This window comes from Arthrobacter sp. EM1 (genome assembly GCF_029964055.1).
GTDB lineage: Bacteria > Actinomycetota > Actinomycetes > Actinomycetales > Micrococcaceae > Arthrobacter.
In genome coordinates this window covers 2,005,171-2,927,916 of the sequence record NZ_CP124836.1, presented here as the reverse complement: position 1 = coordinate 2,927,916, position 922,746 = coordinate 2,005,171, and the positions used below count along the sequence as shown (strand labels likewise).

Annotated in this window: 827 protein-coding genes, 19 tRNA genes, 2 other RNA genes, 15 pseudogenes and 3 riboswitches (2 of these 866 cut by a window edge); of the genes and pseudogenes, 559 read left to right on the top strand and 304 right to left on the bottom strand. The window is 65.8% G+C overall.

From position 1 onward, the window contains the following. The 4 genes from QI450_RS13500 to QI450_RS13485 form a co-directional block, all read right to left on the bottom strand. Positions 1–466: the 5' portion of a DUF427 domain-containing protein gene (locus QI450_RS13500; protein ID WP_226773137.1), read on the bottom strand. Its footprint begins 392 nt before the window's first position; 466 of the gene's 858 nt are visible here — the first part of the coding sequence; its start codon is at positions 464–466; the stop codon falls past the left edge of the window. Positions 467–531: 65 nt separating this feature from the next. Next, complete coding sequence (locus tag QI450_RS13495; protein ID WP_226773138.1) at positions 532–1,137, bottom strand: TetR/AcrR family transcriptional regulator; 606 nt, start codon at positions 1,135–1,137, stop codon at positions 532–534. A gap of 85 nt (positions 1,138–1,222) precedes the next feature. Continuing rightward, the gene (gene paaK, locus QI450_RS13490; protein ID WP_226773139.1) at positions 1,223–2,551 is read right to left on the bottom strand and encodes a phenylacetate--CoA ligase PaaK; all 1,329 of its coding nucleotides are present in this window, start codon (positions 2,549–2,551) and stop codon (positions 1,223–1,225) included. Positions 2,552–2,568: 17 nt separating this feature from the next. Next, positions 2,569–3,108, bottom strand: coding sequence for a hotdog fold thioesterase (locus tag QI450_RS13485; RefSeq protein WP_226773140.1), 540 nt, complete (start codon positions 3,106–3,108; stop codon positions 2,569–2,571). A 234-nt stretch (positions 3,109–3,342) separates the two neighbouring features. Here QI450_RS13485 and pta point away from each other — a divergent pair, with 234 nt between their 5' ends. After that, on the top strand, positions 3,343–5,454 hold the full coding sequence (gene pta / locus QI450_RS13480; protein ID WP_226773141.1) for a phosphate acetyltransferase: 2,112 nt from the start codon (positions 3,343–3,345) through the stop codon (positions 5,452–5,454). On the opposite strand, the gene QI450_RS13475 is transcribed toward pta, so the two are convergent. After that, entirely contained in the window at positions 5,455–5,703 is a 249-nt protein-coding gene (locus QI450_RS13475) for a hypothetical protein (RefSeq protein WP_226773142.1), read from the bottom strand. Between the two features lie 185 nt (positions 5,704–5,888). Between QI450_RS13475 and QI450_RS13470 the strand changes: the two genes are divergently transcribed. Both QI450_RS13470 and QI450_RS13465 read left to right on the top strand, forming a co-directional pair. Next, complete coding sequence (locus tag QI450_RS13470) at positions 5,889–7,058, top strand: acetate kinase (RefSeq protein ID WP_226773143.1); 1,170 nt, start codon at positions 5,889–5,891, stop codon at positions 7,056–7,058. An 86-nt stretch (positions 7,059–7,144) separates the two neighbouring features. Further along, positions 7,145–7,705 carry a GNAT family protein gene (locus tag QI450_RS13465; protein WP_226773144.1) on the top strand — a complete coding sequence of 187 codons (561 nt, stop codon included), beginning with the start codon at positions 7,145–7,147 and terminating at the stop codon, positions 7,703–7,705. Positions 7,706–7,842: 137 nt separating this feature from the next. On the opposite strand, the gene QI450_RS13460 is transcribed toward QI450_RS13465, so the two are convergent. From QI450_RS13460 to QI450_RS13435, 6 genes are all read right to left on the bottom strand, one after another. Beyond that, positions 7,843–10,233, bottom strand: a complete 2,391-nt coding sequence (locus QI450_RS13460; RefSeq protein WP_282468029.1) for a hypothetical protein — start codon at positions 10,231–10,233, stop codon at positions 7,843–7,845. Between the two features lie 7 nt (positions 10,234–10,240). Then, entirely contained in the window at positions 10,241–11,023 is a 783-nt protein-coding gene (locus tag QI450_RS13455; RefSeq protein ID WP_309485669.1) for a peptidoglycan-binding protein, read from the bottom strand. Between the two features lie 125 nt (positions 11,024–11,148). Further along, complete coding sequence (locus QI450_RS13450) at positions 11,149–13,350, bottom strand: S9 family peptidase (RefSeq protein ID WP_226773537.1); 2,202 nt, start codon at positions 13,348–13,350, stop codon at positions 11,149–11,151. Between the two features lie 45 nt (positions 13,351–13,395). Continuing rightward, positions 13,396–14,448, bottom strand: coding sequence for an LCP family protein (locus tag QI450_RS13445; protein ID WP_226773536.1), 1,053 nt, complete (start codon positions 14,446–14,448; stop codon positions 13,396–13,398). Between the two features lie 74 nt (positions 14,449–14,522). Beyond that, positions 14,523–15,152 carry a low molecular weight phosphatase family protein gene (locus QI450_RS13440; protein WP_226773535.1) on the bottom strand — a complete coding sequence of 210 codons (630 nt, stop codon included), beginning with the start codon at positions 15,150–15,152 and terminating at the stop codon, positions 14,523–14,525. Further along, positions 15,118–16,236 (bottom strand): LCP family protein, encoded by a 1,119-nt coding sequence (locus QI450_RS13435; RefSeq protein WP_226773534.1) that lies wholly within the window; start codon positions 16,234–16,236, stop codon positions 15,118–15,120. The genes QI450_RS13440 and QI450_RS13435 overlap by 35 nt, the downstream gene beginning before the upstream one ends. Before the next feature lie 201 nt (positions 16,237–16,437). On the opposite strand from QI450_RS13435, the gene paaA reads away from it, so the two are divergent. The 7 genes from paaA to galU (QI450_RS13400) all read left to right on the top strand — a co-directional run bounded on the left by paaA (position 16,438) and on the right by galU (QI450_RS13400) (position 22,313). Next, positions 16,438–17,469: a 1,2-phenylacetyl-CoA epoxidase subunit PaaA gene (paaA, locus tag QI450_RS13430; RefSeq protein WP_226773533.1), complete on the top strand. Its 1,032-nt coding sequence runs from the start codon at positions 16,438–16,440 to the stop codon at positions 17,467–17,469. Continuing rightward, complete coding sequence (gene paaB / locus QI450_RS13425; RefSeq protein WP_024367847.1) at positions 17,466–17,771, top strand: 1,2-phenylacetyl-CoA epoxidase subunit PaaB; 306 nt, start codon at positions 17,466–17,468, stop codon at positions 17,769–17,771. Before paaA ends, paaB begins: the two co-directional genes overlap by 4 nt. Further along, positions 17,768–18,709 (top strand): 1,2-phenylacetyl-CoA epoxidase subunit PaaC, encoded by a 942-nt coding sequence (gene paaC / locus QI450_RS13420; protein WP_226773532.1) that lies wholly within the window; start codon positions 17,768–17,770, stop codon positions 18,707–18,709. Before paaB ends, paaC begins: the two co-directional genes overlap by 4 nt. Positions 18,710–18,720: 11 nt before the next feature. Beyond that, positions 18,721–19,275: a 1,2-phenylacetyl-CoA epoxidase subunit PaaD gene (gene paaD, locus QI450_RS13415; protein WP_226773539.1), complete on the top strand. Its 555-nt coding sequence runs from the start codon at positions 18,721–18,723 to the stop codon at positions 19,273–19,275. A 9-nt stretch (positions 19,276–19,284) separates the two neighbouring features. Next, positions 19,285–20,517, top strand: a complete 1,233-nt coding sequence (paaE, locus tag QI450_RS13410; RefSeq protein WP_226773531.1) for a 1,2-phenylacetyl-CoA epoxidase subunit PaaE — start codon at positions 19,285–19,287, stop codon at positions 20,515–20,517. Between the two features lie 39 nt (positions 20,518–20,556). Beyond that, positions 20,557–21,336, top strand: coding sequence for an enoyl-CoA hydratase/isomerase family protein (locus QI450_RS13405; RefSeq protein WP_226775731.1), 780 nt, complete (start codon positions 20,557–20,559; stop codon positions 21,334–21,336). Between the two features lie 86 nt (positions 21,337–21,422). After that, the gene (galU, locus tag QI450_RS13400) at positions 21,423–22,313 is read left to right on the top strand and encodes a UTP--glucose-1-phosphate uridylyltransferase GalU (protein ID WP_226775730.1); all 891 of its coding nucleotides are present in this window, start codon (positions 21,423–21,425) and stop codon (positions 22,311–22,313) included. A gap of 30 nt (positions 22,314–22,343) precedes the next feature. Here galU (QI450_RS13400) and QI450_RS13395 read toward each other — a convergent pair whose 3' ends face one another. Next, complete coding sequence (locus QI450_RS13395) at positions 22,344–22,808, bottom strand: Lrp/AsnC family transcriptional regulator (RefSeq protein WP_226775729.1); 465 nt, start codon at positions 22,806–22,808, stop codon at positions 22,344–22,346. Between the two features lie 159 nt (positions 22,809–22,967). Here QI450_RS13395 and pdhA point away from each other — a divergent pair, with 159 nt between their 5' ends. From pdhA to QI450_RS13380, 3 genes are read left to right on the top strand one after another with little or no spacing between them, the layout of a single operon-like run. Continuing rightward, positions 22,968–24,185 (top strand): pyruvate dehydrogenase (acetyl-transferring) E1 component subunit alpha, encoded by a 1,218-nt coding sequence (gene pdhA, locus QI450_RS13390; RefSeq protein WP_226775728.1) that lies wholly within the window; start codon positions 22,968–22,970, stop codon positions 24,183–24,185. Beyond that, complete coding sequence (locus QI450_RS13385; RefSeq protein WP_226775727.1) at positions 24,182–25,294, top strand: transketolase C-terminal domain-containing protein; 1,113 nt, start codon at positions 24,182–24,184, stop codon at positions 25,292–25,294. The genes pdhA and QI450_RS13385 overlap by 4 nt, the downstream gene beginning before the upstream one ends. A gap of 2 nt (positions 25,295–25,296) precedes the next feature. Next, positions 25,297–26,739: a dihydrolipoamide acetyltransferase family protein gene (locus QI450_RS13380; RefSeq protein ID WP_226775726.1), complete on the top strand. Its 1,443-nt coding sequence runs from the start codon at positions 25,297–25,299 to the stop codon at positions 26,737–26,739. Between the two features lie 70 nt (positions 26,740–26,809). Here QI450_RS13380 and QI450_RS13375 read toward each other — a convergent pair whose 3' ends face one another. Beyond that, entirely contained in the window at positions 26,810–27,742 is a 933-nt protein-coding gene (locus tag QI450_RS13375; protein WP_226775725.1) for a LysR family transcriptional regulator, read from the bottom strand. Positions 27,743–27,912: 170 nt separating this feature from the next. Here QI450_RS13375 and hisD point away from each other — a divergent pair, with 170 nt between their 5' ends. The 8 genes from hisD to QI450_RS13335 all read left to right on the top strand — a co-directional run bounded on the left by hisD (position 27,913) and on the right by QI450_RS13335 (position 36,194). Then, complete coding sequence (gene hisD / locus QI450_RS13370; RefSeq protein ID WP_226775724.1) at positions 27,913–29,232, top strand: histidinol dehydrogenase; 1,320 nt, start codon at positions 27,913–27,915, stop codon at positions 29,230–29,232. Positions 29,233–29,258: 26 nt separating this feature from the next. After that, on the top strand, positions 29,259–30,071 hold the full coding sequence (locus tag QI450_RS13365) for an ABC transporter substrate-binding protein (protein WP_226775723.1): 813 nt from the start codon (positions 29,259–29,261) through the stop codon (positions 30,069–30,071). Positions 30,072–30,149: 78 nt separating this feature from the next. Continuing rightward, entirely contained in the window at positions 30,150–30,803 is a 654-nt protein-coding gene (locus QI450_RS13360; RefSeq protein WP_226775722.1) for an amino acid ABC transporter permease, read from the top strand. After that, positions 30,796–31,632, top strand: a complete 837-nt coding sequence (locus tag QI450_RS13355) for an amino acid ABC transporter ATP-binding protein (protein ID WP_226775721.1) — start codon at positions 30,796–30,798, stop codon at positions 31,630–31,632. The genes QI450_RS13360 and QI450_RS13355 overlap by 8 nt, the downstream gene beginning before the upstream one ends. 176 nt (positions 31,633–31,808) lie before the next feature. Beyond that, positions 31,809–32,624 (top strand): MBL fold metallo-hydrolase, encoded by an 816-nt coding sequence (locus tag QI450_RS13350; protein WP_226775720.1) that lies wholly within the window; start codon positions 31,809–31,811, stop codon positions 32,622–32,624. A gap of 118 nt (positions 32,625–32,742) precedes the next feature. Then, positions 32,743–34,155 (top strand): MinD/ParA family protein, encoded by a 1,413-nt coding sequence (locus tag QI450_RS13345; RefSeq protein ID WP_226775719.1) that lies wholly within the window; start codon positions 32,743–32,745, stop codon positions 34,153–34,155. Positions 34,156–34,214: 59 nt separating this feature from the next. Further along, positions 34,215–34,949 (top strand): GAF and ANTAR domain-containing protein, encoded by a 735-nt coding sequence (locus tag QI450_RS13340; RefSeq protein WP_226775718.1) that lies wholly within the window; start codon positions 34,215–34,217, stop codon positions 34,947–34,949. A 36-nt stretch (positions 34,950–34,985) separates the two neighbouring features. Then, on the top strand, positions 34,986–36,194 hold the full coding sequence (locus tag QI450_RS13335; protein WP_226775717.1) for an MFS transporter: 1,209 nt from the start codon (positions 34,986–34,988) through the stop codon (positions 36,192–36,194). 111 nt (positions 36,195–36,305) lie between these two features. Here the strand turns inward: QI450_RS13335 and QI450_RS13330 are convergent, their stop codons facing one another. Continuing rightward, positions 36,306–37,265 carry a phosphatase PAP2 family protein gene (locus QI450_RS13330; protein ID WP_226775716.1) on the bottom strand — a complete coding sequence of 320 codons (960 nt, stop codon included), beginning with the start codon at positions 37,263–37,265 and terminating at the stop codon, positions 36,306–36,308. A gap of 83 nt (positions 37,266–37,348) precedes the next feature. Here QI450_RS13330 and QI450_RS13325 point away from each other — a divergent pair, with 83 nt between their 5' ends. From QI450_RS13325 to menD, 4 genes are all read left to right on the top strand, one after another. After that, the gene (locus QI450_RS13325) at positions 37,349–38,428 is read left to right on the top strand and encodes an o-succinylbenzoate synthase (protein WP_226775715.1); all 1,080 of its coding nucleotides are present in this window, start codon (positions 37,349–37,351) and stop codon (positions 38,426–38,428) included. Positions 38,429–38,500: 72 nt separating this feature from the next. Beyond that, positions 38,501–40,585, top strand: a complete 2,085-nt coding sequence (locus QI450_RS13320) for a PhoX family phosphatase (RefSeq protein ID WP_226775714.1) — start codon at positions 38,501–38,503, stop codon at positions 40,583–40,585. A 244-nt stretch (positions 40,586–40,829) separates the two neighbouring features. Further along, positions 40,830–42,596: an arginine--tRNA ligase gene (gene argS / locus QI450_RS13315; protein WP_226775713.1), complete on the top strand. Its 1,767-nt coding sequence runs from the start codon at positions 40,830–40,832 to the stop codon at positions 42,594–42,596. Beyond that, positions 42,593–44,299 carry a 2-succinyl-5-enolpyruvyl-6-hydroxy-3-cyclohexene-1-carboxylic-acid synthase gene (gene menD / locus QI450_RS13310; RefSeq protein WP_226775712.1) on the top strand — a complete coding sequence of 569 codons (1,707 nt, stop codon included), beginning with the start codon at positions 42,593–42,595 and terminating at the stop codon, positions 44,297–44,299. Before argS (QI450_RS13315) ends, menD begins: the two co-directional genes overlap by 4 nt. 160 nt (positions 44,300–44,459) lie before the next feature. Here menD and QI450_RS13305 read toward each other — a convergent pair whose 3' ends face one another. From QI450_RS13305 to QI450_RS13290, 4 genes are all read right to left on the bottom strand, one after another. After that, on the bottom strand, positions 44,460–45,236 hold the full coding sequence (locus QI450_RS13305) for an amino acid ABC transporter ATP-binding protein (protein WP_226775711.1): 777 nt from the start codon (positions 45,234–45,236) through the stop codon (positions 44,460–44,462). Continuing rightward, entirely contained in the window at positions 45,233–46,171 is a 939-nt protein-coding gene (locus QI450_RS13300; protein ID WP_226775734.1) for an amino acid ABC transporter permease, read from the bottom strand. The genes QI450_RS13305 and QI450_RS13300 overlap by 4 nt, the downstream gene beginning before the upstream one ends. Before the next feature lie 71 nt (positions 46,172–46,242). After that, on the bottom strand, positions 46,243–47,196 hold the full coding sequence (locus tag QI450_RS13295) for an ABC transporter substrate-binding protein (RefSeq protein ID WP_226775710.1): 954 nt from the start codon (positions 47,194–47,196) through the stop codon (positions 46,243–46,245). Positions 47,197–47,430: 234 nt separating this feature from the next. After that, positions 47,431–48,753, bottom strand: coding sequence for an isochorismate synthase (locus tag QI450_RS13290; protein WP_226775709.1), 1,323 nt, complete (start codon positions 48,751–48,753; stop codon positions 47,431–47,433). Between the two features lie 87 nt (positions 48,754–48,840). Between QI450_RS13290 and QI450_RS13285 the strand changes: the two genes are divergently transcribed. From QI450_RS13285 to QI450_RS13275, 3 genes are read left to right on the top strand one after another with little or no spacing between them, the layout of a single operon-like run. Next, positions 48,841–49,626, top strand: a complete 786-nt coding sequence (locus tag QI450_RS13285; RefSeq protein ID WP_226775708.1) for a demethylmenaquinone methyltransferase — start codon at positions 48,841–48,843, stop codon at positions 49,624–49,626. Positions 49,627–49,638: 12 nt separating this feature from the next. Continuing rightward, positions 49,639–50,994, top strand: coding sequence for a geranylgeranyl reductase family protein (locus tag QI450_RS13280; protein ID WP_282468028.1), 1,356 nt, complete (start codon positions 49,639–49,641; stop codon positions 50,992–50,994). Further along, positions 50,991–52,091, top strand: coding sequence for a polyprenyl synthetase family protein (locus QI450_RS13275; protein ID WP_226775705.1), 1,101 nt, complete (start codon positions 50,991–50,993; stop codon positions 52,089–52,091). The genes QI450_RS13280 and QI450_RS13275 overlap by 4 nt, the downstream gene beginning before the upstream one ends. Positions 52,092–52,450: 359 nt before the next feature. Here QI450_RS13275 and QI450_RS13270 read toward each other — a convergent pair whose 3' ends face one another. Both QI450_RS13270 and QI450_RS13265 read right to left on the bottom strand, forming a co-directional pair. Then, the gene (locus QI450_RS13270; protein ID WP_226775704.1) at positions 52,451–52,879 is read right to left on the bottom strand and encodes a hypothetical protein; all 429 of its coding nucleotides are present in this window, start codon (positions 52,877–52,879) and stop codon (positions 52,451–52,453) included. A gap of 14 nt (positions 52,880–52,893) precedes the next feature. Continuing rightward, the gene (locus QI450_RS13265; protein ID WP_226775703.1) at positions 52,894–53,565 is read right to left on the bottom strand and encodes a trimeric intracellular cation channel family protein; all 672 of its coding nucleotides are present in this window, start codon (positions 53,563–53,565) and stop codon (positions 52,894–52,896) included. Positions 53,566–53,627: 62 nt separating this feature from the next. Between QI450_RS13265 and QI450_RS13260 the strand changes: the two genes are divergently transcribed. The 14 genes from QI450_RS13260 to QI450_RS13195 all read left to right on the top strand — a co-directional run bounded on the left by QI450_RS13260 (position 53,628) and on the right by QI450_RS13195 (position 68,361). Then, entirely contained in the window at positions 53,628–54,362 is a 735-nt protein-coding gene (locus tag QI450_RS13260) for a CbiX/SirB N-terminal domain-containing protein (protein ID WP_226775702.1), read from the top strand. 178 nt (positions 54,363–54,540) lie between these two features. Further along, the gene (locus tag QI450_RS13255; protein WP_226775701.1) at positions 54,541–56,289 is read left to right on the top strand and encodes a nitrite/sulfite reductase; all 1,749 of its coding nucleotides are present in this window, start codon (positions 54,541–54,543) and stop codon (positions 56,287–56,289) included. 35 nt (positions 56,290–56,324) lie between these two features. Next, positions 56,325–56,999, top strand: coding sequence for a phosphoadenylyl-sulfate reductase (locus tag QI450_RS13250; RefSeq protein ID WP_282468172.1), 675 nt, complete (start codon positions 56,325–56,327; stop codon positions 56,997–56,999). Continuing rightward, on the top strand, positions 56,996–58,078 hold the full coding sequence (cysD, locus tag QI450_RS13245) for a sulfate adenylyltransferase subunit CysD (protein ID WP_282468027.1): 1,083 nt from the start codon (positions 56,996–56,998) through the stop codon (positions 58,076–58,078). The genes QI450_RS13250 and cysD overlap by 4 nt, the downstream gene beginning before the upstream one ends. Further along, positions 58,078–59,514 (top strand): GTP-binding protein, encoded by a 1,437-nt coding sequence (locus QI450_RS13240; RefSeq protein ID WP_226775700.1) that lies wholly within the window; start codon positions 58,078–58,080, stop codon positions 59,512–59,514. The genes cysD and QI450_RS13240 overlap by 1 nt, the downstream gene beginning before the upstream one ends. Before the next feature lie 106 nt (positions 59,515–59,620). Then, positions 59,621–60,382: a PIG-L family deacetylase gene (locus QI450_RS13235; RefSeq protein WP_226775699.1), complete on the top strand. Its 762-nt coding sequence runs from the start codon at positions 59,621–59,623 to the stop codon at positions 60,380–60,382. Positions 60,383–60,514: 132 nt separating this feature from the next. Beyond that, positions 60,515–61,747: an ABC transporter substrate-binding protein gene (locus QI450_RS13230; RefSeq protein ID WP_282468026.1), complete on the top strand. Its 1,233-nt coding sequence runs from the start codon at positions 60,515–60,517 to the stop codon at positions 61,745–61,747. Positions 61,748–61,756: 9 nt separating this feature from the next. After that, positions 61,757–62,482: an ABC transporter ATP-binding protein gene (locus QI450_RS13225; RefSeq protein ID WP_226775697.1), complete on the top strand. Its 726-nt coding sequence runs from the start codon at positions 61,757–61,759 to the stop codon at positions 62,480–62,482. Then, complete coding sequence (locus QI450_RS13220; protein WP_226775696.1) at positions 62,472–63,407, top strand: ABC transporter permease; 936 nt, start codon at positions 62,472–62,474, stop codon at positions 63,405–63,407. Before QI450_RS13225 ends, QI450_RS13220 begins: the two co-directional genes overlap by 11 nt. A gap of 82 nt (positions 63,408–63,489) precedes the next feature. Beyond that, positions 63,490–63,969: an SRPBCC family protein gene (locus QI450_RS13215; protein WP_226775695.1), complete on the top strand. Its 480-nt coding sequence runs from the start codon at positions 63,490–63,492 to the stop codon at positions 63,967–63,969. A gap of 42 nt (positions 63,970–64,011) precedes the next feature. Then, positions 64,012–64,308 (top strand): antibiotic biosynthesis monooxygenase, encoded by a 297-nt coding sequence (locus tag QI450_RS13210; RefSeq protein WP_226775694.1) that lies wholly within the window; start codon positions 64,012–64,014, stop codon positions 64,306–64,308. A 132-nt stretch (positions 64,309–64,440) separates the two neighbouring features. Continuing rightward, positions 64,441–65,697 carry a uroporphyrinogen-III C-methyltransferase gene (cobA, locus tag QI450_RS13205; protein ID WP_226775693.1) on the top strand — a complete coding sequence of 419 codons (1,257 nt, stop codon included), beginning with the start codon at positions 64,441–64,443 and terminating at the stop codon, positions 65,695–65,697. 110 nt (positions 65,698–65,807) lie between these two features. Then, on the top strand, positions 65,808–67,274 hold the full coding sequence (locus tag QI450_RS13200) for an FAD-dependent oxidoreductase (protein ID WP_226775692.1): 1,467 nt from the start codon (positions 65,808–65,810) through the stop codon (positions 67,272–67,274). Between the two features lie 97 nt (positions 67,275–67,371). Then, on the top strand, positions 67,372–68,361 hold the full coding sequence (locus QI450_RS13195) for a DNA topoisomerase IB (protein WP_226775691.1): 990 nt from the start codon (positions 67,372–67,374) through the stop codon (positions 68,359–68,361). Positions 68,362–68,438: 77 nt separating this feature from the next. On the opposite strand, the pseudogene QI450_RS13190 reads toward QI450_RS13195, so the two are convergent. Next, a pseudogene (locus QI450_RS13190) lies at positions 68,439–69,149 on the bottom strand (DUF1206 domain-containing protein); the annotation flags it as partial. A 288-nt stretch (positions 69,150–69,437) separates the two neighbouring features. On the opposite strand from QI450_RS13190, the gene QI450_RS13185 reads away from it, so the two are divergent. Continuing rightward, positions 69,438–69,974 (top strand): hypothetical protein, encoded by a 537-nt coding sequence (locus QI450_RS13185; RefSeq protein WP_226775690.1) that lies wholly within the window; start codon positions 69,438–69,440, stop codon positions 69,972–69,974. Positions 69,975–70,050: 76 nt separating this feature from the next. On the opposite strand, the gene QI450_RS13180 is transcribed toward QI450_RS13185, so the two are convergent. The 9 genes from QI450_RS13180 to QI450_RS13140 all read right to left on the bottom strand — a co-directional run bounded on the left by QI450_RS13180 (position 70,051) and on the right by QI450_RS13140 (position 87,413). Continuing rightward, the gene (locus QI450_RS13180; protein WP_226775689.1) at positions 70,051–70,731 is read right to left on the bottom strand and encodes an FCD domain-containing protein; all 681 of its coding nucleotides are present in this window, start codon (positions 70,729–70,731) and stop codon (positions 70,051–70,053) included. Next, on the bottom strand, positions 70,728–72,032 hold the full coding sequence (locus tag QI450_RS13175; RefSeq protein ID WP_226775688.1) for an MFS transporter: 1,305 nt from the start codon (positions 72,030–72,032) through the stop codon (positions 70,728–70,730). The genes QI450_RS13180 and QI450_RS13175 overlap by 4 nt, the downstream gene beginning before the upstream one ends. Further along, positions 72,025–72,834 carry a hypothetical protein gene (locus QI450_RS13170; RefSeq protein ID WP_226775687.1) on the bottom strand — a complete coding sequence of 270 codons (810 nt, stop codon included), beginning with the start codon at positions 72,832–72,834 and terminating at the stop codon, positions 72,025–72,027. Before QI450_RS13170 ends, QI450_RS13175 begins: the two co-directional genes overlap by 8 nt. Next, the gene (locus QI450_RS13165) at positions 72,831–73,631 is read right to left on the bottom strand and encodes an ABC transporter permease (protein ID WP_226775686.1); all 801 of its coding nucleotides are present in this window, start codon (positions 73,629–73,631) and stop codon (positions 72,831–72,833) included. The genes QI450_RS13170 and QI450_RS13165 overlap by 4 nt, the downstream gene beginning before the upstream one ends. Beyond that, on the bottom strand, positions 73,628–74,626 hold the full coding sequence (locus QI450_RS13160; RefSeq protein ID WP_226775685.1) for an ATP-binding cassette domain-containing protein: 999 nt from the start codon (positions 74,624–74,626) through the stop codon (positions 73,628–73,630). The genes QI450_RS13165 and QI450_RS13160 overlap by 4 nt, the downstream gene beginning before the upstream one ends. After that, complete coding sequence (locus QI450_RS13155) at positions 74,623–74,835, bottom strand: MbtH family protein (RefSeq protein WP_226759692.1); 213 nt, start codon at positions 74,833–74,835, stop codon at positions 74,623–74,625. Before QI450_RS13155 ends, QI450_RS13160 begins: the two co-directional genes overlap by 4 nt. A gap of 63 nt (positions 74,836–74,898) precedes the next feature. Next, positions 74,899–85,476 carry a non-ribosomal peptide synthetase gene (locus QI450_RS13150; protein WP_226775684.1) on the bottom strand — a complete coding sequence of 3,526 codons (10,578 nt, stop codon included), beginning with the start codon at positions 85,474–85,476 and terminating at the stop codon, positions 74,899–74,901. A gap of 126 nt (positions 85,477–85,602) precedes the next feature. Beyond that, on the bottom strand, positions 85,603–85,860 hold the full coding sequence (locus tag QI450_RS13145) for a hypothetical protein (RefSeq protein ID WP_226775683.1): 258 nt from the start codon (positions 85,858–85,860) through the stop codon (positions 85,603–85,605). A gap of 110 nt (positions 85,861–85,970) precedes the next feature. Continuing rightward, the gene (locus QI450_RS13140; protein WP_226775682.1) at positions 85,971–87,413 is read right to left on the bottom strand and encodes a PucR family transcriptional regulator; all 1,443 of its coding nucleotides are present in this window, start codon (positions 87,411–87,413) and stop codon (positions 85,971–85,973) included. A 143-nt stretch (positions 87,414–87,556) separates the two neighbouring features. On the opposite strand from QI450_RS13140, the gene QI450_RS13135 reads away from it, so the two are divergent. The 3 genes from QI450_RS13135 (at position 87,557) to QI450_RS13125 (ending at position 91,539) form a co-directional block, all read left to right on the top strand. Next, positions 87,557–88,987 carry a gamma-aminobutyraldehyde dehydrogenase gene (locus QI450_RS13135; protein ID WP_226775681.1) on the top strand — a complete coding sequence of 477 codons (1,431 nt, stop codon included), beginning with the start codon at positions 87,557–87,559 and terminating at the stop codon, positions 88,985–88,987. A 52-nt stretch (positions 88,988–89,039) separates the two neighbouring features. Continuing rightward, complete coding sequence (gene gabT, locus QI450_RS13130; protein WP_226776172.1) at positions 89,040–90,395, top strand: 4-aminobutyrate--2-oxoglutarate transaminase; 1,356 nt, start codon at positions 89,040–89,042, stop codon at positions 90,393–90,395. Between the two features lie 271 nt (positions 90,396–90,666). After that, positions 90,667–91,539 carry a universal stress protein gene (locus QI450_RS13125; protein WP_226776173.1) on the top strand — a complete coding sequence of 291 codons (873 nt, stop codon included), beginning with the start codon at positions 90,667–90,669 and terminating at the stop codon, positions 91,537–91,539. A 50-nt stretch (positions 91,540–91,589) separates the two neighbouring features. Here the strand turns inward: QI450_RS13125 and QI450_RS13120 are convergent, their stop codons facing one another. From QI450_RS13120 to rarD, 4 genes are all read right to left on the bottom strand, one after another. After that, positions 91,590–92,405 (bottom strand): class I SAM-dependent methyltransferase, encoded by an 816-nt coding sequence (locus QI450_RS13120; RefSeq protein WP_226776174.1) that lies wholly within the window; start codon positions 92,403–92,405, stop codon positions 91,590–91,592. Next, a complete protein-coding gene (locus QI450_RS13115) occupies positions 92,405–93,997 on the bottom strand; it encodes a bifunctional diguanylate cyclase/phosphodiesterase (RefSeq protein WP_226776175.1) in 1,593 nt (530 codons plus the stop codon). Before QI450_RS13115 ends, QI450_RS13120 begins: the two co-directional genes overlap by 1 nt. Further along, the gene (locus QI450_RS13110; RefSeq protein WP_226776176.1) at positions 93,984–94,388 is read right to left on the bottom strand and encodes an STAS/SEC14 domain-containing protein; all 405 of its coding nucleotides are present in this window, start codon (positions 94,386–94,388) and stop codon (positions 93,984–93,986) included. The genes QI450_RS13115 and QI450_RS13110 overlap by 14 nt, the downstream gene beginning before the upstream one ends. 113 nt (positions 94,389–94,501) lie before the next feature. Further along, the gene (gene rarD, locus QI450_RS13105; RefSeq protein WP_282358532.1) at positions 94,502–95,527 is read right to left on the bottom strand and encodes an EamA family transporter RarD; all 1,026 of its coding nucleotides are present in this window, start codon (positions 95,525–95,527) and stop codon (positions 94,502–94,504) included. Positions 95,528–95,710: 183 nt separating this feature from the next. Here rarD and QI450_RS13100 point away from each other — a divergent pair, with 183 nt between their 5' ends. The 6 genes from QI450_RS13100 (at position 95,711) to QI450_RS13075 (ending at position 103,727) form a co-directional block, all read left to right on the top strand. After that, positions 95,711–97,147 (top strand): FAD-dependent oxidoreductase, encoded by a 1,437-nt coding sequence (locus QI450_RS13100; protein ID WP_226774174.1) that lies wholly within the window; start codon positions 95,711–95,713, stop codon positions 97,145–97,147. Positions 97,148–97,387: 240 nt separating this feature from the next. Then, on the top strand, positions 97,388–98,776 hold the full coding sequence (locus tag QI450_RS13095) for a helix-turn-helix domain-containing protein (protein ID WP_226774175.1): 1,389 nt from the start codon (positions 97,388–97,390) through the stop codon (positions 98,774–98,776). A gap of 134 nt (positions 98,777–98,910) precedes the next feature. After that, on the top strand, positions 98,911–100,434 hold the full coding sequence (locus QI450_RS13090) for an aldehyde dehydrogenase family protein (protein WP_226774176.1): 1,524 nt from the start codon (positions 98,911–98,913) through the stop codon (positions 100,432–100,434). A gap of 163 nt (positions 100,435–100,597) precedes the next feature. After that, positions 100,598–101,608: an alcohol dehydrogenase AdhP gene (adhP, locus tag QI450_RS13085; RefSeq protein WP_226774182.1), complete on the top strand. Its 1,011-nt coding sequence runs from the start codon at positions 100,598–100,600 to the stop codon at positions 101,606–101,608. 16 nt (positions 101,609–101,624) lie between these two features. Then, entirely contained in the window at positions 101,625–102,032 is a 408-nt protein-coding gene (locus QI450_RS13080; protein WP_226774177.1) for a DUF779 domain-containing protein, read from the top strand. 162 nt (positions 102,033–102,194) lie between these two features. Further along, a complete protein-coding gene (locus tag QI450_RS13075; RefSeq protein ID WP_226774178.1) occupies positions 102,195–103,727 on the top strand; it encodes an amino acid permease in 1,533 nt (510 codons plus the stop codon). Between the two features lie 123 nt (positions 103,728–103,850). Here QI450_RS13075 and QI450_RS13070 read toward each other — a convergent pair whose 3' ends face one another. Next, positions 103,851–105,359: a catalase gene (locus tag QI450_RS13070; protein WP_226774179.1), complete on the bottom strand. Its 1,509-nt coding sequence runs from the start codon at positions 105,357–105,359 to the stop codon at positions 103,851–103,853. Positions 105,360–105,375: 16 nt separating this feature from the next. Further along, positions 105,376–105,849, bottom strand: a complete 474-nt coding sequence (locus QI450_RS13065) for a transcriptional repressor (RefSeq protein ID WP_226774180.1) — start codon at positions 105,847–105,849, stop codon at positions 105,376–105,378. Between the two features lie 150 nt (positions 105,850–105,999). Here QI450_RS13065 and QI450_RS13060 point away from each other — a divergent pair, with 150 nt between their 5' ends. Both QI450_RS13060 and htpX read left to right on the top strand, forming a co-directional pair. Beyond that, positions 106,000–107,271: an MFS transporter gene (locus tag QI450_RS13060; RefSeq protein WP_282468025.1), complete on the top strand. Its 1,272-nt coding sequence runs from the start codon at positions 106,000–106,002 to the stop codon at positions 107,269–107,271. Between the two features lie 52 nt (positions 107,272–107,323). Then, a complete protein-coding gene (htpX, locus tag QI450_RS13055) occupies positions 107,324–108,193 on the top strand; it encodes a zinc metalloprotease HtpX (RefSeq protein WP_226773972.1) in 870 nt (289 codons plus the stop codon). Positions 108,194–108,334: 141 nt separating this feature from the next. Here the strand turns inward: htpX and QI450_RS13050 are convergent, their stop codons facing one another. Further along, the gene (locus QI450_RS13050; protein WP_226773971.1) at positions 108,335–108,826 is read right to left on the bottom strand and encodes a YajQ family cyclic di-GMP-binding protein; all 492 of its coding nucleotides are present in this window, start codon (positions 108,824–108,826) and stop codon (positions 108,335–108,337) included. A 194-nt stretch (positions 108,827–109,020) separates the two neighbouring features. On the opposite strand from QI450_RS13050, the gene QI450_RS13045 reads away from it, so the two are divergent. Together QI450_RS13045 and QI450_RS13040 are read left to right on the top strand one after the other, a co-directional pair. Further along, positions 109,021–109,275 carry a hypothetical protein gene (locus QI450_RS13045; protein WP_226773970.1) on the top strand — a complete coding sequence of 85 codons (255 nt, stop codon included), beginning with the start codon at positions 109,021–109,023 and terminating at the stop codon, positions 109,273–109,275. Between the two features lie 150 nt (positions 109,276–109,425). Then, positions 109,426–109,507: transfer RNA gene (locus QI450_RS13040), tRNA-Tyr, on the top strand. A gap of 96 nt (positions 109,508–109,603) precedes the next feature. On the opposite strand, the gene QI450_RS13035 is transcribed toward QI450_RS13040, so the two are convergent. Further along, entirely contained in the window at positions 109,604–110,101 is a 498-nt protein-coding gene (locus tag QI450_RS13035; protein WP_226773969.1) for an SRPBCC domain-containing protein, read from the bottom strand. Between the two features lie 13 nt (positions 110,102–110,114). Continuing rightward, complete coding sequence (locus QI450_RS13030) at positions 110,115–110,447, bottom strand: metalloregulator ArsR/SmtB family transcription factor (RefSeq protein ID WP_226773968.1); 333 nt, start codon at positions 110,445–110,447, stop codon at positions 110,115–110,117. A gap of 605 nt (positions 110,448–111,052) precedes the next feature. Between QI450_RS13030 and QI450_RS13025 the strand changes: the two genes are divergently transcribed. Together QI450_RS13025 and QI450_RS13020 are read left to right on the top strand one after the other, a co-directional pair. Continuing rightward, positions 111,053–111,229, top strand: a complete 177-nt coding sequence (locus tag QI450_RS13025) for a DUF1059 domain-containing protein (RefSeq protein WP_226773967.1) — start codon at positions 111,053–111,055, stop codon at positions 111,227–111,229. After that, positions 111,226–112,380 carry an EAL domain-containing protein gene (locus QI450_RS13020; protein WP_226773966.1) on the top strand — a complete coding sequence of 385 codons (1,155 nt, stop codon included), beginning with the start codon at positions 111,226–111,228 and terminating at the stop codon, positions 112,378–112,380. Before QI450_RS13025 ends, QI450_RS13020 begins: the two co-directional genes overlap by 4 nt. Here QI450_RS13020 and QI450_RS13015 read toward each other — a convergent pair. Continuing rightward, positions 112,377–112,835 carry a DUF1810 domain-containing protein gene (locus QI450_RS13015; protein ID WP_226773965.1) on the bottom strand — a complete coding sequence of 153 codons (459 nt, stop codon included), beginning with the start codon at positions 112,833–112,835 and terminating at the stop codon, positions 112,377–112,379. The two genes, QI450_RS13020 and QI450_RS13015, sit on opposite strands and share 4 nt — an antisense overlap. A 206-nt stretch (positions 112,836–113,041) precedes the next feature. Here QI450_RS13015 and QI450_RS18130 point away from each other — a divergent pair, with 206 nt between their 5' ends. Genes QI450_RS18130 through QI450_RS13000 form a run of 4 tightly spaced genes read left to right on the top strand, consistent with a single transcriptional unit; the run spans position 113,042 to position 114,554 of the window. Then, a complete protein-coding gene (locus QI450_RS18130; RefSeq protein ID WP_309485679.1) occupies positions 113,042–113,290 on the top strand; it encodes an MgtC/SapB family protein in 249 nt (82 codons plus the stop codon). Next, the gene (locus QI450_RS18125) at positions 113,272–113,547 is read left to right on the top strand and encodes a hypothetical protein (protein WP_309485678.1); all 276 of its coding nucleotides are present in this window, start codon (positions 113,272–113,274) and stop codon (positions 113,545–113,547) included. Before QI450_RS18130 ends, QI450_RS18125 begins: the two co-directional genes overlap by 19 nt. Beyond that, positions 113,537–114,094: a GNAT family N-acetyltransferase gene (locus QI450_RS13005; protein WP_226773964.1), complete on the top strand. Its 558-nt coding sequence runs from the start codon at positions 113,537–113,539 to the stop codon at positions 114,092–114,094. The genes QI450_RS18125 and QI450_RS13005 overlap by 11 nt, the downstream gene beginning before the upstream one ends. 55 nt (positions 114,095–114,149) lie before the next feature. Then, positions 114,150–114,554, top strand: a complete 405-nt coding sequence (locus QI450_RS13000; RefSeq protein ID WP_226773963.1) for a VOC family protein — start codon at positions 114,150–114,152, stop codon at positions 114,552–114,554. A gap of 26 nt (positions 114,555–114,580) precedes the next feature. Here QI450_RS13000 and QI450_RS12995 read toward each other — a convergent pair whose 3' ends face one another. Continuing rightward, complete coding sequence (locus tag QI450_RS12995) at positions 114,581–115,069, bottom strand: GNAT family N-acetyltransferase (RefSeq protein WP_226773962.1); 489 nt, start codon at positions 115,067–115,069, stop codon at positions 114,581–114,583. A gap of 122 nt (positions 115,070–115,191) precedes the next feature. Here QI450_RS12995 and QI450_RS12990 point away from each other — a divergent pair, with 122 nt between their 5' ends. Further along, positions 115,192–115,737, top strand: coding sequence for an acyl-CoA thioesterase (locus QI450_RS12990; RefSeq protein WP_226773961.1), 546 nt, complete (start codon positions 115,192–115,194; stop codon positions 115,735–115,737). 159 nt (positions 115,738–115,896) lie between these two features. Continuing rightward, entirely contained in the window at positions 115,897–116,310 is a 414-nt protein-coding gene (gene trxA, locus QI450_RS12985; protein ID WP_226773960.1) for a thioredoxin, read from the top strand. Between the two features lie 104 nt (positions 116,311–116,414). On the opposite strand, the gene QI450_RS12980 is transcribed toward trxA, so the two are convergent. After that, positions 116,415–116,693: an antibiotic biosynthesis monooxygenase gene (locus tag QI450_RS12980; protein WP_226773959.1), complete on the bottom strand. Its 279-nt coding sequence runs from the start codon at positions 116,691–116,693 to the stop codon at positions 116,415–116,417. Between the two features lie 100 nt (positions 116,694–116,793). Here QI450_RS12980 and QI450_RS12975 point away from each other — a divergent pair, with 100 nt between their 5' ends. Beyond that, a complete protein-coding gene (locus QI450_RS12975) occupies positions 116,794–118,470 on the top strand; it encodes an AMP-binding protein (RefSeq protein WP_226773958.1) in 1,677 nt (558 codons plus the stop codon). 23 nt (positions 118,471–118,493) lie between these two features. Here QI450_RS12975 and QI450_RS12970 read toward each other — a convergent pair whose 3' ends face one another. Together QI450_RS12970 and QI450_RS12965 are read right to left on the bottom strand one after the other, a co-directional pair. Further along, entirely contained in the window at positions 118,494–119,474 is a 981-nt protein-coding gene (locus QI450_RS12970; RefSeq protein ID WP_226773957.1) for a 3-methyladenine DNA glycosylase, read from the bottom strand. 367 nt (positions 119,475–119,841) lie between these two features. Beyond that, positions 119,842–121,020, bottom strand: coding sequence for an SLC13 family permease (locus QI450_RS12965; RefSeq protein ID WP_226773974.1), 1,179 nt, complete (start codon positions 121,018–121,020; stop codon positions 119,842–119,844). Between the two features lie 87 nt (positions 121,021–121,107). Between QI450_RS12965 and QI450_RS12960 the strand changes: the two genes are divergently transcribed. From QI450_RS12960 to QI450_RS12940, 5 genes are all read left to right on the top strand, one after another. Next, positions 121,108–122,493, top strand: a complete 1,386-nt coding sequence (locus QI450_RS12960; protein ID WP_226773956.1) for a cystathionine beta-synthase — start codon at positions 121,108–121,110, stop codon at positions 122,491–122,493. A 58-nt stretch (positions 122,494–122,551) separates the two neighbouring features. Continuing rightward, a complete protein-coding gene (locus tag QI450_RS12955; RefSeq protein ID WP_226773955.1) occupies positions 122,552–123,754 on the top strand; it encodes a cystathionine gamma-synthase in 1,203 nt (400 codons plus the stop codon). 6 nt (positions 123,755–123,760) lie between these two features. Then, the gene (locus QI450_RS12950) at positions 123,761–125,047 is read left to right on the top strand and encodes a glycosyltransferase 87 family protein (protein WP_226773954.1); all 1,287 of its coding nucleotides are present in this window, start codon (positions 123,761–123,763) and stop codon (positions 125,045–125,047) included. A 524-nt stretch (positions 125,048–125,571) separates the two neighbouring features. Further along, positions 125,572–126,225, top strand: a complete 654-nt coding sequence (locus QI450_RS12945) for an MOSC domain-containing protein (RefSeq protein WP_226773973.1) — start codon at positions 125,572–125,574, stop codon at positions 126,223–126,225. Between the two features lie 390 nt (positions 126,226–126,615). Beyond that, positions 126,616–128,751: a DEAD/DEAH box helicase gene (locus QI450_RS12940; protein ID WP_226773953.1), complete on the top strand. Its 2,136-nt coding sequence runs from the start codon at positions 126,616–126,618 to the stop codon at positions 128,749–128,751. A 90-nt stretch (positions 128,752–128,841) separates the two neighbouring features. Here the strand turns inward: QI450_RS12940 and QI450_RS12935 are convergent. Beyond that, positions 128,842–129,135: pseudogene (locus QI450_RS12935) on the bottom strand (aldehyde dehydrogenase family protein); the annotation flags it as partial. Between the two features lie 23 nt (positions 129,136–129,158). Here QI450_RS12935 and QI450_RS18120 point away from each other — a divergent pair. Continuing rightward, positions 129,159–129,515, top strand: coding sequence for a hypothetical protein (locus QI450_RS18120; RefSeq protein WP_309485677.1), 357 nt, complete (start codon positions 129,159–129,161; stop codon positions 129,513–129,515). Here QI450_RS18120 and QI450_RS12925 read toward each other — a convergent pair. From QI450_RS12925 to glyA, 9 genes are all read right to left on the bottom strand, one after another. Beyond that, the gene (locus QI450_RS12925; protein WP_226773952.1) at positions 129,479–129,685 is read right to left on the bottom strand and encodes a hypothetical protein; all 207 of its coding nucleotides are present in this window, start codon (positions 129,683–129,685) and stop codon (positions 129,479–129,481) included. The two genes, QI450_RS18120 and QI450_RS12925, sit on opposite strands and share 37 nt — an antisense overlap. 29 nt (positions 129,686–129,714) lie before the next feature. Continuing rightward, entirely contained in the window at positions 129,715–130,614 is a 900-nt protein-coding gene (gene pdxS, locus QI450_RS12920; RefSeq protein WP_226773951.1) for a pyridoxal 5'-phosphate synthase lyase subunit PdxS, read from the bottom strand. 84 nt (positions 130,615–130,698) lie between these two features. After that, the gene (purU, locus tag QI450_RS12915; protein ID WP_226773950.1) at positions 130,699–131,595 is read right to left on the bottom strand and encodes a formyltetrahydrofolate deformylase; all 897 of its coding nucleotides are present in this window, start codon (positions 131,593–131,595) and stop codon (positions 130,699–130,701) included. 3 nt (positions 131,596–131,598) lie between these two features. Then, positions 131,599–133,014 carry an L-serine ammonia-lyase gene (locus QI450_RS12910; RefSeq protein ID WP_226773949.1) on the bottom strand — a complete coding sequence of 472 codons (1,416 nt, stop codon included), beginning with the start codon at positions 133,012–133,014 and terminating at the stop codon, positions 131,599–131,601. Further along, complete coding sequence (locus QI450_RS12905) at positions 133,014–133,649, bottom strand: sarcosine oxidase subunit gamma family protein (protein ID WP_226773948.1); 636 nt, start codon at positions 133,647–133,649, stop codon at positions 133,014–133,016. Before QI450_RS12905 ends, QI450_RS12910 begins: the two co-directional genes overlap by 1 nt. After that, positions 133,642–136,602 carry a 2Fe-2S iron-sulfur cluster-binding protein gene (locus tag QI450_RS12900; protein ID WP_226773947.1) on the bottom strand — a complete coding sequence of 987 codons (2,961 nt, stop codon included), beginning with the start codon at positions 136,600–136,602 and terminating at the stop codon, positions 133,642–133,644. Before QI450_RS12900 ends, QI450_RS12905 begins: the two co-directional genes overlap by 8 nt. Then, positions 136,599–137,021, bottom strand: a complete 423-nt coding sequence (locus tag QI450_RS12895) for a sarcosine oxidase subunit delta (RefSeq protein ID WP_226773946.1) — start codon at positions 137,019–137,021, stop codon at positions 136,599–136,601. The genes QI450_RS12900 and QI450_RS12895 overlap by 4 nt, the downstream gene beginning before the upstream one ends. Positions 137,022–137,048: 27 nt before the next feature. Next, positions 137,049–138,269: a sarcosine oxidase subunit beta family protein gene (locus QI450_RS12890; RefSeq protein ID WP_226773945.1), complete on the bottom strand. Its 1,221-nt coding sequence runs from the start codon at positions 138,267–138,269 to the stop codon at positions 137,049–137,051. Continuing rightward, positions 138,266–139,576, bottom strand: coding sequence for a serine hydroxymethyltransferase (gene glyA, locus QI450_RS12885; RefSeq protein ID WP_226773944.1), 1,311 nt, complete (start codon positions 139,574–139,576; stop codon positions 138,266–138,268). The genes QI450_RS12890 and glyA overlap by 4 nt, the downstream gene beginning before the upstream one ends. Before the next feature lie 227 nt (positions 139,577–139,803). Here glyA and QI450_RS12880 point away from each other — a divergent pair, with 227 nt between their 5' ends. The 3 genes from QI450_RS12880 (at position 139,804) to QI450_RS12870 (ending at position 143,410) form a co-directional block, all read left to right on the top strand. Then, a complete protein-coding gene (locus tag QI450_RS12880; RefSeq protein ID WP_226773943.1) occupies positions 139,804–141,186 on the top strand; it encodes an MFS transporter in 1,383 nt (460 codons plus the stop codon). 61 nt (positions 141,187–141,247) lie between these two features. Then, positions 141,248–142,504: an aminopeptidase P family protein gene (locus QI450_RS12875; RefSeq protein WP_226773942.1), complete on the top strand. Its 1,257-nt coding sequence runs from the start codon at positions 141,248–141,250 to the stop codon at positions 142,502–142,504. Positions 142,505–142,585: 81 nt separating this feature from the next. Then, the gene (locus QI450_RS12870; protein WP_226773941.1) at positions 142,586–143,410 is read left to right on the top strand and encodes an IclR family transcriptional regulator; all 825 of its coding nucleotides are present in this window, start codon (positions 142,586–142,588) and stop codon (positions 143,408–143,410) included. Between the two features lie 24 nt (positions 143,411–143,434). On the opposite strand, the gene QI450_RS12865 is transcribed toward QI450_RS12870, so the two are convergent. Continuing rightward, positions 143,435–144,982 (bottom strand): PucR family transcriptional regulator ligand-binding domain-containing protein, encoded by a 1,548-nt coding sequence (locus QI450_RS12865; protein ID WP_226773940.1) that lies wholly within the window; start codon positions 144,980–144,982, stop codon positions 143,435–143,437. A gap of 108 nt (positions 144,983–145,090) precedes the next feature. Between QI450_RS12865 and QI450_RS12860 the strand changes: the two genes are divergently transcribed. The 3 genes from QI450_RS12860 (at position 145,091) to QI450_RS12850 (ending at position 148,796) form a co-directional block, all read left to right on the top strand. Then, positions 145,091–146,629, top strand: a complete 1,539-nt coding sequence (locus QI450_RS12860; protein WP_226773939.1) for a cytosine permease — start codon at positions 145,091–145,093, stop codon at positions 146,627–146,629. Between the two features lie 140 nt (positions 146,630–146,769). Continuing rightward, positions 146,770–147,573, top strand: a complete 804-nt coding sequence (locus tag QI450_RS12855; RefSeq protein ID WP_226773938.1) for a creatininase — start codon at positions 146,770–146,772, stop codon at positions 147,571–147,573. A gap of 767 nt (positions 147,574–148,340) precedes the next feature. Next, positions 148,341–148,796, top strand: a complete 456-nt coding sequence (locus tag QI450_RS12850) for a nucleoside deaminase (RefSeq protein WP_226773937.1) — start codon at positions 148,341–148,343, stop codon at positions 148,794–148,796. Positions 148,797–149,149: 353 nt separating this feature from the next. Here QI450_RS12850 and QI450_RS12845 read toward each other — a convergent pair whose 3' ends face one another. Next, a complete protein-coding gene (locus tag QI450_RS12845; protein ID WP_226773936.1) occupies positions 149,150–149,446 on the bottom strand; it encodes a hypothetical protein in 297 nt (98 codons plus the stop codon). A gap of 5 nt (positions 149,447–149,451) precedes the next feature. On the opposite strand from QI450_RS12845, the pseudogene QI450_RS12840 reads away from it, so the two are divergent. From QI450_RS12840 to QI450_RS12825, 4 genes and pseudogenes are all read left to right on the top strand, one after another. Beyond that, positions 149,452–149,988 (top strand): annotated as a pseudogene (locus QI450_RS12840) (transposase); the annotation flags it as partial. A gap of 233 nt (positions 149,989–150,221) precedes the next feature. Next, positions 150,222–150,293 (top strand) — tRNA-Thr (locus tag QI450_RS12835). A 62-nt stretch (positions 150,294–150,355) separates the two neighbouring features. Then, positions 150,356–150,429: transfer RNA gene (locus QI450_RS12830), tRNA-Met, on the top strand. Positions 150,430–150,609: 180 nt separating this feature from the next. Next, the gene (locus tag QI450_RS12825; protein WP_282468024.1) at positions 150,610–151,572 is read left to right on the top strand and encodes an IS481 family transposase; all 963 of its coding nucleotides are present in this window, start codon (positions 150,610–150,612) and stop codon (positions 151,570–151,572) included. Positions 151,573–151,875: 303 nt separating this feature from the next. Here the strand turns inward: QI450_RS12825 and QI450_RS12820 are convergent, their stop codons facing one another. Then, positions 151,876–152,982 carry an IS110 family transposase gene (locus QI450_RS12820; protein ID WP_282468023.1) on the bottom strand — a complete coding sequence of 369 codons (1,107 nt, stop codon included), beginning with the start codon at positions 152,980–152,982 and terminating at the stop codon, positions 151,876–151,878. A 239-nt stretch (positions 152,983–153,221) separates the two neighbouring features. Here QI450_RS12820 and QI450_RS12815 point away from each other — a divergent pair, with 239 nt between their 5' ends. Then, the gene (locus QI450_RS12815) at positions 153,222–153,881 is read left to right on the top strand and encodes an NAD(P)H-binding protein (protein ID WP_226774808.1); all 660 of its coding nucleotides are present in this window, start codon (positions 153,222–153,224) and stop codon (positions 153,879–153,881) included. Between the two features lie 286 nt (positions 153,882–154,167). On the opposite strand, the gene QI450_RS12810 is transcribed toward QI450_RS12815, so the two are convergent. Beyond that, on the bottom strand, positions 154,168–157,143 hold the full coding sequence (locus tag QI450_RS12810; RefSeq protein ID WP_226774807.1) for an FG-GAP-like repeat-containing protein: 2,976 nt from the start codon (positions 157,141–157,143) through the stop codon (positions 154,168–154,170). A gap of 198 nt (positions 157,144–157,341) precedes the next feature. Continuing rightward, complete coding sequence (locus QI450_RS12805; protein ID WP_226774806.1) at positions 157,342–158,532, bottom strand: ROK family protein; 1,191 nt, start codon at positions 158,530–158,532, stop codon at positions 157,342–157,344. Positions 158,533–158,634: 102 nt separating this feature from the next. On the opposite strand from QI450_RS12805, the gene QI450_RS12800 reads away from it, so the two are divergent. From QI450_RS12800 to QI450_RS12785, 4 genes are all read left to right on the top strand, one after another. Further along, positions 158,635–160,341 carry a glycoside hydrolase family 13 protein gene (locus tag QI450_RS12800; protein ID WP_226774805.1) on the top strand — a complete coding sequence of 569 codons (1,707 nt, stop codon included), beginning with the start codon at positions 158,635–158,637 and terminating at the stop codon, positions 160,339–160,341. Next, on the top strand, positions 160,338–161,318 hold the full coding sequence (locus QI450_RS12795; RefSeq protein ID WP_226774804.1) for an aldo/keto reductase: 981 nt from the start codon (positions 160,338–160,340) through the stop codon (positions 161,316–161,318). Before QI450_RS12800 ends, QI450_RS12795 begins: the two co-directional genes overlap by 4 nt. 103 nt (positions 161,319–161,421) lie before the next feature. After that, positions 161,422–162,285: a CoA ester lyase gene (locus tag QI450_RS12790; protein ID WP_226774803.1), complete on the top strand. Its 864-nt coding sequence runs from the start codon at positions 161,422–161,424 to the stop codon at positions 162,283–162,285. A gap of 135 nt (positions 162,286–162,420) precedes the next feature. After that, positions 162,421–162,645 (top strand): DUF3188 domain-containing protein, encoded by a 225-nt coding sequence (locus QI450_RS12785; RefSeq protein ID WP_226774802.1) that lies wholly within the window; start codon positions 162,421–162,423, stop codon positions 162,643–162,645. Here QI450_RS12785 and QI450_RS12780 read toward each other — a convergent pair. Continuing rightward, positions 162,635–164,296 (bottom strand): SulP family inorganic anion transporter, encoded by a 1,662-nt coding sequence (locus tag QI450_RS12780; protein WP_226774801.1) that lies wholly within the window; start codon positions 164,294–164,296, stop codon positions 162,635–162,637. The genes QI450_RS12785 and QI450_RS12780 overlap by 11 nt on opposite strands. Beyond that, on the bottom strand, positions 164,293–164,670 hold the full coding sequence (locus tag QI450_RS12775) for a metalloregulator ArsR/SmtB family transcription factor (RefSeq protein WP_226774813.1): 378 nt from the start codon (positions 164,668–164,670) through the stop codon (positions 164,293–164,295). Before QI450_RS12775 ends, QI450_RS12780 begins: the two co-directional genes overlap by 4 nt. A gap of 159 nt (positions 164,671–164,829) precedes the next feature. On the opposite strand from QI450_RS12775, the gene QI450_RS12770 reads away from it, so the two are divergent. Genes QI450_RS12770 through QI450_RS12755 form a run of 4 tightly spaced genes read left to right on the top strand, consistent with a single transcriptional unit; the run spans position 164,830 to position 168,146 of the window. After that, on the top strand, positions 164,830–165,303 hold the full coding sequence (locus tag QI450_RS12770) for a MaoC family dehydratase N-terminal domain-containing protein (protein WP_226774800.1): 474 nt from the start codon (positions 164,830–164,832) through the stop codon (positions 165,301–165,303). Positions 165,304–165,305: 2 nt separating this feature from the next. After that, on the top strand, positions 165,306–165,743 hold the full coding sequence (locus QI450_RS12765) for a MaoC family dehydratase (RefSeq protein ID WP_226774799.1): 438 nt from the start codon (positions 165,306–165,308) through the stop codon (positions 165,741–165,743). A gap of 15 nt (positions 165,744–165,758) precedes the next feature. Then, the gene (locus QI450_RS12760) at positions 165,759–167,048 is read left to right on the top strand and encodes an MFS transporter (protein ID WP_226774798.1); all 1,290 of its coding nucleotides are present in this window, start codon (positions 165,759–165,761) and stop codon (positions 167,046–167,048) included. 33 nt (positions 167,049–167,081) lie between these two features. Then, a complete protein-coding gene (locus tag QI450_RS12755) occupies positions 167,082–168,146 on the top strand; it encodes a UDP-N-acetylmuramate dehydrogenase (RefSeq protein WP_226774797.1) in 1,065 nt (354 codons plus the stop codon). A 48-nt stretch (positions 168,147–168,194) separates the two neighbouring features. Here QI450_RS12755 and QI450_RS12750 read toward each other — a convergent pair whose 3' ends face one another. Next, positions 168,195–168,674: a hypothetical protein gene (locus QI450_RS12750; protein WP_226774796.1), complete on the bottom strand. Its 480-nt coding sequence runs from the start codon at positions 168,672–168,674 to the stop codon at positions 168,195–168,197. A 70-nt stretch (positions 168,675–168,744) separates the two neighbouring features. On the opposite strand from QI450_RS12750, the gene QI450_RS12745 reads away from it, so the two are divergent. Continuing rightward, positions 168,745–169,851 carry a winged helix DNA-binding domain-containing protein gene (locus tag QI450_RS12745; RefSeq protein WP_226774795.1) on the top strand — a complete coding sequence of 369 codons (1,107 nt, stop codon included), beginning with the start codon at positions 168,745–168,747 and terminating at the stop codon, positions 169,849–169,851. Between the two features lie 12 nt (positions 169,852–169,863). Here QI450_RS12745 and asd read toward each other — a convergent pair whose 3' ends face one another. From asd to QI450_RS12690, 11 genes are all read right to left on the bottom strand, one after another. Then, positions 169,864–171,006: an aspartate-semialdehyde dehydrogenase gene (asd, locus tag QI450_RS12740; RefSeq protein ID WP_226774794.1), complete on the bottom strand. Its 1,143-nt coding sequence runs from the start codon at positions 171,004–171,006 to the stop codon at positions 169,864–169,866. Between the two features lie 66 nt (positions 171,007–171,072). Then, on the bottom strand, positions 171,073–171,474 hold the full coding sequence (locus tag QI450_RS12735; protein WP_226774793.1) for a hypothetical protein: 402 nt from the start codon (positions 171,472–171,474) through the stop codon (positions 171,073–171,075). After that, a complete protein-coding gene (locus QI450_RS12730; RefSeq protein WP_226774792.1) occupies positions 171,461–172,114 on the bottom strand; it encodes a hypothetical protein in 654 nt (217 codons plus the stop codon). Before QI450_RS12730 ends, QI450_RS12735 begins: the two co-directional genes overlap by 14 nt. A gap of 9 nt (positions 172,115–172,123) precedes the next feature. After that, entirely contained in the window at positions 172,124–173,218 is a 1,095-nt protein-coding gene (locus QI450_RS12725) for a WXG100 family type VII secretion target (RefSeq protein ID WP_226774791.1), read from the bottom strand. A gap of 160 nt (positions 173,219–173,378) precedes the next feature. Next, positions 173,379–173,597: an NF038396 family protein gene (locus tag QI450_RS12720; RefSeq protein WP_226774790.1), complete on the bottom strand. Its 219-nt coding sequence runs from the start codon at positions 173,595–173,597 to the stop codon at positions 173,379–173,381. A 3-nt stretch (positions 173,598–173,600) separates the two neighbouring features. Next, complete coding sequence (locus QI450_RS12715) at positions 173,601–174,188, bottom strand: dihydrofolate reductase (RefSeq protein WP_226774789.1); 588 nt, start codon at positions 174,186–174,188, stop codon at positions 173,601–173,603. After that, positions 174,185–174,988 (bottom strand): thymidylate synthase, encoded by an 804-nt coding sequence (locus QI450_RS12710; RefSeq protein WP_226774788.1) that lies wholly within the window; start codon positions 174,986–174,988, stop codon positions 174,185–174,187. Before QI450_RS12710 ends, QI450_RS12715 begins: the two co-directional genes overlap by 4 nt. A 74-nt stretch (positions 174,989–175,062) precedes the next feature. Continuing rightward, a complete protein-coding gene (locus QI450_RS12705) occupies positions 175,063–176,040 on the bottom strand; it encodes an NUDIX hydrolase (protein WP_226774787.1) in 978 nt (325 codons plus the stop codon). An 11-nt stretch (positions 176,041–176,051) separates the two neighbouring features. Further along, positions 176,052–178,316 carry an RNA degradosome polyphosphate kinase gene (locus tag QI450_RS12700; protein ID WP_226774786.1) on the bottom strand — a complete coding sequence of 755 codons (2,265 nt, stop codon included), beginning with the start codon at positions 178,314–178,316 and terminating at the stop codon, positions 176,052–176,054. Between the two features lie 114 nt (positions 178,317–178,430). Beyond that, positions 178,431–179,414: a mycothiol synthase gene (mshD, locus tag QI450_RS12695; RefSeq protein WP_226774785.1), complete on the bottom strand. Its 984-nt coding sequence runs from the start codon at positions 179,412–179,414 to the stop codon at positions 178,431–178,433. 277 nt (positions 179,415–179,691) lie between these two features. Next, positions 179,692–180,390 (bottom strand): response regulator transcription factor, encoded by a 699-nt coding sequence (locus QI450_RS12690; RefSeq protein WP_282359766.1) that lies wholly within the window; start codon positions 180,388–180,390, stop codon positions 179,692–179,694. A gap of 268 nt (positions 180,391–180,658) precedes the next feature. On the opposite strand from QI450_RS12690, the gene QI450_RS12685 reads away from it, so the two are divergent. The 7 genes from QI450_RS12685 to QI450_RS12655 all read left to right on the top strand — a co-directional run bounded on the left by QI450_RS12685 (position 180,659) and on the right by QI450_RS12655 (position 186,761). Beyond that, positions 180,659–181,393 (top strand): permease, encoded by a 735-nt coding sequence (locus QI450_RS12685; RefSeq protein WP_226774783.1) that lies wholly within the window; start codon positions 180,659–180,661, stop codon positions 181,391–181,393. 174 nt (positions 181,394–181,567) lie between these two features. Beyond that, complete coding sequence (locus QI450_RS12680) at positions 181,568–182,182, top strand: FABP family protein (protein ID WP_226774782.1); 615 nt, start codon at positions 181,568–181,570, stop codon at positions 182,180–182,182. A gap of 91 nt (positions 182,183–182,273) precedes the next feature. Further along, complete coding sequence (locus QI450_RS12675) at positions 182,274–182,999, top strand: flavodoxin family protein (protein WP_226774781.1); 726 nt, start codon at positions 182,274–182,276, stop codon at positions 182,997–182,999. Between the two features lie 22 nt (positions 183,000–183,021). Continuing rightward, positions 183,022–184,104 (top strand): folate-binding protein, encoded by a 1,083-nt coding sequence (locus QI450_RS12670; protein ID WP_226774780.1) that lies wholly within the window; start codon positions 183,022–183,024, stop codon positions 184,102–184,104. After that, positions 184,101–184,496, top strand: a complete 396-nt coding sequence (locus QI450_RS12665; RefSeq protein ID WP_226774779.1) for an ankyrin repeat domain-containing protein — start codon at positions 184,101–184,103, stop codon at positions 184,494–184,496. Before QI450_RS12670 ends, QI450_RS12665 begins: the two co-directional genes overlap by 4 nt. A gap of 111 nt (positions 184,497–184,607) precedes the next feature. Next, positions 184,608–185,171 carry a PadR family transcriptional regulator gene (locus QI450_RS12660; RefSeq protein WP_226774778.1) on the top strand — a complete coding sequence of 188 codons (564 nt, stop codon included), beginning with the start codon at positions 184,608–184,610 and terminating at the stop codon, positions 185,169–185,171. A gap of 72 nt (positions 185,172–185,243) precedes the next feature. Beyond that, on the top strand, positions 185,244–186,761 hold the full coding sequence (locus tag QI450_RS12655) for a DHA2 family efflux MFS transporter permease subunit (RefSeq protein ID WP_226774777.1): 1,518 nt from the start codon (positions 185,244–185,246) through the stop codon (positions 186,759–186,761). A 25-nt stretch (positions 186,762–186,786) separates the two neighbouring features. On the opposite strand, the gene QI450_RS12650 is transcribed toward QI450_RS12655, so the two are convergent. From QI450_RS12650 to QI450_RS12630, 5 genes are all read right to left on the bottom strand, one after another. Next, on the bottom strand, positions 186,787–187,497 hold the full coding sequence (locus QI450_RS12650) for a GNAT family N-acetyltransferase (protein WP_226774776.1): 711 nt from the start codon (positions 187,495–187,497) through the stop codon (positions 186,787–186,789). A 38-nt stretch (positions 187,498–187,535) separates the two neighbouring features. Next, complete coding sequence (locus QI450_RS12645; RefSeq protein ID WP_226774775.1) at positions 187,536–188,561, bottom strand: 6-phosphofructokinase; 1,026 nt, start codon at positions 188,559–188,561, stop codon at positions 187,536–187,538. Positions 188,562–188,719: 158 nt separating this feature from the next. Further along, a complete protein-coding gene (locus QI450_RS12640; protein WP_226774774.1) occupies positions 188,720–188,974 on the bottom strand; it encodes a PspC domain-containing protein in 255 nt (84 codons plus the stop codon). Between the two features lie 3 nt (positions 188,975–188,977). Continuing rightward, positions 188,978–189,259: a hypothetical protein gene (locus QI450_RS12635; RefSeq protein WP_226774773.1), complete on the bottom strand. Its 282-nt coding sequence runs from the start codon at positions 189,257–189,259 to the stop codon at positions 188,978–188,980. Between the two features lies 1 nt (position 189,260). Beyond that, the gene (locus QI450_RS12630; protein ID WP_226774772.1) at positions 189,261–190,856 is read right to left on the bottom strand and encodes a PspC domain-containing protein; all 1,596 of its coding nucleotides are present in this window, start codon (positions 190,854–190,856) and stop codon (positions 189,261–189,263) included. A gap of 124 nt (positions 190,857–190,980) precedes the next feature. Here QI450_RS12630 and QI450_RS12625 point away from each other — a divergent pair, with 124 nt between their 5' ends. Beyond that, positions 190,981–192,288 carry an ATP-binding protein gene (locus tag QI450_RS12625; RefSeq protein WP_226774771.1) on the top strand — a complete coding sequence of 436 codons (1,308 nt, stop codon included), beginning with the start codon at positions 190,981–190,983 and terminating at the stop codon, positions 192,286–192,288. Next, positions 192,285–192,959, top strand: coding sequence for a response regulator transcription factor (locus tag QI450_RS12620; protein WP_226774770.1), 675 nt, complete (start codon positions 192,285–192,287; stop codon positions 192,957–192,959). The genes QI450_RS12625 and QI450_RS12620 overlap by 4 nt, the downstream gene beginning before the upstream one ends. Before the next feature lie 181 nt (positions 192,960–193,140). On the opposite strand, the gene QI450_RS12615 is transcribed toward QI450_RS12620, so the two are convergent. After that, positions 193,141–194,358: a pyridoxal phosphate-dependent aminotransferase gene (locus QI450_RS12615; RefSeq protein WP_226774769.1), complete on the bottom strand. Its 1,218-nt coding sequence runs from the start codon at positions 194,356–194,358 to the stop codon at positions 193,141–193,143. A gap of 297 nt (positions 194,359–194,655) precedes the next feature. On the opposite strand from QI450_RS12615, the gene QI450_RS12610 reads away from it, so the two are divergent. The 9 genes from QI450_RS12610 to QI450_RS12570 all read left to right on the top strand — a co-directional run bounded on the left by QI450_RS12610 (position 194,656) and on the right by QI450_RS12570 (position 202,228). Then, positions 194,656–194,728 (top strand) — tRNA-Trp (locus QI450_RS12610). A gap of 78 nt (positions 194,729–194,806) precedes the next feature. Next, entirely contained in the window at positions 194,807–195,091 is a 285-nt protein-coding gene (secE, locus tag QI450_RS12605) for a preprotein translocase subunit SecE (RefSeq protein ID WP_226774768.1), read from the top strand. Positions 195,092–195,205: 114 nt separating this feature from the next. Continuing rightward, complete coding sequence (gene nusG / locus QI450_RS12600; RefSeq protein WP_226774767.1) at positions 195,206–196,075, top strand: transcription termination/antitermination protein NusG; 870 nt, start codon at positions 195,206–195,208, stop codon at positions 196,073–196,075. 130 nt (positions 196,076–196,205) lie between these two features. After that, the gene (gene rplK, locus QI450_RS12595; RefSeq protein WP_226774766.1) at positions 196,206–196,637 is read left to right on the top strand and encodes a 50S ribosomal protein L11; all 432 of its coding nucleotides are present in this window, start codon (positions 196,206–196,208) and stop codon (positions 196,635–196,637) included. A 141-nt stretch (positions 196,638–196,778) separates the two neighbouring features. Continuing rightward, positions 196,779–197,486, top strand: coding sequence for a 50S ribosomal protein L1 (rplA, locus tag QI450_RS12590; protein ID WP_024365991.1), 708 nt, complete (start codon positions 196,779–196,781; stop codon positions 197,484–197,486). 221 nt (positions 197,487–197,707) lie between these two features. Next, positions 197,708–198,817: a GNAT family N-acetyltransferase gene (locus tag QI450_RS12585; RefSeq protein WP_226774765.1), complete on the top strand. Its 1,110-nt coding sequence runs from the start codon at positions 197,708–197,710 to the stop codon at positions 198,815–198,817. 308 nt (positions 198,818–199,125) lie between these two features. Then, complete coding sequence (gene rplJ, locus QI450_RS12580; protein WP_226774764.1) at positions 199,126–199,728, top strand: 50S ribosomal protein L10; 603 nt, start codon at positions 199,126–199,128, stop codon at positions 199,726–199,728. Positions 199,729–199,805: 77 nt separating this feature from the next. Next, positions 199,806–200,180 (top strand): 50S ribosomal protein L7/L12, encoded by a 375-nt coding sequence (rplL, locus tag QI450_RS12575; RefSeq protein WP_024365995.1) that lies wholly within the window; start codon positions 199,806–199,808, stop codon positions 200,178–200,180. A gap of 215 nt (positions 200,181–200,395) precedes the next feature. Next, positions 200,396–202,228, top strand: coding sequence for a 5'-nucleotidase C-terminal domain-containing protein (locus QI450_RS12570; RefSeq protein ID WP_226774763.1), 1,833 nt, complete (start codon positions 200,396–200,398; stop codon positions 202,226–202,228). A gap of 123 nt (positions 202,229–202,351) precedes the next feature. On the opposite strand, the gene QI450_RS12565 is transcribed toward QI450_RS12570, so the two are convergent. Continuing rightward, the gene (locus QI450_RS12565) at positions 202,352–202,885 is read right to left on the bottom strand and encodes a YbaK/EbsC family protein (RefSeq protein WP_226774762.1); all 534 of its coding nucleotides are present in this window, start codon (positions 202,883–202,885) and stop codon (positions 202,352–202,354) included. 20 nt (positions 202,886–202,905) lie between these two features. After that, positions 202,906–204,105, bottom strand: coding sequence for an acetyl-CoA C-acetyltransferase (locus QI450_RS12560; protein ID WP_226774761.1), 1,200 nt, complete (start codon positions 204,103–204,105; stop codon positions 202,906–202,908). Positions 204,106–204,496: 391 nt separating this feature from the next. Here QI450_RS12560 and rpoB point away from each other — a divergent pair, with 391 nt between their 5' ends. The 7 genes from rpoB (at position 204,497) to QI450_RS12525 (ending at position 217,141) form a co-directional block, all read left to right on the top strand. Then, positions 204,497–208,015: a DNA-directed RNA polymerase subunit beta gene (gene rpoB, locus QI450_RS12555; protein ID WP_226774760.1), complete on the top strand. Its 3,519-nt coding sequence runs from the start codon at positions 204,497–204,499 to the stop codon at positions 208,013–208,015. Positions 208,016–208,116: 101 nt separating this feature from the next. Further along, complete coding sequence (locus QI450_RS12550) at positions 208,117–212,016, top strand: DNA-directed RNA polymerase subunit beta' (protein ID WP_226774759.1); 3,900 nt, start codon at positions 208,117–208,119, stop codon at positions 212,014–212,016. Positions 212,017–212,411: 395 nt separating this feature from the next. Next, positions 212,412–212,786 (top strand): 30S ribosomal protein S12, encoded by a 375-nt coding sequence (gene rpsL, locus QI450_RS12545; RefSeq protein ID WP_011692814.1) that lies wholly within the window; start codon positions 212,412–212,414, stop codon positions 212,784–212,786. Position 212,787: 1 nt separating this feature from the next. After that, entirely contained in the window at positions 212,788–213,258 is a 471-nt protein-coding gene (rpsG, locus tag QI450_RS12540) for a 30S ribosomal protein S7 (RefSeq protein WP_011692813.1), read from the top strand. 69 nt (positions 213,259–213,327) lie between these two features. Further along, the gene (fusA, locus tag QI450_RS12535) at positions 213,328–215,442 is read left to right on the top strand and encodes an elongation factor G (protein ID WP_226774758.1); all 2,115 of its coding nucleotides are present in this window, start codon (positions 213,328–213,330) and stop codon (positions 215,440–215,442) included. Positions 215,443–215,684: 242 nt separating this feature from the next. Further along, positions 215,685–216,875, top strand: coding sequence for an elongation factor Tu (gene tuf / locus QI450_RS12530; protein WP_226774757.1), 1,191 nt, complete (start codon positions 215,685–215,687; stop codon positions 216,873–216,875). Between the two features lie 140 nt (positions 216,876–217,015). Next, entirely contained in the window at positions 217,016–217,141 is a 126-nt protein-coding gene (locus QI450_RS12525; RefSeq protein WP_256446815.1) for a hypothetical protein, read from the top strand. Between the two features lie 13 nt (positions 217,142–217,154). Here QI450_RS12525 and QI450_RS12520 read toward each other — a convergent pair whose 3' ends face one another. Then, complete coding sequence (locus QI450_RS12520) at positions 217,155–218,594, bottom strand: GH1 family beta-glucosidase (RefSeq protein ID WP_226774756.1); 1,440 nt, start codon at positions 218,592–218,594, stop codon at positions 217,155–217,157. 451 nt (positions 218,595–219,045) lie between these two features. Between QI450_RS12520 and rpsJ the strand changes: the two genes are divergently transcribed. The 23 genes from rpsJ to map (QI450_RS12405) all read left to right on the top strand — a co-directional run bounded on the left by rpsJ (position 219,046) and on the right by map (QI450_RS12405) (position 231,949). After that, on the top strand, positions 219,046–219,354 hold the full coding sequence (gene rpsJ / locus QI450_RS12515; protein WP_038464699.1) for a 30S ribosomal protein S10: 309 nt from the start codon (positions 219,046–219,048) through the stop codon (positions 219,352–219,354). Between the two features lie 17 nt (positions 219,355–219,371). Further along, a complete protein-coding gene (gene rplC, locus QI450_RS12510; RefSeq protein WP_024366134.1) occupies positions 219,372–220,022 on the top strand; it encodes a 50S ribosomal protein L3 in 651 nt (216 codons plus the stop codon). Between the two features lie 4 nt (positions 220,023–220,026). Beyond that, positions 220,027–220,650, top strand: a complete 624-nt coding sequence (gene rplD / locus QI450_RS12505; protein ID WP_056425230.1) for a 50S ribosomal protein L4 — start codon at positions 220,027–220,029, stop codon at positions 220,648–220,650. Then, positions 220,647–220,952 (top strand): 50S ribosomal protein L23, encoded by a 306-nt coding sequence (rplW, locus tag QI450_RS12500; RefSeq protein ID WP_056425233.1) that lies wholly within the window; start codon positions 220,647–220,649, stop codon positions 220,950–220,952. The genes rplD and rplW overlap by 4 nt, the downstream gene beginning before the upstream one ends. A gap of 29 nt (positions 220,953–220,981) precedes the next feature. Continuing rightward, the gene (rplB, locus tag QI450_RS12495) at positions 220,982–221,821 is read left to right on the top strand and encodes a 50S ribosomal protein L2 (RefSeq protein ID WP_226774755.1); all 840 of its coding nucleotides are present in this window, start codon (positions 220,982–220,984) and stop codon (positions 221,819–221,821) included. A gap of 12 nt (positions 221,822–221,833) precedes the next feature. Beyond that, a complete protein-coding gene (rpsS, locus tag QI450_RS12490) occupies positions 221,834–222,115 on the top strand; it encodes a 30S ribosomal protein S19 (protein ID WP_018773666.1) in 282 nt (93 codons plus the stop codon). 38 nt (positions 222,116–222,153) lie between these two features. Then, positions 222,154–222,519, top strand: a complete 366-nt coding sequence (rplV, locus tag QI450_RS12485; protein WP_069949298.1) for a 50S ribosomal protein L22 — start codon at positions 222,154–222,156, stop codon at positions 222,517–222,519. Then, positions 222,520–223,365, top strand: a complete 846-nt coding sequence (gene rpsC, locus QI450_RS12480; RefSeq protein WP_226774754.1) for a 30S ribosomal protein S3 — start codon at positions 222,520–222,522, stop codon at positions 223,363–223,365. Beyond that, entirely contained in the window at positions 223,366–223,782 is a 417-nt protein-coding gene (gene rplP, locus QI450_RS12475) for a 50S ribosomal protein L16 (protein WP_024366129.1), read from the top strand. 2 nt (positions 223,783–223,784) lie between these two features. Beyond that, positions 223,785–224,114: a 50S ribosomal protein L29 gene (rpmC, locus tag QI450_RS12470; RefSeq protein WP_269461899.1), complete on the top strand. Its 330-nt coding sequence runs from the start codon at positions 223,785–223,787 to the stop codon at positions 224,112–224,114. Beyond that, complete coding sequence (gene rpsQ / locus QI450_RS12465; RefSeq protein ID WP_136321879.1) at positions 224,111–224,419, top strand: 30S ribosomal protein S17; 309 nt, start codon at positions 224,111–224,113, stop codon at positions 224,417–224,419. Before rpmC ends, rpsQ begins: the two co-directional genes overlap by 4 nt. A 366-nt stretch (positions 224,420–224,785) precedes the next feature. Further along, positions 224,786–225,154, top strand: coding sequence for a 50S ribosomal protein L14 (gene rplN, locus QI450_RS12460; RefSeq protein ID WP_024366126.1), 369 nt, complete (start codon positions 224,786–224,788; stop codon positions 225,152–225,154). A 3-nt stretch (positions 225,155–225,157) separates the two neighbouring features. Then, on the top strand, positions 225,158–225,517 hold the full coding sequence (gene rplX / locus QI450_RS12455) for a 50S ribosomal protein L24 (RefSeq protein ID WP_226774753.1): 360 nt from the start codon (positions 225,158–225,160) through the stop codon (positions 225,515–225,517). Further along, positions 225,517–226,098: a 50S ribosomal protein L5 gene (gene rplE / locus QI450_RS12450; protein WP_226774752.1), complete on the top strand. Its 582-nt coding sequence runs from the start codon at positions 225,517–225,519 to the stop codon at positions 226,096–226,098. The genes rplX and rplE overlap by 1 nt, the downstream gene beginning before the upstream one ends. A gap of 94 nt (positions 226,099–226,192) precedes the next feature. Beyond that, on the top strand, positions 226,193–226,591 hold the full coding sequence (rpsH, locus tag QI450_RS12445) for a 30S ribosomal protein S8 (protein WP_024366123.1): 399 nt from the start codon (positions 226,193–226,195) through the stop codon (positions 226,589–226,591). 18 nt (positions 226,592–226,609) lie between these two features. Continuing rightward, positions 226,610–227,146, top strand: a complete 537-nt coding sequence (gene rplF / locus QI450_RS12440) for a 50S ribosomal protein L6 (RefSeq protein ID WP_226774751.1) — start codon at positions 226,610–226,612, stop codon at positions 227,144–227,146. 2 nt (positions 227,147–227,148) lie between these two features. Next, positions 227,149–227,532 (top strand): 50S ribosomal protein L18, encoded by a 384-nt coding sequence (gene rplR, locus QI450_RS12435; protein WP_024366121.1) that lies wholly within the window; start codon positions 227,149–227,151, stop codon positions 227,530–227,532. A 26-nt stretch (positions 227,533–227,558) separates the two neighbouring features. Further along, positions 227,559–228,242 carry a 30S ribosomal protein S5 gene (rpsE, locus tag QI450_RS12430; protein ID WP_226774750.1) on the top strand — a complete coding sequence of 228 codons (684 nt, stop codon included), beginning with the start codon at positions 227,559–227,561 and terminating at the stop codon, positions 228,240–228,242. 3 nt (positions 228,243–228,245) lie between these two features. Beyond that, a complete protein-coding gene (gene rpmD / locus QI450_RS12425; protein ID WP_160664304.1) occupies positions 228,246–228,452 on the top strand; it encodes a 50S ribosomal protein L30 in 207 nt (68 codons plus the stop codon). Further along, a complete protein-coding gene (gene rplO, locus QI450_RS12420; RefSeq protein ID WP_226774749.1) occupies positions 228,453–228,947 on the top strand; it encodes a 50S ribosomal protein L15 in 495 nt (164 codons plus the stop codon). It abuts the gene before it with no gap. A 185-nt stretch (positions 228,948–229,132) separates the two neighbouring features. Next, positions 229,133–230,443 carry a preprotein translocase subunit SecY gene (gene secY, locus QI450_RS12415; RefSeq protein WP_226774748.1) on the top strand — a complete coding sequence of 437 codons (1,311 nt, stop codon included), beginning with the start codon at positions 229,133–229,135 and terminating at the stop codon, positions 230,441–230,443. A gap of 5 nt (positions 230,444–230,448) precedes the next feature. After that, complete coding sequence (locus tag QI450_RS12410) at positions 230,449–231,018, top strand: adenylate kinase (RefSeq protein WP_226774812.1); 570 nt, start codon at positions 230,449–230,451, stop codon at positions 231,016–231,018. Between the two features lie 103 nt (positions 231,019–231,121). After that, positions 231,122–231,949, top strand: coding sequence for a type I methionyl aminopeptidase (gene map / locus QI450_RS12405; protein WP_226774747.1), 828 nt, complete (start codon positions 231,122–231,124; stop codon positions 231,947–231,949). Positions 231,950–232,035: 86 nt separating this feature from the next. Here map (QI450_RS12405) and QI450_RS12400 read toward each other — a convergent pair whose 3' ends face one another. The 3 genes from QI450_RS12400 to QI450_RS12390 all read right to left on the bottom strand — a co-directional run bounded on the left by QI450_RS12400 (position 232,036) and on the right by QI450_RS12390 (position 235,324). Further along, positions 232,036–233,382, bottom strand: coding sequence for an ABC transporter substrate-binding protein (locus QI450_RS12400; RefSeq protein WP_226774746.1), 1,347 nt, complete (start codon positions 233,380–233,382; stop codon positions 232,036–232,038). Positions 233,383–233,456: 74 nt separating this feature from the next. Next, on the bottom strand, positions 233,457–234,311 hold the full coding sequence (locus tag QI450_RS12395) for a carbohydrate ABC transporter permease (protein ID WP_226774811.1): 855 nt from the start codon (positions 234,309–234,311) through the stop codon (positions 233,457–233,459). A gap of 62 nt (positions 234,312–234,373) precedes the next feature. Further along, positions 234,374–235,324 carry a sugar ABC transporter permease gene (locus QI450_RS12390; RefSeq protein WP_226774745.1) on the bottom strand — a complete coding sequence of 317 codons (951 nt, stop codon included), beginning with the start codon at positions 235,322–235,324 and terminating at the stop codon, positions 234,374–234,376. Positions 235,325–235,557: 233 nt separating this feature from the next. Between QI450_RS12390 and QI450_RS12385 the strand changes: the two genes are divergently transcribed. The 8 genes from QI450_RS12385 (at position 235,558) to QI450_RS12350 (ending at position 240,801) form a co-directional block, all read left to right on the top strand. Continuing rightward, the gene (locus tag QI450_RS12385) at positions 235,558–236,508 is read left to right on the top strand and encodes a P1 family peptidase (protein WP_226774744.1); all 951 of its coding nucleotides are present in this window, start codon (positions 235,558–235,560) and stop codon (positions 236,506–236,508) included. A gap of 177 nt (positions 236,509–236,685) precedes the next feature. Next, positions 236,686–236,907 (top strand): translation initiation factor IF-1, encoded by a 222-nt coding sequence (infA, locus tag QI450_RS12380; RefSeq protein ID WP_011775571.1) that lies wholly within the window; start codon positions 236,686–236,688, stop codon positions 236,905–236,907. A gap of 68 nt (positions 236,908–236,975) precedes the next feature. Then, positions 236,976–237,089 (top strand): 50S ribosomal protein L36, encoded by a 114-nt coding sequence (gene rpmJ / locus QI450_RS12375; RefSeq protein WP_009358722.1) that lies wholly within the window; start codon positions 236,976–236,978, stop codon positions 237,087–237,089. A gap of 174 nt (positions 237,090–237,263) precedes the next feature. Further along, positions 237,264–237,638 carry a 30S ribosomal protein S13 gene (gene rpsM / locus QI450_RS12370; protein ID WP_024366110.1) on the top strand — a complete coding sequence of 125 codons (375 nt, stop codon included), beginning with the start codon at positions 237,264–237,266 and terminating at the stop codon, positions 237,636–237,638. Between the two features lie 41 nt (positions 237,639–237,679). After that, entirely contained in the window at positions 237,680–238,081 is a 402-nt protein-coding gene (gene rpsK / locus QI450_RS12365; RefSeq protein WP_018773682.1) for a 30S ribosomal protein S11, read from the top strand. Between the two features lie 133 nt (positions 238,082–238,214). After that, positions 238,215–239,225 carry a DNA-directed RNA polymerase subunit alpha gene (locus QI450_RS12360; RefSeq protein WP_024366109.1) on the top strand — a complete coding sequence of 337 codons (1,011 nt, stop codon included), beginning with the start codon at positions 238,215–238,217 and terminating at the stop codon, positions 239,223–239,225. Between the two features lie 75 nt (positions 239,226–239,300). Beyond that, entirely contained in the window at positions 239,301–239,858 is a 558-nt protein-coding gene (gene rplQ, locus QI450_RS12355; RefSeq protein ID WP_226774743.1) for a 50S ribosomal protein L17, read from the top strand. Positions 239,859–239,892: 34 nt separating this feature from the next. Continuing rightward, positions 239,893–240,801 (top strand): tRNA pseudouridine synthase A, encoded by a 909-nt coding sequence (locus QI450_RS12350; RefSeq protein WP_226774742.1) that lies wholly within the window; start codon positions 239,893–239,895, stop codon positions 240,799–240,801. On the opposite strand, the gene QI450_RS12345 is transcribed toward QI450_RS12350, so the two are convergent. Continuing rightward, positions 240,798–242,459 (bottom strand): PAS domain-containing sensor histidine kinase, encoded by a 1,662-nt coding sequence (locus tag QI450_RS12345; protein ID WP_226774741.1) that lies wholly within the window; start codon positions 242,457–242,459, stop codon positions 240,798–240,800. The two genes, QI450_RS12350 and QI450_RS12345, sit on opposite strands and share 4 nt — an antisense overlap. A 213-nt stretch (positions 242,460–242,672) precedes the next feature. Between QI450_RS12345 and QI450_RS12340 the strand changes: the two genes are divergently transcribed. After that, positions 242,673–243,443 (top strand): response regulator transcription factor, encoded by a 771-nt coding sequence (locus tag QI450_RS12340; protein WP_226774740.1) that lies wholly within the window; start codon positions 242,673–242,675, stop codon positions 243,441–243,443. Here QI450_RS12340 and QI450_RS12335 read toward each other — a convergent pair. From QI450_RS12335 to QI450_RS12290, 10 genes are all read right to left on the bottom strand, one after another. Continuing rightward, entirely contained in the window at positions 243,440–243,904 is a 465-nt protein-coding gene (locus QI450_RS12335; protein ID WP_226774739.1) for an Hpt domain-containing protein, read from the bottom strand. The two genes, QI450_RS12340 and QI450_RS12335, sit on opposite strands and share 4 nt — an antisense overlap. An 88-nt stretch (positions 243,905–243,992) precedes the next feature. Continuing rightward, a complete protein-coding gene (locus QI450_RS12330; protein WP_282468022.1) occupies positions 243,993–244,877 on the bottom strand; it encodes a type II secretion system F family protein in 885 nt (294 codons plus the stop codon). 26 nt (positions 244,878–244,903) lie between these two features. Further along, positions 244,904–245,836 carry a type II secretion system F family protein gene (locus QI450_RS12325; RefSeq protein WP_226774737.1) on the bottom strand — a complete coding sequence of 311 codons (933 nt, stop codon included), beginning with the start codon at positions 245,834–245,836 and terminating at the stop codon, positions 244,904–244,906. Positions 245,837–245,849: 13 nt separating this feature from the next. Next, positions 245,850–247,430 carry a CpaF family protein gene (locus tag QI450_RS12320; protein ID WP_282468021.1) on the bottom strand — a complete coding sequence of 527 codons (1,581 nt, stop codon included), beginning with the start codon at positions 247,428–247,430 and terminating at the stop codon, positions 245,850–245,852. Then, on the bottom strand, positions 247,427–248,632 hold the full coding sequence (locus QI450_RS12315; RefSeq protein ID WP_282468020.1) for an AAA family ATPase: 1,206 nt from the start codon (positions 248,630–248,632) through the stop codon (positions 247,427–247,429). The genes QI450_RS12320 and QI450_RS12315 overlap by 4 nt, the downstream gene beginning before the upstream one ends. Continuing rightward, positions 248,629–249,366, bottom strand: a complete 738-nt coding sequence (locus tag QI450_RS12310; protein WP_226774602.1) for a Flp pilus assembly protein CpaB — start codon at positions 249,364–249,366, stop codon at positions 248,629–248,631. Before QI450_RS12310 ends, QI450_RS12315 begins: the two co-directional genes overlap by 4 nt. An 11-nt stretch (positions 249,367–249,377) precedes the next feature. Next, positions 249,378–250,298, bottom strand: coding sequence for a pilus assembly protein TadG-related protein (locus QI450_RS12305; protein ID WP_226774603.1), 921 nt, complete (start codon positions 250,296–250,298; stop codon positions 249,378–249,380). Beyond that, positions 250,286–250,666, bottom strand: a complete 381-nt coding sequence (locus tag QI450_RS12300; protein WP_226774604.1) for a TadE family protein — start codon at positions 250,664–250,666, stop codon at positions 250,286–250,288. The genes QI450_RS12305 and QI450_RS12300 overlap by 13 nt, the downstream gene beginning before the upstream one ends. Positions 250,667–250,752: 86 nt before the next feature. Beyond that, positions 250,753–250,959, bottom strand: a complete 207-nt coding sequence (locus tag QI450_RS12295; RefSeq protein WP_226774605.1) for a Flp family type IVb pilin — start codon at positions 250,957–250,959, stop codon at positions 250,753–250,755. Positions 250,960–251,132: 173 nt separating this feature from the next. Further along, on the bottom strand, positions 251,133–251,798 hold the full coding sequence (locus tag QI450_RS12290; protein WP_226774606.1) for an A24 family peptidase: 666 nt from the start codon (positions 251,796–251,798) through the stop codon (positions 251,133–251,135). A 308-nt stretch (positions 251,799–252,106) separates the two neighbouring features. On the opposite strand from QI450_RS12290, the gene rplM reads away from it, so the two are divergent. From rplM to glmM, 3 genes are all read left to right on the top strand, one after another. After that, on the top strand, positions 252,107–252,550 hold the full coding sequence (gene rplM, locus QI450_RS12285; RefSeq protein ID WP_024367145.1) for a 50S ribosomal protein L13: 444 nt from the start codon (positions 252,107–252,109) through the stop codon (positions 252,548–252,550). 36 nt (positions 252,551–252,586) lie between these two features. Beyond that, positions 252,587–253,096, top strand: coding sequence for a 30S ribosomal protein S9 (rpsI, locus tag QI450_RS12280; RefSeq protein WP_069949264.1), 510 nt, complete (start codon positions 252,587–252,589; stop codon positions 253,094–253,096). A 150-nt stretch (positions 253,097–253,246) separates the two neighbouring features. Then, positions 253,247–254,608 carry a phosphoglucosamine mutase gene (glmM, locus tag QI450_RS12275; RefSeq protein WP_226774607.1) on the top strand — a complete coding sequence of 454 codons (1,362 nt, stop codon included), beginning with the start codon at positions 253,247–253,249 and terminating at the stop codon, positions 254,606–254,608. A gap of 65 nt (positions 254,609–254,673) precedes the next feature. Here the strand turns inward: glmM and mscL are convergent, their stop codons facing one another. The 3 genes from mscL to coaA all read right to left on the bottom strand — a co-directional run bounded on the left by mscL (position 254,674) and on the right by coaA (position 257,053). Further along, a complete protein-coding gene (mscL, locus tag QI450_RS12270; RefSeq protein WP_253032200.1) occupies positions 254,674–255,081 on the bottom strand; it encodes a large conductance mechanosensitive channel protein MscL in 408 nt (135 codons plus the stop codon). A 101-nt stretch (positions 255,082–255,182) separates the two neighbouring features. After that, positions 255,183–256,082 (bottom strand): M15 family metallopeptidase, encoded by a 900-nt coding sequence (locus QI450_RS12265; protein WP_226774609.1) that lies wholly within the window; start codon positions 256,080–256,082, stop codon positions 255,183–255,185. Positions 256,083–256,087: 5 nt separating this feature from the next. After that, entirely contained in the window at positions 256,088–257,053 is a 966-nt protein-coding gene (gene coaA, locus QI450_RS12260; RefSeq protein WP_226774610.1) for a type I pantothenate kinase, read from the bottom strand. A gap of 130 nt (positions 257,054–257,183) precedes the next feature. On the opposite strand from coaA, the gene glmS reads away from it, so the two are divergent. From glmS to QI450_RS12220, 8 genes are all read left to right on the top strand, one after another. Continuing rightward, positions 257,184–259,076 (top strand): glutamine--fructose-6-phosphate transaminase (isomerizing), encoded by a 1,893-nt coding sequence (gene glmS, locus QI450_RS12255; RefSeq protein ID WP_226774611.1) that lies wholly within the window; start codon positions 257,184–257,186, stop codon positions 259,074–259,076. 4 nt (positions 259,077–259,080) lie between these two features. Next, positions 259,081–259,428: a holo-ACP synthase gene (locus QI450_RS12250; protein ID WP_226774612.1), complete on the top strand. Its 348-nt coding sequence runs from the start codon at positions 259,081–259,083 to the stop codon at positions 259,426–259,428. A gap of 63 nt (positions 259,429–259,491) precedes the next feature. Further along, positions 259,492–261,018 (top strand): NAD(P)H-hydrate epimerase, encoded by a 1,527-nt coding sequence (locus tag QI450_RS12245; protein ID WP_226774613.1) that lies wholly within the window; start codon positions 259,492–259,494, stop codon positions 261,016–261,018. Positions 261,019–261,109: 91 nt separating this feature from the next. Further along, positions 261,110–263,350 (top strand): glycogen debranching protein GlgX, encoded by a 2,241-nt coding sequence (gene glgX / locus QI450_RS12240; protein ID WP_226774614.1) that lies wholly within the window; start codon positions 261,110–261,112, stop codon positions 263,348–263,350. Next, on the top strand, positions 263,347–265,689 hold the full coding sequence (gene treY / locus QI450_RS12235) for a malto-oligosyltrehalose synthase (protein ID WP_226774615.1): 2,343 nt from the start codon (positions 263,347–263,349) through the stop codon (positions 265,687–265,689). Before glgX ends, treY begins: the two co-directional genes overlap by 4 nt. Positions 265,690–265,721: 32 nt before the next feature. Beyond that, a complete protein-coding gene (gene treZ / locus QI450_RS12230) occupies positions 265,722–267,491 on the top strand; it encodes a malto-oligosyltrehalose trehalohydrolase (RefSeq protein WP_226774619.1) in 1,770 nt (589 codons plus the stop codon). 15 nt (positions 267,492–267,506) lie between these two features. Continuing rightward, the gene (gene mgrA, locus QI450_RS12225; RefSeq protein ID WP_226774616.1) at positions 267,507–268,544 is read left to right on the top strand and encodes an L-glyceraldehyde 3-phosphate reductase; all 1,038 of its coding nucleotides are present in this window, start codon (positions 267,507–267,509) and stop codon (positions 268,542–268,544) included. A 169-nt stretch (positions 268,545–268,713) separates the two neighbouring features. Next, a complete protein-coding gene (locus QI450_RS12220; RefSeq protein WP_226774617.1) occupies positions 268,714–269,799 on the top strand; it encodes an inositol-3-phosphate synthase in 1,086 nt (361 codons plus the stop codon). A gap of 191 nt (positions 269,800–269,990) precedes the next feature. Here the strand turns inward: QI450_RS12220 and QI450_RS12215 are convergent, their stop codons facing one another. The 3 genes from QI450_RS12215 to mshA all read right to left on the bottom strand — a co-directional run bounded on the left by QI450_RS12215 (position 269,991) and on the right by mshA (position 274,228). Continuing rightward, positions 269,991–270,707 carry a hypothetical protein gene (locus QI450_RS12215; RefSeq protein ID WP_309485689.1) on the bottom strand — a complete coding sequence of 239 codons (717 nt, stop codon included), beginning with the start codon at positions 270,705–270,707 and terminating at the stop codon, positions 269,991–269,993. A gap of 434 nt (positions 270,708–271,141) precedes the next feature. Then, entirely contained in the window at positions 271,142–272,884 is a 1,743-nt protein-coding gene (locus QI450_RS12210; protein ID WP_226774022.1) for a formate--tetrahydrofolate ligase, read from the bottom strand. Positions 272,885–272,941: 57 nt separating this feature from the next. Continuing rightward, positions 272,942–274,228, bottom strand: a complete 1,287-nt coding sequence (gene mshA / locus QI450_RS12205) for a D-inositol-3-phosphate glycosyltransferase (RefSeq protein ID WP_226774021.1) — start codon at positions 274,226–274,228, stop codon at positions 272,942–272,944. On the opposite strand from mshA, the pseudogene QI450_RS12200 reads away from it, so the two are divergent. Together QI450_RS12200 and QI450_RS12195 are read left to right on the top strand one after the other, a co-directional pair. Further along, a pseudogene (locus QI450_RS12200) lies at positions 274,204–274,680 on the top strand (hypothetical protein); the annotation flags it as partial. The gene mshA and the pseudogene QI450_RS12200 overlap by 25 nt on opposite strands. A gap of 59 nt (positions 274,681–274,739) precedes the next feature. Beyond that, positions 274,740–274,937 carry a hypothetical protein gene (locus tag QI450_RS12195; protein ID WP_226774027.1) on the top strand — a complete coding sequence of 66 codons (198 nt, stop codon included), beginning with the start codon at positions 274,740–274,742 and terminating at the stop codon, positions 274,935–274,937. A gap of 17 nt (positions 274,938–274,954) precedes the next feature. Here QI450_RS12195 and QI450_RS12190 read toward each other — a convergent pair whose 3' ends face one another. After that, a complete protein-coding gene (locus tag QI450_RS12190) occupies positions 274,955–276,394 on the bottom strand; it encodes a 6-phospho-beta-glucosidase (protein WP_226774020.1) in 1,440 nt (479 codons plus the stop codon). An 82-nt stretch (positions 276,395–276,476) separates the two neighbouring features. Here QI450_RS12190 and QI450_RS12185 point away from each other — a divergent pair, with 82 nt between their 5' ends. From QI450_RS12185 to tsaD, 6 genes are all read left to right on the top strand, one after another. After that, entirely contained in the window at positions 276,477–277,568 is a 1,092-nt protein-coding gene (locus tag QI450_RS12185; protein ID WP_226774019.1) for a carbohydrate kinase family protein, read from the top strand. 203 nt (positions 277,569–277,771) lie between these two features. Next, entirely contained in the window at positions 277,772–278,992 is a 1,221-nt protein-coding gene (gene alr, locus QI450_RS12180) for an alanine racemase (RefSeq protein ID WP_226774018.1), read from the top strand. Beyond that, complete coding sequence (tsaE, locus tag QI450_RS12175; protein WP_226774017.1) at positions 278,989–279,627, top strand: tRNA (adenosine(37)-N6)-threonylcarbamoyltransferase complex ATPase subunit type 1 TsaE; 639 nt, start codon at positions 278,989–278,991, stop codon at positions 279,625–279,627. The genes alr and tsaE overlap by 4 nt, the downstream gene beginning before the upstream one ends. Continuing rightward, positions 279,627–280,298, top strand: coding sequence for a tRNA (adenosine(37)-N6)-threonylcarbamoyltransferase complex dimerization subunit type 1 TsaB (tsaB, locus tag QI450_RS12170; protein ID WP_226774016.1), 672 nt, complete (start codon positions 279,627–279,629; stop codon positions 280,296–280,298). The genes tsaE and tsaB overlap by 1 nt, the downstream gene beginning before the upstream one ends. A gap of 65 nt (positions 280,299–280,363) precedes the next feature. After that, the gene (rimI, locus tag QI450_RS12165) at positions 280,364–280,831 is read left to right on the top strand and encodes a ribosomal protein S18-alanine N-acetyltransferase (RefSeq protein ID WP_226774015.1); all 468 of its coding nucleotides are present in this window, start codon (positions 280,364–280,366) and stop codon (positions 280,829–280,831) included. Further along, positions 280,828–281,976 carry a tRNA (adenosine(37)-N6)-threonylcarbamoyltransferase complex transferase subunit TsaD gene (tsaD, locus tag QI450_RS12160; RefSeq protein WP_226774014.1) on the top strand — a complete coding sequence of 383 codons (1,149 nt, stop codon included), beginning with the start codon at positions 280,828–280,830 and terminating at the stop codon, positions 281,974–281,976. The genes rimI and tsaD overlap by 4 nt, the downstream gene beginning before the upstream one ends. 24 nt (positions 281,977–282,000) lie before the next feature. Here the strand turns inward: tsaD and QI450_RS12155 are convergent, their stop codons facing one another. Then, positions 282,001–283,152: a glutamate--cysteine ligase gene (locus QI450_RS12155; protein ID WP_226774013.1), complete on the bottom strand. Its 1,152-nt coding sequence runs from the start codon at positions 283,150–283,152 to the stop codon at positions 282,001–282,003. Positions 283,153–283,569: 417 nt separating this feature from the next. Between QI450_RS12155 and QI450_RS12150 the strand changes: the two genes are divergently transcribed. Both QI450_RS12150 and QI450_RS12145 read left to right on the top strand, forming a co-directional pair. Beyond that, positions 283,570–285,015, top strand: coding sequence for a glycoside hydrolase family 3 N-terminal domain-containing protein (locus tag QI450_RS12150; RefSeq protein ID WP_226774012.1), 1,446 nt, complete (start codon positions 283,570–283,572; stop codon positions 285,013–285,015). Positions 285,016–285,056: 41 nt separating this feature from the next. Then, entirely contained in the window at positions 285,057–285,884 is an 828-nt protein-coding gene (locus tag QI450_RS12145) for a shikimate 5-dehydrogenase (protein WP_282468019.1), read from the top strand. A gap of 22 nt (positions 285,885–285,906) precedes the next feature. Here the strand turns inward: QI450_RS12145 and QI450_RS12140 are convergent, their stop codons facing one another. Further along, positions 285,907–287,142: a class I SAM-dependent methyltransferase gene (locus QI450_RS12140; protein WP_226774011.1), complete on the bottom strand. Its 1,236-nt coding sequence runs from the start codon at positions 287,140–287,142 to the stop codon at positions 285,907–285,909. 56 nt (positions 287,143–287,198) lie between these two features. On the opposite strand from QI450_RS12140, the gene QI450_RS12135 reads away from it, so the two are divergent. From QI450_RS12135 to groL, 3 genes are all read left to right on the top strand, one after another. Then, complete coding sequence (locus tag QI450_RS12135) at positions 287,199–287,624, top strand: hypothetical protein (protein ID WP_226774010.1); 426 nt, start codon at positions 287,199–287,201, stop codon at positions 287,622–287,624. A 224-nt stretch (positions 287,625–287,848) separates the two neighbouring features. Further along, on the top strand, positions 287,849–288,145 hold the full coding sequence (gene groES, locus QI450_RS12130; protein ID WP_024367421.1) for a co-chaperone GroES: 297 nt from the start codon (positions 287,849–287,851) through the stop codon (positions 288,143–288,145). Between the two features lie 86 nt (positions 288,146–288,231). Continuing rightward, a complete protein-coding gene (groL, locus tag QI450_RS12125) occupies positions 288,232–289,842 on the top strand; it encodes a chaperonin GroEL (RefSeq protein WP_226774009.1) in 1,611 nt (536 codons plus the stop codon). Between the two features lie 138 nt (positions 289,843–289,980). On the opposite strand, the gene QI450_RS12120 is transcribed toward groL, so the two are convergent. Further along, the gene (locus tag QI450_RS12120) at positions 289,981–290,949 is read right to left on the bottom strand and encodes a DUF389 domain-containing protein (protein ID WP_226774008.1); all 969 of its coding nucleotides are present in this window, start codon (positions 290,947–290,949) and stop codon (positions 289,981–289,983) included. Positions 290,950–291,101: 152 nt separating this feature from the next. On the opposite strand from QI450_RS12120, the gene QI450_RS12115 reads away from it, so the two are divergent. From QI450_RS12115 to QI450_RS12105, 3 genes are all read left to right on the top strand, one after another. Beyond that, positions 291,102–293,177: an acyltransferase family protein gene (locus QI450_RS12115; protein WP_226774025.1), complete on the top strand. Its 2,076-nt coding sequence runs from the start codon at positions 291,102–291,104 to the stop codon at positions 293,175–293,177. Positions 293,178–293,349: 172 nt separating this feature from the next. Next, positions 293,350–294,861 (top strand): IMP dehydrogenase, encoded by a 1,512-nt coding sequence (gene guaB, locus QI450_RS12110; RefSeq protein WP_226774007.1) that lies wholly within the window; start codon positions 293,350–293,352, stop codon positions 294,859–294,861. A 97-nt stretch (positions 294,862–294,958) separates the two neighbouring features. Next, on the top strand, positions 294,959–296,800 hold the full coding sequence (locus tag QI450_RS12105; RefSeq protein ID WP_226774006.1) for an ABC transporter ATP-binding protein: 1,842 nt from the start codon (positions 294,959–294,961) through the stop codon (positions 296,798–296,800). A gap of 111 nt (positions 296,801–296,911) precedes the next feature. On the opposite strand, the gene QI450_RS12100 is transcribed toward QI450_RS12105, so the two are convergent. After that, positions 296,912–298,252, bottom strand: a complete 1,341-nt coding sequence (locus QI450_RS12100; protein ID WP_226774005.1) for an APC family permease — start codon at positions 298,250–298,252, stop codon at positions 296,912–296,914. A 175-nt stretch (positions 298,253–298,427) separates the two neighbouring features. On the opposite strand from QI450_RS12100, the gene QI450_RS12095 reads away from it, so the two are divergent. From QI450_RS12095 to QI450_RS12065, 7 genes are all read left to right on the top strand, one after another. Next, complete coding sequence (locus QI450_RS12095) at positions 298,428–299,564, top strand: GuaB3 family IMP dehydrogenase-related protein (RefSeq protein ID WP_226774004.1); 1,137 nt, start codon at positions 298,428–298,430, stop codon at positions 299,562–299,564. 74 nt (positions 299,565–299,638) lie between these two features. Continuing rightward, positions 299,639–301,390 (top strand): glycerol-3-phosphate dehydrogenase/oxidase, encoded by a 1,752-nt coding sequence (locus tag QI450_RS12090; protein ID WP_226774003.1) that lies wholly within the window; start codon positions 299,639–299,641, stop codon positions 301,388–301,390. A 69-nt stretch (positions 301,391–301,459) separates the two neighbouring features. Further along, positions 301,460–301,948 (top strand): PTS sugar transporter subunit IIA, encoded by a 489-nt coding sequence (locus QI450_RS12085; RefSeq protein WP_226774002.1) that lies wholly within the window; start codon positions 301,460–301,462, stop codon positions 301,946–301,948. Between the two features lie 125 nt (positions 301,949–302,073). Further along, complete coding sequence (locus tag QI450_RS12080; RefSeq protein WP_226774001.1) at positions 302,074–302,937, top strand: SURF1 family protein; 864 nt, start codon at positions 302,074–302,076, stop codon at positions 302,935–302,937. Beyond that, positions 302,934–303,446 (top strand): DUF3817 domain-containing protein, encoded by a 513-nt coding sequence (locus QI450_RS12075; protein ID WP_226774000.1) that lies wholly within the window; start codon positions 302,934–302,936, stop codon positions 303,444–303,446. Before QI450_RS12080 ends, QI450_RS12075 begins: the two co-directional genes overlap by 4 nt. Positions 303,447–303,542: 96 nt before the next feature. After that, complete coding sequence (gene guaA, locus QI450_RS12070) at positions 303,543–305,132, top strand: glutamine-hydrolyzing GMP synthase (RefSeq protein ID WP_226773999.1); 1,590 nt, start codon at positions 303,543–303,545, stop codon at positions 305,130–305,132. Between the two features lie 281 nt (positions 305,133–305,413). Beyond that, positions 305,414–309,487 carry an AAA family ATPase gene (locus QI450_RS12065; protein ID WP_226773998.1) on the top strand — a complete coding sequence of 1,358 codons (4,074 nt, stop codon included), beginning with the start codon at positions 305,414–305,416 and terminating at the stop codon, positions 309,485–309,487. Between the two features lie 46 nt (positions 309,488–309,533). Here the strand turns inward: QI450_RS12065 and cpaB are convergent, their stop codons facing one another. From cpaB to QI450_RS12050, 3 genes are all read right to left on the bottom strand, one after another. After that, positions 309,534–310,133 (bottom strand): Flp pilus assembly protein CpaB, encoded by a 600-nt coding sequence (gene cpaB / locus QI450_RS12060; protein WP_309485680.1) that lies wholly within the window; start codon positions 310,131–310,133, stop codon positions 309,534–309,536. 388 nt (positions 310,134–310,521) lie between these two features. Next, positions 310,522–310,785 (bottom strand): FmdB family zinc ribbon protein, encoded by a 264-nt coding sequence (locus QI450_RS12055; protein WP_226773997.1) that lies wholly within the window; start codon positions 310,783–310,785, stop codon positions 310,522–310,524. A gap of 119 nt (positions 310,786–310,904) precedes the next feature. Then, the gene (locus QI450_RS12050; RefSeq protein WP_226773996.1) at positions 310,905–311,567 is read right to left on the bottom strand and encodes a 5-formyltetrahydrofolate cyclo-ligase; all 663 of its coding nucleotides are present in this window, start codon (positions 311,565–311,567) and stop codon (positions 310,905–310,907) included. A 96-nt stretch (positions 311,568–311,663) separates the two neighbouring features. Here QI450_RS12050 and galU (QI450_RS12045) point away from each other — a divergent pair, with 96 nt between their 5' ends. From galU (QI450_RS12045) to QI450_RS11975, 15 genes are all read left to right on the top strand, one after another. Continuing rightward, on the top strand, positions 311,664–312,581 hold the full coding sequence (gene galU, locus QI450_RS12045) for a UTP--glucose-1-phosphate uridylyltransferase GalU (protein ID WP_226773995.1): 918 nt from the start codon (positions 311,664–311,666) through the stop codon (positions 312,579–312,581). Positions 312,582–312,586: 5 nt separating this feature from the next. Continuing rightward, positions 312,587–313,207: a GNAT family protein gene (locus QI450_RS12040; RefSeq protein WP_226773994.1), complete on the top strand. Its 621-nt coding sequence runs from the start codon at positions 312,587–312,589 to the stop codon at positions 313,205–313,207. Positions 313,208–313,324: 117 nt separating this feature from the next. Further along, positions 313,325–314,311: a hypothetical protein gene (locus QI450_RS12035; RefSeq protein ID WP_226773993.1), complete on the top strand. Its 987-nt coding sequence runs from the start codon at positions 313,325–313,327 to the stop codon at positions 314,309–314,311. Between the two features lie 163 nt (positions 314,312–314,474). Further along, entirely contained in the window at positions 314,475–315,275 is an 801-nt protein-coding gene (locus QI450_RS12030) for an NAD(P)H-binding protein (RefSeq protein ID WP_226773992.1), read from the top strand. 46 nt (positions 315,276–315,321) lie between these two features. After that, positions 315,322–315,394: transfer RNA gene (locus tag QI450_RS12025), tRNA-Ala, on the top strand. A 172-nt stretch (positions 315,395–315,566) separates the two neighbouring features. Beyond that, the gene (locus QI450_RS12020) at positions 315,567–316,121 is read left to right on the top strand and encodes a PadR family transcriptional regulator (protein ID WP_226773991.1); all 555 of its coding nucleotides are present in this window, start codon (positions 315,567–315,569) and stop codon (positions 316,119–316,121) included. Positions 316,122–316,126: 5 nt separating this feature from the next. Further along, a complete protein-coding gene (locus tag QI450_RS12015) occupies positions 316,127–317,839 on the top strand; it encodes an AarF/UbiB family protein (protein WP_226773990.1) in 1,713 nt (570 codons plus the stop codon). Between the two features lie 480 nt (positions 317,840–318,319). Continuing rightward, complete coding sequence (locus QI450_RS12010; protein ID WP_226773989.1) at positions 318,320–319,624, top strand: glycine betaine/L-proline ABC transporter ATP-binding protein; 1,305 nt, start codon at positions 318,320–318,322, stop codon at positions 319,622–319,624. 2 nt (positions 319,625–319,626) lie between these two features. Then, positions 319,627–320,475 carry an ABC transporter permease subunit gene (locus QI450_RS12005; protein ID WP_226773988.1) on the top strand — a complete coding sequence of 283 codons (849 nt, stop codon included), beginning with the start codon at positions 319,627–319,629 and terminating at the stop codon, positions 320,473–320,475. 101 nt (positions 320,476–320,576) lie between these two features. Further along, a complete protein-coding gene (locus QI450_RS12000) occupies positions 320,577–321,482 on the top strand; it encodes a glycine betaine ABC transporter substrate-binding protein (protein WP_226773987.1) in 906 nt (301 codons plus the stop codon). A gap of 265 nt (positions 321,483–321,747) precedes the next feature. Beyond that, entirely contained in the window at positions 321,748–323,454 is a 1,707-nt protein-coding gene (locus QI450_RS11995; protein ID WP_226773986.1) for a cellulase family glycosylhydrolase, read from the top strand. Between the two features lie 148 nt (positions 323,455–323,602). Then, entirely contained in the window at positions 323,603–324,070 is a 468-nt protein-coding gene (locus QI450_RS11990) for a GatB/YqeY domain-containing protein (protein ID WP_226773985.1), read from the top strand. Positions 324,071–324,318: 248 nt separating this feature from the next. Next, entirely contained in the window at positions 324,319–325,422 is a 1,104-nt protein-coding gene (locus tag QI450_RS11985) for a class I SAM-dependent methyltransferase (protein WP_282468018.1), read from the top strand. Between the two features lie 63 nt (positions 325,423–325,485). Beyond that, positions 325,486–327,078, top strand: coding sequence for an ABC-F family ATP-binding cassette domain-containing protein (locus QI450_RS11980; protein WP_226773983.1), 1,593 nt, complete (start codon positions 325,486–325,488; stop codon positions 327,076–327,078). 86 nt (positions 327,079–327,164) lie between these two features. Then, a complete protein-coding gene (locus QI450_RS11975; protein WP_226773982.1) occupies positions 327,165–327,479 on the top strand; it encodes a hypothetical protein in 315 nt (104 codons plus the stop codon). Between the two features lie 44 nt (positions 327,480–327,523). Here the strand turns inward: QI450_RS11975 and QI450_RS11970 are convergent, their stop codons facing one another. Genes QI450_RS11970 through QI450_RS11960 form a run of 3 tightly spaced genes read right to left on the bottom strand, consistent with a single transcriptional unit; the run spans position 327,524 to position 330,802 of the window. Continuing rightward, complete coding sequence (locus tag QI450_RS11970) at positions 327,524–329,230, bottom strand: AarF/ABC1/UbiB kinase family protein (protein WP_226773981.1); 1,707 nt, start codon at positions 329,228–329,230, stop codon at positions 327,524–327,526. Positions 329,231–329,268: 38 nt separating this feature from the next. Next, the gene (gene corA / locus QI450_RS11965) at positions 329,269–330,264 is read right to left on the bottom strand and encodes a magnesium/cobalt transporter CorA (RefSeq protein ID WP_226773980.1); all 996 of its coding nucleotides are present in this window, start codon (positions 330,262–330,264) and stop codon (positions 329,269–329,271) included. Between the two features lie 7 nt (positions 330,265–330,271). Continuing rightward, positions 330,272–330,802, bottom strand: coding sequence for an Lrp/AsnC family transcriptional regulator (locus QI450_RS11960; protein WP_226773979.1), 531 nt, complete (start codon positions 330,800–330,802; stop codon positions 330,272–330,274). A gap of 156 nt (positions 330,803–330,958) precedes the next feature. On the opposite strand from QI450_RS11960, the gene QI450_RS11955 reads away from it, so the two are divergent. Then, positions 330,959–332,197, top strand: a complete 1,239-nt coding sequence (locus QI450_RS11955; protein ID WP_226773978.1) for an MFS transporter — start codon at positions 330,959–330,961, stop codon at positions 332,195–332,197. Between the two features lie 54 nt (positions 332,198–332,251). Here QI450_RS11955 and QI450_RS11950 read toward each other — a convergent pair whose 3' ends face one another. Continuing rightward, positions 332,252–332,758, bottom strand: coding sequence for an Lrp/AsnC family transcriptional regulator (locus tag QI450_RS11950; RefSeq protein WP_226773977.1), 507 nt, complete (start codon positions 332,756–332,758; stop codon positions 332,252–332,254). A gap of 133 nt (positions 332,759–332,891) precedes the next feature. On the opposite strand from QI450_RS11950, the gene QI450_RS11945 reads away from it, so the two are divergent. Beyond that, positions 332,892–334,055 (top strand): PLP-dependent aspartate aminotransferase family protein, encoded by a 1,164-nt coding sequence (locus QI450_RS11945; RefSeq protein ID WP_226773976.1) that lies wholly within the window; start codon positions 332,892–332,894, stop codon positions 334,053–334,055. Here QI450_RS11945 and QI450_RS11940 read toward each other — a convergent pair. Next, positions 334,045–335,346, bottom strand: a complete 1,302-nt coding sequence (locus tag QI450_RS11940) for an MFS transporter (protein WP_226773975.1) — start codon at positions 335,344–335,346, stop codon at positions 334,045–334,047. The two genes, QI450_RS11945 and QI450_RS11940, sit on opposite strands and share 11 nt — an antisense overlap. Positions 335,347–335,412: 66 nt before the next feature. Between QI450_RS11940 and QI450_RS11935 the strand changes: the two genes are divergently transcribed. Next, complete coding sequence (locus QI450_RS11935; RefSeq protein WP_282468017.1) at positions 335,413–336,441, top strand: LysR family transcriptional regulator; 1,029 nt, start codon at positions 335,413–335,415, stop codon at positions 336,439–336,441. Between the two features lie 97 nt (positions 336,442–336,538). Here QI450_RS11935 and QI450_RS11930 read toward each other — a convergent pair whose 3' ends face one another. Further along, the gene (locus QI450_RS11930) at positions 336,539–337,600 is read right to left on the bottom strand and encodes a nitronate monooxygenase (RefSeq protein ID WP_226776061.1); all 1,062 of its coding nucleotides are present in this window, start codon (positions 337,598–337,600) and stop codon (positions 336,539–336,541) included. 51 nt (positions 337,601–337,651) lie between these two features. On the opposite strand from QI450_RS11930, the gene QI450_RS11925 reads away from it, so the two are divergent. From QI450_RS11925 to QI450_RS11885, 9 genes are all read left to right on the top strand, one after another. Next, entirely contained in the window at positions 337,652–338,581 is a 930-nt protein-coding gene (locus QI450_RS11925; protein ID WP_282468171.1) for a BadF/BadG/BcrA/BcrD ATPase family protein, read from the top strand. Positions 338,582–338,606: 25 nt separating this feature from the next. Beyond that, a complete protein-coding gene (locus QI450_RS11920; RefSeq protein ID WP_226776063.1) occupies positions 338,607–339,059 on the top strand; it encodes an NUDIX hydrolase in 453 nt (150 codons plus the stop codon). Between the two features lie 276 nt (positions 339,060–339,335). Continuing rightward, on the top strand, positions 339,336–340,508 hold the full coding sequence (gene rsgA, locus QI450_RS11915) for a ribosome small subunit-dependent GTPase A (protein ID WP_226776064.1): 1,173 nt from the start codon (positions 339,336–339,338) through the stop codon (positions 340,506–340,508). Between the two features lie 267 nt (positions 340,509–340,775). After that, positions 340,776–341,870 carry an ABC transporter ATP-binding protein gene (locus QI450_RS11910; protein ID WP_282359678.1) on the top strand — a complete coding sequence of 365 codons (1,095 nt, stop codon included), beginning with the start codon at positions 340,776–340,778 and terminating at the stop codon, positions 341,868–341,870. After that, on the top strand, positions 341,870–342,604 hold the full coding sequence (locus tag QI450_RS11905; RefSeq protein WP_226776065.1) for an ABC transporter permease: 735 nt from the start codon (positions 341,870–341,872) through the stop codon (positions 342,602–342,604). The genes QI450_RS11910 and QI450_RS11905 overlap by 1 nt, the downstream gene beginning before the upstream one ends. Then, on the top strand, positions 342,601–343,347 hold the full coding sequence (locus QI450_RS11900; protein WP_226776066.1) for an ABC transporter permease: 747 nt from the start codon (positions 342,601–342,603) through the stop codon (positions 343,345–343,347). The genes QI450_RS11905 and QI450_RS11900 overlap by 4 nt, the downstream gene beginning before the upstream one ends. Next, a complete protein-coding gene (locus QI450_RS11895) occupies positions 343,344–344,306 on the top strand; it encodes an ABC transporter substrate-binding protein (protein ID WP_226776067.1) in 963 nt (320 codons plus the stop codon). Before QI450_RS11900 ends, QI450_RS11895 begins: the two co-directional genes overlap by 4 nt. Before the next feature lie 166 nt (positions 344,307–344,472). After that, entirely contained in the window at positions 344,473–345,693 is a 1,221-nt protein-coding gene (locus tag QI450_RS11890; RefSeq protein ID WP_226776068.1) for a pyridoxal phosphate-dependent aminotransferase, read from the top strand. 75 nt (positions 345,694–345,768) lie between these two features. Further along, positions 345,769–346,623, top strand: coding sequence for a PPK2 family polyphosphate kinase (locus QI450_RS11885; RefSeq protein ID WP_226776069.1), 855 nt, complete (start codon positions 345,769–345,771; stop codon positions 346,621–346,623). Positions 346,624–346,638: 15 nt separating this feature from the next. On the opposite strand, the gene QI450_RS11880 is transcribed toward QI450_RS11885, so the two are convergent. Continuing rightward, positions 346,639–346,875: an exodeoxyribonuclease VII small subunit gene (locus tag QI450_RS11880; protein ID WP_226776070.1), complete on the bottom strand. Its 237-nt coding sequence runs from the start codon at positions 346,873–346,875 to the stop codon at positions 346,639–346,641. Between the two features lie 96 nt (positions 346,876–346,971). Then, the gene (xseA, locus tag QI450_RS11875) at positions 346,972–348,258 is read right to left on the bottom strand and encodes an exodeoxyribonuclease VII large subunit (RefSeq protein ID WP_226776071.1); all 1,287 of its coding nucleotides are present in this window, start codon (positions 348,256–348,258) and stop codon (positions 346,972–346,974) included. Between the two features lie 236 nt (positions 348,259–348,494). Between xseA and QI450_RS11870 the strand changes: the two genes are divergently transcribed. Together QI450_RS11870 and QI450_RS11865 are read left to right on the top strand one after the other, a co-directional pair. Continuing rightward, entirely contained in the window at positions 348,495–349,373 is an 879-nt protein-coding gene (locus QI450_RS11870; RefSeq protein WP_226776072.1) for a hypothetical protein, read from the top strand. Between the two features lie 9 nt (positions 349,374–349,382). Beyond that, positions 349,383–350,474: a 4-hydroxy-3-methylbut-2-enyl diphosphate reductase gene (locus QI450_RS11865; RefSeq protein WP_226776073.1), complete on the top strand. Its 1,092-nt coding sequence runs from the start codon at positions 349,383–349,385 to the stop codon at positions 350,472–350,474. A gap of 21 nt (positions 350,475–350,495) precedes the next feature. Here QI450_RS11865 and QI450_RS11860 read toward each other — a convergent pair whose 3' ends face one another. Further along, entirely contained in the window at positions 350,496–351,776 is a 1,281-nt protein-coding gene (locus QI450_RS11860) for a DNA recombination protein RmuC (RefSeq protein ID WP_226776074.1), read from the bottom strand. A gap of 91 nt (positions 351,777–351,867) precedes the next feature. On the opposite strand from QI450_RS11860, the gene ychF reads away from it, so the two are divergent. After that, a complete protein-coding gene (gene ychF, locus QI450_RS11855) occupies positions 351,868–352,953 on the top strand; it encodes a redox-regulated ATPase YchF (RefSeq protein ID WP_226776075.1) in 1,086 nt (361 codons plus the stop codon). A 299-nt stretch (positions 352,954–353,252) separates the two neighbouring features. Here the strand turns inward: ychF and QI450_RS11850 are convergent, their stop codons facing one another. Beyond that, positions 353,253–353,615: a DUF488 family protein gene (locus QI450_RS11850; RefSeq protein ID WP_226776076.1), complete on the bottom strand. Its 363-nt coding sequence runs from the start codon at positions 353,613–353,615 to the stop codon at positions 353,253–353,255. Between the two features lie 449 nt (positions 353,616–354,064). Between QI450_RS11850 and QI450_RS11845 the strand changes: the two genes are divergently transcribed. The 6 genes from QI450_RS11845 (at position 354,065) to QI450_RS11820 (ending at position 360,707) form a co-directional block, all read left to right on the top strand. Beyond that, positions 354,065–354,226 carry a hypothetical protein gene (locus QI450_RS11845; protein ID WP_226776077.1) on the top strand — a complete coding sequence of 54 codons (162 nt, stop codon included), beginning with the start codon at positions 354,065–354,067 and terminating at the stop codon, positions 354,224–354,226. Positions 354,227–354,257: 31 nt separating this feature from the next. Further along, positions 354,258–354,413, top strand: coding sequence for a hypothetical protein (locus QI450_RS11840; protein WP_226776078.1), 156 nt, complete (start codon positions 354,258–354,260; stop codon positions 354,411–354,413). A gap of 509 nt (positions 354,414–354,922) precedes the next feature. Further along, the gene (locus QI450_RS11835) at positions 354,923–355,591 is read left to right on the top strand and encodes an SDR family NAD(P)-dependent oxidoreductase (protein ID WP_226776079.1); all 669 of its coding nucleotides are present in this window, start codon (positions 354,923–354,925) and stop codon (positions 355,589–355,591) included. Between the two features lie 523 nt (positions 355,592–356,114). After that, positions 356,115–357,899, top strand: coding sequence for an ABC transporter family substrate-binding protein (locus QI450_RS11830; protein WP_226776080.1), 1,785 nt, complete (start codon positions 356,115–356,117; stop codon positions 357,897–357,899). A gap of 181 nt (positions 357,900–358,080) precedes the next feature. Next, the gene (locus QI450_RS11825) at positions 358,081–359,622 is read left to right on the top strand and encodes an ABC transporter permease (protein WP_226776081.1); all 1,542 of its coding nucleotides are present in this window, start codon (positions 358,081–358,083) and stop codon (positions 359,620–359,622) included. Continuing rightward, entirely contained in the window at positions 359,619–360,707 is a 1,089-nt protein-coding gene (locus QI450_RS11820) for an ABC transporter permease (RefSeq protein ID WP_226776082.1), read from the top strand. The genes QI450_RS11825 and QI450_RS11820 overlap by 4 nt, the downstream gene beginning before the upstream one ends. A 39-nt stretch (positions 360,708–360,746) precedes the next feature. On the opposite strand, the gene QI450_RS11815 is transcribed toward QI450_RS11820, so the two are convergent. After that, positions 360,747–361,376: a PH domain-containing protein gene (locus tag QI450_RS11815; protein ID WP_226776083.1), complete on the bottom strand. Its 630-nt coding sequence runs from the start codon at positions 361,374–361,376 to the stop codon at positions 360,747–360,749. Between the two features lie 79 nt (positions 361,377–361,455). Between QI450_RS11815 and QI450_RS11810 the strand changes: the two genes are divergently transcribed. The 5 genes from QI450_RS11810 to QI450_RS11790 all read left to right on the top strand — a co-directional run bounded on the left by QI450_RS11810 (position 361,456) and on the right by QI450_RS11790 (position 369,024). Further along, positions 361,456–363,285 carry an ABC transporter ATP-binding protein gene (locus QI450_RS11810; RefSeq protein WP_226776084.1) on the top strand — a complete coding sequence of 610 codons (1,830 nt, stop codon included), beginning with the start codon at positions 361,456–361,458 and terminating at the stop codon, positions 363,283–363,285. 249 nt (positions 363,286–363,534) lie between these two features. Further along, positions 363,535–365,172, top strand: coding sequence for an ABC transporter substrate-binding protein (locus QI450_RS11805; protein ID WP_226776085.1), 1,638 nt, complete (start codon positions 363,535–363,537; stop codon positions 365,170–365,172). 219 nt (positions 365,173–365,391) lie between these two features. Next, positions 365,392–366,321, top strand: a complete 930-nt coding sequence (locus tag QI450_RS11800) for an ABC transporter permease (RefSeq protein WP_226776086.1) — start codon at positions 365,392–365,394, stop codon at positions 366,319–366,321. Next, a complete protein-coding gene (locus tag QI450_RS11795; protein ID WP_226776087.1) occupies positions 366,311–367,300 on the top strand; it encodes an ABC transporter permease in 990 nt (329 codons plus the stop codon). Before QI450_RS11800 ends, QI450_RS11795 begins: the two co-directional genes overlap by 11 nt. Before the next feature lie 11 nt (positions 367,301–367,311). After that, complete coding sequence (locus QI450_RS11790; RefSeq protein ID WP_226776088.1) at positions 367,312–369,024, top strand: ABC transporter ATP-binding protein; 1,713 nt, start codon at positions 367,312–367,314, stop codon at positions 369,022–369,024. A gap of 81 nt (positions 369,025–369,105) precedes the next feature. Here QI450_RS11790 and QI450_RS11785 read toward each other — a convergent pair whose 3' ends face one another. Next, positions 369,106–369,996 carry an SGNH/GDSL hydrolase family protein gene (locus QI450_RS11785; protein ID WP_226776089.1) on the bottom strand — a complete coding sequence of 297 codons (891 nt, stop codon included), beginning with the start codon at positions 369,994–369,996 and terminating at the stop codon, positions 369,106–369,108. Positions 369,997–370,265: 269 nt separating this feature from the next. Here QI450_RS11785 and typA point away from each other — a divergent pair, with 269 nt between their 5' ends. The 3 genes from typA (at position 370,266) to QI450_RS11770 (ending at position 373,715) form a co-directional block, all read left to right on the top strand. Next, positions 370,266–372,194, top strand: coding sequence for a translational GTPase TypA (gene typA, locus QI450_RS11780; RefSeq protein ID WP_226776090.1), 1,929 nt, complete (start codon positions 370,266–370,268; stop codon positions 372,192–372,194). 34 nt (positions 372,195–372,228) lie between these two features. Further along, a complete protein-coding gene (locus QI450_RS11775) occupies positions 372,229–372,606 on the top strand; it encodes a hypothetical protein (RefSeq protein ID WP_226776091.1) in 378 nt (125 codons plus the stop codon). Positions 372,607–372,905: 299 nt separating this feature from the next. Then, complete coding sequence (locus QI450_RS11770; RefSeq protein ID WP_226776092.1) at positions 372,906–373,715, top strand: type IV toxin-antitoxin system AbiEi family antitoxin domain-containing protein; 810 nt, start codon at positions 372,906–372,908, stop codon at positions 373,713–373,715. Between the two features lie 150 nt (positions 373,716–373,865). Here QI450_RS11770 and QI450_RS11765 read toward each other — a convergent pair whose 3' ends face one another. Then, positions 373,866–374,117: a hypothetical protein gene (locus QI450_RS11765; RefSeq protein WP_226776093.1), complete on the bottom strand. Its 252-nt coding sequence runs from the start codon at positions 374,115–374,117 to the stop codon at positions 373,866–373,868. Between the two features lie 167 nt (positions 374,118–374,284). On the opposite strand from QI450_RS11765, the gene fdxA reads away from it, so the two are divergent. From fdxA to QI450_RS11740, 5 genes are all read left to right on the top strand, one after another. Beyond that, on the top strand, positions 374,285–374,611 hold the full coding sequence (gene fdxA, locus QI450_RS11760; protein WP_226776094.1) for a ferredoxin: 327 nt from the start codon (positions 374,285–374,287) through the stop codon (positions 374,609–374,611). Between the two features lie 11 nt (positions 374,612–374,622). Beyond that, the gene (dapC, locus tag QI450_RS11755) at positions 374,623–375,771 is read left to right on the top strand and encodes a succinyldiaminopimelate transaminase (protein WP_226776095.1); all 1,149 of its coding nucleotides are present in this window, start codon (positions 374,623–374,625) and stop codon (positions 375,769–375,771) included. A 228-nt stretch (positions 375,772–375,999) separates the two neighbouring features. Continuing rightward, positions 376,000–377,283: a citrate synthase gene (locus tag QI450_RS11750; protein WP_226776096.1), complete on the top strand. Its 1,284-nt coding sequence runs from the start codon at positions 376,000–376,002 to the stop codon at positions 377,281–377,283. A gap of 175 nt (positions 377,284–377,458) precedes the next feature. Further along, complete coding sequence (locus tag QI450_RS11745; protein ID WP_226776097.1) at positions 377,459–378,097, top strand: TetR family transcriptional regulator C-terminal domain-containing protein; 639 nt, start codon at positions 377,459–377,461, stop codon at positions 378,095–378,097. A 57-nt stretch (positions 378,098–378,154) separates the two neighbouring features. Next, positions 378,155–378,766 carry a hypothetical protein gene (locus QI450_RS11740; RefSeq protein ID WP_226776098.1) on the top strand — a complete coding sequence of 204 codons (612 nt, stop codon included), beginning with the start codon at positions 378,155–378,157 and terminating at the stop codon, positions 378,764–378,766. 42 nt (positions 378,767–378,808) lie between these two features. Here the strand turns inward: QI450_RS11740 and QI450_RS11735 are convergent, their stop codons facing one another. Next, a complete protein-coding gene (locus tag QI450_RS11735; RefSeq protein ID WP_226776099.1) occupies positions 378,809–379,660 on the bottom strand; it encodes a hypothetical protein in 852 nt (283 codons plus the stop codon). 69 nt (positions 379,661–379,729) lie between these two features. Continuing rightward, entirely contained in the window at positions 379,730–380,740 is a 1,011-nt protein-coding gene (gene dapD / locus QI450_RS11730; RefSeq protein ID WP_226776100.1) for a 2,3,4,5-tetrahydropyridine-2,6-dicarboxylate N-succinyltransferase, read from the bottom strand. A 136-nt stretch (positions 380,741–380,876) separates the two neighbouring features. Between dapD and dapE the strand changes: the two genes are divergently transcribed. After that, positions 380,877–382,031: a succinyl-diaminopimelate desuccinylase gene (gene dapE / locus QI450_RS11725; RefSeq protein WP_226776101.1), complete on the top strand. Its 1,155-nt coding sequence runs from the start codon at positions 380,877–380,879 to the stop codon at positions 382,029–382,031. Between the two features lie 81 nt (positions 382,032–382,112). Here the strand turns inward: dapE and QI450_RS11720 are convergent, their stop codons facing one another. From QI450_RS11720 to QI450_RS11705, 4 genes are all read right to left on the bottom strand, one after another. Then, positions 382,113–382,925, bottom strand: a complete 813-nt coding sequence (locus tag QI450_RS11720) for an amino acid ABC transporter permease (protein ID WP_226776102.1) — start codon at positions 382,923–382,925, stop codon at positions 382,113–382,115. Then, complete coding sequence (locus QI450_RS11715) at positions 382,922–383,572, bottom strand: amino acid ABC transporter permease (protein ID WP_226776103.1); 651 nt, start codon at positions 383,570–383,572, stop codon at positions 382,922–382,924. The genes QI450_RS11720 and QI450_RS11715 overlap by 4 nt, the downstream gene beginning before the upstream one ends. 90 nt (positions 383,573–383,662) lie before the next feature. Continuing rightward, positions 383,663–384,550, bottom strand: a complete 888-nt coding sequence (locus tag QI450_RS11710) for a glutamate ABC transporter substrate-binding protein (RefSeq protein ID WP_226776104.1) — start codon at positions 384,548–384,550, stop codon at positions 383,663–383,665. A gap of 59 nt (positions 384,551–384,609) precedes the next feature. Then, entirely contained in the window at positions 384,610–385,365 is a 756-nt protein-coding gene (locus tag QI450_RS11705) for an amino acid ABC transporter ATP-binding protein (protein ID WP_226776105.1), read from the bottom strand. A 210-nt stretch (positions 385,366–385,575) separates the two neighbouring features. Here QI450_RS11705 and QI450_RS11700 point away from each other — a divergent pair, with 210 nt between their 5' ends. From QI450_RS11700 to QI450_RS11685, 4 genes are all read left to right on the top strand, one after another. Continuing rightward, entirely contained in the window at positions 385,576–386,496 is a 921-nt protein-coding gene (locus QI450_RS11700; RefSeq protein ID WP_226776106.1) for a TIGR00730 family Rossman fold protein, read from the top strand. 47 nt (positions 386,497–386,543) lie between these two features. Then, a complete protein-coding gene (locus QI450_RS11695; protein ID WP_226776107.1) occupies positions 386,544–386,894 on the top strand; it encodes a DivIVA domain-containing protein in 351 nt (116 codons plus the stop codon). 92 nt (positions 386,895–386,986) lie between these two features. Further along, positions 386,987–388,210: a hypothetical protein gene (locus tag QI450_RS11690; RefSeq protein WP_226776139.1), complete on the top strand. Its 1,224-nt coding sequence runs from the start codon at positions 386,987–386,989 to the stop codon at positions 388,208–388,210. A gap of 232 nt (positions 388,211–388,442) precedes the next feature. After that, positions 388,443–388,610: a DUF3117 domain-containing protein gene (locus QI450_RS11685; RefSeq protein ID WP_160664543.1), complete on the top strand. Its 168-nt coding sequence runs from the start codon at positions 388,443–388,445 to the stop codon at positions 388,608–388,610. Positions 388,611–388,719: 109 nt separating this feature from the next. On the opposite strand, the gene QI450_RS11680 is transcribed toward QI450_RS11685, so the two are convergent. Continuing rightward, positions 388,720–389,352 carry an O-methyltransferase gene (locus tag QI450_RS11680; RefSeq protein ID WP_282468016.1) on the bottom strand — a complete coding sequence of 211 codons (633 nt, stop codon included), beginning with the start codon at positions 389,350–389,352 and terminating at the stop codon, positions 388,720–388,722. A 305-nt stretch (positions 389,353–389,657) separates the two neighbouring features. Between QI450_RS11680 and sigE the strand changes: the two genes are divergently transcribed. From sigE to QI450_RS11665, 3 genes are all read left to right on the top strand, one after another. Beyond that, positions 389,658–390,293, top strand: coding sequence for an RNA polymerase sigma factor SigE (sigE, locus tag QI450_RS11675; protein WP_226776109.1), 636 nt, complete (start codon positions 389,658–389,660; stop codon positions 390,291–390,293). Positions 390,294–390,301: 8 nt separating this feature from the next. Further along, the gene (locus tag QI450_RS11670) at positions 390,302–391,417 is read left to right on the top strand and encodes a hypothetical protein (protein ID WP_226776110.1); all 1,116 of its coding nucleotides are present in this window, start codon (positions 390,302–390,304) and stop codon (positions 391,415–391,417) included. An 80-nt stretch (positions 391,418–391,497) separates the two neighbouring features. Beyond that, positions 391,498–391,890, top strand: a complete 393-nt coding sequence (locus tag QI450_RS11665) for a Sec-independent protein translocase TatB (RefSeq protein WP_226776111.1) — start codon at positions 391,498–391,500, stop codon at positions 391,888–391,890. Here the strand turns inward: QI450_RS11665 and QI450_RS11660 are convergent. Genes QI450_RS11660 through QI450_RS11650 form a run of 3 tightly spaced genes read right to left on the bottom strand, consistent with a single transcriptional unit; the run spans position 391,883 to position 395,110 of the window. Continuing rightward, the gene (locus QI450_RS11660) at positions 391,883–393,052 is read right to left on the bottom strand and encodes an Mrp/NBP35 family ATP-binding protein (RefSeq protein ID WP_226776112.1); all 1,170 of its coding nucleotides are present in this window, start codon (positions 393,050–393,052) and stop codon (positions 391,883–391,885) included. The two genes, QI450_RS11665 and QI450_RS11660, sit on opposite strands and share 8 nt — an antisense overlap. Positions 393,053–393,063: 11 nt before the next feature. After that, complete coding sequence (locus QI450_RS11655) at positions 393,064–393,846, bottom strand: DUF1003 domain-containing protein (RefSeq protein WP_226776113.1); 783 nt, start codon at positions 393,844–393,846, stop codon at positions 393,064–393,066. Then, positions 393,827–395,110, bottom strand: coding sequence for a CBS domain-containing protein (locus tag QI450_RS11650; protein WP_226776114.1), 1,284 nt, complete (start codon positions 395,108–395,110; stop codon positions 393,827–393,829). Before QI450_RS11650 ends, QI450_RS11655 begins: the two co-directional genes overlap by 20 nt. A gap of 77 nt (positions 395,111–395,187) precedes the next feature. On the opposite strand from QI450_RS11650, the gene QI450_RS11645 reads away from it, so the two are divergent. Continuing rightward, positions 395,188–396,072: a general stress protein gene (locus tag QI450_RS11645; RefSeq protein WP_226776115.1), complete on the top strand. Its 885-nt coding sequence runs from the start codon at positions 395,188–395,190 to the stop codon at positions 396,070–396,072. A gap of 84 nt (positions 396,073–396,156) precedes the next feature. On the opposite strand, the gene QI450_RS11640 is transcribed toward QI450_RS11645, so the two are convergent. Continuing rightward, positions 396,157–397,737: an aminopeptidase P family protein gene (locus tag QI450_RS11640; protein ID WP_226776116.1), complete on the bottom strand. Its 1,581-nt coding sequence runs from the start codon at positions 397,735–397,737 to the stop codon at positions 396,157–396,159. A 92-nt stretch (positions 397,738–397,829) separates the two neighbouring features. Here QI450_RS11640 and QI450_RS11635 point away from each other — a divergent pair, with 92 nt between their 5' ends. Further along, complete coding sequence (locus QI450_RS11635; RefSeq protein ID WP_226776117.1) at positions 397,830–398,675, top strand: PHP domain-containing protein; 846 nt, start codon at positions 397,830–397,832, stop codon at positions 398,673–398,675. A gap of 19 nt (positions 398,676–398,694) precedes the next feature. Here the strand turns inward: QI450_RS11635 and QI450_RS11630 are convergent, their stop codons facing one another. The 3 genes from QI450_RS11630 to QI450_RS11620 all read right to left on the bottom strand — a co-directional run bounded on the left by QI450_RS11630 (position 398,695) and on the right by QI450_RS11620 (position 403,101). Further along, entirely contained in the window at positions 398,695–399,567 is an 873-nt protein-coding gene (locus tag QI450_RS11630; RefSeq protein ID WP_226776118.1) for a site-specific DNA-methyltransferase, read from the bottom strand. Between the two features lie 8 nt (positions 399,568–399,575). Further along, entirely contained in the window at positions 399,576–401,309 is a 1,734-nt protein-coding gene (locus QI450_RS11625) for a DEAD/DEAH box helicase (RefSeq protein ID WP_226776119.1), read from the bottom strand. A gap of 298 nt (positions 401,310–401,607) precedes the next feature. After that, positions 401,608–403,101, bottom strand: coding sequence for an RNB domain-containing ribonuclease (locus QI450_RS11620; protein WP_282468015.1), 1,494 nt, complete (start codon positions 403,099–403,101; stop codon positions 401,608–401,610). Positions 403,102–403,142: 41 nt separating this feature from the next. On the opposite strand from QI450_RS11620, the gene QI450_RS11615 reads away from it, so the two are divergent. Further along, the gene (locus QI450_RS11615) at positions 403,143–403,814 is read left to right on the top strand and encodes a ferritin-like fold-containing protein (protein WP_226776121.1); all 672 of its coding nucleotides are present in this window, start codon (positions 403,143–403,145) and stop codon (positions 403,812–403,814) included. An 11-nt stretch (positions 403,815–403,825) separates the two neighbouring features. Here QI450_RS11615 and thiE read toward each other — a convergent pair whose 3' ends face one another. Beyond that, entirely contained in the window at positions 403,826–404,545 is a 720-nt protein-coding gene (gene thiE, locus QI450_RS11610; RefSeq protein ID WP_226776122.1) for a thiamine phosphate synthase, read from the bottom strand. A 26-nt stretch (positions 404,546–404,571) separates the two neighbouring features. Continuing rightward, positions 404,572–404,703: riboswitch (TPP riboswitch) on the top strand. Between thiE and thiO the strand changes: the two genes are divergently transcribed. The 3 genes from thiO (at position 404,697) to QI450_RS11595 (ending at position 407,145) form a co-directional block, all read left to right on the top strand. Further along, entirely contained in the window at positions 404,697–406,088 is a 1,392-nt protein-coding gene (thiO, locus tag QI450_RS11605; RefSeq protein WP_226776123.1) for a glycine oxidase ThiO, read from the top strand. It overlaps the preceding riboswitch by 7 nt. Beyond that, positions 406,085–406,321: a sulfur carrier protein ThiS gene (thiS, locus tag QI450_RS11600; protein ID WP_226776124.1), complete on the top strand. Its 237-nt coding sequence runs from the start codon at positions 406,085–406,087 to the stop codon at positions 406,319–406,321. The genes thiO and thiS overlap by 4 nt, the downstream gene beginning before the upstream one ends. Continuing rightward, positions 406,318–407,145 carry a thiazole synthase gene (locus tag QI450_RS11595; protein WP_226776125.1) on the top strand — a complete coding sequence of 276 codons (828 nt, stop codon included), beginning with the start codon at positions 406,318–406,320 and terminating at the stop codon, positions 407,143–407,145. Before thiS ends, QI450_RS11595 begins: the two co-directional genes overlap by 4 nt. Positions 407,146–407,201: 56 nt before the next feature. Here QI450_RS11595 and QI450_RS11590 read toward each other — a convergent pair whose 3' ends face one another. The 3 genes from QI450_RS11590 to QI450_RS11580 form a co-directional block, all read right to left on the bottom strand. After that, the gene (locus tag QI450_RS11590; RefSeq protein WP_226776126.1) at positions 407,202–407,504 is read right to left on the bottom strand and encodes a hypothetical protein; all 303 of its coding nucleotides are present in this window, start codon (positions 407,502–407,504) and stop codon (positions 407,202–407,204) included. Positions 407,505–407,572: 68 nt separating this feature from the next. Beyond that, the gene (locus QI450_RS11585; protein WP_226776127.1) at positions 407,573–407,797 is read right to left on the bottom strand and encodes a DUF3107 domain-containing protein; all 225 of its coding nucleotides are present in this window, start codon (positions 407,795–407,797) and stop codon (positions 407,573–407,575) included. A gap of 53 nt (positions 407,798–407,850) precedes the next feature. Continuing rightward, positions 407,851–408,516 (bottom strand): TetR/AcrR family transcriptional regulator, encoded by a 666-nt coding sequence (locus QI450_RS11580; RefSeq protein ID WP_226776128.1) that lies wholly within the window; start codon positions 408,514–408,516, stop codon positions 407,851–407,853. 84 nt (positions 408,517–408,600) lie between these two features. Here QI450_RS11580 and moeB point away from each other — a divergent pair, with 84 nt between their 5' ends. Together moeB and QI450_RS11570 are read left to right on the top strand one after the other, a co-directional pair. After that, on the top strand, positions 408,601–409,821 hold the full coding sequence (gene moeB, locus QI450_RS11575) for a molybdopterin-synthase adenylyltransferase MoeB (RefSeq protein ID WP_226776129.1): 1,221 nt from the start codon (positions 408,601–408,603) through the stop codon (positions 409,819–409,821). Between the two features lie 43 nt (positions 409,822–409,864). Then, a complete protein-coding gene (locus QI450_RS11570) occupies positions 409,865–410,896 on the top strand; it encodes an SDR family NAD(P)-dependent oxidoreductase (RefSeq protein WP_226776130.1) in 1,032 nt (343 codons plus the stop codon). Positions 410,897–411,300: 404 nt separating this feature from the next. On the opposite strand, the gene QI450_RS11565 is transcribed toward QI450_RS11570, so the two are convergent. Next, positions 411,301–412,638: a glutamyl-tRNA reductase gene (locus QI450_RS11565; protein WP_282359635.1), complete on the bottom strand. Its 1,338-nt coding sequence runs from the start codon at positions 412,636–412,638 to the stop codon at positions 411,301–411,303. Between the two features lie 158 nt (positions 412,639–412,796). Between QI450_RS11565 and hemE the strand changes: the two genes are divergently transcribed. The 9 genes from hemE (at position 412,797) to hemL (ending at position 422,854) form a co-directional block, all read left to right on the top strand. Continuing rightward, positions 412,797–413,894 carry a uroporphyrinogen decarboxylase gene (gene hemE, locus QI450_RS11560; protein WP_226776132.1) on the top strand — a complete coding sequence of 366 codons (1,098 nt, stop codon included), beginning with the start codon at positions 412,797–412,799 and terminating at the stop codon, positions 413,892–413,894. A gap of 4 nt (positions 413,895–413,898) precedes the next feature. Next, positions 413,899–415,413: an FAD-dependent oxidoreductase gene (locus QI450_RS11555; protein ID WP_226776133.1), complete on the top strand. Its 1,515-nt coding sequence runs from the start codon at positions 413,899–413,901 to the stop codon at positions 415,411–415,413. A gap of 98 nt (positions 415,414–415,511) precedes the next feature. Next, positions 415,512–416,225: a hydrogen peroxide-dependent heme synthase gene (gene hemQ / locus QI450_RS11550; protein ID WP_226776134.1), complete on the top strand. Its 714-nt coding sequence runs from the start codon at positions 415,512–415,514 to the stop codon at positions 416,223–416,225. Continuing rightward, on the top strand, positions 416,222–417,490 hold the full coding sequence (locus QI450_RS11545) for a ferrochelatase (RefSeq protein WP_226776135.1): 1,269 nt from the start codon (positions 416,222–416,224) through the stop codon (positions 417,488–417,490). Before hemQ ends, QI450_RS11545 begins: the two co-directional genes overlap by 4 nt. Further along, entirely contained in the window at positions 417,487–418,485 is a 999-nt protein-coding gene (hemC, locus tag QI450_RS11540) for a hydroxymethylbilane synthase (RefSeq protein WP_226776136.1), read from the top strand. Before QI450_RS11545 ends, hemC begins: the two co-directional genes overlap by 4 nt. 20 nt (positions 418,486–418,505) lie before the next feature. Beyond that, positions 418,506–419,423, top strand: a complete 918-nt coding sequence (locus tag QI450_RS11535; RefSeq protein ID WP_226776137.1) for a uroporphyrinogen-III synthase — start codon at positions 418,506–418,508, stop codon at positions 419,421–419,423. Next, positions 419,420–420,403, top strand: a complete 984-nt coding sequence (hemB, locus tag QI450_RS11530; RefSeq protein ID WP_282359634.1) for a porphobilinogen synthase — start codon at positions 419,420–419,422, stop codon at positions 420,401–420,403. The genes QI450_RS11535 and hemB overlap by 4 nt, the downstream gene beginning before the upstream one ends. After that, positions 420,400–421,509 carry an LLM class flavin-dependent oxidoreductase gene (locus tag QI450_RS11525; protein WP_226774985.1) on the top strand — a complete coding sequence of 370 codons (1,110 nt, stop codon included), beginning with the start codon at positions 420,400–420,402 and terminating at the stop codon, positions 421,507–421,509. The genes hemB and QI450_RS11525 overlap by 4 nt, the downstream gene beginning before the upstream one ends. 13 nt (positions 421,510–421,522) lie before the next feature. Next, positions 421,523–422,854 carry a glutamate-1-semialdehyde 2,1-aminomutase gene (hemL, locus tag QI450_RS11520; protein ID WP_226774984.1) on the top strand — a complete coding sequence of 444 codons (1,332 nt, stop codon included), beginning with the start codon at positions 421,523–421,525 and terminating at the stop codon, positions 422,852–422,854. Positions 422,855–422,962: 108 nt separating this feature from the next. Here the strand turns inward: hemL and QI450_RS11515 are convergent, their stop codons facing one another. The 4 genes from QI450_RS11515 to QI450_RS11500 form a co-directional block, all read right to left on the bottom strand. Beyond that, the gene (locus tag QI450_RS11515; protein WP_226774983.1) at positions 422,963–423,700 is read right to left on the bottom strand and encodes an amino acid ABC transporter ATP-binding protein; all 738 of its coding nucleotides are present in this window, start codon (positions 423,698–423,700) and stop codon (positions 422,963–422,965) included. After that, positions 423,697–424,461, bottom strand: a complete 765-nt coding sequence (locus QI450_RS11510; RefSeq protein ID WP_226774987.1) for an amino acid ABC transporter permease — start codon at positions 424,459–424,461, stop codon at positions 423,697–423,699. The genes QI450_RS11515 and QI450_RS11510 overlap by 4 nt, the downstream gene beginning before the upstream one ends. A 21-nt stretch (positions 424,462–424,482) precedes the next feature. Next, complete coding sequence (locus QI450_RS11505) at positions 424,483–425,433, bottom strand: ABC transporter substrate-binding protein (RefSeq protein ID WP_226774986.1); 951 nt, start codon at positions 425,431–425,433, stop codon at positions 424,483–424,485. Positions 425,434–425,801: 368 nt separating this feature from the next. After that, positions 425,802–426,512 (bottom strand): 3'-5' exonuclease, encoded by a 711-nt coding sequence (locus tag QI450_RS11500; protein ID WP_226774982.1) that lies wholly within the window; start codon positions 426,510–426,512, stop codon positions 425,802–425,804. A 163-nt stretch (positions 426,513–426,675) separates the two neighbouring features. Here QI450_RS11500 and QI450_RS11495 point away from each other — a divergent pair, with 163 nt between their 5' ends. The 3 genes from QI450_RS11495 to QI450_RS11485 all read left to right on the top strand — a co-directional run bounded on the left by QI450_RS11495 (position 426,676) and on the right by QI450_RS11485 (position 434,014). Further along, positions 426,676–427,092, top strand: coding sequence for an MGMT family protein (locus QI450_RS11495; protein WP_226773808.1), 417 nt, complete (start codon positions 426,676–426,678; stop codon positions 427,090–427,092). A 182-nt stretch (positions 427,093–427,274) separates the two neighbouring features. Next, positions 427,275–430,493, top strand: a complete 3,219-nt coding sequence (locus QI450_RS11490) for an ATP-dependent DNA helicase (protein ID WP_309485674.1) — start codon at positions 427,275–427,277, stop codon at positions 430,491–430,493. Further along, the gene (locus QI450_RS11485) at positions 430,490–434,014 is read left to right on the top strand and encodes an ATP-dependent DNA helicase (RefSeq protein ID WP_226773809.1); all 3,525 of its coding nucleotides are present in this window, start codon (positions 430,490–430,492) and stop codon (positions 434,012–434,014) included. Before QI450_RS11490 ends, QI450_RS11485 begins: the two co-directional genes overlap by 4 nt. On the opposite strand, the gene QI450_RS11480 is transcribed toward QI450_RS11485, so the two are convergent. Beyond that, the gene (locus tag QI450_RS11480; RefSeq protein WP_226773810.1) at positions 434,011–435,321 is read right to left on the bottom strand and encodes a macrolide 2'-phosphotransferase; all 1,311 of its coding nucleotides are present in this window, start codon (positions 435,319–435,321) and stop codon (positions 434,011–434,013) included. The two genes, QI450_RS11485 and QI450_RS11480, sit on opposite strands and share 4 nt — an antisense overlap. A gap of 195 nt (positions 435,322–435,516) precedes the next feature. Here QI450_RS11480 and nudC point away from each other — a divergent pair, with 195 nt between their 5' ends. The 3 genes from nudC (at position 435,517) to QI450_RS11465 (ending at position 439,509) form a co-directional block, all read left to right on the top strand. Then, the gene (nudC, locus tag QI450_RS11475; protein WP_226773811.1) at positions 435,517–436,584 is read left to right on the top strand and encodes an NAD(+) diphosphatase; all 1,068 of its coding nucleotides are present in this window, start codon (positions 435,517–435,519) and stop codon (positions 436,582–436,584) included. Between the two features lie 196 nt (positions 436,585–436,780). Beyond that, positions 436,781–438,871 carry an ATP-dependent DNA helicase UvrD2 gene (locus tag QI450_RS11470; RefSeq protein ID WP_226773818.1) on the top strand — a complete coding sequence of 697 codons (2,091 nt, stop codon included), beginning with the start codon at positions 436,781–436,783 and terminating at the stop codon, positions 438,869–438,871. Beyond that, positions 438,871–439,509, top strand: coding sequence for a M48 family metallopeptidase (locus QI450_RS11465; protein ID WP_226773812.1), 639 nt, complete (start codon positions 438,871–438,873; stop codon positions 439,507–439,509). Before QI450_RS11470 ends, QI450_RS11465 begins: the two co-directional genes overlap by 1 nt. A gap of 52 nt (positions 439,510–439,561) precedes the next feature. Here the strand turns inward: QI450_RS11465 and QI450_RS11460 are convergent, their stop codons facing one another. Continuing rightward, positions 439,562–440,995, bottom strand: a complete 1,434-nt coding sequence (locus QI450_RS11460) for a zinc-dependent metalloprotease (protein ID WP_226773813.1) — start codon at positions 440,993–440,995, stop codon at positions 439,562–439,564. 340 nt (positions 440,996–441,335) lie between these two features. On the opposite strand from QI450_RS11460, the gene QI450_RS11455 reads away from it, so the two are divergent. From QI450_RS11455 to QI450_RS11440, 4 genes are all read left to right on the top strand, one after another. Beyond that, on the top strand, positions 441,336–442,364 hold the full coding sequence (locus QI450_RS11455; RefSeq protein ID WP_226773819.1) for a S16 family serine protease: 1,029 nt from the start codon (positions 441,336–441,338) through the stop codon (positions 442,362–442,364). 173 nt (positions 442,365–442,537) lie between these two features. Continuing rightward, positions 442,538–445,507, top strand: a complete 2,970-nt coding sequence (locus tag QI450_RS11450) for a UPF0182 family protein (RefSeq protein ID WP_226773814.1) — start codon at positions 442,538–442,540, stop codon at positions 445,505–445,507. A gap of 188 nt (positions 445,508–445,695) precedes the next feature. Beyond that, positions 445,696–445,769 (top strand) — tRNA-Met (locus QI450_RS11445). Positions 445,770–445,902: 133 nt separating this feature from the next. Then, positions 445,903–445,976: transfer RNA gene (locus QI450_RS11440), tRNA-Met, on the top strand. A 68-nt stretch (positions 445,977–446,044) separates the two neighbouring features. Here QI450_RS11440 and QI450_RS11435 read toward each other — a convergent pair. From QI450_RS11435 to QI450_RS11425, 3 genes are all read right to left on the bottom strand, one after another. Beyond that, complete coding sequence (locus tag QI450_RS11435) at positions 446,045–447,484, bottom strand: deoxyribodipyrimidine photo-lyase (protein WP_226773815.1); 1,440 nt, start codon at positions 447,482–447,484, stop codon at positions 446,045–446,047. Positions 447,485–447,619: 135 nt separating this feature from the next. Further along, positions 447,620–448,405: a PspA/IM30 family protein gene (locus QI450_RS11430; protein WP_226773816.1), complete on the bottom strand. Its 786-nt coding sequence runs from the start codon at positions 448,403–448,405 to the stop codon at positions 447,620–447,622. Positions 448,406–448,529: 124 nt separating this feature from the next. Then, the gene (locus QI450_RS11425) at positions 448,530–450,563 is read right to left on the bottom strand and encodes a TPM domain-containing protein (RefSeq protein WP_282468014.1); all 2,034 of its coding nucleotides are present in this window, start codon (positions 450,561–450,563) and stop codon (positions 448,530–448,532) included. Between the two features lie 295 nt (positions 450,564–450,858). On the opposite strand from QI450_RS11425, the gene QI450_RS11420 reads away from it, so the two are divergent. The 4 genes from QI450_RS11420 (at position 450,859) to QI450_RS11405 (ending at position 455,320) form a co-directional block, all read left to right on the top strand. Beyond that, on the top strand, positions 450,859–452,520 hold the full coding sequence (locus tag QI450_RS11420) for a trypsin-like peptidase domain-containing protein (RefSeq protein WP_226773706.1): 1,662 nt from the start codon (positions 450,859–450,861) through the stop codon (positions 452,518–452,520). Positions 452,521–452,755: 235 nt separating this feature from the next. Further along, positions 452,756–453,568: an electron transfer flavoprotein subunit beta/FixA family protein gene (locus QI450_RS11415; RefSeq protein ID WP_226773707.1), complete on the top strand. Its 813-nt coding sequence runs from the start codon at positions 452,756–452,758 to the stop codon at positions 453,566–453,568. A gap of 14 nt (positions 453,569–453,582) precedes the next feature. Next, a complete protein-coding gene (locus QI450_RS11410) occupies positions 453,583–454,536 on the top strand; it encodes an electron transfer flavoprotein subunit alpha/FixB family protein (RefSeq protein ID WP_226773708.1) in 954 nt (317 codons plus the stop codon). A gap of 4 nt (positions 454,537–454,540) precedes the next feature. Further along, positions 454,541–455,320, top strand: a complete 780-nt coding sequence (locus QI450_RS11405) for a PIG-L deacetylase family protein (RefSeq protein WP_226773709.1) — start codon at positions 454,541–454,543, stop codon at positions 455,318–455,320. A gap of 95 nt (positions 455,321–455,415) precedes the next feature. On the opposite strand, the gene QI450_RS11400 is transcribed toward QI450_RS11405, so the two are convergent. From QI450_RS11400 to QI450_RS11385, 4 genes are all read right to left on the bottom strand, one after another. Further along, positions 455,416–456,306 carry an anti-sigma factor gene (locus QI450_RS11400; RefSeq protein ID WP_226773710.1) on the bottom strand — a complete coding sequence of 297 codons (891 nt, stop codon included), beginning with the start codon at positions 456,304–456,306 and terminating at the stop codon, positions 455,416–455,418. A 1-nt stretch (position 456,307) separates the two neighbouring features. Beyond that, a complete protein-coding gene (locus QI450_RS11395) occupies positions 456,308–456,913 on the bottom strand; it encodes a sigma-70 family RNA polymerase sigma factor (RefSeq protein WP_226773711.1) in 606 nt (201 codons plus the stop codon). A gap of 232 nt (positions 456,914–457,145) precedes the next feature. Further along, complete coding sequence (locus QI450_RS11390) at positions 457,146–457,613, bottom strand: tRNA (cytidine(34)-2'-O)-methyltransferase (protein ID WP_226773712.1); 468 nt, start codon at positions 457,611–457,613, stop codon at positions 457,146–457,148. 21 nt (positions 457,614–457,634) lie between these two features. Continuing rightward, on the bottom strand, positions 457,635–458,585 hold the full coding sequence (locus QI450_RS11385; protein ID WP_226773713.1) for a DnaJ domain-containing protein: 951 nt from the start codon (positions 458,583–458,585) through the stop codon (positions 457,635–457,637). A gap of 125 nt (positions 458,586–458,710) precedes the next feature. On the opposite strand from QI450_RS11385, the gene QI450_RS11380 reads away from it, so the two are divergent. From QI450_RS11380 to QI450_RS11370, 3 genes are all read left to right on the top strand, one after another. Continuing rightward, positions 458,711–459,613 carry a YegS/Rv2252/BmrU family lipid kinase gene (locus QI450_RS11380; protein ID WP_226773714.1) on the top strand — a complete coding sequence of 301 codons (903 nt, stop codon included), beginning with the start codon at positions 458,711–458,713 and terminating at the stop codon, positions 459,611–459,613. A 192-nt stretch (positions 459,614–459,805) separates the two neighbouring features. Continuing rightward, the gene (locus QI450_RS11375) at positions 459,806–460,540 is read left to right on the top strand and encodes a hypothetical protein (RefSeq protein WP_282468013.1); all 735 of its coding nucleotides are present in this window, start codon (positions 459,806–459,808) and stop codon (positions 460,538–460,540) included. Between the two features lie 195 nt (positions 460,541–460,735). After that, on the top strand, positions 460,736–461,449 hold the full coding sequence (locus tag QI450_RS11370; protein ID WP_226775751.1) for a helix-turn-helix domain-containing protein: 714 nt from the start codon (positions 460,736–460,738) through the stop codon (positions 461,447–461,449). A 95-nt stretch (positions 461,450–461,544) separates the two neighbouring features. Here the strand turns inward: QI450_RS11370 and QI450_RS11365 are convergent, their stop codons facing one another. Next, on the bottom strand, positions 461,545–462,420 hold the full coding sequence (locus QI450_RS11365) for a DMT family transporter (protein WP_226775752.1): 876 nt from the start codon (positions 462,418–462,420) through the stop codon (positions 461,545–461,547). Between the two features lie 50 nt (positions 462,421–462,470). Here QI450_RS11365 and QI450_RS11360 point away from each other — a divergent pair, with 50 nt between their 5' ends. Then, positions 462,471–463,724, top strand: a complete 1,254-nt coding sequence (locus QI450_RS11360; RefSeq protein ID WP_226775753.1) for a cysteine desulfurase family protein — start codon at positions 462,471–462,473, stop codon at positions 463,722–463,724. On the opposite strand, the gene QI450_RS11355 is transcribed toward QI450_RS11360, so the two are convergent. Next, positions 463,703–464,947 carry an FAD-dependent oxidoreductase gene (locus QI450_RS11355; protein WP_226775754.1) on the bottom strand — a complete coding sequence of 415 codons (1,245 nt, stop codon included), beginning with the start codon at positions 464,945–464,947 and terminating at the stop codon, positions 463,703–463,705. The two genes, QI450_RS11360 and QI450_RS11355, sit on opposite strands and share 22 nt — an antisense overlap. Positions 464,948–465,115: 168 nt before the next feature. Between QI450_RS11355 and mnmA the strand changes: the two genes are divergently transcribed. The 7 genes from mnmA (at position 465,116) to QI450_RS11320 (ending at position 473,935) form a co-directional block, all read left to right on the top strand. Then, positions 465,116–466,261: a tRNA 2-thiouridine(34) synthase MnmA gene (gene mnmA / locus QI450_RS11350; protein WP_226775755.1), complete on the top strand. Its 1,146-nt coding sequence runs from the start codon at positions 465,116–465,118 to the stop codon at positions 466,259–466,261. A gap of 371 nt (positions 466,262–466,632) precedes the next feature. After that, a complete protein-coding gene (locus QI450_RS11345; protein WP_226775756.1) occupies positions 466,633–468,270 on the top strand; it encodes an ABC transporter substrate-binding protein in 1,638 nt (545 codons plus the stop codon). A gap of 129 nt (positions 468,271–468,399) precedes the next feature. Continuing rightward, complete coding sequence (locus tag QI450_RS11340; protein WP_226775757.1) at positions 468,400–469,491, top strand: ABC transporter permease; 1,092 nt, start codon at positions 468,400–468,402, stop codon at positions 469,489–469,491. A 1-nt stretch (position 469,492) separates the two neighbouring features. Beyond that, positions 469,493–470,518, top strand: a complete 1,026-nt coding sequence (locus tag QI450_RS11335; RefSeq protein WP_282359613.1) for an ABC transporter permease — start codon at positions 469,493–469,495, stop codon at positions 470,516–470,518. Further along, the gene (locus QI450_RS11330) at positions 470,515–472,212 is read left to right on the top strand and encodes an ABC transporter ATP-binding protein (RefSeq protein WP_226775759.1); all 1,698 of its coding nucleotides are present in this window, start codon (positions 470,515–470,517) and stop codon (positions 472,210–472,212) included. The genes QI450_RS11335 and QI450_RS11330 overlap by 4 nt, the downstream gene beginning before the upstream one ends. A gap of 218 nt (positions 472,213–472,430) precedes the next feature. Further along, entirely contained in the window at positions 472,431–472,889 is a 459-nt protein-coding gene (locus QI450_RS11325) for a chorismate mutase (protein WP_226775760.1), read from the top strand. A gap of 2 nt (positions 472,890–472,891) precedes the next feature. After that, positions 472,892–473,935 (top strand): hypothetical protein, encoded by a 1,044-nt coding sequence (locus QI450_RS11320; protein ID WP_226775761.1) that lies wholly within the window; start codon positions 472,892–472,894, stop codon positions 473,933–473,935. A 14-nt stretch (positions 473,936–473,949) separates the two neighbouring features. Here QI450_RS11320 and QI450_RS11315 read toward each other — a convergent pair whose 3' ends face one another. Further along, positions 473,950–474,663, bottom strand: a complete 714-nt coding sequence (locus QI450_RS11315) for a DUF4166 domain-containing protein (protein ID WP_226775762.1) — start codon at positions 474,661–474,663, stop codon at positions 473,950–473,952. A 178-nt stretch (positions 474,664–474,841) separates the two neighbouring features. Between QI450_RS11315 and mtrA the strand changes: the two genes are divergently transcribed. From mtrA to secA, 7 genes are all read left to right on the top strand, one after another. Further along, positions 474,842–475,516: an MtrAB system response regulator MtrA gene (gene mtrA, locus QI450_RS11310; protein WP_226775763.1), complete on the top strand. Its 675-nt coding sequence runs from the start codon at positions 474,842–474,844 to the stop codon at positions 475,514–475,516. A gap of 160 nt (positions 475,517–475,676) precedes the next feature. Further along, the gene (gene mtrB, locus QI450_RS11305; RefSeq protein WP_226775785.1) at positions 475,677–477,494 is read left to right on the top strand and encodes an MtrAB system histidine kinase MtrB; all 1,818 of its coding nucleotides are present in this window, start codon (positions 475,677–475,679) and stop codon (positions 477,492–477,494) included. Continuing rightward, positions 477,491–479,212 carry an LpqB family beta-propeller domain-containing protein gene (locus QI450_RS11300; protein ID WP_226775764.1) on the top strand — a complete coding sequence of 574 codons (1,722 nt, stop codon included), beginning with the start codon at positions 477,491–477,493 and terminating at the stop codon, positions 479,210–479,212. The genes mtrB and QI450_RS11300 overlap by 4 nt, the downstream gene beginning before the upstream one ends. Before the next feature lie 88 nt (positions 479,213–479,300). Next, the gene (locus tag QI450_RS11295; RefSeq protein WP_226775765.1) at positions 479,301–480,350 is read left to right on the top strand and encodes a phosphoribosyltransferase family protein; all 1,050 of its coding nucleotides are present in this window, start codon (positions 479,301–479,303) and stop codon (positions 480,348–480,350) included. A gap of 143 nt (positions 480,351–480,493) precedes the next feature. After that, entirely contained in the window at positions 480,494–481,219 is a 726-nt protein-coding gene (gene raiA, locus QI450_RS11290; protein ID WP_226775766.1) for a ribosome-associated translation inhibitor RaiA, read from the top strand. Positions 481,220–481,251: 32 nt separating this feature from the next. Beyond that, complete coding sequence (locus QI450_RS11285) at positions 481,252–482,511, top strand: crosslink repair DNA glycosylase YcaQ family protein (protein ID WP_226775767.1); 1,260 nt, start codon at positions 481,252–481,254, stop codon at positions 482,509–482,511. A 70-nt stretch (positions 482,512–482,581) separates the two neighbouring features. Next, positions 482,582–485,317 carry a preprotein translocase subunit SecA gene (gene secA / locus QI450_RS11280; RefSeq protein ID WP_226775768.1) on the top strand — a complete coding sequence of 912 codons (2,736 nt, stop codon included), beginning with the start codon at positions 482,582–482,584 and terminating at the stop codon, positions 485,315–485,317. A 100-nt stretch (positions 485,318–485,417) separates the two neighbouring features. On the opposite strand, the gene QI450_RS11275 is transcribed toward secA, so the two are convergent. Both QI450_RS11275 and QI450_RS11270 read right to left on the bottom strand, forming a co-directional pair. Beyond that, positions 485,418–485,912 (bottom strand): Rv3235 family protein, encoded by a 495-nt coding sequence (locus QI450_RS11275; RefSeq protein WP_226775769.1) that lies wholly within the window; start codon positions 485,910–485,912, stop codon positions 485,418–485,420. Between the two features lie 113 nt (positions 485,913–486,025). Continuing rightward, the gene (locus QI450_RS11270; RefSeq protein WP_226775770.1) at positions 486,026–486,862 is read right to left on the bottom strand and encodes a LysM peptidoglycan-binding domain-containing protein; all 837 of its coding nucleotides are present in this window, start codon (positions 486,860–486,862) and stop codon (positions 486,026–486,028) included. Positions 486,863–487,008: 146 nt separating this feature from the next. Here QI450_RS11270 and QI450_RS11265 point away from each other — a divergent pair, with 146 nt between their 5' ends. After that, on the top strand, positions 487,009–487,608 hold the full coding sequence (locus QI450_RS11265) for a hypothetical protein (protein WP_226775771.1): 600 nt from the start codon (positions 487,009–487,011) through the stop codon (positions 487,606–487,608). A 34-nt stretch (positions 487,609–487,642) separates the two neighbouring features. Here QI450_RS11265 and QI450_RS11260 read toward each other — a convergent pair whose 3' ends face one another. Next, positions 487,643–487,858, bottom strand: a complete 216-nt coding sequence (locus tag QI450_RS11260; RefSeq protein ID WP_226775772.1) for a helix-turn-helix domain-containing protein — start codon at positions 487,856–487,858, stop codon at positions 487,643–487,645. Positions 487,859–488,006: 148 nt separating this feature from the next. Between QI450_RS11260 and QI450_RS11255 the strand changes: the two genes are divergently transcribed. The 4 genes from QI450_RS11255 to QI450_RS11240 are packed head-to-tail and all read left to right on the top strand — an operon-like array spanning position 488,007 to position 496,390. Then, positions 488,007–488,651, top strand: coding sequence for a hypothetical protein (locus QI450_RS11255; RefSeq protein ID WP_226775773.1), 645 nt, complete (start codon positions 488,007–488,009; stop codon positions 488,649–488,651). After that, positions 488,648–489,961 (top strand): P-loop NTPase, encoded by a 1,314-nt coding sequence (locus QI450_RS11250; protein WP_226775774.1) that lies wholly within the window; start codon positions 488,648–488,650, stop codon positions 489,959–489,961. The genes QI450_RS11255 and QI450_RS11250 overlap by 4 nt, the downstream gene beginning before the upstream one ends. Before the next feature lie 59 nt (positions 489,962–490,020). Further along, positions 490,021–494,889 (top strand): NAD-glutamate dehydrogenase, encoded by a 4,869-nt coding sequence (locus tag QI450_RS11245; RefSeq protein ID WP_226775775.1) that lies wholly within the window; start codon positions 490,021–490,023, stop codon positions 494,887–494,889. 31 nt (positions 494,890–494,920) lie between these two features. Beyond that, positions 494,921–496,390, top strand: a complete 1,470-nt coding sequence (locus QI450_RS11240) for a PAS domain-containing sensor histidine kinase (protein WP_226775776.1) — start codon at positions 494,921–494,923, stop codon at positions 496,388–496,390. 137 nt (positions 496,391–496,527) lie between these two features. Here QI450_RS11240 and QI450_RS11235 read toward each other — a convergent pair whose 3' ends face one another. Beyond that, positions 496,528–496,776: a WhiB family transcriptional regulator gene (locus QI450_RS11235; RefSeq protein ID WP_003804966.1), complete on the bottom strand. Its 249-nt coding sequence runs from the start codon at positions 496,774–496,776 to the stop codon at positions 496,528–496,530. 350 nt (positions 496,777–497,126) lie between these two features. Between QI450_RS11235 and QI450_RS11230 the strand changes: the two genes are divergently transcribed. Then, positions 497,127–497,507: a hypothetical protein gene (locus QI450_RS11230; protein ID WP_226775786.1), complete on the top strand. Its 381-nt coding sequence runs from the start codon at positions 497,127–497,129 to the stop codon at positions 497,505–497,507. Here QI450_RS11230 and QI450_RS11225 read toward each other — a convergent pair. After that, positions 497,504–501,475 carry an FtsK/SpoIIIE domain-containing protein gene (locus QI450_RS11225; RefSeq protein WP_226775777.1) on the bottom strand — a complete coding sequence of 1,324 codons (3,972 nt, stop codon included), beginning with the start codon at positions 501,473–501,475 and terminating at the stop codon, positions 497,504–497,506. The two genes, QI450_RS11230 and QI450_RS11225, sit on opposite strands and share 4 nt — an antisense overlap. A gap of 243 nt (positions 501,476–501,718) precedes the next feature. Here QI450_RS11225 and glf point away from each other — a divergent pair, with 243 nt between their 5' ends. The 9 genes from glf (at position 501,719) to QI450_RS18115 (ending at position 512,537) form a co-directional block, all read left to right on the top strand. Further along, positions 501,719–502,906, top strand: a complete 1,188-nt coding sequence (gene glf, locus QI450_RS11220; protein ID WP_226775778.1) for a UDP-galactopyranose mutase — start codon at positions 501,719–501,721, stop codon at positions 502,904–502,906. Positions 502,907–502,953: 47 nt separating this feature from the next. Next, positions 502,954–504,930 (top strand): glycosyltransferase, encoded by a 1,977-nt coding sequence (locus QI450_RS11215; RefSeq protein ID WP_282468012.1) that lies wholly within the window; start codon positions 502,954–502,956, stop codon positions 504,928–504,930. Beyond that, positions 504,927–505,778 carry an ABC transporter permease gene (locus QI450_RS11210; protein ID WP_226775780.1) on the top strand — a complete coding sequence of 284 codons (852 nt, stop codon included), beginning with the start codon at positions 504,927–504,929 and terminating at the stop codon, positions 505,776–505,778. The genes QI450_RS11215 and QI450_RS11210 overlap by 4 nt, the downstream gene beginning before the upstream one ends. 2 nt (positions 505,779–505,780) lie before the next feature. After that, positions 505,781–506,530 (top strand): ABC transporter ATP-binding protein, encoded by a 750-nt coding sequence (locus tag QI450_RS11205; RefSeq protein WP_226775781.1) that lies wholly within the window; start codon positions 505,781–505,783, stop codon positions 506,528–506,530. A gap of 178 nt (positions 506,531–506,708) precedes the next feature. Beyond that, positions 506,709–508,724, top strand: coding sequence for a DUF6541 family protein (locus tag QI450_RS11200; protein WP_348994515.1), 2,016 nt, complete (start codon positions 506,709–506,711; stop codon positions 508,722–508,724). Positions 508,725–508,750: 26 nt separating this feature from the next. Beyond that, positions 508,751–509,842 (top strand): capsular biosynthesis protein, encoded by a 1,092-nt coding sequence (locus QI450_RS11195; protein WP_226775782.1) that lies wholly within the window; start codon positions 508,751–508,753, stop codon positions 509,840–509,842. Beyond that, positions 509,839–510,993, top strand: a complete 1,155-nt coding sequence (gene wecB, locus QI450_RS11190) for a UDP-N-acetylglucosamine 2-epimerase (non-hydrolyzing) (protein ID WP_226775783.1) — start codon at positions 509,839–509,841, stop codon at positions 510,991–510,993. The genes QI450_RS11195 and wecB overlap by 4 nt, the downstream gene beginning before the upstream one ends. 91 nt (positions 510,994–511,084) lie before the next feature. Next, the gene (locus tag QI450_RS11185) at positions 511,085–512,080 is read left to right on the top strand and encodes a helix-turn-helix domain-containing protein (RefSeq protein ID WP_226775784.1); all 996 of its coding nucleotides are present in this window, start codon (positions 511,085–511,087) and stop codon (positions 512,078–512,080) included. Between the two features lie 70 nt (positions 512,081–512,150). Continuing rightward, positions 512,151–512,537, top strand: a complete 387-nt coding sequence (locus tag QI450_RS18115) for a helix-turn-helix domain-containing protein (RefSeq protein WP_348994537.1) — start codon at positions 512,151–512,153, stop codon at positions 512,535–512,537. 24 nt (positions 512,538–512,561) lie between these two features. On the opposite strand, the pseudogene QI450_RS11180 reads toward QI450_RS18115, so the two are convergent. From QI450_RS11180 to istA (QI450_RS11155), 6 genes and pseudogenes are all read right to left on the bottom strand, one after another. After that, positions 512,562–512,819, bottom strand: a pseudogene (locus tag QI450_RS11180) (ATP-binding protein); the annotation flags it as partial. A 109-nt stretch (positions 512,820–512,928) separates the two neighbouring features. After that, the gene (locus tag QI450_RS11175) at positions 512,929–513,918 is read right to left on the bottom strand and encodes a tyrosine-type recombinase/integrase (protein WP_282361121.1); all 990 of its coding nucleotides are present in this window, start codon (positions 513,916–513,918) and stop codon (positions 512,929–512,931) included. Continuing rightward, positions 513,915–514,847 (bottom strand): tyrosine-type recombinase/integrase, encoded by a 933-nt coding sequence (locus QI450_RS11170; protein ID WP_282468011.1) that lies wholly within the window; start codon positions 514,845–514,847, stop codon positions 513,915–513,917. Before QI450_RS11170 ends, QI450_RS11175 begins: the two co-directional genes overlap by 4 nt. Further along, the gene (locus tag QI450_RS11165) at positions 514,844–515,698 is read right to left on the bottom strand and encodes a tyrosine-type recombinase/integrase (RefSeq protein WP_226774388.1); all 855 of its coding nucleotides are present in this window, start codon (positions 515,696–515,698) and stop codon (positions 514,844–514,846) included. The genes QI450_RS11170 and QI450_RS11165 overlap by 4 nt, the downstream gene beginning before the upstream one ends. A 461-nt stretch (positions 515,699–516,159) precedes the next feature. After that, the gene (locus QI450_RS11160; RefSeq protein WP_226773371.1) at positions 516,160–516,714 is read right to left on the bottom strand and encodes an ATP-binding protein; all 555 of its coding nucleotides are present in this window, start codon (positions 516,712–516,714) and stop codon (positions 516,160–516,162) included. Further along, the gene (istA, locus tag QI450_RS11155; protein ID WP_226773372.1) at positions 516,711–517,955 is read right to left on the bottom strand and encodes an IS21 family transposase; all 1,245 of its coding nucleotides are present in this window, start codon (positions 517,953–517,955) and stop codon (positions 516,711–516,713) included. The genes QI450_RS11160 and istA (QI450_RS11155) overlap by 4 nt, the downstream gene beginning before the upstream one ends. Before the next feature lie 69 nt (positions 517,956–518,024). Between istA (QI450_RS11155) and QI450_RS11150 the strand changes: the two genes are divergently transcribed. The 3 genes and pseudogenes from QI450_RS11150 to QI450_RS11140 all read left to right on the top strand — a co-directional run. Further along, positions 518,025–519,284 carry an IS30 family transposase gene (locus QI450_RS11150; RefSeq protein ID WP_348994536.1) on the top strand — a complete coding sequence of 420 codons (1,260 nt, stop codon included), beginning with the start codon at positions 518,025–518,027 and terminating at the stop codon, positions 519,282–519,284. 44 nt (positions 519,285–519,328) lie between these two features. Next, the gene (locus QI450_RS11145; RefSeq protein WP_256446482.1) at positions 519,329–520,138 is read left to right on the top strand and encodes an IS3 family transposase; all 810 of its coding nucleotides are present in this window, start codon (positions 519,329–519,331) and stop codon (positions 520,136–520,138) included. 37 nt (positions 520,139–520,175) lie between these two features. Continuing rightward, a pseudogene (locus QI450_RS11140) lies at positions 520,176–520,340 on the top strand (IS30 family transposase); the annotation flags it as partial. A 105-nt stretch (positions 520,341–520,445) separates the two neighbouring features. Here the strand turns inward: QI450_RS11140 and QI450_RS11135 are convergent. Further along, positions 520,446–521,309 (bottom strand): IS110 family transposase, encoded by an 864-nt coding sequence (locus tag QI450_RS11135; RefSeq protein WP_256446484.1) that lies wholly within the window; start codon positions 521,307–521,309, stop codon positions 520,446–520,448. After that, a pseudogene (locus QI450_RS11130) lies at positions 521,297–521,428 on the bottom strand (ATP-binding protein); the annotation flags it as partial. The gene QI450_RS11135 and the pseudogene QI450_RS11130, both read right to left, overlap by 13 nt. 535 nt (positions 521,429–521,963) lie before the next feature. Here QI450_RS11130 and QI450_RS11125 point away from each other — a divergent pair. Genes QI450_RS11125 through QI450_RS11115 form a run of 3 tightly spaced genes read left to right on the top strand, consistent with a single transcriptional unit; the run spans position 521,964 to position 524,733 of the window. Then, entirely contained in the window at positions 521,964–522,818 is an 855-nt protein-coding gene (locus QI450_RS11125; RefSeq protein WP_226774388.1) for a tyrosine-type recombinase/integrase, read from the top strand. Continuing rightward, the gene (locus QI450_RS11120; RefSeq protein ID WP_226774389.1) at positions 522,815–523,747 is read left to right on the top strand and encodes a tyrosine-type recombinase/integrase; all 933 of its coding nucleotides are present in this window, start codon (positions 522,815–522,817) and stop codon (positions 523,745–523,747) included. The genes QI450_RS11125 and QI450_RS11120 overlap by 4 nt, the downstream gene beginning before the upstream one ends. Next, the gene (locus tag QI450_RS11115; RefSeq protein WP_226774390.1) at positions 523,744–524,733 is read left to right on the top strand and encodes a tyrosine-type recombinase/integrase; all 990 of its coding nucleotides are present in this window, start codon (positions 523,744–523,746) and stop codon (positions 524,731–524,733) included. Before QI450_RS11120 ends, QI450_RS11115 begins: the two co-directional genes overlap by 4 nt. A gap of 92 nt (positions 524,734–524,825) precedes the next feature. Here the strand turns inward: QI450_RS11115 and QI450_RS11110 are convergent. Both QI450_RS11110 and istA (QI450_RS11105) read right to left on the bottom strand, forming a co-directional pair. Next, a pseudogene (locus tag QI450_RS11110) lies at positions 524,826–525,386 on the bottom strand (ATP-binding protein); the annotation flags it as partial. Next, positions 525,383–527,059 (bottom strand): IS21 family transposase, encoded by a 1,677-nt coding sequence (gene istA, locus QI450_RS11105; RefSeq protein ID WP_226774291.1) that lies wholly within the window; start codon positions 527,057–527,059, stop codon positions 525,383–525,385. The pseudogene QI450_RS11110 and the gene istA (QI450_RS11105), both read right to left, overlap by 4 nt. A 418-nt stretch (positions 527,060–527,477) precedes the next feature. On the opposite strand from istA (QI450_RS11105), the pseudogene QI450_RS11100 reads away from it, so the two are divergent. Both QI450_RS11100 and QI450_RS11095 read left to right on the top strand, forming a co-directional pair. Then, positions 527,478–528,008, top strand: a pseudogene (locus QI450_RS11100) (IS30 family transposase); the annotation flags it as partial. Between the two features lie 31 nt (positions 528,009–528,039). Then, positions 528,040–528,315: pseudogene (locus tag QI450_RS11095) on the top strand (integrase core domain-containing protein); the annotation flags it as partial. A 49-nt stretch (positions 528,316–528,364) separates the two neighbouring features. On the opposite strand, the pseudogene QI450_RS11090 reads toward QI450_RS11095, so the two are convergent. The 3 genes and pseudogenes from QI450_RS11090 to QI450_RS11080 form a co-directional block, all read right to left on the bottom strand. Then, positions 528,365–528,586 (bottom strand): annotated as a pseudogene (locus QI450_RS11090) (transposase); the annotation flags it as partial. Between the two features lie 211 nt (positions 528,587–528,797). Then, positions 528,798–530,042 carry a glycosyltransferase family 4 protein gene (locus QI450_RS11085; RefSeq protein ID WP_226774292.1) on the bottom strand — a complete coding sequence of 415 codons (1,245 nt, stop codon included), beginning with the start codon at positions 530,040–530,042 and terminating at the stop codon, positions 528,798–528,800. 2 nt (positions 530,043–530,044) lie between these two features. After that, on the bottom strand, positions 530,045–531,070 hold the full coding sequence (locus QI450_RS11080) for a polysaccharide biosynthesis protein (protein ID WP_226774293.1): 1,026 nt from the start codon (positions 531,068–531,070) through the stop codon (positions 530,045–530,047). 160 nt (positions 531,071–531,230) lie between these two features. Between QI450_RS11080 and QI450_RS11075 the strand changes: the two genes are divergently transcribed. Beyond that, the gene (locus tag QI450_RS11075; RefSeq protein ID WP_226774294.1) at positions 531,231–531,971 is read left to right on the top strand and encodes a glycosyltransferase family 2 protein; all 741 of its coding nucleotides are present in this window, start codon (positions 531,231–531,233) and stop codon (positions 531,969–531,971) included. Next, positions 531,971–532,399, top strand: coding sequence for a DUF2304 domain-containing protein (locus QI450_RS11070; protein ID WP_226774295.1), 429 nt, complete (start codon positions 531,971–531,973; stop codon positions 532,397–532,399). The genes QI450_RS11075 and QI450_RS11070 overlap by 1 nt, the downstream gene beginning before the upstream one ends. Positions 532,400–532,459: 60 nt before the next feature. Here the strand turns inward: QI450_RS11070 and QI450_RS11065 are convergent, their stop codons facing one another. The 4 genes and pseudogenes from QI450_RS11065 to QI450_RS11050 all read right to left on the bottom strand — a co-directional run. Further along, positions 532,460–532,657 carry a hypothetical protein gene (locus QI450_RS11065; protein ID WP_282468010.1) on the bottom strand — a complete coding sequence of 66 codons (198 nt, stop codon included), beginning with the start codon at positions 532,655–532,657 and terminating at the stop codon, positions 532,460–532,462. Further along, positions 532,658–532,945, bottom strand: a pseudogene (locus tag QI450_RS11060) (ISL3 family transposase); the annotation flags it as partial. A gap of 15 nt (positions 532,946–532,960) precedes the next feature. Continuing rightward, positions 532,961–533,443 (bottom strand): hypothetical protein, encoded by a 483-nt coding sequence (locus tag QI450_RS11055; RefSeq protein ID WP_226774301.1) that lies wholly within the window; start codon positions 533,441–533,443, stop codon positions 532,961–532,963. A 198-nt stretch (positions 533,444–533,641) separates the two neighbouring features. Continuing rightward, positions 533,642–533,874, bottom strand: a pseudogene (locus QI450_RS11050) (IS21 family transposase); the annotation flags it as partial. A 123-nt stretch (positions 533,875–533,997) separates the two neighbouring features. Between QI450_RS11050 and QI450_RS11045 the strand changes: the two are divergent. Continuing rightward, the gene (locus tag QI450_RS11045; RefSeq protein ID WP_226774296.1) at positions 533,998–534,717 is read left to right on the top strand and encodes a DDE-type integrase/transposase/recombinase; all 720 of its coding nucleotides are present in this window, start codon (positions 533,998–534,000) and stop codon (positions 534,715–534,717) included. A 565-nt stretch (positions 534,718–535,282) separates the two neighbouring features. Here QI450_RS11045 and QI450_RS11040 read toward each other — a convergent pair. The 5 genes from QI450_RS11040 to QI450_RS11010 all read right to left on the bottom strand — a co-directional run bounded on the left by QI450_RS11040 (position 535,283) and on the right by QI450_RS11010 (position 545,809). Beyond that, positions 535,283–536,557, bottom strand: a complete 1,275-nt coding sequence (locus tag QI450_RS11040) for a hypothetical protein (protein WP_226774297.1) — start codon at positions 536,555–536,557, stop codon at positions 535,283–535,285. Between the two features lie 110 nt (positions 536,558–536,667). Then, positions 536,668–536,871, bottom strand: coding sequence for a hypothetical protein (locus QI450_RS11035; RefSeq protein WP_226774298.1), 204 nt, complete (start codon positions 536,869–536,871; stop codon positions 536,668–536,670). Positions 536,872–537,286: 415 nt separating this feature from the next. Next, on the bottom strand, positions 537,287–539,002 hold the full coding sequence (locus tag QI450_RS11030) for a L,D-transpeptidase family protein (protein ID WP_282468009.1): 1,716 nt from the start codon (positions 539,000–539,002) through the stop codon (positions 537,287–537,289). A gap of 542 nt (positions 539,003–539,544) precedes the next feature. Continuing rightward, positions 539,545–542,292 (bottom strand): M43 family zinc metalloprotease, encoded by a 2,748-nt coding sequence (locus QI450_RS11025; protein ID WP_282468008.1) that lies wholly within the window; start codon positions 542,290–542,292, stop codon positions 539,545–539,547. A gap of 640 nt (positions 542,293–542,932) precedes the next feature. Further along, complete coding sequence (locus QI450_RS11010) at positions 542,933–545,809, bottom strand: GH25 family lysozyme (protein ID WP_348994514.1); 2,877 nt, start codon at positions 545,807–545,809, stop codon at positions 542,933–542,935. A gap of 634 nt (positions 545,810–546,443) precedes the next feature. On the opposite strand from QI450_RS11010, the gene QI450_RS11005 reads away from it, so the two are divergent. The 13 genes from QI450_RS11005 to ssrA all read left to right on the top strand — a co-directional run bounded on the left by QI450_RS11005 (position 546,444) and on the right by ssrA (position 556,759). Next, on the top strand, positions 546,444–547,667 hold the full coding sequence (locus QI450_RS11005; RefSeq protein WP_226774391.1) for an ATPase, T2SS/T4P/T4SS family: 1,224 nt from the start codon (positions 546,444–546,446) through the stop codon (positions 547,665–547,667). Next, complete coding sequence (locus tag QI450_RS11000) at positions 547,667–548,521, top strand: type II secretion system F family protein (protein ID WP_226774392.1); 855 nt, start codon at positions 547,667–547,669, stop codon at positions 548,519–548,521. Before QI450_RS11005 ends, QI450_RS11000 begins: the two co-directional genes overlap by 1 nt. Beyond that, positions 548,518–549,459 carry a type II secretion system F family protein gene (locus QI450_RS10995; protein WP_226774393.1) on the top strand — a complete coding sequence of 314 codons (942 nt, stop codon included), beginning with the start codon at positions 548,518–548,520 and terminating at the stop codon, positions 549,457–549,459. Before QI450_RS11000 ends, QI450_RS10995 begins: the two co-directional genes overlap by 4 nt. 54 nt (positions 549,460–549,513) lie before the next feature. Beyond that, complete coding sequence (locus QI450_RS10990) at positions 549,514–549,768, top strand: hypothetical protein (RefSeq protein WP_226774394.1); 255 nt, start codon at positions 549,514–549,516, stop codon at positions 549,766–549,768. A 3-nt stretch (positions 549,769–549,771) separates the two neighbouring features. Next, entirely contained in the window at positions 549,772–550,170 is a 399-nt protein-coding gene (locus QI450_RS10985; protein WP_226774395.1) for a TadE/TadG family type IV pilus assembly protein, read from the top strand. Then, positions 550,151–550,705 carry a hypothetical protein gene (locus QI450_RS10980; protein ID WP_226774396.1) on the top strand — a complete coding sequence of 185 codons (555 nt, stop codon included), beginning with the start codon at positions 550,151–550,153 and terminating at the stop codon, positions 550,703–550,705. Before QI450_RS10985 ends, QI450_RS10980 begins: the two co-directional genes overlap by 20 nt. Continuing rightward, positions 550,702–551,172 (top strand): pilus assembly protein TadG-related protein, encoded by a 471-nt coding sequence (locus QI450_RS10975; RefSeq protein ID WP_226774397.1) that lies wholly within the window; start codon positions 550,702–550,704, stop codon positions 551,170–551,172. Before QI450_RS10980 ends, QI450_RS10975 begins: the two co-directional genes overlap by 4 nt. Before the next feature lie 65 nt (positions 551,173–551,237). Then, positions 551,238–552,353, top strand: a complete 1,116-nt coding sequence (prfB, locus tag QI450_RS10970) for a peptide chain release factor 2 (RefSeq protein WP_226774398.1) — start codon at positions 551,238–551,240, stop codon at positions 552,351–552,353. 197 nt (positions 552,354–552,550) lie between these two features. Further along, positions 552,551–553,309: a cell division ATP-binding protein FtsE gene (gene ftsE, locus QI450_RS10965; RefSeq protein ID WP_226774399.1), complete on the top strand. Its 759-nt coding sequence runs from the start codon at positions 552,551–552,553 to the stop codon at positions 553,307–553,309. Then, positions 553,306–554,220, top strand: coding sequence for a permease-like cell division protein FtsX (gene ftsX, locus QI450_RS10960; RefSeq protein WP_226774400.1), 915 nt, complete (start codon positions 553,306–553,308; stop codon positions 554,218–554,220). The genes ftsE and ftsX overlap by 4 nt, the downstream gene beginning before the upstream one ends. 25 nt (positions 554,221–554,245) lie before the next feature. Then, entirely contained in the window at positions 554,246–555,670 is a 1,425-nt protein-coding gene (locus QI450_RS10955) for a M23 family metallopeptidase (protein ID WP_226774401.1), read from the top strand. Positions 555,671–555,778: 108 nt separating this feature from the next. Continuing rightward, positions 555,779–556,249, top strand: a complete 471-nt coding sequence (gene smpB, locus QI450_RS10950) for an SsrA-binding protein SmpB (protein WP_226774402.1) — start codon at positions 555,779–555,781, stop codon at positions 556,247–556,249. A 141-nt stretch (positions 556,250–556,390) separates the two neighbouring features. Then, positions 556,391–556,759, top strand: a transfer-messenger RNA (tmRNA) gene (ssrA, locus tag QI450_RS10945). A 109-nt stretch (positions 556,760–556,868) separates the two neighbouring features. Here the strand turns inward: ssrA and QI450_RS10940 are convergent. The 12 genes from QI450_RS10940 to QI450_RS10885 all read right to left on the bottom strand — a co-directional run bounded on the left by QI450_RS10940 (position 556,869) and on the right by QI450_RS10885 (position 567,067). Further along, on the bottom strand, positions 556,869–557,003 hold the full coding sequence (locus QI450_RS10940) for a hypothetical protein (RefSeq protein WP_256446742.1): 135 nt from the start codon (positions 557,001–557,003) through the stop codon (positions 556,869–556,871). 47 nt (positions 557,004–557,050) lie between these two features. Then, the gene (locus QI450_RS10935; RefSeq protein ID WP_226774403.1) at positions 557,051–557,422 is read right to left on the bottom strand and encodes a hypothetical protein; all 372 of its coding nucleotides are present in this window, start codon (positions 557,420–557,422) and stop codon (positions 557,051–557,053) included. 61 nt (positions 557,423–557,483) lie between these two features. Further along, a complete protein-coding gene (locus QI450_RS10930; protein ID WP_226774404.1) occupies positions 557,484–557,861 on the bottom strand; it encodes a CrcB family protein in 378 nt (125 codons plus the stop codon). After that, the gene (locus QI450_RS10925; RefSeq protein WP_226774405.1) at positions 557,858–558,316 is read right to left on the bottom strand and encodes a CrcB family protein; all 459 of its coding nucleotides are present in this window, start codon (positions 558,314–558,316) and stop codon (positions 557,858–557,860) included. The genes QI450_RS10930 and QI450_RS10925 overlap by 4 nt, the downstream gene beginning before the upstream one ends. Before the next feature lie 29 nt (positions 558,317–558,345). After that, the gene (locus tag QI450_RS10920) at positions 558,346–559,059 is read right to left on the bottom strand and encodes a metal-dependent transcriptional regulator (protein WP_226774406.1); all 714 of its coding nucleotides are present in this window, start codon (positions 559,057–559,059) and stop codon (positions 558,346–558,348) included. A gap of 16 nt (positions 559,060–559,075) precedes the next feature. Continuing rightward, positions 559,076–560,362 carry an Nramp family divalent metal transporter gene (locus QI450_RS10915; protein WP_282360455.1) on the bottom strand — a complete coding sequence of 429 codons (1,287 nt, stop codon included), beginning with the start codon at positions 560,360–560,362 and terminating at the stop codon, positions 559,076–559,078. 171 nt (positions 560,363–560,533) lie between these two features. Then, on the bottom strand, positions 560,534–561,292 hold the full coding sequence (locus tag QI450_RS10910) for a class I SAM-dependent methyltransferase (RefSeq protein WP_226774407.1): 759 nt from the start codon (positions 561,290–561,292) through the stop codon (positions 560,534–560,536). A gap of 124 nt (positions 561,293–561,416) precedes the next feature. Next, positions 561,417–562,895 carry an aminotransferase class V-fold PLP-dependent enzyme gene (locus QI450_RS10905; protein WP_226774408.1) on the bottom strand — a complete coding sequence of 493 codons (1,479 nt, stop codon included), beginning with the start codon at positions 562,893–562,895 and terminating at the stop codon, positions 561,417–561,419. A gap of 34 nt (positions 562,896–562,929) precedes the next feature. Beyond that, positions 562,930–563,043: riboswitch (SAM riboswitch) on the bottom strand. Between the two features lie 106 nt (positions 563,044–563,149). Next, positions 563,150–563,962: a histidinol-phosphatase gene (hisN, locus tag QI450_RS10900; protein ID WP_226774409.1), complete on the bottom strand. Its 813-nt coding sequence runs from the start codon at positions 563,960–563,962 to the stop codon at positions 563,150–563,152. A 52-nt stretch (positions 563,963–564,014) separates the two neighbouring features. Continuing rightward, positions 564,015–565,130: a ribosome small subunit-dependent GTPase A gene (locus tag QI450_RS10895; protein ID WP_282360453.1), complete on the bottom strand. Its 1,116-nt coding sequence runs from the start codon at positions 565,128–565,130 to the stop codon at positions 564,015–564,017. Further along, the gene (gene aroA / locus QI450_RS10890; protein ID WP_226774412.1) at positions 565,114–566,544 is read right to left on the bottom strand and encodes a 3-phosphoshikimate 1-carboxyvinyltransferase; all 1,431 of its coding nucleotides are present in this window, start codon (positions 566,542–566,544) and stop codon (positions 565,114–565,116) included. The genes QI450_RS10895 and aroA overlap by 17 nt, the downstream gene beginning before the upstream one ends. A 7-nt stretch (positions 566,545–566,551) precedes the next feature. Then, the gene (locus tag QI450_RS10885; protein WP_226774413.1) at positions 566,552–567,067 is read right to left on the bottom strand and encodes a DoxX family protein; all 516 of its coding nucleotides are present in this window, start codon (positions 567,065–567,067) and stop codon (positions 566,552–566,554) included. Between the two features lie 335 nt (positions 567,068–567,402). Here QI450_RS10885 and QI450_RS10880 point away from each other — a divergent pair, with 335 nt between their 5' ends. Next, positions 567,403–568,251, top strand: coding sequence for a sigma-70 family RNA polymerase sigma factor (locus QI450_RS10880; protein WP_309485686.1), 849 nt, complete (start codon positions 567,403–567,405; stop codon positions 568,249–568,251). Then, the gene (gene rsrA / locus QI450_RS10875; protein ID WP_226774415.1) at positions 568,248–568,508 is read left to right on the top strand and encodes a mycothiol system anti-sigma-R factor; all 261 of its coding nucleotides are present in this window, start codon (positions 568,248–568,250) and stop codon (positions 568,506–568,508) included. The genes QI450_RS10880 and rsrA overlap by 4 nt, the downstream gene beginning before the upstream one ends. 262 nt (positions 568,509–568,770) lie before the next feature. On the opposite strand, the gene QI450_RS10870 is transcribed toward rsrA, so the two are convergent. From QI450_RS10870 to QI450_RS10855, 4 genes are all read right to left on the bottom strand, one after another. After that, entirely contained in the window at positions 568,771–569,391 is a 621-nt protein-coding gene (locus tag QI450_RS10870; RefSeq protein WP_253032402.1) for a PadR family transcriptional regulator, read from the bottom strand. Beyond that, positions 569,391–570,218 carry a DUF4097 family beta strand repeat-containing protein gene (locus QI450_RS10865; protein WP_226774417.1) on the bottom strand — a complete coding sequence of 276 codons (828 nt, stop codon included), beginning with the start codon at positions 570,216–570,218 and terminating at the stop codon, positions 569,391–569,393. Before QI450_RS10865 ends, QI450_RS10870 begins: the two co-directional genes overlap by 1 nt. A gap of 129 nt (positions 570,219–570,347) precedes the next feature. Further along, positions 570,348–570,947, bottom strand: a complete 600-nt coding sequence (locus tag QI450_RS10860; protein WP_226774418.1) for a GDSL-type esterase/lipase family protein — start codon at positions 570,945–570,947, stop codon at positions 570,348–570,350. 134 nt (positions 570,948–571,081) lie between these two features. After that, positions 571,082–574,930 carry a multifunctional oxoglutarate decarboxylase/oxoglutarate dehydrogenase thiamine pyrophosphate-binding subunit/dihydrolipoyllysine-residue succinyltransferase subunit gene (locus QI450_RS10855; RefSeq protein ID WP_226774419.1) on the bottom strand — a complete coding sequence of 1,283 codons (3,849 nt, stop codon included), beginning with the start codon at positions 574,928–574,930 and terminating at the stop codon, positions 571,082–571,084. Positions 574,931–575,256: 326 nt separating this feature from the next. On the opposite strand from QI450_RS10855, the gene QI450_RS10850 reads away from it, so the two are divergent. The 6 genes from QI450_RS10850 (at position 575,257) to QI450_RS10825 (ending at position 582,385) form a co-directional block, all read left to right on the top strand. Beyond that, positions 575,257–576,726 (top strand): GuaB1 family IMP dehydrogenase-related protein, encoded by a 1,470-nt coding sequence (locus QI450_RS10850; RefSeq protein ID WP_226774420.1) that lies wholly within the window; start codon positions 575,257–575,259, stop codon positions 576,724–576,726. A 324-nt stretch (positions 576,727–577,050) separates the two neighbouring features. Continuing rightward, positions 577,051–578,388, top strand: a complete 1,338-nt coding sequence (locus tag QI450_RS10845) for a hemolysin family protein (RefSeq protein ID WP_282468007.1) — start codon at positions 577,051–577,053, stop codon at positions 578,386–578,388. After that, positions 578,385–579,452: a hemolysin family protein gene (locus QI450_RS10840; RefSeq protein ID WP_226774421.1), complete on the top strand. Its 1,068-nt coding sequence runs from the start codon at positions 578,385–578,387 to the stop codon at positions 579,450–579,452. The genes QI450_RS10845 and QI450_RS10840 overlap by 4 nt, the downstream gene beginning before the upstream one ends. A gap of 97 nt (positions 579,453–579,549) precedes the next feature. Next, positions 579,550–580,515, top strand: coding sequence for a zinc ABC transporter substrate-binding protein (locus QI450_RS10835; protein WP_226774422.1), 966 nt, complete (start codon positions 579,550–579,552; stop codon positions 580,513–580,515). A gap of 163 nt (positions 580,516–580,678) precedes the next feature. Continuing rightward, positions 580,679–581,494 (top strand): metal ABC transporter ATP-binding protein, encoded by an 816-nt coding sequence (locus QI450_RS10830; protein WP_226774423.1) that lies wholly within the window; start codon positions 580,679–580,681, stop codon positions 581,492–581,494. Then, positions 581,495–582,385, top strand: a complete 891-nt coding sequence (locus tag QI450_RS10825) for a metal ABC transporter permease (protein ID WP_226774424.1) — start codon at positions 581,495–581,497, stop codon at positions 582,383–582,385. It begins immediately after the preceding gene. Between the two features lie 13 nt (positions 582,386–582,398). Here QI450_RS10825 and QI450_RS10820 read toward each other — a convergent pair whose 3' ends face one another. Continuing rightward, positions 582,399–582,872 carry a Fur family transcriptional regulator gene (locus tag QI450_RS10820; RefSeq protein ID WP_226774488.1) on the bottom strand — a complete coding sequence of 158 codons (474 nt, stop codon included), beginning with the start codon at positions 582,870–582,872 and terminating at the stop codon, positions 582,399–582,401. 105 nt (positions 582,873–582,977) lie between these two features. Here QI450_RS10820 and QI450_RS10815 point away from each other — a divergent pair, with 105 nt between their 5' ends. Beyond that, on the top strand, positions 582,978–583,634 hold the full coding sequence (locus QI450_RS10815; protein ID WP_226774425.1) for an MBL fold metallo-hydrolase: 657 nt from the start codon (positions 582,978–582,980) through the stop codon (positions 583,632–583,634). A 13-nt stretch (positions 583,635–583,647) separates the two neighbouring features. Here QI450_RS10815 and QI450_RS10810 read toward each other — a convergent pair whose 3' ends face one another. Continuing rightward, on the bottom strand, positions 583,648–584,775 hold the full coding sequence (locus QI450_RS10810) for a PLP-dependent cysteine synthase family protein (RefSeq protein WP_226774426.1): 1,128 nt from the start codon (positions 584,773–584,775) through the stop codon (positions 583,648–583,650). A gap of 48 nt (positions 584,776–584,823) precedes the next feature. Between QI450_RS10810 and QI450_RS10805 the strand changes: the two genes are divergently transcribed. From QI450_RS10805 to QI450_RS10785, 5 genes are all read left to right on the top strand, one after another. Continuing rightward, positions 584,824–585,702: a sulfurtransferase gene (locus tag QI450_RS10805; protein WP_226774427.1), complete on the top strand. Its 879-nt coding sequence runs from the start codon at positions 584,824–584,826 to the stop codon at positions 585,700–585,702. Between the two features lie 98 nt (positions 585,703–585,800). Beyond that, positions 585,801–586,307 (top strand): MarR family winged helix-turn-helix transcriptional regulator, encoded by a 507-nt coding sequence (locus tag QI450_RS10800; protein WP_226774428.1) that lies wholly within the window; start codon positions 585,801–585,803, stop codon positions 586,305–586,307. Beyond that, positions 586,304–586,690 (top strand): hypothetical protein, encoded by a 387-nt coding sequence (locus QI450_RS10795; RefSeq protein WP_282468006.1) that lies wholly within the window; start codon positions 586,304–586,306, stop codon positions 586,688–586,690. The genes QI450_RS10800 and QI450_RS10795 overlap by 4 nt, the downstream gene beginning before the upstream one ends. 99 nt (positions 586,691–586,789) lie before the next feature. Continuing rightward, on the top strand, positions 586,790–587,962 hold the full coding sequence (locus QI450_RS10790; protein ID WP_226774430.1) for an NAD(P)-dependent alcohol dehydrogenase: 1,173 nt from the start codon (positions 586,790–586,792) through the stop codon (positions 587,960–587,962). Continuing rightward, positions 587,959–588,387: an HIT family protein gene (locus tag QI450_RS10785; protein ID WP_226774431.1), complete on the top strand. Its 429-nt coding sequence runs from the start codon at positions 587,959–587,961 to the stop codon at positions 588,385–588,387. Before QI450_RS10790 ends, QI450_RS10785 begins: the two co-directional genes overlap by 4 nt. Before the next feature lie 51 nt (positions 588,388–588,438). Here QI450_RS10785 and hrpA read toward each other — a convergent pair whose 3' ends face one another. Further along, positions 588,439–592,467: an ATP-dependent RNA helicase HrpA gene (hrpA, locus tag QI450_RS10780; RefSeq protein WP_226774432.1), complete on the bottom strand. Its 4,029-nt coding sequence runs from the start codon at positions 592,465–592,467 to the stop codon at positions 588,439–588,441. A 111-nt stretch (positions 592,468–592,578) separates the two neighbouring features. Here hrpA and QI450_RS10775 point away from each other — a divergent pair, with 111 nt between their 5' ends. Together QI450_RS10775 and QI450_RS10770 are read left to right on the top strand one after the other, a co-directional pair. Next, positions 592,579–592,989 carry an SDR family NAD(P)-dependent oxidoreductase gene (locus tag QI450_RS10775; RefSeq protein ID WP_226774433.1) on the top strand — a complete coding sequence of 137 codons (411 nt, stop codon included), beginning with the start codon at positions 592,579–592,581 and terminating at the stop codon, positions 592,987–592,989. Continuing rightward, a complete protein-coding gene (locus QI450_RS10770) occupies positions 592,979–593,569 on the top strand; it encodes an SDR family NAD(P)-dependent oxidoreductase (protein WP_226774434.1) in 591 nt (196 codons plus the stop codon). The genes QI450_RS10775 and QI450_RS10770 overlap by 11 nt, the downstream gene beginning before the upstream one ends. 58 nt (positions 593,570–593,627) lie before the next feature. On the opposite strand, the gene QI450_RS10765 is transcribed toward QI450_RS10770, so the two are convergent. Beyond that, positions 593,628–593,795: a hypothetical protein gene (locus QI450_RS10765; RefSeq protein WP_226774435.1), complete on the bottom strand. Its 168-nt coding sequence runs from the start codon at positions 593,793–593,795 to the stop codon at positions 593,628–593,630. Positions 593,796–593,876: 81 nt separating this feature from the next. On the opposite strand from QI450_RS10765, the gene QI450_RS10760 reads away from it, so the two are divergent. Then, complete coding sequence (locus QI450_RS10760; RefSeq protein ID WP_226774436.1) at positions 593,877–594,845, top strand: helix-turn-helix domain-containing protein; 969 nt, start codon at positions 593,877–593,879, stop codon at positions 594,843–594,845. 13 nt (positions 594,846–594,858) lie between these two features. Here QI450_RS10760 and QI450_RS10755 read toward each other — a convergent pair whose 3' ends face one another. The 6 genes from QI450_RS10755 to QI450_RS10730 form a co-directional block, all read right to left on the bottom strand. Next, positions 594,859–595,170 (bottom strand): protealysin inhibitor emfourin, encoded by a 312-nt coding sequence (locus QI450_RS10755; RefSeq protein WP_226774437.1) that lies wholly within the window; start codon positions 595,168–595,170, stop codon positions 594,859–594,861. Positions 595,171–595,277: 107 nt separating this feature from the next. Beyond that, positions 595,278–596,336 (bottom strand): M4 family metallopeptidase, encoded by a 1,059-nt coding sequence (locus QI450_RS10750; RefSeq protein WP_226774438.1) that lies wholly within the window; start codon positions 596,334–596,336, stop codon positions 595,278–595,280. Positions 596,337–596,565: 229 nt separating this feature from the next. After that, positions 596,566–596,638: transfer RNA gene (locus tag QI450_RS10745), tRNA-Arg, on the bottom strand. A gap of 78 nt (positions 596,639–596,716) precedes the next feature. Then, the gene (locus QI450_RS10740; RefSeq protein ID WP_226774439.1) at positions 596,717–598,252 is read right to left on the bottom strand and encodes an oxidoreductase; all 1,536 of its coding nucleotides are present in this window, start codon (positions 598,250–598,252) and stop codon (positions 596,717–596,719) included. After that, positions 598,249–599,121, bottom strand: coding sequence for an FAD:protein FMN transferase (locus QI450_RS10735; RefSeq protein WP_226774440.1), 873 nt, complete (start codon positions 599,119–599,121; stop codon positions 598,249–598,251). The genes QI450_RS10740 and QI450_RS10735 overlap by 4 nt, the downstream gene beginning before the upstream one ends. A 36-nt stretch (positions 599,122–599,157) precedes the next feature. Next, the gene (locus tag QI450_RS10730) at positions 599,158–599,595 is read right to left on the bottom strand and encodes a hypothetical protein (RefSeq protein ID WP_226774441.1); all 438 of its coding nucleotides are present in this window, start codon (positions 599,593–599,595) and stop codon (positions 599,158–599,160) included. Between the two features lie 185 nt (positions 599,596–599,780). Between QI450_RS10730 and argS (QI450_RS10725) the strand changes: the two genes are divergently transcribed. The 27 genes from argS (QI450_RS10725) (at position 599,781) to QI450_RS10595 (ending at position 629,135) form a co-directional block, all read left to right on the top strand. Further along, on the top strand, positions 599,781–601,430 hold the full coding sequence (gene argS, locus QI450_RS10725; RefSeq protein WP_226774442.1) for an arginine--tRNA ligase: 1,650 nt from the start codon (positions 599,781–599,783) through the stop codon (positions 601,428–601,430). A gap of 5 nt (positions 601,431–601,435) precedes the next feature. Further along, on the top strand, positions 601,436–602,938 hold the full coding sequence (gene lysA, locus QI450_RS10720; protein WP_226774443.1) for a diaminopimelate decarboxylase: 1,503 nt from the start codon (positions 601,436–601,438) through the stop codon (positions 602,936–602,938). Beyond that, on the top strand, positions 602,939–604,285 hold the full coding sequence (locus QI450_RS10715; protein WP_226774444.1) for a homoserine dehydrogenase: 1,347 nt from the start codon (positions 602,939–602,941) through the stop codon (positions 604,283–604,285). Next, positions 604,286–605,392 (top strand): threonine synthase, encoded by a 1,107-nt coding sequence (thrC, locus tag QI450_RS10710; protein WP_226774445.1) that lies wholly within the window; start codon positions 604,286–604,288, stop codon positions 605,390–605,392. 2 nt (positions 605,393–605,394) lie between these two features. Beyond that, complete coding sequence (gene thrB / locus QI450_RS10705; protein WP_226774446.1) at positions 605,395–606,381, top strand: homoserine kinase; 987 nt, start codon at positions 605,395–605,397, stop codon at positions 606,379–606,381. Between the two features lie 40 nt (positions 606,382–606,421). Next, positions 606,422–606,637 carry a hypothetical protein gene (locus QI450_RS10700; RefSeq protein ID WP_226774447.1) on the top strand — a complete coding sequence of 72 codons (216 nt, stop codon included), beginning with the start codon at positions 606,422–606,424 and terminating at the stop codon, positions 606,635–606,637. 69 nt (positions 606,638–606,706) lie between these two features. Next, positions 606,707–608,902 (top strand): transcription termination factor Rho, encoded by a 2,196-nt coding sequence (gene rho, locus QI450_RS10695; protein ID WP_226774448.1) that lies wholly within the window; start codon positions 606,707–606,709, stop codon positions 608,900–608,902. 105 nt (positions 608,903–609,007) lie between these two features. Continuing rightward, the gene (gene prfA, locus QI450_RS10690; RefSeq protein ID WP_226774449.1) at positions 609,008–610,081 is read left to right on the top strand and encodes a peptide chain release factor 1; all 1,074 of its coding nucleotides are present in this window, start codon (positions 609,008–609,010) and stop codon (positions 610,079–610,081) included. Between the two features lie 17 nt (positions 610,082–610,098). Beyond that, entirely contained in the window at positions 610,099–611,010 is a 912-nt protein-coding gene (gene prmC, locus QI450_RS10685) for a peptide chain release factor N(5)-glutamine methyltransferase (protein WP_226774489.1), read from the top strand. Further along, positions 611,007–611,774 (top strand): L-threonylcarbamoyladenylate synthase, encoded by a 768-nt coding sequence (locus QI450_RS10680; RefSeq protein ID WP_226774450.1) that lies wholly within the window; start codon positions 611,007–611,009, stop codon positions 611,772–611,774. The genes prmC and QI450_RS10680 overlap by 4 nt, the downstream gene beginning before the upstream one ends. Position 611,775: 1 nt before the next feature. Continuing rightward, the gene (locus QI450_RS10675; protein WP_226774451.1) at positions 611,776–612,684 is read left to right on the top strand and encodes a glycosyltransferase; all 909 of its coding nucleotides are present in this window, start codon (positions 611,776–611,778) and stop codon (positions 612,682–612,684) included. 6 nt (positions 612,685–612,690) lie between these two features. After that, a complete protein-coding gene (locus tag QI450_RS10670; protein WP_226774452.1) occupies positions 612,691–613,647 on the top strand; it encodes a glycosyltransferase in 957 nt (318 codons plus the stop codon). 174 nt (positions 613,648–613,821) lie between these two features. Then, positions 613,822–615,696 carry a nucleoside-diphosphate sugar epimerase/dehydratase gene (locus QI450_RS10665; RefSeq protein ID WP_226774453.1) on the top strand — a complete coding sequence of 625 codons (1,875 nt, stop codon included), beginning with the start codon at positions 613,822–613,824 and terminating at the stop codon, positions 615,694–615,696. Then, positions 615,696–616,718 (top strand): UDP-phosphate glycosyltransferase, encoded by a 1,023-nt coding sequence (locus tag QI450_RS10660; RefSeq protein ID WP_226774454.1) that lies wholly within the window; start codon positions 615,696–615,698, stop codon positions 616,716–616,718. Before QI450_RS10665 ends, QI450_RS10660 begins: the two co-directional genes overlap by 1 nt. Before the next feature lie 118 nt (positions 616,719–616,836). Next, a complete protein-coding gene (locus tag QI450_RS10655; RefSeq protein ID WP_226774455.1) occupies positions 616,837–617,322 on the top strand; it encodes a hypothetical protein in 486 nt (161 codons plus the stop codon). After that, a complete protein-coding gene (locus tag QI450_RS10650) occupies positions 617,315–617,644 on the top strand; it encodes a hypothetical protein (RefSeq protein WP_226774456.1) in 330 nt (109 codons plus the stop codon). Before QI450_RS10655 ends, QI450_RS10650 begins: the two co-directional genes overlap by 8 nt. Positions 617,645–617,735: 91 nt before the next feature. Next, the gene (atpB, locus tag QI450_RS10645) at positions 617,736–618,536 is read left to right on the top strand and encodes a F0F1 ATP synthase subunit A (protein ID WP_226774457.1); all 801 of its coding nucleotides are present in this window, start codon (positions 617,736–617,738) and stop codon (positions 618,534–618,536) included. 77 nt (positions 618,537–618,613) lie between these two features. After that, positions 618,614–618,817 (top strand): ATP synthase F0 subunit C, encoded by a 204-nt coding sequence (gene atpE / locus QI450_RS10640; protein WP_226774458.1) that lies wholly within the window; start codon positions 618,614–618,616, stop codon positions 618,815–618,817. A gap of 57 nt (positions 618,818–618,874) precedes the next feature. Continuing rightward, positions 618,875–619,423, top strand: coding sequence for a F0F1 ATP synthase subunit B (locus QI450_RS10635; RefSeq protein WP_226774459.1), 549 nt, complete (start codon positions 618,875–618,877; stop codon positions 619,421–619,423). Further along, positions 619,423–620,247 (top strand): F0F1 ATP synthase subunit delta, encoded by an 825-nt coding sequence (locus QI450_RS10630; protein ID WP_226774460.1) that lies wholly within the window; start codon positions 619,423–619,425, stop codon positions 620,245–620,247. Before QI450_RS10635 ends, QI450_RS10630 begins: the two co-directional genes overlap by 1 nt. Before the next feature lie 82 nt (positions 620,248–620,329). Continuing rightward, on the top strand, positions 620,330–621,967 hold the full coding sequence (gene atpA, locus QI450_RS10625; RefSeq protein ID WP_226774490.1) for a F0F1 ATP synthase subunit alpha: 1,638 nt from the start codon (positions 620,330–620,332) through the stop codon (positions 621,965–621,967). Between the two features lie 76 nt (positions 621,968–622,043). Further along, a complete protein-coding gene (locus QI450_RS10620; RefSeq protein ID WP_226774461.1) occupies positions 622,044–622,937 on the top strand; it encodes a F0F1 ATP synthase subunit gamma in 894 nt (297 codons plus the stop codon). 78 nt (positions 622,938–623,015) lie between these two features. Then, a complete protein-coding gene (atpD, locus tag QI450_RS10615) occupies positions 623,016–624,470 on the top strand; it encodes a F0F1 ATP synthase subunit beta (RefSeq protein WP_226774462.1) in 1,455 nt (484 codons plus the stop codon). 1 nt (position 624,471) lies between these two features. Further along, the gene (locus QI450_RS10610) at positions 624,472–624,756 is read left to right on the top strand and encodes a F0F1 ATP synthase subunit epsilon (RefSeq protein ID WP_226774463.1); all 285 of its coding nucleotides are present in this window, start codon (positions 624,472–624,474) and stop codon (positions 624,754–624,756) included. Positions 624,757–624,766: 10 nt separating this feature from the next. Beyond that, on the top strand, positions 624,767–625,198 hold the full coding sequence (locus QI450_RS10605) for a DUF2550 domain-containing protein (RefSeq protein WP_226774464.1): 432 nt from the start codon (positions 624,767–624,769) through the stop codon (positions 625,196–625,198). A gap of 5 nt (positions 625,199–625,203) precedes the next feature. After that, positions 625,204–626,586 (top strand): alpha/beta hydrolase-fold protein, encoded by a 1,383-nt coding sequence (locus tag QI450_RS10600; protein WP_226774465.1) that lies wholly within the window; start codon positions 625,204–625,206, stop codon positions 626,584–626,586. Positions 626,587–626,627: 41 nt separating this feature from the next. Beyond that, entirely contained in the window at positions 626,628–629,135 is a 2,508-nt protein-coding gene (locus QI450_RS10595) for a DUF2156 domain-containing protein (RefSeq protein WP_226774491.1), read from the top strand. Between the two features lie 123 nt (positions 629,136–629,258). On the opposite strand, the gene QI450_RS10590 is transcribed toward QI450_RS10595, so the two are convergent. Together QI450_RS10590 and nucS are read right to left on the bottom strand one after the other, a co-directional pair. Next, positions 629,259–629,462 (bottom strand): cold-shock protein, encoded by a 204-nt coding sequence (locus tag QI450_RS10590; RefSeq protein ID WP_069952225.1) that lies wholly within the window; start codon positions 629,460–629,462, stop codon positions 629,259–629,261. A 279-nt stretch (positions 629,463–629,741) separates the two neighbouring features. Next, entirely contained in the window at positions 629,742–630,437 is a 696-nt protein-coding gene (nucS, locus tag QI450_RS10585; RefSeq protein ID WP_226774466.1) for an endonuclease NucS, read from the bottom strand. A 59-nt stretch (positions 630,438–630,496) separates the two neighbouring features. On the opposite strand from nucS, the gene QI450_RS10580 reads away from it, so the two are divergent. Continuing rightward, positions 630,497–630,865, top strand: coding sequence for an ATP/GTP-binding protein (locus QI450_RS10580; protein WP_226774467.1), 369 nt, complete (start codon positions 630,497–630,499; stop codon positions 630,863–630,865). 34 nt (positions 630,866–630,899) lie between these two features. After that, positions 630,900–631,697 (top strand): alpha/beta fold hydrolase, encoded by a 798-nt coding sequence (locus tag QI450_RS10575; RefSeq protein ID WP_226774468.1) that lies wholly within the window; start codon positions 630,900–630,902, stop codon positions 631,695–631,697. Between the two features lie 48 nt (positions 631,698–631,745). On the opposite strand, the gene QI450_RS10570 is transcribed toward QI450_RS10575, so the two are convergent. Beyond that, positions 631,746–632,957 carry an AI-2E family transporter gene (locus tag QI450_RS10570; protein WP_226774492.1) on the bottom strand — a complete coding sequence of 404 codons (1,212 nt, stop codon included), beginning with the start codon at positions 632,955–632,957 and terminating at the stop codon, positions 631,746–631,748. Positions 632,958–633,238: 281 nt separating this feature from the next. Here QI450_RS10570 and QI450_RS10565 point away from each other — a divergent pair, with 281 nt between their 5' ends. The 7 genes from QI450_RS10565 to QI450_RS10535 all read left to right on the top strand — a co-directional run bounded on the left by QI450_RS10565 (position 633,239) and on the right by QI450_RS10535 (position 642,092). Beyond that, the gene (locus tag QI450_RS10565) at positions 633,239–635,086 is read left to right on the top strand and encodes a hypothetical protein (protein WP_226774469.1); all 1,848 of its coding nucleotides are present in this window, start codon (positions 633,239–633,241) and stop codon (positions 635,084–635,086) included. 87 nt (positions 635,087–635,173) lie between these two features. Further along, on the top strand, positions 635,174–636,163 hold the full coding sequence (locus QI450_RS10560; protein ID WP_226774470.1) for a tetratricopeptide repeat protein: 990 nt from the start codon (positions 635,174–635,176) through the stop codon (positions 636,161–636,163). Continuing rightward, the gene (locus QI450_RS10555) at positions 636,163–637,263 is read left to right on the top strand and encodes an NADH:flavin oxidoreductase/NADH oxidase (protein ID WP_226774471.1); all 1,101 of its coding nucleotides are present in this window, start codon (positions 636,163–636,165) and stop codon (positions 637,261–637,263) included. Before QI450_RS10560 ends, QI450_RS10555 begins: the two co-directional genes overlap by 1 nt. A gap of 72 nt (positions 637,264–637,335) precedes the next feature. After that, positions 637,336–638,142, top strand: a complete 807-nt coding sequence (locus QI450_RS10550; protein ID WP_226774472.1) for an ABC transporter ATP-binding protein — start codon at positions 637,336–637,338, stop codon at positions 638,140–638,142. Next, positions 638,124–639,695 carry a transporter gene (locus QI450_RS10545; protein WP_226774473.1) on the top strand — a complete coding sequence of 524 codons (1,572 nt, stop codon included), beginning with the start codon at positions 638,124–638,126 and terminating at the stop codon, positions 639,693–639,695. The genes QI450_RS10550 and QI450_RS10545 overlap by 19 nt, the downstream gene beginning before the upstream one ends. 77 nt (positions 639,696–639,772) lie before the next feature. After that, positions 639,773–640,102, top strand: coding sequence for a DUF3039 domain-containing protein (locus QI450_RS10540; protein ID WP_226774474.1), 330 nt, complete (start codon positions 639,773–639,775; stop codon positions 640,100–640,102). Positions 640,103–640,304: 202 nt separating this feature from the next. Then, the gene (locus tag QI450_RS10535) at positions 640,305–642,092 is read left to right on the top strand and encodes a DEAD/DEAH box helicase (RefSeq protein ID WP_226774475.1); all 1,788 of its coding nucleotides are present in this window, start codon (positions 640,305–640,307) and stop codon (positions 642,090–642,092) included. 73 nt (positions 642,093–642,165) lie between these two features. On the opposite strand, the gene QI450_RS10530 is transcribed toward QI450_RS10535, so the two are convergent. From QI450_RS10530 to QI450_RS10520, 3 genes are all read right to left on the bottom strand, one after another. Continuing rightward, positions 642,166–642,513, bottom strand: coding sequence for a hypothetical protein (locus QI450_RS10530; RefSeq protein WP_226774476.1), 348 nt, complete (start codon positions 642,511–642,513; stop codon positions 642,166–642,168). 108 nt (positions 642,514–642,621) lie between these two features. Continuing rightward, positions 642,622–643,296 carry an isochorismatase family protein gene (locus tag QI450_RS10525; RefSeq protein WP_226774477.1) on the bottom strand — a complete coding sequence of 225 codons (675 nt, stop codon included), beginning with the start codon at positions 643,294–643,296 and terminating at the stop codon, positions 642,622–642,624. After that, complete coding sequence (locus tag QI450_RS10520) at positions 643,296–644,624, bottom strand: nicotinate phosphoribosyltransferase (RefSeq protein ID WP_226774478.1); 1,329 nt, start codon at positions 644,622–644,624, stop codon at positions 643,296–643,298. The genes QI450_RS10525 and QI450_RS10520 overlap by 1 nt, the downstream gene beginning before the upstream one ends. 272 nt (positions 644,625–644,896) lie before the next feature. On the opposite strand from QI450_RS10520, the gene clpS reads away from it, so the two are divergent. The 6 genes from clpS (at position 644,897) to rdgB (ending at position 649,240) form a co-directional block, all read left to right on the top strand. Further along, positions 644,897–645,268 carry an ATP-dependent Clp protease adapter ClpS gene (gene clpS / locus QI450_RS10515; protein WP_226774479.1) on the top strand — a complete coding sequence of 124 codons (372 nt, stop codon included), beginning with the start codon at positions 644,897–644,899 and terminating at the stop codon, positions 645,266–645,268. Beyond that, the gene (locus QI450_RS10510) at positions 645,261–645,827 is read left to right on the top strand and encodes a DUF2017 domain-containing protein (RefSeq protein ID WP_226774480.1); all 567 of its coding nucleotides are present in this window, start codon (positions 645,261–645,263) and stop codon (positions 645,825–645,827) included. The genes clpS and QI450_RS10510 overlap by 8 nt, the downstream gene beginning before the upstream one ends. Before the next feature lie 81 nt (positions 645,828–645,908). Beyond that, complete coding sequence (gene murI, locus QI450_RS10505; RefSeq protein WP_226774481.1) at positions 645,909–646,961, top strand: glutamate racemase; 1,053 nt, start codon at positions 645,909–645,911, stop codon at positions 646,959–646,961. Beyond that, the gene (locus tag QI450_RS10500; RefSeq protein ID WP_226774482.1) at positions 646,958–647,755 is read left to right on the top strand and encodes an MBL fold metallo-hydrolase; all 798 of its coding nucleotides are present in this window, start codon (positions 646,958–646,960) and stop codon (positions 647,753–647,755) included. Before murI ends, QI450_RS10500 begins: the two co-directional genes overlap by 4 nt. A 67-nt stretch (positions 647,756–647,822) precedes the next feature. Then, positions 647,823–648,581, top strand: a complete 759-nt coding sequence (gene rph, locus QI450_RS10495) for a ribonuclease PH (protein ID WP_256446768.1) — start codon at positions 647,823–647,825, stop codon at positions 648,579–648,581. Then, positions 648,578–649,240, top strand: a complete 663-nt coding sequence (gene rdgB, locus QI450_RS10490; protein ID WP_226774483.1) for an RdgB/HAM1 family non-canonical purine NTP pyrophosphatase — start codon at positions 648,578–648,580, stop codon at positions 649,238–649,240. Before rph ends, rdgB begins: the two co-directional genes overlap by 4 nt. 117 nt (positions 649,241–649,357) lie before the next feature. On the opposite strand, the gene QI450_RS10485 is transcribed toward rdgB, so the two are convergent. Further along, on the bottom strand, positions 649,358–650,125 hold the full coding sequence (locus QI450_RS10485) for a VTT domain-containing protein (protein WP_226774494.1): 768 nt from the start codon (positions 650,123–650,125) through the stop codon (positions 649,358–649,360). Between the two features lie 147 nt (positions 650,126–650,272). Between QI450_RS10485 and QI450_RS10480 the strand changes: the two genes are divergently transcribed. Continuing rightward, positions 650,273–651,292 carry an exonuclease domain-containing protein gene (locus tag QI450_RS10480; RefSeq protein WP_226774484.1) on the top strand — a complete coding sequence of 340 codons (1,020 nt, stop codon included), beginning with the start codon at positions 650,273–650,275 and terminating at the stop codon, positions 651,290–651,292. Positions 651,293–651,373: 81 nt separating this feature from the next. After that, positions 651,374–651,922: a DUF4395 domain-containing protein gene (locus QI450_RS10475; RefSeq protein ID WP_226774485.1), complete on the top strand. Its 549-nt coding sequence runs from the start codon at positions 651,374–651,376 to the stop codon at positions 651,920–651,922. A 36-nt stretch (positions 651,923–651,958) separates the two neighbouring features. Here the strand turns inward: QI450_RS10475 and QI450_RS10470 are convergent, their stop codons facing one another. Beyond that, positions 651,959–653,074, bottom strand: a complete 1,116-nt coding sequence (locus QI450_RS10470) for an ADP-ribosylglycohydrolase family protein (RefSeq protein WP_226774486.1) — start codon at positions 653,072–653,074, stop codon at positions 651,959–651,961. A 176-nt stretch (positions 653,075–653,250) separates the two neighbouring features. On the opposite strand from QI450_RS10470, the gene ctaD reads away from it, so the two are divergent. From ctaD to QI450_RS10445, 5 genes are all read left to right on the top strand, one after another. After that, positions 653,251–654,993, top strand: a complete 1,743-nt coding sequence (gene ctaD / locus QI450_RS10465) for a cytochrome c oxidase subunit I (RefSeq protein ID WP_282468005.1) — start codon at positions 653,251–653,253, stop codon at positions 654,991–654,993. A gap of 126 nt (positions 654,994–655,119) precedes the next feature. After that, positions 655,120–656,109: an aquaporin gene (locus QI450_RS10460; protein ID WP_226774598.1), complete on the top strand. Its 990-nt coding sequence runs from the start codon at positions 655,120–655,122 to the stop codon at positions 656,107–656,109. A gap of 55 nt (positions 656,110–656,164) precedes the next feature. Beyond that, entirely contained in the window at positions 656,165–657,352 is a 1,188-nt protein-coding gene (locus tag QI450_RS10455) for an exonuclease SbcCD subunit D (RefSeq protein WP_226774597.1), read from the top strand. After that, on the top strand, positions 657,349–660,432 hold the full coding sequence (locus tag QI450_RS10450) for an SMC family ATPase (RefSeq protein WP_226774596.1): 3,084 nt from the start codon (positions 657,349–657,351) through the stop codon (positions 660,430–660,432). The genes QI450_RS10455 and QI450_RS10450 overlap by 4 nt, the downstream gene beginning before the upstream one ends. 137 nt (positions 660,433–660,569) lie before the next feature. Next, positions 660,570–661,994 carry an MFS transporter gene (locus tag QI450_RS10445; RefSeq protein ID WP_282360401.1) on the top strand — a complete coding sequence of 475 codons (1,425 nt, stop codon included), beginning with the start codon at positions 660,570–660,572 and terminating at the stop codon, positions 661,992–661,994. An 87-nt stretch (positions 661,995–662,081) separates the two neighbouring features. On the opposite strand, the gene QI450_RS10440 is transcribed toward QI450_RS10445, so the two are convergent. Continuing rightward, positions 662,082–662,801, bottom strand: a complete 720-nt coding sequence (locus tag QI450_RS10440; protein ID WP_226773335.1) for a helix-turn-helix domain-containing protein — start codon at positions 662,799–662,801, stop codon at positions 662,082–662,084. Positions 662,802–663,144: 343 nt separating this feature from the next. Between QI450_RS10440 and QI450_RS10435 the strand changes: the two genes are divergently transcribed. After that, on the top strand, positions 663,145–664,500 hold the full coding sequence (locus QI450_RS10435; RefSeq protein ID WP_226773336.1) for an MFS transporter: 1,356 nt from the start codon (positions 663,145–663,147) through the stop codon (positions 664,498–664,500). 678 nt (positions 664,501–665,178) lie between these two features. Here the strand turns inward: QI450_RS10435 and QI450_RS10430 are convergent. From QI450_RS10430 to QI450_RS10410, 5 genes are all read right to left on the bottom strand, one after another. Then, positions 665,179–666,006, bottom strand: coding sequence for an alpha/beta fold hydrolase (locus QI450_RS10430; RefSeq protein WP_226774824.1), 828 nt, complete (start codon positions 666,004–666,006; stop codon positions 665,179–665,181). 4 nt (positions 666,007–666,010) lie between these two features. Beyond that, on the bottom strand, positions 666,011–666,340 hold the full coding sequence (locus QI450_RS10425; RefSeq protein ID WP_226774823.1) for a biotin/lipoyl-containing protein: 330 nt from the start codon (positions 666,338–666,340) through the stop codon (positions 666,011–666,013). Next, positions 666,333–667,376, bottom strand: coding sequence for an alpha-ketoacid dehydrogenase subunit beta (locus QI450_RS10420; RefSeq protein ID WP_226774822.1), 1,044 nt, complete (start codon positions 667,374–667,376; stop codon positions 666,333–666,335). Before QI450_RS10420 ends, QI450_RS10425 begins: the two co-directional genes overlap by 8 nt. Then, positions 667,369–668,415 (bottom strand): thiamine pyrophosphate-dependent enzyme, encoded by a 1,047-nt coding sequence (locus tag QI450_RS10415; protein ID WP_226774821.1) that lies wholly within the window; start codon positions 668,413–668,415, stop codon positions 667,369–667,371. Before QI450_RS10415 ends, QI450_RS10420 begins: the two co-directional genes overlap by 8 nt. 188 nt (positions 668,416–668,603) lie before the next feature. Further along, positions 668,604–669,986 (bottom strand): amino acid permease, encoded by a 1,383-nt coding sequence (locus QI450_RS10410; protein ID WP_226774820.1) that lies wholly within the window; start codon positions 669,984–669,986, stop codon positions 668,604–668,606. A gap of 177 nt (positions 669,987–670,163) precedes the next feature. Between QI450_RS10410 and QI450_RS10405 the strand changes: the two genes are divergently transcribed. The 6 genes from QI450_RS10405 (at position 670,164) to QI450_RS10380 (ending at position 676,713) form a co-directional block, all read left to right on the top strand. Next, on the top strand, positions 670,164–670,637 hold the full coding sequence (locus QI450_RS10405) for an Lrp/AsnC family transcriptional regulator (RefSeq protein WP_226774819.1): 474 nt from the start codon (positions 670,164–670,166) through the stop codon (positions 670,635–670,637). Between the two features lie 179 nt (positions 670,638–670,816). Next, positions 670,817–671,527, top strand: a complete 711-nt coding sequence (locus QI450_RS10400) for an NUDIX domain-containing protein (RefSeq protein ID WP_226774825.1) — start codon at positions 670,817–670,819, stop codon at positions 671,525–671,527. Beyond that, positions 671,524–672,834 carry a quinolinate synthase NadA gene (gene nadA / locus QI450_RS10395; protein WP_226774818.1) on the top strand — a complete coding sequence of 437 codons (1,311 nt, stop codon included), beginning with the start codon at positions 671,524–671,526 and terminating at the stop codon, positions 672,832–672,834. Before QI450_RS10400 ends, nadA begins: the two co-directional genes overlap by 4 nt. Further along, positions 672,831–674,582, top strand: coding sequence for an L-aspartate oxidase (gene nadB, locus QI450_RS10390; protein ID WP_282468004.1), 1,752 nt, complete (start codon positions 672,831–672,833; stop codon positions 674,580–674,582). Before nadA ends, nadB begins: the two co-directional genes overlap by 4 nt. Continuing rightward, positions 674,579–675,556, top strand: a complete 978-nt coding sequence (gene nadC / locus QI450_RS10385; protein ID WP_282468003.1) for a carboxylating nicotinate-nucleotide diphosphorylase — start codon at positions 674,579–674,581, stop codon at positions 675,554–675,556. Before nadB ends, nadC begins: the two co-directional genes overlap by 4 nt. Next, positions 675,553–676,713 carry a cysteine desulfurase family protein gene (locus QI450_RS10380; protein WP_226774600.1) on the top strand — a complete coding sequence of 387 codons (1,161 nt, stop codon included), beginning with the start codon at positions 675,553–675,555 and terminating at the stop codon, positions 676,711–676,713. Before nadC ends, QI450_RS10380 begins: the two co-directional genes overlap by 4 nt. Before the next feature lie 126 nt (positions 676,714–676,839). Here the strand turns inward: QI450_RS10380 and QI450_RS10375 are convergent, their stop codons facing one another. Together QI450_RS10375 and QI450_RS10370 are read right to left on the bottom strand one after the other, a co-directional pair. Further along, the gene (locus QI450_RS10375) at positions 676,840–677,331 is read right to left on the bottom strand and encodes a GtrA family protein (protein ID WP_226776237.1); all 492 of its coding nucleotides are present in this window, start codon (positions 677,329–677,331) and stop codon (positions 676,840–676,842) included. A gap of 4 nt (positions 677,332–677,335) precedes the next feature. Next, on the bottom strand, positions 677,336–678,010 hold the full coding sequence (locus QI450_RS10370) for a DUF1684 domain-containing protein (protein ID WP_226776236.1): 675 nt from the start codon (positions 678,008–678,010) through the stop codon (positions 677,336–677,338). 85 nt (positions 678,011–678,095) lie between these two features. Between QI450_RS10370 and QI450_RS10365 the strand changes: the two genes are divergently transcribed. The 3 genes from QI450_RS10365 to QI450_RS10355 all read left to right on the top strand — a co-directional run bounded on the left by QI450_RS10365 (position 678,096) and on the right by QI450_RS10355 (position 681,178). Beyond that, on the top strand, positions 678,096–679,445 hold the full coding sequence (locus QI450_RS10365; RefSeq protein WP_226776235.1) for a M20/M25/M40 family metallo-hydrolase: 1,350 nt from the start codon (positions 678,096–678,098) through the stop codon (positions 679,443–679,445). Positions 679,446–679,474: 29 nt separating this feature from the next. Further along, positions 679,475–680,299: a hypothetical protein gene (locus tag QI450_RS10360; RefSeq protein WP_226776234.1), complete on the top strand. Its 825-nt coding sequence runs from the start codon at positions 679,475–679,477 to the stop codon at positions 680,297–680,299. Positions 680,300–680,371: 72 nt separating this feature from the next. Continuing rightward, on the top strand, positions 680,372–681,178 hold the full coding sequence (locus QI450_RS10355) for a transglutaminase family protein (RefSeq protein WP_226776233.1): 807 nt from the start codon (positions 680,372–680,374) through the stop codon (positions 681,176–681,178). Positions 681,179–681,201: 23 nt separating this feature from the next. Here the strand turns inward: QI450_RS10355 and QI450_RS10350 are convergent, their stop codons facing one another. Both QI450_RS10350 and QI450_RS10345 read right to left on the bottom strand, forming a co-directional pair. After that, positions 681,202–681,645, bottom strand: coding sequence for a MarR family winged helix-turn-helix transcriptional regulator (locus QI450_RS10350; RefSeq protein ID WP_226776246.1), 444 nt, complete (start codon positions 681,643–681,645; stop codon positions 681,202–681,204). A gap of 17 nt (positions 681,646–681,662) precedes the next feature. Then, the gene (locus QI450_RS10345; RefSeq protein ID WP_226776232.1) at positions 681,663–682,805 is read right to left on the bottom strand and encodes an LLM class flavin-dependent oxidoreductase; all 1,143 of its coding nucleotides are present in this window, start codon (positions 682,803–682,805) and stop codon (positions 681,663–681,665) included. Between the two features lie 210 nt (positions 682,806–683,015). Between QI450_RS10345 and QI450_RS10340 the strand changes: the two genes are divergently transcribed. Next, positions 683,016–684,434: an MFS transporter gene (locus QI450_RS10340; RefSeq protein ID WP_226776231.1), complete on the top strand. Its 1,419-nt coding sequence runs from the start codon at positions 683,016–683,018 to the stop codon at positions 684,432–684,434. Between the two features lie 21 nt (positions 684,435–684,455). Here QI450_RS10340 and QI450_RS10335 read toward each other — a convergent pair whose 3' ends face one another. From QI450_RS10335 to bcp, 6 genes are all read right to left on the bottom strand, one after another. Then, positions 684,456–687,692: an efflux RND transporter permease subunit gene (locus tag QI450_RS10335; protein ID WP_226776230.1), complete on the bottom strand. Its 3,237-nt coding sequence runs from the start codon at positions 687,690–687,692 to the stop codon at positions 684,456–684,458. Between the two features lie 70 nt (positions 687,693–687,762). Next, complete coding sequence (locus QI450_RS10330) at positions 687,763–689,265, bottom strand: malate:quinone oxidoreductase (RefSeq protein WP_226776229.1); 1,503 nt, start codon at positions 689,263–689,265, stop codon at positions 687,763–687,765. A 79-nt stretch (positions 689,266–689,344) separates the two neighbouring features. Further along, on the bottom strand, positions 689,345–690,958 hold the full coding sequence (locus tag QI450_RS10325) for an ABC transporter substrate-binding protein (protein ID WP_226776245.1): 1,614 nt from the start codon (positions 690,956–690,958) through the stop codon (positions 689,345–689,347). A gap of 339 nt (positions 690,959–691,297) precedes the next feature. Continuing rightward, on the bottom strand, positions 691,298–691,972 hold the full coding sequence (locus QI450_RS10320) for a fasciclin domain-containing protein (RefSeq protein ID WP_226776228.1): 675 nt from the start codon (positions 691,970–691,972) through the stop codon (positions 691,298–691,300). Positions 691,973–692,256: 284 nt separating this feature from the next. Next, a tRNA-Leu gene (locus QI450_RS10315) sits at positions 692,257–692,338 on the bottom strand. A gap of 127 nt (positions 692,339–692,465) precedes the next feature. After that, positions 692,466–692,939: a thioredoxin-dependent thiol peroxidase gene (gene bcp, locus QI450_RS10310; RefSeq protein ID WP_226776227.1), complete on the bottom strand. Its 474-nt coding sequence runs from the start codon at positions 692,937–692,939 to the stop codon at positions 692,466–692,468. A 106-nt stretch (positions 692,940–693,045) separates the two neighbouring features. On the opposite strand from bcp, the gene QI450_RS10305 reads away from it, so the two are divergent. From QI450_RS10305 to QI450_RS10295, 3 genes are all read left to right on the top strand, one after another. Continuing rightward, positions 693,046–693,519, top strand: a complete 474-nt coding sequence (locus tag QI450_RS10305; RefSeq protein WP_226776244.1) for a MarR family transcriptional regulator — start codon at positions 693,046–693,048, stop codon at positions 693,517–693,519. Positions 693,520–693,928: 409 nt separating this feature from the next. After that, on the top strand, positions 693,929–694,081 hold the full coding sequence (locus QI450_RS10300) for a hypothetical protein (protein WP_226776226.1): 153 nt from the start codon (positions 693,929–693,931) through the stop codon (positions 694,079–694,081). Positions 694,082–694,134: 53 nt separating this feature from the next. Further along, the gene (locus QI450_RS10295) at positions 694,135–694,566 is read left to right on the top strand and encodes an SRPBCC domain-containing protein (protein ID WP_226776225.1); all 432 of its coding nucleotides are present in this window, start codon (positions 694,135–694,137) and stop codon (positions 694,564–694,566) included. A 92-nt stretch (positions 694,567–694,658) separates the two neighbouring features. Here QI450_RS10295 and QI450_RS10290 read toward each other — a convergent pair whose 3' ends face one another. From QI450_RS10290 to QI450_RS10275, 4 genes are all read right to left on the bottom strand, one after another. Further along, positions 694,659–695,363: a hypothetical protein gene (locus tag QI450_RS10290; RefSeq protein ID WP_226776224.1), complete on the bottom strand. Its 705-nt coding sequence runs from the start codon at positions 695,361–695,363 to the stop codon at positions 694,659–694,661. Between the two features lie 165 nt (positions 695,364–695,528). Continuing rightward, positions 695,529–695,604, bottom strand: a tRNA-Lys gene (locus QI450_RS10285). 117 nt (positions 695,605–695,721) lie between these two features. Beyond that, a complete protein-coding gene (locus QI450_RS10280) occupies positions 695,722–696,924 on the bottom strand; it encodes a PQQ-dependent sugar dehydrogenase (RefSeq protein WP_282360384.1) in 1,203 nt (400 codons plus the stop codon). Positions 696,925–696,970: 46 nt separating this feature from the next. Next, entirely contained in the window at positions 696,971–697,912 is a 942-nt protein-coding gene (locus QI450_RS10275) for a hypothetical protein (protein ID WP_282468002.1), read from the bottom strand. A 104-nt stretch (positions 697,913–698,016) separates the two neighbouring features. Here QI450_RS10275 and QI450_RS10270 point away from each other — a divergent pair, with 104 nt between their 5' ends. From QI450_RS10270 to QI450_RS10210, 13 genes are all read left to right on the top strand, one after another. After that, on the top strand, positions 698,017–698,955 hold the full coding sequence (locus QI450_RS10270) for a LysR family transcriptional regulator (protein WP_226776223.1): 939 nt from the start codon (positions 698,017–698,019) through the stop codon (positions 698,953–698,955). Between the two features lie 128 nt (positions 698,956–699,083). After that, positions 699,084–700,805 (top strand): dihydroxy-acid dehydratase, encoded by a 1,722-nt coding sequence (ilvD, locus tag QI450_RS10265; RefSeq protein WP_226776222.1) that lies wholly within the window; start codon positions 699,084–699,086, stop codon positions 700,803–700,805. A gap of 373 nt (positions 700,806–701,178) precedes the next feature. Then, a complete protein-coding gene (locus tag QI450_RS10260; RefSeq protein WP_226776221.1) occupies positions 701,179–703,077 on the top strand; it encodes an acetolactate synthase large subunit in 1,899 nt (632 codons plus the stop codon). Between the two features lie 2 nt (positions 703,078–703,079). Beyond that, the gene (ilvN, locus tag QI450_RS10255) at positions 703,080–703,592 is read left to right on the top strand and encodes an acetolactate synthase small subunit (protein ID WP_226776220.1); all 513 of its coding nucleotides are present in this window, start codon (positions 703,080–703,082) and stop codon (positions 703,590–703,592) included. A 128-nt stretch (positions 703,593–703,720) separates the two neighbouring features. Continuing rightward, entirely contained in the window at positions 703,721–704,746 is a 1,026-nt protein-coding gene (gene ilvC, locus QI450_RS10250) for a ketol-acid reductoisomerase (protein ID WP_226776219.1), read from the top strand. Between the two features lie 116 nt (positions 704,747–704,862). Continuing rightward, positions 704,863–706,458: a phosphoglycerate dehydrogenase gene (gene serA / locus QI450_RS10245; RefSeq protein WP_226776218.1), complete on the top strand. Its 1,596-nt coding sequence runs from the start codon at positions 704,863–704,865 to the stop codon at positions 706,456–706,458. A gap of 205 nt (positions 706,459–706,663) precedes the next feature. After that, positions 706,664–709,453, top strand: coding sequence for an FtsX-like permease family protein (locus QI450_RS10240; protein ID WP_226776217.1), 2,790 nt, complete (start codon positions 706,664–706,666; stop codon positions 709,451–709,453). Positions 709,454–709,491: 38 nt separating this feature from the next. After that, positions 709,492–710,217: an ATP-binding cassette domain-containing protein gene (locus QI450_RS10235; RefSeq protein ID WP_226776242.1), complete on the top strand. Its 726-nt coding sequence runs from the start codon at positions 709,492–709,494 to the stop codon at positions 710,215–710,217. Positions 710,218–710,227: 10 nt separating this feature from the next. Then, positions 710,228–711,793 carry a methionine--tRNA ligase gene (gene metG / locus QI450_RS10230; RefSeq protein ID WP_226776216.1) on the top strand — a complete coding sequence of 522 codons (1,566 nt, stop codon included), beginning with the start codon at positions 710,228–710,230 and terminating at the stop codon, positions 711,791–711,793. A gap of 282 nt (positions 711,794–712,075) precedes the next feature. After that, positions 712,076–713,128: a 3-isopropylmalate dehydrogenase gene (locus QI450_RS10225; RefSeq protein ID WP_226776215.1), complete on the top strand. Its 1,053-nt coding sequence runs from the start codon at positions 712,076–712,078 to the stop codon at positions 713,126–713,128. A gap of 123 nt (positions 713,129–713,251) precedes the next feature. Beyond that, the gene (locus QI450_RS10220; protein WP_282360376.1) at positions 713,252–714,364 is read left to right on the top strand and encodes a branched-chain amino acid aminotransferase; all 1,113 of its coding nucleotides are present in this window, start codon (positions 713,252–713,254) and stop codon (positions 714,362–714,364) included. Positions 714,365–714,504: 140 nt separating this feature from the next. Then, a complete protein-coding gene (locus tag QI450_RS10215) occupies positions 714,505–715,296 on the top strand; it encodes an MBL fold metallo-hydrolase (RefSeq protein ID WP_226776213.1) in 792 nt (263 codons plus the stop codon). A 126-nt stretch (positions 715,297–715,422) separates the two neighbouring features. Then, complete coding sequence (locus QI450_RS10210) at positions 715,423–716,199, top strand: fumarylacetoacetate hydrolase family protein (protein WP_226776212.1); 777 nt, start codon at positions 715,423–715,425, stop codon at positions 716,197–716,199. Between the two features lie 22 nt (positions 716,200–716,221). Here the strand turns inward: QI450_RS10210 and QI450_RS10205 are convergent, their stop codons facing one another. Further along, complete coding sequence (locus tag QI450_RS10205; protein WP_226776241.1) at positions 716,222–717,001, bottom strand: SDR family NAD(P)-dependent oxidoreductase; 780 nt, start codon at positions 716,999–717,001, stop codon at positions 716,222–716,224. A gap of 84 nt (positions 717,002–717,085) precedes the next feature. Between QI450_RS10205 and QI450_RS10200 the strand changes: the two genes are divergently transcribed. From QI450_RS10200 to QI450_RS10170, 7 genes are all read left to right on the top strand, one after another. After that, complete coding sequence (locus tag QI450_RS10200; RefSeq protein ID WP_226776211.1) at positions 717,086–717,688, top strand: TetR/AcrR family transcriptional regulator; 603 nt, start codon at positions 717,086–717,088, stop codon at positions 717,686–717,688. A gap of 79 nt (positions 717,689–717,767) precedes the next feature. Beyond that, the gene (gene gltX, locus QI450_RS10195) at positions 717,768–719,300 is read left to right on the top strand and encodes a glutamate--tRNA ligase (protein ID WP_226776210.1); all 1,533 of its coding nucleotides are present in this window, start codon (positions 717,768–717,770) and stop codon (positions 719,298–719,300) included. A 2-nt stretch (positions 719,301–719,302) separates the two neighbouring features. After that, positions 719,303–720,049 (top strand): HAD family hydrolase, encoded by a 747-nt coding sequence (locus QI450_RS10190; protein ID WP_226776209.1) that lies wholly within the window; start codon positions 719,303–719,305, stop codon positions 720,047–720,049. Positions 720,050–720,180: 131 nt separating this feature from the next. Continuing rightward, positions 720,181–720,252 (top strand) — tRNA-Gln (locus tag QI450_RS10185). Between the two features lie 131 nt (positions 720,253–720,383). Then, a tRNA-Glu gene (locus QI450_RS10180) sits at positions 720,384–720,456 on the top strand. A gap of 96 nt (positions 720,457–720,552) precedes the next feature. Next, complete coding sequence (locus QI450_RS10175) at positions 720,553–722,298, top strand: dynamin family protein (protein ID WP_282468001.1); 1,746 nt, start codon at positions 720,553–720,555, stop codon at positions 722,296–722,298. Then, positions 722,295–723,911 (top strand): GTPase, encoded by a 1,617-nt coding sequence (locus QI450_RS10170; RefSeq protein ID WP_226776207.1) that lies wholly within the window; start codon positions 722,295–722,297, stop codon positions 723,909–723,911. The genes QI450_RS10175 and QI450_RS10170 overlap by 4 nt, the downstream gene beginning before the upstream one ends. A gap of 69 nt (positions 723,912–723,980) precedes the next feature. On the opposite strand, the gene QI450_RS10165 is transcribed toward QI450_RS10170, so the two are convergent. Next, the gene (locus tag QI450_RS10165) at positions 723,981–724,517 is read right to left on the bottom strand and encodes a DUF1697 domain-containing protein (RefSeq protein ID WP_226776206.1); all 537 of its coding nucleotides are present in this window, start codon (positions 724,515–724,517) and stop codon (positions 723,981–723,983) included. A gap of 17 nt (positions 724,518–724,534) precedes the next feature. Continuing rightward, positions 724,535–725,254, bottom strand: a complete 720-nt coding sequence (locus QI450_RS10160) for an IclR family transcriptional regulator (RefSeq protein ID WP_226776205.1) — start codon at positions 725,252–725,254, stop codon at positions 724,535–724,537. Between the two features lie 126 nt (positions 725,255–725,380). Here QI450_RS10160 and leuC point away from each other — a divergent pair, with 126 nt between their 5' ends. The 6 genes from leuC to QI450_RS10130 all read left to right on the top strand — a co-directional run bounded on the left by leuC (position 725,381) and on the right by QI450_RS10130 (position 731,971). Then, entirely contained in the window at positions 725,381–726,835 is a 1,455-nt protein-coding gene (leuC, locus tag QI450_RS10155) for a 3-isopropylmalate dehydratase large subunit (RefSeq protein ID WP_226776204.1), read from the top strand. 42 nt (positions 726,836–726,877) lie between these two features. Then, on the top strand, positions 726,878–727,480 hold the full coding sequence (leuD, locus tag QI450_RS10150) for a 3-isopropylmalate dehydratase small subunit (protein WP_226776203.1): 603 nt from the start codon (positions 726,878–726,880) through the stop codon (positions 727,478–727,480). 153 nt (positions 727,481–727,633) lie between these two features. Beyond that, positions 727,634–728,959: a UDP-N-acetylglucosamine 1-carboxyvinyltransferase gene (gene murA, locus QI450_RS10145; protein ID WP_226776202.1), complete on the top strand. Its 1,326-nt coding sequence runs from the start codon at positions 727,634–727,636 to the stop codon at positions 728,957–728,959. A gap of 11 nt (positions 728,960–728,970) precedes the next feature. Next, positions 728,971–729,780: a lysophospholipid acyltransferase family protein gene (locus QI450_RS10140; protein ID WP_226776201.1), complete on the top strand. Its 810-nt coding sequence runs from the start codon at positions 728,971–728,973 to the stop codon at positions 729,778–729,780. After that, positions 729,777–730,829 carry an NAD(P)H-dependent glycerol-3-phosphate dehydrogenase gene (locus QI450_RS10135; RefSeq protein ID WP_226776200.1) on the top strand — a complete coding sequence of 351 codons (1,053 nt, stop codon included), beginning with the start codon at positions 729,777–729,779 and terminating at the stop codon, positions 730,827–730,829. The genes QI450_RS10140 and QI450_RS10135 overlap by 4 nt, the downstream gene beginning before the upstream one ends. A gap of 2 nt (positions 730,830–730,831) precedes the next feature. Beyond that, entirely contained in the window at positions 730,832–731,971 is a 1,140-nt protein-coding gene (locus QI450_RS10130) for a D-alanine--D-alanine ligase family protein (protein WP_226776199.1), read from the top strand. A 1-nt stretch (position 731,972) separates the two neighbouring features. Here QI450_RS10130 and QI450_RS10125 read toward each other — a convergent pair whose 3' ends face one another. Both QI450_RS10125 and rfbA read right to left on the bottom strand, forming a co-directional pair. Continuing rightward, positions 731,973–732,485, bottom strand: a complete 513-nt coding sequence (locus tag QI450_RS10125) for a DUF3515 family protein (protein ID WP_226776198.1) — start codon at positions 732,483–732,485, stop codon at positions 731,973–731,975. A 73-nt stretch (positions 732,486–732,558) separates the two neighbouring features. Next, positions 732,559–733,416: a glucose-1-phosphate thymidylyltransferase RfbA gene (rfbA, locus tag QI450_RS10120; RefSeq protein ID WP_226776197.1), complete on the bottom strand. Its 858-nt coding sequence runs from the start codon at positions 733,414–733,416 to the stop codon at positions 732,559–732,561. Between the two features lie 53 nt (positions 733,417–733,469). Here rfbA and rfbB point away from each other — a divergent pair, with 53 nt between their 5' ends. The 6 genes from rfbB to rsmD are packed head-to-tail and all read left to right on the top strand — an operon-like array spanning position 733,470 to position 741,034. Continuing rightward, a complete protein-coding gene (rfbB, locus tag QI450_RS10115; protein ID WP_226776196.1) occupies positions 733,470–734,468 on the top strand; it encodes a dTDP-glucose 4,6-dehydratase in 999 nt (332 codons plus the stop codon). A gap of 3 nt (positions 734,469–734,471) precedes the next feature. Next, a complete protein-coding gene (locus QI450_RS10110) occupies positions 734,472–735,884 on the top strand; it encodes a bifunctional dTDP-4-dehydrorhamnose 3,5-epimerase family protein/NAD(P)-dependent oxidoreductase (protein WP_226776195.1) in 1,413 nt (470 codons plus the stop codon). 48 nt (positions 735,885–735,932) lie between these two features. Next, a complete protein-coding gene (locus QI450_RS10105; protein WP_226776194.1) occupies positions 735,933–736,979 on the top strand; it encodes a thiamine-phosphate kinase in 1,047 nt (348 codons plus the stop codon). Positions 736,980–737,001: 22 nt separating this feature from the next. Next, the gene (locus tag QI450_RS10100; protein ID WP_226776240.1) at positions 737,002–738,075 is read left to right on the top strand and encodes a DAK2 domain-containing protein; all 1,074 of its coding nucleotides are present in this window, start codon (positions 737,002–737,004) and stop codon (positions 738,073–738,075) included. Beyond that, the gene (locus QI450_RS10095; RefSeq protein WP_226776193.1) at positions 738,065–740,374 is read left to right on the top strand and encodes an ATP-dependent DNA helicase RecG; all 2,310 of its coding nucleotides are present in this window, start codon (positions 738,065–738,067) and stop codon (positions 740,372–740,374) included. The genes QI450_RS10100 and QI450_RS10095 overlap by 11 nt, the downstream gene beginning before the upstream one ends. A 30-nt stretch (positions 740,375–740,404) precedes the next feature. Beyond that, a complete protein-coding gene (gene rsmD, locus QI450_RS10090) occupies positions 740,405–741,034 on the top strand; it encodes a 16S rRNA (guanine(966)-N(2))-methyltransferase RsmD (RefSeq protein WP_226776192.1) in 630 nt (209 codons plus the stop codon). Here rsmD and QI450_RS10085 read toward each other — a convergent pair. Genes QI450_RS10085 through QI450_RS10075 form a run of 3 tightly spaced genes read right to left on the bottom strand, consistent with a single transcriptional unit; the run spans position 741,031 to position 743,875 of the window. Then, complete coding sequence (locus QI450_RS10085) at positions 741,031–741,813, bottom strand: fused MFS/spermidine synthase (RefSeq protein WP_226776191.1); 783 nt, start codon at positions 741,811–741,813, stop codon at positions 741,031–741,033. The two genes, rsmD and QI450_RS10085, sit on opposite strands and share 4 nt — an antisense overlap. Further along, positions 741,813–743,021 (bottom strand): aminotransferase class I/II-fold pyridoxal phosphate-dependent enzyme, encoded by a 1,209-nt coding sequence (locus QI450_RS10080; protein WP_226776190.1) that lies wholly within the window; start codon positions 743,019–743,021, stop codon positions 741,813–741,815. The genes QI450_RS10085 and QI450_RS10080 overlap by 1 nt, the downstream gene beginning before the upstream one ends. After that, positions 743,021–743,875 (bottom strand): SDR family NAD(P)-dependent oxidoreductase, encoded by an 855-nt coding sequence (locus QI450_RS10075; RefSeq protein ID WP_226776189.1) that lies wholly within the window; start codon positions 743,873–743,875, stop codon positions 743,021–743,023. Before QI450_RS10075 ends, QI450_RS10080 begins: the two co-directional genes overlap by 1 nt. Before the next feature lie 48 nt (positions 743,876–743,923). Here QI450_RS10075 and coaD point away from each other — a divergent pair, with 48 nt between their 5' ends. From coaD to mutM, 5 genes are all read left to right on the top strand, one after another. Beyond that, positions 743,924–744,424, top strand: coding sequence for a pantetheine-phosphate adenylyltransferase (gene coaD / locus QI450_RS10070; protein ID WP_226776188.1), 501 nt, complete (start codon positions 743,924–743,926; stop codon positions 744,422–744,424). 173 nt (positions 744,425–744,597) lie between these two features. Continuing rightward, positions 744,598–745,122 carry a YceD family protein gene (locus tag QI450_RS10065; protein ID WP_226776187.1) on the top strand — a complete coding sequence of 175 codons (525 nt, stop codon included), beginning with the start codon at positions 744,598–744,600 and terminating at the stop codon, positions 745,120–745,122. 36 nt (positions 745,123–745,158) lie between these two features. Continuing rightward, on the top strand, positions 745,159–745,362 hold the full coding sequence (gene rpmF, locus QI450_RS10060) for a 50S ribosomal protein L32 (RefSeq protein ID WP_009356569.1): 204 nt from the start codon (positions 745,159–745,161) through the stop codon (positions 745,360–745,362). A gap of 21 nt (positions 745,363–745,383) precedes the next feature. Then, positions 745,384–746,139 carry a ribonuclease III gene (gene rnc, locus QI450_RS10055; protein WP_226776186.1) on the top strand — a complete coding sequence of 252 codons (756 nt, stop codon included), beginning with the start codon at positions 745,384–745,386 and terminating at the stop codon, positions 746,137–746,139. Between the two features lie 9 nt (positions 746,140–746,148). After that, positions 746,149–747,120, top strand: a complete 972-nt coding sequence (mutM, locus tag QI450_RS10050; protein WP_226776185.1) for a bifunctional DNA-formamidopyrimidine glycosylase/DNA-(apurinic or apyrimidinic site) lyase — start codon at positions 746,149–746,151, stop codon at positions 747,118–747,120. A 56-nt stretch (positions 747,121–747,176) separates the two neighbouring features. On the opposite strand, the gene QI450_RS10045 is transcribed toward mutM, so the two are convergent. Genes QI450_RS10045 through QI450_RS10035 form a run of 3 tightly spaced genes read right to left on the bottom strand, consistent with a single transcriptional unit; the run spans position 747,177 to position 751,887 of the window. Then, a complete protein-coding gene (locus tag QI450_RS10045) occupies positions 747,177–748,148 on the bottom strand; it encodes an NAD-dependent epimerase/dehydratase family protein (RefSeq protein WP_226776239.1) in 972 nt (323 codons plus the stop codon). After that, the gene (locus tag QI450_RS10040; protein ID WP_282468000.1) at positions 748,145–750,871 is read right to left on the bottom strand and encodes an alpha/beta fold hydrolase; all 2,727 of its coding nucleotides are present in this window, start codon (positions 750,869–750,871) and stop codon (positions 748,145–748,147) included. Before QI450_RS10040 ends, QI450_RS10045 begins: the two co-directional genes overlap by 4 nt. Beyond that, a complete protein-coding gene (locus QI450_RS10035) occupies positions 750,865–751,887 on the bottom strand; it encodes a 3-oxoacyl-ACP synthase III (RefSeq protein WP_226776181.1) in 1,023 nt (340 codons plus the stop codon). The genes QI450_RS10040 and QI450_RS10035 overlap by 7 nt, the downstream gene beginning before the upstream one ends. Before the next feature lie 234 nt (positions 751,888–752,121). On the opposite strand from QI450_RS10035, the gene smc reads away from it, so the two are divergent. Beyond that, a complete protein-coding gene (gene smc / locus QI450_RS10030) occupies positions 752,122–755,715 on the top strand; it encodes a chromosome segregation protein SMC (RefSeq protein WP_226776180.1) in 3,594 nt (1,197 codons plus the stop codon). 77 nt (positions 755,716–755,792) lie between these two features. Further along, complete coding sequence (gene ftsY / locus QI450_RS10025; protein ID WP_226776179.1) at positions 755,793–757,004, top strand: signal recognition particle-docking protein FtsY; 1,212 nt, start codon at positions 755,793–755,795, stop codon at positions 757,002–757,004. 98 nt (positions 757,005–757,102) lie between these two features. On the opposite strand, the gene QI450_RS10020 is transcribed toward ftsY, so the two are convergent. Both QI450_RS10020 and QI450_RS10015 read right to left on the bottom strand, forming a co-directional pair. Further along, positions 757,103–758,794, bottom strand: a complete 1,692-nt coding sequence (locus QI450_RS10020; protein WP_226776178.1) for a hypothetical protein — start codon at positions 758,792–758,794, stop codon at positions 757,103–757,105. Positions 758,795–758,898: 104 nt separating this feature from the next. Further along, positions 758,899–760,146, bottom strand: coding sequence for an MFS transporter (locus QI450_RS10015; protein ID WP_226776238.1), 1,248 nt, complete (start codon positions 760,144–760,146; stop codon positions 758,899–758,901). A gap of 247 nt (positions 760,147–760,393) precedes the next feature. Between QI450_RS10015 and QI450_RS10010 the strand changes: the two genes are divergently transcribed. Both QI450_RS10010 and QI450_RS10005 read left to right on the top strand, forming a co-directional pair. Then, positions 760,394–761,761 (top strand): ammonium transporter, encoded by a 1,368-nt coding sequence (locus tag QI450_RS10010; RefSeq protein ID WP_226773368.1) that lies wholly within the window; start codon positions 760,394–760,396, stop codon positions 761,759–761,761. Beyond that, positions 761,758–762,096, top strand: coding sequence for a P-II family nitrogen regulator (locus QI450_RS10005; RefSeq protein ID WP_175320845.1), 339 nt, complete (start codon positions 761,758–761,760; stop codon positions 762,094–762,096). Before QI450_RS10010 ends, QI450_RS10005 begins: the two co-directional genes overlap by 4 nt. Before the next feature lie 98 nt (positions 762,097–762,194). On the opposite strand, the gene QI450_RS10000 is transcribed toward QI450_RS10005, so the two are convergent. Next, positions 762,195–763,583: a glucose-6-phosphate dehydrogenase gene (locus tag QI450_RS10000; protein ID WP_226773367.1), complete on the bottom strand. Its 1,389-nt coding sequence runs from the start codon at positions 763,581–763,583 to the stop codon at positions 762,195–762,197. A gap of 152 nt (positions 763,584–763,735) precedes the next feature. Here QI450_RS10000 and ffh point away from each other — a divergent pair, with 152 nt between their 5' ends. The 19 genes from ffh to QI450_RS09905 all read left to right on the top strand — a co-directional run bounded on the left by ffh (position 763,736) and on the right by QI450_RS09905 (position 779,798). After that, a complete protein-coding gene (gene ffh / locus QI450_RS09995) occupies positions 763,736–765,322 on the top strand; it encodes a signal recognition particle protein (protein ID WP_226773366.1) in 1,587 nt (528 codons plus the stop codon). A 58-nt stretch (positions 765,323–765,380) separates the two neighbouring features. After that, on the top strand, positions 765,381–766,130 hold the full coding sequence (locus QI450_RS09990) for an alpha/beta hydrolase (protein WP_226773365.1): 750 nt from the start codon (positions 765,381–765,383) through the stop codon (positions 766,128–766,130). Positions 766,131–766,168: 38 nt separating this feature from the next. Next, positions 766,169–767,251, top strand: a complete 1,083-nt coding sequence (locus tag QI450_RS09985) for an amidohydrolase family protein (protein WP_226773364.1) — start codon at positions 766,169–766,171, stop codon at positions 767,249–767,251. Between the two features lie 102 nt (positions 767,252–767,353). Next, the gene (locus QI450_RS09980; protein WP_226773363.1) at positions 767,354–768,229 is read left to right on the top strand and encodes a VOC family protein; all 876 of its coding nucleotides are present in this window, start codon (positions 767,354–767,356) and stop codon (positions 768,227–768,229) included. Between the two features lie 226 nt (positions 768,230–768,455). Further along, positions 768,456–768,893, top strand: a complete 438-nt coding sequence (locus QI450_RS09975) for a hypothetical protein (protein WP_226773362.1) — start codon at positions 768,456–768,458, stop codon at positions 768,891–768,893. 206 nt (positions 768,894–769,099) lie between these two features. Next, complete coding sequence (gene rpsP, locus QI450_RS09970; protein ID WP_104175432.1) at positions 769,100–769,522, top strand: 30S ribosomal protein S16; 423 nt, start codon at positions 769,100–769,102, stop codon at positions 769,520–769,522. A gap of 1 nt (position 769,523) precedes the next feature. Next, positions 769,524–769,766, top strand: coding sequence for an RNA-binding protein (locus QI450_RS09965; RefSeq protein WP_226773361.1), 243 nt, complete (start codon positions 769,524–769,526; stop codon positions 769,764–769,766). Between the two features lie 111 nt (positions 769,767–769,877). Further along, on the top strand, positions 769,878–770,513 hold the full coding sequence (rimM, locus tag QI450_RS09960) for a ribosome maturation factor RimM (RefSeq protein WP_226773360.1): 636 nt from the start codon (positions 769,878–769,880) through the stop codon (positions 770,511–770,513). Next, positions 770,514–771,323: a tRNA (guanosine(37)-N1)-methyltransferase TrmD gene (trmD, locus tag QI450_RS09955; RefSeq protein ID WP_226773359.1), complete on the top strand. Its 810-nt coding sequence runs from the start codon at positions 770,514–770,516 to the stop codon at positions 771,321–771,323. Positions 771,324–771,553: 230 nt separating this feature from the next. Next, on the top strand, positions 771,554–771,913 hold the full coding sequence (rplS, locus tag QI450_RS09950; RefSeq protein ID WP_226773358.1) for a 50S ribosomal protein L19: 360 nt from the start codon (positions 771,554–771,556) through the stop codon (positions 771,911–771,913). 101 nt (positions 771,914–772,014) lie between these two features. Continuing rightward, a complete protein-coding gene (lepB, locus tag QI450_RS09945) occupies positions 772,015–772,695 on the top strand; it encodes a signal peptidase I (RefSeq protein ID WP_226773357.1) in 681 nt (226 codons plus the stop codon). After that, positions 772,696–773,541, top strand: coding sequence for a signal peptidase I (gene lepB / locus QI450_RS09940; protein ID WP_226773356.1), 846 nt, complete (start codon positions 772,696–772,698; stop codon positions 773,539–773,541). It begins immediately after the preceding gene. An 11-nt stretch (positions 773,542–773,552) separates the two neighbouring features. Continuing rightward, positions 773,553–774,218 carry a ribonuclease HII gene (locus QI450_RS09935; protein ID WP_226773355.1) on the top strand — a complete coding sequence of 222 codons (666 nt, stop codon included), beginning with the start codon at positions 773,553–773,555 and terminating at the stop codon, positions 774,216–774,218. Positions 774,219–774,345: 127 nt separating this feature from the next. Further along, positions 774,346–774,672 (top strand): DUF2469 domain-containing protein, encoded by a 327-nt coding sequence (locus QI450_RS09930; RefSeq protein WP_226773354.1) that lies wholly within the window; start codon positions 774,346–774,348, stop codon positions 774,670–774,672. 136 nt (positions 774,673–774,808) lie between these two features. Then, positions 774,809–775,165: a YraN family protein gene (locus QI450_RS09925; RefSeq protein ID WP_226773353.1), complete on the top strand. Its 357-nt coding sequence runs from the start codon at positions 774,809–774,811 to the stop codon at positions 775,163–775,165. Then, positions 775,166–776,713 (top strand): YifB family Mg chelatase-like AAA ATPase, encoded by a 1,548-nt coding sequence (locus QI450_RS09920; RefSeq protein ID WP_226773352.1) that lies wholly within the window; start codon positions 775,166–775,168, stop codon positions 776,711–776,713. 68 nt (positions 776,714–776,781) lie between these two features. Next, positions 776,782–777,972, top strand: a complete 1,191-nt coding sequence (dprA, locus tag QI450_RS09915; RefSeq protein ID WP_226773351.1) for a DNA-processing protein DprA — start codon at positions 776,782–776,784, stop codon at positions 777,970–777,972. Between the two features lie 99 nt (positions 777,973–778,071). Beyond that, entirely contained in the window at positions 778,072–778,998 is a 927-nt protein-coding gene (locus tag QI450_RS09910; RefSeq protein WP_282467999.1) for a tyrosine recombinase XerC, read from the top strand. Positions 778,999–779,294: 296 nt separating this feature from the next. Continuing rightward, positions 779,295–779,798: a DUF3145 domain-containing protein gene (locus QI450_RS09905; RefSeq protein WP_056426723.1), complete on the top strand. Its 504-nt coding sequence runs from the start codon at positions 779,295–779,297 to the stop codon at positions 779,796–779,798. A 122-nt stretch (positions 779,799–779,920) separates the two neighbouring features. Here the strand turns inward: QI450_RS09905 and fabF are convergent, their stop codons facing one another. The 6 genes from fabF to aceE form a co-directional block, all read right to left on the bottom strand. Beyond that, positions 779,921–781,156: a beta-ketoacyl-ACP synthase II gene (gene fabF / locus QI450_RS09900; RefSeq protein WP_226774967.1), complete on the bottom strand. Its 1,236-nt coding sequence runs from the start codon at positions 781,154–781,156 to the stop codon at positions 779,921–779,923. Between the two features lie 157 nt (positions 781,157–781,313). Beyond that, positions 781,314–781,559 (bottom strand): acyl carrier protein, encoded by a 246-nt coding sequence (locus tag QI450_RS09895; RefSeq protein ID WP_018773434.1) that lies wholly within the window; start codon positions 781,557–781,559, stop codon positions 781,314–781,316. A 129-nt stretch (positions 781,560–781,688) separates the two neighbouring features. After that, positions 781,689–782,750: a beta-ketoacyl-ACP synthase III gene (locus QI450_RS09890; RefSeq protein ID WP_226774966.1), complete on the bottom strand. Its 1,062-nt coding sequence runs from the start codon at positions 782,748–782,750 to the stop codon at positions 781,689–781,691. Beyond that, on the bottom strand, positions 782,747–783,676 hold the full coding sequence (locus QI450_RS09885; RefSeq protein ID WP_226774965.1) for an ACP S-malonyltransferase: 930 nt from the start codon (positions 783,674–783,676) through the stop codon (positions 782,747–782,749). Before QI450_RS09885 ends, QI450_RS09890 begins: the two co-directional genes overlap by 4 nt. Positions 783,677–783,763: 87 nt before the next feature. Next, positions 783,764–785,008 carry a helix-turn-helix domain-containing protein gene (locus QI450_RS09880; protein WP_226774964.1) on the bottom strand — a complete coding sequence of 415 codons (1,245 nt, stop codon included), beginning with the start codon at positions 785,006–785,008 and terminating at the stop codon, positions 783,764–783,766. Positions 785,009–785,189: 181 nt separating this feature from the next. Next, a complete protein-coding gene (gene aceE / locus QI450_RS09875; protein WP_226774963.1) occupies positions 785,190–787,970 on the bottom strand; it encodes a pyruvate dehydrogenase (acetyl-transferring), homodimeric type in 2,781 nt (926 codons plus the stop codon). 397 nt (positions 787,971–788,367) lie between these two features. Here aceE and QI450_RS09870 point away from each other — a divergent pair, with 397 nt between their 5' ends. The 4 genes from QI450_RS09870 (at position 788,368) to QI450_RS09855 (ending at position 790,394) form a co-directional block, all read left to right on the top strand. Next, the gene (locus QI450_RS09870; protein WP_226774962.1) at positions 788,368–788,787 is read left to right on the top strand and encodes a DUF3052 domain-containing protein; all 420 of its coding nucleotides are present in this window, start codon (positions 788,368–788,370) and stop codon (positions 788,785–788,787) included. Then, a complete protein-coding gene (locus tag QI450_RS09865) occupies positions 788,784–789,302 on the top strand; it encodes a peroxiredoxin (RefSeq protein WP_226774961.1) in 519 nt (172 codons plus the stop codon). Before QI450_RS09870 ends, QI450_RS09865 begins: the two co-directional genes overlap by 4 nt. 4 nt (positions 789,303–789,306) lie before the next feature. Continuing rightward, positions 789,307–790,227, top strand: a complete 921-nt coding sequence (locus tag QI450_RS09860) for an NAD-dependent protein deacetylase (protein ID WP_226774960.1) — start codon at positions 789,307–789,309, stop codon at positions 790,225–790,227. Between the two features lie 91 nt (positions 790,228–790,318). After that, a tRNA-Val gene (locus QI450_RS09855) sits at positions 790,319–790,394 on the top strand. A gap of 112 nt (positions 790,395–790,506) precedes the next feature. Here the strand turns inward: QI450_RS09855 and QI450_RS09850 are convergent. After that, the gene (locus QI450_RS09850) at positions 790,507–791,325 is read right to left on the bottom strand and encodes a bacteriorhodopsin-like (RefSeq protein WP_226774959.1); all 819 of its coding nucleotides are present in this window, start codon (positions 791,323–791,325) and stop codon (positions 790,507–790,509) included. 168 nt (positions 791,326–791,493) lie between these two features. Here QI450_RS09850 and QI450_RS09845 point away from each other — a divergent pair, with 168 nt between their 5' ends. The 4 genes and pseudogenes from QI450_RS09845 to QI450_RS09835 all read left to right on the top strand — a co-directional run bounded on the left by QI450_RS09845 (position 791,494) and on the right by QI450_RS09835 (position 793,972). Continuing rightward, on the top strand, positions 791,494–791,952 hold the full coding sequence (locus QI450_RS09845; protein ID WP_226774958.1) for a MarR family transcriptional regulator: 459 nt from the start codon (positions 791,494–791,496) through the stop codon (positions 791,950–791,952). A 157-nt stretch (positions 791,953–792,109) separates the two neighbouring features. After that, positions 792,110–793,321 (top strand): annotated as a pseudogene (locus QI450_RS09840) (DUF222 domain-containing protein); the annotation flags it as partial. Further along, entirely contained in the window at positions 793,319–793,600 is a 282-nt protein-coding gene (locus QI450_RS18110; protein WP_348994535.1) for an HNH endonuclease signature motif containing protein, read from the top strand. The pseudogene QI450_RS09840 and the gene QI450_RS18110, both read left to right, overlap by 3 nt. Before the next feature lie 81 nt (positions 793,601–793,681). Then, positions 793,682–793,972: a hypothetical protein gene (locus tag QI450_RS09835; protein WP_226774957.1), complete on the top strand. Its 291-nt coding sequence runs from the start codon at positions 793,682–793,684 to the stop codon at positions 793,970–793,972. 298 nt (positions 793,973–794,270) lie between these two features. Here the strand turns inward: QI450_RS09835 and QI450_RS09830 are convergent, their stop codons facing one another. Further along, positions 794,271–795,029: a D-2-hydroxyacid dehydrogenase gene (locus QI450_RS09830; RefSeq protein WP_226774956.1), complete on the bottom strand. Its 759-nt coding sequence runs from the start codon at positions 795,027–795,029 to the stop codon at positions 794,271–794,273. Positions 795,030–795,254: 225 nt separating this feature from the next. Then, positions 795,255–795,983: an FCD domain-containing protein gene (locus QI450_RS09825; RefSeq protein ID WP_226774955.1), complete on the bottom strand. Its 729-nt coding sequence runs from the start codon at positions 795,981–795,983 to the stop codon at positions 795,255–795,257. 239 nt (positions 795,984–796,222) lie between these two features. On the opposite strand from QI450_RS09825, the gene gndA reads away from it, so the two are divergent. Together gndA and QI450_RS09815 are read left to right on the top strand one after the other, a co-directional pair. After that, positions 796,223–797,659 (top strand): NADP-dependent phosphogluconate dehydrogenase, encoded by a 1,437-nt coding sequence (gene gndA, locus QI450_RS09820; protein WP_226774954.1) that lies wholly within the window; start codon positions 796,223–796,225, stop codon positions 797,657–797,659. Between the two features lie 120 nt (positions 797,660–797,779). Beyond that, entirely contained in the window at positions 797,780–798,613 is an 834-nt protein-coding gene (locus QI450_RS09815; protein ID WP_226774953.1) for an oxidoreductase, read from the top strand. Between the two features lie 40 nt (positions 798,614–798,653). Here the strand turns inward: QI450_RS09815 and epsC are convergent, their stop codons facing one another. The 3 genes from epsC to msrA all read right to left on the bottom strand — a co-directional run bounded on the left by epsC (position 798,654) and on the right by msrA (position 800,804). Next, positions 798,654–799,238, bottom strand: coding sequence for a serine O-acetyltransferase EpsC (epsC, locus tag QI450_RS09810; protein WP_226774952.1), 585 nt, complete (start codon positions 799,236–799,238; stop codon positions 798,654–798,656). 38 nt (positions 799,239–799,276) lie between these two features. After that, positions 799,277–800,212, bottom strand: coding sequence for a cysteine synthase A (gene cysK / locus QI450_RS09805; protein ID WP_226774951.1), 936 nt, complete (start codon positions 800,210–800,212; stop codon positions 799,277–799,279). Between the two features lie 67 nt (positions 800,213–800,279). Then, complete coding sequence (gene msrA / locus QI450_RS09800) at positions 800,280–800,804, bottom strand: peptide-methionine (S)-S-oxide reductase MsrA (RefSeq protein ID WP_226774950.1); 525 nt, start codon at positions 800,802–800,804, stop codon at positions 800,280–800,282. Positions 800,805–800,982: 178 nt separating this feature from the next. On the opposite strand from msrA, the gene QI450_RS09795 reads away from it, so the two are divergent. Further along, the gene (locus QI450_RS09795; RefSeq protein ID WP_226774968.1) at positions 800,983–801,801 is read left to right on the top strand and encodes a Nif3-like dinuclear metal center hexameric protein; all 819 of its coding nucleotides are present in this window, start codon (positions 800,983–800,985) and stop codon (positions 801,799–801,801) included. Between the two features lie 122 nt (positions 801,802–801,923). Next, positions 801,924–802,661: a C4-type zinc ribbon domain-containing protein gene (locus tag QI450_RS09790; protein WP_226774949.1), complete on the top strand. Its 738-nt coding sequence runs from the start codon at positions 801,924–801,926 to the stop codon at positions 802,659–802,661. Positions 802,662–802,720: 59 nt separating this feature from the next. Here QI450_RS09790 and QI450_RS09785 read toward each other — a convergent pair whose 3' ends face one another. After that, positions 802,721–803,485, bottom strand: a complete 765-nt coding sequence (locus QI450_RS09785) for a peroxide stress protein YaaA (protein WP_226774948.1) — start codon at positions 803,483–803,485, stop codon at positions 802,721–802,723. Between the two features lie 59 nt (positions 803,486–803,544). After that, a complete protein-coding gene (locus tag QI450_RS09780) occupies positions 803,545–804,462 on the bottom strand; it encodes an alpha/beta hydrolase-fold protein (RefSeq protein ID WP_282467998.1) in 918 nt (305 codons plus the stop codon). Between the two features lie 71 nt (positions 804,463–804,533). On the opposite strand from QI450_RS09780, the gene rnpB reads away from it, so the two are divergent. Beyond that, positions 804,534–804,927: RNase P RNA component class A (gene rnpB, locus QI450_RS09775), an RNA gene on the top strand. Positions 804,928–805,068: 141 nt separating this feature from the next. Here rnpB and QI450_RS09770 read toward each other — a convergent pair. Beyond that, on the bottom strand, positions 805,069–805,221 hold the full coding sequence (locus QI450_RS09770) for a hypothetical protein (RefSeq protein ID WP_226774946.1): 153 nt from the start codon (positions 805,219–805,221) through the stop codon (positions 805,069–805,071). 349 nt (positions 805,222–805,570) lie between these two features. On the opposite strand from QI450_RS09770, the gene QI450_RS09765 reads away from it, so the two are divergent. The 3 genes from QI450_RS09765 (at position 805,571) to QI450_RS09755 (ending at position 808,288) form a co-directional block, all read left to right on the top strand. Then, the gene (locus QI450_RS09765; protein WP_226774945.1) at positions 805,571–807,067 is read left to right on the top strand and encodes a glyceraldehyde-3-phosphate dehydrogenase; all 1,497 of its coding nucleotides are present in this window, start codon (positions 805,571–805,573) and stop codon (positions 807,065–807,067) included. Positions 807,068–807,145: 78 nt separating this feature from the next. Next, positions 807,146–807,355: a TolC family protein gene (locus tag QI450_RS09760; RefSeq protein WP_226774944.1), complete on the top strand. Its 210-nt coding sequence runs from the start codon at positions 807,146–807,148 to the stop codon at positions 807,353–807,355. Between the two features lie 129 nt (positions 807,356–807,484). Next, complete coding sequence (locus tag QI450_RS09755) at positions 807,485–808,288, top strand: HNH endonuclease family protein (protein WP_226774943.1); 804 nt, start codon at positions 807,485–807,487, stop codon at positions 808,286–808,288. A gap of 179 nt (positions 808,289–808,467) precedes the next feature. Here the strand turns inward: QI450_RS09755 and QI450_RS09750 are convergent, their stop codons facing one another. After that, complete coding sequence (locus tag QI450_RS09750; protein ID WP_226774942.1) at positions 808,468–808,776, bottom strand: hypothetical protein; 309 nt, start codon at positions 808,774–808,776, stop codon at positions 808,468–808,470. Beyond that, positions 808,773–809,753 (bottom strand): 1-phosphofructokinase family hexose kinase, encoded by a 981-nt coding sequence (locus tag QI450_RS09745; RefSeq protein WP_226774941.1) that lies wholly within the window; start codon positions 809,751–809,753, stop codon positions 808,773–808,775. Before QI450_RS09745 ends, QI450_RS09750 begins: the two co-directional genes overlap by 4 nt. 134 nt (positions 809,754–809,887) lie before the next feature. Here QI450_RS09745 and ppk2 point away from each other — a divergent pair, with 134 nt between their 5' ends. Both ppk2 and QI450_RS09735 read left to right on the top strand, forming a co-directional pair. After that, positions 809,888–810,784 (top strand): polyphosphate kinase 2, encoded by an 897-nt coding sequence (gene ppk2 / locus QI450_RS09740; protein ID WP_226774940.1) that lies wholly within the window; start codon positions 809,888–809,890, stop codon positions 810,782–810,784. Positions 810,785–810,848: 64 nt separating this feature from the next. Then, positions 810,849–811,343: a hypothetical protein gene (locus QI450_RS09735; RefSeq protein WP_226774939.1), complete on the top strand. Its 495-nt coding sequence runs from the start codon at positions 810,849–810,851 to the stop codon at positions 811,341–811,343. A gap of 150 nt (positions 811,344–811,493) precedes the next feature. Here QI450_RS09735 and def read toward each other — a convergent pair whose 3' ends face one another. From def to orn, 4 genes are all read right to left on the bottom strand, one after another. Next, on the bottom strand, positions 811,494–812,066 hold the full coding sequence (gene def, locus QI450_RS09730; RefSeq protein WP_226774938.1) for a peptide deformylase: 573 nt from the start codon (positions 812,064–812,066) through the stop codon (positions 811,494–811,496). Between the two features lie 35 nt (positions 812,067–812,101). After that, complete coding sequence (locus QI450_RS09725) at positions 812,102–813,256, bottom strand: acyl-CoA dehydrogenase family protein (protein WP_226774937.1); 1,155 nt, start codon at positions 813,254–813,256, stop codon at positions 812,102–812,104. 106 nt (positions 813,257–813,362) lie between these two features. Next, positions 813,363–813,435 (bottom strand) — tRNA-His (locus QI450_RS09720). Between the two features lie 145 nt (positions 813,436–813,580). Beyond that, entirely contained in the window at positions 813,581–814,231 is a 651-nt protein-coding gene (orn, locus tag QI450_RS09715; RefSeq protein ID WP_226774936.1) for an oligoribonuclease, read from the bottom strand. A 158-nt stretch (positions 814,232–814,389) separates the two neighbouring features. Here orn and mptB point away from each other — a divergent pair, with 158 nt between their 5' ends. Next, the gene (gene mptB / locus QI450_RS09710; RefSeq protein ID WP_226774935.1) at positions 814,390–815,946 is read left to right on the top strand and encodes a polyprenol phosphomannose-dependent alpha 1,6 mannosyltransferase MptB; all 1,557 of its coding nucleotides are present in this window, start codon (positions 814,390–814,392) and stop codon (positions 815,944–815,946) included. On the opposite strand, the gene QI450_RS09705 is transcribed toward mptB, so the two are convergent. Continuing rightward, on the bottom strand, positions 815,939–816,619 hold the full coding sequence (locus QI450_RS09705; RefSeq protein ID WP_226774934.1) for a DNA alkylation repair protein: 681 nt from the start codon (positions 816,617–816,619) through the stop codon (positions 815,939–815,941). The genes mptB and QI450_RS09705 overlap by 8 nt on opposite strands. A 44-nt stretch (positions 816,620–816,663) precedes the next feature. On the opposite strand from QI450_RS09705, the gene map (QI450_RS09700) reads away from it, so the two are divergent. Further along, complete coding sequence (map, locus tag QI450_RS09700) at positions 816,664–817,431, top strand: type I methionyl aminopeptidase (protein WP_226774933.1); 768 nt, start codon at positions 816,664–816,666, stop codon at positions 817,429–817,431. Between the two features lie 78 nt (positions 817,432–817,509). Here the strand turns inward: map (QI450_RS09700) and QI450_RS09695 are convergent, their stop codons facing one another. Both QI450_RS09695 and QI450_RS09690 read right to left on the bottom strand, forming a co-directional pair. Beyond that, positions 817,510–818,037 (bottom strand): lipopolysaccharide assembly protein LapA domain-containing protein, encoded by a 528-nt coding sequence (locus QI450_RS09695; RefSeq protein WP_226774932.1) that lies wholly within the window; start codon positions 818,035–818,037, stop codon positions 817,510–817,512. A gap of 183 nt (positions 818,038–818,220) precedes the next feature. After that, a tRNA-Arg gene (locus QI450_RS09690) sits at positions 818,221–818,296 on the bottom strand. A gap of 228 nt (positions 818,297–818,524) precedes the next feature. Here QI450_RS09690 and QI450_RS09685 point away from each other — a divergent pair. From QI450_RS09685 to ettA, 3 genes are all read left to right on the top strand, one after another. Beyond that, entirely contained in the window at positions 818,525–819,091 is a 567-nt protein-coding gene (locus QI450_RS09685; RefSeq protein WP_226774931.1) for a single-stranded DNA-binding protein, read from the top strand. 103 nt (positions 819,092–819,194) lie between these two features. Next, a complete protein-coding gene (locus QI450_RS09680; protein ID WP_226774930.1) occupies positions 819,195–819,692 on the top strand; it encodes a hypothetical protein in 498 nt (165 codons plus the stop codon). Positions 819,693–819,768: 76 nt separating this feature from the next. Continuing rightward, the gene (gene ettA, locus QI450_RS09675; RefSeq protein ID WP_226774929.1) at positions 819,769–821,451 is read left to right on the top strand and encodes an energy-dependent translational throttle protein EttA; all 1,683 of its coding nucleotides are present in this window, start codon (positions 819,769–819,771) and stop codon (positions 821,449–821,451) included. Positions 821,452–821,520: 69 nt separating this feature from the next. Here ettA and QI450_RS09670 read toward each other — a convergent pair whose 3' ends face one another. Then, the gene (locus tag QI450_RS09670) at positions 821,521–822,501 is read right to left on the bottom strand and encodes an acyl-CoA thioesterase II (RefSeq protein ID WP_226774928.1); all 981 of its coding nucleotides are present in this window, start codon (positions 822,499–822,501) and stop codon (positions 821,521–821,523) included. Between the two features lie 63 nt (positions 822,502–822,564). Here QI450_RS09670 and QI450_RS09665 point away from each other — a divergent pair, with 63 nt between their 5' ends. After that, positions 822,565–823,224, top strand: a complete 660-nt coding sequence (locus tag QI450_RS09665) for a hypothetical protein (protein WP_226774927.1) — start codon at positions 822,565–822,567, stop codon at positions 823,222–823,224. 61 nt (positions 823,225–823,285) lie between these two features. Here the strand turns inward: QI450_RS09665 and QI450_RS09660 are convergent, their stop codons facing one another. From QI450_RS09660 to pepN, 4 genes are all read right to left on the bottom strand, one after another. After that, entirely contained in the window at positions 823,286–823,744 is a 459-nt protein-coding gene (locus QI450_RS09660) for a globin (RefSeq protein ID WP_226774926.1), read from the bottom strand. Positions 823,745–823,748: 4 nt separating this feature from the next. Continuing rightward, entirely contained in the window at positions 823,749–824,408 is a 660-nt protein-coding gene (locus QI450_RS09655) for a mechanosensitive ion channel domain-containing protein (protein ID WP_226774925.1), read from the bottom strand. 157 nt (positions 824,409–824,565) lie between these two features. Beyond that, positions 824,566–825,063, bottom strand: a complete 498-nt coding sequence (locus QI450_RS09650; protein ID WP_226774924.1) for an OsmC family protein — start codon at positions 825,061–825,063, stop codon at positions 824,566–824,568. 125 nt (positions 825,064–825,188) lie between these two features. Continuing rightward, complete coding sequence (gene pepN / locus QI450_RS09645; RefSeq protein WP_282467997.1) at positions 825,189–827,744, bottom strand: aminopeptidase N; 2,556 nt, start codon at positions 827,742–827,744, stop codon at positions 825,189–825,191. A 148-nt stretch (positions 827,745–827,892) separates the two neighbouring features. Here pepN and QI450_RS09640 point away from each other — a divergent pair, with 148 nt between their 5' ends. The 3 genes from QI450_RS09640 to QI450_RS09630 all read left to right on the top strand — a co-directional run bounded on the left by QI450_RS09640 (position 827,893) and on the right by QI450_RS09630 (position 830,421). After that, the gene (locus QI450_RS09640) at positions 827,893–828,894 is read left to right on the top strand and encodes a hypothetical protein (RefSeq protein ID WP_226774589.1); all 1,002 of its coding nucleotides are present in this window, start codon (positions 827,893–827,895) and stop codon (positions 828,892–828,894) included. A gap of 121 nt (positions 828,895–829,015) precedes the next feature. After that, positions 829,016–829,507, top strand: a complete 492-nt coding sequence (locus tag QI450_RS09635; protein WP_226774588.1) for a ribose-5-phosphate isomerase — start codon at positions 829,016–829,018, stop codon at positions 829,505–829,507. Continuing rightward, positions 829,507–830,421: a DNA-formamidopyrimidine glycosylase family protein gene (locus tag QI450_RS09630; protein WP_226774587.1), complete on the top strand. Its 915-nt coding sequence runs from the start codon at positions 829,507–829,509 to the stop codon at positions 830,419–830,421. Before QI450_RS09635 ends, QI450_RS09630 begins: the two co-directional genes overlap by 1 nt. Positions 830,422–830,537: 116 nt before the next feature. Here QI450_RS09630 and QI450_RS09625 read toward each other — a convergent pair. Beyond that, a tRNA-Gly gene (locus QI450_RS09625) sits at positions 830,538–830,608 on the bottom strand. A 133-nt stretch (positions 830,609–830,741) separates the two neighbouring features. On the opposite strand from QI450_RS09625, the gene QI450_RS09620 reads away from it, so the two are divergent. The 7 genes from QI450_RS09620 (at position 830,742) to QI450_RS09590 (ending at position 836,872) form a co-directional block, all read left to right on the top strand. Beyond that, positions 830,742–830,816 (top strand) — tRNA-Pro (locus QI450_RS09620). A 68-nt stretch (positions 830,817–830,884) separates the two neighbouring features. Beyond that, positions 830,885–832,282 carry a trigger factor gene (tig, locus tag QI450_RS09615; protein WP_226774586.1) on the top strand — a complete coding sequence of 466 codons (1,398 nt, stop codon included), beginning with the start codon at positions 830,885–830,887 and terminating at the stop codon, positions 832,280–832,282. A 244-nt stretch (positions 832,283–832,526) separates the two neighbouring features. Beyond that, positions 832,527–833,159 (top strand): ATP-dependent Clp protease proteolytic subunit, encoded by a 633-nt coding sequence (locus QI450_RS09610; RefSeq protein ID WP_226774595.1) that lies wholly within the window; start codon positions 832,527–832,529, stop codon positions 833,157–833,159. 38 nt (positions 833,160–833,197) lie between these two features. Further along, positions 833,198–833,857, top strand: coding sequence for an ATP-dependent Clp protease proteolytic subunit (locus QI450_RS09605; RefSeq protein ID WP_226761217.1), 660 nt, complete (start codon positions 833,198–833,200; stop codon positions 833,855–833,857). A 200-nt stretch (positions 833,858–834,057) separates the two neighbouring features. Further along, entirely contained in the window at positions 834,058–835,338 is a 1,281-nt protein-coding gene (clpX, locus tag QI450_RS09600) for an ATP-dependent Clp protease ATP-binding subunit ClpX (protein WP_226774585.1), read from the top strand. A gap of 105 nt (positions 835,339–835,443) precedes the next feature. Then, positions 835,444–836,076, top strand: coding sequence for a DsbA family protein (locus tag QI450_RS09595; protein ID WP_226774584.1), 633 nt, complete (start codon positions 835,444–835,446; stop codon positions 836,074–836,076). 502 nt (positions 836,077–836,578) lie between these two features. Beyond that, positions 836,579–836,872: an antibiotic biosynthesis monooxygenase family protein gene (locus tag QI450_RS09590; RefSeq protein ID WP_226774583.1), complete on the top strand. Its 294-nt coding sequence runs from the start codon at positions 836,579–836,581 to the stop codon at positions 836,870–836,872. A gap of 97 nt (positions 836,873–836,969) precedes the next feature. Here QI450_RS09590 and valS read toward each other — a convergent pair whose 3' ends face one another. Next, positions 836,970–839,588 carry a valine--tRNA ligase gene (gene valS / locus QI450_RS09585; protein WP_282467996.1) on the bottom strand — a complete coding sequence of 873 codons (2,619 nt, stop codon included), beginning with the start codon at positions 839,586–839,588 and terminating at the stop codon, positions 836,970–836,972. Between the two features lie 211 nt (positions 839,589–839,799). On the opposite strand from valS, the gene QI450_RS09580 reads away from it, so the two are divergent. From QI450_RS09580 to ndk, 7 genes are all read left to right on the top strand, one after another. Next, positions 839,800–841,371, top strand: a complete 1,572-nt coding sequence (locus tag QI450_RS09580; RefSeq protein WP_226774581.1) for an alanine/glycine:cation symporter family protein — start codon at positions 839,800–839,802, stop codon at positions 841,369–841,371. A gap of 17 nt (positions 841,372–841,388) precedes the next feature. After that, the gene (locus QI450_RS09575; RefSeq protein WP_226774580.1) at positions 841,389–842,147 is read left to right on the top strand and encodes an SDR family oxidoreductase; all 759 of its coding nucleotides are present in this window, start codon (positions 841,389–841,391) and stop codon (positions 842,145–842,147) included. A gap of 167 nt (positions 842,148–842,314) precedes the next feature. Continuing rightward, on the top strand, positions 842,315–843,397 hold the full coding sequence (locus QI450_RS09570; RefSeq protein WP_226774579.1) for a glycerophosphodiester phosphodiesterase: 1,083 nt from the start codon (positions 842,315–842,317) through the stop codon (positions 843,395–843,397). 397 nt (positions 843,398–843,794) lie between these two features. Further along, complete coding sequence (ileS, locus tag QI450_RS09565; protein ID WP_226774578.1) at positions 843,795–847,163, top strand: isoleucine--tRNA ligase; 3,369 nt, start codon at positions 843,795–843,797, stop codon at positions 847,161–847,163. A gap of 3 nt (positions 847,164–847,166) precedes the next feature. Further along, positions 847,167–848,525 carry a folylpolyglutamate synthase/dihydrofolate synthase family protein gene (locus QI450_RS09560; RefSeq protein WP_226774577.1) on the top strand — a complete coding sequence of 453 codons (1,359 nt, stop codon included), beginning with the start codon at positions 847,167–847,169 and terminating at the stop codon, positions 848,523–848,525. A gap of 3 nt (positions 848,526–848,528) precedes the next feature. Then, positions 848,529–848,957, top strand: coding sequence for a DUF4233 domain-containing protein (locus QI450_RS09555; protein WP_226774576.1), 429 nt, complete (start codon positions 848,529–848,531; stop codon positions 848,955–848,957). A gap of 54 nt (positions 848,958–849,011) precedes the next feature. Then, on the top strand, positions 849,012–849,425 hold the full coding sequence (gene ndk / locus QI450_RS09550) for a nucleoside-diphosphate kinase (RefSeq protein WP_226774575.1): 414 nt from the start codon (positions 849,012–849,014) through the stop codon (positions 849,423–849,425). A gap of 101 nt (positions 849,426–849,526) precedes the next feature. On the opposite strand, the gene QI450_RS09545 is transcribed toward ndk, so the two are convergent. Further along, on the bottom strand, positions 849,527–850,198 hold the full coding sequence (locus QI450_RS09545; RefSeq protein ID WP_226774574.1) for a vitamin K epoxide reductase family protein: 672 nt from the start codon (positions 850,196–850,198) through the stop codon (positions 849,527–849,529). A gap of 471 nt (positions 850,199–850,669) precedes the next feature. Here QI450_RS09545 and QI450_RS09540 point away from each other — a divergent pair, with 471 nt between their 5' ends. The 13 genes from QI450_RS09540 to QI450_RS09480 all read left to right on the top strand — a co-directional run bounded on the left by QI450_RS09540 (position 850,670) and on the right by QI450_RS09480 (position 864,252). Continuing rightward, a complete protein-coding gene (locus QI450_RS09540; protein WP_226774573.1) occupies positions 850,670–853,909 on the top strand; it encodes an Rne/Rng family ribonuclease in 3,240 nt (1,079 codons plus the stop codon). A gap of 104 nt (positions 853,910–854,013) precedes the next feature. After that, a riboswitch (TPP riboswitch) is annotated at positions 854,014–854,111 on the top strand. After that, positions 854,103–855,704 carry a bifunctional hydroxymethylpyrimidine kinase/phosphomethylpyrimidine kinase gene (locus tag QI450_RS09535; protein WP_226774572.1) on the top strand — a complete coding sequence of 534 codons (1,602 nt, stop codon included), beginning with the start codon at positions 854,103–854,105 and terminating at the stop codon, positions 855,702–855,704. Its footprint overlaps the riboswitch before it by 9 nt. 354 nt (positions 855,705–856,058) lie before the next feature. Beyond that, a complete protein-coding gene (rplU, locus tag QI450_RS09530) occupies positions 856,059–856,367 on the top strand; it encodes a 50S ribosomal protein L21 (RefSeq protein ID WP_226774594.1) in 309 nt (102 codons plus the stop codon). A gap of 61 nt (positions 856,368–856,428) precedes the next feature. Then, the gene (rpmA, locus tag QI450_RS09525; RefSeq protein ID WP_069952019.1) at positions 856,429–856,692 is read left to right on the top strand and encodes a 50S ribosomal protein L27; all 264 of its coding nucleotides are present in this window, start codon (positions 856,429–856,431) and stop codon (positions 856,690–856,692) included. A gap of 119 nt (positions 856,693–856,811) precedes the next feature. Further along, the gene (obgE, locus tag QI450_RS09520) at positions 856,812–858,398 is read left to right on the top strand and encodes a GTPase ObgE (RefSeq protein WP_226774571.1); all 1,587 of its coding nucleotides are present in this window, start codon (positions 856,812–856,814) and stop codon (positions 858,396–858,398) included. Positions 858,399–858,408: 10 nt separating this feature from the next. Beyond that, positions 858,409–859,560 (top strand): glutamate 5-kinase, encoded by a 1,152-nt coding sequence (gene proB, locus QI450_RS09515; protein ID WP_226774570.1) that lies wholly within the window; start codon positions 858,409–858,411, stop codon positions 859,558–859,560. Positions 859,561–859,586: 26 nt separating this feature from the next. Then, complete coding sequence (locus tag QI450_RS09510) at positions 859,587–860,936, top strand: glutamate-5-semialdehyde dehydrogenase (protein WP_226774569.1); 1,350 nt, start codon at positions 859,587–859,589, stop codon at positions 860,934–860,936. Between the two features lie 80 nt (positions 860,937–861,016). Further along, the gene (locus QI450_RS09505) at positions 861,017–861,256 is read left to right on the top strand and encodes a hypothetical protein (protein ID WP_226774568.1); all 240 of its coding nucleotides are present in this window, start codon (positions 861,017–861,019) and stop codon (positions 861,254–861,256) included. Positions 861,257–861,269: 13 nt separating this feature from the next. Further along, entirely contained in the window at positions 861,270–861,956 is a 687-nt protein-coding gene (gene nadD / locus QI450_RS09500; protein WP_226774567.1) for a nicotinate-nucleotide adenylyltransferase, read from the top strand. Positions 861,957–861,963: 7 nt separating this feature from the next. After that, complete coding sequence (locus QI450_RS09495) at positions 861,964–863,247, top strand: hypothetical protein (protein ID WP_226774566.1); 1,284 nt, start codon at positions 861,964–861,966, stop codon at positions 863,245–863,247. A 117-nt stretch (positions 863,248–863,364) separates the two neighbouring features. Continuing rightward, positions 863,365–863,766: a ribosome silencing factor gene (rsfS, locus tag QI450_RS09490; RefSeq protein WP_226774565.1), complete on the top strand. Its 402-nt coding sequence runs from the start codon at positions 863,365–863,367 to the stop codon at positions 863,764–863,766. Between the two features lie 140 nt (positions 863,767–863,906). Then, positions 863,907–863,979, top strand: a tRNA-Ala gene (locus QI450_RS09485). A gap of 200 nt (positions 863,980–864,179) precedes the next feature. After that, a tRNA-Ala gene (locus QI450_RS09480) sits at positions 864,180–864,252 on the top strand. Between the two features lie 125 nt (positions 864,253–864,377). Here the strand turns inward: QI450_RS09480 and QI450_RS09475 are convergent. Further along, positions 864,378–864,764, bottom strand: coding sequence for a hypothetical protein (locus QI450_RS09475; protein WP_226774593.1), 387 nt, complete (start codon positions 864,762–864,764; stop codon positions 864,378–864,380). Positions 864,765–864,956: 192 nt separating this feature from the next. On the opposite strand from QI450_RS09475, the gene QI450_RS09470 reads away from it, so the two are divergent. From QI450_RS09470 to QI450_RS09455, 4 genes are all read left to right on the top strand, one after another. Then, a complete protein-coding gene (locus QI450_RS09470) occupies positions 864,957–865,310 on the top strand; it encodes a zinc ribbon domain-containing protein YjdM (RefSeq protein WP_226774564.1) in 354 nt (117 codons plus the stop codon). Positions 865,311–865,316: 6 nt separating this feature from the next. Next, positions 865,317–866,492, top strand: coding sequence for an FAD-dependent oxidoreductase (locus QI450_RS09465; protein ID WP_282467995.1), 1,176 nt, complete (start codon positions 865,317–865,319; stop codon positions 866,490–866,492). 40 nt (positions 866,493–866,532) lie between these two features. Next, positions 866,533–867,717 (top strand): class I SAM-dependent methyltransferase, encoded by a 1,185-nt coding sequence (locus QI450_RS09460; protein ID WP_226774562.1) that lies wholly within the window; start codon positions 866,533–866,535, stop codon positions 867,715–867,717. Positions 867,718–867,851: 134 nt separating this feature from the next. Next, complete coding sequence (locus QI450_RS09455) at positions 867,852–869,054, top strand: ROK family transcriptional regulator (protein ID WP_226774561.1); 1,203 nt, start codon at positions 867,852–867,854, stop codon at positions 869,052–869,054. 16 nt (positions 869,055–869,070) lie between these two features. Here QI450_RS09455 and QI450_RS09450 read toward each other — a convergent pair whose 3' ends face one another. Continuing rightward, positions 869,071–869,268: a hypothetical protein gene (locus tag QI450_RS09450; protein WP_226774560.1), complete on the bottom strand. Its 198-nt coding sequence runs from the start codon at positions 869,266–869,268 to the stop codon at positions 869,071–869,073. Positions 869,269–869,683: 415 nt separating this feature from the next. On the opposite strand from QI450_RS09450, the gene QI450_RS09445 reads away from it, so the two are divergent. Together QI450_RS09445 and metE are read left to right on the top strand one after the other, a co-directional pair. Further along, positions 869,684–870,658 (top strand): methylenetetrahydrofolate reductase, encoded by a 975-nt coding sequence (locus tag QI450_RS09445; RefSeq protein WP_226774559.1) that lies wholly within the window; start codon positions 869,684–869,686, stop codon positions 870,656–870,658. 53 nt (positions 870,659–870,711) lie between these two features. Continuing rightward, positions 870,712–873,042, top strand: coding sequence for a 5-methyltetrahydropteroyltriglutamate--homocysteine S-methyltransferase (gene metE, locus QI450_RS09440; protein WP_226774558.1), 2,331 nt, complete (start codon positions 870,712–870,714; stop codon positions 873,040–873,042). A gap of 82 nt (positions 873,043–873,124) precedes the next feature. On the opposite strand, the gene QI450_RS09435 is transcribed toward metE, so the two are convergent. Beyond that, positions 873,125–873,631 (bottom strand): DUF2004 domain-containing protein, encoded by a 507-nt coding sequence (locus QI450_RS09435; RefSeq protein ID WP_226774557.1) that lies wholly within the window; start codon positions 873,629–873,631, stop codon positions 873,125–873,127. Between the two features lie 63 nt (positions 873,632–873,694). Beyond that, the gene (locus tag QI450_RS09430; RefSeq protein WP_226774556.1) at positions 873,695–875,590 is read right to left on the bottom strand and encodes a BCCT family transporter; all 1,896 of its coding nucleotides are present in this window, start codon (positions 875,588–875,590) and stop codon (positions 873,695–873,697) included. Positions 875,591–875,691: 101 nt separating this feature from the next. Here QI450_RS09430 and QI450_RS09425 point away from each other — a divergent pair, with 101 nt between their 5' ends. Next, positions 875,692–877,089, top strand: coding sequence for an aldehyde dehydrogenase family protein (locus QI450_RS09425; RefSeq protein WP_226774555.1), 1,398 nt, complete (start codon positions 875,692–875,694; stop codon positions 877,087–877,089). Between the two features lies 1 nt (position 877,090). Here QI450_RS09425 and QI450_RS09420 read toward each other — a convergent pair whose 3' ends face one another. After that, positions 877,091–878,023, bottom strand: a complete 933-nt coding sequence (locus QI450_RS09420; protein WP_226774554.1) for a LysR family transcriptional regulator — start codon at positions 878,021–878,023, stop codon at positions 877,091–877,093. A gap of 183 nt (positions 878,024–878,206) precedes the next feature. Here QI450_RS09420 and QI450_RS09415 point away from each other — a divergent pair, with 183 nt between their 5' ends. The 11 genes from QI450_RS09415 to QI450_RS09365 all read left to right on the top strand — a co-directional run bounded on the left by QI450_RS09415 (position 878,207) and on the right by QI450_RS09365 (position 888,820). Continuing rightward, entirely contained in the window at positions 878,207–879,601 is a 1,395-nt protein-coding gene (locus tag QI450_RS09415; RefSeq protein WP_226774553.1) for an FAD-dependent oxidoreductase, read from the top strand. Continuing rightward, positions 879,598–880,329 carry a DUF1365 domain-containing protein gene (locus QI450_RS09410; RefSeq protein WP_226774552.1) on the top strand — a complete coding sequence of 244 codons (732 nt, stop codon included), beginning with the start codon at positions 879,598–879,600 and terminating at the stop codon, positions 880,327–880,329. Before QI450_RS09415 ends, QI450_RS09410 begins: the two co-directional genes overlap by 4 nt. Continuing rightward, complete coding sequence (locus QI450_RS09405) at positions 880,326–881,699, top strand: cyclopropane-fatty-acyl-phospholipid synthase family protein (protein WP_226774551.1); 1,374 nt, start codon at positions 880,326–880,328, stop codon at positions 881,697–881,699. The genes QI450_RS09410 and QI450_RS09405 overlap by 4 nt, the downstream gene beginning before the upstream one ends. Continuing rightward, the gene (locus QI450_RS09400) at positions 881,696–882,952 is read left to right on the top strand and encodes a cyclopropane-fatty-acyl-phospholipid synthase family protein (protein ID WP_226774550.1); all 1,257 of its coding nucleotides are present in this window, start codon (positions 881,696–881,698) and stop codon (positions 882,950–882,952) included. The genes QI450_RS09405 and QI450_RS09400 overlap by 4 nt, the downstream gene beginning before the upstream one ends. Before the next feature lie 512 nt (positions 882,953–883,464). Then, complete coding sequence (gene nrdH / locus QI450_RS09395) at positions 883,465–883,710, top strand: glutaredoxin-like protein NrdH (RefSeq protein WP_226774549.1); 246 nt, start codon at positions 883,465–883,467, stop codon at positions 883,708–883,710. 39 nt (positions 883,711–883,749) lie between these two features. Continuing rightward, positions 883,750–884,244 carry a class Ib ribonucleoside-diphosphate reductase assembly flavoprotein NrdI gene (gene nrdI, locus QI450_RS09390; RefSeq protein ID WP_226774548.1) on the top strand — a complete coding sequence of 165 codons (495 nt, stop codon included), beginning with the start codon at positions 883,750–883,752 and terminating at the stop codon, positions 884,242–884,244. 80 nt (positions 884,245–884,324) lie between these two features. After that, positions 884,325–886,445, top strand: coding sequence for a class 1b ribonucleoside-diphosphate reductase subunit alpha (gene nrdE / locus QI450_RS09385; protein WP_226774592.1), 2,121 nt, complete (start codon positions 884,325–884,327; stop codon positions 886,443–886,445). Positions 886,446–886,480: 35 nt separating this feature from the next. Then, complete coding sequence (locus tag QI450_RS09380) at positions 886,481–887,275, top strand: NUMOD3 domain-containing DNA-binding protein (RefSeq protein WP_226774547.1); 795 nt, start codon at positions 886,481–886,483, stop codon at positions 887,273–887,275. After that, the gene (gene nrdF / locus QI450_RS09375) at positions 887,272–888,246 is read left to right on the top strand and encodes a class 1b ribonucleoside-diphosphate reductase subunit beta (protein ID WP_226774546.1); all 975 of its coding nucleotides are present in this window, start codon (positions 887,272–887,274) and stop codon (positions 888,244–888,246) included. The genes QI450_RS09380 and nrdF overlap by 4 nt, the downstream gene beginning before the upstream one ends. Positions 888,247–888,314: 68 nt before the next feature. Continuing rightward, positions 888,315–888,563 (top strand): type II toxin-antitoxin system Phd/YefM family antitoxin, encoded by a 249-nt coding sequence (locus tag QI450_RS09370; RefSeq protein ID WP_142037365.1) that lies wholly within the window; start codon positions 888,315–888,317, stop codon positions 888,561–888,563. Further along, positions 888,560–888,820, top strand: coding sequence for a type II toxin-antitoxin system RelE/ParE family toxin (locus QI450_RS09365; protein ID WP_226774545.1), 261 nt, complete (start codon positions 888,560–888,562; stop codon positions 888,818–888,820). Before QI450_RS09370 ends, QI450_RS09365 begins: the two co-directional genes overlap by 4 nt. Positions 888,821–888,847: 27 nt before the next feature. On the opposite strand, the gene QI450_RS09360 is transcribed toward QI450_RS09365, so the two are convergent. Continuing rightward, on the bottom strand, positions 888,848–889,321 hold the full coding sequence (locus QI450_RS09360; RefSeq protein ID WP_226774544.1) for a hypothetical protein: 474 nt from the start codon (positions 889,319–889,321) through the stop codon (positions 888,848–888,850). A 58-nt stretch (positions 889,322–889,379) separates the two neighbouring features. Then, a complete protein-coding gene (locus QI450_RS09355; protein ID WP_226774543.1) occupies positions 889,380–892,586 on the bottom strand; it encodes a type I restriction endonuclease subunit R in 3,207 nt (1,068 codons plus the stop codon). 148 nt (positions 892,587–892,734) lie between these two features. Between QI450_RS09355 and QI450_RS09350 the strand changes: the two genes are divergently transcribed. After that, positions 892,735–894,672, top strand: a complete 1,938-nt coding sequence (locus tag QI450_RS09350) for a plasmid pRiA4b ORF-3 family protein (RefSeq protein WP_226774542.1) — start codon at positions 892,735–892,737, stop codon at positions 894,670–894,672. A gap of 33 nt (positions 894,673–894,705) precedes the next feature. Here QI450_RS09350 and QI450_RS09345 read toward each other — a convergent pair whose 3' ends face one another. From QI450_RS09345 to QI450_RS09335, 3 genes and pseudogenes are all read right to left on the bottom strand, one after another. After that, entirely contained in the window at positions 894,706–895,071 is a 366-nt protein-coding gene (locus tag QI450_RS09345; RefSeq protein WP_256446775.1) for a PDDEXK nuclease domain-containing protein, read from the bottom strand. Positions 895,072–895,138: 67 nt separating this feature from the next. Continuing rightward, a pseudogene (locus QI450_RS09340) lies at positions 895,139–895,324 on the bottom strand (DUF1016 domain-containing protein); the annotation flags it as partial. Next, positions 895,276–895,635, bottom strand: a complete 360-nt coding sequence (locus QI450_RS09335; RefSeq protein ID WP_282468169.1) for a DUF1016 N-terminal domain-containing protein — start codon at positions 895,633–895,635, stop codon at positions 895,276–895,278. The pseudogene QI450_RS09340 and the gene QI450_RS09335, both read right to left, overlap by 49 nt. 7 nt (positions 895,636–895,642) lie before the next feature. On the opposite strand from QI450_RS09335, the gene QI450_RS09330 reads away from it, so the two are divergent. Beyond that, positions 895,643–895,789: a hypothetical protein gene (locus tag QI450_RS09330; RefSeq protein ID WP_282468176.1), complete on the top strand. Its 147-nt coding sequence runs from the start codon at positions 895,643–895,645 to the stop codon at positions 895,787–895,789. Positions 895,790–895,840: 51 nt separating this feature from the next. Here the strand turns inward: QI450_RS09330 and QI450_RS09325 are convergent, their stop codons facing one another. Genes QI450_RS09325 through QI450_RS09315 form a run of 3 tightly spaced genes read right to left on the bottom strand, consistent with a single transcriptional unit; the run spans position 895,841 to position 900,736 of the window. After that, positions 895,841–897,049, bottom strand: a complete 1,209-nt coding sequence (locus QI450_RS09325) for a restriction endonuclease subunit S (RefSeq protein ID WP_226774541.1) — start codon at positions 897,047–897,049, stop codon at positions 895,841–895,843. Continuing rightward, entirely contained in the window at positions 897,042–898,673 is a 1,632-nt protein-coding gene (locus QI450_RS09320; RefSeq protein WP_226774540.1) for a class I SAM-dependent DNA methyltransferase, read from the bottom strand. Before QI450_RS09320 ends, QI450_RS09325 begins: the two co-directional genes overlap by 8 nt. Beyond that, on the bottom strand, positions 898,673–900,736 hold the full coding sequence (locus QI450_RS09315; RefSeq protein WP_226774539.1) for a hypothetical protein: 2,064 nt from the start codon (positions 900,734–900,736) through the stop codon (positions 898,673–898,675). Before QI450_RS09315 ends, QI450_RS09320 begins: the two co-directional genes overlap by 1 nt. Before the next feature lie 235 nt (positions 900,737–900,971). On the opposite strand from QI450_RS09315, the gene QI450_RS09310 reads away from it, so the two are divergent. The 4 genes from QI450_RS09310 (at position 900,972) to QI450_RS09295 (ending at position 903,583) form a co-directional block, all read left to right on the top strand. Beyond that, positions 900,972–901,604 carry a hypothetical protein gene (locus QI450_RS09310; protein WP_226774538.1) on the top strand — a complete coding sequence of 211 codons (633 nt, stop codon included), beginning with the start codon at positions 900,972–900,974 and terminating at the stop codon, positions 901,602–901,604. 45 nt (positions 901,605–901,649) lie between these two features. Further along, positions 901,650–902,321: a DUF4352 domain-containing protein gene (locus tag QI450_RS09305; protein WP_226774537.1), complete on the top strand. Its 672-nt coding sequence runs from the start codon at positions 901,650–901,652 to the stop codon at positions 902,319–902,321. 131 nt (positions 902,322–902,452) lie between these two features. Then, positions 902,453–902,812, top strand: coding sequence for a DUF898 domain-containing protein (locus QI450_RS09300; RefSeq protein ID WP_226774536.1), 360 nt, complete (start codon positions 902,453–902,455; stop codon positions 902,810–902,812). Positions 902,813–903,022: 210 nt separating this feature from the next. Next, on the top strand, positions 903,023–903,583 hold the full coding sequence (locus tag QI450_RS09295; RefSeq protein ID WP_226774535.1) for a hypothetical protein: 561 nt from the start codon (positions 903,023–903,025) through the stop codon (positions 903,581–903,583). Positions 903,584–903,600: 17 nt separating this feature from the next. Here QI450_RS09295 and QI450_RS09290 read toward each other — a convergent pair whose 3' ends face one another. Both QI450_RS09290 and QI450_RS09285 read right to left on the bottom strand, forming a co-directional pair. Continuing rightward, complete coding sequence (locus QI450_RS09290) at positions 903,601–904,035, bottom strand: PDDEXK nuclease domain-containing protein (protein ID WP_226774534.1); 435 nt, start codon at positions 904,033–904,035, stop codon at positions 903,601–903,603. Next, complete coding sequence (locus QI450_RS09285) at positions 904,011–904,346, bottom strand: DUF1016 N-terminal domain-containing protein (RefSeq protein ID WP_226774533.1); 336 nt, start codon at positions 904,344–904,346, stop codon at positions 904,011–904,013. The genes QI450_RS09290 and QI450_RS09285 overlap by 25 nt, the downstream gene beginning before the upstream one ends. A gap of 32 nt (positions 904,347–904,378) precedes the next feature. On the opposite strand from QI450_RS09285, the gene QI450_RS09280 reads away from it, so the two are divergent. Both QI450_RS09280 and arr read left to right on the top strand, forming a co-directional pair. Further along, positions 904,379–904,597, top strand: a complete 219-nt coding sequence (locus QI450_RS09280) for a hypothetical protein (RefSeq protein WP_282467994.1) — start codon at positions 904,379–904,381, stop codon at positions 904,595–904,597. 341 nt (positions 904,598–904,938) lie between these two features. Further along, the gene (arr, locus tag QI450_RS09275; RefSeq protein WP_226774532.1) at positions 904,939–905,361 is read left to right on the top strand and encodes an NAD(+)--rifampin ADP-ribosyltransferase; all 423 of its coding nucleotides are present in this window, start codon (positions 904,939–904,941) and stop codon (positions 905,359–905,361) included. Between the two features lie 510 nt (positions 905,362–905,871). Here arr and QI450_RS09270 read toward each other — a convergent pair. Together QI450_RS09270 and QI450_RS09265 are read right to left on the bottom strand one after the other, a co-directional pair. Further along, complete coding sequence (locus QI450_RS09270) at positions 905,872–906,699, bottom strand: putative hydro-lyase (RefSeq protein WP_226774531.1); 828 nt, start codon at positions 906,697–906,699, stop codon at positions 905,872–905,874. A gap of 5 nt (positions 906,700–906,704) precedes the next feature. Then, positions 906,705–907,922: an NRAMP family divalent metal transporter gene (locus tag QI450_RS09265; RefSeq protein ID WP_226774530.1), complete on the bottom strand. Its 1,218-nt coding sequence runs from the start codon at positions 907,920–907,922 to the stop codon at positions 906,705–906,707. A 373-nt stretch (positions 907,923–908,295) separates the two neighbouring features. Between QI450_RS09265 and QI450_RS09260 the strand changes: the two genes are divergently transcribed. The 11 genes from QI450_RS09260 (at position 908,296) to QI450_RS09210 (ending at position 917,748) form a co-directional block, all read left to right on the top strand. Further along, positions 908,296–909,513 (top strand): low temperature requirement protein A, encoded by a 1,218-nt coding sequence (locus QI450_RS09260; RefSeq protein ID WP_226774529.1) that lies wholly within the window; start codon positions 908,296–908,298, stop codon positions 909,511–909,513. Between the two features lie 102 nt (positions 909,514–909,615). After that, positions 909,616–910,050, top strand: a complete 435-nt coding sequence (locus QI450_RS09255; protein WP_282467993.1) for a hypothetical protein — start codon at positions 909,616–909,618, stop codon at positions 910,048–910,050. Positions 910,051–910,088: 38 nt separating this feature from the next. Next, positions 910,089–910,973, top strand: a complete 885-nt coding sequence (locus tag QI450_RS09250; RefSeq protein ID WP_226774528.1) for a hypothetical protein — start codon at positions 910,089–910,091, stop codon at positions 910,971–910,973. Beyond that, positions 910,960–912,285, top strand: a complete 1,326-nt coding sequence (locus QI450_RS09245; RefSeq protein ID WP_226774527.1) for a V-type ATPase 116kDa subunit family protein — start codon at positions 910,960–910,962, stop codon at positions 912,283–912,285. The genes QI450_RS09250 and QI450_RS09245 overlap by 14 nt, the downstream gene beginning before the upstream one ends. Then, a complete protein-coding gene (locus QI450_RS09240; RefSeq protein ID WP_226774526.1) occupies positions 912,282–912,725 on the top strand; it encodes an ATP synthase subunit C in 444 nt (147 codons plus the stop codon). The genes QI450_RS09245 and QI450_RS09240 overlap by 4 nt, the downstream gene beginning before the upstream one ends. A 15-nt stretch (positions 912,726–912,740) precedes the next feature. Then, a complete protein-coding gene (locus QI450_RS09235) occupies positions 912,741–912,965 on the top strand; it encodes a V-type ATP synthase subunit F (protein ID WP_226774525.1) in 225 nt (74 codons plus the stop codon). Further along, on the top strand, positions 912,962–913,483 hold the full coding sequence (locus QI450_RS09230; protein ID WP_226774524.1) for a hypothetical protein: 522 nt from the start codon (positions 912,962–912,964) through the stop codon (positions 913,481–913,483). Before QI450_RS09235 ends, QI450_RS09230 begins: the two co-directional genes overlap by 4 nt. Further along, complete coding sequence (locus QI450_RS09225; RefSeq protein ID WP_226774523.1) at positions 913,471–915,219, top strand: V-type ATP synthase subunit A; 1,749 nt, start codon at positions 913,471–913,473, stop codon at positions 915,217–915,219. The genes QI450_RS09230 and QI450_RS09225 overlap by 13 nt, the downstream gene beginning before the upstream one ends. Further along, on the top strand, positions 915,216–916,676 hold the full coding sequence (locus tag QI450_RS09220; protein WP_282360226.1) for a V-type ATP synthase subunit B: 1,461 nt from the start codon (positions 915,216–915,218) through the stop codon (positions 916,674–916,676). Before QI450_RS09225 ends, QI450_RS09220 begins: the two co-directional genes overlap by 4 nt. Before the next feature lie 5 nt (positions 916,677–916,681). Then, entirely contained in the window at positions 916,682–917,311 is a 630-nt protein-coding gene (locus tag QI450_RS09215) for a V-type ATP synthase subunit D (RefSeq protein ID WP_226774590.1), read from the top strand. Continuing rightward, positions 917,308–917,748, top strand: coding sequence for a universal stress protein (locus QI450_RS09210; RefSeq protein ID WP_226774521.1), 441 nt, complete (start codon positions 917,308–917,310; stop codon positions 917,746–917,748). Before QI450_RS09215 ends, QI450_RS09210 begins: the two co-directional genes overlap by 4 nt. A gap of 12 nt (positions 917,749–917,760) precedes the next feature. Here the strand turns inward: QI450_RS09210 and QI450_RS09205 are convergent, their stop codons facing one another. Beyond that, positions 917,761–918,993, bottom strand: a complete 1,233-nt coding sequence (locus QI450_RS09205) for a cation:proton antiporter (protein ID WP_226774520.1) — start codon at positions 918,991–918,993, stop codon at positions 917,761–917,763. 57 nt (positions 918,994–919,050) lie between these two features. On the opposite strand from QI450_RS09205, the gene QI450_RS09200 reads away from it, so the two are divergent. Then, entirely contained in the window at positions 919,051–920,472 is a 1,422-nt protein-coding gene (locus QI450_RS09200; protein WP_226774519.1) for a DUF2254 domain-containing protein, read from the top strand. A 38-nt stretch (positions 920,473–920,510) separates the two neighbouring features. Here QI450_RS09200 and QI450_RS09195 read toward each other — a convergent pair whose 3' ends face one another. After that, positions 920,511–922,746: the 3' portion of an HAD-IC family P-type ATPase gene (locus QI450_RS09195; protein ID WP_282467992.1), read on the bottom strand. The gene runs 434 nt beyond the window's last position; 2,236 of the gene's 2,670 nt are visible here — the last part of the coding sequence; its start codon lies off the right edge, out of view — the gene reads right to left on this strand; the stop codon is at positions 920,511–920,513.

Here is a 922,746-nt window from a genome sequence, read left to right as displayed (position 1 = left end):
GGAACGGATCGCGCGGGTGGCCAATGATCTCCTCGTCGTCCTCGAGCCAGTCGAAGGCCGCGAAATCGAGTAGCACGTAACCGGCCAGGTCCGGGTCCGCGGGCCGGAAAGCGGCCCTGGGCAAGGTAGCAGCGGCCGTCATAACGTCGAGTTCCTCGCCGGCGCAGCTGTGATTGCCAAACGCTGTACCGGGGTCAAGGGAAGTCGGGGCTTCGCCCTGCCGCACGGCGAAAGGGTGCTCCTCTGCAACGGCCGCGGGCAGCGCCGGCGCGGCGAGTCCGCACAGCAGGTCCTGCTCCGGCACGGCATAGATCGGGGTGATCCGCCGCGGTTCCCAGATCAGCCAGGCCTGCCGCGTGTCGACGACGGCAGCCTGGTCGATGATCGCGCGGATCCTCTTGGCAGTGGGTTCGTAGCGCAGTTGGGGGAAAGTTCCCATCAGCACGCGGGATAGTTTGGTGGCCATCCTCCCAGCGTGGCCCCGGCGCCGGGCCCGGTCAATAGCTTCCGCCGGCGTCCGTGGAACCCGGGCTAGCGGGGAGCCTGGAGGCCGTTGAAGGCCATCGTGATGACGTCGTCAGCCAGTTTTTCCGGTGAGAGGGAACCGCCGGGTTTGTACCACTCGACAATGGAGTTGATCGTGCCGAAGAGCAGCCGGGTGACGGTGCGGGGGTCGATGTCCTGGCGCAGCGATCCCTCGTCTCGGGCCGCGGAGATCAGGGCCGCCACCTTGTGGTCGAACGTGCGCCGGCGTTCCATCGCGTTGCGCTCAATCTCGGTGTTGCCGCGCAGGCGCAGCAGCAGGGTGACGAACGGAAGCCGCTCCACTAGCACCGAAATGGTTTCGCGCAGGACGAATTCCAGCCGGGCTTCGGCGGTGCCGGACTGCGCTTTCGGCTGGTCCAGGATGGCTTCCAGGCCGCCCAGGGCGTGATCCAGCGCCAGCTTCAAAAGCTCGCCTTTGGACGGCACGTGGTGGTAAATCGCGGACTTGGAGATGCCCAGGTTTTCAGCAAGGATGCCCATTGAGGTGGCATCGTAGCCATGGCGGTTAAAGACATCGACGGCGATCATCAGCACTGACTGCTGGTCATAGCCGGGACGGCCGCGTTTGGTGCTGGTTGCTGTTGTGGGCATAGTCGCTAGTTTCTCACGATCGGAAGATCAGCCTGCCCGCCGGTCAGCCTTTAACGGGCGGGCCGGCGGGCTGGGCGTGCTGTGGTCAGGCCTTGGGCCGCAGGTCGTAGATCCGGCGGAGCTTGCCGTTGGACCGTTCCAGGGAGCCGGGCTCGACGACGTCGACGGCGCAGGAAGACCCGACGTGGATCTTGATCTGTTGCTGCAGGGCCTTGGACGCCGAGGCAACACCCTCGATCGTGACGGACTCGCGCCGTTCGATCCGGACGGTCAGCTGGTCCATCCGCTGGCCCTCGGGCCGGGTGAGTTCGAGCTGGAAATGCGGGCTCAACTCCGGGATCCGCAGCGCGATCTCCTCGATTTGGGAGGGGAACAGATTCACGCCGCGCAGGATGATCATGTCATCGCTGCGGCCGGTGATGCGGCCCATCCGGCGGTGCGCAGGTCGGGCGGTGCCCGGCAGCAGGCGGGTGAGGTCCTTGGTGCGGTACCGGATGATCGGCAACGCTTCCTTGGTGAGCGAGGTGAAGACCAGCTCGCCGTGTTCCCCGTCGCCCAGGACCACAGTGGGATCGAAGGCGTCGACGATTTCGGGGCGGAAGTGGTCCTCCCAGATGTGGCTGCCGTCCTGGGTTTCCACGGCCTCGCCGGCAACACCGGGCCCCATGACCTCGGAGAGCCCGTAGATGTCGCAGGCCTTGATGTTCATGGTGACTTCGAGCTCGTGGCGCATTTCCTCGGTCCACGGCTCGGCCCCCAGCACGGCGAATTTGAGCGAGGTGGAGGCCGGGTCGATGCCCTGTTTCATCATGGCGTCGGCGATGGTCAACAGGTACGTCGGAGTGGCGAGGATGGCGTCGGGCTTGAAGTCCTGGATGAGGGTGATCTGGCGTTCGGTCTGGCCCCCCGAGATCGGGATCACCGTGCAGCCGAGGGCCTCGGCGCCGGCGTGGGCCCCCATGCCGCCGGTAAAAAGGCCGTAGCCGTAGGCGTTGTGGACCTTCATGCCGGGGCGGACGCCGGAGGCTCGGAGCGAGCGGGCCACGAGCTTTGCCCAGTCGGCGAGGTCCTTCTTGGTGTAGCCGACGACTGTGGCGCGGCCGGTGGTGCCGGAACTGGCGTGGATCCGGGCCACCTCGTGCTGGGGCACGGCGAACATGCCGAAGGGGTACTCCAGGCGGAGGTCCTCCTTTGTGGTGAACGGGAACTTGCCCAGGTCGGAGAGCTCGCGGAGATCCGAGGGGTGGACGCCGGCCTCGTCGAACTTGCGCTTGTACAGGGGGACGCGGTCGTAGGCGTAGGCCACCGTGTGCTGCAGGCGGCTGAGCTGCAATGCCTCAAGCTCGTCCCGGGAAATGGTTTCTTCGCGGTCCAGGACGGCATCACTGGTGGGGGCGACGGTTTCTTGGGTCATCTTGGGGTTCCCTGTTTCTATTTCTTGGAGATGGTGCGGCTGCGGCCGCGGAACTCAGCGACGAGTTCGCCCGGGGGGATGTCGGCGGGGAGCCTGCCCGGGACCGTGGCGGCGGGTGCCGGGCCGGCGGGTGCCGGCTGCGGGGCCGAAGGCGCGCCCGCGCCCGGATCGACGGCGTAGATCTGGATGTCATAGAGGCCGCTGCGTCCGGTGCTGGCGCGGCGGTTGGCGACGGCGGTCAGCACCTGGCCGCGGAAGGCTGGCTTGAGGAAGTTGATATCGACGCCGGAGGCCACGGTGATGGTGCCGGTGTCGATTCCGGCTTCACCTGGTTCCGGGCTGGCCGGGTTGCAGGCCAGCGCGAAGGCCGTGTCACCGAAGGCGAAGATCATTCCGCCGTGGGCCATGCCGAATCCATTCAGCATTTCCTGCCGGAGCGTCATGCGGATCGTGGCGTGTCCGTCGTCCAGTGCCACAACTTCTATGCCCATCCACTCTGAGGCGTAGTCGTCTTTAAGGATGGGGTGGGTGTCGCCGGAAATCGTCAGTTCAGCCATGCGTCATTGCCTCCAGCTTTATTTACCGAATGTTCATTAGGTAATCCCATCCGGGTGCCTCCTGTCAAGAGCGGGCGGGCGTGTGAAGCGGTTGGCAGCGGCCGCAGAACAGTCAAACTCCGGCAAAATCCGCCGGGAGCCCGCGCCTGGAACCCGCGGCCCGAAAACGGGTACCGCGCCGGAAGAAAGTAGGCTGGGAGGGATGCAGCACCACTTCACAGCAAAGGGCGGATCATGGCCAAGGGGATATACGTCAGCGCGACCACGCCGGGTTCCGGGAAGTCGCTCGTAGCGCTGGGACTGGCGGACACGCTGCACCGCCATGCTGACCGCATCGGCTTCTTCAAGCCGGTGGTTCACGGCAACGACGCCGCGTCGGACCCGATGGTGGCGCTGATGAAGGCCCGGTTCGATCTGGACGACCAGCGCTGCCGCGGCGGCCTGACGTACGCCGAAGTCCGCGCGCTGCTGGCCGAGGGCAACCGTGCGGAGATCGACGCCCGCTGCGTTGAGATTTTCGCCGACATCTCGCGGAACTGCGACGTTGTGATCGTGGAGGGGACGGATCTCACCGGCCAGGACGCCGCCGTCGAATTCGACCTCAACGCCCGCCTCGCCAACAACCTCGCCGCCGCCGTCGTCGCCGTGGTGGGGGCTAAAGGCAGGACCATTGCGGAGGCGGCCGACGCCGTCGAGGTTGCCCGGAAGGAACTCCTTGCCGAACGCTGCTCGCTCCTGGCGATCATGGTGAACCGGGCCGACCCGGAGGACCTGGACGGCATTGCGGCCGCCGTCCGCCCCGGCGCCTCGGGCCGGCCCGTGTACGTCCTGCCCGAGCTGGAATCAATCGCCAGGCCCACAACCGGCGAGGTTGCCGCAGCCCTTGGCCTGGGCCAGGTAGCCGGACGGCCGGACCTGGAACGCGACGTGCACTCGGTCAAGGTGGCGGCCATGAACGTCGCCAACTTCCTGCACGTGCTCGACGACGGCGCCCTGGTGATCGTTCCCGGTGACCGCGCCGACGTGCTGGTCGCGTGCCTCGCTTCGTCGTTCTCCCCGGAGTTCCCGGTTCCGTCCGCGCTGATCCTGACCGGCGGGCTGTCTCCCGAGCCCACCATCTACTCGTTGCTGGCGCAGGCACCGTTCCCGATCTTTGCGGCCCCGGACGACACCTACGTCACCGCAAAGCGGGTGTCCGAGGTGCGCAGCGAGATCTGGTCGGGCCACCGCCGCAAGGTAGCCTCCGCCCTGGGCCTGTGGTCCAAACGGGTGGATGAGGCTGAATTGCTGGAACGGCTGCACCTGCCCCGGCCGGAGCGAATGACGCCGCTGCGGTTCCTGCACGACCTCATCGAACGGGCCCGGCTGCAGCGCCGGCACATTGTCCTGCCGGAGGGGAACGATGTGCGGATCCTGCGTGCGGCCGAGATCCTGCACCGGCGCGATGTCTGCGACCTCACGATTTTGGGCAACGAGTCGGACGTGCGGGAGTTGGCGTCCACCCAGGGGATCGACCTCTCCGGCATAAGCATCGTGGACCCCGCGACCTCGGCGTTGCGCCAGCAGTTTGCCCAGGAGTACGCGCAGTTGCGTGCCCACAAGGGTGTGGACCTCGCCCGTGCCCTGGAGGCGATGCTGGACGGCAGCTACTTCGGGACCATGATGGTGCAGCTGGGTGTGGTCGACGGCATGGTGTCCGGTGCCGCGCACACCACAGCCCACACCATCCGTCCCGCCCTGGAGTTCGTCAAGACCCGCGAGGGCGTCAAAATCGTTTCCTCGGTGTTCCTGATGCTGATGCCGGACCGGGTCCTGGTCTACGGCGACTGTGCAGTCAATCCGGACCCGAACGCGGAGCAGTTGGCGGACATCGCACTGGCCTCAGCCGAGACCGCAGCCCAGTTTGGGGTGGAGCCGCGGGTGGCCATGCTCTCCTACTCCACCGGTGGCTCCGGCACCGGCGAGGCGGTGGACAAAGTCCGGCAGGCCACCGAACTTGTGAAGTCCCGCCGCCCGGACCTCGCCGTGGAAGGTCCCATCCAGTACGACGCGGCCGTGGACGCCGCGATCGCGCACTCCAAAATGCCCGGTTCGTCCGTCGCGGGGCAGGCCACCGTGTTCATCTTCCCGGACCTGAACACCGGTAACAACACCTACAAGGCGGTGCAGCAGTCTTCCGGGGCGGTCGCCGTCGGGCCAGTGCTGCAGGGACTCCGGAAGCCGGTGAACGACCTGTCCCGCGGCTGCACCGTGGAGGACATCGTAAACACGGTGGCCATCACGGCCATCCAGGCGCAGTCCGTGGAGCCCGCCGCGCAGCCGATCCCCGCGGCTGCCCATGCGTAGTCAGCTGTTTTCCGGATTTGCCGGGCTGTCAGGATCTTCCTGCTCGGCAGGTGCGTCGGCCAGGCCCGTAGGCGTGAGATCCAGGTCCGCCAGGTTTTCGGGGGCCTCGGCGGCTTTCCCGACTTCGGCGGCCTTAAGCTTCCCGGTGTCGTCGAGGGCCGGGTTCGCGCCCTCCACCCCGGTGGGATCCGGCGTGCCGGACCCGCTGTCCGGTTCGGCGCTGTCGTTAGGGGTTGCGTTCTCAGTCATGGAAATCCCTTCAGGAGTCGTCCAGGTGGTCCGCCGACTCTAAACCGCCGCCGCGGCTCTTCGCAACGGATGGCCGGCCGGGCAATTTATAGTGGTTTCCAGGAGCGCTCCGACAGGCTCCGGCGTGATGCCCGTCCCGGCGCGCCCTTCGGGGTCAGCCCAGCAGCCAAGGCGTAGGAGGCCCCATGCTCGTGCTCGTTATCAACTCCGGCTCGTCGTCGCTGAAGTACCAGGTGCGCGACGTCGATGCCGGCAGTGTGCTTGCCGAAGGACTCGTCGAGGAGATCGGGATGGGCAACGGCGGCGGGGGCGACGGCCGGATCGAAGGCCCCCGGGACCACGCGGAGGCACTGGAGCGTGTGGATGCGAAGATCCACGCGGCCCTCGGCGGCCGGGCGCTCGACGCCGTCGGGCACCGGGTGGTGCACGGCGGGGAACGCTTCGCCGAGCCGGTCCTGGTTACCAACGAAATCATCCGCGCCATCGAGCGGCTTAATCCGCTGGCTCCGCTGCACAACCCGGCGAACGTGCTCGGCATCCGCGCGATCGCGAAGAAATGGCCGGACATACCGCAGGTGGCAGTGTTCGACACCGCGTTCCACCGCACCCTTCCGGAGTACGCTTGGCGCTACGCGGTGCCGGACGAGCTCTACAGCAACCATGGAATCCGCCGCTACGGCTTCCACGGCACCTCGCACGAATACGTAGCGCACCGGGCCGCGGCGCTGCTGGACATCCCGTCCGAGGAGTTCGACGCCGTCATTGCGCATCTGGGCAACGGCGCCTCGGTCGCGGCGATCCGCGGCGGACAGTCCATTGACACCTCCATGGGCTTCACGCCGCTGGAGGGGCTGGTGATGGGTACCCGCTCCGGTGACCTGGACCCCTCCATCCTGGTCTTCCTGGGCCGGGCCGGGTGGTCCCCGGAGGATCTGGACGCCATGCTCAACCGGCAGTCCGGGCTCAAGGGCCTGGCCGGCAACAACGACATGCGTTCCGTGGTGGAGGCCGCCGGGGCCGGGGACGCCAAAGCCGCCATGGCCCTCGCCGTCGCCTCCTACCGGCTTGCCAAGTACATCGGCGGCTACCACGTGGCCGTCGGCGGGGCGAAGGCTCTGGTGTTCACGGCCGGGATTGGGGAAAACTCGCATCAGTTCCGCGCCCTGGTGGCGGAGCGGCTGGGCGCCCTGGGCGTTCAGCTCGACGCCGGCGTGAACGGCGAACGCTCCCGGGAGCCCCGGGTCATCTCCTCGACGTCCTCGGCCATTCCCGTACTGGTAGTTCCCACCGATGAGGAGCGTGCCATCGCGGAGGCTACGGCCGCCGTCGTCTCCTCCTCGTCGCCTGCTCGGTGACCTCCCAACTGACTCGCAGCAGGGGCCGTTTTGGGCGCCCATAACGGCCGTAACTGCGAGTCAGTTGGGCGGGTAGCCTTGGGGCCATGACGGAACTGAATCTGCCCCTGCGCACCGAACGGCTGGTCCTGCGCCGCTTCCGGGCCGGGGACCTGGCTGCGTACCACGCCTACCATTCGCTGCCCGAAACCGCCAGGTTCCTGCCGGGGGAGGCGAAGAGCTACACCAAGTCCATGGAGTCCGTGGGCAAATACGCCAATTTCGTCTTCGAGCAGGAGGGCGACTGGATCTGCCTGGCCATCGAGGCTGCGGACTCGCCCGGTTTGCTCGGCGAGGTGGTGCTGAAGTGGTTGCCGGGCCGCGGTCAGGCGGAGATCGGCTGGAGCCTCGCCCCGGCGGCACGGGGCAAAGGCATCGCAACCGAAGCGGCACAGGCGCTGCTGAGGCTTGGTTTCGAGGAGCTCGGCTTCCACCGGATCAATGCCAAGCTTGATGCCCTCAACGCGGCCTCCGCTGCGCTGTGCGAACGGCTCGGCATGCGGCTGGAAGCTACGCAGCTGGACAAGTGGCACTACAAGGGGCAGTGGGCCACGGAAGTCGTCTTCGCCATCCTCGCGGACGAGTGGATGTCCCTGCGGCCGGCTTAGGACTCAACGAATAAGGCGGGGGTGGCCGCTACGGATGTTACCGTAGCGGCCATCTCCGGCGGCGTGCTTACGCGACCGACGATTTAGCCCACGACCCCACGAGTCCACATGCCCACCTGCGCCCCGGCCCGGGCGGCCTACGGGGCGGGCGGGTCCGTGGTCGCCGCAGGGGCCGGGGCCGTCTCCCCGCCGGGACTCGGCGCGGGGACCGGGGCCGTAGGGGCAGCAGACTGGCTGGGGTCGGGGTCGGGGTCGGACGTGGGAGCGGGCGCCAGCGTGGGATTAGGCGTGGGAGCGACCGTTACACCCGGCGACGACGGCACCGTGGCCTCGGGCGACGGGGACTGCGTGGCTCCCGGTGAGGCAGCCGGCGACGTGGTCGGGATGCCTGCGCCGCCTGGGGCCGCACTGGGGTCGGTCCGGACGAGCTCAATGATCTGTTCCTTGAACCCCTCCAGCTTCCCCTGGATCTCGGAGAGCGGGACGTTCTGCAGGTTCCGGCCGTACTCCGCGATCTGCTGCCACAGCGCCTGCAGCCTGGACATGCTGTCCGAGCTCAGCGGACCGTCCAGGGTGAGGACCAGCTGGCTGGCCAGGGCGTAGGTGAGGCACCTGAGGCAGTCGTAGTTGGCAGCGGCCGAAAGGTTTTCGGGGACGATCACATCGGCCTGCCCCACGATCAGTATCACTTGGAACCCGACCGCGACGGCGGCGCAGTCCGTGCAGCTCGCGAAGGCGTAAGCCTCGTTTCGGTTCCGGACGTCATCCCCGCCCTCAGCCCAGACGAGAGCGAAAGCCACGTCGTAGGTGACGGAGCCGTCGGTAGTGTTGACCGCGAGCGACTGGTTGCCGCCCTCCGCGGGCGTCTCCGGCTGGGCGAAGGGGAACACCCAGGGCGGGGCCGACGTCGGTGTGCCGGTTCCGGCGGTCGGGGCAGGGGTGTACCGGGGCAGCAGCACCATGCTCAGCTGCGGTTCCTCGCGGGTGGGCTTGCGGGCCCCCTGGGGCCAGAGCGCCACCGTCCGGCCGGCCTGCCCCTGCTTCATCCCCCTGTCCGAGTCTGCAGGGAAGATTGCGGTGGTGGCGTCGGCCAGGGTGCCGCGTTCGTAGGGCTGGACCGGGCGGTAGCTCTCGGCGCCGGGCCACCAGGCCCACGCCAGGCCGGCAGTGAGGGCCGCAATCGCGGCGATCGCCGTTCCGCGTTGCAAAGCCTTGCCGCGGGTCCGCTGCCAGAGGCCGGTGACGACTTGCCGGACCAGGCGCAGCAGGATGTAGAAGATGGCCAAGACGGGCAGGGCAATGCAGATGATCGCCAGCACGCGCACGGCAGCGTCGGCAAAGTCCCCGGCAGCGGCGCTCTGGGAGAGCATGGCCTGCTGCTTCCAGCCGTTGTCCCAGGCGGTGCCGAGGATCCGCGGCAGGGTGACGACCATGGTGACCAGGCTGAAGGCCAGCAGGGGAACAGTGACGAGCACCCACACGGTGACGACGGCCCGTGCCCAGGGCTTGAGGAGCTGCGCTTCGGGATCTGTTTTGCGCCAGGGAATCAAGGCCAACAGGGTCGGCTTGATCCGCTGGAACAGGTCCGGCACCCCGGTGGCGTCGGCGAGGATGTGGTACCCGTCGAAGCGGACCATGGGCAGCAACTGCCGGACCATCTGCAGGATCTGAGTGGCCACCACCAGCAGCAGCGCGTCGAAGCCGGTGGCCCACCAGACAGCCATGATGGCCACGGCCACGATCGCGTTGAAGTACAGGCCGCCCAGGTCCGTGCGGATCCGGCCGGCGCGGCCCAGCCGGTAGGAATCGGTGACGTCGGTGTAGAACGCCGGCCACAGCAGGTACAAGCCGGTGCCCATGGCCCCCGGCGTGGCGCCGCCGCGCCGGGCGGCGGCAGCGTGGCCGAATTCGTGGAAGCCGGCTGAGAGCACCGTGACCAGCAGGATCAGCAGCACTAGGCCAGGATTGGCGAAGGCCTCGTGGGTTGCCGAGGCGAGCCCCTTGACCATCAGTACCCACCAGCAGGTGGCGAGGAAGGCGGCGGTCACGGCCACCACGATCAGCGGGTTGAACAGCGCGGCAAACGGCGAGGTGAGTTTCCGCGTGCGCTCCGGATCCGTGACGGAGTACCGGAACCGCATGCCAAGGAGCGGGGTGGACTTCTTGACTTCGGGCTGTGAACCGTCGGCCAGCCGCAGGAGGCCCAGCGGGAGGAGCTGGGTATCGATCAGGGTCCGGATGTTGCCGGCACTGACCGGCTTCCCGGAGGCTTTGCCGGCATGCTGAGCTATCTCTTCAAGGCTGCGCCGCCCGTCCACGGCCTCCAGCACCAGGTAGAGCAGGCGCGTCAGCTGGATCGTTTGTCCGTCGGATCGTCGGACAAGGGACGGGGCCTTCTTGTAGCCGGAGCCCTTCGTCTCGCCGATCAGCTGGACGCCGTCGGCAAGAGCGGGCGGCGGTACGGTGCCGGCCGTAGCGGGGGCCGGCGGGCCGCCCTGTGCGGACGGCCCGCCATGCAAGATAGTCATATGGCTGTTACTGCTGGATGTTCGACTGCTGATCGGCCGACGCCGTCGCCTCGCCCTCGATGTTCTGGGTGATGATCGCGTCCTGCTGCGATACAGCGTACGCGTTGCTGTCGATCGAACCGATGTTGGCGGCCACGGCGGCGTCAATCGGAGCGGCAACGTTGGCGTTCGCAGCAACCGCGCCGTTGATCGGCGCGGTGATTCCGGCGTTGGCGTCAAGGTTGACGTTGACGTTGAGGAGGTTGCCGTTGAGGGCGCCGGCGGCGTCAGTCGGCAGCGCCCCAACATCGGGAAGAGCGCCGTCCGGAACGGTGCCGTCCGGAAGCACGCCCGTGGCGCCGTCCACGACGCCGTCCACAGCACCGCTGACCGGCGCGGTGCTTCCGTCGGAGAGCAAGCCCCCGGCGTCGGCCGCCGCGGCCGTTCCGTCGGCGGGCGCATCGGCGGCAGGTGCACCGGAATCGGTGGCCTGGTCGATGCCGCTGTCCTGGACGGACGTGGCGTTTGCGTCTGCGACGATGCCTTGGTTGATGATGACGCCCTGGTCGGAAAGGGCCTGCGACTCCGAACCAAAGGAGAGGATGTTCGCCGAGGCGGCGGCATCGATCGGTGCCGCCACGTTGGCATTGGCCGCAACGGCGAGGTCGATCGGCGCGGCTGCTTCAATACCCAGGTTCAGGTCGGCATTCAGGTCCAGGACGGACGCCACTTCCTTGTCGGGCAGGGCGGTGGCGCCCTCGGCCATCAGTTCCTCTTCGGACAGGCCGCTCATTGCTCGGTCAGTACTCACGATTGACTCCCTAGTTCCGGCACCGTTTCCGCTGCCCCCAGTGAGCAGTGTCTCCACCAACGTGCCTTGTGCAGGTCAATAGTAAGCATGATGATGAAATTTTGGGACCAGGAGCGCCGGTCGGGCTATTTCAGTCCGGCGCCCGGGAGGAGCTTCGTGGCGGCCAGGGAGTCGGCAACGAAGGCGTAGTCCCAGGCGCGTTCCTTCCACTGCACGTAGCGGCCCGACGCTCCGCCGTGGCCGCCCTCCATCTCGATCTTCATCACGATCGGCTCGCTGCCGGTGTTCAGTTCGCGCAGCCGCTGCACCCATTTCGCGGGTTCCACGTAGAGCACCCGCGTGTCATTAAACGAGGTGACCGCCGCGATCTTGGGATAGTCCACCGCACGGACATTTTCGTAGGGGGTGTAGGACTTCATGTACGCGTAGACTTCGGGGTCCGTGATCGGGTTGCCCCATTCCTCCCATTCCAGTGCGGAGAGCGGCAGCTCCGGGTCCAGGATGGTAGTCAAGGCGTCCACGAACGGAACGGCCGCGACGATCGCAGCGTACTTCTCCGGCGCCAGGTTGGCGATGGCGCCCATCAGCAGGCCGCCGGCGGAGCCCCCCATCGCCGCGATCCGTGCCGGGTCCACCCAGCCGGACGCTGCCAGCCAGTCAGTGGCCGCGATGAAGTCCGTGAAGGTGTTCTTTTTCTGCAGCTTCTTGCCGTCGTCATACCAGTGCCGGCCCAGTTCCCCGCCGCCGCGGACGTGCGCGATTACAAAGACGATGCCCCGGTCCAACAGGGAGAGCCGGGGGATGCCGAAGCCGGGGTCCATGCTCATCTCGTAGGAGCCGTAGCCGTAGACCAGGCCTGCCGCCGTCGAATCCTGCTGCACGGCGGCATGGCGCAGCACTGACAGCGGGATCCTGGTCCCGTCCGCAGCCACCGCCCATTCGCGGGTGGCAACGTAGTCCGCGGCGTTGTAGCCGCCCAGGACCGGGCTTTCCTTGCGCAGCAGGAGTACGCCTGCGGGCTGTTCCGCGGTGGGCAGGACAAAGTCGTAGACCCGGGACGGCGTGAAATAGGAGGTGTAGCCCATCCGGATGACGGGGGCCTCGTAGTCCGAACCGGCAACCCCCGCGGTGTAGAGCTCTTCCTCGAAGCCGGGTTCCACCGCCGCGCCCTGCTCCGGCGTTCCGAGCCCGGCCAGCGGCAGTACCTGCACCCGCTCGATCGTGTCCTTGCGGACGGAGACCACCAGGTGCGTGGACGTGACGCCGGCACCGTTGACCCGCACCTCGTCGGAGTGCTCGACGACGGTGGTCCAGGCCTGCTCGGCGAGCGGCTTGGCAAGTTCGGCCGGATCCACCAGCGAGACCATGGAATTGATGGCGTCCCGGTTGTGGGTGAGCAGGATGGTTTCGGCACCGGCCAGCAGGAAGGGTTCGGCCTCGTAGAGGATGCGTTCGTCCCGGGAGATTACCGTGCTGAGCCCGGCCTCGGGTGCGTCGAAGCGCAGCAGCCGGGTTTCGCTGAACTCTGAGCAGCCGATACCCAGCACCAGATGGCGCCGGTCGGCGGAGAGCTCGAAGCCCAGCCACATGGCGACGTCGTCCTCCTGGTAGATGACTTTGTCCGATGTGACGGGCGTGCCGAGCACATGCGACTTCACCTGGTACGGCCGCCAGGAATCATCTGTCACGGTGTAGAAGATCCGGGTACCGTCGGGGGAGAAGGAAATGCCGTAGAAGATGTTCTCGATCAGATCGGGGAGCAGCTCCCCGGTTTGCAGGTCCTTGATGCGCAGCGTGAACCGCTCGTCCCCGGCGTTGTCCACCGCGTAGGCGTAGAGATTCCCGTCAAGGGTCACTGCGGCCCCGCCGACGGCGAAGAACGGCTGGCCCGCTGCTTCGGCGTTGCCGTCCAGCAGGACTTCCTCGCCCGGAATGTCGACGCCGACCTCGACGGCGGGGGGAGTCCAGTCAGCGACGCGGTCCCCGGTGTCCTGGGCCCGTACCCGGCACTGGATGCCGTATTCCTGGCCCTCCACCGAACGGGTGTAATACCACCAGCCGTCCTTGCGGTTGGGGACGGAGAGGTCCGTCTCCTGGGTGCGGCCCTTGATCTCGGCGAAGATGGCCGCGCGCAGCGGTTCCTGGTGGGCAGTCATGGCCTCCTGGTAATCGTTCTCAGCCTGGAGCAGTTCCACGACCTCGGTGGATTCCTTGTTTCGCAGCCACTCGTAGTTGTCCTCGAAGGCATCGCCGTGGCGGGTGCGGACGGCGGGGACTTTTTTGGCAACGGGGGCTTGCGGGGACGGCTGCGCCGGAGTCGTGGTCATGGCTCCAATCTACCGTCCGGCAGCACTGTCACTGCTGCGGGTGCCTCAGTTCCCGTTCTGAAGATTGTTGGCGGCAATGTACCCGGGCAGGGTCCCGGAGGTCAGTGCTGCCGAGACGGCGGCCGTGGCAGCGGGGTCCTGCAGGACGATGGATTGGCCGTCACTGCTGGTTCCAACGCCGGCGGTGGGCAGGGTAAAGAACACACCGTTGCCTGGTGCCGTGCTTCGCAGGCTGGAGGCGAGCCGCTCCAGCGTTTCCAGCGTGAGTCCCGGGTCGACGGTGATGTGCGGGAGGACCGTCGCCACGAGTTGCTTCACGGTGTTGGCGTCCGAGAGCCCGCCTTCGGCCGCCATTTTGTCCAGCACGGCCTTCAGGAACGTCTGCTGGTTCCGGACCCTCTGGTAGTCGCCGTCGGCGAAGGCATGGCGCTCGCGGACAAAGGCCAGGGCCTGCGGTCCGTTCAGTCTGTTCACACCCGCCGGAAAGTCCACGAAGTCGTCGATGGTGCCGGTGAAGGGCTGCTTGATGTCGACGTCGACGCCGCCGAGGGCGTCCGTCAGGGCCGCGAAACCCTGGAAATCCAGCATAAGGCTGTGGTCCACGCGCTGGCCCAGCAGGGATTCCACCGTCTGTGTCATCAGCGGCACCCCGCCCAGTTCGAGTCCGGCGTTGATCTTTGCTGCCCCGTAGCCCGGGATATCGACCCAGAGGTCGCGCATGATGGAGATGCCGTAGACACTTTGCCGGTCGGCCGGGAGATGGATAAAGACCAGCGCGTCACCGCGCTGGTCCGAGGCGGCGCCGGAGGCCGCGATGGCCCGCTCGTTCACCCGGCTGTCGCTGCCGATCAGCAGGATGTTCAGCGCGGCGGGCGGCGGATCCGGCGTCGGGGTTGGGCTGGCGGCGGGCGATTGCTGCGCTGCCGGGGACGTTTGCACCGGGGCTGCGGTTTCGGTGCGGGGCATGTTCAGGAGCAGCGCCGCGACGGCGAGGACCGCCAGGCCGGCAATGAGGGCGATGATAACTGTCCGGCGCCGATGCGCCACGCCCGGTGCCGTGGCTTTGGCTGCTTCTGCCGGTTCCGGCTCCGTTCCCATGGCCGGACACTACCACCGTAAGCGATCGACCGGGAGCAACCGACGGCACCGGGTTCAGCCGTGGGCTGCCGGGTTCAGCCGTGCTGCCGGGCGAACCGCAGGATGGTGCGGATGGCCGGGGAAAGTTCATCCTCCATTTGGCGGTAGATTTCCGGCCCGCGCCGGTAGGGGTCCACCACGTCATTGTCGGCCGGTTCCGGGGCCTGCGCGAGATGCCGGACAGCGGCCGCGCGGGCCGGGAGATCACGCCAGAACGCGGCTGTGTCGCCTGCCGGGACAGGGATGCCACGGTCCTCAAGCGCTTCGAGCATCCGGGCAAATTCGCGGATGGTGAAGGTGCGCTTTAGCAGGGCGGCGTCCAGATGGATGACTTCGCCGCGGTGCTGTGCCGACATCGCCAGCACCAGATCTGCTTGCCGCAGGATCTCCGGTGTCAGCTGACGGGCCGCGAACCCGTCCGGCGTGCCGCCGTAGCTTGTGATGATGTCTTGGGACAGCGGCTGGATCGGATCGCCCGCCATGGCCCGAGTTCCAGCGCTCCGCACCTCAAAAGCCCCGGGCTGCACCTGGTTCAGTCCGGTTTGGAGCAGGCGTTCGGCAACGGGGGACCGGCAGATGTTGCCGGTGCACACGGTAAGGATCCGAATGGGTAACGACGGCGAACCATCGCTAGTTTCCGGCTCCGAGGCCTTGGGCAGCAACATAGTCTCCGAGTCTATCGTTGCTGAGGGCGGCCTTGATCTCCTCGATGGCGGACGGATCAGGCAGGACAATGGACTGCCCGTCTGCCGACGTGCCGGTCCCGGCCGTGGGCAGGGTAAACATGGCGATGTCCTGGCGGTGGACGTCCCGGAGGCTGACGGCCAGGCGGCCGGCTTCGACCAGGTCCAGGGCAGGCGCCACGCTCACGAAGGGGGCGACGGCGCTAAGCGCGTGTTCGAGGGTGAGCGGGCGTTGGACGGTGCCGGCGTCCAGGGTTTTGCCGATGACGGCGGCCAGGAGCAACTGCTGGTTGCGGACCCGCTGGTAGTCGCCGTCGGCGAAGGCATAACGCTCGCGGACAAAAGCCAGGGCTCGGGCGCCATCGAGGGTGTTCGCGCCCGCATTAAAGACATATTCGCTCTTGGCCCTCGTCCCGGTGAACGGCACCTTGACGTCCACGGTGACCCCGCCAATGGCGTCGACGAGTCCCTGGAATCCTTCAAAGTCAATCCGTACCACTTGATCGATCCGCTGCTGCAGCAAGGATTCCACTGTCTGCACCACCAGGGGGACGCCGCCGAAGGCCAGGGCGGCATTGATCTTGGCTTCGCCGTGCCCGGGGATAGTCGTCCAGAGGTCGCGCATGATCGAAATGCTGTAGATATGGGCGCGGTCAGCCGGGATATGAACCAGCATCAGCGTGTCGGAGCGTTGGTTCGAGGGTGCTCCGGCCACCGCCTCGGCAGCCGCGCCGCCGGAAGCATCGCGGCTGTCGCTGCCCATCACCAGGATATTTATGGGTTTCGCGGAGCCGGCCGGCACCGCCTGGGCCCGGACCCGGACGGCCTCCGCCGGGAACGCGTTTTTGATCTCCCGGGTCTGGGATGCGAAAATCTGGGCCATCGAAAAGACGTAGGCTCCCATCGAACCGGGGACCGCGAGCACAAGGGCCAGCAGCACGCCCAGCAGGATCCGGCGGCCGCGTTTGCCGTGAACTGTCCTGGCCGCCCGGTCGCGGCGCGCCGCCCCCGGCGGCGTTCCGTTTCCTGACGATTCCTTCCGATCCACTTCCCCGTGATTCGACATTAGAGTCTCCTGAGTTCGGTGCAGCGTCCGGCGGAGAGCGCCGGGAGACCTCGCTGCAGTCGATGGTGCAGACGGTACGCTCCGGAACTTGGGTTTTCCTGCAGTCGTGGTGGAGCTCCAGTGCTTGACGCATCTCCGGCCTTCCGCATATCCTGAACGAACGGTCGGTAATTATTTATCGGAAAATGCATAGGAGCAACCATGGCAGCGCAGACCCTGCAGTCAGTGCCCGGAGAGCCAACAGCGGCACGGCACGAACAGAGCCTCGAAGATGTGGCCCGGCGTGACGCTGAAGGCCAGGCATACTTCGACAAAGTCATGGCTGACGATTCGCGGATCGAGCCCCGCGACTGGATGCCCCCGGCATACCGCAAGACCCTGCTTCGCCAGATTTCTCAGCACGCGCACTCGGAGATCATCGGCATGCAGCCGGAAGCCAACTGGATCTCCCGCGCCCCCAGCCTCAAGCGCAAGGCCATCCTGATGGCCAAGGTCCAGGACGAGGCCGGCCACGGACTGTACCTGTACTCCGCCGCCGAGACCCTCGGCCAGCCGCGCGATGAGATGAACCAGGCGCTGATGGACGGCAAAGCCAAGTACTCCTCCATCTTCAACTACCCCGCCCGCACCTGGGCGGACATGGGCGCCATCGGCTGGATGGTCGACGGCGCCGCTATCGCCAACCAGGTGCCGCTCTGCCGCGCCTCCTTCGGCCCCTACGGCCGCGCCATGGTCCGCGTCTGCAAGGAAGAATCCTTCCACCAGCGCCAGGGCTTCGAGATCCTGCTGGAACTTTCCCACGGCACGCCGGCGCAGAAGCAGATGGCCCAGGACGCGGTCAACCGCTGGTACGCCCCGGCCCTGATGATGTTCGGCCCGCCGGATGACGACTCGCCCAACTCCAAGCAGTCCATGGCCTGGAACATCAAGCGCTTCAGCAACGACGAACTGCGCAACCGTTTCGTCGGAATGATGATGGAGCAGGTCAAGGTCCTGGAGCTCACCCTCCCGGACAAGGACATCCGTTTCAACGAAGAAACCAAGAAATGGGAGCACGGTCCGCTGGACTGGGATGAATTCCACGAGATCCTCGCCGGCCGCGGCCCCTGCAACGCCCAGCGCCTGGAACGGCGCCGGGAAGCACACAACAACGGCACCTGGGTGCGCGAAGCCGCCGCGGCCTACGCTGAAAAGCAGAGCCGCAAGCAAGCAGAGAAGGAATCCGCAGCATGACAACTCCCGAACCGCACGCAGGCAACGTCTGGCCCATCTGGGAGGTTTTTGTCCGCTCCAGCCGCGGCCTCTCCCACGTCCACGCCGGCTCCCTGCACGCGCCGGACGCCGCCATGGCGCTGCGCAATGCCCGAGACCTCTACACCCGCCGCAATGAGGGGGTGTCCATCTGGGTTGTCCCGGCGGACGCGATCGCCTCGTCCGATCCTGACGCCAAGGGCTCCTTTTTCGAGTCTCCCCAGGGCAAGGACTACCGGCACGCGACGTACTACACCAAGAGCGAGGGCGTGAAGCACCTGTGAGCACCTCACCTGAAACTGCCGCAGCGGCAGCACCCGCAGCAGCGGAAACGGCCGGTCACGGGGACATCTCCGTCGGCGTCAACGGCTCCGGCAACAGTGGCGAGGCCACGGCCAGCGCCACCCGGATCACCCCCGGCAATGCCCTCCGTCCGGAGGACATCGCCCTTGCCGTAAGCCAGGGAACCGCGAAGCCGAGCGCTGACGCCGCCGAGTTCGCCCTGCGGCTGGGCGATGACGCCCTGGTCCTCGCGCAGCGGCTGGGCCACTGGATCTCCCGCGCCCCGGAGCTTGAGGAAGACATCGCCCTGGGCAACATCGCCCTGGACCAGCTGGGGCACGCCCGGTCCTTCCTCAGCTATGCCGGCGGATTAGACGGTCGAAGCGAAGATGACCTCGCCTACTTTCGCCGCGAGCCGGAGTTCCGGTCCGTCGAAATCTTTGAACTTCCGAATGGCGACTTTGCCGTCACCATCGCCCGCCAGCTCGTGGTCAGCTACTACCAGTTCGAGCTTTACCGCCGGCTGGCCGCCTCCACCGACACCACCCTGGCCGGGATCGCCGCCAAAGCGGTCAAGGAAGTGGATTATCACCGCGACCACAGCGCCCAGTGGGTGCTGCGCCTGGCCCAGGGCACTGACGAGTCCCGCGCGAAGATGATCCACGCCTTCAAGGTCATCTGGCCCTACGTCGACGAGCTCTTCCGCGACGACGAACTCACCGCCCGCCTGGCCGGGTGCGGTGCCGCCGTCGAGCCCTCCAGCCTGCGCGCCGATTTCGACCGCCTTACCGGCGAGGTCCTGGCCGCAGCCGAACTGGACGTTCCCGCGGTTCAGCCGGCCCCCGGCGGCGGACGCCGGGGACTGCACTCCGAACATCTCGGCTACCTCTTAGCCGAGATGCAGGTACTCGCCCGCGAGTACCCCGGGGCAAGCTGGTAACCACGATGGACATGTACGTCAGCCACCCCACGGCAGCCGACGGCCGCCCTGCGGCCCCGCGGACGCCCGAGCAGAAGGCCTGGGAACTCGCGGCCACGGTCTGCGACCCGGAAATCCCGGTCCTGACGATCGAGGACCTGGGGATCCTGCGCAAGGTCAGGATCTACGACGACGGCGGGATGGTCCCCGCCGTGCAGGTCACGATCACGCCGACCTACTCGGGCTGCCCCGCCATGGACGCCATCCGCGATGACCTCACGGCGGCCTTCAAACGGGAAGGCTACCCCAGCGTCAACGTCGACATGGTCCTCTCCCCGGCATGGAGTACTGACTGGATGAGCGAGGCCGGCAAAGCCAAGCTGCAGGAGTACGGCATCGCGCCGCCGTCGGGCCGCTCTGCCGCCCTCCGGCACGCCGGCCCGGTCCGGTTGTCCCTCGCCGTCAAGTGCCCGCAGTGTTCGTCGCTGAACACCAAGGAACTCACCCGCTTCGGTTCCACCTCCTGCAAGGCGCTGTACGTCTGCCAGGACTGCAAGGAACCCTTCGACTACTTCAAAGTCATCTAAGGAAACGCCATGATTGTTCTCCGACAGACCGCCGCTGAAACGGCCGCAGCCACCGGCCGCCGTCGTGCGTCCTTCCACCCGCTGGCCGTGGATGAGGTCCGCCGGCTCACCGATGATGCGATCGAGGTGACCTTCGGCGTTCCGGCCGAACTCGCGGGCCAGTTCGATTACCTCCCGGGCCAGTACGTTGCCCTGCGCACTACCCTCCCGGATGAGTCCGGCGAGCCGAAGGAAGTCCGGCGCAGCTACTCGATTTGCGCCGAGCCGAGGAGCTTTGCGGACGGCAGCAGCGAGATCCGGGTCGCGATCAAGAAGGACCTGGGCGGGCAGTTCTCCACCTGGGCGAACGCCGAGCTCACGGCCGGGGACGTGCTGGACGTGATGAGCCCGATGGGTGCGTTTGTGTCCCGGCACGGCCGGGACGGCAAAGAGCAGAACCTGATGAACTCGATGAACCATCCGGAGGACATGGCCAGCGAGCTCGCGGGGGAGCCCGGCTCTTTCGTCGCGATCGCCGCCGGTTCCGGGATTACCCCGGTGATCGCGATTGCCCGCACGCTGCTCGCCGCACATGCCGAAACCCGCTTTGACCTGGTCTACGCCAACAAGGCCGCGATGGATGTGATGTTCCTGGAGGAACTCGCCGACCTGAAGGACAAGTACCCGGCCCGGCTCGCGTTGCACCACGTGCTCTCCCGGGAACAGCGGATCGCCCCGCTGCTCAGCGGCCGGATCGACGCGGAAAAGCTGCAGGCCCTGCTGGGGACCGCCATCCACGCCGAGGACGTCGACGAGTGGTTCCTGTGCGGCCCGTTCGAACTCGTGCAACTGTGCCGGGATACCCTGGCCGAGCGCGGCGTCGACCCGGAACAGGTCCGCTTCGAACTGTTCAGCACCGGTAAGCCGGACCGTCCCGAAGGCAATGCCGGCCGCCCGGTGATTGTGGACGAATCCCAGTCCACGTTCAAGATCACCTTCAAGCTGGACGGCCTCCAGGGCGAGGTGGCCAGCCCGACCCACGCCCGTGAATCCATCCTGAACGCGGCGCTCCGCGTCCGCCCGGACGTACCGTTCGCGTGTGCCGGCGGCGTCTGTGGAACCTGCCGTGCCAAGGTAGTCACCGGTGCCGTCACAATGGATGAGAATTACGCGCTGGAGCAGGACGAACTGGACAAGGGCTACGTGCTCACCTGCCAATCCCACCCCACGACGCCGGAAGTCACCGTCGACTTCGACGTCTAACGGACCAACCCCGACTCCCGCCCCGACCCCAGGAGCCCCATGATTTCCCTCTCCATCGCCGACGGCATCGCCGAGATCGTCCTGAACGCCCCCTACAAGCTCAACGCGCTGGACGAGCAGGCGCTGCGGGATCTGTCTCAGGCGTACGACGACGCCGCTGCCGCAGCCGCCCGCGGAGAGGTGCGTGCGCTGCTCCTGAGGGGAGAGGGACGGGCCTTCTGCGCGGGCCGGGACATCGCCGGCGTGACGCCGGAAACGGATGACGTCCAGGGCTATCTCGGCGGGTTGCTGCAGCCGCTTCTGAAGAAGATGTCCGCCTTTCCGGCGCCCACCTTCGCGGCAGCCCAAGGAGCCTGCCTGGGGGTAGGGCTGGGCCTGCTGCTGGCCACTGACGTGGTGTACGTGGCGGAGAACGCCAAATTCGGCTCCCCGTTCGCGAACCTCGGTGCCACCCTCGATTCGGGTGGCCACTGGTACTTCACCGAACGCCTCGGTATGCACCGGACGCTGGACCTGATTTATACGGCGGAGCTGATGAGCGGTGCTGACGCCGTGGCGCAGGGAATGTTCTCCCGGGCCATGCCCGCAGCTGACCTCCTGGCGGACACCCGCGCCATCGTGGCGAAGGCCGCCACCGGCGCCACCAGTGCCTTCACCGCCAGCAAGGACCTCGTGGCGCACATCCGGGACCAGCGGCTGGGCCTGTGGGAGTCCATGGCAGAGGAAAACGCCGAGCAGGCACGGCTCTGCAACACCGCGGACTACGCTGAGGGGTTCCTGGCGTTCCAGGAGAAGCGGACGCCGGTTTTCAAGGGGTAAAAACGACTGTCGCCGGGCGACCGGCCCGGCTGCTTCTCTTTATCGAAGCCATTCTCATTTCGAAGGTGTCCTTGTAGGGTTCGGTTATGACTTTGGGGAAACCGGTAACTAAGGCTGTCATTCCTGCCGCCGGACTGGGAACACGCTTTCTGCCCGCCACCAAAGCCATGCCGAAGGAAATGCTCCCGGTAGTCGACCAGCCGGCCATCCAGTATGTCGTGGAGGAAGCCGTCCGCGCCGGGCTGACGGACCTGCTGATGATTACCGGCCGGCAGAAGCGCGCCCTCGAGGACCACTTTGACCGGGAGCCCAGCCTGGAACGTGCCCTGGAACTAAAGGGTGACCGGGAGAAACTGGCGGCCGTTCAGCACGCATCCGCCCTGGGGCCGCTTTACTATGTGCGCCAGGGAGACCCTCGGGGACTCGGCCACGCCGTCCTGTGTGCCCGTCAGCATATCGGCGCGGAGCCCTTCGCCGTGCTGCTGGGCGATGATTTGATTGACGAGCGCGATGAGTTGCTGAGCACCATGATCGAGGTGCAGGCCCGGACGGGCGGCTCGGTGGTTGCCCTGATCGAGGTGGATCCCGCCGAAATCAGCGCTTACGGCTGCGCAGACGTCTCGGTCATCGACGGCGAAGACCATGTGCGGGTTAACCGGCTGGTGGAAAAACCCTCGATCGCCGATGCGCCCTCCAACCTTGCCGTGATCGGCCGCTACGTCCTGCACCCGGCGGTGTTTGACGTGCTGGAGGAAACAGGACCCGGCCGCGGCGGAGAAATCCAGCTCACGGACGCGCTGCAGACGTTGGCCACCTCAAACTGCGAGGGCGGCGGGGTCAGCGGAGTGGTCTTCAAGGGCCGCCGCTATGACACCGGCGACAAGCTCAGCTACCTGAAGGCGGTCATCTCGATTGCCTCGGAACGGGTCGAATTCGGCGAGGAGCTCAAAGCCTGGATGAAGGCCTTCGTTAACTGAAACCGCGTCAACTGAAACCGCAACGCCTGGCTACCGCGTATCGACATCCTCAAACACCAAAAACGTCTGTGTGTCCAGCACCCCTGGCATGGACTGCAGCTGGTCGAAGATCACCCGGCGCAGATCGATATTGTCCACGGCGCGCACCAGCAGGATGACATCGAAGTCGCCACCCACCAAGGCGATGTGGTGCACCTCTGGAATGGCGCGCAGCAGTTCCCGCAGTTCCCGCCAGGAATGCTGGCGGACCTTCAGGGTGACGTAGGCCGAGGACTTCAGGCCGGCCTTAATCGGGTCGACCAGTGCCGTGAACTTGGTCAGCACACCCTCGCCGGTCAGCCGGGCAATCCGTGTGTAGGCGTGGGCCCGGGAGATGTGGACATTCTCCGCGACCTGCGTGACGGACATCCGCCCGTCCCTGGTCAGTTCCGCGATGATGTTCCGGTCCACATCATCCAAGGGCACCGCGGCCTGGTCCGCCCCGTCCTCTGCCATTTGTCCACAACCCCCGCCGGTAATCCAGCTCACATCTACGATTTGTCTTCTAGAGTAAGGCAATTCTCTGGACTTCTCCACGATTTCCGCGAGAGCTGGATACGAAACATCGCCCAGCCCCATACTTGGAGTGAATAGTGGCTACAGAAGGACGGACCAATGACGATCTCCGCAGACCACCCTGCGCAGCCCGCAGCGCAGGACCAGATGGCAGGCGCGGCCAATGAGGCCGTGCGCAAATTCGGCATCACGGTCGAGGACTACATGCTGCCCGCCCGGCACCAGATCCAAATGGTGGGTCCGGACGGCACACTGAACCCCCACACCGAGCAAGGCACCCAGCCCGGCCACGAGTACAGCCTGCCGGGCGGGGCGGAACTGCTGGCCGCCTACGAGCAGCTCGTCGTCGGGCGCCGCGTCAACGATCAGAACTCAGCCCTCGTCCGGCAGGGCAGGATGGCCGTCTACCCCTCCAGTCACGGCCAGGAGGCCTGCCAGGTCGCAGCGGCACTCTGCCTGTCCGACGGCGACTGGATGTTCCCCACCTATCGTGACTCCGTGGCCGTGATGGCACGCGGTGTGGATCCCGTCCAGACCATGACGCTGTTCCGCGGCGACTGGCACGGCGGCTACAACCCCGCCGAGCACAAGGTCGGTATCCAGTGCACCCCGCTGACCACCCAGCTCCTGCACGGCGTCGGCGTCGCCCACGCCGCCAAACTCCGCGGCGAGGACACCGTTGTCCTGGCCATGTGCGGGGACGGCGCCACCAGCGAAGGCGACTTCCACGAGGCACTGAACTTCGCGGCCGTCTTCCACCTGCCGGTTGTGTTCTTCGTCCAGAACAACCAGTACGCGATCTCCGTGCCGCTCGCGCACCAGTCGGTTGCACCGTCGCTCGCCCACAAGGCCGTGGGTTACGGGATGGCCGGCGAACGGGTGGACGGCAACGACGTCGTGGCCCTCCTCGCGGTGCTGGGCCGGGCGGTCAAGCTGGCCCGGGAAGGCTCCGGACCGCTGCTTGTCGAGGCCCACACGTACCGGATGCAGGCCCACACCAACGCCGACGACGCCACCCGCTACCGGCAGGACAGCGAGGTCGCCGAATGGGTGGCGAAAGACCCGCTGAGCCGGATGAAGACCTACCTGACGGACCGGGGACTGCTCGATGACGGCCGCACCGCCGCTATTGCAGAGAAGGCCGAAGCCGTTGCCACGCAGCTGCGCGAAGGACTCAGCGAGGAGGTCCCCGTCGATCCGCAGGACCTGTTCAAATACGTCTTCTCTACTCCCACTCCCCAGTTGAAGGAGCAGTCCGCAATGCTCGCCGACGAACTCGCCCGGGACGCCGCATCAGCGACGGAGGCCGCGAAATGAGCCCCACCATCACCACCTCGTCCGAGGCGAACGGCAACGTCAGCGCCGCGACCGCTCAGGCCGCGGAAACGGCAGCGGTCAAGGCCGAGCAGACCGGCCCGCAGACCATTACCCTGGCCAAGGCACTGAATGCCGCCATGGCCGACGCCATGCATGCCGACGCCTCGGTCCTGGTCTTCGGCGAGGACGTTGGTATGCTCGGCGGCGTCTTCCGCATCACCGACGGTCTGACCAAAACCTTCGGCAGGAGCCGCTGCTTCGACACCCCGCTGGCCGAGTCCGGCATTGTCGGCATGGCCGTGGGCATGGCGATGAACGGCATGCGCCCGGTCATCGAGATGCAGTTCGACGCCTTCGCCTACCCGGCGTTCGAACAGATCGTCAGCCACGTTGCCAAGATGCACAACCGCACCAAGGGCGGCGTGAAGCTGCCCATGGTCATCCGGGTTCCCTACGCCGGCGGCATCGGGGGAGTGGAGCACCACTGTGATTCCTCCGAGGCCTACTACGCCCACACCGCCGGGCTTAAGGTCTTCACCCCGGCCACTGTGGCGGACGGCTACCGGATGCTCCGCGAGGCCATCGATTCCGATGATCCGGTGATGTTTATGGAGCCGAAGAAGCTCTACTGGTCCAAGGACCAGGTGGACCTGGACGCGCTCCGGGCCGAACATGCCGCGAACACCGAACGCGGCACGTCCTCGGAAGGCCGCGCCGCCGTCGCCCGCCCCGGCACCGACGCGACGCTGATCGCGTATGGACCGTCCGTCCCGACGGCGCTGGCTGCTGCTGCCGCCGCCGCCGAGGAAGGCCGCTCGCTGGAAGTGATCGACGTCCGCTCGATTGTGCCCTTCGACGACGAGACGGTCTGCGCCTCGGTCCGCAAGACCGGCCGCGCGGTGGTTATCGCCGAAGCGCACGGCTTCGCCTCGGTGGCCTCCGAGATCGTGGCCCGGGTCCAGGAACGCTGTTTCCACCACCTCGCCGCGCCGATCCGCCGGGTCACGGGCTTTGATGTGCCGTACCCGGCGCCCAAGCTTGAGCACTACTACCTGCCCGGCGTGGACCGTATCCTCGACGCCGTTGACGACCTCCAGTGGGAGAACTGACCATGAGCGAACCGAAAGTATTCCTCCTCCCGGACCTTGGTGAGGGCCTCACCGAAGCCGAACTGGTCAGCTGGCTCGTGAAGGTGGGCGACGATATCCGCGTCGACCAGCCGATCGCCGAAGTGGAGACGGCCAAGTCCATGGTCGAGGTGCCCTCCCCTTACGCCGGCACCGTCGCCGTGCTGCACGGCGAGCCGGGCCAGACGCTCGACGTCGGGAAGCCGCTGATCTCGGTGATGCCGGTTGGTGCGGCTCCCGCGGTTGAGTCTGCCGCAGCCACGGTGGCTGAGCCGGCCGCAACCCAAGATGCCGCGGCAGAGACCTACCGCGAGGAGGAGAAGGCCGGGTCCGGGAATGTCCTCATTGGCTACGGGACTCCGGGTGGGCATGGGGTTGCCCGGCGGACCCGGGCATCCAAGCGGGCTGTGGCGCAGGTGCCTGAGGCCGAGAAGGCTGCCGATGATCTGTTGCTTATGCGGACCCGGGTTCCCGGGAAGCTGGGGGCTGTGATTTCTCCGCTGGTCCGGCGGATGGCTCGGGACCATGGGGTTGATTTGGGGGATCTCCAAGGCTCGGGAGCCAGCGGGCTTATTATGCGCCGCGACGTTGAGGCGTTCATCAAGCCGGCGCCTGCGGTTGAGCCTGCCGGAACCAGCCCGGTCGAAACGCCGGCGGTAGCAACGGATGTGGCTACCGCGATCACGGACACGGATGCCCGCACGGGGCTTGGGATCTCCGGCCGCACGGCTGTCCGCGGCGTGCGCAAGGCCGTCGCGGCGAACATGGCGCGCAGCCGGTCCGAGATCCCGGAGGCCACGGTCTGGGTCGATGTCGACGCCACGGCGCTGGTGGAGCTGCGCGCCGCGCTGAAGAACGCCGACCCGGACCACACCCCGGGCTTGCTGGCGTTCATTGCCCGCTTTGTTACTGCCGGCCTCAAGAAGTTTCCGGAGTTGAACTCCCGGATCGTCAGCGCCGGGGACACCGCCGGTGGGGCCGGCCAGGAGATCGTGGCCTTCGACGGCGTCAACCTCGGTTTCGCGGCCCAGACCGACCGCGGCCTGATGGTGCCGTCCGTGCGCAACGCAGACAAACTCAGCGCCCGCGAACTGGACGCCGAAATCCGGCGGCTCACCGGCGTCGTCCGCGAGGGCAAGGCAACCCCCGCGGAACTGGGCAGCGGCACGTTCACGCTGAACAACTACGGCGTCTTTGGGGTCGACGGCTCGGCCGCGATCATCAACCACCCCGAGGTAGGCATCCTCGGCGTCGGGCGGATCATCGACAAGCCCTGGGTAGTTAACGGCGAACTCGCCGTGCGCAAGGTCACCGAGCTGACGCTCACCTTCGACCACCGCGTCTGCGACGGCGGAACCGCCGGCGGCTTCCTGCGTTTTGTGGCCGACGCGATCGAGAACCCGGGGTCGGTACTGGCCGATTTGTGAGGAACGGGGGACCCGGACCAGCGCCTGCCGGAGGCGCTGGTCCGGGGGCAAGCGGCCGCTGGCGGCCGGACTAGCGCACAGTTGCCCGCCTGATGTCCTGGCCCGGCGGCACTTTGGACAGCAAGGTCCGGGCTGCCATTTGCGCCATCTTCCGTGTTGCCGGGGAAAGATAGGCGCCCTCCCGTTGGACAAGGGCAATTGTGTCGAACAATGGTTCTGCAAAAGGGACAGCGTGAACGTTTTTCGGAAAACCCGGCGCGCTAACCAATGCGTGGGGGACAAAACTGTCGGCCGCGCCGGCGGCAACCAGGCCCAGGGCGGTATCGACATGTTCCACCTCGATTGCCGCATCGATTTTCAGCCCCTTGAGCCGGGCACGCTCCAAAATCTGCCGCCGGGTGGGATCGCGCCAGCCGGCAAAGGCGTCATAGAGCACCAGCTTCGACTCGGCGAATTCCTCAATGGTCACGGGGCCGCGCGATGGATTACGGGTAGCCGACACGTAAAAAACTTCGTCACGAAAAAGCGGCCTGACCTGAAGGCCGGCCTCTGCAACCGGCAGGACGATCAGCCCGGCCTCAATTTCGCCGGAGGCCACCGACTCGGCCACTGCCAAGGAGTTCAGTCCGATGAGGCGCACCTTCACCTTGGGGTAGCGCCGGTGAAACCGCTGCACCAGGTCGGCCAGGTCGTAGTACGCGCCGTAACGCAGAACGCCGAACGTGCAGACGCCCCCTTCCAGTGAAGACATGGATTTCAGTGCCTCCACGCCGTTGTCGAAAGAGGTGACGGACTGCAACGCATGCACCTGCAGTTCAACGGCAGCCGTCGTGGGAAGAAGGCGCCGCCCGCCCCGAATGAAGAGGCTGTGCTCAAGCTCGTGTTCCAGCCTGCTGATGAGCTCGGAGACGGAAGCCTGGCTTGTTTCCAGCTTTCGTGCCGCGGCGGTGAAAGAACCGAGCTCATAGGCGGCGAGGAAGGCCCGTAGTTGCGCAAGGGTCATGGGCCCACTCTAGTCAGCGAGCGGAATGCGGGGGTTTTGTGGCGCCGGGAGATACCACCGCGGGTCTGTTACCTGCGCGAAACACAAGCCGCCAGCCATCGGGTCACCCTATGGCTGGCACTCGTTAGCGTCCCGTTGTGCGATAGGAACGGACTGAGTAGCTTGGACCTATGCAGATATCCAGCCGTGATGCGGCTCACATACAGGGCAGTTTCCTGGTCCTGAAGAGCCCGGCCATTGGCGGCGTTCCCGCCCAGCGGCTTCCCGACGTCGTGGAGACGGTGTCCGCGATGCTCGCTGACATTGAGGCCAACGGAATGGACGCCGTGCTTAAGTACGCTCGGCACCTCGACGGATGGCAGGGCTCCAACCTTGAACTTAGCCAGGCCGCTCTGGCTAAAACCGGCGACGGGCTCTCTACGGAACTGCGGGAGGCCCTGGTGGCCAGCGCAGAGCGGACCCGGCTATTTGCGGTGGAGCAGCGCGAACACCTCAGTGATTTTGAAACCGAGCTGCTCCCCGGCGTTTTTGTCGGCCAGAAGTACGTCCCCGTGGGGCGCGTTGGAGCGTATCTCCCCGCGGGAAGGTTCCCCATCCTGGCCAGTGCCTTTATGACGGTTGGGGTCGCCAAGGCGGCCGGCGTTCGCAACGTCGTGGCCTGCACCCCGCCTGCCGGGCCCGACGGCGGGAACCCCGCCGTCCTCTATGCCGCCTATCTGGCCGGCGTGGACCGGGCCTTCGCCCTCGGGGGTGTGCAAGCCATGGCCGCCATGGCCTTCGGGCTCCTGGACGAACAGCCAGCGGACATACTTGTCGGTGCCGGCAACGCCTACGTCACCGAGGCCAAGCGGCAACTCTTCGGTCGAGTCGGTATTGACCTGCTGGCGGGCCCGTCGGAAGTCGCCGTGATCGCCGACGAAACCGCCGACGCAGAGCTGGTTGCCGCCGATCTCCTCGGCCAGGCCGAACATGGCCCGCAGTCACCGGCGTCCCTGGTCACCACCTCACGCGAGCTGGGCGAAGAGGTGATCCGGCAGATCGACAAACAACTGCGGACGCTGGCCACCCGCGACATCGCCGGGCCGGCCTGGCGGGACTACGGCACCGTCTACGTGGCTGAAGACCGGGCAACGGCGGTGGAGATTATGGACCTCCTGGCGCCGGAGCACCTGGAAATCCAGACCGCCGACGACGCGTACTATCACGGGAACCTGCGCAACTACGGCTCCATCTTCCTGGGGCCATGGTCCACCGTGGCCTACTCGGACAAGGGCTCGTCCGGCACAAACCACGTACTTCCCACCGGCGGCGGTGCCCGGTCATCCGCCGGGCTCTCCGTGGCGCGCTTCCTCAAACCGCTCACTTTCCAGCGGGTCGAAAAAGACGCAACCCCGCGTCTGGCCAACTACGTCACAACGATTTCGGACGCCGAAGGCATGGCAGCCCACAAGGCCACCGCCACACTCCGCCTCGACCGCTTCATCCGATAGACAACAATCTCTAACAAAGGCCCGTCATGACTAAGACAAAAACGCTCCGCACCCGATTCGCCGCCCTCGTGCCGATGGGTGTTGCAGTCGCCCTGGCCATGACCGCCTGCGGCTCAACAGGCGGCGCAAGCAGCGGGGGTGGCGCCGACCAAAAGACCATCACCATCGCGACGTCCAACGATGCGCCATTCTCTTTTACCGACCAGGCCAGCGGAGAGCTCAAAGGCATCGATGGGGACATGATCAATGCCATCGCCGAAGCCAAAGGCTGGAAGGTCAAGGTCTTCACCTCCGAGTTCGCTACGCTGATCGCGGCGCTTAATGCCAAGAAGGCGGACGTGATCGTCGACGCCATGTACATCACCGATGACCGCAAGAAACAAATCAACTTCACCGATCCCTGGTACACCGAGGGTGAAGCCATGGTGGTCCCCTCCGATTCAACCCTGACCTCACGCGACGATGTAAAGGGAAAGGTCCTCGGCGCCCAGACCGGCACCGTATTCAAGGACCTGGTGGACAGCCTCGGTGGCAGCCAGGTTAAGCTTTTCGACTCGCAGGCAGCCCTGCTCGCCGCCGTGGAGAACAAGCAGGTTGATGCTGTTTTCACCGACAGTGCAGTGATCGGCTACAGCCTGGTCCAGAAGCCGAACCCGAAGCTGAAGCTCGTCTCCCCGTACAAGCCGTTCTACCCGGGCATCATCGGCGCCGGCGTCCGCAAGGATGATACCCAGTTGCTGGCGGACCTGAATTCCGGACTGGCAGATCTCAAGAAGACCCCCAAGTACCTTGAGATCCTCAAGAAGTACGGCCTGGACGACTCGAACATGAGCAAATAACTTTCAGAATCACGCAGGGGCGGCGGCATCCCCAACACTGCCCGCCGCCCCTGGCCGACCCTCATTTAGGGATTCCAAGTGGACTTTATTAACAACACCTTCGCCGTGTTCCCAGCCCTCCTTCAGGCGGTTCCCGTTGTCATTCAACTGGCCCTCGGCGCCATGGTCCTGGCCCTCGTGCTCGGCCTGCTGGTGGCCCTGGCACGCATTTCCTCGCTCAAGATCCTTCGCGCTATCGCCACCGTCTACCTCGAGGTCATCCGCGGCACTCCGCTGCTGGTCCAGCTGGTCTACATCTTCTTTGTGCTCCCCAGCATCGGCGTCAGCATTGAGCCCGTGCCGGCCGGCATCCTCGGACTTGGGCTGAACTACGCTGCCTACCTGTCCGAGGTTTTCCGGTCCGCGATCCTGTCCGTGGAGCACGGCCAGACCGAGGCTGCGCTGTCCCTTGGGTACACCCCCAGCAAAACGCTGTGGAAGGTGGTTATTCCCCAGTCTTTCGTGGTCTCCATGGGGCCGATCGGCAACTACTTCATCGCCATGATCAAGGACACGGCACTGACCTCGGTGATTGCAGTGACCGAGATCCTGAAGACGGCCAACATCCTCAACAGCCAGACCTTCCAGACCACGGCCATCTACACCGCCGCGGCCATACTTTATCTGATTATCAGCCTTCCACTCTCGCGCGTTGTGGTAGTGCTTGAACGAAAGGCACGGGCCAATGGCTGACGAGACCATTATTGATGTCCGGGACGTCCACAAGACCTTCGTCTCGGAGACCAAGCCGAACCTGTGGCAGCGGCTCAGGGGCAAGCCCCACGTGCAGAAAAGGGTCGAAGTGCTCAAGGGCGTGGATCTCGTGGTTCACCGCGGCGAGACGATCGCCATCCTGGGGTCAAGTGGATCCGGCAAAAGTACCTTGCTGCGCTGCATGAATAAGCTCGAGACGATTGATGCCGGCCGTATCTACGTCAACGGACACCTGATCGGCTACGACGAACGCAACGGGGAACTGGTCGCCGAGAAAGCATCCATCACGGCCCAAAAACGGACCGACATTGGCTTCGTATTCCAGCATTTCAACCTGTTCCTGAACAAGACGGCCTTGGGAAATGTCATGGCGCCCCTCCGGGACGTCAAGAAGCTCTCAGCGGTCGAGGCCCGGGCGATCGCTGTCCCCAACCTGGAAATGGTGGGTCTGGGCGAGAAGATGGACAACTATCCCAGCAAGCTTTCAGGCGGCCAGAAGCAGCGGGTTGCGATTGCCCGTGCCCTCGCCATGGATCCTGCCGTGATGCTCTTCGATGAGCCGACCTCGGCGCTGGATCCCGAGCTGGTGGGGGAGGTCCTCGCTGTCATCAAGAAGATCGCCCAGCAGGGAACCACCATGGTGATCGTGACCCACGAGATGCAATTCGCCCGGGACATTGCGGACCGAATTGTCGTGATGGACCAGGGCGTCATCGTGGAGGAGGGGCCGCCGGCCCGTATTTTCACTGACCCGCAACATCCGAAAACCCGGGCGCTCCTGAGCCGCTCGGGCATCCTGCCAGCCTAGGCACTGCCCGCAGCGGGGCAGGCGAACACCCGGGAGCGGGTACGTTTCCCGGGCATCCGCCTGCCTAGCTGCGGGACAAGGCCTTCATTCCCGGCCCCCGTTCAGGCTCCGTGGGTAGAATCGGGGGCAGAACATCGCACCAACGACGCCGGAACACCGCGGAATACGGAGATTTAATGTCACGATGGCTCGAGGCTGGCCCGGACAACTACGTCCTGACCACCCAAGGTTCCCTGCTCAACACAGGCCTGGTGGTCGGCTCTGAACGAGCCCTGGTGATCGACACCGGCAGCGGACCCCGGCAGGGACGCGAGATCCTTGACGCCGTGCGGGAAAAGACACAGTTGCCGCTTGTTGTTGTCAACACGCACGCCCATCATGATCACTTCTTCGGCAACGCCGTGTTCGCCGAAGCTGGCGCGACAGAGTTCTGGGCGCATGAGAACTGTGCTGCGGAAATCGCCGAGAACGGCGGCAGCCAGCGCCGCGCGGTTGTTGCCGGCGAGCCGGAAATGGCTGCCGGCGAGGGCGGCAACACCGAAATCGTCGTTCCCAACGCCATCGTTAAGGATCAGCCGGTCCTGCTGGACCTCGGCGGCCAAAGCGTTACGTTCTTCTACCTCGGGTGCGGTCATACGGACGGCGACCTGCTGGTGGGAACGGCCACCACACTTTACGCCGGTGACCTTGTGGAGCACGGCTCGCAGCCTTCTTTTGAGGATTCCTACCCGGAGGAGTGGGCCGACGCCCTCCGCCATCTCTCGGCGCTGCGCCACCGCTATGAGTTCCTGATCCCTGGCCACGGCGAGCCGTGCAGCGACCAGTTCGTCAAGACCATGGCCAACACCATGACCACGGCGGTGCGGCAGGCCACCCAGGCGACCCGGGAGACGCCGGACGACGCCACCAAGGCCATCCCCATCCTGCCCTACGGGCCGGTGCAGTCCCGCTGGTTCATCAGGCGCCTGCAGGAGACCCGGGCGCGCCGCTGAGCCTGCTGCCCGGGACCGCTATTGGCAGGGGCACCCGGGACAGCGCCTAGAATTGGGGTTGAACCAATTCAAACGAGCACCGCAGCGGTCTGCGCTGTGAGTCCCAGGGGGGACCAATATGCCCGATCCGGTGGACAACAACACAGCCAAGGCCGGCGCGCAGGTAGAACAACCCGAACTTCGTCGCCGGCGTGACCGCCGCCGCGGCGGGGACTCCGACGCCCGGACAGGAACCATGCCAATCACCACCTCTGACCCCGTCGAGAGCGAAGCGGCCCGTCCGCTGCGCCGTAATTCCTGGGCTGAGGCCGCGGAAGCGGCCGACGAACGACAAGCCGCCACGGTTGCCGTTCCCGTCATCCGGGAGGTCCCCTCCGCGCCCGAGCCGCCAGCAGTCCCGCCGGCGTCGGCCGCCTCCGATGCCAACCCGCCGGCAGATCCGGACGGCGAGGCGTTGGAAGACCCGGCGTCCGAGCCGCGCTCCTTCCCCGCGTCGCGCCGGTCGGCGTTTCCGGCGGCGCCGGAAGGTGCCCCTGCCGTGCCGGCCCTCCCCAGCCGGGCCACTCGCTCTGCCAGCCGGGCTGCCGCCCTGAGCGCGCCCGCCCCCGATTTCATTAGTTCCCCGGGGCTCTTTGTCCGCGAGCAGAAGCCACGCCCGGTCGGCGGACTCCGCGGTGCCCTCTACGCCCTGACCGGCGGCGGCGTGAACCTGGGTCCGAGCGCACGCCAGCGCGAAGAAGACGAGCTGGCGAGGCGCATCTCCCGGCAGCTCCAGGGCAGTTACAACACGGCCGTCCTGAGCCTGAAGGGCGGCATCGGCAAGACCTCCACGACCGTGGGCGTCGGGCTGACCCTGGCTGAGTTCCGCGGCGACCCGCCGTGTGCCATCGACGCCAACCCTGACTCCGGGGACCTCGTGGAGCGCGCCCTCGGCGAGGGCATCTATCAGCAGCAGAGCCCGCGAACCATCACAGACCTGCTGAAGAACATCGAATCAATTGATTCCCTCACGGCCCTGGCCCGGTACATGCATCATGCGGGCCGGTTGCACCTGATTGCCGGTGAACAGGACCCCGAGGTTTCCGACTCCCTGACCGCCGAGGAATACCTGCAGATCCGCAAACTCATCTCCGGGTACTACTCGGTGGCCCTGACCGACTGCGGAACCGGCGTCACGCACAACGCCATGAGCGGCATCCTGCAGTCGGCGGACAACCTGATCATCGCGGCAGGCTACGCCGTCAGCGGCGCCAAGCGCGCGCGCAGCACCCTGCACTGGCTCGCCGACCACGGCTACGAAGAACTGGCCCGCAACGCCATCGTGGTCATCACGGACAAGGACGAGGTCTCCTCCCGGGTAGACAAAGACGCGATCGAGGACCACCTGTCCGGCATTTGCCGCCAGCTGATCGCCGTGCCGCATGATCGCGGCGTGGCCGACGGCGACCTTGTCACCCTCGATGTGCTCCGCCCGGAAACCCGGCGCGCTTACCGTGAAATCGCTGCGGCAATCGTGGACGGCTACCTCTAGGCTTTGGACGGCGGGGCCAGCTAAGTTGTTTCGCCCCGGGGACCGGCTTAGATTGAGGCATGACTAACAACGTCGGGGACGAAGCCGCCCTGCAGCTGCAGGACCTTCTGATGGGAACGGAGAACGTCGAGGATTTCCTCGGCCGCCTCGCGGAATTCTCGGCGGCCACACTCAGCCACGCCGCAGGCGCCGGGATCGAATGCGGCGTGACACTGCAGCGCCGCAAGAAGACCATGACGGTGGCGGGGAGCAGCCCCCGGGCGGTGGTCCTGGACCGGATCGAACAAAGCATGGGCGACGGCCCGTGCATCGAAGCCCTGCGGACACGCTCCGTGACCCTGCTGGCCGACGTCGCCACCGATCCGCGGTGGCCCGGCTACCAGCTGGAGCTCGCGGCGCAAGGCTGCCGCAGTGTCCTGGGGGTGCCCCTGGAAATCGGCGAGGATGCGGCTGCCGCCCTGAACTTCTTCGGCTCAAGTACCGGGCTTTTCACGGCGGAAATTATTGCCGAAGCGTCCGGCTTCGCCGACCTCGCCGGCCGCTCCCTCCGCTTGGCTGTCCGGATCGGCACGGCGCAGTCCCGGGCCGAGGACCTCAAAGCCGCCATGGAGCACCGCACCTCCATCGATCTCGCCTGCGGCGTCGTGATGGCCCAGAACCGCTGTTCCCAGGAGGAAGCGATGGGCATCCTGACCAAGGTTTCCAGCAACCGGAACCAGAAGCTCCGCGACATCGCGGCCGGGGTGCTCCGGAACCTCACCGGCGGGGAAGTCCGAACCCACTTCGAGGCCTGAGCTGCCAGGACCGCAGCCAGTCCTAGGATGAAGGGGATGACCACGCATACCGCCCCCTTCAGTCTCCGCAGCATCGCCGTCCCGGCCTTCGGCCCGGCCCTGCTGTTCAGCATCGGCGAGGGAGCGATCCTGCCCGTTGTGGCGCTGTCGGCCCGCGACCTCGGTGCTTCGGTGGCCGTCGCCGCCTTGGTGGTCACCCTGATCGGCCTCGGCTCTTGGCTCTTCAACCTCCCCGCCTCGCTCATCACCCTGAAGTTCGGCGAACGCTGGGCCATTGTCGGCGCCGCGGCCGCGGCCGCCGTCGCCCTTGCCGCCGCGGCACTGGCTCCCCGGGTGCCCGAGGGGCTCTGGTTGCTCGCTGGTGCGATGCTCGTCGTTGGTATGGCGGCGAGCGTCTTCGCACTGGCCCGGCAGAAGTACCTGACCGAGGCGGTACCGGTGCTGCTCAGGGCGCGTGCCCTATCCACGCTCGGCGGCGTCAACCGGGTTGGCATCTTCATCGGACCCTTCATCGGCGCTGCAGTGATGCAGTTCGCCGGCATCACCGGCGCCTACTGGGTCGGAGTTGTGGCGATGGCCGCGGCCGCGGCCCTCTCGGTGACCATCCCGGACCTTGTGGCCACGCCGGCGGTGGACGGCGTCCCCGTCCGGCAGGCGACGCTGCGCAGTGTGGCCGTCTCCCACGCCGGGGTTTTCCTGACCGTCGGCATGGGCGTGCTGCTGCTCAGTGCGCTGCGGGCGTCCCGGCAGGTGGTGATCCCGCTCTGGGCCGAGCACCTCGGGATGGACGCGACCCAGGCGTCGCTGATCTACGGACTCTCCGGTGCCATCGACATGCTGGTCTTCTACCCGGCGGGCAAACTCATGGACCGCAAGGGACGGCAGTGGGTCGCTGTTCCCTCTACCCTCATCATGGGAGCCGCCATGCTGCTGATCCCGCTTAGCTCCGGCTTTGTGGGGCTGCTGCTCGCGGCTCTGCTGATCGGTTTCGGCAACGGGATCAGTTCGGGCCTGAACATGACGCTGGGGGCGGACTTCTCACCGGACAACGGCCGCGGACAGTTCCTGGGCATCTGGCGGTTTATGGCCGACGCCGGCGCCACCGGCGGCCCGGTGCTGCTCTCAGGCGTTACCGCGCTGGCCTCGCTCGGGGCCGGGGTAGCCGCCACCGGAGTGCTCGGCTTCGCGGCAGCTGCGGTCTTCGCCGTTACCATCCCCCGGCTCAAGCACCGGCGCAACTACTGAAGCTACTGTCACCCGCGGCGCCGGAGCCCAACTAGCTCGCAGTAAACGTCGTTTTCAGCGCTCAAAACGACCTTTGCTGCGAGCTAGTTGGGGTGCACATGTCGCGGGGCCTCAGCGCAACGGTGCGCTCCGCCGTCGTGCAGCGTGCCCAAACAGCCACACCCCGGCGACCGTGGCCAAGTAGCCGGAAATGACAATCAGTGACGTGCCGGCCCAGAAATAGTTTGTGGTGCTGCTTTCCTGGCCCGGGCCAGGCGCAATCCTCAGCAACGAGTAGCTGGCCACCGCCGCCGCGGCGAGCCCGGCCAGCGCCGGCAGCGCCAGCCACAGCCGCGAGGAGGCCCAGAATATCCCGTAGCCGTCCCAGACGTTCCAGCGCGGCCCGTTGCGGATAATCAGCCAGCCTGCGGGGAGCATAAACACCGCCACGACCAGGAAGGCCGCCACCACGTCAGCGGGACGGTGCCACTGGTTGATCAGGGTGGACACCCCCGTGGCGACGGCGAAGCTGCCGCCGAGGAAACCAGCCAGCGGCCGCCAGCGCGGCGATACCATCAGGAACACGGCGGCCGCAGCGGATGCCGCCAGGGTGGTGTGCCCGGAAGGCAGGGAATTCAGTTCCAGGGTTTCGATCCCGCGGAAGGGCCGGACCGGAACGATGCTTTTCAGGACCTGGGTAGCCACGTTGGCGCCAACACAGGCTGCCACGGCGATCCCAGCGGCTGCCCAGCGCCGCTTCAGCACGGTGACAACGAGGACCACCACCGTGGCGATCAGCAAGGACAGTGCCGGCAGCCAGTCCAGGAACCTGGTGGCGGCCTTGCCTGCCGCGCCGTGGATATCCCCGGCCTCCACCAGGGCAGACTCGTCGATGAACTGGCCCGTGGTGGTCCGGACAAAGAAATAGTACGTTGCGGCGAGGGCCGCCATGCTGCCGAGGACGGCCAGCAGGAACAGGAACCCCGTTGCCCGGCCCGGCGTCCCTTCAGGAACGTGCCGAGGTGCGGCAGAGCGCGGCCGCGGGTACCCCGAAGCCGGATCCATGCTTGTGCGTTCCTGCCGAAAACTCATGACTATCAGAATCCCATAAATCCCTGCGAAGTATCTGGGACCACCGGCGTGGACCCGTGCGGGACCCCCGGTACAGTAAATTCATGCCCACCCCACCAGTCCCGCCGCTGCACGTTCCCGGAGGCCACGGCCCTGCTGAGACGGTGCGGCTCCCGCAACTGGACGAGCTCCTCGCCGGCGCCCATGTGGTGAGCCTGCCCATGCGGGTGAAGTTCCGCGGCATCCTCCAGCGCGAGGCCCTGCTGCTGGATGGCCCGCTGGGCTGGGCCGAATTCTGCCCCTTCCCCGAATACGGCGACTTGGAGGCCTCCCGCTGGCTCCTCGCCGCCATCGAAGCCGGGTGGGAGGGTTTCCCGGCGCCGCTGCGGACCAGCATCCCCGTCAATGCCACGGTCCCCGCCATCGCAGCGGACCGGGTACCGGACATTCTGGCCCGCTTTGGCCGGGTGGACGCCGTCAAAATTAAGGTCGCCGAACCAGGGCAGACCCTGGCGGACGATGCTGCCCGGGTGGACGCCGTCCGCGAGGCGCTCCCGGGTGCGGCCATCCGGGTCGACGCTAACGGCGGTTGGGACGTACCTGCTGCCGTGGCGGCCTTGACGCGGCTGTCCGCCGTCGGACTGGAATACGCCGAACAGCCCGTGCCGGATATCGCCGGCCTCGCCGAGGTCCGCCGGCGCCTGCGCGCCAGCGGACTTCCGGTGCTGATCGCCGCGGACGAAAGCGTGCGCAAGGAAGAGGACCCGCTCAAGGTGGCCCGAGCCGGTGCCGCGGACCTGATCGTCGTGAAGGTGGCGCCGCTGGGGGGAGTACGGCGTGCGCTGGAGATCGTGGCGCAGGCCGGGCTGCCCGCCGTCGTCAGCTCGGCGCTGGACACCTCGGTGGGAATCCGCGCCGGGCTGGCGCTTGCCGCCGCGCTCCCGGAGCTTCCATACGCCTGCGGGCTGGGAACCGTGACCCTGCTGGCCGCCGACGTCACCCGGGATCCGCTGATCCCCGACGACGGCGCCATCACCCTCCGCGAGGTCACCGCCGACCCGGACCTGCTGGCGGAGTACGCCGCCGCGCCGGAGCGCCGCGACTGGTGGCTGGACCGCCTGCGCCGGGTCCACACGCTCCTTTCGGACCGGGGCCGGCCGCAGGTTCACCGGAACGTCACCTAGCAGACGCCTTGAGGTCGTGTTGGGCTGGAAGGGTGGACGGGATCACAGCCACCCCCTCGGAAGGTCGCCCCCATGTCTGTTTCCTCCGGACGCACGTTTTCCCTACTCCCGATGCTCGGCCACACCAAAGGCAAACGCAGCGCCGTCACCTGCGCGCTGAAATGCGACAACGCCTGTTCCGGTGAAGTGTGCAACACCAGCTCGAACAGCTACTTCCGCGACATTGCCTCCGCCACCATGTCCCGCCGCGCCGCACTGGGCTTCGGTGCCGCCGGCGCCTTGGCGATCGCCTTCGGCGGGGCCCTCGGCTCACCGGAGTCCGCAGTGGCCGACGGAGGCCCCGGACTGGCCGCCGCCGCGAAGGACGGCTTCGGGAAGTCCAAGCTGAAGTTCACCGCGATCGCCCCCGTCGATGCCGCCGTCGACGCCTTCACCGTGCCGGAAGGCTTCGGCTGGCAGCCGATCATCCGCTGGGGTGACCCGTTGTTCAACGATGCTCCGGCGTTTGATCTGAATGGCCAGACCGCGGCCGCCCAGGCCCGCCAGTTCGGCTACAACAATGACTACACCGACATCCTGCCGCTGGAGGGTTCCAAGGACCGCCGCGCAGTGCTCTTCACCAACCACGAATACACCAACGAGTCGATCATGTTCCCGGCGTCCCTGCCCGCGGCCGAGGGGCGCGCCATCGGCCGTGCCGCCCACGGTCTGACCGTCGTCGAGCTGGAACGCAAAAACAAGAACAAGCCGTGGAGCTACGTCAAGGGCGCCAAGCTCAACCGGCGCTACCTCTCCGACACCGCCTACGAACTCACCGGACCCGTCGCCGGTTCCCCGTTGGTCCGCACCGTGGCCGATCCCGCCGGCCGTTCCATCCTGGGCACGCTGGGCAACTGCTCCGGCGGCACCACACCGTGGGGCACCATCCTCTCCGGCGAGGAGAACTTCAACGGCTACTTCGTCTCCGCCGGCACCTCGGATTCGGACAAGCGCTACGGGTTGACCAGCAAGCCCACCGCCCGCCAGTGGGAACTCGACGATCCCCGCTTCGACGCCCGCACCCCCGGCTTCGAAAACGAGACCAACCGCTTCGGCTGGATCGTCGAAGTGGACCCCCTTGATCCCACGTCGACGCCGAAGAAGCACTCCGCCCTGGGCCGCTTCAAGCACGAAGGGGCCAACGTCATTGTGGCCAAGTCCGGCCATGTAGTGGCCTACATGGGAGACGATGAACGTTTCGACTACCTCTACAAGTTCGTTTCTGCGCAGAAGTACGTTGAAGGCAACCGCAAGCACAACATGACCCTGCTCTCCGCCGGGGACCTCTACGTTGCCAAGTTCACTGGCGACTCCCCGGCCGGGGAGATCGACGGCTCGGGCAAGCTCCCCACGGACGGCGCCTTCGATGGATCCGGCCAGTGGCTGCCGCTGGTGGTCGGCGGCAAATCGATGGTCGCGGGCATGAGCGTCGAGGAAGTCCTGGTCTACACCCGCCTGGCGGCGGACAAGGTCGGACCCACCAAAATGGACCGCTGCGAAGACGTCCAGCCGAGCCTGCACACCGGCAAGGTCTACGTGGCCTGCACCAACAACACGGACCGCGGCAAGGCCGGCAAGGAAGGCGCCACCGAACCCAACCCGCGCAACCTCAACCGCGACGGCCACATCGTGGAAATCACCGAACGCGGCGACCAGACCTCCACGGGCTTTGACTGGAACCTGCTGATGGTCTGCGGCGATCCGGCCCAGAATAAGTCCGCCTACTTCAGCGGCTTCCCGGCGGACCAGGTCTCGCCGATTTCCTGCCCGGATAACCTTGCGTTCGACTCCGTCGGCAACCTGTGGATCTCCACCGACGGCGCGCCGTCCACCACGGGCCAGGCCGACGGGCTGTTCAAGGTCACCCTCGACGGCGCCGAACGCGGTCGGGTGGAGCAGTTCCTGGCTGTGCCGCGGGACGCCGAGACCTGCGGCCCCATCGTCCACGATGAAGAGCGCACCGTGTTCGTCGCCGTACAGCACCCGGGCGAGGACGGCTCGTTCGAGGCGCAGAACTCGTTCTTCCCGGACTATGTTGCTGCCGGTACATCGCCCAAGCCTGGCCAGGTGCGCGCCCCGCGCCCCTCCGTGGTCCAGGTCTTCCGTACCCACGACTGACCGCCCCATCCCCTCCCGACGCTCCCGCAGGTTAGGCGGGTTTCGGGCGGACGCTCCCGCACCTTTCGCGGGTATTGAGTCGACGCTCCCTCACGTTGCGCCTTCGGGCGGCCGGACGTGAGGGAGCGTTTGCTGTTTGGGCGCCGGAGCTGAGGGAGCGTTTGCTGTTTGGGCGCCGGAGCTGAGGGAGCGTCGGGGGTGTGGCGGAACTGATAATTTGAACAGTGTGAATAATCCGGCCGAAATGGTTGTCCCCAGAGTCCAGGCAGCAATTGCCAGCGCGTTCGGCGAAGAGTACCGCGGCACGGATCCGGTGGTCAGGCCCTCACAATTCGCGGACATCCAGATCAACGCGGCCATGGCGCTGGCCAAGAGGGTCGGCATGCCGCCGCGCGAGGCCGCTGCGAAGATCGTCGACGCACTGGACCTGGACGGGATCTGCACGGCGACCGAGATCTCCGGACCCGGCTTTATCAACCTCACCTTCGACGGCACCTGGATCGAAGAGCTGCTAAACGCCGAGTCTGCCGGCACCCCGGACGTGCCGGCCGCGGCGGCCCGGCGCGTCGTCGTCGACTATTCTTCCCCGAACGTCGCCAAGGAAATGCACGTCGGCCACCTGCGGACCACTGTGGTGGGGGACAGCCTGGTGAAGGTCTTCGAAGCGCTGGGGGACACCGTCATCCGGCAGAACCACATTGGCGACTGGGGCACGCCGTTCGGGATGCTGATCGAACACTGGCTGGAGATCGGCGAGGACTCCCCGGCGGCCGCGCTGCTGGTCGATGACCCCAGCGCCTTCTACCAGGCCGCCCGCGCCAAGTTCGATGCCTCCGCCGCCGAGGAGGGCGGCTTCGCGACCCGCGCGCGGCTCCGGGTGGTGGCACTCCAGGGCGGCGACGAGGAAACCTTCGCCGTCTGGCAGCGCCTCGTGGCCCAGTCCAAGCGCTACTTCAACGCCATCTACTCGGTGCTGGGCATCAGCCTCACGGACGACCACATCGCGGGCGAAAGCTCCTACGATGCGCACTTGGCACAGTTGTGCCGGGAACTTGAGGACCGCGGCCTTGCCCGGATCAGCGACGGCGCGCTGTGCACCTTCCCGGCGGGCTTCACCGGCCGTGACGGGGAGCCCATGCCGCTTATCATCCGGAAGTCCGACGGCGGCTACGGTTACGGCACAACGGACCTTGCCACGATCCGCTACCGGGTCCGCGAGCTTGCGGCAGACCGCGTCCTGTACGTCGTGGGCGCGCCGCAGAACATGCACCTGCGTATGGTCATGGCCACTGCCCGCGACGCCGGCTGGCTGCCCGACACGGTTGAGGCCGTGCACGTCCAAATCGGCAACGTGCTGGGGGAGGACGGGAAGATCCTGAAGTCCCGCTCCGGCGCCCCGGTCAAACTAATGGCCTTGCTGGCGGAAGCGGTAGACCGCGCCCGCGCCGTCATCGACGCCAGCCGGCCGGAGCTCACCGAGTCCGAACGCGCCCTGACCGCCCGTCAGGTGGGTATCGGCGCGGTCAAGTACGCGGACCTCTCCGTGGGCCACGACACCGAGTACGTCTTTGACTTCGACCGGATGCTGGCCCTCAGCGGCAACACCGGCCCTTACGTGCAGTACGCCGCCGCCAGGATCCGTTCGATCCTGCGCAAGGCCGGCGTCCTCGAGCAGTACGCCGTCACCAACACCGGCACCGGCACCGATACCGACGGCGGAACGACGGCCACCCCGATCGCCGTCGTCGAGCCCGCCGAACGAGCACTTGCCCTGCACCTACTCGAATACAGTGCCGCGCTGCACAAGGTTCGTGAGGTACTGGAACCGCACCGGCTGTGCACCTATCTGTTCGAGCTCGCGCAGCTCTTCACCACCTTCTACGACCAGTGCCCGGTGCTAAAATCCGAGGACTCGGTGCGCGAGTCCCGCCTGGCCCTGTGCGCCGTGGTCCTGGGCCGCCTGTCCGAGGGCCTGGACTTGCTGGGCATCGAGACGCCGGAGAACATGTGAACCCGGACGAACTGACGGCGCTGGATTCCGCCCGGATCGCTGTCGCTGCACTCCTGCTCGAAGGGGTCCGCTACGTGGTGGTGGCGCCGGGCTCGCGCTCTGCACCAATGGCCTACGCCCTGGCCGAGGCAGACGCGGCGGGGCGGGTGGAGCTGCTGGTCCGGATCGATGAGCGCGACGCCGGCTTCACGGCGCTCGGGCTGGCCCTCGCCACCGGCGCACCCGCGGCCGTGCTCACCACGTCCGGAACCGCCGTCGGCAATCTCCTGCCGGCCGTGATGGAGGCAAACCACGCAGCCGTCCCCCTGGTGGTGATTTCCGCCGACCGTCCCGTGGAACTCCGCGGGACCGGCGCCAACCAAACCACCGCGCAACTGGACCTCTTCGGCGAGCATGTCCGCTTCGCCGCGGACGTGCCCGCCGGCGACGACCCGCGGCGCGCCGTCGAGACCGCCCTCAGCGCCGCCACGGGAGCCTTTGCGGACGCCCCGCCCGGACCGGTGCAGCTCAACCTGGCCTTCCGTGACCCCTTGGTTCCGGCTCCGGGCGACAGCCTGCCGCCCGAGTCCGGCCGCCGGGTATACCGGGCACCCCGCGGCCCGCTGGCCCTCGATTTCCCCCCGGTCGCTGACAACCTGCCCGAACGGCGGACAGTGGTGCTCGCCGGGCACGACGCCGGCCCGGTGGCCGAAGCCTTTGCCCGCGCCCATGGCCTGCCGCTGCTGGCCGAGCCGTCCTCCAACGCCCGGTTCGGACCAAACGCGGTGGGGCCCTACCGGCTCCTGCTGGCGGCTTTTGGCCCGGACTCCGGGCAGCCCATCGAGCGGGTGGTGCTCTTCGGCCGGCCGACCCTCTCGCGGCCGGTCAGCGAGTTGCTGGCCCGCGCGGACGTCCCTTCTGCCCTGTACCAACCGGTTCCGGTGGCCTGGTACGAGCCCGGCCGCCGAACCGAACTTCCACTCGAGACCCTGGCGGACCTGGCCGAGTTTGCCGGCCGGGGCTCCTCCGCCTGGCTGGATGCCTGGCTGCTGGCCGGGGCCGCCGCCCAACACGCCGTCGACCTGGTCCTGTCCGGATCCGCCGCTGCCACCGGTCCCGCCGTCGGCGCGCTGGTCTGGGAGCATTCGCGCGGACAGCTTATGATCGGCTCCTCCAACGGCATCCGCGACGTCGACCTCGCCGGCGCGCCTGCCCCCGAGCCCGGTGCCACGGTCTACGCCAACCGCGGCCTCGCCGGAATCGACGGCACGGTGGCCACGGCCACTGGCATTGCCGTGGGCGGAATGCAGGCCACCACGGTGCTGCTGGGTGATGTTACATTCCTGCACGACGCCGGCGGGTTGCTGCTCGGCGCAGGGGAAGAGGAGCCTGCGCTGCGGATCGTGGTCCTTAACGACGCCGGCGGGGCCATTTTCGGGCTGCTGGAGCACGGCGCCGTCGAAGCCGCGGGCCGCTACGGCACCGCCGTCGAACGCCTATTCGGTACTCCGCACAGCGTGGACATCGCCGCACTGGCGGCCGCTTACGGAGTTGCACACCGTTCAGTCAGTACGACGGCGGAACTCGCCCGGGCGCTGGCCGAGCCGTGGGCGGGCCGGGTCATCATCGAGGTGCGCACGGACCGTCGCGGACTGCGGGAGCTGCACACACGCATCAGGGCCGCAGTGGGCGACGCGGTGGTAGGAGTGATCGCCGCGGAATAGGCGGGCGGCCGTCGCGGCCGGACTGAAATGCGTCAGGCGGGACGCCCCGCGCTGCGACGGCAACGGCGATGCCTTACGACGCGGAAAAGTCCCGTCGCTTCCGAATTCCGGTAGCGACGGGACTTTTGCGCAACGTGGGGCGAAATCCCGGACGGGCCGCCTAGAGGACCCGGCTGAGGAACTCCTTGGTGCGCGGGTGCTGCGGGTTGACGAGGATCTCGCGGGGGTCTCCCGTTTCCACCACAACACCGGCGTCCATAAACGTCAAGCGGTCGCCGACTTCGCGGGCGAAGCCGATTTCGTGAGTCACCACGATCATTGTTATGCCTGACTTGGCAAGGTCCTTCATGACCTCCAGCACGTCGCCCACGAGCTCGGGGTCCAACGCGGACGTGGGCTCATCGAACAGCATCAGCTGGGGGTCCATCGCCAGGGCCCGGGCGATTGCCACCCGCTGCTGCTGGCCGCCCGAGAGCTGGGACGGATAGTGGCCCGAATGGTCCGCAAGGCCCACGCGATCCAGCAGTTCCATCGCCCGCTTTCGCGCGGAATCCCGGGACTGGCCCTTGACCTGGACCGGCGCCTCCATGACGTTGTAGAGGGCGGTTTTGTGCGGGAACAGGTTGAAGCGCTGGAACACCATGCCGATCTCGCGGCGCTGGGCCGCGATCTGCTTGGTTTTGAGGTCGTGGAGCCGGCCGTTGACTTCGCGGTAGCCGATCAGGTTCCCACCCACGGAGATACGGCCCGCGCTGATGGTCTCCAGCAGGTTCACACACCTCAGCATGGTGGATTTGCCGGAACCGGACGGGCCGATGACCACTGACACCTCACCTTGGTTCACCTCCAGGTCAATGCCGCGCAGCACGTGGTGCTGGCCGTAGAACTTATGGAGGCCTTCGATCCGCACCAGCGGTTCCTTGGTGGTGATTGTCATTTTGCCTCCTCCTCGGGAATGTCCTTCTTCAAGGCCGGCTTGGCCGCGCCGCTTGGCGCACCGGCTCCGGCGGCCTTTGCTGCCGCCGGGTTGATGGCGGCCGGGGCAAGGTTGTCCACGCCCTTGCCGTAGTAGGCCTCGATGAAGTGCTGGCCAACCATCAGCAGGCTGGTGATCACCAGGTACCAGATAGCCGCCACAATCAGCAGCGGCACCGGAAGATAGGTCCGGTTGGCCAGGGTATTCGTGGCAAATGTCAGGTCCAGGGTGAACGGCACGGCCAGGACGAGAGAGGTCGTCTTAAGCATGCCGATCGTTTCATTGCCGGTGGGTGGCACAATCACCCGCATGGCCTGCGGCAGGATGATCCGCCACATGATCTTGGTCTTGCCCATGCCCAGGGCCTCAGCGGCTTCCGCCTGGCCGCGGTCCACTGACTTGAGGCCGGCCCGGAAGATTTCCGCCAGGTAGGCTGACTCGTTCAGGCCCAGGCCCAGGATGGCCGCGACAGTGACAGTGATGACAGTGCTGGTGTCCACGCTGAACCACTCGGGTCCGAACGGGATGCCGGCGGTGATCTTGGGATACAGGACGGAGATCAGGCCCCAGAAGACCAATTGGGTGTAGACCGGAGTGCCCCGGAAGAACCAGACCCAGGCCCAGCTGGACCAGCGGAAGACCGGGTTCTCCGACTGGCGCATAAAGGCCAGCAGGATGGCAAGGATGATCGCCAGGACCATGGAGGCCACTGTGAGCACCAGCGTCCAGCCGATGCCCTGCACTACCTTGATATCCAGGATGTAGGTCCCTACGATATCCCAGCGGAAGTTGCTGTTGGTGACCAGGCTCTGCAGGAACAGGGCGAGGACGGCGAGGATGATGATGGCGCTGATCCAGCGGCCCGGATGCCGAACGGGCACCGGATGGTTCAGTATTACCGGGGCGTCGAGATCTTCGTGCCTACTGCCCAGCTGCGCGCCTGGGGTGTGGCCGGTTGCGGGAAGACTCACGAGCCGGCCGCCGGGTTGACCTCTGACTTGGTGATGGCGCCTTCGGCGTTGCCCCAGCCTTCGAGGATCTTCTTGTACGAGCCGTTCTCGATGAGCTGGGCGACGGTCTTCTGGATGACCTCGGCCAGGGCCATGTCCGACTTGGCCACTGCGATCCCCTGCGGCGCGGCGTCATAGACGTCACCGATCTTTTCGATCTGGCCGTTGGTCTGGGTGACGGCGTAGCCAGTGATCGGCGAATCGGCTGCCATCGCATCGACGCTGCCGTTGACCAGCCGTGTGGTGATGTCCGTCTGGTTCTTCAGCGTCACGACGTTGATGGGCTGCTTGCCGTCCGCTGCGCACTTTTTGTTACGGTCCGACAGGTCCGGATCTTCCTGGACGGTACCGGTCTGCACGCCGACGGACTTGCCGCAAAGATCATCCAGCGAGACTTTCTTCGGGTTGCCCTTCTGCACGGCCCAAGCGGTACCGGCGTTGAAGTAGCTGACCATGTTGACAGCGCCGAGTCGCTCCGGGTTGATCGTGAAGGAGGAGATGCCGAGGTCGTACTTCGGGCCGAGGGACGGGAGGATGCCGGTGAATTCGGACGTCTGGACCTGGACCTTCAGGCCCAGGGTGGCGCCGATAGCCTTGGCAATGTCGACGTCGTAACCCACCGCGGTCTGGCCGTCGTTGCCGAGGAATTCCGCGGGGGCGTAGGTGGTGTCCGAGCCAACGGTCAGTGTGCCCTTGGACTTGATCGCCTCAGGGACCATGGCCGCCAGGGCGTCGTCCTTTTTGACAGTGGTGGGGTCGAAGCTTTCCTTGGCACTGCCGGACGCGGACGGCCCGCCGGTGGTGCCGGTCTCGGAGGCATTGGTGCAGGCCGTCAAGGCCAATGCGCTCACCGCGAGGACCGTGGCGGCCTTCAGTGCGGGGTTGCTCAGGAGTGAACGGGAGATCTGCATTTGATTACCTTTTTGTTGCTGGAGGGGTACGTAAAGAGGCCGGGTTATAGTGTAACGCCGAACATGAGATGTGCATCACAGGAAACTAAGTTTCACTATTGGATAACTAAACGAGACCCAAAAGCAAGATTCCCAACGCCAGATCTGTCTGTAATCCCGGATTTTTGCCGACCGGAACGCCGCCGTCGCCCGGTCGCTGCGCGCCGGTCGCTGTGCAGAGTCGCCGCGCGGCGTCTAGCTGCCGATGCCGAGCGACTCCAGCATGGGACGGAACTTCGCCCAGGTTTCGGCGAGCTCCATGTCCGGAACGGAGCCCTCTACAATCCCACAGCCGGCATAGAGCCGGACCGTCGCCGGGGACTCAATGACGGCGCCGCGCAGCGCGATGCCCCATTCGCCGTTGCCGGCCGCATCGAGCCAGCCGACCGGCCCGGCATAAGGACCGCGGTCCAGGTGCTCAAGTTTGCGGATCAGGGCGCCGGCCACGGTTGTCGGGGTGCCGCACACAGCCGCCGTCGGGTGCAGGGCATTGATCAGGGCCAGGCTGGTGGGCACATGGCCCTCCACCTCGGCCAGTTCCGCCTTCACATCAGAGGCCAGGTGCCAGACGTTCGGAAGTTCCAGGATAAACGGTTCGCTGTGCGCGTTCATGGCCTCGGAGAAGGGCGCCAGCTGGGTGGTCAGCGACTGGATCGCGATGTTGTGTTCGTGCCGTTGCTTCTCTGATCCGGCCAGCACGCGCTCGGCAAACTCCAGCGGGGAGCCGGCCATGCCGTCGGCGTCGCGGCGGTCCAGGGTGCCGGCCAGGACGCGGGCCTGTGCGGTGCGGCCCTCCACCTGGATCAGCATCTCCGGGGTGGCACCCACCAGTCCGTCCACACCGTAGGTCCAGCATTCGCGGTACCGGACGGCGAGTTGGCGCAGGATCTCGGCGGCACTCACACCGGCAGGAACGGTGGCGACAACGTCGCGGGCCAGCACAAGCTTCTCCAGCGCTCCGGTGCGGATCTCCGCCACACCGGCCGCCACGGCCGTCATCCATTCGGCCTCGCTCAGCGAACCGGTGCTCAGCGTCGCCTCAACCGGCGCGGCGTCTGCTCCGGCAGCTGTTGCCGGCACGACGACGGGCGCACCGAGCCAGCGCTCCAGCGCGGCGCGTGCGCCGGCCTCGGTGAGGTCGGCGTCGTCGAACGTCAACTGCGTCAGCCAGGCCTTGCCGTCGCGCAGTCCCACAACGATTTCGGGCACAATCAGCCGTGAGGCGTGCGCGGAGGTTTTGGAGAAAGCGAAGGAGCCGAAAGCGACGGGACCGGTGCCGGGCCATTCCACCCGGTCCTCGATTTCGGCCTCGATGACCAGGTGGCGCCACCAGATGTCCGCCTCGAGGAATCGCTCCGGGCCCGTGGCGGTAAACCGGGCCACCTCGCCGAAACCAACGAGTCCGGCTTCGCGCCGCGTCCAGCAGAGCAGGTCATCCCGGACCATCAGCGACGGTACGCCCCCGGGGAATGATGCTGCATCGAGGGGGACTGTCAAGGTTCGGAACGTGCTCGTCATAGTGAGACAACACTACTCCCGCCTCCGCCGGGGGCCCTGTTCAGGGCGTGGTTAGTGGGTGTGCCGAACATTTGAGACAATGTCAGAGTGAACCGAGCATCCTTGGATAAGCGTCCGGACGAAGTAGCCACAATGTTTGACGACGTCGCGCCCAAATACGACGTCGTTAACGATGTCCTGTCGATGGGGCAGACCCGGCGTTGGCGCAAGATTGTCGTCGAGGCCATGGGTGTGAAGGCGGGCCACCGGGTGCTTGATCTCGCCGCCGGCACGGGCACCTCCAGCGAACCGTATGCCGACTCCGGCATCGACGTGATCGCCTGCGACTTCTCGCTCGGCATGCTGAGGGTCGGCAAGCGCCGACGCCCGGACATCGACTTCATTGCCGGTGACGCCACGCGCCTGCCCTTCGCGGACAACACCTTTGATGCCAGCACCATCTCCTTTGGTCTGCGTAACGTCAACGAGCCGAAAAAGGCCTTGGCCGAGATGCTCCGCGTCACCAAGCCGGGCGGCAAGCTGGTCATCGCCGAGTTCTCCCAGCCTGTTGTCCCGCTGTGGCGCACCATGTACACCGAATACCTGATGCGCGCACTTCCCGCGATCGCCGTCAAGGTTTCCTCCAACCCGGATGCCTACGTCTACCTCGCCGAGTCCATCCGCGCCTGGCCGGACCAGGACCACCTGGCCGCGTGGCTGCAGGAGGCCGGCTGGGACAACGTCACTTACCGCAACCTCAGCGGCGGCATCGTCGCCGTGCACCGGGCCGTTAAGCCCGGCCCTGAAACAGGTCCCGGCGCGGGCGCCGCAGCACTGGCAAACCACACCGGACCCGTGGCGAAGCTGCGCCGCAACACCCGGCCCGCGCGTTAGTTCGCCGCTGCCGTGAAAGTACTGATCGTCGGAGCCGGTCCGGCCGGGTCCACCGCCGCCTACTACCTGGCCCAAGCCGGCATCGACGTCACGGTCCTGGAGAAGACCAGTTTCCCCCGCGAAAAGGTCTGCGGCGACGGGCTCACCCCCCGGGCCGTCCGCGAGATCCAGAAGCTTGGCCTGCCGCACCCCGAAGCGGAGGGCTGGCGCCGCAACAAGGGCCTGCGCCTGCTTGCCGGCGGGCGCAGCATCGAACTTCCCTGGCCCGAGGTCTCCGATTTCCCGCAGTACGGGCTGATCCGGACCCGCCTAGGCTTCGATGAGGAACTGGCCCGGCACGCCCAGTCCGCGGGCGCCGTTGTGCTGGAACGGCACAGTGTCACCGAGGCGCTGCGCTCCGACGACGGCCGCGTCACCGGGGTCCGGGCCGCGCTGCTGGACGATGCCGGGCGCAAGACCGGCGAAACCCGTGACTTCAGCGCCGACGTCGTCCTCGCCGCGGACGGCAACTCCAGCCGCACCGCCGTGTCCCTGGGCATCCGGAAGCGCGATGACCGGCCGCTCGGCGTCGCCGTCCGAACCTACTTCACCAGCCCGCGGCACAACGACGACTGGATGGAAGGCTGGCTGGAGCTTCCGGGGCGCGACGGAAAGCTGCTGCCCGGCTACGGCTGGGTGTTCGGCGTCGGCGACGGCACCTCCAACGTTGGCCTCGGCATCCTGAACTCGTCCAAGGAATTCGGCAGACTGGACTACAAACAGGTGCTGCGCGAATGGACCGCGGGCATGCCCGCGGAGTGGGGATTCACCCCCGAGAACCAAGTGGGCGAGATCCGCGGCGCTGCCCTGCCGATGGGCTTCAACCGCACCCCGCACTACTCGCCGGGGCTGCTCCTGCTCGGCGACGCCGGCGGTATGGTCTCCCCGTTCAACGGGGAGGGCATTTCCTATGCCATGGAGTCCGCCCGTTTCGCTGCCGAGTTCATCATCGACGCCGCCGCCCGCTCCGCATCAGCCGGCGGGACAGACGCCGACGCGCACCTCGCACGGTATGCGGATTACGTGCGGGACCAGTGGGGTTCGCACTTCACCCTGGGCAGGGCCTTTGCTGCCCTGATCGGCAAGCCGGCTGTGATGAAACTGGCACTGCGGACGGGCATGCCCATCCCTGTCCTGATGCGTTTTGTGGTGCGTTTGCTGGCCAACCTGACCGATCCCGCGGCCAAGGGTTTCGAGGACCGTGCCATCCGGGTCTTGGAATCGCTGGTTCCGGCAACGTCCAACCAAGGCCATTCCGGCGCTGACGCTTCACCGCATTCCAGCGCCAACTCCGCGGATTCCGCAACAAAAGTTAGGGTTAACCCGTGATCAACTCTGCAGACCAAAGCTGGACGCACGCCGGGCACGGCCTGCCGAGCTCGGAACCCGACCTCAACACCACCGCGATCGCCACCGGTTTGCAGCTGCCGGCAGGCTTTGCCGCGATTGCCGGGGACGCCGACCTCGGCCCCGCGATCACCACCAACCTGGCCCGGGTGGAGAAGAAGCTGCGTGAAGCCATTGCCAACTCTGATCCGCTGGCCGATGCAACGTCGCGCCACCTCGTGGAAGCCGGCGGCAAACGGATCCGTCCGCTGCTGACCTTGCTGTGCGCACACCTGGGTGACGCCTCCCGGCCGGCTGTGGTGCAGGCCGCCGTCGTCGTTGAGCTGACCCATCTGGCGACGCTCTACCACGACGATGTGATGGACTCCGCGCCGTTCCGCCGCGGGGCCCCCACCGCGCATGAGGTCTGGGGCAACTCCGTCGCCGTGCTGACCGGCGACCTGATCTTTGCCCGCGCGTCCATCCTGGTCTCCGAACTTGGATCCAGGGCGCTCGGCATCCAGGCCCGTACCTTTGAGCGGCTCTGCCTGGGCCAGCTTCACGAAACCGTTGGCCCGCGCCCGGACGAGGACGCCGTGGAGCACTACCTCTCGGTCATCGCGGACAAAACCGGCTCGCTGGTGGCCGCTTCCGGACAGCTGGGCGCGATCTTCTCCGGAGCCGATGAAGCCTACGAGCCGATGCTGGTTGAGTACGGCGAGAAAGTGGGTGTGGCCTTCCAGCTTGCCGACGACGTCATTGACGTCACCGGCGTCAAGGTCAAGTCCGGCAAGTCCCCGGGCACCGACCTGCGCGAGGGTGTGCCGACGCTTCCCGTCCTCCTGCTGCGGAAGGCGGCCGCGAGCGGCGACCAGTCCGCCGTCGAGCTCCTGGAGCTCATCGACGGCGACCTCAGCTCCGATGAGTCCCTCGCGGCGGCGGTCGCCGGCCTCCGGGAACACGCCGTGACGGCGGAATCCTGGGTGGTAGCACGTGCCTGGGCCGACGAGGCGATTGCGGCCCTGGCGCCGCTGCCCGAGGGTGTGGTGAAGAGCTCGCTGGCCAGCTTTGCGCTGGCCGTGGTGGACCGCGCCAGCTGATCGTGCCTGCGGCCTGCTGCCTGCTGATCCTGGCTGCCGGCAGCCGCACCCGGGCTGTCCCGGATTAAACGGAATGGCCCCGGTTCCTCACAACGTTTTAGGACATCCGTTGTGCCGAGCCGGGGCCATTTCTCCGTTCGCATCAGATTCACCGGAGGCATTTAGTGAACCCAGAAACGAGCTTATGACAAAAATGTCATGCTGTCTAGCGTGCCTGTAAATCGTTTGTCACGAGATGTTGAGGGCTTGTCCGGGCCGAGGTTCCCCCCTTCAAGCTGGACCGCGGGGGCAAGTGCGGCACGCCGGACAGTCCTGCCAAAGCTGGGGAGAATTGGCGGCTGGACCGGAACCGGTCCCGCCTAGTCCTCGTCCTCGTCGTTGAAAGCCCACTCGAACATGTCAAAGACGAACTCGGAGAAAGTGCCTTCCTCGCTCTTCCACTGGCCGCGGGCGTTGTTGCGGCGGTACACGATCGGGTCCGGAACGCTGAGGTCGCCGACCCGGAAACCCCAGGTGAACTGTTCCTCCTCGTCCTCAAGGAACATCAGGAAGCCTTCGTCGTCAACTTCGAGCTCTTCGGGGTCCCAGAAATAGTGGTACGCCTCCATGATGTCCTCGCAGCCGCCGACGGCGAGGTAGAACTCCCGAAGGACCAGCGGAACCTGGAACTGGTGCTCGGCGAGGGCCGCATCCACCTCATCGGCCGGGAGGCCATCCTCTTCCTGCCATTCGTCTTCGAGATACTTCGGAACAAGCGCGCGGAACTTCTCGAGGAACATGTCAGTCATGGTTCTTATCCTAGCTAATCCTTGGCCCCGCCATCCGCTGTGTCCAGGCTGAGCCGGTGCCACCCGCGGACCGCCAGCGGGACGTGCCACTGCCGCCGCCAGGCCGTGACCCGGAAGGCGAAGACGACGGCTGCCACGGCTCCGCCGGTTGCCGCGTTAAAGGTGCCGGTGACGGAGAGGACCATGGTCAGGGTTGCGCCCGCAAAAGCAGGCAGCGCATAAAGATCCTTGGGGTCGAACAGCTGTGGGACCACATTGGCCGTGATGTCCCGGAGCAGGCCGCCGCCCACCGCCGTCGTGACCCCTAGGAGCAGCGCCGCAACGGGGTGCATCCCGGCTGACAAGGCCTTGAGGGTGCCGGTAATGCAGAACAGCGCCAGTCCGCCGGCATCAAAGAGGACCAGTAGCGAGGTGAAACGCTGGACGCTGGAGAACAGGAAGTACACCAGCACGGCGGCGAGCAACGGTGGCATCAGGTATGCCGGGTTGGTGAATGCGGCGGGCGGTCCGGCGGTGATGATGATGTCACGGATGACGCCGCCGCCCAGGCTCACCACGGAGGCCAGCAGCAGGGAACCGATGATGTCGAACTGCTTGCGGGCCGCGAGCAGGGAGCCGGAGACCGCGAAGAAAAAGACACCGGCGAGGTCCAGCCAGACCAGGACAAGGCTGAAGGAAAGAGTCATGGAGGGTCCCGGTCGAGTCTCGTGAGGGCGGATAGGGCGGCTCCAAGGTTACGCTAACGGCTATGAATAGCCCCATCCTGATCGCCTGCGCCCACGGCACCTCCAGCACCGCGGGCGCCGCCGAAGTCAACGCCCTCCGGGACGGGATAGCCGCGCTGCGCCCGGGGCTCGACGTCCGCGAGGCCTATGTCGATGTCCAGGACCCCGATCTGCCGGCCGTCGTCGCGGGCCTGCCGGCCGGGGCGACCGCCGTCGTTGTTCCGCTGCTGCTAAGCGTCGGGTACCACGTCAAGGTCGACATCGCCCGGGCGGCGAAGGACCGCGCCGGCACCCGCGCCGCCGCTCCGCTGGGACCCGATCACCGCCTCGCAGCCCTGCTGGACCGGCGGCTGCGGGAAGCCGGCGTCACCGACAACGACGCCGTGGTCCTCGCAGCAGCGGGTTCCTCCGACCCCACCGCGGCGCAGAACGTCGAGGAACTCGCGGGCCAGCTCCGCACCCTGCGTTCGAACCGGATCGTGGCCGCGTACGGCTCGGCCGCGAAGCCGTCAGTGCCTGAGGCTGTGGCCATGCTCCGTGCGGAAGCTGCAGGCGGAGCAGGCGCGGGGGAGTCCGCCGGAGCAGTGGACCTGGGTGGCCGCGTGGTCATCGCCGCGTACCTGCTGGCCCCGGGATTCTTCCACGACCAGCTTGCCAAGGCCGGCGCTGACCTGGTCACGGCAGCACTTTTGCCGTCACCGGTGCTCGCGGAAATTGCCTTGGAACGCTACGATGCCGCCCTCGCGGCAGGCACCTGAACCGGCTCCGCCAGCGCCGTCGCAATGGCCCGGGAGGGCGCCGGAATTCTGCCCCGGACATACACAGCGGCAGTGCCACTTCAAGGCTCGCCGATGCTTCGTGACGATTTGTTGCCCAAGGTGACCCCGCGTTTCTGAGCCTTTGTGACGTCATTACGGGCCGCCCTACAGTCGATCCATGACTGATACAGCTCTAGCCGGAGCGTCCCCGGACCAGGCTGACCCAAGCCGCACCAAGCGCCGCACCTCCCGCCCCGCCGCAAAGCCGCACGGGCAGTGGAAAGTCGACGGCACCGCGCCGCTGAACGCCAACGAAACCTGGAAGCAGGAAGACAGCGGCCTGAACGTCCGCGAGCGCATCGAGTCCGTCTACGCCAAACACGGCTTCGATTCGATCGACGGCACCGACCTGCACGGACGCTTCCGCTGGTGGGGCCTCTACACCCAGCGCAAGCCCGGGATCGACGGCGGCAAGACCGCCACCCTTGAGCCGCACGAGCTCGAAGACAAGTACTTTATGCTGCGCGTGCGGATCGACGGCGGCGCGCTGAGCACCGGACAGCTCCGTGTCATCGGCCAGATCTCCGTCGACTTTGCGCGCGGCTCGGCCGACCTCACCGACCGGCAGAACATCCAGCTGCACTGGATCCGGGTCGAGGACGTCCCGGAGATCTGGCGCCGGCTCGAATCGGTGGGCCTGTCCACCACCGAAGCCTGCGGCGACGTTCCCCGCGTTATCCTCGGCTCACCGGTCGCCGGCATCGCCAAGGACGAGATCATCGACCCGACGCCGCTGATCCACGAGCTCGCCGAGCGCTTCATCGGCGACCCGGAACTTGCCAACCTGCCGCGCAAATTCAAGACCGCCATCACCGGCCACCCCAGCCAGGACGTGGTCCACGAAATCAACGACGTCGCACTTGTGGGCCTGGTCCACCCGGAGCTCGGGATCGGCTACGACCTTTGGGTGGGCGGAGCGCTCTCCACCAACCCCATGCTGGGCAAGCGGCTGGGCGCGTTCGTCCGCCCGGATCAGGCGGCCGACGTCTGGCTCGGCGTCACCAGCATCTTCCGCGACTACGGCTACCGGCGGATGCGCACCAAGGCGCGGCTGAAGTTCCTGCTGGCCGACTGGGGGCCGGTGAAGTTCCGCCAGGTCCTCGAGGAGGAATACCTCGGCTACCAACTCGACGACGGCCCCGCCGCGCCCAAGCCGTCCAGCCCGGGGGACCACATCGGCGTGCACGAACAGAAGGACGGCAGGTTCTTCATCGGCGCCACCCCGCTGGCCGGCCGGCTCTCCGGCAGCCAGCTGGTCACGCTCGCTGACACCCTGGAAGCCCGCGGCTCGCGGCGGCTGCGCACCACACCGCACCAGAAGCTCGTGGTCCTCGACGTGGCCAAGGACCAGGTGGAACCGCTCGTCGCGGAACTGGACGCCTTGGGCCTCTCCGTTAGGCCCTCCGTGTTCCGCCGCGGCACCATCGCCTGCACCGGCATCGAATACTGCAAGCTCGCCATCGTCGAAACCAAGGTAACCGCGGCCACCGCCGTCGCGGAGCTGGAACGCCGCCTCGCCGACCTCGTTGAGTCCCGGCAGATCCCGCAGGCACTGTCGCTGCACATCAACGGCTGCCCCAACTCCTGCGCCCGGATCCAGACGGCCGACATCGGCCTTAAGGGCATGATGCTTCCCACACCCGACGGCGACCCCACCCCGGGTTTCCAGGTCCATCTTGGCGGCGGGCTGGCTTCCCTCGACCGCGAGGAAGCGGGCCTGGGACGCACCGTCCGCGGCCTCAAGGTCACCGCCGGAGACCTGACCGATTACGTGGAGCGTGTGGTCCGGAAGTTCGTGGCCGACCACTCCGAGGGCCAGACGTTCGCCGAGTGGGCCTTCGCCGCCGAGGAGGGTGATCTGCAGTGAGCCCCCAACCGCTGCGCAGCCACGAGGAGCTTAGGATGCTCGCCGAGTCCGGTGCCGCCGAGCTCGGCTGGGACGCCGCGGCGCGGGAGGTTATTGCCTGGGCGGCGCGGCACTTCGAGCTGCCCGCCGTCGCCGTCGCCTGCTCCATGGCCGACGCCGTCCTCCCCGCGCTCGTCTCAGACCAGCTTCCCGGCGTCGACGTCCTCTTCCTGGAGACCGGGTACCACTTCCCGGATACCTACGCGACGCGCAACGAGGTGGCAGCGAACCTGCGCGTTAACGTCGTCGACGTGCTGCCGGAGAACACCGTGGAGCAGCAGGACCGGCTCCTGGGCAAGGACCTCTTCGCCCGCGACCCCGCCCAGTGCTGTGCGCTGCGCAAAGTCGCGCCGTTGCGCCGTACCCTCGCCGGTTACGAACTCTGGTTCACCGGCGTCCGCCGCGACGAGGCCCCCACCCGCACCAACACCCCGCTGGTCAGCTGGGACGAAACCAACGGCCTGGTCAAGGTCAACCCGGTCGCCGCCTGGAGCTTCGACCAATTGGTCCAGTTTTCCGACGAGAGTCTCCTGCCCGTCAACCCCTTGCTGTCGCAGGGCTACCCGTCCATTGGCTGCCAGCCCTGCACCCGCAAAGTGGCGCCGGGTGATGACCCCCGCGCCGGACGCTGGGCAGGAACCGACAAGACAGAATGCGGACTACACGTATGAGTAATGTTGAGACTTTCGTGGCCGGCTACGCCTCCACAGCAGATGCCGCCCCCGCCCCTGCGCGGGACGGCGATGCTGCAAGCAGCATCGCGTCCCGCTCCGACAGGCCCGATGCCACTCCCGGGGCGGCATCTGCTGCTCCGGCTCTGCCGCCGGGTGACCTGAGTTCCGCGGCTCCGCGCGCGGCCCACCTGTCGTCTTTGGACACATTGGAGTCCGAGGCGATCCACATCATCCGCGAGGTTGTTGCCGAGTTTGAGAAGCCGGCACTGCTGTTCTCCGGCGGCAAGGATTCCGTGGTGATGCTGCACCTGGCCACCAAAGCGTTCTGGCCCGGGAAAGTTCCGTTCCCGGTGCTGCACGTAGACACCGGGCACAACTTCCCCGAGGTTATCGAGTTCCGCGACCGGACCGTGCAGCGGCTGGGCCTCAAGCTTGTCGTCGGCTCCGTCCAGGAGTTCATCGATTCCGGCGAGCTGGCCGAGCGTGCCGACGGCACCCGCAATCCGCTGCAGACTGTGCCGCTGCTGGCCGCGATCCAGCGCAACAAATTCGACGCCGTCTTCGGCGGCGGCCGCCGGGACGAGGACAAGGCCCGGGCCAAGGAACGAATCCTGAGCCTGCGCGACGAGTTCGGCCAGTGGGATCCGCGCAACCAACGGCCCGAGCTGTGGAACCTGTACAACGGCCGGCACACCGTGGGCCAGCACGTCCGGGCCTTTCCGATCAGCAACTGGACGGAGCTGGACATCTGGCGCTACATCGAGCGGGAAGACATTGAGCTGCCGGGCCTGTATTACGCCCACCGCCGCGAAGTTTTTGCCCGCGACGGCATGTGGCGTGCGGTCGGCGAGGTCTCCGGGCCCCGCGATGACGAAGAGGTCATCACCAAGACCGTGCGCTACCGGACCGTCGGCGATATGTCCTGCACCGGCGCCGTCGAATCGGCTGCCGCCACCGTGCGCGACGTTGTCATCGAAGTTGCCGCTTCCACCATCACCGAACGTGGCGCCACCCGGGCCGATGACCGCATTTCCGAGGCCGCCATGGAAGACCGCAAGAAGGATGGCTATTTCTAATGAGCACGGAAACTCTTATCCCGGGCCTGGACCTGGCATCCGCGGCGCTGCCCGCCACGCTGTTCCGCTTCGCCACTGCCGGCTCGGTCGATGACGGCAAGTCCACCCTGGTGGGCCGGCTCCTGCATGACTCGAAGGCGATCCTCGCCGATCAGCTCGACGCCGTTGCCCGCACCTCCGCGGACCGCGGGTTCGGCGGGGCAGGCGCCACCGGCACACAGGCCATTGACCTGGCCCTGCTGACCGACGGCCTGCGCGCCGAGCGGGAGCAGGGCATCACCATCGACGTCGCCTACCGGTACTTCGCCACGGACCGCCGCAGCTTTATCCTCGCGGACTGCCCCGGCCACGTGCAGTACACCAAAAACACGGTGACCGGCGCGTCCACTGCGGACGCCGTTGTTGTGCTTATCGACGCCCGCAAGGGGGTCCTGGAGCAGACCCGCCGGCATATGTCCGTGCTGCAGCTGCTCCGGGTGGCGCACGTGATCGTCGCCGTGAACAAAATCGACCTGGTGGACTTCAGCGAGGCCGTGTTCCGCGAACTCGAAGCGGACGTGCAGCGGGTGGGCCGGGAGCTGGGGCTCGGTTCCGATGGCATCGCTGACCTCATCGTCATCCCGGTCTCCGCGCTCGACGGGGACAACGTTGTGGACCGTTCCGAGCGCACGCCTTGGTACTTCGGCCCGGCGCTGCTGGAAGTCCTGGAGACCCTGCCCGCCGCCGACGAAATCGAAAGCCACCTGGAAAGCTTCCGTTTCCCGGTCCAACTGGTCATCCGGCCGCAGGGCGCACTCGCTCCGGACGCCGTCGCCGGTGGTCTTGATCCCGCTGCGTACCGGGATTACCGTGCCTACGCCGGGCAGATCACCGAAGGCTCGGTGAAGCTGGGGGACCGGGTCAGCGTCCTGACTCCGGGGCAGGCAACGCGCACCACGACCGTGGCTGGCATTGACTTCGCCGGGCAGGTACTGAGGGAGGCTGTGGCCCCGCAGTCCGTCGCGCTGCGCCTCGCCGACGAGTTCGACGTCGCCCGCGGCGACACGATTGCGGCGGCGGGGCCTGGCGGTGGCAAAATACCGCAAGCTTCGGCTGACCTCTACGCCGCGCTGTGCTGGCTCTCGCCGAAGCCGCTCCGCGAGGGAGCCAAGGTGCTGGTCAAACACGGCACCCGCACCGTCCAGGCACTGGTGCGCAACGTGACCGGAAAACTGGACCTCGCCGACTTCCAGCTGGAGCCCACCACCACCCTTGACCTCAACGACATCGGCCACGCCCAGCTGCGGCTCTCCGCTCCGCTGCCGTTGGAGAACTACGGGAACCACCGCCGCACCGGCGCGTTCCTGGTAATCGATCCGCAGGACGGCAACACCCTCGCCGCCGGCCTCGTCAAGGACCACCCCGGCGACCACGAGGACGAACGCTACTCGATCTGAGGGCCGCTCCGCCGACTGCCTGCCAGGTCGCCGGAAACCTGCGGGGTCGCCGCAAACTTCCGGCGACCCCGCAGGTTTCCGGCGAATTCGCCGCTGACCAGCTGTTATGGCGCACCCCGATGACGACGCGTATGGACTGGCCGGCACCGTGGCCTTGTATGCCCGAAATCCGGAGTTCCGGTTCATCCTGATTCACGCCACCGACGGCGGCGCCGGGGAGATCGCGCCCGGCGTCGAGGTTCCAGCCGGGGGATTGGGCGAATTCCGGCGCCGGGAGGACGACTCCGGGTGGCAGGCCCACGGCCGGCCCCCGGACCGGCATAACTGGCTTGGCTACCCGGACGGCGGGGTGGCGGCTGTGCCGTTGGCGGAGCTCGCGGGAAGGGTCGCGCGGATCTTGCGGGAGGAGCGGCCGGGGGTGGTGTGTACCTTTGGCCCGGATGGCATCACTGGACACCCCGATCACATTGCCACCGGGCGGGCCGCCGACACCGCCTTTCACCAGGTCCGCAGCGAAGGTGGCGCCGGGATGGAACGGCTGCTCCACGGCGCGATGCGCGCATCTACGTTCCTGCGCTGGAACATGGCACGCCTCAAGCACGGCCTGGAGCCGTGGGACCGGGAGCGCGTTTACCACTTGCGCCCGGTGCCGGACGAGACCATCGGCGTGGAAGTCGATACGCGCGCCGTGGCAGGCAACGTCCTTGCCGGCCTGCGGGAGCACCGGACCCAGCGGCACGTCATCATGGCTGACACGCTCACCCGTGAACAGCAGTTGCGGGTCCTGGGCCGGGAGTCGTACGTGCTCGCCTGGCCACCCCGCCAGTCCGGCGCGCCGCTGCTGGCCGACATCTTCGCGGCACTCTGACGGTCCCACCGGTCCGGCCGTCTTCTCCGGCCGCAGCGGGAGCCTCGCTCACATGTGACGCCGCATGAACCCGCATGACCCCGGGTTTCCGGACCGTTGAACCCTGTCCCGGGCGGTCCCTATGGTGAACCAATGACACCTACGGATCGGATCTCCTACGCCACCGGGAAGAGTCCCGGAACCACCCGGATCGTCGCCGGTGAAGCTGCTATGCCCAGGCGCAAGCGCACGCTGGAGATCAGCCTGGCTGCCGGCCTCGTGCTGCTGATCGGGGCAGGTGCTGCCGTGGCTTCGACGGCGTCCCGCAACACTGAAGCCGCCCCCGCAGCGGCGGTTTCCGACACCCCCGCCGCAGAACTGCGGCTCGGTTACTTCGGCAACATCACCCACGCCCCGGCCCTCGTAGGCGTCAACAAGGGCTTCATTGCCAAAAACCTCGGCGGGACCAAGCTCAGCACCCAGGCGTTCAACGCCGGCCCGGCCGCGATCGAGGCCCTCAACGCCGGCGCCCTTGACGCCACCTACATCGGCCCCAACCCGGCCATCAACTCCTACGTCAAGAGCAAAGGCGAATCGATCAGCATCATCGCCGGTGCCGCATCCGGTGGAGCCCAGCTGGTGGTCAAACCCGAAATCACCTCGGCTGCGGACCTGGCCGGCAAGAAGCTCGCGACGCCGCAGCTCGGCGGCACTCAGGACGTGGCCCTGCGCGCCTGGCTGGGCACGCAGGGCTACCGGACCAACACCGACGGCAGCGGCGACGTCGCGATCAACCCCACCGAGAACGCGCAGACGTTCAAGCTGTTCCAGGACGGCAAGCTCGACGGCGCGTGGCTGCCGGAGCCCTGGGCTTCCCGCCTGGTGCTCCAAGCCGGCGCGAAAGTCCTCGTTGACGAAAAGGAACTCTGGGACGGGGCACTGTCAGGGAAGCCCGGCGAGTTCCCCACCACCGTCCTGATCGTCAACAAGAAGTTTGCCGCCGAGCACCCCGGCACCGTCACGGCCCTGCTGAAGGGCCACGTCGAATCCGTGGACTGGCTCAACGCCGCCCCCGCCGCGGAGAAGGCCGCGGTCCTCAACGCCGCGCTCAAGGACTCCGCCGGCGCCGCCCTGCCCGCCGATGTGATTGACCGGTCGCTCACGAACATCGTCTTCACTGTCGACCCGCTCGCCGGAACCTACAAAAAGCTGCTCCAGGACGGGGTTGCGGCCGGAACCACCACCCAGGCCGACATCAGCGGCATCTTCGAGCTCACTGCCCTGAACAGGGTCCTGGGCGGGGATGCCACGGGGACGAAGATCTCCGCACCCGGATTGGGCAGGGACCAGCCGGTTCCCGGCACCGGCTCCGCCCCAACAAGATAGGACCTGACCATGCCAGTCGTACTCGAACACCTGGGCAAGCGCTTCGGCGACAGCGCCCCGGTGCTGGATGACGTCAACGCCAGCATCGGGCAGGGCGAATTCGTCGCCCTGCTCGGTGCCTCCGGCTGCGGCAAGTCCACCCTGCTGAACATTATGGCGGGACTGGAGGCCCCGACGTCGGGCGCCCTGGAGGTGCCGAGCGACGGCGCCGCGTTGATGTTTCAGGACGCGGCACTCTTCCCCTGGCTCACGGCCCGGGAAAACATCGAGCTGGCACTGAAGCTGCGCGGCGTCGGGAAAGCCGCGCGCCGGATCAAAGCCGACGACCTCCTGGACCTGGTGCACCTGGCCGGCTCGGGGGACAAACGCCCGCACGAGCTCTCCGGCGGCATGCGGCAGCGGGTGGCCCTGGCCCGCTCGCTCGCCCAGGACCGGCAGCTGCTCCTGATGGACGAACCTTTTGCAGCCCTGGACGCGATCACCCGCGACCTGCTGCACGATGAGCTGGAGCGGATATGGAAGGAAACCGGCCGCACCATCATTTTTGTCACCCACAACGTCCGCGAAGCCGTCCGGCTGGGCCAGCGCGTGCTGCTGCTCTCCTCCCGGCCCGGCCGCGTGGTGCGGGAGTGGCAAGTCAGCGAAGAGCAGCGCACCGACGCCGGGCTCGCCGGCCAGCTCACCGGCGAAATCACCGCCCGGCTCCGCGAGGAGATCCGCCGCCATGCCAAGTAAACAATCGTCCCTGGTTGAGCCGGGGGACACCCGCCACGTCACCGCGGCCCTGACCCGCTCCTCCACCGGCCCGGCCGAACTTCGGGAGCTTGAGGCTGGCCTGGACTCATTGCAGTCCGATGCCGTGCGCCGGGCGGGCGTCGACTGGAGCCGGATCCTGCTTCCGCTGGCCGCGATTGTGGCCTTGATCCTTGTCTGGCAGCTGTACGTGTTGATGGGCTTTAAGCGGCAGGACCTGGTGCCCGGCCCGCTGGACGTGATGGCCCAGTTCGGCCGGCTCTGGGCAGAGGGCAAGCTGCAGGAAGCGCTCTGGACCTCGCTGCAGCGCGGGCTCATAGGATTCCTGATCAGCGTGGCCATCGCGACCCCGGTCGGTCTGCTGCTGGCCCAGGTCGCCCCGCTGCGGCGCGCGTTCGGCCCCTTGATCTCCGGGCTGCAGGTGCTGCCGTCGGTGGCCTGGGTGCCCGCCGCCATCATCTGGTTCGGCCTCACCGACGCCACCGTCTTCTTTGTGGTGTTTATGGGCGCGATCCCCTCGATCATCAACGGGCTGATTTCGGGTGTGGACCAGATTCCGCCGCTGTACCGCAGTGTCGGAAAAGTGCTGGGCGCGTCCCGGGTCCAACTGGCCCTGCAGATCATCCTCCCGGCAGCACTGCCCGGGTACCTGGGCGGTCTCAAGCAAGGCTGGGCCTTCTCCTGGCGCTCGCTGATGGCCGCGGAGATCATCGCCGTCGGAGGCAGCATCGGCTTTGGCCTTGGCTCACTCCTGGACCAGGGCCGTGTGTTGTCGGAGATGACCATGGTGATGTCCGCGATCCTGCTGATCCTCGCCGTCGGCATCCTGATCGAACTGCTGGTGTTCGGCCCGATCGAAAAACGGCTGCTCCGCCGCCGCGGACTCCTCACGGGCAGTACCCGCTAGGCCGGCACCCCGCGTTGCTGTTGTCTGGTGGGTGCGCCGGCGGCTGCTCCGCCGTCGGGCTGGCATCTGGCAGACTGACGGCATGACCGTGAGTTTCGTCTGCCGCACCGAATCCGTCCTGCCCAAGGAACAGTTGTTCGACCGGGCGCGCAGCATCGACGTGCACGTGGACACGATGGCTTCTTCGGGTGAGCGGGCCGTTGCCGGGGTCACCGAGGGGCTCATCGGCGCGGGCGATGAAGTGACCTGGCGGGCACGGCACTTCGGCGTTCCCCTGACCATGACCAGCCGCGTGACAAGCTTCGACTACCCGACGTGGTTCGTGGATGAGCAAGTAAAGGGGCCCTTCAAGGCGTTCCGCCACGTCCACGAATTCGCGTCAAACGATGCTGGGGCCGTTATGACGGATCGGATTGAATTCTCGGCACCCTTTGGACCGCTGGGCTGGCTTGTCGAGCGGCTTATCCTGCGCCGCTATCTGCAACGCCTTATTGCGGCTCGCGGGATCCTCCTCGCGACGCCTTGTCCGGACCCCGGGACCGGCCTACACTCGCGGCTATAGGCCGGTATGCGGCCCATCCAGCCCAATTCCAAGGAGACAGCCGTGGCGCCAAAATACGGAGTGCTGGCACTGGTCGAAGCCAAGCCGGGGAAGGAACGCGACGTCTGGGACTTCCTCAACGGGGGCCGCGAGATAGTTCTGGCCGAGCCCGGCACGCGGACCTGGTATGCCTTCCGGGTCAACGAGAACAGCTTCGGCATTTTCGACACGTTCGACACCGAGGAGGACCGGCAGGCCCACCTCAACGGAGCCATCCCCGCGGCCCTTGGCGAACACGGGCCCGAGCTGCTGGCCAAGGACCCCGACATCAAACTGATCGAGCTCATCGCAGTGAAATAGATCCATGGCTGCCCTGACGGCTACTGGATGACCCGGACCGCAGCGAAGCCCCAGGTTACGCCTCGTTACCCTGGATGAACTGGTGTTTCCGCACCGTTGTTCCACCCTGGAACGCCGCCCTATCGTCGATGCATGGCAATTCAGGACATTTACCCCACGGCGCTGCGCCTCCTCGGCCGCCCCGTGCTGGTGGTCGGCGGCGGCCCGGTCGCCGCGCGCCGCGCCAAGGGACTGCTCGACGCCGGTGCCCGGGTCACTGCCGTTGCCCCCGTGGCCTGCCCGGCCCTGACGGAGCTGTCCGACGCCGGGCTCCTCGACTGGGCTCCGCGGTCGTACCGCAGCACCGACGTCGACGCCGTCTGGTTCGTCCAGACCGCCACCGGGGATGCCACCGTTGACGCGCAGGTAGCGGCCGACGCCGAGGCGCAGCGCATCTGGTGCGTCAACGCCTCCAACCACGAAGCCTCGGCCGCGTGGACGCCCGCCGTCGCGGTGGTGGACGACGTGAAGATCGCTGTGAACGCAGGGGGAGACCCGCGCCGCGCCATGGCACTGCGTGACGCCGTCGCCACCGCCCTCGAAACCGGGGACCTGCCGCTGCGCCGCCGGCGGGAAACTCCGGGCTCCGTGGCCCTCGTGGGCGGCGGCCCCGGCGACTCCGGACTTATCACCGTCCGCGGCCGGCGGCTCCTGGGCCAGGCCGACGTTGTTGTCGCGGACCGGCTGGGCCCGCGCGAACTCCTGGCCGAACTGGCCCCCGACGTTCGGGTGATCGAGGTCGGTAAGTCCCCCGGCCACCACCCTGTCCCGCAGTCCAGCATCAACCGGATCCTGGTGGATGAAGCCCTGGCCGGGCACCGGGTGGTCCGGCTCAAAGGCGGCGATCCCTACGTCCTGGGCCGCGGCGGCGAGGAGGCACAGTTCTGCCGGCAGCACGGCGTCGAGGTTGAGGTGGTTTCCGGCGTCACCTCGGCCATCTCGGTTCCGGCCGCCGCCGGCATCCCGGTCACGCACCGCGGGCTGGCCAAGGGCTTCAGTGTGGTGACCGGCCACGAGGAACTCGCCGAAGTCCCGGCCCGTGCCGACCACACAGTGATCCTGCTCATGGGCGTGGGCCAGTTGCGCGAGTCCGCGGCTTCCCTGGCACGCGCCGGTTTGCCTCCGGGGACACCTGTTGGCATCGTAGAGAATGGATACCTGCCCAACCAGCGGGTGACCATCGGAACGCTCGGGACCATCGCGGACCAGGCGGAGGCCGCAGGCGTTGCGAACCCCGCCGTGATCGTGATCGGTGACGTGGTCCGCGTCAGCCCGTTTGCGCCGTCGCACTTTAAGACCGCGGACTACAGCACCACCTCCCCGAACGCCCCCCGCGTCCTGACCAAGTAGCCCCGACCCGTAGCCTCACCCAACTGACTCGCAGTTGAGGTCGTTATGAGCCCGCAAAACGACCTGAACTGCGAGTCAGTTGGGCCGTGACAGAAAAAAGGAACACAGCCGTGTCAACGAACAGCCCTGCAGGAACTGCCGCTCGCCCGCTGCGCATCGCCATTGTCGGCTCCGGACCCGCCGGTGTGTACGCCGCGGACATCCTCACCAAAAGCGAGGCGGTCAAGAGCGGTGGGCTTACGGTGAGCATCGACCTCTTCGACCGCTACCCGGCACCCTATGGGCTGATCCGCTACGGCGTGGCACCGGACCACCCGCGCATCAAGGGCATCGTCAACGCCCTGCACAAGGTCCTGGACCGCGGCGACATCCGCTTTTTCGGCAACGTGGACTACGGCACTGACCTGTCCCTGGCGGACCTGCAGAGGCATTACGACGCCGTCATCTTCGCCACCGGCGCCATCAAGGACGCGGACCTGAACATTCCGGGGATCGAGCTGGAGGGCTCCTACGGCGGCGCCGACTTCGTCTCCTGGTACGACGGCCACCCGGACGTCCCCCGGGAGTGGCCGCTCCAAGCCAGTGAAGTTGCCGTGATCGGCAACGGCAACGTGGCCCTGGACGTGGCCCGGATGCTCTCCAAGCACGCCGACGACCTCCTCAGCTCCGAAATCCCGGACAATGTCTACGCCGGGCTGAAAGCCTCCCCGGTCACCGACGTCCATGTCTTCGGCCGCCGCGGGCCGGCCCAGGTGAAGTTCACCCCGCTGGAGCTGCGCGAACTCTCCCACTCCAGGGACGTCGACATCATCCTCTACGCCGAGGACTTCGAGTTCGACGCCGAATCAGACCGCCAGATCCAAAGCAACAACCAGACCAAGACCATGGTGGGAACGCTCACCAACTGGATCGCCGGGCAGCCGGAGGACCTGAGCGAACTCACATCCTCCCGCCGCCTGCACCTGCACTTCCTGCACAGCCCGGTGGAAGTGTATGACGACGCGGACGCCCCGGGCCGTGTCGCCGGGATCAGATTCGAGCGCACCGCGCTGGACGGTACCGGCAACGCCCGCGGCACCGGTGAGATCATCGACTACCCGGTCCAGGCCGTCTACCGCGCCATCGGCTACTTCGGTTCGGCCCTGAACGAGGTCGGCTTCGACCACGGCAAGGGGGTTGTGCCGAACGACGGCGGCAGGGTCCTGGATGCGTCCGGCGCCCGGGTGCCGGGCATCTACGCCACGGGCTGGATCAAGCGCGGCCCGGTCGGGTTGATCGGGCACACCAAGGGCGACGCCCTCGAAACCGTCACGCATCTGCTGGCGGACCTCGAAAAGCTGCCGCCGGCCGCAGCACCCGCGCCGGACGCCGTCGTCGAACTGCTGCAGAACCGGGGCGTGCAATACACCGGCTGGGAAGGCTGGCTGGCGCTCGACGAGCACGAGCGGTCCCTGGGCGAAAAGGCGACCGCCGACGGCGGCTCGCACGGCGTCGAGGTCGCCCGCGAACGCATCAAGGTGGTCCCGCGTGCGGCCATGGTCCGGATTTCCCGCGACGGGGTGGCCGCGGAAGTCTGACCGCCAGCTGGCCCCGGATTGTCCTGGAGGGGAATTTTCGACGTGTAGTCAGTAGGCTTACCGTCATGGATGAGCAACTCACGCCAGCGGCCCGCCGATGAGGCTCCGTCGCAGCAACGCGTCCGGGCGCGGCTACCGGCGTCTCGCGTCCGGGACCGGCTTCAGCTACAAGGACCTGGACGGCTCCACCCTGGCTGCCGGGCAGGTGCGCGATCGGCTGGCAAGCATCGGCATCCCGCCCGCCTGGACGGACGTGTGGATAGCCCCGTACGACAACGGGCACATCCAGGCCACCGGGCTGGACGCGGTCGGCCGGCGCCAGTACATCTATCACCCAAGCTGGCGGGAGAAAAAAGACCGGCTGAAGTTTGACCGGGCGCTGCAGCTCGCGGAAACCCTACCGGCCGCTCGCCGGCTCGTTACCTTGGACCTGCGCTCCGAGGGCCTCGCCCGGGAGCGGGTGCTGGCGGCCGCCTTCAGGATGCTGGACAGCGGCTCGCTGCGGGTTGGCTCGGAGCGGTATACCAACGAGAACGGCAGCCACGGCCTCGCCACGCTGCTCTGCGCCCACGTCCGCGTGAGCAAGGACGAACTGCGGCTCAGTTTCCCCGCCAAGAGCGGCCAGGCCTGGGAATCGCGGATCAACGACGCCGACCTTGCCGCCGTCGTTCGCCAGCTCAAGCGCCGCGGCGGCAAGGCCCGCCTGCTGGCGTACCGGGACGGACGGAGCTGGCATCCCGTGTCAAGCGCCGAGATCAACCAGTACGTCAAGGAACGCACCGGCCAGGACTTCACCGCCAAAGACTTCAGGACCCTGCGCGGAACGGTGGCTGCCGCCGCCAGCCTGGCGCGGAGCGGTCCGCAGCCAAAGGTTTCAGCCCGGAAGCGCGCGGTGAGCCGGGCCATGGTGGATGCATCGGATGTCCTCGGTAACACTCCGTCGATCGCCCGGAAAAGCTACGTAGATCCCCGGCTGCTGGACCACTTTGCCGCGGGGGAGACGATCGACCCGAAGCGGCCGGACTCCGCCGAGTCCGAGGTCCGGGCCCTGTTGTACCGCGAGGGCGACGTCGTCGCGCTGCGCTGACGCCGTGCGCTGCGCTGACGCCGTGTACTGCGCTGACGCCGCTGGCGCCGTGCGCTGCGGCGCTGGCGCCGTGCGCTGCGCGCCCGGAGCAGCGCAAACACCCCGTAGGCGATGAACCCGGCACCGATGGCCAGCAAGAGTACCGGGCCGAACTGATGCTCCAGCAGGGCTTTGAGGCTGCCGTCCAGCCCGGTTGCGGAGGCCGGATCATTGGTGGCCGCGGCGATCACAAACAGCAGGCCCGTCAGGATCAGCGCCACTCCCTTGGCGATGTGTCCGGCAACGCCCAAGCCGCTGATCAGATGGCCCCTGCGCGTTCCCTCAAAATGGCCTAACTCCGCCTTGAACTTCTTCCCCGCGCCTTTGGCGATGAAGTACACCCCGATCCCGCTCACGGTCAGGCCCAGACCGATGAGCGCCGGCACACCGAATGGCCCGTGCACCAGTGCGACGCTCAAATCCCGGGTCGAATCGCCGGAATCGCCCCCGTTGCCCAGCGCGAAGCCGGCGAAGCTGAGTCCCACGCTGGCGTAGGCGATGCTGAGGAAGCCGGAGGAAACGAACTTGCCAACCCGGGCCCGGCGCGGGAGGTGCCGGGCCCGCAGCGTGGCCTCACTCAGCTGCCACAGGGCGAGTCCGGCGCACGCGACGAACCCCGCCCACATAACCGCCGGCCCCCAGGGGTTGGCCGCGAGCTGTTCAATCGCCCCGGTGGGCTCCGCCTGGCCGGGGGAACCCAGGGCCAGGGCCGCGGCAATCGCGCCGATAATAATGTGCAGCAGTGCCATCACGGCAAAACCGGAACGGGCGACGACGTCGAGGGCCGCACTGTTGGAGGCATCCTCTGCGGCATCTGCGGCATCTGACGCGTCGGCGGCGTACGCCACGGATTCGTCAGGGTCCTCGCCGGCAGGGGAGGGCCGGTCCCGGGGCCATGGTGATTCCATGCCGCAGAGTCTACTCAGACCCGGTCCCCGCGCCGAACTATCAACTTTTTGCTAAGTGTGCTTACCATAGTCGGGTCGTGGCCTTAAGGGGTGACGGCAGTCCCGGACCCAGACGATAGGAAGCTCACCATGGCAGGAAATCTTGTTGCCCGATCCATCCACGACCTGACGGCGGGGGCCTGGTTCGGCGGCTCGCTGATGGGTGCTATCGGGCTGAACGGAGCAACGGCGGAAGCCAAGGACCCGGCCGAACGCACCCGCCTCTCCAGCCTGGGCTGGAAGAAGTGGGCCCCCTTCCAGGCGGCCGCCTTCGGTGCGCACCTGCTCTCCGGGCTCGCCATCATGTGGGAGAACAAGGGCCGGATGGCCAAGCAGGACGGCGTAACCCGGCTGAGCGTCTACAAGTCCATCGTTACCCTGGCCGGTGCCGCCGTGACGCTGTATTCCGGTCTGCAGGGCGCGAAGGTGGACAAGCTAGCCGCCGAAGGCGCCGAAGGTGCCACCGAGCCCAAGCCCGGCGCCTCGGAGGAACTCCGCTCGGCCCAGCAGCAGTTGAAGATCCTGCAGTGGGCGATCCCCGTCTTCGCCGGCGTGGTGATCGTCCTCGGTGCCAAGCACGGTGAAATGCAGCGGCCCAAGAACGTTTTCCAGGGCCTCACGCGCTAGCGGCACACGCCGTCAGCGCACAGGCCGCGGCGCCGGAATCCCGTTTCGGCGCCGCGGCCTGTGCGCTGCAGTGCGGTTACTGCCGGATCCACTCCGCGCAGGAGTTCAGGTTCCGGTGCACACTCTCGACGGCGGAAGTTTCGTCGTGTGCGGCGATTGCGTCCACAAGTTCGTCATGCCCTTCGTGCGGGAGGCCGCTGAAGCCGCCGCGCTGCTGCTGGCGGAGCAGGCCGGCGTGGAAAACAGCGCCGAAGCTGGCGTACAGCTCGTACAGCAGCGGATTGCCCGATGCCTGCGCAACCAGCAGATGGAAATCCCAGTCCGCCCGGGCCCAGCCTGCGTAGTCGCCGGCCAGCCAGGACTCACGGCGCGCCGTCAGCAGTTCACGCATCGCCCCGACGTCGCTGCCAGCTGCATGGCGGGCCGCAAGCCGGGCCGCCTGGGTGTCCAGCCCCACCCGGACCTCGAGGATGTGAGCCTGCGAGTGGTCCAGGTACATGCGCTGGGCCGCGCCGGAGATCTCGCTGGTGGCGCGGACGTAGGTGCCGTCCCCGCGCCGGACATCGAGCATGCCGCCGTGGGCCAGGGCCTTGACGGCCTCCCGCAGGGTTCCCCGCGAGACTCCGAGCATGGCCATCAGTTCAGGTTCGGCCGGGATCCGCTGTTGCAGCGGCCATTCGCCGGAGTGGATCAGGCCGCGCAGCTTGGCGGTGACCTCCTCCACCAGCGGCGGCCGATGGGACGGTGTATGGCTCATGACCGTCCCTCGCCGGCATCAGGCCGGGCCGGTGTGCCGGCGGCCCGCAGTTCAGTGTCCTGAAGTTCCTTCCGCTGCGGAACCTTCGGCAGGGTGGTCAGCAGATGCCCGACGGCGATCTGGCCCAAGGCAACGGCCAGCAGCAGGATCAACGGGAGCGTCCAGGCGCCCGTGGCGCTGTGCAGCAAGCCCATGCCGAAGGGGCCGAGCGTCGCCAGCAGGTAGCCGGCCGACTGCGCAACCGTGGACAAAGCGGTGGTTTCGGCAGTGGTGCGGCCGCTGCGGCTGATCATCACCATCACCAGCGGGAAGATGCCGAGCCCAAAGCCAAGCAGTACCGCGGTGACGGGTGCCCAGCTCAGCGGCAGGACGAGCATAGCCAGGACACCCGCGGCCATCGTCACAGTGGCCAGGTAGAAAGCGGTCCGTTGCATCCGCGGGCGTGATCCGATCGCGACGAGCACCATGCCGGCCGGCACCGAGACGAGCTGCATCAGGCCGAACATCAGCCCGCCCTCGGATGCGGAGAGGCCCAGCGTGACCAGCATGTAGGGGAACCAACTCAGCACCGAATAGGCCAGCAGGGCCTGGACAGTGAAGCCAAGGGTAATGAGCCTGCCGGTACGGGTCCGCAACAGCGGCCAGGGGGACACCGGGGCGGCCTTGATACCGGGTGCGTTGCGGTGCGCGTGCAGGGCGATCGGCAGGAAACCCAGGCAGGCGCCCAGGGCCAGGAAACCGATCGCGCCGACCCCGGCGGAGGGCGAGCCGAGCTGGTGCGCCACGGGAACGATCAGCACGGCAACCGCAGTGGCGCCAGTGGTCATGGTCACCGTATAGAGCGCCGTCATCAGCGATGTCCGGTGCGCGAAGTGGACCCGGATGAAGGAGGGCATCGCCACGTTGCAGATCGCCAGTCCGGACATCCCGACGACGGTGCCTGCCAGCAGCATGCCGGTGGAAGGGATGCCCCGGACCAGCAGGCCGGCAGCGAGCAGCACGAGGGAGAGCAGGATGGCTTTCTCGAGTCCGAGCCGCCGGGTCAGCCAGGACGTGGCGGCGCCGGCAACGGCGAAACAGAGCGTGGGGATCGAGGGAATAATGGCGGCGGTCAGCGGCCCGTAGCCGAGGACCTCCTGCAAGTCATGCAGCAGGGCGGCGGCTCCGGTGATGCCGGCGCGCAGGTTCAGCCCGATCAGCACAATCGCGATGACTCCGGCGATCGCCACGCCGCGCGGTGAGCGCACGACGGCGGGAGGTGCTGTCTCGGGAAGGGCGGAAGACGCCGTGCTGCTAGCCATACCTAAAGGTTAGACGTTTGACGTTTGGACCTAGCTTTTTAGTGGCGAATATCTCGGCCAGCGGCACGGCCCGGACGGGCAGGTCCGCGGCGGAGGCAATGGCGGCGGAGTATCCGTCGGGAGCCGGCACCGGCCGGACCAGGAGGCCATCGACCGCTGGATTCGTGGGGCTCTGCGCACTCAGGTGCCCGCGGGGGCCGGCCGGGGCCAGCCGCAGGCCCGCGGGGTCCACGGCCAAGCCAAGGCCCGCCGCTTTCAGCGCGGCTTCCTTCGCCACCCATAGCCGGATGCGCCCGGCGTCGGTCAGCTCAGGGCCATCCGGACCGGGATGTTCCTCCGGCGCGACGGCGAACTCGTCGAAGCCGGCGAACACGCGGGCGGGCACCCTTTCGAGGTCCGCTCCGAGGCTGGCGCCGGCCGGACCGGCAGCAGCCATCACCGTTCCGTGGCTGCGGGACATGCTCAATTCGACGCCCTCGATCGAGGGTTTGCCGTGGGTGGTGCTGCCGCAGCCCGCGCACGTCCGCCGGACGGTCAGCCCGGCAGCGTCTTCGGGTTCGAGCCCCAGCCGCCACGCTGCGAGCAGCCGGAACAGGGCGTGGGACGCCGGGTAGTCCAGTCGGTCCTCGGCGCGGCTGAAACGGAGCGAGGCCTCACGTTCCGGTGCCGAGAGGAACGCGCCCAGGCCGCCGAACAAGCCCGCGAACAGTCCCTGGCCGGCCTCTACCGCGGCATCCCTGACGGCGGGTGACGGGACCACGAGGTAGCCGATCTCGGCGGGCCCGTGCCCGGACGCGATCATCGCTTGCTGATCCGGCGGTACTGGGCGATCGCCAGCGGGGCAAAAACGGCGATGATCCCGATGCTGCAGAGCACGGAATACAGGACCGCGTTCTCCGCTGGCCAGCCGGTCGGCGTGAGGAATCCAGCCGGTGCCGTGTTGCCGAAGAGCTCCCGGGCGGCAGTGGCGACGGCGGTGACAGGATTCCATTCGGCAATCACCCGCAGCGGGCCCGGAAGGGAGGTCACGGACACAAAGGCGCCGGACACAAAGGTGACCGGGAACAGCCAGACAAGCCCGAGGCTTTGGGCGACTTCAACGCTGCGGGCGGTCAGGGCAATGACTGCCCCGATCCAGGAGACGGCAAAGGCAAACAGCAGCAACAGGGCCAGGGCGGCCAGGGCGGATGCCGGCCCCGTGGAGATCCGCCAGCCGATGGCGAGACCGCAGAGCAGGGTGACGGCGACGGACAGTACGCTCGTGGACAGATCCGAGGAGGTGCGGCCCAGGATTACGGCCACGCGGGACATCGGCAGGGAGCGGAAGCGGTCGATCAGCCCGAGCTGGAGATCCTTGGCCAGGTAGACCGCGGTGAAGGAGGCGTTAAACGTCAGGGTCTGCGCCAGGATGCCGCCGATCAGGTAGCTGCGGTATTGGTCCCCGCCGAGGGTGCCGCCGAAGACGAAGCCCAGCAGCAGGACGAACATCACCGGCTGCACGATTCCGGTGACCAGCGCTCCGGGCGTGCGCACCACGTTGATGAGGTTGCGCCGGGCAATGACGGAGCTGTCGCGGGCGGCTGCGGCGATGGCGCTCATGCTGGCACCTCGACTTTCTCCGGCGTCTGCACGTCCGGCGTCCGGTCTTGCGGGGCCGGCGCCGCGGCGTGGCCGGTCAGCTGCAGGAAGACGTCGTCCAGGGTGGGGCGGCGCAGCGATGCTTCCTCTACCGGCAGGGCGCGGGCATCAAGTTCTGAAAGCACCCGGACCAGCAACCGGTGGCCTTCGGGAGCGGCGACGGAAATCCGCAGGTTTTGCGGGTCCAGCTCGGGCCGTGAGCCCGGGCCCGCTGCCTGCTCCAGCACCCCGGCCGCCGCGGCGAGGTCGGCGGCGTTGCGCATCACGACGTCGATCCGTTCGGATCCGGCGCTTTGTTTCAGTTCCGTCGCGGTCCCCTCCGCGATGACGCGGCCGTGGTTAATGACGGCGATGTGGTCTGCGAGCCGATCGGCCTCCTCGAGGTACTGGGTGGTGAGCAGCACGGTGGTGCCGTCCGCCACAAGACCGGACACAACGTCCCAGGTATCGAGGCGGCCCCGCGGGTCAAGTCCGGTGGTTGGCTCGTCCAGTACAACGACCTTGGGCCGGGCGACTATGGCTCCGGCGAGGTCCAGCCGGCGCCGCATGCCGCCGGAAAACGTCCCGGAGCGTTTGCCTGCGACGTCGGTGAGCCGGAAGCTCTCGAGGAGTTCGTGTGCCCTGGCCGTGGCGGTCCGTCGGTTCATCCCGTAGAGCCGGCCCACCATGTGCAGGTTTTCGAAGGCCGTTAGTTTCTCGTCCACGGCGGCATACTGGCCGGACAGGCCCAGGTTCCGCCGCACCAGCTCCGGATGGCTGAGCACCGAGTGGCCGGCGACCCGGGCGTCGCCGCTGTCAGGGGACAACAAGGTGGTGAGCACCTTGACGGTGGTGGTCTTGCCGGAACCGTTTGGTCCCAGCAGTCCCAGCACCGTTCCTTCGCCGGCCCGCAGCGTGAGCCCGTCAAGGGCCTTGAAGCTGCCGAAACTCTTGCTGACGTTCTCGACCCGGATCACTGCGCAGTAGCGAGTTCTGCGACCTTGCGCGGCGCCATATCCGTCCAGGTCCGGGATACGTAGTCGAGGCAGGCCTCCCGGCTGTCCGGGCCAAACATGGTGACCCAGCCCTGCGGCACTGCCGCGAAAGCCGGCCAGAGGGAGTGCTGCTGGTACTCGTTCACGAGTACGGAGAACGTTGCGGACTTGTCATCGAATGGATTCGTCACGTTGACCTTTCCTGTCAGTTCTGGCGTTCGGACAGCCCCCTACTGGAGCTGAGGCATCACTGGTTATTCGGGTCCGCTGCCCAGTTGGATGGCCAGTGCCGGCATAATTGCGCTGAGAGCCCGGTCACTGAGCAGCTGGGAGTGACGCTCGTCCACGGCAACATCGGTAATGGTCCCGCTGATGAACGGCTGCCAGGCACCGGTGCCGGGGGTGCCTTCAGGCACCTCGCGGGTGGCCCGGAGGAACAGCAGGTCGCCGTCGAAAACCTGCGGCTGCTCCTGGCGGATCAGCCGCGCCAGCGGCGGGAAGTTGCCCACCATGGCGTTGACGGAGTCCAACGGGACGCTGCCCAGCGGGTTGTGGTGTTCGCGCAGGATTTCCTGGGCGCGTTGCCCGTCGAGCCCGGCCTTGTCCTGTTCCCCCAGCTCATAGCCTTGCGCTTCGAGGTAGCTGGCCCAGAGCGCTTGGCCTGTACCCACCTTGGCGTTATCCTCCTGGTTGCCGGGGAAGGCATCGAGGATGGCCAGGAAAGCCACCTCCTCGCCGAGTTCCTGCAGCCGGGTGGCCAGCCGGTGGACGAGGTGGCCGCCGAAGGACCACCCCATCAGATGGTAGGGGCCCGCCGGCTGCACGGAGCGGAGCTTGGCGATGTAGTCATCGGCCAGTTCGGTCAGGTTTGCTGCCTCGATCGGGTGGGTGCGGCCCGGTTCCATGCCGGGCATCTGGAGTCCGAACAACGGCCGCTCCGGATCCAGTTTGCCCAGCATGGAGGCATAGCCCCAGCTGATCCCGGATGCCGGGTGCACAGCAAACAGCGGCAGCTTGGTTCCGGTGGTCCGCAGCGGAAGCAGTTGGCGCAGGCTGTCCGCGGCGCTCTCCTGCGCACCTTTGGACGCCTCGCGGAGCAGGCCCTCGACGGTGGGCGCCCGGAACAGCGACTGGACCGTCAACTCCGTCCCCAGTGCAGCGTTGACCTTGGCGATGAGCGGCCGGGCCAGGAACGAGTGGCCGCCGAGCTCGAAGAACGATTCGTCCACGCCGGCCCGGTCCAGGGACAGCACGTCGGCGAAGATCGCCGCGACGGTTTTTTCCCGCGGCGTCCGCGGACCCCGCCCGGCAGTGCGGGCCGTGCTGCCGGGATCCGGCAGCGCGGCCGTGTCCACCTTGCCGTGCGGGGTCAGCGGCACCTCATCGATCACCACAACGGCGGCGGGAACCATGTAGTCCGGCAGCAGGCCCCGTACGTGGTCGCGGACCTCCCCGGACAGGGTTCCGGCATCGGGGCCGTCGGCGGAGTCCGCCGTGTGGCCGGGTGCCGCCGGAACGACGTACCCGATCAGGCGCGTGCCGCCGTCGGTGCCGACGGCACGGACGACGGCGGCGCTGACGCCGGCGGCGCTGCGCAGGGCCTGCTCCACTTCGCCGGGTTCGACCCTGAAGCCGCGGATCTTCAGCTGGTCATCGTTGCGGCCGGCAAATACCAGCCGGCCGTCGGCGTGCCGGAAGACCAGGTCGCCGGTGCGGTACATTCGTTCGCCGCCGCCGGTGAAGGGATCCGCAATAAAGCGCTCGGCCGTCAGCTCCGGACGGCCGCGGTAGCCGCGGGCCAGTTGGCGGCCGGCGATGTAGAGCTCGCCGGCCGCGCCGGGAAGGGTGTGCTGCAACCGGTCGTCCAGGACGTAAAGCCGGGTGCCCGCGGTGGGGCTGCCCAGCACCGGCTCGCCGGTCCCGCCAACCCGGGCCAGCACGGTATCCACGGTGGCTTCGGTAGGTCCGTAGAGGTTCCAGGCCTGGACGCCGCGGTGTGCGGCAACTGTGTTCCACAGTCCTGCGTCGAAGGCCTCCCCGCCGAGGGCCAGGCTAAAACGTTCCGCCTCGCCGCCGCCGGGGGTGTGCGCCTCAAGCAGCCGGGTGAATTCCGGCTCGGCCAGGAGCTGCCGGAGATAGCCGGGGGTGGTCTCCCACGCGTTGATGCCATGCGCTGCGAAGTAGGCGGCCAGCTGCTGCGCGTCGCGGCGGGTCTCGTCGTCGATCAGGTGCAGCTCGTGGCCCGCCACCATCCACAGGATCGGGTCCCAGGAGGCGTCGAAGCCAACGCCTGTGGTGTGTGCGGCCCGGCGGTGTCCGAGGCCGGACAGCAGGGTCTCGCGGTGCGATCCGAGCAGGGCAGCCAGGGCGCCATGGCTGATCTCGACGCCTTTGGGCCGGCCGGTGGAACCGGATGTGAAGATCACATAGGCCAGCTCGCGCGGCTCCGGAACGGCAAACGCTGCCAGCGCGGCGGCGACGGTGTCCCGGCCGGGTTCCTTCTCCGGTTCCGTCACTGCCGCCAGGTCTTCCAGGACCAGCACCCGGGGCCGGACCGTCAGCCCGGCGAGGATTTGCTCCACCCGGGCGGCCACGCTGCGGCTGGTCAGGATGACCGGCGGGGCAGCGTCCGCGATGATTGCCGAGGCGCGCTCGTCCGGGTATTCGGTGTCGATCGGGTTGTAGACGGCGCCGGCGGCCAGTACACCGAACATGCCCTCAACCGTTGCCCGTGAGCGGGGGAGCAGCACGGATACAACGTCGCCGCGGCTGACACCTGTCCCGGTGAGTGCGGCCGCGATCCGGGATGCCGAGGCGGCAAGTCCGGCAAAGCTCAGGGTGCCATCGGCCGCGACCACCGCTGCGGCGTCCGGCGTCGCCCGGACCGTGGCGGCGAACGCCGCCAGGATTCCGGGTTCGGGGTCTTCCGCAGACGGATCCGAGCGGGATCCGGCGGTGACCTTCATCAGGGCGCCAGCTTCCGCAGTCCCGATCAGGCCCAGCAGCGAAACCGGGGTGTCCGGGGAAGCTGCGGCGAGCTCCAGGAACCGGCCGAAACTGGCGGCCAGGCGCCGGGCCGTGGCGTCCTCAAACATCGCAGCGTTGTAGTCCAGCGTGCCGGCCAGTCCGCCGTTTCCGCCGTCGGGCCGGAACGTAAAGGAGAGGTCGAATTTCGCCTCGCCCGACCCTGTTTCGGGTTCGGCGTCCACCCGGACTCCGGGCAGTTGCGGAACGGCAGGAGCCCCGGTGTCCACGGTGAGCATGGTCTGGAACAGCGGGTGGCGTCCCAGTTCACGGTCCGGGTTGACGGCCTCGACGAGCCGTTCGAACGGTACGTCGTTATGGTCGAAGGCATCCAGGATGCCTTCCCGCGAGCGGCCGAGCATGGTCCGCAGGCTGGGGTCTCCGGCGGCGTCCACGCGCAGCGGCAGGGTGTTGACGAAGAAGCCGACCAGCTCGCGCAGGGCGGGGTCCGTCCGTCCGGCGGTGGGGGAACCAATCACCAGATCCTCGCCGGCGCCGCTGCGGTGCAGGAAAGCGGCCAGGGCGGCGTGGAGCGCCATAAACAGGCTGGCGTTCGATGCCGAGGCCAGGGCGTTCAGTGCAGTGACGCTGTCCGCACCGAGCAGGAAGCCCAGCTGCCGGCCGGGCTGGCGTGACTCGCGGGGCCTGCGGTGGTCCGCCGGCAGCATCAGCTCTGCGGGGATCCCGGCCAGGGTGCGGCGCCAGTGGTCCAGTTTGGCCGTAAGGGCGCTCCCGTCGAGCTGTTGCCGCTGCCAGTGGGCGTAGTCGGCGTACTGCAGGGGCAGGGGTGCCGGAGCGGCGGCCGGGCCCTGGCCGCGGGCGGCCGTGTAGGCGGCAGAGAGGTCCCGCGCCAGCGGGGCCAGGGACGCCCCGTCGCTTGCGATGTGGTGCATCACAAGGTGCAGGACCCACTCCGGTGAGCCGGCTGAGCGGACGGGGATCAACCTCGCCCGCAGCGGCAGCTCGGAGCGGACATCAAAGCCGTGCTCTGCGTCGTCCCGCAGCAGCACCGGGACTGCGTCGCGCGCCGCGGGCGGATTGACGGTCAGGTGCATGCCCGCGCCGTGGGTGGCGTCAGAGGGGTCCAGGACCAGCTGCTCCGGAACTCCGCCGGTCTCCGGGTAGATGGTCCGGAGGACGTCGTGGCGCCGGAACAGCGCGCCGACGGCGGCGGCCAGTGCCTGTTCGTCGAGTTCACCGGTCAGACGCACCGCCAGGGAGATGTTGTAGTCGGCCGAGCCCGGATCCAGCTGGTTGAGGAACCACATCCGGGACTGGGCGTACGAGAGCTCCGGCCGGGCATTGCGGGCAGAATCGTTGTTTGCCAGCCATTCCGTAAGGGAGACCGGCTCAGCGGCCGGCTCCCGCTGCCCGGAGCCCGGCGCCGTTGCCGGCGCCGCCGCGGAAGCTTCGGTCCCCGGGGTACCGGTCTGCCGGTGCACTGCCGAGAGCAGCCCGGCCGGTGTGGGCTCGTTGAAGAGCATACGCAGCGGAAGTTCGGTGCCAAAGGCGTCGCGGATTCCGCCCATCATCGAGACGGCGAGCAGGGAGTGTCCGCCCAGGACGAAGAAGTCATCGCCCATCGAGACCTCAGCAACGCCCAAGACATCGGCGAAGATCCCGCACATGGTGCGTTCGTCAGCGGTCTCGGGAGCGGCCCCGGAGCCCGCGCCGGTGCCCGCGGAGGGAGCCGGCAGGGCTTTGCGGTCCAGCTTGCCGTGCGGCGTCAGGGGAATCGCGGACAACTGCATAAAGACGGACGGCACCATGTAGTCGGGCAGCTTGCCGGCGGCCAGCTCGCGCAGATCCTCGGCTCCGGCGCTCCCCGTGTAGTAGGCCACCACACGGTGGGCCGGCTCGCCGTCGGCCACGGCTACCGCGCGGTCAAGCTGCGGGTGGGAGGCCAGCGCGGCCTCAATTTCGCCGAGTTCGATCCGGAAACCGCGGACCTTGACCTGTTCGTCCGTGCGGGAGAGGAACTCCAGGGAGCCATCCGGTGCCCGGCGGACCAGGTCGCCGGTGCGGTACATCCGGCTGCCGTCGGCGGCGAAGGGGTTGGCCACAAAACGGCAGGCCGTCTCGGCGGGGCGCCGGTCGTAGCCGCGTGCCATGCCGGGACCGGCAAGGTACAGCTCGCCCGGCACGCCTGCCGGAGCCAGCGCCAGGTACGGGTCCAGGACAAAGGTGTCCGTATTGGCGATGCCACGGCCGATGGACGGTGAGCCGCCGCTGATCTCAGCGGTCACCGAGTCCACAGTGAACTCAGTGGGACCGTAGAAGTTATGGGCCGCGACCTCGGGAGTCGAGGCCAGCTGCGTCCAGAGCTCGGCCGTCACAGCCTCGCCGCCAAGGGCGAGGAGCAGCGGCTGGTCCCGGGCCGGGTCGAGCAGGCCGCTGTGCAGAAGCTGGCCGGCGTAGGACGGCGTCGTTTCCAGCACGTCGATGCCGTGGCTGCGGCAGTAGCCAGCGAGTGATTCGGCGTCGCTGCGGACCTCGTCAGCCACGATGTGGAGCTCCGCGCCGGCGATCAGCCACAGCATCGGGTCCCAGGCGGCGTCGAAGCCAAGCCCGGCGATATGGGCCACGGACACGGTACCGTCCGGACCGGCGGCCTGGAAGCGCGGTACGTACAGTGTGCGGTGGTGGTGCCGGTACAGGTTGGCCAGTGCGCCGTGCGGCACGGCGACGCCCTTGGGTCGCCCGGTGGAACCGGAGGTGTAGAGCACGTAGGCGAGGTCGCCGGCGGCCGGGCGGCGCTGTGCCAGGTCCGCGTCGGTGACCTCGGCACCCGCCGCCAGCAGCGTGCCGACGTCGAGGTGCCGCGGGCCGTCGGTGCCGCGGTCCGCCGCGGACGGTGCGGCGGAGATGACGACGGCGGGAGCGCCGTCTTCAAGGATCACCCGGATCCGCTCCTGCGGGTAGGAAAGGTCCACGGGGATGTAGACGGCGCCGGCGGCCAGTACCGCGAGGGCCGCAGTCACCACGTCGGCAGTGCGCGGCAGGGCAACGGCGACCCGGTCGCCAGGGCCCACACCGGAGGCCATCAGTCCGGCGGCGAGGGCCCGGACCCGGGCATCGAGCCGGGCGAAACTCATGGCCCCGGTGGCGTCCACGAGTGCCGGCGCGTTCGGAGTCCGTGCCATCGTGGCGCGGAGGGCATCCACGACGGTTTCCGGGCCGAAGTCGCCGGACCCGGGTGCCCCTGCACTCAGGCTGTGTGCCAGGGCGAGCTGGTGCTGCTCGGGGGACTGGATCCGCAGCCGGTCCAGCGTGATCCCGGGATCTGCGGCGAACTGCTCGATCACTGCTACGTACCCTGCCACGAGCTGCTCGACGGTGGACCGGGCGAACAACGCGGGGTTGTAGGCGAGTGAGCCGCGGATGCCGGTGGCCGCGGGCCCGTCCTCATCGGTGGCAGCTTCCACCAGGTCCAGCAGCAGGTCGAATTTAGCCCCGCCCGGTTCCTGGCTCAGGTCCGCGGTGGCATCGAGCCCGTTCATGTTCAGCCCGGCAGCCGCAGTGTTCTGCAGCGTGAGCATCACCTGGAACAGAGGGTGGCGGTGCTGGGACCGGGCCGGGTTGAGCTCCTCGACCACACGCTCAAAGGGCGCGTCCTGGTTGGCGTAGGCGTGCAGGTTTGTGTACCTGACACTTTCCACGAGCTCCGCCGCGGTGGGATTTCCGGAGGTGTTGGTCCGCAGCACCAGGGTGTTGACGAAGAAGCCCACCAGCTCGTTGAGCTGGGTGTCCGTGCGGCCGGCCACGGGGGTGCCGAGCGGGATGTCCTCTCCCGCGCCGGACTTGGTGAGCAGGGCCGCGAGCGCGGCCTGCAGCACCATAAAGAGGCTGGCGTTGTGTTCGCGTGCCAGCGCGTTTAGCCGGGCGCTGGTTTCCGGACGGATGGTCAGGGGAACTGACGACGCCGGTCCGGCGGCGCTGTGCGCGCCCCGGATGAAGTCGAACGGCAGCCGGAGTTCCTCCGGAGCGCCGCGCAGTTCGCGGGTCCAGAACTCCAGCTGGCGGGAGATGGCACTCGTCGGGTCAGCTTCGCTGCCCAGTTCGCCGCGCTGCCACAGCGTGTAGTCGGCGTATTGCACCGGCAGCGGCGCCAGTGCGGTGTCCGCGCCCGAGGCGAGGGCGTTGTAGGCGAGCGAGAGATCCTGCGCGAGCGGTGCCAGGGACCAGCCGTCTGCGGCAATGTGATGCAGTGTGATGGCCAATACGTGGTGCTCCGGCGCCAGCTGGAACAGCACGGCGCGCAGCGGCAGTTCGCGTGTGACGTCGAAGCCGCGGCGGGTTTCCGCTGCGAGGGCGCCCGGCAGTCCTTCGGCGCTGCACTGGACAGCCAGCAGTTCCACCGGCCGCTCGCCGTCGGGCAGGATCTGCTGGGCGGGTTCACCGTCGATCAGCGGAAAAACCGTCCGCAGTGTTTCGTGGCGTCCGGCCAGCCTGTTGATCGCAGCATAAAGCGCCGGGACGTCCAGGGTGCCTTTGAGGTCCAGCACCACAGGGATGTTGTAGGCGCCGGACTCCGGATCGAAGCGGTTCAGGAACCACAGCCTGCGCTGGGCGAAGGACAGCGGCACAACGGCCGGGCGGTCGGCGGGCTTGAGCGGGTGGGCGTTGTTGGCTCCCAACTCAAGGGTGCCGGCGAGGGCAGCCACGGTGGCCTGTTCAAAAACCGTGCGCAGCGCCGGTGCGACCCCGGTCCGGTCCCGCAGCAGTGCCACGAGCCGGGTCGCCAGCAGCGAGTGGCCGCCGAGTTCAAAAAAGTCGTCGTCCACGCCGACGGCGTCGAGGCCCAGGACCTCCTTAAAGGCATCGGCTACGATCCGTTCCCGCTCATTGCGTGGCGTCGAGACGGCGGTTTCCTGCTGCGGAGCAGGAAGGGCCCGGGAGTCCAGTTTGCCGTTGGCGGTCAGCGGGATGTCGGGGATCTGCTGCACGGCGGTGGGCACCATATAATCCGGCAGCTGCCGGCGGACTGCGTGCCGGAGTCCGGCCGTGTCCAGTGTGGTTCCGTCCGGTCCGGCCGCGGTGACATAGCCGAGCAGCTGGTCGTAGCCGGCGCGGTTCTTCGTGACGGCGACGGCGGCGTGTTCCACCCCGTCGAGGCCGCGGAGCGCTTCCTCGATTTCGGCGAGCTCGATCCGGAAACCGCGGATCTTGACCTGGGCGTCCATCCGGCCGCGGAATTCCAGGGTGCCGTCCGGCAGGCGCCGGACGACGTCGCCGGTCCGGTACATCCGGGAGCCGTCCGGAACGAACGGGTCGGCGACGAAGCGTTCGGCGCTGAGCCCGGGCTGGTCAAGGTAGCCGCGGGCCAGGTTGATGCCGGCGACGTAGAGCTCACCGATGGCGTTGACGGGAACCGGGTTCAGGCCGGAGTCCAGGATGTAGTGCCGGCTGTTGGCTACGGAGTCACCGAGGGTCGGTTCCGTGCCGGGGGACATCACGGCGGTGAGGGAATCGACAGTCGTCTCCGTGGGGCCGTAGAAGTTGTAGGCCACGAGCCCTTCCTTCTCGGCGAGGGCGCTCCACAGCGGCGGGTCGACGGCTTCGCCGCCCAGGGCCACCACGGATGGGTGGGCGGCCTGGTCGAACAAGCCCCCGGCCAGCAGCACCTTGGCGAAGGACGGGGTGGTTTCGATCGAGTCGATGCCGGTGCCGGCCAGGTAGCTGCTGAGGGCTTCCGGGTCCCGGCGGGTCTGGTTGTCCACCAGATGCAGTTCATGTCCGGCGATGAGCCAGAGGATGGGGTCCCAGGAGGCGTCAAAGGACAACCCTGCGGTGTGCGCGACCCGCAACTTCCGCCCCAGCCGCTCTTCTGCGGGGGCGAAGATGCTCTCCCGGTGCGAGGTGTAAAGGTTCAGCAGGGCCAGATGCTCGACGCCGACGCCTTTGGGCCGGCCGGTGGAACCGGAGGTAAAGATGACGTACGCGAGATCCTGCTGGCCGGCCGGGCACGGAAGCGGTGATGCGTCCTTGCCGTCCAGGCAGGACACCATCAGGGCGGCATCGAGCACAGTGACGGGTACATCCGTGGCGAGGTCGGCATGCTCGGACGCGTCGCCGGTGAAGGCTCCGGACGTCAGCAGCCGGACCGGCGCGGCATCTTCGAGCATGCCCTCGACCCGGCCCGCCGGGTAGTCCGGGTCCAGCGGCAGGTATGCGGCGCCGGATTTCAGGATCGCCAGGATTGCGACGGGCAGCAGGACGCTGCGGCCCAGCCGGACGGCAACGGTCTGCCCGGGGCCCGCCCCGTGGCTGCTGAGGAACCTGGCCAGCTGGTTCGACCGCGATTCGAGCTCGCCGAAGGTCAGTTCGCCGTCGGGCGCCACGACGGCGGTCCGGGGGCCGGACTCGCGGGCGTTGAGCCGGAACTCCTCCACTATGGTGTGCCCGGGAAGGTCCGCGTCCCCGGCCTCCCCGGCCGCCAGCAGCGAAAGTTCTTCGGCTGCGGTGGTCACCGACAGTGAGGCCAGAAGCGACTCGGGCTCGGTAGCTACGGCGTCGAGGAGCCGGACGAAGCGCTCCAGATGCTCCTGCAGTTCCGATGTGCTGTAGAGCGCCGCGTTGGCTTCGAACTGGACGGTGGGCGCCGCTTTGCCGCGGGAACCGCCCTCGGGCGCCGAACCGCCGGCCAGGCCGTGGATGATGATGGAGAGGTCATCGATGGGGCCGGTGGAGAGAATGTTCATGGTGCCGCGGGCCGGGCCAAAACTGATGTTTTCCAGGACGGGCAGGATATTCACCGAGGGGCCGCGGTAGCCGCTCTGGGCATTCAGGTCCTCGAAGCGGGCGCGCTGGTGGATGAGGGCGCCGCGCAGGGTGGCGCCCATGGCGCTGACGGTATCCCGCACTGTCGCGCCGGGTTCGACGCCGATCCGGATCGGCAGGATGTTGGAGAGCATGGACGGCGTGGATTTCGCCAGTTGGCCGCGGCGCGCGGTCACCGGCAGTGCCACGGAGACCTCGCGTTCGCCGGTGATCCGGTGCAGGTAAAGGGCTGCCGTTGTGAGGATCTGGGCAGGTGCGGATCCGGTGGCTGAGGCCAGCGCGGCGACGGCCGTGGGCGGCAGCGTCCTGGTGGCGCGGACCAGCGAACTGGCCGTACCCGTCGGCCGGCCGGCGAGTCCTGTTGCGGCCGAAGCGCCCTGCAGCTGGTCTTTCCAAAAGCTGCGGTCAGCGTCGGCGGTCGCTGATTCTGCGTAGTCGCTCTCGGCGGCCAGCAGCTCGGGCAAGGCGCCGAAGGCCCGCGGCCGGTCACGCCCGGCGCCATTGCCGTCGGAGCCCCCCAGCAGGCCCTGATAAAGCTCTGCCACGCGCTTGAGCACCAGCACGGCCGAGTAGCCGTCCAGCATCAGGTGGTGCACGCGCTGGTAGAAGAAGTGCCGCTGGTCGGAAATCCTGATCAGTTCGGTGTGCAGCAGCTCATCGGTGATGACATCGCGGGGGAAGCCCAGGTCCGAGTCCATCAGCATCCGGGCTTGGGCCTCGGGGTCGTTGGCGCCGCTAAGATCCGTGACGTCCAGTCCGGCCGGGTTGGACCGCGGCAGCTGGAACGGACCTGCATGGTCCTCGCCGAAGGCCACATTGAGGGCATCGGTTTCCGCCACGGCCCGGGCCAGCGCCTCGGCCAGCACCGGCACCTCAAGCGTTCCCTCAATCTCGACGAACTGCCCGATCTGGTACATCGGATTCTCCGGCGCCAGCCGCTGCGCGTACCAGATGCCCCGCTGCGCGGGACTCAGATCCAGCCGGCCGCCGGAGGTGTTGGGCTGGGCGTTCAGAGGATTCGGGGACATGTTCCTTCTCGGTATCTTTCGAGGTGGGCGCGTTCAGGGCACAGCGAAGCGGCCCGCGCCGCGGGCTCAGACGGGATGACCCCGCCAGGGCGGCCGGACGGCCGGACTGACGGGGTCAGGGGAGGTTTACTGGAACTGGCCGAACTGGAAAGGTCCGATCACACCGGTGTCCACCAGGGGGCCGTCCACCAGGGGGCCGTTGATAAGCCCGCCTTCAAACAACGGACCGAAGGTGAAGTGGTTGTTCGATGCCGGGCTGCTGCTCACGGCCGTGGTGTCAGGGGCGGTGGCGGCCTGGGCCGGCATTGACGTGACGGCGAAGGCGGAGAATGCCAGTGCTGATCCTGCGGCGATCCGGGTAGCGGTCTTGAGGGTCTTATTCACGTTCATCTCCAGTTAGGTAGCCGTACGGTTTCAACGCACCAAAAAGGTGCCATAGGGCTATTCGGACCCGTCGGGAACGCGGATGGGTCGGCACCGGCCGGGGGCCGTGCTTAGCCCGAGTGGCGGGCGCCCAGACGCTGCACGGCCAGCGCAAGCCACAGCTGCACACGGTCCGAGGTCTGAGCCGGGTCGTAGCCGGTGAGTTCGGTGATCTGGGCAAGCCGGTAGCGGACCGTGTTCCGGTGCAGCGTGAGCTCCTCGGCCACGGCCGCCACCGAGCCGTTGTTGTTCAGGTAGCTCTCGAGCGTGGGCAACAGCTCGGCGCCGTGGGCGGCATCAAAGCTCCGGAGCGGGTTGAGGGACTCGTTCGCCATGTCCGCCAGCGGCACATCCTCGCTGGCCAGCAGCAGCGAGGTTAGGCTCAGCCGCTCAGGTTCGTTCACGGGCAGGCCGTGGCTTGCCGCGTCACGGGCCTCGAAATAGCTCCAGCGCAGCCCGTTGGGTTTTGTGTAGGCTCCGCCGATCCCGATCGTCGCGTGGATTCCGGCTTCGGCCAGATGATCGCTGAGGCTGCGGGCCAGGGCCCCGGCGCCGGAACCGTCGTCGGGGACCACGGCCACCAGATCCTTGCCGACGACGGCGCTGATCGACCCTTCCAGCGGCTGCGGCAGGGAGGAGGTGACCAGTTGTTTGGGGTGGGCGGCCGATTCTGCCAGCAGCACAACGTTCCTGCGGGTGCTGTTGATGCCGATTCCGGCCAGCCGCCGGGTGGCCTCATTGGCCTCCAGGGTCCCGTGGATTACATCCTCGAGGACCTGGCCCGCCAGCGCGCGCTGGGACTGCCGCTGTTTGACCATGTTGTTGAGCTCGACGCTGATCAGGTTCTGGGCATAGCCCACAATCCCGGAGTCCTCAAACGGCTGCCGCACCCACAGGGTGCAGGCGTCGCGGCGGCCGGTGGGAATCGGGAAGGATGCCCAGCCTTCGGCGCTGGGCGCCGCGTGACCGGGCTCGCTGCTGTAAAGCTGCGCGGTGAACTGGGTCAGCACGATCTCTGTCCGCAGCATGGATCCGAGGTGCTTGAGCAGTTCGGCGAGGCCGCCGCCGGTAAGCAGGGCGCGGGCCAGGATCTGGTGCCCGGCAATGAGCCGTTCCAGCTTGGTGAAATGGTCGGCGGACTGGGCATCGGCGACCAGCTTGCCGATCGCAATAAACGGCGTCTCATACGGGACCGCCACCACCGGCAGGCCCCACCGGTTGGCTTCGGCGATCAGTGCCTGCGGCACGGCCTCGTGCGTCAGGCCGATCCCAAAGCCGATGCCTACCGCCCCGGCGCGCTGGACCTGACGGACGAAGCGGCGCTGTTCCGGGGCGCTTTTGAGGCGCATGCCGGTGGTGAGGACCAGCTCGCCGCCGTTGAGGAACCGCTGCGGATCTTCCTGTTCGGTAACGGCCACCCAGGCAATGTCCTGGTGCCAGGTGGTCTCGGCGAGGCCGGCCTTGGCGAGTTTGAGGGACGGAACCCCCAACAGAGCAGCGAGTGAAATGGCCATAACTTCAGGATAACCGGGGGCTGGGCAAGCGCACTAAAATCACGCTGGAATGGTGTGCAGGTGACTATTCCCTGGTGTGCACCGCTGGCATAGGCTCGGAGCAGTCTCATCGGGTCCTTTCAGCGTGAAAGAGGTTGTACACCGTGGTTCAAACCTTGCAGAACTTCATCAACGGCGAGTTTGTTACCCCTGCCGGAACCGGGGTACTGGACATCGTCAACCCCACGAACGGGGACGTCGTTGCCATCTCCCCGATTTCGGTCCAGGCCGACGTCGACGCCGCGATGACCGCCGCGAATGATGCCTTCAAGACCTGGAAGCATGTGACGCCGGGCCAGCGCCAGCTGATGCTGCTTAAGCTCGCTGATGCCGTCGAGGCCAACAGCGACGAACTCGTCGAAGCACAGCACCGGAACACCGGACAGGTCCGGTCCCTGATCGCCGCCGAGGAAGTTGCCGCCGGGGCGGACCAGTTGCGGTTCTTCGCCGGTGCCGCCCGCATTATGGAGGGCAAGTCCGCCGGAGAATACTTCGAGGGCCACACGTCCTACGTGCGGCGCGAACCTATCGGCGTAGTCGCGCAGGTTGCACCCTGGAACTACCCGTTCCTGATGGCGATCTGGAAAATCGGGCCGGCCCTGGCCGCGGGCAACACCGTGGTACTCAAGCCTTCGGACACCACGCCGGAATCCACCCTCGTGCTGGCCCGCCTCGCCGGCGGCATCTTCCCGGCGGGCGTGCTTAATGTTGTGCTGGGCACCGGCGAGACCGGCGCCCTGATGGTCGAGCACAAGGTCCCCGGCCTGGTCTCGATCACCGGCTCCGTCCGCGCCGGCATCGCGGTCGCGTCCGGTGCCGCGAAGGGCCTCAAGCGCGCCCACCTGGAACTTGGCGGCAAGGCCCCGGCCATCGTGTTCAAAGACGCCGACCTGAAGAAGAGCGCCGCGGCCATCGCCGAATTTGCGTTCTTCAACGCCGGCCAGGACTGCACCGCGATCACCCGCGTCCTGGTCCAGGAAGACGTCCACGACGACGTTGTTGCAGCCATGGTCGAACACACCAAGACCCTGCGCACAGGTTCTCAGAACGATGAAGAGAACTACTTCGGCCCGCTCAACAACGTCAACCATTTCAACGCCGTCACCGCAGTTGTGGACCACCTGCCGGCGAACTGCCGGATCGAGACCGGCGGCCACCGGGCGGGTGAGAAGGGATTCTTCTTCGAGCCCACGATCGTCACGGGCGCCAGACAGAGCGATGACATTGTGCAGAAGGAAACGTTCGGCCCGGTCATCACGGTGCAGAAGTTCAGCACCGAGGACGAGGCCGTGGAGCTGGCCAACGACGTCGACTACGCCCTCGCCGCCAGCGTTTGGACAACCGACCACGGCACGGCCATGCGCGTCAGCCGGGACCTTGATTTTGGCGCCGTCTGGATCAACACGCACATCATGCTCACCGCCGAGATGCCGCACGGCGGCTTCAAGCACTCCGGCTACGGCAAGGACCTCTCCATGTACGGCGTCGAAGACTACACCCGCATCAAGCACGTGATGAGCGCGCTCGACGCCTAACTCACCCGCCCGCCCGGCTTAGCCCCCACTTCACGCTTAGAAAGGCTTTCCCATGACCATCACCGCACATGACATCACGTACCGTCTGGAGCAAAAGCGCCGCGTCCAGGCCGACTTTCCGGGACCCAAGTCCCTCGCCCTGACCGAGCGCCGCAAGGCCGTCGTCGCTGCCGGCGTCGCCTCCAGCGTCCCGGTCTTCGTTGCCGATGCCGACGGCGGGATCATCCACGACGTCGACGGCAACTCCTTCATCGACCTCGGCTCCGGCATCGCCGTAACGAGCGTCGGCGCCTCTGACCCGGCCGTCGTCGGCGCGGTCAAGGAAGCCGTGGAGCACTTCACCCACACCTGCTTTATGGTCACCCCCTACGAAGGTTACGTCGCCGTCGCGGAGCAGCTGAACCGACTCACCCCGGGCGACCACGAGAAGCGCACCGTGCTGTTCAACTCAGGTGCCGAAGCCGTGGAAAACGCCGTCAAGGTGGCACGCCTGGCCACCGGCCGTGACGCGGTCGTCGCGTTCGACCACGCCTATCACGGCCGGACCAACCTGACGATGGCACTGACCGCCAAGGCCATGCCGTACAAGACCAACTTCGGCCCGTTCGCGCCCGAGGTCTACCGGATGCCGATGAGCTACCCCTTCCGCGAGGAAAACCCGGGGATCACCGGTGCCGAGGCCGCCAAGCGCGCCATCACGATGATCGAAAAGCAGATCGGCGGGGACCAGGTCGCCGCGATCATCATCGAACCGATCCAGGGCGAGGGCGGCTTTATCGTCCCGGCCGAGGGTTTCCTGCCGGCTCTTGCCGCCTGGGCCAAGGACAAGGGCATCGTCTTCATCGCCGACGAAGTCCAGTCCGGCTTCTGCCGCACGGGTGAATGGTTTGCCGTCAACCACGAAGGCGTTATCCCGGACATCATCACCATGGCCAAGGGCATTGCCGGCGGCATGCCGCTCTCCGCGATCACCGGCCGGGCGGAGCTGCTGGACGCCGTCCACCCCGGCGGCCTCGGCGGCACCTACGGCGGCAACCCGGTGGCCTGCGCTGCGGCGCTGGCGTCGATCGGCTCGATGGAACAGTACGGCCTGAACGCCCGGGCCAAGCACATCGAGGAGATCGCGCTCGGCAAACTGCGCGAACTCGCCGCTGAACAGCCAGTGATCGGTGAGGTCCGCGGACGCGGTGCGATGCTGGCGATAGAACTTGTCCAGGCCGGCTCCAAGGAGCCGAACCCGGAGCTGACCAAGGCCGTCGCCGCAGCCTGCCTGAAGGAGGGCGTCATCATCCTGACCTGTGGCACGTACGGGAACGTTATCCGCCTGCTGCCGCCGCTGGTCATCAGCGACGAGCTCCTGCTGGACGGACTCCAGGTGCTGGCCGCCGCCGTCAAGGCGAACGCTTAACGGATCCGGCCCGCCGGACAACAACCCCGGCCGGACAACAGCAGGGCCCCGGACCACGGTCCGGGGCCCTGCTGGGTTAATCCGGGCCGCGCCCGGCGTCGGATCGGAGCGTTGCCGGGCGCGGCGCCAAATCCCGCTGACCATCCCGGCCAATTCGGGTCCTGCTGGGCTAGAGTCGTTCCTACCACTGCAGGAACGCAGACCGGCCGACGTCGCCCGGGACCCCCGGAGCAAGGCTGGCTTCTGCCACAGACCCATAAGGGGTTCATACATGCGATACGTAGTCGGCTACACTCCCAGCGAACGCGGCGCTGACGCCGTGGCCCTGGCCTCCGCCATGGCCCGCGCCCAGGGCGCGCACCTTGACCTGGTCTACGTGGTGGACCGGCGAACGCCCTATGTCGCGATGAACCCTGAGGGCAGCCGTATCAGCGCAGCCGAGCAGGAAGTACTCCGGGCCGAACGGGAGGGCCTGTCCCTTGTACCCAAGGACATCGAGGCCCGGTTCCATGTCCGCCAAGCCGATTCGCACGCCGCAGGCCTCATCGACGCGGCCCTGGAATACAGGGCCGGCCTGATCGTTGTTGGTGCCGCCAGCGCCGGGCTGTTTAAGCGTTACACCATCGGCAGTGCTGCCAACGCCCTGCTCCATGCCTCTCCGGTTCCGGTGGCGCTGGCCCCGCGCGGTTACCGCCGGACCGAAGCGATCACGCGGCTGACCCTCGCGGTGGGCCAGCGCAGCGGGGCGGATGCGGCGATCGAGGTGTCGATCGAATCCGCTGAACGCCGCGGCGTCCCGCTGCGGCTGGTTTCCCTCGTGGAACTCGACGCCGAAGGGATCGGCGGCGAAAACATCAATGCGGCGCACGTGCATGCCAATACCGTTCTCACCGCGGCCGCCGGCCGGCTGCCGGCGGGGCACCAGGTAAGCGTTGAAGTTGCCCACGGGCGCTCCATTGAGGAGGCGATCGACGACCTCGAATGGGACGAGGGCGAGATCCTGATCGTGGGCTCCTCCCGCTTGGCGGAGAAGAATAAACTGTTCATTGGCAGCACGGCACACAAAGTACTGTTGGCCCTGCCGGTTCCCATGGTGGTGGTCCCGCGCGACTACGTACGGGTCAACACCAGCCCTACGGACTAACACCTGGCCCGGCCGCCGCAGCCAGAGCCGTCGCGGGCCGGGGCCGGCCGCTAGCTGTGCCGTTTGCCCAGAACCGCCCAGTAGGCCGGGATCGTGACGCCGGAACCGCCGTCCTGCATGGGTGCTGTCTCCAGGGTTGTCGCGCCGTCCGCAAACACCGTCCAGTGCCCGGCAGGGAACGCCCGGCCCCGTTGCTGTGCACCAAAATGGCCCGGTTTAGGAAGGGTCGCGATGGCCTGCCTCAGGGGCGCGGGGATGGCACGTCCGGTGGCACCCAGCCCGCGCAGATAGTCGAGGGCCCCGCCGGGGACGTTCGACTCGACCAGGTAGATCCGGCCGTGGGTTCCCAGCAGCGGTTCGATGGACCGCGCCAACGCAGCCTGGCGGCGTGGGCTCAGGACATGGAACACACCGCGCACAAAGACGTTTGCTTCGCCCAGATTGACTGCAAGGCCAGTGACGGCTTCCGGGTCCGTAGCGTCCAGGACAACGAATCTGAGGTGCGGCACCCCAGCGCTGGCCGAGGTGGCGGCGGCCACGGCTCCGGGCGAAACGTCGGCTCCGACGACTGCGGGAAACAGCTCGGCGAGCCGCCGGGACGGGGCCCCGGTGCCACAGCCGAGGTCGACGATTGGGAGCCCGGTATCCAGCAGACCGGCCAGACGAGCAAGGTGCTGGCCCATTTCTCCCTCCGCGTTGGCTTCCCAGATGACGGCCTCACGCAGCGAACCTGCCGCAACACCGCGCCAAAATTCGTCCCAGAGGCTATTAGGGTGCCGGGGGAACCTGAGGGACAGGGCGGCCACCCGGACCACAAGCCGAAGGGTGTCGGTGGATTTGGCCAGTGCATCCGGCAGCCGGACCATTACGTTGGTGCGTCCGCTCGGCGACGTCCCTGGCCCTCCCGGCTGCCGGCCGGGGACGCGATGCAGTGCAGATCACCGGCGGCAAGAAGTGCCGTCATATCAGCCACCGCAAGAGGCCGGCTGAAGAAATAGCCCTGCCCGAATTCGCACTTCATTTCCTTGAGCTTCTCTGCCTGTTCCCGGTGCTCGATTCCCTCGGCTACGGCGCCAAGGCCCGCCGAGTGGATCAACTGCAGGATTGCAGCGACGAATTCTTCCTGTTGGCTGTCCTGCACCAGGCCATCGATGAGTGACTTGTCGATTTTCGCGTGCAGGGCCGGCAGGGTCCGCAGGTAGCTGATGGACGAATAGCCAGTGCCGAAGTCGTCAATCTCCAGGGGAATGCCGAGCCCGGTGAGCGCTTCCATGGTTCGGGAGACTTCCGGTCCGCCGCTCATGATCGCCGTTTCGGTTATTTCGATCGCGAGATGTTCCGGCACCACCCCGTACTTCGCGAGCAGGCCTTGGACGTACCCGGCCAGGTCGCTGTGGTGGAGTTCCACAGCTGACAGGTTGACATGGATGCGGAAATCTTCGGGAAGGCCCGGTACGGTCCGCCAGCGGCCGGCCTGTGCGATGGCCTGGTCCAATACCCAGCGGCCTATTTCCACGGTCAGGCCGCTTTCTTCCGCCGAGGCGAGGAACGAAGCGGGCGCCAGCAGCCCCCGGCTCGGATGCCGCCAGCGGATCAGGGCCTCGGCTCCGGCGACACCGCCCGTGCGCAGGTCGACGATTGGCTGGTAGTGCAGCTCAAACTCGCCGGCGGCGATCGCGGTCCGTACTTCCGTGACGAGATGGACCCGCGCCTTCGCGGTCTCGTGCATGGCCGGGGAAAAAACCTGCAACTTGTTGCGGCCCAGTTTTTTCGCCTCGTGCAAGGCAATGTTGGCGTCCCGGATGAGTTCGTCGGCTCGGAGCCCGGACTCGCCGAACCTTACGCCTGTTCCTGTCGTGACGTTTACGGTGATTCCGCCCGCCGGGATGGCTGCCTCGGTGGCCGTCACGAGGCGGGCGGCGAGCTGCAGCACGGACTCGGGGTCGCAGTCCCTGACCAGCACGGCGAATTCGTCTCCGCTGAGCCGGGCCACAAGATGCTGCCCGTCGGCGGCGGACCTCAGGCGCCGGGCGATTTCCACCAGGACGCTGTCCCCCGCAGCATTTCCCAGGCTGTCGTTGACCAATCTGAAGGCATCCAGGTCCACCAGGATCAGCGCGGGCGGGCGGCAGGATTCCCCGGCCGCAAGGGCGGAGCGGGAGATTGTCTCCCGCAGCAGCGACCGGCTCGCCAAGCCTGTCAGTTCATCGGTGTTGATGACCCGGCGCAGGTCCGCCTTGGCGTCTTCCAGCAGCGCCGTGCGTTCGGCGACCCGGACTTCCAGGCTGTCATACATGCTTTGGAGCTCTTCGGCGAGCAAATTGATGCCGGTAGTGACGGCATCAATGCCGTCCCGGGCAGGGGAAGTCTCCAGCCGGTTCGACAGATCCCCGGAGGAGAGGACGACGATGCCTGCTACCAGTTGTTCGAGCCGCCAGTCGTCGTTACTCGCGAGCATCGGCCCGCGTCATCAACCAGTTGACAGCCTCATCCTGGCTGGTGAAGAACTTCGTCGGAACCGGTGCCGCGTGGACGCCGAGGAAAAAATTGGCAAGGACACGGTCAACGGGGGAGGAACCAAGCAGGGCGATGGCCGACGCGTCGCAGGGTCGCGAAAACACGGCCCTCGCCGGCCTGCTCACAGAATTTGTGGTGGCCATATCGATCAGGAGCGGACGCGGCAGCCCCCGGCACAGTTCGTTAACACGGTCCATGGCCAACTGGGCGCCGGCGCCGTCGATGCTGACCCCCCGCCGCCAGACGAGCCGCAGAATGCCGCCGTGGTCGAACTCAAGGGATTCGATCAACGACCCGCCTGGGGTTTCAAAATCCCGGTCAGGCACGGGCATACCTCAGCTTCCAACTTAATGCGTCCAATGCCATGACAATAACGCACCGGAACACCCATCGCGAGCATCGGCCCGGCCCCCGCCGGCCCGTGGCGGGTCCCCAGGTTCCGGGATCAGGCAGCCGCGCGCGCCCGTTTGCGCAGTACGGAGTTCTTCCGTGCGGTCAGCAGCATGTCCACCGTCAGTACCAGCAGCGCCAGCCACACCACGCCGAAACCGATCCAGCGGTCTGTGGTCATGGGTTCGTGGAACACGGCGAGTGCCACGATGAACTGCAGCACGGGGGCGAAGTACTGCAGCAGGCCGATGGTCGTCATCGGCAGGCGCCTGGCGGAGGCTCCGAAGAACAGCAACGGCACGGCGGTAATGATGCCCGAGGCGGCGAGGAGCCAGAAGTGCCCGGACCCGTTGGTTGTCAGCGTCGCAGCGCCGGTCAGCGCCAGGACGATCAAGGCGGCCGCGGCCACCGGCGCCAGCACAATCGTCTCGATCGAGAGGCTGGTAATCGCATCAACGCGTGGACCGACGCGCTTTTTGACGAAACCATACAGGCCAAAGCTCAGCGCAAGAGTCAACGCGATCCACGGCAGTTTGCCGTAGGAGACCGTGAGGACGCCCACGGCGATGAAACCGATTCCGACGGCGGACCACTGCAGCGGCCGCAGCTTCTCTTTGAGCACCACAACACCCAACAGCACCGAGACGAGCGGGTTGATGAAGTACCCCAATGAGGCTTCAACGGCCTGTCCGGTGGTTACGCCGTAGACATAGGTCAGCCAATTGACGGCGATCAGCACAGCGGCCATGACGAGCGGGAAGATGATGGTGCGGTTCCGGAAGGCGGCCGCCAGGACCCGCCAGGAACGGGTGACAGTGATCAGCAGGACGCAGAAAATAAGCGACCAGAGCACCCGGTTCGCCACGATCTCCACCGCACCGGCGGGCTGCAGCAGGAAGAAGTAGAGCGGCATCAGCCCCCACAGGCCGTACGCGCCGATCCCAAAGACAATTCCCGCCGTGGTGTCCGTGTCTACTGCCTTGAGAGCTGCCGGGGCATGCTGCGGGGCACCCCCGCCGGGGGCAGCAGCGCCCCTGGTCGTCAGAGACGTGGGGGCGGGGGATCCATCGGGGGTAGGCACAAGATCAATAACACCACCTCCAGGGCCGGTATTCCTGCTTTCGGCTCCGATGCCTGCAGCGCCGGGCCCGGGATTCCTGGGACGTTGGTCACCGGGGCACCCGGAGGCGGCCGAGGACATTTAGAATGGAAGACTGTGCGCTGCATGAGCTGGCGCCGTCGCTAAGACTCAGAAGGGCTTCCGGTGTCCAACTCGGCCGAAACCACGTCCAAACGTCCGCTCCGCGTTGCGATTGTCGGCGCCGGCCCGGCCGGCGTCTATGCTGCTGACATTCTCACCAAGTCCAACGAGGTCAAGGACGGCGACTTCGAGGTCAGCATCGATCTTTTCGAAGCCTACCCGGCCCCCTATGGCCTGATCCGCTACGGCGTCGCCCCGGACCATCCCCGGATCAAGGGGATCGTCAACGCCCTGCACAAGGTCCTGGACCGCGGCGACATCCGTTTCCTCGGGAACGTCAGCTATGGCCGCGACCTGACCCTGCACGACTTCAGGGCCTTCTACGACGCGGTGATTTTCTCCACCGGAGCCGTCAAGGACGCGGAACTGGATATCCCCGGTGTGGGCCTTGCGGGATCCTTCGGCGGGGCGGACTTCGTTTCCTGGTACGACGGCCACCCGGATGTACCGCGCGACTGGCCGCTGGAGGCCAAGGAGATCGCCGTGATCGGCAACGGCAATGTGGCCCTCGACGTCGCCCGGATGCTGGTCAAACACTCCGACGAGCTGCTTGTGACGGAAATCCCGGACAACGTCTACCAGGCGCTCAAGAACTCCCCGGTCACGGATGTGCACGTCTTTGGCCGCCGCGGACCGGCCCAGGTGAAGTTCACGCCGCTGGAACTGCGCGAGCTCTCGCACGCCCGGGACGTCGATATTGTCCTTTACCCGGAGGACTTCGAGTTCGACGACGCCTCGGACGAGGCGATCCGCGGCAACAACCAGATCCGCACCATGGTGAACACCCTCACGAACTGGCTCGTCGAGGAACACACCGCAGCGCAGGAGCCATCTTCCCGCCGCCTGCACCTGCATTTCCTGCACAGCCCGGTGGAGGTCCATGATGACGCAGCACGGCCCGGCGAGGTTACCGGCATCACGTTCGAACGGATGGAGCTGGACGGCACCGGAAACGTCAAGGGCACGGGGGAGTTCCTGGACTACCCGGTCCAGGCCGTCTACCGCGCGATCGGGTACCACGGCTCGCCGTTGGACGAACTGGAGTTCGACGCCCGCCGCGGCGTCATCCCCAACGAGGGCGGCCGTGTGCTGGACTCCGACGGCAATCCGGTGCCGGGCATCTACGCGACGGGCTGGATCAAGCGAGGCCCCGTGGGCCTGATCGGCCACACCAAGGGCGACGCCCTGGAGACCATCGGCTGCCTGCTCGAGGACCGGCTGGGCTTGCCGCCGGCGCAGAACCCGGACCCGCAGGCGATCATCGAGCTCCTTGAAGCCCGCGGGGTCGAATACACCACCTGGGAAGGCTGGAACAAGCTCGACGCCCACGAATTGGCCCTTGGCGCGCAGTGGTCGGCGTCCGGCGAGGCCAACGGAATCGTCCGGGAGCGCGTTAAGGTGGTTCCGCGCGAGGACATGGTGCAGATCTCCCGCGACTAATCCTGCTCCACGCGGCGCAGCTCACCCCGCGACGCGCAAGAACGCTGGGGCACCGGGTGTTGCGGCGTCGAAGGCGCTTTGGCGCCCTGCCGGAGGTGGCGCCTGGTCCACGCAGTTGGCACCGGCCACGCTCCGACAGTGCCCGGGACCGGCGAGCTATGGCGGGCACTGACAACGCGCACTACACTGAGCTGGACGTGGCTGCCTTCGGCGTGGTCGCGCCTCTCCAGTGGGAGTTCAATGACGAAAGTGATCCATCCGGCGGCTCCGTTCCCGCCAGCGGGTAGGTTGCCCGCTGCGTTGCGCCAGCAATATGCAAGCGCCGGCCATGAGCAACTGGACTCCCGGGGACGTGTGCTGCCGGCGGACCTGCAGCTCCCGGGTCTCAGCAGCCTGATCCAGGAATCTTGGCGCCGCTCAGCGGAGCTGCAGGCGAACCCGGACAACCCCGAGGCCCCCTTGGCCATGGACCTAGAGGAACTCGAAGAGTACCGCCGCCAGCATCCGCTCGCCGCCATTATGCCCGTGATCCACAAACTCCTGGTTCTGCCCAGCCACGAGAGTGGAATGCTTGTCGCCGTGGGGGACGAAGTGGGCCGTCTGCTCTGGGTCGAAGGCGATGCCGAGATGCGGCGCCGGGCCGAAGGCATGATGTTCGTACCCGGGGCCGACTGGTCCGAGGCGACGGTGGGAACCAGCGCCCCCGGCACTGCCCTGGCCCTGGGCCGCGGCATCCAGATCGCGGGCGCCGAACACTACAAACGCTCCGTGCACCCGTGGAGCTGCACGGCAGTTCCCTTCCATGATCCGGATTCCGGGGCCCTGCTGGGTGTCGTCGACATTACCGGGACGGAATCTGCCGTCGCCCCGCACACACTGTCGCTGGTCGAAGCGACGGTCGCCGCTGCCCAGGCGCACCTGCGGGTGGAACGGCTGCAGCTGGCCGCTGCGCGCCAGTCCTCGCCGGCACGACGGCGGGGCGCCGCTTCCGCCGCTTCGGGCGGGGGGCCGGCCGTGGCCTCCGGCAGCCTCTACCGCAACAGCCTCCAGCTGCTCGGCAGGGACCAGGCGCTGCTTAGTATCGACGGCCGCACCGTGGCGCTGTCGGCCCGGCATAGTGAAATCCTGGCGCTGCTCAGCACCCACCCGGACGGCCTGAACGCCGAGGAGCTCTGCGCACTGCTGTACCCCGGAAACGCCTCCACCATGACTCTGCGGGCCGAGATGGTCCGCCTGCGAAAGGTCCTCCAGCAGCTCAATCCGGACGCCGTTCCCGAGTCGCGCCCCTACCGGCTGCCGCTGGATCTGGTGCCGGACTCAGTCCAGGTCCTCAATTGCCTGCAGCGCGGCGCCCACCGGATCGCCTTGGAGATCTACCGCGGCGCCGTCCTGCCGCGCTCCGAGGCCCCCGGCATCGCCGAGCTGCGGAACCGGGTCGGTTCACTGCTCCGCGAAGCGGTCCTCACGGATGGCAGCGCCGAGTCGCTGCTGCGCTACGCCGAGCTTCCCGAGGCCAGGGACGACGTCGAGGTCCGGATCGCGGCGTTGAAGCTGCTGCCGCCGCGCTCGCCCAAACGGGCCGCGATCGTCGCTGACCTGGAACGGCTCGAGGCGGAACTTACCGCCTGAAGTGCGCTTTCGGAGCAGCGTGACCCGGGTCACGCCCACTGCAACCTGACTGCAACCTCCTGGCTCCTAGGCTGAGTGCAACGGTGGCGCCGGCAACTGGCCGCCATCAATCTTGCACAGCAAAGGAGCTAGCAATGACTGTTTACGCACAGCCCGGTACCGAGGGCTCGAAGGTTACTTTCAAGGACCGCTACGAGAACTGGATCGGCGGCGAGTGGGTTGCCCCGGTCAAAGGCCAGTACTTCGAGAACATCACCCCCGTCACCGGGAAGGCGTTCTGTGAGGTTGCCCGCGGCACCGCTGAGGACATCGAGCTTGCCTTGGACGCCGCACACAAGATTGCCCCGTCCTGGGGCAAAACCTCCGTGGCCGAGCGGGCCGCCATCCTGAACAAGATCGCCGACCGCATCGATGAGAACCTCGAGATGCTCGCCGTCGCCGAATCCTGGGACAATGGCAAACCGATCCGCGAAACCCTCAACGCGGACATCCCGCTCGCCGCCGACCACTTCCGCTACTTCGCCTCCGCCGTCCGGGCCCAGGAAGGCCGGCTGTCCCAGCTCGACGAGGACACCACCGCGTACCACTTCCACGAGCCCCTCGGCGTCGTCGGCCAGATCATCCCCTGGAACTTCCCGATCCTGATGGCCGTCTGGAAACTCGCCCCGGCCCTCGCCGCAGGCAACGCAGTGGTCCTGAAGCCGGCCGAGCAGACACCGTCCTCGATCCTGGTCTTGATGGAACTCATCGGCGACCTGCTCCCGGCCGGCGTCCTGAACGTGGTCAACGGTTTTGGCGTCGAGGCCGGCAAGCCGCTGGCCTCCAGCCCGCGGATTCGCAAGATCGCCTTCACCGGCGAAACCTCCACCGGCCGGCTGATCAGCCAGTACGCCAGCCAGAACCTCATCCCGGTCACGCTGGAACTGGGCGGCAAGAGCCCCAACATCTTCTTCAACGACGTGGCCGACACCAACGACGCGTTCTACGACAAGGCCCAGGAAGGCTTTACTCTCTTTGCCTTCAACCAAGGCGAAGTCTGCACCTGCCCCTCCCGCGCCCTGGTCCAGGAGGACATCTACGATTCCTTTATGGCCGACGCCGTGGCCCGGGTCGAGAAGATCATCCAAGGCAACCCGCTGGACACCGAAACCCAGCTCGGCGCCCAGGCGTCCAACGACCAGCTGGAAAAGATCCTCTCCTACATCGACATCGGAAAGCAGGAGGGTGCCAAGATCCTCACCGGCGGTGCCCGGGCCGAAATGCCCGGCGACCTGGCCGGCGGCTACTACGTCCAGCCGACCATTTTCGAAGGTCACAACAAGATGCGGATCTTCCAGGAGGAAATCTTTGGCCCTGTGGTCTCCGTGACCCGCTTCAGCGACTACAACGACGCCATGGGCATCGCCAACGACACCCTCTACGGCCTCGGCGCCGGCGTCTGGTCCCGCAACGGCAACGTAGCCTACCGCGCCGGGCGTGAGATCCAGGCCGGCCGGGTGTGGGTAAACAACTACCACGCCTACCCGGCGGGTGCTGCGTTCGGCGGCTACAAGTCATCCGGCATCGGCCGCGAAAACCACTCGATGATGCTGGACCACTACCAGCAGACCAAGAACCTCCTGGTCAGCTACAACGAGAACAAGCTCGGCTTCTTCTAAGCCGCACCAAACCCGGTCGGGGCGGATCAGGATGGATCCGCCCCGACCGCACCAGTTGTGCACCTCAGCGGAAGGATGCCGGCCCACTGCACATGCCTTTGGTTACACACACGCTTTATGACGCAAGGATTTCGCTATGACGACGACAACGACGACGACGACAATGCAGGCCGCAGTAGTGACCGAATTCGGCAAGGACCTGCAGATCCAGACCCTGCCCGTCCCCGTGCCGGGCCGGGGTGAAGCGCTGGTAAAGCTCCTGACCACCGGAGTCTGCCACACGGACCTGCACGCCGCGGAAGGCGATTGGCCGGTGAAGCCGAGCCCGCCGTTTATCCCCGGACATGAAGGCGTCGGTGAAGTCGTTGCCCTCGGCGCCGGCGTGACGGACCTGGCCGTCGGCGACCTCGTCGGCAATGCCTGGCTTTGGTCCGCCTGCGGCGACTGCCAGTACTGCCGGACCGGTTGGGAGACCCTGTGTGAAGCGCAGCAGAACGCCGGCTACAGCGTGGATGGTTCATTTGGCGAGTACATGCTGGTGGACACCCGCTTCGCCGCCAGGATCCCGGCCGGCTCGGACCCCGTGGAGGTGGCTCCCGTGCTGTGCGCCGGCGTGACGGTGTACAAGGGCCTGAAGATGACCGAGGCCAGGCCGGGCCAGTGGGTCACGATCTCGGGCATCGGCGGACTCGGCCACATCGCCGTCCAATATGCGGTGGCGATGGGCCTGCGTGTCGCCGCGGTTGACATTGCCGACGACAAGCTCGCCCTCGCCAAGAAGCACGGGGCCGAACTGACCGTCAATGCCCTGCACGAGGATCCGGCCGAAGTTATCCAGCGCGAAACAGGAGGTTGCCATGGAGTCCTGGTCACAGCGGTGCACCCGTCGGCATTCGGCCAGGCGATCGGCATGGCCCGGCGCGGCGGGACGATTGTGTTCAACGGCCTGCCGCCGGGCGACTTCCCGGCGCCGATCTTTGAGATTGTGCTCAAGGGCCTGACCGTCCGCGGCTCCATTGTGGGTACCCGGCAGGACCTGGAGGAGGCGCTGGACTTCTACGCCCAGGGCAAGATCCGGCCCACGGTCTCCACCCGGGAACTCTCGGAAGTGAATGCCGTCCTCGACGAAATGAAGCACGCCAAGATCGACGGCCGTGTGGTCATCAAATACTGACGAAGGAAGAATGCTAATGTCCGGGACAAAACTCGACGCCGCAGTGACCCTTCCCGGGGAAGACTTCTCCCGGGTGGCGCTCACTCCGGCCGCGGTGGAGCTGCTGCGCAAGATGTGGCTCCAACACGGGCCGCTGATGTTCCATCAGTCCGGCGGCTGCTGTGACGGCTCCTCCCCGATGTGCTACCCCGCAGGGGAATTCATCACCGGTGACTCCGACGTGCAACTTGGCCTGTTCGACATCTCGGATGGCCTGCAGCCGCAGCCCATTGAGTTCTGGATGTCGAAGGAACAGTTCAACTACTGGAGCCACACGCACCTGACCGTGGACGTCGTTCCCGGCCGGGGGAGTGGTTTCTCGGTGGAAGCACCTGAGGGCAAACGGTTCCTGATCCGGTCAAAGCTGATGGACTGGCCGGTTTAGGCGGGCCTGGAACCGGGCGGATGATCCGCGAGCGGGCCGTGCAGCTACCCTGCGCGGCCCGCTTTCTGGTCTCACTATGCGGGATGAAAATGGCCGTCCAGTGGATGGACACTACTATGGACAGGTTGTTTCCACCCAGCTACCAAGAATGTGGACTTTGCCATGAATCTATTCCGGACCAAATCGATTGAGCAGTCCATGTCGGACGCCGAGGAACCCGGACGCAAGTTGAAGCGCTCGCTCAGCTCCTGGGACCTGATGATTATGGGTGTCGCCGTCGCTGTCGGCGCCGGTATCTTCTCGGTGGGCGCCAAGGCGGCCGCAAACTTCGCCGGCCCCGCCGTGACCCTGTCCTTCGCCATTGCCGCCGTCACGTGTGCCCTGGCCATCATGTGCTACGCCGAGTTCGCCACGGCTATTCCGGTCGCCGGCTCCGCCTACGTCTTCACCTACGCCACCATGGGCGAGTTGCTGGCGTGGATCATCGGCTGGAACCTCATCCTCGAACTGTTCACCGCCGGTGCGGTGATCGCCAAGTACTGGGGCATCTACCTCAGCAAGGTCTTCGCGCTTATGGGCGCTGACATCCCGCCGTCGATCTCCCTGGCGGGCGTGGACCTGTACTGGGGCGCCTTCCTGATCGTCGCCGTGTTTACGGTGCTGCTGGTGCTGGGAACGAAGCTGTCCGCCCGCGTCGGCAACGTCTTTACCCTGATCAAGATCGCAGTTGTGCTCTTTGTCATCGTGGTGGGCTTCAGCTACGTGAAGTTCGAGAACTACGCGCCCTTCGTTCCGGCGTCCGAGCCCACCGGGGGCACCGGCGCCGCCGACGTCATGAAGCAGTCCTTCTTCGGCTTCCTTACTGGGGCTGCCCCGGCGCAGTACGGCACGCTGGGCATCTTCGCCGGCGCCGCCCTGGTCTTCTTCGCCTTCATCGGCTTTGACGTTGTTGCCACCTCGGCCGAGGAGGTTAAGAACCCGCAGAAGACCCTGCCCCGCGGCATCTTCGGCGGCCTCGCCGTCGTCACAGTGCTGTACATCCTGGTCTCACTGGCGCTGACCGGCATGGTCTCGTACACCGAACTGGCCGAGGCCAAGAACCCGACCCTCACCACGGCGTTCGAGGCTGTTGGCAATAACGACGCGGCCAAGGTCATCGCCTTCGGCTCCCTGGTGGGCCTGACAACTGTGATCATGGTGCTGCTGATGGGCCTCTCCCGGGTGGTGCTGGCCATGAGCCGCGATGGCCTGCTTCCCCGCTCGCTGTCCAAGACCAGCACCATCCGCGCGACGCCGGTCCGGCTGCAGATCATCTGCGGAGCCGCCGTTGCCGTCGTCGCCGGACTCACCAACGTGGACCTGCTGGAGGAAATGATCAACATCGGCACGCTCTCGGCATTTGTGACGGTGAGCATCGGAGTGCTGGTGCTCCGTAAGAAGCGGCCGGACCTGAAACCGGCGTTCCGCGTGCCGCTGGGGAAGGTCCTGCCGATTGTCTCTGCAGTGCTGTGCCTGTATCTGATGACCAACCTGGCCGTGGAGACGTGGATCTTCTTCGCCGGCTGGCTCGTGATCGGTGTGATTATTTACTTCTCCTACGGCCAGCGGCACTCCCGGTTGAACGAGAAATTCGCCGAGGCCAAGGCTTCGGTTAACGGCCCCGGCGACAGGAACGCTGCCCTCACCCGCTCCTGATCAGGGAGTGGCCGGTCCCGACACAGCGAAGTCGCCGGAACCGTGCGAGTTCGCCGGAAACCTCCGACGAACTGGCACGGCTCCGGCGACTTCGGCGTTACGCGGCAGCCGCCAACAAGAGGATCAGATCTTGTTGGCTGCCTCAGCCTCGGAGCTGGCAGCGCCGGCACCCAGGTTGGCGCGCAGCTTCGCGCCGAGTCCGGCGTCGACGTTGGTCCAGTACTGGATGGCGCGTTCCTTGATCGCAGCGTTCTGCACCCCGCCGACGGCACCGGTGATGGTGTCCAGGAAGCGGGCCTTGGCTGCTTCATCGAAGACGTCGCGGTACAGCGTGCCGGCCTGGCCGAAGTCGCTGTCCTCGGAGTGCAGGGTCGCTGCGGTGCGGATCAGGGCGCCGTCGAATTCCCAGGAACCCTCAGCGGCGCGGGCCGGGTCGGCCACGGGACCGCCGAAGGAGTTCGGCGCGTAGACGGGGGCCGTTGCCGGCTTGTAGCCGTGGCGCAGCGAGCCGTCCTGCGAGTAGTTGTTCACCGGCGAGACCGGTCGGTTGACCGGCAGTTCGTTGAAGTTGGTGCCCACGCGGTAGCGGTGCGCATCCGGGTAGGAGAACACACGTGCCGTGAGCATCTTGTCCGGCGAGATGTCGTGGCCCGGGACGACGTTCGCCGGAGACAGTGCGATCTGCTCGATCTCGGCGAAGAAGTTCTCCGGGTTGCGGTTCAGCTCGAAACGGCCGACCTCGACCAGCGGGTAGTCGGCGTGCGGCCAGACCTTGGTCAGGTCGAACGGGTTGAAGCGGTACGTCTTGGCGTCCTCGTAAGGCATGACCTGGACGTGCAGGTCCCAGCTGGGGAAGTTGCCCTCGTTGATGGCCTCATACAGGTCGCGGCGGTAGTAGTCGGCGTCGGCGCCGGCAAGCTCCCCGGCCTGTTCGTTGGTGATGTTGTGCTCGCCCTGGTTGGAGCGGAAGTGGTATTTGACCCAGAAGCGTTCGCCCGCGGCGTTCGTCCACAGGTAGGTGTGGGAGGAGAAACCGTGCATCTCGCGCCAGGAGCGGGGCAGTCCGCGGTCACCCATCAAGTAGGTGACCTGGTGGGCGGACTCGGGGGAGAGCGTCCAGAAGTCCCACTGCATGTCGGCATCGCGCAGACCGGAACCCGGCAGGCGCTTCTGCGAGTGAATGAAGTCCGGGAACTTAATGCCGTCCTTGATAAAGAACACGGGGGTGTTGTTGCCCACGATGTCCAGGTTTCCCTCGGGGGTGTAGAAGCGGGTCGCGAAACCGCGGACATCGCGCCAGGTGTCGGGGGAGCCCTGCTCGCCGGCGACGGAGGAGAAGCGGATGGCCGTGCCAACCTGGGCGCCCGGCTGGAACGCAGCTACGCGGGTGTACCGGGAAACGTCGCCGGTCACCGTGAAGGTGCCGAAGGCGCCGCCACCCTTGGCGTGGACGATGCGCTCCGGAATCCGCTCGCGGTTGAACTGTGCCAGCTTCTCGACCAGGTAACGGTCGTGCAGCGCGGTGGCACCGTCGGCACCGGAGGTCAGCGAGTGCTCGTCGGAGGCGACGGGGGCTCCGGTCTGGGTAGTGGTCGCGGTGTGCGGGATGGGCGCGGAAAGGTTCGCAGTCATCATTCTCCTTGGTGGATTACTTGTTTTCAGAGGTGGCGGGAAGTTGTTGGGTTTCCTGGCAGTCCTGGCAGACGCCCTGGTAGAGCACATCGGCGATCTGGATGCTCATCGGCCGGGCGTTGGTATCCCAGTTGGGTGTCAGGCACGGGGCATGGCCGACGGCGCAATCGACGTCCTCCACCCGGCCGCAACCGATGCAGACAGCATGGTGGTGGTTATCGCCCACCCTCGTCTCGTACAGGGCGGGAGAGTGCGGCGGCTCGAAGCGGCGCAGCATTTGCAACTCGGTCAGGTCGCCGAGGACAACATAGACGGACTGTGCGGTCAACTCGGGAAGTTCCCGGCGTGCGGCGGCCAGAATGTGCTCGGCCGGTGAATGCGGGAGATGCTCGACGGCGGTAAGGACGGCCAGCCGCTGTTTGGTCACGCGGCGGCCATGGGCGCGCAGGGCAGCAGCCCATGCTGCCTGGCTGCCTGTCGAAACCGTCATGGCACCATTCAAACACTTATTATGATTCGATCGCAATAAGGCTCGGCTAACTACGCACCCCCTTAGCGACCCCGTCCCAAGGGCGACCCCCAGACCGCGCCGGACGTCCGGAACACCGGCCGGCCCTTCCGCCGCCGCTAGAGTATCCGGGTGGGGAAATATCTGGCGGACATTACGCCCTTGCGCGAGAGTCCGGCGTTCCGCCGCCTGTGGCTCGGGTCCGCCGTCGCCGCGCTGGGCAGCCAACTGACCCTGGTCGCCGTGAGCCTGGAGGTCTACCGGCTCACCCAGGACAGCCTGTACGTTGGACTGCTGAGCATCTTCGCCCTGGTCCCGTTGGTGATCGGTGGCCTGCTGGGCGGTTCGATCGCCGACGCCCACGACCGACGCAGGGTAGCACTGCTGGCTTCGTCTGTGCTGTGGCTGACCACCGCCTGCCTTGCACTGCAAGCCTGGCTGCAACTGGGAAATATCTGGCTGCTGTACGTTCTGGTCGCTGTGCAGAGCGGCGCCCAGGCCATCAACCAGCCGGCTCGCAGCGCCATTATTCCGGTGTTGATCCGCAAGGAGCTCCTGCCGGCGGCGAACGCGCTGAGCATGATCAGTTTCGGTCTCACCCTAACGGCCGGGCCCCTGCTGGCCGGGCTTCTCGTGGCCTCCGTCGGCTTCGCCTGGACGTATACAGTCGACGTCGCCACCTTCGCCTTCGCCCTGTGGGCCCTCCTGCGTCTGCCCGCCATGCCGCCGGGTGAGCATGCGCGGCCGGCGGGCCTGCGCTCCGTCGTCGAAGGCTTCCGGTTCCTGGGCACGCGCCCCAACTTGCGGATGACCTTTGTGATTGACCTCGTCGCGATGATCCTTGCCCAGCCCCGGGCGCTTCTTCCCGCGATCGGCGCCGTCATGATCGGCGGCGGCGAAACCACCGTGGGCATCCTGCTTGCCTCCACCGCGGTTGGGGCGTTCCTGGCCGGCCTCTTCTCCGGGCCGCTGGGGGCGGTGCGTCGGCAGGGAACGGCCGTCGTCTGGTCCGTGATGGGTTGGGGCGCCTCGATTGCCGGTTTCGGCCTCGTCGTGGTGCTTGCCGGGAACTCCGGCGCCGGCGGCGTAACGTGGTGGCTGCTTCCGGCGGCCCTGTGCTGCGGGCTGGCCGGCATCGCGGACTCTGTCAGTGCCGTCTTCCGCACCACCATCCTGCAGGCCTCGGCCCCGGACCACCTGCGCGGTCGCTTGCAGGGAGTGTTCATAGTGGTGGTGGCAGGCGGTCCGAGGGTGGGGGACATGCTGGCGGGCGGCGGGACTAAAATTCTTAGTGAAGGCTGGGTCCTGCTTCTGGGCGGCTTGTTGTGCATCGCGGTGGCCTGGACCGTGGCGCGCTGGCAGTCGGGCTTCCTGAGGTACGACGCGCGGAACCCGGTGCCGTAACGAAACGTTGTCCGGGTCCGGGTCCAGGGCAGGACAACTTGCGGGAGGAACATTGCACCAGCATCACAACGGACTGAAGACCGCCGCTCTTTTTGGCGTGCTGTGGGCGGTATTGCTGGGTATCGGCGCACTGATGGCCGCCAGCCTGCGCAGCGCCGCGCCATTGTGGATCATGGCCCTGATCGGCGTTGGCACCACTGCCTACGGATACTGGAACAGTGACAAAATCGCCATCCGGTCCATGCAGGCCTATCCCGTGACGGAGGCCGAGGCGCCGCAACTGCACCGGATTGTCCAAGAGCTCTCGGCCACGGCACAGCAGCCCATGCCGCGGATCTACCTCTCGCCGACAATGGCGCCAAATGCCTTCGCTACCGGACGGAACCCGCAGAACGCGGCGGTGTGCTGCACGGAAGGCATCCTCCGGCTGCTGGACGACCGCGAACTGCGCGGTGTGCTGGGCCACGAGCTGATGCACGTTTATAACCGGGACATCCTGACTTCGTCCGTGGCTGCGGCCGTCGCCGGGGTTATTACCTCCGTGGCCCAGATGTTCCTGTTGTTCGGCGGCGGGGACCGGCGCAATGCCAACCCCATCGCCGCGATCGCGATGGCGCTGCTCGCACCCTTTGCCGCCTCGCTGATCCAGATGGCCATTTCCCGGACCCGGGAGTTCGACGCCGACGAGGACGGGTCCAAGCTCACGGGTGATCCGCTGGCGCTCGCCTCCGCCCTGCGCAAGATTGAGCAGGGCGTGCAACTGGCGCCGCTGCCGCAGGACCAGCGGCTGGTTAACGCCTCGCACCTGATGATCGCGAATCCGTTCCGCGCCGGCGGCGTAGCGAAGATGTTCTCGACGCATCCGCCGATGAGCGAGAGGATCGGCCGGCTTGAGCGGATGGCCGGCCGGCAATCGGGCTAGGCGCTGGCCCGGCACCGGCGGGCGGCGACCCTCCCTGACGCCGAGAAGTGCCCGTGCTGCGCGAAAGGGCCGTCGATGCCGGTATTACGGCATCGACAGCCCTTTCGCGCGTCGTCGGCAACTTTGTGCCGCGGCAGGCTCTTAGCTGCGGAAGTTCACAAACTGCAGGTCTGCCTCGTCGAATCCCTTGAGCAGGTTCATGGTTTCCTGGAGGTCGTCGCGGGACTTGGAAGTCACGCGCAGCTCGTCGCCCTGGATCTGCGACTTGACGGACTTGGGACCCTCGTCGCGGATCAGCTTGTTGATCTTCTTGGCGAGATCCTGCTCGATGCCTTCCTTGATGGTGGCCTCGAGCCGGAACTCCTTGCCGGAGGGATACGGCTCACCCGTGTCCAGCGACTTCAAGGAGATGCCGCGTCGGATCAGCTTGGACTGCAGCACGTCCAGGACGGCCAGCACACGCTCTTCGGAGTTGGCCTTCATCAGGATCTTCTCGCCGCTGAAATCAACCTCGGCGCCGACTCCCTTGAAGTCGTAGCGCTGGACCAGTTCCTTCTGCGCCTGGTTCATCGCATTGGCGACTTCCTGCTTGTCTACCTTGCTGACGACGTCGAATGTGGATTCGCCTGCCATGACTGTCCTCCTGATCGTTGGGGTGCCCGTCGAGGGGCTCTGGGGTCTGTAATCCAGCCTAGTACGGATGCCCCGATCTGAAGGCGCCGCGATCCGCCGCTTTCACAGTCCGCTCAAAGCTGAGTCAGGGCGGGAACGAAGTTTCGGCGCGCAGAGTTGCGGGAGTTGGAAGAGTTCCCCGAAAGGTAGACCTTATGCAAAACCAGGCCGTCCGGTACGTCATTAGCTCCACCGCGGCGGCAGTTGGCGGAATTGCCGCCGCCGCGACCTCGGTGGCTGCCGCAACACTGGCGGCTTCGATCATTTTCAGCCCCGCCGCCGATGCCTCGGCGAGGCTGGATGGTGTTCATGCGGACTTGGCGCGGGCCATCCAGCTGAACCAGGTCACCGAGGAACAGGCCGCAAGGTTCGAGGCGAAACTCGCCGGCCGCATCCTAGGCGAGGCCTGAGTTTCCAGGCTTTTTGAGGTGGCAGACCGCCGATTCGATTCTTCGGCGGAAGTTCTGTAAAGTTGTCTTGCCCGCGGTTACTGGAAGCGGAACGGACTGGAAACAGGCGTTTTGTAGATAGCGGCCGGGAGTGATCTTCTTTTGAAGTTCGGCAGATTACCCGAGCGGCCAAAGGGGGCTGACTGTAAATCAGCTGGCAACGCCTACGGGGGTTCGAATCCCTCATCTGCCACCCTTGAAAAAGTCTCCGGAACCAATAGGTTCCGGAGACTTTTTCTTTGCCGGGGCCCCTCGTTCCGCTCCGGAGCTGCGGGGCGGACGGTGGTGGTCAGGCGGGGCCTGAGCCGGCGAGGATGCCGTCGATCTGGCCGAGGGCCTGCTTCATGCCCTCTTCCATGCCCATGGCGAGGACCTGTTCCAGTGCGGCGGCCGAGTCAAAGGTCGACACCACTGTCATCCGGGTGCGGTTTTCGACTGCCGCCAGCCTCATCACTGCATGGCTCGTGCCCAGGTCGGGGTTCGGGTCGCCGTTGTCATCAGCAAAACCGTCGTCGAACTCCAGGCGGTGCGGAGCCTCGATGGCGGTGAACCGCCACCAGCCGCGGGCTTTTTCGCCGTCGGGTCCGGTCATGTAGTAACTGGCCTTCCCGCCGGGCACAAAGTCGTGGCTCTCGAAGGTCGCAGGCCACGTGGGCGGGCCCCACCAGCGCTCCAGCTGGCGTGGGTCCTCCCAGAGCTGCCAGACGCGCTCGATGCCGGCGTCGAACTCGGCGATGACGGTGAAACTGAGGGCTGCGGCATTCTGGTGTGAACTGATAACGGCCATGGCGGAACTCTTCCTATCCCTCGGTGAGAATTTCTGCGATCCTGGTGGCCCGGTCCCGCCAGATCACCTCGTATTCATCGAGCAGCCGCCGGGCCCTTTGCAGGGCATCGTGGCGTGCGCGCACGATCTGCTCCCGTCCGCGCTTTTCCTTCGTCACCAGGTCAGCGCGCTCCAGGACCGCCACGTGTTTCTGTACGGCGGCAAAACTCATGGCGTAGTGGTCCGCCAGCCCCGACACGGACGACTCTCCAGCCGTCACCCGAGTGACGATATCGCGGCGGGTAGCATCCGCAAGCGCCTGAAACAGGCGGTCAAATTCGGCATCCCTTAGCTTATCTACAACCATTTGGTTGTAGAATAGTCCGGTTGACCGGCGGTGTCAACGCTGCCCGGTCGGCCCTTGGGCCATGCCGGGGTGCACCGCGATGAGCTCAATTTTGTTCCCCGGCTGGACAGTCCTTTTCGGGGCCCGGGAGCACCCCGGCGTCCAACTGGTTCAACATCCGGTGGGCGGCGAGTGCCTCGTCCTAAACGGTGCTGCGCGGCGGCCCGGAAAATTCCGTCGGGCAGCCGACGTTGAAAATGCTGGAAATGACGGTGCTGAGGCTGCTCCGGGGAAGGGACGGGACGCTGGAGCGCAAATGTTAATATTCAGTCCCATCCGTGCGATGACGGGCCACGAATAGCTCTTCGGTAGGCCAAGGCGGTAAGCAGTCCGGCGCGGCCCGCCGGGAGCCCATTGGGTTCGGGAGATCATCGGCGAGGATGACACCGGGGCCAAAAGCTGAACATCAAGCAGCAATTGCACCGGAGCAGCAGCCAGGATAAAAGGCAGCCGCCAGGCGCATATCACCGTGTATTGCCGCTCAGGGCAGTACTGTAGTGCCGTTCGCCGTCAAACAGTTTTGACGCCAAATATTCATTATCGCCGTCAAATATCAAGGAGCCTACGTGAAATCTTTTGCCTGTGGAGACGTAGTACCTGGTTGCGAAGCCCGATGGGTATGCAGCACGGAAGACGAAATCCTGGTCACCGTCGCCGCGCACGCAGCGGCCGCGCATGGCTTGGTGGAACTGCCCGACGAAGTCGTCCGGTCGGTCCACCGCGCAATCGTTCCGGTTAGTTGAGCAGCCCCGCGGCGGGCCGGCCGTCTCCCGCTGCCCGCGCCCCCGCGGGACCGCACTGGGAGGAGCTCTTGGCGGTCGCCTGCCGTGGAGACGGCCTCGCAGCGGCGTTCCAGCCGATTGTCGACACAGCCCGCGGTTCGGTGGTGGGCTATGAAGCGCTCGCCCGGTTTCCCGGCTTCACCGAGCAAAATCCCGAAGTGTGGTTTTCCGCTGCCCGCGACCATGGGAAGTCTGCAGAACTCGAATCGGCCGCCCTGCGGACAGCACTCGCGGCTCGTTCCACGCTGCCGACCAACTGCTTCCTGACTCTCAACGTTTCTCCCGAGCTGCTGGGCACCGAGGAGATCCGGAGCATCTGGCGGGAGGAAGGAAATCTGGGTGGACTCATCGTTGAACTGACCGAACAGACCCCCATCGATTCCTACGTGGGGCTGGAACCTGACCTGAACCAGCTGCGTGCCGCCGGCGCCCTGATCGCCGTGGACGACGCCGGTGCCGGCTACGCGGGACTGCGGCACCTGTTGTCGCTGCGGCCCTCCCTGATCAAGATCGACCGTGACCTCATCCAGGACGTCGACCGCGATGAAGCAAAGCGAGCCCTGATCGAGATGCTGGGCACCTTTGCCAGCCGTGTCGACGCATGGATCCTGGCCGAGGGTGTTGAACGGGTGGAGGAACTCGACGCTCTGGTCTCTCTTGGTGTGCCCCTGGTTCAGGGCTATTACCTGGCCAGGCCGGCACCGGCCTGGGCCGGCATCGATCTGGATCTGGCCCACCGGCTCGCTTCGAAGCCAGCGGCATCCGGCAAGGCAGTCGTTCGCGATGTCCTAGAATCTGCGACGACGGCAAGTACTGTCGTGCTCGCCGCGGAGGCCTTCGCCGGAAACCCCGGACTTGAGTCGGTGGTTTTGATCGGTGAGCACCTGCGGCCGGTTTCTGTGCTGACCCCGGCCGCAGCGGGGCTGGGCGTGGTCAACCCCGGCATGCGCGTGAACCTGGATACCCCGCTGAGCGAGGCCCTGGCCCGGTCCATGACGCGGTCCGCCTCCAGCCGGTTCGAGCCCCTGTTGGTAACTGACAACGCCGGCCGCTACGCCGGTGTCGCCCGCTTGGAACGGATGATCACGGCGCTGGCAACGCCGGAAGCCTAACCAGGTCCTGCTTCGGGTCGACGCTTGAGGCCGAGGATCTGGTCGGTGGCCGGATCGGGCACCCCGTCGAAGTATGCGGCAAGCACCTCCCGGAAGATGCCCGCACGGGGGTCCGCCCGCAGGAACAGGGTCATTGAGGAGCGCAGCTTCCGCTCATCGATCCCGCCGAAGATCTGCACGGCGGAGCGCCCTGCCAGGCCGGCCACCGCCTGTGTGCATTCGACCAGCCGGGGACCCAAGACCGGATGCAGCAGATAGGCCTTCGCTTCATCCAGCGATGTCACCGCGTACCGCTGTGCAGTCGCGCTCCTCCCGAGTCCGGCGAGCTGCGGGAACACAAACCACATCCAGTGGCTGCGCTTAGATCCCCCGCGAAGCTCATCGAGGGCACGCCGGTAGCTTTCGTCTGAATCCTGGGCTGTGACGAAACGTTCCAGCTGGTAGGGGTCCTCCACAGTGTCCTCCCTGGCCCGGCCCGCGTCTGCGCCCCAGCGGGCCGTGACGTCCGGACAGCCGGCGACCGAGGCCGGCCGCACGCTGCCACAGCGGCGCGGTTCTTCGATCCTATGGTGGCGGAAGCGTCCGAGGAAAGAGGGGGTTCGTGCAGCAGTGCTCCCGGCCAGCCCGGCCATTGATTCACGGGCCAAGTAAGGTGGGCCGCATGTTTGCATTCTTCACCGAAACAAGCCTGGTGGAAGCCGGCCTGCTGCTTGCGACGTTTGTGCTCTGTTCGCTGATCGGCATTGAGCGCCAGGTCCGGCAGAAGAGCGCCGGCTACCGGACCCATGTGCTGGTGGGACTCGGCTCCTGCGCGTTCACCCTGGTGTCCGCCTACGGTTTCGCGTTTGTGATGGACCCCGGGGCGCCTGTGGCGCCGGCAGGATCCCTTCCGTGGACAGGAACCGCGTGATGCACATCGACCATGCGGATGGCCAGGGCGTTCTGCGGCAGATCCTCGAGATCGCCACCACCTTGGGGTTCAGTTCCTCGATCCAGCGCACCCGTCGCAGCGGGGATGAGCAGAAGCCAATGGTCTCCATGGACGTGCGGTTCTTCGGACGCCATCCGCTGCGCAACCTCGTCCTGCCGCTTATGGACCTGCAAGGCGTTGCAAGCGTCAGCGTCCGTGGCGCCGATTCCAGCGAGGACGACGACGATGCGGCCTGAGCTTTTGCGTGCCAACGATCAGACCCTGGCCGGCAGCGTCCAGGTCCGGGTGCTGCGAGCATCCGACGCGGCGGCCCTGAGCGCTGCATACCGGCGGAACCGCGAGCACCTGGCGCCTTGGGAGCCGCTGCGGGCAGAGGAGTTCTTCACCGTCCACGGTCAACGGGCAAGCATTCAATCCAAGCTGGACTTGTTCGATGCGGGATCGGCTGTTCCCTGGGTTCTCACCGACGGTGACGTGATTGTGGGGTTGATGACTCTCAGTGGCATCGTCCGGGGCCCGTTTCTCAGCGCCAACCTCGGGTACTGGGTGGACGAAGGCTACGGCGGGCGCGGGATCGGCTCGGCTGCGGTCGCCTGCGCCGTCGAGTCAGCGCGGGAGGCACTGGGCCTGCACCGGCTGCAGGCGGCCACCCTCCGGCACAACGCAGCCTCGCAGAAGGTCCTTAAGCGCTCCGGGTTTATGCAGATCGGCATGGCACCGGACTATCTCAACATTGCCGGCGCCTGGCAGGACCACCTCCTCTTCCAGCGCATTCTGGCGTAAGCCGCGGGAGCACGGCGGCGGCAAGTTCTGCCTCAAGGCGTGCGAGACTCTTCAGGTGACTGATGAAACGCCTGGAGCCCTGGACCACGTGGAACTGTGGGTCCCGCACCTTGGCCGTGCGCAGTCCGAATGGGGCTGGCTCCTGACCCGGCTGGGCTATCGCGACCACCAGGACTGGCCGCACGGGTGCAGTTGGCGGCGGGGTCCGACGTACATCGTCGTCGAGGAGTCTCCGGCGCTGAGCAGCCGCGCCTACGAGCGCACCGCGCCCGGACTCAACCACCTTGCCTTTCGAGCGGGTACCCGGCGTCAGGTCGATGCCGTGGCGGTGGACGCCGTCGCGCATGGCTGGCGGGAACTGTTCCCCGAGAAGTACCCGCACGCCGGCGGCCCGGACCACTACGCCGCATATTTGGTGAATTCGGACGGCTTCGAAGCAGAATTGATCGCGACCGTCTGAAACGTCGCGCGGCCAGGGACCGGGGATCAGCGGACCATCCGCAGGATTCGGACCGGGGTGCCGAGCAGTTCGTGGTCGGCTGCGGAGCCGTCGGGGGAGAAGCCGTTGCGGCGGTAAAAGGCGAGCGCCCGGGGATTTTGTTCGGCAACCCAAAGATAGGCGCCGCTGTCGGCCACGGCTGAATCCAGCAGCAGTTGGCCCGCCCCCGAGCCATACTGGCTGGCGAGTACGTAGAGTCCCATCAGCTCCCGGTCTCGGGGTCCGTCCTCATCGCGTCCGGCCCCGGCGCTGGCCCAGCCGACGATCTCGGCGCCGGCGCAGGCCACCCAGACACTTGAGGTGCCGGCGGCGATGATGGAACGCCAGCTCCTCTCCCGCGGGCCCTGCTGCAGTCCGGCCAGGGCAGCTGCCGGCAGGAGGTGGGCGTAGCTTTCGCGCCAGGCCTGGAGGTGCACGCGGGCAATACCGCCAGCGTCCGCCGGCGAAACGGCCCGTACAGTCAGGTCCCTTGTCATCCGAACAGCGTAATACCCCGGAGAAGCGGCCGGCCGGCGGACACTCAACCTACCGCCGGACGGGGCGCACGCCGCGGGTACGGGTCTTGGCAGCTTTGTTACTCGCGGGTAACATGTTCACCATGCATCTGCTCCTGCGCACGCTCGTCCTGCTTTTTACCTCGTCCCGCCGCTCTCCGCTAAGCATCTGGGACACCGCGTCGCTGCCGTTGAAGGTACTGCCGACCGATATTGATATTGCGATGCATGTCAACAACGGAATGTATTTCTCCCTGATGGACCTGGGCCGGTTTGACCTGATGGCCCGCAGCGGAACCTGGAAGGCCATGCGCCGCAGGGGATGGAGTCCCGTGGCGGCGGGGGAGACAATCGCTTTCCGCCGTTCGCTGCAGTTGTGGCAGCGGTACACCATTGAAACGAGGATCATCGGCCTGGACGAGAAAGCCATCTACTTCGAGCAACGGATGGTGGTGGACGGGGAAATCTACGCCCGTGCCTTCATCGCAACCCGTCTGGTCAGCAAGGGCAAGCCGGTTAGCCAGGCTGAAATCATCCGTGAGTTCGGGGCGCCTCCGGCGGATCTGGAACTGCCCGCCTGGATTCACGAGTGGCGCGAAACCAATGCCCTTCCCGGGGCGCGCCGCGCCGCCCCGAACGTCTGGGCCTAAGTCCCCACATGGCGCCGGCGACAGGCCCAAGCCGCCGGGCCGGCTGGGTACACCTAAGGCCCCGGGGCGGAAATCCGGGCCCGCCGGTGTGTCGTCACATGGATGTGCCAACAGCGAAATGCGCGGGACAAGGCGGGGCTGCTCGCGTACCGTTGAACCATGGCTACCGTAGACATTACAGGTGAACAGTTCGCATCGACCGTCGAGGACAACAACATTGTCCTTGTTGATTTTTGGGCCGAGTGGTGCGGCCCGTGCAAGCAGTTCGGACCCACCTACGCCGCAGTTTCCGAGAAGCACCAGGACGTTGTGTTCTCGAAGGTGGACACGGAGGCCGAGCAGCAGCTCGCTGCCGAGGCCGGCATTACCTCCATCCCCACCCTGATGGCGTTCCGTGAAAAGGTGCTGGTGTTTTCCCAGCCGGGTGCGCTGAACGCCCAGCAGCTGGAGCAGGTCATCGACGCCGTCAAGGCCCTCGATATGGAAGAAGTCCACGCGCACGTCGCGCGGTCCCAGGCGGAAGCCGCCACGGCAGCCACCGCCCAGGACGGCAGCCAGATCCCGGAGTCCTAGCTACCCCGCACGGACCCAAAGAGAAAAACGCGGGGCCGCTGCGCACCCATCGTCGTAAGACCAATGGGTGGGCAGCGGCCCCGCGTTGTTTTGGGACTGGGGGCTTAGAGTTTCACGAGCTTGACCGGCTCCGCCAGCAGTGCGCTGAGGGATTCGTTGAGGTCCTGGACCGCTGTTCCTTTTGAATGCGTGTCCAGGTCTTCCTGCGAGGCCCACTGTTCGGTCAGCACCAGCTTGGCCTCGGTGGCCTCCGTCAACTCGTACCGGATGCAGCCGGGTTCGTTGACTACTTGCTCAATCGCAATCTCCAGCGCGAGCTTCACACGAAAGAATTCGCCGTCGTTGGGGATGAAGGTGGCCTGAAGGTCTATGGGTTCGCTCATGGTTTTCACCATACCGGGTCGCGTCCTTGTGTCCGAAGATTTCGTAGGACATCCAAGCTTTGGTCTTCTTTTGCCGGCCGAGTGTTGGTAGCGTCACAGCATGCTTGCATACACAGCCGGGGACACTGACGTCCCGCTGCTTGAGGAAACGATCGGCGATAATTTCGAACGAATCGTGGCCCGGTTCCCTTATCAGGACGCCTTGATCGAGGCTGCGGCGGTTCCGGGGGAGGAAGCGCGCCGCTGGAGTTATACCAAACTGAACGACGACGTCGACCGGGTCGCCCGTGCCCTGCTGGCCCTGGGCGTGGCAGCAGGCGATCGCATCGGGATCTGGAGCCCGAACTGCGCCGAATGGACCATCCTGCAGTACGCGACGGCCAAGGCCGGGGCGATCCTGGTCAACGTCAATCCCGCGTACCGCAGCCACGAGCTGGAATTTGTGGTGCAACAGAACGGCATGCGGATGCTGGTCGTGGCCCCCTCGGACCGTAACAGCGACTACACCGCCATGGCTCGTCAGGCGCTGGCCGAATGCCAGGAACTGGTCGAACTTGTTTTCCTTCCCGATTCCGGCCTGCCGGGCCTTACGGCCGGCGTCCCCGAAGCTGGCGGCGAGCGCAGCTACGCGGAACTCCTGAAACGTGCCGACGACGTCGGGCACGCTGCCTTGAAGGCGCGGATGGCCGAGCTGGACCCCCACGACCCGATCAACCTGCAGTACACCTCGGGCACCACCGGCTTCCCCAAGGGGGCCACGCTCTCGCACCACAACATCCTGAACAACGGCTACTCGATCGGTGAGTTGCTCGAATACACCGAACGGGACAGGGTGGTGCTTCCGGTGCCGTTTTACCACTGCTTCGGTATGGTCATTGGAAACCTCGCCGCACTAAGCCACGGCTGCGCCACCATCATTCCCGGCCGGGGCTTCGCCCCCGCAGCCGCGCTGGAAGCGGTGCAGGACTTTGGCGGCACCTCGTTGTACGGCGTGCCCACGATGTTTATCGCCGAACTGGCGCTGCCCGACTTTGCCTCCTACGACCTTTCCACGCTCCGCACCGGGGTGATGGCAGGATCGTTGTGCCCCATCGAGGTGATGAACCGGGTCATAGCGGAGATGAACATGCGCGACGTCGCTATTTGCTACGGGATGACGGAAACTTCGCCGGTGTCCACCATGACCCGCAGTGTCGACACAATGGCCCAGCGCACCCAAAGCGTGGGCCTGACGATGCCGCACCTGGAGAGCACTGTTGTGGATCCAATGACCGGCGGGGTGCTGCAGCGCGGGGAGATCGGAGAACTGTGCACCCGCGGATACTCCGTTATGAAGGGGTACTGGAACCAGCCGGAAAAGACCACGGAGGCGATCGACGCCGAGGGCTGGATGCACACCGGCGACCTCGCCCGGATGGATGCGGACGGCTACATCGTGATCGAGGGACGGATCAAGGACATGGTGATCCGTGGTGGTGAAAACGTCTATCCCCGCGAGATCGAAGAGTTCCTGTACACACACCCGGACATCCAGGACGTCCAGGTGATCGGGGTGCCGGACGCCCGGTACGGCGAGGAACTGATGGCCTGCATTATCCTCAGGGCCGGCGCCGCCCGGCTGGACGCCGAGAGCCTGGCCGAGTACTGCCGCGGGAAGCTGGCGCACTACAAGATCCCGCGCTATGTGGACGTGCGGGATAATTTCCCGATGACGGTCTCCGGCAAGATCCGCAAAATGGACATGCGGCAGGAAGCCGTGGCCCGTCTGGGGCTCTGACCCCGCCCTGCCGCGGCGGCGGGCTAGTGGCTGCGGTGGTCCTGGATGGTCATCCGCGGCCCGAAGGTGGGTTTGCGGAAGCCGCTGAACCCGATCATCCGGACCACACGCTGCCGCTGCCCGGCCCACGGTGCCAGCAGCCGGAGCATGCCGGCGTCGTCCGTCCGGCGGCCGGTGAGCGCCGCGCCCACATACGCCGCAAGGTGGTAGTCGCCCACGGCAATGGAGTCCGGACAGCCGTGGGTGCGCTGCACCACCTCCGCCGCGGTCCACGCGCCGATCCCGGGAAGGGTCTGCAGCTTCGCGGAGGCCTCCGACGCCGGAAGCGCGGCGAGCCGCTCCAGCGCGACGGCGGAGCGCAGCGCGCGCATGACGGTTGCCGATCGTTGCGGCCCCACCCCGGCCTGGTGCCATTCCCAGGACGGGATGCGCAGCCACTGCTCGGCGGTGGGCTGGACCATCAGGTTGGCGGGAGCGACGGTGCCTGCTCCGGGTGCCGGCGTGCCAAAGCGGTACATCAAATACCGGTAGCCGCGCCTCGCCTCAATGACTGTGACCTTCTGCTCCAGCACCGTCGGCACGAGGGAATCGATCATCCGGCCGGTGGCGGGCAACCGCACAGCCTGGTTTCGGCGCCGGGCCTCAACCACCATCCGGGGGAGCGTGGCGTGGAAGCCGGCCTCGTCAAAGCCGGACCAGTCATCATCGCGGCCCAGCAGCCGCGGAACGGAGTCCACGGCCGCGGCAGCTCCCGGACCCCAAGCCTGGACGTTGACGGCCGGTTCCGAGCTCGGTCCGGCGGCGGTCAGGCGCAGCGACGCCGGACCCGACGCCGTCGTGAAGCCCAGCCACAGTCCGTCAGCCGCGGTGCGGATGGACGGATCTCCCTGCCCGCGCAGGAGCGGCCCGAGCGTCTGGGACAGGTCGAAGGGGCCGCCCGGGTGCCAGCGCAGCGAGGCGTCGGCCGCGGCGGCAACGCTTGCCGGGACGTCTGCAATGGTCATCCGACAATGATTCCACGCACGGCCAGCGGCGACCGCATCTTGGCCGCCGGCGGCCCGCCCCGCAGGGCCCTTAACGTCCCGGGCCGGCGGGGTTAGATTCCGGCTGTGGGGCTGGCCGCGTACGCCCGCCCCTGGCCCGAATCCTTGTTCCTAGGAGAACGTAATGGCTGGTGGAGTAGTACATTTTGAGATCCCCGCTGACGACGAGCACCGCGCACGGGAGTTCTACAGGTCGATTTTCGGCTGGGAGTTTCAGGTACTGCCGGAGATGGATGGAACGCGTACTTCAAGGACACCGAGGGCAACGTTCCAGGACTGTGGCAAAACGCCTCGGCGCGCGGAAGCGCCGGCTCCCCGGCCGCTGTGATCAGTGCATTCCCGTGGTCAGCCAGAGTGCCACAACCGCTAGGGGCACGGTGAGGACGACGGCGGCGAGGCCTGCGACCGCGAACCCGCCCCAGCGGATCTCGACGTTGAGGGTGCGCAGCCGTTCGTGCCAGAGGAGAGTGGCCAGGGACGCCCACGGGGTTACCAGCGGGCCGAGGTTCACCCCGAGGAGCAGGGCCGCGAGCCGCACCGGCGAGTCGCCTGCCGGTTCCAGCGCCAGGTAGGCCGGCAGGTTGTTCGCCGCGTTCGCCAACCCAACGCCGATTCCCGCGAGCTGCAGCAGCGCCGGAAGACCCTCGCCTGACCCGGCGATTCCGGACAGGAACCGCGTGAGGCCTTGGGCGTGCAGGGCTTCGACCACCATAAACAGCCCGGCGGTGAGGCTAAGCGGCCGCCAGGGGATCATGGACCAGCGCAGCGCCGCGCGACGGCGCCAGAGAAAGAGGCCCAGCAGGACCGCCGCCGCCGTGATCGCCGGGAGCTGCACGGGAACGCCGGAGACGAGGGCGGGCAGCAGCAGCACCATCACCCCCGACGCCAAGTACAGCAAAAGCCTGTCCCGTGCCTTGCCGGCTGGCTGTGGAATGTAGCGGCCGGCCAGGTCCTTCCGGAACGCCAGCCACAGCAACCCGATCGGGACCAGGATCCCCACCAGCGCCGGCGCCCAGACGAGGCCGGCAAAGGCGGCCGGGCTGAGCTTCAGCCGGTCCTGGGCCAGCAGATTCGTCAGGTTCGACACCGGCAGCAACAGCGATGCGGTGTTGGCCAACCAGACCGTTGTCAGCGCAAACGGCAGCGGCGGGATCCGGGCGTGGATGGCCAGCAGCACAACGACCGGGGTCACGAGCACGGCAGTTGTATCCAGGGACAGGAACACTGTGGAGACGGTGGCCAGGCCGATCACCAGCAGCCACAGCAGGAAGACCCGCCCCCGGCCCAGCACCGCAAGCCGCTCCGTCACGACCCGGAACAGGCCGGCGTCGTCAACCATTTCGGTCACGAGGGACATGGCTACCACAAAGGCCAGCACCGGGACGGTGCGGGCGGCCAGGGCCTCGAACGCGGGCCAGGGCAACAATCCGGTGAGTAGCACGGCGGTGCCCGCGGCCAGCATGCCGGCGGGGAGCAGATGGTCGTTCAATTCCCTGGGCCAGCGCATGCTCGTCACCGGATAATCTTCGCACCCGGATGCGCCGGATGACTGCCCCGACGTCCCGCGGTCCGCGGAGACGGTAACTTTGTATCTATGAAGTACGCCCAGTCCGTTCTGGACCTCATCGGCAATACGCCGCTCGTCAAGCTGCACCACGTTACCGACGGCATCGGGGCCACGGTCCTGGTGAAGCTGGAATACCTGAACCCCGGCGGTTCCATCAAGGACCGCATCGCGGTGAAGATGATCGAGGAGGCCGAACGCACCGGCAAGCTCCTGCCCGGCGGCACCATCGTGGAACCCACCTCCGGCAACACCGGTGTGGGACTGGCCCTCGTAGCCCAGCAGAAGGGCTACCGGTGCATTTTTGTCGTGCCGGACAAGGTCGGCGAGGACAAGCGCGCCGTCCTCCGGGCCTACGGCGCCGAGGTTGTGGTGACTCCCACCGCCGTCGCCCCTGACAGCCCGCACAGCTACTACGGCGTCTCGGACCGGCTGGTGACCGAAATCCCCGGCGCCTATAAGCCCGATCAGTTTTCCAACCCGGCCGCCCCGGCCAGCCACTACGAATCGACCGGCCCGGAAATCTGGGCCGACACGGACGGCCGGATCACGCACTGTGTGATTGGTGCCGGTACCGGCGGCACCATCACCGGTACCGGCCGGTACCTCAAGGACGTCTCGGCCGGCCGGGCGGCGGCCGACGGCGGGGTGGTCAAGATCATCGGCGCTGATCCGGCAGGTTCGGTCTACTCCGGCGGCACCGGACGGCCGTACTTCGTCGAGGGTGTCGGTGAGGACATGTGGCCCGCCAACTATGACAAAACCGTCGCCGACGCCGTCATCGCCGTGAGCGATGCCGACTCATTTGAGATGACCCGCCGGCTGGCCCGGGAAGAAGGCCTGCTGGTGGGCGGGTCCTCCGGCATGGCAGTCGTGGCCGCGCTGCAGGTCGCCAGGGACCTGCCCGATGACGCCGTCGTTGTGGTGGTCCTGCCGGACTCCGGCCGCGGTTACCTAGCCAAGATCTTCAACGACCAGTGGATGCGCTCGTACGGCTTCCTCGCCGGCGGGGACGAAGCGTCGGTGGGCGAGGTCCTCAAGTCCAAGACCGGCGAGCTGCCGGACCTTGTGCATATCCACCCCACCGAAAGCGTCCGCGACGTTATCAACATCATGAATGAGTACGGCGTCTCGCACATCCCGGTGCTCTCCCAGGAGCCGCCGGTCGTGATGGGCGAGGTGCTGGGGGCGGTTGACGAACGCACCTTGACCGCGAAGCTCTTCCGGGGCGAAGCCAAGCTCTCCGACAAGATTTCCGAACACATGGAGGCCCGGCTGCCGGTCATCGGCTCGCTGGAATCCATCTCGACCGCCCGCGATCTCCTCTCCGGCGCCGACACCCTGATGGTGACGTTCGTCGGCGCTCCGGTGGGGATCCTGACCCGCCACGACCTGCTCGCCTACCTCAGCAACTGACCCGGTGGCGGGGCATGCCGTTGCAGCATGCCCCGCCCGCCGGCCGAAAGGAACGCACATGTCTTTGCCAGCCAACTCCTCCTCAAAGAACCCAGGCTTCAACACCCGCGCCGTGCACGCTGGCCAGGCGTTCGAGCCGCGGACCGGCGCCGTTGTGCCGCCCGTGCACTTCTCCTCCACCTACGCCCAGGACGGGATCGGCGGTCTACGGTCCGGCTACGAGTACGGGCGCGGAACCAACCCCACCCGGGATTCACTGCAGGAACAGCTCGCCGCGCTGGAAGGCGGCTCCGCTGCCTTCTCCTTCAGCTCCGGTCTGGCCGCCGAGGACTCCATGATCCGTGCGCTGACCCGCCCCGGCGACCACATTGTGCTGGGCAACGACGCTTACGGCGGCACCTACCGGCTGATCAGCCGGGTTCTGGGGGAGTGGGGAATTGGCAACACTCCGGTGGACATGTCCAGTCTTGACGCCGTGGCGACGGCCGTGGCGGCCCACAAAACCCGGCTCGTGTGGGTGGAGACGCCGTCGAACCCGATGATGAAGATCACCGACATCGCGGCGCTCGCCAAGGTGGCGCACGACGCCGGAGCCCTCCTGGTAGTGGACAACACCTTCGCCTCGCCGTACCTGCAGAACCCGCTGGGCCTCGGCGCCGACATTGTGGTGCATTCCACTACCAAGTACATCGGCGGGCACTCGGACGTTGTCGGCGGTGCCATCATCGTCAACGACGCGGACCTGGCCGAGAAGATCGGCTTTGTGCAGTTTGCCGTCGGCGCCGTCTCCGGCCCGATGGATGCTTTCCTCACCACCCGCGGGCTCAAGACCCTCGGCGTCCGGATGGACCGGCACAGCGACAACGCCCAGGCCGTGGCCGAGTGGCTGCTGCAGCGCCCCGAAGTGGAAGCCGTACTCTACCCGGGACTGCCCTCACACCCCGGCCACGAGCTCGCCCGGAGGCAGATGAAGAAGTTCGGCGGCATGATCTCCGTGCAGTTCAAGGGCGGCGAGGCGGCGGCGCGCAAGGTGGCCGAGTCGACTTCCGTGTTCACCCTCGCGGAGTCCCTCGGCGGCATCGAATCGCTGGTGAATTACCCGTCGGAAATGACCCATGCCTCGGTCAAGGGCACCGAATTGGCCGTCCCCGTCAACCTGATTCGGCTCTCCTGCGGCATCGAGGATGTTGAGGACCTGATCGCTGACCTGGAGCAGGCTTTCTCACAGATTGCGTCCCAGACCGGCGGGTCAGGCAGCTAACCACCCGTGACCACCACCACTGCCACGTCCTCAACCACCCGCGGCTGGCTCGCGACGGCGGCCGGCGCGCTCGCCGTCGGCCTCGCGCTGGTGGTGCTGTATTCGGCGTATATTCCGCTGATGAATGACTTTGAGGTTTACTTCTACGGCGGCAGCCGGGTGCTGCAGACCGGGGAAATCGGCGTCAACGAGCTGTACGCGGCGCGGGACGGGCTGCCGTTCACGTACCCGCCATTCGCGGCGCTGCTGTTCGCGGCCATGGCGACACTGGGCCAGGGCGGCGGGAGTCTCTTGTTCACCTGCACGGCACTGCTGGGCGCCGCTGTCTTGGCCGCCTGGCTGGCGCGGCACTACTTCCGCCCCGGCAACTGGCGGAACGCATTCGCGGACTGGCGTTTCCGGACAATGGCCCTGGCCGGCACGGCAGCGATCCTGCTGTTGGGGCCCTGGCGGGACACTTTCGACTTTGGCCAGATCAACATCATTCTGATGGGTCTGATCCTGGCCGACTTCGCGCTCTACGGCAAAGCCCGTGCCGGGCATATCCGCTGGCCCGCCGGCTTGCTGATCGGCATGGCTGCGGGCATCAAGCTGACTCCGCTCGCGTTCGGGCTCTACTTCCTGGTCCGCCGCGATTTCAAAGCCCTCGCCTGGATGGCGGCCGGCTTCTTCGGTTCCATCGGCCTCGCCTGGGCCGTGCTGCCGACGGCCTCGCTCACCTTTTGGACCAAGATCCTGCCTGACACCGGTCGAATCGGTGGGCCCGCATACGTGGACAATCTTTCGGTCAAGGGCTTGCTGCTGCACCTGGGGCTGCCGGATTCCGGCGTGACCAGCGTGTTGTGGCTGGTGCTGGCCCTGGCACTGGCTGCGATCACAGCACTTGTGATCACGCGGGCCGTGGCCGCGGACGAAAACCTGGTCGCCGTCTCGGCAACCGCCGTGCTGATGCTCCTGGTCAGCCCGGTTTCCTGGTCCCACCACTGGGTATGGATGGCTGTCGCCCTGCCCGGCATGGGCTTCGCGATCCGGCGGGTGCCATCCAGGAACGGGCGGATGCGCCGTGCGGGCTGGATCATCGTTGCGTTCTCCGCGCTTTCTTTTTACCTGACGCCCAAGTACCTCTCGGTCTTGGCGGGCGCAGCGGAGTGGGGTAAGGACCCGCAGACCCAGTGGCAGCTGATCGTGGCCAGCCTCGGGGTGCTCTGCGGCATCGCCATTCTGATCTACTGGGCGCTGGCGTACCGGCCTTCCCGGACGGTGCTGCACCCGCAGGCTGCCCCGGGGGCGTAGCGCCGCGAGCTGCCCACTCGCGCCGTCGCCAGTGGGCAGTTCGCCGCAATGTTTCGCCAAACACTGCCGCGAGCTGCCCACTCGCCCGAGCAGCGCCGGTGTTCCCGGCATCGCAGCTAGGTAGCATGCCTGCCGGCCTTCGGCTGGACCCTGCGGGAGGCCCCGGCCCGGTACCGCGGATTGCGGTGGCTTATGGGCGCAGTGCTGGGCCTGTCCGCACCCGTCTTCTTCTGGTCGCCGAAGACCATCGGTGTGCCCTCGGCGCCGAAAACCTCAATGTCCAGGCGCCTTACCCGTGGATTATGGCCTCCAGTGCCGGCGTGTTCTGTGCCCTGGCCATCATGGTGTGCCGGCTTCTGGTCCTGCGCCGCGCTTCCCTGACGCCGGCGATCCAGACCCCGCAGGTCGATGAAGCGGACTACCGCCGAGTCGGCACTGATGGCGATGATTGCGCCAAACACTGCCGCGAAATGACAACCCGGGCGGTCTCCGACGCCGGTGCGGCCCGGGCCTACACTGGTGAAATGGACACCGCCTCTGTTTTCGCCGTCTGCCGCGTGCACCAGTTGCTGAACGACACCGGAAGCGTGGGCGTGACAGCCATCGACAAACGGCCGGTGGCCGGGCCGGTCAAGGTGCACAGGCTTGGACTGCGCGGTGACATCCAGGCCAGCCGGATCCATCACGGCGGCGAAGACCAGGCGCTCTATGCCTACTCCCAGGACGACGCCGACTACTGGGCAGCGGAGCTCGGCCGCGAACTGCCGCCCGGGACCTTTGGTGAGAACCTGCGCGTCGCCGGCGTCAGCGCAACCAACGCCGTCATTGGGGAACGCTGGAAGATCGGACTCGACGTCGAAGTTGAAGTAACTTCTCCGCGCACGCCCTGCGCCACGTTCCAGCGCCGCATGCAAGAGCCGCACTGGGCCAAGCGGTTCGGCGATGCCGGGCGGGTGGGAACGTATCTGCGGGTAGTGCGCGTCGGCAGCATCCAGGCAGGGGACCACATCCACCGGATCTTCGTTCCCAGCCACGGGGTGACGATCGGTAAATGGTTCAGCGAGCCGGCATTCGAGGATATGGAGGCCCTGCGTGACGCCGACGCCGACGGTGAGATCCGCCTCCAGCCTGAGTACCACGGGGAATTCGAGAAGCTGCAGCTCCGTCTCCGGGCGTAGGGCAGCGGGCCCCGTGTGCGCAAGCTCACCGCTGTTCCGGGCCCTCTGGTTACCCATGCGAGGATTCATGCTTTATGATTGAAGTATCCCCCACTCCGGAAATCCCTTATTTCCTGCCCAATTCTTGAGGCAAGACTGGTAAGTGTTGGGGCCCGCGCAATTGAGATGCGGGCATTTTCATAGGGAGAGCCGGCTAAAGAAAACGCTGTACAGACTGCTGTGATAGCAGCCAAGAGATGCAGCGGGAAGTCCTGCCACGGGATTGCGAAAGCGCCGGGCTTCTATGTGACCGGCCGGTCAAGTACGTCCGGCGATTCAGGTCACGCGTACTGCGGCTCCGCTCACCTCGGGTTGTGCCGCTTGGCCCCTATGGATGAGGATATTTCACCTATGCCCGAAAATCAGAACAACTCCGTCGACACCGAAATCACCACCGAGAATAGCCAGGTCGACGTCGAGACTTCTGAAACGGCTGCCCCCGCAGCCGGCTCCGCCCCGGAATTCACCGAGGCGCCTGCGGACCACGAAGCTCCGGCCGCCGCCGAAGCCGCACCGCAGACCGAATCTAAGCCCGAAGCCGCATCAGCTCCGGCGAAGGAAGACGACGCCGAAGACGAAGGCGTCAAGTTCGTAGACCTCGGCATTGACGGCCGTGTCCTGGCCGCCCTGCAGGATGTGGGCTACGAGAAGCCTTCGCCGATCCAGGCAGCAACCATTCCGTTGCTGCTCGAAGGCCGCGACGTCGTGGGCCTGGCCCAGACCGGTACCGGTAAGACTGCAGCATTCGCAGTACCGGCGCTGTCCCGCCTGGCCGAGCTCCACGACCTCAACGGCCCGTCCCGCAAGACCCAGGCCCTGGTGCTCGCACCGACCCGTGAGCTCGCGCTCCAGGTTGCCGAAGCGTTCACCTCCTACGCCAAGCACATCGACGATTTCACCGTCCTTCCGGTGTACGGCGGCTCCGCCTACGGCCCCCAGCTCAACGGCCTGCGCCGCGGCGCCCAGGTTGTTGTCGGTACCCCCGGCCGCGTGATCGACCACATCACCAAGGGGTCCCTGGATCTGTCCGAGCTCCAGTACCTCGTGCTGGATGAGGCCGACGAGATGCTCCGCATGGGCTTCGCCGAAGACGTGGAGCAGATCTTCCAGCAGACCCCCGCGGGCCGCCAGGTGGCGCTGTTCTCCGCCACGATGCCGAGCCAGATCCGTCGGCTCTCCAAGCAGTACCTGAACAACCCCGCCGAGGTACAGGTCAAGTCCAAGACCACCACCGGCGCCAACACCCGCCAGCGTTACCTGCAGGTCATGGGCCCGCACAAGCTCGATGCGCTGACCCGCATCCTCGAGGTCGAAGAGTTCGAGGGCGTCATCGCCTTCGTCCGGACCAAGATGGCCACCGAGGACCTCGCCGACAAGCTGCGCTCGCGTGGCTTCCAGGCTGCTGCCATCAATGGTGACATCCCGCAGCAGCAGCGTGAGCGAACTGTCGAGGCCCTGCGTGACGGCAAGATCGACATCCTCGTCGCCACCGACGTCGCGGCCCGCGGCCTTGACGTTGAGCGCGTCAGCCACGTGGTCAACTACGACATCCCGCACGACACCGAGTCCTATGTGCACCGCATCGGCCGTACCGGCCGTGCAGGGCGTTCCGGCGACGCGATCCTCTTTATGACCCCGCGGGAGAAGTACTTGCTCCGGTCCATTGAGAAGGCGACCCGCCAGCCGGTGGAGCAGATGCACCTGCCCACCGCCGAATCGGTCAACACCCTGCGCCTTGGCAAGTTCGCGGAGAAGATCACCGAAACCCTCGCCTCCGAGGATGTTGCGGCGTTCCGCGACCTCATCGCTTCCTATGAGGAAGAGCACAACGTTCCGGCGTCGGAGATCGCTGCCGCACTGGCCGTGATGGCTCAGGGCGGCCAGCCTCTCCTGGTCAAGGAACTGCCGGCAGCCCCGGAATTCCAGAAGCGTGAACGCGCCAAGGATGGCTTCGGCTCCCGTGGCCCGACCCGCACCCTGACCGAGGGCAACGCCACCTACCGGATCGCCGTCGGACGCCGCCAGCGCGTGATGCCGGGTTCCATTGTTGGCGCCATTGCCAACGAAGGCGGCATCTCCTCGGCCCAGATCGGCGGCATCGACATCCGTGCGGACCACTCCCTCGTGGAGCTCCCGGCGGACCTCAGCGCCGACCAGCTCAAGGCGCTGTCCCGCACCCGGATCGGCGGCGAACTGATCCACCTCGAACTGGACAACGGACGCAAGCCCTCCGGCGAGCGTGGCGGCTACCAGGGCAGCAGCAGCCGTAGTGGCGACCGCGGCGGTTACTCCGGCGGCGGCGACCGCGGGGGGAACTTCAAGGGTAACGGCGGCTTCAAGCGCGAATTCCGCAAGACCGACGGCGAGCGGTCCTCCGCGGACCGTGGCGGACGTTCCTTCAGCGACCGCAACGAGCGCGGCGTCGGCACCGACGCCGCGCGCAAGCCGCGCACCGAGGGCGGCTTCAAGCCCCGCAACAAGTGGTAGCCACTCGCTGCTGAGCACTGAATCACCCTGAGAACGGGCCGGCTTTTTTGCCGGCCCGTTTCGGTTTAAGTTCCTTTGGTCACATACCGGCCCCATGTTCCGCATCTTGGCGGCAAAGGCGCCGTCGACGGCCTTGTCCAGGTGCGCGTCCTCGAAGACGATGAACGGCGCGTTCCGGCCGAGCTCCATGCAGATGCTCAGTACGTTGGTGGCGGTGTCGGCCATGAGTCGTTGCCCGCCGGCCAGCAGCGGCCCGGAGCTGCCCGCGGCGCTGGCGGAGGCCACGACGTTGAGTACTCCGGCGGGCAGGCCAGCATTTAGCATGGTCTGCGCAAAGAGCTGGGCGGTTGGCGGGGTAAGCCCAGCCGGCTTGAACACTATGGTGGCGGGACCCCGCAGACCACCACATGCGAGTTCTGCTGGACCCACAAGGGCCCTTCTACAACTGCGATATGAGAGAACACCGCGACCGCGACCATCTGGAACCAAAGATGACACCAGCTGGCTGGTTCCCTGACGTGAGGCTCCACCACGAAAAGTGGGGCTTTCCAAGGCCTACCGCCGAAAACTGTGCCCGTTCCGATTCTGGGTTTCGGGCACTCGCTGGCCGGACAACGCGTGCGACATCTGGCTCTCACCTCGACATGGCGGGCGACGGACATAAGGAAGGTTGGGGCCGTGGCGTTCATTCGGGGAGGGATGGCCGATGTGCCGAGATTCCCCGAGATCAGTGGCGAAACGCAGAGACCTTCCAAGCTTCGTAGCCTTGCGCTTTGTCGATCATTTTCCGCGGATTGTTGCCTTCCTGGGCAAGCCACAGGATATTGGAATCCTTTGTGGCGTGGTCGACGCGGCCTGTGCGGACTGTTTTTCCCTGGCGCCGGATTTCCACTGTTGCGCCGATCAGGTGTGCCCAGTCGTCATGAAGGATCATGAAGTTCGTTCCTTTTCAGAGTGGTTGGGCTACCAGCCGCGCTCGGCGAGGCGGTGCGGGGCCGGGATTTCGTCGACGTTGATTCCGACCATGGCCTCGCCCAGGCCGCGGGAGGCCTTGGCGATCTCGTCCGGGTCATCGAAGAAGGTAGTGGCCTTCACGACGGCGGCCGCCCGCTGGGCCGGGTTGCCGGACTTGAAGATACCGGAGCCAACGAAGACACCGTCGGCGCCGAGCTGCATCATCATCGCCGCATCCGCCGGGGTGGCGATGCCGCCGGCGGTGAACAGCACCACGGGGAGCTTGCCGGTGGCGGCCACTTCCTTCACCAGTTCATACGGGGCCTGCAGTTCCTTGGCCGCGACGTAGAGCTCGTCCTCGGCCATCCCGGCGAGCCGCTTGATCTCCGCACGGATCGAGCGCATGTGCGTGGTGGCGTTGGAGACATCCCCGGTGCCGGCCTCACCCTTGGACCGGATCATCGCCGCGCCCTCGTTGATCCGGCGCAGCGCCTCACCAAGGTTCGTGGCACCGCAGACGAAGGGAATCGTGAAATTCCACTTGTCGATGTGGTTCGCGTAGTCCGCCGGGGTCAGGACCTCGGACTCGTCGATGTAATCCACGCCCAGGGTCTGGATGACCTGGGCCTCGACGAAGTGGCCGATCCGGACCTTCGCCATGACCGGAATGGACACGGCCGCGATGATCGCCTCAATCATGTCCGGATCGGACATGCGGGACACACCGCCCTGGGCGCGGATGTCGGCCGGAACGCGTTCCAGCGCCATCACTGCCACGGCTCCGGCATCCTCGGCAATGAGAGCCTGCTCGACGTTAACGACGTCCATAATGACGCCGCCCTTGAGCATCTCCGCCATACCGCGCTTGACGCGGCTGCTGCCCGTAGCCCGGGGAAGTGGCTGATTCAATGGATGTCTCTTTCGTTGTTTGTGGATGTACCGGGCGCGCCGTGGTGACACGGCTAGCGCCGGACTCCTGGGTGGGGCCAGGAGCTAGCGCAGGACGACTGTCCGGTTGTCTTGAAGGAAAACGCGTCCCTCGCAGTGCCAGCGGACGGCGTTCGATAGTGCCTTGCGCTCGGTGTCGCGTCCGGCGGCCACGAGATCCTCGGCGCCGAAGGTGTGGTCTACCTCGACCACCTGCTGGGAGATGATGGGCCCTTCATCGAGCTCCGCGTTGACGTAGTGCGCCGTGGCCCCTACCGTCTTCACGCCGCGGGCGTGCGCCTGGTGATAGGGTTTGGCGCCCTTGAAGCTGGGCAGGAAGGAGTGGTGGATGTTGATGGCACGGCCATCCAGGCGTCGGGTGAGCTCGTCGCTGAGGACCTGCATGTAACGCGCCAGAACCACGAGTTCGACATCGAGCCGGTCGACGAGCTCCATTAGGCGCTCTTCGGCTGCTGGCTTGGTGGCAGCCGTGACGGGCACGTGGAAGAAGGGGATGCCGTGCCATTCTACGATTCCCCGGTGGTCCGGATGGTTCGAGACGACCCCGACAATGTCGATGGGCAGCTCGCCGATGCGGGCGCGGAACAGCAGATCGTTGAGGCAGTGCTCGAATTTCGAGACCATGATCAGGACCCGGCGTTTCGCCCCGTGGGCGCGCAGTTGCCACTGCATGCCGAATTTTTCGGCCACGGGCGCGAAGGCCTCCTCAAGCGAACCAAGGGCGGCCGGTCCGCCGGGGGAGTTGTCGGCCACGGCGAAGTGGATCCGCATGAAGAAATGGCCGTCGTCCTGGGAGTCGAATTGCTTGCTTTCCAGGATGTCGCAGCCCTGTTCGAGCAGGAATCCGGACACGGCGTGGACGAGGCCCCGTGTTTCCGGGCAGTCGAGGGCCAGAACGTATTCATCGACGGTGCTGTTCGCGGTGCTATTTAAGGTATCCATGGCTCAGCACTCGATGACGTTGACGGCGAGGCCTCCACGGGAGGTTTCCTTGTACTTGGTTTTCATGTCCGCTCCTGTTTCGCGCATGGTTTTGATGGCTTTGTCCAGGGACACTTTGTGGCTGCCGTCGCCGTGGAGGCAGAGGCGGGCGGCGTTGATGGCCTTGACGCTGGCGATGGCGTTGCGTTCGATGCAGGGGATCTGCACGAGCCCGCCGACGGGGTCGCAGGTCAGCCCGAGGTTGTGTTCGATCCCGACCTCCGCGGCGTTTTCTACCTGCGCGGGCGTGCCGCCCAGGACTTCGGCCAGCCCGGCTGCGGCCATGGAGCAGGCTGATCCGACTTCGCCCTGGCAGCCGACCTCGGCGCCGGAGATGGAGGCGTTGATCTTGAACAGGATTCCGACGGCGGCGGCCGTCAGGAGGAAGCGGATGACGCCGTCGTCGTTGGCTCCGGGGACGAACTTGACGTAGTAATGCAGGACCGCGGGCACGATGCCGGCCGCGCCGTTGGTGGGGGCGGTGACGATCCGTCCGCCGGCGGCGTTTTCCTCGTTGACGGCCAGGGCGAACAGGTTCACCCATTCCATCGCGAGCAGCGGGTCCGCGGGCACCTGGACTGGGTACGGGTTCCTCGCTTCGGTTTCGGCGTTCACGGCGAATGCTGCCAGCGTCCGGAACAGGGCAGGGGCGCGTCGTTTGACGTTCAGCCCGCCGGGCAGGATGCCCTCGGCCGCGCAGCCGTTCTCCACGCATTGGCGCATGACGGCCCACAGGGCCAGGAGCTTGTCCCGGAGTTCGGCTTCGCTGCGCCAGAGAAGTTCGTTGGCGAGCATAACGTCGGCGATGGACATGTTCTCGCGGGCACAGATTTCCAGGAGCTCGTCGCCAGTGGTGAAGGGGTAGGGCAGCACGGTGTCATCCGCCACCACTTGGTCAGCGCCTTGGGCGGTGCCGTCAACAACAAAGCCGCCCCCGATCGAGTAGTAGCTGCGCTCCTTGAGCACTGCCCCGGTGTGGTCCAGTGCCCGGAAGGTCATGCCGTTGGGGTGGGCCGGTAGGGACTTGCGGCGGTGCAGCACCACGTCCTCGTCCCAGTTGAAGTCCACCCGGTGGTCCCCGCCGATCCGGAGCTCGGCGTCGAGGGCGGCGGCCGCGACCTGGTCGTCGGCGGTGGAGGTGTCCACCGTGTCCGGGTCCTGGCCCTGGAGGCCCAGGACCACGGCCTTGTCCGAGCCGTGGCCCCGGCCAGTGGCGCCGAGGGAGCCGAACAGTTCGGCCTGCACCCTCGTTGTGGCGCTCAGCTGCCCCTCGCTCTTCAGTCCGTCTGCGAACCGCTTGGCCGCCCGCATCGGGCCGACCGTGTGGGAGGAGGACGGCCCGATGCCAACAGAGAACAGATCCAGGACGCTGAGCGCCATCAGGGGACCTCAGGGGATGCGTATTCGCGCATGGCGTCCAGGAGCCAGCGGCCCAGGAACTCCGCGAACGAGGCCCGGGGGAAGAGCCGGAAGCTGTTCTCTGCGGTCTTCTGCAGTACCAGGGGGATGTTGCCGACTTCGGTGGTCAGCGCCGTTCCCGGGGTGAAGCTGCGGGGGTGCAGATCAAGGGCGCAGCCCTTTTCCAGGACGGCCCGGGCGCGCGGGCCTGAGAGCTCGAACGTGGTGCGGTTGGCGGAGAGATCCACCACCTGGCCTGGGGCGTCGCCCAGTGCTTCCAGGAGGGAGCCGAGGAGGTTGCCGCCCAAGGAATCGTGGGCAGCTTCCGGTGCGACTGCCATGAACTCGGACGGTCCGAGCCAGAGGACGCTGATGCTGTCCGTGCCGGCCACGTCACCGCAGCGTGCCGGCAGTCCGCCGGTCGCGGCTGCGATCCGTGATCCTGCCTCGGAATGGGGGTCCACGCGGACTCCGGCCATGGTCTGGAACGGACCTTCGTTGAGGACCACCTTGCCCGGGACGGATCCGGCCGCCAGCGCTTCGGTCAGGTGGTAGGCGGGGCTGCGGCGGATGTCCCGGAGTCCATTGATGCCTGTCAGTGCTGCTGTATTAGCCATCTTTGCGGGTCCCTTCGGGGTCAAAAAGTACGGTTTCTGCTATAACGACGTCAATCAGCTGGTCCCCGGCGGCGGCCACAAGGGTTTCGCCGATACGGTTGCGGCCGTTCTTGATCAGGGCCAAGGCAAACGATTTGCCCAACGCGGCGCTGTGGTAGCTCGAGGTCACGAACCCCTGCATGGGGACGGGGCCGTAGGCGGGGTTCGTGGTGATGCCCTGCTCGACGAGCTGAGTGCCTTCCGGGAGCCGGATCGTGCCATCCACTGGAAGGACGCTGACCAGGTGCTTCCGGTCTGTGCGGCCAGCGTCGGCCCGGGCGTAGGAGCGCTTGCCGATGAAGTCCTTGACCTTCGATACAACCCATTCCATGCCGGCGTCCTGCGGGGTGACGGTCCCGTCGGTGTCCTGACCGACGATCGGGTACCCCTTTTCTGCGCGGAGCACGTGCATGGTTTCGGTGCCATAGGCGGTGATGTTGAATTCGGCCCCGGCGGCGGCCACGGCTTCCCAGGTGTTCAGCCCGTACCAGGACGGGATGTTGATTTCGTAGGCCAGTTCGCCGGAGAAGGAGATCCGGCAGATCCGGGCCTGCACGCCGGAGGCGAGGGTTGTTTCGCGGAAGGTCATAAAGGGGAAGGCTTCCGCTTTCAGCCCGCCGTCCGCGGCAAGCTCCGGGGCCACCTTTGCGAGTACAGCGCGGGAGTTGGGCCCGACTACGGCAATGGTGGACCACTGTTCGGTCACCGAGGTGCAGTGCACGTCCAGTTCAGGCCATTCGGTCTGGAGCCATTCCTCCAGCCAGTCGAGCACCTTCGCGGCGCCGCCGGTGGTGGTGGTCATGAAGTACCGGTCTTCGTCGAGGCGCAGGGTCACGCCGTCGTCGAAAATCATCCCGTCCGCCATGCACATCACGCCGTAGCGGGCCGAACCCGGAGCGAGCTTCTTGAAAGCGTTGGTGTAGATACGGTTCAGGAACTCGCCGGCATCCTTGCCGCGGATTTCGATCTTGCCCAGGGTGGTGGCATCCATAAAGCCCACGGACTCGCGGACGGCGGCGCATTCGCGCAGTACTGCGGTGTCCATGTCCTCGCCGCCCTGCGGGTAGTACCAGGGGCGCTTCCACTGCCCGACGTCCTCGAACAGGGCACCTTTGGCGACGTGCCACGGGTGGATCGAGGTGAGCCGGGCGGGGTCGAACAGCTCACCGCGCTGGCGTCCCGCGAGTGCTGCGAACGCCACCGGCGTGAACGGTGCCCGGTAGGTGGTGGTGCCGATGTCGCCGATCCCGCGCGAGGCCTCGCCGGCCTGCCGGAGCGCGGCGGCGATGACGCCGATCGCGTTGACGCCGGAGGTCTTGCCCTGGTCGTTGGCGGTGCTGATGGAGGTGTAGCGCTTGATGTGTTCCACGGACCGCATGCCGGCGCCGGTGGAACGCAGCACGTCGGCCACGGACTGGTCGCGCTGGAAGTCCACGAAGTGGTGGTGCCAGTCATCCGGGCCGCCTTCCTGCCCGGGGACCAGCCAGAGCTGGCGGGTCGGGCCGGTCGCCTTCGGTTCGCCGATGGGGGCGGGTTCGACGGAGGATGCGAAGCCTGCGGCGATGGCGGCTGAGGCTCCGGCGGAGATGCCCTCGGCCAGGCAATCCTCAAGTTCGAAGCTGCCGCGGCCGGAGCCGATGGTCTGCTGGTTCGGGACCACGGTGCTCGGCACGAAAGCGGCGAGCCCGTCGTCCCAGCGCAGCTTGCCCTGGCGCTGGGAGTGGAGGTGGACCAGCGGGCTCCAGCCACCTGACACGGCCAGGAGATCGCAGGCGACCTCCTCGACCCCGGAGGTGAGTTCGCCGTCGTCGTTGATGCTGCGGACGGTGACGGCATTGAGCCGGCCGTCGCCGGAGTCCGTGCCATCTCCAGAGGAAGAGGTGTTGGCAACGGCGCTGCCGATCAGCACCCGGGTGCCGGTTTCGACGGCGGCCGCAGCAACGTCCGTGAGCTTGGCCCGGGCGTCGACGACGGCGGCGACCTTGACGCCGGCGGCCTGCAGGTCTGCAGCCAGGGCGTAGGCGCTGTCATTAGTGGTGCTGATAACGACGCGCTGGCCCGCGGCAACGGCGTAGCGGTTGAGATAACTGCGGACGGCCGAGGCGAGCATGATGCCGGGGCGGTCGTTGTTCTCGAAAACCAGTGGGCGTTCGTGGGCGCCGGGGGCGACCACCACCTGGTTGGCGCGGACGTGCCAGATCCGCTGCCGGGACACACCGGGAGCGGCAGGGCTGGGCAGGTGGTCGGTGCGGCTCTGGACGGCGATGACGTAGTTTGCGTCGTAGGCGCCGAAGGCGGATGTCCGGTTCAGGACGGTGGACTCGGCGGCAGAAACCAGTTCGGCTTCGACGTCTCCGACCCATTCCAGCGCGGGCTTGCCTTCGATGGTCTCGGTCAGCCCGGGCGCGGTTGAGCCGGAAAGGAGGGATCCGCCCAGCTCGGGCTGGTCGTCCATCAGGATCACGCGGGCGCCGGTGCGGACGGCCTCGCGGGCCGCGGCGAGGCCGGCGGGGCCGCCGCCGATCACCAGGACGTCGGTATGGACGTATTTCTTGTCATACTCGGCTCGGTCCTCCTCCGGGTCCAGCTTGCCCAGGCCGTTGAGGAGTTCTGCTTTCAGGCCGTCCACCAGGGTGACAGTGGTGGCCGGGAGCATGGATTCGGCAACGTCGCCGGGGAAGCGCGCAGCAATTTTGACCATGGCGTTGGATTCCTCCACGCCGGCGGACATGATGCCACGGGTCCGGTCCTCGTAGAGCGAGTTGCCGGCGGCGATGCGGCCGTTCGCGATCAGGGCCGAGGCGAGTGTGTCGCCCGGGTGGCCGGTGAATTCCTCGCCGTCCACGGTGAAACGCCAGGCGATGGTGCGGTCGATGCGTCCGCCGGCGGCAAGGCGGGCGTTCTGGGAAGTCACTTGGTTGCTCCCTTCGGGGCAGTGGTGCTGGCCGGTGTTGCGGCCGGGGCGATGCTGGAAGCTGCGATGCTTGGGGCGGAGTCCCCGGTGGTGGTGCTCTCGGCAGTGGTGCTGGCAGTGCCGGATTCGGCAGCGGCCGGGACCGATACATCGGGCCGGGGCGTTCCCATCGGGTACACGGCCTGGATGCCGTAGGTCACGGTGTCGCGGAGCATGTTGAACCACTGGCGGCATCCGGTGCTGTGCAGCCAGCGTTCGGCGAAAATGCCCTTGGTGTTTTCGCGGTAGAACAGGAACTCGGCCCATTCCTTGTCATTCAGGTCGTTCGGGTTCTCCGGGTACGGGACGTGGGCCTGGCCGCCGTAGTGGAACTCGGTCTCGTCGCGCGAGCCGCAGTTGGGGCATGAGATAAGCAGCATGTGCGTCTTCTTTCTAAGGGACGGCGGCTAGTGGGCCACGGCGGCGGCGCCGTGTTCATCGATCAGGGCGCCGGTTTCGAAGCGCTCGAGGGCAAAAGGTTTGTTGAGCTTGTGCGGCGTTCCAGTGGCGATGGTGTGCGCGAAGGTCAGCCCGGCGGCCGGGGTGCCCTTGAATCCGCCGGTTCCCCAGCCGCAGTTGACGAACATGTTCTCCACCGGGGTGGTGCCGACGATGGGGGAGGCATCCAGTGTGGTGTCAACGATCCCGCCCCAGGTCCGGAGCACGTGGGCCCGGGCGAAAATCGGGAAGAGCTCGACGGCGGCGGCCATCTGGTGCTCGATCACGTGGAAGGATCCGCGCTGCCCGTAGCCGTTGTAGGAATCAACGCCGGCGCCCATAACGAGTTCGCCCTTGTGTGCCTGGGAGACGTAGACGTGGACATGGTTGGACATGACGACGGTGGGGTGGACCGGTTCGTGGAGTTCGGACACGAGGGCCTGGAGCGGGTGGGACTGGATCGGCAGCCGGAAACCGGCCATCTCGGCCAGCACCGAGCTGTGGCCGGCCGCGCAGAGACCCACCTTTTCGGTGTGGATGGTGCCCTGGTTGGTCTTGACCCCGACCACCTTGTTGCCGTCCTTGACGAAGCCGGTGACTTCGCAGTTCTGAATGATGTCCACGCCGAGCTCATCGCATTTGCGGGCAAAGGCCCACGCGACGTGGTCGTGCTTGGCGATGCCGGCGCGCGGCTGGTACGTGGCGCCCATAACGGGGTAGCGGATGTTGTCGTTGATGTTCAGGATGGGGCAGAGTTCCTTGACCTGCTGCGGATCCAGCCACTCCGCATCCACTCCGTTGAGCTTGTTGGCCCCCACCCGTCGGATACTTTCGCGGACATCGCCCAGGGTGTGGGCGAGGTTCATCACGCCGCGCTGGCTGAACAGGAAGTCATACTCGAGCTCCTCCGGCAGGATCTCCCACAGCTTCAGGGCGTGCTCGTAGATCGCCGCGCTCTCGTCCCAGAGGTAGTTGGAGCGGATGATGGTGGTGTTCCGGGCCATGTTCCCGCCGGCAAGCCAGCCCTTTTCCAGCACCGCGATGTTCGTCATGCCGTGGTTCTTGGCCAAGTAGTAGGCGGTGGCGAGGCCGTGCCCGCCGCCGCCGACAATCACTGCGTCGTAGGAGGACTTGGGCTCCGGGTTGCGCCAGAGAAATTCCGGGTGCTCCGGAAGCTGTTCCGTGCTCATAGTGCAACTCCGTTCGGGGTGGTTCCGGCAGTTCCGGAAAGATTCGGGTAAAGCGGAAATTTCTCGGCGAGGACCGTGACCCGGTCGCGGAGCAGGACGGCCGACTCGTCGCTGAGCTTGCCCTTGATGGCCTCGGCGATGATGTCGGCAACCTCGGTGAATTCGGCCGGGCCGAAGCCGCGGGTGGCCAAGGCGGGGGTGCCGATCCGGAGCCCGGAGGAGACCATCGGCGGGCGGGGGTCGAACGGGACGGCGTTGCGGTTCACGGTGATGCCGATTCGGTGCAGGCGATCCTCGCCCTGCTGCCCGTCCAGGGCCGAGTTGCGCAGGTCCACCAGGACCAGGTGCACGTCGGTGCCGCCGCCCACTACGGAGATACCGTATTCGGCGACGTCCGGTGCGAGCAGGCGCTCGGCCAGGATCTTGGCCCCTTCCAGAGTGCGTTGCTGCCTGTCCTTGAACTCATCGCTTGCTGCGATCTTAAAGGACACGGCCTTGGCCGCGATCACGTGTTCCAGTGGGCCGCCCTGCTGGCCGGGGAAGACGGCGCTGTTGATCTTGCGCGCCAGGGACTCACGGCTGAGGATCACGCCTCCGCGCGGGCCACCCAAGGTCTTGTGCGTGGTGGTGGTGACGACGTCGGCATACGGCACCGGGTTCGGGTGCAGCCCCGCGGCCACCAGGCCGGCGAAGTGAGCCATGTCCACCATGAGATAGGCGCCCACGGCGTCGGCGATGCGGCGGAACTCCGCGAAGTCGAGCTGGCGCGTATACGCGGACCAGCCGGCCACGATCATCTTCGGGCGGTGCTCCAGGGCAAGAGCCTCGACCTCGGCCATATCCACGATCATGTCGGATTCGCGCACATGGTAAGGGACGACGTTGTAAAGCTTGCCGGAAAAGTTGATGCGCATCCCGTGGGTGAGGTGTCCGCCGTGCGCCAGCGAGAGTCCCATGATCGTGTCGCCCGGCTCCAGCAGGGCAAACATGGCGGCGGCGTTGGCCTGCGCACCCGAGTGCGGCTGCACGTTCGCCGCTTCCGCGCCGAACAGGGCCTTGACCCGGTCGATGGCGAGCTGCTCGATCACGTCAACGTGTTCGCAGCCGCCGTAGTAGCGCTTGCCCGGGTAGCCCTCGGCGTATTTGTTCGTCAGCACCGAGCCCTGCGCCTCCATGACCGAGGCGGGGGCGAAATTCTCGGACGCGATCATCTCGAGGGTGGACTGCTGGCGCTCCAGCTCATGGTCAATGGCCCGGGCGACGTCGGCGTCGACGCTGGCCAGGGTTTCATTCAGGGTGCCCGTCATGGCGGCCTCTTTCGGTTCAAGGAAACTTAAAGACGAATGCAACAGTGTTGCGTTGAATGCAACTCTAGTTGGCCGCCGGTGTTGCGTCAATCACTTTTCTTCCGAATCGTAAGGTGGCCAGATTTCTATATCCGCGGAAAAAAACCCTTGACTGTGTTTCAGCTCACGCATAATCTGATGCAACAGCGTTGCGTTCAATGCAACTCCAAATTTTCATTGGTGGACATATGAGTAACGAACCAAATCAAGCGGCAACCATCCCGGACTCCAGCTCACGGCGGGCTCCGGATTCCGCAGATTCACTGCCTCCGACGGCCATTGGACCTGTTCACGCAGTCAGCAAGGAGACCCGACGCCGGGTGATCGCCGCGAGCTTCATCGGCAACTTCGTGGAGTGGTTTGACTACGCGGTCTACGGCTACCTGGCAGTCACCATCGCCGCAGTCTTCTTTCCCGAATCCAACCCCCAGACCGGGCTCCTGCTCACGTTCGCCCTGTTCGCCATCTCGTTCCTGGTTCGGCCGTTGGGCGGCTTCGTCTGGGGCCACATCGGCGACCGCGTTGGGCGCCGGACAGCACTTTCGCTGTCCATCCTGATCATGTCCGGAGCGACATTCTGCATCGCCCTAATTCCTGGCTACGCCACGATCGGCATCGGGGCTCCCATCCTGCTGCTGATTATCCGGGTTGCGCAGGGCTTCTCCGCCTCGGGGGAATACGCCGGCGCCTCCGCATTCCTGGTGGAGTACGCCCCGGCCAACAAACGCGGCCTCTACGCCGCCGTCGTTCCCGCCAGTACGGCTGCCGGCCTGTTGCTCGGCTCTCTGCTCGCGGGGCTGCTGACCGCTCTGCTTAGCTCCGAGGCCATGCAGAGCTGGGGGTGGCGTCTGCCATTCCTGCTCGCCGCCCCGATGGGCCTGATCGGACGCTACATCCGCACCAAGCTCGAAGACACCCCGGTGTTCCGCGAACTCGCAGCAGAGGACCAGACCATCAAGGCCCCGGTCTTTGGCCTCTTCCGCGACCATTGGCGGCTGCTGCTGAGGGCAGTCGGAGCGGTGCTGCTCAACGCCGTCGGCTTCTACGTAATTCTCAGCTACATGCCGACCTACCTTTCCTCGGAACTCGGCCTCGGCAAAACCGAGTCCTTCCTGGCCACGACCATCGCCCTGGTGACATACATCGGGTTCATCTTCCTGACCGGAATGCTCTCTGACCGCTACGGCCGCAAGAAGGTTCTCATCGCAGCATCCCTCAGCTTCATCGTGCTGACCGTTCCAGCCTTCGCCCTGCTCGGCACCGGAAACTTCCTGGTGATCGTCCTCGTCCAGGTCCTGCTCGGCGCGATGCTCACCCTCAACGACGGCACGCTTCCGAGCTTCCTGGCGGAAATGTTCCCGACCCGTGTCCGCTACAGCGGATTCGCGGTCAGCTTCAACCTCTCCAACGCCCTCTTTGGCGGCACCGCACCCTTTATGGCGACGCTCCTGATCGCCGCGACGGCCAATGAACTGGCCCCGGCCTGGTACCTGGTGGGCGCCGCGATCATCTCCCTGATCGCCGTGGTGCTCTCCCGTGAAACCAGCAAGGAACCGCTGAGCCATAAATAGCCCAGGCTGACGCCCCAATTTTCCGCTTCAAAGAACAGCACCGAAGAAAGGCACCACCACCATGACCAGCACCATCTCCGCAAACGCCTCGTCGATTTCCGAACTGGAACGGCTGAAGGTCCTGCACAACGGACAGAAGGAAAAACTGACCTTTTCAAACGCTGAGTTTGAGCGCCGGCTGTCCGGGCTGCGCCGCATCATGGAGGAGAAGAATCTGGACGCCGTCGTCCTGACGAGCTACCACTCCATCAAGTACTACTCCGACTTCCTGTTCACCTACTTCGGCCGCTCCTATGCCATGGTGGTCACCAAGGACGACACCGTGACCGTCACGGCCAACATCGACGCCGGCATGCCGTGGCGCCGCAGCTATGGCGACAACGTGGTCTACACGGACTGGCGCCGCGACAACTACATCTTCGCCATCCAGGAGGCGCTCCGCACCCGCGGCATTAATCCGCGCCGGATCGGCGTCGAAGATGATTCACTCCCGCTGGACAACCGCAACAAAATCCAGGCAGCCTTCGACTCCGCCACCCTCGTGGACGTCGCCCAGGCCGCCATGCGCCAGCGGATGATCAAATCAGCCGAAGAGATCGAGGTCATCAAGCACGGAGCCCGCATCGGCGACCTGGGCGGAGAAGCCATCCGCAACGCCATCACCGCCGGGATTACCGAATACGAGGTCGCCCTGATCGGCACCGAAGCCATGGTCCACGAAATCGCCCGGACCTTCCCGGACTCGGAAATCCGGGACACCTGGGTCTGGTTCCAGTCCGGCATCAACACCGACGGCGCCCACAACTGGGCCACCACCCGCAAGATCCAGGAACACGACATCCTGTCCCTGAACTGCTTCCCCATGACCTCCGGCTACTACACCGCCCTGGAGCGCACCTTGTTTTATGGTGAACCAGACGCCCGGTCGCTGGAGCTGTGGAACATCAACGTGGAAGTCCACAAGCGCGGCCTGGAACTGATCAAGCCAGGAGCCGTCTGCAAGGACATCGCCGCCGAACTGAACGAGATCTACGTAGGCCACGGACTGCTGGCCAACCGCACGTTCGGCTATGGGCACTCCTTCGGGGTCCTGAGCCACTACTACGGCCGGGAAGCCGGACTCGAACTCCGCGAGGACATCGACACCGTCCTGGAACCGGGCATGGTGGTCTCCATGGAACCAATGATCACGGTCCTTGACGGCCAGCCCGGCGCCGGCGGCTACCGTGAGCACGACATCCTGGTGGTCGGCGAGGACGGGGCCGAGAACATCACCAAGTTCCCGTTCGGGCCGGAATACAACATCGTAGGCGCCTGAGCGTCCCTGATCCGCAATGAGGCGGCGCCACTTTCCAAGTGGCGCCGCTTTTGGCTTCCGTAAGGAATGATGAGAGTCACCATGAGTCCAGAAGAATCTCCTGATACCAACGGAAACGGCGACGCCAAGGGCGCCTCGGTCATCGTCAACGCCATCGCCGTGCTGCGAACGTTCACCGCCGACGAACCGCTGCTCGGCGTCACTGAGATCGCCAACCGCGTTGGCCTGCACAAGAGCACGGTTTCCCGGATCCTGTCCACCTTCGAACAGGAACACCTCGTGGAACGGGATCCGGAAACCCGGCGCTTCCGACTTGGCCTGGGACTGATCGCCGTCGCCGGGCCGCTTCTGGCCGAGCTGGAAGAACGGCGCGTGGCCTACCCGGTCCTGCAGGAACTCACCGAACAGACCGGCGAAACCAGTGCGCTGATGCTGTGGAACGGCACGGAGTCGATGTGTGTGGAACAGATCGCCAGCCACCAGCAGATCAAGCACACCACACCGCTGGGCGCCAGGTACCAGGACGCCATGAGCGCCTCCGTGCAGGTCTTCCTGTCCGCCGAACCGGTCGAGCGTGTCCCTGCACTGCTCCGCAGCGGGACAATAACGTATCCGGGACTCGACGACGTCGGCCTCGATGGATACCAGATCAAACTTAAAGATGTGAAGGCCCGCGGCTGGGCCATCAACTACGGGGAATCCTCCATCGACGAAGTCGGCGTGGCCGCGCCTGTCTATGATCATCGTGGAGACATCGTGGCCGCCGTCCTCATTCCTGCCCCCCGGTTTCGGGTTTCCCGCGAGCGGCTGCAAAGTCTTGGCGAGGCTTGCGCGGCCGCCGCCCGGCAGGTCACCATCCGGCTCGGCGGACGGCCGGCCCGGGCCCAGGAGCACGGGCAAAGCTAGGACGTCGGGCCAGTTGGAATGGAGTCAGGCAAGCCGCGCCAGCCGGGTGGCCAAATGCAATGCCGCCAACCGACGCGTTGCCCGCGGGTCACCGCCGCACAGCTCGAAGATCCGCCGCAGCCGCTGGTGCAACGACTGCCGTTCCAGATGTAGCTCCCTGGCGGCTTGGGCGGTGTTGCACCCGGAATCCAGCCACGTTGCCAGAGTGTCGAGCAGCCGCGAATTGCGTTGCGCATCGTAGTCCACGAGCGCACCCAGCTGGTGGCGGACGAAGTTCCGTCGTTGATAGGGGTCCAGGGATTGAACGGCGAGGCGTTCCACTGCGAATGCCTCCGCGTCGAGCACGGATTGGTGCTCGCCACCGATTTCGGAACCTGATTTTTCCGGGGAGACGGCAAGTTCCAGCGTGAGCTTGGCTTCGGACAACGACCAGGGGGCCGCCGAAATGCCAGCCGCCAGGGGGCCCACTGCCGCGAGCGTCTTGGCTACGGCCGGAAGCTCCAGGAGCCCGGCAATGAGCCGTTGCCGGCTCTGCTCCGGCGCGTCGCCGCCCAGGCCGGCCACTGCGAGAAGTTCGGCGTTGTCGACGTAGGTGGCGTGGGAGTGCGCCGCCCGGTCCAGCAGCTGCTCGACAGAGGTACGCAGCTGTTGGGAGGAATCTGACCGGACCACCAGGGCCACCAGCGGGGCGGAGACCGGAATTCCTGCTGCCGATGCCAACTGCTGAAGCCGCCACGGCTGGCTGCCTGAATCAATTGCGCGGATCAAGGCAGCTCCTGCGACCTCCCGCAGTCCGGGGGACCTCCGCTGCAGCATCGCCAAGGCGAGGATGTCCACCGACCGCTTCCCGGCCGTGCGCGCAAGATTTTCGTCCTCGTCTACCGGCACCCGGAGCAACAGCTGCGCGGCTAGGATCCCCCGTACCGGAACGTCGATATGGATCAGCCGTGCATGGTCCTGCGTTGCGTGGAAAGAGTCGGTGGCAACGTCGTCGGACTCAGCGTTCACGGGCGTTGCACTGGCCAGGAGCGCCCCTGTCAGGGACGCCAGGGTCACCTCGGAGTGGGTGATGCCTGCGAGGACGGCCAGGATCCGGTCCAGACTGCCGCCGTGCGCCAGCTCAACGGCCATCGCGTGGCTGGCCTCGTCGGCCCGCCGCAACTGCGAAACCGATTCACTGACCAGCATCGAGTTGATCGCTTGCATGACAGCGACAAACGGCACCACTTTGCGGAGCTCGATCAACGGAAATCCGGCTGCCTCGGCGGCCGCAACCATGGCGGAGGGCAGCGCGGGAAGGGCGACGCCGGTTTCGATGGCCAGCGCCGCCACGCCCCGCTCGGCCAATTGGCGGACGTACATGATTTGCCGATCCTCTGAGGCCTGGGCGAGGGCTTCACCTCCTGTCAGCAGCAGCTCCCCGCCGTCAAGTAGGGGAGCGATGTCCAGGATCTCGCTGGAGTGGATCCAACGGAGCTGGGTCCGCTCCGCCGGGCCAGCCGCTGCCCGGACGATGGGATCAGCGATCGAAAGCATCGGATGGTCCAGGACTTCCCTCAGGCGAATGGGCATGACACTCCGTCGCTAAAATTAGATATTGACTTGACACATTATATATAGGCAGGTGTGGTGTATGCCACATATTCTTGGAGGAACCCCAAAACTCAAACGGAGGCTCCAATGCCTGAAAAATCCCAAGCGATACCCGCCAGTCCAGTGGTCAACGAAGACCACGTGGACCACGAGGCCTGGCTCCAGCCCATTCCCGAATCCCAGCGCACCCGAAAAGTCTCCGGTCAGTTCTGGATCTGGGCCGGCGCCAACCTCGCCCCGATCAACTGGGTCCTGGGTGCGCTCGGCATCCAGCTGGGGCTGGGTTTCGCGGACACCGTGACAGTCCTTGTACTGGGGAACCTGATAGGCATGCTGCTCTTCGGATGCTTTGTGCTCCTCGGCCAAAAGACCGGCGCCACCGGTATGGTGTTGGCCCGGGCCGCCTTCGGCCGGCAGGGGAACTACCTGCCCGCGGCTATCCAGGCCCTCTTGGTCATCGGCTGGTGCGCCGTCAACACCTGGATCATCCTGGATCTGGTCATGGCGCTGTTCGGAACGCTCGGCTGGGTGGATCCGGAGGCCAAGAACTACCTCTGGAAGATCGGCATCGCCACCTTCATCATGGCCGTACAGGTGGCTATCGCCTGGTTCGGTTACAAGGCGATCGCCGCGTTCGAGAAATGGACCGTCCCGCCAACCATCATCATCCTGACGGTGATGTCGGCAGTCGCCTGGTTCGGCATGAAGATCAACTGGACCTACGCCGGACCTGCCGGCCATATCCTGGAAGGCTCGGAACGCATCGCCGCGATGAGCGCGGTCATGACGGCCATCGGCATTGGCTGGGGCATCACTTGGTTCACCTACGCCGCGGACTACTCCCGCTTCGTCAGCTCCACGGTGCCTAAGCGCAAGGTCTACCTCGCCTCCGTGCTGGGCCAGTTTATACCCGTCGTCTGGCTCGGAATCCTAGGGGCCAGTTTGGCCACAAACACAGGGGAAATAGATCCGGGCAAACTAATCGTGCTCAACTTCGGCGCGCTGGCCCTGCCGGTGCTGCTCATGGTGCTGCACGGCCCGATCGCGACCAACATCTTGAACATCTATACCTTCTCGGTCGCCACGCAGGCTCTCGACATCTCCATCAGTAGGCGCAAGCTGAACCTGTTCGTCGGCGTGTTCTCCCTTGCCGCAGTCGTCTTCTTCATCTTCCAGGAGGACTTCGCCTCTGTCCTGGACGCCTGGCTGATCGGTCTCGTGGCCTGGGTGGCTGCCTGGGGCGGCGTCATGCTTGTCCACTATTTCTGGCTTGACAAGCGCTGGCCCGGCGACCCCTCACGGCTGTTCGACGCCGTCGGCACCAAGCGCCTCCCGGCTGTGAACCCGGCCGGCATCGCCGCCCTAATCGTCGGCATCTTCGCCACGTGGCTGTTCATGTACGGGCTGGTGCCGGCCATGCAGGGACCCATCGCCGTCGCCCTCGGTGGATGGGACCTGTCCTGGCTCGCCGGCGGCCTGACCAGCGCCGCAACCTACGCCATAATGGGCCCGCGATTCCACCGGCGCTACCTGCACCTCCGCAGTAACACTAAATCCGCCCCAGAGGCATCCGCCACCGGGACGGCCAACCTTCCCGCTGTGTCCGCTCCCTCCGCCGGTCTCTGACCAAAGCTCACCCCGATGGCGCCGAAAACGTCACAAGATTGCCCTTGGGACCGGCGGCCCACAAGATCATCAGCGCCGAACACCCGGTGAAAGCGTCAGCCGCCACTCGCACACGGCACCAAACGAGGAGCACCACCAGCATGGACAAGTCAGTATTACTGGAAGACCTGGATGCCTTTGCCTATCGCGAAGCTTTGGCATCCGGGGACGCGATCGTCCTCATTCCCGTCGGGTCCCTGGAACAGCACGGCCCCCACCTTCCGCTGGGAACGGACACCATCCTCGCCTCCCACTTCGCGGAGGGTGCAGCCAGGCGGCTGGGTGGACTGGTTGCCCAGCCCATCGCTTACGGGTACAAGTCGCAGCAGAAGTCCGGCGGCGGCAACCACCTCGCCGGTACAACGAGCCTGGATGGCGCAACCCTTATCGGCGTGGCGCGCAACCTGGTCAAGTCCTTCCTCAACCAAGGCGTCCGGCACGTGGTCTTCATCAACGGCCACTTCGAGAATTATCAGTTCCTGTACGAGGGCATCGACCTCGCCTTGGACGAGCTGAGGATCAAGCCCGGGGCAGAGCAAAGCGCGCTGCTTCTGTCGTACTGGGACTTCGTCAGCGATGACACACTCGGGCAGGTCTACCCCGATGGCTTCCCGGGCTGGGACATCGAGCACGGCGGGGTCCTGGAAACCTCGCTCATGCTCCACCTCGAACCGGCTCGGGTAGCCATGGACCGCCTGGTCGACGGTCCCGCTGCGGTCCTCCCGCGCTTCGACAGGCTCCCGGTGGTTCCGGAACGGACACCCGCCACCGGCTGCCTCTCCTCCGCTGCTGGCTCCAGCGCAGCCAAGGGCGGCCTGCTGTACGGACAGGTTGTCCGGGATCTGGCCGTCGATCTGGGAAGTGAACTGCTCCATGAACCCGCGCCTGCGGTTGTTCCGGCCTAGTGGGCAACGATTCCACAGGCCAACACGGTTCAACGAAGGCGCCGCGGGGAGACTTTCCCGCGGCGCCTTCGGGTCAGGGCTCTGCGCACATCGGCTAAGCGAGGGTGTTGACCAAAATGCCAGGATAGAGGCAGGCACGTCGAGGATCTGCTGGCCGCCAAATTCCGCCGGGATGACCTGTACACCGACGGGGAGTCAGGGGGGCGTTAAACAGCCGGCCAGGTTTCGACCAGGCAGCGACGATGCTGCATCCACGCCGCTGCAGGGCTGTTCCCGAATTACCCGACACCGGCCTTGGGTATACCCCGGCCACACTGCGTCCAGAGGAAAAACTTTCCATAGGCGAACCGGAGCGGAGATCTAGGTCCTATTCGGTCAATCGGCTGTTTGGTCAGCTTCCTGCGGTGGATCCTTGAAGTCCTTTGTTAACACAAACGACCCGTCCCAGATATAGAGTCGCAGCTAACATCCGCTTAGGTGCTGAAGGCAGATAGCCAATGACTACGATCCAGGCAACGTTTATGGTTACAGGCCTGGTGCTTGTCCCTGCTTCAGCCCTCATGCTCACGCTGGAACTACGAAATGGCCCAAGAGGTGACCTAACCGGTCGCCGGGGGAGACTCGTATTTGCAGCAGTCGCAAGTGCGCTTGGTGTGGCCCTGGTGCTCGTCGCGGCACTCGTTCCTATGTAAGCCTTACGGAACGACTGGCCAAACCGTTTCAGCGGCGCCAACAATTTTTCGTCGTGGGCGATTTAGACTGCACTCATGTCCGAAAATGAACGAACCGTCACTGGCCCGGTCTTCGAAGCTGCCTACGAGGCCGCCCAAAAGAGTCTCCGAGAGGGCGGCATCCCGATCGGCGCTGCCTTGGCCCGCGGCGGCGAAGTGATTGCCACCGGCCACAACGAGCGCGTCCAGCATGGTGATCCAATCGCCCACGGCGAGATGTCGGCGCTGCGGGCTGCCGGACGCCAGAAAAGCTACCGTGACACGACCCTCTACACCACTTTGGCACCGTGTGCGATGTGTACCGGGACCATCATCCAGTTCAAGATTCCGCGCGTAGTGGTGGGCGAGGCCATGACTTTCCCCGGCGAATTCGAACTTCTGCGCTCACGTGGCGTCGACGTGGTGCTATTGAATGATTCCCGATGCGTCGAGATGATGCGCACCTTCCAGGACGAGCACCCTGAACTATGGGCTGAGGACATCGCCGAATAGCCCACGCACAAAGTGGGCACCGGTGAAATGGTTCAGATACGGCCAGCGCCAGGGCGTGTTCGCTGAGGCCGGGACCGGGCCTGCTTCTGTGCGCAGTGCGGGCGGTATTTTCCCGCCGGGTTTCTGTCCCGGAGCAGTTCGAGGCTGAGCGTCAACGGTGCCCTTCCAGCCCGGAGGCTCCGGAGCGCAGGCCCTTCGATCGACTTGTCCGCCCATGGCTGGGTGGCCGGTACCCGTCCGGCTCACCTCGGTAGCTTCATATGGAGATTGTCGATCGTTAAAATCCACACCGTCCTGGTGGGGTCCGACAAGGTTGACACAATCACCCTTTTGTTTTTCGGAGCTGGGCCGCTTTAGTTTCGCTCGGATCCCACTGCGCCGTCTGTGCGGACTTTCTTGGCTTTGGCTGCGCCTTTGCCCATGGCGAGGGACGCGCTGGGGTGGGTGCCCTCGTTGCGTTCTGCGGCGGCGCCTCCTCCTACTTGCGTTTGGTTGGCCATGGCGCTTGCCAGGGATGCCGCGAAGGCTTCTTGGCGTTCCGCTGTGCCGTAGTCAGCGGCCGATGTCTTCTTTGCTTTCAGGCCCTGGTCTTTGAGCCGGCTGCTGTCGTTACCGGTGACGGGCTCGATCTCGCGGCCGGGGCCCTCCATGCCGCCAACACACCGCCGTGACCGGGCAGACAGCGGCCGCGATGCTGGTGGCTAAGATCGCGGCTCAGATCCTGCGCCTGCGCGAAGAGATGGAGGAGGTCGAGGCCCAGATAGAGGTCCGGTTGCGAGAGCATGAATACGCCGAAATCCTGCTGAGCGTCCCTGGGTTTGGTGTGCAGCTCGCCGCCGAATTCCTCGCCGCGACCGGCGGAAGCATGGACCAATACGAGAACCCCAACCGACTCGCCGGCGTCGCTGGGGTAGCCCCGGTCCCGCGTGACTCCGGCCGGGTCAGCGGCAACCACCACCGACCCAGACGCTACGACCGACGACTGCTGCGCGCCTGCCACCTCTCCGCCCATACCGCGTCCGTTCACTGTCCGACCTCGCGGGCCTACTACACCCGGAAACGCGCTGAAGGGAAGAACCACAAGCAAGCCATCCTCGCCCTGGCCCGACGCCGCATAAACGTCATCTGGGCGCTCCTCAGAGACCGCAAACGCTTCGAGCACCGGACGATACCGGTCACTCAAGGCGCTTGACTTTGTCATTGAAAATCCCCTTGCAGTTGGTGGTGGTCGTTATCGGTCAAGTACGGGGCCTGAATCACGGCCCGTGTGCTGGCGGGTCTTGGCCGGCGTTGGTATGTTCGGTACCGCTGACCCCGGCAAACGGGACCCCAAAGCGCCGGATTTGCGCTGTTTTTGACGCTTCCCGGAGCGCTTTGGTACCGATTTGTTGGGAACGGAATCTTCCGGTAGAGTATTTACTCGTTGCCCCCCTAGCTCAGTGGTAGAGCGCGTTCTTGGTAAGAACGAGGTCACCGGATCGATTCCGGTGGGGGGCTCTGAATGAGGGCCTGTGTCAAGGCGGTTTTTGGCCGGCTGAGCACAGGTTTTCCTCATTTCCGGCGGCGTAGCTCAGTTGGTTAGAGCGCACGACTCATAATCGTGAGGTCGGGAGATCGAGCCTCCCCGCCGCTACAGAATGACCCTGCAGGCCAAGGCCGCAGGGTCTTTTTGTTTTAAACCCCGTCGCCCCTGCGCTGCCGGCTCCCATCGTGGGTCTAGCTGTACTCAGCCAGGACGTTGGTTACACGGTGAAAGGGTGAAGACCTCTTAGGTTGGTGGTTACCACACTCACCGAACGACTAAGAGGTCTTCATGGTCCACCGTAATGCCCGTCTGACTCCTGCCGGTAGAAGCATTCTTGTCCAGCGTGTTCTTCAGGGCCGTCCCGTGGCCCACGTGGCCAAGGAAATGGGTGTTTCGCGGACCTGCGCCCACCGGTGGTTCCGGCGATATCTGGAGCACGGCTCGGACGGTATGGAGGATCGCTCGTCCCGCCCGCGTTCCTGCCCGCACGCCACCCCCTCGGCGAAAATCGACGAGGTCCTCGAGGCGCGGGTAAAGCACCGCGAGGGCCCGGTCGATCTGGCCGAACGCTGCAACGTCCCGGCCCGCACGGTCTCCCGGATCATCGCCCGGGCCGGGCTGCCCCGGTTATGGGAACTGGACCCGATCAGCGGCGAACGCATCCGCGCCGGCCGGGCAACCGACCACCGCTACGAACGCGACACCGCCGGAGAACTACTGCATATCGACGTGAAGAAACTCGGGAAAATCCCGGACGGCGGAGGCTGGCGGGTCCACGGCCGATCCGAAGCCGTCAGAGGCCGAGGTATCGGCTATGACTACGTCCACGTGGCCGTCGATGACCACTCCCGCCTGGCCTACGTCGAGGTTCTCCCGGATGAGAAGGGCCCCACCTGCGCGGCGTTCCTGGCCAACGCCGCAGCGTTCATGGCCGCCAACGGAGCCCCCGTGCAAGAGGTCATGACGGACAACGCCCTGGCCTACATCCGGTCCGCGGCCTTCTCCAAAGTCATGGAGGACCTCGGCGCCAAACACCGGCGCACCAAACCCCGCAGCCCCTGGCAAAACGGCAAAGCCGAACGGTTCAACCGCACCCTCCAGGAAGGCTGGGCCTACAAGAACGCCTACGACTCCAGCAACCATCGCACCCAGGCCCTCACCGGCTGGCTAGACTTCTACAACCACCGCCGAAACCACGCAGCCCTCGGAGGACGACCACCCATCAGCAGATGTAACCAACCTGCTGGCTGAGTACACCTGATATGTAGGTAGTCCATGTCAAGAGGGCAAGGGTGAGCGGTCCAAGATTGGATGTCTTGGACCGCTCTTTTGTGTTCGTTCCCCTGCTTGGTCCGGCGGCCGGCGCGTCGTGGTCGACGGCGCTGTCAGACTGATATTCGCGGGTTGGCTACCGCAGGACGAGGTGTTCGGCTGGAGGGGTGCCGCTGGTCTAGCAATGTCGGGCGTCACCGTAATTTACCGGTTGCCCATAGGTGTATCGCGGGTCTCCTCCACGCTGCCGAGCCTCCGGACGGAGCCGGGAACGGCACACGTCTATTCATCCGTCCACGGCTGCTCCTGTTGGACCGCGGCCGCGAGAGACCAGCACCAGCCAGCCAGTTCCCGTGCGACAGCGACGTTGGCGATGACGCGCCGTTTGTGACGGGCTTCGAACTGGTCCCACTTGCGGTGCAGGCGGTGGTTGCCCTGGTGACCGCGGACCCGGGAGGCCTCATCGGCTGCGTCCCAACGGGCACGCATGTCACGGCTTGCGTTGGCATATGGACGGCGGTGATGCCAAGCGGCCTCGACGAGCAGGCGGCGGGCATGGGTGTTTCCTGTTTTAGTGATGCCGCCTTGGGACCGTGAAGCACCAGAGGAATGTTCGGAGGGCACCAGGCCCAGATAGGCGCCGATGGTGCTGCCAGTGAAGCGGGTCCAGTCACCGATCTCCACTGCCAGGCCGAAGGCGGTGAGCACCGAGATCCCGCGCAGACACATCAACGCACGGACCACGGGTGCATAGCGGTCGGTGGCCGCGAGGGCGGTGATCTTCGCATCCAAACGGTTCCTGCGGTCCAAGGTCAGGTCCGCGGCTTCCAGGCTAGCCTCATAGGCGGCCTGCAGGGACGGATCATCGAATCGTTGCCGGTGCAGCCAGGTGTGGTGGGCGTTGGTCCAGGCATGACCGCCGGAGTAAACCAGACCGTGGCGCAACAGGAGCTTCGAGATCCGATGCCTGGCCCTCATCAAATCCGTACGGACGTCCTCACGGGCACGCACCAGGTCCCGCGCCGCTTCATCCGCACGGCCAGGAACCCGCACGGGCGTGATCTGTCCGAGCAGGGCCAACCGGGCCAGATGTTCGGCATCGCGGGCATCGGTCTTTACCCGGTCCCCGGACGGCCGCTGGAGCTTGGACGGTGCCGCGACCAGGCATTCGACCCCTGCACTGACCAGTAGCCGGGCCAATCCGAAGCCGGTCGGACCTGCCTCATAGACAACGAGAACCGGCCCCGGCAGCCCGGAAACCCACTCTGTGATCCCCGCATCGTTCGCGGCAAGGCTCTGCCTCAGGATCTCGCCCGTCTCATGGTCGATCGCGCAACTCTTCACGCTGCGCGCATGGACATCCAAACCGACGTAAGTACGCTTATTCATGGCTGGAACCTCCAAACGTTCAAATGTGGCTCCGCCAGTCCACACCCCGCACCTACGTGCGGAAAGACCCGGACCGGCAACCCACGAATGTCTTTGAACCCGGGGTTCCAGTCCTACGTCAGCCCGGCCACCACACTTCATATCGTCTAGCCCGCCAGGGATGATCATCGTGGGTCTAGCCAGCCAGGGGTGATTCCACAACATGGCCAGGGCCACGGTCTGTGGGAGAGAATGATCTTATGACGCGAATCGCAATCATTGGCGGCCACGGAAAAGTGGCTCTGGAACTGTCCCGCATCCTGACGGGGCAAGGGCATGAGGTCACTTCTGTGATCCGGAAGGAAGGGCAGAAGGAGGAAGTCGCCGGCACCGGCGCCACGCCGGCCGTGCTGGACGTGGAGAGCGCCCCGACCGATCTGATGGCTGAGGCGCTGCGCGGCCATGACGCCGTCGTGTGGTCCGCCGGAGCAGGTGGCGGCGCAGCGGCCCGCACGTACGCCGTCGACAGGGACGCCGCCATCCGGTCGATGGACGCGGCAGCCCAGGCAGGTGTCAGCCGCTACGTTATGGTCTCCTACATGGGGGCGGGTGAAGACCACGGCGTCCCCGAAGACAATAGCTTCTACGCCTACGCCGAATCCAAGGCCGCCGCGGATTCGTACCTGCGCGGCACCAGCTTGGACTGGACCATCCTGGGACCGGGGTCCCTCACGGACGGCGGGGCCGACGGGAAGATCGAGGTCAACCCGTCCGACACTTCCGACGGCAACTCCACTGCGCGGGACAGCGTGGCCCGTGTTGCTGCCGCGGTGCTGGCTCTGCCGGCGAGCATCCACCGCACGATTGAGTTCCGCGACGGGGCCGTGCCGATCGCGTCCGCGCTGGCGGCTTTGCGCTGAGCCAGCGGGCGTTAACGCCACGAAAGCGCCATCTGTCGTCCGGCCGGAGGACAGCTTCCCTGCCAACTAGAAGCTTGTTCGCTTGGGCCTTGGAGCCCCAGCCGGCCGAAAACAGCGTCCCCGCGGCCCCGGGCTGTCGCTCAGGCAACGAATTGCCCTTAAACATAAAACTGCTCCCCGTATGTCGGAACTGAATTTTCAGTCCAACTTTCGGGGAGCAGTTCAAAGGGTCCGGCCCTTCTTGAGCTACTGGCTTTTCACCGCCTGCAGCGAATAGCCTGGCGGCCTAGAACGCTGCCGCAAATGCCCGGCCAAGATATCCCTCGTTGGGCTGCATACCCGTTCCGGAGTAGGCCCACAGCGAACCGTCGGGGCGCCGGGCGACGAGGTCAGCGAAATTGTCCCGGTTCAGGTTACCCGCACCGAGCACTGTGTCGAAGACATCCCACCCGGTTCCGATCCGCCGGGACGTCGGCAATCTGCCAGTACCGTCCCCGGCGTAGAGCCACAAGCCTCCGTCGGCAGTCCGGGCAACGACGTCGTTCTTGCCGTCGGCGTTGAAGTCACCGACGCCAAGCAATTGGTCAAATACCTCCCAGCCGAAGTTGCCGATCTTCCGGCCGCTGAGATAACCGTTGTTGGCAGAATTCACCCTGCCGGATCCGGCGTAGAGCCACAGTGAGCCGTCGGCTTTGCGGGCCAGAATGTCGCTTTTCCCGTCGCCGGTGAGGTCGCCGGTGCCGGTCAATGAGGTAAAGGAATCCCAGCCGAACTCACCAATTTTCTGGACGCCGGAGAACGCTGAACTTGTGCCGTCTACCCGCCCGGAACCCGCATACAGCCACAGGGTACCGTTCGGCATGCGGGCGACGAGGTCGTTTTTTCCGTCGCCGTTGAAGTCCCCGACGCTCACGAGTGAATCAAAGACTTCCCAGCCGAACTTGCCGATTTTTGTGGGCGCCCGGTAGTCACCGCTGCCTGACCCCGGATAAAACCAAAGGCTGCCGTCGGGCATGCGCGCCAGCAGGTCTGCAATGCCATCGCCGTTGAGGTCCTTCGTGGCGGCAAGGTAGTTGAAAGCGTCCCAGCCGAAGTCACCTATCCTGCGGGCACCGGAGTAGCCCTGGTCCCGTCCTGCTGTTCCTGCGTAGAAGAAGACGCTGCGGTCTGCCTGGCTTGCCACGATGTCCGCCATGCCGTCCATGTTTGCATCGCCGGGACCTGCGATGCTGTCATATATGCCCCACCCGGTCCCGATCTTCTTGGCGTTGACGAGCTTTGCCTGCCCCGTATTGGAGTACAGCCACAGGGTACCGTCCGGGCGGCGTGCAGCCAGATCGTTTGTTCCGTCGCCGTTGAAATCCTGGATCGCGATGAGCCGATCAAAGATCTGCCAACCAAAGTCGATCTCCCGGGCCGCCCCGGGCCGACCGGTGCCAGTGCCTGGATAGAGAACCAGAACTCCGTCGGGCCGGCGTGCCAGAATATCTGCTTTACCGTCCCCGTCGAAGTCCCGGACGCCCAGTAGCGCGTCAAAGGCGTCCCAGCCGAAGTTGCCGATCTTGACGCTGGCTGAATATCCCTCGCTGCTGCCGGAAACCACTCCGGTCCCCGGGTAGAACCACAGGGATCCGTCGTATTTCCTGGCCACCAGGTCATTCTTGCCGTCAGCGTTGAAGTCTCCGGTGCCAAGCACGGTGTCGTAGATGTCCCAACCCGTACCGATCCTCTGGCCGGCGGGGAATTTTCCTGTGCCGTCGCCTTGGTAGAACCACAGCTCCCCGTTGGTCTTGCGCTGGATGAGGTCCGCCACCCCGTCGCCGTTGAAATCGCCCGGCGTAACAAGGACAGCCTTTGCCGGCGGGAGCGCATCGATCGTGACTCCGGCGGCGGAGTCGGAGACCCAGTCGAAAGTTACCTTAGTCCCAGCATGGGTGGTGAAAGTCTGGCCCGCCTGCCAGGCCTGGTTATAGCTGTAATAGCCGCTGAACGTCGTGGTATTGGGTTGCAGGGCGATGGAGCCTGCACCGTAGCTCTGCACAACCTTGACCCCGCGGTTGCCGCTGACTGCAGTTGCCGAGTCGTTCCCAATCGGAAGACGAAGTTCCAGAAAGTAGGTCTCGCCGCTGACGGGGTCGGTGAACTTGAGGGAGCGCTGGTCGTCCGCACTTCCCCAGGCCCTCAATGTGTAGGAATTTTTGCCCTCCACCTTCCCGAGGTTTCTGACCTCGTTGCCGGAGCCGAATCCGCCATATTCGTAGATGGGGGAGCTCACCACCGGCTGGCTGGTCTGGGACACACCCATCAGGTCAAGGTTGTCCTTGTACTCCTCAATGCTGCATGTGCCGTTGGCGAACGAACCATCGGCGTTGCTGGCAGTGTCCACTGCCCCGTCCGCGCACCGAAGCCGGTTGGCATGCATCAGCCCCAGTACGTGGCCGAATTCGTGGGTCAGCACGCTTCTGGTCAGGGCGGCGGGGACCGGCATGATGACGCGTCCGCTCGTCCCGCTGTAGCTCCAGCCCGCGCCATAGGCTCCGTCGGAGAGGGTGGGGGTGGAAACGAAGACGACGAGCGCCGTGTAGTCACTGGGGGCCCACCCGATTTCACCGACAATCGTGTTCATCATTGATGAATAGCTCTGCGTGGAGGTTGCCCGGCTCGACCTGTTTTCGACCGAGGCGACGCTCATGGACAGCCTGCCGTTCGACATGGCCTGCCAGTAGGTGCTGCTGGTGCCGATGGCGGCGCGGGCGTCCGCCTCCGGGATCGCCGCTTTCCGGTCCGCGAGCTGGACCATAACCAGCCTCACCTTGATGTCCCCGCTCCGGGCGAGGGAGTAGGCCTCGGTCGCTGCCTTTGCCGGTGCTGCCCCCTTCAGGCCCGGTGTCGGAGCGACCCCGACCGGCTTGCTGGATGTGGGGTTGCTGCCGCCGAGTACTTCAGTGAACAACGGTTCCGGAGTTGTCACGGTCTGCGACTCGACCGTCGGAGGGGAAGTCGTTGTCGCGGCCGGACGGGGCGTCTGGGCCGGCGCGGCAGTCGCCGAGGGGGAGCTCGCAGTCGAGGGCGCGGTGCTGGACGCAGGACTCGGGGCGGCAGTCGGCTCGGCCGTGGTGGCCGCTCCCGGGGAAGCAGCCGCGGTTGGCGTCGCCACGGGAGCGGGCTCTGCGAGGGCAGTCGGGAGCGGCACGGCGGTCAGCGTGGCAAGGGTGACGATTAGCGCCACCAGCAGCGCAGTCGTCTTCCGTATTAGATTCAATTGGAGACTTTCATGAGACTGCCGCCGCACTGAACGCTCAGCGAGACGGCCGGGAGACCGGGAGACCGGGAGACGAGGTCAGTCTACGGACGGCGTGGACCAGGAAACGGCAACTTGCACCAAAATTTCGCCTAAAGTAGCGAATCGTTGCCTAATCCTGAGCCAGGACTGGGGAATCCCCTCCTCGGCCCGGGGTCGCTATTGCGCTAGTTCAAGCTCCAGGGCGTTCGCCTCGACGTAGTCCAGGGCGTGCCGGACGGCGCCGACACTAACAATCGAGCCGCCGAGGGGTGAGACGGTAACGCGCGGGGGAGTGGCCGTGAACCGGGGGAGCAGTTCGGTGATCCGCGGCAGCAGCACCCCGGCGGATTCAGCGACCGCGCCCCCGATCACCACCTGTTCGGGGTTGATAAAGCTCGCCACGGAGGCAATGACCCGGGCCATCCGGTCACAAATCCGGTCCAGGATGGCCAGCGCCGCAGCATCCCCGGCGGCGGCATCCTGAAAGACACGACGCGCACTCACCGTGACCCCGGGCGTGACCCCGGACCCGGAGCCGCCCTCGGCGGCGGACCATTGCCGGGCCAGGCTGGCGATGCCGTCGCTGGAGCCGACGCCTTCCACAAGGTCCAGGTAGCCCATTTCTCCGGCCGCTCCGCTGCGGCCATGGAGCAGCCGCCCGGACTCCAGCACCCCTGCTCCCAACCGTTCCCCGGCCAGCAGCACCACCAGGTCATCGACGCCGGCGCCTGAACCCCGCCAGCGTTCACCGAGCGCGGCAAGGTTCGCGTCGTTTTCCAGCAAAACCGTCCAGCCGTGCAGCTCGTGCAGCGCGGAGCGGAGACCGACGTCGAACAGGCTCCAGAACTGCTGGTTCGCCAGCACCCTGCCGTCGCGGTCCACCGGCGCGGCGATTCCAGCCCCTACGGCCAGTATCCGTTCCGGGCTCGTCCCCGCGGCCGCCAGAGCGCGGCGGCAGGCATGGTCGACGATGCCGATCCGTTCCTCAGCAGGGATGTCGGCGGCCCGAAAACTCTGGCTGGAACGTCCGAGCACGGTACCGCGGAGGTCCGCGACGGCCGCGGTGGTGGTGGCTGCGCCGATATCCAGGCCCAGGACAAAACCAGCCCGGGAATTGAGCTCGAAGCGTCGGGCGGGGCGTCCTTTGCGGGGGTTTGCGGGTTGTTCCGCACCGCGGGCGTCCACTTCGCTGATCCAGCCGCGCCGGATCAGGTCTTCGCAGACGGCAATGACGGATGCCCGCGTCAGCCCGGTCCGGGCCATCAGCTCTGTCCCCGTGGCCACCTCCGTCGCGCGGATGACGCCGAGCACGGACCTTGCGTTAACCCGGCGCAGCAGCTGGGGGGTGGCGGCGGCAGTCGGCTGCAAATGTTGACCTCTTCCGGATCCGGACCCATAATTGTTCAGGCAATATATTTAGCTTGTATCTAAATTACCAGAACCCGTCTCGAGCCCCGGAGGATAACCACCTTGTCCAATACCGCCACGCTGGCAACCCTGTCCGGTTCCGAACTCGCCGCCGACCCCAACTGGTGGCGCCAAGCATCCGTGTACCAGATCTACCCGCGCAGCTTTGCGGACTCCAACGGCGACGGCCTGGGTGACATCAAGGGCATCACGGCCAAGGTTCCGTACCTGAAAGAACTCGGGATCGACGCCGTCTGGCTCTCCCCGTTCTACCCCTCGGCACTGGCCGACGGCGGCTACGACGTCGACGACTACCGCGACGTCGACCCCAAGCTCGGCACGCTGGCGGACTTCGACGAAATGTCTGCGGCGCTGCACGCCGCCGGCATTAAGTTGATCGCGGACATTGTCCCGAACCATTCCTCCAACCGGCACGAATGGTTCAAAGAGGCGCTGGCAGCTCCGCGCGGCTCCGACGCCCGGGAGCGCTACATCTTTCGTGACGGTGCGGGCGAAAACGGCGAGATCCCGCCGTCGGACTGGGAATCCGTCTTCGGCGGGCCGGCCTGGGAACGCATCACCGAGCCGGACGGCACCCCCGGCCAGTGGTACATGCACATCTTCGCCAAGGAACAGCCGGACCTTAACTGGGCCAACCGCGAGATCCGCGACGATTTCCTCAAGACCCTGCGTTTTTGGTCCGACCGCGGTGTGGACGGCTTCCGCGTCGACGTGGCCCACGCCCTGACCAAGGACCTCACCGAGCCGTTGCTGTCCAAGGTCGAGTTGAGCGAGGCCAACAGTGGAATTGACGGCTTCGACGACGGATCGCACCCGTTCTGGGACCGCGACGAGGTCCACGAGATCTACGTCGAATGGCGCGAGGTCTTCAACGAATACAACCCTCCCCGCACCGCCGTGGCCGAAGCCTGGGTCCATGCCAGCCGCCGCGGCCGCTACGCCAGCCCCGAGGGCCTGGGCCAGGCGTTCAATTTCGACCTGCTCCAGGCCGACTTCGACGCTGACGAGTTCCATGAAATCATCACCCGCAACCTCGCCGAAGCCACCGAATCCGGTGCCTCCTCCACGTGGGTGTTCTCCAACCACGACGTCGTCCGGCACGCCACCCGCTACGGCCTGCCCCAGGGCGGCGGTAAGCACGCAAAGGGCCAGGACGGCAAAGGCTGGCTGCTGGCCGGCGCCCCGGCCGGGGAACTCGACGTCGAGCTGGGACTGCGCCGCGCCCGCGCCGCCACACAGCTGATGCTGGCGCTGCCGGGTTCCGCGTACCTGTACCAGGGCGAGGAGCTCGGACTGCAGGAAGTGGGGGACATCCCCGATTCGGAACGCCAGGACCCCACCTTCTTCCGGAACAAGGGCGTGGAGGTCGGCCGCGACGGCTGCCGCGTGCCACTGCCCTGGACCGCCGAGGGTACCTCCTTCGGCTTCGGCGACGGCGGCGCGCACCTGCCGCAGCCGGCGTGGTTCAGCCGTTACGCCGTCGCAGCCGAGGACGGTGTGGAAGGTTCCACCCTTGAGTTCTACCGCCGGGCCTTGAAGCTGCGCCGTGAACTGCAGACTTCGGAGGAACTGGAATGGCTCGAAACCGGCAACGCCCGTGTCCTGCACTTCCGCCGCCTCGGCGGCTGGCAGGTCGTCACCAACTTCGGCCACGAGCCCGTTGAACTTCCGGCCGGGACGGTCCTGCTCAGCAGCGGGCCGCTCGAGGGGAATCTCCTGCCGGGCAGCACTACCGCCTGGTTGCGGTGAGCTCCCGGGACGGAAGCGGGGCAGCAAATCGTAGCGGCCAAGAGCTGATCTACGGCTGCATGGGCCTGGGCGGCAGTTGGTCTCCGGAACCGTACGCGTCCGCCGACGTGGACGAGGCGGCGCAGGCCGTGGACGCTGCCCTTGAGGTTGGCATCACCTTGTTCGATCATGCCGACATCTACCGTGGCGGCAAGTCCGAAGCCGTGTTCGGCGAGGTGCTGGCGCAGACCCCGGAGCTGCGGAACCGGATCCGGCTGCAGACCAAGTGCGGCATCCGGCTCAACGAGCAGGGTCTTGAGGCGTACTACGACCTGAGCCGGGACGGGATCCTGACGAGAGTCAATGAAAGCCTCTCCCGGCTCCGGACAGACTACGTGGACGTGCTGATGCTGCACCGCCCCGATCCGCTGATGGACCCCGCCGAGGTGGCCTCCGCCGTCGGCCAGTTGATGGCCGAAGGCAAGGTCCGGGCCGTGGCGGTATCCAATATGTCCGGGGCGCAGATCGAGGTCCTGCAGGACCGGCTCGAAACCCCGGTCATCGCCAACCAGTTGGAGATGAGCCTGCGCCAACGCGCCTGGCTGGAGAGTACGGTGCTGGTCAACCATGCCGAAGGAGCGGACTACAGCTTCCCGCACGGCACGGTGGAACACTGCGGCCGGCACGGCATCGCCCTGCAGGCCTACGGTTCCCTGGCCCGGGGGCTCTACACCGGAGCGCCGGCCACAACGCCGTCGCCGGCGGAGGAAGCAACCAGCCATCTGGTGGCCGGGCTGGCCACCCGGAAGGGCGTCGCCGGGGAATCGATCGTGCTGGGCTGGCTGATGAAGCACCCGGCCGGGATTGCCCCGGTGATCGGGACTGCGAAGCCGGAACGCATCCGGGCCTGTGCTGATGCCGCAGCAGTGGCCGCTGGCATGACCCGGGCCGAGTGGTACCGGCTTTGGGTGACGGCCCGCGGCAGTAACATCCCGTAACTGGCGACATTAACATCCCGTAGCTTGTGACTTTGCTCGTATTGGTCCGTCTCGAAGGCGGAATACTTGGCTGGGGACGGCCTCGAACGGATAGCGTAGACCCATGACTTCCACCACCACCGCCGGGACTGTCCGGCCTCAACGCAACATTCCAGCTGAGATCGCCCGCTCCTGGCTGCTGGTCAACGCTATGAAACCCGAACTCTTCGACCCGTCGGCCGTTTCCCGCGCGGACGCCATCATCCTGGACATCGAGGATGCGGTGGACCCGTCCCAGAAGGATGCCGCCCGCGGCCACGTCGTGGACTGGCTGACTGCCGGCGGCAGTGCCTGGGTCCGGGTGAACGACGCTACCAGCCCGTTCTGGGCCGACGATCTGGCCGGTCTCCGGGGTACCCCGGGCCTACTCGGTGTGATGCTGGCCAAGACCGAGTCCGCGGACCAGGTCACCGAAAGCTTCCACCGGATGGACGGCAAGACGCCGGTCATCGCGCTCGTCGAGTCTGCCGTGGGCATCGAGGAAGCCAACAACATCGCCAAGGCCCAGGGCGCGTTCCGCCTCGCGTTTGGCTCCGGCGACTTCCGCCGCGACACGGGTATGGCGGCCACCCCTGAGGCGATGGCCTACCCGCGGGCCAAGCTGGTCGTGGCAAGCCGGGTCGGGAACCTGCCTGGCCCCATCGACGGCCCCACTGTCGGCACCAACCACCCGATCCTGCGCGAACAGACCGGGATCACGGTGATGATGGGCATGACTGGCAAGCTCTGTCTCGCCGTCGATCAGACCAACGTCATCAACGAGGTCATCAGCCCAACGCCGTCGGATGTCGCCTGGGCCACCGACTTCATGGCCGACTTCGAGGCCAGCGGCCGCGTCATCCGCGACGGCTCGGACCTCCCGCGCCTGGGCCGCGCCGAGAAGATCATGAAGCTCGCGGTAGCCTTTGGGGTGCAGCCGGCCGTCTAGGCAATCGCACCAAGCAGACCCCGCGACCAATCCCCGTTCTGTGGTCCGCGGGGTCTTTTGGGAAACCGAACCGGGGGCGGCCCGCACACCAACCGCGGGAGCCCGGTTCCGCGCCCGGCCCGGTAGACTGGCGCGGTGCTGAAAGAATTCTGGGAGTCCGCGCCAACCACGTACAAGGTGCTGGTTTTCAGTGCCATGGCTCTGCTTGGCGTGGGCATAGTCCTGAACCTGATCGGCAACAGCACCGGCAACGAGCCGCTGGCGGTCTCCTCCCTTGCCGTGATCGGATTGGGCCTGATCCTGCATCTTGCCGGCATTGTGGTCCGCGGCCAGGCGATCCGGAAAAACCTCAAACGATAGCGGCGGTATTCCGTCGGACGTGGCTGCGGGCGTGCGCCACGGCCTCGGGCAGCGACGTGAACAGGTGTTTGTGGTGGCGCAGCGAGCGAATGACCCCGACGTTTGTTACGAGCTCCAGGTGTTGGGGCTGGACGCCCTTCAAGAGGACAGTCACGCCGCGAAGTTCGAGTGCGGAGATGACCTCCACCAGCGTGTGAGCCCCTGTAGCGTCGAGCATCCGTACCTGCGACAGCCGGATGATGGCCACCTGGATGTCCTTGACCTGGCTGATTTCCTGCAGGACCCGTTCCGCAGCGCCGAAGAACATGGCCCCGTCCAGCCTGAAGATGGCGATGTGCTCGTCCCCGTCCTCTGGGGGTGCCGGAATCTGCTCGCGCTTCACCCCGCTGAGCGAGGCGAATTTCCGCAGTGTGAAGAGGGCGGCGGCGACCAGGCCGATCTCGATGGCCACAATGAGGTCGAAGGCCACTGTAATAACGGCTGTCAGGACGAACACAAAAGCGTCGGCGCGGGTGGAGCGCAGGATGGCGGTGACCGTGTGCCGTGACACCATCCGGCTGGCCGTCACCATCAGGATCCCGGCCAGGACCGCCAGCGGGATCTTCCCGACCAAAGCTGCCGCCGCATAGATGATGGCCAGGAGCACCAAGGCGTGCACGATCGCGGAGAGCCTCGTTTTGGCTCCCGAGCGGACGTTGACAGCGGTCCGGGCGATGGCGCCCGTGGCAGGCATGCCGCCGAAGAACGCGGCCGCAATAGAGGCGAGTCCCTGGCCCATCAGCTCTCGGTCCGGGCTGTATACCCCGGAGGGCCGGCCGTCGGGGCCCACCATGCCGGCGGCTACCCGGGCGGAGAGCAGGGATTCGATGGCGGCCAGCATCGCGATGGATACTGCGGGCATCAGCAACGAGCCCAGCGCGGCCGGGTTCAGCGCCGGGAGCGAGGGTGCGGGCAAGGAATGCGGCAGGGCGCCGATCCGCGGAATCTGCAGTTGCAGTACTTCAGCGGCGACGGTGGCCAGGAGTACAGCGATCAGGCTTGCGGGCAGCGCCTTGTTCAGTTTCGGCAGAAGAAGCATCACGGCGGCGACGCCGGCGACGACGGCCAGCGTCTGCAGGACGGTGGGCGCCGTGGCCCGTGAGGCGCTCTCGAAAGCAGCCAGCACGGTATTGTGCCCTGGTATTGCCTGCGTGCCCGTGGCGAGCGGCACCTGCTGAAGGAAAATAATGGCAGCGATGCCGAGCGTGAACCCCTCGACCACCGGCCACGGGATGAAGGCCACGGCCCGGCCCAGTCCGCTTAGGCCCAGGATCACCACCAGCAGTCCGGCCAGCAGGGAGACCAGGGCAATGCTGCCGGCGCCGTTGGCGGCAACAACCGGGGCCAGCACCACAACCATCGCGCCGGTGGGGCCGGAGACCTGGACGTGGGAGCCGCCCATGACCGCGGCCACCAGCCCGGCCACAACGGCGGTGATGAGTCCGGCCTCGGCGCCGACGCCCGAGCTCACTCCGAAGGCCAGGGCCAGCGGCAAGGCGACGATGCCCACGGTGATTCCCGCCAACAGATCCGTCTTCCAGGACGAACGCAGCCCCGCATAGTCCCGGCGGGACGGCAGGAACCTGCTGAGCTGATTCAGTGCGGCGCTCATGAAGTGGGACTCTTCAGATGCTCGCTGGGAAGTGTCTGCGCGAGTTTAAGCTGTTCGTTGGAACCGGCCAGGCTGTCGAGCAGGAACGCCCGGGCAATGGCCAGGAGCTCGGCGATCTTTGGATGGGCCAGCCGGTAGGTCACGGCGTTGGCGGTTCGGGTGGAAGTCACCACCCCATGCCTGCGCAGCGTAGCGAGGTGCTGGGACAGGTGGGATGCCTCAAGCCCCGTCTCGGCCAGCAGGTAGCTGACGGGAGCCGAGTTATCCGGTGCAGCCGAGAGCAGTTCGAGCACGCGGATCCGCGCCGGGTGGGCGAGGGCCTTGAACAGGTTCGCCTTGATCTCGTAGAGAGGGGTTTGCGCCGGCGAAATCATTACTGCCTGTGCTTTCTTGTCGGCGCGGATCCGGCGGGCGGACTTGGCGGAGGACATCAGTTGATGACTTGATGTTTTCATCATACCGTAATTGCTGTCTCTGTGCATCTGCATGTCTTCGACGCAGTCCACCCGTGGCCTGACGCTAGGCTGGAACCCATGACTATCAATCCGGATCTGCAGGGACGCAACTACCCTGCCCAAGAGGTGTACGACGTCGGCCGCGAGAAAATCCGCGAGTTCGCCCGCGCGGTCAAGGCCACCCACCCCGCCCACTTCGATGTGGATGCGGCCAAAGCCCTGGGCCACAGCGACCTGGTGGCGCCACCTACCTTCGCGATCATTGTCGCCCAACGGGCCGACGCCCAGCTGGTCGAAGACCCGGACTCCGGCATCGACTTCTCCCGGGTGGTCCACGCGGACCAGCGGTTCGTCCACCACCGGCCAATCCTTGCCGGGGACAGGCTCGTGGCAGAACTGCACGTCGACGGCGTTCGTGCCATGGGCGGGGGAGCCATGATCACTACGCGGTCGGAAATTTTCGCCCTTGCCCCGGTGGCCGGCGCCGCAACGGAGCGGGAAGCCGTGGCCACCGCCACCTCCTCCATCCTGGTCCGCGGAGAGGGACAGTAGACATGACACCGATACTCACAGAGCTCGCGGTCGGCCACAACATCGGCAGCCGCCACATCGAGATCTCCCGCACGGACCTGGTTAAGTACGCGGGCGCGTCCGGTGACTTCAACCCCATTCACTGGAACGAGGCCTTCGCTACGGGCGTGGGATTGCCTGGTGTCATTGCGCACGGGATGTTCACCATGGGCTCTGTCGTCCAGCTCGTCACCGACTGGGCCGGCGACCCCGCCGCCGTCGTGGATTTTCAGACCCGATTCACCAAGCCGGTCCCGGTGTCAGACACCACAGGGACGGCCGCGGCCGGCGCCGTGCTCGAAATCAGCGGTGCCATCGGGGCGATCGACGCCGACGCAGGCACCGCCCGGGTAGACCTCACCGTTATTTCGGCCGGCCAGAAAGTACTGATGAAGGCCCAAGCCGTCGTCAGGCTGGCGTAGGCGCATGACGACGCCGTGAACGTGCGCACAGTCCAGACTGCGGAGGTCACGCACTGGCGCAACGCCGTTGTTGTTGCGTATGCGGTCAGCGGCATCGCGTTCGCCACCTGGGTGTCCCGGCTGCCGGCCATCCGCGACGGACTGGACCTCACCCCGGGAAATGTGGGGCTCCTGCTGCTGTGCCTGACCCTGGGATCCTTTATCTCCGTCTCCGCGTCCGGGCTGATCGTGCTGCGGTTCGGGTCGAAGCAGACCATCCGGATTGGCAGCATCACGGTGGGATCCGGTCTGGTGCTCGCAGGCCTGGGAACCTCCGTCCTGGTCAATCCGCTCGTTGTCGCCGCGGGGCTGGCCGTCATCGGCCTCGGCACAGCGAGCTGGAACACGGCCTCCAACGTCGAGGGTGCTGCTGTCGAACGCGCCGTCCGCAGGCACATTATGCCCCGGCTGCATGGTGCCTTCAGTCTGGGTACCGTCGCCGGCGCCGGCACCGGTGCCTGGGCGGCGGGGGCCGGTGTGCCCGTGTTCTGGCACTTCGCCGGTGTGGGGCTGCTGGTGGCCGGCTCCGTGGCCACCGCCGCTTTATGGTTCCGCGCGGACAGTACCCCGATCGAACCCGGCCTGGGCTTCACGCCGGCCACACCGGATACCTTCGATGACCCCTCCACCGGGCCGATACCCCTCATCAGGCTTGAGGCGGACCGGCCGGAGGCTCCGCTGGACAACAAACGCCAGATCGCCCAGGCCTGGCGGGACCGGCGGACCCTTCTGCTGGGTGTGCTTGTGCTGGGGCTCGCTCTCGCGGAGGGCGCGGCCGGGGACTGGGTGGCCCTGGCGCTCGCCGATGGCCACGGCCAGTCCGACGCCGCGGGTGCCGCCGGCTACGGGCTTTTCGTTACGTTTATGACGGTGGGACGCTTTGCCGGCACAGTGGTCCTGGACCGCTTTGGCCGTGTCCCGGTGATGCGCTGGTGCGCGGCCCTGGCGGTGCTGGGCCTGGGTTTGTTCGTCTTCGCGCCGGCGCCGTGGGTGGCCTACGTGGCCTTGGCGGTCTGGGGACTGGGCGCCTCACTGGGCTTCCCGGTGGGCATGTCCGCCGCCGCCGACGATCCCCTCAAGGCAGCCGCCCGGGTTTCCGTGGTCTCCACGATCGGTTACGGCGCATTCCTCTGCGGGCCCCCGTTGCTGGGTTTGCTCGCGGAACACGTTGGCATCCTGCACTCCCTGCTGGCCGTGATGGTGATGCTGGCGGTCAGCTTCCTGCTCTCCCCGGTGGCCCGGAAGATCGACCAGCGACCTGCTTAGGGGACTCCGGCCATACCCGGCTAGGCTGGTCAGGTGACCCAGACATTGCTCTCTGCCCTTACCACGGCCGCCGTCGGTGGCCCCGCCGGCACCCTGATCGAGGCCCGCACCGAGGCCGAAATCATCGAGGCCGTCCGCTCAGTGGATGCTGCCGGTGAGCCATTGCTGATCCTCGGGGGCGGCTCCAACCTGCTCGTGTCCGACGACGGCTTCCCCGGCACCGTAGTGAAGATCGCCTCGGAAGGGTTCACGGTCAACGCGGAGGACTCCTGCGGCGGCGTCGCCGTCGTCGTCCAGGCCGGCCACAACTGGGATGCCCTCGTGGAACACGCCGTGCTGCACGCCTGGTCCGGGATCGAAGCGCTCGCCGGGATACCGGGCGCCACGGGCGCCACCCCGGTCCAGAACGTCGGTGCCTACGGCGCGGACGTTTCCCAGACCATCGCCGCCGTCCGGACCTGGGACCGGCAACGTCAGGCCGTGCAGACCTTCACCAACTCGGAGTTGAAGTTCGGCTACCGCGATTCGATCCTCAAACAAACCACTGTCAACGGCTCCCCGCGCTATGTGGTGCTCACGGTCGAGTTCCAACTGCCGCTGGGCCGGATGAGCGCCCCTATCCGCTACGCCGAGCTCGCCCGCGCACTGGGCGTTGAGGTGGGCCAGCGGGCCTATTCCAACGATGTCCGCCGTGAGGTGCGCCGGCTCAGGGCGGCCAAGGGCATGGTGTGGGACCCCGCGGACCGGGACACGTACTCCACCGGATCCTTCTTCACAAACCCGATCGTGCCGGCAGCCGTAGCCGCCGCGCTGCCGGGGGACGCGCCGCGCTACCCCGGTGCCGACGGGCTAACCAAGCTCTCGGCAGCCTGGCTGATCGACCGGTCCGGTTACGGCAAGGGCTTCGGGCTGGAGCCGGACAGCGTTTCCGGCGGCCGGGCTTCGCTGTCCACCAAACACACCCTGGCGATCACCAACAGGGGAACGGCAAGCACCGCGGACCTGCTCGCGATCGCCCGCGAAGTGCGCCGCGGCGTCGTCGAACGCTTTGGGATTGAACTGCATCCGGAACCGCTGCTGATCGGCGTGGAGCTCTAAAATCCTCGACCCAAGTGCTCCCGCGCGGATCGGGTCCGGCGCCGCCGATCAGTTCCGGCTGCGGCGCCCGACGACCCGGCTGAACAACATAAACGTGAAGCCTGAGGCGGCGGCACCCTGGAAGAAGACCTGGCAAAACGCCACGGACTGGTCGCTGGGACCGCTGCGGAGCAGGAAACCGGCGCAAGCGAAGACGACCGCCCCTGCCAGCAGGGCCAGCGAACCGAGCAGGAAGCTCTGCACGGTATCGGGGAATTCACCGGGGCCGCTGCCGTCACGGGAATCACTGCCGCCATGCGCCGGATAACGCGGCTGGAGAGAAGCTGCCGTCACGAAGCTGGCCACGGTTACCGCCATGGCGACCACCGATACCAGCTGCATGGTGCTCATCAGCGGCGAGAGCCGGGTCCCGCTGGCAATGGCAACGGTGAGTCCGGCGGTCATGCCGGCAGCGCTGGAAGCCCAGCCCAGCAGGGCCAGCCGCCGGCTCAGGGGCCGCAGCAGCGGCCACATCTCACTCAAGGTCATCCATCAAGGGTAGGGAATCCGGCTGGAAGGCGGCTGGGAACGTCCCGGCAGTCGTCCTAGCATGGGGTGTATGGGAGCACCGCGGCGTTACCGGCTGACCAGGGGGATCATGGGCCGGCTGCGACTGGCCTCGCAGGGGCTGGCCGGGGCCGGATTCAGCAGCGTTCCGGCGGCCGTGCGCTCGATGCCGGCGATGCAGGCGCAGGACATGCGCTCCGTCCTCTGGGCGATTGGCCAGCGGGTGCCGGGCTCCCTCGTGGGCGATGTCCGCAACGCCCTGGACCGGGGGGAGATCGTCCGCTCCTGGCCGATGCGCGGCACCTTGCACGTGCTGGCCCCCGAAGACCTGAAGTGGGTGTTGGCCATTACCTCCGATCGGCTGATCCGCGGCCTGGCCGGGCGGCACAGGGAGCTCCGCATCTCGGCTGCGGATGTCGACGCCGCAGCCGGAACCGCTCTCCAGCTGGTCTCCGGCGGTGCAGCCGCGAGCCGGAGCGAACTCTTTAACGCCTTTGAACTCGCTGGCCAGTCCACGGCCGGCCAGCGCGGCATTCACCTGCTCGGTGCCCTCTGCCAGCGGGCCGTGCTGGTGCAGGGACCGCTGGCCGGCAACCAGCAGCTGCTGGTGGCTTTTGACGACTGGATCACAGGGTCGCGGAGCCTGGACCGGGCCGAGGGCATCGCCGAGTGGCTGCTGCGGTACCTGCGCAGCCACGGGCCCGCCACCGGGCGTGACTTCTCCTGGTGGGCGGGCATCCCGCTCGCCGAGGTCCGGGCAGCACTGGCCGACGTCAAGGGCCAGCTGGTGGAGCTGGACTTCGAGGGGACCAGCTACTGGCTCTCCCCGGAGACTGCGGCACTGCTCGACGACGGTGTCCCCGGTGCGCGCACGGTGCTCGCGCTGCCGGGCTTTGATGAGTTCCTGCTCGGTTACACCGACCGGTCGCTGGTACTGCCGCCGGAGCACGCGAACAAGATTGTGCCGGGCGGCAACGGCGTGTTCAAGAAGACCATTGTGGCCGGCGGACGGATCGTCGGCACCTGGGGTGTGACCGGCAGTGGCAGGGCCCCGGCCGCCGTACCCGAGCCGTTCGACGATGTAAATGGGCTGCGGCCTGCGGCGCAAAAGTCCTTTGAGCTGCAGGCCGCGAAGTACCGCAGATTCCTCGGCACCTGAACCGGCGTGCGCCTAGAGGTTGCCGGTGGCGATGTTGAGCATACGCCGCAGCGGTTCGGCAGCGCCCCACAGCAGTTGGTCACCGACGGTGAACGCGCTGACGTACTGGGGGCCCATCTCCATCTTCCGGATCCGGCCCACCGGAATGTTCAGCGTCCCGGATGCCGCCACCGGGGTGAGGTCTGCCATCGAGGCCTCCTTGGTGTTGGGCACCACTGTGGCCCACTCGTTGTCAGCAGCGAGGAGATTCTCGATCTCCGCTACGGTGAGGTCCTCGCGGAGCTTCAGCGTCAAGGCCTGGGAGTGCGAGCGCATTGCGCCGATCCGGACGCACAGCCCGTCCATGATGATGTGCTCATCGCCGGAAGTACCAAGGATCTTGTTGGTCTCCACCCCGGCCTTCCACTCTTCCTTGGACTGGCCGTTGCCGAGGTCCGCGTCGATCCACGGGATCAGGGAGCCGGCCAGCGGTACCCCGAACTGGCTCGCGTCAATGTTGCTGCGCTGGTGCGCCAGGACCTTGCGGTCGATCTCCAGGATGGCCGACGCCGGGTCGTCCAGTTCCGTGCTGACCTCGGCGTTGAGTGTGCCGAACTGGCTCAGGAGCTCACGCATGTGCCGGGCGCCGCCGCCGGACGCCGCCTGGTAGGTCATCGAGGTGCCCCACTCGACGAGCCCGTTTTTGAACAGCCCGCCGAGGCCCATCAGCATGCAGGAGACCGTGCAGTTGCCGCCGATGTAGTCCTTCACGCCGCCGGAGAGGCCGGCGTCGATCACGTCTCGGTTGATCGGGTCCAGCACGATGATCGAGTCGTCGTTCATCCGCAGGGTGGAGGCGGCATCGATCCACAGGCCGTCCCAGCCGCGGTCACGCAGCGCACCGTGGACCTGTTTGGTGTAGTCGCCGCCCTGGGCTGTCACGATGATGGGCAGCTTCGCCAGGGTCTCGACGTCGAACGCATCCTCGAGGGTGCCGGCATCGCCCCCGGCGGGACCGGCCAAGGATGGGGCCGCCCCTCCCGCGTTCGAGGTGGAGAAGAAGACCGGGTTGATGGTGGCGAAGTCGCCCTCGTCCTGCATACGCTGCATCAGGACGGAGCCGACCATGCCACGCCAACCGACCAGTCCAACGGACGGGGTAGCTGCTGTAGTCATTAGCCCAGTTTAGGCTTTGCCGGCGCCGGGGCGCAGTCGGTTACGTCATCGCGTCCCGGTCCGGGATCACCCAAGGGGCCGGGGGAGGTTGCGGACCGTGCGCAATTTCTCCGCCCGGCGCTCCTTGGCGTAGCTCGTCCAGGCGACCAGCGGCACCAGCACTCCCACCGGGATGGTCCACCAGATGTCACCGAGAATCTCCCAAGTGCCGTCAATCGCAATCCGTGCCAGGCCGTAGGCGACACCGCCGGCGAAGAGCGAGGCCAGGACGGCGAGGAAGAGCAGGCCGCCGGAGGAGCTGACGGGTTTGACCAGCCCATGGCCGTCATCCTTGCGGACTCCGTACTCGTCCGGGGTGTAAGCGATCAGTTCGCCGTTCGCGCCCCGGCGGTGGATCCGGCCGTCTTCCCCGGTCCGGGCTCCCGTGTAGCCAGGTTCCGGTGGTACGTCCGAACTACGCCTGGCCACGGGACACCTCAATGGCCCGGAGCAGTCCGCCGTCGTCCAGGCCTTCGGTTTCCGCGACCTTGTCCTGGGCGAAGTCGGGGACTCCGGTCGTCCACGAACCTTCCTCGCGCCGGACCAGCAGGTGCTGCTCGGTATCGAGAGTCTTGAACACGAGATAGGCAGAGCCTCCGGCATTCTGCTCGATGTGCTGGCGCACCAGGCGGAGGGTCGCTTCGGCAGAGCTGATGCTGGTGTCCTGGGCGAAGACGAACCAGGTGCCCAGCAGCCGCGGCTGCAGCATGAGGGCCACTCCGGGGGCCTCGATCAGCACCACGTTGTCCATCGCGTCCCCGGTCAGCAGGGAAACTTCGGTCCAGCGGGTTGCCTGCCCCAGGGCCGTGGCCACCGCGGACGCGACGCCGTTGACTCCGAGGTCACCGTCATCATCAATGGTGGCCATGTCCCGCGCCATCAGGGACGATGCGCCTGCCGTGGACAGGGTGAGATCATCCACCATGTCTTGGGCGCGGAAAACGCTTACCGAACGGTCCCTCGCCGGCCCCTCGAAGACGTTGAGCAAATAGGCAAACTCGCCCACGCCGAAGCCGATGACGTCGATGCCGAGCCGTGGCTCCTGCTGTGTCTGATCCTGAACGCTCATGTGAGTCTCCTAATCCCCGAAGCCGAAGAACTTGGCCACGGACTTTCCGGCGTCTTTGACGTTATCCGCGGCATCGCTGACGAACTTGCCTGGATCCTGGACCGCGTTGACGATTCCTTCGCCGACGTTTTTGCCGACGCTGCTGATCGTGTCCCAGTTTTCGTAGATGGCTATTCCCACGCTGGCAACTTGGCAGACGGTCCCGGCGGGCGGCGGCAAAAAGCAGCCGACCCCGAGGAGTCCCTTGCCGGCGCTGGCCATCCCGCCCTTGACGTCGCCATCGGCGAAACTCCGCACCGAGTCGACGGCGCTGAAGCCGACGCCGGCCCAGCCGAGGCCCCTCGCGAGGCCGGACTTCCCCAGCCACTCCAGCTTGGTGCCGGCACCAAGCCACGGCTTCTCCGCGAAGACCTTTTCGAATTTGCCCAGCGGCCCGACATACTTGTCCAGGTTCCGCAGCGAGACGATGTCTGAGGCTTTGTCGACGGCGGCGAGGCCCCGATTTGTTGCTGCGGAGCTTTTCAGCAGCTTATCGAGGGCCGGGTTGCTGATCAGGCGGTGCGGGGCGAAGCCGGGACCGCCGATCCGGTGCTTGCCCTGCACAAAGGACTTGACGAAATCCGCGCGCTGGTTCTTCAGCACCCAGCCGAACTGGCCGGCATGCTTGGCGAGGGTCAGCGGTGCCTTGAGGTATTTCTGGATCTGCATCCCGGCCCTGATGCCGCCAATGCCGCCGGCGACTGCACCGCCGAGCAGCGGCCCGATGCCACCGCCGTTGCTGCTGCCGTGGCTGCCGCCGAGCGGACCGGGCCCGCCGCCGGCCCCGGCGGCGGTAACACTGGCTTTCTCCTGCTGGTCGGCGTGGGTCAACAGCCGCTTGGACTCTTCCTTGAGGGCCTGGGCGGTCCTTTGGATCAGGGCACGGTGGCTGCCGTTCCACTCGGAGGTGAAGCGGGCGCCGTCGGCTCCCTTCCAGGACGTGTTGCCGTTGATGGCCGACGTCAGCGTGCTCGACTGCCGGAGCAGCGTTTCGGACGTCTTGCCGAACTGTTGTGCAAGCGTGCGCAACTGGGCGACGTCGGCGCCCCACAAGTTTCCTGCCATAGCGGCTCCCCCTCTTCGTGCATCAGCCTAACCGGCTGCGACCGGGACCTGGTGTATTCCGGCGTGTGTATTCAACCGGCACCAATCTAACCGCAACACTCGTGCGCGGCGATGGGGTGTTCTCCCCATCAGGTCCCGGCCGGCGTCGGGGGCCCGGCCGCTAGTCGCCCTGTCGCTCCGTGAGCAGGTTCTGCTTGCGTCTGCGCAGGACAAAAAATGCCCCGAAGGCAAAGGCCTGGGTGACCACCACGAGCACGATCGCACCGGCAATCTTGTCCCCGCCCAGGATCATGGTCAGCCCCACGACAGCGGACAGCAGCGCGAGCAGCGGGAGCAGCATGTAGCCGAGGACAAAAAGGAGTTCGGGTTTCGTCAGCATCGCTTAGGCCTCCGTCCGGCGCCACACGTTGATGCGGTAGCGGGCGCCGTTTCCGGCGGTCTCCCAGCCGTCGGCCGGCAGGCTTCCGTCCAAGGTCCAGTCGTACCCAAGCTCGGGGGCGAAGGTGTCGCCCTCCGTGCTGGCGTCGATTGTGGTGATAACGGCGACATCGGCGAGGTCCATGGACTGGGCGTAGATGTTGCCGCCGCCGACAATCCAGACCATGTTGTTGCCCGGTGCGAACTGGGACTCAAGGAGTGCATCGTCCAGTGAGGCGACGGCGGTGGCGCCCGCCGCGGACGGAGTTTCGCCCCAGCCGCGCTGGCGGGTGATAACAATATTGGTCCGCCCGGGCAGCGGGCGGTACTTGTCCGGAAAGGATTCCCATGTCTTCCGGCCCATGATGACGGGGTGGCCTGTCGTGAGCCGGGTGAAGTGTGCCATGTCCTCGGGCAGGCGCCACGGCATTCCGCCGTCCTGGCCGATGACACCGGTACTGGTTTGGGCCCACACCACGCCGAGCCCGGTGAGGGCTGCCAGCCTGGTGGAAAAATCCGCGGGCTGCGCGGTCTGTATATTGTCGTCGCTCATACGGCTATCGGGGCCTTAATCGTCGGGTGGTGCCGGTATCCGACCACTTCGAAATCATCGAGGGTGTAGTCGAAGATGGACTCCGGCTTACGGGCGAACGCCAGCTGCGGGTAGTCATAGGGCGTGCGGGTGAGCTGCTTGAGAACCTGGTCCATGTGGTTGTCGTAAACGTGGACGTCGCCGCCGGTCCAGACAAATTCGCCCGGTTCCAGGCCAGTCTGCTGGGCGATCATGCAGGTGAGCAGGGCATACGAGGCGATGTTAAACGGCACACCCAAAAAGGTGTCCGCGGAACGCTGGTAGAGCTGGCAGGAGAGTTTGCCGTCGGCCACATAGAACTGGAAGAACGCGTGGCACGGCGGGAGAGCCATGTCTTTGAGCTCGGCGACGTTCCAGGCGGAGACGATGTGCCGGCGCGAGTCCGGGTCGGTTTTGAGGTTCGCGATTAGTTCGGCGATCTGGTCGATGTGGCCGCCGTCGGGAGTCGGCCAGGAGCGCCACTGGACGCCGTAGACCGGTCCGAGTTCGCCGTCGGCGTCGGCCCATTCGTTCCAGATGGTGACACCCTGGTCCTGCATCCACTTCACATTCGTGTCCCCGCGGAGGAACCACAGCAGCTCGACCGCGACGGACTTGAAGTGCACTCGTTTGGTGGTGACCAGGGGGAAGCTTTTGCTCAGATCGAAGCGCATCTGGCGGCCGAACACACTCAAGGTGCCGGTGCCGGTCCGGTCGGATTTGTGCGTGCCGTGTTCGATGACATCGCGCAGCAAGTCTTCATAGGGTGTTGGGATGCTCACGTTCCCAGTCTACTGAGAAGTCGCCGCAGGTCCTTATCCATCGTGCCGGCATTACCGGCGGCAGGTCACACGGCTTAGTCGTCGAAGGGCCTGAACCGCTCGACGGCGACCACTTTGTCCCCGCTGTGGTGCGCCACATGGCACACCACAATCTCGCCGGGGGCCAGGAACGGTTCCTCCTCCGGGAGCTGGGCGCGCAACCGGGAACCCATGTGCTTTCCGAGCTGGGCGAACACGGTAGGCAGCGCCGGGCGGTGGGTGCACAGCGCCACGGCCCGCTGTTTGTCAAAGAGGTCTTCGACGGCGGCGGCAGTCTTGTGCGGATGGCGGCCGTGACGGTGTTCCGTAAGGGCTTCATTAAGCTTTACTTTCGCATCCGAAGCCTTGGCGTACGGGGCGATGGTGGCCACACACCTCAACCACGGACTTGAAACTATCCGCAGTGGTTTCCATGCCTGCAGGAGCCGGCCCACCGCCTGCGCCTGCCGCATCCCGGTGGCGGCCAGCGGCCTGTCCCCTTCGGCTTTGGACCATGAGGAGCGCGGTTTGGCCTTGGCGTGGCGCACCACCAGCAGCGGCCAGGTCTTCAGCTCACCCCGGGAATGGGCGCCCGCCAGGTGCTCAAGCGGGGCGATGTCGCTCGGGTTGCTCAGCAGCGTCGCTGCCTTCTCCGGCGAGCACCACATCACGCTGTCCACTTCCTTGCCGTCCGGCCGGAGCGGGGCGCCGTCGACGTCGACGGCCCAATAATGGACCACCTTCAGCCCGGCGGGGACGTGATAGTGGATGGCGGGCAAGGGGATGCCCAGCGGCGCCGTCAGCCCGATTTCCTCCTCGACCTCCCGGGCTGCACATTCGGGTACGGTCTCGCCCGGGTCGATCTTGCCTTTGGGCCAGGACCAGTCGTCATAGCGCGGGCGGTGGATCAGCAGGACCTGAAGCTGGCCTTTGTCACCCGGGGTGACGCGCCAGGGCAGGGCGCCCGCCGCCACCACGGCAATTGCTTCGCCGGGATGGTCGCTCTGGTCGGCAACCGGTGCATCGCTACTCAATGCCAGAGCCCCTACCGCAGCCCGGAGGTGCGCTGCCGCGAGCGGGAATTGAGCAGCCAGGACTGAATGTCGCCGAGGTCCTGACCGTCTTCGGCGAGATGGTGGCGGGTCCACTCCGCCTGGTTGTTGAGGTGCCAGCTGGCGGTGCCAGGATCCATGTAGCGGCGCAGCAGATCCATCACGTATGTTGTGTCGTCCCCGCTGGTTAGCTGAACCAGGGCCTCGACGCGGCGGTCAAGGTTCCGGTGCATCATGTCCGCTGAACCGATGTAGACCACCGGATCCCCGCCGTTTGCGAAGGCGAAAACGCGGGAGTGCTCCAGGAAGCGGCCCAGCACGGACCGGACAGTGATGTTCTCGCTCAGCCCGGGCACCCCCGGCCGCAGCGAGCAGATGCCGCGGACGATGATGTCCACCGGGACCCCGGCCTGGGACGCCCGGTAGAGGGAATCAATGATTGCTTCGTCCACGATCGAGTTGACCTTGATCTGGACCCGGGCGGCGAGGCCCGCGCGGGCGTTGCGGATCTCTGTTTCGATCCGGTCGATGAGTCCTGAACGGACCGAGCGCGGTGCCACCAGAAGCCGCTTGAACGTCGATTTCGGAGCGTAGCCGGAGAGCTGGTTGAAGAGCTTGGAGAGGTCCTCGCCTACCTGCTCATTGGCGGTGAGGAGACCGAGGTCCTCGTAGTAGCGGGCCGTGCGGGGATGGTAATTGCCGGTGCCGATGTGGCAATACCGGCGGAGTCCGTCCACTTCCTGGCGCACCACGAGTGACAGCTTGCAGTGCGTCTTGAGCCCCACGATGCCGTAAACCACGTGGACACCGGCCTGCTCGAGCTTCCGGGCCCACGAGATGTTGGCCTGCTCGTCGAAGCGGGCCTTGATCTCGACCAGGGCCAGCACCTGCTTGCCTGCCTCGGCGGCATCGATCAGGGCGTCAACGATCGGGGAGTCGCCCGAGGTGCGGTAGAGGGTCTGTTTGATGGCCTGGACCTTGGGGTCCGACGCCGCCTGTTCCAGGAACGCCTGCACCGAGGTGGAGAACGAGTCGTAGGGGTGGTGCAGCAGGATGTCACGGCGCCGCATGGCCGCAAAGACATTCGCCGCCTTGGACGTTTCCGATTCGTTAAGGTACCGGGAGGTGTGCGGGACATGCTTGGGATAGTGCAGGTCAGCCCGATCTATTCCGGCGATGACCGAGAGGCCCCGGAGATCCAAGGGGGCCGGAACCGAATAGACCTCGGATTCCTCGACGCCCAGTTCGCGGATCAGCAACGCACGGATGTTCGGGTTGATGTCGGTGGTGACTTCGAGCCGGACCGGCGGGCCGAAGCGGCGGCGCAGCAGTTCTTTCTCGAGGGCCTGCAGCAGGTTTTCGGCGTCGTCCTCTTCGACCTCGACGTCTTCGTTTCGGGTGACGCGGAAGGTGTGGTGTTCGAGCACCTCCATGCCGGCAAAGAGCTGGTCCAGATGGACGGCGATGACTTCCTCGAGAGCGATGAAGCGTGCCACCCGGCCCGGCACCGAGCCGGCGCGCGGTCCGTCAATCGAGATCAGCCGGGGGAGCTGGTCCGGGACCTTGAGGCGGGCGAAGAGCTCCTTGTCGCTGACCGGGTTGCGGACCACGACGGCGAGGTTCAGGGAAAGTCCGGAAATGTAGGGGAAGGGGTGGGCCGGGTCCACGGCCAGCGGGGTCAGGATCGGGAAGACCTTCTCCGCGAACATGGCGCTGAGCTGGTCCTTGGCCTGGGAGTCGAGCTCATCCCAGTGCATCAGGTGGATGTGCTCGTAGGCCAGGGCCGGGCGGATCTGCTCGGCATAGACATTGGCGTGGCGCTGCTGCAGCCTGTGGGCCTCGTCGCCGATCTGCTCGAGGACCTGCATTGGGCTGAGGCCGGCGGGAGACGGGACGGCGAGCCCGGTGGCGATCCTGCGCTTCAGCCCGGCGACGCGGACCATAAAGAACTCATCCAGGTTGGACGCGAAGATGGAGAGGAAGCTGACGCGTTCCAGCAGGTGGAGGTTGGGGTCTTCGGCGAGTTCCAGGACGCGGGCGTTGAAAGAGAGCCAGCTCAGCTCGCGGTCCAGGAAGCGGTCGGGGCTGAAATCACCCTCCGGCTCCAGATTTGGCGCAAATTCAGGAATGTCGATCCGGTCTTGGGTGGCACGTGAGGCAGGCACTTCGGAGGAACCGAACCGGGCACGCGCCGGCCGCACTTTTTTCTCCGACGTGGCGCCCTCGGACGTGGCCGTCCGGGCAGATTCCCGTTGCATGGTCTCTCCTATTGCTGGCGCGATTTGCTTCAACCTTACAAGCATTCACCGCGCGGTCAGCTTTCGAGGAGCCCAGATTTCCACGGGGTGAACGCGTGATGTCCGCCGATTGGATTACCGCCCTTGAAGCGGCGCGTACATCACGTCGACGTCCCAGCGGGTGAAGCCCAGGCGCCGGTACAAGGAGACGGCAGGAACGTTGTCCGCGTCGACGTAGAGCATCACTGCGTGCAGGCCCTGACGCTGCAGATATCCGATGCCGGCGACTGTCAGTGCCTTGCCAAGCCCGGTGCCCTGCGCACCGGGTGCCACGCCCACCACGTAGACCTCGCCGATAGCGGGGTGGTCGCCGTGCCGCGGGTGCACCTTGGTCCAGTGGAAGCCGAGAATCCGGTCCGAGGAATCGACGGCCAGCAGGAAACCGGCCGGATCGAACCACTGTTCTGCCATCCTCGCGTCGAGATCTGCCCGCGTCATGTTTCCCTGCTCAGGATGGTGCGCGAAAGCGGCCCGGTTCGCGGCGAGCCAGCGGTCCTCATCCCGCGCCGGGACGAAGGCACGAAGGCTTACACCGTCCGGTAGGGGAATCGCGGGCAGTTCCGCGGCCGTGCTGGTGAGGCGCATCTTCCACAGTTCCCGGACCGGTCCGTAACCGTAGCGTGCGGCGAGGTCGGCAGCGGCTTCGTGGTTGCCATGGGACCAGGCCTTCAGGCCAGCAAAGCCGCGGGTGCTCCGGAGTTCGCCGACCAGCCGGTCCGCCACGCCTTGGTTGCGGTAGCTGGGGTGGACGGCGATTTCCAGCACACCGGTGCCGTCCGGTTCCTCGATGACGACGGCGATCCCGGCGAGATCCTGTGCCGTCGCCGGGTCGGACCCGTCATCGGGGCTGTACAGGGCGAGTGTCCGGGCCGTTGTGGTGCCGACGCTCCCACCGGTGTCCGCGGCACGCAGCGTCACGAGGGTCTGTTCGGACAGCGGCGGATTGCCGTCGGATTCCTCCGCGGCGGCCGCGAGTGCCGTGACGTCCTTCAGGAGCTGCGGATCCGCAGCTCCTTTGGCGGCGAGGACGGGCCAGGTTTCAGGATGCGCAGGACTCATGGTGCAAGGCTATACGGTGGCGCCGGGCAGGGCGGATTTTGTCGATCCGGGAACTTCTACGTATAGTCGTTAAGTCATCCGGTGCCTGGTCGGGAAGTATTCCCGGTTCGGTCAGCGCAGATGCGAGGGGGATCCACCACTGGGGTGGCCTCGATACGTTCGACCCGTATGTCCTCCACTGGTTAGCAGAAAGCCCCGGACTGATGTCCGGGGCTTTCTGCGTCTGCGCTGGTGCGTCCTTGGGCTGCCGCAGGCGCTGGCTGTCGGCGCTGCCGGGTCAGGCCCCGGTGAGCTCTTCCTCCGGGTGCCGGACCAGGGTCAGGCGGTAGCCGACGTTGCGGACCGTGCTGATCAGGTTCTCGTGGTCGGCGCCGAGCTTCGCCCGCAGCCGCCGGACGTGGACGTCCACGGTGCGGGTACCGCCGTAGTAGTCGTAGCCCCAGACCTCGGTCAGCAGTTGCTGGCGGGTGAAGACCCGGCCGGGGTGCTGGGCCAGGTATTTGAGCAGTTCAAATTCCTTGAATGTCAGGTTCAGCGGAGCGCCGTTGACGCGGGCCGTGTAGCTGGCCTCATCGATCACGACGCCGGCGGCCCGGATTTCGGCGGGGGCATCGTCCTTGTCAGGGACGGCCCGGGCGATGCCGAGGCGGATGCGGGCTTCGACTTCTGCGGGCCCGGCCGACTCGAGAACGATGTCATCGACGGCCCAGGCAGAGGAGACGGCGGCCATGCCGCCCTCGGTCAGTATCAACATCAGCGGGGCGCTCAGGCCGGTGGCCTTGAGCAGTTGGGTCAGGGAGCGCGCGCCGACGAGATCTTTGCGGGCGTCGAGGAGGACGATGTCGCAAGGGTCCGTCTCCAGGAGGGCTGTCGGCTCGGCGGGGAGAATGTGGACCCGGTGGTTCAGTAATTCCAGCGCAGGCAGGACGTCCACCGATGAGCCGGTGCTGTTCGTCAGTAGCAGGATGTGCGACATGTTTCCTCCAAGGGGTGTCCGCGCATCGTTGGGCGTCTGTAGCTGAGTTCGAGTATACCCAAACGCACCTTTCCGGACATGCTTTCGTCACCTTCGTCCGGTTCATTTGCGACACAAAACGGTCGTATAAGGCAGGATTGATCCGTCGGGCCCGCAGCCCGGTGACGTTGATCAGCTCGATTGGGGGTCCGCAGGTGAGCGAAAGTACGACCACGACCGGGAAGACGATCGGAAGACGGATGACGGATATAAAGATGTCGGGTGAGCAGTGAAAACCTGGATCATCGGCGTTATCGGCTTGGCCGGACTCGCCGCGATAGTCGGCGCATCGTACATCTCGGCGGCGGCGCTGCTGGCCGTGGCAGTGATCGCCGCCGCCGCCGTCGGAGTCGGCTGGCCGCATTTCCTGGGCATCCCGGCCAAAAAGACCCTTGCCGTCCTGATCGGGTTGCCCGGCGTCGGCGCCGCCGTTGCCGCGACGTACCTTCCCGGCCCGGGTTTCCTTGACTGGACGCCATCGTTTATGGCGGCCGGGGTGATGGCGGTCTTTGTGATGCAGCTGATCCGCGGGACCGGCCAGGCGCAGCGCCTGGAGTCCACGCTCGGTTCCAGCGCCGGTGTTTTGCTCTCCTGCCTGGGCGCAGGCTGGATCGCGTGCTCCCGATTCAACGGCGTCCGTGAAATGCTCCTGGTCGCGGCAATCAGCGCTGCGATTGCCCTGCTGGCCGGCCTGATCCGCTGGCCGGACAGGGTTGTGGCGCCGCTGGGCATCGTCGGTGCAGGGCTGGCCGGGCCGCTCGCGGGCCTCGTCTTTTCCGACATCGCGGTGCTGCCGGCCGCGGTCGTTGGGGTGGTGGTGGGCGCCGTGCTGATGAGTTTCCGCCGCCTGGTGATCCTTCGCGGCGAATCTCTCAGCTTTGCGGCGGCCCTCGGAATGGGGCTGGGCCCGGTCTCCGCCGTCGGTTCGCTGGCTTACTTCATAGACAAACTACTCATCTACTAACGCGCTAGGATGGCATCATGTCCGTACTTGCATTTGAAATCTTCTTCCTTGTACTGCTCGGCGTTGCCAGCGTGGCCATGGCGTGGTTCGCCGGCTTTGTTGTGTACCGCCTCTTCAAGGGCCAGAAGTAGACACCAGAACCACTAGCCGTCTTCGTTTCCAGGGGTAGCTGCTGTGCCGATTGAAATACCGACCGATCTGACACCCGAAATCGTTCCGCTGTCCTGGCTCATAGGTGAGTGGGAGGGTGAGGGCAGGCTGGGCGCCGGGGAAGAGGATTCCGAGCACTTCCGGCAACACGTGTCCTTCACCCACAACGGCCTGCCGTACCTGCAGTACCGGGCCGAGAGCTGGCTGACCGACGACGCCGGCACCACCTTGCGTCCGCTCACTGTCGAAACCGGGTTTTGGGCCCTGGAACGCAAACAGCGCGAGGAGGATGGCGGCCCCGGGCTGATCCCGGCGGACATCGTTCCCGTGCTCAAGAGCGCCGACGAAGTCGAGGCCCTGCGCAACAACGACGGCGGCTTCGATATCTCGGTCTCGATCTCCCATCCCGGCGGGATTTCCGAGTTGTATTACGGCCAAATTAAGGGCCCGCAGATCCAGCTCAGCACCGACATGGTGATGCGCGGCAGCCACTCCAAGGAGTACACCGCCGCGACCCGGATCTTTGGCCTGGTGGAAGGCAACCTGCTGTGGCGCTGGGACGTGGCCTCGGGCAAGGGATCTGCGGGGGGAAGCGGCCTGGCGGCGCACGCATCCGCCATCCTGCACAAAGCGAGCTGATCGGCGGCGCACGGTGCCTGCCGGCGGAAAAGCCCGGCTTTGATCTCTCACTGAAAGTCAGTTGTCCGGAACGACCGCAGGGAGCATCACAGTGAATGCCATACCCAAAACAACTGCCGATTTCAGCGACCTGAAGGCCGTGTATTTCAACGGCACCCTCAAGAGGTCCCCCGAGACCTCCAACACGCAGGGCCTGATTGACGTCAGCCGCGCCATCATGGAAAAACACGGCGTCAGCACCCGGGTCATCCGGACGGTGGACCACGACATCGCCAGCGGCGTCTATCCGGACATGCGCGAGCATGGCTGGCAGACCGATGAGTGGCCGGAACTGTATCCGGCCGTCCGGGACGCGGACATTGTGGTGCTGGCCGGACCCATCTGGCTCGGCGACAACTCCTCGCAGACGAAGAAGTTGATTGAGCGGCTCTACGCGCACTCGGGCGAGCTGAACGAGCAGGGCCAGTGGGCGTTCTACCCCAAGGTCGGCGGTTGCCTCATCACCGGAAACGAGGATGGGATCAAGCATTGCGCCATGAACGTCCTCTACAGCCTCCAGCACGTCGGCTTCACCATCCCGCCGCAGGCCGACGCCGGCTGGATAGGTGCCGTGGGACCGGGTCCGAGCTACCTTGACGAAGGCTCCGGCGGTCCGGAAAGTGACTTCACCAACCGCAACACCACCTTCATGACCTGGAACCTGCTGCATCTGGCACGGATCCTCAAGGATGCAGGCGGCATTCCTGCCTACGGGAACCTGCCCGAGGCCTGGAAGGCCGGCACCAGGTTTGACTTCGAAAATCCGGAATACCGCTAAGCGTTGAGGACTTCTACTACATATGACTACCAAAAACCCCCTGTTGGAGCGGCCCGGCGCCGTCGAGGCCGTCGGGGCTGATGCCGGCGTCGCCTCCCACTACGGCGAACCGCTGCGCGAACAGCGGGCCCTGGCTGCCGGGACCGCCCTTGTGGATCTGTCCCACCGCGGCGTCGTCACCGTTGCCGGGCCGGACCGGCTGAGCTGGCTTAACACGCTCTCCTCCCAGCAGCTGACCACCCTTGGGCCGGGGCAGTCCAGTGAACTGCTGCTGCTCAGCGTGCAGGGCCGGATCGAATTCGACGCACGGGTCGTGGACGACGGTGCCACGACCTGGCTTGTTGTCGAGGCGGCCGAGGCCGCGCCGCTGGCCGAGTGGCTGAACAAAATGAAGTTTATGCTCCGGGTCGAGATCATCGACGCATCCGCGGACTGGGCCGTGCTGGGTACCACCCGCCGGGTACCTGAGTTCTCCGGCCTGCTGGTCTGGGAAGACCCGTGGCCCCATGTCGGGGCCGGCGGCTACTCGTACGCGGTGGTGGGGGAGGATTCCCACCCGGGGCTCGAACGGCCGTGGTTCGAGTACCTCGTCCCGGCCGGGGAACTTGAAGCCACCGTCGGGGCACGCCCGCTCGCGGGGGTCTGGGCGGCCGAAGCGCTGCGCATCGCGGCGTGGCGGCCCCGCTGGGGCGCCGAAACCGACGACCGGACCATCCCGCACGAACTCGACCTGCTCCGCACCGCCGTGCACCTGAACAAAGGCTGCTACAAGGGCCAGGAAACAGTGGCCCGGGTGCATAACCTGGGCCACCCGCCGCGCCGGCTGGTGTTCCTGCAGCTCGACGGATCACAGCACACCATGCCCGCCGTCGGCAGCGAAGTCCGCGCCGGTGAGCGCAAGGTGGGCACCGTCACCTCCGTAGCCCAGCACTATGAAATGGGGCCGGTGGCCCTGGCAGTGGTCAAACGCTCGGTCTCGCCGGAGGACGTGCTGACAGTACTTGACGGCGAAGAGCCCTACACCGCGGCGCAGGAACTTATTGTGGCTCCCGACGCCGGACAGGTTGTAGGACGGCAGACCGGTTTCCTGCGGGGGACTCGATGACTGAGGGAAGCTCCGTGCCTGACGAAGAGACCCTGGCGCTGGCACACAGACTTTTTGACGCTGCCCGGCAGGGTGACTCCGCCACTCTTGGCAGCTACCTCGCCGCCGGGGCCCCGGCGGGCTTAACGAACACGGCGGGGGATTCCTTGCTGATGCTTGCGGCATACCACGGCCACGCCGACGCCGTCCGGCTCATCCTGGCGCACGGCGGAGACGCGAACACCGCCAACGACCGAGGCCAGACGCCGCTGGCAGGGGCCGTGTTCAAGGGCTACACGGAGGTGTCCCGGGTGCTGGTCGACGCCGGGGCGGACCCCGACGCCGGGACGCCATCGGCCCGGGCGGCCGCGCAAATGTTCGAGCGCAACGACATCCTGGCGCTGCTGGGCTGATCCGGTTCCCGGGATTCCCAACACTGTTGCGCCCGTATACTCCATGTGGAATAGTCGTGCTGGAATAGTGTTTCGGGCTCACCGGCCGCCATTACCAAAGGACCCCGCACCATGCCTCGAGCCACGCCGCTGACACCATTGGGCGTTGCCGCACTCTCCCTGCTCGCAGAAGAACCGATGCATCCCTACGAGATGTACCAGCTCCTGGTCGCCCGGCATGAGGACCGTTTGGTCAAGGTCCGTCCGGGAACGCTTTATCACGCAGTCGGGCGGCTTGAAGAGCAGGGGCTGGTGGCCGCGACCGGAACCGACCGTGAAGGCAACCGCCCGGAACGCACCACCTACGAGATTTCCGGGGCGGGCCGGGAGGCTTTGACCCTGCGGCTGCAGGACATGCTCGCTACTCCCGTCAATGAATATCCGTCCTTCCCGATGGCCGTCTCGGAGGCGTACAACCTGCGTGCCGGCGTCGTGATCGAACTGCTCGACCGGCGCCTTATCGGGCTCCGGGAGCAGCTCGACTTCCTCTCCGCCGCGCAAGAACGGGTCCGGGCGCAGCAGGTCGACCGCAAGTACTGGATCGACATGGAGTACCAGCAGGTCATGCTGCGCGCAGAGACCGGCTGGATCCGGAGCCTCCAGCAGGAGCTCGGAACCGGCCAGCTGACCTGGTAGCCACCCCCGGCTCCGCGTTCGACGAATAATTTCAGACATCCCCAGGCATCACCACCAGCACTAAGGAACCACATGGAAACTGTAGCCAGGCCGTGGCCGGCACTCTGGTCCCTCGTTATCGGGTTCTTTATGATCCTGATCGACACCACCATCGTCTCGGTGGCCAACCCCCGCATTATGGAAGGCCTGAACGCGGACATCAACTCGGTAATCTGGGTGACCAGCGCCTACCTGCTCGCCTACGCGGTGCCGCTGCTGATCACCGGCCGGCTGGGCGACCGCTTCGGCCCCAAGAAGCTCTACCTGACCGGCCTGGTCGTCTTCACGCTGGCCTCCCTTTGGTGCGGTCTCTCCGGCGACGTCCAGATGCTGATCGTGGCCCGGGTGTTCCAGGGCTTCGGCGCCGCACTCATGACACCCCAGACCATGGCGGTGATCACCCGGATCTTCGCACCGGACCGGCGGGGTGCCGCGATGGGCGTCTGGGGCGCCACCGCAGGCATCGCGACCCTCGTCGGCCCGATCCTCGGCGGCGTCCTCGTCGACGGCCTGGGCTGGGAATGGATCTTCTTTATTAACGTTCCGGTTGGCATCGTCGGGTTTGTCCTGGCCGTGCGGTACGTGCCGGCCCTGAGCACCCACCCGCACAAGTTCGACATCCCCGGTGTAGTGCTCAGCGCCGTCGGATTGTTCCTGCTGGTATTCGGCATCCAGGAAGGTGAGACGTACGACTGGGGGACCATCACCGGGCCGATTACGGTATGGGGCCTAATCATCTCGGGAATCGCCGTCCTGGTGGTCTTCGTTTGGTGGCAAAAGATCAACAAGGGCGAGCCGCTGCTGCCGCTGTCCCTCTTCAAGGACCGGAACTTCTCGCTCGCGAACATCAGCATCACCACCGTCGGCTTTACCGTCACGGCCTTCACCCTGCCGCTGATCTTCTACTACCAGATTGTCCGCGGGCTGACGCCCACCCAGTCTGCCCTGATGATGGTTCCGATGGCCGTGATCGCTGGTGGCCTGGCACCCGTCGTCGGGAAGATTATCGACAGGGTCAATCCGAAGTACATCACCGCCACAAGCCTGGTTCTGATGTCCGTGGCGCTGTTCTGGAATTCCTCCCTGATGCACCCGGACACGCCGATCTGGCTGTTCCTGCTGCCGAGCGCTGTGCTGGGCTTCGCTAACGCCGGAATCTGGGCGCCCCTTAGTTCGACCGCCACCCGAAACCTGCAGCCCCGCCAGGCCGGTGCCGGTTCCGGGGTCTACAACACCACCCGGCAGATTGGGGCCGTCCTCGGCAGCGCTGCCATTGCAGTGCTCATTCAGTCCCGCCTGGCATCGGAGCTGCCGGCAGCTCCCGCCGGCGCCAGCCCGATGGCATTTGGCGGCACCCTGCCTGAGGCCCTGCGCGAGGGATTCTCGACGGCGATGGGCCAGTCCATTATGCTTCCCGCTGCCGTGATTCTGCTCGGCGCGGCGGTGGCGCTGTTCTTCGCGAAGCCCCAGCCGGTTCAGGGCTGGGGCAGGCCCGCAACCGCTCCGGCGGGGGCTTCGTCAGATGAGCAGGCGCCGGCAAAGCAGCGCTAACGCTCCAACCCCGGCGGCTTCCGGATCAGCCCAGCAGCACGCTGGTCTGGATGCCGCCGGCGGCCAGGCCCAGGCTGCGGGCGATGGCCAGTGCGCCCTTGTTGCTGACCTCGGCACGCCATTGCAGCGTCAGCCCTGAGGCGAGTGCCTCATGAGCCGCGATGGAGGCCGCCAGTGATCCCAGCCCCCGGCGGCGCCAGTCCGGGGCGACCAGCACCCCCATCTGGGCCAGGATGCCTTCCCACTCGGTGTAGGCACCGCAGGCCACCGGGGTCTTGCGGCCGTCTTCCACATGCATGATGGTGAAACGGTGCTCAAGGTCCGCGAGGCCTACTTCGTTGACGTCATCCGGCGGGCAGGCGGATTCCAGCTCGACAGCTTCCGGGCTGCCCGGCGAGACGGTGAGCTCCTCAGCGGGTTGTTGCAGGGGCAGATCATCTGCGAAAAAAAGTGCCGTGGCGCCGAGACCGTGGCCTCCGTGCTCCCGGGTGAGGGCGAGCAGCGTGCCGTGTTGCGCCAGCTCCCCGTCGGTTAGCCCCCTGGCGGCGTCCAGCGCCCATTGTGGTCCCACGAATGCAGAATTGCCGAACAGCCGGACAAACCGGACGGCGCGGGCCGAGTCGTCTGCCCGCGTGATGCGTTCGCCCGCCGCAGCGGCAAACGCGCCGTCGTCCAGACCGAGGGAACGGGCCCACGCGAGCTGGATGATGTCGACGGAACCGGGCTCAAGTGTCATGACTCCACCCTACCCACCGGCGCGCCGGGGCCCGGGGCCTAACCGAAGAGGACCGCGGCCTCGTCGTAGCGGTACTGCGGGACGGTCTTGAGGTTACCGAGCGCGGCGTCGAAGCCTACATGGACGATGTCGGTGCCGTTGAGGGACACCATGGTGCCCCAGCGCGCTTCGACGACCGAATCGATCGCGGCCATGCCCAGCCGGGTCGCCAGGACACGGTCGAATGCGGTGGGAACACCGCCGCGCTGGATGTGGCCCAGGACGGTCGCACGGGTTTCGATGCCGGTCATGGCTTCCAGCTCGGGGGCCAGCCTTTCCGAGATCCCGCCAAGGCGCGGACGTCCGAAGGTGTCCAGCCCGCGTTCGGAGTGCGGCGTTTCCTGGTCATCCGGGACGAATCCCTCGGCCACGACAATGAGCGGCGCGCGGCCACGGTCCCGAGCCGAGACAACCCAGTCGGCGATCTGCTTCATCGAGGCTTTCTGCTCCGGGATCAGGATGGCGTGGGCGCCCGAGGCCATGCCGGCGTGCAGGGCGATCCAGCCCACGTGGCGTCCCATCACTTCGGCGATCATGCAACGGTGGTGGGACTCGCCGGTGGTCCGCAGCCGGTCGATCGCCTCGGTGGCAATTTCGACGGCGGTGTCGAAGCCGAAGGTGTAGTCAGTGGCGTCGAGATCGTTGTCGACGGTCTTGGGGACGCCCACGATCTTCAGGCCGGCGTCGGTGAGGCGTTTGGCGGCCGCCAGCGTGCCTTCCCCGCCGATGGCGATGAGGGCGTCGATGCCCAACCGGTCCATATTGGCCTTGATCACCTCGGGTCCGCCGTTGTTTTCAAACGGGTTGGTCCGGGACGTCCCCAGGATGGTCCCGCCCTGTTTGGCGATGCCGCGGACCATGCTGCGGGGGATATCGATGGTGTCTGCTTCGACGACGCCACGCCAGCCGTCCAGGAACCCCACGAACTCGTGGCCGTGCACGGCGATGCCCTTCAGGACGGCGCCTCGGATGACGGCGTTCAGTCCCGGGCAGTCGCCGCCACTGGTGAGGATTCCAATTTTCATGTCTCGGCTCAAATCCTGGTTCGTAGGTTTTCAGGAAGAGCGCCACGCTGAGCTCACCTAGAGTCTAGTGGCGCCTGTGGGGCAGGACACAACCTGTGACTTCGGGAAAGTGCCCCGGCCGGCCGGCCGGGGCACTGCGTTTCCTCGCGGGGACGGCGTCAGGGTCGTCCCGAGCGCTTGGCGAGGAACGTCTCAAGGACGACGGCGTTCCGCTGGTCCGGGAGGAGAAGCCAGGCCGCAAGATAAAGCACAAAAGCCGGTCCAGGCAGCAGCGCGACGAGCAAAAAGGCGATCCGGACGAACGCAACATCCACGTTCAGTTTGGCGGCGATGCCTCCGCAGACTCCGCCCAGCCAACGCTGCGGGCCGCGTTTGAGCCCAAGGCCCCTGACGGTGCTGAAGAATTTTTCCATGGTTCAAGACTTCCTTGTCGGGGTGGCTTTGTCACGTCCGCGCGATGAGAGCAGCCCGCCGACGACGAGAGCGGCTCCGGCGCCAATCATCAGGCCGATCACCACGTAGCTGCCGTTGAGCGACACGAGGCGCAGCTCGGAAACGATGATAAGTGCGGCCAGTGCCATCACTATCAAGCCCCAGACGATGGTGCCCACGCGGGGCGGTGATTCCACCTGCGGTTCCCGCGCTCCCGGCGGAGGCGGGGCTGCCGGGCTGCCGGCCGGTGCGTCATAGCTGCTCATGTCAATTACCTTCCTTGATGGTGACGTTGCTGAAGGTGCCGTCTATCTTGACGATCAGGGTCGCCCCCGGCATTTCGGTGTTGTAATCGATCTGCCGAGTGGTCATGCCACTGTGATTCTGGCTGCCCTCATTGAGGTTGCCCATGGTCATGTCTGCCTGGATTTCCACCGGAACGGTGTCCGGGATGACCACCGTGAGGTTGCTTGCTGTCGCGTCGAGAGGGACCACAAGGTCGGTTTTCAACGGAGGGTTGAGCGAGAGCCCGGTAAGGTCCACGGTTCCGGTGCCGGCCGTGATGTCGAAGCCTCCCAGTGCCTGCTCGATGCTCACCGGTGACCAGTCCGCATTCTGCGGACGGAAGCGGTCGCCGTTGGGCAACACATTGAAGATTCCGCCGACGACCAGGGCGAGCGCTGCCAAGAACCCGAGGCTGCCCGACGTGCGGCCCCTGAGACCGGCGATAAGGATGCCGAGACCCAGGACCACGGCGGCGCTGGCCCAGATAACGGCGCTGCTGGAGGTACCGAGGTTGATGAGGTTCGCGACGTCGAGGATCTTGATACCGCCGCCCACCAGCAGGGCAAGGCCGGCTGTCACCGCGACGGCGGGAGTGCCCGGGCCCAGCTTCCGGGGTTTGCCCGGCTGGACGGGCCCGGGCACCGGCTGGTAGCCGCCACGGAACGGGCGTGTTGCACCCGGCGGTTGGGGTGTGCCCCAGCCCGGTGCCGGCAGCGTTGACTCGCCGTTGTGGGCCGGTGTTTCCGAGGCCCCGTAGCCGGTTGCGGCGAAGGGGGCCACCCCTGCCGGTACCGCGGGCGTTGCCTGCTTTGGCGGGTAGGCGGTGTGGACCGCCGGGTCACCGTCCGGATGGCCAGCGGACAGGCCGGTGGCGCCGTTCCGGGACTTGTTGCGGTGCGTGAGGTAGTAGATGAGGTAGATGGCGCCGCCGACCCAAAAAACTGTCCAAAGGAAGGGGCCAGCGCCGTAGCGGTCCCAGCCCCAGGCGCCGCTGCCCAGGCTGGGGAAGCCGACGACCGTGGTGATCAGGGCCCCGGTCATGCCGGATGACCAGCGGCCCGCGGCGGCTTCCTGCAGATGGATGCGCCCGTCCGGTTCGGGCAGGAGTGCCCACGCGATGCCGTAGAGCAGGACGCCGACGCCGGCGAAGATTGCCAGCACTATCAGGATGCCGCGGACAATCAACGGGTCGACGCCGAAGTGCCGGGCTATGCCACTTGCCACCCCGCCGACCCAGCGCTCGCGGCCTCGGTGGACGCCGTGGCTCCGGATCCAGTCGAAGAAATCCTGCGGCGGGCTGCCGGCCGGCGGAGGCGTTGGCGCGTAGTCGTAAGGCGGAGGCGGAGGAGGTGTTGGCGCGTAGTCGTAGGGCGGAGGCGGAGGAGGTGTTGGCGCGTAGTCGTAGGGCGGAGGAGGCGGGTTGCCGGCCCCGGAACCGGCCGAATCCTCCAGCGGCGCGGTCGCGGAGGTGTTGGCGGCAGTGCCGGCAGAGGTCTCCGCGGCCGGCGCCGCAGGCTCTTCTGCGGCACCGCCTGCAGGGGCGTTTCCTTCATTGGGGTGCTCAGGGTGCGGATTCATACTTCGATCCTGCCGTCCGCCACGATTCCGTTCTACTGGGGAACACCCTGAACTGCCCCTGAGTCGACCCCGGTTCGGGCCGGAAACACGGCAGGGAAACCCTGATCCGTGTTTGGATTGCCTTATGACAACAGCCGCTTCCCGCCCGCCGCTGGTCCGCGGCAGCGACCGGGTGATCGCCGGGGTCTGCGCCGGCCTCGCCGGGCATCTGGGCTGGCCGGTGCGGATGATCCGAGTCGGTATGGCGGTTGCCGCGCTCGCCGGCGGTGCCGGGGTGGCGTTCTACGCCTGGCTTTGGATCATGGTTCCCACCGCTGATGAAAGCGCCAGGCGCAGCGCCCGCCAGCCGGTGTCGCCCATTGCTCCCGCTGTGAGCGTGCCGGACGGTGAGTTTCCAGCCGGGTGGTGGCGCGGCAGGATCACCGGAATGCGCTACGGCAAGGAGATCCTGCTTGGGTCGGGCCTGCTGCTGGCCGCCGGCATCCTGATTGCCCGTCTGCTCGGCGTTGACATTCCGCTCGGGACCCTCGTCCCGGTTGCGGCCATCCTGTGCGGCGCGGCCATCGCCTGGATGCAGTTGGATGAAACCCGCCGGGCAGGCCTTGTGGACAAGACCAAAGCGGACCAGGCCGGCGGCTGGGCACGTCTTGCGGCCGGGTTGGCACTTGTTGTCACCGGCGTCCTGGTTATGGTGTCCGGCTCCGGGTCGTGGGAACAGACCTGGCTTGCGCTGCTGGCCTCGGTGGCGGTGCTAGGGGGCGTGGCGCTGGTCCTCTTGCCCTGGGGGCTGAAGTTCTGGCGCGACCTGGAGGCGGAACGGGCCGGGCGGGTCCGCGCCACCGAACGGGCCGAGATTGCCGCCCACCTCCACGACTCCGTGCTGCAGACCCTGGCCCTGATCCAGCGGCGGGCCGGCAACGAGACCGACGTCGTCCGGCTTGCCCGCGCCCAGGAACGCGAGTTGAGGGGCTGGCTGTACCGGGATCCGGGCCGGGAATCCGGTCAGTTGTCCGAGCGTATTAGGGCCGCCGCGGCGGACGTGGAGGACGCCCTGGGCCGCGCGGTCGAAGTGGTCTCTGTGGGGGACTGCGCCATGGCCGAACGCCACGAGGCGCTCGTCCAGGCCGCCCGAGAGGCGATGCTGAACGCTGCCCGGCACGGCGGCGGCGCCGTGTCCGTGTATCTGGAGGTCGCCGACGACGCGGCGGAGGTCTTCGTGAAGGACCGCGGTCCCGGCTTCGACCCGGACGCCGTCCCTGCTGACCGGCTGGGGGTCCGTGAATCGATTGTCGGCCGGATGAACCGCCATGGCGGCACCGCTACCATCAGCAGCAACGAAGACGGCACCGAGGTGCGGCTGAGGCTTCCGTTGGCGGCGGGAGCAGCCACGGGCGCTGCGGCCGCCAACGGCAACGGAGAGGCAACACAGTGAGCATTAGCGCGGAGGAACGTCCCGGACCGGGGATCCGGGTAGTAATTGTGGACGATCATGCCATCTTCAGGTCCGGCCTGAAAGCTGACCTGGACCCGAACATTGTCGTCGCCGGCGAGGCTGGGACTGTGGAAGAAGCCATCGCGGTGATCGCGGCGGTGCGCCCCGACGTGGTGCTCCTGGATGTCCATCTGCCCGGCGGGCTCGGCGGCGGCGGCCGAGAGGTGCTGGCCGGTTCAGCTCCCTTGCTGGGCAGTACCCGGTTCCTGGCCCTGAGCGTCTCCGACGCGGCAGAGGATGTTGTGTCGGTGATCCGGGCCGGGGCCCGCGGCTACGTCACCAAAACCATCTCCGGGAAGGAAATTTCCGACGCCGTGCGTCGGGTGGCGGGCGGCGACGCCGTCTTCTCGCCCCGGCTGGCCGGCTTTGTGCTCGATGCTTTCGGCACCGCCCCGGCCGACATTGCCGACGACGAACTGGACAGGCTCTCAGCCCGCGAGCTCGAAGTGATGCGGCTCATCGCCAGGGGCTACAGCTATAAGGAAGTCGCGAGGGAGTTGTTCATCTCGATCAAGACGGTGGAAACGCACGTCTCGGCCGTGCTGCGCAAGCTCCAGCTCTCCAACCGGCACGAACTCACCCGCTGGGCCGCCGAGCGCAGGCTCCTCTAATCCCACAAACCCGACGCTCCCGCAGTTTCGGCGGGTTGACGGGGAACGCTCCCGCAGTTTCGGCGGGTTGTCGGGGAACGCTCCCGCAGTTTCGGCGGGTTGTCGGGGAACGCTCCCGCAGCGGCCGGCAGCGGCTGCGGGAGCGTTCGTGATTCGCCCGCCGGAAGTGCGGGAGGGTTGTTTACTTGGCTTGGCCGAGGAAGTCCTGCAGGCGGGCGACGCCTGTGGCGAGGTCCTCATCGCCCAGGGCGTAGGAGAGGCGTAGGTACCCGGAGGGCCCAAAGGCCTCACCCGGAACCACAGCCACTTCCACCTCATCGAGGATCAGTGCCGCCAGCTCCGCGGACGTGGACGGCCGGACGGGTCCGTTTGCGGACGGCAATTCCTTGCCAAGCAGGGCACGGACGTCCGCGTAGACGTAGAAGGCACCTTTCGGCGTCGGGCAATCCACGCCCTCGATGGCGTTCAGTCCGGCCACGATGGCTTTGCGGCGCCGGTCGAAGGCGAGCTTCATCTCGTCGACGGCGCTCAGCGGACCGGACACCGCGGCGAGCGCCGCAACCTGCGGGATGTTGGAGACGTTCGACGTGGCATGCGACTGCAGGTTCGTGGCGGCCTTGATGACGTCGGCGGGGCCGATCATCCACCCGACGCGCCAGCCTGTCATGGCGTACGTCTTCGCCACGCCGTTGAGGATGACCACCCGGTCGCCCAGTTCAGGGACGGCCGTGGCAATCGAGGTGAATGGCACCCCGTCGTAGGTCAGGTGCTCGTAGATCTCGTCCGTGACCACCCAGAGTCCCTTGGCGGCTGCCCACTGGCCGATCTCCCGGACCTGTTCCGGCGAGTACACGGCGCCGGTGGGGTTGGAAGGGGACACAAAAAGGAGTATTTTCGTGCGGTCCGTAACTGCCGCTTCCAGCTGCTCCACGGCAACCAGGTATTCCTGCTCCGGTCCGGCGAAGACCTCGACCGGGACGCCGCCCGCGAGCCGGATGGCTTCCGGGTAGGTGGTCCAGAACGGAGTCGGGACAATCACCTCGTCGCCCGGGTCCAGTAGCGTGGCGAAGGTGTTGTAAACGGCTTGTTTGCCGCCGTTGGTGACGAGCACCTGGGACGCCTCTGCCCGGTAGCCGGAATCGCGGAACGTCTTGTCCGCGATGGCCTGCCGCAACTCCGGCAGGCCGGCGGCCGGGGAGTACCGGTGGTACTTGGGCTGGCTGGCGGCTTCGATTGCCGCCTGCACAATGTAATCGGGGGTCGGGAAGTCCGGCTCCCCGGCGCCGAAACCGATGACCGGCCGGCCTGCCGCCTTCAACGCCTTCGCCTTGGCATCAACAGCCAATGTGGCGGATTCGGCTATGGCGGAAATACGCTGTGAAATGCGGGCGGCAGGCATCGCGGGTCCATTTCTTCGCTTGCAGCTTCGGCGGCTGCGGGTGGGATTCGACGGAATCTACTCTATGCTGTTCATCGGATCCTCAGAGGTGCCCGTGCGGAAGTGTGACTGCAGCGTGGAAAGTCGTGGTCGCGGCTTTTTGCTCAACTGCTCCCGGCCGGACGCACGGTCCGAAGGGGCCGGTTCGACGTAGACGCAGTTGTTGCGTAGACTGGTTCTCCGGTGTTGAAAACACGACGATGGCCTGCGCCTCAGCGAAGTCTGGGGAAACAGGCCGGGGGCTTGTTTTTGATCCATAGGGTAGTGGCGCAATTGGTAGCGCAGCGGTCTCCAAAACCGCAGGTTGCAGGTTCGAGTCCTGTCTGCCCTGCGCAAGCTGTTCCGGTTTCTCCGGAACAAGCGCAGCAACCATGGTTCAGTTCAGGGCCGGGTATCCGACATTGCGAGGATGAGTGAGATCCAGGTGACCGAAACGGCTGCAGGCAGCTCCAGTGGCCGCCCCGCCAAGAATGCCCCCAAGGCAGGTTTCTTCGCCCGGATCGCGCTTTTTGTCCGCCAGGTCATCGGCGAACTGAAGAAGGTTGTCGCTCCGACCCGCAAGGAACTGATCAACTACACGCTTGTGGTGCTGGTGTTCGTCGTCATTATGATGCTCATCGCCACAGTGCTGGATCTGGCCTTCGGGGTCGGCGTGGGCTGGGTCTTCGGCGGCACAGGCCCCACGGACCGCTAAGGCGACCGGTCCGCAGACTTCGTGGCTTACCCCGGGATTCCGGCGGTTCTGCGGGGTGTGCGGAATTGAGTCATTTAAATAGGCATGTTAGGCAATGAGGAAGCAGGAGACCAAGTGTCTGAGCAGGAGCTCGAGGTAACTGAGACTGAGCTGGATAAGAGCCAGGACGCCGCGGTGGAAACCGGGGAACTGTCCGAGGCCGCGTCTGCTGCGCCCGCATCCGACGTCGCTGACGAGGCCGCTGACACAGCAGAAGCCGGGGAAGCCGCCGCGGAAGAGTCTGCTGAGGCGGACTCGGACGAGGCAGCCGTTGCCGGCGACGAAGCAGCCGGATCCGATGACGAATCGGCCGACGCGCTGGCAGCTGCTGCGGCCGCTGCAGAGGTTGACCCGGCCGACGAGTTCAAGGCCAAGCTGCGCCGCCAGGAAGGTGACTGGTTCGTCATCCACTCCTACGCAGGCTACGAGAACCGCGTCAAGGCCAACCTTGAGACCCGCATCCAGACCCTGGACATGGAAGACTACATCTTCGAAATCCAGGTTCCGATGGAGGAAGTCGTTGAGATCAAGAACGCTCAGCGCAAGGTGATCAACCGCGTCCGGATCCCCGGCTACGTCCTGGTCCGGATGGACCTGACGGATGCCTCCTGGGGCGCCGTCCGCCACACCCCGGGCGTTACCGGATTTGTGGGCAACGCCCACAACCCGGTCCCGCTGCGCCTCGATGAGGTCTTCTCCATGCTCGCGCCGGTCTTCGAAGAAGAGCAGGCCGAGAAGGGCAAGCCCATCAAGCACGCTGCGGCGCAGATCGACGTCGACTTCGAGGTCGGCGAGTCGGTCATCGTCAAGGAGGGCCCCTTCGAGACCCTCCCGGCCACCATCTCCGAAATCAAGGTGGACTCCCAGACCCTGGTGGTGCTGGTTTCCATCTTCGAGCGCGAGACGCCGGTCACGCTGGCTTTCAACCAGGTCAGCAAGATCTAGCTGTTCCCACAGAATTCGTCCCGGGCTGCCCGCTTTAGCAGCCAGGGGCGGCCGGCCGCCTCGCCATGGCGGCCACCAAGCTGCGGCACGCTCCTGTGTCCCAGGAAGTAATTGAGAGAAGGACCCTACATTGGCTCCCAAGAAGAAGGTCACCGGCCTCATCAAGCTGCAGATCCAGGCAGGTGCCGCTAACCCGGCCCCGCCGATCGGTCCTGCGCTTGGCCAGCACGGTGTCAACATCATGGAATTCTGCAAGGCGTACAACGCTGCGACGGAAGCCCAGCGCGGCAACGTTATTCCGGTTGAAATCACGGTCTACGAGGACCGTTCATTCACGTTCATCACCAAAACCCCGCCGGCTGCAGAGCTCATCAAAAAGGCTGCAGGCGTCGCCAAGGGTTCGCCTACCCCGCACACCGTCAAGGTCGCGAAGCTTACCCAGGCCCAGGTCAACGAGATCGCCACCTCCAAGATGGAAGACCTCAACGCCACCAGCCTTGAAGGCGCCGCGAAGATCATCGCCGGCACCGCCCGCTCCATGGGTATCACCGTCGAAGGCTAAATGCCTTTACCGCCGGGCAACCGGCACCACCTAAACATTTGAATGTTGGAAGCCCGGCACGGATTATCGAGCCGGAGTCCCAACTGTGGCAGGGCCCAGCGCGGTCCGCAGACCACAACTGCACAAGGAGAAATAAGCAGCATGGCAAAGCGCAGCAAAGCATATGAGGCAGCCGCAGCCAAAATCGACGCGGAGAAGTTCTACGCGCCGTTTGAGGCAGTGACGCTGGCCAAGGACACCAACCCGTCCAAGTTCGACGCCACCGTTGAGGTAGCTTTCCGCCTGGGTGTTGACCCTCGCAAGGCCGACCAGATGGTCCGCGGCACCGTTATCCTGCCGCACGGCACGGGTAAAACAGCCCGCGTCCTGGTCTTCGCAACGGGCGACAAGGCTGAGGCAGCAATCGCAGCCGGCGCCGACTTCGTTGGTTCCGATGACCTGATCGAAAAGATCGCAGCCGGCTGGACCGACTTCGACGCCGCCGTCGCCACCCCTGACCTTATGGGCAAGGTTGGCCGCCTCGGTAAGGTCCTGGGTCCGCGTAACCTGATGCCGAACCCGAAGACCGGCACCGTGACCGCTGACGTCGCCAAGGCCGTCAACGACATCAAGGGTGGCAAGATCGACTTCCGCGTCGACAAGCACTCCAACCTGCACTTCATCATCGGCAAGGTTTCGTTCGACGCCCTCAAGTTGGCCGAGAACTACGCCGCCGCTCTGGAAGAAGTTCTTCGCCTCAAGCCGTCCGCTTCCAAGGGCCGGTACATCCAGAAGGCTACCGTCGCCACCACGTTTGGCCCGGGCATCTCGGTTGACCCCAACGTCACCAAGGTCCTGACCGAGGTCTAATCCTCACCAGCCTTACAGCACACGACGGAAAGACCGTCCCGCATCCGCGGGGCGGTCTTTCCTGCATTCCACGACGAACGGCCAGGGCCCGGCGCGCGTCGCTGGTGGACCGGTATTGATGGAACAGCGGCCCAAAGCGGCATATGCTGGCCGTGGTTGCCCGGTTATCGCCGGGTTTCCGGCACGCACGGATGGCAGAACCGCTGGGGATGATGGCCGCAATGGCAAATGAAGTACGGATTGAACAGCTGTGGATCCCCGATTCGCTTGACGGGTCGGATGCCTCCGACTTCGTTGCCGCCGTCGAAGTGGGACGCAAGGTGCGAATGCAGACGTGGGGCAGCGATGATCTCGCCTACTTGCCGCAGGAAAAACTGCTGGAAATGGCGGACCCGTACGAGCGCCAGGTCATTCTCGTTGCCAAGGTGAGCGGGGAAATCGTCGGTACTGTGGACATCGCGCTGCCGCTCGCGGACAACCTCGACCTGGCCGAATTCGCGCTCGACATCCTGCCCGAATTCCAAGGACGGGGCGTGGGCCGGCAACTGCTTGAAGCTGCGGAGCACTTCGCCCGCGACGAGGGCCGGCACACCATCCTGGTCGACACGAACCATCCGAGTTCCTCGCTCGGTGACAGCGAAGCCGGGCAACTGGTGCCGGGCACGGGCTTCGGGTTCGTCCCGGACAACAGCCGCGAAGTCGAGTTCGCCCGCCACAGCGGCTATGCCCTGCAGCACATCGAGCAGTTCAGTGCCTGCGCGCTGCCGCTTGACGGCAAGCTCGTGGCGGAGCTGGGAACCGAGGCCGAGGAGGCGAACGCAGGACGCTACCGGCTGCACCATTGGACGGACCGGTGCCCGGAGCAGTGGCTTGAGGCCGTCGCGGCACTGGAAAACAACGCGGGCGAAGACGGCGTGCCCGGTGTCGATGATTCAAGCATGGTGTTCGACGGCGGAATCCTCCGGCAAGCGGAAGATGTCGCCATTGCGCAGGGCCGCCGGACAGTGGTCACCGCCGTCGAGCGTCTGGGCAGCGGTGACCTGGTCGGTCTGACCACGATCAGCGTCCTGGCACTGCGGCCCGATGTGGTCTTCCAAGATGACACAGTCGTCCTCCCGGAGCACCGCGGCAACAAACTGGGCCTGCTGATCAAGGTCGCCAACATGGAGCGGCTCTCCGAACAGTTCCCGGACGCCCGGGTGCTGTACACCTGGAACGCACCGGAAAACCGTTACCTGCTCACGGTCAACCAACAGCTGGGATTCACCACCGCCGGAGTCACCGGGATCTGGCAGAAGGAACTTCCGGATTTGGGCCCCAGCAACAGCTGAACCGTCCGACGTCGCCGATTTGGAGCAAGGGCCAGGTTTCGCGTAGGCTGGGGGGACCAAAGACCGTCGGTTGTTGGACATTCACTCTCCCAAGCAAGGCTCACTTCTGCAGCTGCGCCGGGAGAACCAGTGAATCTCCAGACGAAGGACCCTGAACATAGGGCGGCCGGCGCAGGTGAACGAAGCAAAGCTCCGCAGTCATGGACTGCGTCGAGACAAGCCCCGTGCATCTGCGCGGGGCGTTTTTAGTTTTTAGCTCTTTTGAGCGGGGACCGGGAACTACCGGCTCTATCCCCGGAAGGAGGGTTATGGCAACGCCTAGCAAGGTTTCAGCAGTAGCTGAGATCACTAACGATTTCAAGGAATCGAACGCCGCTGTCCTGACCGAATACCGCGGGCTCACCGTTGCACAGCTCAAGCAGCTGCGTGTTTCTCTCGGCCAGGACACCAAGTTCTCGGTCGTCAAGAACACCCTGACCGCCCTTGCAGCCAAGGAAGCCGGTGTCGAAGCATTCGACGGCCAGCTCGCCGGCCCCACTGCAATCGCGTTTATCAAGGGTGACGCAGTTGCCGCTGCCAAGAGCCTGACGGATTTTGCCAAGGCCAACAAGCAGCTGGTTATCAAGACCGGTTACTTCGAGGGCAAGGCACTGAACGCCAGCGAGGTAGCTGCCCTGGCAGCACTCGAGTCCCGTGAGCGCCAGCTTGCCATGGTTGCAGGCATCCTCAAGGCTCCTGCTGCCGCCGCTGCACGCACCATCGATGCTCTGCGCCTCAAGCTTGAAGAAGCGAACGGTGCCCCGGCCGAAGCCGAAGCGCCCGCCGCTGACGAAGCTCCGGCCGAAGCTCCCGCAGATGCAGCAGTAGAGACCGAAGCTCCGGCTGACGCCGCAGCCCCCGAAGAGAACTAACTCTCTTTCAAACCAGACTCCGGTGCGAAGGCGAGCCCCCGGGCTGCCGAGCACCACTATAGGAAGGACGCCACACCATGGCGAAGCTCACCAACGAAGAGCTCATTGAAGCTTTCAAGGAACTGACCATCATCGAGCTCTCTGAGTTCGTTAAGCTCTTCGAAGAGACCTTCGAAGTTACGGCCGCTGCCGTTGCCGTTGCTGGCCCCGCTGCCGGTGGTGCTGCAGAAGAAGAAGAGCAGACCGCATTCGACGTCATCCTGGAGCACCCGGGCGACAAGAAGATTGCAGTCATCAAGGAAGTTCGCGCCATCACTTCGCTGGGCCTCAAGGAAGCCAAGGACGTTGTTGACAGCGCACCGAAGGCCATCCTCGAAGGTGTCACCAAGGAAGCTGCCGAGAAGGCTGTTGCCCAGCTCGAAGAAGCCGGTGCCCGCGTTACCCTCAAGTAACCCGCCGCTTCAGGACCTGGCCGGGAACCTCGTGTTCCCGTTCCGCTCCGGGAAACCCCGCGCACCCCGGTGTGCGGGGTTTCCTGCGTTCCGGGCGGACATCAACGGCAGGTGAACTTCCCAAAGAGTTTGTGGAATCCCTGTTCTCGCGGGTGAATGCGCGCCTAGACTGTGGCTTTGTGCCAACAGGCCGCCAACGCTGAGGAGTCCCCACAATGACCGATCCCCATCACTCGCTTTCGCGCCGGACCATGCTGACTGCAGCCCTGGTGGGCGGCAGCGCGGCGGCTGCGGCCCTGTCCGAAGCCCCGGCCGCCCAGGCAGCCCCCGCAGCGGGCCGGAAGACGTTCAACCTGACGGTGCTTGGCACCACCGATCTGCACAACAACGTGTTCAACTGGGATTACTTCAAGAACGTCCCCTATGCGGATACCGCAGGGAACAAGATCGGCATCGCGCAGGCGGCCACCCTGATCAAGGCGATGCGGGACGAACGGGGAGCGTCGAACACGCTTACCATCGACGCGGGCGACACCATCCAGGGCACACCCCTGGCCTACTATTTCGCCAAGATCAGCCCCATCTCGGCGACGGTCACCCATCCCATGGCCTTGGCCATGAACGCGGTGGGTTACGACGCCGTTGGCCTGGGAAACCACGAGTTCAACTACGGCATCCCGCTGCTGCGGACCTGGGAAAGCCAGCTGAACTTCCCGCTGCTTGGCGCCAACGTCCACGACGCCACTACCGGCAAACGCGCTTTTACACCCTACGTACTCAAACGCGTGAAGACGAACAACGGCTGGCTGACCGTGGGCCTGGTTGGCTTTGTCACCCCCGGCTGCGCCCTCTGGGACCGCGACAACGTCCAGGGAAAACTGGATTTCAACGGCATCGTGGAGGAAGCCAGGACGGTTATCCCGCAGCTCAAGGCAGCCGGAGCCGACGTCGTTATCGTCACCAGCCACTCGGGCGCAACCCCGGGGTCGTCCTACGGCGATGCGCTGCCGTTCCCGGAGAACGCCTCCACGCAGTTGGCCGAAGAGGTCCCCGGCATCGACGCTATCCTGGTCGGGCACGCGCACCTGGAAATCCCGGAACGTTTTGTCACCAACAAGGCCACCGGAAGGCAGGTACTGCTGACGGAGCCGCTGAAGTGGGGCATGCGCGTGGCTGTAATGGATTTGGAAGTGGCCAAGGACAAAGGCCGTTGGACGGTCACCGCCGCCCACTCGCACTTGCTGGACGCCAAGACGGTCGATGCCGATCCCGCCGTTGTGCGCGCCATCCAGGCAGGGCACGAGGCGACTGTAAAGTATGTCAACGAAGTCATCGGCACGTCCACGGCGCCGCTGAACACCGCCACCGCTTGCTGGGAGGACTCGGCGGCCATCGATGCCATCAACTATGTCCAGGCCAGCACCATCAAGGCCGAACTGGCCGGCGGCCCGTCCGCCGGGTTGCCGGTGCTCTCCATCGCTGCGGCCTTCTCCCGCTCGGTGGACGTCAAAGCCGGGCCGCTGACCATCCGGGACGTTGCCGGGCTGTACATCTTCGACAACACGCTGCTCTCCGTCAAGGTCACCGGGGCTCAGGTCCGGGACTATCTGGAGTGGTCCGCGCGGTACTTCAAACCGGTGTTCAGCAGCCCGGCACGCGCCGCCGACGTTACCAACGCTGCCACCGCGATGGCGCCGGGCGGGACGCCGGACTACAACTACGACGTTGTCTACGGTCTTGACGCAGCACTGAACTACGAGATCGACCTTGCCAAACCGGTGGGGGAGCGGATCACCGGGCTGCGCTACGGTGGCGAGGTCCTTCGGCGGGACCAGGAATTCGCGCTGGCCATCAACAACTACCGGCAAAGCGGCGGCGGCAACTTCCCGGCAGTCATGGCGGCTCCGGTACTCTCCAACAGCCAGCAGGAGATCCGGCAGCGGATTATCGACTACGTTGTGGATCACGGCACCCTGGACGTTTCGGTGTTCAGCCAGGACAACTGGCGGCTGACCGTCAACGGCGCGGCACTCACCGTCACCGCCTAGCCGGCCCGGGTCGACCCGGGCGATTTAACCCGGACAGGCTAGATCCCGCGCCGGCACGCGCCGTCCCGCGCCGTCACGTGCCGGCACGTGCTGGCACGTGCCGGCCCGCGCCGGCACGTGCCGTCACGTGCCGTGCCGCGCCGCGGCATGCTTTCCGTTCGGTTCGGAGATGTCCGCGACCACGGCGTCGAGGGCGGCGGCCAAGGCATCGGCGTCCACAAACGCGCTGTAGCCATGCTCGCCCGCGCCCAGGGCAATCCTGCGCCCGGTGATGCTGCGGTCCACATAGACCGGCAATGGCCTGGTACTTCCCAGCGGGGTGATCGTGCCGCGTTCGTAGCCGGTGGCGCCAAGGGCGACCTCCGCGCTGGGAAGGGACAGTTTGTTGACACCAAGCAGCGCGCGCAGCTTGGGCCAGGAAATCTGCCGGTCGCCCGGGATGAGCGCAAAGAGGAAGCTGCCGTCCTTGTGTTTGACCACAAGGGACTTCACGATATCCGCGGGCTGAATTCCGAGGATATCGGCCGCCTCCTCGAGGCTTTTCGCGGCTTGGCGTTCCACCAGACGGATGCTGAGGCCACGGGCGGCGGCGTCCGCCAGGAACCGCTCCCGGCCGGTGCCGCCACGAGCGTCCGCCGCCGCGCCTGGATCGGTCATGGTGGGCTCACTCACCGAACTCAGTCGCGGAACAGCAGGAGCGCTTCGCCCTGGCCTCCGCCGCCGCACAGCGACACGGCAGCCTTGCCGCTGCCTCTCCGCTTCAGCTCGTGCGCCGCATGCAGGGCCAGCCGGGCGCCGGAGGCGCCGATCGGGTGGCCCAGGGCGATCGCGCCGCCGTGGATGTTGCACTGCGCCAGCGGGTAGCCGAGGTCCTTGAGCGACTGCACGGCCACCGAACCGAAAGCCTCGTTGATCTCGATGAAGTCCAGGTCCGCGGCAGACCAGCCGGCTTTCTGCAGCGCGCTGGCAATCGCGTTGGCGGGCTGGGAGTGCAGCGAGTTGTCCGGGCCGGCCACCTGCCCGGGCTTGCCGACGACGGCCAGGTACTCAAGGCCGTTCTCTTCGGCAAACTTCCGTGAGGAGAGCACGAGGGCGGAGGCGCCGTCGGACAGGGGGGAGGAATTGCCCGCCGTGATGGTGCCGTCGGTGACGAACGCCGCCCGCAGGCCCGCCAGTGAGCCGACAGTTGTGTCCGGCCGGATCCCCTCGTCCGAGGCCAGGACAATCGGCTCGCCTTTGCGCTGCTTGACGCTGATGGGGGCGATTTCGCCGTCGAACACACCGTCCTTGGCGGCCCGCGCGGCGCGCTGGTGGGACGCTGCCGCCACTTCGTCCTGGGAGCTGCGGTCAATGCCCAGCGAAAGGTTCTTGGTCTCGGTGGACAGGCCCATGGATTGCCCGTCGAAAGCGTCGGTCAGGCCGTCGTGCGCTGCAACATCCAGGGCCTGGATGGACCCGTAGGTCCAGCCCTGCCGGGAACCGGGGAGGATGTGCGGCGCGCGGGACATCGACTCCTGGCCGCCGGCTATAACGACGGCGGCGTCGCCGCTGCGGATCATTCGGGCCGCGTCGATGACGGCAGTTAGCCCGGACAGGCAGACCTTGTTGATGGTCACACTGGGAACGTTCCAGCCGATTCCGGCCGCGATGGCGCTCTGCCGTGCAGGGTTCTGGCCCGCGCCGGCCTGCAGCACCTGTCCCATGATGACAGAGTCCACCTGCTCGGCCTTTACACCGCTGGCGGCCAGGGCCGCCCGGATGGCGTGTGCGCCGAGTTCTACGGCCGTGAAACTTGCGAGCTGGCCGTTGAGGCGCCCCTGGGGGGTGCGGGCGGCGGCGAGGATGACAACATCATTGTTGTCTGCAGAGTGGCTCATGGTTGTCTCTTCCAATCGTGAACGTTGTACAGCAAGGCTATCGTGACCCCAGTCACGGGGCCATCCGGCGGCCTGTGGCACAGGGGGTGGACACCCCAGCCGGGAGCCGGGTCCAGTGCTTGCAATCGCGGGCGAAGTGGGGTAGACAAGTAGGTTGCTTTGCCGTATCGTAGATATTTGCGTCTTCCCTGTTTACCTTCAGCCTTCATATAGCGGTGGGCTTAGCCTGGCAGCTGCGCCATCATTGTGCCGTCTACAACGTGCACCACCATGGCCAGCGCGGGTCCCGGGTCATATAGCGGAACCGGACTGGTAGCACTGCGGAGTCACTCCGCAGGGTGCATAGCGGGGGAGATCTGAAAACGCCTGAAGGTCTGTGGAAGGATCCCTCTTGGTCGCCTCGAGCACCTCTAATGTAAACAACGCTGCAACCGCTATCAATGCCGACAGTACCGACGGTGCAACCCGCCGGCTCTCATTCGCAAAGATTCACGAACCTCTTGACGTTCCGAACCTGCTTGCCCTGCAGACGGACAGCTTTGACTGGCTGGTCGGAAACGAACGCTGGCAGGCACGCGTCGCCAAAGCCGTCGAAGAAGGCGACCTCAGCGTCGCCACCTCCTCGGGTTTGTCGGACATCTTTGAAGAGATCTCCCCGATCGAGGATTTCCAGGGCACCATGTCCCTGAGCTTCTCGGAGCCGGAGTTCGCTGATCCGAAGTACACCATGGCTGAATGCAAGGACCGGGACGCAACGTACTCGGCTCCGCTGTATGTCAAGGCCGAATTCATGAACAACAACACGGGCGAAATCAAGCAGCAGACCGTGTTCATGGGTGACTTCCCGCTGATGACCGAGAAGGGCACCTTCGTCGTCAACGGCACCGAGCGTGTTGTTGTCTCGCAGCTGGTCCGTTCCCCGGGCGCCTACTTTGAGCGCACCGCCGACAAGACCAGCGACAAGGACATCTTCACCGCGAAGATCATCCCGTCCCGCGGCGCCTGGTTTGAACTCGAAATCGACAAGCGCGACCAGGTCGGCGTTCGCCTCGACCGTAAGCGCAAGCAGTCCGTCACGGTGCTGCTGAAGGCCCTCGGCTGGACCGAAGGCCAGATCCTCGAAGAGTTCGGCCAGTACGACTCCATGCGCGCGACGCTGGAGAAGGACGCCACCGAAACCCGCGAAGATGCCTTGCTGGACATCTACCGGAAGCTCCGACCGGGCGAGCCGCCCACGGTCGAGGCTGCCCAGTCCCTGCTGGACAACCTGTACTTCAACTCCAAGCGCTACGATCTGGCCAAGGTTGGCCGCTACAAGATCAACCGCAAGCTCGGCATCGACCGCTCCCTTGGTGACAAGGAAGCCTCAGTGCTGCACGTTGAAGACATCGTCGCCATGATCAAGTTCCTCGTTGCCCTGCACGCCGGTGAGAAGACCCTCACGGGTAAGCGCGACGGCCAGGACCACGAGCTCCGTGTGGAGATCGATGACATCGACCACTTCGGCAACCGCCGTATCCGCGCCGTCGGCGAGCTCATCGAGAACCAGGTCCGCACCGGCCTGTCCCGGATGGAGCGCGTTGTCCGCGAACGGATGACGACCCAGGACGTCGAGGCCATCACGCCGCAGACCCTGATCAACATCCGTCCCGTTGTGGCAGCAATCAAGGAGTTCTTCGGAACCTCCCAGCTGTCCCAGTTTATGGACCAGAACAACCCGCTCTCGGGTCTGACCCACAAGCGCCGCCTGTCCGCACTCGGCCCGGGCGGTCTGTCCCGTGACCGTGCAGGCATGGAAGTCCGAGACGTTCACCCGTCCCACTACGGACGTATGTGCCCCATCGAAACTCCTGAAGGCCCGAACATCGGCCTGATCGGTTCGCTGGCGTCCTACGGGCGGATCAACCCGTTCGGATTCATCGAAACCCCGTACCGCCTCGTGGCTGAAGGGGTCGTCTCCGACGAGGTCGAGTACCTCACGGCCGATGACGAAGCTGAAGTCCTGATTGCACAGGCCAACGCTCCGCTCGATCAGAACAAGAAGTTCGCCGAGGATACCGTCCTCGTGCGTGCCCGTGGTGGTGGAGGCGAGCCCGTGCTGGTTCCCGCCGCCGAGGTCGAGTTCATGGACGTCTCCCCGCGCCAGATGGTGTCAGTGGCTACCGCCCTGATCCCGTTCCTCGAGCATGACGATGCCAACCGCGCACTTATGGGTGCCAACATGCAGCGCCAGGCCGTGCCGCTGGTCCGTTCCGAGGCGCCGTTCGTCGGCACCGGCATGGAGCGTGCCGCAGCCGTCGACGCCGGTGACGTCACCATCGCGAAGAAGGCAGGTGTGGTGACCGAGGTCTCCGCTGAGCTGGTCATCGTGTTGAACGACGACGGTACGGAAACCAACTACCGCATCAACAAGTTCGCCCGCTCCAACCAGGGCAACTGCTACAACAACCGCGTTCTGGTGAACGAAGGCCAGCGCCTGGAAGTCGGCGGCATCATCGCTGACGGCCCGGCAACGGACCAGGGCGAACTGGCCCTCGGTAAGAACCTGCTCGTGGCATTTATGTCATGGGAAGGCCACAACTTCGAGGATGCCATCATCCTGTCCCAGCGGATCGTGGCTGAGGACGTTCTTTCCTCCATCCACATCGAGGAGCACGAGATCGACGCCCGCGACACCAAGCTTGGTGCCGAGGAAATCACCCGTGACATCCCCAACGTGTCCGAGGAAGTCCTCGCCGGCCTGGACGAGCGCGGCATCATCCACATCGGTGCCGAGGTTGAAGCAGGCGACATCCTGGTCGGAAAGGTCACCCCGAAGGGCGAGACCGAGCTGACCCCGGAAGAGCGCCTGCTGCGCGCCATCTTCGGTGAGAAGTCCCGCGAAGTGCGTGACACCTCCCTGAAGGTTCCGCACGGTGAGTCGGGCACTGTAATCGGTGTCCGCGTCTTCGACCGCGACAACGACGACGAGCTGCCCCCGGGCGTCAACCAGCTGGTCCGGGTGTACGTCGCTGCCAAGCGCAAGATCACCGACGGCGACAAGCTTGCCGGCCGTCACGGCAACAAGGGTGTTATCTCCAAGATCCTTCCGATCGAGGACATGCCCTTCCTTGCCGACGGTACCCCCGTTGATATTGTCCTGAACCCGCTGGGTGTTCCGGGCCGTATGAACGTCGGCCAGGTGCTGGAAACGCACCTCGGCTGGGTTGCCAAGACCGGCTGGAAGATCGAGGGCGAGCCCGAGTGGGTCAAGCAGCTGCCGAACCTGCCGCGCGAGAGTGGCCAGACCACTGTCGCTACGCCGGTCTTCGATGGTGCGCGGGAAGAGGAAATCACCGGTCTCCTCGACTCCACCAACGTCACCCGCGACGGCGTCCGCCTGATCAACTCCTCAGGCAAAACCCGCCTCTTCGACGGCCGCTCCGGCGAGCCGTTCCCGGATCCGATCTCGGTCGGCTACATGTACATCCTGAAACTCCACCACCTGGTGGACGACAAGATCCACGCGCGCTCCACCGGCCCGTACTCCATGATCACGCAGCAGCCGCTGGGTGGTAAGGCACAGTTCGGTGGCCAGCGCTTCGGTGAAATGGAAGTGTGGGCGCTCGAAGCTTACGGTGCCGCTTACACGCTTCAGGAACTTCTCACGATCAAGTCGGATGATATCCACGGTCGTGTGAAGGTCTACGAAGCCATCGTCAAGGGCGAGAACATCCCCGAGCCGGGCGTTCCTGAGTCCTTCAAGGTCTTGATCAAGGAAATGCAGTCGCTGTGCCTGAACGTGGAAGTTCTTTCCACGGACGGAACCACAATTGAAATGCGTGACTCTGATGACGCAGTCTTCACGGCTGCGGAAGAACTGGGCATCGATCTGTCTCGTGCAGAGCCCAGTTCCGTAGAAGAGGTTTAGCAGGCGTCCGACGGCGGGTGGTCCCCATCCGCCGTCGGCACCTCCCTCTTCCCGTAACCCAAGACTTCAGAATTTAGAGAACAAGAGAGAACAGGGACCATATGTCCAGCGAATCCTCCTTCGGCCTCATGCAGATCGGCCTCGCCACCGCGGAAGACATCCGTGGCTGGTCTTACGGCGAGGTTAAGAAGCCGGAAACCATCAACTACCGCACGCTCAAGCCTGAGAAGGACGGCCTCTTCTGCGAGAAGATCTTCGGCCCGTCCCGCGACTGGGAGTGCTACTGCGGTAAGTACAAGCGCGTGCGCTTCAAGGGCATCATCTGCGAGCGGTGTGGCGTTGAAGTCACCCGCGCCAAGGTGCGCCGTGAGCGTATGGGCCACATCGAGCTGGCCGCCCCGGTCACGCACATCTGGTACTTCAAGGGTGTTCCGTCCCGTCTGGGCTACCTCCTTGACCTGGCACCGAAGGACCTCGAAAAGGTCATCTACTTCGCCGCCTACATGATCACGAGCGTCGACGCCGACAGCCGCCACGAAGAACTGCCCAACCTCCAGGTTGAGCACGACATCGAGAAGAAGCAGCTGATCGACAACCGCGACTCCGACATCGCCACGATCGCCCGCGACCTCGAGAACGAGCTTGCCCGTCTCGAAGGCGAAGGCGCCAAGGCTGCCGACAAGAAGAAGGCCCGCGACTCCGCCGACCGCCAGATGGCTAACGTCCGCAAGCGCGCGGATGCTGAAATCGAGCGCCTCGAGCAGGTCTGGGACCGGTTCAAGAACCTCAAGGTCGCCGACCTCGAAGGTGACGAAGGCCTGTACCGCGAACTGCGTGACCGCTACGGCATGTACTTCGAAGGCTCCATGGGTGCCGAGGCGATCAAGAAGCGTCTTGAGAACTTCGACATGCAGGCCGAGTCGGACATGCTCCGGGACATCATCGCCAACGGCAAGGGCCAGCGCAAGACCCGCGCCCTGAAGCGGCTCAAGGTGGTCAACGCCTTCCTGACGACCAACAACAGCCCGCTCGGCATGGTGCTGGACGCGGTCCCGGTGATCCCGCCGGAACTGCGCCCGATGGTCCAGCTGGACGGCGGCCGCTTCGCGACCTCCGACCTCAACGACCTCTACCGCCGCGTGATCAACCGCAACAACCGGCTCAAGCGCCTGCTTGACCTCGGCGCTCCGGAGATCATCGTCAACAACGAGAAGCGGATGCTTCAGGAAGCCGTTGACAGCCTCTTCGACAACGGCCGCCGCGGCCGTCCGGTCACCGGACCGGGCAACCGTCCGCTGAAGTCCCTGTCCGACATGCTCAAGGGCAAGCAGGGCCGGTTCCGCCAGAACCTCCTCGGCAAGCGCGTTGACTACTCCGGCCGTTCGGTCATCGTCGTCGGCCCGCAGCTGAAGCTGCACCAGTGTGGTCTGCCGAAGCAGATGGCGCTGGAGCTCTTCAAGCCGTTCGTGATGAAGCGCCTGGTTGACCTCAACCACGCGCAGAACATCAAGTCGGCCAAGCGGATGGTTGAGCGTTACCGCCCGCAGGTCTGGGACGTCCTCGAAGAGATCATCACCGAGCACCCCGTGCTGCTGAACCGTGCACCCACCCTGCACCGTCTCGGCATCCAGGCGTTCGAACCGCAGCTTGTTGAAGGCAAGGCAATCCAGCTTCACCCGCTGGTTTGTGGCGCCTTCAACGCCGACTTCGACGGCGACCAGATGGCAGTGCACCTGCCGCTGAGCCCCGAAGCCCAGGCGGAAGCCCGGATCCTGATGCTGTCCTCGAACAACATCCTGAAGCCGTCCGACGGCCGCCCGGTGACCCTGCCGTCGCAGGATATGATCATCGGTCTCTACCACCTGACCACCAAGCGTGTCGGTTCAGCTGGCGAAGGCCGGATCTTCTCCTCGGTGTCGGAAGCCATCATGGCGTACGACCTGCACGAGCTGCACCTGAACTCCCAGGTCAAGATCCGGCTGGAGGGCTTTGTCCCTTACGCCGGCTGGGAAGCTCCGGAAGGCTACGAGCCGGGTCAGACCGTGCTCGTCCAGACCTCCCTGGGCCAGGTCCTCTTCAACGAGACCCTGCCCGCGGACTACCCGTGGGTGGAGAACGTTGCGGACAAGGGCGAACTGTCCACGATCGTCAACGATCTCGCAGAGCGCTACCCGAAGGTGATCACGGCGGCAACGCTGGACAACCTGAAGGATGCCGGTTTCTACTGGGCCACCCGGTCCGGCGTTACCGTCGCCATCTCCGACATCGAGGTACCCAAGGACAAGCCGCGGATCCTCGCCGGTTACGAGACCATGGCTGCCAAGATCCAGGGACAGTACGACAAGGGCCTGATCGACGACGACGAGCGTCGCCAGGAACTGATCGAGATCTGGAACAAGGCAACCAACGAAATCGCCCAGGCGATGCGTGACAGCCTGTCGCCGATGAACACCATCAACCGCATGGTCTCCTCGGGCGCACGTGGTAACTGGATGCAGGTTCGCCAGATCGCGGGTATCCGTGGCCTGGTGGCTAACCCTAAGGGCGAGATCATCCCGCGTCCGATCAAGTCCTCCTACCGCGAGGGCCTGTCGGTGCTGGAATACTTCATCGCCACGCACGGTGCCCGTAAGGGTCTGGCCGATACCGCACTGCGTACCGCCAACTCGGGTTACCTGACCCGCCGTCTGGTGGACGTCTCGCAGGACGTTATCGTTCGGGAAGAAGACTGCGGCACCGAGCGCGGCCTGATGACCGCCATTGCCGTGGCTGACGCCAACGGTGAGCTGGTCTTGGACGAGAACGTTGAGAACAGCGCGTACGCCCGGACCCTGGCCGTGGATGTCGTTGACTCCAAGGGCAAGGTTCTGGCAGCGGGCGGCACCGACTGCGGCGACGTTGTTATTGCCGAACTGTTCGCCGCCGGCATCACCGAGGTCAAGGTCCGCTCCGTACTCACCTGTGAGTCCAGCGTCGGCACCTGCGCCCTGTGCTACGGCCGTTCGCTCGCCACTGGTAAGACCGTCGACATCGGAGAGGCCGTGGGCATCATCGCCGCACAGTCCATCGGTGAGCCGGGTACCCAGCTGACGATGCGTACGTTCCACACCGGTGGTGCTGTCTCCTCCAGCGGCGGCGACGACATCACCCAGGGTCTGCCCCGTATCCAGGAGCTCTTTGAAGCCCGTACTCCGAAGGGTGTCGCGCCGATTGCTGAAGCAGCCGGCCGGATCACCATCGAAGAGTCCGAGCGCCAGATGCGCCTGGTCATCACCCCGGATGACGGATCCGAAGAGATCGCTTACCCGGTGCTGCGCCGTTCACGTCTTCTCATCGAAGACGGCGATCACGTCAGCGTCGGCCAGAAGCTCATCAACGGTCCGGTCGACCCCAAGCAGGTTCTGCGCATCATGGGCCCCCGGGCCGCGCAGAAGTTCCTGGTGGACGAAGTCCAGGGTGTGTACCGCAGCCAGGGCATCGGTATCCACGACAAGCACGTCGAGGTTATCGTCCGCCAGATGCTGCGCCGCGTCACTGTCATCGAGTCCGGCGAATCGGATCTGCTGCCCGGCGAGCTCGCCGAGCGCAGCCGCTTCGAAGATGCCAACCGCCGTGTTGTGTCCGAGGGCAAGACGCCGGCTTCCGGCCGTCCCGAGCTGATGGGCATCACCAAGGCGTCCCTGGCGACCGAGTCCTGGCTGTCCGCAGCTTCCTTCCAGGAAACCACCCGCGTCCTGACGCAGGCGGCCATGGAAGGCAAGAGCGATCCGCTGCTCGGCCTGAAGGAAAACGTCATCATCGGTAAGCTCATCCCGGCCGGCACGGGTCTCCCGCGCTACACCGAGGTCACGGTGGAGCCCACTGAAGAAGCAAAGGCCAATCTGTTTACCGGCCCCAGCGCGTTCAGTGACTTCTCCTACGATTCCCTGGGCGGCGACGGAGCTCCTGAGTTCCACGCCATCCCGCTGGATGACTACGACCTGGGCAGCGACTTCCGCTAAGCCGCCAGTTCGACGCCGGGCCCCGTCACCGCTCCGCCTAACAGCGGAGCGGAGGCGGGGCCTTTGCGTTTGCTGGGTTCGATTAAGGGCTGGCAGCGGGCCGTGTTAGACTTGAAACTAATTGTTATTGTGGCAGTGGATGAGTGCGCCGGTTACAGCTGAAAGGCTGGGCCAGGACGACGTTTCCGGTTTGCAGGGTTCTTGTGCAACGTATGCCACATTTTCGCATGCCTAGGGGCAAGGGTGGGCATTAGTCCGCGGATCCCGGCGTGCGGCCCGACTATTAAGGCTTCGCCTCAGCTGCTCTGGAGAGAACTTCAAAGCTCGAGCGGCGGGGCGCAGCGACAAGAGAGCGGCCGCCAACGGCCGCTCCGGATAAAACGGAGAACACGAGAGTGCCTACGATTAACCAGCTGGTCCGCAAGGGCCGCACGCCTAAGGTCAAGAAGACCAAGGCCCCCGCGCTTAACGGCAGCCCGATGCGCCGCGGTGTTTGCACCCGCGTCTACACAACAACCCCGAAGAAGCCGAACTCGGCTCTGCGTAAGGTTGCACGTGTCCGCCTCAACGGTGGCGTTGAAGTTACCGCCTACATCCCCGGCGTGGGCCACAACCTGCAGGAGCACTCCATTGTGCTCGTCCGTGGTGGTCGCGTTAAGGACCTTCCGGGTGTCCGCTACAAGATCGTCCGTGGTGCCCTCGATACCCAGGGTGTCAAGAACCGTAAGCAGGCTCGTAGCCGCTACGGCGCAAAGATGGAGAAGAAGTAATATGCCTCGCAAGGGTCCGGCCCCCAAGCGGCCGCTAGTTCTAGATCCCGTTTACGGCTCCCCGCTGGTCACCCAGTTGATCAACAAGGTGCTCGTTGACGGCAAGAAGTCCACCGCCGAGCGTATCGTTTACGGTGCACTCGAAGGTGCTCGTGCCAAGTCCGGCGGCGACCCGGTTGCAGCCCTCAAGAAGGCCATGGAGAACGTCAAGCCTTCCCTCGAGGTCCGCTCGCGCCGCGTCGGTGGCGCTACCTACCAGGTTCCGGTTGAGGTCAAGCCGGGCCGCTCCACCGCCCTCGCCCTGCGCTGGCTGGTTGGGTACTCCAAGGCCCGCCGCGAGAAGACGATGACCGAGCGCCTCCAGAACGAAATTCTGGATGCCTCCAACGGTCTCGGTGCCGCTGTGAAGCGCCGCGAAGACACCCACAAGATGGCCGAGTCCAACAAGGCCTTCGCACACTACCGCTGGTAATACTTCCCGGACGCCGCCGGCTCAACCGAGCCGGCGGCGGACGTGCAGTCCATCCGAAAGGGAGACACCGTGGCACAGGACGTGCTTACTGACCTTAGCAAGGTCCGCAATATCGGCATTATGGCCCACATTGATGCCGGCAAGACCACTACTACCGAGCGCATCCTGTTCTACACAGGTGTGAACCACAAAATCGGCGAAACGCACGACGGCGCTTCGACGACTGACTGGATGGAACAGGAAAAGGAACGCGGCATTACCATCACGTCTGCCGCCGTGACCTGCTTCTGGGAAAACAACCAGATCAACATCATTGACACCCCCGGGCACGTTGACTTCACTGTTGAGGTGGAGCGCTCCTTGCGCGTCCTCGACGGTGCCGTTGCCGTGTTCGATGGCAAGGAAGGTGTGGAGCCGCAGTCTGAGACTGTTTGGCGCCAGGCGGACAAGTACAACGTCCCGCGCATCTGCTTCGTCAACAAGATGGACAAGCTCGGTGCTGATTTCTACTTCACCGTAGATACCATCATCAGCCGCCTCGGTGCCAAGCCGCTGGTTATGCAGCTGCCGATCGGCGCCGAGAACGACTTCGTCGGCGTCGTAGACCTGCTCTACATGCGCGCACTGGTGTGGCCCGGCGACTCCAAGGGTGACGTCACCATGGGTGCCAAGTACGAGATCCGCGAGATCCCGGCGGACCTCCAGGAAAAGGCCGAGGAGTACCGCGCAACGCTCGTTGAGACCGTAGCGGAGTCCTCCGAAGAGCTGATGGAGAAGTACCTCGAAGGTGAAGAAATCACCACCGATGAACTCAAGGCCGGCATCCGAAAGATGACGATCAACTCCGAGCTGTACCCGGTCTTCTGCGGCTCCGCGTTCAAGAACCGCGGCGTCCAGCCGATGCTCGATGCCGTGGTGGACTACCTGCCGAACCCGCTCGACGTCCCGCCGATGATCGGTCACGATCCCCGCGACGAAGAGAAGGAACTGACGCGCAAGCCGTCTTCCGAGGAGCCGTTCTCGGCTCTGGCGTTCAAGATCGCTACGCACCCGTTCTTCGGTCAGCTCACCTTCATCCGCGTGTACTCCGGTCACGTGGAGGCAGGCTCCCAGGTGGTCAACTCCACCAAGGGCAAGAAGGAGCGCATCGGCAAGCTGTTCCAGATGCACGCCAACAAGGAAATGCCCGTTGAGGGCGCTACCGCCGGCCACATCTACGCAGCGATCGGTCTGAAGGACACCACCACGGGCGACACCCTGTGTGACTCTTCGAACCAGATCGTCCTGGAGTCCATGAGCTTCCCGGAGCCCGTGATCTCTGTTGCGATCGAGCCGAACACCAAGGGCGACCAGGAGAAGCTTTCCACGGCCATCCAGAAGCTCTCCGCTGAGGACCCGACCTTCCAGGTCTCCCTCAACGAGGACACGGGCCAGACCATCATCGCCGGCATGGGCGAACTCCACCTGGATATCCTGGTGGACCGCATGCGCCGCGAATTCAAGGTCGAGGCGAACGTGGGCAAGCCCCAGGTCGCTTACCGCGAAACCATCAAGCGTGCTGTGGAGCGTCACGACTACACACACAAGAAGCAGACCGGTGGTTCGGGCCAGTTCGCTAAGATCCAGATTGCGATCGAGCCGCTGGACACGTCCGAGGGCGAGATGTACGAGTTCTCGAACAAGGTCACCGGCGGCCGCATTCCGCGCGAATACATTCCCTCGGTTGACGCTGGCATCCAGTCTGCGCTGAACGACGGCGTCCTGGCCGGCTACCCGGTTGTCGGCATCAAGGCCACGCTGATTGACGGCGCGTACCACGACGTTGACTCCTCGGAAATGGCGTTCAAGATCGCCGGGCGGATGGCTTTCAAGGAAGCTGCACGCAAGGCGAACCCCGTTCTGCTCGAACCGCTGATGGATGTCGAGGTCCGCACCCCTGAGGAATACATGGGTGAAGTTATCGGTGACCTCAACTCCCGCCGCGGCCAGATGCAGTCCATGGAAGACGCGCAGGGTGTCAAGGTCATCCGTGCGCACGTCCCGCTGTCCGGCATGTTCGGCTACATCGGTGACCTGCGCTCGAAGACCCAGGGCCGTGCTGTGTACTCCATGACGTTCAACAGCTACGCCGAGGTCCCGAAGGCAGTCGCCGACGAGATCATCCAGAAGAACCGCGGCGAGTAGCCTCCAAGGCTTCCGCAGCAACAAACTCGGGTGCGTTTCCGGTTCCGGAAATTCACCTGGTGCAGGTGGCCGGCTTCGGTCCGCCGGACCGGCCACCAGCACCGACAGGCTCAAGGGACTAGTATTAGTTCCTGAATCTGCAATTTCATCAATCCAAAGCCCCCCAAGTAGACTTACTGAAGTTTCGCCGCGACAAGCGCGGTCGAAGGGTAAGTCATTTGAAAACGTTCTAGGAGGAACCTGTGGCAAAGGCAAAGTTCGAGCGGACTAAGCCGCACGTTAACATCGGCACCATTGGTCACGTTGACCACGGTAAGACGACGTTGACGGCCGCGATTTCCAAGGTGCTGTACGACAAGTACCCGACTCTCAACGAGCAGCGCGACTTCGCGTCCATTGACTCTGCTCCCGAAGAGCGTCAGCGCGGCATTACCATCAACATCTCCCACGTTGAGTACCAGACCGAGAAGCGCCACTACGCACACGTAGACGCTCCGGGTCACGCTGACTACATCAAAAACATGATCACCGGTGCCGCACAGATGGACGGTGCGATCCTTGTGGTTGCCGCCACTGACGGCCCGATGGCTCAGACCCGCGAGCACGTTCTGCTGGCCCGCCAGGTTGGCGTTCCCTACCTGCTGGTCGCGCTGAACAAGTCGGACATGGTCGATGACGAAGAGCTCCTCGACCTCGTCGAAATGGAAGTTCGCGAGCTGCTTTCGGCTCAGGGCTTCGATGGCGACAACGCCCCGGTTGTGCGCGTTTCCGGTCTCAAGGCCCTCGAAGGCGACCCGGTTTGGGTCAAGTCCGTCGAGGACCTTATGGAAGCTGTCGACGAGTCCGTTCCGGACCCCGTCCGTGACCGTGACAAGCCGTTCCTGATGCCGATCGAAGATGTCTTCACGATCACCGGCCGTGGCACCGTTGTAACGGGCCGCGCCGAGCGTGGAACCCTCGCCATCAACTCCGAGGTCGAGATCGTCGGCATCCGCCCGGTCCAGAAGACCACGGTGACCGGTATCGAGATGTTCCACAAGCAGCTCGACGAAGCATGGGCCGGCGAGAACTGTGGCCTCCTGCTCCGCGGTCTGAAGCGTGACGATGTTGAGCGTGGCCAGGTTGTCGTCAAGCCGGGTTCCATCACCCCGCACACCGACTTCGAGGCTAACGTCTACATCCTCTCCAAGGACGAAGGCGGGCGTCACAACCCGTTCTACTCCAACTACCGCCCGCAGTTCTACTTCCGCACCACGGACGTAACCGGCGTCATCACCCTGCCGGAAGGCACGGAAATGGTTATGCCCGGCGACAACACTGAAATGAGCGTTGCGCTCATCCAGCCCATCGCCATGGAAGACGGCCTCGGCTTCGCTATCCGCGAAGGCGGCCGCACCGTTGGTTCGGGACGCGTTACCAAGATCCTCAAGTAATACTTGCTGATCCGAGTTAGTCGCTGACCGGTCCGGCTGCCTGACGGCCGCCGTGAAGCAAGGAACAGCCCCGCTGCACTGCAGCGGGGCTGTTCTTTTTAACGTCCTGCTACCGTTGCAGGTGAAGAGAGGAGTCCGGCATGGAATGGATCATTTTCCTCGTGGTTGTCCTCGCTGTCGTCGCGGGCGGCTTGTGGGCCAAGAGGTACTTCCGGCACGAAATCAAGCGGGCGAAGCGGATCGACCGCGCCAACATGCGCCAGTAGCCGCGCCGGCGGGCTAGGGATCGGATCGACTTTTCCGGGCCCGGCTTAGTGCCTGATACCAGTAGAACGAGTCCTTGGGCGTGCGCTCCTGGGTGTCAAAATCCACGTGGATCAGGCCGAAGCGCTGGGAATAGCCGGCCGCCCATTCAAAGTTGTCCATCAGGGTCCACACGTAGTAACCAAGCAGTTCAACGTCCTCGGCGACGCCGCCAGGCGCCGTCGCATCCAGGGCATGGCCCAGATGGGCCGCGATGTATTTGATCCGGTCCGCATCCGCTATGGCGCCGGAGACGTGGTCGGGCTCCGGAAAGCTGGCGCCGCTTTCGGTGATATACAGCGGGGGCAGCGCTGCTCCATAGCGGTCTTTCAGCTCACGGAGCAGCAGGCCCAGGTGCTCCGGTGCCACCGGCCAGCCAAAGCCAGTGGTCGGGTACTCCGGGAATGCCACCAGGTGGAAGGGCATCTTCAGCATGGCGTCCACGTTGCCCGCAGGGGTGTCGCCCTGGCCGCGTCCGGTCGCGACCTTCACCGGATAGTAATAGTTCAGCCCGTAAAAATCGAGGGGCTGGTGGATGGTCCGGAGGTCGTCGTCGGAGGCATTGCCGAGTGCGCGGAACCAGGGCCTCGCGATCAGGGGGACCTTCGGGTACCGCCCCAGGAGGATCGGATCCGCATAGACCCGGTTAAGGACCAGGTCAAAGATGTCGGCAAGCATCCGGTCCGTGACCGACCGGCCGGCCGGCCGCACCGGGGAGTGCAGGTTGGTGACACCCACGGCGCCGGCAACTCCCTCGGCCCGCAGCGCCTGTACGGCGAGGCCGTGGCCCAACAGCTGGTGGTGGACGGCGGGCAGGGAGTCAAAGAGCAGCTCCCGGCCCGGCGCGTGCACCCCCAGGGCGTAGCCGTTGAGCGTCACGGATGCCGGTTCGTTCAGCGTTACCCACTGTGAAACGCGATCACCGAACCGGCGGCCGGCGGCCGCACTGTACTCCGCGAAGCGCTCCGCTGTGGAGCGGTTCAGCCAGCCGCCCCGGTGTTCGAGCGGCAGCGGAGTGTCCCAATGGTACAAGGTCGCCATCGGAGCGATGCCGGCCGCGAGCAGCTGGTCAATGAGCCGGTCGTAAAAGTCCAGCCCCTCGGTGTTGAACGGCCCGGACCCCGCCGGCTGGATGCGGGGCCAGGAGAGCGAGAAGCGGTAGGAGTCGACGCCGAGAGTGCGCATCAGCTCGACGTCTTCGGGAGTGCGGTTGTAGTGGTCGCAGGCGACGGCGGGGGAGTGGCCGTCCCGGATGCTGCCTGGTTTCTGGACAAAGGCGTCCCAGCCGGAGGGGCCGCGGCCGCCGGCGTCCAGCGAACCTTCGATCTGGAAGGCGGCCGAGGCGACGCCCAACAGGAAATCCGGGCTCAAGCGGTCGGCAAGAGCCTGCAGCGCCACAGCATCCTGCACGGTCATCTGCCCATCATCCCCACGCTGCCTGCTGAAGGCAATGAGTGTCCATCCGTTCCGGCGTCGACCGGGCTGAGAGACTGCCGCTGGCGCGGTGCCCGGACCGCCCGCCGCGGCTGCCGATTCGCTTCTGCCCATAAATTCCGGCATACTAGATGAGTTGTTCAAGCGCTCTTTCGCGTCCCGATCCGGATAATGCCGGGTGTCAGGGTCCAAGTAGGAGACCAAACATAACCCACTCCCCATGGAACTGCGGATGTGTATGCGTGAAAAGCGCGACACGCCCGACCGCGGGGGTCGGTTACGCCGGCAGGTTGAGGAACCCGGATTTGTCCGGATTCAGCTTGTGCGGCGGGTGGTAGTTACGACTTCAATTGCCTCGGCAGCCACATGCAACACGCAAGTAAACAGAGCAGCCCTCACTGGAGCAGCACTAACTGAAAGAGAGTCAGGCGACATGGCGGGACAAAAAATCCGCATCCGGCTGAAGTCATACGACCACGAGGTCATTGACGTTTCAGCACGGAAGATCGTTGAGACGGTCACGCGCGCAGGCGCCACGGTAGTAGGCCCTGTGCCGCTGCCGACGGAGAAGAACATCTACTGCGTCATCCGCTCTCCGCACAAGTACAAGGACAGCCGTGAGCACTTCGAAATGCGTACTCACAAGCGTCTGATCGACATCATCGACCCCACGCCCAAGGCTGTTGATTCGCTTATGCGTCTCGACCTGCCGGCCGACGTGAACATCGAAATCAAGCTCTAGGGAGGTGCTGAGAGACTATGACCGCAACCCGTAACGTAAAGGGCCTGCTGGGCACGAAGCTCGGCATGACCCAGGTCTGGGACGAGAACAACAAGCTCATCCCCGTCACTGTGGTCCAGGCTGACTCCAACGTCATCACGCAGCTGCGCAATGCAGACACTGATGGCTATGTCGCCGTTCAGATCGGCTACGGCCAGATCGATCCCCGCAAGGTCACCAAGCCGCTGGCTGGTCACTTTGAAAAGGCAGGCGTCACGCCTCGCCGCCACGTCGTCGAACTGCGCACTGCAGATGCTGACTCTTACGAGCTGGGCCAGGAGCTCTCCGTAGAGCTCTTCGAAGCCGGCCAGAAGATCGACGTTGTTGGCACCACCAAGGGCAAGGGCTTCGCCGGTGTAATGAAGCGTCACGGCTTCCACGGCGTTGGAGCTTCCCACGGTGCACACAAGAACCACCGCAAGCCCGGTTCCATCGGTGGCGCATCCACCCCGAGCCGCGTCTTCAAGGGCATGAAAATGGCCGGCCGCATGGGCGCCGTTCGTCACACCACGCTGAACCTCACGGTCCACGCGGTTGACGTCGAGAAGTCGCTGCTCCTGATCAAGGGCGCCGTCCCCGGCGCCCGCGGCCAGGTCGTACTCGTACGCACCGCCGTGAAGGGAGCCTAGTTCAATGACTAGCACTGTCAAGGTTGACCTGCCTGCAGAGATCTTCGACGTACAGACCAACGTGCCGTTGCTGCACCAGGTCGTCGTTGCCCAGCTCGCTGCTGCTCGCCAGGGTACCCACAAGACCAAGACCCGCGCCGAGGTTTCCGGTGCAGGTCGCAAGCCGTTCAAGCAGAAGGGCACCGGCCGCGCCCGTCAGGGTTCAATCCGTGCTCCTCACATGACCGGTGGTGGCGTTGTCCACGGCCCCACGCCGCGTGACTACAGCCAGCGCACCCCCAAGAAGATGATTGCTGCTGCACTGCGCGGCGCTCTCTCTGACCGCGCCCGTAACGGCCGCATCCACGTCGTCGCTGAACTGGTAGCCGGCACCAAGCCGTCCTCCAGCGCAGCACTGGCAACCCTGCGAGGTGTCTCCGAGCGTAAGAACCTGCTCGTTGTCATCGAGCGCGCCAACGACGTTGCTGCACTCTCCGTGCGTAACCTCACGGATGTTCACGTTCTGTACGCAGACCAGCTGAACACCTACGACGTTCTCGTCTCCGATGACGTTGTCTTCACCAAGGCTGCCTACGAAGCATTCGTTGCTGACCGGGCAGTGGCAAAGAACCAGGAGGATGCCAAGTGAGTGCAGCCACCCTCAAGGATCCGCGCGACGTTGTGCTTGCACCCGTCGTCTCGGAAAAGAGCTACGGCCTGATCGACGAGGGCAAGTACACCTTCCTGGTGGACCCCCGCTCGAACAAGACCGAGATCAAGCTGGCCGTGGAGAAAATCTTCTCCGTCAAGGTCGACTCGATCAACACCATCAACCGTGCCGGTAAGCGCAAGCGCACCAAATTCGGATGGGGTACCCGCAAGAACACCAAGCGTGCAATTGTGAGCCTCAAAGAAGGCACTATCGACATCTTCGGCGGTCCGCTCTCGTAGCGGAGACCACTTTAACGAGGAAATAAATTATGGGAATCCGTAAATATAAGCCGACTACCCCGGGCCGTCGCGGCTCGAGCGTAGCGGACTTCACTGAAATCACGCGGTCGACGCCGGAAAAGTCGTTGGTACGTCCCCTCCCGAAAAAGGGTGGCCGTAACAACACCGGTAAGATCACGACCCGTCACAAGGGTGGTGGACACAAGCGCCAGTACCGTCTGATCGACTTCCGTCGCCACGACAAAGACGGCGTCAACGCCCGCGTTGCCGAAATCGAGTACGATCCGAACCGCACGGCTCGCATCGCACTCCTCCACTACGTTGATGGCACCAAGCGTTACATCATCGCCCCGAACAAGCTGTCCCAGGGTGACACGGTGGAAGCAGGTGCCGACGCTGATATCAAGCCCGGCAACAACCTTCCGCTGCGCAACATCCCGGTGGGTACCGTTATCCACGCAGTTGAACTGCGTCCGGGTGGCGGCGCCAAGATGGGCCGCTCTGCCGGCGCATCGATCCAGCTCGTGGCAAAGGAAGGCCGCTTCGCCCAGCTGCGTCTGCCTTCCGGCGAAATCCGCAACGTTGACGTGCGCTGCCGCGCAACCGTCGGCGAGGTCGGCAACGCCGAGCAGTCGAACATCAACTGGGGTAAGGCCGGCCGTATGCGCTGGAAGGGCGTTCGCCCGACCGTCCGTGGTGTCGCCATGAACCCGGTCGACCACCCCCATGGTGGTGGCGAGGGTAAGACGTCCGGTGGACGTCACCCCGTCAACCCGAACGGTAAGCGCGAAGGCCGCACCCGCCGTCCCAACAAAGAGAGCGACAAGCTTATTGTTCGTCGCCGTCGTACTGGCAAGAACAAGCGATAGGAGCCTGGACACATGCCACGCAGCCTGAAAAAAGGTCCTTTCGTTGACCAGCACCTCTTTGTAAAGGTAGCCAGGGAAAACGAAAAGGGCACCAAAAACGTCATCAAGACCTGGTCCCGCCGTTCGATGATCGTCCCCGACATGCTCGGTCACACGATCGCCGTACATGACGGACGCAAGCACATCCCCGTGTTTGTCACTGAGTCGATGGTCGGGCACAAGCTCGGCGAATTCGCTCCCACGCGGACATTCCGCGGCCATGTCAAGGACGACCGTAAGGGCAAGCGCCGCTAGGCGCCTGCACTTACGTCAAAGACGAGAGAAGGAAAGCAATGGAAGCCAAGGCAATTGCGCGTCACATCCGCGTAACGCCTATGAAGGCCCGGCGCGTCGTCAACCTTGTTCGTGGTAAGCAAGCGAATGAGGCTCTGGCAATTCTGAAGTTTGCCCCGCAGGCAGCTTCGGAGCCGGTATTCAAGGTAGTTCAGTCGGCAATCTCCAACGCCCGGGTCCTCGCGGACCGTGACGGCGTGGCGTTTGACGAGGGTGACCTCATCATCAGCGAAATGTATGTTGATGAAGGCCCGACCATGAAGCGGTTTCAGCCGCGAGCCCAGGGTCGTGCATTTCAGATTAAGAAGCGCACGAGCCACATCACCGTGGTAGTCGCTACCCCGGAGAAAGAGGAGGCTCGCTAAGTGGGACAGAAAGTTAACCCGCACGGGTTCCGACTCGGCATCACCACCGATCACGTATCGCACTGGTTTGCTGACAGCACCAAGCCCGGCCAGCGGTACAAGGACTTCGTTCGCGAAGACATCCGGATCCGCCAGCTTATGTCCACGGGCATGGAGCGCGCCGGTATCGCCAAGGTTGAAATCGAGCGCACCCGCGACCGTGTCCGTGTGGATATCCACACTGCACGTCCGGGCATCGTTATCGGCCGCCGCGGTGCAGAAGCAGACCGCATCCGCGGCGAGCTCGAAAAGCTCACCGGCAAGCAGGTTCAGCTGAACATCCTCGAGGTCAAGAACCCCGAGATGGAAGCCCAGCTTGTTGCCCAGGGCGTTGCTGAGCAGCTGACTTCCCGCGTGGCTTTCCGCCGTGCGATGAAGAAGGCCATGCAGTCCGCACAGCGTGCCGGTGCCAAGGGCATCCGGATCGCTTGCTCCGGTCGACTGGGCGGCGCAGAAATGTCCCGCTCGGAGTTCTACCGCGAAGGCCGTGTGCCCCTGCACACCCTCCGCGCGAACATCGACTACGGCTTCTACGAGGCCAAGACCACCTTCGGCCGTATCGGCGTGAAGGTCTGGATCTACAAGGGTGACGTCACCGCCAAGGAACTGGCTCAGCAGGCTGCTGCTGCTCCGTCCCGCGGCCGTGGTGCCAGCGATCGTCCGGGCCGCCCGGGCGGCGCTGACCGTGGTGACCGCCGTCGTCGTAACGATCGCCCGGCTGAGGCTGCACCCGCTGCTGCCGAAGCTCCGGCTGTTGAAGCCGGAGCCGCAGGCACGGCGCAGTCAGTAGAAGGAGGACAGGCTTAAATGCTTATCCCACGTCGAGTCAAGCACCGTAAGCAGCACCACCCGGGTCGTTCCGGCGCTGCAACGGGCGGCACGAAGGTCTCTTTCGGTGAGTGGGGTATCCAGGCTCTGAGCCCGGCATACGTCACCAACCGTCAGATCGAGTCTGCCCGTATCGCGATGACCCGCCACATCAAGCGTGGCGGCAAGGTCTGGATCAACATCTACCCGGACCGTCCGCTGACGAAGAAGCCGGCCGAAACCCGCATGGGTTCCGGTAAGGGTTCTCCGGAATGGTGGGTCTCAAACGTCAAGCCGGGCCGGGTTCTCTTTGAGATCTCCGGGGTCGATGAAGAAACGGCCCGCGAGGCACTGCGCCTGGCGATCCACAAACTCCCGTTGAAGGCACGCATTCTGCGTCGCGAAGGTGGTGAATAGAAATGTCAGTAGGATCCAAGGAACTTGCATCCGCACAGCTGGACGGTTTCGACAACGAGCGACTCGTTGAGGAACTCCGTAAGGCCAAGGAAGAGCTGTTCAACCTGCGTTTCCAGTCCGCCACCGGTCAGCTGGAGAACCACGGTCGGCTGCGCGCGGTAAAGAAGGACATCGCCCGCATCTACACCGTTCTCCGTGAGCGCGAGCTGGGCATTCGTGCCGAGGTTGCCGCACCGGTTGTGGAAGCCAAGGAAGAAAAGAAGTCCAAGAAAGCTGCAACCAAGAAGGCCGACAAGGCTGAAACGGTTGAGACTGAGGAGGACACCAAGTGAGTGAAAAGGACGAGAACGTGACGGAAACTGTTTCCGGCGCAGCTACGGCTGACGAGCGCGGTGACCGTAAGACGAAGCGCGGCTACGTGGTCTCGGACAAGATGGAAAAGACCATTGTTGTCCAGGTCGAGGACCGTGTGAAGCACGCCCTCTATGGCAAGGTCCTTCGCCGCAACACGAAGATCAAGGCTCACGACGAAGAGAACAGCGCCGGCATCGGCGACCTCGTTCTCCTCGCCGAGACCCGCCCGCTCTCCGCTACCAAGCGGTGGCGTCTGGTGGAGATCCTCGAGAAGGCCAAGTAACACCTGCAGCCTCGCTGTGAGTCGAGAAACCCCCGTTCCCTTCTGGGCGCGGGGGTTTCTCCGTTTCCCGCCGGCGTCGCTGCCGTGATATGGGGATACGCCTGAAACGTGCTAAGATTTTGAGTTTGTATGGCGCCCTCTGTGCGCTGTCATCAAACTCGTAAACAATCGTGCCACGGCATAGTGCCCCCTGCTGCCCCGACCCGTCGGGATTCATCAGGGAAGCAAATGTTTTTGGCACGGGAGTTTAGGCCTGGTCTGGCAAAATCCAGGCAGGTCAAGAGACACCCCGATCAACCGTTCCGCAAGGCTCATTCCGTAGGAAGACTTTCGGTCTGAGAACCCGCGCGACGCAAGGAGTAAATAGTGATTCAGCAGGAGTCGCGACTCAAGGTCGCCGACAACACGGGTGCTAAGGAAATCCTTACCATTCGCGTTCTCGGTGGATCTGGCCGTCGCTACGCAGGCATTGGCGACGTAATCGTCGCTACCGTCAAGGACGCAATTCCGGGCGGCAACGTAAAAAAGGGCGACGTCGTCAAGGCTGTCATCGTCCGTACCAAGAAGGAACGCCGCCGTGCGGATGGTTCCTATATCAAGTTTGACGAGAACGCAGCTGTGATCCTGAAGGCTGACGGTGACCCCCGCGGTACCCGCATCTTCGGACCGGTTGGTCGTGAACTTCGCGATAAGAAGTTCATGAAGATCGTTTCTCTGGCTCCGGAGGTGCTTTAGTCCATGGCTAAGATCAAAAAGGGCGACCTGGTTCAGGTCATCACCGGTGCCAAGGCTGAGCGCGGCGGTGACAAGGGCAAGCAGGGCAAGGTTCTGCGCGTATACCCCGAGTCCAACCGCGTGTTGGTCGAAGGTATCAACCGCGTAACCAAGCACACCAAGGTCGGTCAGTCGCAGCGCGGCACCAAGACCGGTGGCATCGAAGTCGTCGAGGCTACGATCCACATCTCCAACGTGGCACTGGTTGACCCGTCCACCAAAAAGCCCACCCGCGTCGGTTTCCGCACCGAGACCGTTGAGCGCGATGGCGTGAAGCGCGAAGTGCGTGTCCGCGTGGCCAAGAGCTCAGGAAAGGACATCTAATGACTGAGACTCTCGAGACTCCGGCAAGCAAGATCGTTCCTCGTCTGAAGACCAAGTACGCGGATTCCATCAAGAGCACGCTCGTTGAGGAATTCAAGTACGAGAACGTCAACCAGGTTCCCCGTCTGGTGAAGGTCGTTGTGAACATGGGTGTTGGAGATGCCGCCAAGGACTCCAAGCTGATCGACGGCGCTGTCCGCGATCTGACCCTGATCACCGGCCAGAAGCCGCAGGTAACCAAAGCCCGCAAGTCGATCGCACAGTTCAAGCTGCGCGAAGGCATGCCGATCGGTGCACACGCAACTCTGCGTGGGGACCGTATGTGGGAATTCCTGGACCGTCTGGTCACGCTGGCTCTGCCGCGTATCCGCGACTTCCGGGGCCTCAGCGGCAAGCAGTTCGACGGCAACGGCAACTACACCTTCGGTCTGACCGAGCAGGTTATGTTCCACGAGATCGACCAGGATTCCATCGACCGCGTTCGCGGCATGGACATCACCGTCGTGACCACTGCCAAGACCGACAACGAAGGCCGCTCGCTGCTCAAGGCGCTTGGCTTCCCGTTCAAGACCGAAGATTAATCTAGCTACGTAAAAGGTCCGTCCGTGCTGGTTCCGAACTTGTTCGGCTGCCCAGCACGGTGGAAACCGTTATGAGGAAGGGCAAGAGCCCACCATGACAATGACAGATCCCGTCGCAGACATGCTTACGCGTCTGCGCAACGCAAACTCGGCATACCACGAATCCGTGTCTATGCCGTACAGCAAGCTCAAGGCACGCGTTGCCGACATCCTGAAGGCCGAGGGTTACATCGCCTCCTGGAAAGAAGAAGACGCGGAGGTTGGCAAGAAGCTGACCCTCGAGCTCAAGTTCGGTCCGAACCGCGAGCGTTCAATCGCTGGCGTTCGTCGTATTTCCAAGCCGGGACTGCGCGTTTACGCAAAGTCCACCAACCTGCCGCACGTGCTCGGTGGCCTGGGTGTCGCAATCCTGTCCACCTCTTCCGGCCTCTTGACTGACAAGCAGGCCGGCAAGAAGGGCGTGGGCGGCGAAGTCCTCGCTTACGTCTGGTAACGGGAAAGGAAGAGAATAATGTCACGTATTGGACGTCTCCCCATCACCGTTCCTGCCGGCGTTGAGGTCAAGGTTGACGGCTCTGTCGTCAGCGTCAAGGGTTCCAAAGGCGAGCTGAGCCACACTGTGGCCAGCCCGATCGAGGTTTCCCTGGAAGATGGCACCCTGACCGTCGCCCGCCCGAACGATGAGCGCGCCTCACGTTCGCTGCACGGCCTGACCCGCACCCTGATCGCCAACATGATCCAGGGTGTCACCGCAGGCTACGAGAAGAAGCTTGAAATTGTCGGTACCGGTTACCGCGTTCAGGCAAAGGGAACTGACCTGGAGTTCGCTCTGGGCTACAGCCACCCGGTTAACATCACGGCACCGAACGGCATCACCTTTGCAGTAGAGACCCCGACCAAGCTCTCTGTTTCAGGTATCTCCAAGCAGCAGGTCGGCGAGGTTGCTGCCAACATTCGCAAGCTGCGGAAGCCGGACCCCTACAAGGGCAAGGGCATCCGCTACGCAGGCGAAGTCATCCGCCGCAAGGTCGGAAAGGCTGGTAAGTAACCATGGCGATCGCAATTAACAAGAAGCGTACGAACAAGAGCAAGTCTGCCCAGCGCAGCCGTCGCCAGCTTCGTATCCGCAAGCGCATTTCCGGAACGGCTGTACGTCCTCGTCTGGTCGTCAACCGGTCCGCACGCCACGTATTCGTCCAGGTTGTTGATGACAGCAAGGGCCTGACCGTAGCGAGCGCCTCCACTTTGGAAGCCGACCTTCGTGCATTCGACGGTGACAAGACTGCCAAGGCCAAGCGCGTTGGCGAGCTCGTCGCCGAGCGTGCCAAGGCTGCCGGTATCGAAGCAGTTGTCTTCGACCGCGGTGGTAACAAGTACCACGGCCGGATCGCCGCCGTCGCTGACGGCGCACGTGAAGGTGGGCTGGCACTGTGACCGAAAATAACGAAAAGGACATTCAGGTGACTGAAGCTGTAGCTGCTCCGGCAACTGAGACCGCTGCGCCTGCTGCTGCCGCTGACGGCGCCCGTGGTGGCGCTCGTCGCGGCGAGCGTGGCGACCGCGGCCAGGGCCGTGGCGACCGTGGTGGCCGTGGTGGCCGCGATGGTGGCCGTGAAGCCGAAAAGAGCCAGTTCGTAGAGCGCGTCGTAACCATCAACCGTGTTTCCAAGGTCGTCAAGGGTGGTCGTCGCTTCAGCTTCACCGCCCTCGTCGTCGTCGGTGACGGCAACGGTATGGTCGGCGTTGGCTACGGCAAGGCTAAGGAAGTTCCTGCCGCCATCGCGAAGGGCGTCGAAGAAGCCAAGAAGTCCTTCTTCCGCGTCCCCCGCATCGGCAGCACCATCCCGCACCGCGTTCAGGGTGAAGCCGCCGCAGGCGTTGTTATGCTGCGTCCGGCTTCCGCCGGTACCGGTGTGATCGCCGGCGGTCCGGTCCGTGCAGTACTGGAGTGCGTGGGCATCCACGACATCCTCTCCAAGTCGCTCGGATCTTCCAACGCCATCAACATCGTGCACGCGACCGTTGACGCGCTGAAGCGCCTCGAAGAGCCGGCAGCAGTGGCAGCACGCCGCGGCCTCCCGCTCGACGAGATCGCTCCGCCGGCAATGGTGAAGGCGCTTTTGAACCAGAAGGCAGGTGTCTGAGTCTTGGCTAAGAACGTGCTTGTCTCCGACGCACAGTTGGAGATCACTCAGATCAAGTCCGCCATTGGCGGCAAGCAGAACCAGCGCGACACCCTTCGGTCCCTCGGCCTGAAGCGGATCGGACACACCGTTGTCCGCACCGCCGACGCCGTGACCGTCGGAATGCTCAACACGGTTCCGCACCTGGTAAAGGTAGAGGAGGCGAAGTAAATGGCAGAGAAGAACACCGCCGAAAAGGCACAGGGCGCCGCTGCTGAGAAGCAGAACGCACTGAAGGTTCACCACCTGCGTCCCGCCCCGGGTGCCAAGACCGCCAGGACCCGTGTTGGTCGTGGCGAAGGTTCCAAGGGTAAGACCGCTGGTCGCGGTACCAAGGGTACGAAGGCCCGCTACCAGATCAAGGCTGGCTTTGCCGGCGGCCAGTTGCCGCTGCACATGCGCCTGCCGAAACTGCGCGGTTTCAAGAACCCGTTCCGGGTTGAGTTCCAGGTAGTAAACCTGGACAAGCTCAACGAGCTGTTCCCGGAAGGTGGCGCAGTCACCGTGGAGAACCTGGTCGAAAAGGGTGCGGTTCGCAAGAACCAGCCCGTCAAGGTGCTGGGCACCGGTGACATCACCGTCAAGGTTGACGTCACCGTGCACGCATTCTCGGCCAGCGCCGCAGAGAAGATTGCCGCAGCAGGCGGAAGCACCACCGCCCTCTAAGGAGGCGGCGGGGCAGTTGCCCGTTGTGAAAACTCCCGGTAGCCGGGGCTTCGGCCCCGGCTGCCGGGAGTTTTTCTCGTTTCCCGGTCCGGCGATTGTTCGCAGGGCGCGTCCACCCGTTAGACTCGGTTGTTGGGTTTATTTGACCTGCCTCACACGACTTTACTTAATACTCAGGAGGACGCTTGCTTAGCGCATTTGGCCGGGCCTTTCGCACGCCTGATCTGCGACGCAAGTTGTTGTTCACGCTGGGAATCATCACCATCTTCCGCTTGGGTGCCTTTGTCCCCTCGCCCGGTGTGAGCTACCAGAATGTCCAGCAATGCTTGCAGAACGGTCAGACCTCGGGCGGTATCTACCAGCTCGTCAACCTGTTTAGCGGCGGTGCGCTGCTGCAGGTGTCCGTCTTCGCCCTGGGCATCATGCCCTACATCACGGCCAGTATCATCGTCCAGCTGCTCCGGGTGGTTATTCCCCGGTTCCAGATGTTGTACGAAGAAGGTGCCTCCGGCCAATCGAAGCTGACGCAGTACACGCGTTACCTTACGATCGCGCTGGGCCTGTTGAATGCCACGACCCTGGTGTCGTTGGCCCGCTCCGGCCAACTGCTGCCCAACTGCCAGCTGCCGATCATCCCGGACACCGGCATCGTGACCACCATCCTGATCATCATCACGCTCACGGCCGGCACCGGCCTGATCATGTGGATGGGCGAGCTTGTGACCGAAAAGGGTGTTGGCAACGGCATGTCGCTGCTCATCTTCACCTCGATCGTCTCCAGCTTCCCCGGCTCCCTGGGTGGCATCTGGACCTCCAAGGGTCCGGGCACCTTCTTCCTGGTCCTGGTCATCGGATTGCTGACGGTGGCCGCCGTGGTCTTTGTGGAGCAGTCCCAGCGGCGCATCCCGGTGCAGTACGCCAAGCGCATGATCGGCCGCCGCACCGTGGGGGGCACCAGTACCTACATCCCGATCAAGGTGAACATGGCCGGCGTCGTTCCCGTCATCTTCGCTTCGTCGATGCTGTACCTGCCGGGCCTGATCTCGCAGTTCAACCAGCCCAAGCCCGGCGAGCAGCTGGCCCCCTGGGTGGAGTGGATCAACAACAACCTGGTCCGCGGTGACCACCCCGTCTACATGGCGCTCTATTTCGCCATGATTGTGTTCTTCACTTACTTCTATGTTGCGATCACTTTCAACCCTGAAGAAGTATCTGAGAACATGAAGAAGTACGGCGGCTTCATTCCGGGTATCCGTGCCGGCAAGCCGACTGCAGATTACCTGCAGTACGTGCTTGCCAGGATCACGCTTCCCGGTGCCATTTACCTCGCTTTTGTGGCACTTATCCCGCTGGTCGCCCTGGTCCTGATCAACGCCAACCAGAACTTCCCGTTCGGTGGTACGTCGATCCTGATTATGGTCGGCGTCGGGTTGGAGACCGTCAAGCAGATTGACGCGCAGCTACAGCAGCGTCACTACGAAGGGCTTTTGCGATGACGAGAATGTTGATTATCGGACCTCCCGGATCCGGCAAGGGTACGCAGGCGGAACGCATTTCTGAGCGCCTCGGCGTTATTGCGATCTCCACGGGAGATATCTTCCGCGCCAACGTCAAGGGTGAGACGCCGTTGGGCATCGAAGCCAAGAAGTACATGGACGCCGGCGACTTTGTCCCGGACAGCGTGACCAACAAGATGGTTCGCGACCGGCTGCAGGAGGGCGACGTCGGGAACGGCTTCCTCCTCGACGGCTACCCGCGGACCACAGCGCAGGTCGACTACCTCGACGGGATCCTCGCCGAAGGGGACCAGAAGCTCGACGTCGTCCTGCAGCTGACGGCCGACGACGAGGAGCTTGTCACCCGCCTGCTGGGCCGCGCCAGGGAAACCGGACGCTCCGACGACAACGAAGCCGTCATCCGGCACCGCCTCGACCTCTACCACGGCCAGACGGAAGCCGTCGTCGCCAAGTACGCCGAGCGTGGCATCCTGACCCGTGTTGATGGCATTGGCGGCATCGACGAGGTCACCGACCGTGTGATGGAAGCGATCAAAGCGGCCCAGTCGGCCTGACCGGATCATGAACCTTGAGGCCCCTCCCGTGAACCGGGAGGGGCCTCAGCCATTTGGCCATCCGCCCATCGGGGCGGCCGGCCCCACCGAAAGGAAGTTGCGAATGGCATTCGGCCAGCCACGCATCGAATACAAGACCAACGCCCAGATGCGTTCCATGCACCAGGCCGGGCTCGTCCTCAGCCGGGCCCTTGACGCCGCGACAGCGGCGGCCGCGCCGGGGAAGACCACCAAAGACCTTGACGCTGTGTTCGCCGCCGTCCTCAAGGACGCTGGTGCCACATCGAATTTCCTCGGATACCACGGGTTCCCCGCGACCATCTGCACCTCGGTCAACGAGGAAGTAGTGCACGGCATCCCCGGCGGCCGCGTCCTGGCGGACGGGGATATCCTTTCGATCGACGGCGGCGCGATCCTGGACGGGTGGCACTCGGACTCCGCGCGAACCGTTATCGTGGGCACGGCCGATCCTGAGGACCAGAGGCTCTCCGACGTCACCGAGAGCGCAATGTGGCATGGGATTGCCGCCCTCGCGACCGGGAAGTTCGTCGGCGACGTCGGGAACGCCGTCGACGATTACGTTTCCTCCGTGCCCGGCAAGGCCTTGGGCATCCTCGAGGACTATGTGGGCCACGGCATCGGTTCCGAAATGCATATGGCCCCGGACGTACCGAACTTCCGCACCACTCACCGCGGACCGAAGATCCGTCCCGGGCTGTGCCTGGCCATCGAACCCATGCTGGTCCGGGGCAGCATCGAAACCGCTGTCCTGGACGACGACTGGACAGTCGTGACCACCGACGGCAAACGGTCCTGCCAGTGGGAACATTCCGTTGCGGTCCACGAGAAGGGCATCTGGGTTCTGTCCGCGCCGGACGGGGGAGCGGCGAAGCTGGAACCGTTCGGCGTCGTGCCCGTCCCGATTCCCTAAACCCGCTTAACCCAAGTAGCTCGCAGTTGTGGCCGTTATGAGTGCTCAAAACGGCCACAACTGCGAGCCAGTTGGGTGGGAGGGACTTAGCTCTTGAGTTTAGGCTTCACGTCCTTGGTGTAGATCCCTTCCAAGGTGCTTTTGAGTGCCGTCATTGTCGCCTGGACATCGCCCTGCTGGGTGAGGATCGCCGCGGCGGACTTGGCCATTTCCTGGTCGGCGCCGGGCAGGAACACCCGCGCGTTGTCCTGCACGCGCGTCACGGCGAGCTGGTCCATGGCTGTCTTGATCTGCGGGGTGGCAGCGAGAACAGCGGTCATGTCCGCGGACGTCCGGGTGGGCATGTAGCCGGTGGCCGCGGAGAAGTCTGCCGTGTTTTCCGGTTCCGTAATGAACTTCAGGAACATGGCTGCTGCGAGCTGGACCTCCTTGCTGACGCCGCTGGGGATGCCCAATCCCGCACCGCCGGTGGGGCACACAGGGCTCTCGTTCTTGGGTCCGCCCGGGAGGTAGCCGACGCCGACATTAAACTTCGCGGACTTCAGGACCCCCAACAGCGAACCCGTTGAGGAGATCGTTGATGAGGTAATGCCCGCGGCGAAGTCGTCGGCAGCTTCCTTGGAGGAGACGCCTGCCCACTTGTCCTTGAAGATGGAGTCCTGGGCCCACTGCAGCGCGGCGACCGACTCGGCGGAATCGCAGTTGATGGACCATTCATTGGACCAGCTGCCGCCCCAACCCCACAGGTTATTTTGCAATGTCCAGCCGGCGTACCCGGCCAGGGCCGGGTAAATGTAGGCATACTGGGCGCCGGAGCTGGCCTGCAGCTTAGGGGCCCACTCGGCAAATTCCTGCCACGTCTTCGGCGCGCGGTCCGGCAGCCCGGCTGCCTTGAAGTGGTCCTTGTTGTAGTAGAACAGCGGGGTGGAGCGGCCGTAGGGGAGCGCCCACTGCTTGTCCTCGTACTGGTAGTCGGCGACCAGGGACTTTTGGAAATCCCCCACCTTGATGTCCAGCTGCTTGACCAGGCTGTCCAGCGGGATGATGTTGCCGTTGGTGTAGTAGCGGAACCACCAGACATCGGAGAGCACCACAAGGCCCGGAAGGCCTGACTTGGCGGCCTGGGATGTTTGGAACTTCTGTGCGATTTCCTCGTAGTTCGCCCCGGCGGTGACGAGGTTGACTTTGATCTCCGGGAATTTGGCCTGGAACTTGTCGATCATGGCTTTTTCCACGTCCTGGGACTTGCCCGGGTGGTTGCTCCAGAAATCGATCGAAGCTGCCGGCTTGACGCCGTTGAAGTCGATGTCGGCGGCGGTGGTTGCTGCCGCAGTGCCGCCGGTGGACGGGCCGCCGCAGGCAGACAGCGCAGCGGCGCCGGCGCCTGCGCCGGCCAGTCCCAGGAAGTGCCTTCGGCCAAGATTCGATGCCATGGTGGATCCTCTCGATGATGCTGACTCGTTGAACGGTGTAGACGTTGTGGGCAGGGGAACTTTCGAGCGCTGTGTCATCCGGTGACGCTGCCCTGGGTGAGGCCGGCGACGATATAGCGCTGCAGGGCGGCAAAGACCAAGAGGATGGGCACAATGACCAGTACGGCGCCGGCCATCAGGATGCCCCAGCCGGAGCCGTTTCCTTCCGAGTTCTGCAACAGCGTCAGGCCGACGGGCAGTGTCATGGTTTCCGGCCGGTCGGTAATGATAAGGGGCCAGATGTAGTCGTTCCATTCGCTCACCACTGTGACCAGGGCGACGGTAGCTATGGAGGGGCCGGAGACCGGGACAGCGACCTGCCACAGCCGGCGCCAGTGGCCCGCGCCGTCGATCTCGGCAGCCTCCAGGATGGAGCCGGGCAGCGTCATAAAATGCTGGCGCAGCAGGAAGGTGCCGAAGGCGGTGCCGAGTCCGGGCAGGATGATGCCCCACAGCGTGTTTTTTCCGCCCATGCCCGCGATCAGGATGTAGTTGGGCAGGATCGAAACCTGCGGCGGCACCATCAGCGCGACCAGGATAAGAATGAAAATGGCGTTCTTGAAGGGAAAGCGCACAAAAACCAGGGCGTAGGCGGTCAGGATGGCCAGGATCACCTTCACGGTGGCGCCCACGGTAGTCACAATCAGGCTGTTGAGGAAGAACTGGGCAAACGGCACGGTGGTCATCGCAACGCGGTAGTTGTCCAGGTTTACGCTCTCCGGCAGGAGCTTGAGGTCCATGGTGATGATTTCACCGGGTTGCTTGAGGGAACTGAGGACCATCCATAACAGTGGCAGGACCACGACGAGGGTGCCGAGGATGAGGGGGACGTAGCCGCCGGCGATTGTCTGCACCAGGTTGGCGCGGGAAAACGGCCGCTGGCGCGGCACCTCAGCCTCGGTGCCGGAGGCGGCTGCGGCCGGGGGATCGGGATTCACGGGCGAGAGTGTGCTCACGAGTAGTGCACCTTCCGTTCGACGAACCGCACCTGCAGCACGGTGATGATGAGCAGGATGCCAAAGAGGATCACGGAGATTGAGGCGGAGTAGCCGGCCCGGTTGAAGGCACCGAAAGCCTGCAGGTATGCCTCGTAAATCAGGGTGCTGGTGCCGTTGCCCAGCGGGGTCATGATCCGGATCAGGTCGAAGGCCTGCAGGGAGCTGAGCATTGTGGTGATCAGCAGGAAGAAGGTTGTGGGAGAGAGCAGCGGAACCGACATGCTGACGAAGCGGCGGAAACCGTTGGCGCCGTCCAGGGAGGCGGCCTCCATCACATCCTGGGGGAGCGACTGCAACCCGGCGAGGTAGACGACGGCGCAGTAGCCGAGGTTTTTCCAGACATAGACGATGATGACCATCACCAGGGACAGTTGCGGGTCGTTGATCCACTGGGGGCTCTGCTGGCCGAAGCCTCGCAGCAGCCAGGCGAGCACGCCGTAGCCGGGATCAAAGATGAACAGCCAGACCAGCCCAACGCCCACACCGCTGAGCACGTAGGGGGCAAAGACGGCGGACCGGGCGAAGGTGGTTCCGCGGACTTTGGAGTTCAACGCGAGGGCTACCAGCAAACCGAGGACCATGGAGCCGCCAACGGTGATAACGGTAAAGACGGCGGTGGTCCCCAGGACCTTGGCGGCGTCGGCGCTGGTGAAGAAGTTGATGTAGTTGTCGAAGCCGACGACCGTGGCGGAAGCGGAGCCAAGGGTCCAGTCAAGCGTGGAGTAGTAGATGTTATTGATCAGCGGCAGGTAGGTAAACACCGCTATCAGTGCAAGGTTTGGCAGGGCCAGCGCCAGGAAGACCATAAAATCCCGGCGGGTCCGGTTGGACCAGCGTCCCCGGCGCGGGTCCGGTGCGACAGTCCGGGCGATAGCCGGAGGACTCTCGGTCAATTGTCGTGTCATAGGGGTCTCTAACGGATCCGGGCCTGCCGATGGCAGGCAAGTGGGCGGGGGATCAACAACACTTCACCACACAGGTGGTGGGCGGAACCCCGATCAAGCCCCGGTCGGAGCATTGTTTTGGCAGGCTTCCGTGCCCGTTTACCTAATGTTGGTTGCAGTATTACACAAAGTTCGCCCGGGACCGTGTGATGTGCGCCGGTCATGTTCACGGCGGCTGCGCGCACAATGGACCCATGACTGCAATCACTTCGATTACGGACGTGCCGGGAATCCGGGTGGGCCACACGGAAAGGACGGCCGCCGGGTGGCTCAGCGGGGTGACGGTGGTGCTCCCTCCGGCCGGCACTGCGGGCTCCGTCGACGTCCGCGGCGGCGGCCCAGGAACGCATGAAACCGACGCGCTGGACCCCACAACCCTGACCCGCACCGTTGACGCCGTCGTACTCACCGGAGGGAGCGCCTACGGCCTGGCCGCCGCCGGCGGGGCCCAGCGCTGGTGCGAGGAGCACGGCCGCGGGTTCACCGTGCCCGGCGGACTGGTCCCAATCGTGCCGGCGGCGGCGATCTTCGACCTTGGCCGCGGCGGCGACTTTGCTGCCCGCCCGGACGCCGCCATGGGCTACGCGGCCACAGCGGACGCGGCCGGCCGCACTGAAGGGCACGCCGTCGAACGAGGCAACGTAGGCGCCGGCACCGGCGCCCTCATTGGCCGGGGGACCTATAAGGGCGGCATAGGCACAGCCTCGATCACGCTGGAGAACGGCGTCGTGGTCGGGGCCCTCGCCGTAGTTAACGCCCTGGGCCTGCCCTACGAGGGTTCCGGCGCGATCACTGATCGGCAAGCGAAAGTCACGGCTGCGCCGCCGCTCAACACCACCCTTGCCGTTGTAGCCACCAATGCGGTCCTGGACAAAGCCGAATGCAAACGCACCGCTTCGGCGGCGCATGCCGGCCTGGCGCGGGCACTGTATCCCAGCCACACCCTGGCCGACGGCGACACCGTCTTTTGCCTCGCCACCGGCGCCCTGTCGCTGGACCGCAGCAGCGAGGCGGCTCGGCAGGGGAGCCTGATCAGCCTGCAAAGTGCGGCTGCCGACGTCGTCCGCCTGGCGATCCTGGACGGGATCGCCAGCGCGCGGGCCGTGAGCACTCCGTCGGGCCACTTTGGTGCATACGGACGCTGAGTGCGCTACGATTGCTGGATTTAACATTTCGGCGGCAATGCCGTAGTGTTGTCTGTTGGTTGTCTGCCCTGTTGTGCCCTTTTGTGGCCGGGAGGCATCAGCCAATCAATCAAAAACGTCCGTGGTCATTTCCGGTGCAACCGGAAGGGCTGCGGCAAACAACAGTTAGCGGAGGGTATGGCCAAGAAGGACGGGGTCATTGAGATCGAGGGCGTTGTGACTGAGGCGCTGCCTAACGCGATGTTTCGCGTTGAGCTCACCAACAAGCACGTCGTTCTGGCACACATCTCTGGAAAGATGCGCCAGCACTACATCAGGATTCTCCCTGAGGACCGGGTAGTGGTGGAGCTGAGCCCGTACGACCTGACACGTGGTCGTATCGTCTACCGCTACAAGTAAACACTGGACGGCCAAGGCGACAGCCGAAGGCCGGTCCAGCTGACCACTGCAACACGCAAAGGAACGCCATGAAGGTCAAGCCGAGCGTCAAGCAGATCTGCGAAAAGTGCAAAGTGATCCGCCGTAATGGCCGGGTCATGGTGATCTGCGAGAACCCGCGCCACAAGCAGCGCCAGGGCTAATTTCCCTTTCGGGAAATCCTGGGTTGCTAACCCACGCAAGTAAATAAAAGGCAGCACAAGCTGATCTGGGACGTATGGGCCCGGACAGCTAACCCCCGGTCGGAGGCTGGGGCCGCACGCACCGTGCGGGTGTACTGCCTACGACCTCCGGTTTATTCAAGGAGCACTGCCTCTATGGCTCGTCTCGCTGGCGTAGACATTCCCCGCGAAAAGCGGTTGGAAATTGCGCTTACTTACATCTACGGCGTGGGCAAGACCCGTGCACACGAAACCCTGGCTGCCACCGGCATCAGCGCGGACGTTCGGGTCAAGGACCTGTCCGACGCCGAGCTCGTCCAGCTGCGTGATTACATTGAAGGCAACTACAAGGTTGAAGGTGACCTTCGCCGCGAAGTAGCAGCAGATATCCGCCGCAAGGTGGAAATCGGCAGCTATGAAGGTATTCGCCATCGCAAGGGCCTGCCAGTGCGCGGACAGCGTACAAAGACGAACGCACGTACCCGCAAGGGCCCGAAGCGCACCGTCGCAGGCAAGAAGAAGACGCGCTAAACCGCTCGTCTTCCACCCGATAACTTTCTGTAGGAGAAATAATGCCCCCGAAGACTCGTGGCGCGGTTCGCAAGCCGCGTAAGAAGGACAAAAAGAATATCGCGCTGGGCCAGGCGCACATCAAGAGCACCTTTAACAACACCATCGTTTCCATCACGGATCCGAACGGTGCTGTCATCTCCTGGGCTTCATCCGGTGAGGTTGGCTTCAAGGGCTCACGTAAGTCCACCCCGTTCGCAGCCCAGATGGCCGCCGAAGCCGCCGCAAAGCGTGCGCAGGAGCACGGCATGCGCAAGGTTGACGTATTCGTCAAGGGCCCGGGTTCGGGTCGCGAAACGGCTATCCGTTCACTGCAGGCCGCTGGCCTTGAGGTTGGATCCATCCAGGATGTAACCCCCAGCGCCCACAACGGTTGCCGTCCGCCGAAGCGCCGCCGCGTCTAAGGCTTTCCAACGCACCGGTGCTTGCCCGGACCTTCGATGGTCCGGGCAAGCCCGGCGGCGTTAAGTCCTCAGACCGATCTTTCCACCACCTGTGTTGCGTCATATAGCGGATGCTCGCCGAAAGGAAACCTAAGTGCTCATTGCACAGCGCCCCACCCTCTCCGAAGAGGTCGTCTCCGACAACCGCTCCCGTTTCATCATTGAACCGTTGGAGCCCGGCTTCGGATACACCCTCGGAAATTCCCTCCGCCGTACCCTGCTCTCCTCCATCCCCGGTGCCTCTGTCACGAGCATCCGGATCGATGGCGTGCTGCACGAGTTCACCACGGTTCCGGGTGTCAAGGAAGATGTCACTGAGATCATCCTTAACATCAAGAACCTCTCGGTCTCCTCCGAGCACGACGAGCCGGTTGTTGCTTACCTGCGCAAGCAGGGCCCGGGAGTCGTCACGGCCGCGGACATCGCTCCGCCGGCCGGCGTCGAATTCCACAACCCGGATCTGCACATTGCCACACTGAACTCGAAGGGCAAGTTCGAACTCGAACTGACCATCGAGCGCGGCCGCGGCTACGTTTCGGCAGCTCAGAACAAGTCCGGCGACTCCGAGATTGGCCGCATCCCGGTCGACTCGATCTACTCGCCGGTGCTGAAGGTTACTTTCCGCGTGGAAGCTACCCGTGTTGAGCAGCGCACTGACTTCGACAAGCTGATTGTCGACGTCGAGACCAAGCAGGCCATCGCCCCGCGCGATGCGGTTGCTTCGGCAGGTACCACCCTGGTGGAACTGTTCGGTCTGGCCCGCGAGCTGAACACCGCAGCTGAAGGTATCGAGATTGGCCCGTCGCCGACGGATGCTGCGCTGGCAGCAGACATGGCCTTGCCGATCGAGGATCTGGACCTCACCGTCCGTTCCTACAACTGCCTCAAGCGTGAGGGCATCCACACCGTGGGTGAACTCGTTGCCCGCTCCGAGGCTGACCTGATGGACATCCGTAACTTCGGTGCGAAGTCCATTGATGAGGTCAAGGCAAAGCTTGTTGAACTGGGCCTGTCCCTCAAGGACTCCCCTCCCGGATTTGACCTCGCAGCACGCGCCGCAGCAATTGAAGAGGACGACGCCGCGTTCAGCGACGACGAGCTCTAACAAACAGATCTTGGCCTGCCGGCTGGATGCACCACGGTGCGCAGCCCCACGGCTTCCATATGAGGAGAAACTATTATGCCTACCCCCGCTAAGGGTCCGCGCCTCGGAGGCGGAGCAAGTCACGAGCGCCTGATGCTCGCGAACCTGTCCGCCGCACTGTTCGAGCACAAACGGATCACCACCACGGTGACCAAGGCCAAGCGACTGAAGCCGTACGCCGAGCGCCTGGTGACTTTCGCCAAGCGCGGCGACCTGGCTTCCCGCCGCCGTGTACTCGGCTTGATCAGCGACAAGGGCATCGTCCACGAGCTGTTCACCGACATTGCGCAGGCAGTGGAGAACCGCAACGGCGGATACACCCGCATCACCAAGATCGGCAACCGTAAGGGCGACAACGCTCCCATGGCTGTCATTGAACTGGTTCTCGAGCCGGTTTCCGCGAAGCAGGCAGTCGTAGCCGAGGCTACCTCCGCCGCCAAGCGCGACGCCGACAAGGCGGCCCCGGTTGCTGAGACCGAGGCTGCCGAGACCGAAGAGGCTCCGGCCGCCGAGGTCACCGAGACCGAAGCAGTTGCTGCCGAAGAGGCTCCGGCCGCTGAGGAAGCCGCCGCAGAGTCCAAGGACGCGAAGTAATTCGCTGACTTCTTCTTCGCCTAGACTTAAGTCTATGAACGACCAGAAACCCGTTGCCCCCGTCCGAGGGGGCGGCGGGTTTTTGCGTATCCGGCTGGATCTTGCGTACGACGGCGGGCCCTTCAGCGGGTGGGCCGTCCAGCCCGGCCGGCGAACTGTCCAGGGCACGCTCGAGGACGCCATTGCGATGCTGATCCGCCGGCCCGTCAGGGTCACCGTCGCCGGGCGGACCGATGCCGGGGTGCACGCACGCGGACAGGTGGTGCACGTTGACCTCAGCGCGGCAGAGTGGACGGGCCTGAACCGCGGCGTGGAACTGGACCCCGCAGTGGCCCTGCTCCGCCGCCTCCGCGGCTCCCTAAGCCGTGGTCTCGGCGACCTCACCGGCGCCATCGAGGTCCATAGGGTCGCCATCGCCCCGGAGGGCTTTGACGCCCGGTTCTCAGCGCTCTGGCGCCGCTACAGCTACCGGATTGCTGACGGGCCTGCGCTTTGGGATCCACTGGGGCGGACCTCCACCCTGTGGCACCCGGAACAGTTGAACGTCGGGTTGCTCAACGAGGGTGCCTCCCAGTTGCTGGGCCTGCAGGATTTCCGTTCGTACTGCAAACCGCGGCAGGGCGCCACCACCATCCGGGAGCTCCAGCGCTTCGAGTTCGCCCGCGGTGCCGACGGGGTATTAGTGGCCACGGTCCAGGCGGATGCGTTTTGCCACAACATGGTCAGGTCGTTGGTTGGATCAGCGCTGTTCGTGGGGGCCGGCATCGAGACGCCGGACTGGCTCTTCGAGCGGCTGATGGCCCGCCAGCGTGATGCCAAATCCGTGCTGGCTGCCCCGCATCCGCTGGTGCTGGAGGAAGTGGCCTATCCCTCGGCGAGCGGGTTGCTGGCTAGGGCCGAGTTGACCCGGGCGTTGCGCCGAGAGCAGCCCGCAGTGGATTAGAAGGCCGGCGGGGCGGCCTCGGCGGGCAGAACCATGGTGAAGGTGCTCCCGCAGCCCGGACGCGTCGTGCAGCTAAGGGAACCGCCGTGGCCCTCAATGATCGCCTTGGTGATGGACAGGCCCAGCCCGGCCCCGGGGATCGGGCCCTCACGAACCGCCGGGCTGCGGAAGAACCGGGTGAAGATCCGTTCGGCGTCGCTGGCGGTCATCCCCATTCCGGCATCCTCCACGTGCAGCAGCACCAGCCCCTCCGCCGTACTGGCGGAGACGTGGACGCTGCCGCCGCCGGGTGAGTACTTAATGGCATTGGAGACGAGGTTGTCCAGGGCCTGGCTGATCCGCAGCGGATCAACATCGGCCCAGAGCGGGTCCGGCAGGTCCATGGTCAGCAAGACCCGGGACGCGTGGGCGTGGGCTTGGGCCGAGCCGAGGCTCGCTTCCACAAGGCTGGTCAGGTCAGTCCGGCGCGGATGGACGTAGACGGTCGCGGTCGCGGACATCAACAGGTCCGAGACAAGGGCCAGCAGGCGCTCGGCGTTGCGTTGGGCCACTTCGACCCGCCGCTCGGTGGTGGTGGAGAGCTCCGCGGAATCACCGAGGACCAAGTCCAGGTTGCCGATGATCGAGGTCAACGGGGTGCGGAACTCATGTGAGACGGTGGAGACGATGTCGTCCCTGACGGCGAGGGCCTCCACCAGTCCGGTGACCTCGGTGAACACCACGACGGAGCCGCAGAATCCGCCGTCGTCGTCCCTGAGTGGCCGCGCGCCAGTGGAGACCACCCGGCTGCCGGGGGGTTCGCCAAAGCGCACCAGGTAGTCCGCGAAAGTCTCGCCGGAGGCCGCCCGCCGCAGCGGCCGTCGTTCCGGGGCGAGGGGTGTCTCAGGGTCCTGCCCGGTGAGCAGCAGCCGTGACTCGTCCGTACCCTTCGCGGCGCCGGCAGGGGTGGCGGACTCCTCCAACGCCGTTTGCCAGCTGTTGGTCAGCAGGCGGCTGCCCGCGGCGTTGACGGCGACGATGCCAACATCGACAGTGTCCAGGATGGTTTTGAGAAGCCGCTCGCGTTCCCTGCTGGCAGCAAGCAAGGCGTGCAGCTGGGCCTCTTGGGCTTGGATTCGCCGTTGCTCCTGGTGCACCCGAAGGCGGGCGAAGCGCAGGGCGACCGACACGGCAAGTGCCGTGCCCGGCAGGAGCAGCAGCGCTGCGATCCGGTCCGGCCCGGCGGCGTTGGCCGGGATCCACGGCAGGACGGCCAGAAGCGGCCCGAAGAAGCTGATGGACAGGCACGCGGCTGTGGGCAAGCCGGAGCTGGAGATCCAGACCACCGGCAGGATGGACAGCACGCCGACGCTGGACAGGCCCCCGGGGCTGCCGCTGAACCCGATCGCGATGAGGTCCAGAAGTGGGATCATCAGCGTGGCAAGCCGTCCGAGACGTTCCCACGGCACCACAACGCATGCCAGCAGGGCCAGTGTGTGCAGTGCCACGGCGAAAAGAAACACCGGATCGCTGAAGAGCCCTTGCCAGCTGGCGGGTGATGCCAGGACGACGACGGCCATGGCCACCGCCAGCGGCAGCTGGCAGGCCAGCGACCGCACCCGAGGCCCCAAGGCACTGAAGTAGCCGTCCACCCTTCGGACCAGTTGCTGTTCACTCACTGAAGCTTTACTCCTTCCTCGCTTCTCCAGTTTTACACCTCCTGTCACACAAGATTGACTCAACACTTAGGAATTGGCCTTCTATTCCTGCGCCGGAACCGTCTTTTCCGGGTCCCCGTGGGTATCCTGACAATGCCGGTGGGGGCCGGTGTGATCAGCATTGCCGGCGCGTCCGCGTCGGAAGATGGAGCAGGACCTGATGTGAGGGGCGCCATGACTGACCTTGGAGTCGCTGTCGTCGTTGAGGACGACGAAGACGTTCGAAACCTGATCGAAGCCGTACTGAGCCAGGCGGGATTCGACGTCCATTTGGCAGACCGCGGCCGGGAAGGGGTGGACGTCGTCCGTCGCTTGGACGCTGACGTCGTCACCTTGGACGTTGGGCTGCCCGACATCGACGGCTTCGAAGTACTGCGCCGGATCCGCCTGTTCAGTGATGCGTACGTCGTGATGTTGACAGCGCGAACGGACGAGGTGGACACACTCACCGCGCTGCACACCGGCGCCGACGATTTTTTGACCAAACCCTTCAGGCCCCGCGAACTCCGTGCCAGGGTGGCGGCGATGATGCGGCGGCCCCGGCAGAACACTATCAGCGCACCACTCGGCACTGCGGTCGCTGCGGGTTCGGCCGCCCCGGCTGTGCCGCAGGATTCCATGTTGCGTCACAACGGTCTGGAACTTAACCCGGACAGCAGGACGGTCACCGTGGAAGGTGCGGCCACCAGCCTTACCCGCAGCGAGTTCGATCTACTGCATGCCTTGCTCAAGGGAGCCGGTGCCGTCCGCTCCAAGTCTGACCTGGTCCGCGTGGTGCGTGGCGAGTATTACCCGACGGATGCCTATATCGGTGAATCCGACGAGCGGGCCGTTGAGGTCCATATCGGGAATCTTCGGCGGAAGCTGCGCGAGGATCCGCTGCAGCCGCGCTGGCTTCAGACGATCCGCGGTGTGGGGTATCGGCTCGCTCCCCAGCGCGGCTAGTTTTCCCGGAGGATGAAGCCGTACTGCAGTTCGTCCACGGTGTCGCTGCCGCTCTCGGCAACTTCGGCCAGGAGGGACCGGGCGCGGTCCATGTCGCCGGCTCGGATGGCAGCCTCAAGTTCTGCGGCGAGCTCGGCCAGTCGCACTCCGCCAACCATCTCCGAGGACGTTTTAAGGCTCAGCACAGCCTCCAGGGAGCCGGCCTGGTCCCGGCGCCCCAGCGCCGACGCCAGGCAGCTGTAGCGGCGATCCCACATCTTTGCGTAGTCTCTGGCGAAACCTTTGGCTGCGGAAGGGCTGTCCAGCTGGGTACCGAGATCCTGGAGCGCCGCAGGGTCGACGAGGGGTGCAACTGCTGGATCGGCTGCCTCGCGGACTTTCAGGCTGGGTCCGCTGGCGGTGGCCTCGCCCGAGGGGGCAGTGTTCGCGCCGCCGTCGTCTGGGGGACTTGTAATGCACATGTGCCCAACGTTACTGCCTCCACCCGGACACGCTCCGCGTTCTGGGGGTTCCTGCGGAAACCTTTCGGCTTGCCGCAGGAAGGTCTCCTTACAAGCCGCTGAAAGTCGCGATGGCGTTAATGACGGCTGGGCCGAGCAGTGCGATGAAGAGCACGGGCAGGATGCAGAGCATGAGCGGGAAAAGGACCTTGACGGGGATCTTCATGGCTTGCTCCTCGGCCCGCTGCCGGCGCTTCCGCCGCATTTCGCTGGCCTGCGTCCGGAGTACCGCGGAAATCGAGATTCCGTACCGGTCCGCCTGCAGGATGGCGTTGACGAAGCGACGGAGGTCCGGCGCGCCGGTCCGGTCCGCGAGGGCCAGGTACGCCTCGCGGCGAGACATCCCGATGTGCATATCCTGCAGGGTCCGGACCAGCTCGGCGGCCAGTGGTCCTTTTCCGTTTTGGCCGGTCCGTGACATGGCGGCATCGAACCCCAGGCCGGCTTCCACAGCGATGGTCATCTGATCCAGCGTATCCGGCAGTTCCAGTCCGATGGTGGCCTGGCGCTCGAGCCCCCTGCTGTAGATCAGGAGATCGGGGAGGAAATAGCCAACCATGGTTACGGCGATCGAGAGCCACAGTGTCTTGGCGCTGGGATCATCTCTGATCAGCAGTAACCCGACGACGACGGCGATGCCCGCGGCGGCGAATTTGGCGGCCATGAGGCGCTTGAGCGGCCACGCGGGAGGACGGCCCGCCAGGGCGAGCTGCCGGTCCAGGTTTGCCACCAGACGCCGGGGGGTGAACCGTCCGGCGAAAGACTCCAGTACCGAGTTCCTCGCTTTGACGGGCTTCTTGGCGGGAACAAGCCCCCGGGACAGGTTTGCCACGATGGAATCCTTCCCGGCGACACGGGTGCCGACGACGGACCACGTTGCCAGGGCAATAGCCGCCATGATCAATCCGATAGCTGCACTAGCCGTTGCCGACATAAGAAACTTCTCCTCTCAGGCCTTCGCTAGAACTTGAACTGAACGACTTTGCGCAGCCAGAGTCCGCCCAGACTGAAGAGGACTGCCGCGGCGCCGACCATCGTGAGGCCCAGCGGTGTGGTCACCATGGGATCCATGTACCCCGGGCTGATGACCATCAAGGCTCCCGTGATCGCCACCGGCAGCAGCATCAGGACCAGCGCCGAGATCTTCCCTTCGGCGCTGAGAGCCTTCACCTGGCCGCGGATCTGGCTCCGCTCCCGGATGGTCTGGCCCACCTGGTCCAGCACGTCAGCCAAGTTGCCGCCAACCTCCCGGTGGATGGCGATGGCTTGGGCCACCCATGAAAAATCCTCCGAGCGCATGCGCAGGGCGGCGTCGTCCAGAGCCTCGCCCAGATCCCGGCCGAGCCTCGTTTCGTTGATGATCCGTGCGAACTCAGCGGTGGTGGGGGCCTCGGCTTCCCCGGCCACCGCGTCAATGGCGCGCAGCAGGCTGTGGCCGGCGCGCAGGCCACCGGCGAGAAGCTGCAGGGTCTCGTCGAGCTGTGCGGCGAATTTTGCTCGGCGGCGCGATGCCAGGAACCGCAGGATGAAGCGCGCACCGAACGGCGAGAGTAGCAGGAGAATCAACGCCGGAAGCGGACCTAGCACGGCCAGCGCTACGGCGCCGATGATGGCCGCGCCGGCCAGTCCGAGCACCACAAACTCCGCGGCCCTCATACTGAGGCCTGCCTGTTCCAGCGATGCCGCCACCGCTGCAGTGTAGTTCCGCCGCTTCAACAGGGATTCCACGGCTGCAGTTGCCCGGGCCCCCATACCCCCGGCTAAGGTGCTCCGGCCGGGAACTGTGGCGGCCCGCCGGTTGAGCAGGGTGGCCGGCCTACGCGGCGCCACAACGAACAGAACGGCAACGCCCAGGGCCGCGTAGCTCAACAGAAATCCCAGGATCATTTCCATGAGTTTGCCTTCGTCATCGGGCCCGGGCCAATACGGGAGCAGGATTGAAAATCCCGGGGGAGAGCTCTATGCCGAGTTCCGTGAAGCGGTCCGTAAACCGCGGGCGGACCCCGGTGGGCATCGGCTTGCCGAGGAAACGGCCGTTGGCATCGAGTCCGGCGCTGTAGTCGAAGACAAATGCGTCTTGAAGGGTCACGATCTCGCCTTCCATGCCCTGGACTTCGGTGACATGGGTGACGCGGCGGGTGCCGTCGCGGAGCCGGGTGAGTTGGACGATCACGTCCACGGCGGAGGCGATCTGTTCCCGGACTGCGCGCAGCGGCAGGTCCATCCCGGCCATCAGTACCAGGGTTTCGAGCCGGGCGATGGCATCCCGGGGGGAGTTTGAGTGGACCGTGGACAGGGAACCATCGTGGCCGGTGTTCATGGCCTGCAGCATGTCCAGGGTCTCTCCGCCTCTGACCTCACCCACCACGATCCGGTCGGGCCGCATCCGGAGGGAGTTGCGGACGAGGTCGCGGATGGTGATTTCGCCTTTACCCTCAATGTTGCTGGGCCTGCTCTCCAGCCGGACCACATGGTCCTGCTGCAGTTGGAGCTCGACGGCGTCCTCGATGGTGACGATGCGTTCGCCGTCCGGAATGAAGCTGGACAGGACGTTGAGCAGCGTGGTTTTGCCCGTCCCGGTGCCGCCCGAGACGATGATGTTCAGGCGGGCTTTGACGCAGGCGTCGAGGAGCTCGGCCATTTCCGGGGACAGCGTGCCGAAGCCGATGAGGTCGTGGACCTGGAAGGGGTCGGTGGCGAATTTGCGGATGGTCAGTGACGACCCGTTGACGGCCAGCGGCGGGACAACGGCGTTGACTCTGGATCCGTCGGCCAGCCGGGCGTCCACCAAGGGCGAGGATTCATCGATGCGCCGTCCCACCCGCGCAACGATGCGCTCGATGACCTTCCGGAGGTGCGCTTCGGAGGCGAAACGGACCCTGCTGCGGGTCAGTTTCCCATCCTGTTCGACGTAGATCATGTCCGGGCCGTTGACCATGATCTCCGTGATGCTCTCGTCGTCAAGGAGGCGCTGCAGGGGTCCGTAGCCCAGGACGTCATCGCTGACGCCCTTGATCAGGCGTTGTCTTTCATCCTTGGTCAGCGGCACCTGCTCGGCCTCGACCACCTCGATGAGCTCTTGCTGCACCAGCGCGTGCAGCTGATCCTCGGTCAGGGACGTATCAATCAGCCGGGTGCCCAGCCGTTCGAACAAAATGGAACCGGCCCGATCTTTCAACTTCGCCAGGGCGTCCCGGGCCGGGGCGGCCGCCGCCGGCGCGGGTTTCCGGGGACTCCCGGCGGCGTACGGGGGAACCGGCTGGGTGGTGCCTGCCGCGCGAACGGAGCGGGCGTCCGGCGCACTCTTGACCGGGGCCGGGACCGGGACCGGTACAGGGCCAGGCGCAGGGGCAGGGATAGAGGTCGGGTCCGGGGCGGGCATCAGTGAGGATGCGGGTGCGGGGCGGTCAGGACGTGCGGGTGCTTCGTAACGGGGCTGCTGTCCGGCAATGTCGCGGGCAGCCTGCAGGCGCTGGGCGAGGTTCATTTGGCTCCTACCCGGTGCCGGGGCCCGAACCGCCGGGGCGGGACTGCAGGGGCGACGAAGCGGGCCAACAATGTTTGCAGTGCTTTGGTGGCCGGTCCGCGGACCGCTCCGTTCAGCAGGGGGGATCCCTGGTTGGTGGAAAGAGCGACCGCTCGGGAGCGCGGTATCACCACGTCCACGCTGGTTCCCAGCGCAGTCTCCACATCGCGCAGTGAGACGCCGGCCTTGAAGTCCGCGCCGTTGAGGATCATATGCCGCTTGAGCGGATGCATCCCCAGCTCGGCCAGCACGTCCAGTTCCCTGCGCATGCCCCGGACGCCCGGCACATCAGGACCGGTGACGAAGATGAAATCCGTGGCTTGGTCCAGGGCGGCAAGGGTGTGGTCCGACAGGCCGGGGGCGGTGTCCACTACAACATAGCGGTACTGGCTGGCCAGTTGGCCGAGCAGGTGGGCAACGTCCTCGCCGGTCAGTCCCTCGGCGGCGTCGGGGGAGTCCGGGGCGCAGAGTGCATAGAGACCACTGGGATGGGCGCTCAGGAACGTCTTGAGCACCATGGTGTCCCGCCGCGCGGGACCGTGTACGGCGTCGGACACCGAGTGTTCAGCGGAGATGGCGAGTGCGCTGGCAACGTCGCCGAACTGCAGATCCAGATCCACCAAAACTGCGCCGTGCGGCGCTGACCTGGCGAGGCCCACTGCGAGATTGCTCGCGATAGTCGTCTTTCCGACGCCGCCCTTGGGTGAGACGACGGCGATGACCCGCCCGGCAGGCGTCGCAGCCTTGGTCTGTTCCACGGGCACAGCTCTGCGGTGCACAGCGGCGCTACGCACGGCACGGTGGAGCAGCGCCGCGATCTCGGCAGCACCGGCCTCCGGTTCCAGCAGGTCAAGGACTCCGGCGCGCAGCGCCGCCAGCACAACGCCGGGGTCCGGCTGAGCCGCCAGGAGTACCGCCACTTCGGGGCATTCTACGTCGAACGCCGTCGCGAGCGTCAGCGCCAGCTCCAGCGGCATGCCCGGGCCAAGGATCAGAACCTCGAGATCAGCGGGGCGTTCCAACTGGCTCCGAACGTCGGCAGGGCGCCCCGGAAGCCTGCCGCCCTGCCAGCGGTGGACGTCCCCCTGCAAGGGCCCCGTGGCGGCTGCCCCGATCCGGCCCGGCAGGCCAGGATCATCGGTCACGACGACGTAACGGCTCACTTGTAGATCCCCTCGCGGCTCAGTTCGCGGGTGCCGTCTTCCCCGGCGGTTGAGGGTTCGCCGGAGAGCCAGATGGTGCCGAACTCCTGTCCATAGACAACTTTCTCCGCGTTTGCCGAGGTCAGTGCCAGGGTCACCAGCAAGTTCTCGGATGCGGCCCCCGGGCTGGCTTCGGAGCTCGATTTTTCCGTGACAGGGGCGGTTGCTCCCTGGACGGCAGTGACTAGGACTTTGTGCAGCGTCAGATGCGTGACTTCCGCCGGCGGTTTGGTTATGCCAGCACCGAGGGAGATGAAGATCCCCACGGTGTCCCCGGCCTTGAGCAGTCCGCCCACCGCGCGCTGCGGCGCCAGGAGGATCGACACCTCCTGCATCCCGGCCGGCACAGTGGCAGTCCCCGGGTCCGTCGTGGTGGCCGGATCCCGGAATCGGGTGCGCAGGAGCTGTTCACCGGGCACCAGGTCCACGGTTGTGACGAGTCCGCTGATGGCTGCAGGATCGGACACGGCGTCAGCCGCAAGAGTCTTTGCGGGCACAGCTTGCCGCGTGGCGCTCTGCAGCACCGTGGCTGAAGGGGTTCCGGCGGGCACCGCCGCGCTGACTATGAGCACCTCGGAGGTCTGGACTCCAGCGAAAGCTCGCTGCTCTGCGCCGTTGGTGTAGGAGACCAGCAGGATGCTCCCGACCACTGCCAGCACGACGGCTGCTACCGATGCCAGGACTCTGCTGTTCACTCTGATTGCTCCTACAGGGTTAACGCGACGAAGAAGGCGTTGAGGGACTTTCCGTCCAGCTCCTCAACGCCGAAAGACTGGAGATCCGCGAGGGAGACCAGCGTAATGAATTTGCCCTTGACGCCCGTGCACTTATTGCAGCCAGCCTCCGATCGCTGCTCGCTCGGCCAGCTGTGCGCGGTCACTTTGAGGGCGGCGAAACCGTCGATAACGTATGACACGTTGTTTCCGTTGCCGGAGGCGCTGGCGTAGACCGGAAGGAGGATGGTGGTGCCATCAATGTGGCATCCCTTGGGGCCGCTCTTGCCCGGCTCGCCGCCGATGACCTGGTGGACGTCGACGGAAGTCTGGCAGTCATTCCTTGCGTCTGCGTCTAGCCAGCCAAAAGCGCCCGGTAATGTTTGGCCACCTGCGCCGGTGCAGGTGGAGGTACTGGTGATCCAAAGCTCAACATCTTTGGGTGCCGAATCGAAAATGCAACGGGGGGCGGTGAACGGAAAAACGGTGGCTTTTGACGGGCTGCCCCACGAGGCCTTTGCCTCCGCCTCTACCGTGGTGGACTTGATGCCCAGGACCGGGGCAAACCAGTGCCGGACGGCGCTGCCGCCGTCCGGGGTGGCGGTGCTGGTCCGGACCGTCACGGAGTTCCCGGAAATGACGGCCGTGGCGGCGGAAACCCCGTCGTGGGCGTTCTTCCCGGCGAGCAGCGTGGCCGTGGCGTCGGGATTGGTGCATCTTCCCGCAGCGCAGTCCTGAGCAATGGCCAGAGCCGCAGCGTCGGCCCCGTTCTGTAGCTGGAACCGTTCCGCATAGATCATGCCGACGTCCACCACGATTGCGGTCATGCCGAGCAACACCACCATAAAAATTGCCATGATCACGGCCACGGCGCCGTCTTCCCCGTTCCTCAGCTGCCTGTTCAGCCGCCGCATCGCATCACCGCCCGTCCGGTCAGCGGGACAGAGTCGGCGAAGAGGCCGGACAACAGATCCACGGAGTAGGTGATGGTGACCGTTACATCCGTGGCGGCGGCGCAGGACGCCGGCGTGACCTGGATGTTCCCGGCGTTGAGCCGGGGATTGAGGTTTGGCGCCGCAGCGATCGCCGTGTTGATCGCCGTGCCGGGCAGCTTCTGGATGGCCATCACCCGTACCGATTCCCGGGCGGCGGCGCTCAGCTGCAGCTGGGCGTTGAAGACCCGGCCAAACTCGATAACCCCCAGAAGAAGCAAAAGAAGCAACGGAACGATCAAGGCGAACTCGACTGCGGCGGCGCCGCGCTCTGAGGATGATCGTTCCATTGCTTCTTTCGGCAGACGTAGGGAATGCGGCCACAATCAACCGAGGCACCGCAGCGCCTCGAGAGGCAGCTGTCCGGCCGGGCCGGCTACTTGAGCGTGGTCTTGGCGCTGAGGCCCGTGAAGAAGGCGCTCAGGTCTTTGCCGAAAGCGGTGACACCGACGATCAGGACCACGGCGATCAGGGCCACCAGGAGGCCGTATTCGACCGCGGTGGCGCCCTTTTCATCGTTGCGAAGGCGGGACTGGAGCGTGAAACCGAGGGTGTGCAGGTTTGCTGCCAGACGAGCGAACATAAAGACTCCTGAAGAGAGATGCGGCTGGCCCAGCGCCAGCTCCAGAATATACGTTAGAACGTGCCAGGACGCTTCGGGCCGGTGCTGCGCGCAAGCTGCGCAAAGGCTTGACGTACGGGCTGTTCCTGCGCTGGACCTGTGCCTACGCTGGGAAATGGAGCGCTCCTCGCGGGCTACGACGTGAACAAAACAACCCCCAGGGCCGCCGCGAGCAGAGAGGGCCCAAAAGCAACCTCAGCCGCTCGGCCCGGTACCTGCCGCCGGATCGCGACTAGGGAGACAATCCCCCCGATGACGAAGCCCAGGGCGCCGCCGTAAAGTACCTGGCTCCAACCCAGGAAACCCAGGTAGAGGCCCACAGGAGCGGCGAGCTTCACATCGCCCATTCCGATGCCATGCGGCGACACGAGCGCCAGGCTCAGGAATACAACGAACAAGACCGCCGCCCCGGCCACTGCGCGAAGAAACCCGAACCAATCGGTCGTGGCCACGCTACTGACAGCGAAGAGCGCCAAGCCGGACACGAGCAAGGCGCCCACGAGTGGATTTGGCAGCAGGCGGAGAGTGAGGTCGATGCGGGCCAGCTGGACGGCGAGCACGCCAAGCACCAGAAAGGCTGGCAGCGACCAGACCGCACCGAACCGGAGTGCCAGGGCGACGCAAAATAGGCCAGTCAGGGCCGACGTCGTAATTCGTGTCCATCTGGCCGGCAATACGCCAAGGCGGGGGAGCGAGCGAGCGATCGCCAGCTCGGAGAGCATCGCCGCGAACAGGCCGAACAGTCCCGCGGAAATGACGAGGAGCGGCCCGGCGCTGGCTGCAATACCTGATAAGGACACTAGGACTCCCTGACTGGAGCAGCACGGGGGCGGGCCGGGCTGACCGTGCACCGTGCACGGGGACACCCCATTTTGACCCAGCGACCCGTCTTCGGCTATTCTTGGTAGTCGTTGTGCGTGTCCTTCTCGATGATGCGTGCCCACGTGGGAATCCGGTTGCAGGATGACTACCCGGTGGGCACAGTCGAGACCTCAGGATGACTGGTTACATAGAGCCCTCACCTCTGTTCCGGTAACGCATAGATAGTAGGTGCACCTTCGTGTGACGCCTAAAACAAGAACGCCAGAACAAGAACGAGGCAAACACCGTGCGTACGTACACCCCGAAGCCCGGCGATATCAACCGCCAGTGGCACGTCATTGACGCCACCGACGTTGTCCTTGGTCGTCTTGCCAGCCAGACCGCAATCCTGCTGCGCGGCAAGCACAAGGCCACCTTTGCGTCCCACATGGACATGGGCGATTTCGTCATCATCATCAACGCTGAAAAGGTTGCCCTCACCGGCGCCAAGCTGGAGCAGAAGCGCGCATACCGCCACTCCGGCTACCCGGGCGGCCTGACCTCGGTCACCTACGCGGAGCTGCTGGAATCCAACCCGGTTCGCGCCGTGGAGAAGGCCATCAAGGGCATGCTCCCGAAGAACTCCCTCGCTGCACAGCAGCTGGGCAAGCTGAAGGTCTACAAGGGTGCAGAGCACCCCCACGCAGCCCAGCAGCCCAAGACGTACGAAATCACCCAGGTCGCCCAGTAGTCCTGGCCACCAACCAACTTTTTATCAAGGAGAATCGTGGCTCAGAACGAAGAACTGACCACCGAGGCCGTTGTGGCTGAGGAAAACCTGACCAGCTACACCTCGGAAAGCGGTCCTGCAGAAGCAGAAGCGCCCAAGAAGGAACGCCCGGCCCTCACGGTTGCCGGTGCAGCAGTTGGCCGTCGCAAGGAAGCCGTCGCACGCGTTCGCATCGTGCCCGGCACCGGCAAGTGGATCATCAACGGCCGCGAACTGGCCAACTACTTCCCGAACAAGCTGCACCAGCAGGACGTCAACGAGCCCTTCAAGATCCTTGATCTTGATGGCGCCTATGACGTCTTCGCCCGTATCCACGGTGGCGGAATTTCCGGCCAGGCCGGTGCCCTGCGCCTCGGCATCGCCCGTTCACTGAACGAGATCGACACCGAGAACAACCGGGCCACCTTGAAGAAGGCCGGTTACCTGCGTCGTGACGCCCGCGTCATCGAGCGCAAGAAGGCCGGCCTCAAGAAGGCCCGTAAGGCTCAGCAGTACTCCAAGCGCTAAACTGCGCTGGCGCGAAAGCCCGTTCCGCCCATTGTGGCGGGGCGGGCTTTCGCCGTTTGCCCTCCGCAACGGCCGGTATTCGGCCGGCGCCGCGGGCTCGGCGGGGCCCGACGGGCGGAAGATGGCCCGCCATCGTCTAAACTTGACCCGATGTCTAGATTATTTGGAACAGATGGTGTCCGGGGTTTGGCGAACGGCCTGCTGACGGCCGAGCTGGCGATGCAGCTGGCCCAGGCCGCGGCAGTGGTGCTTGGCCACGACCGTAATACGAGCGTGACCCGGCCGCGTGCCGTGGTCGCCCGGGACCCCCGGGCCAGTGGTGAATTCATCGCAGCTGCCGTCGAAGCGGGGCTTTCCAGCTCCGGGATCGACGTGTACGACGCCGGTGTGCTGCCGACCCCGGCCGCGGCTTATCTGGTGGCGGATCTCGACGCAGACTTCGGTGTGATGATCTCCGCTTCGCACAATCCTGCCCCGGATAACGGCATCAAGTTTTTTGCCCGTGGCGGCCAGAAGCTCCCTGACGCCGTTGAAGACGCCATCGAGGAACAGCTCGGCAAAGAGCCATTCCGGCCGATCGGGGGCGATGTTGGCCGGATCCAGCGTTTCTCGGACGCCGAGGACCGTTACATCGTCCATCTGCTCGGCACCCTCCCACACCGCCTGGACGGTCTTAAGGTCGTTTTGGACTGTGCCCACGGTGCGGCGAGTGGCTGTTCCCCTCAGGTCTTCAAGGACGCCGGCGCTGACGTTGTTGTTATCGGCGCGGAACCGGACGGCCTGAACATCAACGACGGCGTTGGCTCCACCCATCTGGGACCGCTCAAGCAAGCAGTCCTGGAGCACGGTGCGGACCTCGGGATTGCGCATGACGGCGATGCGGACCGCTGCCTGGCCGTTGACCACGAAGGCGGTGAAGTGGACGGCGATGAGATTATGGCCATCCTCGCCGTTGCGTTGAAAGCCTCCGGCAAGCTCAAGGACGACGTCCTCGTCGCGACAGTGATGAGCAACCTCGGCCTCAAGATCGCGCTGCGCGAAGCCGGCATCAGCCTGCGCGAAACAGGAGTGGGCGACCGCTACGTCCTGGAAGGGATGCGCGAAGGCGGCTACAACCTTGGCGGCGAGCAGTCCGGCCACGTGATCTTCGCCGACCATGCCACCACCGGCGACGGCGTCCTCACCGGCTTGCAGATTGCCGCCCAGGTGGCACTGACCGGCCGTCCGTTGAAGGAACTGGCCGCGGTGATGACCAAACTTCCGCAGGTCCTGATCAACGTCAGGGGAGTGGACCGCACGCGGGTCAAGGGCGACGGCGCAGTGGCTGAAGCCGTTGCGCGGGCTGAGGCCGAGCTCGGAGACACCGGACGGGTCCTGCTGCGCCCCTCAGGCACCGAGGCTGTGGTCCGGGTGATGGTTGAGGCGGAGTCCCAGGACACGGCCCAGCACGTCGCGGAGCGCCTTGCCCAGGTGGTCCGGACCGAGCTGGCCTTGGAGCTCGTCGCCGACTGAGCTTTCCCTCACTCAGTTGTGGCGTGTCCCCCGCGGGGGACACGCCACAACTGCGTGCGGCGCCTTTAGCTGGCGCGCCCGCTCTGGAGCGCGTCGCGGATCTCGGTGAGCAGGGCGATCTGGGGATCCTCGGCTGCTTCTGCCTTGACGTCGGCGTTGATGCCGAGGCGGCGGTTGCGTCGTTCGATCATGTGGTTCATGGGGACGACGACAACAAAGTAGATAGCTGCCGCGATCAGGAGGAAGTTGACGATCGCGGTCAGCAGCACACCGAACTTGATGTCATTTCCGTTCAAGGTAACAACGGCGAAACTGTCAAAGTTGGGCGAACCCACCAGGCCTGCAATGAACGGCATCAGCACGCTCTGGACTAGTGCCGTTACCACGGCGCCAAAAGCGGCGCCGATGACGACTGCGACGGCAAGGTCTACGACGTTGCCCTTGAGAATAAAGTTCTTGAACCCGGTTAGCATGTACTCAAAATAGCCCGCCTGTGTGAACACCCCGTATCAGGGAGGTTAGTTCCCGTAGCGTGTCGGTCGGCCGCTCCGGAGCTCGGGTCCAGGCACCGGGTCTACCGGTAGCCCGGCGCCGCTTCGAGGCCGAAGTACTCCTCGAGAGTCGCAACGCCCCGGGTGTTCATATCGACCGCCGCTTCCACGCCCACGTAGCGCAGGTGCCAGGGTTCGTAGTAGTAGCCGGTTTGCTCGTGGAACATCCACGGGTAGCGCACCACAAAACCAAACCGATGGGCGTTGGCCTTGGCCCAAAGTGCTGCCGGTTGCGTGGCGAATGCGGGGGTGAAGCTGTCCTGCCCGCTGCCGTCGCCGATGTCGAAGGACCAGCCCGTCTGGTGTTCCGAATAGCCCGGCCGGGCGGAGGCGGTATCCGCACCGGCCTGCCCCTCCGCAGCCACCCACTTGTTATAAGTCGCGATCTGGGTGGCGAAGGAGCGGTACCCGCTGGCCAGGGTGATGGAGATGCCGTCGGCCGCAGCCGCAGCAAACATCTCTTCCGCTGCTGCCGCCGTCGTGCTGTTCAGTAGCGCCGCTTCGCCGGAGGTGGCCAGGCGCACGCGCGGCTGGACGAGGCCTGCCGGAGCGAAGTCGGCGGGGGAAAGTGGCCGGTGCTTGTTCACGATGACCCACGGGCTCGCCGGGTCGGTGAGTGAGTGCCGGGCCGGGGGTGCCGCAGTGGACACCGCGGGGGCCGGGGCCGGAGCTGCTGCTGTTGGCTCGGTGGCTGCGGGACTGTCCGGCAGAATCCCTGCCGCAGCCGTCGCCGAAACCGTCCCCCCGGTGGCTGCCGGCGGCGTTGCCGACACGGACGGCAGCGGCCGGATCCCTTCGGGAGCGCAGGCGCTGAGGACCGCGAGGCCCGAGCCGGCCAGCAGGAGCCGGCTGAAAGCCCGCCTGCCGGGGCCGGCGGCTGACTCCGGTGCCGGCTGAGCCGCGGCCGAACCGTCATGGCACACGTGTGCTACACCTTGCGGAGCAGCATACGGCGGATGGAGTGGTCTGCGTCCTTGGTGAGGACCAGCTGTGCACGGCCCCTGGTGGGGAGCACGTTCTCTTCGAGGTTTGGTTCGTTGATGCGTTTCCAGATATCCCGGGCAGTCTGTTCCGCCTCGGCATCCGAGAGCGTGGCATAGCGGTGGAAGTAGGATTCCGGCTGCGCGAACGCCGTGGTCCTAAGGGTGCGGAAGCGGTCCACGTACCACTCCTCTATATAGGAGGTTTTGGCGTCAACATAGATGGAAAAGTCGAAGAAGTCACTCAGCGCCAGCCCCTGCCGGCCGTCCTGGCGCGGCCTGGCCGGCGCCAGCACGTTCAGCCCCTCAACGATCAGCACATCGGGGCGGCGCACCACCACTTCCTTGCCCGGGACGATGTCGTACGTTACATGGGAGTACCAGGGTGCCCGGACTTCTTCGGCCCCGCCCTTGATCTCGCTCACAAAGCGGAGCAGGGCGCGGCGGTCGTAGGATTCGGGGAATCCCTTCCGTTCCAGCAGCTGCCGCCGCTTGAGTTCGGCCAGCGGGTACAGGAAACCGTCGGTGGTGATCAGCTCCACGTTGGGGGTACCGGGCCACCGGCGGAGCATCTCGCGGAGTACCCGGGCGATTGTCGATTTGCCCACGGCGACCGAGCCGGCGACGCCGATCACAAACGGCGTGCGCTGGGTCTGCTCTCCCAGGAATGTTGTGGTCGCGGCATGGAGCTGGCCTGCCGCCTCGACATACAAATGCAGGAGCCGGGACAAGGGGAGATAGACCTCGCGGACTTCCTTTATATCCAGGGGGTCGCCGAGGCCACGGAGACGGAGCACGTCCTCCCGGTTGAGGGGCTGCTCCATCTGGGCAGCGAGCCGGGACCAGGTCTGCCGGTCCAGCTCCACGAACGGGGAGACGCCGTCGCCGTTCGCATCATTGCGTTGCAAAGTCACCCTAGAGATTCTGCCCTTCGCCGGGCCGAGAGCGAAATGGGCCGTCAGCGGACCGCCGCGCGGCAGGCAGGTTGCGGGCTGGCTGCTGATCCTACGCCGGGGGCCCAGGAAACCCGCTAGGCTTGTGTCCATGTGTGGAATCGTTGGATATGTGGGCCACTCCGCTGGCCGGGTAAATACTGGACACAATGCTCTGGACGTTGTCCTTGAGGGACTGCGGCGCTTGGAATACCGGGGCTACGACTCTGCAGGGATCGCCGTAGTGGCGGACGGAACCATTTCATCGCGCAAAAAGTCGGGCAAGCTGAGCAACTTGATCGCCGAACTTGAGGCCAACCCGCTGCCTGACTCGCTGACCGGCATCGGTCACACTCGATGGGCAACCCACGGCGGTCCGACGGACCAGAACGCGCACCCGCACCTCTCCGACGGGGGCAAGCTGGCCGTCATCCACAACGGCATCATCGAAAACTTCGCCGAACTCAAGCTGGAACTCGTGCACAAGGGAGTGACTTTCCTCTCCGAGACGGACACCGAAGTCGCTGCGGCCCTCCTGGGCGATATCTACCGGAATCAACTCCAGGGCGACCCCGCCAACGGCGGCCTCACCAAAGCCATGCAGCTTGCCTGCCAGCGCCTGGAAGGTGCGTTTACCCTCCTCGCCGTCCACGCGGACCAGCCCGATGTTGTGGTGGCAGCCCGCCGGAACTCCCCGCTCGTCGTCGGACTCGGTGACGGCGAGAATTTTCTCGGCTCGGACGTCTCCGGGTTCATCGACTACACCCGGCGCGCCGTCGAACTCGGCCAGGACCAGATCGTCACCATCACCGCAGACACCGTGGAAATCACCGACTTCTACGGCGCCCCGGCCGAGGGCAAGGAATACCACGTCAACTGGGATCCGGCTTCGGCGGAAAAGGGCGGCTTCCCGTCCTTTATGGAAAAAGAAATCCACGACCAGCCGGACGCCGTCCTGCAGACCCTGTTGGGCCGCTCGGACATCAACGGCAAGCTGACCCTCGACGAGCTCCGGGTAGATCCGGAACTGCTCAAGAACGTCAACAAGATCATCGTCCTCGCCTGCGGCACCTCCGCCTACGCCGGCCAGGTCGCCAAGTACGCGATCGAGCACTGGTGCCGGATCCCGACCGAGGTGGAGCTCTCGCACGAATTCCGCTACCGCGACCCGATTGTGGACGAGAACACCCTGATCGTCTCGATTTCCCAGTCCGGCGAGACCATGGACACCCTGATGGCCGTCCGTTACGCCAAGGAACAGGGCGCCAAAACGGTCTCGATCTGCAACACCAACGGGTCCACAATCCCGCGTGAGTCCGACGCCGTGCTGTACACCCACGCCGGGCCGGAAATCGCCGTCGCCTCCACCAAGGCTTTCCTGGCGCAGATCACCGCCGCCTACCTCCTGGGCCTCTACCTGGCCCAGCTGCGCGGCAACAAGTTCCAGGGCGAGATCAAGGACATCCTCGCGGACCTGAACAAGATCCCGGCCAAGATCCAGCAGATCCTCGACAACGAAGCACAGATCAAGGAACTCGGCCAGTCCATGGCGGACGCCAAATCCGTCCTGTTCCTGGGCCGCCACGTCGGCTTCCCCGTGGCAATGGAGGGTGCGCTCAAGCTCAAGGAACTCGCCTACATCCACGCCGAGGGTTTTGCCGCCGGTGAACTCAAGCACGGCCCGATCGCCCTGATCGAAGAGGGCCAGCCCGTGTTTGTGGTGGTTCCCTCGCCCCGCGGCCGCGACTCGCTGCACGCCAAGGTTGTCTCCAACATCCAGGAGGTCCGGGCCCGCGGCGCCAAGACCATCGTCATCGCGGAAGAAGGCGACGAGGCTGTCAAGGCATACGCCGAGCATGTCTTCTACATCCCCGAAACCCCCACGCTGCTGGCACCGCTGCTCAGTACCGTTCCACTGCAGATCTTTGCCCTTGCCCTGGCCTCCGCCAAGGGTTACGACGTGGACCAGCCTCGCAACCTGGCCAAGAGCGTGACCGTAGAATAGCGCCATGATTGTTGGCATTGGCGTAGACGTCGTAGACATTGAACGGTTCGGCCGGCAGCTGGAGCGCACCCCCGGGCTGCGTGACAGGCTGTTTGTGCCGGCGGAGCGCGAACTGAACACCCGCTCCCTGGCTGCCCGGTTCGCCGCCAAGGAAGCCGTGGCCAAGGTCCTCGGCGCTCCGGCCGGCATGAACTGGCAGGACTGCTGGATCGGTCTTGACCAGCACGGGCCCACCGTCCAGGTCAAAGGAACTGTGCTTGCCGTGGCGGAGTCGAAGGGCGTTAAACGCTGGCACCTGTCGATGAGCCACGACGGCGGAATTGCCACGGCGACGGTCATCGCCGAAAGCTGAGCGTTACCCGCCTGACCAGAACCGGACTACCCGCAGCGAGTGCACCGCGAACGGACTGAAACGATGATCAGCGCCTACACCGGAAACCAGATTCGTGCGGCTGAAGAGAGCTTTCTCCACGCCAGCCGGGCACCCCGCGCGGGCGCTGTCCTGATGCAGCGGGCCGCCTACGGGCTGGCCAACGCGGTAGTCCGCGAGCTCCGGTCCCGCGGCAGCCGGCTCTATGGCGCCAGCGTCACGGTGCTGGCCGGGAAGGGCAACAACGGCGGGGACGGATTGTTCGCGGCAGCCATGCTTGCGGGCCGGGGAATGCGGACGACGGCCGTCCTGACGGGGGGAGAAGCCCATCCGGGGGCACTCACCGCCTTTGAAGCGGCAGGCGGCCGGGTGCTGCGTCTGTCGTCGGAGAACATCGCCGCCGCCGCGCTGGCCGCCGCCGGTTCCGGCGTCGTGATCGACGCGGTCCTTGGCACGGGCGCCCGCGGCGGGCTCCGCGGCCCTGCCGCTGCGCTGTTCGAGCAGCTGGCGGGCTCGCGGCCCGGACTCGTGGTGGCCTGCGACCTCCCCAGCGGCGTAGACGCCGATACCGGTGAAGTCAGCGGACCTGTGCTGCGCGCCGAACTCACTGTGACCTTTGGGGCGGCCAAGGCCGGTCTGCTGGCCGATCCCGGCGCGGACTTCGCCGGCCGCGTGCAGCTTGTCCGCATCGGCATTGACGATGTCCTGCCGGAGCCGGCCCTGCGCCGTTTCGAAGCCGGGGATCTGTCCGCCCTCCTGCCGTATCCGGAACGGCGCTCCCAGAAGTACTCCCGCGGTGTCCTGGGTGTCGTGGCAGGATCGACGCGCTATCCCGGCGCCGCCGTGCTGGCCTGCCGCGGAGCGCTGGCCGCAGGGGCGGGCATGGTGCGCTACCTCGGCCCGCCCGAGGTCTCCGACCTGGTCCGGCGTTCCTGCCCCGAAGTTGTCTGCGGCTCCGGCAGCGTCGCTGATGCCCGCGTCCAGGCGTGGCTCCTGGGCCCGGGCCTTGATGAGCAAGCCCACGCGCAACTGGAGCGCGTCAGCGACGCCGCCGCCGCCGGCCTTCCGGTCATCGCGGATGCCGGGGCGCTGCCTGCTTTGCCGCGGACCCTCGCCCCGCACGTTGTGCTGACGCCGCACGCCGGCGAACTTGCCGCCCTGCTGGCGCGATACGGCGACGGAGCCGGCCGTTCCGCGGTGGAAAGCGCCACGCTCGCGGCCGTCCGGCGGGCCAGCGGCCTCACCGGCGCCACGGTACTGCTCAAGGGCGCCACAACCCTCGTCGCCGCACCGTCCGGGACCGTCTTCAGCCAGTCCGAAGCGACACCGTGGCTGGCAACGGCCGGCAGCGGAGACGTCCTGGCCGGTGTTCTCGGCGGCCTCCTGGCGCAGCTGTCGGAGCACGCCGGGGCTTTCGCGCGCCGCGGCATTCCGGCCGCCGACCGCTGGGCCGCCATCGCGGCGCTGGCAGCCAGCGTCCATGGCCGGGCCGGGAGCCTGGCATCGGGCGGCGGGCCGGTGACGGCGTCGAACGTTGCGGAGGCCGTGCGGGAGGTTATGTCGAGGATGTAATATAACCGCGCGTAGAGTGCGCCACGTCAGATAGTAACCTTACTTACAAGTAGTCTTTCTAGAGAATTTTCGCCACGCACGAGGAGTACACATGGAAGTCTGGCCCGGAACGGCATATCCGCTGGGAGCCACTTTTGATGGCACCGGAACCAATTTTGCCCTGTTCAGCGAACGCGCCGATCGGGTGGAGCTGTGCATCCTCGCTGATGACCTGACCGAAACCCGGGTTGAGCTGACCGAAGTGGACGGCTATGTGTGGCACTGCTACCTGCCGCACATCCAGCCCGGACAGAAATACGGCTACCGCGTCCACGGCCCGTATGAACCCGAAAACGGCAACCGCTTCAACGCCAACAAGCTGCTGATGGACCCCTACGCCAAAGCAGTCCAAGGCCAGATTGACTGGGATCCGGCGCTCTTCACCTATGAATTCGGTGACCCCGATTCCCGGAACGACAGCGATTCGGCTCCCCACACCATGCACGGTGTGGTCATCAACCCCTACTTCGAATGGGACGGGGACCGCCAGCTGCGGATCCCTTACCACCAGTCGGTAATCTACGAGGCGCACGTCAAGGGCCTGACCGAGCTGCACCCTGAAATCCCCGAAGAGCAGCGCGGCACCTACGCCGGCGTCGCGCACCCGGCGGTTATTGATCACATGAAAAAGCTCGGCGTCACCGCGATCGAACTCATGCCGGTGCACCAGTTCGTCAATGACGGCACGCTCGAGGAAAAGGGCCTCAACAACTACTGGGGCTACAACACCATCGGCTTCTTCGCGCCGCAGAACACCTACAGCTCCTCCGGCGACGTCGGGCACCAGGTCCAGGAGTTCAAGGCCATGGTCCGCGATCTGCACCGGGCCGGCATCGAGGTGATCCTGGACGTGGTTTACAACCACACCGCGGAAGGGAACCACCTGGGCCCCACACTCTCCTTCAAGGGCATCGACAACCAGGCCTACTACCGGCTCGTTGACGACGACCAGAAGCACTACATGGATTACACCGGAACCGGAAACTCCCTCAACGTCCGGCACCCGCACTCCCTGCAGCTGTTGATGGACTCCCTGCGCTATTGGGTGACGGAAATGCACGTCGACGGCTTCCGCTTCGACCTCGCCTCCACCTTGGCCCGAGAGTTCTACGACGTCGACAAGCTCTCCACCTTCTTCGAACTCATCCAGCAGGATCCGATTGTTTCCCAGGTGAAGCTGATCGCCGAGCCGTGGGACATCGGCCCGGGCGGCTACCAGGTGGGCAACTTCCCGCCGCAGTGGACCGAATGGAACGGCAAGTACCGCGACACGGTCCGCGACTTCTGGCGTGGTGAGGCATCCACCCTGGGTGAATTCGCGTCCCGTCTGACCGGCTCGGCGGACCTGTACGAAAGCTCTGCCCGGCGCCCGGTGGCCTCGATCAACTTCGTCACCGCCCACGACGGCTTCACCATGCGCGACCTCGTCTCCTACAACGAAAAGCACAACGACGCCAACGGCGAAGGCAACAACGACGGCGAATCCCACAACCGCTCCTGGAACTGCGGCGAGGAGGGGGACACGGACAACGACCACGTACTGACCCTCCGCGCCCGCCAGCAGCGCAACTTCATCGCCACCCTGCTGCTTTCGCAGGGCGTCCCGATGCTCCTGCACGGCGACGAACTGGGCCGCACCCAGCAGGGCAACAACAACACCTACTGCCAGGACTCGGAACTGAGCTGGATCCACTGGGAGGCGATGGACCAGCCGTTGGTCGAGTTCACCGCCGTCGTCAACAAGATCCGGCACGACCACCCGACGTTCCGGCGCAGCCGCTTCTTCGACGGCCGCCCGGTCCGCCGCGGCGAGGGCGAGAAGCTCCCGGACATCGTCTGGCTGAAAACGGACGGCACCGAAATGCTCCCGGAGGACTGGGACAGCGGCTTCGGGCGGACCATCGGTGTGTTCTACAACGGAGACGGCATCCAGGAGCAGGACTCCCGCGGACGCCGGATCACCGACGACAGCTTCCTGTTGTGCTTCAACGCCCACGACGACGACGTGGACTTCGCACTGCCGTCCACGGAGTACTCGCGGTTCTGGGACGTGCTTGTGGACACCGCAGACCAGGCTGACACCGAGGAGCCGCTTAAGGCTGGTGCGGTGGTGAAGCTCGCGGCCAAGTCGATGGTGGTGCTCCGCGCCCACTCCGGTCCCGAGGTGGAAGTGGACTACTCCGCAGCCGCGTCGCTGGCCTCCATGGCCGAGCACGAGGACGCCCTCGAGGAAATGGTGGAGTCCCAGGAGGAAGCCGCCGCTACCAGCGCTTCGAAGGCTGCCGCCGAATGAGGACTCCTGTCTCCACCTACCGGCTGCAGGTCCGGCCCGGGTTCACCCTCCAGGATGCTGCCGAGACCGTGCCGTACCTGAAATCGCTCGGCGTGGACTGGATCTACCTCTCGCCGATCCTCACCGCCGAAAAGGGATCGGACCATGGCTACGACGTCACCGACCCCGCCGCGATCGACCCTGACCGCGGCGGCGCCGAGGGTCTGATCGCGGCGTCGAAGGCGGCGCGGGACGCCGGCATGGGTGTGCTCGTTGACATCGTGCCCAACCATGTCGGCGTCGCAACCCCCGCCCAGAACCCGTGGTGGTGGTCCCTGCTCAAGGAGGGACAGCAGTCCCGTTACGCCCCGGCGTTCGACGTCGACTGGGACTTTGGGGCAGGCAGGATCCGGATCCCAGTACTCGGGGAGGACTCCGACGTTGACGCGCTGGAGATCAAGGACGGGGAGCTGCGCTACTACGACCACCGCTTCCCGCTTGCCGAAGGCACGTATACCGCAGGTGACTCCTCCGCCGATGACCCCCGCGAGGTGCACGACCGGCAGCACTACGAGCTGATCGGCTGGCGCCGGGCCGACGACGAACTGAACTACCGCAGGTTCTTTGCCGTCAATTCCCTGGCCGGCATCCGGGTGGAGCTCCCGGAGGTCTTTGATGAGGCCCACGCCGAGATTGTCCGCTGGTTCCGCGAGGGCCTGGTTGACGGTCTCCGGATCGACCACCCGGACGGCCTGGCCGACCCGGAGGGTTACCTGCACCGGCTCCGCGAAGTGACCGGCGGCAGCTACCTGCTGATCGAGAAGATCCTCGAGCCCGGAGAGCAGCTTCCGGCCAGCTTCGACTGCGACGGAACCACCGGGTACGACGCCCTCGCGGACGTGGACCGGCTCTTCGTCGACCCCGCCGGGCAGGCAGACCTCGACGCCCTCGACACCGGGCTGCGCGGCGGCCAGGCGGCGGACTACGAGGACATGATCCGGGGTACCAAGCGCCGGATCACGGACGGGATCCTGCACTCCGAGATGCTTCGGCTGGCCCGGCTGGTCCCGGCCGGCACCGGGCTCAGGGCAGACCAGAGCGCCGACGCCCTGTCCGAGATCATCGCCGCTTTCCCCGTTTACCGCAGCTACCTGCCCGTGGGCGCCGACGTCCTGGCGGAAGCGTGCGAACTCGCAGCCGGCCGGCGTCCTGACCTCGCCGACGCTATTGCGATGCTGCTCCCGCTGCTGCTTGACGCGGGCCCGGAGCCCGACGCCGAGCTGGGGCGCCGCTTCCAGCAGACCTCCGGCATGGTCATGGCCAAGGGGGTGGAGGACACCGCGTTCTTCCGCTACACCCGGCTGGGCACCCTGACGGAGGTCGGCGCCGACCCTACCGAGTTCTCCCTCGCAGCGGAAGAATTCCATCACCGGATGGCGCGCCGGCAGGCGGAGCTCCCGTTGTCCATGACCACGCTGAGCACTCACGACACCAAACGCAGCGAAGACACCCGCGCGCGGATCTCGGTGCTTGCCGAATTGGCGCCGGAATGGCGGGCTGCCCTGGCCCGGCTTCAGGACCTTGCCCCGCTGCCGGACGGACCGCTGGCCAACCTGTTGTGGCAAGCCATTGCCGGAGCCTGGCCCGCGGACCGTGAGCGTCTGCAGTCCTATGCACTGAAGGCCGCCCGTGAGGCCGGCAACTCCACCGACTGGCTGGATCCGGACGCGGGCTTCGAGGTGAAGCTGGCCGCCGTCGTCGACGCGGCCTTTGACAACCCTGAGGTTGTGGCGGAACTGGAATCCCTGGTGCAGCTGCTGAATCCCTATGGTGCCGTCAATTCGCTTGGGGCCAAGCTGGTTCAGCTGACCATGCCGGGAGTCCCCGATGTCTACCAGGGCACCGAGTTCTGGGACCGCTCGCTGACCGATCCGGATAACCGGCGGCCCTTCGACTACGGTGCGCGGCGTGCCGCCCTGGCCGCGCTGGACGCGGGCGAACGTCCGGCGTCGTACACCGATGACGCGGCGAAACTCCTGGTCACCTCGAGGGCGCTGCGGCTGCGCCGCGGCCGGCCCGGGCTGTTCACGGGGTACCGCCCTGTGCTGGCTGCAGGGCCGGCTGCGGGGCATCTGGTCGGCTTTGACCGCGGCTCAGCGGCGGGACCGGGCGCTGTGACGCTCGCTACCCGGCTGCCCCGCACCCTGGAGCAGCAAGGCGGCTGGCGGGAGACCGCCATTGACCTGCCCGGAGCCATGACCGACGAACTGACCGGCGCCACGTTCGGCCCGGGTGCCGTGGAACTGGCAGCCATCCTGGGCCGCTACCCGGTCGCCCTGCTGGTTCCCGCCGAGCACTGACGTAACCTCCGAAAAGCGAACGGAAAGCTGTGATCACTTTGCCTGCCGATGGAAATGAACGCTTTGACCTCTGGGCGCCGGAACCGGCCGCCGTGACGCTGCTGGCCGACGGTCGGCAGTACCCGATGACCCGCCGGGCACCTGCCGATGCCGCTGACGGCTGGTGGACCGCACCGGACGCCCCGGCCAGCGGGGAGGTCGACTACGGCTACCTGCTCGACGGCGACACCACACCGCTGCCGGACCCCCGGTCCCGCCGGCAGCCCGACGGGGTGCACTCGCTCTCCCGGACCTTCGACGCAGGCAGCCACACGTGGTCGGACGGAAACTGGCAGGGCCGCGGGCTGCAGGGAGCGGTGATCTACGAGCTCCACATCGGGACCTTCACCCCCGAAGGCACCCTGGACGCCGCGGCCGGCAAGCTGGCCTACCTGGCGGAGCTTGGTATTGATTTTGTGGAGTTGCTGCCGGTGAACGGCTTTAATGGAACCCACAACTGGGGCTACGACGGCGTTCTCTGGTACGCCGTGCACGAGGGCTACGGCGGCCCTGCCGCGTACCAGCGGTTCGTGGACGCGGCCCATGCTGCCGGTCTGGGTGTGATCCAGGACGTGGTTTACAACCACCTCGGACCCAGCGGGAACTACCTTCCGCGCTTTGGTCCGTACCTGAAATCGGGCGAGGGCAACACCTGGGGCGACTCGGTGAACCTCGACGGTTCCGGGTCCGACGTGGTGCGCGGTTACATCCTGGAGAACGCCGCCATGTGGCTGCGGGACTACCACGTCGACGGGCTTCGGCTCGACGCCGTGCATGCCTTCAAGGACGAGCGGGCCGTCCACCTGCTGGAGGAGTTCGGTGCGCTTGCGGACAGCATCTCCGCCGAAACCGGACGCGCTGCCACCATGATCGCCGAATCGGACCTCAACGATCCGCGGCTGCTTTACCCGCGCGGCATCAACGGCTACGGCCTGGCCGGCCAGTGGAGCGATGACTTCCACCATGCGGTGCACGTCAACGTGAGCGGCGAAGCCACCGGCTACTACGCCGACTTCGAGTCCATTGAAGCCCTGGCCAAGGTCCTGGTGGACGGGTTCTTCCACGACGGCGGCTACTCCAGCTTCCGTGGGCGGCACCACGGCCGACCGATCAACACCGGTGTGGTGCATCCCGCGGCCCTGGTGGTCTGCAGCCAGAACCACGACCAGATCGGCAACCGGGCCACCGGCGACCGGCTGTCCCAAACGCTGGGATACGGGCAGCTGGCGCTGGCGGCCGTCGCGACCCTGACCTCGCCGTTCACGCCGATGCTCTTTATGGGTGAGGAATACGGCGCCACCACACCCTGGCAGTTCTTCACCTCGCACCCCGAACCGGAACTCGGCAAAGCCACTGCGGAGGGCCGGATCAGGGAGTTCGAACGGATGGGCTGGGACCCCGCCGTCGTCCCCGACCCGCAGGACCCGGAAACCTTCACCCGTTCCAAGCTCGACTGGGCCGAAGCCGCCGCGGGTGAGCATGCCCGTCTGCTGGAGCTGTACCGCAAGCTGATCTCGCTGCGGCGCACGACGCCTGAGCTCGCCGGACTCGGCTTCGAAGACACCGCTGTCGCCTTCAGCGAGGCCGAAGGCTGGCTCCGCCTGCGCCGCGGCAGTGTGGAGGTCGCCATGAACTTCTCCGCCGAACCGCGCCGGCTCAGTGTTGCGGGCGCCTCGATCTCGCTGGCCACCGAGGACGCAGTGCACCTGGCCGACGGCCAGCTCGCCCTTCCCGGCCACAGTGCCGCCGTCATCTCGAAATAGGACAGGATTGAACGTATGACTTATGTTGCAGCAGCAAGCCGTTATGACTCCATGCCGTACCGCCGTGTGGGCCGCGGCGGACTGAAGCTCCCCGCCATCTCCCTGGGGCTGTGGCACAACTTCGGGGATGATAAGCCGTTCGAGACCCAGCGGGCCATCCTGCGCCGGGCCTTCGACCTGGGTGTGAACCACTTCGACCTGGCGAACAACTACGGCCCGGCCGCCGGTTCGGCCGAAACCAACTTCGGCCGCCACCTCAAGGATGATTTCGCGCCTTACCGGGACGAGCTCATCATCTCCACCAAGGCCGGCTACAACATGTGGCCCGGTCCGTTCGGCGAATGGGGTTCCCGTAAATACCTGCTCGCGAGCCTGGACCAGTCGCTGACCCGGATGGGCCTGGACTATGTGGACATCTTCTACAGCCACCGTCCCGACCCGGAAACGCCGCTGGAAGAGACCATGGGCGCACTGGACCACGCCGTCCGGTCCGGGAAGGCCCTCTACGCGGGCATCTCCTCCTACACCCCGGAGCAGACCCTCGAAGCCGCCCGGATTCTCAAGGAACTCGGCACCCCGTTGCTGATCCACCAGCCGAGCTACTCCATGCTGAACCGCTGGACCGAAAACGGCAGCCCCAACCTGTACGAGGCGATCGAACAGGTCGGTGCCGGCTCCATCGCATTCTCGCCCTTGGCCCAGGGAATGCTGACCGACCGTTACCTGAACGGGATCCCGGCCGGTTCCCGCGCCGCCCAGGAGAAGTCCCTGGCCGAAGACAGCATCACCGAGGAGAAGCTGGACCGGGTGCGGGGCCTGCAGCGGATCGCCGAAAGCCGCGGCCAGTCCCTCGCCCAGATGGCCATCGCCTGGATCCTCCGTCCGCAGGAGAAGGGCTCCGCCGTGACATCGGCGCTGGTCGGCGCCTCCAGTGTCCGGCAACTGGAGGACACCCTGGCGGCGATCAACAACCTCGGCTTCAGCGCCGAAGAGCTGAGCGCGATCGACGAGTTCGCCGTCGAGTCCGAGATCAACCTGTGGGCGCAGAAGTAGCCTGCCTCGCCTGCGGGCGCTAAGGAAGGCGCGGCGGCCGGGAACAACTTAGGCCGCCGCGCCGTTGACTAGAATGCTAAGGGCGCCGTATGGCGCCGTGCCCGTTGCCGCCGTCGTGCATCAGAGTACTTCCGCGCCGGGCACATGAAGTTGTCCTCAAAGGAGTTTCGTGTCTTCACATCCGATTCGTGTTGCAATCGTCGGCGTAGGTAACTGTGCCACTTCACTGGTCCAGGGCGTTGAGTACTACCGCAATGCCGACCCACAGGCCACGATTCCCGGGCTGATGCATGTGGAGTTCGGCAAGTACCACGTCAACGACGTCGAGTTCGTCGCCGCCTTCGATGTCGATGGCAAAAAGGTGGGCCTGGACTTGTCCGACGCCATCCTGGCCAGCGAAAACAACACCATCAAGATCGCCGACGTCCCGCCGACCGGTGTTACCGTCCAGCGCGGCCCGACCCTCGACGGACTCGGCAAGTACTACCTCGAGACCATCGAGCAGTCCCCGGAGGAGCCGGTCGACGTTGTCCAGGCCCTCAAGGACGCCAAGGTCGATGTGATGGTCTGCTACCTGCCGGTCGGATCGCAGGAGGCCGCCGAATTCTACGCCCAGTGCGCGATCGATGCCGGAGTTGGCTTTGTCAACGCCCTGCCGGTGTTCATCGCCGGGACCAAGGCCTGGGCGGACAAGTTCACCGCCGCAGGCGTGCCGATCGTGGGCGATGACATCAAGAGCCAGATCGGCGCCACCATCACGCACCGCGTGATGGCAAAGTTGTTCGAGGACCGCGGCGTCACCCTGGACCGCACCTACCAGCTGAACGTCGGCGGCAACATGGACTTCAAGAACATGCTGGAGCGCGACCGGCTCGAGTCCAAGAAGATCTCCAAGACGCAGGCCGTGACGTCCAATGTCGAAGCCGTGCTCGCCGCCAAGGACGTCCACATCGGCCCGTCGGACTACGTCCAGTGGCTCGACGACCGCAAATGGGCCTTCGTCCGCCTCGAGGGCCGCAACTTCGGCGACGCCCCGGTGTCGCTGGAATACAAGCTGGAGGTCTGGGACTCGCCCAACTCTGCCGGTGTGATCATCGACGCCATCCGTGCCGCGAAGATCGGCATGGACCGCGGCATCGGCGGCCCGCTGCTCTCCGCCTCGAGCTACTTCATGAAGTCGCCGCCGGAGCAGTTCAACGACGACCTTGCCCGTGAAAAGGTCGAGGCCTTCATCCGCGGAGACGTGGAGCGCTAAGCCCCGCTCTTTCGCCCCCCGACAACGCTCCCGCACCTTGGTGTGGGAGCGTTCGTTTGTCCAGGAGTGTCCGGGAGTGTCCGGGAGGCGCTCCCTCACGTCCGGTCGCTTCCAGCCCGATCCTCCCTCACGTCCGGTCGTTTCCAGCCCGATCCTCCCTCACGTTATGCAGGTATCGGCGGAGCGCTCCTTCAGTCTTCGCTGGAAAAGCCGGCAGCAGAGGACGGGCTGAGGTATGCGTTGCGGAGGAGTCGCTTAATCCTGGCGGTGGCGACGGCGAAGCCGTCCGCAAGGTCATCTCTTGTCAGGACGAGCACCGTCCATCCCGCTGCCTCGAACGCTTTGTCACGACGACGGTCGCTAAATATCTGGGCAGGGAGCAGATGGTGACCGCCGTCGTATTGCACTGCCACCCGACGCCGGCGATAGCCAAGGTCCGCTGTTGGGGAGCCCGGTCTTTCCGGGCGGAGCAGGAGCTGGAGCTCCGGCTCCGGGAGCCCGGCGTCGCACATCACAAGGCGCAACAGCGTCTCCGGACCTGAATCGGATCCCACTCGCATCAGGTCAAGTGCCGCCCGGGCACGGACGATTCCCTGCAGATTCGGGTGGCGTTTCAGCATCGAACGCAGCCCATCCATGGTCGCGAAGGGTTCGCTCCGTCCTTCCAGGCCCACCCGGGGAATACGCACGAGCTCGTCTCCCATGCAGACAAGTTCGGGCAGGCTCAACCGCCGGGCGAGGTCGAGCCACGTCCGGGGCCGGGTGCTGATCCGGATGCCGTCCGCTGTTTCGACCTCGTCGTCCCAAGCGAGAACCGTATGCCCGACTATGCCCTTGCGGCGGACCTCGGGCAGCTCCCGCGGCTTGCTTAGGTGGAGCTCCTCAGAGTCCGAGAGCCAGGGAGGCAAGAGCTGACATCGAAGTCTGGCGGCTGTGACGTGTGAGATCCAGGCACCCGGCGACGCGACGGACAATGCTCGAGCCGCCGTTTCCAACTCGAAGCGCCACTCCACGGGCCGGTAGAGACCCCTGCTGATCTGCCGGATATCCGACTGTCTGAGTCTGTTTTTGGGCACTCCCCAGGACCGGGCGTCAGCGACAGTGAAGGGTGCTGTGCCGAGTGGCCCGGGAAGCTCCGTTCGCATTCTCATGCTGGAATTGTGAACCCATTCAGGTAACCGTGCAGGAGTTATCCACAGTTGCCCGGGAATGGCCCGTAGCGGTAGTCACCGGTTCCGACGTCCCTTGGCGGGTGGGTCGCGGGATGTGAGGGAGGGTTGGCGGGTGGGCTGCGGGATGTGAGGGAGGGTTGGCGGGTGGGCTGCGGGATGTGAGGGAGGGTCTAGAAGAGGCCGACCGGGTTGCCGTCGGCGTCAACGTCCATCCGCATCGCCGCAGGAACTCTGGGCAGCCCCGGCATGGTCATGACCGCTCCGGTGAGGGCCACGATGAAGCCCGCGCCGGTCTTCGGAATGAGGTCGCGGACGTGCACGGTGAAACCCTTGGGGGCGCCCAGCTTGCTCGCGTCATCGCTGAAGGAATACTGCGTCTTCGCCATGCAGACCGGGAAACCGGACCAGCCGTTTTTCTCGATCTCCGCGAGCCGCTTGAGCGCAGGGACAGAGAAATCAACCCCGTCGGCGCCGTAGATTTCCTGCACGATCGTCCGGATCTTGTCCTCCACCGACATCTCCAGCGGATACAGGTGCCGGAAGGTGTGCGGGGCGTCGATCGCGGCGGCGACCCTGGCCGCAAGCTCGTCGCCGCCGTCGCCACCACCCCCGCGGCCCCAGACGTCGGCCACCGCCGCCTGGACACCCTCCGCGGCGCACCATTCCAGGAGCCAGTCCAGCTCCTCGCGGGTGTCCGTGGCGAATTTGTTGATCGCCACCACCGGGGTGATGCCGAATTTCTCCACATTCCGCACGTGGCGCTGAAGGTTGACGACGCCGGCTGCCAGCGCATCCAGGTTCGGTTCGTTGAGTTGATCCTTCGCGACGCCGCCGTGCATTTTTACAGCGCGCACCGTCGCGACCACCACGACGGCGGAGGGGGCCACATCGGCGACGCGTGACTTGATGTCCATATATTTCTCTGCGCCCAGGTCCGCGCCGAAGCCTGCCTCGGTGACGACGATGTCCGCGAGGCTGCGCGCAGTCTGGGTGGCGATCAGGGAATTGCAGCCATGGGCAATGTTGGCGAACGGTCCGCCGTGCACCAGGGCCGGAGTCCCCGCGATGGTCTGCACCAGGTTCGGCTTGATGGCGTCCTTGAGCAGCATGGTCAGCGCACCCTGGACACCCAGTTCGGCCACCGTGACCGGCTGCCGGTCGTAGGTGTAGCCGAAGGTGATGCGGCCCAGGCGTTCCCGGAGGTCGGAAAGGTTCGTAGCCAGGCAGAAGACGGCCATGATCTCCGAGGCGACGGTGATGTCGAAGCCGTCCTGCCGGGGGATGCCCTGGGCCGGGCCGCCGAGACCGATCACCACCTCCCGCAGTGAACGGTCGTTTATGTCCAGCACGCGCTTGAAGGTCATCCGACGAGGGTCGATGTTCAGCTCGTTGCCCTGGTAGATGTGGTTGTCCACCAGTGCCATCAGGGCGTTGTTCGCCGAGGTGACGGCGTGGAAGTCGCCGGTGAAGTGCAGGTTGATCTCGTCCATCGGCAACACCTGGGAATAGCCGCCGCCGGTGGCGCCGCCCTTCATGCCCAGGACCGGGCCCAGCGAAGGCTCGCGGAGCGCGATCATCACGTTGTGGCCCGCGCGGGCCAGGGAATCCGCCAGTCCCACGGTTGTGGTGGACTTGCCTTCCCCGGCGGGCGTCGGCGACATCGCAGAAACAAGCACCACCTTGCCCGGGGATCGGACCGGCGCCCCGGGCATGGAACCCGCCAGCCGTGCCGGGTCGATCTTCGCCTTATACCGGCCATAGAATTCCAGGGCTTCGGCGTTGATGCCCGCCGCTGCCGCGATCTCCGCTATCGGCCGGATGGTGGCCTTCTGCGCGATCTCCAGATCACTGGGCACCGGGGCACCAGCGGTGGGGGTTCCTGCGGCGGATCCGTCAGTAACGGTGTCAGACATCGTCGTCCTTTGCTTCGTGGCATCGGTGGGTGTTCCGGCCAGTGGTTCGGGCCGGTGTTACCGGCCCGCGGTTCCGGTGGCGGGTGTGTGGCCCAGCGGAATGGTCAGGTTTCCAAAATACTGGCTCAGCGCCGTGTTATAGCTCTCCAACGTGATGGCGGCGGTGCGTTGCCAGCCGAATTCCTGCGCGTGCAAGGCGGCCGCGCGGCCCATGTCCCCGCGGGTCGCAGGATCGTCGTACAGCGCCTCCAGCGCGTCCGCCCAGTCGGCAGCCTTGTGGCCATCGACGAGCAATCCGGTCCTGCCGTCGAAGATGGCACGGGACAGTCCGCCGACCCGGGTGGCGACCACCGGTGTGCCGCAGGCCTGGGCTTCGAGCGCCACGAGACCAAAGGACTCGCTGTAGGAAGGCATCACAACGACGTCCGCGGACCGGTACCAGCCGGCCAGCTCCGGGGCGCTGACCGGCGCGTGGTGCGTGACGACGTCGTCCATCCCGGCCGCGCTGATCAGCGACTTCAAATCGAAGTCCCTGGAGCCGCTGATGGCACCGACGATGGTGAGTTGAAGGTCGATGTCCGGCCGGCGTTCGCGCAACAGGGCGGCGGCCTTGACCAGGATCTGCGGGCCTTTCAGCCGCTGGATGCGCCCGGCGAACAGCAGGTGGAAACGTTCGGGCGGGACGCCGTGGTCCGCACGGGCCCGGCTGCGGAACGCTGGTGTAAAGATGCCCAGGTCCACACCCGGCGGGGCCACATCGATGTGGTCGTTGTCCGCGTTGTAGTGCGAGACCAATTCGGCCGCTTCGGTACCGGTGTTGGCGATCAGCCGGGTGGCGCCGTCGACAATCCGCTGCTCGCCGTCCTCGCGCCGGCGGGGTTCCGGTTGTTCGCCGGCGACCAACAGCAGGTTCTTCACCTTGGCCATGGTGTGCATTGTGTGCACGAGGGGCAGCCCCCACAGGCCGGCGAGCTCAAGCCCGGCGACCCCGGACACCCAGTAGTGCGAATGGATCACGTCGTAGCGGCCGTGCGGCTGCAACTGCCGGATCCGGTCGATTTCGGCAACCATGCTGTGCAGAAGCTCGGGCAGTTCTTCCTTGGGCAGCTTCCGGGCCGGACCGGCCAGGACGTTGTGGACGCAGACGCCGGGGGAGGGATGCTCGACGGCGGCTTGTCCGGCGGACGTGGACCGGGTGAAGATCTCCACTTCGACGCCGGTCTCGGCGAGGGCTGCTGCAAGGGCACGGATGTACACGTTCATGCCCCCAGCGTCGCCGGAGCCGGGCTGCTCCATCGGCGAGGTGTGCAGCGAGAGGAATGCGACGCGGCGGACCAGCGACATTGTTCTCCTCCCCGCTCCGGAACGCATCCCGGCGGACGCGCACCTTGTTCAGCTGGTCCCGGGACACACGTCCGGACCTGTGTTTCGATAAAACACTACTCCTGAAGTTACCGCCGTTTCACAGGCCGGCGGGCGGTGCCGGTCAGAGAGCCTACGGTGCTGCTACCGTGACGACTGTGCGCGCACACGAAACGAGGGATTCCACCGTCCCCGGCTGGGAAATCCGGCCGGCCGCCGCCGGGGATTGGCCCGCGGTCTGGGAAATCGTTGAGCCTGTCGTCAGGGCCGGGGAAACCTTCACCTGGGACCGGACCACTACCGGGCACCAGGCATTTGAACGCTGGTTCCAACAAACGCCCGGCCAGACCTTCGTCGCGGCGGGCCTGGGGGAGCTCGCGGGCGTCATCATGGGCACCGGCGAGCTGCATGCAAACCAGGGCGGCGGCGGAGGCCACGTTGCCAATGCCGGGTACATGGTCCACCCGGACTACCAGGGCAAAGGGGTGGCCCGTTGTGCGCCTATTCGCTGGACGCAGCGCGGGCCGCCGGGTTCCGTGCGATGCAGTTCAACGCCGTGGTGGAAAGCAACGTCAATGCCGTTGCCGCCTGGCAGTCCCTGGGCTTCGAGGTGCTGGCCACCCTCCCGGAAGCGTTCCTGCACCCACGCCTGGGCTACGTCGGACTGCACGTCATGTACCGCAGGCTATAGCGCCGCGGTCTCGGCACTTAATCCCGCCACAGATTCTGCAGTTCCGGAAACGCCCGTTCGTAGCCGGCCAGCAGCCTTCCCGCGAGGTCCCCGGAGTCGAGGTCCCCGGAACCGCCGGGTCCGGAGCCGGCCAGCGGGTGCCTGGCAAAAGCAGCCCGGGCCGCATCCCGGCGCCCGGTTCCGGCGCTCCCGGCGTCCCGGCGGGTGGCGCTCACAACGAGGCGCTCGACGTCCTTGACCTGCTGCAGCAGGGCCAGTTGCGCCGGTGCCGGGCGTTCCTGCTGAAGGGGAACAACGCCGTCGGGCGTTACCTGGCAGGGGACCTCGACGACGGCGTCCGCGGGCAGTCCCGGAATAGCCGCGATCCGGCCCGCTGCCGGATCGCCGCAGGTGTTGCGGGTATTGAGGATCAGCTCCGCCGGGCCGCCGCCGGAGAGGGCGCGCATCACGGCGAGGGCAACCCGTTCGTAGCCGCCGCCGGCCAAATCCGTTTCATCCCGGCGCTCGCCGGCGGATCGGGCCTCGGCGAGGTAGCCTTCCTCACGGGATCGGCGCGCGGCGTCCCAGAGCCGGTAGGCGTCCTGGCCGGCGGCCGCGAGCCGCGGATACAGTTCGGACTGCTGCCGTTCGATGGACTCGCCGCGGGTCGTGGCGGCGGACCTGATGCCGGCCAGGGCGCGGCCGGTCTCGTAGTAGTAGTAGAGGTATTCGTTCGGCAGGCATCCCAGTTCCGCAAGGAAAGGTTGCCCAAACAGGCGTCCTTCCTCGAAACCGGCCAAACCGTCTGCATCGGCCAGCAGTCCCGGAAGCATGTCCTGGCCGCCGGACTCCAGACGGTAGAGCCAGCCCAGGTGGTTGAGGCCGTAGTACCCGACGCCGTCGAGCGTCCCCGCGGGCAGTGCGACGCCCGCGGCACCCGCAGCCCGGTGCACCAGCCCGCTGGCCGAATCGCAGATGCCGACCACCTTGGGCCCGAGGACCGGCACAAGGGCCTCGGTGACCATGCCCGCCGGATTCGTGAAATTCAGCAGCCACGCGTCAGGACAGTGGCGCCGCATCTGCTCAGCGAGCTCCAGCATGCGCGGAATCGACCGCAACGCGTACGAGATGCCGCCGGCTCCTGTGGTCTCCTGGCCCAGGAGCCCGAGGTCCAGGGCCACCCGCTCGTCGGCGGTTCGCCCGGCCGTCCCGCCGGGACGAATCGCGGCGAACACCAGATCCGTGCCGGACAGCGCCTCGGCCAGGGATGTGGTGGCCCGCACCGCGGGTAAGGTTGCGGTGCCTGGCACGTACGGTGCCGGGTACGAGGCAAGCACCGCACGGATCGCGTCGAGGCGGCCGGGATCGACGTCGTACAGCACCAGTTCCCGGACCAGCCCGGCGAAGGGCCCCGCACAGAGCGCCCGGTAGATCAGCGGTACCCGGAATCCGCCGCCGCCGGCAATCATCAGCCGCATGCCGACAGTCTATGCGCGGAGGGGACCGACTGGACCGGCAGGCGCCTTTCCAGCGGTACCTCGACGGCGTAGGGTGCCAACTATGGACGCGCTTCCGACGCAGCGATTTGATCCGCTTGCCTCCGCCCGTACCCCCGGTGCGGCGGGTTTTGACTTGTTGCTCACGGGGACGGTCTTTCAGGACATCATTTTCACCGGGCTGCCGCACGCCCCCGTCGCCGGCACCGAGATCTGGAGCGACGGGATGGGCAGCTGCCCCGGGGGCGTAGCCAACCAGGCCATCGCCGCGGCACGGCTGGGGCTGCGGACCGGGCTGGCGGCTGCCTTCGGCGATGACGGCTACGGCGACTACAACTGGAAGATACTGGCCGGACAGGAGCACGTGGACTTGTCCTTGTCCCGGCGGGTCGCCGGTTGGCATTCACCGGTCACAGTCTCCCTGAGCGTGGAGCATGACCGGTCCATGGTGACCCACGGGCACCCGGCCCCCGTCAGCTCCAGCGAACTGATCGGCAAGCCGCCGCCAGCGCTCGCCGCCGTCGCGGAGCTCGGCGAGGAAGTGGAGCCGTGGGCAATTGACGCGCACAAAGCCGGGGTCCGGCTGTTCGGCGACGTCGGCTGGGATCCCACCGGCGCCTGGTCCTCCTCCCGGCTGGACAACCTGAAGTATTTCCACGCCTTTTTGCCCAACCAGCACGAAGCCATGGCTTTCACCCGCCATGACAACCCGTGGGCCGCACTCTACGCCCTGGCGGACAAGGTGCCGGTCGCCGTCGTGACCCTTGGATCCCAGGGGGCGATGGCGGTGGACTCCGAAACGGGCGAGGAGGAGTGGGTGCCGTCGCTGCCCGTGTCCGCGTTCGACCCGACCGGTGCGGGGGACTGCTTCGGAGCCGCCTTCATCGTCGGTTGCCTGGCCGGCTGGCCGCTGGGTGACAGGTTGAGGTTTGCCAATCTCTGCGCGGCCCTGGCAGTGCAGGAGGTCGGCGGCTCGCTGGCGGCGCCCGGTTGGGGGGACATCGCCGACTGGTGGCAGCGGGCCAACGCCCGCAAGGAACGCCAGTCCAGCCAGTGGATGCGGCGCTACCGTTTTCTGGAGGACATCATCCGGGACGTACCGCCGGAGGCGCAGCGGCGGGCGACGGCGACCATCGCCCACCTCTCGGACGCGTAGCGCTGTTCCAACCGGGAGCCCACCAGCGGACATGTCCGCCGGTGGGCTCCCGTCCCGGTGGACATGCTCTCCGTGCGGGCCGGGGAATGGGCATAAACCTGTTGTGCCCAGCGGTGGGTGCTAACAGTGGGCATGTCCCCAGGAGCAGGGCTGCCGCGGGGCCTGAATTAAGCCCCATGCGCGGCCACCCCTAGAATCGTTAAGTGACTTACCCAGCAGCAACAGGTGACTTCCGGCCCGTCCCGGAGGCCCAGCCCGGCCACGCCGAAGAACGCTCGGCCGTAATCGACCTTGCAGCCATCCGGCACAACGTCCGCCGCATCGCAGCCGTAGCATCACCGGCGCGGGTGATGGCAGTGGTCAAAGCCGATGCTTACGGTCACGGCGCCGTTCCGGTGGCCCGTGCTGCCCTTGGCGCCGGCGCCACCTGGCTGGGAACCGCCCATATTTCCGAAGCCCTGGCCCTGCGCGCCGCCGGGATCGAGGCGCCCGTGCTTGCCTGGCTGCACACCCCGGAGAGTAACTTCGCCGCCGCCGTGGCCGCCGGGATTGACATCGGGTGCTCGGGGTGGGATCTAAAGCGCACCGTGGCTGCAGCCCGGGAGCAGGAACGGCCAGCCCGTGTGCACCTAAAAGTGGACACCGGGCTGGGCCGCAACGGGGCAACCATGAGTGCCTGGGACGGTGTGGTCGGCGAAGCCATGGATTACCAAGACCAGGGCCTCCTGCGCGTGGTGGGTATTTTTTCCCATCTGGCCGTCGCCGACGAACCCGAACGGCCGGAAACGGACGAGCAGCTGGCCGCCTTCCGCGAAGCCCTCGCTATCGCCCAGGACGCCGGCGTGGACCCCGAGGTACGGCACCTTGCTAACACCCCGGCCACGCTGTCGCGGCCGGACACACACTTTGACCTGGTCCGCGTGGGCCTGGGCCTCTACGGGCTGTCCCCGTTCGAGGACCAGAGCCCGGAAGAACTGGGCCTGCGCCCCGCCATGACCGTCCGTACGGTGGTCTCGCACTGCAAAGACGTGCCCGCCGGCCAGGGCGTCTCCTACGGGCTGAATTACCGCACCGGCAGCGCCAGCACGCTCGGCCTGATCCCGCTGGGCTACGCCGACGGGGTCCCGCGGATCGCAACCGGCGGACCCGTCCGGGTCCGTGGTGTGAACTACCCCGTGGTGGGACGCATCGCAATGGACCAGATGGTGATCGACCTCGGTCCGCTCAGTGTGTCGGCCGGAGGGACCAGCGTGCTGGGCGCCGAGGCCGTGCTCTTTGGCAACGGTGAGGACGGCGGTCCCACCGCCGAGGACTGGGCCCGGGCCGCCGGCACCAACAATTATGAGATCGTCACGCGGATCAGTCCCCGGGTTCCGCGCCGCTACATCAATGAAATGCCCGGCCGCGAGGGGTCGCAACCGTGAGCGGGGTGCTCTGGGAACGGACCCTGACAGTCCGGAGCGCGGAGGAAACCCACGCCCTTGCCGCCGTCCTCGGTACCCAGCTCCAGGCCGGTGACCTGCTGGTCCTCACCGGCGAGCTCGGAGCGGGAAAAACCACCTTCACCCAAGGCCTCGGCGAGGGACTGGGCGTCCGTGCCGGCATCATCTCACCGACGTTCGTGCTCGTTCGCATCCACCCGAACCTGCCCTCCGGTTCCCGTCCGGGCGGTCCGGACCTGGTGCACGTGGACGCGTACCGGCTGGGTTCCGCGTCGGAAATCGACGACATCGACCTGGAAAACACCATGGACAGCGCCGTCACAGTTGTCGAATGGGGCCGGGACCGGGTGGAACACTTGAGCGAGAGCCGGCTCGAGGTGGATCTGGTCCGCAGCCTCGGCGGCGCCGCTGCGCCACCAGCTGCCGCGTCGGTGCCCGGCCCCGTTGTGCCCGGCCCCGTTGAACCAGACACCCTGGATTTTGACCCTGCGGACAACAATGAACCTCGCACCATCATGATCCGCGGGTTCGGTCCCCGCTGGGTGGACCGGCCCGTGCTGCCCGCTCCCGGCGAGAATCCCGCGCAGCCCCTGCCCACCACCCCGGAAGGGACCTGATGCTGATCCTTGCCATCGACACCTCGGCCGTGGCCAGCGCCGCCCTCGTTTCCGATGACACCCCGGAATCGGTGGTGGCGAGCTTCGCCACACAAGATACCCGCAGCCACGCCGAAGTACTGGCCCCGGGAATCGCGGCGCTCCTTACGGAGGCCGGATTGGACGGCTCCGACGTCGACGCCGTCGTCGTCGGAGTAGGACCGGGTCCGTTCACCGGGCTGCGCTCGGGGATCGTCACGGCCCGCACCCTCTCGTTCGTCTGGGGCAAGCCGCTCCATGGCCTCATGAGCCTTGACGCCATCGCCCTGGAAGTGGCGGAGTCCACGGTCGCGGCGCCGGAGTTCATTGTCGCCACGGATGCCCGGCGCAAAGAGGTCTACTGGGCCCGGTACGCCCTGGCCAGCGGCCAGCTGCCGCAGCTGCTGGACGGCCCGCACGTCGGCTTTGCCGGGGCGCTGCCCGAGCTTCCCGTCTACGGCGCCGGCGCCGGTCTCTATGCAGACCTCGTTAAGGCCGTTCCCGAGTTCAGCTCCCGCCAGCCGGAAGCCCTGTCGCTGGGCCAGTTCGCCCTCGCGCGGCTCGCGGCGGGCGAACAGCTGCTCGACTCCACCCCGCTCTACCTGCGCGAGTCCGACGCCCAGGTACCCGGTCCGCGGAAGAGGGCGCTGTGAACGCCCCGTCCGCTGGCCGCGGTGCGGAACCGGCAGCGCTGCCCGGCGGCGTGAGACTTCGGCTCATGACCGCTGCGGACATTCCCGCAGTGGATGAGCTGGAGCGCCAGCTGTTCCCGGTGGACGCCTGGCCACTGCAGATGTTTGTCGCCGAACTGGCGCAGGCCGGCACCCGGCACTACCTCGTGGCCGAGCGGGCAGGGCAGATTGTGGGCTATGCAGGGCTGATGTGCATCGAGCCGATCGCGGATGTCCAGACCATTGCGGTTGCGCCGGATTACGAGGGCCGGGGCATTGGTTCGGCTTTGCTCACAGCGCTCATCATGGAAAGCCGGCTGCGCCGTGCCGAGGACGTGCTCCTGGAGGTCCGGGCCGACAACCCCCGGGCACAACAGCTCTACCGCCGCTACGGGTTCGAGCAGATCCACCTCCGGGCCCGCTACTACCGCGACGGCGTTGACGCGCTGATCATGCGGCTGCGGCTGACCAGTCCCGAATCCGATGCCACTCCCAGGGAAGCAGCCCGACCATGAACCGCACCACTTATGTCCGGCCGCTGGTCCTGGGCATTGAGTCCTCCTGTGACGAGACCGGCGTCGGGATTGTCCGCGGGACCCGGCTGCTGACCAACACGGTGTCCTCCTCCATGGATGAGCATGTCCGGTTCGGCGGCGTGATCCCCGAGATCGCCTCCCGCGCCCATCTCGATGCCTTCGTCCCCACGCTCCGCGCGGCCCTGGCCGAGGCCGGGGTGACGCTGGAGGACATCGATGCGATCGCCGTGACCTCCGGTCCGGGCCTCGCGGGAGCCCTGATGGTGGGTGTCTGCGCGGCCAAGGCGCTCGCTGTGGCAACGGGCAAACCGCTCTACGCCATCAACCACCTCGTCGCCCATGTCGGCGTCGGCCTGCTCCAGCCGGACGACGGCGGCCCGCAGGCTTTCGCCGGGTCCGCGGCGGCAGCCGGCGGGCGCGGGAGTACCGTGCCGCGAAACGGCCTGCCGGAAAACCTGGGGGCCTTGCTGGTCTCCGGCGGGCACACCGAAATCCTGCGGATCCGGAACATCACCGCGGACGTGGAATTGCTCGGGTCCACGATCGACGACGCCGCCGGCGAGGCTTACGACAAGGTGGCGCGGCTGCTGGGCCTGGGCTATCCGGGCGGACCGGCCATCGACACGCTGGCACGCACCGGCAACGCCAAAGCGATCCGCTTCCCGCGCGGCCTGAGCCAGCCCAAGTACATGGGGTCCGCGGACGAACCCGGCCCGCACCGCTACGACTGGTCGTTCAGCGGACTCAAGACCGCCGTCGCGCGCTGCGTGGAGCAATTCGAGGCACGCGGCGAGACGGTGCCGGTGGCGGACATCGCCGCAGCCTTCCAGGAGGCGGTCGTGGACATCATTACCTCCAAAGCGGTGCTGGCCTGCCGGGAGAACGGCATCACCGACCTCCTGCTGGGCGGCGGCGTGGCGGCAAATTCACGGCTGCGCCAGCTCACGGAACAGCGGTGCAGCGCCGCCGGGATCCGGTTGACCGTCCCGCCGCTTGCCCTGTGCACGGACAACGGCGCCATGGTCGCCGCGCTCGGCGCCCAGCTGGTGATGGCCGGGATCGCGCCAAGCGGCCTCGGTTTCGCCCCGGATTCCTCGATGCCGGTCACCACCGTCTCGGCCTGAGGCCGCCCCGGCGCGGCCCCGGCTCTACGCTTCGGGGCCCTGGCGCATCTGCTGGACCAGGTCCAGTACGACGGCGCGCAGGTCCCCGCCGTGCTCTGCCGCCACGCGCCGCTGCCGCTGGTATCCGGCGCCGCGCTCAACGATCTTCAGGACGTCCGCCAGCTCCGCAGCGCAGCCCAGCTTCTCGGCGACGGGCCGGAGCCGTGCGACAGTTTCGCGGATGTGGTCCGTAACAAGCTGCTCGTTCCCCTCCGCGTCCAGGATGATGATGGCGTCCAGGCCGTAGCGGGCGGCACGCCACTTGTTCTCCTGGACATGCCAGGGCGGCATGGTGGGAATGGTGCCGCCGTTGTCCAGTGTCGTTGAAAACTCATCAACGAGGCATTGGGTCAGCGCTGCGACGGCGCCGACTTCCTCCAGGGTTGCCAGGCCGTCACAGATCCGCATCTCGATGGTGCCAAAATGAGGGACGGGCCGGATATCCCAGCGGATTTCGGAGAGCGAGTCGATCACGCCGGTGGTGGACATGTCCTGTGCGTACGATTCGAAGTCCGCCCAGTTGGCGAATTGGAAAGGCAACCCCGCGGTCGGCAGTTGCTGGAACATCAGGGCACGCTGGGAGGCGTAACCGGTGTCTTCGCCGCCCCAGAACGGGCTGGAGGCGGAGAGCGCCTGGAAGTGCGGGAAATAGTTCACCAAGCCGTCCAGTACCGGCAACACCTTGTCCCGGCTGTCCAGGCCGACATGCACGTGGACGCCGTAGATCACCATCTGGCGGCCCCACCACTGTGTGCGGTCAATGAGCTTGGCGTAACGCTCTTTGTCTGTCACCGGTTGCAGCTGCGGCGGGCTGAAGGGGTGGCTGCCCGCGCAGAAGATTTCAACGCCCATCGGATCGGTGACTTCACGGACTGCGGCGAGGGAACTGGTCAGGTCCGCTTTCGCTTCCGCCACGGTGTTGCAGATCCCGGTGACCAGCTCCACGGTGTTCAGCAGCAACTCCTGCTTGATGTGGGGGTGCTCGTCATCCTCGTTCAGTTCGGGGTGCCGCGCAGCGACGCCGCGGAGCACCTCTTTGGCGACGGAGGCCAACTCCCCGGTTTCCGCATCCACGAGGGCTAGTTCCCATTCCACACCAAGAGTTGATTGCCTGGATGAAGCGAAATCAATCTTCATGTGGTCCCTTCACTGTTCTGCTGTCCGTTTCCCTGCCCCGACCGGCAACGTCGTGGGCGGATGTGCCGGACAGTTGGCGAGGCAACGGTGCCTCAAGTCTAGTGCAGGGGTAACATCGGACCGGTGGCAAGACTGCAGCGAAAACGTGAAAGTGTTCACAGAAGTACGCGGAAGGCCGCCTTGGTCCCGGCCGTCGTCCTGCTTGTGCTCGGAACCTCCTCTTGCTCCGGGCCGCCGGCGCCGCCGCCCTCCGGAGCGGCGCAAACCGCCGCACCATCCGGACCGGCACAGCCGAGCGGCGGCACTGCCGCGCCGCTGCCCGATAGTCAGGATGCCGCCGCCCTGGCCGGGACACGCCCGCTCGGATGGGGACCGCAGGAACGGGACGCGGCCGATGCGGCGCGGGCTGTTGCCGCCATGAGCACCGAAGAGATGGCGGGCCAGGTTCTGCTGCCGTTTTTTCCCGGACTCGACCATACCGCCCATGCCGCGGTCATCGAGCGCCTGCACCTGGCCGGTTCCATCATCATGGGGGACAACGTTCCGGGGACCGCAGACGGAAGCGTTGACACCACAGCCATGCAGGCCGCCGCCGGCCAGCTCCAGGCCGCGGCCCGCGCCGGCGGCCGCAGCTGGCCCGGCCTGATCGGCGTCGACCAGGAGGGCGGAAAGGTGGCACGGCTCAGGGCGCCGCTGACCGAATGGCCCGCCCCGATGAGCTACGGCGCGGCGGGAAGTGCGCCCCTCGCCGGAGAGGCCGGCGGGGCCATGGCAGCTGAACTGGCGGCACTGGGCTTCAACACCGACTTTGCCCCGTCGGCCGACGTCACCATGGGCCCGGCCGATCCTGCCATCGGCGCGCGCTCCATGTCCGGCAACGCCGACGCCGCAGCCGCCTACAGTGTCGCCTTTTCCCAAGGAATGCTGGCCGGGGGGCTGCTGCCGGCCGCCAAGCATTTCCCCGGCCACGGCTCCGTCACCGTGGATTCCCACGCCGGGCTGCCCGTCCAGGATGCCAGCCTGGATGCACTCCGCGCCAAGGACCTGCGGCCCTTCCAATCTGTCGTTGACGCCGGGCTGCCGATGGTCATGACCGGCCACATTGCCGTGACGGCGCTTGATCCCGGGGTCCCGGCCTCCGTCTCCAAGGCGGCCTACGCGGAACTTCGCCGGATGGGATTCAAAGGTGTTGCCATCACCGACGCGCTAAACATGGCGGCGATCCAGGACCGGTACCCCAACGACTCCGCCGCTCCGCTGGCCCTCGCCGCTGGCGCTGACCTGCTGCTGATGCCCGCCGACGTCGAGGCGGCCCACGCCGCGATCGTCGGCGCCGTGCGCAGCGGTGCGCTGCCGCCGGCACGGCTCGCGGAGGCCGCGCAGCGTGTAGTTACCATGATGATCTGGCGCGGCCGCACCGGACAGGGCCCCGGCACGGCGCCCGGGAGCGGCAGCGAACTCTCGCAAAAGGTCTCCCGGGCCGCCATCACCGTGCTCGCCGGGCCCTGCCGCGGTCCGATCGTGCCGGCCAGCGTCCGTGTGGCCGGCGGTTCGGCGCAGGACCGCTCGCGCTTCGCCGCATCCGCGAGCAAGGCCGGCATCAGCATCGGCGAGGGCCCGCTCGTCCGGCTGATCGGTGCCGGACCACAGCCGCCTGCACCGGAGGCGGCAGCCGAGGTGGCGGTGGCCCTCGATGCGCCCTGGCCGCTGGCCGACGTCACGGCCCGCAGCAGAATCGCGGTCTACGGACGCAGCCAGGGCGCGTTCGACGCGCTGGCCTCGGTTCTTGCCGGGACTGCCACGGCCCCCGGCAAACTTCCGGTCGACGTTGGGTCCCAGCCCGCGGGCACCGGCTGTGACTGATGCCGGCCCCGGCCGGGACCGGCCTGTCGTTTAATGGAAGGGTGCCCATCCTGAATAAAGACATGACCTTGTGCATCTCCCTCTCGGCCCGGCCGAGCAACAACGGGACGCGCTTCCACAACCACCTGTATGACCAGCTTGGCCTGAACTGGATCTACAAGGCCTTCGCCCCCACCGACCTCGCCCAGGCCATCGCCGGCGTGCGTGGCCTGGGAATCCGCGGCTGTGCCGTGTCCATGCCGTACAAGGAAGACGTGACGGCGCTCGTGGATGTGATGGACCCGTCGGCGAAAGCCATCGATTCGGTCAATACCATCGTCAACGACGGCGGCACCCTGACCGCCTACAACACCGACTACACGGCGATCGAGCAGTTGCTGCAGCGCAACGCAGTACCCGCCTCCTACGCGGTGTGGTTGTTGGGTGCCGGCGGCATGGCGAAGGCCACCGCCGCCGCCCTGCGTGATGCCGGGTTCCGCGACGTCACAGTGATCGCGCGCAGTGAGGAGGCGGGGCGGGCGCTCGCAGGGCTTTATGGCTTCGCCTGGCGCGCCGACGTCGATCCCGCCGGCGCGGGGGCGGCGGACATGATCATCAACGTCACCCCGATTGGTATGGCCGGAGGGCCGGACGCCGGGGCGCTATCCTTCCCGCAGGAGGTTTTGGACGCCGCGACGGTGGTCTTCGACGTCGTCGCGCTGCCCGCCGAGACCCCGCTGATCAAGGCCGGCCGTGCAGCCGGTAAGACGGTCATCACCGGTGCGCAGGTGGCGACAATCCAGGCGCTGGAGCAGTTTGTGCTCTACACCGGGATCCGGCCCACTGACGAGCAGGTCCACGCAGCCGAGGCTTTTATGCGGGATCAGTAGGCGCTCGGAATCCGGCGGTGAGTCACTGGACCGGCTCGACCGAAATGGCCACCCGCTCCTCGCCGATCCTGGTGAGGACCAGGGTGGCCGCCTTCTTTCCCTTGTTCTTGGCACTGCCTGATTTACCCCCGGGGAGCAGTTGTTTGCGCAGCTCCTCCGGAGTGACAGCGGTGCCGCGCTTTTTGATGTCCAGCACTCCGATGCCCTGGTCCCTGACCCAGGCCTTGAGCGCCTTGACGTTGTAGGGCATCACGTCCAGGACTTTGAACGCCCGGGCAAAAGGGGTGTCCAGAAGTTCGGGCGCGCAGATGTAAGCGATGTGCTCGTCCACGAGGTGGCCGCCCAGCTGGAGTGCGACGTCGGCCACCAGACCGGCTCGGATGACGGCGCCGTCGGGTTCGTAAAGGTAGCCCTCAACCGGGCCGATCGGGGCGACCGGTCCGCCGTTGAAATCCTCGGCGCTGCTGAGCTCCGCGGCCCCAGCAGGCCCGAGCAGGAGGGCTGCCCGCCGGATCCCCGGGCGCCGGAGCGCATTGAACCACAGTGCGACTTCGGTGACGTCCCCGCCGACCGAGACCCACTGGGCCTCGCAATTGCCGGGTACCGAGTCGTGCGGCATGCCCGGGCCCATCTTCACACCCACCGCCATGCCGGCGCCGGCAAGGGACTCAACAAAGGACAGCGGCGGGGAGAAGTCCTCCGGGTCCCAGAGGCGCTTTGTGCCCGAGGTGGAGGTGGTCCGGCGTGCTGGGTCCAGCCAGACGCCGTCTATTCCCTCGAGGGAAACCGACGTCGCGTCGGAGTGCAGCACTGTGGCGTTCCGGAACGGGATCAGGTTCATCGTGGCGCAGGCCGCCGTCGTCTCGTCCCGCTCCACTGCCGTGACCGTGATGTCCAGCGATGCAAGCGCCATGGAATCGGCGCCGAGGCCGCAGCCGAGATCTGCTGCATGCCGAACGCCTGCCGCCGCGAAGCGCTGCGCGTGCCGCGCCGCCACGGTCAGCCGGGTGGCCTGTTCCAAACCGGCTTGGGTGAAAATCATCTGCCGGGCGAACTCGCCGAACTTGGCTTCGGCCTTGGTCCGCAGCCGGGACTGGGTGAGCACGGCAGAGACGAGTTCGGGGGAGTGGCCGGCCTTCCGCAGGGTTGCGTTGAGGCGGAACGCCTCGTCCTCGCGGTACGCGCCCAGTGACGCCAGCAGCTCCCAGCCTGCGGGGTTGAGGAGCGGGGCGATCTGGTCCTGCGGTGCGTCAGCCATGGGATCAAGCCTAGTTCAGGCAGTCGAGGCGCCGTGCGCCCGATAGGCTAGACGGCATGGAAGACAGCGGCACGGCAAACACCGGCTCGGACGCAGATGACCCCAATGACCGGACCGCCGGCCGGGATGCCGACGGCGGCCGGGCCACCCGCCGGGGATTGGCCCGTTACGCCCGGCCGGCGCTGATCGCCGGCATTGTGCTCGCGGTGGTTTGCGCGGCGCTGCTGGTGATTATCTTTTTCCTTGATTCCTTCAACGCCACGGTTTATTCCGTCGGCGGCAAAGACGTTGCGGACGCCACCGACGAGGCGAGGGACATCCGGGACACTTATGCCGCGGCCCGAACCGGCGGCATCGTCGTCCTGGCCGCCGGCGTCGTCCTTGCCGCCGCCGGCGCCCTGGTGCTGTACCGGCACCGGGGGGAGGCCGGTGCCAGCGACGCGGACAACGGCGAAGACGTGAACTTCGAGGACCTCGGCTGAGGGCAGCCGGCAGTCGTGCGGCGTTAACGGGTGACGAAATTCTGGCACTCACCTTGACCGAGTGCTAACTACTTACATAGAGTCGTCATTAGCACTCTCCCTAGGAGGGTGCTAATACTCAAGCTGGACCTGCCAGGTACGCTGCCGGCACCGCGACGACGGTTTGTGCGCCTTGGCACCACAGCTTTAAAGTCCACGAATTTGCTGACGAAAAGGAGAGGTCCTTGTCGGTCTCTATTAAGCCTCTTGAGGATCGTATTGTTGTCCGCCCGCTCGAAGCCGAGCAGACCACGGCCTCCGGCCTGGTTATCCCGGACTCCGCGCAGGAAAAGCCGCAGGAAGGCGAAGTTGTTGCAGTTGGCCCCGGCCGCTTTGACGACAACGGCAACCGCGTTCCGATCGACGTCACCGTCGGCGACGTTGTTATCTACTCCAAGTACGGCGGAACCGAAGTCAAGACCGGCGGTACCGAGTACCTCGTACTGTCCGCCCGCGACGTCCTGGCGATCGTCGTAAAGTAACTCTTATGGACCCCGCGCCGCCGATCCGTCTGATTCATCTCTGACAGGTCAGTTGCGCGGGGTTCTGTCTTGAAAGGACAAAAACCATGGCAAAGCAGCTTGCGTTTAACGACGCTGCCCGCCGGTCGCTTGAAGCCGGCATCGATAAGCTCGCCAACACGGTCAAGGTGACGCTTGGCCCGCGTGGCCGCAACGTTGTGCTGGACAAGAAGTGGGGCGCCCCCACGATCACCAACGATGGTGTCACCATCGCCCGTGAAGTCGAACTGGACGACCCCTACGAGAACCTTGGCGCGCAGCTTGCCAAGGAGGTCGCCACCAAGACCAACGACGTGGCCGGCGACGGCACCACCACCGCCACTGTGTTGGCACAGGCGCTTGTTAAGGAAGGCCTCCGCAACGTTGCGGCAGGCGCCGCACCGGGCGAGATCAAGCGCGGCATCGAGGTTTCCGTCGAAGCCGTCGCTGCCCGCCTGCTCGAAAACGCACGTCCGGTCGAAGGCACCCAGGTCGCCAACGTCGCCTCCATCTCCGCACAGAGCGACGAGGTCGGCGAGCTCCTGGCCGAGGCATTCGGTAAGGTCGGCAAGGATGGTGTGATCACCATTGAGGAATCCTCCACCACGCAGACCGAACTGGTCCTCACCGAGGGCATGCAGTTCGACAAGGGCTACCTGTCCCCGTACTTCGTCACCGACGCAGAACGCCAGGAAGCAGTCCTCGAAGATGCGCTGATCCTCATCAACCAGGGCAAGATTTCATCCGTCCAGGACTTCCTGCCGCTGCTGGAAAAGGCGCTGCAGAGCTCCAAGCCGCTCTTTATCATCGCCGAGGACGTCGACGGCGAGGCTCTCTCCACGCTGATCGTCAACCGCATCCGCGGCACCCTGAACGTCGTTGCCGTCAAGGCTCCGGGCTTCGGTGACCGCCGCAAGGCCATGCTGCAGGACATCGCCACCCTTACGGGTGCGCAGGTTGTTTCGCCGGAACTGGGCCTCAGCCTGGATACGGTCGGCCTGGAGGTGCTCGGTACTGCCCGGCGTATCACCGTCACCAAGGACAACACCACCATCGTTGACGGCGCCGGTTCGGCCGAGGACGTCGCAGCCCGGGTTTCCCAGCTGCGCGCCGAGCTGACCCGCACCGATTCCGACTGGGACAAGGAAAAGCTCCAGGAGCGCCTGGCTAAGCTGGCCGGCGGCATCGGCGTGATCAAGGTTGGCGCGGCTACCGAAGTCGAGCTGAAGGAAAAGAAGCACCGCATCGAGGACGCCGTGTCCTCGACCCGCGCTGCCCTGGAAGAAGGCATTGTGGCCGGCGGTGGCGCTGCCCTCATCCACGCCCTCAAGGCCCTCGACGAGGACCCTGCCGTCAAGGCCCTCGAAGGTGACGCGGCCGCCGCTGTCGGCATCGTCCGCCGGGCACTGACCCAGCCGCTGCGCTGGATCGCCCAGAACGCCGGCTTCGACGGCTACGTGGTGGTCGCCAAGGTGGCCGAATCAGCCAACAACCAGGGCTTCAACGCCAAGACCGGCGAATATGAAGACCTCATCGCGGCCGGCGTTATCGACCCGGTCAAGGTGACGCGTGCGGCCCTGCGCAACGCGGCTTCCATCGCGGCGCTGGTGCTCACCACGGAAACCCTCGTGGTCGAGAAGCCTGCCGACGAGGACGAGCACGCGGGCCACCAGCACTAAGGTCCGGCGGCGGCGCCCCGGACGGTGCCGCAGTTTCCCTCGGAGCAGCCAGCCAAGGGAGCAGCCAGCCAAAGACCAGTAAACAAAGGACCGGACCAGCACCCGCTGGTCCGGTCTTTTGTGTGTTTTAGGCAGTCATCAGCGTCTGGACCCCGTGGCGGTCCGTCGTGGCCGCAGGCTCGCACCCCGCAGCCGGTGTCTGGTGACGAGCCGGTAAAAGATCAGCACGGCAACCGCGGCCGCGACGATGCCCACGAGGTTCAGCCCCAGCTGCACCGCCGAGCCGGCAGCCTTTTGGTATTCGCCCAGGACCAGGGCCACCGCCACGAAGCCCGCGGCCGGGACCGTTGTGACCGAGATGAACACCCCGACCAGCGCTGCGGACCGCCGGCTGATCACGGAGAGCATCCCAGCGGTCCCGGCCAGGACGGCAACGATGAGCGAATAGGGGCCCGGGTGGTAAATGAAGTCGACGGCAGAACCGCGGTCCAGCACGTCGGGCGGAAAGAGGCCCAGCGGTACTGACAGCCACGCCGTGAGCGCGGCCGCCAGCATGGCCGCGGGGAACCCGACGCCAAGCGCCAGTGCCGCACTGCGGCCCAGCTGCCATTGGCCGCGGACAAGTGCCACGGCCAGGGCCGCCAGGGGGCCGAACTCCGGTCCCACCGCCATGGCCCCGACAATGGCGATAGTGGAATCCGTGACGATCCCGATGGCCGCCAGCTGGGTCGCGAGGATCAGGAACGCCAGGTAGCTCCACGTAAGCCGCGAGTCTTCGCCCGTCTGTCGGGATACCTCGTCCCAGATCACGGTGTCCGCGCCTTCGCCGGGGGCGTCGGCGGTGGCCTTGTCCGCACGGTCGGAGAGCACCAACTCCGGCATGGCCACCGAGATCGAACCTTGCTCCTGGACATTCAGGGCTTGGAGTTTCTCCACGAGCCGCTCCACGGATTCCCTGGCGACCAGGACGTGGATGATGTCCCCGGCGGGAAGGACAGAAGCGCCCGGCTGGCGGGAAACTTCCGCGACGCCTAGCTCTCCGGTGCAGCAGTCCGTCACGACGGCGGACAACTCGGCCGGAACACAAATACGCAGCTCTGCGATCACGATGGGGCCTCCTCTGGCTCGTTACAGGGTAGCCCCGGGCCGGCAGGGAACCTGCCGCTGGCCCGCCGGTCACCGCGCTGTGATTGGCCAGAAAAATTACGGCTCGGTAACATTGATGTTTTGGAAACCGGCCTGAAGGGCTCCCAGTGTCGATCGAGCGCAGCACAGCCAGCCCGCAGCAGGCGGTCGCGGGTTCTCCGGCGCCCCCACAACCGGGCTACCGGCCCGAAGTCCAGGGCCTGCGCGCCCTTGCGGTCCTGATGGTGGTCACGTACCACGTGTGGCTCGGCAGGGTCTCCGGCGGGGTGGACGTCTTCCTCCTAATTTCGGCCTTCCTGATGACTCTCAGCTTCGCCCGAAAGGTCGAAAGCGGCAGGCCCCTTCGTCTCCTGAGCCACTGGCTGCACCTGCTCAAACGGCTGCTGCCCGCCGTTGTAGTCGTTATTCTGGGTGTACTTGCAGGCACCCGGGCAATCCTGCCCGAGAGCCGCTGGCCGGACATCCTCGACCAGGCCTGGGCCTCCCTTCTCTACCGGCAGAACTGGCTGCTGGCGGACTCCGCCGTCGACTACTACGCGCAGGACCACTCCGGCGCCAGTCCGCTGCAGCACTTCTGGTCGCTGTCCATCCAAGGGCAGGTCTTCCTGCTGTGGCCGCTCGTTTTTGCCGGCGCCGCAGTGCTGCTGCGCCTCCTGCGCCGGCGGACGCCGTGGGCAAACCGGATCAGTTACCCCGGCCTCCTGGCCGCGGCGTTTGGTGCGATTTTCGTTGCCTCACTGATTTACTCCATTGAGCAAACCGCCGCCAACCAGGCCTATGCCTACTTCGACACCCGCACCCGGCTCTGGGAATTCGCGCTCGGATCGCTGCTGGCGCTTGCACTTCCACACCTCAAACCCGGTAAAGCGCTCCGGGTTGTCCTCGGCTGGGCCGGGCTGACCGCGATGCTCTCCTGCGGCTTGCTGCTCACCGTAGACCGCTCCTTCCCGGGCTTCATTGCGCTGTGGCCGACGCTGGCAGCTGCGGCCATCATCGTGGCCGGACAGAGCGGGAGCCGCTTCGGCGTCGACCGGATCCTGAGCTGGAAACCGCTGGTGGCACTCGGGGACAACTCGTACGCCCTGTACCTCTGGCACTGGCCGCTGCTGGTGCTTGCCCTTGCCGGGATGGGCATCGCCGCGCCGAACCTGATCCAAGGCCTGGCCGTGGTGGCCGCCTCGATCGTGCTGGCGGTGCTGACCACCAGGTTCGTGGAGAAGCCCTTACGCGAGTGGCACTGGCCGCAGCGACGGGCCTGGCGCACCGCCGTCGTGATCGCAGCGTGTGGCGCGCTGCTGGCTGGCCCGGTGTCCGTGTGGCAGAGCAAGATCATGGCCGACGAGGCGGCCGCGGCGGCGCAGCCGAAGGAACTGACCCCCGGCGCGGCCGCCCTGGCGCCCGAGAACGCGGGTAAACCTACTCCCGCCGCGAAGATCATTCCGGCTCCGGTCGCCATGAAAAACGAATGGGCTGACATCGACGGGCTCTGCACGGACGGGAACGTGCCCGCCGACCCGCTGCTCGCCGGATGCCTGCAAAACACCCAGCCGGAGACTGTCACCAAACGCATTGTGGTCCTGGGCGACTCCCACGCCCAGCAGTACATGGCAGCACTCGGGCCGGTCGCCCGGACCCGCGGCTGGGAAGTGGTGGCACTGCTGAAAGGCAACTGCCGCTTCGGCGGTGAGTCCCCGGAGCGGGACGCCGAGTGCAACGCTTTCAACGCCGCCAGCGCCCGGTACGTCCTGGACCAGCAGCCCGATGCCGTTTTCACAGTCGCCTCGCTCACCCACACCGAAGCGCCGTTTGAAACCGAGGTGCCGCAGTATCTTGAGGGCATTCAAGCCTTCACCGACGCCGGTATGGACGTGGTCGGCATCCGCGACAATCCGCGCTTTGGCATCAACATGCCCGAATGCGTCCAGAAGAACGGCTCGGACGACCCCAAGTGCCGGGTGCCGCTGCAGGAGTCCTTGGCCCGTTCTTCACCCCTGGACGCCTACCGGGGGAGGGTCCAGGGCCTGTACCTGATGGACCTGAGCGACTTCATCTGCGCCGACGGAATCTGCCCGGCCGTGGTCGGGAATGTGTACGTGTACAAGGACGACAACCATCTGACCAAGACCTACGTCCAAAGTATGCTCCCCATGTTCGAAGAGCGGCTCCTGGCAGCCACCGGCTGGACGTGACGCGGCGGCGTCCGGTGCAGTTGCTCACATTCCTGCCCCGGAATATGGGGATTGGCGGCAAGGTTCTACTATTTATTCAACACTTCTGCACAGGCCATGCCCGTAATGACGGGCTGGTCATCTGTTGCAACCCCTACCCGTGAAACCCGTACCCAAGGTAAGAGGCGCACTCATGACCCAGCCCGAACACAACCCCTTCGGCTTTATCGGCCTGACCTACGACGATGTCCTGCTGCTGCCCGGACACACCAACGTCATCCCGTCCGAGGCGGATACGTCTTCCCGGATCTCCAAGCGCATCACCGTCAACACGCCGTTGCTCTCCGCGGCGATGGACACCGTGACGGAGTCCCGGATGGCGATCGCCATGGCACGCCAGGGCGGCCTCGGCGTGGTGCACCGCAACCTTTCCATCGCCGACCAGGCCGACCAGGTGGACCGCGTCAAGCGCAGCGAATCCGGCATGATCACCAACCCGCTGACCATCGGCCCGGAAGCGACGCTGGCCGAGCTGGATGAAATCTGCTCGCATTACCGCGTTTCCGGCCTGCCCGTCGTCGATGAGGGCATGCGGCTGCTGGGCATTGTCACCAACCGCGACACCCGCTTTGTGCCGGAAGCGGATTTCCCGATCCGCCTGGTCAGCGACGTAATGACCAAAATGCCCCTTGTTACTGGGCACGTCGGCATCAGCCGCGAAGAAGCCTCACACAAGCTCGCGACCAACAAGATCGAAAAGCTCCCCCTGGTCGACGAGCAGGGCCGGCTCAAGGGGCTCATCACCACCAAGGACTTCACCAAGGCCGAGCAGTACCCGCTGGCCACCAAAGACGACGAAGGCCGGCTGCGCGTCGGTGCGGCCATCGGGTTCTTCGGTGACGGCTGGGAACGTGCGATGGCCCTGATCGACGCGGGCGTTGACGCCCTCTTCGTGGACACCGCCAACGGCCACTCCCAGGGTGTCCTGGACATGATTGCCCGGCTGAAGTCTGACCCGGCAGCGGCGCACGTGGACATCATCGGCGGCCAGGCCGCCACACGCGAAGGCGCCCAGGCGCTCATTGACGCCGGTGCTGACGGCATCAAGGTCGGTGTGGGTCCGGGTTCCATCTGCACCACCCGCGTTGTTGCCGGCGTCGGCGTCCCGCAGATCACCGCTATCTATGAGTCGGCAAAGGCAGCCATCCCGGCCGGCGTTCCGCTGATCGCCGACGGCGGGCTGCAGTATTCCGGGGACATCGGCAAGGCGCTGGTCGCCGGCGCGGACACCGTGATGCTCGGTTCCCTGCTGGCCGGCTGTGACGAGTCTCCCGGGGATCTGATTTTCGTCAACGGCAAGCAGTTCAAGCTCTACCGCGGGATGGGATCGCTCGGGGCCATGCAGACCCGCGGCAAGAACACTTCGTACTCCAAGGACCGCTACTTCCAAGCCGACGTCTCCGGTGATGACAAGCTCATTCCGGAAGGCATCGAGGGCCGGGTCGCCTACCGCGGGCCGCTGGCCTCCGTGGCGTACCAGCTGGTCGGCGGACTCCGCCAGACGATGTTCTACACCGGCGCCCCGACGGTGCCCGAGCTCAAGGCCCGCGGAAAATTCGTCCGCATCACGCCGGCCGGGCTCAAGGAATCCCACCCGCACGACATCCAGATGACAGTGGAGGCGCCGAACTACGGTTCGCGCTAAAACACCCAACTGACTCGCAGCAGGGGCCGTTTTGAAGGCTTATAACGGCCCCTGCTGCCAGTCAGTTGGGCAGGGGGATATGTTCTAGGCTGGAGGCATGTCCGCACTCCTGCCCGCGCGCGAGCCGAAACGCAAACTGGCGCTCAGGCCCTACGCCCGGGCCGTAGCGCAGGTGCTGCGCGTGAGTTTCCGGGCCTCGCCCGCCGCCGTCGTGATGAAGATCGTGGGCTCGGTGATTTCGGCGCTACTGCCGCTCGTGACCACCTACTTCGCTGCCCTGACCACGACGGCGCTGGCGGCGGCCTACGCGGGGAACGCCGCGGCCGGCCAGCAGGCGATCGTCTACGTCATCATCACTGCCGGGCTGGGATTGTTCTGGGGCGCTTTCAGCAGCGTGGACCGGTACATCCAGCAGCTGATGAGCTTCAAGGTCGGCGCGATCGTCGGGGACCTGATGTACGAGCGGTTCCTGGCCCTGGAGTTCTGGCGCTATGACGACAAAGAGACGGTGGACCTCTACGACCGGGCCAAGCGCTTCTCCGATTCCTACGCCCGGGTCCTAGACCGGATCGCAGCCATTTTCACCCAACTTGTCTCGGTGCTCCTGGCGATCGGCGCGTTGCTGCTGGTCAGCTGGTGGATTGCCGTGATCGTGCTGGTGGCGATTGTGCCCAGCGTGTACCTGCAGTTCAAGCTCTCCCGCGAGCAGATCGCGCACTGGAACACCCAAGTGGATTCGCGACGGCAACGCCGGATGATTGAAACCAATCTCCTGCGTCCCCAGCACATCGCCGAGATGCGGCTCTACGGGATCGTCGGCTACCTGATGGGGCTGCGCTCCCGGCTGCGGGACGCTGATGAAAAGCGCCGGCTCGACTTCCAGAAGCGCTACATCCCCAAACAGCTCGCTGCCGACACCCTGCAATACGGTGCGGAGGTGGTCTCCCTGGTCTGGGTGGTGGGCCAGATCATCGCCCGGGCCCAGCCGGTGGGGCAGTTCCTCTACGTCCAGCAGATTGTCAGCCGCGCCCTGTCCACCGCCAACAGCCTCGTCTCTTCCCTGAGTTCCATCGACGAGGACCTCGCGAACCTCAAGGACTACGAGCTCTTTATGGCGCTGCCGGTCCCGTCGGAGCAGGCCCCGCCCCTGCTGCAGGCGCCCCGGACCGTGGAACTGCGGGATATCCGGTTCACCTACACCGGCAGCGAGCTGGAAGTCATCAGGGGTATCTCGCTGACTATCCGCGAGGGCCAGCACATTGCGATCGTGGGGGAGAACGGTGCCGGAAAGTCCACCCTCATCCGGATTCTCGCCGGGCTGTACCGCCCGGACTCCGGACAGGTACTGCTCGACGGCGTCGACCTCGCCGCCGTCGACGTAAAGACCTGGCACCGCCACCTTGCGGTGCTCAGCCAGGAGTTCCTGAAGTACGAGTTCGCCACCGCGGCGGAGAACATCTACTTCGGTGACGTGGATACACCGCGCGACGACGAACGGATCCGCCGGGCGGCGGCCGATGCCGAAGCCCTCGAATTCATCAACAAGCTGCCCAACGGGCTGGACAACCACGTGAGCAACTGGATGGAGGACCCGCGCGGCCGGAAAGGCAGCGGGCTCTCCGGCGGCCAATGGCAGCGCCTCGCGATGGCCCGGAACTTCTACCGCGGTGCTTCTTTTATGGTGATGGACGAGCCGACGTCGGCGATCGACGCACTCGCCGAGCACCGGATCTTCACCCGGCTCTTCGCGGACCGCAGCAGCACCATCATCGCCATCAGCCACCGGCTAGCCACCATCGAAAAGGCGGACACCGTCTACATGCTTGAGGACGGCCTGATCGTCGAGCAGGGCACACACAAGGAACTGGTGGCCATGCGGGGCCGCTATTTCCGGATGTTCGAATCGCAGCTGGCCGTGGACGAGGCCGAAGGCGCCTGAGCGGACACCCGGGCTAGCGGGAACTGCTGTGGCCCGGCCCTTTTTTGCGCAGGACGACGGTGACGACGATTGCGGCCACCGTACCGCGGAAAAAGGCCGGAACCGCCCCGGCTAAACCATTGAACCGGCCGTGGACCCTCTCTGGTGCCGGACGAAAGCGAGCCTCAACCCCGATACGAGTGCCAGCGATCCGGCAATGAGCAGCAGTGTGGCCACGTCGTAGAGAACGAGTTGAACCACCAGGACCACCAAGGCGCCCAGACACGCCAGGAAGCCGATGGCGCTGACCAGCTTGGGCCAGAAGCCATGAAGCAATCGGCTGGCCAGCAGGTTCGTTGCACCGAACACCGCCAGGAAAACCGCCGATCCGAAGGTGAGCAGGGAAGTGATGTCCGGCAGCATGGCAAATGCTGCACCAAAGACTGCCAGGAATACGAGGGCCGTAACGGGCAGTCCGCCACGGACCTTTGCGAAGATTGCCGGCAGTTCACGGGCGACGGCGATTTCATGCATCTGCCGTGCGGTAGAAAATAGGGTTGCATTGATTGCGGAGCTCGCCGCCAGCAATGCCCCGAGACTGGCGATCCAGTATCCGGCCGTGCCGAGGGCGGCTTGGCCGGCCGCTGCAAATGCCACTTCCTTCTGCGAAATGATGATTGCGTCGCTGACCAGCATCTGGGCGCCAACCGTCACCGTGACGTACACCAGCGTGACGATGGCGGTCGAGAGGTAGAGCGCCCGCGGCAGTGTCCACCGTGGGCGGTCCAAATCCTCGTAGTCGTAGGAGAGTAGCTCGAAGCCCTCATAGGCGACAAAGATCGAAGCCGCGGCCACGATCACGCCACCTAGCCCCTTGTTGTCCAGCGGCGCCAGCCGCTCCGGTGCGAAGTGCAGGAACCCCACCGTCGAGATCAACGCCAGCACCGCGACTTTGATCAACACGACAATGTCTTCGGACAGCGCCGAGGCGCCCACACCACGGAGGTTGATTCCCAGGAATACCAGCAAGATCAGTGCCGCGAAGCCGTCGGCGAAAATCCCCGGCAGGCCCAGGACGTTTGCCGCATAGTGGCCAAAGGTGAATCCGTAGACTGCCAGGGCGACCAAGTACCCGAACATCAGCAGCCAGGAGATGTATGAGCCAACGCGCGGATAGCCGGCATCCTGCAGGTATACGAACAGGCCGCCGGACCGTCCGGCCCGGGCCGAAAGGGCCGCGAACGAATGCGCCGTGACAATGGCGATGCCACCGCCGATAAGAAAACTACCCACGGCCAGGTGGCCGGCAAGCGCCACGGTGACGCCGAGAACGCTGAAGATACCTCCGCCGATCATGCCTCCGACTGCCATCGCCACGGCATCGCGCAGTCTTAACTTTCCAAGGCCCTTGTTACGCCGCGCGGCGGTTCCGGGATGAAACGCAGCCTTGGGCGGCGAGGATCTGCTGGACATCTGAGCCCTCATTCCTTTATGCAGCCACGGTTGGTGCGATCTTGCTAGCCGGCCTCTGGACATTGTGCCCCGCGTAATTCGAATCCGGCAGGGGGTTAGTGCCCTTGTGAGCCCATCCCGGCCCGGCAGGCGCGGCCAAATGCCCGTCACGGGCAGGGTCAAGTAAAGTGGGGACGTGACTTACGAGATTGAGATTGGCCGTGGCAAGCGTGGGCGTCGTGCCTACTCCCTGGATGACATTGCGATCGTCCCCAACCGACGCACCCGCGATCCCAAGGACGTATCCGTCTCCTGGCAGATCGACGCTTACAAGTTCGACATGCCCGTTATTGCCGCGCCGATGGATTCCGCGATGTCCCCGGAAACCGTCATCGCGCTGGGCCGCCTCGGCGGGCTCGGCGTCCTCGACCTCGAAGGCCTGTGGACCCGGTACGAGGACCCGCAAGCCGTCCTGGACCAGATCGGTGCCCTCCAGGACGAGACGAACAGCCCCGCCGTGACCCGGCGTATGCAGGAGCTTTACCAGGCCCCGATCCAGCCCGAGCTGATCACCTCCCGGCTAGCGGAGATCCGCGCCGCGGGCGTTACGGTTGCCGGCTCCCTCACCCCGCAGCGGACCCAGGAGCACTACAAAACCGTCGTGGCGGCCGGCGTCGACATCTTTGTGATCCGCGGCACCACGGTCTCGGCCGAGCACGTTTCGAAGGACCACGAGCCGCTGAACCTCAAGCAGTTCATCTACGAACTCGACGTTCCGGTAATCGTCGGGGGCGCGGCTGGCTACACCCCGGCCCTGCACCTGATGCGCACCGGCGCCGCGGGGGTGCTGGTCGGTTTCGGCGGCGGAGCCACGAGCACCACCCGCCGGGCCCTCGGCATCCACTCGCCGATGGCGTCCGCCATCTCCGACGTCGCCGCCGCCCGCCGGGACTACATGGATGAGTCCGGCGGACGCTACGTCCACGTGATCGCCGACGGCGGGATGGGTTCCTCCGGCGACATCGTAAAAGCTATCGCCATGGGCGCGGACGCCGTGATGCTCGGCAGCGCCCTCGCCCGCGCCGAGGAAGCCCCGGGCAAGGGCTGGCACTGGGGCCAGGAAGCGCACCACCTTGAACTTCCCCGGGGTGACAGGGTCAACGTTGGCACCGTCGGACCCCTCGAAGAGGTCCTTTTCGGCCCCGGCCACCACACCAACGGAACATCCAACCTGATCGGTGCACTGCGCCGTTCGATGGCGACCACCGGCTATTCGGACCTGAAGGAATTCCAGCGCGTCGACGTCGTGGTGTCGCCCTACGCCGGCAACTGATAGCCCCCTGCCCATCCGGTGAAGTTGGAAGTAGTGTGGTGCACTACGAGATTTGATCCGGATGGAGGCGTGACATGAACAGTTTTCCCGGCGGTTCTTCAAAGACCGGCGGTGCCCTGGGGCCTGCGGAACGCGAAGCGTCGCTCGCGGTACTCAAGGGCACCACGGATCCCGGCAAGGAACTGGACATCCTGATCGTCGGCGGCGGCATCGTCGGCACCGGTGCCGCCCTGGACGCCGTCACACGGGGCCTCAGCGTTGGCATCGTCGAGGCAAACGACTGGGCAGCGGGTACCTCTTCGCGGTCCTCCAAATTGATCCACGGCGGCCTTCGCTACCTGGAGATGCTCGACTTCGCCCTGGTTAAAGAGGCCCTGCACGAGCGCGGGCTCATCCTCTCGGTGCTCGCCCCGCACCTGGCCCGGCCGGTACCTTTCCTGTACCCGTTGACGAAACCCTTCATCGAACGTCCATATGTGGGGGCCGGCATTGCGCTCTACGATGCCATGTCCATCTCGACCGGCCAGCAGCGGGGCGTCCCGTTCCACAAGCACCTGAGCCGCCGGGGAACGTTGCGGGCGGCGCCGAGCCTCAAGGATGACGCCTTCGTCGGGTCCATCAGGTACTACGACGGACAGGTCGACGATGCCAAGTACTGCGCCAACCTGGTCCGAACCGCCGCCTACTACGGGGCCCACGCCGTGAACCAGATGTCCGTCGTCGCGTTTGTCCGGGAAGGCGAACGGGTGGTCGGGGCGAAGGTGGTCAACCATGAGGACGGCTCCACGTTTAATATCAAGGCCAAGCAAGTCATCAACGCCACGGGCGTCTGGACGGACGAGACCCAGGCGATGGTGACCGACCGCGGCCAGCTTAAAGTGCGCGCCTCCAAGGGCATCCATCTCGTGGTGCCGCGGGACCGCTTCCAGTCCACCGTGGGACTGATCCTGCGCACCGAAAAATCGGTCCTGTTTGTCATCCCCTGGGGCCGGCACTGGATCATCGGGACCACGGATACCGACTGGCACCTGGACAAGGCCCACCCTGCTGCCTCCAGCAAAGACATCGACTACATCCTCGAACATGTGAACAAGGTGCTGAAGCGGCCCTTGACCCGTGAAGACGTCGAGGGCGTCTATGCCGGACTCAGGCCGCTCCTGGCCGGCGAAAACGATTCCACGGCCAAGCTTTCGCGCGAGCATGTGGTGGCCCATCCGGTACCGGGGCTCGTTGTGGTGGCCGGCGGTAAATGGACCACCTACCGGGTAATGGCCAAGGACGCCGTCGACGAGGCAACCCGCAGCATGGACGAACGCGTTGCGCCCAGTTGCACGGAATCCATTCCGTTGCTGGGTGCCAGCGGATTCAAGGCGGCCTGGAACAAACGCAACCGGATGGCCGAGGAAACCGGTGTCCACGTGGCGCGGATCGAGCACCTGCTCAACCGCTACGGGTCCATGGTCCCGGAAGTGCTCGCTCTTATCACCGAGAACCCCGACCTTGGCGAGCCGTTGCCGGGCGCCGACGACTACCTCGCCGCCGAAGCCGTCTACGCCGCCACCCACGAAGGGGCCCGGCATGTGCAGGACGTCCTGACCCGCCGCACCCGGATTTCGATCGAAGCCTGGGACCGCGGTGTGTCAGCAGCGCCGGTAGTCGCTAAACTGATGGGAGATGTCCTCGGCTGGAGCGATGCGCAGCGCGAGGGCGAAATCAAGCACTACCTGGCCCGGGTCGACGCCGAACGGCTTAGCCAGGAGCAGCCGGACGACGAATCCGCCGACGCAGCACGCCTGGGCATCGAGGACATCGTCCCGTTGCGTTGACCGGCAGCATCCGCCTGTGGTCCCAGCCGGGGCTGCAGGCGGAACCGCGCCACTTCGAAGGGATACCACTTGGCGGAACCATTGGACCGGTACGATGCCGAGCTCACCACCCCGGAAATGGTGATCCTCGAGATGGACGCCGTGGACAAGCTCGACGCAACAACCCAGCTGGCGGAACGGATGCATGCCGCCGGACGCATTTCCGATCTCCCGGGATTCCTCCGTCACGTCAACGCCCGTGAACACCAACTGGCCACCGGACTGCCAGGCGGCGTCGGCCTGCCCCATGCCCGCAGCGAGTTCGTCTCCCGGACCACCATTGCCGTCGGCATCACCAAGTACGGCAAGGCACTCGATTTCGGCGCCGCCGACGGGCCGGCAACAGTGGTCTTGCTGATCGCGACACCGGCCAGTTCCTTCTCGGAGCATCTGGAAGTGCTGGCCACCCTTGCCAGGTCACTGTCGAAGGAATCGTTCCGCGAATCGCTGCGGCGCGCCTACGACCCCGAAGTCATCGCAGAACTCATCAATTCCAGCCTGGTCTTTTTCGACCACTGAAGATCGGGACGGGGACTTTCGCGCCGACTCCCTCGCCACGCACGGACCGTGCTGCCCCGCTCCTGCGCCGGGTCGCCCTGCTGCCCGTTTCGCTGTTCTACACGCCGACGAAGTACGGTTAAGGGGTGCTGAAAACTGCCCTCAAACCCCGCTGGATCGCCGGACTGGTGTTCGCGATCGTCGTATCAGGGGTGTTTGTGCTGCTCAGCCAGTGGCAGTTCGGCCGCTCCACCAGGGCTGAGGTGACGGTCTCCGCCACGACCGAGGAACCCCAAGCCCTCACCACGGTGCTGCGGCCCGGCGATTTCTTCCCCGGTTCGGTCGCGGACCAGATTGTCACCGCCACCGGCAGGTACGATCCGCAGAAGCAGGTGCTCGTCCCGGGACGGCTGTACGACGGCGCCAAGGGCTACTGGATCGTTTCGGCCCTGGCCGTCCAGGATGCCCCCGTCCTGACCGGTTCCGCCGCCACACCCCAGACCTGGATCCCGGTCGCCCGCGGCTGGGTCGCCGACCCGGCGGACGCGTCCGCCCCGCCGTCGGGCAGTGTTGCCCTGACCGGACGGCTGCTGCCATCCGAGGCTCCGGTCCCCGGGACCGACGCCGGTCCCGGCCGGGCCAGCGCCGTCTCCGTAGCGGAACTCATCAACACCTGGGAAGTGAGCAGCTACCCCGGCTTTGTCACCGCGGGTTCGGAGCGTTCCGGCGGCAACGACGTCGGCGCGGCAGCCTCCGGAGGGAAAATGAAGCCGCTGAACATCGGGCCGCAACCGCCTGCCGAGAAGGTCAACTGGTTGAACCTCTTCTACGCCGCGGAGTGGGTGGTGTTCGCTGGCTTCGCGCTGTTCATTTGGTGGCGCCTGGTCAAGGACGACTACCGCCGGGGGCTTGAAGACGCCCTCGATGCGGAGTATGACGCCGCGGCGCTGCACCATCCCGAACCGGACCCCACCGAACCGGACCCCACCGAACCGAAAGTGCAATCATGATTGAGCCCCAGCCGGCCGTCCAGCCGCAGCAGTCCAACGTGCCGGGAACCGGGCGCGGCAAGAAGCGCCGATTTGGCGGCACCGAGGCCCAGATCCGCTCGGCGCTGAAGTTTTACAAGGTCCTCGCGTATATGACCGGCAGCATGCTGCTCCTGCTGTGCGCGGAACTTATTGCCCGGTATGTGTTCGGCCAATATCTCTTCGGCGGCGGGACCAACGCCGTCACCGGCCAGCAGTTCGGTTTCGGATTCGCCGACGCGGAGCCGCCGGGGGTGATCGGCGGCGTAAATCTGTCCGTCGCGGTGCTGATCGTGCACGGCTGGATGTACGTTGTGTACCTTATGTCCAACTTCCGACTGTGGTCGCTGATGCGCTGGCCGTTCGGGAAAATGATCATCCTGGCACTCGGCGGGGTGGTGCCCTTCCTGTCCTTCTTCGTGGAGAAGAAGTTCCACGCCGAGGTGGAGGTTGAACTTGCGGCGAACCCGCAGGCCCCCCAGCGCTATTGAGCGGCGCGGTGTGAGTTCGCTTACCCGGCGGCCCATCCGCGGTCCTGGCGGCTTCTCAATGTGCGGGCGGGCGGCGCCGCAAAGTACCCTAGAAGGGTGACTATTCCCACTGCATCCCAGACGTCCCACAAGCCCGTCCTGGTTGTTGACTACGGTGCCCAGTACGCGCAGCTGATCGCCCGCCGCGTCCGGGAAGCGAATGTGTATTCGGAAGTGGTTCCGCATACCTACAGCACCGAGCAGCTCCTGGCCAAAAACCCCGCCGCAATTATCCTCTCCGGCGGACCCTCAAGCGTTTACGCCGAAGGTGCCCCCACCGTTGGTTCGGACCTCTTCGAAGCCGGAGTACCGGTTTTCGGGATCTGCTACGGCTTTCAGGCCATGGCCAACGCCCTCGGCGGCGAAGTCGCCCAGACCGGACTCCGCGAGTATGGCGCCACCGAGACCACCACCATCGGCGAAGGCCGCTCCATCCTCGAAGGCATGCCGCAGCACCAGAGCACCTGGATGAGCCACGGCGACTCCGTGCACGAGGCGCCGGCGGGCTTTGAGGTCCTCGCGACGACGGCCGGCGCCGACGTCGCGGCTTTCGCGAACGAGGAAAAGCGCCTCTACGGCGTGCAGTGGCACCCCGAGGTCAAGCACTCGGCCTACGGCCAACAGGTCCTGGAGAACTTCCTCTTCAAGGGTGCCGGACTGGAACCGAACTGGACGGCCGGCAACATCCTTGAGGAGCAGGTTGAGCGGGTTCGTGCACAGATCGGCGATGCCCGGGTCATCTGCGGTTTGTCCGGTGGCGTTGATTCCGCGGTGGCGGCTGCCCTGGTCCAGCGCGCCGTCGGCGACCAGCTGACATGTGTGTTTGTCGACCATGGACTGCTGCGCGAAGGCGAAGCGGAGCAGGTTGAACGTGACTTCGTGGCGGCAACTGGCGTCAAACTCTATGTGGCCAACGAGCAGGAGCGCTTCCAGTCGGCCCTGGCCGGAGTGAGCGACCCGGAGACCAAGCGCAAGATCATCGGCCGCGAATTCATCCGTGCCTTCGAGGAGGCCGAGCTTGCGATCATCGCAGAGGCGGCAGCGCACGGCGAGAAGATCAAGTTTCTCGTCCAGGGCACCTTGTACCCGGACGTCGTCGAGTCCGGCGGCGGTGAAGGTGCCGCGAACATCAAGAGCCACCACAACGTGGGCGGGCTGCCGGAAGACCTGCAGTTCGAACTCGTCGAGCCGCTGCGCGCCTTGTTCAAGGACGAGGTCCGCGCCGTCGGCGCGCAGCTTGGCCTGCCGCAGGAAATTGTAGGGCGCCAGCCGTTCCCGGGACCGGGCCTTGGCATCCGGATCGTCGGCGAAGTGACGAAGGAGCGGCTGGACCTGCTGCGCAAGGCAGACGCCATCGCGCGCGCCGAACTGACCGCCGCCGGCCTTGACAACGAGGTCTGGCAGATGCCGGTAGTGCTGCTGGCGGACGTCCGCAGCGTCGGTGTTATGGGAGACGGCCGCACCTACGGTCACCCGATTGTCCTGCGTCCCGTTTCCTCCGAGGACGCCATGACGGCGGACTGGTCGCGACTGCCTTACGATCTGCTGGCCAGGATCTCCAACCGCATCACCAACGAGGTGGAAGGCGTGAACCGCGTTGTGCTCGATGTGACCAGCAAGCCGCCGGGAACCATCGAATGGGAATAGTCCCGTAGTGGGCGGATGAAATGGCCGGGCTCGTCGGGAGGCCGGCCATTTTCCGTTCGGTCGCCGCATCCCTGGACCGCCCGGCAGCGGGCGGCGGCGGCCCGCGGCACGAGCGGCGATGCTGGGAATTCGGTTTGAATTTGTGTCCCGCCAGTGTTGCGTCGCCTCGCCGGGGCCGGATTCGGGCTACCCTCGAAATTATGCCGGTATGGTCCAGGACGTCCCGCGCGGGCACGAAAAACGTGAGCAGAGTAAACGCAAGCACAGAAAAGAAGGCAGCAGTGTCAGTTGGTCAAGGCCACCCCGAGGGCTCCGAGGAGCTCAGGAAATGGCTGTCGGGGCTCAAGCCGGTCACCGGAGCAGACACCATGCTGCGCTTCACCAAGACGCCTGAGGGCTCCATAGACCTGACCAATGCCCATCCCTCCGGCATGGCACAGTTGATGGCCGGCCGGCGCACCCGGCTGTCCACCTTGATCCGTGATCACCAGCAGTACGTTGTCGCCGCGAGGGCGTCCCGCAACCTGCGCTCCAAAATCTTCGAACTGGCCAATGACCGCGGCATCGACGCGGGATACTTTTCGGCGGGTACCGTCGTGTGGACCTCCGCAGTCGGCGGCAAACCGCAGCGCGTCTCAGCCCCGGTTATGCTCAGTTCCATCTCCCTCACGGTCCGTCCGGGCGAGGACGATTACGAACTGCAATTGACCGAACAGGCCAAGATCAACCCCGCCCTGATCCGGCATCTGAAGACCATCCACGGCATTGCTTTCGACGTCAACGCGGTAACCCGGATGGCGTACAGCACCGCCCGCTTCGATCCCCAGCCGGTCCTTGACCGCCTGAGCACCCTCATCCAGCCCATCTACGGCGCCGAGGTCGAGCACAACCTTCTGGTGTCCACCTTCGCGGACTTGTCCGGAAACCTTGAGGATCCATGGATCAACGAGAGCCATCCCCTAGTGGCGGCGTTGGGACGGGCCGCCGCCGGCCAGCCGTTGCAGGTATCCGAGCTTAAGCCCGGACGGTTCCCAAGCACCGATGAGCGGGATCCCGCGGATGAACTGCTGCTGCTCGACGCCGACACCGACCAGCAGTACGTCGTCGACGCCGTCCGCGCCGGGGACTCGCTGGTGGTCAGCAGTCCGCCCGGCACCGGCCAGACCCAGACAGCAATCAATACCATCGGGACCCTCCTCGATCAGGGTAAGACGGTTCTGGTGGTGGGGGACCGGCGAGCCAGCCTGGGTGAGATCTCCACCCAGTTGGAGACCCTGGGACTGGATTCAGCCCTGTTCCAGCTTGCCGGGAACGCCACTGCCCTGCAGCTGAAGGGCCAGCTCGTCAGGGCCATCGTGCGCAATGAGAAATCCCTCGAGCCCCAGCTCAGCAACCTTCACAGCACTTTGATTGAACACCGCCATGCCCTTCGGGACCATGTTGCCTCGTTGCACAACGTCCGCCAGCGCTGGGGATGCTCTCCGTACGAGGCGATGCAGTCATTGGCCGAGCTGACCTCCATCCAGCCGGCGCCGGCCACCACCGTCCGGCTCAAGCGCAGTGTGCTGGACAATATCCGGGACCGCGAGGAACTCGCTGGCCGGCTCCACCGTGCGGCCGAGCTGGGAAGCTTCAGCAGGGCCTCGACCACAAGTCCGTGGCATGGTGCCCGGCTGCTGACCCGGAAGGAAACCGAGGAAGCCCAGCAGGTGGCCAGCTCCGTGGCCAGGAAGCTGCCGGAACTGCGAGAGCTGATGAACGGTGTCGCAGAACACGCCGAAATCCGCCTGGGCCGTTCGTTTTCGGAGTGGGGGGACCAGGTTGAGCTGTTAGTTGCTGTTCGCGAAAGCCTGGATAAATTCACGCCGGACATCTTCGACCGTCCGGTCCACGACCTCATCTCCGCCACCGCAGCTTCCTCCTGGCGGCGCGAACGGAACATTGAGATGCCGTCCATGCAGCGCTCCCGTTTGCGCCGGGTGGCCAAGGAATATGTCCGGCCGGGTGTCCACATTGCCGACCTGCACAGCTCCCTCGTCCTCGTCCAGGAGCAGCGGGCCGCATGGGCCGACTACGCCACGACGCAGCGGCACCCTGCAGTGCCTTCCGGCCTGGGCGAGATCATCGCCCTGTACCGCGAGCTCGAAGCGGAGCTGGTCGAGCTCGGCCACGCCGTCAGGCACACCGCGGCGGGCGGCGAACTGCATGGCAGCCCCTACGAAGATCTTATGGAGCGGCTGGACGCGCTGGTTGCCGACACCGGGACGCTCGAAACTTTGCCGGAGCGGACCCTCCTGGTCGAAGACATGCGCGAGCATGGCCTGGGCGAACTGCTCGCTGACCTCGCCGAGCGTGAGGTGCCCGCAGGGTCTGTGGCCGCCGAGCTTGAGCTCGCCTGGTGGCAGTCCGCACTCGAAGCCATGATCAGCGGGGATGATTACCTGGCTATGTCCGACGGCGACGCCCTTCGCCAGCTCGAAGCGGAGTACCGCCTCGCGGACAACGCGCACATCGCCAGCGGCGCCGCCAGGCTGCGCTGGCAGCTGGCAGACCGCTGGCGGGCGGCCATCGCAGAACACCCGCGGCAAGCGGAACTGCTGCGCAGCCTGCTCAAGGATGGCCGGGTCACCCTCTCGGCACTGACGGGCCAGGCCCCGGACTTGCTGCCGATGCTGGTTCCGGTGTGGTCCGTCAGCCCTTACCTCCTGTCGGCGGTTTTGCCGGTGGAGCAAAAGTTTGATGCCGTTGTGATCCTTGACGCCGAGGCAACGTCGCTGCAGGCCGTCCTGCCGGCCGTAGCCCGCGCCGTGCAGGTTATTGCTTTTGGTGACGACCGGATTGCCACGCCGCGGACATTCACCGTCGGTGTCGAGCGGCTTGCGGCCGGCGAGAGCTCCCATCAAGGCGTCGAGAGCGCCTTCAAGGCACTCGCCGGTGTACTGCCCGTCTGGAACCTGCGGACGGTCTACCGCGCCGTGGATGAGGACCTTGTGCGGCAACTGAGCAAGGGCTTCTACGACGGCGGACTGCGCAGGTTGCCGGAGGGCCAGTCAGCCACCGGGCTGGACCGTGCCCTCACTGTGGAATACCTGCCGGACGGGACGGGCCTGCCCAGCGCGGACCAGGACGGCGTCGAATCTGTGGTGGCCGAGGTAAACCGGGCCGTGGAGCTTGTCTTCGAGCACGCCCGCCTCCGGCCGCGGACGTCGCTGGCCGTCGTCACCGGCAGCCTCCGGCATGCGGCGCGGATCGGCGAGTCGATCCGGCTTCAGCTGCCCAACTACCCGATGCTTGCCAGCTTTTTCACCGCCGGCGAAGAGTCCTTCCGGGTCGTGGATCTGGAACGTGCCCAGGGACTGGTCCGCGATCACGTGATCTTCTCGCCGGGTTACGGACGCACCCCGCACGGGCGTGCGCTGCATAGCCTGGGCCCGCTCTCCGTCGATGGTGGACGAGCAAGGTTTGCCCTCGCCATGACGCGGGCACGCCGGTCCCTGCACGTGCTCAGCTGCTTCCGTCCGGAGGACCTCGACGTGACCCGGCTGAGCCACGGCGCGGTGGACTTCTATGAACTGCTGGACCGGGAAATCGCGGGTAACTCCGATCTCGGAAGTCCCGCGTCGCGGGCTGCAGCCAGCGAACAGGCTCTCGGGGCCGACCCCCTCGTGGCCGACCTCGGGGACCGGCTGCGGGCCCGGGGCGCACGGGTCTGGCACCAGTACGACGGCGCGCTGAATATGGTGGCCGCGGCCGACCCGTTGAGTACCCTCGGACAGGACGATGCGGAGATTCCGCGGCCCGTGGCCATTGAGTCAGACGGCACCGAACAGTACCGAAAGCTCACCGTCCGGGAACGCAGCAGGCTCCGCCCGCAGCTGCTGGAACGACTCGGCTGGCGCTACATGCCGCTCTGGACCATCGAGGTGTTCACGGATCCTTCGGCCTGCGCCGACCGCATCGGCGGATATCTGGGCCTGGAAAAGCCGGCCGTGACGCACCGTAAACCCACATCGCCGGGGTTCTTCGACGACGACGTCGAAAACCTTGCCGTCAACGAAGCGCAAGCCTCGCGGGGACGGACGTCCGGCATACAGGACAGTGCGCCAGACTACAGAACAGACCAAGGCAGCAAGGAGGCCAGCGGCATGACTGCGGATGGCGATACCGGTAACGGTGGCGAGGCCCAGGACAGCGGACCGGACAATGCGTCCGCGCAGTCGGCGTCGGCGGCATCCCCGTCCGGTGTGCTGCCGAACAAGGCGGCGGAGGATGACCCGCAGCGCTGGGGCGACGAGCCCGGCGGCTACGACCATGACTCGTGGCTGCAAGAGCAGAAGCCCCCGCACTGGGCCTAAGTCCTTTTCGGGCCTGCTCCGCCGGGGCTTTCGGACGGTGAAGCGACTAGCCGGGGACGGCCGTGACGAGGACGAAGAAGAGTTTTCCCTGCGTCGAGGCCCCTGCGAGCCGACGCGCCTGATCGGCGTCGGCGGCCACAACGAGGAGGCCCTCGTTTTCACCTGTCCCCAGCCATGGGCCGGCACGGCTGCCGTGCCCGGAAGTCCACAGCACGGGAACGGCAGCTGCCAGCAGCTGGGATGCGGCGGGCTGGTCGAAGCTGTTGCCGGTGGTGATGACTACGTCGACGAGTTGCCCGGGGGAGAGCAACTGGATCGAGGCCGGATCCGCCATCCGCAGGGGAACTGCGGCCGATCCCGGCGGCTTTCCAGCCAGCAGGCCAGGTCCCACTAGCTGCGAATCTGCGAGTAACTGGCCCTTGCGGAGGGCGACGGCAAGCTGCTGGCCTTGGAGGGAACCAGCGCTCACGAAGCTGCCCGCAGGAACCAGGCCCCTGGGCACGTGGAGGACCGTCAGGTCCTCCACTCCAAGGGACTGGCCGGCTGGGAGATCCCGGGCAGCAGCGAAGGCGGGGACAGTGTCGGCCGGCTCAGGTGTCAGTTGTTGAACCGTGAGGCCGGCGGCGATGCAGAGCAGCAGCGCCACGGCGAGCCGGCGGTTGCGGTTGAGCCATCGGACCAGCCGCCGGCGGGACGGCCTGCCGGCGGGTCTTCGGCCCCGCGGCCTGCCGGCGGGTCTTCGGCCCCGCGGCGGGACTGCTGACTTTGAGGGTGCTGCCGGCGTGGACAGATCAAGGCGGCGTCCCGGGGATCGCCAGCGCCGGATAATAGAGGAGTGTCGCCACGGGTCGATACGGAAGATCTCAAAGAAATCTTCCGGCAGCTTCCATGTGGTCGGGACGGCGGTTCCAATGGGGGCCATAACCCGAAGCTACCCACCGGCGCGCACGCCTGGCAGTTACAGTTCGGTCTATGTGGACAAAGCGGTGTGACGGCCAGCGAGGAGTGGCAGCAGCACGGCCTTCGTAACGGCGCTAGCTTGCGGACGCGCCTGCCGGCGCAGTGGATGCAGCCGGTGCGGGCGCCGGCGTCGGCGTCTGTGAAACGGTGCTGCCCTTTGCGTCGCGCGAGTCCGTCCGGTAAAAACCGGAACCTTTAAAGACCACACCAACGCTGTTGAACTTCTTGCGCAGGGTCCCCTGGCACTCAGGGCAGGAGGTGAGGGTGCTGTCGGTGAAAGACTGCACGATCTCAAAGGCGTGGCTGCAGTCCTTGCAGGCGTATGCATACGTGGGCACTGGAAATCCTCCTCAGGGGCAAACGAGCAGGTCCCGTACCGCCGGTTCGGGATCCCGGCCGGTAGTTCTATCGGCGGAATCCGTCCCTTAGCAGTCGCAGGGCCTGAGTGCTAATTCTATCACCCCCGCGACCGGTCCCCGGCAGCCCGGTGCTGCAGCTGCACCACGCCGGACGGGGTCAGTGCGGCACCCACCTTCCGGTCGAAGGACTCCGCCGGGATGCTTCCGGCAGGGAGCACCTCGCCGTTGTACACAACGGCGGCTGCCGGCACCGGCGGCAACAGCCCGCCGTCGGACGTCGGCGTCCCGGAATACGGGAGTGCGGCCAGCTTCGCCAGAAATTTGTCGTAGTAGCCGCCGCCCTGCCCGATCCGGTTGCCGGAGTAGTCGACCGCGGTGGCCGGCAGGAAAATGCCGTCCGCGCAACGAATCACGGAAGCATCGTGTCGCTTGCCGGCGGGTTCCTGGATCGGCGCGTACCGGCTCCGCGCGAATCGGGAGGCCGGCGTCCAGTAGACCCAGCTCAGCTCCAGGCCGGGCTCGCAGACCGGAAGGAGCAGCCGATGCCCTTCCTGGTGGAGTGCTGCCAGCAGGGGAAGACTTGGCGGTTCCGACCCCACACCAAGGTAGGCGGCAAAAGTGCCGGAGCGGCCGCCCGCCAGGCGGGCTGCCCAGGCAACGCCGTACGTGGCGATTCCGGCACCGGCGGTCGCCAGGGCCGCCGGCGTCAGTGCAGCTCGCCGGGCCCGGTGGCTGGCCCGGGTCTCTTCCTTCGATGCCACGATGCCTTGTCCCTCCGCTGGTGCGGCCGGCAAACCGCGGTTGGTGCCGGTCGGAAATGATTACCTAATGCTTGGTCCCTCCGTTAGATTAGTCGAGTGACTACACCCAACGCTCCCGTCCGCAAGGCCGTCATCCCCGCAGCCGGCCTCGGAACGAGGTTTCTTCCGGCGACCAAGGCCATGCCCAAGGAAATGCTGCCGGTCGTCGACAAGCCGGCCATCCAGTACGTCGTGGAGGAAGCAGTCAACGTCGGTCTGACCGACATCTTAATGATTACCGGCCGCAACAAGCGCGCGCTGGAGGACCACTTCGACCGCGTCCCTACCCTGGAAGCCACCCTTCAGGCCAAAGGAGACACCGCGAAGCTTGAGTCCATCCAGGCGGCCAGCAACCTTGGTGATATCCACTACGTGCGCCAGGGCGACCCGCTGGGACTGGGGCACGCCGTCCTGCGGGCAAAGCAGCACGTGGGGTATGAACCGTTCGCTGTCCTGCTCGGCGATGACCTGATCGATGCCCGCGATGAACTTCTAAGTACCATGATCGAGGTTCAGGCCAAGACCGGCGGGTCGGTGATCGCACTGATCGAGGTGGAGCCGTCAGCGATCAGCGCCTACGGCTGCGCCGACGTTCAGGCGATCGAGGGCGAAGAGTACGTCCGGATCAAGCACTTGGTAGAGAAGCCTGACGTAGACGATGCCCCGTCCAACCTCGCGATAATTGGGCGCTACGTCCTCCACCCGGCTGTCTTCGAGGTACTGGAACGCACCGAGCCGGGACGCGGCGGCGAAATCCAGCTCACCGACGCGCTGCAGGAACTTGCCTCCGGTGACGGTGACGGCTACGGCGTGTACGGCGTTGTCTTCCGTGGCCGCCGCTATGACACCGGCGATAAGCTCAGCTACCTCAAAGCCTGCGTCCAGCTCGCCTGCGACAGTGACGACCTGGGCCCAGGCCTGCGGGAATGGCTGCCCGGCTTCGCTGCGAGCCTTGCTCCCAGCCTGACCAAGTAGCTTCGGTGGGGGGCAGCTTCCACTGGCCGGTGACGCTGGAAAGCGGCGAGCTTGTCTTGCGCCCGATTCGGCACCGGGACCGCAAGGAATGGACGACTGTCCGCTCCCGCAACAGTGAGTGGCTGGCCCCTTGGGAGGCGTCGAACCCGGAGCCTGGCGGTGGTCTGCCGGACTACCGCCAGATGGTGCGGTCCCTCAAGGCGCAGGCCGTGCAGGGTGTTGGCCTGCCCTTCCTCATCACGGCGCGGACCGCCGGATTCCGGGAACCCGTTATTGTGGGACAGCTGACGGTTTCGTCTATCGTTTGGGGTTCGGCGATGATGGCCACGCTTGGATACTGGGTGGACCGGGACCGGGCCGGCCAGGGCATCGCCCCGACAGCCGTGGCACTGGTGACGGACTATTGTTTCCAGAGCCTCGGGCTGCATCGGATGGAGATCAACATCCGCCCCGAAAACGGACCAAGCCTGCGCGTGGTGGAGAAGCTCGGCTTTCGCGACGAGGGCTACCGTCCCCGGTTCCTGCACATCAACGGCGAATGGGCGGACCACCGGAGCTTCGCGCTGACCTCTGAAGAAGTGCCAGGCGGGCTGCTGGCACGCTGGCAGCAGCCCGGACCCAAGTGAGCGGCCGGGCCTTTACCGACAAGCCCGCACGGCATAAATCCAGTCAATTGCCAGTTACCCGGCGACACACCGGGGACAATGCCGCTCCGAGCAGCGCATTGCTCATACGGTTTTGATGTGGACTTCCCTCTTAGCAGCTCTGTGATCCTTGTCATTGCTGTTGCGCTCTGGATTGTTTGGGTTGCTCCGTACATCCTCCGGAACGGACGACACCACCTGCAACCCGTGGGCGAGCTCGTGGCGGACGTCATTGATCTAGAACCAGCAGCCCCGCAAGCCGGGAAAGTCATGAAGATGACGGCCCAGCAGGAGAAACCCATGACCAGCAGCCAGCGCACCGAATCCGTCCGGGGAACTACCCGGCTTGACGGCGGCCGTGGGCCTGCCGCTACGGGCCCGGCTTTCAAGATACATTTCGGTCGGCTGGCCCTCGCGCTGGCCGGTTCGCTCTCGCTGCTGACCGGCGTGGTGTCCGCGCTGTTGGGGGTCTTTGGCCTCGTTTCACTCTGGGTGCCCGTTATTGCACTGCTGGGCACGGCAGCGGCCGTAGTTGTCCTCCGCGGACTCGCGGTCCGTGACCGTCGCCGTAAGGTGAACGCTGCCTTCCGCGCGGCGATGAGCGCTCCGGCGCGCCAGGCAGCGCCGGCCCCGGCGCGCACACCATTGCGGCAATCGGCGGGGGAGCCCCGTGAACGGGCCGAGAACCCGCTCTTTGACGCCCAGGCAGACGATGTTGAACACCCCCCGGCACCGAAGCCGTTGACTGCCCAGGACCTCCGCGAGGCGGCCATCGCGGAAGCTGCGGCTTCGGGCGACACGTCCGTCCGCCGCGCCGCGGGGACCCCGGGTGTTGGAGAATCCAGCTGGAAGCCGGTGGAAGTCCCCAAGCCAACGTACGTGGAGGCGCCGAAGGCCCCCCGTGCCGCTCCTGAGCCGCTCGACCTGCCCGAAGCCCCGAAAGCTGTTGGCAAACCCTCGCTGAAGCAGGGCGTGGTGCAGGCAGCCGCCGGCACCACAGATATGGACTCTGAACAAAAGCCCCTCGGCAAGGCGCAGAGCGCCCTGAGCAACCTCGACGACGTCCTGCAGCGGCGCAGGGCCTGACCACTCGTTTCCGAAGCCCCGGGCTGCTCGCAGTGGCCACCCGGGGCTTTCCTTTTGTCCCGGCGCGTCCGGCCGGAACGGCCGGAACCGGCAGGTCCAAAACGGCCGGAACCGGCAGATCCAAAACGGCCGGGAACCGGGCGCCGCCCGGTAGCCTCAGGGCATGACAAGAATTTGTGTAGCCGGCGGAACCGGCCAGGTGGGCCGGGAAGTGGTGCACCAAGCTGTCGCCCGCGGACACGTGGTGACGTTCCTCAGTCGGAACCCGCCTGAGCCCGGCCCCAACGTCCGGACCAGCGGCGCGGAATACTTTCCGGCGGACGTCGCCACCGGGGCGGGACTGGCGGCAGCGCTGGCCGGCGCGGACGTTGTGATCGATTGTCTGGAGGGGCGCGCAGGCAATGCCTTGGCGCACTTCGCCGACGGCGGCGCACGCCTGCTTGCGGCTGCCCAGGACGCCGGTGTGGCGAGGGCTGTGCTGCTCTCGATCGTCAATTGTGACCGCAGCGCCTTCGCGTACTACGCCTCGAAGGCAGCCAAAGAACAGGTCTACGCGCGGGCCGGGATCGATAGCGTCACGGTCCGGGTGACACAGTTCCATTCCTTCCTCGCGACGATCTTCGCGGCGGGCTCGAAGCTGCGCGTCATCCCGGTCGTCGACGGCGTTAGGTTCCAGCCCATTGCGCCCGCCGACGCCGCGGCTGCCCTGCTCGAGGCGGCGCTTGAACCTTCGGCAGGCAATCGGCACAGTCTCAGGACCATTGGGGGCCCGGAAATCCAGGACATGCGGGACTTCGCCCGGCAATGGAAGGCGGCTACGGGGTCGCGTGGACTTTTGATCCGTCTCCCGTTGCCTGGGGCACTGGGCGAATACCTGCGCGCAGGCCTGAATGTGGTGCCGGAACAGCGCCGCGCCGGTGAAACTTTTAGTGGCTGGTTGGCAAAGAAGCCAGATAGTTTGTAGCCTAGGGACACCGGCAACGCCGTTCCATCTGGACCGGCGTTGCTTCGGGGCTATAGCTCAGTTGGTAGAGCGCTTCGTTCGCATCGAAGAGGTCAGGAGTTCGAATCTCCTTAGCTCCACAACAAAAGCCCTCCAAGCTGCGGAAACGTTCGGTTGGAGGGCTTTTTCCTTGCCCCGGCTATTGGTCGGCACCGGCTCCGCCAGCCGCACGAGCCCTTGGTTCCGACGGTCACCGAGATGTATCGTTGACTATCGTTGTATATCGTTCGCGATTGACTCAAGGAGAGCATAATGCGCAATTCATACCCGGCAGGCGGATTTCGCGGCAACAACATTGACGGCATGTGGGAGGCCGTTGAGGAGTTGCGTTCACGGTTTGAGAAACGCTCCGGCACCCGCGCGGGCCGTGGCGAAGTGCGCTCAGCCGTGCTGTCGCTGCTCGCTGAACGGCCCATGCACGGCTACCAGATCATCCGTGAAATCGAGGAGCGCAGCGGCGGTAGCTGGAAGCCAAGCGCCGGCTCGGTTTACCCGACGCTGCAGCTGCTGGCCGACGAGGGGTTCATTAAGGCCGAGGAATCCAACGGACGCAAGATCTACTCGCTGACCGAAGCAGGCCGGGAGGATGTGGCCGGTGCCGGCGCGTCAACGCCCTGGGAGTCAACAGCTCCGGCGTCGGGCCCGGCATCAGGCCCCGGTTTCGGAGCGCTGCCCAAGGCCGGCATCGAGCTAGCGCAGGCTGCGACCCAGGTGGGGCGCACCGGCTCGCCGGCGCAGGTGCAGGAGGCCGTGCGGGTGCTCGACGAGGCACGTCGCCGGCTCTACTCGATCCTCGCCCAGGACTGAGGGGAGTGGCGTCGGTTCGCCGAACCCGGGCCGATGCGGGACCAGGCGCCGGGGACATCCGGGCCCGCTACCGTCGCATCCTGCGCTTTGCCGCGTGGCATCTTACGGTGACCTGGTGGTTCGAGCTGTTCCTGCCGCGCCTCGGGCTGGCCAGGATTGCCGAGCGGACCAGAACAAGGAGGATGCGGCGCTTCGCGCAGCGTTTCCATGTGCTCGCGGTGGACCTTGGCGGCCTGATGATCAAGGTTGGTCAGTTCCTGTCCTCCAGGCTGGATGTGCTCCCGCCGGAGATCACCAAGGAGCTGGAGGGACTGCAGGACGAGGTGCCTCCGGTTTCGTTCGCCGCGATCCGAACCCTTGCAGAGGAGGAGTTCGGCGCACCCCTGGAGCTGGTGTTCGCCTCGATCGAGGAGACGCCGATCGCCGCGGCGTCCCTCGGCCAGGCGCACCGGGCGAGGCTTCTTCCGGGCGATGCCGCCGACACCGGGTTGGACAGCGTGGTGCTTAAAGTGCAGCGTCCCGGCATCGACGCGATTGTCGACGTCGATCTGGCGGCATTGCGAAAAGTAGGCGGCTGGCTCAGTCACGTGCGCCTGGTCTCCGATCGTGCCGACATGCCGGCCCTGGTCGAGGAGTTCGCGCAGACCAGCCTGGAAGAAATCGACTACCTGCACGAGGCCGCGAACTCAGCGCGCTTCGCGGCTGACTTCGCCGACGATCCCCGGGTGAGTGTGCCGGAGGTCGTCTGGGAGCGCAGCACCCGACGGGCGCTGACCCTGGAAGATGTCACGGCGATCAAGATCACCGACTCCGAAGCGCTCGTTGCGGCGGGCATCGACCCGGCACAGGTTGCCCCGGTGTTCGCGTCGGTGATGTTTGACCAGATGTTCACGAACGGCTTTTTTCACGCCGACCCGCATCCGGGCAACATTTTTGTTACTCCGGCTACGGACCCCGCAACAGAGCGCCCGTGGACGTTGACTTTCATCGACTTCGGGATGATGGGTGAGGTGACGGCGAGTACCCGCGGTGGCCTGCGGAAGCTGCTCATCGCGGCCGCTTCACGTGACGGCCAGGGGTTGGTGACTGCAATCCGCGACGTGGGTGTGCTGGTACCCAGCGCCGATACGGTCGAACTTGAGCGGGCGATGATTCACCTCTTTGCCCGGTTCGGCGGGATGGGCTTCGCCGAACTCCGCGAGGTGGACCCGCGGGAGTTCCGTGATTTTGCGGTCGAGTTCGGCGACGTCGTCCGCTCCTTGCCGTTTCAGTTGCCGGAGAATTTCCTGCTAATCATCCGGGCGATGTCCCTGACGTCGGGGGTGTGCAGCACGCTGGACGCCCGCTTCAATTTGTGGGACACGGTGGAACCCTATGCGGGCCAGCTGTTGCGCGACGAGCGCGGCAACATTGTGCAGGATGTGGCCCAGCAGGCGTTCGACACCGCCGGGTTGGCCCTGCGCCTGCCGAAACGCCTGGACGGGCTCCTGACCCGGCTGGAAGACGGTTCACTGGCGGTTGCCAATCCGCGCCTGGAGCAACAGGTAAAACGGCTAAACCGCTCGGCGCAGCGGATCGCTTCGGTGTTGATATTCGGTGCCCTGCTCATGGCCGGTTCCGTGCTCCGCGCGGACGACACGGTGCTCGGCAATGTACTCCTGGCCGCTTCGGTGCTTCCGCTGCTGCACGGATTGTGGGCGGGGCGCAGCGGCCTCTGAGCTGACCGGCACCCGGCTATAGGCCGGGGGTGCGGATCAGCGCTGATTCCGGCGCTGCATAGGGGCTCCCAGCGCGCTGCGGGACGCAAATCGCTCCACGACGAGGGTTTCGAGTCACAATGCCATAACTCTGCTCTCGCCCCGCTGCGGCGGGGCCGAGGCCTGACGAAACCCTGCGCACGAGGCCCCCAAACCTCACCTTTACGCCCTTAGCGAACGCGCCGTTGTTAGTGTGAATGAGTCGAAACAGATGCGCAGGAGCCGGACGGGACGCCAGTCCGGCTGCAGCGAAGGCAACTCGCCAGTGAGCTGCCGGTCCCCGGGAGCACAACCCACGACCTGCCCAGCAGGAACGAGCCGCGAAACGCGGCACACGCCGTTGGTTTGCTTGCCGCATTCGACCAGACCCACCGTTAACGAAGCATTCACACACGACAGTGCCAGGCTAGGGCCGGGAGCTGTCGCGTAGACAGGCCAACAGTGAGCGAAAATATTGCAGTAAGCGTCAAGAACGTCTTTAAGGTTTTTGGCAAGAAGCCCCTCGAAGCCGTGCGGCGGCTGAAAGCCGGACAGACCCGCGACCAGGTGGCCTCCCTTGGAACCGCTGCTGTCGTGGACGCCTCTTTTGAGGTCAGGGCCGGTGAGATCTTTGTGGTGATGGGCCTTTCGGGCTCCGGCAAATCCACGCTGATCCGCATGCTGAACGGGCTGTTGCCCGCCTCCGCTGGCTCCGTTGTTGTCGACGGCACGGACATATCCCAGCTCGCCGGCGCGGCCCTTCGCCAGGTACGGCAACGGAAAATCTCCATGGTTTTCCAGCATTTCGCCCTGATGCCGCACCGCACCATCATCGAGAACGCGGCCTACGGCCTGGAAGTACAGGGCGTTGCCAAGGATGCCCGCCTGGCCAAGGCAAAAAAGATCCTGGCACTGGTCGGCCTCGCCGGCTGGGAGGACAAGTATCCGTCCCAACTCTCCGGCGGCATGCAGCAGCGCGTGGGACTCGCTCGGGCCTTGTGTGCAGAAACCGAGATCTTGCTGATGGACGAAGCTTTCTCCGCGCTTGATCCGCTGATCCGCAGGGAAATGCAAGAGCAGCTCCTGACCCTCCAGGCCGATCTGGGTAAGACCATTGTCTTCATCACCCACGACCTCAACGAGGCTATGTTCCTCGGCGACCGGATCGCCGTTATGCGCGACGGGGAAATCGTTCAGATCGGGACCCCCGACGATATCCTGACCCAACCTGCCAACGACTACGTGGCCCACTTCGTCAAAGATGTCGACCGCACCCGTGTGCTGACTGCAGGCTCGGTGATGGAACCCGCCCGGGCAGTCGTAAATCTCACCGGCGGACCCCGCAATGCCTTGCGCGCCATGCGGGATCTGCAGACCTCCGCCGCGTTCGTCGTCGATAAGAGGCGCAATTTTCACGGCATCGTGCGGGACCGCGATGTAATGCAGCTCGTTGAAGCCCGCAGCCCGGAACTGTCAACGGTGATTCGAAACGCCGCCGACTTCGTTTCTCCGGACACTGCCCTCGCGGACTTGTTCGGCCTGGCCGTGGAGAGCCCGATTCCGCTCGCCGTGGTCGACGACGCCGGTCGGCTGGTCGGGGCGATCCCGCGGGTGACGCTGCTGGCCGCCTTGGGCAACGTGCCGTCCACCACGACGGGCATCCCGGTGGTGGAGAGCACCCCCGCACCGATTCCCGAGCAAATCATTACAGCCGCGCTCCAATCGACCTCGGCCGAAACCGCAGCAACCTTCGGAGGCGAAAAGTAGCCATGGACTCCATCCTTTTCAGAATTCCCCTAGGCGCCTGGGTGGACAGCGCCCTCGAATGGATCATCGCAACTTTCGGCGGATTCTTTACCGTGCTCCGATCAATCTTTCTGGCACTCTTTGACGGTGTCAGCTGGCTGCTGAGCACCCCGCCGTTCTGGACCGTCATCGTTGTCCTGTGCGCGCTGGCATTTTTCGCGCGGGGCTTCAAACTCGCACTGGGGTCCCTGCTCGGATTCCTCCTCATCTACGGGGTAGGGCAATGGGAAAACGCGATGGACTCGCTGGCGCTTGTGCTGGTGGCCAGCGCCTTGGCAATCGTGATCAGCGTGCCGCTGGGCATCCTGACCGCAAGGTCCTCGGGCGCCTCATCAGTGGTGAAGCCGGTCCTGGACTTTATGCAGACGATGCCGGCCTTCGTCTACCTGATCCCGGCGCTGCTGCTGTTCCGGGTCGGCGTCGTGCCCGGCATCGTGGCCACCATCATCTTCGCGATGGCACCAGGCGTACGGTTCACCGAGCTCGGCATCCGCGGAGTTGACCGCGAAGTTGTGGAAGCGGGACACGCCTTTGGCGCCAGCCCCCGGCGGATCCTTACCCAGATCCAGCTTCCGCTGGCGACACCGACGATTATGGCCGGCATCAATCAGGTCATCATGCTCTCCCTGTCGATGGTGGTCATCGCCGGGATGGTCGGCGCAGGCGGACTGGGCGGCGATGTGGTCAAAAGCCTCAGCCGGATTGACGCCGCGCTTGGCTTCGAAGCCGGGATCTCGGTGGTCATTCTGGCCATCTTCCTGGACCGGGTGACAGCCAGCCTGGGCCGCCGGGCCGAAGCCACCACCAACTGAATGCCGGGAGGCAGTTCAGCCCACCTACCGAAAGACTCCCGGAGGCATTCACTCGCACCCGGGACTGGGCCGCGCTTCGGCGCGGGATCGAAAGGAAACACATGAAATCTTCACCACTTATGCACCTGACAGCCTTTGGCGCTGCAGCACTGCTGACTCTCTCGGGCTGCGGCACCGGAGGCAGCGCAGACACCGCCAGCAGTGGTCCCGGCAACGGCGACAAAAAAGATGTCAAAATCGCTGTTTTCAACGGCTGGGATGAAGGCATTGCCGCCTCTGAACTCTGGAAAGCCGCGCTGGAGGAGAAGGGCTACAACGTGTCGCTCGAATATGCGGCGCCGGCACCGGTCTACTCAGGTTTGTCAACGGGCGACTACGACGTCACCCTGGACACTTGGCTGCCTGTTACGCACAAGAGCTATATCGAAAAATACGGCGCTGACATGGTTGACCTTGGCTCGTGGAATGACGAAGCAAAGCTGACCATTGCGGTGAACAAGGACGCCCCCGTGGATTCCCTGGATGAGCTTGCCGCCAACGCAGACAAGTTCGGTGGCCGGCTCGTCGGGATCGAACCGGGCGCCGGACTGACGGAAGCCACTACGGACAAGGTCATCCCGGAATACGGTCTGCAGGACATGGAGTACCTGACGTCCTCCACGCCGGCCATGCTGTCCGAACTCAAGACGGCCACCAGTAAGGGCGAAAACATCGCGGTCACACTGTGGCGCCCGCACTGGGCCTATGACGCCTTCCCGCTGAAGGATCTCGCCGATCCCAAGGGCGCCCTGGGCGCAGCTGAAGGCATTCACAGCTTCGCCAGTAAGTCCTTCGATAAGGATTTCCCGGCCCTGGCCGGATGGCTGAAGGGCTTCAAGATGGACTCGGAGAAGCTGTACTCCCTTGAGAACGCCATGTTCAATGGAGAAAAGACTGATGATTACGGTCCCGCCGTCAAAAAGTGGATGACCGAGAACAAAGACTATGTTGCTTCGCTGACCGATTAATTCCTCGGTAGGCGGGCACTGGCGGAGAGAACGGTGCCGGTCACGGCGCCGCACGGCGGTTTCCGGGCACGGTTGGCCCGGGAACCGCCTCCGTTAACCGGCTGCCCTGCTGGAAGGCTGCCGTGGATTGCCGCGAAAATGCGGTTTTTGCACCGAAATGTGCGGTGCCATTGCACCAGTCCTCCGGTTCTTGTGCCAAGGTAGGATTCGGCACCCGCCAGGGTATGTCCTGGAACGGGCCACAGGCCCCGGATACGGAGTAATTTTGACGAACAATCACCCCCGCGGCGCGGGTTCTGCCCGTCCGCGCCGCGGCACGAAGCTTGTGGCTGCAGCGGCCGCGGCGCTGGCCGGGTTGCTCACGGTATCCGGCTGCGCCGGACCCGCGACGCTGGCCGCCGAACGCGTGGTGGATACGACGCCGGTCGCCACCGGTTGGTTGCACACCGCTGGGGGCACCATCCAAGACTCGAACAACTCGCCGTTCGTTATCAAAGCCACCTCCTGGTTCGGGCTGGAGACCCCCGACTGCGTCCCGCACGGACTGTGGGGGACGCTGACGATTGATGAGGCACTGGCCAACATCAAGTCCATGGGCTTCAACACCGTCCGGCTGCCGTTCTCGAACGAGTGCCTGGCCGCGACGGCGGTCAAAGGAAACGTGAACTACTGGGCGAACCGCGCCTACAACCTCGAAGGCAAACGGCCCCTGGACGTGATGGACACGGTCATCGCCCGAGCCAAGGCTAACGGGCTGCAGATCATCCTGGACCGGCATCGACCAAGCAGCGCCGACCAGTCACCCCTGTGGTACACGGCTGCCGTCCCGGAGACGAAGTGGATCTCCGACTGGAAGATGCTCGCCGACCGGTACAAAAACGATCCCACCGTAATCGGGGCCGACCTGCATAATGAGCCGTACGGTGCGGCCACCTGGGGCCGCGGTTCGGCCGCCACCGACTGGCAGGCGGCGGCCACCCGGGGCGGGAACGCCGTCCTGGCGTCAAACCCGAAGCTGCTGATCATCGTTGAAGGCATCGAAAACCAGGGCGACGGGTCAGCGACCTGGTGGGGCGGTGGACTTTCCGACGTCGGCGCCAAGCCGGTAGTCCTTAACACGCCCAACCGCGTGGTCTACTCCCCGCACGACTATCCGGCATCTCTCTACGCGCAGAAGTGGTTCAGCGACGCGAACTACCCGAACAACCTGCCGGCCGTCTGGGACAAGAACTGGGGCTACATCCAGAAACAGGGCATCGCCCCGGTTTTGCTCGGTGAATTCGGCTCTGCCCTGGCAACAGAATCGGACAAACAGTGGATGAGCTCGATCGTCTCCTACCTGGCCGCCAACAAGATGAGCTACGCCTACTGGTCCTTCAACCCGAACTCCGGGATCACCGGCGGCCTCGTCAAAACGGACTGGCGCACCCCGGAGACCGCTAAGCTCGCTGCCCTCGCGCCGATTCTGACCGGAACGCCGGTTATTAACATCCCGACGGCGTCACCGTCCCCGTCGGCAACGCCGAAGCCGACCGCGACGCCGTCAGCGACGCCGAAGCCGACCGTGACGCCGTCGGCGACGCCGACCGTGACGCCGTCGGCAACGCCGAAGCCGACCGCGACGCCGACACCGTCCCCGTCAGCGACGCCGACCCCGACAGCATCCCCGTCCGGTGCCCCTGCCATCACCGCAACATGGAAGGCCACCAGCTCATGGAACGGCGGGTACGTTGCCAGCCTGGAAGCCACAGGCCTCCGGATAGCGCCCAGCTGGTCGGTGTCCTGGAAAGACCCCAATGTCACCAAGGTGGTCAACTCATGGGGCGTAAAATGCACCATCGTCCCCAAGGCGTCGGTTAGCTGCACGGGATCCGATTGGGCCACTTCCATTCTGCCCGGTCTGAAGCGCACTGCAGGGGTTCAGCTGGACTCCTTAAAAGCCCCGGTCAACCCGGTGCTTACGCTTAAATAGCTGCGAGCGGGAGCGTCGCGGCGCTGCCGGACCCTCCCGCTGCCCCTTGCGGACCCACCCTTGCGGCCCGGAACGGGTGCGGCAGCCGGCCCGGGTCACTGCCCTGGTCCGGTATGCCGATATCCTGTTCGATAAGACGAGGAGAACCATGACCACCCTGAAGGAACGCCTGCATGCCGACGTCGTCGGCCACATGAAGGACCGCAACAAGGTTGCACTCACCACGGTGCGCAACGTCCTGGGTGAAATCGAAACACGCGAAAAGTCCGGTAAGACCCCTATCGTGTTGGACGATGCCCAGGTGACATCCCTGCTGCAGAAGGAAGCCGCCAAACGCCGCGACACGGCCCGTATTTACATCGAAGCGGGGGAGTCGGAGCGGGCCGCCGCCGAAATCGCAGAAGCCGAAATCATCGAGGCATACCTGCCGCAAGCCCTGAGCAAGGCCGAAGTGGAAGCAATTGTCGATGAGGTCGTCGCTTCCCTCACGGCTGACGGCAGTGAACTGACCATCCGCCAGCTGGGTGCCGTGATGAAGCCAGTGACGGCGAAGGTCGCCGGACGTTTCGACGGCAGGGCCGTCAGCGAGATTGTGCGCAGCCGCATCACGCAGTGAATAACAAGCGGATGACCGGGCCTGCGGTGAGCTCGCCCGGAGTGAGCCCCCAGCGGCCCCCTGTATCCTGAGAGGGTGCCCCGCATGGCGGTCCCGCGGGCTTCCGCCGCAAACGTCAGTCTCCGATCCGCCCCTCGGACTCTGGGATTGGAACTCTTATTACTACCGCCGTTCCTGGCCGCCCGCCGGCACCCCTAACGCTGGCCCGCAAGCCCCCTCGGGCACCGGCACCGGATGATCCTGCCGTCGTGACGTGGGCCGAGGCCGGCCAGGGCAAGACCGCCCGCTGGCGCTCAGCGAACGGCAGGCCGGCGCCGTCGCGTATCGAGGTGGTCACCGATTCCCTGACAGCCGATGACGCGAACCGGATGGCGTCCCAGGGCATCGCGATGCTCTGGCACGGTGACTTCCACAATGCGCGTCAAATCCTCAACGCCCTGGACCGGCGGCTCGGGGCCGGGAAAAAGAAGGCCGCTGCCGCACCTGCCGATGAGTTCTACCGCCACAGGCAGTCCCGGTCGCACCGCGCACGCATTCTCGGCTTGTTGCTGATTCCGCTTGATCCGGGCCCGGTGGTGCCGCTACGGCGCGCCCCGGACATCCGCGCGGCCGCCGAGGCGGCATACGGGACCATCAGCGAACCGTCGGTGGTGTCGCTCCATGAGCTGGTCGGCGCTATCGGAGCGCACGAGTGGCGGCGGAACGGTGTCCACGTGGACGCCCTGCAGGGCCGCATCCATCCGCACTACGGCACGTTTTTCCCGACCCGCAGTGAGTACGTGGACCTGGTGGCCGCGGCCGCGCTGCCATCGCACACGCTGGCGTTCGACGTCGGCACCGGCACCGGGGTACTGGCAGCCGTCCTCGCCCGGCGCGGCGTCCAGCGTGTGCTGGCAACCGACAATGAACACCGCGCGGTTGCGTGTGCCCGCGAAAACTTCCGGAGTCTGGGGGTCGAGGACCGTGCCGAGGCGGTCCTGACCGATATGTTCCCGCCCGGGCGCGCACCACTGATCGTGTGCAATCCGCCCTGGATTCCGGCGACGCCGCATTCGTCCCTCGACAACGCCGTCTACGACCCCGGCAGCCGGATGTTGTTCCGTTTCCTGAACGAACTTCCCGACCACCTGGAACCAGGCGGCGAAGGCTGGCTCGTCCTGTCGGACCTGGCGGAACACCTGGGGCTGCGGTCCCGTAAGGAACTGATTGACGCCATCGAGGCGGCCGGCCTGAAAGTACTGGAACGGCTCGACACCAGGCCAACCCACCCCAAGGCATCAGACCGCAACGATCCGCTGTTCGCCGCCCGCGCAGCCGAGGTCACCTCCCTATGGCGGCTCGCAATCCGTTAGTGCTGCGCCGCGCCAGACGCACAATTGCTGTTCCGAACCCATCACCAAGAAAGAAAACAACCCATGAGCCTGATCCGGCTGCAAGATGTCAGTGTGCGCTTCGAGAACACCCAGATCCTTCGCGAGGTGTTCTTCCGCCTTGAAGCCGGGGACCGGGTGGGCCTGATCGGGAAGAACGGCTCCGGCAAGACCACCATCCTCAAGCTCATCCTCGACCAGGTCACACCTGACACGGGCACCGTCGCCCTGGAGCTGGATACCAAAGTGGGCTACTTCTCCCAGTTCTCGGAACTCAACGGTGAAGCGACCATCCTGGAAGTACTCGATGCGCTGTTTTCCGACATCAAGACGGTCGAGGCGGAACTGGCCGCCATCGATTCCGCCATCGCCGATGGTCCCGCCGAGAGCGAACTGGACCGGCTGATCAGCAGGCAGGCTGAGCTCTTCGAGGACATGGAACGGCTCAACGGCTGGGACTACCCGCGGCGCATCGATACCGTTCTGACCACCCTGGGCTTTGACGAGGCCCACCGCCGCTGCGCGATCGACGAACTCTCCGGAGGCTGGCGCAACCGTGCGGCGCTGGCCAAGATCCTGCTCGAAGGCCCCGACGTGCTCCTGCTCGATGAGCCCACCAACTTCCTGGACGTCGCCGGTGTCGAGTGGCTCGAAAGCTGGTTCCGGGACTTCAAGGGCGCCGCAATCATCGTCTCGCACGACCGGAAATTCCTGGACGCCGTGGTCACGCGGATCATCGAGGTTGAGAACTTCCACCTGCACGAATACCCGGGCAACTTCGGCGAATACGTGGTGCAAAAACAGTTTCGACTCAAAACCCTCGAGCAGCAGTTTGTGCACGAATCTGAACTGCTGGCCTTTGAAGCCGAGGGGATTGCCGACCGGCGCGAAGCCGCCAAAGCGGCCGGCCGCGGGCTGGGGAACCAGTTGGCCAAGATTAAGAAGTCCCGCACACCGCGTCCCGTCGACCAGATCGTCACGGAGATCTACGGCGGCCTGCACGTCAAGGACGTCCTCTGCCGGGTGGAGGGGCTGGGCAAGGCCTATGGGGACAAGCTGCTGTTCGAGAATTTGAGCTTCGAGATCCGGCGGGGGAACCGGATTGTGATCCTTGGCTCCAACGGCACTGGCAAGTCCACGCTGCTGAAGGTGCTGACCGGCGAAGAGCAAGCCGATTCCGGTGCGGTGGCCTGGGCCAAGGGGCCGGGTTTTGTCTCCTACAACCAGATGCTTGAGGACCTCGACGACGCCGATACGGTGTCGCACGCGGTCAATGCGCTGCCTGACAGCCTGGCCTTTAGCGCCACGAAGAAGTCCGTTAACCGGTTCCTGGCGATGTTCCAGTTCTCCGAGGCCGACCTCAAGCAGAAGATCGGGAACCTGTCCGGCGGGCAGAAGGCGCGCGTCGCCATGGCGCAGTGCCTCCTCTCCGGCGCCTCGGTCCTGCTGCTGGATGAGCCGACCAACCATCTGGACATGTCCAGCACCCAGGTCATGGAACGCGCGCTGATGCACTTTCCCGGTGCCGTGGTGGTGGTCAGCCACGACCGTTTCTTCAGCGAGAAAATCGCCAACCGCCACGTGGTGTTCGGCGCCGACGGCGCAGCCCCCGGTGAAATCGATGTCCGTGTCGCCTAGGTGTTCGTCCACCGGGGCATCCACCTTGCCGGCGGTTTAAACGCCCCGGGACTGCGCTGGTGGCCCTGAAGCGGGATAATCGAACCATGGCTACGCAAGATCCGGACCGGGACCCGTGGGATGAGTTCGACAAGCTCACTCCGGCGCAGCCCGACCGGGTGCGCGGCTACCCCGGCGGTGAACCCGTCGGGTTCGGTTTCCGCACGGGCGTGCGCAGTGCGAAAGTGGCCGTCGGCTTCGCCGTTTATGCCTTGACGCTCGGCACCATCCTGGTGGTGGTTGGCGCCGTCGCCTTCAGCAGCCAAGGCCAGTGGCTCCTGCTCGGGCTGATGGTGCTCATCGAGGCCGTGTTCATCCTGGCATTCAGCCGGCTGCTCGCACAGGCACGGCGACGCCGCTGACGGTGACTCCGGCGACGCCGCTGACGGCGACTCCGGCGGGGCCGCTATTTCCGGTGCCGGGCGGTTACGGCGAGGTAGGCGCCCAGCGCGCCGACGCCGCCGATACCGGCGGCGAAGAGTGTTTTCGGCCAGTTCCGCCAGCGGTCCGGCTGGACTGACACCAGCTCCCCGACGGCGTTGATCAGGGCTGCGGTGATAAGCCCGGCGACAATCCGGTTCCCGGTTTTCTCCGCCTTGTCCATGAGCCGGTCCAGTTCATCGGCGCGGAAATGAATGTCGATGCCACCGCGCTCGAGGACCTCGACCATTCGGCGCAGGATTTCCGGCGCATCTGCCCCGAAGCGCAGGGCCTCCCGGCCGAGCTTCGCCAGTCGCTCCGTGAGGGCTTCCGGTGACAGCGAGCCGAGGATAATCTTCTGCGTGTAAGGGCCCAGCTGGGTGGTCAGCTCGAATCGGGGGTCCAGCTGTTTGCCCAGCCCGTCCGCCATGACCAGCATCTTCAGCAGCAGGGCCATCTCCCGCGGCAACCGCAGCCGGTATTTGCGCAACAGGCCCGCCAGCTCCGAAAGGACTGCCACGATCGCAATCTCGGCCAGCGGCCGGCCGGCGTAACGGTCCACAAGCCGGCCCAGGTCCGCTTGCAGTTCGGCCAAGCCATCGTTTGCCTGAGCCGCACACAGGCGGACCAGGGCCGTGGTCAGCCGGGCGGCGTCCTGTTCCACGACGGCCAGGAGCATCCGGACCAGGTGTTCGCGGGTGCCGTCGCTGATTCGGCCTACCATGCCGAAGTCAATGATGCCCAGGCGCCCGTCCGGTTCCACAAAGAAGTTCCCGGGATGCGGGTCGGCGTGGAAGAAGCCGTCCTCGAAAACCATCTTCAGCAAGATGCTGCACGCCTCGTGGGCGAGCATGCCGGTGTTGATTCCCGCAGCCTGCAACGCGGCGGCGTCGTTGACTTTGATGCCGCGGATACGCTCCAGCGTGAGGATCCGGGATGTGGTCGTGTCCCAGAAGACCTTGGGAATATGGACCCGGTTGTCGGCGGCGAAATTTGCGGCGAAGTGCTCAGCGTTCCTGGCTTCCTGCAGGTAGTCCAGTTCTGCGCGCAGGGTCTGGGAGAACTCGTCGACGAGGGCAGCCAGATGGAGTCCGGCTGCCCTCGTGGACGCCCGCTCGGCCCGTTTGGCGAGCTCGGCCACGAGCTCCAGATCCTCATTGATCTGGTCCACAACGCCGGGCCGGCGGACCTTGACCACAACGTCGAGATTCCGGCCGCCACCGGCAGTGTCACCCGGGACAGTTTTCGCAAGGTCTGCCGGGTCCGGCGCGATCCGGGCGCAGTGGACCTGGCCGATGGAACCGGTGGCGAGCGGATTGTCCTCCAGCGATTCGAGCAGCCAGTCCGCCGCGCTGCCGAGTTCCTCGGCGATCACCGCACGGACCTGCCCAGCAGCAACGGGCGGGGATGCGTCCTGGAGTTTGGCCAGTTCGGTGGCGTACTCCGGAGGCAGTAGGTCCGTTCGCGTTGAGATGATCTGGCCGAACTTGATGTACACGGCCCCGAGGTCTTCCAAGGCGAGCCGGACGCGCACCGGCAGGGTCGCTTCCCGGGGTGGCCGATGGTGATCCTGTCCCGCGTTCCCGCCGGCGGGCCGGAACCTGTCCAGCCCGAAGTGTGCCAGCGCGAAGCCCAGCCCGTGCTTGGTCAGGATCTCCACGATGTCCCGGAACCGGTCCCGCCGCGCGCTCATGACGCCAGACTACACGCGGACCTGCCGGGCGGGGTCGGCTACAGCCAGTCCTTCCGTTTGAAGATCGTGTACATCAGCGCTGCGGTTCCGGCCATCAGCCCGATGGCCATTGGGTAGCCGTAGGCCCACTGCAGTTCGGGCATCCGGACGAAGTTCATCCCGTAGACGCCCGCGACAAATGACGGGGCGAAGAAAATTGCCGCCCACGACGAAATTTTCTTTACCTGCTCGTTCTGCTCGGCGCTGGCCTCGTTTTGCCGGTTGGCGGTCAGCGTGCCATCGAGGGTGAGTGCGTTCTGCAGCAGGTCGCGAAAGGAATCAGCGCGGGAAATCAGCCGCTCCACGTGGTCTTCGACGTCGCGGAGCTTGTGTTGGAGATCGATGTCCACGCCGTATTTTTCGAATCCCCGCCGCAGCAGCTGCATCATCGCCGGCAGCGGGTGGATGGCCCGCTGGAACTGGATGACTTCCCGGGCCAGTTCGTAGATCCGCCGTGAAACAGTGGAATCGCCGCTGAACAGCTGGTCTTCGATCTCGTCGATATCATTTTCCAGTCCCGCCACGACGGGAACGTAATCGTCCACTACCTGGTCCATCAGGGCGTAGAGGACAGCCTCCGGGCCGTGGCTGAGGAGCTCTGGACGCTGTTCCAACTGTCGCCGCACCTGCGCCACCCCGCCGCTCTCGGCGTGCCGGATGGTGACCACAAAGTTCCTGCCAGTGAATACGTGGAGTTCGCCGAACTCCACTGTTTCAGTCTCGTCCAGATACCGTGCGGGCCGCAGCACAGTGAAGAGGTTGTCATCGTAACGTTCCAGTTTGGGTCGCTGATGGGCGGAAATTGCATCCTCTACGGCGAGCGGATGCAGTCCAAACTCCGCGGCGACAGCGGCCATTTCGTCTTCGGTCGGCCGGTAGAGGCCAACCCACGCCATGCCGCCCTGCCGGTTCAGGATGTCAAAAGTCTGTTCGAGGCTCTGCGGCTCGACGCTGCGGACGCCGTCAACGTAGACGGCGTTATCGATGATAGTCACGGGACCATTATCCCGGCTTCTGCGCCCGCGGGGCTGCTGGAGCCGCCGCGCCGCCCAAGGCCAGCCGGCTAATCAGCGGCTCGGTCCGGTAGGGGATATGGGTATGCAGGGCCAGGACTGTCTCGGTCCGGATGACGCCTTTGACCCGAAGGATGGAGCGAAGGGCAACCTGGAGGTTGTGGGTGTCGGTGGCCACAACGCGGCACCAGACATCGCCGCGTCCGGAGATCTCGTGCACTTCCAGGACCTGTGCAATCAGGCGCAGTGCGCCCACCACACCGTCGAGTTCCCGGTGGTTCACCTCAATGGTGACGAATGCGACGACGTCGTAGCCCACAGCCTCCAGGTCGATTTCGCGGCCGCCGTCGTGCAGCAAACCGGAACGCTGCATGCGCCTTACCCGGGACTGGGCGGTGTTGCGCGCGATGCCCAACGTTTCACTAAGCTCGCCAATCTGTACCCGCGGATCCCGGATCAGCGCCAGCAGGATTTTCAGGTCGGTGGGGTCCAGGCTGTTCAAATCATCACTCCGGTTCATTTTGACGGTAGCAGCTTGACTGTTTTGATCAATTTTGGCATAAAAATAGGCTGACTCGATCAGCAATGCCCCATTCTTGATGTATCAAATCATCACGGGCTGGCCGTTCCCCCATCACAGGGAATACGCGGTCCGGTTTTACGCAAGGGCATGGATATGACGGTCTTCAGCGAGCTTCGCATGCGCCCCGCCACGGCAGAACGCTGGGGCTGGGACGCCTCCACTACGGCCCGGCTGGTGATGGCCGGCGCCGTGATCTTCACGCTGCTTGTCGGCGCGAATCTAGCGACCCCGATCTACCCGCTGCTGCAGGCCAAGCTTGGCATCACCGCCCTGGATATCACTGTGGCGTTTTCCGCCTATGTACTGGCGCTGGTGGCCACCCTGATCCTGGCAGGCCACTGGTCCGACCACATCGGCCGGCGGGCAGCGCTGATGCTTTCGGTGCTGGTGGGCCTTGCGGGAGGTTCGGTGTTTGCAACGGCGGACAGCATGTTCGCGCTGTGTGCCGGCCGGGCGCTGCAGGGCATTGCTGTGGCGCTCGCCACCGGCGCCAGTTCGGCGGCGCTGCGCGAGCTGCTGCCCAGCCGTCCCGAGTGGGCGTCGAGGTTCACCTTGCTGGCGTCGGCGGGCGGCGTGGCGGCCGGTCCCGCCATCGGGGGAGTGCTTTCGATGCTGCCGGGGCCCACCTCGACTCCGTACTACCTGCATTCGCTGCTACTTGCAGGGCTGCTGGTCCCGCTGTACCTGCTGAAGGCCCGTCCGGCCATCACCTCGATCGCGGGTCCGCAGCCGTTGCGGGTGCTGGCGCCGCGCCGGCCATCGGTCTCCAGCGAGGCGCGCGGGGCATTTTGGCTGGCGTCCTCGGTGGGCTTTCTCAGTTTCACCGTCTTCGGCTTCTGTCTCTCCTTGGCGCCTGGCTATTTCGCCCAGATTGTGCACGCCGATTCGCGGCCGCTGATCGGGCTGCTGGCGGGACTGACGCTCGGGTCCTCCGCGCTCAGCCAACTCCTCGCCGTCCGGGGCCGTTTTGTGGTGCCGGCCGGGCTGGGCGTGCTGGCCGTGTCGGTGCTGCTGATCGCCGCGGCTGCCGCGTGGAGCAGCCCGTGGCTGCTGATCACCGCAAGCGTGGCCGCCGGAATCGGACAGGGAGTCTCCTTCCGGACAGTATTCAATGATGTTGCCGGAAGGGTCGAGGCATCCCGCCACGCACAGATCATCAGCACCGTTTACGTCATTACCTACCTGGGCAGCGCGTTTCCCGTCATCGGGCTTGGGCTGGCAGCCGGGGTCGTTGGCCTGCAGACTGCGGTCACGGGCTTCGTTGTGCTCTGCGCCATCGCAGCGGGTGTCCTTGCTCTGATCACGCTGCGCGGGGCGTTGCGCCCGGCCTGACGTGATCGCCGGGCCTGACCTGAGAGCCGCACCGGACGGCGGCGGACGGTAGTCCTAATCCGGCAGCGGGCCCAGGTTTCCCTGGATGTGGTCGAACACGAGGGTGGTTTCGGTGTGGCCCACGACCGGGTCGGTGGCCAGGTTGTCCAGCACCCAGTCCCGCAGATCTTCAGTGGTGGCGACTGCGATATGCAGCAGGTAATCGACCGAACCCGAGGTGTGGAACGTGGACAGGACTGCAGGGAGCTTCGGGACCCGGGCGGTAAAGCGGTCGATCTGCTCGCGGTCGTGGGCCCGGAGCCTGACGGCAATGAGGGCCTGCACGGAACGGCCGATCGCGGACAGGCTTAGCTTCGCCTCGAAGCCTTCGATGATGCCGCGTTCGGTTAGCGCCCTGGTGCGCATCAGGGCCGTGGACGGAGCGATGCCGACCAGTTCGGCGAGCTGCTTGTTGGAGATCCTGGCGTCGGCCACGAGGGCCGCGAGCAAGCGCTCGTCGATGGCGTCCAACGGCTCGCCGGAGCTGGCTCCGGGCCGAAGATTCTTCGCACTGCTGCCCACGGGTCCTCCTTGGTGTGTTGTCAGTTCATCATAAGCGGCTGATTCCGGCACTTCCATTCGCCGACCCTACAAAACTCCGAATTATTGCCGGATACTTCTGGTATTCAATGGTGAATATTCATAAGGAGCAACGGTGCTTTCTCAAGACTCGCTGGCAGTCCACGCCGGCCGGAACGGCCTCACGGAACTGGGCGTTCACGCTGTGCCGATCGATCTTTCCACCACCGCGCCGCTTCCGTCCGTGCACGACGGGGGCCTCGCCTATGAACACATGGCCACCGGCGGCGCTCATTTGGAAGGGCAGAGCACCGTCTACCAGCGGCTCTGGAATCCGACCGTTGCGCGGTTCGAAGAAGGCGTCGCCGTCCTCGAAAAGACACCGGAGGCGGTCGCATTTGCCACCGGTATGGCCGCGCTTAGTGCTGTATTGCTAGCGGTCGTCGCGACCGGAAAGAAGCATGTGGTCGCGGTGCGGCCGCTGTACGGCGGGAGCGACTATCTGCTGGCATCGGGGGTGCTTGGCAACGACGTTACATTCGCCACCCCGGACGGTGTGCACGCCGCGCTCCGGCCCGATACCGGACTGGTGATCCTTGAGACGCCGGCTAACCCGAGCCTGGAACTCGTCGATATTGCCCGGGTGGCCGCAGCGGCGGACGGCGTCCCGCTTCTGGTTGACAACACTTTCGCGAGCCCCATCCTTCAGCAGCCCTTCGACCTTGGTGCCGATATGGTCCTGCACAGCGCCACCAAGTTCCTCGGCGGACATGGCGATGCGATGGGCGGTGTGGTGGCTGCCGCTCCCGAATGGAGCACGCGGCTGCGCCAGATCCGGGCCGTCACCGGCGGCATTCTCACACCGTGGCCGGCCTACCTGCTCCACCGCGGCCTCGCCACGCTCCCGGTCCGGGTGCGCGCTCAGCAAGCCAGTGCGCAGAAGGTTGCGGTCGCCCTGGCCGGGCACGGGCTCGTTCGGCGTGTCTTCTACCCTGGGCTGCCCGAGTGCGATCCGCAGGGGCTGATCGGCAGCCAGATGGCGGGCCCGGGCTCGCTGATCGCGTTCGAGGTGGGCAGCGCTGAGCAGGCCGAACGGATTCCCGGTGCGGTCGGCATGATTACGCATGCGGTTTCGCTCGGCGGCATCGACACCCTGATCCAGCATCCGGCTGGGCTGACGCACCGGCCGGTTGCAGCCGAGGCTAAACCGAATGCCAGCCTGCTGCGGGTCTCGATTGGCCTGGAAGACCCGGCCGACGTTGTGGCTGACCTCGTGCAGGCCATCGAAGCTACCCGCTAGCCGGAGCCGGAGCAGCGGCCGGGGCCGCCTGCCGGGCGGGGTGCACGACGGCGGTGATCACCGCCGTCGTGCCGGCCAGCCCGATCACGGCCAGGGCCAGGGCCGCCCAGCCAAGTGACTGGAAGACCAGTCCGCCGGCCCAGCCGATGACGCTGGATCCGAGGTAGTAGGCGAGGTTGTAGAGCGAGGCTGCCTGGGCCCTGCCGGTCCTGGCAATTACCCCGGTCCAGCCAGCGCCGACGCTGTGCGCCGCGAAAAAGCCGGCTGTGAACAGCAGCAGGCCCACCAGGATGGGCGCCAGCAATTGAAGCAGTGTCAGGGCCAGGCCGGCCACCATCAGCATCGTTCCTGCGATCAGCACAGTGCGCCGCCCGAACCGCGCGGTGAGTCCGCCGGCCCAGCGGGAGGAGACAGTGCCGGCAAGGTAGGCCAGGAAGATCAGGCTGACAATAGTGGCCGGCAGGCCAAAGGGTTCCCCGGAAAGCCGGAAGCCAAGGTAGTTGTAGACGGCCACGAATCCGCCCATCAGCAGGAATGCCTGGATGTAGAGGGCCATCAGGCGCGGGTTCCGGGCGTGTCCGGCCAGAGTGCGGAGCGCGCCGCGAAAGCCGCCGGCCGTTGCCGCCGTGAAGCCCCTGGCCCGGGGCACCAGGAGCAGGAACATGGCGGCCGCCGCGGCCGCGAGGAGCGAGACGGCCAGGGCAGCGGCCCGCCAACCCCAGAGTTCGCCGACAAAGCCGGCAACCAGCCGGCCGGCCAGCCCGCCCAGGGTGGTGCCGGCGACATATGTTCCGGCCGCCAGCGCCGCGTGGGCCTTGTTGACCTCCTCATGCAGGTATGCAATGGCGATGGCGGGGATGCCGCCCAGTGCCATTCCTTCGAGCATCCGCAGGCCCAGCAAGATCGGGAGGCTGGCGGCGAGCGGGACCATCAGGCCCAGGACCGTCGCCGCCGAGATGCCCCACATCATGACACGGACGCGGCCGATGCGGTCGGCCAGGAACGACCAAGGAAGTACCGTCACGGCAAGCCCCGCAGTGGCTACGGAGATCGTCAGTGCCGCCTCGGCCGCCGTGACCTGCAACTCCGTTGCCATCATCGGCAGGACCGCCTGGGTGGAGTACAGCTGCGCGAAGGTGGCGACGCCGGCAAAGGCCAGTCCGGCAAGAATCTTCGTGTAGGCCGCGGATCCCCTGGCGTGCCCTGGCCAGGCCGGCCCCGCCACGCCGATGACGCCCGGTGTTGCCGCGGAGCCTGCGGTGGGGAGTTGGCGGCGCAGGCGTCGGGGCATGATCTCAGGATAGGCTCCCCAAAGGCATGTCTCCAATGCATGTTTCCCATAGAATCAATAGCAAATATGGAACGATGGAAAGATTGGTCGACGGGCGTGGAGCACAAACAGATGGCCCAGCTGCTGCCGCTGCTTCCTTTGCTGGCCGAGCTCGGACGGACCCAGCACATTACTGCGACGGCAGAAGTGCTGGGACTGCCACAATCGACAGTCAGCCGGGGAATCGCGAGGGCCAGCAGCATCATCGGAACCGAACTGCTGATCCGTGACGGCCGCGGCGTGCGGCTGACCTCCGCGGCCAGGGCGCTCCTTCCGCATATCGAGGCTGCGCTGGGCGAGTTCCAGTCCGGCCTGGACCTGGTCCGGCATGAGTCGGAGGTGGCACGGGGCCGGATCGCGGTGTCCTTCCAGCACACCTTCGGGGAGGCAATGCTGCCGCTGTTGATCAGCGCCTTCCGCGTCCGGCATCCCCAGCCGGCCTTCGACCTCAGCCAGGGGGCACGGGCCGGTTGCCTGGCGGAGTTGGCTGCCGGTGCGGCAGACCTGGCGCTGACCGCCCCTGTCGCGGTTCCCGGCCGGCTGATCTCCTCCGCTGCCCTGTACCGGGAACCGTTGCGGCTCGTTGTGCACCACAGGCACCCGCTCGCGGGACGCCGTCGGGCCGCTCTGGCGGAGATCCGGGGCGAACCCTTCGTGGCGATGGGTCCCGGCTATGGCATGCGCTCGCTGACAGACGCGTTGTTCCGGGAAGCTGGTTTCCGGCCCCGCATCGCGTTCGAGAGCCAGGACACCCACACCGCCAGGGGACTCGTCTCGGCAGGGCTCGGCGTCAGCATCCTCCCGCCCGGCGGCCCTGCCCCTGCCCCCGGCGGCCCTGCCCCTGCCCCCGAGGGCGCCGCGCAGCCCGGCGACCTTGGCTGGGTGGAGCTCGCACTGGATTCAGGCCTCGCCTTTCGGGAGATTGGCCTGGCCTGGCGGGAACGGCGCGGGGGAGCAGGCCCCGAGCCGTACCCGGTGCGCCTGTTCCGGGAGCTGGTGCTCAGTGAAGGCCCTGCACTCCTGGCAGGCTTCGTCCGCGAGCGCTCCGGCGCCTGAAACCGCCGTCATCCGCTAGCGGGTTCGATCCGGGCTCGCCGCATCGAAACCGCGAGTACGTCCGAAAGCCGCGAGCCGGCGGTATCCCTTCCGGCCGTCAGCCCAGCAGCTCCGCCACTACCTCCGCAACGGATCCGGCCCGGGCCCGTTGCCAGCCCGTCCCGGCCCAGAGGTTGACCCGCTCTCCGTCCCCTGCGGCGGCAGCAGCGGCGCGCAGCGGGGCGGTCAGGTGGTGCACAGCCGGGTAAGCGTCCGGGGCATCGGGATGGTCCCGGACAAAGTCGTTAACCAAGGCCCGGGCCGGCCGTCCGGTGAAGGCCCGGGTCAGCGCCGTCCGGGTGAAGTGCGGACTGGCGAGGGCATCCTTATGCAGCTGCCGGGCGCCGCTTTCGGCCGTGCGGAGGAACGCGGTGCCCAGCTGCGCCGCCTGGGCCCCCGCGGCCAGAACCTCCTCGACTCCCGCCCGGTCCATCACTCCGCCGGCAGCCACCAGCGGGATCCCGACGGCGGCCCGCACCGCCGTGACAAGTTCCGCCGTCGAGCCTGGCCCGCCGCCGCCGCCGCCGCCGTCGCCGAGGTTGTGGCCGCGCCCCGTGGCGCCCGGCTGAAAGGCCGCACTGTGGCCGCCGGCGCTGCCGTGCTGCACCACCAGTGCGTCCACGCCCTGTCCTGCGGCCTCCAGCGCCTCGGAAACCGTCGTGACGGTCGCAAGCACAGCGGAGCCGGCCCGATGCAGCGCGCGCACCACGTCGGTGCCCGGCAGGCCGAACACAAAGCTGACCAGTTCCACCGGATCTGCCATCAATAACTCGACTTTGCCCGGCCACTGGTCGTTGTCATCAAGCCGCAGCGGCGGGATATCAATGCCGTACCGGAGGGCATCCGCGCGCAGGCTGCCGCGATAGTCCTCAAGCTGCGCGCGTAACGCTGCGGACGGTGGCAGCTGGGCGGGGTCCGGCACAAAGACATTGATCCCGAACCGGCCCCCGAGGGCGCGCGAGCTGCGGATCTCCGCCTGCATGGCCTCCACGGTTTTGTAGCCTGCGGCCAGGAAACCCAAGCCGCCGGCATCGTGCACCGCTTTCACAAAGTCCGGAGTGGATGCTCCGCCGGCCATCGGGGCGGCGATGATGCGCGAGTCGAAGATGTGGTGCGACATTGCTCACTCCTGTCGGTGATTCAGTAGTCTGGTCCGGTGACTCATTCTGACATCCCGCCGGCGGCGGACCCCGTTCTCCCGGCCGCGCCCGCCACGGGTGCCGTGATCGGCCTTGATATCGGCGGGACCAAGACGCGCGGCGTGCGTTTTGAGGCCGGCAAGGCAGTGGCCGACGAATCCGTAGGCAGCTCCAACGTCCAAAATGTCAGCCGCGAAGAGGCTGCCCTGAACCTCGTGGAGCTCTTCGCCAGGATCGGCGGCGGCAAGGTTTCCCAGGTCTATGCGGGCGCCGGTGGCATCGATACCGATGACGACGCCGCGGCGCTCGCCGCCCTGATCGCCCCTAACGTGCCGGGTGCCCGCATCACAGTGGTCCACGATTCGCGGCTCCTGCTGGCGGCCGGCGGCGCCACCACCGGCGTCGCTGTTATTGGCGGAACGGGCTCGGCTGCTTGGGGCCGGAACAGTGGCGGCGAGGAAGCCCGGGCCGGCGGCTGGGGCTACCTGCTCGGAGACGAGGGCAGCGGCTACTGGCTGGGCCGTGAGGCGGTACGCCACAGCCTTCGCCGGATGAATCAGGGGCTGGAACCGGACCAGCTCACCACGGCGCTGCTGGCATCCTGCGGTGCGGATGAACCCAACAAACTGATCGCGCTGTTCCATTCTGCGGACACGGGGCGCCGGTATTGGGCCGAGCGGGCCCGGCTGGTGGTCGATGCCGCCCTCGCCGGCCACGCCGCCAGCCAGGAGCTGGTGGACCAGGCCGGACGGGATCTCGCTTCCCTCGCGGTGCAGACGGTCCGGCAGTTGGGCAGCGAGGGCCCGGTAATCCTGGGCGGCGGACTGGGTATGAACGTGCAGCTCCTGCAGGAATCCTTCCGGGCCGCGCTGGCCGATGCGGGCATCACCGACGTCCGCGTCCTGGCGCAGGACCCCGTCTTTGGAGTGCTGCGGCTGGTAGCCGAGCAGCGCCGAGGCTGATCCGGCCGGCTACTACGCTGGAGCAATGAGCCTGAACTTCGACACCCGCCCCGCCGCGTACGCGGTCATCATCCGCGACGGCGCCATCCTCCTGGCGTACTGGAAGCAAGGTGGCAAGGAAGGCTGGACCCTGCCGGGGGGCGGCCTTGACCTGGCCGAGCACCCTGTCGACGGCTGCCGCCGTGAGGTTTACGAGGAGACGGGGTACCACGCCGAAGTCGGTGCCATGCTGGGGATTGATGTTGGCCATTGGCCGGCTGAGATCCGGATCGACGGCGGTGAACGGGACTTCCAATCGCTCCGGCTCGTCTACGAGGCGACGGTCACCGGCGGGCACTTACGGCACGAGGTGGACGGCAGCACCACACACGCGGCCTGGATTCCGTTGGCCGAGGTCGAAGGGCTGAACAAGGTCTCGCTCGTCGACGCGGCGCTCCGGCTCCGCCGCGAGCGGCCAGTCAACGGAAAAGTCTCCTGACGGCGTCCTAGCCAGGGCGGGGAAGCCCCGTTAGGCTGGGACCGTCGGCAAAATATGCGGCGGCATTCTGGAAGTGACGCGGGAGGTGGAGATGATGACTGCAACCGAACTGTGCGCACTGCGCGCCACCACCAGCCAGCCCCATATTCCTTCCCCGGTCAGCAGCAACCGCCAGCCCTAACTCGGCGAGGTTCAAACGAACCCGCAGCGCGGCACGCGCACCGGGGCCCACCTAAGGGTTCCTCGTTGAGATCTTCTTCTGCACGTCCAGGCGCCATGGGCGCCAGCCCGGCCAAAACCAAGCAACTGCTTGTGGGCCCCGCGGCCTACGGCTTCACTGCCGGCATCGCCGACCGGTACGCGGCCCACCCTGTGCCCGGCGGCACCGGCACGGGGCGGATCATCAGGGTGGACCGAAACCTGGTCCTCATCGCCACCTGCGATACGACCCTCCACTTGCCCTACCCCGGCAACGGCGCACTGCCCGTCACCGGGGACTGGGCCTGGCTGGGATCCAACGCGGCTGGGGAGGCTGCCATCACCGGGATTCTCCCGCGGCACTCGGAACTGAGCCGCAAACGCGCCTTTGAAGGCTCGTCCGAGGCACAGGTCCTCGCCGCCAACATGGATGTCGTCGGCATTGTGGTGCCCGTGGACCGGCCGCTTAGCCATAACCGGCTGGAACGGACCCTCGTCGCCGCGTGGGACTCGGGTGCCACACCGATGGTCATCATCACCAAAGCGGACCTTGCCGACATCGCGGACGACGTCGTTGGCACCGTAATTCGCCAGGCCGCCGGCGTCGCGGTAATCACCACCTCCGCGGAACAGCGTGACGGCCTCGACGAACTGCTGGGCCACCTCCCGCCCGGCGGCACCCTTGTGCTGCTGGGCCCTTCGGGGGCCGGTAAGTCGACTCTTATCAACGCCCTCGCCGGCGTCCGGGTCCAGGATACGGGAGCAGTCCGCGCCGGTGACGGCAAAGGAAAGCACACCACCACCTCCCGCGAACTGGTGCCTCTGCCCGGCGGTGCGGTGCTGATGGACACTCCGGGGGTTCGAGGCTTCGGGCTCTTCGATGCCGACGGCGGGATGGCGCAAATGTTCGGCGATCTCGAGGAGCTCTTCGCACGGTGCCGGTTTTCCGATTGCGCCCACGGCAGCGAACCCGGCTGTGCCGTGCAGGGCGCACTCGGTGACGGATCCCTCGATGACCGCCGCTGGGAGAGCTACCTGAAACTGCAGCGTGAACTCAGAGCCCTGTCCCGGCGGCATGATGCTGCCGCCGACCGCGCTTTTGCGCGGGGGCGGCAGCAACAGATCGCCGACGCCGGTAAAAGCCAGCGGGCGGCGGCGCGGGACAGCCACGAGGCTGCGGAAAACCAAGGTGTAAGACGCGGCAGGAGAGGCCGGAGCGGGCAGCCAGGGGCCGGCCGGCGGCACCGGTGACACTGCGCAGGGTGCCGCGGGATGTGCCGTAGCGCAAGGGTGGGTGCCGCGGCGGAAGTTTTTTCCTGCGGCACCCATCCAAAACCGGCCGCCCTACGAATCATTAAGTCAGCAACAGCGCCCTTGACGATTTCACTGCTTTTTCCTGACTTTGTCAGTCGCGCTGGCTACGCTGGGTCCTACTGCTTTACAGTCAAAAATCAGCATGCCTAAGATCAGCAAGCTGGACCGTCCGATATTGCCGCCAACAGTTAGGTAAGCCCGGAAATGGCTGAAGCCATGATCGAGTTCCAGAACGTCACCAAGCAGTACCAGGGCGGCGCGCCGGCCGTCGATGACCTGACCATGTCCATCGACAAGGCAGCCATTACGGTCTTTGTCGGGCCGTCGGGGTGCGGCAAGACCACCTCGCTGCGGATGATCAATCGGATGGTCGAGCCGACGTCGGGATCCATCACAGTGGGTGGCGAGGACGTTACGACCGGGCCGGCGGCGAAGCTGCGCCGCTCCATGGGCTACGTGATGCAGTCTTCCGGGCTGATGCCGCACCGCTCGGTACTGGACAATATCGCCACCGTTCCCCGGCTCAACGGCGTGTCCAAGGCCGAGGCGCTCAAACGCGCACACGAACTTCTCGACGTCGTCGGGCTGGCGTCCGCGCTGGGCAAACGGTATCCCTCTCAGCTGTCCGGCGGCCAGCAGCAGCGTGTGGGAGTGGCGCGTGCGCTCGCCGCGGACCCGCCCGTGCTGCTGATGGATGAGCCTTTCAGCGCCGTGGACCCGGTGGTCCGCGACGAATTGCAGCAGGAACTCCTGCGGCTACAGCGCGACCTGGCCAAGACCATCGTGTTCGTCACGCACGACATTGACGAGGCCACGGTGCTGGGGGACAAGGTGGCTGTCTTTGGCCTGGGTGGCAAACTGGCGCAGTACGCAACTCCGGAAGAGATCCTGCGTGCCCCCGCCAACGACTTTGTGGCCTCGTTTGTGGGCCGGGACCGCGGCTTCCGCCACCTCGCTTTCAGCCCGTCCGACGGCGTCACAGTGCATCCTGCCAGGACCGTTACTGCCGATGAACTCAAACTCGCCGGCAACGACGCCGCCGGTTGGCAACTGCTGGTCGGTCACGACCTGCGTCCGCTGGGCTGGTCGGGCCCGGGCATGGGGTCCGAATCGGTTCCCGGCGGGTCTCTCTTCCGCAAGGGCGACACGCTCCGCCGCGCGCTCGACGCGGCCCTGTCCTCGCCCTCCGGTCTCGGCGTCGTCGTGGACGAGGACGGCCGGGTGGCCGGCGTTATCACCGCTGAAGAAGTCCTCGCCGTGATCGAATCGGACCGGCACGTCCGGCACGGCGCGCTCTGATGGAATGGTTCCTGGCAAACAGCGCTCAGGTCTACAGGCTCGCCGGGCAACACCTCGTCCTGGCCATCTTGCCGATGGTTTTCGGAGTGCTGATTGCAGTGCCGGTGGCACAATTTGCGCGGCAGAACCGCGGACTGCGGTCCGTGCTGGTGACGGCGTCCTCACTGCTGTACACCATCCCGTCCCTGGCGCTTTTTATCATCCTGCCGACCGTGCTGGGGACGCGGATCCTGGACCCGGTCAACGTGGTTGTTGCCCTGACCCTCTATGCCGTCGCCCTGCTGGTACGTGCCACCCTGGATGCTTTTGACTCCGTCGACGAGGACCTCCGGCAGGCGGCGGTCGCCATGGGCTTCAAGCCCTTTGCCCGCTTCCTGCAGATCGATCTGCCGCTTTCCCTGCCGGTGCTTTTTGCCGGATTGCGCGTCGTCTCAGTAAGTAACATCTCACTGGTCAGCGTCGCGGCCCTGCTGGGCATCGGCAACCTCGGTATGCTTTTCACCTCCGGGCTGCAGCGCGATTTCGTCACCGAAGTGATGGTGGGCATCATCGCCATCCTGATTCTCGCGCTGGTGATGGACGCTGTCCTGGTCCTGCTGGAGCGGCTGCTGACACCCTGGACCCGTGCCGCGGCCGCCCCGGCTGCCGGCACCGAATCCGGCCACCACACGCCGGGGACCAAGGCCGCGGCGCTCCGGTTCGCCCGTCCAAAGACGGGCGGGGGAAACGCATGAGCAACGTCGTGACCGAAACCTTCGCATGGCTCGGCGACCCCAAGCACTGGACGGGCAGCGCCGGCATCCCGGAACGTCTCGTGGAGCACCTGCTGTACACCGGCCTGGTGATGCTGATCGCCACCGCCATTGCGGTGCCTATCGGCCTCTACGTCGGGCATACCGGGCGCGGGCGGGTCGCCGTTGTTGCTCTCGCCGGCGCCCTGCGTGCGCTGCCGACCCTCGGCCTGCTGACGCTCTTTGTCCTGCTGGCCGGCATCGGACTGATGCCGCCGATCTGGGCGCTTGTGATCCTGACCGTGCCGCCGCTGCTCGCCGGCACCTATGCCGGCATTTCCAGTGTGGACCGGAACGTCGTCGACGCCGCGCGGGCCATGGGCATGACCGAACTCCAGGTGCTCTTCCGGGCCGAGTTTCCCAACGCGCTGCCCGTGATGTACGGCGGATTCCGGACCGGTACACTCCAGGCCATCGCCACCGTCTCGGTCGTCGCATATATCAACCTGGGGGGGCTTGGCCGCTACTTGTTCGACGGGCTTGTGCTCTCAGACTTCCCGCAGATGCTGGGCGGCTCCCTGCTCATCGCCGGCCTCGCGATCACCGTCGACCTGGCCCTTGCCCTCATCCAGCGGCTCTTCCTGTCCCGGGGAACCGCATCACAGCCAAACCGAAGCCATCAGGCTGCGGTTGATCTCACAGACCCCGTACCAGCGGGGACTGTTGTTCAAGGAGGTACGTCATGAAGGAAACCCGCCAACGAGCACTCGGCAGGCGCGCATTCGGCGGCCTGGCCGCCGGCGTCGGCCTGGCCATGGCATTGTCCGCCTGCGGCGGCTCATCCGATCCGCTCTCCACCGCACCCGCCTCTGCCGAAACCGGCTCCGGTTCCGGCGCGGCCCTCGTAATCGGTTCGGCCGATTTCCCTGAAAGCCAGATCGTCGCCGAGGTCTACGCCGGTGCGCTGAACGGGGCCGGCGTCACGGCAAGCACCAAGCCGAACATCGGTTCCCGCGAGGTTTATTTCAAGGCGGTCCAGGACGGATCAGTGGACGTCATTCCCGATTACAGCGGAAACCTGCTGCTGCACGTGAGCAAGGACGCCACGGAGGTCTCCGCGGGAGACATCTACAAGGCACTCTCGGAGAAGCTGCCTGAGGGACTGGCCGTGCTGGAGGCTTCCAAGGCAGAGGACAAGGACGCGATGGTTGTGACCAAGGCCACTGCGGAGAAGTACCAGTTGAAGTCGATCGAGGACCTCGCCAAAGTCTGCAGCGAAATCGTGGTGGGTGCCCCGGCGACCTTCGCGGAGCGCGCCTACGGGCTCCCCGGCCTGAAGAAGAACTACGACTGCGTGCCCAAGAAGCTGGAACCGTTCAGCGACGGCGGGGGTGCCGTCACGCTCAAGGCCCTCCTCTCGGACCAGGTCCAGGTAGCCGACATCTACACCACCACTCCGTCCATCGCAGACAACGACCTGGTGGTGCTCGAGGACCCGAAGGACAACTTCATCGCCCAGCAGGTCCTCCCGCTGTACAACAAGGCCAAGATGACGGACAAGGCGAAGGAAACCCTGAACGCGGTCTCGAAGGTTCTCACCACCGAAGACCTGATTAACCTCAACCGGGCTGTCAGCGGCAGCCAGAAGCAAAACCCGAAGGACGCTGCTGCGGCCTGGCTCAAGGACAAGGGACTGGTCAAGTAGGGCCTGCCCCCGGCTTTTTCTGAGGAACGACGGCGGTGGCCGGACTTCCCTGCGGATGCGGGGCGGGCCGGCGGCCGCCGTCGCGGTTCTTCCGCCTGTGACGGCGGCCCGGTGTTGTGAGTCAGATCTCGCCGGAACTACATCCGCCATATGGCATATTTGATGAATGGCAGAATTCAAGCAGTCCACCAAGCTTCATAATGTCCTTTACGACATCCGTGGACCGATCCTTCAGGCCGCCCAGCAAATGGAGGCGGAGGGTCATCGGATCCTCAAACTGAACATCGGAAATCCGGCCCCGTTTGGGTTTGAAGCGCCGGACGCGATCCTGGTGGACATGATCCGACACCTGCCGCACGCCCAGGGCTACAGCGACTCCCGCGGCATCTTCTCGGCCCGGACAGCTGTCTCCCAGTACTACCAGACCCGCGGGATCCAGAACATCCACGTCGATGACATCTACCTTGGCAACGGCGTCAGCGAACTTATCACCATGTCCTTGATGGCGCTGCTGGACGACGGCGACGAGGTCCTCATCCCCACGCCGGACTACCCGCTCTGGACGGCCTCCGTGGCCCTGGCCGGCGGCCGGCCGGTGCACTACCTGTGCGATGAGGAGTCCGGCTGGCAGCCCGACCTGGAGGACCTCGAAGCGAAAATCACCCCGCGCACCAAGGGCATCGTGGTGATCAACCCCAACAACCCCACCGGCGCCGTCTATCCAGAGGAAACGCTCAAGAAGATTGTGGTCCTGGCCGAAAAGCACGGACTGGTGCTGTTCGCCGACGAGATCTACGAAAAGATCCTCTATGAGGACGCCGTGCACGTGAACATGGCCAGCCTTACCGGTGACGACGTCCTGTGCCTGACTTTCAGCGGACTGTCCAAGGCCTACCGGGTGTGCGGCTACCGGGCGGGGTGGATGGCTATTTCCGGACCAAAAAAGGAAGCCGCGGATTATCTCGAGGGCATCAACCTGCTGGCGAACATGCGTCTGTGCGCGAACGTCCCGGCGCAGCACGCGATCCAGACGGCGCTGGGCGGATACCAGAGCATCAACGATCTGATCCTGCCGGGCGGCCGGCTGCTCGAGCAGCGGAACAAGGCCTATGACATGCTCAACGCCATTCCCGGGGTCAGCACGCAGCAGGCACGGGGGGCGATGTACCTCTTCCCCAAGCTCGATCCTGAGGTTTACCGCATCCGCGACGATGAGAAGTTTGTCCTGGACCTGCTGCGTGAACAAAAGATCCTTGTCTCCCACGGCCGCGCCTTCAACTGGGTCCGCCCCGACCACTTCCGGATGGTCACCCTGCCGCTTGTGAAGGATCTGGAGGAGGCCATCAACCGTATGGCGGACTTCCTGAGCCGGTACAAGGGGAACTAGCCTGAACTGAGCAGCGGCGCGGGCGGTTGTCCGGCGTTCCGAACGGAGGCTGCCTGAACCGGAAAGAGGCAAGGGATGTCAGACATCGTGAGATTCAAGCAGCACCCTTCTGAGACTTTGAAGGTGGGTAAGGGTTTCAGGCTGAAGGACGTGGATCCGGACGCCACCCCGGGATACCCGGGGGACAAAAGTGATGGCGAGCTGCTGCTCTCCGACCTGGACGATAACCTGACGGTGTTCCAGGAGCAGCTCTTTGCCGAGTCCCGGTTCGGCGGCACCAAGCGCCTCCTGTTGATCCTGCAGGCCATGGACACCGCTGGCAAGGGTGGAATCGTGAACCACGTGATGGGCACCATGAACCCGCAGGGGGTCCAGTTGAGGTCGTTTAAGGCCCCCACCGACGAGGAGAAGTCGTATGACTTCCTGTGGCGGATCGAGAAGGAAGTGCCCGCGGCCGGCATGGTGGGAGTCTTTGACCGGTCCCACTACGAGGACGTCCTGATCCACCGCGTCCACCGTTGGGCGGATCCGAAGGAACTCGAACGCCGCTACCAGGCCATCAACGAATTCGAAGCCCGGCAGACCGCCGCCGGGACGAAGATCGTTAAGGTGATGCTCCACATCAGCCCCGATGAGCAGAAGGAGCGGTTGCTCGCCCGGCTGGACGATCCGGCCAAACTTTGGAAGTACAGCAGCAACGACCTTAAAGAACGCGCGTTCTGGGACGACTACATGGCTGCCTACCAGGCGGCTTTCGACCACACGAATTCCAGCGCTTCACCCTGGCATGTCGTGCCGGCCAACAAGAAATGGTACGCCCGGATCGCCGTCCAGCAGCTGCTGCTGGACGCGATGGACGGGCTGAAGCTGGAGTGGCCGGTTCCCGAGCTTGACGTCGCACTGGAGCGGGACCTTGTGGAGCGCTCCTGAGCGGCCGTGCCGGGACTACTCCGGGCTGTCCCGGGCGGCTAGGTCCCGGGCCGCGGACAGGCGCTTGCGGGCACCCTCGAGCCATTGTTCGCAGCGTTTGGCCAGAGCCTCGCCGCGTTCCCACAAAGACAGCGACTCCTCAAGGCTTACGCCGCCTGCCTCGAGTCTGCTGACGACCCCGACGAGCTCCTCGCGGGCTTCCTCATAGCTCAGGGCATCAATGTCGTTGCCGGGCGTGGTTTCTGCTGCCATGGTGTGCTGCTCCTTGTTGGGTCGGGGGAAGGAATTGATCGGGGCTGGCCGGGCGGGGTTTTGATTCTGCGGTGACCCGCTTTGCCGGCACCGGACTTAGTCTTCGGCGGGTTCCTGGCCACCGGTCGACTCTGCGGTGAACCGGCCACCGGCCACGCGAACGGTGAGGGGAGTGCCGGGCGGAGCCTGCTCGGGGTGCCGCACAACGCCGTGCCCGGTGCCCGGGGTCGAACCGCCGACGGCGAGCTGCACTACCGCATATCCCCGGTCCAGGGTTTTCTGCGGCGAGAGGGCCCGGACCTGGGCCTTCAGGTGCACCAGCTGGTCAGACGCCCGCACGACGGCGGTGGTGACCGCGGCCCGGGAACGGCCCGTGAGCCGTTCGACGTCGTCGTACCGGCCCCTGACCATAACGTCGGGGGACGCCAGCACAGGTCGGGATCTCAACGCCGCCAACCGGTCCGTTTCGCGTTCCACCAGTCGGGTGACACCGCGCCGAAGCTGCTCCCGGGCCTGACGGACCCGGGCGAGCTCCTCGACGACGTCCGGGACGATCCGCTTGGCAGCGTCGGTCGGGGTGGAGGCGCGCAGATCCGCGACATCGTCAAGAATCGGCCGGTCCGCCTCGTGGCCGATCGCGCTCACTATCGGTGTGGACGCGACGGACACCGCACGGATAAGTTCCTCGTTGCTGAACGGCAGCAGATCCTCCAACGCACCGCCGCCGCGGGCGATCACGATGACGTCCACCGCCGGGTCCGCATCCAGTTCGCGGAGTGCGGCGATGACCTGTGCGACCGCAGTGTTGCCCTGGACAGCCACCTCGCGGACTTCGAATTCCACAGCGGGCCAGCGCAGTGCTGCGTTGCGCAGCACATCCTTCTTGGCGTCCGAGTTGCGCCCGGTGATCAGGCCGATCCGGTGCGGAAGCAGCGGCAGGCGCTTCTTGCGGGCATCGGAGAAGAGCCCTTCCGCCGCCAGGGCATGCCGGAGCCGCTCGATCCGTGCGAGCAGGTCACCAAGGCCAACCGGCCGGATGTCCTTTACCGACATGTTCAACCTGCCGGTCTTGAGCCACAATTCCGCCTTGAGCAGGGCTACGACCCGGGAGCCTCGTTCCAGCGGGCTTTCCTGCCGGTCCAGCACATTAGTCCAGACCGACGCAGGCAGGGAGATTTCGGCGTCGATGTCTCGCAGCGTGAGGTAGGCGTTGGTGCCCCGCCGGTTCAGTTCGATCACTTGGCCTTCGACCCAGGCGGACGGGGCGCGGTCAATGTGCGTCTTGAGCTTTTGGGACAACAGCTGCAAGGGCCAAGGATTGTCGGGGCTGGTTTCTGCCGCCGTGGCCGGAACGGTCGTGGCTGCTGCGGCGTCCTCAGACATGCCGGTACCCCGGTACGGGGATGGCCTGGTGCATATGGATAGGTGTCCTTTGTCGGGGCGGGGCGGCCCGCACGGGTCCTTCTCGGCGATTGCGCATCAGGAAGGGCCAGCGGCGGACAACTCGAATGTGTCGGGTTCAACTCTATCCATAGGCCTACCATGGGGGGCGCGACTTTATTGTTCGGCAGGACGCCCCCCGTAAGATGGCACTACCCGTCAATTTCCTAGGAATCCTTGTGCGCACTTTTGTTTCGGCCGTAGCGGTAATCATCGGTCTTGTCCTTACGGCTGTCGCTATTCCAGCCATGTGGGTGGATCGGAATATCGTGCAGGAGGACGGTTTTGTGGCATTCGCCGCCCCGCTGGGCAAGGACCCGGCGTTCCAGCAGCGGCTGGCCGGCGCCGCGGTCGGCAGCCTCGGCGCGGATCAAATTCCCCAGGCGATCAGTGGACTCGTTACGCCAGTCTTGCAACGTGCCGCCAAGTCCCTCACGGCCATGCCCGGCTATCCCGAGGCCTGGACCGAAACCCTGCGCAAGAGCCACCGGCTGAATTTCGCCGACCCCAAGGCTCGTCCCGCCGGCACGGGCACCGGAACCTCATTGACGCTGGACCTCGCCCCACTCGTCGGTCTGGTGGCGAACCAGGTGGCGGAAGCCACCTCCTTGCAGCTGACGGCCCCTGACCAGCTGCCGATTACCCTTGGGCAACCGAAGCACCGGCAGATCCTGGACCGGGTCTCCGCTGTCGCTCCGATTGGCTACCCGCTCGCCGCCGGCGCCCTCATCTCCTTCGCGCTGGCCTTCGTGGCCGCCCGGCGGCGCCCCACAGTCCTCGCCGGGATCGGGCTCGGTGCCCTCGTGCTGGCCGGAGCCTGGCAGCTTGCCGCCGGCGCAGCCGGGAGTGCGGTGAAGGGAACGTCCAGCGGCAACGCGGTCGCGGAGATCTTCAAGAGCGAGTTCGTCTCCGCTGCCAGCTCAAGTTTCGGCCAGTGGATCCTGGCGGCAGCGGCGGCTGGCGGCGTCTTGCTCGCGGCCGGCCTGATCCTGCGCGCCCGCCCCCACCGCCGGGTGCCGCAACCGCTGGCACAGCAGCAGGTCCCTCAACACCGGTAGCATTGGGGCATGACCTCCACAGCCGTGTCCATTCCGATGCCAACCGTCCCGCGCCGTCGGCGTTCGCCGGAGGAAGTGCTGGCGGCAGCCGCCGTAGCGGGCCCCAAAAGGGTTCTGCTCGCCGCGCCGCGCGGCTACTGCGCCGGCGTCGACCGGGCAGTCATCGCGGTGGAAAAAGCGCTGGAGCACTACGGCCCTCCGGTTTACGTCCGCAAGCAGATCGTCCACAACGTGCACGTGGTGAGCTCCTTGGAGGAAAAAGGGGCAATCTTCGTTGACGAGACCGACGAGGTCCCCGAGGGTGCCCTGGTGATCTTCTCTGCCCACGGCGTCTCGCCGGCTGTGGTCCAGTCTGCCGAGGACCGGGGTCTGCGGACCATCGACGCGACCTGCCCGCTCGTCACCAAGGTGCACAAAGAAGCCGTGCGCTTCGCGAAGGACGACTTCGACATCCTCCTAATCGGCCATGACGGCCATGAGGAAGTCGAGGGAACGGCAGGCGAGGCTCCCGAGCACATCCAAATCATCAACGGCCCGCACGAGGTCGGCAAGGTTACGGTCCGGGACCCGGAAAAGGTCATCTGGCTTTCCCAGACCACGCTCAGCGTTGACGAAACGATGGAAACCGTCCGGCTCCTCAAGGAACGGTTCCCCACCCTGCAGGATCCGCCCAGCGACGACATCTGCTACGCGACAACTAACCGACAGGTCGCCATCAAGAAGATCTCACCCCAGGCCGACTTGGTCATCGTCGTCGGATCGGCAAACTCGTCGAACTCTGTCCGGCTCGTGGAAGTGGCCCTGGAGTACGGCGCGAAGGCTTCCTACCGGGTGGATTTCGCCAACGAGGTCGACGAATCCTGGTTCGAGGGGGTGGCGACCGTTGGTGTGACCTCGGGCGCCTCGGTTCCGGAAGTCCTGGTCAAGGACGTCCTGCGACTGCTGGCTGACTACGGCTACGGCACCGTCGAGGAAGTCGTCACGGCCGAGGAAGACCTGCTTTTCTCGCTGCCGAAAGAACTTCGCGCCACGTTGAAGCAGGCCGGGGACGTCACCCGTGCCCTCGGCGGCCGCGGGGCACGCACCACCCAGACCTCTTAGGAACTCCCGGCCCCGGGCCGGCTAGGCTGCCGATTCCCGGACCTCCTCGCCCGAGTCGCTGCCGGGGTTCCCGGCCGAGGTCCCGGAACCGTTCCCGGGCTGGAGTTCGGGGGCGGCCACGGAACGCGGCGTCACCTCCACGGCAGCAGGTGTGACCAGACCTGCGGCGTCCAGGGCATTGAGCTTCCGGGCCGTCGGCAGCACCCGCGCCTCCAGGGTTCCCACCAGGGAGTTGTAGCGTTCCACGGAGGTTTTCAGCGAGGAGCCGAGCTTGGTGACGTTCTCACCGAGCGTTCCCATCCGTTCGTACAGCTGGCGGGCAAGTTCAAACAGCTCCCGGGCGCTGTCCGTCAGGACGTCTTGACGCCAGGTGAAGGCTACGGATTTCAGCACTGCCAACAAGGTTGAGGGCGATGCCAGCACCACATTCTTGGACAGGGCATAGTCCAGCAGGGCCGGGTCCGCGGACAGCGCGGCCGCGAGAATCGATTCGGCCGGCAGGAAACAGACCACAAGTTCCGGGGAGTTGCCCGGAATGTCCCAGTACTTTTTCCCGCTCAGCGCGTCCACATGGGCCTTCAAGGCCTTGGCATGGGCCAGGAGATGAGCCTGCTGCCCGCCCAGCGACTGTGGGTGGGGCGGGCCCGCGGCGGACGCACCAAGCTCCTGTGCCGCCAGATAGGACGTGAGCGGTACCTTCGCGTCGACGACGAGTTGCTTCTGACCGGGAAGCTGCACCACCAGGTCTGGCCGGACACTGGCCTCGGTTGCGCCGTGGGCCTGCCCGCTGTGGACCTGCTCGTGGAAATCCACATGGCGCAGCATCCCCGCGGCCTCGACCACGCGGCGCAACTGGACCTCACCCCACTGTCCGCGGGCGCTGTTGGACCGCAGCGCGGACTCAAGGGCATGCGTTGAGCGCAGCAGCTGTTCGTCGGAAAGGCGGGCTTCCTGCAACTGCTGCGCGAGCTGCCCGTACTGTTCCAGGCGGTCGCGTTCCAGGAGCGAAACCTGCCGCTGAACGGCCGTGAGCTTCTCCGCCACCGGGGCCAGGGCCCGCAGTACGCTGCCGTCCTGGTTCCGGGATTCGCCGAGTTCCCGGTTCTGGGCTGCCAGCAGTCGCCGCTCGGCGTCCGCCGCGGCGAACTGGGCGCTGACCTCGGCAAGCCGGCCCGAGACGGCGTCGAAGTCGCGCTCCACCGCGGCGGTTCGTCGCCGCACCAGCAGGTAGGCCACGACGGCGCCGGCGACGGCGCCAATGAGAAGCATCAGAAGTGAAAGGATCAGTGCAAAAGCGTCCATGCCTTCACTCTGGCATGCCCCTGTGACAGTTTGCGTCCGACTCCCGGCAGCGGTCCCGGTCCCGGGCCGCAAGCGGGTAGAATTGGTCCTCGTGGCTCTTACTATTGGCATCGTCGGACTGCCCAACGTCGGCAAATCAACTCTTTTCAACGCACTGACCCGCAACCAGGTGCTCGCAGCGAACTACCCGTTCGCCACGATCGAGCCCAACGTTGGTGTGGTCAACCTGCCGGACCCGCGGCTCGCCAAGCTGGCCGCCGTCTTTGGGTCCCAGCGTCTGCTGCCGGCTCCGGTGTCGTTTGTGGACATCGCCGGTATCGTCAAGGGCGCGTCGGAGGGCGAAGGCCTGGGAAACAAGTTCCTTGCCAACATCCGCGAGGCCGAGGCCATCGCGCAGGTTGTCCGTGTGTTCGCTGATCCCGACGTCATCCACGTCGACGGCAAGGTGGATCCCCGCTCCGACATGGAGACCATCAACACCGAACTGATCCTGGCTGACTTGCAGACCATTGAAAATGCAATTCCCCGGATCGAAAAAGAAGTCAAGATCAAGAAGCGGGAAGCGGCTGAACTTGCAGCCATCCAGGCGGCCCAGGCCGTCCTGGAACGCGGCGACACCATCTTCTCCTCGGTCAAGAGCGACAAGCTGGAGATGGAACACCTCAGGGAGCTCAGCCTCCTCACGGCCAAGCCATTTATCTACGTTTTCAACGCGGACGAAGGTATCCTCGGCAGCCCCGAGAAGCAGGAAGAACTGCGGGCCATGGTTGCCCCGGCAGACGCCATCTTCCTCGACGCCAAGCTCGAGTCCGACCTCGTGGAACTGGACGAGGAGGAAGCCCGCGAGATGCTGGAACTGAACGGCCAGGACGAATCCGGACTCGACCAGCTGGCGCGCGTCGGCTTCCACACCCTTGGACTCCAGACTTACCTGACGGCCGGCCCCAAGGAAACCCGGGCGTGGACCATCCACCAGGGTGATACGGCCCCGCAGGCCGCCGGTGTGATCCATTCTGATTTCCAGCGCGGATTCATTAAGGCCGAGGTCGTCTCCTTCAACGATCTCATCGAAGCCGGTTCCATGGCCGAGGCGAAGTCCCGGGGCAAGGTCCGGATCGAAGGCAAGGAATACGTCATGGCCGACGGCGACGTGGTGGAGTTCAGGTTCAATGTGTAGTTCCTGACCTCACGAGACCTTTTGCGATGGCCGCCAAGAACACATGTTCTTGGCGGCCATGCGCTTTCTGAGACCGGTTGCCACCGATGTTGTCAGCATGTTTGCCGTACAAAGAATGACGGCCCAAGGTCAAGTCCCAGAACCAATTAACCGGACGTCCCCTCGTCGGTCTAAGGTCTCGAGTCAACCAAATCCGGGTCAGTCTCCAGCTCCGGACGCGTCAGTGGTTGTCCGGTTCCAAGTCATGGATCGGTTCCTTCCGGAACTCCTTCTCCTGAGGTGCGCCGGATGCACCTTGGCTACCGTCCGATCAGGTCGGCCAAGACATGGGCCTCACTGATGTCGGCGGCTTTGGTTGCCGTCAGCAACGTCAGCCGTTGGTCCTTGGCGAGTTCGCTCAGATGGTTAAGCGCCTGCGCCCGGGCGGGTTCTTTAAGCTCGGCCTTGTAGCGCTTGGCAAACTCGTCGAACTTGGCAGGGTCGTGGCCGTACCATTTGCGCAGCTCCGTTGACGGGGAGACGTCTTTGCACCACTCGTCCAGTGCCGCCTTGGCCTTGGTCATCCCGCGGGGCCAGATGTGGTCTACCAGAACCCGGACGCCGTCGTCGTCGCTGATCGGATCATAGACCCGGCGCACCTGAACATCAGTTGTAGTCGACATTGCCCAGCCTCCTCGCTGACTTGCGGCACGGCACCGATACCTTTCTTGGGAAAGCGACGCCGGAAGCGGCCAAAAACCCTGTGGGTCTTCGTCCTCGGTGACATTATGCTCTCCCGATCCCTGCAGGAGCCACATCACCATGAGGATGCACCGGACCGCTCAGCAGGCTTGCGAGAGTGACCTGGTAGCCGAGACCCTCGGGTGCCAACCGCTCTTTCCTTGCTGCGCGGCGCCTTGCATCGGGTGTGGTCGTCCGCTAATGGTCGAAGGACAGGGCGGCACCGTCACCGCTATCGATCCAAGCCCGGAGCCTAACATCAATCGGTTCGGTGGCGGTGGACGAATCAGGTCAGGGTAATGACGCACAGACTTGGTTGAACAAAGGGGAGCAGACGCACGTCCGGCGGCGCGTCGCCGTCGCCGTCGCGTAACTGTTGCACGAGTCCAAGGTGGACCGAGCAGACCACCTGCGGGTGACGCCGTGCAGCATCGCGGAATGGGCACCGCCGCACCTGGACGACATCGCCGTCCGGCGCCGGGTCGAAACCGAGCCCGTCAAGGACCTCAAGGAGCCCGCTCCGTCGATCGACGGAGTCGGAGCGTTCGGCTAAGAGCCCGCGTGCCCAGTCACGGCCGGCGTTAATGGCACAAACTAAGGAGCGGGTGGCCGGTGCACCGCCGTACGACCCAGAACTGGTCAACGACAAAAAGTACCACCAGAACTCGTACAGCTACTTCGGCTTTGCCCCCTACTGGTGGGGCGGCTATTCATACCCGATCCTCCCCATCGCACGATAGGGCGGAGCAGCTGGCTGCCGTCTGGGCGGTCACATTCAGCGGCCGCCGTCGAAAAGAAGAGGTACCACTGTGTCCCTTCCAATAACGAAGTTGGTTCAATCGGGTTCTCAAGGACATGCCTATCCGGACCGAGCCGGAGCCGGATGCCCCCGATGGATCATTTACCTTGCACAGCTCAATGAATTATTGAGACTGCCGCGCTGCTTCGGCATGGGGCCGATTGTGTTTGTGCGATTTGAGCATCCGTGGGTTCGGTGTGCTTATTGTGTAACACGCGGGTGTGCGTCGGTGCCGCGGATGCCCATAAATTGCAGCACCAAGGGGTGCGCGGCCGCGGGGCATGACATACATCTCTCCAAATCTCAAGGCTGTGGCATGAAACTTGGGGCGCTTCACGCCGGGGGTGCGCGTGAAGCTTGCATCGCTGTCTGGGGAATACCGCAGTCGTCCAACCTCAGCAAACCGACTCGGGCTGGGCTGCCTGCCGCACGTGATTTAGGATCTACCCCATGACGAATCTTCAGGGTGCGGTTGTTCTGGTAGTCGGCGCCACCGGCGGGCTCGGCTCGCGGATCGCCGATCAGCTGGAGAGTAGCGGCGCCATTGTTGCCCGGTCGTCAAAGTCTGCTGGGCACGATCTACGTTCACCTTCTGTGATTCGGGAGGTGCTGGATGCCACGAATGCGCAGCACGGACGTCTCGACGGGCTGGTGGTTGCGTCCGGGGTCGTCGCCTTCGGCTCCGCATCAGACCTTGAACCCGCCACGGTGGACGAACTGTTCGCTGTGAACACGACCAGTGCGATCCAGCTCATTACCCAGAGCCAGCCCTACCTCGCGGCCTCGGCACATGACGGCCGGGAGCCCTTCGTGGTAACACTGAGCGGCGTTGTCGCTGAGACACCCGTCGCCGGTCTGGCAGCATACTCGGCGTCGAAAGCTGGGCTCGCGGCTTTTGTTGTCGCAGCGGCGCGCGAGTATCGTCGCGCGGGCATCCGACTCGTGGATGCCCGCCCAGGCCACACAGGCACCGCGCTGTCCGAGCACCCGATCGCCGGGTCAGCGCCGCGATTCGGAGCGCCGCTGGATCCAGACCTCGTTGCAGCGCGGATCATCAACGCGATCGTCGATGGCGAGAAGGATCTGCCCAGCACCGCCTTCCAGACGCGGCCGAGATGATGAAACTGAGCGCTGAATGCGAAGGCCACGGCTCAAGTGGGCGAGCCTGGCCTTCCGAATACAGCGCTAGAGAGTCGGATGGATTCTGAAGTGGGTTCATTGCTGACGGCCGGGGCATGGAATCCACCTGGCTCCTGCTCGGAACCGCTCCGAACAGAAGTTATTCGCTTACGGAACGTGGTGGAGTTCAGCTTCAACGTGTGATGGCCTGGTGAATTCATCAGGTCAGCAGGTCTAACTTGAGAAGCCCCGATTTCAGAATCGGGGCTTCTTTTGTGCCCGTGCACGTTAGCGGCGAGAACAAACCGCGTCAAGGAATTGGTGGAATTCCGGCCTTGGCGCGGAGCAGATTGTTGCAGCTCGATAACGAACTTTACTGGTGGTCAACTTTCCCTCCCTTTGCCTGGTTTTGGGTTTACGCTTCATCCCATGTGAGACGAACCACACTGCCGCTGGGGGAGTGCGGACGTCTGACCGGTGCCTCGGGCGCCGATCACAACCACACCTATAACAAGGAGGCGGAATGCGCTTCGGTCGTATTTCCAAAGCAGTGGGCGTGGCAGCAGCTGCTGCGCTGGCACTCAGTGCCTGCGCCGGCAACAGTGGCGGGACAACCCCCACCAGTGCTGCGGCTGGAGGCCAGCAGGGCGGCTCTGTTGCTGTTGCCGAAACCAACGGCTTCAGCAGCTTCAACTCCGGAACGGCGGATGGCAACTCCGACGTGAACGGACACGTCGGTTACGCCACCCACTCCAGCTTCATTTACATCGACGACAAACTGAACATCGTCAAAAACGAAAAGTTCGGCAAGTACGAGAAACTCTCCGACAATCCGTTGACGGTCAAGTACACCGTCAACGAAGGGGTGAAGTGGTCGGATGGCACGCAGGTGAGCGCCGCCGATCTTCTGCTTTCCTGGGCCTCAGGTTCCGGATACTACGACGACGCCGATGCTGAAGCCAAGACAGGCACCACCTATTTCAAGACGGCGGCCGATACTTCCGGGTTGAACCTGACGGACTTCCCCGAGCTCGGGAGTGACGGGCGGAGCCTGACGCTCAAGTATTCCAAGCCATTTTCCGATTGGGAACTGGCGTACAGCTTCCCGGGTAACGGCGGCGTCGATATTCCCGCCCATGTAGTGGCCAAGCAAGCGGGCCTGAAAGACGCACAGGCCCTGGTGGATCTGCTCAAGGGTATTAAGCGCGGGGACAGCAAGTCACCGCAGCCGGTCAACGAGGGCTTGAAGGCCGTCGCTGATTTCTGGAGCACCGGGTTTGAGTCGAAGACGCTGCCCAGCGACCCGAGCCTGTACCTCTCCAACGGTCCCTACATCATCAAATCCGTGGTGCCGGAACAGTCAGTCACCCTGGTCCGCAACAAGGATTACAACTGGGGCCCCGCTCCGAAGCTGGACGAAATCGTGGTCCGGACCATCGGCGCTGCCCCGGCCCAGGTGCAGGCACTGAAAAACGGCGAAGTGGACATTATCAATCCGCAGGCTTCAGCGGACACCGTGGACCAGATCAAGGCCCTCAGCGGGGTCAACCTGCTCTTGGGCAACCAGCTCTCCTACGATCACCTTGACCTGAACTTCTCCGGCCCCCTGGCGGAGAAGAGCGTTCGCGAAGCGTTTTTGAAGACAGTTCCGCGCAAGGACATTGTGGACAAGATCATCAAGAAGATCGATCCGCAGGCCAAGCCGCTCGACTCGCAGATCTTTGTGCCGGCCCAGGCCGCCTACGCTGACTCGGCTGCCAAGAACGGGTCGTCGATGTACCAGGATGTCGATATTGACGGTGCCAAAAAGCTCCTCAACGGTGCTACGCCGGAGATCCGCATCATGTACAACAAGGACAACCCCAACCGGGTGGATGCTTATTCGCTGATCCGTGAGTCCGCCACGAAGGCAGGATTCAAGATTGTCGACGGCGGCCTCGGAAAAGCGGACTGGAGCTCAAGCCTTGGCGACGGCTCTTATGATGCGACCATCTTCGGGTGGATCAACTCCGGTGTTGGTGTCTCGGGGACTCCCCAGATCTTCAAAACCGGAGGTGGATCGAACTTCAACTTGTTCTCTGATCCCGAAGCCGACAAAGCCATGGACGAATTGATCGTCACCACGGATAAATCGAAGCAGGATGAGCTTCAGACCAAAATTGACGCGGCCATCTGGAAGTCCGCGTATGGCGTTCCGCTGTTCCAGTCACCGGATGTCAAGGCATCCTCTGACCAGATCACCGGGGTGACCGCAATGCCGAACCAGACCGGCGTCTGGTGGAATGTCTGGGACTGGTCCCGGAAGTAATCCAACGCTGAGCGAACAAATCGCCTAGCGGGGGGCGCCGGGGCCGAGTTTTATGGCCCCGGCGCCTTCTGACTACCCACCGGCACTTTGCCGGCTCCACTGGCATTTGAAGGCCGGGGCACGGCGCGATTCTGCGATTGGCCCGGACTGACCCGGACCTGGATCCTGAGGCTTATACATAATGGTGACCTATATCGTCAGACGGCTGGTCACGGCCGCACTGATTCTTCTGGGAGCGTCCTTTCTCGTTTATCTCCTGACAGCGTCCTCAGGTGATCCGCTGGCTGATCTGCGGGCCAGCAACGCCCCCAACAAGCAGCAGTTGATGAACGCCCGCACGGAGTTGCTGGACCTCGACACCCCTGCCCCTGTCAGGTATTTCAAATGGCTGGCCGGTGCCGCCCAGTGCCTCGTTCCTTTTGCCGGTTCCTGCGACTTGGGCAAAAGCGTTTCGGGTCAACCCATTACCGAAGCCCTCGGCATAGCACTCGTCCAGACGCTGACACTTGTCACCGGAGCGACCATCCTGGCCATCCTGATCGGTATCACGCTGGGCATCATTACGGCACTTCGGCAGTACAGTGCGCTCGACTACGGTGTGACCTTTATGGCCTTCCTGTTCTTTTCCCTGCCGATCTTCTGGGTAGCGGTGCTCCTGAAGGAGTACGGCGCGATCGGCTTCAACGACTTCCTGCGAAACCCCGAAATACCGATCCCCACAGCCTTGGGGATCGGCGCCGTCGCCGGCGTGATCGTTGCGGTCGCCGTCGGAGGGGAGCTGCGGCGCAGGCTCGTGACGGGCGGCACCGTTTTTGTGGCTGTTACTCTCGTCCTCATCTATTTTTCCGCCACAGAATGGTTCAAGACGCCGGGGCTGGGGCCTGTTGTGATCGCGGTCGCCGGGGCCGGCATCGCAGTTGCTGTGACGGTGCTGGTTTCGGGCCTGCGGAACCGCCGGGCCCTGCGGGCAGCACTGCTTGTGGTGGCGCTGGGCGTCATCTCCTACTTCGCCGTGCAACCGCTGCTCGACCAGGCAACGGCGCTGATGATCGCCCTGTTGGCTCTCGCCACGGTCCTGGTAGGCGTCGCCGTCGGCTATTTTATGGGCGGATACGACCGTGGACAGTCAATGCGGGCGGCGGGTATCACCGCGTTCCTGGTGGGAGCGCTTGTGGTGTTGGACCGCTTTATGCAGGCGTGGCCCAGTTACTTCAGCAACAGTCGGGTCAGGGGGCGCCCGATCGCCACGATCGGCGCCGGTACCCCAAATATCGAAGGGGACTTCTGGGTGCTCAGCCTTGACACCTTCACCCACCTGATTTTGCCGACCGTGGCGTTGATCCTCGTGTCACTGGCCAGCTACACCCGCTTTACCCGGTCCTCGATGCTCGAAATCATGAACATGGATTACATCCGCACCGCGCGGGCCAAGGGGCTCTCTGAACGGTCCGTGATTATGGGGCACGCGTTCCGCAATGCATTGATTCCGATTGCCACAATTGTCGCTTTCGATATTGGCGCGCTGATCGGCGGCGCCGTCATCACGGAGAGTGTGTTCTCCGTCAGGGGCATGGGATTCCTTTTTCTGGACGGAATTACCCACATCGACCCGAACCCGGTGATGGGCGTTTTTGTCTGCGTCGCTGTGACCGCCATGGTCTTCAACCTAATTGCGGACCTGGCGTATTCCGCACTCGATCCGCGCGTGAGGATAAAAGCATGAGCCAGCCAACGCAAGAGGAACAGATCCTGGCACAGCAGGCTCTTCGCGACCAGGAAACAGCGTCGTCCGAGCCTGAACCGTCTGGACTCAGCCAGGGACAGATTGTCCGGAAGAGGTTTTTCGGTCACACCGGCGCGCTCCTCGGGCTGGCCGTATTTGCGCTGATTTTCATCTTGTCCTTCTCCTCCGTCGGTGTCGCGGGAATACCCGGCTGGTGGAAGTACAACCACCTGGATGTCTCCCCGCTGGTGAACGACGGCGCTCCAACCGCTGGTCTGTGGCCTCCTGCCTGGGGGGAACACCCGTTCGGGCAGGATCGAATCGGCCGGGACTTGTTTGCCATGACGATGCGCGGGGCGCAGCAGTCCATCACCATCATGGTCCTGATCGGCTTGATCGCCGGGATTCTAGGCGCCGTGATCGGCGGCCTTTCCGGCTACTTCCGGGGCTGGGTAGAAGCGGTACTAATGCGCATCACGGATGTCATTATCATCATTCCCGTCCTGCTGCTCGCCGCTGTCGTCGCCCAGATTGCCGGGCGCCGGGACGAAGGAAGTTTGTTTTCCGCCTTTGCGAACTCCAACGGGATCCTCGTACTGGGCGTCTTCCTCGGCCTGGTTAGCTGGGTCGGGCTGGCTCGTCTGGTCCGCGGGGAGTTTCTGACCCTCCGTGAGCGCGAGTTCGTCGATGCGGCGCGGATCTCCGGGGCGTCCAACGGCAGGATCATCTTCAAGCACATCCTGCCCAACGCCATCGGGGTGCTGATCGTCAACGTTACCCTGACCATGTCAGCCGCCATCTTGCTGGAAACTGCCCTGAGCTACCTCGGCGTCGGCGTCAAAGCTCCGGACACCTCGCTGGGCCTGCTCATTTCGCAAAATCAGGAGGCTTTTGCCACCCGGCCGTGGCTCTTCTGGTTCCCGGGCCTGTTTATCGTGCTGATCTGCCTCAGCATCAACTTCATCGGCGACGGCTTGCGCGACGCGTTCGATCCGCGCCAGAGGAAGTTCAACGCCAGGAAAGCGGCCGACACCACTGTGGATCCCGTTCCGGTGACGGCATTTGACGAAACCAAGGGCCACTAGACCATGGTCCCGTTCCGGTCCCGGAGGCCGGGCAACCCGCTAGGACCCGGCGACAGCCCAGTAGCTGGCCGTCAGGAGCAGCACGTCGACGCCGACAGCCGGCCAGCGGTATGTCACGTTTGCCGGTGTGGTGGCGGCGTCCCCGGCCGCGAGCCGGCCGGACTCGACCAGCTCATCCCAGCGTGCTCGCACGAGCCGGGCGGCCTGACCGGAATCGGTGCTCCTGAGATCCCCCGGCCGGACGGACCGGCCGGGACCGTACGTTGTTCCCGGGAGCCCGCGCAGATCTTCCGGGCGGGCGTTCCGGCCGCCCCAGATCCCTGGCGCCGGTGCGGCCCAGGAGGTGTAGCTTCTCTTGGCCGTGACGAGGGTCAGTGCGAAACGGGTGTCCACATGCACCAGGGCCGCCCACGGCACCACGATGGTGCGGAACGGGTTTTCCAATCTGATCCCGGCATTGTCGACCATGACGGCGGGCCGCCAGAACAGCTGCCAGCCAAGAAAAGCGACCAGGACCAGCGGGGCGATACCGGCCAGGGCGCCGGGCCCCCCGGAGGCCACGGCAACGACGATGCCGGCGGCGGCCACCATCCAGGCCAGCAGCGCAAACCACTTGTTGGTGCGGGCTTTGAAGATTTCGACTTTACCGGCATAGGGCGCAGAGCTCATGCTCCCCATAATTCAGCACTCCGGGCCCCAGCACTAATTTTTGGTGACCCCGGCGCCCGTGCGGAAGGAAGGCTCCATCATGACTGACTTCATCACCCTCGGCCCGGCCGCTGATCCGGCACCAGGCCAAGGGGTGCCCGTCCTGGAAGTCCGCGGCCTGAGTGTCGACTTTGGCGTGGACAAAAAGTGGGTTCCGGCAGCGATCGGGCTGAACTATGAGGTGCGTGCCGGCGAAGTACTGGCCATCGTGGGGGAATCCGGCTCCGGTAAGAGCGCCAGTTCAATGGCGTTGCTCGGCCTGCTGCCCGATAACAGCCGCGTGACCGGAAGCGTAAAGCTTGCCGGGAAGGAACTCCTCGGGATCAGCGAGTCGAACATCCGGTCGGTTCGGGGCAAGGACGTTGCCGTGATCTTCCAGGAGCCCATGACGGCACTGAATCCGGTCTATACCGTCGGCGCCCAGATCGTTGAGACGGTGAGGCTTCACAGCGAAGTATCACCCGACGAAGCCCGGCTGCGGGCGCTGCGTATGCTTGAACTTGTGGAGCTGCCGGATCCGGAAAAGGCGTTCCGGTCGTACCCCCACCAGCTCTCCGGCGGCCAGCGCCAGCGCGCCATGATCGCCCAGTCGCTCTCCTGCGACCCAAAGCTGCTGATCGCCGATGAGCCCACTACTGCCCTGGACGTGACGGTGCAGGCAGAAATCCTGGACCTGATGCGTAACCTGCGCAACAAGCTGGACAGCGCCATCGTCCTGATCACCCACGATATGGGTGTGGTGGCCGACCTGGCTGACCGGATCGCCGTGATGCGCGGGGGAGTGATCGTGGAAACAGGCACAGCCGCCGAGATCTTCCATAACCCGCAGCACCCGTACACCAAGGCACTGCTGGCCGCCGTCCCGCACCTCGGCCAGGGCGGCGCAGACACCACCGGGGCGGTGGACGTCACCGCAGCGCTCGCCGCCGCCACCCATACTGAGCTCACTTCCGTGCCGGAAGAGCTGCGCCGGCAACGCGAGCACAACAACGCGGCTGCCCTGGCCGCCGCGGAAGCCATCAAACCCCAGGCCGAGCCCGTGCTGGAGCTCACTGGCGTGGCCATCGAATACCCCAAACAGGGCCGGGTGCCGGCATTCCGTGCGGTAGAGGGCGCCAGCCTGGTGATCTATCCGGGCCAGGTCGTCGGGCTGGTGGGGGAGTCCGGCTCCGGGAAAACCACCATCGGCCGCGCCGCCGTCGGGCTGTTGCCGGTGGCTGCCGGCACCATGAAGGTTGTTGGCCAGGACATTTCTGCCGCCAAGCGCAACGGGCGGCAGCTTCACGAGATGCGTCGGCACGTTGGCATGGTGTTCCAGGATCCGTCGTCGTCGCTGAACCCGAGGCTTCCGATCGGCGAGAGTATTGGCGAGCCGATGTTCCTTGCCGGGGTGGCGAAGGGCGCCAGTCTGCAGCAGCGGATCGAGGCGCTGCTTGACCAGGTGGAACTCCCGAGGAACTACCGCAACCGCTACCCGCACGAGCTCTCCGGCGGCCAGAAGCAGCGCGTTGGCATCGCGCGGGCGCTCTCGCTCAAGCCGAAACTGATGGTCGCCGACGAACCGACGTCTGCACTTGACGTCTCCGTCCAGGCCAAGGTGCTCGAGCTCTTCCAGGCCCTGCAGCAGGAGCTTGGCTTTGCCTGTCTTTTTGTCACCCACGACCTCGCCGTCGTCGACGTGCTCGCGGACCGGATCTGCGTGATGCAGCGCGGCCGTATTGTCGAACAGGGCACCCGGGACCAGATCCTGCGGAACCCGCAGGAATCCTACACCCAGCGGCTCCTGGCCGCAGTTCCGCTGCCGGATCCGGAAAAACAGCGGGAACGCCGCGAGCTGCGGGCCCAGTTGCTGGCAGCCGAACAGAGTTAATCGACGATAACTAAGATCGCCCGGCGCCGAATAGTACCAGCCAGTAGCGTGTGACTTGAAATACCTGGCGCGTGACGGTAGAAGTCACGCTTTTGTTGTGTCACGGTTTGGCAACAGAGTTCCATCATCTGGACAGTGTGGGGTTAGGCTAGTGCCATATGTAGCCCACGTCACAGGATATTTCTGTGCCTGGGCCGCGGGGAAACACAAGTTTTCCCTCAAGAACTCCCACAACTCATAGGAGGCGGAATGCGTTTTTCGCGCACTTCCAAAGCACTGGGCATGGTGGCCATCGCCGCCCTCGCCCTGACCGGATGCGGCGGCAGCACTACCGCTGGCGGCGGCACCACTGGCGGCGATACCAGCAAGGTCATCATGGCCGATGGCTCGGAGCCCCAGCGCCCGCTGATGCCGGCCGACACGAACGAAGTCGGCGGCGGAAAGGTCATCGACATGATCTTCGCCGGGCTGGTCAGCTACGACCCCAGCGGCAAGCCGGTCAACGAACTCGCCGAGTCCATTGAAGGCAAGGACGGCCAGAACTTCACGATCAAGATCAAAAAGGACCAGAAGTTCACCAACGGCGAGGCCATCACGGCCAAGTCCTTTGTTGACTCCTGGAACTTCGGTGCAGCCGCCAAGAACGCCCAGCTCAGCGGAGGCTTCTTCGAAAGCATCAAGGGCTACGACGAGGCCAGCGCTGAAGGCTCGACGGTTGAGACCATGTCCGGGCTGAAGGTCGTTGACGACCAGACGTTCACCGTGGAACTGAAGCAGCCCGAGTCGGACTGGCCGCTGCGTCTTGGCTACACTGCGTTTGTGCCGGTTCCTTCCGGCGCCCTCGCGGACCCTAAGGGCTTCGGCGAGAAGCCGGTCGGCAACGGTCCCTACAAGCTGGCCGACGGCGGCTGGCAGCACAACGTGCAGATCCAGCTTGTGCCGAACCCGGACTACAACGGTCCGCGGAAAGCCAAGAACGCCGGCGTGACGTTCAAGATCTACCAGAACGACGATGCTGCCTACCAGGACCTGCTGGGGAACAACCTGGACATCCTCCAGACCATCCCCACCAGCGCCCTGCTGAACTTCAAGTCGGACCTCGGCGACCGCACCATCAACAAGCCGTACGCCGGTAACCAGACCATCGCCATCCCGGAGTACCTGCCGGAGTGGAGCGGCGAGGCAGGCAAGCTGCGCCGCCAGGCCATTTCCATGGCCATCAACCGCGAAGAGATCACCAAGGTGATCTTCAACGAAGCCCGCCAGCCGGCCAAGGACTTCACGGCTCCGGTGCTGGACGGCTACAGCGACTCCATCCCGGGTTCCGACGTCTTGAAGTTTGACGCCAACAAGGCCAAGGAAACCTGGGCCAAGGCCGACGCCATCCAGAAGTGGGATGCCAACCAGACCTTCACGATTGCCTACAACGCCGATAAGGGCGGACACAAGGCATGGGTTGAGGCTCTCGTCAACCAGGTCAAGAACACCCTGGGCATCAAGATCGAAGGCAAGCCCTACGCCACCTTCAAGGAAGTCCGCAATGACGCCACCGCAGCCACACTGACCGGTGCGATCCGCGCCGGCTGGCAGGCCGACTACCCGTCGCTGTACAACTTCCTCGGCCCGATCTACAAGACCGGCGCAGGCTCCAACGATGCCCGCTACAACAACACGAAGTTTGACCAGGCCATCTCCGACGGCCTCAAGTCAGCCACGGTTGCCGACGGCAACAAGGCCATGAACAAGGCGCAGGAGATCCTGCTTCAGGACCTCCCGGCGATCCCGCTCTGGTACCAGGTCGCCCAGGGCGGCTGGAGCGACAAGGTCACCAACGTTGACTACGGCTGGGACGGCGTCCCGCTGTACTACGCGATTACCGGCAAGTAAATCTGATCGACGGCGGGGGATGCCTGGAAAGGCACCTCCGCCGTCGTTCTGCTTCCACAACTTTCTCTCCTGACGGCGCGGCTCCCGGGCGCAGCCATTCGTGGCCCCGGCAACGGACGACACTGCCGCCCTCATGTATTCATAGTGAAAAGGTTCTTCGATGAACAACTCCACAGCATTCCTGAACGGGATGCCCGCTGACGGGGGTGTACTCCGCTAATGGCGACGTATGTTCTCAAGCGATTTCTGCAGCTGATCCCGGTTTTCCTCGGAGCGACCCTCCTGGTCTACTTCCTGGTCTTCAGCCTTCCCGGCGACCCGATCGTCGCCCTCTTCGGTGACAAGCCGGTCAACGAGTCCGTGGCAGCCCAGCTGCGGGCCCAGTACAACCTGGACCAGCCCTTCTGGATCCAGTATTTCCTGTACCTCAAGAGCATCCTCACGTTCGACCTCGGCATGGACTTCTCCGGCCGGCCGATCGCCACCGTGCTCGGCGAGGTCTTCCCCGTTACAGCCCGGCTTGCCGTGATGGCCCTCATTTTCGAAGCTGTCTTCGGCATCGCCTTCGGCCTGCTGGCCGGCCTGCGCAAAGGCAAGCTTTTTGACGCAACGGTGCTCGTCGCTTCCCTGATCGTGATCGGCATTCCGATCTTCGTCCTGGGCTTCCTGATGCAGTTCTTCATCGGTGTCCAGCTGGGCTGGGCCAAACCCACTGTCAGCTCCGCCGCCACCGTCCAGGACCTGATCCTGCCGGCCATCGTGCTGGGCTTGGGTTCCTTTGCCTACGTCCTCCGGCTGACCCGGACCAGCGTGATCGAGAACATGAGCGCGGACTACGTCCGGACAGCCACCGCCAAGGGCCTGTCCCGCGGACGGGTCGTTCGTGTGCACATCCTGCGCAACTCGCTGATCCCGGTGATCACCTTCCTGGGTGCTGATCTTGGCGCGCTGATGGGCGGCGCGATCGTGACTGAGGGAATCTTCAACGTTCCCGGCGTCGGAAACCGGCTCTACCGGGCCGTCACAACCGGTGAGGGTCCGACGGTGGTCTCGATCGTCACCGTCCTGGTCCTGATCTACGTTGTGTCCAACCTGCTCGTTGACCTGCTCTACGCCTGGCTTGACCCGAGGATCCGCTATGACTCCTGAGAACACCGTTCCCGCTGCCCGGAAGCCGCAGCCCGGCCGCGAGGCTGAACACTTCGTCGCAGACCTCGACGAGACCCCGCTCCAGGTCACCGACAAGGTCAAGGACGAGAATGCGCCGCTGAGCCTCTGGGGGGAGGCCTGGAAAAACCTCCGCCGCCAGCCGCTGTTCCTGATTTCCGCGTTCCTGATAGTTGTTGTTGTCCTGGTCAGCGTCTTCCCGGGGCTGTTTTCCCCGATCAATCCGCAGTCGGAGGCCTGCCAGTTGGCGAACTCCAACGGTGGTACCTCTGCAGGCCACCCGCTCGGGTTCACCCGGCAGGGCTGCGACGTGTATGCCCGCGTGATCTACGGGACCCAGTCCTCGGTGATCGTGGGGCTGTTCACCACCATCGGCGTGCTTGTCATTGGCGGCGTTATGGGCGCGTTGGCCGGCTATTACGGCGGCTGGGTGGACGCCATTCTGGCGCGCATCAATGACATCTTCTTTGCCCTTCCGCTGATCCTCGGCGCCATCGTACTGACCCAGTTGCCCGTTTTCCGGGCCAACCGGAACGTCTGGTCCCTGGTGGTAATCCTGGTGATCTTCGGCTGGCCGCAGATCGCCCGAATCACCCGCGGTGCCGTGATCGAGGTCCGGAACGCGGACTTCGTGACGGCTGCGCGGTCGCTGGGCGTTTCCCGGTTCCGCTCGCTCCTGCGCCACGTGATGCCCAACGCGCTCGCCCCCATCATCGTGGTGGCCACGATCTCGCTTGGCACCTTCATCGTGGCCGAATCCACGCTGTCCTTCCTTGGCATCGGGCTGCCGCCGAGCGTTATGTCCTGGGGTAACGACATCCAGTCGGCGCAGTCATCGCTGCGCTCCAACCCCATGCCGTTGCTCTACCCGGCCATCGCCCTGTCCATAACCGTCCTGAGCTTCATCATGCTGGGCGATGCCCTCCGTGATGCCTTGGATCCGAAAGCGCGCAAGCGATGAAAGGGGACGCCATGAACGCCTCTGTCGAAATTCACGAAGCGGAGACCGTTGTGCGGCCGCTGCTGGAAATCCGCGACCTGGCCATCACCTTCGCGACCAGCAACGGTGACGTCAATGCGGTCCGGAACGCGCACCTCACCGTGATGCCCGGCGAGACTGTCGCCATCGTCGGTGAGTCAGGCTCCGGCAAGTCGACGACTGCGCTGGCCGCCATCGGGCTCCTGCCCTCCAACGGCCGGGTCTCGGCCGGGCAGATCCTTTTCGACGGCGAGGATATTTCCAACGCCAGCGAGAAGCGGATGATCAAACTGCGTGGCAGCAGCATCGGCATGGTCCCGCAGGACCCGATGTCCAACCTGAACCCGGTCTGGAAGATCGGTTTCCAGGTTCGGGAGACACTCAAGGCCAACGGCCTGCCCAGCCGTACGGACGACGTCGCCAAGGTCCTCTCGCAGGCCGGGCTGCCCGACGCCGCCCGCAGGGCCAAGCAATACCCGCACGAGTTCTCCGGCGGCATGCGCCAACGCGCGCTGATCGCGATCGGCCTGTCCTGCCAGCCGCGGCTGCTGATCGCCGATGAGCCAACGTCGGCCCTGGACGTGACCGTGCAGCGCCAGATCCTGGACCACCTGGACAAGATGACCACCGAACTCGGAACGGCCGTTCTGCTCATCACCCACGACCTGGGCCTCGCCGCCGAACGCGCCGACAAGGTCGTGGTGATGTACCGCGGCCAGGTCGTGGAATCCGGGCCGTCACTGGAGCTGCTGCAGAACCCGCAGCACCCCTACACCCAGCGGCTGGTGGCTTCGGCTCCTTCACTCGCATCCCGGCGCATCCAGGTCGCGAAGGAACTGGGTGTCGAAAGCGCTGACGTCCTGTCGCCCGCAACGGACGTTGTGGTGGAGCCGGCCATGACGGAGGAAGTCCTCCGGATTGAAAACCTGACAAAGGTCTTCAAACTGCGTTCCGGCTTCGGGAAGTCGACGGACTTCGCCGCCGTCGACGATGTCTCCTTCAGCGTCAGGCGCGGAACCACAACGGCAATTGTGGGGGAGTCGGGTTCCGGCAAGTCCACGGTGGCGCAGATGGTGCTGAACCTGCTGCAGCCCACGGCGGGGAAGATTATCTTCGACGGCGTGGACACCTCCACGCTGAACAGCAAGGAAATCTTCGCCTTCCGCCGTCGGGTGCAGCCGATCTTCCAAGACCCGTACGGTTCCCTGGACCCGATGTACAACATCTTCCGGACCATTGAGGAGCCGCTGCGGACCCACAAGATCGGGGACAAGGCCAGCCGCGAGAAGAAGGTCCGGGAGTTGCTGGATCAGGTGGCACTGCCGCAGTCCACCATGCAGCGGTATCCGAACGAGCTCTCCGGCGGGCAGCGTCAACGCGTGGCGATCGCGCGTGCCCTGGCGCTGGACCCCGAGGTCATCATCTGCGACGAGGCCGTCTCGGCCCTCGACGTCCTGGTGCAGGCCCAGGTGCTGAACCTGCTCGCGGAACTGCAGTCACGGTTGGGTCTGACCTACCTGTTCATCACCCACGACCTCGCGGTGGTGCGGCAGATCGCGGACCACGTCTGCGTCATGGAGAAGGGCAGGCTGGTCGAGACCGGCTCCACGGATGAGGTCTTCGACGCGCCGCAGCAGGACTACACAAAGGCGCTGCTCAACGCCATCCCGGGTGCGCGGCTGATGCTGCCTCCGGAAGTGGCATGAGCTGATTGACCGAAGCACACGGCAGGAGCCGGTGTCCGCCTGCGGGCGGTCACCGGCTCCTGCCGTTTAACGCCTGCGTTCTTAGCGGCCGGCGGCGGATTCGGTCGAACCGGATTCCGCCTGCACTGAACCCGCTGACACGGAACCCGCCTGCCCGGAGCCCGCCTGCCCGTTGCCCGCGGACCTGAACCCCAGGTCGTCCAGCCGGCCGGCCAGCAGAAGACCCAGTGCCGTGTGCCCTGCGGGGTTCATGTGGACTCCGTCGGCCATGGAATTGGTGAGGTTGTAACGCGTCAACCAGTCGCCGACGCCCACAAAGGGGATTGAATTCCTGGCCGCCACAGTGCCCAGCAGCGTGTTGACTTCGCTGCGGCGTCCTCCGCCGTTGGCTGCCCCACGGGCGAGGGTCCCCACCATGGCCAGCCGTGCTTCGGGGTAGCGTTGCCGGATGCTGGCGATCAGCCGCTCGGCGTTGGCGGAAATCTGCGCATCGCTTGCCCCGCGGGAGGCATCATTGCCGCCGCCTTCAATCACAACAAGGGGCGGTGAGCCGTAGGGCAGCAGCCAGTCGCCGTGCTGCAGGGCGTCGATGTAGTTACCGGTCGCTCCGTTGGATGCGACAAAGCCGGTGCCGCCGCGGCCGCAGAAATGGACCTCGTATCCCAGGCTGGCCAGTGCTCTCCGGGGCCAGGACGATGTGGGTTCGGACTGTGAATCACCAATCAGCACCGCGGTCCGGGAGATGTCCGCCACGACCATCTCATTGCGGCCGTTGGCCGGATTTCGGTAGACGGTTCCGGGCCGCAGGCTGCCCGGAACTGCCGATTGGGCGTTCCGGACGGAAAGGCCAGTGACGGCTGCCGCGCCGGGGCTGGCGGTAGTGGCGGGGGAAATCTGCCCGCAGCCACCCACCAAGACGCCTGCGGCGATTATCGGGGCAACCAAGCGGGACAGGGCCGGGGCGATGCGCATTTGATGTCTCCGAGCTGGCTGCTGCTGTCAGAGCAAGCATGGGGCATCAGGGACGGAAAAGCCAGTGACTTTACTCACAGTCAACGCTCGATTTCCCGTGGTGCCTGACCCGGCCTTCCAGCCGGAATGACGGTTTTTAGGCCAATAAATGCCCAAGCGTTTAGAATGGAAGAAGGTGCCCTGTGCCAAAGGGGCGCATCCGTCGTGCGTTCCGGTTGGAAATGTCGCGATACAACAGCTGACTTCACCACTGAATCGAGCAATTACGCATGTCTGAAACCACCACCAACACCGCGGTAGCCACTGCATCGCGCAGTGACCTGCGCAACGTCGCGATCGTGGCCCACGTTGACCACGGCAAGACCACTCTGGTCGACGCCATGCTCAAGCAGACCAACTCCTTTGCCGCACACAACCACCTCGAAGACCGTGTGATGGACTCCGGTGACCTCGAGCGCGAAAAGGGCATCACCATCCTGGCCAAGAACACCACGGTGGCCTACAACGGACCGTCCTCCAACGGCGAGACCATCACCATCAACGTCATCGACACCCCCGGCCACGCCGACTTCGGTGGCGAGGTTGAGCGCGGCTTGTCGATGGTTGACGGCGTCGTCCTCCTCGTTGACGCTTCTGAAGGCCCGCTGCCGCAGACCCGCTTCGTCCTGCGCAAGGCGCTCGCGGCCCACCTGCCCGTGATCCTCCTGGTCAACAAGACCGACCGTCCTGACGCACGGATCGAAGAAGTTGTCCACGAATCCATGGACCTCCTCCTGGGCCTGGCCTCAGACCTCGCCGACGAAGTTCCGGACCTGGACCTGGACAAGATCCTCAACGTCCCCGTTGTCTACGCCGCTGCCAAGGTTGGCCGCGCCTCCCTCGAACAGCCCGCAGACGGTTCGGCTCCCGAGAACGAAGACCTCGAGCCGCTGTTCAAGGCCATCATTGAGCACATTCCGGCGCCGACGTACAACCCGAACGGTGTCCTCCAGGCGCACGTCACCAACCTGGATGCCTCCCCGTTCCTGGGCCGCCTGGCACTGCTGCGTATCTACAACGGCACCCTGCGCAAGGGCCAGACCGTTGCGTGGGCCCGCGCGAACGGTGAAATGAAGAACGTCAAGATCACCGAGCTGCTGGCCACCAAGGCCCTGGACCGTGTCCCGACCGAGTCCGCCGGCCCCGGCGAGATCGTCGCCGTCGCCGGCATCGAGGAGATCACCATCGGTGAGACCCTGACCGACGTGGACAACCCGCAGCCGCTGCCGCTGATCACTGTTGACGATCCGGCCATCTCCATGACCATCGGTATCAACACCTCGCCGCTGGCCGGCCGGGTCAAGGGCGCCAAGGTCACGGCCCGCCAGGTCAAGGACCGTCTGGACAAGGAACTGATCGGTAACGTCTCCATCAAGGTGCTCCCGACCGAGCGCCCGGACGCCTGGGAAGTCCAGGGCCGTGGTGAGCTCGCCTTGGCCATCCTGGTTGAGCAGATGCGCCGCGAAGGCTTCGAACTGACCGTCGGCAAGCCGCAGGTGGTCACGAAGACCGTCGACGGCAAGGTGCACGAGCCGATGGAGCACATGACCATCGACGTGCCGGAAGAGTACCTCGGCGCCGTCACCCAGCTCATGGCCGCCCGTAAGGGCCGCATGACGAACATGGCGAACCACGGCACCGGCTGGTGCCGGATGGAATTCATCGTTCCGGCCCGTGGCCTGATCGGCTTCCGTACCAAGTTCCTCACTGACACCCGAGGCGCCGGCATCGCGGCGTCCATCTCCGAGGGCTACGAGCCTTGGGCCGGTCCGATCGAGTACCGCACCAACGGTTCGATGATCGCTGACCGCGCAGGTGTTGTTACACCGTTCGCCATGATCAACCTGCAGGAACGCGGATCATTCTTCGTCCGCCCCACCTCCGAGGTTTACGAAGGCCAGATCGTCGGCGAGAACTCCCGGGCCGACGACATGGACGTCAACATCACCAAGGAAAAGAAGCTCACCAACATGCGTGCGGCTTCCTCCGACACCTTCGAGAACCTGACGCCGCCGCGCGACCTGACCCTCGAAGAGTCCCTCGAATTCGCCCGCGAAGACGAGTGTGTCGAGGTGACGCCGGAATCCATCCGTATCCGGAAACTCATCCTGGACGTCAACCAGCGCGCCAAGTCCAACCGGGCACGCGCGAAGGTCTAGTCACAGCGCCCGTCGCTGTCACGAAGGATGGTTTGTGAATAATGGAGCTGCCGGCATGGCAGGCGGTATTGCCGCCGCCGTGCCGGCAGCTCTTTTTGTTGCCCTCGCGGGCACCGCGCTGCATGGGCAGGACATCCTGGTGGGCGGCGTCGAGGTGCCGTGGGGCGCGGTTGCGGCGCTGGTCCTGCTTGGCGCCGTCGAGCTGTGGCTCAGCGCCAGGTTTCGTTCCGCCCTTCCGACGGCGGTCTGCGGAGTCATCTGCTACGCGCTGACGGGCTGGTGGTCCACCCTGGAGAACGGCAGGCGGCTGATCATTGGCGACCTGGCCGGCAGCCTCTGGATCTACGGCATCGCGGTGGTCACCGTCGGCATGCTGGTGTGGGGTCTGCGCTACCGGCGCATCCAGGGGTAGGCCCGCTGCTCGGCACCCTCTCGCCCGTCGGACATGCCCATTCTTCGGTGCCCTTCTGCGGCGGACATGCCCATTCTTCGGTGCCACGCGTGCGCATGAGGGCACTATATCCATCCGTCGTCCGCGGCGGCGGACATGCTCATCCTTCGGTACCCCTTGGGCACCCCTTCGGCTGCGGACATGCTCATTCTTGACCGCAGAACAAGTTCGGCAATTGCCCGGAACGCTTGACCCGTTCTTTTGCACATGGCGTTGAACGGCACTGTTCCGACCGTTCGCTCGGGTGCCACGCTTTTTTTATGGTCACTGCCATAGATGTTCTGGCAAAATACGACGGCGTCGCCCGCGCCAAACACCTCGCTGCCGCCGGTGTCTCGAGCTTTCAGCTCGAGTCTGCGCTCGGCTCGGGTGCCGTATCCCGGGTGGCCCGCGGCGTTTACGCGCTTACCACCGCCGATGCCCGGCTTATCGCCATTCGGTCGCTGCCGGCCGAGCCTGCGTGTGCAACGGCCGCGCAGTTCCATGGTCTGTGGGTTCTTAAGACGCCAGTGCTTCCTCATGTCGCGGTTCCCCATAGCCGCAGCTACTCCGGTTTCGTATGCCACCGGTCCGCTGCGCCGCCCACTTTGGTGGACACTGTCGTTCAAAGCCTGCGATGCCTGCCGGACCTTGACGGCCTGGTGATTGCGGAGTCGGCCGTCGCCCTCAAAGGCGTACCGCTGTCCGGGCTGCGGCTCAGGCTGAGTGGCCGAAACGATGAGAGGGAGCGCCGAATCGTGTCCGCCATCGTCCCGCAGTCGCAGTCCATCATCGAATGCATGGCCCGGTACTGGCTGCGGAGCGCCGGATTCCATGTCGAGTCCCAGGTCAATATCCCCGGAATGGGTCATATCGATCTTATGGTGGACGGCAAGCTTGGCATTGAGACGGACGGCGCTGGCTTCCACATGGACCGGACAAGCTTCGAGGAGGACCGGCGTCGGTGGAACGTGATGACCCGGCGGGGCATACCGATCCTTGTCGTCAGCTATTCGTTACTCCTGAACCGGCCCGAGGAATTCATCGGCATGGTTCGGGACGCGTTGAACAGGTCGTCCGTCGCCGCCTAGCAATGGACATGCCCTGCCTGGGGAATTGTGCGGGCCAAGTGCGGTCGGGTTAGCGGAGGACATGTGCACTTTTCGCGGGCCGAACCGGTGGGCATGTCCACTGGAGGCGGCGCGTCGTGGGCATAGTGGTGATATGTCCAGTGGCCACGGTCACGGGAGGGCATGTCCGGTTGGGGTCCGGCGCGGCGGTGCAGGGGGGACCTCTTTGGCGGCCACCACCAACCGAAAGGGGATCACGTCGTCGGAACGGCGGGTCCGGACGGTGCACGCGTCGTCGTCGCGCGCAATGAGCTCGCCCAGGGCATCTGTGAATCCGCCCTCAATCCGGTATCGGACCACCACCCGGGTGCCGGGCTCGGCGGTGGCCAGGAACTCTTGGGGCGAAGGCATCGGTGAACTCACTTGTTCATCCTAGGGTGGCTTGATTCAATCGGACGGGCCCGTGTGACGCCCGGCTAGGTTCGCGGGAACCGGCTGGGAGATAATAGGCTCAGAAGTCAGCAGCCCGGCGCTCAGGCCGGGAGCAGTAATCCGGCAGCCGCCGGAACCAACGTGGAGAGGCCAGGGACGTGACCTACGTAATCGCGCAGCCGTGTGTAGATGTCAAGGACAAGGCATGTATTGAAGAATGCCCAGTCGATTGCATCTATGAAGGTGAACGCTCCCTGTACATCCACCCCGATGAGTGCGTGGACTGTGGTGCCTGCGAGCCGGTCTGCCCCGTCGAAGCCATCTATTATGAGGACGACACTCCCGAGGAGTGGGCGGACTACTACAAGGCCAACGTCGAATTCTTTGATGAGCTGGGGTCCCCGGGCGGGGCCGCAAAGGTCGGAAATACCCACACGGACCACCCGATGATCGCTGTCCTGCCTCCGCAGAACCAAGAGAACTAAGGCGGTTCCCGGTGGCACCTGCGCTGCGAAACTTCGGTCTCAGCCTGCCCGACTATCCGTGGGAGGCCATGGCACCGTATCTGGCCAGGGCCGCAGAACACCCCGGGGGAGTCGCCAACCTGTCCATCGGAACCCCGGTGGACACCACTCCCGAGGTGGTGCAGGAAGCACTGCGTGCAGCCTCAAACGCTCCCGGCTACCCGACAGTCCACGGCACCGCAGAGCTCCGGGAAGCCATCGCGGCATGGTTCGAACGCCGACGCGGCGTCCCCGGCCTGGATCCACAGGACATTATGCCCACGGTGGGCTCCAAGGAACTCGTGGCCTGGCTCCCGCTCCTGCTCGGCCTGAAGCCGGGCGACGTCGTTGTCCGACCCACAGTCGCCTACCCCACCTACGATATCGGTGCCACATTTACCGGGGCAGAGCACGTCCCGGCCGACGACCTCGATCAACTCGATGCCGGAACCCGGGCACGGGTGCGCTTGGTCTGGGTCAACTCGCCGGCGAACCCCACCGGCAGCGTCCGCGATGCCGAATCACTGCGCCGCATCGTACGCCAGGCCCGCGAACTCGGCGCCGTCGTCGCCTCGGACGAGTGCTACGCCGAACTCGGCTGGGGCGAATGGGACGTTCAGCGCGGGGGCTCCCCGGTCCCCAGTATCCTGGATCCCCAGGTTGCGGAGGGCTCCCATGAGGGACTCCTGGCTGTGTACTCGCTGAGCAAACAGTCCAACCTGGCCGGATACCGCGCGGCTTTTGTGGCTGGCGACCCCGCCATCGTGGCGAACTTGGTCAACAGCCGCAAGCACGCCGGGATGATCGTTCCGTACCCGGTCCAAGAAGCCATGCGCGTCGCCCTCGGCGACGACGTCCATGTGCAGGCGCAAAAGGACCTTTATCGCGGCCGCCGTGAACGCATTGTGCCAGCACTGGAACGGTTTGGGCTGGCGATTCACGAGTCCCGGGCAGGTCTCTACCTCTGGGCGACCGCCGGAGAGGCCACCTGGGAGACCGTCGGCCGTCTCGCTGACCGCGGAATCGTAGTGGGACCGGGCGTGTTTTACGGTGACGCGGGCAACGGATTTATCCGGGTTGCGCTGACGGCAAGTGACGAACGGATCGACGCGGCGGCCGCCCGTTTGGCCGTGGGGCCGTAGGAATGCTGTGACACGTGCCACATCCGGTGCGTTTAGGTCGGTCCCTGGTGGCCTTGGATTAGTGCCACCCGGGATCTGCCGGTAGTTTTTAACTGACTATCAATGGTGGCTTTCCACAAGAAGGCAGCGCAGCCGTTGGAATCCGTGGCTAAAACAGGTTCCGTGGGCAGCTTCACCAGAAGTTGGACCAGCTTTCTACAGAGGCCCCGAGGCCTCAGAGGAGACTCCATGACTGAGACCACCAGCGCAACCCTGCGGCACGCCGGCGGAGAGCTTGAACTCCCGCGCATCCAGGTTGTAGAAGGAAACGAAGGCTACGACGTTTCCAAGCTGCTGAAGCAGACCGGTGCCGTTGCATTTGACCCCGGCTTTATGAACACTGCGGCAACCACCTCCGCCATCACCTACATCGATGGTGATGCCGGAATCCTGCGCTACCGCGGCTACCCGATCGAACAGCTCGCCAAGCACTCCAGCTTCCTGGAAGTTTCCTTCCTGCTGATCTACGGCAACCTGCCGACCCCCACTGAGCTGGAAGCCTTTGACCAGCGGATCCGCCACCACACCCTGCTCCACGAGGAGCTCAAGGGCTTCTTCAGCGGCTTCCCGCGTGATGCCCACCCGATGCCGGTACTGTCCTCCGCGGTGTCCGCACTTTCCACGTTCTACCAGGACTCGCTGGATCCTTTTAATGCCGAGCAGGTGGAGGTCTCCACCTACCGGCTGCTGGCCAAGATGCCGGTTATTGCCGCGTACGCCCTGAAGAAGAGCATCGGCCAGCCAATGCTCTACCCGGACAACTCGCACAACCTTGTGGAGAACTTCCTGCGATTGAGCTTCGGCTTGCCCGCCGAGCAGTACGAGGTGGACCCGGTCGTCGCCAAGGCACTGGACCTGCTCCTGATCCTGCATGCGGACCACGAGCAGAACTGCTCGACGTCAACGGTCCGGCTCGTTGGTTCCTCCAACGCCAACCTCTTCGCCTCCGTCTCCGCAGGCATCAACGCCCTCTTCGGCCCTGCCCACGGCGGCGCCAACGAGGCCGTACTGAAGATGCTCCGCCAGATCCAGGCCGACGGCACCAAGCCCGAGGACTACATGGAGAAGGTCAAGAACAAGGAGGACGGCGTCCGGCTGATGGGCTTCGGACACCGTGTGTACAAGAACTACGACCCCCGGGCCAAGATCGTGAAGGCGACGGCGCACGAGATCCTCACGAAGCTCGGCGGCAACGACGAACTCCTCGAGATCGCCCTGCGCCTGGAAGAGAAGGCGTTGAATGACGACTACTTCATCCAGCGCAAGCTCTACCCGAATGTGGACTTCTACACCGGCCTGATCTACAAGGCCATGGGTTTCCCCGAGAAGATGTTCACCGTGCTCTTCGCGATCGGCCGTCTGCCGGGCTGGATCGCCCAGTGGCGTGAAATGATCAGTGACCCCAACACCAAGATCGGCCGTCCGCGGCAGCTCTACATCGGCGAGCCGGAGCGCAACTACCCCTCCGTGTAATGCACTCAAGAAGTACGACGCCGGCCGCTCACCCCACGAGGTGAGCGGCCGGCGTCGTATATATCTCTCCTCGGGATGGTGCCCATGGGTCCGGTGGTGACCATTTGCCGAGGTGGGACGCCGGTTGCCGGTGCGCCCCGGCGTCGTGCGGGCACATTCGTGCTAAAAAGGAATAATGCCCAAATTTGTCGACGCCGCAATCCGGCGCCAGGAAGTTGTCGAAGCGGTCTTCCGGATTGTCGCAGCCGATGGACTTGAACGGGCGTCGCTGCGCGAAGTCGCAGACGAGGCCGAACTGGCTGTCGGATCCGTCCGCCATTACTTCGCCAGCAGCGACGAACTTTTGGCCCATTCGTTCGGAGTGGTTGTGGACCGGGTCGTCGGCAGGCTGGAGTCCGCCGACGAGCGCCTCGCCGGGACCCGGCCCGGGACCCCGGAACACCATCGGGGCGTGTTAACCCTGCTGGGCGAGTTCCTTCCGCTCGACGAGGAACGCGCTGTCGACGCCTGCGTCTGGATGGCTTTTAAGAACGCAGCGCGGACCAAGCCTTTCCTCGCCGCGGAGGCAGACCGGAGCCACCGGGCCGTCGCCGCGATCGTCGGACGGCTCGTGATGGATCTTTCGTCCGCGGCCGGAACCGACGCCAGCCAGGACGAGCAGCGTTTGGTCACCGAAGCTGAGCGGCTGCTGGCCACCCTCGACGGCCTCACCATGCACGCGTTATTGCAGCCCGAATGGATGACCGCGCAGGTATGCAGCGACGTGCTGGAGGCCCATCTCACCGGACTGGGCAGCCACCCCGGTAGCCATTAACCTGGGCTGACGCGAGGAATACACTGGAGTCGTACGTCGTGCCAAGGAGGCAATTGGATGCACCACACAGGCGGGCCGGGTTGGCGGATCACCATGGATACTTCGGGTCCCATGCTCATTGCACTGTACCTTCGCGACGCGGCCGGGCTGGACGGCGCCGGGCATCCAGCCCTATGCCACGCGGCGCCGAAAATCCGGCCCGCTGACCACACACACCTCATCGCGGAGGTGGGCGGGGTTAGCGCGCTGAGGACGGAATGGGAGGCGTGGTGGGAACAACTCCTGAAAGCGCATCCCGAGATGTCGCCGGAACTGGGTCCGCCCGGCTTCCGTGACTTCGGCAATTCCCCTGCCCTCCGGCGGGTACTCCAGGCGCATTTTGGAGCTGCGCTGTCCTGGGCCCGGGAACGCCGCGGCGAGTACCTGACGTTGGAAGCTGAACGTGAAGTCGCTGGGTCGGTGCAGCTGCTGCAGGACATGGTGGATGACAGGCTGCTCGAGGTGGGCCGGGCCGCCAGGGATTTCACCCTGACCATCATTGAACTTCCACTTGCAGAACCCCGGGCCTGGTATCTGGAGCCGGACAAGATCGTGATGAGCTCTGAGCTGCTCTCCCAGCCGGAGCTGTTCCGCAGCTTTGTGCAGCCCGTGGTGGATTTGCTGGTCTGAGTTCCGCCGGTCCGTGCACTGCATGCGGACCGAACTCACCGCTTAGCGCGCCGGCTCTTCGGCGACGGTGATCCTGAGAAGCCCGGCCGGCATTTCCGCCGGCTGCCAGCCGTTGCGCTTCTGCCTGCTCCATTGGCGCCCGTCGACCTGGACTTCCGTGACGGAGAGGACCTTGGCGTTGGCAACCGCCCACTGGGCGACGGCCCACGCCTGGGCACCTTCGGTTTCCAGTACAAGGCTCCGGGCCTCCGTGGTGGCAGGAATTGCGCCAAAGTCGGCGGTCAGCCTGTCCTGCACGGCGGCCGGGTCGCCCGCCGCATCGGGGTCCCGCAGGGTGCAGTCGAGGCCCGCGGGGGTCTGTCCGGTCAGTGCGGAGGCGAAAGCACGGGCCATCGGCTCATGCGCCGCGTAAGCGTTCGGGTAGGCCGATCGCTGGACGCGCTGCGCGGCGTCGGTGATGGCCATGTTCTGGAAGCCCGGGATCTTCACCAGGGCATCGTAGAAGGCGTTGCTCGCATGGTGGGGATCCATCACCTGATCCGTTGTGCCCCAGCCCTGCGAGGGGCGCTGCTGGAAGAGGCCACGCGAGTCCGGGCCGGCTTCGTCGCCGTGGCCGATGTTCCGGAGCTTGGACTCCTGCATTGCCGTGGCCAAGGCAATACTGGCCGCCCGGGCCGGGAGGCCCCGCCGGACGGCGACGGCCGCGATCAAGCCGGCATTGGCGGCCTGATCCGCGGCAAGATCATCGCTGCTGCCACCCACAGCTGTACAACGTTCGGTGATAAGGACTTCCGAGCGCTGCAGGAAGGTCACGGCCGTGTAGATCCCGCCGGCGACCAGCGCGAGGGTCAGCAGCAGCACAAGCCGACGGCGCAAGCTGCCTCTGCGTGCCACGAACTACTCCCTCAGGCCCTGCCGGGGCCGCGGTATTCTGCCGACGGTTTTATCTTTGCGCACCCCGGCCTAGTTTGCGTGAAGTGCCTCGTTGAGTTCAACGGTTTGGCCCTTACGGGGGAGGACCTCAACCTCGCCGGTGGAGGAGTTGCGGCGGAACAGTAGATTGGGCACACCCGAGAGCTCAACGGCCTTGACGATCCGGCTGGTGTCTTCGCCGTCGGCGTCATTGGCGCCGACCACGCGGACGCGGGTGCCGGCCGTCACGTACAGGCCGGCCTCTACGACGGAGTCATCGCCGATGCTGATGCCCACCCCGGAATTGGCGCCCAGCAGTACGCGTTCGCCCAGCGAAATCTTTTCCTTGCCGCCGCCGGACAGGGTCCCCATGATCGAGGCGCCGCCGCCGACGTCGGACCCGTCACCGGCGACCACACCGGCCGAAATACGGCCTTCGACCATCGAGCTGCCGAGCGTACCGGCGTTGAAGTTCACAAATCCTTCGTGCATCACTGTGGTGCCTTCAGCCAGGTACGCACCGAGGCGGACGCGGTCGGCGTCGGCAATCCGCACGCCGGAGGGGACAACATAGTCGACCATGCGGGGGAACTTGTCCACGCCGTAGACGGTGACGGCGCCGCGCCTGCGCAGCCGGGCGCGGGTCAGTTCGAAGCCCTCAACGGCGGCCGGCCCGAAGCTGGTCCACACAACGTTGGGGAGCTTGCCGAAGATCCCGTCCAGGTTGATGCTGTTCGGCCTGACCAGGCGGTGGGAGAGCAGATGCAGGCGCAAGTAGGCGTCTGCGGTATCGGCGGGCGCTTCGTCAAGGTGGATCTGGACGAACACGACCTTCTGCTCGGTGCCGCGGTCAGCGTCAGCGCCGGTCGAGGCGATCTCGAGGAGCGCCTGGTCCGCGTTGGCTACATCCCGGAGGCTCTCGGCCGCAGTCCCCAGGGCCGGGGCCGGGAACCAGACATCCAGCACGGTGGCTGCACCGTTGCCGGTCGCGATCGTGGCAACGCCGTACCCGTAGGCGGAGCGGGCGTCGGCGGGCACGGCGGAAGAAGCGGTTTCAGTCATGTTCCCAGTGTATCGACGGCGGCTGCGGTGGCCGAAACCGGCACCTTCCACATGACCGGGTGGTTGACGCTGACGGGGTTACCCGGAATGCCGCATACGCGGGACGGCCAGGGAGGCCAGCGGATAAAGTGGGAGGGTGACTGCCCCGGACCCGAACCTGCACCCAAACGCCCGCACCCACGCTGCCGCCCGCCTGGACCTGCACCAGGACGTTGCCCTGCTGACAGCGCAGCTGATCGACATTTACAGTGTTTCCGGCGCTGAGGGGGAACTGGCCGACGCGGTGGAGCATGCCCTGCGTGCCATCAACGGGCTGGACGTGGTCCGCGACGGTGACGCAATCATTGCCCGGACCAATCTGGGCCGGGCCGAACGGGTTATCCTGGCCGGGCACCTGGACACGGTGCCGCTGCCCGCGACGGACGGCTCCCTTGGTACCGTACCGTCCTACTGGCCCTCGGGCGCGCCCGGAAAGGGGATTCTCTACGGGCGCGGTGCCACCGATATGAAGGGCGGCGTCGCGGTTCAGCTGGCCCTCGCGGCAGGGCTGTTCGACGCAGGCGCGGAGCCGGACAAGGACGTGACGTTCGTCTTCTACGACCACGAAGAGGTTAAGGCCGTCAAGAGCGGACTGGGCCGCTTGGTCCGTAACCACGGCGGCCTGCTGGACGGGGACTTCGCGATCCTGCTGGAACCCACGGACGGGACGGTCGAGGGCGGGTGCAACGGCACGATCCGCTTCGAGGTGACCACCGTTGGCGAAGCGGCGCATTCGGCCCGCGCTTGGATGGGCAGCAATGCAATCCACGCAGCCGCGCCAATCCTTGCCCGGCTCGCCGAGTACCAACCCCGCACCATCAACGTGGACGGGCTGGACTACCGCGAGAGCCTCAACGCGGTGAAAATCAACGGCGGAACCGCCGGAAACGTCATCCCGGACCGCTGCGTTGTCGAAATCAACTATCGCTTCGCCCCGGACAAATCCCCGGACGACGCCGAACAGCACGTCAGGAAGCTGCTGGCGGGATTCGACGTCGTTCGCACCGACGCTGCAGCGGGCGCCCGGCCCGGGCTGAACCACGCGGCCGCCGCGTCCTTCGTGGCTGCCGTGGGTGGGGAGCCGAAACCAAAATACGGCTGGACCGACGTCGCCCGCTTTAGTGAGTTGGGCATCCCCGCGGTGAACTTCGGCCCGGGGGACGCTTTGCTGGCGCACAAGGACAACGAGCATGTCGAGGCCGATGCGATCCGCGAATGCCTGCGTGCGCTGCGGAGCTGGCTCGCCGGCTAGCACCGCCAAACAGCAAAAAAGGTCCGGAACCCTGGTTCCGGACCTTTTTCGTGCTGCGAGCGAACTATTTGGTGTCGACGGCTACCTGGCCTTGGCCATACCGCCGGCTGCTTTTTTCGAGCCACGGCGTTCGATCCAGATGGCCAACCGGGATACTGCCAGGTTGATCAGGATGTAAATCGCCGCGGCCACAAAGAAGATGGGGAAGAGGAACTGCGGGCCGAGGAAGTCCGCCATGACCTGCACGGCGCGCAGGAGCTCACCGTACGCCACGATGTACCCCAACGAGGTGTCCTTAAGAAGAACAACAAGCTGGGCTACAAGCGAGGGCAGCATCCGGCGGATCGCCTGCGGCAATTCAATGAACATACGGGATTGGAAGCTGGTCAGGCCGATGGCCAGGCCTGCTTCACGCTGGCCCTTAGGCAGCGACTGGACGCCGGCGCGGATGATCTCCGCGAAGATCGCAGCGTTGTAGAGCACGAGCCCTGCAACGACGGCGACGTAGGAACTGGTCCCGAACACCAGCAGTACAAAGAACATCATCAGCACCACTGGCATGCCGCGCAGGAATTCCAGGACAACCCGGATCGGAATCCGGATCGCCGGTACCAAGGAAATCCGCAGCAGGCTAATGACCAGGCCCAGCGGGAAGGCAATGACGGCAGCGACGGCCGCTGCGGTCAGGGTGGCGCCAAGCCCGTCGCCAATGAGTTTCCAGACGTCGGGATTGCCGAAGATTTCCCAGCGGCGCGCCTCGAAGATCCCCTGCGAGGCAAGGGTGGCGATAGCCAAGGCCAGCAGCCCGGCGATCAGGAGCGCACCGATGACAGAAGCGATCAAAGAGATGCGGCGGGCCTTGGGCCCGGGGACGTCGTAGAGAACGGAAGTCATCGGGCGATCGCCACCTTTCGTTCAACGCGGGCGGCAAAGATGCCGAGCGGGATAGTGATCAGGAGGTAGAAGAAAGCGACTCCGGCAAGGACCCAAAGAACCTTGTCACCATTGGCGTTCGCCAGTTGCTTGCCCTCGCCGAAGAGTTCAAGGACAAAAAAGGCGCCGGCAACCGAGGAGTTCTTCACGAGGGCGATCAGGATATTGATCATCGGTGGAATCACGGTGCGCAGGGCCTGCGGCAGGACAATGTGGGAGAGCACCTGGCCGAAACCCATACCGATACTGCGTGCAGCTTCAGCTTGGCCTACTGGAACGCTGTTTACACCGGACCGGACGGCCTCGGCGATAAAAGCGGAGGTGTAAGCGCTCAGGGCGATGATCGCGGCAACTTCGAACTGCTGGAACGTCACACCCAACCGCGGCAGCACAATGGCGGCGAAAAAGAAGGCAATCGTCAGGGGGGTATTGCGGACAATTTCGACATAGAACATGCTGAACCCCCGCAACGCCGCCACCGGGGAGACGCGGGCTGCTGCCAGCAGGGTACCGACGATCAAGGAGATAATGCCGGAAACGACGGCAAGAAAAAGGGTTCTGAGAAATCCGTCCCAATACGCCGGGAGGTTTTCAATGATGACGTCCATAGGGTCCTTCAGCTGCGTTGAGGGGGCCAGGCGGAAGACGGAAATGGCGGCGGCCCGCGCCGGTCAAGGCACTTGCCGCCGCCACACCGGCTAGTAGCGGTTGATGGCGGGGAGTTCCGGGACGGTCTTGATGACCTTGCCCGCGGTACCTTCCCAAGCCTTCTTGTAGGTGTCGTCCTTGGCAAACGCTTCGAGCTGGTCGTTGATCCAGCCGCGGAAGGCGGTGTCGCCCTTTTTCAGGCCGATGCCGTAAGGCTCCTTGGTGAACGTCTGGTCAGAAGCCAGCTTGAAGGCCTCCGGCTCCTTGTCGACAAATCCGGCGAGGATCACGTTGTCGGTGGTGATGGCTTCAACCTGCTTGTTGCGCAGCGGCTCAAGGCAGGCGGAGTAGGTTGCTGCCGGGACAAGCTCAGCTCCGTACTTCTCCACGATGGTGCCGGCCGGTGTTGAGCCGGTCACGGAGCAAACCTTCTTGCCCTTGACGTCCTCGGGCTTGGTGATGGAGGTGTTGTCCTTGTTCACCATCAGCGCCTGGCCGGCTTCGTAGTACGGTCCGGCGAAGTCGACCTCGTTTTTACGCTTGTCGCTGATCGTGTAGGTAGCGACGATGATGTCGACCTTGCCCTGCTTGATGAATTCCTCGCGGTTGGCGGACACCGTTTCCACCCACTCGATCTTGTCGGCGGGGATGCCCAGCTTGCCGGCGATGGCCTTGCCGATTTCGACGTCGAAGCCCACCGGCTTGCCGTCCAGGCCCTTCTGGCCGAAGAGCGGCTGGTCAAACTTGGTGCCAATGGTGATCTTGCCTGCCGAGGAGAGCTTCGCCATGGTGGTGTCGGCTGCAAAGCTCGGCTTCTCGGCGACCGGCGGGGCGCTGGTGGTGGTGCTGCTGCTGCCGCCGCAAGCGCTCAGGCCGAGGGCTAGTGCAGCGGATGCTGCGATCAACAGGGATTTCCTACGGGTCAAAAATGCCTTCATGGCATTCCTTTCATTGGAGGGCCATTGGTGGACGGCCAGGATGCGAATCGTATGGTCGGCTAATGGGTCAACAGCTTGGACAGGAAGTCCTTGGCGCGGTCGGTTTTGGGATTGGTGAAGAACTCCTCAGGCGTGGCGTCCTCGATGATTTCACCGTCGGCCATAAACACCACGCGGTCCGCTGCCTTGCGGGCGAATCCCATCTCGTGCGTTACCACGATCATGGTCATGCCGTCCTTCGCCAACTGGACCATCACGTCGAGGACTTCGTTGATCATTTCCGGGTCAAGGGCCGAGGTGGGCTCATCGAAGAGCATAACCTTGGGTTTCATGGCCAGGGCCCGGGCGATCGCGACGCGCTGCTGCTGTCCGCCGGAAAGCTGGGCGGGGAGTTTTGGGGCCTGATGTCCGACGCCGACGCGCTCCAGCAGCGTCATAGCTTCCTTGTCGGCCTGCGCCTTGGACTCGCCCTTGACCTTAATCGGCCCGAGCGTGACGTTTTCCAGGATCGTTTTGTGCGCGAAGAGGTTGAAGGACTGGAACACCATTCCGACGTCGGCCCGCAGCTTGGCGAGGTCTTTGCCCTCGGCGGGCAGTTCCTTTCCGTCAATGGTGATGACGCCGTCGTCGATCGTTTCGAGGCGGTTAATGGCACGGCAGAGCGTGGACTTGCCGGATCCCGACGGTCCGATGACAACAACAACCTCGCCCTTGCGGACGTTCAGGTTGATGTCCTTCAGCACGTGCAACTGGCCGTAGTGCTTATTGACGGCATTCAGGGAGACGAGAGCATCGCCGGGCACTTGAGTAGTCATAAGAAGAATCTAGCGAACATCGGCGGCATATGACCGCAATCACTCCTACTTCCTACGGATCGTAATTGAAGAGATACCTGCAGGTCAGAGACTCTGGGGCAACCTCGGGTAACCTCCGGCGCTGCGCTGCGCTGCGGACCGGCACTGCGCGCAGCGGTGTCCCCGCGGGGCTGAGCCGGTGGGCCGGGGCATCCGCGCTACCCTGTGGGCATGAGTACAGATTCGCAGCAGCACGATCAGCCGGCCGGCGCCGCAACGACAGCCGGCAACACACCCGGCGCAGGCGCCGGACAGCCGCCAGCCAGCGTTGGTGACGCGCCGCCGGCCGCCGGGATCCGGCGTAAGGGTCCGCTGGAATTGCGGCGCAAAGCTGCCAAAGTCACGATGTCCGACAGCACGCTGCTGGATACGAAGGGTCCGGGCCAGTTCGTCCACACCGACCCGTGGCGTGTCCTCAGGATCCAAAGCGAGTTTGTCGAAGGGTTCGGTGCGCTGGCGGACCTGGGCCCGGCGGTCAGCGTATTCGGCTCGGCCCGGACCGTACCCGGCAGCACTAACTACGAACTCGCCGTCGAAGTGGGACGTCAGCTGGCAGAAGCCGGGTTGGCCGTGATCACCGGCGGCGGCCCCGGTTCGATGGAGGCAGCCAATAAGGGCGCAGTGCAGGGCAACGGGGTGTCTGTGGGGCTCGGCATCGAACTGCCCTTCGAGCAGGGGATGAACCAGTGGGTGGACCTGGGTATCAACTTCCGTTACTTCTTCGCCCGCAAAACCATGTTCGTGAAGTACGCCCAGGGGTTCATTGTGCTCCCGGGCGGCCTCGGGACACTTGATGAACTCTTCGAGGCTATGGTCCTCGTCCAGACCCGGAAAGTCACCTCCTTCCCGATTGTCCTGATCGGCTCAGACTTCTGGGCGCCGATGCTGGCGTGGATTCAAAACACGCTGGTCTCCGAGGGAATGATGTCAGCGGAGGATCTGGACCTGCTGCAGGTCGTGGACGACCCGGCCCTGGCGGTCGCGCTGGTTGTGGAGGGCGCCGCACGGCACCGGAATCCCAACGGGACAAGCACCTCCAGCGGAACGGTAAACGGCTCCGGCCCAGAAACAGCCGGCGGCACGCGCGGCTGACCGCCCGCCCGCCCGCCGGAGGAGCGCCCGTCTGGCACGATGGGAGAGTGAGTTTTTTCCTGGTCCTTCTTGCGGTCGCGCTGACCGGCGCCGCGTTCCTCCTTGGCACCGGCAACGCGTCGAAGATCTTCCGCGGCCGCCGGGGCACAGACTCCGGCGAGCTGCACGCCCTCGATGACGGCTTCGACCAGCCGGTTGCCAACCTTCCGCCGGTGCTGCTTCCGGCCCAGGCCGTGCCGTCCGACGTCGACCGGCTGCGTTTTGCTGTGGCCCTTCGCGGTTACCGGATGGACCAGGTGGACGAGGTGCTCGATGAGTTGCGGGACCAGCTCGCCGCCAAAGACGGCACCATCGCGGATCTTGGCGCTGAACTCGCACGCCGTCGGCGGGAACCGTGAGAAGTGAACCGCCGCAGGCCCGGGCGCCGGCGGCCGAGCATGTTCCGGCCAGGCGGGGTGTAGCCGGGCTGGCTGTCGGGCTGGCTGCCCGGCTGGCGGGCTGGCCATGGTGGGCCCAGGTGGCCGGGCTCTACGCCGCCGCCCGGTTCATCAGTGCCTGCATTTTTATGGCCGCCGCCCTGCACCAGGGCCCCAATCCTTGGTTCCCGGCGAAGCCGGACTATTGGTCGTTCATAAATATCTGGGACGCCCGCTGGTATGGCGAAGCACTCCAAAACGGCTACCCGGACGTCTTGCCGACGGACGGTGCCGGAAACGTTCAGGAGAACGCGTGGGCGTTCTACGCGCTCTTTCCCATGCTGGGCCGGGTGGTCGCCGGGCTGACCGGAATGACCCCCGCGTTCGCCCTGACGCTTATTGCCATGCTCTGCGGTCTGGGTGCGGCACTTGTCATCTACCGGCTCTTCCGGCTCCGGGCCACACCCGGCGCCGCGCTGTGGGGAACAGTGTTGGTTTCCACCTTCCCGGTGTCGCCGGTGCTCCAGGTGCCCTACGCCGAGTCGCTGAACCTGCTGTTGCTGTCCACCGCCCTGCTGCTGGTGATGGAGCGCCGCTACCTGTGGGCCATGCCGGCCGTAGTACTGATGTGCCTGTCCCGGCCCACCGGGGTGCCTTTCGCCGCGATGCTGGGGATGCTGTTCCTCTTCCGGGTGTGGCGGCGCCACCCCCGCACCCGCCGGCCGGCCCTCGGGGATGGTCCCGGGACCGGCGCCGCGGAGTGGTCCTTGGCGGCCACCCACAGCAGGACCGAACTCTGGTCGCTCGGCGGGCTGACAGCGGTCAGCGGAATCGGCGCCCTCGCCTGGCCGGTAATCGCCTGGTACGTTACCGGCGACCTGCAGGCCTATACAAAAACTGAAACCGTCTGGCGCGGCGAGGAGTTGGTGGCGCTAAAACCCTGGTTCGACACCGGAATTCTGCTCTTCGGACCGGTTATTGGGGTGCTGGCGCCTTTCGCTTTCGTTGCGCTGTTCGCGGCGGCCATGATGTCCCGCCCCGTGCGTGCGCTGGGCGCTGAACTGCGGCTGTGGTGTGTCTGCTACCTGGGCTACCTGCTGGTCTTCCTGCACCCCCAGACCAGCACGTTCCGGATGCTGCTGCCGCTCTTCCCGCTGGCCCTCGGCGCAGCCTTCATCTCCCGGTCCCGCGCTTACCGCGGCACCCTGGTGATCATGTTCCTGCTGCTGCAGATGGTCTGGATCGTGTGGCTGTGGGCCTGGGCGCCACTGCCCGGCGGAGGGGACTATCCGCCGTGACGCGGAGCACCTTTGGGCGCAGCCGGCCCGGTGCGGCGCGGCGCGTCGGAAAGTCCAGCGATTAGCTACAGCCGCGTTGTTACGCGATAATAGCTGGTAAGCAAGGACAAGAAGCAAACTGAGTATGTGGCCCTGATGGTACCCATCACGGCCGCCGGGCAGCTTGATTGACTAAGCGGACGCAGCCCGGCCGGGCTGGTATGTCACTGGACTAATGGAGGGGATATTCCTTATGGCGGCAATGAAACCACGCACCGGCGACGGCCCGATGGAAGTTACCAAAGAAGGACGAAGCTTGATCATGCGTGTGCCGCTCGAAGGTGGCGGACGGCTCGTGGTCGAACTCAACTCCGCTGAAGCTGCCAATTTGAAGGAATGCCTCGTCGGCGTTACCGAATAGCTTCGCTGAATGCTCTAACAGCGGGCGGGGTCCGCAGCCGGGTGGCTGCGGACCCCGCCCGCTGTTGTGGTGCGGAACCTGCCGGCCGCGTAACCGTGGAGCTGCCCTGCTACCTCTTGACTGCGACCAGCAGACCGTCGCCGGTCGGGAGCATGGCTGAGGCGAGGCGGTCGTCCTCACGGATGGACTTGCCCACCTGGCGGAGGATCACGGTGGTGGCCTCACGCGCGGCAGGGTTGGCGACACGGTCCTTGTCCAGCGCATCGTTGACGATCAGCAATCCGCCGGACTTGAGCAGCCGGACTGCCTGTTCCACATAGCCGGGGTAGTTCGGTTTGTCGGCGTCAATAAAGACCAGGTCGTAGGCGCCGTCTGTCAGCCGGGGGAGTACGTCGCGGGCGCGGCCGGAGATGGTCCGTGTCCGGTTTGCCGGGCTGCCGGCCTCCTGGAACGCCTCCCGCGCGGCCTTGAGGTGTTCGACGTCGACGTCGATGGTGGTCAGGACGGCGTGCGGACCCAGCCCGCGCAGGATGCAGACTCCGGAGACCCCTGCGCCGGTGCCGATTTCGACGGCGGTCTGGGCCTTGGAAGCGGCAGCCAGGACGGTCAGGACGGCACCCACGCCGGGGCCGACCGGGGTGACCCCCAATTCGAAGGACCGTTCGCGCGCGTGCAACAGGACCTCATCCTCGGCAGGCAGATCTTCTGCATAGGACCAGCTCGTAGACTTATCGGCGCTCATGGATTCGCTTTCTGGGCGGCAGGGGATTGTTCCCTCCAGCGTACTGGGTCAGGGGGGACCCGGCAGGCAGGCGCCACCGCTGGCGCGGTCACAGTGCACTCGCCGCCGTGGGCACAGCCGGCCGGTGCGGGCCGCCGGTTCTGCCGAGGGCGGAAGGGTGGCCGGCGTCAGGAAATTCCCAGAAAATTTTGAAAAGATGGATATCCGCTCATCCGCGTGGTGATCGGCGCCGAATCAAGGATGCCGGAGCTTGCAGCCGCAAGCACCGTCCACGGCGTAAGCACCATCCACGAGGGGAGCGGACAATGTCGATAGTGGCAGCTGTCCCTGTAGCTGAAGAGTCCCAGGCCGCGGCGGAGGCCGTATGGGTCCGGCCCACCTGGGAGGAAGTGGTGACTAACCACTCCGCCAAGGTGTACCGGCTCGCGTATCGTCTCACCGGCAACAAGTACGACGCTGAGGACCTTACCCAGGAAGTATTTGTCCGGGTCTTCCGTTCGCTGGAGAACTTCAAACCGGGCACCCTTGACGGTTGGCTGCACCGGATCACCACGAACCTGTTCTTGGACCAGGCGCGGCGCAAAAGCCGGATCCGCTTCGACGCGCTGGCTGACGACGCAGAATCCCGCCTGCCCGGCCGCGAGCCCGGCCCGGAACAGAGCTTTGAATTCAACAACCTGGACGTCGATGTGCAGACTGCCCTGGAGGAACTCCCCCCGGACTTCCGCGCCGCCGTCGTCCTCTGCGACCTTGAGGGGCTCTCCTATGACGAGGTCGCCGTCGCTTTGGGCATCAAGCTCGGTACCGTCCGCTCCCGGATTCACCGCGGGCGCACCATGCTCCGGGAGAAGCTGGCCCACCGGGACCCGAGGCCGCCGCAGTCCGCCAAGCCGTCGCTGAAACCGCGTCTGAAGCTGCCGCGCATTGCCGGCCTCCTCTGAACCAGGCGATGCGTCTGCTCCAGCGACTGCTCCGCGTCCCCCACAATCGCCGGGGCCGGCACCGGGACCCATGCCCGGACTGCCAGCTGCAGAAGCGCCGGGAACGGCAGTACCTGGAGCGGCTGCGCGGAGCGGACGTGCCGGCGGCCAGCAGCGACCTCACTGCACGACTGCTGGCGCGCACCGCGGAACTCGCCAGCGCTGAGCAGCCGGACCGCCGCCCGCCGTCAACGGTCTTTGGCCGCCGCCCCGCGCTGCGTGCCTCGGTGATCGCGGCCGGCAGTGCTGCGGCCGCCGCGGCCTTGCTCGGCGGATCGGCCTATCTGATGGGCGCCGACCCTGCCCAGCGGCCCGGCGTCGTGCCCGCCACGGCGTTTTTCCAGCAGGATCCTGCTGGTTTCGGGGCTGATGCCGTGGACGGAGCGGCCGGCGCACCAGCGGGCTGGAGCCTCACCGGCGAACCCGATTTCACTCCGGCCGGCTCGCTGAGCACGGTCCAGCTGACCATGCTGCGCTCCGAGGGGTGGTCCTGCCCCGTGCTCCGTGAACTCGGCTACCACCTGATCTGGGCCAGGGGCCGGGTCCTGACCGGCGGCGACGCTGTGGAGCTGCGCCTCACGGACGGCCGACATTTCACCACCATCCTCGAACAGCACGGCGCTCCGGACCGGCAGCGCGGCCCGGCAGGGCAGTCCGGCTTTCCTGAAACCGCCCCGCCACTGAACCCGCTCACGGGCCACCCGGCAGCACTGGACGGCTTCACCTCAGCGGTGTTGCCTGCGGGGAACGCCGCAGCGGGCGTGGAGCCAGGGGTTGGCGCGAGCCAAGGCAGCCTCTGGGTAAATCATGCCGCGCCCTTCGCTGCCATCTACAAGGCGGACCAAACTACCTTCACCTACGTCTCGGACCAGCCCGCGGAGCGGACAGGCGAGGCCGTGGCCGCCCTGGTCCGGGCCCGTAACTTGGCCGTCGGAACGGCCGCCGGCCAGGGCCAGGAACCGCAGGGAACGATCCACGGCCCTGCGACGGCGGACGTCGGCGGTCCGGAGTCCGGGCCCGGGCACGATTTCATCAGCCGGATGGAACGGGGCATGGGCAGGATTCTGGAGTTGCTGGCACCGTGACGTGCGGATTTGGTGGGGTCACGCGCCGGGTATTCCGGCCGAATCGTCGCGGCCCCGCGTGAGAGGGTAATCTTCGTACAATGCTTGGAATCAATGGACCGGAGTTCCTCCTTCTGCTGATCATCGGCCTTCTGGTGATTGGCCCCAGCAGGCTGCCCGAATACACTCAGAAACTTGCCAACATCGTTAAGGAAGTCCGGCGGATGGCGTCGGGGGCCAGAGAGCAGATCAAGGACGAAGTCGGCATCGACATCGACGACGTTGACTGGAAGAAATACGATCCCCGGCAGTACGATCCGCGCCGGATCATCAAAGAGGCGCTGCTTGACGATGACACCAAGCCGGTCAGCGGCGGCGCCCCGGCGGCGGCAGTAGCCACCGTTGCGGCAGCTGCGTCGGTTCCCCGGCCGGACCGAATTGTCGAGCGGCTCCCGGACGGCGAGCAGGCGCCCTTCGACTCGGAGGCTACTTAACTGGCTGCAGGCCCAGCGACTTTCCGTTGAGCCCGCGCGGGATGGCACCGATTCTGCCGGCAATGTCCAGCAGCGCCGCGGCGGCGGGAGTTTCGGGCCTGCCCAGCACCAGCGGGACACCGGTGTCGCCCCCCTCCCGCAAGAGAATGTCCAGCGGAATCTGTCCCAGCAGTGGAACATCAGTTCCCACAGTCGCTGAGAGCCGCTCGGCCAGCATGGCGCCGCCGCCACTGCCGAACAGCTCCATCCGGCCGCCGTCGGGCATTTCAAGGTAGGACATGTTCTCCACAACACCGGCGACGACTTGGCCGGTCTGGGTCGCGAGGGCACCCGCCCGCTCGGCTACATCCGCAGCAGCGGCCTGGGGAGTGGTCACCACCAGGATCTGGGCTTGGGGCAGCAGCTGGGCCACGGAGATCGCGATGTCACCGGTGCCGGGCGGAAGGTCCAGGAACAAGGCGTCGAGATCGCCGAAGTAGACGTCGGTGAGGAACTGCTCCAGCGCACGGTGCAGCATGGGCCCGCGCCAGGCGACGGGCTGGTTGGCGGCGACGAACATACCGATCGAGATGACTTTGACCCCGTAGGCGACCGGCGGCAGGATCATGTCATCGACCCGGGTGGGGGACTGGGTGATGCCCATCAACGCCGGGACGGAGAAACCGTAGACGTCCGCATCGACGATCCCCACCCGCAGGCCCCGTGCCGCGAGGGCGCAGGCGAGGTTTACCGTCACTGAGGACTTGCCGACGCCGCCCTTTCCGCTCGCGACGGCGTATACCTTGGTCAATGATCCGGGGTCGTTGAACGGGATGCCGCGTTGGCCGCCGGCACCGCGGAGCTGGTCCTTGAGGGCGTCGCGCTGTTCCTGGGTCATGACTTTCAGCTCGACCTCGACGCCTGTGACGCCCGGCACGGCGGACACTGCCGACTCGCAATCGGCGGTGATGGTTCCGCGCAGCGGGCAGCCGGCAATGGTCAGGAGTACAGAGACCCGTACCTGCCCGGCCGCGGAAATCTCCGCCGCTTCCACCATGCCCAATTCAGTAATCGGACGGCGGAGCTCCGGATCGATGACGGTGGCGAGTGCGGCCTGCACTGCCCCGGCCAGCGGGGAGTCCGGGACGGTGCCGGGGGTGGTGCTGTCTTGGCTGAAGCTCATGCGGTAGGTGCTCAGTTCTCGGGGAGTACGGGGGGCGCAGGCGCGCCGGCATGGTCCGCGCCGGCGTTGTTCTGCTGTTCGGCCAAGGCGCCGGACTTCTTATTTGCCCTGGGTTTGCTCTCAGACCGGACCCGGGGGATCTGCTGGGTCCGGGGACTGCGCTGTTTGTCGCGGCGTTCCTTCAGTTTTTCCTTGACCTTGTCCCGCGGCGACTCGTGAACACCTGCGGACGGATCGTGGGTGCGCAGTTCCTCCTGTGCTTCCAGCATGTCCTCCAGCAGGCTCCGCAGCTCGGCCCGGACGTAATCGCGGGTGGCGACTTCGCGCAGGGCGATGCGCAGCGAAGCGAGTTCCCGGGTCAGGTATTCGGTGTCGGAGAGGTTCCGCTCTGCCCGCTGGCGGTCCTGCTGCAGGGAGACGCGGTCACGGTCGTCCTGCCTGTTCTGGGCCAGCAGCAGCAGCGGCGCGGCGTAGGAGGCCTGCAGTGAAAGCATAAGGGTCAGCAGGGTATACCCGAGGGCCCGGGAGTCGAACTGCCATTCGGAGGGCGCGAATGTGTTCCACCCCAGCCAGATGACGACGAACACCGTCATGTAGACCAGGAACTGCGGGGTGCCCATAAAGCGGGCGAACCCTTCAGTGGTCTGGCCAAAGGCGTCCGGGTTGGGGGAGAACTTCGGCAGGATCCGCTGGCGGCCGCTCAGGGGCGTATCGAGGCCGCCCCTGTCGGCTTTGCTGCCCGGCCGTGCCTGGGGGTTCCGTGCTGCGCTGATATCAGCCAATGCGGCCTCCAAGCTTCCTTATCGGGACATCGTCCTCGTGGGCGCGCCAGTCATCGGGCAGCAGATGATCCAGCACATCGTCAACAGTCACCGCCCCTACAAGCCGACCGTCGCTGTTAACAACGGGGAGCGAGTTGAGGTTGTAGGTGGCCAGCGTCCGGGCCACCTCGCTGATGTGCGCGAGGTCCGAGACCGGTTCCAGGGTCTTGTCCACGAGGTTGCCCAGCGGTTCGGGCGGTGGAAAGCGGAGCAGCTGCTGGATATGGACGACGCCCAGGAAACGGCCCGTAGGCGTCTCCAACGGGGGCCGGGCAATAAAGATCGACGACGCCAGGGCGGGTGAGAGTTCTTCGCGGCGCACATGGGCGAGGGCTTCCGCGACGGTGGCTTCGGGAGGCAGGATGACCGGGACCGGGGTCATCAGGCCGCCGGCGGTGTCCTCGTCGTATTCAAGCAGCCGCCGGACGTCTTCTGCGCCTTCGGGTTCCATCAGTTGCAGCAGTTCTTCGGCCTGGGCGCTGGGAAGCTCCGCGAGGAGGTCGGCGGCGTCGTCCGGGTCCATTTCCTCCAGCACGTCTGCCGCGCGGTTCACGTCAAGGGCGGAGAGGATCTCGACCTGGTCGCCTTCGCGCATCTCCTGGAGGACGTCGGCCAACCGTTCGTCCTGAAGTTCGCTGGCGACCTCGAAGCGGCGCTTGTCGCTCATTTCCTGGAGCGCCTCGGCAAAGTCGGCAGGCTTGAGGTCCTCGTGGGTCGCGACGAACTGGGTTGCTGCCTGGGGTTCGGTGTGGGCGCCCTGCTGCGCGTCGGCCCAATCGATAATCATGGTCTCGTTGCGGCGGAGCCGGCTCAGCGGGGAGAGGGAATGCCCGCGGCGGACAAAAAGCTTGCTGACAAACCAGTCGCCGGAGCGGTGCTTGTCCATCGCGATGTCCTCGATTGTGGCATCTCCGCTGCCGTCGGCGAGGGTCACACGGCGGTCGAACATTTCGGCTACGACGAGGGTTTCGGCTCCGCGCTGTTCGAAACGGCGCAGGTTTACCAGTCCGGTGCAGATGACCTGGGTCTGGTCGATCGAGGTGATCCGAGTCATCGGCACAAAGACGCGCTTCTTGCCCGGCACCTCAACGACGATGCCCACAACGTGCGGCGCGCCCCGGGAACCTCGGGAGAGCACCACAACGTCACGCAGCCTGCCCAGGCGGTCGCCCAGCGGGTCAAAGACGTCGAGTCCGAGGAGGCGGGCAACAAACACCCGCGAAAGATTTGTGCTCACCTGTACAGGCTACCGAGTCCGCTCTCTTTTAGCTGAATTTACAGCCGGTGCCCAGCCGGATAGGTAAGAATGGACCTATGTCAAACATTTTTGGTGCTCCCAGGGCCGGCGCTCGCACCGGCCCGGACGAGGCCCGCAGTGTCCCCAAGGGGGACACCGTTGGTTCCTACAACTCCTACCTGGATGCCCAGAAGGCGGTGGACTACCTCGCTGACCAGCAGTTTCCGGTGCAGATGGTCTCGATCGTGGGCAACGATTTGAAGATGGTGGAACGGGTCACCGGCAGGTTGACGTACCCCCGGGTGGCGCTCTCCGGTGCGCTGAGCGGCATGTGGTTCGGCCTGTTCGTCGGCATTATGCTCTCGTTCTTTTCCACGACCGACGGTGCGTTCTCGATTATGACGTCGGTGCTGATGGGTGCGGCATTCTTTATGCTCTTCGGCATCGTCACCTACGCCATGCAGCGGGGCAAACGGGACTTCACCTCCACCAGCCAGGTCGTGGCCACCAACTACGACGTTGTGGTTTCATTCGAGGCGGCGAACGATGCGCGCCGGCTGCTGCACCAGCTTCCGATGACGCAGCAAGACGCCGCCCGGCCCGCCGGCGCGGCCGGCTACTCCCAGCCCGAGCACCAGCACCAGCCGCACCAGCAACCGGGCCGGCAGCAGGGGCCCGGGCCGCAGCGGCCCGCTGGCTGGAGCGACCCCTACGGCCAGCGGACCCCCGAAGCCGGCGGCGACCCGCGCGAGCAGCCCGGCAACCAACCGGCCGCCGGCCAGCAGTCCGGTCCGTCCCAGCAGGGAGCCGGCACCGCCTCCGGCAAACCGGCAGGGGAAGAGGAACCTGTCAAGGCTGCCGGGTTCGCGTATCCGGACCTGCCGGACGGCCGCCCGCAGTACGGCGTCCGCGTCGACGACGCGGCCAAGCAGGAGCCCGGTGGCGGCGGCCCGCAACACTGACCCGCAATGCAAAAGGCCTCCCCCGAGATGATCCGGGGGAGGCCTTCTGCGTGTCACCGGCGGTTACTGACCGCCGGCGGCGAGCTACGCCGTCGCGTCCGCTTCCTGGTAGATGCCCGCCATCCAGGACTCAACGTCGTCGGCCTTGCGGGGCAATGCCGCGCTGAGGTTGACCGGACCGTCGGCGGTCATCAGGATGTCGTCCTCAATCCGGATACCGATTCCGCGGTACTCCTCGGGAATGGCCAGATCCTCGTCCTTGAAGTACAGCCCGGGTTCGATCGTGAAGACCATGCCGGCGGTGAGGACGCCGTCGAGGTACAGCTCCCGCTTGGCCTGGGCACAGTCGTGCACGTCGAGGCCCAGGTGGTGGCTGGTGCCATGCGGCATCCAGCGGCGGTGTTGCTGGCCTTCCGGACTGATGGCTTCCTCGACCGAAACCGGCAGCAGGCCCCAATCGGCCAGCCGTTCGGCCAGCACGGTGGTGGCGGCAGTGTGGATGTCGCGGAACTTGGTGCCGGGCTGCGCGGCAGCGAAGCCGGCGTCGGCGGCGTCCAGAACGGCCTCGTAGACCTTGCGCTGGACCTCGGAGAACGTGCCGTTGGCCGGCAGGGTGCGGGTGATGTCAGCGGTGTAGAGCGAATCCGCTTCGACCCCGGCGTCGAGCAGTAAGAGTTCGCCTGCCGTGACCTTGCCGGTATTCCGGGTCCAGTGCAGCACTGTGGCGTTGTTGCCGGAGGCCGCAATGGTGTCGTAGCCGAGCTCGTTGCCTTCTTCCCTCGCCCGGGCAAAGAATGCGCCTTCAACGACCCGCTCGCCGCGCTGGTGGGTCAGGGCACGCGGCAACGACTTGACCACCTCGGTGAATCCCTGCACGGTGGCCGCGACGGCGGTCTGCATCTGGCCGATTTCCCATTCGTCCTTAAGCAGGCGCAATTCGGAGAGCGCCTCGGTGAGTTTCTCATCGAGGGCGTCAAGGGCGCCCAGATCCAGGTTGTCCGGGTCCTTGGCCGTGTTGTAGCGGGCAGTGTCCACCAGGGCGTCGACGTTTTCGTCCGCCTTCCGGACCAGCCGGATGGAGATCCCGCCGATTTCGGGGGCTCCCACGTTTTTGGTGATGCCCACTTCGAGTTCGCTGATCTCAGCGGTCGCCAGGCCAAGGCGGGCCTTGAACTCGGCCAGGGTGGGTCGGGTACCGATCCAGAATTCGCCGGACCGGGAATCTGCGTAGAACTGCTCGGTGTCGCGGCCGGCGAGCGGACGGAAATACAGTGTCGCGAGGTGGTGGCCGCCGTCGTCGCCCTTGCCTGCCTCCACGGGTTCGAGGATCAACACGGCATCGGGTTCGTGGTCCAGCCCCAGGCCCGTGAGGTGCGCGAAGGCCGAGTGCGGGCGGAACCGGTAGTCGCAGTCGTTGGAGCGGACCTTCAGCGGTCCGGCGGGGATGACCAGGCGTTCGCCTTTGAACTGCTCGGAAATGGCGCGCCGGCGGGCGGCTGCATGGTTGGCGACGGCATCGCGTTCCGGGAGCTGCTCCTGGGACGGTGCCCAGTTGCTGGCCATAAACGCTTTGAAAGCATCGGAACTGGGCCGCTGTGAGCGGTTGTTGACGCGCTCGTCGAGGGGCTGGGAAGCGGAGACTTGGGTGTTATCTGCATCGTTCACGCATCCATAGTCTCACCAGCACAGCGGCTTAGGCCAACAGCCCGACGGCGGTTGGCCCGGACGCCGCGGCCACGATCTACTAGGCTGGTGCGGTGAGGATTGACCTGCATGCCCACTCGAACGTATCCGATGGTACCCAGGCGCCGGCAGCGCTGATGGCTTCGGCGGCGGAGGCGGGGCTGGACGTCGTCGCCCTGACCGACCATGATTCCACCGGCGGCTGGGCGGAGGCCGGAGCCGCCGCGTTGGCGTACGGGGTGGCGTTGGTTCCCGGCATGGAGATCTCCTGCCGGACGCCGGAGGGGATCAGCGTCCACCTGCTCTGCTACCTGCACGACCCGGCGCACGCCGGGCTGCTGGAGGAAATTACCAAGGCGAAGGATGCCCGCTTCACCCGGGCCGAGCGGATGGTCAGCCTGCTGGCGGAGGACTACCCGCTGAGCTGGGACGATGTCATCCACCACGTGGCGCCCGGCGCTACCCTGGGCCGGCCGCACATCGCCGACGCCCTCGTCGCCGCCGGCGTGGTCGCGGACCGCACCGAAGCCTTCGAATCGATTCTCACGTCCCGGTCACGCTACTTTGTGCAGCACTACGCCCCGGACCCGGCAGCCGCCGTCGAACTCGTCCGGGACGCCGGCGGGGTGCCGGTGTTCGCCCACCCCGTGGCGTCCGCCCGCGGACGGATCGTGGGCGAGCGCGTCTACCGGGAAATGATCGACGCCGGGCTCGCCGGACTGGAAATCGACCACCGGGACAACCCCGAGGAGGGCCGGGCATTCCTGCGCAAACTTGCGGACCGGCACGGGCTGCTGGTTACCGGCTCCTCCGACTATCACGGGTCCGGGAAACCGAACCGGCTGGGCGAGAACCTCACGGCGCCGGAGGTCCTTGCCCGGATCGAGGAACAGGGGACCGGGACCCCGGTGGTGCGCTGACCCCCCCGCGGATGCGAGCTTAGGTGCCCGGGAAGACGCTGAAGCTGGCGTGCGGGGCCAGCCTTTTGGACATGACGTCGATGGCCGGCTGGTTCTGGTCCACGCAGACGAACTTCCGGTCGAGTTTCGCGGCGACGGCACCCAGGGTCCCGGAGCCGGCGAAGAAGTCCAGGCACCAGTCGCCGGGACGGCTGGAGGCGGCAACCACCCGGCGGATCAGGCCTTCGGGTTTCTGCGTCGGGTAGCCGGTTTTCTCCTTCCCCGTTGGGGAGACGATCGTATGCCACCAGACGTCGGTGGGCAGCTTGCCCAGTTCGCGTTTGGCAGCGGTGACGAGCCCGGGGGCCATGTACGGCTCCCGGTCCACCTCGGCGCTGTCGAAGTGGTACTTCGTGGGGTTCTTGACGTAGACCAGGATGTTGTCGTGCTTGGTGGGCCAGCGGTATTTGGCCCGGGCGCCGTAGTCGTAGGCCCAAATGATTTCGTTCAGGAAGCACTCACGCCCGAAGATGGCGTCGAGCATCACCTTGGCGTAGTGCACTTCGCGGTAGTCCAGGTGCAGGTACAGGGTGCCGTCATCGGCCAGCAGCCGCCACGCCTCCACGAGCCGGGGTTCCAGGAAACTCCAGTAGTCGCTGAACGCGTCGTCGTACTTGTGCAGCGCACCCTTGATGGTGTCGTAAGAGCGTCCCTTGAACCCGACCCGGTCGCCCTCACCGCCGGCATTAAGCACCATCCTGGTCTCCTGGCGCTTCTGGACCCGGCCGGTGTTAAACGGAGGATCCACGTAAATGAGGGTAAAAGCGCCGTCCGGCAGCGTCGGGAGGTAGTCGGCGTTGTCCGCGTGTACCACCAGATTGCTGCCGTCCGGCGCCCAGACGGTGTCAGCCATATAAGGGTTTAGGCCTCGGTGCTGCTTGCCGGTGCACCGGCCTGGGACTCGCCCGCCACCACTTCGCCATTATGGCGGCGGGTGCGGGTGCGGCGGCGTGCGCGCGTCGCACGGTCGACCTCGGTCGGTGCGCTGGCTGCGGCTTTGGCCGGGGTCTCAGCTGCGGGACCCGTGCCGGCGTCAGCTTCGGCCGGACGACGACGGCGCTCGCCCGAGCGTCCGCTGTCCTTGGCGCCGCCGGTGCCGCCGCTGCGGCGGGAATCATGGGCGCTGTCCCGTCCGCCAGTGCCGCGGCTGCTGCCGCCGCTGCGCGCGCTGTCGCGTCCGCCGCCGGCCTGACCGCCGCGGGGGGTGTTCTTCTTTCCGGTCTCGCCCAGGTCCTCCAGGACCTCGGCATTGACACCGGCGAGTACACGTTTGTCCCGGGGCAGCCGGCCCTTGGTGCCTGCGGGGATGTCGAGCTCCTCGAAAAGGTGCGGGGATGAGGAGTAGGTTTCCACCGGCTCCGGGACACTCAGGCCCAGGGCCTTGTTGATCAGGCCCCAGCGGGGCATGTCGTCCCAGTCGACGAAGGTCACGGCCGTGCCCTTGTTGCCGGCGCGGCCGGTGCGGCCCACCCGGTGCAGGTAGATCTTTTCGTCTTCAACGCACTGGTAGTTGATGACGTGCGTGACATCATCGACGTCGATGCCGCGGGCTGCGACGTCGGTGGCGACGAGGACATCGACCTTATTGTTGCGGAAGGCACGCAGGGCCTGCTCGCGTGCGCCCTGGCCGAGGTCGCCGTGGATGGCGGCCGCAGCGAAGCCGCGGTCCACCAGTTCCTCGGCGACTTTGGCGGCGGTGCGCTTGGTCTTGGTGAAAATGATGGTGCGGCCGCGGCCGCGGGCCTGCAGGATCCGGGCCACGACCTCGATCTTGTCCATGCTGTGGGCACGGTAGATCAGCTGCCGGATGTCGCGCTTGGTCAGTCCCTCGTCGTCTGGGTCCGCGGCACGGATGTGGGTGGGCTTGGTCATGTACCGCCGTGCCATGGCGACGACCGGGCCGGGCATGGTGGCGGAGAACAGCATTGTCTGGCGGACCGGCGGGGTGCCGGCGATGAGGGTCTCGACGTCGGGCAGGAAGCCGAGGTCCAGCATTTCGTCGGCTTCGTCCAGGATCACCATCTTGACGTTCTTCAGGACGAGATGCTTTTGCTTGTAGAGGTCGATGAGGCGTCCGGGCGTACCGACAACAATTTCGACGCCCTTCTGCAGCGCCTCGACCTGCGGCTCGTAGGCACGGCCGCCGTAGATGGTGGTGATGCGGGCGTTGCGCTTGCGGGCGGCATTCTGCAGGTCGCCGGCGACCTGGACGGCCAGCTCACGGGTGGGTACAATCACGAGGGCCTGCGGGGCACCAGGGGCCGGGAGCAAGTCGTAGCCGGCGTCGTCGGGTCCGACGACGCGCTGCAGGGCCGGGATGCCAAAGCCGAGGGTTTTGCCCGTTCCGGTCTTGGCCTGGCCGATAATGTCGTGGCCGCCAAGGGCTACCGGCAGGGTCATGGCCTGGATCGGGAACGGGTGGGTGATTCCGGCGTCGGCGAGGGATTCCACGATATCGGCGCGGACATTGTAGTCGGCAAAGGTCTTCTCGGCGATCTCGTGCGGCTTTTCGTCCGAGATGATGGTTTCTTCCGGTTCGATCGTTTCCGTGCCGGATTCGTCGGTCAGAAGCTGGTGCGTGTGCAATTCACTCACTAGGGGAGATTCCTTATTCATTTTGGGCTGCGCTGCATGCTCAACGGGCCGGCCGGGTGGCCGTTCCGGAGCACGCTCAGAAGCGCAAGCAATTCCAGTGGAAGCCGATCGCGGGCTATCTAGATGCTGGCACTGGGGACCAGCGGGTGTATCTCAAGATCGCGTAGGGGCGGGCTTGTTGAATTCGAAAATGAAGGAAATCAACGACCGGGCATCCATATCTACCCTTCCAGTCTAGCCGCACACGGCCCGGAAACTCGACGGCGGCCACTGACGGCGCGGCAAGGCCGCCGATCGCTCAGACGGCCAGCTCCAGCCGGACCTCACGGGTGGTGATGTCGGCCGCGACCACCCGCACCCGGACCTGGGTGCCGGGTTCCAGTTCGCCCGGGCAGCGGGCAGTGACGGCGGGTTCGGCGATTTGCACGATTCCGGCGGGCCCGCCGGTGGTGCCGGCGGCATCGGTGCCGTTTTTGCCGGTGCTGTTCTTTCCGCTCCTGGCGGGTTTAGCGCCGGAGATCACGACGGCGTCGAACTCCTGGCCAACGTGGTTGACCAGCAGCGCCGCCTCCACGGTATCGAGGGAGAGGCGCTCCAGCCTGGCGGCCAGCTGGTCCGAGGCTGCCATGATCGACGGGAGCGACGGCAGGGCTTCCCGGGCCCAGGCCGGGACAGCCGTGCCGTTGCTGAGCGCCTCGCAGATCACCAGGACAAAGCGGTCCACCAGACGTCGGAGCGGGGCCGTGGAGTGGGCGTAGGCGGCGCCGATGGCTGCCTGGACCGCGGCCCCGGGCACCGTGCCATCGAAGGGCGTGTAGCCCGCGCCGCGGAACAGCATGCCGGCCGAGTGCACGATCGCCAGCTGCCGCGGATCCGTGGGATCCAGGGTGCGCAGGTATTCGCCGTAGCTCATGTCGGCGTTCCAGGGCCTGCCAAGGGCACGGGTCTGGCGGTGGAAATGAGCCAGCGACGCTTCATCCGGCGCCGGCATGGTGCGCAGGATACCGACTTTGCCTTCGAGCATGATCCCTGCTGCGGCCATTCCCGTCATCAGCGAAATCTGGGCGTTCCAGTCTTCCACGGGCAGCGGCGGGGCAGCTACAATCCGGTAGCCGCCGTCGGGCAGCTGTTCGATTTCCTGTTCGGGCATGTTCAGGCTGGCGCCGCCGCGGAGCCGTTCGAGCTCTACCCGCTTCATCCCGACTTCCTTGAGCAGCTCCAGCAGCGGCGCGGCCGTGCCGGCGTCGAGGTCGGCCTGGACACCCCGGTAGCTGAGTTTGGCCCGGCTGCGGACTGTGGCACGGCGGACCAGCACTTCCGACACCTCCGCGGTGGTGTCCAGCTCGAATTCCCACACAAAGGCGGCACACCGTTGCCCGGCCAGCAGGCTTCCGGCTTCTTCGCTGATGACTTCTGGGTGCAGCGGGATCCGGCCGTCCGGGGTGTAGTACGTTTGGCCGCGACGGCGGGTCTCGGCGTCGAGCGCTCCGCCGGGGACAACAAAGGAGGGGACATCGGCGATCGCGTAGAAGACCTTGTATCCCGCGCCGGAACGGTCGATGAAGAGGGCCTGGTCCAGATCGGTGGAAGACGCAGGATCGATGGTCACAAACTCGATGTGGGTGAAATCCAGCTCCGGCAGTTCGTGTCCGGCGACGGCTTCCTTCGCTTCCCGCAGCGCGTCCTCGGGGAACGGTCCGGGCAGCTCCAGGGTTGTGCGCAACGTGTTGAGTGCCTCGGCAAGGAGGCTCTCCTGCTGGTGGACATTCGGGGTCAAGCGATGCTGGGACACGGAAATCAGAGTAGCTTCATTTGCACTATTAGTCTTGGACCATGAGCAGATTCCCGGCTGATCCCGCCCGCTACAACAGCTTTCTGAGGGATTTGTTCGGCGTGATGGCCTACACCGAACTCTCCGCTTTCGAGCGGCTCTCCTCCGACGCACGGTACGCGCCCACCCTGCACGACCGGGCAGCGCTGGGACGTATCGCCGTGATCGAGTTCCAGCACTACGAACTCGTCAGCTCCAGGCTCGAAGCCATGGGCCTGGACACCGAGGAAGCCATGCTGCCGTTCCAGCCGTCGGTGGACCACTTCCATAAACGCACCCGCCCGGCGGACTGGCACGAGTCCCTCATCAAGGCGTACGTGATCGACACCGTTTCCGCCGACGCCTACCGCGCCATGTCCCGTTATCTCGACGCAGGCACCCGTGCCCTGGTGGAGCAGGTCCAGGCCGGCGACGAAGCGGCAGCGGTGCTGCGGGAACGGCTCCGGGCCGCCCTCGCAGATGACCCGAAGCTGGCGTCGCGGCTGGCACTGTGGGCCCGGCGACTGCTGGGGGAGGTCCTCAACCAGGCGCAGCGGATGAGCTTCGAGCACGCCTTCGCCGACCGGCTGATCGGCGCGGATGAGGACGGGCCGAGGGAGCTTGTCCGAGCCCTGCTGCGGGAACTGGCAGCGAACCACGCACGCCGGATGACGCAGCTCGGCCTTGCCGGCTGAGCAGGCGGGCCTTAGCGTTCCGCGGCGTCGAGGGCGGCAAGCAGGGCCCGGGCTGCGCCCTCGGGATCGGTGGCCTCGGTGATCGCGCGGACCACGACGATCCTGCCGGCGCCCGCGGCCACCACTTGCTCCACATTGCCCAGGTCGATGCCGCCGATCGCGAACCACGGCCGCGCGCCCCAGAGGTTCCCCGCAGCCTCGCTCCGGGCAGTTCTCCGCTGCTGGGCCTCTGACCCGCCGATCGCGTCCGCCGCGTAGCGGACGAGGTCAAGTCCGACGGCGGCGCGGCCCGGCTTTGTGGGGGTGGCCCATACCGGGCCAACACAGAAGTAGGTCAGACCGTTCCGGCCGGAAGTTGCGGCTATCGCGGCGTCCACCTGGGCCGGAGTGTGGGTGGACAGCCCGATCGCGGTCTCCTGGCCGAGGAAGTCCCGCGCCGCCCCGAACGGGATGTCCTTTTGCCCGATATGGAACACCGGCGCCCCGGCCAGGGAGGCGAGGTCTGCCCGGTCGTTGACTGCCCAAAGCCGGCCATGACGGCGGGCCGCCTGCTGCAGGACCGCCAGCAGTTCCAGCTCCTCGGCGGCTTCCAGGGATTTGTCGCGCAGCTGGATGATGTCGACGCCGCCAGCAAAGGCCGAGTCCACGAAGTCTGCAAAGTCGCCGCGGTCCCGGCGCGCGTCGGTGCAGAGATAAAGGCGGGCGGTGGTGTGGGCGGCATCCTGGCTCATGTTTCCAGCCTAGTTCCTCTACACTGGGCCAATACCGCGGGAGCCCGCCGCCGTCCACGCCACTGGTGACCGGCAACGGCAGGCTGAGAGGGCGTAGCAGCCGACCGCTTGACCTGATCCGGTTAGTACCGGCGTAGGGAAGGAATCCTCTATGGACGGCACCTTCGTCCCCGGCACGGCCCGTGAAAGCGACGCAACCTCGGCTGCGGCCGCCGCGGATGACCTCAAAAACCCCGAATGTTACGACGTGGCCGTGATTGGCGGCGGCGTTGTTGGCCACGGGATCGCCTGGGCGGTGCGGCGCTCGGGCCGATCTGTCGCGTTGATCGACGACGCCCCCGGAACAGGAGCCAGTTGGGCTGCCGCCGGCATGCTTGCCCCGGTGAGCGAACTGCACTACCAGGAAGAGGCCCTCCTGGAGCTTATGCTGGAATCCTCCCGCCTCTGGCCGGCATTCGCGGCCGGACTGGACGGCGCCGGGGGCGGAACGGGGGGCTCCCGGACGGGCTACCTCACCACGCCGACCCTCGCCGTGGGTGTCGACGCCGCCGACCGCCGGGCGCTCGCGGACCTGCGCACCGCCCAGCAGGCTGCCGGCCTCAGCGTCGAGCCGCTGACCGTCCGTGCGGCACGAAGGCGAGAGCCGCTGCTGAGTCCGGGCATCTCCTGCGCCTTCGATATTCCCGCCGACCACCAGGTGGACCCGCGCCTGCTGCTGGCCCGGATCAGGGAACTGCTGCGCACCGACAGTCGCTCCACCACCATCGCCAGGCGTGCCGGCGGGCTGTTCTGGGAGCAGGGTCGGGTGGCTGGCGCCAGCCTCATCGGCGGCGGTTCCATCCGGGCCAAGGACACCATTGTGGCCAACGGCCTTGGCGCCGCCACACTTGAGGGGCTGCCCGCGGGGCTTGAGTTTCCCCTGCGGCCGGTCCACGGGGACATCCTCCGGCTCCGCGTCCCGGCGAAACTACGGCCGCTGCTCACCGCCACGGTGCGCGGGCTGGTGCGCGGGGTGCCGGTCTACATCGTGCCCCGGCAGGACGGCACGGTGGTGATCGGCGCCACCCAGCGCGAAGACGCGCTCGGCGGCGACAACCCGGATGCTGCCACCCAAGCTGGTGTCCCGGGCCGGGCGGTGTCCGCCGGCGGTGTTTACCAGCTGCTGCGTGATGCCCAGCAGCTGGTCCCCGCCGTCGCCGAACTGGAATTGCTGGAGGCCACTGCCCGGGCCCGGCCGGGGACCCCGGACAACGCGCCGCTGCTGGGCCGGGTGGCGGCGCGGGGGCGTCCGGGGGAAATTGCCGGTTTGATGATAGCGACCGGCTTTTTCCGGCACGGCATCCTGCTCACACCCGCCGCCGCGAGGATCTGCTGTGAGTTGCTGGACGGAACCGTGGATTCCCGTTGGAAGCACTTCCGCCCGGACAGGTTCGCCACCGGCAGTCAAACCAGCAGACCGGCCGCAGCCGGCGCCCGGAGGCCGTCCCCGAAGATCATCACCCATCCGAACACCCACCCTGAAGAAAACAAGGAAGCGGTATGAACATCACCCTGAACGGAACCGGGCACTTTCTCCCGGACGGCGCCTCGGTCAGCCAGCTGGTCAGCCAGGTTACCGGCCGGCCGCTGGCGCCCAACGGCCACTCAGTCGACGGCGGGAAACTCGGGGTCGCCGTCGCCCGCAACGCGGACGTGGTCCCGCGCAGCCAGTGGTACACCACAGCGCTCGTCGACGGTGACGACCTCGAACTGGTCACGGCGGTGCAGGGAGGATGAGCGGCAGGGAGGACACCACACTCGCCGGGGCGCCGGGAATTTCACCGGCCGCCGCGGACCCGTTCACGGTCGACGGTGTACAGCTGGGGTCCCGGCTGATTATGGGAACCGGCGGGGCGCCTAGCCTTGACGGTCTGGGTGCCGCGCTGCTGGCGTCCGGCACCGAACTGACCACCGTGGCGATGCGGCGCTATTCGCCGGCAGAATCGGGGTCGTTGTTCCAGCTGCTTTTGGACCACAACATCCGGGTGCTGCCGAACACCGCGGGCTGCTTCACCGCCAGGGATGCCGTCCTCACTGCCGAGCTGGCACGGGAAGCCCTCGAAACGGACTGGGTAAAGCTGGAAGTCATTGCGGACGAGCACACCCTGCTGCCGGATGCGGTGGAGCTCGTCGAGGCCACCGAGCAGCTTGTGGGCCGCGGGTTCAAGGTCTTTGCCTATACCAACGACGACCCCGTGCTGGCGCTGCGGCTGGAAAACCTCGGCGCCGCTGCCGTGATGCCCCTCGGCGCGCCGATTGGCACCGGCCTGGGCATCTTGAACCCGCATAACATCGAACTGATCGTCGCCCGTGCCTCCGTGCCCGTGGTCCTTGACGCCGGGATAGGGACCGCCTCCGATGCAACCCTGGCCATGGAGCTTGGCTGCGACGCCGTGCTGCTGGCCACGGCGGTGACCCGGGCACAAAATCCGGTTCTGATGGGCGAGGCGTTTAGACACGCGGTGATCGCCGGACGGCTGGCCAAACGCAGCGGCAGGATCCCGCGGCGGGAGCACGCACTGGCATCATCGGCCATGGAAGGCCGTGCCGAGTTCCTCTAGGTGCGTTGGGCGGGTCCCGGGGCGGAACCCGGCCCGGCCGGCGTGCCGGGACCTCGCTAGTAGCGCAGGATTGCGGTCAGCCTGGCAGTATCGCGGCTGGTGCGGTTCCGACCCAGGTACAGCACGGACGCCGTGGCGGCGGCTGCGCCCAGCAGGATGGGCAGTATCCACGGAATCCAGCTCAGTCCCGACTGATAGCCCAGCCCCGCGGCGCTAAAAAGAATCCAGCTCAGCATCCCCACCGTGAGAGATGCCCCGGCGGGCACCGAGATGCCGTACTTGGCGTGCCGCTTGTCATTGGCCCACACGACAAAACCAGCAGCGACGGTCACCAGGACCACCACAATCAGGGACAGCATGTTCGGACTCCTTGCGGGTTGGGTCTGGGGCCGGGCAGCACGGCGCTGCCCGGCGTCACAGCTGGTGCCTAGACCGCGCCGAAACCTACGCGGCGCACTTCCTCGGCGCCGATCTCGACATAGCCCAGGACGTTCGCGGGAATGATGATCAGGCGGCCTTTTTCGTCAGTCAGGCGCAGCTCCGTGCCCTTCGCGATTGCTTCGCCGACCACCTTGGCTACGGCGTCGGCTTCCTGCGCCGATTCCAGGACAATTTCGCGGCCGATGTTCTGAATGCCGATCTTTACTTCCACAGCAAGGCCTCCCAGCCAATCAAAGTTCTTAGGGTGTTATGTCTATTTGTAGCCTAGGTTTCCTTGGGGAAGCGGGAGATTCCGCGCCAAGCTAAACGGTAGATCAGATCGCTTGCCACATCGAGGTCGAGGTTACCGTCAGTTTCCAGCCAGTAGCGGGCGCTCACCTGCGCCAGCCCGGCCAGTCCCCGGCCCAGCAGTTGGGCCTCCAGCTCCGGCAGCTTGGTGTCCTCGGCGATGACCTGCCCAACGGCGTCGGCAAAAGTCTTGTTAAAAGCCTCCAGCCGGGCGCTGACGTCGACGTCATTGACCAGGTCGGATTCGAAGACAAGACGGTGGGCCTGGTCATCGCTGGCGATGAAGCGGAAGTAGGCCCGCATCACAGCCTGGACGCGCTCGTCGTTATCCGTCGTGGAATTCAGGGCACCCAGCAGCAGCCCGATCAGGATGCTCAGCTGGCTGTCCAGGAGGGCCAGATACAACTCACGTTTGGACGGGAAGTGCTGGTACAACACGGGCTTACTGACATGGGCAGTCTCCGCAATCTCGTCCATCGCGGCGCCGTGGTACCCGTTGGCGACAAAGACTTCCTGGGCCGCCGCGAGCAGCTGCGCCCGGCGTTCGTCACGGGGAAGCCGCGCCGATCGCGATCCGCTGCGGGCCGGGACGTTGGGGGACTTTCCGGCCTGCCCCTGCTCAACGGGTGCCTGGTGAACCACTGTAGGCCTACTTTCGCTTGCTGTTACGACTACTTTACGTGCCAGTAATATGACCTGGCGGCATCTTCGGGCATAGATTGAAGTATGGCCTCCCAGTTGACCTCCAATGCAGCCCCCGCCACACCGGCAACAGCGTCCGGAGTGCCGGGGCCGCTGGTGGAAGCGGCCGAAGGCCTGAGCCCCGAGGAGGTGGAGCGTTACTCCCGGCACCTGATCATTCCGGAAATCGGGGTGACCGGTCAGCGCCGCCTGAAGAATGCCAGGGTCCTTGTGATCGGCGCCGGCGGGCTCGGTTCCCCCGCGTTGCTCTACCTGGCCGCGGCGGGCGTGGGCACGCTGGGTATCGTCGACGACGACACGGTCGATCTGAGCAACCTCCAGCGTCAGGTGATCCACGGCGCAGCGGATGTAGGACGGCCCAAGACCGAGTCCGCCCGCGACGCCATTGCCGCCCTGAACCCATTGGTGGAGGTACGGCTGCACCAGCTCCGGCTTGATGCGTCCAACGCGCTGGAACTTTTCGCCGGCTACGACCTGATCCTCGACGGCGCCGACAACTTCGAAACCCGCTACCTCGTCAACGATGCTGCAGCGATCCTCGGCAAGCCCTACGTCTGGGGTTCGATTTTCCGCTTCGACGGGCAGGTCAGCGTCTTCTGGGAACAGCATGGCCCCACCTACCGGGACCTGTACCCTGAAGCGCCGCCTGCAGGATCAGTGCCGTCCTGCGGAGAGGGCGGCGTATTTGGGATGCTGTGCGCCGCCGTCGGCGCGCTTATGGTGACGGAGGCCGTCAAGCTGATTACGGGCGTCGGGCGCTCCCTGCTGGGCCGGGTGGCGCTCTTCGACGCCCTGGGCGGCAGCTGGCGCGAAATCAAAGTCTCCCGCGATCCGGAGGCGGAGCGGATTACCGCGCTGACCGACTATGAAGCTTTTTGCGGTATTCCGCCGGCTGCGGACGCCGGCACCGAACACACCGTGACGGCCGCGCAAGTGGCAACGATGCTCGCTTCCCGCAAGGCCGGGCTCAAGGATTTCCAGCTGGTCGACGTGCGCGAGAGCGGCGAATACGAGATCGTCAGGATCGACGGAGCGGTGCTGATCCCGCTGGGCCGGATCCTAGCCGGCGAGGCGTGGCAGGAGCTGCCGCCGGACAGGGACATCGTCTTCCACTGCAAGTCCGGTACCCGGTCGGCAGCCGTACTTGCCGCCGCCCGTGCCGCAGGCTATGAGCGCGTCAGCCACCTCGACGGCGGAATCCTGGCGTGGGTCCGGGATGTTGAACCGGGCAAACCTGTCTACTGACTGCCTGAAACTCAAGTGACCCAATAGCGGAAAGGCCAGTGAAATGGGCGCGAACTTTAACGCAACACCACAGCATAAGATCGGTTCCGGTTTCGGCAGGGACTCCACGGCAGCGGAGGTAATTGCCGGGATCGACCTGCACGGTAAGACCGCCATCGTCACCGGCGGATACTCCGGCTTGGGCCTGGAAACCGTCCGGGCGCTGGCCTCGGCGGGCGCCGCGGTGACAGTTCCGGCACGGCGTCCGGAGCACGCACGGGAAGTCCTCGCCGAGGCCGCCATCCCGTCCGGGACCGATGCGGGGCAGGTGAGCGTCGCCGCCCTTGACCTGGCCGAGCAGTCGAGCGTCAAAGACTTCGCAGCGATGTTCCTGGCCGCTGGCCAGGCCGCCGGTGCCGACGGGGGAATCCGCAGCCTGGACATCCTGATCAACAATGCCGCCATTATGGCCAGCCCCGAACGCCGGGTGGGGCCCGGCTGGGAGTCGCAGTTCGCCACGAACCACCTGGGCCATTTTGCCCTCACCAACCTGCTCTGGCCCGCGCTGGCTGCCGCGCCCGGGGCCCGGGTGGTGTCGCTGTCCTCCACCGGGCACAAGCTCTCGCCGATCCGTTTCGATGACGTCAACTTCGAGTCGGGCTATGACAAGTGGCGGGCCTATGGGCAGGCCAAAACGGCGAACTCGTTGTTCGCCGTGCAGCTGGACAGCTTGGGCCGGGACTCAGGGGTCCGTGCCTTCGCGGTGCACCCGGGCGGGATCATGACGGAACTCCAGCGCCACCTGCCCAGGGAAGAGATGATTGCCTCCGGCTGGCTGGACGAGTCCGGCAAAGTTGACTCGCGGTTCAAGACCCCGGCCCAGGGAGCGGCGACGTCCGTGTGGGCGGCAACGTCGCCGGCGCTTGCGGGTATGGGAGGTGCTTACTGCGAGGACTGCGACATCGCGGAGTCCACGGCGACGGGCTCGCCCGAGGCACGGATCAGGGGCGTGGACGCGCATGCGGTCGACCTCGCTGATGCTGCCAGGCTTTGGACGCTGTCCGCTGAGCTGACGGGAATCAACGCTTTCGGCTGAGGCCGGTTTCCTGAGGCCGGATTCCTGAGGCCGGTTTACTGACGCCGGTTTCCTGACGCCGGGCTGGCGGAACTACCCGGCGGAGCTGGCTGAATACCAGCAACCAGCCGATCAGGGACATTGCCCCAGGAGGCTGTCCGGCGGAGTGTCGCTGAGGGCCCTGGCCAGGACAGAGCAGCCGGGCCTGAGACAGGCAATTCGTGTCGGGCCTCCAACTGGGCCACCTCAGCCAAGCCGTCCAGGCATGCATCGGCCAGAGCTTGCAACTGGCGCCGCGTCCGCCGTCGGGAGAGGGGTGGATGCTGACACGGACCGTGTACGGCAGGCAGAGTTCGCCTCAAAATACCGCAGCCGCGGTCTGCGCTCAGGTCATTGAGAGCTGAGGGTCCGGCAGGACCAGCGCCCTAGGCTGTTTCCCGTGCGTCAGTTTCCGCAGCCCCGCCCGAGGCCCGATGCTCAACCGGGCATTCGGCGCCCTTGGGCGCGGGCTGTTCGACTGTGATGCCGTACAGCGACTCAAGGGCAGCGACATAATCCTCCTGCTGACCGTTGGCGGCCAGCTCGCGGGCCCGCACCGTCGGCACATGGAGCAGCTGCTTGACCATCCGGCGCAGCGCAAATTCAACTTCCTCTGCCGCGGCCGTGCAACCGTGGCGGGCCCGGACCTTTTCCATTTCCGTATCCAGCACGTTCATGGTGTGCCGGCGCAGAGCGACGATGGCCGAATCCACCGAGCGGGCCTCGCGCTCCTGCTCAAACGCGTTGGCCGCACCGGCCACAATACTGCTGGCTTGTGCCAGCGATTCGGCCTGTTCCTGCGGGGCGGCCAGCCGGACCGATTCCAGCGTGAGCAGCTCGACGCCGTCGAGCGCTCCGACAGCGGGATCAAAATCGTGGGTGAGGGCCAGATCAATGGCAATCAGGGGCTGGGTCGAGGCAGCCCGGACCCGGCCCAGCTCAGCAGCCTCAACGCGGGTATCGGCGCCGCTGCAGCCAATCAGGACGTCGGCGGCTGCGACGGCGGCCGGAAGGCTCTCGCCATCCAGTGCGGTCCCGCCGCGGGTGGCGACAAAACCGGCGGCACGGCCGGAGGAGGAGTAGACGGAGATGTTGGTGCAGCCGCGCTCACGCAGCAGGGACATGGTTGCGCCGGCGTAGGCGCCGGTGCCGAAGACGACAACTGTTTTGGTGGACCAGTCAGGGACCTCGGAAAGCTCCGTGGCGAGGTCCAGGGCCACGGAGACCACTGACAAGCCACGGGCGCCCAGGGCGGTCTGCGCTCCGACGTCCTTGGCGGTCTTCGACGCTGCCTGGAAGAGCCGGACGAGGCCGGAACTGGCCGTGCCTTCGTGCTGGGCGGTAATGAGGGCGCGCCGGACCTGTCCGGCGATTTCGCGTTCGCCCACGACTGCTGAATCCAGCCCGGAGCTGACGGCGAAGAGATGCCGGGTGACATCCTCGCCCGTGCGGGTATTAAAGGAACGCCCGACGAGCTGTTCGTTGAGGCCGGTGGAGCCGCTGAGCTGGGTGATGAGGGCTGAGCGGGCTTCCTCGACGTCGTCAGGGCGGGGCGCTTCGCCGTAGATTTCGAGGCGGTTGCAGGTGGCGAGGACTATCGCACCCGCCACGGCCGGCGACCCGGCGAAGGCGGATGTGGCAAGCTCGGAAGCACCGGTGCTCAGCTGAGCAACGGTCTCGAGGTCGATGTCGGCGTGGGTCGCCACCAGAGAAAAAAGAACCACAGCTCTTCAATCATAGCTTTTTCGTACCCGCGTAGAACAACTGTGCGGGGTGTGACCGCCCACGCGGGCCTGTGATTCGTGCCACCGTGCGGGCGCCGACCGGCGCCGTGACAGTCTGTCGTTATCTTTTGGGGCCGATTTTCGGCACAATCGAAGTCATGACCTCTCGCGCTGCGGCAACTTCCCAAACCTCCGGCCTTGACGCCGGACACCCCCTGATGGACGGCCGCACCGCGGATTCCCCACTGATCACCGCCTACCGGGGCGGGAAGCCGGCCCGCCGCCCGGTCTGGTTTATGCGCCAGGCCGGCCGCTCGCTGCCCGAGTACCTCAAGGTGCGTGAGGGGGTCGCGATGCTGGACTCCTGCCTGCGCCCCGAACTTGCCTCCGAGATCACCCTGCAGCCGGTCCGCCGCCACGACGTCGATGCCGCCATCTTCTTTTCCGACATCGTGATCCCGCTGAAGCTCGCCGGCGTCGGTGTGGACATTGTGCCCGGCGTGGGTCCTGTGCTGGAGAAGCCGGTGCGCACCGCGGCCGACGTTGCCGCCCTGCCCCAGCTGACCTGGGACGCCCTCGAGCCCATCCGCGAAGCCGTCCGGCTCACCGTCGCCCAGCTGGGGAAGACACCGCTGATCGGCTTCGCCGGTGCCCCGTTCACCCTCGCGGCGTACATGGTCGAGGGCAAGCCCTCCCGGGACCACCTCGGCCCGCGCACCATGATGCACGCCGACCCGGAGACGTGGACCGCGCTGGCAAACTGGGCCGCCGACGCCTCCGGCATGTTCCTCCGTGCCCAGCTGGAAGCAGGCGCGTCCGCCGCCCAGCTCTTCGACTCGTGGGCCGGCTCCCTTGGCCTGGCCGACTACCAGCGCTTCGTCGCACCGGCGTCCGCCCGCGCCCTGGACCATGTCCGGGACCTAGGGGCCCCGCTGATCCACTTCGGCACCGGCACCTCGGAACTGCTCGTCGCCATGCGCGACGTCGGCGTCGACGTCGTCGGGGTGGACTACCGGCTGCCGCTGGACGAAGCAAACCGCCGGCTCGGCGGAACGGTGCCGCTGCAGGGCAACATCGACCCTGCCCTGCTGTCCGCCCCGTGGGAGGTTCTGGAAGCGCACGTCCGGGCCGTCGTCGCGGCCGGTGCTTCGGCCCCCGGCCACGTGCTTAACCTCGGCCACGGGGTGCCGCCGGAAACCGATCCGGCAGTACTCACACGGGTCGTTGAGCTTATCCACTCGATTTCGCCGGAGTAGGCGCATGCAGGCAGCCGGCTCCACCGCGGAAGCCGCACCGCAGACCGCTGTGGTGGTGGGTGGCGGGATTTCCGGCCTGCTCGCCGCCCGCGTCCTGGCCCGGGCCGGCGTCCGCACCACTGTTCTTGAAGCCAGCGGAGTGTGGGGCGGCTGCGTCGGGAGCCATACGGTGGCCGGCCTGACCCTGGACAGCGGCGCCGAGTCATTCGCCACACGTTCCACGGCCGTGTCAGAGCTCGCCGCCACGCTGGGCCTCGCCGGGAAGATTGTGGCACCGCAGCCCGGCGGCGCCTGGGTCCAGCTGCCCGACGGCCCGCGGGAGCTTCCCCGCACCGGGGTCCTTGGCATCCCGGCCAATCCCTGGGACCCGGAAGTCCGCCGTTCCCTCGGTTTCCTCGGGTCGCTCCGGGCCTCGCTCGATTCACTGCTGCCGGCCGCGTTGGGTACCGGGCCGGAAGCCACAAGCGTGTCGGCGCTGGTCCGTGCCCGCATGGGGCGCCGTGTGCTCGACCGCCTCGTCGCACCTGTCGTCGGCGGGGTCCACTCCGCGGACCCGGGCGTCCTTGACATCGACATGGTGGCACCGGGCCTGCGCGCCGGCATCCGGGAGCACGGATCGCTCGCCGCCGCCGTCGCGGCCCAACGCCGGGGTCCTCGCGCCGCAGCCATTCCCGGTGCAGTTGCCGCCGCGCCACGCCCGCCGGTGGGGGCGCCGCCACTGCAGAAGGCCGGGTCGGCAGTCGCGGGCCTGCGCGGCGGGATGCACACGCTTATCCCGGCACTGCTGGCCGAGCTGGGCCGCGATGGTGTCACCTTGCTGACCGGCGCCCGGGCTGACGCCGTGCAGCGCGCCGCCGGCGGGTGGCGGGTCTTGGCCGGGGACACAGCACACGACGCCGGGTTGCTGGTTGTCGCCGTGGACGGCCCGGCCGCCATCGACCTGCTCGCCGGCGCGGTGCCGGAACTGGCCGGCCGACGTCCGGAGGCAGGCCCGGACGTCAGCCTCGTCACCCTCGTGCTGGACCTTCCCCGGCTCGACGCCGCCCCGCGCGGGACCGGGGTCCTCGTCGCGCCGCAGAGCCCGGGAATCCAGGCCAAGGCACTGACCCACGCCACCGCCAAATGGGAGTGGCTTGCAGACCAGGCCGGTCCCGGTACCCATGTCATCCGGCTGTCCTACGGGCGCGGGGACGCCCGCCATGGCGCCGCAGCGATGCCGGGGCCCCGCTCGGATGCTGAACTCTTCACGGCTGCCTTGACGGATGCATCCTCGTTGCTCGCGCTCCCGGTTACCGCAGCGGACGTGGTGGATTGGGACGTGGTGCGCTGGGGCGGGGCGCTGCCTTTTGCGTCGCTCGGTCACAAGCGCCGGGTTGCGGAGGTCCGCAATATCTGCGCGGCGGACGGCACACTTGCCATCGTCGGCGGCTGGCTGTCCGGCAACGGCCTCGCCGCGATTGTGGCCGACACACCGGGGCAGGTCCGGCAGCTGCTGGCCCCGGGTGAAGGCCCCGGATGAAGGCGCCGGATCCCCGCCACTGTGAAATAAAGCACTTCTACGCCCCGTAGAAGTCCTTCATTTCGACTTAGCCGGAGGGAAGGGGCAATATGGTATCCATGAGCCACACTTCTGCCGAAACTGTCACTAAAACTGCATCAGCAAGCGAAGAATCAGCAGCGCAGTTCTTCACGCTCTGGACCGTTTTCAAGCGCTCCGCCGAAGGCCTGCGCAGCGACGATGCTGCCGGCGAGTTCGACGCCCTCACCGCACGGCTGGCCGACGCCGGTGTGGTCCACCGCGGCAGCTATGACGTCTCGGCCATGCGCGCCGATGCCGACATTATGGTTTGGCTGCATGGCGCCGAGCCCGAGGCCCTTCAGCGGGCCGTCCGGGACATCCGCCGCAGCAAACTGTTCGCCGGCACCGAAATTGCCTGGTCCGCCATGGGTGTGCACCGCGAAGCGGAGTTCGCCAAAAACCACACGCCCGCATTCTCCCGCGGGGTGGAACCGGCAGAGTGGCTCTGTGTGTATCCCTTCGTCCGCTCCTACGAGTGGTACCTGCTGCCCGACGCCGAACGCGGGGCCATGCTTCGCGACCACGGCTTACTGGGCCGGGACTTCCCCCAGGTCATCGCCAACACGGTGTCCTCCTTCGCCCTCGGCGACTGGGAATGGATCCTCGGCCTGGAAGCCCCCGAACTGGTGGACCTCGTGGACCTGATGCGCCACCTGCGGGCCACCGAAGCCCGCCACCATGTCCGCGAAGAAGTCCCGTTCTACACCGGCCGCCGGGTGAACGCAGCCGAGATTGCCGAGGTCCTGTCATGAACCCGCTGAACCCCCAAGACACGGTTACCGCCGTCAACGCCGTGACCCAGGCCGGCCGGATGGCCCCCAAGGATTACGACGCCGTACTCCTGGCCTCCTTTGGTGGCCCCGAAGGCCAGGAAGACGTCCTCCCGTTCCTGCGTAACGTCACCCGGGGACGCGGCATCCCGGACGAACGGCTCGAGGAAGTCTCGCACCACTACCGCGCCAACGGCGGCATCAGCCCCATCAACCAGCAGAACCGAGACCTCAAGGCCGGCATTGAAGCCGAACTTGCCGCCCGGGGAATCGAACTGCCGGTGTTCTGGGGCAACCGCAACTGGGCGCCCTACGTCCCGCAGACCCTCCAGGACATTTACGACGCCGGGCACCGCAAGGTCCTGATGCTCACCACAAGCGCCTACTCCTGCTACTCCAGCTGCCGGCAGTACCGCGAGGACATTGGCATAGCACTGACCGAGACCGGCCTCGACGGCAAACTTGAAGTGGACAAAGTCCGGCAGTACTTCGACCACCCGGGCTTCGTCGAGCCGTTTGTGGAAGGCACCGCAGCCGGCCTGGCCGACGTCCGCGCCCGGCTGGCCGCGGCCGGTACCCCGGACGCACCGGTCCACATCCTGTTCGCCACCCACTCCATCCCCACCCGCGACGCAGCGGCGGCGGGCCGCTCCGACGCCGAACCGCGACAGTTCGAGGAGGATTCGGCCTACGTCGCCCAGCACCTGGCGTCCGGCACCGAAGTCATCCGCCGGGTCGAGGCAGGCAGCGGTGACACCGCCCCCTGGTCCCTCGTCTACCAGTCGCGCTCCGGCGCCCCGCACGTGCCCTGGCTGGAACCCGACATTAACGACGCCATCGAAGAGCTCGCCGGGAAGGGCGTCAAGGGCATTGTGATCGTTCCGCTCGGCTTCGTCAGCGACCACATGGAAGTTGTCTGGGACCTCGACACCGAGGCCCTGGAAACCTGCGCCACCCTGGGCCTCACCGCGACGCGCGTCCCCACACCGGGGACGCACCGGAAGTTCGTCAGCGGACTTGTGGACCTGATCAGCGAACGGACCGCAGCGAACAACATCGCCGACCGCCCGCACCTGACCAAACTCGGCCCCTGGTACGACGTTTGCCGCCCGGGCTGCTGCGCCAACTTCCGCGGCGAAAAGCCCACCATTTCGGGCGCGGACACCACCATCGGCACCGGCCACGCCCCCTACCCGGCGGCTCCCGCCGGTACCCCCGCTCCGGCGGCGGGACAGGATACGGCGTGAGCGTCAGGGTCGGAACCCGCGCCAGCAGGCTTGCGCTCACGCAGACCCAGCAGACAGCGGACCAGCTGACCGCCGTCGGCGGCTTCCCGATCGAACTGATCCACATCCGGACCGACGGTGATGTCCTCACCGGATCGCTGTCCCAGATGGGGGGTACCGGCGTCTTCGTCGCGGCCCTGCGCGACGCCCTGCTGCAGGACAAGTGCGACATCGCTGTGCACTCACTCAAGGACCTGCCCACCGGGGCAGCACTCGGGCTGACGCTCGCGGCGACGCCGAAACGCGCCGATGTCCGCGACGTGCTCTGCTCCCGCGACGGACTCAAGCTCGCCGATTTGCCGGCCGGCGCCGCAGTGGGTACGGGTTCCCCGCGGCGGGCGGCCCAGTTGCGATCCGCCCGCCCGGACCTGGACATCCGGGATATCCGCGGAAACGTAGACACCCGGCTGGGCCGTGTCCCCGGCCTGCCGGGCAATAGCACCGACGCTGTCGTCGAAGGAAAAAGCTGTGATCTCGACGCCGTTGTGCTCGCGGCCGCCGGGCTGCAACGCCTCGGCAGGTTGGCCGCCGTCAGCGAATACCTCGAATCCGCTGTTATGCTGCCCGCCGCCGGGCAGGGTTCGCTCGCGATCGAATGCCGCTCCGCGGATGCTCCGCGCAAGGCGGGATCCACCGACGGCTCACAGGGAGTGCTGGCGCAGGCCCTCGCCGCCCTCGACGACCCTGACACCCGGCTTGCGGTAACGGCTGAGCGGGCCCTCCTGGCCCGGCTGGAAGCAGGCTGCGCTGCGCCGGTGGGCGCCTATGCTGTCCGTAAGGGTAGCCGGCTGCACCTTGAAGCCGTGGTCTGTGCCGTCGACGGTACGGCCTCGGTCCGGGATTCAAAGGCCACGGACGGACTCACCGAGGTGGGTGCAACCCTGCTGGGGATCGAGCTTGCGGAAGTCCTGTTGGCCCGCGGTGCCGCCGAGATCGCGGACCTGGCAGCGTCCTGAGCCGAGAATTCCACCAGGTCATGGGAAGGCACAGCGGCGTCAAGGCGCCGGACGGCGCCCGGATCCTCGTCGCCCGCAGCCCGGACCGGGCAGCGGGCCTGGTCAGTGCCCTGCGCGGCGTCGGCGCCGAACCCGTGCTGCTTCCGCTGATCGATTTCGAGCTGGCCAGGGACCAGCATTCCCTGGATGTAGCCTTCGACGCCCTCGGTGCCGGTGCGTACGCTTGGCTGGTCGTCAGCAGCGTGACAGCTGTCCAGGCGCTCGAGGCCAAGGCCACCGAACGGGGTACCAACCTCGCTGCCTGGCTTCCGGGCAGCCTCATGGTCGCCACGATCGGACCCGCCACCCGGCACTACCTCGAAACCCGGGGAGTCGCCGTCGACCTGGCACCCGCCGGCCAGCAGTCCGGTGCGGGACTTCTCGATATCTGGCCCGCACACCAGGGCAGTGTATTCCTGCCGCAGGCAGATATCGCGGACCCCCGGCTCCGCCGCGGGCTGGCGGCCCGCGGCGCCTTCGTCCAGGCCGTGACCGCCTACCGCACCGTAGACTACCCGGCCGACCCGCGCCGGAGCCTGGCCTTCTGTCAGCCGGCAACACTCCCGGACCCCGGCCCGGACCGGCCCGCCGAAGCCGCTGTCCTTACCCCGGCGCAGGCGAAAAACGAAATCGACGCCGGTCTGCTGGACGCCGTTGTTGCTGCTTCCCCCAGTGCCGTCCGGCGCATCCACGAGGACCTTTCCCCGCTGGGCGCATGCCGGTTCGTGGCCATCGGACGCTCGACCGCCGCCCAGGCTCAGTCACTCGGCCTCAGCGTCGCCGCCGTGGCCGAGGAGCCCACCGCCTCCGGTCTGGTGGCAGCCGTTATTCGCGCGCTGGCCAAGGAATCGCCCCCACACCATCCGCCCGCAGAGCCCACAGCAAAGGACACCATATGAGCTTCCCGACCCACCGCCCCCGCCGGCTCCGCACCACCCCTGCATTGCGCCGGCTGACAGCCGAACACCGGCTCTCGGCCGCCGAACTCGTCCTGCCCGCCTTCATCCGCGAAGGGCTGACCGAGCCGAACCCGATTTCCTCGATGCCCGGCGTCCAGCAGCACACCACCGAGACGCTCAAACGCGCCGCCAGCGAGGCCGTGGAGCTCGGCGTTGGTGGCATTATGCTCTTTGGAATCCCCGCCGTCCGCGACGCCACCGGCACCGCCGCCCTGGACCCTGACGGAGTGCTTAACAAGGCCATCCGGGACGTCCGTGCCGAAGTCGGCGACGAGCTGGTCATCATGAGCGACGTCTGCCTGGACGAATTCACCGACCACGGGCACTGCGGAGTCCTCGACGCCAGCGGTTACGTGGACAACGACGCCACGCTGGAGATCTACGCCCGGATGGCCGTGGCCCAGGCCGAGGCCGGCGCCCACGTGCTCGGCCCGTCCGGGATGATGGACGGCCAGATCGCAGTCATCCGACAAGCCCTCGAGGAAGCCGGCCACACCACCACCGCCGTCGTCGCCTACGCCGCGAAATACGCCTCGGCGTTCTACGGTCCGTTCCGTGAGGCCGTTGATTCCCAGCTCACCGGTGACCGGCGGACCTACCAGATGGACGCCGCGAACCGCCGCGAAGCGGTCCTCGAAGTGGAACTGGACCTCGAAGAAGGCGCCGACATGGTGATGGTCAAGCCAGCCATGAGCTACCTCGATATCCTCGCCGACGTCGCCGCGATGAGTCCGGTGCCGGTCGCGGCCTACCAGATTTCCGGCGAGTACTCGATGATCGAAGCTGCCGCGGCCAACGGCTGGATCGACCGCCGGGCCGCCATCACCGAATCGGTACTTGGCATCAAACGGGCAGGCGCCAACATCGTCCTCACCTACTGGGCCAGCGAACTTGCCGGCTGGCTGAAAGAGTCCCGGTGAGCCCCGTGACAGGGTCCGATCCCGCTTCCGCGCCAAACCCCACCGCCCCGGTGGGCCCGGGGCGCATCCTGCTGGGCCTGAACACCTTCGGCGACATCGGGGTCTTCCCCGACGGACACCCCGTCCCGCACGCCCAGGTACTGCGCCAGCTGCTGGAGCAGGCCGAACTCGCTGACCAGGTGGGGCTCCATGCCTTCGGCGTAGGGGAGCACCACCGCCGTGACTTCGCCGTCTCCGCCCCCGAAGTGTTCCTCGCCGCGGCGGCAGCCCGGACCCGGAGCATCCGGCTCGGCTCCGCAGTCACCGTGTTGAGCTCCGATGACCCCATCAGGGTTTTCCAGCGCTTCTCCACCGTGGACGCCATCTCCAACGGCCGGGCCGAGGTGATGCTGGGCCGCGGCTCCTTTGTGGAGTCCTTCCCGCTCTTCGGACTCAACCTCGCCGATTACGAGGTCCTGTTCGAGGAGAAGCTGGAGCTCTTCGACAAAGCCCGCGCCCAGCAGCCCATCCACTGGGAGGGACGCACCAGGCCGTCCATCAGCGGTCTGAGTGCCTACCCGCCGCTGGAACACCACCTGCTGCCGGCCTGGATCGGCGTCGGCGGAACCCCTGAATCGGTGCTGCGCTGCGCCGAATACGGGTACCCGATCATCTTCGCAATCATCGGCGGAGAGCCGCGGTCCTTCGCCCCGCTGGCGAATCTGTACCGCGATGCGATGGCCAAATACGGCCACCCGATGCAGCAGATAGCCACCCATTCGCCCGGCCACATTGCTGCCACCGACGAGGAAGCACGGGAGGAGTTCTTCCCGCACTGGCTCGGCCAGCGCAACCTGATCGGTGCCGAGCGCGGCTGGGGTCCCGGCAATCGCGCCGAGTTTGACGCGATGTGTACCCAAGAGGGCGCCCTCTACGTCGGCTCGCCGGACACCGTCGCGGCCAAGATCGGCCTGCTCAAGCACAACCTCGGCGTGGACCGCTTCGACCTCAAATACAGCAACGGCACCCTGCCGCACACGGCGATGATGCGCTCGATCGAGCTGTTCGGCACCGAGGTGGCACCCCGGGTTGCCTCGTTGCTGGCCGGGTCTTCACCGCAGAACTGAAAGAATAGGAACCATGACTTCCAGCCACCCTCGCAACGAGGCACTCTTCGACCGCGCCCGCCAGCTGATGCCGGGCGGTGTTAACTCGCCAGTCCGTGCGTTCGGCTCCGTCGGCGGCACACCGCGGTTTATGGTCTCCGCCAAGGGCCCCTATCTGACAGATGCCGATGGCGCAGAATACGTGGACCTGGTCTGCTCCTGGGGCCCGGCACTGTTGGGTCATGCACACCCGGAGGTCCTCGCCGCGGTGCATGCCGCCGTCGACCGGGGGCTGTCCTTTGGCGCCTCGACGCCGGATGAGGCCAATCTCGCGGCTATCGTGCAGGAACGTGTTCCTGCCGCCGAGCGGGTCCGGATGGTCTCCACCGGCACCGAGGCCACCATGACCGCCGTCCGGCTGGCCCGCGGCTTCACCGGCCGGAACCTCATCATCAAGTTCGCCGGCTGCTACCACGGACACCTCGACGGGCTCCTCGCTGCGGCCGGCTCGGGCCTGGCGACTCTCGCGCTGCCGGGTTCGGCCGGCGTCACGGCCGCCACCGCAGCCGAAACCCTCGTCCTGCCCTACAACGACCTCGCCGCCGTCGAGGCCGCCTTCGCCCAGCACGGACCCAACATCGCCGCCGTCATCACGGAGGCGGCGCCGGCCAACATGGGCGTCGTCACCCCGGGTGAGGGGTTTAATGCCGGCCTGTCGCGCATCACCGGCGAGCACGGCGCCTTGCTGATCCTCGATGAAGTCCTGACTGGATTCCGGACCGGCTACTCGGGCTACTGGGGCCTCACTGGCGGTGCCGCCGGCGCGGCCCAGCCCTGGACCCCGGACCTGCTGACGTTCGGCAAGGTCATCGGCGGCGGAATGCCGGCCGCGGCCCTCGCCGGCCGCGCAGAGGTCATGGACTACCTGGCGCCGTTGGGCCCCGTCTACCAGGCCGGCACGCTCTCCGGAAACCCGGTGGCCATGGCCGCCGGCGTCGCCACCCTCACCCACGCCAACGCCGGAGTCTACTCCTTTGTGGACGCCCGCTCGCTGGAGCTCTCCGCGGCACTGTCCTCGGCACTGGGCGCGGCAGGGGTGGACCATTCGATCCAGCGAGCCGGGAACCTGTTCTCGGTGGCGTTTGGCACCTCGGCGCGCGGCGTACACAACTACGACGACGCCCAGGGCCAGGAAGTGTTCCGCTACGCGCCGTTCTTCCACTCCATGCTCGACGCCGGGGTTTACCTCCCGCCGTCGGTCTTCGAGGCCTGGTTCCTCTCCGCCGCGCACGACGACGCCGCGATGAACCGGATCTTCGATGCCCTGCCGGCCGCCGCCAAGGCAGCGGCGGCCGCGAAGGCGTAGCTCCGGCGGGCCCCACGGCCCGTACTGCCCATCCGGTATCGAGCTTAAACAGCTGTGGGGCACCCGCCGCGGCGGGTGCCCCACATGCTTAAGCGGCCGTCCCGCGCTCTAGAGGACGTCCGAAAGGAATCCCTGCAGGCGTTCCGTGCGCGGATCGGTGAAGATCTGTTCCGGCGGCCCGGACTCGACGACGACGCCGCCGTCCATAAACGTCACGGTGTCCGAGACGTTCCGGGAGAAGCCCATCTCGTGAGTCACCACGACCATGGTCATACCACCCTTGGCGAGGTCGGCCATCAGCGCCAGCACACCCTTGACAAGTTCCGGGTCGAGCGCGGACGTAGCCTCGTCGAAGAACATCACTTCGGGTTTCATGGCCAAAGCCCGCGCTATCGCCACCCGCTGCTGCTGACCTCCGGAGAGATTGGCGGGGCGGGCATCCGCCTTGTGCTTGAGCCCCACGAGGTCAAGCTGGGCAACTGCCTCCTCGCGGGCCTGCTCCTTGGACATTCCGCGGAGCTTGCGCAGTGCCAGCGAGACGTTTTCCACCACGGTCTTGTGCGGGAACAGATTGAATTGCTGGAAGACCATACCGATCCGCCGGCGCAGCTCGTCGGGGTTGTCCTGAAGCACGGACTTCCCGTCGAGGAGGATGTCGCCCTGGTCGGGTTCGATCAGCCGGTTCATAACCCGCAGAAGCGTTGACTTACCTGAGCCGGACGGCCCGATAACGGAAGCCGTTGTGCCCTGCCCAACGTGCAGGTCGATGCCGCGGAGGACGTGGTTCGCCCCGAACGACAGGTGGATGTTTTTTGCTGTCAGCGACCCGGAAGCAAACTCGCTCATGCCGGGGCCCCCTTTCCGACCTTGGCGGCCGCGTCATCGGGTTCCTTTTTTTCCGGCCGGCCCGAACGCAGGCGGCCATCAATCCAGTTCACGAAGTGTGTTAATGGAACCGTCAGGGCCAGGTAGAAGACCGCCGCGGCAACATACGGGGACAGGTTCCCGCTGGTCGACGCCGCATCCTTGCCGATCTGGAAGATTTCCCGTTCCGAGGCCAGCAGGCCCAAGAGGAAAACCAGCGAGGACTCCTTGATCAGGGCGATGAACTGGTTAACCAGTGCGGGCAGAACCCGCCGGATGCCCTGGGGCACAACCACCAGCCGCATCGAGGGGCCATAGCCGAATCCCAGGGCGCGGGTGGCTTCGAGCTGTCCCTTGTCCACGCTCTGGATGCCGGAGCGGAAAATCTCACCGATGTAAGCTGCCGACATCAGCGACAGTGCCGCCACCGCCATCGGGTACGGGCTCGTCGATCCGGTCAGTTGCCGAATGATCGGACCGAAGCCGAAACCGATCACGAGGATCGTCAGCACCGGCGGCAGCCCACGCAGGATGTCGGTGTAGACACGCGCGATCCAGCGCACCGCAGCGTTCCTGGAGATACCCATCAGGGCAAGCACCATCCCGAGCAGCGTTCCGATGATGCCGGAAGTGATTGCCAGGACGATCGTATTCGGCAAGCCGACCGCGAACATCATGGGGATGACTTCGCCCATCGCCTTCCAGTCGAGGAAGGTGTCGCCAAGTTGTTTGAGGATATCCAGGAGGTTCATAGACGGCCCGGGCTACTTTGCCGGAATCTGGACGGCCTTGCTGCCCGGCTTCCAGCCCTGCGGGGTCTGCTCCGCCACGGTGGGACGGTCCGTGTACCACTCGGACGTCAGCTTGGTCCACGTGCCGTCGGCGATCACTGCATCCAGGCCGGCGTTCAGCGCCTCGATAAGGGCCTTGTTGTCCTTGTTCACGGCGTAGGCCGTGAAGTTCTGGGTATTTACGACCTTCTCGGCGATTTTGGTCTTGTCGCCTTCCTTGACCTGGCCTGTTGCCTGCTGGGACGGGGCCACCCACGCGTCCACCTGGCCGTTCTTCACGCTGGCGTAGACCGTGTTGTAGTCAGGGAAGCGGACAGGCTCAAGTTTAAGCGTATTGGTGACGTAGTCATCCTGCACGGTGCCCTGGACGACGCCGACGCGTACGCCGGCCTTAAGGTCATCGAAGGACTTGACCTGGGCGTTGTCCTTTGTCACGACAGCCATGTAGCCGAAGTCGTAGCCATTGGTGAAGCCAACCGTTTCGCGGCGCTTGTCGGTCGTGGAAATCGAGGATGATCCGGCGTCGAACTGTTTGTTGTTGACTTGTGAGAGCAACGCGGAGAAGTCGGTTGAAGCGAATTCGACCTTGAGGCCCAGCTTGTCGCCGATCGCACGCATCAGCTCGTTGTCGTAGCCGGTGAACTTACCGGAGGGATCGATGAAGATGTTCGGCGGCGCATCCGAGAGGGTGCCGACCCGCAAGGTGCCCTCGGTGATCAAGCCAAGTTTCGTCTTGTCGATCGTGTCCAGGGGAGTGATGTCAGCGGTCGTGTACTTGTCCAGCGAAGTCTGGTCGCTGCCGGCGAGTGCGTCAGTGGGTGAGCCGGACGGTTGCGCTGATCCGCCGCCGCAGGCCGCCAGGGACACAGCCACAGCGATCGCCACAGGAACAGTAGTCAGCCACTTCATGGCTTTGGTTTTCATCATGCAATCGCTTTCGTCAGGAGTGTGTGGTCCGCGGGGGCAACGCCGCGCCCGGGCGCAGGGCGCGGACGGACCGGGGACAGCAAGCCGCAAAATATAAGTGTGACACCTGACCCGAAGGCGAATTCAAAGCGAATTTATGCTCTCGATCTCCCTTCGATGCCGAATTAAGTTCATGCGCCTTAGTAGTGCCACGGTATCTGAGCCGTCCGGGCAGGGTGCGACGGAACGAATGACGTGCAGGCCCGGTCCCGCCCGGCGCCGCAAGGGCTGTGATTTCCGTCGCACTTGGCCGGTTTTCGGGGCGTTGAGGGCTATAGCGTGCCGCCATGCCCGTCAGTGTTTCGGCGCGTGACGTGCTCTTTGTCCTAGAAATCCCCGCGGCTGGCGTCTTCCGGCGGCAGCACCGGCCAGTCGCCCTCGATCACGGCGGCGGGTTTGGTTTTGCGCAGGTAGGTCTGAAAATCCGACGCCTGGGCCGAGGCCCACTCGATCTGGAGCTGGTGCAGGTGGCTGGCCGGCATCCGGAGCTTCGGGAACTTCCCTGCCATGGCGTCGAGCATACGGAGGGTGGCGAGGGCGTCCGCCGCTGAGGTGTGGGCATTGTCCAGGTTCACCCCGTACTCCTCGCAAAGGGCTGTCAGCGTGCGCTTGCCTTTGCGGTACCGGTCGACCTGCTTGTTCATGATGTACGGATCCAGGACGGGAAAACGGCTCAACTGCGGGACACCGTAGCGGGCCGATTCGGCGGCGAGCACGGTGAAGTCGTAGCTGGCGTTGAAGGCGATGACCGGCACTCCCCGGTCGAAGAGCTCTTGAAGCGCTGCGGCAACCTCCCGCGTCACTTCGGCGGCAGGGCGGCCCTCGCTGCGGGCCCGTTCTGTCGTGACGCCATGGATGTCACTGGCCTCGGTCGGGATCTCGACTCCCGGATCGGCGAGCCACTCGTGCTCGTTGATGATCCCGCCGTCGTTGTCCACCACAGTGATGGATGCCGTGACGATCCGTGCGGAGCGCGAGTTCCGACCTGTGGTTTCGAGGTCGAAGGCCGCGCGGGGGAGGGTGTTCCAAGTGCTCATGCATCAACGCTACCTGCTGCCACCGACAGGAACGCGCCAGCGTTTGTGCCCGGCACGGCGTCGGCGGTGCCTACCGCAGCCGTCCGGCTGGCGGGGCGGGTTGGGGTGGGGCGGGTTGGGGTGGGGAGGACTGTCGGGACTGCCGCGCCGCTAGGCTGGAGTGATGAAAGCGGAGTATGTGGAGGCGGTGCTGGATGTGGTGGCGCTGATCCCCGCAGGCGCCGCGGTGGCCTACGGCGACATCGCGGAACTCCTCGGTTCCGGCGGCCCCCGCCAGATTGGCGCCGTGATGAGCCACCACGGCAGCGCGGTTCCCTGGTGGCGGGTCCTGAAGTCCAGCGGCGAGGCGCCTCCCGGACACGAACGCGAGGCCCTTGCCCGGTACCTCCGGGAAGGCACCCCGCTGCTGGGCGAGTACAAAAAGTACCTGCACTCCGGTGAGGGGCGTTTCCGGGTGGACCTGATGGCTGCCCGCTGGGCGCCGACGGGCAGTGATTTCGACGCCATCGACGCCGCCGCAGAGCGGCTGGAACGATCCTTGCGCAAACTGTCGGTCCCTGATGATGAAATGACTGTGTGAGCAACCCCAGCAAGAACGCCGAGTCCCGCCCGCCCGTCACACGGCCCGCAACATCTCCACCGGCTTCCCTGGCTCAGGCACCAGGAGGGTCCGAAGCCGGGACGCGCCGAGCTGCCAGGCCGGGCGGCTCCGGTTCCGCGCTCCGACTGCTGCCGCCAAAAAAACTGCACAACGCTGTGCCTGTGTTGTCGGCAGACCAGCTCGCCGCCGTCGACGTCCCACACGGCTCCGGCCCCGTTCTGATCCCGGGAGCGCCGGGAACCGGCAAGTCCACTGTGCTCGTTGAGGCCGCCGTCCGGCGGGCCCGGCGCGATGGACTCGATCCGGAACGGATCCTCATCCTCGCCCCCGGACGCCTTGCCGCCGATTCGCTCAGGGACCGCTTTACGGCCCGGCTGGACCGCAGTTTAAGTACGACGCCGGCACGCACCTGGGCTTCATACGCCTTCGATCTGATCCGGCGCGCCAAAGCGGAAGGGATCCTGCCGCTGCCGCGTCCGCCGAAACTCCTCTCCGGCCCGGAACAGGACCTGATCATCAAGGAACTGCTGGAGGGCCACGCGGAGCCCGGACTTGAGCTGCCCTGGCCCGAGGACCTGGCGGCCGCACTGCTGACGCGGGGCTTCCGCCAGGAAGTCCGCCAGCTCTTTGACCGGATCATCGAATCCGGCCGGACGGCCGAGGACCTTGTGGTCCTGGCGCGACGTTGCCACCGGCCGGACTGGGTTGCCGCAGCCGGACTCTATGCGGAGTACCGCGACGTCCTGGACCTGCGGATGCCGGAATCCTTCGACCCGGCCGGCATCATCACCGCGGCCCGGCAGATCTTCCAGGACGAGCCGGACTTTCTGGCCGCTGAACGCGACCGGCTCCAGCTGATCCTGGTGGACGACATGCAGGAAGCCAACCCCGCCGTATTCGAGCTGCTCGCGGACATCGCCGCCGGCAAGGAAGCGCTCATTACCGCATCGCCGGACACCGTAGTCCAGGGTTTTCGCGGCGCCCGCCCGGACCTTGTCGCGGAGCTCCCCTGGTTGCTGGCCCCCGTCGACGGTGTTGTGATCGAACGGCCGCTCCGGACCGCACACCGCCACAGCCCGGCGGTTGCTGAGGCCTGGCTTTCGGTTGCCGGACGGATCTCCAGCAGGGCCGGCGGGCAGTCCGCTCGCCAGCTCGAGCAGCCGCCCGCACCGGATCCGGACCCGGGAACCGCCGCCGGAGCCGTTGAAGCGCACCTGCTGCCGTCGCCGGTGCACGAACTGCGCTACGTGGCACAACGGATCCTGGAAGCCCAGCTCACCGACGGCCGCGACCTCGGTGACATCGCCGTGGTCGTGCGCAACGGCGGCCAGCTCAGCCAGCTGCAGCGCTACCTCGCGGGTCAGGGGATCCCGGTCCGGATCCCGGTGGCGGAATCCGCTGTCCGCGACGAAGTCGCCGTCCGGCCCCTGCTCAATGCCTATGCCGTTGTGTTGGACCCTGCCGCACTCAGCCCCGAAGCGGCAGTGGCGCTGCTGACCTCGCGGATCGGCGGGGCCACCGCGATCGAGCTGCGGCGCCTCCGCCAGTCCCTGCGCCGGGAGGAGCTCCTGGGCGGCGGCGGCCGCACCAGCGATGTGCTCCTCGTCGAGGCCCTGCTGGAACCGGGCGCGCTCGGGACCCTCGGCATTGAGGGCACCTCTGCACGACGGATTGCACGGATGATCCAGGCTGGCCGGGTTGCCGCCCAGGCTCCGGGCGGCAACGCCGAAACGGTGCTCTGGGCACTCTGGAACTCCACCGGTCTTGCCGCGCGTTGGACCGAGGCGGCGCTGGCCGGCGGATCGGCGGGTGCCCGTGCTGACCGGGACCTCGATGCCATGATGGCCCTTTTCCACACGGCGGAGCGCTTTGTGGACCAGCTGCCCGGGTCCGGACCCGAGCAGTTCCTCGAGTACCTGCTCAGCCAGGAACTCCCGATGGACACCCTCGCGGCACGGGCCCAGCTGGAGGACGCCGTTGAACTTATGACCCCGGCCAGCGCTGCCGGCCGGGAATGGCCCGTCGTCATCGTCCCCGGCCTGCAGGAAGGCGTATGGCCAAACACCAGGCTCCGCGGCGAACTGCTCGGCAGCACACTCTTCGCGGACGCCGTCGAGCACGGCGTGGAATACGCCCTGCAACTGGATCCCCTCAGCAGGCTGCGCGAAATCCGCTACGACGAGCTGCGCAGCTTCTCCACTGCTGTGTCGCGGGCCACGGAGCAACTGATCTGCACGGCCGTGTCTTCCGAGGATGAACAGCCGTCGTCGTTCCTGGACTACGTGGTGCCGCTCCGCCCCGGCCAGGACCGGCGCGCTTTCACCCAGGTTGAGCGCCCTCTTACCCTGCGCGCCCTCGTCGCCGAGCTGCGCCAGTACGCCCAGCTCGACGCCGGAACTCCGGAAGCCCTGGAAGCCTCCGACGTTCTTGGCACATTGGCCGCGGCTGAGCCCGCCGTACCCGGCGCGCATCCCGCGAGCTGGTGGGGGCTGGCCCCGCTGTCCACGGACGATCCCGTTGTTCCCCCAGGCGGCACTGTCTACGTCTCGCCTTCGAAGGTGGAGACGGTGCAGAAGTCGCCGCTGGACTGGTTCGTCCAGGCTGCCGGTGGCGAAGCCGCCACCGACTTTGCCCGCAGCCTGGGCACCCTGGTCCACGCCATCGCGCAGGACCTGCCCGATGCTTCGGGCGGTGAATACGTGGCTGAGCTCATCCGCCGCTGGCCGGCGTTGGGGATGAAGGACAACTGGGAAGGCAAACTGGACTTCCAGCGCGCCGAAACGATGGTTCGTAAACTTGCCCAGTACGTGCTGGTGATGCGCAGCGAGGGACGGTCCCTGGTCGGCGTCGAGCTGGACTTCGAAGTCAAGCTCCCGGACCTTGGGGCCGGGAACGGAACGGCCGGCGCTGACGCGGGCGCCGACGGGGGCCCTTGGCCTGCCCGCCCGGCCGTGCTGCGCGGCCAGGTCGACCGGCTGGAGATCGACGCCGAGGGCCGGCTCGTTGTGGTGGACCTCAAGACCGGCAAACGGCAGCCGGGCAAAGCCGAGCTGGCGCGGCATCCGCAGCTGGGAGCGTACCAGGCTGCGGTGCTGGCCGGAGGTTTCGCCGGTTCCGACGACGGCCCGCCCCCGCTGCCCGGCGGTGCCGTCCTGGCCCAGCTGGGAACCGGCACCAAAAGCCCTGGCATCCAGTCCCAGGCAGCGCTGGACCCCGCGGAAAACTGGGCACTGGACATGGTCGGCGACGCTGCCCGGGTGATGTCCGGGAGCGCTTTCGAGGCCCGCCATGATCCGTCCAAAAGTGGCCACGGTGGCCACGGCTGCCGCCTTCCCGAAGTCTGCCCGCTGTGCCTGCGGGGAAAGCAGGTTACCGAATGAGCACCGAAACTGCCCGTTCCGCCGTTGCACCGGCAGCACTTCCAGTCCCCAGGTTCACCCCGGCGGAGCTCTCGGCCCTGCTGGGGGAGACCAACAGCCCTACAGCCGAACAGTCGCAGATCATTTCCTCACCCCTGTCGCCGCGGCTCGTTATTGCCGGCGCCGGTTCGGGCAAGACCGCCACGATGGCAGACCGCGTGGTGTGGCTTGTCGCCAACGGCTGGGTCCGTCCGGAGGAAGTCCTCGGCGTAACCTTTACGCGCAAGGCGGCCGGCGAACTGGCCAGCCGGATCCGCGCCAAGCTGGCGGCGCTGCAGCGTATCGCCGCGTCCGACACGCAGAATCAGGTGTTCCCCGCCGGGCTGCTCAGTACCGATGCACTTGAACCCAAGGTCTCCACCTACCACTCCTACGCCAGCGGCATTGTGTCGGACTACGGGCTGCGGCTCGGCGTCGAACGCGACGTTGTGCTCCTCGGCGGCGCCCAGGCCTTCCAGCTCGCCAGCGAAGTCGTGGAAGCCTACGACGGCGACTACGAACACTTCCGATCCGCAAAATCCACCCTGGTCAAGGCAGTCATCCAACTGGCGGGCGAGTGCGCTGAGCATCTCCAGGAACCCGCCGGCGTCCGCCGCTGGCTGCTGGAGCGGGTGGCCGAGTTTGAGCAGCTGCCCTACCTCGCAACCGCCACAAAGAATCCCAGCCAGGCCGTCGCCGAGCTCAGCGGACTGCTGCGCACCCGGGCCAGCGTCGCGGACATGGTGGGGCGCTATACGGACGCCAAGCGTGCCCGCGGTGCCCTCGACTTCGGGGACCTCGTGGCCCTCGCCGCCCGTGTGGCCAACGAGATTCCGCTCGCCGCGGAAACCGAACGCCAGCGCTATAAGGTGGTGCTGCTCGACGAATTCCAGGACACCTCACACGCCCAGCTTGTCCTTTTCTCCCGGTTGTTCAGCGACGGCCATGCGGTCACCGCGGTGGGCGATCCCAATCAGTCGATCTACGGCTTCCGCGGAGCCTCCGCCGGCCAGCTCTTTCATTTCGTCCGCGAATTCCCGGCGCGGCTCGGAGCCGGCGAAAGACCAGCCGGCGTCGGTACCGGTGCCGACGCGGCAGACAGCACGGCGGGCTTTGCCCTCGCGCCGACGTCCTACCTCACCACGGCATGGCGCAACGGCCGGACCATCCTCTCGGCCGCCAACGTCATTTCCGCGCCGCTCAGCGCCGCCGCGGCCCGGACCGGCCCGGCCGGTGAACGGGACAAGGCCGGGGGTGTCGAGGTGCCGCCGCTGCAGCCCAGCCCCGCCGCGGTCCAGGGCCGCGTGGTGATGGGCCGGTTTGGCACCGATGAGGATGAGGCCGCGGCGATCGCGGGCGACGTGTTGAAATTCAGGGTGACAGACTTCAGCGGGACGGCAGGGGAGCCTGAACCGCCCGCCATGGCGGTTCTGTGCCGCCGGCGCGCCCAGATGGAATGCATTCGCCGCGAATTCGAAGTGCGCGGGATCCCCTATGAAATCGTCGGGCTCGGCGGTCTGCTGGACACCCCCGAAATCGTGGACCTGGTTGCGACCCTCCGGGTACTGGCCGACCCCGGACGGTCCGATTCGCTGATGCGCCTGCTGGCCGGGGCACGCTGGCGGATCGGGCCCGCGGACCTGATGGCCCTGCGCGACTGGTCCAGCTTCCTGGCCCGGCGCCGCGGCCGCCCCGGCGCCGCTGACGACGACGTTACCGTTGACGACGGCGCGGAGGCGGTGGTGATCGAGGGCGACCTCACGGACGCCGCGAGCCTGATCGAGGCACTCGACTGGCTCCCGCGTGCGGGCTGGACCTCCGTGCACGGCCGCCAGCTCGGTGCCGAGGCGCTGGAGCGTCTCCTCCGGCTTTCGGCGGAGCTCCGGCAGTTGCGCGGCTATATGGGTGACGACCTGACCACCCTGCTTGGTGAGGTGGAGCGGGCGATGCTCCTGGACATCGAGGTCGCCGCACGGCCGGGGATCAGCATTCACCAGGCCCGCCGCAACCTGGACGCCTTCCAGGACGCTGCTGCCGGCTTCCTGCACACGTCCCAGCGGGTGGATGTGCTGGCGTTCCTGGCCTGGTTGGAGGCCGCGGCCGCCGAAGAGAATGGCCTGGATGCCGCGGCGCCCGAAGTGAACCATGAAGCCGTGCAGCTACTGACGGTACACGCTTCCAAAGGCCTGGAATGGGATGTGGTATTTGTGCCCGGGCTCAATGCCGGGGCCTTCCCGAGCAGCCGGGACTCGCGCTGGAGCAGCGGCAGCGCCGCACTGCCCTGGCCGCTGCGCGGGGACCGCTCGGACCTTCCGCAATGGGACCTCGACCACCCTGACCAAAAAGGCTGGCTCGACGCCGAAAAGGACTTCAAGTCCGCCGTGCAGGTTCACGGCGAGGCCGAGGAACGTCGGCTCGCGTATGTGGCCTACACACGCGCCAAACATGTGCTCTGGGTTTCCAGCGCCGCCTGGGTCGGCTCGCGGGCCGGGATGGCGGACATGTCGCCGTTCCTGGCCGAACTTGAGGTGCTCGCCGCCGGCGGCGCCGCCGTGATCCACCCGTTGTCCGTCAGCGAGGAATCATTGCCGCAGGAGAGTCCGTTGACCTCGGAACTGGAGGTCGCGGGGTGGCCGTATGATCCGCTGGAGGGGCCCGTTGATCCTCGCAGCGGCGCCCGGCTGCGCCTCATTCCCGGCCGGCGGACGGCCATGGAGTCCGCTGCCGGGCGGGTGTTGGGATCCATGGGTCCGAAAGTGCCGCCGGATGCCGGGCCGGATGCCGACGCCGGTGTCGCCGGAGCAGACACACGCCGGCAGCTGCGTGGCCCCGCGGCCGGGTGGGCGGACGAGGCAGCGACCCTGCTGGAGCGCCGTTCCCGTCGGAGCACGGTGCAGGACGTTCACCTGCCGGGGCACATCTCCGCGTCCACCCTGGTGGATCTCGAGGACGACGCAGGCTCCGTCGTCGCGAGGCTGCGCCGCCCGGTACCGCGGGAGCCGGGTATGTCGGCCCGCAAGGGCACCGCATTCCACGCCTGGGTCGAAGAGTACTTCGGCGCAGCCGGCATGCTGGACCTGGAGGAAGCTGCCGGTTCCGATGGCCACATCGATGCAGCCTACGGGCTGGACAGTATGGTCGAGACGTTCCGCCAGTCCGAGTGGGCCGATCGCGCCCCGGCGTACGTGGAGGTTCCGGTGGAGACCCGGGTCGGTGATGTGGTGGTCCGGGGCCGGATCGATGCGGTCTTCCGGGACTCCGACGGCGGGTGGGATCTGGTGGACTGGAAGACCGGCCGCCGGCCGTCGGCCGTCCAGTTGAAGACCAAATCTGTCCAGCTGGCCGTCTACCGGCTGGCCTGGGCCCGGCTCAAAGAAGTCCCGCTGGACCAGGTTCGGGCGGCGTTCTACTACGTGGCCGACGACGCAGTAGTCAGGCCGCACGATCTGGGTTCGGCCGAACGGCTCGAACAAATCGTCGCCGCTGCCCTCGGAACCGGCTAGCGGGTCTTCGGCTCGACGATCGCGAGCGAGGTCGTGGAGGTGTCGTCGGCCGGGTTCGCCGCCTCCGTCACCGGGGCGGCTTCGTCGGCGGGGGCGGTTTTGTCCCCGCCCACGACGGCGATCGACTGGGTTGAGGAGTCCTCGATTGCGCCCGCGGGGGCCGGTTCGTCGGGGATTGCAGTGACGGAGACGCTGGCTCCTGCGGTGCCAGCGGGCCGGTCGACGTCCGCGGCACTGTCGTTCGCTGCATCGTCCGCACCGGCGGTTCCGAGGGGGATCGGTGTGACCAGGACGGCGGGTGCGGCGCTGCCCGCCGGAACAGCGGCAAGCCTTGAATCCGGTTCCGGGGCCGGTACGGGCTGGGGGAGCGGTTCAACGCTGATCGGCTGCCCGCCGTGTTCCGCGACGTCCTCGGCGAGTGCGGTGAGCATGGATTCCGCCTCGTCGATCATGTCCTGGTTTGCGGCGGCGATGCCCTTAACGAGGTACTGCGCCAGGGCGAATTCGGCGGACAGCGCCGCTCGCCGCAGCAGGTGCGCGTCCGGTACGTCGCGCCGGGAAGAGGTGTAGTGGGTTAGTACGGATTCCACAAATTCATGGTCGTTGGACGCGACCAGCCAGGCCATGTCATCGGCCGGGTCGCCGATCCGCAAGTCTGTCCAACCGGTCACGGCGGTCACACGGTCGCCGTCCACCAGCAGGTTGTCCTCGTGCAGGTCGCCGTGGACCACACACGGATTGAAGCGCCACAGGGACACGTCTTCCAGGGCGTGTTCCCAGCGTCGCAGCAGCAGCGCGGGAATCATGCCGGTGGTCGCGGCCTGGTCCAGTTCGTTGAGGCGGCGCTGACGGAACTCGTTCGGGGTGTAGCTTGGCAGGTCGGCGTTGCTGACCAGTGAGTGGGGCAAGTCGTGGATGGCGGCGAGGGCCGCCCCGATTTCGCGGGCCACGGCCGATGATGCGGCGCCGAGTTCCTCGACTGATCGGGTGGATCCGGCCAAATGGGAATACACGAACGTGCTCAGCGGTCCCTGTCGGACGGTCCCGGCGACGGTTGGCATCAGGAAAGGAAGCTCTGCCCGGACGCCGGGGGTGAAAGCGCGCAGTATCAGGAATTCAGTTTCCAGGCGGGCGCTGGCCTCGGCATGGCGCGGCGAGCGGACGCGCCAGCGCTTGCCCTCGGAATCCAGCAGGAGTGCCGAATCGAAGTCTGCCGGATCGTCGGGCGCAGAGCTGACGGCGGTCGGTGTCAGCCCGGGCACTGCCGCGGTTGCCACAGCTGCCAGTTCGATTGGTTTTCTTCTCACGCTCCCACGGTAGATTGAGCGGCGCCCAAGACGGCGATGCAGCACGGCGAGTCTGAAAGATCGGGAATAATTTGCGGTGTGGTGCCGCGGTGCCGCGGTGCCGCGTGCGTCTCCGCGTGTGGCTGGACACGTGCGGCTGCCCACATACGGGGCGAACAAATGTCAATTGTCAGCGGGAGTCAGTACGGTAGGTACATGAGTCTTGCGGAGAATCCGGCACCAGAGAACCACCCCCGCGACGCCGCCTCAGCCTCCCCGCCTGCAGCCTTGGCCGCCAACCTGCTTCACGACGCAATTCTTCCGGTCCGCCCGGCGCTGATTGACCGCGGTTCCGCAGCACGGCTGAAGCCGGGAATGCTCGAGGAGCTCATCGCTGGCGGCGGCGCCCGGGCCATGGTGCTCTCCGGCCGGCAGGCCCTCATCGACGGCAGCAGCCTGGTGCTGCTGGACGCGGCAGAACTTGCCCGCCACCTGAAGGACACGGCGTACGCCCCGGAGCAGCTGATTTACCTGGGAACGGCACTGCCCGGATCGGACCTTGCGGCGGGCACCCAGTTGGTCCTCTTTATCCTGCCGCAGCAGTTCGAGGTTCAGGCCGAGGAATTCGAAGCCCACATCGCCGGCATCCCCCGGGGTGCGCAGTGGGCGGGATTCCGCGAAGTGGCCGCCGCCCTGAACCCCGCGGACACCGCCCTCTTCATCGAAGCCAGCGCCATCGCCAACTGGCATGCCACACATACCCACTGCCCGCGCTGCGGCACCGCTACAACGACGGAGAGCGGAGGCTGGGTCCGCCGTTGTCCCGCCGACGGATCGGAACACTATCCGCGCACCGATCCGGCCATCATCGTCACAGTGGTGGGTCCGGACGGCCGGCTGCTGCTCGGCGGCGGCGGCCCGCTCGATGCGAAGAACTATTCCACCCTGGCCGGCTTCGTCGAACCGGGGGAGTCGCTGGAGCAGGCAGTAGTGCGCGAGATCGGTGAGGAAGTGGGCGTGCGGGTCTCCGCCTGCCAGTACCTCGGTTCCCAGTCGTGGCCCTTCCCGGCCTCGCTGATGCTCGGTTTCACGGCCACCACCGCGGACGCAGAAGCCACACCCGACGGCGTCGAAGTGACCCGGGCACGCTGGTTCAGCCGAAGCGAACTGCAAGCGGCAGTACTCAGCGGAGAGATCGTCATCTCCAGCAGATTGTCCATCGCCCGTGCCCTGATCGAACACTGGTACGGCGGGCTCATCCAGGACCGTGCGGACAACGTATGAGGAGCCCCTCCTGACCACCTGCACCGGCATCCCCGCGCTGAGGGTCCCGCCGCGTATCCACCGCACACCCTCAAACGACTGAGCAGCAACAGTGAACAAAGATCTCTTCCAGTCCAGTGACTTCCCGGCAGTTCGGCCAGACGACCGCCCGGATGCCGAGCCTCCGGCGCCGGACAACCGTTCCCTTGAGGAACGCATCCTCGGCGGCCTGGACGCTGAACAGCGGGAAGTTGCCAGTACCCTGCAGGGCCCCATGTGCGTCCTCGCCGGGGCAGGCACCGGCAAGACCCGCGCCATCACCCACCGAATCGCCTACGGGGTGCACTCCGGCGTCTACAACCCGCAGCGGCTGCTGGCTGTCACCTTCACCTCGCGGGCCGCGGCGGAAATGCGCAGCCGACTCCGGGACCTCGGTGTCGGGAACGTTCAGGCCCGCACGTTCCACGCCGCCGCGCTGCGCCAACTCCAGTTCTTCTGGCCCCAGGCCGTTGGCGGCGTCCTGCCAAACCTGCTGGACCACAAGGCCCAGATGATTGCCGAAGCGGCACGGCGGTTGCGGCTCAGCACCGACCGCGCGTCCATCCGCGATTTGGCCTCGGAAATCGAGTGGGCCAAGGTCTCCATGCTGACGCCCGCCAACTACCTGGAGAAAGCCCAAGGCCGCGGCGCCCCGGGCGGCTTTGACCTGACCGCCGTCGCCCGTGTCTTTCAGTCCTACGAGGACGTCAAAACGGACCGGAACGTAATCGACTTTGAGGACGTCCTGTTGATCACTGTGGGCATCCTGCAGGAGGACCCGAAAGTCGCAGCCACCGTCCGGGAGCAGTACCGCCACTTCGTTGTTGACGAGTACCAGGATGTTTCGCCGCTGCAGCAGCGGCTGCTGGAGTTGTGGCTTGGCGGCCGGGACGAGCTCTGCGTCGTCGGGGACGCCAGCCAGACCATCTACTCCTTCACGGGCGCCTCGCCGAAGCAGCTGCTTGGTTTTAAGGCCCAGTACCCTCAGGCCGCAGTGGTCAAGCTGATCCGCGACTACCGCTCCACCCCGCAGGTGGTACGGCTCGCCAATGAGTTGTTGGCCGGCCGGCGAAGCGCCGGGCCAGCCGCCGACGCTGCCTGGGCCACGCCTCTGCAACTCGTGGCGCAGCGCCCGACCGGACCGGTGCCGCAATTCACCGAGTGTTCCGATGACGAAGCCGAAGCCGCAACCGTCGCCGTGAAGGTCCGTGAACTCCTTGACGCCGGCACTCCGGCCAGCCAGGTCGCCGTGCTGTTCCGCACCAACGGGCAGTCCGAGGCCTATGAGCAGGCACTGGCCTCGGCCGGTATCGGCTACCAGTTGCGCGGCGGTGAACGGTTCTTTGCCCGCAAGGAGGTCCGCGACGCCATCCTGCAGCTGCGGGCGGCTACCCGGGCCGTCTCCGAAACGGCCAGCCCCGAGCCACTGGGACAGTTAGTCCGCGACATCGTCGCCTCGCTCGGCTATACGGACTCGGCTCCGCACAGCGGCGGCGCGCTCCGGGAACGCTGGGAATCGCTCGCTGCGCTGGTTGCGCTGGCCGACGAACTCGTGATCAGCCGCGGCGGAGCGTTCACCCTGGCGGATTTCGTCAATGAACTTCAGGAACGCTCCCTGGCCCAGCACGCCCCCACCGTCCAAGGTGTCACGCTTGCCTCGCTGCACGCCGCCAAGGGCCTCGAATGGGACGCGGTGTTCCTCGTGGGGCTCAGCGAGGGGCTGATGCCGATCTCCTTCGCCGACAGCCCCGAATCCGTGGATGAGGAACGGCGCCTGCTGTACGTGGGGATCACCAGGGCCAGGGAACACCTGTTCCTGTCCTGGTCCACCGCGCGCACCCCGGGCGGCCGCGCCAACCGAAAGCCCTCGCGGTTCCTCGACGGCCTGCGGCCCGACTCTGTGGCCAGCTCCTCGGTCCGCGGCAAGGGGGCCGCGCCGCGGCGCAAGGCGGCCGTGCCCGCTACCTGCAGGGTCTGCGGCACCATGCTCTCCTCCGGCGCAGAACGCAAGGTGGGCCGGTGCAACCAGTGCCCGCCCAGCTACGAGGAGCAGACTTTCGACGCGCTCCGGCAGTGGCGCAAGGAAAAAGCGCTCGAAGCCGACGTCCCGGCTTTTGTGGTGTTCACCGACGCCACGCTGACTGCCATTGCCGAAGCACGGCCGGACTCCCTCGAACAGCTCGCCACTCTTCCCGGGGTGGGGCCGTCGAAGCTGGAGAAGTACGGCGAGGCAGTCCTGGCAGTGCTGGTCGAAAGCACCACACTCTAGTGGCCGGGAGCACCACGCGGGCAAGCGGCCCGGCAGCGTCCGCACCCACACCCCTTACCACCACCGACGGCTCGCCGGTGGAAGTGCGGCGCTCCGCGCGTCGACGCCGGACCGTTGCCGCCTTCTGGGAAAACGGCACCGCAGTTGTCGCCATACCGGCCAGCTTCAGCCGGGCCCAGGAACGCGAGTGGGTGCACCGGATGCTTGAGAAGCTGCGGCGCCAGGGGGAGCGCAGCGCCGGGCGACGCCGTCCGCGCAACGATGCCGCCCTCGGGGCGCACGCCGCCGCACTCTCCGCAAAGTACCTGGGCGGCCGGGCCGAACCGTCCTCGGTCCGGTGGGTGGGCAACCAGAACTCCCGTTGGGGGTCCGCCACGCCGTCGGAAGGGACCATCCGGCTCTCTGACAAGCTCCAGCCCATGCCGCAGTGGGTCATCGACTATGTGCTGTTGCACGAATTGGCGCACCTGCTGGTCGCCGGCCACAACGCGGCGTTCTGGCGTTTGCTCGAGGCCTACCCGGAGACTGCGCGGGCCAGGGCCTTCCTTGAGGGGGTTTCCTTCGCGACATCGCGCGGCCTGGCACCCGGCAACACAGACAATGGTACGGACGGCACAGCAGGCGTTTCCTGCGGATAGCGCCTTGGCCCACCCCGGCCGGAAACGCAGCCGGGGGCGGGCGACTGGCTGTTTAGGACTTGGGCGTGTCGCCTGCGTCGGTTGCGTCGTCAGGGCCGGCACCGCCGGGTTCTTCCCCGGCCGGCCGGTCGCCGCCGGGTTCGTCGAAGCCGCCGCTCAGCAGCTTCTGGAGGGCGTCGTCAACCTCAGAGTCGCTGGCTTCGGCCAGCTTCCGGCGCTCGCTGAAGCCTTTGGGATCGTCCAGGTCTTCGGCGGTGGGCAACAAATCGGGGTGCTGCCAGATCGCGTCGCGGCCCTCGGTCCCGCGTTCCTCCTTGAGCGAGGCCCACAGTGCTGCGGCTTCCCGCAGCCGGCGCGGACGCAGCTCCAGACCTACCAGGGAGGAGAACGCGTGTTCAGCCGGTCCGCCCGAGGCGCGGCGGCGCCGCACGGTCTCCCGGAGCGCCGCGGCCGCGGGCAACAGCTTCTCTGTGGCGGCCCAGCTCAGTTCATCAACCCATCCCTCCACGAGTGCCAGGGCGGTCTCAAGTTTTTCGAGCGCCTGGTCCTGGGCGGGGGTTCGCTGGGGCATAAAGACGCCTTGGGACAGGGCCTCCTGGATACCCTCCGGATTGGCCGGATCCAGATCGCGGGCGAGTTCGTCGATTTTCGAGGTGTCGATGTGGATGCCGCGGGCATAGGCCTCGATCGCGCCGAGCAGGTGACCCCGCAACCAGGGGACCTGCACAAAGAGCCTGGCATGGGCCGCCTCCCGGACCGCAAGGAACAGCAGGATGTCGTGTTCCGGCAGGCTGAGGCCCTCGCCGAATTTGGCCACGTTGGCCGGCAGCAGTGCCATTTCGAGATCGGCCAGGGGCACACCGATATCCGTCGAGCTGACCACCTCGGCGGACAGTGCACCGATGGCCTGGCCCAGCTGCATGCCGAAGATCGCCCCGCCCATGTTCTGCAGCATGGAGGAGGCACCGCCCATCATGGACTTCATTTCCTCCGGCATCTGCTCCGTCATGGCTGTGGAGAGTGCCTTGGCGACGCTGTCGGCCACCGGTTCGGTCAGCCGCTTCCAGGTTCCGAGAGTTTCCTCGACCCACTCGGCCCGGGACCACGCCCGGCCGATCAGTCCGGTGGCCGGCAGGTCCGTGACCTGGTCAAGCCATAGTTCCGCGAGCCGCAGCGCCTCATCGACCTCGCGGGACTGCTGTGCCGTGATGGACGGGTCGGCGCCGCTGGCGGCCACCCGGCGGGCGTTTTCATGGGCCAGCTCCCAGTTCACGGGGCCCTCGGAGGATGAGCTCATCATGGCCTGAACCTGGGAGAACATCTGGGCCAAAAGCTTGGGATCGTCCGGAAGGCCCGCGGCTTTTGCTAATTCCGCGGGGTCGATGTTCCCCATTCCCTGCCCGCCCATCAGGTTCTTCAGCATTTCGGCCAGCGGATCCTTGGGTTCCTCGTCGCCGTTGGACGGATTAAGTGGGTTGGAGGTCATGATCCCGCCGATCGTCGGTGTGGCTGCTTCTGAAGTTCACGCTACCCCGCAGCCAGCAGGCTGTCTGCTGAAACGACTGCGCGTTCGCTGTCGGCAAAGAGCCAGGCCGGCCGCCGAGCGCGTAGTGTTGGGAACTGGAATATTGGCAGGCGCAAGCCGCGGCGCATTCTGCGGACGCAGTGCGCCAATCGGGGGTCCGCGGGGCTCCCGCGCGGCGGCAGGGGGAGGTCCATCAGTGACAACTACGCAGGGTGAGCAGGCCGGCAGCCAGGTCGGGGGCCGACGGGCACTCCTCGCGAGGCCAGGCCGGAGCCAGCGTCGTGACAAGCGGTCCTCGGCGATGTTCGTCTCGGGCCTGCTGGCGCTGGCGCTCGGCGTCACCGCCGTGAGCCTGCCTGTCCCGTACGTCGTGGAATCACCGGGACCGACGTTTAATACCTTGGGCACGGACAACGGCACACCGGTCATCAGCGTCACCGGCCACGAAGCGTTTCCCGCCAAGGGAAACCTGGACCTGACCACTGTTTATGTTGATGGCGGGCCCAACGGACCGGTATCGGTCTTTGAGGCGTTCTCCGCCTGGCTCAACGGTTCCAAAGCCGTATATCCCGAGGAACTGATCTTCCCTAAAGGGGTAACGAAAGAACAGTCCCAGCAGGAAAGCGCCGTCGCCATGACCACTTCCCAAGAGAACGCTGTGGCTGCGGCGTTGGTTGAGCTGGGAATCGCGTTCGAGCAGAAATTGCAGGTTGCAGGTGTCCCGGAGGGCTCCGCTTCCGCCGGGAAGCTCCAGAACAACGACATACTCGTGTCGGTCAACGGAAAGCCGGCGACGGCGCTGAGTGCCATCCAGGCTGAACTTGCCGCCGGCGACGGCGCCCCGGTGAATGTCGTCGTCGACCGTGGCGGCAGCAATGTGACGGCCAGCATCACGCCGTCGAAGACCTCATCCGGCCGGTTCATCCTTGGGATCATGCTGCAGTACAAATTCACTTTTCCCTTCGACGTCAAAATCTCCCTGGACCAGGTCGGCGGACCCAGCGCCGGGATGATGTTCGCCCTCGGCATCGTGGACACGGTGACCCCGGGAGACCTGACCGGCGGCAAGCACATCGCTGGCACCGGAACAATCACTCCCGACGGCGCCGTTGGCCCGATCGGCGGCATCAGCCAAAAAATGCACGGTGCACGGTCCGGCGGCGCCACTTTGTTCCTTGCACCGGCGGCGAACTGCGACGAGGTTGTTGGGCATATTCCCGCCGGGCTGCAGGTTGTGCGGGTCGAAACTCTGGCGGATGCACGGCACGCAGTCGACGTCGCCGCGTCCGGAACCGACATGTCGGGCCTGCCGGGTTGCGCCAGCAACTAGACTGGCCGCGGAACTAAGATCAGCTGCCACTCGTGGCACTTGATGACGGCGTCGGCGATCTGTTGGCACGATGCCGGCGGTGGCTAGAATTCAGTAACGCCCGATTCCTGGATCGACGTGCCGCACCGATAACTAAAAACCAGTAACTGTCTACCAGCTATGAGGTACCGAGTTTGTCCCGTCCTGCCAGCACCGTCCCGCCCGGAAGACCCCTGCGACGACGAGGCGCGCTGACGCCGACGTTGATTGTTGTGGCACTGATCGTCGTCGGATTCATCTTCTTCGCCAATGTCTGGACGGACGTCCTCTGGTACCAGCAACTGGGGTACTTCGAAGTGTTCCTGACCGAGAACCTTGCGCGCATCGCCATCTTCGTGGCCGGCTTCGCGCTGATGTTCGCCGCTGTCTTTTTCGCCATCCGGATCGCTTACAACTCCCGTCCGGTCTACGCGCCGGACTCGGAGATCCGGGACAACCTGAACCGCTACCAGGTCCAGCTTGAACCGATCCGCCGCCTCGTTATGATCGGCCTGCCCGTACTCTTCGGCCTGTTCGCCGGGAGCGCCGCGGCCAGCCAGTGGCAGAAGGTGCTGCTGTTCTTCAACCAGGAATCCTTCGGCGAGACCGATCCCCAGTTCGGGCTCGACATCAGCTTCTACCTGATGACCCTGCCCTTCCTGGGCTTCATCACCGGCTTCCTGATCAGTGTCATCATCGTTGCCGGAGTTGCCGGAATTATGACGCATTACCTCTACGGCAGCATCCGCATTATGGAACGCGGCATCTTTACCAGCCGGGCAGCGCAGATCCATCTCGCCGTCTCCGGCGCAGCGTTCCTGCTGCTGCTGGGCGTCAACTTCTGGCTGGACCGGTTCACCTCCGTGCAGAACAGCGGCGGCCGGTGGGCCGGGGCGCTGTACACGGACGTCAACGCCGTGATCCCCACCAAAGCCATTCTGGCCGTCGCCGCTGCCCTGGTTGCGGTGCTGTTTATCGTCGCCGCGGTGATCGGCAAATGGCGCCTGCCGGTGATTGGTACCGCGATGCTCATCATCACCTCTATCCTGGCCGGCGGGGTCTACCCGTGGGTGATCCAGCAGTTCCAGGTCAGGCCCTCGGAGCAGACCCTCGAGAAGAAGTACATTGAGCGCAACATTGCCTTGACCCGCTCGGCATACGGCCTGGACAAGATCCAGGAGACGCGTTACAACGCCACCACCAACGCCACCACAGGGGCCCTGGCGCCGGACGCCCAGACCACAGCCAACATCCGTCTGCTGGACCCCAACCTGATCTCGGACGCATTCTCGCAACTCGAACAGTACCGCCCCTATTACCAGTTCCCGAGCGCGCTTAATGTTGACCGCTACGAGATCGACGGAAAAGTTCAGGACACCGTTATTGCCGTCCGTGAACTGAACCCGGACGGACTGAGCGCCAACCAGCAGTCGTGGCTGAACCGCCACGTCGTCTACACCCACGGCTACGGCGTCGTCGCCGCGAAAGGCAACAAGTTCACGGTTGACGGCAAGCCGGAGTTCCTGCAGTCAGGGATCCCGTCCACGGGCGTGCTAGGTGATGACTCCAGCTATCAGCCGCGGGTCTACTTCGGAGAAAAGTCGCCCGACTACTCCGTAGTGGGGGCACCGGACGGCTCCCAGCACCGCGAGCAGGACCGGCCCGCCAGCAAGGAGGGCGACGGGGAAACGCAGTACACCTTCACCGGCGACGGCGGCCCGAATGTAGGGAGCTTCTTTAACAAGGTCCTGTACGCGATCAAGTTCCAGTCCTCGGACCTTTTGCTCTCCGACGGAGTCAATCCCGAATCGCAGATCCTCTACGACCGCAATCCGCGGGAGCGGGTCCAGAAGGTCGCTCCGTACCTGACCGTGGACGGCAACGCTTACCCCGCAGTTGTGGACGGGCGGGTGAAATGGATTGTGGACGGGTACACCACCAGCCAGTACTACCCGTACTCCCAGCAGGAACAGCTTTCCGCAGCCACCGCCGACTCGCAGACGACCTCCGGGCGGACGGCGTCCTTGCCCAACACCTCGGTCAACTACATCCGGAACTCCGTCAAGGCGACGGTGGATGCCTACGACGGAAAAGTCACACTTTATGCCTGGGACGATCAGGACCCGGTACTGAAGTCCTGGCAGAAAGTCTTCCCGACGTCGTTGAAGCCGTTTTCGGAAATGTCCGGAGCCCTGATGAGCCACGTCCGCTATCCGGAGGACCTCTTTAAGGTCCAGCGGGAGTTGCTGGGCCGCTATCACGTCACCCAGGCCGATAGCTTCTACACCAACAACGATGCCTGGAGCGTCCCGAACGATCCGACAGCCAAGGACGACGTTAATCAGCCGCCCTATTACATGTCGCTGAAGATGCCCAACCAGGACAAGCCAGCCTTCCAGCTGACGTCGTCCTTCATTCCCCAGGTTGTTAACGGGAACGCCCGCAACGTGTTGTACGGGTTCTTGGCGGCCGACTCCGACGCCGGCAGCGAGAAGGGCGTTAAGGCCGAGAGTTATGGCCAGCTCCGCCTCCTGCAGATTCCGCCGGAGGCAAACATCCCCGGTCCGGGGCAGGCGCAGAACAAGTTCAACTCCGACCCCACCGTCTCGCAGGCGCTGAACCTGCTCCGTCAGGGTGCGTCGGCTGTCCTTAATGGCAACCTGCTGACGCTGCCGGCAGGCGGGGGCATGTTGTACGTCCAGCCTGTGTATCTTAAGTCCACTGGCGAAACCTCGTACCCGACGCTGCAGCGCGTCCTGGTGGCGTTTGGTGACAAGATCGGGTTTGCCCCGACGCTCGATGAGGCGTTGAACCAGTTGTTCGGCGGTAAGTCCGGGGCCAGCGCCGGCGATTCGGCCAATAACGGGCAGACGCCCACCGCGCCGGACGGCACACCCGCTCCCGGCTCCGTGGACGCGAAAGCAGAGCTGAAGGCGGCTTTGGACGATGCCAACGCAGCCATCAAAGCAGGCCAGGACGCCCTCGCAAAGGGTGACTTCGCTGCTTATGGCGAGCAGCAGAGGATCCTTTCCGCGGCGCTGCAGCGGGCGATCACTGCTGAGGCCAAGATCGCGACGCCGGTTCCGGCTCCGGCAGCCACCCCGGCGCCGACTCCGAGCAGCTGAGCACGGTCAGCTAATAACGGCCGTCCGCATCACGGGCCGAGGCCGGGTTCGCGCTCCTTGTGAGCGCGGACCCGGCCTTTCGCCTTCTCCTGAGGGTTCGCCGCGTCCTGCGCTGCGGCCCGGGAGACGCACATCACGCCGCCTCGATTTGGCCTCACGTTCACCTGCCGGTAGAGTTAATAGTGCGACGCGGGGTGGAGCAGTTCGGTAGCTCGCTGGGCTCATAACCCAGAGGTCACAGGTTCAAATCCTGTCCCCGCAACTGAAGAGAAAGTCCGGAACACTGTTAACAGTGTTCCGGACTTTCTGTTTTGAGCCGTTGGCGGCGTCCACGGACAGCTGTCAACGGCGGCGGTCCGGCCGGCCACAAAACTAGGGTAGTGTTGATCTAGCGACGCGGGGTGGAGCAGTTCGGTAGCTCGCTGGGCTCATAACCCAGAGGTCACAGGTTCAAATCCTGTCCCCGCAACTGAAGAAGAAAAGGAAAGGCCCGGATCTGTTGATCCGGGCCTTTTGTTTTGGGTCGGTGGCGAAGCCCTAGCCGTCTTTGAGCCGCTGATAGGTCTCCAGCGCCCGGGCCCGGGACTCCGGCAGCCCAACGACCGGTTCCGGATATCCTGTGGCCGGAGTCCCGGCCCTCCACGGTTCGTGGATTGCCTTATCGTCCAAACCGGACAGTTCCGGGAGGTATTTGCGCAGGTAGCGGGCGCTGGCGTCGAACTTCTTGCTTTGGGTGACCGGGTTGAAGATCCGGAAGTACGGCGAGGCGTCGGCGCCGGAGCCAGCCACCCACTGCCAGTTCGCCGGATTGCTGGCGGCATCGGCGTCCACCAGGGTGTCCCAGAACCAGGCCTCGCCGAGCCGCCAGTCGGCCAGCAGGTTCTTGACCAGGAAACTTGCGGCCGCCATCCGGACGCGGTTGTGCATCCAGCCGGTCTGCCAGAGCTGGCGCATCCCGGCGTCGACCAGGGGATAGCCGGTGTTGCCCTGCTGCCAGGCCGCCAGCTCGGCGTCGGAGGGCTTCTGCCAGTCGAAACGGTCAAACTCGGGCCGGAAGTTCCGGGTGGCCAGTTCCGGGTTCTCGTAGAGCAGCTGCCAGCAGAATTCCCGCCAGCCGAGTTCGGAGCGGAAGACGGCTACATCGCCCGGAGCCGCGGGGCCAAAGCGTTCGCGCAGTGCGTGCCAGACCCGGAAAGGGCTGATTTCGCCGAACCGCAGATGCGCGGAGAGCCGGCTGGTGCCCTCGACACCGGGGACGTTGCGGCCGGTGCCGTAGTCCTCCACAGGACCGTCGAGGAAGTCCTCAAGCCGTTCGTGGGCCCCGGCTTCCCCGGGCTGCCAGCTGCCGGCGAGTCCGACGCTCCAGTCCGGCCTCCGGGGGAGCAGCCCCCAGCTGTCGAGCGTGTCGCTGTCCGGAAGCGTTCCCTCCGCGCCCACTGCCGGGGCAGGGAGGCGCCCCGGAGGGTCCAAGGGCAGCCGGGGCTCCGGTGCCTCCAGGCAGGCCCGCCAGAAGGGCGTGAAGACTTTGTAAGGCCCGCCGGCACCGGTCCGGACCGTCCACGGTTCAAACATCAAGTTCGCCTGGAAGCTGGCGGCTGTGAGACCCTGCTCCTTGGCCCAACCCTTGATGCCGGCGTCCACCTCGCGTTCCGGGCCGCCGTAGCGGCGGTTCCAGAGCAATGTCGCGGCTCCGGTTTCGTCCGCGAGCTCCCGGATCACCTCAGCGGCCAGACCGCGGCGCAGCAGCAGTCGGGAGCCTTTGCCCTCAAGCCCGGCAGCAAGATTTGCCAAGGAGTGGTGCAGCCACCACTTCGTGGCGCCGCCGAGGGGCCGCACCCCGGGGGAGGCCTCATCGAGGACATAGACCACGGTCAGCGGCTGACCCAGCGAGGCCGCTTCACTCAAGGCCGGATTGTCGTCCAGCCGGAGGTCGTCGCGGAGCCAGACAATTGTCGAAGAACGGGATCCCAAAGACATGGATCCACGGTACACGCCCTGCCGCGCCGCAGGCACAACAACAAGGGCCGGACCCCTTGGGCCGTCCGGAGACGGTCCAAGGGATCCGGCCCTGGCCGAACGCGCTGCGAAGACCCGGCGGAAACCCGGCCGGGCTTACAGCTTGTCGAAGTCTGCTTCCTCGACGGTGGAGCCTGCGGGGCGGCTCTCACCGGCGGCAAGGGCGGCCGGCGAGCCGCCGGACTTCAGCGCAGCGAGCCTGGCTTCGATCTCGGTCTGCTCGCCAAGGTCCTCAAGTGAGTTGAACTGTGCGTCCAGGCTCGAAGCGGCGAGTTCCTGCTGGCCGCGGACTTTGGCTTCCTCGCGCCGGATCTTCTCTTCGAAACGGCCAACCTCGGAGGTGGGATCCATAAAGTCGATGCTCTTCAACGCATCGTGGACCTGGGTCTGAGCCGCCGCCGTCTTGGAGCGCGCCACGAGTTCGTTGCGCTTGCTGGTGAGCTCGTTGAGCTTTCCCTTCATCTGGTCCAGGCCGTGCTTGAGCTTGTCAACAACCTCGGTTTGAGAGGCGATGCTCGGCTCGGCGGACTTCGCCTCGTTTTCAGCGGACATCTGGCGCTGCAGGGCCACCTTGGCCAGGTTGTCGAACTTCTCTGCGTCGACGGTGTCGCCCCCGGCGCGGTATTCGTCAGCCTTGCGGGAGGCGGCGAGGGCCTTTTTACCCCAGTCCTGGGCGTTTTTGATGTCCTCGTTGTAGTCGTCCTGGAGCATCCGCAGGTTGCCGATGGTCTGGGCGACGGCGGACTCGGCCTCGGCGATGTTGTTGGTGTAATCCCGGACCATCTGGTCGAGCATCTTCTGTGGGTCCTCAGCCTGGTCCAGCAGGGAATTGATGTTGGCCTTCGCCAGCTGCGCCATGCGGCCGAAAATGGACTGCTTCATGGTGTTACCTTTCGTCCTGCTCAGTGGTGCCCACTGAATATCGGTGAACAGTGAAATGTACCGCTTCTACCCGCCAGCCGGAGCGTCCCCGCCGGCGCCTAGTTTCGTGTGGCCAGCGGGCCGGCTAAAAGCTGCCCGAGTCGCCGCCGCCAAAGTCTCCGCCGCCGCCAAAGTCTCCACCGCCGCCCCAGCCGCCGCCGGAGTCTCCGCCGCCGCCCCAACCGCCGCCGCCTCCGCCGTGCAGGATGGAGTTGATGAGGATGCCGCCTAGGATGGCGCCGCCGAGGCCGCCACCGCCGCCGCCGCCGAACATCCCGCCGCGGCCATAGCCCTGGTTGGCGTAGCCGCCGAATTGGTCCACGTCGGACTGTGCCTGCTGCGCTGCCTGGGCAGCGAGATTGTGGGCCTGCTGGGCGTACTGCAGCGCGGTGACGGGGTCCGTGCGGGAAATGGAAAGGGCGTAGTCCAGGTTGCGCTGGGCCTCTGCAAGCCGGGTGCGGGCCTCAGTGCCGACGCCGCCGCGGCGGGCGGTGATGTAGTCCGACGTCGCGCTGATCTGTGCCTGGGCGGACATGATGCTCTGCTGCAGCGAGGCCTGGGCCCGCCGGGCCTGCTCCTGCTGGTCACGAATCCCGGCGAGGGCCGAATCCAACGTCTGGTGCGCCGTTTCGACGCGTTCCAGGGTGGCAATCGGATCAATCTTGCCGCCTTGGATTTCGGCTTTGACCCGGGCCAGTGCCGCTTCGACGGCGGCTACGGGTCCGGCCAGCTCGGGGTGCTCCCCGGACTGGATCATGGCCCTGGCCTGGGCCAGGTCCTGGGAGGTGTCGACGACTGCAGACTCCAGCCCGCTATGTGCCTCCTCGAGGTTGCCGGCGACCTTGGTGATCGCGTCGATGAGCACATTGGTCTGATGAAGGCTTTCTTCAGCTGCCCGGACGGCGACGGCGGCGAGGCTTCCTTCGCCGGCACTGAGCTTCTCCCGGGCCGTTACCGAAGCATTCTGCACAAAGGCGAGCCGCTCCTTGGCTTGGCTGATGTTGTCCGCAACCTGGGCCAGGGCGCTCTCGGCGTACTTGGCGCGCAGCCCGGTGAGGGACTGCTCGGCGCTGGCGATCCTCGCTTCTGCCTCCCCGGCGCCGGAGGCAACGGTGGCCAAGGCCTGCGGGGCGTTCTTTTCAAGCTCACGCAGGGAATCAAAGTCCGCCTTCTGCTCCTGCAGCGAGGAAAGGGCTGACTCGGAGCGGCGGATGATCTCGCCGAGCCAGGTGCGCTGTTGCTCCTCGGTGTCCGGGATGTGGTCGTCGAGCTGTTGCTGCAGCTTGAAGGACTCGGACATGTGGCCCTTGGCGTCCTGCAGGGCCCTTGTGAAGTTGCCGACGGCGGCATCGCCGTACTGCGCCTGGGCAAAGCCAAGCTCCTGCTCGCTGGACTTGATCGCGTCGTCGGCGGCAATCAGCAGCGAGCCGCTCTTGCGGCGCAGTTCCGCTGCGGTGAGCCCGGCAAGCGGGTCCAGATCGGCGCCCTGCTGGTCAGGGTCCGTAGCGGCCCCCCGGGTGGCCCTTTTCCGCCGATTCCGGAAGTACAAGTAGGCGCCGGCCCCGCCAGCTGCTACGACTCCCACACCGACCAGCACGGCGCTGCCGGCGCCGGCGCCCGAGGACACCGAGCCGCTCCCGCCGCCGGCCGCGTCGCCGACGGCAACGGCAGTATCAATGGCCGCCTGGGCAAAGTCGCGCTTGCCGCCGGCCAGATTCGCGACGATCGCATTTTGGCTGATGGTGCTGGTCTTGGAGTAGATGGCGCTGGCCGAATTCGGCGAAAAATAGTACTTGCCGTCGTCGGACATGGCTAGGATGACATCGGCCCGCCCCATGCCCTTTTTCGTTGCCACGGCCTGCGCCCATGCCTTGGGTTCAGCGGGGTTCTCGAACGTCTTTACGGTCACGACGTAGAGGTTGTACTTGTGCTCTTTCAGGAGCTTCTGAACTGCGTCCTGGACCTCGCCCTTGCGGCTGCCGAGTACATTTCCGCTGTCAAGGACATTCTGTCCGGAGGGTATCGTTACCGGGTCCTCGGCCAAGGCTGGAGCGGCCGGAATCGCCAGCAGTCCGGCAACGCCCACGATGGCGAGGAAACGAGTCAAAGCAGACCGCATGGCAACCCTTCAGCACTTCTGCGACCAGTTCGGGCCGAACCGGTCGTCAAGATCGCCGCAGTACCTGCCGCACTGATGTATAGCCGCAGGTCGCTGTGGCAATTCCATTTGATTCTATGGTGCCCCCAAGTGGCCGTCCATCGATGGGAATATGCCACCAGCGAAAAGCGCGGAATGGGTAACTGGAAGCTGTGTCACGGCACGCGGAACCATTCAGCAACCTCCCAGCAAACGTGCGCTTTAGTATCAGTGTGATCGTCCATAGTTAATGCAGACGAGGATGAAAGGAAGTCTTATGACTGAGAACCCAGCGCAGGGCGCGTCAGCAGAGAACCGGGAGCCAGCCGCGCCGCACGAGGGCACTTCAGGGCACCCCCAGGGCGACTCCGCGCCGGACTCAGCGCACGAGAACCCGACACTCCGGCTGGAGCCAACGGCGGACAACGCTCCGCAGCCGGTCTATCCCCAGCATCAGCCGGCGTACGGTGGTCCGCCGGCACCGGTGACGCAACAGTTCGGCGAGGCCCCCGCCCCCGTCCAGCAGGGCCACACCCCGGGCCAGCCCGACCCGCAGCACAGCCCTGCCTTTGGACCGGCGGCCGGCAGCTCCGCCTTTGGCCAGTCCCAGCACCCGCCCAGCCAGTACTCCAGTGGCCAGTCCGCTTCCGGCCAGCCGCAATATGGCGGCTACGGCGGTGCCGTTCCCGGGTCGGCCTACGCGTCCAATCCCGCCCACGCCCCCAAGCGCAAGGCGGCGTTCGGTGTCCCCACCCTCATTGCCAGCATCCTCGCCGCCGGCCTTGTCGGCGGCGGTGTGGTAGCCGGAACCACCCAGTTGCTCGGGGGCGGCGGAGGCGTCACCTCCACCGGAACCAGCAACAGCAGCAGCCAGGCCGGTCCTGTCATTGTGAACAACCGGGATGATGTTAATGCCATCACCGCGGCTGCCGTGAAGGCCACGCCAAGCGTCGTGACCATCAAGGCATCAAGCGGCAGCGGCGGTGGTACCGGCTCCGGCATAATTTTGGACACTGACGGCCACGTCCTGACGAACACGCACGTTGTTACCCTCGACGGCACGGCGGCCAACGCCGCGATTGAAGTCCGCCTGAGTGACGGCAAGGTCTACAGTGCAAAGGTCGTCGGCACCGACCCGCTCTCAGATCTTGCAGTCGTGCAGATCCAGAACGCCTCCGGGCTGGTACCGGCTGTCCTGGGCGATTCCGGCAAGCTGAACGTCGGCGACACCGCCGTCGCGATCGGCTCGCCCCTCGGCCTGACGGGAACCGTGACGGATGGCATTGTGTCGACGCTGAACCGCACCATCAGCGTCGCTTCGTCGGCAGTGCCGAAGCAAGGGGCGGACAGCTCCCAGGGCGGCGGACAGGGCTTCCAGTTTGCCCCGCCGGACGGCGGGCAGGGGCAAAGCACCACTAACCAAGGCAGCATCGCGATCAACGTGATCCAGACCGATGCGGCCATCAACCCGGGAAACTCCGGCGGCGCCCTGATCAATACCAAGGGTGAGGTCATCGGCGTGAACGTCGCAATCGCCTCGGCCGGCGGCGACACCGCGAGCAGCGGAAACATCGGCGTGGGCTTCAGCATTCCGATTAACAACGCCAAGCGGATTGCGCAGGAGATCATCAGCGGCGGCAAGGCGACCCACGGCCAATTTGGTGTCAGTGTCAAGCAGAAGGCTGCCGGCAGCGCAGCGTCCGGATTCTCCGTCGGAGCCGAGGTTGCCACTGTTGAACCAGGTTCCGCAGCGGACAAGGCTGGCCTCAAAGTCGGCGACGTCGTGACGAAGTTCCAGGACCTCACCATCAGCGATCCGAACCAGCTCACTGCCGCCGTGCGCGAGCAGGCCGCCGGGGCCTCGGTGAAGGTCACGGTCCTGCGCAGCGGCAAGGAGCAGCAACTCGATGTGACCCTCGGGGCTGCAGCCGAGCAGTAGGAACGGTTCGCTCGGCCAGGTAGAGGGCCGGGAGGCGCCGTCAGGTGCCGCCCGGCCCTCTGGCTGTGCACGGCACTGCCGCGGGGACGCCCGCAGCCCTGACACAGGCCTTAACCGGGCCGCGTCCGTGCTCGCCGATATGGTTAGCTAGGAGAAACCCGGCTCCCCGGGCGTTCCGTGGCCACGACCCCACCCGGCTGGCTGTCCACCCGCATGGAAGGCTGCTGTAAACACAGTGGAAGAGACATTGAAGATCATCGTGCTGGTCAAGCACGTCCCGGACGCACAGTTCGACCGGCACCTCACCGGAGCGGGCAACACAACAGACCGCTCCGAGAGCATCCTGTCCGAACTTGATGAGTACGCCCTCGAAGCCGCACTCCAGCTGATCGAGGCCCGCGGCGGGGAAGCGGCCGGCAACAGGGTCATCGCACTGAGTATGGGCCCTGCCGGTGCCGTCAACGCGGTGAAGAAGTCCCTGCAGATTGGTGCCAGCGAAGGCGTCCACCTCAGCGACGACGCTCTGGCCGGTTCCGACGCCGCGGCCACCTCGCTTGCGCTGGCCGCCGCCATCCGCCACCTTGGCGCGGACACCCCGGCGGACCTTATCCTCACTGGCATGGCCTCCACCGACGGCGAGACCTCCCTGGTCCCGGCCCAGCTCGCGGAACGCCTGGACCTGCCGCAGGTCACCTTCGCGTCCTCGCTGGAACTCGACGGCGCCACGCTCACCGCCCGCCGCGACGGCGATGCCCACGCCGACACCGTCGAGGCAACGCTGCCCGCCCTCGTCTCGGTCACGGACCAGATCAATGACCCCCGGTACCCGAATTTCAAGGGCATTATGGCCGCCAAGAAGAAAACCATCACCACGTTGAGCCTTGCCGACATCGGCGTCGACCCGGCGCACGTCGGACGGTCAGGTTCCTGGACCGCCGTCGAATCCGCCGAGGCACGCCCGGCGCGCACCGCCGGCACCATCATCACCGACGAGGGCGATGCCGGCATCAAGCTGGTCGAGTTCCTGGCCGCCCAGAAGCTGCTCTAAGGGGATTCCCAGACATGGCAAAAGTACTCGTATTCATTGACAACCCCGGCCAGGCCCTGAAGAAGGCCAGCCTGGAGCTGCTCACCATTGCCCGGTACCTTGGGGAGCCGGCGGTCGCCCTCATCGGGGAACTTCACGACGACGTCGCAGCAACCCTGGGAGCCTATGGCGCCCAAATGCTGTACCGGCCGTCCGCAGCGGACCTCGACGACTACCTCGTCGGCCCCAAGGCCTCCTACCTGGCAGCCGCGGTCCACGCCGCCGATGCCACCGTCGTCTTGACCGAGAACTCGGCGGAAGCCAGAGAAATCGCTGCGAGGCTCGGCATCAAGCTGGGCGCCGGAGTCATCACCGACGTCGTCGCCGTGGACGCTGACGGAACCGCGCACAAGTCCGTGCTGGCCGGTTCCTACATCACCACAGCGAAGGCCACGACGCCGGTCGCTGTCCTGACCGTCAAAGCCAACAGCATCACGCCGGAGCCTGCCGTCACCGGCACGGCGCCGGCCACCGTCACCGTCGAGGTACCGGAGACTGCCCCCGCGGCGTCGGCCAGGATTACGGCCCGCAACGAGAAGGCCGCCAGCGGCCGTCCGGAGCTCACCGAGGCGCGGATCGTTGTGGCCGGCGGCCGCGGCGTTGACGGCAACTTTGGCCCGGTCGAAGACCTCGCCGATGCCCTCGGTGCTGCCATCGGCGCTTCCCGCGCCGCAACTGACGCAGGCTGGATCGGCCACGACGCGCAGATCGGCCAGACCGGCAAGACCGTTTCGCCCCAGCTGTACATCTCCGCAGGCATCTCCGGGGCTATCCAGCAGAAGGCCGGCATGCAGACTGCCACAGTGATCGTGGCCGTGAACAAGGACGCTGAATCGCCCATCTTCGAGATCGCCGACTTCGGCATCGTGGGGGACCTTTTTACAGTCCTGCCGCAGGCCACCGAAGAAATCAAGAAGCGCCGGGGCTGACCCGTTGGACACCCTTAGCCCCTCGGCGCCAAGCCCGTTTGATTCGGAGCACGAACGGATCGAACGGGTGCTGTGCTTCGCCGCCCACCCGGACGACATCGATTTCGGTGCCGCCGGCACCGTAGCGGCCTGGACCGCTTCCGGCATAGACGTCAGCTACTGCATCATGACCGACGGCGACGCGGGCGGCTTTGACCCCGGAGAGAGGGACGAGATCGTCCGGCTGCGGAATGAGGAACAACGCCGTGCCGCTGCCCTGGTCGGGGTGAGTGACATTTACTATCTGCACGAGCGCGACGGGTACCTCGAGCCCACCCACGACGTGATCCGCGAGGTGGTTCGGCTGATCCGCCAGATCCGGCCCGACGTTGTGCTCTCGATGCATCCGGAACGGAATTGGACCAGGATCCAGAAGAGCCACCCCGACCACCTGGCGGTGGGGGAGGCGGTGACCCGGGCGGTGTATCCGGCGTTGGAGAACCCGTTTGCGTATCCGGAGCTGGCCGAGGCCGGACTTCCGGCCTATAAGTTGCCGTGGCTGTGGCTTTTCGCCGGGCCTGCGGAACGTGAAAACCACGTTGTGGATGTGACGGAACAGGTGGAGGACAAACTCGCCGCCATCCATATCCACGTCAGTCAGCACCCCGACATCGAGGCCATGGACCGCACCGTCCGTGGGCTCATGCTCCGGACAGCGGAACGCGGCGGGTTCCCGGCCGGCCGCAGCGCGGAGGCGTTCCACGTCGTTGCAATCAACGGGCCAGGGACCATCGCCGGGTTCTAGTCTGACCTGAGCTGCGCGAACAAAAAGCCGCCCAGGCCTTGATCCCTGTCTAAAGGGACAAGGCCTGCGCGGCTTTGTGGTATCTGGTCCTGACGCTATGCTCCCAGCGGGGCGGCCGCCACGGTGGGCATAGTCGGTTTAGACGAGCCACCGGCCGGTTCCACGGTGATGCCGAGAGCTGCGGCGGTGCTGATGCCCTTGACCACTGCAGGCTTGGACAGGGCTTCGGCATTCATCAAGCCCTGGGATACCGGAGCCGATCCGTCCTTGGGGATCAGCCACATCTGGTAGACCTTGCCCGCCGGCGGTGCCGGGACGTCGTTCATCCTCACGACGATCGCATCCTTCGAGCTGGAGACCGACACCGTCGCCGTGCCGCCGCCAACGACATCGATTGTCTCCTGACGGACATCGCCGGCCTGAAGGACCTGATTCATTGGATCGTTCTGGTTCGCGACGTAGGCCCCGACGCCGACTCCACCCATGGCGATTACGGCTGCGGCCGCGACGCCGACGAGCCAGTTGCGCATCCCTTGCGGACGGCGCCTCTCCTCCCGGCGCTTGCGGGCGGCGCCGAGTTCGTCGCCGATGGCGGGCGCTGCGGAGTCGCGGACGGGCCGGCTCACCACCGGAGGCACAGCAGACGGCCCGCGCCCCTGGTGCGGCTCCGGCGGCGCCCCGATTTCTTGACCCGGCAGGTTGGCCATGATGCGGTCCAGCAGGCCCTGCGGAGGTTCTTCCTCCGCAGCAAAGCTGACGGCAAGTGTCTCCCGTGCCTGCCGGACGCGTTCGTCAAAGGCGGCCCGCTCGGGCTGTGGAGCCGAGGCGAGGTGAGCCTCGATGGCGGCACGTTCGGCGTCGGTAATGGCGTCCAAGGCATACACCTCGGCGAGGTCAGCCGCACGCCCCGAAGCAAGATCGGTGGCGATATCGGCGGCAAAGCCGCCAGTGACGCGGCCGTTGTGGCGTGGATTTATGTCGGTCATCTCAACTCACCCCCAGACAGGTTTTCAGTCGGATTAGTCCGTCGCGGATGCGGGACTTGATGGTAGGCACCGCAGCATTGAGCTTCTCTGCGACTTCCCGGTACGTGAGCCCGCCATAGTAGGCAAGCCGTACGGACTCCTGTTGTGTGTCGGTCAGCGTCTCCAGGCATCGGACCACTGCCTCGGCCTCAAGCCGGCTGCCGACCTCGTCAGAGACCGAATCATGATCGATATCCTGGCTGCTGGCGCCGTATTTGGCTTCCCGGTCAGTTGAGGACTGGGACGATCGGACCTTATCCACGGCCCGTCGGTGCGAAATCGTCATCAGCCAGGCCAGCGGGGTGCCCGCCGAAGGATTAAACTTAGAGGCGTTCTGCCAGACCTGGAGGAAAACCTCCTGGGTGGTGTCTTCACTGAGTTCAACATCGATCAGTACGCGCCGGGCCATGCCAAAGACACGCCGGGACGTGAGCTGGTAGAACTCAGCGAAAGCTGCCTGGTCACCGTGTGCAACCTGCGCCAGGAGTGCGCCGAGCCGGCGGTTCACGTCGGCCGGAGTGCCAGAAGGAGCAGCAGCTTCGGGGTTCGGGGCGTTGGGAGTTTCCATCACCTTCAAGCATAAGGTGCCTGCCGCCAATCGCGGGCCAGGCCGGGATCTTTCCGGGGCGTGGTCTCTCACAGCGCGCCGGGCGGGATGTCTGTCCACCTGCAAAGTAGTTGTCACCTGCCGTTCCTCGCTCCTTTCCACGCTTCCTGCGCCTCTTGGTTTAACCGGGCTTCAGAAGTGATTCGGGGCCGCTGGCCGGCCGGATGGGCGGGCGTCGGAATAAGTTGCGTCGTTACAGCCTGGCGCCGGCGAACCCGTTTTGGCGCCAGGCTTCATAGACCGCGATCGAGGCTGCGTTCGCGAGGTTGAGCGAACGCAGCGCCGGCAGCATCGGCAGCCGGACACGTGACGTTACATGGTGGTCGCGTTTGAGGTCCTCGGGCAGACCCACGGATTCCGGGCCGAAAAGCAGTACATCCCCGGGCCGGTAGCTAACGTCCGTGTAGGAAGCCTCGCCGTCGGAGGTGAAGGCGTAGACCCGCTTCGGTGCAAGGGCCGCCCATGCGGCCTCCATGTCCGGGTGGACGGTCACGACCGCCAGGTCGTGGTAGTCGAGGCCGGCCCGGCGCAGCTTCGCGTCGGAGAAATCAAAGCCGAGGGGCTCAACCAGGTGCAGCTCGGCACCGGTAATGGCGGCCAGCCTGATGGCATTGCCCGTATTGCCGGGGATTTCTGGGGCATAAAAGAGGATGCGGAACACCCTTCCATCCTAGCGAGCCGGCTAGTGCATGCCGCGCAGCAGCCGGGCAAGGACCGGAACGATGACGGTATTGGGAGCCGGCCCCGAACTCAAGAACTGTTTGAGCCCCCGTGCCAGCCCGGCAGCATTGACCACCTGCACCGTCTCATGCGCTTCGGAGCGGCGATGCCGGTCGATGACCGGCTCGTGCAGGTTGCCGTCAGTGCTGTGGATAACGGTCCAGCCGGTGACGTTCAGTTCCGGGAAGATGTCCTGCATCCGGCGGACCACGTGGGCCAGCTGGGGTGGTGCGATGGACCGGCCGCCATGGGTGAGGGCGCTGCCGTTCCAGGCATAGGCCCCGGGCGGCAACAGCATCGAGCCGATGATCGCCATGCGGTAGCCGGAGAGCACCACGTGGTCGATGTGGCTGTTGTCCGCCGGGGACTGCAAACCGTTAATCAGCCGTGCGGCCGGGATAGCGGGGAGGATCTGCCTGCTGATGAGCTGAACCGTCCGCATTTCCCGCTGAATTCTGGCCTCGGCCCCAAAGATGCCCCGTTTGCGGGGCAGCCCGTGGGCCTGCTGGCTTGCCACGTTCGCCGGAATCAGCGGGACCTCGCCGGACCCGGCGTACTGCTCGAACGGCGGCACGAAGACCGGGGCATCGGACGCTGTGTTTCGGGGAGTATTGGGGCGCCGAACATTGGCCGAAGTCCGGCTCCCGGCGGCCGGGGCGTCAAAGTGGGCTCCTTCATCAGGGGACGGCCCCGCGAAGGCGCCGCTGCCGTACGACCGGTCGTAGTCGGCCCGGCTCTTCGCATCGATCAGCGTCTCGTAGGCAAGGGTGACGCGCCGGAATGCTGCCGGGTCGCCGCCGTGGTCGGGGTGAGCGGTGCGGGCGGCCCGGCGGTAGGCCACCTTGATTTCCTTAGCGGTCGCCGTGACCGGAATCCGGAGCACCTGGTAATGCGAGCTGTTGCCCTGCGTCAAGCAAAGATCCTTTTGGTCGATGGTGCCAGCCCATCCTGGACGTCCGGCCTGGCCAGTTTAACCGGCAAGGGGAAGAACGAGCGCAGGGGCACGGTTGGTTCCCGACGGCTGGCATAATTCAGCCCATGATGATCGCAGTCGCCGTTAACCCCGCGGCCTCCTTCGGCCGCGGGGTTGACGCCGGCAACGAGGCGGCCGCGTGCTTCCGGTCGGCCGGGGCCGACGTCGTGGTCCTCTCCGGGGACAGCTACCAAGAACTTGCACGGATCGTAGACGAGGCACTGGCCGCAGGGGTGGACGCCCTGGTGATGGTTGGCGGCGACGGAATGGTCCACCTCGGCATCAATGCGCTCGCCGGATCGGACCTGCCCTTTGGTACTGTCCCGCTGGGGATCGTCCCGACCGGCACCGGCAACGACGTGGCCCGGACCCTCGGCCTGCCGGCACACAACATCCCCGGCGCCTGCGAGCGGGTGCTCGCGGCCCTGGCCACCGGCGGGCGGCTGATTGACGCCGGACGCGTCTGGTCCGACGGCAAGTCCAGCTGGTTTGCCGGGGTGTTGTCCGCGGGCTTCGACGCTGCCGTCAACGAACGGGCCAATGCCTGGCGTTGGCCGCGGGGCAAGGCCCGCTATAACCTAGCCATGCTCCGCGAACTGGCCTCCTTCCGCCCGATCAACTACACAGTGACGGCCGACGGCGCGCGCTGGCGGCAGGCGGCGATGCTGATTTCGGTCGCCAACGGCCAGTCGATTGGCGGCGGCATGAAGGTCACGCCCGACGCAGTGCTCGATGACGGCTTATTGGACCTCTTTATCGTCGGCCCGCTGTCCAGGGCAGGCCTGCTCAGGGTTTTTCCGAAGGTTTTTTCCGGTGGCCATCTCGGGCATCCGGCCGTGCACATCCGCCGGGTGCGCTCGGTGGAGCTGTCAGCGGACGGCGTGGTGGCCTACGCGGACGGCGAGCGGATCGGTCCGCTGCCGCTCACCATCGAGGTGGTTCCTGGAGCCATCCGGGTCCTCGCCTAGGCTGCGGGCGGCAAGCTGCGGGCCGGTGAATGCGGTGCGGCGCGGGAACGGCGGAACGCGACGGAGCGGCGCTTGGCAAATGTTCCGGCGGCACCCGGCGCCGCCTCCGGTCCGGGAGCCCAGCGCGAGAGTCTAGAATCATGCGGAGGCCCGGCAGGAAGCGGAACGGGCACAGCGACATGGAGGCTGGGCATGGGCAGTAAGGGCGAAACGGGGCCCGTGCCGGCGGCAGGCGGGAACATCGCTCTCCGTCGCGCCCACCGGGGCCGGCGGGGGAGCCGCGCGTTCCTGGCGCTCGCAGTCACGGCCGCCCTGGCGGGCTGCAGCGTCGGCGTGCCCGATCCCGCCGCTGCCAAGCCGACGCCGCTTGCCCCCACGGTTGACGCCCCCACCGTAACCCCCGGCCACGACTCCGCCGCGGTTGCGGCGAAGGACATGCCCTTCGCCGCCGGGGAGAGCCTCGCTGCCGGCGTGCCGGTCCGGCTCTCCGACGCGCTTGGCCAAGCCCCCGGCTGGAAGCCCGGCAAACAGGAGGTGGCCGGCGGCAGCGAATATCTTAAGGGGGACGGCTGCCTGGTCTCGGCCAAGTCCCGGGTGAACCAGGGCGTACTGGCCGTTGCCGGGAGTGACAAGGCCTCCACCGAAGCGCTCTTCCGGTATCTGGATCCGAGTATCCTGCCGTCCTATCTCACGACAGTCACCCTGCGATGGGGCGCAGACCCGGATAAGCCCGCACCCGGTGTTGAGATGCTCGTGCTGGAAAGCGGGGCCAAGGCCGGAGCCCGGGCAAGCGCCGTCTACGCCCGGCTGTTCAGCAAGGCCGGCAACTCCGTCTATATCTCCGTCTCCTGCCCGGACGCCGGCACCCTCACGGCCGCGCGCGCCAACGTCGCGGAATACCTGGGTGTGATTCCGCCGTCTGACTAATCCGCCCGCACACCTCACGGGTGGCCGACAGCGGTCCGTCCGGCGTCGGGGCAGGTTCTGCTGGTTTTCCTCGGCGATTGCCTGTTCGGCGTGCTGATCAGCAGGCCGAACAGGCGCTAGGTACCTGGTCCATTCGGGCGGCAGAAGCGAAAGCAGTTAAGTAATGAATCTTGTTTTTAGAGATAGCATAAATCCATGATCCGAACCCCGTGGACCCGCAGGCTTGCTGCGGTGGCCTCCCTGGGTGACGAGACACGCCGGAGATTATTTGATTTTGTGGCCTCTGCAGGGCATGCAACCAGCCGGGACGAGGCAGCCGCGGCCCTTGGCCTGCCGAGGAGCACGGCCTCCTTCCACCTGGACCGGCTGGTGCAGGACGGCGTGCTGGCGGTGGAGTTCCGGAAGCTCGGGGGCAGGGGAGGCCCCGGTTCGGGGCGGCCGGCCAAGCTGTACCGGGCCGCAGTCCAGGAAGTGGCAGCTTCGGTGCCGGACCGCAACTACGACCTCGCCGCGGAGCTGTTGGTCTCCGCCATCGAGGAGTCAGCGGCCGACGGCGGCTCCGCCCGGGAGGCGCTGGTTCGGGCGGCCTACGCGCGCGGGCAGGCATCAGCCCGGGCGGCAACCGGCATGGCCGGCTTCGCGGAGTTCCTCACGGCGGAGGGATATCTCCCCACGAGCGACGGCGAGGGGGGCTTTGTGCTGTTGAACTGCCCCTTCCACCGGATCGCCGACGGCCACAGCGCGGTGGTCTGCGCCATGAACGGTGCGTTCCTGGCCGGCGCCGCGGCGGGCTGCGGAATTGACGCGACCCAGGTCGGGGCACTGGATATTGCAGGTCTCAGGGCACAGGGCGCGGCACTGCCGGGGCAATGCTGCGCCCGGGTCGGGCCCCTCCCGGCAGGCTCCTGAACGGCCCTCACGGGCTCCTTGCGGACGCTGCTTTCGGACACTCTGCCGGCTCTCCTCGGCCCTGGTCGACTGTTTTATAGTCCCGGGCGGCGGGATCACGCCAGCTTAAGCTTCGCGGACCCCTGGCTGCCGGTCAGCAGCACACCGGCGATCACCAGCAGGCCGCCGAGGACCTGCACCAGTGTGAGGGGGGTCCCGAGGAGCACTGTGATGATGGCAGTGAAGACCACTATCAGGTTGAGGTAGTTCCCGGCGGCGCCCGGCGGGGTGTTCTTTAATGCCAGGTTCCAGAACAGGTAGGAGCCGAGGGACGGGAAGACCGTGATGTAGGCCAGCGACCAGCCCTCGGCCGGGGTGTCCGGGAACCGCACGCCCAGGGCGAGGGCGAACGGCGACAGCGTCACGGCCGCGATGACCACCTGAACGGCGGTGGCAGCGACCGGCGGAACCCCGAGCCGGCGGGCGATAATCGTGTATAAACCCCAGACCACTATCGCGCCGATCATCAGCAGTTCGCCGGTGTTGATGGAGAGGCTGAGGATTCGTCCCGGCTCGCCCCTGGTCAGCACCAGCAGCACGCCGAGCAGGCCGAGGCAGATGCCGAGCCAGCCCAGGCGCGTGGTCCGCTCGCCCAGCAACACGATGGCCAGCACCACGATCAGGGCCGGGTTGGCCGCCGTGATCAGGGAAGCGTTCATCGCCGAGGTATACCCGAGTGCACCGTAGAGCAGCAGCGTGTACCCGCTCATGCCCAGCACACTCAGGAGCAGGAGCGCCGGCCAGCGGCGCAACACCGCGGGCCAGTCCGGCTTTTCGATGATCTGGGCCAGGACCAGCAACGGCACCGCGGCAAGGGTCCAGCGCCAGAAAGTCAGCTCCAGGGGGGTCATCGAGGCGACAGCTGCCTGGCCGACGACGAAATTTCCGGACCAGAACAAGGTGGCCAGGACAAGGTACAGGGACGCTTTCACCGCTTGAATGTACACCAGGCCGGGCCGGCACCCGCGGGTAGAATTGCCCTGTGCCCGTATACCTGGATCATGCCGCAACTACCACCCTCGCCCCGGAAGCCCTGGCCGCGCTGACGCGCGAACTGTCCCGGACCGGCAACCCGTCCTCGCTGCACGGATCCGGCCGGCGCGCGCGCCGCGCCGTGGAGGACGCCCGCGAGATGCTGGCCGCCGCAACCGGCGCACACCCCTCGGAAGTCATCTTCACCTCCGGCGGCACCGAAGCGGACAACCTCGCGGTCAAGGGCCTGTACTGGGCCCGGCGCGCCGCAGACCCTGCCCGTACGCGTATCCTGTGCTCCGCCGTCGAGCACCATGCCGTGCTGGACACCGTCGAGTGGCTTGAACGGCACGAAGGTGCCGAGGTCTGCTGGCTGCCGGTCGATGCCGACGGCGTCGTGGATCTTACGGTTCTGGCCGCAGAACTGTCCCGCGATCCGGCCTCGATCGCCCTGGTCACCGTGATGTGGGCCAACAACGAAGTGGGAAGCGTCCAGCCGGTCGCCGACATTGTCCGGCTGGCGCACGCTGCCGGTGTGCCGGTGCATTCCGACGCCGTACAGGCCTTCGGGTCCGTCCCCGTGGACTTCCGCGGCACCGGACTGGACGCAATGTCCATCTCCGGACACAAGATCGGCGGCCCGGTTGGCGTCGGCGCCCTGCTTCTGGGCCGCGCAGTAACGCTCACTCCCGTGCAGCACGGCGGGGGACAGGAGCGTGATGTCCGCTCCGGGACCCTTGACACGGCATCCATCGCCGCGTTCGCCGCTGCGGCCGAATCAGTCACCGCCAACCTCGCGGCGGAGGCCGCGCGCATCGCAGCGCTCCGGGACCGGCTGATCGACGGAGTGCTGGCAGCGGTGCCGGAGGCCCGGCTTCGGGGTGCCGCCGGGGCCGGGCGACTGCCGGGCAATGCGCACTTCACCTTCCCCGGCTGCGAAGGCGATTCGCTGCTTTTCCTGCTGGATCTGGCGGGGGTTGAATCGTCCACGGGCTCGGCGTGCACGGCAGGCGTGCCCCGGCCGTCACACGTACTGCTGGCCATGGGCCTGGACGAGGACACGGCCCGGGGTGCCCAGCGGTTCAGCCTGGGGCACTCCTCGACCGGAAACGACGTCGACGCCCTGTTGGCGGCCTTGCCCGGCGCCTACTCACGCGCCCGCCAGGCCGGAATGGCCGGACATGAATCCACGATCCAGACCGCCGGCACCCTGGCGCGCCAGGCCGCCGGAGATGCTGTCCGTCAGGCCGACGGCGGGAGCTGATCCAGCGGGACGGCGGGATCGGCCAGGACCCCGGGCGGCAGGGCTGACCTTGAGGCGATGAGCGCCTTGATAATCTTCTGCGGTTTGTCAGAGCGCGGCCAGTTCACGCTCATTCCCGCGACCACCGTTCCGCCGTGCTGCCAGAAGGCCAGGAATTTGCCCTCCGCCAGGGAGCCACGGATTGTAGGTGGCCCCGAGCTGAGCGCCGGGAAGCCGGAGTACTCCATGCTGATGTTGAACTGGTCGGTGTAGAAGTACGGGATTGTGTCCAGGACGGCGGCCTGGCCCAGCATGGACATGGCTGCGACCTTGCCGCCGTTGAGGGCATTGGACCAGTGCTCGCTGCGCTGGTGTTCCCCGGTGAAGGGGTGCAGGGCATTGGCGACGTCGCCGGCTGCGAAGATTCCGGCGACCGAGGTCCGCAGCGAGGCATCCGTGAGGATACCGTTCCGCACTGCGATGCCAGCCGCTTCGGCGAGTGAGACCTCGGGGGCCACGCCCACGGCCATAACCACCACGTCCGCCGGCAGGACCTCGCCAGAGTCGGTCACCACAGCCGTGACACGGCCCGCGTGGCCGGATACCGCTGCGGCCGAGGCGGGGAGCCTGAAGCGGATTCCGTTGGCTTCGTGCAGCGAGCGGAAGAAGCCTCCCAGTTCCGGCCCGATCGCGGCGCCCAGCGGCACTTCCTTCAGGCCCAGCAGCGTGACAGCATTTCCATAGGCGCACGCGGCAGCGGCTAGCTCCATGCCGATCCAGCCTGAGCCGATCATCACCACGTTGAGGCCGCCGGCGGACAGGCGGCTGCGCAGCCGGCGACTGTCCCCCACTGTCCTGAAAGTATGGACCCCGTCGAGCCCGCTGCCGGGCAGGGGCAGTGTTCGGGGTCGTGCGCCGGTGGCAAGCAGCAGCGAGCCGTACTCCAGCCGGGCGCCGTCCCGGAGGATTACGGCACGGGCTTCCGGGTCGATTTGTGCGACCGGTGCCCCCAGCCGCAGGTCGACGCCGTTCTCCCGGTACCAGGCTTCGGGCAGCACCGGCAGGGTGTCCTCGCCGGCCGTGCCCAGTAGGTATTCCTTGGACAGCGGTGGGCGCAGGTAAGGGTGGTGGCTCTCTTCCGCGAACAGGATGAGCCGTCCGGTGAATCCTTCCGCCCGCAATGTCTTGGCGGCCGTGGCGCCGGCCAGGCCGCCGCCCACGATGACGATGTCCGCAACAGCCATGTCCGCCCGCTTCCCGTGTGTGCAAACCTTCTAAAACCGGTAAGTCTGACTTTAGAAGCGCTGCGGGGCGCAGTCAAGCGATTTTGGGGGAGGAATCGGCGTGGCGATAGAATGGCGCGGCAGGCATTGTGTTATTCCTGCGCACCCCGGACCCTAAAGAAAGCCAGTATGCGAGTTCTAGCAGCCATGAGCGGCGGCGTCGATTCCGCCGTTGCCGCAGCCCGCGCCGTCGAGGCGGGCCACGACGTCGTCGGCGTCCACCTGGCCTTGTCCCGAATGCCGGGGACCTTGCGCACCGGCAGCCGCGGCTGCTGCACCATCGAGGACTCCCGGGATGCCTGGCGTGCCTGCGACGTGCTCGGTATCCCGTACTACGTTTGGGATTTCTCGGAGCGCTTCAAGGAAGACGTGGTCCAAGACTTCATCGACGAATACGCCGCGGGCCGCACTCCCAACCCCTGCATGCGCTGCAACGAACGGATCAAGTTCGCCGCGCTGCTGGAGAAGGCGATCGCCCTGGGTTTCGACGCCGTCTGCACGGGCCACTACGCCAAGGTGATCAACGACGCCGAAGGCAACCCCGAGCTGCACCGGGCCGCGGACTGGGCCAAGGACCAGAGTTACGTCCTCGGCGTCCTCACGCACGAGCAGCTCAAACACTCCATGTTCCCGCTCGCTGATACTCCGTCCAAGGCCGAAGTCCGCGCCGAGGCCGAGCGCCGCGGACTCTCCGTCGCCAACAAGCCCGATAGCCACGACATCTGCTTCATCCCCGACGGCGACACTGCCGGCTGGCTGGCCGAAAAGATCGAGATGACCACCGGCGACATCGTGGACGAGTCCGGCGCGAAGGTCGGCGAGCACCCGGGTGCCAACGCCTTCACCGTCGGCCAGCGTCGTGGCCTGAAGCTGGGTACGCCCGCCGCTGATGGCAAGCCACGTTTTGTACTTGAAATCCGGCCGAAGGAAAACAGGGTGGTCGTGGGTCCAGAGGCACTGCTGGCCATCGACGAGATCCGAGGCATTAAGGTCTCCTGGGCCGGGCTGCCAATCGCCGAGGTCCACACCGGTGAAGAATTCGACTGCTACGCCCAGGTCCGCGCGCACGGCGACCCCGTACCCGCGACGGCGCGGGTGGAGCACCCCGACGCCGGCGACGGCCGCACGGGCGCTACGGGTAACCTCGTTGTGACCTTGACGGAACCCCTGCGGGGTGTGGCTCCGGGCCAGACCGTTGTGCTCTATCAGGGCAGCCGGGTACTGGGGCAGGCCACTATCGATGCAGCCCGTTCGCTGCAGCGGGCTGCCCTCTAAGCGGCTGCTCTCCAAACGGGCAGCTCGCTAAACGGGCTGCTCTCCAAACGGGCAGGCGGCAGGCGGAACCCTGTTGCGCCGGAAGGCCGCACACCTTGGGTGTGCGGCCTTTTTGCGACCTGGCCGCCGTGGCGGCCTGGGTCACGGCGGCACCTCGGGCGCTATGGGACCCTGCCGGTTTTCAACCGGGATTCCTGCAGATAACGACGAGTTCTCCGCATTCGTGTAAATTTTGTGTCTCATCTCACAGAATGCAACGATTCACCTGTTGATCTTCTGGTTGAATCAAGGCATCAGGACAGGGTGCTGACCCCGGGGCCACCATAAACCCTGGCCGGCACACTAGTACTCATCGAACAGAAAGTTCACAGATGGCAATGAACAAAAAGGCCCTGCAAAGCGCCATCGCGCTCGCCGGGGTATCCGCCTTCGCACTGACTGCCTGCACCGGCCCCTCCGGCGGCGGCGGGACCTCGACCGGCAGCGCGGCCGGTACAGGCACTATTACGTACGGCACCACCGATAAGGTAGTCACCCTCGACCCGGCCGGGTCCTACGACGCCGGCTCCTTTATGGTGATGAACCAGATCTACCCGTTCCTGCTCAACTCGAAACCGGGCACTGCAGACTCAACTCCCGACATTGCGGAGTCGGCTTCCTTCACGAGCCCCACGGAGTACACCGTCAAGCTCAAGCCCGGCCTCAAGTTCGCCAACGGGCACGCACTGACGTCCTCCGACGTGAAGTTCTCGATCGACCGCGTCGTCAAGATCGCCGACGACAACGGTCCCGCGTCTCTTCTCGGGAACCTCGATTCGGTCGCAGTCAAGGACGACTCCACGGTGGTCTTCACGCTCAAGGCCGGCAACGACCAGGTCTTCCCGGGCGTCCTGGCAGCCAACGCGGGTCCGATCATCGACGAAGAGGTCTTCCCGGCTGACAAGCTCCTGACCGACGACGAAATCGTCAAGGGCCGCCCGTTCGCCGGTCCCTACACAATCGAGAGCTACAAGAAGAACGAGCTCGTGGGCCTGAAGGTCAACCCGGACTACCAGGGCCTGCTCGGAAAACCCGCCAACGGCGGCGCGACCATCAAGTACTACGCTGATTCCAACAACCTCAAGCTGGATGTCCAGCAGGGCAATATCGACGTAGCCGGCCGCAGCCTGACAGCCACCGATGCCGCGGACCTTGAGAAGGATTCCAAGGTCAAGGTCTACAAGGGCCCCGGCGGCGAGTTGCGCTACATCGTGTTCAACTTCGACACCATGCCGTTTGGTGCCAAGGCCGCCGACGCCGATCCCGCGAAGGCGCTTGCCGTCCGGCAGGCGATGGCTAACGTCGTCGACCGGGACGCGATCGCCAGCCAGGTCTACAAGGGCACGTATCTGCCGGCGTACTCCGTCGTTCCTGACGGTTTCGTCGGAGCCATCCAGCCGCTCAAGGAAATGTACGGCGACGGCAGCGGCAAGCCCAGCCTCGACAAGGCCAAAAAGGCCTTCGCCGACGCGGGCGTCACGGCTCCGGTTACCATCAAGCTCCAGTACAACCCGGACCACTATGGCAAGTCCTCGGGCGATGAGTACGCCATGATCAAGGAGCAGCTGGAGAAGTCGGGCCTGTTCAAGGTTGACCTGCAGTCCACCGAGTGGGTCACCTACTCGAAGGACCGTACGTCCGATGCCTACCCGGTCTACCAGCTCGGCTGGTTCCCGGACTACTCCGACGCGGACAACTACCTCACGCCGTTCTTTGTCCCCGGCAACTTCCTGAAGAACCACTACGAAAACCCGACTGTCACGGACCTGATCAGCAAGCAGCTGACCACCGTCGACAAGACCGAGCGCGAAAAGGTGCTTGGCGAGGCCCAGACGGCCGTCGCCAAGGACCTGTCCACGCTGCCGTTGCTGCAGGGTGCCCAGCTGATGGTCGCCGGCAAGGACGTTAAGGGTGTTGAGAAGACCCTGGATGCTTCCTTCAAGACCCGTCTTGGTGTCATTTCCAAGTAAGTCCCACCCCATCCGGTTCTGACCAGCCAACGAGGCGGGGCGCCCACACGGCGTCCCGCCTTTGGTGCTGTTACAAGGACAACAGATTCCGAAGCCCGCGAGGCTCCCGGAACACACACTGAGGTACCAATGACAACACTTATCGAGGCGCCGCCGACCGACGGCGAAGGCCTCCTGCCGACAAAGAAGAAATCGACCGGTGGGGGACTGGGCCGATACATCCTGATCAGGTTCTTCCTGATCTTCCCGACGATCCTCATCCTTGTCACCATGGTGTTCTTCCTGATGCGCACCACCGGCGACCCTATTACCGCTGCCCTGGGCGGCCGGCTCCCGCCGGAACAGCTCCAGGAACGGATCACAGCGGCCGGGTACGACCGGCCCATCTTTGTGCAGTACTTCGAGTACCTGGCGCAGCTCATCACCGGCAACTTCGGCACCACCCTCTCGGATAACCGCCCGGTCTCGGAGATGCTTGCCACCTATGGCGCGGCCACCTTGGAACTGACAATTAACGCCCTTCTGGTGGCCCTGGCCGTCGGTATTCCGCTGGGCCTGGTCGCAGCGCACCGCCGCGACAAAGGCCCCGACGCGGCGCTGCGGGTCTTTGCGATCCTTTGTTATGCCACGCCGGTCTTCTTCTCCGGGCTTCTCTTCAAACTGACATTCGCCGTCTGGCTGGGCTGGCTCCCGGTAGCCGGACGCGCGAAGCCCGGCACGGAGCTCGCCCTGACCGCGCTCGAGGCGCCGACGGGCATCTATTGGCTGGACGCCATCCGCAGCGGCAATACCGCAGCACTGGCCGACGTTATGGCCCACGCCGTCCTGCCTGCACTTGCCTTGGGCCTGCTGACCGCCGGCATCTTCCTGCGGCTGGTCAGGACCAATGTCATCGGCACCCTCGGCAAGGACTACGTCGAGGCCGGCCGTTCCCGCGGGGTGAGCGAATTCCGGCTGGTCACCAAGCACGCCTACAAACCCGCACTGATCCCCATTATCACCGTGATGGGGCTGCAGATCGCCGTGCTGCTGGGCGGCGCGGTGCTGACCGAGACCACATTCGAATGGAAGGGCCTGGGCTTCCAGCTCGCGACCTACCTGACGGCCCGCGACTTCGTAGCAGTCCAAGGCATCGTGGTCCTCCTCGCAGTGATCGTGGCTGTGACCAACTTCTTCGTGGACATTGTTGCCGCGCTGATCGACCCCCGCGTGAGGTACTGATATGAGCACCACTGCCGTTACTGAACCTGCCAAAGATCCCCGGGGACCCTGGGTCCGGCGACTGCCGGTCATATCCCACTTCAACAAAAGCGTTGGCCTGCAGCGCGGAATGCTGGTGGCAGGGCTTGTACTCACAGCAGTCTTCCTGCTGACCGCGATTTTTGCGCCGCTGGTCGCGCCCTTTGGTTTCTCCCAGATTTCCGATGCCGACGGCGGCTTCCCGGCCCAGCAAGCGCCGGGCGGGAAGCACCTGATGGGAACAACCGTCGGCGGTTACGATGTTTTCTCCCGGGTGGTCTGGGGAGCCCAAACGGCCGTTCTGGTCATCATTGTGGCGGTGATCATGTCGATTTTCATCGGTGTGATCCTGGGCCTGGTCAGCGGCTACATCGGCGGCTGGCTGGACCGGACCCTCGTGGTGATCGCCGACGCGGTTTACGCCTTCCCGCCGCTGCTGGTGGCCATCGTGATGGCGATCGCCATCAGCGGCGGCAGGTCCAGCCTCTGGGGCGGTATCCTCGCTGCGGCGATTTCCATCACGGTCGTATTTATTCCGCAGTACTTCCGTGTGATCCGGGCCGAAACCATCCGGCTCAAGGCGGAACCCTTTGTGGAATCGGCCAAGGTGGTGGGTGCCTCAAACATCCGCATTATGCGCCTCCACGTGTTCAAGAACGCCACCCGCACGCTGCCCCTGATCTTCACCCTCAACGCCTCCGAAGCCATCCTGACCCTTGCAGGCCTGGGTTTTTTGGGCTTCGGCATTGAGCCGACGTCGGCCGCCGAGTGGGGCTTCGACCTGAACAAGGCGCTGGCGGACACCACGTCCGGTATCTGGTGGACAGGTGTCTTCCCCGGGCTCGCTATCGTCCTCACCGTCCTTGGACTGACTCTTGTCGGCGAGAGCATCAATGACCTTAACGACCCCCGCCTGCGGGGCCGCAGGAAGGCTGCCGCCGGCAAGGGCGGGCCGGATTCCAGCACCGGTGCCCCGGCTGCACTCGACGCAGAAGTGAGAAGTTCATGACTATCAACATCGACAAAAAGGGCACGGGCCCGGTCCTCGACATCGAGCACCTCAAGGTCACCTTCGCCACAGATGCCGGCGACGTGTACGCCGTCAAGGACGTCAGTCTCCAGGTCAACCCCGGCGAAGTCGTGGCGATCGTGGGCGAATCCGGCTCCGGCAAAACCGTGACGGCCAAGACCATCCTGGGCCTGCTGCCGGAGACCGCTATCAGCTCCGGCGCGGTGCTGATCAACGGCAACAACGTGATCAGCGTCAGTCCCGCGAAGCTGCGGGAGATCCGTGGCCGCGACGTCGCCATGGTCTTTCAGGAACCGTCCACGGCGCTGAACCCCGTCTTCACTGTCGGCTGGCAGATTGCCGAAGGCGTTCGCGCCCACGCCCGCCACGGGGGAACAGGGCGGGTCAGCGCCAGGGAAGCCAAAAACCGCGCCATTGAGGCGCTCCGCAAGGTGGGCATTCCGGACCCGGAAACGCGGGTCAACTACTATCCGCACCAGTTCTCCGGCGGGCAGAAGCAGCGTGTGGTCATCGCCGCGGCGCTGGCCCTGAACCCGGGCCTCATCGTGGCGGACGAGCCGACCACCGCGCTGGACGTTACGGTACAGGCGGAGATCCTCGAGCTCCTGCGGGACCTCCGGGACCAGTACGGAACCTCGATCGTGCTGATCACCCACAACATGGGGGTGGTGGCCGACCTCGCCGACCGGGTCGTTGTGATGTACCAGGGTGATGTCGTCGAAGAGGCGGCCGCACGGGTGCTGTTCGCCGAACCGAAGCAGGACTACACAAAGAAGCTCCTGGCCGCCGTCCCGCACCTGGGCCGGAACTCTGCTTCCGAAGGCATGACCCAGCGGGCACACCAGGGCGGCAAGGTGCTCGTCGAGGCCAGGAACCTGACCATCGAGTATCCCGGACGGCTGGGCAGCCCCGCATTTAAGGCCGTGGACGGGGTGAATTTCACGCTCTCGGAGGGCGAGGTCTTCGGCCTTGTGGGGGAGTCAGGCTCCGGGAAAACGACGATCGGGCGGGCGATCGCCGGCCTGAACCGGACCACCGGCGGCAGCCTGAAGGTGCTGGGCTACGAAATGCTCAACCTGAAGGAGCGCACCTTCAAGCCGCTGCGCAAGGAGATCGGGTTCGTTTTCCAGGACCCTGCGGCGTCGTTCAATCCGCAGCTGACGATCGGTGACTGCATCGCCGAACCCCTGATCATCCACACCAATCCCGGCCCGGCGCAGGCCAGGCAACGGACCCGGGAGCTGCTCGAAGCCGTGCAGTTGCCGGCCGGCTATGCCGACAGGTTTCCGCATGAGCTCTCCGGCGGGCAGCGTCAGCGCGCGTCACTCGCGCGGGCACTGATCCTGAACCCGAAGCTGCTCATCGCCGACGAGCCGACGTCGGCGCTGGACGTGTCGGTCCAGGCCGTGGTGCTGGAGCTGTTCAAGGACATCCAGGCCGAATTCGGCTTTGCCGCCCTGTTCATCAGCCACGACCTCGCGGTGGTGGATATCCTTTCCCACTGGGTTGGTGTGCTGTACAAGGGCAAGATGGTGGAACAGGGGCTCGGTAACCAGGTGATGGGGCATCCGCAGCACGAGTACACCAAAAAGCTCATTGCTTCGCTGCCGGTTCCGGATCCGGACGAGCAGGCCAGGCGCCGGGAGGAATTCCGCGCCGTGCTGCACGGCTAGGCCGATTCCTCGGCACACCAGGGGACATGCCCGCCGTTCTGAATGAACGGCGGGCATGTCCCCTGGTGTTGTGGTGGAAAACAGTGTTGTGGTGGAAAACAGTGTGGTGGTGGAAAACAGTGCGGTGGCGGAAAGCGCAGGTTACGGCCCGCGGCACCGCGGGAACCGTCCGTGCTTAACAGCCGAAGTGATTCGGGCGGTGGCCCTAGAATGGGTCAATGACCGAGCAGAACCAGACACCTCCCGACGCCGATTCCTATGACCCGGGAGCCAGCTCGCTGGCCGGTCAGGTGGATCCGGCGGTGATGGCTGAACTGTTGTCGATCCGTTCCAGCATCGACAACATCGATGCCACGCTCGTTTACCTTCTCGCTGAGCGCTTCAAAGCCACCCAGAAGGTCGGATTCCTGAAGGCCACCCACAAGCTTCCCGCCGGGGATCCTGGCCGGGAGACCGCTCAGATCTCGCGACTGCGCCGCCTCGCCGCGGAGGCCCACCTGGACCCGGCGTTTGCCGAAAAATTCCTCAACTTCATCATCGGCGAAGTCATCCGGCACCACGAGGCCATTGCCGAGGACCACCTGGCTTCCCTGGCCGCTGACAGCCTCGCCGCCGGCACGCAAGCCCCGGTCATGGGCCGATCCGTCGGCACTGCCGGCGCCTCCGAGACCGCCTAAGCGTGGCCGCTCCACTGGCCGCGGGGCCGCAACAGGTCACCGCCACCGCTCTGGGCGCCTGGCCCGGCGAAGACCCGGTCGAGTCCGCACGCATCATCCGCGGTGAGCTCGGCGGCCCGCACCTGCCGTTCCTGGCCGAGCTTCCGGACCGGGGCGTCGGTTCGGACGCGCTCGGGCGGACGGCTTCCCTGCTGGTTGATCTTTCCGTAGACGTCCAGCCCTACGGCTGGCGGATCGTGGACCGGCCCGGCAAGGACTTCAAACGGGCGCGCTCGGCGCTCTCAACCGACATTAACATTCTTGCCGATGTCATCGGCGCCGAGGACAGCCCGGCCACAGATCTCAAGGTTCAGCTGCGCGGCCCGCTCAGCCTCGCCGCCGGACTGCACCTGCACAACGGGGAGCGTGCGCTGATCGACTACGGCGCCAGGCGGGACCTTGCCGCGTCCCTGGCAGCGGGTGCCGGCAGCTACCTCAGCCGGATAGCCGCCGCGGCTCCCGGAGCCCGGATCGTGGTGGAGATCGACGAGCCGGAGATCGCGTCCGTCCTGGCCGGCACCATTCCCACCTCCAGCGGCTACCGGACGCTGCGCTCGGTAGCCGGCCAGGAGGCCACCGACTCCTGGGAGTTGCTCATCAACGCGCTGCGGGAGGCCGGCGCCGTCGAGGTCGTTGTCTGTGTCCCGGAAGTCGAGGCGCCCTTCGACCGGATCCTGGCTGCCGGGGCCGACGGGATCGCGGTGCCCCTCCGGGCGCTGACATCGCGCCAGTGGGAACAGCTCGCCGGCGCAGTGGAAGGCGGCAAACGGCTGTGGGCGGGAGCGCTGGATGTCTCCAATCCCGCCGCCGCGCTGCCCCGGGTCGCCGACGTCGTGGAAACGCTCTGGCGGCCGTGGCGCCAGCTGGGCCTGGCCGCCGCGACTCTCGGTGGTGTACGGGTCACGCCCTCAGACGGGCTGGCCCGGCATTCGCCGGCATCGGCGACGGCGGTCCTGACCCGGCTGGTGCAGGTGTCCGACGGCCTTAACCAGCTGGCGCTCGGCTAGCGCCGGCCCGATCCTCAGCTGCGGCTTTCCCACCGGTCAGGCCGGGCGCGGTCCGGCAAATACCCCGGCGCTGACACTCCGCCGGGGTACGGGTCCAGCCGATAGTCGAAGTGCCCGGCATAGACCAGGACCAGCCCGAGCTGCGGCTGGATCACCTTGACCTGGATCCGGTGCCTTCCGGCGGTGCCTTCCTCCGGCGCCCACCACTGTTCGGCGTAGGCCTTAGCGTCCAGCGCGGCCGGCAGGGGAATCCGCAGCGCACCCAGAAAGAGCCGCGACGCCTCCGATACGCCGCGCAGCCTGCCGCCGGCGGTGACACTGAGGTTGAGGTCCGTGACCAGCCGCCGGTACCGTCCGACGTAGTCCAGGAGGCCGGACCGGCTGCCGGAGTCATCGAAGCTTGTGGTGTCGTGGAAGAGCCTGGTGGTGCCCGGGAAGAAGATCTCGCGCCGGGCCGTCAGGCTGGACCGGCCGAAGGGGTCCAGATGGGCGTGGTTCTCGATCCGGAACGGGATGCCTTCCCCGTACTCCGGGAAAAAGGCCTCCTCGCCGCCGGCGGGACGCAGCAGGGGACGCAGCCAGCTTTGCCGGCAGCCGACCACCTCAAACACGCCCTCGCCGACGCCGAAATGGCCTGAGCCGGGAGTGAGGGAAAAATACTCCTGCAGCTCCGGCTGCAGCCGGCCGAAGTCGGCGCCGAGGGCCAGTTGGTAGATCGGGGTGCTCACAAGTCCTCCTGGGATGCCTGGCTGGTTGACGTCTTCCTGTCCACAGCATGCGGGACGGCGGCGCATTTGTCACAGCGGGCCCCGCTTATGGCCCTGTGCGCGGTGCCCGGGCAGGCAGCCGCCATGCCCGGGCACCGCTGAATACGACAAAGCCATTGCAATAAGGGAATATATACATATGAAGGCACGCATTCTGATAGTGGACGATGACGAGGCGCTGGCCGAGATGATCGGTATTGTTCTGCGCAATGACGGGTTCGAACCCGTCTTCTGCGCCGACGGCGGGCAGGCGCTCGAAGTCTTCCGCTCGTCCAAGCCCGACCTTGTGCTGTTGGACCTTATGCTTCCGGGCATCGACGGCATTGAAGTCTGCCGGCAGATCCGTGCCGAATCCGATGTTCCAATCGTGATGCTTACTGCCAAGGCGGATACGTCCGATGTGGTCCGCGGGCTTGAGTCCGGTGCCGACGACTATGTCCCGAAGCCCTTCAAGCCGGCCGAGCTGGTCGCCCGGGTCCGGGCAAGGCTCCGGCCCGGCGACCAGAAGGCGCCGGAGACGCTGCACATCGCCGACGTCACTATCGACGTCGCAGGCCACCTCGTGAGCCGCGGGGCCGAGCGCATCTCGCTGACACCGCTGGAATTTGACCTGCTGGTCGCACTGGCGCGCAAACCCTGGCAGGTTTTCACCCGGGAACTGCTCCTGGAACAGGTCTGGGGCTACCGGCATGCTGCGGACACGCGTCTGGTCAACGTCCACGTCCAGCGGCTCAGGTCAAAAATAGAACGTGACCCGGAAGCCCCCGAAGTTGTATTGACGGTCCGTGGTGTCGGCTACAAAGCAGGTTCCTGAGCCACCGGAGGGCCTCGCCGGAGCGGCTCCGGTGAGCACCTCGCCGGAGCCGTCCGGCGCCGTGGGACCAGGTACTGCGGCTCCCGCGGCCCCGGCCGCCGCGCACGCGGACGGTCCCGCCATCCGCTGGCAGGCCCTGCGGTTCCGGACCCGGCTTTGGATGAAGCGGTCCCGGATCGTGGGCGTGCGGGTGGCCAGGCTGGTCGGCACCGGCTCTTCCCGCCTGCTTCCGGGTATCCGCTATCTGCTCCGGTCCCTGCACCGCAAATGGCGTCGTTCCATGCAGTTCCGGACCGTCCTGACGACACTGATGCTCGCAATCGCATCATTCGCAGTCGTCGGGGCCTATTTGTCCAACCAGATCGCCAATAATCTCTTCCAGGAACGGCTGGCCCAGGCCGAGTCGGAGACACGCTACAACGTCAAGCAGGTCCAGGACACCTTCGACGGCGCCCAGGTCACCGACCAGTCCAGTGTTATCACCCTCGTTTATGACACCTTGAACGCCGTCGAGGGACGCGGTTCCGTGATCCAGCGGCGCTACGTCTTCGAAGCCATGCCGGAGCAGACCAAACCGCGCAACCGCTGGGTCGAATCGAGGGCCTCGGACCAGCTCACCATCAGCGTCATTCCGACCGAGCTGCGCAAGGCGGTGCAGGATTCCGGCAAGGAACAGTTCTGGGCTTCCACGGAATTCCCGGTGGGTACCGAGGACCGGCCCGGAATTGCAGTGGGCAACAAGGTCACCTTCAACGGCACGGTCTACGAGCTGTACCTGATTTATGACCTCAATACGGCACAAAAGACCCTCGATGAGATCCAAAACGTACTGCTGGCCGGCGGTGCCGTGCTGGCGCTGCTGATTGGTGCCGTCGCCTGGTATGTGACCCGGAACGTCGTCAGCCCGGTCAGCCATGCCGCACTGGTGTCCGAGAAACTCGCGGCCGGGCAGTTGCAGGAGCGGATGGTGGTCAAGGGCGAGGATGAGGTGGCCCGGCTTGGCGCGTCCTTTAACCACATGGCCGCCAGCCTCCAGGAGCAGATCACCCAGCTCGCCACGCTGTCGCAGATGCAGCAGCGATTCGTCTCGGATGTTTCCCACGAACTGCGCACCCCGCTGACCACGGTGCGGATGGCCGCCGAGGTGCTCTATGACGCACGCGACGACTTCGACCCCATCAACAAGCGCTCGGCGGAACTGCTTTATAACCAGGTGGAGCGCTTCCAGTCCCTGCTTGCCGACCTGCTGGAGATCTCACGCTTCGACGCGGGCGTCGCCACCCTCGATGCCGAACCGGGCGACATTGTGCAGCTGGTAGCGCATGTGATGGAAGGTGTAGCGCCGGTGGCCGCCGAGTACGGCTCCGAGGTCACCCTCAACGCGCCTGCGGGCAGCATCATCGTGGACATGGATGACCGTCGGATTGACCGGATCCTGCGCAATCTTGTGCTGAATGCCCTGGAACACAGCGAAGGCCGGCCGGTGAACATCTCGGTGGCGGCCAACGACACCGCCGTCGCTGTCGCCGTCAGGGACCACGGCATCGGTCTGTCACCGGCGGACGCGGCCCGCGTTTTCGACAGGTTCTGGCGCGCCGATCCGGCGCGGGCGCGCACCACGGGGGGCAGCGGCCTCGGGTTGTCCATTGCGGCCGAAGACGCCAAACTCCACAACGGCTGGCTGCAGGCGTGGGGACGGAAAGGGGTCGGAGCCAACTTTCGCCTCACCCTGGCCCTTCGCCAGGGCGAAACCATTGCGAAGTCGCCTCTCCAACTGGAGCCTGTCGACGTCGGGCTCCGTGGCTTGGGGAGCGAGCGGACCATGCTGCTGCTGGATCCGGTGCCCGTTACACGCGCCGATGCTCCTGCCCCGGCGGCCGGGGACGTCCCCGACGTCGGCACACCGCACATCCGCTCAGCCGACACCCGAATCGCGGACCCAGGAACCGCAGTCACCGGAATGAAGGAGGGGCCATGAACGGAGCCGCATGGAAAGGCCACCGAGCGGCGGCCGTGCTGCTGGCGCTTCTGCTGTTCCTGCTGACATCGTGTGCCCAGATCCCGCGCTCGGGCCCGGTGGGAAAGAGCACCGACGAAAGTGCAGGGAACCCCAATAATGCCCCTGTGTTCTTCCCCTCGGCCCCGCGTGAGGGGGCCGGGCCGGAGTCCGTGATCGAAGACTTCTACCTCGCCGGCAGCGGCTATGAAGACGACTACGCGGTGGCGCGCCAATACTTGACCCAGGCGTCCTCAGTGACTTGGAAGCCGGACCAGCGGGTGCTTGTGTTCCGTTCCGCCCGTGTTGTCCCGACCGCTGTCGAGAACGTCTTCAACTACGAACTTGACGTGTCCTACTCCGTCGACGCGGACGGAGTCGCGACCCGGCTGCCGGAGGGAACCAAGGAGAACATTCCCGCTACGCTGACCAAGGTTGACGGTGAATGGCGGATTGCGGAGCTCCCGGACGGTACGGCGATTCCGGAAGAGACGTTCAAAGTAATCTATGGCGCCTATCCGATCTATTTCTATGACCCGACGTTCACCTACGCGGTGCCGGATGTCCGGTGGTTCATCCGGAAGAAGACCGTCAAGGCCATGACAAGTGCCCTCCTCGCGGGTCCGGCCCCGTATCTCAAGGGGGCCGTGGTCAGCGCCTTCCCGTCCGGCATCAAGCTGGCCCGCGAGTCCGTGCCGGTCGTCTCCGGTGCCGCCCAGGTAGACCTTTCGGCGAAGGACCTTGTGGAGGCTTCCAACGAGGACCGGCTGCGGATGCAGACCCAGCTTTCGCTGACGTTCCGCAGCCAGCCCGATGTCATCAACGTCGAGCTCCGCGCCAACCAGGACCTGGTTCGCGTAGACGACAACGGTTCGGTTGTCCCGCCGATCCGGGACAAGAACGTACCGGGCCGCCAGATCGCCGTGAGCGAGAACGACCTGGTCCGGTACGAGAACAACAGGATCTCGCCGCTTCCCGGCATCCAGTCTGTATCGGCGCTGGCGCCGCGGGCCCCGGCGGAGTCGCCCGTGTCGCAGACCGCGGCCTTCCTCAACGCGGGGCGCGGGACGCTGTACTCCATCGTGCCGGGACAGCCCGCCAGGGCGCTCGCTACCCGCGCTACGCTGACCCGCCCGTCCTTTGACCGGTACGACTGGGTCTGGACGGCCGGGCCGGGGGCCAACGGCGCCACCGAAATGGTCGCCCACCGGCCAGTCGGCGTCGCCGAAGGAGCCAGCGTCCCCGCGGTCACCCTGGCGCCGGCATGGCTCGCCGGGCGGTCCGTCAAGGAGTTCAGGGTTTCCCGCGAGGGCACCCGCGCCCTCATTCTCACGCAGCAGAACGGCAAGACCAAAGTTCAGATCGCCGGTATCGTCCGGGCCGCGGACGGTACCCCAAAGGAACTGACCGTGCCGACCACCCTGCTGGCGACGAATGATCCGGATCAGGGCGTGTGGGTGGATGACACGACGGTCGCCGTGATGAAGGGCTCCACCAGCGGATCCGTCACTCCCGAGCTGCTCTCACTCACCGCGTCCGAGCCGCAGCCGCTCGCGCCGTGGCCTGGGCTCACCGCACTCAGCGCCGGGAACGGCAGCGAGGAAATCTATGCCCAGTCCGGGGAAGGGATCTTCCAGCGGCTCGGTAACGGCTGGGCCCCCCAGCTGAAGGGGCCGATCGATCCGTCCTATCCGGGTTAGCGGCCGCACCTGACGGGACCGCCGGCGGTTCCGCACATAGCTGAGTCAAGGACTGCCGACGGGCGCTGCGGGGGCGCACAGTTGGGGGATGGGCACATCCAGGGAATCCCGAGGCCGCCGCGGGGCAAGGGCGGCAGCTGGGCACGACGGCAGCGCCGGCGCTGAGCCGCACACAGGTGCACACAGCGCAGCCGGAGCCGCACGGCGGACCCAACGCGCAGTCGACCCCGACCTGGTTGCTACCGCAGCTTCTGCGGCGAGACACCGCGGCGCCTACCGCCTGCCGCTGGCACGGCTGGCGGCGGGGGCCGCCGCCGCTGCCGCCGAAGTCCTGGCACTCGTGGCCCCGGTGGAGTGTGTCTGTTGCGGGGCCGAAGACATGGCGCTCTGCGGCGGCTGCGAACGGCAGGTCCGGCTGTTGATGCGCCAACCATTCCGGGCAGAAGCGCAGGCCCCGGCACTGATGGACGTCGACGGCGCCGTGATCCTTCCGGTGGTGGCTGCCGGCGCCTACCGCGCGGAGTTGGCGCAGACCGTGCTGTCGTTCAAGAGCTACGGGCAGCGGCAGCTCGCCGAGGTATTGTCCAAAGGCCTGGCCCGGGCCATCCGCGACGCCGCCGGGGAGTCCCAGGGACTGCTCCTTGTACCCGTCCCGACCAGCAGCAGCGCCTACCGGAAGCGCGGCTTCAGCCCGATCCACGTGCTGCTCCGCAGGGTGGGAAAGCCAAGGAAACCGGGAGCCGGGCAGCACCCGGGATTCACCATCGTCCACGCACTCCGGAAGACGAGGCCGCCGTTCCCGGCGTGCGGGCAGTCATCAGGTGGGCAGGGCGGCCAGAAGGGACTGGGGCGCGGGGACAGGGTGCAGCGGGTGCAGGGAACCATGCGGGTTCGCCGCTGGCCGTTCAATCCCGAGGTGGACGGCCGGGCGTGCATCATCGTTGACGACGTGCTCACCACCGGGGCCACGTTGGCCGAGGCCAACCGGGCGTTGCATGCGGCCGGTGCGGTGGTGCGGGGCGCCGTAGTCCTCGCCGCGACACGCCCGCCGGTCACATTGGGCTTCCCCGGTCCGGACGGCGCCGTAGCAGGGAAACGGCCCGTCAACGAAAAAAATAAACCAAAAAAGGATGAATAAGAGGGGTGTATGAACTAACGTCGAAGATGGGTACCAAGAACAGATGTACCTGTCGATGGCGGCTCGGAAAGGGGCTCGACTGTCAGTCAGATCAGCCTCGGGAAGTGCCGTCGTCGTGTCACCGAAGTCATTTGGAGGGCACCATGGAGTTCATGATCAGCGGACGTAATTTGACGGTCTCGGACCGGTTCCGCGAATACGCTGACGAGAAGATCTCGAAGATCGCGTCGCTCGGGGACAAGGTCCAGAGGGTGGACGCGAAGGTTTCCAAGGAGACCAAGGCCCGGCAGACGGACGAGATGCTCACGGTTGAGCTGACCGTCCTGGGTCGTGGCCCCGTGATTCGTGCCGAAGCCAGCGCCGCCGACAAATTCGCCGCGTTCGATCTCGCCTATAACAAGCTTCTGGAGCGCCTGCGCCGGGCGAAGGACCGCAAGAAGGTCCACCACGGCCGGCACACCCCCAAGTCCGTGACCGAGGCGACGGCGTCGCTTGAGCCCGCGAGCACCAGCGAGCCCCTCTACGAAGAGGCGAGCCACTGGCAGGAGTCGAAGCCGGCCCCCGATGAGAAATCGCCGTACGAGGTCGAAAACGATATCCCCGCCGGCGACTCACCCGTGCTGATCCGTCGTAAGGTCTTTCCCGCGGCGTCCCTCACGCTCGACGACGCCGTCGACAACATGGAGCTTGTCGGTCACGACTTCTACCTCTTCGTGGACAAGGAGACCAAGGCTCCGTCCGTCGTCTACCGCCGTGAGGGCTGGACCTACGGCGTGATCTCCCTTGACCAGACCTGCGAGCCGGGGCAAGCCCCGCTGGAAGAAAAGATCATCGCCTACCGCTCCGAGGATGAGCCGGCCAGCGCATAATCTGGAGCTGACCGTTCAACGAAGGGACTGACGTGCCGGAAGCGCTGAGCCTCACGCAGGCGCGGCGGATCGCACTGGCAGCCCAGGGATTGGACAAGGTACGGCCCGCCGGACCCGTGAGTTCACGGGCGGTGGGCCGTACTTTTGCCCGCCTCCAGCTTGTCCAGATCGACTCCGTGAATGTGTTGTCCCGGAGCCACTACCTGCCGTTCTTCTCCCGCCTGGGGAACTACGACCGCGCCATCCTTCAGCGAATGGCGGGGACCCATCCGCGCCGGATGATGGAGTACTGGGCCCACGAGGCCAGTTTCATCCGGCCCGACCATTTCCAGGACCTGGTCCTGTGGCAAAGCCGGAAATGGGTGGGGGCGCATTCCATGGACCCCCAGCTGCGCAACGGGGTCGCGTCCCGGGTGCTGGAGGCGCTGGCGGACGGCAGGCCGATGACCGCCGCCGAACTCACCGCACGCCTGGGCCACGTGGAGGCCCGACAGCGGGACAACTGGGGCTGGAACTGGAACGCCGTCAAAATGGTCCTCGAACACCTGTTTGAGGCGGGCATCATTTCGGCTGCGTCACGCACGGAATCGTTCGAGCGGCGCTACACCCTTACCGCCAGGGTCCTGCCTGAACGGCCCACACCGCCGTCAAGCCTCCCGACCACCGACTCATCCCGGGCCGCTGCGCTGGTGCGTCTGATCGATGCGGCCGCCCGTGCCCACGGGATCGGCACACTGCGGTGCTTTGCCGATTACTTCCGGACGCCCCTGCGTGCATCGGCCCTGGCCGTGGACCACCTGGTCCGCGCCGGCAGCCTGCTGCCTGTCACCGTGACCGGCTGGAATAAGCCCGTCTACCGGCATATCGAGGCAAAACTGCCCCGCACGGCCACCGGCCGTGCGCTGCTGAGCCCTTTCGACTCGCTGGTCTTTGAGCGGCGCCGGCTGGAGGCCCTGTTCGGCTTCCACTACCGCATCGAGATCTACACTCCGGAACCGAAGCGCCGCTACGGCTACTATGTGCTGCCGTTCCTGCTGCGGGACGGGATCGTGGCCCGCGTCGACCTCAAAGCCGATCGATCCAACGGCATCCTGCTGGCGAGGGCGGCCCACGCCGAACCCGACGCTCCGTCCGACACCGCCGTCGAACTCGCCGCTGAACTGCGGCTCATGGCAGAGTGGTTGGAACTGGACCGGATAGTTGTTTCCCAGAAAGGGGACCTGGCAGCGGCGCTGGCAGCAGCAGTGTCCGAGGCAGGGAGCGGGCTATCCGCTAAGAGGGGACAGGCGTAACCGGCCCTGCGTCTCTCCCGTAGACTAAATACGCCAGAATTCGGCAGCTTGAGACTGGGAGCAACTTCACGTGGCATCACTTATCGAAAAACTTCTCCGCACGGGTGACAAAAAAACCCTGAGGCAACTGCGGAACTATGCCGATTCCATTAATGCCCTGGAAAGCTCCTTCCAGACCTTCAGCGACGCTGAATTGCGCGAAGAGACGGACCGTCTGCGCGCGCGCCACGGTGATGGCGAGATATTGGACGATCTGCTGCCCGAGGCCTTTGCTGCCGTTCGCGAAGCCTCCTCACGAACCCTTGGCATGCGCCATTTCGACGTCCAGCTGATGGGTGGCGCCGCCCTGCACCTGGGCAACATTGCCGAAATGAAAACCGGTGAAGGCAAGACCCTCGTGGCCACCGCTCCGGCCTACCTGAACGCCCTCACCGGCAACGGTGTGCATGTCATCACGGTGAACGACTACCTGGCTGAGTACCAGTCTGATCTGATGGGGCGGGTGTTTCGGTTCCTCGGCCTGAGCAGCGGCTGCATCCTGTCAAACCAGGATCCTGCCGTACGCCGCCAGCAATACTCTGCGGATATCACTTACGGCACCAACAACGAATTCGGGTTCGACTACTTGCGCGACAACATGGCGTGGGACCAATCCGAACTGGTCCAGCGCGGCCACCACTTTGCCATAGTCGATGAGGTGGACTCCATCCTCATCGATGAGGCCCGGACCCCGCTCATCATCTCCGGGCCGGCCCAGGGTGACACCAACCGCTGGTACAGCGAGTTCGCTAAGGTCGTCACCCGGCTTCAGTCCGAGGAGGACTACGAAGTCGACGAGAAGAAGCGCACCGTCGGTGTGCTCGAGGCCGGCATCGAGAAGGTCGAGGACTACCTCGGTATCCACAACCTGTACGAGTCCGCCAACACCCCGCTGATCGGCTTCCTGAACAACGCCATCAAGGCCAAGGAACTGTTCAAGCGGGACAAGGACTACGTCATCCTGGACGGTGAAGTGCTGATCGTGGACGAGCACACCGGCCGCATCCTCGCCGGCCGGCGTTACAACGAGGGTATGCACCAGGCGATTGAGGCCAAAGAAGGCGTCGAGATCAAGGCCGAGAACCAGACTCTCGCCACGGTTACGCTGCAGAACTATTTCCGCATGTACAACAAGCTCGCGGGCATGACCGGCACCGCCGAAACTGAAGCCGCCGAGTTTATGAGCACCTACAAGCTCGGCGTTGTTGCGATCCCCACCAACCGGGACATGCAGCGCATCGACCAGGCGGACCTGGTCTACAAGAACGAGGCGGTTAAGTTCGACGCCGTCGTCAAGGACATCGCTGAACGACACGAGCAGGGCCAGCCGGTCCTCGTTGGCACCACAAGCGTCGAGAAGAGTGAATACCTCTCCCGGCTCCTTGCCAAGGAGGGTGTCCGCCACGAGGTCCTGAACGCCAAGAACCACGCCCGGGAGGCCGCGATCGTCGCCCAGGCAGGCCGCAAGGGGGCGGTTACGGTTGCGACCAACATGGCCGGCCGAGGTACCGACATCATGCTCGGCGGCAACGCCGAGTTCACCGCCGTCGCCGAACTGGCTCAGCGCGGGCTCGACCCGGAGGAGAACTCCGAAGAATACGAGGCCGCCTGGCCGGCCGCTTTCGAGGCTGCCAAACAGGCCGTCAAGGACGAGCACGCGGAAGTCCTCAACTTTGGCGGCCTTTATGTGCTGGGCACCGAACGGCACGAATCGCGCCGGATCGACAACCAGCTCCGCGGCCGTTCCGGCCGCCAGGGCGACCCGGGCGAGTCCCGCTTCTACCTGTCGCTGACCGATGACCTGATGCGTCTGTTCAACTCCGGCGCCGCGGAACGCCTGATGAGCAGCTCGGTGCCTGACGACGTCGCACTCGAATCCAAGCTCGTCTCTCGTGCGATCGCCTCTGCCCAGGGCCAGGTGGAGGGCCGCAACGCCGAACAGCGAAAGAACGTCCTGAAGTACGACGACGTGCTGAACCGCCAGCGTGAGGCCATCTATGGTGATCGCCGGCGCATTCTCGAGGGGGACGACCTCCACGAGAAGGTCCAGTTCTTCCTGGAAGATACGATCAATGCCTTCATCGAGCAAGCCACGGCAGAGGGTACCGGCGACGACTGGGACTTCAACCTTCTCTGGTCCAACCTCAAAACCCTGTACCCGGTCAGCGTTACGCCGCGCGAGGTCATTGACGAGGCCGGTGGAAAGCCGCGGATCACGGTGGAGTTCCTGAAGGAGGAGATCCTCTCCGACGCACGTCTGGTTTACCAGGCACGCGAAGAGGCTATCGGCCAGACGAGCATGCGCGAACTTGAGCGCCGGGTCGTCCTTTCGGTGATCGGCCGAAAATGGCAGGAACACCTCTACGAGATGGACTACCTCAAGGAAGGCATTGGGCTGCGCGCCATGGCCCAGCGCGATCCTCTGGTGGAATACCAGCGCGAGGGCTTTATTATGTTCCAGGCCATGATGGAGGCCATCCGCGAGGAAAGCGTGGGGTTCCTGTTCAACCTTGAGGTTGAGGTGACCCCTGCCGAGGACGTCGTAGTTGCGGACGACGCCGGGCAGCACACCGAACATCACGAGCCGCAGATTCGTGCTGCCGGGCTGGAAGCCCCTGAAAAGCCGGCGCAGCTGCAGTACACGGCCCCGGGTGAGGACGGTTCGGCCCAGACCCGGGTGGAGGCCAAGTCCTCCGGCCGCTCGGGGAACCCAGCCAAGGCTGCCCAGGATGCCCAGCGTCGCGCCAACAAGAAGAGGAAGCGCTAGCTGAACGGCTGCGGCTTAGCCGGCCGCAGCTGGGTTCTCCTCCTTCCGCCGGGTCCATTAGGAAGCCTGGCCGGTGATAACTGGCCTTGTGCCTCGGCAATCAGCCGATTTCCAGCACAGTGACCCGCCAGGCAAGCCTGTTGCGCTCCAGCCTCAGCGCGACCGCGCGCACCCGCGATTCCTCGACCACAACGGCACTGGCCTCGTAGATGTCCGCAGTCACCCGGCAGGCCCGGACGGAGTGGACGGACGGATTACGGTGCAGCCGTCCGGCGGTTGGCGACGCCCCGCACGGCATCCGCCGCGTCAACGCGGCCCGGTGTTGCAGGGCCGCCAGACAGCGGTCGTCGAGCCGCCTTGCCAACTGCTGCACCGCACGGGCACCGGCCAGCACCTCGATGGCGGCCTGAACCGTGCTGCGTGAAATAGCACAGATCTGCTGGTCCTCGTCGGGCATTGGCAGCAGCGGTGCTGCCGGAATGCAGGGCCCGGCCGGCAGGGGTGCCGGTGCCGCACCGTCGGGAACCAGTCGAAGTGGCGGGGCTAGGGATCGGTTGGGTTCCGCTGCGGCACGGAGGCTGCTGGTGGCGTTCATGGTGCTTCCTTTCTGAGGGTTTTCAATTGGCGCAATGCGATGACGGGGATGTTCCCAGCTGGGATTTCTATGGGCCGTAGACCGGACGGATCGGGGACTGGGCCCGGGCACACTCAGAATCCGGGGGGCAGCCTGAGCACCTGGCCAGGCCGCAACAGATCCGGGTTACCCCCGATGATGCCTCTGTTGGCCTGATAGATCCTTGGCCATTCCAGGGCAATGTCGACGTCGGAGGCGCAGGCTCCCAGACGGCCGGCCGCCACGGTCCACAGCGAATCACCGGGCCTGACTGTCACTTCAGTCGTGTGGTCCGCTGCTTGCTCCCGACGCATCGGGCGCTCCGCCAGCGGTCCCGGGTCGACAACCGGACTCAACGGTTGCCATTGCGGAATTTCGACAGCCGGGGTTTGCGCCGGATTTCCGGGCGTTGCCTCCGGCGCTGGCCGCGCCGTGTACGTTGCTGGCGGAGCTCCTGTCGCGTCCGCAACCGCCGTCGGGATCCACGCTGCGGACGCAGCTGGTGTGGCCGCAGGTGAGGCAGCGGGGCCGGGGAACGCCGGTGGAACGGCGGCTGTGGCCAGCGGTGCGGTGAGCAGCTGGAGTCCGACGGCAGCCAAGGCGAGCCGGCGCATAAAACCCGGGGCAAATCTGCCGGCGGCTGAGGCGGCGCGGACCTTTCCGCCGCGTTCGAGGAGGGCTGCCGCCACAGCAATGACAAGTGACATGGCCCACCAGAGGATCACCACCAGGCCTGCCGTGTTCGCAGCGGCACCAAGCTGGTCTTCAAACCCGAAGGACGCGTGATGTGCGGAGGAGACCCGCCAGCGCTGGACCATAGCGCCTCCTGTCGCGGCGAGTAGGAAGCCCAGCAGCAAAATGGCTGCCGCCATCACCACGTCGGCGCGCAGCGCATGGTGCGGGCTGGATGTCGGAACGTCTGCTGCGGCCATGGTCTGCTGCCCTGTCTTCCTTTGATGCCGTTTGATGCTGTTTGATGTTGTTTAGCTAAGTTTGGATGCGAATAGAGACGTTTGTCTAGGGCTAATTTTCCGGAGTGTGGTTGACCGCTGGCGTGGGCCGTGCGTACCCTGACGCCATGCGCTGGGATTCCCTCTTTGAGGATCTGGAGACCCAAATGGCCGCCGGCGTGCGGCTGGATCTCGACGCGGAAATTATGGAGCGGACGAGGGCGGAAGCGGCAGCCGTGGAGCTCGGTGACCGGCTTCGGGGCTCGCTGGGGCTACAAATACGGGTTCAGCTCGCCTCCGGAACAACGTTCGAGGGAACGTTGATCCACGCGGGAAGTCAGGCGCTCGTGCTGGCTGAACCACAGCATCAAGTGCTGATTCCCTATGACTCGGCGCTTAGCTACCTCGGGCTTGCGCGGTTCGCAGTGCCTGAGCCGTCCAAGGTCCGGCAAAGACTTGGATTGGCCAGCGCCCTGCGCGGCCTGGCTCGGGACCGCGCAGCCCTTGCTGTCCTGCTGACCGGAGGGTCAGCAGGCGAAACGACTCTCCACGGGGTGATCGACAGGGTCGGCCGCGACCACTTCGACCTGGCGGTGACCGCGGAGGGCGAGGACCGCCGGGCGGCCAATGTCCGGCAGTTGGCGACGATTCCCTTCGGCGCCCTCGCCGGAATCAGGTCCGCCCGGTCTCCGGATGACGAGCCGCGCGGCTACCCGGCAGCACGGTGAATCGAGCGTGGCTGCGACGCCGGGATTCCCCGGCTCAGCGGTTCTTGGACTTTGCTTGTTCGATCATCCGGCCGGCTTCCGCGTAGCGCTCCTCGATGTACTGCTCGAGCATCTTCTCCTCTACACGCCACTGGCCCCGTCCGCCCACCTGAATTGCCTTAAGCTCCCCGCTGCGCACGAGCGAGTACGCAGCCGCGGCGTTGATCTGGAGCTGCTCTGCGACGTCGGCAAGGGTCAGGAATCGGGGCATGACCCCATTTTGCCATCGATGTCCCGTTCCAGGGCCGTTATCCACAGTTTGCACTTCTTTGCTTCTGCATCTTCCCGTGAGCGCACCAAGGGGCAACAATAATGATGGCCGGGCCGTCACCGGCGGCGATGACGGGGGGAGCGGGCGCATGAGTGCAAGCACGGCAGCCGGTGGTGCGCGGCTGAAGAAGCCGTCCTGGAAAGACCCCAGGCTGATCATTGGCATCCTGCTGGTGCTGGCCTCAGTGGCGGGTGTGATCACAGTGGTGGGAGCCGCGGACCAAACCGCCGAGGCCTACACCGCGCGGGAAGCGATCGCCGTCGGCGAAACTCTGAGCGCTGACAAGCTGGACCGCGTCAGGGTCCGCCTGGGCGAGGTCGAACAGCACTATCTCACGCCCGCGACCGGCGTGCCGGACGGGCTGGTCGCCGTACAGCGGATCGGCAAGGACCAATTGCTGCCGCGCGGCAGTTTCGGGAGGCCCGACGGACTGGACCGGAAACCGGTTGCCGTCACTGTCGAGGAGGCCCTGCCGGAACAAGCGGTTGCAGGTTCCCGGGTCGATGTTTGGGTTGCGCTGCCGGATACCAGGAATGGGTTCAGCCAGCCGGCCTTGCTGTTGCCGGGCGCAGAAATCGCCCGGATTACGCCGGGCAGCACCGCGCTGGGGTCCGCGCGGTCCACAGTGGTGATGGTGCTGGTGACCGACGGGCAGATGCCGAACCTGCTGGGGGCGCAGGCCAACAAGGCGAAAATATCCGTCGTCTGGAACCCTGGGGGAGGCAAGCGATGAGTATCCCCGTTGTTACTGTCGGGGACTCGCGGGAAGACCTGGTCGGCAGGCTGGAACGCCTCCACGGCCCGGTGTCGGTGGTCCGGCGGTGTACCGAGTTGGCCGAACTGCTGGCCGCCTGCCAGAGCGGACTTGCCCGTGCCGCAGTCGTGGCGCAGGGCAGCGAGGAGCTGACCGCATCGCTGGTCGACCGGCTGTCCGCCGTGGGGGTGGCCGTCGTGGCCCTGACCGACAGCCCGGAAGAGATGGCCCGGTTGCAGGGGATCGGGGTGGCCGCCGAACTATCGGGGGTCGGCGCCGCGGCCCTTGCCGGCCGTATCCAGTCCGCTGTCAGCCAACTCACCGGGCGGGACCCGCTGCTCCGGCAAGGTGACAGCTCTGGTCCGCCCGACGCCGGCCGGGCCCCCGAAAGCTCCGGCGGGGGCGCCGTGGACGGCGCCGAAAGATCCGGTGCGGGTCAGGTCATTGCGGTGTGGGGGCCCGCAGGATCGCCGGGTCGGACCATGCTCGCGGTCAATATGGCCGCCGAACTCGCCGCCGCCGGGAAATCCGTGCTGTTGGTCGACGCCGATAGCTATGGCGCCAGTGTCGCGGCCATGCTGGGACTGCTGGACGAAGCCGCCGGGCTCGCGCAGGCGTGCCGCCTCGCAGACCAAGGCCTGCTGAACCAGGAAGCGCTGCTCCGGATCGCGGCTCCAGTTGTAACGAAGACGGGTAGTTTCCGGGTGCTGACCGGAATCACCCGGGCCGACCGCTGGACCGAACTCCGCCCCGCGGCACTTTCCCTGGTGCTGTCCCGGGCCCGGCAGCTTGCAGAAGTCGTAGTCATCGATACCGGGTTCTGCTTGGAGAGCGACGAGGAATTGAGCTTCGATACGATGGCACCCCGCCGCAACGCCGCGACCTTGAGGAGCCTCGAACTGGCGGACATGGTGTTCGCCGTTGGAGCGGCCGACTCGATAGGTGTTCCACGGCTGGTCCGGGGCTTGGCTGAACTGGAATCCGCCGTCCCGGGTGCGTCCCCGCGTGTGGTGCTGAACAAGGTCCGGCAGTCCGCTGTGGGACGCTTCCCGGAACGGCAACTGCGCGATGCCTGGGAACGTTTCGGTCCCACGGCCCCGCTGAGTGCCTTTCTGCCGGCTGACCCGGTTGCCACTGATGCGGCGCTGCTGGCGGGATCGCTCCTGCTTGAGGCCGCCCCCGATTCTCCGCTGCGAAGGGGGATCGCCGACCTGGTTTGTGCACCTGTCCAGCGGATTAGCCGATCCTCTGTATTTTCTTCCACAGCGAAGCGTCGACTAAAAGGCTAGGCTCACCATGAGGGCCGCAACGAAGCGGCCATGAACTTTTCTGATGGAGGCGTTTGTCGATGTCGTCTGGGTCCAGCGTGGAGGATCAACCCGTTTCGATCGGTGCCGGGGCAGGCTACCTGAGGGACTACTACGAGCACCTCGCCGAAGAAGATGCCTTGGCTTATCCTGAGGCATTGCTCTCGGAACGGGCGGCGATGCACCGCCAGACGGCGGCCAAACGGCTCCCGGGCACCGCCAACATCACCATCGCCGATGAAGCTGACCGCAGTGTTGTCTACATCGTCACCGACGATATGCCGTTCCTGGTTGATTCGGTGAACGCAGAACTCGTCCGGCAGAACGCCCCCATCCGACTCGTGATTCACCCGCTGTTCGTTGTGACCCGCAACCGGGAAAGCGGCGAACTCGTCAAAGTCTCACGGGTCCCCTCGCACCTGGGCATTTCCAGCGGCGACACCGCAGCGATGCCCAACCTTTCGCACCTCATCGCCCAGGGGGATAACGCCTCCCACATGGAATCATGGATCGCCGTCGAAATTGACCCCGTGGACGAGGAAAAACGCGCAGCGCTGACAGCGGGAATCGGGCGGGTGCTCGCCGATGTCCGCGCCGCCGTCGAGGACTGGCCGAAGATGCGGAACCGGGCCCTCCAGATCGCCGACGACCTGGATACGCTCCCTGGTGACGCGCAGATCGCCGAACTCCGCCAGGCCCAGGCGCTGCTCCGCTGGCTGGATGACGGCAATTTCACCTTCCTCGGGTACCGCGAATACGACCTCACGAACGAATCCGGTGAGGACGTCCTGGAACCCCGGGAAGAAAGCGGCCTTGGGCTGCTGCGCAGCGGGGCAGAGACTCCGCACCAGATTCAGCACCTCACGGAGACGGGCCGGAAGAAGGCCCGCGAAAAGCGCGCACTTGTTATCACCAAGGCCAACTCGCGCTCCACGGTCCACCGCTCCGCCTACCTGGACTACATCGGCGTCAAGAGCTTCGATGCTGCCGGCAACGTCAACGGGGAACGCCGCTTCATCGGGCTGTTTGCCACCACTGCCTATGCGGGGTCCGTGCGTGATATCCCGGTGGTGCGCGAGAAGGTCGCCGCAGTACTTAGCGATGCCGGCTTCCCGCCGGATTCACACTCCGGCAAGGACCTCCTGGGCATCCTCGAAACGTACCCCCGCGACGAGCTTTTCCAGATCGAAATACCCGACCTGGCGGCCATTGCCACGGGCATCCAGCGATTGCAGGAACGACGCCGCACCCGGCTGTTCCTGCGGCCGGACCTCTACGGTCGCTTTATGTCCGCACTCGTGTACCTTCCGCGCGACAGGTACACCACGAACGTCCGCCTGCGCATCGAAAAGGAGCTGCGCGACACTTTCGATGCGGTCTCCATCGATTTCGAGGCGCGGATGACTGAGTCCGCGCTGGCGCGGCTCTTCTTCCGGATCAGGCTCCCGAAAAACTCTGATGTCAGCACCGTCAATAGCGACGATCTCGAAAAGAGGCTGGTCCGCGCGGCCCGTTCGTGGAGCGAAGGCATCTCCGAGGTCCTGCACACCCGCGCCGACGGGGGCCTCAAGGAGGACGGTGCCAAGGAGCTCGCCGCTGTGTGGGCCGAGGCCTTCCCGGCGAGCTACCGGGTCGACTACGAGGTGGAGGATGCCCTGGAGGACATTGCCCGCTTCGAGAAGTACGGGGCCGGAGCCCAGGACAGCGCGCACGAAGTCCAAGAACAGCCCGGCGTCCACGTCTATCTCCCTGACGGTGCCGGCGCGACCCTTGAAGAGGACGCCCGCGTCAAGCTCTACATGCTCGAGCCCAAAAGCCTGAGCCAAATCCTGCCGTATTTCCACAACCTGGGCCTGGAGGTCCTGGACGAGCGTCCGTTCGAAATCGAGACGGCGGACCACCGTGACTTCTTCCTGTATGACTTGGGCCTGAAGTACCCCGCCGGGGTTGACCCCCTGGAAACGGGGGAGTTGCTCGCGGAGGCCTTCTCTGCTGCCGTGTCCGGTGCCGTGGAATCGGACAGCTTCGACCGGCTGGTGCTGCGCGAAGGGATGCGCTGGCGCCAGGTGGTTGTCCTGCGCGCGTACGCCAAGTACATGCGGCAGATGGGCAACACCAACTCTTACGGATTCCTGGCCGATACGCTGCTGGCAAACCCCGACGTCAACCGCGGGCTCAGTGCACTGTTCGAAGCCCGTTTCGATCCTTCGTTGGGTGAGGACGAACGCCGCAGCAGGCAGGACGAGGTCATCGCCGGATTGGATGCTGCGATCGAGCGGGTCGCAACCCTCGACGCCGACCGTGTGCTGCGGACCTTCAAGAACCTGATCCAGGCGACCCTGCGGACCAACTACTACCAGAACAAGGCCCACCTGAGCTTCAAGCTGAACCCGTCAGCAATTGAAGGCCTGCCGTTCCCGACTCCCATGTTCGAGATCTGGGTCTACTCGCCCCGGGTCGAGGGCGTCCACCTGCGATTCGGCAAGGTGGCCCGCGGCGGCCTGCGCTGGTCGGACCGCCGGGAGGATTTCCGCACCGAGATCCTTGGACTGGTCAAGGCCCAAACGGTCAAAAACGCAGTGATCGTGCCCACCGGCGCCAAAGGCGGGTTCTACGCTAAACAGCTCCCCGACCCCGCGGCGGACCGCAGCGCGTGGATGGCGGAGGGCATCGCAAGCTACAAGACGTTTATCCGCGGTCTCTTGGACATCACGGACAACCTCGTGACAACAACAGCCGGCGAGCAGCTGGTGCCGCCGGCCGACGTCGTACGCCATGACGACGACGATTCCTACCTTGTTGTTGCAGCTGACAAGGGAACTGCGTCATTCTCCGACATCGCCAACGGCCTCGCCGCGGAGTACGGGTACTGGCTTGGTGACGCTTTCGCCTCCGGCGGATCGGTCGGCTACGACCACAAGGCGATGGGCATCACCGCCCGGGGTGCCTGGGAATCCGTTAAGCGGCACTTCAGCGAGCTGGACCTGGACACCCAGTCCGAGCCGTTCACGGTCGTCGGTGTCGGCGACATGTCAGGGGACGTGTTCGGCAACGGTATGCTCTTGTCGAAGCATATCCGGCTGCTCGCGGCCTTTGACCACCGGCACATTTTCCTCGATCCGACCCCGGACGAGGCCGTCTCCTTCGCCGAGCGCCAGCGTCTTTTTGAGCTGCCCCGTTCATCCTGGGACGACTACAACAAAACGCTGATCAGCGAAGGTGGCGGAGTTTTTGCCCGCCAGGCGAAGTCGATCGCGGTCTCGGCCCAGGTCCGTTCCGCACTGGGGCTTCCCGACGGGACGACCAGGCTCAGCCCGCCCGAACTGCTGCGAGCGATCCTGCTCGCCCCGGCCGACCTGCTCTATAACGGCGGGATCGGCACCTATGTCAAGGCCGCTACGGAAACCAATGCCGAGGTCGGTGACAAAGCCAACGACTCCATCCGCGTCGATGGCCGTGAACTGCGCGTGAAGGTGGTCGGTGAGGGCGGCAACCTGGGCATGACCCAGCGCGGCCGCATCGAGGCCGCCCTGCAGGGCGTCATCCTGAACAGCGATGCGATCGACAACTCTGCCGGGGTGGACTGCTCCGACCACGAGGTGAACATCAAGATCTTCGTGGACCGGATGGTTGCCGCCGGGAAGCTGGATCCTGCGGAGCGATCGGAGTTCCTGGCCTCGATGACCGACGAAGTCGGCCGGCTCGTCCTTGAGGACAATATCGACCAGAACATCCTGCTGCTCAATGACCGGATGCGGGTCTCCGAATGGAGCCCCAGCTACGAACGCCTGATGGACTGGCTGGAGAAGTCGGCCGACCTCAAGCGTGATCTGGAGGCGCTGCCGACAACGGAGACGTTGCGCGAGCGGCTCGAACAGGGCCAGGGACTGACCTCACCGGAGCTGTCCGTCCTGGCGGCCTACGCCAAAATCGAGCTTGCCTCGGCGCTCCGGGACAGCGACCTCTCCGAGGACCCGTGGTTCCGGTCAACCCTGCGTGCTTATTTCCCGAAGCAGTTGCGTGAGAGGTTCGATGCGGAGCTGGACACCCATCCGCTGCGCCGGGAAATCATCGCGACAGTGGTGGCGAACGACATGATTAACATGGGCGGCATCACCTTTGCCTTCCGTGCCATGGAAGAAACCTCCGCGTCCGAGGCCGCTGTTGCCAAGGCCTTCCTGGCCCTCCGTGAAGTCTATGAACTGGACGTTATGGTCGGGGAGCTCAATGCGTTGCCCGCTTCTTTCCCGACGGAGCACTGGAGCACCGTCCATTTGGATATCCGCAGGCTTCTGGACCGGGCCGTGCGGTGGGTCCTGAGCCAAAGCAACGGCTCCCGGCCAATTGCCGAGACCGTGGCCGAGTTCAAGCCGCTGATGGATCCGATGCGTGCGCGCCTGCTGGACTACCTGCGCGGCGGTGACCGTGACCGGGTGGCCGAATGGCTGGAGACGGCCCGCGCGTGGGGCCTGCCGGAGCAACTGGCCCATCGGTGGGCCGAACTGTTCGAAAGCTTTGTGCTGCTCGACATCGCCAAGATCGTCCACGCCAGCCCGGAACCGGTAGAGGACATCGCGCATGTCTACTACGCCCTGTTCAACCACTTCCACGCCGATTCCCTGCTTGAGCGAATCACCAAGCTGCCCCGGCGGGACCGCTGGCAGGCTCTGGCCCGGGCGGCCCTGCGCGACGACCTGTACTCGACCGTTTCGGATATGACGACGGCCGTGCTGGAGGCAACGCCGCGGGGTGTACCGGCAGAGGAGCGGCTTGTGGCCTGGGAGAACCAGAATGCGGAGCAGCTGAGCCGGGCGAAGAGCATGTTTGATGAAGTGAACGCGCTTGAGGCCGATGACATGGCTTCACTGTCGGTAGCATTGAGGCTCTTGAGGTCAATCGTTCGACGCTAGGCAGCCGCCGGCGTTCGACTATGGAGGTGCTGTGGCAATCTTTACGGACCCTATCAGGGAGCATGCTGATTTCGGGCCGGGGGATGCCGAGTGGCTCCACCTGCTCGTCGGGGACTGGCAGATGGTCGCCGACTTGGCGTTCGCTGACCTGGCGCTGTGGTTTCCGCATCCCGAGTTCGGCTACGTGGCACTGGCGCACGTCCGCCCCTCCACCACGCATACGGTGTTCCACGCCGATTTCGTGGGGGAGGGGATCCGTTCGGACCTGTTGCCCCTCGTTGAGAAGGCGTGGGAGAGCCGGACTATCGAGCGCTCCAACGAGACCAACTGGAGCAGCGATACGGCTCTTCGGGTCGAGGCCGTGCCAATGGTCCGCAACGGCCGGACCCTTGCCATCGTCACCACCCACATGGATCTCTCCAGCTCCCGCATGCCGTCGCGGCTGGAGCTGACTTACCGGCAATGCGCTTACGATCTGTTGCGGATGGGAACACTGGGGCTGTGGCCCGATTTCGCCTCGCCCACCGGTTCGCGCCGCGGGGCGCCGCGCGTTGGGGACGGTCTGATCAGGCTCGACGCCGAGGGCATCGTCCAGTACGCGAGCCCCAACGGGGTGTCCGCATTCCGACGGCTGGGAGACGGCGAGTCACTTGAGGGCAGGAGCCTGGCCGAGGTAACCGCAGGTTTGCTGAAGGACCGTCGTCTGGTGGATGAAACCCTTCCGCTGGTCGTCACAGGGCGTATGCCGTGGCGCAGTGAAATCGAGTCCCGCGGGGTCAGTCTGTCCTTGCGGGCGATTCCGCTGCGGGATGAACAGCGGCGCTTCGGCGCCCTCGTGCTCTGCCGCGACGTCAGCGAACTGCGGCGCCGCGAGATGGAGCTCGTGACGAAAGACGCCACGATTCGGGAGATCCACCACCGGGTGAAGAACAACCTGCAGACCGTTGCCGCGCTGCTGCGGATGCAGTCGCGGCGCATGGTCAGCGATGAGGCAAAGCAGGGGCTTGAGCAGGCGATGCGGCGAGTGGCCACGATCGCCCTCGTGCATGAGACGCTGTCCCAGGGCCTGACCCAGAGCGTCGACTTCGACGAACTTATCGGACGCCAGTTCAGGCTCTCGGCTGAGGTGGCGTCGCCGTCGCAGCAGGTGAAGACAGCACGCTCGGGACTGTTTGGTGAGCTGCCGAGCGACTTTGCGACGCCGCTGGCCTTAGTGATCAACGAGTTGGTGACCAACGCCGTTGAACATGGGCTGGAGGGCAGGACCGGAACGGTCTGGCTAATGGCGGACCGCTCCGAGGGCGAGGACGGCGAGGAGCTGCTCACCGTCACGGTAGCGGACGACGGCGTCGGCATCCCCGCTACACCCTATGTGGAGGGCCTCGGTCTGCAGATCGTCCGTACCCTGGTGACGAGCGAACTGGGCGGCAGTATCCAGTGGAAGGCCCGTGACAGCGGCGGGACGGCAGTCGAGATCGTCTTGAGTCTGGCCACGTCCTAGCCCGTCGGCCAGAGCGGACGCCGGGGGCGGGACCATGGCGGTTAACGAGCAATGGCCGCAGACGTGAGTCTGCGGCCATTTCTTGTTCCTGCCTGTAAAGGCTGGGTGCCGGTTCTACCGGCGGCCAGCAGCTGGTGTCAGGAGGCGCGGCGGGCACGAGCCGCGCGCCGCTTGAGGGCACGTCGCTCGTCTTCGCTCATGCCGCCCCAGACGCCGGCGTCCTGCCCGGATTCGAGGGCCCACTGAAGGCACGTGTCAACGACGGGGCATCGACGGCAAACACTTTTGGCTTCCTCGATCTGCAGGAGGGCAGGGCCGGTGTTTCCTACGGGGAAGAAAAGCTCCGGGTCCTTGTCAAGGCACGCTGCGCGGTTACGCCAATCCATGCTGATCAGTCACTCCATTTCCTGGGCAGTCAGTTTTGCCTTTGTGAAATTATTCACTAGAGGCTTCATAAGAAAGGGGCCCGGTGGGGCCCCCTCGATCATCTGAATTAAGCGTGTCATGTTAACGCTGCGTAAACAAGGGGTACTAGCATGCAAAATGCCGCGCCCTCGTGAGCGATGCATCACAATGTGCGGCCGGGCCCTCACGTCCAGTCGACTATGTCCGGTACTGTGCCAGTGTGTCAAGAGCCTCTGAAAACCCCTCCGAACCTGCCGCTGACCGCGGGAACGGCCCTGCGGGAAGCCCTTCCGGCGGGCCCGCCGGCAGCGTTCGCGGCCGGCCGGCAGGAATCCTGGTCATTGCTGTCATCGTGGCGCTGGAAGCGACCGCGCTGCTGGTTGCCGCCATCTGGTACGGAAGCCAGTTAGTTACCGGAGCCCCGGTGCTCTCCTTCTGGGGTGCAGTCTTCACGCTGGGGCTGCTGTTGGTCTTCGCTGCCTGGCTTGTGGCCGTGTCCACGTTCCTGTTCCGCGGGTACCGGTGGCCGCGATCGGGTGCGCTGGTGGCCCAGCTTTTTGCGCTCACCATCGGCTTTCCCACGATGTCCGGCGGCTATCCCCTGGCGGGCTTGGCCCTGCTGGTGCCTGCGGTTACCGCCATTATTTTGCTGTTTGACAAGCGAGTCATCGTGTTCGCATCACGGGCAGGCGGGGCTCCGCCGGCCCTCTAGCCAGGTCCCGTCTGATCCCTGCTGCTGTCTGCTGCAGGATCGAACGCCAACTGCACCGCCCGGGCCCGACCTTCCGAAATCAGGACCGCGCGGCCCGGGGGAGGGCTGGGCTCCAGATCGAACCTGACTCCGAACAAGTCTCCGTCCAGCACCGACCGCGGGGCGAGCAGGACGCCCCTTCCGTAGCCCGCGGCATTCTGGGCCAGTGGTACCCGTTGCCGAATGGCGGGGCTAAAGCCTGCCGTCAGGACCACGCGCCAGCCCAGGTTGTTCAACAGGACCAGCCGGCGATTGGTTTCAGCTGACTGCAGGTCGAGGTCGTCCGCCAGCAGGACCGCCGCAGGGTCCAGCACCCCGGCGAGCGCGGAGTCGTACGTGCCTGCCCAGTACTCCTCCAGATCCGTCGCCGACGGGGGCCGGAGCCAAGTGGCTGCCGGGTTGAGCCCGGGAAGGGCCGATAGAAGCGAGCTCTTCCCCGACAGGTGCCCACCGAGGACCGCTAGGACTGCGCCCGGAGGTAACGGGATTCCCACAGCGCAGAGTTCGTCGCCCTGGACGCCGAGGCAAAGCTGCCCGTTCGAGGCAGGCGGGCCCGGGCGGGGCGTTGCCTCGCTGCTGCCCGCACTTACTGGACCGGACCGCGCGTGGACTTCGCTGACCGTGACCCGTGATGGAAGGGGCTCGATGCGGAACGGCCGGATTCGCGAGAGACAGGCCTCGCCGCCGACTGCCGGCGGGCGGGGCCCGAAGAGTTGTCCCACGTGCCCGGAAGGAGAAGGGGAGACAGACATTGGTCCAAAAACGACCACTCGATCTCCGGCCGTCCCGCCGGCGGGCAGCCGGGGCCAACCGAGCCGCGCTTCCTCGGTCGAACCGGCAGGCAGGAAAATCCGGTTGGGCACGGCGGCGAAGAACCGTGCGGTCACGAGCTCGCGTTCCCCCGCCGCGAGCACCGCAATCCCGGCGCGGGCACCATCCCGGACGATGTTGTGGACCAGGTCTTCGGCCCAGGCCAGGGGTCCGGCCCGAAACGCCGACACCCAGGACCCCCAACCGCACAGGACGAGGACGAGGACAGGCAGGTCCGCCGGCTGGGCAAGGCCCAGCCTTCGTGTCATTTCTTCCGAGACGCGTTCGAGGACCCGCGCGGCCCGCCGGAGTTCGTGCAGCCCGACAACTGCGCCCACTCTAGCGGCGGTGGACATGGCGCTGAATGAACCTGTGGCATCCAGGAGATACATGTGGGATTCGTCATCGCAGCCAAGCAGCTGATTCACAATGAGCTCCAGGACGGTGTCGGCACCTCCATTGAGTCCCGGGATCAGTCCGAGGTGGCCGTGGGTGCCCGGATGCCAGTCGAACTCTGCCACTCGTTGTTCCCTGGGAAGGTCCAACAACCCCAGCCGGATCCGGCCGCGGCTGCCATCCGTCGGAAACGGCACTTTACCGGGGAGCGGTGTTGCCACCGGACGGCGCGGCTCCCCACCGCCGATTGCCGCCCAGGCAGCCCGGACTGTTTCCGTCAGGTGGGTTATGGCCAGGGACGGTGGAGATGCGGCGCGGGCGGCGCACGGTTCGACCGCCGGGCGGTTGAGGAATTCACTGACCTCCATCACACTTGGCCAGCCGGCAGCCTCGGACGGGAGCGGCGTGGTCGTGGCGGTCTGAAACTCTTCCGGCGCTTCGCTGCCGCGGACCAGGTAGGCGCGTCCCGGCCGCGCAATCGGGATGGCTGCCGCCAGCCGTGAATTGATGATGTCGAGGGACTCCAGTTCGGATTGGACCCGCAGGGCGACACGGCTGGTCACGTTCGCACGGATGTCTGCGGAAACGGCGCCCTGGGGTCGCTGGGTGGCCATGATGAGATGAATCCCAAGCGAGCGGCCGATTGCAGCTACCCGCAGGAGCTCGGCCAGCGCTTCCGGGGCTTCCTCTACCAGCATTCTGAATTCGTCGATGATAAGCACCAGATGGGGCAGCGGCGGCGCCGCGGGTTGAAGCGATTCATAGGCGATGAGGTCGGCAGCCCGGTACGAGTCAAGGAGCTCTTCCCTGCGGCGTACTTCCGCCCGCAGTGATACGAGCGTGCGCTCCACTTCACCCTGGTCGAGATCCGTGAGCAGTCCGACGCAGTGTGTCAGGGCTGCCAACGGTCGCAGGCCGGAGCCGCCTTTGAAATCAATAAACAGCAGGTTGACGCGATCGGGCGGGTAATGGCCCACCAACCCGACCGCCATGGTCCGCAATAATTCGGATTTGCCCGAGCCGGTGGTCCCCGCCACCAGGAAATGGGGGCCGTCGGCCTGGAGGTCCAGCCACAGTGGGCCGGACGTTCCGACGCCGACCAGCACTGGAAGTCCGGGGGCGTGTGCTGAGGCGGCCCAGCGTGCGGAGATTTCCGCCGCTGAGGCTGGCATCAGCTCCGCCATGAAGCAGGCATCCGGAAGGCCTTTTGGCGGAGCCTGCTCAGGGTTCTGTCCGCCGATCCGGCGGCAGGCCCGGTCGAAGACGCCGGCTGGAACAAGATCGGGAATGAACTCCACCGCGGAGTGACCGGACGAAAGCACGGCGGTTCGCTCGGTGAGCTCTAGGACCGAACCAGCGGCGGCAGCAGCAGGACCTTCGGAGCAGTGGAAAACCTGCCAGCCGTGGCCTGCCGCAGCCGAACACAGCCTGTCCCGCCCCATTGTCGTGACGATCACCAGCACCCCGCGCTCGTAGCCCGGGCCCGGGCCGGTTGCGAGGATTTCCAGCGTGGATGTCTCCTGTGCGGAGAGCACGACTGACGGCAGGAAGCGTGCGGCATAAAGGGCGGCGGTTGGGCCGTGGATGAGGATTTTGGTTCGCCCGGCTGCGGGGTAGCTGGCAAGTTGCAGCAGGCAGGATCTGACCAGTCCGGACACGGCGGTTTCGGGGCCACGCACGGTGGTCAGCCTCGTCGCTGGATTGAGTGTCACAGGCACCAGGCCGAGCAACGGTGGCTGGAATCCGGAATCCGGTGGTTCCAGACCGATATTCGCGCGTTGCGGTGCCTGGCCGAGCCGCAACCAGACAGGTCCTGTGGCAATTGCGGATGACACCCCGCGATCCGCTGCAAGGAAACGAGCCCCCAGCGACAGTTCGCCGGCGGAGGGCGCGGCTCGCCGCCGTCGTTCGCGGTCCTGGCGCGCCGCGGCGGCCACGGCGGCCCGCAGTTCGCGGCGCTGCCTTCGGCCCGAAAACACGGGCACCAGAATGGACACGGCTGACAGGGCAGTAAAAGCGAGGAACACCCACATTCCGGTGAGGACGGCCAGGCCCACTCCGAGGCAGAGGGGCAGGCCCGCTGACAGCAGCAGGGCCGCCCTGTTGCTGTGCGCCGCGGGGTTGCTGAGCACCAACGGTGCTGAGATGTCGGACCCGGCAAAGGCCGGAATACCGGCGTCGAGGGAATCGCCGAAAACCAGGGACATCGACGAACCGCCGCACCGGATCGCCGACTCCGTGGAGACGGGCGCCGACTGTACTTTCCGTCCGTCGACGCGGACCCCGTTGGCGCTGCCGAGATCGACGAGGCTGACGGCGGAGTCAGTCACGTCCAGCCGGGCATGTTCCCGGGACAGCTCGGCGTCCGGAATGACGATCTCGGTGCCGCTGCGACCGATTCGGAACCGCCCCCGCCGCAACGGAAAGATCAGGCCCGCACCCGGGCCACTGTGCACGGTCAGCACGAGCGTTGGCGGGTCCACAATCGTGGGCGGCGCAGCGCCGTCCACCAGGATGGCACCGGCAACGAGGGGGACTTTCCCGGGCGTCAAAGCGGCCACGGGCACCCGGTCCACGGTCAGCGCCCCGGTCCCGTAACGTCTGGAGATAGCCGCTTCGAGGTCCGCGCCGGGGCAGGAAGCCGGCAGTTCGATGGCCAGTTCCGCAGGTCCGGAGGTCAGTGCCGACCCCGGGGCGGGAACCAGTGTGCAATGCAGCAGCATCGGGTTGGGTCCTTTCCCCGGGGTGTCGTTTGATCCCACGGTAGGCGGCGATGCGGCGTTGCTGCACGCGGGAATCCGGCTATGTGGAAAGCGGTGCCGACGGAGGGAAAACTGCCCCGCGACAGGACGGTCCGCGGGCCTGGACGCGGGCCGCGATTCGCGGGTTCACACCCTGGCTCGGGTAGGCTGGAGCAGCAGACAATGCGAAACGTTGCGCTGCCCACATTCGAACCAGGAGATTTTGTGACCGCTGACCTCGTCATCGTAGGGTCAGGCTTCTTTGGCCTGACAATCGCAGAACAGGCCGCCACTGAGCTGGGCTTGAAGGTCGTTGTCATCGACCGCCGGCACCACATCGGCGGCAACGCCTACAGCGAAAGAGAAGAGCAGACCGGCATCGAGGTGCACCGCTACGGTGCGCACCTCTTCCACACCTCCAACGAGCGCGTCTGGGAGTACGTGAACCGATTCACCACGTTCACCAAGTACGTCCACAAGGTGTATGGGGTCCACAAGGGCGAGGTTTACTCCCTGCCGATCAACCTGGCGACCATCAACCAGTTCTTCCGCGCCAACCTGACCCCTGGCGAGGCCCAGGAACTGATCAAGGAACAGGCCGGGGAACTTGCCGGTACGGATCCGCAGAACCTGAACGATAAAGGCATCCAGCTGATCGGCCGCCCGCTTTACGAGGCGTTCATCAAGCACTACACCGGCAAGCAGTGGCAGACGGACCCCAAGGACCTGCCCGCGGGCATCATTTCCCGGCTCCCGGTTCGCTACAACTACGACAACCGGTACTTCAACGACAAGTACGAGGGTCTCCCGACCAACGGCTACACCGCGTGGATCGAGAAAATGGCGGAGCACCCGAATATCGAGGTCCGTCTCAACACCGACTTCTTTGACGAGTCGCACGAATACAGCAAGAACAAAGTTGTAGGCACCATCCCGGTCATTTACACGGGCCCGGTCGACCGCTACTTCGACTTCGCCGAGGGTGACCTCTCCTGGCGCACTATCGACTTCGAAGAAGAAATCCTCGACGTCGGAGATTTCCAGGGAACGTCGGTGGTCAACTACAACGACGCCGATGTGCCCTACACCCGGATCATCGAGCCGCGTCATTTCCATCCGGAGCGCGACTACCAGACGGAAAAGACCATCATTATGCGCGAGTTCTCCCGCGCAGCGGAGAAGGGCGACGAGCCCTACTATCCGATCAACACTCCTGCGGACCGCGAACGACTGCTCAAGTACCGCGATCTGGCGGCCGCCGAGAAGGACGTCTTGTTCGGCGGACGCCTCGGTACCTACAAGTACCTGGATATGCACATGGCCATCGGGTCTGCACTGACCATGTTTGACAACCAGATCCGCCCGCATTTTGAGGGCGGCACCGAAATTGAAAGCGGAGGGGTCGACGCATGATTCACCCGACTACTTCGGCCAGCGAGTCTGTTCGAGCAGATTCCCAGGTGTCGGAAGGAGCCGCATCAATCCTCGGCCTGCGAGTGGTTCAGCGCGTCGTTTTCCCCGCCGACAAAGACCTTGACGTCCTTCCCCTCTACATGGACTCCAACGCCGTAGCCAACTCGCCCATGCCGGACGAAAAGCCAGCTATGGCTGCCAACGTAACCTCGGTCGGGACGGACCTGCATCCCGACGATCTGCTCGGCAGGAGGTCAGTTCGGGTTCGCGCCGGAAAGCGGTTGTCCTTCGGATCATATTTCAACGCCTTTCCGGCTGCGTACTGGCGCAAATGGACCACTGTATTCACCGTCAGCCTGCGCGTCCAGACCTCCGGTTCCGGCTCGCTCGTGGTGTACCGATCCAACGCCCGGGGCGTAACCCAGCGTGTTGAGTCGTTCCGCGTGTCGGGAGAATCAACTAACACGCATGACCTCTCTCTGGCGCAGTTCGGTGATGGTGGCTGGTACTGGTTCGATCTCATCGCTGACGCGGAAGGCATGACGCTGGTTTCGGCTGACTGGTCCGTGCCGGACAACGGGAAGCCGGCAGGTCGGCTGAACATTGGTGTCACGACCTTCAACCGGGCGGACTACTGCAGCCGTACTATTGCCGCTATTGCAGCGGACCCGGCGCTTAGGGAGGTCCTCCACGAGATGATTGTCGTGGATCAGGGCAACGAAAAGGTCCAGGACGAGGCCGATTTCGACGAAATCGCCGCGGACATGGGTGCCCAACTTAGGATCATCAACCAGCCCAACCTGGGTGGTTCCGGCGGGTTCTCGCGGAACATGCTTGAAACCGTCAACGGGGATACCGCAGACTATGTGCTCCTGCTGGACGACGACGTCGTGGTGGAGACGGAGGGCATTCTTCGTTCCGCCACTTTTGCGGACTTCTGCCGAGTCCCGACTATCGTCGGTGGCCACATGTTCGACATGTTCGACCGTTCAGTACTCCATGCTTACGCCGAGTCTGTCAATATGTGGAAGTTCCTGTGGGGACCGAGCGGGGAACTTTACCACCGACACAACCTTGCCACCCAGAACCTCCGGGCCACACCCTGGATGCACAGGCGCTGGGATGTTGACTTCAACGGCTGGTGGATGTGTCTGATTCCGACCAGCGTCATCAAGGAAATCGGTTTGTCGCTTCCCGTCTTCATCAAGTGGGATGACGCGGAGTATGGGTTGCGGGCAAAGGCGGCGGGGTACCCGACTGTGTCGATGCCCGGCACGGCAGTCTGGCATGTTTCCTGGATTGACAAGGATGACTCTGTGGACTGGCAGGCTTACTTCCACAGCCGGAACCGCCTCGTCGCGGGACTGATTCACTCCCCATACAGTAAAGGTGGAGACCTCCTCAAACAGAGCCTGGCAGTGGACGTTAAACACATTTTCTCGATGCAGTACTACGCTGCTTCGGCCCGGGTAATGGCCCTCCGTGATGTGCTGAGTGGCCCTGATCACATGCACCGCACGATTGGTACGCGGGCCGCCGAGTTGCGGGCGATGAAAAATGACTTTGCGGATTCTTCGATGCAGAAGGATCCGGGAGCTTTTCCCCCACCGCGGCGGCGCAAGCCGCCACGCAAGGGACAGGAGCCTTCTGCGCCTAAGCTCTACGCCCTGGGCCCATGGTTGGCAAAGACCTTGGTGAAACAGACTGCGGTACCTGCCTCGGAGATGTCTGGGCAGAACCCGGAGACGGCTATAGCCCATCAGGACAGCAAGTGGTGGCGGCTCTCTCAGCTGGACAGCGCAGTGGTCAGCAACGCGGACGGGAGCGGAGCTTCCTGGTACAAGAGGGACGCGAAAAAGGCGCGGTCCCTGCTGAGGGAAAGCATTCTGCTGCACCTGGAGCTGCGCCAGAACTGGGACGAACTGCAACTGCAGTACCGCACCCAGCTCGGAGAGGTCACGTCCGGACGGGCCTGGGAGTCTACGATCAACGAAGCGGCAGCCAGGGACAGTGCGGGCAAATGAGTTCTGAGCTTTCGCTTGCTGGGGCTGGTGCGGGACTGGCAGATGTTTACCGACGGAGGTATCTTCTCCGGCTCCTGGTCGCCAAGGAGCTAACGGTCCGGTACCGCGGATCGATATTGGGTATTCTGTGGTCCTACGTCAAGCCCGGCATCCAGTTCGGCGTCTTCTACTTCGCTCTTGGCATCTTCCTTGGACAAAGTAAGGGGACCGAAAACTACGCGGTCTACCTGTTTTCGGGAATCATCCTCATCAACTTCTTCACCGAAGCCCTGTCGAACGCATCCCGTTCCATGGTGGCCAACGGCGGCCTGATCAAGAAGATCTACCTACCGCGGGAGTTGTTTCCGGTAGCGTCGGTGTGGGTGGCTGCGGTGCATTTCTTCCCTCAACTTCTCGTACTCTTGATCGCTTGTGTCTTCACGGGGTGGCAGCCGAATATGCTGCAGATTCTTGTAGCCATCCCGGCGTTCTTGCTCGTGGCGCTGCTTGCCATTGGGCTGGGACTCCTTTTCGGTGCAGCAAACGTCTACTTCAGGGACGCGGAAAACCTCGTCGATCTTCTTCTGATGGTGGCAACGTGGGCCTCTCCGGTCCTCTACTCGTGGACTCAGGTCCGCGCGGCGTTGGGGCCAACACTTACGTTCGTTTACCAGATGAACCCGATAACCATCGCCGTGGAGGCCTTCCACTACGCTTTCTGGTTCCCTACCACCGACGGCACTGCCGAACTGCCGCCCAACTTGCTCACCATTTGGCTGCCGGCCGGACTGGTCGTGGGCCTGCTTACCGTCGTGGCGGGACAGCTGACCTTCCGCCGCCTCGAAGGCCGATTTGCTCAGGAACTCTAGAAATGCAGAAATTGCCCGATAAAGAACTTACCGCGATCGAGATCAACGCGATCAATAAACAATTTGTGCTCCGTCACTCCCGCTCGCTCAAAGAGACTGCGGTTTGGCTGCTCAAAGGGCGCAAAGGGGAGCTGACCGAGAGATTCCATGCGCTCAAGGACGTCGAGCTGTCGATCCAGCAGGGTGAGAGCGTGGCCCTCCTAGGCTTCAACGGCTCAGGCAAGTCTACGCTGCTCAAGCACATCTCGGGGGTCATGCTCCCGGACTCGGGGACCGTGCGGACGCGGGGCCGCGTCGCCGGTTTGATTGAGGTCGGCGCCGGTTTTCACCCGGACCTTACGGGTCGGGACAACGTCTACCTGAACGCTGCCATCCTTGGGATGACCGAGCCGGAAATCAAGGATCGCTTCGACTCGATTATCGAATTCTCCGAAATCGGGCAGTTCATCGACACCGAAGTCAAGTTCTATTCCTCGGGCATGTACCTCCGGCTGGCCTTTTCGGTAGCCGTCCACACCGACCCTGAAGTCTTTTTGATCGACGAGATTCTGGCAGTCGGAGACGAACCGTTTCAGCGGAAATGCATTGCCAAAATTCAGGAACTGGCACGTCTGGGCAAAACGCTCGTGGTGGTTAGCCACGACCTCGACCTGGTGTCGCGCATCTGTGAACGCGGTATCGTGCTCCGGCACGGTGAGGTTACCTTTGACGGCCCCATCCAAGAGGCGGTCGCCCTGCTTCGGTCCTCCTAACGTGCTGACATGCGCCACGGGCCGCCCGATTCGGCTCGTGCCGCGGGACAGGTGCGTCACGGCCCACGCGCAGACGGCTTCACTGACTCCGAGCCTTGTGCTCCTGATGTGCTTGGCTCCTCCGCGAGTCGAGTAAGATTTCTGGAGATGGTCGACGACTTGGCCAAGGGGCACTCCGTTGCCGTTGAACGAAAAAGCTTTGGAGGATTTCTTGTCCTGGTCATCGACAATCCCGCATGTTCTCGCGGGACTGGCAATCCTGTTTGTGCCAGGCCTCCTGGTTTTATGGGCGAGTAGAGTCCGCGGTGTGGCGATGGTCGCGGTGTCCGCGCCGGTCACCGTTTCGATCGCAGCAGTCGCCGCGCTCGTGGCGCCGGTCCTAGGGCTGCGTTGGTCGCTCGTTCCGGTCGCCATAGTGACAGTTGTCGTCGCCGTCGTGGCGCTGGGGGTAACCCGGCTAGCGTTAAAAAATGAAGCGGTCAACGAACCGCGACGCATTAATTGGCTCGCTGGTGCCGGTCACACCGTTGCCATACTCACAGCAGCGTTCCTTATCGGACGACGGCTCCTCGCCGTGTTCGGCACCCCAGAGTCTTTTTCCCAGACGTTCGACAACGTCTTCCACCTCAACGCGGTGCGGTACATCCTCGACACCGGATCGGGGTCATCGTTCACGGTCAGTTCGATGACGGGGGGGACGTTTTATCCCTCGGCCTGGCACGACATAGTCTCGCTGCTTGCAGGCGTAACCGGCGCGAGCGTCCCGGTAGCGGTAAACGTAACTAACCTGATCGTGGGATCTGTTGTCTGGCCTTTGGGCTGCATCTTCCTCGCTCACACGCTTCTAGGTAACCGCGTCGTCGTCAGCGTCGCCGCAGGTGTGCTATCAGCTGCTTTCGGTGCTTTTCCGCTGCTTCTTCTGGACTTCGGTGTCCTGTATCCAAATTTCCTGGGCAACGCTCTCCTGCCGGTGGCACTTGGACTGGCCCTTCAGGCCCTGGGACTCGGTTATCAGCTTCCGCAGTCCAGGACCGTGGTTTGGCTACTATTCCTCGCGGCGCTGCCCGGTTTGACGCTGGCGCATCCGAGCAGCATGATGGCTCTTCTAGCCCTGTTGCTTTCCCCCTTGCTCTACCTCTGGTTCCGCACTGCCCTGCGGCTGTGGGTGCGCAGCCCGAAACGATGGCTGGCCTTAGCCGGCATGGTCGCGGTGTTGGCGGCGGGACTGGGCGCGCTGGTCGTTGCATGGAAGGCCGTACGCCCAGTGGAGGCCGCGGCAACCTGGCAGCCCTTCGAGAGCACGGGCCGTGCGATCGGCGAGGTGATCACGAGCTCGGGTATCGGCCGGTCCGTTTCCTGGGTGGTTATGATCCTGGCGGTTGCCGGGGTTGTGTCGCTAATCTTGCGGCAAAAGCAGTTGTGGCTGGTCGGCATGTACCTCGTGATGGCCAGTCTGTTCGTCGTTGTGGCGTCAGCGGAATTCGGGCCTGTGCGGACCTTCTTCACGGGGGTCTGGTACAATGATCCGCCCCGTCTTGCCTCCCTTTTGCCTTTAGTGACTTTGCCGCTCGCGGCGGTGGCGGCGGTCCGGTGCTGGGACAAGTGGATCGTGCCGATGGTCGTCGGACGGCCGGTCATAACCACAATCCGGCCTGAATCGCGGCGGGCCGCGCTGAGGGGTTTCGCCCTGGTGATCGTAGGCGCAGTCGTGACCGGACTTCTCGGCTTTGGCACACAGCAGGCAAACGTCCGGGAAGCGCAGTCAGCCGCAACTCCCGGATATCGACTGACTGAGGATGCGCCCTTGGTTTCGCCCGATGAGCTGGCACTGATCCAGAGACTCCCAGCCGAGGTGCCCGCCGGGGCAACAATGGTGGGCAACCCCTGGAACGGCAGCGCTCTGGCCTATGCCTTCTCGGGGCGGAAACTCCTGCAGTTGCACTTGCTGGGAGAAGTTCCATCCGACGCGACGAAGATCTTCGACGGACTGAACGAAGCGAACTCCGATCCCACGGTTTGCCCTGTGATCCGGCGCCTTCAGATCGGCTACGTACTGGATTTCGGCCACCAGGAAATTCGTGGATGGGATCACGGCTACCGTGGTCTCGATGACCTGGTGACCGATGGCGTTGCCAAGCTCGTGGATTCCGAGGGACAGGCCAGACTATTCAAATTGACTGCCTGCGGGCAATGATGAACTCGACGTCGGAAGGAATATCAGTGACGATCGCAATAACCGGTAGCAACGGCTTCTTGGGATGGCACACGAGGGTCCTCGCCCATTCCCTGGGCATGGCGGTGGAACCGATAGCTTTGGGTGATAAGTTCCATGCCGAAGATGCTGTCGCCGCAGTCGAGGATGCGGCCATGGTGGTTCACGTGGCGGGAGTCAACCGTGGTGATGACGACGCTGTCAGGCGGGGCAACGAGTTGTTCGCGGAACAACTAGCGCGGGCCCTTGAATCATCGAATCGGAAACCCTCCACCGTCGTTTATGCCAATTCCATCCAGTCGGGAAACGGTTCATCGTACGGGCGGGGCAAGGAGCAAGCGGGACGTATTCTGGAAAAGGCGGCGGAGAAGATTGGTGCCCGATTCGTTGACGTCAAGTTGCCCAATCTTTTCGGCGAACACGGGCTTCCCTTCTACAACTCCGTGGTTGCTACGTTCTGCCACCTCGCGGCCAATGGCGAGCCCTTGAAGGTTAACGACGACAAGGAACTGGTACTGCTCCACGTTCAAACAGCCGCGGAGGTCCTCCTCGGTCTTCACGAGCCGGAGGACGTGCTTGGACTCGCCACGACAAGGCTGGTCAGCGAGGTTGCTGCCTTGATCGAGGAGACCGCGGCGCAGTATTCCACCGGAACGATTCCCGACATATCCGACCCCTTTAAACGCGACATGTTTAACACCTACCGCTCATTCCTCGTGGGCGAGCGGCTCCCGGTATCGCTGGACCGGCATGAAGACGCAAGGGGGGCCTTCTTCGAAATTGTGCGCAACCGCGGAGGCGAGGGACAGTCATCGTTTTCGACGACGGCTCCGGGCGTAACCCGGGGGCAGCACTACCACCGGCGCAAGGTTGAACGATTTGCCGTGTTGTCTGGAACCGCAGAAATCTCCATGCGGAAGCTTTTCACTGATGAAGTCGTCAGCTACCAGGTCGATGGTCGGAAGCCTGTCGCCATAGACATGCCAACGATGTGGTCGCACAACATCACGAATACTGGATCCGATACGCTATACACGATGTTCTGGATCAACGAAATCTTCGATCCGACCTCTCCCGACACTTTCCCGGAGGAAGTATGACCGACGCTGGCCGTAGGCTAAAAGTTCTAACCATTGTTGGCACAAGGCCCGAAATCATTCGCCTTGCCGCCACAATTCGACGTCTCGACAGAAGCACGGACCATGTGCTGGTGCACACCGGCCAGAACTACGACTACGAGTTGAATGAAGTCTTCTTCGAAGACCTGGGACTTCGCAAGCCTGATCATTTCCTGGCCGCCGACACGACGTCCCTCGGGGCGGTCTTGGGATCAATTTTGGCCAAGACGGAACAAGTCCTCCTGCTGGAGAAACCCGACGCCATGCTCGTCCTGGGGGACACTAACAGCTGTATCTCCGCCTTGATGGCTAAGCGCCTGAAAATCCCGGTTTACCACATGGAAGCAGGCAACCGATGCTTCGATGAAAACGTTCCCGAGGAGACGAACCGCCGTCTGGTGGACCACGTGGCGGACTATAACCTCGTCTATACCGAACATGCTCGGCGGAACCTGCTCTCTGAGGGCCTTAGCCCGTCCCGCATTCTGCTTACCGGATCCCCTATGAAGGAAGTGCTCCAGGGCAACGCCGATGCGATCGCGGCGAGCGATATTCTGGAGAAGGAGTCGCTGACCGCGGGCGGGTACTTCATGGTCAGCGTTCACCGGGAAGAAAACGTAGACAATCCTGAGCGCCTGGCTGAGATCCTGAAGGCGCTTCAGGCTGTGAGCGAGCAGTACAAGCTCCCTGTTCTCGTATCGACGCACCCCAGGACTCGGAAGCGACTGGAAGATCAGCCGGAAGAGCTCAAGAGCGGCCTGCGCTTCCACCCGCCGTTCGGCTTCAACGATTACGTGCGGCTTCAGAAGGACGCGAGACTCGTCCTTTCGGACAGCGGCACCATCAGCGAGGAATCTTCGCTGCTCGGTTTCCCCGCTGTCACTTTGCGGGATTCGATTGAACGGCCGGAATCGCTCGATACTGCCGCTATCATAACGACCGGCGTGAAGGCCGATGCCATAGTCGACGCCATCGCGATCGTCCTCGATCAGTTTGAGACGGATGGCCCACCAGCAGTCCCTGCGGACTACCAGATCGCCGATACTTCACGACGGGCTGTGAACTTTATCCGCTCAACTGCCCATACCCACCACAAACGGGCAGGAATCGCGGTCAACCTGAGCGCCCGGTAACAGAGACTGCGGAGGCAAAAGGCCACCACCTGTGAATCTTGGGTTCTAGCGGTCGTTGCAACACCCAGAGCTTTTGGGAGTTGCAACGACCGTGTCGTCTTTAACGAAAGAACCTGTCGGCCCGAGGAATTACACACCGGAGCAGGGGGCTGAGTTCTTCGTCGTGTTCGACCGGCTCAGGAGCACCCCGGAGACAGCCATGGAGCTCGGACTAAACGCGGCCATCTGCGCCGGATGGGTCCGCAAGGCCGGGCTGAAGAGCCTTGGCAAATCGGGGGCGCGCCCCTACCGGGGACGGGATGAATACTTTCTGTTGCGTAAGACTGGTGTGAGCCGGCGGATGGCGGCAAAGGCTGCCGGAGTGCATCCCAGGACCGCCGAGGAGTGGGTTTACGGGTTCCGTAAGTCCAATGGCCGACGCATTTACCCGGATGGTCGGGTGGTCGATTACAAACGTGGTGTGACCACTCTGACTTCTCCGGCCGCTACGACTGGAACGGCATTCGCCCCTCCGACATCTGTATCGGCACTCGAGAAGCTCCTCGATCTGCGGTTCCTCAGCGTGCAGGAGCGGGAGATGATTCGGGACCTGAAAGCCTCGGGTTCGTCGCTGAGGGCGATCGCCCGCGCGCTGGGCCGATCGGCTTCAACGACCAGCCGCGAGCTGGGCCGAAATGCCGATGCCCTGATGGGCTATTTGCCACACGGGGCGCATCGGAAAGCCGCTGCCCGGCGGGCACGACCCAACTCGGCCAACCTTGCTGGCGAGTTGGACCTGCGCGACTACGTGAAGGTCAAGCTGCTCATACGCTGGTCTCCGGAGCAGATCAGCCACACCCTAGTCGAAAAGTTCCCCAACCAACCGGAGATGCGTGTGAGTCCAGAGACGATTTATCAAGCCCTCTACGTCCAGGCGAGAGGCGGACTCAAACGCGAAATACAGGCCGCGCTGCGCACGGGTCGGACCCGCCGGAAGCACCACCAGAGCGGGGAACAGCGCACCTCCAGGTTCGTGGACCCGATGGTCATGATTTCCGAGCGTCCACCCGAGATTGAGGACCGCGTGTCGGTGATGGTCGAAAACTGAGCCATTGTGACGGCTTGGCGTCTAGTGGTCGTTGCAACACCTGAGCTTTTAGGAGTTGCAATTGGGAGAGATGAAGAGACCAAGCAAGTCCCGGGGTGCCCCTCCGAAGAACGCGGCACGGGCTCACTATGATCAGCTGATGAAGCAGGGAATGGGTAATTCCGAAGCGTGCCGGATCGTTGGAATCAGTCGTAGTTCCGGCACTCGATGGCGGCACGGCCACACGGTCGTTCTGAAGTCCGGAGACGTCAAGAAGTACGCTCCCATCTCCCATCAGAGGCCAGCCGTGATCTCCGCCCGGTTTCTCTCCGAGTCGGAACGGATCACGATCGCGGACCTCTTGAATGCTCGGCGTAGCATCCGTGCCATTGCCATGGAGCTCGGGCGGAGTCCGTCTACTGTGAGCAGGGAGATCCTGTTAACGCCAACCCAAAACAGGGCCATTAGTGCCATTTGAAAACAGGGCCACGGGGTTGTGGTTCTATTGTGCCGTACTGGCGTCGGGTTGGTGTTTTTTGAGCCGGTAGCTGTTGCCTTTGAGGCTGATGACGTCGGCGTGGTGGACGATCCGGTCGATCATCGCCGAGGCGATGGTCAGGTCTCCGAAGACATCGCCCCAGCGGGCGAACGGGAGATTGGACGTCAGGATCATGGAGGCGTGTTCGTAGCGGCTGGAGACCAGCTGGAAGAACAGGTTCGCGGCGTCCTGGTCAAACGGGATATAGCCTACTTCGTCGATCTATGCGGATGTCCGCATAGATCGGTCTATGCCGAGCCCGCGACTATGCCGAGGTGTCCGCCAGGTCGGGCTGGTGTGCGGGGTCCGGGCCGGTCGCGGGTCGGCATAGTTACAGGCTCTCGAGGAACGCGAGGATCTTGTCGGGTGGGTGGTATCGGCCAGGGCTGGCGGATGCCGGGGTGGTGAGGGCGAGGGCTTTCTCCTTGATGGTGATGTCGGCGTGGACGTAGGCGTCGGTGGAACGGACTCCGGCGTGGCCGAGCCAGAGGGCGATCACCGAGGTGTCGACCCCGGCTTGGAGCAAGGTCATCGCGCAGCTGTGACGAAACACGTGAGGGTGGATTTTCTTGCCCGATAGCGACGGACATGTTCGGGCAGCGGTCGCTGCGTGGGTGCTGACCCGCAGCGCGACGGCGTCGCGGCTGAGCCGCCGCCCGGTGCGGGTCGGGAACACTGGCTCGTGGGGTTTTCCGGCTCGTTCGGCCAGCCAGGAACGCAGCAGTCCTTCGACGGGAGTGGTGATTGGAACGGCGCGTTGTTTGCGTCCTTTGCCTTCGCATCGGACGTTCGCGCCGGCGCCCAGCGTGACATCGGTGCAGTTCAGGCCTGTGAGTTCGGAGACCCGCAGTCCGGTCTGGATGGCGAGGAGCATCAGGGCCCTGTCGCGCCGTCCTTCCCATCTGGACTGGTCCGGGGCCGCGACGAGGGCGTCGATCTCGGGTGCGGTCAGGAATGTCACTGTGCGCTTGTCGAACCGCTTCGGCGGGATGGCGAGGACACGCTGGATCAGCAGCGCATGCTCGGGATGACGCAACGCGGCGTAGGAGAAAAGTGAGCGGATGGCTGTCAGGCGGACGTTGCGGGTTCTGACGCTGTTGTGCCGTTCATTCTCCAAGTGGGTAAGGAATCCTGAGATTGTGGTCGCGTTCAGGTCGTCCCAGTCCAGTTGTGATGGCGACTTGCCGGTCCGTGCGTGGATGAACTCCAGGAGCAGCTTCAGGGCGTCGCGGTAGGCGGCGATGGTCCGCGGGCTGGCTTGGCGCTGTTGGGTGAGCCGGTCGGTGAAGAACATCTGCAGTGTGGGTGCGATCAGCGTCATGATCGCACCGCCGTCCAGCCGGTATTCTGGCGTGCCGCGGCCAGGGCGAGCAGTTCCGGCGCAGCCGAAAGATACCAGTAGGTGGATGCCGGTTCGCGGTGGCCGAGGTAGGTCGATAGCCATGGGAGTTTCGCCTGCACGTCCTCGCCGGTGCGATACCAGCCGAGCAGGGTTCGGACCGCGAACGTGTGCCGGAGATCGTGAAGCCGCGGAGCCGAGGGTGCCCCGGTCCCGATACCGGCGGCATCGACCAGATGCCGGAATGTCGGGCATACGGCCGCGTAGCAGAGGCGTTTGTGCGTCTGGGACACGAAGAAGCTTGGCTCCTTCGGTCGGGGTTCGAGCTCGTCGCGGAGTTGGGCGTAGGCGCTCAGTGCTTCCATGGCAGTGCTGTGGAGTGGAACCAGCCGGGATTTGCCGAATTTGGATTCGCGGATCAGCAGCACGCTCCCGGTCCAGTCGATGTCGCTGCGGTCAAGCTTGATTGCCTCGCCGATCCGCAGACCACCCGCTGCCAGCAGGCCAACCAGGGTCTCGTAGGTCGCGGCCCGCAGCGGCGATCGGATCAAGACGCGGGCGTGGTTCATCAGTGCCTCGATGTCGGCTGTGGAGTAGATGAACGGTCGGCGCCATCTTTGCCGGTGCGGCATCAGACCCAGCGGCGGGATCTCCGTGCCGGGGTAAATGCCGGTCAGGTAGCGGGCGAACCCGCGGGCTGCCGTCATCCGTCGCGGCCCCACGGTCGTCGGCTGGCCTGTCGGGGATTGCTGCGCCCAGTCCAGTGCCGCTTCTATGGTCACCGTGGACGCTCCGCGGGTGTCCAGAAAAGCCACGAAGCCTGGCAGCAACCAACGGGCCTCGGCCATTTCGTGTCCGAGCGAACGACGCAGTTGCAGGTAACCCGCGAGATCCTGCTCCAACGCACTCACCGCAGAAGCCCCGGCCACGGCTGGGCCACCTGGCGCAGCGCGACCAAATCAACCTTGGCATAGAGGGCGGTCGTGGCCAGATCCTGATGGCGCAGGACCTGGCTGATCGCCATCAGGCCGGCGCCCTGGCGGAGGAGTTCACCGGCCAGGGCGTGCCTCAGCCCGTGCGGTCCGACGTCGGGCAGGCCTGCACGTTTGCAGGCCCGCTCGACAACATCGCCAACCAGATCAGCGCGGATCGGCCCGCGGGGTGCCCGGCAGGTCAGGAATACATGGACGGCATCCGCAGGATTCCGACCAGAGCAGAGGTAGGCTACCAGCGCTTCGCCGACCTCGGCCGGCAACGGCAACCGGTCTTGCCTGCGCGCTTTGCCCCGGACCATGAGTTCCCCGGACCGCCAGTCCACGTCCCGCAATTCCATGCGTGCGACCTCGACGGACCGTAACCCCAACCGCGACACCAGCATCACGATCGCGAAGTCCCTGACCCCAACCAGCGTGCTGCGGTCAACGCTGTCGAGCAAAAGCTGCACGTCCGCCGCGGACAACCCGGCAGGGGGCAGAGCCGCGAAGCGCCATCCACCCACCGCAGGAACCGACGCACCCAGACTCAACCCGGTCATGTCATGCAGATAGAGGAAGCGCAGGATCGAACGCAGCTCGGCCACCCGTCCCTTCGCCGACCCCGCAGACACCCGGGCGAATTCCCGCAGCAGGAACGCATTGATGTCCGCCCCGGTCAGAGCCTCCGGAGCGAACACGCCACCGACAGAAGACTCCTGAAGGAAGCGCCGGGCAGTGTTCTCATAACGAAGCACAGTGGTCAGCGCCAGCCCCCGCTCCTGGATCATCCACGACCGGTACGAGCCCAGAAGCGCACCCAACGGTGTCACCAAAGGCGCTCTTACGGGGACGGCGCCCGACTCCCGCAGGTAGCTCATCAGCGGAACCAGAGCACGGGGACCTGGGCTCCCGCTCCGGCCAGCGTTTCGCCGGGCAGATTGGAACTCGGCCGCGCGTTCCTCGTTCAGATCCTCAGTGTTGAGCCCCTCGGCAGAAAGCCAGAGCCCGACCTGGCCTAAATCCTTCAACATGTTCCGGACCGTGCCCGGCGTGTAACCCCGCCGCGTCAACCACTCCCGGTAACCCTCGACGTGCGGCCACAGCTGGCCAGCTTTCCTTCTCGTTCCCGACACTGCACTTCGCCTCCTTCACGGAAGCACGGTTGCTCCCATGAACAGGCTCCACCCCCGGGGACTATGCCGATACGAGAACGTCCATCACGGCCTGAAACGCCCCACCATCAACGGCTTTACCGGCCACCACCGAATGCCTCGGCATAGTCACGGGCTCGGCATAGGTCAATTATGAGGAGCCCGTAGCGGCGTAGTTTCACCAGTTCCTGGGCGAGTTTCCCGCGGGAATGAGCCTCCTGCAGCCGGGCGACCCAGCCGGTCGCGGAGTCGAAGAGGACCCTGTGCCCGGCCTTGGCTGCCTTGATGCCGATTCCGACCGCGAGATGGGTTTTGCCGGTGCCGGGAGGCCCGAGCAGGACCACGTTCTTGGCCTCGGCAAGGAAGACGCCGGTGCCCAGATGCGCGATAAGGTTCCGGTCCGCGGAGGGCTGGTGGTCGAAGTTGAACTCCTCGAGGTCCTTGTGCGCCGGGAACCTCGCGGCTTTGATCCGGGTCGCCGCTCCGGAGGCTTCGCGTTCGGAGACTTCACGGGAGAGCACGGCGGCCAGGTACTCCTCGTGCGACCAGCCGGCGTCCCGGGCCTGGTCCCCGAGACGGCGGAACCCATCGCTGATCCGTGGCGCGCGCAGGGCCCGGGCGTAGTACTCGATCTGTGACGGTGTCCCGGTCATGAGACCACCTCCAGGACCAGGGTCGGCTGCTGGCCGAGGTCGATGCCGAAGATCTCGTCATAGGCGGCCAGATCCCGCACCTCCACAGATTCTGGCGGTTCGGGACGGCGCACACGCTGGGTCCGGAAGTCCCGGCGCATCACCGCCGCGCGCGCCACATGGGCCGGATCGGTCACCACCAGATGCCGGGCCCAGGCCCGGACGTGCGTGGCGATGAGCAACCCGTCGTGGGTGACCGTGACGGTGTCCAGATCGGCGGTGACGTCCACGATCCGCCCAATGAACGACGGGTCCACGGAATAGTCGTTGGAGAACACCCGCACGTAGTAGTCCCGCGGGAGCCGCACGGCGTTGCGGAACACCGTGTCCGGTGTGACCGGCGGCATCTCCCGCATCTTCTCCCGGTCCAGGAGGACCAGCTCGTCAGGGCGGCCGTGGCGGGACCGCGAGTACCGGTGGTTGGCCTTGGGCAGCCAGTCCTCCAGCTGGCCGTTGAAATCCGCTGGTGAGCGGAAGTCCCGGCCCGGCATGAAGCGTTGCCGGAAGAACCTGTTCATCCGCTCGACCATGCCCTTGGACTCCGGATCCCGCGGCGGCAGCAGCTTGATCTCCAGCCCGAGGGACCCGGCGAACGCGGCCACCGGCTGGGTGGGCCGGCGCCGGCCGATGCCGGACTCGTTGTCCCACAGCAGCCGGGACGGAACAGCCTGCGCGTCCTGGAGAAGAGTCCACATTCCGCCCAAAAGGTCCGGCGTCGTCCGCGACGGCAGCATCCGTGCCTGGATGAAACCGGAGAACGCCGAAGTCATCACCAGCACCGGCGGCGTGTCGCTCTGGCCCGCACCAACGGGCAACGGCTCGTGCGGAAACCAGAGATCGCACTGGACCTGGAACCCCGGCTCGTGGACCAAACGGTCAGCCGGGTCCGGCGGCGCATATTCAGGCCGGATCGCAGCGACCTTCGCCCGGAACAACGACGCAGAACCGGACCAGCCCACACGCTCAGCCAGCGTCGCGGCCGGCATCGTCGGCGTCTTCACCAACAACTCCCGCACCCTGGGAGCAAACGCATCAAAACTCGATACTCCGGCCGCCCGCTGATACTTCGGCGCCCGGTCCGACTCCAGCGCACGCTCCACCGTTCCGCGGGAAACCCCCACGAGCCTGCCGATCTCACGCTTCGAGTGCTTGCCCGTCGAAAACAGGTGGCGTATCTCCGCCCAATCATCCAAATTGATCACCTTCCATAATGGTCGGTGGCCCTATTTTCAGTTGGCGTTCCTGGCCCTGTTTTGGGTTGGCGTTAACAGATCCGCCGGAACATTCATGAGCCCTCCGGAAATTACCGTCCGCGGACGGCTCAGCGCAGTACCGAGCGCAGACGGAGCCGTCAACGGACGGGGAAGATCGCCGGTAACCCGGCGCTGCGGGATTTCGTGCGCGAGCACCTGAAACAGCGCTGGAGCCCCCGCCAGATCAGCAACCGTCTACGCGCTGAATTCCCGGGACAACCGGAAATGCACATCGTGGCTGAGCCCGTTTATCAGGCCCTGTACGGGCGCGGAAGCTTGGATCTAGCGGTGGATCCGGCCGTCTCCCTCCGCAGCGGACGAACCGGTCGCCGGCCACGCCGCCGGAAGGAGCACCGGACCAAGCGATTCCCAGACATGGTCATGATCCGGGACAGGCCCGCGGAAGTGACCGGCAGATTAGTACCAGGGCATTGGGAAGGGGACTTGATCATTGGAAAGGGTAGCCGCTCGGCCATCGCCACACTGGTCGAACGGACCACGCGCTTCATCATCCTCGTGCATCTGGCGGGCAACCGCGGAGCTGAGAATCTGCGCGACCGCTTGGCTGAATCCATGAACCCGCTCCCGTCCCATCTGCGCCGTTCCCTGACTTGGGATCAGGGCACTGAAATGGCCTGCCACCAGGATTTCACACGGCAGACGCTAATTCCGGTGTTCTTCTGTGACCCCGCGAGCCCCTGGCAGCGCGGCTCTAACGAGAACACCAATGGCCTACTGGAGTGGTCCCCGGAAGTTGGACACCGAATTTCGGATCCTTTTTCAGGGAGTAGTCAGATGTACTCAGGAAGCACGTTGAGTCACTCCAATGCCGTGTCAGCGGTCGAGTTGTTCGAGCAAGGACTGACCGCTAAGTCCGTCGCGCTTGCCCTTGATCTGGCACCTAATCCTGTTCAAATGTTGTATGAACGATGGCAGATACGAGGAGCGGGTGCGCTGATGACAAGAGTCCGTAAGCAGTACGAGGTAGAAACCAAGCTCGAGATCGTGCGGCGTCATCTTCAAGGCGTCTCCGGACGCGTCCTGGCCAAGGAGTATGACCTTCCCTCACCGGGCACCGTCACGAACTGGGCGAAAATCTACCGCCGCGATGGCGAAGAGGGGTTACTTCCGAAGAAACGGGGCCGGCCGCCGGCCAATCGCGAGAATTCTCTTCCCGAGAGCGAAGTCGAGCAGCTCCGCAGTGAGAACGAGCGGTTACGTGCGGAGGTCGCATATTTGGGAAAATTGCGGGCCTTGAGGTCACAGGAACGACGCTGAAAGTCCGGGCGATCGACGATCTCAAGGCCAAACACCCGTTAGCGTTGTTGCTGCACCTGGCAACGCTTCCCCGTTCCACGTTCTACGACCACCGTAACCGGCTCACCAGGCCGGACCGGCATACGAAGCTCAAAGAGGCTATTGGTCAGGTCTTCGCGCAGGCTCGAAGCGCTTATGGTCATCGACGCGTTCTGGCCATGCTGCTGCGACAGGGTTGGACGGTGTCGAAGAAGACCGTGTTGAAGCTCATGCGCGGGCTCGGGCTGCAAAGCCCTGTGCGTCGCCGGCGTAGATACAACTCCTTCCGTGGCGAGGTCGGGAAGGCCGCTAAGAACGTTTTGAACCGCCAGTTCGAGGCTGCGTCCAAACACACCAAGTGGGCCACTGACGTCACCGAGTTCACGGTTGGTGCCTCAAAGATTTACGTCTCGCCGGTCCTTGATCTTCATGACAACCGGATTGTCTCTGTCATGGCAGGTCCGTCTCCGAGCGTCAAAATGGTCACCGATGGCCTCCGTACTGCGATCCGAGGCCTCGCTCCGGACGAGCGGCCCCTTGTTCATTTAGACCAGGGATTCCAATATCGGCATCCGCTCTGGCAGGACACGCTACGCGCAGCCGGACTGACGCAATCGATGTCGCGCAAGGGCACCTGCCTGGATAATGCCACCATGGAAGGGTTCTTTAGCCACCTCAAAGAGGAATGGTTCCGTATTCAGCAACCCAGCACCATTGAACAATTCCACACCGGACTGAACGAGTATCTGCACTGGTGGAACAGCACCCGAATCCAACGAAGACTCGGCTACCGTAGCCCCGACGAATACCTCGCCCACAACCTCGCTGTCGAGTAATCTTCAATTACGAGTCCAACTTCCGGGGACCACTCCACTACTCCGCCAGTACTTCCCGAAAGGAACTGACCTGGGCGTCCACAGCCCAGAACACCTCGCTATGGTTGCCGCTGAACTTAACCGGCGACCACGCGAGATCCTGGGTTGGCAGAGTCCCATGGAGCACCTGGCTAGACTGGCTTCACCCTCGACGGAACCATAAACCGTTGCAACGACCGCTGAATTCCGCCGCCCGCGAAATGGCTCAGTTTTCGACCATCGCTGACAACCGCGCCGTTCCCGGGCATTGGGAATCTCAGTGCTGTTGTCAGGCAGCCTGGACGCCGCTGACGGTGGCTGGTTCCCGGTAGAGGGTGTTGTCTCGGAGCATGGCCCAGAGAACGTTGATGCGGCGGCGGGCCAGGGCGATGAGGGCCTGTTTGTGGGACTTTCCCTCGCGGCGTTTCCGGTCGTAGTAGGTTCGTGAGGCTGGGCTGTTTTTCAGGCTGGAGAGGGCGCCTAGGTAAAAGGTCCGCAGGAGTCTGCGGTTGGAGCGGCGTGGCCGGTGCAGGTTGCCGCTGATGCGTCCGGAATCGCGTGGGACCGGGGCCAGCCCCGCGACGCTCGCAAGCCGGTCAATGGAGTCGAAGCCGTCCAGGTTACCGCCGATGTTCGCGAGGAAGGTTGCTGCGAGTACGGGGCCGAACCCGGGGATGCTCAGCAGGACGTCAGCGCTGTCGTGCTGCCGGAAGATGTCCGTGATCTGGGCGTCGACGTCGGCGATCTCTGCATCGATTGTGCCTATTTGCTCGGCCAGCCGGGCGACCAGGGCTGAGCCGGTGGATTGGGCGGGCAGGACCGTGTGCTGGGAGTTGGCGGCCTCCAGGGCTTTCTCTGCCATTGCAGCGCTGTTACGGCATCTGCATTTCTTGAGCCAGCTGGTGAGCCGGGTCGGCCCTATCCGCCGGATGCCTTCGGGCGATTGATAGCCGTCCAAGAGGATTAGGGGTGCTTTCTTGGAGTAGTCGAACGCACGCTCAAGTGCGGGGAAGTATTCCGGCAAGGTGGCTCGGAGCCGGTTGATCGCCCGGACCCGGTCACAGCCCAGATCAATGCGGCGGGCAGTAAGCAACTGCAGGTCAACGCTGATCTGGTCCAAACCGCGAACCGGTTGGAGGTCGTCTTGGTCCAGCCGGAAAACGACTCGTTCGAAGCTATCGCAATGGAATTTTTCTCTTCTCGCTCGGTGAGGACTTGGAACAGCAGTTCGGCGCCGCGGCGGTCAAGTTCCATATAGCCCAGTTCATCGACCTATGCGGACATCCGCATAGATCGACCTATGCCGAGCCCGTGACTATGCCGAGGCATTCGGTGGTGGCCGGTAAAGCCGTTGATGGTGGGGCGTTTCAGGCCGTGATGGACGTTCTCGTATCGGCATAGTCCCCGGGGGTGGAGCCTGTTCATGGGAGCAACCGTGCTTCCGTGAAGGAGGCGAAGTGCAGTGTCGGGAACGAGAAGGAAAGCTGGCCAGCTGTGGCCGCACGTCGAGGGTTACCGGGAGTGGTTGACGCGGCGGGGTTACACGCCGGGCACGGTCCGGAACATGTTGAAGGATTTAGGCCAGGTCGGGCTCTGGCTTTCTGCCGAGGGGCTCAACACTGAGGATCTGAACGAGGAACGCGCGGCCGAGTTCCAATCTGCCCGGCGAAACGCTGGCCGGAGCGGGAGCCCAGGTCCCCGTGCTCTGGTTCCGCTGATGAGCTACCTGCGGGAGTCGGGCGCCGTCCCCGTAAGAGCGCCTTTGGTGACACCGTTGGGTGCGCTTCTGGGCTCGTACCGGTCGTGGATGATCCAGGAGCGGGGGCTGGCGCTGACCACTGTGCTTCGTTATGAGAACACTGCCCGGCGCTTCCTTCAGGAGTCTTCTGTCGGTGGCGTGTTCGCTCCGGAGGCTCTGACCGGGGCGGACATCAATGCGTTCCTGCTGCGGGAATTCGCCCGGGTGTCTGCGGGGTCGGCGAAGGGACGGGTGGCCGAGCTGCGTTCGATCCTGCGCTTCCTCTATCTGCATGACATGACCGGGTTGAGTCTGGGTGCGTCGGTTCCTGCGGTGGGTGGATGGCGCTTCGCGGCTCTGCCCCCTGCCGGGTTGTCCGCGGCGGACGTGCAGCTTTTGCTCGACAGCGTTGACCGCAGCACGCTGGTTGGGGTCAGGGACTTCGCGATCGTGATGCTGGTGTCGCGGTTGGGGTTACGGTCCGTCGAGGTCGCACGCATGGAATTGCGGGACGTGGACTGGCGGTCCGGGGAACTCATGGTCCGGGGCAAAGCGCGCAGGCAAGACCGGTTGCCGTTGCCGGCCGAGGTCGGCGAAGCGCTGGTAGCCTACCTCTGCTCTGGTCGGAATCCTGCGGATGCCGTCCATGTATTCCTGACCTGCCGGGCACCCCGCGGGCCGATCCGCGCTGATCTGGTTGGCGATGTTGTCGAGCGGGCCTGCAAACGTGCAGGCCTGCCCGACGTCGGACCGCACGGGCTGAGGCACGCCCTGGCCGGTGAACTCCTCCGCCAGGGCGCCGGCCTGATGGCGATCAGCCAGGTCCTGCGCCATCAGGATCTGGCCACGACCGCCCTCTATGCCAAGGTTGATTTGGTCGCGCTGCGCCAGGTGGCCCAGCCGTGGCCGGGGCTTCTGCGGTGAGTGCGTTGGAGCAGGATCTCGCGGGTTACCTGCAACTGCGTCGTTCGCTCGGACACGAAATGGCCGAGGCCCGTTGGTTGCTGCCAGGCTTCGTGGCTTTTCTGGACACCCGCGGAGCGTCCACGGTGACCATAGAAGCGGCACTGGACTGGGCGCAGCAATCCCCGACAGGCCAGCCGACGACCGTGGGGCCGCGACGGATGACGGCAGCCCGCGGGTTCGCCCGCTACCTGACCGGCATTTACCCCGGCACGGAGATCCCGCCGCTGGGTCTGATGCCGCACCGGCAAAGATGGCGCCGACCGTTCATCTACTCCACAGCCGACATCGAGGCACTGATGAACCAGGCCCGCGTCTTGATCCGATCGCCGCTGCGGGCCGCGACCTACGAGACCCTGGTTGGCCTGCTGGCAGCGGGTGGTCTGCGGATCGGCGAGGCAATCAAGCTTGACCGCAGCGACATCGACTGGACCGGGAGCGTGCTGCTGATCCGCGAATCCAAATTCGGCAAATCCCGGCTGGTTCCACTCCACAGCACTGCCATGGAAGCACTGAGCGCCTACGCCCAACTCCGCGACGAGCTCGAACCCCGACCGAAGGAGCCAAGCTTCTTCGTGTCCCAGACGCACAAACGCCTCTGCTACGCGGCCGTATGCCCGACATTCCGGCATCTGGTCGATGCCGCCGGTATCGGGACCGGGGCACCCTCGGCTCCGCGGCTTCACGATCTCCGGCACACGTTCGCGGTCCGAACCCTGCTCGGCTGGTATCGCACCGGCGAGGACGTGCAGGCGAAACTCCCATGGCTATCGACCTACCTCGGCCACCGCGAACCGGCATCCACCTACTGGTATCTTTCGGCTGCGCCGGAACTGCTCGCCCTGGCCGCGGCACGCCAGAATACCGGCTGGACGGCGGTGCGATCATGACGCTGATCGCACCCACACTGCAGATGTTCTTCACCGACCGGCTCACCCAACAGCGCCAAGCCAGCCCGCGGACCATCGCCGCCTACCGCGACGCCCTGAAGCTGCTCCTGGAGTTCATCCACGCACGGACCGGCAAGTCGCCATCACAACTGGACTGGGACGACCTGAACGCGACCACAATCTCAGGATTCCTTACCCACTTGGAGAATGAACGGCACAACAGCGTCAGAACCCGCAACGTCCGCCTGACAGCCATCCGCTCACTTTTCTCCTACGCCGCGTTGCGTCATCCCGAGCATGCGCTGCTGATCCAGCGTGTCCTCGCCATCCCGCCGAAGCGGTTCGACAAGCGCACAGTGACATTCCTGCCCGCACCCGAGATCGACGCCCTCGTCGCGGCCCCGGACCAGTCCAGATGGGAAGGACGGCGCGACAGGGCCCTGATGCTCCTCGCCATCCAGACCGGACTGCGGGTCTCCGAACTCACAGGCCTGAACTGCACCGATGTCACGCTGGGCGCCGGCGCGAACGTCCGATGCGAAGGCAAAGGACGCAAACAACGCGCCGTTCCAATCACCACTCCCGTCGAAGGACTGCTGCGTTCCTGGCTGGCCGAACGAGCCGGAAAACCCCACGAGCCAGTGTTCCCGACCCGCACCGGGCGGCGGCTCAGCCGCGACGCCGTCGCGCTGCGGGTCAGCACCCACGCAGCGACCGCTGCCCGAACATGTCCGTCGCTATCGGGCAAGAAAATCCACCCTCACGTGTTTCGTCACAGCTGCGCGATGACCTTGCTCCAAGCCGGGGTCGACACCTCGGTGATCGCCCTCTGGCTCGGCCACGCCGGAGTCCGTTCCACCGACGCCTACGTCCACGCCGACATCACCATCAAGGAGAAAGCCCTCGCCCTCACCACCCCGGCATCCGCCAGCCCTGGCCGATACCACCCACCCGACAAGATCCTCGCGTTCCTCGAGAGCCTGTAACTATGCCGACCCGCGACCGGCCCGGACCCCGCACACCAGCCCGACCTGGCGGACACCTCGGCATAGTCGCGGGCTCGGCATAGACCGATGCACAGCAGGTCCACGCGGCCGTAGCGGGCGATAGTCCTGGCCAGGATCTTCTCGTCGGCGGCTTCCACGAGTTCGTTCACGAGCCGGGTCGCCAGCGTGTATTTGACCCGGTAGCCCTTCTCCGCAGCGGCGGTACCGAGCCCGATGAGTAGGTGGGACTTGCCGGTGCCGGAGTCTCCAATGAGGCACAAGGGTGCGCCCTTGCGGATCCAGTCCCCGGTTGCCAGGGTGTGGATGGTGGCAGGGTTGATGTTCGGGTTCGCGTCGAAATCGAAATCCCCGAGCCACTTGTCCCTGGGAAAGTTCGCGGCTTTCACCCTGCGGATGGATGAACGCTGGTCCCGGTCATCGCATTCGGCCAACAACAGCTCGGCAAGGAATCCCTGATAAGAGAGTTGTTCCTTCCCTGCGACCGTCAAGGCTTCGTCTAGGACCGCCCGGACCGTGGGCAGGCGCAACCGGCGGCAGGCTTGGTCCACTGCTGCGACCGCTGCCTGTTCGGTAAGTCCCCGCCGCCGGCGCAGGGTAGGAGTGATGGTGGTAGCCGGTGCGGTGGGGCTCATGAGATGTTCTCCTCTGCGACGGTTCCTGCGGGTTGCTGGGTGCGTTTGGCCAACAGCTCGTCGTAGGCACTGATCGACGGGAGCGGGCGCGTGTCCGCGGGGAGCCCGGCGATGACTGCGGCAGGGTCCATGAGTCGGCGTTGGATAAGACTGACAACCCGTTGCACTTTCGATTCGCTTTGAGCACCGGGAGGACGGTCCGAGCCGGCCCCACGCCGGGAGGAAATCATGGCCTGTCGGCGGGCTTCGACGGCGACGACGTCGGCACTGACGGCCCCCACTTCCAGCGCAGCAGTGATTCCTGCCTGGATGTCTCCGGAATCCATGGATCGGTGCAATAGCAGGACATCGATAAGCTCACGGGTTCCGGCGGAGTCGCCGTTGACCCGGCAGGAGGCGGCCCAGAAGGCCTCATGGGCGGTAGTGAACGTCCCGGACTCTCGTGCCCGGGCCAGGGCGGTGGAACCGGGAAGCGCGCCGGGTTTGGTCTTGAGGACCTCGAGGTAGTGATCCAGCTGGACCGACTGCCCGGACCGGGCGGCCACCCGCTGATGCCTGGCTACGGCCGCGGGGCCGTCGAATACCACGACCTCCGAGGCCCTTAGGGACACCCGGACCTTCCGGCCGATGAGCCGGGCTGGGACGGAGTATTTCGCCATCCGCACCGTGACCATCGAAGACCTGTCCACCCGGGGTGTCAGCGCCAGGCCCGGGTCAAACTCCTCCGCAGGCAGCGGCGCCAGGAACGGCTGCTCGGCAGCGAAGTCCTGCCCGATCGTATGGATCCGGTCATTGATCCGCCGACGGTCGTCCAAGGCCGCCCAGTCCCGAATTCGGCTTTTGAGCTCATCCAGGGATGCGACGACAGGCATGGGCGCGAGCCGATTGCGTCGGAACCAGCCGACCTCTCCTTCAACCCCGCCTTTTTCGTGAGCCCCGGCGATGCCGGGCTGGCAATAGAACGCATCAAAACCGTAGTGGGAACGGAACAATACCCACCGTTCATTCTCTTGGCGTTGCCGGCCCTGCCCGAACACCACCGCAGTGACAGCGCTCGTGAGGTTGTCATAGCGGATGTGCTTCACCGGCACACCAACAATATCGTTGAACGCCTCGATGTGGCCTTCCAGAAATGCTTCCTGCGCCTGCGTCGGATAGATCCGGTGGATGGCCTTGCCCGAGTGGGAGAGCCTGAAGACTAACATGTGGCACTTCGTCTTCACACCGTTCAGCAAGACCCAGAGTTCTCCGAAGTCCACCTCAGCCTCAGCGCCGGGGGCGTGTTCCTGCGGGATGAAAACCTCTACCCGGCGGCCTGCCTCCACGTCGATCTGGGCCCGGCGGACCCGGACGTAGTCGCGCACGGTGGAATACGAAAGTTCCTCCGCGCTGTGCTCCTCAATGAGCCGGGCTAAAATCCTCCTGGCGGTGTGGCGCTGCTTCCGCGGCGCGGTCGTGTCCTCTGTCAGCATGACATCAATCGCAGCCTTAAACGGGTCCAGCCGCCATGACACCCCTTGCCTTGGTTTGCGTTCGGGAGGGGTAGCCGATTCAAGAGCTTGCCGCACCGTCCTGCGATGGACCCCGTGCCGGGCCGCCAGCGCACGAACGGACAAGCCCTCCACCCGGGCGTCCCTTCGGATCAGCGCGAACAAATCCGCTCTCGACTCCATCCAGGCCTACCCTCCGCTGATCCCATCTACTGATGGATCCAACGTTGAAGGTGGGGCCACGAATAACCGTCACAAGGTGCCCGGCGAGTCACAAAGTGGGGCCAGAAGTAACCGTCCTGCCGGGGCCATCCAAACCTGTCACAGCCACTCTTGCCCGCGTCGATTCCCGCCCATACCGCTGGCATGTCTTATCCCTTCGATCAGCTCCTATTCGAGGCCCTGTCGATAACCACGCCGGCACGTCCTTACCCAACGATCAATGTCGTAAGTCTCAATAAGCGGTCGGGTCATCGGCGGGCGGCGGGCGGCCATTCCCAGTAAGCCGTCCAAGCGGCCAGGAGATCTCGGCCATACCCGCTATCCGAGGGTGATCGAAACACTACGACAGCCCCGAAATCACCCACAACAACACCGTAAGGAGGGTGACCTGATCATCGGCAAGGGCAACCAGTCCGCGATCGGGACCCCCGTGGAGAGAATCACCAACTACACGATGCTCGTTCACCTACCCCGACAGGCGGGATACGGTCTGCTACCGCCGAAGGGAAAATGGTCCGGCGCTGGCCGGCTACGGTGCGCTGACAATGAAGGAAGCCCTGGTCAAGACTATGAATCCCTTGCCCCGAACTCTGCGTCAATCGCTTACGTGGCACCGCGTAAAGAGCTCTCAGCACATGTGCGTTCCACACAGGTCACGGGTCTGCCCGTCTATTTTGCTGACCCGAAAAGCCCGTGGCAACGCGGCAGCAATGAGCACCTCAACGGACTGCTACGCCAGCATTTCCCCAAAGGCACAGGTCTCTCGCGGTGGACCGCCGAGGAGCTCGCCGCCGTGGCACAGACCCTTAACAACCGGCCGCGGCGAATCCTCGGATGGCGTACACCGTACGAGGCATTCACCGATCAGATACGATCGATCAAACAACAGACCGTTGCGACGACCTGTTGAATACGGCCAATACGCCTCCCGGAAAATGGGCGCCCGGTGCACTGGAAACGCTGTGCGCCAGTCCATGGGCGCCACCGGGGGGTGCTGGGATAACGCCGTCGCCGAGTCGGCGTTCTCATCCCTGAAGAACGAGTTCTACCATCACCACAGCTTCGCCACTCGGCAGGACGCCCGCCGGGCAACCATGCGCTTCATCGAGGTGTTCTACAACCGCTGGCGGCCCCACACCAACACTGATGGGCTGCCGCCGGCAACAGCAATGGCCAACTTCAAGACCAAACACCAGCCGCTACTCGCGGCCGCCTAACCCCAAAAGAAAACAACCGGCTGTCTCACATACTTGACACACCTCACTCGCGGGCTTCGCCATCATGGGTCATCCTGACGACCGCGACCATGTGCAAGGCACTGTTCAGGGACCGGTCACCGCCCCGGTTCAACCGGTGCCGGACTGTGTTCCCGGAAGATGCAGGGGTCGGGTTTACCCCTGCCAGGGAGGCAAATCCTCCCTCGTTACGGGCCCTGCCCTCGTGTGACCACGCGCCGATATACTTCGCGGCGCTGATCGCACTGAACCCCGTCTCCTTCAGTAAAATACAGGGGCACCCTGTCGGGCTTGAATGAGCTTGAGCCGAGGATGCTCGGCATCGATGAATACCGATTCCGAGCCGGGCGATATTTCCGGGACCCTCATTCCACCCCGTGGATCCAGCAGGAGACATGGGTGCGCAGGAGCTGGGTTCTTGACACTGCCCACCCCACCGCGCCAGCCGTCATTGACGACCGTGGCTAGCGCGTCTGTGCCTCATTGAAGATAAAATCCTTTAGTCGCTTCAAGACAACAGTTCGCTGAAGGTGGGCGAGGTGGTAGGCCTTTCCCCGGGCTCCGAGCTCACGCCTCTGCTCCGGAGTGAGGGCGTGCAGTGACCGAACGTTGTCCGCCAGCGTCGATGAATTGCCTGCCGGCCCCACGAGGCCACACTGGGCCTGATCTTCGACCAGGTTGCGCACTTCCCCATCCATGGCCAGGACGACGGGACGACCGGACGCTATGTAGGACATGACCTTGGCGGGGATGGTGGCTTCGAGCAACTCACTCTTCACAAGACAGCCAACCAAGACGTCTGCCAGGGTCGTGTACTTGGGGATATCGGAAACAGGATGATGGCCCTCAAAGATGAACTCGTCGTCCAGGCCCCGTAGGGCGATTTCGCCCTGGACGGAGCTCCGGCTCATACCATCGCCGACGATGACCCAGGAGATGTCCGTGAGGCCCTCGGACTTGAGCGTCTCCGCGGCATCGATTATGGTCTCAAACGACTGTGCCGGACTGATGTTGCCCGTGAAGACCACCTTGAAGCCATTACCGAGGCGCTCGGCCAGTTCGGGGTCGTGGATCTCCTGCTCGTAGAGTCTTTCGCAGGCTTGGGGCACCACCGTGATCTTAGCGTCGGGCAGGCCCGTGATGCCTTGGATCTTCCCGCGCATCTGTTCGGACAGCACAATGATGTTGTCCGCTTGGCGATAATGCCAATGGGAGACCCGCTCGACAAGAAGGCGTAGAAACTTATTCTTGATTTTCAGGACAGAGAACAGGTTTTCAGGCCACAGGTCAAGCACGTACATTGTGGATTCGATTTTACGAACCTTGGACAGGATGAGTCCCGCAATGGTCATCATCACCGGCGACAATTGATAGAGAAATATTTTGTCGTACTTCCCAAACATCAACCTTGGAAGATGCAGAAGGCTGGCCACAGGAAAAGACAGATAATTGACAAGAATGCGCCAATTTGAGTTGTTTCCTCGCGGAATCTCCGGAGCCCGGTATATCGTTAGTCCATCATGTTTCTCTTTGTAAGGCCCGCGCCATGTGTACCCCGGGAAAAGCTCGCCCTTCGGGTAGTTGGGCAACCCGCAAAGCACTTCGATGTCGACATCATTTTCTACCAGATAGTCACAAATGTCGTTTATCCGAAAACCTTCGGGCCAGAAGTGTTGGCTCACCACCAGCATCTTTGCATTGCCGCCCACTTCTACGACCCTGCCCCGATGGAAGGCAGGAGCTGCTGAATGTAGTCCGTCGTCTTGACCTTTTCTATGATCTGCTCGATGGAGAGCTGGTGGGTGTTATGTGAGGTGTATTCCTCCAACGTCTCGCTGACGGTGTCCCCGGCATCAAAAAACTTCTCGTAGTTGAGGTCCCGGGTATCCGCTGGCACCCTGAAATAATCGCCGAGGTCTTCAGATTTGGCCCTCTCCTCCCTCGTGAGCAGGGTCTCGTGGGCCTTCTCACCGTGCCGCGTACCAATGACATTGATCTCGGAGTCGGACCGGAAAAGTTGCTTCATCGCAAGTGCCAAGTCCCCGACGGATGATGCATCGGCCTTCTGGACGAACAGGTCGCCTTGGTTGGCGTGTTCGAAAGCGAAGAGAACCAGCTTGACGGCCTCATCGAGGTTCATCAGGAAGCGGGTCATGTGCGGGTCGGTGACGGTCAACGGCTTGCCGGCCCGGATTTGATCCGCGAACAGCGGGATCACGGAGCCACGCGAAGCCATCACGTTTCCGTAACGCGTGCAGGAAATCAGCGTCTCAGAAGCGTCGACATTGCGTGACTTGGCAATGACGATTTTCTCCATCATGGCCTTGGACGTACCCATGGCGTTAATGGGGTATGCGGCCTTGTCCGTCGAAAGGCAGACAACCTTTTTCACGCCGGCGTCAATAGCCGCAGTGAGCACATTGTCGGTGCCCAGAACGTTAGTACGAACGGCCTCCATCGGGAAGAACTCGCACGAGGGTACCTGCTTGAGTGCGGCAGCGTGGAAGATGTAGTCCACGCCCCTGACGGCTTCGCGGACACTCTCGATGTTTCGGACGTCCCCAATGTAGAACTTCAGCTTGTCATTGCCGTAGGCCTTGCGCATGTCATCCTGTTTCTTCTCGTCCCGGGAGAAGATCCGAATTTCGCCTATATCTGTGTGGAGGAAGTGCTTGAGAACAGTGTTTCCGAATGAGCCGGTACCGCCGGTAATCAAAAGTGTCTTGTTCTTGAACAACTTGTCTCCTTGGTCGCCAGATGTAGGGGGCTGCGATGGTGCTGCAACCGTTAGATGATACCAGCGGCCCGGTCGCGTACGGATTCTCTGCCTCTCGAGAGGCAGAGCGGGCACTGGCGTAAAATACGGGAAAATGCGGATTCGGCGTAGAATCGCAATCATGCCTAGCCCAGACACGCGCCGAGTTCTCGTCATCATGCCTGCATGGAACGAGGGGGAAACCGTCGGCAGCACAGTTGCCGACGTGCTCAACCTGCACGAAGGATACGACGTCTTGGTCGTCGACGACGGCTCGACTGACGACACTGCCGCGGCCGCGGATGCCGCCGGCGCGACTGTTCTCCGGCTCCCGTTCAACATGGGTGTTGGCGGCGCGATGCGGACGGGATTCAAGTACGCCTCTCGCTATGACTACGACGCAGTCATCCAAGTGGACTCCGATGGCCAGCATGACCCCCGCGAGATCGCCGCCGTCATCAAGGGGCTGGATGTGGCCGATATATCGATAGGTGCCCGGTTCGCGGCCAAAGGCGACTACAAGGTCTCAGGTCCCCGCCGGTGGGCCATGGTTTTTCTGGCGGCCGTAATCTCAGGGTTGGCCCATACCCGGCTGACCGACGTGACATCGGGATTCAGGGCCGGGAACAGGCGCGCCATAGCCCAGTACCTAGATCACTACCCGGCAGAATATCTTGGGGATACGATTGATTCACTCGTAGTGGCAATCAAATCTGGTTGCAGGGTCACTCAGATACCGGTGGCCATGCGGCCCCGGCAGGGTGGCACCCCGAGCCACAATCCGGCGAAATCGGCTATCTACCTGTTGCGGTCCGTGTTCGCCTTGCTCTTTGCCGTGACTCGGAGCCGCTCGAAGATTGCAGTACAGGAAGGCGCCGTCTAATGGGAAACACTCTGGCCGCATTTATTTTCGCCTTGGTCATGGTGGGGATTGTGCTTGAACTCGTCCGCCGCAAAGTCTTCCGGGAGAAATATGCGGCGCTCTGGCTGATTATCGGAGCAAGCGCGCTCGTCCTCGCCGGCTGGCCTGGTCTGTTACCGTCCGTTAGCATGCTCCTTGGCATACAGGTCGCCTCCAATCTGCTGTTTGCTCTGTGCATCATCTTGCTGCTGGGCGTGTGCCTGCACCTCTCCTGGGAGCTCTCGGTAGTTGAAGATGAGAACCGCACGCTCGCTGAAGAGGTAGCTATCTTGCGCTCTGCGGTAGAGCGGATCGAAGCCAATCTCGGCGGCTTGGGTACCCGAACCCGACTGCCGGATGACTCGGTCTGGCCGCCCGCGGAGCGACCCCACTCCCAGGCTCAGGACTGATAATGGGACGCCGGCCGTGTCTCGATTGTGTTCAGTGCAGCGAGGCTGTTTGTTCTTTGTCTAGTCCATGAGCGTGTGGACCCCGAAGGCGCAGAGGGGCTCTCCGCGGTTCGCGGTGATTTGCAATGTGCGGTGGAAGATCAGGCCGCTGTTCTGGCGGCGCTTCTGATTATTATGCGGGTCTTGTAGTTCCGGGCTATTGACGAATCCCTGTCCTGTCCGTTTGAAGTGCGTGATGGCGGTGTTCTTCGCTTCCACTTTCGCCGTTCTTGCGCTGGTGACGATGTAAACTTCGATTTCCTTCCGCCATCGGCAGACTGTGAGCCAGAGGCTGGTCGTCTCGGGCTGGGCGGCTCGTTCGCCGAGTTCTCCGGGCCTGGCCTTCGTCGCGGCGGGGTCTTGGAGCGAGCCGGTGCGCAGCAGGTCGCGTAGCTGTTCTTTGACGTTCCACGCCGCCTGCAGCTTGCCGGTCGGGTCATCGAGGTCGAAGACCTGGCTGAGCCGGTCGCTGCTGCGGGCCGAGAGTGTCTCACTGGTGCGGAGCAGCAGCCGGCGGTTGGCTCAGACCGGGTCGGTGGTGCGTCCGCGCTGGCCTTGGTTTCCTGTGTCAGGCGCCGGCGCACGGACCATCCACCAAGACACCGCGGACGCGGCGGCGGTCTCGGACACGGCCCGACCGGAACTGATGACCGCGCCAACGACGTGTACCCGGAGCCGTTCGGTGGAATGGGCACAGCGCGGGACCTGGGTGGTAGCTTCAAAGAACGAGAGCCGCGGGCAAGCCCCTTCCGCGCAATTCCAGCGGTACTTGGACCAGAGCACCTCTACGGCGCCGTCGACAGGGACGTCCCGGATCCGTTGGAAGCGCCGTTCCTTCCGCCGCGTCGCGACACCACCCCAGCTCGGGCAGTCCGGTGGCTGGCCTGTTTCAACGATGATCTGGCGGCGGCCATCAGACAGCACGGTGGCGGAGATGACGTGGTAGTCGGGCAGGTTGAAGATGCTGCTGGCAGAGTCGATCGCCACAACGGTAGGCTCAGTCAAGGCCCGTGGTCCTGTTCCTGGTTGAATGCTAGACACACCCATCCCAGTAGGGCCACGGTCCCCTTTTTTGGCTAGACACGGAATCAATTCCCCACGAACCACGAACACGAACAGCCGTGAACGCCGACGGCGTAGCTGTTCTGCCGTCCGATGCCGGTCTCGTTGTCCCAGATCAGCCGCCGCGTGTTCGTGGGCTTTGTCCGCGCGGATCCGGCCCTTGGATCCTTCGATCCATTCCTCGATCTTGGGCAGAAACGGATCGGTCACCCGGCCGCGGCCGCGGGTTCCCCAATCGACCGGCCGGCGTCCCTGGCAGCTACGTGCTTGGCAACGGTGTGGTGCGGGCAGCCCGTGAGCTCCGCGGTGGCGCGCAACGATCCGGTCAGATCGTAGGCAGCAAGAATTTCCATGATTTCTCCGTCAGACTTCATACAGGGCCTCTTCCTGGTTCGCTTTGGTGCGCTTAGACACCGTCATCAAACCCCAGGGAGAGGCCCCCACCGCTTAACACGCGGTCGGTTCAGTAAGGAAGTGGGCAGATCTCATGGCCGCCTATGGGCAGTTTTGCATGGCCGCTAACAACGGAGGTTTGCCGCCGCTACGGCATTTCCCGGCAGAGCTTCTACGAGTACCGGCGGCGCCTGTGGACGGGGGGAACCGACGGGCTTCAACCCCGGTCCCGGCGCCCGGCCCGCTCTCCGGCTCACACTGCTGGTGAAGTCGAGTCCCTGATCGTCCGGCTGCGGGTTGATAACCCGCGGTGGGGCGCCAGGATCCTGCGGACCAAACTCAAACAGGCGGGGCTGGATCCTGTGCCGGCCGTATCGACGGTCCACCGGGTCCTCAAACGCCACAGGCTGGTCACACCGCAGGAGAACCGGACACCGAAAGCGTGGGAGCGGTTCGAACGGCAAGCCCCGAACGACCTGTGGCAGATCGACGGCACCCAGGTTGCCCTGGTCGACGGCTCCAAGGCCTGGATAGTGGATCTGATCGATGACCACGCCCGGTTCTCCATCGGCGCCCACGCGGTCCGCCGCTTCACGGCCCAGGCAGCTTGGGCTGGGATGGAAGAGGCTGTCCTGGAGTATGGTGCGCCGCGGCAGTTGATGAGTGACGACGGACTGCACTTCCGGTCCCGCAAAGGACAGAACCCGGTCCATTTCCAGGAGAAACTCTCGGCCCTCGGCATTAGGCAGCTGAACTCCCGCCCTCGTCACCCGCAGACCTGCGGGAAGCTCGAGCGCTACCACCGTACATTCAAGGAGTACTAAGCAGACCATGGACCGGCCCTGAGCATCGAGGTTCTGCAAGACTTGTGCGATGCTTTCCGGTGGCATTGCAACCACGAACGGCCGCTCCGGTCCCTTCAGCAACAGAAGCCGGCCAATGTCTACAACATTTCCCGGAAAGCCTCGCCGTTGGATAGCCGCCGTGTGCGATCAGCCCCACGGGTCCTCAAAGTATCTTCTGCTGGATCGGTGAACTTCCGCAAGAGCAGAATCAAAGTCGGACAGGCCTACACCGGCGAACTTGTCAGGATTGTCGAGGGCCCCGAAAACGTCATCATCCACCAAGCCGGCACCTGACAAATCCTCCGTCAACTTGTTCTGGGCCCAGTCGGCACTTACCACGGCAGCGGCGCCAAACGCGGGCGGCCCCGTAAGACCCCCGTCGCCGGTTAGACTGTCAGCCATCTCCCGACAACACAGTGCCAGGGATGTCCCCGGACCACACACATCTGCCGTACCGAAACAGATTATGCAGCCGGACTCGAATTACGGTTTGACAATGGCTGCAACTTTCGGGGAGTGGACCAGTAACCAGGAACGACACCTTTTAGACAGCAACCGCGGAGACCTTGGTGGATTGGCGCAAGGAGAAGAAATGAACGGCTATACCTGCGGCGGGCCCGAGGGTCAGCGAAAGGATACAGCGGGCTTCCAATGACAAGGGAAGCACCAGTATCGCTATTGCTATGGCGGTCGCTGCGACCCATCCTGCGGAAAATGCCCGGTGGTATCCCATGGACAACGTCGCCGTTCCGGTCAGTGTGAGGACGGCCATGACTACGGAAGCAAGCGTCAGTAGCGCGAGTGTTATGCCGTTCACGCCGTAGCCCTTCCCAAAAAGCAACATCATGCTCGGCCCTATCAGATACGCCAGAATGGCTCCTACTCCACCGACTGCTAATAGGATAAGAACCGGCCGGCGGAGTGCCCGCCAGCCCTCGGAACCTGCCCTGACGACATGGGCGATGGCCACTCCTTGAAAGGCCTGCAACGGCACCATGATAGGCGCTCTGGTCATGGAAATGGCCAGGAGGAGAGGGGCCGACTGCTCGTAGACCGCCGAGGTAGTCGTTAGTTTCAGCAGCAGGGGGAAGGCAACAATCAGGGCGGCGGATGAGATTGAGGAAATTACCGCATGGAATGTCTGCCTCAGTAGCTTACCCAGTGGAACGTCTGCGCGCGTCTGGAGCGATCGACGGGCTGCCCGAGAGGTAACGAGTAGTAGAAGCCAGGCCGCCAAGGCACAGAAGCACGCGACCTCGAGGCCCAAGAGTCCCAGCGACCAAGCAGCCGCGGCACCCACGCACGCAAGCCGTAGGAAGGCATCCAAGATCAGAAGACGGCCAAAGACGGACCAACGTCCGCTTCCCTGGAGTGAACCGGCCAAAGCGCAGTGGCCGGAATAGAGGATCGCCGTGAGAATCAGGCCCAGCGAGATGATCTGTGAATTGTGCAAGAAATTGAACGTCGTTAGAAGGGGAGAGAGGACGGCTATCAGTGCCGCTACCATGCCGCCACTAATCAGTCCCGCGGTAATGAGCCTGGGGTGACGGGCTCCATTGTGGCCGCCTCGGGCCGAGACAGTGGACGCGGCCCGGGTTGACTCTGTTTGAATGCCGCCAAGGACGCCATGGACAAAGAAAAGTGCCGCCCAGAACGCAAGGAACTCCGAGTTGTCCTCTTTGGAGAGGGAATGACTGGCAATGAACAGGATGAGTATGCCCGACCCGGCTGAAATAGCGGATCCAATGGCCACTGCCGAGGCTGACCGTCCTCCAAAGGTTTGTCGAGGGTTCGTCGAGACGTTTTCTGATTCGGCCATACGATTAGCGTCATCTCCGGTTTCTGCGGCACAGTGGATGCAAGTCTCCAGAGTACCTTGTGACCGGCGCGAGGCTTCGAGACTGCCCATCCCTAGCCCCCGAACTGCGCCTAAAGTCCTGCCGCCATAGCCAGTTGCTTCATTTTTGCCTTACCCGTGGCTGCTTCCCACGATTTCGACGGCGGCGTCGCAGCAACCAACCTGAGAAGACGTGCGTCCTGGAGCGAAGCCACCACAAACTCCGTAGATTGGCTGAGTTTGTTTACTCCGAACTTCGTTGGGTGCTGAAGGCCCGCGAGATCTTCGGCGTTCATCAGAAGAGCATACGGATTCGCATCAACTGCTGCCTCTGGTGATGGATACGTCAGGATTTCGATGACAAGCCCGTTTGTAGTAACGAGGCTCTTGTCGAACGGATAAAGACAGAACTCGGTGATTGTCCCGTCTGCGGACCTTTCGGAACTCGATTGGGGCGGACCAAGAGAGGACGTGACGTCCCCAAGGACCCCCTTGATGGCATCCTGGCTCAGAAGTGAGCAAGCTTTTGAGTCGGACGTGGGGAAGACGTTCCGTCCGTCCCTCGCAATAGTGGGATCAGAGAGTGTGCTACTGCTGGGTGACGGCGCAGGGGAAGGGTTTTCGCCATCGCTCCCCGAGGAAGACCCGCCAGCAGAACATGACGAGGTCGCCGCAAGTACAAAGAGGGCGGCAAATGCAGCCGCCACACGCCTACCGGAAGACATCTGCACCCACGCCCATGATGAGGCGATCGCCGGGGGCTGCTGTGCGTAGGTAACGCACGATGTCACTTTCGCTCAATGAAATACATCCCCAGGTTGCAACCGGATTTGAGTGGAGGAAGATTGCGAAACCGGCGTTCATGGTGATCGGTGAGTCCGGTTCGCGGTTGTAGTTGATTACTGCGCCCTGCCTGTAGTCGCCCTGGCGGCGAGTGGCGTAATACCACATGTTTTCGTCGGGGAAGATGTCGGCACTGGACTCGAAGTACTTATTGTAGTTGCCGTTCAAACGGCCGCCCCAACGCGAATACGGGTTGAGAGCGATGTAGTTCAACGCTGTTCCGGGGTTGCCCACGCCGAAAGCATCGGTAATCGTGAAGGAACCAGTGGGGGAGAACTTGTTGATGGTGGGTCCGGTTGCCACGCCGGGACGGGCGAATCCGCTTTCTCCGTCAAATCCGCTCGTGCTCCATTCTGTGCGGTAGGCGCCGTTCTCCCCGACGCAGTTCACAAAATTGATGTGGGTAGACGGGTAGCTCTCGGCAATCGCGAAGGAAACGCGGGGCGTTCCCCCTGGGTACTTAGTGGTGCCGCGATTCAGTGACTCGCAGTAGCTCGTCGGGAACTGGGAATAGCTTATGCCCGCTTGCGGCGACCAGTTGACCTTGCCAAACTGGTAGTACTGAGTGCATTGCCCCCCGCCGCAGGTTTCAGCTGCCGTGGGAAAACCCAGTGAACCGCGATCGAAGTTCCGGGCTCCCCATTCTGCCCGGGTGGCTCCCCACGTGGGTTGGGCGCCGGTGGCAGGGCTCCAGATGATGGCGCCGCCCTGGTAGTCCTGGTAGCAGCCGCCGCGTGAGAGATTGCAGATTTCAGCGGAGGTGGGGTATCCCATGGGGCCGTCGACGAAGTTCAGTGTGGCCCAGCGCTCCCGGGTGGCTCCCCACGTGGGTTGGGCGCCGGTGGCAGGGCTCCAGATGATGGCGCCGCCCTGGTAGTCCTGGTAGCAGCCGCCGCGTGAGAGATTGCAGATTTCAGCGGAGGTGGGGTATCCCATGGGGCCGTCGACGAAGTTCAGTGTGGCCCAGCGCTCCCGGGTGGCTCCCCACGTGGGTTGGGCGCCGGTGGCAGGGCTCCAGATGATGGCGCCGCCCTGGTAGTCCTGGTAGCAGCCGCCGCGTGAGAGATTGCAGATTTCAGCGGAGGTGGGGTATCCCATGGGGCCGTCGACGAAGTTCAGTGTGGCCCAGCGCTCCCGGGTGGCTCCCCACGTGGGTTGGGCGCCGGTGGCAGGGCTCCAGATGATGGCGCCGCCCTGGTAGTCCTGGTAGCAGCCGCCGCCTGAGAGATTGCAGACTTCGGCGGATGTGGGGTATCCCAGCGACCCGTCAAACGACTTCAGGGCGACCCAGCGCTCTCCGGTGGCCCCCCAAATGGGTTGCGCGCCGGTCTCCGGGCTCCAGACGATGGCGCCGCCCTGGTATTCCTGAGTGCAGCCGTTGTGGGGCCGTCCGCAGATTTCGGCAGCCTTTGGATAACCCAGTTGGCCATCGATACGTTCGAGGGCAGCCCAACGAGAAAGTATTTCACCTCGTGCCGGCTGTGCGCCGGTGGATGAGGTCCAGGCAATGAAACCGTGGTCAAATTCCTGAAGGCAGCCGTCATCCCGCAATCCACACGAGGCTGGCGCCTTGGGCAACCCCATGATGCCGGTCTCCGCGCCCAGACTCGTCCATCGGTCGAGGATGGCCTGAGCTCCCTCTGATAGAGGTGCGGGCGGTGTAACAGTTGGCGGGACTGGCGCTTCCGGAGAGGCCGGCGGCGTGACTTCTACCTGCAGGCTAGGGGCTGGTGCCGGTGCCGGAAGCATCGGACTTTGAGTCGGGCTTGGTGTGGCCGATGGAACGAACATAGAGGTGTCCGTTGGGGTCGCTGTTGCCGGCGCCGAAACGGGACTAGGGACAGGCGCCGGCTCTGCGTGCGCCGGCGTAGTCAGGGCTGCGACGAAGATTAGAGTTCCCAGCGCAGCGCAAGTGGATAAGTAATGTTGTCGATGAATCTTCATTTGTCCCCCAAATTGAATTACAGTCTTGGCTCCAGCGACCAGACTAGTGGTTACTGTTGCTCTTGCGCGGCTGATACGCGGGCAATGTCGCGAGTCGAAAACCGGAGCGTACGGACCATACGAGCCCTGAAGAAATCATTTCCCTCCGCGTCCTCCCGATTGCAGGTTTAAGGACTCGCGGCTTAGCCGATGTATGCGCCTGTGGGTGTCCATGTGATTTTTCCGCCGGTGAATTGTTGGCTGCAGAGGTCTCCGGCTGGGGTGCAGGTTTGCGCTCCGGTGGGGTAGCCCAGCGGGCCGGTGAGGAAGCCGGTGCTGCCCCAGTGGTCCCGGATGGGGCCTGTGGTGCTTGGCTGGGCGCCAGTGGTGGGGGACCAGATGATCGCGCCGCCCTGGAAGTCCTGGTAGCAGCCGCCGGAGGGCTGGCCGCAAATGACGTCCGAGGTGGGGTAGGCGAGGGTGCCGGTGAGGGATCCGGTGGTGGTCCAGGCTGTGCGGACGGAGCCGGACAGGGGGTGGGCGCCGGTGGTCGGTGACCAGGCGATGGTGCCGGCCTGGTAGTTCTGGTAGCAGCCGCCGGAGGGTTGGCCGCAGACAATGTCACTCGTGGGGTAGCCCAGCGGGCCGTCGAGGAAGCCGGTGCGGCCCCAAGCTGCGCGGGTGGGGCCGGTGGTGGCATGGGCGCCGGTGGTGGGGGACCAGATGATCGCGCCGCCCTGGAAGTCCTGGTAGCAGCCGCCGTTGACGAGGCCGCAAATGACGTCCGAGGTGGGGTAGGCGAGGGTGCCGGTGAGGGATCCGGTGGTGGTCCAGGCTGTGCGGACGGAGCCGGACAGGGGGTGGGCGCCGGTGGTCGGTGACCAGGCGATGGTGCCGGCCTGGTAGTTCTGGTAGCAGCCGCCGGAGGGTTGGCCGCAGACAATGTCACTCGTGGGGTAGCCCAGCGGGCCGTCGAGGAAGCCGGTGCGGCCCCAAGCTGCGCGGGTGGGGCCGGTGGTGGCATGGGCGCCGGTGGTGGGGGACCAGATGATCGCGCCGCCCTGGAAGTCCTGGTAGCAGCCGCCGTTGACCAGGCCGCAGACAATGTCACTCTTCGGGTAGCCCAGCGGGCCGTCGAGGAAACCGGTGCCTGCCCACGCCGCCCGCGTCGGCCCGGTGGTGGCGTGCGCGCCGGTGGTAGGGGACCAGATGATCGCGCCGCCCTGGTAGTCCTGGTAGCAGCCGCCGTTGACCAGGCCGCAGACAATGTCACTCGTGGGGTAGGCGAGGGTGCCGGTGAGGAAGCCGGATCCCGCCCATGCCGTGCGGGTCGGTCCCGTCGAGGGGTGGGCGCCGGTGGTCGGGGACCAGATGATCGCCCCGCCCTGGTAGTCCTGGTAGCAGCCGCCGGCGGGCTGGCCGCAGATAACGTCTGATGTCGGGTAGCCCAGCGGGCCGTCGAGGAAGCCGGTCCGGGCCCAGGCCGCACGGGTCGGCCCGGTGGTGGCGTGGGCGCCGGTGGCTGGACTCCAGATGATCGCCCCGCCTTCGTAGTCCTGATAGCAGCCGCCCTGCGCCATCCCACAGGTTACGTCGCCGGTTGGGTAGCGGAGGGGGCCGTCGAGGAATCCGGACTTGGCCCAGGCCGTTCGGGTGGTGCCAGTGGAGGCATGGGCGCCGGTGGTCGGGGACCAGATGATCGCGCCACCCTGGTAATTCTGGTAGCAGCCACCGGCGGGCTGGCCGCAGGTCTCGGCAGAAGTGGGGTAGCCCATCGGGCCGTCGACGAAGTTAAGCGCGCCCCAGCGTGCCCGGATTGCTCCCGTCGTGGGTTGGGCTCCGGTGGCTGGACTCCAGATGATCGCCCCGCCTTGGTAATCCTGGTAGCAGCCTCCTCCCCGCAAGCCGCAGACGACTCCTGACGCCGTGCTGCCGAGGGACGCCGTTGCCGAGGCCACCGCGGCCATCGCTCGGCTAGCGACAGCGGCGATTGACTCAATGGTCACGCCGGCGGCCGAATCGGAGATCCAGTCGATGGACACACGCGTCCCCGCGTGCGTCGTGAACGTCTGGCCGGCCTGCCACGCGTGATTCTGGCCGTAGGAGCTTGAAAAAGGCTTGGTGCTCGGCATCAGAATAATGGAACTGGCGGCGGTGGATCCGCCATTCTGGACGATGTTTACCCCTCGGTTACCGCCGATGGCAGTGGCAGTATCGTATCCCACGGGTAGCCGAAGTTCGAGGTAGTAGGCCTCTCCACTCATGGGGTCGGTGAATTTGACGGCCCGCTTGGAGGCAGTTCCAGCCCAGGCCGTAAGTGTGAAGCTCTTGCTGTCGACGATCTTGCCAGCATCGAGAATTTCGTCTCCCCTGCCAAAACCGCCATACTGCCACAGGCTCGAGCTGATCGTCGGCTGACTCCGTTGCGAGACACCCATTAAGTCCATCGTGTTGCCGTATTCCCGGATCGTGCAGCTTGAGTCCGCGAAAGAGCCGCCGGGAGTGCTTGCAACATCCGAGGCCCCGCTCAGGCATTGCAGGCTGTCCGAGTGCATTAGGCCCAAGACATGTCCGAACTCGTGCGTAAGGACACTGTCTGTGAGGCTTCCGGGGAGAGGCATGAGCACTCGGCCGCTGATTCCGGAGGTACTCCATCCTGCACCGTAGGCATTTGAGGACAGAGTAGGCGTCGCGATGAAAACGACTAACGCGGTGTAGGGGTTCGTGACCCAGTTGAGTTCTCGGGTGACAGTATCCATGATCTGGCTGTAGGACTGGTTCGAGGTGGCGGCTGTCTTCACTCCAGTGCGGGTGCTGGCGACAGAAAGTGACAAACGGTTGTTTGACATGGTCTTCCAGTAGCGGCTCGCTGCGTCGACTGCTGCGTTGGCCGCCGGGAGCGAAATTGCGGCTGTTTCGGTCGGCGATTTATCGGCCAGCTGCACGGTCACGAGAGACACTCTGATATCGCCCGCTCGTGCCGGAGAATACGATTCGGTAGATATACCGGTTGCAGGCGTGCGGCCTTTGGCTCCCGGCGCCGGAGGCTTTTCGAAGGTGTGGTCAGTCGTGGGCGCCTCGTCGGTCTGCTCGAGGACCGAACGGGTCGGTGCGGTCTGTTCGACGGCGGGCTGGGCTGGCGCGGTCGGAGGGACTGAAAGCGCCGGCGATGGTGTCGACTCACTGCTGACCGCTGGATGCTGAACGACAGCTGAAGGCCGTGCCGCCTGAGCCGGTGCCAGGGAGGCACTCGTGATAGTCGCCGCTGACAGCAGTACGGCAGAAAAGACAGTTGTCATCAACCGAATGGGATTCATAGTTTCCTTCATTCAACGCGCCGCCTCGGGCGCGGCTGCGAGCTGCCCGGGGAGAGACCGGGAAGTCAAAACACTTTACGGACCGGGCTGTGGTCGACCGGGGGAGCGCACCAGAAGCTGCGGAATACCTTGGATTGCGGCCAAATACCGTGCCAAAGGTGGGGATTTGGTGGGGCTTTGGTGGGGCTATCCAGGGGATGGATGGCGGGATGAGGGCGGGATGAGGGCGTTGGGCGGCATGAGACGGACCGGGCAGGGCGGCTCTGGCCGCGGCTTAGCCGATGTATGCGCCTGTGGGTGTCCATGTGATTTTTCCGCCGGTGAATTGTTGGCTGCAGAGGTCTCCGGCTGGGGTGCAGGTTTGCGCTCCGGTGGGGTAGCCCAGCGGGCCGGTGAGGAAGCCGGTGCTGCCCCAGTGGTCCCGGATGGGGCCTGTGGTGCTTGGCTGGGCGCCAGTGGTGGGGGACCAGATGATCGCGCCGCCCTGGAAGTCCTGGTAGCAGCCGCCGGAGGGCTGGCCGCAAATGACGTCCGAGGTGGGGTAGGCGAGGGTGCCGGTGAGGGATCCGGTGGTGGTCCAGGCTGTGCGGACGGAGCCGGACAGGGGGTGGGCGCCGGTGGTCGGTGACCAGGCGATGGTGCCGGCCTGGTAGTTCTGGTAGCAGCCGCCGGAGGGTTGGCCGCAGACAATGTCACTCGTGGGGTAGCCCAGCGGGCCGTCGAGGAAGCCGGTGCGGCCCCAAGCTGCGCGGGTGGGGCCGGTGGTGGCATGGGCGCCGGTGGTGGGGGACCAGATGATCGCGCCGCCCTGGAAGTCCTGGTAGCAGCCGCCGTTGACGAGGCCGCAAATGACGTCCGAGGTGGGGTAGGCGAGGGTGCCGGTGAGGGATCCGGTGGTGGTCCAGGCTGTGCGGACGGAGCCGGACAGGGGGTGGGCGCCGGTGGTCGGTGACCAGGCGATGGTGCCGGCCTGGTAGTTCTGGTAGCAGCCGCCGGAGGGTTGGCCGCAGACAATGTCACTCGTGGGGTAGCCCAGCGGGCCGTCGAGGAAGCCGGTGCGGCCCCAAGCTGCGCGGGTGGGGCCGGTGGTGGCATGGGCGCCGGTGGTGGGGGACCAGATGATCGCGCCGCCCTGGAAGTCCTGGTAGCAGCCGCCGTTGACGAGGCCGCAAATGACGTCCGAGGTGGGGTAGGCGAGGGTGCCGGTGAGGGATCCGGTGGTGGTCCAGGCTGTGCGGACGGAGCCGGACAGGGGGTGGGCGCCGGTGGTCGGTGACCAGGCGATGGTGCCGGCCTGGTAGTTCTGGTAGCAGCCGCCGGAGGGTTGGCCGCAGACAATGTCACTCGTGGGGTAGCCCAGCGGGCCGTCGAGGAAGCCGGTGCGGCCCCAAGCTGCGCGGGTGGGGCCGGTGGTGGCATGGGCGCCGGTGGTGGGGGACCAGATGATCGCGCCGCCCTGGAAGTCCTGGTAGCAGCCGCCGTTGACGAGGCCGCAAATGACGTCCGAGGTGGGGTAGGCGAGGGTGCCGGTGAGGGATCCGGTGGTGGTCCAGGCTGTGCGGACGGAGCCGGACAGGGGGTGGGCGCCGGTGGTCGGTGACCAGGCGATGGTGCCGGCCTGGTAGTTCTGGTAGCAGCCGCCGGAGGGTTGGCCGCAGACAATGTCACTCGTGGGGTAGCCCAGCGGGCCGTCGAGGAAGCCGGTGCGGCCCCAAGCTGCGCGGGTGGGGCCGGTGGTGGCATGGGCGCCGGTGGTGGGGGACCAGATGATCGCGCCGCCCTGGAAGTCCTGGTAGCAGCCGCCGTTGACCAGGCCGCAGACAATGTCACTCTTCGGGTAGCCCAGCGGGCCGTCGAGGAAACCGGTGCCTGCCCACGCCGCCCGCGTCGGCCCGGTGGTGGCGTGCGCGCCGGTGGTAGGGGACCAGATGATCGCGCCGCCCTGGTAGTCCTGGTAGCAGCCGCCGTTGACCAGGCCGCAGACAATGTCACTCGTGGGGTAGGCGAGGGTGCCGGTGAGGAAGCCGGATCCCGCCCATGCCGTGCGGGTCGGTCCCGTCGAGGGGTGGGCGCCGGTGGTCGGGGACCAGATGATCGCCCCGCCCTGGTAGTCCTGGTAGCAGCCGCCGGCGGGCTGGCCGCAGATAACGTCTGATGTCGGGTAGCCCAGCGGGCCGTCGAGGAAGCCGGTCCGGGCCCAGGCCGCACGGACGTCCCCTGACGATGCGTGTGCCCCGGTGGCTGGACTCCAGATGATCGCCCCGCCCGTGTACTCCTGATAGCACCCGCCCTGGGGTTGGCCGCACACAATTCCCGAAGTCGGCGTTCCGGGCGAGGCTGCCGACGACCCCACCGCTGCAATCGCCTGGATTGCCGAGCCAGAGACTCCATTTGCGGCGAATGCACGTAGATCCCCTTCGGTGCCGTTCCAGACGTTGGAGTCGCCGGCGTAGGGACCGGTGCTGCTGTACTGCCAGATGCTGTAAGTGCCCCAGCTTGCGGACGGAACCGGCCCCGCGTTATTTGTGAAGGAGCCCGGGTATGCGGCGACCCACAGGGGGTAGTCCCCGAAGCCCGGCGGGTTCCCTAAGCACTGGTTCCACCAGGAGGTATTTGTGTATATAACGGGAAGCCTGCCAGTCAGTGACTGCATCGTGTTCCCGAAGTCGCGCACCCAGGACGCCAGCTGCCCGGGCGACATGCCATAGCACGTGTCACCAAAGTAGAAACCGCTGATGGTCCTGCCAGCGTAGGGATTGAACTCAAAGTCCAGAACAGGCGGAAGCGTGGATCCGTCAGCGCTCCAGCCGCCGCCGTTCTGGACGAAGTAGCGGGCTTGGTCCGCACCGGAGGACCAGTTCGGAATAGCGAAGTGGTAGGCCCCGCGGATCATGCCAACGCTACGGGAACCCTGGTACTGGGAACCGAAAGTCTCGCTGGCGTAATAGTTGCCTTCGCTGGCTTTGACGTAGGCAAAGCGAGCGCCCATATTCCATTGCTGTTGCCAGTTAATGCTTGGCTGATGGCCGCTGACGTCCAGTCCCTGGACACCGAAAGTGGGGGTCCACGTGCCTTCAGTGCTGAGGGCTTCAGTGGTCAGCGATTTGCTGCCGGCAGAGTGCGATCCGACGCGTGCCGAGCTCTGCCCCATCTCGGCACCGCCGGGACCGATGGCCGCGGCTAAGGCTGCCTTACTGGTAGGCGAGGAGGGGTCTGTCGTTCCTGCCGTGGTGGGCGGAGCCGCCGGACTGGGCGCGGGTGCCAGAGTTGCGGTGGAAGGTGTTGCGGTTGGGGCCGTTGTTACCGGCGTGGGGCTTGCAGCGGGCGAAACTGCTGAGGTAGGCGCCGGTGTCGCGGTGACGCTCGGTGTCGGTTCAACGGCTCCGGCGGGAACAGCCAGTCCCGGTCCGGCGACGAGGCAGAGGGCCAGTAGGGTGGCTCCGACCCGGCTGCCCAGGTGACTGGTAGGGGGAAGTAGGGTCCGCTTCATTTTTCGCTCCGGAACAACGACACGATTGCGGCCGTGTCACGCTGGTCACGCGCCCGAAGCTCAGCACGTAAAGGCTGCCGGGCGGTGAGAATGTCTGACTTGTCGGGCTCACCCTATCTGGGGAAAGTAGTGAAACCAGAGTTTCTTGTGTTACCAATGTGAAAATTGTTGTAAAACTGCGGGTAGTTTTCCACATCCGCCGCACCGGACTCTTGTTCCGAAGCGCGGGGAGCCCTAGTTTTAACCCAATTGCAGCGCCCCCGGAGCAGGGCGAATAGGCAAACTGGGGGCCATTGTGGAGGCTGTTCGCATTGTCGAGGACGAAGTCCGCGAGCTGATTCGCCGCCGCGGACTGGACCCCATGCGGCAGGCCGGTGAGGTCCGACGCCTGGTCGAGGCCGCCGTCCTGGATTACGACGAGCGCGCATTGCTGGCCCCGCTCCCGCCCATCGGCCCGCTTGAATCGGCCCGGAGGTTTGTCTTCGACGCCGTGGCCGGTTTTGGGGCACTGCAACCCCTGCTCGACGATCCCGCCATTGAGGAGGTCTGGCTAAATGCGCCCAACGAGATCTACGTCGCCCGCAACGGTGAATCCGAGCTCACCTCGGTCTCGCTCACGGACCAGCAGGTACGGGACCTTGTGGAACGGATGCTGAAGAGCTCCGGGCGACGGCTCGACATGTCCTCTCCGTTCGTGGATGCAGCGCTGCCCGACGGTTCCCGCCTGCACGTCGTCATTCCTGACGTGACCAGAAAGCATTGGGCCATTAACATCCGCAAGTTCGTTGTAAAAGCCAGTCGGCTTGAGCACCTGGTGGAGTTGGGCACCGTGACGCCCCAGGCCGCCCGGTTCCTCGGTGCGGCCGTGGCAAGCGGACTGAATATCCTGGTCTCCGGCGCCACCCAGGCGGGTAAGACCACCATGCTGAATTGTTTGGCCGCGAGCATCGGTACCCGCGAGCGCGTTATTACTGTCGAGGAGATCTTTGAGCTGCAGTTTCCGCTGCGGGACGTTGTGGGGCTGCAGTGCCGGCAACCCAACCTGGAAGGCGAAGGTGAAATCCCCATGCGCCGGCTGGTCAAGGAGGCACTGCGCATGCGCCCCGACCGCCTGGTGGTGGGCGAGGTGCGGGAGGCCGAGAGCCTGGACATGCTCATTGCCTTGAACTCCGGCCTTCCCGGCATGTGCACCGTCCACGCCAACTCCGCCCACGATGCCGTCACCAAGATCTGCACGCTGCCCTTGCTTGCAGGCGAGAACATCTCGAGCGCCTTCGTGGTGCCTACGGTCGCATCCTGCATCGACCTCGTGGTCCACTGCGCCCGGAACGCCAGCGGACGCCGCGAAGTTACGGAGATCCTGTCGTTGGGCCGGCGTGTGGAGAACGGCATTATCGAATCCTCCATGGTCTTTGCCCTCGCTGACGGCCAGTTGCAGCCCAGTGCCAATTCGATGCCGGCAGCGGAGAAGTTTGCCCGGGCAGGGTACGACGTCGCAGCCCTGCTGGAGCCGCGCTGATGGCTGCACTGATCGGCATGGTGGCGGGCGCCGGATTCCTGCTGATCTGGTGGTCCGCCTGGGAACAGCCCAAGCCAGCCAGCCCCGCACGGCGCAGCAGCCGGCTGGAGGATCTTCTGCGCACCGCCGGAATCGAGAAGGTCAGTGGCTCGGGCCTGGCGGCGACGTGCCTGGGTGTCGGTGGGTTCACAATGTTTGTTTTCTTCGCGGTGACCCGGTCATGGCCCATCGCGGGCTGTTTTGGCCTTTTTGGTGGCTGGCTGCCAATGGCCATCGTTTCGTGGCGCGCACGGAAGCGGACCGCCGTGCTGCGACAGTTGTGGCCCGACGTCGTTGACCACCTTCGCTCGGCGATTAGGGCCGGCCTGTCGTTGCCGGAGGCTTTGATCCAGCTGGGCGAAAAGGGGCCCGAGGAGCTCCGGCAGGTGTTCCGTGACTTTGGCTCCGACTACCGTGCCGGCGGGCAGTTCGGCCCCTCCCTGACCCGGCTGAAGGACCGTCTGGCGGACCCCGTCGCCGATCGGATTATCGAAGCGCTCCGTCTGACGAAGGAGGTGGGGGGCTCCGATCTGGGTCGGCTGTTGGGAACCCTGGCGGAATTCCTCCGGGAGAATGCCCGCACCAGAAGCGAACTGGAGGCCAGACAGTCCTGGACCGTCAACGCAGCACGGCTTGCGGTCGCCGCCCCCTGGCTTGTCCTGGTGCTGATGGCCAGCCGCCCCGAAGCGGTAGCTGCCTACAACACTGCCCTCGGTGCCGCTGTACTGCTCGGCGGACTGGCAGTTTCCCTGGTCTCCTATGCCGCCATGCTCCGCATCGGTGCCCTCCCTGCGGACGAGCGGGTCCTTCGATGACCGGCCTGATGGCGGCAGCTGTTGTCTGCGGAGTCGTCCTGGGCATTGGCCTCTGGCTGTTGCTTGTCCGGCTGCCGTTTATGCGGCCGACAACGTTCGTGGAACGCATCAGCCCGCAGCTGAAGGCCCACAATCTGGAATCCCGGCTGCTGCGCACGGCGCCGGGGAACATCACACCGTTAGGGCCGCTGGAAAGAATTCTGCGCCCGGTCATCGGCGACGCCGTGAGGTCGCTGGGGCGGTTGAATCCGGTTTCCTTGACGTTGAACCGCCGTCTGTCCAGGGCAGGGAGTGCCGCGTCGCCAGCCGATTTCCGGGCAGAACAACTTCTCTGGGGAGCCGGCGGCTTTGCGGCCGCAGTCGGCGCCGTCGTGCTGTTCGGTGCGGCCGGGCGTTTCAGCCCGCTGGTCGCCGCTGTGCTGGTCCTCGGCAGCGCCGCCGGAGGGTTTCTGTTGCGGGACTATCTGCTGGGCGTCCGGATCAAAAAGCGCGAAGCGCGGATGATGGCGGAGTTCCCCAGCATCGCCGAACTGATGGCGCTGGCTGTCAGCGCCGGCGAGAGTGCCACAGGGGCACTGGACAGAGTGTGCCGCAGCGCCCGAGGCGAGCTCTCCCAAGAATTCGCCCTGGTCCTCGCCGAGACCCGGGCGGGGAAGCCGCTCGTGGACGCCCTGCAGGAGTTCTCCGCTCGGACCGAACTCGGCCCTCTTCTCCGTTTTGTGGACGGGCTGATCGTGGCGGTCGAACGGGGAACCCCCCTGGCTGAAGTGCTGCGGGCCCAGGCGCAGGACGTCCGGGATACCGCCAAACGCGAGCTCATGGTGTCGGCCGGAAAGAAGGAAATCGGAATGATGGTGCCGGTCGTGTTTGGCGTCTTGCCGCTGACGGTCGTATTCGCCGTGTTTCCCGGACTCGCCGCCATCAGCATGGGCCTCTAACCGCAGCAAAGGAAAACACCGAAATCAACCGAACATGCGAACCAAGGAGTGAACGTGAAAAAGATCCGCAACCAGATGACACTGTTGCTTTGCACCATCAGCATGCTGCCCGTACCGGCAAGACATTCCACGGCGCAGGATGCCGGAGAGCATCCTGAACGGCGCAGCGATCCGAGCGAACGGGGCGACGTGCCCGGCTGGGTGATGATTACCCTGATGTCCGCCATCCTCGTCGCCGCCCTCCTCGCCCTCGCCGGCCCGGCCTTGGAGGCACTGTTCAACCAGGCCATGGACAAGGTAGGGCAGTAACGCGTGCCCCTGCCCCGAGGCGGCTGGGGCAGGACTGACGAACGTGGCTCGGCAGTGGTGGACTTTGTGCTTGTGGGTGGACTGCTGACGCTGTTCTTCCTCGCCATCATCCAGCTCACCCTTGTCATCCACGTCCGGAATACCCTGGTCGACGCCGCGGCCTCGGGCGCCAGATACGGCACCCTCGCGGACCGCGGTTCCGCGGATGCCCGGGACAGGACAGTCCAGCTGATCGGAGTCGCCCTCAACCAGGATTTTGCCACCGACGTCACTACCAGCGAGGCCACGTACCAGGGTATCCGGACCCTGGAAGTCACTGTGCGCGCGCCCTTGCCCGTGATCGGGCTGATCGGTCCCCGCGCAGCCCTGGAGGTGAAAGGGCATGCTGCCATTCAGCCCTGAGCGTCCACCGCACTGGCTCTCACCGCACTGGCATTCAGCGCACTGGCAGCCACCGCGCTGCCAGTTTCGGCACAGGCTGTCGGCGGTTGAGTGCCGCGCAGTCAACGCCGGCCTCCCGCAGAACGCAGAACAGGGAAGCGCTGTCGTCGAATTTACGTTCCTGTCGCTGTTGCTGATGGTGCCGCTGGTTTACTTCATCATCACCATGGGAGCGCTCCAAAGCGGCTCATTTGCGGTCGTCGGTGCCGCGGACCAGGCCGCCAAGGTTTTCGTTGCGCAGCCCGACGGCGCTGCCGCCCGGGCAGCCGCAGAGCAGGCCGTGCTGCTGGCGCTCGCAGACCACGGGCACCCCGCGGCGGATGCCCGGGTCGAGACCACATGCGCCCCGGCCGACTGCATGGCCGCGGGCACGGCCGTGACGGTCACCGTCCACCTCACCGTACCGCTGCCTTTTGTTCCCTTCGGCGACGTGCTGAACCTGAACGCCGGTCAGCTCAGCGCCTCCGCCACGCAGCTGGTGGGCCGCTCCCGATGAGCGGCTCCGGGGCACCGCAACTAGTCTCCCGCCCGCGCCGCGACGACGGTCAATTGATGGTGCTGATCATCGGGTACGTGCTGCTCGCCCTGCTTCTTTCGACAGTTGTCATCGCCGCCTCCAGTGTCTATATCGAGCACAAAAAGCTCCTGTCGATGGCCGACGGCGCCTCGGTAGCCGCCGCAGACAGCTTTACACTCGGACAGCTCGAAGCGGCCCGCGGCAACCCCACCGCTGTGCTGACCGGCGCCCGCGTGCGGGCAACCGCCATCGAGTTCCTGGACCGCAGCAATGCCTTCACCCGGTTCGCCGGCCTCACCGTTGGCCCGGGGACGGGGAGCCCGGACGGGGCCACCGCCGTCGTGGTGCTCAGCGCCGCCGTCCACCCGCCCGTGGTCAACTTCCTGATCCCCGACGGCATCAGGATCGAAGCGAGTTCGACGGCGCGCTCCCGGCTTTCACGTTAGAGCCCCGGCGCTGCCAGGCAGCCCAGTCCGGGCCGCCTGCGGGGATAGCGTAGGGTTAAAAAACCATGGCAAACATTGATTTTCCCGCAGAAATCCGCGCCCTCCGAGCCACCTACGCCTCGATCGAGAACGTTTCGAATGTTGAGGGGCTGAAGGAGGACATCGCCGAACTCAGCGAACGGGCCGGCGAACCCAATCTGTGGGACGACCCCGCGGCCGCGCAGGTGATTACCTCGCGGCTCTCGCACCGGCAGTCCGAACTGGCACGCCTTGACTCGCTGGCCTCCCGGATAGACGATCTTGAGGTCCTGGTGGAGCTGGGCCAGGACGAGGATGACGCCGCCTCCATGGGTGAAGCGGCGACGGAACTCGAGTCCGTGCGCAAGGCACTGACGGAACTCGAAGTGGTTACCCTGCTTTCCGGCGAGTTCGACATCCGCGAAGCCGTCGTCACGATCCGAGCCGGCGCCGGGGGAGTGGACGCGGCAGACTTCGCCGAAATGCTGCTGCGGATGTACCTCCGCTGGGCTGAACGCCACGGCTACCCGACCACCATCATGGACACCTCCTACGCCGAAGAAGCAGGGCTCAAGTCCGCCACCTTCGAGGTCAAGGCCCCTTACGCGTACGGCACGCTCAGCGTCGAAGCCGGCACCCACCGCCTGGTGCGGATCAGTCCCTTCGACAACCAGGGCCGCCGGCAGACCTCCTTCGCCGCCGTCGAAGTCATCCCGCTGATCGAGCAGACGGACTCCATCGACATCCCGGACAATGAGATCCGCGTCGATGTCTTCCGTTCCTCCGGCCCCGGCGGCCAGTCGGTCAACACCACGGACTCCGCAGTGCGCCTCACCCACATCCCCACCGGCACCGTGGTGTCGATGCAGAACGAGAAGTCGCAGCTGCAAAACCGTGCGGCCGCGCTGCGAGTGCTGCAGTCCAGGCTCCTGTTGCTGAAGAAGCAGCAGGAGGACGCGGAGAAGAAGGCATTCGCCGGCGATGTAAAAGCCTCCTGGGGCGACCAGATGCGCTCGTACGTCCTGAACCCGTACCAGATGGTCAAGGATCTCCGCACCGAGCACGAAGTCGGCAACACCTCGGCCGTGTTCGACGGCGAGATCGACGATTTTATTGATGCCGGCATCCGCTGGCGGACCGACAACCGCAACGCCGACAAATAGCCGCACACACGCCCTACTTCCGCGGCACACCCGTCCTGGCCGCCTAATCCTGCGACACGCCCCGGCACTCGGGCCGATCCGCCGGGGCCCGTGCGTATAGTCGAGAAGCCGGAGCTCTACTTCCCCCACTAGAAAGCCCGCGCGCCGGCAGCAGAACCGGGATGTACCTGTCCATGTCCTGCAGGGTATTTAGGGCCATGATCCGTTTCGAAAATGTCACCAAGGTCTACGACCAGAAGGCGCGCCCCGCCCTGGATTCCATCAACCTTGAGATCGACCGTGGCGAATTCGCCTTCCTCGTCGGGGCCTCCGGTTCCGGAAAATCGACGTTCCTGCGCCTTGTCCTTAAAGAGGACCGTGCCTCCTCCGGTGCCGTCTACGTGGCCGGCCAGAACGTTGCCAACATTTCCAGCTGGCGGGTGCCCAGGCTCCGCCGCGGCATCGGCGTCGTCTTCCAGGACTTCCGCCTGTTGCCCCAAAAGACTGTCTTCGCCAACGTCGCCTTCGCGATGCAGGTCATTGGCAAGGGCCGCAGCGTCATCCGGGACACCGTTCCCGAGGTCCTCAAGACCGTCGGGCTCGAAGGCAAGGAAAACCGCCTTCCACACGAACTTTCCGGCGGTGAGCAGCAGCGCGTGGCGATCGCCCGCGCCGTCGTCAACCGCCCCGGCATCCTGCTCGCCGATGAGCCGACCGGCAACCTGGACCCCACCACCTCGATGGGCATCATGGGGGTGCTGGACAAGATCAACCAGAACGGCACCACAGTGGTGATGGCAACGCACGATGACGACATCGTCAACGAGATGCGCAAACGCGTCGTCGAGCTCAAGAACGGCGTTGTGATCCGCGATGAGGCCAAGGCGCTCTACACCTCCATGATCCCGGTCGTGGGACAGTCGCGCCGCCTGCGCGACGCCAGCGGGCGGGACCCGCAAGGGGAGGGCCAGCTGTGAGGCTCCAATTCGTCCTCGCCGAAATCGGCAGCGGCCTGCGCCGCAACCTCTCCATGGTGGTCTCCGTCATCCTGGTGACTTTCGTGTCCCTGACTTTCGTCGGCGCCGCTGGCATGCTGCAGCTGCAGATCAACCAAATGAAGGGCTACTGGTACGACAAGGTCCAGGTCGCCATCTTCCTGTGCAGCGACGGTTCGACGGCGGCCAGTTGCGCCAGCGGGCCCGCCACCCCCGAACAGCAGGCCAACCTGGGCAAGCTGCTGGAATCGCCGGCCGTTGCCCAGTACGTCAACGACTTCCAGTTTGAGTCCAAGGACGATGCGTACAGGCACTTCAAGGAACAGTTTTCCAATTCCCCGATCGTTGACTCGGTGACGCCGGACCAGCTCCCGGCCTCCTTCCGGATCAATATGAAGGACCCGGAAAAGTACCAGATCATCAGCGAGACCTTCTCATCGCAGGCCGGTGTGGAAACCGTGATCGACCAGCGCCAGCTCCTCGAACGGCTCTTCTCGGTCATGAACGCTGCCTCCCTCGTGGCCGTCAGCGTCGCCGGCGTGATGATCATCTGCGCCATCTTGCTGATCGCCACCACGATCCGGCTCTCCGCCTTCAGCAGGCGACGGGAAACCGGGATCATGCGCTTGGTCGGGGCATCGAAAATAGTGATCCAGCTGCCGTTTATCCTGGAGGGCGTGATAGCCGCAGTGATTGGCGCGGCGCTGGCCTCGGGAACACTGTGGGCCGTGGCGCACTTCTTCCTGGGCGGATACCTCTCCAAGCAGTATCCGGACACCGCGTTTATCTCCGCGGGCCAAACCCTGGTGCTCGCACCGGCCCTCATTGGCCTTGGCGTGCTGCTGGCAGGCGTATCATCGCTCCTAACCCTTCGTCGATACCTGAAGGTTTAGCGTGCGCAACGAAAAAGGGATCCCCATGACACCGATGCACCGAACCGGCCCGCAGCCGGTTCCCCTCCGGCGAGCCGTGGCCGGCCGCCGCAGCCGCATCGTCAGTGCCGCGCTAGCCCTGGTTCTGGTGGCGGCCATGGGAGCTTCGGCCCCGGTGGCCGTCGCCGACTCCCTCGAAGACCAGCAGGCAGCCCTCCGGGAGGAAGCGGCGAAGGTTCAGCACTCGCTGGAGTTTGTTGACTCCAAGATCGCCCAGGCGGCCTCGGACCTCGTCCTTTACCAAGGCCAGCTCCCCGGTGCCCAACAGGCCCTGCTCGACGCCCAGGGCCGCGTGGCAGCTGCGGTCAAGGAAGCCGAGGCCCTCGCAGCCCGGGTGGACCTTGCGCAGCAAAACAAAGCCAAGATCACCCAGCAGTTGGAGACGGACAAGCAGAAGATCACCGACACGAAGAAACTGATCGGGCAGATCGCCACCCAGGCGTACAAGTCCGGCGGTGTGCCGTCCAACCTTTCGCTGTTTTTCGGCCCGAACAACGGCGGCAGCCTTACGGACACCATTGACCTGGCCGACCAGGCGATGCGCAGCCAAAACGCCGCCATGGACAAGCTGACCCAACAGAACGCCACGAACATCAACTCCCAGGCCAGGCTCGAAGCGGTGGAAGCCGAAATCAAGGACCTTAAAGCCAAAGCTGATGCCGCGCTGGCCCGCGAACAGGCAGCCCGCGGCGAGGCAGAGGCCAAAAAGGCCCAGGTGGACCAGCTCATCGCCGACACCACCCGGATCGACGCCGAACTTCAGGCCGCCAAACCCGGAATCCAGACCCAACTCGCCCAGGTCAAGTCCCAGCAGGACGCCGTTGCCGCGGACATCGCCGAACGCGACCGCAAACTGCGCGAGGCCTATGAAGCCGAACAGCGCCGGATCGCCGAGGCGGCCGCGGAGGCTGCCGCCGCGGCCGCCCGCGCCCAGGGGCAGGCCCAGGCGAAGCCGGCACCGTACGTTCCTGCCCCCCAGGGATCCCCGTCGGCCTTCGGCCTGCAGCATCCCCTCAATGGCGTCCCGATCACCTCCGGCTTCGGCTGGCGCTCGACACCCCCCGGGACCATCGACTTCTACGGCCAGGGCGGCTATATGCACACCGGAATCGACTTCGGCGCCGCCTGCGGCACACCGGTCTTTGCCGCGGCGGCGGGAACGGTATTTTCCGCCGGCTGGGCCAATGACGGCGGTGGCAACAACGTGAAGATCTCCCATGGTGTGATCCAAGGCAACTCGCTGACCACCATCTATTACCACAACACCTCAGTTGTCGTCTCGCCGGGCCAGCAGGTCAGCCGGGGCCAGCTGATTGCTTACTCGGGAACCACCGGCAACTCCACCGGCTGCCACTCGCACTTCGAGACCTGGCTTAACGGCCGAGCCGTGGATCCGATGAACCTGCTCTGATCCGCCCGGAGCGGAAGCCCTGCCGGTGCGCTGCTGCTCTGCCGTAAACTGGCATAAGCCTGCGCCGTTTCGGCGTACGGCACACCCGTCGATTCAAGGAGTTCTACCGTGCCGAAAGAAAGTGGCCGTAAGGTAGTGGCCACCAACCGCAAGGCCCGGCACGACTACCACATCCTCGATACCTATGAGGCGGGAATCGCACTGATGGGGACGGAAGTGAAGTCCCTTCGGGAGGGCCACGCCTCCATGGTCGACGGCTTTTGCACCTTCTACAACGACGAGCTGTGGATGGAGAGCATCCACATCCCCGAATACCACCAGGGGAGTTGGACCAACCACGCCGCACGCCGCCGTCGGAAGCTGCTGCTGCACCGGGACGAACTCACCAAGATCTCGCACAAGATCCGCGAATCCGGTTTCACGATCGTCCCACTCCAGCTGTACTTCGTGGATGGGCGGGCCAAGGTGGAGATCGGCGTAGCCCGCGGTAAGAAGGAATACGACAAGCGTCATACCCTGCGCGAGCAGCAGGACAAGCGTGAGGCCCTGCGGGTGATGCGCGAACGGAACCGGCGGTAGCCGTGGCCGTCCCCGGCCTGGTGGAATGAATCTGCGATGCCGTGCGTTATGCTTGATAGCCAGGCAGCCAATGGTGCGGTACCGGTTCAGCAGCACGGAAACGGTTCGGCAACATAGCAGCTTGGTTTGATAAAAAAATACGGGGATGATCGGTTTCGACGATGTTAGTCGCGACAGGTGAAGCGGGCCGAGGATGCAGAATTATCTCGTAAACGCTGTCTGCAAACCAATAAGTGCCAATTCAAAACGCACTGACTTCGCTCTCGCTGCCTAAGCAGTAAGACAGTCCGTCAGCCCGAGGTTGCTATTGCCCCGGATCCTGGCGTCATTTAGATAGCCACTGCTGTTTACCCCCGTCATCGGGGTGAACGGGACTCTTTGATGACTGGGCCCGGATCAGCCAGCTGTTTGTAGCGTGGCTGGGGCCGAGAAAATCCAACGCAAACTGCGCCCGGAGAAGCCCTGACAACACGACATCGGACGGGGGTTCAATTCCCCCCATCTCCACCATCGGAGCACCGGAAACGTTGCTCCACCCCGTAAAGTCCCACACAAAAGGCCGGAAGCTGACGCTTCCGGCCTTTTGCTTTGCCTGCACGGCCCGGCTGGCGGGTTGCGCTCAGTGCTTCTTGATGTGCGATACCGGGTCCGCGTGCGTCTCCGCGACGTTTTTGGACTTCTTCTCGGCCCGTTTTTCCTTGATGGTCTTCACCGGCTTTTTGGCCATGCTCCGGTGCGGTGATTTGTCAGGCATGCGGGTGCTCCCTCACAGCGGGGCCGGAATGGCCCCATAAGATAAAGCTACGCCTCCGGCACCGCGACGTCGACGATTCCAACGAACCGGCTGCCCACACCCTCATACTCGCTGCGGACCAAGCCGGCAGCGGCTGCGGGACGCTCAAACGAGGCGTGGTGTTCGCAGCACACGTAGGTGAAGTCCGGCCACCATTTCTTCGGCCGGGCCGCTTCGGAGAAGCCGCAGACAGCACAGGAAAGCTGGACCCAGACGGGGCGTTTACCGGTCCGGTTGGCCTTGGACTGGACCAGCCACTGCGGCGGGTTGTCAAGGAGTTCGCCGAGTTCGGTTTCGCTCAGCCGGGACGGGATGCCGTGACGGTGAGCCATTTCCAGCGGAATGTCGAGGACTTGGGCTGCTTCACGTCGGGTAACCATGCTTCAACGATACGGGATCGGATGCTCCGTCATCGCAGTCGGGAGGCCGGCGTTAGGCTCGTCACAGGGCAGTGAGGGAGAGCCCGAGCGCTGCTGCGGCGAGGCCGAGAATTAGGTTGGCGGCGACGTTGAGGGTGGCGGCGCGGTAGCGGCTTTCGCTCGCAAGCCGGACAGTGGCGGTGGTCCAGGAGCTGAATGTCGTGAGGCCGCCGGCGAGTCCCGTCGCGAGGCCGGACTGCCACTCAGGCCCCAGTCCCCAGTGTGCCGTGCCGCCGATGGCCGCGCCGATGATAAAGGAACCCGTCACGTTGACGGCGAGGGTGGTCCAGGGCCAGTGGGAATGACGGGCCGGGAAGGAGTTAGCAAACCAGGAGTCGACGGCGAAGCGCAGCAGGGCGCCGGCAACACCGAAGGCCCCGACGAGCAGTGCCGTGATCATAATGCCCGGCCGGTCAGATCAGCCATTGCCTTTCCGGTCTTCCACCCCGCGGCCGCCGCACCGAGCCCCAGGACGAGTGAGAGTCCCAGATAAACCAGCGAGCTGGTTTGTAAACCGGCCCTGAACTGCTGGTCCAGGGCGAACACCACCGCCGAAAACGTAGTGAAGGACCCCAGCAACCCGGGTCCGAGTCCGGCACGCAGCCAGAACGCCGTCTTCGGCCGCGCGATCCAGACGGTGGTGAGGGCCGCGAGCACAAAACTGCCGAGGACGTTGATCGCCAAGGTGGTCCAAGGGATTGTCCCGGCGGATTCCGGGAACACCAGGCCGGCCCCGTAGCGCAGCTCCGTTCCGATCAGGCCGCCGACGGCGACGGCCGTCCATGCATGCCAGCCCGGCGACCGGTCATGCGCCGCACCCGCCGTCCGGGGGAGCGACTTCGCCGTGTGTTTCATACCCCGGCTCCGGTCAACTCGGCCCGCACTCAGGACCGCCCGAGGCTGCAGCCGGGATGGGCAACGTCACTGTGGACCCAGAGGGCGGAGGCGACTTCCTCGGCCAGATCCACTTCCTGCCCGGCCGCGCCCGAGCCGATGCGAACTACCAGGGCGCCGCCGAAAGGCTTGCGCCCCAGCACCTCGACGTCGTCGTCAAGGTCGATTTCTTCCGCGGAAAGGTAGCGCAGGAGCTCGGGGTTTTCGTCACTGATCCGGGTAATCCGGCCGGTGTGCCCATCGTCGAGCTCGCTCATCCGGTGCGCCACCGGGATCAGGACGGAGCCGTCGGCGGCAGGAATCGGATCCCCATGCGGATCACGCCGCGGGTTCCCGAGCTTGGCTGCCATCCGCTCAATGAAGGTGTCCGAGACGGCGTGTTCGAGCAGCTCGGCCTCGTTGTGAACCTCGTCCCAGCGGTAGCCGAGTTCCCGGACCAGGAATGTTTCGATGAGCCGGTGCCGTCTGACCATGGACAACGCCAGCCGGACACCGTCGGCGGTGAGGGTGATCGCGCTGTACGGCTGGTGGTCCACGAGTCCCTGGTCCTTGAGCTTGCGGACCATTTCGGAGACCGAGGAGTTGGCGACGCCGAGGCGTTGTGCCAGCTGGGTGGAGGTGATCGGCCTGTCCTGCCACTCCGTAAAGGAATAGATGACCTTGACATAGTCCTCGATCGAGGAAGAGGGCAGGCTGGTCTTCACAGCATCCAGCCTACCGTTAGCCCGCGCTGGCGAAGGTCAGCCACAGCAGTGCGAGGTTAAGCGCGACCACCAGGATGACGCTGACGACAGCTGCGATCCGAAGCGCCATTCCATCGGCGAACCGGCCCATCAGCGACTTGTTACTGGTCAGGACAACCAGCGGGATCAGCACAAAAGGGATTCCGAAGCTCAGGACAACCTGGCTCAGGACCAGTCCCCAGGTAGGATCGAAACCCACGCTCAGCAGCACCACCGCCGGTACCAGGGTGATGATGCGCCGCAGCATCAGGGGGACCCGGATCTTGAGCAGCCCCTCCATAATTGAGCCGCCGGCGTAGCAGCCAACGGACGTGGAAGCCAGTCCGGAGGCGAGCAGCCCGACGGCGAAGATGACGCCGATGACGGGTCCGAGGCTGCTGGTGATGGCGGCATGGGCTCCTTCGATGGTGTCTGTTCCGTCCGCACCGCCGAGGGTCGATGCGGCCAGCAGCAGCATCCCGATGTTCACAAGACCGGCGAAGGCCAGGGCGACGACCACGTCCCAGCGGGTCGCCTTGACCAGCCGGGCGAGGGCCGGGGCGGGAACATGGACGTGCGGGTCCGGACGATGCCGGTCCCTGGACAGTGCAGAGTGGACGTAGATGGCGTGCGGCATCACCGTGGCGCCGAGCATGCTCGCGGCCAGCAGCACAGTCTCGGGCCCCCGGAAGCCCGGGATCAGCCCGGCTGCCACACCGGCAGGATCAGGCGGGCTAACAAAAAGGCCGGCCAGGAACCCGATGGTGATAATGCCGAGCAGGAAGATAATGATGAACTCAAATGGCCGCTGCTTGTTCCGGGCCTGCACGGCGAGGAGTCCCATGGAGACGGCGCCGACGATTACGGCGCCAAGGGGCAAAGGCAGTCCAAAGAGCAGGAAGAGCGCGATTGCCCCGCCCACCACCTCGGCAAGGTCAGTGGCAGCAGCCACGATCTCGGCCTGCACCCAAAACGCCCGGCGCCAGAACGGCTTCAGCCGCTCACCAAGAATCTCCGGCAGGCTTTTGCCGGTGACAAGCCCGAGTTTGGCGGACTGGTATTGCACCAGCACGGCCATAATGTTGGCGGCCACCAGGACCCAAACGAGCAAGTAGCCGTATTGCGCTCCGGCCGTGAGGTTGGCCGCCACGTTGCCGGGGTCCACGTAGGCGATCGCGGCAACAAATGCCGGCCCCAGCAGGCCGATCATGGCCCGGCGGCCGGCCGGCTTCGGCCGGGCGGCCGTCGCCGGTCCCGCGCCGTCGTGTCCTGTTACGTCCAGCACTGGGCTCCCCTGCTAGGTGCGTCGCCGTCGACGCGGGCGGCAACGGCGGGTGGATGCCTGCGCCGAAGTTTGCGAACGCCTACAAATAATTATTAGGCATACCGAAACCATAAGCCACGGTGGCTGTCCGCGGCAACGTCGACGGCTCCAAAAGGACCTTTCCGGCCGGTGTCAGGACCGCACGGCCCGCCAGCTCTGTGTCAGGTAGGGGAGCGGGATCACTTCATCGCCCTGATGGCCCAGGTGCTCGTGCAGATACCAGTCGAGGTTGCCCAGCACCTTGGTGCGGGTGGCCTGGCCGGCCGCCAGGTAGTAGCTGCGGGACTTCGCCAGCGCCAGGATGTCTGCGCCGCGCACCGGATCTTCCCACCGGGTGAGATGGCTCTCCAGTCCCGTAAATTCAGGTCCCAGCGGCGGTGTGAAGTGCGGTTTGTGCACGTCGCCGGCATGCATAATGCGCGAGAGCCGGTGCACCCAGGGAACAGACGTGTCCAGCTGGTTCCAGATCAGCCCCAGGACACCGTGCGGGCGGAGGATCCTGGCGACTTCCGTGCTGGCCAGAAGCGGATCGCACCAATGCCAGGCCTGGGCGACTGTCACCACGTCGAAAGCACCGTCGGGCAGCCCCGTCCGCTCCGCGGTACCCTCGACGGCGGTGACCCCGGGAAGCGCCCGGCGCAGCTGTTCCAGCATGTCCGCGGATGGGTCCACTGCCACCGTGCGCAGGCCGCGCCCGACCAGCAGCGCCGTGAATTTCCCGGTTCCGGCGCCGAGGTCCGCGGCATCCGCTGCGCCGCCGGGGATCAGCCAGCCAGCCGATTCCTCGGGATACCCGGGCCGGACGCGGTCGTAGTGTTCCCCGCCGTCCTGAAAGCTGTGCCCCAGCTCCTGGCGCCGCCCCTGGGGCAGCTTGGGTCCGCCGCGTGCCACGTTTGATCTCCTTCGGCAGGTCCGGGTACGTACCTTGTGAATTTACCGCACCGGGCAGGGGCCGCGTTTGCAGGGGCCGTGTCTGCCGGCGCCGCCGGAGCCAGCGCCGCCGCACCGGCGGCCGTTAGTCCAGCGTGCAGGGCGCCGCCCCGGCCGTGCCGGGGGTATTGGGGGCCCAGTGCGGGTAGCTGCGGGTGTCGTTGGACGGTACCCAGCGGCCTGCGTCCACCACGTAGTCCCAGCCGAGGCCGTTCCCGAGCAGCTCCCGGACTCCGGTGAGCAGCCGCTGGGCGTCATCAAGCCTGGAGCCCAAACCGAAGCTTGCCCGCAGCGACCCCGAGGGCAGGCCAAGCCGCCGGAGCAGCGGATGCGCGCAAAACCTGCCGTCGCGCAGCCCCATACCGTGCTCGGCGGACAGGTAGGCTGCCACCAGGCCCGCGTCGTAGCCTTCCACCGAGAAGTTGACGACGCCGATGGTGCCGGCGCCGGGAGGGGTCTGTGACCCGGTGCCCGCCCCCGGCCCTGCAGCCGCGTCGAAGGTACCGCTGTCGGAGAAGATCTGGTGGACCGTCACACCGTCGATCCGGGCGAGGCCTTCCACCAGGAAGGACCGGATGGCGTTCTCGTGCGCGTGCCACTGGTCCGCGTCCAGCCCGGCGATGATTTGCGCGGCCCGGGCCAGGGTGGCGGCGCCGAGCACGTTCGGGGATCCGCCCTCATGCCGGGCGGGTCCCGTGGTCCAGCTGACAGCATCGATCCGGGCGTCCTGGACGGCCCCGCCGCCCGCGAGGTGCGGGATGCCGGCGTCGAGCCAGTCGGGACGCCCGATCAGGACGCCGGCACCGAAGGGTGCGTAGAGCTTGTGCCCCGAGAAGGCGATGTAGTCGAGGTCGTCCGTGGAGACGTTGATCCGCCGGTGCGGGGCCAACTGGGCGGCGTCGACGACGATCCGGGCGCCGTAGTCGTGCGCCAGCGCTGCCAGGTCGCGGATTGGCAGGATCTCGCCGGTGACGTTGGAGGCCCCGGTCACGGCAAGCAGGCTGACGCCGCCGTGGGCGAGTTCCTGGCGGAGCAGCTCCAGGGTGGCCGCGAGGGTGGGGGCGGCAATGACGCTGCGGTGGGGTACCCGCTGCCAGGGCAGGAGGTTGGCATGGTGTTCAATGTCGAGGTAGAGCACCTCGCCGGTATGCTCGCCGTCGACGACCGGCAGGCAGCCGGCCAGCAGGTTCAGCGAATCGGTGGTGTTCCTGGTGAAGATCACCGCATCGTCCGGCCGGCCGCCAACGAAGTCGCGGACAATCCCGCGGGCGTTCTCGTAGACCGAGGTGCTGATCTGGGAGGCATAGCCGGCGCCGCGGTGGACGCTGGCGTAGAACGGCAGGATCTCGTTGAGGTAGGCCGAGACCACGGACAGCGCCGGAGCCGAGGCACCGTAGTCCAGGTTGGCGTAGCGGACATGTCCGCCCTGGATGAGAGGCGCCTGGATCTCGGCGCCGGTCACCGCGGCCAGCGGCCGGCGGGCAACGGCGAACCGCGGATCGGGATGTGCCGGACCGGTCTTGGCCTGAACCTCGGCGCCGGCAGGAATGGTGGCAGTCGTCATGGGGCCTCGCTCGAAAAGGACCCCACGCACCGGGGATCCGCGCTTGCCGGGTCCGTTCCGGACCGGCCAGGTCGTCACCCGGGGCACCCCGCCGCGAATGGAGGGTTGCCGGCCAGCAAACCGGGGTTTAGCGCTGGCACTCGTGACCTGGTTCGAGCCTAGGCCATGCCGGCTTCCGTGGAAAAGGCAGGGCAGGATTGTGAAGTCCTTTGTGACGGTCCGGTACCGAAGCTGCCGAACGGCGCCGGACGCGCTTACAGCAGGTCGTCCAGCCCGGGGTTCAGACGCTTGAGGACTTCGGAGTGCAGAATGGAGTTGGTCGCGAGGGCGTTGCCGCCGAAGGGACCGTCTTCTCCTTCGAGGGAGGTAAAGCGGCCGCCGGCCTCGGTGACGATCGGAACCAGCGCGGCCATGTCGTAGAGGTTGAGTTCGGGTTCGCAGGCGATATCAACGGCACCTTCCGCCACCAGGCAGTAGGACCAGAAGTCGCCGTAGGCGCGGGTCCGCCACACCTCTTCGGTGAGCCCCAGGAACTCGTCAAGGTTGCCGCGCTGCTTCCAACCTCCCAGGCTGGAATATGACAGCGAGGCATCCGGCAGGCTCGCGACGTTGGAGACCTTCAGCCGGGTTGCGGCCGCCAGTGAACGGCCCATGTACGCACCGGCGCCTTTTGCCGCCCACCAGCGCTTTCCCAGCGCCGGGGCACTGACAACGCCGACTACCGGCTCGCCCTCATCGACGAGGGCGATCAGCGTCGCCCAGACCGGGACGCCGCGGACGAAGTTTTTGGTCCCGTCAATCGGGTCGATGATCCAGCGGCGGGAGCCGTGGCCGGAACTGCCGAACTCCTCCCCGAGCACGGCGTCGCGGGGCCGGGACCGCGACAGCTGGCCACGGATGGCCTCCTCGGCGGATTTATCGGCGTCAGTGACCGGCGTCAGGTCCGGCTTCGTCTCGATCCGAAGGTCGAGCGCCTTGAAGCGGCTCATGGTCTGGGCATCTACGGAATCTGCCAGGACATGGGCAAGGCGCAGGTCGTCGTTGTAGCTCGAAGCGGGTTGACTCATGCTTCCAAACTACCGTCAAAGCGGGCAGGGAAGCGGTAGGCGCCGCGGTCTGCTAGGAGACGGTGCCCAGTTCCTTAACGTCCTGGGCTTCCAACCGCGGGTCTGTCCCGAGCAAACGGCGCAGTGAGGCGAGCCTGGCCGGACCGGATTCTCCTGCCTGGCCGGAGGCCACCCAGGCGTCCACGCCGCAGTTGACGGCGCTGGAATCGTGCTTGCAGCCCCGTTCGCAGTCGTCGGTGCCGGGCTCGAGGTCGGGGAAGGACCGCAGGATCCGGTCCGGGTCCACATGGGCGAGCCCGAAGGAGCGGATGCCCGGGGTGTCGATGATCCAGCTCCCCGCCGGCGCATCGTTGACTTTGAGGGCCAGCGCGGAGGATGAGGTGTGGCGGCCGCGCCCGGTCACGGCGTTGACACCGCCGGTGGCGCGTTCGGCGCCGGTCAGGGCGTTAACCATGGTGGACTTGCCGACGCCGGAATGGCCCAGCATCACGGTGACCTTCCCGTCGAGGTAGGCGCGCAGCTGTGCGACGGCGTCCTTGTCCAGCCGGGCGGAGAGCCCGTCATCGGAGCGGGCATCGATGCCCGAGGCGGCGGAGTCCGCCGTCTTGGAAATAATCACCGGGAAAGCAAGGTGCTGGTAGTTGGCGAGGAGCTCGGCAGGATCCTTGACGTCGGCTTTGGTGACAAGCAGCAGCGGATCGATCCCGGCGTCGTACGCGGCCACCAGGGCGCGGTCGATAAACCCGGTCCGCGGCTCGGGATTGGCGGCCGCCACCACGATCACCAACTGGTCGGCGTTGGCGACGACGGCCCGCTCGATCGGGTCCGTGTCGTCGGCGCTGCGCCGCAGCAGGGTCCTGCGGTCCTGGATCCTGACCAGCCGGGCCAGGGTGTCGGGCTCGCCGCTGACGTCGCCGACCAACGAAACGAAGTCGCCGGCCACTACCGGGTTGCGGCGCAGTTCGCGGGCGCGGGCGGCGATGATCTTCCGTTCTGCCCCCGTGCCTTCGGCGACGACGGCGGTGTAGCGTCCGCGGTCAACGGTAATGATCCGCCCGGTCACGGCATCGTCGTGGCTGGGCCGGTCCTTGGTGCGGGGCCGGGTGCCTTTTTTGTTGGGGCGGATCCGGGCGTCGGATTCGTCCCAGGAATCAGTGCTGCGTGCCACCGAAGGCGTCCTTCTCTGCCGGGGAGGCCCCTGCGGGAGGCGTGTTTCCTGCGCTGAGGCCAAGCATGGACTCCCACAGTTGCGGGAAGTCGGGCATGGTCTTAGCCGTGGTCCCAATATCCTCGACAACGACGCCCGCTACGGCCAGGCCGAGGATGGCGCCGGCCGTGGCCATACGGTGGTCGGCGTAGCTGCGGACGACGCCGCCGTGCAGCGGGGCGGGCCGGATGATGAGGCCATCAGAGGTCTCCTCCGCGTCTCCGCCGAGCCGGTTGATCTCCGCCACAAGGGCGGCCAGCCGGTCCGTTTCGTGCCCGCGGAGGTGGGCGATGCCACTGAGCCGGGAGGGACCGCTGGCTAGCGCGCAGAGTGCGGCGACAGTGGGGGCAAGTTCGCTGGTCTCGTGAAAGTTCCCGCCGGTGAGCTCCGGGCCGCCGGTGACGGTCAGGGTACCGTCGGTGAGCGACACGGTGGCCCCCATCTCCGCTAGCACGCTGCGCCACATATCGCCGACCTGCGTCGTCGGGGCCGGCCAGTTCGGGATGCGGACGGTGCCTCGGGTGGCCAGGGCCGCCGCCAGGAACGGACCGGCGTTGGAAAGGTCCTGTTCGATCCTGACGTCAAAGGCCCGGATGGGTCCGGGCGAGACAACCCAGTGGTTTGGGCGGGAATCGTCAACGGCTACCCCGGCTCCGCGCAGCACGGCGACGGTCATGGTGATGTGGTCAAGGCTGGGAACGGGCATCCCTGGGTGTTCGTGGCTCTGGTGTTCGAGGTGCAGTCCGTCCACAAACCGGGACCCGGCCAGGAGCAGTGCGGACACAAACTGCGAGGACGCGCTGGCGTCAATAACGAGGTGGCCGCCGCGCACGGCGGCCGCGCCGTCGACGGTGAACGGCAGCGAGGATGCCGGGCCTCCGTCGGGCGCGCTGACCCTGACGCCCAGCCCGGTGAGGGCTTCGATGATGGGGCCCATTGGGCGCTCGCGCGCGTGCGGATCTCCGTCGAACAGCGTCAGCCCCGGGCGCAGGGCCGCGAGGGGCGGCACGAACCGCATAACCGTCCCCGCCAGCCCGCAGTCCACCACTCCCGTCCCCCCGGCTGCCGCCTGGCTGATGGGCGTGATGGCCAGGTCCGGGCCGAAATCGCCGTCGCCGGGCACTTCCGTGATCCGGGCCCCGAGTTGCCGCAGCGCCGCGATCATCAGGGCGGAGTCCCGGGAGTGCAGCGGAGCCCGGAGCCGTGAGGGCCCGTCCGCGAGGGCGGCCAGCACGAGATAGCGGTTGGTCAGGGACTTGGACCCCGGAACGGTGACTGTTGCGTCCACCGGGTGTCCGGCGAAGGGCGCCGGCCAGAGGGCGGCAGCGTTCGCCGGCAGGGGGTGTGCGGCTGCTGTGGGGGTGGTGCCGGTCATTGCTGCTTTAGGCTCCGACGGTGTGGTCTACGGCTTTGCGTACGGCCTTGTCGGCTTTTTTCATCTGTTTGCCGGTGCTCTTCCGGACATCGGCCGCAAGGTGCTCAGCCCGCCAGGCCAGGCTGGGACGGCCGTCCGTGTCGACTGCGGCGAGCAGGACGCCGCCGGTCAGTGAGACGTTCTTGAGCAGCTGCTTGCGGCGGGCGTTGCGGCCCTCAGTGGAGGTGATGTCCGCGCTGCGCCATTCGACGTAGCTGTTGAGCGCCGAGATGACAGCCAGGATGCTTGCGGCCAGACGTGCCGACTTGCCGAGGGCAAACATAAGGCCGGCCCCGACCTGGGTGCCGCCGATGACCCGGGCGAGGACTTTTTCGCTGGTCTGGAACGGCAGGGACTCCGCCGCGCGGCGCAGCAGGGGTGAGAGCTGCGTGGCGGTGTCATCCGCGTTCTTGAGCTTGTCCAGCCCGGCAAGGACGAAACTGGACGCCAGCATGGGCCGGGCGAGAAAGCGGACAAACGACATGAAATTCCTCCTGGGTGGGCGGACCGCGGGAATGAAGCGGGAGAACCGGTTCTAGTCTTGCACTTTTGTGGAATATTTGCCCGCCGGGCGGGGTTGTCAATAGCAGATTCCAGGCCCTGGTTTAGGGCTGGATGTAGGTTCAGCGAAAGTCAGATCGGCCCGGAACGACGGGCTGGAACACGGTGCCACGGGCAAACGAGTCAGTCGTGGCGCAGGAAGGCGGAACTATGGTTCTGGTGAAGGATACGCCGTTATGGAACAGTCTCTTGGCGACCAGCGGGAAACCGGCGTTAGGAGGCGGGCAGTTGTGGGCTGATGCCCTGCAGCAGGCAACCATGCCGGCAGGCCGGGACGGCCGCCGCACTCTCACAGTAGACTTGGGGGCAATGAGCACCATGGATCCGGCCGTCACGGCCAAGCACACGGTCGCCGGAAACGGTGCCACACCCGCCAAGCCACCCGCCGCCAGTCCTGCTGGCGCACCGTCAGGGGCTGCCCCGGAGATTGACGCCGGGCTGGACGCGGCGGCCCGGGAGACGATCGTGGACGGTCAGGCGCTGGACACTGCGACTGAAACGACGCAGGAACGCCGGGCGCGGTTCGAACGCGACGCCATGCAGTATGTTGACCAGCTGTACTCCGCGGCCATGAGGATGGCCCGAAACCCCGCCGACGCCGAGGATCTCGTCCAGGAGGCGTACACCAAGGCTTTCTCCGCGTTCCATCAGTACAAGCCCGGCACCAACTTGAAGGCCTGGCTTTACCGCATCCTGACGAATACCTACATCAATCTTTACCGCAAGCGCCAACGCGAGCCCCTGCAGTCCAACTCGGACACCATTGAGGACTGGCAGCTGGCCCGGGCCGAGTCGCATACGTCCTCGGGTCTGCGGTCGGCCGAAGCCGAGGCCCTCGACCACCTGCCGGACTCGGATGTGAAGCGGGCGCTGCAGTCCATTCCGGAGGAGTTCCGGCTGGCGGTCTATTTTGCCGACGTCGAGGGATTCGCGTACAAGGAAATTTCAGAAATTATGAACACGCCGATCGGGACCGTGATGTCCCGCCTGCACCGCGGCCGGAAGCTGCTGCGGGATATGCTCGGCGACTACGCCGCCGAGCGCGGATTCAGGGCTGCAGATGCAATCGCGGCTGCCGGAAGCGACAAACAGGAGAACAGGAAATGAGCGACTGCCAGGGACTGGGCGACTGCGACGACACCCGGATGCAACGTATCTACGAGTACCTCGACGGTGCCCTCACCCACGATGACATCGCCGAAATCAAGGACCACTTGGACGGCTGCCCGGAATGTTTTGAGCAGTACGACCTCGAATGTGTCATCAGGGTCATGGTGAAGCGTTCCTGCAGCGAGGCAGCCCCGGAAAACCTCAAGAACGCGATCCTGGACCGGATCCACTCGAGCAACCCGGTTGAGGCCTGACCGGGCCCAAGGTTCGGCTCGACCGCCAAAAACGAATGACCCCGGAAACCGTGAGGTTCCGGGGTCATTCGTCTAAAGCTGTCATTCCAAGCTTTGCTTAGGCGTTGGGGCGCTTGCCGTGGTTCGCGCCGCCACGCTTACGGTCACGACGTTTACGTGCACGTTTGCTCATAGCTGGCCTCCTTAATTTTTGGTACTCAAAAGAGCTGCCCTCAAGTCTCCCACATCGGGGCACCCGCCGCGAACCGGCGGGGCGGGCGGATCACTCGAGGGAATTGCGGATGGAGATCCGTGCCTGGTCCAGTACCGTCTTGACAGTCTCCAGCGTCACCGGCGTGATCGGGTGCCGTCCGCCGTGGCGGCGCAGTTCCACCCGGACGTCGTCGCGGAAGGCCTGCACCAGCATCTCGGCCTCCCGCAGTCGGGTGTCGCCTTCCGGTGAGTAGCGCTGCCCGGCCAACGCGGCAACTGTTGAGCCAGCTGCGCGGGCCGAGGAACGCGCGGCCTCGGCCGTTGCAGCCAGCTCGGCCCGGAGGCCGCGCATGTTGACCTTGATGTCCTGCCGCAGGTTGTCGGCCAGCCGCCGGACGGACGCGCTGATATCTTTTTCCACGCCTGCAAGTTCGTCCCGCCGGCGCTCCAGCTCCAGGAGTCCGCCCGGGGTGATGCTGTAGTAGGTACGGCGTCCCTCGCTGTGGGTGTCCACCAGCCCTTCCTCCTCCAGCTTGCCCAGCCGCGGATAAATCGTTCCGGCGCTGGGGGAGTAGGTTCCGCCGAAACGTTCGCTGAGCGCCTTGATCAGCTCGTAGCCGTGCTTCGGACCCGATTCCAGCAGTGCCAGCAGATAGAGCCGCAGGGCCCCGTGGGCGAAGACCGGGGGCATCAGCGTTCCTGTACGGTGTCCGCGCCGGGCAGGCCGTGGAAGATCGACGTCCTGCCGGACACTGAATTGGTCCGGACCAGCATAAGTTGGGTGTCCGGGCCGGCGATGGTCTGGACCGTGCCTCCTGGCTGATTGTACTTCTGGTCGTCAATGACGATGGTGCCGCTGGCGGACTTGGCAATGATGTCCACGCCGACATCCTGCGGGAGCCGGATGGTGACGTCTCCGGAGACTGAATTGGCACCAAAGTCCTGGGCGAAGCCGTGCAGGTCGAAATTGAGGTCGCCACTTACGGTGTTGGCGCGGATATTGCTGAGGTCACCCGAGGCCGTGACCTCGCCCGAGACGCTCTTGGCCGTCAGCACGCCGCGATGGTTGCGGGCGATCACTTCGCCGCTGACGGTGTTGAGTGAGAGGTCCCCGGCGGTGCCGTCGGCCAGCACGGAACCGGAGACCGTGTTCAGCCGGGTGTGCCCGCTGACCCCGGAGACCATACCGTCGCCGCTGACGGTCCCGGCCTCAATGTCGATCCCGGCCGGCGCGGCGATGCTGATGACCAGCGAGTTGCTGCTGCTGTTGTTGACGGTCCCCATAAGGTTCTTGAACCACCCCTGCGGCCCGTGCAGCTGGTGGCGGACCTCGAGGCGGCCGTTCACGAGGCTGATCGCCAGCGGGTCGCCATGGACCTCGGATACTTCGATTCGGGTGACGGGCTCATCATGGGTGACGATGTCGAAGCGTCCCCGGACGATGCCGAGCTTAAGCGAGCTGACGCCGTCGACGTCGATGGTCTGCGGACCGGTGACGGTCCAGTTGTTCTCTGTCATGGCTCCTCCAGGAGGGCGATACTTCGTGCGGATAGTTGCGATATATCGTGACTCATAAGTCACGATATATCGCCGTCCTGGCACGGTCAAGATATATCGCGGAGTTTTCCCGGGGACGGATACCGGCGGCTACGCCGGCGCGTCAATCCCCAGCCACTGGAACCAGCCGCGGTGCAGCACGAGCCACGCCATCAGGCCGTAGCCGGCCTGGCCGGGGGTGCCGCCGTTCGCGGCCAGGTCCTGGCGCCACTGCTCGTGATTGAGCAGCGGCGAAAAGGTGTCGACGTAGAGGTGCTTGCGCCGGGTGGTGACGTCCGCAAATGCGGTGTTCAGTTCGCCGAGCCGGCGGTTCTGCGCGGGATCCAATGTTGGCGGCGGGCCCACGATAAAGACCTCGATCTTGTTCTGCGAGGCCGCGTCCAGGATGTTGGCGAGGTTGAGCCGGCTCCGGGCAGTCGAGAGCCCAAATTCGACATCCCGGCCGGAGAGTCCAATTACGAGGCGGTTTTCGCAGTGGTCGTTGAAGCGCCGGCCGGCTTCCGCGAGCCAACGGGCTGCCAGCCCTTCGGTGCCTTCCTGCGGGCAGGGGAGGGAATAGCATTCCAGGGACAACCCGTCCTGCGGCGTGCGCGCCAGCACCCGGCCCAGCCAGCCCAGTGCGCGGGGATCACCCAGCCCGGCCAGCATTTCATCGCCAACGGCTGCGATCCGCAGCTTTCGATCTTCCACGACTACCTCTTCACTCCAGAGCGTCCAATAAACCGTTCCCCGGGACCATCCGTGATGGCGGGGGACACCGCCGGTTAAACACCGGTGCCCGGCCGGAGTTGTGTAGGTGCACCTCCGGCCGGGCAGCGATGACCTTACTTACGTGCGAACGCCTGTTTGAGCAGAGCATCCTGCTCGGCCGCGTGGCGCTTCATCGATCCTGCCGCCGTGGAAGCCGAGGCGGGACGGGAAATGAGGCGCACCCGGCGCTCCAGGGCGTCGGGAAGGTTCAGGCCGATAAAGGGCCACGGCCCCTGGTTCGCGGGCTCGTCCTGCGCCCAGACAACTTCGGCGTTCGGGTACTTGGCAAGTTCGGCGGCAATCTCGGCGGCGGGCAGCGGGTAAAGCTGCTCAACGCGGACGATCGCTGTGGTCTTGTCACCGGTCTTCTGCCGTGTGGACAGGAGATCGTAGTACAGGCGGCCGGAGACGAGCAGGACACGCTCGACGGCGTCGGCCGGGAGCTGCTCATGCTCGGGGATGACGGTCCGGAAGGCGCCCGTGGTGAAATCCTCGACCGAAGACGCTGCGGCCTTGAGCCGGAGCAGCTGCTTCGGTGTGAAGATGATCAGCGGTTTGCGCGGCCGGCTGTACGCCTGCCGGCGCAGCAGATGGAAGTGCGAAGCGGAGGTGGTGGGGTTTGCCACGACCATGTTCTCTTCGGCGCACATCAGCAGGAACCGCTCGATCCGGGCGGAGGAGTGGTCCGGCCCCTGGCCTTCGTAGCCGTGCGGCAGCATCAGCACAAGCGAGGAACGCTGGCCCCACTTCTGTTCGGCCGAGGAGATGAACTCATCGATGATGGTCTGCGCGCCGTTGACGAAGTCACCGAACTGCGCTTCCCACAGCACCAAGGCGTTCGGTCGTTCCACCGAATAGCCGTATTCGAAGCCCATCGCCGCGTATTCCGAGAGCAGGGAGTCGTAGATCCACAGCTTGGCCTGGTCCTCGGAGAGGTGTGCCAGGGGCAGCCACTCGTCGCCGTTGGCGCGGTCGTGGAAGACGGCGTGACGCTGCACGAATGTGCCGCGGCGCGAGTCCTGCCCGGCGAGGCGGACGGGAACACCTTCCATAATGAGAGAGCCGAACGCCGCAAGCTCCCCGAAGCCCCAGTCGATGCCGCCTTCACGGGACATCGCTTCACGTTTCTCCAGCAACTGCTTGAGTTTGGCGTGGACGGTGAAGCCCTCGGGGATATCAACGTGCGCTTTGCCGATGCGTGCCAGTGTCGCAGCGGAGATTGCGGTCGACGCCGGGGCGTTGATACCGGAATCGGACTGCTGGGCCATGGGACGCTCCAGATCGGACACCGCGGCGGAATCGGCAGTGATAATCGGAATCGGGGAAGTCTGCGCTGCATGGGTTTCGGCGAAGACGCGCTCCAGCCGTTCCTGGTAGTCGCGCAGCAGCTGTTCGGCTTCTTCTTCGGTGATGTCGCCGCGGCCGATCAGCGATTCCGTGTACAGCTTGCGGACCGAACGCTTGGCTTCGATCAGGTTGTACATCAGCGGCTGGGTCATCGAGGGGTCGTCGCCCTCGTTGTGGCCGCGGCGGCGGTAGCAGACCATGTCGATGACAACGTCCTTGTGGAACCGCTGCCGGAATTCGTAGGCGAGCTGCCCGATCCGGACCACTGCTTCGGGGTCATCGCCGTTGACGTGGAACACCGGCGCCTGGATCATCTTGGCGACGTCCGTGGAGTAGGTGGAGGAACGCGACGATGACGGGGCGGTGGTGAATCCGACCTGGTTGTTGACCACGATGTGGATGGTGCCGCCGGTGCGGTAGCCGCGCAGCTGGGAAAGGTTCAGCGTTTCCGCGACCACGCCCTGGCCGGCGAAGGCAGCATCGCCATGCACCATGATCGGCAGGACGGGGAAAGCCTCGCCCTGATCGAGGCGGTCCTGTTTGGCCCGGACAATGCCTTCAAGGACGGAGTCCACGGCCTCAAGGTGGGACGGATTGGCAGCAAGGTAGACCTTGGTCTGCTTGCCGTTGTCCGAGGTAAAGTTGCCCTCGGTTCCGAGGTGGTACTTGACGTCGCCGGACCCCTGCACGGAGCGCGGGTCCTGGGTTCCTTCAAATTCGCGGAAAACCTGGGCGTAGGTCTTCCCGGCAATGTTGGTAAGCACGTTGAGCCGGCCGCGGTGGGCCATGCCAATTGCCACTTCGTCGAGTTCGTCCTCAGCCGCATCGGAGATGATGGCGTCCAGCAGCGGGATCAGCGACTCGCCGCCTTCCAGCGAGAAGCGCTTCTGGCCAACGAATTTGGTCTGCAGAAACGTCTCGAAAGCCTCGGCGGCGTTGAGCTTGGAGACGATGCGCAGCTGTTCGTCACGGCTCGGCTTGGAGTATGGGTGCTCCAGTTGGTCCTGGAACCACTTGCGCTCTTCGGGGTCCTGGATATGCATGTATTCGATGCCCGTGGTGCGGCAGTAGGCGTCGCGGAGCACACCGAGGATGTCTCGGAAGGCGAGCATCGGCTTGCCGCCGAAACCGCCGGTGGGCCATTCGCGGTCCAGGTCCCACAGCGTGAGGCCGTAGGTGAGGACGTCAAGGTCCGGATGCTTGCGCTGGACATATTCCAGCGGATCGGTGTCGGCCATCAGGTGGCCGCGCACCCGGTAGGCGTGGATCAGCTGCTGGATCCGGGCGACCTTGTTGATTTCGTCGGCCGGGTCCACCTGGAGGTCCGGGCTCCAGCGCACCGGCTCATAGGGGATGCGCAGGGATTCGAAGATGTCATCGTAGAAGTTCTGCGCGCCCAGCAAGAGCTGGTGCACGAGCTTCAGGAACTCGCCGCTGCCGGCGCCCTGGATGACACGGTGGTCGTAGGTGGAGGTCAGCGTCAGGACCTTGCTGATGGCGTTCTGGGCGATAATCTTCGCGCTGGCGCCCTGGAATTCCGCCGGGTAGTCAAGCGCGCCGACACCGATGATGGCAGCCTGGCCCTTGGACAGGCGCGGCACCGAGTGCACCGTTCCGATGCCGCCGGGGTTGGTCAGCGACACCGTGGTGCCGGAGTGATCGTCAGCGGTCAGCTTGCCGGCGCGGGCACGCTTGATCAGGTCCTCGTAGGTGTGCCAGAACTCGGAGAAGTTGAGTGTCTCCGCCTTCTTGATGTTCGGCACCATCAGCAGGCGGCTGCCGTCGGGCTTCGGCATGTCGATGGCGATGCCAAAGTTCACATGCGCCGGCTGCACGGCTACGGGCTTGCCGTTGACCTCGTCGTAGTAGACGTTCATCGAGGGGAACTGGGCCAAGGCGCGGATGACCGCGTAGCCGATCAGGTGCGTGAACGAAACCTTGCCGCCACGGGCGCGGGCCAGGTTGGAGTTGATGACCACGCGGTTGTCGATCAACAGTTTCGCGGGAATCGCCCGGACGCTGGTGGCGGTCGGAACTTCGAGGCTGGTGATCATGTTGGTGGCGATGGCCTTGGCCGGGCCGCGAAGGACGGATACCACGTCTTCCTCGGGGGCCGTCGGCGCCTTGACGTTCTTCGGCAGCTGAGCCGGGATGGGCGCCGCGCCGGGGCCGGCCTCCGATGTTTTGGAGCCGTCGCGGGCGACGGTTGCCGGGGCTTTCTTCGCGGCTGCAGGCGCCACGGCCGTCGCGGGTGCGGCCGCCGGGGCGGGTGCGGCCGCCGGAGCGGGTGCGGCCGCCGGAGCGGGTGCGGCCGCCGGGGCTGCGGACGGCTGCGCTGCCGTCGTCGCAACGTGGGCTACAACAGGAAGTTCGCGGGTGGCGGGGTGCGCAACTGTCGCTGCGCCCGAGGCCCCGTTGGTGACGGAACTGTCTCCGGCGTCGAAGGATTCGAACAAGGGCCACCATTTGGCGTCCACGGTGTTCTTGTCCTGCTGAAAACGCTCGTACAGTTCGTCAACGAGCCACTCGTTTCCGCCAAATTCCTCTGGTAGACGGTGGCTAGGCTGCTCTGGCACTTGAATTACGCCTCTTCCATGAGTTTGATTCCCACTGGTGTCACGGTGCGTCAGCACGGCGATTGAACCAGTCTCCGCGTCCAGTGAACCCAGACCCATGCCAGTCTAGTGACGATTCTCGCCAAACCGCCAATAAGGGTGACTCAAATCATCGAGTCGACTCAACGCGTCTCCGCGTCACCCAATCCAGTCCTCCCGGGGCCTCCGGCCGACCGCCGCGTGGCGTCGGAGCGCCGGGAAGGGCGGGGTCCGCGGCCGTTCAAAAGCCTCGATACAATCGCAGGGAGAACCCGTTCAGCACCGGAATGCCTACCTAAGGAGCAGCCGTGCGTTTTCTGACCGAGCCCACCACTGACCTGACCTACTCGGACCTCTTTCTTGTGCCGTCCCGTTCGGAGGTCACGTCCCGGCTGGATGTGGACCTCTCGGCGGATGACGGCACGGGCTCCACGATTCCCCTCGTCGCGGCCAACATGACTGCAGTGACCGGCAAGCGCATGGCGGAGACCATGGCGCGGCGCGGCGGGCTGGCGGTCCTGCCCCAGGACGTGCCGCTCGACGTGATCCGTGACGTGGCGGCCTGGATCAAGGAACGCCATCCCGTCCTGGAAACCCCCGTGACACTCTCGCCGTCCAGTACAGTCATCGACGCACTGCATCTGATGGGCAAACGTCCGCACGGGGCCATTATGGTGGTCGACGATGCGGGGGCCGTGACCGGCATCGTCCGGGCCGCGGACTTCGAAGGCCAGGACCGATTCGCCTCGCTCTCCTCGGTCATGCGCGTCCAGCCGCTGGTGCTGGACGCTGCCCTGCTGGAGGACGCGCCCGACGGCGGCGCCGGGGCGGGGTCGGGTCTGCGCCGCGCTTTCGACGCCATGGACGCCGCCGGCAGCGACTTTTCGCCAGTGCAGCGGAACGGTGTCCTTGCCGGGGCGCTCACTCGGAAGGGCGCGCTGCGTTCGACCTTGTACCGGCCGCTGCTGGACGCGCGCGGCCGGCTAAAAGTCGCCGCCGCCGTCGGAATCAACGGTGACGTTGCCGGGCGTGCAGCGGAACTGCTCGCCGCCGGCGTCGATGTGCTGGTTCTTGACACCGCCCACGGGCACCAGCAGAAGATGTTTGACGCCCTGGCCGCGGTTAAGGGACTCAACCCCGGTGTGCCCGTGGTGGCGGGGAACGTGGTCACGGCTGAGGCAACCCGGGAACTCATCCGGGCCGGCGCGGACATCGTGAAGGTCGGGGTCGGCCCGGGTGCCATGTGCACAACGCGCATGATGACGGCCGTGGGCCGACCGCAGTTCTCGGCCGTGCTGGAGTGCTCGGCCGCCGCGCGGGCCGCGGGCGGACGTGTCTGGGCCGACGGCGGTGTCCGGTACCCACGCGACGTGGCGCTGGCACTGGCTGCCGGGGCAAGCCAGGTGATGATCGGGTCCTGGTTCGCCGGGACGCACGAAAGCCCGGGGGATCTGCAGCAGGACGCCGGCGGCCGGCAGTTCAAGGAGAGCTTCGGCATGGCGTCCGCACGTGCCGTGCAGAACCGCAACCAGCGCGAGGGCGCCTTCGAAAAGGACCGCAAGGCCCTCTTCGAAGAAGGGATCTCCACTTCCCGGATGTTTATCGATCCGGCCCGGCCCGGCGTTGAGGACCTGCTGGACATGATCACGGCCGGGCTGCGCAGCTCGATGAGCTATGCCGGAGCTGCCGATCTTGCCTCGTTCCGGGAACGCGCCGTAGCTGGCATCCAGTCCGCCGCCGGCTACGAGGAAGGCCGTCCGGTCCCGCAGAGCTGGTAGCCGTGCCGACGGCGCGGGCAACGGCCGGTGCCCCATCCGGGGTCGCCGCGTCGGCGGCGGACGCAGGCGTTCCTGTAGACTGAAATCCTTATGGACAGTAAATCTAGGTGCCGGCCTGGGGGCTGTCAGCGGGGAACGGAAACCCTTCCCGCGCAGTTGACCCGAAGAGCCGGCAAACCCCGTTCACGCTCCCACCATTCTCCGGCGGCACGCCAGCCACAGGCCTTCAGGGGCACCCGGTCGTTCCAGGAAACAGGGTCGGTCCCGGCCGACCATCCTCCGCCGGGACCCTCCCGCGGTGCAGCCCCGGAAGCAGGCCGCTAAATGGAGTGGCTACTTCTCGCAGCAGGCTTGCTGCTCATCCTCGGTACCGGCTTTTTTGTAGCCGTTGAATTCTCCCTTGTTGCCTTGGACCAGGCCTCGGTCCAGCGGGCCGTGGACAACGGCGATACCGCCGCGGCGCCACTGCTCCGATGCCTCAAGTCCCTGTCCACCCAGCTCTCCAGCTGCCAGCTGGGCATTACCATCACCACCCTGCTCACCGGCTACGTGATGGAGCCATCGGTGGGCAAGCTGCTCGAAGCTCCGCTGGCTGCCCTGGGATTGCCGGCGGCGGCAGCGTCCTCGGTGTCCCTGGTCCTGGCGATGGCCTTCGCGACCCTGCTGTCCATGCTGATCGGCGAGCTGGTCCCGAAGAATATGGCAATTGCGCTGTCCTTCCAGGTCGGCAAGGCACTGGCCCGTCCGCAGCTGATTTTCACGGCGATCTTCAGGCCCGCCATCGTGGTGCTCAACGGCTTCTCCAACAAGGTCCTGAATATTTTCGGCCTGGAAGCCAAGGAAGAGATTTCGGGTGCGCGGACTCCGGCCGAGCTGGCCTCCCTCGTGCGCCGCTCGGCGGCGATGGGCACCCTCGACGCCGGCACCGCCAACTTCATCGACCGGACGCTCAAGTTCTCGGGCCGGACTGCGGCGGACGTAATGACCCCGCGCATCAGGATCGAGACAATCGACGGCCACCAGCCGGTCTCGGACATCGTGGAAGCCGCACGCCGCACCGGATACTCCCGGTTCCCGATTATCGGCGAGTCATCGGATGACATCCGCGGCGTGGTGCACATCAAAAAAGCCATTGCCGTTCCCGCGGACCGGCGCGCCAAGCTGGAGGCGGGCGCCATCATGACTGATGTGCTCCGGGTTCCGGAAACCATCCACCTTGATGCCCTGTTGGCGGAACTCCGCGAAGGCAACCTGCAGCTGGCCGTTGTCCTGGATGAGTACGGCGGGACCGCCGGTATCGCCACGCTGGAGGACCTTGTCGAGGAAATCGTCGGGGAAGTGGCCGATGAACACGACAAGGTCCGTCCCGGCCTGTTGCAGAGCGCCTCGGGCGACTGGTACTTCCCTGGCCTGCTTCGTCCCGATGAACTCTCCGAACAGATCCCGGGCCTGACCGTGCCCGATGAGTCTGCCTACGAAACGGTGGGAGGCTACGTTATGAGCCAGCTGGGCAGGATTGCCGCTGTGGGGGACACCGTCGACGTCGTGGGGGGCACCTTGGCTGTGACCCGCATGGACGGGCGCAGGATTGATCGGATCTGCTTCAAGCCCGTCCCGGTGCACCGCGAGGAGCACTCCCGCGGCCAGGTAGGTGCCGCATGAGCGACTGGGCAGGAATCCTCTGGCTCATTGTCCTGCTGCTGGGCAACGCTTTTTTCGTGGGCGCGGAGTTTGCAGTTATGTCCGCGCGCCGAAGCCAGATTGAGCCGCTCGCCGAGGCAGGATCCAAACGGGCGCAGACCACCCTGCTGGCGATGGAAAACGTCTCGTTGATGCTTGCCTGCGCGCAACTCGGGATCACGGTGTGTTCGCTGCTGATCCTGCAGGTGGCCGAGCCGGCCATCCACCACCTGATGGCAGTGCCGCTGGAGGCCGTGGGCATTCCGGTGGAGATCGCCGACATCGTCGCGTTCGCCGTCGCGCTGTTGTTGGTTACTTTCCTGCATGTCACCATCGGTGAGATGGTCCCGAAGAACATTTCGGTCTCGGTGGCGGACCGTGCAGCCTTGTTGCTGGCCCCGCCGCTGATTTTCATCGCGCGACTCGTGAAACCGGTGATCGTGGCGCTCAACTGGGCGGCCAACCACATCCTGAAACTTATGCGGATCGAGCCGAAGGATGAGATCACGTCGTCCTTTACACTCGAGGAGGTCCAGTCGATCGTGCAGGAATCCACCCGCCATGGGCTGGTGGACGATGACGCCGGGCTGATCACCGGGGCGTTGGAGTTCTCTGAACACACGGCCTCGGATGTGATGGTCCCGCTCGACAAGCTGGTGATGCTGAAGGCGAACACCACGCCGGCGGAGTTTGAGAAGTCAGTCAGCCGCACCGGTTTTTCCCGCTTTCCGATGCTCGACGACGACGGTATGCTCTCCGGCTATTTGCACATCAAGGACGTGCTGTCCATCCCGGACGCCGCGTACCACCTGCCCATCGCTGAGAGCCATATCCGGTCCCTGGCTAACCTGGCGATGAGCGACGAAATCGAGAAGGCCATGTCCGTGATGCAGCGCACCGGGTCGCATCTGGCGCGCGTGATCGGACCGGATGGCCTGACCCAGGGTGTGCTGTTCCTCGAGGACGTTATTGAGCAGTTGGTCGGGGAGATCCGAGACGCCACCCAGGCGACCGGCTACCGACGGCTGGGCCAGGACCAGCAGTAGGCTTCGGGTATCCCTAAATAGGAATCATTCCTATTTAGGGATACACTCGACTTGTTGCTATTGCTCCTGATTCTCAATAACTGATCCGAGGTTACCCGTGCGTCGTCCTGCCGCCCGTGCCGTCGTTGCCGCCGTCGCCGGCATCACCTTGATGCTGACCGCCTGCACCCCAACACCGCGGAACTCCGCCGCGGGTGCGGGCGACGGAATCGTCGACGTCGTCGCCTCCACAAGTGTGTTCGGCAACATCGTGGGCACCATCGGAGGGGACAAGGTGCGGGTGACTTCCATCATTTCGCGCACCAGCCAGGACCCGCACTCTTATGAAGCCACTACGCAGGACAAGCTGGCTGTGTCCAAGGCCGAGCTGGTGGTGGAGAACGGCGGGGGCTACGACGACTTCCTGCAGAAGCTGGCCGAGGACACAGGACTGGACCACAACAACATCCTCAATGCCGTGGAGCTCTCCGGGCTGGCCCCGGAGGAGCCGGCAGGCGCGTCGGCAGGTGCCGATGACCAGACACACAGGCATGGCGGCAGCGGCTTCAACGAGCATGTCTGGTACAGCCTGCCTGCCATGGCCAGGCTGGCTGATGCCGTCGCGGCGAAGCTGGGCGAGCTTGAACCGTCCGGGGCCGGAACTTTCCGCAGCAATGCTGCGGCGTTCAAGAATTCACTCGGCGGGCTCGAAACCAGGCTGGCGGAAATCAAGGCCAGCACCGGCGTGGCGCCCGTTGCCGTGACGGAACCCGTGCCGCTCTACCTGTTGGAGGCTGCCGGCTTGGAAAACCAGACCCCGGCCGACTACACCACCGCAATCGAAGAAGACACGGATGTCCCGCCGGCGGTGCTCAAAGCCACGACCGACCTCATGGGCTCGGGCAACATCAGGCTGCTTGCCTATAACCAGCAGACCGAAGGTCCGCAAACGGCCGCCGTCAAAGACGCGGCAGCGGCCGCTGGGGTCCCGGTCGTGAACTTCAGTGAGACGCTGACGGAGGGCAACAGCTATCTGCAGTGGATGACGGACAACGTCGACAACATCGCCAAGGCCCTGGCCTAAAACGCCGCCCCCGGTGGCAGGACCACCGGCGCAGGCCCGCGGGTAGCCGCGGGCCTAAGATGGGCGGGACAGTGCTAACAGGCCCCTGGCCGGACCCGCCGATCCGACAGTCCACCCAGAGAACGCGAGTCCCGGGCTTGCGAAGAATTCGAGGAAACCCAAGTTGACACCCGTAGTGAGCCTCCGTGGGGCCTCCCTGACGTTCGGCAAGCGGACGTTGTGGGAGGGCCTGGACCTGGACATTAATCCGGGCGAATTCTTCGCTGTGCTCGGACCTAACGGCAGTGGAAAAACGACCTTCCTCAAGGTCCTGCTGGGACTGCAGGAGCTGAGCTCCGGCTCGGCCGTGCTCGCCGGCCGGCCTGTAGAGCGGGGCAGCCGGGGGATCGGCTACGTTCCGCAGCAGAAATCCTTTGATCCCGACACACCCCTGCGCGCCCGCGACCTCGTTGGGCTGGGCGTTGACGGCCACCGGTGGGGACTGCGGCTGGGCGCGGCAAAGGTGAACCGCCGGATCGATGAGCTCCTCGAGCTGGTGGGGGCATCCGACTACGCGATGGTCCCGGTGGGCCAGCTGTCCGGCGGCGAGCAGCAGCGGCTGAGGGTGGCGCAGGCACTGGCGACCGACCCGCAGGTGCTGCTGTGCGACGAGCCACTGCTGTCCCTGGACCTCCAGCACCAGCAGGCCGTGAGTGCGCTCATCAACCGGCAGTGCCATGACCGGGACAGTGCTGTGGTTTTTGTCACGCACGAGATCAACCCGATCATGGACTATGTTGACCGGGTCCTCTACCTGGCCGGCGGACGGTTCCGGGTGGGCCCGCCAGCGGAAGTTATGACCACCGAGGTCCTCTCAGATCTCTACGACAGCCACGTCGAAGTGATCCACGCCAACGGACGGCTGATTGTGGTCGGGCTGCCGGACGGCGCCACGCATCACCACGAGGACACCCATGTGGTGGCGGGGGAGGTGGGCTAGATGGACCTGGAAAGCCTGCTGGCATCAATCTTCAACTTCGAGAACTACGGCGAATTGCTCGCGCTGGTCCAGAATTCCCTCTGGGCCGGGGCGGTCCTGGGCCTGCTCGGCGGACTAATGGGAACCTTCGTAATGAAGCGGGATCTGGCCTTCGCCGTCCACGGAATCTCAGAACTCTCCTTTGCCGGTGCCGCCTTTGCCTTGCTGATCGGGGCTGACATCATCCTGGGCTCCCTGGTGGGATCCGTTGTGGCGGCGCTGCTGCTGGGCCTGCTGGGAGTCCGGGCCCGGGACAAAAACTCGATCATCGGCGTTATTATGCCGTTCGGCCTGGGCCTGGGCATCCTTTTCCTCTCCCTGTACGAGGGCCGGGCCGCCAATAAGTTCGGGCTGCTGACCGGACAGATCGTCTCCGTCGGAACCGTCCAGCTCCAGGTGCTGGCTGTGGTTGCCGTCGTCGTTATGCTTGCCCTGGTGGGCATCTGGCGGCCGCTGACCTTCGCCAGTGTGGACCCCGACGTTGCGTCCGCGCGCGGCGTGCCCGTGCGGGCGCTTGCCCTCGGGTTTATGCTGCTGCTCGGTGTCAGCGTTGCGCTTTCCATCCAGATTGTTGGCGCCCTGCTGGTGCTGGCACTGCTGATCACACCCGCTGCTGCGGCCATGCGGGTGACGTCTTCACCCGGGCTGGTGGTAATCCTCAGCGTGGCGTTCGCCATGACGGCCACGGTCGGGGGCATTATGCTGGCCCTCGGCGGGCGGATCCCCATTAGTCCGTATGTGACGACGCTGTCGTTCCTGATCTACGTCATCTGCCGGGTAGTTGGCGGGGTCCGGGCCAAACGCGGACTGAATGGACGCGTACTGCGGGATGCCGCCGTTCCGGCGGCCTGAGCTGCCGCCGGCGCTACTTCCCAGCCTGGCGGGCAGTGCAATCCGGGCAAAGCCCGAAAATCTCGACGGTGTGTTCCACCACTGTGAAGCCGTGTTCGGTTGCCGTCCGCGCGGCCCAGGCCTCGACGGCGGGGGCCTCTACTTCGACGGCCTTGCCGCAGTTGCGGCACAGCAGATGGTGGTGGTGCCCGGTGACGGCACAGCGGCGGTACACGGCTTCGCCGTCGGCGTTCCGGAGGACATCCACCAGGCCCTCGTCCGAGAGGGACTGCAGGATCCGGTATGAGGTGGCTAGGGACACCGAGGTGCCGCGGTCCTGCAAAATCCTGTGCAGCTCCTGGGTGCTGACGAAGTCGGTCAGTTCGTCCAGGACGGCGCTGACCGCGAGGCGCTGCCTGGTGACACGCTGCTCCTTGGCCGGGCCAGGGGCTGGGGCGGGGGCAGGCACCGTAGCCCGGGCGCCGTCGGCGGAGGCGCCTTGGGACATGGTGGAACTCGCTTCGCTGGAGGTCTGGATACGGTGTGATGGCAAGGTCCCAGATTACCAGCCGGGCACATGGACACCGCCGGGCCAGGACCTTAGGCTGGCCTGATGTTGCTCACGAAGTTCACCCATGCCTGTGTCCGGCTCGAGAAGGACGGCAAGGTGCTGGTGTTCGACCCCGGGACCTTCTCGGAAACAGACCGGGCCCTCGCCGGCGCGGATGCGGTGCTGATCACCCACGAACACGCCGACCACATCGATGTCGAGGCCGTTACTGCCGCACTTCTTGCCGGCGCCACCCTGCAGCTTTTCGCGCCGGCCGGGGTCGCGGCGAAACTGCGGGAAAAGGCGCCCGAGGCGGCGTCAAGGGTCCACCCGGTGGAACCCGGCGACGAGTTTGGAACGGCCGGGTTCGCCGTCCGGAGTTTCGGCGGGCAGCACGCACTGATCCATCCGCAGATTCCGGTGGTGGCCAATATCGGCTACCTCGTGGACGGGAACGTCTACCACCCGGGCGATTCCTTCATTGTGCCCGATGGTGTGGACGTCCGGACCCTGCTGGTACCGATCCACGGGCCCTGGAGCAAGGTGGGGGAGGTTATTGATTTCGTGATCGGCGTCCGGGCCCGGAAGGCCTACCCGATCCACGATGCCCTGCTCAATGAGAGCGGGCGCGGACTGGTGGAAGGGCATGTGTCCCGCTTCGGAGCCAAGTACGGCACCGAATACCTGCACCTCTCGACCGGTGACGCAGTGGAGGTTTAGGAAGGCGTTCAGCCTAGGACGGCCAGGCTCCGCTGGCGAAGAATTCCCGGATGGTCGCTTCATGCGGTTCGGGGTCGAGGCCCTGGGACCGCAGCCACTCCGGGCTGTAGTAGTTTCCGGCGTAGCGGTCTCCGCCGTCGCACATCAGGGACACCACGCTGCCCCGGTGTCCCTGGGCGATCATCTCTGCGATGAGTTGCCACACACCCCACAGGTTGGTTCCAGTGGAAGGGCCGGCGTGCAGGCCGGCATGGACAAGCAGGTGCCGCATCGCGGCCACCGACGCCGCGTCCGGAACCGGGATCATGTGGTCAATGACGGCCGGGACGAAGCTGGGTTCCAGCCGCGCCCGGCCGATGCCTTCGATCCGTGACGGCTGGCATTCGCCGGCCGGCGCGGCGAGCGCGGCCCTGCCGGGCACCGGCGTGCTGGCGGGCGTGCCCCGGCTTTCCAGCCAGCCGGGGTAAAACGCTGAATTCTCCGGATCCACTACGGCCAGTTCGGTGTTGTGGCGGTGATACCGGAGATAGCGGCCGATGGTTGCGCTGGTGCCGCCGGTGCCGGCGCCAACCACGATCCAGCGGGGGACCGGGTGCTCTTCCAAGGCGAGCTGGTCGAAGATTGACTCGGCAATGTTGTTGTTGCCCCGCCAATCCGTGGCACGCTCGGCATAGGTGAACTGGTCCATGTAGTGGCCGTTGGTCCGCCGTGCGAGTTCCGCGGCCGCCTCATAAACCTCCGAGGCGTGGTCCACCAGCAGGCAGGAACCGCCGAACTGTTCGATCAGTGCGATTTTCTCGCGGCTCGTGGTCCGGGCCATCACCGCAATGAACGGCAGCCCGAGCAGCCGGGCGAAGTAGGCTTCGGAGACTGCCGTGCTGCCGCTGGAGGCTTCAACAATCGTGGTGCCTTCGCAGATCCAGCCGTTCACCAGCCCGAACAGGAACAGCGAGCGGGCCAGCCGATGCTTAAGGCTTCCGGTCCGGTGGGTCGACTCGTCCTTGAGGTAGAGCCGGACGCCCCACTGTTCGGGCAGCGGCACCGAGTACAAGTGTGTGTCGGCGGAGCGGTTGTTCTCTGCGTTGACTCTGCGAATGGCCTCATCGGCCCAGGCCCTGTCCTGCTCTCGCGCTGTGATCACCGCACAAGCCTACCTGCGGCGCCAGATTCCCCTGGTTAGAGTTGGGGCATGCAGACCCTTATGGACGTCGCGGCCCTACATAACCGCCTCGGCGCAGACAGCATGGAACGGCGGACCGTGTTGCTTGATGTGCGCTGGGCGCTCGGCGACCCGAACGGCCGGGAGCACTACCTCGCCGAACACCTGCCCGGGGCGGTCTTTGTGGACCTCGCCAATGAACTGGCCGGGCCCGCGGACCCGCGCCGCGGCCGCCACCCGCTTCCGAGCCGGGACCACTTCCAACGATCAGCCCGCTCCTGGGGCATCCGCACCGGCGACGTTGTGGTTGCTTATGACAACAGCGGCAACCTCGCCGCCGCCCGGCTCTGGTGGATGCTCCGCCAGGCCGGGGTCCGCGATGTCTGCCTGCTCGACGGCGGCCTGGCCGCCTGGCTCGACGCGGGCTTCGACGTCGAAAGCGGAGAACCTGCAACGGGGCAAGGCGACGTGGTGCTGACGGGGCCTGCCATGGAGGTGGTTGACGAGGGCCAGGCGGCAACGTGGGGGCAGCACGGACTGCTGCTCGATGCCCGGGCGGGGGAGAGATACCGCGGCGAATTCGAGCCGGTGGATCCGCGAGCCGGCCATATTCCGGGCGCCGTGAGCGCACCCACCACGGCCAACCTTGGAGCGGATGGTAAGTTCCTGCCCGCGGACGTGTTGCGGGAACGCTTCGCCGGTCTCGGGGCGCGCGCCGACGTGCCCATCGCGGTCTACTGCGGATCCGGCGTCACGGCGGCCCACGAAATTGCAGCCCTTGAGATCGCCGGATTTCCTGCTGCGTTGTATCCGGGCTCGTTCTCCGAGTGGTGCAACAGTGTTTCCCACCCTGTGGTGACCGGGGACGAGCCGTACGGCGGGAACAGTTCCGGGGACTCACCGCGCTAGCCATTCGTTCGTATTCCCGCCCCGGCCCGGGCTGTGGCTCTTGCCGTGGTGCCCACCCCTTGACAATCCCTGGGTCATTTAGTTAACTACTTAACGAAATGACTAACAGCGAACATCAGGACATCGTCGGCAGTGCAGTCTTCAAGCTCCACCGTGCTACGGCCCTGGTGGACCGGATAGCAGACCGCTACCTTCTGGAACATCACGGAATCGGCTACTCGGGTTTCCTGGTCCTCCTCACCCTCGGCACCTCCGGGCCCCAGGCTCAACGGCAGATCGCGGACGCCCTCGACGTCTCCCGGGCTTCCATCACGCAGCGGCTGGGACGGCTGATCGGCGACGATCTGGTCATCGTGCGACCGGACCCACGGGACGCCCGGGCAAACACGATCTCGTTGTCGCCCAAGGGAACCGCGCTGCTGGCGAGCGCGTGGCAGGGTCTCGAAACCCATCAGGACGGAGTCGATGCGGGCGTGGATGAAGAAGCATTGGTTCAACAGCTCGACCGGATTATCGAAAATGCCCTGCGCGTCCTCCGGCCCGAAGAAGCCCGGCGGCCGGGCCGGGAGGTCCCGGCACCGGACCCGAGCGGGGGTTCGTTGTGACGGTAGATCAGCTCGCCGCGTTAGCCGCGTGCGTAATCCTGGCCGGCCTCGGGATTTTTCAGCTTGCACTCATCTGCGGAGCTCCGCTCGGCAGGATGGCGTGGGGCGGATACCACACCGTCCTCCCGGCCAAACTCAGGATAGGGAGCGCCGTGTCCGTTGTCCTCTATGGCCTGTTTGCCTATACGGCGTTGGCAAAGGCCGGGCTCGCCCCGCCGGTGATCAACGACGACGTGACCGCGGCCGCCGCCTGGGCGCTGACGGCATACTTCGCCCTGGGCGTTGTGATGAATGGGATCTCGCGCAGTAAACCCGAACGACTCACTATGACCCCGACAGTACTGGTCCTCGCACTCCTCTACCTTGTCCTGTCGCTGAACTAGCATTTCCTTGCTGAACAGACGTCCGGGCGGCGGCGGGCGGTACCGCCGACTTCCCGCGGCGAGTGGCATAGCGGCCGCTCCCGCGGGTAGCGTCAAACTATGACACCTGGACGCCCCGTACCGCCGCCCCTTGCCAAGCCGCTTCCCGATCTGACCGCGGGCACTACCGACAGCACGGACACCCTCACCCCGGGCCCGAGCCTCGCCGCCGCTTACGGCGCTACCGCCAGCGACAGCGGGTTGGTTCCCTTGACGGTTGCGCGCCGCGCGCCGAAGGACGACGACGTCGAAATCGCCATCGAGTTCTGCGGACTCTGCCATTCGGACGTCCATGCCACACGGGGCGAATGGGGAACCCAGAACTATCCGCTGGTTCCCGGCCACGAAATCGTGGGCCGGGTCAGCCGTGTCGGCTCCGCAGTCGACGAGTTCAGCCTCGGCGAGCGGGTGGGCGTCGGGTGCCTGGTTGATTCCTGCCGTGAATGCGAGAGCTGCCGTGACGGCCTGGAGCAGTACTGCGAAGACGGCATGACCGGGACCTACGGCGCGCAGGACCGCCGCAACGGGGACGCCATCACCCAGGGCGGCTACGCCACCTCTGTGGTTGTGGACCGCCGCTACGTCCTGCATATCCCGGACGGCCTTGATCCGGCTGCCGCGGCCCCGCTGCTGTGTGCAGGCATCACCACCTATTCCCCGCTGCGCCACTTCGGCCTCGAGGCGGGGGACGTTGTCGGCGTCGTTGGCCTCGGCGGACTGGGTCACATGGCTGTGAAGCTCGCCAAGGCCATGGGCGCCGAAGTGAAGGTCTTCACCACCTCGGAGTCCAAGGTCGCCGCCGCCCGCGAACTCGGCGCCGATGACGTCATCCTGTCCCGCGACGAGGCCGCGATGGACGCCGCGAACCGCAGCATCGACGTCATCATCGACACCGTCGCCGCGCCGCATGACCTCAACCCGTACTTCCGGACCCTGCGCGTGAACGGGGCGCTCTTCCAGCTGGGGCTGCCCTCCGAGGAGATGCCACCGGTGAACCCGGGCGCATTGATCCGCCGTCGGATCGCGTACGCAGGCTCACTGATCGGCGGCATCGCCGAGACCCAGGAAATGCTGGACTTCTGCGCCGAGCACGGTGTCACCTCCGACATTGAGGTGGTCCGCGCCGACCAGCTCAATGCGGCCTACGACCGCATGGTGGCCGGAGACGTGAAGTACCGTTTTGTCCTGGACACCAGTACCCTCGGAACACCCTCGGAAAGGGCAGACGCATGAGCACTCTCTTCACCAGGATCATCAACGGCGAGATCCCCGGCCGCTTCGTCTGGCGCGAGGACGACGTTGTGGCCTTCCTTACGGTAGGCCCGCTCGCCGACGGACACACCCTTGTGGTGCCAACCGCGGAGGTGGACCGCTGGACCGATGCGCCCGCTGAAATGCTGGCCCGCGTGATGCAGGTGGCCCAGACGATCGGGGCAGTCCAGGTCGGGGTGTTCGACGCGGCACGCGCCGGCCTGATTGTGGCCGGCTACGAGGTCAACCACCTCCATGTCCATGTGTGGCCGTCCCGCACCATGGCGGACTTCGACTTTGGCTCGGTGGACCAGAATCCCGATCCGACCCGGCTGGACGCCAACGCCGAAAAGCTCCGCGAAGGGCTCCGGAAAGCCGGACACTCGGCGCACGTTCCGGACGCCTGAGGCGTCGCCGCTCGGAGCCGCTGGCACCGGCCTGACGGCCCTAACGGGGCGTCAGGCAGGTGCCAGCGCCTTGTTGAGCACAGCGCGGATCCGCTTTTCCGAGACGGAATAGGCTGTCCCCAGCTCGACGGCGAAGAGGCTCACCCGGAGCTCCTCGATCATCCAGCGGACCTGGGTTAACTCGGTCCCGGCCCGCCTGCCCGGCAGCAGTGCCGACGCGGCGTCGTCGTAGTCGTCCTCCAGTGCCTGGACGGCGGCCATGTGCTGGGCGTCCCGCGCGACGTTCGTTGGGAGTTTCTCGAGGCGCTTCTCGATCGCCGCGAGGTAGCGCGGCAGCTGGCTGAGCTGGCTGTAGCCGGTGCGTGCCACAAAACCGGGAAACACAAGCTGCTCCAGCTGGCTCTTGATGTCGTTGAGTGCGCTGATCAGGGCCAGGCTCGTTGTGCCTTTGAGCGCCCGCTCGATCCGCCGGGTGCTGGCGAGAATCCGCTCCACGACGGCGGTAACCGTAAAGACCGTATCGATGAGGTCCGCCCGGACTTTCTCGTACAGGGCGTTGAACGATCCTTCGTCCCACGGCAGAGCGGCAGGGGTGAGCTTGTCGATGGCGGCGAGGGCGCAGTCGGCAATCAATGCCGTCACGGAGCCGTGCGGGTTTTGGCTGAACGTCAGCTTTTCCGCGTTGTTCAGGTGTTCCAGGACGTAGCGGTCCGGCGGCGGCACCCTCAGTGCGAGCAGGCGGATGACGCCGCCGCGCATGGCCTGCTCTTGTTCGGAGCTGGTCTGGAAAAGCCGGAGCGCCACCGACGCTCCCTCATCCACGAGCGCAGGGTAGCCGGTGACGGTGTGGCCCTTCACGGTGCCCCGGACCTCGCGCTGCACTGTTCCGAAGGACCAGGAGGTCAGTGCCGCCTTCTCGGCGAAACCGGTCGAGGCTGCGGCCTCCCCGGAGGCCGCAGTTGTAGACGCCGTGCCGGCAGCCTGCGCTGTCCCGGTGCGGGCCACCGAGTTCTTGGACGTGCCGTGGCCCATAATGCCGGACCGCGGCGCCGTTGTTGCGGGCGTGGCGCCCAGCGACTCCGCGATGGCGCGGCGGGTAGCCGGTGCCAGCCGATCCTGCAGCACTGAAAGGTCCTTGCCTTCCTCAAGTATCTTTCCGCCGGAATCCACCACTCGGAAGCTGACCCGCAGGTGCGGGGGAACAGCGTCCCAGCTCCAGGAATGCGGCGGGATGACCTGGCCGCGGATCCGGCGCAGGACCAGCTCGAGGGAGGCCTCCAGCTCGTCGGCGGCCGGATCGAAGTCCGCCTCGAGGGCTGCGACGGCCTGCCGGGCGACGTCCGGTGCCGGCACGAAGTTCTTACGCACCTGCTTGGGCAGCGACTTGATCAGGGCGGTGACCAGCTCCACGCGCTGGCCCGGAATGAGCCAGCGGAACGCCGCGTCGTCCAGCTGGTTCAGGAACAGCACGGGCACCTCGGCGGTGACGCCGTCGGACGGGTTGGGCGGCGACCCGGGGGCGACGGGATGGAACTCATAGCTCAGCGGCAGCTCAAAGCCCTTGTGCAGCAGGGTCTTCGGGTAGGCCGAGTCATCCAGGGCATCTGCGTCCTCACTGATCAGCAACGCCTGGTCGAAATCGAGCAGCGCCGGGTCCTGCTGCCGCGCGTCCTTCCACCACTTGTCGAAGTGCCGCTCGGAGACAACGTCCTTGCCGATCCGGGCGTCGTAGAACTCGAAGAGCGTCTCGTCGTCCACCAGGATGTCCCGGCGCCGCATCCGTGCCTCCAGCTCCTCGACCTCGTGCAGCAGGGCCCGGTTGCGGTGGAAGAACTTGTGGTGGGTCTGCCAGTCACCCTCGACGAGGGCATGGCGGATGAACAGCCCCCGGCAGAGCTCGGGGTCCACCTTGCCGTAGTTGATCCGGCGGCTCGGGATGATGGGCACGCCGTACAGCGTGACCTTTTCATGGGCCATCACCGAACCCATCTTTTTGGACCAATGCGGCTCGCTGTAGCTGCGCTTGACCAAGTCCGGCGCTACCTGCTCCACCCAGAGGGGATCGAACTTCGCGGCCACCCGCGCCCACAGCCTGCTCGTCTCCACCAGCTCAGCGGCCATCACGAAGGTGGGGGACTTCTTGAACAAGGCCGATCCCGGGAAAATCGCGAAGCGGCTGCCGCGGGCGCCTGCGTATTCGCGCTTGCGCTCGTCAAGGATGCCAACATGGCTCAGCAGGCCCGAGAGCAGGCTGATGTGGATGCCCTCATGGTTGCCCACCGGATCGGCGAGGCGCTTGTTGTCCAGGCTGATGCCGAGCGGCCGGGCCAGCTGGCGCAGCTGGGCGAAGAGGTCCTGCCACTCGCGGACACGCAGGTAGTTGATGAACTCGGCACGGCAGAGCCGGCGGAACGCGGTGGAGGAGAGCTCCTGCTGCTTTTCCTGGAGATAGTTCCAGAGATTCAGGAACCCGGTGAAGTCCGAGTTCTCATCCCGGAACCGCGCGTGTTTCTCCGCAGCGAGCTGCTGCTTGTCGGTCGGGCGCTCGCGCGGATCCTGGATGGTGAGGGCCGCGGCAAGGATCATGACCTCGCGGACGCAGCCGCGCTTGCCGGACTCGACGATCATCCGGCCGAGCCTCGGGTCCACCGGCAGCTGGGCAAGCTGCTGCCCGACGGCGGTCAGGGCCCCGCCGCTCCTCCCGTCGGCACCGGCCGGCAGCCGGCGGCCCGCGCGCTCACCCGTCTCCTCCGGCGCACGTGCTGTGCTCAGGGCACCGAGCTCGCGCAGGAGGGCGACGCCGTCGTTGATGGCGCGGGAGTCCGGCGGCTCCACAAACGGGAAGTTTTCGACATCCTTCGGCCCGCGGGCGACTCCCATAGCGGTCATCTGCAGGATGACTGCGGCGAGGTTGGTGCGCAGGATTTCCGGATCGGTGAACGGCGGGCGGGACTGAAAGTCCTCCGCCGAGTACAGCCGGATGGCAATGCCGTCCGAGACACGGCCGCAGCGCCCCGAACGCTGGTTTGCCGAGGCTTGGGATACCCGCTCGATCGGCAGGCGCTGGACCTTGGTGCGGTGCGAATAGCGGGAGATGCGGGCGGTGCCGGTGTCGATGACGTATTTGATGCCGGGGACGGTCAGGGAGGTCTCAGCGACGTTGGTGGCCAGCACAATCCGGCGCTTGGCCCCGGGGTGGAAGACCTTGTGCTGTTCCTGCAGGCTCAGCCGGGCGAAGAGCGGGAGCACCTCGGTTCCGGCGAGCTTCCGGTTGGACTGGATCCTGCCGTTGAGGGCCTCGGCGGCGTCGCGGATTTCACGCTCGCCGGAGAAAAAGATGAGGATGTCGCCGGGGGCTTCCTGCGCGAGTTCGTCGACGGCGTCGCAGACGGCGTCCAACGGGTCACGGTCCTCCTCCAGTTCATCGTCGGAGGCCGTGTCCGCGTCATCGCCGGTGGCTCCGCCGGCCGGCTGGGAGAGCGGCCGGTAGCGGATTTCGACCGGGAACGTCCGACCGGAGACCTCGATGATCGGCGCCGGTACGTCCTCGCTGCCGAAGTGCTTTGCGAAGCGCTGCGGGTCGATGGTGGCCGAGGTGATGATGATCTTCAGATCCGGCCGCTGCGGCAGGATCCGCTTGAGGTAGCCGAGGATGAAGTCGATGTTCAGGCTGCGCTCGTGGGCTTCATCGATAATGATGGCGTTGTATTTCCGCAGCAGCTTGTCGCGCCGGATCTCCGCCAGCAGAATGCCGTCGGTCATAAGCTTGACCTTGGTGTTGCGGCCAACCTCGCCCGTGAACCGGACCTGGAAGCCGACCTCCTGGCCGATCTCCACGCCGAGTTCCTCTGCGATGCGTTCGGCCACGGTGCGGGCCGCGAGCCGCCGCGGCTGGGTGTGACCGATCAGGCCGTTCTCGCCCAGGCCCAGCTCCAGGCACATCTTGGGAATCTGGGTCGTCTTACCTGAGCCGGTCTCGCCGGCAATGATGGTCACCTGGTTGGCCGCAATGGCCGCCATCAGGTCCTCGCGGCGCTCGGAAACGGGCAGCTCGGCGGGGTAGGAAATATGAAAAGTCATGGCTTCAGACAGTCTACTGGGAACTCTCGGGCCAGCGCCGCCAGTGCCGTCCGCACGAAGAAACTAAGCATACTGAAGAATATGTCGGTACCTGATGGTCTTGGCCTCACTATGACTACTATCGCAATCATTGGAGCGGGTTCCGGACTCGGCAAGGCGGTCGCGCGGCGTTTTGGCGCGGAAGGCTTCGCTGTCGCGCTGATTTCCCGTCACCAGGGAAACGTTGATGCCCTGGCCGCGGAGCTGGCCGGCGACGGCATCGAAGCCCGGGGCTTCGCAGCAGATGTCCGTAATCCCGAATCGATCACCACGGCACTGGAACGCGCCACCGAGGCACTCGGCCCGATTGAGGTCCTGCAGTACAGTCCGCTGCCGCAAAAAGACTTTATGCGACCGGTGCTTGAGACGACCCCGGCGGACCTTGTGGGCCCGGTGGAATTCTCCATCTACGGTCCGGTCGCAGCAGTGCACCAGGTCCAAGGCACAGCAGCACTTCGGCCGGCTCGACGTTGTGGTCAATAACGCCGGCTACGGCCAGTTCGGGACGGTTGAGGAACTAAGCGAGTCAGAGGCCCGGGACCAGATCGAGACGAATCTTTTTGGTGCGCTGTGGGTAACCCAGGCTGCGTTGCCGTTCCTGCGGAGCCAGGGCAGCGGCCACATCCTGCAGGTGTCCTCCGTAGGCGGCGTCTCGGCATTCCCCACTGTGGGCATCTACCACGCCTCCAAGTGGGCGCTGGAGGGTCTGAGCCAGTCGCTCGCGCAGGAAGTGGAAGGCTTCGGCATCAAAGTGACATTGATCGAGCCAGGCGGCTTCGCCACGGATTGGGGCGGCAGCTCGGCGCGCCACTCCAACGCCCTGCCGGCCTACGACGCGGTGCGGGAGCAGGCCGCCAATCGGCCCAGCCGCCGCGGAACGCCGGGAGATCCCGTGGCTACGAGGGATGCCATCCTGACGCTGGTCGACTCTGAGGCGCCCCCGTTGCGCATCTTCTTCGGCGAGGCGCCGCTGGGGATCGTGACGGCCGATTATGAAGCGCGGCTGGCTGCCTGGAACGAATGGCAACCACTCTCCGTAGCCGCCCACGGCGGCCGGAGCTAATAAAAGGAGGCCCCATTGCCGGTCCGTGGACCGGCCGCGGTGCCTCCTTTCGCCCGGCTCAGAAGATCCGGAGGGTATGGCTGACGCTGGGCAGGTCCCGTGCGGACCGGTAGTCGTCCGAACGGACCGGCGGGTTGTGGCCCGGCCCGTCCCTGCGCAGTGCGGAGACCGTGGCGCCGATGCCAACGACGGTTAGGATAACGACGGTGATTCCGACGAGTTCCATAGCTCCATGGTTCGCCGGTCCGGGGGTCAAACAAAGTGGCAGAAATGCCCATAAAGACATAATTTCTGCCAAGCTTGCTTGATGATCAACTCAGTGGCGATGATCGTGGTGCCGCGCTTTTCAATCTTCGAATTCGCGACGGCCTTCGAAGTGTTTGGCGTCGATCGCTCGGAGCGCGGAACCGGCGTGCCGGTTTTTGATTTTCGGGTCTGCACTCCGGTACCCGGCGATGTCCCGATGAAGTCAGGACTGTCCATGCGGATAGATTTCGGGCTCGACGCCGCGGCGGACGCGGACCTCGTGATCATGACCCCCTACGACCGGGACGGGGACCTTCCCGAACCCGTCCTTGAGGCGCTCCGTGCCGCGCACGCCCGCGGTGCCTGGGTGATGTCCATCTGTTCCGGGGCTTTTGCGCTGGCCCGGGCTGGACTGCTGGACGGCCGCCGCTGCACCACCCACTGGCACTTTTCCCGGGAGCTCGCCGGACAGTACCCTGCAGTTTTGGTCGACGAGGACGTCCTTTACGTCGAAGACGGCCGAATCATCACGAGTGCCGGCACGGCCGCAGGTATCGACGCCTGCCTGCATTTGGTCCGGGTGGAATTTGGGGCCGCCGTCGCAGCGGCCATCGCCCGGGACATGGTGGTGCCGCCGCACCGGGACGGGGGCCAGGTCCAATTCATCGACCGGCCAATACCGGCCTGCGGCTCCGCGCCCATGGAGGAATTGCTGCAATGGATGCTCCGCCATCTGGGGGAGGAGCATCCGGTCAATGAACTTGCCGCCCGCGTCCATATGTCACCCCGGACGTTCGCCCGTCGGTTTCGTTCCGAAACGGGCGCCACCCCTGCTGCCTGGCTCAATTCCCAGCGTGTACTCCGCGCCCAGGAGCTGTTGGAGACCACTGACCTCACTATTGACGAGATCGCCCGCGCCTCAGGTTTCGGCCATTCGGTGCTGTTGCGGCACCACTTCGCCAAGGTGCTTGACACCAGCCCGCAGTCCTACCGCCGTACTTTCCGCGGACACCTGTCGACTGCTGTCTAACGGACCCGCTGAGTCATCGAAGCGGCGCGGTCACCCCGCCCGACGTTGGCTCCGCCGCAGCTTTGGCCGTTTCCACGAGGTCCCGCCACGGTCCGGTGACGGCGTTCTCCGGCAGGGTGGCGCGCCGCTGTCCGGCCCGGATGTTGTACAGGAACCGGTCGGGCTGCCCCCCGTCGGCTCCCCGGGCCGCAGCCGGGACCGTGTCCCAGGGGCAGGCCTCGATCAGCGGTTGCCAGAGATCCGTATCCTCCGGCGGCGCGGGTTGCACGGTCCACGTCCGCTTTATGCCGGCAATGCCACCGCTGCGCTGGACAGTAATCTTCACTAGGCACCGGCTTGAATCGAAAACGGGTTTGGTAGGACGGCCATTTGCATGGACCTCGAATTTTTAGGGCGGTGACGTTCACGGGATCCGGAGCGGGACCGGGAAGTCTACCGCCGGACGCCAGTGAACTTTACCTTCACAGTTTCCCACGCGGAGAGCACGGCGTCATGCTCTTTGGATTCGGCTCCGAAAAGCTCCCCGGCCGAGGCCGCAGTGGCCTTGGCGAATGCGCCGAAGGTGGCATCCGGAGCCAGGGTGCCGCCCGTCAGCGTTTCGTACCAGATCCGTCCCGGCGCCTCCCAGGCGTTGCCGCCCAGCGCCGCCGCCACGAGGTAGAACGCCCGGTTGGGGATGCCGGAGTTGATGTGCACGCCGCCGTTGTCGGCACTGGTGCGCACATAGCCTTCCATCGAGCCCGGCTGCGGGTCCTTGCCGAGAACGTCGTCGTCATACGCAGTGCCGGGGTCTTTGAGGGAACGCAGGGCGGCCCCCTGGACCTTGTCCGTAAAGAGGCCCTCGCCGATCAGCCAGCTGGCCTCCGCCGTCGTCTGCTTCCCGAGAAACTGCTCAACCAGGGCGCCGAAGACATCTGACATTGATTCGTTCAGTGCGCCTGCCTGGTTGCGGTAAACCAAGCCGGCCGAGTACTGCGTGACGCCATGGGCGAGTTCGTGGCCGATCACACTCAGGGACTTTGTGAACCGCTCGAAAACCTCGCCGTCGCCGTCGCCGAAGACCATCTGCCGGCCGTCCCAGAAGGCGTTGTCGTACAGGCGGCCATAGTGAACCGTGGCATCAAGGTGAAGTCCATTGCCGTCGATGGAGTTCCGGCCGAAGGCCTCGGCGTAGAGCCGGTGGGTGTGGCCCAGACCGTCGTAGGCCTCGTTGGCTGCGGGGTCGTTGACGGGTGGCTCACCCTCCTTGCGGACCATGCTGCCGGGGAGTTGCTCGGCTGATTTGGCGTCATAGACTGTCCGTTCCGGTGGGGACGGCCTAAGTTCGCGCAGGGCGGGATGGCTGCCTGGCCCGGGTGTGGCACGGGAAGCCTGAAACCCCGGGACGTGCAGCAGGGCTTCCTTGGCTGCACGCGCTACCGCGGAGTGTTCGGGTCCGTGCTGGGCTGCCAGGCGGCGGAGCAAATACGGAGGAATGATGGTGCAGTACATGTGAGACCCCTTTGCGCTTCGGCGGGATCCGGTAGTGGTGCGGTGGCCGCACCCGGGCAGGCCACCGCCTCCAGCCACCAGGCCGAGACCCCGCTGCCGATGCACCCAGCCTACGAGCGGGCACCGACAAATGGCAGGGTGGCGCGCCTTGAATGCCCCGTCCGCCTGCCCGTTGCGTCGAGATGCAAAGAACCCCGCCGTTTCAATGAAACGGCGGGGTTCTTGTTTGTGCCCTCGATTGGAATCGAACCAACGACCTTCTGCTCCGGAGGCAGACGCTCTATCCCCTGAGCTACGAGGGCAGTCAGGGTTCCTGCCGTTACCGGCGGGACGTCCTAGAGCTTAGCAGGAAGGGGGCCTCCAAGGGAAAATCGACGCGCTCAGTAGCCGGAGAAGGAGTCCACGTGGATCCTCCGAGCCCCGGACCGGCGGGCAGCGGCGCTGAGTGAGCGGACACTCGCCGGCGAGCCCGACACGTAGACATCCCGGTCCGCGACGTCGGGAACAAGATCTTTCAGCGAGGCACCATCGATCCGGACGGCGCCCGCGTCCTGCATAAACGCCGGCGGGGCGGACCCGTCGGCCAGGCGGGCGATAACCCGGACGCCGGTGCGTTCGAGCTCATCGGCGTAGGCGAGTTCGGCGGCACTCACGGCGAGGTACAGCAGGACCACGTCCCGCGCACCGGCGGAAGCCCCGGTCAGCTGGGCCAGATACGGGGTGATGCCGATACCGGCCGCGATCAGCAGCACCGGCGCTCCGGCCGCCCGCGGCAGCACAAAGTCGCCGCCGATGCTGGTGGCCGTCAGTTCTTGGCCGGGTTCCAGGGCCAGGAGCGACTGTTTTGCCGTGGAGAGCTGACCGCCCGTCCCGACCCCGATCGTCAGCGAGGTCGAGTCCGGCGGATTGGTCAGGCTGAAGACCCGCCGCCGGCCTTTGTGGTCGGCCTTCGAATGCGGCAGGTTCAGTTCGATGTACTGTCCCGGGGTGAAGCGGAGCGGGCGCTCCGGCTGGAAGCTGAATTCCGTCGTCGTCGGGGTCAACGGACGCGAGCCCCGGAAGCGGAGCAGCACACGGCCGCGCTGGCCGGCGGCAAAAGCGAGGGCGTTCCCTGCCAGCAGCGCCAGTTCGGGGGAATTGGCCACGAAGCCCAGGTTGTACGGGACGGCGAACAGCAGCCCGACGACGGCGGCCAGCGCCAGCTGCTGCCACCGCCGCGGCGGCAGGGTGAGCGGCTCGGTGAGCATAAAACCGACGAAGAACAGCACCGGGCGCTGTGCCAGGGTCTGCCACAGCGCCTCGCCCGGCAGCATCCCGGTGCGCAGCAGTTCCACGGCTACAACTGACACTGCAACCAGCGTGAACACGGACGCCATCAGCAGCTTCCGGACCCGGTAGAGCACCAGCAGGACCCCGGGCAGCACCAGCCAGAGCATTGCCGGGGTGGCGGCCCACCAGGTGGCGATGTTGAGTCCGGTCAGCCCGGTGAGGAACGCCCCCGCCGCCGCCGGGTTGAAAAGGTGGCGGCCGCGCCAGGCCAGCGCGTATTTAGATACCGAGGCCAGCACGCAGGCGAGGGCGACACCGGCCAGATCCAGGTACTGCAGCCCGGCCGAGAACTGCGTCGGCCAGAACAGGAAGTACAGCAGCAGCCCGGTAATCAGCGCCGACTCGGAGTGCGGCCGCACATGGAACACTGCTGCGAGGCCCCGGTTGGAGGCATAGCTCAAGCCCAGGCAGAGGACCAGGTGGGCGGTCATCTCCGGGAGCCCGAACGTCAGCCAGCCGAGCACATCGAGCAACAGGCTGTAGCCGGCCAGCACGGCCAGGACCCACAGGACCAGCCGGTACATCGTAAACCGGCCCAGGGCTGCGTCCAGCCGTGAGCTGAGAGGTGTCGGGATTGTGGTGGTCATGGGAACAGCACCCCTTCAAAATCGGCTGAGTACTCGGCGTGGCCGTCCGAGTGGACCGTCAGCCAGGCGACGTCGAATGTCTCCTGCAAACGGGATCCCTCGACGAAAAACAGCGCAGTTGCCAGTGCATCGGCGACCATGGCCGTCGCAGCCATGGCCCAGCTGGCAACGACGGTGCGCACCGGCACCCCGGTGGTTCCGTCCAGCACGTGGTGCAGTCCGTCGCCCCAGGCCCGCCGGTTTGCAGCGGACCCGCAAAGTGCGCCGGATCCCAGACGCACGATGCCGATGGCCCGGTCAGGATCATAAGGATGCTCAAGGCCCACATCCACACCCAGGGCGCCGGCATTGAGCAAATCACCGCCGGCATCGATGAAATGTTCCTCGATCCCGGCGTCGCGAAGTACTGCGGACATCAGGTCCGCCAGCTGGCCTTTGCCGGCGGCCCCGACGTCGATCACCACCGGGGCGCTGATGGTCAACACCCTTCCCTGCCAGTTCAGCACCTCGTCCCAAACCGGGGCAGGCAAGGGCACCCCGACCGGGCGCAGGGAGTACCCGGCGTTATAGCCGAGCTGTTCGAGGCTGGCGCCGATGAGCGGTGTCATGGCACCGCCGGTGAGCGTATACAGCGTCTGATAGAGCGGCCCCAGGGTGGCTGCCTCGGCCGGCAGGACGTAGCGGCCCGGCCGCCTCGCCGCGGCAGAGATCAGGGAGTCCGGCCGGAACCGGGACCAGGCGCTGTCGTAGTCCGAGAGGGTGGCGAGCAGCCGGCGGCGGAGCGCGTCCGGAAGCGGTGCGGGTGTTGAGATCTCCCAACGGGTACCGATTCCTTCGAAACGGAAACCGGTCCAGCCCGGATGCGCCACGTTTCCTCCTGCCGGCTGCTGGCTATGACTTGCTGGTCATGACGCGGCCTCGGCCTTGATCTTCTCGACAGCCTGGTTGAAGCCGCCGCTGGTCAGCGAGGAGCCCGCCACTTTGCTGACCTTGATCTCGTCGAGCCTTTTGCCGGAAATCTGGGCCTTGATGCCACTGGCGAATTCGCCCTGGAACTTCTTGGTGTTGGGGTTGGATGGGTGGGGGGTGATCTGGACATCGGATACTGCACCGGCGGCCAGTGTCAGTGTCACGCCGACGGTCTCGGTGCCGTTGGGCGAGACATAGCTGCCGTCGGCGCTGTACGTGCCGTCCCTGTAGGCGGCGGTGCCTGCCGCGGCGGACGGTGCGGTCCCGGTCGCGGCGGTTCCGGCGGCCTGTCCGGGTGCGCAGCCCGCCGCGGAGCCCACCAGGGAGAGTCCGGCGATGCCAACGAAGACGCTTTTCCGGAACGAGGTGGTCATACGGCGGCTCATTTCTGTAGCGACGATTGGAGGCGGTGGTGACGGACGGCTGCGTGCATTGATCGGCGCCCGCCGCCGTTACCCCATGACAACGTATATTTCAGCGTAGTGGTTCATCCCGCGATCCGGGCCGGTCCTACAGTCGCCAAATTCCCGTCACACCACCGCCCCGGTAGGCTGGAACCGTGACCCCTGAAGAACTCTCCCTCGCCATATCCGCCTGCCTGAAAGACGCCGTCGCCGCCGGTGAAATCGGACTTTCCGCATCCGACGTCCCGGATGAGGTGCGCGTTGAGCGTCCGAAGAACCGGGACCACGGCGACTGGGCCACCAACATTGCCCTACAGCTGGCCAAGGCCGCGGGCACCAACCCGAGGGAGTTTGCTTCCCTGCTCAGTGCCCGGCTGACGTCCATTGCCGGGGTGTCCGCCGTCGAGATCGCCGGGCCGGGGTTCCTGAACATCACCGTGGATGCCGGCGCTGCCGGCGCCCTGGCCAAGGCCATCGTCGAAGCTGGAGCCGGTTACGGCACCAATACCGCGCTCGCCGGCCACACGATCAACATGGAATTCGTTTCCGCGAACCCCACCGGCCCGCTTCATATCGGCCATACCCGGTGGGCCGCGCTGGGCGATGCAATCGCCCGCGTCCTCCGGGCCTCCGGCGCCGATGTCACGGCCGAGTACTACGTCAACGATGCCGGCTCGCAGATGAACGTCTTTGCCGATTCAGTGCTTTCCCGGCTTCGCGGCCGCGGAGTGCCCGAAGGCGGCTACCCGGGCGAGTACATCGCGGATCTGGGCCATGAGGTACTGACCCGCCATCCGGACATCCGCGAGCTGACCGACGTCGCCGCCCTGCCGGTGATCCGGGGCGCGGCGTACAAGGCCCAGCTGCAGGACATTCAGCGGACCCTGGCCGATTTTGGGGTCGACTTCGATGTCTACTTTTCCGAACAGGAACTCCACGACGCCGGCGCCATTGGGGACGCCGTAGCGCGGCTCCGGGAACAAGGACACGTCTACGACGACGGCGGCGCGGTCTGGCTGCGCACCACCGACTTCGGTGATGACAAGGACCGCGTGATGATCCGCGCGAACGGCGAACCCACCTACTTCGCCGCCGACGCCGCTTACTACCTGTCCAAAAAGGACCGCGGCTACACCGAGAAGATCTACCTGCTCGGTGCCGACCACCACGGCTACATCAACCGGCTCAAGGCCATTGCTGCCGCTGCCGGGGACGATCCGGAGGTCAACATCGAGGTCCTGATCGGCCAGCTGGTCTCGGTCAACGGCGCCAAGCTCTCCAAACGCGCCGGGAACATCATCGAGCTCAAGGACCTCATCTCCTGGCTGGGCAAGGACGCGGTCCGTTACTCGCTGGCGCGCTTCCCTGCTGACTCACCACTGACCCTGGACCCGGAACTGCTGAAGAAACACAGCAACGAGAACCCGGTGTTCTATGTCCAGTACGCGCACGCCCGGTCCTGCGGTACGGCCCGCAATGCCGTCGCCGCCGGAGTGGACCGCAGCGCTTTCGAGGCGTCCCTGCTGGAACACGCCACCGAAAATGAGCTGCTCTCCTACCTCGGCAGTTACCCTTCGATTGTGGCCAGGGCCGCTGAACTGCGCGAGCCGCACCGCGTGGCGCGCCACCTGGAAGTCATCGCCGGCGCCTACCACCGGTGGTATGACGCCTGCCGTGTGGCGCCCCAGGGCGACGAACCGATCACCGACCTTAACCGCACCCGGCTGTGGCTCAACGACGCCACCAGCCAGGTGCTGGCCAACGGACTGGAACTGCTGGGCGTCTCGGCGCCGGAACGGATGTAACCGTTATGACCACCAACCCTTCCATCACCTCCGGTGCGGCCTCCCCGCTCGCGCCGGACTGGCTGGCCGTCCCCGCGGACCTCAACGCCCTGCACAAGCCGTTGTGGGCCGGCGGGGTGGCCCGCAATAACAGCGGGGAGCTGACCATAGACGGGCTGGCCGTCAGCGAACTGCAGCGCGAGTTCGGTACTCCGCTGTTTGTGTTGAGCGAGAGCGACTTCCGGGCCCGGGCCAGGGCTTTTTCCGATGCTTTTAATAACGCTTTCGCCGACATCTGCGGGGGAGTGGACGTCTACTACGCGGGCAAGTCCTTCCTGTGCACCGCGGTGGTCCGCTGGGTGGAGGAGGAGGGGCTGCGCTTGGACACGGCCTCCGGCGGCGAACTCGCCGTCGCGGCCCGCGCCGGGATCCCCGGCGCGGACGTCGCGCTGCACGGCAACAATAAGTCCGACGCCGAGATCCACCGTGCCCTGGACATGAAACTGGGCCGGATCGTCATCGACAGCCTGGCCGAGCTGGACCGCGTAGCGAAGATCGCAGACGCCCGCGGCGAAACGGCGAAGGTGATGCTGCGGCTGACCCCGGGCGTGCACGCCCACACCCACGAATTCATCGCCACCGCCCACGAGGACCAGAAGTTCGGGCTTTCCATGGCCGGGGATTCCACCGAACAGGCCGGGCTGTCCGCGGCCGAGGAAGCCGTGGCTGCGGCTTCGGGCTACCCGGGCATTGAACTTCTGGGCCTGCACTGCCACATTGGTTCGCAGATCTTCGAGCCGGACGGATTTGCCCTTGCGGCGGAGAAGCTGCTCGACTTCCTTGCCGCGATGCAGGCCAAGTACTCGATAGTGCTGCCCGAGCTCGACCTTGGCGGCGGCTACGGCATCGCGTACACGCCTGTGGATACGCCGCGGCCGGCCGCCGAGATCGCGCAGGCGATGGCCGCCGTCGTCCGTTCCAAATGCGAGCAGCTGGGCATTACGGCCCCGAGGATTTCGATCGAACCGGGCCGTGCGATCGTTGGCAGCACCACCTTCACCTTGTATGAAGTAGGCACCCTGAAGACGGTCCGGGTGGATGCGCCGGCCGCCGGCACCGACGTTTCCGGTGCACCGGGCGAACACTCAGGGAAAAACGTTACGTACCCGCGACGGTATGTGTCGGTGGACGGCGGGATGAGCGACAACCCCCGCCCGGTGCTTTACGACGCGGATTACTCGGCAATCCTGGCCTCGCGCGCCACCGCCGCGGCTCCGCAACTGTCCCGCGTGGTGGGCAAACATTGCGAGAGTGGCGACATAGTTGTTAGAGATGTATACCTGCCCGAGGACGTGGCAGCCGGTGATCTGCTCGCTGTACCGGGGACCGGCGCCTACTGCTGGGCCCTGTCCAGCAACTACAACTATCTGGCCCGGCCGGGCGTTGTCGCTGTGCGCGACGGATCTGCCCGGCTCATTGTCCGCGGGGAAACCGAAGAAGATCTGCTTAACCGCGACATGGGAGCCTGAATGACTGAATTGCGAACCCTGAAAGTAGCCCTCCTGGGCTGTGGCAATGTTGGGGCCCAGGTTGCGCGGATTCTCCTTGACGACGCCGACATGCTGGCCTCGCGTTCCGGTGCCCGCCTGGAACTCGTTGGTATTGCCGTGCGCAACACCGACGCTCCTCGGGATGTTGAACTTCCCCGGGAACTCTTTACCACCGACGCCGGCGCTCTGGTCAAGGACGCCGACCTCGTGATCGAGCTCATGGGTGGGATCGAGCCGGCGCGCAGCCTGATCCTGGCTGCCATGCGGAACGGCGCTTGCGTCGTCACCGGCAACAAGGCACTCGTTGCCAAAGACGGCCCGACGCTTCACGAGGAAGCGGACAAGGCCGGCGTCCAGCTGTCCTATGAGGCCGCCGTCGCCGGCGCCATTCCCATCCTGCGCCCGATCCGGGACAGCCTTTCCGGCGACCGGATCACCCGCGTGCTCGGCATCGTTAACGGCACCACCAACTTCATCCTGGACCAGATGGATTCGACCGGGGCGCAATTCGCCGATGCCCTGGCCGAGGCCCAGCGCCTGGGCTATGCGGAGGCCGACCCCACCGCCGACGTTGAGGGCCACGACGCCGCCTCCAAGGCCGCGATCCTTGCCTCGCTGTCCTTCCACACGCGGTTTTCCCTCGATGATGTGTATTGCGAGGGCATCAGCTCCGTCACCGCCGCCGACATCGCCGCGGCGAAGGACGCCGGTTTTGTCATCAAGCTGCTCGCGATCGCCGAAAAGTTGACGGCCGCAGGTGGGGAAACCGGCACGGAAACCGACGCCGCAGGAACCACCGGTGTCTCGGTCCGGGTCCACCCGACGCTGCTGCCGCGCGAACACCCGCTGGCAGCAGTACGCGGTGCATTCAACGCCGTTTTTATCGAGGCCGAAAACGCCGGCGAGCTGATGTTCTACGGGCAGGGTGCCGGCGGCAAGCCCACGGCCTCCGCAGTTATGGGGGACCTTGTCTCGGCAGCCCGCAGCATCGTCCTGGGCGGCCCGGGCAGGGCCGAGACCACCACGGGGAAGGTATCGGCGCTTCCCATCACTGCCGCTGCCACCAGCTACTACATCGGCCTGGACGTCGCGGACCAGCCCGGTGTGCTGGCCAAGATCGCCCGGCTTTTCGCCGACCACGGCGTCTCCATTGAAATCATGCGGCAGACCACCCATCGCGATGCTGATTCCAACATCGAGTCGGCGGAACTCCGGATCGTCACCCACCGCGCAAGCGAGGCCGCATTGGCGGCCACCGTCGAGGCCGCCAAGGGCCTGGACGTTATCAATTCCGTTACATCCGTCCTTCGGGTAGAAGGAGTCTAAGTGGCTCACCAATGGCGCGGCGTTATCCGCGAGTACGCTGAACGTCTTCCGGTCACCGAGGCAACCGAGGTGATTACCCTGGGGGAGGGCGGCACTCCGCTCGTTTACGCCCAGCAGCTTTCTGCGCTCACAGGCTGCGAGGTCTACCTCAAGGTCGAAGGCATGAACCCAACCGGTTCGTTTAAGGACCGCGGCATGACGATGGCCATAACGGCCGCGGTGGCCGCCGGCGCCAAGGCCGTTGTGTGTGCCTCCACAGGCAACACCTCCGCGTCCGCCGCCGCTTATGCGACCGCGGCCGGGCTGAAATGCGTTGTGCTGGTGCCGGAAGGCAAGATCTCCATGGGCAAGCTCAGCCAGGCGATCGCCCACGGCGCAACCCTGTTGCAGGTCGACGGAAACTTCGACAACTGCCTCGACATCGCCCGCAAACTGGGGGAGTCCTACCCGGTTTTCCTGGTCAATTCGGTCAACCCGGCCCGGATCGAGGGCCAGAAAACCGGCGCGTTCGAGGTGGTTGACTGGCTCGGGGACGCTCCCGACTTCCATGTGCTCCCGGTGGGCAACGCCGGCAACATCACCGCGTATTGGAAGGGCTATAAAGAGTACTGCGCGCCGTTTGAATCCACCACCGCCGGCACACTTGCCGCCGTGTCCACCAGGACCCCGGTGATGTGGGGCTTCCAGGCAGCCGGCGCGGCACCCTTTGTCGCGGGCCATCCGATCACCGAGCCCGACACGATTGCGACAGCCATCCGGATCGGCAACCCCGCCTCCTGGGACAGTGCCATTGCGGCGCGCGACGAGTCCGGCGGCGTGATCGAAGCCGTGTCCGATGCGGAAATTCTGGCAGCCCACCGCTGGCTCTCCGCCCGTGAGGGTGTATTTGTGGAACCCGGCTCGGCTGCGGGCGTCGCCGGGCTGATCAAAAAGCACACCGCCGGCGAGGTGCCGGTTGGCAAGACAATTGTCATCACCGTAACCGGCCACGGCCTCAAGGATCCGCAGTGGGCGCTCCGCGCGGAGGACGGCAGCGAAGTGCAGCCCGTCAAGGTCGCCAACGACGTCGTCACCGTAGCCACAGCCCTCGGACTGGAAGAAAAATAGCCGTGGAAACCACCCTCACCGTCCCGGCAGAGTCCGCCGCCGACGCCCCGGAGATACCGGCCGGGCAGCTCGTGACGGTCCGGGTGCCGGCCACCAGTGCGAACCTTGGCCCCGGCTTCGACAGCCTGGGTTTGGCGCTGTCCCTGTTCGACACCCTGTCGGTGGAAACCCTGGACAGCGGCGAGCTGGAATTTGAGCTCAGCGGAGAAGGGGCGGAATCCCTGCCCCGTGATGCCAGCCATCTGGTGGTGAAGGCAATCACGGAGGCCCTGCACCGCCTGGGGTTCCGGCACGGCGGGCTTCGGATCACGGCAGACAATGTCAACCCGCACGGCCGCGGTTTGGGCTCCTCAGCGTCAGCCGTGGTCGCCGCCGTCACCGCCGCCAATGCGCTGGTTCCCGAAGCATCGCGCCGGGGCAAGGACTGGGTCCTGCAGCTCACCAGTGAGATGGAAGGCCACCCGGACAACGTCGCACCCGCAATTTTCGGCGGACTGGCGCTCTCATGGCAGGACAGTGACCAGTACAGCAGCACGTGCGCGGCCGTCGCTGCGGCGGTTGTTCCGGTGGTCGCCGTGCCGGACTTTGAACTATCCACCGAGACGGCGCGTGCCCTGCTGCCGGCCTCGGTGGGCCACCACGCCGCGGCGATGAATTCCGGACGTGCGGCCCTGCTGATCCACGCGCTGACGCAAAAACCGGAGTTTCTCCTTGCCGGCACCGAGGACTACCTGCACCAGAGCTATCGTGCCGAGGCCATGCGGCCCAGCGCCGACTTGATCGCGGCTTTGCGGCGGGCTGGCTTTGCGGCCGCCGTGTCCGGGGCCGGGCCCACGGTGCTGGTCCTGGCCAATGGGGTGCGGCAGGCAGAGGCTGCCGTCGCGTTCATCAACGCTTTTACGGCTGGCAACACGCCGGACGTCGGCTGGCGCGTGATGAAGCTGGCTGTGGACGTCGAAGGTGCTAAAGTGGAAGTGCACCGGCGGTAATCACGCAGGCGGTAATTCAGTTACTGTTCAAAAGACCGCGATGTTGGCCTTGTTGCCTCTCTCATCTTTCACTGCGAAATATTGCCCGGTGCCGCCTGCTTTTGGTCTGACGCAGGAATCCGCAGAAAATATCCCTGCACCCCTGAAGAGTCAGCCCGCCGTTTCTCATTTCTTTGGAACGCGCCAGGCGATGCAGTATCTGGCCGTGCTGGCCAATTTCCATCCGGCAAGGCCGAAATCCCGGCTGCAAATCTGAACTGCAGCCCAGATCAAATCATCGCGTCCAGCTCCTAGCCTGGCCGCCGTCGAGGGGGAAGGATCCTTCGTGACCGAAACCACTGAGCTGTCTTCAGCTGTGGAAACATCATCTTCTGCTGCCGGATCGTCAACGGCCGCACCCGCCAAGAGCAGTGGCCTTGCAGGCCTCAAGCTCGCCCAGTTGCAGGCTCTCGCCAGCCAGCTGGGGATTTCCGGCGGTTCCCGGATGCGGAAGGGCGATCTTGTCTCTGCAATTTCGGCTCACCGCGCCGGTACCCCGGTGTCCAAGGCGCCGGCCCGCGGCGCTGAAACGGTGAACGGCAACGGCAGCGCCCCACAGGCAGCGGCGCCGGTCGCTGCTCCGGCTGCCGCCGTCGAATCCGAGGCTCCGGTCCAGGAAAATCCGCGTGCCCGGGGACGTGGCCGCAGCCGCCGCGCCGGCAGCGACGGCGTCATCACTGCTACTGCCACCGAGGCCCCCGCCCAGGCCGCTCCCGCAGCGGAGGCTCCGGCAGCTGCCGAATCCAACGCCGTCGAGTCCGGCTCGGTTGCTGCCTCGGAAGGCGCCGACCGTGCCCGCCAGCCGCGGACCCGCAACCGCCGCCGCGGCGAAGCTGCTGCCCAGGCACCCGAGCAGGCTGCAGCCCAGTCCGCACCCGTCGTCGAGGCCCCCGCCGAGCAGCGCCAGGCAGACCAGGGCAGTGAAGACGGCCAGCGCCGGGAGAACACCCGCAGCCGCGGCGGCCGCGACGAGGTTGCTGCCAGCCGCGATAACGCGGGCAACCGCGATAACAACCGGGACAACGCAGCCAACCGCGATAACGCCGGTAGCCGGGACAACGCAGCCAACCGCGATAACAACCGGGACAACGCAGCCAACCGCGATAACAACCGGGACAACGACGACAGCGATGGCGGCAGCCGGCGGAACCGCCGGAACCGGCGTGACCGCAACGACCGCAATGACCGTTCCGGCGGACAGGACAGCCGCGATAACAACGCGCGCAATGACCGTTTCCGCGACCGCAATGACCGGCGTCGGGGACGCGCCCAGGGCCCGGACGTCGACGACGTCGAGGTCACCGAGGACGACGTCCTGCTGCCGGTCGCCGGCATCCTGGACGTACTGGAGAACTACGCGTTTATCCGCACCTCCGGTTACCTGCCGGGCCCGAACGACGTATATGTCTCCCTAGCCCAGGTCAAGAAGTACAACCTGCGCAAGGGCGACGCAGTCGTCGGGGCCATCCGTGCGCCGCGCGAAGGCGAAACCCAGCAAACGAACCAGCAGCAGACCGCTCGCCAAAAGTTCAACGCGCTGGTTCGCGTCACCTCGGTCAACGGCAAGACGCCTGAGGAACTCAAGGACCGCGTTGAGTTCGCGAAGCTGGTCCCGTTGTACCCCTCCGAGCGCCTGCGCCTGGAGACGGACCCCAAGAAGATCGGCCCCCGCGTCATCGACCTGGTCGCCCCGATCGGCAAGGGCCAGCGCGGCCTGATCGTCTCGCCGCCGAAGGCCGGCAAGACGCTCATCCTGCAGTCAATTGCCAACGCCATCACCACCAACAATCCTGAGGTCCACCTCATGATGGTGCTTGTTGACGAGCGCCCCGAAGAAGTCACGGACATGCAGCGCACCGTGAAGGGCGAGGTCATCGCCTCGACCTTCGACCGCCCCGCCGACGACCACACCACGGTGGCCGAACTCTCCATCGAGCGCGCCAAGCGCCTCGTGGAAATGGGCATGGACGTTGTGGTCCTCCTGGACTCGATGACCCGTTTGGGCCGTGCCTACAACCTGGCGGCACCGGCTTCCGGCCGTATCCTCTCAGGTGGCGTCGACTCCGCCGCGCTGTACCCGCCGAAGCGGTTCTTCGGTGCCGCCCGCAACATCGAAAACGGCGGCTCGCTGACCATCCTGGCAACCGCGCTAGTCGAGACCGGCTCCAAGATGGACGAGGTCATCTTCGAAGAGTTCAAGGGCACCGGCAACATGGAACTGCGGCTGTCCCGCCAGCTCGCGGACAAGCGCATCTTCCCGGCGGTGGATGTCAACGCCTCAGGCACGCGCCGTGAGGAAAACCTGCTCTCGCCCGAGGAAGTCAAGATCATGTGGAAGCTGCGCCGGGTCCTGTCCGGACTCGAAACGCAGCAGAGCCTTGAACTGCTGACCAACAAGATCCGGGAGACCCAGAGCAACGTCGAGTTCCTGATGCAGGTGCAGAAGACGACGCTTGGTGCGAAGTCCGATAACGACAAGTAGCTGAGTCAGGGGCGGGGCCGTCGCATATTTGCGGGCCCCGCCCCTTTGTCGTTCCACCCAACGCACGGCATTACTAGACTTGTAGAAGTCGAAAGAGGTTTTTAAATGTTTGAGTCCGTACAGGGCCTGTTGGATGAGCATGATGCCATCCAGGCTCAGCTTGGGGATCCTGCTGTCTACGCTGACCAGAAGCTTGCCCGAAAGCTGGGGCGGCGCTCGGCCCAGCTGAACGGCATTGTGGAGGCGTACCACGCCTGGCACGGTATCGAGGATGACCTTGCCGCTGCCAAAGAGATGGCGGACGAAGACCCGGAGTTTGCTGCCGAGGTTCCGGTCCTGGAGGCCGGGCTGGAGACGGCGGCGGCCAAGCTTCGCCGGCTCCTGATTCCGCGGGACCCCGACGATTCCCGCAATGTGATCCTTGAGGTCAAGGGTGGTGAAGGCGGCGACGAGGCTGCCCTTTTTGCCGCCGACCTGCTGCGGATGTACACCCGGTACGCGGAAACCCGGGGTTGGAAGACCGAGATGATTTCTGCCAACGAATCCGACCTGGGCGGCTACAAGGACGTCCAGGTGGCGATCAAGGGCAACTCGAGCGACCCGGCAGAAGGTGTCTATGCGCGGCTCAAGTTCGAAGGCGGCGTGCACCGGGTGCAGCGCGTTCCCGTGACGGAATCCCAGGGGCGCATCCACACCTCCGCTGCCGGTGTGCTGGTACTTCCCGAAGTGGACGAACCCGAAGAACTTGAGATCAACCAGAACGACCTCAAGATCGACGTCTACCGTTCGTCCGGCCCCGGCGGCCAGTCCGTGAACACCACCGACTCCGCTGTCCGGATCACCCACCTTCCCACCGGCATTGTGGTGGCCATGCAAAACGAAAAGTCGCAGCTGCAGAACCGTGAAGCCGGCATGCGTGTCCTGCGTGCCCGCATCCTGGCGCACCAGCAGGAGCAGATTGATGCCGAAAACTCTGCCCAGCGCAAATCCCAGATCCGCACCATGGACCGCTCGGAGCGAATCCGCACGTACAACTACCCGGAAAACCGGATAGCGGACCACCGCACCGGATACAAGGCGTACAACCTGGACCAGGTTATGAACGGCGACCTGGAACCGGTCATCCAGTCGGCCATCGAGATGGACGAACAGGCCCGCCTCGACGCTATCGGCGACTAGCCGGGCCCGGCGTGGTGATACCAGAAGGAGCCGGCCTGAGCCTTGCGGACGCCGTCCGCGAGGCCACCGCAGCGCTGGCCGCCGCGGGGGTCCCGAGTCCGCGAGCCGACGCGGAACTGCTCGCAGATCATCTGCTGGGCGTTGGCCTCGGCCGGCTCCGTGCGCTGATGCTCGGTGACAGCCCGGCACCGGTTGGCTATCAGGAGCTCATCGCCGAGCGGGCCCGGCGCGTTCCGCTGCAGCACATCACGGGCGTTGCGCATTTCCGGTACCTGGAGCTGGCAGTCGGGCCGGGAGTGTTTATTCCCAGGCCGGAAACTGAAACCGTGGTGCAGCTTGTCATCGACAGGCTGCAGGGACAGGCCCATCCTAAGGTGGTCGATCTGGGCACCGGGTCGGGAGCCATCGCCGGGTCGATCGCGCACGAGATTCCCGGCGCCGAGGTCCACGCCGTCGAATTCAGCGAGTTCGCGCACGCGTGGGCCGCGAGGAATCTGCTGCCGCTCGGCGTTCACTTGACCCTCGGTGATCTGCGTGATGCGCTGCCCGGGCACAACGGCACCTTCGACGTTGTGGTCTCGAACCCGCCCTACATTCCTGCCGGCGCGATCCCCAACGAACCCGAAGTAGCGCTGCACGACCCGCCCGAGGCACTCTACGGCGGGGGAGCGGACGGTATGGAGCTTCCGGCGGCGGCAGCGGCTTCCGCCGCCAGGCTCCTGCTCCCCGGGGGATATTTTGTGATGGAGCACGCCGAAGTCCAGGCCGGCTGGATCGCCGCCATGCTGGAGCGCTCCGGACGGTGGTCCCGCGTTACCACACATCGTGACCTCAACGGCAGGGACCGGGCCACGAGTGCCGTTCTTGCCGACCGGCTTCCGCCTGGTGGCCGGGGCAACTCACCCAGTGATGAAAGAATGGGCCAGTGACGACTAGCTACGATTGCACGGCGGCTGAGCAGCGCGCCGCAGGACTTGAACACGCCCAGCGGGCCATCCGGGAGCACAAGTGTGTGGTCTTCCCGACGGACACCGTGTACGGGATCGCCGCCGACGCGTTCTCACCCCTCGCGGTGACCTTGTTGCTGGCATCGAAAGGGCGCAGCCGCAAAATGCCGCCGCCCGTGCTCATCCCCAGGCTCAATGCCCTCGACGGCCTCGCAACGGACGTTCCTGCCGAGGCCCGGCGCCTGGCAGAGGCATTCTGGCCCGGCGCTCTCACCCTGATCCTGCATGCCCAGCCGTCCCTTGACTGGGACCTCGGCGACACCAGAGGCACCGTCGCACTCCGGCTCCCGGCCGATGACCTCGCCCAGGACCTCCTAACGCTGACCGGTCCGCTGGCAGTGTCCTCGGCGAACCGCACGGGACAGCCGGCGGCCCAGACCGCTGCGGAGGCCGAAGCCCAGCTGGCGGAATCCGTGGAGGTCTACCTGGAGGGCGGCGCGCGGCCGGTCGAGGGGACTGATGCGCTGCCGTCCACCATTGTTGATGCCACCTCTGTGCCGCTGCGGGTGGTACGCCAGGGTGCCATCAGCCTGGAGCGGCTCCGGGAGGTTGTGCCGGAATTGCTCGGTGCCGGCGAGGAGCCCGCCGCCGTTGATGCCCCGGACACCACCACTGCCACCCCGTCACACAGCACCGCTGAGGACAGCGCTACGCCCGCCGCCGACGACGATTCTCCGAGGAACTGACATGCAACCCAAAGTCGCCGTCGCGGCAGTAACTTTCGACCGCCACGAGGAACTCACCCTCCTGCTCAAGGGCCTGGCCGAACAGACGGCCCCCATCCACTCGATCGCTCTCGTGGACTCCGGCACCGTCCCGGCGACCGCGATCGTCAATGCGGGCGGGGAGAACATTAACTACCTGCGCTCCGAGGCGAACCTCGGCGGTGCCGGAGGGTTCGCTTATGCGATTCTGGCTGCGATGGCCAGCGGCGCGGAGTGGATCTGGATGATGGATGATGACGGGCACCCCGAGGATAAGAGCTGCCTCGCCGAACTGCTCAAGTGCGCCGACGAGCACCAGCTCGATATTGTGAGCCCCCTCGTCGCCGCAACGTCCGATCCCAACCGGCTCTCATTCAATTTCCGGATCAACGGGTTCCTGACCAACGACCGCTCCAGGCTCGCGTCGATGGGCTACCTTCCGGACATGGTGCATTTTTTCAACGGCGCACTGATCCGCACGGAGGTGTTCTACAAGATCGGCATCCCTGACGTGAAGTTCTTTATCCGCGGCGACGAGGTCGACTTCCTGTCGCGGGTCAAGAAAGCCGGCCTCAAATACGGCACCCTGGCCACCGTCGCCGTCCAGCACCCGGCTACCTGGACCGAGATGAAACCCGTCTTCGGCGGGTTCCTTACCCCCGTTATTCCCGAGGGCGAGTTCAAGCGGTACTGCTATTTCCGCAACCGCGGCTACCTCACCCGGAAGTACCGGAACCTGCGCTGGTTCGGCGCCGACATCGTCGGGTTCCCTTACTTCTTCCTGAAAACCGGTGACGTCAAGGGCCTCGCGCGGTGGTTCCGGGCTTACTCCACCGGCTTCCGCGGTCAGGGCTTCGGCTCGCCCGCACAGCTTATGCCGACCAACAGCTAGGCCGGCGTGGAGAAGCTGTTCGCCGTCGTTGTCACCTACAACCGTGCCGACTTACTGCAGAATCTGCTCGAGTCCTTTAGCCGACTGGGCACCCGGCCGGACCGGATCGTGGTGGTGGACAACGCCAGCAGCGATCACACCCCTGACGTTATCGCCCGAGCAATGGCCTCCGGTGCAGTGCCGATCCAGTACGAACGGCTTTCCGCGAACGCCGGCGGCTCCGGCGGCTTCTCCCGCGGTGTGGAGCTTGCCCTCGCCGCCGGTGCCGAATGGCTTTGGCTGATGGACGACGACGTCGAGGTACTCCCCGGGGCGGTCGAGGCGCTTGACAAGTTCACGCCGGACTACTCGTGCATGATAGGACGCCGCTACGATGCCGCCGGCAAGCCGTTCTTCTGGCAGCACCATTTTGTTGAATCACTCGGCGTTTTCCTGCCCGTCTCCGGGGATGTCTTCGGTACCTCGGAGGTCTTTCGGACCAACGTGGGAAATTTCGAGGGCATGCTGATCAAGGCCTCGCTGGCCCGCACCATCGGCCTGCCGGATCCGCGGTTCTTTATCACCTGGGACGACCTCATTTACGGCTGGCTCGCGGCGCAGCAGACCCCGGTGGTCTATGTAAACGCCTTTGTTATCAAAAAGGTGCGGGCCCAGCGCCAAGTGGATCTGGGCGTCCGCCACCTCAATGATTCGAGTGACCTGAGCCGCCGCTACGTGATGCGCAATCGGGGCCATGTGGCGCAGTACCTTCGTGCCTACGGCAAGTTCAACAGGCTGGGTTTTGGTGCCGGAACGGCACTGACTTATTTGAAGGAAGTTGCTCGGCTGGTGCTGGTGGAGCGCAGCATCAGGGGAGCCGGGGCGCTGTGGAACGGCTGGCGCGAATCGCGGGCCATCCTGGCCGACCGCAACTGGCAGCCGATGCCGCCGGTGCCCGGTCCAGCTCCCCGTAAGGAGGGCTGAGGCAGGTGCAGGTCCGGACGAACCCGTCCCGCCGGACCCCTAAGGACCCGGGGTTCCCATCCGGGAGCGATTAGTATCGTGGAAGAACCGGGTACTGTCCGGCAGTTGCAGGGCGGGTAATTATTGAAACAGGCGGATGGCCGCCGTGGTAGTGGAAGTCGGTTGCAATCTCTGTTGACTACGAAATCTGAAGCGCGCGAACCCGCCGCAGCACTGGAGGAGACAAAGCCTCCGCTCTGGATCTGGATCCAGCTCTTCCTGGACTCAATGTCGTGGGTCGTCGCGATCGTCCTGGCCCTGCTGCTGCGCTATGAAATGGGCATCAGGGAAGAACAGCTTGTCAGTGCCCTGATCATCATGGCCATCGCCATAGTGGTGCAGGCACTTGCCGGCTATGCGCTGGCGCTGTACCGCGGCAGGTATCCGTTCGGAAGTTTCCAGGAAGCCAAGGCGCTGGTCTTTGTCACAGTGATTGTCGCGGCCTCCATCACGCTGAGCCTGCTGGTGCTCTATGAAGCCATCGGAATCGGCCGCAGCGTGGGGCTCATCGCCTTCCCGTTCGCCTGCCTCTTTATGGGGGCCGCCCGCTATGCCAAGAGGCTCTATGTTGAGGGCAAACACCGTCCCGGCGACAGCGCCCAGAATACCCTGATCTATGGCGCGGGTTTCCTCGGCAACTCGCTGCTGACGCGGATGCTGCAGGACGCCGAATCGCCGTATTATCCTGTTGGACTGATTGACGACGATCCCACGAAGAAGCACCTGCGGCTCTCCGGCGTGCAGGTCCTGGGCCGCGGCGACGACCTGCCGGCCATCATCCGGCGCACCCGCGCCACAGTGCTGGTACTGGCGTTTGCCAATGTGGAGGCTTCCGTGGTCCGGCGGATTTCCGACGCAGTAGCCGGAATGAATGTTCGGGTGCTGGTCCTGCCGCCTTTGCGCGACATGCTCGGCGGCGGGGCGCCCCAGGGCTTCTCCGACTTCCGCGAAGTGGCTGTCGAGGACCTGATCGGGCGGCGCCCGGTCGATATCAAAGTCGATGAGATTGCCGGCTACATCAAGAGCAAACGCGTCCTTGTCACCGGGGCCGGCGGATCCATCGGGTCCGAACTGTGCCGGCAGATCGTCCAGTTCTCGCCGGCCGAGCTGATCATGCTTGACCACGACGAAACCGGGCTGCAGCAGACCCAGATCACCATTACCGGACGGGGACTGCTTGCTGGCCGTGACACCGTCCTGGCGAGCATCCGCGACGCGGACGCGCTTCAGGAGATCTTCCAGGACCGCCGCCCGGAGGTGGTGTTCCACGCTGCCGCCCTCAAACACGCGCCGTTGCTGCAGCAGTATCCGATCGAGGCCTGGAAGACGAACGTCCTGGGCACCCTCAACGTCCTGCGTGCCGCAAAGCACGCCGGGGTATCGCACTTCGTGAATATCTCCACGGACAAGGCGGCAAACCCGACGACGGCGCTGGGCCACTCGAAGCGCGTCGCCGAAAAGCTGGCCGCGTGGATGGCGGGCCAGACCGGCCGCAAATTTGTCTCCGTCAGGTTCGGGAACGTTATGGGCAGCCGCGGCTCGATGCTGCCGCTCTTTACGGAGCAGATCCGGGTGGGCGGTCCCGTGACTGTCACCGACCCCGAGGTCACCCGCTTTTTTATGACGATTCCGGAAGCGTGCCAGCTGGTCATCCAGGCCGGCGCGATCGGACGCGGCGGAGAGGTGATGATCCTTGACATGGGGGAACCGGTGAAAATCCTGGACGTTGCCCAACGCATGATCGCGATGTCCGGCAAGAAGGTTGAGATCGTCTACACCGGGCTCCGGCCCGGCGAGAAACTCCACGAGGAACTCGTTGGAATCGGCGAGCTCGACGAACGCCCGCTGCATCCGAAGATCTCCCACACGCAGGCCCACCAGCAGGACCCGTCCGGGCTGGACCTCGACGACTGGCTGGCCCGCTGCGAGGCGGAGCAGGGTCTGGACATCGCTTCCATCCCGGACGATGAAGCGGACGAACCGGGCGAGCACACAAGGGTTGCATCCTGATGCTGATCTTCCTCACTGCCGCCGTCACCCTGCTAGCGAGCGTGCTGCTTCCGTTTGCCGTAAAGCCGTGGCTGGTGAAGATGGGCGTCGTTGACGTTCCCACGGCCCGGTCGTCCCACGGCGCAACCACCATCCGGGGCATGGGAGTGGCCGTTTCGGTGGCCACCGCCATCGGCTACGGGGCCGCCGGCCTGCTGGGAGCGGTGACGGTGGACCGTTCGGTCTTCCTGGTGGTGCTGTGCATCATCGTTGCCAGCGCAGCGGTGGGATGGATTGAAGACCTCCGTGGTCTCTCCATTCGGGGCCGGGCGGCCGCCCAGCTGGGGATTGGTGCCGCGGGTTCCGCAGCTCTGCTCCTGCTCACCGGCCAGTCCTTCTGGTGGTTGCCGCTGGCGGCGCTGGCAATTGCTGCGTACATCAACATCGCGAACTTCATGGACGGCGTCAACGGGATTTCGAGTTTCCACGGCGTCCTGGCGGGCAGCGCCTACGCGGTGGCAGGGGTCTTGGCGGAACAGCCGTGGCTTACCGCTGGTGGGGCGGTGCTGGCCATGTCCTTCCTGGGCTTCCTGCCGTGGAACTTGTCCAGGGGCTCCGTTTTCCTGGGCGACGTCGGCAGCTACCTGCTGGGTGCCTCGGTGGCTGCCTTGGCCGTGGCGGGGTTCTTCAGCGGTGTCTACGTGGAATATGTCCTGTCGCCGATCCTCGTCTATGTTGCCGACACCGGCTACACCCTGCTGCGCCGGATTAATGCCGGTGAACGCTGGTACGCGTCCCACCGGGAGCACGTCTACCAGCGGTTGACCGACGTCGGATTTTCGCACCTTCAGTCGGCAGGCACCGTCGCGGCGTGCACGGCGGCAGTGATCGTTTTCAGCTTCATCGCCGCCACGGCTACCCTGCCTGTGGTGGTGCTCTGCGTCGCCGGAAGCCTGGCCGTCCTTGGGCTTTACCTGGCGTCACCGGACCTGATCCGACACTTCGGGAGGCGCCGGAAAGTTACCAGGTCGCCGGTAACCTAAGCGGGCCGGCGCCCGCGGCGCGGCACGGGACGCCGCCATGTTCTATCTCGTGTAGAATTTAGGGGCGGGTTGACGCCGCGACTTCTACCAGCACCCGCCCCGCGACGATTGGGATCCCATGACCTCCAACGCCGATCCCGGACCCGTCTCCGGCAACGGATCTGTTGGTGCCTCCGGCCCCACACCAGCCCTGTGGCTGCGTTTGCTGGGAATAAGTTCGGCAGTCAGCGGCGGAGCCCTGCTGCTGGTGGCTGTGGCGGCAGTGCTGCTGGCTTCGACGGCAGCTGCCCTTTCCTGGCTTCTCGGCGGAGCCCTGGTCGCCGTCTTTTTCGCCATCAGCCTGCTGATCGGCCACTTCGCCGGACGTAACAACCCCTCCGGTGCGATTGGCCTTTTCGCCGCAACATACTTCATCAAGATCGTTGGCTTTGCCGTGGTGCTTTTTGCCATCGGCACCCCCGACTGGCTTTCCCGGGGCTGGTTCCTGGCCGGCGCCGTCGTGACAGTTGTGTTGTGGCAGGCCGCCGAGATCTACGGTTTCAGCACGGCCCGGCTGCAGATCTACAACGACCCCAAGACCTCCGAGGGCGGCACCGATGTCTAGCCGCAAAGACGGACGCGCAAGCAAGCCCAAAACCCACAAAACCACTGGCGGAGCCCCCGGTGTATCCGGGAACGGCAGGGACGGCGGATACAACGCCGGAATCGCCGTCTTCAGCTACATTGTTGGCGGAATCATCGTCTGGAGTTTGATAGGGTGGGGTCTGGATAATCTGTGGGGAACCCGCTGGATTGTGCTCGCAGGCGCCCTGCTTGGAGCCGCCGGAGGTTTCTATCTTTCTCACATGCACGGCCTCACCAGCCCGGAGCATTCCGCCGGCGGGGACAATGCCGCACGTGGCCCGTCCGTGGACGAGGATCAGTAATGCCAAATAATTTCACAGGGGGAGAGGCCGGCAGCAACGCCGACTTTCCCCGACCAACGCCCAATGATGGACACTGCAGAGAGGAAACGCGTTGATCGCGCTTGCGCTCCCGGCCCAAGATTCAGGACCTTTTTCGCCTCCTGGAATTGAAGAAATGCACCTGCCGGCAATCCTGCCGTGGGGGGCGGCCGACGGATTCTCCAAGCAGATGCTGCTGGTAATCCTTTCGGTCGTTATTATCGCCACATTCTTTCTGCTAGCTGCCCGCAAGGGCCAGCTTGTCCCCGGCAAACTGCAGTTTGCGGGTGAAGCCGCTTACGGCTTCGTCCGCAATGGCATTGCCAAGGACATCATCGGCGGCAAAGATTTTATGAAGTACGTCCCGCTGTTGTTCAGCCTCTTCTTCTTTATCCTGGTGAACAACATCTACGGTGCCATTCCGGTCATCCAGCTCCCGACGTTCTCGCACGTCGGCGGCGCATATGTGATGGCCGCGATTGTGTACATTACCTGGATCGTCATCGGCGTCAGGAAAAACGGACTGCGCTACTTCAAGCTGGCCACCGTTCCCTCCGGAGTCCCGGGCTATATTCTTCCGATCGTTATCCCGATCGAGATCATCTCCAACTTCCTGGTCCGCCCGGTGACGCACAGCCTGCGTTTGTTTGCGACGATGCTGGCGGGGCACCTGATCGTGATGATTGCCGGTTCCGGCATCGAGTACCTCGTGATGAATGAAAACCTCCTGCTGAAGGGCACCTCGGTGCTCGTTCTCGCCGGCGCCATTGCGATGTACATGCTCGAAGCGCTGATTATGGTTCTGCAGGCTTACGTGTTTACGCTGCTGACCGCCATCTACATTGAAGGCGCGCTGCACGCGGACAGCCACTAGGCACCCCAAACTTCCCCTTGCGGGATGAAGCAACCCAAACAACCTGCCGCACAGACGGCATCTTGAAAGGAAGAAAAATGAACGGCTCTCTCAACCTCGTAGGTTACGGTCTGTCCGCAATCGGCGGTGGTATCGGTGTTGGTCTCGTGTTCGCCGCGTACATCAACGGTGTTGCACGCCAGCCGGAGGCACAGCGTGTGCTCCAGCCGATCGCCTTCCTCGGCCTCGCGCTGACCGAAGCCCTCGCCATCCTCGGCCTGGTCTTCGCGTTCGTTCTCTAGTCTGAACCTTAGAGCTAAGCGAACATCCAGAACCGAGTAGATAAGGACGGGTGAATTATGAATCAGCTGATCATCTCAGCCGCCGTTGAAGGCCAGTCGCCTTTGCTTCCCAATGTTTGGGAAATGGGCGTCGTCTTGGCCGGCTTTGCTGTCCTCATGTTCATTGTGGTCAAGTATGTTGTCCCGATGTTCGAGAAGACCTTCGCGGAGCGTGCCGAGGCCATCGAAGGTGGCATTGCCAAGGCTGAAAAGGCCCAGGCAGAGGCTTCTGCCGCGCTCGAAGAGTACAAGCAGCAGCTTACGGACGCCCGTGCCGAGGCCAACCGCATCCGCGAGGAAGCCCGTGCCGAAGGCGCCCAGATTCTTGCGGACCTGAAGGAGAAGGCGGCTGCCGAGTCTGCTCGTATCACGGCGCAGGCACACGCAGCCATCCAGTCCGAGCGTCAGGCGGCCGTTGTGTCGCTCCGCTCGGAGGTCGGCACGCTTGCCACGACGCTGGCTGGCCGCATCGTCGGCGAGTCCCTCGAGGACGACGCGCGTTCGGCCCGTGTGGTTGACCGTTTCCTGGCAGATCTGGAGAACCAGAACGCAGGTGCAGCTAAGTAATGGCAGGTGTATCGAGCGGATCGCTGACCGCGGCCCTGGCGGATTTGGAAGTCAAACTTCCTTTCGCCTCGCTGCAGCTGGCTAAAGAACTCTTCGGAATTCTGGGCACGGTAGACAGCTCGGCTGGCTTGCGACGCGCCCTGACTGACCCGTCCCGCAGCGGCGCGGACAAGTCGGCGCTGGTCAAGCAGCTCTTTGGCGGGAACGTCTCCGCGGAAGCTGTGGACATCGCGAGCGGACTGGCCGGCTCACGCTGGGCATCAGCCCGGGATATCGGCGATGCTCTCGAGACTCTTGCCGCTTCGGTGGTCATTGCCGTTGCTGAGAACAAGTCGGCTGCCGCTGCCTCAGGCATCAGCGGGCTGGAAGCGCTGGAGAACGACCTGTTCTCTTTCAACCAGGCCGTCGATTCCAATCACGAGGTCCAGCGTGCTGTGTCCGAACCGCAGGCCAGCGCGGCTGCCAAGGTGGCCCTAGCTGAAAAGCTTGTACCCAGTGCAAGCGAGGAAGCGAAAGTCCTGATTGGACAAGCAGTTTCGCAGCCCCGCGGCCTCAAGGCGACCAAGCTTGTTCGTCGTTTCGCGGAGCTTGCAGCAAAGCGCCAGCAGCGCTGGATTGCAACAGTCAGCGTCACCCGTCCGCTGGCGGAGACACAGACCAGCCGTCTGCAGGAGGGCCTGAACGCCCTGTACGGACGCGAGCTCAAGATCAACATGAACGTTGACCCGGCACTGATCGGTGGCATCCGGATCCAGGTAGGGGATGAAGTGGTAGACGCTTCTGTCCTCGCCCGCCTGGGCCAGCTCCACCGCCAGCTTGCTTAGCCAGCCGGACCAGCACAACTAAACGAAACCCCGGTCATCGTGAGCAACGATGATCACGAAAACAGGAGAGCAGGGACTGCAGATGGCCGAATTGACCATCAACGCCGACGACGTCCGTAATGCGTTGAACGAGTTCGCGGCGTCCTACGAACCCGGAAACGCTGAGCGCGTAGAGGTCGGCCGTGTAACAACCGCAGGTGACGGCATCGCCCGTGTTGAGGGCCTTCCCTCGGTCATGGCGAATGAGCTGCTTCGCTTCGAAGACGGCACGCTGGGCCTGGCCCAGAACCTCGACGTTCGCGAGATTGGCGTTATCGTCCTCGGCGACTTCACCGGAATCGAAGAAGGCCAGGAAGTTCACCGCACCGGACAGGTTCTGTCCGTACCGGTGGGCGACGCCTTCCTCGGCCGGGTTGTTGACCCGTTGGGCGAGCCCATCGATGACCTTGGCGAGATCAAGGCCGAAACCACCCGTGCGCTTGAACTTCAGGCGCCTGGCGTGACCCAGCGCAAATCGGTCCACGAGCCGATGCAGACCGGCCTCAAGGCGATCGACGCCATGATCCCGATCGGCCGCGGCCAGCGTCAGCTGATCATCGGTGACCGCCAGACCGGCAAGTCCGCCATTGCCATCGACACGATCATCAACCAGAAGGCTAACTGGGCTTCCGGGGATGTCAACAAGCAGGTGCGCTGCATCTATGTAGCCATCGGCCAGAAGGCATCGACGATCGCGGCCGTCCGCCAGACCCTCGAGGACAACGGTGCGCTGGAGTACACGACGATCGTGGCTTCCCCCGCATCCGACCCCGCAGGCTTCAAGTACCTGGCTCCGTACGCCGGTTCGGCCATCGGCCAGCACTGGATGTACGGCGGCAAGCACGTCCTTATCGTGTTTGATGACCTCTCCAAGCAGGCCGAGGCTTACCGTGCTGTATCCCTGCTGCTCCGCCGCCCGCCGGGACGCGAAGCCTACCCGGGCGACGTCTTCTACTTGCACTCCCGGTTGCTGGAGCGTTGTGCCAAGCTCTCCGACGAGCTCGGTGCAGGGTCGATGACCGGCCTGCCGCTCATCGAAACCAAGGCAAACGACGTCTCCGCCTACATCCCGACCAACGTGATCTCCATTACCGATGGCCAGATCTTCCTGCAGTCGGACCTCTTCAACGCCAACCAGCGTCCGGCCGTCGACGTGGGTGTCTCCGTTTCCCGCGTTGGTGGCGCCGCCCAGGTCAAGTCCATGAAGAAGGTCTCCGGTACCTTGAAGCTGGAACTGGCCCAGTACCGCGATATGCAGGCTTTCGCAATGTTCGCGTCGGACCTCGACGCCGCATCGCGCCAGCAGCTGACCCGCGGTGCACGCCTGATGGAACTGCTCAAGCAGGGCCAGTACTCACCCTTCCCGGTCGAGAACCAGGTCGTGTCCATTTGGGCCGGTACCAACGGGCACCTCGACGACGTTCCGGTTGAGGACATCAGCCGCTTCGAAACCGAGTTCCTGGACCACCTCAAGCACAAGTCCTCCATCCTGACGACGCTGGCCCAGACCAACGTGATGAGCGATGACACCGCAGAAGCACTGAAGACCGCGATCGTGGACTTCAAAAAGGGCTTCTTCGGCGAGGGAGACAGCCTCCTTGTTGGTGCAGGGCACGAAGAGCATGCAGCCATCGACGAGGCACAGGTCGACCAGGAAAAAATCGTCAAGCAGAAGCGCTAGTTTCGCTGGCCGGGACTGCCGGAACCCCACCGGGTTCTGGCAGTCCCGGCCACCGGGATCTTAGGAAAGGATAAGTATGGGAGCCCAGATTCGGGTCTACCGCCAGAAGATCAGCTCGACGACGTCGATGCGCAAGATCTTCAAGGCGATGGAACTGATCGCTACCTCGCGCATCGGCAAGGCCCGAGCACGCGTAGCAGCTTCACTGCCTTACGCAAACGCCATCACGCGTGCCGTTTCTGCTGTCGCAAGCCAGAGCGAAATCGACCACCCGCTGACCACCGAGCCGGAGCAGATCCGCCGGGCCGCCGTCCTGGTAATCACCTCGGACCGTGGCCTTGCAGGGTCGTACTCCGCGAGTGTGCTCAAGCAGGCGGAAGGCCTCCACGAGCTGCTCGTCGAGGAGGGCAAGGAAGTCAAGATGTACCTGGTCGGCCGCAAGGCGCAGGCGTACTTCGACTTCCGGAACCGTCCTTACGGGCGTGTCTGGACCGGCGGTACGGACGCACCGGAGTTTGCCACGGCACAGGAAATCGGCGAAGCATTGCTGGCCGACTTTGCGACGGACTACGCAGAGGGAGGCGTCGACGAAATCCACGTCGTCTACACCCGCTTCAAGTCCATGGTGACCCAGGAGCCGACGGTTGTCCGTCTTCTCCCGCTGGAGGTTGTCGAAGAGCAGGCGGCGTCCGAATCGGATCTGCTGCCGCTCTACGAATTCGAACCGGAAACGGAACAGGTTCTCGACGCTCTGCTGCCGCGCTACATCGAATCACGTATCTTCGCCGCGATGCTGCAGGCAGCAGCTTCAGAGCTTGCTGCCCGCCAGCGGGCAATGAAGTCCGCCGGCGACAATGCCACGGATCTCATCAAGAAGTTTACGCGTCTGCGCAACACCGCCCGCCAGGCTGAAATTACGCAGGAGCTTTCCGAAATCGTGGCCGGTGCCGACGCGTTGAACGCGTCCTAGCCGCACGAATCCGGATCCAGCTGTACCTGCACCAAAAGAAACTTAACCCAACGCCATCTACTGAGTGAAGTGAGAGAGATGACTGCCACAGCTACCGAACACGTAGCCGCGACGACCGGTGCTACCGGCCGTATTGCACGTGTTATTGGCCCGGTTGTCGACGTCGAATTCCCGGCTGACGCAATCCCCTCGATTTACAACGCACTCACCACTGAGATTACTCTCAACGGTGAGACCAAGACGATCACGTTTGAGGTTGCTCTGCACCTCGGCGATAACGTCATTCGCGCCATCTCGCTGCAGGCGACCGACGGACTTGTCCGCGGTACCGCTGTAGTGGACTCGGGTGCCCCCATTTCCGTGCCTGTCGGCGACGTCGTCAAGGGACACATCTTCAACGTCCTCGGCCAGCCGCTGGACGTGCCTGAGTCGGAACTCGAAATCACCGAGCGCTGGCCCATCCACCGCAAGGCCCCGGCCTTCGCGACGCTCGAGGGTTCCACCGAGATGATGGAAACCGGCATTAAGGTCATTGACCTTCTCACCCCGTACATCAAGGGTGGCAAAATCGGTCTGTTCGGTGGTGCCGGCGTTGGCAAGACGGTACTGATCCAGGAAATGATCACCCGTGTTGCCCGCAACTTCGGCGGCACCTCGGTCTTCGCCGGTGTCGGCGAGCGTACCCGTGAAGGTAACGACCTCTGGGTTGAAATGGAAGAGGCGGGCGTCCTTAAGGACACCGCCCTTGTCTTCGGCCAAATGGATGAGCCGCCGGGAACGCGCCTGCGCGTTGCACTGTCCGCGCTGACCATGGCGGAGTACTTCCGCGATGTGCAGAACCAGGACGTGCTGCTCTTCATCGATAACATCTTCCGCTTCACCCAGGCAGGTTCCGAGGTTTCCACCCTCCTCGGCCGGATGCCTTCGGCCGTGGGCTACCAGCCCAACCTGGCTGACGAGATGGGTCTCCTGCAGGAGCGCATCACGTCCACCAAGGGCCACTCGATCACCTCGATGCAGGCCATCTACGTACCCGCAGATGACTACACCGACCCGGCTCCGGCCACGACCTTCGCACACCTCGACGCGACCACGGAACTGTCCCGTGAAATCGCTTCCCGTGGTCTGTACCCGGCCGTTGACCCGCTGACGTCGACGTCCCGCATCCTGGATCCGCAGTACATCGGCAACGACCACTACAACACGGCCGTCCGCGTCAAGCAGATCCTGCAGAAGAACAAGGAACTTCAGGACATCATCGCCATCCTCGGTGTTGACGAACTCTCTGAAGAAGACAAGATTGTTGTCTCGCGTGCCCGCCGCATCCAGCAGTTCCTCTCGCAGAACACCTACACCGCCAAGCAGTTCACCGGCGTCGAGGGCTCCACCGTGTCCATCAAGGACACCGTTGAAGGCTTCACCGCAATCTGCGACGGCGAGCTGGACCACATCGCAGAGCAGGCGTTCTTCAACGTCGGCGGCCTGGATGACGTCGAGCGCCAGTGGGCCAAGATCCAGGAACAGACCAAGTAATATGGCTGAGCTTGAGGTTGAGATTGTCGCAGCGGACCACTTCGTGTGGTCCGGAGCGGCCACCATGGTCAAGGCCCGCACCAGCGATGGTGAAATCGGAATCCTGCCCGGCCACTCGCCCCTGCTGGCGATACTGGCCGAAGGTGAGCTGGCCATCCAGCCGGTCTCCGGTGACCGCATTTCTGTAGTGGTCGACGGCGGCTTCTTCTCCGTCGACAACAACCGGGTCGTCATTGTTGCTGACAACGCCCAAATGGGCGACGCGGTTACTGCGGGGATCCGCTAGCACGACCTTGATGAACGATACCGTTTTTCCGTTCATCGTCCTGGCAACGGTCTTTGCGTTGCTGGTATTTGCACTGTGCCTTTCGGGGGTGCGCCGCATCACCCTGCGGCGCACCCTGGGCACAGTGGACGCCTCCATTTGCACGGCCGGAAACGGCTGGCAGATGGGGGTTTGTCGTTATCAGGACAACGACCTGGAGTGGTTCCGCCTTGCCTCGCTGAGCACGCGGCCCAAGTACACTTTCCGCCGGAGTTCGCTCGAGCTGATCGCCAGGCGCCAGCCCAGCGAATCCGAGCTCGTCGAAGTCCAGCCCGGGGCCGTGATTGTAGAGCTCCGGTACGAGGGGCAGGACGTCCTGCTCGCGATGCGGTTCGACGCCTACACCGGGCTGTCATCCTGGCTTGAGGCCGGGCCGGTCATCGGCGTCGGGACCTGGCGCTAGCGCCGATGTCTTTTCTGGAAGAACTCCGGCTAGTGGACGGGCCGGTGCTGTGGTTCGCCTGGCTTGCCGGCACCGCGGGCCTGGCCTACCTGTTCTGGCAGCCCGGGAGCCAACGCGCCCGGAGCACCGCAGCCCGTCCGTGGCTGGCTTTCCTGCTTCCGCGGGCCGCCGTTGTGCTTGTTGCGGCGGCATTGCTTGCCGCTGCGCACTGGCTGATGATTTACGCCGTTCCGGTGTTCCCTGACGAACTCCCCGCCGAGGTCCTTGCCTGGTCGTTGCCTGCGGTCACGGCCCTGCTGCTCTGGATGATGCACCTGTGGATCACCTGGCGGGCCGCGGGCCGCCGGAGCCGCGCGCCGGGCGGCACCCGGCGTCCAGCCCGCGCGACGGCTGCGTCCACGGGCGCCCTGCTCGGTGTTGTGCTGCTCTCGGCCGTGCAGGTCAACGCCTATTTTGGACTCAACCACACGGTGAGCGACCTCGCCGGCACAGCCGTGGCACGGATTCAACCGCTGGACGACGGGCTGAAACGCGTTCCCGGTGCTGCCCCCGGGGTGAGCCTGTCCGCGTGGAAACCGCCGGCGGACCTGCCCGACGCCGGTGTTATGCGGCGCGCCGCCATCCCCGGGAGCCGTTCGGGCTTCCAAGGCCGCGAGGCGTACATCTATCTTCCGCCCGCGTACCGGACCTCGCCCCGGCCGGCACTTCCCGTCCTGGTGCTTTTCTCCGGCCAGCCCGGAGGACCGGCAGACTGGCTCACGGGCGGGGCGCTGCGCAGCCGCATGGACCAGTATGCGGCAGCGCACCATGGTGTTGCTCCGGTGGTGGTGGTAGCGGATCCGAACGGTTCCGCCGCAGCGAATACACTCTGCATGGACAGCCGGATCGCCCGGGCGGACACGTATCTGGCCGAGGACGTGCCGGACTGGATCAACCAGACACTGGATGTGGATCCGGACCACAAACAGTGGGCCGCCGGCGGATTCTCCTTTGGTGCGACCTGCGCGATGCAGATGGTGACGCGCCATCCGGACATCTATGGCTCAGCACTGGCGTTCTCAAGCGAAAAGGAGCCCGCGCTTGCGAAGGAGCGGGACAAGACGATTGCGGCCTCCTTTGGCGGCGACGCCGAAGCCTTCGACCGTTTGACGCCGCTGCGGCTGATGACGGACCGCCGCTTTGACGGGCACGCCATCTATTTTGGCGCCGGCGAGCGTGATCCCGAGTTCATCGGCTACATGGAGCTCCTGTCGACGGCTGCACGCGATGCCGGCTTTACCGTGGCGACCCGCCGGATACCCAAGGCCGGGCATTCCTGGGAGACCGGGTCCAGGGGCCTGCCCGCCGGGCTGGACTTTCTGGGGGACCGTTGGGGGATCACCCGGTGAGCCCGGCAGACCCGGCGCGGCGGGGGTCCGACGCCGCTTCCCTGGCTGGTCTTGTCCTGGCGGGCCTGCGGCAGTCGCTCGGCCATCTGCGCGCCATACCCTTCACCCTCGCCGTCCTCGCGGCTTTCCTCCTGGTCGGTGCGGCCACCGGAAGCTTTCTCGCCGGGCCGCCGGAATCGTTGCTGAATCTGGCTTCCGTCAGCGCCCCGGGCCTGAAATCCGGGGCCTGGTGGTCGATGTTTACCTCGATGTTCTTCGCCACGAACCTGCTGGCATATGCCGCAGCCGCTCTAATGATCCTGCTCCTGCTGGGCCTCACCGAGCGGCAGCTTGGCAGTCGACGCACGGCAGTGTTCTATTTTGCCGCACAGTTCGCTTCGGTGACGCTGTTTCTGCTGCTGACTCAACTCGCCCGGTATGCCGACGACGGCTGGCTCGGGCGAATGGTGGATGCGCGTCTTATGGGCCCGTATGCTGCCGTGCTGGCCGTCGCGCTGGCGTCAAGCGGCTTGCTGCCCACACTCTGGCAACGCCGGCTGCGCACGGCGGTGGTCGGTGTTTCACTGATGCTTGTGCTGTATGTCGGGCATGCGGAGACGGTTGTGGGGTTGGCCGGTGCCCTGTCCGGGCTGGCCGCCGGCTGGTGGATCCAGGGCGACAAGGGCACGCTGCAACGCCACCGTTCCACCGGACGTGAAACCCGGAACCTGCTCGCGCTGACGGTGGCGATTTTCGCCGTCGGGCCCATCCTCACGGCCACCGTCAGGGCTCCCACCGGGCCGCTGGCACTGCTGCGGGACGTCGTCCTGAACCCGTTGCCCACCCTGAACCAGCTGGAACAGTATTGCGGCGGCACCATCGACGTGAGCTGCCTTGAGGCCGGGCGGGCCGGTTTCGCCGGACCGCTGGGCCTGGCGCTGGCGGTGGTCCCGGTGGTGCTGCTTCTGATCTGCGCTGACGGCATGCGGCACGGACGAAGGCTGGCCCTCCGGATCGCGATCACCGTCCAGCTCGCGGTGACGGCCTTGGCGGCCGTCTACCTTTCGCTGTTCGCCCGGATCCCGCCGTACGCCGGCCGGCCGCGAACCGGTGTGATGGGCTCAAGTATTGTCCACGTGCTGCCCCTCGTGGTGGTTCCCCTGATGCTGGTTCTCCTGCTCGTGGCCAACCGGCGCCAGTTCCGGGTCGAAACCAGTCCTCGGGCACGTACGGCCCTCGCCACCGTGGTGGGCGGAACGCTGCTGGTGCTGGCCTCCGGCTACACCGCAGTCTGGCTGTCCGACGGCGGCATGGACCGTGACGGCGGGCTCCTCGGCCTGGCCGCCGAGCTGTCCCGCCAGTATCTGCCGATTCCCATCCCCGGAATATACAGCCGCCTCTTCCAGGGCCGTGATCCCGTTGAGGCCTTCCTTTTCGCCACGTCCGGCATCATCTTCTGGGCCGTTGCGCTCACCGCTGTGTGGCTGGTCCTGCAACGCCGGCAGCACCGCACCGACGCCGGGGCAGATGACCGCGGCGTGGCCCGCAGCCTCATCCGCCAAGGCGGAGACTCCTTGTCTTGGATGGCGTTGTGGGAGCCCAACAAGTATTGGTTCGCCCCGGAGCGCCGCGGGGGAGTGGCCTACCAGCAGCACGGCAATGTCGCACTGACACTGGCAGGTCCCTTCGGCCCCGCGGCTTTCCGTGCGGAGACGGCAGCGGGTTTTATCCGTTACTGCGCCGAACACGCCCTCATTCCCTGCTTCTATTCGTGCACTGACGAGATCTGGCCACTGCTGGCGGGCCGTGGCTTCCGGCGGGTGGCGGTGGCGCAGGAAACCCGGCTGGCCGTCCGCTCGCTGGAGTTTAAGGGTAAGGACTGGCAGAACGTCCGCACTGCCCTAAACCGTGCCGCGAAGACCGGGGTGCACGCGGTATGGGGCCGTTACACGGACTTTGCGCCGGCAGTAAGGGCCCAGCTCAGCGAAGTCTCGGAGGAATGGGCCGCCCAGAAGTTCATCCCCGAGATGGGATTTACCCTCGGCGGCATCGACGAGCTTGAAGACGAGGAAGTGCTGTGCTGCCTGGCAATGGACGCCGGGGGCCAGGTGCAGGGCGTCACCAGCTGGCTTCCGGTCCACAGCGACGGGCGCCTGGTCAGCTGGACCCTGGACTTTATGCGCCGCCGTCGTGATTCCATCCCCGGTGTGATGGAGTTTCTGATCGCCTCCGCGGTCCGGGAATTCCGCGACTCGGTGGAGGTGATTTCCCTGTCCGGGTCGCCGTTGGCGAAGGACACGGCTGCCATGGCTGACGTTGCCGGAGATGATTCCGGCTCCGAGTCGCTGGCACGGATTCTGGACGTTGTGGGGAAGGCGCTGGAACCCGTGTACGGCTTCAGGTCGCTGGCAACCTTTAAGTCCCGTTTTCAGCCGGAGTACCGGACGCTGTACCTGTATTACCAGGATCCCCTGCAACTGCCAGCCATGGGCAGGGCGCTCAGCCGGGCGTATCTGCCAGGCCTGTCGATGCGGCAAAGTGCGCGGCTTCTACGGAGCCTGGTGCGCTGAGTCCGCGGACCGTCCAAGTGGGGTTTGCTGCCTGCCGGCCGTGGGGGCAAAAAAATGATCCCCGGCTCGGAAGCCGGGGATCATTCTGCGCGGAACCGCCGGAGGCAGTCCCCGCTGTGGGTACTAGACCAGCGTCACGCCGGTTGCCTGCGGGCCCTTGGCGCCCTGGCCGATTTCGAACTGAACGCGGGCGTTCTCGTCGAGGGTTTTGAAGCCGCCGGTCTGGATCTCCGAGTAGTGAACAAAAACATCGCCGTCGGCGTCGTCCGGGGTGATAAAGCCGAAGCCCTTTTCAGCGTTGAACCACTTGACAGTTCCCTGTGCCATGTAAATCTCCTCGTTCTGAATCTTGTTTTAAACCCGGCACACTTCGTGCCGCGCTTGGTCACTCCGCGAGAAGCATTTGAGGCTGTGGGACCGGAATACCCGGGCTTCGGCGGCAGGCGCTTCACGCTCGCAACATGTCTTGCGAGCATAAAAATACCTACACAAAGACTCCCATAAGAATTTCATGTGAGCTGCGTCAGGTCAACGGGCGAGGCCCACAATTGGCATAAATTTTGTACAAAGAATCGACGAACGCAGCCAGCGCCGAATTCCGGCCGCTTAGAAAAGCCGGGATTCGACGTCGTCGACGCCGCGCATGGCATCGTAGTCGAGGGTGACACAGTCGATGCCGCGGTCGGCCGCCAGCACCTTGGCCTGCGGCTTGATCTGCTGGGCCGCAAAGATCCCGCGGACCGGAGCCAGCAGCGGGTCGCGGTTGAGCAGTTCGAGGTAGCGGGTCAGCTGCTCGACGCCGTCGATGTCGCCGCGGCGCTTGAGCTCAATGGCCACTGTGGCGCCACCGGCGTCCCGGGCCAGGATGTCCACCGGTCCGATAGCCGTATAGTACTCGCGGCGGATAAGGGTAAATCCGGTGCCCAGGAGTTCAATCTGGTCAGCCAGAAGCCGCTGCAGGTCAGCCTCGACACCGTCCTTGATCAAGCCGGGATCCTGTCCGAGCTCGTGGGAGGTGTTGTGCAGCTGCTCATGGATGTTGATGATCAGCCGGTCATCCGTTTTGGCTGACTGGACGGTCCATTGTTCGATCACACCAATTTCGACGTCGACTTCGTCCGGGGTGGAGACCCGCAGCGACGCCGGCGGACTCATCCAGTTCAAAGGCTTGTAGGACCCGCCATCGGAATGGACCAGGACGGAACCGTCGGCCTTGACCAGCAGGAGCCGGGTCGCCAGCGGGAGATGGGCTTTGAGCCGGCCGACATAATCTACGGAGCAACGGGCTATGACTAAACGCACCCGGTCAACACTACCGCCTGCGGCGACAGGGGGCACCCGGACTGGGGCAGAATGGAACCATGCCCCGTTCCAACCGTCCCCGCCGGCCCGTCTCCGGGCGATCCGGATCAGGCAAGGCAGGGACCGGCAAAGCAACCAAGCCCGGTGTGAAGGGCGGTCCCGTGCCGGAACTGGACCTGGAGCGTGCGCGCACCGGCGTCGCGCGCCGGGAGAGTGCACCCGACGGAGAGTGGTCGGTCCGGTCCATCACCGCCGGCCGCGCCGAGAAGACCTACATTTGTCCAGGCTGCTCCACGGCGGTGCTGCCCGGTGTGGCACACCTCGTGGTGTGGTCCGAGGACCACCTCTTCGGGGCGGCCGCGGGACTCGCAGAGCGGCGGCACTGGCACACCAACTGCTGGACCTCACGCAGCTACCGCTACCGCTGACGCGGCCCCCGGTTGGTGTCGCTAAGCTGGACGCATGAGTTTTGACCCGGCGTCGTACGTCTTCAGCCAGCCTTCCGAACCGACAGCGATCCGTGCCTCCACAGTGCTTCCCGCCCACCGGGAGAACGTGGAGCTCATCACCGGCGACGGACACCGGCTCGTCGGCGAACTCGCGCTCCCCGAGTCCGGTGCGGTGAAGGCCACCCTGATCACCCTGCATCCGTTGCCGACGCACGGCGGGTTTATGGACTCGCACATCTACCGGAAAGCCTCCTACCGCCTTCCAGCCCTGGCCGGAATTGCAGTGCTCCGGTTCAACACCCGCGGCACCGGCTCGCCGAGGGGAACCAGCGAGGGCCAATTTGAGGAGGGCATCGGCGAACGCCTGGACGTCGAAGCCGCCGTGAAGTTCGCCGTGGACCGTGGCCTGCCGAACCGCTGGCTCGTGGGCTGGTCCTTTGGTACGGAGCTCGCGCTGATGTACGGGGCATCCGAACCGGTGGCCTCCGGGGTGGCCGGCGCCATCCTGCTCTCGCCGCCCCTGCACCGGGCCACGGAGGTTCACCTGAAGGAATGGGCGGCAGCCGGCAAACCGCTTAAGGTGCTGGTCCCCGCACTTGACGACTATCTCCAGCCGGTCGAGGCCGCGGAGCGTTTCGCAGTGGTGCCGCAGGCCCGCGTTATCGGCGTGGACGGTGCCAAGCACCTGTGGGTGGGGGAAAAATACGCCGGCCGGGTGCTTAACGAGATTGTCGACGAGGTGTTGCCGGGGGCAACTGCCACCCGGCTGCCGGAGGAATGGGACGGCCCGTTGGCCACGGCGCACGCCTAAGTGCACACCGGAGCCCGCCGGGCAGGTTGATGGTCGCGCACCCTTGGGTTAGTGCTTGTCCTGACGGACGATAAAAATTTCCTTGACCAGGAGCATGATGGCCGCGGCGGTGGGGATCGCTATCAGTGCACCGAGCACACCGAGGAGGCTGCCGCCGGCGATCACCGAGATGACTGCCACGGCACCGGGCACTGCCACGGCCTTTTGCATAATACGCGGGGAGATAAAGTAGGCCTCGAACTGCAGGTAGGCGAAGTAGCAGATGGCGTAGACCACTGCAGTCTGCCAGCCCGCGGTGAGCGCAATCAGCGTGACGATCACCCCGGCAATCAAGCCTCCGACCAGGGGAATGAACGCCAGCAGCGCCACCACAAAGGCCAGCAGCACGGCGAAAGGGACGCCAACGATGGACATCACGATGAATGAGTAGGCGGCGTTCAGGAGGGCGACGACCGCCTGCCCGATCACATAGTTGCCCACCGATCCGGTGATTTCCTCAGACAGGGCTTCCACCCTGGCCCGGCGGGACCGTGGAGCCAGGCGATAGCCCCATTTTTTCATCGCCGGCAGGGCAGCGAGGAAGTAGAGGCTGAGTACAAGGACGATCAGCGTCCCGAAGAGGCCGTTTGCCACAGTGGTGCCGAATCCGACGACGCCGCCAAAGATTCCACCCATCGCCTCCGGGTTGTTGACGAACTTCTCCAGCTCCTGGGTGATGCGTTCCCGCACCCCGTACTGGTTGTCGATGCTGCGGAAGAAGTCGGAGTTAATGAAGTCCGTGACCCAGCGCGGTGCTTCCTCGACGATTTGGGTGACCTGCTGGACGATGGTCGGGATGAGCGTGGCAAAAAAACCCGCAATGGCAAGGGCCAGGCTGGCCACGGCGATCACGATCCCGGCGGCGCGGGGGACCCTTTTCGTCTCAAGCCAGCGCACCACCGGATCCAGTCCCAAGGCGATAAAAAGCGCCGCCACGATCCACAGGAGCAGCTGTGTTGTGTTGGAACCGATCCAGTACACAAGCAGTGCCATGCCGACGCCGACAGTCCCCAGGAAGCCGACGTACAGGGGGTGCTGGGAGGACATTCGCGGCCCGGGATCGCCGAAGCGTGTGCTCGCCTCTGTCTCGGCCAGGATCTGGTCCTGCTCCGGGGGCATCTCGAAACGAAGCCGCGGTTGTGCTCCCGGAATGGGCTGGCGCAGGCGGTGGGCCAAGGAATTCAGCACCCCAGCGAGGGCGCTGCGGCGGGGGGAAACCAGTTCGTGCGCGGGCCCCGCCGTGCTGCCGGATTCCTGTTTTTCTTCCGGTCCTGAGGGGGACGAGTCCGTGTGTCCAGTCACTGCGTTGAAGCCCTTTATTGTCTGTATTTTCCCGGCGGAGAGGCGGTGCCGGCCCCGTGTGATGATCACCGCAAACACTATCAGCAGGCTTGTTAAGCGTGCGCTGGCGGCCGCTGCCGGCGCCTCCCCGGGGGTTGACAAAAAGTCCGATCTGACTCCGTGGTAACAAAACGGTTACTATTAAGGCAAAGCGTCCGCTGATGATGGGTAATATTTTGCGTTTCAAGACTGCAGTTGCACTAGTGCTGCTGGGCCTCCTGACACTACTGGCCGGCATCGGGCAGAAGACCTTCTGGGCTCCGGCCGAGACCGTGACCGCCACAGCACCCGCCGGTGCCACCGCCGCGCCGCTGACGGTCTTTGACGAAAAGCTTCGCACCCTGCACGCGGGCACGGTGACTATTAACGTCAAGGGCGAAGGCAGCTTCATCCTCGCGGCCGGCCGGCCCGACGATGTCGCGGCCTGGGTGGGCAAGACTGCCCACAACACCGTCTCCGGCGTTTCGGAGGACGGCAAGGACCTGCAGTTGACGCATGCCGACGGAGAATCCACCGCGCCGTCGCCGGCTGGCTCGGACCTGTGGGCCAGCACCGAAAACGCCAGCGGCGAGCTGAAGTACAACTGGACCCCGCCGGCGGACGGTGACTGGTCCTTGCTGCTGGCGGCCGATGGCACCAAACCGGCCCCCGGTTCGATCACCATCACCTTCCCGAATGACACGTCCACCCCCTGGGCCGTTCCCTTTATGGTTCTCGGGGGACTGCTTATTCTGGCCGGCGCCGCGCTGCTGGCACTCAGGCCCAGGACCGGCGGGCGCACCGGCAGCGACGGTGCCGGCGACAGCACGGGCCCCCGCGGCGCCATGGCCAAAGCCGCGGCACGCAAAGCCAATGCACGCAAAGATGCAGCGGAATCCGCCGGTGCCACCGGGGGCGTCCCCGTGATCGGTCCGTCCGCGGGTGATCCGGAGCGCACCGATCCGAAGGGCGGCGCCGAGCAGTTCACCGCCCGGCCGGTCCCGGTGGCGCAGCGGCTCAGGCGCAGCGCAGCCGCCGTCGCGCTGCTGACCGCCACCGCTGTCGCAGGCAGCGGCACGGCCGCCCAGGCTAGCCAGACGCCGTCCCCGTCGCCGAGCACTTCGGCCGCCGGCGGGCAGGCTTCGGGTCTGCCGGTCCTGCTCGATGTGCAGTTCCGCCGCATCCTTGAACAGGTCTCCAGTGCCGTCGACGCAGGAGACGCAGCCCGGGACGCCAGCCAGCTGGCGGCGCGGGTGGCCGGACCCGAGCTCGAGGTGCGCACCCAGAACTACAAGATCCGGTCCCAGGTTGGTTCGTACGAGGCCCGGATGCCGGTCCGTGCGACCAAGCTCCTGACCACTGTCGTCACCGAGCAGCGCGCCTGGCCGCGCTCTGTGATGGCCGTTACCCAGGGCGAGGGCAATGTTGTGCCGCAGTTGCTCACCCTGACCCAGGCCTCTCCGCGGGAGAACTACAAGCTGGTCCTAAGCACGCCGCTGCAACCGGGAACGACCTTCCCGGGAATTGCCCGCGGGGGCACCGAGACGCTTGCGCCCACGGATAAATCTGGTCTGCTGTACAGCGGTGAGGAAGCCCTGGCAGGGCTGGGCGACCGGCTGAACTCCGCCGATTCTTCGTTCAAGGACAAACTCACCGAGGGTGCTTCCTCGCCCTACATTGCTGACACGCTGGCATATCAGGGCGACGTAGTGAACTCCGGCGTTAACGGCACTTTCGCTTTCACCCACAAAGTGGTGCCCGAAAGCGTTGTGGTGTTCCGGACTGCCGACGGCGGTGCCTTGGCGCTGGGACGGCTGAACTTCGCTTTTGATGGCACACCCAAGGCCGCCGGGGACAAACTGACAATCGGAGATGACGCAGCGGCGTTGGCGGGCGGCAAAGAGACCAGCACCGGAATGGTGTTGAACTTTGCCGAGTCTGTGGCTGTTTTCATTCCGCCGGCAGGATCCCAGGACCCGATGAAACTCGTGGCCGCCACCCGTGGACTTGTGGGAGCCTCCTTCAAGTAGTCCGTGCCTGGCCGGGGCCGGGTCCTTTCGCCCGGACGGTGCGACCCGCGTCGCACCGTCCGGGGCCAATGTGGCTAGAGTGGAACCATGACTTCGCCAGTTTCCCGCCCGGTCCCGCCAGCTGCCGCCAACCCGCTCAGCCTGCGGGGCGCCGTCGACCTTTCCGCACTGAAACAGCGTCCCGCGCCGCCTGCCGCCGGATCACCACAGTTGCCCGGGGCCGCCGCCGGCGGCGAGGCGGAGCCCCCGGCCCGTCCGCTCCGGGTGGACATCACCGAAGCAAACTTCCAGGAACTCGTTGAGCTTTCGGCCCAGGTCCCGGTCGTCGTTGCACTCTGGGCTTCCTATTCGCCCGGTTCCGCTGACGTTGTGGACACGCTGGAACGGATCGTGGACAGCTACGAGGGCCAGCTGGTGCTCGGCGCCGCGGACGTCGAAGCATTCCCGCAGCTCGCCCAGGCGTTCCAGGTGCAGGCAGTGCCGACCGCCGTGGCGCTGGTCAAGGGCCAGCCGGTGCCCCTTTTCCAAGGCGGTGCAGAGGAACCACAGGTCCGCAGCCTGCTTGATGAGCTGCTTAAGGTCGCCGGTGCCAACGGCGTGGCCGGACGTGTCGGCGCTGGGGGAGCAGGAGCTGCCGAACCCGAAGCTGCGCCGCTGCCTCCGCTGCACCAGAAGGCGTTCGACGCGATCGAAGCCGGGGACTTCGCTGCGGCCGCCGAAGCGTACCGCCAGGCACTGCTGGAGATGCCGGCAGACTCCGAAGCCAAGACCGGACTGGCACAGGTGGGACTGATGGACCGGCTCCAGGTGCTTTCGTCCGCGGACACCGAGGCGCTGCGCCAGAAAGCCGCCGCCGGGCCGGATAACCTCGAGGCCCAACTTGAGGTGGCGGACCTGGACGTCGCAGGCGGTCATATCGAGGACGGCCTCGGTAGGATCGTGGCGTTCATCGGCAGGAATTTCGGCCCGGAGCGGGAAACTGCACGGATCAGGCTGCTGGAACTGTTCGATGTTGTGGGTCCGGCCGACGACCGCGTGGCGAAGGCGCGCCAAAACCTCGCTCGGGTGCTTTTCTGATGGCGTCGGCGCTTTTCACTCCGCTGGAACTCCGCTCCGTGACCCTGCAACACCGCGGCTGGGTATCTCCGATGTGCCAGTACAGCTGCGAGCCGGAAACCGGGGAAGGTGTCCCCAACGACTGGCACCTGATGCATCTGGGCGCGTTCGCCACCGGCGGGGCAGCCCTGATCCTCACCGAAGCGGCGGCCGTGAATGCCGCCGGCCGGATCAGCCCGCGTGATGCCGGCCTCTACAACGACGACCAGGCAGCGGCCTGGGAACGGATCACCTCCTTTGTGCACCGGCACGGCACGGCGGAGGCGAAAATCGGCACCCAGCTTGCGCATGCCGGCCGCAAGGCATCCTCCTACTGGCCGTTCTCCGGCCACACGGGAACGGTCCCGGCGGACGACGGCGGCTGGCCCACCGTGGGACCGGGCACCGGGGCTTTTGATGGCTACGAGTCACCTTCGGCGATGACTGAGACCGAAATCGACGCCGTCATCGCGGACTTCGCCGCGGCCGCCGTCCGGGCCGTCGGAGCCGGCTTCGACACCATCGAAATACATGGCGCCCACGGTTATCTGCTGCACCAGTTCCAGAGTCCGCTCATCAACGACCGCACCGATCGCTGGGGCGGCGACGAGGCTGGGCGAAACCGGCTGACCCTCGCGGTGATAGATGCCGTCCGCGCGGTCATTCCCGACTCCATGCCCCTACTGCTCCGGATCTCTGCCTCCGATTGGGCCGAAGGCGGCATCGACGTTGCGGATTCGGTCCGTCTGGCCAAGGCAGCCGCGGAGCATGGTGTGGATCTCGTGGATGTTTCCAGCGGCGGCGCCGTGGCACACCAGCAGATCAAGGCAGGGCCCGGCTACCAGACCGGTTTCGCCGCGCGCATCCGGCGCGAAACGGGAGTCCGGACCGGCACCGTTGGCCTGCTGACCTCCGCCGGCCAAGCCGAACATGCCGTGGCGACCGGACAGGCTGACGGCGTGTTCATCGCCCGGGCAGCATTGCGTGATCCGCACTGGTGGTTGCGGGCCGCGTTCGAACTTGGCGATAACCTGGCGTGGCCCCCGCAATACGAACGTGCCATTCCCCGTCATTCCTTCTAGGGACCCGCTGGCGGCCAAGATTACGCCTCTCGGAGGATCCCTTCCGGGTACCGGGGCAGCTAGCCTAGCGTTATGAGTCTTCCCGAACCACATCCGCACGGCACTGGACACCAGCCGGGGCAGGAGGTTCCGGCGCTGTCGCTGCGCGGGCTCGCCAAGCGCTTTGGCGATAAAATCGCCGTCGACGGTATCAGCCTGGATATTCCGGCAGGCTCCTTTTACGGTATCGTCGGCCCGAACGGAGCCGGTAAGACCACCACGCTGTCGATGGCTACCGGGCTGCTGCGGCCGGACTTCGGCACGGCGCTGGTGCACGGAGTGGATGTCTGGCAACGGCCGCTGACGGCCAAAAAACTCATGGGAATCCTCCCTGACGGTGTCCGGCTCTTTGACCGGCTGACCGGCGAACAGCTGGTGAGCTATGCCGGGCTGCTGCGCGGCATGGCCAAGGATGTGGTGTCCGCACGGGTCAAGGAACTGTTGGCTGCCCTGGATCTGGGGGCCGACGCGGGAACGCTGGTGGTTGACTACTCCGCCGGGATGACCAAAAAGATCGCCCTCGCCTCCGCGCTGATCCACGCGCCCCGGCTGCTGGTCCTCGACGAGCCGTTTGAGTCGGTGGATCCGGTGTCGGCCGCCAACATCCGCGACATCCTGGACCGGTATGTGGCGTCCGGGGGCACGGTGATTATCTCCAGCCACGTGATGGACCTGGTCCAGCGGATGTGTGACCACGTGGCCGTTGTCGCCGCCGGGCGGGTCCTTGCGGCCGGGACGGTGGACGCGGTCCGCGGCGGCGGATCCCTCGAGGACCGATTCGTCCAACTGGTCGGCGGCCGCAACCACACGGAGGGGCTGGAATGGTTGCGCACCTTCTAAGGCTCAAGCTGACCCTGCTGCGCAACAGCGTCCGGCGCAGTCCCTGGCAGCTGGTGGGCCTTGGCATCGGTGCCCTGTATGCGCTGGGGCTGGTGGCCTTGGGCGTCACTGCCCTGCTGCTGCTCCGCGGCGAGGACGTGCCCCTGGCGCAGACTGTTGTTGTGCTGGGCGGCTCCGCGGCGCTGCTGGGCTGGGCGCTCATCCCGGTTGCCGTCTCAGCCGCCGACATGACCCTGGACCCGGCACGATTCACCACCTTCGCCGTGCCGATGCCGGCGTTGCTGACCGGGCTTGCCCTGGGCGGGCTGATCGGAATCCCGGGAATTGCGACCACACTGTTGGCGCTTGGCACCGTCGGGACCTGGTCCCGGAGCCTCCCCGGCGCGGTGGGCGCCCTCATCGGTGCGGTGCTTGGCGTACTCAGCTGCATTGTGCTCTCCAAGGTGGCCACCACGGCCACGGCCGGGCTGGCAGGTTCCCGCCGGTTCAAGGACGCCAGCGCCGTCGTCTTCCTGATCCCGCTGGTCCTGATGGGCCCGATTGTGGCCAGTGTCGCCGGGGGCATCGCCGGTTCCGGGCAATTCCTGACCGGACTCGCCGGAACGCTCTCATGGACCCCGGCAGGTGCGGCGTGGTCCCTTGGCGGCGAACTCGCCGCGGGGAGCTATGGTGCCGCGGCGCTGAAGTTCCTGATCGCGCTGACCACACTCGCGGGACTGGCGCTGTGCTGGAAACTCCTGCTGCAGCGGGCCCTCGTGACGCCCCCGTATGCCGGCACCGCCAAGCAGCGCGCCGCAGGGCTGGGCTTCTTCGCCCTGTTCCCGGGTACCCCGACGGGAGCAATCGCGGCGCGGTGCCTGAGCTATTGGCTCCGCGACCCAAGGTACGCCGGCACTCTCGTGGTCGTGCCGCTGCTGCCGGTGCTGCTGCTGTTCCAGGCGACCCAGACCGGGGCCTACGGACTGCTGCTCTTTATCGGCCCACTGATTGCGTTCCTGCTCGCCTGGTCCATCTCAACGGATGTCTCCTATGACAGCACCGCCTTTGCCCTGCACCTTTCGACCGGAGTCAGGGGGAGCCACGACCGGCTTGGCCGCGCCCTGGCATGCCTGGTCTTCGCCCTGCCGACGGTGCTGGCGCTCAGCGCCCTGCCCTTCCTCTTCGGCGCCGACTGGACGCTGCTGCCCGGCGTGCTCGGGCTCTCCCTCGGGGTGCTGTTCAGCGGGCTGGGCCTGTCCTCGGTGGTGTCGGCACGCTACACCGTCGCGGTGCCGCTCCCCGGCGACAGCCCGTTCAAGAAGCCGCCGGGCAATATGGCGCAGGCGATGGCCGTGCAGTTCGGCGGCATGGGGGTGCTCCTGGTGCTGATGCTCCCCGAAGTCGCCCTGGTAGCGGCGCAATTAGTCACCGGCAGCACAGTTCCCGGCTGGATCAACCTGGTCCTGGGCCCGGTCCTGGGCGCGGCGTTGTTCGCCGCAGGAGTGCGGCTCGGTGGCAAATGGCTCGACGCGCGGGGGCCTGAACTGCTGGCCCAGCTCGCCGTCAACCGGTGAGGCGGGAGCCGCAGCCGGGACCCGAACAGCGGTGCCGATGCCGTCCCGTCGCACTGCCGTCACATCCAGCGGCTAAGATGGATGTTATGAACAGCATGACCGATCCTCTCGAAAACGACCCGATGCGCGAGCTCTCCGGAACCGGGACGTCGACGGCCACGATCGAGCGCGAGGAACTGCGCCAGGACGTTGAGCCCGGGGACCGGGAACGATTTTCGCACTACGTGCGCAAGGAAAAAATCATGGAGTCCGCGCTGTCCGGCGACCCCGTGATCGCCTTGTGCGGCAAAGTGTGGACACCGGGCCGCGATCCGAAGAAGTTCCCCGTCTGCCCCGAATGCAAAGAGGTCTACGAAGGCCTCCGTCCCGGCGGCGACGGCGGCGGCAAGGGCGACGGCGGCAAGTAGTCCGGCCGGGCAGCGCGGGACCGCGGCAGCATGTACCGCGTCCGGGAGTCCGGCCGCGCGTCGGGGTCCTGTCCGTCCGGCGAATGCTGCCCGGTCCCCGCTGGCCGGTAAGTACTGACGGTTCATCCGAAAAGATTGGTGTTTTTGTGTTTTATTGGGTTTTTCCGGCAGCGGCAGCAGTGCGCGAAATGGCGGGTCCCAGGTGACAGAGACACTCTTTGGCGGACCAGTGCTGCCCCCCGCGTATCCTGAGCGGGCAGCCTGGGGAACCGCGCCGAAGCTCCGCGCCTGGCAGCAGGAAGCCCTCGACAGCTACTTCACCTCTCAACCCAGGGACTTCCTTGCGGTTGCTACGCCCGGCGCCGGCAAAACGACCTTCGCGCTGCGGGTGGCATCCATGCTGATCGAGGCCAATATCGTCAACCGAGTCACGATCGTTGCGCCCACGGACCACTTGAAGCGGCAGTGGGCGGACGCCGCCGCCAAGGTGGGCATCGCCATTGATCCGAACTTTAAGAACGCCGACGGCCAGCACGGCCGGGGCTTCATCGGCGTGGCCGTCACCTACGCCCAGGTGGCGAGCAAGCCGATGCTGCACCGCGCCAAGACCGAGGCCGCACGCACGCTGGTGATCCTGGACGAAATCCACCACGGCGGCGAGGCGTTGTCGTGGGGGGACGGGCTCCGCGAAGCCTTCGAGCCCGCGGCACGCCGGCTCTCCCTGACGGGTACGCCGTTCCGGTCAGACACCTCGCCGATCCCCTTTGTGGAATACGCCGAGGACCGCGACGGGATCCGCCGCTCCAAAGCCGACTACACCTACGGCTACGGCAAGGCGCTCCGGGACCACGTGGTCCGTCCCGTGATGTTTATGGCCTACTCCGGGCAGATGCGCTGGCGCACAAGCGGCGGCGAGGAAATGGCGGCTTCCCTCGGCGAATCGGCAGTCACCAAGGACGTTACCTCCCAGGCCTGGCGGACGGCACTGAACCCAACAGGTGAATGGATTCCGGCGGTGCTGGCCGGGGCGGACAAACGCCTCAGTGAGGTACGCCGCACCGTTCCCGACGCCGGCGGGCTGGTAATCGCGACCGACCACGACGACGCGCGCGCCTACGCCGGGCAGCTGAAGAGGATCACCGGCGAATCGCCCACGGTCATCCTCTCCGACGACACCAAGGCCTCCAGCAAGATCGAGGAGTTCACGGCGAGCGAGAAGCGCTGGATGGTGGCCGTGCGGATGGTCTCCGAAGGTGTGGACGTCCCGCGGCTCTCCGTCGGTGTCTATGCCACATCCACCGCCACCCCGCTCTTCTTCGCCCAGGCCGTTGGACGTTTTGTCCGCGCCCGGAAACGCGGCGAGACGGCGTCGGTCTTCCTGCCTTCCGTGCCGCAACTGATGGCACTGGCGAACTCCATGGAGGCGGAGCGGGACCACGCCCTGGACCGTCCGGAGAAGGAGGACGGCGACGGCCTCTTCAACCCGGAGGACTCGCTGATGGACGAGGCGAACCGCGAGGAGAAAGCCTCCGATTCGTTGACCAAGGGCAAGTTTGAGGCGCTGGATTCGCAGGCCTCGTTTGACCGCGTACTGTTCGACGGCGGCGAGTTCGGCACCGGCGGCGAGGTGGGCTCGGAGGACGAACTGGACTTCCTGGGGATTCCGGGCCTGCTCGACGCCGAGCAGGTCGGCACGCTGCTGCGCCAGCGCCAGCACGATCAGCTCAACCGCAAAAACTCACGGTCTGCGCAGGGTGCGGCGTCCGCAGCACCGGTGCCCGCCATGCCGGACCACCGCATGCTGATGGACCTGCGCACCGAGCTGGCCAAGAACGTCGCGGCCTGGTCCGCGCGCACGGGCACCCCGCACGGCGTCGTCCACACCAAGCTCCGGACGGTGTGCGGGGGCCCGGCCGTGGCGCAGGCAAACGAGGAGCAACTGCAGACCCGGTTGCGGAAACTCCAGGACTGGTTTGTCGGCCGGAAGTAGCCGCTGACGGCATAAAAAAGGACCGGGCGACCCGGTCCTTTTTTGGTGGCCCTGGGCGGCCGCAGTCCTGCCGCTACTGGCCGCCGCCGGCGCAGAGCCCGCCGAGCGTCTGACCCGCAGCCGTGTAGCCGGCCTGCATGTCCTGCAGTTTGGCGGAATCCGGGTTTTCCTTCGCTGTCTCGTCCAGGTATTCGACGATGGATTGCAGCGGAGCCTTGATCTCCCCGCCCGCGGTGGCCTCGATGGGCCGGAGCCGGTTGGCCAGGCGGATCATCCCTGCCTTGTCCTCGGCGGAGGTTGGTCCGGCGCCGACGGACTGGACCCGGGCGCAGGACTCCTGGGTGGTGTCTTGGGGTGCCGAGCAGCCGGCAGCGCCGAGCAGTGCACCGGCAGCGATCAGGACGGTCAGGGTCTTTTTCATGTTCTACTCCGGATTTTTTACGGGTCAGGCGATATTGGCAGGGATTTCGAGTCTACTTCGAGGGCATGGGATTTTCTGTCAGCGCTCCGGCCGGTGGGACGCAAGGGTTCAGGCGATGTCCACGCCGCCGAGTTCCATTTCCGCGAACGAGTCCTCAAGATCCTCGGCAATGCCCACGGTCAGGCCCCGCAGGACCGTCACTGAGTATCCGGCCTGGACGCCGTCAAGTGCAGTCGCCTTAACGCAATGGTCGGTGGCGATTCCGACGACAACAAGATCTTCGACGTCGTGGCTTTGCAGCCAGTCGTCCAGCCCGATCGCGTCCTCGCCGGGGGTGGAATCGCTGCCTGAAAAGGACCCGGCGCCGTCGGCACCACCGGCAGCGTCCCCCGAAAGGGGCATGGCTCCGGGCTTCCGGTCTCCGGTGGGCACGGCATCGTCCGGGGCCAGGAGTCCTTCGAACCCCGAGTAGGCGGCGGTGAACTGGCCCTTGCGGAAATAGGCCTGGATGTATTCCGGATCCAGGTCCGGATGCAGTTCGGCACCGCGGGTTCCGGCCACGCAGTGCCTCGGCCAGCTGTCAACGAAGTCCGGGTCATCGGAGAAGTGCTCACCCGGGTCCACATGCCAGTCCTGGGTTGCCAGGATGTGGTCAAACTGTCCGTGGTGGGCGTCAACGTATTCGCTGATGGCACCGGCGAGCTCCGCCCCGCCGGTAACGGCAAGGGAGCCTCCTTCGCAAAAATCGTTCTGGACGTCGACGATGATCAGGGCGCGGGACATCAGTTCTCCTCGTAAATGGTCGGGATGGCCGCTTCGCCGCGTTGCAGCCGGTTGACGACAGCGGGAAGCTCCTTCATGGTGTCCGCGTGGCGCTGGCGGGCACGGAGCACACCTTCCGGGCCGGTCCAGCCAGGCATAAGTTCGCCGTTTTTGATGAACTGTTGGAGCAGGGGCCGGTCATTGCCGTCGTCGTCCGGGCGGTGGCCGACCCCGATAATTTCCTGCGTGGCGGTGCCGCGCTCGTTGAGCTTGCGCAGGGCGTACTTGCGCCCGCCCTTGCTGGTTTTGTTTTTTGCCGCCTTCGCGACGGCGACGAAGCTGCCGGTGTCGTCCGTGCGGCTCACCAGCTTGTAAACCATGCTGGCTGTCGGGGCACCGGACCCGGTCACGAGTGAGGTACCGACCCCATAGGAGTCCACCGGGGCGGACTGCAGGGCAGCGATGGCGAACTCGTCCAGGTCGGAGGTGACTATGATGCGGGTCCGCTCATTGCCCAGATCGTCCAGGAACTGCCGCACCCATTGGGCCTGCGCCACGAGGTCGCCGGAGTCCAGACGCACCGCCCCGAGTTCGTCGCCGGCCAGTTCGACGGCGGTGCGAACGGCCGCCTCGACATCGTAGGTGTCCACCAGGAGCGCAGTGCCTTTGCCCATGGAGGCGATCTGCGCCTCAAAGGCCTCGCGTTCGGTGTCGTGCAGGAGGGTAAAGGAATGCGCGGCGGTGCCGACGGTCTTGAGCCCGTAGCGCAGGCCCGCGGCCAGGTTGGAGGTGCTGTCGAAGCCGGCGATAATCGCGGCGCGGGCGGCGGCAACCGCGGATTCCTCCTGGGTCCGGCGCGAGCCCATCTCCACGCAGGGCCGGCCGCCGGCCGCGGTGATCATCCGCGAGGCCGCCGAAGCGATCGCGCTGTCGTGGTTGAGGATCGAGAGGATGTAGGTCTCCAGGATGCAGGCTTCGGCGAACGTGGATTCCACAATCAGGATGGGGGAGTTGGGGAAGTAGGCGTCACCCTCCGCGTAGCCCCAGATATCACCCGAGAACGAAAATCCCGCCAGGTAGTCCAGCGTCTCCTCGTTGACCACCTTCGTCCGGCGCAGGAAGTCGATCTCGGCGCCGCCGAAGCGGAAGTCGGCGATGCCCTCCAACAGCCTGCCGGTGCCGCCCACGATGCCGTAGCGGCGTCCGTCCGGCAGCCGCCGGGCAAAGGCCTCGAACACTGACCTGCGGTGGGCGGCGCCGGAATGCAAAGCGGCCTGGAGCATGGTCAGTTCGTAATGGTCGGTGTACAGGGACGTGCGGGGACGGCCCCAGCCAGCTGATGAACTCACGAATTCACTCTAGTCCCCACCGGCTCCCGCGTCTCGCTTCGCTTCGCCGCGGGGCCCTCGCCGGCGTGGGCCCACCCACCGGCTCCCGCGTCTCGCTTCGCTTCGCCGCGGGGCCCTCGCCGGCGTGGGCCCACCCACCGGCTCCCGCGTCTCGCTTCGCTTCGCCGCGGGGCCCTCGCCGGCGTGGGCCCACCCACCGGCTCCCGCGTCTCGCTTCGCTTCGCCGCGGGGCCCTCGCCGGCGTGGGCCCGTGCTCCCCATAGAATGGACAGATGACCCTTAGCGTTGCGCTCGGACCTGACACCCAGGAGAGCACCCACACCGGAACAGTGACGTCCACGGACGTCCTTACCGCCCCGGATATCCCGTGGAATCTGGTGATCTGGAATGATCCGGTGAACCTGATGAGCTACGTGAGCTATGTCTTCCGCAGCTACTTTGGCTATTCGGAGGCCAAAGCGAACAAACTGATGCTCGAAGTCCACAAAAAAGGACGCTCCATCGTGGCGCACGGCAGCAAGGAGCAGGTGGAGCAGCACGCCGTCGCGATGCACGGCTACGGTCTCTGGGCCACCGTGGAAAAGGCCACCGGCGGCTCCGGATCAGGCGGGGGATCAGGAAAGGGGAAGGGAAAACGTGGCTAAGGCATTTAAATTCGGCGTCAAAGGCGTCACCGGCTATCTGGAACCGGCCGAACGGGAGCTTCTGCGCAGCCTCTTCGACGACGTTGTGTCCATGCTGGAGCCGGGGGAACGTGCCGACCAGGACCCCCTTGCTGCCCTTGTCGGACTGGACACCGAGGCCCGCGAACCGTCCGACCGCGCCCTGCGCCGGCTGCTCCCGAACGTTTCGAAGGACGACGACGCCGCCTCGCTGGAGTTCCGCCGGTATACCGAACGGTCGCTGCGCGAAAGCAAAATCGGCGCGCTGAAGGCCGCGTCCCTGGGACTGGACAAGGAGGAACTGGTCCTGGCCCCCGCCGATGCACGGCACTGGTCCATGGCGCTCAACGATGTCCGTCTGGTGCTCGCCGAACGCCTGGACATCCGCGACGACGAGGACGCCGGGCACGTGCACCTGATGCAGGACTGGTCCCAGGCCGAGGACGTCGAAAGCTACCTGGCCCTGGTCTACAACTTCACCACCTGGCTGCAGGAGTCCCTGGTCCAGGCCATGCTGCAGTCGCTGGAGACGCGCCGCTGACCAGCGGCGCGGGGCATCGGCACGCGGCGCGTGCCGACGCCGCGTGTGACAAATTAGACATGAGTCGGACGACACAATGTGATGGCCGCGACCTTGGCTAAGCCCTATCCTCGAATAATCATGACTTCAGCATCGAGCATGGATCCGGCAGCGCCAGCTGTTGCGGACTCCCCAGCAGGCAACAGCACCGCCAGCCAGACCGCCAGCCGGATCGGTTCGCGCCCCATCGGGGTGTTCGATTCCGGCGTCGGCGGACTCACCGTGGCCCGGTCCATCATCGACCAACTGCCCAACGAATCCATTCTCTATGTCGGCGACACCGCCAACGGCCCCTACGGGCCGCTTCCCATCGCCGAGGTCCGGGCCAACGCCCTGGGGGTAATGGATGAGCTGGTCGATTCCGGTGTGAAGCTGCTGACCATCGCGTGCAACTCGGCGTCGGCTGCGGTGTTGCGCGATGCCCGCGAACGCTACACAGCCCGTTACGGGATCCCCGTCATAGAGGTCATCCAGCCGGCCGTGCGCCGTGCCGTGGCCGCCACCCGCAGCGGCCGCGTCGGAGTCATCGGTACTTCGGCAACCATCGGCTCCCGCGCGTATGAGGACACCTTCGCTGCCGCCCCGGACCTGCACATCACCTCCGTGGCCTGCCCGGCCTTTGTGTCCTACGTCGAAGCCGGAATCACCACCGGCCCGGAGCTGCTCGCCGTAGCCCGCGAGTATCTGGAACCGCTCAGGACCGCGGGCGTGGACACAGTTGTGCTGGGCTGCACGCACTACCCGCTGCTAACCGGCGTCATTTCCTACGTGATGGGGGAGGACGTCACCCTCGTCTCAAGTGCCGAGGAGACCGCCAAGGACGTCTACCGGGCCCTGGCCTCCCGCGGACTGGAACGGACCGACAGCACGGATCCGGTGCACAGCTTTATTGCGACCGGGGACGCCGCACAGTTCGAACACCTCGCCCGCCGCTTCCTCGGACCCGAAGTGCTCAGCGTCCGCCACGTGGACCACGTCGCTGCGCAATACCCCACAGGAAGCCTGGCCAGGATCACACCGGAGATGATTGCCGCGGCGCAGGCCGGCACGAACCGTCGCCGGATCTCCAATTTCGTTGGGGGGCCGGGGCTGTGAAGCTGACCATCGTGGGCTGTACCGGTTCCTTTCCGGGGCCGGGATCGCCGGCATCGTGCTACCTGTTGACCGCCAACGACGGCGAACGGAGCTGGAAGATCGTCTTGGACCTCGGCAGTGGCGCGCTCGGGGCCATCCAGCGGTACACCGACCTGGAGGACATTGACGGGATTTTCCTCACCCACCTGCACCCGGACCACTGTATGGACCTGTGCGGACTGCACGTCGCGGTGCGGTGGAAGCCAGGCGGCTGGGGACGCGGCAGGATTCCGGTGTGGGGGCCCGCCGCCACCGCCGACCGGATGGCCACCGCCTACGGCCTGGATCTTGACCCCGGAATGCATGAGGAATTCGATTTTAGCCACTGGGCCGAGCGCAAGCCGGTGACCATGGGGCCGTTCACCGTTACCCCGTACACCGTCAACCACCCGGTCGATGAAGGCTACGCCCTCCGCGTCGAGGTCACGGAACCGGACAAGGACGGCAACCCGGTTGCCCGTGTGCTCAGCTATTCCGGTGACACCGACGCCTGCAGCGGGCTCGAGGACGCGGCCCGGGATGCCGATCTGTTCCTGTGCGAGGCGGCGTTCGAGGAAGGGCGCGACGACGCCATTAAGGACGTGCACCTGACCGGCCGACGCGCCGGGGAGGCCGCTGTTGCCGCCGGTGCCCGGCGGCTGCTGCTGACCCATATCCCGGTCTGGACGTCCCCGACCACAGTGATGGCGGAAGCCAAGCAGGTCTTCGGACAGCACGTTGCCGTTGCTGTGGCGGGCGTGCACTACACCATCTGAGCGGGACCCGCCGTGGCGGGCGCCGGGTGTGCCCGGCAGGCCCCGTGCAGGTCGATAAGCTGGAACCATGACTTCCGAAGCCTTAACTGCCCCCGTTATCCGAGCCGATGGCCGAACCCCCGACCAGCTGCGACCGATCAGCATCACCCGCGGCTGGTCCAAACAGGCCGAGGGATCGGCCCTGATCGAGTTCGGCAACACCAGGGTGCTGTGCACTGCTTCCCTTACCCAGGGTGTTCCGCGCTGGCTCAAGGGAGAAGGCCGCGGCTGGGTCACCGCGGAGTACGCCATGCTGCCGCGCGCCACCAACACCCGCTCTGACCGCGAGTCCGTCAAGGGCAAGATCGGCGGACGCACCCACGAGATTTCCCGGCTGATCGGCCGCTCGCTGCGCTCCATCATCGACACCAAGGCGCTGGGGGAGATCACGATCGTGCTGGACTGTGACGTCCTGCAGGCCGACGGCGGGACCCGGACCGCGGCCATCACCGGCGCCTACGTGGCCCTGGCGGAGGCCATCCGCTTCGCCCGCGAGAACAAAATGATCCCCCGCACTGCCCAGCCGCTGATCGACACCATCGCAGCGGTATCCGTCGGGATCATTGACGGCGTTCCAATGCTGGATCTGCCTTACGTTGAGGACGTCCGAGCCGAGACCGACATGAACGTTGTGGTGACCGGATCCGGAAAGTTCGTTGAAGTCCAGGGCACCGCCGAAGGTGCCCCGTTCGACCGCGATGAGCTGAACAAACTGCTCGACCTCGCCCTGATGGGTACCGAGCAGCTTGCCGCTATCCAGCGTGACACCCTGGCGGAGGCCCCGTGACAGCGGCTCCGGAAGGACATCACGCCGCACCGTTGCTGGTTCTCGCAACACATAACCAGGGCAAGCTCCGGGAACTGCGTGACCTCCTGCGCGGGCAGGTGCCCGGGCTCGACGTCGACACCCAGGTGGTGGATGCGGGTGCCGTCGGTGCCCCTGACGTCGCCGAGACCGGCGTAACGTTTGCGGAAAATTCGCTGCTCAAGGCACGCGCGGTGGCGCAGGCGACCGGGCTGGTGGCAATCGCCGACGACTCCGGCCTCGCCGTCGACGTCCTCGGCGGTGCTCCCGGGATCTTCTCGGCCCGCTGGGCCGGCCGGCACGGCGACGACGCCGCGAACCTGAGGCTGCTGCTCAGCCAGCTTGCCGACGTTCCCGACGAACACCGCGGTGCCGCTTTTGTCTGTGCGGCGGCACTGGCCGTTCCCGGCCTGGCCCCCGGGGACGGCCGGGAAGTCGTGGAGTTCGGGCAGTTGGAGGGCACGCTGCTGCGTGAACCCCGCGGAACCGGCGGCTTCGGCTACGACCCGGTGCTCCGGCCGCATGGCCTGGACCGCAGCTGTGCGGAACTGAGTTCGCAGGAGAAGAACGCTATCAGCCACCGGGGGCACGCGTTCAGGGCACTGCTCCCGGCCATCGTGGAGGCGCTGGCCGGGCGGTAGTGCGGTCCGCGGAAACCGGCACTTAAATAGAGGACGGCGCCCCGCACCGCCGGGCGCCGTCCTCTGCGGCCGGGGTTTCCAGAACGGCGGCTTTCCGAACTGCCTGCCGAGCGGGAATTATGGGGTCTTGCGTTCCTCTTCGGGCTCGTGTTCTTCGATGAACTCCGCAACGACGCCGGTGCCGTATTTTTCGGCCTGGCGCCTGGCGGTGAGCCCGCGGATAACCTCAATGCCGATCGGGATCACGGAGACAAGGACAATCGCGATGAAGATGATGTCCAGGTTTTCCCGGACCCACGGGACGGTGTCGCCCAGCAGGTAACCCAGGAGCGTCACGCCGCCGCCCCACAGCACGGCGCCGATGACGTTGAAGACAAAGAACTGGCGCTTGTTCATCTGGGCCACCCCAACAATCACGGGGACGAAGGTCCTGATGATCGGCACAAATCGGGCCAGGATCAAGGCCTTGCCGCCGTGCTTCTCGAAAAAGGCATGTGCGCTTTCGACATTCTCGCGCTTAAAGAGCTTCGAGTTTTCCCGGTTGAAAATCGCCGGGCCCGCCTTGGAGCCAATCAGGTAACCGGCCTGGTTGCCGATGATCGCCGCAACGATGATCAGCGCAGCGAAGGCAACGATGTTGAACTTGATGGTCCCGGTGGCCACCAGGAGCCCGGCCGTGAAGAGCATCGAGTCTCCCGGCAGGAAGAAGCCGATCAGCAGGCCGGTTTCGGCGAAGATGATGCCACACACCAGCAGGACCACCCACGGCGCAAGGGCGGGGTCGGCCAGGAAGACCTGGGGGTTCAGCCAGTCGGGCAGGAAGGAGGCAAGCCGCGGCTGCACCGGGCCCGCGCCGCCGAACGTGGACACGGCAAAGTCACTCAAAGCTAAAGGGTTCACCAGTCAAGGATACTTGACCGCCGCCGTCGTGCGCCGACGGACGGTCGGCCAGCTGGCCCGGCCGCGGTCCGGCGGCGGCGCGGCCGTCGCAGCTGGGCCACCGGCTGGTTTTGCGGCGGTAAAGTTGGGAGCGTGGGTTTGGACTTTACGGCGATCGACTTTGAGACCGCGAACGGCTTCCGAGGTTCACCGTGCGCTGTTGGCCTGAGCAAGGTCCGCGGCGGTGTAGTGGTCGAGGAGGCCTCGTGGCTGATGCGGCCGCCGGAAAACCATGACCGCTTCGACCACCACAACGTGCGGATCCACGGCATCCGGCCTGAGCAGGTCGCAGGGTTGCCGCGTTTCGGTGAACTCTTCCCGGAAATCGGCGCGTTCATCGGCGGCGACGTCCTGGCCGCCCACAATGCCGCGTTTGACCTGGGCGTGATCCGCTCCGGCCTGGAGGTCTCCGGCTTGGCGGGGCCCGCCTATGATTACGTCTGCACCGTGATGCTTTCCCGCCGCTGCTATTCCCTGGTGTCCAATTCGCTGCCGTACGCGGCCGAGGAGGCCGGTGTTCCGCTGCTCAACCACCACGACGCCGCTGAGGACGCGCGGGCGTGCGCCGGGATCCTGATTGACATCGCCGCGCGCAACGGGGCCGGCAGTGTCGCGGAGCTGTACCTGTCCCTGGGCCTGGCGGTGTCCCGCCAGGAGGCTTTCGACCCGCTGTGCGATCCGCTCTCCAAGGCCAGCCAGTCAGCCCTCGATGCCCTCGCCGCGGGACCGGCAGCCCTGGCGCCCGCGCGGCCCTACCAGCCTGGCTGGCCGGAGGAAGGCGCCAATCCACCGCCGAACGCATCCGCCGCGGCCGGCCACCCGCTGTTCGGCCAGACCGTGGTCTTCACCGGCGAACTGGCCATTCCCCGGCCCGAGGCGAAGGTCCGTTCCGCCGAGCTGGGCGCCCGGCCCGAAAGCCGGGTCACTGCCCGCACCACCTTGCTGGTGGTCGGAGACGGTTTTGTCGCCGCCGACCTTCGCTCCGGCCGGCTGACCGGAAAGGCCAGGCGGGTGCTGGAGCTGCACGCACGCGGGCAACGGATCGAGGTCCTGTCCGAGGGCGAATTCCTGCAGATGGTGGGCGGGCACGTGGCCTCCGCCGCGAGTGCCTGAGACCCGCCGGGACAGGGCCCTGGCGGTCATACTGCGCAACAAACTTTTCGTCCGGAGCGGGTGCGCTCCTAGCCTTGGACGATGAGCAAACTAACCTCGGCACCGGCCGCGCCGCCGGCACCCGCCCGGGCGTCGCGCGGCTCCGTCGACTGGCGCACGGTTTTTGCGTTTCCGAACCCGGTGAATGAATACGCAGCCCGGGTCACTGCCGCACTGGTGGTGTTGCTTTCGCTGGTTACCCTGCTGACCGGCTTCGGCTGGGGTCTGGCCGTGATTGCCGCCGGGTTCTGGCTGCGTGTCCTTTTCGGTCCGCGGATTTCACCGCTCGCCCAACTTTCCGTCCGGGTCCTGACGCCCCGGCTGGGGAAAAGCCGATTGGTCCCCGGCCCGCCGAAGCGTTTCGCCCAGGGCATCGGTGCGGTCCTGTCCACGGCTGCGGCACTCCTGCTCGCCGCCGGACTTGCACCGGCGGCGTGGATCCTGCTGGCGCTCCTGATTATTGCGGCGTCCCTGGAAGCGTTTGCCGGTTACTGCCTGGGCTGCGCCGTTTTCGGCTTCCTGCAGCGCCGCGGCCTGATTCCCGAGGACGTGTGCGAGGCCTGCAACAACATTTCGCTCCGCCGGGCCTAACGCAGGTGGTCCGTGCGGACCGCAGCCGGGGCCCGGTCAGGGGCCGGTGACAGCGGCCAGCCTGGTCGCCATGCCGCGGATGACCTCCGGAGCCTCCAGTGCCTCAAGCCACTGCGCGGGAAGGCAATCCTCGCCGTAGAACGCCCCCAGGATATTGCCGGCAATCGATGCGGTGGAGTCGCTGTCCCCGCTGTGGTTAACCGCGACGGCGATTGCCGTGCGGAAGTGCTCCGCCGGGCTTCCGGCAGGCGACGTCGGATCCGGTTCGGTGGCGAGCACCGCGTACAGCGCAATGGCAAGTGCTTCCTCTGCCACCCGGCCCGCACCAAGAGTCCGGACCAGCTCCTCCGGCTCCAGCCGTGCACGGGCGGTGCCAAGCCGCAGTGCGGTGCCAAGCCGGGCCATAACGTCGGGATCAACCTGTTCGTCCTTGCGCAGCGGGCTGTTCGCAAAGAGTCCGAGGGCGTCTTCGGCTGCCTCGCGCAGGCTCCGGCCGGAGACCAGCGCATGGATAACAAGGCTGAAGATGCCGGCGCTCTGCCGCGCCGCGGGGTGCCCATGGGTCAGCGAGGCTGCGTCGGCGCTGAGCTTGTAGACGTCGCCGGCGGCAATGTAGGGGATCAAACCGAACGGGGCCGAGCGCATCACCGTGCCGCAACCCTTGGACTCCGGGTTGACGGGACGGAAATACGTTCCCATTTCTCCCGTCGCGAGTCCGCTCAGGCAGGCATCGTTGGGGGAGCGCCGCTGTTTGAGGACGGCGTGGGTATCGATCCATCGCGGCGGCTGGAACGGGGCGGCTTCCGGAACCGGCACTCCCTGGCTGGCGAGCCAGCGCAGGTAGGCGAGCCACAGGCAGGCGTTTGTGTCCGCGCCCACACCGGAGTTGGCCCACTCCAGCGCTTCCAGCAGCCCGTCCACGGTGTACAGCGTGAGTTGCGTGTCGTCGGAAAAGTGGCTGACCCCGTCGAGTGCCGCAAACCCGCGCAGCCCCTCCGCCCCGAATTTTCCGCGGATGGTGGAGATGTCGTCGGATTCGACGGCGTACCCGAGTGAATCACCCAGCGCGCCGCCCAGCAGGCAGCCGTGGATCCGGGATGCGTGCGACGGGGCGGGTTCTGGTGCTGGGGTCGTTGCGGGCTCGGTACTCATGAGCAAGAATTTTACCCGGTTGCGGGGCCGGGCCGCGGCGCTGCCATAGATTCGCCGCCACCAGAGCGGCTGCGCCCTTGCGGGGAGAACCGCGGGTGGCTACGGTCGGGATAAACGCTTTATCGGTGTCCGTGCCGGCGTGCCAGCACGGACGGTTGCAGCTACGGGAGGCCGAAATGGCTCTAGACCAGATGAGCGCCGTTGCGGTTGGCACGCCGCCGGTGCCCAGCGGCAAGGGACGCATTGTCGTCAACTGGATCACCTCGACTGACCATAAGACCATCGGGTACATGTACCTGATTGCCTCTTTTGTGTTCTTTTGCTTCGGCGGTGTGATGGCGCTGTTGATCCGTGCCGAGCTGTTCGAACCGGGTATGCAGATCCTGCAGACCAAGGAGCAGTACAACCAGCTCTTCACGATGCACGGCACGGTGATGCTGCTGATGTTCGCGACGCCGCTGTTCGCGGGCTTCGCGAACGTGATTATGCCGCTGCAGATCGGTGCCCCCGACGTCGCCTTCCCGCGGCTGAACGCGCTGGCCTTCTGGTTTTTCCTCTTCGGCTCCACTATCGCCGTGTCCGGGTTCATCACTCCGCAGGGTGCGGCGTCGTTTGGCTGGTTTGCTTATGCGCCGTTGTCCAACACGACCTTCAGCCCCGGTGTGGGCGGTGACCTCTGGGTCTTTGGCCTGGCGCTGTCCGGTTTCGGTACCATCCTTGGCGCGGTGAACTTCATCACCACGGTTATTTGCATGCGTGCCCCGGGTATGACCATGTGGCGGATGCCGATTTTCACCTGGAACATCCTGGTGACGGCGATCCTGGTGCTGATGGCGTTCCCGCCGCTGGCCGCGGCGTTGTTCGCGCTCGGTGCTGACCGCCGCTTCGGGGCGCATATTTTTGATCCGGAGAACGGCGGCGCGGTCCTCTGGCAGCACCTGTTCTGGTTCTTCGGCCACCCCGAGGTTTACATCATTGCCCTGCCGTTCTTCGGCATCGTCACGGAGATTTTCCCGGTCTTCAGCCGCAAGCCGATCTTCGGCTACAAGGGCCTGGTCTATGCAACGATTTCCATTGCCGCGCTGTCCGTGACCGTGTGGGCGCACCACATGTACGTGACCGGCTCGGTGCTGCTGCCGTTCTTCTCATTTATGACCATGTTGATTGCCGTTCCGACCGGGGTGAAGTTCTTCAACTGGATCGGCACCATGTGGCGGGGATCGATTACCTTTGAGACGCCGATGTTGTGGAGCCTGGGCTTCCTGGCGACCTTCCTGTTCGGCGGCCTGACCGGCATCATCCTGGCTTCGCCGCCGCTGGACTTCCATGTCTCCGATTCCTACTTTGTGGTGGCTCACTTCCACTACGTGGTCTTCGGCACCGTGGTGTTCGCGATGTTCGCCGGGTTCTATTTCTGGTGGCCGAAGTTCACCGGGAAGATGCTCAACGAACGCCTCGGCAAGATCCATTTTTGGATGCTGTTCCTGGGCTTCCACGGCACCTTCCTGATCCAGCACTGGCTCGGCGTGGAGGGTATGCCGCGCCGCTATGCGGACTACATGCCGCAGGATAACTTCACCTGGATGAACCAGTTCTCCACCTACTCCTCGTTCCTGCTTGGCGCGTCGCTGATCCCGTTCTTCTGGAACGTCTACATCACCTGGCGCAGCAACGAACGCGTCGAAGTGGACGATCCGTGGGGCTTTGGCGCCTCTCTGGAGTGGGCCACCTCCTGCCCGCCGCCGCGGCACAACTTCACCTCGTTGCCGCGGATCCGCTCCGAGCGACCGGCCCTGGACCTCCACCACCCGGAGGTGAGCGCCCGCGTGCACGACGCTTCGCGTAGTCCGGCCGCTGCCACGCTGGGGGCAGCAGACCTGGGCGAGAGGGACCCGCGGTCCCCTGATCCCAGCGACTGAAGTCTGAACCCGTTGCACATTCCCGGTTGGGGGCGCGGGCTTTGGCAGCGCCGGGTCCGGGTCCAGCGAACATCCAGACTCCGCTGACAGACTGCTCGCTGGCCCCAAACAAAGGAATTCCCCACCATGATCACGCCTGCCCCAGCCCGCGAGTCGACTGACCGGACAGCCGCCACGACGGACACTTCGCCGCAGCCCCGGTTGCTGGGCCGACTGTCCGGCGAGGCTCTCGGGACGTTTTTTGTGGTGATCGCCGGCCTGGGCGTTCCCTTGTTCACGATCCCGCAGTCGAACCCGCTGTCGGCTCCGCTCGCCGCGGGACTGGCAGTTACAGCAGCGATGCTCGCGTTCGGATACCTCTCCGGCGGTCATTTTAATCCTGCCGTGACGGCGGGGAACGCCTTTGCCGGCCGGCTGCGGCCCGCTGACGCGGCGGCCTACATCGGCGCGCAATTGGTGGGCGCACTGCTGGCCGGGGTGACCCTCTTTGGCCTCCTGCGCACCGTCCCGAACATCGCCGACGCCAGAACGGCTTTCGACACGGTGAACGCCGGCTTCGGTGATCGGTCCGTCATCCAGGTCCCGATGGCGGGAGTGCTGCTCATTGAGGTGATCGGCGCCGCGCTGCTGGTCGCCGTCTACCTGGGCACCACCTCGCGGCGGAACCCCTCCCGGCTGGCGGCGCCCTTCGCCGTCGGCCTGACCACTGCGGTGCTCCTGCAGTTTGGCCAGGCGCCCGGTAACTCCCCCTTTAACCCGGCACGTGCCACCGCTTCCGCGCTCTTCAGCAGCCCGGATGCGCTCGGACAGCTGTGGCTGTTCTGGGTCGCCCCGCTGGTAGGTGCGGCCGTGGCGGGGCTCGCGGTCCGCGGCTTCGCGCAGCTGACGTTGGGCGCGTTGCCGGTTTCGGCTGGCGAGGCCGAGGAAGCCGACGAAGCTGACGAAGCTGAGGACCTGGGCGAGGCCGACGAAGCCGAGGAAGCCGACGACCTGGGCGAATCCGACGACTTGGGCGCACCGGACCCGGCTGAGGCACAGGTCCGGCTGGCTGCCGGTGGCGCGGCCGCCGGCAGCGACGAAGCGCGTGCTTTCTTCGACGGCGAACGCGGCAAGTAATCGGGTGCCGGAGCGGTGGCGCAATCCTGTCGGTGGGAGCCGATACCGTAGGAGTATGCGGTTATTGCACACCTCGGACTGGCATTTGGGCCGGTCATTCCACGGCGTCGGGATGCTGGATGCCCAGCGCGCGTTCATCGATCAGCTGGTCAGCTGCGTCCGTGATGAGGCGGTCGACGTCGTCCTCATCGCCGGCGACGTCTATGACCGTGCCCTGCCGGGGGTCGACGTCGTCCGCCTGCTCGACGACGCCCTGGTGGCCCTGACCGGTGCCGGTGCCCAGGTGGTCCTGACCAGCGGCAACCACGACTCGGCCATCCGGCTCGGCTTCGCGTCCCGGCTGCTGGAACGCGGGGGAGTGCACCTGCGCACCAGGCTCTCCGAGTTGGAGCAGCCAGTGCTGTTCCCGCTCGACGACGAAGCCGATGCCGTTGACGGCACCGGAGCCGTGCTCGCCATCTACGGTATCCCCTGGCTGGAGCCACGGCTGGTGGCCGAACAGCTCGGCGTCGGGACCGCGAGCCACTTCGAGGTAACCCGGGCGGCCACGGACCTGATCCGTGCCGATCTCGCGGCCCGGAGCGCCGGCCGAACGGTCCACTCCGTGGTGCTGGCGCATACCTTCGCCAGCGGCGGGATCAGTTCCGAGAGTGAACGGGACCTGAGCATTGGTGGTGTGGGTGCTGTGCCGCTGGACCTCTTCGACGGTTTTGGCTACACAGCGCTCGGCCACCTGCACGGGCGGCAGGAGCTCTCGCCCACCGTCCGCTACTCCGGCTCCCCGCTCGCCTATTCGTTCTCCGAAGCAAAGCACCGCAAAGGCAGCTGGCTCGTGGACGTCGACGCTGACGGCATCGGCGCGGTCCGGGAGGTGCTCTGGACAGCTCCGCGTACGCTGGCCGTGCTGCGCGGGAAATTGGCGGAGCTGCTCGTGTCGGAGGAACACGCCTGGGCCGAGTCTGCCTATTGCCAGATCACCCTGACCGACGCACAGCGCCCGGCGCAGGCCATGGAAAGGCTGCGCACGCGCTTCCCGGACACACTGGTGCTGGGGTTCGACCCGGAGGGTGCCGGTGCCGCCGCGAAGAGCAGTTACAGCAGCCGGCTCGCCGGCGCTACCGACGACCTTGCCGTCTGCTGCAGTTTCCTGGAGCACGTCCGGGGCCGCGGCGCCGACGACGGCGAGGCAGCTGTCCTGGCCCAAGCCCTGGAAGCCGTGCGCCTGGAAGGAATTTCACGGTGAGAATCCATCGCCTTGAGATCTCCGCCTTCGGACCCTTCGCCGGCACCGAACACATCGATTTTGACCGCCTGAGCGCCCATGGCCTGTTCCTGCTCAACGGTCCCACCGGAGCGGGGAAGACAAGCGTTCTGGACGCCATCTGCTTCGCCCTTTATGGGTCAGTGCCCGGGGCGCGGCAGGACGGCAAGCGGCTGCGGAGCGACCATGCCGAGGCCACCGCGGAGCCCCGGGTCACCTGTGAGTTCTCCGCCAGCGGCAGGCACTTCGAGGTCTCCCGCTCGCCGGCCTGGCAGAAGCCCAGCGCCCGGGGTAGGAGCGGCTTCACGGTGCAGCAGGCCAATACGCTGCTCCGGGAACGCGTTGACGGTGGATGGCTTGAAAAATCCGGCCGGAACGACGAAGCCGGCGCCGAGATCGCAGCGGTCCTCGGCATGAACCGGGAGCAGTTCACCCGTGTTGTAATGCTGCCGCAGGGCGACTTCGCGGCCTTCCTGCGGTCCAAGGCTGCCGACCGCCTGGAGCTGCTGCAGAGCCTCTTTGGTACCCAGCGTTTTGAGGCTGTTGAACAGGAGCTGGGCCGGAACGCGCAGGCAGCCCGCAGCGAGGTCGCCGGTCTCAATGGCCGGCTTGAGCTCCTGCTCGCGCAGGCGGAGGCTGAAACGGCAACGCTGGAACGCGACGGGGAGGCCGCTCCGGACCGCGCTGACACGGACTCGTTCCTGCCCTGGCTCCAGGCTCGTGCAGCCGGTGCCGCGGAACAACACCGTGCGGCAGCCCTGGCGGCCGACCGGCAGCGTGCTGAGCGACTGGCCGCCAGGGACGCCGCGGCAACACGGGATGCCCGCCAGTCCAGGCTGGCCGTTGCCCGCCGCCGGCAATCCGCGGCTGAGGCCGCGGCCCCCGCCATCGCAGCCAAGAGCAGACAGCTGGACCTGCATCGGCTGGCCGAAGTACTCGGCGGGCAACTGCAGGCGGTCGACGGTGCCGCCAGGGCCGAGGAAGATGCAAGGGCAGCGATGGCGGCGGCAGGACACGATCTGCGGACCGCGGCGCTTACCGACGACGAACTTGCCGCGTTAGAGACTGCGGCCGCGGACAGCGCCGCTAATGCTGACAGTTCCGCCTTCGACAGCGCTGCCTTCGATGGCGCTGCGCTGCGGCCTGCCCTGGCCGGATTGCGTACCCTGCGCGCCGTGCTCGAGGAGCGGCTGCCCGAGGAATCGAGCCTCGCCGGGCTCCGGAGCCGCGCCGCGCGGCTTGGCCTGGAGTTGGCCGGGCAGGAAGACAAGCGGGCATCAGGTGATGCTGCCCTGGCCGCCCTGGAGGCGGAGTCCATTGCCCTTCTCGCTTCAATGCATCCGCTCGAAGAACTCGCCGCCGAGGTGCAGTTGCGGTCCAAAGAAGCAGCGGCGGCCGAAGAACTGCTGGTCCTGGTCCGGCGGTACGCCCGGGCGGAGACCAGCTGCGAAGCCGTCGCGCAACGCCACGGCGTGGCCCGGGAAAGCTACCAGGACCTGCGCCAGGGCTGGCTCGATCTGCGTGAGGAACGGCTGGCCAATGCTGCCGCGGAACTGGCCTCCCAGCTGCTGCCCGGTCTCCCGTGCCTGGTGTGCGGCAGCCCCGAGCACCCGGCGCCCGCCCCGGCAGCGGCTTCGGCCCTGACGGTGGCCGAGGCCGAAGAGACCGCCCAGCGCGCCTGCGAGGCCGCGGAAGGCGCACTCGCGAGCCTCGAACGCGAACTCGCGGAGGCCCAGCAGGACGTTGCCGTGCTGGCGGCGCAGGGCGCCAATACCGCCCCTGACGTCGCCGCCCTCGACGCCGCCCTGGCCAGGGAACGTGCCGCGGAAGCGCAGCGCGCTGCGGCGGAGCTTGCCGCCAACCGCACCCGGCACGCCGAACTCGAGGAGGAGAGCGCCGCAGGCCAGCAGGCCCGAACGGCTGTGGACTCCAGCATTGCCCGGATCGGCTCCACCCTGGCCGAAGTCCAGGAACAGTCCGATGCCCTGGAACTGGCGCTCGACAAACTCAGGGCAGGACACCCGGTCCTGGCAGCCCGCATCACAGCCGTGGACGGTGCAACGGCCGTGCTGGAACGCGCCGAGGAAGCGCGGAACCTGCTGGAACAGGCCAGCGGCCGGTCCGCGGAGGCCCGTCGGCAGTTGGAGCTGGCCCTTCCCGGCACCGGTTTCGCATCCGCCGAGGCGGCCCGCGGCGCCCTGCTGCCGGCCGCGGCTGCGGCAGCCCTGGAAGCGGACGTCCGTGCCGGACTAGATGAAGCTGTCCGGATTGAGGAACTTTTTGCCAGCGAGGACCTGGTGCTGGCGGCGCACGAGCTGGCAACGGAGGGCCCGCTTGCCGCGGAGCTGGTGGAACGGCTCAGCGCAGAAGCCGCCACGGCTGAGCGCGCCGCCAGGGACGCGGAACTCGAGGCCGGCCTCGCGGAAAAATCCGTACGCACCCTCGACACTATCGCCGACACCTATGTGCAACTCGCGGCGGCAGGTCAGGAACCGCGGGAACGGGCAGCACTGCTGACGGCGGTCGCGGACGCGGCACGCGGCGGGGGAGACAACAACTACCGGATGAGCCTGAACAGCTATGTCCTCGCGGCACGGCTCGAACAGGTGGCTCTCGCCGCCTCGGAACGACTTGTCGCAATGAGCGATGGCCGCTACACCCTGCAGCACACCGACGCGAAGGCGGCCCGGGGGCAGAAATCCGGGCTCGGCCTGGAAGTGGTGGACCAGTGGACCGGGCAGCGCCGCGACACCGCAACGCTCTCGGGAGGGGAATCCTTTATGGCCTCTCTGGCCCTGGCCCTCGGCCTCGCGGACGTGGTGCAGCAGGAATCCGGCGGTGTCGACATCGAGACGCTTTTTGTGGACGAAGGCTTCGGCAGCCTCGACGAACAAGCACTCGAGCAAGTTATGGACGCGCTGGAGGGGCTCCGGGACGGCGGCCGGGTGGTCGGTCTGGTGAGCCACGTGGCCGAAATGAAGCAGCGCATCAGCACCCAGCTGCAGGTAGTCAAGGGGCGCAGCGGTTCCACCGTGCACATCTCCGATGACGGCCAGCCCTGACACGCATCTGACACCCCGGAGCCGCCGCGGCTGCCGGGCCTGTGCAGGCGTCGAACGATGCGGCTAGAATCGTACTGTTACCGGGTCGCGCGCATCGGGAGGAGGGACGATGCGCACCATTGAACGAACCCGGAATCATGACCCACTTCCCTCCCTCCCAAGCGCCCGCTTCGACGGCGCCGCAGCTCCCTGACACCACGGCGGCCTCCCTCTCGGGCCCGGCCGCACCTTCCCGCCCGCCCGCCCCGCCGGGGCCGGGCTCCTCGGCGCCTGCACCGCGCACCGCCGGACGATACGCCCGGTTGCCGCTGTTGGCAGGGCGGAGCTTCATCCCGGTCGGACTCTTCGCCAGGCTCCCGCTTGCGATGCTCACTGTCGGAACCCTCACCCTGGTCACCGCCGTCACCGGCTCCTACGCCGTCGGCGGCGTGTCGGCCGGCGCTGTAGGCATCGGCTCGGCTCTCGGGGCCCCGGTCCTCGGCGCGCTGGCGGACCGGCGGGGCCAACGGCCGGTGTTGCTCTTCGCCGCGGTCTTCAACACCGTCGCGGTTATCGCCTTGATCATTTCCGCCTACCTGATCCCCGGCGGACAGGACCTGGGTGCCGCCGTCCCCGTCCTGGCGGCCGCATTTGTGGCCGGCATCAGCAGCCCCCAAGTGGGGCCGCTGGCCCGGGTCCGATGGATGGCATTGACCTCCCGCGGCGGACGCGACGCCAATCCGGCGGATCTGGACACCGCGCTGTCCTACGAAGGCACCGCTGACGAACTTACATTTGTCCTGGGCCCGGCGCTTGTGGGTATCCTGGCGAGCCTGATCGCACCCTGGCTGCCGCTGGCCCTGGCCGCTGCCCTGACCATTACCCTCGTCCCGGCCTTTGCGGTCCACGATACGCACCGTGCGGTGGTCCGGACACCGGCGCGCACCACGGCATCGACCGCCCTTGCAAAGCAGTTGCGGGCGTCGCTTAGCGCCGGCGAGCGGGCAGGCGCCGTTGGCGCCGTCGCGCTCCCCGTGCTGGCCATGGTCTGTATGGGCACGTTCTTCGGATCCACCCAGACGGCGCTGAGTTCGTTCTCCGCCAGCTTCGCCACCGCAGAGCTGGCGGGCCTGCTGTATGCGGTGATGGGTCTGAGTTCGGCAGCGGCGGCGTTGTCGGTGGCGTACTGGTCCCAGCGGTTCACAGCCAACGCCCGGTGGCTGGTCTGCGCAGCCCTGATGGCTTCACTGGCGCTGCTTCTGTTGCTGCCTGCGGCCATTTTTCCCATGATCGTGGTGCTGCTGGTCCTGGGGCTGCCGGTGGGCCCGCTGATGGTCACAGTCTTCGCGATCGGCGGAATCGTCGCCCCGGCCGGAAAGCTGGGAACGGTCATGACCGCCCTGGCCAGCGGTATTGTTGCCGGCACCGCGATCGGTTCGTCCATCGCCGGGCAGTTGGCGCAGCACCAGGGCTACGCCACAGCATTTGTGGTGCCCGTCTGCGCGGCCGCGGCGCTGTTCCTGCTGGGAGCGGCAGGCGCCGTTGTGCTGCAACGCCGGAAGCCAAGCACGCCGGCTCCCTGAAGTTACACTGGCGCCGGTCCCCGCTCCGGGCACCCCTAACACTCCCGAAGAACCATTGGTGCTAGCGCAACGGCGGGTGGACGATCCTCACCCGCCAAGCTGGGCCTCGATGCGCCCGGCGCTGGCGGCCAGGGCCGCGGCGACTTCCGCAGGGTCCTGGGCCGCTCGGATGTAGACGACGGCGAGAGCCGCGGGCCGGCCGCCCGGAACCCGAACGGGGACGGCCATGGAGGAGACGCCGGCGAGGACCTCGTCGTGACTGGCAGAATAGCCGCGGCCGCGCGCCTCGGCCGCTTCGGCCCGGTACGGGATGCCGGGCGCGGCGGCGGCCCACTCCTCTTCCGATAAGGCCGACTGGATTGCGATTCCGGGGGCCCCGGCGCTGATCGGATGCCGGGTGCCCGGATGCTGCACGACGGTTGCCCCGGTATGCCGGGGATCGACGGTGACCAGGGTGACGCATTCCTCGCGGTCCCAGACGGCGACGAAAGCGCTCATCGTCAGCGCATTCGCGAGCTGGGTCAGCTCGGGCAAGGCCGCCGTCTGCAGGTTCCGGGACACGCCCCGGGCCAGAACGGCGAGGCCCGGTCCCGGCTGGACCCGTCCGCCGTCGTCGCGCACCAGCAGCGAGTGGTCCTCCAGGGTGCGCAGGATGCGGTACGCGACGGAGCGGTGCACTCCCAACTCGCCGGCGAGTTCGGCGATGGTCAGCGGGTGCTGGGCATCAGCCAGGATTTCCAGGGCGCGGATGCCGCGGGACAGCGTTTGGGACGGGGATGCCTGGGCGCTGCCGGCGGTCGGGGTCATACATCCATCCTAGGCGCGGGCGCGGGTGAAGCAGGGAAGCGACGTGTGGCCCTTGTGCTCTGAATCACGGTAGTCTAGCGTTCGATATGTGAATATCGAGTTCCATTATAGAACAACCTAGGTGGAATCAGGATCACGGCGCACTATGCTGCACCACACCGGCACCAGCCAGACGTCAATGTTGGGGCCGGCAAAGCTTTTTTGCATAAACGTGCGCTCTGTCACATATTTCATAGTAAGATCTAAATACTTACTGACCGTTCGATCAGTAAATCTTGAGGCATTGACTTGTTTTCATCGCACCCACCCGGGCAGCATCCCTGCCCCCAACTACGGAGTTTCAATGACCGCAACTTCAAGTGTCGATTCAGAGGCGGGTCCCAGCAGCAAGCATGAGGAACGCAAAGTCCTCGCGGGCACGCTGGTCGGGACCACCATCGAGTGGTATGACTTTTTCATCTTCGCCCAGCTGACAGCAACGCTGCTGTCGCCGCTGTTCCTGGCACCGTTGAACGCCTCGAACCCGGGACTGGCCCAGATCCTGTCCTTTGCCCTCATTGGCATCAGTTTTCTGTTCCGACCGCTCGGCGCCATTGTCGCCGGTCATCTGGGAGACCGGCTCGGCCGCAAGGCCATGCTGGTCTTCACGCTCGTGATGATGGGTGCGGCGACGGCGCTGATCGGCATGCTTCCCACCTACGCCCAGATCGGCGTCTGGGCTCCGATCCTGCTGATCCTGTTGCGCGTCATCCAGGGCTTCTCCGCCGGCGGCGAATGGGGCGGTGCCGCACTGATGGCCGTCGAGCATGCACCGATGAGCAAGCGCGGCCTCTTTGGCGCCTACCCGCAGATCGGCGTCCCGGTCGGCATGATCCTGGCCACCGGCCTGCTGTACTTCCTCAATACGTCCATGTCCAAGGAGGATTTCGCGTCCTGGGGTTGGCGGGTTCCGTTCCTGCTCTCCATCGTCCTGATCGTGGTCGGCTACCTGATCCGTCGCGCCGTCGCCGAGAGCCCCGTATTCAAGGAAATGTCGGCCCGCAAGGAAGAGAGCAAGGCCCCGCTGGGAGAGCTTATCCGTAAGCATAAAAAGGCCGTCCTCTACTCGACGATGATCTTCATCGGCAACAATGCCGCCGGCTACCTGCTGATTGCATTCTTTATCTCCTACGCCACCAAGTCCCTGAAGATGCCCACCCCGCAGATTCTGCTTGCCACCACGCTGGCTTCCTTTGGCTGGCTGATTTTCACCCTGGTTGGCGGCTGGCTGTCGGACAAGATCGGCAGGGTCAAGACCTTCCTGACCGGCTACGCAATCGTCTTCGCCTGGATGATCCCGATGTTTGCGCTCATCGACACCAAGAACATCGTGCTCTACGGCGTGGCGCTGTTTGTCCTGACCATCGGCCTGGGTCTGTCCTACGGTCCGATGTCGGCCATGTACGCCGAGATGTTCCCGGCGAACGTGCGCTACTCGGGTATCTCGATCGGTTACGCCTTCGGTGCCATCCTGGGCGGTGCATTTGCGGCCACCATCGCGGAGGCGCTGTTGCAGGGCACCAAGTGGACCGGTTCCATCGGTATCTACATCATGGTTCTCTGCGTGATTTCCGCGGTAGGCGTCATTCTTGCCGGGGAGACGAAGGGCCGTCCGCTCGGTGTCGCCCCCCATGTGCCGGCAGAATCGGTCCGGCACTAGCAGGCAACGCAGCACCGGAGGGACACGGGCCGCCTGTGCGCTGCTCCTGAACGTTGGACCGAGGCGTCGGTTCCGACGGCCAGGGGCAGTTCACGGTCCCGTGTCCCTTGACTTTAACCCAGGGCGCGTTCACTCAGTGCCCATCGGGAAAGCCCGGCCACGTCCGGAGAAGACGGATGACCGGCGCCCATCTGCTCCGGCGGCAGTTCCATCCATCCCTTGATGGTCAAACCGCTGCAGCCGGGCCGAGGGGCGGGCAGGCTGCGCGGTGTACGCGGGGGGACGGACGGGGGGATCCTGTGGCCGGAGCTTTTTAGGGTGCGGACGTGACCCGGCGGGAGAGCGTCGATTCGCGCTCCGTGGTCCGTGCGCCGTGCCGGCCGGCTGCTGGAAAGGCTGCAGCGCGAGCTTTTGGCCAACGCTGACGCGCTGCCCGTTCCGGCCCGGATCAAAGCGAACCGCCTGGCCGCCGCAACCCCGGGTTCCAGCATGGACCTTGCGACCGCGAAAAAATCCGCCCAAAGCCGGCAGGCGGGGCCGATGTCGGGGCCAAAAAGCGGCCGGAGCGGCAGTGTGAGGACCAGCGTCAATCGGCTACTGGCCCGCCGGAGCCACCGCGGAGTCGGTTCGCGCCCCTCGCGGGCGTTTGGCGGGCCCGGATGCGACCCCGCCGTGCATTCAGACGCCCAGGAAGCTGACGGCACCCTGTTTGAAGGCGCGGCTGGTGATGGCGTTGGTGTGGTTCCGCCCCGGCAGGACCAACTGTTCGACCATGGCCCCGGCCCTCGCACCCAGGGCGGCGAGTTCCGGCATGGAGGCGGCGCGCTCGTCCTTTTCCCCGGCCACCAGCAGCATCGGCATGTGCGGGACGGCCTCGGCGGGATTGAACGGCTCAGCCTTGATGGCTTCCACCAGGGACAGCAACGAAAAGATGTTGTTGCCCGGGAGCATCTGGGCCATCTTCAGCAGCCCGGCGGTGGACGGATCGGCGATCGGAGTGCCGTCGGCCAGGTAGCGCTGGGCGGCTGCCAGGTCAAAGTCAGCCAGCGGATCAGAAACATTGGGTCCGCCCAGGACCAGCCGGTGCACCAGTTCGTGCTGGGTGGCGCCGAATTCCCAGGCGAGCCGAGAGCCGAGGGAGTAGCCAATCACGTCCAGTCCGCTGCTCGGGTCCCCGTCGCGCAGCGGCCGGGCGCCGGCGTCGGACGCGATCTGCAACAGGTCCGCCCGGATCCTGCTGGGCGCATACGAGTCCCTGTCCTCGGGGGCGCCGCTGCGGCCGTGGCCGGGCAGATCCACAACGATCACGCGGCGGCCGGCCGCCAGCAATGCGGTCAGCCAGCCGGTGTCCTCCCAGTTGAGCCTGCCCGAGGAGGAGAAGCCGTGCAGCAGCAGCACCGGCCGCAGCCCGGCGTCGGAGTCCGGCTCGTGCACCCCAACATAGAGCTGGGGGTCGGTGCCCTCCACGGTGTGGGAATGCTGCTCGCCGGTGTGCCTGCCGCTCATGGTCTCAGTCCTCATCAAGTACGGCGCTCAGGCGTACCCGGCGCTTCGGTGCCTCGTCCTTCGGGACCGTGCCCACGATGCCGGCGGTGTTGTCCGGCACCTCAAACACAATCAGGGGCTCGCCGACGTTGATTTTGTCGCCCGGCCCGCCGTGGATACGCACTACCTTACCCGCCTGCGGGCTGGGCAATTCAACGGCCGACTTGGTGGTTTCGACCTCCACGAGGGGCTGGTTCCGCTCCACCTGATCGCCCGGGGAGACCAGCCATTCCAGCACGGTGGCCTCGATCAGGCCTTCGCCGAGATCAGGCAGCGGGAAGGAAATTTCAGCCACGTTTGTACTCCAATACTCGCTGGATCCCAAAGAGGATCCGGTCAATGTTCGGGATGTATTCATCCTCCAGGTCGCCGGAGGGGTAAGGGACGTCAAAGCCGGTGACGCGTTCCACCGGCGCCTTCAGCGTGTCGAAGCAGCCCTGTGTGATCAGCTGCGCCACCTCGGCACCCAGCCCGGAGGTCAGCGGCGCTTCGTGGACGACGACGGCGCGGCGGGTCTTGCGCACTGAGACGGCCAGTGCGGCGGCGTCGATCGGTTTGAGCCAGCGGAGGTCCAGGACTTCGACGTCGATCCCGTCCTCGGCGGCAAGTTCGGCCACCTGCAGGCAGCGGGCCACCATGGCGCCCCAGGCGACGAGGGTGAGGTGGCGGCCCTCGCGCATCACCTTGGCCCCGGTGGGGGAGCCCCCGGCCGGATCGTGGCTGGCGGTGTCCACCTCGCCCTTTTGCCAGTAGCGGGACTTCGGTTCCATAAAGATCACCGGGTCCGGCCGCGTGGCGGCGTATTTGAGCAGGTGGTAGGCCTCGTGTGGGTTTGAGGGCGAGACCACTTTCAGGCCCGGTACATGGGCGAAAAGCGCCTCCAGGCTTTCGCCGTGGTGTTCGGGGGCCCGGATGCCGCCGAAGCTGGGCACCCGCAGGGTAATGGGCATCGGCATGGTGCCGCGGCTGCGGTAGTTCATCCTGGCCATCTGGCAGACGATCTGGTTGATCGCAGGGTAGGCAAAGCCGTCGAACTGGACTTCGGGGATGGGATGGAACCCCGCCATCGCCAGGCCCACGGACATACCAAGAATGCCGGATTCCGCCAGCGGGGTGTCAAAAACGCGCTGCTCGCCGTGTTTGGCCTGCAGTCCGTCCGTGATCCGGAAGACGCCGCCGAGCCGGCCGCAGTCCTCGCCGAAGATCAGGGCCTTCGGGTTTTCCGCGAGAACCTCATCGAGGGCGCGGTTCAGGGCCTGCTGCATGGACATCACGGTGGTGGTTACCGGACCATTCACGGCAGCTTCGGTTGTGAGCATCGAGTTAGACATGTTCGGACTCCTCGCGCCAGTTGGTGGCCTGACCCTGCAGGACAGGGGTGGTTTCCTGGAAAACCAGGTCAAACATTTCGGTGCCGGGGCGGGAGTCGAGTCCCTGGATTCCGGTGCGGATGAGTTCTTCTTCGGCTTTGGCTGCCGCGAGGGCCTCGGCGAAGAAGGCTTCGTCGGCGATGCCCTCGGCGAGCAGCCGCTGCCGGAAACGCTCCAGCGGATCGGCGCCGGCGCCGTCGCGCTCCTCGTCGAGGGAGCGGTAGCGTCCCGGATCGTCGGAGGTCGAGTGCGGTCCGCGCCGGTAGGTCATTGCCTCGATGAGCACCGGACCATTGCCGGCCCGGGCGTGCGCGAACGCGCGCCGGGTTGCCTCGACGACGGCGACCACATCATCGCCGTCGATCTGCAGCGCCGGCATTCCGTAGCCGGCGGCGCGGGCGGCGACGGAGCCGCCGGCCACCTGGCGTTCGGTGGGGACCGAGATCGCCCAGCCGTTGTTCTGGACGAAGAACACCACTGGGGCCTTCATGACTGCGGCGAAGTTCAAAGCCTCATGGACGTCGCCCTGGGAGGATGCGCCGTCACCGAAGTACGTCAGGGCGACGCCGAGCTTGCCGTCGGCGGCGCCGGCCAGCGTCTGGCCGTGGGCCCAGCCCACCGCGTGCAGCACCGAGCCGGCCACGACAGCCTGGATCGGTGCGAGCCGGGACTTGACGGGGTCGTAAAGACCACCGTGCCAGCTGGCTTTGTGGGTCGCCATATACGCCACCATGTCCACGCCCATGGTGCGGGCCACCCCCATCTCGCGGTAGGTGGGGAACACGAAGTCCCGGGTGGTGTCAACGGCGTAGCCGCTGCCCACCTGGGCGGCCTCCTGGCCGAGCTCGGGCGCGTAGCCGGGGATGATGCCCTGGCGCTGCCAGGCGATCGCCGACGCGTCGAGGTGGCGGACGGCCACCATCAGCGAATAGAGCTCGCGGAGCTGGGCGGGAGTGAGCGGGTCGGCGGCATCGCCGGCAGCCACGGGAAGAGTGTCCATGGCTGTGACCCTAGTCACCGCGTCGTCACTAGGCAATCAGCCGCCGAATCACTAGCCAGACTGCACAGGAATGCCGGCTAAACCGCCGTCGAGCCTGTCAGTTTGTACATCTCACGGCGCCGGCCTCCCAGCCCAACTGACTCGCAGCTGAGGTCGTTCTGAGCCGCCAAAACGGCCTCAGCTGCGAGCTACTTGGGCACGTTCTGACGGTTGCGGGTCAGCCGGGCACCGATCCAGCAGGCCGCGGCAATGCCGGCGACCAGGGCGATGGTGCTGACGAGTTGCCTGCTGCTCTCCGGGCTGCTGAAGCCGACAGCGAAGATCAGGGCCAGCAGCACCAGGCCGAAGATGGTCAGCCCCGGGAAGCCCCTCATCCGCAGCGGCAGTTCGGTGCCCTCGCGGTCGGCCCGGCGGCGCAGGATCAGCTGGGACACAAGAGCGGAGCCCCAGACCATCAGGCAGGTCGAGCCGACCAGCTGGAAGAGCGCCGGCAGGATCTGCTCCGGAAAGAGCAGCTCCAGCACGGTGGCCAGGAAGCCGAAAGCCACGGAGACGCCGACGGCGAGCACGGGAACCCGCGCCTTATTGACCTTCGACAGGAAACGGGGAGCCTCGCCGCGTTCGGAGAGTGAGAAGACCATCCGGGAGGCGCCATAGAGGTTCGCGTTCAGCGCCGATAGCAGGGCGACGACGGCCACCAGGGTAATCGCGGCGCCGGCGCCGGGAATGCCCGCGGTGTCCAGGACGCCGGCGAACGGCGACGCCAGGGCATCCGAGGTGTAGGGCAGGACCGCCGCGATGACGAACACGGAGCCGATGTAAAAAACCAGGATCCGCCAGACGACGGTGCGGATTGCCTGGGCCACGCTGTGCCGCGGGTTCTCGGTCTCGGCGGCGGCCACACTGACAATCTCGGTACCGCCGAAAGCGAAGATCACAACAAAGAGCGCGGTGGCAATGCCGCCGAAGCCCGTGGGGGCGAAATTGGCGGTGAAGTTGGTCAGTCCGGGGGAGGGGACGTCGGGCAGCAGGCCTAGCAGCAGGGCGGCGCCAATGCCCAGGAACAGCAGGATGGCGGTCACCTTGAGAATGGCGAACCAGAACTCAAACTCGCCGAAGTTCTTCACCCCGGCGAGATTGATCGCCGTGAACATCACCATAAAGACCAGCGACAGGGCCCAGACCGGGATTACCGGCCACACCGTGAACAGCAGGGCGGCGGCGCCGAGGGCCTCGGCGGCGATGACGACCACCAGTTGCAGCCACCAGAGCCAGCCCACGGTGGCTCCGGCGGTCCGGCCCATGGCCTTGGCGGCGTAGACGGAAAAAGCACCGCTGTTGGGGTTGGCGGCGGCCATTTCCCCGAGGGCCCACATCACCAGGATGATCAGGGTTCCAGCGACCAGGTAGGAAATCAGGACGGCGGGTCCGGCGGCCTGGACGCCGGCCCCCGAGCCAAGGAAAAGGCCGGCGCCAATGGCGCTGCCGAGTCCCATCATGGTCAGTTGGCGTGGCTTCATGCTGTGGCCGAGTTTCAGGCCGGGGCGCTCTGCGGTGGACTTCATTGTCATGCTGGCGAACCTTTGTGTGGTGTGGATCTGAACGTCCTTGTGGGACCTATTGAATTTACCGCGGCGGGGCAGGGCCGGAGTCCGCCAGCCGTGAGAGCATAGTTACAGTTTGCTCGCCTGAATCGGATTTACTGCAACGATTTGTGCTTCAAAAGACTCATTCTGGAGGAATGTTCGATGGACGTTGATCCCCTGGACGCCAAGATTGTCCGATTCTTCACCGATTCGCCCAGGGCCTCGGTGCTGGAAGCCTCCCGTGTGCTTAGGGTTGCCCGCGCCACCGTGCAGTCCCGGCTGGACCGGATGCAGGACAGTGGTGTCATCGGCTCGTGGGTGCCGCAGCCGGATCCGGCCCGCTTCGGGTTTCCGGTGGTGGCCTTCTGCTCCCTGACCATCAACCAGGACCTGGGGCACGATGCGGTGGTCGAGGCCCTCGCGGCGATTCCGGAGCTGATCGAGATCCACACCGTGTCCGGCAGTTCCGACCTGATGGCCCGGATCGCGGCACGCTCCAACCCGGACCTGCAGCGTGTGCTGGACGCCATGATCGCGACCCGGACCGTGCTGCGCTCATCCTCGGTCATCGTGCTCAACACTCACTTCCAGGGCCGCACACTTCCGCTGCTGGAGGCGTCCGCCGCGGGGCGCTGAGCCGCGCCCCTCCGTCCCTGCCCGGCAGCCCGCGGGCGGGCCGAAACATTTTGCATCCGGCGGGTGGCGTCGTAGAATTAGTTCTAGTCAATCTGACTATAACTATTGCGGCGGTCGGGCCGGAACCGTCCGGGCGGTCCCGGGACCGGCCGGACGGCCAGGACGCGGGGTGAACCACCATCTACACAACAGCTGCCAACGTCTCCGAGCGCCAGCTGGCGCCGCCGACGCTGGCCATCTCCACGGTGATCTTCGCCCTTCGCCCCAGCGAGCGCTCCGGGCGGCCAACCTTGTGGATCCCGCTGGTGCGCCGGATCCGCGAACCGTTTAAGGGGATGTGGGCGTTGCCCGGCGGCCCGCTCACCCATTCAGAGTCACTGCCGGACGCAGCCTCGCGGAATCTGCGGGAAACCACCGGGCTGGCACCCCGCTACCTTGAACAGCTCTACGCCTTCGGCGGCCTGCACCGCTCACCCACCCAGCGCGTCGTCTCCATCGTCTACTGGGCGCTGGTCCAGCCCACCGAGGCTGCGCTCGCCGACGAGTCCGAGAACGTCAAGTGGTTCCGCGCGGACCGGCTCGGCGAACTGGCCTTCGATCACCACGCGATCATCGACTACGGGCTCTGGCGGCTGCGCAACAAGATGGCTTACGGCTCCATCGCCTACCACCTGCTGGGCGAATACTTCACCCTGGCCCAGGTCCGGGAGGTCTACGAGGCTGTCCTGGACCGCGAACTGGACCCGGCCAATTTCCGCCGGCAGGTCAAGTCCACACCCGAAATCGAAGAAACCGACCAGTACCTGCAGGGCGGCAAACACCGTCCGCCCCGCCTCTACCGCTTTACCGGCAGCCCGGGCCTTGAACCAGACAACAGGAGCACACCATGAGCAGCGTCAATACGGCCATCCAGCTGATCACACGCGAACAGGCCACCAGCAACGCCAAGGGCATGGCAACGGCCGCCACGTGCAGTCCGGCGCTCGCCCGCGGGCCCTGGGACTTCGACGTCGCCGAAGCCCTCGCCGGTGTGCCCGCCTACGGCCCCGGCGCCTCCGCCGCGGATGTGGCCCCGGCGGCGACCCCCCGGCAAGGGCAGCTCCCGGAGGAATACAAGACGGCTAGCGACGCCGAACTCGACGCCCGGATCCGGGCCGCCAAGGCAACGCTCGGGGACCGCGCCGTGGTCCTGGGCCACTTTTACCAGCGCGACGAGGTGGTGGCCTACGCCGACTTCGTGGGCGACTCGTTCCAGCTGGCCAACGCCGCACTTACCCGGCCCGACGCCGAGGCGATCATCTTCTGCGGGGTGCACTTTATGGCCGAAACCGCGGATATCCTCTCCCGCCCGGACCAGGCGGTCATCTTGCCCAACCTGGCCGCCGGCTGCTCCATGGCGGATATGGCGGACATCGATTCGGTGACCGAATGCTGGGAACAGCTCGAGGAACTGTTCGGCACCGAGCCCGACGCCGACGGCCGGGTTCCGGTCATCCCGGTCACGTACATGAACTCCTCCGCGGCGCTGAAGGGATTCTGCGGCGAGCGCGGCGGGATCGTGTGTACCTCCTCGAACGCCGCCACGGTGCTGGAATGGGCGTTCGAGCGCGGCCAGCGGGTGCTGTTCTTCCCGGACCAGCATCTGGGCCGCAACACCGCCAAGGCCATGGGGGTGCCGCTGGAGCAGATGCCGATGTGGAATCCGAGCAAGGAGCTCGGCGGCAACGTCGAACAGGCCCTGCAGGACTCCCGGGTGATCCTCTGGCACGGCTTCTGTTCGGTGCACAAGCGCTTTAATGTCGGCCAGATCGAGAAAGCCCGCGCCGAGTTCCCGGACGTGCAGGTCATTGTGCACCCGGAGTGCCCGATGGAAGTGGTCGACGCCGCCGATTCGGCCGGTTCCACGGACTTCATCCGCAAGGCCATTGCGGCTGCGACGGAGCCGGCGACCTTCGCCGTCGGCACCGAGATCAACCTTGTCAACCGGCTGGCGGCGGAAAACCCGCAGCACACCATCTTCTGCCTGGATCCGGTGATCTGCCCCTGCTCCACGATGTACCGCATCCACCCCGGCTACCTCGCCTGGGTCCTGGAAGCGCTGGTCCGGGGCGAGGTCGTCAACCGCATCACGGTGGCGGGCGACGTCGCCGCCCCGGCACGGATCGCCCTTGAGCGGATGCTGGCGGCCCGGCCGTGACCAGGCGCCTGGTGGTGGTGGGCAGCGGCATCGCGGGTCTGTACGCAGCACTGCTGGCCTCCGACGCCGTGCCGGCATGTGAGGTGGTGCTCCTGAGCAAGGGAACGCTGGAGCAGAGCAACACCTTCTACGCCCAGGGCGGCATTTCGGCAGTGCTTGTGCCGGGGGAATCAGCGCCCGGAGACTCCGTGGCGGCCCACATTGCCGACACCCTCGCCGCCGGAGCCGGGCTCAATGACCCCGAGGCCGTCCGGGTGTTGTGTACCGAGGCAGCGCGGGACATCGCAGGGCTACGGCGCTTTGGTGTTCACTTCGACGCCGGACCCGGCGGCGGCCCGGCCCTCGGCCTCGAAGCGGCGCATTCCGCGGCCCGCATCCTGCACGCCGGCGGCGACGCGACGGGTTCCCGCATCGCCCGCGCCCTCGTCGCAGCTGTCCTCGAGCGTGCCCTCCGGGGACGGCTGCGGATCGAGACCGGCGCCTTCGTCACCGGGCTGCGCACCGAATGCGCCGACACCGGACCGGCGTCGGGCAGCGCCCGGATTACCGGCGTCGAGTACTTGTCCGGTGGCCGGCCGCGGCAGCTGGACACCGGCGCGGTCCTCCTGGCCACGGGCGGCGCCGGACGGCTTTTCAGCCGGACCAGTAACCCCTCCGTCGCCACGGCCGACGGCCTGGCCCTCGCCTGGCGGGCGGGGGCTGCCGTCCGGGACCTGGAGTTCTTCCAGTTCCACCCCACCACCCTGGCGGCCGAGGAGGTCCCCGGGGGCCCGCCGGCGCTGCTTATTTCCGAGGCGGTCCGCGGGGAAGGCGCCGTGCTGCTCGACGCCGCGGGCTACCGCTTTATGCCGGACTACCACCCCGACGCCGAACTGGCCCCGCGCGACGTTGTATCCCGCAGTATTGCCCTGCACCTGGCCGCGACAGGCGCGCCCGCGGACAGCCCCGTGTACCTGGACGCCCGGGGGCTGGAGGCCGCCCGCGGACCCGGGTTCCTGGCCCGGCGGTTCCCCACCATCACCGCCGCCACCCGCGCCGCGGGCTACGACTGGGCCACCGAAGTGCTTCCGGTGTCCCCGGCAGCGCACTACTGGATGGGCGGGGTAGCCACCGACCTGTGGGGCCGCACGTCCGTGCCGGGACTGTACGCGGCCGGGGAGGTCGCCTGCACGGGCGCACACGGTGCCAACCGGCTGGCCAGCAATTCGCTGCTGGAGGGTCTCGTCTTCGGCCGCCGGGCCGTGGAGGCTTTCCTGGGCCGAGCCGGCACGGACCCTGCTCCGGCAGTTTGGCCCGCCCGTGCCGGTGCTGAACGCCCCGCCCCGGAGCCCGCCCCGGAGCCCGGCCCGGGCGGTGAGCCTTTCAGCCGGGACGCCCTGCGTCGCCTGATGACCGGTGCCGCCGGAGTGCTGCGCACCCGAGCCGGACTCGAGGACGCCGCCGCGCGGCTGTCGCAGTGGTCTGCCGTTGCCGGCGCGGCCGACGGGCTCCCGCAACAGGGACCCGGCTCCGGCCCGGCGGCGCACGAGGACCGGAACCTGCTGCTGGCCGCCGGGCTGCTGGTGGCAGCCGCCCGGCAGCGAACGGCCCCGGCGGGCGCCCACTTTATGGCGGACGCCGACGCCGGCGCCGGACCCTCCGGACCCGCCCCGGTGCCCGCTGCCCCCACCTGCTCCATCCCGGTGGCCACCGCACCCGGCCGCCGGCAGCCAGCCGCACCCCGCCCGAAACAAAGGATTTCGTTATGACAGCACCCGCCGCACCCCGCCAGGCCGCCGTCCCGGTGCCAGCGCTCGCCGGAACCCTGCCCGCGGCCGCCGTCGACGCCGTGCTGCGCGCCGCCCTGCTTGAGGATGCGCCCTATGGCGACATCACCTCCCAGACGCTGATCCCCGCGGACACGCGGGCGACGGCGGTCCTGTCCGCCCGCGTGTCCGGTGTGTTCAGCGGCGGTGAGGTCTTTGCCGCCGCGATGAAGCTCACAGATTCCGGGGCCGACGTTGAACTCCTGGTCGCTGACGGAACCGCCTTTGCCGCCGGCACGGCGCTCGCAAGGGTCAGCGGGAACGCCCGCGCCGTGCTGCTCGCCGAACGTGTCGCCCTGAACCTGGTCCAGCGGATGAGCGCCATTGCCAGCAAAACAGCGGAATTTGTCGCCCGTGTCGACGGTACCGGGGCGCGCATCACGGACACCCGCAAAACGACGCCGGGCTTGCGGGTGCTGGAGCGGTACGCCGTCCGTTGCGGCGGCGGAGCCAACCACCGCTTTGGCCTCTCGGACGCGGTGCTGGCCAAGGACAACCACCTGGCCGTCCTGACCGGGGGAGACCCGTGGAGGCTTACGGAAGTGCTGCGGGCGGCCAAAGCGCGCCTGGGGCACACCACACACTTCGAAGTGGAGGTGGACAGGATGGACCAGATCGAACCCGTGCTGGCCGCCGGGGTGGACACCATCATGCTGGACAATTTCACCCTGGCGGATCTTGCCGCGGGAGTGGCCCTGGTGGCCGGCCGGGCCCGGGTCGAGGCCAGTGGCAACGTCAACCTGGCCACCGTGGCAGGGATCGCCGCTGCCGGGGTGGATGTGATCTCGATCGGCGGGCTCACCCACAGCGTCGCCGCCCTGGACCTGGGACTGGATATTGAACTCGGCGTCGACCTGGACCGTGGCCCCGGTATGGAACCTGGCAGCCGGCGGACGGCGGATCAGGGGAGGCCATGATCTTCCTCGACGCCGCGGCCACCACACCGGTCCGCCGCGAGGTACTGGACGCCATGTGGCCGTACCTCACGGGGGAGTTCGGCAACCCCTCGAGCCGGCATTCCTTCGGAGACTCCGCAGCTCAGGCGCTCGCCGATGCGCGCGCAGTGACGGCCAGGGCGCTGGGCTGCCGCCCGGGTGAGATCGTCTTCACCTCCGGTGGCACGGAGGCGGACAACCTGGCCGTCCAAGGCATCGCCCTTGCCCGCCGCACCGCAGACCCCCGGCTGGACCGGGTGGTGATCAGTGCCGTCGAGCATCCTGCGGTGGAAGAATCCGCCCGCTTCCTGGAGCGCGTCCACGGCTTCAGCGTCGACGTTGTTCCGGTGGATTCCCTCGGCCGGGTCACCGAAGCTGCCCTCGCCGCCGTGCTCCGGCCGGAAACGGCCCTGGTCAGCATTATGTACGCCAACAACGAAGTGGGAACGGTGCAGCCGATTGCCCGGCTGGCCGCACTGGCCCGCGCACAGCGAATTCCGTTCCACACCGACGCGGTCCAGGCTGCCGGCTGGTTGCCGCTCGACACGGCAGCACTCGGCGTTGATGCCCTGAGTATCTCCGGCCACAAATTGGGGGCGCCGAAAGGACAGGGCGCTCTGTTCGTCCGCGGCAGGATCCGGCTGGAACCCTTGATCCATGGCGGCGGGCAGGAACGCGGGCGCCGGTCGGGGACCGAAAACGTGGCCGGAGCGGTAGCCCTCGCGACGGCGCTCACCCTCTCACAGGACGGTCAGCAGGCCCGTGCGGCCCTGGTGGCGGAACTCCGTGATGACTTCATCGGCGCGGTAAGGGCGGGGGTTCCGGGCGCGGTCCTGACCGGCGACCCGGCCGAGCGGCTGCCCTCCGTGGCCTCGTTCTGTTTCCCGGGGACCAGCGGTGAATCCGTGCTGCTGGAGCTCGAACGCCATGGAGTCATCTGCTCCAGCGGTTCGGCCTGCGCCGCGGGGTCCGATGAGCCCTCCCCGGTGCTGCTGGCGATGGGCTTCGACGCCACAACCGCCCAGACCGCTGTCCGTTTCAGCTTTGACGCCACCATCACGGCGGCGGAACTGCGGGAGGCGGCGGCCGCGGTCCGCACCGCCGTCGTCAGCGTCCAGTCCCTCGACCCAACTAGCTAGCAGCACGGGTCGTTTTGACCGCCCAAAACGACACCTGCTGCGAGTCAGTTGGGCGCGGCGGTGGGTGGGACTGACGCGGGCAGGACTGGGCAGGACTGGGTGGGACTGGGCGGGGCGGTGGGTGGCCTAACGGTGCCGGGCCCGGCGGAAGATCCAGTGCCGCAGCATGGTGAAGCGGACGGCCGTGGCGGCAAAGCCGGAGAGTGTTGTGGTCCACAGCTCGGCAGAAACTGTGGCGTCGGGGTTGATCCAGTGCAGCACGCCGAGGCTGCCGCCGGTAATCAGAAGCGCCACGAGGATGACGATCAGGCCGTTGAGGTGGTCGCGCTTCATCCGGTGGCGTTCGGTGATTTTGAACGTCAGCCGCCGGTTCAGCGCCGTGTTCATCAGCGAGGTGAGGATAAGAGCCGTCGCGTTGGCCGGTTGCGGGCCGAGATACGGGCGGAGGAAGGCATAGAGCGCCAGCGACGTGACGGTACAGACAATTCCGACGGCGGTGAATCGCAGCAACTGCCGGACCAGGGGGTACCGAAGAATCCCGCGGTGCCGCCGGCGGTCCGCCGGACGGACTCCGGCGGGTGCAGGCGCGGCGGAGTGCTGCTCAAGCTGGGAATCCATCGGCTCAGTGCAACTCGCCGGCCGGGATCTCTACCGCCAGTCGGTTCGATGGCCCGGCGAGCGGGCATGCCCAGGCCTCGTTGTAGGCGCAGGAGGGGTTGTAGGCAAAGTTGAAATCAACAACAAATTCCGCTCCCGGACCCGAACCCTGCACACCGTGGAAGGCACCCTTGATGGTGTCCAGCAGGTACCGGCCCGCACCGTAACTTCCGCCGGGCTGGCCGGCCGTGGCGTCGCGGAACGGCACAAAGATGCCGCCGCCGTAGCCGTGGATCTTCCACACGGCGAGCTGGCCCAGTTCCGGCAGATCGAAGGTCCCCAGCCGGACAAAACGGACCTGGCCGTCGGTTCCGGTCTCAACATTCATTTCCCGCCCGGCGCCCTCGCCCGTCAGCGGGATATGGAAGCGGTAGATCGGGTCGTAGTCCGCCGTTTTCAGGCCGCCGAAGGTGGACTTTGCGGCCGCCGTCAGCGGCGAGGCAGGGTGCGTGCCGAACATCCGGTCCCGCTCCTGGCGCCAGTACGAATGCGCCTCGGCCGGATCCTGCGCCGCGATTTTCCGCACGCTGGCGTACAACGCAAAGGTCCGGAGCCTCCAGTCCGCAATGTCGACGGCGGAGATGTCCGCCACTCCGTCCTGGGCTCCGAACTCGCGGGAGCCAAAATCGTGATCCGCCATGTTCCCAGCGTATCCCGCTTTCCCGGCCGCACATCCCAGCCCCGGCAGCGGGCACGGGCGCTTCCGGGGCCGTAGACTTTCGCGAATGCAGACGACCTCCGCTCCTCCCGTCAGCCGTGCCGCCGCAGCCTTGGCCGAACTCGTCCGGTTTCGCACTGTCTCCGCCGTGCCGGGCCAGCAAGTGGACACTGCCGAGTTCGACGGCTTTATCGCCGCACTGGCCCGGTTGTATCCCGGCGTCCACACCGCGCTGGAGCACGAACGTGTTAACGGCCACGCGCTGCTGTACCGCTGGCCCGGCACGGGCGCGGAGGCCGCTGAGCGTCCGGCCGTCCTGATGGCCCACTACGACGTCGTCCCGGCCGGCGACCCGGAGGCCTGGACCCGGCCGCCGTTTTCCGGGCACAACGACGGGACCTACTTGTGGGGCCGCGGAACCCTCGATGACAAGGGTCAGCTGGTCGCTGTGATGGAAGCTGCGGAATCCCTGCTCGAAGCAGGCTTCGGACCTGTCCATGACCTCTACTTCTCCTTCGGCAATAATGAGGAGACCGCCGGGGACAGTGCCGCGGCCGCAGCCAAGCTGCTGGCCGGCCGGGGCGTTAGACCTTGGCTGGTGCTCGATGAGGGCGGCGCTGTCGCCGCCGGGGTGTTCCCCGGCGTGACCCGGCCGGCCGCCGTCGTCGGAGTGGCCGAAAAGGGGATCCTCGACGTTGAGCTGGTGACCCGGGATTCCGGCGGGCACGCCTCCACCCCGCCCCGGATGGGTGCGACGGCGAGGCTGGCCCGGGCCATCACCCGGATCGAAAGAAGCCCGTTCCCGCAGTCGCTGCCGGATGTTACCGCGGAGATGCTCCGGCGCTTCGGACCCTATGCCCCGGCACCCCTGCGGGCCGTGTTCGCCAGGCTGTCCTTGTTCCGGGCGCCGCTGACCCTGATTTTTGGGCGGATGGGAAATGAAACCAATGCGATGACCCGAACCACCGTCGCCATCACCACCTTGCAGGGCAGTCCCGCGGCCAATGTCCTGGCCCCGACGGCCCGGGCAAACGCCAACATCAGGGTGGCAGTGGGGGAAACCGTGGCGGGGACCATGGCGCGGCTGCGGAAGATCATCCGGGACCCGAAAGTTGAGCTGCGTATTGTGGCAGGCAACGACCCGTCCCCGGTCTCGGCCCATACCGGGGAGCAGTGGGAGCTGCTGGCCGGGTGCATTGCGCGGGCATTCCCGGAGGCGCTTGTTACCCCGTACATCCTGATGGGCGGCACGGATTCCCGCCGCTTCACCGGGATCTGTGACGCCGTGTACCGCTTTGCGCCGTTTTCCATGGATGCCGCGGCCCGGGGATCCATCCACGCCGTCGACGAGAAGATCACGCTGGAGACGCTGGAGCGCGGGGTTGGCTTCTACGAAACCCTGATCCGGGAACTCTGAGCGGCGCCATGTCCGGTTAGGCTGGCACCATGACTGGGACGGACACCTTCCGGCGGGCGCCGGCCCGCGGCCTCCGGATCGCCGCTGCCTTGGCGCTCTCCGCCGCTGCGCTCTCCGGGTGCAGCAGCGAAGGCAAGGGCACCCCGGCGTGGACGGCAGGCGGCGACGCAGGCACCGCCGCGGCGGCTTCGCCGTCCGGGCCCCCTGCGGGCAGCCCCCCGCCGGCCACCTCGCCCGGGCACACCGGCTCCGGTGCGGCGGAACCCGGCGCAACGGCGCCGGCTTGGAAGGTCTTCACCGACCCGGCGAAGACCGTCAGCTTCGAGCTGCCGCAGGACTGGATCGCCCAATCTGTGGCACCGGAGCAGGGCGCAATGCCGGGAGCCCTCAAAATCGAGGTGAAAGACGCAGCCGGCGGCTACCTCGCCACCCTGCAGACCGGACTCCAGCCACTGCCTGCCGCGTCCTGTGCCGCCGACGCCTCGAGGCCGTATGTTGTTGTCAACAGCGTCCCGGTGGAGCTTCCGCACCGCGGCGGGGACGGCACCATCGACCCTCGAGTGGTGTTCCGGGTGATCCAGGGCTACAAGTATTTTGGCTCCTACGGCATCACCAACCTGGTCGGTGGCCTCGACGGAAAGTCCTGTGTGCTGCAGAACGTGGTCCGCGGCCCGGCAGGGAAGGGGGACTACTCGTTCGGTGACCTGACGGAGCTGAAGGCGTTCACCCCGGACCAGAAGGTGGCTCCGGCCAAGGCCTTCGACACGCTCGGCCAGGCCGCCAACTACGTCAACGAAGGCTCCGAATACGCGAACGTCCAGCGGATGCTAATGTCTCTGAAGATCAAAAATTAGTCCCGCAGCCCGCACGTCAACCGGGCCGGGAGCGGCCACTTCCCGCGCCGTAACCTCACACCCCGGAGATCGATGAAACGCTCTGTAGCCACCCGCATGGCCTTCAACACAGTGGCCGGCACAAAGGTCGCCCTAGCGGTCGCCGTGGCACGCAATGCCGGCTTCGAGGGCTTTGAGGAGTCGCTGTCCGTGACCTCCGACGGCGTTGAAGTTCCGCTCACCGAAATCCCGGACCACCACGGCGGGCGCTTCCACTACATGGAATTTGCGCAGCCCGCCGGGGTGCTGGTGGAGTATACGGCTACGGTGACCGGCTTTGCGCTGCCGGAAGAACCCCGGCTGATGGAACTCATCCGCTACGTCAGGCCCAGCCGTTACGCGGAGTCCGATCGGCTCCTGCCGACCGCCTACGCCGAATTCGGCGGCCAGCAGGGGGCCGAACTGGTCCATGCGGTGCGCAATTGGGTCTTCAGCGAGCTGCGCTACATCAGCGGATCCTCACGGGGGACCGACGGCGCCGTCGAGACGCTGTTGCACCGCCGCGGGGTCTGCCGGGATTTTGCCCATCTGGCGGTCGCGCTGCTGCGCGCCAAGGATGTCCCGGCCCGGCTCGCCGCTGTGTATGCCCCGGGCCTGAGCCCGATGGACTTCCATGCGGTGGCCGAGGCCCATCTCGACGGCGCCTGGCACGTCATCGACCCCACGGGGCTGGCTCCCCGGGAGAGCATGCTGCGGATCACTGCCGGCCGGGATTCCTCGGATACGGCATTCCTCTCCACAGTGGGAGGCAGCCTGTCCCTGACGCAGCTCAGCGTCACCGCCGTCGTCGACGGCGACCTCCCGGCCGAGGACCCGGCGAAGCTCGTCACCCTTCACTAGGGACCGCAACCCGGCCGCCACACTCAGCGGGCGGTTACCGAGCCCCGCAGCTTTTCGGTCAGACGCAGCAGCTCGTGTTGCTCGGCCGCGGTCAGTGCCGGGACCACCAGCGCGGCGATGTCACGGACGTGTTCCCGGCCGATCTGCTTCTGCAGCTCCCAGCCGGCGGTGCTGAGCTTGACCAGGACACCGCGGCCGTCGTCAGGGGCCGGCATCCGCTCGACGAGGCCGCGCTTTTCGAGGCGCTCCACGAGCCTGCTGAGGCTGGACTGGCTTAGCAGCACGTGGTCGTTGAGCTCGTTCTGGCGGAGCCATCCGGACGGACAGCGGGAGAGCGTAAACAGCACGTCGTACTCGTTCAGGGCCAGGGCCTTGAAAGCGGGTCCGGCCTGCAGCCGGCGCATCACCGCCACCTGGGCGCGGAACAGGGATTCCCAGGTCTCCGCGGCCAGGCGCACCGGCGACATGCCTGTTGTTGCGGACACTATGCGGTCCGGCTGCCGGCGGGGCTGGCAGTCTCGCCGGCAGTCTCGCCGGCGGCTTCTCCGGCTGCGGCCACGGAGGCCGCGACGCGACCGGCATGGGTGGGCGGTTCGGGCACGTGGGCCGGGGTCTTCGCGGCGTATTCCTTGCGCAGGACCGGCAGGACCTCTTCGCCGAACAGGTCCAGCTGCTCCAGAACAGTCTTCAGCGGCAGGCCCGCGTGATCGATCAGGAAGAGCTGGCGCTGGTAGTCGCCGAAGTACTCACGGAAGGTCAGGGTCTTCTCGATGACTTCCTGCGGGCTGCCGACCGTGAGGGGCGTTTGCGAGGTGAAGTCCTCCAGCGAAGGCCCGTGTCCGTAGACCGGGGCGTTGTCGAAGTAGGGCCGGAACTCCTTGACGGCGTCCTGCGAGTTCTTGCGCATAAAGAACTGGCCGCCCAGTCCCACGATCGCCTGGTCCGCCGCGCCGTGGCCGTAGTGCTCGTAGCGTTCGCGGTAGAGGCCGATCAGCTGCTGGTAGTGCTCTTTGGGCCAGAAAATGTTGTTAGCAAAGAAGCCGTCGCCGTAGTACGCAGCCACCTCGGCGATCTGCGGTGTGCGGATCGATCCATGCCAGACGAAGGGGGCGACGCCGTCGAGCGGCCGGGGGGTGGAAGTGAAGTTCTGCAGCGGAGTGCGGTGCTTGCCGGACCAGTTGACGGTGTCCTCGTCCCACAGCCGGCGCAGCAGGCTGTAGTTCTCGATGGCGAGTTCGACGCCGTCCTGGATGTTCTTGCCGAACCAGGGATAAACGGGGGCGGTGTTGCCCCGGCCCAGGACCAGGTCCACCCGGCCGTCGGCGAGGTGCTGGAGCATCGCGAAGTCCTCGGCAATCTTCACCGGATCGTTGGTGGTGATCAGCGTGGTGGCCGTCGAGAGGATAATGCGCTCCGTCTGGGCGGCGATGTAGGCCAGGGTCGTGGTGGGGGAGGAGGAGAAGAAGGGCCGGTTGTGGTGCTCGCCCAGGGCGAAGACATCCATGCCGATTTCCTCGACCTTGCGGGCGATCGCTACGGACGCTTTGATGCGTTCGTGCTCCGTGGGGGTGCGCCCCGTGGTGGGGTCGGTGGTGATATCGCTAACGCTGAATACGCCGATCTGCATGATGTGCCTTTCCTTGGCCGGGGTCTTCCGGGAGCTGGTTCCACTATAGCCGATTTACATGCATTTGCATCTATCGCAGGGTACAACACCCGCCGTGTCCGAATATTCCCCGCCGGCGCCCGCCGGGTTTGCCGCCCGCGGCCACACCACGGGCCTAGGATGCAAGCAACCAGCTGGGCAACAGGGGTTCAGCCCGGACGGAAGGCAGCCATGCGCCGTGTCATTGCGTTTCTGTGCCTGGTGGAGCTCACCAGCGGAATCCTGCAGGGCTACTACACCCCCATCCTCACCGACATCGCCCGGCACCTGAACATCCGCGACGGAGACGTCAACTGGTTCGAGGCCGCGCAGCTGATCGTCAGCGCGCTGGCGGTCCCGGTGCTGGCCAAACTTGGTGACCTGGCCGGGCACCGGAAAGTCCTGCTCGTCGCCACAGTGCTGACGGCCGCGGCGTCCTGGGGTGTGGCGTTCGCCCCGGACTTCTGGACCTTCCTGGCGGCCTGGTCCCTGCAGGGCTTCTACGTGGTGTGGCTGCCGCTGGAGATCGCGTTGATCTTCAGCCGGGTGCACCGGCTGCCCGACGGCGCCGCCCGCACCCGGCGCGCGGCCGGGCTCCTGGTCGGCGCGCTGGAATTCGGTGTGATCGCCGGCGCCCTCGCCGCTGGTGCGCTGGTGGAGGCCTTCGCCGGCCAGCTGCAACTTGTGCTGATGTTGCCAGCTGTGGCGGTGTCCGCATGCTGGTTCGCTATCCGCTTCGGTGTACCCGAGTCGGCTGCACGCAGCGGTGGCAGCGTAGACACGCACGGCTTCGCCTTTCTGGCCGTCGGGCTCCTGCTGATCATGTCCGGGCTGACCTTTATGCGCCTGAACGGCCCCGGCGCGTGGTGGCCGTGGGCGCTCGTCGCGGCCGGGATTTTCGTTTTTATCCCGTTCACGCGCTTCGAGCTGGGCCGGGAGGACCCGCTGGTGGACATTCGGATGCTGCGTGCCAAGTCCATGTGGCCGGTCCAGCTGACCGCGGGCCTGTTCGGCGTCTCGGTGCTGGGTGCGCAAGCGCCGTTGTCCACCTTCGCCCGGACCGACCCGGCCGTCCACGGCTACGGGCTGGGGCTGCGGGCGGGCCAGGTCTCCATCATCATCGGCGTCTATGTCCTCGCCCTGCTGGTCGGTGCGCTGCTCTATCCGCTGGTGACCCGCCGCCTGACTCCGCGCTGGACGCTTGTCTGGGCGGCTGCCCTGGTCGGCGGGGGATATCTGCTGTTCCTGCCGTTTCATGCCAGCCTGGCCGAGACCCTGGTCAACATGGCCATTGCCGGCGTCGGGTCCGGAGCGCTTGTGGCGGCGCTGCCTTCGGCCGCGGCCGCCGCCGCTCCGCTCAATCGCACCGCCATGGCGACCGGTTTGACCAACACCACCAAAACAATTGGCGGTGCCTTCGCCTCGGCGGTCTTTGGCATCGCCCTGCTCAGCCACGTCCTGGGCGAGACCGGGGCCGCCGCGGCAGCAACGGCGGCACCCCTGGCCGGCTATCTCACGGTGTGGACGGTCTGCGGCGTAACGGGACTGGCCGCGGCCGCGGCCCTGGTCCTGGTGCCGAGGCTGGCGTTCTCGGACCCGGCACGCAGCTAGCAGCAGGCGGCCGAGGACCAGCTAATGGGCGGTGGAGGGGAGCCGCGGGCCGCCGGCTGTGTCAGCCGGGGACTCGTCGGGGCCGGCCCCGGGAGCGGCCCGGCGGCCATGTGCCGGGCCGGCGTCCGTGCCGGCGTCCGTGCCGGCGTCCGAGCCGGGGGTAGTCCGGGCCAGGGCCTTGCGCTCACGCCGGCCCTCCACGAGGCGGTACAGCACCGGTACCAGGACCAGGGTCAGGGCGGTGGAGGAGACCAGGCCGCCGATCACCACAATGGCGAGCGGCTGCGAGATAAAGCCGCCGCCGCCGGTCAGGCCCAAAGCCATCGGCGTCAACGCGAACACGGTGGCGAGGGCGGTCATCAGGATCGGACGCAGGCGCTGGCGGGCGCCGTGTGTGATGGCTTCCGCCACGCTCATCCCCGGCTCACCGTTTTTTGGCTCGCGGTACTGGTTGATGAGGTCGATCAGCACAATCGCGTTCGTCACGACGATTCCGACCAGCATCAACATACCGATCAGCGCCGGCAGGCCCAGCGGCACGCCGGTGATGAGCAGCAGGCCGATGGCTCCGGTGGCTGCGAAGGGGACGGAGACGAGCAGGATCAGCGGCTGGATCAGCGACTTGAACGCGGCGACCATAATGACGTAGACAATGGCGATGGCCGCCAGCAGGGCGAGGCCAAGCTGACCGAAGGACTCCGCCTGCTGGGTCGTGGCTCCGCCGATCTCCGCTGTGACGCCGGGCGGCAGCTGCACGGTCTTGAGCCGCACCTGCACCTCCGTGCTGACAGCTCCGAGGTTGGCGCCCGACGGCGTGACGGACACGCGCGCGGTCCGCTGGCCGTTGCTGGCGGTAATGGAGACGGGGACGTCCACCTGCTCCACGTTGGCGATGCTGGCCAGCGGTACGGGACCTGCCGCCGTCGGGAGCAGGGTTTGCCGGACGGCCTCGATGCTGGTGAAGCGAGTGCCTTCACCGATGCGGACTGGGAAGTCGTTGGTATCGATGCGGACGGTTCCGGCCGGAATAGGGCTGATCGTGGAGGCCAGGACCCCGGCTACCTGTTCTTCGGTCAACCCTGCGGCGACGGTTTTGGCACGGTCCACCTTCACCTGGACGACCGGCTGGCTGGCGGCCAGGTTGGTGGCCACCTCGGAGGAGCCCGGAACGCCTTCCATCGCCGTGACCATGGCCTGGCTCGCGGTCCGAAGGTCGGCGGTCGTCGCCGCCTTCAGCGTGATGTCGACGGTGGAGGACGTACCAAAACCGCCTTGCTGTGAGCCCACGGTGATCTTGCCGGAATTCGGAATCCCGGCCAGATCGTTACGGACGGTTTCCTGGAGCTTGCCCTGGTTGGCCTTGTCCTCGGTCACCACGGTGAAGCTGGAGTTCGAGGCGCCGGCGGAGAGCAGCGCGGAGAAACCCGTTTGGGCGTTGCCGGTGGTCACCTGGACATCCTTGACCCCGTCGATTCCGCGCAGCACTTCCTCGACCTTGACGGCCGCGGCGTTGGCCTCGGACAGGCTGGTGCCGGCAGGCAGCGCCTGCCGGACGGTCATGCTGTTTTCGCCCGAGTTTCCCAGCAGGTCGGTTGCCAGCAGCGGGGTCATGGCAGCGGTGCCGCCGAGGACCAGCAGCGCCGCGATCACGGTCACCACCGGGTGCTTTTGAGTTTTGCCCAGGACCGGGAGGTAGCCGCGCTGCAGTACGGACCGCTGTTCCGCTTGTTGGGCTTTCGCCGCGATCTCACGGGCGCTGGCGTCCCGGGCGCCGCCCGGGCTGTTCGCGGGATTACGCAGGAACCAGTAGGCCAGCACCGGAACGATCGTCAACGAGACCAGCAGGGAGGACAGCAGTGCGATGGTCACCGTCAGCGCGAAGGGCCGGAACAGCTCGCCGGCCAGGCCGGCCACAAAGGCAATCGGCAAAAAGACGGCCACTGTGGTGAGCGTTGACGCCGTAATGGCGCCGGCCACTTCACGGATGGAGGTCTGGATTGCCGTGATCTTCGCTTCGCCGTAGCTGAGGTGTCGTTTGATGTTCTCGATCACCACAATGGAGTCGTCCACAACACGGCCGATCGCGATGGTGAGCGCACCAAGGGTCAGGATGTTCAGCGAGTACCCGGTAGCCGACAGTCCGATGAAGGTGATCAGCAGGGACAGCGGGATGGATACGGCCGTGACCAAAGTGGCCCGGACGGACATCAGGAACAGCAGGATCACCGCAACGGCGAAGCCCAAGCCCAGCAGGCCCTCCGTGGTCAGGTCCTTGATCGACTTTTCGATGAACGGCGCCTGGTCGAAGATCGGGGTGAACCGGGCGCCGGAGCCGAGCTCGGCCTCGAGCTGGGGGATAGCGTCCTTCACCGCATGCGAGATTGCGACGGTGTCGCCTTCTGGTGTTTTGGTGACCGACAGCGCAAGAGTCTCCTTGCCGTTGGTCCGCGTGATCGAGGTGCGGGCGTCCTCAGCGATGCTGACGTCCGCGACGCTGCCGATGGTCGCGGCGTTCTTGGTGCCGCCCAGGGGCAGTGCCTTGATTGCCTCAATCGAGTCGACCGGGCTGCCGATCTGCAGGGCCAAGGTTTTCCCTTGTTCCTCGATACTCCCGGCGGGGACGAGGGCCCCGTTGTTCTTCAGCGCCGCACTGATGGATTGGATGCTTGCCCCGGAGGCCGCCATGGCGTCCGGGCGGGGGAGGATCTTAATGTGCTCTGTGGCGCCGCCGGTCACCTCGGCGCCGCGGACGCCGTCGAGCTTCTGCAGCCGCGGGACGGTGAGCCGGGCCAGATCGGAGTTCAGCTCGCTGAGCGGCTTGTCGGAGGAGACCGCCAGGAACACAATCGGGAAATCGCTGATGCTGCCGGCGATTGCCTGCGGCTGAACGTCGGCAGGCAGCGCCCGCTTGGCGTTGGAGATCGCACGGTCGATCTGGTTCCGGGCCCGGTCCAGGTTCGAACCATAAGTGAAAACCATGCTGATCTGGGAGAAGCCGTTGCGCGAGGTGGACGACGTCGATTCCAGGCCTTCGACGCCGTTCAGCGCCGTCTCCAGCGGGCTGCTGACCTGTTTGTCCACGACTTCGGGCGAGGCGCCCGGCATCGAGGTGATGACCGTGATCTGCGGGAACTCGATGGACGGGATGAGTTCCTGCTTGAGCGAGGACATCGTGATCACGCCGAAGACGGACGCGAACACGGTGATCAGCGCGATCAGGGCCCGGTTGGCCAGCGACAGCTTTGCGAGCCGAAACATCTTATGGTCTCCTGGTGGGTCGACGGACGTACTTCACGGTGATCAAAGCTGCCGCAACCCGGAGCGGGTGTCAGTTGCGCGCGTCGACCTGATCCAGCTGCAGTGTCTTGGCCGTAGCTCCCTCGAGCTGGGCGGCGAGGTCCGGGTTCTCGTTGAGCTTGACGCCATAGCCGGGCATCATCTCCTTGAACCTGGGCTGCCAGCCCTTGAACTGCTTCGGGAAGGACTTCTGCAGCAGTTCGATCATGATCGGGACCGCCGTCGACGCGCCCGGGGAGGCGCCGAGCAGGGCCCCGATGGAACCGTCGCGGCCCGCGATGACTTCGGTGCCGAACTGCAGCACACCGCCCTTCTTCGGGTCCTTCTTGATGATCTGTACACGCTGGCCGGCGGTAATGAGTTCCCAGTCACCGTCCTGCGCGGCAGGGTAGTACTCACGCAGGGCCTCGACCTTGGCGCCGTGGCGCTTGGCGACTTCCTTGACCAGGTACGCGGTGAGGTCCATGTTGTCCTTGGCCACGGCCAGCATCGGAATGATGTTCGAAGGCCGGATCGACAGCGGCAAATCCAGGTACGAGCCGTTCTTCAGGAAGTTCGTGGAGAATCCGGCGTAGGGCCCGAAGAGCAGGGAGCGCTTGCCGGCAACGTAGCGGGTATCCAGGTGTGGAACGGACATGGGCGGAGCACCGACGGATGCCTGGCCGTAGACCTTGGCGCTGTGCTGGGCTGCCAGCGTCTCGTCGGTGCAGCGGAAGAACTGTCCGGAAACCGGGAAGCCGCCGTACCCCTTGCTCTCCGGGATGCCGGAGGCCTGCAGCAGATGCAGGGCCCCGCCGCCGGCGCCCACGAAGACGAACTTGGCGTGGATGGAACCGTGTTCGCCGGACTTGGGGTGCTTAAGCGCGAGGTCCCAGCCGCCGCCGGAGGCGCGCTGGATGCCGGTGACGTTGTGGCCGTAGTTGACCTCGACGCCGTTGTTCCCGAGGTAGCCCGTCAGCTCCCGGGTCAGGGCACCGAAGTCGACGTCGGTCCCTTCCGCGGCGCGGGTCGCGGCGATCCGCTGCTGCGGGTCGCGGCCCTTGACGATCAGCGGCGCCCATTTGGCGATCTGGGCGTGGTCCTCGGAGTACTCCATGGAGCGGAACAGCGGGTTCGGTTTGAGGGCTTCATAGCGGGTGCGCAGAAACTTCGTGTTCTCCTCACCGATCACAAAGCTCATGTGCGGAACGGTGTTGATGAACCCTTTGGGGGAGCCGATCAAGCCCTCTGTGACGAGGTGGGACCAGAACTGGCGGGACAGCTGGAACTGCTCGTTGATAAGCAGGGCCTTTGCCGGGTTCACCGAGCCGTCTTTGGCTGCCGGTGAGTAGTTGAGCTCACACAGTGCGGCGTGTCCGGTGCCGGCGTTGTTCCACGGGTCGGAGCTTTCCAGGCCCGGCTCGTCCAGCTTCTCGAACAGGGATATGGTCCAGTTCGGCTCGAGCTGCTTCAGGAAAGCACCGAGCGTGGCGCTCATGATGCCGCCGCCAATCAGGACGACGTCGGCATGTTGGGTCTTGGAAATGAAAGTCACAATCAGTCTCCGATAGCAGCGGGTCTGGCTGTCACAGAATATCCCCGCACCCGGCTCATACTGAAATTGGCCCCACCCGTCAAGGCTTTAGCTCCACCTTTGTGAAAACTTCATTGAGGACCGGAGACGCCGGGTACTTCAGCACACGGTCGGAAAGGGCCAGCGCAGAGATCGGGAAGGCAATCGGTACTGCTGGGACCGAGGCGGCGATCTGCGCGTTGATGGTCTGGTATTGCTCGGTCCGTTCCTTGCCGTCGGGCAGGCCGCGCGCCCGGGCGATCTTGGAAAAGACCTGCGGGTCCTGGTAGCCGAACTCGCCGGTGTTTTCGCCAAAGAGCGGCCCCACGAAGTTGTCCGGATCGGAGTAGGAGCCGTTCCAGCCCAGCAGGTGGAGGGCATGGTCGCCGGGGGAGGTGACCTTTTGCAGGTATCCCTCCGACCACTCGACCGGCACCGGCTTGATGTTCAACCCGACGGCGGTCAGCTGCTTGCTGATTTCGGCGTAGACCTTCTCCGGCGTCGGCAGGTAGGGCCGGGTGACGTTTAGCGGATAGTAGAACTTCAGTTCCTCGCCCTGGTAGCCGGCCTCCTTGAGCAGCTCCTTGGCTTTTTCCGGATTGTGGCCCAGCGCCGGAGCATTGTTGTTGAAGCCGCTGAGCTTCGGCGGGACAAACTGCGTCGCCTGCGCGGTGTTGTCAATGAAGAACCGGCGGATCAGGGTGTCCTTGTCCAGCGCCATTTCGATGGCCTGGCGGACCTTCAGGTTCTGCAGGATCGGCACTTCCTGGTTCATGCCCAGGTACATAACGGAGAAAGGATCCCGCTGGATGATCTGTTCGCCGCGTTTCACGAGCTGATCGAAGTTGCCGACGGTGACGGCGTCATAGGCGTCGATCTTGCCATCGAACAGGGCCTGCATCCGGGCCTGGGCGTGGTCGTAAGTGACGAAGTTGATGGTGGCGATCTGGCCCTTGTCCCCCCAGTAGTCCTTATTGCTGGCCAGGGTGATGCTGTTTTCGTCCCAGGACCTAAAAACGTAGGGGCCGGTACCCACCGGATGGAGCCCGTAGGCGGAAACCGGCTGGCCCTCCTGGCTCCGGTTCAGCTCATCGGCCTGTTGGGCCGTCAGCGCCTGCGGCGAGGACATGGCGAAGGCGGGCAGCGTGAGGGCCTGCAGGAACCCGGTGAACGCTTGGGTCAGATCGATCCGCACGTTGTCCGGGGCCAGCGCGGTGCAGCCCTTGTAGATCGAGAGTGACGCCTGGTCGGCGTGGGCTTTAAAGACGCCCTTGAACGTCGTTCCCGGGGCCAGTGCGCGCAGCGGGGCGGAAAAGTTGAACCAGCGGTCGAAGTTCTTGCACACGGCTGCGGCGTCGAACGCGGTCCCGTCCTGGAAGGACACCTGCTCGCGAAGCTTAAACGTGTAGGCGCGGCCGTCATCGCTTGTCTTCCATTCGGTGGCGAGCAGCGGCGTTGGCGCTCCCGTGGTCTGGTCCACTCCCACGAGCCCCTCCAGGACCTGGCGCGTAATCCTGTACGACTCAATGTCGGAAACAACGGCAGGGTCAAGGCCAAGCGGCTGCGACCCGGTGCCGAAAGTGAATACGGCACTGGGGCCGGGCTCGGCCGAACTCGCCGAAGCGGTGCCCGGTCCCGGTCCGGGAACCGCCGTGCAGGCGGCCACGGGCAGCATCAGGAGCACGGCGCCGAAGCCTGCTGCAAGGCGTCGCACTGCTTTGGTCCGTGCGTCACCGGCCCGCGTTCCGCTGGCATTGCTGGGTCGCGGGGCACGGCGGGGCGCTGTACTTCTGGGCACTCGGAGATCACCTCTGGAGACTGGATGGACCGCCGGCTGCGGAACAGGCCCATTCTAGTTGACCGGCCCGGACGATCCCTCTGAAACGTGCAGGCGGGGTCGGCCGGCTGCACTGGGTCCACAAAAAGAGGCCCGCACCGTTCGGTGCGGGCCTCTATTTCTCCTAGTTGGTCCAGGGAGTCAGGCTGGAGCCGCAGCAGGAGCGTTCAGTGGTGCCTACTTGGGCATCAGGACCGAGTCGATCATGTAGACCGTGGCGTTGGCGGTCATAACGCCGCCGCAGACGACGTTGGCCTCGTCAACCTTAAGGGCGTCCTTGGCGCCGGTGACCGTGACGGAACCGCCCTGGACCGTCTTGTGCGTGCCGACGATCTTGTCCGGGCTGATCTTGCCCTGGACGACGTGGTAGGTCAGGATCTTGCTGAGCAAGGCATCGTCCGTCTTGAGGGTTTCGATCGTGGCGGCATCGATCTTCTTGAAGGCATCATCAGTCGGTGCGAAGACGGTGAATTCGCCGCCATTGAGGGTATCGACCAGATCGACCTTCGGGTTGAGCTTGCCGGATACCGCAGCGGTCAGGGTGGTCAGGATCGGGTTGTTCGACGCTGCGACCGCTACCGGGTCCAGGGCCATTCCGGACACGGAGCCGGCGCCGTCGGGAACCTGGGCGGCGTAGGCGGCACAGCCGCTTCCGACGAGGTCGGCTGCCGGATCCATGGCTGCTGCCGAGCTGGCGGATGGCGACGGTGCCATGCTCGATTTCGACGGGCTGGACTCCGGGGCCGAGGAGCTGGGTGCGGCGGTGGTGGTGCCGCCGCAGGCAGTGAGGCTGAGCAGGGCTGCAGCCGCGATGCCTGCCACGGAAAGTGTTGTGCGCTTGATGGTCTGCATTTCGGATTCTCCTGTGTTGTACCGATCCTTGCCAGCGGCGGACTTTGCCGTGCTGGTCCTTCTCCGAGGTCGTGGGCACCGCCCCTTGGTTGGTGTCTCAATGGGTATTCGCGGGGTCGGAGGAGGTGGATGGGTGCGGAATCACAATTCTTTTTGGCTCGCCGGAAGGGCACCGTTTGAGCGGATTCGGGCGGCGCCGGCCGGGGCGCACGCGGTACCGGCGGGCCGGGATGGGTGACAAAAAAAGAGCCCCGGTCCGCGGACCGGGGCTCTTTTGCAGTGTGTGCGCAAGGGGGGATTTGAACCCCCACGCCCGAAGGCACAGGAACCTAAATCCTGCGTGTCTGCCAATTTCACCACTCGCGCTCGGCTCCGTCGCCCGTCATGCCAGAGGCAAGTCGGTGGCGGATGCCAGGCTCCATTGTACATTTCGCGCCGTGCCGTGCGGCGACCGGTCTTCCGCCGGACACACTTTCTGCCCTATTAAGCCTGACTAGTCGTTGACGTTGAGGTCCCGGCGGAGCTTTGCCACATGCCCGGTGGCCCGGACGTTGTACTGGGCGAGAATGACCTTTCCGTCGGGATCGATGACGACCGTGGACCGGATGAGTCCTTGGTACGTCTTCCCGTAGTTCTTTTTCTCGCCCCAGGCCGCGTAGGCCTCGGCAACGCTGTGGCCCGGGTCAGACAGCAAAGGGAAGCTCAGTCCTTCCGCGGCTGCGAACGTGGCGAGCTTGGCCACGGGGTCCGGGGAAATACCCACCACCTCATAGCCGGCCTGCTGCAGGGAAGCCAGGGAATCCCGGAAATCGCACGCCTGCTTTGTGCATCCGGGGGTGGCGGCGGCCGGGTAGAAGTAGACGACGGTGCTGCGGCCGCGGAAGTCTGCAAGCGAGACGTCCACCCCTGCCGAATTCGTCAAAGTGAAGTTTGGTGCCGGGTCACCGGGGACGAGTCGTTCAGGCATGTTGTGCTCCTTCTCAGGGTGGTCGCCGGGTGGCGAAATTCCAGCCTAGTGAGCGTTGGTGCGGGCACCGAATCCTGCGATCGCTATACTCTTGGGTATGCCTGATATGGATCGCTGGCCCACGGGCCGCCTATTGTCCACGGCAGCACGCCTTGTCGAACACTCCTGGAACGAGAAACTGGGGGCCATTGGCTTGACCCACGCCGGGGTCATCGCCATGGAAGTGCTCGCTGTCAACGGACCCATGACGCAGGCCCAACTTGCCCAATTGGTGCGTGTCCAGGCGCAGACCATGGGAAAGACACTTAGCCGGCTGGAAGCTCACGGGCACATCTCGCGGGAGCGCAGTGCCTCAGACCGCCGCAGCCACGTCGTGTCGTTGACGGACCGAGGGCGCCAGGCCGTTTTCGAGGCCGCGGACATGGAACGTTCAGTGCTCGCTTCCGCCTCCATCGACCCCGACGTGTTGCGCCAGGAGCTCCGGGCCGTCGTCACCGAACTGGCGACCAAGATTTCCTCGACCGACGCGAAGGCAATCGTCACCGCAGCGGACCCGAGCCTGCCGGTCGAAGCCAACTAGCGAACCGGGGCCCCGGCGGCACTCTCCGCGGCCGCACCGCCATGCCGCCGACCGGGTAGTCCAGACTGGAAACGAGTACACACTACTGGTTTCCAACGGGCAGCTTTAGGGGAGCATGGGCCCATGAGAAGCTACGTCCTCGAAGCCAGGTCCTTGGAACATCGCTGCCAATGCTGCGGTGACTTTGCCGCAGCGGTGTTTTGCGAGGACTGCGATCCGCACGTGCCCCTTGGGGCTACGTCCGCCCGCCAACCCTCCGGCGCGCCGGTCACAAAGAGCGAACCCGCCCGCTAACCAGGGCCCGTGTTTTACGAGCCCGTGTTTTACGGGACCGTGTTTTTGCGGGACCCTGCCTCCACGGCGCCGTGTCCCTCGGCGGCGCTGGTGCCCGCCGCCGTAGGCTCAAGGGATGGATGCACACCCGATGGCGGAGCTGGACGGGCAGACCTCGATCAACGAGCTGCTTGACGAGCCCGTGGGCGCGTCGCCGGTCCAGTTGACGCTGCCAATCCACTTTCAAATGCCCGCAATCCGGCGGGAAAGTTCCGGTGCCTTCAGTTAAGGGAGCCTGCTCGGTCCGCTGGGCCGCTGCGGCACGCGCATAGACTGCGTGTTATGGACGAGAGCTACGTCGCCACGTCGACGATCACGATCGGTGCCACGCCGGAGCGGGTCTGGTCCGTGATCACAGATCCCGCGGCGATCAAAGAATTTATGTTCGGCACGGATGTTGTGACCGGCTGGACGGTGGGCGGACCGATCCGCTGGCGCGGAACCTGGCAGGGCAAAGACTACGAAGACAGGGGCGAGATTCTCGAACTGAAGCCCGGCCGCAGTTTGGTCACAACGCATTTCAGCCCGCTGACCGGCCAAGCCGACGTTCCGGCGAACTACCACACACTCACGTGGACGCTGGAGGGAGCCGCTGGCTCAACCCGGCTCACGCTCACCCAGGACAACAACGACAGTCCTGAAGCAGCAGCCCATTCCCAAGGCATGTGGGATAGCCTCGTGCGGGCCGTGAAGGCGATCGCCGAACGCGGCTAAGGCGACACCACACGATCCCGGAACGCCGCCAAGAGCGGTCAAATCCACAAATGCGGGCGGCAGGCTGGTAGCGGTCCGCCGGGCAGCCTGCTTTAGACCCCGTCCGGGAAGGTGAACGCCGCCGGCATAGGTGACGGCGCCACACCGTAGTGGAGGACGATTTCGTCGTGGGCTTTCAGGACGACGGCTTGGACGGGGGCTTCCTGCTTGGTGCCGTTTACGGTGACTGACCAGTCGGCGATAGCCGAATGGGCGGACCCCGGGGTCTGGTCGGTGCCGTCCAAGACGCCCCATTCGGCAAGCAGCTGGCTGAGCCGGTAGGTTTCGCCGGCGACCGGTGCCTCAATGTGGATGATGCCGGACTCGTCATGGGTGTGCAGGGACGAGATGCCGTCCGGTTTGCCTTCAGCGCTGAAGCTGAAACCGATGTCCGCGGGGATCGTAACGGGCTTGCCGTCCACATAAATATCCAGGTGGGCGTGGAAATGCTCGGCCGCACCTTCGGCGTTCAGCACTTCCAAGCCCGATGCGTTGATCCGATCGGCGCTGCCCTTTCTCTCCAGCTCCCAGCCGGTGGCTGCTGCCGCGGCGGCGGGGGACCCCGGTGTGGCTGCCTCGCCGGTAGTGGATACCGCAGTTCCGGGCGGGGGAGCCGCGGTTGAACAGCCGGAGACGGCAAAGGCGATGCCGGCCAGGGTCACTGCGAGCGGGCGGAAGTTCTGCACTGGACTGCTTTCGGTCGGGACCAGGGACGGACGCCCCGTGATCGTCCCGGCCCGGGCGGGTCGGACGAACATCGCGGCGGTCTGTGCGGGCCGGAAACGGCGTCGTTGGGACAACGGTTAGGGCCAGGTTCCCAGTATTGCCGGGTTTTGCCCCTGAGCTGATCCCCGGGGGCCAAGTCGGGCAAAAGAAAACCCCGCCCTAACGGCTTTTGGCCAGTTAGAACGGGGTTTTCTCGGTGGTGCACCCCCCGGGACTCGAACCCGGAACCCATTGATTAAGAGTCAATTGCTCTGCCAGTTGAGCTAGAGGTGCAGCTGTTGTTGGTGTTCATTGCGGGGTTTTTGTTCCCGCGTTGTTCTCCGCAACGACATGAAACTCTACACGACTTTGGGCAGGGTGTGAAATCGGCTGGTGTGGTGCGTCCCGGGGCTAAACTGGCAGCGCCAAAACCAGCACAAAGTCGGGGTTTTTATTGTTGCTGAGCACCCAGAGGCGGCCGTCCGGAGCCAGGGCGACGTCCCTGATCCTCCCGTACATCCCCGTGAAATAGCTCACAGGGTCGCCGGCGAACTCACCGTTCAGCGGCACCGCCCACACCCGTTGCCCCCGCAACGCGCCCAGATAAGCCGTCTCGCCGACGATTTCGAGCCCGCTGGGAGACGAATCCGCCGTCGAGGGCCACACCACCTTCGCGTCCAGGAAGCCGGCACGGTGCGGGGAGCCGGTGACCTCCGGCCAGCCGTAGTTGCCGCCGGGCACAATCAGGTTAAGTTCGTCGTCGACATCCGGGCCGAATTCGCTCGCCCATAGCCGGCCGGAGCTGTCCCAGTCGAGTCCCTGGACGTTGCGGTGGCCGAGGCTGTACACCGGGTTGCCGTCGAAGGGATTACCCGGGGCCGGTCGTCCGTCGGGCGTGATGCGCAGAATCTTGCCTCCGAGGGCCTTCGGGTCCTGCGGCTGGCCGCGGCGCTGCGAATCGCCGGTGCCGACGTACAGCTGGCCGTCCGGTCCGAACCGGATCCGGCCACCGTTGTGTGTGCTGGCCTTGGGAATTCCGGTGAAAATGACTTCCGGGACACCCAGCCGCAGGGCTCCGGTGTTGCCCTCAATTCGCAGCCTGGCGATCCGGTTGTCACTTTCGGCGGTGAAGTAGGCGTAGAGGTACCGGTCCCTCGCGAAGTCCGGTGACACAGCCAGGCCCAGCAGCCCGCCTTCGCCGCCGGGTACGACGTCGGGCACTTTACCCAGCGTGCCGGCCGGCCCGTTTCCGGCCCCGGGCGCGATGGTCCGCAGCAGGGCAGTGTCCCGTTCGGAAATGACGGCGGTTCCGTCCGGCAGGAAGACCGTGGACCACGGCAGCCGGAGCTCGGCGTTGAGCTGTCCGGCAACCGTCGGCTGGTCCGTTGTGGGCAGGGGCCCTGCCGGGCCGCTGCCGGCCGGCAGGCTGGAGCTGGACAGGGGAACCGTGCCCGCGGGAGCGGTAGGACCACTGTGGCCGGGCGTGCAGCCGCTCAGCAGGACCGCGACGCCCGCAGCCAAGGCCGCCCGATGCCATCCATGCCGTGGGCGGGCGGCCGGCGGAGCGGGGTGAGCGTACAGGAGTGCGTCCCGCCACACGCCGATCGCCGTCATCTGTGCCCCTGGGCCGGTTCCCTGCTTCTCACGTGCCCGGAGCTCGCTAGTGCCGAGTCCGTCGCGGAGCTCGGAAACCGGCCGCTTCGGCGTGCGCCGGGGACAGGAACCAGACCTCGGCGACGGTCTCCTCGAAGGACGGGCTGGTCTCGTCGTGATAGACCATCGACGAGGCGTTGCCCTTAACCGTGAAGCCCTCCGGGCCGCTGCCGTCCGGAGCCGGCGCTGCCGATCCCTCGCCATAGGGCTGATCGACAGCGAGATGGCCGGCTGGTTCGGCGCCATGGCCGGCAGCGGTTTCCGAGGCGGCCGAAGATGCTGCCGACTGGCGGGTGTCGGCCGCAGAAATGCCGGTGTCGGCCGCGGCAGTTAGGGTGCTGGCCTCGGCAGCAGGGGAACCGGCCGTTGACTGCGCAGGCGGCACTGCCGCTGGCGCCGGCACGGTGTGTGCCTCGGCTGCCTCGACGCTTGCCTCAGTTGCCTCCGCCGGTTCCGCCGATTCAGTTGCTTCCGCCGCGGCCGACTCGGCGCCGGGGAGGGTAGGCGCGTGGGGTTGGGTGTATTCAGGGTGGTGCACGGGCAGGCTCTCGGCGACAGCCGAAGCCTGCGCGGCCAGGTGCTCGGACCTGGCACCTCCGGCTGCGTCCGGGTGCACCATGCTGTGCGGCTCGGCCGGCGGTGTCTCTGACCATTGGGTTTCCCAATCCGCGCCCTGCTCGGCCGGGACTGTTTCGGCGGCAGCTGCGGGCAGGTCCGGCAGCGCCGGCTTGGGGGAAGCCGGAGCGGGCTCCGCTGCTTTCGACCCGGCGGCTGCGTCGCCCTCGTTGGAGGCTGCAGCCGGCGCTGCGGTGGCGGGCGTTGCGGTGGCGGAGGCTGCAGCCGGCGTTGCGGTGGCGCCGGACTTGCCGCGCGAGCTGTTGCGGCCAAGCAGCCACCAGACGATCGCGACAATAACTACAATGACAACAAGCCAGATAATCCAATCCATAGCAGAGCCTTTCTGTCCATAAGGCAAGGTTGCCGTTGCTTGACGGTACGTCGGCCCTGAGGCGGCTGTCCACCCGCCAAGCCGCCGGCCTGTAGCCTCTTTTCATGGATTTCAAGAGACTGCGTATTCTCCGTGAGCTCGCCGACCGCGGCACTGTCGGAGCCACGGCCGAGGCGATGAAGGTGACACCCTCTGCCGTCTCGCAGCAGCTCAAGACCCTGCAGGAGGAGCTGGGCGTGGTCCTGGTCGAGAAGTCGGGCCGGGGAGTGCGCCTCACGGAGGCCGGCCTCGCGATGGCGGGGGCAGCTGCAGAGGTATCAACGGCCCTCGCCCGGGCCGAAGCCACCATCGACACCTACCGGCGCGGCTGGCAAACGCACGTCAAGGCAGCATTCTTTCCAAGCGCCGCCGAGATGTTCCTCCCGGGTCTCCTGCACCGGGTAAAAGCCATCGACGGGCTCCGCTTCCAAGCCCATTTCGAGGATCCCAACGTGGCCGGGTTTGCGGGGCTGACAGCCGACTATGACATTGTGCTGGCGCACAGCGTCGATGGTCCGGATGTTTTTGCCCGGCTGGGCCTGACAGTGGTGCCGCTGCTGGAGGAACCCCTCGACGTTGCCATCCCCGAGGGCCATGCGCTCGCAGGCAAGGCGACGCTGCGGGCGGAAGACGTTATCGGCTTCCCCTGGATGGGAGTGCCGGAGGGGTTCCCTTTTGATACTGTCCTCCGCCAGATCGAAGTGCAGGCCGATTCCCCCGCCGACCGCGCCCAGCTCTTCCCCGACCTGCGGGTCCTTGAGGCCCTGGTCAGCGCCGGGCACGGGCTGAGCCTGCTGCCGCGTTACACGGCGCTGAAGAACCAGGGCAGGGGCTTCGTTCTGCGTCCGCTGGAGGGGGTCAAAGCCAGCCGCAGCATCGTTGCCCTCGCGCGTCCCGACGTTGCTGTCCGGACCACCATCCGGCAGGTGCTCACCATGCTCCAGGCCGAGGCGCAGTCAGTCGCCGCGGCCCCGGAGCTGCGTGACGCCGCTCACCTCAACTGATGCGCCATGTCCCGAGTATCCGCATAATGAGACAGCGGTCCATTATTTGGTCGCAATATTCCTGTTTTTAGGCTTAATGCGCTCTTTCGGGTCGTTGGGCGCGGCGGCTGAGCCCTAGACTTTGACCCATGAGTGAGGACACCCAAACAGCAACAGCCACCAAGCCGGATATCAAACCCCGCAGCCGGGTCGTCACCGACGGGATTCACGCCGCCCCTGCGCGCGGTATGTTCCGGGCGGTCGGGATGGGCGACGACGACTTCGCCAAGCCCCAGATCGGCGTCGCGAGCTCCTGGAACGAAATCACTCCCTGCAACCTGTCGCTGAACAGGCTCGCCTCAGCCGTTAAGGAGGGTGTCCACGCCGGTGGCGGATTCCCGATGCAGTTCGGCACCATCTCCGTCTCGGACGGCATCTCGATGGGGCACGAGGGGATGCACTTCTCGCTGGTGTCCCGCGAAGTCATCGCCGACTCCGTGGAAACCGTGATGCAGGCCGAGCGCATCGACGGCTCAGTCCTGCTTGCAGGCTGCGACAAGTCACTGCCCGGCATGCTGATGGCTGCCGCCCGCCTGGACCTCGCCGCCGTCTTCCTCTACGCAGGCTCCATCATGCCCGGCTGGGTCAAGCTGGAGGACGGCTCCGAAAAGGAAGTCACCCTGATCGACGCGTTCGAAGCCGTCGGCGCCTGCGCCGCCGGCAAGATGAGCATGGAAGACCTGACCCGCATCGAAAAGGCCATCTGCCCGGGCGAAGGTGCCTGCGGCGGGATGTACACCGCCAACACCATGGCCTGCATCGGCGAAGCGCTGGGCATGTCCCTGCCCGGCTCGGCAGCACCGCCCTCGGCCGACCGCCGCCGCGACGCCTTTGCACGCAAGTCCGGCGAGGCCGTCGTCGAGCTCCTCCGGTTGGGCATCACCGCGCGGGACATCTTGACCAAAAAGGCTTTCGAGAACGCCATCGCCGTCACCATGGCCTTCGGTGGATCCACCAACGCCGTGCTGCACCTGCTCGCGATCGCCCGCGAGGCCGAAGTGGAGCTCTCGCTGGAGGACTTCAACCGCATCGGCGACAGGATCCCGCACCTGGGTGACCTGAAGCCGTTCGGCCGCTACGTGATGACCGACGTCGACAAGATCGGTGGTGTGCCGGTCATCATGCGCGCGCTGCTCGATGCCGGCCTGCTCCATGGGGACTGCCTTACCGTCACGGGCAAGACCGTCGCGGAGAACCTTGCCGAGATCAACCCGCCGGACCTGGATGGGAAGATCCTCCGGGCCATGGACAACCCCATCCACAAAACCGGCGGCATTACGATCCTGCACGGCACGATGGCTCCCGAAGGCGCCGTCGTGAAAAGCGCGGGCTTCGATGCCGACGTCTTCGAGGGCACCGCCCGCGTTTTCGAGCGCGAGCAGGGGGCCCTGGACGCGCTCGACAAGGGCCAGATCCAGGCCGGGGACGTTGTTGTTATCCGCTACGAGGGCCCCAAGGGAGGACCGGGAATGCGCGAAATGCTCGCGATCACCGGTGCCATCAAGGGCGCGGGCCTTGGCAAGGACGTATTGCTGCTGACCGACGGACGCTTCTCCGGCGGAACAACGGGACTCTGCATTGGCCACGTCGCCCCGGAGGCCGCCGACGGCGGCCCCATCGCCTTCGTCAATGACGGCGACCGGATCCGCGTTGACATTGCGGCCCGCAGCTTCGACCTGCTGGTGGACGAAGCCGAGCTCGAAGCCCGCAAGGTGGGCTGGGAGCCCCTCCCGGCCAAGTTCACCAAGGGCGTGCTGGCCAAGTACGCCAAGCTCGTGCACAGCGCCTCCACGGGTGCGTACTGCGGGTAGCAAGCACGTTGAACACCTGAACCCAACTAGCTCGCAGTTGAGGTCGTTTTGGACGCTCAAAACGGTACTTAGCTGCGAGTCAGTTGGGAGGGTGTTCAGCAGGTGGACAACGATGTCCACATGGTGAGACAGTGCCCGGACTCGTTGACACGTGTCTCACTCAGGGGGAAAACTGAATGCATGATCGCATTCGTTACCGCTGGCGCCGCTGCAGGTGTCGTCGTCCTTACCAAGCGCGTGGCTCCATAGCCTTCACTGGTAACGAACCGTCACGCGCGAACCCCTCGAAGAGCCATCCGGCTGAGGGGTTTTTTTATTTCCGCACCACCAGATCACCGAAGATCCAACCGAAGATCCACTAAGGAAGAGTCCGATGAGCAAAGGATCGCCGATCAGCCCCTCGCTGATGGCCGCTAAGTCCGCTGGAGCCACCAAGGCTCCGGAACGCGTCGAACGCCCGGCCGACGCCGGCGTCGACACTGCTGCTGTCTCTCCTGTCCTTGGACCGAACAACGTCGTACCCCCGACGGTGATGACCGGTTCACAAGCAATTGTCCGCTCGCTCGAAGAACTCGGCGTGGACGATATTTTTGGTTTGCCCGGTGGCGCGATCCTGCCCACCTATGACCCCTTGATGGCTTCAAGAATGAACCACATTCTGGTCCGTCACGAACAGGGAGCCGGCCACGCCGCGCAAGGCTACGCCATGGTTACCGGACGGGTTGGCGTTTGCATCGCCACCTCGGGTCCGGGTGCCACCAACCTCGTTACCGCCATCATGGACGCCCACATGGACTCCGTGCCGATGGTGGCCATCACCGGCCAGGTTTCCAGCGGGGTCATCGGCACCGACGCCTTCCAGGAAGCTGACATCGTTGGCATCACCATGCCGATCACCAAGCACTCCTTCCTGGTGACCGACCCCAACGACATCCCGCACGTGATGGCCGAAGCCTTCCACCTGGCTTCGACCGGCCGCCCCGGTCCCGTGCTGGTCGATGTTGCCAAGGACGCCCAGCAGGGGCAGATGACCTTCTCCTGGCCGCCCAAGATCGACCTGCCTGGCTACCACCCGGTGCTCCGGGGCCACAGCAAACAGGTCCGCGAAGCCGCCCGGCTGATCGCGGCGGCCAGCAAGCCCGTGCTCTATGTAGGCGGCGGTGTGGTCAAGGCGCACGCCTCGGCGGAACTGCTGGAGCTCGCCGAACTCTCCGGTGCCCCCGTGGTTACCACCCTGATGGCACGCGGCGTTTTCCCGGACTCGCACCCGCAGCATGTCGGTATGCCGGGTATGCACGGAACGGTCTCCGCCGTGACCGCCCTGCAGCAGTCGGACCTGCTCATCACGCTGGGGGCACGCTTCGACGACCGGGTCACCGGTGTGTTGAAGTCGTTCGCGCCAAACGCCAAGGTCATCCACGCGGACATCGATCCGGCCGAAATCTCCAAGAACCGCACGGCCGACGTGCCGATCGTGGGGTCGGTCAAGGAGATCATCCCCGAACTCAGCGATGCCCTGCGCGCCGTGTTCGCCGCCTCCGGAGCCCCGGACTACACCAACTGGTGGGCCTTCCTGAACAACCTCAAGGAAACCTACCCGCTGGGCTGGACCGAACCCGACGACGGCCTCAGCGCACCCCAGCGCGTGATCGAACGGATCGGAGCCCTGACCGGGCCCGAAGGCGTCTACGTGGCCGGCGTCGGCCAGCACCAGATGTGGGCCTCGCAGTTCATCAAATACGAGCGTCCGCACGCCTGGCTGAACTCCGGCGGTGCCGGCACCATGGGCTACGCCGTACCGGCCGCCATGGGTGCAAAAGTGGGCAACCCGGACCGTGTGGTGTGGGCCATCGACGGGGACGGCTGCTTCCAGATGACGAACCAGGAACTGGCCACCTGCGCGATCAACAACATCCCGATCAAGGTGGCCATCATCAACAACTCCTCGCTGGGCATGGTGCGGCAGTGGCAGACCCTGTTCTACGAGGGGCGCTACTCGAACACCGACCTTAATACCGGCCACGGCACCATCCGGATCCCGGACTTTGTCAAGCTGGCGGATGCCTACGGCTGTGCGTCCTTCCGCTGTGACCGCGACGAGGACATCGACGCCACCATCCAGAAGGCCCTTGCGATCAACGACCGCCCGGTGGTCATTGACTTCGTGGTGAGCCCCAACTCCATGGTCTGGCCGATGGTCCCTGCCGGAGTCAGCAATGACCAGATCCAGGTTGCCCGCAACATGACCCCGGAATGGGAAGAGGAGGACTGAACATGACCCGCCACACACTGTCCGTTCTGGTCGAAGACAAGCCGGGTGTGCTAACCCGCGTCGCCAGCCTCTTCGCCCGACGGGCCTTCAACATCAACTCCCTGGCTGTCGGGCCGACGGAAGTCCGGGGAATGTCCCGGATGACCGTCGTCGTCGACGCCGACGGCGAGCTGATCGAACAGATCACCAAACAGCTCAACAAGCTGGTCAACGTGATCAAGATCGTTGAGCTCACCGCCGAATCCTCCGTACAGCGCGACCACATCCTGGTCAAGGTACGGGCGGATGCCGCAAACCGGCTGCAGGTCACCCAGGCTGCCGACCTGTTCCGCGCATCAGTGGTCGACGTCTCTACGGAGTCGGTAGTCATTGAGGCTACGGGCCACCCCGAAAAGCTCGCCGCACTGCTTTCGGTGCTTGAGCCATTTGGCATCCGGGAAATCGTGCAGTCCGGCACCCTCGCCGTGGGGCGGGGATCCCGCTCCATGAGCGACAGGGCACTGCGCAGCGCGTAAGGCCCCGCGCAAAACACACCCCGCGGCCCGCCCCGGGCCGCGGACAGGCTATGCCGCAGCACCACCAGATTTCAAGATGTTCCACCGACAAGCACCACCCTAGATTCCACTCAAAAGGAGACACCCCAGTGACTGAAATGTTCTACGACGACGACGCCGACCTGTCGATCATCCAGGGCCGCACCGTCGCCGTGATCGGTTACGGCTCCCAGGGCCACGCCCACGCCCTCAGCCTGCGCGATTCCGGTGTTGACGTCCGCGTCGGCCTCAAGGAAGGCTCGGCGTCCCGCGCCAAGGCCGAGGCCGAGGGCCTGCGTGTACTGAACGTCGCCGAGGCCGTTGCCGAAGCCGACCTCATTATGGTCCTCACCCCGGACCAGGTCCAGCGCCACGTCTACGCCGAGGACATCGCTCCGAACCTGCAGCCCGGAGACGCACTGTTCTTCGGCCACGGCTTCAACATCCGCTACGGCTACATCAAGCCCCCGGCCGACGTCGACGTCGCCCTGGTTGCCCCCAAGGGCCCGGGCCACATCGTCCGCCGCGAGTTCGAAGCCGGCCGCGGCGTGCCGGACCTGATCGCCGTCGAGCAGAACCCGTCCGGCAAAGCCAAGGAACTGGCACTCTCCTACGCGAAGGCCATTGGCGGCACCCGTGCCGGCGTCATCGAGACGACCTTCACCGAAGAGACCGAAACGGACCTCTTCGGCGAGCAGGCCGTTCTCTGCGGCGGGGCCTCGCAGCTGGTCCAGTACGGCTTCGAGGTTCTCACCGAGGCAGGTTACAAGCCGGAGGTCGCCTACTTCGAGGTGCTGCACGAGCTCAAGCTGATCGTGGACCTGATGGTTGAAGGCGGCATCGCCAAGCAGCGCTGGAGCGTCTCCGACACCGCTGAGTACGGTGACTACGTTTCCGGCCCGCGGGTGATCACCCCGGATGTGAAGGAAAACATGAAGGCTGTCCTGGCGGACATCCAGGACGGCACCTTCGCCAAGCGTTTCATCGACGACCAGGACGCCGGAGCCCCGGAGTTCAAGGCGTTGCGCAAGAAGGGCGAGGACCACCCGATCGAGGCCACCGGCCGGGAACTGCGCAAACTGTTCTCCTGGATCAAGAACGAGGACGACTACACCGAAGGCTCAGTGGCCCGCTAGGCACTGACCGGCAGGGGAGCCGGACACCATTTCTGGGGTCCGGCTTCCTTGCTGTACAGATTCACCCGATTCACCAAAATCCCCACCTGAATACAAGAGAGCTAAAGAGGTCACCGGTGACAAGCACCAAACCTGTAGTACTCCTCGCTGAGGAACTTTCGCCCGCCACGATCGAGGCCCTGGGCCCGGACTTCGAGATCCGGCAGACCGACGGCGCCGACCGTTCCCAGCTGCTCTCTGCGATCGTCGACGTCGACGCGATCCTGGTCCGCTCGGCCACCCGGCTGGACGCCGAAGCCATCGCCGCCGCGAAGAACCTCAAGGTGATCGCCCGCGCCGGCGTGGGACTCGACAACGTCGACATCAAGGCCGCCACCCGGGCCGGCGTGATGGTAGTGAACGCACCCACCTCAAACATCGTCTCCGCCGCGGAGCTCACCGTCGGGCACATCCTGAGCCTCGCCCGGCACATCCCGCAGGCCAGTGCCGCACTCAAGGCCGGGGAGTGGAAGCGCTCCAAGTACACCGGCATCGAACTCTTTGAGAAGAAGATCGGCATCATCGGCCTGGGCCGGATCGGCGCCTTGGTCGCCGCCCGCCTCAAGGGCTTCGACACCAAGATCCTCGCCTACGATCCCTACGTGACCTCGGCCCGCGCCGCCCAGCTTGGTGTGCAGCTGGTGACCCTGGACGAACTCCTTGCGCAGTCGGACTTCATCACCATCCACATGCCCAAGACCCCGGAAACGGTCGGTATGCTCGGCGCCGAGGCCTTCAAGAAGATGAAGAGCACCGCGTACGTCGTCAACGTCGCCCGCGGCGGTCTTGTTGACGAGGAAGAGCTCTACGCAGCACTGGAGTCCGGCGAAATCGCCGGCGCCGGCGTCGACGTTTTTGTCACCGAACCCAGCACCGGCCTGCCGTTCTTCAAACTCGACAACGTGGTGGTCACCCCGCACCTGGGCGCGTCCACCGACGAGGCGCAGGAAAAGGCCGGCGTGTCGGTCGCCAGGTCGGTCCGCCTGGCCCTGGCCGGGGAACTGGTTCCCGACGCGGTAAACGTCGCCGGCGGCGTGATCGCCCCCGACGTCCGCCCGGGCATCGCCCTGATCGAAAAGCTGGGCCGGATCTTCACCGCGATGACACACGCCTCCCTCACCCAGTTCGACGTCGAGGTCGCCGGGGAAATCTCGTCCCTCGACGTCAAGGTCCTTGAACTCGCGGCCCTCAAGGGCATCTTCGCCGACGTTGTGACCGAACAGGTCTCCTACGTCAACGCCCCCGTTATCGCCGAGCAGCGCGGCATCAACGTCCGGCTGATCACCACGCCGGAAACCGAGTCGTACCGCAACGTCCTGACCCTGCGCGGCGCCCTGAGTGACGGCAGCCAGATTTCCGTCGCCGGAACCCTGACCGGGCCCAAGCAGATCCAAAAGCTGGTGGGGATCAACGGCTTCGAGGTGGAGATCCCGATCAGCGAACACCTCGTGGTTGTTGCCTACTCGGACCGCCCCGGCGTGATCGGAACCATCGGCCACATCCTTGGCATGAACAACATCAACATCGCAGGAATGCAGGTTGCGCGGCAGGACGCGGGCGGCCAGGTGCTGGCCTTGCTGACCATCGACAGCTCCGTTCCGCAGCAGGTGCTGGACGCCATCAAGGCCGGAATCGGCGCTGACGTGGTACGCGAGGTCGACCTCGAGGATTGATGACCTGAGGGTGCTCACGGCGGCGGTTCCGGCCGCCGCCGTGGCCACAAACACATGGCTGGTCTGCGTACAATGGCTAGGTCCGACTTTCGGATCCGGCCGGCAGTCCGGCCCTTACTTTTTTTGCACACCCGGCAGGGGACGCCTTCACTTCCGCAGGGAATGAATTTCGGTGTGCGCACGCAATCCAGCTTTCAGGAGCCCAATGAACGCCGTCCAGAGGTTCATCAGAAGCCGAGTGCTTCTGCTGACCGCGTCCATTTTGATCGTGGCCATGTGCCTTTCGGTCCTCGTGCAGGGACAGTCGCAGGCTGCCTTGAACCGCACCGTTGACCAGAACTCGCGCGGGCTCTATGACGTACTCGTCCAGGCCAAGGCTGACGATAACGGCGGGCTGATGCAGCCGGATATCGCCACCGGCCAGGGCGGCATCAGCTTCGAGCAACTGGACGCGCTCCGCAAGCTCACCGGAACCTCGGTAGCGGCCCCGATCAGCCTCGTCTCACGGGTCACCCAGAACCTTGAGGCCCCGCGCCTGGATGCCACCGACTACCTGGGCTACAACGCCGGGCTCGCCGGCACCGCCGGAGACCCCAGCGCCACCGATCCGAGCAAGTGGCCGGCCGCGGAATCGGTCCTGCCCGGCACGCCGAAAAAATACCGGCTCACCGCCAGCGCCGTCAGCTCCGACGGGCACTCCGAGGAGACCCTGTTCAAGACCACTGCCGAGGGATCCCTCGGCAAGGCGAAGCTCGTCGAAGAGGTAGTCGCCGGCGGCAAGAACGTCCGCATCGCAGGCCCCGCGGGTGAAACCGGCATCAAGTTCCCGGCCCCGGCCGGCGGTTCCGAGCACAGCCTCTTCGATCTTTCCGTCTCGCTGCCCGCCGCGCCCCAGGTGACGGAGTCCGTCGTCGCCGTTGACCCCGTCGCCGAACGTGCCCTGCTGGGCAGCGCCGGCGACTTCCTTGCTCCCCTGGAGAAGGCCCCGCCGGCCGACGCCCGCAATGCCGGCGCCATCGGCCGCCACTTCGAGAGCCTCTTCACCACCGGTATCGGCATGGACGAACTCAAGGAAGGCCCGGACTTCCTCGGCGTCAAGCTCAAGTACTGGGCCCCGCTGATGAGCCAGTACCAGCAGGCCAAGCGCAACGGACTGCTGACCGCGGACTCGCAGGCGATCCCGCTGATTGTCCGCTCCGGTACCTCCCTGGACCTCAAATACTCCGTCAAGATCGAAGAAATCGACGCCGCCGGCAACGTCACCAAGGACGTGGGCACCGCGACCCGTTCCCTGGACAAGGACTATCTCCCGTTCGTCTCCAAGTCGCCGTTCGCGCTCGACTGGCCCGGCTCCAAGGACCTGTCCCAGCTGCTCGGTGACACCGGAAGCTTCAGCCAGGGCCTGTACAACCCCGCCACCTGGAGTACCGACTTCGCCGCGGCCCCCAAGTACAAGGACGGTGCCACCGCCGGCAACGGCGCCGTGGACAAGACCGCGATCCCCGGCGACTGGGTCACCGTGAACCGGCTCCCCGAAAAGGCCGCCGACGGTACAGCGGTGGACCAGACGCAGCGCAAGCCCGTCGATGAGCGCTCCTACCGCGAGAACCTGGAGACCGGCAAGAAGCTCGCCACTCCGCTGGCGATGGTCTACGGTACGTTCGACGCCGAGCAGGTCAAGGCGGCCGCCGGCGACGTCAACCGCCTGCCGCTGGGCGGCTACGATCCCACGCCGTTCACGCTCACCAAGGATGCTGCCGGCAAGGACGCCGGGAACACCGAGCTGAAGCCTTCACTGAGTGCCACGGGCCTGGCGAGCCAGTCCGCCGGCGCCATCACCGACTACTACGGCCTCGCCGCCGCACGCGGCTACGAGGACAACGCCTCCGTCATCGACGCCGTGCGCATCAAGGCCAAGGCCCCCGGCAGCTGGAAAGAGGCGCAGCCGGAGGTGGAGAAGCTGGCCAACGAGATCCGGGACATGGGCCTGCAGGCAACAGTTGTGGCCGGCTCGGCCCGCGAGGACGCCAGCATCTTCGTCCCCGGCTACTCCAAGGACGACGCCGGCAAGGAGTCCCCGCTCGGCACCGTAGAGCAGTCGTGGGTGCGCCAGAACGCCGCGGACGCCGTCTCCGGCTCCCTCACCGCCACCAACCTGACGCTGCTCTTCCTGACCCTCTGCGGTGCCGCACTGCTGACCGGTGCCTCCACGGTCAGCTACGTGCGCAAACGCCGCAGCGAGGCCGGAACCCTGCGTGCCATGGGCTGGACCCAGCGCCGGATCCGGACCTGGGTGCTGGCCGAGTTCGGCGTCGGCGCCGCCCTCCTGGCCGTCGCCGGAATCGTCCTGAGCCTGCTCAGCTGGAATGCGGCCACCGCGATTGTCTCCGGCTCCGTGCTGGTGCTCTACGCAGGTGCGGCTTTCTTCGCCGCCCAGCAGTTGCGGCACCGCGAGGTGGTGGACCAGGAACCGCAGCACGATGAACGGCTGATCGCCGTGGACTCGCCGCTGACCTTCGCCAACCGGCAGCTGAGCACCAACAAGTTCAATACGATTTCGCTGGCCGTCGCCGTCGGCGTCTTCGGTGCCGCGGTCGGCGGAATGGCCGCGCTGCTGATCGACATTCCCCGCGCCGCGGGGGCGAGTGCGCTCAGCGGCCTGGCCGCCGCCAGCATCGCTACCCCGAGCATCATCCTCGGGCTCTCCGGTGTGGCCGTGGGCTTGCTGCTGACCATGGTGACCGGCCGCTTCGAACTGCAGGCAAAGCGCCAGTACCTCGGCATCCTGCAGGCCATGGGCTGGAACCCGGACATGCTGGGGCAGGTCCGTTTCTTTGAAAATGCCATGGTGGGAACTGTCGCGCTGCCCCTCGGTGTCCTGGGTGCCCTGGGCGTGGGCCTCCTCCTGGCCCCCTATGCCGCGCTGTGGGCCGCTGTCGCCGGCTTTGTGGCTGTACTTTGCTGGATTCCAATTGCAACGAAAGTGGTCCGATGAACAACGACCTGAACCTTGACCGTGAGGCTCACGAGCGGATGACGGCGAGCACCCGCCGCGGTGCCCACCAGACGCGCGCCAACACGATCGTGAAGGCCGCGGACCACGCCACCCCGCTGGAGCTCAGCAACATCACCATCCACTATGGCGGCGGCAAAAGCGGTGCCGACGCTGTGAACGTGGTGGACGACTTCAACCTGACCCTGCACGCCGGCGAAATGCACTGCGTTGCCGGCCGCAGCGGTTCGGGCAAGACCAGCATCCTGACCGTCGGCGCGGGCCTGACCCTGCCGACGTCGGGCCGGGTGTTCTGGGAAGGCGACTCCCTCGAGACCATGGGCGACGACGAAATCGCCGACCGCCGCCGTGCCCTGATTGGCTACGTCGACCAGGGCGGTGCCTTGATCGACGGCATGAGCGCACTGGAGAACGTGCTGCTGCCCGCCGTGCCCGACGGCGAAGTGGACAAGCGCCGCGACATGGCCAAGGACCTCCTCGACCTCGTTGGCCTGGGCCGGCGGATGCGGCACCGCCCCGCCCAGCTCTCCGGCGGTGAGCGCCAGCGTGTGGCGATCGCCCGGGCCCTGATCCTGGGCACCCGCGTGCTGGTGGTCGACGAACCGACGGCCAGCCTGGACCGGTCCTCGGCCAACCGCATCATCAGCATCCTCAAGGACACCACCTCTGACGGAATCGCCGTCCTGGTTGCTTCGCACGACCACGAGCTTGTCCGCCAGAGCGATTCCCTCACCGAACTGATCTAGGCTGAAAACTGTGACAACTTCCGGGAAGACTCCCTTCTACATCACCACGGCCATCAGCTATCCCAACGGCGTGCCGCACATCGGACACGCCTATGAGGTCATTGCCACGGATGCGATGGCGCGCTTCAAGCGCCTGGACGGCTTTGACGTGTTTTTTATGACCGGCACGGACGAGCACGGCCTCAAGATGCAGCAGACGGCCGAGAAGGAAGGCATCCCGGTCAAGGAGCTGGCCGACCGCAACTCCTCCGCCTTCCGGCAGATGAGCGATGACCTCGGCATTTCGCTGAGCCGCTTTATCCGCACTACGGACTCGGATCACTACGCCGCCGCCACGGCGCTGTGGCAGCGGATGGAAGCCAACGGGGACATTTATCTCTCCAAGTACGCCGGCTGGTACTCCGTCCGGGACGAGCGGTACTTTGTGGCGGATGAGACCGAGGTGAAGGCCGACGGCGTCCGCTACGCCGCCGAGACCGGAACCGAGGTGACCTGGACCGAGGAGGAAAGCTACTTCTTTAAGCTTTCCGCCTACCAGGACCGGCTGCTGGCCCTGTACGCGGACCACCCCTCCTTTGGTGCCCCGCACAACCGCTTCAACGAGGTGGTCAGCTTCGTTAAGGGCGGACTGGAGGACCTGTCGATCAGCCGCACGTCCTTCGACTGGGGTGTCCCCGTGCCGGGCAACCCGGAGCACGTGATGTATGTCTGGGTGGATGCGCTGACCAACTACCTCACCGGCGTGGGCTTCCCCGACACCGAGTCGGAGGCGTTCCGGAAATACTGGCCGGCCGACGTGCACGTCATCGGCAAGGACATTTCCCGTTTCCACGCCGTCTACTGGCCGGCGTTCCTGATGTCCGCCGGGCTGGCACTGCCCAAGCGTGTGATGATCCACGGATTCCTGCACAACCAGGGCGTTAAGATGTCCAAGTCGCTGGGCAACGTTGTGGCGCCCGCGGACTGGGTGGCCCAGTACGGTCTGGACCAGGTGCGCTTTTTCCTGCTCCGCGAGGTGCCCTTCGGCGCGGACGGTTCCTACAGCCACGACGCGATCGTGGGCCGGATGAACGCCGACCTTGCCAACAACTTCGGGAACCTGGCCCAGCGATCGCTGTCGATGGTGGCAAAGAACTGCGACGGCGCCGTTCCCGTTCCCGGGGATCTCAGCGCTGCGGACGCAGCCCTGCTGGAGCAGGCCAACGGCTTGCTGGAGATCTGCCGCGCCGCGTTCGAAAAGCAGGAGTTCAGCCGCGCACTGGAGGCGGTGTGGGCTGTCCTGGGCGACACCAACGCCTACTTCGCCGAGCAGGCGCCGTGGGTGCTGCGCAAGACCGACGTCGAACGGATGAACACCGTCCTGTACGTGACGCTCGAGGTGCTCCGGATCGTCGCCATCCTCGCCCAGCCGGTGATGCCGGCAGCAGCCGGGGCCATCCTGGAGACCCTCGGCCAGCCCGAAGGGGAAGCTCGGGAATTTGCAGCGCTGGGCACCCCGATCGAAGCCGGCACCGCACTGCCCGCCCCGGCTCCGGTCTTCCCGAAGTACGAGGAGCCCGCCGAGGCGAAAGTCTGACCCCCTCCCGACGCTCCCGCAGATCCTGCGGTCATCGGGCCGACGCTCCCGCAGATCCTGCAGCAATTGGGGCAACGCTCCCGCAGGTCCTGCAGCAATTGGGGCAACGCTCCCGCACCTTCTGACCCGGAAGTGCGGGAGCGTTGCGCTTTCTCCTGCCGGAAGTGCGGGAGCGTTGCTGTTTTTCCTGCTGGAAGTGCGGGAGCGTCAAAAGAAGAAGAGGGCCGTTCGGATAATGAGACAACTTGACCAGCATGTGGATGACTTGGCTACGCTGGCACTATGAGTGCATCCACGATTGATCTGGCCATTATTCCGGGCGATGGCATCGGCCCCGAGGTCACCGCCGAAGCCGTGAAAGTCCTAGAGAAGGCTGCCGCCGCCGAGGGCATTGTCCTGCGGCAGACGCAGTACCGGCTCGGCGCGCAGCACTGGCTGGAAACGGGGGAGACCCTGCCGGCGGAGATCCTTGCCGATCTGCGGACCCGCGATGCCATCCTCTTTGGTGCGGTGGGGGCGGCCCCGGGCGACACCAGGATCCCTTCGGGCCTGATTGAACGTGAACTGCTGCTCAAGCTGCGCTTCAGCCTGGACCACTTTGTGAACCTGCGTCCGTCCCGGCTGTACCCGGGGGTCGGCAGCCCGCTCGCTAGCCCCGGCGATATCGACTTTATTGTGGTCCGTGAGGGCACCGAAGGCCCGTACGTGGGCAACGGCGGGACCCTGCGCGCCGGCTCCCCGCACGAAGTCGCCACCGAGGTCTCGCTCAACACTGCCCACGGCGTGGAGCGAGTGGTACGGGATGCCTTCCGCCGGGCCAACGACCGCCCCCGCAAGAAGCTCACCCTGGTGCACAAGCACAACGTCCTGGTCTTCGCCGGGCACCTTTGGAAGCGCACTGTCGAGGCAGTGGCCCAAGAGTTCCCCGACGTGAGCCACGACTACCTGCACATTGACGCCGCCACGATCTTTATGGTCACGGACCCTGCGCGCTTCGACGTGATCGTCACTGACAACCTCTTTGGCGACATCATCACCGACCTTGCCGCCGCGGTCACCGGAGGCATTGGGCTCGCCGCCTCCGGAAACATCAACATGGAGCGCACCAGCCCGTCCATGTTCGAACCCGTCCACGGCTCGGCGCCGGATATCGCCGGCCAGCAGAAAGCAGATCCGACGGCGGCCATCCTCTCCGCCGCACTCCTGCTGGACCACCTCGGCTACGGCACTGCTGCCCGCAAAATCGAGGCGGCAGTTGTTTCCGACATCGCCGGCCGCGGCACCGCAGCGCGCAGCACCAGCGCGGTCGGTGACGCCATCGCCGCCGCCCTGTAGGCGCCCCCGGCCCGGCCGGGAGGCTCCGCCAACGGGCGTAAGCTTGTTTCGAATCACCCATATGCTGCCGTGGTCCGACGCTGAACCACGTTCACACGCCAGGCAGCCGACCGTGGAGGAACCATGACTCAGACTGCCCATGGCGTCGAATTCACCCAGCAGCTCTCGGCAACCCCGAAGTCCGCTGAAGAACGTGCTGCCGTCCTGGCGAACCCGGGATTCGGCGACTATTTCACCGACCACACCGCCATCGTTGACTACAGCGTCGACGCCCAGGGCCAGGGCGGCTGGCACAATGCCCGGGTTGAGGCTTACGGTCCCATCTCCCTGGACCCCTCCGCGGCGGTGCTCCACTACGGCCAGGAAATTTTCGAAGGACTCAAGGCCTACCGGCACGCCGACGGCTCCGTCTGGACCTTCCGTCCCGAGGCCAACGCCGCCCGGCTGAACAAGTCGGCCCGGCGCCTGGCACTGCCGGAGCTTCCGGAAGAGTACTTCCTTGGCGCCATCCGCGAACTCGTCTCCGCGGACAAGGAATGGGTTCCCTCCGGTGACGGCGAAGCCCTCTACCTGCGACCGTTTATGATCGCCACGGAGGCGTTCCTCGGTGTCCGCGCCGCCCGTGAGGTCTCCTTCCGCGTCATCGCGTCCCCGGCCGGCAATTACTTCGGCGGCGAGCTCAAGCCGGTCTCCATCTGGATCTCCCGCGAATACGCCCGGGCAGGCCGCGGCGGAACGGGAGCCGCGAAGTGCGGCGGCAACTACGCCGCGTCGCTGATCGCGCAGCAGGAAGCCGAGTCCCACGGCTGCAAGCAGGTATTGTTCCTGGACCAGTTCAATGACAACGCCGTCGAAGAGCTCGGCGGTATGAACGTGTTCTTTGTGATGAAGGACGGCTCGCTGGTCACCCCGGCGCTGAGCGGAACCATCCTCGAAGGCATCACCCGCATGTCCGTCATCCAGGTGGCCAAGGACATGGGCCGCGAGGTCACCGAACGCAAGATCACCCTGGATGAATGGCGCGACGGCGTAGCCTCCGGCGACATCGCCGAGGTCTTCGCCTGCGGAACCGCCGCCGTCATCACCCCCATCGGCGTCCTCAAGGACGAGACGGAGTTCATTGGCTCCGAGGCCGCCACGGCGGGTGTGACCACCATGGCCATTCGCGAGCAGCTCCTCGGCATCCAAACGGGCACCATCGAAGACACCCACGGCTGGCTGACCCGCCTCGCCTAAGCGGTAGCTGCCAGGCAACACGCAGCGTTCGACGGCGGCCCCACCTTCCGGTGCGGGCCGCCGTCGGCGTTCACGGGCAGGCACGGCTGCGCCCCTGGCGGGGACTCGTAAGCGGCACGGTTCGGTGGCAAGATGGTGCGGTGATCCCGGACAACCCGCGCGCCATCGTGCGCAGCTCAGAGCTGACCCGCTTCAGGCTGGCCCCCAACCCGGGGCCGATGAGCCTGCACGGGACCAACTCCTACGTGATCGCCGGCCCCGGAGCGGCCGGCACTGTGGTGGTGGACCCCGGCCCGCTGGATGAGCCGCACCTGCAGGACCTGGCCCGGGCCGGCGCCGTCGAACTTATCCTGATTACGCACCGGCACGCGGACCACACGGCAGCCGCCGGCCGGTTCGCGGAACTGACCGGAGCCCCGGTGCGTGCCATGGATCCGGCCCACTGCCACGGTGCAAGCCCGCTGGTCGACGGCGAAGTTATCCACGCCGCCGGGGCGGAGGTCAGGGTGCTGGCGACGCCGGGCCACACCTCGGACTCGGTCTGTTTCCATTTGCCGCACGACGGCGCCCGGGGCTCGGTCCTCACCGGCGACACGATCCTGGGCCTCGGAACCACGGTCCTGGACTACCCTGACGGCACCTTGGGGGACTACCTGGCGTCACTGGACCGGCTCGAACGCCTGGGCCCGGCGACCGTCCTGCCGGCCCACGGACCCACGCTGCCTGCCCTGGACACGATCGTCCGCGCCTACCGGGACCACCGCGAAGACCGTCTCGGGCAAATCCGTTCGGCCCTCGAGAACCTGGGCCCGAACGCCGGCGTGGGCGAGGTGGCAGACGCCGTGTACGCCGACGTCGATCCCGCCGTGCGGTCCGCCGCGGAACTCTCCGTGGCGGCCCAACTCCACTACCTGCGCAGCTCACCCAACTAGCTCGCAGCTAAGGCCGTTTTCAGCCCTCAAAACGACCCCTGCTGCGAGTCAGTTGGGTGATGGCACGTGCGGCATCGTGACGAAGGGCGCGCGACCCGGCCTGCCGGAGACGGTACGCTTGGAGCCATGCGTATCGCCCGGTTTGTAGTCGATTCTGATCCCCTCTACGGCATTGTTGAAGGTGAGCCCGGCAGTGAGGAAGTCACTGTTATTAACGGCGACCCGTTCTTCAACGGCGTGGAACGAACCGCCGTCCGGCACAAACTGGAGGATGTGCGCCTCCTGGCCCCGATCATCCCGCGCAGCAAGGTCATCGGCGTCGGCCGCAACTACGCCGAGCACGCCAAGGAACTTGGCAACGAGGTCCCTGAGCAGCCGCTGCTCTTCCTGAAGCCCAACACATCCGTCGTCGGGCCCAATGACCCGATCGTGCTGCCGGAGTTCTCCGAGGAAGTCTCCTTTGAGGCCGAGCTCTGCGTTGTGATCGGCCGGATCTGCAAGGACGTCCCGGAGGAACGCGTCGACGACGTGATCTTCGGCTACACCTGCGGCAACGACCTCACCGCCCGCGACGTCCAAAAGACGGACCTGCAGTGGGCCCGGGCCAAGGGCTTCGACACTTCCGCACCGCTGGGGCCGTGGATCGAGACCGAGCTGAACACCGAGGACCTGCAGATCCAGGGCCGCCTCAACGGCGAGTTGCGCCAGGACGGCAGCACCAGTCAGATGATCCGCGGAGTCCGCGAACTCGTCTCCATCGTCTCGCAGGCCTTCACCCTGCTGCCGGGCGACGTTATTATGACCGGCACCCCTGCAGGCGTCGGGCTCGTGGAGGCAGGCGACCGTTTCGAGGTAGAGATCGAGGGCATCGGCCGCCTCTCCAACCCTGTGGTCCGCCGCTAGCCGGAGCTGAAACGCCGCGCTCCTAGACGGCGGACCAGCCGCCGTCGGAGGCCAGGACGGCGCCGTTGAGGTTGGTGCCGTCCTCGCTCAGCAGAAAGGTGATGGATGCGGCCAGCTGGGCTGCGGTGGCGGGCGCGGGAATGTTCGCACCCATCAGCGGCCCGAGGCGCTCGGCGGCCAGCTGGGAACCCCAGATGGCTTCTATGTTGGTGAGGGTGGCGCCGGGCGCGACGGCGTTGAAGCGCAGTCCCTTTGGCCCGTACATCACGGCGGAGTTCTTCGTCAGGCCAATAACGGCGTGTTTGGACGCGGTGTAGGCGGCTCCGGCGGCGGAGCCGCGCAGGCCGGCCTCGGAGGCGACGTTGACCACGGATCCGGAGCCTGCTTCCAGCATCAGGGGCAGTACGGCCCGGGTCAGGCGCATGGTGGCGGTGACGTTGATTCGGAAGACGCGCTCCCAGATGACGTCGTCCACCTCGTGGATCGGGGCGAAGTTGTCCATGATGCCCGCGACGTTGGCCAGGGCATCCACCCGGCCGCCCGCGGCAGCGACGACGGCGGCCACGGCTTCGTTCGTCGAGATGTCACCGGCCACCGGGACCAGGTCCAGGCCCGGGTTCCCGGCCACCAGGGCATCCAGGCGCTCGGTGCTGATATCCGCCGCGACAACCCTGCCGCCCTCCCTGCCGATGCGCAGGGCGGTAGCCTGGCCGATCCCGGATCCTGCCCCGGTAACGATCACCGTCTTGCCCTCGAAGCGGCCTGCCGTAATGGTTTCCTGCCATGATGCGTCGTTGCTCATGCTGTCCTCCCGGACGTCGATGGATCGCAATACCACCCACTTTATGACACGCTGTGTCATTATAAAAGGGTGAATACTGGTGTGATGTCCGGGGAAAAAACGCAGCCTGCCGTGCCGCGTTCCAGCGGGCGTCCCGTGCGGATCGACCCGGAGGCTGTCGCGGCGATCGCCCTGCGGCTGTTCGCCGGGCGGGGCTATGAGCGCACTTCCATGGAGGACATCGCCCGCGAGGCGGGAGTGGGCCGGAAGAGCCTGTACCGGTACTTTTCCTCCAAGGCCGATCTCATTTGGGGCGGAATGGAGCCGGTGGTCGAGGCGTCGGGACGGGTACTGGAACAGGCCGGGGCACTGTCCCCGTCCGACGGCGACATCCTGGCCGGGCTGCGGGCGGCCGCGGTCGCCGGGGTGGCGGTGATTCCGGATCTCTCCGTCTCGCGCGGGCGCCTGCGCCTGATCGCCGAGCACACCGAACTGGCGAGCCGGAGCTATGACCGCCTGAAACCCCAACGCGAGCGGGCACGGCTCTACCTCGTCGCCCGCGGCGTCCGCGCGGACACGGCGAACTATCTGAGCGCCGCCTACCTTGGTGCGACCTTTGAAGCGTGGATGCAGTGGGCGGCAGGAACTGACCCCGATCCCGTCCCGTATCTGCTCTCCGCCCTGGACGTGCTGCGCTTGCCTGCCTAAGAATCACACCCGGTGGAGCCGGCAGCACCAGCGTTGGGTTGGTCCCGAGCCAATCTCAACCAGTAATGTTGGTAACACTATGATTACTCCCTCCGCGCCTGACGCCGTCTCCAGCTCCGCCCCCAGCGTGACCAGCGAAGTCACCGCAGACACTCCGGTCCGTGTCCGATTCTGCCCGTCACCCACCGGCACCCCGCACGTCGGCCTGATCCGCACCGCCCTCTTCAACTGGGCCCACGCCCGGCACACCAAGGGCACCTTCGTGTTCCGCATCGAGGACACGGACGCGGCGCGCGACTCCGAGGAGAGCTACCAGCAGCTGCTAGAGGCCCTTAAATGGCTCGGCATCACCTGGGAGGAGGGCGTGGAAGTCGGCGGACCGCACGAGCCGTACCGCCAGTCCCAGCGACTTGAGCTGTACAAGGACGTCGTCGCCAAGCTCGTCGAGGCCGGCTACGCCTATGAGTGCTACTCCTCACCGGACGAAGTCGAGGCCCGCCACCGCGCCGCCGGCCGCGACCCCAAGCTCGGCTACGACAACTTCGACCGCGAGCTCTCTGAGGAGCAGCTGGCCGCGTTCAAGGCTGCGGGCCGCCAGCCCGTGCTCCGTGTCCGGATGCCGGACGAGGACGTCACTTTCACCGACATGGTCCGCGGCGAGATCACGTTCAAGGCCGGCAGCATCCCGGACTACGTGATCGTCCGCGCCGACGGATCGCCGCTGTACACCCTGGTCAACCCCGTCGACGACGCGCTGATGGGCATCACCCACGTGCTCCGCGGCGAGGACCTGCTTTCGTCCACACCCCGCCAGGTGGTGCTGATCCGCGCGCTGATGGACATCGGCGTCGCCAGCTACCTGCCGGTCTTCGGCCACCTGCCCTACGTGATGGGCGAGGGCAACAAGAAGCTCTCCAAGCGTGATCCGCAGTCCAACCTGTTCCTGCTCCGGGACCGCGGCTTTATCCCTGAGGGCCTGCTGAACTACCTTTCCCTGCTCGGCTGGAGCCTCTCCGCCGATGAGGACATCTTCACCGTGGAGCAGCTGATCGAGCACTTCGACGTCAACGACGTCCTGGCCAACCCGGCCCGTTTTGACATCAAAAAGGCCGAGGCCATCAACGGCACGCACATCCGGATGCTCGACGCCGAGGACTTCCGCTCCCGGCTCGTCCCGTACCTGCGCACGGCCGGGTTCGTCGGCGAGACGCTCACCGCGCGCCAGGGGGAGATCCTCGCCGAGGCGGCCCCGCTGATCCAGGAGCGCATCTCGCTGCTGGGCGAGGCCCCCGAGATGCTCGCCTTCCTGTTCAAGAACGACGACGCCATCGACGTCGCCGACGACGCCCGCAAGGGACTGCCGGAGAACCTCACCGAGGTGCTCGACGCCGCCCTGGCCGCCCTGGAACCGCTGGCCGACTGGTCGGCGGAAACCATTCAGCCGGCGCTCAAGGAAGCCCTGGTGGAGGGACTTGGGGTTAAGCCGCGGCTGGCCTTCGGTCCGGTCCGCACGGCCATCTCCGGCCGCCGGATCTCCCCGCCTTTGTTCGAATCCATGGTGATCCTGGGCAAGGACTCGTCCCTGGCCCGGCTGCGCGCTTTCCGCGGCTGATAATGGGCTCGCCTGAGGCAATCACCGGCGCCCGGACAGCCGCCCTGGCCGCCGGCCTGGACGGCATCCGCGGCGTACTCTTCGACATCGACGACACCCTCGTTGACCTTGAGTTCGCCATGACGGCAGCCCTTCGCGACGTCAGCGAACATCTGTTGCCCGCACTGGACCAGGCCGGGTGGGAGAAATTCGGGCGGATTTTCACCCGCGAGACCACGCATTTTTACGACCGGTACCTGGCCGGGGAACTGACGTTCAACGAGCAGCGGCTGCTCCGGGGCCGGGCTGCGCTGGGACATTTCGGCGTGGAGCTGGCGGAGGGGGAGCAGGCCCACCATTGGGTCAGTTCCTACGCCAGCCGGCAGCACGGCTACATCCGCGCCTTCGACGACGTCACCCCGGTCCTGGATGCGCTGGATGCCGCCGGGATTCCGTACGGGGCAGTGAGCAATAACGTCCACGACTACCAGCGGGTCAAGCTGGACGCCGCCGGCCTGGCGCGCATCGGCGTGCTGGTGGGGACGGACACCGTGGGTGCGGCGAAGCCGGATCCGGCGATCTACCTGGAGGGGGTCCGGCGCCTCGGCTCCGGCGCCGGCGAGACGCTGTATGTGGGGGACAACCGCCTCCTCGACGCTGACGGTTCGACGGCGGCCGGCCTCTTGGGCGTCTGGCTGAACCGCGGCGGGGAACCTGCCCCGGGCTTTGCCGGCCGCGAAATCGGGACCTTGCTGGAGCTGCTCGCGTAGCCGGCTCCCGCTAATTCCGGGAGCCGGACGCCTCGATTTGTACAGACGGAAAGTCTCGGGTAGAGTAATTACTCGTGCTGAGGCGCCGGGAGCGCGGGTTTTGACCCAAGGATCCGGCCCGCAAGTTCCATTGGGATATGGTGTAATTGGCAACACTACGGTTTCTGGTACCGTCATTCTAGGTTCGAGTCCTGGTATCCCAGCTCTGAAAATTCCTCGGAAATCCGCGGATTATCAGGAGTTTTGAACCGGTACGGCCGGTTTGAAACACTTGCTGAGTGTATGAAATAATTGCTTAGCGCGAATGGCAGCAATGCCGTTCTGGAGAGTACGCGGCCCCATCGTATAGCGGCCTAGTACGCTGCCCTCTCACGGCGGTAACGCGGGTTCGAATCCCGCTGGGGTCACAGATATAACGGTCCCGGGCAACAGCCCGGGGCCGTTTTTCGTTGTCCGGGGCCCCAGCATCCATCGGGACGCGCCTGAACTGGCATGATGAAACCGTGAGCTCCGACAATACCTCCGGCCCGGGCATTGAACTGCTGGAAGCCGTCCATCGCGACCTGGCTGCAACCGTGCTGACGCTGGCCCTGCCCGGCGCCGATGACGCCCGGCGTGACATCCGCAACGCCCTCGCCCAGCTCGAGGACTACATCCTGCCGCGCTACCGCAGCCTGGACGCGCCGCTCCTCGCCGTCGTCGGCGGGTCTACCGGTGCCGGGAAATCGACCCTCGTCAACGGGCTCGTGGGCCATGCCGTCACCCGCGCCGGCGCCATCCGGCCCACCACCCGCCAGCCCATCCTGCTGCACCACCCCGCGGACGGGCGCTGGTTCGAGGACCAGCGGGTGCTGCCGAGCCTGAGCCGGATCCGCGGCACGCTCAACGCTGCGCCGCTGCCCGCCACTCAGGCCGGTCCCACCCCGGACGCCGCAACGGTCAGCTCCCTCGTCCTGCTCGCCGACACGGCGGTGCCGCAGGGAATCGCGCTGCTGGATGCGCCCGACGTCGACTCGATTTCCGCTGACAACCGCAAGCTGGCCAGCCAGTTGCTGGCGGCGGCCGACCTGTGGGTCTTTGTCACCACCGCCAACCGCTATGCCGACGCCGTCCCGTGGCGCCTGCTGCTGGACGCGGCCTCGCGGGACATTATGGTTGCCGTGGTCCTGGACCGGGTCCCGGCCGCCGCCGAAGCCGAGGTCAGCGCGGACCTGCAGTCCATGCTCAGCCGGGAAGGCCTCGGCGGGGCCCGCCTCTTCGTTGTACCCGAAGCGGAACTGGACGGGATGGGGATGCTTCCGGCCGCCGCCGTCGAGCCATTGCGGCGCTGGCTGCAGGAAATCGCCGCGGACGCCGCCGGGCGTGCCGGCATCGCCCGGCGGACCCTCAACGGAACTGTCAAGGCCCTGGCGGACCGTATCGAGGCGGCGGCGCAGGCAGCCGAAGATCAGGAACATGCCGCTGACGTCCTGGCAGGTGACGCCCGTGACGCCTACCGGGACGCCGTGGCCAGGATCCTGGAGGCCACCCGGGACGGCGCCCTGCTCCGCGGCGAGGTCCTGGCCCGCTGGCAGGACTTTGTCGGCACCGGCGAGTTTTTCCGGGCAATGGAGCAGAACATTGGCCGGTTCCGTGACCGGGCCGCCGCGTTCTTCCGGGGCGAACCGGCACCGGCAGTGCGGGTGGAGACGGCGATCGAGACCGGCTTACAGGCCGTTATTATCGATGAGGCCGCCAACGCCGGCGATGACGCGGACGGGCGCTGGCGCTCCGATCCTGCCGGCCGCCAGCTGCTGGGCAGCGATGACCTCTCCGGCACCTCGGATGGCTTCGCCGAAAAGGCTGCTGCCGAAATTCGGGCCTGGCAGGGGAGCCTTATGGAACTGATCCGGACCGAGGGCCAAGGCAAACGCACGCAGGCCCGCTGGTTGTCCTTTGGCATCAACGGGCTCGGCGCCGCCCTCATGATCGTGGTGTTCTCCATGACTGCAGGGCTGACCGGGCTGGAGGTCGGCGTCGCAGGCGGTACCGCAATAGCCGGTCAGCGGCTGCTCGAAGCGGTGTTTGGCGAAGACGCCGTCCGCCGGCTGGCCAAGACGGCCCGGGAGGACCTCCACGCACGCTGCCAGGTCCTGCTCCGGGACGAACAGCAGCGATTCCTGGACCGGCTTGACCTCTCCGGCGGAATCGATCCCGCGGTGCTCGCCGGCCAGGCCGCGGCGCTCCGCCGGCTGGCGGCCTCCGCATGAGCCGCCACGGCGCGGCCGCCGAGGCCACCCGGCTGGACCGCAGGCTTATGGCATTGAACGAAGCGCGCGAACTGGCAGCCGGGGCGCTCCCCGAGGAGGTCCTGGACAGTGTGCTGCAGGTGCTGGAGCGGGCGAGCTCACGGCGCTCCCTCTCTGCGGAGCACACAGTGGTCGGATTCTTCGGAGCGACGGGCAGCGGTAAGTCCTCCCTCTTCAACGCTGTCAGCGGGGAGGAAATTGCGACGGCAGCCGCCCGTCGGCCTACGACCTCCGAACCGCTCGCCGGCATCTGGGGAGCCGAGGGCAGCGAAGAGCTTTTGGACTGGCTGGAGGTCCGGAATCGGCACCACGCCAGCCCGGTCCCCGCTTTCGCCGACGAGGGCACGGGCCTGATCCTGCTGGACCTTCCGGACTTCGACTCCACCCGGGCTGCCAACCGTCAGATCGTTGAGCGGATGGTGGGACTCGTCGACGTCCTCGTTTGGGTGCTCGATCCGCAAAAGTACGCGGACGCCGCGGTGCATAATGACTTCCTCAGCCCCTTGGCCTCCCACGGCGCCGTCACCCTCGTGGTGCTCAACCAGATCGACCGGCTCCCGGACCGGGACATTGCCCCGGTGTTGGAATCACTCAAAGGCATCCTGGCGCGGGACGGGCTGGGGAAGGTGCAGGTCCTTGGTGCCTCCGCCGTCGTGGGCACCGGTGTGGACGCAGTCCGGGCCGCCATTCGGCAGGTGGCCACGCAGCGGAAGGCCCAGTCGCAGCGCCTCGCCGCGGACGTTACCCGGGCCGCAGCGGTGCTTGCCGAATCGTCCGGGCAAGGCGGGGCGGCCGGGGTCAACGCTGCGTCAACGTCTCGGCTGGCGGCGGAACTGGCAGTTGCCGCTAACGTCCCGGTCGTCGTGGACGCCGTCGTCCGGTCCTACCGGTTGGAGTCGACCCGCCGCACGGGCTGGCCCGTCACCCGCTGGCTGGTCAGGTTCCGGCCCGATCCGCTCAGGCGGCTGAACCTGCGCCGGGAGGGCGCCAGGCCGGACGTGAACCGCACCTCGCTGCCGCCGGCGGGCGCCCCGGAGCGGGCCCGCACTGATGCCGCGGTCCGCGAATTTGCCGATGCAGCATCCGACGGCGCCCCCGGCCCTTGGCGGGCCGTCATCCGCGGCGCGGCCCGTGAGGGCCGGGACCGGCTTCCGGACGCGCTGGACCAGGCCATCGCGGGCACCGAGCTGAAGGCCGGACGCAAGGCCTGGTGGTGGATGCCGTTTAACATCCTGCAGTGGCTGGCATTGCTGACGGCGCTCGGCGGTTTCGCCTGGCTCGGCGTGCTCGCGGCGCTGGGCTACTTGCAGCTTCCCGTGCCGGCGGTCCCGCTGGTGCAGGGCTGGCCGGTGCCGACAGTGATGGTCGCCGGCGGGGCGCTGCTCGGGATTGTCCTGGCCGTCGTGGCGAAGTTCGTCGCCGGCGCTGCCGCACGGGCGCGGGGCTCAGCGGCCCGGAAACGACTCGAAGCTGCCGTCGCTGCCGTGGCGGCGGATCTGGTTGTTGAGCCTGTGGAACTTGAGGTTAGCCGACTGGGGTCTTTTAACAAGGCACTGCAGGCGGCTGCTCGCTAACCGCTTTCAAGGGATGCTGGACCTGCCGCTGCGCCGGGCGGTCAACCGACCCGCCCCTAACTGAACCGCCTACAGCAGTGCCGCGGCGTCGCGGACCTTGATCATGGTGCGCAGGTTGCGCGTGGTGGTGGAGGCCTTGTACTTCGGCTTCGCGGACAGCTTGCTGAACGGACTGTCCAGGGTGCCGCCGGCGGGTGCCAACCACGCCAAGGCTTCCGGTCCCAGCTCGGTTAGCTGTGCGCCGTCCAGGGCCTGGCCGGCCGCATGCAGCTCGGCAAGCACCCCGAGGTCCGAGCCCAGCGTGAGATAGGTATGGGTGGTTGCGTCGTCCGCGGGGTAGGGGCACGCCGCCACCAGCTCGCCCACGCGGTCCGCTGGCAAAACCACCACCCAGGCGTCGTAATCAAACCCCTCCCGGAGGCAGGCCTCGAATTCCGTTTTGACGCCGACGGCGGGCAGCTCGCTTGAGAGCACAACATTTCCGCTGGCCAGGAGCGTTTTCACGTCCGAAAACGGGCGGGACGCGAGGGCCTGCTTCAGCTCGGCCATTTTTATGGTGATGCCGCCGACGTTGACCCCGCGCAGGAACACCGCATAACTGCTCATGCGCACAGCCTATGCCGCTAGTCGCTGGTTTTGCGCAGCGCCTCGGTCAGCACCCGGGCGGCGTTGCAGACCACCTCGGCGTGCAGCCGGCCGGGCTGGCGGGTCAGGCGTTCAATCGGACCGGAGATCGACACTGCCGCGATCACCCGGCCGGACGGACCGCGGACAGGGGCCGAAACGGAGGCCACGCCCGGCTCGCGTTCGCCGAGGCTCTGGCCCCAGCCGCGGCGCCGAACCCCGGCCAGGACGGTGGGGGTGAAACGGGCGGCCTGCAGACCTTCAAGGAGCCGGTCATGGTCCTCCCAGGCGAGGAGCACCTGGGCGGCGGAACCGGCCTTCATGGACAGCTGGGTGCCGACGGGAATGGTGTCGCGCAGGCCGATGGGCCGTTCGGCGGAGGCCACGCAGACGCGCCACTCACCCTGCCTGCGGAAAATCTGGGCGCTCTCACCGGTGGCGTCGCGCAACTGCATCAGGACAGGCCCGGCGGAGGCGATCAGGCGGTCCTCACCGGCCGCGGAGGCCAGCTCCACAAGGCGGCTGCCGAGCACAAAGCGGCCCTGGATGTCGCGGCTCACCAGCCGGTGATGGACCAGCGCCAGCGCCAGCCGGTGCACGGTGGGCCGAGCCAGTCCCGTGGCGGCAACAAGCTGCGCCAGGGTGGTTGGGCCTGCCTCAAGTGCGTCAAGCACATGGGCGGCTTTATCGATGACACCGACTCCACTAGAATTGTCCATGTAATGATATTGCCGTCTCATTATCTGAGATGCAAGTCAACGCGCTGGCGCAGGACGCGGGCGGGCTGATTCAGTGGTGGGAACAAGCAGTTACGTACGAAAATACCGCAGTGAAGGGAGCAGGCCGTGGCAAAGACACTGGCCGAGAAAGTCTGGGGCGCGCACGTGGTGCGCAAAGGCGACGGCGAAGGAGTCAACGCCCAGCCAGACCTTCTCTTCATTGACCTCCACCTGGTGCACGAAGTGACCTCCCCGCAGGCCTTCGAAGGGCTCCGGCTGGCCGGGCGTCCGCTTCGCCGGCCCGATCTCACCATCGCCACCGAGGACCACAACACGCCGACGCTGGACATCGACAAGCCAATTGCCGATCTCACCAGCCGCACGCAGATCCAGACCCTGCGCAACAACTGCAAGGAATTTGGTGTCCGGCTGCACTCCCTGGGGGACGCCGAACAGGGCATCGTGCATGTGGTGGGCCCGCAGCTGGGCCTCACCCAGCCTGGCATGACGGTGGTCTGCGGCGACTCGCACACCTCCACCCACGGGGCCTTTGGCGCCCTGGCGATGGGCATCGGCACCTCCGAGGTGGAACATGTGATGGCGACCCAGACGCTGTCCCTGAAGCCGTTCAAGACCATGGCCATCAACGTCGAGGGCGCACTGCGCCCCGGGGTGTCCGCGAAGGACATCATCCTGGCCGTCATCGCCAAGATCGGCACCGGCGGCGGTCAGGGCTACGTGCTCGAATACCGCGGCTCCGCAATCCGGGCACTGTCCATGGAAGCCCGGATGACCATCTGCAACATGTCCATCGAAGCCGGCGCCCGCGCCGGACTCGTCGCCCCGGACCAGACGACTTACGACTACATGTTCGGCCGTCCGCACGCACCCCAGGGCGCCGAGTGGGATGCCGCCGTCGATTACTGGAACACTCTGCGCACGGAGGATGACGCGAGCTTCGACCTCGAAGTGGACCTCGACGCCGACACCCTGGAACCGTTTGTAACCTGGGGGACCAACCCGGGCCAGGGTGTGTCCTTGTCCGCGAAGGTGCCCTCGCCCGAGGACTTCGGCGACGAGAATGCCAAGGCTGCGGCGGAACGTGCGCTGCAGTACATGGGCCTGGAAGCCGGCACCTCGATGAAGGACATCCGCGTCGACACGGTGTTCTTGGGATCCTGCACCAACTCCCGGATGGAGGACCTCCGTGCGGCCGCGGACATCATCCGCGGCCGCACCAAGGACCCCAACATCCGGATGCTTGTGGTGCCCGGCTCCGCCCGCGTTCGCCTCGAGGCCGAGGCCGAGGGCCTGGACAAGGTCTTTAAGGACTTCGGCGCCGAATGGCGCTTCGCCGGCTGCTCGATGTGCCTGGGTATGAACCCGGACCAGCTGGAACCGGGGGAGCGCTGCGCCTCCACCTCGAACCGCAACTTCGAGGGCCGGCAGGGCAAGGGCGGACGCACCCACCTGGTCTCCCCGGTGGTGGCGGCCGCGACCGCCGTGCGCGGCACCCTAAGCTCGCCGTCGGACCTGGAACCTGCGCCCGAGTCCGCGGCCCTGAGCGCCGATGCCGCGTAGCTTCCGACAGTCACTGATCCACACAGCCTAGAAGGATCCGCCATGGAAAAGTTCACCACCCACACCGGCATCGGCGTCCCGCTGCGCCAAAGCAACGTCGACACAGACCAGATCATCCCCGCCGTCTACCTCAAACGCATCACGCGCACCGGTTTCGAAGATGCCCTCTTTGCCGGCTGGCGCAAGGACCCGGCGTTCATCCTCAGCCAGGAACCTTTTAATGCCGGTTCGGTGCTGGTGGCCGGGCCTGACTTCGGTACCGGGTCCTCCCGGGAGCACGCCGTCTGGGCACTTAAGGACTACGGCTTCAAGACCGTACTTTCCTCACGCTTCGCCGACATCTTCCGCGGCAACTCCGGCAAGCAAGGCCTGCTCGCCGCCGAACTCGCCCAGGACGACATTGAACTGATCTGGAAGGAACTGGAGAACGCGCCCGGCACCGAAGTCACCGTGGACCTCGTCTCCAAGACCGTGATCTGCGGCAATATTGTGGCCCCGTTTGAGATCGACGACTACACCCGGTGGCGCCTGCTTGAGGGCCTGGACGACATCGGGCTGACCCTCAAGCACGAGGAAGACATCACCGCTTTCGAGGCCACCCGTCCCGCATTTATGCCCAAGACGTTGCCGGCCAAGATGTCCTGACCCGCCGAGCCCGACGCCGGATTCGATTCCGGTGAACGGTGCGGCCGGGAAGGAGCGGCACACCCCGTATTTCAGATCGGTAACGCAAGCTCCTATGCTTAGCAGGTGCCTTTGGAAGGTTTTGGGGGCGAGTAGTCGTGAGGAAAGCCGTACATGAGTAGTGTTCTGACAATCCGCGGAGGCGTCCCGCTGACTGGCCGCGTCACCGTGCGCGGGGCCAAGAATCTTGTCCCCAAAGCAATGGTGGCTGCCCTGCTGGGCAATGAGCCCTCCGTGCTGCGCAACGTCCCCGAGATCAAGGACGTTGAGGTTGTCACCAGCCTGCTCCAACTCCACGGCGTCACGGTTGAGAAGGACCCCATCACCGGGGACCTGACCCTCGACCCGAAGGGCGCCAAAACCGCCTCGAGCACCGCCATCGACGCCCATGCCGGCGATTCACGCATCCCGATCCTGCTCTGCGGGCCCCTGATCCACGCGATCGGCGAGGCCTTTATCCCGGATTTGGGCGGCTGCAAGATCGGCGACCGACCCATCGACTACCACCTGAACGTGCTCCGTCACTTCGGCGCCGTGGTGGAAAAGCGTCCCGGCGGCATCCACATTTCAGCGCCGGACGGTCTCAAGGGCGCCAAGATTTCCCTGCCGTATCCCTCCGTTGGAGCCACCGAGCAGGTCCTGCTGAGCGCCACAAGGGCCGAGGGCATCACGGAGCTTTCCGGTGCTGCCACCGAGCCGGAGGTAGTGGACCTCATCGCCGTGCTGCAAAAGATGGGCGCCATCATCAGCGTCCAGACCGACCGCACCATCCGGATCGAAGGCGTCCCGGACCTTGGCGGCTACAACCACCGCGCCCTCTCGGACCGCAACGAGTCTGCCTCCTGGGCCTCAGCGGCGCTGGTGACGAAGGGGGACATCTTCGTCGAGGGCGCCACCCAGCGGGACATGATGACGTTCCTGAACACCTACCGCAAGGTCGGCGGCGGGATGGACATCGGCGACGACGGCATCCGGTTCTATCACAAGGGCGGCAAGCTCAACCCGCTGGTCCTGGAGACGGACGTGCACCCCGGGTTTATGACCGACTGGCAGCAGCCTCTGATCGTTGCGCTGACCCAGGCCGAGGGCGTGTCAATCGTGCATGAAACCGTGTACGAGAACCGTTTCGGCTTCACCGACGCGCTGATCCGGATGGGCGCCAACATCCAGGTCCACCGCGAATGCCTTGGCAGTGTGCCGTGCCGGTTTGGCCAGCGCAACTTCCTGCACTCGGCCGTCATTTCCGGCCCCACCCAGCTGACCGGTGCCGACATTGACGTCCCGGACCTGCGGGGCGGATTCAGCCACCTGATCGCTGCGCTGGCTGCGAATGGCACTTCGCGGGTCACCGGAATCGACATTATTAACCGCGGCTACGAGCGCTTCACCGAAAAGCTCGCCGGCCTGGGCGCGGACTTCGACATCACTTCAGCCGGGTAGCGGGGGACCACGTGAAGGAAACCGCCAAGAGCCACACCACCTTTGTCTTTGTTGCCGGAATTGTCCGGCCCGTCATGAACCTGTTGATGCGCAAGCAATGGATCGGGCTGGAGAAGCTTCCCGCCGGCGGCTTTATTGCGGCTCCCAACCACTGCACCGAAATCGATCCGCTGGTGGTGGGGCACATGCTTTACAACCAGAAGCGGATGCCGCACTTTCTGGCCAAGGAGGGCCTTTTTAAGGTGCCGGTGCTGGGATTCGTGCTGCGCGCCACCAAACAAATCCCGGTGGAGCGGTCCTCGGCTGGTGCCAACCGCTCGCTGCAGATTGCCCGGGACGTTGTGAACGAGGGCGGCGCCATCGTGATCTATCCCGAAGGGACCCTGACCCGGGATCCTGAGTTGTGGCCGATGAAGGGACACACCGGCGCGGCGCGTATGGCGCTGGAGGGCGGGATACCTGTGGTGCCCATGGCTCATTGGGGGGCACACGAGGTCCTTCCCCGCTACGCCAAGCGGTTCCATGTCTTTCCGCGGAAGACCTCCCGCCTGGTGGTGGGCGATCCCGTGGACCTCAGCGCCTTTGCGGGCCGGCCGCTGGACAAGGCCACCCTCGCGGAGGCGACCAACGTGATCATGGACTCCGTTACGGAACTCCTGGCCACCCTCCGCGGCGGGCAGCCCCCGCTGGTCCGCTGGGATCCTTCGGCGCACAACCAGACCACGCACGGCCGCTTCGTCGCAGGCGGCGACCAAACAGGTGGCGCAGCAGGCAGCCGACCCGACGCCGGAACGTCCACCGACGCGGACGGCGCCGCATGACGGCGGATACCCGCGCCCTGTCTTCCGCCAGCCGGGTGGCTGTCCTCGGAGCCGGATCCTGGGGAACCACCTTCGCCAAGATCCTCGCAGATGCCGCCGCGGCCTCCGGCGTTGAGCGGGAAATCCGGCTGTGGGGCCGCCGCAACGCGGTGGTGGAACAGATTAACCTGAAGCACCGTAATGAGCAGTACCTCAAGGAAATTGCGCTTCCCTCCAGCATCACCGCGTTTACCGACGTCGCCGAGGTTCTCGCCGGCGCGGAGCTGGTGGTCCTGGCCGTACCCGCACAGACGCTGCGGCCGCAGCTGCGCGAATGGGCGGCCCTGATACCGCCGGGCGCCCTGGTGGTGTCCCTGATGAAGGGACTCGAGCTCCACTCCGATGCCCGGATGAGCGAAGTAATCTCTGCTGAACTCGGCATTCCCGCGGACCGGATCGCCGTGGTCTCCGGCCCCAACCTGGCGATGGAGATCGCCCGGGAAGAGCCCACCGCCTCGGTGGTGGCCTGCTCGGACGCGGCGGCGGCCGGCTGGATCGCGCGCAGCTGCACGGCGCCGTATTTCCGCCCGTACACCACGGCCGACGTCGTCGGCGTCGAAATCGGCGGGATCGTCAAGAACATCATCGCCCTGGCCGTCGGAATCTGCGAGGGCAAGCAAATGGGGGATAACACCAAGGCATCGGTGATCACCCGCGGCCTCGCGGAGACCTCCAGGCTGTCCCTGGCGCTGGGCGGCGAGGCGCAGACGATGGCCGGACTGGCCGGTCTTGGCGACCTCGTGGCTACCTGTTCCTCGCCGTTGTCACGGAACCACACGGCCGGACGGCTGCTGGGCAGAGGACTGACCCTGGATGAGGTGGCAGCTGAAATGACGCAGACCGCCGAGGGGATCAAGTCGGCGCAGGCCGTTCACGAGCTGGCGGGTAAACTCGGCGTCGAGATGCCAATCACCGCGGCAGTAGTTGCCGTCCTGGCCGGAAAACTGTCCGTTGATGAACTGGGGCCGCTGCTGCTCTCCCGTGATCTGAAACCTGAAGGCGATTACTGAGCGTGACTGAAGAAGAAGTGAACACAGCGGGCCCGGGCGCCCGGCCCCGAGTGGCGGTGCTGTTCGGCGGCCGGTCCAGCGAACACGCGGTCAGCTGCGTGACCGCTGCCGGCGTGCTCGGCGCCATCGACCAGGCGAAGTACGAGGTCATCCCCATCGGGATCGCCAAGTCCGGCCAGTGGGTGCTGGCCTCCGGGGACACCCGCGACTGGTCACTTTCGGCGTCCTCCCTGCCTGAAGTCGCACCGTCGGCCCGGACGGTGGCACTGGCCGAGATCGGCGGCGAATACCAACTGATCGTGGCCGCACCGAACACTGTCCCGCAGGAGCTCGGTGCGGTGGATGTGGTGTTTCCCCTGCTGCACGGCCCGTTCGGCGAGGACGGTACCATTCAGGGTTTGCTGGAGCTTTCCGACACCCGGTACGTCGGCGCCGGTGTGCTGGCGTCCGCCGTCGGGATGGACAAGCACTTTATGAAAGTGGTGTTTGAATCCGCCGGGCTCCATGTGGGTCCCTACATCGCGGTCACGGACCGGCAGTGGCGCAATGATCCGGAGACCGTCCGCAAGCGTGTGGACCGGCTCGGCTTCCCGGTCTTCGTGAAGCCGGCACGGGCCGGCTCATCCATGGGCATCTCCAAGGTGGATTCCCTGGACGGACTGGATGCCGCAATCGAGGCCGCCCGCGAGCACGACCCGAAACTCGTCATCGAAGCGGGCATCGTGGGCCGCGAAATCGAATGCGCAGTGCTGGAAGGCCGGGGGACCGACGCTCCCCGGACGTCCATGCCGGGGGAGATTGCCGTGGCCGGCGGCGGGCATGAGTTTTATGACTTCAATGCTAAATACGTCGACGACGCCGCCGAGCTCAGCTGCCCGGCAGATCTCCCGGACGAAGCCATCGCCCGGGTCCGCGAGCTTGCCGCCGTTGCGTTCGACGCCGTTGGAGCCGAGGGACTGAGCCGGGTCGATTTCTTCTACACGCCTGAGGGCGAGCTGATCATCAACGAAATCAATACCATGCCCGGATTCACACCGAAGAGTATGTACCCGCAGATGTGGAAAGCCTCAGGCCTGGGCTACGCGGAGCTGATCGACGAACTGATCTACCTGGCGCTGCACCGCACCACCGGCCTGCGCTAGCCTACGGGCTTGGCGGCAGGTTCTCTGCGTTTTGCAGGTCCGCCTGGCCCACGCAGTTCCGCGTCGCTGGCAGTTTCGATGCGGAGGACGCGAGGTCCGCGAGCACGGTGGCGGAACTGATCTTGTTCGGATCCAGCAGGATTTCGGTGGCTGGTTCCCGACCGAAGGTGGTCAGGGTCCATACCGGGTCGCCTTCCTTGATCACCCAATCGACGCCGTTCACGCTGACGCAGCGGTCCGTCGTCGGCCCGGGAACGTTAACCCCGCAGCGCAGGACCAGCAGGGACGGGTCACCCCAGGCGGCGGTGGCCTGGCTGTTGGTCTTGCGCAGCTTGGCGTCACCAATCGCATCCGGCAGCGCCACCATCATGGGGGCGCACGCGGCGTTGGCAGCATCCTTGGCGGGCGCGACGTCGACTACCGGGGAGCACGCACTCAGCAGGACCCCGGCGATGGCCGCCGCGGCAAGAATTCGGAGCGGACGTGCCGGGGCCGGGAAACGGAAGTGCTGCATTGGTTAAGCCTATCCCTGCGGCACGGCCCGTCCCGCCACCCCGGCATACACTTCGCGGAGATCGCCGGGACGCTTACAACAGCCCAAGCAGGTAGGAGCCATAGCCGCTCTTCACAAGGGGCTCGCCCCTGGCCCGCAGCTCGTCGTCACTGAGGAATCCCAGGCGCCACGAGGTTTCTTCGGGCGCACCGATGATCAGTCCCTGGCGCTTCTGGACAGTCCGGACGAAATTTGAGGCATCATTGAGATCATCGAACGTTCCGGTGTCCAGCCAGGCCGTTCCCCGGGGGAGGATCTCGACATGGAGCTTGTCCAGGCCAAGATACGCCTTGTTCACGTCCGTGATTTCGAGCTCGCCACGGGGCGACGGTTTAAGTTCGCGGGCAATCTCAATGACGCTGTTGTCGTAAAAATAGAGCCCCGGTACTGCGTAGTTGCTCCTGGGCTTTAGGGGCTTCTCCTCTAGTGTCAGCACCCGACCGGAACCGTCAAACTCGACGACGCCGTAGGCCCCAGGATCCTGCACCCAGTATCCAAACACGGAACCACCATCTACGTCCGTGTACTTTGCCAGTTGGGTACCCATTCCGGGGCCATAGAAGATGTTGTCGCCAAGGACCAGTGCCACCGAATCGTTGCCGATATGAGCCTCACCCAAGATGAAGGCCTGGGCAAGGCCGTCAGGGGACGGCTGGACTTTGTAACTGATGGAGATCCCGAATTGCGAGCCGTCGCCCAATAGCCGGCGGAACGGCTCGGCATCCTGTGGTGCGGTGATAATCAGGATGTCACTGATTCCGGCCAGAATGAGGGTGGACAGCGGATAGTAGATCATCGGCTTGTCGTAGACCGGGACGAGCTGTTTGCTGATCCCGAAGGTAATGGGATGAAGCCGTGACCCTGTTCCCCCGGCCAGAATGATTCCGCGCATGGGCACATCCTTTCTTGTTTCTGGGAACAAGCGCAACAGGTAGGGTCTGAGACATGCAGCGACTACTCGTCACCGGTGGCGCAGGATTTATCGGCGCAAACTTCGTCCGGCATGTCACCGCGCGGGGCAAGGATCATGTGACCGTCCTGGACAAGCTCACCTACGCCGGCAACCGGGATTCGTTGAAGGGCCTTCCGGCGGGGCGTTTGAAGTTCGTCCAGGGAGACATCTGCGACGCCGCGCTTGTCGATGGTCTGGTGGCCGAGGCCGACGTTGTGGTCCACTACGCGGCGGAGTCGCACAATGATAACTCGCTGCATGATCCGCGCCCGTTCCTTGATACGAACATCATCGGCACGTACACGCTGATCGAGGCGGCCCGGAAGCACGGCAAGCGTTTTCACCACATCTCCACGGACGAGGTCTACGGCGACCTTGAACTCGATGATCCGGAGCGGTTCACCGAGAGCACCCCGTACAACCCTTCCAGTCCTTATTCGTCGACCAAAGCGGGCTCGGACCTGCTGGTCCGGGCCTGGGTGCGGTCTTTCGGGCTGCAGGCAACGATCAGCAACTGCTCGAACAACTACGGCCCGTACCAGCACGTGGAGAAATTCATCCCGCGCCAGATCACCAACGTGATCGACGGGATCCGTCCCAAGCTTTACGGCAAGGGCAAGAATGTCCGGGACTGGATCCACGCCAATGATCATTCCTCCGCTGTCCTGGCGATCATCGCCGGGGGCCGGATCGGGGAGACCTACCTGATCGGCGCGGACGGGGAGCAGAACAACAAGGACGTCGTCGAACTGATCCTCAAGCACATGGGCCAGTCCCCGGAGGCCTACGACCATGTTGTGGACCGTCCCGGCCACGACATGCGCTACGCCATCGACTCCGCGAAGCTGCGCGATGAGCTCGGCTGGAAGCCGCGCTTTTCCAACTTCGACGCCGGGATCGAGGACACCATTGCCTGGTACCGGGACAACGAGGACTGGTGGCGTCCGCAGAAGGCAGCCACGGAAGCTAAGTACACGGAACAGGGCCAGTAGATTATGTCGATCGAGTTCTCGAAAAAGCTCACCGCGCACGAAACCCCGATTCCCGGCGTCGTCCTCTACGACCTTCCGGTCCACGGCGACAACCGGGGCTGGTTCAAGGAGAACTGGCAGCGGGAAAAAATGGTGGCCCTGGGCCTGCCGGACTTCCGGCCGGTGCAGAACAACATCTCGTTCAACGAAAAGGCCGGAACCACCCGCGGGATCCATGCCGAACCATGGGATAAATTCATTTCGGTCGCCACCGGCCGGATATTCGGTGCCTGGGTTGACCTGCGCGAGGGTGCCTCCTTCGGTGCCGTGTTCACGGCCGAACTCGATGCCAGCCAAGCCATTTTTATCCCCCGCGGTGTCGGCAATGCCTTCCAGACCCTGGCGGACAACACCGCCTACACCTACCTGGTCAACGACCACTGGTCCGCCGACGCCCAGGGCCAGTACACGTTCCTGAACCTCGCCGACGAGAGCGCCGCGATCGACTGGCCCGTGCCGCTGGAGGAGGCCGAACTCTCCGACAAGGACAAGGCCCACCCCCGGCTAAAGGATGTCGTCCCGATGCCGCCGAAGAAGACCCTCGTCCTCGGCGCCGACGGCCAGCTCGGCAAGGCGCTGCGGGAACTCTACGACGGGGACACTTCCGTTGAGTTCGCCGGCCGCACCGAGTTTGACCTCGGCAGCGCGGACGCGTTTGAGGCCCGGAACTGGAAAAACTACTCCACGATCATCAACGCCGCCGCATACACCGCAGTCGACGCGGCCGAAACCCCAGACGGCCGCAGGGCCGCCTGGACCGTCAACGTCACCGCCGTCACCCGCCTGGCCCGGACCGCCGTCGACCACGACCTGGTACTCGTGCACGTCTCGTCGGACTACGTCTTCGACGGCACCGCCGAGACGCACCCGGAAGACGAGGGGTTCTCCCCGCTGGGGGTGTACGGGCAGACCAAAGCCGCAGGCGACGCCGTCGTTTCCGTGGTGCCGCGGCACTACATCGTGCGGACCAGCTGGGTGATCGGGGAGGGCAACAACTTCGTCCGCACCATGGCATCCCTGGCGGCACGGGGAATTGCGCCGTCGGTCGTCAACGACCAGATCGGCCGGCTCAGCTTCACCGAGGACATCGCCGCCGGCATCCGGCACCTCCTGGAGTCGGGCGCGCCCTTCGGGACCTACAACCTCACCAACGACGGCGAACCGCAGTCGTGGGCGGACATCGCCGCCAACGTTTACGAGCTGAGCGGCAGTTCCCGGGGCGGCGTCACGGGCGTGAGCAGCAGTGAATACTTTCAAGGGAAGAACGCTGCCCCCAGGCCGCTCAACAGCACCCTCCAGGGCGGCAAAATGGCGTCTCAGGGCTACCAGCCACCCGCAGCCGCTCAGCGGCTCCGGGAGTACCTTGCGTGCCGCTGACCCGGACACGCGCCCGCCGCCGTCGGACCCCCGCGGTAGCGTTGTGCTGTGCCCGAATACGTCCCTGACCACGTCCCTGACCCGCTGACCGTCGCGGAGCTCTCCGAGTCCCAGCTCCTGGAGCGGATCTTCCCGCGCCTGCACTACGGCCAGGCGCACAACCCGTCCCTGATCCTGGGCCCCGGCGACGACGCCGCGATTGTGGCCGCGCCGGATGGCCGGACGGTCCTCAGCATCGACACGCAGGTGGTCGACCAGGACTTCCGCCTGGAGTGGAACAACGGCTACCGGACCACCGGCTACGACGTCGGCTGGAAGGCCGCCGCACAAAACCTCAGCGACATCAACGCCATGGGGGCCCGGGCCACCTCCCTCGTCGTCAGCCTCACGATGCCCCCGGACACCCGTGTCGCCTGGGTCGAGGACTTCGCCGACGGAATCAGCGCCGGCATCCGGGAACTGGGCGCCCCGGACTGTGCCGTGGCCGGGGGAGACCTGGGCCGGGGCCGCGAACTCGCGGTCAGCGTCGCGATCCTCGGCACCCTTGACGGCAAGGCGGCCGTGCTGCGGTCCGGCGCCCGCCCGGGGGACACCCTGGCGCTGGCCGGCACGGTGGGGCGGGCGGCAGCAGGTTTGGCGCTGTTGGAATCCACAACGCCCGTCGGGGAGCTGAGCCAGGAGCAGCGCGCCCTCCTGGACACCCAGTGCCGGCCCCTGCCGCCGCTCGCGGCGGGACCGCTGGCCAGGGACTGCGGGGCCACGGCCATGATGGACATTTCCGATGGGCTGGTCCGAGACGGCAACCGGCTGGCAGCTGCCAGCCACGTTGTGCTGAACCTTGACTCGTCGGTTTTGAAGGTCCTGGCCGGCCCGCTCCGGCCGGCCGCCGACCTGCTCCGCACAGATCCGCTGGACTGGGTGCTGGGCGGCGGAGAGGATCACGGATTGCTTGCCACATTCCCGCCGGGCGTTCAGCTGCCTCACGGTTTCACTGCGCTAGGCTCGGTAGGGGCCCTTGCACCAACGGACAGCACGGGCGTGACAATAGCGGGCAGGCCCGCTGACACTGTGGGATGGGATCACTTTGCAGACTAAAATTGCCGCCAACGCGCAAGCGATGAAGCGGTGGTTGGGCAAGGCAGAAACGACGCTTGGAAACCACAGCGACCGCCTGAACGCCATCAACATCTTTCCGGTCGCCGACGGCGACACCGGCACGAACCTTTACCTCACGGTCCGGGCCGCTGCCCAGGCACTGCACTGCCTGGACACCTCCGCGCTGCCCGTGATCAGCGCGGATCCGGCGATCCACTCCTTCGGCCCGCCGGACCCGGCGCAGAACGACGTCGGGGCCGTACTGTCCCGCGCCGGCCTGGCCGCCATGGAGCAGGCCCGCGGCAACTCAGGCACCCTGTTCGCCGTGTTCCTCTGCGCCGCAGCCGAACCGCTTGCCGGCCACCACCGGCTCAGCGCACCGCTGTTTGCCGCTGCCTTGAACCGCGCCCAGCTCCGGGCCTGGTCCGCGCTAAGTGATCCGGTTCCGGGAACCATGCTGTCCGTGATGGAAGCCGCCGCCCGCGCGGCCGCGACAGTGGACGCCGAGCATAACGGTGACGACAGCAACCACGCCCTGGGCCTGGCCCTGGATGCCGCAGTCGAAGCGGCGCTGGCGGCCGTGGTCCGCACCGAAGGGCAGCTGGAGGCCCTGCACGCAGCGCACGTGGTGGACGCCGGCGGCGTGGGGATGCTGCTGATCCTCGACTGCCTCCGTTCCGCCGTGCTCGGCGAGGAACTCCAGGACCAGCTCCTGGACGGCCTGCACGGCTACGACGTGCAGGACCCGCACATCCATGCCGGTATGCCGCGGGACGAAGGTGTGGAAGTTATGTGCACCATCACGCTCTCGCCGCTCGACGCTGCAACGATGCGGCAGCGGCTCGACGAAATCGGCGAGTCCGTCATCATGAGCCAGGCCGGCGCTACCGCCGACGCAAACGGGGCATACCGCTGGCGGGTCCACGTCCATGTGCCCGAGGCAGCACTTGCCATGGCCCTGATCCGGGCCCTCGGCGAACCCTCGGATATCAGCGTGTCAGAACTCGCCCTGCCGGAGGCCGAATTGGAGGCCGAACCGCACGACGCAGGTCCCCGGGAACCCGCAGGACAGGCCGCCGACGGATATGAACGCTAAACCCGGCACCGAACCGGGCACCACCGATCTGGGCACCACCGAACTGGGCGCCACCGAACTGGGCGCCACCGAACCGGGCACCACCGAACTCGGGCTGGGCCTGGAACGCCGGATCGGCAAGCGTTCGGCGACGGTGATCGAAAAGCATCTCGGCATCACCACGGTTGGCGGTCTGCTGAATTACTTCCCCCGCCGCTACCTGGACCGCGGCGAACTCACCCCGATCAGTGAGGTCCCGCTCGACGAGGACGTTACCCTCATCGCCCGGGTCGTCTCCAGCAGCACCCGGTCGATGCGCGCCCGCCGTGGTTCCCTGACCGACGTCGTGATTTCCGACGACGCCGGGACCGGGCTCCCCGGCACCCTGAAGGTAAGTTTTTTCAACGGTTTCCGGGCCAAGGCCGCACTGCTGCCGGGCCGGCGCGCTTTGTTCTCCGGCAAGGTCACCCGCTACGCCGGTGCCCTGGGGCTGACCAACCCTGATTTCCTGCTGCTGGACGAGGACCCTGAAGCTCCGGGCAAGGATCCGGAAATGCTCGCGGCCATGCCTATCCCGGTGTATCCGGCCACCGCCAAGCTCACCAGCTGGTCCATCCAGAAAGTCATCGAGACGCTGCTGGACACCGCAGACCTCGACGCAGTCCCGGACCCGTTGCCGGCGGAGATCGCGGACCGGGAGCACTTCCTGCCGATCGCGGAGGCCTACCGGCTCATCCATGCCCCGCAAGGGAACGCGGACTGGCAGCACGCACAGGACCGGTTCCGCTACCAGGAAGCGCTGGTGCTCCAGTCCGCGCTCGCCCGGCGCCGGGCCCAGCTCGCCGCGGAGGAAGCCACCGCCCGCCGGCCCCTCGCGGACGGCCTGCTGACAGCCTTTGACCGGCAGTTGCCGTTCACGCTGACCGCCGGCCAGGCCGCCGTCGGCAAGACGCTGGCCGCGGAGCTCGCCCAGGACTCGCCGATGAACCGCCTGCTGCAGGGCGAAGTCGGCTCCGGAAAAACGATTGTGGCCCTGCGCGCCATGCTGCAGGTGGTTGATGCGGGGGGACAGGCTGCCCTGCTGGCGCCCACCGAGGTCCTCGCCGCGCAGCACTTCGATTCGATCCGCCGCACACTCGGCCCGCTGTCCCGGGATGGGCTGCTGGGTGGCACGGACGCCGTCCAGGTCACGCTGCTCACCGGCTCCATGCCCACGGCAGCCCGGAAACAAGCAATGTTGGATGCCGCCTCCGGGAACGCCGGGATCATTATCGGCACCCATGCCCTGCTCAGCGACAACGTCTCCTTCTACGACCTGGGCCTGATCGTGGTCGATGAGCAGCACCGCTTCGGCGTCGAACAACGCGACGCGCTCCGGTCCAAAGCCAGCAAACCCCCGCACCTGCTGGTCATGACCGCCACGCCCATCCCGAGGACAGTGGCCATGACAGTGTTCGGCGACCTGGAAACCTCCGTCCTCGACGAACTACCGGCCGGCCGCGCGCCGATCACCACGCACGTCGTCGGGCTCGCCGAGCACCCGGCCTGGGCCACGCGAATCTGGACGCGCTCCCGGGAAGAGATCGACGCCGGCCACCAGGTCTATATCGTCTGTCCCAAAATCGGCTCGGACGACGACGGCGACTTCAGTCCCGGCGAAGCCGAACCGTCCGACGCTGACCTCGCGGGCGACAATGGCGCACGTGAACTGGCATCCGTCACCGGCGTCGTCGAACAGCTCCGCGACGAACCGGCCCTGGCCGGGGTCAGCGTGGCGCCGCTGCACGGCCGGCAGGACCCGGTGCTCAAGTCCGGCACCATGGCCTCTTTCACCGCCAACCAAACCAAGCTCCTGGTCTCCACAACAGTGATCGAGGTGGGTGTGGATGTGCACAACGCCACCCTTATGGTCATTCTTGACGCGGACCGCTTCGGTATCTCCCAGCTCCACCAACTCCGCGGCCGGGTGGGCCGCGGCGGGCTCCCGGGTATGTGCCTGCTCGTGACCACGCTGGAACCGGGCCATCCGAGCCGGCGCCGCCTCGACGCCGTCGCCGCGACCACCGACGGCTTTGAACTTTCCCAGGAGGACCTCAAGCTGCGCCGGGAGGGCGACATCCTGGGCGCCTCCCAGTCCGGCGGCCGTTCCACGCTGAAGCTCCTGCGGGTCCTGGAACACGAGGACGTGATCGTCCGGGCGCGGCAGGACGCGTGGCGCATTGTCGGCGCGGACCCGTCGCTGGAGTCCCACCCCGACCTCGCCGCGGCAATCGACGAATACCTCAATCCGGAAAAGGAGGCGTTCCTTGAACGCGGCTAAGAAAATCCAGGCGTCCCCGGCGGCACGGGCATGAGCCGCATCATCGCCGGCGCCGCCGGTGGAAGCACCTTGGTCAGTGTCCCGGGATCGTTGACCCGGCCCACCACCGACCGGGTCAAGGAAGCGCTCTTCTCGCGGCTGGACGCCTTCGAGGTGATAGCGGACGCCCGCGTGCTGGACCTCTACGCGGGATCCGGTTCCCTCGGTGTGGAAAGTGCCAGCCGGGGCGCGCACAGTGTGGACCTGGTGGAATTTGACGGCAAGGCCAGCGCGGTCTGCCAGCGCAACGCCGACCTCGTTAATACCGTTGTGGGGCGCAAAGTGGTTTCCGTGCACCGCTCGAAAGTCGATTCGTTCCTTGAACGGACCCAGGAGGGTGCCCGCTGGGACCTCGTCTTCCTGGATCCGCCCTACCCGCTGGACGAGCCGGGGCTGGCCGCGGTGCTCGCGCAGCTGGTCCCGCAGCTGGCCGAAGGTGCCGTCGTCGTGGTGGAGCGTTCATCGCGGACCCCCGAGCCGTCCTGGCCGGCGGGGATGGAACGCTTTGCGGAACGCAAGTACGGGGAGACGAAGCTCTGGTTCGCCGAACCGGGCGTGGAAGAAGTCCCGGCGGACGCATCGGGGGCAGAACCAGCGGAAGGAGCGGAGCGTGGCGGCTAGTCCGACATTGCGTCCAGCGCGATCCCGGACAATACCTTCGCCGGGTGCGGCCCGCGTGCGGTAAGCGCTGCAGTCCACACCTCCGGCCACGGGCCCTGGGTGCCGGCCAGGATGATGTTGCCGGGATAGCGGCCGCTGAACATGCCGGTCTCAGCGCAAGCGGCGACGTCGGTCATGGCCCGGCGCAGCGCGGCCACCTGGCTGCGGACCAGGGTGAGCCCGGGTTCGTCGCCCACATTAACTACCAGGACGCCGCGGGCAGTGAGCTTCGCCGCGGCCTCCCGGTAAAACTCGGTGCAGGCGAGGTGTTCGGGTGCCTCGGGCCCGGAGAAAATGTCCAGGATCACAACGTCGAAGCTCAGTTCCGGCGGCAGTTCGGCCAGGGCCGCCCTGGCGTCGCCGATCAGCGGGTGCAGCTCCGTGCCGTCCGGCAGCGGGAGCTGCTGCAGCACAAAGTCCAACAGCTCCCGCTCCAGCTCCACCGCGTACTGCACCGAGCCCGGCCGGGTGGCCTGGATGTAGCGGGCAAGCGTCAGCGCCCCGGCCCCAAGATGGAGCGCTGTGATGGGTTCGCCCCACGGTGCCGCGAAGTCCACCACGTGGCCGATCCGGCGCAGGTACTCGTAGAAAATGTCCGCGGGCTCGGCCAGGTTGACGTGCGACTGTTCCGCCCCGCCGATGCTGAGCACAAAGCCGCCGTCGGTAAAGGCATCGGGTTCGATCGTGGCGTGTTGGCCGGTGGTCCGCAGGAAGCGGGTGGCCGCGGGAGTGTCCCGCATCAGAGCCGGTCGCGGAGGGTCGCAAGCCGTTCGGCGGCTTCCTGCAGGACGCTAATCCTCTTGCAAAACGCGAAGCGCAGCAGGCTCCGGGTGCGTTCGGCGCCGTCCGGGTGGCAAAAGACCGCGACCGGAATGGCTGCGACACCCACCAGGGACGGCAGGCGTCGGGCCAGCTCCACGGCGTCGGAGATGCCGAGCGGAGCCGTGTCCACGTTGACGAAGTACGTTCCCTGCGGTGTCAGCACGTCGAAGCCCGCGGCCCGCAGACCGTCACTGAGGACGTCCCGTTTGAGCTGGAGGGTATCGGCGATTCCGGTGAAGAACTCATCCGGCAGGCCCAGTCCGGCCGCAATGGCGCTCTGGAACGGCGTACCGGAGCTGTAGCTCAGGAACTGCTTGACCGTGCGGGCGGCGGCGACCAGATGCTCTGGTCCGCTGAGCCAACCGATCTTCCAGCCGGTAAAAGAAAAGGTTTTCCCGGCGGAAGAAATGGTCAGCGTCCGTTCCGCGGCGCCCGGCAGCGTGGCCACCGGGATGTGCCGGGCACCAAAGGTGAGGTGCTCGTACACCTCGTCGGTGATGATCACGGCGTTGTGCCTGGTGGCGAGCTCGACGACGCGTTCGAGCACCTCGAGCGGGAACACCGCCCCGGTGGGATTGTGCGGGTTGTTCACCAGCACCACCTTGGTGCGGCTGCTGAACGCTGCCTCGAGCGCGTCCAGGTCCGGCATAAAGTCAGGGGCCAGCAGCGGTGCGGTGACGTGCCGGGCACCGGAGAGGCCAATAATCGCACCGTAGGAGTCGTAGAACGGCTCGAAGGTGAGGACCTCGTCGCCCGGCCCCACAAGCGCCAACAGCGAGGCTGCGATAGCCTCGGTGGCGCCGGTAGTGACAATAATTTCGGTTTGCGGATCCGGGGCCAGCCCGTAGAAGCGTTCCTGGTGCAGGGAAATCGCCTCCCGCAGCTCCAGGATGCCCTTCCCGGGGGCGTACTGGTTGGCGCCGGCAGCGATGGCGGCCTGCGCGGCAGCCTTGATTTCCACCGGGCCGTCTTCGTCCGGGAAACCCTGGCCGAGGTTGATGGCACCCGTCTGCAGGGCGAGGGTGGTCATTTCCTCGAAGATGGTGACGCCGAGGCTGCCGTCGGGGGAGAGCAGGTTCGCTCCTGCCGCGGTCCGCTGCCAGGGGGACGGTTGGGGGAAGTTCATCAGCTGCCCGTCTTCCGGCCGCGCCCGGTGAACTTGTCCATCGTGGCGTAGATCCCGAACACCTTCCCGCCCACGAAGTCCCAGGCCCGCACCGGCAGTATGCCGCGCAGCACCTTGCCCAATTGCGCAGCCGCCGGGGCGATCAGTTGCGGCCGGCCGGCGGCAGTGGCCCGCCAGGCGCGGTCAACGGCGTCGTCCGGGGTCATCAGCGGCGTCAGCAGCGGTCCGCGGGCGCCCTCGAACATCCCGGTGGAAATGTAGCTGGGGCAGAACGTCGTGACTGCGAGGTGGCCGAAGCCTTGCTGTTCGAGCTCCAGCCGGAGCGAATCGCTCCAGCCGATGACAGCCCACTTGGACGCGGCGTACACGCTCATCCGCGGATTGGAGACGGTGCCGGCGGCCGAGGCGATGTTGAGGATCCGGCGGGGCCGGCCGGCGTCGGCCATCATGGCCGGCAGGAACGCGTGGGTGACGTACATCGGTGCCAGCGCGTTGATATCCATGGTCAGTGCGATGTCCAGCTCCGGGCTGTGGTCCCAGAAGAGCGCGCCGCGAACGATTCCGGCGTTATTGACCAGCAGGGTCAGCGGGCCTTCCTCCCGGCACGCCTCGGCGGCGTCGGCAATCGCTGCGCGGTCGGCGAGATCCACCTCCCGGACGACGGCGCGCGCTCCGAGGGCGGCTACCTCGGCGGCGGTCTTGGCGAGGCCGTCGGCGTCGACGTCCCAGAGAATTACGACGGCGGCGCCCTCGCGGGCCGCCCGCAGGGCGTACAGGCGGCCCATGCCCATGGCGGCCCCGGTCACGAGAACCGCGCCGCCGGAGACGGTAAAGGGAATGCTTGATGCTGACATTCAGCCATGCTATCCCGGCCGGTGCCGGCAATACGGTAGGTTCGGAGCATGAGACGCGCCGTATGCCCTGGCTCCTTTGATCCGATCCACAACGGCCACCTGGAAGTCATCGCCAGGGCCGCCGGTCTCTTTGACGAGGTTATTGTGGGCGTCTCCACAAACTACGCCAAGAAATACCGCTTCACCCTCGAGGAACGCCTTGATATGGCCAGGGAAACCCTGGCGTCCCTGCGCGGCATAGTTGTGGAACCGGTAGGGGAGGGACTGCTCGCGGAGTACTGCCGCCAGCGGGGGGTGTCCGCCATCGTCAAGGGCCTGCGTTCCTCCTCCGACTTCGACTACGAACTGCCGATGGCGACGATGAACCGCCAACTCACCGGCGTCGAGACGGTCTTCCTTCCCGCCGAAAGCCACTACCTGCACTTGTCTTCGACGCTGATCAAGGAAGTGTTTTCCCTGGGCGGCAATGTGTCCGAGTTTGTGCCCCGCTCCGTGCTGAAACGGCTGCGCGGCGGCGATCCGGTCCAGGACCAGCCGCGCAGAGGGTAAGCTTGATCGGTACTCGGCGGCCTGCTGCCGGTTGCGCGGCCGAAACCTAAGCGGCCTGCGGTGTGAACCGCGGGTGTGCCCCCGGTTTGAGTCCGCCCGGAAGATCAGGCTAAGATAGTACGTCGGTCATATGTTCAACAGGAGTTCTCATTAAACGAGATGCTAGTTCGCCCTTGGCGTTCGACGTCAAGGACCTCGGACGCAGTCCGGGAAGCATGCGGACGCTGAAGGAACATGTACCCGCACCAGAAGATCTTGGTGTGGCGCTCATTGGTGTGCAGCAAGGCTCGGATGTTGAGCTGGATCTGCGGCTGGAGGCCGTACACGAAGGAATTTTGGTATCAGGAACCGCGCACGTAGAAGTTACTGGCGAATGCGGCCGATGCCTGGATCCCCTTGCGTATGACCAAGAGGTCGATGTGCAAGAACTTTTCTTCTACGAGGACGCAGAGTTCTCGGATGAAGAAGACGAAGAAGAGCAACGTCGAGTCGAGCACGATCTGATCGATCTTGAACCGGTGTTGCGGGACGCAGTTGTTACCATACTGCCGTTCCAGCCGGTGTGCCGGGAAGACTGCCAGGGCCTTTGCTCCGAATGCGGAGTTCGCCTGGAAGACGAGCCGGGGCATCACCACGAGGTGGTAGATCCTCGCTGGGCTGCCCTAGCTGACTTGGCTAAGCCTGACCGGCAAAACTGATTTGTAAGTGTTGGACTAGAGAGAAATGAGTTAGCCGTGGCTGTCCCGAAGCGGAAAATGTCTCGCTCGAATACCCGCGCCCGCCGCTCCCAGTGGAAGGCAACCGCCCCCCACCTGGTGAAGACTGTCGAGAACGGCCAGGTTACATACAGCCTGCCGCACCAGGCAAAGGTCGTTACCGACTCGGCTGGCACCGCGCTGTTCCTTGAATACAAGGGCCGCAAGGTCGCAGACGTCTAATCCGCCAACTGGCTGACTAAGATGTCTTCAACTGAAGAGCTTCTGAAGCGTCTCGGTGTCTCTATTGACGCCGGGACGCTTCGTCTTGCGCTCACACACCGTTCCTACGCCTACGAAAACGGCGGTATCCCCACCAACGAACGTCTCGAGTTCCTGGGCGACTCCATTTTGGGGTTCTCGGTCACCGACGCGTTGTACCGTGACAACCCCACACTGCCCGAAGGGGACCTGGCCAAGCGCCGGTCCGCCGTCGTGAGCACCCGTGCCCTCGCGGGCATCGGCCGCAGCATCGGGCTCGGGGAGTTCATCTACCTGGGGCAGGGCGAAAAGCTCACCGAGGGTAAAAACAAAGCGTCCATCCTCGCGGACACCATGGAAGCGCTGATCGGCGCCACCTATATCTCCAATGACATTGAAACCGCACGCCAGCTGGTCATGCGGCTGATCGGGCCGTTGCTGAAGGACGCCGCTGCGCTCGGCGCGGGGACCGACTGGAAAACGAACATCCAGGAGCTGGCGGCCGCCCGCCAGCTCGGGACGATCAACTATGCAGTGGAGGGTTCCGGGCCGGACCACGCCCGCACGTTCGAGGCCATCCTGCGGATCGGCGGCAACGACTACGGCAACGGCTCCGGAAACTCCAAAAAAGAGGCGGAACAGGAAGCTGCAGCGGACGCCTGGCGCAGGCTCTCCGCACCGCCGGCGGCGGAACCGGCAGCGGTGCCCGTCGAACCCGCGCCCGAGGGGCAGCAACTGCAGTCCCAGCCCGGCGCCTAGGCACGCACCGTGCCTGAACTGCCCGAAGTTGAAGTGGTCCGCCGCGGACTGGTCGACTGGGTCCGGGGCCGGACCATCACCGCCGTCGAGGTGGTGGACCCCCGCTCCATCCGCCGGCACACGCTCGGTCCGGAGGACTTCGCCGGCAACCTCGAAGGCGCCCGCGTCCTGGACGTCGTCCGGCGCGGCAAGTTCCTCTGGCTGCCGCTGGCGGACACGCCCGGGGCCCCGCCCGACGTCGGCCGGTCCGAGAGCGGCAGGCCCACTGTAGCGCTGATGGCGCATCTGGGGATGTCCGGGCAACTGTTGATGCAGGAATCCTCCAGTGCCGACGAGAAGCACCTGAAAGTGCGGCTGCAGCTCAGCCCGGCCGACGGTATGCCCGACCAGCTCCGCTTTGTGGACCAGCGGATCTTCGGCGGCCTGTTCCTCACCTCGCTGATCCCCACGGCCGACGGCGGTCCCGGCGGCCTGGCCGAAACGCCGCTGCCGCTGATTGCTGCGGAAGCCGCCCACATCGCGCGGGACCCGCTGGACCCGGAGTTCTCCTTCGAGGAGTTCTACCGGCGTCTGCGGGCCCGGAAGACAGGCCTCAAACGTGCACTGCTTGATCAGGGGCTGGTCTCCGGGATCGGCAATATCTACGCGGACGAGTCTCTTTGGCGGGCGAAGCTGCACTATGCCCGGCCCACCGACACCCTGCGCCGGGCCGACGCCCTGCGGGTCCTGGACGCCGCGCGCGAGGTCATGACGGATGCCCTGGCCGCCGGCGGGACAAGTTTTGATTCGCTCTACGTCAACGTCAACGGGGCCTCCGGGTACTTCGACCGCGCGCTCAACGCCTACGGCCGCGAAGGCCAGGAGTGCAAGCGCTGCGCCGCCGTCGGCCTGGTGAGCCTGATGAAGCGCGAACAGTTTATGAACCGTTCCTCCTACACCTGCCCCGTCTGCCAACCGCGGCCACGGAACGGCCGCTGGTAACTGAGCCCGCTGGTAACTGAGCCCGCTGACGGGCGGGCACCGGGACACCGCGCGGTCTAGTGCCGGCCGTAGTGCCGGGCCAGCCGCGCCAGGCCCTCGTCCAGCGTGACGGCCGGGGTCCAGTCGAGGAGTTTGCGGGTCTCGCGCTGGTCAAACCAGTGGGCAGTGGAGAGCTGCTCGGCAAGGAACCTTGTCATGGGAGGTTCCGCGGTCCGGCCGGCCCGGGTCCAGAGCTTTTCCACCAGCGATCCGGCCGCCCGCGCGAGGCCGCCCGGGACCTTCCACGACGGAGCCGGGACGCCGCCCGCGGCGCAAATGCCCGCCAGCAGCTCACCGACCGGCCGGGGTTCCCCGTTGCTGATGACCAGCGCCCGGCCGTGAATGTGCTCCATCCGATGCAGCGCGGCGACGATCGCCGACGCTGCGTTATCGATGTACGTGGTGTCGATCAGGGCCGCCCCGGAGTCGAGCAGCGGCAGCCGGCCGCGGCCGGCGCGGTCCAGGACCCGTTCCACCAGTTGTGTATCCCCGGGACCCCAGACGATGTGCGGGCGCACCGCCGCGACCCTGAATTCCGCTGAGTCCGCGGCCAGTGCCAGCAGCTCGGCCGCGGCCTTCGTGCGGGAGTAGTCGCCGTGCGCGCGGGCCGGGTCGGCCGGATCGGCGCCCAGCCCGGCGATGGCAGCGCCGGAATTTGCCACGGAAGGGGAGGAGACGAACACCACTGACCGGACCCCGGCCTCGCGGGCCGCACCGAGCAAGCTGCCGGTGGCCGCGACATTCACCGCGTCGAACTCTGCGGCCCGTCCGGTGAAGGAGACCTTCGCGGCCAAGTGGATGACGCCCTCGGCGCCGGCGACGGCGCAGCGGACGGCGCTCGGGTCCGTGATGGAGCCGGTCAGGTCGGCCGCGCCGGCGATGCCCGAGGGGCGGCGCTGGAAGGTGGTGACGTCGTGGCCCTGGCGCACCAGCTGCCGGGCCACTTCCCCGCCGAGCAGGCCGCTCGCGCCGGTCACGAGCACCCTCACGGTGTGCCTGCCCGGCCGCCGGCCAGGACTGCGGACGCCCACCGGGCCAGGCGGGTGCGGTCGATCTTGGCATTGTGGCGGATGTCCGTTGGCTGGGCCCGGACCACCAGCACGGCAGCGACGTTCACACCGTCTGCCCGGGCGGCCGCCCGGACCCGCGCTGCCAGTTCCGGTGCGGCGGGGCCGGAGCGGCGCGCGGGCGGGACGGTCTCGACGACGGCCACAACTGCCTGCGTTCCCGCCGGGCCCACTCCGACGAGGGCGGCGGGCCCGACGCCGTCCAGCCGTTCAAGGGACTGCTCGGTGCCCACGGGGGTGAGAACGGCATCCGGGCCCGTCACAACGTGTGCGAGGCGTCCTTCCACCCAGAGCCGGCCCGCGGCGTCGAAGTGCCCCACATCGCCGGTGCGGTGCCACCCGGCGGTGCGGGCACTCTCGCGCTGGGTCAGCCAGAGCCTGTCGTAGCTCGCTTTTACGTGCGGGGCGCTGACCAGGATCTCGCCGGTGACTCCCGGTTCCGTGACCGGGTTGTCTCCGGGGGCGGTGCCGTCGGCGGCGAGCGGGATCAGGGCCACCCGGGCGCCATAAACCGGCTGTCCCACACACACGCCGTTGCCGGCGCCGGTCATGGTTCCGGCAGCCGCGTCCGACCCGGCGTCGCGGATCTGTTCGAAGCTGATGTCCGTGACGGGCAGCGCTTCGGTCATTCCGTACGGGGTATGCAGCGAGGCGTGCGGCAGCAGCCGCTGCACGCCGGCCAGGAGGGCTTCGGCAACGGGGGCGCCGGCGGAGAGCAGCAGCTCCACACGCTCCAGCGCACGGTGCCCCGCGGTGCCCAGGCCGTTCCGGGTGGCGAGGACATTGCGAAGCGCCGCCGGGGAAGCGAAGACCACTGTGGCGTCGATGGCCGCCGCGGCGTGTGCCAGTGCCTGGGCGGTCAGCGTGCCCGGAGCCGTGACGTCCATGGCGGGCGTTACGGAGACGGCTCCCAAGGCTGGTCCCAACAGTGCGAACGGCGCAAAACCCGCCACCAACCGCGCGCCCGGGCGGATCTCCAGCGTCCTGGCCACGGTGTCCCGCATCGCGGCCAGGCGCCGGTGCGTGTAAAGCACGCCCTTGGCGGGGCCGGTGGAGCCCGAGGTGAAGAGCACCGCCGCTGGCGCGTCCGCATCCGGTGCCTGCGGTGCTGGCATCCCGGACAGTGCATTGCCCCGGCGGGTGAGCGCAGGGAGGGAGGTTTCCACGGCGAGGAGCCGGCGGCGGGCAGCCGGCAGGTCACGCACGCTGATCCGCCGTCCAGGCCAGCCGAGCACGGCGGCGGCGGCAAGGGCCTTCTCGATTCCGATCAGGAAATCCGGGGTAGCGCCCTTGACGGCGCGGCTCAGGCCGCGGGTGCCGAGGCCCGCGTCGGCCACCACCACCACGGCGCCCAGCCTCAGGCAGGCGTACAGCACCACCGTCAGGTCCACGCCCGGCGGAACCATCAGGCTGACCCGGCTGCCGGCCCGGACGCCGGTGTCCGCCAGTCCTGCGGCGGTGGCTGCAACATGCTGTTCCAGGTCCCGCCAGTTTAATGCCCGTGCCACGGTGCCGTCCGCGGCCATCTCCGCGACGGCGGTCCCGGCGCCGTCGGGTCCCGCCGCGAGGTCCGTGAGCGGCGCCCACAGGGCCGGGGCCGGGATGCCGTGGGCCGGCGTCGGGGCAGGCTGCGCAGCGCCAGCCTGCGCCGTTCCAGCCCCGATCGTTCCAGCCCCGATCGGGCCAGCCGCCTCGGCGTCTGCCGGATCGCTGTTGGCGCAGTGCCCGGCGAGCCACTCGAAGATGGGCGTGGCGATGTCCCGGTCCTCGGCCACCAGGTGGCCGGCGCCCTCGAAGCGGTGGACTTTTGCGTGCGGCAGCCGGCCCAGCAGGTCCTTGAGGTACCGGTCGGAGAAGATCGGGTCCCGGGGTCCCCAGAGCATCAGTGCCGGCACGCTCAGCCCGCGCAGGCCCTCGGCAACCCGGTTGAGTGCGGGAAAGCTGGGATGGGACGCATCGACGGGAATGTCCGCGACGAAGTTTCCCACGCCGTCGCGGCGGCCGGCGCCCCGATAGGGGGCCAGGTAGGTGCTGCGGACGTCCGCGGCCAGCGGCGGGTGCGCCAGGGAGTGCGTCACCCGCAGGAAGGCGTCCGACGTTGTGGTTCCCCAGCGGTGCACGGCCGGGTGCAGGGCAAGCCGCAGCGCCGGCGGGATGGGCGAGTCCGCGGGCTGGTGCACGGCGGTGTTCGTCAGGACAACGCCGGCCAGCTGCTGCGGATGGGCCAGGGCCCAGCCGAGGCTGATCACACCACCCCAGTCGTGGCCGACGGTGACCACCGGACCGTCCAGGCCGAGCGCGGCGGTGAGGTCGCCGAGATCACTGATCCGGTCCGCCAGCCGCCGGAACGTGCCGGTGCGCTCGGAGAAGCCCATGTCCAGCTGATCCACCGCGACCACCCGCCAGGGGTGCGCGGGGTCAGATCCGGCGGCCAGCAGGGTCCGCCACAGGTAGGACCAGGTGGGGTTGCCGTGCACACACAGCACGGTCCCGGCCGGTGTCAGCCCGCGGCGGGAGAGCTGCGCGCCGTTGTCGAGCAGGTGCCAGCGGCGCACCGTTCCGGGCGGATCAGCAGCTGAGCCGGACGCCACCTCGATTTCGCGCGACCATTCCGGGTCGACGCCGGGCCAGCCGCCGGCTACCAAACGATTTCCACCATCGCGGTGTTGAGGCCCGAACCGACGCCCATGCACAGCACACGGTCACCGGATCCAAGGTTCTGCGCCTCGGCGGCCAGGGTCATCGGGAGGGAAGCCGGTCCCACGTTGCCCCAGTGCGGGAACGTGATGGGCACCTTATCCGGATCCAGGTCGATGGCGTCGATGATGGCCTGGGTGTAGGCGGTGCTCACCTGGTGCGTGACATAACGGTCCATCGAGCCCCAGTCCCATTCCGGCTGCGCCTCATGCCAGGCGTCGACTACCAGCTGCAGGCCGCCGTCGAGCAGGCCCTTTGTATCCGTTGTCATACCGTCGATGCCGCCCACACACAGCTCGTGGTGCTCTGTTCCGGCGCGCATCACGCCGCCAAGGATCCGGTGCGCCCCGGGGTGCTCGTCCGCCGGGCCCAGGACTGCCGCAGCGGCGCCGGAACCGAGGGTCAGGGTGGCAAACTCGCGGTTGAAGTCCGCGCGGGTGGTCTCCGGCCGCTGCAGCCGGGCCAGGGTGGCCTCCTGCGTAGCCTGGGCGTCCTCTCCGTTGACAATCACCGCGTACTTGATCTGGCCGGAGTCGATCATGTTGGCCGCCAGTGTCATGCCGTTGACAAAGCCGAGGCAGGCGTTGGCAAGGTCGAAGTTCATCGCGGACGACGGCAGGCCGAGCCCATGGTGGATTTTCACCGCGACCGACGGTTCGAGGTTCCGCCGCGTCACGGAGGTATTGATCAGCAGGCCCACCTCGGTTGCTTCGATGCCGGACTCGGCCAAGGCCTTTGCGCCCGCCTCGATGGCGGCGTCGTCGAACGATGTCCCGGGGGCCCACCACCGCCGGTGGGTGACGCCGGCAACGCGTTCCAGCAGCTTTGGCGGGAATTTCAACCGGCGCAGTGTGGCGGACAGTTTGTGGTCGAAATCCGTGGAACTGATGATCCTCGGAGCTTCGACGCTGGTCACCGAAAGCAAGGCGGTGTTGCGGTGCCGGAATGTTGCATTCCCTATCAATTCAAGCCTCTGTTCGTGTGTGTCCTGCGCTCAGGCGGGTGAGTGCACCTTCAAGCGCAAGCCCAAGAGCTTAACTACGTCCGGTGTCAATCCATTCCTGCATCTGCAGATTGAGAGGCATCTGCGCCGTGGTTGCGGGCCGCTGCACGGAAATGTCACGGCCCCGCAGTAGATTGTAGGTATCCGCGGCTGTCCCCACCATCCGCGTCCGCCGAGCAGGAGACCCGAAACACCTTGCACCTGAAAAGCCTGACCGTCCGGGGATTCAAGTCTTTCGCTTCGGCGACGACTTTCGAATTCGAGCCAGGCGTCACTGCCGTGGTTGGCCCCAACGGCTCAGGCAAGTCCAATGTGGTGGACGCCCTGGCCTGGGTGATGGGCGAGCAAGGCGCCAAGACCCTCCGCGGCGGCAAGATGGAAGACGTGATCTTCGCGGGGACGTCCGGGCGCCCGCCGTTGGGCCGCGCCCACGTCTCGCTCACCATTGACAACAGCGACGGCGCCCTGCCGATTGAATACAGCGAAGTCACGATTTCGCGCACGCTCTTCCGCGCCGGCGGCTCCGAGTACGCCATCAACGGCGCCGGCTGCCGGCTCCTGGACATCCAGGAGCTGCTCTCCGACTCCGGACTGGGCCGCGAAATGCATGTGATCGTGGGCCAGGGGCAGCTGGACAAGGTGCTGCACGCCACCCCGGAGGACCGGCGAGGTTTCATCGAAGAGGCTGCCGGTATCCTCAAACACCGGCGCCGCAAGGAAAAAACGGTCCGCAAGCTCGAAGCGATGCAGGCCAACCTGGCCCGGCTGAGCGACCTCACCGGCGAGATCCGGCGCCAGCTCACGCCGTTGGGAAAACAAGCCGAGGTGGCGCGGCGCGCCCAGACCGTCCAGTTTGAGGTCCGGGACGCGCGCTCCCGGCTGCTCGCCGACGACCTCGTCCAGCTGCAGTCGGCCCTGGCCCGGGATATCGCGGACGAAAGCGCACTGAAGGCCCGTCGGGGCGTCATCGAACAGGAACTCGAGCTCGGCAGGCAGCGGCAGGCCGGCCTCGAACAGCGCGCAGCCGAAGCCACACCCGCGCTCAACGCCGCCCGGGACACCTGGTATCAGCTCTCCGCCGGGCGCGAACGGCTGCGCTCGCTGGGTTCACTCGCCGAGGAACGGCGCCGGCTGCTCGGCGATTCCGACACAGTGCCTGACACCGGGCGGGACCCGGATCAGCTCGACCGCCAGGCCGCCCGCGTCCGCGCCGAACAAACCGGGTTGGAGCACCAGATCGTGGAGCGCCGCAGCACCCTGGACGCCGCCACCGCCGCCAAAATCGGCGCGGAAAGTGCCGCCTCCGTCGAGGACAAACGGCTCGCAGCCTTGCTCCGGGCCGCCGCTGACCGCCGAGAGGGCCTGGCCAAGCTGGCCGGGCAGGTCGGCGCGGCCCGCTCCCGGGTCGAGTCCGCCCAGGCCGAACTCGGCCGGCTCCGCGACTCCCTCACGGCAGGGGAGGAACGCCGCCGGCATGCCCACAGCGAATTCGCCGCCCTGGAATCCCAGGTAGCCGGCGTGGAGGACGGGGAGGAGCGCCTCGACGCCGAGTACGAGGATGCCAGCACAGTGCTGGACAACATCACGGCGGAGATTAACGCCTTGACGTCGGCCGAACGCGACGGCGAACGGGAACGCGGTGCCCTGCTGGCCCGTCGAGAGGCCCTCCAGCTCGGATTGAACCGCAAAGACGGCTCGGCCCACGTCCTCGGTTCGGGAGCCTCCGGGGTGATCGGCTCGCTGGTGTCCATGATCACTGTGGAAGCAGGCTTCGAGACCGCCATCGCGGCCGCGCTGGGCGCCGCGTCCGACGCCGTTGTGGTGCAGGACAGCGTTGCTGCGGCCACCGCCGTCCAGCTGTTGAAGGACGACGACGCTGGCCGGGCCACCCTGCTGCTGGTTGGGGAACGCACCGCCCGCAACGAATCCGACGGGAAGCTGCCCGCGGGTGCCCGGTGGGCGTCCCGGATGGTATCGGCCTCCGGCGCCGCGGACGCCGCCACCGGCCTGCCCCTGACGGAGCTGCTGGCGGGCATCGCCGTCGTCGAGTCCCTGGCGGATGCAGCGCAGTTGATTGCAGGCCGCCCTGAACTGACCGCGGTGACCCTTGCCGGGGACGTCCTCACCGCGCTGACCGTCAGCGGCGGCTCCGCAACGGCACCGTCGCTGATTGAGGTGCAGGCCGCCGTCGACGACGCCGCCGCTCGCCTCGAGAGCGTCACCGCCGAGCTGGAGCGCCAACGGTTCGCCCTCGCCGCCGCGCAGGCCCGGCGGGCAGCGGCGCAGGACCGCGCCGATGCCGCCCTGGAAAAACTCCACGATTCGGACGCCCGGCTGGCGGCAGTCGCCGAACGGCTGGGACACCTGAACTCCGTGCTGCGCAGCGCCGTCGGCGAAAGCGAACGCCTCGCCGCCGCACTCGCAAAGGCAGAGCCCAACATCGAAAGCGAACAACTCGCGCTGGAAGCCGTAGCCGCCCGCCTCGCCGCCGCCCAGGAGGCGCCGGCCGAGGAGGAACCCTCTCCGGCGCACAGGGACGCCCTGGCCCTGGCAGCGTCGCTGGCCCGCAGCACCGAAATGGAGGCCCGGCTTGCCCTGCGCAGCGCAGAGGAACAACTCACGGCCACCGGCAACCGGGCAACGGCGCTCGAACGCGCAGCCGCCACCGAGCGCCGCGCCCGCGAAGAGGCAGCCGAACGGGCACGCCGCCGGCGGATCCAGGCCAAACGCGCCGCCGCCGTCCGCGCCGCGGTCACCCAGGTGATGGGCTTCATCGACGTGTCCGTGGAACTTGCCCGGCAGGAGCAGGACGCCGCGGAGGAACGCAAGGAACAGCTCGACGGCGAACTCGCGGCCGTGCGCACCGGCAACGATGCCCTCGCCCGCGAACTGGCCGACCTGACGGACTCCGTGCACCGCGACGAGCTGGCACGCACCCAGCAGCGCCTCCGGATTGAAGCCCTTGAGCTCAGAAGCGTTGAGGAACTCGGACTCACCGCCGAGCAGCTGGTCGCGGACTTCGGCCCCGGGCAGCCCGTTCCCGCGCCCGCCGGGGAATCGGCGGACAAATGGGCTGCCCTGCGCGCCCCGGTGGACGAGGACGGCCGTGAGATCGTGGCCGGCAAGCCCTACGTCCGCGCGGAGCAGGAGAAACGGCTCAAGCGCGCGGAGCGGGACCTCTCCGCGCTGGGCCGGGTCAATCCGCTCGCACTGGAGGAATTCGCCGCACTGGAGGAACGCCACCAGTTCCTCAGCACCCAGCTCGAAGACCTTAAGTCCAGCCGGAAGGACCTGCTGGACATCATCAAGGAAGTCGACGAGCGCGTCCAGAAAGTCTTTGCCGAAGCCTTCGAGGACACCTCGGCGCAGTTCATCCGGATCTTCGCTCGGTTGTTCCCCGGCGGCGAGGGCCGGCTGGTCCTTACCGACCCCTCGGACATGCTCACCACCGGCATCGAGGTCGAGGCGCGTCCGGCCGGCAAAAAGATCAAACGGCTCTCGCTGCTTTCCGGCGGCGAACGTTCGCTGACCGCGGTGGCCCTGCTCGTCGCGATCTTCAAAGCCCGGCCCTCGCCGTTCTACGTGATGGACGAGGTGGAGGCAGCCCTGGACGACACCAACCTGGGCCGGCTGATCACGGTCTTCGAGGAGCTGCGCGAATCCAGCCAGCTCATCATCATCACGCACCAGAAACGCACCATGGAAGTTGCCGACGCCCTGTACGGCGTCACCATGCGAGGCGACGGAGTCTCCACAGTGATCAGCCAGCGGCTCGGCGCCGAGGTCTGAGCGGCCCGAACCTGAACGGTGCCGGCCCCTTTTTTCGGTCCCCGCTGGGGCTGTGGGGTTTGTGAGAAGCTAGGGGAGTGAACGACATCCTCCCTATTCTGTTGCCCATTCTCGCCGCCCTGGTGGTCCTCGGCGGGCTTATTCCGGTCCTGATGAAGACCCGGAAGAACGTCACCAGCTACCCCGGGAAGCGGGATGAGAACGATCCTGTGAAGCCCGGTGCCGGCGGTGGAACCCTCCTCGAGGACCGTCCCGCACCCCCGGCTGAGCGCAGTGCACCGGACTCCGTGGACCTGGCGGGCCCGGAGACGGTCGACGTCCCGGACAACGTCGCCGGGCTGGAAACCGTTCCGGTAGACACCCCCCTGCCGGTGGCAGGCCGCCTGATCCGCCTTCGCGAACGACTGGTGAAGTCCAACAACATCCTTGGCAAGGGCCTGCTGGCTTTGCTCTCCGCCGACAAGATCGATGAGAACGTCTGGGACGAGGTGGAGGAGACCCTCCTGCTCGCCGACCTTGGCACCGAGCCGACCCTGCAGCTCGTGGACGCGCTCCGCGAACGCGTCAAGGTGCTCGGCACCCGCTCGCCGGAGCAGGTCAAAGCCCTGCTGCGCGAGGAACTCATCAAGCTCGTCGACCCGACCATGGACCGGGCGCTCCGCGTCGAACGCCACGCCGACAAGCCCGCCATTGTGCTGGTCGTGGGCGTCAACGGTGTTGGCAAAACCACCACGGTGGGCAAACTCGCCCGGGTGCTTGTGGCCGAAGACAAGGACGTCCTCCTCGGCGCGGCGGACACCTTCCGCGCCGCCGCCGCCGAGCAGCTCGCCACCTGGGGCCAGCGGGTCGGCGTGGCCACGGTAAAGTCCGACGTCGATGGTGCCGATCCGGCCTCCGTCGCCTATGAGGCGGTCAAGGCAGGCATCGACCAGGAAGTCGACGTCGTGATGATCGACACCGCCGGGCGCCTGCAGAACAAGACCGGCCTGATGGACGAACTGGGGAAGGTCAAACGCGTCATCGAGAAGCTTGCCGAGGTCGATGAGGTACTGCTCGTCCTCGACGCCACCACCGGACAAAACGGCCTGAACCAGGCCAGGGTGTTCGCCGAGGTCGTCAACATCACCGGCATCGTCCTGACGAAGCTGGACGGAACGGCTAAGGGTGGAATTGTGGTCGCCATCCAGAAGTCGCTGGGCGTCCCGGTCAAGCTCATCGGCCTCGGCGAGGGAGCGGATGACCTCGCCCCGTTCGACGCCGAGAGCTTCGTGGACGCCATCCTGAACTAGTCCCGCAGCCACAACGCCGCTTAAATCCAACTGGCTCCCAGGTGGTGTCGTCCGGGTTCCGGCAACGACACCAGCTGGGAGCCAGTTTTTTTGTGGACCTAGTACGTGAAGTTCAGGACCGTGACAGTGCCCGCGGTCAGCTTGAATTGCTGGGTCGGTGAGCCGTACGCGAAACCTTCGACAGTGGCGCGCTCTGCAATCGGAACCGGCTCGGACTTGGCGCCGTCGATCACTGTGCTGTCCTCAGCGCCAAAGCTCGGCCCGGAGAGCTGGGTCATGGTTCCGGTCAGCGCCTTCCCGGGCAGGGTGAGGGTGACGGCTGCCTGGGCGGCCTTCTCCGGATTGTTCTCGTTGACCAGGACCACTGTGGTGCTCCCGTCAGCGTTCTGCAGGGCGTAGCTGAACATCAGGCCACCGCCCGTCGAGTCCAGTTTCAGGAACTTCCCGCCTTCCATCTCGGCAACCATGGACAGGCCAAAGAAGTTGGCCCGGCCGGTGATGACGCCGTCCGGCTTCAGGTAGGGGCCGCCGCTGCAGATGACGGACATGGGCGGACCACCCTTGCACGTCTGAAGCGAGCTGTGGAAACCGATCCGGGTAATGCCCAGTTGTGCGGCGTTCAGGGCATAGTCAGCGGTCCAGAGGGCCGAGCCGTGGGTGCGGGAAGTCTCGTTGGACCCGGGACAGGCGGCAATACCGGTCTCCGGAAGCCACACTTCCAGGCCCGCATCGCGGCCGGCCTTGAGCGCGGCCTGCTGGTAGTCTGCCGCGCGGTCATGCATCAGTTTGTTCATCAGGTTGGCCATGGTGGGCGACGCCAACGGATCCACTTTTCCGTCGCAGCTGTACATCGGATAGTTGTGGAAGGACAGGATCTTCTTCTGTGGAATGTCTGCATCAATGAAGGGCTGCCACCACTTCTGGTCGTAAGCGCCCGGACCGGAAATCGGAACGTTCGGCGCCACGGCGTTCATCGCGTTGGCGTAGGCCTTGAGCTCCGTGACGTACTTCTGAACGTTGTAGTCCCCCGGGCGGACGCCGTTGGAGCCGAAGCCGTTGGGTTCGTTGCCGACAGTAAAGCTCAGCAGCCGGGGTCCGAAGATCTGCGCCGCGTGCTTGGCCATATCCGCAGCGCGGTTCGGGTCGTAGTGGCCCAGATCGACGGTGAGGCTGACCGTTGCGTCTGCGGCCACCAGCAGCGTATTCAGGCGGCTGAGGTCCGCGGGTCCGACGGCACGGACCGGGTGGGCGGCATCGCCCTGGTAGCTGGCGGGAACCGGCTCGTTGCTGGAGGTCCAAAAGAACCGCCGGTCGACGGCGTTGCCGCCAAATCGCAGCACCGGCTGGTCGGCCTCTTTGAACAGCTTGACGATCGAGGCGTTGCTGCCGCTGAGGACGGGATCACCGAGGTCGGTGGCCTCCAGCGAGATGCCGACCAATCCCTTGCTCAGGGACGTGCCCACCTGATCCTTGGCAACCGTCACCTTCAAGGGTTCCACCGCTTCCAGCGGTGACCCGGCGCCGGGTCCGGGTTGTTTGTAGTAGGTGACGGCCGGAGCCGGCGGCAAGCTAGTCGAGGGTGTCGACGCCGAACTGGCTGTCGGGGAAGGTGCCGCCGCCGCGTCGCCGTCCCCAGCCGGCCTGAGGAAGAGCACCAGCGAGGCGATTACGGCCAGGACCGCGATGACCGACACCACGGCAGCGGGCCGGATTTTCCTGTGCTTGCTCCCGGCGCCGGCCTCAGGTCTGTCGTCGGGGGCGTTCTCGGTCGAATGTTCTTGGGGGGGCATAACAAACTTCTCCGGCTTCTGGGTGGGGACTGGCACCAGCCTAACGAAGTCCGCCGGTGAGCGTTGACGCGGACCCGGCAGCGGTCCGGAAGCCCTAGCTGGGATCAGGCGCCGCGCGCCGCCGGCCGCTGGAACGTTTCGCGGGCCAGCAGCCAGCCTGCGGCAGCCGCGATGAGGACACCGCCGGTGACCCCAAACGCCCAGCCGTAGCCCAACCGGTCCGCGAGGAGACCGGCCAGGACCGGGCCGATGATCGCGCCGCTATCGGAGGTCATCTGGAAGATTGCCAGGACCCTTCCGCCGGAGCGCTCGTTGCCGATCACATCGGCCATGGCGGCCTGCTGGGCCGGGCCCAGCAGGCCTGACCCGATTCCGGCGGCCGCGGTGGCGGCGAGGAACCACGGCAGCTCGTGCGTGAACCCGATCGTTGCCGTGGCGGTCCCGGTGACCAGCAAGCCGGCGATCATCATCGGTTTGCGGCCCAGGCTGTCCGCGAGCCTGCCGGAGAACGTCAACGCCACCGCGTTGGCGCCGGCGAACATTGCCAGCGCCCAGCCCGCAGATTCCGGGCCGGCGTTCAGGGCGGCGACAGCGAAGAGCGGCACCGTGGCCATCCGGACGCCAAAGGTTGCCCAGCCGTTCGCGAAGCTGGAGAACAGCCCGGCCCGGTAGGCGCTGTCCCGAAGCGCCGCCCCGAGCTCCATCGCCGGCAGCGCGTTCCCGTCCCGGCGTGCGGCGGCCGGCACATGACTTAGCTGGGTCTGCACCACGAGGGCTGCCAGGATCAGGGCAGCCGCGTAGACCAGGAACGGTACCCGCAGACCAAAGCCGGCCAGCAGCCCGCCCACCACCGGGCCGCACACGTTGCCGATCAGGAACGCCGAGGCGTAGGCGCCGGAAACCCGGCCACGGCTCTCCGGCGGCGCCAGCCTGACCACCAGGGCCATCGAGGCCACCGTGAACATCACCGAGCCGGCGCCGCCGAGGCCCCGGAAAACCAGCAGCTGCCAGTAGTCCTGCGCGAAGGCGCACGCCGCCGTCGACGTTGCAACAATCAGCAGTCCGGCCACATAGACCGGCCGTTCGCCGAGGCGCACGATCAACGCGCCGCCGGCAGGTGCGAAGACCAGCCGCATAAAGGCGAAAATACTCACGATCACAGCGGCCGCCGTCGCGCCGACGTCGAACGTGGTGGCGAACTGGGGGAGTACCGGCGCCACCAGGCCGAAGCCCAGGGCGATCAGGAAAGCGGCCACCAGCATCACCTTGATGTCCCGGGGCAGCACCGCCTTGCCGCTGTTCAGGGTGTCGGCCCGGGGCGGTGATCCCGCGGGGCGGGGGGACTTACTCATGGTGGTGGCTTCCTGGGGAATCGGGCGGGGGACGGCGCGCGGTGGAACGCGTGAAACATAACCGTAACAAGAAGGATTTGCACCGTTTACTTCCGGGAGGTTCTTGTAACGCGCCGGCAATCTAAATCCTCTGCCGGCGAAACACGCTCCCGCCAAGATCTTCTTAGAACGCAAACCGCGTTGAGGCACGCGGAGAATTCCGCAACATTAACTTTCCGACCGCATCCAAGCAAGGAGGACGTGCACCATGGAACTTACCGCAGGTCACGTATGGCTAATGGTGGCAGCAGCACTCGTGCTGTTCATGACACCCGGACTCGCATTCTTCTATGGCGGCATGACGCGCGCCAAGGCCGCCCTGAACATGATGATGATGAGTTTTATCTCCATCGGCATGGTTGGTGTCGTCTGGGTGCTCTGGGGCTCCTCGATGAGCTCCGGCGAGGGCTTCCTGCAAATAGTAGGGAATCCTTTTGCCACTTTCGGTCTGGAGGGCATCAACACCCCTGACGGGCTCATCAAGGTCGGCTACGCAGCCACCTTCGCGATCATTACCGTCGCACTGATCAGCGGCGCAATTGCTGACCGCGCCAAGTTCGGCGCCTGGTCCGTCTTCGTCCCCGTCTGGGTCACCCTGGTGTACGCGCCGCTGGCCTACATGGTCTGGGGCGGCGGGCTGTTCAGCGCGGACGGCGCCATCGGCAAGGCCCTCGGCCCGGCAATCGACTTCGCCGGCGGCACCGTGGTCCACATCAACGCCGGTGTAGCAGCACTGATCCTCGTGCTGATCATCGGTAACCGCAAGGGCTTCGGCAAGGACCCCAACCACCGCCCGCACAACATCCCCTTTGTGATGCTCGGTGCCGCCATCCTGTGGTTCGGCTGGTTCGGCTTCAACGGCGGCGCAGCAACGACGGCGGAACAGGGCGGCCTGATCTGGGTCAACACCCTGGCGGCCCCCGCCGCGGCAATGCTCGGCTGGCTCGTCACGGAACGGATCCGCGATGGTCACCCCACCTCACTCGGCGCAGCCTCCGGTGTGGTCGCCGGCCTCGTCGCCATCACCCCGGCCTGCGCCAATGTCAGCCCGGTTGGTGCGCTCTGCCTCGGCGTTGTGGCCGGTGTGGCCTCCGCGCTCGCCGTCGGTCTCAAATTCCGCTGGGGTTTCGACGATTCGCTTGACGTTGTTGGTGTCCACCTTGTCTCGGGCATCATCGGCACCGTGGCCCTGGGCTTTATCGCCCTCCCGGCTGATGGTGTCGGCGGCGGCCTCTTCTACGGCGGCGGCTTCACCCAGCTCTGGGCCCAGCTCGCAGTGGCCGGCATCGCCATCACCTACTCCGCAGTGATGACTTCGATCATTGCGTTTGCGATCCACAAGACCATGGGTTTCCGGGTTTCCCCGGAACAGGAAGTGGTGGGCGTGGACCTGAGCCTGCACGCCGAAACGGCCTACGAATTCGGAGTCGGCGGGCACGGCGGAAGCTTCACGCCGCTGCACGAACTCATCACCGGCAAGGCCAAGGCCGCAGCGGCCCCGGCCGCCCGGACGGTGGACCCGGCAGCCAACGGCAAAACGACCGCAGCAGCGGGTAAGGAAAGTGTGGAGGCATGAAACTGATCACAGCAATTGTCCGGCCGGAAAAACTCGACACTATCCGTGAAGGGCTTGAAGCCTACGGCGTGCAGGGCCTCACGGTCAGCGCAGCAAGCGGCTACGGCCGGCAGCGCGGCTACACCGAGGTGTACCGCGGCGCCGAGTACAACGTGGACCTGCTGCCCAAGATCAGGGTAGAGGTGCTGGCGACCGACGAACAGGCAGACGACATCCTCGATGTCATCATCGCCAGCTCGAACACCGGCCGCGCCGGTGACGGCAAGGTCTGGACGATGGATGTGTTCGAAGCGGTGCGGGTCCGCACCGGGGAACGCGGAGCGGCGGCAATCTAGCCGGGCGCTCAACGAGAAGCGGGCCGGGAACCTGGAAGGGTACCCGGCCCGCTTCTTCTCTGTCCCGGTGGCTCCGGCGGGAAGCACAGCGGCGGCCCTCAGGCCAGCCAGCCCTCCGGTCCGCCGCTTCCGGCTGCGTACTCTTCAAGCGGTGCGCTGTCCCGGTCCCAGGCCTTCAAGACCGGCCCCAGGATGCGCCAGCAGTCTTCGGCAGTATCGGCGCGGACCGAAAGCAGGGGGTCCCCGGTCAGGACCCCTTCGAGCACCTCCCCGTACGGCAGCAGATCGGAGGCGCTGAGCTCAGCCTTGAGGGTGGCGCGGTCCAGGCTGAGGACGTCGCCGGGGCCGTTTACATCGACGTCGAACTGGAGTGTGTCCGGTCCGAAGCCGATCCTGAGCTGGTTGGGGGAAGCCACCCCGCTGAAGCCCTTGGGCAGCTGCGGGACCGGGCGGAAGGTCACCACGGCTTCCTTGCGTTGGGTGCCCAGGGCCTTTCCGGAGCGCAGGATAAAGGGGACACCCTGCCACCTCCAGTTCTCGATCTGCACCTCGACCTCGGCCAGCGTCTCCGTGCCCCGGGACGCGTCTACGCCGTCCTCCTTGGCATAGTCCGGTACCTTCCGGCCGTCGATCGATCCCGCGGTATAACGGGCGCGGCGGGTGCTTTTCGCGAAGGGCGCCTTGATGCTGCTGGCCCGCAGCACCGTCGCCACGGCATCGCGGAGATCGCGTTCATGTACCGAGGCCGGTGGCTCGATCGCCATCAATGCCATGATCTGCAACAGGTGGCTCTGGATCATGTCGCGCAGGGCGCCGGCGCCGTCGTAGTAGCGGGCCCGGCCCTCCAGCGCGAGGTCCTCGTCGAAGACAATCTCGACCCGTTCGATGTGCTCGCGGTTCCACACCGGCTCCAGGAAGGCGTTGGCGAACCGGAGCCCCAGGATATTTAGAACCGTCGCCTTGCCCAGGAAGTGGTCCACCCGGTGAATGTGGTCCTCCGGGACCAGCGCGGCCAGGGTTTCGTTGAGGTGCCGGGCTGACTCCTCGCTGGAACCGAACGGTTTTTCCATCACCAGGCGGGTCCCCGCGGGCACCTGGCCGGGATCCAGCGCCTCGCACGCCAGCTGGCTGATATGCGGCGGCAGGGCGAAGTAGACCGCCACGGGCCCCTGCAGCTCCGCCAGCAGGCCGGCCAGTTGCCCGGCCGCGGTGACGTCGATCCGGCGGTAGCTGGTGGTGCCGCGGATGCGCTTCAGCTCCCGCCGGCCATCTGCACCGGCCTGGGAGTTCGCGTCGGCGAAGGACTCTTCGAGGCGTTCGGCCCATTGGTCCGGGGTCCAGGGATCCGAGCCGGCGCCCACCAGGGTCAGTCCGCCGGCACGTCCCCGGGAGACGAGCCGGGCGAGACCCGGCAGCAGCAGCCTGCCGGTCAGGTCGCCCGAGGCGCCCAGGATGAGCAGGGTCTTTACTGAATTTTGACTGGTCACCTACGTCAGCATGCCATCATCAAGGCGCGTCTTGGTACCCTAGATAGTCGAGTCCCGTTGTCGAGGCGGTTCGTTCAGGCGAACCTCAGTCGCGACACTGGCGAGCCGGACCGGCCGCCAACTGTAGATCCACTGAAAGAAGTGCACGGCGCGTGTTCAATTCACTCTCTGACCGGTTGACAGCAACCTTCAAGAACCTCCGTGGCAAGGGCCGCCTGACCGAGGCGGACGTTGACGCTACGGTCCGCGAAATCCGGCGCGCCCTCCTGGACGCCGACGTCGCCGTTCCGGTGGTCCGCGAATTCACCGGCAGGGTCCGCGAGCGGGCCCTCGGAGCGGAAGTCTCCGCAGCGCTGAACCCGGGCCAGCAGATCGTCAAGATCGTCAACGAGGAGCTCGTCGAGATCCTGGGCGGCGAAACCCGCCGGATCCGCCTCGCGAAGACCGGCCCCACGATCATCATGCTGGCCGGTCTCCAGGGTGCCGGCAAAACAACGCTGGCAGGCAAGCTCTCCAAGCACCTCAAGGCGCAGGGCCACAGCCCCATGCTGGTGGCCTGCGACCTGCAGCGCCCCAATGCCGTCACGCAGCTCCAGGTGGTGGGCCAGCGTGCCGGGGTGCCGGTCTTCGCCCCGCACCCCGGCGCCACCTCCACCGAGCTGGACCACCCGGCCGGCGACCCGGTCGCCGTCGCCCGTGCCGGCGTCGAAGAAGCAAAGCGGACGCTGCACGATGTTGTGATCGTGGATACCGCCGGCCGGACCGGCGTCGACGCCGAGATGATGGAACAGGCACGCCAGATCCGCCGGGCCATCGTTCCGAATGAAGTGCTGTTTGTGGTCGACGCCATGATCGGCCAGGACGCCGTCAACACGGCCATGGCCTTCGATGAAGGCGTCAACTTCACCGGTATTGTGCTCTCAAAGCTCGACGGCGACGCCCGCGGCGGTGCCGCGCTTTCGGTAGCCTCCGTCACCGGCAAGCCGGTGATGTTCGCGTCCACCGGTGAAGGCCTGGACGACTTCGAGCTTTTCCACCCGGACCGGATGGCCTCACGCATCCTTGATCTCGGTGACGTGCTGACCCTGATTGAGCAGGCGGAGAAGTCCTGGGACAAGGACGAAGCTGCCCGGATGGCGAAGAAATTCGCCGACCAGGAAGACTTCACCCTGGACGATTTCCTGGCCCAGATGCAGCAGATCCGCAATATGGGTTCCATGAAGAAGATGCTCATGATGATGCCGGGAGCGCAGAACATCCGGCAGCAGCTCGAGCAGTTTGACGAGCGCGAGATCGACCGCGTCGAGGCGATCGTCCGTTCCATGACGCCGCACGAACGTGTCGCACCCAAAATCATTAACGGTTCCCGCCGGGCCAGGATTGCGCGCGGTTCCGGTGTGCACGTGTCCGAGGTCAACGGCCTGCTGGAACGCTTTATGCAGGCGCAGAAGATGATGAAGAAGATGGCTGCCGGCGGCGGCATGCCCGGAATGCCGGGGATGCCGGGGATGGGTGGCGGCGGGGCCCGCAAGGGCGGAAAGAGCGCGCCCAAGAAGAAAGCCCGTTCCGGCAACCCGGCCAAAGCCGCCCAGGAGCTCAAGGACGCCCAGGCCCGCCGGACCGAGGGTGCCAAGGCACTGCCGACCGGTGCCTCGTTCGGGCAGCAGGGCACAGACTTCGACCCCTCCCAGTTGAACCTGCCCAAGGGTTTTGACAAGTTCCTCGGCGGCGGCAAATAGGCGCTGGCGGCAGCGATGTCGGCGGCCTGTTGTCGGACCGGTGCCATAGGGTTAGACAATGTTCAAGCAGCGTGTAGTCTTCGTCCACGGGGCGGGCAGCTTCGGCGCTGCCGCGTGGCCGAAACAGCATGGTATGGCGCTGAGCTACGACGCCCTGTTCCTGCGCCGGCACGGGTATGACCCGGTCGAGGAGCCGCTGGAAACGGACTTCTGTGCCGATGCCGCCATTGTGCTGCGGGCCCTGGCCGACGACGGCCGCGGCGAGGCCGGCGGGCACGTTGTGGCACACTCCCAGGGGGCCATCGCCGCGATGATGGCCGCCGTCGAACGGCCTGAGCTGGTGCACTCGCTGACCCTGGTGGAGCCGGCCTGTCTGTCACTCACCGCGGAGCTGCCGGCGACGGCAGCGCACCGGGCGCTGATGCAGCCGCTCTTCGAGGTCCGCCAGCACCTAAGCGATGAGGACTTCCACCGCGAATTCGTCCGCCGGGTGTTTGCGGCCCAGAGCCCGGCCCAGGCGGGCCTCGGTGACCCGAACCCGGAAGACCAGCGTGAGGCGTGCCGCCTGCGTCTCCAGGCTCCGGCCTGGGAAGCTCCGCTGCAGATCGTCCCCGGTGTCCCCACTTTGGTGCTGACCGGCGGCTGGGAACCGCTGTATGAAGAGATCGCAGGCTATTTGCGTGACACCGGTGCCGTGCACCGCACAGCGGCGGGCGGGCACAGGCCCCAGGACTCGGCGGAGGGAAACCGTCTGATCCGGGCGTTTATCGCCGATGTTGGCCGGCAACAGCACGCCCATGCCTCCTAGCCGTTTCCGGAAGCGCCCTGCGCAATAGGCTTGATCCCATGACCCGCATCATCGAGTTCACCGGACCCATCCTTACCGGCCCCGACCGGGAACGCCGGGGCCTCTGGTCGGTCGACGGCCTGCTGACCTTTGACCGGCCCGCACTCGCCCCGGACCTCGTTCTCGACGGCTGGGTCATCCCCGGGCTGGTTGACGCGCACTGCCACATCGGACTGGGTCCGGGCGGGGACGTGCCGGCGCAGCTGGCGGAGGAACAGGCCAGGACCGACCGTGACGCCGGCACCCTGCTGGTCCGCGACGCCGGAGCCGTCCACGACACCCGCTGGCTCCAGCACCGGACGGAGCTACCGCGCATCATCCGTTCCGGCCGGCACATCGCCAGGACCCGGAGGTACCTCCGTGGCTTCGCCGTCGAGGTGGAGCCCCTGGAGCTGGTGGAAGCCGTGCGCAAGCAGGCGCGCGCCGGCGACGGCTGGGTCAAGCTGGTGGGGGACTGGATCAACCGCGACGACGGCGACCTCGCCCCCTCCTTTCCCGCGGCGGTGCTCAAGGACGCCGTCTGGGCCGCCCACGATGAAGGCGCCCGGGTCACGGCCCATTGCTTCGCCGAAAGCACCCTGGATGACATGCTGGACGCCGGAATCGACTGCATCGAACACGCCACGGGCCTGCTGCCGCGGCATCTTCCGAGATTCGTCGAACAGGGTGTGCCGATCGTCCCCACGCTCATTAACATCGCCACCTTCCCCGACATCGCCGCACAGGCCGAGGCAAAGTTTCCCCGGTACGCGGAGCATATGCGCGCCTTATGGGAGCGCCGGGCAGAACGTGTCCTTGAGGCCTTCGAAGCCGGCGTCGCCATCTATGCCGGGACGGACGCCGGAAGCGTTATTAAACATGGGCGCATCGTTGATGAAATCCAGGCGCTGCACGCAGCCGGGCTGCCGGCCCTTGCGGCGCTCGACGCCGGCGCATGGGCCGCCCGGGACTGGCTGGGCGCGCCCGGTATCACCGACGGCGCCAGCGCCGACGTCCTGGTCTGCACAGAGGATCCACGCGGCAACCTGGCCGCACTGCAGGAGCTGAGGCACATCGTGCTGCGCGGCGAACCGGTCCGTTAGGGATAAACCCGGCTCACTTGGAATAAGTTGAAGCTTCAAGTACTTTAGATATATATCTAGGTCATCGAGCGTCGGTGGCCCTCAAAGCACCGGAGTGATCACATGACCGCAGAAGCCAGCACCCAGGATCTCCTTCCGGCCGCCCTGACGATGGGCGCCGTGATGCTCAAGGTTGGCGACCTGAAGCTTATGACCGACTACTACCAGCGCGCCCTCGGCCTGGACATCGTGGCCGAGCAGGACGGCGGCCTCTACCTCGGGCGCCGGCAGAAGCCGCTGGTCCACCTCGCGCCGGCGCCCGGACTGAGGGCCGCGTCCCGCGGCGAGGCCGGCCTCTTCCATACCGCGTTGTTGTTCGAGGACCAGCAGTCCCTCGCCGCCACCGTCGCCAGCGCCGCGCAGTACCAGCCGCAGTCCTTCAGCGGCAGCGCCGACCATCTGGTCAGCGAAGCCTTCTACTTCACGGATCCCGAGGGCAACGGGATCGAGCTGTACTGGGACCGCCCACGTGACGCCTGGTCCTGGGACGGCAAAAACGTGATGATGGACAGCCTGGCCCTCCCGCCACAGCGCTACCTGGAAGAGTTCCTCACCGAGGAGTCCGTGGCCGGGCAGCGCGAGGCCAGCGCCGGCGTTGGGCATGTCCACCTGCAGGTCGGCGACGTCCGGTCCGCCGAGGATTTTTATGTCGGCACCCTCGGATTCGAAAAAACGCTGGCCATGCACGGCCAAGCACTGTTCGTCTCGGCCGGCGGCTACCACCACCACATGGCCATGAACGTCTGGAACAGCCGGGGCGCCGGACCCCGCCGGGACACCCTGGGGCTCGGCGAGGTGCTGATCGAAGTACCGGCCGGAGACGACGTCGGGGCCCTCGCGGACCGCCTCAAGGCCGCAGGGGTCCAGTCCCACCACACCGGGGCTGAACTGCGCTTCGAGGACCCGTGGCGGAACCGGATCCGCGTCGCCGTGCGCTGAGCGCGGAAGCGGGCTGGGCAAGGCTCTGGACATGTCCACTGGTGGCCGGCAGGGGAGTTGGACATGTCCACTGGTCGCGGCCGGAAGTGGGCATAGCGGGGATATGTCCAGTGGCTGCGGGCGGCGGAGGGCATGTCCATCCCGGGCGCGGCTGCAGTGAAGCGGTTAGGCTGAAGAGACGCCAGCAATGCGGCCCGGCGCCGCCAGACAACTAAGGACGAGCTCCATGGGATTCACCGAAGTCTTTGTCTCCACCCACGATGAAGCCCTCAAACGTGCAGCCGCACTCGACGGCGGGGCTGCAGCCATTTCCGCGGCGGTGCGGATTGCCGAGATTACCGACTTTGAAATAGAGCGCCTCGGCGACCTGGCGGGAACCGCCGTCCACGCAGCCGGCGCCGACTACGAGCTGGCCATGGTGGACGTCGCCAGCGATTCCCTGCTCGGGGTCCCGCCGGCGATGGTCCGCGCGCTGGCGGAACTGCTCAGCTATGAGACCGAAGGTGAAGGCGAAATCCTCGACGACGTCGCCGAAAGCTGGGCGGCCGAGGAGGACATGCCCTTTGGTGCGGAGCAAGCCGTCCGCTATGTCCGCCAGCTCGCCGACCTTGCCGCCGCCGTCGACCCCGCCAGCAAGTCCGGGCTCTACGTCTGGACGTCCTGACGCGCCGGATGTCCTTTGACCGGACCGGTTGCGGGTGTCAAGTCGAAATCCCCGCGCTGATCTGGCACAATGGACAGGTACTTGATCTGCGTGGCCCCTCTCTCCGCGTCCGGATCTTGTCCTTTTAGAACCCCCTAGTACGGCCCGCCCCACGGGTGCAGAACGCCGGGCTCGACCCCGTTTCAGAAACAGGAGTGACCACAAAAGTGGCCGTAAAGATTCGCCTTAAGCGCTTTGGCAAGATGCGCGCACCGTACTACCGTATCGTCGTCATGGACGCACGCTCCAAGCGTGACGGCCGTGCCATCGAAGAGATCGGCAAGTACCACCCGACCGAAGAGCCCTCGTACATCGAGGTCGACACGGACCGTGCCCAGTACTGGCTCGGCGTCGGCGCACAGCCGTCCGAGCAGGTCGCCGCGATCCTCAAGATCACCGGTGACTGGCAGAAGTTCAAGGGTCTGCCGGGCCAGGAGGGCACCTTGAAGACCAAGGCTCCCAAGGCTGCCTTCGTTACCCCGGAAAAGGGTTCCGTGATTATCCCGGAAGCCATCACCAAGAAGGCCAAGAAGGACGACGCAGCCGAGGCCCCCGCCGACGCAGCAGCAGAGACCACCGAGGCTGAGTAAATTGCTGGCAGAAGCGCTCGAACACCTCGTCCGCGGGATCGTTGACAGTCCTGGGGATGTTAAGGTCAGTGCGAAGAACAACCGCCGCGGGGACACCCTCGAAGTGCGCGTTCATCAGGACGACCTCGGACGGGTGATCGGCCGCCAGGGCCGCACCGCACGCGCCTTGCGCACTGTGGTGGCGGCGCTGACGGACGGCGAACCGGTCAGGGTCGACGTCGTCGATACCGACCGCCGCCGGTAACGCTTTCAGCAGCATTTGTCTTGAGTCCGGCCCCTTCACCAGATAATGGTGGAGGGGCCGGACTGTTTTCCCCCGAGATCCACATCCCCATTTACCCGAACAGAGGAACAGATGCAGCTTCAGGTGGCACGAATCGGCAAGCCCCACGGCATCCGCGGCGAAGTGACTGTCCAGGTGCTCACCGATGCGCCCGGCGACCGCTTCATCCCCGGGACCCAGTTTGTGGTGGAGCCGGCCACAACAGGGACGCTCACCGTCCTCAGTGCCCGCTGGAACAAGGACATTTTGCTGCTTGCGTTCGAAGAGATCGAGACCCGCAATGAGGCGGAGACCCTCCGCGGCGCCAAACTCTTTGTTGAAACCGAAGAACTCGACGATGATGACGATGATGAAGGCTGGTACGAGCACGAACTCGAAGGCCTGGAGGTGCGCGTCGGGGACGCGGTGGTCGGCAAGGTCTCCGGCCTCCGGACCCTTCCGGTCCAGGACCTTCTCGTAGTCACCGCTGCCGACGGCACCGAAGTGCTGATCCCGTTTGTGGAGCAGATTGTCCCCGAGGTCAATGTCGGGGAAGGCTACGTCCTGGTCACCCCGCCGCCGGGACTCTTTGAGGTCAATGCCGAGGACGAGGCCAAGACCGGCGACACGCCGGCGTCCGACCCCGCGTCGACCAATGCTGCCGGGTCCGCCACCGCCCCCGCGTCTTCCGCTGCCGCCGGGTCCGACGACGCAGGAGACGTAGCCTAAATGAGGATCGACGTCGTCAGCATCTTCCCCGAGTACCTGGCACCGTTGGAACTGTCCTTGATTGGCAAGGCCCGCCAGGACGGGCTGCTGGAGCTCAACGTCCACGACCTCCGCGGGTTCACCACGGACCGGCACCGAACCGTTGACGACACCCCGTACGGCGGCGGAGCCGGCATGGTCATGAAGCCCGAACCTTGGGCCCAGGCCTTGGCCGCCGTCGCTGCGGACCGGCCGGTCGGCGCAGCGAAGCCGGTCCTGATCGTGCCATCGCCGGCGGGGGAGCGGTTCAGCCAGGCCACGGCCCACAAGCTGGCGGAGGAAGACCGGCTGGTGTTCGCCTGCGGACGCTACGAGGGCATCGACGAGCGCGTGATGGAATGGGCCGCCGAACACTTCGCCGTACGCCCCATGAGCCTGGGCGACTACGTGCTCAACGGCGGCGAAGTGGCGGTACTGGCGATGGTGGAGGCCATCGGACGCCTGTTGCCCGGCGTCGTCGGCAACCCCGAATCCCTCGTCGAGGAATCGCACTCGGACGGGCTGCTCGAGTACCCCGTCTACACCAAGCCCGCCAGCTGGCGGGATCGTGAGGTTCCGGCGGTGCTGCTCAGCGGCAACCACGGCAAGATCGCCCAGTGGCGCCGGCACGAACAGTACCGGCGTACCGCCGAACGCCGTCCGGACCTGCTTGCGGAGTTCGACGCCGGCAAGCTGCCGCGCGCGGACCGTACCGCTTTCGCGGACCTCGGATACAACGTCGTCGACGGCCGCCTGCTGCGCCGCGCCGACGCCGGCGGCCAATCCGATTAACCGGATTGGCTGGATGGCCCCGGGTGTGGCAAAATTAGTCCTTGTGCCTGCTGGGTTGCGAACCTGCCACAGGGGGAGCGTCACCAACAGCGCGGCACCCCGGCTCCGTCAATTCCTGACAGGGCCGGAGCGACACTTTTTCGGCGGGAATTTCCGGGCCGCTCTTGCGCCCGGGCTTGGCCGCCGTGACCTAACGTGAAGGACCTGTGGCGTTCACCAGGAGTGAATCAATGCATATCCTCGATTCCGTAGACGCAGCCTCGCTGCGCACCGATGTTCCGACGTTCCGCGCGGGTGACACCCTCAAGGTTCACGTGAACATCATCGAAGGCAAGAACTCCCGTGTCCAGGTATTCCAGGGCTTTGTCCTGGGCCGCCACGGCGACGGTCTCCGCGAAACCTTCACCGTCCGCAAGGTCTCCTTCGGCGTCGGTGTGGAGCGTACCTTCCCGGTGCACTCCCCGATCATCGACAAGATCGAGCTCGTCTCCAAGGGCGACGTGCGCCGCGCCAAGCTGTACTACATGCGCAACCTGCGTGGCAAGGCCGCGAAGATCAAGGAAAAGCGCGACTTCCAGCCCGCAAAGTAAGTCCTTCCGGACTACTAGTGGTCCACCGACCGTGTCCGGCCAGCGCCGGAACATCCGTGACAGCGCTGTTTGCGTCATAAATGCGCTGGAGGATACGGATCATGGAACACACACAACGCCAGCCCAGGAAACTCGGCTGGCGTTTTGTGTTGCTGGCCGTGTTGCTGGCCGTGCTCATCAGCGGCCTGGTCCGCTCGGTCTGGCTCGACGTCTACTACATCCCCTCCGCGTCGATGGAGCCGCTCCTGCGCGAGGGGGACAGGATCCTGGTGTCCCGAACGGACTTCCGGGCCAAGCCGGTGGGCCGCGGCGACGTCGTTGTCTTCGACGGCCGCGGCTCTTTCGCCCCGCTCAACAGCGGCAACGGCCCGGTGCTGGACTTTCTCAGCGGCGTGGGGCACTGGGTCGGCGTGTCAGGTGCAGATGAAAGCTACGTCAAACGCGTCATCGGCCTTCCCGGTGACCACGTGGTCTGCTGCGATGCCGGCGGCCGCCTCACAGTGAACGGCCAGCAAGTTGCGGAACCCTATCTGTACGGGGGGGACGCCCCAAGCGAACTGAAATTCTCCGTGCTCGTTCCGCCCGGCCGCCTCTGGCTGATGGGGGACCACCGCTCCCTGTCCGCCGATTCCCGCAGCCTTCTGGGCGCCCCAGGCGGGGGCATGGTGCCGCTGGAGCGCGTGATTGGCAGGCCGGTTCAGATCATTTGGCCGCTTGATAGATTTGCAGCAGTAGCTCGGCCGTCCGCGGCCACCACCACGACAGCGAAGAACGGACAGTAGATGCCCGAGACCGGACCCCGGAATCCCGATCCGCAGGGCCAGGACGAGCCCTGGATTGTTTCCTCGGCAATCCCTGCCAGGGAGCACGCTGCGGATCTTCCGGCCGCGGGCGGACCCGCCCATGCGGGTCGCGCGTCGAAGCGTGCACGCAAGGCGAAAGCCCAGGAGCGGCACAGTCCGCTGTTCCTTTGGGTGAAGGAAGTGGCCACCGTGGTGCTCGTCGCCATTGTGCTGTCCTTCCTGATCAAGACCTTCCTCTTCCGGGCCTTCTACATTCCGTCCGAGTCAATGGTCAACACCCTGGACGTCAACGACCGCATCTTTGTGAACCTTCTGGTCCCGGAACCGTTCGCCCTGGAGCGCGGCGACGTCGTGGTGTTCAAGGACACCCAGGGCTGGCTGGTTCCTGCGGCACAGAAGGCGGCTGGCCCGTTCAGCTGGGCGCAGGACAGCCTGACATTCATCGGTCTGCTGCCGGACAACTCGGAGCAGCACCTGGTGAAGCGCGTGGTGGGGCTTCCGGGCGACCACGTGGTCTGCTGCGACGCCGGAGGCCGGCTGATGGTTAACGGCGCGCCGCTAGACGAGTCCTACATCAACCCCGCCGAAGTGCCCCAGGCCCGCGACTTCGATGTTGTGGTTCCCGAAGGCAAGGTTTGGGTCATGGGCGATAACAGGAATCATTCCGCGGACTCGCGCGCCCACCCGGACAGCAACGGAGGCTTCGTCAACATCGCCGACATCGAAGGAAGGGCGGCCGTCATTGCGTGGCCGCTGAACCGCATCGGCGGCCTCGACAACTACCCCGACGTGTTCCGCGACGTACCCGCGCCGGCCGGAAAGTAACGGCAGCAGCGATGTCCCAAGCCCCCACCCTCGACTACGAGCGCCGCTTCCGAAATGCGGGCGCCCGACTCGTCGCCGGCGTTGACGAGGTGGGCCGCGGTGCCCTCGCCGGACCCGTCAGTGTGGGAATCACGGTGGTGGACCTCGAGCAGCAGGTGCTGCTCGCCGATGTTAGGGACAGCAAGCTGCTCAAGGTGGCGGACCGTGAGCGGCTGGTGCCGCTGGTCCGGAGCTGGAGTGTGGCCAACGCCGTTGGGCACGCCTCGGCGAAAGAGATCGACGACGTCGGCATCGTCGCGGCGCTGCGGCTCGCCGGCACCCGTGCCTGGCTCGCCGTCCTCGCCGCCGGGGTCACCCCTGACGTTGTGCTGCTGGACGGCAGCCACAACTGGCTCTCGCCGGTGGCTCAGCCATCCCTGCTCGACGACGGCCCGGTGGAACCGGGCTGCGACGCGCCGGTGCACACACTTGTCAAGGCGGACATGCAGTGCCTGAGTGTCGCGGCCGCATCCATCCTGGCCAAAGTCGAACGCGACGGCATCATGCGCGAACTGCACAGCGAATACCCGGCCTTCGGCTGGGACGTGAACAAGGGCTACGGCACGGCCATACACAAGGATGCGCTCCGAGCCGCCGGGACCACGCCGTACCACCGGGTGAGCTGGCAGCTGCTCTAGTCACCGCACCGGCGCCGGTTAGCACACCTGCCGCCGGGGCGACTGCGGGACCGCCGGGGAGGGGCCGGGGCCCGCCGCGGGACGGACCGTGGCGCGCGGGCCACGCCGGATGGTGCAAGATGGAACTATGAGTGCCGAGGACCTTGAAAACTATGAAACCGACATGGAGCTGCAGCTTTACCGCGAATACCGCGACGTTGTCGGCCTGTTCAGCTATGTGGTCGAGACCGAACGGCGCTTCTATTTGGCCAACCATGTTGACCTGCAGGCCCGCAGTGCCGACGGCGAGGTCTATTTCGACCTGACGCTCCAGGATGCCTGGGTCTGGGACGTGTACCGCTCCGCCCGCTTCGTCAAGAGCGTCCGCGTAATTACCTTCAAGGACGTCAACGTCGAAGAGCTCCCGCGCAACGAGGAGCTCGGCCTGCCCAAGGTCGGCGACCTGGGGAACTGACCCGGTTTACCGGCGATGACAGCGGTACTGCCGGGGTGGCAGCGCACTCCTCTGTCCAGCGCTTTCTTCGCCATGGTTTTCCACATAGCGTCCTGACGCCCTAGGCTGCCCAGCGGCGCCGCCGCACGCTGGTTACATGAGAGCTAAAGACGTGCTGGGCCGTCGGGGCGAGGAATTCGCGGCCGGATACCTGGAAGCCCGCGGCATGCGGATCCTGGACCGCAACTGGCGGTGTTCCGAGGGCGAAGTAGACATAGTTGCCCTCGACGGCGACACCCTGGTCATCGCAGAGGTGAAGACTCGCAGCTCCCTGGACTACGGGCATCCTTTCGAAGCCGTCGGCGTGGACAAGCTGGCCCGGCTGCACCGCCTCGCTTCCGCGTGGTGCCGCGACCACAGCCGGCGGGCACCGCTGCGCCGACTGGATGTGATTGCCGTCCTCGACGACGGCATCGGCGAGCCCACTGTCGAACACCTCAAAGGGGTGGGGTAGGTGGCTCTCGGACGGAGCTACTCCGTGGCGCTTGTGGGGCTCAACGGCTACATCGTCGAAGTCGAAGCCGACATCGGCCAGACCCTCCCGGCGTTCATCATTTTGGGCCTGCCCGACGCGTCCCTGAACGAAGCGAAGGAACGGATCCGCAGCGCCGCCCAGAACTCGGGCATTCCGCTGAGCCGACGGAAAATCACGGCCAACCTCATCCCGGCGTCGCTGCCAAAACGCGGCTCCGGCTTCGACCTAGCCATCGCCATGGCGATCCTGCTGGCCTCCAATGATGTGCGCTCCACCGGCCGGACAGTGTTCATCGCGGAACTGGGGCTGGATGGCCGGCTGCGGCCCGTCCGCGGGGTTCTTCCCGCCGTGATGGCTGCTGTGCGGGCAGGCTACAGCGACATTGTTGTGGCGCGGGCAAACGCCGCCGAAGCAGAACTCGTGCCCGGTGCACGGGTGCGTGGTTACGCCACCCTGGCCCGGCTGGCCTTCGATTTCGGTGCTGATCCACAGGATTTGGCCCTCGACTTCGAGCCCGATCCCGGGACCGGTGAGCCTCGGGCCGAGGCAGAGGGGCCGAACCTCACACCACCGGATATGTGCGACGTTTCCGGCCAGGGGGATGCCCGCAGGGCGCTGGAGGTCGCCGCCGCCGGCGCTCACCATCTGCTTTTGACCGGCCCGCCGGGAGCCGGGAAAACGATGCTGGCCGAGCGGCTTCCCGGCCTCCTGCCGGACCTTGGAGACGCCGAGGCCATGGAAGTCACTGCCATCCATTCGCTCTGCTCACTGGCCTCGTCCTCCCTGCAACTGGTGCGCAGGCCGCCGTATGAGAACCCCCACCACACCGCCACCTCAGCGGCCATAATCGGCGGTGGCTCCGGGCTGCCCCGGCCCGGGGCCGCTTCCCGGGCGCACCGCGGTGTGCTGTTCCTTGACGAGGCGCCGGAATACGAGCGCCGGGTCCTGGATGCGCTCCGGCAGCCGCTGGAGAGCGGCGAACTCGTACTGCACCGCTCGGCTGGGACGGCGGCGTACCCTGCCCGCTTCCAGCTTGTTCTCGCGGCTAATCCGTGCCCCTGCGGCAAGGGCACAGGCAAAGGAATTGACTGCATCTGTACCCCGACAATGCGCCGGCGGTATCTGGCCCGAATTTCCGGGCCGCTGCTGGACAGGGTCGACATCCAGCTGCAGGTGGAGCGGGTATCGCTGACCGATTTCGGCCAGCCCGGGGTGGAGGAGGATACCGCCACCATTGCTTCCCGTGTCCGGGCCGCCCGGACACGGCAGCTTCAGCGGCTGCTGCCGTTCGGCTTGGAGACTAACGCCCAAGTGCCCGGTCGTGTGCTCCGGGGCGCCCTCCGCCTCAGTGCTCCCGCCACCCGGATCCTGGACCACGCCCTGGAGCGCGGGATGCTGACCGCCCGCGGTTACGACCGGGTGTTGCGCCTGGCCTGGACCGTGGCGGATCTTGCCGAACACGACATCCCGGTTGCAGACGACATCGGGCTGGCTCTCAGCCTCCGGCAGGCAACCCTTGCTGCCTGAGTGCCCCCGCCTGCCGGCACGGTCAAGCCGCGGCCCCCTATCCAGCCATCGTGTAAAAGGACGCCACCATGACAGAGAATGAACGGACCGCCCGGGCGGCGTTGTCGCGGCTTTTTGAGCCGCAGGACTGCACCGGCCTGGCACTGGTGCGCATCGCCGGCGCTGCGGATGCGCTAAGGATTGCTACCGGTGAGATTCACGCCGGCACGGAACTGGAGCGTGACATATTTCTCCTCCTGGAGGAGACCGGGTCCGCCGGCGGCTGGACGGGGCTGGCGACGGCCCGGAAGCGCTGGGCACCACGAGTCCAGGACTTGGCCCCGGAACGCGACCTTGCCACCATCCTGAGGCTTGGCGGGCGGCTGGTCATCCCCTCCGACGAACTATGGCCCCGCCAGTTGGCAGACCTCGGACTGCAGGAGCCGATCTGTCTGTGGTGGCGGGGAAATGAACAGGAGCTGCCGCCGCCTGCCACATCCGTTGCACTGGTCGGCTCGAGGGACAGCACCTCCTACGGCGCCTCCGTAACAGGCGATCTCGCGTATTCACTGGCACAGCGGGGGTTCACGATTATCTCGGGCGGCGCCTACGGGATCGATGCACACGCCCACCGAGCCGCCCTCGCCGGCGGAACCGACGGCGGCCTGCCTACCATCGCCGTGATGGCAGGGGGAGTGGACCGCTTCTATCCCGCCGGCAATGAGGACCTGCTGCGGACCGTCGCGAACCAGGGGGCAGTCCTGGCCGAGGTTCCGCCCGGTTCTGCCCCGACGCGGTACAGATTCCTGCAACGGAACCGGCTGATCGCCGCGCTGGCCTCGGTCACGGTTGTGGTGGAGGCCCGGTGGAGGTCGGGCGCGCTGAACACAGCCCACCACGCCGAAACGTTGGGCCGGGCCGTCGGGGCAGTCCCCGGCTCGGTGCACAGCGCCAACTCCGCAGGTTGCCATCGGCTGCTCCGGGAAGGCGGTGCAGTCTGCGTCACTGACGCGGGGGAGATTGCGGAGCTTGCCTCTCCCAGCGGCGAATCGTTGCCCGAGGACAAAACCGGCCCCGCAGCAGTCCAGGATGGGCTGACGCTGGAGGACCTGATCCTGCTCGACGCCCTGCCGCTGCGGACCACAACCTCGGTGGACAAGCTCACCACCGTCGCGGGACTCAGCCTCGATTCCGTCCGCGCGGGCCTGGGCCGGCTCGGGCTGCTGGGACTGGCCGAAGCTCACCGCGGCGGCTGGAAGCGGTCCGGGAAGGCGGGTTGAGGGTCCGGGGGCATGGCGCGGAGTGCCACGGAGGGCAGCCGACCAACGGCTCGCCGTCGGGCTCCCTGAGCACCGGGCGATTCCTGCGAGAGTAGGGGAGTGTCCACACAGCAGATCCCGACCGCACTGGCCACCGCCGGCCAGCACTTCGGCCGTTACCTGGAGGCCGAACGCGGCCGATCTCCCCATACGGTGCGCGCCTACCTCTCCGACGTTGGTTCTCTTCTGGAGTTTGCCGCCTCTGAAGGAGTGGAGGAGCTGCCCGGATTGGAGCTTGGCACTTTGCGGCGCTGGCTCGGCGCCCAAAGCGAAGCGGGCATCTCCCGTGCCACCTTGGCCCGCCGCTCCGCCACGGCCCGCGCCTTCACCGCCTGGGCTGTCCGCGAAGGACTCATCGTCGCTGACCCCGCGCTTCGGTTGAAGGCGCCCAAGCGGGAGAAGTCGCTGCCCGGGGTGCTGCACCAGCAGCAGGTCCTTCGGCTGGTTGGAAACGCGGAATCCGCGGCAGCCGAGGGCGGACCCGTCCCGCTGCGCAACCGGGCCATGGTTGAGCTGCTCTACGCCACCGGCATCCGGGTCGGTGAGTTGGCAGGCCTAGACGTGGACGACCTCGATCCCGACCGCAGGACCCTGCGGGTACTGGGCAAAGGCAACAAGGAACGGACGGTGCCGTACGGGCTTCCCGCTGCGCTCGCCGTCGACGACTGGCTCCGCCGCGGCCGGCGCGTCCTAGCCACTGACACCTCCGGTCCCGCGCTGTTCCTGGGTGCGCGCGGTAAACGGGTCGACCAGCGGCAGGTCCGCAGCGTCGTCCACGACCTCTTGGAAGCTCTGGGGGACACCGCAGCCACCGGACCGCACGCCCTCCGGCACTCTGCCGCCACGCACCTGCTCGACGGCGGGGCCGACCTCCGCGCCGTGCAGGAAATCCTGGGCCACAGTAGCCTGGCCACCACCCAGATCTACACCCATGTCTCCGTCGAGCGGCTTCGGCAGAGCTATCAGCAGGCCCATCCGCGTGCCTGATCCCGCCGCCGCGCGTCGGCCCGGCTAGCGGGACCGGTCCCGGAGGTTACGCTGCGCGGCGCGCCGGGAAAGACGCGCCGCAGTGCACTGGCGTAATGCGGTAGCGTACGGCAGAATGGGACTCACGCCCGGCAACTTTCAAGTGCCGCTTGAAGCTCTTAGCCTCCAGCAGCACCAGGAACCGGGCCCTAATTTAATAGTCTGGCGAGGACCATCCGCAGCGCGGAACCGAGCAAGAGACACACATCCAGGCAGAGGTCGTTGGGGAAGACGTACCTACAGCTATGGAGGATGGAATGTCTGTTGCACTAACCCGCGGTGTGTTGTTTGTTCACTCTGCCCCAACTGCCCTGTGCCCCCACGTTGAGTGGGCCATAGGTTCTGTTGTGGACAAGCGGACGGATCTTGAGTGGACTGCTCAGCCAGCAGCGCCCGGAATGTTCCGGGCTGAACTGTCGTGGACCGGAAACCCGGGCACGGGGGCGCAATTGGCGTCAGCTCTTCGAGGCTGGGCGCACCTGCGCTACGAAGTCACCGAAGAACCCAGCCAGGGCGTTGATGGCGGCCGCTGGTCACACACACCCGAACTTGGCATCTTCCACGCCGTCACCGACGTGCACGGAAACATCATGGTCTCCGAAGACCGAATCCGCTACGCCTACGAATCCGGTGCCGGCGACCCTTCTGCGGTTTACCATGAGCTCTCCCTGGCCCTCGGCGAAGCCTGGGACGAAGAACTCGAACCCTTCCGGCATGCCGCCGAAGGTGCACCGGTACGCTGGCTGCACCAAGTCGGCTAAGACCCGCCAGCCAGGAGCCACCGCACCACACACCATAGCTACGCCGAGATGACAGATGGCGGCAGTGTTCACCAAGAACATTGCCGCCATCTGTCATCTCGGCGTGCTGCGGGCAGTTGGAGCTAGACGCTCCGCACCGCGATCACGGCGTTGTGGCCGCCGAAGCCAAAGGAGTTGCTTAGGGCCGCGATACTGCCGGAGGGCAGGTCTCGGGCCGTTGTAACCACGTCGAGGGGGATTTCCGGATCCTGGTTCTCCAGGTTGATGGTCACCGGGGCTTTGCGGTCATAAACGGCCATCACGGTCAGCACGGCCTCCACCGCACCGGAGGCGCCCAGCAGGTGCCCCATCTGCGACTTGGTGGCCGAGACCGCGACACTGTCCACGTGCTGGCCCAAAGCCGCCTTCAGGGCAGCGTACTCGGGCTTGTCGCCGACCGGAGTGGAGGTGGCGTGCGCGTTGACGTGCACCACGTCCTCGGGCTGGATACGGCCATCGAACATTGCAGCTTTCAGCGCGCGGGTGGCGCCGAGGCCCTGGGGGTCCGGGGCGGTGATGTGGTACGCGTCTGCGGTGACCGAGGTGCCCGCGAGTTCTGCGTAGATGCGGGCGCCGCGGGCCAGCGCGTGTTCCTCGGCTTCGAGCACGAGGGCGCCGGCGCCCTCGCCCATCACAAAGCCGTCGCGGTCGCGGTCGTAGGGGCGTGAGGCGTGCTCGGGATCGTCGTTGCGGCGCGAGAGGGCCTGCATGGAGGCAAATGCGGCAATCGGCATCGGGTGGATGGCGGCTTCGGCGCCACCGCACACAACGACGTCGGCCTTGCCGGAGCGGATCAGGTCAAGGCCCATGTGAACAGCTTCGGTGCCGGAGGCACACGCGGAGACCGGGGTGTGGGCACCGGCGCGGGCACCCAAGTCAAGGCTGACGGCGGCAGCCGGGCCGTTGGGCATCAACATCGGCACGGTCATGGGCAGGACGCGGCGGGGGCCCTTTTCGCGCAGGGTGTCCCAGGCGTCCAGGAGGGTCCAGACGCCGCCAATGCCGGTGGCGAAGGCCACGGCCAGGCGGTCGTGGTCGATTTCGGTAATGCCGGAGTCGGCCCACGCTTCGCGGGCGGCGACAACGGCGAACTGCGTGGACGGGTCCATGCGCTTGGCCTCGACCCGGCTCAGGACCTCCGTGGCGGGGGTGGAGGCGCGGGCGGCGAAGTGGACGGGCAGTTCATACTTGGCCACCCAATCGTCCTCGAGCGTGTGCGCGCCGGAGACGCCCTTCAGCGCGTTCTTCCACATCGTGGGGACATCGCCGCCAATGGGTGTGGTGGCACCCAGACCGGTAATGACTACTTTGCGTGCCATGGGATCACTCTCTGTCGGTGCGCCTGCCGTGTCCGGGACTTGGGTAAGGCTGCCGGGGCCTGCGTTGCGAAAAACGTTGGGGGTGGAGCGGGTGGTGGTGGTGCACATGGCGCGGTCCGGGGGTGCAGTTGCGCCCCCGAACCGGCCGGGGCCTGAACTAGGCCTGAGCGTTCGCGATGAAGCTGACTGCGTCGCCGACGGTCTTGAGGTTCTTGACTTCTTCGTCCGGGATGCGCACGCCGAACTTCTCTTCGGCGTTGACGACGATCGTCATCATCGAGATGGAGTCGATGTCCAGGTCCTCGGTGAAGGACTTGTCCATTTCGACAGCCTCGGTGGCGAGGCCGGTCTCTTCGTTGACGATTTCAGCCAGGCCGGCCAGGATCTCTTCGTTGCTAGCCATGATGGCTCCTTTTCTTGTTATTGCCGTGGGCTGCCGTTGTGCCGGCAGCTTCGGGCGGGAATGACTCAAACCGAGGGTTCGGCTTGTTGCGGGATGTGAAGACGGGGGAATGTGGCGGAACCCGGGGGCTCAGGGAAGCACAATGACTTGGGCACCGAAGACCAGTCCGGCACCGAAGCCGATCTGCAGTGCCAGGCCACCGCTGAGCTGCGGGTTTTCCTGCAGCAGCCGATGGGTGGCCAGGGGGATGGACGCTGCGGAAGTGTTGCCGGCGTCGGCGATGTCCCGGGCGATGATGACCGTCCCGGGAAGCTTCAGTTTTTTGGCCATCTCGTCGATGATCCGCATGTTCGCCTGGTGCGGAATGAAGGCCGCGAGATCGTCGGCGGTGATGCCGGCGGCGTCCAGCGCCTGCTGCGCGACTTTGGCCATCTCCCAGACTGCCCAGCGGAATACCGTCTGGCCGTCCTGGCGGAGCGTCGGCCAAAGCGCCGGATCCGCGACGGCGGCTTCCCCGGTACCGGTAGCACCGCCCTGCGCTCCCGCCGATGCCGGACCGCGGAGATCCAGCATGGACCCGGTCATGCCGATTGCGTCCCACTTGCTGCCGTCCGAGCCCCACACCGACGGGCCGATGCCCGGGGTCTCGGAGGGGCCGATCACGACGGCGCCGGCGCCGTCGCCGAGCAGGAAGGAGATGGTTCGCTCGGTGTTGTCGATGACGTCAGAGAGCTTTTCCGCGCCGACCACAAGGACGTAGTCGGCAGCGCCGGACCGCACCAGCGCATCGGCCTGGGCGATGCCGTAGCAGTACCCGGCGCAAGCGGCGGAGATATCGAAGGCGGGGGCCGGTGTGGCACCCAGACGGTCTGCGAGGCTCGCCGCAGCGGACGGGGTGGCGTAGGGGTGCGTCACGGTGGAGACGATGACGGCGCCAAGCTGGGAGGCCTCGATGCCGGCCTTCTGCAGGGCTTCTCGGGAAGCGCCCTCAGCCATGTCAATCACGCTGATGTCAGCGGAGGCGCGGTGCCGGGTGATGATGCCGGTCCGCTGGCGGATCCACTCGTCGGAGGAATCGATCCACTGGCAGACGTCCTCGTTGGTGACGATCACGTCGGGACGGTAGGCTCCGACTCCCATAACGCGGGTGTTCTCGTGCAGCGGGGCCTGCTTTAATGTGGGCACACTCATGCCTGTCCTTCCAGTTCTGCGAATAGGGCCAGGGCGGCGGACAGGTCGTCCGGGGTCTTGACGGTCACGGTCTTCACACCCGGCATACCCCGCTTGGCGAGTCCGGCGAGTGTTCCGGCCGGAGCCAGTTCAATCACGCCGGTCACGCCGCGCTTCACGAGTGTTTCCATGCAGAGGTCCCAGCGGACCGGGCGGGAAACCTGGGCGATCAGGCTTTCGACGGCGGCGGCACCATCGGTGATTTCCGCGCCGTCGAAGTTGGACAGCAGCGGCACCTGCGGGTTCCGCGGGTGCAGCGCGGGGCGAAGGGCCCGCAGCGCCGCGACGGTGGGGGACATGTGCGAGGTGTGGAATGCACCGGCCACCTTCAACGGGATCACCCGGGCCTTGGCCGGCGGGTTCTCCGCGAGGGCCTTGAGCTGGTCCAGGGTGCCGGCCGCGACGGTCTGGCCGGCTCCGTTGACGTTGGCGGCCGTGGCGCCGCAGGCCTCGATCGCGGCCAGGACCTCGGCCGGGTCGCCGCCCACCACCGCGCTCATGCCGGTGGGGGTTGCCGCGGCGGCAGCTGCCATGCTGTTGGCGCGTTCCCGGACAAACGTCATGGCTTCGGTCTCCGTGAGCACACCAGCCAGGGCGGAGGCAGTGATTTCGCCGACAGAGTGGCCGGCAAGGATAACCGGGAGGGTGGCCAGTTCGACGTCGAACAGCGACCGGGCCGCCACCAAACCGGCGGCGACGATCAACGGCTGGGCAACAGCCGTGTCCTTGATGGTCTCCTCGTCCGAAGTGGTGCCGTGGGCGGTGAGGTCGATCCCCGCGATCTCGCTGAGCGAGGCCAGATGGCCTGCGACGGGCGGCAGTTCCAGCCAAGGGGCCAGAAAACCGGGGGTCTGGGAGCCCTGTCCAGGGCAGACGATTGCAAGCACGTATCCAGCTTTCCAAACTACGGCGTGATTATCGGTGTATTCGTGCACCAAGCTCACAGGGTCACTTTGTAGGAAGTCTACAACTGCTCAGGGGCTGTTGCGCGACGGCTGACGTTCGACGGCGGGCTTCGGCGGGGTCGCCAGCCGGCCAACGACAAGGGCCGTCTGGAGTACAAAAGCCTCCCGGGGCAGCAACGGATCCCAGCCGGTGACGTCACAGACGCGCTTGAGCCGGTAGCGCACGGTGTTGGCATGGACGAAGAGTTCGCGGGCTGTGGCCTCGAGCGAATGCCCAAGTTCGAGGTAGGTCCCGAGGGTCTCGACGAGGCCGTTGGACGCCGCGAGCAGGGGGCGGTAGATGTTCTTGACGAGGGAGCGGCGCGCCGCGTCGTCGCCGGAGATGACTCTTTCCGGCAGGAGGTCATCTGCAGCAACCGGGCGCGGCGCGGCTGGCCAGGCACGGGCGGCGGTCAGCCCCGCGAAGGCGGACTGCGCCGAGCTGCTGGCCTCCAGCAGGGAGCCGGCTTCGGCGCCGTAGACGACCGGCCCGGGCGCGAAGAGTTCAGCCAGCTTCAGGTAGGCGGTCTCCCGGTCGTGGACCCCGCCAAGGATCAGGATAAGACGGTCGCCCTGGATTCCGACAAGGGCGTCTTCGGCGAAACGCCCGGCCGTGCGGCGCAGTTCGCTGACATAGCTGGCATTGGGTTCGGACGGAGTATTGCCGACCATAACGGTGAAGCGCTCCTGTGCTTTCCAGCCCAGGGCGGCAATCCGGGACCGCAGGGCGTCGGTGTTTTCACCGCGCAGGATGGCGTCCACAATGAGTGCTTCCAGTCGGGTATCCCATGAGCCGCGGGATTCGGCGGCCCGGGCGTAGACGTCCGCTGCGGCGAACGCGACCTCGCGGGAGTATCGCAGGACCGCCTCGCGCAGCGCGCCCTGGTCCGCTTCCGGGGCGATCACCGGCACTTGGTCCTCCACCACTTCGACCACAATCCGAATCAGCTGGAGGGCCTTTTGCAGGCTGATGGAGCGGGTGAGCTCGGTCGGCGCGGTGCCGAAAACGTCGGAGAGAATCCACGACGGCGAGCTGGGACGTTCGAACCAGGTGACGAACGCGGCGATGCCGTTTTGCGCCACCATGCCCAGTGCCGAACGTTCGTCCGAGTTCAGCCGGCTGTACCAGGGCAAGGACTTCTCCAGCTGGCGCAGTGTCGTGGTGGAGAGCTGGCCTACACTGGCCCGAAGTTTCTTGAGCGTCTCAACCTTCTCCGGAGACATCGCCCTTGAGGCAGGCTTGCGTTTTGCGGCAGTGGTGATCGGCTCGGACATGCATCGAGCATACGGGGCCTGCCGCCCAAGCTCCATTTGTGCAAAGGCTACAACGGCCTTTGTGCTGGATCACAGTATTGTCCGCCGCCGGGGGTGTCCGGGTTCCCGGGCGTTAGGCATTAACGACGACGGCGGTCCCGCCTTCCGGTGGGGACCGCCGTCGTTCCGTGCTGGGCTGACTCTAGGAGTCGCCGCCCGCGTTGCCGGTGGTGCCGGCATTGACGTTGTGCAGGCGGTATTTTTCGATTGCCTGGGCGGGTGCTTGGGCGTCTACTTCGCCGCGGCGGGCGAGCATCTGCAGGGAACGGACGACCACTGAGTGGATGTCGTTCTTGAAGAAGCGTCGTGCTGCGGCGCGGGTGTCGGAGAAGCCGAAGCCGTCCGCGCCGAGCGAGGCGAACTCGTTCGGGATGAACTGGCGGATCTGGTCGGGCACGGCTTTCATGTAGTCGGTCACGGCGACGATCGGTCCGGTAGCGCCGGCGAGTTGTTCGGTGACGAACGGGACGCGTGCGGGCTTGCCTGGGTTCAGGAACGCATCTTCCTCAGCGGCCATGGCATCGCGGCGCAGTTCGGTCCAGGAAGTCACGGACCAGACGTCGGCGGAGACGCCCCAGTCCTCGGCGAGGACTTTCTGGGCTTCCAGGGCCCACGGGACGGACACGCCGGAGGCGAGGATCTGCGTGCGCGGGCCATCGATCTTGGCCGGCGCGAGCAGGTAGATGCCCTTGATGATGCCCTCGACGTCCAGTTCCGCCGGTGCTGCCGGCTGGGAGATCGGTTCGTTGTAAACGGTGATGTAGTACATCACGTTCCGTGACGGGTCGTTGTCCGCCGGGCCCGGACCGTACATCCGGTTCAGGCCGTCGCGGATGATCACGCCGATCTCGTACCCGTAGGCCGGGTCGTAGGTCATCACGGCCGGGTTGGTCGCGGCCAGGACCGGGGAGTGGCCATCGGCGTGCTGCAGGCCTTCACCGGTCAGGGTGGTGCGGCCGGCCGTGGCGCCGATGATGAACCCGCGGGTCATCTGGTCCGCGGCGGCCCAGAACGAATCCCCGGTCCGCTGGAAACCGAACATCGAGTAGAAGACGTAGATCGGGATCAGCGGCTCCCCGTGGGTGGCGTAGGAGGTCCCCGCGGCGGTGAACGCCGCGACGGAACCGGCCTCGTTGATGCCGGCGTGCACGATCTGCCCGGAGATGGACTCCTTGTACGCCAGGACCAGCTCACGGTCCACGGAGAGGTAGTTCTGCCCGTTCGGGTTGTAGATCTTCGCGGTCGGGAAAAACGCGTCCATCCCGAAGGTCCGGGCCTCGTCCGGGATGATCGGAACGATCCGGGCACCGAACTCCTTATCCCGCATCAGGTCCTTCAGGAGCCGGACGAAGGCCATGGTCGTGGCCGCCAGCTGCTTGCCGGAGCCGCGGTTGGCGACTTCGTAGACCTTCTCCTCCGGGAGGGTGACCTCGGTGTGCTTGGAGCGCCGTTCGGGAACGAAGCCGCCGAGCGCGGCCCGGCGTTCCATCAGGTACTTGATCTCCGGGGAGTCCATGCCGGGGTGGTAGTACGGGGGCCGGTAGAGATCCCCTTCGAGCTGGTCATCGGTGATCGGGATACGCAGGTGGTCCCGGAAAGCCTTCAGGTCCGCGAGGGTGAGCTTCTTCATCTGGTGCGTGGCGTTGCGGCCCTCGAAGTGGGTACCCAGGCCGTAACCCTTGACCGTGTGGGCCAGGATAACGGTGGGTTTGCCCTTGAACTCGGTCGCGGCCTTGTACGCGGCGTAGACCTTGTTGTAGTCGTGGCCGCCGCGCTTGAGGTTCCAGATCTGGTCATCGGTGAGGTCCTGGACCATTTCCTTGGTCTGCGGAGTCTGGCCGAAGAAGTGCTCCCGGACAAACGCACCGGACTCGGCCTTGTACGTCTGGTAATCGCCGTCGACGGTTTCGTTCATGATCTTCACCAGCGAACCGTCCTCGTCCTTGGCCAGGAGGTCATCCCACTCCCGGCCCCAAACGACCTTGATCACGTTCCAGCCCGCGCCGCGGAAGAATGCCTCGAGTTCCTGCATGATCTTGCCGTTGCCCCGCACGGGCCCGTCGAGGCGCTGGAGGTTGCAGTTGATCACGAAGTTCAGGTTATCGAGCTTGTCGTTCGCGGCGAGCTGGAGCAGGCCCCGGGACTCCGGCTCGTCCATTTCCCCATCACCCAGGAACGCCCAGACCTGCTGGTCCGAGGTGTCCTTGATACCGCGGTTGGCCAGATACCGGTTGGACTGCGCCTGATAAATCGCGTTCATCGGCCCGATACCCATCGAAACCGTGGGGAATTCCCAGAACTCCGGCATCAACCGAGGATGCGGGTACGAGGAAAGCGCGTGGCCTTCCTTGGATTTCTCCTGCCGGAAACCGTCCAGGTCCTCCTCGGACAACCGGCCTTCCATAAACGCCCGGGCGTACATCCCGGGAGAGGCATGGCCCTGGAAAAAGACCTGGTCACCGCCGCCGGGATGATCCTTGCCGCGGAAGAAGTGGTTGAACCCGACCTCGTAGAGGGTCGCGGCTCCGGCGTAGGTGGAGATGTGTCCGCCGACGCCGATATCGGCGCGCTGCGCCCGGTGCACCATAATCGCCGCATTCCACCGCAGCCACGCCCGGTACTTCCGCTCGATTTCCTCGTCGCCGGGGAACTCTGCTTCCTGGTCCACCGGGATGGTGTTGACGTAGTCGGTGGTGGTGACCATCGGAACACCCACGCTTTGCGCGCCGGCCCGCTGAAGCAGGCTGCGCATTATGTACTGGGCACGCTCGGTGCCCTGTTCCTGAATCAAGTCATCCAGGGACTCCAGCCATTCGGCGGTCTCTTCCGGATCACGATCAGGCAGCTGGTTAGTCAACCCGCTAAGGATATGGGAGGTCTCTTCTCCTGCAGCCACGTCCAACCTCTCTTTGAGCGCATTCATCGGCGCCCTCAGCTGCGGCAGGGTAACTGCCTGGCGTGAACGCGACGTGTGCGACGTATCGGTTACATCTGCCCGGTCATGTGCGCCGGACACGGTCCAATCACAACTCTCCCCGCCTTGGTCAGCGGGGCGTCCGCCCTCACAGGCGTAGTCGTCATCAGCCACTCTAGCTCCGACAGCTGGGGGATGCGTAGCCGCCGGGTGGGCGCCGGTTCGTATTTGACCGGCATACTGGTTGTGTGACGATGTGCCGCACCGCGGCGCTAGGATCGCCCTGTGTGACGCAGAATATGGCGGATCGCGGGGCCAACAGCTTGAAGCGCAGGCGCAAAGGGTGTTGGCTTGGAGTAATGGAAATCACTAGAGCTATTGAAAACACCAAACATAGGAGCAACACGTGAGCGAGGCCGACGCCGCCACTTCGGTAAATGTGGCGGAAAAACTGGGATTCAAAACCGGGGACCTGATTCAGGAATTCGGTTATGACGATGATGTCGACTTCGATCTGCGCGACGACATCGAAGATCTCACCGGCTCGGAACTCTTTGATGAGGATGACCACGAAGTCGTTGATTCCGTCATTCTCTGGTGGAGATCCGGTGACGGCGACCTCGTTGACACCCTCGTCGGCTCGAGGACCACGCTGACCGAAGGCGGCGTTGTCTGGGTGCTGACACCGAAGTCCGGCCGGGTGGGGTACGTTTCGCCGGCCGACATCCAGGATGCTGCGCCCACCGCCGGGCTGCACTACACCACCTCCGCGGGCGTCTCCAAGGACTGGAGCGCCACCCGTCTGGTCACACGGAAGAACAAGTGACCCAAACCGGCGTCGCGGCCAGCGCCGGGGACCTTGCGTATGAGTCCCGCAGCGTTCCCGCTGTCGGTGAGGAAGCCCCGGACTTCGAACTGCTGAACCAATTCGGTGAACCTGTGCGGCTCTCGGAGTTTCGCGGCCGCAACGTTGTTCTGGTGTTTTTCCCCTTCGCCTTCTCCGGCATCTGCACTGGGGAACTGTGCGAAATCAGGGATAACCTGGCACTGTTCGCGCATGCCGATGCGGCCGTGTTGGGGATCTCCGTGGACAGCAAGTTCGCGCTCCGGGCCTACGCCGAAAGCGAAGGCTACGGCTTCGACCTGCTGGCGGATTTCTGGCCGCATGGTGCAGTCGCCGCGCAGTTCGGCGTGTTTGATGCCGGCAGCGGCATGGCGAAACGCGGAACCTTCATCCTCGACGCGAGCGGAATCGTGCGCTACGTGGTGGTGAATCCCCGCGGCCGGGCCCGGGACTTCGCTGACTACCGCGCCGCCCTGGCGGGACTCGTCGGGATCTGAGACGGTGCGGACGCGGCGGCCCGGAATCGGCATGACTGGATTTGCCAGTCTTCCCCCGGTCCCGGCCGCCGAGCCGGCATCGGACGAACTCGGGGTCCTGCAGGAGATCCGCGGCGTCCTTGCGGGGGAGCGCTTCGCCCTGCTGACGGGCGCCGGGCTGAGCACGGATTCGGGCATCCCGGATTACCGCGGCCCGGGAGCCGCTCCACGGGCGCCCATGACGTACCAGGAATTTATCGGCGAAGCGGACAACAGGCGCCGCTATTGGGCGCGCAACCACATCGGCTGGTCCCACCTGCGCCGCGCCGACCCCAATGAGGGCCACGCCGCCGTCGCCCGCCTGGAACGCCGGGGGCTGCTCACCGGGCTCATCACCCAGAACGTTGACCGGCTCCACGAGGCCGCCGGGAGCATCAACGTGGTTGACCTGCACGGCCGTTTTGACCAGGTCGCCTGCCTTTCGTGCCACAGGCGTTACAGCAGGACGCTCTTGGCGGGAGTGCTGACGGAACTGAATCCCGGCTTCCTGGACCGGGCGCTGGCCGCCGGGGCGGTGGAAATGGCTCCCGACGCCGATGCCACAGTCGAGGATGCCGCCCTGATCCGGACTTTTGTGGTGGCCAACTGTCCGGCCTGCGGCGGCATGCTGAAGCCGGATTTTGTCTACTTCGGCGAAAACGTTCCCAAGGACCGGGTGGAGCGTTCTTATTCCATGGTGGACGACGCCGCGGCGCTACTGGTGGCCGGTTCTTCGCTGACTGTGATGAGCGGGTTGCGGTTTGCCCGGCATGCCGCCAAGCACGGCAAGCCCGTTGTGATCATCAACCGGGGCCAGACCCGAGGAGATGATCTCGCCGCCATAAAGCTCGATGCCGGGGTCAGTGAAGCACTCAGCTGGCTCGCATCCGAACTGCCGCCGATCTGAACCGTTCGGGGTCCGATTGGCGCTCCGCCGGGTTCATCCGGTACAGTAACTGTTCGTTGGTTCAAGCGCCCAAGCGCCGAATCAGCGGTTTGGGTCTTTAGCTCAGCTGGTAGAGCGCCACGTTTACACCGTGGATGTCATCGGTTCGATCCCGGTAGGACCCACCAGTAAAACCCCGTCAGTAGCGAGCCGTCCGGCCGCCTGGCGGGGTTTTTGCCGTGTTCCTCCGGGTTGGCCGCGGCGTTCTCGGGAGCGGCTGGCCGGGGCGACCGAGGAAGGCTACCTGCGGACAGCCACGGCATCGTCCTTCGACATTTCGATCCTGGCAAACTCCGGGTCGTCTTCGTAGGACTTCACCCGAGCGACATAGAAGATAATGAGCCCGTAGACTGACTTAGCCGCAATGTCAGCGACCGAGTAGCCAACCTGTTTGAACACCCAGGCATCCGAGCCCGCAATGTTCAGCACTGGGAGCAGATACGCGATCGGGTAGACAAGCCAGCTCGCAAGGAGGAGGAAGCGCAGCCGGCTGAGGGTGCCCCGCACCGCGACGGGCTGATTGCCCAAGGACTTGGTGAGTTGCACGAACAGGACGTACAGGATGTAGACGAACGGGATGGTCGAGAGCAGACCGAAGAGTCCGCGAATTCCGTTGTCGCCGCTGATTTCGCCCGGGTAGCCGAGAATGATCATGAGCGCGGCAGCCGGGATGAGTTGCCGGATGAGCCGTTTTTGAGCTGATCGCGCGAGCGCGAGCACGGCAATGAGTTCAAACAGCAGCAGCGGCACCGTCAGCAGCCAATCGACGTAACGATATCCCTCGTTGAACGACTGGCCAACGGCCTGCGTATAGTCTCCCTCGCCGCCCACTGCCTCAGTCACGAACGACGCCCGGAAGGAGTCAAAGATCCTAAAATAGTGGTAAGCAGCGATGCCGCAGACGATGATGGCCACCGTTATCGCTTGCCGGTAACGTGGCAGGATCCGCGGCAACGCGATCAGCAGAAATAGTGCCGTGAATAGCTGCGACGCGATGACCAGAGACAGGAAGTTGTAGACGGTATCGTATTGGCCCTTTGTTAGAGAGTCAGTAATCACGGATCCTCCATCGTTGTGTGGTGTCCGAGCGCGGTTTTCGAAAACCCGGCCGTACCATGAATTATAGTTGTCTTAGTCAGTAAGTTACTAGGTCACTTATGTAGATTTTTTTTCACCAAGAAACCAGGCAGAACAACCGAGGCATACAGGCCTCGATCAGGAGGGGCGATGGGACGGGAAACACCGCGCACGACGTACGCCCTCGCGGGCTTTCCCTATGCAGCCGTCAGATTCGTCCGAGCACTGGAGCGTAACCGCGAGAAAATCGCCACCGACCACGGCCTGTCGCCCAGTGAACTGCGGGCTCTGTTCTGGATTGCCGAGCAGGCCAGCGTGACACCGAAGCAGCTTGCGGAACACATGGAACTGACCACCGGCGCCATTACGGCGATCTCAACCCGGCTGGTAAATCTGGGGTGGCTTGAACGGCTTGCCCATCCCAACGACCGCCGCAGCTTGTGCCTGGAGCTGACCGATAGCGGACACTCGGTGGTGGCGGACATTCACGCCCAGTTCAATACGATGATCGCTTCATCCACCACGGGCCTCTCCGATAAGGAATTGGCAGCGTTCGAAACGGCCCTCCTGACCGTCGCAGACGAGGTGTCGCGGCGCACAGGGATGTAAAGCCCTCTCCAGCTGTGGGCGTCGCCACCACCCGTGAGAGATTGCAAACATCCCTTAGCCCACGATCGTTCCGGCGCAGGGGTCAGCCATCTGGACTGAGTGATCGGCGTTCGGCGCCGGCCCCTTTTTGTCACACCCCGGTGGCAGCATCGAGTTTATGGAGACCACCGAGGATTTTCTTCCCTTCCGGGAAACTGTCGAGACCGCCGGCCAGCAGACCGCGCCGGACCTGGACCATGTTCTGAGGCTCCTCCGCTCGATGAGTTCGACGGCGGCGGGAGACGCCGCGTTGCTGGGTTTCGCCGGGGCTGCTGACTTTGCACGCCGCGTTGAGGATATCTCCCGGGTGATGGATTACTTTCAGGTCCTCGCGGCAGGCGCCGTGGACCGCGCCCGAAAGGAAGCAGCTGCAGGGGGTTCGGCGGTGACCTCGTGGGCCACTGGATGGTCTGCAGAAGAAGCCGCCCGCGGCCCGGCGGCGCAACCGGCGGACGATGGCTACCGCAATTCCACCGAGTTTCTGCGGGCCAGCTTGAGAGTCAGCGCCGCGGAAGTCCGACGCCGATTGTGCCTGAGCGCGAGCATCCTGCCGCAGACCGGCATCACCGGTCAGCCGGTGCCACCCCGTCACGGGGAACTGAGCGCGGCAGTGGCGGCCGGCTCCGTGGCCTCGCATTCGGCAAGTCTCATCACCAGCGCATTGGATCGGGTCCGTCACCGTTGCACCGCTGAAGCCACGCAGCGAATGGAACACGCCCTGACCCTGACGGCGATCGAGCATGACCCCGACTTTCTAGTCCGGGTAGCCCGCCGATGGACCGACGCCCTGGATCAGGACGGCGCGGAGCCTGCCGAGGAAGTGTTGCGGCAGGTTCAGGGAGCCTTCGTGCGCCGGCCGCGTTTTGGGTTGTAGCATGTCGAGATCTTCGCCACCGCAGAGCAGTTCGAGCAGTTGCTGACGGTCATGAACACCGCCACGAATCCACGCACCCAGTCCGGCCCGCTCGGCGGAACCGGCCAGGAGGCGGCAGTGAACGGCCTGGACCGCCGATCCCGGCCGCAAAAGCATCTCGACGGCCTCGTGGGCGCCTGTTCAGTGGCCCTGGCGTCCGGAACGCTGCCTTCCGCAGGTGGACTCCGGCCGCAGGTGATGGTCACCATCGCCTACCGAAACCTGCTCGACGACCTGGAAGGCCGCACCGCCAGTACCGGGGGAAGCTTCCTGCTCACCGGGCCGGTCACCGCATCGACCGTTCGGAAGATCGCCTGCGACGCCGACATCATCCCGGTGGTGCTGGGGGGAGAAGGCAGGACATTGGACGTCGGCAGGGCCTCGCGGGTCTTTCCGCCCCACGTCCGCAAAGCCATCACCGCACGGGACCTGGGGTGCGCCTTTCCGGGTTGCACCATTCCGGCGTCATGGTGCGAAGCCCACCACATCACCTATTGGTCGCGGGGCGGGACATCAGGCACAGAAAATGGCACCCTTCTCTGTTCACATCACCACCACCTGGTGCACAAGGAGAAATGGACCATCCAGGTCAGCGGCGGCATCCCATGGTTCATTCCGCCGCCCCACGTGGATCCCCGCCGTGAACCACGGCGTAACCACTACTTCAGGTATTCCGCTTACTCGGTGGTCGGTTGATCCCGGCCCGTCAGACTGCTTGCATCCCGGCCAGGAGATGCGCACGGAAAATTGTCGCAGCCCCGCCCTATCGTGACATGCATGGAACACGTGATGGTGAAATCGGGTCCGAACGGCCGGCCCAAAACAGTGCTGCGAGGCGGCCGCGAATGGATTGTTGGCGCCGAGCCGGTCCGCTGGTTCGAGCGGGTGAGTTGGTGGGAGGCGGAGCGGCGGATGCCCAAAGGACTGAGCCGGGTCGATGTCGAGGTGTGGCAGGTCCAGGTGCGCCTTGGCCGGAACGCAGGCTCCGCGCTTACCACCATGGAAATAATCCGGGATGGCCTGGGCGGCGGCTGGCGGCTCCGGGAGGCCACTGCGGACGTGGCCTAGACACGGCGTCGGGGCCGCCGGCTGACTGCGCTGCCGCGGGGCCAATCCTGTAAAGGCGGGCATAGGAGCCGGGCAATGGAAAAGCCTTCCACCGCGACTATTGGGGGATGCCGCGGTGGAAGGCTTGTAATGAATATACCGTGAAAAGTGGGAAATATAAAACACCTGGATGGCCATGTCGCCCAGCGAAAATGCCCATTCGATGGTCTAATTCATGGCAGCACGTGGGACGAGACGTTGCCGAGCAGGCCGCTGGGACGGGCCCTCCCGGCGTCGGCCCGCTTAGTACCCGCAGCGCCTAGTAAAAGTGGACGGGATCCACCAGGTGGGGGAGGTCGCCGCCGTCGAGGAAGATCCGCAGATTGGCGCAGAAGCGGTCCGTAGTGAGCTGGTTTTCTGCAGCGCTGAGGGCAGAGCTGTGCGGGGAGACCAGCACGTTGGGGTGGTCCCACAGCGGGCTGTCCACCGGGAGCGGTTCCACCGCAAACACTTCCAGGCACGCATAGGACACCTGACCGGAGTCGAGTGCCTCCAGCAGGGCGTCCTCGTCCACCACGCTGCCGCGGCCCACGTTGATGAACACGGTGCCCGGCTTCTTGGCGCTGAAAATCTTCCGGTCGAACAGCTTCTCGGTGCTGGCAGTACCCGGCAGCGTGTTGACGACGGCGTCGGCGGCCGGCAGCAGCCCGGCAAGGCCCTCGTTGTCAGTTACCTCCGCGATTTTGTCGAGCGCCTCCACGGTACGTTTGGTGCCGCTCACGCTCATGCCCAGCGCACGCGCGATCCGGGCCGTCTCCAGCCCGATCTCACCGAGACCGGTGATGACAAGATATGAGCCACTGACCAGCCGGGTGGGGGTGCGGACCTCCGGCCAGAATTTATCCGCCTGGTCCCGGGCGAGGTCCTCGGTGCCTTTGAAGCCGTTGAGGATACCCGGCGCGGAGAACTCCGCCAAGGGCAACGCGTGCACGCCCGCCGAGGTGGTGATTCTCAGTTTCCTGAGGGACTCCTTGTCCAGCCCCGAAGCCTTGACCGCGCAGCCGGCACCGGCCGCCAAGGCCTGGATCCACTGCAGATGAGGGTTGCTGGCAGCAATCCGGGCTCATACAGCACGGCCACGGACGCGTCGACGGCGCGGATCCGTTCCACAGGTTCTGCTTCCAGGGGAACGGCGATGGCAACAACGGTCTCAACTTCGGTCATGGGACCATCCTGTTGACTTAGAACCCCGGCCGGGGTGGGGTCCCCGCCGGCGTGGAACCCCACGTCCTGCATTTTGTGGCTAAGGCCGCTTTAGGGGTACGAACATCCGGGGCTGATTCTTCCACCCTGGTTCCATCTCCGAAATGGTCTCTCGCATAATCCGGTCAGAAGCCTCACGGGCCGCCGCCGGGTTCCCGGCGGCAATGGCTTCGGCAACGTCCACATGCCACTGCAGCGCCGAGTTGCTTGGGTGGTCCGGCATCAAGCCGTGCACCGTGCGCCCGGTCAAGGTCTCCGCCACCTGGCCCACCATGTTCGCAAACATCTCGTTTCCGGAGCCCGTTAGCAGCAGGGAATGGAAGTGGATATCGAGCTCAAGGAACCGTGGCACGTCCCCGGCGCGGCCGGCGTCGCGCATGGCGTGGGAAACTTCCACGATCTCCCGCCGGATCGACTCCGGGGCGTTGGTGGCGGCCAGCTCGGCGGCAACGGGTTCGACGGCGGTGCGCAGCTCTGCGAGGGAGCGCAGCTGCGCTCCACGGCCCTCGCCGGCAAGGCGCCAGCGGATCACCTGCGGATCGAACGGATTCCAGCGGCTGAATGGGAGGACCCGGATCCCCACCCTTTTGGTTGTTTCCACCAGGCCGAGGGACTGCAGCACACGCACTGCTTCGCGGACCACCGAACGGGACACGCTGAGTTCACCTTCGAGGTGTTCGGCCAGCATAATGTGACCGGCCGGGAGCTGTCCCGCGACGATCCGGCTGCCGAGGTGCTCAATCGCGCGGTGGTGGAGGCTGGTTGACATAGTCGTAAGCATAGTGCGGCGGAAGCTGAACGAACCGTCGTTACGGCGTGGACCGGCGGAGCGGCCGCGGGAATCATAGACTGTTTGTGAAGCGCCATATTCAGCCACGTGGGCTCTGCTTTCCAGCAGCCCCCTGAAATACATATGGTTTATTGACAACCACTGATCCTCAGAAGAAAGTTTCCGCCCTACGCGCGGGACGAAGTGCACTCGTTGCACAGAAATGAATGGGAGTTTTGATGTCAGCACACATCGGTGTCACAGGCCTTGCGGTGATGGGGGCCAACCTGGCCCGTAACCTGGCCCGGAACGGCTTCACGGTGGCCCTGCACAACCGGTCGGTCGAGAAGACAGACGCCCTGCTCGAGAAGCACGGCCAGGACGGCGACTTCATCCGCACCGAGACCCTGCAGGAGCTCGTCGACTCGCTGGAGAAGCCACGCCGCGTGCTGATCATGGTCAAGGCCGGCAAGCCGGTCGACTCCGTGATCGAACAGCTCGAACCGCTGCTGGAAGCCGGCGACATCATCATCGATGCCGGCAACTCCCACTACGAGGACACCCGCCGCCGCGAAGCAGCGCTCGCCAAGAAGGACCTGCACTTCGTTGGCATCGGTGTCTCCGGCGGCGAAGAGGGGGCCCTCAACGGCCCCTCGATCATGCCTGGTGGTTCCAAGGAGTCCTACGACGCCCTCGGCCCGCTGCTGGAAAAGATCGCCGCTCACGTCGACGGCAAGCCGTGCTGCGCCTGGATCGGCACCGACGGCGCCGGCCACTTCGTCAAGATGGTCCACAACGGCATCGAATACGCCGACATGCAGGTGATCGGCGAGGCCTTTGACCTGCTGCGCTCCGGCGCCGGCATCGAACCGGCCGAGCAGGCCAAGATCTTCGCAGAGTGGAACAAGGGCGACCTCGCCTCCTTCCTGATCGAGATCTCCGCCGAGGTCCTTGGCCATGTGGACGCTAAGACCGGCAAGCCGTTTGTGGATGTTGTGGTGGACGCCGCGGGCCAGAAGGGCACCGGCCGCTGGACCGTCATCTCCGCCCTTGAACTGGGCTCCCCGGTCTCGGGCATCGCCGAATCGGTCTTCGCCCGAGCACTGTCCTCACAGACGGAACAGCGGAAGCTGGCCCAGGAGCTGCTGGCCGGCGGCGAAGCCGGCGTCGAGGTCCCGGAGAGCTTTGTCGAGGATGTCCGCCAGGCGCTGTACGCCTCCAAGCTGGTCTCCTACGCGCAGGGGCTGGACATGCTCACCTCCGCTGCCACGGAATATGGCTGGGACCTGAAACTGGACGAGATCGCCTCCCTCTGGCGCGGCGGCTGCATCATCCGTGCCGAACTGCTCAAGGAGATCACAAAGGCCTACGCCGCGAACGAGAAGCCGGCCAACCTGCTGTTCGCCCCGGCCTTCACCACGGCGATCGCCGACGTCCTCCCGGCCTGGCGCCGGGTCGTCGCCACCGCCGTCCAGCTCGGCATCCCCGTGCCGGTGTTCTCCTCCTCGCTGGCCTACTACGACGGCCTGCGGCGCAAGCGCCTGCCGGCCGCCCTGATCCAGGGCCAGCGCGACCTCTTCGGTGCGCACACCTACGGCCGCGTCGACACCGAGGGTACCTTCCACACCCTCTGGGGCGAGGACAAGGCTGAAATTGAGGCAGTGGATACCCACTAGCTTCCGCCTCTGACCGACGGCCGGTGCTTCCCGCTACTCTGGGAGCACCGGCCGTTCGGTTTTCCCCGGATACCCGGCCGCCAGCCGTGGTCCCCAGTACCCGTCCCAGGAGTGCAGCAGATGAGCCAGCCCGTAGCATTCGTCACCGGAGCCTCCGCCGGAATCGGCTATGAGACGGCATGGAAACTCGCTGCCCGCGGTTTTACCGTGTATGCCGGGGCCCGCCGGGTGGAGAAGATGGCGCCCCTCAAAGCCCACGGTGTGAACGTTGTTGCGCTTGACGTCACCAACGAGGACTCCATGACGGCGGCCATCGAACAGGTGATCGCGGTGCACGGCCGGGTTGATGTCCTGGTGAACAACGCCGGCTACGGTTCCTTTGGTTCACTCGAGGAAGTGGAGCTGGCAGAGGGGCGGCGGCAATTTGACGTCAACCTCTTCGGGCTGGCCCGGATGACCCAGCTGGTGCTCCCAGGAATGCGGGCCGCCGGGCGGGGGCGGATCATCAACGTGTCCTCGATCGGCGGAAAAATGTATGAGCCGCTGGGAGCCTGGTACCACGCCACGAAGTTCGCCGTCGAGGGCCTGAGCGATTCACTGCGGGTTGAACTCAAACCCCACGGCATCAACGTCTCCATCATCGAGCCGGCGGGAACGCAGTCGGAATGGGGCGCCATTTCCGGTGACAGCCTGCTGGCCACCTCCGGCCGCGGACCCTACATGGACCAGGCGAAAGTCGTCGCGGCTGCGCTGGCATCGACCGAGGGCTCCGCCATGTCCACCGCCGCGACCGTCATTGCCGACGCAATCGTCCACGCCGCGACGTCACCAAGGCCCAGGACCCGCTACCCGGTAGGCAAGGGTGCCCGGGCCATCCTGATGCTGCGACGGTTGTTGCCGGACCGGGCCTTCGACGTTGTCATCTGGAACATCTACAAACGGTTTCCCGCGTAACGCAGGCCAGCTGGCCGGCCCGGGAATCGGTGAGTACCGCCTAGATCCGGTATTCGATCAGGTATTCCGCCGGGTCGACGCCCGGTTTGGTCTCCCGCTGCGCGTCCCGGTGCCGCCAGGTGGCAGGCACTCCCGTGAGGATCGACTCTGCCGGGGCGTCCTTGACCACCACGGCGTTGGCACCCACGGCGCTGTCCCGGCCGATGGTGATGGGGCCAAGTATTTTGGCGCCGGCGCCGACCACGACCCGGTCCTCGATGGTGGGATGGCGTTTGACCTTGGCCAGCGACCGGCCGCCGAGGGTCACCCCGTGGTACAGCATCACGTCCTCACCGATTTCGGCGGTCTCGCCAATGACCACACCCATACCGTGGTCGATGAAAAAGCGCCGGCCGATGGTTGCGCCGGGGTGGATCTCGATGCCGGTGCAGAACCTCGCCAGCTGGGAGATCAGCCGCGCCGGGAAGCGCAGCGCCGGGTCCTGCCACATCCGGTGCGTCAGGCGGTGCGCCCAGATCGCGTGCAGGCCGGAGTAGGCAAAGAAGTTCTCAAAGGAACCTCGAGCCGCCGGGTCGTGGGACCTGGCGGCGTCGAGGTCTTCCTTCAGCCTTGCGAAAAAGCTCACAAAGACCTTTCTACAAAAATCGTGGACAGTGGCCGGACTCAGCCGCGGATGTCGTCGTACAGCACCGTGGAAATGTAACGCTCACCAAAGTCGCAGACGATAGCAACAATCAGCTTACCGGCGTTCTCCGGCCGTTTGGCGAGCTCCAGGGCCGCCCAAACGATCGCGCCGGATGAGATTCCGCCGAGGATGCCTTCCCTGACGCCGAGGTCCCGGGCCACGCGGACCGAGTCCTCAAGGGTGGCGTCCATAACCTCGTCGTAGACGTTTGTATCCAGGATTTCGGGCACAAAGTTGGCGCCGAGGCCCTGGATCTTATGCGGTCCCGGTGCGGCACCATTGAGGATGGCTGAGTCCTTCGGCTCGACGGCGATGATCTGCACGTCGGGCTTGCGCTCCTTGAGTACCTGTCCGACGCCGGTGACGGTTCCGCCGGTGCCAACGCCGGCGACGAAAATGTCCACCTTGCCGTCAGTGTCGGACCAGATCTCCTCGGCTGTCGTCTGGCGGTGGACTTCGGGGTTGGCCTCGTTCGCGAACTGCTGCGCCCAGATGGAATTCTCCGTGTTGGCGACGATCTCCTGGGCCTTTTCGACGGCGCCACGCATGCCCTCGGAGCCGGGCGTCAGCACAATCTCGGCACCGTAGGCGCGGAGCATCACGCGGCGCTCGGTGGACATGGTTTCCGGCATGGTCAGGATGACCTTGTAGCCGCGGGCAGCGCCGACCATGGCGAGGGCGATGCCGGTGTTGCCTGAGGTGCCTTCGACGATGGTGCCGCCGGGCTTGAGGGCGCCGGACTTTTCCGCAGCATCGACAATCGCAACGCCGATCCGGTCCTTGACGCTGTTGGCCGGATTGTAGAACTCCAGCTTGACCGCCACTGTGGCGTCAAGGCCTTCGGTCAGCCGGTTCAGCCGGACCAGCGGAGTGCCGCCGACCAGCTGGGTAACATCGTCATAGATCCGTGCCATGGGTGTCTGCACCTGTCTGTTGAGGGGGAATGCTGAGGTCAGCCTAACGAGGGCCCACAGGCCCTAGCTAAGCATTAAGCCATGAAGAGTAATATTTCCTGGCCTTGGCCAGCTTCGGATTGATGATCACCTGGCAGTAACCTTGCTCCGGGAATTTCCCGTAGTAGTCCTGGTGAATTTCCTCCGCCCGGTGGAACACCGGCAGCCGGCTGACCTCCGTGACAATCGGATGCGCCCACAGCGACTGGTTCCGTTCGATCGCCTCCTCGAAGAGGATCTTTTCCTCAGTCGTTTCGTAGAACATTGAGGAGCGGTACTGAGTGCCGACGTCGTAGCCCTGACGGTTCAGGGTTGTGGGGTCGTGGAGTGCGAAGAACATGTCAAGGATGATTTCCGCCGGGACGATCTGCTCATCGAACGTCACTGCCACCACCTCGGCGTGGCCGGTGGTTCCGGAGCAGACTGCGTAGTAGTCGGGGTTGCGGTCATGGCCGCCGGAGTAGCCCGAAACGACGGCGCTGACACCTTTGGTTTTCTGGTAGACGGCGTCGAGGCACCAGAAGCAGCCTCCGCCGAGGACAAAAGTTCTCATGTCCTCTTCAATGGTTGAAGGGCCCCGAAGATTCCCGGCGCCTGCAGGGGCCGCCGCCCAATAGGGTAAAAATGGGGGTATGGAACCTGTAAACACCGACGTTTCAGCCGGCCCTCCCGAAGGGACCGACGCTGCCGGCCATGGATCCGGGGAAACGGAGCGGCAGCCTACCCTGGGCATGATCCTGCTGGCCGCCGAGGAGCTGTGGCCCGAATCACTGGCCGAGGACTGGGATGAGGTGGGGCTTGTGGCCGGACGCCCCGCCGCCGGGGTGGGCAGGATCCTCTTCGCCGTCGATCCCACCCTTGAGGTGATCGAGGAGGCGATCGAGTTCGGCGCCGAGCTGCTCATCACCCACCACCCGTTGCTGCTCAAAGGTGTCACCTCGGTAGCCGCGACCACCGCCAAGGGCCGGGCCGTGCACCGCCTGATCGAAACCGGGACCGCCCTGCTGACGGTCCATACCAACGGCGATTCCGCCGTCGGCGGCGTCTCGGATGTGCTGGCCGATGCGTTGGGCCTGCAGAACGTTGCCCCGCTGTCTCCGGCGTCCAACGGGCTGCCCGAAGAGGGGATCGGGCGGGTCGGCGACCTGGCCGAACCACTCACCCTGGGCGAGTTCGCCGCCCGCGTGTTCGGCATCCTCCCGGCCGTCGCCGGGGGAGTTCGGGTGTCCGGGGACCGGGACGGGCTGGTGCGCCGCGTCGCCGTCTGCGGCGGGGCCGGAGATTCGCTCCTGGACGCGGTGCGGGCCGCCGACGCCGATGTTTACCTGACGGCCGACCTGCGGCACCATCCGGCGTCGGAAGCCCGGGAGGAGGCCGTCAACAACAGGCCCTACCTCATCGACGTTTCGCACTTCGCCAGCGAGTGGCTGTGGCTGCCTGCCGCCGCCGAGGCATTGGGCAACGTCCTGGGAGACCAGGGCCACAACGTGCAGATCCGGGTCAGCACCACCAACAGCGACCCGTGGGACTTCATTCTGACTCCGGGCTAAGCCTGGCGTGCGAGGTGCCCCGGGTGAGCTAGCGAGGCCGGGGAGTACGCTAGGCGCTAGAGTCTAGGGAGCGCCGACACGGCGCCCGGCTCCGGCCGGCAGGGATTTAGCGGAGGTAAATAGTGGCCAAGGCAGCACCGGCGGAACAGTTGAAGTTGCTCGAATTGCAGGGACTTGATGCGAAGCTCAAATCCCTGTCCAACCGCCGCCGAAGCCTTGAAAGCGACCCACGGATCACCGATCTTGAGGCTGCCCTCGGCGTGGCCAGCGGGGAACTTGGCGCCGCGAAGGTGGCGGTCCACGACGCCGAACTCGAGCTCAAGCGGGCCGAAGCCGACGTGGAGCAGGTCGCCTCCCGGATTGAACGCGACGAGGCCAGGCTCAACAGCGGCACCGGCCTGTCGAAGGACCTCGTGGCGCTGCAGCGTGACCTCGTGTCACTGAACAAGCGCCGCTCCGACCTTGAGGACATTGAGCTGGAAGTCCTGGAACGGCTGGACTCGCTCCGCCTGCGCCAGGCCGGCCAGCAGCAGATCGTTGACGACATTCAGGGCTCGTTCGGTTCCATCCGCTCCGAACTTGACGAGCGGCTCGCGGAGATCGCAGCCGAGGCAACTGTGGTGCGGGGCAATCGCGCCCAGTTCGCCGAAGGCCTGGATGCCGGCCTCCTGGCGGTCTACGAAAAGACCCTGGCGAAGCGCGGCGTGGGCGCGGCCCGGCTCTTCCACGGAACGTCCGAGGGTTCGGGTATGCAGCTGAGCCCGGGGGACCTCGCCGAGATCAAGGCTGCGGCCGAGGACGAAGTGGTGTTCTGCCCGGATTCCGGCTGCATCCTGGTCCGCTCTTCCGAATGGGTGTAACCACAAACTGACTCGCAGCAGGGGGCGTTTTGAGCGCTCAAAACGACCCCTGCTGCGAGCTAGTTGGGCAGGATCAGGTTGAGGGTGTGCGGCTTCCGGGACGTGCCCTCGACCAGTTCCGCTGTCCACTTTTCGGCCGCGGCTTTCTGCAGCCGGGCGGGAGTCTGCGGTGCCGGACCCCGCCGGCTCAGCAGGTGCCGGGCGAGCTCGCCACGGGTGTGCTTGGCGAAGTGGCTGACGACCTTCCGGACGCCTTTGGCCTCGGTAAACACGTTCACGGCCACGGTCTGCGGCGGCGGCGGAGCCCACGCGGCGGCGTACGTGCTGGAACGGCAGTCCACAAGCAGTTCGCCAGCGGTGACGGTCGCGAGCGCCGCGCTGAGGTGCGGCTTCCAAAAAGATGCCAGGCGTCCGACGTCGGGCAACGCAGCGGCCATTGACAACCGATACGCCGGCACCCGGTCCCCGAAGTGGATGGCACCCCAGAGTGCCGAAATGACCAGCACGGAAGCGTCCGCTCTTTTCCGCTGCGAAGGCGTGAGGCTGTTGTAGTCCAAGGCGTCGTAAAGCACCCCTGAGTAGACCTGGTGGGCCGGGGCTGCCGGTTCGGCGTGCAGCCTGGTGTTCCGCTCGACGTCGGCCCAGAGGGAGGCGCCAACGCCCAACAGCGCCAGGGCGTCCTCGTGGGCGCTGACCGTACCAAGGCCCGCCAGCACCTTGGCACGGTAGCTGTTCAATTCGGGGAAGCTCAAGGTGGCCCAGTCGACGGCGTCGCCGGCCGTGGCGGGAGTCTTGCCTTCGGAGGGCGGCAGCAGAATCAGCACCGTCCAAGCTTAGCGGCGCGTCCTGCGCGGGCCGGCCGCCGGCAGCTTCCGACCGAAGTTCAGGCCAGGTTCCGGCCCAGGAAGGACAAGACCTCGGGGAGGATGGAGCGCCAATAGCCGGAGTCGTGGCCGCCGGGCTGGAAGCCGCCCTCGACGGCGCCCGGGAGCCCCTCCCGGTACTGGCGAACCGTTCCGGCAAGGGTGTCCGCGGTCCCGCAGTCGATTCGTTTGGGCAGCGCTGCGAGTCTTGGGCGGAGCGCGAACACGTTATGGGCCGCAAAGTCGTCCGGACCGTCGAAGGCGCTGTCGGTGCGCGGGTCGTAGTGGTCCCAGAGAGCCGGACTCATGGCTGCGACGGCCCGTACACCGGGCAAGCGGCCCTGCGAGGCGAGCAGCAGCGAACCGAAGCCGCCCATCGAGAGGCCAAAGAGGCCGATCCGGCCAAGGTCGTACCCCTGGCCGCCGAGGAACGGAATGAACTCCTGGATCAGCATTGCCTGGGTGTCGCTGCCGTCAGCGCGGGGGTGCCACCAGCTGTTTCCGCCGTCCACGGCGGCTATCCCGAAGGGCAGACCGCCGGCGTCGAGGTGCCGCCGAAGCGCCTCGTGGGCGGCCAGTTCCTCCAGCAGCACCGTGTGGCTGCCGCCGAGACCGTGCAGGAATACCGCCAGCGGCAGATCGGGCCGCGCCGCGCCGGGCGGGGCTTCGGGGGCGGCCAGTGACCAGCCGGTGCTGATTCCGGGGCGGAACACCGAAACAAATGATCCCGTCCTGGTCCGGACGGTCAACGGGACAGCAGGCGTCCGGGTCGAACCCGCCGTCGGGTTCGCCTGCCCACCCGCGGGACCCGCAGGCGGCGCCGGCGGTGGCGCGGCAGGGGATGGGATTCCGGGAGCGCAGGCTGCCAGGGCGGACGCACCCACTCCGATTCCCGCCAGCTCCAGCAAACGGCGCCGGCTCAGTTCTGCCGCGTCCATTCCCCGATCATAGGCCCGGCGCCGGAGGTGTTGCCGGGCCGGCCCGCAGTGACCGTAGAATAGACGGCGGATGGGTTGACTAGGCGGCCGCGCGTCACGCAAGTGGCTCGAGGAACGTCCGGGCTCCGCAGGGCAGGGTGGTGGGTAACGCCCACTCGGGGTAACCCGCAGGCCAGTGCCACAGAGAACAGACCGCCTGCGTGCCGGGTGTGCTTGCACAGCCGGCAGGGCAGGTAAGGGTGAAACGGTGGTGTAAGAGACCACCAGCTTCCCGGGTGACCGGGAAGGCTAGGTAAACCCCACCCGGAGCAAGGCCAGACAGGACACGTTTGAGGGCTGCCCGCCCGAGTGTCCGGGTAGGCTGCTGGAGGGCGCCGGCAACGGCGTTCGTAGATGGATGGCCGCTATTCCTGTGCTGGCAACGGCGCGGGAACACAGAACCCGGCGTATCGGTCAACCCATCCACCCACACCACCGGTTAGGCCGCGTAACGACAAACCCCGCGGCGCGCTGCGGTGCGCGCTGCCGCGCACCCGCCGCGCACCAAAAAAGCGGTGGCCGGCACCGAAAGGTGCCGGCCACCGCCGGTATGGACCAATGGCAGTGTTAGGCCTTGGCCTTACGCTTCACCCAGCCCCAGACGCCGGTTGCCACAAAGAGGATCAGGCCAACGACGGCCAGCCAGAGAAGGCCCTTGACGACAAAGCCGAGGACGGACAAAACGAGCCAGATGATAAGTAGAGTGATTATTAGTCCCATAGGAACATCCTAGAGGGTAGCGGGCAGCTGCTTAGGCCGGAGGGCGCCAGAGCCCGGCGTCGCAGCTGTCCTGCGTTGGGTGTGCCGGTGGGCACGACGGGCTAACCCGGGCCGCGTGTGAGTCATTTCACGCGTAACGGGGCACCGGTCCCTTCCGGGCCGCCGGTAGAATGGAAGACGAACGTAGATGTTCTGCCGTCGGGTCTGCGTTCGCAGCCGGCGGCTTTCGTTTTGCTTGACACGTGCGCCCGGGGTGGACCGAATCCCCGGAGCCCAGGTTCCGGACACCCTCCGGCAGCCGACTTCCGCATACGGCGCCGTATGTGGTGGATTTTAGGAAGGTATTTCTGTGAGCCAGACGTCAGATTCTTGTCTTGATACGTGGATGGGCCGGGAGGCGCTCGCCGAGGCCATGATCCCGGTGATCGGCCGGCTGTACCGCGAGAACAACGTGGTGACGTCCATCCACGGCCGCAGCCTGATCAACAAGTCCACCATGAACATCCTGAAGGCACACCGCTTCGCCCGTCGGATGAGCAAGGAAGAACTGCGTCTTGAGGAGACCGCCCCGCTGCTGGACGCCCTGACCACGCTGGACCTCGGCGCCGCAGCCATCGACGTCGCCCGCCTCACCGAGAAGTACCGCGTCGAGGGCAAGGGTGCCACCCTGGACGAGTTCCTCCGTGCGGAGCTGGCCGATGTTGTGGGCAAGCGCGGCGCCGACGACCGCACCAGCACCGACGTCGTCCTCTACGGATTTGGCCGCATCGGCCGGCTCCTGGCCCGGCTCCTGATCGAAAAGGCCGGCGGCGGGCATGGGCTGCGGCTGCGCGCTATTGTGGTCCGCCGCGGTTCGGACAATGACCTTGCCAAGCGTGCCAGCCTGCTGCGCCGCGACTCGGTCCACGGTTCCTTCGAAGGCACCATCAAGGTGGACCTCGAAAACGACACCATCACCGCGAACGGCGTTCAGATCCAGGTCATCTACTCGGACAACCCCGCCACCATCGACTACACCGCCTACGGCATCCACAACGCACTCGTCGTCGACAACACGGGACGCTGGCGCGACGCCGACGGACTCTCCCAGCACCTCAAGAGCAAGGGCGCATCCCGGGTTCTGCTAACTGCTCCGGGCAAGGGCGAGCTGAAGAACATCGTTCACGGCATCAACCACGCAACGATCACCGATGCGGACAGGATCGTCTCCGCGGCTTCCTGCACCACGAATGCCATCACTCCTGTCCTGAAGGCGATCAACGACCGGTACGGCGTCGTTCACGGCCATGTGGAGACCGTCCACTCCTTCACCAACGACCAGAACCTGATCGATAACTTCCACAAGGGTGACCGGCGCGGACGCTCCGCCGCCCTGAATATGGTGATCACCGAGACCGGGGCGGCCACGGCAGTGGCGAAGGCACTCCCGGAGCTGCTCGGCAAGCTGACGGGAAGTTCCATCCGGGTGCCCACCCCGGACGTGTCCCTGGCCATCCTGAACCTGAGCCTGGAAAACGGCACCACCAAGGATGAGGTCAACGACTACCTCCGGGAAATGTCGCTGCACTCGGAGCTGCGCAAGCAGCTCGACTACATCGATTCGCCGGAGGTTGTCTCCACCGACTTCGTCGGCTCACGCCGGGCAGGAATAATCGACGGCCTTGCCACCATCACCAACGACAAGAACGTTATCCTCTACGTCTGGTACGACAACGAGTTCGGCTACAGCTGCCAGGTGGTCCGCGTTATGGAGGAAATGGCCGGCGTGAACCCGCCGTCGTTCCCCGCCAAGGACGCGGCTGCCACCCTGCAGGCAGCCGGTCTTCGCGTTGAGGTCACCGCCTGACCGGACATTTCTGAACTCTGTGGCGCATTCCCGGCCGGTCCGCTGGAATCGACCTGGAATGCGCACCACAATGGTTCAATGGAACAAAACCCGGCAGTAGACCACGAAACCACTCTTGAACACGCGTTGGACGTCGCGCACCGGAACGTTAAGGAAGCCAAGCGGCTCCTCGACGATGCACGCACCAAGTATGCGGCCGGGGAGGTAGACGAGGCGCGGGTCCAGCAACTCGAATCCCTGATGTCCCTCGCCAACGAGGACCTTGTGCGGGTGACGAAGGAGAACTAGCCGGGCACCTGTCCTCCACACTGTGGAAAACTGCGGCGGCGGCGGAGACCGGATTTAGCCTTCAGGGGTGGAAGGAAGTCGTCCCGCCCCGGAACGGACCGGCACCCGGCAGTGTGCCCTGGTGCGGGTGTGACCCGGACATGGCCGGAATTCCGGCAGTCACGACGGCGGTCCCGCCAGGCGTGGGCCCTGCTTGCCGCAGTGGCCCTCGCCGTAGCAGCGGGGCTCGGCTGGTTTTTCACCGCCGGGCAGTTCGCGGCTGTGGAACCCCCCGGAGGGGGGCCCGGCGAGGCGCCGGTGCTGGCGGCGCGCTGGATGAATGCGGTCGCTTCCGTGCGTCCCGTTCCGGCTGGCTCCGCTGCTGTGCTGCTCGAAACGCTGGCGGTCAAGGGCCGGGCAGCCCGGGCCGACTATGACCGCGGGGCATTCGGCCAGGCATGGCTCGACGTGGACCTGAACGGTTGCGATACCCGAAACGACATCCTTCGCCGCGACCTTTCGGACCTCGAGTTCACCGGGGGATCCACCTGCCAGGTGGCCGCCGGAACGCTCCGGGAACCATACACCGGCCAGCAGATCAGGTTCCGGCGGGGAAGCGGGAGCAGCAAAGACGTACAGATCGACCATGTTGTGGCCCTGGGCGACGCCTGGCAGAAGGGTGCCCAGCAGTTGAGCGCCGGGCAGCGGGAGCATCTGGCAAACGATCCGCTGAACCTGATCGCCGTCGACGGGGCTGCGAACCAGGACAAGAGTGCATCCGACGCCGCGACCTGGCTTCCACCGAACAAGGCCTTGCGTTGCCACTACGTGGCCCGGCAAATATCGGTCAAGGCTGCCTACCTGTTGTGGGTCACCCCGGCGGAGAAGGAGGCCATAAAACGGATCCTCGCCTCCTGTCCCGAACAGCAGACTGTTGTGCCGGCTGCCCGGTAGGCTGCGTGCGCCCGGCCGGATGACCGCGCGGTCCTGGTGTGGCTCCGGACGAGCTTCAGGACACGGCGGTGTCCGCCCCGGAAAGGCAGCTGGAGTGACTTTGAGCTGTTGACCCTGAGCTGGCTGGCCAAGCGGCTCCCTCCCCTCCCCGGGAAGAACCGGCACGGGCCGCAGCGTGCTTAGATGGTGAGCCTGACGGGGCCGGCTGTTGCCGGACCGCCGCATGCTTCGCTGCCGCCCACCCTGGTCCAGTCCAGCTGTACTTCGCGCCGGGCCAGGACGCCGCCGCCTGCGGCGTAGCGCACCGAACAGACGTCCTCCGCGCAGAACTCGACCAGGCTCACCAATTGAGAATTGCCGTCCAAGGTCACACTCAGGGAGTTGAACCACGCAAGGGCAGGGCAGGCAGTTGGCGCGGAGCCCGAGCAGCCGGCCGTTCCCGCAGCAAACAGCAGCCCGAGCGCCAGGGGAGCCGGTCGCAGCTTCACTCTGCGGGGATCCCGTCGGCGGCCCGGATGTTGAGTTCGGCCTCCAGGCGTTCGACCTCATCGCGGCGGCAAAGCTCGGTGGCCGGTGTGGTCACCGTAGCGCTCCCGGCAGCGACCGCGGCCCGGAGCGACTCCGCCAGGGTGCGGCCCTGGGCCAGCCGGAGCACAAAAGCGGCGAGGAAGCTGTCCCCGGCTCCGACGGTGCTGCGAACCTGCACCCGCGGTACGGCCAGCCGAAGGATCCCGGACTCCGAGGCGAGTACGGCTCCTTCGCCGCCAAGCGTTAAGGCGACATGTTCCGCGGCGCCGTCAGCAACCAACGCCGCGGCAGCCTCGACTTCGCTCTCTTCGCCCTCCAGAGTTGTGCCAAAGTGCAACCCCAGTTCACGCCGGCTTGGCTTCACCAGGAATACCCCCTCGGCGAGGGCTTCGGCCAGCGCCGGACCGGACGCGTCCACGATGCAGCGCGCACCATGGCGCCTCGCCAGCCGTGCCACGCGGGCGTAGAAGTCGTCCGGAACCCCCGGCGGGAGGCTGCCGCTGGCCACGATATAGCCGCCGGCGGGCAGTGAATCCGCCACCAGTGCCAGGCACAAACGCCATTCGGTCTCAGTCAATTCGGGGCCCTGGAGGACAAAACGGAACTGCTTGCCGGTGGTGGTCTCATCGACCGTGAAGTCCTCCCGGGTATTGCCGTGGATCGGCACGGCGAGGGTGGGAACGCGTTCGGCCTCGATCAGCCTGCGGTATGCCTCTCCGGTGGGTCCGCCGGCGGTGTAGATGGCCAGGGTGCGGCCGCCCAGGCGCTGCACCACCCGCGAGACATTGACCCCGCCGCCGCCCGGGTCCAGGCGGCTTGCGCCGCACCGCATCTTGTGGCCACTGATGACATGCTCCGTGGCAGTACTGAGGTCCAGCGCGGGATTTACGGTGAGTGTGAGGATCGGCTGCATTGGCGTCGGTCTGGGGTCTGGCATGGCCTAAGCATAGGGCTGCGCACCGCCGGTGTACCCGGCCGGACGGCCTCTTGTGGGCTGTCCATTGCTCGGCAAGAATGGGCACGGCAGGGCACGCGGCAGGAGATCCCGCCGCGGAAGGTGGAACGGGGACCATGGCACATCGCAAGGCCGGCGGCGGCAAGGCTGGCTCCGGCACCTCACAGGATGATCGCAAGCGCGCCAAGGGAGATGCCGCCGGACCCTCCGGACGATTGCCCCTGGGCGTTTACGAGGCCGAGCTGGCCCGGCTCCAGGCCGAACTCGTTTCATTGCAGGAATGGGTCCGCAGCACCGGAGCGCGCGTCCTGGTGATTTTCGAGGGACGCGACGCCGCCGGTAAGGGCAGCGCTATCAAGCGGGTTACCGAATACTTGAATCCTCGTGTTGCCCGGATTGTGGCGTTGCCCGCCCCGACGGACCGGCAGCGCGGCGAATGGTATTTCCAGCGTTATGTGGAGCATCTTCCCGCGGCCGGGGAGATCGTCCTGATGGACCGCTCCTGGTACAACCGCGCCGGCGTCGAACATGTGATGGGATTCTGCACACCAGCGGAACACAAGCGTTTTATGGCCCAATGCCCCGTCTTTGAACGCCTGCTGATCCAGGACGGCATTCTGATGTTCAAGTACTGGTTTTCGATCAGCCATGCGGAACAGGAACGCCGGTTCAAATCGCGGCTGGATGATCCGATGCGGCAATGGAAGCTTTCGCCGATGGACCGGGAAGCGATCCTCCGTTGGGAAGACTATTCCCGGGCCAAGGACGACATGTTTATGCAGACGGACACCGCCGACTCGCCCTGGTATGTAGTCGAGGCCGAGGACAAGCGCCGGGCCCGGATCAACATGATCGCCCATCTGCTCGCCGGGATCGACTACACCGAGGTTCGGATGGAGCCCGTGACGTTGCCGGAAAGGCCGCGGGCGGTCAACTACACCCGGCCGCCACGGGAATTGTTCCGCTACGTTCCCGATCATGCGGCCATCCTGCTGAAGTCCGGGCACCGCTAACGGGGCACCGCCGGCGGGCCGCAGCGGCTGATGCCCGGCCGGGGCGGCTCGGTAGGCTGGGAGGATGTCGAATGAATTTCTGTTAAGCCTTGCCGCGATCGCCGGTGTGTTGCTGGTAATCCGGCTTCTGGCCCCGGCTGTCCCGCATGCCAGGCTGGCCCGGCGCGTCACTCCGGGTGAGCTGGTGCTCGCGGTGGCCGGCGTCGCGGGCTTGGTCCTTCATTGCGGTGCGATGTTTTTCGGGTCAGTCGTCGCGGCAATACCCGGCACGGGATCCGTGATCGCCCAGATCAACGCAATGGGCACGGCGAGCATACTCTGGTACGTGTTGCCTGCGGCGTTACTTCTTGCCGGCCTTCGGCGGCAGCAGCTTTTTGCCGTGGTGGTGCTCGCCGTCGCCCTGCTGGCCGTAGGAGTCACCATGTACAACGGGGCCCCGCTTGCGACGCATCAGGTCACGATCTACGCCGCCGCCGTGGTGATCGCAGCCATCATGTTCCTCCTGGTCCTGCCGCCGCGGTTCGGCCGTCCGGGCGCACCAGCCAAACCCGTTTCCTAGGGCTGCGGCTCGGGCTGCCAGGGGGCCACGCCGCCGGGTTTGCCCAACATTGGCCGGTCGCACTGGCGTGTCGGCCGGGAACCGCCGGTGAAATACCGGGCGCGGGCGCAAAGGTGGGGAGGATCGGCGGACACCCTGGCGCAGGCCGCCCTAGTGCCCGAAGGGGTCCGGATCCACACCGGGCATCCAGGTCAGACCAGGGACGCCCCAGCCGCTCTTTTTGGCTTGTTTTTTGGCTTGGCGCGAATACCGGTCGATCAGCTTGTTGACGTACAACTTCCCGTCGAGGTGGTCGAATTCGTGCTGGATCACGCGCGCGAACCAGCCGGTCGCCTCGAAATCAACGGGGTTGCCGTCGCCGTCGAAGCCCTGCACCCGGGCCCACTCCGCCCGCTTCAGCGGATACTGCCCGCCGGGGAAGGACAGGCAGCCTTCCTCCTCCTCGTCCGGATCCGGCAGCGCGCCGGAAATCTTCGAGAGGGTCAGCACCGGGTTGACCACGGCGCCGGACGGCGGGGCGCCGTCGTCGTTGTCGTATTTGTAGATAAAGAGCCGTTTGCCGACGCCGACCTGGGGCGCGGCGAGACCGACGCCGTTGGCGGCGTCGTTGGTCTCGAACATGTCCGCGATGAGTGTCCGGAGCTCGTCGTCGAAGGCTGCAACCTCAGCTGCCCGGCGGTGCAGTACGGGCTCGCCCCAGATCGTAATGGGCAGAACTGTCATGTCAGAAACGTTCCTCTGTGCTAAGTGGTGGCGGGTCAGCCGGCGATGGCGCGGCCGACGACGTCGCGCATAATTTCGTTGGTGCCGCCGAAGATGGTCAGCAGCCGGGCAGCGAGGTAGGCCTGCGCCACCGGGTATTCCAGGATGTAGCCGTAGCCGCCGTGCAGCTGCAGGCAACGGTCCGTGACGGACTTTGCCCGTTCGGACGCCCAGAGCTTCGCGCGTGCGGCGGTCGCGGCGTCGAGCTCTCCGGCATTAAAGGCCTGAATGGCCCGGTCAACGTACGTTTCGGTGACCTCGACCTCCGTGAGGATGTCGGCCAATTCAAAGCGGCTGTTCTGGAAATCGATGATCCGCTCGCCGAAGGCATTGCGGTCCTTGGTGTACTGCACGGTCGCCTCGTAAATGGCACGCACGACGGCGGAGCTCGCCACCGCGATGGCCAGCCGGCCCTGGGGGAGCTGCTCCGCGCAGTACTGCAGGCCCTTTCCTTCCTCACCGACGAGGTCGGCGTGCGGGACACGGACGTTGTCGAAGAACAGTTCCGCTGTGTCCGAGGCCTTCAGCCCCATCTTGTCCAGCTGCTTGCCGGTGTTGTAACCCTCGCCCTTCCGGACCATAAACAGGGAGAAGGAGTTGTGGTTTCCGCGGCCGGTGCTGCCGTCGCTGCGGGCCAGGACCAGGGCGGCATCACCGGAGATGCCGTTGCCAATGAAGGTCTTCTGGCCGCTGATCAGCCAGTCATCGCCCTCGCGCACGGCTTTAGTGCGGATGCCGCGGAGGTCCGATCCGGCACCTGGCTCCGTCCAGGCAACCGAGGTGACCGTTTCGCCGGAGACCATGCCGGGAAGCCAGCGACCTTTCAGCTCCTCGGAGCCGTAGGCCAGCAGGTGGGGGAGGACCATGTCATCGTGGAGATGGAAGGCCAGGCCGACGGCGAGGTGGTTGCTCCTGGCGAATTCCTCATCCAGCACGGCGCGGAAGCGGTAGTCGTTCATGCCCAGGCCGCCGAACTCCTCCGGCACGGCCAGTCCCAACAGGCCCTGTTCACCGGCGGCAGTCCACAGCGCCCGGGACATCATGTGGTCCGTGTCCCACTGGGCGTAGTGCGGCGCTACGGCCCGGGTGTTGAACTCGGCAGCCATCTCACGGAACATCTCGTGATCTTCTTCAAAAATCGTGCGCTTCATCGCGTTTCCTTTCGTTCACGGTTCCATGGACAGACAACAAAGGCCGCACCGGATATCCGGTACGGCCTTCGTCTAGGGTCGGACACTTACTGCCGTCCTTGATGCGGGTGAGCGACGGGGGTTGAACCCGCGACCTCCTGGACCACAACCAGGCGCTCTGCCAACTGAGCTACGCCCACCATGTGCCCCGCCATGCCTTCCGGAGGACCGGCTGGCTGAAAAGGCAACGACAAATAGCTTACCTGTTCTTCGGGGCCGCTTGTGCCACTTTTTGGGTTTTCGCCAAAAATTTCCGCAAACGTGGCGCAGATAACTCCGCTGCGGCTACGTCGCCGGCTGCCCGGACGGGGTCTGGGCAGCGGATTCCCCGGCCGTTCCCGTGATGCTGCTGGCAATCCGCCGTGCGGTGACGCTGTCCGGGCCCGGTGCCGGCACAAAGACAGCCTCACGGTAGTAGCGCAATTCATCAATGGAATCCTGGATGTCGCCCAGCGCCCGGTGGCCGCCGAGCTTGGCGGGGGACTGGAAGTAGGCCCGCGCGAACCAGCGTCGGGAGAGTTCCTTGATCGTGCTGACGTCGATGACCCGGTAGTGCAGGTGCTCCACCAGTTCCGGCATGTCCCGGGCCAGGAAGACGCGGTCGGTTCCGACCGAGTTGCCGCCCAGCGGCGCCTTCTTGGGATCCGGCACCCACTTCTTGATGTAGTCCAGGACGATGCCCTGGGCTTCCGCCATCGTCTTGCCGTGGGGCAGCTCCGCCAGGAGCCCGGAACGGGTGTGCATGTCGCGGACAAAGTCGTTCATCTGCGTGAGGGCCGCGTCGTCGGGTTTGATGACGACGTCGACGCCGTCACCAAGGATATTCAGCTCAGAGTCCGTCACCAGCGCGGCTACCTCGATGAGGGCGTCGTCCTTGGTGTCCAGGCCGGTCATTTCGCAGTCGATCCAGACAATGCGTTCATTAGATATAGGCACGCGCCCAGCCTACCGTTTCGTCGCCCACGGGAGGTCCGGTGCTAGGATTTCGGGTACGCGGGGCGACGGAATTGTTTGTCTCCGCGGCGTGCCCCGGGCCCGTTCCAACGGCCGGCAGCGGGTGGAATGAGCCCCACAACAGATTGGACGATCCTGAGATGACGGCGCCTGTGCCTGCGGCGGGGAAAGCGGCTGCCGGCACGTCCCCGGCGGCAGCCGTTGCTGAGGTTGACAATGCACGTTCGCCGCTGCTGGCGGGATTCATCGGCTCCCTTTTTATGGCGATCGGTTCCCTCGGCGTGGGCTGGTTGGCGCCCGCCTCCGACCTCCGCCGCGTCCCGCTGTTCATTTGGATGCGCACCGAAGCAATCGGGGTTGGCCTGTGCATTGTGCTGCTCGCCGTTGGCGGGATGCTCCTGGTCCGGTCCTGGCTCAGGCTTGGCCAGCGCGTGCGGGTGTGGGGTGCGCAGGCACGCAGGGCGACCCTGCAGGCGGTGGCGCTGTGGGGGCTGCCCATGATGTTCTCGGTCCCGCTGTTCAGCCGCGACGTCTACGCCTATATCGGGCAAGGCCGCCTGATGGTGGAGGGCTTCAACCCCTACGAAAACGGTATCTCCGCGCTGTCGAACTATTTCCAGCTCGGGGCCGACAAAATGTGGACTGAGGCGCCGGTACCTTACGGACAGCTCTTCCTCTGGATCGAGCAGCTTGTGGTCTGGTCCACCAACGTGCACCCCGAGGCCAGCATTATGCTCTTCCGCCTTGCCGCGCTGGCGGGGATCGTGCTGTGCATCGTCTACGTGCCCAAGCTCGCCGAACTCCACGGTGTTAACCCGCACCGCGCGCTGTGGCTGACCGCCGCCAATCCGCTTTTCCTCACCAACTTCATCGCCAGCGTCCACAACGACGCCCTGATGATCGGTCTGGCCCTGGCCGGGCTGTACTACTGCGCTACCCGGCGCGTCATCCTCGGCCTGGTCCTGGTGACCCTGTCCGTCTCGGTCAAGCCCATCACCATCGTTTTCCTGCCCTTCATTGGTTTGCTCTGGGCCGGAAAGAACGCCGGCTGGCCGCGCAAATTCGTTTTCTGGGGGCTCACCGCCGGCATCAGCCTCGCCCTGCTGTACGCCATGAGCCTGGTCAACGGCTTCGGCTTCGGCTGGATTAACGGCCTATCCGCGCCGGGCAGCATCTGGATCTGGTACGCCCCGGTCGGGCTGCTGGGCCTGGTGGTCGCCTCGATCTTCAACGCCTTCGGACTCGACGGCTGGGGACTGGCCAAATGGGTCTACGACGCCGGTAAGCTGCTTGCCCTCGGCATCATCGCCTGGCAGATCTTCCGCGGCGACTACGACCGCCTGATTCGGCGGCTCGCGCTGGCGTTCGCCGCCGTCGTCATCCTCGCCCCGATGATCCAGTCCTGGTACGTGGTGTGGCTGATCCCGCTCTTCGCCCTCACCGGCATCCGGGACGACTGGCAGGTCAAGGCGCTCTACTTCATCGTGTCGTTCTTTATGGTGTACGCCATCTCGGACCAGCTGGAAGTCTTCCCCTACCTGCAGACAGCCGATCTGGGCCTGGCGTTGGCCCTGGCCCGGAATGCCGCGGCGATCATCGCCCTGCTGTTTGCCCTGTACCTGATCTTCCTCGACCCCAAGACCAAGCTGCTCTTCAGCAAAACAGAGGAATCAGCCAGCAGCCGCCCGATCATTTAAGCTTCCGGAGGGCTTCCCGCAGGGAGAGCGGGCTGAGCTCTTCGCGGTGCCGTGCCGCGAACTCCCGGACCCATTTCGGATCCGTGCCGGCGTAGTCACGCAGGGCCCAGCCAATTGCCTTCCGGATGAAGAATTCCCGGTCGGCCAGATTGGGCTCGATAACTGCTGCCAGCAGGGCACGATCCGTTGCGGATTTGGCGCCCAGCTGGGCCGTGATGGCGGCGCGCCGGATCCAGAAGTCCGGTTCGGTACTCCAGCGGCGCAGCGCGGGGGACACTTGGCCCGGGTGTGTCTGCAGCAGATCGCACAGCCGGTGCGACACTCCGTCCACCAGGTCCCACCAGGCTCCGCTGCGGATGATTTCCTCGTAGACCGGCAGCATGCCCAACTCACCGGTGGCCAGCTTGAGGCCAGTGAGATCGATGGCCGCGTGGCGTTCTTCGCGCCAGTTTGAGCTGCGCCACAGTTCCAGGACGCCGGAGAGCAAGTCCTCAAGGGAGCCGGGAGGCAGTTCGCCGGCGGCTGCCTTGACGATCCGACGGATCTCGGGAACCCGGACCCCCAGCGAGGGCAATCCGGACTTCAGGTAGGCCTGCGCCCTGGCAGCCCGCGCGGGATCTGCTGCCGCCTGCAGGCGGGAGCGGATCACGGACAGAAGTTCAGCGGTGGCCATAAGGACACTTTAGCTACGCTCCGGCGGGCCCTAGAGTGGAGCCCATGTCAATGATCAAGACGCCTGCCGAAATTGCCCTGATGCGCGAAGCCGGCCGGGTAGTGGCCACCACGCTGCAGCGCGTCCGTGAGGCCGCCGCCGTTGGTGTGTCCCTGAAGGAACTGGACGAGGTGGCCGCGGCGACTATTGCCGCCGCCGGGGCAACACCGGCGTTCCTGAACTACAAGCCACGGTGGGCCGCTGTGCCGTTTCCCGGCGTGATCTGCACGTCCGTCAACGACGCCGTGGTGCACGGCATCCCGAACGGCTACCGGCTCCAGGACGGTGACCTGCTCAGCGTGGACTGCGGCGCGTTCCTTGAGGGCTGGTGCGGCGACGCTGCCATAAGCTTTATCGTCGGCACCGCCGACCCGGCGGACCAGGCACTGATTGATGCGACGGACGCGGCACTGGCCCGGGGCATCGAGGCCGCCAGAATCGGCAACAAGATGGGGGACCTGGGCTACGCCGTCGGCGGTGCATCACGCCGCGCAGGCTACGGGATGCTGGCAGACCACGGCGGCCACGGAATCGGCACGACCATGCACGCGGATCCGCACGTTCCCAACGACGGCCGGCCCGGCCGCGGCATCAAGCTGACTGAAGGTCTTGTCATCGCCATCGAGCCGATGCTGATCCTGGGCGGCAACGATGAGTACTTCCACGACGATGACGAATGGACGCTTCGCTCGGCCAACGGCCGCCGTGCCGCACACAGCGAACACACCGTCGCGATCACAAAAGACGGTCCGCTGATCCTGACCCGGCCCTAGATGGTGGTGGCGGGCCAGCCGGGGCGGCGAGGCGTACGACGGCGAGTCCCGGCGTTGCGTCGCCGGGGCCGGACGTTATCAGCGGGTATGCGTCCCCGTGCCGGCGCGTCGGCCGACGCGCTGGCGGTGCGCGGCGAGCCGCAGCTGAATGATGCGGGCGGCTCCGGCGATGGCGACCAGCACGCCGCCGCCAACTGCCGCGATGAACAGTGCAATGCCGAGCGGCACCGAGCCCTCCAGGCCAAAGAACTTCACAAGGACATATTCCTGGTTCTGCAGGATAAAGGCGATGAGCAGGATCAGCACTACCAGTGCTGCGGCGACGGCTGCCCAGACCATACCCGCACGGGTAACCCGGCGCGGTTCCGCGGCGGTCGCCGATGCCTCGGGCTGGTGCGGCAGCGGCGTGTCCTTGTGCTCCGGCGGCGTCGCGGGGGTGGCCGGAATCGTGACAGGGGCGGAGGCCCGTTCGGTGCCGGTTGCCGGCGACTCTGCAGAATTCCTTGCCACGGCCGGTCCGGACGCGGCGGGGGCCGATTCCGGGTAGCGGGGGGTCTCGGCTTCGTTGGGATCGTGGGGTTCAAATTCCCGGGGTGTCTGCGTCATGGCGGCGTACCTTTCGTTGCGTGCGGGCGCACCGTCATGCCTGGCGCCGTGCTTGTGTACTAATACTAAGTGTGCTGATCGCAGAAGGTCGACGTGCGGGCCGAGGACGTGCCGTAACCGTGCCCGCGGCCGAAAAGTGCGGCCCTGACCTGCGGAACGTTCCGGCAGGCCAGAGCCGCATTCTGGTGCCCCAGGAGGGAATCGAACCCCCGACCGGCGGATTAGAAGGCCGCTGCTCTATCCCCTGAGCTACTGGGGCAAGACGGCATAACTGCCGGCTGCTGCCGGGAGATGCCTCCACGAGTTTACCGTGCCCTCAGAGTGTCCGCTGTCAGGAACACCCGGTAGCCCGGACAGTGCAGCAGGCACCCCGCTGGGGCCGGATCGGGGTTTTCCACATGGCCTCTTTTGCTCCTCGCGGAGTCCGCTTCCCGGCGCGATGCTGAAGGAGCCGGCTAGGCACAACATTTCGAGACAGGACATGAGCATGAGTGACAACATCACGGTCCGTGGCTTCGTCGCCACGGAGATCACGAGTTCGACGACGCCGGGTGGGGTGGCGACGGCGAAATTCCGCATCGGGTCCACCGAGCGGCGGTACGACCGTGCCACGAGCGCCTGGGTGGACGGCAACACCAACTGGTTTACGGTCCAGGGCTACCGGCAGCTGGCAGGAAACATCGGTTGCAGCATCAAGAAAGGCCAGCGAGTCATCGTGGTGGGCCGGCTCAAGTTAAGGAGCTGGGAAAAGGACGGCCGGATCTATCACGCAGTCGAGATTGATGCCGAGTCAGTCGGCCACGACCTTATGTGGGGTTCCGCCAACTTCATCCGGACGGCCGCCAATGGCTCGGCAACGGCCCCGGGTCCCTCCGGTTCGCCGGCCGCTTTCCTGGACGGCAGCCCCGAGGGTGGGCCGCTGGAGGACCAAGGCCACGAAGGGCGGAACGAGGATGACGGGCCCGTTTCCCGCGCAGTCTTTGTCGACGAAATCAGCGGCGACGTAGAGGAACTCGACGAGGAAACGGGGGAGTTGAAAGGGGCCGCCGCCTGACGCTCCGGCCGCTGACCCCGTCAGCGCAGCGGCGACGGCCGTATTGCAGCCAACCCTTGGCGGGTTCAATGCGGCAGCCCCCGGGCCGTGCCAGAATGACCGGGTGAAGCGATCCAGAACCGGCAGCCGCGGCGCAGCATCCGTCCCGGCACGGGCCAGTGCGCTGGCCATGGTTCTTGCGCTGGTGGTTACGGCTGGGATCGGGTGCTCGGCGCCGTCGGAATCCGGCGGCGGAGGCGAAGCCACTGCGTCCGCCGGGGTAGCCGGCGTCGCGCACGGCGGCACCACCATTCCCGCCCCGGACGCTGCGCTGTCGGACGCAAAAGCCCGGCTCGAGGCAGCCCTTCGGCCGCTCGCCGCGGCCGACGCGAAGCCCGGGACGGAAAGGATCCGCACCGCGCTGACGGACGCGGGGTTCCCCGCCGACAGTGGAGAGGTCACGGCAAGCAAAACCCCCACGGGGCTGGACACGGACGCTGTTGAAGTTGCCGTGCAGGTAGACCGGAACTGCATCATCGCCCAGCTTCGCAATGGCACGGTCACGGCGTCCGTCCTGCCGGTCCTCGCTGATGGCCGCTGTTTCGTTGGTACCCCGGGCTGAGTCCGGCCCGCCGTCACGGAGTCCCCCAGGACTGCAGGATGTGAGTTATCCCGGCCGAACCACTAGATTTGTAGGCATGGCGGAATTTATCTACACAATGACCAAGGCCCGAAAGGCCGTTGGCGAAAAACTTATCCTCGATGACGTGAGCATGTCCTTCTTCCCGGGGGCCAAGATTGGCGTCGTCGGCCCGAACGGTGCCGGCAAGTCCACCATTTTGAAGATCATGGCGGGGCTGGACACCCCCTCCAACGGCGAGGCCCGGCTCAGCGCCGGTTACACGGTCGGCATCTTGCTGCAGGAGCCGCCGCTCAACGAGGACAAGACCGTCCTGGGCAACGTCCAGGAAGGTGTCGGTGAGATCTACGGCAAGATCCAGCGCTTTAATGACATCTCCGAAGAGATGGCCAATCCCGACGCCGACTATGATGCCCTCCTGGAGGAAATGGGCCAGTTGCAGGAAGCGATCGACGACGCCGATGCCTGGGACCTCGATTCCCAGCTCGAGCAGGCCATGGACGCCCTCCGCTGCCCGCCGGCCGACGCAGACGTCACCCTGCTCTCCGGCGGCGAGCGTCGCCGTGTTGCCCTGTGCAAGCTCCTGCTCCAGAAGCCAGACCTGCTGCTCCTCGACGAGCCCACTAACCACCTTGACGCGGAGAGCGTGCTGTGGCTTGAACAGCATCTCTCGGCCTACCCCGGCGCCGTCCTCGCCGTCACCCACGACCGGTACTTCCTGGACCATGTGGCCCAGTGGATCGCCGAAGTGGACCGCGGCCACTTGTACCCGTACGAGGGCAACTACTCCACGTACCTTGAGAAAAAACGCGCCCGCCTGGAAGTCCAAGGCAAAAAGGACGCCAAGCAGGCTAAGCGGCTCACCGAGGAACTTGAGTGGGTACGCTCCAATGCCAAGGGCCGCCAGACGAAGTCCAAGGCTCGTCTGGCCCGCTACGAGGAGATGGCTGCGGAGGCTGACCGCACCCGCAAGCTGGACTTCGAAGAGATCCAGATTCCGCCGGGACCGCGCCTGGGTGGCCTCGTCCTGGAAGCGAAGAACCTGCAGAAGGGCTTCGAGGACCGCACCTTGATCGACGGGCTGTCCTTTACCCTGCCGCGCAACGGCATCGTCGGTGTTATCGGCCCCAACGGCGTCGGAAAAACCACCCTGTTCAAGACCATCGTCGGACTCGAGCCCCTCGACGGAGGCGAGCTGAAGATCGGTGACTCCGTCAAGATTTCCTACGCGGACCAGAGCCGCGGCGGTATCGACCCGAACAAGACCCTCTGGGAGGTTGTCTCGGACGGACTCGACTACATCCAGGTCGGCCAAGTTGAAATGCCGTCCCGCGCCTATGTTGCCGCCTTCGGCTTTAAGGGCCCGGACCAGCAGAAGAAGGCCGGGGTGCTCTCCGGTGGCGAGCGCAACCGCCTGAACCTGGCACTGACCCTCAAGCAGGGCGGAAACCTGCTGCTGCTCGACGAGCCCACTAACGACCTCGACGTCGAGACCCTCAGCAGCCTCGAAAACGCTTTGCTCGAATTCCCGGGCTGCGCCGTTGTGGTTTCGCACGACCGTTGGTTCCTGGACCGGGTGGCCACCCACATCCTGGCTTATGAAGGTGACGAGGAGAACCCCTCCAAGTGGTACTGGTTCGAGGGCAACTTCGAATCCTACGAGGAGAACAAAGTCGAGCGCCTGGGCGCGGACGCAGCCAAGCCGCACCGCGTGACCCACCGTCGCCTCACCCGCGACTAGGCCAGCGCCGCACTGCACGGACGACCAAGGCCGGCTCCCCGCGGGGAACCGGCCTTGGTCGTTCCTGCATCAGCCGCGTTCAGCCTTGCGCATCTGGTGCTCCAGGACCTTGGTCTGGACGGCCCCCTTGACCTTGCTTTTGAGGTCAGTGGGAACCCTGATCATGCCTTCCTGCGCCACGGTTGCCACGTGGCGGCCGTCACGGCTGAAGATCTTGCCGGTGGCCAGGCCGCGGGCGCTTTGGGCGCTGGGGGATTCCTGCACGTAGAGCAGCCACTCGTCCACCCGGACCGGCCGGTGCCACCACATCGCGTGGTCCAGGCTGGCCACGGACATCCCGGGGGTAATCCAGCTCATCCCGTGCTTGCGGAGGATCGATTCCAACAGCGTGTAGTCACTTGCGTAGGCAAGCGCGGCGCGGTGCAGCTCCGGATCATCCGGCATAGGTCCAAACGTCTTCATCCAGACGGCATTGCGCGGTGCTTTTTCGCCCTTGGCCGAAACGTAGAGGGCAGGGTCAACGTGACGGATGTCAAAAGGCCGCTCATAGGCCCAGTGGCGCGCCACCGGATGATCGAACTTTCCCAACAGGTCAGCGGTGCTCGGCAGCGACTCCGGGGCGGGGATGCCGGACGGCATCTCGGACTGGTGTTCGATCCCTTCATCCGGGTCCTGGAACGACGCGATCATCGACAGGATGGGCATGCCCTCCTGGTACGCGTGCACCCGCCGTGCTGAGAACGATCGTCCATCCCTGAGGCGCTGGACCCCAAAGGTAATCGGCTTGTTAGCGTCCCCCGGCCGCAGGAAGTAGCCGTGCATGGAATGCACGCCGCGCCCTTCGGGGACCGTCCTGCTTCCGGCGATCAGCGACTGTGCGAGTACCTGGCCGCCGAAAACCCGGTGCCTGGGCTGCTGCTGGGAGGGGCCCATAAAGATGTCCTCATCTGTCCGGGCACCCTCCAGCTCGCCGAGGTTCAGCAGTTGGAGGAGCGAGGAGGTGGGGTCCTGTGTCGGTGGTCCCTGCAATCCGGCTTCGGCTTCAGTCATGGTTCGACTCTAGACGTCCCTCCGCCGCGGTCCCAAAGAGGCACAGCCGGTAGAGTCGATATTGTGTCTGACGTCCTCACCCTGCCCCTGCAGTTCACCGATCCCCGCGATCTCGCTGACCTGCGCACCTTCGCGGCCCGCGCCAAGTCCATTGACGACGGTGCCATCCGCCTCCAGGCCTCCGGCCGGGTGCTCGCCGCCTACGTGTGTGTGCTGCGGCCACGGCTGCTGGGCGAATCGACACCGACGATCCTCGGCCTGCGGACCATGGCCCTGGCGCAGCCGGCGGACACTGACGTCACCGTCCCAATCTCCGCGGTGCTGGATCGGCTGGCGCGCGCGGGCCAGGACGACGTCGAGCTCCCGCTGCCGCCGGTCACCGTTACCGAATCGTGGGCCGGCGTCGGGGCTCCCCGAACCGGGTGGGAGGCCGTGGCCACCCTGTCTGATTCCGCCCTGCGCAGGTCCGCCGAGGCCGGTATCAGTGAGATTGCAGCCATCATCCCGGACAAGCCCGGCGCCTTGATCGTCAACAACGCCCGCGCCACTGTCTGGGGCCGGGAGCTGGAGGGAGCCGGCGGACTGCCGCTGGGTGCCGCGTTTGCGGCCCTCACCCTCGGCTTCCTCGCCGACGGCGAGCAGCAGCTCTACCGGTCCGGGCGCTGGTTCCGGCTCAGCGGGGCCCGGGGGCACGTCCTGGCCCGCTCCGGTTCAGGACTCTAGGACCGTCAGTAGCCACGGCTCGTTAGCCGCGGCTCGTTCTGCGGCGTCCGCCGGGCGCAGCTCAGGATTCGGACGGGCTGTTCACCATGGACAGTGCTGCCCGCTCCATGTAGTCCCACAGCGTCCCCTCGTGCAGCGGCGGGAGGTCCAGGGAATCCACCGCGGTGCGCATGTGATGCAGCCAGCGGTCCTTGGCCTCCGGGGTGACCCGGAAGGGCTGGTGCCGCATCCTGAGCCGGGGGTGCCCGCGTTCCTCGCCATACGTCGTCGGGCCGCCCCAGTACTGCTCGAGGAACATCAGGAAACGGCGCCGGGCAGGGCCCAGATCCTCCTCCGGATACATCGGCCGCAGCAATGGATCCGATGCGACGCCGTCGTAGAAGACATCAATGAGCTTAACAAACGTCTTGTGGCCGCCCACTGCATCGTAAAAGTTGTCGGTGTAGCCCGGCCTGCTGAACGGATCGTTCTGCAGCAGTTGCTTGGGCTGTCCGGGTCCGCCGGCGCTGGGAATTGTCATGGCTCTACTCTCCGGCCTGTTGCTGGGGTGTGCTGTCTTCGGTGTCCGCCGTTGGACTTCCGGGCGGAACATAATTGCCCTGGGAACGGTTGCCCACCCGCAGGATTTCGCCGTTGCGCAGGTACCAGATGGCGCCGTCTTCGGCCCGCACCCGGGTGATCCGAAGGTTCATCGATTCCACAGTGCCCACCACCTCGGAGGTCTCGATGATGTCGCCGATGCCGTACTGGTCCTCGATGGTGATGAAAATGCCGGACAGGAAGTCCCGGATCAGCTGCTGGGCGCCGAAGCCCAAGGCAATTCCGAGGATTCCGACGCTGGTCAGGATCGGCGCGACGTCCACGTTCAGGTTCTTAAGCACGTATACGCCGGTGAGTACGGCTACCAGGACGCCTGCCACGCTGCTGAGAAGTGCCCCGATTGTGTTGGCCCGCTGGACTCTGCGCTCATGGTCCAGGGCGCGGAACGCGGGAGCCACCCAGCGGAACCGAGGTTTTTTGAAGAATGTGCTGCCCGCGGCGACCCGTTTCGTGATTCCGCCGATCACGACGGACGCCACCAGCCAGATGGCGACGCCGACCCCCAGACTGATGAGGACCCCCGGCACGTTGATGGCCGAGATGTCCGGAGCGGTGATGGGCGTGGCGCTGGTCAGGCTGATCATCGGTGGGGGAGTACTCCTTGTTGCGGCGTCCGGCGGGCGCATAAAGCTCTGGTCTGGTTCAACAGTAGCGCCGTAGCGGTTGCCCGCGGAGCATAGCGCGCTGCGGCAGCCTACCCGGCCGCGCTCCAGGGGGCCGGCAGGGACCTGGATCCGGAAACTACGGCGAAACCACGTCCCGCCGGCCTGCCGGCGCCGTGACCGGCTCGTGCAGCACCGGGAAGTTGACGCTCCGGGCGATGAAGCAGACCTTGTTCGCAGCGCTGTGCAGGTCCGCCATCACGGCCTCCGGGACCGGCTCCGCAGTGCTCACCCGCGGCCTGAGCGTGACCGACTCAAACTGTCCACTGCCGTCCCGATTGGTCCGCATCAGCCCCTCGGCCCGGTCTTCATAAGCCGTGACCACTACACCGTGCTTCACCGCAACGTGCAGGAAGGACAGCATATGGCACTGGCAGAGTGCGGCCAGCAGGAGCTGTTCCGGGTTGAAACGGGTCCGGTCGCCGTGGAAGGCCGGGTCTGCGGAGCCCCGCAGGGCGGGCAGCCCGGGAACCTCGATGTCGTGGTCCCGTGCATACCCGCGGTACGACGCCGTCCCCTCGCCAAGGTTCCCGGTCCAGCGGACAGTCAGCGCGTAGCGGTGTTCGTCGAGGCTCATTACCCCAGCCTAAAACACATCCCTGCCCAACTAGCTGGCAGCAGGGGTCGTTATGAGCGTCCAAAACGGCGTTTGCTGCGAGCTAGTTGGGCGGGACTCCGGGAAACGGCTCCCTAAGCGGCTCCCTAGCCGGCGTCGGCCTGCCGGGCCCGCAGTGCGCGGGCCACACCGTCGCGGTTCTCCAACATCATTCGGCGCAGCGCCGCACTGTCCGCCGGCAGCGAGGCCAGGAACTCATCCGTGCGGTCCACCGTGGCCTGTGTGGTCAGCTGGGCCGGGTAGAGCCCGACGACGATCTGCTGGGCCAGGGCGTGGGTGCGGTCCCTGACCACGCCGGGGACGGCCGCAAAGTATTTCTCCGCGTAAGGCTCCAGCAGTGAGGTGTCCAGCACCCGGGTGAAGCCGGCGACCGCCGAACCCTGCAGGGCGTTGGAGAGTTCGTTGGTGACCACAATCGACTCCCAGGCCGCAGCCTTGGCCGCGGCGGTGGGGATGGCCGCCTTCGCCAGGGCCGCCGCGTTTTGTCCGGTGGCGGTGTTGTCGTGCTCGAGCTCGGCGTCGATCGCCTCCTGCCCGGCCTGGCCGCCGACCACGAGGGCGGTGGTCAGTTCCCAGCGCAGGTCCTGGTCCACGGTCAGGCCGGCCAGTTTCAGGGAGCCGTCAAGCAGCCCGGCGACGGTATCGAACTGACCGGCGCTGCGGGCCAACAGGGCAAAGGCCTTCACGAACTGAAGCTGTGCGTCGGAGCCGGCCCGGACGCCGGCGGCAAGCTCCCAGAGCCGGCCGGCCGCGGCGGTCGCGGTGGCTTCCTTGTGGTCCGCTGCCACATAGAAGTTCAGCGTCGTGGCCAGCTGGCGGAGCTGGACCATGGTCACTGACGAATCGGATTCCTCCGCGATGTTGGCCAGGATCAACTCCACGTAGCCGCGTGCCGGAGTCTCGCCGTCGCGCGCCGCGTCCCAGGCCGAACCCCAGACGAGGGTGCGGGGCAGGCTCTGGCCGATGTCCTTCAGGTGTGCTGTGGCAGTGGCGAGGGACTTCGGGTCCAGCCGGACCTTGGCGTAGGCGAGGTCATCGTCGTTGAGCAGGATCAGGTCCGGCTGTGCGAGCCCCGCCAGGGCGGGCACCTCGGTGCGCGGGCCGTCGACGTCGAGTTCCGCGCGGTGCACGCGCTCCAGCTTCCCGGCACCATTGAGGTTGTAGAAGCCGACGGCGAGCCGGTGCGGACGGATGGTCGGCTGGGTCTCGGTGGCGGTCTGCAGGATGGCGAAGGACGAGATGCTTCCGTCCGCACCCACGGACAGTTCCGACGTCAGGGTGTTGACCCCGGCGGTCTCCAGCCAAAGTTTCCCCCAGTGGTCCAAGTCGCGGCCGCTGGCCTTTTCGAGCTCGACCATCAGGTCGCTGAGCTCGGTGTTCTGCCAGGAGTGCTTGCGGAAGTACTCGCGGACGCCGGCCATAAATTCCTCCGGACCCACCCAGGCCACCAGTTGCCGGAGCACCGAGGCGCCCTTGGCGTAGGTGATGCCGTCGAAGTTCACTTCGACGTCTTCCAGGTCCTTGATCTCGGCGAAGATCGGGTGGGTGGTCGGCAGCTGGTCCTGGCGGTACGCCCAGGATTTCTCCACCGAGGCAAAAGTGGTCCAGGCGTGGTCGAATGCCGTGTTCTCGACGGCGGCAAGGTGGGACATGTACTCGGCAAAGGACTCATTGAGCCAGAGGTCGTTCCACCAGCGCATCGTCACAAGGTCCCCGAACCACATGTGGGCGAGTTCGTGCAGCACGGTGATGGCACGGCGCTCCACCTGGGCGTCGGTGACCTTGCTGCGGAAGACGTAGCCTTCCAGGATGGTCACGGCGCCGGCGTTTTCCATCGCACCGGCGTTGAACTCGGGCACAAAGAGCTGATCGTACTTCTCGAACGGGTACGGGCAGCCGAACTGCGCCTCAAAAAACTCGAAGCCCTGCCGGGTGAGTTCGAAGATGTTGTCCGCGTCCAGGTACTGCATCAGCGACTTGCGGGCGAAGACGCCCAGCGGAGTGACTTTCCCGGTGGCGGACACTACTTCACTGCGCACCGATTCGTACGGCCCGGCGATCAGGGCCGTGACGTAGGAGGACAGGCGCGGGGTGGGGCTGAATTCCCAGACGGAGCGGGCGCCGCCGTCGGGGCCGGGGATGGTTTCCACCGGCACCGGGGTGGGGGAGTTGGAGATGAGATCCCAGTGCGAGGGCGCAGTCACAGTGAACGTGAAGCTGGCCTTGAGGTCGGGCTGTTCAAACACGGCAAACATCCGCCGGGAATCCGGAACCTCGAACTGGGTGTAGAGGTAGACCTCCTGGTCCACCGGATCCACGAACCGGTGCAGGCCCTCGCCGGTATTCATGTAGGGGGCCTCGGCGACCACCATCAGCTCGTTGTCCGCTGCGAGATCCGGCAGCTGGATGCGGACTCCGTCGGAGACCGCTGCAGGGTCCAGCTCGCGGCCGTTCAGTTTCACGCTGTGCACCGCGTCGGTCACCGCGTCGATGAACGTCGAGGAACCCGGCACGGCCGTGAACTTCACAGCGGTGGTGGAGCCGAAGACTTTCCCTCCGCGGGTCAGGTCGAGCTCGACCTCGTAGGATTCGACGGCGATCAGTTCGGCGCGCTCGCGTGCTTCGGCGCGCGTCAGGTTCATTCCGGGCAAGGGGAGCCTCCAGGGATGCTGTGCGGATGGGCGAACAAGTATTGTGAAATCATTCTTTCACGTCTGCGGTGCTTGGCAAGTTGCGTTAGGTCCCACCACGATACCGAAGCCCTCATCACCCGGGGGTAGCGTGGTGGATATGGATAGATTCCGGGATTCCGTCGACGCCAGGGCACTGCGCTTCGCCTTGGGGTTTCCGCTGATGCTGGCAACGGCGTTTGTGGTGTGCGCCTTGCTGATCCGCACGGAGCTGCCCGAGCCGCTGGCAGTGCGCTGGGCTGAGGGCGGCGCGGCGGACTTCGCACCGTTCCCGGCCGTGACCGGAGTTGGCGCCGCCCTGATCGTGCTGCTTGGCGGCGGCGTGCTGCTGCAGGCGGTACCGCTGTCCCGCCCAGCGGTGATGCGCCGGATCATGATGGGCGCCGGTCTGTTCGTCAGTTTGTTCATCACCGCCGTCCTCGCAGCCGTGCTGGTCGGTCAGCTCGGGCTCGGCAATGCGAGGCAGGCCCAGGTGGACGTCACAGTACTCGCCATGGGAAGCGGCGCGGCACTGGGCCTGGGTTTCGTGATGGGCTTTGTTTTCAAGGCCGACGAACGCTGGTCCGCCGACGATGAGAAGGCCGTGGCGGCGGCCCTGGCCCGCGAAATCGATCCCGGGCTTGCCCGCGATGCAGTGAGCCTGTGGGTCCACGCCCGCAGTTCCGTTTTTGTGATGCTCGGGGTCGCCACAGTGCTTCCAGCCGCACTTCTCACCATCGCCTTGCCCTGGCTGGCGGCCCTGCTCGTGGCCCTGGCCCTGCTGGCGGCGGCGTGCCTGTTCGCCCGCATCCGGGTGGACCGGGGCGGCCTGCGCGTCTTCGCCGCAGGCTTCGTCCGGGTACTGGATGTTCCGGCCGGCGCCATCGAGTCGGCGACACAGCAGGAGATCCGGGCGGCCGACTTTGGCGGCTGGGGTTACCGCAGCCACGGCAGCACAACTGCCCTGCTGGTCAGCAGCGGACCGGCAATCGTTGTGGGCCGTTCCGACGGGCGGACCGTTACCGTCAGCGGCGGGAGCGCCGCCACTGCGGAGAACGTAGCGCAGGTCATCTCACGGGTGGCCGCACGCGCGCACCGGGACGGCGGAGCCGCCGGTGTGTGACGAACTGCCGGCAGGCGGAACGGCCGGCTCGGTCGCGTGCCCTAGTAAGCTGGAAGCAGCTTCCCAGACCGCACCGCAGACCCGGTGACCCCACTGCTCTGCCCCACCGAACGGATACGCCGTGACCCTTCCTGACCTCCCGCGCGTGCACATCGCCACCGACCACGCCGGCATGGAACTCAGTGCCCACCTCGTCGCCCATCTTGGCGCCAAGGGGTACGAGGTAGTCGACCACGGACCCGCGGCCTACGACGCCCTGGATGACTACCCCTCCTTCTGCATCAATGCCGCTCTTGCGGTCGTTGCGGACCAGGAAGCCGGCACACACGCCCTGGGCATCGTGCTGGGCGGCTCCGGCAACGGCGAGCAGATTGCAGCGAACAAGGTCAAGGGCGTCCGGGCGGCGCTGGCCTGGAACCTGTCCACGGCGAAGCTGGCGCGAGATCACAACGACGCCAACGTGGTCGCCGTCGGCGGCCGGCAGCACAGCGTCAAGGAGGCCACCGAAATCATCGAGGCGTTCCTGGCGGAACCATTCAGCAACGACGTCCGCCACGTCCGCCGGATCGGCAAGATCGCCGCCTATGAGCGCACCGGCGAGGTCCTCGCCTAGTGCCGGAGGGACATTCCGTCCACCGGCTGGCCCGCCAGTTCGGCGACGTCTTTACGGGCGAGCAGCTAGCGGTGTCGAGTCCGCAGGGGCGTTTTGTCCGGGGCGCGGCACTGTTGGACGGCCATACGCTCACCGGCTCCACCGCGCACGGGAAGCACCTCTTCCTGGCGTTCGGCCACGGGCTGGCGCTGCACGTCCACCTGGGCCTCTACGGGGCCTGGGATTTCGGCGGAGACGCAGGCTTCCGGGGCGCGTCGAGCATCGGAGCGCCCCGGAAAGTCGGGGAACGGGAGATTTTTGACGACGGTGCGTCGGCTGAGCCGGCACCGTATTCGGGCCCGCCGGCACCGGTCGGCGCCGTCCGGGTCCGTCTCGCCGGGGTCCACGGTTGGGCCGATCTGCGCGGCGCAACGACGTGCGAAGTGGTTACCGAAGCCGAAGCCGCCGCAGTGCTCGCCCGACTCGGACCCGATCCGCTGCGAAACCTGCCCGGGGACCGGGACTCCTTTGTTGCCGCTGTCCGGGCCCGGCGCACGCCGATCGCGGCCCTGCTGATGGACCAAAAGGTCATCGCCGGCGTCGGCAATGTCTACCGCGCCGAACTGCTGTTCCGGCAGGGGCTGGACCCCTGGCTGCCGGGCCGCTCGCTCTCCGCCGCTGCTGCCCGGGAGCTGTGGGACGACAGCGTCGCGGTGATGTCCGACGGCGTCCGTGACGGCAGGATCATCACAACACCCCCGGACTGCTGGGCCGGCCTCGCCGCGAGCGGGAACCGTCGCCAGCTGCCCGCCCCGGACGAGTCCCACTTCGTCTACCGGAGGCAGGGTCTCGACTGCCGGAACTGCGGAACGACGGTGGCGCTGACCGACCTGGGGGCCCGCAAGCTCTATTGGTGCCCTTCCTGCCAGCGGTGAGAGTACTCTTTGCGGGCAGCGGGCCATCGAGTTCCTTGCTGGTGGCGGGCCCGTGCGGCCGGCCAAACGGGTACAAAAAAGCCCCTCCGGAGAGGGGCTTTCTCGTCATATTTCTGAGGGGACGACGGGAATCGAACCCGCGTAATCAGTTTGGAAGACTGAGGCTTTACCATTAAGCTACGTCCCCGGGACTTTGCAGGAGACTTCCAGCAAAACTTCCGGGTGGCTGTTCAAGCCGGATACAACTAAACCTAATTCAGGGCCCCAGTGTCAAATGTGCAAACCGGCACGATATGACCGTAGACTGTTCTGTGCACTTACGGGGTGTAGCTCAGCTTGGCTAGAGCGCCTGCTTTGGGAGCAGGAAGTCGCAGGTTCAAATCCTGTCACCCCGACTCTGCAGTTGCCGCCAGACCTTGGCGGTGCAGAACCCCACCCCCTAAAAACCAGGAGTACTTAGACTGTGAAGAGCGCTGTCGAGAACCTCACCCCCACGCGGGTCAAGCTCAATGTTGAGGTCCCCTTTGAGGAATTGAAACCCAGCATCGCAGAGGCATATAAGACTGTTGCTTCGCAGATCCAGGTCCCCGGTTTCCGCAAGGGCAAGGTCCCCTCCAAGCTTATTGACCAGCGCGTCGGCCGCGGCTATGTGCTGGAGACTGCCATCAACGAAGGCCTGAACGGCTGGTACCAGGCGGCAGTCCAGGAAACCGGCATCCGTCCGCTGAGCCGTCCAGAGGTCGAAATCACCGAAGTTCCGGATCCTTCAGCCACCGATGGTGAGCTGAAGTTCCACGCCGAGGTTGACGTCCGCCCCGAGATCGAGCTGCCCGACTACGCCGGCATCAAGGTTGAGGTTGCGGCCGCTGCTTCCACCGACGCCGACGTCGAGACGGCCCTGGATGAGCTTCGCGGCCGCTTCGGCACGCTGAAGTCCGTGGACCGCCCCGCGGCCGACAAAGATTTCCTCACCATCGACATCACCGCCACCATCGACGGCGTCGAAGTCGACTCCGCCACGGGCCTGTCCTACCAGGTAGGCGCCGGCACAATGCTTGAGGGCCTTGATGAAGCTGTCACCGGCCTCAGCGCCGACGAGGATGCGATCTTCGACACCACCCTGGTGGGCGGCGAGCACGCCGGTGAGTCCGCCCAGGTCAAGGTCGTCGTCAAGTCCGTCAAGGAGCGCGAGCTGCCCGAGGCCGACGACGACTTCGCCCAGCTGGCCTCGGAGTTCGACACCCTGGCCGAACTCCGCGAGGACCTCACCAAGCAGGCCGCAGAGTCCAAGGTCGTCGAGCAGGGCGTTGAAGCCCGTGACAAGGTCCTCGACAAGCTCGTTGAGCTCGTTGCGGTTCCCGTACCGGCCTCCGTCGTCGAAGAGCAGCTTGAGCAGCACTTCAACGCCGAAAACGCACACGGTGAAGGCGATCACGACACCGAGGAGCACCGCGCCGAGGTCAAGGCCAACAGCGAGCGGGCTTTCCAGAACGAGATCATCCTGGACGCCATCGCCGAAAAGGAAGAAGTCAACGTCAGCCAGAACGAGCTGATCGACTACATCGTGACCACCGCCGGCCAGTACGGCATGGACCCGAACCAGTTCGCCCAGATCATCGATCAGAGCGGCCAGGTCCCCATGATGGTTTCCGAGGTCCGCCGCCGCAAGGCACTGGCCGTGGTCCTCGGCCAGGCCGAGGTCACCGACTCTGAGGGCAACGCCGTCGACCTCAGCGACTTCGTCCGCCCCGGCGACGAAGAGGCAACCGTTGAGGCAACTGCCGAGGCCGAGGAAAGCGCTTCCGAGGAAGCGGCAACCGAGACCGGCACAAATGATGATCCGGCAGCCGTGAAGTTCTAATACCTTCCGCTCCCGCGGTCCAGCAGCACCCCCGGATCTTTGATCCGGGGGTGCTGCTTTTTAAGCCTGTGACGAACCCTCCCGGCCAGTCGTGCGCCGTCAGCGAACAGCCCCGCGCCTGCGCACAAAGCGGTCCGAAAAACCGTTAGTGTCCATGTAGGAAAGTTCAGTGATGTCGTCCAGTGGCATCACCGTCGCCAGCGAGAGGGAAGTACATATGTCACAGCAAGCAGGGGCACCCCGGATGGCTACTGTCGATCCGGCAGCCCAGGACAACTACATTTACAACCGCCTGCTGAAAGAGCGCATCATCTGGCTCGGCTCCGAGGTCCGCGACGAGAACGCCAACGCGATCTGCTCGCAGCTGCTGCTGCTCTCGGCCGAGAACCCCGAGAAGGATATCTACCTCTACATCAATTCACCGGGCGGGTCCGTGACGGCCGGCATGGCCATCTACGACACCATGCAGTTCATCCCCAACGACGTCGTGACCGTCGCCACCGGCCTGGCCGCCTCGATGGGACAGTTCCTGCTCTCCTCCGGTACCAAGGGCAAGCGCTACGCCACCCCGAACGCACGCATCCTGATGCACCAGCCCTCGGGCGGCATCGGCGGCACGGCATCGGACATCAAAATCCAGGCCGAGCTCATCCTGCACATGAAGAAGGTTATGGCCGAGCTGACCGCTGACCAGACCGGACAGAGCGTCGAGACCATCCTCAAGGACAACGACCGCGACAAGTGGTTCACGGCCAAGGAGGCCCTTGACTACGGTTTCTTCGACAAGATTGCGGCGCACGCGGGCTCCGTGGCCGGCGGCGGCGGAACCAATGCCGGCGGCAGTGACAACGGCACAGACACAGCCACCGAGAACTGACCGGCACGCAGACAGCAATGACTTCAGGAGCAATGAACATGAACTACAACTTCGGTTCGACTGCCGGTAACCTGCCGAGCAGCCGCTACGTGCTGCCGCAGTTCGAAGAGCGCACCCCCTACGGATTCAAGCGCCAGGACCCTTACACCAAGCTGTTCGAGGACCGCATCATCTTCCTCGGCGTCCAGGTTGACGACGCGTCGGCCGACGACGTGATGGCCCAGCTGCTGGTGCTGGAGTCAACTGACCCGGACCGCGACATTACCCTCTACATCAACTCCCCGGGCGGGTCCTTCACCGCTATGACCGCGATCTACGACACCATGACGTATATCCGCCCGGAGATCCAGACCGTCTGCCTCGGCCAGGCCGCCAGTGCCGCGGCTGTGCTCCTTGCAGCCGGCACACCGGGCAAGCGCCTCGCGCTTCCCAACGCCCGCGTCCTCATTCACCAGCCCTCCCTGTCCGGCGGCCAGGGCGGCCAGGCCTCCGACCTGGAGATCCAGGCAGCCGAGGTTATGCGGATGCGGTCCTGGCTTGAGGACACGCTGGCCAAGCACTCCGGCCGGACCCCCGAGCAGGTCAACAACGACATCGAACGCGACAAGATCCTCACCGCAGCCGAGGCGATGCAGTATGGTCTGATCGACCAGGTGCTGGATTCACGCAAGATGAAGCCCCAGGCAATCACCAAGTAGCTAAGCAGCAGTTCCCGACACCGGTGCGCCACTTGACGTGGCCGCACCGGTGTCTGCTTTCCACTCAATAGACCGAAAGTGACCTAGAGTGGAACATGTCACGGTTGGCCTCCCTGGGGAAGGTCCGTGATTCCAGTAACGGGTGCAGCGCTGCGCAGGCGAAGGACACAGCCGGCAGCAAAATACAAAGGGGTTCACATATGGCTCGGATTGGCGAGAGCACGGATCTGCTGAAGTGTTCTTTCTGCGGAAAGAGCCAAAAGCAGGTTCGGAAGCTCATTGCCGGGCCCGGTGTCTACATTTGCGACGAGTGCATTGAACTCTGCAACGAGATCATCGAGGAAGAACTCGCCGAAGTGGCCGACCTGGGCAGTTTTGAGCTGCCAAAACCCCGCGAAATCTTCGATTTCCTGCAGGAATACGTGATTGGCCAGGAGCCGGCCAAGCGTTCACTCGCCGTAGCGGTCTATAACCACTACAAGCGCATCCAGGCGGGCCACGCCCCTAAGAGCGGCAGCCTCGCCGAAGGGGTGCACCACGATGAGGTCGAGATCGCCAAGTCGAACATCCTGCTGATCGGGCCCACCGGCTGCGGCAAGACGTACCTTGCGCAGACGCTTGCCCGACGGCTCAACGTACCCTTCGCCGTCGCCGACGCCACCGCACTGACCGAAGCCGGTTACGTCGGCGAGGACGTGGAGAACATCCTCCTAAAGCTCATTCAGGCCGCTGACTACGACGTCAAGAAGGCCGAGCAAGGCATCATCTACATCGATGAGATCGACAAGATCTCACGCAAGAGCGAGAACCCCTCCATCACCCGGGACGTTTCCGGCGAGGGTGTGCAGCAGGCCCTGCTGAAGATCCTGGAAGGCACTGTCGCCTCGGTTCCGCCGCAAGGCGGCCGCAAGCACCCGCACCAGGAATTCATCCAGATCGATACCACCAATGTGCTCTTTATCGTGGCCGGTGCGTTCGCCGGTCTCGAGGAGATCATCGGCTCCAGGTCCGGCCGCAAGGGCATCGGATTCGGCGCCCCGCTCAACGAGGTCAAGAACAACACCGACTCCTACGGCGAGGTGATGCCTGAGGACCTGTTGAAGTTCGGGCTCATCCCTGAGTTCATCGGCCGCCTGCCCGTCATCACCACGGTCTCCAACCTGGACCGGGCGGCGCTCATCCAGATTCTGTCCACCCCCAAGAACGCCCTGGTGAAGCAGTACCAGAAGATGTTCCAGATCGACGGCGTTGAGCTGGTGTTCGACGAGGAAGCCCTTAACACGATCGCCGATCAGGCACTGGAACGCGGCACCGGGGCCCGAGGGCTTCGCGCCATCATGGAGGAGGTCCTGCTCCCTGTGATGTTTGACCTGCCGAGCCGCGAGGACATCGCCACAGTTGTTATCACGGAGGACGTCGTCTCCAAGAAGGCAGCGCCCACGTTGATCGCCCACGACCTCAAGCGCCGCAAGTCGGCCTGACCCGGAATAAACACGGTGCGCCGGTCGCTGTCGCCTATGGCGCGCCCGGGTGCTGGATCCGCAGCAGCGCATGTTTCCCGGCAGACTTCCTTAAGGAGAACAACCGTGTCTGAATCCCTGACCCAAGAAGCAACGACTAACCAAGCCGACTTCTGGTTCGACCCGATGTGCCCCTTCGCGTGGGTGACCTCCCGCTGGATTGGCGAGGTACAGGACGTCCGCGATATCAGCGTCCAGTGGCACGTTATGAGCCTGGCCGTGCTGAACGAGGGCCGTGAGGAGCTCCCGGAGGAGTACAAGGCGTTCCTCACCAAGGCTTGGGCCCCCGTGCGGGTTATCATGGCCGCGGCCCAGCAGCACGGCGAAAAATACGTGAAGGCGCTCTACGACGCCATGGGCACCAAAATCCACAACGAAGGCAATGCTGACATCGCCGAGGTTATCTCGAAGTCCCTCGCGGAGGTTGGCCTCCCGGCGGAGCTGGCGGCCGCTGGCCAGAGCGACGCGTTCGACGCCGAACTGCGCAGCAGCCACGAGGAAGGCATCTCGCTGGTCGGGCAGGACGTCGGCACACCGGTGGTCGCCTTCAACGGCACCGCCTTCTTTGGCCCGGTACTGACGCGCATTCCGCGCGGCGAGGAGGCCGGACGGCTCTGGGACGCCACAGTGACCCTGGCGTCGTTCCCGTACTTCTTCGAACTTAAGCGCAGCCGGACCGAAAGCCCCGTGTTCAGCTAGAAGCCCGCGGGACAACCAGAGCCCCGAAGGAACTACCCGCGTGTAGTTCCTTCGGGGCTCTTGCGTATCCGGCAGGGCAGGATCACAATTGAACTTACCCACTTCGGAAGAAGCGGGACGCGGGAACCAACGATTCAGTGACACTTATCCGACGCAGCCTACGGCACAGTCAGATGATGGCTACCAGTGACGAGGTAGGAAGACCTGGAAATCCAAGGATCCCGCCAGATTGCCTGAGACGTCACGTGGCAATCGAAAGTCGAAGCCCCACCAACGGCAAAACGCTGATGGGGCTTCCCCTTTGCCCAAAATCCGGGTTATTAGGACAAAATGCGGGTTGCCCCAAACCGGACCGGTTCACATCGCGCCCGTTCAGCAGAGCCGCAGGAACAACTGGCCCGGCACCGCTGTTGCCACCAATGGCAGGGCACCGCTCCGGGTGCCGTGTTGGCCGGCATCCAGGCCGGCTGTCCCTGTACACACCTGCGACCATTGGAGCTCCATGCCCATCACAGCCCACCTTGACTTGACCCTAAAGGCAGAAGCCCTGCCCACGGCGCCGGAGGTGCTCCGCGGTATCCTCAGCGACACGCGCGCCTTTGACGGCTGCCTCGGTGTTGATGTCCTTGTTGACAGCCACGACCCCGCGCACTTTCTGGTGGTGGAACGGTGGGAGTCGATTGAACACGACTCCGCTTACCGCGCGTGGCGCGCAGGCGCCGGCGCAAGCGGACTGGGGGAGCTGTTGGCCGCACCGCCGGTGCTGACGCACTTCGGGGCCGCAGCCGGGATCTGAGGCCCCGGAAAGCAAGGATCAGCCAGACCAAAGAGGGACCTCCGCCCGGCGTGAGCCGGGCGGAGGGCCCTCTTTTGGTCTCCCGGGCGGACAGCCGTCAGGCTTGCCCGGTCTCCTCGGCCGGGGCCAGGACAACATCGCCGACGGTCAGTTCGCCGTCGCCGCCCACGAGGATCAGTTCCCGGGCGTTTGCCGCGGCCTTCAGGTCGGCCAGGCCGGCTTTCAGTTGCGTTGTGAGGGACTCCGGAGCCGTGATGGTCGCCGACAGGACCTCGGTGCGCTGCTTGACCTTGGCCTCCGATTTGGCTTTCCGGATCCCGCTGAGCGCGGTCCCTACAGTGGCCAGCAACGTGGTGTCACCGTCGATTTCGACGGCGGAGGGCCACTGTGCACGGTGCACCGAACCCGTCCGCCACCAGCTCCAGACTTCCTCCGTGGCGAACGGCAGGAACGGGGCGAAGAGGCGCAGCAGGGTATCAAGGCTCGTCGCCAGTGCTGCCAGGACTGAAGCCTGTTCAGTCCCGCCTGCGGCACCGTAGGCGCGGTCCTTGATGAGCTCCACGTAGTCATCGGTGAAGTGCCAGAAGAAGCTCTCGGAAATCTGCAGGGCGCGGGCATAGTCGTAGTTTTCGAACGCCTTGGTGGCCAGGCGGACCACCTCGGAGAGCTGGGCCAGCACGGCCCGGTCCAGGGGGTTGCTGAGCACCGCGAGGTCAGCCGAAACGACGGAGTCCTCGGTGGCGCCGAGATTCAGCACAAACTTGGAGGCGTTCAGGAGCTTGATGGCCAGGCGCCGGCCGATCTTCATCTGCGCGATCTCATACGCGGTGTCCGCGCCGAGCTTGGCCGAGGCTGCCCAGTAGCGGACGGCGTCCGAACCGTATTCGTTGAGCACCTCGGTCGGGACGATCACGTTGCCCTTGGACTTGGACATCTTCTTGCGGTCCGGGTCAAGGATCCAGCCGGAGATGGCCGCGTGCTTCCACGGCGCGACGTCCTGCAGGGCATCCGCGCGGACGGCGGTGGAGAACAGCCACGTCCGGATGATGTCGTGGGCCTGCGGGCGGACGTCGAACGGAAAGACCTTGGCGAAGAGCGCCTCGTCGGTGCTCCAGCCACCCACGATCTGCGGTGTCAACGACGAGGTGGCCCAGGTGTCGAGCACATCGGCGTCGCCGGTGAAGCCCCCCGGCACGTCGCGCCGGGACTCTTCGTACCCCGGTGCCGCATCAGCCGCCGGATCCACCGGCAGCTGCGCGTCGGACGGGACGATCGGAGCTGCGAAGTCGGGGTTGCCGTCGGCGTCCAGCGGGTACCAGACGGGCACGGGCACACCGAAGAAGCGCTGGCGGGAAACGAGCCAGTCCCCGTTCAGTCCGGAGATCCAGTTCTCGTAGCGGGAACGCATAAATGCCGGGTGGAATTCGATTTCGTGGCCGCGGGCAATGAGCCGCTCACGGCGTTCGGCGTCACGGCCGCCGTTGCGGATGTACCACTGGCGTGACGTTACAACTTCAAGGGGCTTGTCGCCCTTCTCGAAGAAGTTCACCGGGTGCATGATCTTCTTCGGTTCGCCGTCGAGCAGTTCCGCTGCCGCCAGCAGCTCCACCACGCCTTCTTTGGCGCTGAACACGGTCTTGCCGGCGATCGCCTCGAAGTGGGCGCGGCCTTCGGCAGTGGTGATCCACTCCGGCGTCTCGCCCAGGATGCGCCCGTCACGGCCCACGATCGCGCGGGTGGGCAGCTGGAGTTCGCGCCACCAGGTGACGTCGGTGAGGTCCCCGAAGGTGCAGACCATGGCGATGCCGGAGCCTTTGTCCGCCTTGGCGAGCGGGTGGGCTTTGATTTCCACCTCGACGCCGAACAGCGGGGAGGTGACTTTTGTGCCGAACAGCGGCTTGTAGCGTTCGTCGTCGGGATTCGCCACGAGCGCGGCACAGGCGGCCAGCAGTTCCGGGCGGGTGGTCTCGATGAAGATCTTCTCGCCGTCTTGGGTGAAGAAGGGGAAGCGGTAGTACGCGCCGGCAACTTCGCGGTCCTCCAGCTCGGCCTGGGCCACAGCGGTGAGGAAGGTTACGTCCCACAGGGTGGGCGCCTCGGCCATGTACGCATCGCCGGCAGCCAGGTTCGCCAGGAAGGCACGCTGGGAGATGGCACGGGACTTGTCGTCGATGGTGCGGTACGTCAGGTCCCAGTCCACGGACAGGCCGAGGGTCTGGAACAGGTTCTCGAAGACCTTTTCGTCCTCGACCGCGAGCTCCTCGCAGAGTTCGATGAAGTTCCGGCGCGAGACGACGTCGAAGTCGCGCTGGTTCTTGGCCGGCTCCGCCGGGGGGCGGTAGCCGGCGTCGTATGCGGTCGTTGGGTCGCAGCGTACACCGAAGTAGTTCTGCACGCGTCGCTCGGTGGGCAGGCCGTTGTCGTCCCAGCCCATCGGGTAAAAGACATTCTTGCCGGTCATCCGCTGGTAGCGGGCCACGACGTCGGTCTGGGTGTAGGAGAACATGTGGCCGACGTGCAGCGAACCCGACGCGGTGGGCGGGGGAGTATCGATCGAGTAGACCTGCTCCCGGGTGGTGTCCGGGTTGAACTTGTAGGTCCCGTCGTCAAGCCAGCGCCGGGTAAGCGCGGTTTCCAGCCCTTCCAGGGCGGGCTTGTCCGGAACATTGATGGGGGCGGTGGTGGGCGTGTCTGTACCCTGCGTGTCTTCAGCCATGGGGCAATTCTTCCATGGCCGGAGGACCCCGCAGGGCAACGGCGGGAAGGCGGGGCATCAACACCGAAGTCGGATCGATTGTCTGTACGCCTGTCCGTACACGATTCCGCCACCGAGAACCGTGTCAGATACCTACCAAAGACAAACGCAAATTTCGTAGGGTATTCGAAATGTGATTGCGATCACGTTCGATTGACGTTCTAGTGGAGGAATGTCAATTTACCAAGCGCTGCCAACACAAGCTGCCTCCGACGAGATCGGCTGGCTGTCGGCCGTAGAAAGCGCGGCAGATACGGTCTTTCAGCCGGTCACCGAGACTTTCTCAAATATTGTCTTTTTCCCCATCACTATCGGTGAGGTGAGCTTTCCGGCCGTCGTGGCCTGGCTCATCGCCGCCGGTGTGATCTTCACGGTCTACTTCGGCTTTATCCAGTTCCGCGGTCTCAAGACCTCCCACGAGGTGATCCGCGGCCATTACTCGTCAAAATCCGATCCCGGCGAGGTTCCGCACTTCCACGCGTTGACCTCGGCACTGTCCGGCACCGTGGGGCTGGGCAACATCGCCGGCGTCGGCGCGGCTATGGCGCTCGGTGGCCCCGGAGCGACATTCTGGATGATCCTTGCCGGTCTGCTTGGCATGGCCACGAAGTTTGCCGAGTGCACCCTCGGGGTCAAATACCGGGAAGTCCACGCTGACGGGACGGTGACGGGCGGGCCGTTCAAGTACCTGCCCATCGCGTTCAAGAAGTTCGGACGGTTCCCGGCCAAGACGCTCACCGGCATCTTCGCCGTCGCCATCCTGATCTTCGGTATCGCCGGCGGCAACATGTTCCAGGCAAACCAGACGTTCGCCCAGGTACAAAACGTCACGGGCGGCGAGGACGGTCCGCTCGGCAGCGCCGGGGCCGCGTTGATCTTTGGGGTCGTCCTGGCCGCCCTGGTGGCCGCCGTGATCCTAGGCGGCATCAAGTCGATCGGGGCCACCACCAGCAAACTCGTCCCGGCCATGGGAATTATCTACGTACTCGCCTGCCTGTTCGTCATCCTCGCCAACCTGGACCATGTCCCCGCCGCAATGGGATCGATCATTGGCGGTGCGTTCAATCCGCAAGGCCTCACCGGCGGCGTCGTCGGCGTGATGATCGTGGGCTTCCAGCGCGCCGCGTTCTCCAACGAAGCCGGCCTGGGGTCAGCCGCCATTGCCCACTCTGCCGTCAAGACCACCCGGCCCGTGAGCGAAGGCTTTGTGGCCATGTTCGAACCCCTCATCGACACGGTGGTCATCTGTACCATGACAGCACTCGCCATCATCATCGGCGGAGCACCGAGCTTCCAGGCCGGCATGGATCAGGTACAGGCCGGCAAGGGCGCCCCCGACGGCGTCATTCTGACCTCTGACGCCTTTGCTACCGTGCTCCCGTGGTTTCCCGCAGTGCTGGCCGTGGCAGTCTCGCTGTTCGCCTTCTCCACCCTGATCACCTGGTCCTACTACGGGCTCAAAGCCTGGGAATACCTCTTCGGCCGGAGCAAGGCCTCCGAGGTCAGCTACAAGTGCGTCTTCCTGTTCTTTACCGTCGTGGGAACCGTGCTGACCTTCACCCAGGTGCTGAACTTCGCCGACGCTGCACTGTTCGTCTGCGCCTTCGTGAACCTGCTCGGGGTCTACCTGCTGCTGCCGGTCATCAAGCGCGAAATGAAGGAGTACCTCGCCGACCGGAAGAGCGGCAAGCTCAAGGTCCTCGGCCTCGAGGACGAGGACCTGGAATCCAGCACCGTGCGCTGATCCACTAGGGTGGTGCCATGACTGAGGGAATCCAGCACAAAGCGGCAGTAGTAACCGGCGCCAGCACCGGAATCGGCGAGGCCACCGTGCGGGCGCTCCGGAGCGCGGGCTGGACGGTGTACGCCGTGGCCCGCCGCGCGGACCGGTTGGCGGCGCTCGCCGCGGAAACCGGCGCCGTCGCCCTTCCGGCGGACGTGACCGACGACGCCGCCGTCGCCCGGCTGGTGGACGAGGTGACCCGCGCCGGCGGGATCGACACCCTGATCAACATTGCCGGCGGCGCCCGCGGCGCGGACACGGTGGCCGGGGCAAAGACCGAGGACTGGGAATGGATGTTCGAGGTCAACGTTCTCGGCACCTTAAAGCTCATCCGGGCCTTCCTGCCGATGCTGCGTGCGGTTGGCGAGGGTACGGTCCTGAATCTGACGTCAACGGCCGGGCTGTCCGCTTATGAGGGGGGCGGCGGTTATAACGCGGCAAAGTTCGGCCAGCACGCGCTGACCGGTGCGCTGCGCCTCGAAGAGGCCGAACACAACCTCCGCGTTATTGAGGTGGTCCCCGGCCTGGTGCAGACGGAGGAGTTCGCCCTGAACCGCCTCGGGGACCAGGCCTCAGCCGCCAAGGTCTATCAGGGAGTTGAGAAGCCGCTCACCGCAGCGGATGTCGCGGACGTCGTCCGCTACGCCGTCACGGCGCCGCACCACGTGAACCTCGACCAGATTGTGATCCGTCCGGTCGCGCAGGCCGCCAACCACAAGCTGATCCGCAAAAACTAGGCGGGTCCGCCGGACTCCGGCCGGGTCCGGACTGGCCGGCCGGAAACCGGACGCCCGGCGTTCATCTGCACTTGGCTCTGCCGTGGGCCAGGGGTGGTGCGCTGTTGGCCGCGGGCGGGGACCGTGGCGGGTGCAACTGCACACCACCAGAGTGGAGACTCATCCCCATGCGCACCACGACCAAGCTCGGCGCCGCAGTACTGAGCGCCGCCCTGCTCCTCGCCACCACGGCCCAGGCCGACGCCGCCGACACCCGTTCCCGCGATTCGGGCACAGGCGCCGACCACCACTTTGACCTTCAGGCGCACCGCGGCGGCATCGGTCTCACCGTCGAGTCGACGCTGGCATCGTTCGCGAAGGGCCTCGAGACCGGTGTCTCGACGCTTGAACTTGACCTCCAGATCACCAAAGACGGCCGCGAGGTGATTACCCACGACCGCAAGATCAGCGACAAAAAATGCCAGGACACCGCGCCGGTGACGGCGGGCGACCCGCAGTTTCCCTACGTCGGCAAATACGTCAAGGACCTGACCTTCGCACAGGTCCGGAGCCTGGACTGCGGCTCGCTGACCCAGCCTCAATTCCCGGGCCAGGCAGCGTCCCCAGGCGCCAAAATGCCCACCCTCGCCGAGGTCTTTGCCCTGGCCCGGTCCTACCGTGCCAGCCAGGTCCGGTTCAATATCGAAACGAAGGTCGAAGCCGGAGCGCCCGAGGAGACCGCCCCGCGGGAGCAGTTCGTGGACGTCGCGCTGCAGGAAATCAACAAGGCGCACATGCAAAGCCGGGTCTCCATCCAAAGCTTCGACTGGGGCTCGCTGCGCCTGGTCCGGGAACGCCAGCCGCAGATCCCCACCGTTGCCCTGACCAACAAGGACTTCCTTGAGGCCGGCCAGCCCGGCAGCTCGCCGTGGCTCGGCGGTATCGACGCGGACGACTTTGGCGGGGATCTGGTCGCGGCCGCGGCCTCCCTTGGGGTCACTGCGGTGTCCCCGGTGCACGGCACGCCCCAGGATGGCGCAGTCACCGATCAGGACTACGTCCCGTATGTCACCGCCGACATGGTCAGCCGGGCACACGCCGCCGGCATGCAGGTCATTCCGTGGACCGTCGACGACAAGCCCACCATGCGCGCCCTGATCGCCCTCGGGGTAGACGGCCTCATCACGGACTACCCCGACCGGCTGCGGGACGTTATGGCCGAATCCGGCATAAAGCTGCCGCGCAGTTTCGAGCTCAAGACCGGCCGCTGAGCGGCCGTAGCGCACCGACGGGCTTGGTTACCCCGTGGTCGATAATGACCGCGGGGTGGCCCGGCCCAGGATCCTGAGCAGCGGGACTCGGTGCAGGCACAACGGAGCCGCGACAGTTGTTAGACTTCTTGTAGCAGCTTCGACCCGGCCATCACCGGTGAGCTTCCGGAAGAACGTCCTCATGCCGCTTTCAGCGGACCGGGACCGGTAGAACCGGACGGGTAAGCCCGTCACAGCAGTAATGAGCGGCCGCCGCCGTTGGTCCCTCCAAGGGGCGCACGCGGTGACGGTAAGTGAGGTGGTACCGCGGTGCCGGTGTTGTCGAAAGACAGTGCAGGAGCCGTCCTCGCATCCTGAATGAATCCACTTGTTCACTAGCTCAACCCAGGATGTCGAGATGACTTACTACCCGAAGGCCTCCGCTGCTCCGTCCGGCGCAGGCGCCACCACCTCTGCCGCGAGCACCTCTGGTGTACCGGCCTCCGTGAAGTTCCCGGAGATCGAAGAGCGCATCCTCAGGTACTGGGATGAGGACGGCACGTTCCAGGCCAGCATCGATCAGCGCGACTCCGACCTTCCCGGCGGAAAGCCCGGCAGCAACGAGTTCGTTTTCTACGACGGCCCGCCCTTCGCCAACGGCCTGCCGCACTACGGCCACCTGCTGACCGGCTACGCCAAGGACCTCGTGGGCCGCTACCAGACCCAGCGCGGCCGCCGCGTCGAACGCCGCTTTGGCTGGGACACCCACGGGCTGCCCGCCGAACTCGAAGCCATGAAACAGCTGGGCATGACTGATAAAACCCAGATCGAGGCGATGGGCATCGACAAGTTCAACGACGCCTGCCGCGCCTCGGTGATGAAGTACGCCGACGAATGGAAGAGCTACGTCACCCGCCAGGCGCGCTGGGTCGACTTCGAGAACGACTACAAAACACTCAACGTCGAGTACATGGAGTCCGTGCTCTGGGCCTTCAAACAACTGCACGAAAAGGGCCTCACCTACAACGGCTACCGGGTGCTGCCGTACTGCTGGAAGGACGAGACGCCGCTGTCCAACCATGAACTGCGGATGGACGACGACGTCTACAAAAACCGCCAGGACCAGACCGTTACGGTCACCTTCCCCATCACTGCTGGGGACTCGGAACTGTCAAAGCAGCTCGCCGGGGTCCAGGCGCTCGCCTGGACCACCACACCCTGGACGCTGCCCACGAACCTGGCGCTCGCGGTCGGGCCCGCCATCACCTATGTTGTGCTGCCGGCCGGGCCGCAGGGGATCAAAGCCGCATCCGCCGACGCCCCGGTCACCGGGCGTTTCCTGCTCGCCGGGGACCTCCTTGGCGCCTACGCCAAGGACCTCGGCTACGGCGACGGCGCCGAGGGTGTGGCGGCTGCCGAAGCCGCCGTCACCTCCCGGCACACCGGCGTCGAGCTCGAAGGGCTGACCTACGAACCGCTCTGGGACTACTTCTCCGACGCTGAGAAGTACGGCACCGAGAACGGCTGGCGCTTTCTTGTGGCGGACTACGTCACCACCACCGACGGCACCGGCATCGTCCACCAGGCACCCGCCTACGGTGAAGACGACCAGAAAGTCTGTGAAGAAGCCGGGATCCCCGTGGTCCTCTCGGTCGACGAGGGGGCGAAGTTCCTGCCGCTGTTCGGCCAGGGCGACCTCGCCGGGATCGCCGGGCTGCAGGTCTTCGAAGCCAACAAGCCCATCACCCAGGTACTTCGCGCCCAGGGCCGCCTGGTCCGCCAGGCCAGCTACGAGCACAGCTACCCGCACTGCTGGCGCTGCCGCAACCCGCTGATCTACCGTGCCGTGTCCTCCTGGTACGTGGAGGTCACCAAGTTCAAGGACCGGATGTCCGAGCTCAACCAGGAGATCAACTGGATCCCGGGCAACGTCAAGGACGGCCAGTTCGGCAAATGGCTCGCCAACGCCCGCGACTGGTCGATCAGCCGGAACCGTTACTGGGGCAGCCCCATCCCGGTCTGGCAGTCCAGCGATCCGGACTACCCGCGCACCGACGTCTACGGCTCGCTCGCCGAGATCGAAGCCGACTTCGGCCGCCTGCCGCTAAACAACGACGGCCAGGTCGACCTGCACCGGCCGTTCATTGACGAACTGACCCGCCCGAACCCGGATGATCCGCGGACCCCGGCGGAAGGCCAATCCGTCATGCGCCGGGTCGAGGATGTTCTGGACGTCTGGTTCGACTCCGGGTCCATGCCCTACGGTCAGGTCCACTACCCGTTCGAGAACGAGGAATGGTTCGACACCCACAACCCGGCGGACTTCATCGTCGAGTACATCGGCCAGACCCGCGGCTGGTTCTACATGCTGCACATCCTCTCCACCGCGCTGTTCGACCGGCCCGCCTTCCGCAACGTCATCAGCCACGGCATCGTCCTGGGCTCGGACGGGCAGAAGATGTCCAAGAGCCTGCAGAACTACCCTGACGTTTCCGAGGTCCTGGACCGGGACGGCTCGGACGCGATGCGCTGGTTCCTGATGTCCAGCCCGATCCTGCGCGGCGGGAATCTCGTAGTCACCGAGCAGGGCATCCGCGAGGGCGTCCGCCAGGTCATCCTGCCGCTGTGGAACGTCTACAGCTTCTTCACGCTGTACACGAACGCATCGAACGCAGTGGATGGAACAGCGTCTGGCTACGATGCCAAGCTGCGCCACGACGGCTACGCCGACACCCTGGACCAGTACCTGATGGCCAACACCGGCGGCCTGGTCCGGAACATGACCGCCCAGTTGGACAGCTACGACATCTCCGGCGCCTGCGATGAACTGCGCAGCTACCTGGACATGCTCACGAATTGGTACGTCCGCCGCAGCCGGCTGCGCTTCTTCGACGAAAACCCCGACGCCTTCGACGCGCTCTACACGGCGCTGGAGACGGTGTGCCGGGTCGCGGCCCCGCTGCTGCCACTGGTCTCCGAGGAGATCTGGCGCGGCCTCACCGGCGGGCGCTCCGTGCACCTGGCCGACTGGCCGGACGCGGACCTGTTCCCGGCCAACCCGGGACTCGTCGAGGCGATGGATAAGATCCAGCAGATCTGCTCCACCGGATCCTCACTGCGCAAGGCCGCCAACCTCCGGGTCCGGCTGCCGTTGCAGGAACTCACTGTTGTGGCACCGGGCGCCGACGCGCTGGCGGGCTTCGCCGGTGTTGTCGCCGACGAACTGAACCTGCGGTCCGTCCGCCTGCTCGACGCCGGGAGCGCCTCGCCGGCGGAGTTCGGGATCGAGCAGAAGCTCGTAGTCAACGCCCGGGCCGCCGGGCCGCGGCTGGGCAAGAACGTCCAGCAGGCCATCAAGGGCGCCAAGTCCGGCGACTGGTCAGTCAGCGAGGCAGGTGTTGTGACCGTCGGCGGGCTCGATCTTGAGCCGCAGGAATACACCCTGGAAACCGTCGTCGCCGAAGCCGCTGAAGGCGCCGGTTCCCGCGCGGCAGCCGTGCTCCCGGGCGGTGGGTTTGTGGTGCTCAACACCGAGGTCACACCCGAGCTCGAGGCCGAGGGCCTGGCCCGGGACATGGTCCGTAGCATCCAGCAGGCCCGCAAGGATGCCGGGCTCAATGTCAGCGACCGGATCAGGACCACCGTCGCGGCGCCCGTGGACGTCATCGACGCCATCCGGGTGCACGAAAACCTGGTATCCACCGAAACGCTCACCGTGGAACTCGGGCTGTCCTCCAACGGAGACGGCACCGAGTTGCACATCGCCGTCGAGAAAATTGAGGCCTAAGCCATGACCGACGAATTCTCCGTAGAAAGTGTCTACGCCGAGCTGCTGGGGCGTGCCCCGGAAAACAAGATGGAGCCGCGGCTGGCCCCGCTGCACCGGGCGATGGACATCCTGGGGGAGCCGAACAAGGCGTTCCCGATCATCCACGTCACCGGCACCAACGGAAAGACCTCGACTGCCCGGATGATCGAGGCCGGGCTCCGCGCCCACGGCCTGAGCACCGGGCGCTACACGAGCCCGCACCTGTCCAAGGTCACCGAACGGATCAGCATCGACGGCGCTCCGGTGCCGGATGAGACGTTCGTTCGGATCTGGGACGAGATCCGGCCCTACCTTGCCATCGTGGACAGCGAACTTGAGGCCGCGGGCCAGCCCCGGCTGACCTACTTCGAATGCCTCACCATACTGGGCTTCGCAGTCTTCGCCGACCAGCCGGTCAACGTAGCCGTCATTGAGGTTGGCTTGGGCGGGATCACCGACGCGACCAACGTCGGGGACGGCGAGGTCTTTGTGGTCACGCCCATCTCGCTGGACCACACGGACCTGCTGGGCGAGACAACCGAGGAGATCGCCCACGAAAAGGCCGGCATCATCAAGCCGGGCGGCTTCCTGGTCAGCGCCGCGCAGCCCCGGGACGCGGCCCAGGTGCTGCTGGAGAAAGCCAAGGAAACGGCCGTCCCGTTCCGCTTTGAGGGCGTTGAGTTCGGCGTCGAAAACCGCACCGTCGCCGTCGGCGGCCAGATGGTCACCATCCAGGGCATCGCGGGCCGCTACGAGGACCTTCTTGTGCCCCTGCACGGGGCCCACCAGGCCGAGAATGCGGCCGTCGCGATCGCTGCGCTGGAGGCTTTCTTCGGCGCTGAAAAGCCGCTCGACCCCGGGCTGGTGCAGGAGGCCTTCGCCTCGGTCACCTCGCCGGGCCGGCTCGAAGTGGTGCGGACCGCACCGACCATCATCGTGGACGCCGCGCACAACCCCGAAGGTATCAGGGTCTCGGCCGAAGCCATCCATGAAGCGTTCAGCTTCACAAAGCTTGTGGTGGTGGTCGGCGTGCTGCGGGAAAAGGACGCCGAGGAAATCCTGCGCCAACTCAAGGAATCCCTAGGCGGGCTCTCCGCAGAGTACTGCTTCACCCAGTCCAATTCGCCCCGCGCCGTGCCGGCCGAGGACCTTGCGGAACTCGCGGTGGACCTCGGGTACGGCGAGGACACCATCCACGTGGCCGAGAAGCTCGACGACGCCCTCGAATGGGCGGTGGAACGCGCCGAAGCCAATGACGATCTCGCCGGCGGCGTCCTGGTCACCGGCTCCATCACGCTCGTCGCCGAAGCCCGGATCCTGCTCGGAAAGGCGGACGCGTAGACCATGGCGAAACTTACCAAGGCCCAGCGCGAGTGGCGCCCCGGTATGCCCAAAAAACGCCGCTCCACCAAGGTTATGTTCGCCTCCACGGTGCTGCTCCTTGAAGCGTTTGTGATCCTTTTCGGCACCCTTACCGTGTTCGGGCTGCGGCGGGACGAATTCCCGCCGGTCCTGATCTTCTCCGTTGGCATCGCGTTGAGCCTCATCTACGCCTTCACCTGCGCCGTGCTTTCCCGGCCGTGGGGTGTGGCGCTGGGCTGGATCCTGCAAATCGTGCTGATCCTGGCAGGGATCCTGGAACCGGCGATGTTCCTGGTCGGTGGCCTCTTCGCGCTGGCCTGGTGGTACGGCATCCGCACCGGCATCCGGATTGACCGGGAAGCCGCCCAGCGGGACCACGACCAGGCCGCCTGGGACGCATCCCACCCCTAGGGCCAAAGCAACTAGACTTATTTCCGAACCCCACCCCTACACATTGGAGCAGCTGTGAGCATTGAGCGCACCCTCGTCCTGATCAAGCCCGACGGCGTTAGCCGCAACCTGACAGGCAGCATCATCGCCAGGATTGAAGCCAAGGGCTACACCCTGGCCGAGCTGAAGAAGGTTGATGCGAGCCGCGAACTGCTGGAGCAGCACTACGAGGAGCACGTGGGCAAGCCGTTCTACGAGCCGCTCGTCGAGTTTATGCTCAGCGGTCCGGTAGTAGCCGCGATTTTCGAGGGACACCGCGTGATCGAGGGTTTCCGCTCGCTCGCCGGCACCACCGACCCCACGACGGCGGCGCCGGGCACCATCCGCGGCGACTTCGGCCGCGACTGGGGCCTGAAGGTCCAGCAGAACCTCGTCCACGGCTCGGACTCGGCGGAGTCCGCGGAGCGCGAAATCAAGATCTGGTTCTAGGTTCCTGACCGCCCAGCCGCGAGGTGGCAGCTAAGGCCAATGTTCGAGTCGAACATTGGCCTTAGCTGTCACCTCGCGGCGGTTAACCGGTGTACTTCGGTTCAGTAGCCGGAGGTTCCGATGAAGACCTGGATAAACGCGAAGAAAATGGTGGCAACCACTGCGACGTAAAGCAGCGCGGTGATGACCCAGCCGGAGTCGCCCAGGATCCTGGTTGGGCCCGCCGGCAGCCTGATCACGCCGTGCGTTACGTTGCGGACTGTGACCCAGACGAAGAGCGGAATCATGGCGGCCCAGACGATCATGCAGAACGGGCAGAGGATATGGATGGAGTACAGCGCCTGCGACCAAAGCCAGACCACAAAACCGAAGCCAAGGGTCACGCCGGCCTGCAAGCCCAGCCAGTACCAGCGGGCAAACGCGGCTCCGGAGAGGATTCCCATGGCTGTGGTGATGATGACCGCAAAGGCCACGATCCCCATAAGCATGTTGGGGAAGCCGAACACCGAACCCTGCCAGGTCTGCATAACCTGCCCGCAGGAGATCCATGGGTTCACATCGCAGACTGTTACATGGTTCGGATCCTTGAGTACCTCGAGCTTTTCCAGCACCAGGGCCCCGGAGGCCAGCCAGCCAACGACGCCGGTGATCAGCAGGAGCCACGCGAACGGGCGGTCGCGGGTCATCGGCGGCAGCTGACGTGCGTCGGCTGAGGTGCCGCGGCGTTGCTGCCGCACGGCTGCCTCGTCGGTGGCGCTGGAGATGCTGGGCATGGAATGGATGTCCTTCGCTTGGATGCAACTGGTCCGATTGTATCGCCGGACCCTGGAGGGAGTCCGGACGCTGTTGCCTTCATGGGGGATTCGGTCCACGGTGCAGGCCGGATGCCCCGCTTACGCCTGCTCGGACGTGTCCTGTGAGACAATGATCGTGGCTGGAACCCGATCCACATCCGGGTCCCGGTCCGGCGATTTTGTTCCCAAGACCGCCAATGATGAGCAGGGAGCCACGGATCCTCTGATCCAGGCTGTCCCGCAATGCCATTGGACGGCACCTGGTTGTGGTGTGTAGATCAACGGGTTTCAGAGCAATTCCGCCGGCTCTCCAGGGCTGCCGCACCCCACTGCCGGTGCGAACCTGAGGGTATTCAATTGACTTCTGTCAATGCCCGCGGGTGTTGACAAATATTTGCCCCAACGGGTGCCGGATGTGGCGGCATGTCAGGGGCAGGAGTGTCGCCATATATGGATAATGACCAGGTTGTAACAGGCAACGAAGACGTGCTGGCCGCAAGTGCCGGGGCAGCTGATGAATCAGCGGCCGCGTCACCGCCGAAACGGCCCGTCCGGACCCGCCGCAAGACCCTTCCCAAAAGCGGTACAGGCGCCGCGGAGACCGTCGCGGACACCGCGGTCCCCGCGGAGGTGCCGGACGCTCCGGCCGCCGAAACCAAGGCCCCCGCCCGCCGCTCACGTGCCCGCAAGGTAGCCGAGCCGGCCGAATCCGTTCCTGCTGCGGACCCGGCACAGACCCCGGACGTTCCCTCTGATGTCCCTGCCGGAATGACAGCCGCAGCCGAGGCCGCCGACGCCCCGGCCGAAAAGCCCGTCCGTCGCCGCGCCAGCCGCGCCAAGGCCAAGGCCCCGGCCGCAGGGACCGCAGCTGACGGGGCCGCCAGTGCGGAACCGGAAGCCGCCGCCACGGAAACCGCAGGCGTTACCGCCGCCGCCAGCCCGGTCGCGGATGAAACTGCCGCCGAGGCCCCGGCAGCAGCCCCAGCCGCCCCGACAGCTGAAAGCCCGGCAACTGAAAGCCCGGCTGCTGAAGCCCCGGCGGAAGCCTCGGCTGCCGCTTCGCTGTTCATGGAGCCGGGAGCGGTCACCTCGATGATCTTCCAGGCACCCGACCTGGCCGCCGCGGCCCGCCCTGTCCCGGCCCCGGCTGCCGCCGCAGCGGAAGCTGACGACGACGACGACGAAGAAGGCGAGAGCGAGGACGCCGGAAGCCGCCGCCGTCGCCGCAGCCGCGGTCGCCGCGGCCGCAGCAGCCGTGGAGCTGAGAGCGAACCGGGTTCCGAAGACGAATCCGACGACGCGGATGACGCTGAAGAAGGCACTGGCGAGCAGCTCGAAGACGGCGTGACCTCCCGCCGCCGTCGCCGCCGCCGTCGCGGCGAGCAGGATCTGGAACTGACCGGCGGGGAGGACGACGACCCGCCCAACACGGTGACGCGCGTCCGCGCGCCGCGCACAGCCAGCGAGGCTCCGGTGAACAACCGTGTCACCTCGCTCAAGGGCTCCACCCGCCTGGAGGCGAAAAAGCAGCGCCGCCGCGAATCCCGCGATACCGGACGCCGCCGCACCGTCATCACCGAGGCCGAGTTCCTGGCCCGGCGCGAATCGGTGGACCGCCAAATGATCGTCCGCCAGCGCGATGACAGAATCCAGATCGGCGTCCTCGAGGACGGCGTGCTGGCCGAGCACTTTGTCTCGAAGACCCAGCAGGATTCCCTGATCGGCAACGTCTACCTGGGCAAGGTCCAGAACGTACTGCCGTCGATGGAAGCCGCCTTCGTCGACATCGGACGCGGCCGCAACGCCGTGCTGTACGCCGGCGAGGTCAATTGGGAGTCCGTCAACCTCGAGGGCAAGCAGCGCCGGATCGAGAACGCGCTGAAGTCCGGCGACTCCGTGCTGGTCCAGGTCACCAAGGATCCCGTCGGGCACAAGGGCGCCCGCCTCACAAGCCAGATCTCGCTGCCCGGCCGCTACCTCGTCTACGTACCCGGCGGTTCCATGACCGGAATCTCGCGCAAGCTGCCCGACGTCGAACGCAACCGCCTCAAGCGGATCCTCAAGGACCGCCTGCCCGAGGATGCTGGCGTTATTGTGCGCACCGCCGCGGAGGGTGCGTCCGAGGAAGAACTCACGCACGACATCAACCGGCTCCGTGCCCAGTGGGAAGGGATCGAGGGCCAGTCGAGCTCAACTAAGATCCTTGCCCCCGAACTGCTCTACGGCGAACCCGATCTGACCATCAAGGTAGTCCGTGATGTCTTCAACGAGGACTTCTCCAAGCTGATCGTCTCCGGTGAGGAAGCGTGGGACACCATCGAGGCCTACGTCACCTACGTAGCCCCCGACCTTGTCGGCCGGCTGGAGAAATGGACCAAGGACTCGGACATCTTCGGTGCCTGGCGCATCGACGAGCAGATCCACAAAGCACTGGACCGCAAGGTTTTCCTGCCCTCCGGCGGCTCGCTCGTAATCGACCGCACCGAAGCCATGACAGTGGTGGACGTCAACACCGGCAAGTTCACCGGCAGCGGCGGCAACCTTGAGGAAACCGTCACCAAAAACAACCTCGAAGCGGCCGAAGAAGTTGTCCGGCAGCTCCGGCTCCGCGACATCGGCGGCATTATCGTGATCGACTTCATCGACATGGTGCTTGAATCGAACCGGGACCTGGTACTGCGCCGCATGGTGGAGTGCCTGGGCCGGGACCGGACCAAACACCAGGTCGCGGAGGTGACTTCGCTGGGCCTCGTGCAGATGACGCGGAAGCGGATGGGTACCGGGCTGCTGGAAGTTTTCGGCGAACAGTGCGAGGCCTGCGCCGGCCGCGGCATTGTGACCCACGACGAGCCGGTGGAGCACCGCCGCGCCAACGTCGTTGCCGCCGAGCATCACATTCCCCGTGCGGAGCAGCCTGCCCCCCCGCGGACCGAACGCAAGAGCCGCCGCCGCGGACGGGGCGGCCAGGGCACGGACGAACAGTCGGTGCCGGCCGCAGCGCACCCCGAGCCCACCGACGCCGAACGCCATGCCAAGGCCGAGGCGACCCGCCACGCGCTGGCGAATATCGCTGCGGCGGCGCATGCTGCCCATCTGCATGACGATGAAGCGGCCACGGGAGTCGACGCCGGGGTCCGCCAGGCCGCTGTTGAGGCAGCCGTCGAGCTGGCCGCAACGGAGGAGGCTGCCGGACGTCCCGGCGCCGTGCTGACCTTCGGCGGCGAACAAGTCGCACTGCCGTTTGTGGAGCATGCCGACGAGTCGGGTGCGCCCGCGCTGACCATGGACCTGCTGACCGAGGCTTTCGCCCAGCTGGGTGACAGCGGGGAAGTCTCCGCGGCGGATCCCGCTGCACCGGCTGCGAAGGCGGCCGCAGCCCGGACTGCACCGGCGGCTCCGGCGCGTGCCGGCGGAACCGGCCCGGGCCGCGCCCAGGCGCCAGGCTCCCAGACGGAGGCGGCCCCCGAGGCCGGCGCCTCCCGTGCCCGCCGCGGACGGCGCAACCGCAGCGCCAGCCGCGCGCAGGGAGCAGCCAACGAAACCTCGGTAGAGCAGCGCCGGGCGGCGCCGCAGGCTGCCGTTTCGGTACACGAGGCAAAGGCCCCGGCAGCAGCAACAACGCCGGCGGCCAAACCGGCCACAAACGAACCGATTATCCTCGGCGTCGGCGTTCCGGCCTCGGAACTCTAACCCCAAGAAAGTTCGGGAAGGCCGCGGGTGCGGTCCGGGCCGCGTAGCAATACGCCAGGTTCGGGCCGTGCCCGCGACTTCGTTAAAGGATGCGGCTAGGCTTGGTCCCTGACACGGGGTGCCGCGCATCGAGCCGGCTGAGATCCAGACCCGTTGAACCTGTCCGGTTAGCACCGGCGAAGGGATGTCTCCCATGACCGCCGCCTCCCCGTTTCTTCCCGCTGTCCCCGCAGCCCCGGCATCCCGGATCCCGCGGGTGCTCACGATCGCAGGCTCGGACCCCTCCGGCGGTGCCGGGATCCAGGCGGACCTGAAGAGCATTGCCGCGCATGGCGGCTACGGCATGGCCGCCATCACCGCCCTGACCGCACAGAACACACGCGGCGTCAGCGCCATCCACGTCCCGCCGGCAGATTTCCTGACCGCCCAGCTTGACGCGGTCAGCGCCGACATCCGGATCGACGCCGTCAAGATCGGGATGCTGGGGGACGCCGCCGTGATCGACGCCGTCCGGACCTGGCTGGCGAAGGTCAGGCCCGCCATTGTGGTGCTGGACCCCGTGATGGTGGCCACAAGCGGTGACCGGCTGCTGCAGGCGCCCGCCGAATCGGCGCTGCAAGAACTGCTGCCCTACGCGGACCTGATCACGCCGAACCTCGCCGAACTCGCGATTCTGCTCAACGAACCCGTCGCCGGCAACTGGGCTGCGGCGCTGGAACAGGGCAAGCGGCTTGCCGCCGGCACCGGCACGACCGTCCTGGTGAAGGGCGGCCACCTCGACGGCACCGGCGCTGCGGGCGGAGCCGGCGAGCACGGCGACGGCTGCCCGGACGCGCTCGTCAACACCTGCGGGGTCCTGGCCCGGCACGTCATAGTAGTACCGGGGGAGCGGGTCCGCACCAGCAACAGCCACGGAACGGGATGCTCACTGTCCGCGGCGATGGCGACCGTGCAGGCCCGGGTCGGGGACTGGGAGGCCGCCTTGCGGGAAGTTAAGCCGTGGCTGGAAGGGGCGCTGCGCACCTCGGCGGACCTCGACGTCGGCAGCGGCAACGGCCCGGTCCATCACTTCCACCATGTCCAGCATCAGACCGCCCATCACGGTACGGGTGCCGGCGGCGGCGAACTGCACCGGGTCCCTGCCGCGGGTGAATTCGCCCGTGGGCTGCGGGAAACCGCTGCTGCCGACCTCGAGGCCATCTACGGCCTGGACTTCATCACGGCCCTGGCGGACGGGTCCTTGCCGGAGCAGGACTTCGCGTACTACCTCGGACAGGACGCCCTGTACCTGAACGGCTATTCGCGGGTCCTCTCCCGGGCCGCCGCGATCGCACCCACGGAAGACGAACAGCTCTTCTGGACCCGCTCCGCACAGAATTGCCTCAGCGTCGAAGCCGAACTGCACCGGACCTGGCTGCGCGGACGCACGGCGGAGCGGACGCTCGGACCGGTCACCAAGTCCTACGTAGACCACCTTCTGGCCGCCTCGGTCACCGGGAGCTACGGAGTGCTGATCGCTGCGGTACTGCCGTGCTTCTGGCTCTATGCCGAGGTGGGACAGGCACTGCACAACCGGTTCCTCGCCGCGGGTGCGCCGCAATCGCACCCCTACGCCGCGTGGCTGCGCACCTACGCCGATCCGGAGTTCGCCGACGCCACCCGGCAGGCCATCGCCCACACCGACACCGCAGCCCGGGCGGCCTCACCCGGCGAACGGGACGCCATGACCGTGGCCTTCCGGCAGTCCGCCCGCTACGAAGTGGACTTCTTCGACGCGCCGCGCGTGCACGCCTGAGCCGCGGGACAGCAGGGAGCCTGTACGATAGGGAGGCGCGGTTCCGGAAGTCGTTGCGGCTACGTCCTGTCCATACAGGGTGTCACCTATCACGTACCTCCCTTCGGAACCAGCCTCATTTGCGGCCGAAGGCAAAATTAGCGTAGTCTAGATCTTCGGTGCTTACGCCAACACTTGGGTTATGACCTTGAGGACGCTCCACTTGATTTCAGGTGCGAATGTCCACGGGATAGCTCATGGGTTCCCCCGGGGAACCCACCGGCGTAGAGGCACAGCGTGAGCCGGACCATCAACTTTGGACCCAGGTTCCGCACGCAAATCTAGTAATAAACGTCGAGAGAAGTGAGTTCCCCAGTGGTGTACGCGATTGTCCGCGCAGGCGGCCGGCAAGAGAAGGTTTCCGTTGGAGACTTCGTTACCCTGAACCGCGTCCCCGGTGGAGCCGGCAGCACCTTTGAGTTGCCCGCACTGCTCCTGGTAGACGGTGACAAGGTCATGTCTGCTGCTTCGGACCTGGCCAAGGTAAAGGTTACGGCTGAGATCCTTGAGGACCTTCGCGGTCCCAAGATCGTCATCCAGAAGTTCAAGAACAAGACCGGTTACAAAAAGCGCCAGGGTCACCGTCAGGAATTGACCAAGGTCAAGATCACCGGTATCAAGTAACTACTCGTTACTGTTCAGGTTTTCAGCAGATTCCCCAGAATTTTAAGGCAGGCATTTCCAAATGGCACATAAAAAAGGCGCGAGTTCCACTCGCAACGGTCGTGACTCGAACGCCCAGTACCTCGGCGTCAAGCGCTTCGGCGGTCAGGTAGTTTCCGCAGGCGAGATCATCGTCCGCCAGCGTGGAACCCACTTCCACCCGGGCGCCGGCGTCGGCCGCGGCGGCGACGACACCCTGTTCGCCCTGGCTCCCGGAGCCGTCGAGTTCGGCACCCGCCGCGGTCGTCGCGTTGTGAACATTGTGGCTGCAGCAGCTGCAGAGTAGTACCTACGTTTTAAATCGGTGGGGCGGGCCATTAGGTCCGCTCCACCGGTGTTTTAACCGCATTACAATCATCCTGAGCGTCTTTGCACGCTTACGGGAACAGCACTGAGGAGATCCACGTGGCGAGCTTTGTAGACCGGGTAGTACTGCACGTATCCGGCGGTACCGGCGGCCACGGCTGTGTCTCCGTTCACCGCGAGAAGTTCAAGCCGCTCGGCGGTCCCGACGGCGGCAACGGCGGCAACGGCGGCGACGTTATCCTGCGCGTGGACCCCCAGACCACGACCCTGCTCGATTACCACCACGCCCCGCACCGCCACGCCACCAACGGCGGACCCGGTATGGGCGACTGGCGCGCCGGCAAGCACGGCGAAACCCTGATCCTCCCGGTTCCCGAGGGCACCGTGGTCAAGTCCAAGGACGGCAGGGTCCTCGCAGACCTGGTCGGTGAGGGTTCCGAATACATCGCCGCGGCCGGCGGCATCGGTGGACTGGGCAACGCTTCGCTCTCCTCGCAGAAACGCCGCGCCCCGGGATTCGCCCTGCTCGGCATCGAAGGCGAATCCAGTGACGTTGTCCTGGAACTGAAATCCATCGCCGATATTGCCTTGGTCGGGTTCCCCTCCGCCGGCAAGTCCAGCCTGATTGCCGCGATGTCTGCCGCCCGGCCCAAAATCGCCGACTACCCGTTCACCACCCTGATCCCGAACCTCGGTGTGGTCCAGGCCGGCGAGGTGCGCTTCACCATCGCCGACGTCCCCGGCCTGATCGAAGGCGCCAGCGAAGGCAAGGGCCTCGGCCACCACTTCCTGCGCCACGTTGAGCGTTGCGCCGCCCTGGTGCATGTGCTCGACTGCGGCACGCTCGAATCAGACCGCGATCCGCTCTCGGACCTCGCCGTCATCGAAGCCGAGCTGGACAAATACGCGGTGGACATGAGCTATGCCGGTTCCGACGGTGAAGTTGTTCCGCTGAACCAGCGCCCGCGCCTGATCGCCCTGAACAAGGTCGACCTCCCGGACGGCAAGGACATGGCAGAATTTGTCCGCCCCGAACTCGAATCCCGCGGCTTCAAGGTCTTCGAAATTTCGGCGACCAGCCACGAAGGTCTCCGCCAGCTTGGCTTCGCGATGGGCGAGATCGTCCAGGCTGCCCGCGACGCCATTGCTGCCGCGCCGCCGAAGGTCCACGCCCCGGTACTCAAACCTCGCGCCGTCAACGAGTCCGGCTTCAAAATCCGCCGCGAGGAGAAGAACCTGGAGCCGCTGTTCCGCGTCCTCGGCGACAAGCCCGTGCGCTGGGTCAAGCAGACCGACTTCACCAACGAGGAGGCTATCGGCTACCTTGCTGACCGACTGGCTAAGCTCGGCGTAGAAAACGAGCTGTTCAAACAGGGCGCCACCCCGGGCGACATGGTGGTCATCGGTGAAGACGACGGCGTCGTCTTCGACTGGGAGCCGACCATGATGGCCGGCGCCGAACTGTTGGCAGCACCCCGCGGAACCGACGTGCGCTTTGCCGATATCGGCGACCGCCCCACCCGTGGCCAAAAGCGCGATGAACAGGTGGAGCGCCGCGAGGCCAAGGCTGCGGCCCGCGCCGAGCTCGAAGCCGAGCGCAAAGCCGGCATCTGGACTGAATCCGTCAGCGGCCGCCGGCCCAAGCCGCTTAAGGAAAGCGCCCTTGACACCGAGAATGAGGAGTGAGCCTTAACACGTGAGCGACAAGTCCGCAGTTGTCATCGAGGAACCCAAAACCAACGACCGCAGGCTGCTCGCCCGGGCTCGCCGCATTGTGGTCAAGGTGGGTTCGTCGTCGCTCACCAGTATCAAGGGCGGAATCTCCGAGGACGCGCTGATCGAACTGTCGAACGCGCTGGCGGCCAAAAGCAATAGCGGCACCGAAATCATCCTGGTGTCTTCGGGAGCGATCTCCGCGGGGCTCGCGCCGCTGGGCCTGACGAAGCGTCCCCGGGACCTCGCCACCCAGCAGGCCGCCGCCAGCGTGGGCCAGGGGCTGCTGATGGCCCGTTACACGCACGCCTTTGGTGCCCACGGGATTACCGTCAGCCAGGTGCTCCTGACCGCAGATGACCTGATGCGGCGCAGTCACCACATGAATGCGTTCCGGGCGCTGAACCGTTTGCTGAACCTGGGCGTTGTGCCGGTTGTCAACGAAAATGACACGGTGGCCACGCACAAGATCCGTTTCGGCGACAACGACCGCTTGTCCGCCCTGGTGGCGCACCTGGTCCGGGCCGATGCCCTGCTGTTGCTCTCCGACGTCGATGCCCTCTACGACGGCCCGCCCGCCAAAGGTGCCAAGCGTATTCCCCGGGTCGACGGCCCCGCGGACCTGGAGGACGTCACCATCGGCTCGCCCGGCAAGGCGGGGGTCGGAACAGGCGGAATGCAGACCAAAGTCGAAGCCGCCACGATGGCCGCGGATTCCGGTATCCCCGCGCTGGTCACCTCCACGGCAAACGCTGCCGCCGCACTGGCCGGGGAGGACGTCGGCACCTTGTTCACTGTCAACAGCGGACGCAAGTCCGTGCGGATGATGTGGCTGGCCCACCTCGCCCATGTGCAGGGCCGGCTGATCCTCGACGACGGCGCCGTCACAGCCGTCCGCGACCACCACACCTCCCTGCTTCCGGCCGGCGTCACGGCCGTGGAAGGGACCTTTGAATCCGGCGACGCCGTCGAGATGGTTGCAGCGGATGGAACAGTCGTTGCGCGCGGGCTGGTCAACTACTCCTCCGATGAGCTCCCGCAAATGCTGGGCCGTTCCACAGTGGAACTGGGGGAGTCGCTGGGCAGGGGCTTCGACCGGGAGGTCATCCACGTGGATGACCTGGTTCTGGTCTAACCGGGAGCCTCGCCTAGACTGGAATGATGACTGAGGCACTGATTCACGAATCCGCAGCGAATTCCATCGACTCAACCACGGGCTCTTCCGTGCCTGAACCATCCACGCTTTCACCGGCCGACGTCGAGGCCGCCGTCCACGCCATCGCCGACCGTTCCCGTGCCGCAGGCCGCAGGATGTCCCGCGCCAACCGGGCCTGGAAGGACCGGGGGCTGCGCGCCATCGCCGCAGCGCTGTTGGAGCGTCAGGCCGGGGTCCTTGCCGCCAACGCCACGGACGTGGCCGCCGGGAAGGCCAACGGCACCTCCGCGGCGCTGCTGGACCGGCTCACCCTCACCGATGCCCGCATCCAGGGCCTCGCCGCCGCCCTGGAGAACCTCGCCAACCTGCCGGATCCGGTCGGTAACGTGGTGCGCGGCCAGACCCTGCCCAACGGGCTGCGGCTGCGCCAGGTCAACGTCCCGATGGGCGTCGTCGCCGCCATCTACGAGGCGCGTCCCAACGTCACGGTGGACATCGCCGGGCTCGGCCTCAAGAGTGGCAACGCCGTCATCCTGCGCGGCGGCACCGCCGCCGCCGCCACCAACGCAGCGCTCGTTACCGTGCTCCGTGACGCCCTGGAGTCGGTGGGCCTGCCCGCCGACGCAGTGCAAAGCGTTGACCAGTTCGGCCGCGAAGGAGCCAACGCCCTGATGCGTGCACGCGGCCGGGTGGACGTCCTGATTCCCCGCGGCGGCCGGGACCTCATTCAGTCCGTTGTGGCCAACGCCAAGGTTCCCGTGATTGAGACCGGCGAAGGCAATGTGCACATCTTCCTGGACGCCTCCGCGAACGAGGAGATGGCCGTCGAGATCCTGCTGAACTCCAAGACCCAACGGCCCAGCGTCTGCAATACCGTGGAAACCCTGCTGGTCCACTCCGGCTCAACAGCGCTGCCCGCCGTCGCCGCTGCCCTGCGCGACGCCGGCGTTACGCTGCATGCCGACGATCGGATCCGCGCTGCACTGCCCGCCTCGATAGACTCGGTCCCCGCCACGGACGAGGACTGGGCCACCGAATACATGGACCTGGACCTTGCCGTGGCCATGGTCGACAGCGTGGACGACGCCGTCAGGCACATCCGAACCTGGTCCACCGGCCACACCGAGGCCATCCTGACCAATGACCTTGGCAACGCCGAGCGGTTTATTGCCGAGATTGACTCGGCCGCCGTTATTGTCAACGCGTCCACCCGCTTCACCGACGGCGGTGAACTCGGCCTCGGCGCCGAGGTGGGTATATCCACCCAGAAGCTGCACGCCCGCGGACCCATGGGCCTGACGGAACTGACCACCACCAAATGGATCGTCCAGGGCGAGGGCCAGATCAGGTCCTAGCAACGCTGTAACATGGAACAGAAGTCCGGAACGGCGGGGATATCCGCCGTCGTTAAATTGTGAACTCACTAGGGGAGAACATGCTGTCCCAGCAGATCGCCACAATCGTCGCCGCCGTGGGCGGATCAGGCCACGAGGAACTCGCGCCGCTCATCGCACCGCCGATCGTAATTGGCGCCGTGATGTTCGCGCTGCTGATGGTCATGCTGTCGGTCACACTGTCCTACGGCAACCTGGGCAGGCGCCATGCAGCCGTTGAGGAGCACGCGGATCCGCACCGCCAGCACCCGAACAAGCACGATCACAGCCAAGGCCACTAATATTTCCGCCATCGTGACGCAGCGCGGTGCCCGGCGCCGTCTGCGTCTGGGCGTGATGGGCGGTACCTTCGATCCCATCCATCACGGCCACCTTGTTGCCGCCAGCGAGGTGGCAGCCAAGTTCGACTTGGACGAAGTGGTTTTTGTGCCGACCGGCCAGCCGTGGCAGAAGATGAGCAAAAAGGTCAGCGAGGCCGAGCACCGCTACCTCATGACAGTCATCGCCACGGCGTCAAACCCGCGCTTTACCGTCAGCCGGGTGGACGTGGACCGGCCCGGTCCCACGTACACTATCGACACCCTTCGTGACCTCCGAACCCTGCGCCCGGATGCGGACCTGTTTTTTATTACCGGCGCCGACGCCCTGGCGCAGATCTTGTCCTGGAAGGACATTGACGAGCTGTGGTCCCTTGCGCACTTCGTCGGCGTCACCAGGCCCGGACACGTCCTGGACGGAATGGGCCGCAAGGACGTCAGCCTGCTCGAGGTGCCAGCGATGGCAATCTCCTCGACCGATTGCCGCGCCCGGGTAGCTGCAGGAAACCCTGTCTGGTACTTAGTGCCGGACGGTGTAGTGCAGTACATCGCCAAATACGGACTGTACGGCGGCCACCCGGACGTCGGGGACACCTCCGCCGGAAATGGCGCCGCACGCTACGACCGCAGTACCGAGTTAGCCCACCCCGCCAGCATCGAATGAGTTTGCAATGAGTCAGGAACAGCCACCAATCCGCAGCCGTCGCGAACTGCGGCAGGCCAGAGATGAACGCCGGGAGCCCGGTGCCCCCGCTTCCGGCGCGGTTCCCCCTGCCTCGAATAGCCCGGCCTCAGCAAACAAGGACGCCGCAAACAAGGACGCCGCGCGGCCGGACGCCGTTGATCCCGGTGAACCCACCGAAGCGGAAACCACCGGCCGGCGCCGGATTCCCGGCCCGGTCGACTCGGTCAGCAGTTCCCCGGGAACCGAACGGTCCTCGCAGATCCGGGCCCGGGACCGCGCCACCTTGCGAACCATCAAGGAATTAGCCGAGAAGGAAGGCAACCTCGCCGCCGGCGGACCGCCGACGCGTCGCCAGCTGCGGTTGCTGCAGCTGGCCGCCGAGACAGCCCCGGCAACGTCCGCCAATCTGATCGTCCCTGCCTCGCCCCGCACCCGGGTCAGCCCCTCCGCGCCCCCGCCGGGGGCGGAAGCCGACGCGCCGGCCGCGGGTGCGGAAACCGCCGCCCCGGCGGACGAGGAAGCCGTAGCCGGCCCGGGAGCTCCGGGCGCCGTGGGGATGAGCGTGGAACAGGCCCTCGCCGCACGCGAACTCCTCGCCCAGCAGGCGCAGAACCAACTGGCCAAGATGGAACACATCAACGCCGTGGACGCCGATGCCGTGGATCCGCGCGCACTGTCGGAGCAGATCGCCGTGGCCGAACGGGCCGCAGTACTGGGACGCCGTGCCGCCGCGAAGCAGAAGCTGGCCGAGCAGAACAGCGTGCCGGAGCCGGTGCGCAATGATCCGACCACGGCCAATAACCTGGCAATGGTCACACCCCTGGAGTTCGTCCAGGTTCCGGGCGTGGAGCGGCCGGTCCTGAAGCGACCTGCCACCTCACACGTTCCGGTTGTCACCAACCCGGGCCCCCGGGTTGGTGAAAACCGCAAGTCCGGCGGCCACCGCCCCGGTGCATCCCGCCAGCGCAAACCCGGCCCTGCGACCGGTCGTTCCGGGGTGCTTGCCCGCGCCGAGGCCGCTGCCCGTGCTTCGTCCGTGCCGCCGGCAGAATCCCAGCCGGCGGCGGGGGAACCGCCAACGCTCCGGTCCGAGGAGGACTTCGCCGGCGGCTCGCCGGTGGCCGCAAGCGCAGCCTACGGGCTTGAACCCCTGGACGCGGTCACGGCCGGTTTGGGCAGGGCGCGGCGCCTGCGCCTGGTGGTACTGGCCCTGGGGGTGCTGGCACTGATCGCCGGCATCACGCTGATTGTCACTGCCATCTCCGGCTAGCCACCTTTGCTGCGGGCCGCGCGCTTCCGCCCGGTGGCCACCCGCGCAGTTTCAGAACACACGCTTGTTACCCATAACGCTTTTTACCCAACACTTTTGTACCCAATAAGGAGTCCCGTGACTGCAACCGATTCATCCATCGCCTCAGCCCGCCACGCAGCCCGAGCGGCTGCCGAGAAACTCGCTGAGGACATCGTCGCCATGGACGTCAGCGAACGGCTGGCCCTGGCGGATATCTTCCTGATTGCCTCGGCGCCGTCCGAACGCCAGGTTAATGCCATTGTGGACGGCATCGAAGACGAACTCTCCAAATTCGAGCTCAAGCCGATCCGCCGTGAGGGCCGCTCCGGCGGCCGCTGGGTCCTCTTGGACTACGGCAACATCGTTATTCACGTCCAGCACGAGGAAGACCGCGTGTTTTACGCCCTGGAGCGCCTCTGGAAGGACTGCCCCGTTGTGGACCTTCAGCTTGGCGACGACGTTTCCGCGCAGGCAGCGGCGGGCCCCGAAGCGGAGTAACCCGGCATGCAGCTGCGGAATATGCCCGATTTGGAATTTTCCGAAAGACTGTTCTAAGATATTTGAGTTGCTTCGGAGAAATCCGGACGAAGTACGGAGCCCGGAGGCGAAAGCCGGCGGGGTCGGGGCAGCGAAAATTCGGGGCTGTGGCGCAGCTGGTAGCGCACCTGCATGGCATGCAGGGGGTCAGGGGTTCGAGTCCCCTCAGCTCCACCGGATAATCCGTCGGAATCGAAAGATTCCGGCGGATTTTTTTGTGTATGGCGGTTGTCCGGCCCGGGCGTGGAACGTCGGGGTCGGGCCGGTTTCTCCGAGCCGGCTCGCCGATTCGCGTGAACCGGAATTGTGGTTTAAGATAAACAGGTTGCTTCCGGAGAGACGTTCCTTCGCAGGACGGATTTCCCGGCACGTTCGGGGCTGTGGCGCAGCTGGTAGCGCACCTGCATGGCATGCAGGGGGTCAGGGGTTCGAGTCCCCTCAGCTCCACCGAAAAAGGTCCTGCTCAGTGAGCAGGACCTTTTGTCTTTCGGGGAATTTTTTGCGCCCGGAACGGGCTGCCGCCGGCTGCAGTGCACGAACCAGCCGGGACCAGGGCAGGCAGCGGTGCCGGTTTACCGGCCGGCGCGCCGACTCATCCGCCAGGCCCGCCAGGCGCCCGTGGACCACAAGGCCCAGAGCACCAGCAGCGGCTGGAACAGCAGCCGGATCCCGCGGCTGGTGTCCGAGTTGAGGCCAAACGAATCGGTGCCGGTAGCGAACTGGGAGATATTCCCGGGAAAAACGGCGACAAAAAAGGCAGCGACCAGCCAACCGAGGGCAACCCGCCGCCGCCTGATCAGCAGCAGGCCAACGCCCAGGCCGATTTCCACCAGTCCGGACGCAACCACCACAAAGTCCACGTCCAACGGCAACCATGGCGGCACCTGGGCATGGAACGCCTCCCGCGCCCAGCCCAGGTGGCTGACACCGGCCAGCAACAGGAATCCTCCCAGCAGCATCCTGCCTGCAGTCCGGACGCCGGAGCGCAGCCGGGAATCCCCCGGCGCGGGAGGCGAACCCGGTGTTGGGACCGGGCGGTGGGGTTGAACTGGGCTCTGGGCCATGGGGCGCCGCCTTCACTCTGGGGAGCTCAGCTTAGCAATGCCGGCCTTCCCGCGATTCGGCCCGGCACCTCGACTACTGTTGGGGTCGTGAATGAGACCCTGCCGCCGTGCCCGGAATGCTCCAGTGAATACAGCTATGAGATGGGTGCGCTCCTGGTCTGCCCCGAGTGTGCCCACGAATGGTCGCCCGCAGCGGAAGCAGAGACCGGCGGACAGGAACCAGCACCGGTCAAGGATGCCGTTGGCAACGTCCTCTCCGACGGGGACACAGTGACGGTCATTAAGGACCTGAAGATCAAGGGCAGTTCCACCGTCATCAAAGTCGGGACCAAAGTCCGCGGAATCCGGCTGGTCAACGGGGTTGAGGGCCACAACATCGACTGCAAGGTCGACGGCGTCGGACCCATGCAGCTGAAATCCAGTGTCGTCAAGAAAATGTGAGCCGTAATGTCCACAGCGGGTGACGGGACGCTCAGGTCCGCCGACGTGGTTGTTATCGGCGGTGGCCAAGCCGGGCTCTCCGCCGCCTACCACCTGCGCCGCCGCGGCCTGGTCCCGGCCACGGCCCGCCCCGACAACGGAGGAACGGCCGAGGGCGGAGGAACCGGCGGGCCGGCCGGCAGCTACCTTGTCCTCGACGGCGAGGACGGTCCAGGCGGGGCCTGGCGGCACCGCTGGAAGAGCCTGCGGATGTCCACCGTCAACGGCATCAGCGACCTGCCCGGCCGGCCGCAGCCCGCCGTCGACCCGGACGAAGCGAGCTCCAGCTTCCTGCCGAGGTACTTTGGCGGCTACGAACACGAGCTCTCGCTCGCCGTCGAGCGCCCCGTCAAAGTCCGGTCGGTCACCCGGGAGGACGCGGAGCCGAACGGGCGGCTGCGGATCGCCAGCACGGGCGGCGACTGGTCCGCCCGGGCCATCATTAACGCCACCGGTTCCTGGACCCGGCCGTTTTGGCCGATCTACCCTGGACGGGCCACCTTCCAGGGGCGGCAGCTGCACGTTGCGGACTACGTTTCCGCCGAAGAGTTCCGCGGCCGGCATGTGATCGTGGTGGGCGGGGGAATCTCCGCCGTCGGTTTGCTCGACGAGATCTCCCACGTCACCGGGACCAGCTGGTTCACCCGCCGGGAACCGGTCTGGCGGGACACGGACTTTGACCGCCGGGCCGGGCACAACGCCGTCGCGCTGGTGGAAGAACGCGTCCGGCAGGGACTGCCGCCGCAAAGCATCGTCGCGGTGACCGGGTTGCTCTGGACCCCGGCCCTGCGCGCGGCCGCGGACCGCGGTGTCCTGGAGCGCCAGCCCATGTTCACCGGCATCGAGCCCGGGGGAGTGCGGCGGGCAGATGGCAGCTTCCTGGCCGCCGACGTGATTCTCTGGGCCACCGGCTTCCGGGCGGAGCTTGAACACCTCGCCCCGCTGCACCTGCGTGGCCCGGGCGGCGGGATCGCCATGGACGGCACGCAGGTGGCCGCGGAACCACGGGTCCACCTGGTGGGCTACGGTCCGTCCTCGTCCACCATCGGTGCCAACCGGGCGGGCCGGTCCGCGGTGGCAGGCATCCTGCGTTTACTTGGCGGGCAGGATAAATTGGCAGGGGACTTCGTTTACCCGTCCTGAACACTCACTCACCGGACTCACATAAGGCGGCAACTCGCGCGTGGCGGACAACACTCTTGAATCCCTCTTCTCCCGGCTGGGCAGGTCTCCGGATGTGGAGGCGCCCAACCTGCAGGCCTGGGACGCAACGGACCCGCTCCTGCTCGAGGCCGCCGGCGGACTGCTCGCGGACGGGCTGCTGCCTCCGGGCGGACGGCTGGCCATCGTGGGGGACCGGTACGGAGCGTTGACCCTCGGCGCGCTGGCGCTGAACAGGTGGAACACCGGGGAGCCGGGCGCGCTGAATGGCCCGGTCCGTGTGCACCAGGACCTCATCACCGGGGAACGTGCCCTCCGCAACAACGCGGAGAAGCTAGGCGTCGACGGCGGTTTTGAGCAGTTTCCGCTCGGCGCCGGGCTGCTGTCCGGTGCCACCCTGGTGTTGCTCCAGCTGCCCAAGTCGCTGGCTGAGCTCGAGGAGATTGCCGACGCCGTCGCCCGCTACGCCGCGCCCGACGTTGTGCTGCTGGCCGGCGGCCGGGTCAAACACATGAGCCTGGGCATGAACGCCGTGCTGGAGCGTCACTTCGGTGAAGTCCAGCCGCAGCGTGCCCGGCAAAAGTCCCGGATCCTGCTGGCCCGGCGTCCCCGCCCCGCCACCGGGGCCCCGCCGTTCCCCAGCACGGAGGTCAATACCGACCTGGGACTGGCTGTCTGTGCCCGGGGCGCAGTCTTTGCCGGCACCGGGCTGGACATCGGCACCCGGTTCCTGCTGGAGTTCCTGCCCCGGATGCCGGCCGCACGGCACGCCGTCGACCTGGGCTGCGGGACCGGCATCCTCGCCGCCATGTATGCCCGCAGCCACCCCGGTTCCCGGGTCACGGCCACGGACCAGTCCGCCGCCGCCGTCGAGTCCGCCCGAGCCACGGCGCAGGCCAATGGCCTCGGTGACCGGATCACGGCCCTGCAGGACGATGCGATGGGCTCACTCCCGGAGGCCAGCGCGGAGCTAATCCTGCTCAACCCGCCCTTCCACGTCGGTGCGGCGGTGCATCCCGGGGCTGGCATCAAACTGATCGAGGCGGCGGGCCGGGTGCTGGCTCCGGGCGGGGAGCTCTGGACGGTGTTCAACAGCCACCTGCACTACCGGCCCACGCTGCAGCGGCTTATTGGCCCCACCCGCGAGGTCGGAAGAAACCCTAAATTCACCGTGACAGCGAGCATCCGGAAATCCGCTGCAGTGTGAAGCGGGGTGTATGGGCCGCCACCGGAGCTTAACGTACGATTCTGAGATAAGCAGTGCGCAGCCAAAGACGTTTAGGGGTATCAGTGCCTGAAATCCGCCAGCCCTCGCCGAGGCGCGGAACCAACTTGCCGCGGATGGGGGATTTCAACCTCACGGTGATCCTCGACGCCATCCGTCGGTCCCCGGCGGGCCTTAGCCGGGTGGAACTGGCGCAGATTGTCGGGCTGTCCCCGCAGACGATCTCCAACATCTCCCGGCGGCTGCTGGACCAGGACCTGATCTACGAGGCGGGCAAGGAAGGCACCGGCCCGGGCAAGCCGCGGACCATGCTCAGGCTCAAGTCCTCCGGGATGTACGCCGTGGGTGTCCATCTGGATCCCGCCCTCACAACGTTCGTTGTGCTGGACCTGGTCGGAGCAGTGGTCAAGCATTCCCGGATCAAGACCCCGATGGGCTCGGATCCCGGCGCCGTTATCAACACCATCGCCGCCGAAATCAAGCAGCTGGTCGTGGATTCCGGCGTCGACCCCGCCCGGATCGCCGGCCTCGGCGTCGCTTCTCCCGGACCGATCGACCTGGAGGAGGGCACTGTGGTTGACCCTCCGCTCCTGCTCGGTTGGGACCGCGTGCCGCTCCGGGATGCGCTCGCAGCGGCGACGGGGCTGTCCACCATCGTGGATAAGGATGTAACGAGCGCCGCCGTGGCGGAGACCTGGGCGGGCGGTCCGAGCGGCTCCGGCAGCTTCGTGTTTATGTACATGGGCACCGGCATCGGCTGCGGGATCGTGCTCAATGACGAGGTGGTCCGCGGCACCTCCGGCAACGCCGGCGAGATCGGGCATATCATCGTGGATCCTGACGGCCCGCCGTGCGTGTGCGGGGCGCGCGGCTGCGTCCTGTCCTCCTGCATCCCTCAGGTCCTGGTGGCCCGCGCCGTCGAAACGGGGGTCCTGGCGGGACCCCTTGCGGTCCAGACAGGTCCTGCCCTCCAGGAGAGCTTCGCCGCGCTGTGCGCGGCGGCGGTCGCAGGCGAGCCCCGGGCCGAGGCGATCATTGACCATTCCGCCGTGCTGGTGGCCCGCGCCGTCTCCATCGTTACCAACGCCTTGGACGTGGACCGTGTGGTTTTCGGCGGCCCGTTCTGGACCTGCCTCTCACAGCGCTACCTTGAACGGGTCCCGGAGCTCGTCCGGGACGGCAGCGCCACCCGGAAGATCCACGAGATCGAAGTGGTCGGCACCGGCGTCGGCGAGGACGTCGGCGCTGTCGGCGCCGCCTGCCTCGTGCTTGAACACACGCTGGCACCGCGCTCGCAGCGCCTCCTGCTGGACGGCTAAAGCCTGCCGGCAGGCGTCAGTCGATGTCCTCCACAACGGAACCGAACGGGATGGTGGAGTCCAGATGGGCCTGGTGGTCGTGCGGGTGCACCACAACCCGGACGCCGTGCATCTTGTCCGCCGCGGACTGCATCAAAATGGGACGCACGGCGTTGATGAAACTCTCGCTCTTGCCGGCGAGGTACTCCTGGTAGCTGGCTGGAAGCTGGATCATGGCAAAAGAATAGTCCTGCGCGGGTGTGAAAGGCAGATGCCGGCGCCAACACTTCCGTCGGGTATACCGTCCGCAAACCGGCCCCTGGCGCATTAAAGCGAAGAATGTTCTGTCACCAGCCGGAAAGTTCCGTAAGAGCACGTCTTAATTCGGCAGCGGACTTGAACGCTGACCGGGCGGGCCGTAAAGTTCTATCCAAGTTACCCCGGTAACGTGTCAGCGATCCTCCGCTGAAGGCCTGCCCACCGGCGGCCCAGGAGGGTGTGGGTGCCCCCATGTGGGCCTGACATTTGCTCACGGAATACTTCGTATCAGGCGTAACAGTCGCGGCTGCGTCCTGCTGGAGTCTCCTCCGTGTTCCCCAAACTCAATTCACCGACGGCAACGCCGTCAGTGGTCACAGCCAAGGACGCAAATGTCTCCACCAAGCCTTATTGACACCCATCCAGATCTTGCCGGAACGGCTCCTGTCGCCCTCTCCTACGAGCTATTCCCGCCGCGGTCACCCGCTGCCACGGAATCGCTCTGGACCACCATCGGCGAACTCGAAAGCACGGACCCGGACTACGTGTCCGTGACCTACGGCGCCAGCGGCTCGAACCGGACCACCGCCGTCGAACTGATCAACCGGCTTGTCCAGGAGACCACGCTGCGGCCGCTGGCGCACCTGACCTGCGTTGGAAACTCACCGCAGGAGCTCGCCGACATCATCGGCGAACTGCTCGACGTCGGCGTGCGTGGCATCCTTGCCCTGCGCGGCGACCAGCCCAAAGACGGCGTTGTGCCGCCCGCGGGTTCGCTGCGATACGCACAGGACCTGATTGAGCTCATCCGCCGGGTCGAACAGCGCCGGTCCGCGCTGCTCTGCGCCGGTAAGGTGGCGATCGGCGTCGCTGCCTACCCCACCCGGCACCCGGAGTCCCCGAGCGAAGCGCATGATGTGGAGGTGCTCCTGGCCAAGCAGCGCTCCGGCGCGGACTTTGCCATCACACAGGTGTTTTTCCACACCGGCCAGTACGCGGACCTGCTGGCACGGGCACGCCGGGCCGGCGTCACCATCCCGATTATTCCGGGGGTTATGCCGCTCACCAGCGTCCGCCGGCTCACCCGCCTCAGCGAGCTGACCGGCGTCGCGCCGGACCCGGTCCTCATCGACCGGCTCACCGCCGCGGGCACCGACACCGACCGGACCCGGATCGGGGTCGGCGCCACAGTGGACTTGGCTAACGCGGCGCTGGACGCCGGAGCCCCCGGGTTGCACCTCTATACCTTCAATGAACATGCCGCTGCACTGGACGTGCTGGACAAACTCGCGCTGCCGCGCCCGCGGAGCGCCAGCCGGCACAGAAGCCACCAGCGCACGGCCGGACGCCGACAGCTCGCCGGCTGACGGCTCACCAAAAACTCTCCTCCGCACCACACCACCAACTTCTAGGACTTCCCATGACTGACACGCTCACCCCCTTCCCGTCCGCTTCGATCCTGGGCTACCCGCGCATCGGCCGGCGCCGCGAACTCAAGAAGGCCGTCGAGGCTTACTGGGCCGGCAGCATCGATGCCGCGGCCCTCGATGCCGCAGCCAAGGAGATCCAGCTCGGCACCGCCAAGCGCCTGCAGGGCCTGGGCCTGACCGAGGCGGCAGCAGTGCCCGGCACCTTCTCCTACTACGACCAGGTGCTCGACGCCGCCGCCCACCTCGGCGCGGTGCCCGCCCGCTTCGGTAACCTCCTGGATGCCGGGGGCCAGCTCGGCATCGACGGCTACTTCACCCTGGCCCGCGGCACCAAAGACCAGCAGCCACTGGAAATGACCAAGTGGTTCGACACCAACTACCACTACCTCGTCCCGGAAATCGGCCCGGAAACCGATTTCTCGCTGACTTCCAGCCGCATCGTTGAGGAATTCGCCTACGCTTTGGCCAACGGCGTCGAGACCCGGCCGTACCTCGTCGGCCCGGTCACCTTCCTGTTGCTGAGCAAGGCCTCCGGGGACGCCCCCGCCGGCTTCAGCCCGCTCTCGCGCCTGGCGGACGTCCTGCCGGTGTACACAGTCCTGCTGGAGAAGCTCGCCGCCGCCGGGGCCAGCTGGGTCCAGCTCGACGAGCCCGCCCTGGTGGTGGACCAGGACACCCCCGCCGAAGAGATCCAGGCCGCAGTCGCCCGTTCCTACGAGGTGCTCGCCGCCGCCGCCAACCGCCCCCGGCTGTTCGTCTCCACCCCCTACGGCGCGCTTGACGGCCAGCTCGGCACGCTCGCCGCCACCGGCATCGACGCCCTGCACCTGGACGTCTACAAGGGCGGTGTGCCCGCCGCGGCGGCCCTGGCCGCGCTGGGCAATACAACCCTCGTCGCAGGCGTTGTGGACGGCCACAACATTTGGCGCAACGATCTTGCCGCCTCGGCCGGGAAGCTCACCGAGCTCCGGAAGTCCGTCGCCCGGCTGGCCGTCAGCACCTCCACCACCACCGCGCACGTTCCGCACGACGTCGAGGAGGAAGTCCAGCTCCCCGCGCAGCTGCGCAGCTGGCTCGCCTTCGCCGACCAGAAGGCTACCGAAGTTGTTACCCTGGCCGGTTGGCTGACCGGGCCGGAAGCAGCCCGGCCCGCCATCGAGGCGGCCACCCGCATCATCGCCGACCGTGCCGCAGCCAAGGGCGTCCGCCGCGACGAGGTCCGGAACCGCACCGCCGCGCTGACCGGGGCCGACTTCAGCCGCTCCGCCTACGCCGTCCGCGAAGCCGCGCAGTCTGCGGCGCTGCACCTGCCCCCACTGCCGACCACCACCATCGGCTCCTTCCCGCAGACCGGTGAGATCCGCACCGCCCGGGCCCGCGCCAACAAGGGCTTGATCAGCGCCGAACAGTACGGGCTGCTGATGAAGGATGAGATCAAGCGTGTTGTGGAGCTGCAGGAAGAGCTCGGTTTCGACGTCCTGGTTCACGGTGAGCCGGAGCGCAACGACATGGTCCAGTACTTCGCCGAAAACCTCGAGGGCTTCGACGTCACGGTGCACGGCTGGGTCCAGTCCTACGGCTCCCGCTGCACGCGCCCGTCCATCCTGTGGGGCGATGTCACCCGCGGTGCACCGATCACAGTGGACTGGGCCAGCTATGCGCAGTCCCTCACCGGCAAGCCGATGAAGGGCATGCTCACCGGACCGGTCACCATCCTCGCCTGGTCCTTCGTCCGCGACGACCAGCCGCTCGGCGAGACCGCCGACCAGGTGGCGCTGGCCCTGCGCGATGAGATCACGGACCTCGAAGCTGCCGGCATCAAGATCATCCAGGTGGACGAGCCAGCCCTGCGCGAACTCCTGCCGCTGCGCACGGCGGACCAGGCCGCGTACCTGGACTGGTCGGTGAACTCCTTCCGCCTCGCCACCGCGGGCGCCGCGGATGCGACCCAGATCCACACGCACCTGTGCTACTCCGAGTTTGGCGCCATCATCGACGCGATCGACGGCCTCGACGCCGACGTCACCTCGATCGAGGCCGCCCGGTCCCGGATGGAGGTTGTGCATGATCTTCAGTCCCATGGCTTCAGCCGCGGCGTCGGCCCGGGGGTGTATGACATCCACTCGCCGCGCGTCCCGGGCGAGCAGGAAGTCACCGAGCTGCTCAGCACCGCCGTCAGGCACGTCCCGTCCCGCCAGCTCTGGGTCAATCCGGACTGCGGCCTGAAAACCCGCGGCTACGCCGAAACCGAAGAATCCCTGCGCAACCTCGTCGCCGCCACCCGCACGGTGCGCACCGGGCTGCTTGCGGCGGCCAACTAGCCCAGCGCCAGGAACGACGCCGGCCGGTCACCCCGCAAAGGTGACCGGCCGGCGTCGTACGTTTGAAGTTGTGCCCGTGAAGTCAGCTCTCCCAGAGGATCTCATCATCCACGACGCCGTCCTCGTCCGCCGAAGCGACCAGGACTTCGTCGGTGAAATGGTTTCCGAGGGTGAAATCCAGGACGAAGTAGCGCTCCGGCTGGCCGGGGAAAATCCCCACATGGCCCAGTTTCAGGGCCTTGAGGAATACCTCATTGGTCAGCTGGCTCTTGTCCGTGATGCCAAAGACCTTCTGCAGGTGTTCGGCCTTAATCGCGTTGCAGTGAAAATGGCGGTATTCCTGCGGGCTGGTTCCGTCTTCATCGAGTTCTTCGGCGATCATGTCGCGGACCTCGTCCACAAGCTCGGGCAGGAACCGGAGGCGGTAGTCGACCTTGCGCAGGGCCGCTTCATCGAAGTGGTCGTGCGCTTGGACATTTAAGTCAAGCTCCAGGGTTTGACCCGCCAGATCATGCTTGGCGGAGAAATTATGGTCTCTCCCGTGGTTGAGCTCGACTTCTCCGAAATGCTGGCTGGCTACCTTGCTCATACTTTCAACATAGCCCTGAATACCGCTCCGTTCCAGCGTTCGCCTTGCCTTTTTAGCGCAGGATCACCAGCGCGAGGGTTCCTGATCGCCCCGGTCCGGGATGTCCTTGGCATCCCGGGAAACAAACGGATCGTGTTCCACAACGTTGTCAACGTCGGAGATCAGGACGTCATGGGACTCGGCGTTTTCGATCGCCAGGGCCCGTTCCGAGGCGTGCCGTGGCTGCGGCGCCTCGGCCATCAGGGTGTCGACGGCCGCGGTGGATGGCTCGGGGCTTGGCAGGATTTCCGCCGGGACTGCCGTCCCGGCCGGGGCGCCGCGGCGGCGCAGCAGCTGCATCCAGCGCGGTGTATTGCCGAGGATCCCGTTCTCGGCGAGTTCTTCCACTTCCAAGCCGTAGAAGTCACCGATGTGGTCTACCAGTTGGGCGCGGCGGGCCCTGTCGTAGGCCCGGCGCTCACGGCTGAAGGCGATGAACGTGGACCAGCAAATCAGCAGCATCACCACGCTGAAAGGCAGCGCGATGATAATCGCCGCGGTCTGCAGGGCCACCAGCCCGCCGGAGATCAGCAGGGAGATGGCCAGGACTGCGGTGATCAGGACAAAGAAGGTCCTGATGCGTTTCTTCGGGTTGACCTGGCCGCCGGTGGCGATCATGCCCATCACCAGGGCCCCGGAGTCCGAGGAGGTGATAAAGAAAATGGCGATCAGCAGGATGACGCCCACAGTCAGGACCGGAGTGCCGGGGATGAAGTCGAGCATGCTGAACAGGGCGCTGGAGACATTGACACTGCCGTCGGACTCCAGGAGTGTGCCGTTGCCGCCGAGTTCGACAGCGAGGGCTGTGCCGCCAAGGACGCTGAACCAGAGGATGCCGATCAGGGTCGGGACCAGGATGACGCCGGCAACAAACTGGCGGACCGTGCGGCCCTTGGAAATCCGGGCAATGAAAATACCAACAAAGGGGGCCCAGGAAATCCACCAGCCCCAGTAGAACGAGGTCCAGGAGGCTTGCCATGCTTCGCCGGCAGCACCGGTGAAGGCATTGACGTTAAAGGAGAGCGAAACGAAGTTCTGGACGTAGGCGCCCATGGACTGGACAAATTCGCGCAGCAGGAAGGTCGACGGGCCAAAGACCAGCAGGTAGACCACCAGCAGGCCGGCGAGCACGAGGTTGATGCTGGAGAGCCATTTCATGCCCTTGGTCAGTCCGGAGAGGACGGAGAGCAGGACGAAGAAGGAAATGATGATGATAATAACGATTTCGGAGCCACGGCTGGCTTCCACCAGGTTGATGCTTTCCAGCCCGGCGCTGATCTGCAGCACACCCAGGCCCAAGGAGGTCGCCACGCCGAACAGGGTGCCCACCAAGGCGACAACGTCGATGGCGTTTCCCCACGAACCCTGCACCCGCTTGCCCAGCAGCGGTTCAAGGGCCCAGCGGATGGACACGGGCCGTTTGCGGCGGTGGATCGCGTAGGCGAGGGCAAGTCCGATCACCACGTAGATGGACCAGGCGTGGACCCCCCAATGCAGGTACGTCTGGCTGAGCGCTTGCTGGGCCAGTTCCGAGGGGGTACCGCTCACCCCGGGCCGGGGATTGGCGAAGTGGCTCAGCGGTTCGCTGACACCATAAAAAACCAGGCCGATGCCCATGCCGGCTGCGAACAGAAGCGCAAACCAGGCCAGCAGGGAAAACTCGGGTTCGTCGTCGTCGTGGCCGAGCTTGATGTCGCCAAAACGGCTGAAGCCAAGGAAGAGGCTAAAGGCAACAAAGAAGCTGGTAATCAGGACGTAGTACCAGTTGAAGGAGTTCACGATGTTTGACTGGATGGTGCTGAACATTGCTTCGGCGGTCTTGGGAGCCAGCAGTGCAAATGCCGCGAAAACGGTCACCAGCACTGCAGCGGGCCAGAAGACCCACCGTTCTACGATTCGGGGTCTAGTATTTTCGGCCATCCTTCTAGCCTAACTGCCTGAGAGCCGGCTGGGAGCAGGAATTCCTGGCAGCTAGGGTGCGGACACCGTTGCCGGCGGCAACGTCCGGGTACATTTATGACATGCAACCCGCAGCCGCCGCCGTCGCCCGCGCCCGTGAAATTTTTGACAGCGGAGCCACGCGTCCGTTGGCCTGGCGGCTCGAAAGGCTCGCCGGATTGCGCCGGATGCTGGCCGATCACAGCGACGATTTTGCCGAAGCGCTGGGCAGCGATCTGGGCAAACACGCGACCGAGTCGCTGCTGGCGGAAGTCGGATTTGTCACAGCAGAAGCCGCGCATCTGGAAAAAAACCTCAAAGGATGGCTGCGGCCGCGTGCCGTCGCCGTGCCGCTTGCGGTCCGGCCCGCCAAAGCCTGGACCGAGCTGACCCCGCTCGGCGTGGTGCTGGTGATCGGGCCCTGGAACTACCCGCTGCAGTTGCTGCTGGCGCCGCTGGCCGGTGCGCTCGCCGCCGGCAACACAGCCGTGCTGAAACCCAGCGAGCACGCGCCCGCGACCTCGGCGGCCCTGGCCCGGTGGATTCCCGAATATTTGGCCGGGGCGGTGCAGGTGGTGGAAGGCGGAATCCCGGAAACCACTGCGCTGTTGGCTGCGGAGGTTGACCATATCTTCTTCACCGGCGGGGAAACGGCCGCCAAAGTGGTGCTGCGCGCGGCGGCGGAGAACCTGACACCGGTAACCCTGGAGCTCGGCGGCAAGTCACCGGCCTATGTGGACGCCTCCACGGACCTGGCCGGGGCAGCCAAGCGGATCGCCTGGGGGAAGTTCATAAATGCCGGGCAGACCTGTGTGGCGCCCGACTATGTCCTGGCCACCAAGGACGTGTTGGTGCCGCTGGAGCGAGAGCTGGTTAGGGCAATCGGCGAGCTCTTCGGGCCGGATGCTTCCCGCAGCGACTCCTACGGCCGGATCGTCAACGATCAGCACTTCGCGCGCCTCGCGGCCCTCGCCGACGGCAGCACAGTCGTCCACGGCGGCCAACGGAACGCCGCGACCCGGTACTTCGCCCCGACCCTGCTTCGGCCCGCTCCCGGGGACGCCCTGATGGGGGAGGAGATCTTCGGTCCGCTGCTGCCGCTGGTTCCCGTCGCCGGGCGGGAGGAAGCCATCCGGAGAATCAACGACGGCGCCAAGCCGCTGGCGCTGTACGTGTTCAGCGGCGACGAGGGCACCCGCCGGGCATTCGCGGACCAGACATCGTCGGGAGCGCTGTGCTTCGACGTCCCCGCGGCGCACCTGATGGTTCCGGGGCTGCCGTTCGGCGGCGTCGGCGCCAGCGGGATGGGCGCGTATCACGGGGAGTATTCACTGCGGACCTTTTCACACGAGCGGGCAACCCTGGCCAAGCCGCTGCGGCCGGACACGCTGGAACTGATTTATCCGCCCTACAACAAAACCAAACGCTGGGTCGTCAGCACGCTGGTGGCACCCGTTGGCAAGCGGTTCCGCAAGAACTGACTCACCCGTTGCCGGTGACGGCACGCTGGACGGACGGTGAATTGAACGTTTCGCCCAATAGCTCGACAAACAGCTGCACCTGGGCTGTCTGCTTTTCATTGATCAGCAGGGCAAAAACGTTGCGGGCCAGCCGGATCTCCGGAACGTCCAGCACCACCACACCGGCCGGGCGGTGCAGCAGGGCCAGTTCGGGAACCAGCGCAGCCCCCAGCCCGGCCGCGGCCATCTCCAGGCTGGCATGGAAGTCATCGCTGTACGCCACCACCCGGGGGTGCAGGTTGCAGCTGGCGAAGAGGCGCTCGATCACCGTGGCGTCGGATGTGCCGGGATGATGCACAATCCAGGGCATGTCCGAGAGGTGGTCGGCCGCGATCTTCGAATCCGTGCCGATGCCCCAGGCGGCCGGCAGCACCACCCGGAAGTTGTCATCGCCGATCCACTGCCGGTTGACGGTGTGCGGCCAGGCGAGGCCCGACTGCCCCACCTGGTACACCAAGGCGACGTCGAGTTCGCCGCCGGTGCGCAGGCCCTGGATGGTCTGGGCCGGCTCAGCGACGGAGACCCGCAGGTCGATGCCAAGCTTCTTCCAGGCCGGGTTCGCCAGGATCCGGGGCAGCACATAGGTGGCCAGGCTGGGGAAGATGCCCAGCCGGAGTTCCTGCCGGGTGGTGTCACCGGTGCGGGAGGCCGCCGCCATCAGCGCCTCGATGTCGGTGAGCACCTTGGCCGCGTGCCGGGTCATAACCTGGGCGGCCTCGGTGGGGTGGATGCTGCGGGCCGAGCGCTGGAACAGTTCGACGCCGGTGTCACGCTCCAGGGCGGACATCTGCTGGGAAACGGCCGACGCCGTGTACCCGAGGCGCGTGGCGGCGGCCGCGAAGGACCCGAGCCGGGTCACTTCGACCAGGGTCCGCAGATGGACGGGGTTAATCAAGGGGTGCCCTTCTCGGATTCCGGTGAGGCGGGACCGCAATCCCGCTTCATTCTGGCACATTGGTTTCAAGCAGAAAGCTGGGGAACCGCACACATCCGCGGGCGCCTCGGCGACGAATTGCCCGTAAGAAGTTTAACCAGGACGATCCAGGCAATGGATAGAGCAGCCAACAGGAGCAAATCAGTGTCAGATGCAGCAGGGATTCCGCAAGGCCGGCGGATCGCCGTGATTGGCAGCGGCGTGGCGGGGCTGACCGCCGCGTACGTCCTGAACCGTGAGGACTCTGTCACCGTCTTCGAAGCCGATTCCCGGCTGGGCGGCCACGCCCACACCCACGACGTGCCGCAGGACGGTGGGCCGGTGCTGGGCATCGACACCGGCTTTATCGTTCACAACGAACGCACCTACCCCACGTTGCTCCGGCTTTTCGCGGAGCTGGGCGTTGAAACCCAGGACTCCGAAATGTCCATGTCCGTCCGCTGCGACGGCTGCGGTCTGGAATACGCCGGTGCCCGGGCCAAGGGCCGCGGGATCCTTCCGGGGCCTGCCACCTTGCTGCGCGGACGATACCTGCTGATGCTGCTGGAGGTGATGCGCTTCTACCGGAAGGCCCGCGCTTTGCTCGCCGAGACGGATCCGGCCGGTACCGACATCACGCTGGCGGAGTTCCTGGCCCGGGAGAAGTTCAGCCGCTACTTCATCTCGCACTTTATGACCCCGATCGTGAGCGCCGTCTGGTCCTGCGACCCGGCCACGGCGCTCGCGTACCCGGCCCGCTACCTCTTTACCTTCCTCGGCCACCACGGCCTGCTCGGAGTATCCGGTTCACCGCAGTGGCGCACCGTCACCGGCGGCTCACGCTCCTACGTGGACAAGCTTGCGGCCACGCTGGACGATATCCGGCTCGCCAGCCCGGTCACCGGCGTGCGCCGGCACGCGGACGGCGTGGAACTAACGACCGGAAACGCCGACGCCGGCTTCCGCACCGAAAACTTCGACGCCGTGGTGATCGCCACCCACCCGGCCCAGGCGCTGGGCATGCTCAACGACGCCTCGCCCGCGGAGCAGGCCGCGCTCGGCGGCATGCCGTACTCGGTAAACCACACGGTCTTCCACCGCGATGCCGCCGTGCTGCCCGCCAGTGACAATGCCAAGGCGTCTTGGAACTACCGGCTGCCCGCCTGTGACGCCCGCCCGGACAAGGTCCTGGTCAGCTACGACATGACCCGGCTGCAGCGGCTGGACACCGCCGACGGCGGACGCTACATCGTCAGCCTCGGCGAGTCCGAGCTGATTGCCGACCATACGGTGCTTGACCGGATGGTCTACGAGCACCCGCAGTACACACCCGAATCGCTCCGGGCCCAGCAGCAGATCCTGGCCCTAGGCGACGCCCGGCTGGCCTTCGCCGGCGCCTACCACGGCTGGGGATTCCACGAAGACGGCGCCCTTTCCGGGGTCCGGGCCGCGGAACGGCTCGGTCGCAGCTGGGACATCCCCGCCGTGGCCCTGAACGCGGAGTACCGCGCCGTCGCGATCGATCCGGACCTGCAAAGCGCCGCCGCGGAGGGCTCATGAGCGCCGCGGCGGCCATCTACCGCACCTCGATTGCGCATGTGCGGCGCACCCCGCTGAAGAACGCTTTCACGTACCGCAGCTACAGCTGGTATGTCGACGTCGACCGGCTTCCCATGGTGCCCCGGCTGCTGCGTCCGCTGGCCGATTTTCGTGTCGCGGACCATCTGGGTGACCCGGAGGGCACGCTGCGCGGGAACGTGGAGGCGTTCCTGGCCACCCGCGGGGTCACCCTGGACGGCGGCCGGATCACGATGCTTGCCAGTGCCCGGGTATTCGGGCACGTGTTTAATCCGCTGAGCCTGTTCTGGTGCCACGACGCTGCCGGGGAACTGCGCTGCGTTGTGGCGGAGGTCCATAACACCTACGGTGAACGGCACTGCTACCTGCTGGAGACGGACGACGCCGGCCGGGCCAGCGTGCCGAAGGCCTTTTACGTTTCACCGTTCAACGACGTCGACGGCGAGTACCGGATGAAACTGCCGGAACCCGGCGCACGGCTCGCAGTCTCGATAGTGCTGGAGCGCGAAGGGCACCGGCCTTTTATCGCCAGCATGGACGGTGAACGGCACGACGCCACGGTGCGGACGATCCTCGCCACGGCGCTCGCCGTCCCGCTTGCGCCGCTGCGCGTCTCGGCGCAGATCCGCTGGCAGGGAATCAAACTGTGGGCACGCCGGCTGCCCCTGATCAAACGACCGCACCACCCTTCCCAGGAGGCAGTACAGTGACAATGACCGAAGCGACCGGATCGGGCGCGGCGCGCCGCGAGAATGAGGCCGCAGCCCCTTACACCGTTCCGCAGCCTCCGGCGGTGGTTGACGCCGCCATCTGGCCCAGCATCGCCACCGTCCCTTCAAGCCTGAAGGCGCGGCTGGCCGGCCGTGCTGCTGACGCCATCTTCAAAGCCGCGGTCCGCCGGCTCCCGCTGGAGGTCCGCTACCCGGACGGTACCGTCCTGGGCAAGGCAGCCACGCCGGGCCACCGCTACCCGGTTATGACCATGAACCGTCCCCAGGCCTTTGCGGCCCGGCTCGGCGACGGCGGATTGATCGGCCTGGGCGAGTCCTTTATGGCCGGCGATTGGGACGCTGACAATCTGACAGCCGTGATGGAGGTTTTTGCCGCCCGCGTCGGGACCCTCGTGCCGGAGCCGCTGCAGAAACTGCGTGCGTTCTACCTGCCGCGCCAGCCGCGCAAGGAACGCAACACCGAGCAGAACACCCGCTCGAACATCTCCCGGCACTATGACCTTTCCAACGAACTGTTTTCCACGTTCCTGGATGAGACCATGACCTACTCCAGTGCGCTGTTCCCGGAGACCGGCGAGGCCCTCAAGAGCGTGGCTTGGGACGGTTTTGCCGCGGCGCAGCAGGCCAAGATCGACCGCCTGCTGGACAAGGCCGGCGTCGGGGCGGGCACCCGGGTGCTGGAAATCGGCACCGGCTGGGGCGAGCTCGCCCTCCGGGCAGCACAGCGCGGGGCCACCGTTTACTCCGTCACCCTCTCCAGCGAGCAGCAGGAACTTGCCCGCAAGCGGGTCGCCGACGCGGGGTACGCCGACGCCGTCACAATCGAACTGAAGGACTACCGCGCGGTTGAAGGCGAGTACGACGCCGTCGTCTCTGTGGAGATGATCGAAGCCGTGGGCTTCGAATACTGGGCTACGTATTTTCAGACGATCGAGCGTCTCCTGGCCCCGGGCGGAAAGGTCGCCATCCAGGCCATCACCATCGCCCACGACCGGCTGATGGCCACCCGCACCAGCTACACCTGGGTGCACAAGTACATCTTCCCCGGCGGCGTCATTCCCTCGGTGCGCGCCATCGAGGACACCACGGCCAAGCAGACGGGACTGCGCGTGCGCGAACGCCTGGCCATGGGGGAGCACTACGCCCAGTCGCTCAGGCTCTGGGAAGAGCGCTTTATGGCCCGCTCCGCCGAGGTCCGGGCGCTGGGCTTCGATGAGATCTTCCAGCGTATGTGGCTGTTCTACCTCTGCTACTCCCGGGCAGGCTTCGAAACCGGCTACCTCGACGTGCAGCAGATCGTGCTGGACCGTCGGACAGTGGGCGAGTCGAACAACGGATCCGCCGAATGACGGCGCCGCTGGCCACAATGGTCGAGGAGGTCCTGCGGCCGCTTGCCGGCGGGGAGCTCCCCGTCCGGCTCGTCGCCTGGGACGGCAGCGAGGCCGGTCCGGCCGGCGCCCCGGTGGTCCGGCTGAACTCCCCGGATGCCATCCGGCGCCTGCTCTGGGCGCCGGGGGAGCTGGGCGCGGCGCAGGCATATGTCACCGGTGAGCTGGATCTCGACGACGACCTGAACAGCACCCTCGAGCACCTCTGGAAGGTGGTGCGGGACCGGGGCCTCGCCGGTATCCGTCCCACGCCGGCGGTGCTGGCCGGCGTCGCACGGATTGCCCGCGCCGCCGGGGCTCTCGGCGCGCCGCCGCCGCCGCCGGCCAGCCAGGCCAGGGTCAAGGGACGGCTGCACAGCCTCCTCCGGGACCGTGCCGCGATCAGCCACCACTACGACCTCAGCAACGATTTCTATGCGCTGATCCTGGACCCGCAGATGGCCTACTCCAGCGGCTACTGGACGGATCGGGCAGCGGACGGCAGTTCGTCCCCGAACTACGGGCTGGAAGACGCCCAGCGGGACAAGCTGGACCTGGTCTGCCGCAAGATCGGGCTCAAGGCGGGGATGCGGATGCTGGACGTCGGCTGCGGCTGGGGCTCGCTGAGCCTGTATGCGGCGCAGTACTACGGCGTCGACGTCGTCGGCGTCACCCTCTCCGTGCAGCAGAAGGCGTTCATCGACGCCCGGATCAAGGAACGCGGCCTTGAGGGGCGCGTTGAGATCCGGGTCCAGGATTACCGGGAAATCCCGGACGGACCGTTCGACGCCGTCGCCTCACTGGAAATGGGCGAACACGTTGGCCAGCAGAATTACCCCGTCTACGCCGCCGCCCTGTTTAATAACCTCGCCCCTGGTGGCCGGGTGCTGGTCCAGCAAATGTCCCGGCGGGGCAAGCATCCCGGCGGGGGTCCTTTTATCGAGTCCTTTATTGCCCCGGACATGCACATGCGTCCGGTCGGGGACACGCTGGGCTTCCTGGAAGACGCTGGCCTGGAGGTCGAGGGCGTGCAGGGCATGCGCCGTGACTATGTCCGGACCCTCGAGGCCTGGTACGCGCGGTTCGAGGAGAACCACGCGGCCGCCGTCGAAATGATGGGGGCGGAAGTCGCCCGGGTCTGGCGGCTGTACTTGGTCGGCGCGCTGCGCAGCTTTGCCGAACGCCGGATGGGCGTGGAGCAGATTCTCTGCAGCAGGCCGGAGACCGGCAGGTAACAGCAACTCTGAGTCGCCGTACGCCGGCGAAGGCGGGCACCCGGTGGGTGTCCGCCTTCTTCGTGTTTCCGGACACCACGACGGGTGCTTAACGCCACGCCGGGACCCGGTTCCCGGCTCCCGCGACACGCCGTCCACCCCACGACACGCAGGGAGTTAATTGTGCAAAGGTACTCCACAGCCTGTGGATTTCGTCCGTCAAAACGGCGGAATTCCGGACATTTTGAGCCACCCCGCCTGTGGACTGATGGTGCATTAAATGACATACTTGTAATACATCATCTTGGGGTCCACATCGGGCTCTTGCACAACATGTAGTATCGACATACAGTTCCAGCGGAGCAGCAGTGCTCGCCAGGCAAGACCAGTAACGGATCAGGATTCCTGTCCCGGACCGGCCAGCCCGGACCACTGGCACCAGAGCCTCAGCTCACCAGCAACAGCCTCTGCGCAGCACGCAGTTCGCCGTGGATTACGCAGTACCAAAGACTTCAACAAAGGGGACAGGGACCATGACCGTTACGGTTTACACGAAACCGGCCTGTGTTCAGTGCAACGCGACATACCGCGCGCTGGATAAGAAGGGCATCACCTACCAGAGCGTCGACATCTCCCAGGATGCGGATGCCCTCGAGCGCCTGAAAGGCCTCGGCTACATGCAGGCCCCGGTTGTCGTCACGGACCAGGACCACTGGTCCGGTTTCCGCCCCGACAAGATCGAAGAACTGGCGCAGGCGTTCGCCGTCGCCGTAGCCTAAAACGCTTGACACGAAATCACGTTCGATGAGGTGACACCCATGGCACCAGTGGCAACGGCAACGGCCCACACTTCGCCGGCGGCAGACGGCCGGAACCCGGCTACGGTCCGGAGCACTGCCAGTCACCTCATCTACTTCTCCTCCAGTTCGGAAAACACCGCACGCTTCGTCGGGAAGCTGGGCATCGACGCCGCCCGGATTCCGCTCCATGCGAGGGAACCGGCGCTGGTGGCCACCGAACCCTTTGTATTGGTGCTCCCGACTTACGGCGGCACCGGGGGAGAAGGTTCCGTTCCGAAGCAGGTCATCCGCTTCCTGAACGATCCGCGCAACCGGGAAGAAATCCGGGGCGTGATCGGGGCAGGCAATACGAACTTTGGGGACAACTACTGCATGGCCGGCGACATTATTGCCGCGAAATGCCAGGTCCCGCACTTATATCGATTTGAACTTATGGGGACGCCGGAAGACGTCAGCCGGGTTCACCAAGGATTGGAAGAATTTTGGACACGACTGTCGCAGACACCGAAGTGACCGGGCCGGGCTCCCTCGGCTCAGCCGAGAAGACCAGCTCCGCCGTCGAGAAGCACACCGTTCCCGGCGAGAAGCCGGCCATGCAGGCCGCTTTCCAGGGCCTGGGCTACCACGAGCTCAACGCGATGCTGAACCTCTACGGCCCGAACGGGGAGATCCAGTTCGAGGCCGACCGCGAGGCTGCCCACCAGTACTTCCTGCAGCACGTGAACAACAACACCGTTTTCTTCCACGACCTTGAGGAAAAGCTCGACTACCTCGTGAAGAACGAGTACTACGAGCGCGAAACCCTCGACCAGTACACGATGAACTTCATCCGCGAGCTCTACAACCGCGCGTACAAAAAGAAGTTCCGCTTCGAGACCTTCCTCGGCGCGTTCAAGTTCTACACCTCCTACACGCTCAAGACGTTCGACGGAAAGCGTTTCCTGGAGCGCTACGAGGACCGCGTCTGCATGGTGGCCCTGCACCTGGCCCGCGGCGACGAGCAGCTGGCCCTGCAGATGGTCGACGAGATCATCGAAGGCCGCTTCCAGCCGGCCACCCCCACGTTCCTGAACGCCGGCAAGCGCCAGCGCGGCGAGCTGGTCTCCTGCTTCCTGCTCCGCATCGAAGACAACATGGAGTCGATCGGCCGTTCCATCAACTCCGCGCTGCAGCTGTCCAAGCGCGGTGGCGGTGTGGCGTTCGCGCTGACCAACATCCGTGAGGTCGGCGCGCCGATCAAGCAGATCGAGAACCAGTCCTCCGGCGTCATCCCCGTGATGAAGCTCCTTGAGGACAGCTTCTCCTACGCCAACCAGCTCGGTGCCCGCCAGGGTGCGGGTGCGGTGTACCTGCACGCGCACCACCCGGACATTTACCGTTTCCTGGACACCAAGCGCGAGAATGCGGATGAGAAGATCCGGATCAAGACCCTCTCGCTCGGCGTCGTGATCCCGGACATCACCTTCGAGCTGGCCAAGAAGGACGAGGACATGTACTTGTTCTCGCCGTACGACGTCGAGAAGGTCTACGGCATGCCGTTCTCCGACGTCTCGGTCACCGAGAAGTACTACGAGATGGTGGACGATTCCCGGATCAAGAAGACCAAGATCAAGGCGCGTGAGTTCTTCCAGACCCTCGCCGAGATCCAGTTCGAATCCGGTTACCCGTACATCATGTTCGAGGACACCGTGAACCGGGAAAACCCGATTGACGGCAAGATCATCATGTCCAACCTGTGCTCGGAGATCCTCCAGGTCTCCCAGCCCACCACGTACAACGATGACCTGTCCTACGAGACCACCGGCAAGGACATTTCCTGCAACCTGGGTTCGCTGAACATCGCGAAGGCGATGGATTCGCCGGACTTCGGCCTGACCATCGAGACGGCCATCCGGTCCCTCTCGGCCGTCTCGGACATGTCCAACATCACCTCGGTGCCCTCGATCGCCCGCGGCAACGACCAGTCCCACGCAATTGGCCTGGGCCAGATGAACCTGCACGGCTACCTGGCCCGCGAGCGGGTCCACTACGGCTCCGAAGAGGGCATCGACTTCACCAACATCTACTTCTACTCGGTGGTGTTCCACGCCGTCCGGGCCTCCAACCGGCTGGCCATCCAGACCGGCCAGACCTTCGGCGGCTTCGAGAAGTCCAAGTACGCCTCCGGCGAGTTCTTCGACAAGTACACGAACCAGGAATGGGTCCCGCAGACCGCCAAGGTTGCCGAGCTGTTCAAGAACATCCACATCCCCACCCAGGATGACTGGCGCGAGCTGAAGGCTTCCGTTATGGAGCACGGCATCTACAACCAGAACCTGCAGGCTGTCCCGCCGACCGGCTCGATCTCCTACATCAACAACTCCACCTCCTCGATCCACCCGGTGGCGTCCAAGATCGAGATCCGCAAGGAAGGCAAGCTGGGCCGCGTCTACTACCCGGCGCCGTACCTGACGAACGACAACCTGGAGTACTACCAGGACGCGTATGAGATCGGCTACGAGAAGGTCATCGACACCTACGCCGCTGCCACGCAGCACGTGGACCAGGGCCTGTCCCTGACGCTGTTCTTCAAGGACACCGCCACCACGCGCGACATCAACCGGGCCCAGATCTACGCCTGGAAGAAGGGCATCAAGACCATCTACTACATCCGTCTCCGCCAGCTCGCGCTGGAAGGGACTGAGGTGGAAAATTGTGTCTCGTGTATGTTGTAATCAACTGAAATAGGTTGATTTGCTTTAGGGATGAAATGATGGAACCGACGACGGCGACGGGCGGCTTGGTCTACGGTATCCGGCTTAGGCGGGAGGTCGAGTACCGCTATGTCGGTATCACGACTAAGACGGCCAGTCGTCGTTTCCATCAGCACCTGCGCGTTGCCGCTGAAGGGCGAAAGACGCCCTTCTACGATTGGCTCCGAAAGCATGATCCGGCTGATCTCATTGCAGATGAATTGGACTGGATTGAAGGCCTGCCGGAGCTCGGCCGGGCCGAGATCGAGTGGATCAGTTATCTGCGGCGTGAGGGAGACCGTCTCCTGAATCTCTCCGAGGGCGGTCTGGGTCCCACGGGAGTTGTGTGGACTGAGGAGATGCGGGAAGCCGCAAGTATCCGTGGCACGGGTCGGAAAGGGCTGAGCCGGCCCGGGCCGGAGAACCCCTTCTACGGTGGCAGGCACAGCCTGGAGCAACGCGGGAAGTGGTCTCAGGACCGCAAGGGAACCTACTCCGGTGCGGACAATCCCAACTTTGGTAAGTTCGGAGCGGAGCACCCGGGCTTTGGCCATACGATGAGTGAGGAATCACGGAGGGCTCTTTCCGACGCCAGGAAGGGGCCGGGGAATCCTAACTTTGGCAAGAAGCTAAGCGCGGAAACCCGGGCGAAGCTGTCAGCCGCTCAAAAAGGCAAGCCCAAGCCTGCCAGCCAGCGCAGCGCACACACCAGACATCACACCAACAAAGGCATCGAGAACGCCGAGTGCAGCTATTGCATCGAGGACTCAGCCAAACCCAGTTTCTCTGCAGAAAGCGAGTCGGAGTCATGACAGCAAAAGTAAAGCTTCTCACCCATGTTGATGCGATCAACTGGAACCGCATCCAAGACGAGAAGGACGTTGACGTCTGGAACCGCCTGGTCAACAACTTCTGGCTTCCGGAGAAGATCCCGCTGTCTAACGACGTGCAGTCGTGGGCGACGCTGACGCCCGACGAGCAGCAGCTCACCATGCGCGTGTTCACCGGCCTGACCCTGCTGGACACCATCCAGGGCACCGTCGGCGCCGTCTCCCTCATCCCGGACGCGATCACCCCCCATGAAGAAGCCGTATACACGAACATCGCGTTCATGGAGTCCGTGCACGCCAAGAGCTACTCCTCCATCTTCTCCACGCTGGCCTCCACCAAAGAGATCGACGAGGCGTTCCGCTGGTCCACCGAAAACGTGAACCTGCAGAAAAAGGCGCAGATCGTTATGGACTACTACCAGGGCGACGATCCGCTGAAGCGCAAGGTGGCCTCCACGCTGCTGGAGAGCTTCCTGTTCTACTCCGGCTTCTACCTGCCGATGTACTGGTCCTCACGGGCCAAGCTGACGAACACGGCCGACCTGATCCGCCTGATCATCCGCGACGAGGCCGTGCACGGCTACTACATCGGCTACAAGTTCCAGAAGGGCCTCGAAGGCGCCTCCGAGGAGCGCAAGCAGGAGATCAAGGACTACACCTTTGAGCTGCTGTTCGAGCTGTACGAGAACGAGGTCCAGTACACGCACGACCTCTACGACTCCGTCGGCCTGGCCGAGGACGTCAAGAAGTTCCTGCACTACAACGCCAACAAGGCCCTGATGAACCTGGGCTACGAGGCCATGTTCCCGGCCTCGGTGACGGACGTGAACCCGGCCATCCTGTCGGCGCTGTCACCGAATGCTGACGAGAACCACGACTTCTTCTCGGGGTCGGGGTCTTCTTACGTCATTGGCAAGGCTGTTAATACTGAGGATGACGACTGGGACTTCTAGTCTTCTTCTCTCCTTCGGCGGGGATGCGGCAGATGTACATCTGATGCTCTCGGATGTACATTTGTTGCATGTCGACCATCAACATCACGGACGCGCGATCACACTTGCCGGAGCTCATCGAGAAGGCCGAGTCTGAGCCGGTATTTATCGAACGCCGCGGACATCGGGCGGCGGTTCTAGTATCGCCTGAGCGATATGAGCAGATGCTTGATGCTTTGGAAGAAGTCGAGGACATTGCGGCGTTTGATGCCGCAATGGCGGAAGAAGGCGAGAACATTCCCTGGGTACAAGTGAAGGCGGATCTGGGCTGGGCATGAGCCCCTACCGGATTGAGCTTAGACCTGCCGCCATCCGCGCATTGAGAAAAATTCATCCCGAGGATAAAGAACGCATTCAAGGTGCGATCGCGCTGCTAGGCCAAGACCCACGGCCGCCCAAAGCAATTGCTTTGAGCGGCCGTCCCGGGTATCGGGTCCGTGTCGGCGACTACCGGATCATCTACACCATCCAGGACGACGTGCTCTTGGTAGTGGTCGTAAACCTCGGGCACCGTCGGGACGTCTACCAGAAGTGACTTCCGGCGACGTGCAGGCGACCTTCGCTACGCGGTAGCTCGGCGGTTGATGCGTGCGCGCTCCGTACCACGGATGATCAGTTCGCCTGCCGCTCCAATCCCCAGCAGCATCAAAAGATTCCCATTCCTGGCGGAACTCGCCGCAATATAGGTGTTCTGCGCGGCAGTGACAGCGGCGATGTCATTGGCGTACCAACCGTTGACAACAGTCTGCTGCGGTGCGCCCTTTGTCTCGCCGTTGTTCATGGTGTTCTTAAGATCGGCTGCGCTGAGCCCGGACTTCCAATCGGAAGGGCTGCTGCCACTCTGAAAGGCCGGGTTGTTGACGATCCATGTGATGATCATCAGCAGACCCAGCAGCGCCCCCAAAATGATCCGGGCGCCGTTGGCCGACCGGAGCTTCGCTAACTTCAGCCTCTTGGACTTTAGCTGCGGTTCGTGGTCCGGAGTCGGCGGTACCTCCGGCATCGCGTTTCCAGTGGATGTTTCGTAAGTAGTCATTTCCCCATTTTTTCGTGTTGTTTGTTGCGACCGCCTGACGGCGGAAACTCCGGTGCGGTTAGCCACGGGCCTCCGCAAACCGCGGGGCCATCGACTCCATTTGCTCCATGACCAGCTTGATGGCCTCGGGTTGTTTGTCCGGCGGGTAGCCGAAACGGACCAGGAGCCGTTTGATCGAGGAGCGCAGCTTGGCCCGGACGTCGTCGCGGACGGTCCAGTCAGTCCGGACGTCACGGCGCATCACCGACACCAGCTCGCGGGCGATGTCGGCCAGGATGCCTTCGCCCTGTACCTCCACCGCCGACTCATTTGAAGCCACGGCATCATAGAAGGCCAGTTCGTCCGAGTTCAGCGGGGGAGTGAAGTGCGCGCCGCGGTTGGCTTCGGCTGCCACTTCACGGGCCAGTTCCACCAGTTCCGCAATGACCTCCGCCGACGTCAACTGCTGGTTGGTGTACTTCTTCATTAGCTCGGTGATGCGTTCGGAGAAGGCGCGCTGCCGGATCACGTTGGTCCGCGTCGTGGCAACGGTCTCATCAGAAATCAGTTTGCGCAGTGCCTCGATGGCCAGCTGCGGGTTCCGCGCCTGCTGGGTTTTGGCGATGAACTCCGGTGTCAGGTCATCCAATGACGGCTTCGGCATGCCGGCAGCCTCGTAGATGTCGAGGACCTCGCCGGACGAAGTGGCCGAGGCAATCAGTTCGCCCAGCAGCCGCTGGATGTCCTCAGGCACCGGCTCGCCAGAGGCCTGCCGGTCGGCGGCGTCGTACTTCGCCATCCAGACCCGGATCTCCTCGTAAACCTGGATCTCCGGGCGCAGCTCGGCCAGCGTCTCCGACCCTGAGCACAGAGCCCAAGCTCTGGACAGCTGGCTGGAGAACCTGCGGTACCGGGCGGCGATCGACTCCTCGCCGACGGCTGGTTGGTTACCGGGTGTGCCCGGGTTGCGCAGATAGCTCACCGCGCCGGTCACGGCATTCAGAAACGCCTTGTTGCCGCCCTTCATCAGCACCGCCTTCCAGTCGTACCCGGCGAGCAGGGCACGCAGCGAATCTACGATCGACACCGTCAGGCCGACAGCCTCATCGATGTTCTTCCCGACCGGCTTCTTGTCCTGGTCCGAGCGCGTGTACTCGCCCAGCGCTTTGGCCAGGTTCTCCGCCAGCGGCGCATACGCCACCAGCAGCCCGTCTTCCTTGCCGCGGAATGTGCGGTTCACCCGGGCCAGGGTCTGCATGAGCAGCGCGCCCTTCAGCGGCCGGTCCAGGTACAGGGTGTGCAGGGGAGGGGAGTCGTAGCCGGTGAGCATCATGTCCTTGACGATCACCAGCTCCAGCTCGTCATCCACGTCTTTGAGACGCTCCTTGATCTGGGCGTTCATCGAGTCGCGGCGCACATGGTCCGAGACCGGCGGCCCATCGGTCGCATTGCCCGAGTACACCACCTTGATCTTGCCCTTGCCTAGGTCATCCGAGTGCCAGTCCGGCCGCAGTTCCACGATCGCCGAGTACAGTTTCGCGCAGATTTCCCGTGTCCCTCCGACAATCATGGCCTTGCCGGGCGCCTCGATGAACTTGTGCATCCGGGCGCTGCGGTTCTCCCAGTGCGCCACGAGGTCCGCGGCCAGCGCGGCGATCCGCTGGGGCGCGCCATAGACTGCGTTCACGACGGCGACGCTCGCCTCGATCCGCGACCGTTCGGTGTCGTCCAGGCCCAGGGTCGCCTCGTCGGCGGCCCGGTCCAGGATTTCCTCCGTGACCTCAGAGGCCAGTCCCACCTTGATCAGCCGCGGTTCGAAGTAGACCGGCACGGTGGCGCCGTCCTCCACAGCCCGGGAGAGATCGTAGACATCGATGTAGTCGCCGAAGACGTCCTGCGTGTTGCGGTCATCGAAGGAGATCGGGGTGCCGGTGAAGGCAATGAGCGTCGCGTGCGGCAGGGCGTCGCGCAGGTGCCGGGCGTAGCCGTCGAGGTCGTCGTAGTGACTGCGGTGCGCCTCGTCCACCACCACGATGATGTTCCGCCGGTCGGACAGCAGCGGGTGGTCGGTGCCAGCGTCCTTCTCGGCCTTGCTGCGGCCGAACTTCTGCAGCGTGGTGAAGTAGATGCCGCCGGTGGTGCGGTTGGAGAGTTCCTCGCGCAGCTCGGAGCGTTTCTTGATCTGCTTGGGCGATTCGGCCAGCAGGAGGCTGCGGGAGAAGCCCTCAAAAAGTTGTCCGTCGAGTTCGTTGCGGTCCGTGATGACGACGACGGTAGGGTTCTTCAGCCTGGGGTGCCGGGCCACCAGGTTGGTGTAGAGCTCCATCTCCATCGACTTGCCCGAGCCCTGCGTGTGCCAGACAACGCCGGCCTTGCCGTTGCTCTCCACGGCCTGGACGGTGCTGCCCACGGCCTTGGTGACGGCGAAGTACTGGTGCGGTTTGGCGATGCGTTTGGTGAGCCCGTCGGAGCCGCCGTCGAACGCGGTGAAGCTCTGCAGGAGCTGCAGGAAACGGTCCTGGTTATACAGCCCGTGCAGGGCGGTTTCCAGCGCCGTGACGGCTTCGCCGTCTTCCATATAGCCCGGCGCCAGGGGGACGCCGTCGTCGTCGACGTTCCAAGGGGAGAAGTGATTCAGGGGCGTGAAGGGCGTGCCGTATTTGGCGTCGATGCCGTCCGAGGCGAGCGTGAATACGCAGAAGCGGAACGCCAGGGGGAACTCGCGCAGGTAGGTCTGCAGCTGGGCGTGCGCCCCGGCGACGTCGGCGTGGGAGCTGCCGGCCTTCTTGAGCTCGATGATGCTGACGGGCATGCCGTTGCAGTAGAGCGCGAGGTCGAAGCGGCGTTTGTAGTCGCCCTGGATGAGGGTGACCTGGTTGACGGCGAGCCAGTCGTTCTGGTCCGGGTCCGTGCTGAGCAGCCGGATGGTGGGGTTGGCCTCGGTGCCGTCGGAGTCGATGTAGCTTAGCCGGAAACCGTCCACAAGGTAGCCGTGGATGCGGTGGTTCTCGGCGACGGCGTCTTTGGACTTGGGCGCGGCGATCTCCGCGAGGGCCTGCTGCAGATACTGAACCGGGACCGCCGGGTTGAACCGCTGCAGGGCCGCGAGCAGCCGCGGCCGGATCAGCAGCTCGTCCCAGGAGTCGCGCTCACCCGTGCCGGGTGCGATGTCCTGGCCGGCTTTGGGCTGCCAGCCGAGCGGCTCAGCCAGCCGGTCGAGTGCGACGCCCTCCCAGTCGGCCTCCGAAAAGCCGAGCGCGGGTATCTTGATGGGTGCTGTGTTCACGGTTGTTCCCCCAATGTCGTGTTGCTGTCCAGCTTAGCCAACGGCCCTGTTCGTCGCGGCCGAACGCCACACTCGGTACGCTGGAGAAAAGCCGCTCCGGCAGCGGCCACCCGTCGCCCCAACCAAAACGTCAGCAGGCAGGAACACCATGACCAAAAACGGCAGGAACTGGCGCTCGGGCAATCCCGCGGGGGCGGGTCGCAGCGGTTCGTGGGCACCCCACGCCCCTTCCCTGAGTTCGTTCCGGGCCGAGCGGGCTGTCGATGCGTTGACGCCGGCGTTCGTCCGGTGGTTCGACGACGGCACTCCGGGCGCCGCTGCTTCCGCGCTGGAGTGTCTGCCGCAGGTCAAGATCGTCATGGGCCGTTATATGGAACGAACGGCAGCGGCCGACGTGACTTCCATTGACCCCGTCCCGCTCGCACTTGCGGTCTCGGATGAATTGACCGCCTTGGCCTTGGCCGCCGGGGTTGACCTTGGCGACGGTGACGACGTCGACGAGGCCGCTTACACGGTCGCTGCCGTTCAAGCCTTTGTTGAATTTCTCGCGGAAACCGAGCGGTGGTCGGGTTCAGAGGAGCAGCTCGCCGAGATCAGGGATTTCTTCGACGCGCTCGACGGGGACGACAGGAGCAACGGCGGCGTTGGCTGGGGCCTCGTTGATGTGCCGGCCATTCCCGCACTTGACGCCCTGGCGGCGCTGTCCCGGCTGCCGCTGATCCAGCGGGCCACAGCGCTGCTGCAGTGGATCGGGGACGGCAAGCCGGTCACCGCGACCGGTGCGCTCCGTTTGCGGGAGATCGAAGCGGCGGCTGCCTGCGTCGGGGTGATCGTCAGGGGCTCCGCCAAGCGGACTGCCTCGTTGCCCGAAGACCTTCTGCCGGGGTTCACCGGTGCCGCGGATCCTGTGCCCACTGTCCGGAGTATGTATGAGGTGCCGCTGCTGGCTCAGCTGTGGAACGCTCTGGTGGACGCTGAGTTGATTGACGTCGGGTCAACCAAGGTGGTGCGTTCGGCATCCTCAGACGTGTTTGTGGCGGGCGGGACCGCGGAGCGGCTGGAAGAGCTGGAGTTTTTTCTGGAGCGGTTCCTGGAGGCTGCCGCGCTCGGCTTCGACTGGGAGCAGCCGTGGGAGCGGCTTATCGCCGGAATGCAGGCCTCGATCTTGCTTGCCGCGGCAACGCCGGACCCGCCGCTCAAGGAACGCGTTCTGGCCGCCGCCACCTTTGCGCCGGATGAGGAAAAGATGATGGTCGGCGTGCTGACCGATGCGGCTGTGAGCCGGCTGGAAGCACTTGCGGAGCTGGGTCTGATGACCATTGACACACATTTTCGGGTTCCGGCCGCGGTGATCGGCTGTGTTGCGGGCGTCTTCGACGATGATGAGGTCCTGTCCGACCTCGGCCTCCAGCCCGGCCCGGATGAGGATGCCGAGCTGCCGACGCGGGGCCAGGCAGTTTCTGTGGCCGGCCCGGATTCAGCCCCTGCGGCGGCGCCGGGCGGAGAGGGGTCCGTTCTGCAGCTCAAAGTCATGCTGAACGGATCGAAGCCTCCCATCTGGCGTCGCGTCCTGGTTCCCTCCGGTATGCCCCTGCCGCAGCTGCACCAGGTGATCCAGGCCCTGTTCGGCTGGCTGGATTACCACCTGCACCACTTCCAGACCGCAGGATTCCGCGGTCCCACGTACGCGCCGGTGGACCCGGACGGCGAGGATGACTTCTACGGCGAATCTCCCCTCGACGAAGCCACGGTGACTGTGGGCGAACTGCTCCCCGCCGTGGGCAGCGGCATGACGTACACGTACGACTTTGGCGACAACTGGGTGCACGCCGTCAAGGTGGAGAAAGTCTTGCCGGCAGACGGCGGCGGTCAGCTCCCGCGGTGCACCGCGGGCCGGGGTGCCGCTCCGGCGGAGGACAGTGGCGGCACCTGGGGCTGGGCGAACATCGTTGAGACCATCAATGATCCCCGCCACGAGGAGCACCAGGAGTACCGGGAGTGGCTGGGCATGCAGCCGGGCGACACGCTGGACCCTAAAGCGTTTGATCCGGACGAGGTTAACGAGGAGCTTGCCGATCTCTTCTGACATCGCCCATTGCGGTTCCCCCCACGGACGATGTCACTTCGCCGTGGGGCCGGAAAGTTCGGCTTCGAGTTCGCTGATGCTGGGCAGGGTCGCAGCGAATTCCTCGGGCAGGGATTGGACGATCCCGGATTCCCATTCGGCGACGCTGATCGGTTGGGAGAATCCCCGCAGCGAGTATTCGGCCACCACGTTGTTCTTGGTTTTGCCCAGCAGGAGACCGACGGTGGGCTTGTCGTCCGGGTGGGCTAGAAGATCGTCCACCGCGGACATGTACATGTTGATCTGGCCCACGTACTCCGGCTTGAACGCGGTGGCTTTCAGTTCGACCACCACAAAGCAACGCAGCTTGAAGTTGTAGAACAGCAGAACGGCGAAGAATTCCTCCCGGCCGATGGTCAAAGCGGACCTGCCGGCCCACGAAGGCAAACCCCTGGCCGAGTTCGAGGAGGAACTTCTCGACATGGACGATCAGCGGCCCCTCAAGCTCCCGCTCATTCCGTTTGCCCGTCAGTGGCAGGAAGTCGAAGACGTAGGGGTCCTTGAAAGCCTGCTGGGCCAGGTCTGAGTCCCATGGCGGCAAGGTCGCCGAGAAGTTAGTAACCGCTATGCCGGAGCGTTCGTGGAGCTTCGTCTCGATGTGGTGGGCCAGCACGTTCCGAGACCATCCGTTTTAGACGGCGGCAGTTGCGTACCAGAGCCGGGTTCCGGGTCGCTGGGCTTCTCGATCAGAGCTATCTGGTGGTACCAGGGCAATGTTGCAAGCGGCGCTTGCAACATTGGGAAGCCCGGCCAGGCTTGGGCGAACGACTTCATGTACCGCAGGTTCTGCGGCGAGGATCCTGTTGCCTCCGGAAAAGCCGAGCGGACGTCGGCAGCGAGCCGCGTGACGACTTTGCTGCCCCACCCTTGCGCCGATTCCCGTTTGGCCAGTTCGCTGCCAATCGACCAGTAGGACAGCAGCATCTCCCGGTTGGCGGCCGAAATTGCCCTGGAACGACCGGAATGGACCTCGCTGGAGACGGACGCCAACAACTCCGGGTACCACTCCGGCATGCCGGACCTCGCTGGCGTAGATCCAAACGATGCTGGCGTCGACATGCTGTGTGGACCCTTCTAAGCGGTCATTTCACCACGAAGGTACCGGCGGGCACCGACGGTGAGCGGACCCTCAGACCGCCGCTGCCACCAGCGTTTCTCCTTCCCGGACCCGGAGCTTGCCGGACATGAGTTGGGGGAGAAGGGCATCACGGGTGGCTGCCAGGCGACGGTTCTCCTCAAAGTTTATTCGCTCCATATTCGCCATCGAAGCGAACCGACGGCCGAGGGCCCGTTGAGTTTCGAAATCCGGAAGCCTTATACGAAGTTTTCCGAGTTCGACTCGCGACAGTTCTGTTTGTCCAGTGCTGCCTTCACCCATTTCGATGATGGTCTGCTGCAAGCCGAGGAGACCCACTCCCGCACATACAGGATCAACTTTGTTTCGGTCGAACCTGACGATGGTGATGTGCGAATCGACCGTGACATTCTCATGGTGAGTCCATCGTGCAACCCGGCCGAGCGTTCCTTGTCCCGTCGAGTTCACAAGGACGTCATCCAATTTCAGGAGTTTGTCTTCACGGACTTTGACGGAAAGTGTCCGCCGAGCCGGGTCCAGATCTACACGCTGCCCGCGGACGCACTTCTGGTTCAGGATGACGGTTGCGTCGTTGTCGTCAGAATACTTGGGCGTAATGCCGCGGCTGAGAAGTTCGGTGATTTCCGAGAGAACGGATTCCTCTGAGGATGTGGCGACAGCCGAGGAGAACATCGCTTGAGTCAGGGCTGCGGAGGTCTGAACGAGCTTGGTGTTGGCGGCGATCTTGTCGTCGAGCGCACCGAGCACCTCTGCAATTGCCTGTTGGTTGTGAATCGATGGCAGCGTCATCTTGAGGGACCGGATGTCCGCCAGATTTATGTATGCGGCCATGTCCGTGTTGTTCATTCTGTCCGCGGCTTGAAGCCAGAACTCCTGGCTACTGAACCAGTAGCGTAGGAAGCGCGGGGTTATTACATCGGAATCCAGAACCCGGAAATAGCAGAGCTGCGGGCTGTAAACAACCTGCTCACCGGTTTCGGGTAGAACGGCCACTCGGCCAACAGTCCCCTTTGTGGTCAGAAGGATGTCACCGGGATGTCCCAATTTCGTTCCGATGGCCCTGACGTAATCAGCCGAAACGAAGTCCGGTCCCTCGAAGCTGACAGCATCGTCCATCACGTCGGCAACACGAATGATCCGGTAACCCGGCTGGCCATGCTCGCTTCGTTTGGTTCTGTAACCGTCTCCGAACTGGAGGGCACCGAGAGCTGCTAGTTCGCCGATGGAGGTATTCCTAGACATCCAGGCGCCCCAATTGCTCGCGCACAACCTGCGCCAGCCGCTCCGACTCGTCGAACTGCTCGAATAGTTCCTTCGACAACCGCGCGATCTTCTCCTCGATCGGCTCGCCGTCGTCCTCAAGCTCAGCCGCCCCAACATACCGTCCCGGCGTTAGCGCATAATCAGCAGCCTTGATCTCCGCAAGCGTGGCCGAATAGCAGAAGCCGGCTTCGTCGTCGTACGTCAGGCCTGCCTCAACCGCGGACGAAGTGCCGCGCCACGCGTGGTAGGTGCCGGCGATCTTGGCGATGTCCTCATCCGACAAAGCACGCTCGGCACGGTCCACCATGTAGCCCAGGTTACGGGCGTCGATGAAGAGCACCTGGCCGGTCCGGTCGACGGAGCCCTGCGAGCCGGCCGTCTTGTCCTTGGCAAAAAACCAGGTGCACACCGGAATGCCGGTGGAACGGAACAGCTGCGTCGGCAAAGCCACCATGCAGGAGACGAGATCGGCCTCCACGAGCTGGGCGCGGATCTCGCCCTCGCCGCCGGAGTTGGAGGACATGGAGCCGTTGGCCATGACCACGCCGGCGGACCCGCCCGGGGCGAGTTTGGAGATGATGTGCTGGATCCAGGCGTAGTTGGCGTTTCCGGCCGGCGGGAGGCCGTACTTCCAGCGGGGGTCGGACTCGGAACGGGCCCAGTCCTTGATATTGAAGGGTGGGTTGGCCATGATGAAGTCGGCGCCGTTGGTCCCGGTCAGCTCGGGGTGCTGGTCCCGGGCGAAGGTGTCGCCCCAGCGGGAGGCGAGGTTGGCGTTGAGGCCGTGGATGGCGAGGTTCATCTTGGCCATCCGCCAGGTGCGCTCGTTAAGCTCCTGGCCGTAGACCGAGATGTCCGAGCCCTCCTTCTGGTGGTGCTCCAGGAACTTCTCGGTCTGGACAAACATGCCGCCCGAGCCGCAGCAGGGATCATAGACCCGCCCGCGGTTGGGTTCCAGCACCTCCACGAGCACCCGGACCACGCCGGCCGGGGTGTAGAACTCGCCGCCGCGCTTGCCCTCGGCCCGGGCGAACTTCTCCAGGAAGTACTCGTAGACCTCGCCGAGCAGGTCGCGGGCCTTGCTGACGCCCTGGCCCGTGAAGCGGGCCGAGTTCAGCAGGTCCAGCAGCTCGCCGAGGCGGCGCTGGTCCACGTTGTCGCGGTTGAAGATGCGGGGAAGCGTGGCCGCCAGCGTGGGGTTGGCGGCCATGATGAGGTCCATGGCCTCGTCGATCAGCTGGCCGATGCTCTTCGGTGCCTCGCCCATCGCGGCGGCGAGGCCCTTGCCGTTCTCCGCGAGGTAGTCCCAGCGGGCACGGGCAGGGACCCAGAAGACGCCGCGGCCGGTGTACTCGTCCACGTCGTCGATCAGCTGGGCGATCTGGTCCTCATTGAGGCCGTCGGCTTCCAGCTCCGTGACGATCTGGGCGCGGCGCTCCTCGAAAGCGTCCGAGACGTATTTCAGGAACACCAGGCCAAGGATGACGTCCTTGTACTGGGAGGCGTCCATGGAACCGCGCAGCTTGTCCGCGGCCTTCCAGAGGGTGTCCTTGAGTTCCTTCATGGTGGACGGGGCGAGGTCCACCTTTAATTTCGGGGGCATTACTGGGTTCCTTCGGTCTGTGGTTCGGCGAGCTTAGTGCTGGGGTCTGTCAGGGTGAGGCTTCCGCCCGCTACGCCGTCCGTAATCAGGGTAGCGAGTTCCTCCAGCCGTTTGAGGCGTTCGCGGGCCAGATGCTGCCCGTGTTGCAGCCGGGCGAGCGTTTCGGCCAGCTTCTCCCGCTGGGCCTCCGGCAGGCGGCGCAGCTGCCAGTGCCGCCAGACCTTGTCCCTGCCGGACAGTGCGTTGATGTCCGCGGCGACGACGTCGGGCAGCAGCCCGCCGGGGTCCCCGGCGTCGATCCGCAGCACCCTCGCGGGGAACACGACGGCGGAGCCGCCGTCAGCGTCAACAGTGGCCGCCGGACGCGGGCTGGTGCAGAACACGACGTCGCCGGGCTCGGTGAGCCGGCCCCCGGGGTTGCTGGCGGCGAACTCCAGCAAGCTGATGTACCGGGCCGGGGCGGTGTGCGGGTGGAGCAGCTCGGCCGGCCCCAGGACCCGTGTGGTGCCGCCCGGCGCCAGGTCCGCATCGACAATCCGGTTCCCCTTGATGTATTTCAGGGTGCCGGCGGCCAGAAGTCCCTGGACTGCGGCGGGCTGGGCCTTCGTGGCTGGACCTCCCGGGAGAACGGCCATGTCAGCTGATGGCTTCGTTCCTCCGGCTCCGACCAGACGCACCAGTTCCTCGACGCGAAGGACAGCCCCCGCGCCGCCGGAACTCGGAGCCGGCCCGGGGTGATGAGCTGCCACGAGGGATGTCCGGGCGGCCAGCAGCAGACGGGTCTGGACCAGTCGGGCAAACCTGAAGGAGTGGGCGCGCACGGTGGCGCGGTTACCCATAGAGGCGACCATGTCGCTCACCAGGTCCTGCCTCACGTCGTCGGTGAGGGCACAGGCGCTGAGGTCCGCCGCCATGGTCCAGCGTTCCGCAATCGGTACTTTTGCGAACGACGGTCCCAGCACCCACAGCGCCTGCGCTTCGCGGGGCTTGGACCGCAGCAGGCCCTGGGGCAGCCGGACAATGGCACGTACCCGGCCGGTGCGCAGCAGCCCCGAACGCAAACCCGCGGCCCCGGCGGCCAGCGGAACATCGCAGAGAACACGTGCCGGGGCAATGATGACCGCCCGCTGCTGGTCGTCCATCTGGAGGACAAGGTGTTCCACCGCGGAGAGAATCTGGGTGGCGTCCATGCCTGGTTGGCCGGGGGATGGGTACTGCGCCACATGGACCACGGCTCCATGCATGGCGAATTCGCCGCTGGTCTCGACACGGATCTGTCCGGAGTCCACACCATGGACGCGCAGGCGGCGACGCACCAGCCGGCCGGCGCCGCCGTCGTCGTCCGCTGTCAGAAAGGTGACGGGCGCACCCTCGCCGGAAGCGTGCACGACGCCCATCAGGAGGTCGCTGCCGCCGCGGGTGGAGTCGGCAAAGACGGGACTCCCGCCCAGCACCGCGGACAGTTCGACCGCCGCGGCGGCGATTAGCTCCACGGCAGATTCCGTAAGGGCGGTATCCGAGTGCTCCCGCAGCCCCGCCCGGAACCGGGCGGCCAGAAGCTGTTCAAAGGCGGCAGGTGCGTTGTAGGCGCTGTCCACCAGCCGGTCCGCGAACGCTGCGGTAGCAGCGAGCGACGGGCCCTGGGCCTCCAGTTCCGAGTAAAGAAACCCGTCATCGGGGTCGCACTCGTCCGCGGCGTCCAGCAGTTCAGCTGTGGTCAGGGTTCCAATCCCGGCTCCTGTCATGGCCTTGAGAGTCAGGAGGGCGGTGAGGGCAGCCAGGGTGTTCCCTTCGACGCCGCCGGCCGCCGTTACGGGTATCCGGGCGAAAGCGGCGGCGTCGTTCACGGCATCAGGGTTGTTGCCGCGTCCGGTAGCGTCCAGCCAGCCGGCGACCTGATCGGCGTCGAACAGTTCACGGCCGCTATCCAGCGCGCTGGGCTCGGGAAACGGGTGAGCTGACCCGGCACTGCGTTTGCGCCAAATGGACACGACGGGCCGCTGGACCTGCGCCAGTGCGGCGACGTCGGAAAGGGTCATACGCAGGGCTTCTGCTTTGGTCATGTGCGCCTCCTTACGACGTCGCCCCAAGCCTAACGGGATGTGGTGACATTCCTGCTGGAGTGCTGATAAGGGGGGTTATCAGTGGTCTTTCGTCGTGCCGGTGCAGGGCCGCCGTAGCTTCGGTTCTGCAGCGCCGAGGGAATCCTCCGATGCTGCGACGGCGGCGGGGAACCACGCATTGGGGGACCGGTATCCCGCCGCCGCTCAGTAGCTACAGCAAAGAGAGGACGAGATCATGTTGAACTCCGTCACGGGCCACGGAACGGACGAGACGCCGTTCCTGGGGAAGTTGAAGCCGGCGCGCAAGAAGCGGGCCCTGCTGGCTGTCGCCGCCATCGCGCTCCTGGCCGGCGGAACGGTGCTCGGCACGACGCTGCCTGACCCGAGGTCCAGCGACGCCTACCTGGCGCTGGCGGGGGAGGAAGCCGCTGCGAAGTCTGAGCGCGACTCGGCTCAGACCGACTACCAGTCGATGAAGTCGAAGTACGACACCCTTCAGAACGGCAATGCCGCCCGCGAAGCGAAGCTCACGGCCAGGGAATTTGAGGTTGGCAAGGCAGATGCGGCCGTCAAAACCGCCGATACGGCCGTCAAAATACGCGAAGATGCGGTGACCGGCGCCGAGAAGACCAAGGCGGCCAACACCATCGCCGACGGCACCTGGACGGTCGGCAAGGACCTTGAGGCCGGCACTTACCGGGCCACTGCCGACGTCGGCTCCTCCTGCTACTGGGGCATCTACGCGACCGGAAGCAACGGCAGCACCATTATCGACAACGATCTCCCCGGCGGCGGCCGGCCCTCAGTGGCGCTCTCCGGCGGGCAGGACTTCAAGTCCAGCCGCTGCGGCAAATGGGAAAAGCAGTAACAGTTCCACGCCTCGCATCATTCATTCACCTTGGAAAGGCACCACATGTCCCACGAACTTTCGGAACAGCCCTTGACCACTGCGCTTGCAGCGCCTCAGCCGCGGCCGTTCTTCAAAAAGAAGCGTTTCCTTATCCCCGCCGGAGTCCTGGTGCTGGGCATGGCCCTGGGCTCGTGCTCCGGGGGCTCCAAGCAGGCCAGCGATGCCTCGCCGGCGGCCGCGACCTCAGCTCCTGCGGCAGCAGCACCTGCTTCTTCGGCAGCTGCTGCGCCGGCCGCAACGCCGGCCGCCCCTGTTGCTCCACCTGCTCCACCGGCGGCGCCTGCCGGACCCGCCGTCGGCGCTCCGTTCAGCGTCAAGATGGGCAACGGCAACGTCGCGAAGATCACGATTGTCTCTGCCGTCCGCACTGACGCTGTCACCACCACTGCCTTCGCGGCGGCACCCAAGAGTGGAAGCTACCTGCTCCTGGACGTCCTGTGGGAAACGGAGACGGGCAAAACCAGCTCCAACCCGTTCTACTTCTCGGCCAAGGACTCCAACGGGCGAAAAGCCGATCTGAACCTCTTCGCGGACAACCAGCTTGGTTCCGGCGACGTTCTGCCGGGTGACAAGACCCGGGGATTCATTGCCTTCGACACCGCGGCCGGTGCTTCGACCGTGATGATCTCCACCCCGCTGATGCAGGAAGCCGCACGGATCCAGATCCCGGGGTAGTGCAACTGTGGAGCCGTGTCCGGGGGTGCCCGGCTCCCTCTCGACCCTTACAGTTCAACTGTTCACTTTCGCGTTATCAATTGGGGGATTCCTTGAGCATCAACAAAGAGCACGTTTCGCCATCTGGGCAAATGCCCGCCGCAGACGCCGGAACCATAGTGGCCAGCGGCGCCGGGGCCGTCCCTGTGGCCCAGATCTATCAGTTCCGTGGCGGGGCCGCATCCTGGTTCGGCACCCAGATTCTCGGCGTGCTGATTACGATCTGCACCATTGGAATCTGCTACCCGTTCGCCCTTGTCCTCGTGGAGCGATGGCGGGCCAAGAACACCTATCTTCACGGCCGGCAGCTCCTCTTCGTCGGCACCGGGTGGGGCATCTTCGGACTGTGGATCAAATGGTCGCTCCTGAGCATCATCACGCTGGGCATCTACACCTTCTGGGTCTACCCGCGACTGATGCAGTGGAAGGTCGAAAAGACCGTCTTCGCTTAGTCAGTATGTGTTTCCCGGGGCGCGGCCCCTGCGTGGCTTGACGGTGAAACGGAAGTTGCACCACATTGAGACTGTCTTAGACAAGCTTTCTTGCATTTGTAGCGCAATGCGGAACACAATCGCATCATCAGGAGAAGACCTCCGCACGGCATCGCCGGCGGGGGTCTTCTCGCGTCTCAAGCCACTCCGAACCTATAAAAGGTCAAAACCATGAACATGTACGAAGAGAACCACCTGCACGTTGACGGCAGCTTCGCGATGGAACTCGTCGTCGCCGGAGTAGATGAGCACGGTCTGCCGATGCTGGAGCTGAGTATGTATCCGGTCGTCGTTGCGGGCGTCGATCAGGACGGGCTGACGTATACCGCGGACTGGCGGCACTGCGTTGGGCAGCTCTCCCTTCCTGTGGAGGATTCGGGTCTGAGCCCTTGTGAGGTCGAAGCCCTTCCTCTGAGTGACGGCTTGGCAACTCTGTCCGCGGGTGAGGGACCCGGCCTTGCCGCTGCAAGGATCGAGGCCGAGTTCGGAGCGCAGGCAGCCGTCCTGGTACTCCAGGTGTTGACGGAAGCACTACTCGCAGAATTCATCAATATGGACGTCCACGCGGAGCCGTACCGAAGCCTTGACCCCGGCAGCGACGACCTCCATATGGCGATTCAGGAAATGCATGCCGAACTTGCCCCTCGCGTCGCCGAGAATGTGGAGAATCGTCGTACGCGCGAGGCCTTCGAAACGATTATCGTCGGCGCATTCAGCGAATCGGGCGTCTGAATCACGACGACCAGATCTCAAAAGCAGTTCCATGGGCCGCACACCGGGCAGTTGTTCAAGGCAGGACAAAAAGATGAGCGGCTTGAGTTGAATCCGGTGGGTTTGTCCTCCGCATGGCCCAGCAGATCGTCCACCGCAGACATGTACATATTGATCTGGCCCACATACTCCGGCTTGAACGCCGTTGCCTTCAGTTCGACCACCACAAAGCACCTGAGCTTGAACTTGTAGAAGAGCAGATCGGCAAAGAATTCATCACCGCTGATTATCAATTGCAACTGGCGTCCCACAAAGGCGAAACCCTGGCCAACTTCCAGGAGGAACTTCTCCACGTGGCCAATCAGCTGATCCTCTAACCCACGCTCATTCTGCTGGCCTGTCAGCGACAGGAAGTCAAAGACGTAAGGGTCCTTGAATGCCTGCTGGGCTAGGTCCGACTCAGCTGGCGGCAAAGTCTGCGTAAAGTTGGTGACGGCATTACCCGTGCGCTCGTCGAGTCTGGTCTCAATGTGATGAGACAGAACATTCCGGGAGCACCGTTGTCGACGGCGGACCTTGCGTACCAGAGCCGGGTCTCAGCGTCGCCGAGCTTGTCCACAAGAATGACGTTGTGGCCCCAAGGCAATGTTGCAACAGGCTGATGCAACATTGGGAAGTCCGGCCACTCCTGAGCGAAGGACTTCATGAAGCGGGGGTTCCGTGGCGAGAAGCCCGAGGCGTAGGGAAACGATGCACGGACGTCAGCAGAAAGGCTTGTTACCACCTTGCTAACCGCACACTAAGCCGTTCTTCAAGATGAAGCGCTTCCTCATCCCCGCCGGCGTGCTGCTGCTCGGCAGTGCACTGGGGTCCTGCTCCGGTGGAACCAAGGAAGCCAGCGACGTGACCGCGGCGGAGGCGCCGTCGTTGGCTGCCCCCTCCGCCGCCGCAGTGGCGGTCGCACCTCGCCCCGTCAACATTCTGCTTCGCGTACCTGGAACCGGACGCCCAGGCAGCTCAAACCTGGCTGCATGATGAAGCCGAGGTCATCGACACCCCATACCGCACGCCGGAACAAGCCGCGCAACAGATCTCGGATTCGGTGCTTGTCCGCTGAGATCATCAAACGTCCGGGATCCTTGTGTCCGGTGAGCGATTCCTTGCCGATCGTCCTCGTGCGTGCGTGTCGCCGTGTGGCGCCAATACGGCGTCCTGACCTCGCGCTAAGCAAACATCTTCTGCGGAGTAGTGCTCCTCGCTGCAATGCAGGTTGTACCTCCACTACTCTCAGGATAAAGCGCTAAGGGGGACTTGCGGCAAGGGACTGCTGACGTGGCATACTCGCGGAGTTGAGTATGCCAACAGAAGGAGTCCAGGTGTCCAGACCGCTCGAAGAGGGCCCTTTTTTCCATGGCACGGTCGCGGATTTGAAGGTGGGCGATTTGCTCACATCGGGCAACCGATCGAACTACCGCCCCGAGATTGTGATGAACCATATCTACTTCACAGCTCGTGCCGACGGCGCCGGCCTCGCAGCGGAAATCGCCGCGGAACTTGCAGAGGGCGCGACGACTCCACGGGTGTATGTGGTCGAGCCCACCGGAGCGTTCGAGGACGACCCCAACGTGACCGACAAGAAGTTCCCTGGTAACCCCACCCTGTCGTACCGGAGCAGAGACCCGTTGCGGATTTGCGGCGAGATCACCGAGTGGGCCAGACTGACACCCGAACAGCTGCAGACGTGGCGGGAACGGCTATCGGTGCTGCTCTCGAGCGAGCAGGGCGAAATCATCAACTGATGCTTCACACTGGCGAGATGCGCGTCATCGTAATCGATAGCACCTTGGATAAGCGCGCCACCTGCGAAGCGTTGCGCGCCCAAAGCGACGACGGTGCCCGCAAGAACCCAAGGCTCCCGGCACGGACACATCGTGGGTCGTGCAGACGAGTGTCGACATTGCGTGCAGACGGCTTCGGATGAACGAGGCGCGGCATCGCGGGCTTCGGCACGGCTCTTCGCCCAGACGTCTACTTCCCAGACGTCTACTTCCCAGACGTAACTTCCCAGGCCAAGGAAACAGGCCACAACCTCCGATCACTGCAAGTTCTGGCACTTCAAGTTCTGGACTAGCAGAACCCGGCGATGACATTGCGCTCGGCGAATCGTAGCTACGCGATCATCAGCGTGAATTGCGGCCAGGCGAGTTTGAACGCTGAGCCCAGCGGCCCTCGGGAGAATTGGGATTCCGGCGGACCGCCGTCAACAGTCCAGCTCGGAGCTCGGAGCTCGTAGCTCGTAGTCCGCTGGCCTACGGGACCTGGTAGGACGTATCTCGTGCGTCCGTAATGAGCATGTGCCCCGGAGCATGTCCAATGGCCAGTGCAGGTTTTGATTCCATCACGGCTGCCTGCGGAGTTACCCCGCACGCCCAGAATACCGGCACCTGGCCGTCCGGGATGCGGACCGGGTCTCCGAAGTCCGGCCGGCCCAGATCAGCGATGCCAAGTTCTGCGGGGTTGCCGATATGGACCGGGGCGCCGTGCACGGCCGGATAGCGGGAGGTGATACGAACGGCGTCCGCCACCTGGGATGCCGGCATGGGGCGCATGGAGACCACCAACGGCCCGGCCATGGTGCCGGCCGGGTCGCAGCGAACGGACGTCCGGTACATGGGCACGTTCGTGCCCTGGTCGATATGCGCCACCCGGATGCCGTTGTCCTGCAGGGCAGATTCGAAGGTAAAGCTGCACCCCACAATGAACGTAACGAGGTCATCGCGCCAGTGATCCGTGATGTCGGTCGGCTCGTCGACCTTCACGCCGTCCTTGTACACCACGTACTTGGGCACATCGGTGCGGATATCGCCGCCGGCGAGCAGCGCTCCGGAGGTCGTCCCGGCGTCCAGGACGCCCAGGATAGGGCACGGCTTAGGGTTGCGTTGGGCAAACAGCAGCACGTCGAACGCCTGCGCCTTGGGAACAATTATCAGATTGGCCTGCGCGTAGCCGCTGCTCCAGCCGGAGGTGGGAGTCACGAGGCCGGCGCGGAACAGGGACCGTGCCGCCGCCGGGAGCAGGCCAGCCGGGTTTTCAGGAGGGACGACGGCGGACCGCGGATTGACCGGAGTAGAGATCATGGGTTCTAGCCCCACAGCTTCGCCAGGCTGGTCAGCGAGCTATAACCAAGGAACAGGGTCAGCAGCCAGGCCACCACTCCCATAATGAGCAGCCCCTTCGGGTAGACGTAGCCGTGGAGGAGGTCCCGACGCCGCCACGCCACCCACAACAGCACGCCGAAACCAACCGGGAGGATAAGGCCGTTGAAGGCGCCGGCGAAAATCAGGAGCTGCTGCGGGGCCTGGCCGATCAGCAGGTAGGCGACGCTGCAGAAAGCGATGAAGCCGACGGTGATCAGGTTCCGGGTCCGCGCCTTGGTGCTGGACTTCGTCACGAAGGAGACCGAGGTGTACGCCGCACCGATCACGGAGGTGATGGAAGCTGCCCACAGGATGACGCCGAAGACGCGCATGCCGATATCGCCGGCTGCTGCCTGGAATGCCGAAGCTGCCAGGTTGCTGCCGGTCAGCGCCACGCCGCCGGCGACGACGCCGAAGATCGCCAGGAACAGCAGGATGCGCATCACGCAGGTGACCAGGATTCCGACGATCGAGCTCTGCGTGATTTGTTTGACGTTTTCGACGCCGGTGATGCCTGTGTCAAGCATGCGGTGGGCACCCGCGTACGTGATGTAGCCGCCGATGGTGCCGCCGATGAGGGTGGTGATGACCAGGAAGTCGACCTTCTCCGGCATCACGGTGTTCTTGAGCGCCTCACCCAGAGGCGGGGCGGAAACCACCGCAACATACAGCGTCATCAGGATCATCAGGGCCCCGAGGATCACCACGATCCGGTCCAGGGCCACCCCGGCCCTTTTGCTGAGGAAGATCATAATGGCCACGACGGCGGACAGCGCCCCGCCGATTTTGGGATCCACACCCATCATCGCGTTGGTCCCGAGCCCTGTTCCCGCGATGTTGCCAATGTTGAAGACGATGCCACCCAAGAAGACCAGCGCGGCGAGGAACCATCCGACGCCGGGCAGAACCTTGTTGCCGAGCTCCTGGGCCCGCAGGCCCGAGACGCCAATGATCCGCCAGACGTTCGCCTGCACGGCGATGTCAACCAGGATGGAGACCAGGATCGCGAAGGCAAAGGCGGCGCCGAGCTGGACGGTAAAGGCCGTCGTCTGGGTGATGAAGCCCGGGCCGATGGCGCTGGTGGCCATCAGGAACATGGCGCCAAGCAGGGCCGAACGCCGGGCGGCTGGCTTGAGGCCGGCCTTGACGGAGGTGGTTTCCATGGGAGTTCCCAACGATTGGGTGACTGGCGTCACAATTATTGTCTTCCGCCACTCTACAGACTGTTGAACAATCTACGCAAGGAATTGTTGAACAAAAGATCGATTCTCCGGCTGCCCGTGGTCAGCAGGGAGCGTCTCAGCGTTCGAGGGACCTGCTGGGACTCGCCGGGCAGTCTGTGTGCGCCGGTGGCGTGGGCAACTCAGCGTGGGAATCTGCCCGCTTGCGCACTTCCCTGCCGGCGTCGGACGGGCGAACCCCGGGGGGTGCGTGGCACACTGTACTCAGCGTTGCCGAGCGGATCCGGGGGTGACCCGCAGGCAGCAATTTCTTGTGCCGGTGTATTCATCCGGCCTGGCCAGGAAAGGCACCCCTGTGCAGCAACCGGACCACCACGCGCACGACGACGGACCCGCCACTGAGGCAGGCGTCGCGGCCGGCATGACGCGGCATCCTGACGACGCTGAGGTCCGTCCACTGGAACTCTTCTTCGACCTGGTCTACGTCTTTGCCCTTAACCAGATCTCCCACCACCTGCTCGAGCACCGTGACTGGGTGGGAGCCGGGCAGACGGCCATCCTCTTCCTGGCCGTGTTCAGTGTGTGGTCCTTTACCGCCTGGCTGACGTCCTTGACCAACACGGAAAAGAACCCGGTCCGCTGGATGCTGCTGACCACCATGTTCCTGGGCTTTTTTATGAACAGCACCCTCGGTGAGGCCTTCGGTGAGAGCGGCTGGTTGTTTGTCGCCCTCTACCTGCCGCTGCAGATCGGCCGAAACATCTGGGCCCTCCGGCTGGGGCTTGAGAAGACCATGCACGATCATCACGGCCGCATGCTGGTCTGGATCCTCGGAACCACGTTCCTCTGGGTTCCGGGCGCCATGGCCGAAGGCGAGCTGAGGCTGGCCCTTTGGGGCGCTGCGGCGTTGATCGACCTCCTGGGATTTGTCTCCGGGCACCCGCTGCCGGGACGGCGGACGGATACGCGGCATTTTCCCTTCGTTGGCGAGCATCTGTTCGAGCGGTGCCGGCTCTTCCTGCTGATCGCCTTCGGCGACACCATCCTGGTAACCGGATCAACCGTGGTCGGCGTCAAACTGGATGTACCTACAGGCCTCGTCACCGGCGTGGCGATCATCGGCACGATCGCGTTGTGGTGGAGCTACTTCCGCCGCTCCGAGGGAGTCACGATGGAAACGCTGAAGAATAGCCCGGACCCTGCCCGGCTGAGCCGCAAGGCCATCTACGCGCTGATGGGCATGGTGGCGGGCCTGATCCTTGCATCCGTCGGCGACGAGATCGCAATTGCGCACCCGCTGGAAACGACGGACGTTTTTACCAACCTGATGATCTTCGGCGGCCCGGCCCTGTTTGTCCTCGCCCAGGGGTGGTACCTGTGGCGGGTCGACGGGGACTTGCCGGCGTCCCGCCCGTTAGCGTTCGTGGCGCTTGCCCTCCTCGCCGCGGCGACGCTGCCGCTGCCGAAAGTCGGCGCGGCGGTCATAAGCGTGCTGGTGCTGATCGCCATGGCCGTCGCCGACAGCATCAAGGCCCACCGCGAAGGCGACCGGGACGAAGTCGCCAACCACTAGGGGCCAACACCGGGCGGGCCGTTGTGCCCTTGTTGCCTTAGGCATCTGCGTGGATGCTGAAAAGATGCTCACGTGTGCCGCCAACGCCCCCGGTTACCGGATATGCCGCGGTTAAGTATCCTGGACCGTTTCCGGCCTGTCGGCGCCCCTGGCCCGGCGGGTCCGGCCGGTGTGCCTGCCGCGGACAACCAGGGTCCCGCCGCTGAACTGGCACCGGTATTCGCAGCACTTGCCGCTGATGTGCTGACGTGTGCGGCCCTGGTGGAGGACGCGCGGGCCGCCGCGGAAAGCGACGTTTCCCAAGCTCGGGTGCAGGCGTCGGCCATCGTCGCCCAGGCGCGGCTGGACGCCGCAGCCGAGCGGGCAAATGCAGCCACGCGGGTGGCCAAGGAAGCAGCGGACCGGGATTCGCAGGCGCTGGAGCAGGCACACCACGAGGCCGCAGCCCTGGAAGAGTCCGGTGCGGCCCGCATCCCCGCCGCCGTCGACCAGGTCATCAACATGCTCCTGGCCCCGCAGCGCGCCGGGCAACAATGAAAGCGGACTGGGTTGCTGCATCCGTGCGGGCACGGTCCATGGCGCAGCGCCGTGTAGGTGCCGGCGCCAGCCGCACGACGGCGGCCCTGCCGACCCTGGACCGGGCGCTGTCCGCGCTGCAGGAGTCAAGCTACGCGGAACGTCTCGGTGCGGCCGCAGGACTCGCCGCGGCCCAGCGGGCCGTCCAGGAGACCGTCCTGTGGCAGTTGCGGGTGCTTGCCGGGTGGCTCCCGGCATCGGGCACAGCACTCGCCCGAGCGGCAGCGGGGGCTTTTGAGATCGAGAACATCACGGCTTTGGCCCACCAGCTCGGCGGTGGAGCAAAGGCGCCGGAGCCGTATCGGCTTGGTGCACTTGCGACCGCATGGCCCCGTGTGCGGTCCGCGGGATCACCGGAGGACCTCGCCATCACCCTGCGCGCGACGGCCTGGGGCGACGTCGGCGCTGCCGGCCAGGGCCCGCTCCGGGACGCCCTGACCGTCGCCTGGCTGCGGCGGCTGGCCGCTGCCGCACCGCCTGCGCAGCCGTGGTGCGGTGCGGCGTGCGTTCTCATCGCGGCCCGGATCCTCACCGTCGACGCCGAATCCCCGGCGCCGCCGGTGCTGCACCTGCTGCACCCCGTGCTCGGCCGCTCGTGGGAAACCGCCAGGACCATCGCCGAGCTTTCATCCGCGCTTCCGCCGTCGCTGCGGACGGTCCTCGGAGGTATTGCATCACCGAAAGAGCTGTGGCGTGCGGAGGCCCGGGCACGCGCGGGGGTGGAGAAGGACGGATTCCGGTTGTTACGCGGTTCCATGCCGGGCCCGGATGTGGTGCTGGGCGCCATCGCTGTGCTGTCCGTGGATGCTTGGCGTGTCCGGGCGGCGCTGGCGGCCGCTGCCGCCGGTGCAGGATCAAGCGAGGTGCTCGATGAGGCAGCGTGAATCGCTGGCCCCGGTCCGGATGGAACGGGTGGCCCTGGTGGTGCCCGAGCAGAACCGGCGCCAAATGCTCGTGGACCTGGCGGCCAGCGCCGTCGTCGAGCTTGACCTCCCGTACACACCGGGCAACGACGCCGAAGAACTGGATAAGGCGGCGGCTGCCTTCATCGTCTCCGGCCCTTCGGCGGCGCTCGTAGGCTGGACGCCGCGGCGTGAGATTCCCGCACTGGAAGCCACGCTGGCGCCACTTGGGGCGGCCGTTGTCCCGCTGCCCCGGCCGAGGTGGACACAGCCACCCACGATGCTCGCCGGCGGGGACCGGAGCCGAGTGTCCCGGACCCTCGTGGACACTTACGGGACGGTTCCCTACGCAGATCTGGACCCTTCGCGCCTCGCCGGCATTGCCTACGTGCTTATGTTCGGGATGATGTTTGGCGATGTGGGACACGGGGCGGTCCTGCTCGCCGTCGGACTCCTGTTGCGAAGTGGCCGGATCAAGAAGCTGGCCAAGCTGCAAAGGACCTGGCTGTTCGTGACCGGCGCTGGCCTGGCCGCCATGGTTTTCGGGGCACTTTACGGGGAGGCGTTCGGTCCCACCGGATTGATACCCGTGCTGTGGCTGGAACCCCTGGCGAATCCGGTGCCGCTCCTAGTGGCCGGACTCGGGGTGGGGGCTTTCCTGCTAGCCGGCGCCTATGCCATCGGAACCATCAACCGGGTCAGGGAGGGTGGCTGGGGCTATGCCCTCTATTCCCGCTCCGGCATCGCGGGTTCCCTGTTGTTCGTTGCCGTCGGACTCCTCGTCTGGGGGGTCGGCACCGGCACCGGGATCCTGACGGCGGCCGCCGTCGTTGTCTCGCTCGCTGCGCTGGTCTTTATCTTCATCGGACTCTTCGTTGAGGCCGGGGGAGGAGCCACTGCCGGCTTCCAGGCCGTGATCGAACTGGTGGATACCGTCATCCGGCTCGGCTCGAACCTTGTCTCCTTCGCGCGTCTGGCAGCCTTCGGACTGACGCACGCTGCGCTGTTGATGGTGGTCTGGAACGGGACGACGGCGTTGTGGGCCCCGGACTGGCGTGCTGCGGCCGCCATTGTGCTGTTCATTGTGGGCAATGCGGTCACCTTTGCCCTTGAGGCCCTGGTGGCAGGCATCCAAGCCCTCCGCCTTGAATACTACGAACTGTTTTCACGCATCTTCCAATCCGAGGGGCGCCCCTTCACGCCGTGGTCCCCGGAACTCACCGCCGCTTCCGGTCCTGGCGACGATTCGTCCAGTGCTCCGTCCGGCATACCGGCTGAAAGGCAACTCCTGTGAATCTCTGGTTCGGAACCGTTCCTGTTTTTCTCCTCGCGGCCACTGGGGCCATCCTGTGCGTAAGGCGCTGGCGAAAGTCCGCGTTCAAGATCCTCGCCGCACTCAATGTCGTGGTGATGGGAGGATCCCTGGCACTACTGGCCGGCGCGCTGAGCGCTGCGCCCGCAGCCGCGGCAGGCGCAGCGGTCCCGGCCCTCGCCGCAGCAGCCGCCGACACCCCGGCAGGTGCCGGCGGATCAGCCCTGATCGCCGCCGCCATCGCCGTTGCCGGATCCTCGATCGGGGCGGCTTTTGCTGTCGCTTACACCGGATCCGCTGCCCTGGCTGCAATGAGTGAACGCCCGGAAATCTTCGGCCGGGCCATGGTTGTGGTGGGGCTGGCGGAAGGGATCGCCATTTACGGCCTCATCATCGCCATCATCCTTATTGGCAAGGCCTGAGGGGGAGCTGGAACCTTGACCGACATTATTGCCGCGATCGGCGAGCCGACGCTGCTGGACGGATTCCGGCTCGCGGGCGTGAGCGTTTTCTCCGCAGCCACTGCTCAGGAGATCCGTCACGCGTGGACGGAGCTGCCCGGGAACACGGCAATCGTTTTCCTCACGCCCCGTTCAGCGCAGGCGCTGCAGCTTCTACTGGCCGATCCCCATTCGCCCATGACAGTGGTGCTGCCCTCATGACCGGGCTCGCAACGGAATCACAGAAGGCGTTGGAACCGGTGCGCCGCGCACTCCGGGCGGCGGCCGAAAAGCAGGCGGCCGAGCTCCGGGACAGTGCCGGCAGGCAAGCAAACGAGCTGCTGGCCGACGCACGGGCCGAAGCCGCGGAAATTCTCGGCGCGGCGGCCAAGGAGGGCGGGGAGTCAGCCCGTTCCGAAGCCGTCCTGCGTTCGGCGAGGGTACGCCGCCAGGCTCATGAACTGGTCCTCGCCCAGCGCAATTCCCTGCGTCTGGAACTCCACCGCGGGCTGCGTGAGGCAGTCCGCGGCCTCACGTCCGACCCCCGGTACACCGGGCTGATGGATCGACTGACGGCCCGGTGCAGGGAGCTGCTGGGCCCGGACGTCGTCGTCTCCACCAGCCCCGACGGGGGCGTCGTTGCCGAAGCGGGCTCGCGCCGACTGGACCTTTCCCTTCCCCTGCTCGCCGAGATGACCCTCGACGCCATGCCTGAGGTGAGTGAGTTGTGGACCAGGTAGCAGCCCGGGCGGAGGGCACGGTGAAGCGTGTCAGCGGTCCGCTGGTGGAGATCGAGGGGGCCGAAGGCCTGTCCATGCTTGAGCTGATCGCCGTCGGGCCCCGGCGCATCAGCGCCGAGACGGTGGCGATAGCCGGGAGCCGGGCAACGCTGCAGGCCTACGAATACACTGGCGGACTCAAAGCCGGCGACGCCGCTGTCCCCACCGGCGGGGAGCTCTCGGGGCTGATGGGTCCGGGCCTGCTCGGCCAGGTGTTTGACGGGCTGATGCGCCCGCTGTCCTCCGCGCCGATGTGGCTCACGCCCGAGCGCTCAGGATCCGCTGAAGACCCCACCGTCCTGGCCCGCGAGTGGACCTTCCGGCCGGAGGCGGCTGCCGGGTCGGAAGTCTCTGCCGGCGATGTCCTCGGTACCGTGCCGGAGTCCGGGTCGGTGGTGCACCGTGTGCTGGTTCCGGCCGGAGTCTCCGGGGAGCTCACCTGGCTGGCACCGGAAGGCCAGGTCCACGTGCTGGACAAAGTGGCAGTGATTTCCGGACGCGAGGTAACCCTGTCCGAGCGCTGCGCGGTGCGCCGGCCGCGGCCGTTCCGGTCCCGGCTCACGGCTGCGGTGCCGCTGCATACCGGCCAACGGGTCCTCGACCTGATGTTTCCGGTGGCACGCGGAGCCGCTGCGGCCGTTCCCGGGGGTTTCGGCACGGGCAAGACCATGATGTTGCAGCAGATCGCCAAATGGAGCGATGCCGACGTCATCGTCTACGTGGGCTGTGGGGAGCGCGGCAACGAAATGGCAGACGTCCTCGACGGGCTCTCGCAGCTTGAGGACGGGCGTACCGGGGGGAAACTGATCGACCGGACAGTCATCATTGCAAACACCTCCAATATGCCAATGATGGCGCGGGAGGCCAGTATCTTCACCGGGATCACCGTGGCGGAGTATTACCGCGACATGGGCTACGACGTTGTAGTGATCGCGGATTCGACCTCCCGGTGGGCAGAGGCGCTGCGTGAATTCGCGAACCGCAACGGTGACCTTCCTGCCGAGGAGGGTTACCCGGCCAATCTCGCATCTGAATTAGCGTCCTTCTACGAGCGCGCCGGCCGGGTGACGACACTCGGCGGGAACACGGCATCCGTGACGGTGATCGGCGCCGTTTCGCCGCCGGGCGGCGACATGACGGAACCGGTGACCACGGACTCGCAGCGGTTCGTCCGGTCGCTGTGGATGCTGGACCGTGATCTGGCCTATTCCCGGCACTATCCAGCCGTCAGCTGGACCGGCTCTTTTGCCCGCGACGCGGAAGCCCTCGGCCGCTGGCATGCTGCCAACGGGAGCCCGGGATGGGCCGCCCGCCGGGCCCGGGCTGCAGCGCTGCTGGCCGAGGCGGACCGACTGGCCGAGCTCGCGGAAATCATCGGTGCCTCATCGTTGCCTGGCCATGAACGGATGGTGCTGCTCGGTGGCCGCCTGCTGCGCGACGGCGTCCTGATGCAGAACGCGCTGAGCGCCAACGACGGCTTTTGTTCGGCGGAAAAAGGTGCCGCTTTGCTGGACCTTGTGCTCGACGTCGTCGCCGCCTGCCAGGCACTGGTGGAAAAAGGCGTCGCAGCCACCACCATTGAGGAGGCCGATCTGGGTCCGGTCCTGCGGGCGCGTGAAGAAACAGGGCCCTCGGACGCGGCGGCTGTCAAAGCCCGCAGCGTCGAGGTACTACAAGCACTGGAGGCGCTGCAGTGACTGACCAGGACGGTCCGATGGCCAACCGCCGGACGGCCGAAGGTGCTGAACCTGTACCGCTACCGCTATCTTTCGCCGCCCGGATCTCCCACGGGGACGTGCGGGAGCTCCGCGGGCCGCTGCTCGTTGCGGGCGGGATCGAGGGTGTGGGCTGGGACGAATTTGCTACCGTCGACATGGAAGGCGGCGAGCGCCGGCATGGCCTGGTCCTTGAAGTGGATCAGGACCTCGCCACCTTGCAGGTTCTCGAAAGCACCGACGGAATGGCACTGGACGGCATCCGGATCCGCTTTGAGGGCCGTCCGCTGCATATCCAGGTGGGAACGGACTGGCTCGGACGGGTCTGCAACGGACGCGGAGAGCCGCTCGACGGCGGCCCGCCGGTGACGGGCACCGCAACCCTTCCGGTCAGCGGGTGGCCGCTGAACCCGGTCTATCGTGAACCCCCGCAGGAACCGGTGTTGACGGGCATATCGGTCATCGATGGCCTCACAACGCTGGTCAGGGGCCAGAAACTCCCCATCTTCTCCGTCCCGGGCCTGCCACACCTAACGCTGGCGACCCAGATCGCGGCGCAGGCGACCTCCGGCGGGAAGTCGTTCCGGGTGGTGTTCGCCGCCATGGGGTTGACCCATGCGGACATCGCCTATGTCCGGGACCGCCTTGAAGAACGTTCGGCCGGGGGAGAGCTGGTGCTCTTGCTCAACGCCGCTGACGATCCGGTGATCGAACGCATCCTCACTCCGCGGATCGCGTTGACCGTTGCCGAACATCTCGCCTACACCGAGGGCCACGACGTCCTGGTGATCATGTCAGACATGACCAGTTACGCCGAAGCGGTCCGTGAAGTGTCTGCGGCCCGGCGGGAGATCCCGGCACGCCGGGGCTACCCCGGCTACCTCTACAGCGATCTCGCCACCCTGTATGAGCGTTGCGGCCGGGTCAAGGGCCACGACGGTTCGGTGACGATCGTGCCGGTACTGACCATGCCGGCCGGGGACATTACCCACCCCGTGCCGGACCTGACGGGCTATATCACGGAAGGGCAAATTGTCCTTGCCGCCGATATCGCTGCGCGCGGCATCTACCCGCCGGTCGATGTCCTGTCCTCCTTGTCGCGTCTGATGCGCAGCGGGGCGGGCAAGGACCGGACGCGCGAGGACCACCTCGACGTTGCGGCCCAGGTGCTCGCAGCCATGGCCCGGGCCCGGCAGGCCACCGAACTGGCTGAGCTGGTAGGCGCCGCGGCCCTGAGTGAAACCGACCGAAGCTACATCAAGTACCGCACGCTCGTGGAAGAGGGACTCTTCAACCAGGGGCGGGACGAAATCCGCTCCCTGGACGACACCCTCGGCCGGGCGTGGACGGCGCTCGCCGCGCTGCCCGAACAAGAGCTGACCATGGTCTCGACGACGTTCCTGGACCGCTACCTGCCCCGCGGAGACGAACAGCCGTGAGCGGGATGGGGAGGGCCGGCAAGGTCCGGATCGAGCGCCGGTTGGTGACTGCCCGGCACGGCGCGCGCCTGCTGGACCGCAAGCAGCACATCCTCTCCGACGAGCTGGAACGGCTCCAGCTCCGCGCGGAGCTGGCCCGCGGGGAATGGGAACAGCTGGCAACGGAAGCCGCGGCCTGGCTGCGCCGCGCCGCCGCCCTGGACGGAAGCCGTCAACTCGAGGCTGCTGTCCCGTCGGATCCCGCCGAAGTCCGGATGCGGTGGGGCAGTGCGATGGGTGTGATGTATCCGGAAGACCCCCAGTGTTCGCTCCCGGCGGCGGCCCGGTCCGGCGGCAGCTCGGCACTGTCCTACACCGCCGCCGTTCATCGCAGCGCCCTTGAAGCGGGCGTGCGCTACGCCGCGGTCCAACGGGCGGAACTGCTTCTAGCCGCTGAACTTGCCGGTACCCGGACCCGGCAGCGGGCGGTGGAGAACCGCTGGATTCCCCGACTGGAAAATGAGCTGCTGGAAATCCGGCGGCAGCTTGACGCACAGGAGCTGGAAGAAAGCCTCCGCCTGCGCTGGGCCGCTGACCGGGCCTCAAGGAACAGCGGCAGGGCACCGCAGGCTTCGGCCAGGGAGGAGGAACCATGAGCAATGTGATCCTGGTGGCAGTGAATGATTCCCGTGCTGCCTTCCGGGCGGCCGAAGTCGCCGTCGACTACGCGCGCCGGCTCGGCGCAGGCCTGAGCGTGGTCACCGTCCGGGAACCTGGGGCGCTGGACCGGCACCCCGGGAGCATTGATCCGGCGGCCCTGGCCAAACACGCTGACCTGGCAGCCGAAGCGGCGCTCAGCCACGTGGCCGCACTGGCCGCTGCGGCAGACGTGGCGGTGGCCTTCAAGCAGCGCTCCGGCAAGGTAGCAGCGGAAATCCTGGCCGAGGCCCGGGAGATCGGCGCAGCCTTGATCGTCGTCGCCCTGGTGGACCGTCCCGGAAGCGCAGCCCCCTATATCGGCAGCCACACCCTTCGGCTTCTTGAGTTTTCCCGAGTCCCGGTGCTGGTGGTCCCGCTGCACCGGGGAACCTGATCTTCCGGGAACCTACCCTGGCGTGGGGGGAGCGTTCGGCGTGACCCGTTCGAATTGCTTGGCGACCAGGACGTCGGTCGAGGAATGCGCCAGGATGGACAGGACAATGACGAGCGCCACCAGATGGAATACCTCATCGGCGTATTCCCCGCCGGCTTCGAGGACCAGCAACCCGTACACCACCGAGGCGAAGCCCTTCGGGCCAAACCACATTGCCGAGAGCTGTTCCTTGGCCGGCAGCCCGGTGCCCAGGAACGAGACCAGCAGGGCAAGAGGACGCGCCACGACAATTGCCAGGACCGCGAAGATCCACCCGGTCCAGGCAATTTCGCCGAACAGGAATGTTGGGGTGATCAGCGCACCGAAGACCAGGATGGCGGCGAGTTTCAGCAGCTCTGAGACGAGCTCGCCGAACTGCTCAAATTCTGCACGGAAGCCAGGTCCTGCGGTTGCCACGGTGATACCGGCGGAGAAGGCGGCCAGGAAGAGGTTGGCCCCGGACACCAGGCAGATGGCGAGTACGAGCAGTCCGATCGATACCGCTACCAGCGGCTGAAGACCCTTTGTCGCCTTGAGGAAGGGCAGCCGTTCCAGCCGGATGACAATCAGGGGCACCAGGACGCCGACCACCAGTCCCAGGACGATCTCCTCGGCCAGGAGTCCCAGCTCAAGGTCCCCGCCGCCGCCGAGCGCAACGAGCACCAGAACGATCGGCAGGGCCAGGCCGTCATTGAGGCCCGACTCGACATTGAGCAGGTGGCGCAAGCGGCCAGGGACTTCGGCGCGGCCCACAATGGCGGCCGCAAACACCGGATCGGTCGGTGCCAGCACCGCGCCCAGCAGGAAACTTTCCAGCCAGGGGATCCCGGCCACAAAATGGGCCAGCAGGGCCGTAATGAGGAGCGTCAGTGGAAGCCCCAGAAGCAGCGCCCGGCCCGGCAGACGCCACGCAGACCGCAGGTCCGAGAGCCCCACCTTCATGCCGTCGGTAAACAACACAGAAAACAGGGCAAGCTGGGCAAGGACCCCGACGACCGGATCCCCGGGCGCTACCGGAAGGACCCCGAGCATGCCCTCGCCCAAAGCGAACCCGCCCAAAAGAAACAACACCGCCGTGGAAAGAATCGTCCGGCTGGCCCGTTCCGAGATGAGAACCGCCAGGAGCAGGAGAACCGCAAAAACCAGCGTCAGCGTCGCAACCACGGCATTCCCTCCGGCGACAGCCACAGCTCGGCTTGATCGCATATTGTGCTGTCCTTGGGCTTTCATCCTAGGCGCGCGGACGGCCATTAGACTCGCATCATGAGGGACACCACGGAGAAACAGCCCCGCAGAGCTGCCGTTTCAAGCGTTCGAGCGCGGATCTACACGATCCGCGCAGCCTTTCGTTCCCGGCTCTGGCCCCTACCGGTCGTGGCGGTAGCGCTGGCCGTCACGCTGGGCGTCGGACTGCCGATACTCGATGACCTGGTGGATCAGCAGCTGCCCGAAGTGCTGCAGAGGTACCTCTTCAGCGGCGGGCCGGAAGCCGCCCGGGCAGTCCTGCAGTCGATTTCGGGCTCCCTCATCACGGTCACCTCCTTGACCTTTTCCCTCACGGTCGTGACGCTGCAGTTGGCCAGCAGCCAGTTTTCGCCCCGGCTGCTGCGCACGTTCACCAGTGACAGTTTTGTGCACGGGACCCTGGCGTTGTTCCTGGGAACGTTCTCGTATTCGCTGACGGTGCTGCGGACTGTCCGCAGCAGCACCTCCACCGGGAGCGAATTCGTCCCGGATATCGCCGTCACGGTGGCTTTTCTGCTGGCCATCGCGAGCGTTGTGGGTCTAGTGCTGTTCCTCGCGCATCTGACCCGTGAGATCCGCGTCGAGTCGATGATGCGCAATGTCCACACGGCAACCTCGGCCACCATTCGGCGCGTCATTCCGCAGTACCAGGCACCGGGAGCCACGGACGCACCGCCCAGCGTCGGCGCGGCCACCGCCGTTGGCGTAGCGGAAAACCCGCGGGGTCAACGGATTATGTCCTCGTCCTCGGGTTTTCTGTCCGCCGTCGACGCTGCAGGCCTGGCTGCGGCCGCCCGGAAGTCCGGGGCAGTCATCCGGCTCGATCAGCGGCCCGGGGCTTCCCTTATTGCCGGCGTTCCGTTCGCCACGGTCTGGGCTTCGGCCGGTAGGGCGTTTTCGTCCGCGGAGTTGGAGGAGCTCACGGCGAAGATCGGTGCCGAGGTGACGATCGGCTTTGAACGCACCGACGACCAGGATCCCGCCTTTGGTTTCCGCCAGCTGGCCGATGTCGCGGCCCGGGCATTGTCTCCCGGGACCAACGATCCGACGACGGCGGTCCACGTCATCGGACACTTGTCCAGCCTGTTGTGCGAACTGGTGGGGCGCGACCTTAGTGACGAGCGGATTAGAGACTCTGACGGCACGGTCCGGGTCATCCTGGCCCGGCCCCGGTTTTACGAATTTTTGTCCATTGCCGTATCGCAAATCCGCCACTACGGCCTTCAGGACGCTGCGGTTGGAAGCAGGCTCCTGGCACTGTTCGAAGAGGTCGCCTGGTGTGACCGGCGAGGGGCTGCGCTGGAGGCACTGCACAGCGGGCTGGGCGAGGTGCGCGAAAGTATGGAGTTGCACAGCTATACAAGCGCGGAAAAACGCATGCTGGTGGACAAGTATGAGCACGTCAGGACGGCCGTGTCCGGCGGAGACCCGTTGCGCTGATGACGGCCGGCATCGTGCCGCAGGATACCCGGCGGACGTTACGTGGCCGGGGCATCGTGGCGGTGGGCCCAGCGCCGGACCGCCTTTTCTGCTTCGACAATGATCAGCACTGTCGATCCGATGGCCGCGCAAAGGAGCCATTCCCCGGCGCTCAACGCAGTGAGCTCGAGCAGTCCGGCGGTGAGCGGCCAGCTCATGACGGCCCAGTGCAGGCCGAGTGCGGCCACGGAAGTAAAAAGGAGCGGCTTGTTGGCCAGCAGCCTGAGCTGGAAAAGCGACTTGTTCTCGGCCCGGGAACTGAAGACCTGGAAGAAACTGAGCATCACGAACACTGTCAGCGCCAGGGTCCTGGCATGGATTTCGGGGTAACCCGCATGCAGCTCCACGATGAAGCTCAAAAGCACTGCCAGCGCCATCCAGGCACCGGTGATTCCGGCCCGGAACCAGAGGGTGCGTGAAAGGATTCCGTCGGAGGGGGGCCGCGGAGGGCGGCTGAGTTCATCACCTTCCGCCGGTTCGAACGCCAGGGCAATGTCCTGGACCCCGTTGGTCACCACGTTCATCCACAGCATCTGCACGGGAAGGAACAGCAGGGGAGTGCCGGCGAAGACGCTCAACGTCACAGCTACCAACGCTGCGGCCCCGGTGGAGAGCAGGAAATACGTGGTTTTGCGGATGGCGGCGAAAGTGACCCGGCCTTCTTCTACCGCGTGCACAATGGTGACGAAGTTGTCATCGGTCAAAACGACGTCGGCTGCTTCCCGGGCCACGTCCGTGCCGGATTGGCCCATCGCGACGCCAATCGTTGCGGCCCGGAGCGCCGGGGCGTCATTGACGCCGTCGCCGGTGACGGCCACCACGTTGCCGGCGTTCTGGAGGGCGTGGACGATCCTGAGTTTCTCCACCGGGGAGACCCGGGCCGCGACGGAAGTCTGTTGCAGGCGGGCGGCGAGCATGTGATCGTCCAGCTCCGCTATTTCGGAACCGGTCAGGGCAGGTTTGTCCGTCGAGAGCCCGAGCCGCCCGGCGATGGCCGTCGCGGTGACCGGGTGGTCGCCGGTGATCATCATGACTTTGATTCCGGCCAGCCGGCACCGTGCGATCGCGTCAGCCACTCCGGCCCGGGGCGGGTCGGTCATTCCTTCCATGCCAAGGAACATAAGCCCGGACGGGGGCGGCAATACGGCAGGGATTTCCTCGCCGGCGGCCAGGCTGCGGGACCCGGTGGCGATAACGCGCAGGCCATCCCGGCCCATCTCCGCATTGGCCGCATGGATCAATGCCTTGTCCAGCGGGTCCTCGCCGGCCCGGCCGGCCATTGTGCCGGCTGCGTCCATGACCGCTTCCGGGGACCCTTTGACGTACAGCGTCCGCCCGCCTTGGGCGTCGGCGTGGATTGTCTGCGAGTACCGCAGATGCGGTTCATAGGGCTGGTGGCGCAGGGCCTGGGCGGTACGGTCCTGTTCACTGATGGCGCCCCGGGCCACGGCGGTTTTCGCCATGGCAGCATCAACGGCGTCGCCGGAGTACTCCAAGTCCTCGTCCTCGGAGGAGAGCGTTGCCTCGTTGGTCAAGGCACCGGCACGCAGAACAGCCCGGACAAGGGCCGTGTCCGCGCCGCCGTCGTGGTCTCCGGCCGAAATCTCCAGGGGGCCCGCAGTGGTCCAAAGCCTTTCCACCGTCAACCGGTTCTCGGTCAGGGTCCCTGTTTTGTCTGATCCGATGACTGTGGTGGAGCCCAGGGTCTCGACGGCGGGCAGGGTGCGGATGATGGCATTGCGCTTCGCCATCCTTGACACGCCGAGGCTGAGGGCCACGGTGAGCACGATGGGAAGGGACTCCGGGATGGTGGCTACCGCCAGTCCCACGGATATCCGGAACATGGTGGAGACGTCGTTTCCCAGCACCAGCCCGGCGATGAAGATGAAGACAAGTGCCGCAAGGATGATCAGGCCAATTCGTCGTTCCAGGTTCCGGGTGAGCAGCTGCAGCGGTGATTTGCCCGGTGGGCCCTGGACGAGGGCATTGATTTCACCCAGCGCAGTTCCGGCCCCGGTCGCAACAACAATTCCCTTGCCCCTCCCACTGCCCACGAACGTGCCGCTGTAGGCAATATTTGCCCGATCCGCGTCGGAAACATCGGCCGGCAGCTGTTCGGTGCGTTTGGTGGCGGCGAAGGGCTCGCCGGTGAGCATAGACTCGTCCAGCTGCAGGCCGGTGGTTTCGAAGAGCCGGAGATCGGCCGGGACACGTTCACCGCTTTCGAGCAGCACC

Excerpts from the sequence above, each read along its gene's own strand:
- QI450_RS13495 (WP_226773138.1), bottom strand. The coding sequence starts at position 1,137 with ATGCCCACAACAGCAACCAGCACCAAACGCGGCCGTCCCGGCTATGAC.
- paaK (WP_226773139.1), bottom strand. The coding sequence starts at position 2,551 with ATGACCCAAGAAACCGTCGCCCCCACCAGTGATGCCGTCCTGGACCGC.
- QI450_RS13485 (WP_226773140.1), bottom strand. The coding sequence starts at position 3,108 with ATGGCTGAACTGACGATTTCCGGCGACACCCACCCCATCCTTAAAGAC.
- pta (WP_226773141.1), top strand. The coding sequence starts at position 3,343 with ATGGCCAAGGGGATATACGTCAGCGCGACCACGCCGGGTTCCGGGAAG.
- QI450_RS13475 (WP_226773142.1), bottom strand. The coding sequence starts at position 5,703 with ATGACTGAGAACGCAACCCCTAACGACAGCGCCGAACCGGACAGCGGG.
- QI450_RS13470 (WP_226773143.1), top strand. The coding sequence starts at position 5,889 with ATGCTCGTGCTCGTTATCAACTCCGGCTCGTCGTCGCTGAAGTACCAG.
- QI450_RS13465 (WP_226773144.1), top strand. The coding sequence starts at position 7,145 with ATGACGGAACTGAATCTGCCCCTGCGCACCGAACGGCTGGTCCTGCGC.
- QI450_RS13460 (WP_282468029.1), bottom strand. The coding sequence starts at position 10,233 with ATGACTATCTTGCATGGCGGGCCGTCCGCACAGGGCGGCCCGCCGGCC.
- QI450_RS13450 (WP_226773537.1), bottom strand. The coding sequence starts at position 13,350 with ATGACCACGACTCCGGCGCAGCCGTCCCCGCAAGCCCCCGTTGCCAAA.
- QI450_RS13445 (WP_226773536.1), bottom strand. The coding sequence starts at position 14,448 with ATGGGAACGGAGCCGGAACCGGCAGAAGCAGCCAAAGCCACGGCACCG.
- QI450_RS13440 (WP_226773535.1), bottom strand. The coding sequence starts at position 15,152 with ATGTTGCTGCCCAAGGCCTCGGAGCCGGAAACTAGCGATGGTTCGCCG.
- QI450_RS13435 (WP_226773534.1), bottom strand. The coding sequence starts at position 16,236 with ATGTCGAATCACGGGGAAGTGGATCGGAAGGAATCGTCAGGAAACGGA.
- paaA (WP_226773533.1), top strand. The coding sequence starts at position 16,438 with ATGGCAGCGCAGACCCTGCAGTCAGTGCCCGGAGAGCCAACAGCGGCA.
- paaB (WP_024367847.1), top strand. The coding sequence starts at position 17,466 with ATGACAACTCCCGAACCGCACGCAGGCAACGTCTGGCCCATCTGGGAG.
- paaD (WP_226773539.1), top strand. The coding sequence starts at position 18,721 with ATGTACGTCAGCCACCCCACGGCAGCCGACGGCCGCCCTGCGGCCCCG.
- paaE (WP_226773531.1), top strand. The coding sequence starts at position 19,285 with ATGATTGTTCTCCGACAGACCGCCGCTGAAACGGCCGCAGCCACCGGC.
- QI450_RS13405 (WP_226775731.1), top strand. The coding sequence starts at position 20,557 with ATGATTTCCCTCTCCATCGCCGACGGCATCGCCGAGATCGTCCTGAAC.
- galU (WP_226775730.1), top strand. The coding sequence starts at position 21,423 with ATGACTTTGGGGAAACCGGTAACTAAGGCTGTCATTCCTGCCGCCGGA.
- QI450_RS13395 (WP_226775729.1), bottom strand. The coding sequence starts at position 22,808 with ATGGCAGAGGACGGGGCGGACCAGGCCGCGGTGCCCTTGGATGATGTG.
- pdhA (WP_226775728.1), top strand. The coding sequence starts at position 22,968 with ATGACGATCTCCGCAGACCACCCTGCGCAGCCCGCAGCGCAGGACCAG.
- QI450_RS13385 (WP_226775727.1), top strand. The coding sequence starts at position 24,182 with ATGAGCCCCACCATCACCACCTCGTCCGAGGCGAACGGCAACGTCAGC.
- QI450_RS13380 (WP_226775726.1), top strand. The coding sequence starts at position 25,297 with ATGAGCGAACCGAAAGTATTCCTCCTCCCGGACCTTGGTGAGGGCCTC.
- QI450_RS13375 (WP_226775725.1), bottom strand. The coding sequence starts at position 27,742 with ATGACCCTTGCGCAACTACGGGCCTTCCTCGCCGCCTATGAGCTCGGT.
- hisD (WP_226775724.1), top strand. The coding sequence starts at position 27,913 with ATGCAGATATCCAGCCGTGATGCGGCTCACATACAGGGCAGTTTCCTG.
- QI450_RS13365 (WP_226775723.1), top strand. The coding sequence starts at position 29,259 with ATGACTAAGACAAAAACGCTCCGCACCCGATTCGCCGCCCTCGTGCCG.
- QI450_RS13355 (WP_226775721.1), top strand. The coding sequence starts at position 30,796 with ATGGCTGACGAGACCATTATTGATGTCCGGGACGTCCACAAGACCTTC.
- QI450_RS13350 (WP_226775720.1), top strand. The coding sequence starts at position 31,809 with ATGTCACGATGGCTCGAGGCTGGCCCGGACAACTACGTCCTGACCACC.
- QI450_RS13345 (WP_226775719.1), top strand. The coding sequence starts at position 32,743 with ATGCCCGATCCGGTGGACAACAACACAGCCAAGGCCGGCGCGCAGGTA.
- QI450_RS13340 (WP_226775718.1), top strand. The coding sequence starts at position 34,215 with ATGACTAACAACGTCGGGGACGAAGCCGCCCTGCAGCTGCAGGACCTT.
- QI450_RS13335 (WP_226775717.1), top strand. The coding sequence starts at position 34,986 with ATGACCACGCATACCGCCCCCTTCAGTCTCCGCAGCATCGCCGTCCCG.
- QI450_RS13330 (WP_226775716.1), bottom strand. The coding sequence starts at position 37,265 with ATGAGTTTTCGGCAGGAACGCACAAGCATGGATCCGGCTTCGGGGTAC.
- QI450_RS13325 (WP_226775715.1), top strand. The coding sequence starts at position 37,349 with ATGCCCACCCCACCAGTCCCGCCGCTGCACGTTCCCGGAGGCCACGGC.
- QI450_RS13320 (WP_226775714.1), top strand. The coding sequence starts at position 38,501 with ATGTCTGTTTCCTCCGGACGCACGTTTTCCCTACTCCCGATGCTCGGC.
- argS (WP_226775713.1), top strand. The coding sequence starts at position 40,830 with ATGGTTGTCCCCAGAGTCCAGGCAGCAATTGCCAGCGCGTTCGGCGAA.
- QI450_RS13305 (WP_226775711.1), bottom strand. The coding sequence starts at position 45,236 with ATGACAATCACCACCAAGGAACCGCTGGTGCGGATCGAAGGCCTCCAT.
- QI450_RS13295 (WP_226775710.1), bottom strand. The coding sequence starts at position 47,196 with ATGCAGATCTCCCGTTCACTCCTGAGCAACCCCGCACTGAAGGCCGCC.
- QI450_RS13290 (WP_226775709.1), bottom strand. The coding sequence starts at position 48,753 with ATGACGAGCACGTTCCGAACCTTGACAGTCCCCCTCGATGCAGCATCA.
- QI450_RS13270 (WP_226775704.1), bottom strand. The coding sequence starts at position 52,879 with ATGACTGACATGTTCCTCGAGAAGTTCCGCGCGCTTGTTCCGAAGTAT.
- QI450_RS13265 (WP_226775703.1), bottom strand. The coding sequence starts at position 53,565 with ATGACTCTTTCCTTCAGCCTTGTCCTGGTCTGGCTGGACCTCGCCGGT.
- QI450_RS13260 (WP_226775702.1), top strand. The coding sequence starts at position 53,628 with ATGAATAGCCCCATCCTGATCGCCTGCGCCCACGGCACCTCCAGCACC.
- QI450_RS13255 (WP_226775701.1), top strand. The coding sequence starts at position 54,541 with ATGACTGATACAGCTCTAGCCGGAGCGTCCCCGGACCAGGCTGACCCA.
- QI450_RS13250 (WP_282468172.1), top strand. The coding sequence starts at position 56,325 with ATGCTCGCCGAGTCCGGTGCCGCCGAGCTCGGCTGGGACGCCGCGGCG.
- cysD (WP_282468027.1), top strand. The coding sequence starts at position 56,996 with ATGAGTAATGTTGAGACTTTCGTGGCCGGCTACGCCTCCACAGCAGAT.
- QI450_RS13240 (WP_226775700.1), top strand. The coding sequence starts at position 58,078 with ATGAGCACGGAAACTCTTATCCCGGGCCTGGACCTGGCATCCGCGGCG.
- QI450_RS13235 (WP_226775699.1), top strand. The coding sequence starts at position 59,621 with ATGGCGCACCCCGATGACGACGCGTATGGACTGGCCGGCACCGTGGCC.
- QI450_RS13230 (WP_282468026.1), top strand. The coding sequence starts at position 60,515 with ATGACACCTACGGATCGGATCTCCTACGCCACCGGGAAGAGTCCCGGA.
- QI450_RS13225 (WP_226775697.1), top strand. The coding sequence starts at position 61,757 with ATGCCAGTCGTACTCGAACACCTGGGCAAGCGCTTCGGCGACAGCGCC.
- QI450_RS13220 (WP_226775696.1), top strand. The coding sequence starts at position 62,472 with ATGCCAAGTAAACAATCGTCCCTGGTTGAGCCGGGGGACACCCGCCAC.
- QI450_RS13215 (WP_226775695.1), top strand. The coding sequence starts at position 63,490 with ATGACCGTGAGTTTCGTCTGCCGCACCGAATCCGTCCTGCCCAAGGAA.
- cobA (WP_226775693.1), top strand. The coding sequence starts at position 64,441 with ATGGCAATTCAGGACATTTACCCCACGGCGCTGCGCCTCCTCGGCCGC.
- QI450_RS13195 (WP_226775691.1), top strand. The coding sequence starts at position 67,372 with ATGAGGCTCCGTCGCAGCAACGCGTCCGGGCGCGGCTACCGGCGTCTC.
- QI450_RS13185 (WP_226775690.1), top strand. The coding sequence starts at position 69,438 with ATGGCAGGAAATCTTGTTGCCCGATCCATCCACGACCTGACGGCGGGG.
- QI450_RS13180 (WP_226775689.1), bottom strand. The coding sequence starts at position 70,731 with ATGAGCCATACACCGTCCCATCGGCCGCCGCTGGTGGAGGAGGTCACC.
- QI450_RS13175 (WP_226775688.1), bottom strand. The coding sequence starts at position 72,032 with ATGGCTAGCAGCACGGCGTCTTCCGCCCTTCCCGAGACAGCACCTCCC.
- QI450_RS13170 (WP_226775687.1), bottom strand. The coding sequence starts at position 72,834 with ATGATCGCGTCCGGGCACGGGCCCGCCGAGATCGGCTACCTCGTGGTC.
- QI450_RS13165 (WP_226775686.1), bottom strand. The coding sequence starts at position 73,631 with ATGAGCGCCATCGCCGCAGCCGCCCGCGACAGCTCCGTCATTGCCCGG.
- QI450_RS13150 (WP_226775684.1), bottom strand. The coding sequence starts at position 85,476 with ATGTCCCCGAATCCTCTGAACGCCCAGCCCAACACCTCCGGCGGCCGG.
- QI450_RS13140 (WP_226775682.1), bottom strand. The coding sequence starts at position 87,413 with ATGGCCATTTCACTCGCTGCTCTGTTGGGGGTTCCGTCCCTCAAACTC.
- gabT (WP_226776172.1), top strand. The coding sequence starts at position 89,040 with ATGACCATCACCGCACATGACATCACGTACCGTCTGGAGCAAAAGCGC.
- QI450_RS13125 (WP_226776173.1), top strand. The coding sequence starts at position 90,667 with ATGCGATACGTAGTCGGCTACACTCCCAGCGAACGCGGCGCTGACGCC.
- QI450_RS13120 (WP_226776174.1), bottom strand. The coding sequence starts at position 92,405 with ATGGTCCGGCTGCCGGATGCACTGGCCAAATCCACCGACACCCTTCGG.
- QI450_RS13115 (WP_226776175.1), bottom strand. The coding sequence starts at position 93,997 with ATGCTCGCGAGTAACGACGACTGGCGGCTCGAACAACTGGTAGCAGGC.
- QI450_RS13110 (WP_226776176.1), bottom strand. The coding sequence starts at position 94,388 with ATGCCCGTGCCTGACCGGGATTTTGAAACCCCAGGCGGGTCGTTGATC.
- QI450_RS13095 (WP_226774175.1), top strand. The coding sequence starts at position 97,388 with ATGACGAAAGTGATCCATCCGGCGGCTCCGTTCCCGCCAGCGGGTAGG.
- QI450_RS13090 (WP_226774176.1), top strand. The coding sequence starts at position 98,911 with ATGACTGTTTACGCACAGCCCGGTACCGAGGGCTCGAAGGTTACTTTC.
- adhP (WP_226774182.1), top strand. The coding sequence starts at position 100,598 with ATGCAGGCCGCAGTAGTGACCGAATTCGGCAAGGACCTGCAGATCCAG.
- QI450_RS13080 (WP_226774177.1), top strand. The coding sequence starts at position 101,625 with ATGTCCGGGACAAAACTCGACGCCGCAGTGACCCTTCCCGGGGAAGAC.
- QI450_RS13075 (WP_226774178.1), top strand. The coding sequence starts at position 102,195 with ATGAATCTATTCCGGACCAAATCGATTGAGCAGTCCATGTCGGACGCC.
- QI450_RS13070 (WP_226774179.1), bottom strand. The coding sequence starts at position 105,359 with ATGACTGCGAACCTTTCCGCGCCCATCCCGCACACCGCGACCACTACC.
- QI450_RS13065 (WP_226774180.1), bottom strand. The coding sequence starts at position 105,849 with ATGACGGTTTCGACAGGCAGCCAGGCAGCATGGGCTGCTGCCCTGCGC.
- QI450_RS13050 (WP_226773971.1), bottom strand. The coding sequence starts at position 108,826 with ATGGCAGGCGAATCCACATTCGACGTCGTCAGCAAGGTAGACAAGCAG.
- QI450_RS13045 (WP_226773970.1), top strand. The coding sequence starts at position 109,021 with ATGCAAAACCAGGCCGTCCGGTACGTCATTAGCTCCACCGCGGCGGCA.
- QI450_RS13035 (WP_226773969.1), bottom strand. The coding sequence starts at position 110,101 with ATGGCCGTTATCAGTTCACACCAGAATGCCGCAGCCCTCAGTTTCACC.
- QI450_RS13030 (WP_226773968.1), bottom strand. The coding sequence starts at position 110,447 with ATGGTTGTAGATAAGCTAAGGGATGCCGAATTTGACCGCCTGTTTCAG.
- QI450_RS18130 (WP_309485679.1), top strand. The coding sequence starts at position 113,042 with ATGTTTGCATTCTTCACCGAAACAAGCCTGGTGGAAGCCGGCCTGCTG.
- QI450_RS13005 (WP_226773964.1), top strand. The coding sequence starts at position 113,537 with ATGCGGCCTGAGCTTTTGCGTGCCAACGATCAGACCCTGGCCGGCAGC.
- QI450_RS12995 (WP_226773962.1), bottom strand. The coding sequence starts at position 115,069 with ATGACAAGGGACCTGACTGTACGGGCCGTTTCGCCGGCGGACGCTGGC.
- QI450_RS12990 (WP_226773961.1), top strand. The coding sequence starts at position 115,192 with ATGCATCTGCTCCTGCGCACGCTCGTCCTGCTTTTTACCTCGTCCCGC.
- trxA (WP_226773960.1), top strand. The coding sequence starts at position 115,897 with ATGGCTACCGTAGACATTACAGGTGAACAGTTCGCATCGACCGTCGAG.
- QI450_RS12980 (WP_226773959.1), bottom strand. The coding sequence starts at position 116,693 with ATGAGCGAACCCATAGACCTTCAGGCCACCTTCATCCCCAACGACGGC.
- QI450_RS12975 (WP_226773958.1), top strand. The coding sequence starts at position 116,794 with ATGCTTGCATACACAGCCGGGGACACTGACGTCCCGCTGCTTGAGGAA.
- QI450_RS12970 (WP_226773957.1), bottom strand. The coding sequence starts at position 119,474 with ATGACCATTGCAGACGTCCCGGCAAGCGTTGCCGCCGCGGCCGACGCC.
- QI450_RS12965 (WP_226773974.1), bottom strand. The coding sequence starts at position 121,020 with ATGCGCTGGCCCAGGGAATTGAACGACCATCTGCTCCCCGCCGGCATG.
- QI450_RS12960 (WP_226773956.1), top strand. The coding sequence starts at position 121,108 with ATGAAGTACGCCCAGTCCGTTCTGGACCTCATCGGCAATACGCCGCTC.
- QI450_RS12955 (WP_226773955.1), top strand. The coding sequence starts at position 122,552 with ATGTCTTTGCCAGCCAACTCCTCCTCAAAGAACCCAGGCTTCAACACC.
- QI450_RS12945 (WP_226773973.1), top strand. The coding sequence starts at position 125,572 with ATGGACACCGCCTCTGTTTTCGCCGTCTGCCGCGTGCACCAGTTGCTG.
- QI450_RS12940 (WP_226773953.1), top strand. The coding sequence starts at position 126,616 with ATGCCCGAAAATCAGAACAACTCCGTCGACACCGAAATCACCACCGAG.
- QI450_RS18120 (WP_309485677.1), top strand. The coding sequence starts at position 129,159 with ATGCGAGTTCTGCTGGACCCACAAGGGCCCTTCTACAACTGCGATATG.
- QI450_RS12925 (WP_226773952.1), bottom strand. The coding sequence starts at position 129,685 with ATGATCCTTCATGACGACTGGGCACACCTGATCGGCGCAACAGTGGAA.
- purU (WP_226773950.1), bottom strand. The coding sequence starts at position 131,595 with ATGGATACCTTAAATAGCACCGCGAACAGCACCGTCGATGAATACGTT.
- QI450_RS12910 (WP_226773949.1), bottom strand. The coding sequence starts at position 133,014 with ATGGCGCTCAGCGTCCTGGATCTGTTCTCTGTTGGCATCGGGCCGTCC.
- QI450_RS12905 (WP_226773948.1), bottom strand. The coding sequence starts at position 133,649 with ATGGCTAATACAGCAGCACTGACAGGCATCAATGGACTCCGGGACATC.
- QI450_RS12895 (WP_226773946.1), bottom strand. The coding sequence starts at position 137,021 with ATGCTGCTTATCTCATGCCCCAACTGCGGCTCGCGCGACGAGACCGAG.
- QI450_RS12890 (WP_226773945.1), bottom strand. The coding sequence starts at position 138,269 with ATGAGCACGGAACAGCTTCCGGAGCACCCGGAATTTCTCTGGCGCAAC.
- glyA (WP_226773944.1), bottom strand. The coding sequence starts at position 139,576 with ATGACGGGCACCCTGAATGAAACCCTGGCCAGCGTCGACGCCGACGTC.
- QI450_RS12880 (WP_226773943.1), top strand. The coding sequence starts at position 139,804 with ATGAGTAACGAACCAAATCAAGCGGCAACCATCCCGGACTCCAGCTCA.
- QI450_RS12875 (WP_226773942.1), top strand. The coding sequence starts at position 141,248 with ATGACCAGCACCATCTCCGCAAACGCCTCGTCGATTTCCGAACTGGAA.
- QI450_RS12870 (WP_226773941.1), top strand. The coding sequence starts at position 142,586 with ATGAGTCCAGAAGAATCTCCTGATACCAACGGAAACGGCGACGCCAAG.
- QI450_RS12865 (WP_226773940.1), bottom strand. The coding sequence starts at position 144,982 with ATGCCCATTCGCCTGAGGGAAGTCCTGGACCATCCGATGCTTTCGATC.
- QI450_RS12860 (WP_226773939.1), top strand. The coding sequence starts at position 145,091 with ATGCCTGAAAAATCCCAAGCGATACCCGCCAGTCCAGTGGTCAACGAA.
- QI450_RS12855 (WP_226773938.1), top strand. The coding sequence starts at position 146,770 with ATGGACAAGTCAGTATTACTGGAAGACCTGGATGCCTTTGCCTATCGC.
- QI450_RS12850 (WP_226773937.1), top strand. The coding sequence starts at position 148,341 with ATGTCCGAAAATGAACGAACCGTCACTGGCCCGGTCTTCGAAGCTGCC.
- QI450_RS12845 (WP_226773936.1), bottom strand. The coding sequence starts at position 149,446 with ATGGAGGGCCCCGGCCGCGAGATCGAGCCCGTCACCGGTAACGACAGC.
- QI450_RS12825 (WP_282468024.1), top strand. The coding sequence starts at position 150,610 with ATGGTCCACCGTAATGCCCGTCTGACTCCTGCCGGTAGAAGCATTCTT.
- QI450_RS12820 (WP_282468023.1), bottom strand. The coding sequence starts at position 152,982 with ATGAATAAGCGTACTTACGTCGGTTTGGATGTCCATGCGCGCAGCGTG.
- QI450_RS12815 (WP_226774808.1), top strand. The coding sequence starts at position 153,222 with ATGACGCGAATCGCAATCATTGGCGGCCACGGAAAAGTGGCTCTGGAA.
- QI450_RS12790 (WP_226774803.1), top strand. The coding sequence starts at position 161,422 with ATGACTTCCACCACCACCGCCGGGACTGTCCGGCCTCAACGCAACATT.
- QI450_RS12780 (WP_226774801.1), bottom strand. The coding sequence starts at position 164,296 with ATGAGCGCCGCACTGAATCAGCTCAGCAGGTTCCTGCCGTCCCGCCGG.
- QI450_RS12775 (WP_226774813.1), bottom strand. The coding sequence starts at position 164,670 with ATGATTTCGCCGGCGCAAACCCCTCTCTACGAGATCAAGGCGAACCTG.
- QI450_RS12770 (WP_226774800.1), top strand. The coding sequence starts at position 164,830 with ATGACTATCAATCCGGATCTGCAGGGACGCAACTACCCTGCCCAAGAG.
- QI450_RS12765 (WP_226774799.1), top strand. The coding sequence starts at position 165,306 with ATGACACCGATACTCACAGAGCTCGCGGTCGGCCACAACATCGGCAGC.
- QI450_RS12750 (WP_226774796.1), bottom strand. The coding sequence starts at position 168,674 with ATGACCTTGAGTGAGATGTGGCCGCTGCTGCGGCCCCTGAGCCGGCGG.
- QI450_RS12745 (WP_226774795.1), top strand. The coding sequence starts at position 168,745 with ATGGGAGCACCGCGGCGTTACCGGCTGACCAGGGGGATCATGGGCCGG.
- asd (WP_226774794.1), bottom strand. The coding sequence starts at position 171,006 with ATGACTACAGCAGCTACCCCGTCCGTTGGACTGGTCGGTTGGCGTGGC.
- QI450_RS12730 (WP_226774792.1), bottom strand. The coding sequence starts at position 172,114 with ATGAGCGTTCAGGATCAGACACAGCAGGAGCCACGGCTCGGCATCGAC.
- QI450_RS12725 (WP_226774791.1), bottom strand. The coding sequence starts at position 173,218 with ATGGCAGGAAACTTGTGGGGCGCCGACGTCGCCCAGTTGCGCACGCTT.
- QI450_RS12720 (WP_226774790.1), bottom strand. The coding sequence starts at position 173,597 with ATGCTGACGAAACCCGAACTCCTTTTTGTCCTCGGCTACATGCTGCTC.
- QI450_RS12715 (WP_226774789.1), bottom strand. The coding sequence starts at position 174,188 with ATGAGCGACGACAATATACAGACCGCGCAGCCCGCGGATTTTTCCACC.
- QI450_RS12700 (WP_226774786.1), bottom strand. The coding sequence starts at position 178,316 with ATGCAACGGGAATCTGCCCGGACGGCCACGTCCGAGGGCGCCACGTCG.
- mshD (WP_226774785.1), bottom strand. The coding sequence starts at position 179,414 with ATGAGTCCTGCGCATCCTGAAACCTGGCCCGTCCTCGCCGCCAAAGGA.
- QI450_RS12690 (WP_282359766.1), bottom strand. The coding sequence starts at position 180,390 with ATGTCGCACATCCTGCTACTGACGAACAGCACCGGCTCATCGGTGGAC.
- QI450_RS12670 (WP_226774780.1), top strand. The coding sequence starts at position 183,022 with ATGACTACCAAAAACCCCCTGTTGGAGCGGCCCGGCGCCGTCGAGGCC.
- QI450_RS12665 (WP_226774779.1), top strand. The coding sequence starts at position 184,101 with ATGACTGAGGGAAGCTCCGTGCCTGACGAAGAGACCCTGGCGCTGGCA.
- QI450_RS12660 (WP_226774778.1), top strand. The coding sequence starts at position 184,608 with ATGCCTCGAGCCACGCCGCTGACACCATTGGGCGTTGCCGCACTCTCC.
- QI450_RS12655 (WP_226774777.1), top strand. The coding sequence starts at position 185,244 with ATGGAAACTGTAGCCAGGCCGTGGCCGGCACTCTGGTCCCTCGTTATC.
- QI450_RS12650 (WP_226774776.1), bottom strand. The coding sequence starts at position 187,497 with ATGACACTTGAGCCCGGTTCCGTCGACATCATCCAGCTCGCGTGGGCC.
- QI450_RS12645 (WP_226774775.1), bottom strand. The coding sequence starts at position 188,561 with ATGAAAATTGGAATCCTCACCAGTGGCGGCGACTGCCCGGGACTGAAC.
- QI450_RS12640 (WP_226774774.1), bottom strand. The coding sequence starts at position 188,974 with ATGGAAAAATTCTTCAGCACCGTCAGGGGCCTTGGGCTCAAACGCGGC.
- QI450_RS12635 (WP_226774773.1), bottom strand. The coding sequence starts at position 189,259 with ATGAGCAGCTATGACGCACCGGCCGGCAGCCCGGCAGCCCCGCCTCCG.
- QI450_RS12630 (WP_226774772.1), bottom strand. The coding sequence starts at position 190,856 with ATGAATCCGCACCCTGAGCACCCCAATGAAGGAAACGCCCCTGCAGGC.
- QI450_RS12625 (WP_226774771.1), top strand. The coding sequence starts at position 190,981 with ATGACAACAGCCGCTTCCCGCCCGCCGCTGGTCCGCGGCAGCGACCGG.
- QI450_RS12615 (WP_226774769.1), bottom strand. The coding sequence starts at position 194,358 with ATGCCTGCCGCCCGCATTTCACAGCGTATTTCCGCCATAGCCGAATCC.
- secE (WP_226774768.1), top strand. The coding sequence starts at position 194,807 with ATGAGTGAGATCCAGGTGACCGAAACGGCTGCAGGCAGCTCCAGTGGC.
- rplA (WP_024365991.1), top strand. The coding sequence starts at position 196,779 with ATGGCAAAGCGCAGCAAAGCATATGAGGCAGCCGCAGCCAAAATCGAC.
- QI450_RS12585 (WP_226774765.1), top strand. The coding sequence starts at position 197,708 with ATGGCAAATGAAGTACGGATTGAACAGCTGTGGATCCCCGATTCGCTT.
- rplJ (WP_226774764.1), top strand. The coding sequence starts at position 199,126 with ATGGCAACGCCTAGCAAGGTTTCAGCAGTAGCTGAGATCACTAACGAT.
- rplL (WP_024365995.1), top strand. The coding sequence starts at position 199,806 with ATGGCGAAGCTCACCAACGAAGAGCTCATTGAAGCTTTCAAGGAACTG.
- QI450_RS12570 (WP_226774763.1), top strand. The coding sequence starts at position 200,396 with ATGACCGATCCCCATCACTCGCTTTCGCGCCGGACCATGCTGACTGCA.
- QI450_RS12565 (WP_226774762.1), bottom strand. The coding sequence starts at position 202,885 with ATGACCGATCCAGGCGCGGCGGCGGACGCTCGTGGCGGCACCGGCCGG.
- QI450_RS12560 (WP_226774761.1), bottom strand. The coding sequence starts at position 204,105 with ATGAGCCACTCTGCAGACAACAATGATGTTGTCATCCTCGCCGCCGCC.
- QI450_RS12550 (WP_226774759.1), top strand. The coding sequence starts at position 208,117 with ATGTCCAGCGAATCCTCCTTCGGCCTCATGCAGATCGGCCTCGCCACC.
- rpsG (WP_011692813.1), top strand. The coding sequence starts at position 212,788 with ATGCCTCGCAAGGGTCCGGCCCCCAAGCGGCCGCTAGTTCTAGATCCC.
- QI450_RS12525 (WP_256446815.1), top strand. The coding sequence starts at position 217,016 with ATGGAATGGATCATTTTCCTCGTGGTTGTCCTCGCTGTCGTCGCGGGC.
- QI450_RS12520 (WP_226774756.1), bottom strand. The coding sequence starts at position 218,594 with ATGACCGTGCAGGATGCTGTGGCGCTGCAGGCTCTTGCCGACCGCTTG.
- rpsJ (WP_038464699.1), top strand. The coding sequence starts at position 219,046 with ATGGCGGGACAAAAAATCCGCATCCGGCTGAAGTCATACGACCACGAG.
- rplC (WP_024366134.1), top strand. The coding sequence starts at position 219,372 with ATGACCGCAACCCGTAACGTAAAGGGCCTGCTGGGCACGAAGCTCGGC.
- rplD (WP_056425230.1), top strand. The coding sequence starts at position 220,027 with ATGACTAGCACTGTCAAGGTTGACCTGCCTGCAGAGATCTTCGACGTA.
- rplB (WP_226774755.1), top strand. The coding sequence starts at position 220,982 with ATGGGAATCCGTAAATATAAGCCGACTACCCCGGGCCGTCGCGGCTCG.
- rpsS (WP_018773666.1), top strand. The coding sequence starts at position 221,834 with ATGCCACGCAGCCTGAAAAAAGGTCCTTTCGTTGACCAGCACCTCTTT.
- rplV (WP_069949298.1), top strand. The coding sequence starts at position 222,154 with ATGGAAGCCAAGGCAATTGCGCGTCACATCCGCGTAACGCCTATGAAG.
- rplP (WP_024366129.1), top strand. The coding sequence starts at position 223,366 with ATGCTTATCCCACGTCGAGTCAAGCACCGTAAGCAGCACCACCCGGGT.
- rpmC (WP_269461899.1), top strand. The coding sequence starts at position 223,785 with ATGTCAGTAGGATCCAAGGAACTTGCATCCGCACAGCTGGACGGTTTC.
- rplX (WP_226774753.1), top strand. The coding sequence starts at position 225,158 with ATGGCTAAGATCAAAAAGGGCGACCTGGTTCAGGTCATCACCGGTGCC.
- rplE (WP_226774752.1), top strand. The coding sequence starts at position 225,517 with ATGACTGAGACTCTCGAGACTCCGGCAAGCAAGATCGTTCCTCGTCTG.
- rpsH (WP_024366123.1), top strand. The coding sequence starts at position 226,193 with ATGACAATGACAGATCCCGTCGCAGACATGCTTACGCGTCTGCGCAAC.
- rplF (WP_226774751.1), top strand. The coding sequence starts at position 226,610 with ATGTCACGTATTGGACGTCTCCCCATCACCGTTCCTGCCGGCGTTGAG.
- rplR (WP_024366121.1), top strand. The coding sequence starts at position 227,149 with ATGGCGATCGCAATTAACAAGAAGCGTACGAACAAGAGCAAGTCTGCC.
- rplO (WP_226774749.1), top strand. The coding sequence starts at position 228,453 with ATGGCAGAGAAGAACACCGCCGAAAAGGCACAGGGCGCCGCTGCTGAG.
- QI450_RS12410 (WP_226774812.1), top strand. The coding sequence starts at position 230,449 with ATGTTGATTATCGGACCTCCCGGATCCGGCAAGGGTACGCAGGCGGAA.
- map (WP_226774747.1), top strand. The coding sequence starts at position 231,122 with ATGGCATTCGGCCAGCCACGCATCGAATACAAGACCAACGCCCAGATG.
- QI450_RS12400 (WP_226774746.1), bottom strand. The coding sequence starts at position 233,382 with ATGGCATCGAATCTTGGCCGAAGGCACTTCCTGGGACTGGCCGGCGCA.
- QI450_RS12390 (WP_226774745.1), bottom strand. The coding sequence starts at position 235,324 with ATGACACGACAATTGACCGAGAGTCCTCCGGCTATCGCCCGGACTGTC.
- QI450_RS12385 (WP_226774744.1), top strand. The coding sequence starts at position 235,558 with ATGACTGCAATCACTTCGATTACGGACGTGCCGGGAATCCGGGTGGGC.
- infA (WP_011775571.1), top strand. The coding sequence starts at position 236,686 with ATGGCCAAGAAGGACGGGGTCATTGAGATCGAGGGCGTTGTGACTGAG.
- rpmJ (WP_009358722.1), top strand. The coding sequence starts at position 236,976 with ATGAAGGTCAAGCCGAGCGTCAAGCAGATCTGCGAAAAGTGCAAAGTG.
- rpsM (WP_024366110.1), top strand. The coding sequence starts at position 237,264 with ATGGCTCGTCTCGCTGGCGTAGACATTCCCCGCGAAAAGCGGTTGGAA.
- rpsK (WP_018773682.1), top strand. The coding sequence starts at position 237,680 with ATGCCCCCGAAGACTCGTGGCGCGGTTCGCAAGCCGCGTAAGAAGGAC.
- rplQ (WP_226774743.1), top strand. The coding sequence starts at position 239,301 with ATGCCTACCCCCGCTAAGGGTCCGCGCCTCGGAGGCGGAGCAAGTCAC.
- QI450_RS12350 (WP_226774742.1), top strand. The coding sequence starts at position 239,893 with ATGAACGACCAGAAACCCGTTGCCCCCGTCCGAGGGGGCGGCGGGTTT.
- QI450_RS12340 (WP_226774740.1), top strand. The coding sequence starts at position 242,673 with ATGACTGACCTTGGAGTCGCTGTCGTCGTTGAGGACGACGAAGACGTT.
- QI450_RS12335 (WP_226774739.1), bottom strand. The coding sequence starts at position 243,904 with ATGTGCATTACAAGTCCCCCAGACGACGGCGGCGCGAACACTGCCCCC.
- QI450_RS12330 (WP_282468022.1), bottom strand. The coding sequence starts at position 244,877 with ATGTCGGCAACGGCTAGTGCAGCTATCGGATTGATCATGGCGGCTATT.
- QI450_RS12325 (WP_226774737.1), bottom strand. The coding sequence starts at position 245,836 with ATGGAAATGATCCTGGGATTTCTGTTGAGCTACGCGGCCCTGGGCGTT.
- QI450_RS12320 (WP_282468021.1), bottom strand. The coding sequence starts at position 247,430 with ATGAACCTCGCCCAGCGCCTGCAGGCTGCCCGCGACATTGCCGGACAG.
- QI450_RS12305 (WP_226774603.1), bottom strand. The coding sequence starts at position 250,298 with ATGCGGCGGCTGAACAGGCAGCTGAGGAACGGGGAAGACGGCGCCGTG.
- QI450_RS12300 (WP_226774604.1), bottom strand. The coding sequence starts at position 250,666 with ATGGAACGATCATCCTCAGAGCGCGGCGCCGCCGCAGTCGAGTTCGCC.
- QI450_RS12295 (WP_226774605.1), bottom strand. The coding sequence starts at position 250,959 with ATGTTCGCTCGTCTGGCAGCAAACCTGCACACCCTCGGTTTCACGCTC.
- glmM (WP_226774607.1), top strand. The coding sequence starts at position 253,247 with ATGTCTAGATTATTTGGAACAGATGGTGTCCGGGGTTTGGCGAACGGC.
- mscL (WP_253032200.1), bottom strand. The coding sequence starts at position 255,081 with ATGCTAACCGGGTTCAAGAACTTTATTCTCAAGGGCAACGTCGTAGAC.
- glmS (WP_226774611.1), top strand. The coding sequence starts at position 257,184 with ATGTGTGGAATCGTTGGATATGTGGGCCACTCCGCTGGCCGGGTAAAT.
- QI450_RS12250 (WP_226774612.1), top strand. The coding sequence starts at position 259,081 with ATGATTGTTGGCATTGGCGTAGACGTCGTAGACATTGAACGGTTCGGC.
- QI450_RS12245 (WP_226774613.1), top strand. The coding sequence starts at position 259,492 with ATGATCAGCGCCTACACCGGAAACCAGATTCGTGCGGCTGAAGAGAGC.
- glgX (WP_226774614.1), top strand. The coding sequence starts at position 261,110 with ATGGAAGTCTGGCCCGGAACGGCATATCCGCTGGGAGCCACTTTTGAT.
- treY (WP_226774615.1), top strand. The coding sequence starts at position 263,347 with ATGAGGACTCCTGTCTCCACCTACCGGCTGCAGGTCCGGCCCGGGTTC.
- mgrA (WP_226774616.1), top strand. The coding sequence starts at position 267,507 with ATGACTTATGTTGCAGCAGCAAGCCGTTATGACTCCATGCCGTACCGC.
- QI450_RS12210 (WP_226774022.1), bottom strand. The coding sequence starts at position 272,884 with ATGTCTGACACCGTTACTGACGGATCCGCCGCAGGAACCCCCACCGCT.
- mshA (WP_226774021.1), bottom strand. The coding sequence starts at position 274,228 with ATGTCGCTGGTCCGCCGCGTCGCATTCCTCTCGCTGCACACCTCGCCG.
- QI450_RS12190 (WP_226774020.1), bottom strand. The coding sequence starts at position 276,394 with ATGCGGCTGATGATTGCCGGCGGCGGCGGATTCCGGGTACCGCTGATC.
- QI450_RS12185 (WP_226774019.1), top strand. The coding sequence starts at position 276,477 with ATGGACGCGCTTCCGACGCAGCGATTTGATCCGCTTGCCTCCGCCCGT.
- tsaB (WP_226774016.1), top strand. The coding sequence starts at position 279,627 with ATGCTGATCCTTGCCATCGACACCTCGGCCGTGGCCAGCGCCGCCCTC.
- rimI (WP_226774015.1), top strand. The coding sequence starts at position 280,364 with ATGACCGCTGCGGACATTCCCGCAGTGGATGAGCTGGAGCGCCAGCTG.
- tsaD (WP_226774014.1), top strand. The coding sequence starts at position 280,828 with ATGAACCGCACCACTTATGTCCGGCCGCTGGTCCTGGGCATTGAGTCC.
- QI450_RS12155 (WP_226774013.1), bottom strand. The coding sequence starts at position 283,152 with ATGAAGATTGATTTCGCTTCATCCAGGCAATCAACTCTTGGTGTGGAA.
- QI450_RS12150 (WP_226774012.1), top strand. The coding sequence starts at position 283,570 with ATGAGCACCGAAGAGATGGCGGGCCAGGTTCTGCTGCCGTTTTTTCCC.
- QI450_RS12140 (WP_226774011.1), bottom strand. The coding sequence starts at position 287,142 with ATGGCTGACGCACCGCAGGACCAGATCGCCCCGCTCCTCAACCCCGCA.
- QI450_RS12135 (WP_226774010.1), top strand. The coding sequence starts at position 287,199 with ATGGAAGACAGCGGCACGGCAAACACCGGCTCGGACGCAGATGACCCC.
- groL (WP_226774009.1), top strand. The coding sequence starts at position 288,232 with ATGGCAAAGCAGCTTGCGTTTAACGACGCTGCCCGCCGGTCGCTTGAA.
- guaB (WP_226774007.1), top strand. The coding sequence starts at position 293,350 with ATGACCCAGCCCGAACACAACCCCTTCGGCTTTATCGGCCTGACCTAC.
- QI450_RS12105 (WP_226774006.1), top strand. The coding sequence starts at position 294,959 with ATGTCCGCACTCCTGCCCGCGCGCGAGCCGAAACGCAAACTGGCGCTC.
- QI450_RS12100 (WP_226774005.1), bottom strand. The coding sequence starts at position 298,252 with ATGTCCAGCAGATCCTCGCCGCCCAAGGCTGCGTTTCATCCCGGAACC.
- QI450_RS12090 (WP_226774003.1), top strand. The coding sequence starts at position 299,639 with ATGAACAGTTTTCCCGGCGGTTCTTCAAAGACCGGCGGTGCCCTGGGG.
- QI450_RS12075 (WP_226774000.1), top strand. The coding sequence starts at position 302,934 with ATGATTGAGCCCCAGCCGGCCGTCCAGCCGCAGCAGTCCAACGTGCCG.
- QI450_RS12030 (WP_226773992.1), top strand. The coding sequence starts at position 314,475 with ATGACAAGAATTTGTGTAGCCGGCGGAACCGGCCAGGTGGGCCGGGAA.
- QI450_RS12020 (WP_226773991.1), top strand. The coding sequence starts at position 315,567 with ATGCGCAATTCATACCCGGCAGGCGGATTTCGCGGCAACAACATTGAC.
- QI450_RS12005 (WP_226773988.1), top strand. The coding sequence starts at position 319,627 with ATGGACTCCATCCTTTTCAGAATTCCCCTAGGCGCCTGGGTGGACAGC.
- QI450_RS12000 (WP_226773987.1), top strand. The coding sequence starts at position 320,577 with ATGAAATCTTCACCACTTATGCACCTGACAGCCTTTGGCGCTGCAGCA.
- QI450_RS11990 (WP_226773985.1), top strand. The coding sequence starts at position 323,603 with ATGACCACCCTGAAGGAACGCCTGCATGCCGACGTCGTCGGCCACATG.
- QI450_RS11980 (WP_226773983.1), top strand. The coding sequence starts at position 325,486 with ATGAGCCTGATCCGGCTGCAAGATGTCAGTGTGCGCTTCGAGAACACC.
- QI450_RS11975 (WP_226773982.1), top strand. The coding sequence starts at position 327,165 with ATGGCTACGCAAGATCCGGACCGGGACCCGTGGGATGAGTTCGACAAG.
- QI450_RS11970 (WP_226773981.1), bottom strand. The coding sequence starts at position 329,230 with ATGAGCGCGCGGCGGGACCGGTTCCGGGACATCGTGGAGATCCTGACC.
- QI450_RS11960 (WP_226773979.1), bottom strand. The coding sequence starts at position 330,802 with ATGAACCGGAGTGATGATTTGAACAGCCTGGACCCCACCGACCTGAAA.
- QI450_RS11955 (WP_226773978.1), top strand. The coding sequence starts at position 330,959 with ATGACGGTCTTCAGCGAGCTTCGCATGCGCCCCGCCACGGCAGAACGC.
- QI450_RS11940 (WP_226773975.1), bottom strand. The coding sequence starts at position 335,346 with ATGCCCCGACGCCTGCGCCGCCAACTCCCCACCGCAGGCTCCGCGGCA.
- QI450_RS11935 (WP_282468017.1), top strand. The coding sequence starts at position 335,413 with ATGGAACGATGGAAAGATTGGTCGACGGGCGTGGAGCACAAACAGATG.
- QI450_RS11930 (WP_226776061.1), bottom strand. The coding sequence starts at position 337,600 with ATGTCGCACCACATCTTCGACTCGCGCATCATCGCCGCCCCGATGGCC.
- QI450_RS11920 (WP_226776063.1), top strand. The coding sequence starts at position 338,607 with ATGAGCCTGAACTTCGACACCCGCCCCGCCGCGTACGCGGTCATCATC.
- rsgA (WP_226776064.1), top strand. The coding sequence starts at position 339,336 with ATGGGCGCCAGCCCGGCCAAAACCAAGCAACTGCTTGTGGGCCCCGCG.
- QI450_RS11910 (WP_282359678.1), top strand. The coding sequence starts at position 340,776 with ATGGCTGAAGCCATGATCGAGTTCCAGAACGTCACCAAGCAGTACCAG.
- QI450_RS11905 (WP_226776065.1), top strand. The coding sequence starts at position 341,870 with ATGGAATGGTTCCTGGCAAACAGCGCTCAGGTCTACAGGCTCGCCGGG.
- QI450_RS11900 (WP_226776066.1), top strand. The coding sequence starts at position 342,601 with ATGAGCAACGTCGTGACCGAAACCTTCGCATGGCTCGGCGACCCCAAG.
- QI450_RS11895 (WP_226776067.1), top strand. The coding sequence starts at position 343,344 with ATGAAGGAAACCCGCCAACGAGCACTCGGCAGGCGCGCATTCGGCGGC.
- QI450_RS11890 (WP_226776068.1), top strand. The coding sequence starts at position 344,473 with ATGGCAGAATTCAAGCAGTCCACCAAGCTTCATAATGTCCTTTACGAC.
- QI450_RS11885 (WP_226776069.1), top strand. The coding sequence starts at position 345,769 with ATGTCAGACATCGTGAGATTCAAGCAGCACCCTTCTGAGACTTTGAAG.
- QI450_RS11880 (WP_226776070.1), bottom strand. The coding sequence starts at position 346,875 with ATGGCAGCAGAAACCACGCCCGGCAACGACATTGATGCCCTGAGCTAT.
- xseA (WP_226776071.1), bottom strand. The coding sequence starts at position 348,258 with ATGTCTGAGGACGCCGCAGCAGCCACGACCGTTCCGGCCACGGCGGCA.
- QI450_RS11865 (WP_226776073.1), top strand. The coding sequence starts at position 349,383 with ATGACCTCCACAGCCGTGTCCATTCCGATGCCAACCGTCCCGCGCCGT.
- QI450_RS11860 (WP_226776074.1), bottom strand. The coding sequence starts at position 351,776 with ATGGACGCTTTTGCACTGATCCTTTCACTTCTGATGCTTCTCATTGGC.
- QI450_RS11850 (WP_226776076.1), bottom strand. The coding sequence starts at position 353,615 with ATGTCGACTACAACTGATGTTCAGGTGCGCCGGGTCTATGATCCGATC.
- QI450_RS11840 (WP_226776078.1), top strand. The coding sequence starts at position 354,258 with ATGGCACAAACTAAGGAGCGGGTGGCCGGTGCACCGCCGTACGACCCA.
- QI450_RS11835 (WP_226776079.1), top strand. The coding sequence starts at position 354,923 with ATGACGAATCTTCAGGGTGCGGTTGTTCTGGTAGTCGGCGCCACCGGC.
- QI450_RS11830 (WP_226776080.1), top strand. The coding sequence starts at position 356,115 with ATGCGCTTCGGTCGTATTTCCAAAGCAGTGGGCGTGGCAGCAGCTGCT.
- QI450_RS11825 (WP_226776081.1), top strand. The coding sequence starts at position 358,081 with ATGGTGACCTATATCGTCAGACGGCTGGTCACGGCCGCACTGATTCTT.
- QI450_RS11820 (WP_226776082.1), top strand. The coding sequence starts at position 359,619 with ATGAGCCAGCCAACGCAAGAGGAACAGATCCTGGCACAGCAGGCTCTT.
- QI450_RS11815 (WP_226776083.1), bottom strand. The coding sequence starts at position 361,376 with ATGAGCTCTGCGCCCTATGCCGGTAAAGTCGAAATCTTCAAAGCCCGC.
- QI450_RS11810 (WP_226776084.1), top strand. The coding sequence starts at position 361,456 with ATGACTGACTTCATCACCCTCGGCCCGGCCGCTGATCCGGCACCAGGC.
- QI450_RS11805 (WP_226776085.1), top strand. The coding sequence starts at position 363,535 with ATGCGTTTTTCGCGCACTTCCAAAGCACTGGGCATGGTGGCCATCGCC.
- QI450_RS11800 (WP_226776086.1), top strand. The coding sequence starts at position 365,392 with ATGGCGACGTATGTTCTCAAGCGATTTCTGCAGCTGATCCCGGTTTTC.
- QI450_RS11795 (WP_226776087.1), top strand. The coding sequence starts at position 366,311 with ATGACTCCTGAGAACACCGTTCCCGCTGCCCGGAAGCCGCAGCCCGGC.
- QI450_RS11790 (WP_226776088.1), top strand. The coding sequence starts at position 367,312 with ATGAACGCCTCTGTCGAAATTCACGAAGCGGAGACCGTTGTGCGGCCG.
- QI450_RS11785 (WP_226776089.1), bottom strand. The coding sequence starts at position 369,996 with ATGCGCATCGCCCCGGCCCTGTCCCGCTTGGTTGCCCCGATAATCGCC.
- typA (WP_226776090.1), top strand. The coding sequence starts at position 370,266 with ATGTCTGAAACCACCACCAACACCGCGGTAGCCACTGCATCGCGCAGT.
- QI450_RS11770 (WP_226776092.1), top strand. The coding sequence starts at position 372,906 with ATGGTCACTGCCATAGATGTTCTGGCAAAATACGACGGCGTCGCCCGC.
- QI450_RS11750 (WP_226776096.1), top strand. The coding sequence starts at position 376,000 with ATGACTGAGACCACCAGCGCAACCCTGCGGCACGCCGGCGGAGAGCTT.
- QI450_RS11745 (WP_226776097.1), top strand. The coding sequence starts at position 377,459 with ATGCCCAAATTTGTCGACGCCGCAATCCGGCGCCAGGAAGTTGTCGAA.
- QI450_RS11740 (WP_226776098.1), top strand. The coding sequence starts at position 378,155 with ATGCACCACACAGGCGGGCCGGGTTGGCGGATCACCATGGATACTTCG.
- dapD (WP_226776100.1), bottom strand. The coding sequence starts at position 380,740 with ATGACTGAAACCGCTTCTTCCGCCGTGCCCGCCGACGCCCGCTCCGCC.
- QI450_RS11720 (WP_226776102.1), bottom strand. The coding sequence starts at position 382,925 with ATGACTTCCGTTCTCTACGACGTCCCCGGGCCCAAGGCCCGCCGCATC.
- QI450_RS11715 (WP_226776103.1), bottom strand. The coding sequence starts at position 383,572 with ATGGACGTCATCATTGAAAACCTCCCGGCGTATTGGGACGGATTTCTC.
- QI450_RS11710 (WP_226776104.1), bottom strand. The coding sequence starts at position 384,550 with ATGAAGGCATTTTTGACCCGTAGGAAATCCCTGTTGATCGCAGCATCC.
- QI450_RS11705 (WP_226776105.1), bottom strand. The coding sequence starts at position 385,365 with ATGACTACTCAAGTGCCCGGCGATGCTCTCGTCTCCCTGAATGCCGTC.
- QI450_RS11700 (WP_226776106.1), top strand. The coding sequence starts at position 385,576 with ATGAGTACAGATTCGCAGCAGCACGATCAGCCGGCCGGCGCCGCAACG.
- QI450_RS11685 (WP_160664543.1), top strand. The coding sequence starts at position 388,443 with ATGGCGGCAATGAAACCACGCACCGGCGACGGCCCGATGGAAGTTACC.
- QI450_RS11680 (WP_282468016.1), bottom strand. The coding sequence starts at position 389,352 with ATGAGCGCCGATAAGTCTACGAGCTGGTCCTATGCAGAAGATCTGCCT.
- sigE (WP_226776109.1), top strand. The coding sequence starts at position 389,658 with ATGTCGATAGTGGCAGCTGTCCCTGTAGCTGAAGAGTCCCAGGCCGCG.
- QI450_RS11670 (WP_226776110.1), top strand. The coding sequence starts at position 390,302 with ATGCGTCTGCTCCAGCGACTGCTCCGCGTCCCCCACAATCGCCGGGGC.
- QI450_RS11665 (WP_226776111.1), top strand. The coding sequence starts at position 391,498 with ATGCTTGGAATCAATGGACCGGAGTTCCTCCTTCTGCTGATCATCGGC.
- QI450_RS11660 (WP_226776112.1), bottom strand. The coding sequence starts at position 393,052 with ATGAGCTTCAGCCAAGACAGCACCACCCCCGGCACCGTCCCGGACTCC.
- QI450_RS11645 (WP_226776115.1), top strand. The coding sequence starts at position 395,188 with ATGTCAAACATTTTTGGTGCTCCCAGGGCCGGCGCTCGCACCGGCCCG.
- QI450_RS11630 (WP_226776118.1), bottom strand. The coding sequence starts at position 399,567 with ATGGCTGACACCGTCTGGGCGCCGGACGGCAGCAATCTGGTGGTACAC.
- QI450_RS11615 (WP_226776121.1), top strand. The coding sequence starts at position 403,143 with ATGAGCAGATTCCCGGCTGATCCCGCCCGCTACAACAGCTTTCTGAGG.
- thiE (WP_226776122.1), bottom strand. The coding sequence starts at position 404,545 with ATGAGCCAGGATGCCGCCCACACCACCGCCCGCCTTTATCTCTGCACC.
- thiO (WP_226776123.1), top strand. The coding sequence starts at position 404,697 with ATGGACGGCACCTTCGTCCCCGGCACGGCCCGTGAAAGCGACGCAACC.
- thiS (WP_226776124.1), top strand. The coding sequence starts at position 406,085 with ATGAACATCACCCTGAACGGAACCGGGCACTTTCTCCCGGACGGCGCC.
- QI450_RS11595 (WP_226776125.1), top strand. The coding sequence starts at position 406,318 with ATGAGCGGCAGGGAGGACACCACACTCGCCGGGGCGCCGGGAATTTCA.
- QI450_RS11590 (WP_226776126.1), bottom strand. The coding sequence starts at position 407,504 with ATGCTGTCCCTGATTGTGGTGGTCCTGGTGACCGTCGCTGCTGGTTTT.
- moeB (WP_226776129.1), top strand. The coding sequence starts at position 408,601 with ATGGCCTCCCAGTTGACCTCCAATGCAGCCCCCGCCACACCGGCAACA.
- QI450_RS11570 (WP_226776130.1), top strand. The coding sequence starts at position 409,865 with ATGGGCGCGAACTTTAACGCAACACCACAGCATAAGATCGGTTCCGGT.
- hemE (WP_226776132.1), top strand. The coding sequence starts at position 412,797 with ATGACCTCTCGCGCTGCGGCAACTTCCCAAACCTCCGGCCTTGACGCC.
- QI450_RS11555 (WP_226776133.1), top strand. The coding sequence starts at position 413,899 with ATGCAGGCAGCCGGCTCCACCGCGGAAGCCGCACCGCAGACCGCTGTG.
- hemQ (WP_226776134.1), top strand. The coding sequence starts at position 415,512 with ATGAGCCACACTTCTGCCGAAACTGTCACTAAAACTGCATCAGCAAGC.
- QI450_RS11545 (WP_226776135.1), top strand. The coding sequence starts at position 416,222 with ATGAACCCGCTGAACCCCCAAGACACGGTTACCGCCGTCAACGCCGTG.
- QI450_RS11535 (WP_226776137.1), top strand. The coding sequence starts at position 418,506 with ATGGGAAGGCACAGCGGCGTCAAGGCGCCGGACGGCGCCCGGATCCTC.
- hemB (WP_282359634.1), top strand. The coding sequence starts at position 419,420 with ATGAGCTTCCCGACCCACCGCCCCCGCCGGCTCCGCACCACCCCTGCA.
- hemL (WP_226774984.1), top strand. The coding sequence starts at position 421,523 with ATGACTTCCAGCCACCCTCGCAACGAGGCACTCTTCGACCGCGCCCGC.
- QI450_RS11515 (WP_226774983.1), bottom strand. The coding sequence starts at position 423,700 with ATGAGCGAGTTTGCTTCCGGGTCGCTGACAGCAAAAAACATCCACCTG.
- QI450_RS11505 (WP_226774986.1), bottom strand. The coding sequence starts at position 425,433 with ATGAAAACCAAAGCCATGAAGTGGCTGACTACTGTTCCTGTGGCGATC.
- QI450_RS11500 (WP_226774982.1), bottom strand. The coding sequence starts at position 426,512 with ATGAGCACTTGGAACACCCTCCCCCGCGCGGCCTTCGACCTCGAAACC.
- QI450_RS11495 (WP_226773808.1), top strand. The coding sequence starts at position 426,676 with ATGAAAGCGGAGTATGTGGAGGCGGTGCTGGATGTGGTGGCGCTGATC.
- QI450_RS11485 (WP_226773809.1), top strand. The coding sequence starts at position 430,490 with ATGAGCACCGAAACTGCCCGTTCCGCCGTTGCACCGGCAGCACTTCCA.
- nudC (WP_226773811.1), top strand. The coding sequence starts at position 435,517 with ATGAGTCTTGCGGAGAATCCGGCACCAGAGAACCACCCCCGCGACGCC.
- QI450_RS11460 (WP_226773813.1), bottom strand. The coding sequence starts at position 440,995 with ATGACCTCCAACCCACTTAATCCGTCCAACGGCGACGAGGAACCCAAG.
- QI450_RS11455 (WP_226773819.1), top strand. The coding sequence starts at position 441,336 with ATGTTCGTCTCGGGCCTGCTGGCGCTGGCGCTCGGCGTCACCGCCGTG.
- QI450_RS11435 (WP_226773815.1), bottom strand. The coding sequence starts at position 447,484 with ATGTCTTTGGGATCCCGTTCTTCGACAATTGTCTGGCTCCGCGACGAC.
- QI450_RS11430 (WP_226773816.1), bottom strand. The coding sequence starts at position 448,405 with ATGAAGCAGTCCATTTTCGGCCGCATGGCGCAGCTGGCGAAGGCCAAC.
- QI450_RS11425 (WP_282468014.1), bottom strand. The coding sequence starts at position 450,563 with ATGCGGTCTGCTTTGACTCGTTTCCTCGCCATCGTGGGCGTTGCCGGA.
- QI450_RS11420 (WP_226773706.1), top strand. The coding sequence starts at position 450,859 with ATGACTGAGAACCCAGCGCAGGGCGCGTCAGCAGAGAACCGGGAGCCA.
- QI450_RS11410 (WP_226773708.1), top strand. The coding sequence starts at position 453,583 with ATGGCAAAAGTACTCGTATTCATTGACAACCCCGGCCAGGCCCTGAAG.
- QI450_RS11400 (WP_226773710.1), bottom strand. The coding sequence starts at position 456,306 with ATGACCGACATAAATCCACGCCACAACGGCCGCGTCACTGGCGGCTTT.
- QI450_RS11395 (WP_226773711.1), bottom strand. The coding sequence starts at position 456,913 with ATGGAAACTCCCAACGCCCCGAACCCCGAAGCTGCTGCTCCTTCTGGC.
- QI450_RS11380 (WP_226773714.1), top strand. The coding sequence starts at position 458,711 with ATGATGATCGCAGTCGCCGTTAACCCCGCGGCCTCCTTCGGCCGCGGG.
- QI450_RS11375 (WP_282468013.1), top strand. The coding sequence starts at position 459,806 with ATGGGCAGTAAGGGCGAAACGGGGCCCGTGCCGGCGGCAGGCGGGAAC.
- QI450_RS11370 (WP_226775751.1), top strand. The coding sequence starts at position 460,736 with ATGATCCGAACCCCGTGGACCCGCAGGCTTGCTGCGGTGGCCTCCCTG.
- QI450_RS11355 (WP_226775754.1), bottom strand. The coding sequence starts at position 464,947 with ATGGCTGTTGCGGACATCGTCATCGTGGGCGGCGGCCTGGCCGGCGCC.
- mnmA (WP_226775755.1), top strand. The coding sequence starts at position 465,116 with ATGCGAGTTCTAGCAGCCATGAGCGGCGGCGTCGATTCCGCCGTTGCC.
- QI450_RS11345 (WP_226775756.1), top strand. The coding sequence starts at position 466,633 with ATGGCAATGAACAAAAAGGCCCTGCAAAGCGCCATCGCGCTCGCCGGG.
- QI450_RS11340 (WP_226775757.1), top strand. The coding sequence starts at position 468,400 with ATGACAACACTTATCGAGGCGCCGCCGACCGACGGCGAAGGCCTCCTG.
- QI450_RS11335 (WP_282359613.1), top strand. The coding sequence starts at position 469,493 with ATGAGCACCACTGCCGTTACTGAACCTGCCAAAGATCCCCGGGGACCC.
- QI450_RS11330 (WP_226775759.1), top strand. The coding sequence starts at position 470,515 with ATGACTATCAACATCGACAAAAAGGGCACGGGCCCGGTCCTCGACATC.
- QI450_RS11325 (WP_226775760.1), top strand. The coding sequence starts at position 472,431 with ATGACCGAGCAGAACCAGACACCTCCCGACGCCGATTCCTATGACCCG.
- mtrA (WP_226775763.1), top strand. The coding sequence starts at position 474,842 with ATGAAGGCACGCATTCTGATAGTGGACGATGACGAGGCGCTGGCCGAG.
- mtrB (WP_226775785.1), top strand. The coding sequence starts at position 475,677 with ATGAAGCGGTCCCGGATCGTGGGCGTGCGGGTGGCCAGGCTGGTCGGC.
- QI450_RS11300 (WP_226775764.1), top strand. The coding sequence starts at position 477,491 with ATGAACGGAGCCGCATGGAAAGGCCACCGAGCGGCGGCCGTGCTGCTG.
- QI450_RS11295 (WP_226775765.1), top strand. The coding sequence starts at position 479,301 with ATGGGCACATCCAGGGAATCCCGAGGCCGCCGCGGGGCAAGGGCGGCA.
- raiA (WP_226775766.1), top strand. The coding sequence starts at position 480,494 with ATGGAGTTCATGATCAGCGGACGTAATTTGACGGTCTCGGACCGGTTC.
- QI450_RS11275 (WP_226775769.1), bottom strand. The coding sequence starts at position 485,912 with ATGAACGCCACCAGCAGCCTCCGTGCCGCAGCGGAACCCAACCGATCC.
- QI450_RS11270 (WP_226775770.1), bottom strand. The coding sequence starts at position 486,862 with ATGGCCGCAGCAGACGTTCCGACATCCAGCCCGCACCATGCGCTGCGC.
- QI450_RS11265 (WP_226775771.1), top strand. The coding sequence starts at position 487,009 with ATGCGCTGGGATTCCCTCTTTGAGGATCTGGAGACCCAAATGGCCGCC.
- QI450_RS11260 (WP_226775772.1), bottom strand. The coding sequence starts at position 487,858 with ATGCCCCGATTCCTGACCCTTGCCGACGTCGCAGAGCAGCTCCAGATC.
- QI450_RS11255 (WP_226775773.1), top strand. The coding sequence starts at position 488,007 with ATGAGTGCAAGCACGGCAGCCGGTGGTGCGCGGCTGAAGAAGCCGTCC.
- QI450_RS11250 (WP_226775774.1), top strand. The coding sequence starts at position 488,648 with ATGAGTATCCCCGTTGTTACTGTCGGGGACTCGCGGGAAGACCTGGTC.
- QI450_RS11245 (WP_226775775.1), top strand. The coding sequence starts at position 490,021 with ATGTCGTCTGGGTCCAGCGTGGAGGATCAACCCGTTTCGATCGGTGCC.
- QI450_RS11235 (WP_003804966.1), bottom strand. The coding sequence starts at position 496,776 with ATGGATTGGCGTAACCGCGCAGCGTGCCTTGACAAGGACCCGGAGCTT.
- QI450_RS11225 (WP_226775777.1), bottom strand. The coding sequence starts at position 501,475 with ATGCTGCTGCATTGCACACTGGTTCCCGCCCCGGGGTCGGCACTGACC.
- QI450_RS11210 (WP_226775780.1), top strand. The coding sequence starts at position 504,927 with ATGAGTTCTGAGCTTTCGCTTGCTGGGGCTGGTGCGGGACTGGCAGAT.
- QI450_RS11205 (WP_226775781.1), top strand. The coding sequence starts at position 505,781 with ATGCAGAAATTGCCCGATAAAGAACTTACCGCGATCGAGATCAACGCG.
- wecB (WP_226775783.1), top strand. The coding sequence starts at position 509,839 with ATGACCGACGCTGGCCGTAGGCTAAAAGTTCTAACCATTGTTGGCACA.
- QI450_RS18115 (WP_348994537.1), top strand. The coding sequence starts at position 512,151 with ATGAAGAGACCAAGCAAGTCCCGGGGTGCCCCTCCGAAGAACGCGGCA.
- QI450_RS11175 (WP_282361121.1), bottom strand. The coding sequence starts at position 513,918 with ATGACGCTGATCGCACCCACACTGCAGATGTTCTTCACCGACCGGCTC.
- QI450_RS11165 (WP_226774388.1), bottom strand. The coding sequence starts at position 515,698 with ATGATCCAGGAGCGGGGGCTGGCGCTGACCACTGTGCTTCGTTATGAG.
- QI450_RS11160 (WP_226773371.1), bottom strand. The coding sequence starts at position 516,714 with ATGACCGGGACACCGTCACAGATCGAGTACTACGCCCGGGCCCTGCGC.
- QI450_RS11125 (WP_226774388.1), top strand. The coding sequence starts at position 521,964 with ATGATCCAGGAGCGGGGGCTGGCGCTGACCACTGTGCTTCGTTATGAG.
- QI450_RS11115 (WP_226774390.1), top strand. The coding sequence starts at position 523,744 with ATGACGCTGATCGCACCCACACTGCAGATGTTCTTCACCGACCGGCTC.
- istA (WP_226774291.1), bottom strand. The coding sequence starts at position 527,059 with ATGGAGTCGAGAGCGGATTTGTTCGCGCTGATCCGAAGGGACGCCCGG.
- QI450_RS11075 (WP_226774294.1), top strand. The coding sequence starts at position 531,231 with ATGCCTAGCCCAGACACGCGCCGAGTTCTCGTCATCATGCCTGCATGG.
- QI450_RS11070 (WP_226774295.1), top strand. The coding sequence starts at position 531,971 with ATGGGAAACACTCTGGCCGCATTTATTTTCGCCTTGGTCATGGTGGGG.
- QI450_RS11045 (WP_226774296.1), top strand. The coding sequence starts at position 533,998 with ATGGGCAGTTTTGCATGGCCGCTAACAACGGAGGTTTGCCGCCGCTAC.
- QI450_RS11040 (WP_226774297.1), bottom strand. The coding sequence starts at position 536,557 with ATGGCCGAATCAGAAAACGTCTCGACGAACCCTCGACAAACCTTTGGA.
- QI450_RS11035 (WP_226774298.1), bottom strand. The coding sequence starts at position 536,871 with ATGAACGCCGAAGATCTCGCGGGCCTTCAGCACCCAACGAAGTTCGGA.
- QI450_RS11030 (WP_282468009.1), bottom strand. The coding sequence starts at position 539,002 with ATGGGGTTGCCCAAGGCGCCAGCCTCGTGTGGATTGCGGGATGACGGC.
- QI450_RS11010 (WP_348994514.1), bottom strand. The coding sequence starts at position 545,809 with ATGGGGCAGAGCTCGGCACGCGTCGGATCGCACTCTGCCGGCAGCAAA.
- QI450_RS11000 (WP_226774392.1), top strand. The coding sequence starts at position 547,667 with ATGGCTGCACTGATCGGCATGGTGGCGGGCGCCGGATTCCTGCTGATC.
- QI450_RS10995 (WP_226774393.1), top strand. The coding sequence starts at position 548,518 with ATGACCGGCCTGATGGCGGCAGCTGTTGTCTGCGGAGTCGTCCTGGGC.
- QI450_RS10980 (WP_226774396.1), top strand. The coding sequence starts at position 550,151 with ATGCTGCCATTCAGCCCTGAGCGTCCACCGCACTGGCTCTCACCGCAC.
- QI450_RS10975 (WP_226774397.1), top strand. The coding sequence starts at position 550,702 with ATGAGCGGCTCCGGGGCACCGCAACTAGTCTCCCGCCCGCGCCGCGAC.
- prfB (WP_226774398.1), top strand. The coding sequence starts at position 551,238 with ATGGCAAACATTGATTTTCCCGCAGAAATCCGCGCCCTCCGAGCCACC.
- ftsE (WP_226774399.1), top strand. The coding sequence starts at position 552,551 with ATGATCCGTTTCGAAAATGTCACCAAGGTCTACGACCAGAAGGCGCGC.
- QI450_RS10955 (WP_226774401.1), top strand. The coding sequence starts at position 554,246 with ATGACACCGATGCACCGAACCGGCCCGCAGCCGGTTCCCCTCCGGCGA.
- QI450_RS10940 (WP_256446742.1), bottom strand. The coding sequence starts at position 557,003 with ATGCCTGACAAATCACCGCACCGGAGCATGGCCAAAAAGCCGGTGAAG.
- QI450_RS10935 (WP_226774403.1), bottom strand. The coding sequence starts at position 557,422 with ATGGTTACCCGACGTGAAGCAGCCCAAGTCCTCGACATTCCGCTGGAA.
- QI450_RS10930 (WP_226774404.1), bottom strand. The coding sequence starts at position 557,861 with ATGATCACGGCACTGCTCGTCGGGGCCTTCGGTGTTGCCGGCGCCCTG.
- QI450_RS10925 (WP_226774405.1), bottom strand. The coding sequence starts at position 558,316 with ATGAAACACACGGCGAAGTCGCTCCCCCGGACGGCGGGTGCGGCGCAT.
- QI450_RS10905 (WP_226774408.1), bottom strand. The coding sequence starts at position 562,895 with ATGACGACTGCCACCATTCCTGCCGGCGCCGAGGTTCAGGCCAAGACC.
- hisN (WP_226774409.1), bottom strand. The coding sequence starts at position 563,962 with ATGAGTCAACCCGCTTCGAGCTACAACGACGACCTGCGCCTTGCCCAT.
- aroA (WP_226774412.1), bottom strand. The coding sequence starts at position 566,544 with ATGACCGGCACCACCCCCACAGCAGCCGCACACCCCCTGCCGGCGAAC.
- QI450_RS10885 (WP_226774413.1), bottom strand. The coding sequence starts at position 567,067 with ATGTCGTTTGTCCGCTTTCTCGCCCGGCCCATGCTGGCGTCCAGTTTC.
- QI450_RS10880 (WP_309485686.1), top strand. The coding sequence starts at position 567,403 with ATGCCGGCAGGCCGGGACGGCCGCCGCACTCTCACAGTAGACTTGGGG.
- rsrA (WP_226774415.1), top strand. The coding sequence starts at position 568,248 with ATGAGCGACTGCCAGGGACTGGGCGACTGCGACGACACCCGGATGCAA.
- QI450_RS10870 (WP_253032402.1), bottom strand. The coding sequence starts at position 569,391 with ATGCCCCCGGTCTTCGCCCACGGGGCCCTGCGGCTCTATCTGCTGGCA.
- QI450_RS10865 (WP_226774417.1), bottom strand. The coding sequence starts at position 570,218 with ATGACAGAGAACAACTGGACCGTCACCGGTCCGCAGACCATCGACGTC.
- QI450_RS10845 (WP_282468007.1), top strand. The coding sequence starts at position 577,051 with ATGGAGTGGCTACTTCTCGCAGCAGGCTTGCTGCTCATCCTCGGTACC.
- QI450_RS10840 (WP_226774421.1), top strand. The coding sequence starts at position 578,385 with ATGAGCGACTGGGCAGGAATCCTCTGGCTCATTGTCCTGCTGCTGGGC.
- QI450_RS10825 (WP_226774424.1), top strand. The coding sequence starts at position 581,495 with ATGGACCTGGAAAGCCTGCTGGCATCAATCTTCAACTTCGAGAACTAC.
- QI450_RS10820 (WP_226774488.1), bottom strand. The coding sequence starts at position 582,872 with ATGTCCCAAGGCGCCTCCGCCGACGGCGCCCGGGCTACGGTGCCTGCC.
- QI450_RS10815 (WP_226774425.1), top strand. The coding sequence starts at position 582,978 with ATGTTGCTCACGAAGTTCACCCATGCCTGTGTCCGGCTCGAGAAGGAC.
- QI450_RS10805 (WP_226774427.1), top strand. The coding sequence starts at position 584,824 with ATGCAGACCCTTATGGACGTCGCGGCCCTACATAACCGCCTCGGCGCA.
- QI450_RS10800 (WP_226774428.1), top strand. The coding sequence starts at position 585,801 with ATGACTAACAGCGAACATCAGGACATCGTCGGCAGTGCAGTCTTCAAG.
- QI450_RS10790 (WP_226774430.1), top strand. The coding sequence starts at position 586,790 with ATGACACCTGGACGCCCCGTACCGCCGCCCCTTGCCAAGCCGCTTCCC.
- QI450_RS10785 (WP_226774431.1), top strand. The coding sequence starts at position 587,959 with ATGAGCACTCTCTTCACCAGGATCATCAACGGCGAGATCCCCGGCCGC.
- hrpA (WP_226774432.1), bottom strand. The coding sequence starts at position 592,467 with ATGACTTTTCATATTTCCTACCCCGCCGAGCTGCCCGTTTCCGAGCGC.
- QI450_RS10775 (WP_226774433.1), top strand. The coding sequence starts at position 592,579 with ATGACTACTATCGCAATCATTGGAGCGGGTTCCGGACTCGGCAAGGCG.
- QI450_RS10765 (WP_226774435.1), bottom strand. The coding sequence starts at position 593,795 with ATGGAACTCGTCGGAATCACCGTCGTTATCCTAACCGTCGTTGGCATC.
- QI450_RS10760 (WP_226774436.1), top strand. The coding sequence starts at position 593,877 with ATGATCAACTCAGTGGCGATGATCGTGGTGCCGCGCTTTTCAATCTTC.
- QI450_RS10750 (WP_226774438.1), bottom strand. The coding sequence starts at position 596,336 with ATGTACTGCACCATCATTCCTCCGTATTTGCTCCGCCGCCTGGCAGCC.
- QI450_RS10740 (WP_226774439.1), bottom strand. The coding sequence starts at position 598,252 with ATGACCACCACAATCCCGACACCTCTCAGCTCACGGCTGGACGCAGCC.
- QI450_RS10730 (WP_226774441.1), bottom strand. The coding sequence starts at position 599,595 with ATGACCACCTCGTTCCGGAAAAGCGTCTTCGTTGGCATCGCCGGACTC.
- lysA (WP_226774443.1), top strand. The coding sequence starts at position 601,436 with ATGACCACCAACCCTTCCATCACCTCCGGTGCGGCCTCCCCGCTCGCG.
- QI450_RS10715 (WP_226774444.1), top strand. The coding sequence starts at position 602,939 with ATGACTGAATTGCGAACCCTGAAAGTAGCCCTCCTGGGCTGTGGCAAT.
- QI450_RS10700 (WP_226774447.1), top strand. The coding sequence starts at position 606,422 with ATGTTGGCCTTGTTGCCTCTCTCATCTTTCACTGCGAAATATTGCCCG.
- prfA (WP_226774449.1), top strand. The coding sequence starts at position 609,008 with ATGTTTGAGTCCGTACAGGGCCTGTTGGATGAGCATGATGCCATCCAG.
- QI450_RS10675 (WP_226774451.1), top strand. The coding sequence starts at position 611,776 with ATGCAACCCAAAGTCGCCGTCGCGGCAGTAACTTTCGACCGCCACGAG.
- QI450_RS10660 (WP_226774454.1), top strand. The coding sequence starts at position 615,696 with ATGCTGATCTTCCTCACTGCCGCCGTCACCCTGCTAGCGAGCGTGCTG.
- QI450_RS10655 (WP_226774455.1), top strand. The coding sequence starts at position 616,837 with ATGACCTCCAACGCCGATCCCGGACCCGTCTCCGGCAACGGATCTGTT.
- QI450_RS10650 (WP_226774456.1), top strand. The coding sequence starts at position 617,315 with ATGTCTAGCCGCAAAGACGGACGCGCAAGCAAGCCCAAAACCCACAAA.
- atpE (WP_226774458.1), top strand. The coding sequence starts at position 618,614 with ATGAACGGCTCTCTCAACCTCGTAGGTTACGGTCTGTCCGCAATCGGC.
- QI450_RS10635 (WP_226774459.1), top strand. The coding sequence starts at position 618,875 with ATGAATCAGCTGATCATCTCAGCCGCCGTTGAAGGCCAGTCGCCTTTG.
- QI450_RS10630 (WP_226774460.1), top strand. The coding sequence starts at position 619,423 with ATGGCAGGTGTATCGAGCGGATCGCTGACCGCGGCCCTGGCGGATTTG.
- atpA (WP_226774490.1), top strand. The coding sequence starts at position 620,330 with ATGGCCGAATTGACCATCAACGCCGACGACGTCCGTAATGCGTTGAAC.
- QI450_RS10620 (WP_226774461.1), top strand. The coding sequence starts at position 622,044 with ATGGGAGCCCAGATTCGGGTCTACCGCCAGAAGATCAGCTCGACGACG.
- atpD (WP_226774462.1), top strand. The coding sequence starts at position 623,016 with ATGACTGCCACAGCTACCGAACACGTAGCCGCGACGACCGGTGCTACC.
- QI450_RS10610 (WP_226774463.1), top strand. The coding sequence starts at position 624,472 with ATGGCTGAGCTTGAGGTTGAGATTGTCGCAGCGGACCACTTCGTGTGG.
- QI450_RS10605 (WP_226774464.1), top strand. The coding sequence starts at position 624,767 with ATGAACGATACCGTTTTTCCGTTCATCGTCCTGGCAACGGTCTTTGCG.
- QI450_RS10600 (WP_226774465.1), top strand. The coding sequence starts at position 625,204 with ATGTCTTTTCTGGAAGAACTCCGGCTAGTGGACGGGCCGGTGCTGTGG.
- QI450_RS10590 (WP_069952225.1), bottom strand. The coding sequence starts at position 629,462 with ATGGCACAGGGAACTGTCAAGTGGTTCAACGCTGAAAAGGGCTTCGGC.
- QI450_RS10580 (WP_226774467.1), top strand. The coding sequence starts at position 630,497 with ATGCCCCGTTCCAACCGTCCCCGCCGGCCCGTCTCCGGGCGATCCGGA.
- QI450_RS10575 (WP_226774468.1), top strand. The coding sequence starts at position 630,900 with ATGAGTTTTGACCCGGCGTCGTACGTCTTCAGCCAGCCTTCCGAACCG.
- QI450_RS10565 (WP_226774469.1), top strand. The coding sequence starts at position 633,239 with ATGATGGGTAATATTTTGCGTTTCAAGACTGCAGTTGCACTAGTGCTG.
- QI450_RS10560 (WP_226774470.1), top strand. The coding sequence starts at position 635,174 with ATGACTTCGCCAGTTTCCCGCCCGGTCCCGCCAGCTGCCGCCAACCCG.
- QI450_RS10555 (WP_226774471.1), top strand. The coding sequence starts at position 636,163 with ATGGCGTCGGCGCTTTTCACTCCGCTGGAACTCCGCTCCGTGACCCTG.
- QI450_RS10550 (WP_226774472.1), top strand. The coding sequence starts at position 637,336 with ATGAGTCTTCCCGAACCACATCCGCACGGCACTGGACACCAGCCGGGG.
- QI450_RS10545 (WP_226774473.1), top strand. The coding sequence starts at position 638,124 with ATGGTTGCGCACCTTCTAAGGCTCAAGCTGACCCTGCTGCGCAACAGC.
- QI450_RS10540 (WP_226774474.1), top strand. The coding sequence starts at position 639,773 with ATGGATGTTATGAACAGCATGACCGATCCTCTCGAAAACGACCCGATG.
- QI450_RS10530 (WP_226774476.1), bottom strand. The coding sequence starts at position 642,513 with ATGAAAAAGACCCTGACCGTCCTGATCGCTGCCGGTGCACTGCTCGGC.
- QI450_RS10525 (WP_226774477.1), bottom strand. The coding sequence starts at position 643,296 with ATGTCCCGCGCCCTGATCATCGTCGACGTCCAGAACGATTTTTGCGAA.
- clpS (WP_226774479.1), top strand. The coding sequence starts at position 644,897 with ATGACCCTTAGCGTTGCGCTCGGACCTGACACCCAGGAGAGCACCCAC.
- murI (WP_226774481.1), top strand. The coding sequence starts at position 645,909 with ATGGCCGCGACCTTGGCTAAGCCCTATCCTCGAATAATCATGACTTCA.
- rph (WP_256446768.1), top strand. The coding sequence starts at position 647,823 with ATGACTTCCGAAGCCTTAACTGCCCCCGTTATCCGAGCCGATGGCCGA.
- QI450_RS10475 (WP_226774485.1), top strand. The coding sequence starts at position 651,374 with ATGAGCAAACTAACCTCGGCACCGGCCGCGCCGCCGGCACCCGCCCGG.
- QI450_RS10470 (WP_226774486.1), bottom strand. The coding sequence starts at position 653,074 with ATGAGTACCGAGCCCGCAACGACCCCAGCACCAGAACCCGCCCCGTCG.
- ctaD (WP_282468005.1), top strand. The coding sequence starts at position 653,251 with ATGGCTCTAGACCAGATGAGCGCCGTTGCGGTTGGCACGCCGCCGGTG.
- QI450_RS10460 (WP_226774598.1), top strand. The coding sequence starts at position 655,120 with ATGATCACGCCTGCCCCAGCCCGCGAGTCGACTGACCGGACAGCCGCC.
- QI450_RS10455 (WP_226774597.1), top strand. The coding sequence starts at position 656,165 with ATGCGGTTATTGCACACCTCGGACTGGCATTTGGGCCGGTCATTCCAC.
- QI450_RS10445 (WP_282360401.1), top strand. The coding sequence starts at position 660,570 with ATGACCCACTTCCCTCCCTCCCAAGCGCCCGCTTCGACGGCGCCGCAG.
- QI450_RS10440 (WP_226773335.1), bottom strand. The coding sequence starts at position 662,801 with ATGACCCCGACCGCCGGCAGCGCCCAGGCATCCCCGTCCCAAACGCTG.
- QI450_RS10435 (WP_226773336.1), top strand. The coding sequence starts at position 663,145 with ATGACCGCAACTTCAAGTGTCGATTCAGAGGCGGGTCCCAGCAGCAAG.
- QI450_RS10430 (WP_226774824.1), bottom strand. The coding sequence starts at position 666,006 with ATGAGCGGCAGGCACACCGGCGAGCAGCATTCCCACACCGTGGAGGGC.
- QI450_RS10420 (WP_226774822.1), bottom strand. The coding sequence starts at position 667,376 with ATGTCTAACTCGATGCTCACAACCGAAGCTGCCGTGAATGGTCCGGTA.
- QI450_RS10415 (WP_226774821.1), bottom strand. The coding sequence starts at position 668,415 with ATGGACACTCTTCCCGTGGCTGCCGGCGATGCCGCCGACCCGCTCACT.
- QI450_RS10410 (WP_226774820.1), bottom strand. The coding sequence starts at position 669,986 with ATGACAATGAAGTCCACCGCAGAGCGCCCCGGCCTGAAACTCGGCCAC.
- QI450_RS10405 (WP_226774819.1), top strand. The coding sequence starts at position 670,164 with ATGGACGTTGATCCCCTGGACGCCAAGATTGTCCGATTCTTCACCGAT.
- nadA (WP_226774818.1), top strand. The coding sequence starts at position 671,524 with ATGAGCAGCGTCAATACGGCCATCCAGCTGATCACACGCGAACAGGCC.
- nadC (WP_282468003.1), top strand. The coding sequence starts at position 674,579 with ATGACAGCACCCGCCGCACCCCGCCAGGCCGCCGTCCCGGTGCCAGCG.
- QI450_RS10380 (WP_226774600.1), top strand. The coding sequence starts at position 675,553 with ATGATCTTCCTCGACGCCGCGGCCACCACACCGGTCCGCCGCGAGGTA.
- QI450_RS10375 (WP_226776237.1), bottom strand. The coding sequence starts at position 677,331 with ATGGATTCCCAGCTTGAGCAGCACTCCGCCGCGCCTGCACCCGCCGGA.
- QI450_RS10370 (WP_226776236.1), bottom strand. The coding sequence starts at position 678,010 with ATGGCGGATCACGATTTTGGCTCCCGCGAGTTCGGAGCCCAGGACGGA.
- QI450_RS10365 (WP_226776235.1), top strand. The coding sequence starts at position 678,096 with ATGCAGACGACCTCCGCTCCTCCCGTCAGCCGTGCCGCCGCAGCCTTG.
- QI450_RS10360 (WP_226776234.1), top strand. The coding sequence starts at position 679,475 with ATGACTGGGACGGACACCTTCCGGCGGGCGCCGGCCCGCGGCCTCCGG.
- QI450_RS10355 (WP_226776233.1), top strand. The coding sequence starts at position 680,372 with ATGAAACGCTCTGTAGCCACCCGCATGGCCTTCAACACAGTGGCCGGC.
- QI450_RS10350 (WP_226776246.1), bottom strand. The coding sequence starts at position 681,645 with ATGTCGCCGGTGCGCCTGGCCGCGGAGACCTGGGAATCCCTGTTCCGC.
- QI450_RS10345 (WP_226776232.1), bottom strand. The coding sequence starts at position 682,805 with ATGCAGATCGGCGTATTCAGCGTTAGCGATATCACCACCGACCCCACC.
- QI450_RS10340 (WP_226776231.1), top strand. The coding sequence starts at position 683,016 with ATGCGCCGTGTCATTGCGTTTCTGTGCCTGGTGGAGCTCACCAGCGGA.
- QI450_RS10335 (WP_226776230.1), bottom strand. The coding sequence starts at position 687,692 with ATGTTTCGGCTCGCAAAGCTGTCGCTGGCCAACCGGGCCCTGATCGCG.
- QI450_RS10325 (WP_226776245.1), bottom strand. The coding sequence starts at position 690,958 with ATGCTGCCCGTGGCCGCCTGCACGGCGGTTCCCGGACCGGGACCGGGC.
- QI450_RS10320 (WP_226776228.1), bottom strand. The coding sequence starts at position 691,972 with ATGCAGACCATCAAGCGCACAACACTTTCCGTGGCAGGCATCGCGGCT.
- bcp (WP_226776227.1), bottom strand. The coding sequence starts at position 692,939 with ATGCCTGAACGACTCGTCCCCGGTGACCCGGCACCAAACTTCACTTTG.
- QI450_RS10305 (WP_226776244.1), top strand. The coding sequence starts at position 693,046 with ATGGATCGCTGGCCCACGGGCCGCCTATTGTCCACGGCAGCACGCCTT.
- QI450_RS10300 (WP_226776226.1), top strand. The coding sequence starts at position 693,929 with ATGGATGCACACCCGATGGCGGAGCTGGACGGGCAGACCTCGATCAAC.
- QI450_RS10295 (WP_226776225.1), top strand. The coding sequence starts at position 694,135 with ATGGACGAGAGCTACGTCGCCACGTCGACGATCACGATCGGTGCCACG.
- QI450_RS10290 (WP_226776224.1), bottom strand. The coding sequence starts at position 695,363 with ATGTTCGTCCGACCCGCCCGGGCCGGGACGATCACGGGGCGTCCGTCC.
- QI450_RS10280 (WP_282360384.1), bottom strand. The coding sequence starts at position 696,924 with ATGACGGCGATCGGCGTGTGGCGGGACGCACTCCTGTACGCTCACCCC.
- QI450_RS10275 (WP_282468002.1), bottom strand. The coding sequence starts at position 697,912 with ATGGATTGGATTATCTGGCTTGTTGTCATTGTAGTTATTGTCGCGATC.
- QI450_RS10270 (WP_226776223.1), top strand. The coding sequence starts at position 698,017 with ATGGATTTCAAGAGACTGCGTATTCTCCGTGAGCTCGCCGACCGCGGC.
- ilvD (WP_226776222.1), top strand. The coding sequence starts at position 699,084 with ATGAGTGAGGACACCCAAACAGCAACAGCCACCAAGCCGGATATCAAA.
- QI450_RS10260 (WP_226776221.1), top strand. The coding sequence starts at position 701,179 with ATGAGCAAAGGATCGCCGATCAGCCCCTCGCTGATGGCCGCTAAGTCC.
- ilvN (WP_226776220.1), top strand. The coding sequence starts at position 703,080 with ATGACCCGCCACACACTGTCCGTTCTGGTCGAAGACAAGCCGGGTGTG.
- QI450_RS10240 (WP_226776217.1), top strand. The coding sequence starts at position 706,664 with ATGAACGCCGTCCAGAGGTTCATCAGAAGCCGAGTGCTTCTGCTGACC.
- QI450_RS10235 (WP_226776242.1), top strand. The coding sequence starts at position 709,492 with ATGACGGCGAGCACCCGCCGCGGTGCCCACCAGACGCGCGCCAACACG.
- QI450_RS10225 (WP_226776215.1), top strand. The coding sequence starts at position 712,076 with ATGAGTGCATCCACGATTGATCTGGCCATTATTCCGGGCGATGGCATC.
- QI450_RS10220 (WP_282360376.1), top strand. The coding sequence starts at position 713,252 with ATGACTCAGACTGCCCATGGCGTCGAATTCACCCAGCAGCTCTCGGCA.
- QI450_RS10210 (WP_226776212.1), top strand. The coding sequence starts at position 715,423 with ATGCGTATCGCCCGGTTTGTAGTCGATTCTGATCCCCTCTACGGCATT.
- QI450_RS10205 (WP_226776241.1), bottom strand. The coding sequence starts at position 717,001 with ATGAGCAACGACGCATCATGGCAGGAAACCATTACGGCAGGCCGCTTC.
- QI450_RS10200 (WP_226776211.1), top strand. The coding sequence starts at position 717,086 with ATGTCCGGGGAAAAAACGCAGCCTGCCGTGCCGCGTTCCAGCGGGCGT.
- gltX (WP_226776210.1), top strand. The coding sequence starts at position 717,768 with ATGATTACTCCCTCCGCGCCTGACGCCGTCTCCAGCTCCGCCCCCAGC.
- QI450_RS10190 (WP_226776209.1), top strand. The coding sequence starts at position 719,303 with ATGGGCTCGCCTGAGGCAATCACCGGCGCCCGGACAGCCGCCCTGGCC.
- QI450_RS10170 (WP_226776207.1), top strand. The coding sequence starts at position 722,295 with ATGAGCCGCCACGGCGCGGCCGCCGAGGCCACCCGGCTGGACCGCAGG.
- QI450_RS10165 (WP_226776206.1), bottom strand. The coding sequence starts at position 724,517 with ATGAGCAGTTATGCGGTGTTCCTGCGCGGGGTCAACGTCGGCGGCATC.
- QI450_RS10160 (WP_226776205.1), bottom strand. The coding sequence starts at position 725,254 with ATGGACAATTCTAGTGGAGTCGGTGTCATCGATAAAGCCGCCCATGTG.
- leuD (WP_226776203.1), top strand. The coding sequence starts at position 726,878 with ATGGAAAAGTTCACCACCCACACCGGCATCGGCGTCCCGCTGCGCCAA.
- murA (WP_226776202.1), top strand. The coding sequence starts at position 727,634 with ATGAGTAGTGTTCTGACAATCCGCGGAGGCGTCCCGCTGACTGGCCGC.
- QI450_RS10135 (WP_226776200.1), top strand. The coding sequence starts at position 729,777 with ATGACGGCGGATACCCGCGCCCTGTCTTCCGCCAGCCGGGTGGCTGTC.
- QI450_RS10125 (WP_226776198.1), bottom strand. The coding sequence starts at position 732,485 with ATGCAGCACTTCCGTTTCCCGGCCCCGGCACGTCCGCTCCGAATTCTT.
- rfbA (WP_226776197.1), bottom strand. The coding sequence starts at position 733,416 with ATGCGCGGAATCATTCTGGCCGGGGGAACAGGGTCACGGCTTCATCCC.
- rfbB (WP_226776196.1), top strand. The coding sequence starts at position 733,470 with ATGCAGCGACTACTCGTCACCGGTGGCGCAGGATTTATCGGCGCAAAC.
- QI450_RS10110 (WP_226776195.1), top strand. The coding sequence starts at position 734,472 with ATGTCGATCGAGTTCTCGAAAAAGCTCACCGCGCACGAAACCCCGATT.
- QI450_RS10100 (WP_226776240.1), top strand. The coding sequence starts at position 737,002 with ATGAAGCGGTGGTTGGGCAAGGCAGAAACGACGCTTGGAAACCACAGC.
- QI450_RS10095 (WP_226776193.1), top strand. The coding sequence starts at position 738,065 with ATGAACGCTAAACCCGGCACCGAACCGGGCACCACCGATCTGGGCACC.
- rsmD (WP_226776192.1), top strand. The coding sequence starts at position 740,405 with ATGAGCCGCATCATCGCCGGCGCCGCCGGTGGAAGCACCTTGGTCAGT.
- QI450_RS10085 (WP_226776191.1), bottom strand. The coding sequence starts at position 741,813 with ATGCGGGACACTCCCGCGGCCACCCGCTTCCTGCGGACCACCGGCCAA.
- QI450_RS10080 (WP_226776190.1), bottom strand. The coding sequence starts at position 743,021 with ATGAACTTCCCCCAACCGTCCCCCTGGCAGCGGACCGCGGCAGGAGCG.
- QI450_RS10075 (WP_226776189.1), bottom strand. The coding sequence starts at position 743,875 with ATGTCAGCATCAAGCATTCCCTTTACCGTCTCCGGCGGCGCGGTTCTC.
- coaD (WP_226776188.1), top strand. The coding sequence starts at position 743,924 with ATGAGACGCGCCGTATGCCCTGGCTCCTTTGATCCGATCCACAACGGC.
- rnc (WP_226776186.1), top strand. The coding sequence starts at position 745,384 with ATGTCTTCAACTGAAGAGCTTCTGAAGCGTCTCGGTGTCTCTATTGAC.
- QI450_RS10020 (WP_226776178.1), bottom strand. The coding sequence starts at position 758,794 with ATGCCCCCCCAAGAACATTCGACCGAGAACGCCCCCGACGACAGACCT.
- QI450_RS10015 (WP_226776238.1), bottom strand. The coding sequence starts at position 760,146 with ATGAGTAAGTCCCCCCGCCCCGCGGGATCACCGCCCCGGGCCGACACC.
- QI450_RS10010 (WP_226773368.1), top strand. The coding sequence starts at position 760,394 with ATGGAACTTACCGCAGGTCACGTATGGCTAATGGTGGCAGCAGCACTC.
- QI450_RS10005 (WP_175320845.1), top strand. The coding sequence starts at position 761,758 with ATGAAACTGATCACAGCAATTGTCCGGCCGGAAAAACTCGACACTATC.
- QI450_RS09990 (WP_226773365.1), top strand. The coding sequence starts at position 765,381 with ATGTTCAAGCAGCGTGTAGTCTTCGTCCACGGGGCGGGCAGCTTCGGC.
- QI450_RS09985 (WP_226773364.1), top strand. The coding sequence starts at position 766,169 with ATGACCCGCATCATCGAGTTCACCGGACCCATCCTTACCGGCCCCGAC.
- QI450_RS09980 (WP_226773363.1), top strand. The coding sequence starts at position 767,354 with ATGACCGCAGAAGCCAGCACCCAGGATCTCCTTCCGGCCGCCCTGACG.
- QI450_RS09975 (WP_226773362.1), top strand. The coding sequence starts at position 768,456 with ATGGGATTCACCGAAGTCTTTGTCTCCACCCACGATGAAGCCCTCAAA.
- rimM (WP_226773360.1), top strand. The coding sequence starts at position 769,878 with ATGCAGCTTCAGGTGGCACGAATCGGCAAGCCCCACGGCATCCGCGGC.
- trmD (WP_226773359.1), top strand. The coding sequence starts at position 770,514 with ATGAGGATCGACGTCGTCAGCATCTTCCCCGAGTACCTGGCACCGTTG.
- rplS (WP_226773358.1), top strand. The coding sequence starts at position 771,554 with ATGCATATCCTCGATTCCGTAGACGCAGCCTCGCTGCGCACCGATGTT.
- lepB (WP_226773357.1), top strand. The coding sequence starts at position 772,015 with ATGGAACACACACAACGCCAGCCCAGGAAACTCGGCTGGCGTTTTGTG.
- lepB (WP_226773356.1), top strand. The coding sequence starts at position 772,696 with ATGCCCGAGACCGGACCCCGGAATCCCGATCCGCAGGGCCAGGACGAG.
- QI450_RS09935 (WP_226773355.1), top strand. The coding sequence starts at position 773,553 with ATGTCCCAAGCCCCCACCCTCGACTACGAGCGCCGCTTCCGAAATGCG.
- QI450_RS09930 (WP_226773354.1), top strand. The coding sequence starts at position 774,346 with ATGAGTGCCGAGGACCTTGAAAACTATGAAACCGACATGGAGCTGCAG.
- QI450_RS09925 (WP_226773353.1), top strand. The coding sequence starts at position 774,809 with ATGAGAGCTAAAGACGTGCTGGGCCGTCGGGGCGAGGAATTCGCGGCC.
- dprA (WP_226773351.1), top strand. The coding sequence starts at position 776,782 with ATGACAGAGAATGAACGGACCGCCCGGGCGGCGTTGTCGCGGCTTTTT.
- QI450_RS09905 (WP_056426723.1), top strand. The coding sequence starts at position 779,295 with ATGTCTGTTGCACTAACCCGCGGTGTGTTGTTTGTTCACTCTGCCCCA.
- fabF (WP_226774967.1), bottom strand. The coding sequence starts at position 781,156 with ATGGCACGCAAAGTAGTCATTACCGGTCTGGGTGCCACCACACCCATT.
- QI450_RS09895 (WP_018773434.1), bottom strand. The coding sequence starts at position 781,559 with ATGGCTAGCAACGAAGAGATCCTGGCCGGCCTGGCTGAAATCGTCAAC.
- QI450_RS09890 (WP_226774966.1), bottom strand. The coding sequence starts at position 782,750 with ATGAGTGTGCCCACATTAAAGCAGGCCCCGCTGCACGAGAACACCCGC.
- QI450_RS09880 (WP_226774964.1), bottom strand. The coding sequence starts at position 785,008 with ATGTCCGAGCCGATCACCACTGCCGCAAAACGCAAGCCTGCCTCAAGG.
- aceE (WP_226774963.1), bottom strand. The coding sequence starts at position 787,970 with ATGAATGCGCTCAAAGAGAGGTTGGACGTGGCTGCAGGAGAAGAGACC.
- QI450_RS09845 (WP_226774958.1), top strand. The coding sequence starts at position 791,494 with ATGGGACGGGAAACACCGCGCACGACGTACGCCCTCGCGGGCTTTCCC.
- QI450_RS09835 (WP_226774957.1), top strand. The coding sequence starts at position 793,682 with ATGGAACACGTGATGGTGAAATCGGGTCCGAACGGCCGGCCCAAAACA.
- QI450_RS09825 (WP_226774955.1), bottom strand. The coding sequence starts at position 795,983 with ATGTCAACCAGCCTCCACCACCGCGCGATTGAGCACCTCGGCAGCCGG.
- gndA (WP_226774954.1), top strand. The coding sequence starts at position 796,223 with ATGTCAGCACACATCGGTGTCACAGGCCTTGCGGTGATGGGGGCCAAC.
- QI450_RS09815 (WP_226774953.1), top strand. The coding sequence starts at position 797,780 with ATGAGCCAGCCCGTAGCATTCGTCACCGGAGCCTCCGCCGGAATCGGC.
- cysK (WP_226774951.1), bottom strand. The coding sequence starts at position 800,212 with ATGGCACGGATCTATGACGATGTTACCCAGCTGGTCGGCGGCACTCCG.
- msrA (WP_226774950.1), bottom strand. The coding sequence starts at position 800,804 with ATGAGAACTTTTGTCCTCGGCGGAGGCTGCTTCTGGTGCCTCGACGCC.
- QI450_RS09795 (WP_226774968.1), top strand. The coding sequence starts at position 800,983 with ATGATCCTGCTGGCCGCCGAGGAGCTGTGGCCCGAATCACTGGCCGAG.
- QI450_RS09780 (WP_282467998.1), bottom strand. The coding sequence starts at position 804,462 with ATGGACGCGGCAGAACTGAGCCGGCGCCGTTTGCTGGAGCTGGCGGGA.
- QI450_RS09770 (WP_226774946.1), bottom strand. The coding sequence starts at position 805,221 with ATGGGACTAATAATCACTCTACTTATCATCTGGCTCGTTTTGTCCGTC.
- QI450_RS09760 (WP_226774944.1), top strand. The coding sequence starts at position 807,146 with ATGGAACAAAACCCGGCAGTAGACCACGAAACCACTCTTGAACACGCG.
- QI450_RS09745 (WP_226774941.1), bottom strand. The coding sequence starts at position 809,753 with ATGCCAGACCCCAGACCGACGCCAATGCAGCCGATCCTCACACTCACC.
- ppk2 (WP_226774940.1), top strand. The coding sequence starts at position 809,888 with ATGGCACATCGCAAGGCCGGCGGCGGCAAGGCTGGCTCCGGCACCTCA.
- QI450_RS09735 (WP_226774939.1), top strand. The coding sequence starts at position 810,849 with ATGTCGAATGAATTTCTGTTAAGCCTTGCCGCGATCGCCGGTGTGTTG.
- def (WP_226774938.1), bottom strand. The coding sequence starts at position 812,066 with ATGACAGTTCTGCCCATTACGATCTGGGGCGAGCCCGTACTGCACCGC.
- QI450_RS09725 (WP_226774937.1), bottom strand. The coding sequence starts at position 813,256 with ATGAAGCGCACGATTTTTGAAGAAGATCACGAGATGTTCCGTGAGATG.
- mptB (WP_226774935.1), top strand. The coding sequence starts at position 814,390 with ATGACGGCGCCTGTGCCTGCGGCGGGGAAAGCGGCTGCCGGCACGTCC.
- QI450_RS09705 (WP_226774934.1), bottom strand. The coding sequence starts at position 816,619 with ATGGCCACCGCTGAACTTCTGTCCGTGATCCGCTCCCGCCTGCAGGCG.
- map (WP_226774933.1), top strand. The coding sequence starts at position 816,664 with ATGTCAATGATCAAGACGCCTGCCGAAATTGCCCTGATGCGCGAAGCC.
- QI450_RS09695 (WP_226774932.1), bottom strand. The coding sequence starts at position 818,037 with ATGACGCAGACACCCCGGGAATTTGAACCCCACGATCCCAACGAAGCC.
- QI450_RS09685 (WP_226774931.1), top strand. The coding sequence starts at position 818,525 with ATGAGTGACAACATCACGGTCCGTGGCTTCGTCGCCACGGAGATCACG.
- ettA (WP_226774929.1), top strand. The coding sequence starts at position 819,769 with ATGGCGGAATTTATCTACACAATGACCAAGGCCCGAAAGGCCGTTGGC.
- QI450_RS09670 (WP_226774928.1), bottom strand. The coding sequence starts at position 822,501 with ATGACTGAAGCCGAAGCCGGATTGCAGGGACCACCGACACAGGACCCC.
- QI450_RS09660 (WP_226774926.1), bottom strand. The coding sequence starts at position 823,744 with ATGACAATTCCCAGCGCCGGCGGACCCGGACAGCCCAAGCAACTGCTG.
- QI450_RS09655 (WP_226774925.1), bottom strand. The coding sequence starts at position 824,408 with ATGATCAGCCTGACCAGCGCCACGCCCATCACCGCTCCGGACATCTCG.
- QI450_RS09650 (WP_226774924.1), bottom strand. The coding sequence starts at position 825,063 with ATGAGCCTCGACGAACACCGCTACGCGCTGACTGTCCGCTGGACCGGG.
- pepN (WP_282467997.1), bottom strand. The coding sequence starts at position 827,744 with ATGAACCTGACGCGCGCCGAAGCACGCGAGCGCGCCGAACTGATCGCC.
- QI450_RS09640 (WP_226774589.1), top strand. The coding sequence starts at position 827,893 with ATGGATAGATTCCGGGATTCCGTCGACGCCAGGGCACTGCGCTTCGCC.
- QI450_RS09610 (WP_226774595.1), top strand. The coding sequence starts at position 832,527 with ATGGCTACTGTCGATCCGGCAGCCCAGGACAACTACATTTACAACCGC.
- QI450_RS09605 (WP_226761217.1), top strand. The coding sequence starts at position 833,198 with ATGAACTACAACTTCGGTTCGACTGCCGGTAACCTGCCGAGCAGCCGC.
- clpX (WP_226774585.1), top strand. The coding sequence starts at position 834,058 with ATGGCTCGGATTGGCGAGAGCACGGATCTGCTGAAGTGTTCTTTCTGC.
- QI450_RS09590 (WP_226774583.1), top strand. The coding sequence starts at position 836,579 with ATGCCCATCACAGCCCACCTTGACTTGACCCTAAAGGCAGAAGCCCTG.
- valS (WP_282467996.1), bottom strand. The coding sequence starts at position 839,588 with ATGGCTGAAGACACGCAGGGTACAGACACGCCCACCACCGCCCCCATC.
- QI450_RS09580 (WP_226774581.1), top strand. The coding sequence starts at position 839,800 with ATGTCAATTTACCAAGCGCTGCCAACACAAGCTGCCTCCGACGAGATC.
- QI450_RS09575 (WP_226774580.1), top strand. The coding sequence starts at position 841,389 with ATGACTGAGGGAATCCAGCACAAAGCGGCAGTAGTAACCGGCGCCAGC.
- QI450_RS09570 (WP_226774579.1), top strand. The coding sequence starts at position 842,315 with ATGCGCACCACGACCAAGCTCGGCGCCGCAGTACTGAGCGCCGCCCTG.
- ileS (WP_226774578.1), top strand. The coding sequence starts at position 843,795 with ATGACTTACTACCCGAAGGCCTCCGCTGCTCCGTCCGGCGCAGGCGCC.
- QI450_RS09560 (WP_226774577.1), top strand. The coding sequence starts at position 847,167 with ATGACCGACGAATTCTCCGTAGAAAGTGTCTACGCCGAGCTGCTGGGG.
- QI450_RS09555 (WP_226774576.1), top strand. The coding sequence starts at position 848,529 with ATGGCGAAACTTACCAAGGCCCAGCGCGAGTGGCGCCCCGGTATGCCC.
- QI450_RS09545 (WP_226774574.1), bottom strand. The coding sequence starts at position 850,198 with ATGCCCAGCATCTCCAGCGCCACCGACGAGGCAGCCGTGCGGCAGCAA.
- QI450_RS09540 (WP_226774573.1), top strand. The coding sequence starts at position 850,670 with ATGGATAATGACCAGGTTGTAACAGGCAACGAAGACGTGCTGGCCGCA.
- QI450_RS09535 (WP_226774572.1), top strand. The coding sequence starts at position 854,103 with ATGACCGCCGCCTCCCCGTTTCTTCCCGCTGTCCCCGCAGCCCCGGCA.
- rpmA (WP_069952019.1), top strand. The coding sequence starts at position 856,429 with ATGGCACATAAAAAAGGCGCGAGTTCCACTCGCAACGGTCGTGACTCG.
- QI450_RS09510 (WP_226774569.1), top strand. The coding sequence starts at position 859,587 with ATGACTGAGGCACTGATTCACGAATCCGCAGCGAATTCCATCGACTCA.
- QI450_RS09505 (WP_226774568.1), top strand. The coding sequence starts at position 861,017 with ATGCTGTCCCAGCAGATCGCCACAATCGTCGCCGCCGTGGGCGGATCA.
- QI450_RS09495 (WP_226774566.1), top strand. The coding sequence starts at position 861,964 with ATGAGTCAGGAACAGCCACCAATCCGCAGCCGTCGCGAACTGCGGCAG.
- QI450_RS09475 (WP_226774593.1), bottom strand. The coding sequence starts at position 864,764 with ATGCTGCTGGGAGGATTCCTGTTGCTGGCCGGTGTCAGCCACCTGGGC.
- QI450_RS09465 (WP_282467995.1), top strand. The coding sequence starts at position 865,317 with ATGTCCACAGCGGGTGACGGGACGCTCAGGTCCGCCGACGTGGTTGTT.
- QI450_RS09455 (WP_226774561.1), top strand. The coding sequence starts at position 867,852 with ATGGGGGATTTCAACCTCACGGTGATCCTCGACGCCATCCGTCGGTCC.
- QI450_RS09450 (WP_226774560.1), bottom strand. The coding sequence starts at position 869,268 with ATGATCCAGCTTCCAGCCAGCTACCAGGAGTACCTCGCCGGCAAGAGC.
- QI450_RS09445 (WP_226774559.1), top strand. The coding sequence starts at position 869,684 with ATGTCTCCACCAAGCCTTATTGACACCCATCCAGATCTTGCCGGAACG.
- metE (WP_226774558.1), top strand. The coding sequence starts at position 870,712 with ATGACTGACACGCTCACCCCCTTCCCGTCCGCTTCGATCCTGGGCTAC.
- QI450_RS09435 (WP_226774557.1), bottom strand. The coding sequence starts at position 873,631 with ATGAGCAAGGTAGCCAGCCAGCATTTCGGAGAAGTCGAGCTCAACCAC.
- QI450_RS09430 (WP_226774556.1), bottom strand. The coding sequence starts at position 875,590 with ATGGCCGAAAATACTAGACCCCGAATCGTAGAACGGTGGGTCTTCTGG.
- QI450_RS09425 (WP_226774555.1), top strand. The coding sequence starts at position 875,692 with ATGCAACCCGCAGCCGCCGCCGTCGCCCGCGCCCGTGAAATTTTTGAC.
- QI450_RS09410 (WP_226774552.1), top strand. The coding sequence starts at position 879,598 with ATGAGCGCCGCGGCGGCCATCTACCGCACCTCGATTGCGCATGTGCGG.
- QI450_RS09400 (WP_226774550.1), top strand. The coding sequence starts at position 881,696 with ATGACGGCGCCGCTGGCCACAATGGTCGAGGAGGTCCTGCGGCCGCTT.
- nrdH (WP_226774549.1), top strand. The coding sequence starts at position 883,465 with ATGACCGTTACGGTTTACACGAAACCGGCCTGTGTTCAGTGCAACGCG.
- nrdI (WP_226774548.1), top strand. The coding sequence starts at position 883,750 with ATGGCACCAGTGGCAACGGCAACGGCCCACACTTCGCCGGCGGCAGAC.
- nrdE (WP_226774592.1), top strand. The coding sequence starts at position 884,325 with ATGCAGGCCGCTTTCCAGGGCCTGGGCTACCACGAGCTCAACGCGATG.
- QI450_RS09380 (WP_226774547.1), top strand. The coding sequence starts at position 886,481 with ATGATGGAACCGACGACGGCGACGGGCGGCTTGGTCTACGGTATCCGG.
- nrdF (WP_226774546.1), top strand. The coding sequence starts at position 887,272 with ATGACAGCAAAAGTAAAGCTTCTCACCCATGTTGATGCGATCAACTGG.
- QI450_RS09370 (WP_142037365.1), top strand. The coding sequence starts at position 888,315 with ATGTCGACCATCAACATCACGGACGCGCGATCACACTTGCCGGAGCTC.
- QI450_RS09365 (WP_226774545.1), top strand. The coding sequence starts at position 888,560 with ATGAGCCCCTACCGGATTGAGCTTAGACCTGCCGCCATCCGCGCATTG.
- QI450_RS09360 (WP_226774544.1), bottom strand. The coding sequence starts at position 889,321 with ATGACTACTTACGAAACATCCACTGGAAACGCGATGCCGGAGGTACCG.
- QI450_RS09350 (WP_226774542.1), top strand. The coding sequence starts at position 892,735 with ATGACCAAAAACGGCAGGAACTGGCGCTCGGGCAATCCCGCGGGGGCG.
- QI450_RS09335 (WP_282468169.1), bottom strand. The coding sequence starts at position 895,635 with ATGCTGCTGTCCTACTGGTCGATTGGCAGCGAACTGGCCAAACGGGAA.
- QI450_RS09325 (WP_226774541.1), bottom strand. The coding sequence starts at position 897,049 with ATGTCTAGGAATACCTCCATCGGCGAACTAGCAGCTCTCGGTGCCCTC.
- QI450_RS09320 (WP_226774540.1), bottom strand. The coding sequence starts at position 898,673 with ATGCCCCCGAAATTAAAGGTGGACCTCGCCCCGTCCACCATGAAGGAA.
- QI450_RS09315 (WP_226774539.1), bottom strand. The coding sequence starts at position 900,736 with ATGACCAAAGCAGAAGCCCTGCGTATGACCCTTTCCGACGTCGCCGCA.
- QI450_RS09310 (WP_226774538.1), top strand. The coding sequence starts at position 900,972 with ATGTTGAACTCCGTCACGGGCCACGGAACGGACGAGACGCCGTTCCTG.
- QI450_RS09305 (WP_226774537.1), top strand. The coding sequence starts at position 901,650 with ATGTCCCACGAACTTTCGGAACAGCCCTTGACCACTGCGCTTGCAGCG.
- QI450_RS09300 (WP_226774536.1), top strand. The coding sequence starts at position 902,453 with ATGCCCGCCGCAGACGCCGGAACCATAGTGGCCAGCGGCGCCGGGGCC.
- QI450_RS09295 (WP_226774535.1), top strand. The coding sequence starts at position 903,023 with ATGAACATGTACGAAGAGAACCACCTGCACGTTGACGGCAGCTTCGCG.
- QI450_RS09280 (WP_282467994.1), top strand. The coding sequence starts at position 904,379 with ATGAAGCGCTTCCTCATCCCCGCCGGCGTGCTGCTGCTCGGCAGTGCA.
- QI450_RS09270 (WP_226774531.1), bottom strand. The coding sequence starts at position 906,699 with ATGATCTCTACTCCGGTCAATCCGCGGTCCGCCGTCGTCCCTCCTGAA.
- QI450_RS09265 (WP_226774530.1), bottom strand. The coding sequence starts at position 907,922 with ATGGAAACCACCTCCGTCAAGGCCGGCCTCAAGCCAGCCGCCCGGCGT.
- QI450_RS09255 (WP_282467993.1), top strand. The coding sequence starts at position 909,616 with ATGCCGCGGTTAAGTATCCTGGACCGTTTCCGGCCTGTCGGCGCCCCT.
- QI450_RS09250 (WP_226774528.1), top strand. The coding sequence starts at position 910,089 with ATGGCGCAGCGCCGTGTAGGTGCCGGCGCCAGCCGCACGACGGCGGCC.
- QI450_RS09245 (WP_226774527.1), top strand. The coding sequence starts at position 910,960 with ATGAGGCAGCGTGAATCGCTGGCCCCGGTCCGGATGGAACGGGTGGCC.
- QI450_RS09230 (WP_226774524.1), top strand. The coding sequence starts at position 912,962 with ATGACCGGGCTCGCAACGGAATCACAGAAGGCGTTGGAACCGGTGCGC.
- QI450_RS09215 (WP_226774590.1), top strand. The coding sequence starts at position 916,682 with ATGGGGAGGGCCGGCAAGGTCCGGATCGAGCGCCGGTTGGTGACTGCC.
- QI450_RS09210 (WP_226774521.1), top strand. The coding sequence starts at position 917,308 with ATGAGCAATGTGATCCTGGTGGCAGTGAATGATTCCCGTGCTGCCTTC.
- QI450_RS09205 (WP_226774520.1), bottom strand. The coding sequence starts at position 918,993 with ATGCGATCAAGCCGAGCTGTGGCTGTCGCCGGAGGGAATGCCGTGGTT.
- QI450_RS09200 (WP_226774519.1), top strand. The coding sequence starts at position 919,051 with ATGAGGGACACCACGGAGAAACAGCCCCGCAGAGCTGCCGTTTCAAGC.